Origin of the sequence: Nocardia sp. CA-119907 (assembly GCF_050955995.1) — a bacterium.
Classification (GTDB): Bacteria; Actinomycetota; Actinomycetes; order Mycobacteriales; family Mycobacteriaceae; genus Nocardia.
The window spans coordinates 4,938,606-5,861,351 of record NZ_CP192091.1 but is presented as its reverse complement, the minus strand read 5'-3'; the positions used below and the strand labels follow the sequence as shown (position 1 = coordinate 5,861,351).

The window sequence follows — 922,746 nt, the reverse complement described above, 5'->3', positions numbered from 1 at the left end:
GTGGCGCCCGCGAGGTCCACGGCATCAGCCTGACGCCTCCTGGCCGCCTCGATGACTAGCGGCAGACCGCCTGCACGAATTCGTATGCCGCGCGGGCTTTCACGGACAATTCGGTGTGGGGCGCATTTTTCCGTGCGCCGGGAGGTAGGACGCGATGAGTGAGCTGAGCCGCGCGCGGTATGCCGAGCTCTTCGGACCGACTACCGGCGACCGAATTCGCCTGGCGGATACCGATCTGCTCATCGAGATAACCGAAGACCGCAGCGGCGGACCGGGTCTCGCGGGCGATGAGGCCGTCTTCGGCGGCGGCAAGGTGCTGCGCGAATCCATGGGCCAAGCCCGCGCGACCCGTGCCGAGGGCACCCCGGACACCGTGATCACCGGCGTGGTCATCATCGACCATTGGGGAATTATCAAGGCCGATGTCGGCATCCGCGACGGCCGCATCTGCGCGCTCGGCAAGGCAGGCAATCCGGACACCATGAACGGGGTGCATCCGGATCTGGTGGTCGGCCCGAATACCGAGATCATCGCGGGCAATGGCCGCATCCTGACCGCGGGCGCGATCGACTGTCACGTGCACTTCATCTGTCCGCAGCTGATGGACGAGGCGCTCGGCGGCGGCATCACCACACTGATCGGCGGCGGCACCGGTCCCGCCGAGGGCAGTAAGGCGACCACGGTGACGCCCGGAGCCTGGCATCTGGCACGGATGTTGGCGGCCACCGACGGCTGGCCGATGAATATCGTGCTGCTCGGCAAGGGCAATACGGTCAGTGCCGAGTCCATGTGGGAGCAATTGCGCGGCGGCGCGGCGGGTTTCAAGCTGCACGAGGACTGGGGCTCCACGCCGGCCGCGATCGATGCCTGCCTCACCGTCGCCGACGCCGCGGGTGTGCAGGTGGCGCTGCACTCGGACACGCTGAACGAGGCCGGATTCGTCGAGGACACCCTCGCCGCCATCGCGGGCCGCGGCATCCACGCGTATCACACCGAGGGGGCGGGTGGCGGGCACGCGCCCGACATCATCACTGTCGCAGCACATCGCAATGTGCTGCCCAGCTCGACCAACCCGACGCGTCCGCACACCGTCAATACCTTGGACGAGCACCTGGACATGCTCATGGTGTGCCACCACCTCAGCGCGTCCATCCCGGAGGACCTCGCCTTCGCGGAGAGCCGGATCCGGCCCTCGACGATCGCCGCCGAGGATCTGCTGCACGATCTCGGCGCGATCTCGATGATCGGCAGCGACTCACAGGCCATGGGCCGCATCGGCGAGGTCGTCATGCGCACCTGGCAGACCGCGCACGTCATGAAGCGCCGCCGGGGCGCACTGCCCGGTGACGGCGCCGCCGACAATGCCAGGGTGCGGCGCTACATCGCGAAGTACACGATCTGCCCGGCCATCGCGCACGGTCTCGACGACGAAATCGGTTCGGTGGAAGTGGGCAAACTCGCCGATCTGGTCCTCTGGGACCCGGCGTTCTTCGGTGTCCGGCCGCACGCCGTCCTCAAGGGCGGTGCGATCGCCTGGGCCGCCATGGGCGACGCCAACGCCTCCATCCCGACCCCGCAGCCGGTGTTGCCGCGCCCAATGTTCGGTGCCGCACCATTGGTCGCCGCGGATACGTCCGTGCATTTCGTTTCCGAACAGGCCATCGAGGACGGTCTCGCCGAACGCCTCGGTCTGCGCCGAAAACTGGCTCCCGTCAAGAACGTTCGTCGCGTCACCAAAACGGATATGACCAACAACGACGCCATGCCGCGCATCGAGGTCGACCCGGACACCTTCACCGTCCGCATCGACGGCGAGGTGTGGACAGAACAGCCCGCAGCCGAGTTGCCCATGGCCCAGCGGTACTTCCTGTTCTGAGGACGTTGCGTTACGGACGCACCCAAACCACACAGCCGGGAACGTGCACACCCCACCGCGACGACATCGTCGTCCCCGACGACCCGACCGAAGAGGACCTGTACGACCAACGCAAGTCCTGGCTGCCTCGCCACGGCCGGGCCGGTATCGCAGACCTTGTGACTGCCGCGCATAGGCTGTGCAGCCTGTGCGAGGTCGCCGATAGATGTGCGCGAACCCCTCAGGACCGCCCGGATTGCGTGCGGTTGCTGGTGGCTGATTGCGGCGGGATCGGTGGGTGCGGTGGCAGACTGCGGGTATGACGACCTTTGAATGGGCCGATGTGGATAGCTACCTCGTGGACACTCTGGTGGGGGAGGGGGATTCGACTGCGGCGGCGTTGGCTGCGAACTCGGCGGCGGGGCTGCCGGCGATCGATGTATCGCCCGCGCAGGGGAAGTTCTTGCATCTGATCGCGCGGTCGGTCCAGGCGCGTCGGGTGCTCGAGATCGGGACGCTCGGCGGGTACAGCACGATCTGGCTGGCCCGCGCGGTGGGCAAGGAGGGGCAGGTGGTCACCCTGGAGTTCGAGCCGCGGCATGCGGCGGTGGCGCGGGAGAATCTGGATCGGGCCGGAGTCGGCGAACGGGTCGATATCCGGGTCGGCGCGGCCCTGGACAGCCTGCCGGTGCTGGCCGATGAGGATCCGGACCCGTTCGACCTGGTGTTCATCGATGCCGACAAGGTCAACAATTCGAACTATGTGCTCTGGGCGCTGCGCCTGACACGCCCCGGATCGGTGATCATCGTCGACAATGTGGTGCGCAATGGCGCCGTCGCCGACGAGCATTCCGACGATCCGATGGTGCAGGCGAGCCGCGATCTGATCGATCTGCTGGCCGCCGAGCCGAGCCTCGATGCGACCGTGCTGCAGACGGTGGGCAGCAAGGGCTGGGACGGTTTCGCGTATGCGGTGGTCAACGGCGAGTCGGTCGACTAACAGCTTGCTGGATGCCAGGCAGCGCGCCGCTCCAGGTCGAGGACCAAGGCGGCGATATTCCAGGCGTCGTCCGCGCCGCGATGGTGCCGTCCCTCCAGTGGGAGTCCTGCGATGCGCAGCGCGCCCGCCATGCCTTCGCGCCTGCGCAGGCCATACGCCTCCGCGAAGACCAGTTTGGCGTTGGTGTGCACCTGGCTGAACGGGTATTCGACGCCGGTCGCCCGGCATTGGCCGAGGAACTGTTCGCGGTCGTAGTCGCCCCAGCTCGCCCAGGGGCGAACGCCCGCTTCATGTTCGGTGGCGAGTAGGCGGCAGGCTTCGGCGTAGGTGAGCCGGAATCGACCTCGGCCTGGGTGAGTCCGGTGAGTTCCGCGCAGAACGGGCTCACGGACGAGCGCTCGGGACGAACGAGGATGCGGTGCTTGGCGATTCGCTCGCGCGCCGAAAGATCGACCACGGTCAGCCCGATCTCGATGATCTCGCTGACCGCGCCGGGCGGCGTGTCGCCTGCCCAACAGGTCGCTTCGACATCGACGACGTTGAGCAGCGTGGTGGTGCTATTCATTTGGGCGAGGGTACGGAGGTCCGTCAGCGGGGCTCAATCGAATTTCCCATAGCGGAGAACGATCCGGGCTATCGCTCCTACATCTGAAGTACCACCTTGCCGACGGTGCCGCGCGTCTCCAGCGCGCGGTGTGCGCCGACCGCGTCGGACAGCTCGAAACGTTGGACGACGGGTCGCAGTCGACCGGCTGCGGCCTCGGCCATGGCCGTGTGCTCGAGCGGGCGCAGATCGCCGCCGACCCGCTGGAGCAGGCGCGGCCCGACGACCAGTTCGGAAGTGATGCCGCGCGCCGCCAACTCCTCATCCGGCAGCGATAGCGGCGCACCATTGGCAGCGCCGTAGACGAGGTGCTGTCCGCCCTTGCCGAGCAGATCGATGGCGGCACGGCTGATTTCGCCGCCGACACCGTCGAACAGCACGGTCGCGCGCCGGCCGCCGAGTCGCGCGTGCACCTGAGCGGGCCAGTCGGGGAGTAGATAGTCGATCGCGATATCCGCGCCATTGCGTTGCACCAGTTCGACTTTCGCGGGCCCACCGGCCAGGCCGACCACGGTGGCGCCGACGTTCTTCGCATGCTGAACCAGCAGGGTCCCGATGCCACCTGCCGCCGCGGTTACCACGACCACACTGTCGGGACCGAGTTCGGTGAACAACAGAATCCCCATGGTCGTTCGCCCGGTGCCGATGATCGCGACCGCCTCGGCCGCATCGAGATCGGCCGGAATCTCGTGCAGCCGAGTGGTTTCCGTTACGGCCAACTCGGCGTAGCCACCGGGGACCGCCCCGAGATGTGCGACCACTCGCTTGCCGAGCCGGGACGCATCGACATCCGGCCCGATCCGGTCGACGATTCCGGCGACCTCGCGGCCCGGAATGGTCGGCAGCTGTGGCAGCGGGTACGGGCCGGGCTCGCCCCTGCGCAACGCGGTATCGATGACGTGCACGCCCGCCGCCGCGACCCGGATGAGCACCTGCCCCGGCCCGGGCACCGGATCGGGCACCGTTTCGTAGCGCAGATTCTCGGCGGGTCCGAAGGCATGGAGGCGGATGGCGTGCACGGTGACTCCTGTTCGTCGGCGATCGAGTCAACCGTGCAACCTGAAGTGCCGTTCAGGTCAAGACGTTCGAACCCAGCGGGCCTCGAATCCGTCGCAGAGCGCGGACAATCCGAGGTACAGCAGATCCTCCGAGGTCAGATCGCTCACACCGCTACCGTTCAGATCCGCGAGCGCGGGCGGAATCGGCAGCTGTGATTTTCCTTCCAGCAATGCCCGCAGTCCGTTGTCTCCTTCCGGATTCATGCCCTTGCGTGCGACCAGCGCACCACTGATATGCGGGAGCGTGGCCCCGGAGATGTAGTTCCACACCGCGAAGGCCATGGTGGCCGCCTCGCGGGTCGAGACATTCAACTCACGCAGCCCTTCGACCAGCCACGCGAAGCAGGCCAGGCCCTGTGGACCGAAGCTGTAACGGGGCATGGCGAAGGTGAGCAGCACCCACGGATGCTGTTGGTAGAGCGCCCAATCGATCTCGGCGGCAATGCGGACCCGGTCGCGCCAGGTCCAGTTCTTCCCCTCCGGCGAAGGGTACGGGTTGCGAGCCGATATCTCGTCGGTCATCAGGGCGAGCAGTTCGTCCTTGTTCGCGACGTGCCGGTACAGCGACATGGCCCCGACGCCCATCCGCTCTGCGATATGTCGCATGGACAACCCGTCGAGACCTTCCTCGTCGGCGAGGGTGATCGCGGTGTCGACAATGGCGGCTCGGGTGAGCTTCGGCTCGGTCATCCCATGACTCGCTTCCAGTTTTGGGGCCGCATGCGTACACTGTACCCGGATTGACGCGTACGCCGTACGCGACACGGAGAGGATTCGGAATGACTCAGGTGGAGGCCACGCGGGTGGCGCCGGCGCCGACGGGTTCGCGGCGCCCTCGGCTGGGCCTCGCGGTGCTGCTGCTGCCGGTGCTGCTGGTATCGATGGATATCTCGGTGCTGTTCCTGGCCATGCCCACGCTCACCCTGGATCTCGATCCGTCGGCCGCGCAGCAGCTGTGGATTCTCGATATCTACGGCTTCCTCATCGCGGGCCTGCTCATCACCATGGGCAATCTCGGGGATCGGATCGGGCGGCGCAATATTCTGCTGGTCGGTGCCTCGGTATTCGGCATCGCCTCGGTCATCGCGGCCTTCGCGCCGAGTGCGGTGGTGCTGATCGTCGCCAGGGCGCTGATGGGTATGGGCGGTGCGACCCTGCTGCCGTCGAGTCTCGCGCTGATCTCCAGCCTGTTTCCGAATGCCCGCGAACGCGCCGCCGCGATCGGGGTGTGGACCGCGTTCTTCGCGGGCGGATCCGCGGTGGGGCCGATACTCGGCGGGATGCTGCTGCACCACTTCTGGTGGGGCTCGGTATTTCTCATCAATATTCCGGTGCTGCTGATCCTGCTCGTCTTCGGTCCGTTCGTCCTGCCCGAACATCGCGCGGGTGTGGTCGGACCGCTCGATATTCCGAGTGTGCTGCTGTCGATCGGCGGTATCCTCCCGGCGGTGTACGCGGTCAAACAGATCGCTGCCGAGGGATTCGATATCGCATCGATCGCTATCGGACTCATCGGTGTCGTCTTGCTCGCCGTCTTCGTGCGACGGCAGCGACAGCTGGCCGAACCGCTGCTGGATCTGCGGTTGTTCCAGCGGGTGCAGTTCACGGTCGCCATCGGATCGAGTCTGGTCGGCATGATGTCGCTGGCGGCGATGAGCTATCTCACCAGCGTCTATCTGCAATCGGTGACCGGACGTGAGCCGCTGGCGGCCGCACTGCTCGGGATTCCGATGGCGATCGCGGTATTCGTCTGCTCGATGGGCGGTGCGCGGATCGGGCACAAGCTCGGAGTGCGCGCCACCTTCGTGCTGGCGCTGCTGGCCGCCGCGGTGGGCAATGTCATGCTGGTCGGCGTCGGGGTGGACGGCGGAATCGCCTGGTACCTGGCCGGATCCACGATCGCGGGAATCGGTTACGGCCTGGCGTTCACCCTGGTGTCGGATGTGGCGGTCTCCTCGGTGCCGCCGGAGCGGGCCGGTTCCGCGGTCGGGATCTCCGAGACCAGTTTCGAACTGGGTAATGCGCTCGGCCTCGCGCTACTGGGTTCGATTGCGGCGCTGGTCTTCCGATCGGGCGGTGACTATGCGGACACCCTCGGCGAAACCATCCAGCACGCGGGCGGGAACACCGCGCTGATCGATTCCGCGCGCGAATCCTTTGTCTCCGGAATGCATATCGCGACCTCGGTCGGCGCGGTGCTGCTGGTGGCGATGGCGGCGGTCGCGGCATTCGCACCCCGGCGCTGAACGGCGCGCCTCCCCGGGATCGGGCTCGATTCGCGATATAATTAGATGTCATGTTTTCTCATGACATCACCTCCATCGAGGGCTTTATCCGCAGATATGACGAGATCGTCGCGACCTCGGATTTCGCCACGCTGCCAAGCCTTTTCGATCCCGTTGTTCTGGTGACCACGCCGACGTCGAGTCGCTGTCTGAGCCGGGAGGAGTTCGTGGCCGGCGCGAAAGCGCGGGCGCGCCAGTTCGATTCGGGGCCGCGGACTCGGTTGGTCGAGCAGAAGACCGTCGACCTGGGCGGGCACTACTGGCTGACTTCGGTGCGGTGGACATTGACGTTCGGCGCACGGTCCCTCGACGTCCACAGCGACTTCCTGGTCCGGCGGGCCGCGGACGGGCCGCGGATCGCGGCCTATCTGACCCGCCAGGATCTGCCCGAGCTACTGCGCGCCGGCGACGAGTGATCATCGATACGGGAGGTGTCTGGGCCGGGTGGCGCATACAGTCGATAGCGTGAACGACACTCCCGCTTCGAGCAATGGCCGCCCGCTCGCCGAGCGGGTGGCGGCGTGGTTGCTGTATCCGACCTCGCGGCCGCGTCAGAAATCCCTGCGTGCGGCGGTCGCGGGCCGGATCGTGCTGGTGACCGGCGCCTCGCACGGCATCGGCAAGGCCAGTGCGCGCAAGTTAGCCGCGGCCGGTGGGGTGGTGCTGCTGGTGGCGCGCTCGGTCGACGACCTCGAGCAGGTGGCGGCCGACATCACCGCCGAAGGCGGCACCGCATACGCGTACCCGACGGATATGACCGATATGGATGCCGTCGAAAAACTCGGCCGTGACCTATTGGCCGAACACGGTCACATCGATGTGCTGATCAATAACGCGGGCAAGTCGATTCGCCGCTCGATCGACGATTCCTACGACCGATTCCACGATTTCACCCGCACCATCGACGTGAACTACCTCGGCCCGGTCCGCTTACTGCTCACCGTGCTGCCGAGCATGCGCGAACGCAAACAGGGCCATATCGTCAACATCTCCACCTGGGGCGTGCTCATGCCGCCCGCCCCGCGGTGGGCCGCCTACGGTGCGTCGAAATCCGCCTTCGATGTCTGGTTGCGCAGCACCGCGGCCGAAATCGCCGCAGATAAGGTCACCACCACCTCCATCTACATGCCGCTCGTGCACACCAGGATGAGCGCACCGACCGACTTCAGTCGCGTCCCCGGACTGACCGTCGACGAAGCCTCCGATCTGGTCTGCCATGCGGTAACCGCCAAACCGCGCGAGATCGCCCCCTGGTGGTCGCATCGCATCCAAGCCTGGTCGGATCTGACCCGCAAAGGGGCGCAGCGCTTCATGGAGCGTTCCTTCCGACGGTAGCCGTGCCCGGTCAGTCGGCGCTGTTGCGCGGTCGGGGGCGCGGGCCGATCTGATCGAGCAGGTCGTTGACCTCATCCGGGAACCCGTTGGTCACGGCCTTCGGTGTCTTCTTCGGGAACCGGCGCGTGACGTGCTCCTGTGCGGCCGATCCCGGCAGGACGTAGACCGGTTCGGGTTTGTTCTGCAGTGGGCGCACGACGTCATCGAGGTGGCCCTTGCGATCGTCGAGGTAGGCGCCGATCACATCCTCACCCGCCGGACAGACGGCCATGCAGTAGCCGGCCTTGTAGTTGGGTTTGAACGACAGGCTCTGCCACATCGAGAACGATTCGCCGGTGCTGACGCGCTCGCGGTATTCGTCGGCGTTATCGCTGTCGGCGACGGTTTCGGCCCAGTCGGTGAAGCCGCCCATGAACTCGCGGTAGTTGTGCGTATAGCAGGCCTGGAAATCGAAGCCGCCCTCGTTGGTGATCGCGCCCACCGGACATGCGGAGACGCAGAGCTTGCATTCCAGACACGGGCTGAAATCCAGCGATGCGCTCGGTTCGTCGATCGCCGCGTCGGTGACCACCGTGCCGAGCAGGATGAAGTTGCCGAACTTCGGGTGAATGACATTGCGGTGGATACCCATAACGCCCAATCCGGCCGCCTCGGCCACCACCTTGTGCGCGATCACCCAGATGCGACCCGGAAACTTATCGACCTCCATCGGATATCCGGGGGCCGGATAGACGGCACGGTATCCGGCGTCTTGCAGCGCCCTCGTGATACGGCGCGACACCTCGTTGGTTTCGTCGTCGGCGTGGTTGAACTCGGTATTGGCGAGGCTGCGCATGGTGCTGCGCAGGTTGTCCCGGTTCATCCGGACGCAGAAGGCCACGAAGGTCCGTGCGGAGGGCAGAATTTCGCGCGCATGCTCGAGCTCTACGGCCACGCGCGGGTCCTCGACCGGTACGAAGCCCACATCGTCGGCCCCGGCCTCTAGACAGAGTTCGCGCAGCCGCGAAACGCTCAGCACCGGATCAGGTTTCGTGCGCGCCCGCTCGGCCATCCGCTGCACGGTCGGATGCTCCGCCAGCCGACGCTGCCCTGTTGGTTCCTGGTTCACTTCCGACATCGGCCCTCCTCGTTGGCGCGAGACCGGCACGGCCTCAGGAAGATAGACCCCGCCGAACGCCGAAACTCATCGCACATCGGGCGTGTTGTGGGAGATCGGCGCTCGATTCGCGGTCGGTTCCCTCGGGAGCGACGCGGAGCAGGCCGACATCTCGAATCCGATACAACACCGTGTCGATCTACACCCTGTCCCGATCCGAAGATCATGTGTGGCCCGGTCGGGGTGAGGGAGCCCGACCGTGTCACGCCTAGGATCGACGGATGGACAGATCGGGAAGCAGTGGGTTGGCGACATTGTTCGCGCTGGCCGATTCGCGGCTGCCGATCGGGGGACATGTGCATTCCGGGGGCGTGGAGGAGGCGGTGGCATCCGGGGTCGTGCGCGATGTCGGGACGGTCGAAATGTATTTGCGGCGGCGGATCCGGACGTCGGGGCTGGTCGCGGCGTCATTGGCGGCGGCGGTGTGCGCGGGGACGTTGGATGCGGTGCGGGCGGAGGCGGAGGCGGATGCGCGGACTCCCGCTCCGGCCGCGCGGGCGGCGTCGCGGGCGCAGGGCCGTGGGTTGCTGCGGTTGGCGAAACAGGTTTGGCCAGGACAAGTTTGGGCGACTCTCGGCATGCGGCCGCACCTGTCCACGGCGTTCGGCGTCGTGGGGCACAGCTGTGGTGCGACTCCGGAGGACACCGCGGCCGTCGTCGTCTATACGACCATGACCGGAGCCGCGACGGCGGCGCAGCGGTTGCTCGCGTTGGATCCCGCGACGGTGGCAGCATGCACGATCCGGCTCGGCGAACTCTGTGATCGCACCGCGGCCGAGGCGGCGACCGGAGTCGCCGCGCTGTCGGACCCGCTGCAGGACGTGCTCGCCCAGCGACACCTGGTGCGCGATATGCCCCTGTTCGCGTCCTAGGTGCGCGATCGGCAAGGATGAAGGCGGAAAGGAGCACGATATGCCACCCCACCTGATCGACGGCGAGCCGCATGATCACTCCCACGACCGCCCCAAGCGTGCCCGCACGCCCGGCGAGGCGCTGCGGATCGGCATCGGCGGACCGGTCGGTTCGGGCAAGACCGCCCTGGTGGCCGCTCTGTGCAGACAGCTGCGCGACGAACTCTCCCTCGCGGTGCTGACCAATGACATCTACACCACCGAGGACGCCGACTTCCTGCGCCGCAACGCGGTGCTGCCGGACGAGCGCATCACTGCCGTCCAGACCGGCGGCTGCCCGCACACCGCCATCCGCGACGACATCACCGCCAACCTCGACGCCATCGACGATCTGATCGCGGCCAATCCGCCGCTGGATCTGATCCTGGTGGAATCCGGCGGCGACAATCTCACCGCCACCTTCTCCTCCGGCCTGATCGATGTGCAGATCTTCGTCATCGATGTGGCGGGCGGCGATAAGGTGCCGCGTAAAGGCGGCCCCGGCGTGACGTTCTCGGATCTGCTGGTGATCAATAAGACCGATCTCGCCCCGCTGGTCGGCGCCGACCTCGGTGTGATGGAGCGCGATGCCGCGCAGGTCCGCGAGGGTCGCCGGACCGCGATGATCTCGCTGACCGAGGATCCGGCCGCCACCGACGTGCTCGCCTGGGTGCGCGAGCAGCTGCGCGCGATCGCCGAGCAGGATGGTTCGGCCACCGAATCCGCTGTTGCGCACTGAGGTTCGCATTGTCGCCGCCGTCGGCGCGCTGCCCGAGATCCACGCGAGCGGCGGGCTGGCGGTTCGGCGCACCGGTCCGGATACCGTCCATCTGATCGGCACCGCCGCGACCCCGCTCGGTGGTGACGAACTCGATATCGAGATCGTGGTCGCCGCGGGCGCGCGGTTGCTCGTGCGCTCGGTCGCGGCCACCATCGCACTGCCCAGCGCGGCAACGCCACTGTCCGCGGCGCACTGGCGTTTCGACGTCGCGGGCGAACTGGATTTCGATCCCGAGCCGACGATCGTCGCGGGCGGTGCACACCATCACGCCGTTACCGAGGTGCGGTTGACTCCCGAGGCCCGGCTGCGGTTGCGCGAACGGGTCCAGATCGGCCGCACCGGTGAGGACACCGGCGGCTGGCGTGGTGATCTCATCGCCGACGTCGGCGACCTGCCGCTGCTGCGGCACCGGCTGGAACTCGGCGCGGACGGTGCGACAGACGATAACCTCAGCGCGCCGAGGGCATTGGACAGTGAACTCGTCTACCCCGATGACCGCCCCGCGGATACCACGGGTTTGGTCGCATCCCGCCTGCCGCTGGCCATCGGCGGGACCCTGTCCACCCGAATCGGCATGCTGCTCGGCCCGAACGGCTGACTTCCGATTCGCCGACCCGAAGATGCGTAGTCGGTCACAGCTTCGGGGCCGCTTGCAGCCCTACGGGTGTAGCGGCGGTTCGGGCGGGGGAATGAAAAGGGTGGGAACCCGACAGCGTCGTCAGGTTCCCACCCCAGTCCGGCGTTCGGTCGGTCGTCGACGGCCCGCGAGTTGCCCGCCGGTGGTGCGATCGGCGGCACCGGAGCGCCTTTCCTCCGGAGACATGTCAATCGCCATTCGGACCGGAGGGCGCTCGGATGGGTGCGATTTGTGACCCCGGCGATGCGATAAAGGCCGGTTTCGGGCGAATCAGCCGACTTTGCGGTTGGCCGCCTTATCGGTGAGCGCGGCCTTTCCGTTCTCCGCGGGCGGCGCACCGAGCGCGGCCGCGAGTTCGTCGGCCTCTTGTTGATCGGCCTGTACCGCCTCCACCGCGAGTCGGGCGAACACCCACTGCTCGGTGGCGGCCATCTGCCCGCGGGTGCGGCCGAGGAAGGTCACGAACCACTGGATGACGGTGATGATCCGGCTGCGGTAGCCGACCAGGTAGTACAGGTGCAGTGCCAGCCAGGCCAGCCAGGCGATGAACCCGCCGAACTCCAGCTTGCCGATCTGGCAGACGGCGCTGAACCGCGACACCGTCGCCATACTGCCCTTGTTGAAGTACTTGAACGGCTTACGATCCTGCGGCGCTTGGCCATTCAGCCCGGCCTTGATCTGCTTGGCCGCATAGGTCGCGCCCTGGATCGCGCCCTGCGCCTGGCCGGGCACATTCGGTACCGACATCAGGTCGCCGACGACGAAGACATTCGGATGGCCCTTGACGGTGAGATCGGGTTCGACGATGACCCGACCGGCGCGGTCGACCTCGGTGCCGTCGGACTGCTCGGCGAGCATTTTGCCCAGCGGGCTGGCCTGCACACCCGCCGACCACACCTTGCACGAGGATTCGATGCGGCGCGTGGTGCCGTCGGCGTCCTTCACCGTGACACCGTGCGCGTCGACATTGGTGACCATGGCGTTGAGCTGGATCTCGACGCCCATCTTCTCCAGCCGCCGCTTCGCCTTACCGCCCAGCTTCGGGCCCATCGGGCCGAGTACCGCGCCCGCGCCCTCGACCAGGATCACCCTGGCATCGCGGGGATCGATGTTGTGGAAGGTGCCTTCCAGGGTGCGATCGGCGAGTTCGGCGATCTGGCCCGCCAATTCGACACCGGTGGGCCCGGCGCCGATCACCACGAAGGTGAGCAGCCGGTCCCGCAGTTCCTGGGTGACGGCCAGTTCGGCCCCTTCGAACGCGCCCAAGATGCGCGCGCGTAGCTCCAGCGCGTCATCGATGGTCTTCATGCCGGGGGCATAGGTGGCGAACTGGTCGTTACCGAAGTAGGACTGCTGCGCGCCGGTCGCCACGATCAGGCTGTCGAAATGGGTGACGGTGTTCTGGTTGAGCAGCTGCGAGGTGACCGTCTGCTGCGCGAGGTCGATATCGATGACATCGCCGAGCAAGACCTGCGCGTTCTTCTGCTTGCGCAGCACCAGCCGGGTCGCGGGGGCGATCTCGCCGACGGAAAGGATGCCGGTGGCCACCTGGTAGAGCAGGGGCTGGAACAGGTGGGTCGAGGTCTTCGAGATCAGGGTGATGTCGACGTCGGCCCGCTTGAGGTGCTTGGTTCCGAACAAGCCGCCGAAGCCCGACCCGATCACCACCACCCGGTGGCGATGGTTCTCCTCGACAGACTGAGTGCTCATCGTCGGTGCTCCTCAAACCTGGGGTGGCGGCCCCTCGAACGTTACTGACCCGACTTACGGTAGTCGGCGCTCTGCTGGCCGTCACGGTGAGATCCCGGTTGCTGATGTGCTGCGATGCTCCACTGCTGTCGAATACGATAGATCATGTCCGAGAATGTGTCGTTGATCGACGTTCCTGACGACCATGTGCTCGATCGACTGTTGCGCCGGGTTCCGGAGCGCCGTCGTGTGCTGGCCACACCGCCACGGGGCAGTACCGCGACCGCTGTGCGCGGTGATGCCGGACTGCCGTATTTCGGGCGAGGTCTGCATTATCTGCGCTGGGGTCCGGCCGAAATGATGGATCGGTATCGCCGATACGGCCCGGTGTCACTCAATTCCTCGCTGGGACTGGATCGGGTGCTGGTCTGTGGGCCGGAGGCGATAGATGAGGTGCTCGGCAAGCGCCGCCGTGACTTCGGTCAGGGGTGGGACTACTTCATCGGCTCGTTCTTCGGGCGCGGACTATTGCTGCTCGAATTCGATGAGCACATGTTCCATCGCCGGATCATGCAACAGGCCTTCACCAGGGAGCGGCTGGAGGCGCATCTGGCGACGTTGACGCCGGTGGCGCGGGCCGTCATCGGTCGGTGGGCGGCGGAACCGGGGCGAATGGTCCGGCTCTATCCGACGATCAAGGAATTGACCCTGGAAATCGCGGGAGAGACCTTTATGGCCGTCGATGTCGGTGCACAGCGGCGCAAACTGATCGACGCGTTCATCGATTGCACCCATGCCGGGCTCGCGATAATTCGACATCCTGTGCCCGGGGGCAATTGGCGCGCCGGGCTGCGGGGGCGGCAGGTGCTCGAGCGGTACTTCACCGAAATGCTGCCGCAGAAGCGCCGAACCGAGTCGGCGGATTTCTTCTCCGCCCTCTGTCATGCGCGCACCGAGGACGGCGCCGAATTCAGTGACGCGGATGTGGTGAACCACATGATCTTCCTGATCATGGCCGCGCACGACACCACGACGACCACCGCCACCGCCGTCGCCTACTACCTCGGCAAACATCCCGAATGGCAGCGGCGGGTGCGGGCCGAAGTGCTCCGCATCGATGCGGAAATCGGTAGTGCCGCACCGACGATCGCCGATTTGGACCGCATGCACGACCTGGATCTGGTCATCAAGGAGAGTCTGCGATTGATGCCGCCGGTACCTGGTTTCGTGCGGCGTGCGGTGCGCGACACCGAAATTCTCGGGCATTACATTCCGGCTGGCACGGCCGTCGATTGCGCATATCACATCAACCACTTCCTGCCGGAGCTGTGGACCCGGCCGGACGTGTTCGATCCGGAACGCTTCGGCGAAGCGCGGCGCGAGGACAAATCGCATCGACTCGCCTGGGTGCCGTTCGGGGCGGGTGCGCACAAGTGCATCGGCATGCACTTCGGCACCCTCGAGGTGAAGACGATTATCGCGGCACTGGTGCGCGATTACGAGTGGGAACTCCCGGAGGATTACCGAATGCCGTGGGGGTTCACGACAATTCCGTTCCCCCGGGATGGTGCGCCCGTGTTATTGCGTCCGCGAGTGGGTCGCTCGAATCAGTTCAGCGTCCGCTGAAAAGCAGTTCGGCGACCTTGGTGTCGGTGGCGGCGCCCTCGGTGTAGCCGCCATCGCCGCCGAGCGAACTCATGATGGCCAGGGTGTAGCGCTCGCCGGGACCGGCGAAGCCGACCGAATTGACCACCCAGCCGCCTTGCTCCTCGGACCAGCCGTTCTTGAGGCCGGGCCGCATTGCCGCGCCCGCGCCCCACAGGCCCCAGTGCTGATTGCTGTCTACCGCGCGCATGCGGTCGAGCAGGTAGTTCCGGTCGTCGGGGTGCATATGGTTGAAGACCGAATCCATCAGCCGATCCAGATCGGCGGGCGTGCACTTCTGGAACGACCAGTCCGGGAACAATGCGGTATTGGTCGGCTGCGGAACCAGCGTCACCATGCCATTGGCGCGGAAGGCATTGTTATAGGCCATCCGATCGATGCCCGCGTACTTGTTCCAGAGGATATCGGCGGCTTGGTCATTGGACGTGGCGAGCATTGATTCCATCAGCGCGCGGTCGTCGGGACCGAGGCCGATCACGCCCGCCCGCGCGCGGTTGAGCAGGTCAACGGCGATGGCCAGCTTGATGGTGGAGGCGGTCCAGACCGAATTCTCCGCATTCTCGTTCGCGTACACCCCGCCGCTGACCCGATCACGGACGACGTAACCCGTCACACCGGGCCGATTCTTCAAATACGCGTCGACAGCGGCGATTCGGCTGCTCATATCGCAATCGAAACCGGCCAGGCAGCCTTGCATATGCGCCGGAGGCGCGGCAAAGGCCGACGGAATCAGCGCGGGGGTAGTGGGGACCAGGATCGCCGCAGCGGCGAGAACAGAGACGGAGGCGTGACGCACGAGGCAACACGATCGCACATCAGCGGGCCGGACGCACGTCTTGAGCTCTGCGCGACGCTGTGGTAGCACGCGTTGTGTGCTTGCACCGCAGTGTCTTTCGCCGGAGCGCCTCAGTGAAAGGCCGCGTGTAGTTCCTCGACGGTGCGCCCGTTGAGACGGTAGCAATGCGCGAAGGCCTCGGCATGCTGGTCGCGGGGCCAGGTGTGTAGCACAACGGTCCGGCCATATGAGCGCGAGTTGACCAGCTCCCATCTGTCACCGACGCGGCGGACCGTGAACCCGCCTCTCGGAACCAGGGGAATCACCATCGCCATCATCGAACGCGAACCAGCCTTTCGTGCTGCTATCCCCGTTCCTCCCCGGTTGAGCACTGTTGCACATCGAGCGCCGCGATCCGAGGTGACACGGCGAAGTAAATCGTTCGTGTGTGGCTTATTTCACTCTCGCGGGAGTGGGGCCGGAAGGTTGCGTGCTGGTCGCTGGGCGTATAAACGTGCGGGAGCGACGAGGCGTACGGATAGGCGACTTGACGCGCAGCGCGGACATACCGGACGGACCGACGAGAGGGCGCACATGCCGCTGCACATTCATCGTGCCGAGCGCGCCGACGCGTTGGCGCAGGCACTGGCCGACTTGCTTGCCGAGCCGTTGCCGGACGCCTTCGCGCCCGAGGTGGTCGCGGTGCCCGCGAAGGGTGTCGAGCGCTGGCTGACGCAACGGCTGTCGACCGTGCTCGGTGTGTCGGGGCGTTCGGATGGTGTCGCCGCGAATATCGAATTCCCGTCTCCCGGTGCATTGGTCGCCGAGGTGCTCGCGGCGGTGAGTGGGGTGGCGCCCGAGGTGGATCCGTGGGCGTCGGAGCAGGTCGTGTGGACATTGCTGCAGGTGATCGACGCGTCGCTGGCCGAGCCGTGGAGTGCGGTGCTCGCGCGGCATCTGGGAGCAGGGGAGCCGGGTGGCCATCGCGTCGGGCGTCGGTACGCGACCGCCGCGCATCTGGCGGCGCTGTTCGACAGCTATGCGGCGCAGCGGCCTGGACTGATCAAGGAGTGGGCGAGCGGTTCGGATACCGACGGGGCCGGGCGGGCGGTACCGGATGATCTGCTGTGGCAACCGGAATTGTGGCGGCGGTTGCGGGCCGAGGTGGGGGTGCCGAGTCCGGCTGAGCGGTTGGACGCAGCCTGTGCGCGGTTGCGGAGCGAGCCGGATCTGGTGGATCTGCCCGGGCGTTTGTCGCTGTTCGGGGTGACGCGGTTGCCGACCGATCAGCTCGCGGTGCTGTCGGCGCTGGGGGCGTCGCGGGATGTGCATCTGTGGCTCGCGCATCCGAGTCCGGTGATGTGGTCGCAGTTGTCCGCCCGGCCCGCTGTGGTCGCGCGGGCTGATGATGCCAGTGCGACGGTGGTGCGACATCCGCTGCTCGCGGGGCTCGGCCGGGATGTGCGTGAGCTGCAGCAGCGGTTGGTCGGCCCCGGTATCGCGGACCGGCATCACCCGGGCGCCGGTTCGGTTGCCGCCGAACTGAATGATGCTGCGGTGGGCCAGCTTTCGATCGGCCTGGCGATCGGCGAATCGGAGCGACCCGGCTCCGGTCGGTCGATCGAGGATGGCCCCGATGGCGCTGCGGCCAGCGGGGCTTCGAGGGGGGATGGTCAATCCCGTAGGACACTGTTGCACGCCCTGCAATCCGGGATTCGGGACGACGCGTGGCCGCCGGCACCCGCGACCTTCGATCACGCGACCGTCCAGGTGCACTCGTGCCATGGACCGGCGCGGCAGGTGGAGGTATTGCGGGAGTGCCTGCTCGGGTTGTTCGCGGCCGATCACACGCTGGAACCGCGGGATGTGTTGATCATGTGTCCGGAGGTCGAGGCGTACGCGCCGCTGGTGCGCGCGGCGTTCGGGCAGAAGCTGGTGGGATCGGTTGAGTCGGTGGGAGATCCGGCGCATCCGGCGCATCTGCTGCGGGTGCGGCTCGCCGATCGGGGGCGCGGCGTGACCAATCCGATGCTCGCGGTGATCGCGGTGCTGCTCGAGCTCGCCGACGGGCGGGTGACGGTGACCCAGGTGCTGGATCTGGCGGCATCGGAAACCGTCCGGCGCCGTTGCGGTTTCGAGGACGACGATATCGAGCGCTTGCGCGAATGGGCGGCCGAATCCGGTGCGCGCTGGGGGATCGGGCAGCGGCAGCGGCAGGCGTTCGGGCTGGCCGACTTCGCGCAGAACACGCTGAACAGTGCGGTGGATCGGATTCTGCTCGGGGTGACCGCCGACGAATCCTCCGACGACTGGCTGGATCTCGCGCTGCCGCTGGACGATGTGGACAGCAATGACGTCGATCTCGCCGGTCGGTTCGCGGAATTCATCGACCGGCTCGCGGTGTGCCTGCGGGATCTGCGCGGGCCTCGTCCGGCCGCCGAATGGGCGCAGGTCCTCGGCCGCTGTCTCGATCTGCTCACCGATGTGCCCGACAGTCAGGCCTGGGTGCGCACCGAGGCCCGCCGCGAGTTGGCCGCGGCCACCGATCACGCGGGCGATGTCGCGCTGCGGCTGGCCGATATCGGTGTGCTGCTGTCGAGCCGACTCGCGGCGCGGCCGACCAGAGCCAATTTCCGTACCGGTGAGCTGACCGTGTGCACGATGGTGCCGATGCGTTCGGTGCCGCATCGGGTGGTGGTGCTGCTCGGGCTCGACGACGAGGTGTTCCCGCGTACCAGCGGCGTCGACGGCGATGACGTGCTCGCCCGCCATCCGCTACTCGGCGAACGGGATGCGCGCAGCGAGGACCGTCAGCTGCTGCTGGACGCGGTGCTCGCGGCCACCGAGCAGTTGCTGATCTTCCACACCGGCGCCGACCCGGTGACCGGCGCGCACCGCCCGCCCGCGATCCCGGTCGCCGAACTGCTCGACGCGCTGCGCGCGCACGTCGGCGCGGACGGAATGGACACGGTGGTGAACCGACATCCATTGCAGGGCTTCGACCGTCGCAATTTCAGTGCCGAGCGCCCATTCAGCTTCGACACCGTCGCACTCGCCGGCGCCGAGGCGGCCGGGCAGCCCGCGCAGCCGCGGCCCGCATTCCTGCCCGAGCCGCTGCCCGCGCCCGAACTCACCGATGTCGCACTGGCCGATCTGATTTCGTTCGTCGAGCATCCGGTGCGCGCATTCCTGTGGCAGCGCCTGGGTCTTCGCGTGCCCGAACCCGAAGAGGACATCGCCGACCGGCTGCCCATCGAACTCGACGGACTCGCGAAATGGGAACTCGGCGAACGACTGCTGGCCGCGCGGCTCACCGGTGCGGACCCATCGACGCTGCGTGCCGCGGAATGGCGGCGCGGAACATTGCCGCCGTTCGGATTCGGCGGCGCGGTCCTCGACGAGGTGGAATCCACCGTGGACAAGTTGGTCCGCGCGGCCCTGCCCGAGTACGCGGGCGCGCCGCGCGCGGTCGATATCGCGGTGGATCTGGGCAATGGCCGCCGCCTCACCGGCACGGTGCCCGAGGTGCGCGGGGAATCGCTGGTCCGCACCACATTCTCCCGGCTCGCTCCGAAACACCGCATCGCCGCGTGGGTTTCGCTGCTCGCCCTGGCCGTCACCGAGGACCGCAGTTGGCGCGCCGTCACCACCGGCCGTGGCCAATTCGGTCGTCCCGCATGGCGTTCCGAGCTGACCGCACCGGAACCGCCGGCCGCACTGGCGATCCTGCGTGAGCTGGTCCGACTGCGCGATGCCGGACTGACCGAACCGCTGCCGATCGCACCCTCCGCCACCGCCGTCTACGCCGAACGCCGCTTCCGCGGCTCGAACGCCGAGGAGGCGATCGCCGCCGCCGAGCGCGAGTTCAACGGCGGCCCCAATGGCCCAGGCCCTTTCGGCGATCACACCGACCGCCACCTTCGCTACATCTGGGGCCGAGCCCCGCGCCTCGAACACCTCATGGCAGCCCCCGCTCCCGCGGGTGAACCCGGCGAGACCACCCGCTTCGGCTCGTTGGCCCGGCGCATGTGGGCACCGCTGCTCGCGGCCGAGAGCCAGGGACAGCCGTGAGTGGTCTCGCATGGATTCGCCGTACGCCTCGTCCACAATCACGGCTTCGCGGTCCGGCGCGCCTACCGCATGATGGCCGGTTTCGGGTGGACGGTGGAGCAGTCAACCGGCGTCGGAAGTGGATGGTGTGCATGAGCATTGCGAGCGCCGCATGCGCCGCTTCGCGATCGGTGAAAGCCGGTGGGGCATGACCATCGAGGACACCGCGTTCGCCGCGCCGCCAGTGGATACCGACCGATTCGATCCGAACGGGCCGTTGCCGACGGGGACGACCGTACTCGAGGCGAGTGCGGGGACCGGTAAGACACATGCGATCGTCGGACTGGCGGTGCGGTATGTGGCCGAGATCGGGATCGACATTTCGCAGCTCCTGCTGGTCACGTTCAGTCGGGCGGCGACGCAGGAGTTGCGGGAGCGGACGCGGGATCGGTTCGTCGCGGTGGCGGCGGCATTGGCCGATCCGGAGGCCGCGCGGGCGCATGGCGATGAGTTGATTCGGCTTGTCGCACAGGCGGATTCGGAGGAGGTGCGACGGCGCAGGCGGCGATTGCTGACGGCGCTTTCGGATTTCGACGCGGGGACCATCGCGACAACGCACAGTTTCTGCCAGCGGATGCTCGACGAGCTCGGGTTGGCGGGGGAACACGATCCCGGATCCCGGCTGGTCGAGACGATCGATGAGCTGATCGGGACGGTCGCCGACGACCTCTACCTGAACCGGTATGCCCGTGCCGAGCCGCCGTTCTCGTTGAAGGAGGCGCATACGCTGGCGCTGGCGGCGGTGCAGGATCGGCATGCGGTGCTGGTGCCGAAGGGCGAGGGACCGGCAGGGGAGCGCGTTGCCTTCGCCGCCGCCGTACGCGCGGAGACCGAGCGCCGCAAGCGCCTGGCCGGATTGCGCGACTTCGACGATCTGCTGGTGCTGTTGCACGATGTGCTCGCCGATCCGGTGCACGGCCCGCGGGCCTGCCGTCGCATCCGCGACCGGTATCGGGTCGCCCTGGTCGACGAATTCCAGGACACCGATCCGCTGCAGTGGGACATCCTGCGGCTGGCCTTCCACGGACATTCGACCCTGGTCCTCGTCGGCGACCCGAAGCAGGCCATCTACGCCTTCCGCGGCGCGGAGGTGCTGAGCTATCTCGACGCCGTCGCGCACGCCGACACCCGCAAGGAGCTCACCGACAACTGGCGCAGCGATGCGGGACTGCTCGCCGCACTCGATCACCTACAGGGCGGTGCGGCATTGGGGCACAAGGAGATCACCGTCTACCCGGTCGCGGCGACCCGTGGCTGGTCGCGACTGTCCGGACCGGCGGAACTGACGACGCCGCTGCGGATGCGGTGTCTGCCGCGCACCGGGGCCGGACCCCTGAACAAATCGGGATTCCCGGCGGTCGGGCGCATGCGCGCGAAGGTCGCCGACGACCTCGCCGCAGATATCGTGCGGCTGCTGGAATCCGGTGCGCTGTTCGAGGCGAAGGCCGGACCGAGGCCGATCGGGCCCGGCGATATCGCGGTGCTGGTGCGGACGCGATCCCAAATCGATGTGGTGCGTACGGCTTTGGACCGGGTCGGCGTCGCCTCTGTCCTCGCCGGTGGCACCAGCGTATTCGGCACCGGCAGCGCGACGGACTGGCTCTGGCTCTTACGAGCCCTGGAACAGCCGCATCGCTCCGACCGTGTGCGACTGGCCGCCTGCACACCGCTGCTCGGCATCACCGCCGCCGAAATCGATAGCGGCGGTGCGGATCTGGTCGGCCGCGTCAGCGCCCAACTGCGCGAAGCGGCCCGGCTGTTCGCCCGCGCGGGATTCGCCGCGGTCTTCGAAAAGATCTCCGCCGAAGCGAATCTGGCGCAGCGGCTGCTGTCGATCGAGAACGGCGAACGGGAGCTGACCGATCTTCGGCATATCGCCCAACTGCTGGACCAGGTCGCGCTGACCGAAGGGCTCGGCCTCACCGCGCTGACCCGCTGGCTCGCCGACCGGGTGCGCGATCCGGCCTCGGGATCGGTCGCCGACCGCAGCCGTCGCCTCGACCGGGACGCCGCGGCCGTGCAGATCGCCACCGTACACGCCAGCAAGGGCCTCGAATTCCCCATCGTCTATCTGCCTTTCGCCTGGGACAACGCAAAGAACCCGTACCCGCAGACCCTGCTGTTCCACACCGACGACGGCGCCCGTGTCCTCGATGTCGGCGGCCAGGACGCCTCCGGCTACGGGGAGCGCAAGCTGCGCAGCGAAACCGAGGAGGCGGGTGAGGAACTGCGTCTGCTCTACGTTGCGCTCACTCGCGCGATGTGTCAGATCGTCGCCTGGTGGGCACCGGCGATCACCACCGCCAACGCACCCCTGCACCGGATGGTCCTCGGCCGCCCGGACGGCGGCGATCTGGTGCCGAGTAGGGCGGCGGTGCCCGCGGATTCCGTTGCGGTATCCATGCTTTCGGCTTGGGCCGCCGGTGCGCCAGAGGCGATTTCCGTGGCGGGCGTCGAGGACACCGATGCGGTCGAGATCCGCCGGGTGCGCACCGAACTGCCGACCGGTGCCCTCGCCGCGGCCCAGTTCGCCCGCACCATGGACCTGCAGTGGCGTCGGACCTCCTATTCGGCCTTGACCGCGGGCGCTCATGACGCGGCGATTCCGGAGGCCGAACCCGAGGATGAACGCGGCCCGTCCGATGAGCCCGGCACACCGGTGCCGGTCGACGCCGAACCCGCGACCACGGATGCGGCCCCGTCACTGATGAACGCCCTGCCCTACGGCGCCGAATTCGGCACCCTGGTACACGGCGTGCTCGAGCGAATCGACACGGACGCACCGGATCTCGCCACCGAAGTGCACACCCGCTGCCGGGCGGCGACCGAAGAGTTGATGGCCGAGGTCGATCCGATGGTTCTCGGAAATGCCCTGCTCGCTGTTCTGCACACGCCACTCGGATTCGGTTGTCTCGCCGACATTTCCAGCCGGAACAAGCTCAATGAACTCGACTTCGAACTCCCGCTGGCGGGCGGGGACATTCCGGGTGCGCACACCGTCACCCTGCGCCGCATCGCCGAACTCCTGCGCGCCCATCTCCCGGCCGACGATGCTCTGTCCGGCTACGCCGACCAACTCGCGGCGCTGGACGACGCCCCCCTGCGCGGCTATCTGACCGGCAGCATCGATGCCGTCCTGCGCGTCATCGAAAAGCCCGGCACGGAACCACGATTCGTCATCGTCGACTACAAGACCAACCGTCTCGGCACCGGCGACCTCACCGTCGAGCACTACACCCACGACCGCATGGCCGCCGAAATGCTGCGCTCCCACTACCCCCTCCAAGCACTCCTCTACGCGGTGGCCCTGCACCGCTATCTGCGCTGGCGGCTGCCCGGTTACGAACCCGCGCGGCATCTCGGCGGCGCCCGCTACCTCTTCGTCCGCGGCATGATCGGCCTCGAAACCCCCTCGGGGCGTGGTGTTTTCGATTGGAATCCACCCGCTGCGTTGATCGTGGCATTGTCCGACCTGCTCGCCGGGGAGCAGCGATGACCTCGATTCAGTTGGCCCAGCGGGGGACCGGGCTGTTGCGCATGTTCAACGAGGCCGGCGTGTTGTCCGCCGCGGACGTACACGTCGCACTGCGATTGGGGCGCATGGGCCGCGAGGCCTCGGAAGAGGTGCTGTTCGCGGCGGCGCTGGCGGTGCGGGCGGTGCGCTCCGGTTCGGTGTGCCTGGAACTGCATCGCATGCGCGAGATCGGCGTCGATGCCGATGAAACCTGGGACGCCGGTACGGGTATCGACCCGGCGACGCTGCCCTGGCCCGATATCGACGCCGTCGTCGCGGCACTGCGAGTGAGTCCATTGGTCTGTGGCGGACCGGCCGGTCCCTTGCAGCCATTACGTCTGGTCGATGCGCAGGCCACCCGGGACGCGGGTCCACTGCTCTATCTGGACCGGTACTACCAGCAGGAACAGACGATCCGCCGGGTGCTCACCGAACGTTCCGGATACCACCCCAAGGTGGATCCCGCCATCGTGCGCCGCGAACTCGATCGCCTTTTCGACACCCCGGTCGGCGCGGCCCCGGACCGCCAGCGCATCGCCGCGGCACTCGCCGCCACACATTGGACCACCGTGGTGGCGGGCGGTCCGGGTACCGGCAAAACCCACACCATCGCCCGCATCCTGGCCCTGCTCGACGCGCACCAAAAGGCGCATCCGAAACTGCCCGGCCTGCGCATCGCCATGGCCGCGCCCACCGGCAAGGCGGCCGCCCGCCTGCAGGAGGCGGTGCGCGAGCAGGCCGATGCCCTCGGACTGCCCGAGCTGACCGCGGCCACGCTGCACCGGCTCCTCGGCTGGCAGCGCGGTCGCGCGACCCGGTTCCGGTATCACGAATTCAACCGGCTGCCCTATGACGTGATCGTCGTCGACGAAACCTCCATGGTGTCGCTGACCATGATGAGCAGCCTGCTGGCCGCGCTGCGCCCGGACACCCGGCTGGTCCTGGTCGGTGACCCGGATCAGCTCGCCTCGGTCGATGCGGGCGCGGTGCTCGCCGACCTGGTCGCGGGCCCCGTTGTCGGCGTGGCAAATCCGGTGCTCGAACAGGTGCTCGGTGCCGAATCGATTGCGGCCGAAGATAATCCGGAAGCGCTCACCAGACTCGAACGTGCGCGGCTGCGCGGCGGTATCGTCCGATTGACCCGCGGCCGCCGATTCGGCGGCAAGATCGCCGAACTCGCCGTGGCGGTTCGTGCGGGCGACGCCGATACCGCGCTGGAGCTGCTGCGCGCGGGCGGCGAAGAACTGTCGCTGTGTACCCCGGACGACATCGCGCCGGTCCGCGCCGATGTCGTGCGCGCCGCTCGTGAGGTATCCACGGCCGCCCTCGACGGCGACGCCGCGGCCGCGCTGACCGCCCTCGAATCGCATCGCCTCCTGTGCGCCCACCGCCAAGGCCCATTCGGCGTCGAACGCTGGGACCGGATGGCCGCCGAATGGGCGGCCGCCGGTGGCGCGGGACCGGACTCGCACCAGGCCCCGTGGTATGCGGGCCAACCCCTGCTGGTCACCGCCAATGACCACGAGGCCCGCATCTACAACGGTGACACCGGCGTGATCGTGCGCATGCCCGACGGCTCCCTGCGTGCGGCGCTGCAGCGCGGCAGCGAACCATATCTGGTGCACCCCACCCAATTTCCGGCCGTGGTCACCGTCTTCGCCATGACCATTCACCGCAGTCAGGGCAGCCAGTACGACACCGTCTCCGTCGTCCTGCCCGAACCCGAATCCACCCTGCTCACCAGGGAACTGCTGTACACGGCCATCACCCGTGCCCGCCGCCACGTGCGCATCATCGGTACCGATGACTCGATCCGCGCCGCCATCGACCGCCGCGTCCTGCGCGCCAGCGGTCTATCGCGAATCCCGGAGCCGCAGTGATCTCCCGCGTGCAGATGATCGCGCCGCGCAGGTATTCGCGCGATGAACAAGAACGCGCCTGTCATCGGGGCAGTGGCGGCGGTATGACCTGGGGATCTCACGTTCCGGCCAGCCCGGGCGTCTACTCAGCGTGAGATTGCCTCCGTTCGAGGAAGTGGTGGCCGAATACGGCCCGATGGTGTTGCGCGTCTGCCGGGCCGTGCTCGGTCCGACGGATGCGGCCGACGCGTGGTCGGAAACCTTTCTGTCCGCCCTGCGGGCCTATCCCGACCTCGACCCGAACACGAATATCGAGGCATGGCTGGTCACCATCGCGCACCGGCGCGCGATCGATGTGGGACGCGCACTGACCCGCGCGCCCGTTCCCGCCGAAGCCCTGCCCGAACGCGCCGCCCCGAACGCCGATCCGGCCGGTTACAACCCCGATCTGTGGGATGCGCTCGCGGCCCTGCCGCCCAAACAGCGGCAAGCGGTGGCCTACCACTACCTGGCCGGACTACCGCACGCCGAAATCGCTGAGCTACTGGGAAATTCCACCGACGCCGCCCGCCGCGCCGCCGCGGACGGGCTCAAAACCTTACGCAAGCTCTACCCGAAGGATCGAACATGATGGCCACTATCGACCGGGATCCGGACGGCCTCTTCGACGGCCTGAATGCGAACTCCGCCGAGATCCTGTCCCACCTGCGGCAGCGGCTGGCCGCCGACGCACAGGCCGCTGGTCTGCTCGACATCGCCTACCGCACGCTGGACACCCCCGTTGGCTCCCTGCTGCTGGCGGCCACCCCCGCGGGCCTGGTGCGGGTCGCCTACCCCAATGAGAACCACGACACCGTGCTCGCCACACTCGCCGAGCGGATCAGTCCCCGGCTCCTCGCTGCCCCCGCGCGCCTGGATGCCGTGGCCCGCGAGATCGACGAATATTTCACCGGTACCAGAACACACTTCGACCTGCCACTGGATCTGCGGTTGACCGTCGGCTTCCGCCGCCAAGTGATCGAGCAGCTGAGCGATATCGGCTACGGCCATCGGGCGAGCTACGCCGATGTCGCAGCGGCCGTTGGCAATCCGCGCGCGGTCCGCGCCGTCGGCTCGGCCTGTGCGCACAATCCGCTTCCGGTGGTGATCCCCTGTCATCGGGTGGTGCGCAGCGACGGTTCGATCGGCCAGTACGTCGGTGGTATCGCCGCCAAGAACACCCTGCTGACCCTCGAAGCGGCGTGACGGAGAGCCGATGGAAATCCTTACCGCACTGGAAGAACGAGTCGACGCCCAACCGTGGCGCGAGCTGCTCGAGGAGATCGACGCCTACGGCTGCGCCCAGTCCGGCCCGCTGCTGACTCCGGACGAATGCGCCGAATTCACCGCCATGTGGGACGATCGGGCCCGCTTCCGATCGACGATCGATATGGCCCGCTACCGATTCGGCCAGGGCGCCTACCGCTACTTCGCCGATCCGGTCCCCGAACCGATCATGCGCTTGCGTGCGGCTTTCTACCGCCGCTTGCTACCCATCGCCCGCACCTGGGCCGACCGGCTCGGCGACCCGACCCCATGGCCCGACGATTTCGAGGATTGGCTCGCCACCTGCCACGCCGCGGGCCAGACCAAGCCGACACCAATTCTGTTGCGCTACACCGAAGGTGACTGGAACGCCCTGCACCGCGACCTCTACGGCGAACTCGTCTTCCCGCTGCAGGTCGTCATCGGCCTGGACCGCCCCGGCATCGACCACACCGGCGGTGAATTCCTCCTGGTCGAACAGCGCCCCCGCGCCCAATCGAGACCCACCGTCACCATCCTGGAACAGGGCCACGCCCTCATCTTCACCACGCGGGACCGCCCGACTCCGTCCGCCCGTGGCTGGTCCCGCGCACCGATCCGCCACGGCGTCAGCCGAATTCGCAGCGGTTACCGCCACACCCTGGGCCTGGTGCTGCACGACGCCGAATGAGATGTACATCCTGACCGACGCCGACGACCGCCCGTATGCGAGCCCCACACCGGGCCGATACGGCGGCCATCGGCGTGGCAAACTCTACGGCCGCCTCGACTGCCCCTCCGCCCTGCGCGCCCTGGCCCGCGGCCACTACCGCGCCCATCGTGTCTTCTTCGCCGACGAAGCAACCGCCATCGCCGCCGGCTACCGTCCCTGTGCGGTCTGCCTCCCCTCCGCATATGCGGCGTGGAAAGCCAACTCCGGCCGGTGATCTCACGTTTCGCCGTCGCGGCGCGTCTACCCGGTGAAAGTTCGACAGCGAGGAGCAACATCATGTCCGACACCTCCACCGCACGCCTGGTGCACGGCTGGCCCCTTGGCAATCTGCTGATCGAGGCGAACCCGGCCGGTGTGTCGCGCGTCGCGTTCACCGATATGCAACCCGCTGAGCCGACCGGTGAAAACCCCACGGCACGTGAACATCTCGAAGCCACTGCAGAGCAGATCGACGAATACCTCACCGGTGAACGCCGACAGTTCAGCGTCGCGATGGATTTGACACCGATGAGCGAATTCGACCGCGAGGTGCTACTGACGCTCGAGGCCACCACGGGTTACGGCCGGACGACCTCCTACGGAGCCCTGACCCGGCAACTCGGCCGCACCACCGCCGACGCCCGAAAAGTCGGTGGCGCACTCGCGCGCAATCACCTGCTGATCCTGCTCCCATGCCACCGTGTCCTCGGTGCCGACGGTGCGCTGACCGGCTATGCGGGCGGCCTGCCCGCCAAGCGGGCCCTGCTCGACCTCGAATCGGCCGACCTGCTGTTGCCGCTGGGCTGACACGCCCGGACGAATGCGGGAATATTGGCGACCGCGGTGTGCTTGCATGGGGTCATGACGAGCGCGGAGTTGTTGGTCGATGCATTCGGGCGGGTCCGGGAGAATGTGCACGGTGCGGTCGCCGGGCTGCGGCAGGACGAGTTGGCGGCGCGGATCGATCCGGAAGCCAACTCCATCGCCTGGCTGATCTGGCATCTGACGCGAGTCCAGGATGATCACATCGCCGATGTCGCGGGACTCGAACAGGTGTGGACGGCGGCGGGCTGGGCCAAGCGGTTCGAACTGCCCTTCGGTGACGCGGCGACCGGATACGGTCACGGCGAGGTGGAAGTCGCCGAGCTCGGCCGGATCTCGGCCGAGCTGCTACTGGGCTATTACGACGCGGTGCACGAGCAGACGATCGAGTACGTCGCCGGGCTCACCGATGCCGAACTGCCCCGCATCGTCGACACCCGCTGGAATCCGCCGGTCACCCTGGGCGTCCGGCTGATCAGCGTTGTCGACGACGATATCCAGCATTCCGGCCAGGCGGCGTTCATTCGCGGAGTGCTGCTGCGCCGCAGGTAGTTTCAGTACTCGTCCGGCGTCCGCCCGAACAGCAGGTCGGCGGCGCGGACGACCACCTCCAGACGGGTGCGGTCCTGGTGATCGGCGGCGAGGAAGTGTTTGCCGACCGCCAGGCAGAAGGCGAGCAGGGCGCGGGCCTCGACTTCGTCCGGATCCGAGCAGATCGCGCCGAACAGCTCGCGCGCGTACTCCATCCGGTGGTTGTCCACCCGGCGTAGCCGTTCGGCGACCGCCGGGTCGCGGCGCGCCCAGTCGCGCACGGCGAGGTCGATCGGGAGGCGCTCGTCGGAGAAGGTGAGCAGGCCGGCGCGCCGGATCTTGGTCTGCGGATCGCCGCCCTCGCGTTCGACCTGAGCGCGGACCTCATCGGTGCTTTCGCGTTCCCACGTCTCGAGCATTTCCTCGAGCAGGGCGTTGCGGTCGGCGAAGTGTCCGTAGAAGCCGCCCTTGGTGACGCCGAGCGCCTGCGCCAGGCTCTCGATGCGGACGGCGTCCGGGCCACCGCTCGACAGCGCGAGCAGACCCTGCTCGATCCAACTGCTTCGTGGGGTGCGGGTGACGGCAACCATACCTTCAGTATCGCCGACGGTGTTGACACCGGCGCAGCGCCGGTTACGATCGAAGCATACGGCACCGTATATTTGAAAGCCGTTGGCACATCGGGCAATTGCGAGGGCAACGGCGTCCTCGCCAACGAGAGGGGACCGTGATGACGGTCGGATTCATCGCCTTCCACTACCCACGACCGGAACATTTCGACGACTTCGTCGCGCGGGTGCACGAGGTCGCCGCGGTTCTGCGATCGGTGCCCGGCTGCCTGTCCGCGGACTGCTGGGAGAGCACCGACGGTGACGACGCGGTGGTTTCGACGGGGCAGTGGGAATCCGAGGAAGCCTTCGCGGCATCGTTCGCCGCGGTCGCCGCGGCGGAGGTGGACGTCGCCTTCGACGATCGCGAACACCGTGCACGTCAGATCTTCAAGCTCGCCGCCCGGTAGCGCGCGATGGACCAGAGGGATGGAGGCGGAGCAATGCGGCTCCCGGAATCCGCGCATACCTCCCGGCCTTGGCGGATCCACGACATCGCACCCGACTTCCGGGTCGAGGATGTGTGGGCACTGCCGACGCCGGGCGGTCCCGACGACTTCCCGCGACTGGTGCGGCAGATGACCTCGGGCAACGATTCGAGTGAATTCTCTGTCATCTATCGCGCACTCTTCGCGATCCGCTGGAAACTCGGCGCGCTACTCGGCTGGGATAGAACCGATGGCGGGATCGGCGTGCGGGTGCCGTCGCTGCATGATCGGCTCCCCGCGGACCTGCGCGACGCGCCACCCGGACCGGTCTTCGAAGGTGCGCCGTTCCGCTCGGTCTACCGCACCGACACCGAATGGGCGGCCGAGATCGCCAACCGGACCATGCACGGGGTGATGCATATCGGCTGGGTACCGGACGAAACCGGCGGTTACCACGGCCAGATGGCCGTGCTGGTGAAACCCAACGGCGTCTTCGGGAAGATCTATATGGCAGGGATCCTGCCGTTCCGGTACCTGCTGGTATACCCGGCACTGATGCGTGGCATCGCACGCCGATGGCAGGCACAGACCGGCGATCCGGTTGCGGGATAACCGGATTCGACCGAACTGGGCGCGCTCCGGGCGCGGACTGGATCCGGCAACGCCAATGGGGGCCGTTCTTCGGACGCTCTCGCGGGATCCCGAAAAGGGCGCAGCGGCAGCGGTATTCGAAACGAGAATTTCTCGCCGGACAAGGCGACGCGGCGCGATAACCCGCGCAGCTCGATCGTCAGCTGCCCTGCGGGATGAGGGGTGCTACGGCTTCCGCGATCTCGGTGACGTTATCGCAGGGAGAGAGCTTGCGGGGGTGCAGACCGCGGGGGTCGTCCACCAGAATGTAGAGGGAGCCGGATTTCATATCGATGCTGACGGTGCAGCCGCCGGGCACGTCCGGGCGCGCCTCGTAGCGTAGAGCTTTGCGGCCGCCGATGGTGAGCTCGGTTGCGGTGGGGAACTTTTCGCGAACTTGGTCGAGGGTTCCATTGGTTGTTTGGACACCGAACGTATAGCGCGCCTGCGCCAGGTAGGCACAACCCTTCCAAGTGAACGCGCCAGTGGTGGTCTGCTTGTGTTCGGGAGCTCGGGCGTCCCATTGGTGTTCGGCCAGGAATTGCGGAGTCAACGCGGTACAGGGATCGAACGCGGTAGTGGCGGTACCGGAGGTAGCGGCGGCGGCCGATGTCGAGGCGGCCGGGGTGGTGCTCTGTGGGGTGGGTGCCCCTTTGTCGCTGGTGCATCCGGTGAGCAGAGCTAGCGCGGCCGCCGCCACCGTCGCACCAGCCAGCCTCCGCTTGTCCGGCGATGGGTTGTTCATACGCGAATCTCGCGCAGCTGACGGGCGAACTCGGCATCGGTCTGCTCATAGACATCGCGAATGGTCTTGAACAGGCTCTGGATCTGCGTGGCGACCGAAATGTAGTCGCCGATTGTGTCGTAGGCGTTGTTCGGGCCGCCGAAGGCCTTCTCCCGGAACAACGTCACCAGCTCGATGGCGGAGGTGAGCCGGGGGTTGTTCTCGCCGAGACCCCAGGTTTCCTTCTCGCCGAGCGACCGGGCGTCATATTGAGCGACCGTCAGCTCGTCGATCAAATGCTGACAAGCCGTATCAATATCAACGAACGCCTGCGGTTCCATCCGCACCTTCAGCGCCCCGGTCTTCGCATCCTCGACATACCCGCCGAACGGACTGTCAACAGCCATAGCGGTCGCCCCTTCCACTGGTCCCGTCTGATCATAGAGACGCACCCGGCGACGAGACGGTTCCATCGAAACATAGATCCGCCGACCCGGGCGTGTTGCCCGATCGACCGATGCTCACGAAGCCGATGGCGCGCGATGCTTCTCGACCACCGTGACAACCGGCCGGTGCCGCCGACCGGCACCGGGCAACCACCAATTCGCCCGCCCCATCAGCTTCACCAAGGCGGGCACCAACAGCATTCGCACCAGCGTCGCGTCGATGATGAGGGCGATGATCATGCCGATGCCGAGGAATCGCATCGGCGTCAGCGGTGACAGCGTGAACGCGCCCGTCACGAATACGAGCAGGGTGGCGGCCGCGGTGATCACCCGCGCGGTCCGCACGGTGCCGATGCGCACCGACCATGCGGTGTCGGCCCCGGCATTGTGGGCCTCGACCATGCGCGAGAGCAGGAAAACCTCATAGTCGGTGGACAATCCGAAGACCACCGACACGATCAGCACCACCATGCCAGCGGCCAGTGGTCCCGGGCTGATGCCGAGCGGCCCGGCGAGGTGACCGTCGTAGAAGATCCAGGTCAGGATGCCGAAGGTGGCGGCAAGACTGAGGAAAGCCATTGCGACGGCCTTGAGCGGCAATACGATCGAGCGGAATGCCGCCAGCAGCAGCGCCACGGTCGCGGTCACCATGACCAGCACCATCCCCGGCAGCCGCGACACGATCGAAGCAACACTGTCCAGGGTCGCCGCGGTATCCCCGCCGACCTGAAGTGTCGTCGCCGCAGGGGGATCGAGTCCGCGAATCGCCTCGACCGCCGCGGTGGCGGTCGCGCTGCGATCCGGTGCCGTCAAGAACGCGTGCAGCACAACGAAATCCTGGTCGCGCCCGACCTGCAGCACCTGGCGCACTCCGGCCACCGCGCTGATTTCGTGAGTGGCGGATTCGACCGCCGCCATAGTGGGCACATTTCCGTCGATACCGCGCAGTACTGCGGTGATGCCACTGCTGGCGGCGGGGAACTGCGCGGTGAGTTCCTCGACGGTCGTCCGCATCTCATTGCCAGCGGGCAGCGCCCGATGGTCGACATCGCCGAGTTTCAGCCCGAAAAGCGGTGTGGCGAGTGCGAGTAGCAGGGTGCCGACCACCACGGTCACGATCCCAGGCCGTCGCAGCACCGCGTCCACCACACGGCCCCACACGCGTTCGGTCCGTTCGTGTGTCCCGGCCTGCCCGATGCGGGCACCGAACAGCGCCAGCATCGCGGGCAGCACCGTCAGCGAGAGTGCGGCAGCCAGCGCCACCGCCGCTATCGCGCCGAACCCCAACGACCGCAGCACCGCTTGCGGATAGACGAACGTCCCCGCGAACGCGCAGATCAGCAGCAGTGCGGAGAATGCGATGGTGCGACCGGCGGTGGCGTAGGTACGTTCGATCGCCGTCGCGATATCGTGCCCGTCGGCGACCTCCTCACGGAATCGCGTGACCAGGAACAGGCCGTAGTCGATGGCCATTCCGAGGCCGAGCAGTGAGGCGATATTCAGCGCGAACGTACTCACCTCGGTGAATTCGGTGAGTACCCGAATCGTGCCCATTGCACCGAGTACCGCGAGCAGGCCGACCGCCACCGGCATGGCGGCGGCGATGGCTCCGCCGAACAGCAACACCAGGATGAGCAGCGTGATCGGCAGCGAAATCGATTCCGCCACAATGAGATCGTGCTCGGATCGGTGGTTGATCGCATCGGCCAGCGCGCTGTAGCCGGACAACTGCGTGCGGATTCCCGGAACTCGCAGTCCCGCTTCGATATCCGGATACGCGCGCATCCGGGCGTTATCGTCACCGGCGGTGAACACCACGGCGAGGGCCTGCCGGTTATCGGCGGAGTGCAGTAAGCCCTTGCGCGGCGGCACGCTGTTCCAGTACGTCTCGATCGGGCGAGCCAGCAGCGTCGCATCGATCCGGCCGAGCGCCTGCTGCACGCGCGGCCCGATATCGTCGAGTGTCTGCCCGTCCGGCACGGTGTAGAGCGCGACCACATCCGGGTTCTGCGGCCCGAAGTGCTGGCGGACGAGTTGATCGACCATTGTCGATTCGCTGTGCGGATCGCTGTACCCACCGACGCTGACCCGGTCGGTGGTGCCGGTGCCGAGCAGGCCGAGCAGCAGGACCGCACCGACGACAACGGCCAGCACCGCGCGCGGGTGTGCGCTCACGAAACGTGCGAAGGTCGTCATAGCGTCGCATTCGACAAGTCGCGCTCGAGCGTGGTGGCGATGTAGTCCAGCAGCGCCTCCAAGCGCGCCTCGACGCCTTCACCATTGCGGCACGACACCGTGATATCGGTGGTTCCGCCGTACTCCACGATGCCGAACAGCATCGGCATGATCCCGGTGTGCTGCGGCAGTACCCGCGCCGCGGTTGCGGTGAAACCCGGCCCGCTGAGCTCGTCGAGTTCGAATCTGCCCGTATGCGAGAGGGTGGCCGAGACGATATTCCGGTTCAGCCGCGATCCGACCCAGTTGGCCGTCCGCAGCACAGCCCGCACGACGAATGGCGGCCAGTGCGAAAGTCCGCCGTTGTCCAGCTGATTCAGCTCGCGGTTCTCCTGCAGACCAATGCGTTTCTCCGCGTTGATGACCCGCCAATCCGCACCCGGCTCCACGTCGAGGAACAGCGGCAGCGCGAGGTTGGCTGTGGAGCGGATGCCCGGTGCGTGCCGCCGCATATCGACCGGAATCAGGAAGCGGGACTTGGCGCCCGCCGCGGTCGCCAATATGGCGGCCACCCGGGCGACGGTGCCCTTGCCGGTCACGGGTATGGACCGATTGCGGAGTAACCAGGGTGATGCCGCGGGGTCCTGGCGGCCGCATCCGGCCGGGGACGGGAATACCGGAAGGACGAGGGTCGCTCGCCCCGGCGCACCGAGGCGCGCGACGAGGTCGGCATCCGTGGTGGGATCGGGAGCGCCGAGTGGTTCCTCACCGCGCAATGCCCGGAACACATCCATGACCCACATGCGCACGCCCATACCGTCCATCGCGCCGTGGAATACCCGGAATACGATGGTGACCGGATCGCCGGTCAGCAAGAGCACCTCGCAGGTGCGGTCCGGGCTCGGCCCGATCGGGCTGTTGAGGATCGGATCGTTCTCCAGCGCAGGGTAATTCAAGGTGCCGCCGGGCACGATCCGCACCGCTGCGGGGGCACCGCTGTCGATCCAGTACTTGCCATCGCGCACCAGCCGGGACCCCGGATCGGCCGCCGACGCGATATTCACGGCTCGTTGCAATTCGGCCGCTCGGATGGGGCCCGTACCGGTGATGGCGAGTTGCATCAGGAACGGCGGATTCAGCTCGCGCGTGGCGAAGTACAGGCGCTCGGTGGGCGAGATCGGACGACGAAAGACATTGTCGGTGTGCACTATTGCCTTCGAAGTCATCGCAATGCCTTGGTGAGTTCGACAATGCCGCCCTGTGTTTCGAGCCAGTCCTTGAAGGTCGCGATGCCGGTATCGCGATCGATGACGGGCCGGTAGCCGAAATCGCGTGCCGCCGCGCCGGTGTCATAGGTGGCGCTGCGGGTCATCAGCGCCACGGTGTAGCGCGACAGCGGGGGCGACCAGCGCGTCGCGATGGCCGGGATCTGCCAGACCGTTTCGATGACGCGCACCAAGCCGTTGATCACGCGCGGATTCGGCTTCCTGGTCGGCGGCCGGTAGCCGAGATCCATGGCCACCGCGCCGAGGAACTGCCACACATTGGTCTGCTCGGCATCGGCGATGAAATACGCCTTGCCGCCCACCGCGTCCGAGCCGATCACCTTGACACAGGCGTCGACGATATTGTCGACGTGGCACAGCGAGGCGAAAACATCGCGTCCGAACGACAGATCCGGCAGCTTGCCCGCGGCCGTCCGACCGAGCAATCGCACGATCGGACCGGACCGATCGCCCGCACCCCAGATCGCCCGCGGCCGCAGCGCGCAGGTGGTGAATCCCGATGCGTCCATGGCGAGTACGGCGCGCTCGGCGGCCGCCTTGGTCTCGGAATACAGGTTCAGATAGCGCCGCGGATATGGCACCGATTCGTCGATATCGAGCTGATCGCCGCCGTCGTAGCTCATCAGCGCGCTGGGACTGGAGATGAACACGAAACGCGAAGCGCCACCGCGCCGCGCGGATTCCAGCAGTCGCTCGGTGGCCCGAACGTTCTCCTCCCAGAACTGCTCTCGGGTGCCGCGCTCGTCGACCCTTGCGGCACTGTGGAATACCACATCGACGCCATTGGTGGCCCGTGCCAGCGACAGTCCGTCGGCGAGATCGCCGTAGACCACTTGGACCTGGTCGACGGCCGCGCCGAGATCGGTCAGATCGCTACTGCGCCGGACCAGGATCGCGACATCGTGTTGGCCATCGCGGACGAGTCGGCGTACCAGCGCACCGCCGAGAAATCCGGAGGCACCGGTTACCAGCACCTTACTCATTGCGTGTCCTCCGCTCTTCTGTGGTCCCGGCCGGTCTGGGTCCGCCACCAGGTCATGCCGAAGATCTGGGTCAGCACCACCGTCTGGACCCTGGAACGCCCCGAACCCTCGGCCGCCCGCAGTGCCGCCGGGATCTGCGCCGCGTGCACCACGAAGCTCAGGAATGCGTCGATCCACCAAATGCCACGCAGAACAGGGCTTTCCGGGATTCGATTCGTTGCGGCCGCGGCGACGCCACCGGCCAGATACAGCCAACCCAGGACGGGAATCGCCCGCAGCACAGTCGCCTTCATCGCTTCACCCCGAGTTGTTCGGTCGCCCACACCGACAGCTGCTCGCGTCCGATCTTGGCGTTGTGCCGGATATCCACCGGGAATTTCGGGTGCACGAGGAAGTCGGCGATCGTGCGGGTCAGCTCCGATTCGGCCGCGCGGGCCCGCAGCCCGGCCTCGACGGTCGTGGCATCGGCATCCGAGCGCAACTCCACACACAGGACGGGCCGCTGAGCGTCCCGCTCGCCGACACCGACCAGGGCTGTCCGGGCGACGCCCGCAACGGTATTGAAGATCTGCTCGACCTGCACGGTGAACATCGGCCCCTGCGGGGTGAGCACCCGCTGACTCTTGCGCCCGCAGAACCAGATCCGCCCCTGCTCGTCGATCCAGGCCAGATCTCCGGTGCGATGCCAGATCACCGTGCCGTCGATAATCTTGCCCTGCGCGTTCGCCTGCTCCGGCCAGTAGTAACGCGTGCTGACATTCGGCCCGGCGACGACGAGTTCGCCGATGCCACGCGAGTTCTCGAGTTGGCCAGCGATCGCTTCGGCCCGCTGCCAGGTCGGAATCGGGTCGTCGGTAATGGCGACGATCCTGGCCCGCACCCGCTCGGCGGGCCGCCCGATACAGGTACCGGCACCGCGATGGGTGCGCTCGATCAAACCATCGAACAATTCCCGTGATTCGATGGTGGACATCGGCAATGCCTCGGTGGAGCCATACCCCGCGTACACCCGGGCATCCTCGGGGAGTACCGTGCGCAGTCCGGCGATACACCAGTCGGGGACCGGAGCGCCGCCGGAATAGATGCTGCTCAACGACTTCAGCTCCGTCGGCTGCTGTTCGAGGCGGCGCAACAGCGGGATCAGCACGGCGGGCGAGGCGAACATGGTGCGCACGCCGAACCGCTCGACCGCGTCCACGATATCCCTGGGATCGGTCGAACCGACCTGGCTCGGGATCAGTGGCGGCAGCACACACCGCGCACCGAGCAGCAGATCGAGAATGCCGACCAGCGGCAGCGTGATCAGCGAGGTGTCCGGTTCGATATGCCCGCGTGCCGCATGGACCTGTTCGATCATGGCCGCGAGGTTCCCGTGCGTCATCTCGACGGCCTTGGCGGGTCCGGTGCTACCCGTGGTGAACCCGATCACCAGCAGATCGCCGTCCGCGGCGGGTTTGCGAAGGGGTGCGACCCCGGCGGGTGTGGTGCCCCAATCCCGCAGTGCCGCACCGCCCCAGAACCAGCGCTTTCCGACGGTGACGGCGGTGTGGACCCGGCGGAAGCTGCGCCGGAACAACACCCGCAACGCATGCGCCTGCGGTATCCCGATGAATGCCTCGGCTTCCACGGCCCGCAAGCACCGCAACATCTTTCGCACACCCATGCCGGGATCGATGACCACCGGCACCGCGCCGATCTTCAGCAGCCCGAACATCACCGCGTAAAGCTCCGGGCCCGGCAGCACCAGCACGATGGTGCGCGTGCCGGTCCCGACACCGGATGCGGTCAACCGCTCGGCGATGGTGTCGGACCACCGGTCGAGCTCCCGATAGGAAATCGTGCGATAGTCGGGCAGGCCCTCGGGATTGCGCCCCTGCGGGAAGATCACCGCCGCGCGATTCGGTTCCGCGCGCGCGAACGCGCGGAACCGGTCGATGGGCTGCCAGTAGGTCGGCGTCGTCACGCGGGCGTCCCCGCCAGCACCGGCAGCCGGTAGAGCACGGCCGCGGCCGATGGCCCCGCACCCGCCGCCACGAACAGCACGTGGGTGTGCGCCGCGAACGATTGCTCGGTGACCGCCCGGTGATAGGCCAGTGGCAGTGCCGCGGTGTGCGGATCGCCTTCGGACAGATCGGCGGTCCGCACCGAATCCGCCTCGATACCAAGGGTCTCCGCGAGCCGAATCGGGAATTCGGTGCTCGGGGTCGACGCGATGAGCGCGGTGCTCGACAGGTCGGAATGCCCGGCCTCGGCGAGTGCGGCTTGCGCGGCGTCGACGGCGACGTTCAACAGTCGGTCCTCGAAGCCCGGTTCGCGGACCACTGTCATCAGGCCGCGTCCGACCGTACCCATGGTCGCGGTGTCCACGAACGACTCCACGGCGGGCGTACCAGCGCCCCGGGCGATATGTACCCGACCGAACCCGACGGGTTCCTCGGTGCGCTCCAGCAGCAGCGCGGCACCCGAAGTGGCATAGGGGAATTCGGTATCGGCCGCCGAGCGGGTGAGTGAGGGATGGGTATCGCCGGAGACGATCAGCACGTGCTCGGCGCTGCCGGTCTCCAGGATCGACGTCGCCACCTGGACGGCGTTGAGCACGCCGACCGCGCCGTTCATGAGATCGAAGGAGAAGGTCCGCGGATCGTCCTCGTCGTATTCGAGCCCGATACCCGCCGCCTTCTGGATCAATGCGGACACGGCCGGTTCGACGGTGTTGGAGTCACGGAATATCCCGGCGTTGATGAACACCCCGACCTGGTCGGGACGCACACCAACGCGCTCCAGACTTTCCCGCGCCGCGCGAGCGCTGTGCTCGACGATGCTGTTGGTGTCCTTGGCCCGGCTGGTTCCGGTGGACTTGATGCGCACGCCCATGGCTGACCTCAGACCTTCAGGGAGGAGATGGTGGTGGACAGGAAGCCGGTCACGACGCCGGAGGCCGCGGGGATCATCAGCAGTTTGGATCCGGAGGGCAGCTTCTGATCGCTGAGCTGGTCGTGCAGCACGATGAAATGTGAAGTGGTCGAGGTGTTTCCGTACTTCTCGAGCACCCGCAGATCCGGCGGCATCGGCACACCGAACTCCCGCTCGCCGATCGCGGCCAGCCACGGGAGCGCGGCCGCGCCGAACTGGTGGTGAATGATGTAGTCGAACTTCTCGTCGGCGAAGGTCCTACCGCGCGCCTCCAGATAGTTGCGCTGGGTGTCGGTCCACAGCACGAACCGATCCTCGTTGTGCATCTTGCGGTTGTCGGTATACAGCGCGACACCCTGGGTCTTATCGCTCGGCATGCCCAGGCACAGATGCGAATGTTCGGAGGCGGTCATCAATTCGATGTAGTGGATCTTGTCGGCATCGTCGACCGCCCGGTCGAGCACGATCGCACAACCGGAATCGCCGACCGACAGCGAGGCGAATTGCAGATCATATTTCTCGGAAATCTCGTTCACCGCGGTATCGGCAATGGGAGTAATGGCCTCACCACTCACCACCATGCCATTTCGTACCACACCAGAACGGATCATCCGATCGAGAATGTAGGTTCCGGTCAGCATTCCGGCGCAGGCATTGGAAATATCGAAGGTAATGGCTTTATCGGCACCGAGCCGGGTGCCGATCGAGGCGGCGAACGACGGCTCCATGTACATCCGGGTGCCGTTCCTGCTGCGTGTGATGGAGGTCGAGATGATCACGTCGAGATCCGCCGCAGCATACTGTGACCTGGAAAGACAGTCCTGCGCCGCGTTGATCGCGAGAACGAATGAATCCTCGTAGCTGTCCGGTCGGGTGTCGTGGACGCGGCGCTCCCGCACTCCCGTGATCCGTTCGAGATCGAACGACGGGGGTTCGGCGAGCCTGGAGATCAGCTCCTCGGTAGAGACGATATTCGAGGGGAGATACGCGCCGATGGATTCGAACCGAGAATGCGACACTTGCGCTCCTGGAAAACGTTGATCAATACGGTTCCGGATCGTCTCTGATCGTCGGTGCGACCGAACGCTACCGGACGGTAACCAGCAATGGGTATGGACAGTTCGGGTGAATCCTTCTGGGACAGGCGAACTTTCGCGGCTACGCTGGGGTGATGCGCGATAGATGTGAGTGACCTCACTGCACTTCGCGCACTTGAGAACCGGTCGGTTTTGGTCGCCTGTCCAAGGCGTGGATCAGGGGCTTGTTCTCGAAGACTAGAGGTCACCGATAGGCTGGAGACGACGTCGGTGCGCATCGGCGTCATGCCGCAACCGCCGAATATCGGAGGATGAGAGCTATGACGACCGCTGGCGAGCACGTCGACGTGCTCATCGTCGGTGCCGGACTGTCCGGGATAGGTGCGGCGTATCACCTGCGGCGGGCATTCCCGCGGCGGACCTACGCGATTCTGGAAAGCCGCGATGCGATCGGCGGAACCTGGGATCTGTTCCGCTATCCGGGAATTCGCTCCGATTCGGATATGTACACCCTGGGCTACCGCTTCCGGCCGTGGCTGGGGGAGATGTCGATCGCCGACGGTGACGACATCCTCGACTATGTGCGTGCCACCGCCGCCGAGAGCGGTATCGAGCGGCATATTCGGTTCCGGCATCGGGTGGTCGGCGCCGAATGGTCAGCGCGGGACAACCGGTGGACGGTGCGCGCCGAACGGACCGATACCGGCGAAACCGTCACGCTCACTGCCGGATTCCTGTTCTGCTGTTCCGGCTACTACCGCTACGACGAGGGCTACACCCCGGAATTCGCGGGCACCGAGCGGTTCGCCGGGCCGATCATCCATCCGCAACATTGGCCGCGCGATCTCGATGTCGCGGGCAAGCGGGTGGTGCTGATCGGCAGCGGCGCAACCGCGGTCACCCTCGGGCCCGCGCTGACCGAGCAGGGTGCGCACGTGACGATGCTGCAACGCTCACCGAGCTACATCATCTCCGCACCCGCCCGCGACGGTCTCGCCATCAAGGCGCGCAAATTCCTGCCGGCCCGCATCGCCTACGCGGTGGCGAGGGCCAAGAACGTGGCACTGGCCACTGCGATATACCAACTGAGCCAACGGTATCCGGAATCCATGCGCAAGCGGATCAAGGGCTGGCAGCGGCGCTGGCTGCCCGAGGGCTTCGATATCGACACACACTTCACTCCCACCTATAACCCTTGGGATCAGCGACTGTGCCTGGCACCCAACGGAGATTTCTTCCGGGCCATTCGCAAGGGGCGGTTGGATATCGTGACCGATAAGGTGGCGACGTTCACCGAGACCGGTCTGGCCCTCGCCTCCGGCGCCACCCTCGACGCCGATATCGTCATCACCGCAACGGGTTTGAACCTACTCGCCTTCGGCGGCATCGAACTCGCGGTCGACGGGCGGCCGGTGAAACTTCCGGAGCACATGGCCTATAAGGCGATGATGCTATCCGACGTGCCGAACTTCGCGTACATCATCGGCTACACCAACGCCTCGTGGACGCTGAAGGCGGATCTGGTGTGCGAGTATGTCGTTCGGCTACTACGCCATATGGACGACAACGGATACGACCGCTGTACGCCGGTGCGCGATCCGTCCGTCGGCGCGACATCGCTGTTCCTGAATTTCAACCCGGGGTATGTGCAGCGCGCCGCGAGCCAATTCCCGATCCAGGGCACCAAGGCGCCGTGGCGCCTACGCATGAACTACCTACGCGATGTGGTGACGCTGCGCCACGGGCGGATCACCGACAGCGCGATGGTGTTCGAGCGGGCGCGGGATCGGGATCCGGTGTCGACGCAGACGTAGCCGGATCAGTGCGTCTGCTGGGCGGTTGACGATCGTGCGGTCGCGATATTGCGCAGCACGGTGGTCGCGTGGTCGTCGAAGCGTTCCCGCGGGACGGCGATGGTGCCATCCAGCCACGGGCGATACATGTACGCCATCGCCCCGAAGATGGCGTTCGAGTTGAGGCTGTTCTCGAACTCGTCCGGCATGGATTGCGCTCCGTCGGCCAGTGTGATCGTCAACGCGATCGGGGCGGTGAACAGTTCGATGAGTTCGTTGCCCCGGTCGCCGAGCACCCGCGTGGCCTGCGATTCCACGAACATGATCTGGCCGCGCCGACGATCCTCCAGCAAATAATCGGTGAACGCCGAAATGGCGTGCCGGAACAATTGCTGGGGTTCGGTGGGCGCGGTGGCCAGCGCCGCGAGCAGTCGTTCCTGCGCGCCGAGGACGACCGTCTCCAGCGCCGCGGTCAGCAGTTTGTCGAGATTCGGAAAGCTCTCATAGAAGTACCGCTCGGTTAGTCCGGCCTGTCGGCAAACCCCGCGCATGGAGATATCGGACGCTCCGATCGTGGCCATCAGTTCGATGGCGGCCTCGATGAGCTGTTCGCGGCGCGCGGCGATCCGGTCGGCCGGAGGCGTGCCGCGCCAGCGGCGCATGCCCGGTATCGATCCATCGGAGGCGTCGTTCATAGCTCGATCCTCCCATAGCGGGGAAGTTGACATCATGTGATGTTGACAGCATTTGATGTCGGCAATACATTGACGATCTACGGGACCAGACGTGAGGACCATCAGATGGGCACTACGTACGCCGATCAGGCTCATGCGATCAATGCGCGGGACGTCAGCTTCGACTTCGACTCGGTGCCGATGCACTACATCCCCGGTGAAGTCATGGCCACCCACATCATCAATGTCATGCATCTGGTGCTACCCGAAGGGGAGCGGGCCATGGCGCAGGCGCTGGCCGAGGCGCTGCCGCTGATCGATGATGAGCGTCTGCGGGAAGAGGTCCGCGGCTTCATCGGCCAGGAGACCATGCACGCCGGTTCGCACGAAAAGGCCCGTCGCCAATTGGAGCGGCTCGGTCTCGAGGTCGCTCCGATGGTGGATCGCATCGCCTGGTTGATCGACCGGGTGCTCGGCGACCACGGACTCTCCGGCCGGGCGAAGCACGAATGGCTCTGTGAGCGCCTTGCCCTGTTCGCCGGTATGGAGCACTACACCGCCGTCATCGGCGAATGGCTGCTGACCAATGACAAACTGGCGGCGAAGGGGATGCATCCGGCGATGCTGGATCTCATCCGCTGGCACGGTGCGGAGGAGGTCGAACATCGCAGCGTGGTCTACGACGCGTACATGCATCTCGACGGCGGTTACGCCCGCAAGGCGCGCCAGGCGCTGATCGCGAGTTCGGGACTGCTCGCGCTGTTCCTTATTTCGGCCGCCTATCTGTTCCATCGCGACCCATCGCCGAATAAGGGCAGGTGGTGGCCGCTCCAGGTGGCCAGTGCGTCACTGCGTGGCGTGATACCGAGTTTCACCACCTTCTTCACCGAGATTCCGCGCTACCTGCGGCCGGGATTCCATCCCTCGCAACTCGGTCCGATGGACAACGCACTGCGCTACCTCGCGCAGTCACCGGCAGCACGGGCAAACGCATGACCGCCGTGGAGCAGTTCCGGCCGGGGGCCGGGCTGCGGATGATCGCGTCGGCGGTGGACACCTACAAACGCGTCTTCACGGAAGGCAAAGCGGCGCAGCTGCTTTCGCGGCCACAGCCGGTGCGCCACACCGGCTACGACTTCGAGATGGCGGTCCTGGGGATCGAGGCCGAGGCCGAGGAGGTGGTCAGCCTGACGCTGTGTGATCCGGATGGCGCGGATCTGCCCGCCTGGACGCCGGGTGCCCATATCGATGTGTTCCTGCCCTCGGGTCGGCAGCGGCAGTACTCGCTCAACAGCGATCCCGATGATCGCAGCTGCTACCGAATCGCGGTGCGGTACATAGCCGGTGGCGACGGTGGCTCCCGGGAGATCCACGAGAGTCTGCGGGTCGGTGACCGGCTGCGGGTGCGCGGGCCGCGCAATGCCTTCCCGCTCATCGCCGCGCCGCAATATCTGTTCGTGGCCGGTGGCATCGGGATCACGCCGATCCTGCCGATGGTCACCGCCGCCGAGCGGGCCGGAATACCTTGGCGGCTTATGTATTTCGGGCGCTCGCGGACGCGGATGCCGTTCCTGTACGAGCTGGCCCGCTTCACCGGCGGTGATGTGGTGGTGCGTCCGGACGATGAATTCGGGGCCCCGGATCCGCGCATGATCTTCGAGCAGACACTGACCGGCGCCGCGGTGTACGTCTGTGGGCCACCGGCTTTGGCGGAGGCCGCGCGCAAGGTGCTGCTGCTGCACGATCCGACCGCTTCGCTGCATACCGAGCGGTTCTCGGCGACGCCGGTGTGCGATGGTGCCCCGTTCCGTATTCGGTTGCGCCGCAGTGGGACCCAAGTGGATGTCGCGGCCGACGAGTCCGCGCTGACCGCGATTCGGCGCGCCGTGCCCGGCGTGGCGTATTCCTGCCAGCAGGGCTTCTGCGGAACGTGTCGGGCGAGTGTGCTCTCCGGCGATGTCGAGCACCGGGACCGGGCGCTGCTGCCCGGCGAGCGAGACCACGCGATGATGACCTGCGTATCACGTTCTCGCGGTGGCGAAATCGAATTGGATATCTAGGGGCCTACTCCGCCGAGAAGATGCCGGGCAGTGTCATGGCGTATTCGAGGTCGGCGCGGGTGCCGAGCGTGGTCAGCAGCACGCGGATCATGGTAAGTCGTGCGGCGGCAACGGTTTCCGCGTCCGGCTCGGCGCCCGGTGCGGTGCCCGCGGAGATGCGATAGACCACGTACTCGCAAACGTGTAGCGCCGCATCGAGATCGAGCGGCGCGGGTACTGTGCGGCCGAGTTCGGTGAACGTTTCGCGCACCAGCGCGCGGATATCGTCGAGTGCCCGTTCGCGATAGGCCGATACCGGTGAGGCCGGGTCGTGCAGTTCGGCGAAGAGCGGTCGCAGCATCGCGCCGTGCCCGCGGGCCCAGCCGAGGTAGGCGTCGATGAGCCGGATACCGAGTTCGACCGGCTCGTCGGGGCCGGTCAGTGCCGTGCGGATGCCGTTGACGAGCCCGTCGTTCGAGGCGTCCAGCACGACGTGCAGCGGTTCGGTGGCATTGCCGAAATAGCGGTAGAAGGTCGGCCTGGCCAGTCCGGCCTGTTCGATGATCTGGGCGACGCTGAGCCCACGCGAGCCGCCGCGGGTGAATACCGCGGCGGTCGCGAGCACGATCCGGGCGCGGACCTCCTCGGCCTGCTCCTGGGTCTGCGGTGGCCGGCCGCGCCGCGCCGTGCCGTTGGTCTGGGATGTGTCAGCGGACACGGTGATGCCTCACAACTCGAAGCCTGACCTGTCTGTGTTCCACACCCGACAGCTTGACACGAGGCGTGGCCCGATGATTAATCTAACACCAGTGTTCAGGAAATGGTCGCGCCGTGCGTCCGCCGCTCCTGCCGCGTCCACCAGACCCATGAGAGGGCCGACAATGACGACCGCCCGCCAACTGGCCGAACCGACCGCCTTGCCCGCGTCCCTGGTGCAACCCCTGCTCGACCACGCGATCGCGGGCGGCGCAGCCTCGGTCGAGGTATTCGCGCCCGCGACCGGACGCAAGATCGCGGACCTGCCGCAGTCCTCGACCGGCGATATCGATGCCGCCTTCGCCACCGCGCGCACCGCGCAGCGGGAATGGGCCCGACGCTCGGTTCGCGAGCGGGTCGCGGTACTGCGCAAATTCCATGACATCGTGCTCGCCGAACAGGACACGATTCTCGATATCGTGCAGACCGAGACCGGTAAGTCCCGGGCGCACGCCTTCGACGAGGTCGGGGATGTCGCGGTCAATGCCAGGTACTACGCGTCGGTCGCGGAGAAGTTGCTGGCCACTCGCAAGCCGCGGGGTGTGCTGCCGCTGCTGACCCAGGTCGATGTGCGGCATCGGCCCAAGGGTGTGGTCGCGGTGATCTCGCCGTGGAACTATCCGCTCGCCTTGGCCGCTTCCGATGCGCTGCCCGCCTTGGCGGCCGGAAATGCCGTGGTCGCGCGGCCGGATAATCAGACGGCGCTGACCGCGCTGTGGGCGATCGATGCCGCGGAGCGGGCCGGACTGCCGTGCGGACTGTGGCAGGCGGTGCTCGGTCGCGGATCGGTGATCGGCGGCGAGGTGATCGCGCGGGCCGACTATGTCGACTACACCGGATCCAGCGCGACCGGCCGGACCATCGCACAGCAGGCCGGGGAGCGGCTGATCGGCTATTCGCTCGAACTCGGTGGCAAGAATCCGCTGCTGGTGCTCGCCGATGCGGATGTGTCCAGGGCGGCCAGGATCGCGATCCGGGCCTGCTTCGCATCGGCGGGGCAGCTGTGTGAGTCGATGGAGCGAATCTATGTGCACGACAAGGTCTATGACCGGTTCGTCAGCGAGTTCGTCGAACAGGTGCGGGCGATCGAATTGGGCGGTGGGCTCGATTTCGCCAGTGATATGGGGTCTTTGACATTCCAGCGCCAGCTGGACACGGTCTGTGCGCATGTCGATGATGCGGTGGCCAAGGGGGCACAGGTGCTGGCGGGTGGCAAGGCCCGCCCCGACCTGGGGCCGTACTTCTACGAGCCGACCGTGCTGGCCGGGGTGCGGCCCGGGATGACGGTGTACCGCGAGGAAACCTTCGGGCCGGTGGTCTCGATCTATCGCGTCGGCAGCGACGATGAGGCGGTCGAGCAGGCCAATGACACCGCCTATGGACTCAATGCGAGCGTCTGGACCAAAGATCTCGATCGAGGTCGCAAGGTGGCCGCGCGCATCAATGCGGGCTCGGTGAATGTGAACGAGGGCTTCATCGCGGCGTGGGGGAGTGCCGACGCGCCGTCGGGCGGGCTCGGCATATCGGGCACCGGGCGTCGGCACGGCCCCGAGGGCTTGCTGAAGTACATCGACACCCAGACGATCGCCGTGCAGCGACTACTGCCCATCGCGCCGCCGCGCGGGATGTCCGAGGAACTGTGGGCGAAAACGATGACGCTCTACTTCGGGGTCATGAAGGCGCTTCGCCAGAAGTAATTGCGCCAGAGGCTTTTTCGAGATTGATGAGGATTACGAATGAAACTGGATACGGTAGCGGATAAGAAGGTGCTGGTCACGGGTGCCGCGATGGGCCTGGGCAAGCTGTTCGCCGAACGCGCGGTGCGCGAGGGCGCGGCCGCGGTGGTGCTGTGGGATATCAACGAATCCGCGCTCGAGGAGACCGTGGCCGAATTGTCCGGACGCGGTGCGGCCGTTCACCACTATGTGGTCGACGTCGCCTCGCAGGAGTCCATCGCCGAGGCCGCCGCGGCGGTGCGCGGTGTGGTCGGCGATATCGATATCCTCGTCAACAACGCGGGCATCGTGCGCGGCAACAGTTACTTCTGGGAGACGGCCGACCGCACTGATATCGATAAGACGGTCGCGATCAATTCCCTTGCGCCGATGTACATTACGCTCGAATTCCTGCCCGCGATGGTGCGCGGCACGGGCGAGGCGCGGGTCATGACCATCGCGTCCTCGGCGGGTCTGGTCTCCAATCCGCGCATGAGTGTGTACGCGGCGTCGAAGTGGGCGGCGCTGGGGTGGTCGGATTCGGTGCGCATCGAGCTCGAGCAGGCGGGTCACGACCACGTGAAGGTCACCACGGTCTGTCCGACCTACATCAATACCGGAATGTTCGATGGCGCAAAGGGTTTCCTGTTCACGCCGATCCTGGAGCAGGATGATGTCGTCGATACCTCGTGGCGGGAAATGAAGGCGGGCAATCCGCTGGTGATCCTGCCGTGGACTTCGCGGCTCAATAAGGCGATCTCGGGCCTGCTGCCGATCAAAGTGCGTGATCTGTTCCTGAATTCGGTTGGCGTGTACCACTCGATGGACGAATTCACCGGCCGCAAAAAGTAGAGCGCGATACTGATCCGGAGCGGCTTCACGCGTTTCGAGGGGACCCGGCACATGTCGGGCCAACTTGCCTATTGCGCGGCGGGTCGGGTGCCGATGACGACGGTGGCGTAGAGCTCGTCCGATTCGGCGACTCGGCCGGTGAAGCCGTATTCGGCGAGGGCGGTGATCGCGTGCGGGGCTTGGGCTTCGCTGGCTTCGACCAGCAAATGACCGCCCGGGGCGAGCCAGGCGCGGGCGGCATCGATGACGCGGCGGAAGATGTCCAGGCCGTCGGGTCCGCCATCGAGGGCGGTGCGTGGCTCGTAGTCGCGTGCCTCGGGCGGCATCTGGGCGATCATCTCCGATGGCACGTACGGGGTATTCGCGAGCAAGATGTCGATGTGCCCGCGCAGTTCGTGGGGGAGCGGGTCGAACAGGTCGCCCTGGTAGACGGCCGCACCGATCGGAGTGAGATTGCGGCGGGCGCATTCGACCGCGGCGGGTTCGATATCGGCGGCGGCGAGGCTTATCCGTCGGCCCTCGGCCGCAAGGGTTTTCGCCAGGGCGAGACCCAATGCACCGGAACCGCAGCACATATCGACGACGACGGGGTGCTCGGTGGGGAGTGTGCGGGCGAGCTCGGCCGCCTCGTCGACGAGGAAGGCGGTGCGTTGGCGCGGTACGAAAACACCAGGGGCGACCGCGACGCGCAAACCGTGGAATTCGGTCCACCCGAGCAGGTATTCCAGGGGTGTTCCGGAAACCCGTTGCGCGACCAGATCCGCGAGATCGGCGCCGGTCTCCGCCGCGGCGGCGGCCAGCAGCCGCGCCTCGTCCTCGGCGAACACGCAGCCCGCCGCGCGCAGTTGCGCGACTACATCCCCGGTTGGCATCACCGGACATCCTGCCGTGCAGGTATTCGATCGGGCCAATCGATGTGCGTGGAAACCGGTCTGAGCTGCACTTTCATGCCGCGTTCTACTGCGCCGAAAGTGCGAGCTCACACCGGTGGTGCGCGTGGGGGGATCTCAGCGAGAGGTCGTGAGCTGGAAGGTGCGCGTCGCGTCGAGATAGATGCCGCGCTGCGCCTGCCTGGCGGGCGGTGGCAACTGCGATACCAGCTGCTCGAGTGAGGTGGTCGCCCCGATGACGCGCGTGCCCGCGACAATGAAGTCGGCCACCGCGCGCCGGATGTGATTCGGCGAGGTGACCACGACCGCGGAGTCCGCGCCGACATCCCGCAGCATCTTGGTGCTGAACAGCGCGTTCTGCACCGTTGATCCGGCCCGGTTCTCGACATTGATCCGGGAGGTCGGCAAACCCTTGCTGATCAGCCAGGAGCGCATCGCCTCGGCCTCGGTGATTCCGTTCTGCGGGTTGCCGCCGGTGACGATGATGGGTGAGAACGGCGAGGCGACCGCCTGCAACCAGGCCGCGGTCAGCCGGTTCACCAGCTCGGGGCGCAGCGTGCCATCCGGGAGCAAACCGTACCCCAGCACCACGATTCCGGTCTGCGGCCCGACGAGCGCGGGCAGCGGGTTCGGCAGTGTGCTGACGGCTGCGGTGATCGCGCCGAGCACATTATTGGTGCCCTGGGCCATATCCGGATTGACGGCGGTGAGGCGTGCTATCGAATCGGCCATGGCGGGCAGGTCATTGGCGTAGTTCGACCAGATCGCCTGCAGCGCCAAGGCCTCGGCGTCGCTCGGGTCCGCGGCGATCAGTTCCCGGAGCACGGCGCGTCCGGAGGCGTCGTCACCGTCGGTGAAGGCGCGCTGGGCGGAGTTGTAGAGGGCGTCGGTATTCGGCGCCGCGATGGCGGGCGCGCCGGTCAGTGCGGTGATGGTCGCGGCCGCGAACGCGGTCACGACCGATAGTTTCCAATGCCTCGAGATCTTCACTACAGTCGACACCTTTCCACGCGTGAAACGGGGTTTTCGGTAGGTCAGCTGGCGGTTAGCTGCGGGCAAGCATGCATTACGATACGGCTGGTACTGGCCGTAGTCGGGTAATTGCCGGAGGCGATCCGCGCGTTATTTCCCGACTCCGGGCAAATCGGACGGCACGGGGTGACCGCTCGAACCGACCGCGGGGTGCAGCGGATAGGGTGTGACAACGTGGATACCGTTTCGCTGTCCGGCAAGGAACTCGCCGCCGCCATCAACGCCGACACCAAGGAGCGCGCCGCCGCGCTCACCGCGAGCGGAACCGCGCCGCGCCTGGCCCTGATCGTGGCCAACGACGATCCGGCAAGCGCCTGGTACGTGAACTCGCTGCGCAAGGCCGCCGAACGTCTCGGAATCGCCTGCGACACCATCGATCTCGGTGCCGACGCGAGCATTCAGCAGATCCGTGACGAACTGAGCGCCCGCAGTGCGGACACCGGCATTGATGCGATCATGCTGCAGACACCGCTGCCCGCCGGGGTCAGCCTCGACGATGTCAGCTCGGCCATCGCGGCCACCAAGGATGTCGACGGCGTCAGCCCGCTGTCCCTCGGCCTGCTCGCCTCCAACCTGGACGGCTTCGTCCCGGCCACCTCCGAGGCCGTCGTCGAACTACTGAAGCATCACGAAATCCCGCTCGCCGGTCGGCATGTCGCCGTGGTGGGCCGCTCCAATATCGTCGGCAAGCCACTGGCCCAACTCCTGCTCGCCGAAAACGCCACCGTCACCATCTGCCATTCCCGCACCACGGACCTCCCCGCTGTCACCTCCGCCGCCGACATCGTCGTCGCCGCCGCAGGCCGCATCGGCCTGGTCACCGGCAAACATATCCACGAAGGCGCCACCCTCATCGATGTCGGCACCAACGAAGCGCCCGACGGAAAAATCGTCGGCGACGTAGACGCGGACTCCGTACGCGGCAAGGCCTCCGCCCTCAGCCCCGTCCCCGGCGGCATAGGCCCGGTAACCACCGCCCTCCTGATGCGCCACGTAGTCACCGCCGCAGAAAAGGCCCGCACGGCCTGATCGTTCACCGCGCACCCGGTCGCGTCGTACCGGGTTCGGGCGGCTGCGATCGTAAGTGCCGCGGGTTGTCGAGTGCCTTTGCCGCAGTGCGGTTTCGGCGTACTGCTATCGAGCGCTGGTGCGGATTCGGTAGTAGCGCAGGGCGAACCAGGTGAACAGGAATGCGGCGGTGCTGGAGTAGATCAGGTTGATGGTTACGCCGGTGGTGGGGGTGACGCCCAGGTCGTGTAGTTGACGGGATTTGATCGGGTCGATGCCGTGGATCAATTCCCAGGTGGTCGCAGCGACCGCGATCCACTGACCGCCCAGAGCCACGGTCGTGATGGCGATGATCCATCGGTGGCCGCGCAGCACCAGCGCTGCGGCGCTTGCCAGTGCGACGGCGACGATCAGGAAGCTCGCTGCGCGGGCGGGGCTGTGGTGGGTGAGCGAGGCCGCGCTGCCGAACGCGGCCAGCGCGACTCCGGCCAGCAGGAGCAGGGCGGTGGCGATTCGGAGTGGGCGGTGGAATGCGCTCAGCAGCACATTCTCATGCTATGGCGCGGCAGGTCTTGCGGGGGGCGCGTTGTCAGCCGGGTTTGATGTTGACGTTGCGGTGGAAGACGTTGCCGGGATCGTAGTGAGATTTGATGGTCGCCAGTCTGGCGTATTTGGTGGCACCGTAGGACGTGCGGACCCGGTTTTCGTCGGCGTCGCCCATGAAGTTCACATAGCCGCCGGAGTTGGAAGCCAAGGGGTGCAGTGCTTCCCAGATCGTTCGGGCCCAGGTTCGTTCGGTGGCGAGGGTTTCGGGGTCGAGGGCGGCGGCTTGGATATTGCACGCATAGTGCGCGGTACGGGCGCCGCCGAATGCGGTGTCGCTCTCGCCGACGGCGGTGAAGGCGCCATTGAGCGTGAAAATGGGCAGGAAGGATAGGGGTGATGCCTTGTTACCGGCGTGCTCGGTGATGACCGCGATCACCCCATCGGAGAGATCGTCGAGGTCGAGACTCTTCTCATAGGCGTAGGCGCCCCACGGCGCGGAGTCGTCGAGCATGCTCTGCAATCCGATATAGGGGATGGGCGTAATGAATTCGAACAAAGGTGGTAGCGCGGCGCGCAGCGGGGCCACCGCCTGCGCGTGCTCCTCGATCGAGCCGAAACCAGCGACAATGAGGGCATGGCCCGGCATCAAATGGAACTGCTCCGGCACGAAAGGCGCTGGCGGCGCGGATAGTCCGGCGCAGACCAAGACTCCCGAGCGCAGTGGCAGCGTCGGGATGAACTCGCGGAACAGCCGCAGCGCGGCACCTCCGTCCGCGAGCCCCCAGAAGAAGAAGCCGAGCTGCACTTCGGGTCCGACCGGATGCAGCCGAAACTCGAATTCGGTGACGACGCCGAAATTGCCGCCACCACCACGCAGCGCCCAGAACAGGTCGGAGTGTTCGGCTTCGGAGGCCCGTACGATCCGGCCGTCCGCGAGCACGACCTGCGCCGACACCAGGTTATCGATCGTCAGCCCGAACATGCGCGTCAGCCAGCCCATGCCACCACCGAGCGTGAGCCCGCCGACGCCGGTATCGCTGATCACCCCGCCGGTCACGGCCAGCCCGTGCACCTGAGTCGCGGCATCCATATCCGCCATGGTCGCGCCGCCGCCGACCCGGGCACGCGCGGCTTCCGGATCCACCAGGACGCTGTTCATCAACCCGAGGTTGATCATCAGCCCGTCGTCGCCGACACCGGTGCCGCTGTAGGCGTGGCCACCGCCGCGGACCGATACCTCGAGCGCGTGTTCCCTGGCGAAGGTGAGTGCCGCGGCCACGTCTTCGGGGGATAGGCATTCGGCGATCACCGCCGGTCGCCTGTCGATATCGCCGTTCCAGACCGCGCGGGCCGCGTCGTAGCCCGCGTCGTCGGGAGCGAATACCGGCCCAGCCACCCTGGCCCGCAATGCTCTGATATCGGAGCTCGCTGTTCGGGTCATCGCATATCTCCAGCTACCAGGCCCCGACCATTTGTGTACGGAGTTGGTCACGCGATCCGCGTCGTCGACTCCGCTGCGGCACCGGCACACAGGCGGTGCACTCCAAGAGCGCGTCAGGTCTCGAATATGGCGCGCATCACAGTCTATTGGCGTGCCCCGCTCATCGCTGAGAAATAGCGGTCGGTCACGCCCGCATCGCGGCTGCTTCGAGTGTCGCGAGCAGGTCGCGCAGGGTCTCGCGCTGCTCGGACCCGAGGGTGGCGAAGACTTCCTCGGCGGCCTGACGGCGGGCTGCGGCCATCTGTGAGAGGGCGGCGCGACCGGAATCGGTCAGGGTCACCAGGGTGGAGCGGCGGTTGCTGGGGTCGGGGGCGCGCGAGACCAGGCGCGCGAATTCGAGGGCGTCGACCACGGTGGTGGCGGAGCGGGGGACGATGCCGAGGTGATCGGCAAGGGCGGCCATCCGCAGCGGCTCGTCGTGGTGGCCGAGAATGCGGAGCGCGCGTGCCTGGCCTGGGGTGATGCCGAGCGGTGCGAGGCGGGCGACCTGGTTGCGGCGGATGCGCTTGGCGGTGCGCAGGAATAGCTCGGGGAGGTCGGGATCGGGAGCGGTGTCCACGATGTTGAGCATAACTCATTGTTTCGGGAACAATTATGAGTCATGCTCAGTTTGAGGATGTAGCTTTGAAAGGAGGCGCCTGTGCAGCCCCCACATCAACTTCGCCGGATCGTCCGGCTGTTTCGTCCCTATCGGGCGCGCCTGGCTCTGGTCGCCGCACTCGTCGGTTTGTCCTCGCTGGTCGCGCTGGCATCGCCGTTCATGCTGCGCGGCATTCTCGACGACGCCCTCCCGCACGGCCGCACCGGCCTGCTGACCGTGCTCGCCGCGGGCATGGTCGCGGTCGCCGCGCTGACCGCCGTCTTCGGCGTGCTGCAGACCTACATCTCCACCGCGGTCGGCCAAGAGGTCATGCACGATCTGCGCTCCGCGGTGTATGCGCAGCTACAGCGAATGCCGTTGTCGTTCTTCACGACCACGCGTACCGGCGAGGTGCAGTCGCGGATCGCCAACGATATCGGCGGCATGCAGTCGACGGTCACCTCCACCGCGACCTCGCTGGTCTCCAACTTCACCACAGTGATCGCGTCGGTGATCGCGATGATCGCGTTGGACTGGCGGCTCACCGCGGTATCGCTGATCATGCTGCCGTTCTTCGTCTGGATCAGTCGACGCGTCGGTGACGAGCGCAGGAAGATCACTGCGCAGCGCCAGCAGAAGTTGGCGGGCATGTCGGCGATCGTGGAGGAGTCGCTATCGGTGAGCGGCATACTGCTCGGGCGCACGATGGGGCGCTCACCCACGCTGGTCGACGATTTCGCGCAGGAGTCGCGCGGGCTGGTCGACCTGGAGATCCGCTCCGGCATGGCGGGGCGGTGGCGGCAGTCGACGATTCAGATCGTCATGGCTGCCATGCCCGCGGTCGTCTACTGGGCGGCGGGATTGACTGTCGCGGCGGGACATCCGCTGGTATCGATCGGCACGCTGGTGGCGTTCACGACCTTGCAGACGAGTCTGCTGCGGCCGATGGTGCAGTTGCTCTACACCGGTGTGCAGGTGCAGAGTTCGATGTCGCTGTTCGGCAGGATCTTCGAATACCTGGATCTCGAGCCCGATATCCGGGAGCCGATAAAGCCTGTGCCGGTGCCGGATTCGGGTGTGCAGGGCTCGGTGCGCTTCGATCACGTCGGCTTCGGCTACGGCTCGGGGGCTCGGGATGTGTTGCGGGACATCGACATCACCGTGCCCGCCGGATCCAGTCTGGCCATTGTCGGCGCGACCGGCTCCGGTAAGACCACACTCGGATACCTGGTGGCGCGACTCTACGACGTGACATCGGGATCGGTGCACATCGACGGAATCGATGTGCGGGACATGTCCTTTGCCGATCTCGCCGCCGCCGTCGGTGTGGTGTCCCAGGAGACCTACCTGTTCCACGCCTCGGTGGCGGACAATCTGCGCTTCGCCCAACCCGATGCGACAGATGAGCAGTTGTACGCCGCCGCGCGGGCCGCGCAGATCCACGATCACATCGCGAGCCTGCCCGACGGCTACGACACGCTGGTCGGTGAGCGCGGATACCGCTTCTCCGGCGGCGAGCAGCAGCGCTTGGCGGTGGCGCGGGTGATCCTGCGCAACCCACCGATTCTGGTGCTCGACGAGGCCACCAGCGCGCTGGACAACCGAACCGAGCAGGAGGTGCAGGCGGCCATCGACGCGCTGTCGGAAGGTCGAACCACCATCACCATCGCGCACCGGCTCTCCACCATCCGCGACGCCGATCAGATCGTCGTCCTCGACCAGGGCCACATCATCGAACGCGGCACCCATCGCGAACTGATGGACGCCGACGGTCGGTATGCCGCCCTCGCCTCCGGTGGCGACCTGGTCCGGGCCGCCTGACACGACACTGAGCGTCGTGAAGATTTGTCGGCCTCAGACGGGTTCGGGTTCCGCTGCCGCGCGCGTGTCGAAATCGTCTCGGGCGGACAGGATTTCGTTGTGGTGCCGGACCGACCAGACACCCATCGCGTGGCTCAGTTCGCCCAGGCTGGCACCCAAATCAGTGAGCGAATACTCGACCCGCGGCGGGACGGTCGGGTAGACGGCGCGGCGGACCAGGCCGTCGCGCTCGAGGTTGCGCAGGGTGCGGGTGAGCATCTTCTGGGTGATGCCATCGAGTCGGCGGCGCAGGTCATTGAAGCGCACCGGACCGCCCGCCATGCGCAGCACACCGAGGACCAGCAGCACCCATTTGTCCGCGAGCACGGTGAGCACTTCGCGTGCCGGACAGTTGGTCAGATAGGCCTTGACCAGGTTATCGGAGTCGGACCAGTCGACGATGGTATCCATCGGGTACCTCGGGATCATTGAAGTGCCTTCTTTCCCTTGGATACTAGGGGAACGCAGAATCGTGGGCATGCTGACAATCACGCAACGAACATTCGGTGCTCCCGAGGTCCTGGAAATCGTCGAGGTCGATCGGCCGAGTGCCGGGCCGGGCGAGGTGCTGGTGCAGGTTGCCGCCACTGGTATGAATGCGGCGGACTGGAAGCTGCGGTCCGGGCTGGTGCGCAAACTCGGCGATCCGCCGTTCACACTGGGTTTCGACGTGTCCGGGATAGTGGCCGAGGTCGGCCCCGGCGTCGAGCAGTTCGCCGTCGGCGACGAGGTCTACGGCATGGTGCTCAGCCGGCACGGCGCCTATGCGGAATACGTTGTGGCGCAGGCCGATTTCCTCGCACCGAAACCGGCAAGCCTGGACCACATCCACGCGGCGGCAGCGCCGACCGCAGTGCTGACCGCCTGGCAGGGACTTGCCGAAGTCGTTGCCGGGCAACGCGTGCTGGTGCATGCGGCGGCGGGCGGTGTCGGGCATTTCGCGGTGCAGATCGCGAAGTACCGCGGCGCGTACGTGATCGGTACGGCCCGGACCGCCAATCACGAGTTCCTGCGCGATTTGGGCGCGGACGAGGTGATCGACTACACGACAACCGATTTCGCGGATGCGGTGCGCGATATCGATGTGGTCTTCGATCTCGTCGGTGGCGCGTACGGGTCACGATCGTTGCCGGTACTCGCGGACGGCGGACGCCTGATCGACGCGCAGGGCAATGATGTCGAGGACGATCCGCGATATGAGCGACTGTATGTGACACCGTCCGGCAGCGACCTGCGCGCGTTGTCCGCCTGGTTCGACGACGGGCGGTTGCGGGTCGAGATCGATCAGGCACTGCCGATGGCCGAGGTGGTCAAGGCACACCACCTGAGTGAATCCGGGCGCGTTCGCGGGAAGATCATACTGGTGCCGTGGAATTCGCCCGTCTGACTATTTGGCGGCGCTGATCGCGGTGATCAGGGTCTGGCTGCCGATGCGCGCGGTCGTGACGGCCTGAGGCTTGTAGGTGATCGACTTCGAATCCGGTCGAAATTCGGTCACCTGCACCAGATACTGGCCGACGAAGGCACCCGGAGTGACGATGATGCAGTGTGTCGTGCCCGCCGGAATCCCATCGATGCCCTGCTGGATCGTCGCGGCGGGGGAGACAGATGCGTTGGGAGCCACGAACTCTCGGGTCGCCTCGCCGGATCGGGTGACGTAATACGCGTACTGGAAGGCGAAGATGACTGCCGGTCCGGAATCCATTCCGCCGGCCCCATTGCCCTGAAATTTGCTGCCGACCTGCTCGGCCGGACATTGCGCGGTGGGCGTCGGATCGGCAATCGCGATCTGGCTCGGGCTGGACGAGGCCACCGTCGCCGGCTGCGGATTCGGGTCGAGCTGAACGAAGGCCACGACCAATAGCCCGGCGGCGGCGACCGAGCCGACGAGGACGGGCAGCCATCGTCGCGTCGACCGATTCCGTCCCGACCGATCGATCATGGCCGCCAACGCTTCCTCGTGCCGGAAGTAGTCCGGCGCGGGCGGCTTCTCCTCCGGAAGCTCCTCGACCCACTCGGGCCGGTCGTCTTGATAGTCGCGCCCCTGCTCGTTGAGTTCCCCGATACCCGCATGAATCATGTTCTGCCGCATCGGATCTTGCGCTTGATAGGCGGGATCCGGAGAGGCGAGCGAGTGTAGCCGAGGTGGCTGTGAGGGCGCGGCGTGGTTCGGGCCCGGCTGGGGCCGGTGCAATGCGGCATCGGAGTTGATCGGGTTCTGGCGCATGGGATCTCGCTGAACCGCGGGCTGCCGCATCGGGCGCTGCATAGCGGGCGCTTGCCTTGTCGGACCCTGCCCCACGAACGATCCGTTGCTGATATCGGAATGAATAGGGTTCTGCCGCACCGGATTTCGCTGGATCGGTACTTGCCGTCCCGGGCCGTGCGCCGTAGGTGCGTGCTGAATCGGATCGTGCGATGCCGGAGCGTGGCGGCTCGAATCCGGCACGGTCGGCTCGTATGGCTGCTCGGCAGGTGCGTGATGTTGTGGGTGCTGCGATATCGATCCGTGCTGGTTCGGCGCCGAAGCGGTGGGGTTTTGCGGGAGTGTCTCACGCGTCGGGACCGGGGCTCGGCGGGTAGGTGGCTCCTGGATCGGATCCCGCTGAATCGGGCCGGTCTGGCCGGGGCCCTGCGGCTTTGGGGTTTGCGTGCCCGGACCTCGGTGACCGGTTATGCGACGGAACGGGTCCGTTGTCGTCGGCATCGGCGCGTCGGGCATCTGGCCGAGCGGCCGGGAGGGTGTTGCGCTCTGGTCGCTCGGTATCCGGCGCAGCGGTCCGGAGTCGGTGGGTGCCTGCTCGATGGGTACTCGCCGCAGTGGTCCGGAGTCCATCGGTGCCCGCTCGATCGGAACCTGATGGTGCGGACGGGTATTGGTCGATGATTGATCGCCGACGATTCGGCGGAACGGGCCCGTGTCGGCCGGCAGCCTGGGGATCGGCCCGGTTTGCTCCGCGTCGATAGGTACGTGGCGCAGCGGGCCCGTATGCCTCGCGGCTTGGTCGACGGGGTTCTGGATCGGGCCGCGACGGTTCGCTGGCGCCGGGCGCATCGGGCCCGGCCTGATCGGGCTTTCGGGTGCCCGTCCGATTGGGCCGGTGCGGTGCGGGCCCGGAGCTTGGTGGAACGGCACCTGATCGGGCCCCGCTGGAACTTGCGGAATCGGCATTCGGCGGTGCGGCACGGGGTGGTTCGGATCCTGATATGTCCTCGGGTCACCGAGCGGTTGTTGCGGCGCAATGCTCGGTTGCGGGCCAGTATTGGGCCGCGAGGTCATATCCGGTCGATCCATGGCCCACCTTCATCAGGTCATACCGTCAAGTGTGTCCCGCAGTTGTATCAACCCCGGCAGGATACTGCCAGGTTTGCTGCGGTCGACGAAAATGAGGACCGGTGTCGCGGAGGAAAATCGGATTGTCTACGGCTCACCAGTGCACGGTCACCGGGTCTCCGACGCCGACGGTTCCGTAGTACCAGGCGGCGTCATCGGGGGCCAGGTTGATGCAGCCGTGGCTGACATTGGCGTAGCCCTGCGAGTCCACCGACCAGGGTGCGGAGTGTACGAAAACACCGCCCCACGTGAGGCGTTCGGCGTACTCGCCATTGATGACGTACCCCTCGGGCGAGCTCAGCGGAATGCCGATGGTGCGCGAGTCGAACACGACCGAACGGAACTTTTCCAGCACTGGGAAGGTCCCGGTCGGCGTCTCCCAGCCGGGCTTGCCCATGGAGGCGGGCATCTGTCGGGCCACCGCTCCGCCGATGCTCACGGTAAAGGTGTGCGCCGACATATCGGCATCGCCGACCACGCCCGCATTGGTGCTGAACTCGGTGCGTGCGTTACCGGCTTGTACGGTGATCGGAGCCCGAGCGGGCAGGAAACTCGTTGGCGTCCAAGTCAGTTCGCGATCGCTCGACCAGAAGAAGCGGCCGGGCAGTGCGGCGGTGGCCCGGATCTCGACCGACTGTTCGGCCCGCTCGCGGTTGGCGACCGGTGTGGCGAATCGAATCGTCACCGGAGTCGCGACGCCCACCTCCTGGCCTGTCGACGGCGAAATCGCCGATACCGTGTCGACCCCGGGTTTGAGGATGGTGGTGGCGATCGCCGGTCCGGACCCGAACGCGGCCAAGGCCACGACGACGGTCGCGAGGAAGAAATATCTGAGTGCGCTCCGCAAGGTTCCACCCCTTCACGCTGGTGTGGGACGCAGAAATCCATTCTAGGACTTCATGATCAACTCGACGTACCGGTTCTGTAACGGCCGTCCAGATCCACAGTTTTCGCTTATAGGGGTCGCGTACCCGGCGCCGAGTCGGACAAACGACCAAGCGCGAGTACGACCGTTCGGTTGCAGACTCAGCCGCGCACGGCGTGCACTACGTCGGCGTGCAATGCGTCCGCGCGGGCGGTGATCTCGTCGATGCGGATCAGCACCGTCGCGAACTTATCGCCTTGTTCGGCGCTCAGCGAGCCGACGTTGATTTCGATATTGAGCTGCGAACTGGTCGCCGCGGCGCGGGCAGCGTCGGCGGCGGCACCGATATCGGTGACCACATTCGGATTGCCGATCGGCAGCAGTTCCGCGGCCAGCGAGAGCACCTCGTCGGCCTCGTCGACGACGGCGGCGGGCACCCGGGCGGCCTCGATCAACGCGGCGGTAATCGCATCGGCTCGCGCGGCGGTCTGTTCCGGGGTGTCCTTCGGCAATTTGTACGCGCTGCCGACGGCGGTGAACGCGGCCGCGTCGGCGTCGGCCAGTGCGAGTGCACGTTCGCGGGCCGCGTCGGCCGCCTCGATGATGCGGTCGACGATCGGCCGGTGCTCGGCATCCTTGGCCCGGGTGGTGTACCGCGCGACCATCGCCACCAGTGCGGCGCCCTGTGCGGCGTGCAGTGCGGCGACGGCGCCGCCACCGGGTGCGGGCACCTTCGCGGCCAGGTCGGTCAGGTACTGCGCGAGGTTGGCCTCAGCGAAGGAGGTCTGCGACACGGCGGGTGGCCTTTCGTTTTCCTGCGACGACAGTGAAGAACTACCGCGAATACGCTACCGCCCGCGCGGGGGTAGCCGGTGCAGGCCCGGTGCGTAGCTGCGGTTATGTTGAGTGCTATGCGGATCGGATTGAGCATCAACTACTCGGGTGGCTTCAAAGAGGCGGCCGCCGAGGTGGCCGACCTGGAGCAGGCCGGACTCGATATTGTTTTCGTGCCGGAGGCATACTCGTTCGATGCGGTGAGCGCGCTCGGGTATCTGGCGGCCAAGACCACGCGGCTGCAGCTGGCCTCGGGCATTCTGCAGATCTACACGCGCACGCCGAGCCTGACCGCGATGACCGCCGCTGGCCTGGACTTCGTCTCCGATGGCCGGTACGTACTCGGCCTCGGCGCGTCCGGCCCGCAGGTGATCGAGGGCTTCCACGGCGTGCCCTACGACGCGCCCATCGGACGCACCAGGGAACTGGTGGAGATCTGCCGCAAGGTGTGGCGCCGGGAGCGGCTGGAGTACCAGGGCAAGTACTACCAGATCCCGCTGCCCGCCGATCGGGGCACCGGCCTGGGTAAACCGCTCAAGCTGATCAATCATCCGGTACGCGAACGCATCCCGGTGCTGCTCGCCGCGCTCGGCCCGAAGAATGTGGAGTTGGCCGCGGAGATCGCCGAGGGCTGGCAGCCGATCTTCTTCGTCCCGGAGAAGGCCAAGGAGATCTGGGGCGAATCGCTGGATGCCGGTCTGGCCAAACGCGATCCGATCCTCGGCGAGCTGGACGTTTACGCCGGTCCCGCACTGGCCATCGGCGAGAATGTCACGCCGCTACTGGAATTCGTGAAGCCGCATCTGGCGCTCTACATCGGCGGCATGGGCGCCAAGGGCAAGAACTTCTATCACACCCTGGCCACCAAGTACGGCTATGGCGCCGAGGCGGACCGGATCCAGGAGCTGTACCTGGCGGGCAAGAAGGAAGAGGCCGCCAAGGTCGTCCCGGACGATCTGGTGCGCGACATCTCTCTGGTCGGCCCGGCTGGATTCGTGAAGGAGCGGATCGCCGCGTTCCGCGAGGCGGGTGTCACGGTGCTGAATGTGGTGCCGATGGCGGCGACCCCGGCCGAGCGGGTCAAGTTGATCGAGCAATTGCGAGAGCTGTGCTGAGCTGAAAACGGATATCCCGGCCCCGCCGTCACGGCGGAGGCCGGGATTCCGGTCCATCCGGGGCCGGGAGTCCGTCGCGACGACGGCATCCGGCCCGCTCTCAACGCAAGCTGGCCAGCGCCTCGGCCAGGGTGGTGTGCAGCGCGAACACCTGATCCAAACTCGTCATCTTCAGCTGACGACTGGTGGCCGGACCGTCGGCGACGATCACGATGGTCGTCGTGTCTCCGGCCCGCTGATGCGCTGCGACCAGCGTCGCCATCCCCGCCGAGGCGAGGAAGCTGACCGCGGTCAGGTCGATGATCAGCACCGCTGGTCTGCCATTGAGGATGGCCTCGATGGTGTTCTCCAGCGCTGGTGCGGTCGCCAGATCGACTTCGCCGGACACCGTCAGCACGGTCGCGCCTTCTTGTGCCTCGACCGTGGTGGTCATCGTGTCCGCGAGGGGGTACGCATCTCCGGAGTTGGTGGTCACATCATCACAATCTGCCATGAACCCGCCTTTCGCGCTGCATTCGTCATCCAGAAACCTGGCGGTTCGTGCCGCGAAGGGGGTTCGCCACTGGGGATTTGATCGCGGGCAAGGTTACCGACATGCGGACGCGGGTGCCCAATCCGCTGTGATCTATCTCCAATTCTTCCGTCAGCGCGCGCATCATGTCGATGCCGCGCCCGCGCGGACCTGGATCGGCCGAACGTGGTTTCCATGTTCCGGTGTCGGTGACCAAAATGACGACCCGTTCGGTATCGCATTCGGCGGTCAGTTCGACGAGTCCGGTGTCGGTGGTGGCCGCCGTGGCGGAACTCGTGGCCCGGCCGAGCAGTTCGGCCGTCGAGCTCATCACGTGAGTGGCCCGGCCGCCGCCATTGCGGTAGGCGTGTTCGATGCTGTTACTACATGCCTCGTTGGCCGCCGCAATGAGGTCGGAGGCGAGATCGTGCGGTACCGCGGCGGCGGCGAGCCACGCTTTGAGCCGCTTGCGCATGGCCGAGAGCTGATCCGGATCGGCCGGAATCTCCAGCCGCAGCGCGGCGGGCGGTTGCCGGTACACCACCATGGCGACGTCATCGTCGTAGCCAGCGGCCGGACGTAGTCGCGACAGCACCGCGTCGGCGACCTCGCGCGGCAATTTGCCCGCGGTATCGGCGAGCACCGCCGAGATCTTGGCGAAGCTGTCATCGATATCGACGCCGCGCTGTTCGACCAGGCCGTCGGTGAACAGCACCAGTGTCGAACCCGGTGTCAGCGCCGTCGTGGCCTCGGGCCGTCGTGGCGTGTCGAAAGTGGCCAGCGGTACCGCCCGGCCGCCCTCGAGCAGTCGGCCGGGCTGGCCGACGTCGGCGAGAATCGGCGGCATATGTCCCGCGCTGCTATAGCGGACCAGTCCGCGCACCGGATCGAGTACGGCGGCGCATACGGTGGTGCACATCGCGCCGGGAATCCGGCCAGCGACGGTATCGAGTTCCGCGAGCAGCTGCGCCGGACCGGCACCGCGCAGCAGCAAAGCCCTTGCGGCCGTACGCAATTGGCCCATCACGACGGCGGCGGACAAACCACGCCCGACACAGTCGCCGACCACCACCCCGATGGTGCCGTCGCGCAGCGGAACCACGTCGTACCAGTCGCCGCCGATCTCCAATGGTGGCAGCGCGGGCTCGTAGTGCACCGAGAACCGCGGCGGCAGTTCGATCGGACCGAGCATGGCCCGCTGCAGTGTCAGCGAGGTCGAACGCGCCTGATCGAAGTTGCGCGCCCGCTGCACCGCCAGGCTGAGATGGCCGATGAGCAGCGAGAACAGCGTCCAGTCCGCGGCGCTGATGGCGCGCGGCGCGGCGAAGCGCAGCCACAGCGCCGCATCGCCGGTCTCACCGAGCGGTGCGACGATACCCTCGGAACTCTCGGTGCCCTCCGGAATCGCGAACAGGCTGCGCGCCGGTCTGCGCCGGGCCCGGTCCAGCAGTGCCCGCGCACGGGCATCGAGCACGGTGCCCTCCGGAATGCCCTCGGCACCGGAGACATACACCTCAGGCCCGGTATTCCGGTTGGGCCACACCATGACCACCGCGGTCTCCGCGCCGACGGTGCGTCGCAACTCATCGAGTCCGACCGCGAGCACCTCCACCACGCTGGTCGCCGCGCCGACAGCGGTGGCCAGCCGGGAGGCCGCCTGATCGCGGGCCTGCGCATCGTGTTCGGCGGTGACATCGCGGATGGTGCCGACGAAGATCTGCTCGTACTTCTCCGGTTCGACCATCGCGCTGGTGCTCACCGCGAGCCAGACGGTGCGGCCGTCGCGATGTTTGACCGGAATCACGAAACGCTGTGCCTCGGCGCCGAGATCGGGATATCGCGGACCGTCGGGCGTCGACCAGGGATGCGGCAGGGGGAACGGGAGTTCGGCGGCGCCGTATCCGGTCAGCGCGCCGAAGGCGGAGTTGACCTCGATGATGGTGCCGCGCGCGTCGGCCACGAAGAAACCGTCCTGCAGCGATTCCACCAGCGCGGTGCGGAAGGCATCGCGACCCGCGAGATCGTCGATGCGCGAACGCTGTTGCTCGGCACGCCGGGTGCCATCGATATAGCCGCGGGTGGCGATGTCCAGGGCAGCGAGGGTCTGCAGCAGGAATTCCAGTGCGGTCTCGGCGCGTTTGGTGGTGTCGGCCTCGTTCGCGGTGCCCGATTCGGCGGCTTGGACCACGCGGTAATGGTTTTCGGTGAGGTCGAGCAGGCTGATGCCCTCGACCAGGGCGCGACGGCCGAGTTCGTAGCCCTCGGCCAGACCGGCCTGGGTCGGTGAGTTGAGGTGTCGCCGTAGCGCTTGCGCGTACGCGTCGAGGAATGCGGCCAGTGCCGCGCTCATGTCTCCGCCTCGCTAGCGCTCGGCCCCGCCATGACCGCGATTGCGGCTGCGTCGATTGTTCGCTCGCTGCGCTCGCTCATGTCGTCCCGCCGTTCACGCTGGTTCCTCCAGTACGTCGCCCCGGTGACGTGCCGCGAGCACCAAGGCGTCGTCGGTGTCCTTGGCATGCCTGGCCAGGATTTCGGCGGTGATCTCAGCAGTGGATTTGGACAGATCGATGCCGCTGTCGGCGGATTCGGTGACGATGCCGTCGGTCGACATCAGCAGCAGATCGCCGGGGCGCACCGGAACGGTCTGCGCCTGGAGGTTCTGGGGCAGCCGATAGCCGACGATGCCGCCGGTCAGCAGGACCGTCGCGCGCATGGTGAGTCCCACCGGTCCCGCGGTCAGAATCCGGGATTCGACATTGCCGACGCCGAGCCAGTGCACTGTATCGGCCGCCCCGAACAGCGCCAAGGACACTGCCGCACCGCGGGTATCGGCCATGGCCCGATGACACAGCACCATCAGGACATCCAGGGGTTCGGCGCGGTTCTCCGAGAGCACCTGCGCCGCGCGATCGGCGGCGTCCGCGGCCGCCGCACCGTGGCCGAGTCCGTCGAGGACAGCGAAGAGCACCGCGCCACCGCCCGCGTCGAGTACGACGCCGCGATCACCGGAGACCCGCTGGCCGGGCAGGGCGCGACCGGCCACCGCCCATTCGATCCGGCCGATGATCCCGTCCTCATGCACCGTTGGGTACCCACTTCCACATCTCAACCAACGTGCCGCGTCCGGGTGCGGATTCGACGGTGAGACGGTCCATCAGACGGCGCGCGCCGGGCAGGCCGAGTCCGAGCCCGCGGCCGGTGGAGTATCCGTCGTCGAGCGCGCGGGCGATATCGCGAATGCCGGGTCCCTGGTCCTCGGCCTGGACGACCAGCGCCTGGCGACCCTCCCGGTCGTCGACCAGCAAACGTATTTCACCACTGCCCGCGTAGCTGGTGATGTTGCGGGCGATCTCGGAGATCGCCGTCGAGATCATGGTCATATCCGTCAGAGAAAATCCGAGCTTGGCCGCCAGCTCTCGACCGGCTTGACGTGCGATCACGATGTCACCCGACACCTTGACCGCTATCACCAAGTTCTCAGCGGCCACTGTCACGACCATCTCGCTGGCGGCGGGCCGGGGTTTTGCGGTTCAGCCACGCCAAGCCCTCTTCCAAGTCGAGGGCGGTGTGCATGTCCTCGAAGGTGAGACCCAGTTGCACCATGGCGAACGCGACTTCGGGTTGCAACCCGACGATGACCGTTTCGGCACCGCGGAGCTGCGTCATGTGCGCGATGGTACGCAGCGATCTCGCCGCGAACGAATCCATTACGTCGATCGCGGTGACATCGACGATGATGCCGTGCGCACGATACTTGGAGACCTGCTTCATCAGGTCGTCCTGCAGGCGTTCGGTATCGGCATCTGTCAAGGCTGATTGAACCGACGCGATGAGATAGGTGCCCTGTTTGAGTATGGGTACCGGCATGAGCCCGCCCGATTACCGTCCGTCGCGTTCGGTCAGAAGTCGATCGGTCACGCGTGTGACTTCGTAGCCCAACAGACGCTCCGCCTCTTCGATACCGCCCTGGAGATCGCCGACCGCGTTCATCTTCGACAAGTCCAGCCCGATGGTGACCAGGGTGAGCGCGATCTCCGAGGACAGGCCGGTGATGATGACGTTCGCGCCCATCAGGCCGGATGCGTCGACGGTCTGCACCAGGTGGTTGGCCACCGTGGAGTCGATCTGCGGGACACCGGTGATGTCGATCACGACCACCTTGGCGCGGTTGGCGCGAATAGCCCGCAGCAGCTGCTCGGTGAGCTGGCGGGCGCGCTGGCTGTCCAGCACGCCGATGATGGGGAGGATGAGCAGCTGCTCGCGCACCTGCAGCACCGGGGTGGACAGCTCGCGGATGGCTTCCTGCTGTTGCCGGATGACGCGCTCGCGTTCCTGCACGAACGATACGGTCACGGTGTTGGCGATGCGGTTGGCGGCCGGTTCGTAGGCGTCGAGCACATGGTTGAGCAGCTCGAAGTTGGACTGATACTTCTCGAAGAGGCTGCGCGCCAGCACATCACGCAGCAGCAGGACGATGCCGATGACCTCATCGGTCTCGACGCCTCGCGGAATGATGCGTTCGGACAGGTCGCGCGCGTAGGCCTGCAGCGCCTCGGCGCTACCGGTTTCGAGCACCTCGACGTAGTTGTCGTAGACGGAGGTGGCCTCGGAGAAGATCTCCTCGGGCGTCATGGCGGAGAGCAGCTGGGCGTCACCGATGCGGCGGGCCCATTCTTCGCGCAGTGCGGTGCGGTTCTGGCGCAGATGCTCAACGAGCTGCGGCAGCAGGTTGTCGATCGTCCCAGCGGGCAGCGAGTCCGCCGAAAGGCTCATGGACACCTCGGACATGGAAATTCCAGCCCCTTTCGACGGGTTTGTCGGGATAGTCGTGCGTTCGGCTGCTCGCCGATACCGAGCCTAGTCTTACCCCATCGGGGTCGCCGGTGAAACCTGACGCTAGCCCGCCGGTAGATCCGTATTCCGTTCGTCCGGCGCGAATCCACGTGCCAGTGCCGCGAGCGCCTCGTCGAGATAAACGGTGAGGTCGGCGTCGGCCCTGGCGAGCCAGGCGTCGAAGGCGGCGCGGGCGGCGGCCAGGGTGGTGCGGCCGACGGCAAGGGGGAGCAGACCGTCCTCCGGCTCGCCGAGCCTGCGCGCGGCGAAGGCGCTCACCGCCCGTTCCCATGCGTCGTAGTGCGCGCCGGCGGTGGCGGCGAGTGCGGGAATGCTGCCGACCAACTGCATGCGAACGCGCAGTTCGGGGACGTCCTCGGCGCGATATCGATTGGCGTTCACCACGACTCGGCGCACGGCGGTCATCATCGGCAGCTCGTCGGGCACCGTGGCGAAGGCCGCGCGCAGGGCCGCGACCTCGTCGTCGAACTGGTACCAGAGCACCTCGGCCTTGGTGGGGAAGTAGCGGAAGAAGGTGCGTCCGCTGATGCCCGCGGTCGCGGCGATCTGTTCGACGGTGGTTTCGTCGAAGCCCTGTTCGGTGAACAACCGCATGGCGATCAGTTCGAGTTCGCGCTTGCTCGTCCCGCGTGGCCGGCCGCGCACTCTGGCATCTGTCACGGTATTGATTATGTCAGTGACTGACGATAATCTCGCGGCATGTCGGAAAGTGTCGCGGACCACAGTGTGGCCGTGGCGCGGCTCACGTCGCCGGAGGCGGGTGAGCGCGCCGCCGCGGGCGTAATCCTGGCCGTGCCGGTGGGAGCCACCGAACAGCATGGACCGCATCTGCCGCTGTCCACCGATACCGATATCGCGGTGGCGTTGTGTGCCCGATTGTCCGGAGCGCGGCCGGATGTGCTTGTGGCACCGGCGATTCCGTACGGATCCAGTGGTGAGCACGCGGGATTCGCTGGCACGTTGTCCATCGGGCAGGCCGCGCTGGAGTTGCTGATCGTGGAGTTGTGCCGTTCGGCCACCGATAGTTTCGACCGCATCGTGCTCATCAGCGGGCACGGCGGAAATCTCGAACCGCTGCGCAAGGCGGAGGCGCTGCTGCGCGGCGAATCGCGGGATGTTCGGGTGTACATGCCGCGCTATCGGGGCGATCCGCACGCGGGTCGCGCCGAGACCTCGATGCAACTGGCATTGCGGCCGGATTCGGTGCGAACCGATCTGGCCGTCGCGGGCGATACCAGGCCGCTGCCCGAGATCCTGCCCCTGCTGCGCACCGGCGGCGTGCGCGCGGTGAGCGCCAATGGCGTACTCGGCGATCCGGCGGGTGCCAGCGCCGAGGAGGGCGCCGCCCTGCTCGACCAACTGACCGCTGACCTGAACGAACAGATCCGGCTGTGGTGGCCGGCGGCTTCCCCGAAAGGACCCCTCTCGTGAACCCCTGGTTCGAAACCGTTGCCGAAGCGCAGCGGCGGGCAAAGAAACGACTACCGAAGTCGGTGTATGGCGCGCTGATCGCCGGATCCGAGCGCGGCCAAACTATCGATGAGAATGAGCGGGCCTTCACCGAACTCGGCTTCGCGCCGCACTGCGCGGGCCCGATCGGCGACCGCGACCAGTCGACAACCGTACTGGGACAGCAGCTTTCGATGCCCGTACTGATCTCGCCCACCGGTGTGCAGGCGGTGCATCCGGACGGTGAGGTGGCCGTGGCGCGCGCGGCCGCGGCCCGCGGCATCGCCATGGGACTCAGTTCCTTCGCGAGCAAGCCCATCGAGGAGGTCATCGCGGCGAATCCGGCGACCTTCTTCCAGCTGTACTGGTGCGGTTCGAAAGATGAGATCCTGCAACGGATGTCGCGCGCCAAGGCGGCGGGTGCGGTCGGTCTGATCCTGACCCTGGACTGGTCCTTCTCGCACGGGCGCGACTGGGGCAGCCCGGTGATCCCGGAAAAGCTCGACCTGAAGACCATGCTGACATTCGCGCCGCAGACGCTGGCGCGGCCGCGCTGGCTGGCGACTTACATTCGGTCCGGGCACATTCCGGATCTCACCGCGCCGAATATGGCCGTCGGCGACGGACCGGCACCCGGCTTTTTCGGTGCGTACGGTGAGTGGATGGGCACGCCAGCGCCGGATTGGGCGGATGTGGCGTGGATCTGCGAGCAGTGGGGTGGTCCGGTCATGCTCAAGGGCGTGATGCGCGTCGACGATGCGCGGCGGGCGGTCGATGCCGGGGTCGCGGCGATCTCGGTGTCCAACCACGGCGGCAATAATCTCGATGGCACGCCGGCGGCGATCCGGGCCCTGCCCGTGGTGGCCGATGCGGTCGGGTCGCAGATCGAGGTGGTGCTCGATGGCGGAATCCGGCGCGGCAGCGATGTGGTGAAGGCGGTGGCGCTGGGGGCACGCGCGGTAATGATCGGACGGGCCTATCTGTGGGGCCTGGCCGCGAACGGGCAGGCGGGTGTCGAGAATGTGCTCGACATCCTGCGCGGCGGTATCGATTCGGCACTGTTGGGACTGCGCAAGACCGGTGTCGGCGAGCTCGATCGCGGCGATCTGGTGGTGCCGGACGGGTTCGAACGGGCGCTCGGTGTGCCGGCGCGAGCCGTACAGTCGGCTTGACCGGCGGGCGGGTTATTCGGGGGCGGCGGCTCTTCGATGATGGGTGAGCAGCGTGTCGTAGATATCGGCGAGGGCGGCCAATTGCTGGCGGTCGAGGACGTCGACCATATGTCTGCGCACGCTGCGCACGTGCGCGGGTGCGGCGGTGGCCAGCACCTCCGCGCCGCGCGGGGTGAGCCGCGCCGCGGTACGGCGGGCATCGTCGGGAATCGGTTCCCTGGCCACCAGCGCGCGCTTCTCCATGCGGGTGATCTGATGGGAGAGCCTGCTCTGCGACCATTCGAGTTTGGTGGCCAGATCGGCGAAGGTGAGTCGGTGATCGGGTGCGTCGGCCAGATAGGCGAGCACCGAGTATTCGACGTAGGTGAGGTTCGACTCGCGGGATGAGTCGCGCCCGACCGCGGCGGCGATGAGGTCGCGGGTGCGCACATATCCCACCCACGCACGCATTTCGACATCATCGAGCCAGTGGGGATCGGTCACGAGTGCGCTCCAAACTCTGACATGTCAGGTGGATTGTCGCGCCGCGTTTGTCGCGCGACAACTGCCAGATCTGAGAGGTAGCACTGCTGGGGTTGAACGTGCAACCTTTTGGACCGATGCACCGAGTGAGGCTTGCCTAAGCAATGGTTGGCCGGTGATCGGCCGATACGCTCGTCGTGCTCGTGACCAGCCTGCGTAGACCGATCCCAGGCCCGCCCGAAGGAGTGCGTCCGTGACCGCGCCGGATTTCCGCTATTCAGATCTGCTGCCGATCGGCGCCGACGACACCCCCTACCGGTTGATCACCACCGAGGGCGTCAACACCTTCGAACACAACGGCCGCACCTTCCTGCAGGTCGAGCCCGAGGCGCTGCGCCTGCTCACCGCCGAGGCGATGCACGACATCAGCCACTACCTGCGGCCCGCGCACCTGTCCCAGCTGCGCCGGATCATCGATGATCCCGAGGCCAGCGGCAATGACCGCTTCGTCGCGCTGGACCTGCTCAAGAATGTGAACATCTCCGCGGGCGGCATCCTGCCGATGTGCCAGGACACCGGTACCGCGATCGTCATGGGCAAGAAGTCCGAGGGCGTGCTGACCGGTGTGGACGACGCCGAATGGATCAGCCGCGGTGTATTCGACGCGTACACCAAGCTGAACCTGCGCTACTCGCAGCTCGCGCCGATCACCATGTGGGACGAGAAGAACACCGGCACCAATCTGCCCGCGCAGATCGAGTTGTACTCCACGCCGGGCGATCCCGCGCATCCGTCCTACAAGTTCCTCTTCATGGCCAAGGGTGGCGGTTCGGCCAATAAGTCGTTCCTGTACCAGGAAACCAAGGCCGTGCTCAATCCCACGCGCATGCTGGAGTTCCTGGACGAGAAGATCCGTTCGCTCGGCACCGCGGCCTGTCCGCCTTATCACCTCGCCGTGGTGATCGGCGGCACCAGCGCCGAATTCGCTTTGAAGACCGCCAAATACGCCTCCGCGCACTACCTGGACAACCTGCCCACCGAGGGTTCCATGGCCGCGCACGCGTTCCGCGATCTCGAGCTGGAAGAGGAAGTCTTCAAGCTCACCCAGGAGTTCGGTATCGGCGCGCAATTCGGCGGTAAGTACTTCTGCCACGATGTGCGCGTGGTGCGCCTGCCGCGCCACGGCGCCAGCTGCCCGGTGGCGATCGCGGTGTCGTGTTCGGCGGACCGCCAGGCGCTGGCCAAGATCACCCCGGAGGGTGTGTTCCTGGAGCAGCTAGAGCGCGAGCCCGCGCAGTACCTGCCGGAGCAGACCGACGCCATTCTCGGTGGCGATGTGGTCAAGATCGACCTGAACCGGCCGATGGACGAAATCCGCGCCGAACTCTCGAAATACCCGGTGAAGACCCGGCTTTCGCTGACCGGCCCGCTGGTGGTGGCGCGCGATATCGCGCACGCCAAGATCAAGGAGCGGCTCGACGCGGGTGAGCCGATGCCGCAGTACCTGCGCGATATGGCCGTCTACTACGCCGGCCCGGCCAAGACGCCCGAGGGCTACGCCTCCGGTTCGTTCGGCCCGACCACCGCCGGGCGCATGGACTCCTATGTCGACCAATTCCAAGCTGCCGGTGGGTCTTTCGTCATGCTGGCCAAGGGCAACCGCTCCGCGCAGGTGACCAAGGCGTGCAAGGAGCACGGCGGCTTCTATCTCGGCTCCATCGGCGGACCCGCCGCGCGGCTGGCACTGGACTGCATCAAGTCCGTCGAGGTGCTCGAATATCCCGAGCTCGGTATGGAAGCGGTCTGGAAGATCGAGGTCGAGGATTTTCCGGCGTTCATCGTCGTGGACGACAAGGGCAACGACTTCTTCGCCGAAACCCAGAAGCCGATCGCGTTGCGGGTGCGGACGCGCTCCAAAGAACGCGTCACGCCGTAGCTCGATGACGGGTCTGGTCGGTGGAATCCGGCCAGACCTGGTAGGTCGGGGCGAGACGCGTGTGCAACGCTCATGAATCCGCATGGGCGCCCTGCTGATACGCCCGAGGTCGTAATCGAGTACCTCTGTTCCTACTCATCTGGTCCGAGGTGTTCGACCAGGTCGAGGTGTGGCCGGAGAGCACCTTGGGCAGCGGCCCCGGGGCGATACCGGATCGGAGCGGCTGCCCGATTCGCTCGACTCGCTTCATGTGGTGACGTGCGCGGCGGGATCGATGGTCACCTCGGTGATCGCATGGTGGACCTCGAAGACCCGAGTATCGCCGAGTTCGGAAGCGAAACGGTGCGCGCGCGTGTCGAAGTCCGCGCCCAGCACGACCACATCATGGCAGGTCCGGCTGCTGGTCATTCGGCGGCGCGAGTTGACAACCTGCCGCGCCGGTTGGCGGATGTCTCGACCATGACCTAGCATCGGGTACGGGTAACCGGAATCATCCTGGGGAACAGGCCTTTTGGCTTCTTCCGCCGGGTCGACGGCGTTATGGGAGTTACGCCGTCCACTTTTCTTTGGGGGGGTGCAATGTGCCTGCGTGTTCCGTCCGTGACGGCTCGAGAGTCGGGTAACCAGCCCGCGAGCAAGCGCTCGATCTCGCTCATCCGTCAGCGATCGACGGCGAACGCCGATGTGCCACCAGCGTCGTCATAGTTGCGGCCCGGCCTTGTCGTACCCGGATCTTGTTGTGCCCGGATCCCGTTGTTGCCGAACTGTTTTGGTGAAACTCGAAGGATGACATGAGCCAGTACGGAAGTGACGCCTACCGCAGTGGTGATATCGCAATAGTCGGCATGTCCTGCCGGTTTCCCGGGGCCAGCTCCCCGGACGAGTTCTGGCACCTGTTGCGCAGCGGCACGGAAATGATCGCAACGCCATCGGATATACGAGCCGAGGGCGAGTTGAAGGACGTCGCCGGCGGCTATATCGACGACGTCGACGCGTTCGACGGACGGTTCTTCGGTCTGTCCGCGCAGGAATGCGCGGCGATGGATCCACAGCAGCGGATCATGCTGGAATTGAGCTGGGAGGCGCTCGAACGAGCTGGCAGCGACCGCGCAGAACTCGACCGTCGCCGGGTCGGTGTGTTCACCGGAGTCTCCGGCGGTGACTACGCCGTACTCCTTTCGCGCGCGGCTGAATCCGCACCGACCGCCTACTCGCTCGCCGGGACCAATGCCGGGATTGTCGCCAATCGGATTTCCTATGCCTTCGGGTTCGGCGGGCCGAGCATGTCGGTCGACGCGTGTCAATCCTCGGCACTGGCCGCGGTGCATCTTGCGTGTCGCAGCATCATCTCGGGCGAATCGGATCTCGCACTGGCCGGCGGAATTCAGCTGAACCTCGCGATCGAGAGCCACGAGGCGATGTCCCGGCTCGGGGTGATTTCCCCGGACAATCGCTGCTTTGCTTTCGACAGCCGGGCGAACGGCACCGTCCGCGGCGAAGGGGGCGGCATGCTCGTGCTCGAGCGGGTCGAAGACGCGATCGAGCACGAGCACCACATCCATGCCGTGATTCGCGCGAGCGTCGTCAACAACAATGGCGCAGGTCCTGCATTGGCCACGCCCAGTGCCACCGCGCAGGCGGCATTGCTGCGGCAGGCCATGGCCGCGGCCCAGGTCACGCCGGACGACGTCGGATACGTCGAACTGCACGGCACGGGCACACCGGTGGGCGATGCCGCGGAAGCAGCGGCGCTCCGAACTGTCTTCGATGCGCGCGCGGCGCGGAGTCCGCTCCGCATGGGCTCGGTGAAAGCGAATATCGGTCACCTCGGCGCCGCAGCGGGCATAGCCGGTTTGATCAAGGCGGCACTGGCCTTGGAGCACGAGCAGTTTCCGCCGCAGATCAACTTCGACGCTCCGGCCGCGAGTGAGTGGCTCACGGACCGGCGCTTCGAGATGCCCACCACACCGACGGCGTGGGACGCGCCGCATCACCCGAGGGTGGCCGGGGTGTCATCGTTCGGGATCGGCGGCACGAATGCGCATGTGATACTCGGACAGGCGCCGGAACCGATCACGCGAGGCGCCGAAGGGGATACCGGCTCCGATTCCTATGCGGGCCAATCAATGTCGAAGGTCATCCCTTGGGTGATCTCGGCACGGTCGCCGGTCGCACTGCAGGGGCAGGCGCAACGGCTGTCAGAGTTCGTATCGGCGCACAGCGGCCTGCCTGAGGCCGACGTGGCGGCCGCTTTGTCGCGGCGGTCGCGGTTCGAGTATCGGTCGGTGGTATTCGGAAGTGACCGCGGCGAACTGCTCGCGGGCCTCGGATCGGTGGTGCGCGGCGATGAGCCGGACAGCGATGTCGTGCACGGTCGAGTCCGGACATCGGGCAAGACGGTGTTCGTGTGTCCGGGGCCGGGTTCGCAGTGGGCGGCCATGGGTCGGGAGCTGTTCGATTCGTCGGAGGTGTTCGCGGGTCGGATACGGGCGTGCGCGGCGGTGATCGACCCGCTGGTGGATTGGTCGTTACTCGCCGTGGTGCGGGGTTCGGCGGGGGCTGCGTCGCTGGAACGTATCGATGTGGTTCAGCCGGTGTTGTTCGCGATGACGGTTTCGCTGGCCGAGATGTGGCGCGGTGCCGGAGTCCAACCGGATGCCGTGGTGGGGAGCGCGCACGGCGAAGTCGCCGCGGCTCATCTCGCAGGCATGTTGACCCTGGAGGATGCCGCGCGCATTGTGGTGGCGCGGTCGCGGTTGGTCGCCGAAGAGACGATGGGGCAGGGGCACACCAGGGTGTCGGCGCCGGAGTCGGTGGCGAGCCGCGAAAGATTCCTGGAGCTGCTCGCCGGGCTGCGGCCGGCGGCGGGATCGGCGACCTTCTACTCGACGGTGTGGGATCGGCCGATAACAGGGACGGCACTCGGTGCCGAGTACTGGTATGAAAACTACCGGCATCCGGTCCTTTTCGAGCGCACGGTGCAGCGGCTTCTCGACGATGACTTCGACCGCTTCATCGAAATGAGTCCGCACCCGGTGCTGGTGGCCGCGATCGACGAGATCGCCACCGAGCGGGCCGCCTCGGTGCTGGCCGTCGGGTCGATCCGGCGCGCGGACGGCGGCTGGAAACGATTTGTCACCTCGCTGGCCGAAGCGTTCACCGCGGGTGTGGACGTGGATTGGTCGGCACTCGCCGTCGGCGTCGGCCGTCGGGTGGATCTGCCGACGTATGCGTTCGATCGGCAACGCTACTGGCTCAGCGCGGATCGGGACGAGGTGCCGGTGCCTACGGCCGGCGGTTCGGCTGGCGGCGATGCCCCGCTCGGCTTCGACGCCGTATTGGAGCTGGTACGCAGACAGACTGCCCTCGTGTCCGGACACTCCGGGTCGGAGGACATCGATCCGGACACAGCGTTCGAAGATTCGGGATTCGGCTCCCTCGACGTCGTCGAGTTGCGGAATCGGCTGGTCGCGGCGATCGACGTGCCGCTGCCTCGAACCGCGGTGTTCGATTACCCGACCCCGAGGCGCCTCGCCCAGTTCATCGTCACCGGGGCCACCGGCAATACCGGGTCTCGGGAAACCGAGACTGTGACAGCCGTTTCCGACGATCCCATTGTGATCGTCGGTGTGGGGTGCCGTTTTCCGGGTGGGGTGGATTCGGCGGCAGGTTTGTGGGAGCTCGTGGTGAGTGGCCGCGATGTCATCGGCGACTTCCCGGTCGATCGGGGGTGGCCCGAGGATCTCTACGATCCGGATCCGGATGCGGCGGGCAAGTCGACGGTGAGATCGGGTGGTTTCGTCTACGACGCCGCCGATTTCGACGCGGCGTTCTTCGGGATCAGCCCGCGCGAGGCGGTGGCGGTGGATCCCCAGCAGCGGCTGATGCTGGAGACGTCGTGGGAGGCGCTGGAGAACGCCGGCATCGATCCGGAAAGCCTGCGTGGCACCTCGACCGGAGTGTTCGCCGGAGTGATGTACGAAAACTACGGGCTGCCCGAGTCCGCACCGGCGAATGTGGAGGGCGCGGTGTTGATCGGCAGCGCGGGCAGCGTGATGTCGGGGCGCGTGTCGTACTCCTTGGGCCTGGAAGGTCCTGCGGTGTCGGTGAATACCGCGTGTTCGTCATCGTTGGTCGCGATGCATTTGGCGGCGCAGTCGCTGCGCTCGGGAGAGTGCGCGCTCGCGCTCGCCGGCGGTTCGACCGTGCTTGCTGTCCCGGCCGTTTTCACGGAGTTCAGCAGGCGGCGCGGGATGTCTCCGGATGGCCGGTGTAAGTCGTTCGCGGAGTCGGCGGATGGCACGGGGTGGTCGGAGGGCGCGGGCGTGCTGGTCTTGGAGCGGTTGTCGGATGCGCGGCGCAATGGTCGGCGGGTGCTGGCGGTGGTGCGTGGTTCGGCGGTGAATCAGGACGGTGCGAGTAATGGTTTGACCGCGCCGAATGGTCCGTCACAGCAACGCGTTATCGGTGCGGCGCTGGCGAGTGCGGGGTTGTCGGCCGCCGAGGTGGATGCGGTCGAAGCTCACGGCACGGGTACCACACTGGGCGATCCGATCGAGGCGAACGCCTTGCTGGCAACCTATGGGCAGGGGCGGCCCAGCGATGATCCGGTGTGGTTGGGGTCGATCAAGTCGAATATGGGTCATACCCAGGCTGCCGCTGGTGTCGCCGGGGTGATCAAAATGATCATGGCGATGCGGCACGGTGTGCTGCCGCGAACCTTGCATGTGGATGCACCATCGTCACAAGTGGATTGGTCGGGGGGTGCGGTGCGGTTGCTGACCGAGGCCCGGCTGTGGGATACCCCGGCGGGTCGGCCACGGCGGGCGGGTGTGTCGTCGTTCGGGATCAGTGGCACCAATGCGCACGTCATCATCGAGCAGGCACCCGAGTCGGATCCGCAACCCGAACAGCTCGGGACACAGAGTGTTTCACCGGTTGTGCCGTGGGTGTTGTCGGCGAAGTCGGCTACGGCGTTGCGTGCTCAGGCCGAGCGGCTGCTGGAATTCGTTTCGGCGGACCCCGCCCTGGCGGCCGTCGACGTCGGCACCACGCTGATCGGACGCTCCAGGTTCGGCCATCGAGCGGTGGTCGTCGGGCGCGATCGCGACGAGTTGCTGGCGGGCCTCACGGCGGTGGCCCGCGCGGCAGCGCCGGTGGGGGCGGGACCCGCTGCGGCACAGGGAAAGACAGCGTTCGTCTTTCCCGGGCAGGGTTCGCAATGGGTCGGCATGGGCCGAGGTCTATATGCCGAGTTCCCGGTATTCGCAACGGCTTTCGATGAGGTCGTCGCCGAACTGGATCGCTTCATGGATCGATCGGTTCGCGATATCGTGTGGCGCGACGATCTGGAATCCGCCGAAGAACTGCTGGCCGCCACGGAGTTCGCGCAGGCGGGGCTGTTCGCGATCGAGGTGGCGCTGTTTGCGTTGTTGCGCGCCTGGGGGATTCGCCCGGACATTCTGATCGGGCATTCCGTCGGAGAGATTGCCGTTGCGCATGTCGCGGATGTGCTGTCGCTGTCGGACGCGGCCAAAGTTGTCGCTGTGCGTGGCCGCCTGATGCAGGCGCTGCCAACGGGTGGGGCCATGCTCGCGGTCGACGCCTCGGTGGATGAGGTCTCGGCGGTGCTGCCAGCGGGTACGGATATCGCCGCCGTAAATGGACCGCGTGCGGTCGTGGTGTCGGGCGTCGAGGCGGCCGTCGCCGCGGTGGAAGCGCATTTCGCCGGTTCGGGCCGCAGGTTGCGCCGGTTGAAGGTGTCGCACGCGTTCCACTCGGCGCTGATGGAGCCGATGCTCGGCGAGTTCGCGGCCGCCATCGCCGGAATCGAGGTCCACCCACCGCGCATTCCGATCGCGGCCAACCTGACGGCTCGAATCGTCGATCCGAACGAGCCTGCCGTTGTGAACCATGCGGAGGCCGGAATCGTCTACGGCACACCGGAGTATTGGGTATCGCACGTGCGCGGCACGGTGCGTTTCGGCGACAGTATCGCGGCGTCCAGCACGGCCGGAGTGACCCGGTTCTTGGAAGTCGGACCGGGCACGGCCTTGACGAGCATGATTACCGCGGCGCAGCCGAGCGCGGTGGCGGTCGCGTTGGTGCGTGCCGGTCAATCTGAGCCGGTTTCGCTGGCGTCGGGTGTTGGGCGGCTACACACCGCGGGCGTGGATGTGGACTGGCGGGTGTTACTCGGCGGTCGTGGTCGGTGGGTGGAGTTGCCGGCCTACGCGTTCGAGCGGCAGCGGTATTGGCTGGAATCTGTTCGGGGTGGTGGTGATCCGGCGGCGTTGGGTTTGGTCGGTGCGGGGCATCCGTTGCTGGGCGCGGTGCTCGACAGCGCTGCCGACGGCGGTGTGGTGCTGACCGGATGGCTTTCCCGGGTGTCGCAGCCGTGGCTGGTCGATCATTCCATATGGGGGGCAGTGGTTTTCCCGGGCGCGGGGTTGGTGGAGCTTGCTGCCGCAGCGGGTGATCGGGTCGGTTGCCCGGTGGTGGGTGAGTTGTTGTTGCAGGCGCCGTTGGTATTGCCCGAGGTCGGCGGTGTGCGGGTGCAGGTGGTGGTCGGGGGTGCGCAGGACTCCGGCGAGCGGATCGTGCGGGTGTTCTCCCGGTCCGATGATGGTGCCTCGCAGGCGGATTCGTGGACGTTGCATGCGCAGGGGTCGCTGCACAGTGAACAGCTGATAGCCGTTGGGCAGGCCTCGGCGCGTTCGTGGCCGCCGCGGGATGCGGTGGCGGTCGATCTCGACGGTTTGTATGCGCGTCTTGCCGAGCGTGGGTATGAATATGGTCCGGCGTTTCAGGGTTTGTCGGCGGTGTGGCGCGTCGGCGATGAGATCCATGCCGAGGTGAATCTGCCGGAGTCCGTTGCACGGCAAGCAGATTCGTTCCTGGTTCATCCAGCACTGCTGGACGCGGTCCTGCATGCCATATTGCTTTCCGATGCCGGCACTGGAGGGGAACTGGGCCTGGTGCTGCCCTTCGCCTGGACCGGTGTCACTGTCCATGCCCACGGCGCCACCGGTGTGCGGGTACATGTCACGACAACAATCGGCGACGCTGGTACGAGCGTGTCGTTGCTGGTGGCCGACAGCCTCGGACGGCCGGTCGTCACCGTCGACGAACTGGTGATGCGCCCGATTTCGCGGGAACAGCTACGGTCGGCAATGCCTGGACACGGTGCGGGACTGCATCAGGTGGATTGGGTGGGGCTGTCCGGGGAAGCGCGAAGGGCTCCGAGTTCCGGCACGGAAGTGCGGGTAGATCTCGACGGGTTCGACGCTGTCCTGGACGAAGCAGCGGCCCCGGATACATGCATCGTGGAGTGCCGCGTCGTCGGTGATGTGGGTGTGGTGTCGGCGGTGCATGTGGTGGTTGGTCGGGTGTTGTCGGTGGTGCAGCGTTGGTTGGCTGGTGGTGGGGGTCGGTTGGTGGTGGTGACGCGGGGTGCGGTCGCGTGTGGTGTTGGGGAGTCGGTGTCGGATGTGGTGGGTGCGGCGGTGTGGGGTTTGTTGCGGTCGGCGCAGTCGGAGTATCCGGGGCGGATCGTGTTGGTGGATGTGGAGGATTGGGATTCCGATTTGCCTACGGGTGAGTTGTTGGGTGTGGAACCGCAGTTGGCGGTTCGTGGGGGACGAGTTCGTGTGCCGAGGCTTTCTCGGGTGGGGGCTGGGGCCTCGGTGGTGGGTGGTTTTGGGGTGGGGACTGTGTTGGTGACCGGTGGTACCGGTGGTTTGGGTGCGGTGGTGGCTCGGCATCTGGTGGCTGAGTACGGGGTGCGGCGTTTGGTGTTGGTGAGTCGTCGCGGGTTGGCGGCGCCGGGTGCGGTGGAGTTGGTGGACGAGCTCACCGGGTTTGGTGCGCAGGTTGAAGTAGCCGCTTGCGATGTCGCGGATCGGTCGGCGTTGGAGCGCGTGTTGGTCGGGATTCCTGCGGATCGTCCGTTGACCGGTGTGGTGCATGCGGCGGGTGTGCTCGATGACGGTGTGCTGTCGTCGTTGACGGTGGATCGGGTTGATGCGGTGTTGGCGGCGAAGGCTGATGCGGCGTGGTTTTTGCACGAGTTGACGGCGGATCTGGGTTTGGCGGGGTTTGTGTTGTTTTCGTCGGTGGCGGCGACGTTGGGTACTGCGGGTCAGGCGGGTTATGCGTCGGCGAATGCGTTTTTGGATGGTTTGGCTTCGTATCGGCGTGGTTCGGGTTTGGCGGCTACTTCCATCGCCTGGGGACTCTGGGAATCCACCGGCATGGGGTCGGAGCTCACCGATGCCGACCTGGCGCGGATGCGGCGCACCGGAATCGCCGCACTCACCGAATCCGACGGATTGGCACTGTTCGACGCCGCTCTCACCTCGCAACGTCCCGAGGTGGTCGCTGGGCGCTGGGACACAGTGGAGTTGGCCGCGCGGGCAAAAGCGGGTCAGCTGCCCGCCTTTCTCGCGGCGCTGACGCCCGCGCGGCGAACAGCGGCCAACCAGGCGCCGGCACAGACTTTGCTCCAGCGGCTCGGTACCGGGTCCGCAGCACAGACCCGGCAGTTGCTGCACGAACTGGTTGCCACCGAGGTCGCGGCGGTACTCGGTCACTCCGATACGACCGGTATCGATGCCGGGCAATCGTTCCAGGAACTCGGCTTCGATTCGTTGACCACGCTCGATCTACGCAATCGGCTGGCCGGCGCTACCGGCATCAACCTGCCGCCCACGCTGGCCTTCGATCACACCACCACAACCGCGATCACACAGTATCTCCTCGACCGGATCGGCGATTCCGAAGCGGAGCCGGACGAGACAGCGGAGATAAAACGACTGGTGGATTCGATCCCGGCGGAAACACTGCGGCAGTCGGGCATATTGCGCCTGCTCGAAAGACTTTCGGCAACCAATGAATCCGGACTCCCGCAGGTCGAGGGGAGTGAGACGGACGAGTTCGACGAGATGTCGGTCGACGATCTGATCGGCTACGTGTCCGGTAGGGAATAGCTCCGAAATCTATTGAGGGGGACCATGAATACTTCCACGCAGGATCTCGTCGAAGCACTACGCAAATCGGTCCGGGAAAATAAGCTGCTCCGGAAAATGAACGAGGAGGCGCTGTTCGCGCAGCGGGAACCGATAGCAATTGTCGGTGTCGGGTGTCGTTTCCCCGGCGGCGTTGCCTCGGCAGCGGAGTTGTGGGAGCTGGTTGCGGGCGGCCGGGAGGCCACCGGAGAGTTCCCGGTGGATCGGGGATGGGATCCGGATCTCTACGACCCCGATCCCGATGTGGCGGGTAAGTCCTATACGCGGTCGGGCGGGTTCGTCTATGACGCAGGAGATTTCGACGCGGCATTCTTCGGGATCAGTCCACGCGAGGCCGTGGCGATGGACCCCCATCAGCGGCTGCTGCTCGAAACGTCCTGGACCGCATTGGAAGACGCGGGTATCGACCCGATGTCGCTGCGTGGCAGCAGTACCGGGATCTTCGCCGGGTTGATCGATCAGGGATATGGCGCCGGGCCCGAGCGCAGCGTGGACGTCGAGGGACTTCGGCTCACGGGGTCCACCGCGAGCGTGGTATCGGGTCGGGTGGCGTACGTGCTCGGCCTGCAGGGACCTGCCGTGACGATCGATACGGCGTGCTCCTCGGCGTTGGTGACCACGCATCTGGCCTGTCAGTCATTGCGTTCCAGGGAAAGCGACCTGGCTCTGGCGAGCGGGGTGACCGTGGTGTCCTCGTCGGAAGTCTTCGTGGAGTTGAGTAGGCAACGCGCGATTTCGCCGGATGGACGGAGCAAGTCGTTCGCGGCCTCGGCCAATGGCACCGGCTGGTCGGAAGGGGTGGGAGTGCTTGTCCTGGAACGGCTGTCGGATGCCAGGCGTAACGGTCACCGGGTGTTGGCGGTGGTGCGTGGCAGTGCCGTGAACCAGGATGGCGCGAGCAACGGCCTGACCGCTCCGAACGGCCCGGCACAGCAGCGGGTCATCGATGCCGCCCTGGGGAATGCGGGGCTGTCGGCCGCTGACGTGGATGTGGTCGAAGCACACGGCACCGGCACCAAATTGGGCGATCCGATCGAAGCGCAGGCGATTATCGCAACCTACGGGCAGGGGCGGCCGGTGGATCGGCCGCTGTGGCTGGGTTCGGTGAAATCCAACTTGGGCCACACCCAGGCGGCGGCCGGTGCTGCCGGGGTGATCAAGATGATCATGGCCATGCGGCACGGCGTGCTGCCGCGGACTCTGCACGTGGATGCGCCTACCCCACATGTGGATTGGTCGGCAGGCGCGGTGCGGCTGTTGACCGAGGCTCGGCCGTGGGACACATCCCCGCAGCGGCCGCGGCGGGCGGGTGTCTCTTCGTTCGGGATCAGTGGCACCAACGCTCACGTAATTCTCGAGCAGGTGCCCGAGTTCGATCCGCAGCACCCACGTGACTCCGATCCGTCGGGTGCCGTGGAGAGCTCGGCTCGAATGCCGTGGGTGGTATCGGGCCGCACCCCCGCCGCGCTGGCGGCACAGGCCGAGCGATTACAACAGTTCGTATCGGCGCATGCGGACGCGGAAATCTCCGACATCGCGGTGGCGCTGTTGCGGCGGTCGAGGTTCGAGCATCGCGCCGTGGTGCTCGGCACCGGTCGCGACGACATGCTGACCGGATTGTCGGCATTGGTGCAGGGGACACCCGCAGTCGATGTGGTGACCGGTCGAGTGCGCACCTCTGGCGGGACGGTTTTCGTGTTTCCCGGGCAGGGCTCGCAGTGGGTGGGTATGGGCCGTGAGCTGCTGGATTCATCGCCGGTGTTCGCGCGGCGGATGGGTGAGTGTGCGGCGGTGATTCAGCCATTGGTGGATTGGCCGTTCACGGCTGCGGTGCGGGGATCGGCGCAGGCACCGTCGCTGGAGCGTATCGAGGTCCTACAGCCGGTGTTGTTCGCGATGATGATTTCGCTCGCCGAAGTGTGGCGTTCGGTCGGCGTCGAACCGGATGCGGTGGTGGGGAGTTCGCAGGGGGAGATCGCGGCGGCGTGTGTTGCCGGATGCCTGACCCTGGAGCAAGCTGCGCGCATCGTGGTGGCCCGGTCACGGTTGTTCGCCGAGGAGATGGTGGGGCGTGGGCACATCGTTTCGGTGGCGGCGCCGGAGTCAGTGGTGGCCGAGCGGTTGGCCGGTGTGCCGGATGTCTGGCTGGCCGGAGTCAACGGTCCGGCCGCGGTGACCGTCGCGGGCGCCACCGAGGCGGTCGATGGTTTGGCAAAGACTTTGCATGACAGTGGGATTCGAGTTCGGACGGTGGCGTCGTCGGTAGCCTCGCATTCACCGATGGTGGAGCCGGTGCGGACGAATGTGCTCGATCTGCTGTCTTTCGTTCGTCCGGCGCCCGGTTCGGTGGCCTTCTATTCGACCGTATCGGCACAAAGCACGGATGGCCGCGAACTGGATGCCGAATACTGGTACGGGAACTGCCGATATCCGGTGCTCTTCGAGCGCACGCTGCACCAGCTCCTCCACGACGGATTCGACCGCTTCATCGAAGTGAGTCCGCATCCGGTGCTGGTCATGGCGATCGACGAGATCGCCGCCGACCGGGGAGTCGCGGTGTCGGCGACGGGCTCCATCCGACGGGACGAGGGCGGTTGGACGCGCTTGTCGACCTCCATGGCCGAAGCCTTCACCGCGGGCGTGGAGGTGGATTGGCGGGTGTTGTCCGGCGGTCGTGGTCGGTGGGTGGAGTTGCCGGCGTACGCGTTCGAGCGGCAGCGGTATTGGTTGGAATCTGTTCGGGGTGGTGGTGATCCGGCGGCGTTGGGTTTGGCCGGCGCGGGGCATCCGTTGCTGGGCGCGGTGCTCGACAGCGCTGCCGACGGCGGTGTGGTGCTGACCGGATCGTTGTCCCTGGCAACGCAATCCTGGCTTGCCGACCACAGCGTGCACGACACTGTGATCTTTCCCGGGGCAGGGCTCGTCGAGCTGGTCGCCGCGGCGGGTGATCGGGTCGGTTGCCCGGTGGTGGGTGAGCTGGTGTTGCAGGTGCCGCTGGTGCTGCCCGAGCGCGGGGGCGTGCGGATTCAGATCGTGGTCGAGGACGAGCAGGATTCCGGCGAGCGGACTGTCCAGGTGTTCTCCCGTCCCGATGATGATGGCGCGCAGGGGGGTTCGTGGACGCTGCACGCGCAGGGCTCGCTGCGTCGCGAGGGACTCGTGATCGCGGTGCCCGAGTCGGCGCGTTCGTGGCCGCCGCGGGATGCGGTGCCGCTGGACGTCGACGGTTTGTATGCGCGTCTGGCCGAGCGTGGCTATGAATATGGTCCGGCGTTTCGGGGTTTGTCGGCGGTGTGGCGTGCCGGTGATGAGGTCTGTGCCGAGGTGAATCTGCCGGAGTCCGTTGCCGGGCAAGCGGGTTCATACCATGTTCATCCAGCATTGCTGGACGCGGCACTGCACGCCGCCTTCTTCGCCGGACCCGAGCAGGCAGCGCCGGAACTGCTGCTGCCCTTCGCCTGGAGCGGGGTAACCGTGCACGCCCACGGTGCCAGGGCGGTGCGGGTACGCGTCACGGCAGGCACAGGCACGGACGGCGGGACTTTGTCGCTGGTGATGGCCGATGACGCCGGACATCCAGTCGTGACAGTCGGCGAACTGGTGCTCCGGCCGGTCTCGCAGGAGCAGCTGAGCGCGGCCGCACGCGGCCGGACCCAGGTACTGCACCGGGTGGACTGGGTTGCGCTGGACGCCGCCGAGCCCGCCGAGGGGGTACACCTGGAGCGCCGGATCGATCTCGACGCTGCAGATGCCCTGTTGCAGGAAACGGCGGGCGACGGATCGGTGCCTGTGCCGGGCACGTTGGTGGTGGAGTGCCGTGTCGTCGGTGGTGTCGATGTGGTGTCGGCGGTGCATGTGGTGGTTGGTGGGGTGTTGTTGGTGGTGCAGCGTTGGTTGGCTGGTGGTGGGGGTCGGTTGGTGGTGGTGACGCGGGGTGCGGTGGCGTGTGGTGGTGGGGAGGTGGTGTCGGATGTGGTGGGTGCGGCGGTGTGGGGGTTGTTGCGGTCGGCGCAGTCGGAGTATCCGGGGCGGATCGTGTTGGTGGATGTGGAGGATTGGGATTCCGATTTGCCTACGGGTGAGTTGTTGGGTGTGGAACCGCAGTTGGCGGTTCGTGGGGGAGGAGTTCGTGTGCCGAGGCTTTCTCGGATGGCGGACGCGGCGTCGTCGTCGGTAGGTGATTTTGGGGCGGGGACTGTGTTGGTGACCGGTGGTACCGGTGGTTTGGGTGCGGTGGTGGCTCGGCATCTGGTGGCTGAGTACGGGGTGCGGCATTTGGTGTTGGTGAGTCGTCGCGGGTTGGCGGCGCCGGGTGCGGTGGAGTTGGTGGGGGAGTTGGCCGGATTGGGGGCCGAGGCCGAGGTGATCGCTTGTGATGTTGGTGATCGGGATCAGTTGGCGGGGGTTGTCGGTGGAATCTCGGCGGATCGTCCGTTGACCGGTGTGGTGCATGCGGCGGGTGTGCTCGATGACGGTGTGCTGTCGTCGTTGACGGTGGATCGGGTTGATGCGGTGTTGGCGGCGAAGGCTGATGCGGCGTGGTTTTTGCACGAGTTGACGGCGGATCTGGGTTTGGCGGGGTTTGTGTTGTTTTCGTCGGTGGCGGCGACGTTGGGTACTGCGGGTCAGGCGGGTTATGCGTCGGCGAATGCGTTTTTGGATGGTTTGGCTTCGTATCGGCGTGGTTCGGGTTTGGCGGCTACTTCCATCGCCTGGGGACTCTGGGAGCGATCCACAGAAATGGGAGCCCATCTCACTGACACCGACCTGGCGCGCCTGGAACGTGCAGGGGTGCAGCCGCTTTCGGACGAGCAAGGTCGAGAGCTATTCGATCTAGCTGTCGCGCAGGCGAATACCCCGGTCGCGATCGCCGTACGGCTGAACCGGTCCGCGCTCCGCGACCAGTTCGCCGCCGGTGGCAGTCCGCTGCTGCGTGGGCTGATGCCCATGCGCAGGTCTGCCGCGTACGAACCGGGCGAGCGGTCCTTCGCTGCCCGCCTGGTCGATCTCGACCATGAGCAGCAGCACGAGGCGATCCTCGAACTGGTCCGCCGCCAGGCTGCGGCCGTGCTGGGATTCTCGACCGAGGATGGCGTCGAGTCGGATCATTCCTTCAAATCGCTCGGATTCGATTCGTTGCGGGTCCTGGAGTTCCGGAACCGACTCGAGCCGACAATCGGCCTCAGCTTGCCGGTGGCCGCTGTCTTCGACCATCCCACTCCGCGTGCATTCGCCGCTTTCCTGCACCGGACCGTGCTCGGAACCGATTCCACTGCGGCGGGATCCAGTTATGACGAGGAATCGGAACTGAGGCGGATTCTGCTCGACATCCCGATATCGAGACTGCGGGAAACCGGACTGCTGGGGCGCCTGCTCGAACTGGCCGGTACGGCCGAGCCCGATGGCGAATTGGCCGGCGGCGACATCGACGCGATGGATGTCGATGCCCTGCTGTCGCTGGCTCGCGACTTGACCGAGTCCGAGGGTTTCTGACCCGTCCGCACTGGACTGTTGAACTTCATAAACAGAGGAATGCTCGAAATGGCAGAGAACGAAGCCGAAATCCTCGACATGCTGCGTGCATCGATCAAACAGGTGTCCGCGCTGCGCCGGGAAAATCGAAAGCTGTTGGCGGCCAGGGTGCCCGAGCCGATCGCGGTGGTCGGGATGGGGTGCCGCTTTCCCGGTGGCGTGGTTTCGGCGGAGCAGCTGTGGGAGCTGGTGGCGGGTGGCCGGGATGTGGTCGGTGGCTTCCCCAGCGATCGAGGCTGGGATGTGGCGGGATTGTTCGATCCCGATCCCGATCCCGGTGCGGTGGGCAAGTCGTATGTGCGTGACGGTGGATTCCTATATGACGCGGGGAAATTCGATGCGGCATTCTTCGATATCAGCCCGCGGGAGGCGGCTGCGATGGACCCCCAGCAGCGGGTGCTGCTGGAAACAACCTGGGAAGCACTCGAAGATTCCGGCATCGATCCGGTGTCGTTGCGCGGCAGCAGCACCGGCGTATTCGCGGGGGTGATCGACCAGGGCTACGCGGCAGGCCCGGACGTGACCCCGGAAGCCGACGGCTTTCGGATGACGGGATCCACCGCGAGCGTCGTATCCGGTCGGGTGTCGTATGCGCTCGGTCTGGAAGGGCCTGCGGTGAGCGTGGATACGGCGTGTTCGTCGTCGTTGGTGGCGCTGCATCTGGCGTGTCAATCGCTGCGGTCGGGAGAGTCGGCGCTGGCGTTGGCGGGCGGCGTCACCGTGATGGCCACGCCGATCGTGTTCACCGAGTTCTCGCGGCAGTCCGGCCTGTCCTGGGACGGGAGATGCCGGGCGTTCGCGGGCGCGGCGGACGGGACAGCGCTTTCCGAAGGGGCGGGTGTGCTCGTCCTGGAGCGGTTGTCGGATGCACGACGCAATGGCCGGCGGGTGTTGGCGGTGATCCGTGGCTCGGCCATCAATCAAGACGGCGCCAGCAATGGGCTGACCGCCCCGAATGGTTCTTCGCAGCAACGAGTTATCGGCGCCGCCCTGGCGAATGCGGGTTTGTCGGCCGCTGACGTGGACGCCGTCGAAGCCCATGGGACCGGAACCAAGCTCGGCGATCCGATCGAGGCCCAGGCGATCATGGCCACGTACGGGCAGGGGCGTGCGCACGACGATCCGTTGTGGCTGGGTTCGGTGAAGTCCAACCTGGGTCATACCCAGGCAGCAGCCGGTGTCGCGGGCATCATCAAGATGATCATGGCCCTGCGGCACGGAGTGCTGCCGCAGACCCTGCACGTGGATACGCCTACCCCCCATGTGGACTGGTCGGCGGGTACGGTGCGGTTGCTGACCGAGGCCCGGACGTGGAACGCGGTGGGACGGCCACGCCGGGCCGGTGTCTCGGCGTTCGGAATCAGCGGCACCAATGCCCATGTCATCCTCGAGCAAGCCGCCGATCCCGACCCGGCCGAGGGGCCCGATGCCGTTGCGGGACCGGTGGTTTCGCCAGTCGTTCCGTGGGTGGTGTCGGCCAGGTCTCCTGCGGCTCTACGTGATCAAGCCGAGCGGCTGTTGGAGTTGGCGTCGGGGGACGCGGATCTGGATGCCGCCGATCTGGGGGCATCGCTCCTGCGGCGGACGGTATTCGAGCATCGGATGGTGGTGCTCGGCCGTGACCGCGGCGAGTTGATCGCGGGGCTGCGCCGGGCCTCGCAAACGGAGTCCGGACCGGCTGCCGGTGTGGTCCACGGAAGGGTGCGACCGCCCGGCAAGACGGTGTTCGTGTTTCCCGGACAAGGCGCGCAGCGCACCGGCATGGGGCGGCAGCTTCATGCCGAGTTCCCGGTATTCGCTGCGGCTTTCGACGAGATCGTCGCCGAATTGGATCGGTATCTGCCCCGCCCGCTACGCGAGGTGCTCTGGGGTGATGACGAAAAGCTGCTCGCTCGAACAGATTTTACTCAGTCCGGTCTGTTCGCGGTCGAGGTCGCGCTGTTCCGGCTGCTCGAGAGTTGGGGCGTGCGACCGGACTACCTACTGGGGCACTCGATCGGTGAGATCGTTGCCGCGCACGTGGGTGGGGTGCTGTCGCTGCCGGATGCGTGCCGGTTGGTCAGCGCCCGCGGGCGGTTGATGCAGTCGTTGCCCGCCGGCGGTGCGATGGTGGCCGTCGAGGCCGGTGTCGACGAGGTGGCACCACTACTGACCGAGGGGGTCGATATCGCGGCCGTGAACGGTCCGCGGGCAGTGGTGCTCTCGGGCATCGAGGCGGCGGTCGCTGCCACCGAACAGGTGCTGATCGAGCAGGGACGCCGGACACACGGGTTGCCGGTGTCACACGCCTTCCATTCGGCGCTGATGGAGCCGATGCTGGGGCAGTTCGCACAAGAGCTGGCCGGAATCACCGTGTCGCCCGGTCGCATTCCGATCGTATCCAACCTGACCGGTGCGTTGGCCGGGCCAGGGTACGGGTCGGTGGACTATTGGGTCGAGCATGTACGCCGGCCAGTGCTTTTCGCCGACAGCATCCGGGTGCTGCGGGAGTTGCAGGTCGAACGGTCCGTCGAGATCGGGCCCGGCACAACGCTCACGGCACTGCTCACCGGCCAATTGCTGCCCGAGGACCGATCGTCCACGGCCGAGCAGACAGTCGTTTCGACGCTGCGTCGAAACCTGGAGGAGTCCGTCGCGGTCCTCACCGCCGTGTCCAAGGTCTTCGTCACGGGCACACCGGTGGCCTGGCCTGCGCTGCTGGGGCGCCCGCGGAGTTGGATTCCGCTGCCCACCTATGCCTTTCAGCACGAGCACTACTGGCTGGACCGGCCGCGACCCGGCGCGCCCGAGGACAACCCCGCCGCGGAGGTCGATACCGCCAGACACCCTCTTCTCGCGGCTGTCACGGGAAATCCCTTCGGCGACAACGACACAGTGCCGGAGTTCGGCGACGCACTCGCGCAACTGCTCGGCGGCCTCGGACCGCTCGCTTTCCTCGAGTGGGACGGGCTACACGGCCTGGACTGGATTCCCATCGGCAGCCCGGCCGCGGCGAGCGACGCGGAGCGCACCTCGGACATTCAGGTGGTGCGGTGCCGGCCGACGCCGTTGCCGGACCAGTATGGGAGCGTTCCGGACGCGGTCGACGGCGTGCCGACAGCCGTGCACCAGAGCGTGCACGACGTGCTCCGCGCGGTGCAGACCTACCTTGACGACCGACGGTTCCCCGATATCCCCTTGGTGGTGGCGACGCGGTTCGCGGTCGCCTGCGACCAGCGCGGCGTGCGTGATCTGGGCGGGGCGGCTGTCTGGGGATTGGTCAGGTCGGCCCAAACCGAGCATCCCGGCCGCATCGTGCTCGTCGACGTGGACGACTGGGAGACACCCGAATCGGCACTCGCAGCCGCCGCTTCCTGTGGTGAGCCGCAGGTGGCGATACGGTCCGGGCAGTTGCTCGCACCTCGCATGGAGGTTGTCGCGGTGCGGGCACCTCTGCAATTGCCCGCCGACGACGCACCGTGGCAGCTGAGCGTCGCCGCACCGGGCGGACCGGAGCGTGTCTCGGTCATCGAAGACAGTGCGCACACCGAACTCGCACAGCGGGAAGTCGCGGTTGCCGTGCGAGCCATCGGATTGGGCGCGCGAGATATCGCGACGGCCATGGAAACCGGACGTGCCGCGGCCGCGGCACTGGGATACGAAGCGGCTGGCGTCGTGGTCGGCGTCGGCGCGGGAGTCACCGAACTGAGCGTCGGTGAGCGCGTTGCGGGCGTCTTCGACAATGGAATCGGTTCGGTCGTCGTTACCGATGTGGATCGGCTTGCCCGCATCCCCGCCGGGCTTTCCTTCGCCCAGGCCGCGGCGATTGCCGATCAGCTCAGCACCGCTTCCGATCAGCTCAGCACCGCGGACGCCGCGGATGCGCGGATTCGATTGCCGGAGATACGAGTATCGGATCTTCGGCGGGCACCCGAGATCGTCCAGCGACTGTGCCGGGAACAGCTCGGCGGCAAGGATGTTCTGTCGGTTCCGACGGATCTCGCCGCGGGCACGGTGTTGGTGACCGGTGGTACGGGCGGTTTGGGTGCGCTGGTGGCTCGGCATCTGGTGGTCGGCCATGGGGTGCGGCAGCTGATGCTGCTGAGTCGTCGTGGGTTGGCGGCGCCGGGCGCATCGGAGTTGGTGGATGATCTCGTCGGGCTCGGTGCGCAGGTTCGGGTCGTCGCCTGTGATGTGGCGGATCGGTCGGCGTTGCAGCAGGTGTTGGCCGGGATTCCTGCGGAACACCCGTTGACCGGTGTGGTGCATGCGGCCGGGGTGATCGACGACGGTGTGATCGGGTCGTTGTCGGTGGACCGGATGGATGCGGTGCTGGCGGCGAAGGCGGATGCGGCGTGGCATCTGCACGAGTTGACCGTCGGTTCGGATTTGGCCCTATTTGTGTTGTTCTCGTCGGCTGCCGGTGTTCTGGGTGGGCCGGGGCAGGGCAATTACGCTGCGGCGAATGCGTTTTTGGATGGATTGGCGTCGTGGCGTCGCGGGCAGGGCTTGCCAGCGGTATCGATGGCGTGGGGACTGTGGGACATCGCCAGCGGGATGACCGGAAGCCTGGAGGCCGCGGATGCGGCACGGTTGCAAGCCGCGGGGCTGGTCGCGATGTCGGTCGAGCAGGGTCTCGGCTTGTTCGATGCGGCACTCGAGTCCGATCGGGATCTGCTCGTCCCCGTGCGGTGGGACAAGGCCGAATTGCGCGCTGCGGGCGATTCGCTGCCACCGATGCTGCGCGAGCTGGTGCCCGCATATCGATCCGGCCCGGTCCAGGACACCCCGGTGACCGGACTCCAGCACCACCTGGCCGGGCTCGATCCGGAGGAACAATTGCGGGCGGTGTCGGCAGAGGTGCGGGCGAATGCCGCGGCGGTACTGGGACATGCCTCGGCAGCGGCGATCGATCCCGACAAAGAATTCGGCGCACTGGGATTCGACTCGCTGACCGCGGTGCAATACCGGAATCGTCTGGAAGCGGCTACCGGTTTGCGATTGTCGCCGGCCATGATCTTCGACCACCCGACACCGCGCACGCTGGCGCGATTCGTTCTCGGAGAACTCACGGGCACAGCGCCTCGGCCCGTGCAACCACTCCGGGCCGCGGCCCTCGATGAGCCGACAGCGGTCGTGGGTGTCGGCTGCCGCTTTCCGGGAGGAGTGGTTTCCGCGCAGGATCTATGGCAGGTCGTGGCCGGCGGCCGCGATGTCATCGGCGACTTCCCGGCCGACCGCGGCTGGGACGTGGCGGACCTGTTCGATCCCGATCCCGATGCGGCGGGCAAGTCCTCTACGCGCTCCGGTGGATTCATCTACGACGCAGCAGATTTCGATGCCGAGTTCTTCGATATCAGCGCACGTGAGGCGATGGCCATGGATCCCCAGCAGCGGGTGCTGCTGGAAACCTCCTGGGAGGCATTGGAAGACGCCGGGATCGATCCGGTGTCGTTGCGCGGCAGCAGCACCGGTGTCTTCGCCGGGCTGTATGTGGCGGGCTTGGCCACCGAGGGATACGCCGGAACCGGCTGGATGGCGAGTGCCGCTTCGGGCCGCCTGTCGTATGTGCTCGGTCTGGAAGGGCCTGCGGTGAGCGTGGATACGGCGTGTTCGTCGTCGTTGGTGGCGCTGCATCTGGCGTGTCAATCGCTGCGGTCGGGGGAGTCGGCGCTGGCATTGGCGGGCGGAGTGACGGTGATGTCACCACCCGACGTGTTCGTCGAGATGAGCCGCCAACGCGCGCTTTCTCGTGATGGCCGGTGCAAGTCTTTCGCGGAGTCGGCGGACGGGACCGGGCTTTCCGAGGGGTCGGGTGTGCTGGTGCTGGAGCGATTGTCGGATGCGCTGCGCAATGGTCGCCGGGTGCTGGCGGTGGTGCGTGGTTCGGCGGTGAATCAGGACGGTGCCAGCAACGGTTTGACCGCTCCGAACGGTCCGTCGCAGCAAAGGGTCATCGGTGCGGCGTTGGCGAGTGCGGGTTTGTCGGCTGGCGAAGTAGACGCGGTCGAAGCTCACGGCACGGGAACCACACTGGGCGATCCCATCGAGGCGCACGCTTTGCTGGCAACCTATGGGCAGGGGCGGGCGACCGATGATCCGGTGTGGCTGGGTTCGGTGAAATCCAATCTCGGCCACACGCAGGCGGCCGCCGGGGTCGCGGGGGTCATCAAGATGATCATGGCGATGCGACACGGTGTGCTGCCGCCTACCCTGCACGCGGATACGCCTACCCCGCATGTGGATTGGTCGGCGGGTGCGGTGCGGTTGCTGACCGAGGCTCGGGTGTGGGATGTTCCGGTGGGTCGGCCACGACGTGCGGGTGTGTCGTCGTTCGGGATCAGTGGCACCAATGCGCACGTGATCCTCGAGCAGGCACCCGAACCGGATCTGGAATCTGAAGACCGTGGGGTGCAGGGTGTTTCATCGGTAGTGCCGTGGGTGTTGTCGGCGAAGTCGGCCGCGGCGTTGCGTGGTCAGGCCGAGCGGCTGCTGGAGTTCGTTTCCGCGGACCCCGCCCTCGATGCCGCTGATGTCGGGACGTCGCTGCTGCGGCGGTCGGTATTCGAGCACCGAGCGGTAGTCCTCGGTCACGATCGCGACGAACTCCTCCACGGCTTGGCGTCGGTCGCGCGGGCCGACGCAACAGCCGCCGACCCGGTACTGGGCGTACGGACACCGGGCAAGACGGTGTTCATCTTCCCCGGGCAGGGTTCGCAGTGGATCGGTATGGGACGCGACTTGCATACCGAATTCCCGGTGTTCGCAAAGAAATTCGACGAAGCCGTGGCGGAACTGGATCGGTATCTGCCGCAGCCGTTGCGGGAGGTGATCTGGGGCGAGGACGAAACGATGCTGGCCCGAACGGATTTCGCCCAGGCGGGATTGTTCGCGGTCGAGGTGGCACTGTTCGAGCTGCTCTGCGATTGGGATGTGCGACCGGACTACCTGATCGGGCATTCCATCGGTGAGGTCGCCGCCGCGCATGCGGGCGGGGTGTTGTCGCTGTCGGACGCATGTCGGCTGGTGGGTACCCGCGGGCGGCTGATGCAGGCGCTGCCCGCTGGCGGGGTGATGGTCGCCGTCGAAGCCGAACTCGACGAGGTAGCAGCGCTCCTGACCGACGGCGTCGACATCGCCGCCGTGAACGGACCCCGAGCCCTGGTGCTGTCCGGGACCGAGGACGCGGTCACGGCAATTGGCCGCACTTTGGCCGATCGCGGCCGAAGAACCCGCCGGTTGCGGGTCTCGCACGCATTCCATTCCGCGCTGATGGACCCGATACTCGGCGAATTCGCCGCCGAGCTGGCCGGGATCGGTGCGGCACAGGCCGAGATTCCGATCTTCTCGAACCTGACCGGCGAATTGGCCGGCGACGGTTACGGATCAGCGGACTACTGGATGCGGCACGTGCGCATGCAGGTGCGGTTCGGCGATAGCATCGAGCTGTTGCCGGGCTTGGGTATCGATCGCGCGGTCGAGGTGGGGCCTGGTGCCGCACTGACGGCAATCGTCGCCGAAGCACACGGACGGGACGCCGTATCGGCGATGGCGCTACTGCGCGCCCACCTTCCGGAGATCCCATCGTTGCTGACCGGCGTGAGCGAGTTGTTCGTGGCCGGCGCCGCGGTGGACTGGAACGCGGTGTCAGGTGTGCGCGGCCGTCGAGTGTCCTTGCCGCCGTACGCATTTCAGCGACGCAGGTATTGGCCCTATGCCGCGCCCGAACCAGGTGACGCGTCGGCGCTGGGGTTGGGCGCGATCGAGCACCCGGTGCTGGGCGCCGTGGTGCCGACCCCGGCCGACGGCGGGATACTGCTGACAGGACAGTTGTCGCTGGCCACCCACCCCTGGCTGGCCGATCACGCGGTGCGCGGCGTTGTGCTTTTCCCCGGCGCCGGTTTCGTCGAACTGGCCATGCGCGCCGGCCTGGAGGCGGGGTGCGCGACCGTGCGGGAATTGGTACTGCGTGCGCCGCTGCTGATTCCGGATCAAGGACGGGTGCAGCTGCAGGTCGTGGTCGGCGGGCAACAGGAATCCGGTGACCGGCCGTTGGCGGTTTACGCCCGAATCGGGGGCGGAAATATCGTGGACAGTCCTTGGACGCTGCACGCGGAGGGCGCACTCGGTACCGCGGACACCACGGCCGTGCCGGTCATGAGACAGTGGCCGCCGGAAGACGCGACGGCAGTGGATCTTTCCCGAGCCTACGATCGGCTCGCCGATCGCGGATATGGGTACGGTCCGATGTTCCGAGGGCTGCGAGCGGTCTGGCGGCGCGGCACCGAGATATTCGCCGAAGCCGAACTGCCGCAAGGGTTGCCGGACAGCGCGGACGGATTCCAGATCCACCCGGCGATCTTGGACGCCGTGCTGCACCCGCTCGTTGTGGCGGCGGAGCAACCCGATGCCGGCGCAGCAATCTTCCTGCCGTTCGCGTGGACCGACATCACCCGACACGGCACCGCGGACTCGACCGTGCGGGCGCGGATCGTTCGTGCGGGAGACGGTTTTTCGGTGACGGTGACCGATCGTTACGGCGACCCGGTGCTGTCGGTGGGTGGTCTGTCGTCGCGGCCGGTCAGTAGCGGACAACTCGGCGCGACTCGGTACGGCGACGCACTGTTCGAGATCGCGTGGGACGAGGCGCCTGTCGCGGGATCCAATGCGACGGTGCGGGATTGGGCCACCGTGGCGGACTCCGATGAGTCGGCCGATGTGGTGGTTCTGCGTGTCCCGGCCGATGCGCCGGTACGTGAAAGCGTCGGTGTGGTCTTCGCGGTGCTGCAGCGTTGGCTGGCCGCGGAGCGGTTCGCCGCGGCACGGCTGTTGGTGGTCACCACGGGGGCGGTCGCGGTGCCCGGCCGAGCGGTTTCGGATCCGTCCGCCGCGGCGGTGTGGGGTCTGGTGCGGTCGGCCCAGTCGGAGAATCCCGGACGGTTCGCGCTGGTCGATACCGATGGTTCGGTGGATACGGCGCTGGTGGCAGGGTCGGACTCGCCGGAGCTGGTAGTGCGGGAGAAGCGGGTGCTGGCGCCGCGACTGGCCCGGATTCCGATGGGCTCGCGGGCACGCCGGCGGTTGGACCCTGCGGGCACCGTGTTGGTGACCGGGGGCACGGGTGCGTTGGGTGCGCTGGTGGCGCGGCATCTCGTGGTCGAGCATGGCGTGCGGCGTTTGGTGCTGGTGAGCCGTCGCGGGCCGGCGGCGCCGGGTGCGCCGGAGTTGGTGGACGAACTCACCGATTTGGGTGCGCTGGTGCGGGTTGCGGCGTGTGATGTGGCGGATCGGTCGGCGTTGGCGCAGGTGCTGGCCCAGATTCCTGCCGAGCACCCGCTGACCGGTGTCGTGCACACGGCCGGGGTGGTCGACGACGGCGTGATCGGTTCGCTGACGGCGGATCGGGTTGACGCGGTGTTGGCGGCGAAAGCTGAAGCGGCATGGCACTTACACGAGTTGACCGCTGGTTCGGATTTGGCGTGGTTCGTGTTGTTCTCCTCTGCGGCCGGGGTTTTGGGTGGTCCGGGTCAGGGCAACTACGCGGCGGCGAATGCGTTCCTGGACGGGTTGGCGTCGTTGCGTGGTGCTCAGGGATTGCCCGCGGTGTCGATGGCCTGGGGACTGTGGGATGTTGCCGGCGACATCACTCGACATCTGACCGCCGCGAACACGGCCCGAATGCGGGCCATCGGAATCAGCGCGATACCGGTCGAAGCAGGCCTCGCGTTGTTCGACGCGGCCCTGGATTCCGGCCTCGAACTGGTCGTTCCGATGCCGTTGGAGATGGCGGGGTTGCGTGCGGCCGGGGATGCGCTGCCCCCGTTGCTGCATGCGCTGGCGCCCCGTCGTCCCACACAGCGCGCGCCCGAGACCGGGCTCGGCCAACGACTGCGAAATCGCACCGCGGACCAGCAGCGCGAACTCCTGCGCGAGCTGGTCGTCGAGGAAGTCACGAAAGCATTGGGCCGGAGCCGCGTTGTTCGGATCGATCAGAGCTTCGACGAACTCGGATTCGACTCCTTGGCCGCGCTCGAGCTGCGCAACAGCCTCGCGCACAGTGTCGGGGTGGGATTGCCCGCGACGCTGCTGTTCGACTATCCGACTCCGGATGCGGTGGCGACGCAACTGCAGGCGGTCATTACCGGATCCGATCCACAATTCTCGGGCACCGAAAAGCCCGTCGCCGATATCGATGCCTTCGACGGTATGAGCGAAGACGAACTATTCGAGCACGTCATGCGGAACAGGTGAGCAGATGCCCATTTCCAGAGAGAACCTAGTCGAAGCCTTGCGCGCCGCCGCGAAGGAAAATGAACTGTTGCGCCGGGAGCCGATCGCCGTCGTGGGTATCGGCTGTCGCTACCCAGGTGGGGTGCGGTCGGCGGACGGTCTGTGGGACGTGGTCGCGCAAGGCCGGGATGTCGTCGGTGATTTCCCCACGGATCGCGGTTGGGATCTGGCCGGGCTGTACGACCCGGATCCGGAAGCCGCGGGGAAAAGCTACGTGCGCGAAGGTGGGTTCCTGTACGACGCAGGGAAATTCGATGCCGGGTTCTTCGGCATCGCCCCGCGCGAGGCGGTCGCGATGGATCCCCAGCATCGGCTGCTGCTGGAAACATCCTGGGAGGCACTGGAAGACGCTGGCATCGATCCGGTTTCGCTGCACGGCAGCGCGACCGGTGTCTTCGCAGGGATAATGCACCACGAATACGGACTGCAATGGGGGCCCGGTCCTTCGGAGCTGGAAGGGTATCTCGGCAGCGGTAGTGCGGGCAGTATCGCGACGGGCCGGGTGTCCTACACGTTGGGCCTGCAGGGGCCGGCGGTGACGATCGATACCGCCTGCTCCTCGTCATTGGTTGCGCTGCACCTGGCGTGCCGGTCACTGCGGTCGGGAGAGTCGACGCTGGCGCTGGCAGGCGGTGTGACCATCATGGCAACGCCGGGTGTCTTCATCGATATGAGCCGGCAGCGGGCGTTGTCGCCGGATGGCCGGTGCCGGTCGTTCGCGGACCAGGCGGATGGCACGGGGTGGTCGGAGGGTTCGGGAGTTCTTGTGTTGGAACGACTCTCGGACGCGCGGCGCAATGGTCGGCGGGTGCTGGCGGTGGTGCGTGGTTCGGCGGTGAATCAGGACGGTGCGAGCAATGGTTTGACCGCGCCGAATGGTCCGTCACAGCAACGCGTTATCGGTGCGGCGCTGGCGAGTGCGGGGTTGTCGGCCGGCGAGATGGACGCTGTGGAAGCCCACGGAACCGCGACAGCGCTGGGCGATCCGATCGAGGCACAGGCGTTGCTGGCGACGTATGGGCAGGGGCGGCCTAGCGATGATCCGGTGTGGTTGGGGTCGATCAAGTCGAATATGGGTCATACCCAGGCTGCTGCTGGTGTTGCCGGGGTGATCAAGATGGTGATGGCGATGCGGCACGGTGTGCTGCCGCGGACGTTGCATGTGGATGCGCCGTCGTCGCATGTGGATTGGTCGGTGGGTGCGGTGCGGTTGCTGACCGAGGCGCGGGCGTGGGATGTTCCGGCGGGTCGGCCGCGACGGGCGGGTGTGTCATCGTTCGGTATCAGCGGCACCAACGCGCATGTGATCTTGGAGCAGGCGCCCGAAACCGACCCGGCACCGACCACTTCCGTTGCGGGGGAGCCGGATTCGCCAGTGCTCGCATGGATTGTCTCGGCCAAGAGCGCACCTGCGCTTGCGGGTCAGGCGGAGCGGTTGCGGCAGTTCGTGTCGGCGAACGAGGGGGTCGATGTCGCTGATGTGGCGGCAGCGCTCCTGCAGCGGTCGGCGTTCGAGCACCGTGCGGTCGTACTCGGTAGCGGCCGCGACGAGCTATCGGCGGGATTGTCCGCATTGGCGCAGGGATCCCCGGCCGCCGGTGTCGTACAAGGGCAGGTGGCGACGGGCAAGACCGTGTTCGTCTTTCCCGGCCAGGGTGCACAGTGGGCCGGCATGGGGCGTGACCTTCATGCCGAGTTCCCCGTATTCACCAAGGCATTCGATGAGGTCGTCGCGGAACTCGATAGGCACCTGCCTCGGCCGCTGCGGGAAGTGATCTGGGGTGCCGATCGAACATTGCTGGCACGAACGGATTTCACGCAGGCTGGGCTGTTCGCGGTCGAGGTTGCCCTGTTCGCGCTGCTCGAGAGCTGGGGCGTGCGACCGGACTACCTGATCGGCCATTCGATCGGCGAGATCGTGGCCGCCTACGTGGGCGGAGTGCTGTCGCTGCCGGATGCCTGCCGATTGGTCGGCGCGCGTGGGCGATTGATGCAGGCACTTCCGGCCGGCGGGGCCATGCTGGCGGTGGACGCCTCGGTGGACGAGGTGTCGGCGGTGCTACCGGAGGGTGCGGATATCGCCGCGGTGAATGGTCCGCGCGCCGTCGTAGTGTCCGGGACCGAGGCCGCGATTGCCGTGGTGGAGACGCACTTCGCGGCTGTCGACCGCCGGTCGCGCCGCCTGCGAGTGTCACATGCCTTCCATTCGGGGCTGATGGCGCCGATGCTCGACGAGTTCGCTAGGCAATTGGCGGGAATCGTGAACTCTCCCACCCGGATTCCGATCCTCTCGAATCTCACTGGCGAACTGGCCGGCGATGACTACGGAACCGCGGACTACTGGGTGCGGCATGTGCGGCGGCCGGTCCGATTCGGTGACAGTGTCGGTCTGCTGAGGCAGTTGCGGGTAAGCCGGTCCGTGGAGGTCGGGCCGGGTACGACGCTGACGGCCATGCTCAGCGGACAGCTGGACGGGGCGGGGGCGACGGCGGTGCCGACGCTGCGGCGCAACCTCGGCGAGCGGGTCACGGTGCTCACAGCGCTGTCCACCCTGTTCGTCACCGGCGTGCCCGTTGCGTGGTCCGCTGTGCTCGGTGCGCCTCGGCGGTGGATCTCGCTGCCGACCTACGCCTTCCAGCACCAGAACTACTGGCTCGAGGCGCCCGAACACCGGGCGGCGCGACCGAATACCGGGCCCACCCGGACCGCACGCGCGCTCACGGTGGCCACTCCTGGTGCTACCGGCCGCGACGAGACCATGCCTGCGCACGGCTGGTTGTTCGAGGTGGTCTGGGATGAAGTGCGGCCTATCGCCGCTACCGGTGCGGTGCTTCAGGATTGGGAATCCGTTACGAAGTCGGCAGCACCGGCTGATGTGGTGGTCTTCCGAGTGCCGACGCGTGTGCCGGTGCGCGCACAAGTGGGTGTGGTGCTGGGGGTAGTGCAGCGGTGGCTGACCGAGGATCGGTTCGACGGTTCGCGGTTGATGGTGGTCACCGAGGGCGCGGTGGCGCTGCCCGGTTCGGGGGCCTCGGATCCGGTCGCGGCGGCGGCGTGGGGATTGGTGCGTTCGGCGGAGGCGGAGAATCCGGGCCGGTTCGTATTGGTGGACACCGATGGTTCGGTGGATCCGGAGGTGCTGGCGGGGTCGGATCTGCCGGAGCTGCTGGTGCGGGACGGTCGCGTGTCGGCGCCGCGGCTGGCTCGGATTCCTGCTCGGACTACGTTGGAGGGCAGTGGCTCCGGACAGCTGGCCGCCGATGGCACGGTGCTGGTGACCGGCGGTACAAGTGGGCTGGGCGCGTTGGTCGCGCGGCATCTGGTTGCCGAGCACGGGGTGCGGCATATGGTGCTGGTGAGTCGTCTCGGTCCGACGGCGCCGGGTGCGTCGGCATTGGTGGCTGAACTCGCCGAATCCGGTGCGCTGGTGCGGGTTGTGGCGTGTGATCTGGCGGATCGGTCGGCCCTGGAGCGGGTGCTGGCCGAGATTCCTGCCGAGCGCCCGCTGACCGGTGTCATTCACGCTGCGGACGGGGCCGACGCGGCTCTCATCACCGGGACCGACGCCGAAACCGTTGCCGCGAGCCTGGTTCCGAATATCGACGCAGCGATCAACCTGCACGAACTGATCCGGGATCGTGCCGAGACGCTGTTCGTGACGTTGTCGTCCGCGAGTGGGCTCGTCTACTCTGCGGCGCAGGCGCCCGTCGCCGCCGCTGGAGCCGTTCTGCATGCGCTCGCGCAGCAGCGCCGAGCCATGGGACTGTCCGCGGTCGCGCTGTCCGTCGGTCCCGTCGAGGGTGTCGGATTCGGTGCGCTGGTCGATGAATTGCCGCTGGAGCGCCTTCGGCGGCAAGGGGTCGAACAGTTCCAGGCATCGGAGATCGGCGAGGTGTTCGATGCGGCTCTCGGCGAGGCATCGCCTGTGTTGCTCGTCCCGATCAAGATCGGCCCAGCGCCGCACACGCACCTGGCGAGCGGGCACGTGCCACCGTTGCTGGCGAACATTGCGACCGAAGCCCGGCGCGGGGCGCACCTCGTGGGAGACCGGGAGCTCGGCGGCGATCGGTCCGTACGTCCGGACGAGCTACCCGAGGTGATCCGGAAGATCGTCGCCACGGTGCTCGGCTACGGCAGTCCCGAGGCGCTCGATCCCATGCGGTCACTGGTCGAGATGGGAATGGATTCGCTGAGCATGCTCGAAATCCAGAGCATGCTCACCAGATACACCGGCGTGAAGGTGGCGCCCACCATCATCGCGCAGTCGGAGAATCTGCACGAGCTGAGCGAGCAGGTGCTGGACGCGATCGGCAAAGACGGTGTCGGCACGAGCGCGTCGCCGAGGCAACGCGACGGGGTGTGGACGTGGTTGATAGCGGCATTCCAGTCGGGTCGGTACGAGGCCGGGTTCCAATTCCTGAATGCCGCTGCCGCCCTCCGCCCTACGTTCGACAGTTTGGCAGCGCTCGGCAAGACGCCGGCACCGGAGGCGCTCTCGACCAGCGCCTCAGGCCCGCGCCTCATCGCACTGACCATCCCGGCGCTGACCGGTGGCATCCGGCAGTACGGCAAGATCGCGCCGCATCTGCAGGACCGGCTCGAGGTCGTCGAGATGCCACTGCCAGGCTTCGCCGCGGACGAGCAATTGCCGCAGAACCTGGAGATCGCAGTGGAGTTCCTGGTGCAGGCGGTGCTCGAGGTGGCGCAGGGCGATCCGTTCCTGTTGAGCGGTTATAGCTCCGCCGGTGTTATCGCCTATGCGGTCGCCCGGCGGATCGAGGCCCTCGGCGCATCGAATCTGCACGGAGTGATCATGCTCGACAGCTACCTGCCGACTACAGATGGGTGGGGCGCTCCAATAGAATTCATCATGGACGGCTCATTGGCGCAGCGGCTGCCCCTCCTCTCGGACATGTTTGCCGAGCAACCCGAGGAGGCCGAGGCATGGCTGACCGCACGAGCGGTCTGGGGCTATTACCTGAAATCGATCGACGGCCAGCAGATCGGCGCACCGGTGCTACAGATTCAGTGTGCGGTGCCGCGTTCCAGGCCATCCGACGAAGGAACCATCGAACTGCCGTTGACGACGCGATGGCACGACGTCCACGATCTCCGGCCCGTGCAGTTCGATCATTTCAACGTTGTGATCGACGGCGCCGCCGAGGTGGCCGAGGAAATCGCGGGCTGGACACAGGCCAGGGTGGCTCCGCGAAGCGCGCGATGAGCGGCCGCGGCCGGAGCCAGTGCGATACAGCAGATCACTTGGGAGAACACTATGGGACTTGCCACAGATATCACCACGCGTTATACGAGCATCGAATCGAGTTTCTACGACCGCACAATGGCACGCGCGGTGCGATCGAATCAGGCCGGCTTGGTCGAGAGCCTGCTGGCCGATGTGCCGATTGGAGGCTCGGTACTCGATGTCGGCTCCGGCGGTGGGCAATTGGCGATCGCGATCGCCCGGCGTAGCCCGGATGTCCGGGTCATCGGCGTGGACTTGTCGCCCGATCAGGTAGCACGCGCCGGGGAACGTGTGGACGGGGTGGCGGAGCGTGTCCGCTTTCAGGTCGGCTCGGCCGAAGACCTCGAATTCCCGGACAACCACTTCTCGACCGTCGTCAGCGTCGGTTCGATAAAGCACTGGGGGGACCGTGCCCGGGGGCTTGCCGAGATGGTTCGCGTGCTGCGGCCGGGTGGCCGGCTGACGGTGCTCGAGATCGATCGCGGCTGTACCTTTCCGAGTGCCTCGAATTACATTGCGCGGGCGAACCTGCCGCGCCTGGCCCGGCTACCTGTGCTGTTGCACTTCAGGACGTTCATCGCGGGACAGAGTCTGGATCTGGACGAGGCGCGCCTGCTGGCCGACGAGCTGGAACTGTCGAATGTCAGCGTCAGCCGCATAGCGGATGACCCGACCCTGCTCATCGTCGGGAGGAAGTGAAAGATGCCTGCGTTCACCCCGCAAAGCGACTCCGACGGTTCCAATACCAAGATCAAGAGCAAATACCAGGAGCTGTACGACGGCATTTCGAAGTACCTGAACTCTGCGCCGGGCGGCAACTCGACACACTTTTTGAACTACGGATACCGCAGTCTCGGCGGACCCGACGAGGCGCGCCTGGATGTGCCCGGCGGCGTTCCCGGTGCGGATTCCATGCGGCTGGTGTTCGAACTCGTCGGCCCGCTCGAATTGGCGAATCGCGCGGTGGTCGACATCGGATGTGGCCGTGGCGGACCGGCGAGCCTGATGGCCGGAAGGCTCGGAGCCGTCGTCACCGGAGTGGATCTTTCCCCCGAGGCGATTGCCTACTGCCGTCGAACACACCGGGCTGTGGGAATGCGATTCGAAACCGGCGATGCGGAAGCGGTGCCGCTCGATGCGGGATCGGCCGATGTGATCACCAATATCGAATCTTCACACACCTATCCGAGCATGCGGTCGTTTCTGTCGGAGGTTCGCAGGCTGGTCCGGCCGGGCGGATGGTTCCTGCACACCGACATGTTGTTCGGTGGCCGGTGGCGAGAAGTACGCAGCACTCTGGAGACGCTCGGCTTCGTCATCGAGTCCGACCGCGACATCACCCAGAATGTGCTCGCATCGCGAAATGCGATGGCGCGGCACCGGAGTGGCTCCGACACGCGGAATCCGATCCTCGACAATATCCTCGGGCTGCCCGGCTCCGATGTCTACAACCTGCTGGAGAGTTCCGCGTGTGAGTACCGGATCGTGCGATCGAGACTCGGAGGTAGTTGAAACAGTTGCTGTAATCACCAGCCTGAGGAGTCACAATTATGAAGGTGGCCGCCCGCATAGCGGGCGGCCGAGCCGGATCGATTCCGCGGCCCGACATTCACCGACCCCGTGGCGCCGATCATCCAGTGGCCGAGAGAATTTCGGAGTGGCGGGTAGGTATCTAAAGGCCGAGCACTTCCGGTGATTCGGCGAGCTTGCGCAGCTGCCCGGCCGGATCGGCCACGAGCTTGCGGGCCGCCAGATCCAGGACGCCGCCGACCACGTCGAATTGTGCGGAATCGGTGCCGTCCAGCTTTTGGATCTTCTGGTGCATCCGGTAGATCTTGCCGCCACTCCATTGGCATTCGCAGCTTACGGTGACTTCGTCGCCGAGGTGCAGTTCCCGGAGGTGCTTGATATTCGATTCCAACACCACCAGCCCGATCCCGGCGGTGACCATCTTCTCTCGCTGGATGCCGGCTACGCGCAGCTGCTCCCAGCGCGCATGGTCGGCATATTGGTGGTAGACGGCCTGATTCAGGTGGCCATTGATATCGATTTCATAAGCGCGGACGGTAATGGGCACGAAGAAAGCCATAACCGGACATTACGGGTTCGACGGGGTCGAATATTCAGGCGTCAGCCGTGATATATCGCACATTCTGCGATTGCCGGTCTGCGACAGGTGTTTTCCCCTCCGGCCCAGTTTTGGCGGCGAGTGCATTCGCGTTCGATCGAACGGGTCGGATCGCCGCGGGACGCGGCGCTCGACCGTCCTCAGGGCATTGGTGCGGACACGGAAATGTCACCCCGGTTGCCGGGGTGGCATTGCCCTCGAAGCAAGGCACTCTTGAATCGGGTACATCGCCGCACTGGTGTCGATGGAGGTCGAGGAGGGCTATGAGTACGTTGGTTCGTATCTCGGAATCGGCCAGCCGCAGGTTGTCCGAACGCGCCGCTCGTGAGGGGACCAGTTCGACCGCACTACTCAACCGTCTCATCCAGGAGGGTTTCGATCAGCTCGACCATCCCGGAATCGTCTTTCGAGGTCCCATCTCCGACCGCCGGGCGGCGCTGGCCGCCGGGCCGGATGTGTGGGAAGTCGTTGCACGCCTACAGGAACTCGACGGGCCGGTGGAACGCCGGATCGCCGTACTGAGTCAGCAATCGGATCTGCAGTCGCGCAAGATCGAAATCGCGATCGCCTATGCCCGGGCGCACGGGTCGGAGATCGTAGAGCGCATTGATCGCAATCGTGAAGCGGCGGAGACGATTCGCCGCCCGGAGTGGGCGCGTCCCGGCTGAGCCTTCCACAAGGGCGTTGCGGCCCCGTCCTACGCACCCCAGTCGAAATCTGCACCCTTTGTCAGGATTCGCACCCTTTGTGCCTGCGGATCCCGACAAAGGGTGCTTTTGTGTGCGGGGTCAGTCGGCTTACGGGCAAAACTCCTGGGGCACAGGCGCAGTCGGTCTGCTCGTGGGAGCTGTTGTCTGGGACGGCGGATGCGTTGCGGTTTCTCGACGGTAGCTGGGAGTTGGTGATCGTGATCCACAACACTGGAATACATTGTGGACAGCAGGATTTCCGCTGCGACAAATCGGACGTGGCACCGGATGTTTCGGACATTGGTGACTTATTGTGCTGTGTATATGTGGAAAGCTATGTGAATGGTGTCTGTTCGGACGCGGCAGTGTCCGCGCATTCGCCGGTGTGTTGCTATCGGCGATCGTGGTCGGGGTGGGGGGTCGCCGGAGGATGACTGCCCGCTGTGGAGGCCGGGCGTAGATGCGGAGTGGTTCGCGACAGGGCCGTTACTATCGCTGCCATGTTGCTGACGCGTCGTGCCCGGCTGGGCATACCTGCCGCACTGTTTCCGGTGATCGTCGCCGCGGGGCTGGCCATGCCCATCGCGGCCGCCGCACCGGTCGAACAGCGCGAGGTGGCCGGTAACGCGAGCGGGACCGAGGGACTGGAGCCGGGGCTCGCCACGGCGTACACCTTGGCGGAGAACCAGGCGCATGCCGAAGGTGTCCCGCTGTACATCAATTCCGGATACCGCACGCCCGCCGAGCAGCAGGCGTTGTGGGACGACGGGGTGCGAACCTACGGCAGTCCCGAAGAGGCGCGCCGCTGGGTGCTGCCGCCCAATGAGTCGACGCACGTCCAGGGCCGCGCGATCGACGTCGGGCCGCAGGCCGGCGCGCAGTGGCTGGAGACGAACGGAAACCGTTGGGGCCTGTGCCGGATCTATCAGAATGAATGGTGGCACTTCGAACTCGTCACCACACCGGGCGGGGCGTGCCCGGCGCTGCGCGCGGATGCGAGCGACGGCGGCGGCCGAACTCCCGTGCCGTCGTTGCCGAATCCGCCGGTCGTGCCGGTCCTGCCGATTCCGCCATCGATTCCGATTCCGCCGTGGCTCAGCAGTTTGCTCGGGTGGTAGCCCCGCATCCAGCCAGGAGGTCATCCGATCGTTGCCGACTCGGTGCTGGCCATGCGCTTCAGCCGACCGGCATCGATCGGATTCCCTGCTCGGCAGAACCTGAACCCGCACAGTCCAAGACGATGCGCCGGTCTCTCACAGCCGCGCGACCGTGTCGGGCCGCGGTTCAGCGGACGGGCACCGGCACCGCGATCTCATTCTGGGTGTGCGATGCCCCATTCGGCAGCGCCCAGCACAATACGGCCGTGCTGATCGTGCTTACCGCACAGACGGCGACGATGTAGCAGCTGACCGCCGTGGAGGTCGAGCCAGCGGTCCACAGCGCGGTCGCGATGAGCGGTGCCAGCGCTCCGCCGAGGATCACCGAGGTTTGCACGATGAGCGAGGTGCCCGAATAGCGCACCGACGCCGGGAACATCTCGGCGACAATGATTCCGCCGACGCTGTGGCTGATCGGTAGCGTGACGCCCATGCCGAGCAGCGCGAGCAGAACCACCGCCTTGTTTCCGGTGTTCAGCAGCGGGAAGTAGACCGCGCACCACACTGTCAGCGCGGCCGTGCCCGCCAGGAATACCCGACGCGTGGTGCTGCGGTCGGCGAGCGCGCCCCACAGCGGCATGGTCGCGGCCCAGACGAGCGCGGCGATGATGACGCCGAGTAGCAGGAAGTTCCGGCTGAATCCGAGTGCTTTGGTGCCGTAGCTCAGGGTGAATGCCATGAAGATATAGACGACCGCCGAGGTGGCGATCGCGGCGAACAGGATCAGCAACAGTCGAACGGGCCCCACCCGCAGGGCGTCGCGCAGGGGGAAGGTCGCGACCTCGCCGCGCCGGACGAGGGCGGCATAGTCCGCGGATTCGGTGATGCCCAGCCGCACCCAGAGCCCGACCATGACGAGCATCGCGCTGAGCAGGAATGGAATTCGCCAACCCCAGGACAGGAATGCCGACTCCGGCAGCAGCGCGCTGACGCCGAGGAAGATCGCATTGGCCAGCACCAGTCCGGCCGGTGTACCCATCTGTGGCAAGCTGGCGTACCGGTTGAGCCGCCCGCGCGGCGCGTGCTCCATCGACAGCACGACCACACCGGCGCCTTCGCCGCCGAGTCCGACGCCCTGCACCAGTCGCAGTGCGACAAGCAGTGCGGGAGCCCAGAATCCGATGCTGTCGTAGGTGGGGATCGCGCCGATCAGCGTGGTGCTCACACCCATGAGGATCAGCGAGACCACGAGGGTGGTCTTGCGGCCGATCCGGTCGCCGTAGTGGCCGAACAGCAGCCCGCCGATCGGGCGCGCGCCGAAGCCGACGGCGAAGGTGCTGAATGCCGCCAGCGTCGCGGCGGCGGGGCTCAGCGTTGGGAAGAACTGCTTATTGAAGATCAGCGCGGACGCCGTGCCGTAGAGCATGAAGTCGTACCACTCGAGAGTGGTGCCGACCAGGGTGGCGATGGCGACCTTGCGGTGGGGCGGGGTGGAGCTCGAAGACACTACTATCCATTCGGGTTTCAGCCAACGGGGGCGGGAGCGCCCGGCATATTGTCGAGGGTGAGGCCGCCTTCGATCCCGTTCGGGACGCGGCGGCGGTTGGGGGAGCCGAGGGCCGCGGTGAGGTCGGTGCCATCGTGTTCGGCGAGCAGATCACCGCTGTCCCAGACCAATAGCGTCGCGCTGACGGTGTTCTCGGCCGCCGAGTGCGCGAGATCGTAGTGCGCGCAGCCCGGGACGTGCGGATAGGTGATCCACAGGTCGTAGCCGGTCATGAACAGGTCGAGGTCGAATTGCACACTCAGGCCCAGCAATTCGCTGCGGCCGTTGTCATCGACGCCCGCGAAGGCCTCGTCCAGCGCGAGCAGGCGCGGGGCCTGCGGATCGGCCGAATCGAGCATGACGTGCGCGGCCGCGAACAGCGGCAGATGCAGTGAGACCGACTGCTCACCACCCGACAGCGCGCTGTGCCGGGCCACGGTCAGCTTGTCCTCGCTGCCGTCGGCGGAGATGAGGGTGAACGAGAACACCCGCCAGGTCCGGTAATCCAGTGTCGCGGCGAGGATTTCGGGATAGGAACGCTCGGGATGTGCGGCGCGGGCGGCGCGGATCTCGGCGGCGAAATGGGCGCGGATCGCCGCCAGATCGTCGGCGACGAGCGAGGAGGCGTCGCGGTCGAGCAGCTTGCACATGGCGCGGGCGGCGTCGGAGAGACCGTCGGACAGGACCCAGTGCACGCCGATCGTATTGCCCGAGGACATGCGGCGCTGTTTCATCTCCGCGCCCATGCGGGCGATGAGATCGCGTGCGTCGCTGGTGCGTTCGTAGATCTGCTGGGCCAGTCCGGTGAGCAGCGCATCCTCGAGAATGCGGCGTTCGGCGTCGGTGAGCAGCAGTTCCTGATCGCGGCGGGCGGCTTCGATGCGGGTGGCGAAATCCGCGAGCGCCGACAAGCCGTTGTCGTCCTGGACCTGGACCACGGTCAGCCCGTCCGCGGCATCCCATTGCAGCCGGTAGTCGCGGCCGGAACCGGCGAGCGCGGCGTCGAATTCCTGTAGCGCCGCGGTGACCGCGCTGCGGGTGGATTTGCGGGCGGCCTCGCCCGCGCGCACGGATGACGTCGCGGCGGTGAGATTGTCGAACAGTTCGGCGACCTCGTCGGGCAGGACCTGCGGTTCGGCCTCCGGTCCGGCCGTCGAAATGCGGTAGAGCAGCTGTTCGGGAGTCGACCAGGCGGCGTCGCTGCTGGGCCAGCGGCTGTCGGCGGGAGCGCCGAGCAAGGTGAGCAGATCCGGTTGTGCGTAGGGCGCGAGGGCTTTCACATCGGCGAGCACCTCGGTGAGCGCGGTGCCCAGTGATTCGTGCGCGGTACGGAAGGCCGCCTCGGCGTCACCGATCGCCTCGATCGCCGCATTCGCGGCCTTGCGTGCGGCCTTCTGCTCCGCCCTGGTCGCCTCGATCGTGGCGCGGGCCTGTTCGAGTTCGCGATCGATATCGGCGGCGCCCGCACCCAGTGCCTCACGCAACATTTCGAGCTTGCGCAGCTGTTCCTGGTAACCCGCATCGGCGGCTTCGGCCTCCTCGGCGAAGGCCTCGGCCAGATCGCGGGCCTCATCGAAGCGGTCCGAACCCTCGCGTTCGCGTTCGCGCTCCCGTTCGTGGTCGGCGCGCAGCCGCAGCAGGCCGGTTCCGGTGTTCTCGAAATGGCGGATGGCGGCGGCGAGGGCATCGATGTCGCGGGCATCGCGCGGGGTGCGGTGCGCCTGGGCGACCGAACGCAACTTCTTCTCGACCGCGGACGCCTCGGCCACCGCTTGGTCGAGGTCGCGCTCGGCCTGTGCCACCACCTCGGAGCGCGAGCGCATCATGCCCGCCGATTCCGATACCGCGCGCAGCGCGGCGGTCACCGCGGACGGACGCGGTAATGCCTTGGCGGCGGCGGAGATTCGCGCGAGTTCGGCAGCGGCGGCGGCTTCATCGGCCTGCGCCTGGTGCTGGGCTTGCTCGGCTGCCTCGATCGCGGCGGTGAGTTCGGTGAGCCGGATTTCGCGGCGCTTGGCGCGGGCGGTGGCGCCGATGAATTCGGCCTCGGGCTTGTGATGGCGTCCCACCTGCACCCCTTGGCGGAAACCGCCGGTGGTACTCACCGCGACCTCGCTGCCGAGATCGGAGTCGTCGTCGTACAGGGCGATGGAGGCGAGAACAGCGGCGACGACCTGCGCGGGCACCGTGAGGTCGGCCGAATCATCCTCGACGACAAGGACATCGGCGAGCGTGCGCCCGGATGGCCGGGCCTCGGGCGGTAGCGGAACCAGGAACTGATCGGAGGTGTAGTCCGGGCGTTCGGATTCCGCGCAGACCCAGCTGTCGAGCAGATCGGCGGCATGCAGGGCGGCCTCGATGCCCGCGGCCTGCTGTGCAGTCACCGAATCGGCGAAGCGGACCAGCCGCCACAGCGGAGCACCCACACGACCCTCGGCATTGCGTGCGCGGGCGGCGAAAACCGGTGGGGCCTCATCGCGTTGGGCCGCGACGGCGTCGCGTTCGGTGCGCAGCGCGATAACACGGTCACCGGCGAGCGCGGCGCTGGCCCGCGCTTCCTGACGGCGGGTGCGAATGTCGTCGAGCAGCGGTTCGGCGCGTTCGGCCAGCACCTCGGCGACACCGGCGGCCTCATCGGAGCCCGCGGTAGCCAATGCCGCGTCGAGGGCCTCGAACAGGCCTTTCCGGATGGGGGAGTAGATCTCCCGATGCGCATCCCACCAAGTGCGCAGTGCGCCGGCGGCTTCGGTGCGTGCCAGTACAACGGCGGCCTCGGCGGCGGAGACTTCGGCGGCGGCCGATTCGCGCGATGCCCGTGCGCGTTCGGCGAGTTGCTCGGCCCGGGTTCGTTCGGCCGTAGCGGAATCCATCAGCCCCAGGGCCTTGCGGACCGCGCGCACGTCGGCGTCGCGCTCCTCGGCATGCCCGCGGACCGCCGCGGTGAGCTGGTCGCCACGCGCCTGGTCGGCCGATCCGGACCAGGTGATGCCCGCCTCCTCGGCCGCGGCACGCAACTCGTCCTCACCGCGCGCCAATGCGGCCGCCGCGTGCTGTACGGCCGCCTTGGCGCGCTCGGCCTCCTGGCCACGCTGATCTAGGGTCTGGCGCGCCTTGAGCGCCTTATCCCGGTGCACGCCCGCCGAGGTCTCCAGGCGGCGCACCGCGTCGGCGAGATCGTCGAGCTGCTGTTTGCCCTCGTAGGCGCTGGAGCGCTGCAGGGTTTCCCGGTCGGCGAGGGCCTGTTCGTAGGCACGGTCGGCGTCGTCGGCGCGCGCCTCGGCGGCGGTGCGTTCGGCCTCGCGACGTTCGCGCAGTGCGGTGGCGGCGAACAGTGCGGTGCTGGCGTGGGTCACCGCGTCCAGCCGGGTGCGCACCTGGTCGACATCGGTCTTCGCCTGTACCGCAAGGTATTTCCGGTACACCGCGACGAACGACCTGGTGGCCGTGTCGGCGTGGACCAGACTCTCCAGCGTGCGCCCGACCTCCTCCATATCGCTGAACGAGCGGGCCGCGTCCAGGATCAGCTGCTCGTCGAGGGGGCGCAGACCGTCGGTGAGCGCCTGCGAAAGTCCCCGCGGATCGAGGTTTTTCGCGAGCTGCGGGCGGCGCAGCGTGAGAATGAGGTTGATCAGCTGGTCGTAGCGCTGGGTGCCGAGGCCGAACATGCGCGCGTCGATCGCGTTGCGGTATTCGACCGGACGGTCGACGATGGCGTCGGTGCCGATCTGCTCGGCCAGCTGCTTGCGGGTGAGCGGTCGGTCGTCGGGGCCGATGAGCGAAAAGTCCACGCCCGCACGCCCGTCGGCGACGAAATACCAGCGGGTGACCTTATCGGAGGAGCGGGTGGCGCGCATACCGATGCCGATGGTGACGACCTCAGGATCGTCCCATTTACCGCGCGCGAACTCCATCCACACATACGAATACGCCGATTCCTGCTTGCGGTACAGCAGATTGGACTTCATGGTGCGCTCTTCGCCGGCGAACGGGTTGAGCCTGCGCGGTTCGATCCGGCCGTCGAGTACGAACGGGAACAGCACCTCGAGGGCCTTGGTCTTACCGGAACCGTTGGGACCGCGCAGCACCAGCCTGCCGTCGGCGAAGCAGTACTCCTGGTCGCGGTAGTCCCACAGGTTGATGATCCCGGCGCGGGTCGGGACGAACCGCACTCCGCCGTGGATGAGCGACATGTTTCAGATCCCTTCCGTACCAACGCTGTCGGCCCCGATGGTGTCGGAGGCGGTGACGAATAATTCGGCGGCGCGCTTCGTGCGGACGGTGACGACCGCGCCGCGGTAGCGCGCCAGGGCAGGCAGGATGATCAGGCCGTCCTCGACCACCTGGACCAGGCGCAGTCGTTCGAGCAGGGCGCTCACCTGCCTGGTCAGTCCGGGCACATCCGCCTGCCATTGCGCGGCGAAGGTGACACCATAGCGGTCGGTGAGCGCCTGCACGGTTTCGCCGACCCAGCTCGCTTCGACGAACGGGTAGTTCGCCCGCTCCGCGGCCAACGCCTGTGCATCCGGATCCGAATCCGGTTCCACCACTTCGGGATCGGTCGACGGAAGATCGGCGAGCGGGACGAATACGGTGGATTCCGGGATGGCGCCATCGAGCTGTTCGGCCAGTGCGACCGCCGGATCGGGTGCACCGGGTCGGACCGGTACCGGGTTATCGATATCGAGAACGCGATCGGCGATCTCACCGACCAGCAGCAGCGCCACCTGCGCCAGCGTGCCGGTGCCCGGAAAGCGGACATCGGAGAGCCGGCCGGAGACATCGATCAGCGCGACGCCCTCGGCCCGGCGTTCGGCGCGCAGCCCGGTGAACAGTTCGACATCCGCGACGACCCGGTCCTGCATCAGCAGCGGACGTTCGTCGTAGGCCAAATCCTCCGCATAGACGACGGGACGCTCGACGAGGCCGCGGCGTACCCGGCGCGCGGCATCGGCGGCCGCCGCAGTGGCGGCCGGGCCGTGCGCCATCGCGTCCTCGGTGAGCAGACCGCTGACACTGTGCAGATGCTGTAGTGCGCGTGGCGGGCGGAACAGCGCGAAGACCACCGGTCGGTCGATGTCATAGAGCGCCTCGCCCGCCTCCGGATCGGCGGCCCAGCCGCCCGCGTCACCGTCGGCGAGGGTGAGTGCGCCGCGGTGCGCGAGCCAGCCGATGGCGTCGACGAAGGCATCGCGGTCGGCGGCCCGGTCGGGGGACAGCTCGAGTCCGTCGACCCGGCCGGTATAGGCCGCGACTTGATCGGCCAATTCCGACAAGGTGATCTGATCACCCGCGCGGCCGAGGGCGGCCAGAGCCAAGGCCAGATAGGCGTAGCGGCGGCGGTCGAAAACGCGTTCAGTGACGGCGCGGGCCGGTTTGCCGGCGTCCAGGCGATCGACGACCGGGAAGAGCCGGGCCGTCGTTTCGGTGACCTCGAGTCGGTAGCCGAACAGTTCGGCCAGGTCCTCGCGTAGTTCGGTGGCCCAGCGCCGGATCAGCGGCAGCGCGATCCGATCCGGAAAGGTCCTGGTGACCAGGTGGTTGGCGAGGATCACCCGGGCAGCGCGCTGGTAGTTGTCCAGGGCGAGGGAGTCGACGCGGCGGGCGTGGATCATGCGCGCCCTCCTCGGGTCGTCTGCTCGACCTCCAAGCGGCGGTTGTTCAAATACAGGAGGCCGCGGGCGGTGCGGACCACGGTCGAGCCGGGATGTTCGGAGACGGTGAGGGTGACGCCGCTGTCGGAGCCGGAGGTGCCATCGATGCGCCCGCTGACCGGAACCCATGCGGTGGAGGCGGCGTCGAGCAGGCGCAACAGCACCTCGGTCTCGCGTTCGTCGAGTACGCGATCGTGCACATCGGCGGCGGCGAGGGATCTGGCGGCCTCCGCGCGGGCGCGCTGCGCCTCGAGTTGAGCCTCGCGCAGTCGGCGAATTCCGGCGTCGTTGCGCTGAATTCGCGCCGGGGCACCGGCCTGCGGTGGTCTGCCGGTTTCGGCGAGGGTGCGCGAGATCTCCAATGGCGGCGCCTCCCACCAGGATCGGATCGCGGGGATCAGCTCCGCGTCCGGATGTTCCAGCGATAGGTGGCGTGGCCTGCCGAGACCGAAGACGGCGTCGAAGAGTGCGTGGGCGCTGTCGGTGGTGGGTGCGGCGGTGAACCAGCCAGCGAGATGGCGCAGTGCCGATTCGCGACTCACCCCGCCCTTGCGGGTCTCGGTGACCCGCCGCAGCAGCGACAGTACGGCGGCAATGGCGCTCATGGTCGCCTCGCGCAGGCGATCGGCCTCGGTCGAGGACGATTCGCCGGGAATATCGGAGACCGTCGCGACGAACCAGGTCCGCAGCCCCTGCCAGCGCGCCCGCCAATCCGCTTGCCGCTCGGCCATACTCAGCAGCACCCGTTCGTCGCAGCCGGCCGCCCGCTCGATCAGTTCGCCGACTCCGGTCTCCTCGATCTCGCCGATCGCGGAGGCCAGCCGCGGCGCGAAACGGGCGAGATCCATGCTGAACTCACGCATATGCGCGAGCAGTGCGTCCTTGTGCGCGAGGAACGATTCGGGCGTGATCTCGGTGGTGCGGACCATATCGCCGAGCGAGAGGTAGAAGTGCGCGGCCCGCGCCGCCATATCGGTGAGCGCGGCATCGAGACGCCGCAGCGTCCGGTAGACGCGCTCGGCATCTCCGGCCCTATTCGCTTCGGCGAGCGTATTCAGATCCGCCAGCAACTCCGGCAACACCAGTCGCGATAGTGCGGCCTCATCCAGTCGTGCCTCGAGGACTCCCGCGACCGCCCGGTATGCCTTGAATCCGGCCTGGGTGAGCTGATAGACGTAGTGCCGATTCCGATACTCCGCCAGTGTCGCCGCCCGCGTTCCGTCGTAACTGCGCTCGACCACACCCCATTGATGCAGTTGATCCAGTAGCGGCCCGATCTCCGCTCCCGTCAGCCGCGGCGCATCGTCCGCGCTGCGCTCGATCCAGGTAGCCACATCGTCTGCGTGCAACAACACCACATACGCCGCGCGCGCACTGTCGAATGCCCGCAGCACCCACAGATACTCCGCCCGCTTCTCAGCGGTAGCGAAGGAAAACAGCCGCAACCGCTCATCCCACAGTGCGGGTGCGGCATACGGCAGGCCGTCAACGGAGTCGGTCACCGGGAACAGGGTAGTAGCGGGTCGGTCGCGGCCGTTACGTCCGACCCCCATTCGGCGTGGCTGTGTCCGGTTTGCTGCGGTTCGCCACTGGGCCACTCACAGGTCGAATCGAGCCCGCAGCCCGATCTCGACCTGCTCCAGCACTTCTGGTACAGCGGATGCGGCACATGGTGTCATAGAGACGGGGCGCTACCTGCGCAATCATGGCTGCTGAGGCGGAGGCAGGAGTCGCCGGAGCACGGCCTTGCCCTGTTCGACGAGGGCGTCGATGCCGGTGCCGGCGGCCCGGTTCGGCTCGACCGTGTCCAGGACTCGATCCAGGTTGGTTATGGCGAATTCCATATCGCGCAGGGCGCGGGGGCTGGCGGGGTCGGTTTCGAGGAGGTCCTTGGCGATCGAGAGGGCTTCGCGGTAGACCTCGACGGCGGTGTCGTAGTCGTTCTCACGTTCGGCGGCGTCGCCGATGGCGGACAGGATCAGCCCGACATCGCGGTGCAACTGCAGATTTTCCGGGTCGGCCGTGGCGAGGCGGCGGGCGATGGTCAGGGCCGCGGTGTTGTGCCGGAAGGCGAGGGTGTAGGCGCCGGTGGCGGCGGCGACCTTGGCGAGCTGGTGATGGGAGATGCTCAGGTCGCGTCGCTTTTCGGTATTGGTCGGGTCGGCCGCCGCGAGTTGCTGTGCCAGGGTGAGGGATTGGGTGTAATGGTGGTCGGCCGAGAGATAGTCGGCGGTGCGCATGGCCAGATCGCCGAGTTTGTCGTGCGAAATGCTGAGGTCGCGCTGATTTCGCGCGTTAGTGGGATCGTCGTCGGCGAATGTGCGGTGGATGGCCAAGGATCGGGTGTAGTGGGTGCGGGCGTTGTGCAGTTCGCCGAGTTGTAGGGCGACATCGCCGCAGCGGTTGAGGGCGATGGCCAGGTCGCGCTGATATTCGGCATTCCCCGGATCCTTTGCGGCGAGTTCGCGATGAATCGCCAGGGATTCGGTGAAGAAGGTCACCGCTTCCTCGGGGGTTTCGAACAGCAGCGCGGTGTCACCGATCTGCTGCATGGCGATGGCGACATCGCGGGCGATTTCGGTGTCGCCGGGATCGGCCCGGGAGAGTTCGGTGCTGATGAGGAGCTTTTCCAGATAGTGGCGGCTTGCGGTATCGCCGTGGCCCGCGCGCATGGCCAGGTCGCCGAGTTTGCCGTGAGCGATGGCCAGGCCGCGACGGGATTCGGCGGCATCGGGCCCCGAGTCGGTGAGATCGCCGTGCAAGGTGAGAGATTCGGTGTAGAGATGCTGTGCGCCGTCGAGATCGGCGGTCAGTACCGCCAGATCGCCGAGTCGGAGGCAGGCGTTGGCGAGATCGCGGCGCAGTTCGGTGCGGGCGGGGTCGTCATCGGCGAGGGTGCGTCGGATGGCCAGTGCTTCGGTGTGGTGGGCCAGGGCGGCAGTGAGATCACCGCTGCGCACGGCGATATCACCGAGACTCTCCAGGGCGCGGCTGAGGACCTGTTGCATCTCGACGTTGTCTGGGTCGGTGCTGGTGAGATGCCGCGCGGTGCGCAGGGACCGGCTGTAGTGCTCGCGGGCCGTGCCGAGATCACCGGCCAGCATGGCGAGTTCGCCGAGCGTGTCCAGGCCGAGCACGAGCGCGCATCGGGCTTCCGCACTGCCCCGGGAGGATTGGACTCGGGCCCGCAGCACGCTGACCAGAACAGTCTGGCGATTGGTCGCAGCACCGAGATTTCCGGTTCGACGCAATGCCCGCACCTCACGGTCGCCGAGCTCGAGATAGCCGGGAGTGTCACCGGGCAGGGTGGGCATGATCTCGCCGAGCAGCGCCGCGACCTGCAGTTGATCCAGCTCCCGGCAGCAGGGGATGGCGAGTTCGGTGAGTTCTGCGTACCGGCCTGCGGCGAGCAGATGTCGGCATGCCTCGCTGTAATCGTCGAAATCCCGGAAACCGGCCGAGATTCGGGCCAGCCGCATCGCATAGGCCCGGCTGTGGCGGCCGATGCGATCGGAGCCCTGATGGGTGTCGAGGGCCTGGGCGACCCACGGGTGCACGACATATCGGTCATCGTCAGTGGTCAGCAGTGTCAACCTGAGCAGGGTTTCGACGGCCGCCATCACGGTGCGCCGCTGCGTGCGCGTCGCGTCGGGACCGAAGCGGGCATGACAGATGTCCAGATCCCGCAGCGGCGTCCGCGATAGCGAAATCTGCAGCAGTAGTTCACGTTCGGCCGGATCGAGCAGGTCCACCAGTGCGTCCACCAGGATATCGCGGGAGCCGAGCACCACCGCGGTATCCAGACTTTCGGCCAGCGACCGGTCCTGACCGAGATCGACCGCATGCTCATCGGCCAAGCGGCGCAACTTCTCACCGACCGGTCGCAATGTGCCGTCTCCACCACGCAAGAGCGCGTCGACGAATTCGATGAGTCGGGGATGGCCGCCGATGGTGCGCGCGACGAGCTGACGCTCCGTCGGTCCGAGACCGCTGATCTGGGGGAGCCGCAGAAACATTCGCTGCAACTCGGCCGGACTCAATGGTGTCAATCCGACCTCGGTGAGACCACCGGGTATCGGATATCGGCAGGTGACCAATAGCCGTCCGGTCGCCGCGACCCGGCACAACTGCGAAAACTGTTCGGCGAAACCAGGATCGAGGAAGGCCGCGCCGCCCGGCCGGGTCAGGTTCTGCTCGAAATCATCGAACAGCAATAGCAATCGGCTTCCGGCCAACAGCCGATGAATGTGCTCGAGCACCTGCCCGTCACCATCGCGGACCAGCTCATCGGCCACTGGCCGCAATACCGGATCGTCCTGGATGGCCGCGCGCACGGCGGCGCACAGTGCCGTCGGATTCCATTGCCCAACATGTTCGGCGATATGCCAGCCACGTTCGCGCATGCGCGCGGCCACTCGTCCGGCCACCGCAGTCTTCCCGAGTCCGCCCATCCCGGTGATCACCGCGCCGGGGCCGCCCTCAGGGCTGTCGAGCAACCGCACGATATCGCGCACCGGCCCCCGGCGGCCGATGAGATATCCGACCGGCAACTCACGCACCGTCGCACCGCTCGGCGGCCGGGTGCGCCGAGCGAGTGGTCGCGGCGGGGCGTTCCGATTCCACAGCGGCCGGTCCGCGACCCCGGTCAGCAGCGTCGGCACGAACCACTCGGGCGGAACCACCGCCGCGTCGGCGAGCCGCTCCTGTTCGAGGGCATAGCGCGCCCGACTCAGCGCGGCGGCGACCGATCCGGTGGACAGCATGGCGTAGAACGACTTCGCCAGTTGCGTGGCATACCGATCGGATACCCGCGTCTGCATGACGAGCACCCGCTCGACACCCCCACCGATCAAGGTGCGCGCCAACCCGGCGGGCCCGCCATCGACACCACCGCAACTCGACAACACCACCAACGGCAGCGACCGCCCCGATGCCCGCAGTGCGGCAATGAGCTCAGCGGCCTCGATCACATCCGGATCGCCGTCCTCATCCTCCAACTCCAGCAATGTCGCCGACCCGTGCGCACTCAGATGCAGCACATGGAATTCCTCGGCCCGCAGCGCCGCGGTGATCTGCTGCAGCGAAGCCACTTCCAGAATGCGCACACCGCCGCCACCCTCGGTCGGCACCTGCGATACCGCGTCGAGGATCGCCTGCATCTCCGCCTCGACATCCAATGCGGCATTCGCCGTGCGGGTTTCGGTCGGCGCGGCCACCGCGGCCAGGATCTTCATCGGGCCCGGCGCGAGCACGGGGGCGGGCTGCCCGGCACCGGAATACCGACGCGAGACGGCCACATTCGGCCGCATGGCCAGCGGCAGGTCGTCGGCGAGTATCAGCATCTCGTACGGCAACAGCATCGTGTCGTCGTCGACATCGAAGACCACCTCGGTCTCGGATCCGTCGACGAGCCGGGTGAGATGCCAGGTCGTGTGCGGTTCGAACAGCGCGTCACGCAGCGCCGTGCCGATCTGGATGACCGTCCTGCGCACGGTTTCCGGCTGACCGCCCACCACATCCCATGCGAATGCCACCTGCTCGGGCAGCGGCGCGACCCGTTCCGCGATCGGCGAGCCCGCCTCCAGTACCGTGGTCCGCAGGGTTCGGTCCGCATCGCGACGCACAATGACGCGAACTCGATTCATCGCCCTCCCTAACCACAAGCGATGAGCCAAAACTACCGCGAATCAGCAGATGCCGACGAGCAAAATGATCACTCGGGCGACAGCGACCGCAACTGATCCAGATACACCAGCGCGCGCGGATCGCCGGGAAACCGTTCGCTGATTTCGCGCGCGGCCTCACCCGCGATCCACATCAGCGACGGCAGCGACCGGCGCTTCCCGGAGAAGGCCCGCATGCCCTCGTGCACCGCCATCTCCAGATCGCGGGCGCGCACGGCGACCACCGCGAGGGTCAGATGCGCCTCGGACACCCGCATCGGATTGCGCACCGTCCCGTCGGCTCTGGTCGAGTTCCGGATCACTTCGCGCGCATAGGATTCGGCGAGCGTATCTTCGCCCGCGACCCGGCAGCAGTCCATGGCGTAGAAGTCGAACTTCTGCGGATCGACCACGAAATGGTTGTCCAGATTGGTCGGATGGTCGAGTCGCTCGAGAATAGCTCGGCCCTGCTTCAGCGACGCCTCCACCTCGCGCCGATTCCCCAGTCGGGCCCAGGCCTTCGCGCGTTGTGCGGCCAATTGGACACCGACACCGAGTTTGCCGCAGGTCGGCAGCGCCGGGTCGACCGCCTCGATCGCGCCGCGGTAATTGCCCTGGGTCAGGGCGAACCAGGCGGCCATTTCCGCACTCCAGCCGGTGATTTCGGTGTGCTCGGCTTCGTGGCCGAGTGAATGGGCCGCGCGGCGGGTGGCCTCCGCGGTGGTGCGGCGGCCGAGATCGTAGTCCACGCAACCGACCAGCAGTGCTACCCAACCGGCCAGTACGAGAATTTCCCGATGCTGGGACAGGGTCAGGCGGCCGTCGAGCAGGGAGGTGATGCGGCGCAGCCAGGATGTGCCCTCGGCGTGCAGATCGTGCGGATCGGCGTACGGGTACTCACAACACAGCCGCTCGGCGGTGATTCGAATGGCGTCCAGTGTGGCGGAGGAAACGTCGGACATCCGTAGCCGGCCGATGAATTCGAGGGTGTCCATACCGGTGGCCGAGAGCAGTTCGTCATCGCGGTTCGGGCGGTTCTTCGGGAAGAACGCGGCCGTCACTGTATCGAACGCGGCCGCGATGATCGGAGCATAGAAGTCATCCGGTCTCGACTCACCCGACTCCCAACGCCGCCAATTCCGAAGCAGGGTACTGTCTGTCGGCAGGTTGTGCGAAGACTTCGCGCGCATCACACGGACGGCGTCGGCTTGTGACCACCCCCGCGCATCGCGTTCGGAGCGCATTCGCACAGCCCAGACGGGTCGATCGTCTCCAGCGGCCACATCTGTAGTATCGCACCAGTTAACGCTCGGTGGCCCGGATAGGGCACACAGATGTCACTGGGTTGACACCTGCACTCGCAGTTTTGCGTCCTACATGCTGGATATGGGCGCGGAGAGTTTGCCAAGCCCCGTATGTAAGAACATCTGCTCTTGCACGTGCGCAGTACCCCTCGGCGACGGGGGTGATCCACAGAAAGAACAGCGAGAGATCCCCAATCCAACGGAGGTTCGGGTGGAAGCGTTGATCTATGGATACTTGCGTGACGATCTGGCCGATGGCCACGGTGCAGAACTCGAGGATGCGATGAGCAGCCTCGCTCGCGAAGAAGGCCTCTGCTTTGCCGCAACATTCCATGAATCGACTTCCGGTGACGGCACGGCATTCGCCGAGCTGACCCAGGAGCTCAAGCGGGCTGACGCGCACCACGTCGTGGTTCCGTCACTCGATCACTTTGCCGGCCAGACGATTCCGCGAGACATTCTGCTCGCGAAGCTGGCCCAGGACGCGGCGGCCCAGGTGTGGACCATCGAGAGCTGCGCTGTTCGAGAAGAGGCCCGTCCCGAACAAGCTCTTCACGAGGACTGACCTGCGGCGCAGATTCGTCACCAACCACGTCGCGACCACACCGGCCCCGAGTGATGCGAGCAGCGCCGCGACATGGTGTTGCCCGAACTGTGGATATACCTGCCAGTGCAGCAGATAGACGAACAACGAGCTGTCGGCGAGCAGCGCGGCCACCCCGGCCACCAGCGCGGGCACCCGCACCGCGGGCAGCCAGATCAGCAGCAGCAGTCCGGCCATGACGAGCCGCTCCCGATCGGAAACGCCGAAATAGCCGGGCACCGAGGCCAGTAGCACCGCGCTCACCAGTAGCCGCTGCCAGATCGATGTAGCCTTCGCGGCCGCCCAGCCAAGGGCGAAGAACCAGCAGGCCAGCGGCGAGAACGGCACATCCTTGGCCGGGTAGAGCCCGAACGACCAGATCCGGAACACCATGGTGAGCGCCACCAGTCCCATGGCGAACCAGAACGGGTCGCGGCGTGCGAGGGCATCGATGAACGGCACCCGCATCAGCAGCGCGGCCACCACCATGAACAGCACCAGCACCTCGATGAACCACAGGTGCCCTGCGGTGGGGCTGTCGCGCGGGCCGAGAATCTTATTGAGCAGCAACACGTTCTGCCAGCCGTAATAGTCGGTGAACAGCAGCGTGAGCGCCACCCAGACGGCGGTCGGAATCGCGATGAGCGCCACCGTGTGCAGCGCGTTGCGCAGTCGTTCGGCGCGGGGGGTCATGGTGACGGCGAAGCGGGCGAAGTTGAATCCGGCGACGCCGAGCAGGATATGCGCCGCGCCCCAGAGCACGAACATCCCGATGTGCGAACCCGCGATGAGGACGATCCCGGCGGCGCGCAGCAGCGTCGGTGTGTCGACCGAGCGGCCGAAGGCGCTGTGGCCGTGCGGAACCCGCTCGAGTTCGGCGACGGTGCGATCCGGCCAGTTCGCGGGCAGTCGGCCGAGTGCCCGCTCGAGGCGGGTCGCGGTGGTGATGTAGGTCAGTGAGTTGCCGCCGAGGTCGACGAAGGTGCTGTCGGGGCGGATCAGGGCGGGGTCGATGCCGAGGGCAATGGCGTAGAGCGCGCGGATATCGCGAATCGGCAGATCGGGTTCGGATCCGCGCAGGTGCCCGATCGCCGAATAGTCGGGCTTTCCATTGGGCAGGCGCGGTATGTCCGCGACGGCGCAGGTGCGGATGGCCGCAGTGGGCAGACCGGACAGTTGAGAGACGGTCGCCGCGAGCGATTCCGTCGGATTCTCGGCGGCGACTACCAACTGGTCGCCGCTATCGGTGCAGCAGGCGGTGAAACCGGCCGCGGCCAAACCGGATTCGAGCCGCTGCAAATCGATGCGCAGTCCGAAGAGCTTGGCGAAGCGGCTGCGCCTGCCGACCACCTGGTACATCCCCTCGGGTGTGCGCCGCGCGAGATCACCGGTGCGCAGTGATTCGACCATATGGCCGAGGGCGAGATCGCGCGGACAGCGGGCGTAGCCCATCATCACGTTGGGGCCGTGATAGACCAGCTCCTCGTGATCGCTGTCCGGCACCGGCTCCAGGGTGAACCGGCCGCCGGGTATCGGCACACCGATGCAGTCCGGATGTTTCCCGGCCAATTCCGGTGGCAGATAGGCCATCCGCGCGGTGGCCTCGGTCTGGCCGTACATCACCACGAAATTCCATCCGGCGCGCTCGCCGAGCCGCGCGTACGCGCGCACCCGCTCGGGGGCGAGGCGGCCGCCGGCCTGGGTGATGTAGCGCAGATCGGGCAGCCGCATGCGGTCGAAGCCGATGCGGTCGAGCAGATCAATGGTGTAGGGCACGGCCGCGAACGAGGTCACCCGGTGATCGCGGACCTCGTCCCAGAACTCGTCGTCGAGGACCGATCGGCCGGTGAGCAGCAGGCTCGCGCCGCGCAGCAAATGGCTGTGCACGACCGACAATCCGTAGCAGTAGAACATCGGAAGTGTGGTGGCGGCGCGATCATCGGGGTCGATGCCCAGGTATTCGGCGATGGCCTGCGCATTCGACAGCAGGTTGGCGGCGGACAGGCGCACCAGCTTGGGCGAGCCGGTCGAGCCCGAAGTGCTCAGCAGTAGGGCGAGATCCGGATGCAGGCGGTGCGTCGAGGTCTCGCGTCGGACCTCGACGTCGCCATCGATCACGACATCGGGATCGTAGGTGGCCAGCAATTCACCGGTGACCTCCGCGGTGAGCAGGACGACGCAGCCCGCGCTCAGCGCGCCCAGATACGCGACGAGGGAATCGATATCGTTGCGTGCCGCGAGCGCGACGAGGCGCCGGTTCGCGCCCAGCTGCCGCGCGTACTCCTCGACACGTGCCGCCAGCTGCGCATAGGTGATCCGCTCCAAACCATCCGACACCGATTCCGCAGCTGTGACGGCCGCCGAGGGAGATCGAGAGCAGAGGACGGCGATCCGGTCGTCGAAAGTGCGAAGGTGCGCGACGATCCGGTGAATAGTCACTGGAGGAGTCTAGATGGCAAGCCTTTCCATACCTACGAGTGGCCCCCTGGCGAACTTTCGGTAAATTGTCCGAAAATCGAATCGCAACGGCCCGAGCCGATTACAGCCCGAAGCTGCCCGGACCCCGCCTGCGCAGGTACTTTTCGAATTCCGCCGCGATCGCGTCGCCGTCGATCTTGGCCATCGCGTCGTTCATCTCCACGGCGGCGTCGCCGCGTTCCTCCAGCGAGCGGACATACTCGCTGATCTCGTCATCGCCCACCGTCATCTCGTTGACGGCGGTCTCCCAGTCCTCGGCCTGTTTGGGCAGCTCGCCGAGCGGCACCTCGATATCGAGTACGTCCTCGACGCGATGCAGCAGCGCGATGGTCGCCTTCGGATTCGGCGGCTGTGAGACGTAGTGCGGTACGGCCGCCCAGAACGATACGGCGGGCACGCCCGCCTTCACACACTGATCCTGCAGCACACCGGTGATTCCGGTCGGTCCCTCGTAGCGGGTCTGCTCCAGGCTGAACCGCTCGGCGGCTTCCTTGCTATAGGCCGATCCGGTGACCGGGACGGGGCGGGTATGCGGAGTATCGGCGAGCAGTGCGCCGAGGATGACGACGGTCTGCACACCCAGCTGTTCGATGAACTCGAGCAGATCCCCGCAGAAGCTGCGCCAGCGCATATTGGGTTCGATACCGCGCAGCAGCACCACATCGCGGTCGCTGCCGGGCGGCGAGCAGACCGAGAGCATGGTGGAGGGCCACTGGATTTCCCTGGTCACACCGTCGACCTGACGTACCGTCGGCCGGTTGACCTGGTAGTCGTAGTAGTCCTCGGAGTCGAGTTCGGCCAGCGGCTCGGCATCCCAGATCAATTCCAGATGCTCGACGGCGCCGCTTGCCGCATCACCCGCGTCGTTCCAGCCTTCGAAGGCGGCGACCAGCACAGGATCCCGCAATGTCGGCAGTTCCGGCTCGGGTGACACCGGAGGTTCACTGGAGTTCACCTCGGTCAGCCTACGGCGTGTGAGCACGTGGCGTTGAATTTGCGCGGTCGGCGCGGCACCGGGTGTTCACCTGTCTGGGCAGGTGTGGTCCCCGACACCGCCACAGTGGTTCGGCATGTCTTACCGGCCCATTACGCTTGATCACATGTCTGCGTCCAGCTCCGCCGCGTTCGATACCACGCTTCTCGATACGCTCCGTCGGCGTGTCGTCATCGGCGACGGTGCGATGGGCACAATGTTGCAGGCAGCCGAGCTGACGTTGGACGACTTCCGCGGCCTGGAAGGCTGCAACGAAATCCTCAACGAGACCCGCCCGGACGTGCTGCGCAGCATTCATCGCGCCTACTTCGAGGCCGGTGCGGACGCCGTCGAGACCAATACCTTCGGCTGCAATCTGCCGAACCTCGCGGACTACGACATCGCCGACCGGATCCGCGATCTGTCCGAACGCGGCACCCGGCTGGCCCGTGAGGTCGCCGACGAGATGGGTCCCAGTGCCGACGGCACCCCGCGCTATGTGCTGGGCTCGATGGGCCCGGGCACCAAATTGCCGACGCTGGGTCATGCCCCCTATACCGCGCTGCGCGACGCCTACACCGAGGCGGCGCTCGGCATGCTCGATGCGGGCGCGGATGCCATTCTCATCGAAACCTGCCAGGACCTGCTCCAGGTCAAGGCCGCGGTCACCGGCAGTCAGCGCGCGATGGCCCGGCTGGGGCGGCGGATTCCGATCATCACCCACGTCACCGTGGAGACCACCGGAACCATGCTGGTCGGCAGTGAGATCGGTGCGGCGCTCACGGCGCTCGAGCCGCTCGGCATCGATATGATCGGACTGAACTGCGCCACCGGCCCGGACGAGATGAGCGAGCATCTGCGCCATCTGTCCCGGCATGCGACGGTTCCGGTTTCGGTCATGCCGAATGCCGGTCTGCCGGTGCTCGGCGCGAACGGTGCGGAGTATCCGCTGACCCCCGAAGAGCTCGCGATCGCCTTACGCGGCTTCGTCTCCGAATTCGGACTCGCCCTGGTCGGCGGCTGCTGTGGTACGACACCGGAGCACATTCGTCAGGTGACCGCCGCGGTGCGTGAGGTGGAGCCGACGCTGCTGCCGCTGGACGCGCGCCGCGAACCGGTGCACGAGCCGAGCGTATCGAGCATGTACACCGCGGTGCCGTTCGAACAGGACGCCTCGATCCTGATGATCGGTGAGCGCACGAATGCCAATGGCTCCAAGGCATTCCGCGAGGCCATGCTCGCCGAGGACTGGCAGAAGTGCCTCGATATCGCCAAGGACCAGACCCGCGACGGCGCGCACATGCTCGACCTGTGCGTCGACTACGTCGGACGCGACGGCACCCAGGATATGTCGGCGCTGGCGGCGCGACTGGCGACGGCCTCGACCCTGCCGATCATGCTCGACTCCACCGAAACCCCGGTGCTGCAGGCCGGTTTGGAGCATCTGGGCGGTCGCTGCGCGGTCAACTCGGTGAACTACGAGGACGGCGACGGCCCCGAATCCCGGTTCCAGCAGACGATGAAGCTGGTCGCCGAACACGGCGCCGCGGTGGTCGCGCTGACCATCGATGAGGAGGGTCAGGCCCGTACCGCCGAGAAGAAGGTGGAGATCGCCGAACGGCTGATCGCCGATATCACCGGCAACTGGGGTCTGCGGGAAAGCGACATCATCATCGATACGCTGACCTTCACCCTGGGCACCGGTCAGGAGGAGTCGCGACGCGACGGCGTCGAGACCATCGAGGCCATTCGACTGCTCAAGCAGAAGCATCCGGAGGTGCAGACCACCCTCGGCCTGTCCAATATCTCCTTCGGCCTCAATCCGGCCGCGCGCCAGGTGCTGAACTCGGTGTTCATGCACGAATGCGTCCAGGCCGGACTGGATTCCGCGATCGTGCACGCCTCCAAGATCCTGCCCATCGCGCGCATTCCGGAGGAGCAGCGCGAGACGGCGCTGGATCTGGTCTACGACCGCCGCAGCGCGGACTACGACCCGCTGCAGAAGCTCATGTCGCTGTTCGAGGGGGTGTCGGCCTCATCGTCGCGGGCCTCGCGCGCGGAGGAGTTGGCCGCGCTGCCGCTGTTCGAGCGGCTGGAGCGGCGGATCGTCGACGGTGAGAAGGCCGGTATGGAGGCCGATCTCGATGCCGCCATGACCGAAGTGCCGCCGCTGCAGATCATCAACGAGACGCTGCTGTCGGGCATGAAGACGGTCGGCGAACTGTTCGGATCCGGCCAGATGCAGCTGCCGTTCGTCCTGCAGTCCGCCGAGGTGATGAAGGCCGCGGTCGCCTACCTGGAGCCGCATATGGAGGTCACCGACGACAGCGGTAAGGGTCGCATCGTGCTGGCCACCGTCAAGGGCGATGTGCACGATATCGGCAAGAACCTGGTCGACATCATCCTGTCGAACAATGGCTATGAGGTCGTCAACCTCGGCATCAAACAGCCGATCGCGACCATTCTCGACGCCGCGGTCGACAAGAAGGCCGATGTGATCGGCATGTCCGGTCTGCTGGTGAAGTCGACCGTGGTGATGAAGGAGAACCTGGAGGAGCTCAACGCCAAGGGCGTCGCCGACCAGTTCCCGGTGCTGCTCGGCGGTGCCGCGCTGACCCGCGCGTATGTCGAGAACGACCTCACCGAGGTCTACCAGGGCGATGTGCACTACGCCCGCGATGCCTTCGAGGGTCTGCGGCTGATGGACGACATCATGACCCGTAAACGCGGCGGCGGAATCGATCCGGACAGTCCGGAGGCGATCGCCGAACGCGAGAAGGCGGCCGAGCGCAAGGCGCGCCACGAGCGCTCCAAGCGGATCGCCGAACAGCGCAAGGCGGTCGAGGTGCCGGTCGAGGTGCCCGCACGCTCCGATGTGGCCGCCGATCTGCCGGTCGCGGTGCCGCCGTTCTGGGGCACCCGGGTGGTGAAAGGCGTTTCGCTGCACGAGTATTCGGGGCTGCTCGATGAGCGCGCGCTGTTCCTCGGCCAATGGGGCCTGCGCGGCCAGCGTGGCGGCGAGGGGCCGAGCTACGAGGAGCTGGTGGAGACCGAGGGGCGGCCCCGCCTGCGCCACTGGCTGGACCGGCTGTCCACCGAGAATGTGTTGCAGCACGCGGCGCTGGTGTACGGATATTTCCCCGCCGTCTCTGAGGGCGACGATGTGATCGTCCTGACCGAGCCGCATCCGGACGCGCCGCAGCGCTACCGGTTCACCTTCCCGCGGCAGCAGCGCGACCGCTTCCTGTGCATCGCCGACTTCATCCGCTCGCGCGAACACGCCCGCGAAACCGGTCAGGTCGATGTGCTGCCGTTCCAGCTGGTCACCATGGGTCAGCCGATCGCGGACTTCGCCAATGAGCTCTTCGCGGCCGACAACTACCGCGACTACCTCGAGGTGCACGGCATCGGTGTCCAGCTCACCGAGGCGCTCGCCGAATACTGGCACCGTCGCATCCGCGAGGAACTGGTGCTGGAAGGACATTCGGTCGCCGACTCCGACCCGTCGGATGTGCTGGAGTACTTCAAGCTCGGCTACCGCGGTGCCCGCTACTCCTTCGGTTACGGCGCCTGCCCGGACCTGGAAGACCGCGCGAAGCTGGTGGACCTGCTGGAGGCCGACCGCATCGGCGTGGTCCTCTCCGAAGAACTGCAGCTGCACCCGGAACAGTCGACGGACGCCTTCGTCCTACTGCATCCGGAGGCGAAGTACTTCAACGCCTGACGGAGTCGGTCGGCCCGGCAGACTCGGCTCGGCTGTCCGGGTTCGGGGGCAGGGTTGATCGCCGTCGACGTCGCTGGGTGCGGTCGGGCAAGACCGATCGGTCTGATTCCGGTCCGAATCCATTATCCGACCGGCCGCGACGGTGTGATTCTCACCGCATCCAACTCCGCTCGCTCGACGCGTTCAGGGCCTTGATTACCTCGTGATATGCGGGATCAATCGCGGTGGAAAGGGGGCGCGACGCGACACGAGGGCCAGCGACGCGCGGGCGGGCCCCGGCGGCCGCACCCTCCTGACCTGGGGTATCGGCTTCGGGTGCGCGTGGCGGTGGATGGATGTCGGTTGGGTATGACAAAGTCGGAACTGTTGGTACTGCATCCGGGGCAGTCGGCGGATGCGAGCGTCTTGCTGCAATTCGGGTGCAATGTACTTCGGCGCGTAGCATTTTCGACGATTTCCGCTTACGCGCGGAGTGCGAGATGGCTCGGCGGGCAAGCAGGAGGGGTTCAACACCATGACGGCGGACCGGTTGATCGCTGGACGGTATCGGCTGACGGATCCGATCGGCACGGGTGCCATGGGTGTCGTGTGGCGGGCCACCGACGTTCGGCTGCGCCGCACGGTCGCGGTGAAGCAGTTGCTGCTCGGGCCGGGGCTGTCCCGGACGCAGGCGATGGAGGCCAAACTGCGCGCCATGCGCGAGGGACGCATCGCCGCGCGACTACACCACCCCAATGCGATCACCGTCTTCGATGTCGCCGAGGAGGACGGCCAGCCCTGGCTGGTCATGGAGTACATGGACGCGCCGAGTCTGGCCGCGAAGCTGTCGGGCAAGCGCACACTCGCGCCGACCGAGGTGGCACGCATCGGCGCCCAGGCCGCTGGCGCGCTGGCCGCCGCACACGCGGCGGGCATCATGCACCGTGACGTGAAACCGGCGAATCTGCTCGTCGGCGACGACGGCACGGTGAAGATCACCGACTTCGGCATCTCCCGCGCCGTCGGCGATGTGACGGTCACCGCGACCGGATTCCTGGCCGGCACCCCGGCCTACCTCGCGCCGGAGGTGGCGCGCGGCGAGAATCCGGAACCCGCCTCGGATGTTTTCGCACTCGGCTGCACGCTGTACGCGGCAGTCGAGGGCAGTCCACCCTTCGGCGATGGGGACAACGCGCTCGCCGTGCTGCACGCGGCGGCGCGGGCGCAGGTGCCGCCGCCGCGGCACGCCGGGGAACTCGGTCCGGTGCTGATGCGATTGCTGTCCGCCTCGATCGACGCCAGGCCCAATATGCGCGAGGCGAAGGAGGCGCTGGAAGCCGTCGCGGCGGGCCGCGCCCCGGCATTGGTGAGCACGCCGGCGACGACGAAGGTCATGCCAGCGCCGGGCGCGGCGGCGACCGACGCCGACGCGGGCGCGACGACGGTACTCAACAAGCCGGGCACCGGCCCGACGGCCGCGGCCGCAGAGGCGGTCGCCGCCACACCGTCCGGCCCCGCCGCGCCGGCGGTCACCGTCGCACCGCCGCCCGCACCGCCGAGGTCCGGTAGCACCGTGCCCGGCGGTGGCGGCGGCGAGGAACAGAGTCGCGGCAGGCTGATCGCGGTGGCGGCGGCAGCGGCCGTCGCGGTGCTCGTCCTGGTCGCGGTGATCATGTCGTCGCTGAAGAACGACGATCAGGGCGGGACCGCGGTCGGCTCCTCGACGTCAGCGCCCGCGGTGAACAATCCGGAGACCGGCCCACAGTCGCCGATCGGGAACCAACCGGGTCAGCCCGAGCAGCAGGCCCCGGCGACCACCGCGGCGCCGAGCACAACGGCCCAGCCGACACCGACGTCGTCGGCCAAGCCGTCGACCACCTTGCCGCCGACGACCGTCACCACCACCCCGTTCGGCCCGGCCACCCCGGACCGGATCTCCCAATTCATCTACGGCTATTACGGGATCCTGCCCGGCAATGTGCAGGGCGCGTGGTCCGAGCTCACGCCCACCTATCAGGCCCAGACCGGCGGCTTCGGGTCCTATTCGCAGTTCTGGTCCACCGTTCGCTCGGTGAGTGTGGGCGCCGTCACACCGAACGGTGAGAACCGGGCGGTTGTCTCGCTTACCTATAACCTGAAGAACGGCTCGACCACATCGGAGAACCGGTGGATCCAGGTCTCGTCGGATAACGGGCGATTGCTGATCGCCGCTTCGGGTTTGTAGAGGTTGAGGAGACGAATCGGGTGACGGCGCGACTTGCCGGTGTGCTGTGGGATATGGACGGCACACTGCTCGATTCGGAGAAGCTGTGGGATATCGCGGTGCGGGAGCTGGCGCGTGCGCACGGCCACGAGATGAGCGATGACCTGCGGCATGCGCTGATCGGCGCATCGGGGCCGAACGCACTGCGGCTGATCTTCGACGGCCTCGGCATCGATCCGACACTGGAGACGGTGCGCGCCGCGGGCGAATTCATCGAGCGGCGGGTGACCGAGTTGATGGCGGGCCCGATTCCATGGCGTCCCGGTGCGAAGGATGCGCTGTCGATGGTGCGCACCGCGCGGCTGGCGACCGCCCTGGTCACCAATACCAAACGGTCGCTTACTGAATTCGGGCTGGATACCCTCGGCCGTGACTTCTTCGATGTATCGGTCTGCGGTGATGAGGTCGAGCACGGCAAGCCCGCGCCCGAGATCTATCTGCGCGCCGCCGAACTCCTCGGCGTGCACCCGCGAGACTGTGTGGCACTGGAGGATTCGCCGACCGGCGCGGCCGCGGCTACCGCGGCGGGCTGTGCGGTGATCGTGATCCCGTGTGAGATAGCGGTTTCGGATGCGCCGGGACGGGTATTCCGTGATTCGTTGGTGGGGTTGACCATCGATGATCTGGAAGATGCTCTGCGCGTTCGAGGTTGAACCGCGCACCGGGCCGTATTGGGGCCGATCATGATCGCTCCGGCTCGCTGTTGTGCGCCGACACTCCCGACCTCGGCATAGCGAGAGTTACTGTGCCGCAACGTAAGTGCGCGCTGATGGTAGATGTGACTCTAGTCACCGGCAACTTTATCGAATCCCCGGGCGTGTCGTCGGCCGCTGCACCAAAATTTACGCCATGGCAGCGACGAGTGTCCTGGACCAGATCGTTGATACGGCACGGTATCCGCTGGCGGATCCCAACGGCGAAGCTTGGCGAGCGGCCGTCGCGCACGCTCGCGCCGAACTCGCCGACGGCGGCTGCACGGTGCTGCGTGAGTTCATCCGCCCGGAGCTGATCGAGACCCTGCGCGCCGAGGGCGAGGCGATGGCCCCGGACGCGCACTATCAGGTCGAGCGGGTCAACGCCTACAACATTCCGCTGGATACCGAACTGCCGGAAGACCATCCGGGGCGCATCGTGCTCGAACGCGGCAATGCGTTCGTCCCGCGTGACCGCATTCCGGTCGGCGCGCTGATCCACCGGCTCTACACCAGTGAGCTGTTCCAACGCTTCGTCGCGGACTGTTTCGGGCTGGCCGAACTGCACGAATTCGCCGATCCACTGGCCGGACTGTGTCTGAATGTGGTGGCGCCGGGCATGTCGCATCCCTGGCATTTCGACACCAACGAATTCACCGTGAGCATGTTGACCCAGCCCGCCGAGACCGGCGGCGTCTTCGAATACTGCCCTGATATCCGTTCACCCCACGCCGAGCAGTTCGACGATGTGCGTGACGTGCTCACCGGATCCGGTGCGCGACTCGTCCGGCGCCTCGAACTGCGACCCGGCGACCTGCAATTGTTCCAGGGCCGCTTCTCACTGCACCGCGTTTCACCGGTCGAGGGCGGCACTTCACGGCATTCGGCGATCTTCGCCTATACCGATCGGCCCGGTGTCATCGGCACCGTGGAACGCACCCGCCAGCTGTTCGGGCGGGTGCTGCCCGATCATCTAGCCGCCGCGGCCGACGCCGTCCGTGGCGATCGGTTGCTCGACTGAGAGGGACGACATGCCAGTGCCGTTGCACACGACCGGGAAAGCTTCCTTCGACGACATCTATGACCGTCCCGATCCGCGCGAGTACTACGCCCGGATGTCCGAATTGGATTACCGCATACCGGAACTGGCGAAACCGTTCTTCCAGCAACAGATTCGGGAGTACCGCGCCTCCGCGCGTGTGGACGCCCCGACCGTGCTCGACATCGGTTGCTCCTATGGCGTCAACGCGGCCCTGCTGCGCTTCGACACCACCATCAGTGATCTGGCGGCGCATTACCGCACAGCCGAGGATGCCGACCAGGCCGCGCTCATCGCCCGCGACCGCGCGCGTCTCGACGACCTCGACCAACTCCCCGGCGTCCGCTTCATCGGCATGGACGCCGCCCGCCCCGCGCTGTCCTATGCACACGCCGCCGGATTCCTGCACGACACGGTGCACGCCGATCTGGAGGCCGCGGACCCGACCGATGAGCAACGCCGTACGCTGGCGGCCGCGGATATCGTCATCTCGACCGGTTGTGTCGGATATGTCACCGAGAAGACGCTGGCGCGTGTCGCACTCGCGCACCCGCGTCGACGGCCATGGATGGCACACTTCGTATTACGCATGTTCAGTTTCGAGCCGATCGCCGCGGAACTGGCCGCGCTCGGTTACCGCACCGAGCGAGCCCCCGGGGTGTTCGAACAACGTAGATTTGCCTCCGACAGTGAACGCACACAGGTGCTGAATACCTTGGCCACCAACGGTATCGACACCGATGGCCAGGAAAGCACAGGCTGGCTGCTGGCCAACCTGTACATCTCGCGACCGCTCCCGAAATACGCCGACCCCGAGGACTCGCATTGACCGAACGCACCTTCGCCGCCGAGGACCACCTGCCCAGGGTGCCCCTGCCGACGCTGGAGGACAGCTGCGAGCGGTTGCTGCAGTGGTGTGCTCCACTGCTGACCGCCGACGAATTCACCACTACCGAGGCCGCGGTAGCCGACCTGCTGCGCGCCGACGGACCCGGCCGGAAGCTGCACGCGGCACTGGCCGAATACGATGCCACCCCCGGCGTCGGCAGCTGGCTGGATCTGTTCTGGCCATCCCGCTACCTGGGCCGTCGTGATCGCATCGCGCTCAACGCCAACTTCTTCTTCCTCTTCCGCGATGACACCCCACTGGCCGGCTCCACCGGCGCGTCGCAGGTGGAGCGCGCGGCCGGGATCATCGCGGCCGCGGTCGACTACAAGTTGGCCCTCGATGTCGAGGCGATCGCGCCGGTCACCCAGCGCGGCCAGCAGCTATCGATGTGGCAGAACAAATACCTGTTCTCCGAGACCCGGATTCCGGGGGAGACGCAGGATTCCGTGCGGGTGCCCTACAGCGACGAGTGGCCCGGTCCCTCGGATGCCCGGCATATCGTGGTGTTCTTCCGCGGCAGCATGTTCCGGATGGATGTGATCGGCCCGGACGGTGCGCCGTATTCGCTCGACGATCTCGCCGACGGGCTGCGCGCGGTGCTCAAGGCCGGTGCGCGCTCGGCCCGCACCGATACCGCGGTCGGACATCTGACCACCAAGGCGCGGGCCGAATGGGCCGCCAGTAGACAGGTATTGCGCGCCGAACCGGCCAACCTAGCCGCGCTGGACACCATCGAGACGGCGCTGTTCTGTCTGTGTCTGGAGGACTTCACCCCGCGCGATGAGCTGCAGGCATGTGACCAGCTGCTGCACGGCGACAGTGCCAACCGCTGGTTCGACAAGGCGGTATCGTTCATCGTCTTCGGGGACGGACAGGCGGGCATCAATGTCGAGCACTGCGGGCTCGACGGCACCACCATCCTGTCCTTCGTGGACACCCTGTTGCAGACCCCCGCCAACGAACACGCCACCCGGTCCGGTGCGCAGCCGCAGGGCTTGCCCGCGGTCGAACAGATCGAATTCGTCCTCGATGCGTCCCAGCGTGCCGATATCGCCGCGGCGGGCGCGGCATTCGCCCATTACGCGGCCGAGAATGCCACCACGACAGTATCTTTCGATTTCGGCACGACGCGGGTCAAGCAGCTCGGCATCTCACCGGACGCGTTCGCCCAGCTGAGTTATCAATTGGCGCACCGGCGCAGCAAGGGGCTGACCGGAGCCACCTACGAGTCCATCGCCACCAGGCAGTACCGCAACGGCCGCACCGAGGCCATGCGCGTGGTGACACCGGAGATGGTGGCCTTCGTCGACACGATGCAGGATCCGGCGGCCGCCGATGCCGACCGGCTCCGCGCCGCGCTCAGCGCCGCGGGCGCACACATCGACCGCGCCAAACAATGCCAGGCCGGTGACGCGCCCGAACAGCATCTGTGGGAACTGGAGTGGATCCAGCGCCGCCGCGGTGCCGAACTCGGGCTCACCGAGCCGATCCCGCTGTACACCAGCCCCGGCTGGACGATCATGCGCGACGACTACCTGAGCACCAGCTCGGCACCGTCGGTCAATATCCGCTACTTCGGTTTCGGCTCGACCAGCCCGAAATGCATCGGCATCGCCTACGTGCTGCTTCCGGACCGGTGGAACCTCTACCTGGCCACGCCGAAGGCGGTCGCCAACGAGATGTACGCCTTCGCCGACCACCTGCGCACCGCCGTCGCCGACCTGGAGGCCCTGCTCGCCGGAGCCTGACCCGCCGTACCGCATCCCCGCCGTCCCGGGCCGACGGGGATGCCTGGCGTTGAGGGCCGGAGCAACGGCCCCGCACACAGGTCTGAGAGGACATGTGGGAACTCAGTTGTGCTGCTCAGGTGTTCAGGGTCGTCGTCACTGCGACGACCGATAGCAACCGTTTATTGTCGGTGGCCGGTGGGATGCTGTGGCGGTGGCGCGGTTTACGAGTTTCCGATTCTGCCTCGACCCGACCGTCGAGCAGGAGACGATGCTGGGCCGCCATGCTGGCGCGGCCCGGTTCGCGTTCAACCACTGCCTGGCGATGACGAAGGCAGCGTTGGGTGAGCGTCGCCGTGACCCCGCTGTGCGGGTGCCGTGGACCGGGTTCGATCACATCAACGGGTTCAACACATGGAAGAAGACCGAGCAGGCCGGACGCACGTTCGCAGTCGATTCGTCGGGGACGGCATCGCTGGCAGCGGTCGGACTCGGTTGGCGAAACCAGGTGTGCCAGCAGGTGTTCGAAGAAGCCGCCGTCGACCTCGGGCGAGGGTTGGTGGCGTGGCGGGACTCACGGATCGGTAAGCGGTCCGGTCTCCGTGTCGGGTTCCCGAAGTTCAAAGCGAAATCCTCGACGGCCCCGTCGTTTCGGCTGCGGAACAAGCACTCCCAGCGCGGGCGGGCGTTGATCCGGGTCGGTGACGACCACCCGCGGTCGGTGACTCTGCCGGTGATCGGCACGGTGCGGGTGCGGGAGGACACGCGCCGATTGCGGCGGATGATCGCCGTCGGCCGCGCGAAGATCCTGTCGGCGACGGTGTCGTATCGGGGAGGCCGGTGGATGATCAGCCTTGCCACCGAGGCCGCCGACTTGCACCCCGCCCATCAGCATCCAGTGCATAACGGGGGTGACCACGGCGGCTGGGTGGGGGTAGATCGGGGCCTGTCGGCGTTCCTGGTGGCAGCCAGCAGCGACGGTGTCGAGGTCGACCGCATCACCGATCAACCGAAACCACTGGCGGCGGGGTTGCATAGACAACGCCGTCTCGCACGGTCGCTCACCCGCAAACAGAAGGGAAGCCGCAACCGGCGCAAGGCCGTTGTCAGGTTGGCGCGTCATCATCACCGGATCCGCAATACTCGCGCGCATTTTCTGCATCAGGTGTCGAACCGGCTGGTCAAGACCCACGACCGGCTGGTTATCGAGGATCTGAATATCGCGGGGATGCTCCGCAATCGACGTCTGGCTCGCGCGATCGGTGACGCCGGGTGGGGCGAGTTCGCCCGCCAACTCCGCTACAAACAGGGCTGGCGCGGCGGAGAAGTGCTCACCGTCGACCGCTGGTTCCCGTCGAGCCAGCTATGTTCACGTTGCGGAGCCCGCACGGTCGGCTTGACACTGGCCGATCGCATCTTCACCTGCGGCTGTGGGGCACAACTCGATCGTGATCTCAATGCCGCGGTCAACCTCGCTACTCGGGGCGAGCAACTGGATCTGTGCCCGAGTCCGGGAGCCCGAAGCACGAGCCCCGGTTGACAACGCCCGCCGACGGGACGGCTCTGACACACACCCACCCGGATGTGTGAAACCAGCCCGGACGACGCGGGAACCGGTGACCACTCCAATAGGGTCTGGGCACCGGACGTCCGAGAAGGACGGCGTCGATGACTTCCCCCGAGGAGTTTCTCAGACGCGCTGTGAAACAATGGCTCATCGTGAAGAACTTCGAAACCCTGTTCGCCGAGCTGCAAGATCGTGCGGTCACCCGCCCCGAGGGATCCGGGACCGTGGCGGCATTGGACGCGGGCGTGCATTTCCAGGGTAAGAAGGTGCTCGAGGAGGCCGGGGAGATCTGGCTGGCCGCCGAGCACGAGGGCGACGAAGCGCTCGCCGAGGAGATCTCGCAACTGCTCTACTGGGTCCAGGTGCTGATGGTGGGCCGCGGGCTGAAGCTGGAAGACGTGTACCGACATCTGTGACGGCGCGTCGATCCGTAGTTTTTCTTCCCGAAAGGACTCAACCATGCTGCGCGTCGCAGTCCCCAATAAAGGCGCACTCTCCGAATCGGCCACATCGATCCTGGCCGAGGCCGGTTATCGCAAGCGCACCGATGCCCGTGATCTGACCGTTCTCGATCCGGCCAACCAGGTCGAATTCTTCTTCCTGCGGCCCAAGGACATCGCCATCTATGTCGGCTCCGGTGAGCTCGATCTCGGCATCACCGGCCGCGATCTGGCGCTGGATTCCGGTGCGCCGGTACAGGAACGGCTCGCGCTCGGTTTCGGCCGCTCCACCTTCCGCTACGCCGCGCCGGCCGGGCGCGAATGGAAGGTCGAGGATCTCTACGACAAGCGCATCGCCACCTCCTATCCGAACCTGGTGCTCGGCGACCTGCAGCGGCGGGGCATCGAGGCCGAGGTGATCCGCCTCGACGGTGCCGTCGAGATCTCCATCCAGCTCGGGGTCGCCGATGCCATTGCCGATGTGGTCGGTTCGGGCCGCACCCTGCGCCAGCACAACCTGGTCGCCTTCGGCGAGACGCTGTGCGATTCGGAGGGTGTTCTCATCGAGCGCACCGGCTCGGACCAGCAGGAACGGGTCCGCAACCAGCTCATCGCGCGCATCCAGGGCGTCGTCTTCGGCCAGCAGTACATCATGCTGGACTACGACTGCCCGAAGGAGCTGCTGGACGAGGCGGTCAAGATCACGCCCGGCCTCGAATCGCCGACGGTCTCCCCGCTGGCCGATCCGGGCTGGGTCGCCATTCGCGCGATGGTGCCGCGCAAACAGGGCAATGAGGTGATGGACCGGCTCGCCGAACTCGGCGCGAAGGCGATCCTGGCCTTCGATATTCGGTCCTGCCGCGCCTTCTGACACGATTCGAGCGACTCGGCCCCGTCGGTCGGCGGGGCCGAGTCCTTTTGCGCGAGTGATCGATTCACTGCGATTGCAACCGGTGTGCTGACCTGCCGTTGATTGGTACGTTGCGGCCTCGATGAGGAAATGCAAGGAGTACCACCGTGTCACAGACACCGCCCGCCGAACGTTCGGGCAGCACATTCGCGTGGAATGAGGACTGGCTGGCGGCAATCGTCGGCCTGGTCCTCATTGCCCTGGTCCTGATCGGCGCGATCCCGGATTGGCTGGTGCCGTGATGTCGGAGACCGAAGCCGAGACCGAGACCGACGCCGTGAGCGTTGCGGCCGAGCCCGACAACACCGCACCGGAGACGGACCCCACCGCGTCCAGCCCGGTGGCCGATGAGCAGGACCCTGTCCGGTCCGAAACCTCTGCACTGCAAGCGATTTCGCGCCCAACCGTGGCGCAGATCGCGGCCGGGGTCGCGGTCGTCATCCTGCTCGGCGCACTGACCCGCTACTTCGACACCCACGTGCCGCGCTGGGCGGTCGACACCCCCTTCAAACGGGTGGCCAAGTCGATCGAATTCCCGGTCTACGCCATCGCCATCGGTCTGATCGGCAATGTCGTACTCACGAAACTCGATCTGCGGGAGCGCCTTTCCGCCGGTTTCCGCACCGAGTTCTTCATCAAGACCGGTGTCGTGCTACTCGGCGCATCGATCAACCTGAAGATTCTGGTCACCGCCGCCGGACCGTCGATCGTGCAGGCATTGCTGCTGATCACCGCGGTATTCGGCTTCACCTGGTGGCTGGGCGGCCGCCTCGGCCTCGACGATAAGCTGCGCGCCCTGCTGGCCTCGGCTGTCTCGATCTGCGGTGTCAGCGCCGCGATCGCGGCCGCGGGTGCGGTGCAGGCCAAGCGTGAGCAGATCGCGTACGCGGCATCACTGGTGATCATCTTCGCGTTGCCGTCGATCTTCGTATTGCCCTGGCTCGCCGATGTCTTCGGCCTTTCCGACGCGGTCGCCGGTGCCTGGATCGGCGGCAATATCGACACCACCGCGGCCGTCGCGGCCTCGGGTGCGATCGCGGGGGAGAAGGCGCTGCAGATCGCCACCATCGTCAAGACCACGCAGAACGCCCTGATCGGCATTGTCGCGATCGCGCTGACCGCCTACTTCACGCTCCGGGTCGAACGCACCCCCGGCGCGGCCCGGCCCTCGGCGCGTCAGTTCTGGGAGCGGTTTCCGAAGTTCGTGCTCGGCTTCGTCGCGGCGTCCGTGATCGGCACCCTCTACCTGCAGTCGGCGGATAAGAAGTCCGGTGCGGCGCATATCGCGATCGTCAACGATCTGCGCACCTGGTTTCTGATTTTCGCCTTCGTCTCGATCGGCCTGGAATTCTCCGTGCGCGGGCTGCGGGAGGCGGGCTGGCGCCCGGTGGTGGTCTTCGGCTCCGCGGCCGTGGTGAATCTGGCCATCGGATTGGGTCTGTCGGTGCTGTTGTTCCACAACTTCACCGCGTAGATCCGCGGCGGTAACCCGTCGTTCCGATGCTCGCCGGTCGCCCCGACGAGCATCACTGCGGCGTGCCTTGGTGCGCGGTGTGCATTTAGTTCGAGCCGATCCCACGAAAACTTAATGATTCGCCGTCAACACTGGGGGCGTGTTAGGCGAAAACAATAGTGGAACACCTCGGACGGCCCGATCCGGGGACGAAACACAGGGGAGGACGCTGTGAAACCGAGTATCCAGCCGGTCGGCTCGTGGTGGCGGATTCGCAATGCGCTCATTGTGATCGGCGATGTGGTCGGGGTGCTCGTCCTGATCGCCGTGATCGCCGTACTCGGTTCGCACGGCTTCGATCTGGGTCGGTTCACCGGCTGAGCGCGGATTCCGCTCAGTCGGAGACCGCGTCGGCGAAGGTTTCATCCGGCGATTCCCCGGTGCCGCCATCGGGCCAGCCCGGATAGGCCGGTGGCGTGCCGCCGAATTCGGGGCACAGATTCCGGTAGCTGCAAAAGCCGCACAGCCAGCTGGTGCTCGGCTGGAAGTCACCGGTGCGGCCCGCCGCCAGAATGGCCTGCCACAGCGCCGAGAGCGTGCGTTCGAAGCGCAGCAGTTCATCCTCGTCGGGGGCGTAGGTGAGGATCTGCTCGTCGGCCAGGTAGATCAGCCGCAGTTGGGCGGGCAGGATGCCGCGGGTGCGCAGCACCACCAGTGCGTAGAACTTCAGCTGGAACAGCGCCTTGGTCTCCTGGGCGACTCCGGGCGCGCGGCCGGTCTTGTAGTCCACGACGCGCAGCTCACCGGTCGGCGCGACATCGATCCGATCGACGAACCCACGCAACAGCACACCGTCGTCGAGTTCGACCTCCACCCGCGACTCACACGACTCCGGGTCGAACCGGGTCGGATCCTCCAGCCGGTAGTACGTCTCCACGAGGGCGCGCACCTCGTCGAGAAATTCGGCCGGACCGTCCTGCGCGACCAACTCGGCGATCTCGGGCCGATCGTCCAGCACCCGGGCCCAGGCGGGTTCGACGAGGGCGGCCGCGCGTGCGGGCAGTCGGTGCGCGGCGGGCAGTCCGTAAAGATCTTCCAGGACCGCGTGCACCACCGTGCCCCGCACCGCGATCCGCGTCGGCGGTTCCGGAATCCGATCGATCGCACGGAACCGGTACTTCAACGGGCACTGCTTGAAATCCATTGCCCGAGAAGGAGACAGCGCCGGGCGTTGGCGATCGGGTGCTGGCTCCCGCGCGGTGTCGGCAGGGGGCGTGGATACCGGCGATTGCATACCTGGCAGGCTATCCGGCGGCACCGACACGCCGGTGCCGTACGGCTAGACCGCACCGACCAGCGAACGGAGATACATGACGGCCAGACGGACCGGGCCATTCACCATCGGGGACCGGGTACAGCTGACCGATGCCAAGGGGCGCCTCTACACCGTGGTGCTGGAACCCGGTAAGGAGTTCCATACGCATCGCGGCGGTATCAAACACGACAATCTCATCGGCGCCGATGAGGGCAGCGTCGTGCAGTCCACCAATGGCACACCGTATTTGGCCTTGCGTCCGTTGCTGATCGATTACGTGCTGTCGATGCCGCGCGGTGCGGCGGTCATCTACCCCAAGGATGCGGCACAGATCGTGCACGAGGGCGATATGTTCCCCGGCGCGCGGGTGCTCGAGGCCGGTGCGGGTTCCGGTGCGCTGACGTGCTCGCTATTGCGCGCGGTCGGCCCGCAGGGGCAGGTGGTCTCCTACGAGATCCGCGAGGATCACGCCGAGCACGCGATCCGCAATGTCGAGACCTTCTTCGGCGAGCGTCCGGACAACTGGTCGATCACCGTCGCCGATGTCGCCGCCTACGACGGCCCGCCGGTCGATCGGGTGGTCCTGGACATGCTCGCCCCCTGGGATGCGCTGCCCGCGGTGTCCAAGGCGCTGGTTCCCGGCGGCGTTCTGGTGGTCTATGTGGCGACCGTCACACAATTGTCGAAAGTGGTCGAGGCGCTGCGCGAGCAGGAGTGCTGGACCGAGCCGCGATCCTGGGAGTCGATGGTGCGCGGCTGGCATGTGGTCGGCCTTGCGGTGCGGCCCGAACACCGGATGCAGGGCCACACCGCCTTCCTGGTCAGCGCGCGACGGTTGGCCGAGGGTACGGTCACCCCGAAGCCGCAGCGCCGCCCGTCGAAGGGCTAGGCCGGCACGCAGGGTGCCTGGGCGAAGCCGAGCATCAGGCAGCCGCTGGCATCCGACAGCTTCCAGGTGCCGTCGACATATTCCCAGGTCATTGGCATGGCCGGGGCGGTGCCGTGTGGTGAGGTGATGGTCACCTGGGCGGTCGCCGTATTGCCGCTGGCGGTGATATCGGCGACCGCGTAGGTGAGCTTGCCGTAGCTGCCGAGCGCCTGGTTCATCTGGTCGATATTGGCGGTGCGCTTCTCACCGCCGACGATGAGCTCGGTCTTCTCGGCGGTGGATTTGGCCGGGTCGGAAAGGGCATCCAGGACGGCGGTGAGCGCTTCGGCGGTGGGTGCGGCGGCACTGCCGTGATCGCCGTGACCTGCGGGGCTGGTCGTCGCGGCGGCCGAAGTGGTAGCGCTGGCCTTGCCATCGGACTTATCGTCGGAGCCGCAGGCGGTGAGACCGACGGTAGCGGCCATTGCCGCCGCGGCGATAACCATGGACATGCGGAGTGTCCTGGCGGGAAGGAGCATCGTCAGCAACCTTTCGGTTCGGTCGGCGAAGCAGGTCGCCGTGGCCTGGTTAGGGCAGGCTAACATGGTGGTTCCGCCGCCGATCGCGGCCCAGATGTGATCACGACGAAACCATGTCGGAAAGCGAGAACGGTTCGCGCCCGGTAGCGTTGATAGACCGGGACTGGGAGGAGCAGCACATGAGCCCCATCGAGAATTCGGATTCGGCGGCCTGGAGAGAGCTCGAGGCGGTACGCGCCGAAGCGGCTGCACTCCGAAGGCAACTTGCCGATTCGCCGGATCGCGCACGGGAATTGGAAGCCCGCATCGATTCGCTGACCATTCGCAACACCAAGCTGATGGACACCCTCAAGGAAGCGCGGCAGCAGTTGGTCGCGCTACGCGAGGAGGTCGATCGGCTGGGTCAGCCACCGAGCGGGTACGGAATTCTCATCGGCGTGTACGAGGATCAGACGGTCGACGTGTTCACTTCGGGACGCAAGATGCGCCTGACGTGTTCACCCAATATCGACACCTCGACCCTCGAGTACGGCCAGACCGTCCGCCTCAACGAGGCGCTCACGGTCGTCGAGGCCGGAATCTTCGACGCGGTCGGTGAGATCGGCACGTTGCGCGAGATCCTCGACGACGGACGCCGGGCGCTGGTCGTCGGACATGCCGACGAGGAGCGTGTGGTGTGGCTGGCGGGTCCGCTGGCCAAGGTTGCCGAGGTCGACGATCTCGACGATCCCGAGTCGCCGGTGCGCAAACTACGGCCGGGCGATTCGCTGCTGGTCGATACCAAGGCGGGCTTCGCCTTCGAGCGCATCCCCAAGGCCGAGGTCGAGGACCTCGTGCTCGAGGAAGTGCCCGATGTCGACTACGGCGATATCGGTGGTCTCGGCCGCCAGATCGAGCAGATCCGCGATGCGGTGGAATTGCCGTTCCTGCACAAGGATCTGTTCCGCGAGTACGCGCTGCGCCCGCCCAAGGGCGTGCTGCTCTACGGTCCGCCCGGTTGCGGTAAGACGTTGATCGCCAAGGCCGTTGCCAACTCGCTGGCGAAGAAGATCGCCGAGGCGCGCGGTGAGGATGCCAAGGAAGCCAAGTCGTTCTTCCTGAACATCAAGGGCCCCGAGCTGTTGAACAAGTTCGTGGGTGAGACCGAGCGTCACATTCGGATCATCTTCCAGCGGGCCCGCGAGAAGGCGTCCGAAGGTACGCCGGTGATCGTGTTCTTCGATGAGATGGATTCGATCTTCCGCACCCGCGGATCGGGCGTGTCCTCCGATGTGGAGACCACGGTCGTGCCGCAGCTGCTCTCGGAGATCGACGGTGTCGAGGGTCTCGAGAATGTCATTGTGATCGGTGCCTCCAACCGCGAGGACATGATCGACCCCGCGATCCTGCGGCCCGGACGTCTCGATGTGAAGATCAAGATCGAGCGGCCGGACGCGGAATCGGCACAGGACATCTTCTCGAAGTACCTGACCGAGGAACTGCCGCTGCACGCCGACGATCTCGAAGAGTTCGGCGGCGACAAGGGGCTGTGCATCCGCGCGATGATCGAGCGGGTCGTCGACCGGATGTACGCCGAGAGCGAGGACAACCGCTTCCTGGAGGTCACCTACGCCAACGGTGACAAGGAGGTCCTGTACTTCAAGGACTTCAACTCCGGCGCCATGATCCAGAACATCGTGGACCGCTCCAAGAAGTACGCCATCAAGGCGGTACTCGACACCGGCAATCCGGGCCTGCGCATCCAGCATCTCTACGATTCGATCGTGGACGAGTTCTCCGAGAACGAGGACCTGCCCAACACCACGAATCCCGATGACTGGGCTCGCATCTCGGGTAAGAAAGGTGAGCGGATCGTCTACATCCGTACGCTGGTCACCGGCAAGAACGCCAGCGCCAGCCGCGCCATCGACACCGAGTCGAATACGGGTCAGTACCTGTAGGTTTCGAACCGAAGGGCCGCGCTTCCGCTGGGAGCGCGGCCCTTCGGCGTTTCGGGGAGCGATCCCACAACGGGGTGATCGCGAATCGCAGGGGGCCGCTTCAGGTGATTTGTCGGTCATCCTCGCGAGGTAGGTGGGAGTCATTCTCGGGGTTGATGTGGCCTTTCATCCAGGCCGTTTAAAATTTGGCCATGCGGCCAGAAAATGAGACGGTTGGTCAGCGGCGGTCGTTTATCGAGGAGGCGCGGCGGCGGCAGATCATTGCTTCGGCGGTGGAGGTGATCTCCGAGGTGGGGTACGGCAGTGCTTCGCTGGCGCGGATCGCCAAGCATGCCGGGATCTCCAAAGGAGTCATCTCGTATCACTTCGCCGGGAAGGACGAGCTGATGGAGCAGCTGGTGATCCAGCTCTATGTGTCCGCTGGCGAGCACATCGCGCCCGCGGTCATGGCCGCGGAGGGTGCGCGCAGTCAGTTGCTCGCCTATATCGGGTCGAATCTGGAGTTCATCGATGCGAATAAGAAGTACGTCGCGGCGCTGATCGATGTAGTGCTGAATCTGCGTGATGCGGACGGCAAGCCGCGCTTCGCCTCGGCGGAGGGGGAGCAGGAGATCATCCAGCCGCTCGTCGACATCATGCGGGAGGGGCAGCGGCGCGGTGAATTCGGCGAATTCGATCCGCTGGTAATGGCCAAGTCGATTCGCGATGCCATCGACGGCGCGGCCGGGCGGGCCATTCGGGAGAGGGACTTCGATATGACAACCTATTCGGCCCATGTGTGCCGGTTATTCGATGTGGCGACCCGTAAAGGGGGGAAGCGATGACTGATGTGATGGAAAGCGAAGTGCGGCAGCGCGAGAGCGGCGCGGCGGCACCGCCGTTCGCCTGGCTCGGCGTCGGGGCGATCGCGGCGTTAGCGGCGATCATGTTGTTCGCATCGCTGGGGCGGTACGGGTTCTTCGGTGACGAACTGTATTTCCTCTCGGCCGGGCGCAGACTCGCGTTCGGATATGCCGATCAGGGGCCGCTGCTGCCCGCGATCGCCAGGCTGATGGATCTGATCGCGCCGGGATCGCTGGTGGCACTGCGGGTTCCGGCCGCACTGGTGACGGTTGCCGCGGTGCTGATCAGTGCGCAGATCGCGCGGGAGTTCGGTGGGTCGCGGACCGCGCAGGTGTTGACCGCGGTGGCGTATGCGACCTCGCCGTTCCTGCTCGTGCAGGGAACTCAATTGGCCACCAATACGATCGACACCGCGTTGTGGGTACTGATCAGCTGGCTGCTGATCCGGTGGGTGCGCACGCGGCGCGACAGTCTGTTGTTCTGGGCGGCGCTGGTCACCGCGCTGGATATCCAGGTGAAATGGCTGATTCCGTTCTTCTGGGTCGCGGTCGCCATCGGGGTGGCGATCTGTGGTCCGCGGGAGCTGCTGCGGCGACCGGTGCTGTGGGCGGGCGCGGGCCTGGTCGTGCTGGTGACGGTTCCAACGCTGATCTGGCAGATCGAGCACGACTGGCCGCAGCTGCGTTTGGGTGCGGTGGTCGCGGCTGAGCAGTCGACGATCGGCGGCCGGTACACCTGGCTGCCGTTGGCGCTGGCCGCGGCCGGACTATTCGGTGGCGTACTGCTCATCACGGGGATCTGGGCCCTGTTGCGCTGGGAATCACTGCGCCCGTACCGATTCCTCGCGGTGGTGCCGCTGCTGCTGACGGTGGCGTTCATCGCCACCAACGGTCGCCCCTACTATGCGGCCGGATGCTATGCGGCCGTAATGGCGGCGGGCGCGGTGCGCTGGACCGCGAATACGGGACGGCGGCGCAGGTACGTGACCGCTGCGCTCGTCGCGGTTTCGGCGGCGATCGCGGTGTTCTCGATGCCGTGGCAGCCCGAGTCGTCCATCGATCCGGTCGACAGCCAGGCCGAGGCCGGTATCGAAATCGGGTTATACGGCAAGTTCGGATGGCCGGAACTGCGCGAGGCGACCGCCGACGCGTATCTGGCTCTGCCGGAAGCGCAACGGTCCGATGCCGTCGTCATTGCCGATTCCTATTGGCAGGCGAGTGCCTTGGATGTCGATCGGCAGCGCTACGGCCTACCCGCCGTCTACAGCCCCAACCGTGGCTTCGGGTACTTCGGCACGCCACCGGATTCCGCGACCACAGTGCTGTGGGTCGGCAATGCGGAGGACGAAATGCATACTGCCTGTAGCGAATTGACCCCGGTTGGGCGCGTCGACGCGCGCCTGGGCTATCCGGATGTCACCCGCAACGTGACCATCTGGCGCTGTATCCCACGTCAGCCCTGGTCACGGGTCTGGCCGGATATGCTTCGCCTCGACTGAGCGCTGGGCCGAGTGCCGTCCGATTCGTTCAAGACTTCCAGATGTCGCTCGCCTTGACTGAACAGTGGCCGGGGCCATCGCCCCGGTCACGTTCGAGCATCAGGAGGATCGGTATGAAGGCGAATATCAACGCGATCACCTTGGCCGTGAGCGACCTGGAACGGTCCCTGCACTTCTACCGGGACGGCCTCGGCCTGTCCTCACCGGGCATCATCGGCACCGAATTCGTCCGCGACGACCAGCACCCGGGCGGTTCGGTAGCCATGTTCACCCTGGACAACGGCCTGATCCTGTCCCTGTACGCCCGCACCGACCTGGCCATGGACGCCGGAATCCCACCCGAACAGGTCGCGGGTTCCCCGATCAGCCTCGGCCTCTTTCTCGACAGCGGAGAAGACGTCGACCTGATCCTGCACCGAGCCGAACAAGCAGGCGGCACCATCGTTCGCCCACCGCTGACCCGCCCCTGGGGCATTTACGCGGGCTACTTCGCCGACCCGGACGCCCACCTATGGGAAGCGGTCCATTTCTTGAACAACCCACCCGCCTGATCTACGCCCCGAGACCGTCGGCGAACCAGTCCAGCGTCTGACCGTGGGGTCCGGCGAAAGCCACCGGTCTCCCATCGAGAGCCACGACGAACTGACCACCCGTGGCTGGCGGCCACGGGAGTTGGTCGGCGATATTCGGGAGTACGTGAGCGCCCTCGTTGCTGATCCAATGGCACGGCAGGCCGCGTACGGTCTCCTCGAATTTCGCGCGTGCCTCGGCGTCCAGATAGGCCAGCACCGCACTGCCGAAAACAACGGCAGTCGTATCGGGCGGCGCGGCATGTACGAGATCGGTGATCTCCGTGCTGAGATCACCGGCGACCAGCCGCGGCGGATCCTGCCGCGCAATGCCGATGGCCGCGCGCAGTCGTGCCAGTCGCTCGGGTTGTCCTGGCCAGATCAGACATTCGAGCCAGTGCATGGCCTCGGAATCGGTGACATCGAGCGGATTCAGGTCAATTCCCACGCGGTGGACCACCGATGGAAGTTGTTCGGGTACAGGCGGATTGCCAGAGGTCGCGCATGCCAGTACGACTGGCGACGGGCCGTCCGCTGGATCGATCTGCGTGCCGTCATAGCGATAGCTGTATCGATCCGGATACAGGCACAGCCCAGCTGAGGCGCCAACCTCGATCAGTGACAATGGGCCGGGTAGCTGTGCGAGCACCGGCAGCAGTACTGCCGCGCGTCCCGCCTCATTTGTCTGGGTGCGGTGCGCCGCTGCGACCTCGCGGACCGCGTCCCAATGCGCGATGAGCCACCTCTCGAATTCCGCGAACGTCGAATCCGGTACTCCCACATATCGTGTCGCACCGAGTACGAGATTCGGCTGCCGCTTCGGCTCCGGTAGCTGCTCGATCAACGCGAGAAGCTCAGGCGCCTCGGCGATGCCGAGACACCATTGTTCGTATCGGTGCGAGTTGCCTCGTGCTTCGACCTCGGCGAAGCGGCGATAGCATTGCGAGGTATCCAATGTCTATCCGTCCTGTCCGATTCGAATCTGCGGCGGAGGCGCCGAGGGGTCGCGCCTAGGGGAACAGGGTGGTGAGGTAGGGGATCAGTTGGGGCCAGGAGGCTTCGACGATGCCCTGGTGGCCGGTGGGGTAGGTGTGGAATTCGTAGCGGGTTGCGGATGCGGTCAATTCGGTGAGTAGGGCGGCGGTCAAGGGATAGGGGACGGTGGTGTCGTCGAGGCCCTGGGTGATGAGTAGGGGCTGGTGGTATCCGGAGGTTGGGACGGATAGGTAGTGGGACAGGCGATCCGGGAAGTCGCCGGTGAGCAGTGGTTTGGCGAGTATGGAGCCGAGTGGGAGGCCGGTGACCTGGGCGGGCCAATCGGATACGCACAGGGTGGCCAGGCGGTCCATGAGCGCGAGGCCCGCTGGCGTGAAGTAGCTGTCGATATCGGCGGTGGGGTAGGCCAGGCGCATGCCGTCGAGTGCGGCGGCGATATTGGCGGTGACGCGTTCCAGGAGAGGTACTTGGGGTACGTATGGGCCCGCCAAGGGGATGGCGTGCTCCAGGTTGGCGGGTGGTGCGAAGGCCGCGGTGCCGCGGAAGTCGAGTTCGGGGGCGTAGGTCGGGGCGAGGGCGCCGGTGTTCAATGCGGCGTGTCCGCCCTGTGAGACGCCGACGACCGCCCACCTCGTCGACAGGTCGCTATCGGCGGTGCGCGCGGCGCGGACCAGGTCGATGGTCGCGGTGGCTTCGGTGCGCGACTGCAGGTACGGATGTGGGGTCGCGGCGCCGGGATGCAAGCCGATGTAGTCGGGCGCGACCACCGCATAGCCATGGTCGAGTAACCGGTGCAGATGCGAGGCGTCACCCCCGGCCTGTTTGGTGGTGATTCCGCATTGCGGGCCCATGCCGCTGGTGCCGTGGTCCCAGGCGATGATCGGCCACCCGCCGGGCGGCGGTGTGCCATTCGGGGTGAGCAGCAGTCCCGTGGTCGTTGTGGTAGCGCCGGTCGGGCCTTCGGTGACGTACTCGAGTACCGAGACCCGATCGAACCCGCCCCAACCGGGGGTTTGCGCGATCGCGGACACCAGCTCGCCCACCGCACCGTCGGCGTGCGCTACACCCGCGGTCGCCGCGCCCGCTATGCCGAGCACGACGGCGGCCATCCATGCGAGACCGGCGCGAACGCGCACTCGATACGAGACGCCCGGCCTGCTCCGACGGTTCGCGCGCATACCCGCTCCTCTGTTCGGTACAGATGACAGCACCCTATCCACAACCCGCTGCCGCCGTCAGCCCCGCGTGCGTCGGCCGCGTCACATCCTCGACGGCACAGGCCCTTTCGTCATCACACGGAGCCGATCGCGCGCGTGCGGTGTCGAAAAGGCTTGTGCCGTAGCGAGACCGGCGTCAGAGATCGGCGAGCTGGGGGACGGCCGGAGCCATGGCGTCGATCCAGGCGGCCGGTGAGCCGGTGGTCGGGATGATGATGGCGGTGTGAACGCCGAGTTTGGCGTAATCGGCCATTTGCCGGACGAATTCGTCACGAGTGTCCGGATTCGGGCGCGGATTATTGGCCATTATGGTGATGCGGATGTCGTTGTAGTCGCGCCCGACTGCATCGCAATGCCGTCGCAGCACGTCGAGTTTGTGGCCGACCTCCTCGGGAGAGGAGCCGAACAGGTTGCAGGCATCGCCGTACTGCGCGACCAACCGCAGCGTTTTGCGTTCGCCGCTACCGCCGATGAGCACCTTGGGCCGGTTGATCGGCTGCGGCGAGCAGAGCGTCTCGGCCAGCTGGTAGTACTTGCCGTCGAAGGGGCCATTGTTCTGCGGGTCCCACATCTGTCGACAGATCCGCAGCGTCTCCTCCAGCCGGTCGAACCGTTCGGCGATCGGCGGGAACGGCACGCCGAGCCCGTGGTGCTCGCGCTCGAACCAGGCGGCGCCCAACCCCAGTGCCGCGCGACCGCCGGACAGGACATCGAGGGTGGTGACGATCTTGGCGAGCAGACCGGGATGCCGGTAGGTCACGCCGGTGACCAGCAGGCCGAGTTCGATGCGCGAGGTGTGCGCGGCGAGGTAGCCGAGCGTGGTGTAGCCCTCCAGCATGTTCGACTCCGCCGGTAGACCGGTCGGCTCGATCTGGAAGTAGTGGTCCATGAACGACAGCCAGGTCGCACCGGACGCCTCCGCCGCGGCGCCCACCCTGGCCAGCTCACCGGCGATGGCCGTCGTACCGCCGTCGATATCGAATATCGGTAGATGAAAACCGAGTTCCATGAAGTGATCCTCTGGTTCTAAACGACTGTGCGCCTCCAACGCTATGACCTGGAGTGCACTCCAAGTCAAGTAGGCAACCGCAAACCCGTCCTACCCCATCGTCGCTCGCAGCTACGCCTTGTACGAGGTCGCGACCTCGGCAGAACCAGCAGTGGCGGTGCCGCACGAAACGGCACCGCCACCGGGGATGATTCGATCAGCTCTGGGTCGTGGTGACCGAATTCAGGATGACATCGGCGTTCGGACGGCCGTCCTCACTGCCGAGCACGACACCCGCGTTGGCGACCTTCTCCAGGACGTCCATTCCGCCGGTGATCTTGCCGAAGGGGGTGTAGTTCGGCGGCAGCGGCGAGTCCTTGTACACCAGGAAGAACTGGCTGCCGTTGGTGTCGGGTCCGGCATTGGCCATGGCGACGGTGCCGGCGGGGTAGGTGGCGCCGTCGAGGTTCTCGTTCGGGAACTGGTAGCCCGGGCCGCCCATACCGGTGGCGCTGGGGTCACCGCATTGCAGGATGAAGATGCCGCTGGTGGTCATGCGGTGGCACTGGGTGTGATCGAAGTACCGCTGCCCGGCCAGGAATACGAACGAGTTCACCGTGCGCGGGGCGCGGGCGGCATCCAGGGCGATGGTCACCGTGCCGCAGGTTGATTCGAGCTTCGCGGTATAGGTCGCGCCGGTGTTGATCGACAGCGCGGGTTCGGCTTCCCACTGCTTGATCTCGGGCTTGACCATATCCGGGGCCACGCATCCGGCGACCGGCGCGCTGCCCGGATTCGCCGAGACGCCGCCCGCGGCGAAGACCGCGAGGGCGGTGCCGACGGCGAATACGCCGAGGCCCCGTAGCAGGGCGGACCCGACTCGGCGAGGCTGGCGCCTGATGGGCTGGTGGTGGTCGAATTGCCGCGCCTGCACGTCGCTGCTCACCGGTCGAGGTCTCCTTCTGTTAGGTATCGCATCGGGTGATGCTCAGCGGATCATTCCATCCCGAGACCGCGCGCGGTACGAGATGGCGGATTACGACTGTGTGGCAACAGGAATGCGGTCGCATTCCGCCGGGTGAGCGCACTTGGGCCGGGCGGAAAATCAGCGGAAGCGGCTCGAGGTGTCGGTTAGCATGGCTGCGACGGAGGCGCATCTGATCGACCCATGGCTCGGCACGCACTGAATCTCCGGTGATACCGCCTCCACGGGAGGTGTATCGACTTGTCCGGATACGCATTTGGCAGCATCGCGCAGCGATTCGATGAGGGGTGGCGGCCGGGTGGCGGGTGGGCCATCGCCCGTCTGCTCACCGCCGTGGTGTGCGTCGGTGCGTTGGTCGGCGGGTGCACCGCGAGCACGGATACGAAATCGTCGTCGTATACGGGAGCTTGGCCGCCCGACGACGACCGGGGTTCGTGTGCGGTCGACAAGCAGACCGATGTCGCGGCGACCATGCGCGACGGCACGGTCCTGCGCGCCGATGTGTACCGTCCGCACACCGGCGATCCGGTGCCGGTGGTGCTGATGCGCACCCAGTACGGCAAATCCGCCGCCCAGATCCAGCCCTCGCGCTATCGAACACCCGACTGGTTCGCCTCGCACTGCTACCTGGTGGTCATCCAGGACGTCCGCGGCATCGGGAAATCCGAGGGCACCTTCACCGAATTCGACAATGACACCCACGACGGTTACGACACGGTGGAATGGGCCGCGGGACTTCCCGGTTCGAACGGCAAGGTGGGTATGTACGGTTCGTCGTATGTCGGTGCCACGCAATGGCTCGCGGCCATCGAGACGCCACCGCATCTGACCACGATCGTGCCCGCGAATACCGCCTCCGACTATTACGACGGCTGGACCTACGAGGGCGGCGCGTACCGGCTCGGCTTCGTCGAACCGTGGGCCATGGGCACCATCGGACTCGAATCCGCCGAGCAACGTGCCGACAAGGCCACCGCGGACCAGCTGCGCACCGATCTGCAGAACATCACCTCATGGCTGAATTACCGCCCGTACAAAGACTTTCCACCGCTGCAACCGGGCAATCCGGCCGTCGCGCCGTGGTATTTCGACTGGATCCGCAACTCGGTGCGCAACGACTACTGGAAGCAGTGGAGCATTCGCGACCGCTACCCGAATGTGCGGGTGCCGGTGCTCGATATCGAGGGGTGGTACGACGCCTTCCTCGCGGGCGGCGTGGAGAACTTCACCGGTATGGTCGAGCGCGGCGACCCGCAGGCGCGGCAGAACCAGCGATTGGTGATCGGCCCGTGGGACCATCTCGGTTGGGGGCGGCCCACCTCGACGATCGCGCCTCGACTCGAGCAGTTGGGAGCGGTCGGTGACAGCCCGGTCAACGAGTTGATGCTCGCGTGGTTCGACCACTTCCTGAAGGGGCAGGACAACGGCGTATCGGGTAAACCGCGCGTCGACTACTACCTCATGGGGGCGAATCGCTGGAAGTCGGCGTCGAGTTGGCCACTGCCGCAGACACAGTGGAAGGAATACTACTTCGCCGATAGTGGCGCCAACGGCGTGGCCGGACGGGTTGGCAAACTGGTCGAGCGGGCGCCGAACGGACCCGCGGCGCTCGACCGGTACGTCTACGATCCGGCCTCCCCGGCGCCGAGCATCGGTGGACATTCGTGCTGTTCGGTGGGATCGGGCCCGCAGGGACCGTTCGACCAGTCGGCGGTCGAGCAGCGTTCGGATGTGCTCACCTATACGACCGATCCGCTCACTGCGGATACCGAGATCACCGGCCCGATCACCGTCAAGCTGTGGGCATCGTCCACCGCCCCGGATACCGATTTCGTCGCGCGGCTGGAAGTTGTGGCACCCGACGGATCGGCCGTCAATCTCAACAATGGCATCATCCGTGCCGCATTCCGGGATTCGCTGTCCGAACCCAGCGCCCTGGTGCCGGGTCGGCCGTATGCGTTCACCATCAAGATCTGGCCGACGAGTTATCAGTTCAAGGCGGGCGACCGGATCCGAGTGGCCATCAGCAGCAGCGACTATCCGCAGTACGCGCCGAACCCGAATACCGGCGAACCCTTCGGTGACAGCGCCCGGTCGCAGCCCGCGACGCAGACCATCTATAAGGATGCCGAGCATCCGTCGTCGGTGGTGCTGCCGATCATTCCGGCCGGCGACAGCGGCTCGACCAGCTTCGACCTCCGGCCCGGATCTTAGGCGCGCCGGACGCGGCGGTAGGTGGGCGCGGCGGTGGTCGCGGCGACGAGTTCGCCGGTCAGCCAATCCAACTCGCCATCGGTGATCGCGGCGACGGTAATGCGCAGGTGGTCGCCGTGTGGATGGTCGTCGACCTCGAAGGGGCGCCCGGGTGCGGCCTTGATGCCCGCGGCGGCCAGGGAGATCATCGCCGCGTTCTCATCGGCGACCGGCAACCAGAGATTGATGCCGTCACCACGGGCGACAGTGATGCCCCGGCGGGCCAGGGCGCGGCGGAGTTCGGTTGCGCGCCTGCGGTATTCGGTTCGGGCGGCGGCGACGGTGCGCAGCGCGGTGTCGTCGTCGAGCATCGTGAGCAGTAGGCGTTGCAGCAGGCGGCTGGTCCACCCGGGGCCGAGCATGCGGCGTTCGATCATCGGGTCGAGCAGATCGGCGGGACCGCCGACCACCGCGAGACGCAGATCCGCGCCATGCGATTTGGAGTACGAGCGGATGTGTACGGTCCGGTTCGGCAGACGCGATCCGAGGGAACGCAGTGTGGTGTAGGCGATTCCGGCGGAGTGGTCGTCCTCGATGACGAGGGTGTCGGTGCCCGCGAGAATATCGGTCAGTTCGCGCGTGCGGGCGGTGGTGAGCGAGGCGCCCGTCGGATTCTGCGCACGGGGCTGCAGTATCACGGCCGTGACACCGTGATCGGACACGGCGCGGTCGAGATCGTCCGGTAGTAAGCCGGATTCGTCCATGCGAACCGGAATCGGCCGCGCACCGAGGCGGGCGAGCAGGTCGAGAAACGGTGGGAAGCAGGGATCTTCGACCGCGACCGCATCGCCGAGACGGACGTGGCTGCTCAGCAGTCGATCGATGGCGTCGAGCGCCCCGTCGAGCACCGCGAGACGGTCGGCGCGGAAGGGCCAATCGGCGCGCACCTTGGCGGCCAGTTCCGGCAGCACGGCCGCATCGAGGTAGTCGGCCGCCAGGTCGCCGCCGTGACCGTGCTCGGTGATGGTGTGCAATGCGGCGACCAGGTCCGGCAGTAGCTCGGGATCGGGGGTGCCGCGGGACAGATCGATGCGGAAGGCGCTATCCGAGGGCGGGTGCAGGCGCTGGTAGCGGCCCGTCGGCGGTGTCGGACGGGTCGCGGGGCGTTCGCCGACAAATGTGCCCGCGCGGCCCCGCGCGACGATCGCGCCGGCGGCCGCCAGCGCTCGCCAAGCCTGGTTGACGGTGGCGGGGGAGACCCGCAACTCGCGGGCGACCTCGCGCACCGTCGGCAGCCGCGAGCCGGGTGCGATGGCGCCGGACCGAATCCGGCGGCTCACCGCGGCCGCGATACCGGCCGGGGTGCGATCGTCGAGATCGGTGTTGAACAGGCCCGACCCGGCTGCGGCAGGTGCTGGCGCGGTGTCTCGCACATCATCTGCGGGCACCTGCGGCGCGGTAGCGGGGTCGAAGTTCACAGCGTCATTCTGCGTCGGGCACAGCGCCGGAACGATGACCGGCCCCAAGGTTTACGGCTACGAAACTGTTTCCGCATTCTTGTAACACAACCGAATTGGTTCGCAGTGAAGTATAACAAAGCATGGGAATCGTTCGAGCCGCGCTCGTCCAGACCAACTGGACCGGCGATAAAGAGTCCATGATCAAGGCGCACGAGGACTACGCCCGTCAGGCCGCCGCGCAGGGCGCGAAGGTGATCTGCTTCCAGGAGTTGTTCTACGGCCCGTACTTCTGCCAGTTGCAGGACGCGAAGTTCTTCGACTACGCGGAATCGGTGCCCGGGCCAACCACCGAGCGATTCGCCGCCCTGGCACAGGAGCTGGGCATGGTGATGATCCTGCCGGTGTACGAGCAGGAACAGCCGGGTCTGCTCTTCAACACCGCGGCGGTCATCGACGCGGACGGCAGCTATCTCGGCAAATACCGCAAACACCACATTCCGCAGGTCCACGGGTTCTGGGAGAAGTTCTACTTCCGACCGGGCAACCTGGGCTGGCCGGTCTTCGACACCGCGGTCGGCAAGGTCGGTGTCTATATCTGCTACGACCGGCATTTCCCGGAAGGCTGGCGCGCACTCGGCCTGGCGGGCGCGGAGATCGTCTTCAACCCCTCGGCCACCTCGCGCGGCCTGTCCGGCTACCTGTGGAAGCTGGAGCAACCGGCCTCGGCGGTCGCCAATGAATATTTCATCGGCGCCATCAACCGGGTCGGCATCGAGGAATACGGTGATGACGATTTCTACGGAACCAGCTATTTCGTGGATCCGGAAGGTAAATTCGTCGGAGACGTCGCCTCGGACACCGATCCCGAACTGGTGATTCGTGACCTCGATATGGATCTGATCAAGGTGGTGCGCGACCGCTGGGCGTTCTATCGCGATCGCCGCCCCGACGCCTACGGACCGATGGTGGCTCCCTGAGGCTGGTGATATCGATATGACGAAGACATTCATCCACGGCGGCACGGTGGTCTCGGCTACCGGATCGCAATTGCTCGATGTGCTGATCGCCGGTGACACCATTGTGGCGGTCCTGCAGCCCGGCTCCACCGCGCTCGGTGCCGACCTTACCGCCTCCGCGGACGTGGTCATCGATGCGACCGGCAAATATGTGATTCCCGGCGGCGTCGACGGCCACACTCATATGCAGCTGCCCTTCGGCGGTACCGAGGCCTCCGACACCTTCGAGACCGGCACCCGCGCCGCCGCCTGGGGCGGTACCACGAGCATTGTCGACTTCGCCGTGCAGAAGCCGGGGGAGCGGGTACAGGACACCCTCGGTTTGTGGCACGAGAAGGCCGCGGGCAACTGCGCGATCGACTACGGGTTCCATCAGATCATCGGTGAGGTGAACGACGAATCCCTCAAGGGCATGAGCGAATTGGTGGCCGAGGGCGTCACCAGCTTCAAATTGTTCATGGCCTATCCCGGCGTCTTCTACTCCACCGACGGCCAGATCCTGCGGGCCATGCAGGCGGCGGGCGACCTGGGCGCACTGCTGATGATGCACGCGGAGAACGGCATTGCCATCGATGTGCTGGTCGAACAGGCGCTGGCGCGCGGGGAGACCTCGCCGTACTACCACGGTGTCACCCGGCCGTGGCAGATGGAGGAGGAGGCCACCCACCGCGCGATCATGTTGGCGCAGTTGACCGATGCACCGCTGTATGTCGTGCACGTCTCGGCCAAGCAGGCGATGGAACAGATCGTCACCGCACGGGGCAACGGGCAGAACGTCTTCGGTGAGACCTGTCCGCAGTATCTGTACCTCTCACTCGAAGAGCAGTTGGGCGCACCGGGTTTCGAGGGCGCCAAGTGGGTGTGCTCGACGCCGCTGCGGTCGCGGGCCGAAGGGCATCAGGACGAGCTGTGGCGCTATATCCGCACCGGTGCGGTCACCTCGGTCAGCACCGACCACTGCCCGTTCTGCATGAGGGATCAGAAAGAGCTCGGCGTCGGCGATTTCAGCAAGATCCCCAATGGGATCGGCGGTGTGGAACACCGGATGGATCTGATGTTCCAGGGCGTGAGGAACGGATGGATCTCGCTGGAACGCTGGGTCGAGGTGTGTTGCACCACGCCCGCGCGGATGTTCGGGATGTACCCGCGCAAGGGTGTCATCAGTCCGGGTGCTGATGCCGACATCGTGATCTACGACCCGAACGGGCACACCAGCATCGGGTTCGGCAAGACCCACCACATGAATATGGACCACTCGGCCTGGGAGGGCTTCGAGATCGACGGGCACGTCGACACCGTGCTCTCGCGCGGCCGCGTGATCGTCGATGACGGTGCGTATCTGGGCACTGCCGGGCACGGCCGGTTCATCGCCCGCGAACTGTCGCAGAACTTGATCTGACGCGCGCCGATTCGAACGGCCGACGATCTACTCGAAAACGGCCGACGTTCTTGACCCGAAATGGAGAGTGCCGCATGGATATCGGTGTGGTGCTGCAATGCACACCTCCCGCCTCGCGGGTGGTCGAATTGGCCAGACAGGCGGAGACACACGGCTTTTCGCATGTGTGGACCTTCGATTCGCACTTGCTGTGGCAGGAGCCCTATGTCATCTACAGCCAAATACTGGCCGCCACCCGCAAGGTCGTCGTCGGCCCGATGGTCACCAATCCGGCCACCAGGGACTGGACGGTCACCGCGTCGACCTTCGCGACGCTCAACGATATGTTCGGCAACCGCACCATCTGCGGTATCGGCCGCGGTGACTCCGCGGTCCGCACCCTCGGCGGCAAGCCGGCCACCTTGGCGACATTGCGCGAAGCGATCGAGGTGATCAGGGAGCTCGGCAATGGCCGCAGCGTCCGCGTCGACGACACCATCGTGCGCTTCCCGTGGGCCAGTGCCTCGCGACTGGAAGTGTGGGTGGCCGGATACGGGCCGCGTGCGCTCGAGTTGACCGGAGAGGTCGCGGACGGATTCATCCTGCAGTTGGCCGATCCGGACATCACCGCGTGGACGATCGCGCGGGTCCGGGCGGCCGCCGAGCAGGCGGGGCGTGATCCCGGATCGGTGAAGATCTGTGTTGCGGCACCGGCCTACGTCACCGACGGATCCGCGGCCGCGATGGCGCACGCCCGCGAACAGTGCCGCTGGTTCGGTGGCATGGTCGGCAATCACGTCGCCGATATCGTCGCGAAATACGGTACCGACGGCGATATTCCGCATGCGCTCACCGATTACATCGCGGGCCGCCGCGGCTACGACTACAACGAGCACGGCCGGGCGGGCAATACGCACGCCGAATTCGTGCCGGATGCGATCGTGGACCGCTTCTGCCTGCTCGGTACGCCCGACGAGCAGCTGGCCCGGCTGCACGAACTGGAGAAGCTCGGCGTCGACCAGTTCGCGGTCTACCTCCAGCACGATGCCAAGACGGCCACGCTGGAGGCGTACGGGGAGTCGGTGCTGCCACGGTTGGCGCATCCGGTCACCGCGACGGAGGGCGCGGAGTGATCGTCGAGGTGGTGGTGCTCATGCTCGCGGAGTCCGAGGCGGAGCCGGTTGCGGCGTCGGCGGGTGATCGATGAGAGCGGGAGCAGTGCGGGCACGGCAGGTCGGCTACGCGGTCGGCGTTGCGGTGCTGGTCATCACGGTGTGGGAGCTCGTCAAATATTTCGTGCCCGAGCGTGGGGTGAGTATCGGCGACACCCGAGTCCTGCCGCGTACGAGCGATGCCGCGCTGCCGCATGTTTGGTCGGTCATCACCGTCCTCGGTGATAAGGACGGCACCGGCACCGTCGGTGCGACACTGCTGCGCACGGCCGGATTCACCTTCGGGCTCGCGATGCTGGCACTGGCGATCGGCACCGTGGTCGGCGTTGCCCTCGCGGTGGTGATGCAGCGCTTCGCCTTCGTCGAGCGTGGATTGCTGCCCTACATCGTCGTCTCGCAGACGGTTCCGCTGATCGCCCTGGCGCCGCTGGTGGCCGGATGGGGCGGCAAGATCGTCATCGCCGGGCAGCCGTGGCGGCCGTGGATGAGTATCGCGGTCATCGCGTCGTATCTGGCCTTCTTCCCGGTCGCGATCGGCATGCTGCGCGGCTTGCAGGCACCGTCGAAGGCGTCGGTGGAACTGCTGCACAGCTACTCGGCCAATTGGTGGGAGACCTTGGTGCACTTGCGGTTTCCCGCCGCAGTGCCGCATTTCCTGCCCGCGCTGCGCTTGGCCGCGGCGGCATCGGTGATCGGTGCGGTGGTCGCGGAGATCTCGACCGGAACGGCGGGCGGTATCGGCCGCCAGATCATCGTCTTCGCGCAGCAGGCCACCGGCGATGCGGCCCGGCTGTACGCGGCCGTGCTCGCCGCGGCACTGCTCGGTGTCGCCGTCACCGCCGTCGTCGGCCTGGCCGAACTGGCACTACGTCGTTACAGCCGTCCCGCCGGGGCGCGCGGCTCTTCAGGAGGTACCCGTTGACCGGGAAAGTGGAATCGGCCGCCACGGACACCGAGTCGACCGACGAACCGATCGAGGCATCGGATCCGGTCGGCGTCGAGGATGTCGCAGCGGTCGACCTCACCAATGTCGGCAAGATCTTCGACGCGGGTTCGGTGACCGCGCTGGCCGATGTTTCACTGAAAGTGCGTGCGGGGGAGTTCGTCTCGCTGATCGGGCCGTCGGGCTGCGGTAAATCCACGCTGTTGCGCATCATCGCCGATCTGGAACAGCCGACCAGCGGGGATGTGACCGTGCACGGCAAGTCCGCCCGGCAGGCCAGAATCGACCAGGACTACGGCATCGCCTTCCAACAGGCGGGTCTGCTCGACTGGCGCACCGTACAGGCCAATGTCGAACTGCCCCTCGAACTGCACAAGGTTCCCAAGGCCGAAAGGCGCACGCGCAGTGCGGAACTTCTGGAAATGGCCGGTCTCACCGATTTCGCGCACCGCTATCCGGCGGAACTGTCCGGCGGCATGCAACAGCGGGTGGCGATCGCCAGGGCATTGGCCCGCAAGCCTTCGCTGCTGCTGATGGACGAACCGTTCGGCGCGCTGGACGAGATGACCCGCGAACGCATGCAGGGCGAGCTATTGCGCATTGCCGCAGAGACCGGTGCGGCGGTGGTTTTCGTGACGCACTCGATTCCCGAGGCGGTCTTCCTCTCCGATCGTGTGGTGGTCATGTCACCGCGGCCGGGCCGCATCACCGATATCGTGCCGACCGGCGGCTGGGGCCGTGAGGCGGGCGTCAGCGGCGACGACATCCGTTCCAGCGAGGCCTTTTTCGAGGCGGTCGCCGCGGTTCGCACCGCATTGCGCGGCGGACACGAGGCCACCGACATCATCGTGGCGGGACGGGATATGCGATGAAATCCTGGCTACCACCAGTGGTTTTCGGTGTCGGCGGCCTGGCGCTGTGGCAGGTGCTGACCGTAGTGGCCGGTGTGCCCTCATTCCTGCTGCCCGCACCGACCGCGATCGCGAAACAGTTCAGCGAGAACTTCGACCGCATCGTCGATGCCGCCACCGCCACCGGCACCAATGCCTTCATCGGCCTGCTGGTCGGCGCCGTCCTGGGGATCGTCGCGGCCATGCTGGCGGTGCGATTCCGGCTGGTCGAGGGCCTGTTGACGCCGCTGGCCGCCGCGGCGGCCGCGGTGCCGATCGTGGCGCTCGCCCCGCTGCTGAATTCGATGTACTCGACCACCACCGACACTCCGCGCCGCATAGTGGTCGCGATCGTGGTGTTCTTCCCGATGTTCGTCAGCACCGCGCGCGGTCTGCGGCAGGTTCCGCAGGTACACGCCGATCTGATGACCTCGTACGCGGCGGGCGGCTGGCAGATCACTCGCACGGTGCGCTTGCCCGCCGCGCTGCCGTACCTGTTCACCGGTCTGCGCATCGCGGCACCGGGGGCGGTAATCGCGGCCATCATCGCCGAATACTTCGGCGGCCTGCAGAACGGGCTCGGCAGTCGGATCACCTCGGCCGCGGCGAATACCGCCTATCCACGGGCGTGGGCCTACGTGGTCGGCGCCATGATCGTCGGCCTGCTCTTCCTCGCCGTCGTGCTGATCCTCGAGCAACTGACCCGACGACCCCGGACCATCCTGATTCGTAATATCTTTGGGAGATCGAAATGAGAAGTAACACAGGGCGTTTGCGTGCTTGTCTCGCGCTGGCGGCGTTGGTGGCGGCCGCGCTGACCGGCTGCAGCACCACCGACAACGGCTTGGGAACCACCGCCGAAGGGCTGACCAAGGTCCGGTTACAGCTGCAGTGGTTCAAGCAGGGCCAGTTCGCCGGTTATCTGGCCGCCGTGGACCAGGGCTTCTACAAGGAGCAGGGCCTATCCGTGGAAATCCTGGACGGTGGTACCGATATCGTGCCGCAGACGGTGCTGGCGCAGGGCCAAGCCGATTACGCGATCGCCTGGGTACCCAAGGCGCTCGCCTCCCGTGCGGCCGGGGCGGGCATTACCGATGTGGCCCAGGTCTTCCAGCGCTCGGGCACCAAGCAGGTCTCGTTCAAGTCCGACAATATCTCCGGCCCGGCCGCACTGCGCGGCAAGACCGTCGGAAACTGGGGCTACGGCAATGAATACGAGCTGTTCGCCGGAATGACGAAGGCGGGCATCGATCCGGCCAAGGACGTGAAGCTGGTCCAGCAGCAGTTCGATATGAACGCCTTCCTCGCCAAGGACATCAATGCCGCCCAGGCCATGTCCTACAACGAATACGCTCAGCTGCTGGAGACGAAGAATCCGGCCACCGGAAAGCTCTACACCGCAGACGATTTCGCCACGATCGACTGGAACGACGAGGGCGTGGCCATGCTGCAGGACGCGATCTGGGCGAATTCGGAGAAGCTGAAGGATTCGAAATACCAGGACCAGACCGTGAAATTCATCGCGGCCTCGCTGAAGGGCTGGGCGTTCTGCCGCGACAATGTCGACAAGTGCCGCGATATTACGGTGGCCGCGGGCAGCACCCTCGGCGCGACCCATCAGCAGTGGCAGATCAATGAGGTCAACAAGCTGATCTGGCCCTCGCCCAACGGTATCGGCATGATCGATAAGACCGCGTGGGACCGCACCGTGAAAATCGCCAAGGAGACCAAGAATCAGGAGGGCGTCACGGTGCTGAAGAAGGATCCCGACGCGGACGCCTTCACCAATGAATACGTCACCAAGGCATTGGATCTGCTGAAATCCGGTGGCACCGACGTCACCGGATCGGGATTCACGCCGCAGCAGGTGACCCTGACCGAAGGCGGCAAATAGGTGGTCGATCATGTCTTCTATCCCTGGAGCGCCCAGGCCACGCTGAATCCGGTTCCGATCGTGGGCGCGTCGGGCTCGTGGTTCTGGGAGGAGAGCGGCAAGCGCTACCTCGACTTCTCCTCCCAACTGGTGAATGTCAATATCGGCCATCAGCATCCGGATATCGTCGCCGCGATCATCGAACAGGCACAGAAGCTCACCACCATCTCGCCGACCGTCGGCAACGAGGCGCGCAGCGAACTGGCCAGGCTGATCGTCGAACGCGCACCCGGCGACCTGAATCGCATACTGTTCACCACCGGTGGTGCCGAGGCCGTCGAACATGCGGTGCGACTGGCGCGCAGCTACACCGGCCGCACCAAAATGCTCGCCGCATACCGCTCCTATCACGGCGGCACCGGCGTCGCCATCGGGCTGACCGGTGAGCCGCGGCGTTGGGGTGCGGAGCCGACCAATGTCGACGTGGTCCGCTTCTTCGGGCCGTATCCCTACCGATCCCCTTGGGAAACAACAACTCCCGAGGAGGAGACGGCCGCGGCGCTGCGGCATCTGCGCCAGGTCATCGAGTTGGAGGGGCCGCAGCACATCGCGGGGCTGATCATGGAAACGGTCGTCGGCACCAACGGTGTTCTGGTGCCGCCGCCCGGTTACCTCGCCGGGGTGCGGGCGCTCTGCGACGAATTCGGCATCGTCTATATCGCCGACGAGGTAATGGTCGGATTCGGCCGGGTCGGCGAGTGGTTCGCCGTGCAGGCCTTCGGCGTGGCACCCGACATCATCACCTTCGCCAAGGGCGTGAACTCCGGATACGTCCCACTCGGTGGTGTGCTGATGGCCGAGCGGATCGCCCAGCGTTATGACAATACGGTCTATCCCGGCGGGCTGACCTACGCGGGCCATCCCCTGGCCTGCGCGGCGGCCGTCGCTTCGATCGGGGTCTTCGAACGCGACGGCATTCTCGACCATGTCCGCTCGGTCGGCGCCGATGTGCTCGAAAAAGGGCTGGCGGACTTGGCATCTCGCCATCCCAGTGTCGGTGAGGCGCGCGGTCTCGGATTCTTCTGGGCGCTGGAGCTGGTGCGCGACCCACAGACCAGGGAACCGCTGATCCCGTTCGCCGCCGCGGGTTCGGCCGCCGAGCCGATGAACCGGGTCACCGCCGCCGCCAAGGAACGCGGGCTGTGGCCGTTCAACGCGGGCAACCGCTTTCAGATCGCGCCGCCGCTCACCACGACGGCGGACGAGCTGCGCACCGGATTGGATATCGTCGACGAGGTGCTCGATATCGCCGACGAATACCTGCGGTAATGGCACGCCGCGCGGACCGACCACGCGGGTGGTCCGCGACGGCCATTTCCCGCTAGATTCGATACGTCCACCTCGGAACTCCTCCAGGAGCTGGCGTGACCGATATCGAAGATCGTCAGAAGCTGGCCACCTCGCCCGAGGAGCGTCCGGCGCTGGCGATCGCGGGCGTCGGCGCGGTCGCGGCGGTAGCGCTCGCCGTCCTGCTGTTCTCCGCGAGCCGGTACGACTACTTCGGCGACGAGCTGTATTTCCTCGCGGCGGGGCGGCGGCCCTCGTTCGGTTATGCCGATCAGGGGCCGGTGCTGCCGATGCTGGCACGCCTGATGGACACGATCGCGCCGGGTAACTTCTTCGTGCTGCGGCTACCGGTGGTGGCGCTGACCGTGCTCGGCGTCGTCCTGTGCGCGGTGGTAGCGCGCGAACTCGGCGGCGGCCGCGGCGCGCAGATCTTCGCCGCGATCGGCTACGCGACCTCGCCGTTCCTGCTGCTCCAGGGCAAGATACTGACGACCAATGCGGTCGACACGGTGCTGTGGGTGATCATCACCTGGCTGGTCGTACGCTGGGTGCGGACCCGCCGCGATCGCCTGCTGCTGTGCGCGGCCCTGGTGACCGCGGTCGATATGCAGGTGAAATGGTTGATTCCGTTCTTCTGGATCGCCGTCGCGGTGGCTTCGCTGATCTCCGGCCCGCGCGAACTGGTGCGGCGGCCGCTGCTGTGGCTCGGCGGGGCGATCGTAGTGGCTGCGACGGTGCCGTCGCTGATCTGGCAGGCGGGCCAGGATTGGCCGCAGCTGTCGATGGGCGGGGTGATCAGCAGTGAGCAGGGCATCCTCGGCGGTCGGGTGATGTTCGTGCCGCTCGCGGTGCTGCTGGCCGGGTACTTCGGCGCGGTGCTGCTGATGTACGGCGTGTGGGCGTTGCTGTTCCATATCTCGCTGCGGCCGTACCGGTTCCTCGGAGTGACCCTGGTGATATTGGTTGTCATCTTTCTGGTGATCGGCGGGCGGATCTACTACGTGGCCGGGATGTACGGCGTGGTGCTCGCCGCGGGTGCGGTCGGTCTCGCCGAATTGGCGTCTCGACTGGAGCCGGCCCCGCGCCGCTGGATCGCCGGGGCCGGCGCGGCGCTCGCGGCGGTCGCCACGGGCTATCTGCTGTGGTCGACTCCATGGCGCGGCGCCACCCAGGTGGAGCCGCCCGCCAATGCCGCCGAGGCCGCCGTCAATATCGGCGTCTACGGCGAATTCGGCTGGCCGGAACTGACTTCCGCCGTCACCAAGGCCTACGACTCGCTCAACCCGGCCGAACGTACCGACGCCATCATCATCACCGACACCTATTGGCAAGCCAGCGCTCTCGACCAATTCGAGCGGGCCAACCTCCCCCCGATCTATAGCCCCAGCCGCGGCTTCGGATATTTCGGCACACCGCCCGACACCGCGTCGGCAGTCATCGCCGTCGGCGTCAACGATGGCTTCCTGCATTGGGATTTCGACAACTGCGCACCGGTGGCCAAGGTGGACAGCCGAATCGGCTACCCGGGCAATACCCAGGACGTCACGGTATGGACCTGCACCGGCCTGCGCCATTCGTGGTCCGAGGTGTGGCCGACCTGGATGCACCTGTAATCGGTTCAGCCGAGGGCGGATTGGAGGCGCAGCATGATCCGACGCAGATGCACCGCCGGTTCATCGCCGTCCTCGATCCGGAAATCGCCATCGATCGCGGCGAGCAGGAAGACCAGCGACTGCGGGCTGCCCGCACCGATCTCCAAGCGGCAGCTGTGCGCATCGATCGGCTCGACGGTGCCACAGATCGCCGGCGAACGAGCGGTATCGGAATCGGCGGGCACCGCGAGCCGAATGATGGCGCGCGACGGCCACTTGCGGGCCACACCGTTGGCGATGTGCGCGGCGGTCTCGCAGGGCGGGGCGCGGGGTTCGAATCGGGGACCGGTCGGTGTGCGTCGGCTCCATCCCCTTCGGCGAGGTCTCCGAGGCCGAGCACGCCACCTTGACCGAGGCCGAAGTGGCCCGGCTGGGTCGCCTCGCCGACTGCTTCGGCGACGGCGGCGGGTGAGCCGCGGTGCCGGGTTTCGGTCGGCCGGTGCGGACCGAAACCCGGCGGCCATGGTTAATTGGAGCCATGACATCTGGGCAGACCGAGATCTGGCACAACCCGCGGTGCACCAAGAGCCGCAACGCGACCACACACCTGGACGAGGCGGGCGTCGAATACACGGTGCGGCGCTACCTCGACGATCCGCCGACCGTGGCGGAACTGCGCGCCGTGCTGAAGCGGTTGGGGGCCGAACCTTGGGACATCACCAGGACTGGTGAGGAGATCGCCAAGGATCTGGGCATGTCCGGATGGGGGCGCACCCCGGCCGATCGGGATAAGTGGCTCGAGGCGCTGGCAACGCATCCCCAACTGATCCAGCGCCCGATCGTGCTGACCCCGGACGGTGGCGCGGTGGTCGCGCGGGACGAGGAAACGCTGCGTTCGTTGGACTGATCCGAAACCCCTGATATCGGCCTCGATCGGGCCCGCTTTTCGGTGCGAATCAGCCGGTAGGGTCGGCGATATGAAGGTACAACTGCGTCATAGTCCGGCCTCCGCGGTCGCTCGGTGCTTCCTCGCGGGCGGCGAGCCGATGCGGGTCGAGAGCGGCGCCATGGTCGCGCATTCGGCGGGAGTTTCGTTGCAGGCCAAGGCCGAAGGCGGCATCCTCGCCGGGCTGAAGCGCTCGGTGCTCGCGGGCGAATCGTTTTTCGTCTCGACCTTCACCGCGCCGCCGCAGGGCGGCTGGGTGGACGTCGCGCCCGCACTACCCGGTGACATGCTGAATCTGCAGATCACGCCCGATCGGCCGTTCTTCATCAGCCGCGGCGGCTGGATCGCCAACTCGCATGGTGTGCAGGTGGAGGGCAAGTGGGGTGGTTTCGCGAACCTGTTCGGCGGTGAGGGCGGATTCGGTCTGCGCGCGCACGGTGACGGTGAGGTGGTCGTCGGTGTATTCGGCGCGATCGATGTGATCGATCTGCAGCCGGGTGAGCCGATCACCATCGATACCGGGCATGTGGTGGCCTATGACCTGGCCATGAACTTCACCATCCGGCGCGCGGTCTCCGGGCGGTCCATCCAGTCGCTGAAGTCGGGCGAGGGTTTCGTCTTCGACTTCACCGGACCCGGCCGGGTGCTGCTGCAGACCCGCAATCCGGGCGCCTTCGCAGCCTGGGCCGGATCGGTGGCGTCCTCGGGTTAGTCGCCCGACTTCACGGCCTCCTTACCTGCTGGACATCTCGACCATGCAGAATGCAAATTTCATATCGGGTCCAGCAAGGGAATGTACATGGAGCTCCTCGAAGTCGTCGCAAACCTGTTCACCCAGGTCATGGGTGCTATGAGCGGCAGCGCCGCCTGACGGATTTGCGGCTCATCGGCCCATCAGGTCTACGACCTGGTGGGCCGATGCCATATCAGGCGAGGAGTTGGCCGGTGAGGATGTGGGTGTCGGGTACGAACGCCCACGTCGGATCGGCCAGATGCGCGCGGAGTTCGGCATCGGTCCACCACCAGCCGTCCGCGATCTCCTCGGGCTGGTGGCGAATGGGTCCGTCGTAGCGCAGTTCATAGGCGAACAGGTGGCAGCGCATCGGTGCGCCCTGCCAGATGCCGTCCCAGGACGCGCGGGCGCGCAGCGGTAGCGGAGGCGCGTCGGCGGGGCGGACGATGCCCAGTTCCTCGGCGAGTTCGCGCACCGCGGTCTGCGCCGGGGTCTCGCCCGGATCGACGACACCACCGGCCAGGCAGTCGTGCATGCCAGCGAACACCATCTTCGTCTCGGTGCGGCGGTGCACATAGATCCGTTTCCCGTCGCCGGAGCGCACCAGCACACCCGCGCTGGCATGCCAGATCCCGTCGCGATAGACGGTGGCCCGGTCGGCCGCGCCGATCTCGCGGCCCGCGGCGTCATAGACCGCGATCATCTCCGAGTGAGGGTGCACAGACATCGGTCGAGGGTAACCTGATCACCGCACTCCACCCTGAGAGAGGACCGCTCCCGATGGTGCTTCCGCGAGCACTGGCGAAATTGAACCGCCATGTCACCAATCCGATCCTGGGCCGATTGGCCGGTCGGGTTCCGCCGATGAGCATGGTCGTCCACAAAGGACGAAAATCCGGGCGTCCCTACAGAACTCCGGTGTTGGCGTTCGACGGCGACGGCGTCTACCGCATCGCGCTGACCTACGGCCGCGATGTCGACTGGGTCTTCTAACACTCGTACGGGGGCGAACTCGCTGCATCAGCGTGTTCATAGCGTCATAGATTACATCCACCGGGACCCCGGGGAGCAAGCGGGTGGCGAACCGCGCGAGCGAGTGGATGCGGCTGTCCGGTCAACGCGACCAAGGCTTCTGCGACCTCCACGATGCTGGCCCGGGTGTATATCGGTGTGGCGCCGCCGTTTCCGACCTGCGCGTGACCGGCATAGGCACGAGCAATTGCTTCGTTGAACTCGCGCTCGACGTAGGTGAGCGTCGTGTGGCGGATCCAATGAGCCGATACCTGCAGGCGCGCCGCCCAGGGCAAATGGGCGCGGATCCGCCCGCTCAGATAGTCATAGCGTCGTGCGGTGATCGGGCGCCCGTTCCGGTAGCGCAGAACCCGAGAGGTAGCTCCCTCGCCTCCGCGTCTGTCGACATGCTCGACCAACTTGCCCATGAGAAGAGGCGAGATCGGTTGCCAGCGAACGGTTTCCCCCTTTTCGCGCAAACGGATGAGGCAGTCCTGCGGCTCGAGGTCGGAAACCTCCAAGTTGAGAGCGCCTGCCCGTCGACAGGCTGCTTCGATGTGAATGCGCACAATGAGCGAGTCCAGTTCGGTGTCGTTTCCGGTCGTCGCCGCCACCTGCCCGATCTCGATCACCTGTTCTCGCGTGAGGGCATGTCGTGAGCCTTTCAGTCGACGGGGTTTCGCCACTTTCTGTGCGGGGTTGTCCGAAGGACTGATCAGTCTGTCGGCCTCGGCATGCTTGTAGATGCATCGAAACGCCGCCACCATGTGGGTTGCGGCGCCGCGTCCATCGCGCGAGTTGGATCGGACGACCGCTCGACTGCGATGCTGTTGCACGAGTTCGCTGATCTCGGTCGAGCTGGGTTCATCGAGCCGTTTTGTGGCCCAGGCTGTTTCGATGACCCGCCAGTAGGACGCGTAGTTCTTGACGGTAGTAGTGGGCAGCGAGGTGCGCAGCTTGGCGATGTACTCGGCGAATGTCGGCATCTTGGCCGAGCTGTCGGCACCGGTCGGGAGGTGTTGGACACTGACGCCCAGCCGTGTAGCGATCAGCGAAAGCGCAACGGTGAGGTCATCGCTCATGGCGTCCGCGGCCAAAGGCCGGGTAGATAGTTCCATAACGCCGCCGCGACCACCGGAATCGGCAATACCACCAGCGTATCCCGTGCCTGGTCGGCCACGATCAAGGCTCGGTCGTGTGGATTCAGATTGCATGGATGGCGAAACGCGGCTGGAAGGCGTAGATATCCGTTTCCTCCTACGGCCCAACGACTGTTCCGCACGCATCGAGCAATGATCATCCGGTGATCCCCTTCGAACGAAACATTCTGCCCTGCTGCCCATTTGAGAGCTCGGAGGCTTGACCGTTCGGACAGACGGCCGTGGTCATCGACAGTTGCCGTCGAGCAATGCGGTGCACCGAGGGGGTTGTCAGCGATGCCTGGAAACGCGAACGGAATCTCGAGCGGCTCGGCCACGCGGCTCGTTGTCCCATACAGTTGATCGAAACCGAGGCTGGTCGAATCGCCAGTAGAAGCCGAGTTCGGTGTCGAAGCCGGGAGCGGCTGGTCTTTGGCCGCTGGCGGACTCACGGTGTCTCCCGTCGTCCGGAGCCTACGGTCACTCCAGAAAACGACCCGCACGTGCGGGCCGGCGATGCGAGCGGAAGGCCGATGATGACGCCGCTGGTGGGGCACGCAATGAGAAGTAGATGATCTCGTGGCGAAATGCCCACGACGTGTTGCACCGCGGACGGAACGTAAACCTGCCCCGGCTGACCGATCCTGAAGTGCCTTCGGATGGGAGTAGCACGGCGCACCGCGAAGATTCGCTCGGCGAGTCTGTATTCGACGGGGTGGCCGCGTGACCAGCGCGCTTCCTGAAAGACGCCAGCGCCAGACAGGCGCCCGCGGTTGCTGATCACCGAAACCGTGAAATGCAATGTCGGCGGCAAAAAGTGGGAAGTGACGGGTGTCGGTGCCGAGGGGTGTGGAAGTCCGATCGCCTCCGACGTTGATCGAGCGGGCGCATGCTCATGCTGAGTTGACATGGGACTCATTCCTGTCCCAGTCTGCCGATTCTCCCATCTTCTATGAAACCTGATTGCGGATGATCTCGCCACATGCGATGCCAGGGATAGGTGTGCCGATAGGTCAGTTCCCCAGTCAGTGATCGGCATCTGCCTTGACCATTGCTGTTGAGGGACTAAGGTTTCGCCACCCCGCAGAGGCGTGACCGAATAGCCCTAATCGCACGATGGTCGGTGTTCGGTCTGAACACCTTGTGGGCAACCCGAGGCATCGACCTCCAGGTCCTAGCTCCCGCTGTCGGTGGCGACGTTGGCCTCGGCAGGGCGAAGCGATCGCAGCAAGCGGCTGTGGCAGGAGCGGTGTGGGGGTTCAAGTCCGGAGGGGGTATCGACCAGTACGCCAACCTCCTGCAACACCGAAAACTGCTGGTCATCGGCGAATAGCGGTGTGTGACGGTTCTGGTCCGGTTGCCGCGGGTTCGTGCCCTCGGCAGGGCACATCGAACATGGGAACGGGGATGACCTGCGGTTTTTGGGTGGGCTGTTGGTGATCGAAGCTGAATACCCGCTGTAGGCAGGCAGTGCCGCTGTCTTTGCCGGGCATGTGCCTGTGGCTGGGATGAGGCCCAGCGCTTCGTTCAAGGCTTTGTTGGTCATGAAGTCGGCACAAGGATTCGCCTGGATCCCATCGTTGACCGACGGAACCCGACAAAACCCGTTTGTGCAGGTAGATCGATTCTGGTCATCCTATGGTGGCTCGCCGTGTCCCATCATTTCCCGGCGTGACTCGGTGCTAGATCGTAGAAAAATCGTAAATCTGGGTCGGGCTGTTGTGTGTCCGGCAACGCAGCGGTCGATGATGCGAGCCGGAGAGTCGCCGGTCACGCGGGTTGTCGCTCGGGTGTCACATCAAACGCTCAGCTCGTCCGCGACCGCCAATCTCGCTGTTCTGATCACCAGGCGCCGCCCTGGGCATGGTCGATGGTTGCTGAATGAGGTGCCTGAACGGGGCGCGCCGCCTCTGGTCGCTTCGGAGCTGTTCACCAACCCGAAGTTCGAGGCGCACCGGCACGACGAACCAGATTTCTGGCCAAGGGCGATAGGGGCCGTCCGTCTGTCGTTCCCACGCGTGGTGTGCGCCCCTGGCGGGGCACCATAGAGATGGGAACAGTACCGACCGGCATCTTCCTGCTGGCCAACTGGTCATCGAAGCCGATTTCGCTCTGCGCAGCGACAAGCGCTAATAGGTGACCTATGGCGAGCTTTAGGTGTTCATTTGCCGGGAGGCCGCGAGAGCGGCGCACACCAGACCGACCATGGCGCACAGGAATATTGCAGGCCCCACACTCCTCATAGCGATGTACTGTGCTGTGGCTACTGCGCCGAGCAACACGACCATGGTCACGAGCGGAATTGCTTGCCGCACGTGCGGAGTTGGAAATCGCCTGAACAGGCTGCTGGTCCTGCGCGTTGCCCGTTTGATACGTGGCTTGTGATCCGCGAACAGGCTGCGCACGCATTGGCGAAGCACCACGAGCGTACCGAGGACCATCGCGATGAAGGTCAGCGCCCGCCATAGGTCACCGGAATCGCTCTCGCCGCCTGTGTAGGCGGCCTTACCGTAGAAGAAATATCCGACATCGACCACGAGCAGCCCAAACAACAGCCACCACCCCCAATTTCGTCGGGGTCCGCTGGTCGGAGTTTGCGACCCCGTCACGATCCTGATTGTCTGCTGGCCACCTGTATTCGAAAACACCGAACTACCTTTTCCAGCCGAGTTCACCTGTTGGTGGCTGCCGCTGGCCGCTGTGTCCGTGGGTTCCGTCCAACCGTGTGCGTCCTCGTGCGTATTTGCAGGCTGGCCTCGCGGCGGTCGGCTTTTGGCCCGGTGTCCTCGGCGGTGCCATCGCGAACCTGTGTAGACACGTCCACTGGGTGCGATGATGTGGCCTTCGTCGGTGGGTTGAGATTCGGCTGTGTGATCGGTGGGGCGTTTCCTGTCGATTCTTGGGTAGGTATTTGCTTGGCCTGAACTGAGGGCCGGGGGTTGGTCCATGAACGGCTGAATCGGTGATGATTGGTGGCCAGTTTGATCGTGCGGAGGCCGTCTGTGGTGTCGGGCCTGCTTGGGCGGCGTGGCTCCTGTGTGAGGAGACAGCGTCTGCGTCGCGCCTGCCGGGGCCGGTGGGAGCTGTTGTGGTTCAACGAGTTCGGGTTGAACTGGTGTGTTCGAATTGGCTGTTTCGTTCGGCGCGTGGTCTCGTCCTCTGTCGCCGATCTCGATCCCGAACAGCATTGAGAGCACGCGCCGTCGGAGTGGGTAGTTATCGAACATTGGTGGGTCTTGTTGTTGCGGTTGAGGTCCGACGCCTAATAGTTGTGTGACCCGTCGGGCTAACGGTTCAGTTTCCATGGTTTGGCTCCCCTGCGCCGATCTCCGCGATGGTGTCAGTGTGTGAGGTCACTATCGGTGAGATTTGGGTGCCTTTAGTCGGTGACAGTGGTTGGCTGTTCCCCGAGGGCTCGTCGTCGGAGCGGCGCTCCTGCTTGCTGCCGTACACGATCCCGAGACTGCCGAGCTGGGTAAGTATCGCGGGGGCCGAGAATCCCAGGGTAAGGGCTACGAATGGCTGCGAGACCTGGCCTACCAGAGTGAACAGTCCGGCGGTCCCGCCGCCGAGGGTTAATCGGATTCCGCCGGTGATGAGGTGCGCTTTCCAGTCGACGTACCGTGTGAACTGCGGGGGTTTGGCCTTGACTTGGCCAGTCTTTGTCGTGCGGGCTTGTTCCCACCGGCTCACCGCGTGGAAGACGGCTAGGAGTTGAATGGTCAATCCGCCGGCTGCACCGAGGAGTAGCGCCTGCCAGGACTGCATAGTGCATACCCCTACTAACGGTTTGCTGCCCGGTCCTATCGATGTTCAGTGTCGGCGAAGAAGAGCCACATCTCAACAGCCCATCCAGCGCCTCCGCCGACTGTCGCCCGAACTCGTCGGTGCGTACTAGCCCGTGAGGATCTCGGCAACCGCGGCATCCCACACAACGATCGCTTGGATCGGGTCCGCCGATTTCAGATACGGAGGCTCTCGGGTGATCTGGCAGTCGTCGCGGGCGAGCTGAATCGTGGATGAAACATGTTGACTGCGAAGGAGATTCGCCTGCGATTGGAGGCTCTTCTCCTCGGCGGGGCACGTCGACCAAGGGCTCTTCGAGCTGGCGCTTCCGATGCTCGCGGAGAACGGCGAGTAGTGGCCGAGGCACCGGAAGCGTGGCCCGCGAACCATCCGTCTTGACCTCTTCGAGCTTCAGTTCTGCGTCAATGCGATGCGGCCCGTACCGCACTACCAGCCGACCGGCATCAAGGCGGCGCGCCGACGCGCGCCGCGCCACGCAGTCGGCCGCGCGACGGTTCCTTGGAAAGGCGTCTGCGGTACCGACGCGCCGGCGCGTCGCGTCGCACGTCCACACGCCGGATTCTCCTGGTAGCTCAGTCCATCCACAAGTGAACAGACGCTGGCAACGAGCCGGTCGTATCCGGATGGGCCTCTCGCACAGGTGATCTCGGACCGTCGAATCCGATACTCTGACGGGCTGATGGTGAGCCTAGGTCGAACGCTCCAGAGTTCTTCGAGGTCCAGGCCAGTCCCAGGATGGCGTCACGTCGACAGCGTTACTCGCTCAGGCAGCTCGATGCCCTGTGCCTTCGCCTCGTGACGAGTGGGCGGGCCATAGAACGACCAGTCGATCACCACCTCGCAACCGGGAAATTGCTGCCGGACCGCCTCCAGGACGCTGGCCACGAGCTTCGTGAAGTCCTCGTCAGACTCGGAAATCGACTGATCAAGCTCCTCGTAATCCGCCTCGTCGCCGTCTTCGGACTCGTCTACCGGCTCGAATTGCTCGGATCGGCCGCTCCAGTAGCCCTCGAACAGGCCCTCCGCGCCCGGAACCCACTCCAGCTCCACGCCCACTCGCACCTCGCTTCGGTCATCCCTCGATGGTGACGCCAAACCCCGTACCCCACAACTGGTTCCGCATCGCCCGGCAAGTTGACAACCCTCACTTGGGCTCCCCTCCTTCCTCATGGCCTGATCGTCTCGCTCCAGCCAACCGAGTCAAGGACCACCTTCGGTGTCCGCTACGCGTCCCTACGGCATCCTTGACACGGCCGACTTCCGCTGAGGGAGGCCAGTATGAGGAAGGCGGGGGAGAGTAGGCAGGGGCGGATAGACAACCTATCCGCGGCCATCCCGCTGGGCCACTGCCTGTTCGCCCTCCGGTCGTCCGGCCTACGGTGCGAATGGGGGGACGTAGCCGACCAACGCGTCGTAGGGCACCGCTCCGGTGCCAGGAGCGGACAGGTGCTCGCTGGAGCTGTCGCCGTGGAGGAAACTCGGTGCTTCGATCCACACGTGGTCGGCGGGGACGGTGATGGCGAAGGGCTTTCGTGCACTCGCGGGCATTGCAAAAAGGTCGATGCGGTAGGACGTCGGGGCGCCATTGATAAGGATCGGGGCGCCACCGCCGGTGCTGGTGACAGTGTCGCCGGGCAGAGCGATGATCACTCCGCTGCGGTATCGATCGACTGTGTCAGGCCAGTCTGCTTGGGCGCTGTCGAACATGACAAACCCGCCACGCTGTGGGGGATGGTCGTGATTTGGGATCGATTCCGGGAGGCCAGGGGTCGGAAACGCTAACACCGGATTTCCGCATGGTGGGACGGGGTGCTGCGCGCATGCCGAGAGAGAAGGGTCGACGCTGTTGAGCAGCTTCAGGCAAGTAGTGTTCTTGGGATTGCTTTCGCACAGCTTGGTGATCGGGGGGCGGGCGCCGGGCGCGACAACAATGACCCGGTGGGCTGGTGAGTAGGTGGTCAGCGCTGTTGCGGGGCTGATTCCTGGCCACTGGCCGAACTGGAGACCCGATTGCGAGGTCGTGAGCGTCGCCCACGTCGCCGTGAGCACAGACACATACGTGAGCAGGATCGTTATTTTTGGATGCCACGGAACCTGGCCACACATTCCATCAAGCCTGGCCCAGGGGCGGTTTGTCGATCTCAGGCTGGCGCCTATCGCGCCGAGCACTACCGCCAGGCACATCAGGGCAGCGGTGATGTAGGAAACGTGCCAGCCGGCAAGAGGATTCGAGTCGTAGTCAATCGTGCCCTCGTAGATGTCCATGAGCGCGAATTCGGGTTTGCCTGCTGCGCCCACCGAACGGTCGTATGTCTTGGAGAGCTCCATCGGCACCCATATCGGCAGTCCGGCGCGTTCCCAGGGCAGATGCGCGTAGGTGAAGTACTGCCAGATGATCGGCGTGAGGAGTGGCAGCATCACGCACGAGGAGTAGATCGTCATCACCGTCAGAGGCAGAAGTGGTGTGCTGGCTCGCACCGCGACCGGCAGCCACAGGCGGGCGATCCCATAGAGGAACGTGATCGCGGGACCGACGAGGTAGACCATGTCTCCCGCCCAGTAGCTGATGAACTGGTCGTGCCCGGCTGCGGTATGTCCCATCGCATCGGATACCGGATCGAGTGCGATAGCCGACCCGAGAAACAACCCCGCATTGCAGCCCACCGCGGCCATGACCGTTGTGATCGCGAACGCCATCACGAACCCGGACACAGATTTGACGATGTAGGTTTCGGACAGTGCACGACTGAGCGCGTCGTGGCTGATAGCGGTGGTGATGAGCAACGCCGCCACAACGATTCCGGCGACAGGCAGCACCGGCGCCGGAAGCGGTACGACGACTGCGACTGTCTGCACTACGTCGTAGGCCAGCACCGCCCCGATACCGGTCGTCACCGCACTGGAAAAAGCAGAAGTATAAGAGCGCCGCGGTTCGAGTTGTTGCTCGAGGCGACGTCGCATCGGCGGATGATGATGACCGACGAACATGTGGATCGTCGTCGCAGCGGAATGCAGCGGCCGTCGAGACAGGGTTCGTGCAGCCAGCCACAGATCAGCCCACAACGCGTTCCCGACGAGACGCCTGTGCTGGAACGCGACCTTCGCATAGGCCCAGGCAGGATCGGGGTGGTTCAGCGCTTGTGCGTCGATCTGCTGGAAGACCTCGCGCAGCAACGGTGGCTGCTGATCGCGGCGCCGCGCCGCGGCTCGCTCATTACGGCGTCTCTTCACCCGCGCGTCGACTGCGTTGGTGTAGGAGACGAGCAACTCGACCATCAGCGAGGCGACCAGTTGTCTCGCAGCGGAATCCGCGTGCATTTCGCGGGTGCGCAACAACCCGTTGCGAATCGAAATGGTGACCGCGATCAGGGCTGCGACACGCCAGCCGTTGTCCCAGGCGACGCTCCACCGACCGGTCCCGATTTCATAAACAGCCCATCCTCCCAGTGGTAGGACACCGATGATCAACAGAAACCGCCAGGTCCACACCGCCGCATAGGTCGAATCCAGGTCGCCGTTGTAGATATGCGCCAACTCGTGCGCGATGATCGCTCCGACCGCTGCCTTCTCCTGAGCGCCGCGACCATACAGGATCGTGAGCCCGCGACTGAGCACGATATTGCGGCGCCGGGCCGACCCGAATGCCAAACCCGAGACGTGGTAGTCGGCACCGTCGAACAAGAAACGGACCCGCGCTCGAGTCCCGATCTCCTGCAGTGCGATCGCCAGTTCAGGGAACTCTTCTTCTGGAAACGGAATCAGATGGCGGCGGTGAACAACCCACAGCGGCCACACCCAGTACGCGACAGCGCTACATCCCAACAGAATCCCGACCGCGGCCACCTGCCCGTAGGTCGCCACGGTGGCGACCGGTGAGGAGCACGCGTGAGTCGCGGCCGCGATCGTCGCTTCATCAGCTGCTCCGACATCGGCGAACTGCCGCCACTCGGGGGGACGAACTCCAAGGGTGGCCTGCACCGCGTCGACGCATCCGGTGGTCGCCTCGCGATAGCTGGTACCTCCCAGAGCTTGTGCGATCAATTGCCAGGCGTCCCAGGTCGTAGCCACCGCCACCAACGTTAGGAGCAAGAAACGAATGGTGGTGCCCGCTCCGAAGGCGCGTGGGTTGTACCGCACAATATCGGCCATCGACAGTGCTCGAATCGTCGATCACATCAAGAGCCGGGCCGCCACACCGCCGCCGGAAGGCGTGCGGCCTGGCTGGAGGGCGGCGTACCGGATGTAGCGGACCATGTCGTCATCTACTGGGGCGGTCGCTGCCGTGAATCCGAGGCCGCCAACTGAGCGACTACCGCATCGGCGATCACTTGGGCGCGGTCGGTGTCGAGTCCACGCTGTTCGGAAATTTCGCTGATCAGCGAGCGGAGTTGGCCTAGCTGCGGGCCCGACATCTGAGGGAGAGTCGTCGGCGCCGTCGGGCGACGTAGGATTCTGCTCGTCAGCCGTGTCACTCCTCTGACCGTGCCGCCAGCGGCGGAAGATCCCAGTTGCTTGGCCATCTCCGCCAGCGCCAGCCACACCACGGGCGTGGCCAGGACCGTGATCTCGTCTACACCGAATCCGAGAAGGTCGTCACCGTTGCGTCGGCGCAGTCGCCGCAGGACCGTGTCGTCGTCGTAGCGATCGAACTCATCGACCATCGGTAACTCATCCGCGGCGACAACCGCGAGCACCTCACGGACGACCTCACGAACTATGTAGACACCTGACACGAAACCCCCTCGTAGACTTCGACCTTCGCTAGCCTAGTCGACGACCCGAGCCACAGGTCAACGAACGACAACGTGAGTCGAGTGGCTGTCTGACGGTCATTCGGCATCGGCTAGCGTCGGGCGCTCGTGATGCCCGCTCGTCGACGGTGTGGACCACCACCTGCCCCGGCACTGACAGTGTCGCGTCGACCCGGTCGAGTTCATGGCCACGGCGTTCGCGTTCGATGCCCTCTCGCCAGTTGCGTTCGGACTGGATGAGGGCGTTGGGCGCCCGGTCGGCGAGCGGGCTGCGCGGACTCAGGATCGTCGGGTACGCCGCGTCGTGGGCTTCGCGTTCGCGCTCGGCGTGGGCGACGTTGCGGGCGATCTGAGCGCGGCTATCCGCGCCGGTTAGTGATGCATTGGCCTGTCGGCTCAGCAGATTCAGCTCGTACCGCTGGCCCGCCGGAACTTCGACGCGGATGCGGTAGTCGAGCTGGTCGAGTTCTTCACGCAGCGTGTGTAGCCGGTCGCGATCGGGGTCATGGCCGAGCAGCTTCGGTTTCGCGATGAGCTCGTTGTAGAGCTCTTCCAAACTGGACGTCGCAGCCCCTGAGGCGCTGGTGTTTTGGCGCTTCCAAGGGTAAGTCGAGCATAGGTTCACGGGGCCGATAAGACCCGCTAATCGCGTGGGCCGGAGGCCAGCTCGACGGGTTCGTGTCGGACGAAGATCTTTTTCGATCTTTGAGTGCACGATCGGCGTCCCAATCCCCTCTTCCTAGTATCAACTCAGTAGGAGGAGGGGGAGCCGGATGAATCTGACTCTTATCAGCCTGGTGGCAGGCATCACGGGAAACACATCGGTTGTCGTGGCTCTGGGGCTGCGGCTTAGGTGGAAGGCTGTGCGGCACAGGGAGCATCGAATGCAGATGGTCGAGCTCATACGTGCATTGCCGGAACACAGCAGCGCCGAGGCGCACGACGGCCCCGGCGGCCTGCAGACCCGAGTGACCATGGGTGGACCGTCGGCGGGCCGTAACCGATGACCGAGGAATACGACCAGATCAACCTCCGCACCCCACCACCCCTCGACGTCCAACGGAACCTGGAGCAGCTGCACCGCGAGCAGTTCAGCGCCTTCTACCGCGCGAACATCGCGAAGCTGGTGGGGTTCCTGGTGACGCAGGGCGCGCGCGTCGCGGACGCGACCGACATCGCCCAGGACACGATGATCCAACTGTGGCAATCGTGGTCGAAGATCGAATCGCCCCTGGCCTGGGCTCGGGTCGTCGCTGGGCGTGAGCTCGTTCGCAGGTACTCCGCACTAGAGGAGGACCACATCGACGAAGCCGAGTATTCAGCGCTGCTGGGTTGCGCCACCGACAGCGATGCGCGCGGCGCACGAACAGCAACAGCCAAGTTAGTCTACAAACTGGCGATGCGATCGGGAGGGTCGCGCTTGGTGGACCGAAAACGTCATACGTCCTTCGGCGGCCGCCGCGCCACTGGCTGGTGACCTCACCGACGACCGACCGCGGCAGAAACGTGCCGGCCACGCCGGACCCATGCCCCGTCTTCCTCCTGCACCCCGCACTGTCCGCTGGCCCCGGCCCGACCAGGCCAGACCAACACACCGCGTCATTCGGCACCACGCTGACGCGGCCGTGTGACCGCGACATGCGCTGTGCGCTCGAATCCGTACACGTTGGGCCGCTTACGATCAGGGGTATGGCAGTCGAATCTTCGGACGCCTTGGCGGTCAGAGTGGTGGATCTGTTTGTCGACACGTCGACTTGGCTGGACCTGGCCAAGCTTCGCGACGGTCAGCGGTTGATCCGACCACTACAAACGTTCGTCGACGAGGGCCACGTCCGGTTGTTGGTGCCCCAGGTAGTCGTGGACGAGTTCGAGCGGAACCGCGAGAACGTCCAAAAGATGATGACCACCAGTCTGACCGAGCGTTTCAAGGCCATCCGGCAAGAACTTGCCGCCTATGGCGACATGGACTACCGCAACGAGGAACTCAGACTGTTCGACAAGTGGGCGCACCAGGTGACACTCAGCGGTGCCTTGACCACTCGGAACTTCGACGATATTCGCGTACTGCTGGGGACGGGCAAGCGAATCGAGCCTTCTACCGGCGACCGAGAGCGGGTGGTAGCGCGGGCACTCGCGAAGGCCGCGCCATTTCACCGGCAACGCAACAGCGTGGCGGACGCACTGCTCATCGAGATGTACGCGACGGCCCTGACCGATGCTGGCCCTGGTGACACCTTCGCGTTCGTGACGTCGAACTCCCTTGATTTCTCGGCCACACACGGCGACCAGCGCCAGCCGCATGAAGACCTGGCCGAGATGTTCGCCGCTGACCACTCCACGTATCGGCTCGGGGTCGACGGACTCGAGCAGTGCCTGCGCGACGAGTTCGATAGCTATCTGGATGAACTCATAGCCGAGATGTGGTTTCCGGACGATCCGCGCGGGCTGAACGAGATACTTGCCGCTGAAAAGGAGATGTTCGACAAGGTTTGGTACGAGCGCTCAATGCGGTATGACCGCGAGCTGATCGCCGAGGGCAAGACCGAAGAACTTGAGAAGCACAAGCGCGTCGCTCGTCAGGGACGTAAACGGATCGAAGAAACCTACGGTCTTGAGGATATCGGGCCGTACGATGCCTTCGAATTGGGAATGCTCAACGGCAAACTCTCGGCGTTGCGTTGGGTGCTGGGTGACGAATGGGACTTCCTCGATACCTAGCGGGCCGGTCCCCCATCCGCGAGATCCTGGGCAGGCTCTGCCGAAATAAAACTTGTCGGTGCCTAGCATTACGCTGACTGCCCGTGACGACCTCCGGCCCCTTCTGGACGCCCCGCACCGGTTTGCAGATGTCATCGAACACGCTGCGTTCCAACGGAAACGGATAGTGCCACGGCAGCAAACGCTGCCGTCCGGCTTGGCCGTAGGATGCGGCGGTGTCGGTTGGTCGACGGTAAGTGGAGGCATTGCGATGAGTGATGAGACCGAGCTGTGGCTGCACAACCTCAGGCAGCTCATGTTTTTCGTAGAGGTCGCACGGGACAATGCCGAAGCCGCCCCCGCCTCCAAGGGGGTCGCCGAGAAATCGACCAAGGAAGGCTTGCGGCAGGCAGTATTCCATCACCTACTGGAAGAGCACCAGCGGAAGGCGATCTACAGTCCCCAGCTGCGTGACATCGTCAAGCCTGTACTGGACGCCGTTCTCGTGTTCCTCGACAAGTCGCTCACGACCCCGCAACTGCTGGTGCAGAGTCTCGGTGAGATCGATGCGCTCGCGGGTGAGGCGCTCAAATCAATCGACAACATGAGCGACGAAGAGGAGGTTGAGCAGGTTGTCGAAGCGTTCGAGACCCGATACCTCGCGACGTTGGCCACCGCGCTGTCGGCCCAAGCCACACTCGCTCAGAAGCTCGCCGCGCGAAAGGCTACCGACGGTGAGTACTTCGACGTGGGGCGGTACGTCTTCGCCCTGGATCCAGCGCCGGGCAGGGTGCATTCCGCCGATCTGAACAAGGCGATGGACAGTGGAGTTACGTCGCTCAGTATCAAGCGTGGCATGGTGTCGTACGATCGGTTCCCGCCGATCCAGATCATGACCTACGGGCAGTGGTTCGCCTACATCCACGCGATCTGGGACGAGTGGTACCGACCGCGTCTTGCTGCAGCGTACTCACGGCGGCTCGGTGAGGATTTCCTGAAGAACGACATCAAGAGCGCGTTCATGGGAGAACTGAACAAGATCCGAAACGACGTCATCCACAACAAATCTCGCGTCAAGCAAAGCACAACAAACAAGATCCTCGACTGGGCCACCAGCGACGGTCTCGTAGGGATGACAACCGAGCGGATGATCGGGCTGCGAACGATGTTTCCCCGCGACGAGCTCCTGATCCCACCCGTCCACAGCGCCGCCCCGAAAACGCAAAACATGCCATGGACGGCGGACGTCCAGCTGATCGATTCCGTAAAGCGACGCCTCGCCGACCTGGGCCTGTCCAAGCGTCAACAGAAGGATGTCGGGGACGAGATGCTTCGACTCTGGCTGGCGGAGAACCCGGCTCTGGACGGTCGCGCGCCCGCTTGATCGGTTCTGTGGCTCGCCAAATGCTGTCGCCTGTCCTTGACGACAACCCGTGGGCCTGCATCACTATGTTGTTACGCTCGACATAGATGCGCTGCGTTCCTTGATGAATAGGCAGGTGGGTTTGCCCGCAGATCACCCTACGATTCTGGCGACCTCGATGGGTTTCAATCGGGCGCGGGATCCGTGGTTGCCGTCACCGGTATTCCGGTATGCGTTCGAACTCGCCGGACGACCGTCCCGTCCTCGGCTGTGCTTCATCACTACCGGAAATCTCAGCCCAATCCTCTAATCGAACACAAGTTCGAACCGCGCGGTATGCTTGATGGATGACCGCCCGTCTGCACTACACCGTCGACGGCCGGGTGGTGCCGCCTGACCGATTGGTGCGCACTGCGAACGGCTGGGTCGAGCCCGCGCCCGTGCGATGCCCGAAGAGGCATCCGCTCCAGCGCGGCCGGATCCTCGTCGGCTGGATCCCGTGCATCGGAGACCGCCATTCTGGGACCGCACTCATGGATGCGTCTGCCGTGCCACTGTCCACACGCCACCACGAGCCCCCGAATGCCCCTGCCGCACAAGAGGAACGATATGGACACAGCATTCGAGCGGTTAGTAACCGTCGTCGTTGACGCGATCCCACCGCGCGCCGACCTCACCGCGGACCAGGTGTACCGCGTGGTGTGCGACGAAGTAACCCAGCCACCGTCGCGGGAGCAGGTGAAGCAGGTGCTCGATGTGTTGCAAACCCCCGGACTCCGGTATGCGCCGGGAGATGTCGGCTGGGCTGTCGTGCTGCGCCTGCGCGATCTCGAATACCTGGCGGACCCGGCGCGGGCTAATGATCCGCCGCCGCCCGACTACAACGGACCGCGATAACACTGGACACGCGGTTACAGCTGGCTCCTCCGGTGTTCCAGTGCGGCGGCCATCAGGGCTCGGGCCTGGTCGCCGTACACCGCATGAGTGGCGAGGACGGCGAATGTCTTTTCATACAGTGCGATCTCGCTCGGCGCGGTGATGGTGAGCTCGGCGGCAACGGTTTCCGCTAGGACCATGCGCCGGTCGAACACGACGAAGTTAGTTGCCGGAACACCGAAGTCGGCGGTTCTCGGAACAATGCCGAGCGCGATTCGCCGATTGTTGGTCACCTCGGCCAACTGCTGTAGCTGGTCGACCATCACATCGTCGTCTCCGACGGTGCTGTAGAGGCATTGCTCGGCGAGCACGAATCGGAACTCATGGCCCTCCTGTGTGAGCACGCCTTTTCGTTGCATTCTCGTCTCGACGGCGGCGTCGAGGTCGTCTATGCCGGTGTCGAGAATGTCGATACACGCTCGCAGGATCGCCGCGGCGTAGTCGCGCGTCTGGAGCAATCCAGGGATGAGGGCGGGCTCGTACCAGCGGAGCAGCCGCGCGCCACCTTCCAGCTCGATCGACTTGCGTTGTCGCTGCCTGTGTCCGGCACCGTGAAGCCGTTTCCACTCCATGTAGGCGGAGCGGACGTTGCGCGCTGCGGCGATCAGGTCGGGCACATAGAGTTCGCCGCCGGTGTGGTGGCACCAGTCCCGAATCTCGTCGTCGGTGGGCAACTGCTTGCCGTGCTCGAACCGGGATATCTTGCTCGAGTGCCAGCCGAGCAGCGCGGCCAAGTCCAAGCCGGTCAGACGGGCGTCTCGGCGCAACTCCCGAAGTCGTGCGCCGAGCGCCTGCCTGGCCTGATCGACACCGCTCAATGTTGAACGTCAGGGCTGTAGTCTTGATGCGCTATCGCCTTCGGCCACAGCAGATCCCATACGCGGCGGCAGTGCGCCGCGATCACCGGATCGTCGGTCGCAGCAAAGCCGTCCAGTACGTCATCGGGACCGAACAGACTGAATACCACTGTCGAATCGTCGAGCAGCCACCAATCGTCAGTGCACAGCTCGGCCGGGTCTACGAGATGACGCGCCATCCAACGGACTTCCTCACCGGCGTCAGTGTTGTAGTCGGTGATTGAATGCAGCCACCGGCTGTACTCGCCGAGCGGTTCGGTAACCACCCGAACGCGCTGGACCGCGACGCCCCGGCTGGTCAGGTCGCCGACCAGCCGTGTCCACGGAGCGAACCACTCAGCGAGGTCGGGATCAGGTTCGCCAGCGCGGAATCGTCGTAGCCGCTCCACCTCTTGATCTGTCAGGTAGCTGTCGCGCAGTTCTAGGTGAAACGCGGTAGCCTCCACCGCCGCGACCGCCGCAGTTCCGGCGTCATAGTCCAGTAGGCGCATCCGGGCGGATCTCCTGTCCTCGCGGTAGTTCGATGCTTGCCTCATGATCCGGTATGTCCATCTGCGCCAACGTTTCTGGGTCCGAGATGAGTGGGCCGGTGACCAAGAAGGTTCCACGCCCCGTGTCGGACAACGGAGCGCCGAGGAATGTGCCCCACTCCAGGAAGCCGAGCAACTGGTGCGGGATCTCGATCGTGCCTTCCTGATCTGTCCGCCAACCCTGCAACACATAGGTGTTTCGGTCACTGGCGTACAGCGTCGGTGACTGGCCTTGACCTGTGTTCTTTCCAAGAAATCGTAGTCGCATCTGAATGCTCCTTAGCACGAGCGTTTGCACGATAACCCTTCAATCGTGGCGTGCGGCCATCTTCTCCGTAGGCAAATTTGCAAAATGATGCAAAGTGATGGCTAGTCGATATCCATCGGACCTAACCTCCCAAGCGGGCCACCAGTGGCGAAAGCCCTTGGGGCCGTTCCACTGTCGAGCGGACTGGGAGACATAGGGATGCACGGCCGGAGAGAACTGCCGCACCGAGCCGAGTTCGTAGGCCCACCTCGCCCGGTCCGCTGCGATGTGCCGGGTGAGGTGATCGCCCAATTCCGGGACGCTCTCAAGGAATTGGACATCACGCTCGACCCGAGCCCAGCGCTGAGCGACGAGATCGCCCGCGCCCACAGGGCTCTCGCCGCGTGGGTGACCCCAGAAGGCCCCGGTGGCGGGGTGTCAGCTCCTCCTCCGCCGGGGTGCCAAGTCGCCGCGTTCTTTTCCCGGGCCAGCGCATGAGTCCCAGCGCTCCGGAGGCCCTGTCCGACCTGAAGCGGAGACCGGCGCGCGGAGCGCCGGGAAGCTATTTCATCTTCACCCACTGCTCCGGCGAAAGCGATCCGGAGTTCATCGCACAGACGGCGCAGGCCGCCGGTAGCACGACCCAGATCATTTACCGGTCGCGGACAGAGGTGGCCAAGTACTTCGACGGTCGTCACCAGACCACAATCTCGACGAATTCCGGTGGCGAGACTGACTTCTCACTCGTGGCCTCAAACGAAGGAGTGTGTCCTGATGAACCACGATCAACCGGCAACCCAGTGTCCGCTGCGGTACCCGTTCGGGGAGACCCACACGCTGGATCTGGAACCGGCCTACCGCGACTGCGGCCCGATCACTGCGATCGAGTTACCCAGCTGCGCACGAGGATGGTTGGTGACCGACCATGCCTTGGTGCGGCGGGTGCTGGCTGATCCTCTGTTCTCGCGGGAACAGGCGAATCAGCCGCAGGTAGCGCGCCTTTCGACCGAAGTGCTTCCGCCGTCGGCGATTTTGGCAACGGATCCACCCCAGCACACCGAACTGCGCATCCAGATCGCGGGCATGTTCGCCCCACACCAGGTCGCGGCGATGGCTCCGGCCGTTACCGCGCTTGCGGGCGACTTGGTCGATGAGCTGGAGGTATCCCGGGAACCGGCCGATATCGTCTCTGGCTTCACTGAGCCGTTCGCGGCTGCGGTGGTGTGCGAAATGTTCGGCGTACCAATGCGTTTTCGTGATGAGGTTTTCGCGCTCGGTGATGCGCTCACCGCGCGAGACGCCACCGCCGAAACCCTGGCCGCCGCGCGGGGCGAGTGCGAGGCGCTGGCACGCGCGATCGGTGTCGAGAGCCCGAACGGGTTGTTCAGAATGCTCGGACAGTCCGCGCGTAGCGATGATGAAGTGCTGAACCTGATCATCGCCTGCTTGATCGGCGGCCGAGGATCACCCACGGTGTTCTTGTCGAGCGCGCTGTTCGCGTTGCTGCGCGAGCCGCGCCACTATCAGCAGCTCGTCGAACATCCGGACGCGATCACGGCGGCAGTGGAGGAGTTGCTGCGGTTCGTGCCGGTCGGGGTGGGCGGCGGCTTCACTCGGGTCGCGACTGCGGATGTGCAGCTGGGGCCGGTGCTGGTGCGGGCAGGGGAGGCGGTGATTCCGGCGATGCACGCCGCCGGGCGCGACCCGAACGTGTTCGAGCACCCGGACGACCTCATGCTCGATCGCGGCCCGAAGATCGCGCATCTGGCGTTCGGGCACGGCACCCATTACTGCGTCGGCGCGGGCCTGGCCCGTCTGGAGGCCCGCGCCGCCCTGGAAATCCTCACCACCCGGCTGCCGGGGCTGCGCCTGGCGGATCCCGCTCACGGCGGGATCTGGCGGCACGGCCGTGTGGTGCGTTCCCTCGAACGATTGGACGTGGTATGGACGCGAGACTGATCATCGACCGCGACCGCTGCGCGGGCACCGGAGTGTGCTTGCCGATCGCCAGCCCTCATCTACGGCTCGCTGATGACGCTGCCCGTGCCGTCGATGGCACCATGATAGCGATCGAACGGGCGCGTGCGGCTGCTGCGTGCTGTCCGAATGAGGCGATCACGGTGTGCGAGCAGCCACCAGCGGTGTTTCGTGTGGATGCACCGATCGTCACGTTGGGTCCTTCTGGCACCGACGCTCAAGCTGAGGCCGACAAGCACAGCGGACGGGTGCGCTTGGTCGATTCCTTCCCCGATGCGATGCGCGCCGCTGCCGAGAACCCGGGGCTGCGGGCGCTGGTCGCGGCGGGATATCTGGCGCTGGATGCGGAGGTTCGCGCGGTGGATTCGTGGGTGGACCAGCACTTCACCTACACCGGCGTGCTGCGGCTGGAGCGGTGTTGGGAAAGTCCGACCAAGCCGATGTGTATGGCGGTGCGACGCGATATCGGTCGGGCGATCGCGACGGTTGCCACTCATCCAGCGACCCGGGTTTTCGCCACCCGGTATGCCTCTGGGGCGCGGCAGGTTTCGGTGCAAGCGAAACCGCTGGCCGCGCGAGCGGCGGCACATGCCGAGGTCGACGCTTGCATTGCCTCGGTGGACGTCGCCGCCCGATACCCGCAGTTGGAGATTCGGGCCGAGTTCGCTCCCACGATGGTGTGGCTGTTGTACGTGAAGGTGGGTCGCGATGGGTGACTCGAACACCGTAGCGGTGCTCGGTGCCGGGATCATGGCCAATGCCGTCGCGAATACCCTGCACGCTCACGGTTTCGAATTGCGCCGCTACAACCGCACCACCGTAGCGATCGACGGGCCCGCGATCGTGTGCGCCTCGCCAGCCCAGGCCGCTGAAGGTGCGGCTGCGGTCTGGTCGTTCGTGCACGATGACACAGCCTCCCGGGCGGTGTGGTTCGGGCAGGACGGCGCACTCGAGACGGCCGATGGTGCGATCGTCATCGAAAGCTCGACGCTCTCACCGCAATACGCCGACCAGTGGATGCGCGAGGCTACCGGTTCAGGGGCGCGAGCCGTGCTGGCGCCGGTGACTGGCAGCCGCCCTGGGGTTGTAAACCGCACGCTGTTGGCATTTGTCACGGGCACGACGGCCGACCTCGCTGTGGCTGATCCGCTGCTTCGCGTGGTCACCCGCGATGTAGTCCGCGTCGAGAGCGCCGCCGCGACGGCGGAGTTCAAGCTGCTCAACAACGCGCTTGCGGCGACCATCTTGACCGCACTCGCCGAAACACTCACCGCCGCAACCACGCTCGGCCTGAACCGCCACCAACTGATCGACGTGTGGGCAGAGCACGGATGGGCTGCGCCGGTCGCGTCGGCCTACGGGGAAGCGATGCTCAGCGGCGAGCACCCGCTCACCAACTGCGCCTTGGCGGTCCTGGCCAAAGATGTGCACTACACCCTGGCAGCGCTCGGCGACCAGGTCCCGCCGGTGCTCGCAGCGGTCGCCGACCGGTTCGACGCGGCGATGGCCGGTGGCCTGGGAAGCCAGGAAATGTCGGCAATCATCGACGCAGCCGCAGGCCCGCCATGACCGGCACCGTGCACGATTGGTTCACCCACAGCGCGAGCACCCCGTCGACCGCCCGCGCCCAGGTCAACCAGCACCTCGACATCTACACCGCCACGGTGCGCGACTGCGCACACACCCACCTCGGCCAGACAGTGAGTGTGTGCGTGTCCGGCTCGCTGGCGCGCGGGGAGCCCGCAGTCCGACATCGCGCGGGCGCATTCACCCTTGCCTCCGACGTCGACCTGATCGCCGTCGTCGACCAGCCAGCCGACATCCAAGCGTGCGTGCAGAAGTTCGCGCTCAGCGTGCTCGAGCACCACCCCGACATCGACACCACGGTGTTCATTGTGGGGCGCTCGCATCTGCATCGAGTGGCGGGCCGGTTCGGCGCAGACCTGCACCACGCCGCCGCACGCCCGCTATCCGGTGCTGCCCTGACCAGGGTCGCAACCCCGCGAATCGGCAAACGCGAAGGGCTGGAAGGGATTACCCATCAACTGGCGACGATCTACTGTCCCGACAGCCCACCCGAGGCCAGCCCATGGCGCACCAAAACAGTACTGGAGGCGCTGCGCGCGGTCGCGGCGCGCGGCGACAAAGGCCCGCAGCGCTACAGCGACCTGCCCAACGATCCGACGGTGTGCGAACTGCTCGATCGTGACACGGTCGCCGCCCTAGTGGCGGCCCGCGAGCACGACCGAGGGCTGCCGATCCCCACCGAGCAGGCATACAAGCTGGTCATGGCGTCCGCGTGCGCGCTGTTCGGCGTTGCGGCCGGTCACCGCGAACTGATCGCGGCGCTGCATACCTGCCGCCGACGCACGCACCTGCTCGACGGATTCCAGCACGCGGTACTGGCAGCGACGATCATCCTGTACGGACCACCCGAGTTGCGATGTGCTGCCGCCGCAGCACTGCACGTGATTTCGGACGCGATCGATCCCGAAACCCTGACCACCGCCCATGGGGCGCTCGAATCGTTGATGCGGATATCGCCGGTGGAGTTCGACCGCGGCATCGATCACCCCAACCGGGTGCTGCGCCAGCACGTGCAGGCTCTGCGCCGCGACTACTACGGCTGGCTCGGACCGCACAACTTTGGTGCGCATCCTGTTGCTGACTATCACGGCCCCGCCGCCGTGACCCCATCGACCGCGAGGAGACCCGCGCATGGATGAATGGCCTGACTGGGTGCACCAGCTCCCGAGTATCGACACCGCGTACCCGGGAGGCCGAGGGCATCTGCTTGCCAGCGAACACGGTCAGGTGGTGCTCTGGTCATTCCCCAGCGGGGCGACGGTGCCGTGTCATCGACACGGCCCGCAGATCGGTGTGGTGATCTGCGGCAGCGTCGAGCTGAGCCTTGGCTCCGAAACCCGAATGCTCAGCGCCGGTGAGAGTTTCAGCCTCGCCGACCATCAACCCCACGCGGCCACTATCGCGCCGGGCACTCTGGTGATCGAGGTGTTCGCCGACCCGGACCGCCACACCGCAACAACACCGCAGGCCATTCGGTGAGGGTTCGAATCATCGACGCCGACCGCGTCCTCACCGGGACCGGTGAACTGCATTCACCCGGCACGGTGATCACCACCGATGACCGAATCGCCTGGGTAGGAGCCACCGAAGCGCAGCTATCAGACTGGAGGGGGCATCGTGTCGAGCGGATCCGACTGCGCGAGTCGACGATCCTGCCCGGATTGATCGACGCGCATGTGCACTTGGCCTTCGGGTGCGCGGTCCACCCACGGCCCGCGATCCAACACGACACGCGTCTCGCGGTCGCCGCAACGATCCGGCGCGCACTGCGCGAGCTGGCAGCTGCTGGAATCACCACGGTGCGCGACCTCGGCGCGCCCCGTTACGTCGACAGCGACACCCTCGCCACCACCACGCCGCCCACCCGAGTACTGAAAGCCACTATCCCGCTGACGATCCCGGGCGGACACTGCTACAGCCTCGGCGGTGCGGTCACCACCGACAGCGAGATCGCTCGCCTCGTGGCCGCCAACGCCGCACGCGGCGCGGAATGGATCAAGGTCATGGTGACCGGAGGCTTCACCGTCAGCGGGACCAGCTCACCGTATGAACCACAGTTCAGCGACCACCAACTGCGCGTGATCGTGGCCGCCGCCCGCGACCACGGGCTACCGATAGCCGCCCACGCACACGGCATCACGGGGATCCGCCAAGCGGTCGACGTGGGCGTCGACTCGATCGAGCACTGCACATGGATGACCGACGACGGCGGATTCGACTTCGATCTCGGCCTCGTCAACGCCATCGCCACACAGCAGATCATGGTGTGCCCCACCATCAACCACGAAGCCATGACCGCACGAGGTCGACTCCCATGGGCGGTGCGCCGCGAACAGCTCACCGTGATGCTCGGTGCTGGCGTGCGATTGGTACCCGGCACCGATTCCGGCATCCCACGCACCCCGCACAACAAGTACGCCCACTCGCTACCCACCTACCTCGACCTTGGTCTCACCCCGGCGGAGGTGATCGATCTGGCCACACGCCGCGCCGCGCAAGCGCTCCGCATCGATCACAGCACCGGTACGCTCACCGCCGGGCTGTCCGCCGACCTCATCGCTGTCCCCGGCGACCCCCGCCAGGATCTGACAGTGCTCGCCACCCCGATCCTGGCCATAACCGCTGGACATCTGCACTACCCCGCCGCCGTCCCCACCACCGAGGAATACACCCGCCGATGAGCACCAGCACCCCCTCCCTGAACTCCGAATACTCCTCGACCACACCACTGCAGGCGCGCATCGACACCCACGCCCGCCATAGCGAGCACCCCGACGACCCGGTCGCCGCAGTCCTAGCCGTCCTCGACCTGGCCGAGACACAGTCGCTGGCCGATATCGGCTGTGGCGACGCCCGGTTCCTCGCCCACCTCGCCGAAACTGGTCACCGTGGCCGCCTGGTCGGCGTCGACAACTCCGCGGCAATGGTCGCAGCCGCCACCGCGATCAACGGCGTCGAAGCAGTACACGGCGAGGCCACCCGGATCCCGTTCGCTGATGGCGAGTTCGACCGCACCACCGCCCGGCACATGCTCTACCACGTACCAGACCCTGTGGCCGCGCTGCGGGAATTCCAGCGCATCACCCGCCCCGGCGGCCGGGTGGTCCTCACGGTCAACCACGCGCGAACATGCAGCCGCACAGGCGATCTCGTCGCCTCCCACGCTCGTCGCTACGGACTGGAACCCGTCGCGGAACTGGCCAACAGCGTCAACTCCGACAGCCTGCCGGAAATGATGGCCGAGGTCTTCACCACCGTAAGCATCAACCGCTTCGACAACGCCCTCGTCTTCGACACCGCAGCGCCGCTGATCCGTTTCGCCGAGGCTATGGCCTCCTTCTGCGGCGTCGGTGCCGACAGCCCACACCGCGACGGCATCCTCGCCGACGTCGCCACCGACATCCACCGGTGGTTCACCAGCCACCCAGGGCAGGTCTGGCGTGACCCCAAGGGCTATATCGTCGCCACCGGAATTGTTGAATAGCACTGCTACCAAGGAGGATTCGAATCCTGTGAAGCTACTCGTCACCGGCGGCGCCGGATACATCGGCTCCGTCGTCGCCCACCAGCTCGTCGACGCTGGCCACGAGGTCGAGATCATCGACAACCTCTCCACCGGGTTCGAGTCCAACCTGCCCACCTCGGCCCGATTCCATGAGATGTCGGTCCACCAGGTCGCCGATATCCTCACCCCCGAAGCCCGGTTCGACGGCGTGCTGCACTTCGCTGCCAGCATCGAAGTCGCCGAATCGGTCAGCAACCCAGACAAATACTGGCACAACAACATCGAAGGATCACTGGCACTGCTGCGCGCGATCCGCACCGCACAGGTTCCCCGCCTGATCTTCTCCAGCACGGGATCGATGTACACCGGCGACGGCACCACCGCCTTCGACGAAACCGCCGAAGTCCGACCCAAGAACCCATACGCCGCAACCAAAGCCACGGTTGACCAGCTCATCGCAGGAGAATGCGGAGCCTCCGACACCCTCGGCGCGGCAACGCTGCGCTACTTCAACGCCGCCGGAGCGGTGCTCACCGCGGACGGGGTCCACCTGGGAGAACGGCACGAACCGGAATCGCATCTGATACCGATCCTGCTGCAAGCCGCCGATGGCCAGCGTGACACGTTCACGCTATTCGGGACCGACTACGAAACCCGCGATGGCACATGCATCCGCGACTACATCCACGTCGCCGACCTCGCAGCGGCCCACCTACTCGCTCTCGACGTCGTCGAGCCAGGCCGCCACGACATCTTCAATCTCGGCAACGGCCAAGGGCACTCGAACCAGCAAGTCCTCGATACGGTTCGCGAAGTCACAGGAGTCGACTTCCCCGTACGCATCGAAGGACGCCGCCCCGGCGACCCAGCGGTGTGCGTCGCCTCGAGCGAGAAAGCGCGACGCGAACTCGGCTGGAAACCGCAACGGCCCGACCTCGCCGACATCATCGCCGACGCATGGCAATTCCATCAAACTGTTCACGCGCGGGCGTAAGAGTCACACGTACTCGGACGTCGGGTCGGAACGACGAACGGTCCCGCCATGACCATCGAACCGACGCCTCCCAATCCGGCGTCCGCCTGCCGCCGTGACCTGCGGCTCCACGGGTGCCTAATCGCGCGACCGTTTTTGTTGCCGATGATCAGCGGCTGGCCGCCAGCCCCAGGAACTCCCGCACCTCCGGCACCGTTGCATGCAGACGAACGTCCTTTGCGATGCCGTCTACGGTGGCCCGAAGCCGTGTCGATGTCATGGTGGTGATCTGGTCAAAGTGGTCGATCAGGATCTGGCAGCCTGCAGCGACGTCGCCACCTTGAATGTCGTTCTCGGCCAACTTGATACGCCAACCCACGTTCTCACGAGGCCATGACGTGGTGCCGTCGACCGCTGTTTGCAGATAGGTGCTCGCCGTGCGGTGATCGCCGAGCCGCATATACGACCAGCCGGTCGTCCCGGCCAGGGCCGCCGGTGGGAGATATACCCAGTCCGGGTCGTGCCCGCGACTCGATTCATAAGCGCGGTGTGCCCGACTGATGGCATTCACCGTTGCACTGGCATCGCCGGTCGCACTGCGGGCGCATGCCTCATAGATCGCTCCCAAGGCACGCAGCCTCGGTCCCCCGTCGCGGCGGGCGGCGGTCTGTGCGGCATCAGCGAGATTGACCCCCTCCCGGGGCCGCGCATCTCGGGGAAGCTCTGACGGCCCGAATACCCCCTGAAAGCTCTGAAGACTGGCATTGAGCAGGGCGTGTGACGCCGCGATACCGTCGTTTGCAGCAGTCGCCGTCTGTGCTGCTTCGGCGTAGTAGTGCCGCGCCCGGTCCAAGTGCCCCGCATCGAAGTGGACCCAGCCCGCAGCGGTCATCATCTCGGCGGCGGCGCTGGTGAGCTGGCGGCCGATGGTGTCGCTGTAACTGCCTGCGTTCAGCAGCTGCTCGACGTACCGGACTTCGTTGGCGGCGAGGTGACACAGCTGATCACCGCCGACAACCAGGTCGAGTTCATGAATTTGGTTGGTACTGGCAATAATTTCAGCGACATCAGCATCCCCGACATGGATGCTCCCAGTTGACGATGCCGCAGCTGCATGTCCCACGGCCCCGGCAGCCATTGCGGTTCCGGCTCCGAATGCGCTGGTTCGTAGGAAATTGCGACGATTCACGTCCGCCTCCTCGTCCGACTCCACTACCAGTATGGCAAGTGGAACGTTAAGCGCCTTGGCAATTCGCCGCAGGACCCGTACGTCGTGCACGGCGGCAGCATTGTGTTCGAGCTGCGAAATAACGGGTTGGGTGTAGCCGAGGATGGCTCCCAGCTCCGCCTGGGTCATGCCCAGCGACTTTCGCACACGGCGGATGACTTCGCCGGTTGTCATGTGCATCCTGCTGTCTCCGCTCTTCAAGTGAACGTGCATTTGCAAGATCGGTGTAACGCTCGGGACCCGTTGCCGGTCAAGGGTTTTCGCCCCTAATGGCACGATATACGGTTTCCCATATATTTCAGAGGTTTTGCCTATTTGCGCCGGTAAACCTCCTAAAACCCGCTTTACGGTCGGACCGCACCCGGTACCGGGACGACGCCTTCCACCCCTCGGCAGGCGCACCGGTTTGCCGGAGAGGCTGGCAGGCCGGTGGCTAGGAGCCCTCGGTGCCGGGTGCACCACCCAATGCCCCGCCTAGAACCGAGGTTCCGATGATGCACACCCTGGCCATGCACCAGACGGTCGCTCTGACAAAACAGGAAACCCACCAGGCACCGGAGACGCCGTTCAGCGTGGACCGAGCCCACCTTGTGGTGCAGTTCCATGTCGCTTGCCGCGCGAAGACGTGTCCGCGCAAGGCGGCCGCGCTCGAAGTTCTGGCTGAGGCTGGCCGCCTGGTGCCGTCCACGACGCATCCACGGTGAGCGAGATGAACCCACCATCCGACCACGGCACACCGGAAGATCGCCCGACCGGCACCAGCGATGCGGAGTCCGGCGTCGACATCCCCGAGTGGGCACCAATGGAGCCGTTGCCATCGAGCCACATGCTCTTGGCTGCATTCGATGGCAAGCGGCTCGCTACAGCCCGCGACATCCTCGACCCAGCGTTCGACCTGGTGGCCTGCCAGAAGCAGTACCGACTGGCCTTCGAGATGCTCGGCAAGGAGACCGTCTCCGCGGAGCAGCTCTGGCATGCTGCGTCGGAATTGGTTACGGCACAACAAGACATTGAAATCCTGATCGCCATCATTGATGACGCTGTGGCCGACCGGCTGAAACAGCGGATACCGGTGCCATCGTTACCATCTCATACTGCGTCGATCGACGGGCTACCACTACCGCCCGTGCATACCGAGAGCATCGGCGAAATCGCCGCCCGGATGGCGGATCTGTGGGAAGCAGTGACCGCCAAGACCAATGGGCAAAATGGCGAAGACTTCCCGGAAGCCGGGCAACTGCTCGAACTCTGCCGAGGCTACGACTACCTGGCTGCGGAGATCGAATCCGGTCGACGATTACTTCCAGGGATGTGATCCACCATGCGGCCTGTTACCCCGCCGCGACGTATTCGGCACATCCATATCGAATCCGGTGCGCTGCAGCTGGATTACCAGGCCAGCGAAGAACAAGCACAGAACGTTGCCGACGAGTTGACGGGGGCGTTTGCCGACTTGGACCTACGAGTGACAGTCGACGATGACGTGCAGGCTGATTTGCCACCTCTGCCATGTGGCGGGCTGTGGGAATAGACCCGACTCCAGTCGAGCCACATCGGCATCCAAATCTATTTGCTGCCAACGTCTTTCTACTTCTCCGATGATTGAACGGATACATAGCACATGCCCGAAGACCACGCTTCCGCCCCCTCCGATCGTCCCACCCACACCGTCTACTACGGCCTTACCCGAGACAAGCCGCTGGCCTTCACCGTGCCGCCGGTGGAGGCGACGCCCGATCAGCCATTGCCGGACTGTGCGCCGTTTCTTCGGGTGTGCGCCGGGATGGACGAACCAAGCACGGTCATGCTGCGCGTAACACGCGAGCTGGTCGGCCTCTGGCGGCATGTCCATGACGAGCGGCCCAAGGATACGGCGAAGGTTGACGAACAGCTGAACTTGAATATCTGGTTCATTGACCGTGAAGCGGGCGGACACACCAAAGGCGTTGTGTATCAGGCAGATGCGCCGCTCAGTCCCTCAACCTACGGCCAATGGGTGGCGTGGTTGGTCTGGAAGTACCTCCTGTATGCGCTCAGGCAGAACGACCCCAGCCATCACGAGCAGGACGCGGCCGAACTGTCCTGGTGTATCGAGTCGTTCAACGAGTTGGTGGCGGCAGTGCAGGCCGGGCGGTTACGGCTGCCGGAGCAAGCAGGCGACGAGGGGGACGGGACGGAATTTCCACCGAAGCGAGTATGGCCGGAGGACGCCAGCTGAGTCGTGTTGTATCTGGTCTGCCTGCTCTGGCCTGCGTCGTTGGCTGTCGCGGCAATGGTCGGATTCTGGATCGGAGTGCGATGCTCGCGTAGCGAGCGTGTGGACGATGCGCTGCCCGCCACCGACCCGTCCCCTCGCTCGCCGAGCCTGCCACAGCATCGCCGCTGGCCAAGCGCGGATGCCAACACCGAGGTCTTGCCACAGTTGCAGGACCTACGGCCTCCTTCTCGACCGACGCCGATCCGTAAGCCGCCGTGGATCGACCACCGCCGACATACAGGTTGTTGATCGTCAGGGGGGATCCTCGTTCGCGAGCCTGCGTCCCACGCGACATTGCGCCTGACGACACCATTCGGAGGGATCGCCGCCGCGATTACCTATGCGGCGCTGTGTGCGGGCAGCGAGCGTGAGGCCGGGGTGGACCACGGGGCGCGGATCTGCTGAGTCGGCTCTGCCGTGCCTACGAGGACTTGCGCTGGCCAAGATGCCACCAACGCGATGACTGTGGCCGCGTTAGTGCGGCGGTGGTCCGCTGTACGGTTTGCGTAGAGCGGTGATGAGCTGGATGTGTTGGGGCTGGGTGACATCGGCGACTGTGAGGCTGTAGGAGGTTGGTTCGCCGGATGTGGGGTGGATCCAGTGGACTGGGTTGCTGGCGGCGCGGCCGTAGGCGACGTTGCAGCTCGATATCCAGAGGTCGTGAAAGGTTTTGTTGGGGCGTAGCTTTCGCAATAAGTGGTGGGCTTGTTCGGAGTCGCGGTAGCGGCCGAGTACGGCTTTGATGGTGGCTACAGAGTGGGCTGCTTCGCGTTCCCAGTCGATGACGACCGTTTTCGCGATCGGGCTGAACAGCCATACCGGAATGCATTCGGACTCTTCGAGTCCGGGCATACCCGCACGGAATTCCATGGTGGCTAGTAGTACGTTCCACATGGGGTCCACATAGGCCGCGAGCACTCCCCGTTCCTCGAGGTCTTGGATGTGGTTCCTCAGTGCGTTGTCCTCGCGTACGGATTGGCGGAGGCTGTCGGTTGGGGTGAGATCCTCTGCTGGATAACGGAGTTCGCGGATGTGGCGTGCCTGTTCGTGGCTGAGGCCGTAGCCGGTGATCACCTTATCGAGGGTCTCGGGGCTGGGGACTCGCTCACCGACTTCGAGTTGACGCAGGTAGGAGGGGCTGATGCCGTGGCGTTTGTAGGCCGCGACTCGTGATAGACGCAGGTGGTCTCGGTTCAGTCGTAGTGTGTCGGGCAGGGTCGGGATGCAGGCTCGAGGTCTGCGTCTGCGGTCGCTGTACGAGCGGGTATTACGGTTCACGCCAAGTTACTCCTTGTCTGCTGGTTCCGGTCGGTAGAGATGTCGCCGGTTCGTGCGTTCCGGGTGTTGCGCGACATTCATCGGCGCTTCTTTGGACTGCTGGTGATCGATGACATCGCTTGTGGTCCTGGGGTTCGCAACAATGCATATGCACAAAGTCTCGATATACTGGCCGGTTATCGTCAAGATCGACTCGGGGACAGTGTGTCCCGGCGATCCGGGGAGGGAAGAGGCGAGCATTGGACGAGATCACCAAGGCTGTCGGCCATTGGCTGAGGACGCGTCGGATAGAGGTCGGGCTGGAAAGGCCCGAGGATCTAGGCAAGCTGGTGGGTCTGAGCGCGGATCAGATCAAGAAGGCCGAGAATGGTACGCGCACATTGAGCATCGAATCATTCGAGGCGATCGTCGGGGCGCTCGCACTGCCGACGTGGTGGGGGCGGATGGTTCTCGCTCTGACGCGTACCACCCTCATCCCTTCCCACGTTGCCACCCATCACCCCATCGGAACCCGTGACCTGCGGATTCTGGAAGCCTACCCAGGGCCTGCGTGCTACTACGACGTGCCACTGTTCAAGGTGCGGGCGGCGAACAGTAAGTACCTGAGGGCCTTTCCGGGGTTGGTTCCTGGTCGAAACATCATCGAGTGGTTGGTCAACGAGCCCGCAGCGCGGAAAGTCCTGGAGGGTTGGGACCTCGAGGTGCACTTGTTGACGCAGTCGCTGAAACTGATGTCACCCGGTCTGGTAGCACAGCACGAAGTCGACGCCGTCGTCGATGCGTGCCGCGACGCGCCGGGATGGAATGAGCTTTGGGACACTGATTTCCCGCAGAGCTGGGCGTCGATGGACAGCAGCCTGGAGTACTCGGTGATCACCGACATCGACACCGGCGAAGAGCGGTCGATGTGGGTCTCGATCGACGTGAGCGAGGCGCCGTTCCGGCCTTGGTGGACCTACCACCTGACCCCGGTCGATGGTCCGCTTGCCACGGCCCAAGTCTGATGACGGCTCACGACAGCGGACCAGCCGAAATGAGCTGGCTTGGTCAACAGCTCGCTGTCGTGTCCCGAAAGCGGCTGCGTACGTGGGGTTCCGGCAATCGGACGTCGTGCTAGGGGGCGGCGCTTTCGACCAGTGCCGTTAAGCTTTAGTCGGTGCTATCGGGAGCTGTCGGTCTTCGGTCACGCAACTGTCGGAACTCCGTAGCGCAGTGCGACGAGAACACCGTCACGGTGTCGCGGTGATTGTGCACGAGTTCGCGCAACCGGCGCTGGTTTTCTGCTCGTTGTGGGCGCAGTGTGTCCACCGACTGCTCGAAGATGCGTGCTCCCAATGGCATTCGCGGTTGGTGTGCCATCTGACCGTGATAGGAGTACGCGTCCCCGGCATGTAGCAGCCAACCGTTTCCGGTGTCGACGGCGACTCCGACGTGTCCGCGGGTATGTCCGGCCAACGGGACCATCAGGATCTGCGGGGATAGGCCCTTCAGTTCCCGTACCGCGGTGAAGCCGAACCACTGGTCGTCACTACTGTCGGACTCGCTGTAGGTGATCCATTTGGGGCCGTGGGCGATCTGCACCGGCCGATATCTGAATCGTTCTTTGGGGCCGTGGGGGCCGGTCATGGCATCGAGTTCGGTTTGGTAGACGTGTACGTTCGCGTCCGGAAAATCTGCGAGTCCGCCCGCGTGATCCAGGTCCAGATGTGTGGTGATGATGTCGCGAACATCGGCGCGTGAGAATCCGAGTGCTTCGACTTGCCGGGCGATCACCTGGTCGAAAACAGGGTTGGTGCGTCGGATGACCTTCTGCCCAACCCAGAGTTCGGGCTGGATGGTTGCCTGCTCCCCATAGCTGGTATCCACCAAGACCAATCCCGCGGGATGTTCGATCAACAAGCAGTGGCACGCGACCTCTGCCCGACGAAACACCCCCGGGCGACCGTCGATCAGACGGCCCCCGAAGGGCCGCATTCCTCCGCCATCCAAGTGGTGGACACGCACGAACCGCTCCCGCCCATTTCGCCGACTGCTGGCCACACTACACGCCACCCAACCGATAGCGGGACGACAGGCAGTCAGGCACGCCAAAAGCCCTGTGGCGAAGGAGGATTAACCGCAGCGACGAGCGTGTGCGACAAGTCTTTCAAACTGAGGATCGCAAACAGATGGATCTCGCAAGGCGTCAGAGCAAGAATGGCGCACCGAACAGCTTGTTGGACAACAGTCTTCAAAATTGTCTGCTCAACGCTTGCTGCGTGAAGTACATGGCAAACCTCCTGCGCATTCGCCGTCTTCCAGTTTGACTCTGGCAGCGTTAACGCAATCTAGGCGCATCGAAACCCTAGCGTCGCAGCAGTTTTCCGGGTTTGGATGGACCTGCTAGTCCAACCACTTGAAAGGAAATATCTTGGATCCGTACGAGATTCTGGGGTGGGTGAACACCGGGTTGTCGGTGCTGTCGAACGGCCTGTCCGTTGCGGCTCAGGTGATATCGCTCATCTTCACCTTCATTTGACGCGACCGCTCTGAGAAGCGCCCTCCCAGTGGCATATTCGCGGCTGGGAGGTGCGCAGCGATCTATGATTTCGCATTCTTTCCGATTACCAATCGCAATTCCGCCTTCAGTCGAAGGGTCTACTTGGCATGCTCAGATCAAGGAATTCTATCCGCCCGCCGATGCGTCGCTCGAAACATCGCAGTGGCGACAATCTCAGCCGAAACCTATTGAGTCAGTGCGTTGTTCACGGCAACCGAGCCATAATCTCCGGCGCGATTCCGGTTGCGCTTGTATTGGCGGCGACAGCGACGGCGAGTGCTGCTGACTTTGCGAGTGCCATCAGTGACCAGCCCGGGGTCGCCAGTCCCGCCCAGCCCGGAACCCTCGCGCCGCCACCTCCACCCCCTCCGGCCCCTGCGCCGCCTCCGGAACCGGCACCGCCGATGTATTACGAGCAGCCGACCGAGGTCCGCAACGAGGCACCCTCACGCCCCGCTCCGCCGCTGGATCAACCCGTAGAGCCGATCGAACTGGGGGAGTTACACCTGCCGGAGCCGGTGGCTCCCGTGGCTCCGATCGAGCCGCCGGAGAACATGATTCGTATCGGTCAATGGCAGACGCCCAGCCCGGATTGGCTGCCACCGGAATGCCGCGACGCCATCAACGATGCTGCGGCGGACGCGGAGGCCCAGGTCGCGACCGCCTTGGATTCGATCGGCATCCCCGCCGGGCGCTCCGACCGGGTCAGCGGTGCAACGCTGGCCGGTGCCGGGATCGGCGGCGCCGCCGGTGCCGTCGTCGCGGGCGTGCCGGTCGCGGCGACAGGAGCGGTGCTCGGCGGGCTCATCGGAGGAACCGTTGGTGGAATCGCCGGAGCGGCCCTGGGCACGGTGGTACCGGTTCCGGTAATCGGGACAGTGACCTCCGGCGTGGCGGGAACAGCGCTCGGCGCCGCGGCGGGTGCGGCGGCAGGGGCCGTGGTCATCGGAGTTCCCGCGGCTGCCGTCGGCGCGGTGGCCGGCGGAACCGTCGGTGCCGGATTCGGTGCTGGGGTGGGGGTGGGCCAGCCATGACCACCTCGACAAGACGCCGCGTGCTCATCGCGGCTGCGCTGATGGCGGCATCCACCGTTGTCGACTCGGTCGCTGCCACGATGGGAACACCCGATGCGGCGGCGGTGCCGATCGGGCCCGGGTGCCCGGCACTCTACGTCTTAGGCGTCCAGGGCACCGGCCAGTCCTCACCGACCGCGGACCCGCTTGCCGACACCGGTGTGGTTGGCGCGCTGATCGGTCCAGTTCTCTCGGCTGCGCCCGGCTTGGTGCAGCGCAGCTACATCCCTTATGGTGCGGGGTTCGGAGGCGCGGTCCCGGGTGGGCCTGACCCATACGTCGTGTCGGTAGTCGATGCCCGCAACCAACTCGATGCCGCGGCCACCGAGATCGCCGTCACCTGCCCCGGCACGATGATCGCCGGAATCGGCTATTCCCAAGGTGCACAAGCGATGTCGTCGTTCGCTCGCGTCGTCGGCGCGGGCGCTGGACCAGTCGGCCCCGAGCGCATCGCCGGGATCGCGTTGTACGCCAACCCCGACCGCGCACCGGATGCACCGACCTTTCCCGGCCGCCCGGGACAGACCGTGCCCGATGCCGCACCCGGCACCGACGGGGAAGCAGTGTCGGCGGTGCAAATCCCCAACCCGCCCGCCGGTGGTGGCGGCATCGCCGATGGCGCGGCCAGCTACGGCGCACTGACCGGCCGGGTCGCCGATATCTGCACCGACGGCGATCTGGCGTGCTCGGCGCCCGATCGTGCCGCACTGTTGCGCGTCGGTGCGGAGATTGCCGCCCAAGCTGACCTGCGCAACCCGTTCGCCGCCGTCGGCTCAGTGGGTGCCATGTTCTCCGTCGCGCTCGGTGATGCCTGGACAACGGTGGTGCTCAACGACTTCCAAATCGGCGCCGGAAACGTCGACTATGTCCCGCAGCTGAGTTTGTCGGGCCGGTTGGTCGAAACCGCCGACCCCCGCACCCCCGGTCCTAACTCAGTGGAGATCGGCGCGGCGGCCGCGCGGTGGAACGAGATCACCTCCACCGTCGCAGCGAACCCCATGGTGTTGCTGCCCAAACTTGTCGGCCAACTCGGCGCGGCGTGGGGGCAGTTGGTCGCTGACAACGCCGACCTGCTCAATCCCGCGGTCTGGGTCCGCTACGTCGACACCGTCGCACAGCACAACAACTACGCCATCAGCGGCCAACTCAACTCGGGCATCGCCTGGATGGTCGCCCTCGCCCACGACATCGCCGGGAGCCGATGACATGACCGACCCGATCACCTTCGACGATTTCTACCGCAGCGCCGCGCTGGACTTCACACCGCATCCGGGGGAGATTCTACGCCGCCGGGCGGTCGCCACTCCGGATCTGCACGGCGCCAACCGGGCGTGGCAGCTGGTGTATGCCACCCGCACTGGCCGGCGCGCTCCCATTCCGGCGTCGGGAATCGTGATCACCCCCGACATCGCCGAGCCCGCCGGACCCAGCCCGATCCTGTTGTACTGCCCTGTTTTTCACGGACTCGGTGGGCGATGCGCCCCCTCGCAGCTGCTGGCCGGGGAGGGAACCGAACCGGAAACCGGGTTCATCGCCACCGCGCTCGAACGCGGCTGGACAGTCGCGGTGCCCGATGGCGTGGGCGTGGGCATGACCGGGCTTGGGCCACACCATTTCCTGGCCGGAGACGCGGCCGCGCACGCCGTGCTCGACCTCGCGCGCGCGGTACGCGCGCTCCCGGAACTCGACGCTACGGCGGCGCCGTGTGCGGCATGGGGTTATGCCGACGGCGGGCGCGCCGCGATCTGGGCCGCTGAACAACGCCCCCACTATGCCCCGGAGCTGGATCTGCGCGGCGTCGCCGCCGGTGCGGTCGTGGCCGACCCCGGGGCGTTGATCGGTGAGATCGACGGCGGTCCGTGGGCGGGACTGGCGCTGGCCGGACTGATCGGGCTGAGTCGCGCGTATCCGCATCTGCCGATGCGACACCTGCTCACCGACGAAGGCCACGACACGATCGAGCGCGCCCAGGAACTCGACGCGGCGCGACTCCTGGTCGCCTACCGCAACACCGCATTGGGGCGCTGGTGCGAGCGCGAGGACCCGTGGAACGACCCGATGTGGTGCTACGCGCTGGCGAACGAGACCAGCGGCAGGGAGGCGCCGCAGGTGCCCGTGCACCTCTACCACGGCATCGAGGACACCCTCGTCCCAGTGGCCATGGGCCGCAGCCTGTTCGCCGAATACCGCACGCACGGAGTCGATTTGAGCTGGCGCGAATACCCGACCAGCCATACCGGAGCCGCCACCGACGGTGCCGCCGAAGCTGTCGCCCGCCTGGCCGACTACCTGCAGCGGCGACCTGACGGCACCGGAGCGACACCACCGCGCCCGCAGACCACCTGAATCGCCTGCCCGCATCTGCGGACCCCTCGCCGGGGTGCGGGCAGGCCCCCAGCAGACAGATAGAGGTCGAAAGTCCATGCACACCAGCACCACCCGAACACCAACACCGCGGCGCATCGCCGCGACGGTCCTGGCGTTAGTCACCGTGTCAGCGACAGGTGTCAGCACTGTGGTTGCCGATGCCAGCGTCCCCCTCGGCGCGAGATGCCCCAGCCTGTACGCGCTGGGGGTGCAGGGGAGCGACGAAGCCTCTCCCGACGCGGCGATCACCAGCGACTCCGGGGCGCTCGGGCAGATGTTCGGTCCTCTGGCCGCCGCCGCGGGAGATCTGGTGCAGCGCGCCTACGTCCCCTACGGCCGCACATCCGACGGGACGGCACTGTCCTACGATGCGGCGGTCACCGACGCCACGGCGCTGCTGGAACAGATGGCTGCCGAGGTCGTCGCGCGCTGCCCGGCCACGAAGATCGCCGCCGCCGGATACGCCCAAGGCGCACCTGCGGTCGAACGGTTCGCCCAGCGGGTCGGAGCAGGTACCGCAGCGCTAGGTGCCGACCAGGTCGCCGGTATCGCGTTGCTGGCCAACCCGGACCGCGACACCAACACCCCCGTTCTCCCCGGCCGCCCAGGCGCTACCACCCCCGCTGCTGCACCCGGAACCACAGGGGACAAGGTCGCCGAGATCGCGCTGCTCAACCCGTCGCTCTCGGGAGCCGGTATAACCGCCGGGGCGCGATCGGGCGACTACGGGGCATTGACCGGCAGAGTGGCGGACCTGTGCGTCGCGGGTGACGCGACCTGCGATACACCTACCGGAAGCCCCCTGGCTACCACGGCGGCGAATATCGCCACTCGCTCGGATCTGCGCGATCCCGTGGCGGCGATCTCCACGATCGCCCAAGCCTTGTCGGCAACGGTCTACACGACCGCTGTGAACGTGGTCAACGAGGACGTGGTCGGTACCAGCCTCGATCAACTGTCCTACCAACCCGCCAAACCCCTCGGGCAGCGCCTGGCCGAAGCCTCCGACCCCAACACCGCCCCACCCGGGCCGACCGATGCTCTCGCAGCGCTGTTCAAGGTCGGCACCATCGGGTTGAACGCCGCGATCTCGGTCGCGCGAAAAGTGTTCACCCCGGCCACGATCACCGAACTCGCCACGGTCGGTATGGGAGACCCTCTAGCAGCGATCGCGGTGCTGGGCACCAAACTCGCCACCGCGGTGGTCGAGCTCATTCCACCCCAGACAGCCAGCCGCTGGATCAACGAGACCTTCACCGCGATCACCAGCACCGTCACCGACCACAGCGAGCTCTACGCCCTCACCGGGGCGGCCCAATACAGCGATACCACCGGCCGCCACGGCTCCTACCGCACCGTGCCTGCCACACCCGCCGGACGTTCAGCTTTGGCCGCCACCGCCGACTGGTTCACCGCGCTCGCCCGCGACCTCGCCGCCACCGGAACTCCCTCGGCCCCACCACAATCCGCCCGGCCGTCGACAACGACCGCACACGCCACCACATCGAGCGCCAGCCCAGGCACGCCAGCGGCACCGACATCGAGCGCCGGACCCTGAAGACCCCTTCGGGCGGAGTCCGACTCCGCAGACGTACCCACACCCTGTCTGCAGATTCTCCCCTGGCACCCGCCCGAAGGGCCCGCACTGTCCACCAACCCCATCGAGGAGGTGAGAACCCGACATGCCCAACACCCATGCCGACACCAGCGCCCAGCACGGCTGGGGCTGGCTGTATCCCACCGAACACACTGCAGTGCAACCCATCTCGGAGGTGACCGACGACAAGGGCGCCGATGGCAATGGATGGGAATGGATCACTCAACAGCCTGACCCGCCACCGCCGACGGGGTCGTGGCGCACGCGGGTGGCTCGCCGCGTGTGGGTAGTGCTGGGCGCTGCACTCGGCGTGGCCGCCGCGCTCGTCGGGATGGGAATCAACTCGGTCGCGCACCACCCGGACACCGTGCCAGTGATCCCCACCCTGACCGCGGGTCCACCGACAACCACGCCACCACAGGGCGCGTGCGTGGGGCTGGCCGGGCAGACCGTCACCGACACCGCGGGCGACGCCCACAGCCCGGTCGGGGTAATCGCCGCGTTCGAGCACGCCTACTACTCCCAACGCAGCGCCGAGGCCGCACTGCGACTTGTCGCCCCCGAGGCCGGACTCGCAGTGGAGGCGCTCGCGGCGGGCATCGCATCGATCCCGGTCGGCACCACCCATTGCGTCGCGATCACCCCGATCGCCGACGGCGCTGCCGAGGTCCACCTGGTCGAGCTGCACCCCGACGGTCAGCGCGTGGATTACCTGCAGCTGATCAACATCCGCCACGACGACGGTCTCGGTGTCGTGATCACCAATATCCAGAAGCGGGGCTGAGCAATGGCCGCACCGCTGCACCTGCACTACGACGACCGCAACGCGCGAATCCACCGGCTCGAACCAGGCACTGTCGCCGCGCCGCAACGGTTGGCGCCGGTGCGGGAGACGCCGCTTCCGACCACCGGAGCGCACCCACCATTGTTCGCCGTGCTCGGCGCGCACGGCGGCGCCGGAACTTCCACGTTGGCGCGGTGGTGGGCCCCGGCCGCCGACACCGGGCTGGCTTGGCCCGCCTCACCACACACGACTCAACACGTTCTCGTCGCCGCGAGGCTGTGCATGCCGGGCCTGACCGCCGCGGCTGAACGCTTGCGCGAATGGCACGCCGGACTGGCCCCGGATGGCGTGCAGGTGATCGGTCTCGTACTGAGCGCGGCGCGCCCGGGGCGAGTCCCCGCCCTTGTGCGCCGGTATCGCGCAGTGGTCGCCGAACTGGCCGAGCACGTCTACGACATCGGCTGGCACGACGAACTTGTCACCTGCGAACTCACCGATCTGGCCCAATACCTCCCCTACGACCCGGCGCCGTCGCGCCGCTCGAGGCTGCGCGAGACGGTTCCCGCCGACGTGCACAGCGCCGGAACCCAGATCATCACCCACCTCGCAGCCACCCGTTCGATTGCTGCACAACCCGATTCGGAGACATCGCCATGACCACCGCCTCCGCGGTCGGCGAGGCGCTGACCGTGCTCGCCCAACAAATCCCGATCACCCCGAAGCCACCTCCAGGCTCGGACAGACTCATCAACCTCGTCAACTATCTGTCCTGGATCGTCATGCTCGCCGGGATCGCCGCCTTGATCTACGCCGGCGGCAAATTCGGTTGGGAACGCTTCCACGGCGGCGCCGTGGAGTCGCCCAAGATCATCCTCGGCGCCCTGGTCGGCGGCATCGTCGCCACCAGCGCCGGAGGCATCATGAACGCCGTCGTCACCGGAGGCGGATAAGCCATGCGCCGCTTGCGGATTCATCCACAACCCTCCACTACCACGCGGCACAGCGCCTTCGACGCCTCCACCCACCAGACTGCCGCGCCCGGATTCCCATCCGCATCGACCTCCCGGCGCGAAACGCTCGCCGCTACCCACCCCGACGCCAGCTCGTTCACGGTGGCCGCTGCGGACGGAATCCGCCTGTCGGCCAGGCGCATCGGTCCAGCGTCGGCACCGGCGAGCGTGGTCTATGTCCATGGCATGCTCACCGACTCCACCCACTGGAGTCCGCTGACCGAGCATCTGCACCAACGCCTCGACGGCGGTATCGCCCAGATCGTCTACGACCAGCGCGGACACGGCCGCTCCGAGCAAACCGGTCCCGGGGTGCGGACCACGTTGGCGACGCTCGTCGATGACCTCGATACGGTCCTGGCCCACGCGCACGGGGCGGTCGTGCTCGTGGCGCACTCGGTGGCGTCGCTGCTGGTGCAGGCATGGGTTGAGCACTACCCCCACCGGGCACGTGCACTGGCGGGCGTTGTGATGTTCAACGGCTGTCCCGAATTCCCATGGCTCCCAGATTCCGACGTATATGACACGAGGAAGCGCTCGCGGCGCCGGATGAGTCAGCTGGTCAGGGAACTGACCATTTACCTGTACGAGCCACCGACCCGCTACGGCCTGGCGCGCCGCAGTGTGTTCGCCGACATTGGTCGCGGCGGGCATAGTGCCAACCTCGACGCGACTCTGGCGACCCTGGCCGCTTACGGCAGCACGGCGCTGACCGTCGAGACGGCGAGCATCCTGCGTAGCGTCCCGACCTGGGTGTTGACCGGTGAGCTCGATCCGGTTGTGGCACCGAGCAGATCCCGGCACCTGGCCGAACACATCTGGGGTGACTACGACAGCGTCGCCGGTGCCGGGCATTCGCTCCCGCACACCCACCCGGCCGCAGCAAGCGAGCCGATCCTCGCCGCACTCGAGGTCGCCTACCGCACCGACCAGCACGACGGCGGCCCACCGTGATCGCCAAACCCCTTCCCGCTCAGGTTCTTTCGCCTATAACCCCGTTGCTGGGCTGGCTGGCGTGGTTCGTGCTGCTGCTGTGCATCGCGCGCGCGGTGTGGGTCGGCGGGCTGCTGGCGATCCGGATGTACCGCGAAGAAGCGTTCGAAGGACTCCTCGGCGCCCTGCTCGGCGCGGTGTTGCTCGGCGCAGCCAGCTCCATCGCCATCGCCGTCCTACCTCCCACCTGACCCACTCGAGGAGACCAACCCCGTGAACCCTTCCCGCGCGCACCATCTCAGCGTCGTTGCTCTGCTGGCTTTCACAGGACCCATCGCGGTGGCCGGACTGATCGCCTGCGGCAGCGAGAACCCCAGCGAATCCGATGCAACGCCCTCCACGGGAGCGGTCGCTGTACCGACCGGATTGCGTTGGCAGTCCTTTCAAGGTGTCGACCTTCCGGTCGCCGAACAAGGTCCCCACCACATCGAGGGAGCCGTAGCCACCGGATACGACCGCTCACCGGCAGGTGCCGCGCTGGCCGCGATCCAGTCCACAGTTCGTATGTCGATCTCCACCGACAGCCAATGGCCGATGGTGGGCCAACGCATGCTGGCCCCCGGACCCGGGCGTGACGCCTGGGCCACCGCCCGGGCCCAGATCTCGATCACCGCACCGATCACCAGCGGCCCACCGAAAGTCCTGGGCTACTTGATCTCTCGCTACACCCTCGACGCCACCGACGTCGACATCTACACCGTCCACCCCGACAACTCCCTCACCCGCAACAACACCCACGTCCTCTGGCGCAGCGAGGACTGGCGCCTGCAGCTACCCGACAACTCGACCACCGCCACGGTCACCGCCGTTGCCCTGGCCCCGGCCGACATGGTCGCGCTGACGCCACGCTGAGGAGGCCACTCGAATATGAAATCCCATCGCCTGCTGATCATCCTGCTCGCGGGTATCACCGCCGTCGTGATCGCCGCCTTCGTGCTGACGATCACCAATGACACGGGCCCACACGATGTCCCGGCCTATCCCGCGAGCATCACAGCTCCGACCGAGCGAACTTTCCCTGATCTTTCGCCGAGCGTGTTGCCGCCGACCACGGATCTGTTCGGCAATCGCCTGGAGGTTTCGCACGACGAATCCGGTGTCGTTCTCCCGCAAGACCCATCGAGCCGACCTGACCCCACCCGGCCGGACTACCTGACCGCCACGCCCGCACGGATGCAGTGGCAGCGCGGCTGGGGCGGAGCGGCGCTACCAGTCTCTGGCAGCGACGGACCGACCCGCATCCACGACGGGATCGCCACCGGGTTCGGCCGCACGCCCCAAGGGGCGGCCTTGGCCGCGTTCGACGCCCTCGCCCGCGCACTGGCCGCCCCCGAAAGCGTCTGGCAGCAGGTTGTGCGGGAACGCTATTACGGCGGCGGCCAGGCGCTGCTGGAGCGATTCGCCCGGTCGCGCGAACGCACCCGCGACGCAGCCCGCTACGTCGTGGTTCCCGACGGCGTGCGCGTTCAGCCCGGATACCGAGACGACCTCGCCGTCGTGCAGTTCGCGACCCGCGACGACCTCGGGTACACGATCTCGACCTGGCCGATGGCCTGGATCGACGGGGACTGGCGTGTCCGCGTGCCGGACGACATCGAAACACTCTGGGGCCCAGGTGCTTCCACGCCGACTTCGAGTGGCTTCGGGTCGTGGAAGGCAACGTCATGACCGCAACTACGCTCGCCAGCGGGCCGAACGCCGCGACGCCATGGCACAGGCAGCTGCCGCTGCCTGATGTCTGTGACATGCCATTGGGACCCCAACAGGCATGTGAACAACTCGGACACGCCGCAACCGAGGCAGCGAGCTCCGCACTCGACGACTTCGCCACCACCCTTGTCGACGGTTTCACCAAAACACTGCGGATCGCCATGACCTGGTGGACCACTATTCCCTCCCCCCAGCTCACTGGTGCAGGAGGCGAGCCCGGGACGGCGCTGTCGGGGATCCGTGACTACAGCAGCGGGCTTCAGGTGTTGTTGCTCACGACCGGAATCATGTTCGCCGCCGCGAGATTGGCGCTGGCCAAACGCGGCGGCGTCGCCGGCGAAGCCCAGGAGAGCTTCCTGATGCTGGCGCGGGCGGTGTTCGCCTCGATGTCCTTCGCCGCTGTGGTCACCGCCGGAACCCGCGCGGGCGACGCCTTCGCAAACTGGGTTCTCTTCGACGCCAGCCAGGGAGATCTGGACGGTGTCGTGGGCCGCTTGACGGAGTTCGACGCCGACACTCGCTCGGGCCTGGGGACCGGGGTTCTACTGCTGGTCGGCCTGCTCGGGTCGATCAGCATGCTGATCCAACTGGTGATGTTGGTAGTGCGCCAAGCCCTTTTGATTCTGGTCGTGGCCGTAATTCCCCTCGCGGCAGCTGCTTCGGGCACCGGACCAGGGTCGCAGGCTTACAAGAAGCTGTTGAGCTGGTCGCTGGCGTTCGTACTGTACAAACCGGTCGGCGCGCTGGTCTACGCGATCGCGTTCACCGTGATCGGCAACGAGAAGCAACGCGATCCGCAGCTGGTGCTGCTGGGGTTGATTCTGCTGGTGATGAGCGTGGTGGTGCTGCCCGCGCTGATCCGGTTGGTCGCACCCGCGGTCGCCACACTCGGAAGTGGTGGCGGCGCGACGGCGGTGTTGGCCGGCGGCGCGGCCGGTGTGGCGATGGCGTCATTGGGTGATCGCTCGAGCGGCCGCAAGGTCAGTGAGGGAGAGAACGCGCCCGGCGGTGGAGGGGCATCCAACGGTTCGCCAGCGCCCGGCGGTGGTCCTGGCGGCGGGGGCGGCGGTGGTGGCCGTCCGATGTCGGGTGGAAGCGGCGACAGCGGTGCCTCCACCTCGGGAGCGGCGAGTCCCGGCGGCGGTTCGAGCGGCGGTGCGGGTGGTGGCGGTGCACGGTCCAGCGGGGGCGGAGCCGCGCGGTCGTCGAGCACGCCTGGTGCGTCCGGTGCGGGCAGCGGTGGCGGGCAGGCTGCTGCTGGTGCCGGGATCGCCGGTGCGGTGGTGATGGGTGCTCAGATGGCCGCCGACATGGCGCAGCGGGGTGTTTCCGCGATCGACAGTCAGACCCGGGATGCGACTGAGGGTGGGTTGGATCCGGATGCGTTGGGGCCGGGGGAGGTTCGGCGATGACTGCTCGCATGTATGGCCGCTGGGAACGCCCGCGTAGCGCCGGGTTCTTCGGCTTGACCTGGGGTGTGTCGATGCTGGGCTTGGGTTTGATCATCATGGTGATGGTCGGGTTCATGATCAGCCGATCGCTATCGGTCGCCGCCGGTCTGATCATGATCGCGGCGCTGGTGTTCACACCCTTGGCGATCACTCGCAATGGCCGCACCGGCTGGGAACTGGCGTTGTTGCGGGTGCAGTTCGCCGCCGCGCGCGGCCGTGGCGAGCACCTCTATCAGGCGGGTCGCTTCTCCAAGATCCCCGGTCTCGCGAAACTTCCTGGGCTGTTGGCGGATTCGCGGCTGTCGGAGTACGAGACTGCGGGCGGGAAACGCTTCGCGATGCTCCACATCCGCCGCACCGACCACTACACGGTGGTGCTGCGGGTGATCCCGCGTGGCAAAGAGTTGGTCGATCAATCCCAGATCGACGCGTGGGTGCAGGGATATGGGCAGTTCCTGGCCACCCAGAGTCGCGGTGGGGAAGTGGTCGCGGTGACTGCGGTGCTGGAGAACGTGGTCGAAACCCGCCTCAAGCAGGCCCGGGAAGTCGCCCGTCTGGTCCGCCCCGACGCCCCGGCCTATGCCAAAGCGGTGATGCGGGAAGCCGCCGCCGACATCGGCGGTGTCGGGGTCCGGATCGAGGCCCGCATCGCGATCACCTACCGCGCGATCGGTAAAGGCCGCATTCGCCGCGACGAGGCCGAGCAGGCCCGCGAGATCGGGCAACGCCTGCAAGGCGTGTTGTCCCAGCTCGCCCGCGCGGGTCTTCCGGCGACACCGCTGCAGGCGTGGGAAGTGCTCGGGCTGGTGCGTACCCGCTACGACTTGGCCTCCCAACGCGATGTCGAAGCCGCGGGTCCGGCCATTACCGGCACGCAGTCGTGGGACTCGGTCGGTCCGATCGCGCACCAGGACCGCTGGGATCACTACGTCCATGACGGCGCCCGCTCGATTACCTGGGAGATGGATGCCGCACCGCGTGGCGCGGTGATGGAAACGGTGCTCGAGGAGTTGCTGCGCCCGCGTGCAGACGTGCCCCGCAAGCGGGTGGCGATCGTGTACCGGTTGCATTCGGCCGCGGAGGCCACCACCCTGGTCGACTCGGACTTCCGGGACGCGGTCGCGGCCGAGCAGACCGAACGCGGCATCGCCTCGGCCTCGGCGCGTATCCGGGTCGCCAACACCCAAGCCTCCCGTGAGGAGCAGGCACGTGGCGCGGGCTTGACCCGATTCGGGGCGTTGGTGACCGTCACCGATCACCTCGATGGGGACCTGCCCGGCATCGAAGCATCGGTCAAGGGGATGGCGGCGGCGTCGCGGCTGGGGGTGCGCCGCTGCTACGGCACGCAAGCCGCAGCATTCGCGGCGTCACTGGGGATCGGGTTGATCTTGCCCGAGCACACTTCTATTTCCAAGGGGGTGTCGAGTTGAACGGGTTCAGCCGCAAGTCTTCTCGGCCCGTACGCACGGAAACGGTTGCTGGTGTGCGGGTGCTCACGCCGCGGGCGCGAGCCGCGACCGAGGCAGCCGCCGCCCAGCCCGGTCTGCGCGGTTGGCGGGCACGGTGGGCGATATCGAGCGATGATCATCGCCGCATCACCGCCGCGGGCCGCGCGGACGATATGGTCGGCGACGGCTTCGACCGATCGCCACTGCCGTTGACCGACCGCGGATATCGCGGTCTCGGCGGCGGCCGCGCCTCGGTGGTCCCCAGCACACCGGAATGGCGCGCGACCACCGTGCAAGTGGCCGGGTTGTGGCCGTTCACTGTCGGTGCTAGCGCCCCCACGGTCGGCACACCTGTCGGGGCGCACTACATCACCGGCGCCCCGGTGCATTTCGACCCGATGAGTTGGTTCCTCAAAGGGTTTATCACCGCCCCGATCGCGTTCGTGCTGGGCCTCAACGGTTTCGGCAAATCCAGCCTGATCCGGCGCATCGTGACCGGCGCGGTCGCGGCCGGGGAAACGGTGTTGTGCATGGGCGACACCAAACCGGACTACCGCGACCTGGTGATCGAACTCGGTGGTCAAGTCGTCGATGTCGGGTACGGACACGGCACCATCAACCCCCTCGACGTCGGCGCGCTCGGCGCGGTCGTCGAGCGGCTCACCGACCCTGATCAGCGTCGCCAAGTCACCGCCCGCGTCGAAGCCGGACAGGTCAACATCGTCGCCGGGCTCATCGAACTGGTGCGCGGTTCCCGGGTCGCCGACTACGAAGAAGTGCTGCTCGCGGCCGGGCTGCGCGAACTCTACAGCCCCACAAGCGGATTCACCTATGAACACCCACCGCTGCTGTCGAACCTGCTCGAGGTCATCTCCGGTGGCGGAGCGCAATTACGCGAGTTCGCCGAAGAAGACGACGACGCCGCCTACCGCGCCAGCACCAAAACCCTGCGCCGCTCGCTGCGGGCACTGGTCGAGGGACCCTTCGGCGCGATCTTCAACGGACACACCACCACCCGCCTCGACCTGGCCAGCCCCGCGGTGTGCGTGGATATCTCCCGCATCCCTGAAGGCGACACCAAACTGCTCGCGGCGGTGCTGATGGTCTGCTGGAGCGAGGGATTCGGCGCCGTCGCCGCAGCCCACGCGCTCGCCGATGCCGGGTTGGCTCGTAAACGCACCTACGAAGTCGTCATGGACGAAATCTGGCGGGTGCTCGGCGTCGGGGAGTTCATGGTCGACCGAGTCGATGCCCTGACCAGGCTAAACAGGCCCATAGGTGCGGGATTGATCATGTGCAGCCACACGATCAAAGACCTCACTGCATTCGACTCGGTTGCCGCACAAGCCAAAGCGCTCGGCTTCTTCGAACGAGCACGCGCAAAAATCATCGGCCCGGTCGGGCCGGAGGAGACCGACCGCATCCGTAACGCGGTCGGGCTCACCGACACCGAGAAACTGCTCGTCACCTCGTGGGCTGCGCCGCGCCCGCCGTCCGACGACGACCTCGATCCCACGCGTCGGGAAACCCCGCCCGGCACTGGCTGTTTCCTGCTGAAGACCGGCGAGGCCAACGAGCCGGGGATCCCGTTCCGTTTGGAATTCACCCCGACCGAGCGTGCCGGGGACGTGCACAACACGAACCGGCGCTTCGATGACCTGCCCGCTGTGGGAGAGACGAGCAGGTGATGGCTGATGGATGGAGTGCGACCGACACAGGGGCCCCGATGAGCGGCGGCAACCGGCGGTGGCGGGCCGCGAACCAGCTGACAACCATCGCCGACGTCATCGACCGGTATCGGCGGCTGAATTCGCTCAGCGAAGCGATCGACATGACCGCAATGACCCTCGTCGATGAGCAGGACCAGATACGCCACAGCTACATGAGCGGCGTGAAGCACCTGTTGGCCGACATGGTGCGTCATGTGCCTGCCTCTGACGGGGACCGACGACGGGCGCTGGGAAACATTCTGGGCGCACCGGACACCGCTCTCTGGCACGGCCAACCGGTCGACACGCTGAGCCGGTACTGGAACAAGACCCGCCAGGATCTCGACCACGACATCGCCGCTATCGCCGGAGTTCCACTGCTGCTGGCAATGGTGCGCGCTCGTGATGACGTCATCGCGGGTCTCGAGGGCCTGGTCGACGATCTCCGAGGTGAGATCACCGAGCGCGTCGCTGAGATCAACGAACTCGACCGGCAACTTGCTCAGGCCGGCGGTGACCGGTTGATCACTGAGGCGGGTCTCGACGGGAGCGTGCGCGCGGAGGCCGACCCTGACGTCGACGCGGACGCGGCGTCCGATGGCGTCGCGATGCCTGATCTACCGGAGGTCGGGCTATGACCGATCAACGACGCAGTCCATCGGCGGCCGGTGCGCGGCTACCAGCGAACCCGAGGCTCGCCGAAGAGCGCAAACCCCATCAGACATCAACGCCGCAAAACCGTTGCGGCACACCATGGTTCGCGCAGGTCGTGATGACCGCGGACGCAAAGAATGTCGAGGACCTTCATGGATACCTCCTCGCGAGCGGTGGCCGCGACCGCGCTGGGTCTCCCGGTGGCGCTGCTGTTGCTGCTGCTGTTGATCATCGGTGCCGACCCGGCGCTGACCTGCACAAGCCCGCTCGCCGCTGGCGGCGCGGCGGAGGCGGGGGGTACGACCGGTCAGTCGGTGGCGGGTTTGTCGCAGCGGCAGTTGCAGTTGGCGCGCAATGGCGTGGTGATCGGCAAACAACGCGGGATGTCGGAGTCGGTGATCATCGCCGAGTTAGCGGCCCAGGCCACCGAGAGCGGTTTTCGGAATCTGGCCAACCCATCGGTGCCGGAGTCGTTGAACTACGCCAACGACGGGCTCGGCTACGACCACGATTCGGTCGGCCCGCACCAGATGCGTGCCAGCGTCTGGGGTGGGGTCGGTATCGGCAAGTTGATGGATCCGGTGTATCAGATCAACTGGTTCTACTCCCAGGCTCAACAACTCGGTGCCACCGCGGCGCGCATGTCGCCGGCCGAGCTGGCGCAGGCGATCGAGCAGTCGGCACCGAATGCCTATGGGGCGCAACTGGAGTTGGCGCGACGACTGTATGGGTCCTTCGCCGATATCGACATCGCCTCGATGCCGCGCACCGCGGCCGGGGCAGCCGCGGCCGGATGCGGGACGGGCGGCTCTGGTGCATCGGTGCCGGCGGAGGCGAGTGCGTTCGGGCGGTCGGTGATCGAGAACGCCTCCCGCTGGATCGGCACCCCGTACGTCTGGGGCGGCGGGGACCAGAACGGCCCGACCAGCGGCGGATTCGACTGCTCCGGGCTGACCCTCTACGCGATCTACCACGCCTCCGGCGGCCGGATCCGCCTGCCGCACTACACCCAAGCCCAACAAGACCACCCGAGCGCGCGCCCGGTGCCGTTCGCGGATCGGGCACCGGGGGACCTGATCTTCTTCACCGCTGCGGGCGGTACGGATTCCCATCACGTCGGCATCTACTACGGCCGTGTCTACTCCGGCCCCGACGACAAGACCGGCACCGAGATGCTGCTGCACGCACCCCAGAGCGGGCAAACCGTCACTCTGACTCCGCTCAGTGCCTGGGCCGAACAGGCGGACGTGCGCCGCTACGACGTTCCCACCACCCCAACCCCCGACACCACCCCGGGAGGTCGAACATGAAGAACCCACCAAACCCTTTGAGCCCGCAGCGATCTGGCGTCACGCCGGAGATGGTCGTGCGCGTGCGCGCGGTCGAGTTGCACGGGTTCACCAGCACGCGCCAGTTCGATCGAGTCGCGAGCCAACACGGGTTCACCGACCCGGCCGGTTTCGAGCGATATCTGACCGCGTTGCTGGTCGAAGCCGGGATCGACTACGAAGGACTGCATCAGATCGAGGCCGCCCGCCGCATCGCGCATCAACGACTGGTGGTGAGGGCAGCGCGGGGGCCACGGGTCATGTTGTGGTCGGCGGCCACCATGACCACCTTCACGGTCTGCCGCGCCGACGGACGAGTCATCTGGCACGATCTGTTTGCCCGCGACACCGTGCTCGGTGATGGGCCATCAGCTGCGGAAGCCTCAGCGCGACAAGCGATCTGGATTGCGGAGCAGGCCCGCGCCCAGTGGGGCGCCGAAGCCGCGACCCTGCATCTGATCTTGGCGCGCAGCCGCGGCGTCGATCTGGAAAACCTGCACCGCGATGCCGCGACCGCCGGCCTGGTGTTGGACGTGGTCACCGATCCGGTGCACAACCCGGCCGCCGAACAATGCCAGCGCCGCGAGGTCGTCGACTGGTACACCACAGACCTCGGTGGCCTGGTGCACCCATCCAGGGCCTCGGCATGACCCGGACGATATTGCTGACCGTTGTGGTCGCTTTCGCGACCTCGAGTGCAGGGTGCGCTGCGAATACGCCTACCCCCAGCGTGGAACCGCCCTGCCGTGCAGTGAGTTTCGCGGCTCCCTTTTCTGCGATGGATCCGTGTTCGGCCGAATCGGTCCTGACCGCGGCGGTTTCGGCTGTGTTCGGGTATCGGCCGAGCGAGGACCCCGATCAGCGCGCGGCGTTCCGGTCAGCACGCACGGTGATGGATCCGGTGTTCGCGCAGCGCGCCGAGCCCGCGGCCCTGGTGTGGGCGCCAGTGAGCGTCACGCAGTGGCAGCGGTGGCGCACCGACGCCACCACCATCGCCGTATTCGTCCGTGTGACCGGCGACGACCACCCGGCCGACACCGCCACCACCGTCAGCCGTGTGCTCGCCGTCGCACTCGAACCCCGCAACGAGGCGCTGATCAGGTGGGAGGTGTACGCGCAGGCAACCCGTGCCACGGCGGGATCGGCGTGGTTGCTGTCCGGAATGGAGGTTGTCTCATGAGTGGAGATCCCGTCGAGGAATCCAGCCAAGGAATGCGGCAGGGTTTCGTTCAAGCGTTGCAGACCGCGCACACCACCGCTGCTCTGATGCGGGGACGTGGTGGGGAATCACGATCGAGGGCGGAGTCCGAGCAGCGGATACGCCTGGCCGACAACAAAGAGTTCCGGTCGTTGCTCGAACACCGCCAGCGCGTGTTCAACGCCGGACAAGCCGCGGACCTGGCGCGGGAACTGAACACCGCCAAGGTCGATGAAGTGCGTGCCCGCATCGAGCGTGGCGGGGAAATGCACGAGATGGAGCAGTGGATCAAGGAACGGCAAGCCGAACGCGCCGATGCCGACCTGGACCGCCGCGACGAAGCAGGCGAGCTCCAACGCGAGCAGAACATCGAAATCCGCGACTGGAAGGTCGACGCCTACGCCAACCGGGAGACCCGCGCCGCCGAGCTGCACGAGCTCGACGTCGAATACAAGAACCTGCTCATCGAAAGCCGCCGCCGCGCGGCCGGTTTCAGCGACACGCTGAGCGCGCACGGAGACTCCGGCGAAGCGATGGCCTCGGCTGCGGCGTTCGCCGCAGCCAAGGGCGCTGAGGGGTTGTCCGAGGAACTCGACGACGACTTCGACGCTTACGCCGAACGGTTCGTCGAAGACACTGGCAGCGACTACAGCGACATCGTCGACGCCGAGATCATCGAAGACTTCGACGTGACGGTGGCACCGCAGAGCCAGGCATCGACGGTAGAGATGGACGACATCATCGGGCTCACCGAGGAACTGAGTTTCGCCACTCACCTCACCCATGAGTTCGCAGATCTGGCTGGCGACCCCGACACCGATCCCGATGCGGGGTCGGTCATCGGCGATGCGGCCGATGCCGCCGGACTCACCGGCGACGCCTTGGCCGAGGACATGGATTTCGGCCCCGAAGTAGACCTGCCCGCGCCGCCCGCGTCGCCGATCTCGGATCTGGGGATGCAGCGGTGACCGCGACAACGACCACAACCGTGGTGGCCTCTGTTGCAGGTGGGAGCCGGTGAGATGGATACACCGACCGGGCTGCAGGCGCATCTGCTCAAAGCCGTCCAGAACCTCGCCTACGACAACCTCCAGACTCTTGAGCGCGCCCGCCACGCCGGTCACGCCAGCCCACCGCCAGAGGTGTTGGCGCACTTGGGCATCAGCGACCGGTCTCGTGAACAGCTCGAGAATGTGGGGTTGGCGGTGGGGGTGCCCAAGGCGTGGATCGACTACGCCCGCGCCGCCGGGGAACGCGGCACCCGTTGGAAGCCGGGGCAGGTGATGCTCGGGTCCGGACAGGTCCAGCGCAGCGAACTCACCGCGGCGCTGGGCCGGGAAGTCCGTGACTTACAGGACATGGCCGGTTTCGCCGCCGCCTCCACCCGTCGTGGCGAGCTGGATAGCGATGGGGTGGCGCGGTTTCGGCGAGTCATGGGAATGACCTGGCAGCGCCTCGGCGCGGTCGCTCACGCGCTGTCGCTGAGTGAAGAAGAACGCCACCAGGTGTGGCAGCGCGGTCCCCAGCATTGGTCGACCGCGGTGGCCGAGCAGATCCGCGATTACAGCGATCAGCAGCTGGCAGTCCGGTGGAATGAGGTTGCGGGCTGCGATTTCACCGCGGTCGCGATGCCGGTGATCGTGCTGCAAGCCGCCGGAATCGCCCACGACGACATCGCCGCGCAGATGCCGGTGTCTCCGGACCACATGGTCGAACTCGTCGTCGACGCTCTCACCACCGCCGACCACAGCGGCCCCTCGGCCCCGATCACCGACCCCGCGCGCGCACCCGAAGCCGCGGGGATCAACGCCGCCATCGAGGCCGCCGGTTTGACCGGTGAGCTGCCCACAGCCCTCGGGCCTGCCGAGGGCGCGACCCAATCAGAGCCCGCCACCGCAAGCGCGGATGTCGACCACAGCCATGAGCCATGAAGGCCGCGCCCACCGCTGTGGTCGCGCTGCGCGATCCGAAAACGACCGAACACCAATCCTTTCCAACAGACAGGCACAAGCATATGAGTGAACCGATACCGGGGTTGGATGATCTGCCCAGCTGGAAGCTGCGGCTGCTCGATCGCATCCAGGACACCTGCGCTGAGCACGCGCGGGTGCTGCAGTTGGGCTATCCCACCTATGAGCCGCACTCCGGCAGCGGGGAAATCCCGTTGCAGAACTGGCGCACTCACCTGCGCGCCCTGGAAGCCGACCGTGAAGAGATCGTGATACACGCCCTCGCGGTCGGTATCGGGTCGGCGGCGATCGGTCAGGCGCACGCGGCAGGTCAACGCGGCCTGAGGTGGGGCGATAGCGTGGGTTCCCCTCCCACGATGCCCCGCGGGGAGGACCCGGTGCGTGCTCACATGGTCGAAGGGATTGCCGCTGATATCTGGCAGCTCGAACATATGGCGGCGATCGCTGCCGAACGGCGATTCGGGCGACCGCCGAGCCGCATTCAGCACCACCCCGACGCAGGCGAAGTCGAGCAGTACGGGCGCAACATGGCCGCGTTGTGGAACCGGGCAAACAACGTCGCGCACGCGATCGGGTTGACCGCCCAGGAGCGCGCCGAGCTGTGGGGCCGTGACGAGGCGGGCTGGCAGAAGCTGACCGCGGTGACTGTGCGCGGCTACGACGACGACGCCCTGGTGGAGCGGTGGCGCGCCTACGCCTGGCCCGGTATCGAACACGAGGTCCGCCGCAGCATCGACACCCTCCCCGCGAGCCGGGTGGCGGTGGATGAACCGGGTGCGGCGCCACCGGCTCCGCATGTCCTGATCGACCGCGCCACCGACGCCCTCACGATCACCACATCTGCTGAGGAGGGCGCGCGCGCCGGGATCGACGAAACGGTCGACGCCGCTTTTGCGCCGGATCCCGTTGCGGCATGGGACAGCGAAGTGTCCATCGAACCCGAGGCCCGCCCACCCGAACCCGGCTCGTCAGCCGGTTACGAGCGGTAAAGGGTGCGCAGACGATGACGACCCCGGAATCGGAATTCTCGACGCCGCAGACGGTGGTGCAGTGGCAATCTCAACTGCTGCTGCGTATCCGGCTGCTCTCGGCCGAACACACCCGCATCCTCGATGCCGGGTGGGAGAACTTCGACGCTCTCACCACCGACGGCGACCCCCAACAGGCATGGCAAACCCACTTGGATGGGCTCGAGGCCCAACGCGAGCAAACCGAACAAACCGCCCTGACCGCCGGAATCGAACCAGCCTGGATCGCCGACGCCCGTGAGCTCGGCATCGCCAGCACCCGCCCGCGCGTGGATGCCGGGGTGCAGGCGAACCCGTCACGTGATGACGCTGCCCAGGACTTCTACCTGGACATGCTCCACCTGGACCTGTGGCATCTCGAGCGGATGGCCGCTATCGCTGCGGCCCGCGCCGACCGCATCGCCACCGGACGGTGGAGCTTTGGCGCCAATCCCCTTGCCGCGGCCCAGTTCACGCAGAACATGCAGCTCTACCACCAACGCGTCACCGCTTTGGCGCATGCCGCGGAAATCACCACCGGCGAAGCCGACCAGCTCTGGGGTGCGGATGCCGAAGGGAGCCGACGACGGCATGCGGTGCATCTGGAAACCTACGACGAACTGGGGCTGGTCAACGAATGGAACTCCTACGCCACCACCCGCAGCGACCTCGCGATCCCGCCCTACGTTCCCACCGACCCCGCTACCGGCACCCCCATCGCTGGCGGCGAGGTCACCCCACCGACACCACAACAGATGATCGCCGCCGCCGCCGTTTCCCTGCGGGCCGAATTCGTCGACGCCGCCGTCGGTCGCGAGGGCGAACTCGACCCGGCCGCCATCACCGACGCCGTCGACGCCGCCCTCCCCGAAGGCGAGCACACCTGGGAAGCCGAACCCGACCACATCGACCAGGTCAGCGACCCACCGTCGCGGACCGACCTGGGCATGGACCTGTATTAGAAGACCTTCGCGAAAGGGACACGCCACCGACGACTGATCTCACCTGACGAGCTTGTTTCACGCGCTGATGTCGACGCAACCGGTCACGGGTACTGACCGGGACGTTCGAAACCGCACTGCCAGGGGACATCCGAATACCGCCGCACCGGCCGTCGCACGACGGTGCGCAGTCCACGCCTTCCCTCACCGGAGGTCGACGATGTCCGACACCACACCCGATTCCGTCATCCCGCGATACGACCGACCATGGCGGGGTCGTCACCCTGATCGGCGGGGGCAGCGATGAGCTGGCCCGATCCGCGACGCGGTACCACCGATCCCGCCTACTACCGCGACGCCGCCGATGGCACCGAAGCCCAAATCCGGGCCGATTTCACCCGCTACTACCAGCTGCGGGAAATCGCGCCGCACGGCGAAACCCCCGCCCAGCAGGCGGAATTCACCGCCCAAGCCGATGGGTTGGCCGCACGATGGGGCCGCCACGAATCCGTCGAGCGCCGCACCCTGTGGGCACAACTGCAAGCCGCGGTCGCCGGGTGGGAGGCGCGCCCGGGGTCCACCCGCCTCGCCTACGACCGCATCACCCAATCTATCGCCGACGGAGACCTCGAGGTCGATGCGGTGGTATGGCGCAACCTGCGACAGGCCGCCGAAATCACTGGCCACATCGAAACTTCCATCGCAGGCTTCGACCAAGACGGTGCCAGCTGGATACCCCCGGAGCACACACATGGGCGGGAAACCGAGCGTGCCAGCCTGCTCGAGCGGGCCCTCGGTGGGCGCGCACCGGTACTGACTGGCCTGGCCGAGGTCGAGGAGATCATCGCCGAAACCGATCAGCTCCTCGACGCCGAGGAAGCCGCCGGGGACCTCGACACCGGCCGTGACGAACACCTCGCCCGGCAGAGGGCGGCACTGCGGCAACTGCAGGACTCCACCGCCGAACACACCCGCCTGTCGGAAACATGGCCCGACTCACCCGGACAGGACCAAGCCCATATCGCGCGGCTGGAATCCCTGCTGGATGCCGCTCGCACCGCCCGCGTCGACGCCGCCCTGGCCAGGACACCGACCGCCGACATCGAAGCCGTCTACCACGCAGGACGCGACGGCACCTACTGGCACGACAATCCCGGCAACCCGCAGGCACCCAGCACACCAGCGGGTGTACCCGAAGCGACTGCGGACCAAGAGCTGAACCTGCCTCCAGCGCTCGGCGATTCGGCACCTCCGGAACCGAGCACGGACCCCGGCGGTGCCGAGATCGATCAAGCCATCGTCGCGGCCCTGCCCGAGGCCGAGGTCGGTGAGTGGAGCGCCACCGAGGTGGGCGAGGAACCCGGCATGGCCCCGGCAGCGGGCGTGGATGCCGACATGTCGCGGTGAAAACCCCTCCTCTCCCAATTCTTTCCACCCTCCTCGAAGGGAGTTGATCATGATCTCGACCAGACAGACTCGCCGCCGCACCAAACGCGGTCTGGGTGAGGAAACCACGCTGCTGCTGGCGTTTTTGGCGTTGGTGGCCTTCGCGCTGTCGTTGTGGGCGGCATTGAGCCTGGGCAGCTGGTGGGCTGGACTGCCGGTTACCCGCCACCCGGTGACCGCGCTGGTGCAGGTTGTCCTCGGCCAGCATCCCTGGCCCTGGCAGGCCAGCGTCCTGGCCGCCGTATTCACTGCCGCCGGAGTGGCGCTCATCGTCTCGTGCTGGCGAATGTTGTTCGCGGGCAGCGAGATCGACGCGGCAGCGCGCACCATGCAACGGCCAGCCCAGATCCAGATGGCCCGTGCCCGCGACAACACGATCGCTAACCGGCGGCTGCTGCGCGACACCGCCTCGCAGATCCAAGCGCTCAAAGGGCCACCACTGGGGAAAACAGTGATCGGGGGCGTGGAGCTGTACGTGCCCGCCGAACTCGGCGTGACGATCGCCGCCGGAACCCGCACCGGCAAAACCATGGCATGGGCGATCCCGGCCGTGTTGTCGGCGTGGGGGCCATGCCTGGCCACGAGCAACAAGCCAGATCTCTACCGGCACACCGTCTATGGGCGCGAACAGCGCGGCCGGATCTGGTTGTGCGACCTGCAAGCAGTGACCGGGCGGGTGGAGTGCGGGTTCTGGGTCAACCTGCTCACCCAGGTCACCAGCTTGCCCAAGGCCCGGAAACTCGCCGGGTTCTTCGTCTCCGCCGCCTCCGGCTCCGCAGCCCAGGCCGCCAACGCCAAGGTCGACAGCTATTTCGACGGAGGCGCCCAAGAACTGTTGAGCCTGTACATGTATGCCGCCGCATGCGCGGGCGGAGACCTGCTGCATTGCGCGGAATGGCTCGGCCGCGACCAAGACCAGACCCCGGTGCTGATCCTGCGCTGCTATGGGCACCACCGGTCCGCCGAACGCATCCTCGAATCCCAAGCCATCTACGCCCGCCAACGTGACGGTCTGTATGACATGGCCCGACGGTTTCTCAACGTCTTGTCCGATGAGGGCTACGCCCGCATGGTCACCCCACCCCAGCGGATCCGGTTGGCGGTGCGAGAGGAAACCGACCCCAAGACACGCAAGACCGGTGTCGTCATCGACAAGACCACACAACAGCGCACCCACGATCTGCCGCAGTTCAAACCCGCCGCTTTCGTGACCTCCACCGACACGCTGTATGCGCTGTCGATGGCCGGACCCGACGGAGCAACACCACTGACCTCCGCGTTGGTCGGCCAGATCCTGGAAGCCGCACTCGACACCGCCCGCGCCCGCCCGGACGGTCGGCTGTCGGTGCCGCTACTCGGCGTGCTCGATGAAGCCGCCAACTGCGCCCGCATCGCCGAACTCCCGTCGTATTACACCTACGCCGGCGGCTGCGGGATTGTCCTCATCACGATCTTGCAGGTCCTCGAGCAGGGCGAAGACCTGTGGGGCGCCAACGGATTGAAGACGATGCGCGCCCAATCCATCGAGGTCTACGGCGGTGGTATCGCCGCGACAGATTATTTGGAGCATTGGTCGGCGATGGCTGGTCCGCACGATGTGGCTGAGCGCTCCCGCAGTCACGGCGCCCAGGGAGTCAACAGATCGCTGTCCTGGCGCGCCGAACCCATCCTCGATGTCGCTGTGCTGGCCGCGTTGCCGAAAGACCGTGCGCTGGTGCGTCTGCCGAACCACGGGCCGGTGGTGGTCCGCAAGATCTGGTGGGCCGACACCGAATACGCGCCCCTGATCCGGGCATCGCTGGCGCGGTTCGACAAAGCCGCCGACCCGATAGCGCTGCCTGCCAGCGACACCACCGACGGCGCGGCCGGTGGTGAGCAGCCGTGATCGCACCGCCCACGCCGACCGCCGCGGGTAAGAAGCCGCCGATGCCGCTGAGCTACACCCATTTCACCGAGTTCGCTGAGCGGTGGTTGTTCCCGTTCCTCACGGTCCGCCTTGCCGAGGCCAACCGGGAAAACACCTACACCTGGTGCAGCAAGTGGTGGGCACACCGCCCGGTCGCGGTGCGCATCGCGCACCTGCATGCCGCGTTCGAAGCGCAACGCCGCGCCCGCACCGGCAACGGGTTCAGTACCTTCGTGGCCTCCCACGTCGACGCCCACGTCAAAACCATGCTCGACGCCGCCAACGGGCCCTTGCACCGCTGCACCCGCACCACCCACATCGCCACGCCCTCACTGCCGTTCGACCCGGTCCCGGCCGGCTGGTTCAAATCCGCCCCGCCTCCCGGCGGGCCGCCCGGTGCCGCCGACACGACAGGGGAGAAGAAGGGGCCGCCGCCGCGGTTCGCGCATTACAGCGAGTTCGTGCAGGAGTGGTTGCTGCCGGTGACCGCGGTGCGTCTGGCGGGCAACGGCCGGGAGGGCCAATACACCTGGTGTCGCCAATGGTGGCGCCACCAGGGCGTGAGCGTCCGCTTCGCCGGCCTGCACAAGGTATTCGAAGCCGCCCGTGGCGCTGAGGACAAGTCCGCGATGAGCAGCCTGTTCGTCCGCCACATCGACCCGCACCTGCGCCACATCCTCGACGCCGCCAACGGGCCACTGTTCCGCTGCACCCCCGACACGCACATCGACACCGTCGGTGTGCCCGCGGCACCGGTCCCAGCCGCCTGGTTCGGCGCCCCCGGCGCGACAACCCCCATCGAACGCCTCGGGTTCGGACCCGACTTCCGGGCCTTCGGCGACCGCTTCGTGGAGGAGGCCAGGTCGTGACGACGCCGACACGGGCGCAGGTGAGGGTACTGAAATCCCTGCAGAACCAGACGGTGGACCTGAACCGGATGGTGGCCACCGCCACCGCGCGTCAGCAGGAAACCGGTCAACCTCCGCCGCAGTCCTGGTACGCCGAGTACCAGGCCCGCGCGATCGCGCGTGAAGAACTGACCAACGCCGCCTACGCCGGTGGGGTGCCCCGTGCGTGGATCGACCAGGTGCGCGAGCGTGGGGACCGCGGCATCGGTTGGCGTGCCGAGTTGTACCTGCGTGCTCCCGAGCCGACTGACTGGGACCGCATACTCGGTGACCTCGACGCGGACGTGCAACGGCAGCGGGAATGGCTCGCCCTCGATGCCGCCCACACCAAGATCAGCCCAGCAACCGAACCCAGTGCCGCCGCCGACATAGACCGCAACCTGCGCGCCCTGCACAACCGTACCGTCGGGGTGGCCAACCTGCTCGGGCTCACCACCGAGCAAGGCCACCAACTGTGGGGCACCACCTCCGACTGGGCCCACGCGGCGGTCGAGATGCTCGACGGTGTCCCCGCCGAACAGGTGACGCAGCGCTGGCAGCAGCTCGCGCGCACCGACACCCGCGCCTACGCACTGCAAGCCCACGCACTCGCCGACGCCGGGATATCGATTCTTACGTCGGCGGCGTTGCCGTCCCACGAGGAGTTGGTCCCCGCGATCAGGGCTGGGCTGCCGCTCCCACAGCCGCTGTTCCGGCCCGCGGTCACGACCGGTGAGGACATCGACACCGCGATCGACGCCGCGAACCCCACCAGGACGGGCACGGTCGATGTCGACGTCGAAACCGGCAGCGCAACAGCGGTGTTCAGCCACGCGGTCGCTGCTGAGGCGTGGGGTGACGAGCCTGCGGCAGACATCGGTGCGCCGCAGTTCGTGGCACCAGGCGAGGGATATGAACCGTGACCACGCCCGGATCGGGCACACGCAGCGGCGACATCGCGCCCGAGCAGGCGGCGCTGCTGGCCCGTATCCACCAGTTGGCCGCCAACGCCACCCGCCTGCGGCAGACCAATCACACCACAGGCCCAAGAACCACGCCCAGCACACAGCTGCTCGAGCGGATCGCCGCGATCGACCGGGACCGCGACCTGACCGAGATCGCGGCCCGCGCCCAGGGTGTGCCAGCGAATTGGGTCGATCTCGCCCGCCGCCTCGGGCACACCGGCCGGGCGTGGAGCGATGACCAGCTGCTTCCGACACCGCGGTCGGTGACCGGGCGTCGAAGCGCCCGACGGGTCCTCGACGACACCCGCGAACTGGCCGAGATGGCCGCGATCACCGTCGTCCGCGAGCACCTGCTCAGTACCGCCGGGATCACTGGAGAGCCGGATCCTGTTGCCGCACAGCAATTCCGGCGGAACATGCAAGCGCTGTGGACCCGCGCCGCCGCGACCGCCACCTCGATCCGCATGGACCGCACCGAACGTGCCGACGCATTCGAGGCCGCCACCCGGGACGTGGACACCCACGTCGAACGCTACCGGCACCTCAGTCTCGACGACCTCGACGCACAGTGGCGCACCTACACCACACCGACCATCGCTGATGGCGTGCGGCGCTCACTGAAAAGCCTGCGCCGCACCGACCGCACCGCCACCAGCAGCAGCCGTGACGCCGAGATCGAGCAACCCCCGACACCGGACGCTCTGCTCGAGCGCGCCCGCCGCACCCTCGACACGACAAGCACCGAGCACACCCGGGCAGGAGCCGAGATCGACGCCGCGGTCACCGACGCGATCCCCGGTGTCCCGACCCACGGCTGGGACACCAGCACCGACGTCCGCGACAGCGAGCCCGCCTCTGCCCAACACCAGGCGCACCCGGAGGCCGGACCCGATCCCTAGCCGATCCGCAAACCGAACGTGCTTGTCCACCATCGACTCTCGCGCGAGAGGAGCCCATGCACACCCATCACAACGGTGCCACCGCCACACAGCACGCGGTGAGCGCGGCGACCCGCACGTTCTCGCCATGACCCGCCCGCCCGACCGTCGAGACGCGACCCGCCCGAACGCCCGCCGACGGGTCGGCCACCGCTTCACCTTCCGGCGCCGACCGCCAGTTCCGTCCCCGAGATCAGGAGACCGATCCATGACACTCAGCCTCGACCCCTACACCCGCCCCGCCACTACCCACTGCCGCCAGTTCGGCGACCACCGCATCACCTACCTCCCTGACGGTGTCGCGCTACTCGAACCCCAAGCCTGGCTGCCGACCTGCGAAGACCAGATCTGGGCCGAGCATGCCCATCTGATCAACGCCGACGGCTACCTGGTCGCCAGCGTCGGTGCGCTGCTGGTCGAATACGGCAACCGCGCCCTACTCATCGACGCCGGATTCGGGCCACTGGCCATCCCGACACCGTTCGGGCTGCTGCGAGGCGGGCGACTGCTCGACAGCCTCGCCGCAGTGGGCAAGAGCACCGCCGACATCGAACTCCTCGCGCTCACCCACCTGCACCTCGACCACATCGGCTGGCTCTGGCAATCCTCGCCCGGGACCTCGACAAGCCCGTTCGTCGATGTCCCGGTCCTGGTCGGGAACACCGAGTGGGACCAGCGTGACCTCGCCGTCGCTGACGGTGCCAGTCCCGCGATGATCGATATACTCGCCGCGCAAGTCCGCACCATCGGCGACGACGAGGAAATCTTTCCCGGCGTCCACGCCATGGCCACACCCGGTCACAGCCTCGGACACCTCGCCTACACCATCACCTCACCCGGCCACCGGCTGATCGCGTTCGGCGACGCCATGCAAACCCCGCTGCAGATCACCCACCCGGAGCTGACCGCCGCCGTCGATGACGACCCCGCCGCATCCGTGGCCACCTGCCACCGACTGATCGACGAACTCGCCACACCCGGTGTCCTCGGCTTCGGCCTGCACTTCGCCGACGTCCAACTCGGCCGAGTCAGCGCCCATCCCGATGGCTACCGAACCTGGCAGCCGCAATAGGCACGCGCCCATGCATATTCGACGGCTCGCGCGTCAACAGACCCCAAAACCCTTGCACACCCACATATCCGGGGAGACAGCTATGTGTAACCCACCCCCGGATCCGCCGGTGTCACCGTTTCGATCCGCCCCGCCAACAGCCGCGCCGACCTGCGCGAGTTCACTCGATGGCATCGGCTCGCTGGTAGGTTTCTGGTGGTCGCCATCAACGTTCTTAGCGGATCCGCGCGCGTGGCAAGACGTCAGTGGTGGGCAGATTTCATCACTCATCGCGCAGGGCGGCTTCGATCTGCGGTGCATCCAGCGGTGCGTCCAGGTTCCACAGTGGCGCTGCGTCTTGCAGTTTTTTCGTCAGGCTTGTCACCAGGATCTGTTCGTTCTCGGGTGTGCGACTTCCTTCGGCGATGACCTTGGCGTAGCGAACAGTGTCGAGGACCGCGGACTTTATCTGCTCGTGAACCAGGTAGATCCGCAGGTTGTGTTCCCAGTCTCCGGTCGCGGCTTCCGGTTCGGCTGCTGTCCAGGCGGTGAGGAATCGCTGCTGTTCCTCGGGGAGGTAACTCATTTTGTGGAGGTGGGTCGCGACATCGCATATCGGGTCGCCGTAGAGGGCCAGTTCCCAGTCCAGGAACACCGTCTGGTGGCCGCGGATGATCATGTTTTTGCGATGCAGATCGCAGTGGATGAGTCGAAATGGTCTGGGCGACAGCAGCTTCTACGCGCCGTCCAGAGCCTCGAACGGGTCATCCGGGACACGCAGTTGCCGGTAGAGGCGGTGGAATGATTCGCGGTGGTCGAGATAAGCCTGTCGAGTGGCGTCCCACAGCTGTTGTGCGAACCGTTGCGGATCGTCGTCGAGTCCACCCGCTGTCGGTGGGAGCGCGCTGGGCGGGATCGCCCGCAGTTGCGAGAACAGCCGGGCCACATCGGTGGGCACGTGCCCCGGAACGGCGTGTCCGCGTGGTGCCAGACGACCTAGTGGCTGCCCGTCGATGAATTCGTGGATCTGGTACTTCGGCTGTGTGGACTCGAAGTACAGTCGTGGAGCGGCGGTGACGAAGGGGGCGATGGCGGTGAGGATCGCTGGTTCGGGCCATTGGCGGTGGTCCATCGTGTCGGCGCCGGGGATAGGGATTCGGACATTCACCGCCGACGCTGGGCCAGTGGCGACGCGAACGTTGCGGTTGTAGAACCCGGCGACACCATCGGGCTGTGAGCATGCCTGTGCGTAGATGGCGTGATCAGCCGAACCCGCGGCGATGTCGTGATCGGGCTCGACGTCGCTGTCGGATTCGTTGGGGCGCAGCCACTTGCGTTCGATCACGGCTTGAATGTCGGTCCCGCGGTTGTGTGCCATCAACACGACCTGACATAGGACGTCGATGATCTCGTCATCGACTGAATCTTGCAGCTGTTCAGGCGTTTTCCCCCGTGGGCGGCCTTGGCCGGTCGCGGCCAGGAACTGCTGCATCAATTCCCCGGCCTCCTCGGCCACTTTCATCGCGAACCACTCGGGGGTGCGGTCGATCCCGAACCTGTGCGCGTAAACCCGCGACCGCGCTTCGAGCTGGATCCCCAAGGTCTGCCAGTCCATCGCTTCAGCCTCCCGCATCGATCAATCAGGGAAACCGAAATCCCACAGACCAGTGCTGCACAACCGGATACTTGCGCCGAACTTCGATGCCGGCCCCTGCTTCTCGGGGGATATCGTCGTGGAGTCCGCGACGTGCAGTCGCCGAGATCGTGCACGGCCACGATGCTCGGGTTGCTCGACCTCGACTGGCCCCCGGGCCGACAGCTCCGCTGCCGTTCTTCCAGTCATTCCTGTCAACTGTCGATCACGACATCGCAGACTGTGTGCGCCAGTTCCCGCACGCCGCCGGCGAGGACATCGCGGTCATAGGCTACCCAGTTTGTGAGCTTGGGATGATCACGCTGTGCGCCGCGCGCAACCATCCGCCCACGAATCACTTCCGGGGCGCTGTCGAGCCACACCGTAACGACCGGCAGATCATCGGTTGCCCCGGACCGCGCCCGCAGATATTGCCCCAACAGCACCCCGGCCGCGGACGCTTCCCGGATCGGAGACAGGAACGGCGCGTCCAAAATCACCGGATGACGCTGAGCCACAACCAATCCCGTGCCGATCAACGAGTCGTAGATCCCCGGCGCGACCACCGACCGGTATATCTCGGAATCACGATCGAACGGATCGCCGGTCAGTCGAGCCATCACCGATTGCTCGAGCATCGGTGCCAGCGTGTCCTTGTCCAACACCACAGCACTCGTGAGCGCCGCCAGATGCTGTGCGGCGGTGGACTTTCCGGACGCTGGAAACCCGCACAGCACCACCGCGCCACGCGCTGCCCCAACCCGATCTGAGATGGCATCCTCCAACGCGCTCCGCATCGAATCGGGTAGCGCATCGACCCGCTGATCGTCTTCAGCTTGCACGACACCTAGTCCACCACAGACCACCGACAGTCGAGCTAATCTGATCCGCCACATCGGCGTTGCCGCATGTGAGGGGTGGATCATGGGGCCGCAAAGCGTAACTGCACACAATCACTCGAGCTCGCTGCCGCTGTTGCTCGCGATCGATATCCAGAACGGATTCGTGGTGCCGGCCTCGACCGCCGTGGTCCCGACGGTTGCGGCGTTGATCGATGACTGGCTCACCGCTGAGGCACCGGTGATCCTCACCCGCTACCTGAACCACTCCGGCTCGCCCTTTCAGCGGCTGCTCGGCTGGCACGCCATGACCTCGGCCCCGACACCGACATCGAACTGGCACACCACGCCCGCGACCCTCGTGTCCGCGTCATCGACAAGACCACCTGCAGCGCCCTGACTCCCGAGACCGCGGAAACCATCACTCACCACCGGGTCAACGACGTACTCCTGTGCGGAATCGCCACCGACGCTTGCATTCTCGCGACCGCGCTCGCACTATTCGACCAAGGCCTTACACCCTGGATCATCACCGACGCCTGCGCCTCCAACGCCAGCCGACATCCACCACGACAAATCCACGACGCCGCCCTGCAATTGCTGTCGCGGCTGCTCGGCCGTAGCCAGCTCATCGACATCAACAGCGCCCGCACGATGCTGCGGCGGACCCTGACCCAGCGACAGGTTCCGGCACCACCAAAAGCGGTGAGGCAAGAGTCGACCCGACGCTGCGTTGTGCGAAAAGCGCTGACACCGTGAACATTCTGGAGCGGAATGGCGGACCGACCTTGCTCAACGATGGGCATCGAATTCGCCTACGCCACCCGCTACATCGCCCACTCCGCAGCTAAGGTCGAAAACGTCCTCACCGATATACTCCCCGAGGGGTGATCTACCTCGGTCGATGCTGGTGGGCACGCACATAGTTCATGCTGGAGTGGCAACGGTTGGATTGATCCGGCAGGCGGCGACTCGGAACAACAAACTGAATGAAAATCGGCGATTCAGCCAGCAAAATGCCAGGTCAACAAGTGTGCTCCCCGCGCACGCGGGGATGATCCCTGGCAGCGGCCCGGCAGGGGGGCGCGAACCGAGTGCTCCCCGCGCACGCGGGGATGATCCGTATCTGGCGTTGATGCTGGCGACGTACGCCGAGTGCTCCCCGCGCACGCGGGGATGATCCTGTCCTCATCGATGAACGACACTTCGGGGGAGAGTGCTCCCCGCGCACGCGGGGATGATCCGATGTCGCGGGCGAGGCTGTCGTGGCGATGCGTGTGCTCCCCGCGCACGCGGGGATGATCCGACACCACAGGGCTGGTCACACCCAAAGCGTGAGTGCTCCCCGCGCATGCGGGGATGATCCATCGGTCGCGAGAACCGCTCGGTGAGCGGATATTTGCGGGGAAGGCGCGTGAGGAACTAGTAGCGTATGGATCCTTTGACGCCGCCGCGTGGCTCTCGCAGAACAACACACGAGGCCACCCACTTGACGCTACGCCGATATCGCTAGTGCGAACTTATTGTTGAGTGGGGCTGAATTGCCTGTGCCTGTTCAGATCTCGCGGTACCGCGCCAGAATCTGCTTGACGGCATCGGTGACTGGTGGTTCCTCGGCCAGGCTGGTCCATGTGTATGCGTCGTGTTCTGTCGGTTCCACGGGCTCGGCGTGCTCGACGTCGACCGTGAAGTTGAACTGGCGGCTCTTTTTGCCGCTCCCGGATTGGTAGTCGAACTCGCCAAGGTAGTTCGTGATGGCGGTGATGTCGAGGCCGGTTTCTTCCTTGACTTCCCGGATCAGGGCTTGGTCGATGGATTCGCCAGGGTCGACTTTGCCGCTGGGAAGTTCCCAGATCCCACCCATGAAATCGTCGGCGGGGCGTTGCAGCAGCAGGACTTTGCCGCCATGTTGGACGACAGCGCCGACGACGAGTTGTTGCACCTCGTCCTGGTCGGCTTCCAGTGTCAACTTCTTCAGCAGTGTTGTCTCGATCATCGAGTGCCACTCCTTACCCGCCTGTGAGAGGACCGAGGTTCTGCGACAAGCGGTGGACGGATTGTCTGGTTAGCCCGACAACGGTTCGGTGCTCGACGGGTGGCCTGTAGCGAGCCAGGAGGCCACGTCGTTCGTGAACAGCGATCGGACGTTTCCAGCGCAGCCGATGGCACCGTCAGCTTCTAGCGGCGCGGGTACCGCACATCGCCGAACGAGGCGTGTGGAGTGGAGTATTTTGTCTAATTTCCTTCGTAGTCGTAGCCGCCAACTGAGCGACGGTACGAGATGCCCACTGCCCGTTGTTCTTTAAAAGCTCAGTGGTCGCCTCGAACCGCGCATCATGCGGCAGAAGCGGGCATTGGGATAAGCGTTAGGTACGAGGGCGGGAGCGCCGCCAGAACATGTCGCAGTGCCAGCTGCCGTGGTAACGGTACGCAGTACTGGCGGTGACGAGGTCCCATCCCTGGCTGGCCCAGTACTCCATGTGCTGGTCGAGCAGGCCCGGGTCATCCACCTCGGAATGCCGATAAATCCACATGGGAATGGGTGTAACACGTGCATCCAGCAGCGCGTTCTGTTTGTGCAGATTCTGCCCGGGCGTGTGCTAGCCGAGCGTGTAGGGGCGGATCGGTGCGCTCAGCCAACACGCCGAGCCGGTCGGACACGCTTGTCGATAACGTCAGATTCGGCCGATACCAACCGATCTCAGCCGGGCTGGCTAGATCACAGATCACCGATACCTGCCGTCGGAATTCACCAGCATGGCCACCTGATTGGCCTGATCACGGGTGCCTTCTCTGTCGGCGAAAAGTCCTCACCGAGACCGGAGTTCTGGATCCTGAGCCGGCGCTTGAAGCCGAGTACGGCAACGGCACCCGACATATCCCGATGACTGCAGTGGGGCCCGACCTGTTTTTGTGGGTGGTTGGGCCGCCAAGATCTCAGTCTTGACATCGTTTGAGTCGGCCGGCAATTACGAGTATCGCCTCCCGGGCGAACAGTTGGCCCTGTCGGCGGAAGCTGCGATGCGTCGACCCCGGTCGCATCGCGATAAGGGGGTGTTGACCCGTCGAAGCAGGTCGGCCCGTCAATTCCGGAATGCTGGGCTGGTACCGCGCGCTTCTAGACCCGCGGATCGGGCTGCGCGCAGCGCGCTGCCATATGGTCAGCGCGGCGCCGGCGGTACGGAGCGTTTCTATGCCCTGTGGATCGGGCTGCGCGTAGCGCGCCGCCTTGGCGGGCGTCGGGTTCCACCTCATGGACACCAAGTTTCTATGCCCTGCGGATCGGGCTGCGCGTAGCGCGGGCTGGGCTCTTTCGGTGCTCGTGACCTGCGTAAATGTGGCACTCTGCGAGGATCTGTGCGCTGGTGGCGATATCGAGTGGGTGGGTTTGGCTGGGTGCGGCGGAAACCTATTCCTGCCTGGTGTATCGGTGTGCGAGCACCGAACGCGAAACGGTCGTGCGACGGTGTTGTTGTACGTGTTGTGTCGCGATCGGTTCATCGGGTGGTGTCGGGCTGGGAGGTACCCGGATGTGCGGGTTGTGGCTGTTGTGTTTTGTGGGGATGTGGTCGCTTTCGCTGGTGGGTGGGGCGGGTTTTGCGGGGCGAGGGGGGATTGTTGGTGTGGATGGTGGTGTTGGTGATGTGGCAGGTGCCGTAGCCGCGGGTTGTTTGGGCGCCGATGCCGGTAATTTCGGCGTAGTGGGTGAGTGCGGTGAGGGTGTGGTAGGTGTCGGTGGGTGCGGTGTTGGGGAGGGCGAGGGTGAAGGTGCCGAGGAATCCGGTTTGTTGGCTGGTGTAGGTGGCTCGGGCTTGGACGGTGTGGCCGTCGAGGCCGGCGAGGTAGATGTGTTGGTTGAGGTTTCGGGTGTTGGTGTCGGTGAGTTGGGTGTGGGGTGGTGCGTGGTGGTTCCAGCGGTCGGCGAGTTTGGTGATGATGAGGACGGGGTCGGGTAGTGGGTAGTCGCGGCCGTTGCGGGAGAAGTACATCGGGCTGGTGATGTGGAATTCGGCGGTTTTGATCGGTGCGGCGGTGGTTGCGAGTTGGGCGTAGGTGCGGTGGGTGAGGGTGTGATCGAGTACCGGGTAGGTGATGTCGCCGAATCTGATGGTGGTGGGGATGGGTGGTGGTGGGGTTTCGTGGAGCCAGCCGAGTTTCCATCGGGCGCCGTGTGCTGTGGTGAGCAGCGGGGAGGCGGTGAAGGGTTTGGTTTGGGCGGTGTGGTGAGTGTCGGGTTGTTCGAACAAGGCGCACGCTGCGCCGTGCAGTCGTGCCGGGTAGATATCCAAACCTGGTGGTATGTCGAGTAGTACCTCGATCAGTGCGGGCATCAGCTCACCGGTCTCGCGGTCGGGTCGGTGTCGAGGGTTCCGAGGAAGGTTGCGGTGGTGGCGCGGGTGGGGGCGAGTTGGATCATGCGGTAGCTGGTGAGGGCGTCGGCAGGGGTGAGGTGGCGTTGCTGTACTTCACCGGCGCCGGGTGGCCAATGCAGGATGGGTTGGATGGTGACATGCTGCAGTGCTTCGGATTTCGCCCACAGCGGCCCGGTCGGTGTTGCGTTGTGGGTGAGGGCGGCGGCCCACCAGTCGGTGTGGTCGATGCGGGCGCGGATCCAGCATCCGGTGGTCCATGCCCACAGGTGCGTGGTAGCCGGTGGTGTGTCGGGTAGGGCGGGCGTGATGTGGAATCCGTCGGTGTCGGCCCAGGCGGCGTGGGTGGTGGTGGCGGCGAGTTGTGGCCAGGTGCTCGGTGTTTGGCGGCCGGTGGCGTGCAGGGTCCATGCGGTGCTCATGGCGGTCCTGGGGTGAGGTGGGTGGTCAGGTTGGTGAGGTCGGGGTGTTGCCATGTGCTGTCGATGATTTCCACGGTTCCGTAGCCTGCGGTGGTGCGGGCGCCGATGCCGATGAGTCCGTCGTGCAGGTCGGCCAGGACAGCGTTGAGCAGGGTGTCATCGACCGGGTCGAGGTCGGTGTCGGTGAGGTGTTCGATGACGAGGTCGAATTCGCCTGCGACGAGAACGTCGTGGGTGAACAGCAGCCGGTCGTGGGCTCCGCCGGTGAATCGGTCGATGGTGACGTGCTGGCGTTGTTCGCGGCGAGGGTTGCGGACTGTGGCGTCGAGGACGGCGATGAGTGCGCGCCGGGGTGGGGTGTCGGTGTCGGGGCTGGCGTGTCCGAACAGTGTGCAGGGTCGGCATTGCCCGCAGGTGGCGTTGTCGCAGGCGGGGATGTCCAGGACTCGGCAGATGTATTCGACTCCGGAGCGCAGCGCACCTTTGAGGCTGGAGCCGGGGATGACGAAATCGTCTCCGTAGCGGGTGATTTCGGTGATCTCCTGGCCTTGTTCGCCTGTGCGGGTGGTTCCGGTGCCGATGTGGATGGCGTCGGTGATGCGGAAGGTGATCGTGGTTCGCCGCGCCGTTGTGGCGGTGACGGGTGTGACTGGTTGTGGTTGCGGGTAGTGCGCGGGGTTGGTGAGCGCGAGCCATGCGGCGAGTCCGTCGTTGGTGGCCAGATCGTAGGTGGCCTCACCGAGCCCGACGACCTGGCAGCGACCGGCGCCGATGGATGCGCCGGCGCCGAGGGTGGGCGTCCAGTGTTGCAGACGCGTAGTCAGGGCTTGATGTTGTTGTTCGGTGGGGTCATCCCATCGGAGGAAAATGTCGAATTCTGTTCCGGCGACCAGGTATTCGATGGCGTGCAGGGTGTGGGTTCGGGCTGCGGCGCGGGCGCGGTCGATGGCAGTGCGGCCTCGGGTGCCCGGTTCGGCGGCGCTGCGGACGGTGACGCCGAGGATCTGGATCGGTGAGGCGTAGCGGTCCTCGGCGTCGGGACAGGGGCCGAACATGCCTGCGAGTTCGGGGGTTTCGCAGCAGTGGGCGCGCAGGCTGCCCGCGATCGTGCTGCCCGGTAGGTGTGGGTTGCCGGTGGGGTCGCGGCGAAGCGGGCGCGTGTTGCGGGTGCGGGTTTGTCCAGCTGTGGTGATGTCGTCCCAGCGTTGTTCTTCGGGTGCGGTGACCCCGCCGGGGGTGAGCAGTCGCAGTCGCACGGTGAACAGGGTGGTTTTCATCGCGCCGCCAATCGGTCCAGGACCGTGGTGTAGAGGTCGAGGTCGCTCAATTCCAGCAGGTGACGCAGCGCGGCGGTGTGCTCGGGGGCGGCGACTTTAGCGATCGCGGTGAGCAGCCGCTCGTCGCCGCTGCGCTCGGGAGGCCAGGACGCGGCGCGTCGCCGTAGATATGGTTGCAGCTTGGGCCAGTCGGGGAATTCGCGTATCGCGTGGGTGTGTTTGATCCAGTAGCCGAGGGGACGTGGCGGGGGAGGCGCGATGAACAGGGCGCCGAATCCTTCGCGGCGCCGTAGTCCGAGTCCGCGGGTGTGTAACTGCTGCAGCAGGGTGGGCTCGGGTGGGGTGGGGCAGCGCACCAGGTAGGTGGACCCGGGGGCGACGGCGCGTTCGACGGGTTTGGGTAGGCCGCTGGCGATGTGCCAGCCACCGATATCGGTCCATCGTGTCCACGCCTGGATGATTTCGGCGTCGGCGCAGCCGAGGACCGCGCGCAGTTCACTCTCGGCGGGGCGGTCGGCGGGAAACCCGAAGTCGTCGACGAACACCGCGGCCGAGGCCAGCCGCAGGATCACCGCGCCATCGCCGCGCACCTCGAGGGCCTGGGGTGTGGCTTCGGGGTCGACAGTGAGAATGGCGCCGCCGGCGGTGCTGCGGCCGCCGCCGAGTTTGAGCCGTGGGATCGGCTGTCCGTGGCTGTCGTAGAGGCCGGTGACGGCCGGGCCGCTCACCCAGCCGGTCAGTTGGGTGCCGGCGGCGAGTGCGGTGGTCTGGAACAGTGAACCGTCCTTGGCGACACCGGTTGCGTCGAGGGCTGCATGGACGTGGACGCTTACGGCAGTGTTGCCGATCGCGGCGCCCTTGCTGTCTTGCAGGTCTTGGTGGCAGTCCGGGCAGGTGGTCGATTGTGGCCCGAGCGCCTGATCCCACCACAGTTGGGTGCAGTCCTCGGTAGGGCGGTATTTGTGGGTGCGGATCGACAAGGGCAGCGGCAGACTCTGTGGCGAATGCAAGGGACCGAATGTTCCTGCGCCGTCGAAGATTTCAGCGAACACCGCGTCGTCGGCGGTGGGCGCGCCGTGGCGGCGGATCCACGCTGCGGCGCACGCGCCGCGTAGCACGGCACCGGGGATGTGGTCGAAGCTGTCGTTGCGGTAGTCGCCGCGGGAGCGTTTGCCCAGCGCGGTGGCCTGCTCGAGGGTCGCGGTGACCAGCACCCGCTGCGGTGTCATGCTGGGCCGCCGTGCAGGAACGCGTGGATCTGCTCGGGCCCTGGTGGGTGTGTGGTGCAGGTGATATGGACCCAGCCCAGTCCGCGGCGGCGGTTTGCGCCGAGGGATCGGGTGGCTTGCCCGGCCACAGCCAGCACCGCGATGTGCAGCGCGTGGTCGGCGTCGTCGAGTGATCCGGTGTCGCGGATGGTGAATGTTGCTGCGCTGGTGTGGGTTTGCTCGGTGACGGCGAGCATGTCGTGGTCGGCGACATGGTGTTCGTTGATCCGGATCCTGGCTGCGCGTCGCGGTGGCTGCCAGATCGTGCCGGACACCGGTGCGGCGTTGCTCCATTCCCACGGGCACGCCGCTGCCGGTGAACCGAAGACCGCGGCGACGTGCGGATGGTCGGGTCCGAGGAGTTGGATGGTGGTGGCGCGCATGACACCTTTGAGGCTGGTCGCGGGCAGTGGGTCGGTGGGGTCGATGGCGGCGTCGACGCCGGGCCCGGCGTGCCCGGTGGATACTCGCAGCGGTGTGGCGAATTCGATGCGGAAACGCAGTTCGGTCATTGACGCCACCACCGCACCATCTCCAGCGCCGCTGCCAACTCCACACCGTCGCCGGTGCGGAACGGGCCGCTCACCTCGGTCAGGCCCAGCCGGGTGAGGTGGCGGGTGAAGTCTTCGCCTCGCGTGTCCTGATTGCGCAGCAGCCAGGCCAGTTCCTGGCGTTGGGAGGCCGGGACCGTGGCCAGGGCAGCGAATTCCTCGGCCAGTCCGGTGAGCGATTCATGGGTGAGCGCGGGACGGTCGGTGGGTTGGTCGCCGTCGTGGGTGACGCTGTGCCAGCACAACGCGGCCCGGCCCGGGTGTGTGGCTTTCGCCTCCCGCAACAGTTGTGCGGCCAGCTCTATCACGGTGGACAGGGGGAAGGAGCGGTGATGGATCACCACACCTGCCGAGAGGGTCGGCACATCAGGGACCCCGGGAAGGTTGTGGGTGATCGTGGATTCGAAGGCGCTCATCATCGCGGCGGTGAAATCCCAGCCACCGTGCGCGGGAACGCTGACCAGGATGTCGTCACCGCCGACCAGATGCGCGATGATCGGCGCCACATGGTCGCCGGTATCGATAGCCGCCAGCCCTGCCAGCACCGCGGCCCAGGTCGCCGCATGGATCGCCGCCGGGAGCGCCGGTAAACGGTCGGGGCGGTTTTCGGCGACCGCTTTGACGAAGCGGCCCAACGCGTTTCCGTCGGCGTAGATCGTGGCCACGTGGGTGTTGTCGCGTGCACGGCCCAGCGCGTGCGCGGCCAGTTCGTTGAAATCGTCGGGGACAGCCCGCTGCCCCGCGAGCTGCTGGAGCAGATCCCGTTCCGGTCCGGGCGCGGGTCGTCGACCCCGGGTGGTGCCCGCGGCGGCCAAGCGCAGCCCGCAATCGATGCACAATGCCTGCTGTTTCGGTGCAGCGTCGGCGGTGCGGTCTTCGGTGACCGCTTGCGCGGCTGCGGCGGCGCGGCGGCACCATTCACAGGGGCGTGCCAGGGGCCATTCCGGTGTCGGTGCGGGCCAGTCGAGGCTGGGATCGCTGACGCGTTGGCCGTAGGTGGGGCCGCTGGAATAGGTGGACCGCAGCGTCGCGGTCGGCAGTGCCGCCCGTAAGTGGGTGATCAGGGCGTGCTCGACGCGCGCTGCCGCGTCCGGGTCGGTCACAGTCAAAGCGACCACGCCGTCGATATGGCCCTGTTCGGAGTTGACCGCCACACCGTTGGCCCACGGTGCGATCAGCTCTTTGATTGCGTCGGGATCGGTGGCCTGACGAATCATGGTTGAGGCGCCGCGACGGCCTTTCAGCGGAGCTGCTTGGGCGAGCCACTGCTGGATCTGCACCACACCGATATCGAGATAGTTCGTCATCGTCACCGCCGCCGGGTCGGCCGCGAAGATGTCGGGGAGGAAACAGGTTTGGCGACCGCGTCGGTCACGATGTCTAGCGTCTGGTCGTTTGCGGCGAGGTCGGGCAGCGGTTGCAACGGGTAGCCTCGGCGAGCGCCGCGCTCGTCGCGTGCCAATTCCGTTCCGGCGCTCTGCTTCCAATACTGGAAACCCTCCTTGAACCCAGGATCGCTCACCTCGTGCGCACCTGGCGGATACCAGACCTGGTTCGCAGCAACATGATCCAGCATGAGCGCCTTGCCCAGCAGCGGCCAGATGCGCCGCGCCCCCGCCATGTCGGGGGCTTGCCGGAATTGGTCCACGACAGAGGTGAGGACCGTTTCATCGAACCGGCTGGGGTTCTTGCCGGTGTAGCGGTCGTGTGGTGTGGTGATCCAACTCGATTCCGGGTCGATCTCGATCCGACAGGACCCATACCCGAGTGGTCGTCCACCACCCAGGTGCAGTGCCGCCGCTTTTCCGAACGCGCGCCACGGCTGTAATGCGATGATCAGCGATCCGAGCTGTGCGTGGTCGAGATCGGTGAAGGTCACCGTCGCCTCCAAGCGTGTGCCGATCGCGAACACCTGCGCCTCGGCCACCAGATTGTTCTCGGCATGCTGGGTACGGGCTTGCCCGCGTTGAGGCAGGAGGCCGTTGGAAACTGTTGTGTGCCAATAAAATTTACGTCCCCGGAGCCGACGCGGCTCAGTCCGGTCAGCGGCCGAGCCCCATTCGCGCAGCGGTGGGTCGCCCACGTTGCCCGCCCAGCCGGCAGTGTCGAGATAATGTTGTCCCGCTCCTGGGCGTGGTGCACCCATCGGCGGCAACCGCACCGGCAGCACCCTCACCGGCTCCACGGCCACGGCGTCACCGAAGCGGACATGCCCACGATAGGAACGCTGCTGCGCCGCAGCATCGGTATCGGTGCCGCCCCGGACATCAGCAGACCCGAACATGCGGCACGATGGGCACAGATCGCCTGGATCCCAACAGGCCGAAAACCCCGGAGGAACACGGTCTCCCGCGGTATCGGTGCCGCGACGCCGCCAAATCATCGACAGCTGAACCAGATCCACCCCGGCACCGTCACGCGACGGTCGCACCCACAAAGGTTGACCGACCTGCACGGTGCGCCGCGCTAGGCACCGCATACCCACCACCACCTCGAGTGCTCGCGCACCGACAGGCTGATAGGTGTGGGTGACCTCGGTAAACCGTTGGGACTCAGGGATTTCGGTCAACCTCGCCGAGCGCAAGTCGTCGGCGCCCTCGACATTGCTGAGGAAGTCCTGCCACGCGTCATCGAGGACCGGCACGGTGTGGTCGGTCAACCGGCGAACATGAGCCCGATACCGCTGCCGGCTGCCGCGCGTGCCCGCGTCACTGATGAACACCACCCAATCCCCAGCCGAGTCTGGCCACGCCTGCCGCGGGCGGCCATCCGGACCCAGCTCTATCCGCAGCCGATCACCGGAACGCAGTTCGCTGCTGGCATGCAGCTGCTGCAGGACATCTTGATCCAACCGGTGCGCCTGCGGATCGCCGGGCTCGCACAACCGGACCATCGGCGCGGGCTGAGGCCCACCCGGCCCCGGTGCGGCAGCGGAACTGACAACCGCCAACCGCAAAGCCGCGATGTCCTGCGGTTGCGCGGTCTGCCGATACGACGGCACGAATCCCTCATCGAATGCCCGCAGACAACTACCCGTCACGGTTTCATGCAGGGACCGGATCGCACCATGAAAAGCCGACCCGGGAACAATCCACTCGCGGCCACCGTCGCGGCCCGGCCTGCTGGGTACCTGTGGATCGGTCTCTGTCCCGAAACCCCGTATCAGAATGGGTGTTTTCGCGGTCACGCTCAACCGAAGTCGACCTGAGAGCAGCTCACCGCGCGCGCGGCCGTCGTGGCCGTAAGGACGCGCTCGCACTGGCGCGGCGGGCGGAAACGGCACGAACGTATACGGATTCACGAACTGATCGACGATCACAACCTCCCCAGAAGTGCCGACGAGCACCGACGATCAGCGTAGCGTTCTTCGCCATCGACGTGGTTTCGTTCGCCAGATTCGAGGGAATACTTATGCCCCCCTTCGTCACCCGCCTCCGCGACCGGCTCGCTACCTGGTGGCACCGACCCGGCCGAACACGCGTGACACTGGCCAACTTCGCCGTCGTCGTCGTCGCCACCACCATCGCCGGTGTCTCGGCGCTGCTCATCGAGGACTGCCTGCCCAAACCCGGCGACTCGTTCCAGTTCATACCCACAAGGTGGGCGTTGCTGGTTGTTCTGCTCGGTCTGCTCGGGCTGGCACTGATGTGGCGCAACCACACCCAACACACCAGTGGCACCCTCTACTACACCCACGCCCTCGCCGAAGGAATGACCGACCTACGCAGAGCCGCGCTGACCGAGGCCGCCGAAAACCACATGGCCGTGCGCACCGTCAGCCGATGGATCGACCTCGACGACCGCACCACCGCGACCGGAATCATCGACATCCCCGACACCTGCACCGACATCGGCGCCACCATCGAAGAACTCATCAACAACGACAACCCCGACACCGGATACACCATCGCCCCGAACCTGCTGTGGCCCATAGCCTTCGCCGTCGGCACCTACCTGCCACCCGCCCAAGCCACCCAACTGCTCGAACTGCCCAGCGGCCACAACCCCAGCACGTCATTCCCGTTGGGCGCCGCCGCCGACAGCACAACGGTCACGCACACAACCATCGACCTGCCGACCACCACCGAACCCGGCCGGGTCGGGGTGTGGCTGGCATTCACCAACGCCGCACAGTATTTCACCGTCGAGCGGCTGGCCGAATTCGGCGTCAGCACCGCCCACACCCTCACCGGCCCCACCGGAGCGCCCACCGCGACCACCCCGGCAGCCGCCCTCGCCGCACGCCAACTGGCAGCTCTGCCCGGCGCCATCGCTGAACACCTCGACCAAATCAAAAAGACCGCCATCGCGAACAACACCGAACTCGTCATCGTCGCCATGGTCCCCAAAACCGTTGCCCTGGCCATCGGCTGGGAACTCGCCAGACGTGAACTCCGCTTCTTCGCCGGAACCCACCTCATCCACTACGACACCACCACCCGCACCTACACCCCGATGCGAGTCCACCCTTCCCAACCGACAACACCACCAGCAGCCAGCAACCGATGAGCATCAATCTTGTCAACCTCACCGGCCACCCCATCGCGATCTACCGAGACGACCAGATCATCGCCCGTTTCCCACGCTCGCCAACTCCCGCGCGAGTCAACGAGAACCTCACCCCGATCGAGCCGCTGCACCTCAACGGCGTCGACATACCCCGTTCCCGAGTCACCTACACCGACCACGCCACCAACCTGCCCGACCCGCAAGACGGCACCTGGCTGATCGTCTCCCGAATCGTCGCCTTCGCCCACCCCGCACGTGCCGACCTGCTGTTCCCTGTCCACGAAGTCCGCGACACCGACGGCCGCATCCTCGGCTGCCGCGCGTTCGGCACCGCCACCACCGCACACCAACATCCACCGAGACAACCGCCATGACCCCCAGACCACAACCCGTACAGCGCCTCGCCAGAACACCGATTTTCGACCAGGTCCTCGCAAACCGATACACCCAGGTAGACGGGCTCTTTCCTCAAGCTGACAGCCAAACCCAGTCGAAACAACCCATCAAGTCGAACAGGTGCCCGCAGAGTGCTACATTGACGCAGGTCACGACCACCAAAAAGACGCAGCCAGCGCTACGCACAGCCCGATACGCAGGGCATAGAAACCCTCTCCGTTCCGGGTTTTCCCGTTGGTCGAGGACCGCTCGGAGCGCTACGCACAGCCCGATACGCAGGGCATAGAAACTCGCTGTGCCGCACTGCCTTCTTGAGTGTCTCAGCGCTACGCACAGCCCGATACGCAGGGCATAGAAACCCCAGACCTTGCTGGTGATCTGCACCTTGTTACTACAGCGCTACGCACAGCCCGATACGCAGGGCATAGAAACGCAATCTAGCCATCTGTACCCGCAAATCCTCCGGAAGATGCGAGCGCTACGCACAGCCCGATACGCAGGGCATAGAAACCTTTTGTTTGTCACGATTGCCCTTGCACTGTGTGCAAGCGCTACGCACAGCCCGATACGCAGGGCATAGAAACAGCATGGTGTTGCAGTCGTCGTTCGGGTAGAACGCGCGCGACACGCAGCCCGATCTGCAGGGGTGTGAAAACGCGGATAATTACAATTACTGATATCTGAGTGGATTGAATATGGGGATGCTCTATGCGCGCGCCTTCACGCAGCAGGCGCTATTGGATGCGTGGCAGATCGTTCGCGACAATGCCTTGGCTGACGGACGGTTCGATCCGGAGGTGGAGCGTTTCGAAGCTGATGCGGCGCGCCGGTTGGCGGAGATCGCCGCCGAGTTGGCCTCTGGGGATTGGACGCCCGGCCCGGTGTATCGAGTGGAGATTCCCAAATCGTCCGGTGGTGTTCGTCGGCTCAGCGTGCCGCGTTTGGAGGATCGTGTGGTGGAGCGGGCTCTGCTTGCCGTCATCGATCCGGTTATCGACCCGCGTCTGTTGCCATGGAGTTTCGCATATCGAAAGGGGCTCGGCGTCAAGGACGCTGTAGCCGAATTGGTGTCGGCACGGGACAGCGGGATGGATTGGTGCGCGCGCGGCGATATTGTCGAATGTTTCGACCGTATTCCTCAATGGGAGGTGATGCGCCGTGTGCGTGAATTGGTTGCGGATGAACGGATCGTGCATCTTGTCGGCGCGTTGCTGGACCGGAAGGTTACCGGCGGCCGGACTGCTCCGAGTGATCGGGGGCGCGGGTTACATCAAGGTAGTGTGCTGGCACCGGTTTTGAGTAATCTCTATCTCGATGCGTTTGATCGCGGCATGCTGATCGCCGGTTGGCGAGTTATTCGGTACGGTGACGATTTCGCAATTCCGGTGGCCAGTCGCGTGGATGGGGAACGGGCGCTGCAGTCGGCCGCGACCGAGTTATCGGATCTTCGGCTGGAACTCAATACCGGCAAGTGTCATGTCACGCCATTCGAAGAGGGTGTCACTTTCCTGGGTGAGACGGTCACAGCGTCGACACTCTCGGCTGCTGAAATGTTGTCGCACCCCTTGGAGACAGTGGTGTACGTCGAGCGGCAAGGCGCGGTTGTGCGGACTCGCGGGGACCGGTTGGTCGTCACCGACGGCGAGGAATCTCTGCTACGGCTTTCATTGCGGCGTGTGCGGCAAGTGGTCGGATTCGGAGGTGTTGGTTTCACCACGCCGTTTCTGCACAAGGCTGCCGAACGTGGCATCGAAGTGGTCCTGCTCAGCGAGAACGGGACGCTCGGCGGGCGGTTGTGCGGCCCGCTGTCGTCGGACCCGACCGCGCGTCGCGCTCAGTACCGGACCGCGGACGATCCCCGGCGCGCACTGACACTGGCATCGGGGTTCGTCGCGGGCAAAGTCGACAATCTACGGGTATCGCTGCTGCGGACCGCCCGCCGAGCCGACGACGCGGTGGCAGCCGCAGCGGCGGATCGGCTCAGTGGCTGCGCCGATACCTTGCGGGCGGTGAATTCGCTGGAGGAAGTACTGGGTATCGAGGGCGCCGCCGCACGGGACTACTTTCAATCGGTAGGCCGAATGGCTGATCCGCTCTGGGGTTTCGCGGGGCGGGCACGGCGACCACCACCTGATCCGATCAACGCGATGCTCTCCTACGGCTATACCTTGCTGTGCCATGAGGCGATCGCCGCGCTGGAAGCAGCGGGTCTGGATCCTATGGTCGGATTCCTGCACCAACATCGCTGGGGACGCCCGGCGTTGGCGTTGGACCTCATGGAGGAGTTTCGCCCGATGACGGTCGACGTCGCAGTACTGCGCTGCGTGGCCACCGGCCAAGTTCGGCCCGAGCAGTTCAGTACCGAACCGGATCTGGGCTGCCGGATGGGCGAGGACGCCAAGTACACGTTTATCGGTGCCTGCGAACGTCGGATGCTCACACTGGTCACCCGCCGCGGTGTCGGGCGGCGGGTATCGTTGCGGGTCGCGATACATCTACAAGCGAAAGCCCTTGCGCGCACGCTCATAGACACCGACGAGCCCTATCTCGCGATGCGATGGAAGTGAACTCATGATCGTGGTCGTCACCTACGACATCGTCGATGACCAGCGCCGCGAAGACGTCGCAATGCTGTTGTCGGGCTACGGGCCCCGGGTGCAGCTGTCGGTCTTCGAATGCGAATGCCGCACCGTCGACGAACTCCGAGATCTACGCGCGAAACTGCGTGAACGTATCGACCCTCTCGAGGATCAGGTCCGCCTGTATCCCACCAACACAAAGACATTCGCCGAGCGATACATCATCGGGGCCCGGACCGTCGAGGAACGAGCAGACTACTGGGTCGTTCGTTGAGACACGATCCGCGCGACCATGACCACACCGAAAGACGATCCGATTCGGCAGCTATATGTCGATGACACCATGCATTTCGGTCGTCGGCGTCGTTCTCTTTCGTCACGTCCGCGACGCCTACGGTCACACTGTCGGCTGTCATGCGCCCGGCGCAGCCATGACCGCACGCGAACATCAGCCGAGTCGACCGCCACGCACCTGGCCGACGACACGTACACGGTCTCGCCGGATCGCCGATTTACCGCCAGGTCCTCGCACACCGATACGCCCAGGCAGACGGGCTCTTCTCCCAAACTCATGACCCCCTACCGGCCGATACGATCCAGTCAAGCCGCGCAGGTGCTCGCACAGTGCTACATTGACGCAGGTCACGACCACGAAAAAGCACAGCCCGCGCTACGTACAGCCCGATCCGCAGGGCATAGAAACATCCGCCTGAACAGCTCTTCTCCGGGGGCGTACGCGCCCCGCGCTACGTACAGCCCGATCCGCAGGGCATAGAAACCTCGGAAAAGCTGCGGGCTCTGAATGATCCCGTAGCGCGCTACGTACAGCCCGATCCGCAGCGCATAGAAACCAGTCCGGCGAGCTGCCTGTGCTGGGGAGCGTCACATCGTCGTCGTCCGGGATCGTCGGAGTGGCGGTGTGGGTCGGTGCTTTTGTTTCACAGCCCGAGGTCGTCGTAACCGAGGCCGGGATCGATGATCGGGTCAAGCTCATATTCCGTGGGGTCTTCGGGCGTGTTGTCGTGTTGGTGGCGGGCGCGTAGGGCGTGCTCGGCGGCGGTTTGTTCGGGTGTGAGTTCTGTGCGGCGGTGTTGTTCGCTGGTGAGGTCGGTGAGTTCGTTGTGCAGCCAGGCGGTGGTGTCGACTGCTGTGGTGGCGGTGCCGGGTGCGGGTCCGTAGAGGATGGCTTCGGTTTCGGCGAGGTCGATGCGCTGGCTGATGTCGGTGATGGCTTGTGCGAGTTGGTGGTCGGTGAGCATCTGTACAGGGGCGGACAGATCGAGGAGGTCCTCAGGCGGTGGTGCTGATGGGTCGGTCGAGGTGTCGGGCAGGGGGTGTTGTTCGACCCAGGTTGCGATGGCGAGGCGTTCGGCGAGGGTGCGGGCGGCGCGCCAGTCGCGTTTGAGTATGGCGTGGATGGTGTTTGGTGGGTGGGTTGCGGCGATGTGGTCGCAGCGGGCGCGGAGGTGGTCGGCGGGTTCGTGGTCGGGGATGCCGGGTTGGTTGTCGGTGCGGCATTCACCGCAGAGGCCGTCGTCGCTGCGGCGTGGCGGGATCGGTCTGCTGTCGGTGATGGCGCGGCCGATGCCGCAGGACACACACGGCAGGACGCGGGTGTTGCGGGTGGTTTGGCGGTCGTAGTCGGGTTCCTCGGAGTCGGGGTAGCGGTCTTCCCATAGTTTTTCGCGGTAGTAGCGGTGCGGGACTCCGTCGGGTTTGGGTAGGTGTTCGGGGTTGTCGTCGTCGACGTCGCCGCGGGTGTCGGGGTAGTCCTGGTAGTCGCGCGTGGCGGTGATATCGGTGTCGGGGTGGGGTGGGCGCCGCAGTGTGTGGTCGACGCGGTCGGGGTTGTCGCGGGCGGCACGCCGGTGTTGGTCGCCCCGGTTCGGTGCCGGGATTTCCTCGGTCGCTGGTCGGTAGAGGTGTGGGTCGCTGGTGGGTGTGCAGGCGTGGATGAGGGCACTGTGTAGGGGGTATTGGTCTGCGGCCCACCGCAGTCGGGCGTCGGCGATGCGGAAGTGCTTGCGGTAGAGGGTGGTGGCGATGTGTTCGATGATGTCGCGTTGCTCGTCGGTGAGGGTGTCGGCGAGGTCGTGAAAGGCGTGCCGCGCCGCTGCGATGTCGCCGGTTTGGATCAGTGCGGCGATCGTTGCGGCGCTGTCGGATAGCGGGTTTTCGGCACTGGTGGCGTTTTCTGGTGGGCGGATCGGTGGGCGCGGTGCCGGTTGGGCGGTGGTGTCGCCGTGCCGGGAATCGTGTGGTTCGGGTTCGGGGGTGGCGCTCGGGTAGGTGCATGGTGGGCTCCAGGAGGAAGGAATCGGGTTTCACGCTCCAGCGGCACTGGGAACGACAATGGTCAGCACAGCGACGACGTCGCCACGTGCCGATCGAAGCGGTACCGATACACCGGTCAGCGCCGGGTCGACGCATCCCGCGCAGACCGCAACGCCCGACGGCGCACTTCGCTGAGCAACAGCCGCAGCGATGCCGGGTTGGTCGGAGTATGTGCGGTGAACGTCGCCAGCGCCTGTTCCAGAACCAACTGCTGGGCTTCGTAGGTGGCGTTCGTCAACAGAGCCAGCCCGCTCGATGAGCCGTGCAGCGGTAGCCGGCCCGGGGCGCCCGGACTGGGCGCGCCACGCTGAGCGGCTCGGTCGTGGTGCGGGATGCTCTGCTGCCGAACGGCCCCATCGCGCACAGCTCGTTCGCACAGGCGTATCCGTTCGAGATCCAGCAGCGGGTGCTCGCGCACTGGGACGACTAACAGATGTGGTCGCATCAGTGAATCTCGTTCGGGCAAAGTGAAATTGCCGAGGCGTGGTGCCTCGGCAATTTCTTGGCCGTCGGTGTTCGGTGAGTACTGTCAGCGTTCGATGCGGAGCTGAGTGCGCAGTTGATCGAGGAGAGCTGCGAGCTCATCGACGTCGTGGGCGGCACCGAACAGGTAGAAGTCCGGCCTGATGATCGCAGCGATATGGCCGTGTTCGCGCATATGCGGCAGGTAGCCGCGGTCGACGTCGATGTAGCCGGGGCCGGTCGGATCGCTGGTCAACGACACCAGCGTCGCACCGATGTCGTCGAGGAACCGCCGGTGCTCGGGGCTGAGCACCGCTTGGTCGAGACCGTCGGTGAGGACGGTGAATCCGAATCCGGTGAGATCATCGAGCCGGGCGGTCGTGTCGCCTCGGCGCACCCGGTACTGCGGCGTGAGATGTCCGACCGACGGCGCTGTGCGGCCGTCCGGAAGCCGTTGCAGCACACCGTCTCCGAGCACCGGTGGCGCTCCGACGGGCAGCACGTGCGCAGGGTCGGCTGCGCCCGCGATCATGCGTTGATCTCGTTGCGCGGCTGCCTGTTCGTCGAGGACACAGATGACCTCGCCGAGTGCGATGGACATGTCGATGGCGTGACGCACATGAGCGCTGCGTTCGCTGCTATAGGTGTCGAGCAGGTCCGGCTGAGCCTTGCCGTGCAGGACCAGATCCAGCTTCCATGACAGGTTCAGCGCGTCGCGTAGTCCCGAGCACATTCCTTGTCCAGCGAATGGGGGCATGAGGTGGGCGGCATCGCCGGCCAGCAGGAGCCGGCCGGCGCGCCAGGTGTCGACCCAGCGAGCTTGGAAGGTGTAGACGGTGTGCCGCTCGAGAGTGGTGTTGCCGGGATTCCGGCCCCAGGGCTCGAGCAGCTGCCATGCCGTCTCCTGGGTATCGAGATCGGCCACGGTTTCGCCGGGGAGCCTCATGAACTCCCAGCGACGTCTGCCAGGCCCACCCGACACGATGGTGGTGGGCCGGGCGGGGTCGCACAGTTGCCAGTTCATCGGAAACCACTCCCGCTGTTCGTGCGGGACGGTGTCGACGATGAGCCAGTCGAAGAAGAAGCCGAGGTCGGTGGTCTCGGTGGGCATATGGCGGCGCACGAGACTGTTGGCCCCGTCCGCACCGATGACCCAGCGGGCCGCGAATTGTGCGTCGTCGCCGGTAGTGAGTTCGACATGATCGGGCTGTTCGGCCAGACCGGTGACCTCGACCCCGCGCCGGACGGTGACGGACGAGATCGCCTCGGCGGCTTTGGCCAGGACCCGCTCCAGCTCTGGTTGTGAAAAGAAATTCGCTGTCGGCCAACCGCTTTCGCCGGTCCCGCTCCAGTCGATGCGCACCAGCGGGTCGCCATCGCGGTTGCGCCATTCGTAGAAGTCGGGCACCGGATCGGTGATGGCCATGACTTCGTCGCAGATCCCGGCCGCCTGAAAAATGCGACCGATCTCGTGATCGAAGTGCACCGCACGGGGTTTGTCATAGGGCTGCGGCCAGCGTTCGAGCACGAGCACGTCGTGGCCGCGGCGGCCGAGCAGAATCGCCAGTAGTTGCCCGACGGGGCCGAATCCGACGATGGCCACATCATGAATCTTGTTCGACATCAACCCGTCTCCTGCTATCCGGCGTGGTGTGCGCCGGTCATCAGCGCGGCCAGATCTTCGGGATGCAGGAAGGACGGCGGGGGCGGCGGACCCCAGTTGAACAGCCCCTGAGCGCCGTCGAATGCTTCAGGGGTCCAAAGCTGGTCATCGACGATGCAGTCCATGTCGGAGTAGTACTCCGAGAAATTGCCGGCCGGATCCTTCAGATACCAGAAGAAGTTCGAACCGGCATGATGGCGTCCGAGCCCCCAGACATGGCGTTCAGGATTGCCTTCCAGCATCGCGCTCGCGCCGCGGCCGACGTCGTCGATGTCGTCGACCTGCCAGGAAGTGTGGTGCAGGAAGTTCACCGGTGCCTGGAGAACCAGGACGTTGTGATGGTCGGTGGAACAGCGCAGGAACGCGCCGCGACCGGCGATCTCGTCGGAGAGCTTGAAACCCAGGCCCTCGGTGAAGAATCGACGGGTGGCGTCGAGGTCGACGGTGCCCACCACGGCGTGGCCGAGCTTGCGCGGTCGCACCGGATCGGAACGCAGAATGCCCGGCGCACGGATGCCTTGCCGCTCCACGCGGCCCGGCCCGTTGTAGGCGGTGGCGGGCACGACAGGCTGGCGGATGCGGTCTGCGATGCGCACGACCGCGCGGAATCCGACGACCGGTTCGTTCGCCGTGACCGCGTCGGCGGTGCGTGCCAGCGGCACGCCGAGCGCGGCCAGCCGTGCCTGTACCGCGTCGAGATCGTCGGAATCGTCTGCGCCGACCACGATTTCGACCAGCCGTCGGGTGGGTGCATGGACCACCCGCAGTTGATTGCCGCCGTCGGTGGTGGCCAGCCAGCCGTCGGTCGTGGGGGAGAGCCCGAATTCGGTGTAGTAGTCGTGCGTCGTGGTCGGGTCGGGCACCCCGATCGTGACCGAGGACAGTTGGTGCAGCGCCATTGCGGCTCCTCGTCGAAACTCTGTGTGGGACTCAGTGGTCGGTGACCATCAGGTGGTGCATCTGGCCGACGCCGCGCACGTAGCTGACGAGCTCGTCGCCGGGGGCGAGGAAGCGCTGCGGAGTTCGGCCGATGCCGACGCCGGCGGGGGTGCCGGTGAAGATGACGTCGCCGGGCAGCAGGGGAGTGATGGCCGAGAGCCGGGCGATGAGTTCGGGCACCGGGAAGATCATGTCGGCGGTCTTGCCCTTCTGCATCTGCTCGCCGTTGATCAGGCAGCCCAGCTCGAGGTCGTCGGGATTGTCGAACTCGTCGGGGGTGACCAGCAGCGGGCCGATCGGGCCGAAGCTGGGGAAGGACTTGCCCATGCTGAACTGCGGGGCCGGTCCGACGCGCTGACGGTCGCGCTCGGAAAGATCCTGTCCCACAGAGACTCCGGCGACGCGGCTCCAAGCCTCCTGCGCAGGGATTCGGTGGCCGCCGCGGCCGATCACCACCACCAATTCGACCTCCCAGTCGACCTTGCCGGGCGGCAGAACGACCGTGCCGTAGGGCTTGCTGAGCGAGGTGGCGAACTTGGTGAAGACCGGCGGTTCCTCGGGCACCGCGAAGTTGGATTCCGCGGCGTGATCGGCGTAGTTCAGCCCGATCGCGAAGACCTGCCGTGGCTGCGGCGCTGGATTGCCGAAGTCCTCCGGCGCGATCGCCGCCAGCGGCGTGCCTGCCGATTCCGTGAGCCCCTCGGCGGTTTTGATCAATTCGTCCCAGCGTTCGTAGGCGCCCTGGACACGCGCGCCGAAGTTGCCTTCGCTGGCTCGCTCGACATCGACTGCCACGTCGGACGGGGTGACGAGGTTTAGCCGACCGGAGATGTTGGCGAAGCGCACGATACGTACTCCCTGAGTGAGAAGAGGTGGGCCGAGATTGGGACCCGATGTGTTGTGGAACACTTTCGAAAGTAGCGGTATGTTTTCGATAGTGCAAGATTCTTTCGTAACATGATGGCTGGGCCGCGAGTTGTCGCGGGACATATTGCCCGGATGTCGCCCGTGTCAGGGGATGCGCCCAGGACGCGGGTCCCACCGGCAGAGGCGGAGAATGTTCGACGCATGAGACGAGATCGCATGCGACACAGGGAGATTGCGATCAGTCGGGAGTCGCCTGCCAGCGCAGGACTTCCAGGGCGACCGCCATCCGCAGTGGGTCCATCTCCAACGGACGCGGCAGCAGCTCATCAGCACGGGCCAGGCGGCGCACCACGGTATTGCGGTGGGTGTACAGCGCGGCCGCCGCCGCCGACGCATTGCCCAAATGCTGGAGATACGCCCGTACCGTCTCGCGCAGTTCACTCGACGCGTGCTGGCAATGCACCTTGGTGGCGTGTCTCGGCAATAGCTCTTGGCTGTCTGGGGCTGAGTGTGAAGGCGCAGTACGCCGAAGTGTGGCCCGCACCGCGAGACCATGACCGGCGTAGGGCTTCGGACACTAGGGTATCGACCGTCGGCAGGGTTGCGGAACGCATACCGTGGCGAGGATTGCTGTGCATTCTGTCCATGGCCTCTGGTCTCGTTCGGGGACATAGTCGTTCCTCGATGGAACTCCAAATAGATTCGATAGTGGCTCAGCAGCCCGGTGTGGCCGAGTTCGACCGGCTGTATATCGGCGGTCGGATGACGGCTCCTGCGGGGACCGACATCATCGAGGTGTTCTCGCCGCATACCGAAGAGTTGATCGGGCGCGTTCCGCATGCGTCGCGTGAGGATGTGGACCGGGCGGTGGTGGCGGCGCGGGCGGCGTTCGACGACGGTCCCTGGCCGCGAATGCCTCTCGATGAGCGTGTTGCCGTTTGCCAGCGGTTGCGCGATGCGTTCGCGGCGCGCACGGAGCAGTTCGCCCGGCTCATCACTGCGCAGAATGGTGCGCCGTACAGCTTGAGCTTGGCGTTTCACACTCGTGCGGCCGTGTTGCTGTGGGATGCGCAGATCGGTGTCGCCCGTGAGTTTCCTTTCGAGGAGTATCGCCGCGGTGGACGCAATCCGCTGCTGGTGCGCCAGGAGCCGGTTGGTGTTGTCGCGGCGATTATTCCGTGGAACTCCCCGCAGTTGCTGGCGGCGGGGAAGCTGGCTCCAGCTCTGCTGTCCGGTTGTAACGTCATCCTCAAGGCTTCACCTGAAACGCCTTTGGATGCTTACCTTCTCGCGGAGGTCGCCGATGAGGCCGGATTACCCCCGGGAGTCTTGAGTATTCTGCCCGCCGATCGTGAGGTCAGCGAATACCTGGTCGGGCATCCCGGAATCGACAAGGTGTCGTTCACCGGTTCGGTGGCCGCGGGTAAGCGGGTTATGGAGGTCGCGGCGCGCAACCTGACCCGGGTGACGCTGGAATTGGGCGGCAAGTCCGCGGCGATCGTGTTGCCGGATGCCGATCTGGATGCTGCCGTTGCAGATCTGATGGTCGCGTCGTACGGCAACAACGGCCAAGCGTGTATCGCGCGCTCACGTGTTCTCGCCCCGCGTTCGCGCTACGACGAGATCGCCGACCGTCTCTCCGCGGCCGTGGGTTCGTTGGTGGTCGGCGATCCGAACGAGCGGAGCACCCAGATCGGCCCCCTGGTGACACAGCGACAGCAGCGACGCAACCTCGACTACATCCGCATCGGTCGAGACGAAGGCGCGGAAGTGCTGGCCGGTGGCGGTATTCCCGCTGGGCGGCCGACGGGCTGGTACGTGGAGCCGACGCTGCTCGGCGATGTCGACAACAGCATGCGGGTCGCCCGCGAGGAGATCTTCGGACCGGTGATCTGCCTGATGCCCTACGAAGACGAGGCCGACGCCGTCGGTATCGCAAACGATTCCGACTTCGGTCTGTCGGGCAGTGTGTACGCAGGCGATGTCGAGCACGGCATCGAGATCGCGCGGCGGGTGCGGACCGGGACCTTCGCGGTGAATGGATTCAGCCTCGACGTGAACGGTCCCTTCGGCGGGTTCAAGAACTCCGGCATCGGCCGCGAATACGGAGCCGAGGGTTTCAGTGCGTACCTGGAACCCCAGACGGTCTACTTACCGGTCGGCTACGAAGTTCCCACTCGGTAGCCGATCCGCGGAAGAAGGAGGAAGAGTGGTGAGTGGAAGCGCAAGCCCGGCCGCTGCCGGTACGACCGAGGCGCGCCCGGCGAAGCGTTCCGTCAACGCGTTGGTCGGCAATGCGATGTACACGATCGGGTTGATGAGAGTCTGTGGGGGAGTGGAAGATTCCGCGGCGGTGGATCGAGGCGGCACCGGCAAGATCCATCGCCGCGGAGACAACCGGGCCGATGCGACGACCGACCACTTCCGACTGTGGATGAAACACGGCGCCGACAGCCCGGAGACTCGGGCCGCCGTGGCGAAGGTTGCGCGGATGCATGAGCATTACGCGCAGTCCTATTCGATGTCCAATGAGACCTTCGTTCGTGGGATCGCTTTGTTCGCAATAATTTTCGACGAGGTCACCCACACCGTGGGTCTGAACGTGGTGACCGAGAATCAGAAGGCGGCCCAGGTCGCGCACTGGCTGGCCATCGGTGAACAGCTCGGGGTGCGGGATATGCCCCGCACCTGGGCGGACATGCAGCGCGCCAACTTCGAGTACGAGCATGATCCCGGGCATTTCCGGGCCACCCCGGAGGGGCAGCGGTGCGCGGATTCGCTGATCGCCCAGTTCAACGATCGCTGGCTGCCGCGGCCGCTGCACCCGCTCGGCCGTGCGATCCTGCTGTCCCTGCAGCCCGATCATGTCTTGGACGCGGTCGGGCAGAAGAAGCCACCCGCCCCCGTGGTTTGGCTGGTCCGTGGAGGCATCCGGGTAGCCGCCCGGGCGGGAATGCGCGCGGCGAAGCGGCGACGGCGCCGATCAGCATCGACCGGAAGCTGAAAGGTTCTGCGGCGGTGTCATTTCGATGACGCCGTGGTGCGCATCTCCGATGGCGCGACACCGAACACGGCACGAAACGCGCGGGTGAAATGCGGCGCGTCGAAGAAACACCAGCGAGCCGCGATGGCGGCGATGCTGAGATGACCCAGGCCCGGGGACATCAGCTCGCGGCGGGCACCGGGCAGGCGCTGGTACCGGCTGAAATCCGAGACGGTGGTCTCGCCGTCGGCAAACGCGTGCTGTAGGGTCCGCGGCGACACGTGGTGCACCGCGGCGACGGTTTCGGCGGTGAGCGCCGGGTCTGAAATATCCTCGTGGATAAAGCATTCGGCTTGAGCGCGGATTCGCCGCGAGTGAGGCGTGGTCGTCGGTGAGGGACGACCACAAGACCGCGGCCATCAGGTTGAGCGCCGCCGCGCCGACGAAGGGGTAGGCGCGGGGCGGCGGGATCCTGGGTGTAATCGGCGACGAGACCGGTCAGGACGGTGCTCGGAGCGGTTTCCGCAGTGTGCGCATGCCGCATGGCGGCGTCAACGTCCCGCCGCGAGAGCGGCAAGGCCGACCGCGGAAAGGCGACAACCATCGGGTTGTGCACACCGCCCATTCACGGATCCCATGCGTGGATGGGCGGCACTTCCGCAGCGGCCAGCAGGAAACCAACAATCGGAAGTCGAGCCGGAGGCAACCCGCCCGAATCATCCTGGACGGCAACGATATCGAGCATCGGCAGCGCCGCCTCACCGCCTCGACTCCGGGCCATCACGACAGAAATGGGGACTGATCAATGAGCCGATACGACGTGCGCGGCAAGGTCGCTCTGGTCACCGGTGGTACCCGCGGCATCGGACTGGCCACCGCGCGGACGCTGCAGCGGCGCGGAGCCGAGGTGACCATCGTCGGCCGATCTCACGAGGACACCGTCGCGGCAGCCAAACACCTGGGGCTCGGCGTGCACGGTGTCGGAGCCGATGTCGCCGACCGCGAGGCCATGCAGCGGGCCGTGGAGGCGACGGTGGAACGCTTCGGACGACTGGATATCGTGGTCGCGAATGCCGGGATCACCGCCCGCTTTGCGACAATTCGTGCGATGCGGCCGGAGGTATTCGAGAACGTGGTGCGGGTGAACCTGCTGGGCGCGTACAACACTGCCTACTCCGCGCTGCCGCACATCATCGAGAACCGCGGGCACATCTCACTCGTGGCCTCGATCTACGCGTTCACCCAGGGGGTGTTCGTCGCGCCGTACGCGGCGAGCAAGGCAGGGGTGGAGCAGCTGGGGCGCGCGCTCCGCCTGGAGTTGTCTCCCCACGGCGCCACCGCGGGCGTGGTCTGCTACGGCTTCGTCGACACCGACATGGTCCGGTTCGAGTTCGATACCGACCCGCTGGCGGTGCGGGGCGCGAATCTGCTGCCGTGGCCGCTGAGCCGGCACCTGACACCGGATCAGGGCGCCCAGGCACTGGTGCGCGGCATCGAGAACCGCGCTGCACACGTCGTCGCCCCGCAGCAGTGGGCGGTGATGTCCGCACTGCGCGGACTGGTGAACCCCGGCATCGACTACCTGCTGTCCAAGCTTCCCATCGTCGCCGACCTGATCGCGCAAGGCGATGTGCCCGATCGCCTTCCGGGACCGGCGGTCAGTGCACCGGGGGAGCGACCGACGGCCTGAACCGCATCCGAACGCCGGAAAACGATCTTTGGCTGCCAATTCACAGAGATACCAGAGGCTTTCCCGATCTCACGCCGCGAACCTGTCCATGCCGACCGGTTGCTGTGGAGGTCGGCACGCTCCGCGCGAGCACCCACGAGGTGGCGCGGGGACATCGTGGCGCCGGGTGAGAAGTCCCCCGGCTCACCCGGCGGCTCCACCCGCTCATCGGTGAATACCGACAGCACTCGAACTGCCGACGCCTCAGGCGTCGGCAGTTTCTTTTGTGTGGACAAGATCGGTCGTCCGTGGTCTGAGCAGGTTCCTTTCCGCTCCCAGGGATCTCACAGCTGGACGCGAGGCCCGCCGAAGACGCGCGGTCGATCGTGGTCCCGACCCGCGAGAAACCTGCACCGGATCGAAAAGTGGTGCCCGAAAGGTGTTTTGAGAATGTCAGTTGGAGCCAATCAACCAGCGAAGGCCGAGCGGTGACCGGCTTTCTCGACAGCGTGCACGGTCCGGTCCTCTACGCCGTCGTCGCACTGACCATCGCAGTTCTGTTCGTCTTCCCCGTCGGCGCACTGCTGCCCGGTGAACCGTTCTTGATCGCGGTGGGTGTCCTGGCGTCGGAGGGGGAGCTGTCCTTGCCGCTGGCGCTCGCGGTGGTCCTCGCAGCCGTGATCGTCACGCCTCTCCTGGCCTTCCGAACCGGGGACCGCATCTACAGTCGAATCCGGCGCCGTCCAGCCGATTCCAGGATGCGCAAGTTCATCAAGCAGTCCGAGGACGTGCTGGACAAACGCGGTGAGATCATGGCCGCCGTTGTCTGCTGGGTGCCCCCGCTCCGCGGGACAGTGCCGATGTTGATGGGCGCGGCACGGTATTCATTCCCTCGCTTCCTTGCCTTCAGCGCGCTCGGTACCACTGTGTGGGCGGTGCTCTTTGTCACCGGCGGGTATCTCGCCGCCCCGCTGTTCAGCCGACTCGCGGTCTGCGTCGGGATCGTCGGGATCCTGGCCGCCGTGATCCCCGCGATCGCGGAGCGCATCAAACACGTGCGTCGCCGCCGAGCCGCTGCCGCGTCCCACCGAATAGGCATCGATCTCATCGACGGGAGGAATTGAGGTGAGCAAGGTTTTGGCCTTGACCGGCGCCAGACTGATCGACGGTAGCGGTGCTGGCGCCGCTGTTGCGGGTCACCGACCCGACACAGATCCACTACGGCAGCGATTACCCGTTCACGCCGGTGACCGAAATCCTGTCTACGGCAGAAGAATTGGACAATGCGGCCGAGCTCTCCGGCGGCGCGTGGAGCCGGCCACGTACCGCAACAGCGAAGCGCTGTTCCGGTCGGACCGGACCGATGTGCGAAACAGCCATGGCTGTTTACTTTTCGGGTGCACAATGCACCGTCCCCTGCCTGCTCGAGGCCGATAGTCTGCCCTACACATCTCTCGGTTTGCTGCAAATGCGCTGGCGGTCTGTCGGAGAGGTATGAATGTGATTTCTTCAGAAACTCGTCCGAAGGCGGGCGCGCGAACAGCTACGGCACCGGCGCCGGCGTCAAGCCCTGCGCGGACGAACATCGTGTTCATCACGATCCTGCTCGGCATGCTGCTCGCCGCGCTGGACCAGACGATCGTGTCGACCGCGCTGCCGACGATCGTGGCCGATCTCGGTGGATCCGGGCACATGGCGTGGGTCGTGACCGCGTACATGCTGGCCGAGGCGGTATCGACGGTCCTCGCCGGAAAGCTCGGTGACCTGTTCGGCCGCAAGCGCGTCTTCCAGATCAGCGCCGTGGTCTTCGTGGGCGCCTCGGCGCTGGCCGGGATGTCACACGACATGGTGACGCTCATCGCGGCCCGTGCGGTGCAAGGTATCGGCGGCGGTGGCCTGATGGTGACCGCCATGGCATTGATAGCGGACGTGATTCCGCTGCGCGAGCGCGGAAAGTACCAGGGCGCCCTGGGAGCGGTCTTCGGTGTCACCACCGTATTGGGGCCGACCCTGGGTGGGCTTTTCACCGATCACCTGAGCTGGCGCTGGTGCTTCTACGTCAATGTGCCGATCGCGGTTCTCATGATCGTCATGGCCGCTCGTACCCTCCCCAGTGTGCGGGCGTTGGTCCGGCCGGTCATCGACTATGCCGGAATCGCCCTGGTCGCCCTGGGGGTTTCGGCGCTGATCCTCGCCCTGGAATGGGGTGGCCAGCAGTACGCCTGGGGCTCGGCGGTGATCATCGGCCTTTTCGTGGCGGCAGCGGCATTGCTGGCCGGATTCGTCCGCGTCGAATTGCGGGCCTCCGAGCCGATGCTGCCGATGAGCCTGTTCCGCAACCGGGTTTTCACGGTGTGTGCGGTGCTCAGTTTCATCGTGGGTTTCGCGATGATGGGGGCGATGACCTACCTGCCGACCTACCTGCAGTACGTCGACGGGGTCTCGGCGACCGCGTCCGGTGTTCGAACACTGCCGATGGTCTTCGGCCTGCTCTTGACCTCGATGCTGTCGGGCGCGGTGGTCAGCCGGACGGGTAGCTACCGCTACTTCCCGATCGCGGGCTCGGTGTTGATCGCGCTGGGCCTGTGTCTGATGTCGACGATGAACACGTCCACGGGTGTGTTTCTCGAGTCGCTGTACATGTTCGTGCTCGGCTCGGGTCTCGGGCTCGCGATGCAGGTCCTGACGATCGTCGTCCAGAACACGGTGCCGTACGCGCAGTTGGGCACCGCGACCTCAGGTGTCACCTTCTTCAGGACCGTGGGCAGCACCTTCGGCACGGCGATCTTCGGCACGCTCTACAACAACAAGCTGGGACCCGCCCTATCGGCCGCACTGGCACAGAATCCGGATGTGCCCGCCCACGCCGCGCAGAGTCCGGTCGGGCTGCGTTCACTGTCGGCGTCGCAGGCCGCGCCGATCATCGACGCCTATGCGACGACGATCGATTCGGTATTCCGCTGGGTGGTGCCGGTCGCGCTGCTCGGATTCATCGTCGCGTGGTTCCTGAAAGAGGTGCCCTTGCGCGACAGCTCCCGGGCGGGTGCGGCGGACATAGGAGAGGGCTTCGCGGTACCGGATTCTCCGGACAATGTGGCTCAGCTCGAGCGTGCGCTGGCGGGCGTGCTGCGCAAACAACGGTCCGGTCGTCCACCGATCGCGGAGGTTCTGGCCGACTCGGGCAGCTCGTTGCCGGAGGACCTGTTCTGGGCGCTCGGGGAGGTCGATATGCGGCTGCGGGTTCGCGGGGCGGCCAGCCTGAGTGGGATCGCACATGACCACCGAGTCCCGCGGCGGGTGCTGGAACCGTTGTATGTCAAGGCCCAGAAATCGGGTTTGGTTGTCACGGACGGTGATTCGCTGCAGCTGAGTGATGCCGGAGCCGCCGAGGTGGCGCGCATGCATGCCGCCTGGCGTGGATGGCTCGACGGTCGGCTCGAGGACTGGGATTTCACCGATCCCAAGGATCGCGAATTGCTGGACCAGGCCCTGAGCAATATCGCCGCCAAGCTGCTGGACGAGCGTGAAGGCGAGCTCGTCTAGGACAGCGACGGCCCCGGACTGCCCGAGTCGATCGGGCACAGGCCCTGCTCAGCGTCGAGCAGGAGGCGTCTGCCGTCCACCGTCCCGGTATGGGTCGGGTTCAGCGCGAAAATCGTTCTCCCACTGCTCGGTTGCGATGAGCAGCTGGCCCGGCGGGGTCGCCCAGCAGGCCGCCAGCAGGTCGTAGCCACGGTGGATCAGGGCGGCGCGTGCGGGCCAGTTCCGGCGCGACCAGACGAGATCGTTGTGGGCCGAGTCGATCCCGGCTCGGGCCGCTCCTACGAGCTCGAACTGGAGATTGCGGCGATCGGTGAAAAGCGCGCCATCGACGGGCTCGGTCCGCGCGACCTCGAGCAAGTGGAGCGCGGCGGCGCGGACACGTTCCTCGGTCCAGTGAAAGGTGCGTCGATGCCCTTGCGGCGCAACGAGGTACATCGACAGCAGTGCGATCAGGACACCGATGGCCGTCTCCACCAATCGGTCGCGGATCACCGTCTCGACAGGCGCGGCATGCCCGGCTCCCGTGCCACTCGCCAGCAGGGCGACAGGCGTGATGAACGCGGCGGCGATTCCATAATTGCGGGAGATGAAGACCTCGATGCAGAACTGGAGCACCACGATCACGGCGAGCTGGCGGTAACCGGTCCACGAGAGTTCGTAGATCACCGCGAAAAGCGCCAGTCCGGCAATGGTTCCGGCCACGCGATGCAGGCCGCGAGTGAGCCCGCGGCGGCGATCGGGCCCGGTTTGCAGTACCACGAGCACACTCAGAATCGCCCACTGCGGCCGATCCAATCCGGCGGCGGCACTGACGCTTCCGGCCACCAGCCCGGCGACGCCGACACGCAGCATCGTGCATGCGGCGTGCGAGCGCGTGGTGGCCGACCGCCGCAACCTGTACCACGCGCCGGGGCGAGCGACCGGCAGCTGAGTAGGGCGCTCCGCACCCTGGATGGCCTCGTCCTCCCGGTCGACTGCCGAGAATCGGCCATGTGCGGCCAGCAATGTCGTCGATAGCGTTGATTCGGGACGGCGCTCGGGCAGCCGGGCGTCGTGCAGGGTGCTCCATGCCCAGGAAATTGCCTCGCCCGCGGCATGTCTGGCCTCAGCGGTGGCATGACCGGGGCTGCTGTACACGTCGACCGCGCGAACCGCCCGGCCCACAGCCGCTCGTTCGGGCCCGTGTGGGTCGATGACCGCGCCAGCCATCGAGACCAGCGCCGACGCTGCGACGCCCAGGGCGGCGGCCACCAGGATCGCCGACAGCGAGGTGCCGGACTCCGCGGCGGCCAATGCACCGCCGCCGACCAAGGCGAAGAACATTCCCCCCGGTGGTCCGAGCCGCAGTGCGTCCACGACGAACACCGCCGTCATGCCGATTCCGGTGACCAGGAGCACCAAAGCCGTCGTGGCCGCGGGGCCCGCCGATAGGAGAAAGCCAGCGAGGGCGCCGAGCGCGGTGGACACCAGCAGCCATGCCCCGGCCGTTAGGGTGACCCAGGCGCGGACCCGATAGGCCCGCCCTTCGCCGTACAGCACCGCGAACGCACCGAAGATCACGAACAATGCGGTATCTGCGTGGCCGGTCGCGATGAGGGCTGCGCCGGGGATGGCGACCGCTGCGGCGGCCCGCAACCCGGCCCCCCAGCGGCGGTCAGTGGTCGGGAGTGCGAAGAGAAGGGAGCGAATGCGCGCGACGCGGGGCAGTGGTTCGGTGTCCGATGGCAAGGTCGTGACCGCGTCAGCTGATGGTCAGGCCGCGGTCGAGAGCGGTCGTCTGGCGGCGAGCCGGTGAGCAGTTGCGCCCGCTGCCTGCCCCGACGACGATCACGACCTTCCCTTGCAATGTGCGCATAGTCCGACCCTACGTCCGGACATCTGGTCCTGTCTGGGCGAAATGCACACAGTTGTGGATATTGCTGTGCATGGTGACCATGAAACGGTCATTTCGACTCGGCTAGCGTGACTGTCGTGTAGTGCGGCGTCCGGCGAAAGCGTCTGGTGCACAACGGGAACCGTGAGGAGATGTCGTGACATGAGCGTCCTGAGTCCGCTCGCCATCGCGATTCTGAACGCATACGCCTTCGGTGGCGCCGTCGCGCTATGAGGAACTCTTCGGGGTCCAGGTGAACTTCGCGCAGCCGTCCGCGGTCCTGCGGTTCCCGCCGACCTGATGAGCCGCCCCATCCTCGGCACCGACCATCTCACTCGTCGGCTTGCGCTGTCGTATCTGGAGACCCAAGTAGCCCACAGTGTCAGCGGCCGGGCGCGGACCTTGCTGCGGCAGGTCTGAGCACCGGTCCCACCTCTGTGCGCCGGTCGCCGGGGCGCTTGCGGTTGCGCCGCGCGCGCTGCAGCGTCATCTCACTCGGGAGGGCGAGACCTTCGCCGACACCCTGGATTCCGTGCGCCGCGACCGAGCCGAAGTGCTACTCACGACCTCCGACATTCCGCTGGCGCAAGTCGCCTGGCGATCGGCATCGACAGCCCCGCGACGCTGAGCCGATCCGCGGCGGTGGTGGGGATTGAGCGCGGGATCGCCATCAGCGGAGCCGTCGTGGCGGCAGATCAGTGGATCAGGCGAACAGTTTCTGGGAGTTCCCGCGCATCACCTCCGCGAGGCGGTCACCGGCGAGTTGTTCGGCGTTGTCGAGTGCTTCTGCGTTGCTGCGTACTTCGGTGAGGGGTGTGAAGGGCCAGTCGCTGCCGTAGTGGATGCGGGAAGGGTCGGCGACGCGCAGCAGAGCGGGCAGCTGGTCCGGGAGTGGCGACCCCGCGAGGTCGAAGTGCATCTGCTTCAGCGCTTTTCGCAGCGGCTGGTCCTTGCCGGTCTGTCGTCCGCCCAGGGCATCGATGCGAGAACACAGCACCGATAGCGCGGCTCCGCCGTGGGGCACGATGACCCGGATGTTCGGGTAGCGCTCCGGAACGCCCGCGAGCGCCATATTGGCGACGGTGCGGGTGGTGTCGAAGAGGAACTCGACCATCGTATTCGGGTAGGGCAGGCCGGAATCCAGAGTGCCGCAGGCGGTATGGGGGCTGGTCGGGTGTAGGAAGAGCACCGCGTTGCGGCGATCCAGTTCGGCGTACACGGGTTCGAGTACCTCGTTGCCGAGGTACGTGCCGTTGAAATTCGTCTCGAACACCACTCCGGCGGCGCCGAGATGGTCGAAGGCGTAGGCGATTTCGGCCAGTGTCCCGTCGACATCGGGCAGCGGGGTCGAGGCGAAGAAGCCGAACCGGTCGGGGTGGGCGGTTTTCAGCCGTGTGCCCTCTTCATTGACCCGGCGGGCCAGTGCGCGGGCGGCGGCCAGATCGCCGGTCAAATTGACGCCCGGCGACGTGATCGAGACATATTGCTTTGCGACGCCGAGCTGGTCCATCGCGTCGAGTGCCGCGGACTCGCTCCACTCGGGCAGTTTCGGGATCCCATCGGGTTTCGAAAGCCCGGCTGCGAGCAGGGCGTCCCGATAGAAATCGGGCAGGTAGTGGGAGTGCACGTCGATACGTGGTGTCCCGGTTGGCTTTTGAGTCTTGGGCGGTTGATCTGAACACGCCGTCAGCAATGGAATCGATGCGGCCGCTGCGGGTATCGCAACAGCGGAGGTACCGAAGACCCGGAAGGCGGTCCGGCGATCGAGTTGAATCATGTCCAGCTCCTGAGGAAGAGGGTGGTGGCTGGCAGAGGGGGCGGGACTAACGCATCTTGTCCACGACGGTCTTGCCGCCCTGTATGACCAGCCGAACGTTCGCCAGATCGGTGATGCGCTCGGCCGGATTGCCCGAGACGACGAGCAGATCGGCCAGCTTCCCGGCCTCCACGGTTCCGAGACGGTCCGACAATCCGAGCACCTCGGAGTTCGTCTTCGTCGCGGCCTCGATCGCCCGGAGCGCCGGGACCTGCTGATCGTTGACCAGCATGACCAGTTCGGCCAGCAAACCCCATCCGTGCCGGTCGGGTTCGTGCGCATCCGAGCCGACCCCTAGGCGCACGCCGTGATCGTAGGCCCGCTTGACCAGGGTGTGGCCGACGGTCAGGGTGCGCAGGTCCACCTGCGCGAGCGGCTCGGTCGTGCCGACGTTGACGATCATTGTCGGCGTCACGATCGTGCCCTTGTCCGCCATCAGCGCGAACGCGCTGTCGTAGCTGGACTCGTCGGCCGGCGGCCCGGAACGGCTGATGTACATGTGCTCGATCTGGTCGACGCCCAGGTCGATCGCCCTGGTGGCGTCGTCCGGGTTTTCGATGTGGGCCGACACTTTCAGCTTGTTGCGATGCGCCGCCGCGACGAGGGCGGCGACGGTGTCCCATGGCAGCTTCTGCCCGTTGCCCTTACCGCCGGGCATCACGATGCTGGACATGATCACTTTGATCACGTCTACGCCCTTCCCTGCGATGTCATCGACCATCCGAGTCGCCTCATCGGTGGTCGTCGGCATGCGGGCCGCCTGGGCCGCCGCAGTCGAATCATTGGCCCACACCGTGCCGTTGGGATGGCCGCCCTTGATCTGGAAGCTGGGGCCGCTGGTGACTATTCGCGGCCCTGGCAGCGCGCCCCGGGCGATCTCGTCGCGGACCGCAAGCGAGTCGTCGAGGAAATCGCCGAGGCTGCGCACACTCGTCACGCCGTAGTCGAGGGAGCGAGTTCGTGGTTCGGCGTAGTCGTCGGTGAGCCCTCGGCCGCCGAAGGCCGCACTGCTTCCGCTCTTCAATCCGCCGAGGTGCACATGGGCGTCTATCAATCCCGGCAGAATCGTCGTACCGCCCAGATTCACCACCTCCGCGCCGGTCGGCGTCGGACCACCCGCCCCTGCCGACACGATCCGATCACCGGAGACGACGACGGTCGCGTTCTCGATTGCCGGACCACCCCGGCCGTCGATCAGCCGGGCGCCGGTGAATGCCCGCACCCGCGTCGCGGCCGGGGCGGAATCGTCGCTCCCCGTACAGGCGGCTGCCAATGCCAGGGGCGCTACCGCCATACCCGCCAGAACTGTTCGTCGGTCAACCGGACCACCGTGTGGCACCAAGATGTGTCCTTCCTTCCGGTAGGGGATCAGCCAGCGGGAAGCGCCCGTCGGGTGCTCCGTTCCCGCGCTTGCTGGTTGCTAGAACACGCGGTGAAGCTCTGGCCCGGGCGCGGCGAACCTGGCAACTCGCTGGGAACGCTGTCGCAGCGACGTCTCCCGATGCGGTTCGCCCGTGAGCTCACTCTGAGGAGTCGCCGGTGCGAGGACGCGGCCGTTCATAGGCAACACCCGCGTGAGCCCGCGGTCGAGACCGCCGGAGGTGGGGGAGCTGCGGCGTTAGCCGCAGCCCGGGGCGAGAGGTGAGGGTGTCGGCCTAGCGACCGCGGCGGAAGACCCAGCGCAGGCCGATGAAACGGGTCAGGGTGGCGAGCAGGTTGGCCACCACGAGCACGAACAACTCCACCACGATCGGGGCCGTGGGGGCCCAATGGTGCAGAGCCCACAGCGATCCGCTGGTCAGCAGCAGGCCGACGCCGAAGATGATCAACCCCTGCAGGTGGTGGGAGACCACCCCCGCCGAGCCTCGGACGCCGAAGGTGAACGTGCGGTTGGCGGCCGTGTTGGCGATGGCGGTGATCAGCAGCGCGAGGAAGTTGGCCAGCTGCGCCCCGAGCATCGATTGCAGGACGACGTACAGCACCAGGTACGCCAGGGTGCTGAAAACTCCGATGATGCCGAAACGCACTGTCTGCCCGACCATTCCGTGCGGCACGCCCGCGACAAGTGGTTCGCGGCCGATGGCCGTGCGCAGCTCGTTGATCGGCAGCGTCCCGGCGGCCAGGGCACGGCCCAGCCGCCAGACACCGAGGAGATCCTTGCGGGCAGTGTCGATGATGTCGACGCGGGAGTCCGGATCGTCGATCCAGTCGACGGGCACCTCGTGGATGCGCAGTCCGGCACGTTCGGCGATGACGAGCAATTCGGTGTCGAAGAACCACTCGCCGTCCTCGACGAGCGGCAGCACCCGCCGGGCGACGTCGGTGCGAATCGCCTTGAATCCGCACTGGGCGTCGGAGAACCGAGCCCGCAGCGAAGTCCTGAGAATGAGATTGTAACTGCGGGAGATGAATTCGCGCTTCGCTCCGCGAACCACACGCGAATCGGAACGCAGCCTGGTGCCGATGGCGAGATCGGAGTGCCCGGATACCAGCGGGGCGACCAGCGGTAGCAGCCCATTGAGATCGGTGGACAGGTCGACGTCCATGTAGGCGACAACCTCGGCGTCCGAGGCTTCCCAGACTGTCTTGAGCGCCCGCCCGCGGCCCTTGCGGTCGAGATGGACCACCCGGACGTCGTCGAAGTCGTCGGCGAGGGCCCGCGCGATCCGCAGGGTGGAGTCGGTGCTCGCGTTGTCGGCGATGGTGATTCGTGTCGAGAAGGGAAATCCGTTGTCGAGGTGAGCGCGCAGCCGGTCGATGCAGCCCGCGAGATCACGCTCCTCGTTGTATACCGGGATCACGATGTCGAGCACCGGCGTGGGCCGCGGGCCTCGGGGGTTTTCGCCTGCGCGAGTGGCGATCACAGTCTCTCTCATGTCTCCAAGCCTCGAATCCCCAGCTCGCCCCCGGCTCGGCCGCAGCTGGGATCTTGCTGTGACCTTTCGAGTGGATCGTGCGTCGCTCGCTCAGCGGCGCTGTTGGAGGTCGTAGACCATGGCTTTGCCGACCGTGATCGGTGTGAAGGCGCTCTTGACCCACGCGGTGATCTGATCGTTCGCGGTCCCGGGACCGCCCATTGCGAACATGCCCGCGTCGGGATCGCCCACATCGGGGTCGACGAAGTACCGCACGTCGCCCTCGGCGACGTAGTGCTGGAACTGCTCCAGGGTGGGCGCGGGGTCGCCGCGCATGAAACCGCCGATGCCGATCACCGAAGTGCCGGAGCTCAACTCCAGCAATGCTGCGTTGCTGGCGCCGGGGGTTGCCGCGGACCAGCGGGTGCCCGCGTGCCGGAGCAATTCGGTGAGTTCTGTATTGGCGGTGGAGTCGGCGCCCAGCCGGGAATTGCCCGTGGTAGGGCCGGAACGGACGATGCCGCCGCTGTGGGTGACGGGAAGAGTCCCGAGAGTGTAAGCGGTCGTGCCGAGCAGGCCGAGCAGCACTGCGGCGGTGGCGATTACGGAGGTCAGGCGGGGGCGGAGCCTGACGATCGGGACGGCCACGGCGACGGCGCAGGTGCCGATCACCAGCATTACGCGCAGCCAGGGTAGCCAGCCGGGAGTGCGGTTCAGCAGGTAGAAGCTCCACCCGTAGGTGGCTACAGCCATCGCGGCGAGCGTGGCCAGTGCGGGCAGTCGAGTTCTGCGAGTCCACAATTCAGGTAAGGCGATCGCCGCGACGGCCGCGGCCGCGGGGGCGAGCGCGACCGTGTAGTACTCGTGGAATACGCCGCTCATGTAGCTGAACACCAGACCGCTCACCAACAGCCACCCGCCCCATACGAGGAGCCCGGCGCGCATCGGATCGGTGCGCGGCCTGCGGCGGGTGCACCACAACACGGCAAGGAACCCGATGAGCGCGGCGGGCAGTAGCCAGGCGATTTCGGTTGCGGCACTGCCGGTGAGCAACCGCATGATGCCCTTGTCCCCACCGATCGACGGCAGATCGAACGCGGGAGGATCCGCACCGGCCGATGGGTCGAAGTCGGGGCGGCCCGCGCCGCCGGTCATTCCCGACGAGCCACCCAGCAGGCGACCGAAGCCGTTGTAACCGAGCGTCAGCTGCCACAGGCTGTTGTCGCTCGACCCGCCGACATAGGGCCGGGACCCTTTTCGGCCAGAGTTCGACGAGCAGGACGAACCAGCCGCCGGAGACCACCAGCGTGAGACCGGCCAGGAGCAATTTGCGAATGCGGGCCCACAGCCCGATCGGCGCCGCGATCAGAAACGCCAGCGCGAACCCCGGCACCACCAGCACGGCCTGCAGCATCTTGGTTAGAAAGGCGAACCCGACCGCGACTCCGGTCAGCGCGAGCCAGCCCGTGCTCGCCGTCTCGATGGCACGAACCGTGCAGTAGGCCGCGACGAGGAGCAGCAGCACCAGCAACGCGTCGGGATTGTCGTAACGAAACATCAAGGCCGCCACCGGAGTCACGGCCAAGAAGGCACCGGCGAGTAGTCCCACGCCTGGTCCGCTGCACCGACGGACGGTCGCATACAGCGTCCAGACCGAGGCGACGCCCATTAGCGCCTGCGGCAGCAGGACCGACCAGGTGCTGAACCCGAGTAACCGCGCCGACACGCCCATCACCCACAGCGAGGCGGGTGGTTTGTCGACACTGATCACATTGCCGGGATCGACCGAACCGAACAGCAACGCTGTCCAATTCTGCGAGCCAGCCTGCACTGCGGCCGCGTAGTACTCGTTGCCCCAGCCGTGGGATCCCAACGCCCACAGATACAGCAACGCAGTGGTGGTCAGCAGTGCGATCAAACCTGGGCGCGCCCAGCGGTTTTCGAGTTCGGTACCGAAGAACAACCGGTCGGCCCACGGCCAGGGCAGGCCGGGTGCGGCAGCGGAGCCGGGAGACACGGTAGAGGCCACAGTCATGGTCGCGATCCTGGCGCTGGTGGCTCGTCTCGAGCTCGTGTGAGGCTGTGAAATCGCTGCGAACATGCCGCACCCACATCCAGCCTCCGAAATAGCCATATTCGAGAAGCTTCGGTCTGGAAGGCCATCCCGAGTTCGATGCGAATCGGAGCTATTCGAATACCGACAAGCATCGCGCCATTCGCTTTGCAATCGTGCAGACCGCTGCTGTCAACATGGTGCGTCGTTCTGGAAGAGCGAGCGAGCTGTGAAGCCGATGGTGGTCGGCGACGTCGTCGGGCGCACTCGTCGCGGTCGAGTGCGCCGGTATGACTTCCAATCAGCGCTGCACGTTCAGCGTCCCGACAGCCCGGTGTGGGTTGGGCCTGGCGCAGAGCTTTTCCACCTGCACATGCATGTTGCAGAAGTCGTGTTACCCGTGCACGTAAAAGGGCTCGCGCTTCCCGGGGGATTGCCCGCGCACGCCGAACTTGGTGACAACGGGCAAACACCGACTGCTCGCCTTCAATCGGGTTCGAAGGAGTACGCATCCGAGAGAATCGGCGCCGAGATCACTGACGCCTACGAAAAGGGCCCCACTCCCGGCGTCAAATTATTCAACAATCGCAGGCTGAGCGCTAAGCCGAAGCTTCTGCGCCTGCAGGGTCCACACGGCTGGCGATGGACCCTGCGCAGGTCACTACTAGAAACAGTTCGCCGCTGTCCACCGATCACGTCCGGAGCCTGGGCACGCGGTGCGCACGAATCCGTCTCCGCGGCGGTCACTGAACTCATGGGGCACCATCACACATGGACTGGTGTGCTCGCCGAAGAACGGACCTTCGTCACCGCTATGGCGCGTAAGAACATGCTGACTGCACACAGGGCAGAGCATCCGCCGATCAGTCATGACAACTCCAATATTCAGTTGTTCCGCTCGGGCGAGCGGATGGCTGATTCTCAGCCATCATCTACTGTATCGGCACAATTCTGGCGGTCTAGATGATCTCGTCGCGCCGCGGCTCTCCGATGCGGCTCAGCATGTCGACAGTCTGCCGACCAACGCCTAGAACTATCAGCAACTCCTGAAGACTTCGGCCGCCGTTGACATCGCGTCACCGGCGGCCGACCAAATGGTTCTGCAGTGATCAAACGTCACCGCGGTAGAGTCGCACCCTTCCGAGTCAGGAGTGCTTCCGAGTTCGCCCGTAACAACTCGCCGAGTTCCTGGTCGCCAGGGACTGCCGCCGTAGCAAGCCGATCCGCCCATACCTCGACTTCGCGCAGTGGCGTGAAAGGCAGGTCGCTGCCGTAGTGCAGGTGGCTGGGGTCGGCGACGCTCAGCAGGGCGGGCAGGAGTTCCGGAAGTGGCATCCCCGCAAGGTCGAAGTGTAGTTGGCGCAACGCGTTTCGCATCGGGTCCTGGCCTTCCTTTCCGGCCATGCGCGCGCCGATGACGTCGATTCGGGAGGCCAGGATCGGCAGGGCGGCGCCCGCGTGGGGAACTATGACCTGGAGGTTCGGGTAGCGTTCGAGCACGCCCGTCAGCACGAGGTCGGTGACGGTGCGGGTGGTGTCGAAGAAGAACTCCAGCATCGGGCGGGGGTAGCGCAATTCCGGCGCGTGGCCGGTGCAGGGTGCCGCGGGGCTCGTCGGGTGCAGGAACAGGACGGCGTTTCGGCGATCGAGTTCTGCGTAGATGGGTTCGAGGGTCTCGTTGCCGAGGTACATGCCGTCGAAGTTGGTTTCGAACACGACGCCCGATGCGCCGAGAACGTCGAAGGCGTAGGCGATTTCGGTCAGCGTGCCGTCGATGTCGGGCAGGGGAGTGGAGGCGAAGAATCCGAAGCGGTCCGGGTGGGTACGGGCTAGGCGGGCGCCTTCCTCGTTCACTCGGCGCGCCAGGTCGCGGGCGGCGGCATCGTCTCCGAAATGCACGCCCGGGGAGGAAATCGACAGGTAGGCCTTGGCGACACCGATCTTGTTCATGGCCGCGAGCGCGCCCGCCTCGCTCCACTCCGGGATGCCCCAGATGCCGTCGGGCCGGGAGTGGCCGTTGGCGATCAGGGCCTCGCGGTAGAAGGCGGGGATGTAGTGGCAATGCACATCGATCTTCGACAGATCGGTGTTCGACATGGTTCTCCTCAGCGGTAGGTGTATCCGGCGTCGGCGTACTTGGGCGGGATGACCGGAATTTGCAGGTAGGACTGGTAGCGGCCACCCGTGTGCAGTATGTGCTGGCCGATGTTTTTGGTCTCCCAGGTCAGGGGTTCGAACCAGTTCTCCCGGATATAGTGACCGGCGATCTGGACGCGGATGCTTTGGCCCGCGTGCCAGATGCGGCTGGTGGGCCAGATGGCGATGTCCACCGGCACGATTTCGCCGGGGGAGAGCTTCTGTTCCTGGCGCTGCGCCAGCACCGGCTCGAAGTCGGTCGACTTCTCGGGGTCCAGTTCGCGTCGCGAGACGCGCAGCTTGCCCCAGGCGCCGGGGTGCGGTTGACCGACCACGGTGGTGGGCAGCCATTCACCGGTGCTGCTCAGCTTCTGGATATTGACGAACAGGTCGAGATCGTCGTTGCCCTCGGCCTCGACATACAGGCGCAGCTTCATGTAGCCGGTGATCTCGGTGTCATCCGGGAAAGCCATATCGAAGGTGACCACGCCCTCGGCCGCGTCATAGGACGTGCGGGACTCGGCCTGGACCGGGTCGGGCGCGAGTGAATGGTCCGCGGCGTTCAGGTAGAGCTTCTCGTATCGTGTTCGCGCGAGCGGGAATTCGTGCTCGGGCCGGTTGACCTGGTAGTCGTGGTCGTAGGCGTCCATGACCTCGAGGCGCACCTTCGGGGTGAGTTCCCAGCCGTTGTGGATGCCTTTGAGATAACGGTCGAAGAAGCGTTTGAGGTCTTCGAGGTTGTGTGGGGAGTACATGTCGGGCCATTCGAAATCCCGGTGCGCGCGTATCCATTTGGCCTCGCTCGCCGCGAAGCGGAATCCGTGGAACGAACCGTGCAGGTGGAAATGACTCCAGCCCGCCGCGATGTAGCAGGGGACGGTGATCTTGGCCGGATCGGCGACCTTGTCGCGCCAGTAATTGTTCAGGAAGGGGTACTTGCGCGCCATGGCCCCGATGTCCTCGACACGATTGGGGCCGGTGAGGATGCCGACCAGAGCGGCGTGGAAGGCCAATCCCGGGATGCCGCCCTCGTAGAGGGCTTCGGAGAACTGGTCGTAGGTGCCTTCCCAGGGGGCGATGGCGGCCAGGTGCGGCGGCTGTTGCGCGGCGATCGCCCACTGCGATACCGCGGGTCCGGAGTTTCCGGCCATGCCGACCTTGCCGTTGCACCAGGGCTGTGCGGCCAGCCATTCCACGAAGTCGTAGCCGTCCACGGCGTCCCGCGAGCCGTGGAAGCAGATGTCGCCCTCGGAGTGTCCCACGCCGCGCGGGTCCACGTTGGCGACCGCGTAGCCGTGGTGGCACCAGTAGCCGGGATCGGCCGACTCGAACTTCGCCATGAGCGAGATCGTGCTGGCTGGAACACCTTTCACATTCCAGTGGTCCAATCCGTCGCCGGGACGCTTGCCGAAATAGCTCCAGGCGATGATCACCGGCACCGCAGTGGTGGTGTCGGGACGGTAGATATCGGTGTAGATCGTGGTGCCGTCCCGCAGCACGACGGGCTGGTCCTGCTCGCAGATGATTCCGGGCGCGGCCTCGTAGGTGCGGGTGTGCAGTGGCGGGCAGTAGCCGAGGTAGCCGTTCCTGATCAAGGAGTCGTCGCTGCCCTCACCGGGTTCCGGGGGGCGGCGCGCGGGGCGATAGACGACCTCGATCTGCTCGCCGTCGAATGTTTGCGTCTCCGTGGTAAACCGAGGTTCCTGCTGGAGGTCGGTCGGCATGGTGTGCTCCCTTCTACGAATTGATCCGTGAGCGGTCGATGACTATGGCGCCGTCCTGGATGACGTAGTGCGTCGCCTGGATGGCGGTGATGTCGGTGAGGGGGTTGCCGTCGACGACTAGCAGGTCGGCGGTCTTGCCCGGTTCCACCGTGCCCAATCGCTCGTCGATGCCGAGCAGTTCGGCATTGGTCTTCGTCGCTGCGGACAGTGCGGCGAGAGCGGGGATGCCTTGGTCGTGCACGAGCATCACGAGTTCCTGCAGGAGCTTCCAGCCGTGCAGGCCCGCCGAGTGCGCATCGGAGCCGACACCGAGCGTCACCCCGAGCTCGAAGGCTCGGCCGATCAGCTTGTTGCCGTATTGCAGTGTGCGGGCATCGGTTTCGGGGGTGGAGAAGTGCTGGTGCGCTGCCACTGTGGGTACCAGGTACGTGCCCTTCTGGATCATCAGCTCGAAGAGTTCGTCGAAGGCGTCCGCGTCCTGCGGCTCGTCGGCGCGCATGAGCAGGTGCTCGATATCGTCGACGCCCGACAGGACCGCTTGGCGGCAGTCTTCGAGATTCTCCACATGGGCGGCCACCCGGAGGCCATGCCGGTGTGCCGCTTCGATGATGGCTTCGGTGATCGCCCACGGGATCTTCAATTCCGGATTCGGCGGGCGGCCGAAGAACGCGTTGTTCGAGATGATGATCTTGATCAGATCGACGCCCGCCGCGGCGAGCTCGTCGACCGACCGCGTGGCCTGCTCGGGTGTCCTGGGCATGCGGGCGGCTTCGATGGCCGCGCAGCGATCCCCGCCCCAGACCGTGCCGTTGGGATGCCCGCCTTCGACCTGAAAGCTCGGGCCGCTGGTCATGATTCGCGGTCCGATGAGCGCACTGCGGGCGGTCTCGTCCCGCAGCCACAGCGCATCGTGCAGGAAGTCGCCGAGGCTGCGCTGTGTGGTGACGCCGTAGCGCAGCGCCGACGCGCGTGCCTCTGCGTAGTCGTCGGTCGCGCTGCGTCCGCCGAACGGCGGAGTGGCGCCGAGGCCCAGGCCGCCGAGGTGGACGTGGGCGTCGATCAGCCCTGGGAGCACCGTGCGTCCCTGGAGGTCGAGGACTTCCGCGACGGCCGGTGGCGATGCCTCCGGACCGGCGGACACGACGCGACCGTCCGCGATCACGATGGTGGCCTGCTCGATCGCGGGGCCGCCGGTGCCGTCGATCAACAATGCGTTGGTCAGCGCGAGGCCGGTCGGTGCGGGCGCATGGGGCATACCTGGATCCCTTCGTTGAATCGCTTCTCGGGTTCCAGTCTTGGAACCGGACAGTCATATGGGAAATGAATGATTGATATCGTTCTATAAATCAGACTGATACTGTCGGGTCATGACCACCCGCCCCGACTTGAATCTGCTCGTCGCCTTGCAGGCATTGCTCGAAGAGCAGCACGTCAGCCGGGCGGCACAGCGAATCGGCGTGACCCAGCCCGCCGCCAGCGCGATGTTGTCGCGATTGCGGCGACATTTCGGCGACCAGCTGCTGGAGCGGGTGGGTAGCCGCTATGTGCTCACGCCCCTGGGTGTGGAACTTCGCGACCAGGCCGGGGGTGTGCTGCAACTGTCCGACCGATTGTTCGCGACCAAATCGCGCTTCGATCCCGCCAGCTCCGACCGGGTGTTCTCGCTGATCGTCTCCGATTACATGGCCGCGGTCCTCGGTCCGCGGCTGCTGACGGCGCTGAAATCGCAAGCACCGCAGGCCATCCTGCGATTCCAGCAGTTCATCCCGTCGGACTCCGCCCGCGCGGAGTCGATGCCCCAGACCGTCGACGGGCTGATCGCACCGCGCGGCAGTCTGCCGCCCGGACTGGCGGGCCTGACGCTGTGCGCTGACGAGTGGGTCGCCATCGTCGACCGGGACAACCCCATCGCGGACACACCGCCCGAACCGGCCGAACTGGGTGACCTGCCGTGGGTTTTCGGGCAATTCGAACCACACGACTCGCCGTTCATGCTGCGGCGGCTGAGCGAGCAGGGCCTGCAGCTGCGCCCGCATGCGGTCATCGACAGCTTCGTGGCGCTGCCGCTCTACATCGCCGGAACCGACCGGATCGCCATCGTGCAGCGGCGACTGACCACCGCCATGCCGCTGCCGCCGAACCTGCGGGTGATTCCGTGCCCGTTCGACGCGGGCCCGATCAACGAGGCGCTGTGGTGGCATCCGGTGCACACCCATGACTCCGGTCATCAGTGGTTCCGTTCGCTGGTCCGCGATGTCTCCGCCGAACTCCGCGACGACGGCGACGGTGCGCACGCCATCGTTACCGATCAAGAGTGATGGCATCCGGCATCGGCGTGCACGACGGCGTCTGCGCGAAATTCATGACCATGGCGAGCGTGGAGTAATAACCGGTAGCGACGACCACGTCGATCGCTGCCTGAATGCCCAGCTGGTCCACCGCGTTTCGATACGTCTGCTCCGAGACCTCGTTGCGGTACAGGGATTCGGAGACCAGATAGAAGACGGCGGCCTCGGCCGCGCTCATCTCCGAAGGGGTCTCGCGGCGCGCGATGGACTCGACGATGGCCTCGGCTAAGCCCGCCTGGCGCGCCAGTGGTGCATGGTAGTTCCACTCGAATTCCTGGTCGTGCGCGCGTGCGGTGAGCAGTACCGACATCTCGAAAAGCGCTCTCGGGACCGAGCTTTCGAAGCGTAGATAGGCGCCGAGACCTTGCAGGTGCTCCATGGCAGCCGGACTGCGCAGCAGCGGGATGAATGGCCCGATGACGCCGCGGCGCGGTCCGGAGCTGATGCGCTGCACCGCAGTTCGCTGTTCCGCGGACAGATCCTGGTCGGGCAGCGGTGGCAGGCGGTCGGATCGGTGAGGGTGGCAGGTCTTCTGGGACTCCGTCATGAGGGTGCTCCGATCGGTACGGTCTCGGGTTCGGGCGCGGCCAATGCGGGCAGGAACGCCAGCAGGGCGACACCGGCCACGGCTGGCACGACAAGGGCATAGAAGCCCGCACTCGACGTGGTCGCCGCTCCAGTGACCGCGCCGACGAAGCCGGGGCCCGCGATCGCGCCGACCCGTCCGATCCCGATGGTGACGCCGAGGGCACTGCCGCGCAGCCGCATAGGGTACGAACCCGCGATATAGCCGTTGAGCAGGTTCTGGGTGCCGAACGAGCCCACCCCGGCCAGTGCGGACAAGGCAAGGATCAACCACGAGCCATCCGCGACGCTCAAGGCCAGCAACGAGATACACGCGCACAACAGGCATACGGCGGTCGCGGCCTTGGTGCGGCCTCGATCGGCGACCATGGTGGCGGCCAGCGTTCCCACGATGGCGCCGCCATTGAAGGCGATCGTGAATCCGAGTGCCGAGCGCAAGTCGAAGCCGCGCTGCACCAGCAGCGTGGGCAGCCACACCGCGACCGCGGACACCAGCATGAGAACGAAGAAGCTGGTGCCGGAGAACAGCGCGGTGGTCCGCCGCCACCTGATCGTCCGCAGCGCCTGGAGCGGGCCTGCTGTGGTACGCGTGCCCGACTCGTGTCGGACGGCATTGTCGTCGAGCACTTTCCAGCAGAAGGGGATCAACACCAACGCCAGCGCGCCGACCAGGTAGAGCGACTGGAACGGCCACGAGGTGAGCACCAGTCTGCCGACGAAGGGCACGATGATGCCGCCCAATGCGACGCCGCACTGGGCGGTTCCGACATACAGTGCTGCGCGATGGGGCGGTGCGGCATCGGCGACGAAGGTGACCGTGAGTGCGGTGAGAGCCCCGATGGCGATTCCGGTCAGGCCGAGCCCGACCGCGAAGACAGCCAGAGTGGGCGCGCCCGCACTGATCAACATGCTCAGCGCCGCCCAGACCAGGCATGCGACCACCGGTCTGCGCCTGCCCCAGGTGTCCGCGGCGCGTCCGGCGAGAAATGCGCCGAGTGGCATACCGGCGGCGAGGATGCTGCCGAGTACGCCGATGGTGCCGGAGGTGGTCGCCCACGGCTGGTAGTCGAGAAGTTTCGGGCCGATGGTGCCGAGCGTGCCGAGATCCCATCCTTCGATGAGCATGACCGCCACGCCCAGGGGCAGTACCCACTGCCGTGTAGGCGGTCGATGGCTCGGGCCGGGTGGAGTGTCGAATGTGGGTTCCCGATCGGTGTCCATGATCGAAATTGCCTCTCTGGGTAGGGAACACGTCGTCGTGTTCGCCAAGTGGGGGGCTGAACACCGGAGGGGCGCGGCGGGGGGTTCGGCCGGGCGGTGGGGAGTGCGGCCAGTGCTGTGGGCCGCGGGTGAGGAGGAACGGAATGGTTGACGATGTTCTGCATCACAGAACATAGACCCGTCATTAGAACATTTCAACAACTTTCGAAAGTTGACGCGGCTCTGTCATCTGTCTACTGTACGAAATGTGATCCACACAGCAGAACATTGCTGACTGTCGGGTCCGTCATCTGATCGAAAGTCGGAACATGAATCCTTCACCAGTACAGGCGCAGTCACCGCTCCGCGTGGTGATCGCCGGCGGTGGGCCGGTCGGCTTGACGGCCGCGAACCTGCTCGCCGCCCTCGGGGTCGACGTCGTCCTCGTGGAGCGCAACCCGTCGACGAGCGATGAGGCCAAAGCCATCAGCATGGACGCCGAATCGTTGCGCGTCCTGCATCGGCTGGGTTTCGGCGCCCGTCTCGACGCGGTGATGGCGCCGGGGACGGGCGTGCGATTCCACGGGCGCGGGGGCCGTCGCCTCTTCCAAGCGCGCGGCGCCTCCCCATACCCGTACGGATACGCGGTCAAAAGCCAGTTCTCCCAGCCGGAGCTGGAACGCCTGCTGTTCGGGCACTTGGAACGCCGAGACGGCGTGCAGATCCGGATGTCCACCGAAGTGGTCGCCTTCACCCAGGACGCGCTGGGCGTCGATGTGACCGTGCGGGGCGTAGGCGGGATCGAGGAAACGCTGCGCACGGACTACCTGCTCGGCTGCGACGGCGGGCGCAGCACCGTCCGCAAGCTGGCGGGAATATCGATGAGCGGTAACAGCTTCGACGATGTCTGGCTGGTCGTGGACACCGTCGGCGACCACCACGACGCCCGCTGCAGTCTGCACTTCGGCGATCCGGATCGCCCGTATGTGATCGTGCCCGGGGGAGACGGCCGCTGCCGGTACGAATTCCTGCTGCGGCCGGGAGAAGGCGCCGCCCGCGAGCAGCCCCCTTTCGAGCTGGTCGAGCGTCTGCTCGCACCACACCGGCGTATCACCCCTGAGCAGGTGGAACGATCGGTGAACTACCGGTTCAGCGGTCTGGTCGCCGATCGGTGGCGCGACTGGCGGGTGCTGCTGCTCGGCGATGCCGCGCACATGATGCCCCCGTTCGCCGGGCAGGGCCTGAACTCCGGCATCCGCGACGCTGCCAACGTGTGCTGGAAACTCGGCTTGATCGCCCGAGGCTACGCCGCCGATTCGGTGCTGAATTCCTATGAGCTCGAACGCAAACCGCACGCCGAGGTCACCGTGAAGGTGTCGGTGCTGCAGGGCCGGATCGTCATGACCACCAGCAAGCGCGCGGCGCGCGTGCGCGACGCCCTCGTCGCTGCGGCGTTGCGGATTCCCTGGGCCCGGGAGTACCTGGTGCAGGGCCGGTATCTGCCCAAACCGCGATATGACACCGGCATCGTGGTGCCCAGCGAGTCGCCGGGCGGCGCGCTGGTGGGCACCCAGCTCGATCAGCCGTGGGTGCTGCGGCCGGATGGAACGGCGCGACGCCTGGACCGTGTGCTCGGTGAGGACTTCAGCTTGCTTGGGGTCGACGTGGCCGAGCGTGACTGGGGCAACGCGGTTTCCGCGCTCACCCCGCTGCCGGTGCGGTGTGTGGACATTGTGCTCGGGGACCGCCGACCGCGTTCCGGCGGGTCGCGCGTCGCGGTTGGGGACGCGGACGGGGGACTCGAAGCGCTGCTAGGAGCTGCGAGCGGGCAGTTCGTGCTGCTGCGTCCCGATCGGTACGTGGCGGCCGTCTTCGGGGCCGACCAAGCCGGGTCGATAGGTTCCGTGCTTCATCGACTGCTCGGCAGCGGCTCCCGCAGTGATCAACTCTCTGTGAAAGGTCAACAATGAGTACAGATTTCACGCCGACTATCGCCGAACTCGGACATGTGGGCATCCGCTGTCACGATGTGGCCCGCCAGCTCGAGTTCTACACCGAAACCCTCGGGCTCACGGTGACCGACCATGACGAAGACCTCGGCATCTGGTTCCTGTCCGCTCGTCCGGACACCGAGCATCACGAGGTGCTGCTCGCCTCCGGCCGGACCGCCGGGTCCGATGTTCAGCTGATCCAACAGGTCTCGTTTCGGTGTGACTCGCTCGAGAGCGTGATCGGATTCTTCCGCCGTTTCCGTGAGCGCGACGTGCGGCTGGACATGGTGGTCTCCCACGGCAACGCCGTCGGCGTCTACTTCTACGACCCGGAAGGCAACCGCTGCGAGGTCTACTGGCAGACCGGGTTGCAAGCACGCCAGCCGTTTATCGAACACATCGATCTCGACACCGACACTGACGAACTCCTCGATCGGATCCGGGCCTCGGTGGCCCGGTTCGGCGACACCGGCTTCACTGAGGCGTCCTATGTCGCCTGGACCAAAGAACAGAATGAAAACGCGCTATCCACAGGAGAATCCAAGTGAAACTTGCACGCATCCGCACCGCCACGGGAGCCGTCCGTGTCGGCATCGTCGAATCCGACGGCATCCATCTCCTGGACGGCATCGACGATCTGCTTCCGCTGCTCAACGATCCGAACCTGTCCTTGGCCGAAGCCGCCCGCGCCAAGGGCGTCACCGGCGAGATCGTCAAATCGGCAGAGGCGCAATACCTCTCGCCCATCGCCACACCGCCGACGCTGCGCGACTTCTACGCGTTCGAACAGCACGTCCGGGCGGGACGGGCCTGGCGCGGGCTGGACATGGACCCCGAGTGGTACCGCATCCCCGTCTTCTACTTCTCGAATCCCTACGCGACCACCGGAACCGGTGACATCCCGATCCCGCCCGGCAGCGAGCAGTTCGACTTCGAACTCGAGGTCGGCGCGATCGTCGGCGGCCACGGCAGCGACCTCACCCCGGCGGATGCGGAGAACCTGATCGCCGGATTCTGCATCCTCAACGACTGGAGCGCCCGCGACCTGCAGAAGCGGGAAATGCAGCTGTCCATGGGGCCGGTCAAGGGCAAGGACACCGCCACCAGCCTCGGGCCGTGGGTGGTGACGCCCGACGAACTGGCGGAATGCAAAGAGGGAACCGGCTATCGCCTCGCGATGCGGTGTGAGGTCAACGGCAAGAAGTACACCGAGGCCGTGTGGTCGGACGTGTACTGGTCCTTCGCCGAAATGATCGCCTACGCCTCCCGCGGCACCGAGGTCCGCCCCGGCGACATCATCGGCAGCGGCACCTGCGGCACGGGCTGCATCAACGAGCTCTCCAGAACCCACAGCCCCGAGGAATACCCCTTCCTCCGGGAAGGCGATGTCGTGACCGCCTCCATCGAAGGTCTGGGTGTGCTGGTGAACCGCATCGTCGCCGGCGTACCGCCAATCCCGCTGCGCGAAGGCACAGTCTGACTCAGAGAATTTGTCCGCCGACTCGAGCAGACGGCGAGCCCGGCGGATCACGACGTTGTCTGCAGGCTGATCCGCCGGGCCGTCGAACTACTTTCCGCACGACGGCGGCCCCGGGCTGGGAGAGCCGCCACCGACGAGCCGCCAGGGCGACGATCGGTCACAGATATCGCGAAAGTAGCTGCTGGTTGAGAGATCATGCAGAATGCCGGGCAGCACCGTCGGGTCATGATAGCGACCAGAACTGGGGTAGCGGATCCACGACTGGGATCCGGAATCGAGCATGTCGGCGTTGATCAGCGAAATCCTCGCCCGCTATGGGGCGGTCGACGCCTTCTGCAACTACATCCACGGCCTGCTTGACGTGCCCACCGAACAGCTACCCGCTCCGATGTTGGTCGCGCTTACGTGATCAACTGGTATCGGATGCAGATCTGACGTCCCGCTTTGATCTCGTAAACCATCGCCTCCAACTGTAGGCGAGATCGACCGGGAAATGTTGCGTCCCAAGAGGATCGCAGCACCTCGGAACGATCGACGGCCAACGCCGGAAGGGGGAAACCGTCGACGGAGACGGTGAGGTCGATGCCCGACCGGGTCAGGACCACCCACGCCGAACACGCTCTGCCCGGCTACCACGGGGCTGTTGCTTCAGCGATCAATCTGTGGTCATGTCTACGCTCGGCCAGTGTGACGCCCCCTGCCCGGTCGAGGGCGAAAAATAGCGGCACGGTCGGGTCGATGACGTTGGCTGGTACCAGCATGTCCGCGTCATCGGGCAGGTACAACTTGACGTGTCCGCCGGGGTGTCCTTCGGCGTCGATCAGGACGATTCCGCTCGACTCGACAGCGCAGCCGACCCGTGCCAGCACTGGCGCATATCTGGCACTGTCTGCCGCGCTCAACAGGCCCACGCGAGTTGTGCCGACCGTTACCTCGATTTGGTTACCAGCCAGCGAGACGATGACGTCGTCGAGGCGCAGCGATTTCGGTCCGGTGCGTCCACGTTCAGCGATCACAGTGTCCAGCCCCAGGAGGTCTTGCCCGGTGGTGCACACTTCGATCCAGTAGCTTCCGAAACTCGTCCCCCGAACGATCCTCGCCGAAGTAATCCCTTGCATGGCTGCTAGATCGCCGGACCGAAGGCTTCTGATACGTGTTCAGTGATCCCTTGCGACGACGTGGGCTTGGGCGGCGGTTCGCCTGCCCTGAGGTCGCCCCTGGCTCTCGTGTAGCGGCGGTCGCAACGGCGTGCGCGACGGAGGTCCAAATAGCTTGCTGCAGAGAGTGGTTCAGATATAGCACGCGTTCCTGAGGCGGACATGGAGTAGTTCAGCTGGTAGAACACCCCCTTGCGTATGGGAGGCCACGGGTTCTATTCCCGTCTCCATGACTATTGGTGCGTGGCGGTCCCTGGGAGACAAGTGCGGCGAGACGACGTCGATCCAGGGTTGGCGAAGCTCTCTCCGACAACGTGGTCGCGCCGTCCGGCCGCGGGCGCTATTCGGAACGGAGCAGGAGAACGATTCGAGCTGTGATCACGGCGAGGGCGATGGCGGCGAGGCCATGGCCGAGTCGGTGCGATCGTAGGCAGGGCAGGAAACGGTCGAAGGCTGGGCGCCCGGGTCCTGTAGCCGCTTCCGCTGAAGAACTGGGCGGTGGCATCGAGCCCGATGCCACCGCCCAGCCGAACAGCTTTCTGGGTGCCGTGCACAGTCATGGTGAGCTCGACCGCGACACGCAGGACTGGGGGTCCGTTGTCGTTGGATTACGCCGTGGGTGCCGTGGGCGGCGGCGTGTTGAGCTTCTGCTGCATTTGGGCCAGGGCCGCGATGCCGACGGGGATGCCGACCAAGGCTCCGCCGACGACCACGCCGATGGCAGCGGACATGGCTCCGCCCGCCGCGCAGCCGGTGAGGGCTGCGGGGACGGTCAGGGTGGCGAGGCTCACCAGGGTGAAGAGGGATCCTCCGGTGACCGCGCCGGCGGCGCAGCCGACGACCAGTCCAGTGACACCGCCGATCATGGAACCGACACCGGCGGCGAGCGAGAACTGTCCGCCGGCGACGCCGAGGGCCTGGTTGAACCGGTCCGAGGGGTCCATCTGGGGCTGGTCCGCGACCGGGGTCGCCGACTCGACGGTCGGTGTCGCCGGGCCCACCGGTTCGGTGCTGTATACGGCGCGCGGTGCGATGTCGACCGGGGCGCCCGCGAGCGTTGCCCCGGCGGCATCCTGGACCTGGAACTGTGCGCCGCGGGTGGTCAGCGTCCCGAGCGGGGTGGCGATGACGACGGAGCCATCGGCCAGGTTGCTGGTGTACTGCACGCCGGGCATGATCTGGGCGGACAGGGAGTCGGTGTCGGGTGCGGTCGTCACCGTCGAATCCGCATGCGCCGTAGCGCTTGCCGCGGCGGTGGCGGCGGTGGCGATAGCGGCGGCTGCAACCCATTGGGCGGATCTGCGTGTCGAGGTCATCTTTGGCCTCATCTCCATCTCTTGTTTCACTCGGCACCCTCGAGGGTCCGGCCTGCCGTTGAATGGTTCGGCGGGTCCTAGAGGCCCGACGGCCTGTGCGGTCGTTGTGGTGCCGAGAATGAGCGAAACCGGCAGTACCGGTTGGTGATTCATACTCGCGGCGACGCGAGTGTGATCTGATCGGTTTTCGATCTATTCTGTTGTTCAGATCACGTTTCGCAGAGTAGACGAACCAGTGACTGAGGGTCAAGGGTTTGGGATGGCGAATGTGCTGGAGGGCGGTCTTATTTCTGCTCTGCAGATCAGAAATCGGGCATTAGGCAGGTAGGCTGTTCTGGCTAGCGGAACCTTGATTTCCAGGAGTGAGGAAGCGTCGTGGCGACACCCGCGAACTATCCGATCGAATCGGTGGACAATGCCGTGCGGATCCTGCTGATGCTCAGGCATCAGCGATCGCTGCGTGCGGCGCGGGTCGCCGACGAACTCGGGGTGGCCCGCTCGACGGCGCATCGCATGCTGACCACGCTGCAGGCCCGCGACATGCTGCGACAGGATGCCGCGTCCAAGGAGTTCGGACCGGGACCCGCCCTGGTGGAGCTGGGCATCGCCGTGATCGGGGCCGCGGATCTAAAGGCCGAAGCGCGACCGACCCTCGAGCGTCTGGCCGAGCGGACAGGCGAAACCGTCCACCTGTGCGCCCTGGAGGGCGCCAGCACGTTGTTCCTGGACGGGGTGGAGGGCAGCCACATCATCCGTGCGGGTCTGCGTGTGGGACAGCGGATTCCGGCCCACGCCACCTCTGCGGGCAAGGTGCTTCTCGCCGCCCTGGACCCGGCCGAGTTTCATCAGCGATACCCCAAGGCCAAGCTCACCGGCGGCACCGAGCGCGCACTCAAGTCCCGGCGTGCCCTCGAAGCCGAACTGAACGAGATCCGGCAGCGGGGGATCGCTCTGAACCTGGCGGAATCCGAGCCCGATCTCAACGCCGTCAGTGTGGCGATCCGCGACAGCCGTGGCGTCGCGCGTGGTGCGCTGACCATCTCCGGTCCTGCGTATCGCCTTCCCGCCGACCGGATCTCGGAGCTGACCGCAGACCTGTTGTCCGGCGAACGGGAGATCGCGGCCCGCCTCGGCTGAGGCGGTGCGTGCCACATGTGGAGGCCACCGGTTTACGGCCTGGGCAGCGGATTCGAGTCGAATAGCCGGTTGGCGAACCAGTCGGCGATCAGGACATGCTTTTCGTGGGAGTGGTTGTAGAGGCAATGATCTCCGTCGGCCCACTCGTGGAACTGCTTGTCGGCGGCCGCGGCTTCGTCGAACAGGGCGCGGGCATTCTCGACCAGGAATACCCGATCCGGCGTGCCGTGCAACACCAGCAGGGGACAAGTGAGCCGGTTCAGTGACTCGGGGGTCAGCGCGAATTGCTCGAGAGCGTCGCGTGCGGAGCCGGGATCGGCGATGCCGAGCAGCGCGGTCACCTTGGAGATGAACCGCGGGTAGCGGTCCAGGATTTCGGCGGGCCGGGCGGTGCCGCCGTTGACGCAGCACGCGGCAATGCGGTCGTCGAGCGCAGCCACGTGGGCGGCGAGATAGCCGCCCATGCTGTTTCCCCATATGCCCACGACCGGACGCAACCGGTGATCAGCCACCAGATGGTCAACCATCGCGGAAAATGACTGGGCCACAGTGGTGTTCATGTGCAAACCCTGCAACAGGCGGGTCTCGCCCTGGCCGGGGCCGTCGGCGAGGAATACCGCCACGCCCCGTTCGATCAGGTATTGCGCGCCGACATGGTATTCCTCGCGCCAGCCGTCGAAACCTCCTATGACAATGACCACGGGTGGGTTTGCAATGGTGGCCGGGCGCAGGAGCCATCCACACAATGCGGCTGCGCCATAGGTGATTTCGATGTGTTCGACAGGCGGGTCGGTCAGTTGTCCGGCGCGCCCGTATTGATCGATGAGCAGATGATAGAGCTCGATCTTTCGAGGGTCCTCGTCCGGGAGGGGCACCTGGCCTACGCGATAGCATGCGGAAGCGCGCAGATGCCAGTCCCGTGCGGTCACCAGATGTCCATGTGCCCAAGCCTTCTCGGCCCGTTCGGCATTGATATTGCCGAGTTGCACTGCGGCATCGGCCCACGGCCGTCCGGCATCGACGGCGGCATACAGTGCCATGACATCGGCGTATTCCATGCCATTGCCCAGTAACCGCTGCAGTGGCATGGCCCGTTTGTTGGCCTCCGCCTCGGCCCTCCAGCGAGGTTCGCCCTCGCCGCTCACGGCACCACCTGAACCGAAACGGCGGCACCGAGCTGCGCTTCGAGCTCGCCCAGCAACACCGGAACAGTCTGTACATCCGCGACGGCGCCGAAGATGTAGAAGTCGGGGCGGTACAGAATGGCCTCTGCGCCATGCTCAGCGAAGTACCTGGCGTAGTAGCTATCGACATCGACCACGTCGCCAACGGTGCCGGACGCGGCGAGCGTGACGATGCGCCCGCCAAGGCGTTCCAGGACCGCGGTGCGGTGGGCGTCGAGTTCGAGCTGTGCGCCCGGCGCGAGTAGCAATACCCAGCCCGAACCCAGCACATCGTCGAACCGGCCGGAACGGTCGGCCGCGGCGATTCGCCCCTGCGGTGCAAGGGTTCCGGTGAGTCGTGTGCCGTCGTCGTTGCCGAGTAGCCCGCTTTCCAGGGACGGGAACGGCGGAGGCGGCGGGACGTCTCCGCTCCGGAACGCGGCGTCTCGGGCGGCCGCGGTCTCGGGGTCGAAGGTGCACGACACTCGACCGGCCTCGATCGACATCCGGATCAGCGTGGCCACATGGGGAGCGCGTTCGGTCTGATAGGAGTCGAGCAGGGCATCACTGCCCGTCCCGCGCAGCGCCAGATCGAGCCGCCACGACAGCGCTTTGGCATCGCGGACTCCCGAGCACATGCCCTGCCCCATGAACGGCGGCATGACATGGGCGGAGTCCCCGGCGAGGAAGATCCGGCCGTCGCGCCATCGATCGGCGAGTTTGGACTGGAAGGTGTAAACCGCGCGTCGCACGAGATCGGCATTGTGCTCGGTGACCCCGTAGGGGGCCATCAGCTCCCAGGCGGCTTCGGCGCTTTCCAACTGCTCCGGGTCCTCGCCCGGAAGCATCGCGAATTCGAAGCGCCGGTGGCGTTTTCCCAGCTGGAACAGGCAGTGTGGACGGGCCGGGTCGCAGATCTGCCCATTGTCGAAGCCGAAGTCGAGCGATTGCCGGGGTTCCAGGTCGCACACCAGCCAGGTCTCGCGGAACCCGAAATCGGTTTGGGTGGAACCGATCCACTCCCGCACGATGCTGTTGGCGCCGTCCGCGCCGATGAGATAGCGGGCACGGATTGTGCGCGCGCCCGGACCTGCGTGCGTCTGGCTGCTCTCCTCGGGGTGGACCGGACGAAGTGCCACTTCGACATGATCTGTGTGGCGGTGAAGACCGGTTGCCTCCCAGCCCTGGTGAACCTCCACGCTGGGCAGCTGACGTACCGCGGAGTCGAGGGCGTCCTCGATGTGGGGTTGGTACATGATGTAGTCCGACGGCCACCCGGAGATGCCATCCCGGTCCCAGTCGAAGGTCATCAGGGTCTCGCTCGCGGCGTTGCGGAAGACGTACTTCGTCGCGCGGAACATGTCCTGCTCCAGTCGCTCCGCGATGCCGAGGGACTGGAATATGCGCATTATCTCGTGGTCGATGTGTCCGGCGCGGGCCCGCCCGTAGAGGCTGGGCCAGCGGTCAACCACCACGACGGTGTGCCCGGCTCGGCCGAGCAACGCGGCCAAGGTCTGGCCGACCGGACCGTAGCCGATCACGGCGACATCATGAACAGGGTCGTCGGACATCGTTGTCTCCTAGCAGTGAAGTTCGTTTGCAACCTGCCCTGATGGCTTCACGTACGGGACCGGGCCGGCGGGGGAGGCGATATCTGATCTGGTGAGAATGTGCCTCGGATCACTTTCGAAAGTAGTGCACGAGTTTCGATACTGCAATATGGTTTCGTATAGTGCTACCGTGAGTGCATGGCGAAGAGCGGTGGTACGACCCGCACCGACGGCATCTACCAGGCAATGCGTGCCGACATTCTCGGCGGACGTCTGGTCCCGGGAGAGCGGCTGAAGTTCCCGGATCTGTCGGAGCGGTACAAGGTCAGCGTGGGGGCGACCCGCGAGGCGTTGACCAAATTGGCGGCCGAGGGGCTGGTGACGGCGAAGGCTCATCAGGGCTATCTGGTGCGGCCGTTGTCGCACGAGGATCTCGCGGACCTGACGCGGGCGCGGGTGGAGATCGAGTCGTTGGTGCTGAAGCTGTCCGTGCTCGAAGGTGACGTGCGCTGGGAAGCTGATGCCGTTGCGGCGCACCACTTTCTGGAGCGGACCACCTACCGCGATCCCGCAGACCCGAACCATCCGACCGATGAGTGGTCGGCGGCACATCGCGCTTTCCACCACGCGCTGCTGGCCGGATGCCGTAACCGGCGGCTACTGGATACCGCGCTGGCGCTGCGTCAGGAGGCCGAACTGTACCTGCAGTGGTCGGTGTCGTTCGGCAACGAGCCCGACCGTGACGTGCCCGGCGAGCACCGCTCGCTGCTGGAGGCTGCGGTCGCTCGTGACGCCGACCGCGCGCAGGAACTGCTGCGCGATCACATCGCGCATACAGCGCAGCTGTTGATCAGTTGCGCACCAGATCAACCGAATTCGGCGGAGGCCGATATGGAGTAAGGAGCCACGATGGACAAGACGGTGACCGATGCGGTCGCCGCGATCGCCGATATCCCTTCCGGGGCAACGCTTGCCGTTGGAGGATTCGGGCTGTGCGGTATTCCCGAAGCGCTCATCGAAGCGCTCGAGCAGACCGGGGTCACCGATCTCGAGGTCGTGTCCAACAACTGCGGGGTCGATCACTGGGGATTGGGCCGGCTGCTGGCGGCAGGGCAGATCCGCCGCGTGACCGCCTCCTACGTCGGTGAGAACAAGGAATTCGCACGGCAGTACCTGTCCGGGGAACTCGAAGTGGAATTGACTCCCCAAGGCAGCCTGGCCGAACGACTGCGCGCCGGCGGCTGTGGTATCCCCGCCTTCTACACCCCGGCCGGGCTGGGGACGCCGGTGGCCGACGGCACCATGCCGCTGCGCTACGCGCCCGACGGCTCGGTGGCCGTGCGCGGCCCGGCGAAGGAGATCCGATCCTTCGGCGGCCGCGCCTATGTGCTCGAGACGGCCATCCGCACCGACTTCGCACTCGTGCACGCCGCCATCGGAGACCGGCACGGCAATCTCGTCTTCAATGCCGCCGCAGGCAATTTCAACGCGCTGTGCGCCATGGCGGGCAAGGTCACCATCGCAGAGGTGGAACAGCTCGTCGAGCCGGGAGAGATCCCACCGGGGCAGGTCCATCTGCCCGGCGTGTTCGTGCAACGCGTCGCCGTGGCGGCCACGGTGGAGAAGCGCATCGAAAAGCGCACCGTGCAAAGCCCCGCTGCGGCATGAGCGCCACCCTAACCTGATCGCTGGAGAAGTGAGGAACACCCATGCCCTGGACCCGCCACGAAATGGCCGCGCGCGCCGCACGCGAACTGACCGACGGACAGTACGTGAATCTGGGCATCGGCCTGCCCACACTGGTACCGAACTACGTGCCCGACGACATCACCGTCGTCCTGCACAGTGAGAACGGAATACTCGGCGTCGGACCGTATCCCGCTGCCGGGCAGGAGGACCCGGATCTGATCAATGCGGGCAAGGAAACGGTCACACTGCGCGCGGGTGGCAGCTACACCGATTCGTCGTTGTCCTTCGGCATAATCCGCGGCGGCCATCTCGACGTGGCGATCCTGGGCGCGATTCAAGTCTCGGCCACCGGCGACCTCGCGAACTGGTCCATCCCCGGCAAGATGATCAAGGGCATGGGCGGCGCGATGGATCTGGTGCACGGAGCAGGCAGGGTGATCGTGCTGACCGAGCACAACGCCAAGGACGGCAGCCCGAAAATCGTGGCGCGCTGCACACTTCCGCTCACCGGTGTCGGCGTGGTGCATCGCATCATCACCGATCTGGCGGTTCTCGACGTCACCGCGGACGGGCTGACCGTGGTCGAACTTGCGCCCGGCGTGACGCTCGACGAACTCACCGCACGGACCGGCGCTACGTTGAGCACCGCTGTGCCCGCACTCGTCTGATCAAAGCTTCGCTACCGAGGAGAGTTCATGAGTTTGCTACGCCCGATCGCCCGCGTCCTCACCGGTTCCACGTACGCGGTCCTGGGTTGGGAGGCCGCCCGAGAACCCGGCGCACGGGTGAAGACCGCCGCCGGAACACTTGCCGCCGTGCGCAAGGTCGTGCCGCTGCCCGCCGATGACGAGCTCATCGTGCGCGCCAACGGCGCCGCGCAGGCGGTCGGCGGGGCGCTGCTCGCGCTCGGGGTGCTGCCGCGGCTGTCTGCGGTGACGCTGGCGGCATCGCTGGTGCCGACGACGCTGGCCGGGCACGCCTTCTGGAAGGAGCAGGATCCGGTGGCCCGCAAGACACAGCGGATTCAGTTCCAGAAGAACGTCGCCATGCTGGGCGGGCTGACCTTCGCCCTTCTCGGCGCCGAGCACGGCAGCTGAGCCGGATCGGCACCCACTTCCCAGTAAACGCTCAGCCAGGGGCGAGGTTGACCCGTCGCTACCGGTCCGACGCTTATTACCATGAGCAACGAAACTACCGAAGCCCGAATTCTCGTCGTCGACGACGAACCGATGATCGCCGAATTACTGGCAACAAGCCTGCGATTTCAGGGGTTCGAGGTAGCCACCGCCGTGAACGGCAGCGATGGTCTGGACAAGGTGCGCAGCTTCCGTCCTGACGCATTGATCGCTGACGTGATGATGCCCGGCATGGATGGTTTCGGTATGGTGCGGCGAATGCGCGCGGACGGAGACGACGTCCCGGTGCTGTTCCTCTCCGCCCGCGATGAGGTCAACGACCGGCTGGCGGGCCTGGCGCTGGGAGCCGACGACTATGTGGCCAAGCCGTTCCGCCTCGAAGAGGTGATCGCGCGGCTGCGGGCGGTGCTGCGCCGCAGCGGTACCATCGATCCGGCCGATCCGCCACGGCTGCGGGTCGGCGACCTCGTCTTGGATGAGGACAGCCACGAGGTGTGGAAGGGCGGAACGCTGATCGCACTGTCGCCCACCGAATTCACGCTGTTGCGCTACTTCATGCTCAACCGGGGCAAGGTATTGAGCAAAGCGAAGATTCTGGATCACGTGTGGCACTACGACTTCGGCGGCGACACCAGCGTCGTGGAATCGTATGTGTCGTATCTGCGACGCAAGGTCGACAACGTCGAGCCGAAGATGCTGCACACACTGCGCGGCGTCGGCTATGTGCTGCGTGCGGCGCCACAGACCGGCGAGTGACAGGGTGTGAGGCCCGAAGCGCCTTGTCCGAAGGGGCTTTGCGGTGTCGGCGTCGAGCCTTGGATCGTGCCCTTCATGATGTTGTCTCGACGCGCTGCCCGGCGAGGTAGCCTCCGCGCCGGAGGTCCTCCAGGGCCTGGGCCGCGTCCACGAGATTGTTTGCGGCAGAGGCGAAATACAGTTCGACCGCTGCACGCGGCAGGGCTCGTAGCATGCGCTTCCTCTCGCTCGGAGATGGGTGATCCCTAGTCGACCAACCTTGAATCGCCTCGGAATCGGACGAGAGCCGCGACGGGCGATCCGGGGCTCTCAGCAACCTGCCAAGCTCGACGGTGGTTCGCGTAGAGATTGGAAGATCGCCAGAGGTCGCCTTCCTAACGTCGCTGGTGTAGATCGCAGTGCGCACCGAGAGCGCCTACTGGGAAGGACATTGGCATGGAGATGACGTCGTCGAACACCCCGCGGCAGTTCCGCACGGCGGTGGTCCCGGCAGCCGGCCTGGGTACTCGGCTCCTGCCGGTGACCAAGACGGTGCCGAAAGAGCTGCTGCCGGTGGTGGATACGCCCGGGATCGAGCTGGTCGCCGAAGAGGCGGCGCAGGCCGGGGCGGATCGGATGATCCTGGTGACCGCTCCTGGAAAGACCAGTGTGGCAGCACATTTCGAAGAGGGTGGTGATCTAGAGGACCTGCTCGCCTGGCGCGGTAAGTTCGACCTGCTGGAAAAGGTGCGAAACGCGCCCAAACTGCTCGACGTCGACACTGTCGTGCAGGAATGCCCACTGGGTCTGGGACACGCCGTCCTGCAAGCCGAATCAGCCTTGGCCGCCGACGAATCCGCGGCGGCAATACGAGATCGTCCGGCAGCAGGACCGTGTGCAAAGTGAACCTCCGCGCCCGTCGACTCTGGTTGTTTTGACCACGCCCGGACGGTCAGACGGCGCTATCGTCGCCAACGGAATCATCGGACCGGACAATGCAGTCCGCGGATGTGTCGAGGAGCGGCTCATGGATGCCAAGCGCTTGATCGTGGGCGTATCGGGTTCCAGCGCACCGCAATTGGCCTACCAGTTGCTGCAAACCCTCGCCGCCATCGACGATGTCGAAACGCACCTGGTCCTCACACGGGGAGCGGAGCTGTCGATCAAGCTCGAAATGGGGATGTCTGCAGGCGAATTCGAGGCACTGGCGGATGTCGTCCACGATGCCGCCAACCTCGGAGCCTCGATCTCCTCGGGCTCGTTTCCGACGTGCGGAATGGTGATCATGCCGTGCTCGATGAAAACGCTCGCGTCCATCGCGTCGGGCGTCAGCGCGGACCTCGTCGCGCGCGCCGCCGATGTCTGCTTGAAGGAACGCCGACGGCTGGTGTTGGTTACCCGAGAGACCCCGCTCAACCTGATCCACCTCCGCAATATGGAGACGGCGACCCTGGCCGGTGCAACCGTGCTCCCACCGGTACCGGCGTTCTACCACAAACCTCGCACGATCGATGACCTGCTGGCGCAGACCACGGGAAAGGTGCTGGACCAGTTCGGTATCGAGCACAACCTGTTCCAGCGGTGGACATGAGCATCCCCGAGGAGGTGCGGCAGGCCATCGCCGGACTACCCGTCATCGGTGCGTGGAACCCGATGTTCCCGTTTCTCACGATCGGGGCCGACGGGTTCCCGCATGTGTGCCTGCTGTCGCGAGCGGAGCTCGACACCGACGGTGAGTACGTCTTCGCCGTGCTAGCGAGCCACGGTCCCATCGGCAATGTCGAGCGCGCCGGGACGGCCACCCTCATGGTCGTCGGCCAGGAAGCCGCGCTCTACGCGAAGTTGGTGGTCCGCAAGCGCTTCGAGGATGACGACCGCAGAGGGTTCGTCCTCGCGCCGGACTCGATCAGGCGCGACACCCTGCACATTCCGCTGCGATCACCCGGCTATCTGGCCACCGCAGCCGTGGCAGCGAGCGAGAAATGGGACCGCACCGCGCGGCTCCTCGCCCGCATGGCCGCGACCGACAACTGAACGAAAGGGACCTCAGATGAAGCGCTTTCCGGACCTGCGCTCGTTCTTGGACGCACTGGACAAGCTCGGCGATGTCAAGCACGTCACCCGCATGGTCAGCGCCGATCTCGAGGCCGCCGCGATAACCCGCAGATCACTCGAAACCGATTCCCCGGCACCACTGTTCGAGGCCATCGAAGGGGTGGCTCCCGGATTCCGTTTGCTCGGCGCCTCCGCGGCGCTGTCGTCGGTGCCGGACAAACCGTTCGCTCGCCTGGCACTCGCGCTCGGACTGCCCGCCGAAGCCACCGCGGCCGAACTGGTCGAGCACGTGCTCGCCACCGCCGAAAAGCAGCCGGTACCACCGAAGCTGGTGGAGCCCAGTGCTGCGCCGTGCAAACAAAACATCCTGCTGGGCGACGAGGCCACCCTCGACAAGTTCCCCATCCCGAAGCTACACCAGCACGACGGCGGGAAATACCTGAATACCTGGGGCATCGTCATCACCCGGACCCCGGATGGCAGCTGGACCAATTGGGGCATCTCCCGGATGATGATGATCGATGGCCAGCACTTCACCGGGCAGGTCGCGGCCCCGCAGCACCTCGGTCTAGCCTACGAGCAGTGGGCCGCGCTGGGCCAGCCGATGCCCTTCGCCATCGTCCAGGGCGGCGACCCCGCGATCCCGTTCTCGGGCGGAATCCCTCTCGGAGACACCGGCATTCCGCTCGCCGAGCGAGGACCAGGGACGTTCGCCGCCCCCGTCGACGAGGCGGGCTGGGTCGGCGCTCTCACCGGCGAACCGGTCGGACTCGTGAAATGCGAGACCGTCGATCTCGAGGTGCCGGCCACCGCCGAAGTGGTGATCGAAGGCTTCGTCGCCCCGGAGCGCACCGAACCGGAAGGACCATTCGGTGAGTTCCCCGGGTACGCGAATTGGAGCTCACCGGCCACCGAACAGCTCAAGCCCCGCTTCACGATCACCGCGATCACCCATCGCGACGACCCGATCTGGCCCATCGTGCCGGAGGGCCGCCCGGTCGACGAGGACCACACCGTGACCGGGATCGGCTACTCGGCGGAGATTCTCGGCGCGCTGCGGAGCGCGGGCCTGCCCATCACCACGGTCTGGATGCCGCTGCGCATGGCCGCGCACTGGGCGATTGCGATCGTGCCGCGCGACTGGCGAACCACATTGCCCGGCACGGATTCCGGTCAGCTGGCGCAGCGCGTGGCCGAAGTCCTGAACACCGTTCGCTCAGGCCGTTTCGTCGCCCAAGTCGTCCTGTTCGACGACGACATCGACCCCTCGAATGACACCGACCTGCTGTGGGCGATCGGAACTCGTATGCATCCGCTGCACCGAGCCTATGAATCACAGGGGGTGGTGTATCCGATGCTCACCTGCTACACCTCCGAGGAGCGCGCCACCCGGCGCGGCTCGGTCGTCGTGCGTGACGCCCTGCTGCCCAACGGGCCCATCGAGCACAGCTCGTTCGCACAGGCGTATCCGCCCGAGATCCAGCAGCGGGTGCTCGCACACTGGGACGACTGAACCGGAGCGCTCGCAGTCGGCGAACGGCTATCGCGCGGAACTACTTCGCCGACGTTCCGCGCGGGTTCGTCCGAGCTACTCGCCGCTGTGGTTCAGTGGCCGGATTTCGCGCCGCAGCACGACGGCCCAGGCTATCGAGATGACGCCGGAGACGGCTGCGAGGAGCATTAGGGCATGCTGCAAACCTCCGGCGCCCGTGCCGAGAGCTGACATGACGAACGGCGTCGCGAAGCCCCCGATGTTGATGACGCCGTTTCCGAGTCCAGCGCCGCGGCCGCGTTGATCGAAGCTCAGGCGGCTGACCGACCAGGTGAGCATTGTGGGCAACACCATCCCTGGGGCGAAACCGTGCACGATGGTTCCCGCAGTCGTGACCACCGGGTCGTGTGCCATGGGGACGATCAGCAATCCGACTGCGGCGGTGGCGAATTCAGCGGGGACGAGGACCCGGACACTGAGGTGCGCCAAGCGGCCGAAGCCGATAGCTCCGATCGCGGAGGCCAGGGCAGGCACCGCCGCGACCGCGCCGAGCGTGGCCGGGTTCTCGACGCCGAGGTCGTTGAGGACGAATGGCAATTCGACGATCGCAGGCCCAGATAGCGGGCGCGTCGCGGTCCGGCCCAGTAGTCGGTGATCAGCGCGAGCGCGCCGATGGCGCAGGCGGCTTCGCAACAACCCGCCGCCGTGCGTGTGGCCAGGATCGCGGGTAGAGAGGTCAGGTACATGGTGACCTGGAGAGTGGTGAAGCGGAGAACGGAAGGCAGCGGTGGGTGGGTCAGCCTGCCGAGGAAATGAATTCCGCGCACGCGGAATGAGTGCCGAAGGTACGGAACCCGTAGACCAGCGGCGGGGCTACTCGGCTCTCGGCCGCGGTCACTGCGCCGAGCAGCAGCAAATGGTCGCCGCCGTCGACCGCGCGATCCAGAGTGCAGGCCAGCCACCCGTTGGCTGCCTCGAGGCGGGGGAGCGACGAGTCGAAACGCCAGTCCAATCCTTGGAATCGATCGATGCCACGACGGGCGAACCGAGTGGCGACCCACTCTTGCTCGAAGCCGAGGATATTGACCCCGAATCGGCCGTTGCCTTGGATCGTGGTGAGCAGCGTTGATCTTCGGTCGAGTGCGACCGTGATCATCGGTGGGTCCAAGGACAATGAAGCGAACGAACTGACCGTCGTGCCCTGCGGAGTCGTGTCCGCAGTCGCGGTGACGACGGTGACCGGCCCGCACACGCCGGCCATGAGATCCCGAAAATCCTGCTCGGAGACCATGGTTCCTCCGAGATCAGGTGAAGTTTCGCGTCGGGTGGGGGTCGGTGGCGCGGCCCAGCAGGACCTCGCCCACACGCACCATGGTGCCGTCCTGGTCCACCGTCCGGTGGTTGTACATCACTTCGATGTCACGGGCGAAATGCTGAGTGATATCGCCTGCGCGGAAGATCGCAACACCGGAACCGTGGACGATGGCCTGCATCGCCGCGTACGCGGACCGCGATACGGAAAGGCAGTCCAGCTTCAGCTCCACCCGCGCCTCGTCACTGAGAGGCCCGTGTGACGCTGCCGAAACGGTTTGCTGGACAACGTGGTCCAGCAGCGCTTGTCCAGTGCGCAGGTGCGAGATGACCTTCGCGTAGCGGAGCTGCCCGACGGGCGTGTCGGCAGAAGGCAGGAAACTGAATGCGCCGCGGCGGGTTTCGATGAGCTGCCGATAGATCTGCTCCAGTCCCTGGGCGGCGCCCAGCAGTATCGCCGGAATCATCGGCATGAGGATGTCCCGCATGTCATAGGAATAGACCGGTTCGGGGTGCAGTGCCGAGCCGGGGTTGCTGGGCGATTCCAACTGGGCGAAGTCGCAGTGGAAGAGTTCGTCGACGAACAGGTCGGTGGCTACAACATCATGGCTACCGGTGCCCTGCATTCCGGTCATGAACCAGGTGTCCGGTACCTCGACGCTGTCGCGCGGTACCAGGAACAACCCGAGCTCGGGTCCGTTCTCACCGTCCACCAAGCCCAAGAGCTGAACCCACGTGGCGTTCATGACTCCCGAGCAGAATCCCCATCGTCCGGTGAGCTCGTATCCACCGGGTACTTGCTTGACTCGGTTGGGTGAGTTTGCGGAGAACGCCATCAGCGGGAGATCGTCACCCGTGAATACCTCGCGCTGAGTCGGTTCCGGCCAGCGCGCCAGCAGCCAGTTGTGCGCGATCAGGAATGACATGGTCCATGCCGCGGATGGATCGCCCTGGCCCAGCAGGCGTGCGACGTCGACGAATTCGCGCAGGCCTGCGGCGGCGCCGCCGAGGCTGGCGGGTACGAGCAACCCGAACAGGCCTGCGTCTGCCGCGGCCCGCAGCAGGCTGTCCGGCAATCGCCGTTGCTCTGCTGTTTGCGAGAGGTGCTCTCGCAGTAGGGGAATGAGGTCCTGAGCACCCTGAACAACAGGGTGGACATCGGTCGTGGGAGGCATCGATACGGTGTTCATCTCCAGCTTTCTCTTGCTATCGGGTGAGGACCGAATCCCCGTTGAAGTCGAGGATGCGAGTCTTTTCGCCGGGTGTCAGACTCGGCGAGGTTTGGATGAAATCGACTACGTTGCCGACAGGGCCGCGCGGTGTGTCACTCCCGAGCACCAGGCGCTCCACGCCGATGGATCCGCGTATCGCGTCGAAGCGGCCAGGGTCGTCGGTGAGGCTGGTGTCGTACCAGAATCGGCGCAACTGGCTGACAGCGCCGCCCAATTCCGCGTGCAGACCGGGTTGGCCTACTTTCATGAGGAGGCATGGGCGACCGACCTCTGGTACCGCAGCGGCGCCGGCAGGCGCGCACAGGAGAGCACCGCCCGATAGATCAGTGCCATTCAGAATTCGGGTGACCGCACGGACGAGATCCGCACGATCGCCGCACCCACACTGGTCCTGCACGGCGACAGGGGTCTGATGGTCCACCCAAGCGGCGGGCAGGCGACAGCCGCGGCAATCCCCGGTGCACGCCACGTGGTCATCGCGGGTCTCAGCCACCATCTGCGGCCAGGCTTGGATACGCCAGGCTTGGATAAACGAATGGTCGAGTTGATCACGAGCACGCGAAATCCGTACCTGTCGCGAGATGATCGCGGTTCCCTTCCATGTGCTGTAAGCGTCTGGTGGTCGGCGTACCGCTGCCGGTGCGAGGTGGCAGAGCGGGGAGGGACCTTCCCGGCTGGAAAGGTCCCTCACACGCCATCCAAGATCCGCCCGCGGAGGAGTGGCTGATCGTTCGGACGGACTTGTCGGTCAGCCGAAGGAGCCGGTTGGCGCCGGTGTCGGCTGCTGCGGTGTCGGCTGCTGCTGCGGCTGGTTCGGTCCCTGATCACCGGAGCGATTGTGGTCTCCGCCGTGATCGTTGTTCCAATCCTGGTCGGCGACCTGGCTGACCAAGGGAACACCGTTACCGACAGTTGCGGCCGAGGCCGGGATCGTGAGCGCGGCAAGCGGCATCGTGACCAGAGCGCCGGACACTGCGACACGGGCGGCCATACGGCGGAAGCGCGACGAGGTCGTAGTCGTGGAAGTCAACAGGCAACACCTTTCTCGAAGGGGATAACAGCAAATGCGCTGCTACTTCCTCTAATTCAAATGAGCGCGCCTCTGGCCTCGATGGGGCGAGCCTGTGCGTCGGCTTGGAAAGATTCCGATGCAGGGCGGACAGTGCTGACCGCATCGTTAGTGATCAGGTCATGGTCGATCAGCGTGGCGAGGTCGATGCGGTTGTGGGCCAAGGGTCGGTGAACGAGACACCGAAACCTGTCACCGCACTTGCTCGGGCGACCGTCACGATGTGGCCGCTGACCGTGCTGGCCATACCGCCCACCACGTGCGGTGTCCCGCGCGGGATGGGGCGAGCAACACCCAGGCCGCCAAAGCCCTGTACGGGCATCACAATACGGTCGTCAACCGTCTCGAGTGTGCCACGCACTGGTGCCGGAGCCATTGGAGCAGCGAACGCTGCAGGTCGGCCTCGCGCTGGAGATCATCCACGTCACCCGGACTCATGCACGACTGATAAAGCGACCGGTCGGCGGCACACCGCCGCACCCATGTGCTTTCGGCACATCGGGCTTCGACGTGATGTGCGCAACGCACTTGTCGGTCGAAGTCGCTCGGAGCGAGGATTTCGGAATCATCGGCGAACGCGAGTTCCCGACGACATCGCCGAATCATCCGGCTGCGATCCCGAACACGGTGCCAGCTGCTCGATAGAGCCCCCATGACCAAAGGAGGTCGGTGTGACCGCGACTGAGCAAGATGTCCGAAGCACGCACGGAGTCGACAATTCCCGTGCGGATTCCGAAATCGAGGTGCGCAACCCCGCCGATGGCCGAGTTGTGAACCGGGTGCCCGTACGGTCCGCGCTGTCGGTCGCCGCGGCGGCCGCGCAGCTGCGTGAGCAGCAGGTGCACTGGGAAGCTCTCGGACCTCGGAAGCGGGCCGAGTGGCTGTTCCGATTGCAGGACTGGCTGATCGACAACTCCTCCCGGATCACCGATGTCCTGCAGTCCGAAACCGGGAAGTCCCGCTACGACGCGGCAGTCGAAGTGCCGACCACCGTTGACCTGATCAGATACTGGGGCACGCGGGCGGCGGGCTTCCTCGCTGATGAACGTCCGACGTTGTTCAGCGGCCTCGGTGTGACCAAACACCTCGTCACCACCTACCGGCCCTATCCGGTGGTCGGTGTCATCACGCCGTGGAACTTCCCGCTCGCGATGATCAGCCTCGACGCGATACCGGCACTCATGGCCGGTGCCGCGGTGCTCGTCAAGCCGTCGGAGACCACCCCGCTGAGCGCGCTGGAATTGGCCCGAGGGTGGAGCGAAATCGGAGCGCCGGCGGTGCTGTCGGTAATGACCGGACTCGGTGATACCGGCCGTGCGGTAGTGGAGAACGTCGACTACGTGCAGTTCACCGGGTCGACCCCGACCGGCAGGGCGATCGCGCAAGCCTGTGCGCAGAACTTGACACCCTACAGTTTGGAAATGGGCGGCAAAGATCCCGCGATCGTGTTGGCCGACGCCGATATCGAGCACGCCGCGCGGGGAATCGCATTCGGCGGAATGTTCAATTCCGGCCAGGTCTGTGTGTCGGTCGAACGTGTCTATGTGGAGGCGCCGATCCACGACCGGTTCGTCGCCGCCCTCACCGAACAGGTTCGATCGTTGCGTCAGGGACACGACGGCGCGAAGTTCGCCTACGATCTCGGCGCCATGGCCACCGCGACGCAGCGTGACATCGTGCAGCGCCACGTCGACGACGCGATCGCGCACGGTGCTACCCCGACTGTCGGCGGAAAGGCCGGGCCTGCAACATTTTTCGAGCCGACCGTGTTGGTCGGTGTCGACCAGTCGATGGTCTGCGTGCGCGAGGAGACCTTCGGTCCGACGCTGCCGGTGATCAAGGTCGCCGACGAAGAAGAGGCGGTTCGGCTGGCCAACGACTCGGCCTACGGCCTGTCGGCATCCGTCTGGACGAGTGACAGGCGGCGCGGCGTGCGCATCGCCCGGCAGCTGCAGAGCGGCGCGGTCAACATCAACGACGTCATGACGAACGCATTCATGCCGGCGGTTCCGATGGGCGGCTGGAAGGATTCCGGCGTGGGCGCTCGGTCCGGAGGCGCGGCCGGGATCCGCAAATATTGCCGCCCCCAGACCATCACGGTTCCGCGCGGACCGGCCAGGAAACGTGAACTCCAGTGGTATCCCGCCTCGCAGTGGCGGCACCGAGCCGTGTTCGGATTGGGGCAGGCACTGGCTGCCCGCGGAGCACGACGGCTTGCACTGCTGCTTCGACGGTCGTGAGCAGCGATCGCCTGTCCGAGGAGATGGGTGGCGTCCCCGCGCCGATGCCGATGGTGTGGGCCGTCCGAGAGATGATTCATGCGGCCAACTCGGCTGCCAGCTTCATCGACCTCGGGCCCGCTATGACGCAGGTGCTGTCCTAGATCGCTGGCTGCCGCGGCCGCTGGACCCGCTCGGCCGTGCGATCCTGCTTGTCCCTGCAGCCCGATCACGTCTTGGAAGCCGTCGGGCAGAAGAAGCCGCCCGCGCCCGTAGTCGGGCTTATTCGCGGCACCATCCGGGTGTCGGCGCGGGCGGGGATGCGTGCCGCGAAACGGCGGCGGCACGGACAGGCAAATGGCCGATGAAAGCTCTTGTGACGGGCGTCATTTCGATGAGATCGTGGTGCGCACCTCCGATGGCGTGACCGCGAACGCGGCACGAAACGCACGGGTGAAATGCGGTGCGTCGTAGAAGCACCAGCGGGCGGCGATGCCAGCGATGCTGAGATGACCCAGGCTCGGAGACAGCAACTCGCGTCGGGCGCCGGACAAACGCTGGTGCCGGATGAAATCGGAGACAGTGGTCCCGCCGTCGGCGAACGCGCGTTGCAGGGTCCGTGGCGACACATGGTGCACGGCAGCAACGGATTCGGCGGTGAGGGCCGGGTCCGAAATATGTTCGTGGATAAAGCATTCCGCTTGGGCGCGCAGGTTCGCCGTGAGTGATGTGTGGTCTTCGGTCAGAGACGCCCACAAGATCGCGGTCACCAAGTTGAGCGCCGCCGCGCCGACGAAGGGGGTCGGCGCGGGGACTGCGGGGTCCAGGGTGTAATCGGCGACGAGACCGGTCAGGACCGTGCCTGGACCGGCCTCCGCAGCGTGCGCATGCCGCATGGCGGCGTTGATGTCTCGCCGCGAGAGCGGGAGCGCCGACCGCGGGAACGCGACAACCGTTCCGCGCCAGCCTTCGTCGAAGGTGAGCCGATAGGGGCGGGACAGATCGTAAAGGGCGAGTTGCCCCGTGCCTATGGCCACTTCGTGACCGTGTTGCTCGACGACTCCCTGGCCGCGCGTCAGCAGGCAGACCTTCAGCGCCTCGCTGGGGTTTTGGCGCGCGGTCGCCGGAGATCTGCGCAGCACCTGCGCCGAACCAGCGACGTCGTACGCGATGACGTCGCCGAAGTGCGCCGCGCGCAGTGTGCCCCGAATCGGTCTATTGTCCAGCGACTCGGCATGAAGGCCGCTGAATTCCGAGGCGAGCAGTTGGTGCCACGTATCGCTGTGGGGCAGTCCGATGTTCGGCAATTCGAGCAACCTCCCGGCGTGTTCCGGTGGTTCGTATTGTGCAAGCCCCGCGGAAGCCGAGGGGGTTGTTCGAAGAAAGACGTCCGAATGCACTTGACGCCCGTCGACAACGGACCTGTCGCGTATCGGCAACTCGGGCTCGTTGTGGCCGCCCACCATGACAGCACCGGTGCGAAATGACTCGCACCGAATGCGATGCGAAGGAGTGGCGAAGATGCCCGGCTTACTGAGTGGTGACCACTGGCACAACAAGATCTACAGCGATGGCTGGACCGACTCCGACGGCGGCGTCATCAAGGTGACCGAGCCGGCGACCGGGGAGGTGCTGGCCGAAGTCGGTCTCGCCAATGCGGCCGATATCGACCGGGCGGCAGAGCGTGCGGCAGCAGCGCAGCCCGGCTGGGCAGCCCTCATCGGACCCCAGCGCGCAGCCGTATTCCGCAGAGCGGCAGCCCTTCTCGACGAAAACCGGAAGGAAATCGTACGGTGGCTGATCCGCGAAGCCGGGTCTACGGAGATGAAGGCGGCCTTCGAGGTCGAATTGTCGCTGGCCGAACTGTGGGAGGCGGCGGCGCTGCCGACCCAGCCGTGCGGGCATGCGCTGCCCAGCAGTGTCGACGGCCGAAACAGCGTCGCGTACCGCGTCCCTGTCGGCGTGGTCGGTGTCATCACACCCTGGAACTTCCCGTTTTATCTGGCGCTGCGTGCGGTTGCCCCGGCGTTGGCCCTGGGAAATGCCGTGGTGCTCAAGCCCGATGAGCAAACTGCCGTGGTCGGTGGCGTCGCGCTCGCCGAGCTCTTCGAGCGGGCGGGCTTGCCGAGCGGTGTGCTGCAGGTCATGGCCGGTGATGCCGAACCGGGGCAGGCATTGTGCGAGAACCGGCGCATCGCGATGGTGTCGTTCACCGGGTCCTCGGAGGTGGGCCGGTTGGTCGGGGCCTCGGCGGGGCGCACACTGAAACGGCTGTCCCTCGAGCTGGGCGGCAACAACGCGTTAATCGTTCTCGATGACGCTGACCTGGAGGTGGCGAGTTCGGCGGGCGCGTGGGGAGCATTCGCCCATCAAGGGCAAATCTGTATGGCGGCCGGGCGACACATCGTGCTCGAATCGGTCGCGGACGAATACATCGACCGAATCGCCCGGCGTGCCGACGCTTTGACGGTCGGCGATCCGAACAAGGCCGCGGTCGCGCTCGGTCCGTTGATCAATGAGCGCCAAGCGGCGAACGCGGATCGGATCGTGACCCAGACCGTCAAGGCCGGTGCCGCGTTGCGTGCGGGCGGCTCGCGCGACGGGTTGTTCTTCCGGCCGACCGTGCTGGCCGGGGTCACCCCGTCGATGCCCGCATTCCGGGAAGAGATCTTCGCACCGGTCGCGCCAGTGATCGTGGTTCGTGACGAGGACGAGGCCATCGCCGCCGCCAACGACACTGAATACGGACTGGTAGCCGCCATTCAGACTGGATCACCGGACCGCGGCCACACTCTGGCGCAGCGCTTGCGTACCGGTGTGGTGCACGTCAACGACCAAACGGTGAACGTTGACAACTTCTCGCCGTTCGGCGGAGTCGGGGCCTCGGGCAACGGTTCGCGATTCGGGGCGCCGTCGAGCTGGGATGAATTCACCCAGTGGCGGTGGGTCACCAGCCGTGCACAGGCATACGGCTATCCATTCTGACCTGTACCGCATGGTCTATGCGCCGCTCTATTCGACGCCTATTCACGGCCCCCGCGTGGCTGAGCGGCAGTTTCGGCCGGTCGCGGCGTAGGGCGAAGACCTTGGCAGCCAATTCACAGAAATACCGGAGCCTTTCTCGATCTCATGCCGCCAGCCTGTGGGTGCCGACCGGTTGCCGCGTAGGTCGGGCATGTCCCGCGCGGGAGCACCCGCCGCGTACTGCGGGACACCCAACCGCCGGGTGAGCTCCTCCCTCGCTCACCCGGCGGTTGGCGATAACGGCCGAACACCGACAGCACTCGAACTGCCGACGCCTCGAGCGTCGGCAGTTCTTTCGTGCGGACAAGTTTCGCGCGACGGAGGGGACGGGTTCCTGTGGCTCCCAGCGATCTCTCAGTTTGACACGAGGCCCGCCGAACACTGGGCACCGATCGTGGGTTCTCGAACGGACGGAACCTTCCGACCGGTACCGAGAAACCGTGCCCGAAAGGTATTTCGAATATGTCTGCAGTCAGAAGTAATCGACCAACGGTGGCCTAGCGGTGACCGGCCTTCTCACTACTTGGTGGTCGTGAACGGCGATCCGGTGGTCGATATCACCGCCATCGGCGACATCCGTCAGGTCGTTCCGGTCGGGTCGTCGTCGACGACAGCAACTAACCCCTGCGTTTCATAGCTGAACGCCGGTGAATTGGGCTTCGCACTGAAATCGATCCAACGAAAGGGCACAACACGTGACAGATACTCACGAACACGCCGCTGCATGCTCGGGTGCGTCCGCCCGGGTGGCCGGATCCAGGGTGGATGTGCACTGTCATTACATCCCGGACTTCTACCACGAGGCGCTGATGGCCAACGGGCACGCCAAAACCGACGGCGTTCCGTTCATCCCGCCGTGGAGTGAAGAGGAGGCCCTGGAGGTCATGGACCAGCTCGGCGTGAAGAAGCAGTATCTGTCGGTCTCGTCCCCGGGAGTGCATTTCGGTAGTGACGCCGCCGCCCGCGATCTGGCCCGCCGCGTGAACGAGGAGGGCGCGCGGCTCTCGCACGCGCACCCGGAGCGGTTCGGGTTCTTCGCCTCCACCCCGCTACCGGATGTCGGCGGGGCGCTCACCGAAATCTCCTACGCCTTCGACCATTTGGGTGCCGCAGGTGTCGTGTTCATGACGAACTTCCACGGTATCTACCACGGCGACGAACTGCTCGAGCCGGTCTATGCCGAACTGGATCGCCGCAACGCGGTGATCTTCCTGCACCCGACCAGTCCCGCCACGAGCAGCGGCCGAGGCGGCCGCTGGCCTATGCCCTACCCGCGGTCCCTGGGGGAATTCCTGTTCGACACCACCCGCTCGGTGACGCACCTTGTGGTGTCTGGCGTGTTGGACCGCTACCGGAACCTGCGGGTTATCGTGCCGTATGCCGGCGCGGCGCTGCCGGTGATGGCCTCGGGTATGGACCTGGTGGGCCGCCGGGTCGGGTCCGGGAAACCGCACATGGTCCATGACGCGCTGCGGCGCCTGCACTTCGATCTGGCGGGGCTTCCGTTGCCCGACATGTTGGCGCCCCTATTGCGTGTCACCGATCCGACCCAGATCCACTACGGCACCGACTACCCGTTCACCCCGGTTCCCGAAATCGAGCGGATCGCAGCGCAACTCGACAATGCGGCCGTGCTCACCGGGCTGGAACTGGCGATGTACGGCAACAGCGAAGCACTGTTCCGGTCGGACCGCAGCGATGTGCGAAACAGCCAGGGTCGATGAGTTATCAGATGCACGATGCACAAGCTCGCGCCGGTCTGCTGCGGATAGGCTGACCTGCGCGTCCGGTGGTTCGATGCAAGTGCGCTGGTGGGGTCTCGGAGGGATACGAAGGTGATTTCTTCCTTCAGCGACTCGCCAGACGACTGGCGCACAGACAACCGACTCGCCGGCTCCGATGGCGAAACCGGTGCGGACGAACATCGTCCGAAACAGTTGGGTTTGATCGTCGCGGAAGGGGATTCGCTGCACCTAGTGATGCCGCCCGCGCCGAAGTCGGGCACATGCATGCCGCGTGGCGCAGTTGGCTCGACAGTCGCCTCGAGGACTGGGATTTCACCGCCCCGAAGGATCGGCGCTTGCTCGATCAGGCCTCGAGCAATATCAACGCCAAGCTGCTCGACGAAAGAGAAGGTCAGCTCGTCTGAGGGGGGAGCGGTCACCGGAACTGCCCGATTCGATTGGGCACCGGCCCCTGTTCAGCGTCGAGCAGGGGCCTTCCGCTGTCCGCCGTCTCGGTATGGATTGAGGAAGGAGCGCAAAGCGTTCTCCCACTGGTCTATTCCGGTGAGCATTTGGCCCGGCGGGGTTGCCCAGCAGGCTGCGAGCAGGTCGTAGCCGCAGTGAACCAGTCCGGCATGGGCAGGGCAGCGGCCATCAGGATCGCCGATCGAGCGGTTCCCGACTGCGTAGCCCCACCAGTGCGCCGCCGCCCACCAAGGCGAAGAACAGTCCGCCAGGTGGGCCGAGCCGCAGCGCGTCCACCGCGAACACTGCCGTGACACCCGTTCCGGTGACCAGGAGCACCAATGCACATGTGGCACTCGGCCCAGCAGCAAGGGCGGTGCCTGCGAGAGCTCCGACGGCGGTCGACAACCGCAGCCACGCCCCAGCCATCAAGGGTGCACCAGGCACGCAGCCGATAGGCGCGCCCCTCGCTATAGAGCACCGCGAACGCGCCGAAGATCACGAACAGCGCGGTATCCGCATGGCCGGATGCGATGACGGCCGCGCCGGGAATGGCCAGCGCAGCCGCCGCCCGCAATCCGGCGCTCCATCGTCGGCCCGTGGACGAGAACGCGAAGAGCAGGAAGCGAATCCGCGCTACACGAGGCAGCGGTTCGTCCTCCGATGACAAGTCCGTGGCCGTCAGCTGATGGTCGGGCCGGCGTCGACAGCGATCGGTTGGCCGCGGCTTCACCGATTCCGCCGCCAGCCCTCGCCCCGGCGATGATCACGACCTTTCCCTTCGATCCGCGCATAGGCCGACCCCTACGTCCGCTCGTATCCACCCCGCCTGGGCGAAATGCACAGCGTTGAAAATATTCCTGTGCATGGTGAACACGAAACGGCCGTTTCGGCTCGGCTAGCGTGATCGTCGTGTATGGGAGCGACCGGTGAAATCACCTGGTGCGCAACGGGAAACGGGAGGAGATATCGTGACGATTTCGACGGAGATCATTTCCGGTGCGGATCTGTGGCAGCGAATCGACGCCGATGGGGAGGGCGCGCTCTCGGAAAAGATGGGGATCGAGATCCTCGAAGCGAGCCCATTGCGCGTCGTCGCCCGCATGCCCGTCGAGGGAAACACTCAACCCTATCGACTGCTGCACGGCGGCGCGTCCTGCGTACTGGCCGAGACGGTGGCCTCGATTGCGGCGGCCCTGCACGCGGGACCGGATCAAATCGCGCTCGGCACCGAACTCAATGCGAGCCATCACCGTTCGGCGACAAGCGGCGACATCACCGCGGTTGCGTCGCAGGTGCACGGCGGCCGGACGGCGGCCACCTACGAGGTCGTGATCTGCGATGACGCGGATCGGCGGATCTGCACGGCCCGGGTAACGTGTGCGATCCGGCCACGGTCGAAGCACGCCGCCCTCGACCGGGTCCGCTGACTTCTGATTGTGCGGATCGCCCAGACATCCGCGCAGGAATGGGCACATGGCACTTCCGAATCGAGGTCGGCCCGCCGAACAATCGTGAGTCGAACCACGGCGATCTGCAGTGCAGCGGAGGAATCATGAGCTTCAGCAGTCCTTTCCCGGATGTCGAAATCCCCGATGTGGGCGTGTTCGATTGTCTTTTCGGTGATCTCGCGTCCGCGGATCTGGGCAAGATCGCGCTGATCGATGGGGCTTCGGGCGCGGCGCTGACCTACGGCAATCTCGTGACCCGCATCGAAGGATTCGCCGGTGGACTGGCAGCGCGTGGCTTCGGCATCGGGGATGTGATCGCGCTGCTGTGCCCCAATGTCCCGGCATTCGCGGTCGCCTTCCACGGCATTCTCCGATCCGGCGCGACGGCTACGACTTTGAACGTGCTGTCCACCGCCGCCGAGATCGGCAAACAACTACAGGCGGCCGGAGCGAGGGCGCTGATCACCACCAGCGCCTTCCTGCCTCAGGCCCGCGAGGCTGCGCAACTCGCGGGCATCGACGCGGACAGGCTGATCGTTCTCGACGGTGCGGCCGGTCACGTGTCCGCCGCGGATCTGCTCGCGCCGATGGCGCCTGCGCCGACGCTGTCGTTCGATCCGGCCAGCCATCTGGCCGTGCTTCCGTTCAGTTCGGGGACGACCGGAAACCCCAAGGGGGTGATGCTGACTCACCGCAATCTGGTCGCCAACGTCTGCCAGATCGACCCATTGCAGGACTTTCAGTCCGGAGATGTGATCTTGGCCGTTCTGCCGTTCTTCCACATCTACGGGATGACGGTGCTGCTCAACGCGGCGCTCAAGGCGCGCGCGCAGCTGGTCGTCATGGCGCGTTTCGAGTTGTCCGAGTTCCTGGAGAATATCGAGAAATACCGTGTGACACACCTTTTCATCGCCCCGCCGGTAGCGCTGGCGCTGGCGAAGCATCCCATGGTCGACGCATTCGACCAGTCCTCGGTCCGCAAGATCGTCAGCGGCGCAGCGCCGCTGGATCAAGAACTGGGTGAGGCGGTGGCCGAACGGCTGGGGACTACCGTGATGCAGGGTTTCGGAATGACCGAACTCAGCCCCGTCAGCCACGGCGTGCCCGACGATCTGGGCGTCTCCATCGGAGGGCGGGCCGCACCGATCAGTGCCAGCGGCTGGCCGGTCGCCAACACCGAGAACAAGCTCATCGACCCGATCACCGGAGCCGAGATCGATATTCCCGCAGAGGGATTGAGCGATCCGGGTGAGCTGCTGGTGCGCGGGCCCAACGTGATGGCCGGGTACCTGAACAATCCCATCGAGACAGCCGCGACCATCGACGCCGACGGCTTCCTGCACACCGGTGATCTGGCGTGCGTCGATCCAACCGGATGCGTGTACATCGTCGACCGGATCAAGGAGCTGATCAAGTACAAGGGGTACCAGGTTCCGCCGGCCGAGTTGGAGTCGTTGCTGCTCAGTCATCCCTCGATCACAGACGCGGCGGTGATCGGCGTGCCGGATGAGGAAGGCGAGGAGATCCCCATGGCGTTCGTGGTGCCGAAACCCGGCGCGGACCTCGGCGAGGAGGAAGTAATCGGGTTCGTCGCGGAGCAGGTCGCGCCGTACAAGAAGGTGCGCCGCGTCGAATTCATCGCCGAGGTTCCGAAGTCCGCGGCCGGGAAAATCCTGCGTAAGGACCTGCGTGGGCGCGTCGCCGCGAACGCGGACACGACAACGGAGCCGGTTCGATGATCGGGCATGCTGGGGTGGTGGGTGCGGTAGCGTGCCCATCGACACCGTTTCCGTCCGTGACCGGTCATTCGAGGCGAAGTGCAGATCAAAACCCCAGGGAAAGTGCCTAGGTACTGGGAGCCCCCGTCGGAGCGAATCGCTGAACTCATCCGCTCCGGGGTAGGTCGCATGCTCGACAACCCGAAGGAGGTCTACCGCGCGGTCGACGACGCCGTAATGGCCTCGCCGGGCTGGCAGCCGGCGGCATCGGAACCAGGACTACTGGAGGCGCTGCAGGCTTCGATTCGCGCCAACTTCAGCCATTGGGCCACCGCCAACTTCAAGACGCCCGGTATGCCGGTGACGCCGAACCTCGGCCCGGAAAACGTTGATCTCGCCCGGGAATTCGTCCGGCACGGATTCGACAGCGGGATACTGACCAATTTCCACGCTGGCCAGAACGCCGCGGTCCAGACCTGGACCACTATGGCATTCGAGCTCACCAGCGATCCGGACGAACTGCGTGAACTGATCGCCGTGGTGAACCGGTCGATCTTCGCCTATATCGACGACACGCTCGCCGCGCTGTACGAAATGATCGACAACGAACGCGGTCAGAACCCCGATGTCGACCATGCCGCGCGTATGGAGGCCGTGGAGCTGGTACTGCAGGGTGCGCCGATCAGCCTCAAGCGTGCCAGCCAGCGCATTCGCTACGACCTGGGCCGGCGTCACCTGGCAGCTGTCGTCTGGACCGATGACGCCGGGACCGACCCGGGCCCGCTCGAGCGAGCGGTGACCGCCCTGGCACAGGCCACCGGCTCCGTGCGGCCGCTGACGATCCTGGCCAGCTCCTCCACCATGTGGGTGTGGGTGTCGAGCACCGAAGAGTTCCGGATGGCCGACATCCGCGAGAACCTCGACGTAGGACCCGGTGCGCGGGTGGCGATCGGGTCCACCGGTGCCGGGCTACAGGGCTTCCGGCGCAGCCATCTCGACGCCGTTTCCACGCAGCGCCTCATGCGGCGGCTGCCCGCCGATACCCGAATCGCCACCTATGACGAGATCGAGGTGGTCGCGCTCGCGACCGCTGACATGGAACGCGCGATGGAGTTCGTCGGCCGCACACTTGGGCCGCTGGCTACCGACGATCCGGAATTGCGTGAGACGCTGCGAATGTACCTGCGCGTGGGATCGAGCACCACGCACGCCGCGAAAGCCCTTTTCGCGCACCGCAATACGATCGTCAATCGACTCGAGCGAGCCCGTGCACTGTTACCGCAACCGCTCGAGGGGCGCACGCTGCAGGTCGCGCTCGCACTCGAGATCGTGCAAGTGACCGGCGGTCCGTCGGGCGACTGAGGCTCGATCGGTCGATTGTTGCTCGACATCGTCCTTCGTTGAGAATTCTGTGGATGAACACCGTGGCAGGCGCAGGCTGCGGTCAGCGGGCGCAATCAAGAGTCGGAGGCATTCGCTCGAGTTTCAGGAAGCTTGTTCTGCGAGGCCGCTATCCATGCCGCAATCTGTGCCCGCGAGGTGAACCCCAATTTGGTCAGCAGGTGCTCGACGTGTCCCTGTGCGGTGCGTAGCGAGATTACCAGCCGAGCGGCGATCTCCCTGTTGGTCAGCCCTTCGGCAATCAATTCGGCGACTTCACGCTCGCGTTTGGTCAGTTTTCTACCAGCAGTGTCGATCTGCGCGGGCGAGACCTGTTCGCCCAGGGCATAGGCGATTGCGGCGTCGAAACTGAGCGCGGCACCTTCCCGCTGCGCGGCGGCGTAGGTTTGCTCGCTCATGGCCCGACGAGTTCGGCGCTCGCACTCTTCTCGATAGACGAGCAGGTCCGGAAACAGTACCGGCGCGGTGCCCACCGACCGGCCGATCTGCTCCGCGGCCGCAGTCAATACGACAGCACGCTCGGCATTTCCTTGTGCGGCGGCAATCCACGCCAGTGCTTCTAAGCACATGCTGGTATTCGTGCGGTCGTTCGCCGTCCGGCTCAGCCGCAGTGCCAGCGAGAGCAGCCGAATCGCCCGCGCGGGATCGCCCTGCCGCCAGGTCGCGACAGCCAGCGACCACTGCACGTAGGACCGGTACATCGTTTCTCCGCGCTCTTCGGTGATCGCGAGGGCGTGCTCGTAGTGTTCGATTGCCCGGGGCGTGTCGTTGCGCAATTGGTGTGTGAAACCGAGCAGTGTAATGGCGTGAACCCGGAAGAGAAGATCGCCGCGTTCGGCATATACCTGCACGGCCTTTTCCAGATACGGGTGGGCGTCGGAAGGGTTCCCACTGAATAGTGCGAGGATTCCATCGGCGAAGTCGATGTGTGCGCGGATCAGAGGATCGGTCGTCGGCTCGATGAGCTTTCGCCCTGTGCGCACCAAAACGGCCACCGCCGGAAGGTCGCCCTGTACCGCGGCCATGAGACAGGCGGCATATAGCGCCGCGGTCTGATCGACCGTGACTTGTCCGGCACGGCATGCCAGCAGGCGGTCCAGCCAGCGGCGCCCCTCACTGAGGGAGCCCTGAGAGAACCAGAAGGGAAAAACAGCGGCACCGATCCGGATCCCGGCTTCGGGGCTGTCGGATACGCAGAATTCCAGCGCTTCCCGTAGGTTCGGTTGCTCCCGACGCAATATGGAGATCCAGTCGAGGTCGCGGGGACTGGTCCAGTCGGCATTCGCATTCAGCGCCAGTTGTTCGTACCAGTCGCGGTGGCGACGGCGGAGCTCGAGATAGTCCTCGGTCTGCTGCGCCTTTTCGTGGCCGTAGTCGCGCACGGTGTCGAGCATTCGGAAACGCACCGCGGTACTCGACTCCTCCCGGGTCAGGATCGACTTGTCGACGAGGAAGGCCACCGTATCCAGGAGGTCCTCTGCCGGAAGTTCATGGCCGCAGACGTGCTGTGCCGCCTCGAGGTCGAAGCCGCCGGCGAACACCGAAAGCTGGGCCCACACCCCTTGTTCCGCCGGCGTGCACAGGTCGTGGCTCCAGTCGAGGCACATGCGCAACGTCTGTTGCCGCGGTGGGGCGCTGCGGCTGCCGCGGGTCAGCAGTGCGAACTGGTCGGTCAACCGCTGCAGTATCTGCGCGGGCGACATGGCCCGCAACCAGGCCGTCGCCAATTCGATCGGCAACGGCAACCCGTCCAGCCGCCGACATATCCGGGCGATGGTGACCTTGTTGTCCTCGGTGAGTTCGAACCCGGCGACCGCGGCGGCAGCCCGTTCGGTGAACAATCTCATCGCGTCGTTACGCGTCGGGCTCCTTGGTAGCCGATCGGGGTCGGGGACATCGAGTGGGTGAACCGGCAATACAGCTTCCCCGCCGAGCCCGACGGGTTCGCGACTTGTCGCGAGAATCCGCAACCTGGGACTCACGCGAAGCAGCGATTCGGCGAGTGCGGCCACCGCGGCCACCAGGTGCTCGCAATTGTCCAGCACGAGCAGCAATTCCCGATCGGCGAGGAATTCCATGAGCACCTCACGCACCGGCAGTGCCGAGCGGTCCTGCAATCCCAGGGCGCCCGCCACGACTCCTACCAGCAGCGACTCATCATGCAGTTCGCCCAGCTCCACGAAAACCACGCCGTCGGCGAAGCCACGCTGCGCATTGGCGGCCACCCGCACCGCCAGCCGCGTCTTGCCCACCCCGCCGATCCCGGTCAAGGTCACCAACCGCGAGTCCGACAACGAGTTCATCGCGTCGGTCAGCTCCGTGCGCCGATCGATGAAACTGGTTAATTCCACCGGAACCCTGCCTGGTCGACCCGAACCTGAATAGGTCTGCGATGGTCGAATCCCACGCGAGTCGGCCGAGGGGAACTGCCCGCGTTCGGGTGGGATGGCCGTGTGCTCGGCTGCGGGCGGGGTGTAGAGGGCCATGTCATCGACGGGGAAGCCACGATGGCGTTGGGCTGCCTGGAACTGTTCACCGATTTCCAGGACCGAAGGGCGACTGCCAGGGTCGCTGGACATGGCGTGTTCGATGATGGCACTGACGTCCTCAGGAATGCCGTGCTCCCGCAGCTCAGGAACCGGCTCGGAGGTGATCCTGAGGAACTGGGCCACCACCTGCTCGCTGGTGCGTCGTTCGAAGGCGGCGTGACCGGTGATCGCGGCGAACAAGGTGGCGCCCAGGCCGTAGACGTCCGTGGCAGGACTCGGCAGCTCGCCCGCGACCACTTCGGGAGCAGTGAACGCCGGCGTACCTGTGAGGATGCCGGTGCCGGTGACGAACCCGCCCGCGATATGGGCGATTCCGAAGTCGGTCAGTGTCGGCTCGTCGTAGTCGGTGAACAGGATGTTCGCGGGCTTGACGTCGCGATGCAGGACCCCGAAGCGATGCGCTGTCTCGAGCGCCCCGGCGATTTTCACTCCGAGTCGCAGCGCTTCCTGCAGTTCCAGTGGACCGTCGGCGCGAATTCGCGCGTCGAGAGAACCGCGTGGGTAGTACGGCATGACGATGAAAGGTCGACCGTTGTCGGTGACACCGGCGTGGAGGACATTCACGATATTGGGGTGTCCGGTCAGCCTGCCCGCTGCGCGCTGCTCGCGGAAGAACCGTTCCCGATTGTCCGCGTCGAGATCGGCGGTGAGGACCTTGACCGCCACAACGCGGTCGAGCGAACCCTGCGTGCACCGGTAGACCGCGCCGAAGCCGCCACGGCCGATCTCCTCGGCGTCGTCGAATCCGGCCGCCGCCAGCTGGGCCACGACCGAACCGGACATGTCGCGTTGGGTCGCGAAGGGATCGGCGTCGGTCATCGACTACACCGATCCACCCATCCGAGCCCATGGCAAAAACATCACTGCGCACCTCTCGATGACGTATCCCAGAATATCGCCGGGTGACCCCCCGAGGACTACCTCGCGACGCAGCTCGCCGTTTGGGCGACAGATATTCCGGCACAAGCTCGCATGAGTCGATCTGAGAGCTGCCTTCTCAAAAGCCGTCGGCTGGACAGCTAGCGTTGGGGATGCGAAGCGGAGGAATCGGGATACATTCGCCAGGCCCACGTCAGCAAGTCCAAAAGACTGCGCTTCAATGCGCGAACGTCCCTGCGATCACCGGCGCGTGGATGCAGAGCCTCGCGAATCATCTGCGCGAAACGCCAACGATCGACACCGAAGGTAGCCAGCAGCTCGCCAGTGCTGGCGCCGCCGAACGGTGCCCACTTGATCGCGAATTTGATCATCGACCTCGCGTCTGCATCCACCGATTTCACTGATTCCAGAAAGTCGCATAAATTCAGCGATGACCTGACCCACCCTGGGCCGCAGGTAGCGTGCATATCTATGTGAGTCGTCGATACCGAATCGGTCGGATCGGCCACCCGCCGGTGTGTCGATGAGGAACTGTCGTCCGGGTGTTGCCCATCGGCTGTACCGGTTACGAACACGGGGAAATCCTCACCGGCCGGTCTGGGTTCGAACCTCACTCGGACGGGTTGGTCGGATGGCGCTGGGATCTCACCTTCGATGGTGGTGTAGACCCATGGTCCTTCGTCTAGTTCGACGATGGCGATTACCGACGGCTCCCATTTCTCGGAATGTCCGTTGGGTATGCGATGCACGACCTTCCAGGACACGATCGACCCCGCACCGGATGAAGGCACCCATTCGAGAGTCGCCGACTGGCACGACGCGCACGTGGTAATCAGCGGCGTGTGCAGCGTGGCACAGTTCTTGCACCGCCGAATCATCAACGTTGTTTCACCGCGACACTCGGCGGTGTCGCTTCCGCGCAATGAATGTTTTGGATTCATGAGAATCCTCGCGTGCTGGTGCCTGCTCTGTCGGTTACAGCTTCCTTTGCCCTAGGTGCTGCCCGCGACGGTCGACCTCCCATGGACATACCTATTTCCTGGTATGCGGCTGGAGCAGAAGCAGGCCAAGGGCGCCTCGGTCCGCGCGGACACCGAGCGCCAGATGGCTACGCCAGCGAGGTGGTGCCCGGCTGCGGTATGGCCGCCGCTTGGTCGCCGAGGGCTCCGCTCATCCTCATCTGGAATGGGCGGAAAGATTGCGGTGGCGGACGGCGGCGAGCGCCGCGCGCGCTATCTGGTCCGGTGGTGCGTCGATCTCGATTCTGACCACCTGCTCGTCCGGTGTCGGATCCTCGAGGGTGCGCAGCTGGGAGTCCAGCAGGTCCGCGGGCATGAAGTGGTCGAATCGTGTGAGCAGTCGTCGGTGCAGTTGCTCGCGGGTGCCGGTGAGGTGGATGAAGGTGACGATCGCGTCAGATCGTTCGGACCCAGCACGTCGCAGGACATCCCGGTAGGACCCTTTGAGTGCCGAGCAGGTGACGATCCCTGATCGCCCGGCCCGGATCTGGGCATCCATCCACTGTGCGATCCGCGCCAACCATGGCCACCGATCCGAATCCGTGAGTGGTTTGCCGGCCGCCATTTTCGCGATGTTGGGCGATGGATGCATATCGTCGCCTTCGGCGAGTTCCCATCCGAGAGCGGCGGACAACATGCCGCCGACGGTGGATTTTCCCGCGCCCGACACTCCCATCACGACGACGATGTGCGGCCGGGCCGAGCCGCAGCCTCGGAAATCAGGATGTTCCGGCACATTTCCTCCTTTCGCGGCGACATCGTCGTCCCGCCGTGGCTTTTTACACGACAACGCTGAGTGCGAGAACCCCGACGAGTCCGGCGACAGATATGAGGCACTCCATTGCCGTCCAGGTCTTTAGGGTCTGCACGATGTCGAGACCGAGGTACTCCTTGACCATCCAGAAGCCTGCGTCGTTCACATGCGACAGGAACAGTGATCCGGCACCGATCGCCAGCACCATCAGGGAGGTGTGGGTGGATGCGAGATCGGCTGCCAGCGGAGCAAGGATGCCCGAGGCGGTCACTGTCGCTACGGTCGCGGATCCGGTGGCGACGCGGATGATCGCGGCCACGCACCAGGCCAGCAGCAATACCGACAAGCTGCTGTCACGCACCGCGTCAGCCACCCAGCCGGCGATGCCGGTGTCGATGAGTACCTGCTTGAACCCGCCGCCGGCGCCGACGATCAGCAGGATGCTCGCGATCGGCGGGAGTGCGCTGTCCATGGTTGCGGCCAGATCCGACCGGGTCATCCGCGCACCGCGACCGAACACGACAAGGCCGACCAGCACGGCGAGCCCCAGCGCTACCACCGGTGTGCCGAGAAAGGTGACCGCGTGCTTCAGCACCGACCCGGAGTGCGGTGCGACAATATCGCTGATCGCGTTGGCGAGCATAAGGACGACCGGCAAGCCGATCACAGCCATCGTGGCGACGAAACCGGGCCGGTGGCGATCACCGGACGGATTCGCGGTGAAGCCATGGTGATCGACATCGTCGGCGGCGGCCTGACGAGCATATTCGGCATCGCTGTGAGTCGCGTCGCCAGCGTGCGGGGTATTGAGTAGGGCGGGCACCGGAACCCGGACCCAGCGACCGGCCAGAGTCCCGAACAGCGGGCCGGCCACGATGACCGTTGGCACGGCGACGGCGACTCCCAGTGCGAGAGTGAGCCCGAGATTGGCCTGCAATGCCGCGACTGCGACGAGCGGGCCCGGGTGCGGCGGCACGAGGCCATGCATTGCTGACAGGCCGGCCAGGGCAGGGATCGCGACGGTGATCAGCGATCGCCCTGAGCGGCGTGTGACCAGAATGATCACCGGCATCAACAGGACCACGCCGATTTCGAAGAACATCGGCAAGCCGATCACGGCGCCGACCACACCCATCATCCAGGGCAACGCACGCGGCCCGCAGCGCCGGATCAGGGTATCGACCACCTGGTCAGCCCCACCGGAATCGGCGAGGAGTTTTCCGAACATGGCGCCGAATCCGATGAGAATTCCGACGCTGCCCATGGTCGAGCCGAACCCGCCCACGAACGACTTGACGGTGTCCGTGGCGCTCAACTCGGCGGCGAAACCCACAGTGACGGCCCCGAGCGCCAGCGCTAGGAAGGGATGCACTTTGAGCCAGGTGATGAGGACCACGATCAGGGCGATACCGGCGAGGGCCGCAACGATCAACTGCGTGCCACCGGCGTGTGCGGTGAGTACCGGCTCAGCCAGTGATTGGGGATTCTTCATGACACTTCTTCGGGTCGATGACGGTGATGCGTGCCACTATCGCGGATATATATGATGAAATCAAGAGTGCTGGCAAATAAGTACTACGTATGAGCTGATCGGGCGGATACATGTGCCCGCCTTCCTCGGTGCATGCGAAACTGACGCGGTGGACGAGGCCAGTGGTGAGTGAGGGCGGCGAACAGCGCCAGTTGCACGAGTCGGTGCTCGACCAGCTCGGATTCGAGATCGTTTCCGGCGCGCTCCCGGCAGGGACCCGGATCTCCGCCGACGAGGTCACGGCACGCTTCGAGGTGTCGCGGACCGTTGCGCGTGAAGTGCTGCGTGTCCTCGAATCCCTCGACATGGTGCGGATCCGACGCCGTGCCGGGGTCACGGTACTGGACCGCGATAAATGGAATTCATTGGATCCCAAACTGATCCGGTGGGAGCTGGCCGGGCCCGGCCGTTTCCCGCAGCTGGCGTGGCTCGCCGACCTGCGCTCGGGCGTCGAACCCCTGGCCGCCCGGCTGGCCGCCACACACGCCTCCCCGGCACAATGCGGCGACCTTACTGCCGCAGTGATCGGCATGTCCGCAACTGCCCGAGCCGCCGACACGGCGGCCTATCTCGAACATGACGTGCGATTCCACGCGACACTGCTCGCCGCGTCCGGGAACCCGCTGTTGGTGGCGTTCGCGCCGATCATCCGTGAGGTGCTGGCGGGCCGCACAGAACACGCGCTCATGCCACACCAGGCCGACGTCCGGGCTTTGCAGCTGCACGCCGACGTAGCCGCGGCTGTGCAAGTCGGAGACGGGGCGGCCGCGGAAACCGCGATGCGAGAAATCGTGATCGAGTCCGCGACGGCAGTAGCCCGGCTACAAGAACAACCCGGAACCGACCCGAACCCGTGACAGGTGCCCAAGAAACCTGGTCGTAGACCTATAGGCGGCACGGCGTCGGCGGTATCGTCAGTTTCGGTGGGCGACAAGGACAGTGGTTTGCCTGCCTTGCCGTTGCCACCTCGAACCCCTGAATCTCAGGCTCATGGCCTGCGGCTCGACGACCATGGCTCGTTGTCGATCACGAGAAGAGCCCGGCCGGGGCAATTCTGAACTCGATGCTGACCGCTGCAGGACTACCCGCGCTGCTGGAGACTCTGCTCCGGCCGACTTGGGCGGATTGCCCACTTGCCTGGTCATACGTGGGCGAAATGTCCTTTCGATCGGTACTCGCGGCGCCGATAGTGGGAGATAAGAAGCATTGCGTGCAATCAATTCCGGAGTCGTTGCGCGCCAGAAGCTACAACCACCGGTGGTGAGGTGTGTGCGCTCGTCACCGCGACCCATGAAGGAGTGCATCCTGGTGACCAAGTGGACGAGTGCGCAGATCCCCGACCAGACGGGCCGCACGATCATCGTGACCGGGGCGAACAGCGGTCTCGGCTTCGAAACCGCCAAGGAGCTTGCGCGCCACGGTGCCCGAGTCATCATGACCGTCCGTGACCGGGCCAAGGGCACGTCCGCGCTCGACCAACTGCTCGCCGAGCAGCCCAAGGCCGACGTCGAGGTGCGGCCGCTGGACCTGTCCGATCTCGACTCGGTACACGCGTTCGCGCGGCACATCGATAGCGTCGGCGTCCCGATCGACGTCATTATCAACAATGCCGGTGTCATGTGGCCCCCGCGCACCCTGACCAAGCAAGGCTTCGAATTGCAGTTCGCCACCAATCATCTGGGCCATTTCGCGCTCAACGGGCTGCTGCTGGATCGACTGTCGGAGTCCGCGCGCGTGGGTCGCGACGCCCGGATAGTCACTGTCAGTTCGGTCGAACATCGCGGCGGCGCAATCCTTTTCGACAACCTCACCGGTGAGCGTGGCTATGATCCGCGCAAGTACTATTCGCAGTCCAAGCTGGCGAATGTGCTGTTCGGTCTGGAATTGGATCGGAAGCTGCGTGCGGTGGGTTCGCCGATCCGCAGCGTCATCGCCCATCCGGGGTACTCGGCGACCAACCTGCAGACCAGTGGCCCGACCGGTTTCCTGAAGTTCTTCTTCGGCTCCATCGGCAATCGGCTGATGGCCCAGCCCGCCGCGCACGGCGCCTGGAACGAGGAGTACGCCGCCACCGCACCCGAAGTCCAAGGCGGGCAGTTCATCGGTCCGGACGGCTTCAACGAGTACCGCGGACACCCGCATGTCGTCCAGCCGGACAAGCCCGCTCTCGATCGCGATGTTGCGCGCCGTCTGTGGGCTGTGTCCGAGCAGCTCACCGGCGTCACCTACAACTTCCGGTGAGGGCGTCCGAGCAGAGAAAGGCTCCGCGATGACCTGTCTTCCCGGCGATCCGGCCACCTCCGAGGCGGATTCGACCCCGCTCGCCCCTGAGCGGGTCCGTACCTACGCCTGGACTGATCCGGAGCGGGTTTCGGAACAGGCTGCGCTCCTGTCCGGCATCGAATTCCTGCGTGCGACACAGGAATTGGGGATCGCAGCACCGATGAACAACACGGCCGGAATCGATCTCGTCGTGATCGAGGACGGTGCAGTCGTGCTGGAATTCGTTCCGCGCGAATGGCAGTACAACCTCAACGGGAACGTGCACGGCGGCATGATCTGCACGATCGCCGATAGCGCCATGGCTATGAGTGCGTTGAGCACACTGCCGGCCGGCCTCATGCCGACGACAACGGATCTGCAGATTCGGTTCTTCCGCCCGGTCACCACGGATCTCGGTGTGGTGCGCTGCACCGGAACCGTGGTGCACCGCGGACGGCGGACCTGCGTGGCGCGGGCCGACCTGCGCGACGCCCGAGGCCGAATGCTGGCCCAGGCCACCACGACCTGCCTGATTATTCCCCGGCCCGCTGGTGACGATCGCCGAATCGCCCTCGGCGGCTGAGGAGTTCGGCTGCGGAAAATCGAAGGAGAACACCGTGCAACGAAGCACAGCAACCACGAATCAGAAATCGAACGCTCCGGCGGGCAGCGCTGTTACCGAGCCCGACTACACAGCGGTCATGCGAGATATCCAGCAACGGCTCAATTTTCCGATCGGCGCCAAGGCCGCCGAGAATCTCATCTACGCCGTGGGGTTCATCCGGACCTGTGGTGGCGTCGAAGACGCCGAGGCGGTCGACCGTGGCGGCAGCGGGAAGATCCACAAGCACGGCGACCGCAGGGCCGATGCGACGGCGGAATACTTCCAGCACTGGATGACATACGGAGCCACGGGTTCGCAAACCCGTGAGTCCGTCGCGGAAGTCGCCCGGATGCATGAGCACTACAAGAAGAGCTACACGATGTCGAACGCGGCGTTCGTGCACGGCGTCGCCTTGTTCACCATCCTGTTCGACGAGATCTTCCAGATCGTCGGCCTGGACGTGTTCACCGAGGAGGAGAAGGCCGCGCAGGTGGCGCATTGGCGCGCGATCGGCGAGCAGCTGCACACCCACGACATGCCCGATACCTGGGCGGGACTGCAGCAATTCAACTTCGACTACGAGCACAACCCCCAGTACTTCCGGCCCACCCCGGAAGCGCATCGCTGTGCCGAAGCTCTGATCGTTCAGTTCAACAAGCGGTGGTTGCCGCGTCCGTTGCATCCACTGGGACGGGCGTTGTTGCTGTCGCTGGTCCCCGACCACGTGCTGGTGGCGGTGGGGGAGCGCAAACCACCCACCGTGGTCGTCGCCCTCCTGCGAACCGCTGTGCGGTTCGGACTTCTCACGCAATGGCGGATAGGCGCGCTGCTGCGGCGTTCGCGCGCCGAGCAGGATCGCTAGTCGGCGCTGTCGCGGACCGCATCCAGGAGCGGACTGGCGGCGTCGCCCGGTCCGCTACCCGGTCGAGGTGCGTGCTCGAGTGCTTCGAGTACCTTCTCGGTCCCTGATACCTCCAGGTCCGCGATCGCGATCAGATGCTCGAGGCTGAGCAGTTCGAAGAACACGCTGCGCTGGTGCGGCCCCGAGAGCGAGGCGGAGAATTTCGCCCGGACCTCCCGGAGGGCGTCCGCTCGATCGGTCATGTGGGCGCGGTAGTCCTCGAGCAGCTGCCGCATTGTGTCGGCAGGTAGTAGGTTGCCCAGAAACAGTCGCATCATCATGTGATGTTTCATGTCGGCGCCCCGGATCGGTTCCGACAGGTTCGCGGTGAGCGCCGAGGTGCCCTCGGGGGCAATCGAGTACACCTGTTTGTTGGGCTTACCGTCCTGAATGACGGTCTCCTTCTCGATCAGGCCGCGCCGCTCCAGCTCGCGCAGCTTCGGGTAGACCTGCGTGCGCGGCGTCTCCCACCACGGCGACAGCGCCCGGGCGTAGTGCCTGCCGATCTCGTAGCCAGTCATCGGGCGCACGCTCAGCAGGCCGAGCAGTGCAACTTCCAGATCCGACAGCTGCGGCAGTGGTTCGTGCGGTTCGGCTCCATTGGTCACCATTGCATTGTCCAGTCGATCACGGCCGCCGCGGAACAGCCGGTGGCCGCGGCCTGCCCGGTCGCAGCGCGGTGGCCCGCGTTACCGGGCGATCGGCTTCGTATCGGTGATCGTCGTGTACTTCCAGCTCGCGTCCGAGCAACGCCTGTGCTGCGCGCGAAATGCCTTCCTGGACGGTCAGATCCGTCACTTCATGGCTGACATCGCAGCGTGGCAGTCAGGCCCCTGCCAGGTAGAGCGCGATAAGGGTTGTCCCGACAACCATGATCCAGATGGTGAATACGGCTTGCAACGTGCGGGGCGCGCGCCGGAGTTCCATGAACTCGTAGCCGATCAGATGAGCTTTCGCGAAGGCGATGCCGAGGGCGGCGACGATCCCGAGGCGAGGGTCCGAACCGGGGATGCCGTGGCGCGATCCCATGTCGATGGACAAAATCGTTGCGGCGACGAGAACTGTCCAGGTCAGCAGAATCCTGAATGTAGTTGTGCGCGTGATCATGCGGGGACCAGGTAGACGAGGGGAAAGATGATGATCCAGAGCAGATCGACCATATGCCAGTAGGAGCTGCCGGCCTCGATGATGAGTCGATCCCGTCGTTGCGCGGTGCCGCGACGTACCGTTCGACGGACCACGACCAGGGCCACGGTACCGAGCACCAGATGCAGTAGGTGCAGACCGGTCATGCCGAAGTAGTAGCCGAAGAACTGGCCGGCACCTGGGGGCTGATGGTGTGATAAGAGTTCGGTCCACTCGATGACTTTGAGCGTTACGAAGATCAGCCCACATGCCATCGCGCCGAGCAGCATTGTCGAGGCTGCCGCGATTCGGCCTGTTCGGTGCGCCTGCACGGCCAGCGCGACCGCCGCGGAGCTGACGAGCAGCACGAGGGTGTTCGCGATGCCGATGACCATATTCAATTCAGCACCGCCGGTGGCGAATTCGCCGGGTGCGTCGCGCCGCGCGCCGAGGAATGCTCCGAACAGCAGCGCGAATATCGTCATGTCCCCGAGGATGAAAACCCACAGGCCTTCTTCGCCCGGAACGTGGCGCGCAGGCTCCGGATCCATCGCCGGCTCGCGGTTTCGGGTACTGCCGTGCGTCACATGGTCACCTGCTCCCACACAATCATCAAAAGGGTCCGGACAAACCGTGACTTCCAGCCTGACGCGCTGGACGGGCCATGATCTTCCCGATCTAGGGACCTGCGAGCAAAGGACAATGTGAACAGGATCTGACACGCAACCGATGCACACCGCACAGAGTTGAAGGAGTCACCAAGGTGGTGACCAGGTCGATCTGCGCCTATGTCGATGTCACGTTTTACGAGCCGCCAGCCGTGCCAGCGGCCGACTCCCATACCAGCTGAACCGATGCCATGTCGCGGCATCGCGTGGTGCCGGTCAGCACACTGAAGTGCTCGTGCATCCGCGCAACCTTCGCGATCGCCGCCCGGGTTGCGGGGCTGTCGGCGTGCCGCTTATCCGTTATAGCTGCGGGCGACGAGGGCGGACCGCAGGTACCACAGGCCCGAGGGCACGGTGGGGTCCAAGCCTGTGATGGTCGCGATTTTCTTGAGCCGGTAGTCGATGGTGTTGGCGTGTACGTGGAGCAGACGCGCGGTGTGGCTGCGGCGCAGATCGGTAGCGATGTACAGGCGCAGTGTCTCGAGCAGTTCGGCGTGTTCGTCGAGCGGATCGAGTAGAGCGCCGAGGCGTTCGCGACCTGGCCCGGGACGGGTGAGCTGATATTCGAGAGCGAGATCGTCGAACCGATACAGGCCCGGTTCGCAGTGCAGTCGTTCGACCACATCCAGCAGCTCGTGGGCCTGGTCGGCGGCGGTCGGCACGATATCAACGGCGGCGGTGTTGATGGTGGCGGTGATGGGAACCCCTGCGGCACTGGATAACTCGGTCACCAGGCGGGAGTAGCCGTCGGCGTCGAACGAACCCGCGGGCAGCAGGATGGTTCCGCCGTCGACGCTGAGCAGTGACAGCGCGTTGTCGTCGCAGCGGGCGGCGAGATATGCCTGGACCCGGCGGAGTTTGCGGCGTGCCACCACGTTGGTGTCGAGCATCGGGTGACGCTCATCGGGATGCGGCGGAATCAACAGCGCGAGAATGTCATAGGAGTCGGCGATCGGGATGCCGCACTCGCGGGCCATGGTCGAGGTGGATTTGCCGGCGAGCAGCGCGGAGGTCAGCGTGTGCACGGCGGTGTGATGTTCGCCCCCCACGGCTCGCAGCTCGCGAACGTAGGCCTTCGAGATCGTCGATGTCATGATGCCCAGCATCTCGACCACCAGCTTGGCGCCGCTGAGCAGATTCTCGTAGTCATCGGCGGCGATCAGGTACCCGTTCTCCTCGGCTTGGTGGACGGAGTTCTGCGGCACAACGCCCTTCACCACGAGGTCGAGGCCGACCAGGAAACCTTGGTGAACGGCGTGCTGGACGGTGTCGATGGGGACGCCTTCGCGCGCCCATCGCGCGGCGGCGGCTTCGAGCTTGTTCGTCTTGTCCGGAATGTTCTGCCCGTCGAGCATGGCGACCGCGAATTCCAGATTGACACGCGTTATGGCGGTGATATCACCGTTGATGGCCTCGCCGGGCAGCGTGCCGCACGGCGCCACGTTTTCGACGAAGTAGTCGACCATCTGGCGTGCGAGTGGACGAACATTGCGCAGCGGCGATGACATGGGCTTCCCGGACACGGTCAGTCCCGGACGGCTGGAAGATTCGACAGTCAATGGCGCGGATCCTCTCTCCCACTTACGGTCTCACAAAATAGCCATGTGGGCCGCATTCGAGTGTGCGGTTGGCTCGGACATGTGCATATCGCCCATCGAATGCGTGCACGACTGGGCGCAAAGTCCTTTCGACCCCCTGCGGACCCGGCGAAAATTCGAACTATCGACGGATGTGCGCCAGTCATGCAGTGAGGAGCAGAGGATGATCGTCGACTGGAAGAGGGTGGGCGACCACGTGTTCACGCTCGCCGAACGGGCTTCTCGGCCGCTGGCGAAGCAGGATCCGGCTCTGCCGTCCGGGCCGAGCATGCCGGCAGCGCTGCAGACCGCTTGGTGGCTGATGTGGCCGAATCCTTTTCTCGAGTTGTGCCGCGAGCGATTCGGGCCACGCTTCACCCTGAACCTCCTGACTCAGCCGCCCATGGTATTCCTGAGCGATCCCGGCGAGGTGAAGGAACTGTTGAAGGCCGCGCCGGAGGTCATCCTGCCCGGTGAAGGTGGCAAGGTGCTCGAGCCCGCGCTCGGTTCGCATTCGCTCATCACTCTGGACGGCGACGACCATCTCGAACACCGCAGGCTGATGGCGCCGGCGTTCCATGGTGCCAAGATCGGGCGACTGTCCCCGCTGATGGAATCGGTGACCGACCGGTACCTGGCTCTCATGCCGCGTGGCAAGGAGTTTCCGATCCATCACGACCTGCAGTCGCTGACGATGGAGATCATCCTGCGTGCCACCTTCGGCCTGCCCGAGGGGGCCCGCCTGAACCGTATCCGGGATCTTGTGTGGAGGGCGATCAAGCAGGCCGAGAGCCCGCTGTTCATGCTGCGCGCTACGCGCACGATGCCGGTGCTGCGGTGGGCTTGGGTGCCCTTCGAGGGCATCCTGCGGCAGGTCGATCGCGAGATCTATACGCTCATCGCGGAGCGGCGCACGGCGCGGGCTGCCGGCACCGACGATTCCGATGGAGTGGATCTGCTCAGCGTGCTTCTCGACGCTCGCCACGACGACGGGTCCCCGATGACCGACACCGAGATCAGGGACGAACTGCTCACCATGGTCGTCGCGGGGCATGAGACCACCGCCTCCCAAATCGGCTGGGCGCTTTTGCTTCTCGCCCGCAACCCAGCGGTTCAGGATCGACTTCATCGCGAATTGACCAGCGGGGCGGACGGCGGTCACGACTACCTGCTGGCCACCATCCAAGAGGTGCTGCGCTGCGACATGGCAACCCCGCATCCGGAGCCACGGGTGGTCGCCCAACCCGTGAGCATCGGCGGTGTCGGATATCGGCCCGGCGTGATCTTGCAGGCGCACGGGCACCTGGTGCATCACGATCCGCAGCTCTACCCGGATCCGGAAACTTTCCGACCGGAACGCTTTCTGGGGTCGCGGCCGGTTCCGTATGCCTGGATTCCGTTCGGGGGTGGGCGGCGTCGCTGCATCGGTTCGAACATGGCGATGCTGGAAATGCAGATCGTGCTGCGAAAGATCCTGCTGCAGTGCGAGGTGCGGCAGGCCGGAGCGGGGGTCGAACGCGGACAGCGGCGTGCGATCACCTCGAGTCCCGCTGGCGGCGCGGTCGTCACCCTGATCGACCGGCAGCACTCGCCGGTTGCCGAGAAGCCGTATGGGACAGGCCGATCCGAGGCGCGTTGCCCAGTCGTACACAGCGGAAGCGGTTTCTGAGTCGGTGGCCAGGTACTGGGAGCCCCCGTCGGATCGAATCGCCGAGCTGATTCGCGAGGGAACCGGCAAGCTGCTCGACAACCCCAAGGACTCCTACCAGGCTCTCGACGAGGCGGTCTTCGGATCGGCGACTCCGTGGCTGACTACCGAACCCGGACTGATCGATGCATTGCGGGCCGCGGTCCGGGCCAACTTCGCGCATTGGGCGACGGCGAATTACCGTTCCTCGGGTACGCCCGTCAGCGCCAATCTCGGGCCCGAGAATGTCGATCTGGCACGGGATGTCGTCCGGCACGGCTTCGACAATGCGATTCTGACGACCTTCCACGCCGCACAGAACGCCGCGGTCCGGCTGTGGACGACCCTGGCATTCGAGCTGACCCGCGACCCCGACGAGTTGCGGGAGCTGATCGACGTTGTTACCCGCTCGATCTTTGCCTACATCGACGACACACACGCGGCGCTCGATCGGATCGTCGATCACGAGCGAGGCCAGATCGCCGATGTCGATCACGCGGCCCGGATGGAAGCCGTGAGCCTGGTCTTGGAGGGCGCACCGATCAGCGATCGCCGCGCTGGTCAGCGTCTGCGCTACGAACTCGATCGCTGCCACCTCGCGGCGATCGTATGGAGCGAAGGCGATGCCGGCGATCCGGGCCGGTTGGAGCGCGCGGTGACCGCCCTGGCCCGGGCGGCCGCCGCGGTGCGGCCGCTGACGATTCCTGCCAGCCCATCGACGATGTGGGTGTGGATCTCGGGTCGGACCCCCTTCCGGCCCGACGATGTGCGGTCTGTACTCGATATCGAGCACGGGGCCAGAATGGCGATCGGATCACCGGGATCGGGTCTCGCGGGGTTTCGCCGCAGCCACCTCGATGCGCTGGCCACCCAGCGGCTCATGCGCAGGATTCCGGCGGCGGCTCGGATCGCCTCCTACGAAGAGATCGAGGTGGTCGCGCTCGCGACCGTGGACATGGACCGTGCCGCCGAATTCGTCAGCCGCACCTTGGGTGAGCTGGCGGACGCCGATCCGGACCTGCGCGAGACCTTGCGGATATACCTGCGTACCGGACTGAGCACGACTGGTACCGCGAAAGAGCTTTATGCGCACCGAAATACGATCATCAACCGGCTCGATCGCGCGAAGGCGCTGCTGCCGTACGGATTGGACCGGCGCACGTTGCAGGTTGCGTTGGCGCTCGAAATCACCAAGATGATCGGCCCACCGGTTCGCGAATAGTCGACGAATCGAAAGGGTGCTGTCGGCACCATATCTGAAAGAAGGCACCATTCAGTGAGCCACTATAAGAGCAACGTTCGTGATGCCGAATTCAACCTGTTCGAAGTGCTCGGCATCGGCGACCTCCTCGACGCTGGGCTTTACGGTGAATTGGACACCGCCACCGCCCGAAGCATTCTCGCAGAAGTGGCACGACTGGCGGAGGGGCCGATCGCGGAATCCTACGCGCAGGCCGACCGCGAGCCGGTGATCTTCGACGCGGTACGGCACACGATCATCGTCCCGGAACCGCTGCGAAAGTCCATCCAGGCGCTCAAGGACGCGGGATGGTCGCGGCTGGGGCTTCCGGAGGAGATGGGCGGAGTCCCCGCGCCGATGCCGCTGACGTGGGCTGTGCGCGAGATGATCCATGTGGCGAATTCGGCGGCGAGCTTCTTCGACCTGGGTCCGTCCATGGCACAGGTGCTTTTCGAGGTCGGCACACCGCAGCAGAGGCACTGGGCCGCAGCGGGGCTGGAACGTGGCTGGGCGGGGACGATGGTGCTCACCGAGCCCGATGCCGGTTCCGACGTCGGGGCGGGACGCACAAAGGCCACCGCACAGTCCGACGGCACCTGGCACATCGAGGGGGTGAAGCGGTTCATCTCCGGCGGGGATGTCGGCGACACCGCCGAGAATCTCTTCCACCTGGTGCTGGCGCGCCCCGAAGGTGCGGCCCCGGGTACCAAGGGCCTGAGCCTGTTCTATGTTCCGAAGTACCACTTCGATTCGCAGACAATGGAATTGGGTGAACGCAATGGCGTCTTCATCACCGGCGTCGAGCACAAGATGGGCATCAAGTCCTCGCCGACCTGCGAGGTGACCTTCGGCGGTACCGAGGTGCCCGCTGTGGGATGGCTGGTCGGGGGAGTCCACGACGGCATCGCACAGATGTTCCGCGTGATCGAGAATTCGCGAATGCTGGTGGGCGCCAAGTCCGCGGGCACACTATCGACCGGGTACCTGAACGCGCTCGACTATGCCAAGCAGCGGGTGCAGGGAGCCGATTTGACCCAACAGTCCGACAAGACCGCGCCGCGCGTGACGATCATCCGCCATGCCGAGGTCCGGCGTTCGCTGTTGACACAAAAGGCCTACGCCGAGGGGCTGCGATCGCTGTACATGTTCACGGCAGCCCATCAGGACGCGGTTCCGCTACTGGCCCAGCGGGTTTCGGGTGCATCGCCGGACATGGCGGCGCGGATCAACGATCTGCTGCTCCCGATCGTCAAGGGTTTCGGCTCCGAACGGTCCTACGACACCCTCAAACTCAGCCTGCAGACACTCGGCGGCTCGGGCTTTCTGCAGGACTATCCGCTAGAGCAATACATCCGCGACACCATGATCGACACCCTCTACGAGGGCACCACCGCCATCCAGGCACAGGACTTTCTCTTCCGCAAGATCATTCGCGATCGCGGCCGAGCGCTGGGCCATGTGTTCGGGCTCGTTACCGATTTGATCGAAGCAGGCGACCCGGAGGGACGGCTCGTCGCGGAACGGACCCTGTTGGCGACCGCGCTCGACGATGTGCGGGCCATGGTCGAAATCCTCATCGGGTATGCCGTTGCCGCACAAGACGATCCGATTGAGATCTACAAGGTCGGTCTGGGTTCGGTGCGAATGCTGTACGCGGTCGGCGATCTGCTCATCGGCTGGCGGCTGCTCGAACAGGCACAGATCGCGCTCGCCGCGCTGGCCGCGGGCGCGCCGGCACCGGACGAGCGGTTTTACGAAGGCAAGATCGCGGTGGCCTCGTTCTTCTGCAAGAACGTCCTGCCCGAACTCACCGCCACCCGTTCCATCCTCGCGGCGATCGACGACGACGTGATGGATCTGGACGAATCCGCGTTCTGATCAGGAGGTTCCAAATGGCTTATGTCATCACCCAGCGTTGCGTGAACGACACCGGATGCATCGCGGCGTGCCCGGTCGACTGCATCCGCCCGACACCGGATCAACCCGAGTTCGCCGGCGCGGAAATGCTCTATATCGACCCGGACACCTGCATCAACTGCGGCGCGTGCGCGGATGTCTGCCCAGTCGACGCGATCCACTCCGAGGACGAACTGGTGTCCACTCTGATTCCCTTCCGGGAGGTCAATTCGGCCTTCTTCCAACAGCATCCATTGCGAGCACGGGCAGAGTCCGAACCGGCGGTCCATGCGGCGATCCGCGTGACCGAGCACGCGCCGCTGCGGGTGGCGATCGTCGGGTCCGGACCCTCGGCGAGCTACGCGGCCGAAGCGCTGCTCGCCGCGGACGGGACCGAGGTCGATATGCTCGAAAAGCTGCCGACCCCAGGCGGATTGATCCGCGCCGGAGTAGCGCCCGACCATCCGGAAACCAAGCACGTGTTCGAGGTGTTCGAGCGCATCCTCGACACCGACACGTTCCGGTACCACCTGAATGTCGAGGTGGGTCGCCATGTCAGTCATGACGAACTGCTGCGGCACCACCACGCCGTCATCTACGCCGTCGGAGCCCCCGCCGATCGTAGACTCGGCATTCCCGGCGAAGACCTGCCCGGCAGCCACTCCGCGACGGAATTCGTAGGCTGGTACAACGGCCACCCGGACCATGCCCACCACAGTTTCGATCTGTCCGGCGAGCGCGCGGTTATCGTCGGCAACGGCAACGTTGCCCTCGACATCGCCCGCATCCTCACCGCTGATCCGGACGACCTGGCTCGTACGGACATTGCCGACCATGCCCTGAAGGCCTTGCGAGACAGCACGATCCGTGACGTCGTCGTACTAGGCCGCCGCGGTCCGAGCCGCGCGGCCTACACCTCACCGGAATTCATGGCACTGCGCCACCTCCACGGTGTCGACGTCGTCGTCGATAAGCGTGATCTCGCACGCGATGCCGCCGGTCTCACCGCAAACCCCGGCGTGGAGCATTGGCTACGGCTGAAGATCGAGCTGGCCGAGGAATACGCCCGCCGCCCTCTGACACCGGGCAAGAAGCGGATCACCTTCCGCTACCTGGCGTCCCCGGCGGAGATCCTCGGCGCTGATCACGCCACGGGCCTGCGTATCGAGCGCAACGAGCTCATAGACAGCGAAGGTTCGACGGCATTACACCCGACCGGTGAGTTCGACGATATCGAGGCGGGTCTGATCCTGCGGTCGATCGGCTACCGCGGCCGCCCCGTTCCGGAGCTCCCCTTCGATGAGAGCAACGCGATCGTGCCCAATGACCGCGGCCGTGTCATGTCCGCCGGCCACCCCCTCCCCGGCGCGTACGTCACCGGCTGGATCAAACGTGGCCCCCACGGCGTCATCGGAACCAACAAGGTGTGCGCCCGCGAAACCGTCACTGCCCTGTTCGAGGACTTCGCAGCCGGAAAGCTGGGCGAACCCGCTTTCGGGCGGAAGGATTTTGCCGCCCTGTTGTATCGGCGGCAGCCGGAGCTGATCGACCGGCAGGGCTGGAGTTCTATCGACCGAACCGAACGCAAGGCCGGCGCATCGACCAACCGTCCGCGGGTCAAGTTCGCCACGGTCGAAGAGATGATCGCCGCCGCGAACCGGTACCAGCCGTGAAGCTGAGGCGAATCTCCGGCGGACCTGGCAGGTTCCTGTGAACTGGGGTTATAGGGGGATGGAGGAGAGACAGAGCGCCGTGGGCCCCCTATTCTGAAGCCGTGAACTTACGTGTCACATCAACCAATCCGAATGTTCTGGTGGTCGACGACGAACCGAACGTCCTCGATATGCTCTCCTCCGTCCTGCGCATGAACGGTTTCGAGGTGCGTGTCGCCGCCACCGGCGCGGAAGCTGTGGCTTCGGCCGCCGAGTGCCGCCCCGACATCGTGGTGTTGGACGTGATGCTTCCCGACAGCGACGGCTATTCCGTCGCGCGTCGGCTTCGCCAGCAGAGCGATTCCATTCCGGTGTTGTTTCTGACCGCGCGCGACGCGGTCGAGGACCGGATCGAAGGTCTGCGCGCGGGCGGCGACGACTACGTGTGCAAACCATTCAGCCTCGAGGAAGTAATCCTGCGGATGCAGGCCATTCTGCGGCGAACCCAGGACGACGGGCACGCGGATTCCGATCTGCTGCGCTACGCCGACCTGGAATTGGATGCCGACGCACATGTCGTTACGCGTGCGGGGGAGCAGATCTGGTTGTCCGCCACCGAATTCCGGTTGCTGCACTATCTGATGCTGAACGCCGAACGCGTCGTGAGCAAACAACAGATCATCGACCGCGTGTGGGGTGCCGAGGACGGTCGTGACGGCCGGGTGGTAGAGACGTTCATGAGTCAATTGCGGCGCAAGGTCGATATGCGCGATCCAGCGCTTATCCACACCATCCGCAGCGTTGGCTACACACTGCGGTGAGGTGGGCGTGACCGTCTCGGCGGGGTCGGTTCGGCGCGGGCTTCGGGTACAGCGGCGCTGGACCCTGCGCACTCGGCTGCTGGTCACGGTCATCCTGATCGCGGCTCTGGGCATGGGCGCGTTCGGTGCGCTCAGCATGGCTTTCCTGGAGCGGGCGCAGCTCGATCGCGTCGATGCGCAGCTGAACCTGGTCGCAGCTGAACTCGCGTCGACGAATCGCCCACCGTCGCCACCGCTGGGCCCCACGAACGAATTGCAGGTGCCTTCGGAGTTCCGGCTGATGTTCTTCGATCCTGCGGGAAAGCCGATCGGCACACTCGGTTCGGCGATCGGCGACAGCACGGTGCCGAGGTTGCCGCCGATGGATGAGTCGTCGGTCGGGGCTCGCGGAAGCGCCGCGTTCACGGTCGCGGATGAGACCACCGGTGTGCGTTGGCGAGTGCGTACCGAGGTGCAGCTGCCGGTCCCCAACCAGCCCGACGGCGGAACTGCCGCGGTGGCAATGTCATTGGACACGAGCTTGGCCACCGCCGCCAAACTGCGCAATATCGAAGTGGCTGTGGGTGCCGGACTTATGCTCGCGGTCGCGGCAATTGCGGCCGTGCTGGTGCGTCTCGAATTGCGCCCGTTGCGGCGCATCGAGCACACCGCCGAGGCGATCGCCGCCGGCGATCTGGATCGCCGTGTGCGCCAGACGGATCCCCATACCGAGGTGGGTCGTCTGGGTGCCGCGTTCAACGTGATGGTCACTCGTCTGGCCTCCGCGCTGCGGCAAGTCAGAGATTCCGAGCAGCGGATGCGTGAGTTCATCGCCAACGCCTCCCACGAACTCCGCACGCCGTTGACGTCGGTGCGCGGCTACTCGGAGCTGTATCGTCACGGCGGCGCCCGCACCGAGGAGCGCACGCGTGAGCTCATGAGTCGGATCGAAGCTGAGGCGATCCGCATGGGACGGCTCGTCGACGATCTGCTGTTGCTGGCGAGATTCGACGAGGAGCGTCCGCTGGATCTGACCGAGGTGGATCTTGCGGCTGTGGCCACTGATGTGGTGCGCGATGCCAGTACTCGCGCTCCGGACCGCCGGATCACGCTCGACGCCACCGACGAGCCGATCCGAATCCTGGGCGATGTGGATCGAATTCGGCAGATCGCCACCAACCTCGTCAACAATGCGCTCACGCACACACCGAGCGACGCTGACATCACCGTCACTGTCGGCATCGACCGGGCGGATGCACCGGGGAGGATGGTGGCGGTCGAGGTCGGGACCGATACGACCGGCGCCGCGGCCTACGCCGTGCTCGAGGTTGCCGACGATGGCCCCGGCGTCGAGGAAACCATCGCGCCTCGACTGTTCGATCGCTTCTATCAAGCGGGTGAATCGCGCTCTCGCGCAGGCGGTTCCGGTCTCGGTTTGGCCATCGTGGCGGCGTTGGCGACGGCGCACCAGGCACGCGTGCAGTTGCTCGCCGACACTGGCACCGGCGCAGTCTTCCGTGTGCTGTTTCCGCTGCCGTGAGATGCGGGCCGGTAGCGGTCGGATCTCGTTATGTCGTCGGGTCCGGTCACTGGGGTTCAGGCGGTCGAGGGTGTGGTGACGGTGGCGTTCCAGAGTTGTCGCCATTCGTCGGCCCAGGACTAGTGAGTGAAGGTGCAGCATGGGTTTTCGCGGGGGACGAGCCACACAGGCCGGGACGGTGACGATCATTCCAAGCTACGCGGGGGTAGGGACTTCCTCGCTTCCCGCAGCGCCGCGCCGCTGACTGTGGTTGGCGGGGGCGATTCGAGGTGCGGGCTTCCAGCGGTCGAAGCGGTAATCACGGAGGTCGTAGTGGCCACTGCGCCAGTAGGTTTCGAGGGTGGTAACCGGCCGGAGCGGGACGTCACCGTTCTTGTCGTAGTAGTAACTGTTGGCGGTATTGCAGGTGGGTTGCCAGAAGACCTGGCGGGTGCGGCGAGTCATCATTTCGTTGAAGTAGCGCTTGTTGGCTTCTTCGGTGATCTCGACCCGGGTCGCGCCGATTCGGCGGGCCTGGTCGAGGGCTCGGACGATGTGCTTGGCGGATACCTCTACGAGGGTGAAGTAGGACGAGCCGTTGTAGCCGTAGGGGGCGAACATGGCGAACAGGTTGGGGAAATGGGGGATGCTGACGCCCTCGTAGGCTTGGACTCGTTCCTGGTCCCAGTAGGTGTCCAAGTCGATGCCACCTGTTCCGATGCACTCGTAGGGGACGCCCGGTGCGTAGGGGAGTTTGAACCCGGTGGCCATTATGAGGACGTCGAGTTCGTGTTCCACACCGGCGACCGTTCGGATGCCCTTCGGGGTGACCTCTTGGATTCCCGTGGTCTCCAACAGGACGTTGTCGCGGTTGAAGGCGGGCAGGTACTCGTTGGAGAAGCTGGGTCGCTTGCAGCCGAAACTATATTTGGGCGTCAGCTTTTCGCGAATGACTGGATCGTGGACCTGTTTGGCCAGCATGCGTTTGGCCGACCATTCCGCGTACTTCGTCATGGGGAAGGCGGTGTGGTAGTGCACGGCGAGCGGCAAGATGGCCTCGACGAATCCTTGGCTGAGGATTCGGGCCAGCATCTCGGCGCCGGGGACATGCTTCAACGCCCACTGGAACCTCGGCGAGAGCGGTCGGTCCAGCTTGGATATGCACCAGATGGGGGTCCGCTGGAATACGGTCAGGTGCTTCACCTCGGGTGCGATCGTCGGGACAACCTGGACGGAGGACGCCCCGGTTCCGATCACCCCGACTCGCTTACCCTTCAGATCGAGCGAGCCGTCCCACCGTGCCGTGTGCACGACGGGGCCGGTGAAGCTGTCGATTCCGTTGAGCTGCACCTGGTTCGGTTCGGATAGGACGCCGGTCGCGTTGATGACGTATCGGGCGGTGAATTCGCGGCCGTCGGTGCTGGACAGGCGCCAGCGGTGGGTGTCCTCGTCGAACTCGATCCGGGCGATCCTGGTGTTGAAGACAAACCGCGAGCGCAGGTTGTACTTGTCGACGCAGTGATCGGCATAGGCCTTCAGCTCGTGTCCCTTGGCGTAGACGCGTGACCAGTCGGGCTTCTTCTCAAAGGAGAACTGGTAGCTGAACGATGGAATGTCCACGCCGATACCAGGGTAGGTGTTCCAGTGCCAGGTACCGCCGACGCCGTCACCGGCCTCGAGGATGCGGAAGTCGTGCATTCCGGCCTCGTCCAGCTTGATCGCCACGCCGATGCCGGAGAACCCCGCACCGATGATCAGGATTTCGTGATCTACCGGTGGTAGAGCTGAATTCGCCATTGATTGCTCCTTGGATTGCTTACTTGGCGGCCAGAGTGCGGCTGAAGAAGTCGATATCTGCCGCGGCCGTGCGTTCGAACCATTCACCGCTGAACGAATCGAAGTGCCCGGTGGGCATATTGCGGAACTCGACGTGCGGGGCTCGCGACAGCAAGCGGCGCTGAATCCAGGCGGGCGCCACACGGTCCTTGCTGGCGATCTGGGCGAGCAGTGGCGCGGTAATGCGGTCGGCTCGGCGGCCCGGCCGGAACAGCGGCAGCGTGATCAGCTCGGCGGCCGTCACTTCGTTGCGCCACTCGCCCATTTCGGAATGACTTGCGACACTGTGCGGTTGGTGCCACTCGATGCCGTCGACGCCCTCGAAAATGGCGAAGAAGGACCCGTAGTCCGGTTCGCCGACGATCAGTGCACCGCTGCCGGGCAGCCCGACCGCCGGAATCCGGATCGGAGATCGGCCGAGCCGACGGCCAAGGAGATCGCGGACAATCGCCGAGGCCGAACGCAGCCGGTCCGCCACCGGCGTACCCGGTGTCACGAACAGTCCGTCGACGAGCGGCACGATGACATCCACCGCCGCGATCCGGGCGTCGCGTGCGGCGACCTCGAGCGCCAACCCGCCGCCGAGCGAGGAGCCGAATAATCCGATGCGTTCAGGATCGACACCGGGCAGCGAACGGGCATAGCGTACGGCGGCTTCGAGATCGGCGATCCAGTCGGCCAGCCGCAGCCGACCTCGTGGCGAACCAGGGCTGCTGCCGAACCCACGCGGGTCGAAATCCAATACGGCGCAGCCTGATTCGACGATCCGCTCGGCTCGGCGACCATACTGACTGAGATGGGTTCCGCCGAAGCCGTGCGCGATGACGACCAGGCCGAGGGATTCACCGTTCACGAGGGCGGGCCGGTACAACCAACCACGGCATTCGCCGTCGCCGGATGGAAAAATCACGTCTTCTTCGATGTGCTGGAACGTCATGTAATTCCATTGGTTGGGGAGTACGCGCCGACCCTGATCGCGACCACGGTGTCGCTGATAAAGGACATACCGGCGACGGTAGTCACCAAACCTCACCAACCGAATGGCCCGAATGCACAGCAGTCGAACGATTGATGTGCAGAATACCCATCGAGGTATAACTGGGTGGTTCGATAATGGTTTATGACCGCATCGGTCGGTCTGTTACCCGAACCGCATTGGGATTGTTGATTATTGCCGCCGATCGCGTGCCGACCCGGCCTCGATTTGTCGTGTCGAGTAAATATCCGAGGGAGTGGCGATGAGCAGTAGCGCCCTGTTCGATGCCGCGGCCGCCGAAGGGGCTGGTGCACTTGAATGGCACGCCATAGAGGAAGGGGTCGGACCACCCCTGGTACTGCTCCACGGTCTCGGCGACACATCGCGGGCATGGGAACCGTGATCCCGCTCTTGGCGCGATCACGAAGGGTGATCGCATTCGAATTGTCCGGGTTCGGAGCATCACCGGCAGTGCACTAGGTTGTGGCCTTTTCCAGCTCGGCCAGCCCGTCGTCGAGATGAGTAACGAGGCGGTCGAGATGGGGGACGGCGCGGCGGCAGGCGACCAAGCCGAAGTCGAGATTGTCTGCGTTGCTGGTGAGGGTGATGTTGAGGGCTTGGCCTTCGAACGGGAAGGACAGCGGGTAGACGGCGTCCAGGCGGGCGCCGCCGAGGTGAACGGGAGTGCGCGGGCCGGGGACGTTCGAGATGGCGATATTGAACGGCGCGCGGGGCAGGGGCGGGAAGCCGCGCAGCATGGACACGCCGATGGGTGCCATCAGCAGTGCGGATAGCGCGAGCGCGGCAAACTCTGGCAGCTGGCAGAGGAGCTTCTTGCTGTGGTGCATCGAATCGGCAATGCGGGCAAGACGATCCGCGGGGTCGGCGACATCGGTGGCGAGATTGCACAGGGCGGCTCCGACACCGTTGCCGTCGGCGTCGGCGTCTGCCTCGGACCGCAGGCTGACCGGCACCATGGCGATAAGCGGGGCCTCGGGGAGGGCTTCATGTTCGAGCAGGTAGCTACGCAGCGCGGCCGAGCACATCGCGAGAACGACGTCGTTGACCGTCGTGCCGGTCGTTTGCCGGATGGCGTGGATGCGTGCCAAAGGCCATGAGCGGACCGCGATTCGGCGTGCGCCGCCGATCGGGACGTTGAACATCGTCAAGGGCGCCGACAGAGGGGCGGGCAGGTTGCGCGAGATCAGTGCGCGCCCCGCGGCGAGCGCGCCGGTGGCGAGTGAAACGGCCGTCGGCAGACCCCGGGGCTGCCGGCGGCCGCGCGCAGAGGATATGGAACGCGGTCGGGTTTCTCCCCACATGACCCCTAGCCGGGTGGGATCCGGATCCACGTCGAGCGTTCGCTGCATAAGCCGGATGGCCGATACGCCATCCATGAGTGCGTGATGCGTTTTGGTGTAGACGGCGAGCCGGCCGTCGGACAGGCCTTCGATCAGATACGACTGCCACAGTGGTCGATGCCGATCCAGCAGGGCGCTGTGCAGACCGCTGACGATGTCGCGCAACTGGTGCATGCCACCGGGATTCGGCACCGCGTACCGGCTGACGTGGTAATCGAGATCGACGTGTTCGCAGTGGGTCCAGGAAAGGCTGGAGAAGCCGCCGAGCACCCGGCTGGGATACCGCCGGAACCGGGGCTGGACATCGGTGACGCTCATGATGTTGTCGCACAACTCGGCGACCGAGCTGGGGCCGTGCGCGGTGTCGAGGTCGAAGAGTTGGAGCGCGCCCACATGCATCGGGTGCTCGCGTGATTCGAGAGCCAGAAACGCCGCGTCGAGAGGGTTCAGCAGGTCCATCGGGTCTGCTTTCGATCAGAGGCAGCCGCTGCTGCCACGCGTCGGGTGAGTCGCGGCGTCGTTGCCCGACCGTGGTGCAGATCTCAAATTACCCTGTGCGGCAATGAATTTCGTGTGCAACGTGCTGTCGTTCGAAGGGGCTTCTGGGCTATCTGCACATGCCTGAGCGTGGGGTAATTTCCGCGCCAGGTATTCGACGAAGTTCCAGTATGCGGTGCGGCACGTAGTAGCTGTCGTCGTAACGCGACGGCGTCGGCACGTCAGGCAGGACGAGTTCTGGGCCCGGCGAACGGGCAGAACCTCAGCGTCCATTGGTTGGTGTGACGCCGTCGCGCAGTGCGTCCAGGAGCGGGCTTTCGGATCCCGTCGGCTTTTGCCGGGTTCGACGCGGGGTCTGTGCGAGCGCCTCGAGTACCCGGGTCGTGCCCGAGATTTCTAATTCGGTCAGTGCGATCAGATGATCGAGGCTCAGCAGTTCGAAGAACACGCTGGTGCGGTGTGGCCCGTCCAAAGATGGTGTGAACTTCTCCCTGGCCTCGCGGAGTTGCCGCGCCCGTTCGGTCATGCGATCTCGGTAGTCATGCAGGAGTTGGCGCATCGTCTGCGGTGTAAGCAAATTTCCCAGGAACAGCCGCATCATCATGTGATGCCTCATCTCCGTGCCGGGGATGGGTTCTCCGAGCCGGGTCATGAGCGCACGTGAGCCCACCGGGGCGATGGAGTAGACCTGCTTGTTGGGTCGGCCTTCCTGTACGACCGTTTCCTTCTGTACGAAGCCACGGCGTTCGAGCTCGCGCAGCTTCGGATAGACCTGCGTGCGCGGCGTCTCCCACCACGGCGAGAGCGCCCTGGCGTAGTGAGTGCCGATCTCGTAGCCGGTCATCGGCCGGATGCTGAGCAAACCGAGGAGCGCCTGTTCCAAGTCCGACAGCGATGCCGTCGATTGCGAATGATCCTGCGGCTCAGTGCCATTCGTGATCATTTCCATCTCCTTGGTTCGTTCCGGCTGTGGTGAGAGCGAGATCACCTCAGGGTCTTGACATAGTGTGGAATCACAATATGCTGGTTCCATACTAACCCGCGTCGACGAGGAGGCGGTCGTGACGACGCTCATGCGGGAACTCGATCAGCGTGCCGAGGCGATTCCCTCGGTCACCGCGTGCCGGATCGGGAACCGATCACAGACATATGGCGAACTAGCCCGACAGGTGCGGCTATTCGCGGCGGCCCTGCTCGAACTCGGACTCGATCCGGGCGACAGAGTGAGCCTGTACCTGCCGAACTCGGTGGAGTACGTCATCTGCTGGTACGGGGCAATGCGGGCGGGCATGGTCGCCAACCCGATCAATGCCGCGCTCTCACCGCGCGAAGTGGAGTTTCTGCTCGACGACAGTGGTGCGCGGGCGCTCGTGACTACCGCGGATCTGGCCGGAAAACTCGGCGAAATCCTCACAGAGAGAGCGGATCTGAGGCTGATCGTCGCTGATGCGGCCACGCCCGCGTCGGGACTGGCGCTGGCTGATCTGCTCACCGGCGGCGAGCGAGATCTGCCGTATCCCTCCGGTGAGGCCGCGGCGTGCCTGCCCTACAGCTCGGGTACCACGGGCAGGCCGAAAGGCGTCGTGCACTCGCACGACTCGCTGTCCGCGCAAGCGGTGCTGTCGGCGAACGCTTTGCAGCTGCGCACCGGCGACACGCTCGTGCATGCCCTGCCTCTGGTGCACTTGTTTGCCGGGAACATCGTGATGGGCGGCTCATTGGTGGCGGGAGCCACGATGGTCGTGCAACCGACGTTCGACTCGGCGGGTTTCGTCGAGTTGCTCGCAGAGGTGCGCGCGACCGCATGCGCGGGCGTGCCGGCCAACTACGCCATGCTCACGCGACTGCTGGACAAGGACATTCGACGCGAGCAACTGGGTTGCCTTCAGGTTGCCTTCAGTGCTGGTGCCCCGCTGCCTATTGCGGTCCACGCAGAGTTCCAGGCGCGATTCGGTGCGCCGGTGCTGAACTGCTACGGCATCACCGAAGCCGGGGGCAACCTGGCCGCCTCGCTGCGGTACGGCCGAACCCCTGATCTCTCCTGCGGAATCGCTTATCCACGCACCGAACTGCGAGTCGTGGATCCGGACGATCGCCCGGTCGAGGTGGGAGAGGTCGGCGAACTCGTCGCCCGCGGCCCGCAGATCATGACCGGCTACTGGCGACGTCCCTCCGCCACAGCCCAAGCCCTGCGCGGCGGGTGGTTCCACACCGGTGACCTAGCACGCTTCGACGCCGACGGCTACCTCTACATCGTCGATCGACGCAACGACTTGATCGTCAGCGGCGGATACAACGTCTACCCCGCCGAGATCGAGGATGTGCTCCAGGAGCACCCGGATGTCGAAGCCTGTGCCGTATTCGGCATCGAGGATCCCGTGAAGGGTGAAAAGCCCTGGGCCGCAGTAGTTCCCGCGAGCAAGCCGCTCGATGTGGAATCGCTCGAGCACTTCTGTCGAGAGCGGCTGGCCGCGTACAAGGTCCCGCGCCGCTTCGTCGTGGTCGACGACATCCCCCGTAACTCGCTGGGCAAGCTGCAGCGCGGTGTGCTGCGCAAGCGCTATTCCCCTGACCCCCCGTCTTCCTCTTCCACTACGTGAGCCGAAAGGACCGCTGATGCCCAAATACGTCTTCCACCTGCAGGTCAAGGAAAACCAGCTCGACCGACTGCAGCGACTGAACGAGGAATACCGCGATGACTTCGAACGCGTAGCCCCGGCCATCCCGGGTCTGCGCGGCATCGAGAAATACCTGGTCGGCACCGACTACGTCGAATTGATCGACTACGACGGCAGTTTCGCCGACTTCGGTTCGGCGCTGGCGGCCGATCCCGCCCTGCGCAAGTTCATGCGCAGCGTCAACGACTGCTTCACCACCCCGCTGCGCGAGATGACCACCCGGCAGATGGCCAACATCCAGACCCTGCGGTGACCGTCTCCGTCCGATCGAGAAACGAAGGGAAGCAAGGATTCTCATGGCATACGACTACGGCCTCGTCATCGGGGGCCAGGAGCGAGACGCCGCCGATGGCGGCACCATCGAGGTCACCGGCCCTGCCACCGGCGAGGTGATCGGCACCATCGCATCGGCCACCGCCGCCGACGTGGATGCCGCCGTGGCCGCGGCGAAGGAAGCCGCGCCCGGCTGGGCGGCGACCACCCAATTCCGGCGGGCCGGCTATCTGAACGCACTGGCCAAGGCGGTTGCTGCGCACGCCGATGAACTGGCCACCATCGAGACCCGCGACATGGGCAAGCCGTACACGATCAGCCGCAAGGTCGATCTGCGCACCGCCCCGGAGGCGATCGAATACTTCGCGGGCATGGCGGGCAAGACCGAGGGGCGGACGGTGCCGGTGCCCGGACGGTTCGTCAACTACACCGTGCGTGAGCCGTTCGGCGTCGTCGCCGGGGTAATCCCATGGAATTACCCACTGCTGCAGGCGATCTGGAAGATTGCACCGGCGATCATGGCGGGCAACACCGTCGTGCTCAAACCCGCCGAACGCGCACCCCTGTCCCCGATGGCGCTGGTGCGGCTGTGCCAGGAAGCCGGAATACCGCCGGGCGTGGTCAACGCCGTACCCGGCTACGGCAAGACGACCGGCACGGCGCTGTGCGCGCACCCGGATGTCTCGTTCATCGCCTTCACCGGCTCGGTGGAAACCGGCCGCGCCATCCAGCGCGCCGCCGCCGAACGCGTCATCCCCGTCACCCTCGAACTCGGCGGGAAGAGCCCGAACATCGTCTTCGATGACGTCGACCCCAAGGCCGCCGCGCAGCTGGCCTACTCGGCGATCTTCAGCAACATGGGCGAGGTGTGCACGGCCGGGTCCCGGCTGCTGGTGCACGAGTCCATCCACGGCCAGGTCGTCGACGCGCTGCTCGGGTTGATCGAGTCGCAGACGGTGATCGGCGACCCGATGGACCCGTCCACCACCCTGGGCCCGCTGATCGACCACGAACACCTGGCCCGCGTCCAGGGCTACGTGGACCGCGCCCGCAACAGCGGCGCCAAGCTCCTCACCGGCGGCGGCACCCGCAAGATCGACGGGCTGAGCGGACTGTTCTTCGAGCCAACGGTTTTCGACCACGTCGACAACAGCAGCGAGCTCGCCCAGGACGAGGTTTTCGGCCCGGTGCTCTCGGTGATGAGCTTCGCCACCGAGGACGAGGCCATCGAGCTGGCCAACGCCGTCGACTACGGCCTCGCCGCGGTCGTGCAGACCCGCGACGTGGGCCGCGCCCACCGGGTCGCTGGGCGTCTACAGGCCGGCAACGTCTGGATCAACTCCTGGGGCAACGTGCATTCGGCGTCCCCGTACGGCGGCTACAAGCGCAGCGGCCACGGCCGCGAGATGGGCTTCTCGATCATGGACGCCTTCACCCAGGAGAAGAACGTCTGGGTCAGTACCCGATGACCCTTCCCGAACTTCGTGCCATTCGGCCGAAAACCCTTCACCCGTAAGGAGATAACGCAGTGACCGCGACTACAGCGCAGCCGATCACCGAAGCGGACGACAGTCCGCCCGTCAGCTGGAAGGAGATGATGGCGGTCTTCCTGGCCCGCCAGATTCGCGACACGGACCGCATCTGCTCCGGCGCCCACACCGAGATCTCTTTCGCCGCAACGATGTTGGCACAGAAGACCCACGCGCCCAACCTGAAGCTGCAGCTCGGCGGCGGCGCGTTCCTGTGCAATGTGGCCGACCGTGAGGTCGACGAGCTGCCGCGCACCTCGGTGGACTTCCGCATTATGAACTGGGCGGAGGCGTATTTCGAGCACCACGACACCTTCAACCACTACGGTGCGCCGGGCGGCCGTGACTATTACGAGAACATCGACGACTGGCGAAGCACCAACAAGTACTTCTTCGCCGACAAGTTCTTCGTCGGCGGCATCCAGGTCGACAAGCACGGCAACGTCAACCTGATCGGCGTCGGCGACAAGAACGGCTACCGCTTCCGTGGCCCCGGCAGCGTCGGCATCAACGACGTCACTTCGGTGCGCGACGCGTTCGTGTTCATGACCGCCCACGACCGCCAAAGGTGTGTCGAGAAGGTCGATTTCGTGTCCATGCCGGGACCGAAGACTTACCGCGAGAAGGACCTGTCGGGCAACGGCCCGCAGTTCATCGTCACCCCGCTGGGCGTCTTCGACTTCAACGGCCCAGATCAGACCGCGGCACTCGTGGGCGTCTTCCCCGGCCACACCGAGGAAGAGATCGCCGAGAACACCAGCTGGGAAATCGTGAAATCCCCGCACTTCACCGTCCATGAACCGCCCAGCCCCGCCGAACTGTCGGTGCTGCGCAACGAGATCGACCGCAAAGGAGTGTTGCAGCGATGACCAGAGGAGCTCAACTACTGCAGACCGGGCCCATCGACCTGCCCGACGGCCCGCCCGCCCGCCGCGAGGTCGTCGCCTCCGCCGCGGAGGTGGTGTCCCGTGTCCGCGACGGTGACACCGTCGCGATCGGCGGCTTCGTCACCGCCAACCACCCCATGCCGCTGGTGCGTGAACTGATCCGGCAGGGCAAGCAGGATCTGACCATCATCGGCTCGGCCACGGCGGGTTTGGAGATCGACCTGCTGATCGGCGCGGGCGTGGTGCGCAAGCTGATCGCACCTTACTGTGGCGCCGAGCTGTACTCGGCGGTCGGCAGCTGCTTCCGGGCGGCGGTCGAGCCCGGGCAGCTCGAACTGTGGGAGAACTCCGAGTACATCCTCTACGCGGGTCTGCAAGCCCGGGCCATGGGCCAGGAGTTCATGGCGTGGCGTGGTGGCATCGGCAGCAGCATTCCGGAGCTGAACGACGACCTGGTCGTGTTCGACAATCCGCTGGGTGACGGCAAGCAGTACCTCGCTGTTCCGGCGATCCCGGTGGACTGGACGTTCCTGCATGTGGGTGAGGCCGACAAGTACGGCAACGGGCGGCATCCGGGTGCGCGTTTCGGTGACCGTCTCATGGCGCGTGCGGCCAACCGGGTCGCGCTGACCACCGAACGGCTGGTCGACAACGAGGACATTCGGTCGAACCCGATCATGACCTCGGTGCCCTACGCCGACGCCGTGGTGGTCGCACCGTACGGCTCGCACCCGTATGCCTCGCACGGCTACTACGCCGAGGATGCCGCGCACATCGAGGAGTACGTGCGCGCGACCGCGGGCGTCCGCAAGGGCGACCGCAGCGGCCTCGAGGCATATCTCGCCAAGTGGGTGACCGGTCCGGCGGACCAGGATGCGTATGTCGGCAATGTCGACCCGGCCACGCTGCGTGCGCTGGAAGCCGAGTACGCGCAGTTGACCGGAGCCCGTGGAGCGCTTTCCGGTGACTGACACGACGCTGTTGCGTCCCGACGCGTGGCAGCAGGACGGGCCCGACCGGGTCCGCCTGCTCGCCACGCGGTGCGGACGCTGCAAAACACTGACCTTCCCGCCCGCACCGTCCTGCCCGGCATGCTGGGAACGCGACCAGCTGACCATCGAATCACTGCCCAAACATGGTGCGCTGCATTCGTTCACGATCGTGCACACCCCCGGCACGGGCATCACCGCGCCCTACGCGGTCGGACTCGTCGACTACGAGGAAGGCGTGCGCGTGTGCGGCCGACTGCGCGGCGGCGCCCACCTGTCGGTCGGCATGCCGATGGAGACCATTCCCGGCAGCATCCGCGAGGGCGAAAACCCGCTGTCGGGCTGGATGTTTCAAGCGGTCACGAAATCGCCGGAGCCACTATGAGCACCACAGCCCACATCATCGGGGTCGGCATGACCCCCTTTGATCGCGGGGAACGCACCATCGAATCGATGGGCACCGCCGCCGCGCTCGACGCACTGGCCGAAGCCGGTGCCCGCCCGGCCACCGTCGATGCGGTGTATTGCGGCAACGTGTACGGCGGAATGCTTCCCGCGCACCGGATCGCCGCCGCCCTGGGACTGACCGGACGGCCGTGCTACAACCTCGAAGCCGCGTGCTCCAGTTCCGCCGTGGCACTGAACCTCGCCGTCCAGGCCATACGCAATCGGCAGTACGACACCGTCCTCGTGGTCGGCGTCGAACGGCTCTCCGTGTTCCCCGGTGGAACTCTGCGGCTCAACCCCGACGACCTGGATGTCATCCAGGGCGTCACGATGCCCGCGCACTACGCCATGCGCGCACAGGCATATCTGGCCGAAACAGGCGCTACGACAGCGGATCTCGCGGCCATCGCGGTCAAGAACCGCGGTAACGGAGCCAAGAACCCGCGCGCCCGCTTCCGGGCGGAGACGACCGTCGAGGAAGTCTTGGCGTCTCGCCCGGTCGCGGATCCGCTGACCCTGCTCCAATGCTGCGGTTCCTCCGATGGCGCTGCTGCGGTGGTGGTCTCGCGCTATCGCGGACCGCAGACCCCGACCGTGTCCGTCCTCGCCAGCCAACTCAGTTCCGGCACAACCGGAATGCACGATATGGCCCGTGAATCGCTCACTACCCGCGTCGCGACGGCGGCCTACCACGAGGCCGGAATCCGCCCGGACGATCTGGATGTCGTGGAGGTCCACGATGCCTTCAGCATCGCCGAGCTGCTCTACTACGAAGCGCTGGGGCTGTGCGGATTCGGGGAAGCACCGGATCTGCTGCGCTCGGGGCACACCTCGCGCGGCGGGGCCTGCCCGGTCAACCCCGGCGGTGGGCTGCTCTCCCGCGGGCACCCCATCGGCGCGACCGGACTCGCCCAAGTGGTCGAAGTCGTCGAATGGCTGCGCACACCACGTGATGACGCACCCCGCGATCCCGAGGTCGGCCTGACCCATTGCACCGGCGGCGGCATCACCGGCTACGACCACGCCGCCTGCGCCATTCACGTATTCGCCCGATCCTGACCACCGGCCCGGCGGTCCACTGGAGTACCCCATGAAATACGAAGACGTAGCGATTCCACTCGGCCACGCCTGGTCCTCTCCCTTCGCCAAATGGCAAGGCACACTGGCGGAAACATCGAGTCTGGACCTGGCGGTCGCGGTAACCGGACGGGCGTTGGCCGAGCGAGATCTCGATCCCTCCTGGTTCGACGGCATCGTGCTGGGCACGACCGTGCCGCAACCGGATCTGTTCTACGGCGCGCCCACCCTAGCGGCTCGGCTCGGCGCTACGGGACTCACAGGCCCCATGGTGAGCCAGGCCTGCGCGACGAGCGTTGCCGCGCTCCAAGCGGCGGCCGGGGCCGTCGCAGCGGGCGCGGCCCGCCAACTCGTCGTCGTCGCCGATCGCACCTCCAATGGGCCGACGGTGATCTACCCGTCGAGCCGCGGGCAGGGCGGCGCGCCGGTGGTCACCCACTGGGTCCTCGACGCCTTCGCCCAGGATCCCTGGGCAGGCCAGGCGATGCTGGCCACCGCCGAAGCCGTCGCGGCGGAGAGCGGCATCACCCGCGAAGAACTGGATGACCTGACCGCCCTGCGCTGGGAGCAGTACCGGGCCGCACTCGCCGACGATCGGGCGTTCCAACGCCGCTATCAGGTGCCGGTGGAGATCAAGAGGCGCAAGGGAAGTGTCGTGCTCGACGCCGACGAGGGCGTGCGCTCCAAGGAGCGGACGGCGATCGGTCAGTTGCCGCCAGCGGCGTCCGACGGTGTCCACACCTTCGCCGCGCAAACCCATCCGGCCGACGGCTGCGCCGGTGCGGTCGTCACCACCCGAGAAGAGGCCCGGAGCCGATCGGAATCGGGGATCGCCCGGATACTGAGCAGCGGTGTCGCCCGGGTTCGCAAGTCCCGCATGCCCGAAGCGCCGGTGCCCGCGGCCCGGGCCGCGCTCGCGGCCGCAGGCTTGGACTTCACCGACCTGCATGCGATCACCACGCACAATCCGTTCGCCGTGAACGACGTCTATTTCTGCCGCGAGACCGGGGTGAAACCGGCCGATATGAACGCCTATGGGTGCAGTCTCGTTTTCGGGCATCCGCAGGGCCCCACCGGATTACGGTCTATCACCGAGTTGATCGAAACGCTCCGGCTCCGGGGCGGGGGACTGGGCCTGTTCACCGGATGCGCGGCCGGTGACACTGCTGCCGCCATGGTGCTGGAAGTGACAGATCGATGAGCACCGCCCTGAGTCCGACATTCAGCCGACCGCGTATCGCCATCGCGCGGGAACCGGACGGGCGTGTGCTGCTGTGGTCCACCGAACCGCTCGAACCGCACGCGGTCAGCGTCGTGCACGACTTCCGGGCGGGGGCGGCACGACATCCGGACCGCCTTCTGATCGCGGAAAAGTCTGGCGCGCAGTGGAAGAAGACAACCTGGGGTGAGGCACGCGCCCGAGCGGATCGGATCGCCCAGGGATTGCTCGACCGTGGGCTCGCGGATCGTCCCGTCATGCTTCTGTCGGGAAACGGCACGGCCAGCCTGGTCCTCACGCTGGCCGCGATGACCATCGGGGCACCCGTCGTTCCCACCAGCGTCGCCTACTCGCTGCACAGCCGCGACCACCGTCAGCTGCGAGCGATGGTGGATCTCGTCAATCCTGGTGTGATCGCCACCGGTGGACCGGAATTCGACAACGCGGCCGCGGCGATCGCCGATAGACGGACCGTGGTGAGTCTGGACCAGCGACGGCCCGGTTCGATCCCGCTGGATGAGCTCGAAACCACGCCCACCGAGCAGGTCGACGACCGCTGCGCGCAATTGCGTCCCGATGATGTCGCCAAGATCCTGTTCACCTCTGGCTCGACGGGTACGCCGAAGGGCGTACTCACCACGCACGGCATGATGTCGGCCAATCAGCAGCAGCTGCGCCAGATATGGCCGTTCCTGACCGACGAGGCACCGGTGCTCTTGGATTGGCTGCCCTGGAGTCACACCTTCGGCGGCAGCCACAACCTCAACCTGGTACTCACCAATGGCGGATCCCTGTGGCTCGACGACGGCGGAATCGGGCCCGGGCTGGTCGAACGCACCGTATCCAATCTGCGCGAGGTGCGGCCGAACCTGTACTTCAACGTGCCCGCCGGATACGCCGCGCTGCTCCCTGTCCTGGAGCGCGAACCCGAAGCCGCACGGGCATTTCTGGAGAGGCTGCGCTTCGCGTTCTTCGCCGGAGCGGGGCTGCCGCAACAGCTGTGGGAAAGACTCGGCGCTTTGGCCCGAACACATGGCTCGGACGTGCGGCTGACCGCCTCTTGGGGGTCTACCGAATCCTGTCCGGTCGCGACCTCGGTGCATTTCACGGCCGACCGCAGCGATTGCATCGGTGTGCCCGTGCCGGGGGTGGAATTAGCGCTGGTCCCGGTCGGGAACACCACCGAGGCCCGGGTGCGGGGACCGAACGTCACGCCGGGCTATCACCGGCGCCCCGACCTCGGTTCGAGCGCCTTCGACGAACACGGCTTCTTCCGCACAGGCGACGCCGTCGACTTCGCCGACCCGGATAACCCATTGGCAGGCTTGATATTTCGCGGACGCATCGCGGAGGACTTCAAGCTCGCCACCGGCACCTTCGTCACCGTCGGCACACTGCGACTGCGGCTGCTGTCCGCTGCACGAGGACTGGTGAACGACGCGGTGATCTGCGGCGAGAACACCGAATACGTCACCGCGCTGGTGTGGCTGCACCCCGACCAGCTCGGACACCTTCAGTCCGATGGGGGTGCTGATCCCGCCCTGCGAGAGGCATTGACAGCCACCCTCCGCCGGCTGGCCGACGAAGGCGGCGGAACGTCACAGCGGGTTGAACGGATCGCGATTCTGACCGACCCGCCCTCGGTGGATGCCGGTGAGATCACCGACAAGGGCTACATCAATCAGCGCGCCGTGCGCGCCCACCGGGAGCGGGACGTGGCTCGCCTCTACCTCGATCCCTACCCCGCACACGTGATCGCCCGGCGATGAGGGGCCGGACAGCCACTCGCACAGCACGATTCACCTCGAAGGGAGCATATCGCTCATGCCAGTCAGTACCGACGTGATCGGCACCGAATTACCACCACTGACCATGACCATCGACCCCGGACGCGTCCGCTTCTTCGCCAAGGCCATCGGCGAGACCCTGCCGGACGGTATCGACCCGGCGAAGATCCCCGTGCCACCGACGTTCCTGTTCGCCATCGAACTCGACCAGCCCGACCCCTTCGCGTGGTTGACCGCGCTCGGTATCGACCTCGCCCTGATCCTGCACGGTAGCCAACGCTTCATCTATCACTCCACCGCCGCCGCGGGTGACACCCTCGTCGCGCGGCCGCGCATCGTCGACGTGTATTCGAAAAAGAATGGGGCACTGGAGTTCATCGTCAAACAGACATCGGTGACCCGTGCGGACGGCACGCCGGTCGCCGATCTCATCTCCACCCTCGTAGTCCGGCACCCGGAGACCGCACAATGACCGCACACCTATCCTCGGCCGGCATCGCCGATCTCATCGTCGGCGCTGAGCTGCCGCCGCTACGCCTGCCACCGATCAGCCGCACCACCCTCGCCCTGTTCGCCGGTGCCTCCGGCGACCACAACCCCATCCACGTCGACATCGATGCCGCCCACGCTGCTGGACTCGACGACGTCTTCGCCCACGGCATGCTCTCCATGGCCTACCTCGGCCGCATGCTGACCAACTGGGTTGCACAGGAACGTATCCAGACCTTCACCGCACGCTTCGTCGCGATCACCCCGGTCGGAGCCGAGCCCACCTGCACCGGCCGCGTAGTTCGCGTCGCCGACGGCGTAGCCACCGTCGAATTCGCGGTCACTCTCGCCGATGGCACCACCACCGTCACCGGCGAAGCCACCCTCATCTGACAAGGACACTCGAATGGCCACCCTCACAGGCAAATCCGCCATCGTCTCCGGCGCAGGCCGCGGCATCGGCCGCGAGATAGCGCTCAAGCTCGCACGGGAGGGCGCGAACGTCGTCGTCAACGATCTCGACGCCGAACCCGCCAAGGAGACCGTCGCCGCCATCGAAGCTCTCGGTGGGCGGGCCGTCGCGCTCCCCGGCAGCGTCACAGATCCCCGATTCGCCGAGGCCTTCGTCGCCGCGGCCGTCGACAGCTTCGGCGGGCTCGACATCATCGTGAACAACGCCGGATACACGTGGGACGGCGTGATCCAGAAGGTCACCGACGAACAGTGGGACGCGATCCTGGCCGTACACCTCACGGCCCCCTTCCGCATCCTGCGCGCCGCGCAACCGGTCATCTCCGCGGCAGTGAAACGAGCGAAAAGCGAAGGCGCACAGGTGCCGTGCCGGAAGGTGGTGAACGTATCCTCCATCGCCGGCCTCGGCGGGAATGCCGGGCAGATCAACTACGCCGCCGCCAAAGCCGGAATTCTGGGCGTTACGAAGACCCTCGCGAAAGAATGGGGCCGCTACAACGTCACCGTCAACGCCGTCGCCTTCGGCCTGATCAAGACCAGACTCACCGAGGCACCCGCAGGCGGCGACAGCACCATCGACGTCTCCGGTCGCGAAATCCGCGTCGGCGTCAACCCCGATCTGCTCGCGGAGATGGAGCGTTCGATCCCGCTGGGCCGTGGCGGCACGCCCGCGGACGCGGCGGGCGCGGTGTATCTGCTGTGCACCCCCGAATCCGACTACGTCAGCGGCCAAACACTGGTGTGCGGCGGCGGTTTCACGCTCTGAAAGGGACGCTCGTGATCGACGGATACGAGGTAATCGACGCCCACATGCACACGCCGCGATTGAGTTCGCTGCCGCGAGCATGGCTCGACTGGGCCGACACCTACTCCGGCGACCACGACTGGCGTGAGGTCTACGACGGAGACGTCCCCGATCCGAGCGCTCTCGACGCTCTTCTCGAGGAGCAGGGTGTCGACCATGCCCTGCTCTTCTGCGAATACAGTCCCGCAGTGACGGGCGCGCAGCGCATCGAAGACCTCCTGCCCATCCGTGCCCAGCACCATCGACGGTTCAGCGTCGTCGCAAATATCAACCCGCACATCCACTTTCCGCCCCTGCTGGAATTGCGCCGACAACTCGAGCTCGGAGCGGTGGCGTTGAAGCTGCATCCGGTGCACGGCTGGTTCGACCCCAGTGAAGCCGAGCTCTATCCGGTCTACGCCCACTGCGCCGAGCACGGAATTCCGATCATCGTTCACTCAGGCGTATCGAGCTTCCCGGGTGCCCGAACCAGCTACGGCAATCCCGAACTGCTCCTCGATGTCGCCGACTACTTCCGAGACCTGAACATCGTCATCGCCCATGGCGGCCGGGGCTGGTGGTACGACGTCGCGGCCTTCATGGCGTTGACCAAACCTAATGTGTGGCTGGATCTCTCGGGCCTGCCGCCGAAACGATTGCGCGAGTACTTCGGACGGCACGATCTGGACCGGTTGGCGCGCAAGATGATCTTTGGCACCGACTGGCCCGGTGTTCCGGGGACGCGAAGAAATGTCGAAGCTCTGATCGGCCTGGGTTTGCCTTCGGAGGTGACAGTGGCCGTGCTATCGGGCAACGCTCGAACGGTCTTCCCCGGGATTCGCACGGCCACCCCCTCGTCTGGATAAGGCGCTCAGAGCGATCCTCCTCCGCCGATCAACCAGGGATTGAAGGTGCACTGCAAGTCCGGGAATTTTGCTGGGTCCAAGGCATTCAGGGCAATGGACAGGGCGCGGGGGGAGTACATCATCGTGATGTGGTCGGAGACGTCCTGTTCGCACCCGTCCTGCAGGGTGATGTTCTGAACTGTTGCGCCAGGACCGGGCGTGAGGAAGGTGGAGGCGTACGGGTTGGTGACTTCGTCGTAGCGGGTGGCCACGATGGTGTAGTCGATGCCCGGCACGGTGTCGCCTCCGGCATTGAGCTGGTTGACGAAGGCGGAGCCGACGGTCTGTTGGATTCCGGCGTGGCCGACGAACAGTTCGACGAATCCCAGTACGTCGACGCCGAGGTTGTTGATGGCCCGGCCCAGTGTGCCGATGCCGTCCAGGGAGGTGCCGTGGTTTGTCGCGCCGTAGGTGATGAGGTTGTGCACCTTGGTCGCGCCGCCCTCGAACTTGGTGTACCAGTTCGACATTGCCCCGCCCTGTGAGTGGCCGATGAGGTCGACCTGGGTCGCGCCGGTGGCGGCGAGCACGCGATCGACGAATGTGGCCAACTGCTTTGCCGAGTCCTGGATGTAGCCGGTGCCCATGGCACCCGGCAGCAGCGAGCCGAGGCCCCCGCCTTGCCCGACGTCGGAACGCCCGTAGTTGAACGTGAAAGTACAGAATCCCGCGTCGGTGATCGGCTGGCTCATGTAGGCGAAGCCGTCGTAAGCGTTCATCCACGTGCCGTGCACCAGGACCACCGGACGTGGATGCTCTGCGGTGGGTTTGCAATTCCAGTCATTGGTTCCCGGCGGGGCCGCATCGGGATGCAGCAGGCTGTATCCGAAAGCGGCCGCAGCGGAACTGGATTGGGGGCCGTAGCCGACCGTGTCGGAGGAGAATCCGCCGGATAGCCCGGAACTGGAGCCCGAATCGGTGCCCGCGATGGCACCCGCCTGCGGTCGTCCCTGGCCGATGTAATCGGCTAGCTGCTGCTCGGCCGTCTGCTCGTCATTTGGTGACGAGTCCGGCTCTGCATGTGCGATGTTCCCGAGGTACCCGATCGACAGCATCATGGCCGTCATCGCCGCTACCATGCCGAGGTTTGCACGTCCGGTCTTTCGCTTCATCGCGGCCTCCACATTGCTGGACATTTGCCCATATTCGGCAATTCGGGACGGATTCAGCAGCGAATCCATCACCGTTAAGGTAAAAATTCGGGCACTGCATTACTTGACCGATCGCGCCGATAAATTGACTTTTCGCGCAATCGGATAGTTTGGATCCATGCTGTGGCTGCGGTCTTCGGGCCTGCGTGGAGTGCGGAAAGTGGTCGAGGAGTTCGGCGGCGACGCCGATGCTCTGGTGCAGCGTGCGGGCGCGCCCGCGGGCACTCTGGACAGTGACGAACTCGTTGTCAGCGACGCGGCGGCGGCGATGATTTTCGAATCGGCTGCCCAGGAGTTGCGGTGCCCCGATTTCGGATTGCGGGTGGCGCTCGAACAAGACATGAGCGTCCTAGGTCCGCTCGCCATCGCGATTCTCAACGCCCCCACGGTCGCCGACGCGCTCGAGTGCACCTCGAAGTATCTGTTCGTGCACGCGAACAACCTCATGGTCGCGCAGGTAGCCGACCCGCGCGGCGTGCGAGGCGTCCTCGGTATCCGTTGGGGTGTGGTGGACAGCGCTCATTCGCGTCCGCAAACCATCGACGGAGGCATGCTTTTCATCCATCGGGCGCTGCTCTACGCACTCGGCGGGAACTACGGACTGCGCACCGTCGAACTGCCGCATGTGCCCCTGGTGGCACCGTCGCGCTATGAGGAACTCTTCGGAGCCCAGGTGAACTTCGCGCAGCCGGCCGCGGTCCTGCGCGTCCCCGCCGACCTGATGCGACGACCTATCCTCGGCAGCGACAACCTCACCCGGCAGCTCGCGCTGTCGTATTTGGAGACCCAGGCAGCCCACAGCACCCGCCCGATCAGTGGCCAGGTGAGGACCGTGCTGCGGCAGGTACTCGGTACCGGTCCCACCTCGGTGCGCGCTGTCGCCGAGGTGCTCTCGATGTCGCCGCGCACACTGCAACGACACCTCACTCTGGAGGGCGAGACCTTCGCCGCCATCCTCGATGGTGCGCGCCGTGACCGAGCGGACGTGCTGCTCACCACCTCCGATCTGCCACTGGCTCAGGTCGCATCGACGATCGGCCTCGACAATCCCGCCACGCTGAGCCGATACGCGCGACGTTGGTGGGGGACAACGGCTCGCCATCATCGTCAGCACAATCGTCGCGTGGGCGCCGAGATCGGTTCGAATCAGGGGAGAAGTGCCACCGCGTGACCGGTTACTGCCGCGCGGCCGCAAGGTCGTAGACCGTGACGCCATCGACCTGTTTGGCGGCGAAAGTGCTCCTGACCCACTGGGTGATCCGATCGGCTTCGGAATCGGATGTGGCCCTGTCGGGTCCGTCCTGATGATCGATGAAGTAGTGAATCGATCGGTTCGCCACGTACTTCTGGAACTGGGCGAGCGTCGGTGCCGGGTCGGTACCGTTGAAGCCGCCGATGGCCATGATCGGCAACCGCGTGGCGAGTTGGAATCCGGCTGCGCTATTGGAGGTGACAGCGGCCGCCGCCCACGTGAAATCGTCGCCATCCTTTTCGAGCAGCGCGACCAGCCGATCGCTGGGAGTGCTGACCGTCATCATCCCGCCCGCAGGACCGAACCCGAGCTCCGAGAAGTCGGGCGTCCCGGCATTCGGCCCGGCGACCGGTATGGCATTGGTATGTGATGTGGCAATGGTGTCGATGGTGTAGGCAGTCGGCCCTGCCAGGGTGGCCATGGCTGCTGCTGCCGCCACTACGGCAGCGAGTCTGCCGCGCACAGGGATCAGCATGGCGGAGGCGGCGAGAACCCCCACGGCAAGCACTGCCCACCGCAGCCACGGGACGAAATCGGGATTGCGGGACAACAGGATCCACGCGGTGATCGCGGTGACCGCAATGCTCGCCGCCAATGTGAGGCGCGCAGTGAGCCGGTTTCGTTGCCGCCACAGCATGGCGCTCCCCGCGCCGACGAGCGCGGCGATCGCGGGGGCGAGGGCGACCGTGTAGTACTGATGGAAGATGCCCGCCATGTAGCTGAACACGAGGCCGGTAACCAGTAGCCAACCACCCCACACCAGCAGAGAGGCGCGCCGCGCATCGGTGCGGATCGCCTTGCCGCGCAATAGGAGCCCCGCGATGAGCAGGATGAGCGCGGCTGGGATCAGCCATCCGATCTGGCCGCCCTGTGCGCTGTCGAGCATGCGGGTGAGCCCGGGGCCCGAGCCGAATACCGAGCCGCTCGGTCCCGATCCAGGGCCGCTCGGTGCCGGCATCGTGCCCCAACTGCTTCCGGGTTCATCGCCGGTCAACCGACCAAGGCCGTTGTAGCCGAGGGTCAGCTCGAGGATCGAATTGTGCTGGGAGCCACCGATCCACGGTCGTGACGATGTCGGCCACAGCTCGACCGCCAGCAGCCACCACACCGCGGACACCACCATGGCCGCGGCGACCGCGAGCAGTTGCACGATGCGAGTAGCCAGTCGTGGCGGGCCCGCGATCAAATAGGTGCCGGCGAGAGCTGGGACGACCAAGAGGACCTGGAGTTGCTTGGCAAGGAAGCCGAATCCGATGCAGGCTCCGGCGAGTACCAGCCATTGGGTGCGGCCGTCATCGATGGCGCGCAGCAGCGCCCATGCGGCGGCGACCATGAGGAACACCAGCAAGGCATCGGGATTGTTGTACCGAAAGATGAGGGCCGCGACCGGTGTCAGAGCGAGGGTCAGCCCGGCGATCAGCCCGGCCGCCGCACCGAAAACCCGCCGCACCGCCGCCCAGAGCAGTGCCACGGAGGCGACGCCGAGCAGGACCTGCGGCGCCTGGATACTCCACGAGTGCAGGCCGAAGATCCGTACCGAGAGGTCCACGGGCCACAACGACGCCGGTGGCTTGTCCACAGTGATGAAACCGGCCGCGTCCGAGGACCCGAAGAAGAAGGCCGCCCACGATTGCGAACCCGCCTGGGCGGCAGCGGAATAGAAGGCATTGGCCCAGCCATTGGCGCTGAGGTTGCACAGATACGCGGCGGCGGTCCCAACCAACAGAGCCGCCAGCGCAACGGATTCCCACCGTGAACGGCGCGTAGGCGCCTCATCCATCGAGGTGGTCGGCTGGATCGGTATGGTCGTCGCGGTCACTCGACCGAGTTTCGCCCTGGGTGCTCGCCCCAAGATCAGGCTCGCCTGTGAGCTCGCTGGGAGTCGGCCGCAACGCGCGCGGCCGTTCACAGCCAACACCCAGCTTGCGACAAGCTGGGACCGGGCTGTCTTCTCGAGGATCGAGCACATGAATACGCACACCGACGCGGCGCGGATTCTCGTTGTCGACGACGACCCGATGGTTGCCGAATTGCTGTCGAAGGGCCTGGAAGCGGCGGGGTTCACCGTGGCCACGGCCGACACCGGCAACAGTGGACTGGACAAGCTTCCCAGCTTTCGCCCGGACGCGTTGATCCTCGACGTCGTACTGCCGGGCATGAGCGGATTCGGCATGCTGCGGCGGATGCGCGCCTACGGGGCGGAGGTGCCGGTGTTGTTTCTCAGCGCCCGGGATGACGTGACGGAGCGATTGACGGGACTGTCCCTGGGCGCCGACGACTTCATCGGCAAGCCGTTCAGCCTGGAGGAAGTGATCGAACGGGTGCGGGCGATCCTGCGACGCACCGGTGTTGCACCCAAGCCGCGGTCGCCACGTACGCGGGTCGGTGACATCGAACTCGACGACGATAGCCGTGAAGTGTGGAAGGCAGGTGAACCAGTTGTGTTGTCGCGCACCGAGTTCGCGCTGCTTCGGTACTTCATGCTGAACGTGGGCAGGGTGTTGAGCAAGCCGACGATCCTCGACCATGTGTGGCAGTACGACGCCGGCGGCGACGTCGGCGTCGTGGAATCCTACGTCTCGTATCTGCGGGCGAAGGTGGACACCACCGAGCCGAGAATGATTCAGACCCTGCGCGGGGTCGGCTATGTAATGCGCGAGCCCACAGCGATGCCGACTACCGATGCGGTGGAACTGCTTCGGTAGTCGGCACGCAGAGTGCTCTAGTCGGCGGAGCGAAAGACCCAGCGCAGCCCGAGGAAACGAATCAGGGTGGAGATCAGGTTGGCCGCGACTAGGACGACCAATTCCACCGTTATCGGCGCCGCAGGTGCCCAATGATGGAGCGCCCAGAGCGATCCGCTGGTCAACAGCAGGCCGATGCCGAAAATGATCAATCCCTGCACCTGATGCGAGATCGCGCCCGCCGAGCCCCGGACGCCGAAGGTGAAGGCACGGTTGGCGGCCGTATTGGCGATGGCGGTGATTAGCAATGCGAGAAAGTTCGCGAGCTGGGCCCCGAGCATCGACTGCAGGATGACGTAGAGCACCAGATACGCCAAGGTGCTGCAGACTCCGATAATGGCGAAACGCACCGTCTGCCCGACCATCCCGTGCGGTACACCCGCGACGAGCGGCTCGCGGCCGATGGCGGTGCGCAGCTCGTTGATCGGCAGAGTGCCGGTGGCGAGCGCGCGCCCTAGCCGCCAGACCCCGAGGAGATCCTTGCGCGCGGTATCGAGGATGTCCACGCGGGAATCGGGGTCGTCGATCCAGTCGACGGGCACCTCGTGGATTCGCAGTCCGGCACGCTCGGCGATCACCAGCAATTCGGTGTCGAAGAACCACTCGCCATCCTCGACGAGGGGCAGCAGTCGGCGGGCGACGTCGGTGCGCATTGCCTTGAATCCGCATTGCGCATCGGAGAACCCGGCGCGCAGGGAGGTCTTGAGAATGAGATTGTAACTGCGGGAGATGAATTCGCGCTTGGGCCCACGGACGACCCGGGAATCTGAACTCAGTCTGGTGCCGATGGCCAGATCGGAATGTCCGGATACCAGCGGCGCGACAAGGGGGAGCAAGCCGTTGAGATCGGTGGACAGGTCTACGTCCATGTAGGCGACAACCTCGGCGTCGGAGCTCTCCCACACCGCCTTGAGCGCCCGGCCACGGCCCTTGCGGTCGAGATGGACGACACGCACGTCGTCGAACCGCTCGGCAAGGCCCCGCGCTATCTGGAGTGTGGCGTCGGTGCTCGCGTTGTCGGCGACGGTGATTCGAGTCGAGAAGGGAAAACCGTTGCGCAGGAAGGCGCGCAGTCGGTCGATGCAGTCGGCGAGACCGCGCTCCTCGTTATATACCGGAATGACGATGTCCAGCACCGGCGTGAGTCGCGGGTCGCGGACGTTTTCCCTTGCGCGGGTGGCGATCACAGTCTCTCTCATGTGCACCAGCATCGAAGTCCCAGCTCGCGGCCGGCTCGGCCGGAGCTGGGATCTTCCTGTGATCGTTGGAACGACGCTCGCAGCGCCGTCAGTGACGTTGCTGCAGGTCGTAGACCGTGGCATTACCGACAGTGGTCGGTGTGTAGTTCGCCTTGACCCACGCGGTGATCTTGTCGGACACGGTGGACCCGTTGCCCATTCCGGGGAAGCCGCCGCCGGAATCGGTGTCGATGAAGTACCGCACCTCACCGTTTGCCACGTAGCGCTGGAACTGCTCCATCGTGGGAGCGGGGTCCTGGCGTGCGAATCCGCCCATTCCGATGACCGACGTGCCGGAACTCAGCTCCGCCTGTGCGGCGCTGCTGGCACCGGTAGCGACTGCCGACCAGCGTGTTCCCGCGCTCTGGAGCATCGCGGCGAGTTCGGGATTGGCGGTAAGGTCGACCCCATGGCGGGTATTGCCGGGCTTGGGACCGGAGGCGACCATGCCGCCACTGTGCGTAATGGTGAGCGTTTCCAGGGTGTACACCGCCGGGCCGACAACGCCCAGTAGCACTGCAGCGGAAGCGATTACGATGGTCGTTCGACGGGTGTGCTTGAGGATCGGGATGGCCACGGCAAGGGCGACGGCACCCACGATCAGTGCGATACGCAGCCAGGGCAGCCAGTGCGGAGTCCGGTTGAGCAGATAGAAGCTCCACCCGTAGGTGGCAACCGCCATCACGACGAGGGTCCCGCGCGCGGCCAATTGGGTTCTGCGGTGCCACAATTCACCCAGCGCGATCGCCAGGACCGCAGCGACGGCGGGAGCGAGGGCGACCGTGTAGTACTCGTGGAAGATTCCGCTCATGTAGCTGAAGACCAAGCCGGTCACCAGCAGCCACCCGCCCCAAACGATCAGTGCGGAGCGCTGGGAGTCGGTGCGCGGGTGACGGCGGGTGTACAACAGCACGGCAACGAGCCCGATGAGGGCGGCCGGCAGGAGCCAGCTGATTTCGGTGGAGGCAGCCTCGCTGAACAGTCGCGTGATGCCCTTGTCGGCACCGTTTGGGGGTATTGCGAATTCGGCAGAATCCACACCAGCGGGCATATCCATACCGCTGGGCATCTCCATGCCGCTGGGAACCTCCATACCGCCGCCCGACGAGCTGCTGGCGAACGGCGTCCCCTGGCGCGAGCCGAGTAGCCGACCGAAGCCGTTGTACCCCACAGTCAGCTGCCAGAGGCTGTTGTTGGTCGACCCGCCGATATAGGGCCGGGAGTCGGCCGGCCAGAGCTCGACGAGCAAGACGAACCAGCCGCCGGAGACCACCAGTGCCACACCGGCGACGAGTAGTTTACGAATGCGGGCCCACATGCCGACCGGCGCGGCGATCAGGAATGCCAGCGCGAATCCAGGCAAGACGAGTAGAGCCTGCAGCATCTTGGTAAGAAAGGCGAACCCGATGGCGGCTCCGGCCAGCGCCAGCCAGGTCGTGCTCGCCGTCTCGATGGCGCGGACCGTGCAGTACGCCGCAACGACGAGCAGCAGGACCAGCAGTGCGTCGGGGTTATCGTAGCGAAACATCAACGCCGCCACCGGAGTCACCGCCAGGAAGGCTCCCGCGAGCAGGCCCGCGCCAGGACCGCTGGTGCGGCGGACAGTCGCATACAGCAGCCAGACCGAGCCGACGCCCATCAGCGCCTGCGGCACCAAGAGCGACCAGATGTTGAACCCGAACAACCGTGCCGACAGGCCCATCACCCACAGCGAGGCAGGTGGTTTGTCGACGCTGATGACATTGCCGGGATCGACAGAACCGAAGAGCAAGGCCGTCCAGGTCTTCGAACCGGCCTCCACTGCGGCCGCATAGTATTCGTTGCCCCAGCCCTGAGATCCCAGTGCCCAGAGATATACCACCGCGGTCGCGGTCAGGAGTGCGATCAAACTCGGTCTTTCCCAGCGGTTTTCGGGATCAGTGCCGAACAGCAGGCGATTTGCCCACGGCCAGGGCAGTCCACGTGCGGGTGCTGAGCGGGGGGACAGGGGGGAGGCCACAGTCATGTTCGTGATCGTGGTCGCGGCGGCTCGCGCTGACCTCGCGCGAGTCTGTGAGAACGCTGCGAATTCCGCCAGCCACTGTCGAGGCTGTCCAGATCACCGGATGCACCACGGCATGAGGGCCTTCCCCTTGGGGGAAGGCCCTCATGAACACCTTTCGGGATCGCCTACCGAAACACGACGTATCGTGCCGTCGGACGTGTTGGTCTAGCCGAACGAGCCAGTAGGCGCCGGTGTCTGGCGAGGCTGTTGCTGGGGCTGCTCTTGCTGAGGCTGCCGCTGTTCCGGACCCCGATCCCCGGGGCCGTTGTTGTCGTTTCCGACATGGTCGCGGTTCCAGTCTGGGTCCGCAATCTGGCTGACCACGGGAACGCTGTTATCGACGGTCGCGGCCGAGGCCGGGATCGCCAGTGCGGCCAGCGGCAGCGCGACCGTGACCGCATGGCGAAGAGCGGCGGCACTACCCGCACTGACGGCATCTACCAGGCAATGCGCGCCGATATTCTCGGCGGGCGTCTGGTCCCTGGGGCACGGCTGAAGTTTCCGGAGCTGTCGGAGCGGTACAAGGTCAGCGTCGGCGCGACCCGTGAGGCGTTGACAAAATTGGCGGCCGAGGGTCTGGTGACGGCAAAAGCGCATCAGGGCTATCTGGTGCGGCCGCTCTCGCACGAGGATCTCGCCGACCTCACGAAGGCGCGGGTCGAGATCGAATCACTGGTGCTGAAGCTGTCGGTACTCGAGGGTGATGTCCGCTGGGAAGCGGATGCCATTGCGGCACACCACTTTCTGGAGCGGACCACCTACCGTGATCCCGCCGACCCGAATCATCCGACCGATGAGTGGTCGGCGGCGCACCGGGCCTTCCATCACGCGCTGCTGGCCGGATGCCGCAACCGGAGGTTGTTGGATACGGCACTCGCCCTGCGCCAGGAGGCGGAACTGTACCTGCAGTGGTCGGTGTCGTTCGGCAACGAGCCCGACCGCGACGTTCCCGGCGAGCACCGCGCGCTGCTGGCGGCGGCCGTCGCCCGCGACGCCGACCGCGCGCAGGAACTGCTGCGTGATCACATCGCGCACACAGCGCAACTGTTGATCAGCTGCGCACCCGATGAACCAAATTCGGCGGAGGCCGATATCGAGTAAGGAGCGACGATGGACAAGACGGTGACCGATGCGGTCGCCGCGATCGCCGATATCCCTTCCGGGGCAACGCTTGCCGTCGGAGGATTCGGACTATGCGGTATTCCTGAGACGCTCATCGAGGCGCTCGAGCAGACCGGGGTCACCGATCTCGACGTGGTGTCCAATAACTGCGGCGTCGACGACTGGGGATTGGGCAGGTTGCTGTCGGCCGGACAGATTCGCCGGGTGACCGCCTCCTACGTCGGTGAGAACAAGGAATTCGCGCGACAGTATTTGGCGGGGGAGCTCGAGGTCGAGTTGACGCCCCAGGGCAGCCTGGCCGAGCGACTACGTGCCGGCGGGTGTGGCATTCCCGCCTTCTATACGCCCGCCGGACTGGGGACACCGGTGGCCGACGGCACCATGCCGTTGCGTTACGCGTCCGATGGATCGGTGGCCGTGCGCGGACCCGCGAAGGAGATCCGTGCCTTCGGCGGTCAGGACTATGTGCTGGAGACAGCCATCCGAACCGACTTCGCGCTGGTACACGCCGCGCTTGGGGACCGGCACGGAAATCTCGTCTTCAATGCCGCCGCAGGCAATTTCAACGCACTGTGCGCCATGGCGGGCAAGATCACCATCGCGGAGGTCGAGCAGTTGGTCGAACCTGGTGAGATCCCGCCCACCCATATCCACGTACCGGGCGTGTTCGTGCAGCGTGTCCTCGCCGTGGGGCCTGTCGAAAAACGCGTCGAGAAGCTCACGTTGCTGAGCCCGAGCGCGGCCTGACCACCACGCAATCCGATCGTTTGGAGAATCGAGGAACACCCATGTCCTGGACCCGCAATGAGATGGCCGCGCGCGCCGCACGCGAACTGCTGGACGGGCAGTATGTGAATCTGGGTATCGGCCTGCCGACCCTGGTGCCCAACTATGTGCCCGACGACGTCACAGTGGTCCTTCACAGCGAGAACGGAATCCTCGGTGTTGGGCCGTATCCGGTTGCCGGACAGGAAGACCCGGATCTAATCAACGCCGGAAAGGAAACGGTGACGCTGCGGGTAGGCGGCTGCTACACGGATTCAGCGCTGTCGTTCGGCATCATCCGCGGCGGCCACCTGGATGTGGCGATCCTCGGCGCGATTCAGGTCTCGGCGACCGGCGACCTGGCGAACTGGTCGATACCGGGCAAGATGATCAAGGGTATGGGTGGCGCGATGGATTTGGTACACGGTGCGGGCCGGGTGATCGTGCTGACCGAGCACAATGCCAAGGATGGCAGCCCGAAAATCGTGGCGCGGTGCACGCTTCCGCTCACCGGAGTCGGTGTGGTGCATCGGATCATCACCGATCTAGCGGTTCTCGATGTCACCGCGGATGGATTGACGGTGGTCGAACTCGCGCCCGATGTGACACTCGGGGAACTGACCTCGAGAACCGGCGCGGAATTGAACACCGGTGCGCTGGTGGACCTCTGATCGAACCTACCTCCCAGCAAACGCTCAGCCGGGGCAGAGGTCGCTCCATCGCTACCGGATCGACGCTCGATGCCATGAGCGATGAAACTTCCGATGCCCGAATCCTCGTCGTCGATGACGAACCGACGATCGTCGACCTATTGGCTACCAGCCTGCGTTTTCAGGGTTTCAAGGTGGCCACCGCGGCGGACGGCAGGGACGGGTTGGACAAGGTGCGTACCTTCGCTCCCGACGCATTGATCGCGGACGTGATGATGCCCAACATGAATGGGTTCGACATGTTGCGGCAGTTGCGGGCGGAAGGCCGCGATATCCCGGTGCTGTTCCTCACCGCCCGCGATGAGGTCCGGAGCCGGATTACCGGCCTGGCCCTCGGCGCGGATGACTACATGTCCAAACCATTCAGCCTCGAAGAGGTCATCGCACGTCTGCGGGCGATCCTGCGCCGCAGCGGCATCATCGACCCGTCCGACCCAGCCCGTCTGCGGGTGGGAAAGCTGGAGTTGGACGAAGACACTCACGAAGTGTGGTGCAGCGGAAGGCTCGTCGCGCTGTCGCCGACGGAATTCATGCTGCTGAGATACCTGATGCTCAACGAGAACAAGGTGTTGAGCAAGGCGAGGATCCTGGATCATGTGTGGCACTACGACTTCGGCGGTGAAACCAGCGTCGTGGAATCGTATGTGTCGTATCTCCGGCGCAAGATCGACACCGCGGAACCGAAGATGCTGCACACACTGCGGGGCGTCGGCTATGTGCTGCGCGATCCCGGGCGGGCAGCGGAGTGATGCGCGTGGCCGGTAGATGCCCGGTCGGCCGCTATGTTTCGCGCCCGATCCTGAGGTAACCCGAAGGTTGGCGAGAGGTTGCCTTCCTAACGTTGCCGACATAGATCGCAGCGCTCAGGGAGTGCCTACTCGGAAGGACATTGGCATGGAGACGACCTCATCGAACGTCCCGCGGCAGTTCAGAACGGCGGTGGTCCCGGCGGCCGGATTGGGCACGAGATTCCTGCCGACGACCAAGGCCGTGCCGAAAGAACTACTGCCGGTGGTGGATACGCCAGGAATCGAACTGGTTGCGGAGGAGGCCGCACAGGCCGGGGCGGACCGGATGGTATTGGTGACGGCTCCTGGAAAAGAAAGTGTCGCAGCCTATTTCGCCGAGGAGCGGGAGTTGGAGAGCCTCTTGGCCCGCCGTGGCAAATTCGATCTGTTGGAGCGGTTACGCAATGCCCCCAAGCTCCTCGATGTCGACACTGTCGTGCAGCAGCGCCCCTTGGGGCTGGGACATGCCGTCCTGCAAGCCGAATCCACCCTGGCCGCAGACGAATCGGCATTCGTGGTCTTGTTGCCGGATGACCTGGTGCTGCCCAGCGGAGTCTTGGAGACGATGGCGCGGGTGCGTCGCCGCTACGGCGGCAGTGTGCTGTGCGCGATCGACGTGCCGCGCGAATCGGTAAGCGCTTATGGTGTTTTCGATGCCGTCCCGGCTTTCGGTGCTGACCCTGACGTGCTGCGCGTAAACGGAATGGTCGAGAAGCCGATTGCGGCGGATGCACCCTCGACGCTGGCCGCTGCCGGGCGGTACCTGCTCGACCGCGCAGTCTTCGACGCGCTGCGCGCCATCGAGCCGGGCGCGGGCGGCGAACTCCAGCTGACCGATGCGATCGCCGCCTTGATCGACCAGGGACACCCCGTTCACGTGGTAGTGCATCGTGGCCGCCGACACGATATCGGCAATCCGATGGGACTGCTGCATGCGTCGGTGGACCTGGCGCTGCGGCGCGAGGAATACGCCGATACCTTTCGATCTTGGCTGCATTCACGCCTGGATTCGCCGATGCTTTGAAAGCCGCGCGCCGCTGGTGGCGAACGAGCCACCGGCGCTGTCAGCTTCGCCAGAGGTTCGCCAGAGGGCCATCGATCAGAATGCCTGGGATACGAGCTGTCCGCTATCGCCCATCCCAGCGGCGACCACGCGCAGTGGATAAGCGCACCCCTGTGGAGACCGATGATTATCAAACATGTTCTGGCGATGTCCGTTCTAGGCGTGGGCGCCCTCGTGGTGTTGCCGGTGGCGCACGCGGCGGCGGCAACACCGCATGAGAACACCTATCGCATCGATGGTGGTCTCGTGTACAGCGTGGGCCAGAGCGACCTGGTGACGCGGTCGATGCCCGCCCTGAACGGAATGCCGACGAATCGGGAATTGTTGGTGGACAGCACCTTCTACGGAAAGGTGGAGGGCTCGGCAACGGGCACATTGAAGACGGGATACCTGGTCGCCTGTGTCATGGATGCCGATCCCAAGGCGAAGGCCGACGCTGAAGGCAAGGTGGAGGGTAGTGGAAACGGAAGCGTGAGCGTCGAGCCTGACAAGGTAACGCCGAAGCTGGATGTCAAGGTCGGTCCTTCCGTGAGTGGCGGTGTGGGCGTCGAGGTTTCGCTGACGCCGGGCAAGATCGCCGACGTGCAGTCGGGTTCGAAGGACCTCCACGACGGTGCGAAGGGGTCGCTGGTGAACCGAGACTTCTACATCCAGGTGTCTGGATGCGCGGGACCGTTGCTGCTGCGCCCCTACGCGAAGATCGAGGTCCATTCATCGGACGTCGATGCCACCGGATCCGTATTCGGTGACCCGATTACGTTGTGAATCCAAGGGTTTGACTGCGTATTCGATGTGGGCAGCCGCCGGGTGAGCGGATTCGATCATTTGGGCCCCACCCGACGACTGCACGGCCCGCCAGCAAGGGCAGGAGGCTGCTCGCGGGCCGCGCCGACCGTCTCGGCAGTTCTAGTCGGCGGATTCAGCATGCAGGCGCCGACGCGGTGCCGACTCAGGCGCAGATGTGAATAATCTGGGAGAACACGATCGACCTGTGACGAAGGGCGGCCGCCTCCGCCTCGATCAAGGGTGATCCCTTCTTGGACAAGGGTCTTCGGGTAAGTTGCCACGTGTTAGGGTGTGCAGCCGTGCGATGACGGTCTTGAACCCGTCGATGCCCATCTTGTCGCGGGCCGTGAGGAAAAGCACGGACGCATCGACGCCTTCGGAGCGCAGAGCTCGCGGCAACCACAGGCCGTCCAGATTCGGGCACCGCCGCATCGACGATGAGTACATGCGGGCGGAACGTCCGGGCCATGGCCAGACTCTCGGCGCCATCGGCCGAGCTGGCGACGATAAATCCTCGGCGGTGCAGCGCGAGCAGTAGATCCATGATGTTCGGCGGTTCATCGTCGACGACGAGCACGCGCACACCGGCGAAGTCGTTGGACACCCACCTACCGTCGGCCCCGGACTGCGTCGCCACCTGCGGTCAGTCTGGGTCTTTCCTGTGAATCGCGATGGCGCAGTGTCCGAACCCGCTGAGGTTTGCCAGCAAACTGCCAGTTTCGGCCGAGCGTGCCTCCAGTTGGGAGGCGAAGGGTCTTGCTCGTTGGGTAGCCCGCGTGCTGGGCGAAGCGAGCTTTACGGCAGGAAGGTGATCACATGGCTGGTTTCAGCGATGGAGTGATGTCCGCGGCATGCTCCGCAGATGTCTGACCGGACGCGCCATGGCCAGGAATTCCAATGGCGAGTCGGTCTTCTCGCGGATGTCGCGCATCTACGAGGCATTCGGACCGGAGTCGCCCGCGTTCACGGTGACGGAGTTGTCCAAACGGTCCGGTATGCCGATGGCGACGGTATCGCGGATGGTTGCCGAACTCGTCGAGCACGATTGGCTGCTCCGGGATGGCGACGGACGGGTGCGGATCGGGTTCCGCGTCTGGGAGCTCGTGACGCGCGCCGCGCCGACGCGCGAACTACGCCGTGTCGCGATGCCGTATGTCAGCGAACTGCATGCGCGCATAGGTCACCTCGTCGCTATCTCGGTACGTCAGGGCGATGGGGCCCTGGTCATCGATGAGCTGCCGGCCCCGGGTGCGGTGGAGCCGAGGCCAGGGGATTCGGGGCGATTGCCGTTGCACGCCTCGGCGACCGGTTTGGTGCTGCTGGCATACGCCGGCTTCGAAGCCCAGCAGTCAGTGCTGGGGCAGGCATTGACCGCATACACCGAACACACTCCGACCGACGAGAAGTCATTGCGTGTGCTGCTCAGCGAGGTTCGTCGCTCGGGAATCGCGATCTGCGTGGGTTTCCTCGACCCGAAGCTGACGAGCATCTCGGTGCCGCTGCGCGGCGCGCACGGGGAAGTCGTCGCCGCACTGACGGTAGTGGTGCCGGATGCCACTACGGCGCGGTCGCTCATCCCCGTGCTCCGAGCCGCGAGCGCGAGAGTCAGTCGGGCCCTGGCCGAGAACGGCGCCCCGGATCCGACACCGCTGTCGGGTTATCTGGGCGTCCGATCCTGATCGATCGTGAAACGTGCCCGCCGAACCGAAGATGAGGGGATCCGGCTCGGCGGGCACGCCTGCCCGTGCGCCCGCCGAACCGAAGTGACGGAATCCGGTTCGCCGAGCGCGGCTGTCCCGGCGCGGGCATCTTCAGGATGCAGGTCGGGGCATCGCTGGTTCCAATGACATTCCACTCAATGCAACGCCTTTCATTGAAAGAAATATTGATCATGGCGGACGTCTGATTCCAGTACTTTTCCGATTGCGGAAGGGCAGAGAAATGCCGCCAGATATTTCGCCTCGGTGCCGTGAGGCGCGGATCATTCAGTAAGGAATCGTAGATGAGGAATCATCACCGTAGTTTTCGGCGAACGGGAGCACGGCCGGTCGTCGTAGTCACGGCGGCTGTGGCCGCGGTGGGGCTGTATTCCGCCGGTGGCGCGAACGCGGACACCTTCGTTCCATTGCCCGACGGCCATACCGAAGGCCCCGGCGCGACGATCGACAGTGTCGGTGAACAGGCGGTCGTCTCGCCGTCGTTGGCGGCCAATGGCGCCGGGCGCACAGTCTGGGTATCGGGGCGGGTCACCGCCGATGTCGTGACTCCTCATGGTGAGGTAGGCCCCAACAACGGGCCGAAAGGTGATGCGGGGACGAACAATTCGTCGACGCATGGCGTCTCGACGTTGACGGTCGGCTACCTCGTGGGATGCCAGGTCGCGCTGGGCAGCCTGTCCGCGTCCTTATCGGCGGCGTTCAGCTCGGCACCGAGCGCGACCGGATCGTTCTCGGTGCCGTTGGCGCCGGGACAGGTCAAGTGGGTGCGCTTCGACCAGAAGGACATGGCCGACAGCGGCGTGTACCACCTCAATTACCGAGACCAGGAAATCGCGATCCAAGGCTGCGCGGGGTACGCGCAGGCCCGCCAGGTCGCGACCGTCGAGATCATCGGCGCCGACTATTCGAAAACCACGCTGTACGGCCAGCCGTTCAGCATCGGCTGAGTTCGCCGAATCCCCTTCACTTCGCTACGGCGAAAGAATTCTCGAGGAACGATGAGATGAAGAGCGCTCGAAAAGGCATTGCCCGAGTGGCAGGAGTCGGCGTTGCCGCGGCCGCCGCTGTCGGTCATTTCGCCGTCGGTGTTTCCGCGGCCGATACCTTCGTGCCGCTTCCGGGCGGCGACATCACCGAGACGATCGACGACGGCACCGTCGTCCATGTGACGCTCGGTGGAGAATCGGCGAACATCAACCCGTCGATGGGTGCGACGCCGTTGCATCGCAACGTGTGGACCAGCGGCCACGGGGAAGTGGACCTGTCCGCCGGCGCTGCCGGAGATCCGAAGACCTACACCAAATTGCGCCCCGGCTACGTTGTCGGCTGCCAGGTCGACCTCAGCAGTGGCATCACGCCGGGCGCGAACGGCACCGCGTCGACGGATCTGAGTTCGGACTCGCCGTCGATCACCACCAAGGGTGGGGCATCGGCCAGCTTGAGCATCGGCGCCGGACAGGCCAAGACGGTCTACCTGCTCGATCTCGAGTCTGCGGACGACTACGGCTCGGAGAGCCATAGCGCCAAACATAAGGTCATGGGTCCGCACAACAGCGTCACCTGGAAAGACGAAACGATCAATGTGGACGGCTGCGGCGGTTACGCACAGGCGCGAGCATTCGTTCAGGCGATGGTCTACACGCCGACCACCATCGGCTACGTCACGGTGTGGGGACAGCCCTTCAGCTTGGGCTGACGGGGAATCGAAAGTGCGACACAGGAATGGAGGAAAAGAAGTGAATCCGTCCGAGAGTGTGAAATCCGTGAAGACCCGGGCGAGTAAGGCAATCGCTACCGCGGTGGTGGCTTCGGCGCTTATCGTCCCCGCGGCGGCACCGGCGATCGCTTCCGCTGCTCCCACCCAGCCGGGGCAACAGCAGCCGGGGCCGCAGCAGAACCCCGGCCAACCGAACCAGGGGCAGCCGGGACCGAACAACCCTGGCTCCCATGGTTATCCAGTCCCGCAGGGCTACCACGACGACTCCAGGGCCCCCGCCTGGCCGGGCGGCGGTGAACCGCCGATCTGGTGGTGGCAGGGGCTGCGCGTATTCGGGTTGGCCTGAGAATCTTCCTATAGCTCGATATCGAAGGACCTTGGACTCTGTCCTTGGTCCTTCGATGCGTCGCTTATAGTGTCTTCTCCTTCGAAGTGATTGCCTCCCAGCGTATTTTCAAGTGATTGGCAACTTCCCGGCAGTGATACTTCGTAATGCCCGAGGCAAAATTGACTTGTCGGTATGCATTACTGAAAGTGCCGACAAGAATCCGAAACTGAAAGGGTTGTTTCCTATGGGATCTGCTGTGATCGACCTGGGTAGCGCTGTTCTGCACGGGGTAGTAGGGACCGGCAGTGCCGTGCTGCACGGGCTGTTCGCCCCGTTGTTCTTCGGGTCCGCCGGACTCTGAGAACGGCCCGACCTCGATTCAACCCCGCCGGATTCTCCGGTGGGGTTGTTCGCGTATCAGGCTCCAGCGCAGGGCAAATTGGCGTTGACGCGACCGGCTCGCTCGGTGAATCGTCAGTGCTCGATCCGGAGTCGAGCGCGCAGTTGGCCAATGAGATCGGCGAGTTCGGCGGCATCGTGGGCGGCGCCGAACAGATAGAAGTCCGGTCTGATGATCGCGGCCAGATGCCCGTGCTCTCGCATATGTGGCAGGTAGTCGTGGTCGATGTCGGTGTAGCCGTTGTCGGTTGGCTCACTGGTGAGTTCCACCAGGGCCGCGCCGATTTCGTCCAGGAATAGACGATGCTCGGGTGTCAGCACGGTAGCCCCGGGTCCATCGACGAGAACGGTGAATCCTGAGCCGGTGACATCGTCGAGCAGCGCGGTCGTGTCGCCGTGGCGGACTCGGAACTGAGGGGTGAGGTGACCGACCGTCGGTGCTGTCCGGCCGTCCGGAAGCCGTTGCAGGACACCGTCTCCGAGCACCGGTGGGGCACCCGCTGGCAGTACCCGCACGGGGTCCGCCCCGCCTGCGATCATGCGCCGATCGCGTTGTGCGGCATCCTGTTCGTCGAGGACACAGATGACCTCGCCCAATGCGATCGACATGTCGATCGCATGACGCACATGTGCACTGCGCTCGGTGCTGTAGGTGTCGAGCAGGTCCGAGTGGGCCTTGTCGCGCAGCATCAAATCCAGCTTCCAGGAGAGGTTGAGTGCGTCACGCAGCCCTGAACACATGCCCTGACCCGCGAACGGCGGCATGAGGTGGGCGGCGTCGCCGGCGAGCAGGAGTCGGCCGGCCCGCCAGGTGTCGGCCCAGCGGGCCTGGAAGGTGTAGACGGTGTGTCGCTCGATCGTGGTGTTGCCGGGATAGCGGCCCCACGGCTCGAGCAGCTTCCAAGCCGTGTCGGCGGTGTCGAGATCGGCGATGGTTTCGCCGGGGAGTCTCATGAATTCCCAGCGGCGCCTGCCGGGTCCGCCCGACACGATGGTGGTCGGCCGGGTCGGGTCGCACAGCTGCCAGTTCATCGGAGACCAATCCCGCTGCTCATGCGGGATGCAGGTTGAAATAGGGCACAAATGACCTCCCTCCGCATCGGCTGGACAGTGACCATGGAGGTGACTTGATACCGATCAACCCAGCTCGACGAGGAGCGCGCAAATGACAGCGATTCATGGGGAACACTTCGATGTCCTCGTCATCGGGGCCGGAATCTCCGGCATCGGCGTGGCTCGCCATCTACTCACCGATCAACCCGGAACGACCTTCGCGGTCCTGGAGGCCCGGGGCGCGCTGGGCGGAACCTGGGATCTGTTCCGCTACCCGGGGATTCGCTCGGACTCGGACCTGTACACCTTCGGCTATCGATTCAAGCCGTGGACGGACCCGAAGTCGATCGCAAGCGCGGATCGTATTCTGGCCTACCTGCACGAGACCGCACGCGAGTACGGCGTCGATCGCCATATTCGATACCACCACAAGGTGGTTGCCGCGGCGTGGTCCGGCGCCGACGCACGGTGGACTGTCGAAGTCGAGCGCGCCGACAGCGGTGAGCGGCTGACTCTCACCGCCACCTGGCTCTTCGCGGCTACGGGATACTATGACTACGACGCGGGCTATTCGCCGAAGTTCGAAGGGCGTGAACGCTTTCGGGGACCTGTCGTCCATCCGCAGCTTTGGCCGGAAGACCTCGACTACCGGGGCAAGAAGGTTGTGGTGATCGGCTCGGGCGCCACCGCGGTAACTCTGGTGCCCGCGATGCTCGATTCCGGTGCCGCGCACGCGACGATCCTGCAGCGCACCCCGACGTATGTGTTGCCCGTGCCGTCTGAGGACAAGATCGCCACCAAGCTGCGCAGGGTGCTCGGCACCAAGCGGGGGTTCGCGGCGACGCGTGCGAAGAACATCCTGATGCAGCGCACCATCTGGAACATTTGTGCATGGGATGAACGCGTCCGATTGGTGCCCATCAGGCAGTCCCTTCGCGGTCGGGGTTGAGCACCCAGCCATCCCAGACGTGGTCGCCGGCGCGAGCCACTAGGGCGACCGTGAAAGTGGTGCCCCTGCCCTCTCTGTAGATCGTCGGGTAGGGGCACCACGCTGCGGCAGCGTCAGACTTTGCTGATCGCGCTGACCCAGCAGGGGGTACCGGGCGAGGATTGCTGGAAAGTATCCAGATGCATCTTGGTATTGGGCAGGTACAGCCGGTTTCGATCGACAGCGATTGTGGTCGGAGCATCGAGGCTGCTGTCGGAGATGGTCTTCACCAGGCTTCCCGAGCGGCCGTCCGGGCTCATTCGGAAGACGGCTACCTGACTCTGCTGGGACAACACCACATACAGCGTGGACCCGTCGAGGTAGAGGCCGTCAGCCCAGGGGAGCGCGGTCCCGCCGAGATCGACCTGGATACTGTGGCCGGTATTTGGATCGACCCGGAACAGCTTCGCGGTGCTCGTTTGGACGACAAGGAGTGCCTGACCGTCCGGGGTCGAGCACAGCCCGTTGGAATTCTGGCCGTCGGTGTACACGAGGTCGCCGGTGATGGGGAGGGTCACGAAGCCGTCCGGGGGCGGGAGCGCGGGGCCCGACAGCGGAAGCTTGTACAGCACTGGCAGACGGGAGTCGGTGAACCAGGCGGCATCTCGCAGCAGGACCGTGTCGTTGACGAGGCTGGTGTCCGGCTGCCCGAAGACATAATGCGCCAGGACCGCGTTCGTGCGGGTGTCGAGAACGCGTGCGTCGCCCGCGACCCCGTGGCAGATGAACAGTCGACCTGATTCATCGACCTTGATGCCTGTCGATTCGCTACCCCAGCCGTCGCTGACCGACGTACCTTTGCCGCTGGTCACATCGATTCGGTAGATTCCACCGCCGAAGGAGCTGACATAGAGCGAATTTCCCGGTCCGGTCGCGATGCCCTCCGGCACGAAATTGGCTGGTAATTCGAACTTCTGAGTGGCAGCGGGGGGACTGGAAGGCGCGGGTGGATCGCCCGGCTCGGGGGCGGCGGAAGCCGTGGTGCTGCCACCTCGCGTCCCGCACCCGGCGGCCATCCCGGTGGCGGCCAGCAGTGATCCGAAGATGAGCGACCGTCGGGAAATAGGAGACATATGTCCTCTCATTCGCTAGCGGCGAGCGGGTCCGCGGAGTGCTGACGCCGACGCCGTCAACGATCGAATTCGAACCTGCGGTCGGCCTCATTCGCAGTTGCGAGGTTGCTGGCAGTGCGGCTCCGGGCTACGCGCCAGCAGAAACACTCGTGTCGCTGACGACACTGTGGGCATCATCGCTCTCGGCGGCGATCGTCGAATCCGGTGCGGGCTTCCAGCGATCGTAGCGATAGTCGCTGAGATCGTAGTGTCCACTGCGCCAGTAGGTTTCAGCGGTTGTGACCGGACGGAGAGGCACGTCGCCGTTCTTGTCGTAGTAATAGCTGTTGGCGGAGTTACAGGTCGGCTGCCGGAAGACCTGACGGGTACGGCGGGTCATCATTTCGTCGAAGTAGCGGATGTTGGCTTCCTCGGTGATTTCGATTCGGGTAGCGCCGACTCGGCGGGCCTGGTCGAGGGCTCGGACAATGTGTTTGGCGGAGACCTCGACAAGGGTGAAGTAGGAGGAGCCGTTGTATCCGTAGGCGGAGAACATGGCGAAGAGGTTGGGGAAGTGGGGGACGCTGACGCCCTCGTAGGACTGGACGCGTTCCCGGTCCCAATAGGTGTCGAGATCGAGGCCGCCGGTTCCGATGCATTCGTAGGGGACGCCGGGTGCGTATGGGAGTTTGAATCCGGTGGCCATAATGAGGACGTCGAGTTCGTGCTCCACGCCGTCGACGGTGCGGATGCCCTTCGGGGTGACCTCTTGGATGCCGGTGGTCTCCAGCAGGACGTTGGCGCGATTGAACGCGGGCAGATATTCGTTGGAGAAGCTGGGGCGCTTGCAGCCGAAACTGTATTTGGGCGTGAGCTTTTCACGGATGTCCGGGTCGTGGACCTGCTTGGCGAGCATGCGCTTGGCGGACCATTCCGCGTACTTCGTGATGGGGAAGATGTTGTGGTAGTGCACAGCGAGGGGGAGGATCGCCTCGACGAATCCCTGGCTGAGGATCCGAGCCAGCATCTCCGCGCCGGGGAAATGCTTCAACGCCCATTGGAACCTCGGCGTGAGCGGGCGGTCCAGCTTGGAGATGCACCAGATGGGGGTCCGCTGGAACACGGTCAGATGCTCCACCTCGGGGGCGATCGTCGGGACGACCTGTACGGACGACGCTCCGGTACCGATCACCCCGACGCGCTTGCCCGCGAGTTCTAGCGAGTTGTCCCATCGCGCGGTGTGTACGACCGGTCCGGTGAAGTCCTCGATTCCATTGAGCTGCACATGATTCGGTTCGGAGAGGACGCCTGTCGCGTTGATGACGTAGCGCGCGGTGAATTCGCGGCCGTCAGTGCTGGAAAGCAGCCAGCGGTGGCCGTCCTCGTCGAACTCGATGCGGGCGATCCTGGTGTTGAAGACGAACCGTGAACGCAGGTTGTACTTGTCGACGCAATGGTTGGCATAGGCATTCAGCTCGTGTCCCTTGGCGTAGACGCGTGACCAGTCGGGCTTCTTCTCGAAGGAGAACTGGTAGCTGAACGAGGGGATGTCCACGCCGATACCGGGATAGGTGTTCCAGTGCCAGGTACCGCCGACGCCGTCACCGGCTTCGAGGATGCGGAAGTCGTGCATTCCGGCTTCTTCCAGCTTGATCGCGACGCCGATACCGGAGAACCCGGCACCGACGATGAGGATCTCGTGGTCTACGGCGGGTAGAGCTGAATTCGCCATTGAAAGCGCTCCTTGGGGTGTTATTTGGTGGCTAGGGTGCGGCGGAAGAAGTCGATATCGGTGACGGCCGTGCGTTCGAACCATTCGCCGCTGAACGAATCGAAATGGCCGGTGGGCATATTGCGGAACTCGACGTGCGGAGCTCGCGACAGGAGCCGACGCTGGATCCACGCCGGGGACACCCGATCCCCGGTGGCGAGCTGAGCCAGCAGTGGTGCGCTGATGCGGTCCGCGTGCCGACCCGGGCGAAAGAACGGCAAGTGCGGAAACCACCGTGGCGGAGGTCTTGGCCTCGCGGCCCGTGGCGGATCCGCTCACGCTGCTGCAATGCTGCGGCTCATCCGATGGTGCCGCCGCGGTGGTCGTCTCCCGACACCGTGGGCCGCAGACACCGACGGTCTCGGTCCTGGCCAGCCAACTCAGTTCCGGCACAACCGGAATGCACGACATGGCACGCGAATCACTGACCACCCGTGTCGCGACAGCCGCCTACCGGGAAGCGGGAATCCGCCCGGCGGATCTGGATGTCGTAGAAGTCCACGACGCCTTCAGCATCGCCGAACTGCTGTACTACGAGGCGCTGGGGCTCTGCGGTTTCGGGGAAGCGCCGGACCTGCTGCGATCCGGCCACACCGCCCGCGGCGGTGCTTGCCCGGTCAATCCCGGCGGAGGACTACTGTCTCGCGGGCACCCTATCGGCGCGACCGGGCTGGCCCAGGTCGTCGAGGTCGTCGAATGGCTGCGCACTTCGCGTACCGACGGACCTCGCGATCCCGAGGTCGGGCTGACCCACTGCACCGGTGGCGGCATCACCGGCTACGACCACGCTGCCTGCGCCATCCACGTATTCGCTCGAACCTGAATCGGCCCGGCGGCCTCCTGGAGTACCCCATGAAATACGAAGACGTAGCTATTCCACTCGGCCACGCTTGGTCCTCTCCCTTCGCCAAATGGCAAGGCTCGCTGGCTGAAGTGTCCAGTCTGGACCTGGCGGTCGCGGTGACCGGGCGGGCATTGGCCGAGCGAGACCTGGAACCCGTCTGGTTCGACGGCGTCGTACTGGGCACGACTGTGCCGCAACCGGATCTGTTCTACGGTGCGCCCACCCTTGCCGCCCGTCTCGGTGCTACCGGCCTTACAGGTCCGATGGTGAGCCAAGCGTGCGCGACGAGTGTCGCCGCATTGCACGCCGCAGCCGGCGCCGTTGCGGCGGGTGCCACCCGTCAACTCGTGGTCGTCACCGATCGCACCTCCAACGGTCCGACGCTGATCTATCCGTCGGTCCGTGGGCAGGGTGGTGCTCCCGTGGTCACGCACTGGGTGCTCGACAGCTTCGCACGTGACCCCTGGGCAGGTCAGGCGATGCTCGCCACCGCCGAAGCCGTCGCGGCAGAGAACGACATCACGCGTGACGAACTGGATGATCTGACCTCGTTGCGATGGGAGCAGTACCAGGCCGCGGTCGTCGACGATCGTGCATTCCAGCGTCGTTACCAGGTTCCGGTGGAGATCAAAGGGCGGAAGGGAGGCGTATTCCTCGAAGCCGATGAAGGCGTGCGATCCAAGGAACGAGCGGCGATCGGCGATCTGCGGCCAGCCGCATCCGACGGTGTCCACACCTTCGCCGCACAGACGCATCCGGCCGATGGCTGTGCAGGCGCGGTCGTCACCACCAGCGATGAGGCCAGGATCCGGTCGGGGATCGGGATCGTCCGAATCCTGAGCAGTGGCGTCGCGCGGGTGCGCAAGGCTCGGATGCCTGAGGCTCCGGTTCCCGCCGCGCGTGCCGCGCTCGAGGCAGCCGGTCTGGACTTCGGCGACCTGCACGCGGTGACCACGCACAACCCGTTCGCGGTGAACGATATCTATTTCTGTCGTGAGACCGGTGTGAAGCCCACCGATATGAACACCTACGGGTGCAGCCTGATATTCGGACATCCGCAGGGCCCCACGGGATTACGGTCGATCGCCGAGCTGATCGAAACGCTACGGCTGCGGGGTGGGGGATTAGGTCTGTTCACCGGATGCGCGGCCGGGGATACGGCGGCCGCCGTGGTGCTGGAAGTGACAGACCGATGAGCACAGCCCTGAGACCGACGTTCGCCCGGCCGCAGATCGCCATCGCACAACAAGAGGACGGGCGCATCCTGCTGTGGTCCACCGAACCGCTCCAACCGCACTCGGTAAGTGTCGTACACGACTTCCGAGCCGGATCGCAGCGACATCCGGATCGCTTGTTGATCGCGGAAAAGGTTGGTGGGCAGTGGAAAACGTTGTCCTGGGGTGAAGCGCGAATTCGTGTAGACCGTGTCGCCCAAGGGCTACTCGAGCGTGGACTCGCGGAGCGTCTCACTCATGATCCTGTCCGGAAACAGCGCTGCAAACCTGATCATCACGGTCGCCGCGATGACGCTCGGCGTGCCCGTCGTCCCCACCAGCATCGCCTATTCTCTGCACAGCCACGATCACCACCAGCTGCGGGCCATGGCTGATCTGATCGAGCCAGGTGCGATCGCCACCGGTGGACCGGAATTCACGAAAGCGGTTGCGGCGATCGCTGATCGGCGCACCGTGGTGAGTCTGGATCAACGGCTGCCCGGATCGATCACCTTGAATGATCTCGAGGCCGCGCCCACCGACGAGGTCGACCGCCGGTGCGCGCAGCTCGCCCCTGACGACATCGCCAAGATCCTGTTCACCTCCGGATCCACCGGAGTGCCCAAAGGCGTCCTGACCACGCACGGCATGATGTCGGCCAATCAGCAACAGCTGCGCCAGATTTGGCCGTTCCTGCCCGTCGAGCCTCCTGAACTGCTGGATTGGCTGCCCTGGAGCCATACCTTCGGCGGCAGCCACAACCTCAACCTGGTACTCACCAACGGCGGATCGCTGTGGCTCGACGACGGCGGGGATCGTCCCGGGACTGGTCGAGCGAACCGTCGCCAACCTGCGCGAGGTACGCCCGAACCTCTACTTCAACGTGCCAGCCGGCTACGCCGCACTACTTCCGCTGCTGGAACGGGAACCCGCTGCCGCACGCGCATTCCTGGATCGACTGCGCTTCGCGTTCTTCGCGGGCGCGGGGCTACCGCAGCAGCTATGGGAACGACTCGACGCGCTGGCCCGATCACACGGCTCCGATATGCGGATCACCGCCTCGTGGGGATCCACCGAGTCCTGTCCGGTCGCGACCTCGGTACATTTCACGACCGAACGCAGCGACTGCATCGGAGTACCGGTACCAGGCGTGGAACTGGCGCTGGTCCCGGTCGCGAACACCACCGAGGCGCGGCTGCGTGGGCCGAACCTCACCCCTGGCTACCACCGCCGGCCCGATCTCGCTGCGACCGCCTTCGACGAACACGGCTTCTTCCGCACAGGCGACGCCGTCGATTTCACCGATTCCCGAGATCCATTGGCAGGGTTGATATTCCGAGGGCGCATCGCCGAGGATTTCAAACTCGCCACCGGCACCTTCGTCACGGTCGGAACGCTGCGACCGCGGCTGTTGTCCGCCGCGCGGGGATTGCTGAACGACGCGGTGATCTGTGGCGAGAATGCCGAGTACGTGACCGCATTGGTCTGGCTGCACCCCGACCATCTCGGACGCGTCGACGCCGACGGTGCCCCCGACGGGGGCCTACGTGACGAGCTGAGGGTCGCGCTGCGGCGGCTCGCTGACGAGGGCGGAGGCACCTCCCAGCGCATCGAGCGCGTCGCGATCTCGACCGAGCCCCGGTCGGCTGATGCCGGGGAGATCACCGACAAGGGCTACATCAACCAGCGCGCGGTCCGTAGTCGCAGGGACCACGACGTGGCCCAGGTGTATGCCGACCCGTGCCCGGTGCAGGTAGTTGCCCGGAAATGAGGGGCCGGACTGCTACTCGCACACCACGATTCATCTCGAAGGGAACGTTACGCCCATGCCCGTCAGTACCGATGCGATCGGCACCGAGTTACCACCGCTGACCATGACAATAGACCCCGGACGAATCCGGTTCTTCGCCAAAGCGATCGGCGAGAGCCTTCCGGAAGGGACCGACGTGGCGGATATCCCGGTGCCGCCGACGTTTCTGTTCGCACTCGAACTCGAACAGCCGGATCCATTCGAATGGCTGACCGAGCTCGGCGTGAACCTCTCGCAGATACTGCACGGCACCCAGCGTTTCGTCTATCACTCGACCGCGAAGGCGGGGGACACGCTGGTCGCGCGGCCTCGAATCGCCGACGTCTACACGAAAAAGAATGGGGCACTGGAGTTTATCGTCAAACAGACTTCGGTGACACGCTCGGACGGGACACCGGTCGCGGACCTCATCTCGACCCTCGTGCTTCGGCACCCGGAGGCAGCACAATGACCGCGCACCTTTCCTCGGTCCCCATCACCGAACTCATCGTGGGTGCGGAACTGCCGCCGCTGCGACTGCCGCCGATCAGTCGAACCACCCTGGCTCTGTTCGCCGGCGCTTCCGGCGATCACAATCCGATCCACATCGACATCGATGCCGCCCGCGCCGCCGGACTGGACGACGTCTTCGCCCACGGCATGCTCGCCATGGCATACCTGGGCCGTCTGCTGACCAATTGGGTTGCACAGGAACGCATCCAGACACTCACCGCACGCTTCGTCGCTATCACCCCGGTCGGTGCCGAGCCCACCTGTACAGGCCGCGTCGTCCGCATCGCCGACGGCCTCGCGACCGTCGAATTCGCGCTCACCCTCGCCGACGGCACCACCACCGTCACCGGCGAAGCCACTCTCAGCTGACAAGGACACCCGATATGGGAACACTCGCAGGCAAATCTGCCATCATCTCCGGCGCGGGGCGCGGCATCGGCCGCGAGATCGCACTGAAACTGGCCAGGGAAGGCGCGGACATCGTCGTCAACGACCTCGATGCCGAACCCGCCAAGGAAACCGTGGCCGCCATCGAGGCCCTCGGCGGCCGGGCCGTCGCCGTCCCCGGCAGCGTCACCGATCCGAGCTTCGCCGACGCCTTCGTCGCGGCCGCGGTCGACAGCTTCGGCGGGCTCGACATCATCGTCAACAACGCCGGATACACCTGGGACGGCGTGATCCAGAAGGTCACCGACGAACAGTGGGAGGCCATCCTGGCCGTGCACCTCACTGCCCCGTTCCGCATCCTGCGCGCCGCGCAGCCGGTTATCTCGGCCGCCGTGAAGCAAGCGAAAAGCGAAGGTGCGCAGGTGCCGTGCCGCAAGGTGGTGAACGTATCCTCCATCGCGGGCCTCGGCGGCAATGCCGGTCAGGTCAACTACGCAGCGGCCAAAGCCGGAATCCTGGGCGTGACCAAGACTCTGGCCAAGGAATGGGGCCGCTACAACGTCACTGTCAACGCCGTTGCCTTCGGTCTGATCAAGACTCGCCTGACCGAGGCACCCGCGGGCGGTGACAGCACCATCGACGTATCGGGCAGGGAGATCCGAGTCGGCGTGAACCCCGACCTGCTCGCTGAAATGGAGCGCTCCATCCCCCTCGGCCGCGGCGGCACACCCACGGACGCGGCCGGCGCGGTGTATCTGCTGTGCATTCCCGAATCCGATTACGTCAGCGGACAAACCCTGGTGTGCGGCGGCGGTTTCACGCTCTGACGTTCTGTCGCCCGTGCCACCCCCAAAGCAAGGGAACACACCCTGTGATCGACGGATACGAAGTCATCGACGCCCACGTGCATACGCCGCGATTGAGTTCGCTGCCGCGGGCTTGGCTCGATTGGGCCGACAAATACTCCGGCGACTGTCCTTGGCGTGAGGTCTACCACGGCGATGCTCCGGATCCAGATGCGCTCGACGTTCTCCTCGCGCAGGAGGGCGTCGACCACGCCTTACTCTTCTGCGAATACAGTCCAGCGGTGACGGGTGCACAGCGCATCGAAGACCTGCTGCCCATCCGGACCCGTCACCCTCGGCGGTTCAGTCTTGTCGCAAACATCAATCCGCATCTCCACTTTCCGCCCGTAGCGGAGCTGCGCCGCCAACTCGACCTCGGGGCGATCGCACTGAAGCTGCACCCCGTCCACGGGCGTTTCGATCCCGGCGAGGGCGACCTCTATCCGGTCTACGCCCACTGCGCCGAGCACGGAATCCCGATCATCGTCCACTCCGGCATCTCGAGCTTCCCCGGTGCCCGGACCTGCTGCGGCAATCCCGAGCTTTTGCTCGATATCGCGGACTATTTCCGGGACCTCGATATCGTCATCGCCCACGGCGGCCGTGGCTGGTGGTACGACGTGGCAGCCTTCATGGCATTGACCAAACCCAATGTGTGGCTGGACCTTTCGGGTCTGCCGCCGAAACAGTTGCCTGAATACTACGGCCGCCATGGTCTGGATCGACTAGCGCGCAAGATGATCTTCGGCACCGACTGGCCAGGCGTGCCGGGTGTTCGACGCAACGTCGAATCGCTGCTCGGACTGGGATGGTCGTCGGAGGTCGTCACCGCCGTGCTGTCCGGCAACGCGAGATCGGTGTTCACACAGCTGGCAACGACCCTCGGATAGGCGAAACGACCAAGCACCCACTGGATTGCTGGGCGACCAGCACTTTCCCGCGACGAGGTCCTGGGCTGACGATTGCGTCGTCAGCGCCGACCAAGGAGTAGAAATGTCAGCCGAGCGCACAATACGAGGCACGAGCGGGGAAGCCATCTCATCCAGGGATATTCGGCTGTGGCGGCTGTCGGCCTGGAGCGGGCTCGTCTACGTCCTTGGGGTCGTTATCGGCGGAATCGTTCTCGCACGGTTCGTTCCGCCGCCGCGGGAGAACTGGACCGCCGAGCACACCGCGAACTTCTTCCGCGACCACGAGATCGGCGTCCGCGCGGGCATGGAGGTCGTACTGGCCATCTACATGCTCTATGCGATCTTCAGCCTCGGCGTCGCCCAATTGATGAAGCACATAGAACCCTCCGGCGGCTTTCTGCGGCGCATTCAACTGCTCGGCGGCGTCCTGACGGCCGTCATCACCATGCTGTGCGCCACTTTCTGGCTGCTGGCGAGCTTTCGTGCCCAATCGCGATCGGCCGACGACATCCAGTTGCTCAACGATATCGGCTGGATGATGTTCGACATCACGATCATGGCGACCATCGTGCAGTTCGTTGCCTTCGGCGCCGCTTGCCTGATCGACGACGGACGCACCACACCACTCGTCCCGCGCTGGCTGGGCTATCTGTCGTTCTTCATCGCCTTCACCTACCTGTCGGAGTTTTTCATGCCCTCGCTGCAGACCGGACCGTTCTCGTGGCAAGGACTGCTGTCGCTGTACGTGGCGCTGGGCACCTTCGGCATATGGATCGGCCTCGTCGCGACTTACATGCTGCGCGCCATCACGACGGTCGAGCAGGAGCAGGCCACGCGGTGACGGACAGCCCCACCTGACGCGCAGCCCGGAGCGCGAGCCGGATGTCCCGCGCCGTGCCCCTTGAAGGCCATCGTCACGGTGTGGATCCTGATCGTCCCCGCGACACTGATCGCGCTCCATCGCACAGGTGAGTGACTGGTGACGAGCTTCTGTGCAGGATGCATCGTCAGACCTGAAAGTGCTGTGCGGACTGCACTTGTCGCGCATTCGAGGGGCCGACGATGATCGTGCGCGATGGACAGCGCACGTCTCGAACCCTCGTTGATGCAGGTCCTCGACCAGCGCGCGGGGACCAGCAGCACCCCTGATGCTCGCGACGACGACCACCAGGTCGCGATAGCGATCGAGGGGGGAGGGATGCGCGGAACCGTCTCGGCAGGAATGGCTTTGGCGCTGCACGAACTCGGACTCCTGCGCCTGTTCGACCGCGTGTATGGGTCGTCGGCGGGGGCGATCTCGGCGGCCTGGCTGCTCAGCTCCCGGCCCGCAGGGCTACGCGGCTGGACGGATCCGCGCTTCGCCGGCACACTCATCGCCGCGCGGAATCTATTGCGGGGCAGGCCACTGGTCGACGTGCAGCGTCTGATCGAGACCACCTACGTCAGGGACTTTCCCCTCGACTATGCCTCCGTGCTAGCGAATCCGATCTCGATCCACCCCTTGGCAACCGATGTCGTCACCGGTGAGGCAGCGGACCTGAACCCCGCAATCGTGGACGGAAAGACACTGCGCTTGGCATTGCGAGCGAGCGCCGCGCTACCCATCCTCGCCGGTCGACCCATCGAGATCGCGGGCCGCCGATACTACGACGCTGGGCTGGCCGAGTCGATTCCGTTTCGCCAAGCCCTGCGCGACGGCGCAACCCACGTCCTGGTGCTGCGTTCACGCCGCGGCGTGGATCGCGCGGCTCTGGGCGCGGCAGGTCTCGGTGCCCGTCTGGTAGCAGCCGCCGGACTACGCGACTGCGAGCCGGAGTTACGGGCGGCGTATCTCGCAAGGAATGCGCGTCTGGCGGAGGACGACCGGTTGCTGGCCGACCTCGACGAAGTGAACGGAGCATCGGTCGTCTCGATTCGGCCGACGGACACCTCACCGAAGATCAGACGTCTGCAATCCGATGGTTCTCTGCTCGACTCGGCCTTCCAAGCCGGCTGGGACGCCGTGGCTCTCGAGTTCGAACAGCTGCGAATCACGTCGGCACGGTGATCGCGATCTGACCGGAGAATCGTCGCGCGCCAGCCTGTTTCGACGCAATCCGGTGGTGAGCTGGAAGCCGGCAGCGCCTTCGAACGTGACAACGGCCGACCGTCCCAAGATCAGGTTCGTGGGAGATTGCTGGGAGCTGGCGGCAGGTTGGAGCGGGTGTTCACAGCGAACACCCAGCTCGCGGCGAGCTGAGGCGTGGTCGCCCACCAGACGATCGAGCCCATGAGCAACCACACCGCTGAGGCACGGATTCTCGTTGTCGACGACCAGCCAATGGTCGTCGAACTACTGTCGAGGGGCCTGCAGGCCCAGGGCTTCACAGTGGCCGCGGCCGACAGCGGAGCCAGCGGGCTGGACAAAATCCCCGGTTTTCGCCCGGACGCAGTGATCCTCGATGTCACTCTGCCGGGGATGAGCGGATTCAGCACGCTGCGACGGATGCGCGCCTACGGCGTCAGCGTGCCGGTCCTGTTCCTCACTGCTCGCGATGACGTCGATGCCAGATTGACGGGGCTTTCCCTGGGCGCCGACGACTACATCGGCAAACCTTTCAGCTTGGAGGAGGTCATCGCGCGGCTGCGTGCGATCCTGAGGCGCACCGGGAATGTCACGGAACGCGAGTCGCCGCGGATCCGGGTCGGGGATATCGAGCTCGATGACGACAGCCGCGAGGTGTGGAAGGCAGGCGAGCCAGTTCTGTTGTCGCGCACCGAATTCGCATTGCTGCGGTATTTCATGCTGAATGTGGGCAAGGTGTTGAGCAAGCCCAAGATTCTCGATCATGTGTGGCAGTACGACTTCGGTGGCGACGTGGGCGTCGTCGAGTCCTACGTTTCCTACTTGCGGGCAAAGGTGGACACGACCGAGCCCAAGATGATTCAGACACTACGTGGGGTGGGCTACGTGATGCGTGAGTCCGCTGCCGAACCGGCTGTGCATGTACGGAGGACGATGCGCTAGCCGTTGTGGAATGAGCGGTCGCGCTGGGTGCTGGAATACCGGGTGGGCCGCAAGATCCAGCGCAGGCCGATGAAGTGGGTAAGGGTGGCGAGCAGGTTGGCCACCATGAGCACGAACAACTCCACCACGATCGGTGCCCCGGGGCCCAATGATGTAGCGCCCAGAGCGATCCGCTGGTCAGCAGCAGGCCGACGCCGAAGATGATCAACCCCTGCAGGTAGTGGGAGACCGCGCCCGCCGAGCCTCGGACGCCGAAGGTGAAGGCGCGGTTGGCGGCCGTGTTGGGGAGGGCGGTGATCAGCAGTGCTAGAAGGTTGGCGAGCTATGCCCCGGTCATCGATTGCAGGATGCGAATATGCCCTTGCAGTCCCGTCGCCGGGTGCCTCATCTACAGCCCGAGGTCGTCGTCGTAGCCGAGGGTCGGATCGATGATGGAGTCGGGCTCGTATTCCGTGGGGTCTTCGGTGGTGTTGTCGTGCTGGTGGCGGGCGCGTAACGCGTGTTCGGCGGTGGTTTGTTCGGGTGTGAGTTGGGTGCGGCGGTGTTGTTCGGTGGTGAGTTCGACGAGTTCGTCTTGGAGCCAGGTGGTGGTGCCGACTGCTGTCGTGTCGTTGGTTGCGGTGCCGGGTGCGGGTCCGTAGATGATGGCTTCGGTTTCGGCGAGGTCGATGCGTTGGCTGATGTCGGTGATGGCTTGGGCGAGTTGGTCGTCGGTGAGCATCTGCACGGGATCGGACACGTCGAGGAGATCGTCAGATGGTGGTGCTGACGTCTCGGTCGACTTGTCGGGCAGGGGATGTTGTTCGATCCAGGTGGCGATGGCGAGGCGTTCGGCGAGGGTGCGTGCGGCGTGCCAGTCGCGTTTGAGCAGGCCCAGGATGGTGTTTGGTGGGTGGGTGTTGGCGATGTGGTCGCAGCGTGCGCGGATGTGCTCGGCGGGTGGGTGGTCGGGGATGGCGGGTTGGTTGTCGGTGCGGCATTCACCGCACAGGCCGTCGTCGCTGCGGCGCGGCGGGCGCGGTCTGCTGTCGATGCGGGCACGTGTGATGCCACAGGACACGCACGGCAGGGCGTGGGTTTTGTCGGTGGTTTGGTGGTCGTAGTCGGGCGCGTGGGAGTCGAGGTATCGGTCTTTCCATGGTTTTTCGCGGTAGTAGTGGTGGGGGACTCCGTCGGGTATCGGTAGATGTTCGGGGTCGGTGTCGAGGTCGCTGCGGGTGTCGAGGTAGTCCTGGCTCGCGCGTTCGGCGGCGATCTCGGTGTCGGTGCGGGGCGGGTGAACTCGGGTGGGGTCTTGTCGGTCGGGGTAGTGGTGGGTGGGGAGGGGGTGCTGGTCGGGTCGGGTCGGTGGCTGGAGAGGGTCTGTGTCTGATTGGTAGAGGTGGGGGTCGGTGGCCGGTGTGCAGGCGCGAATGAGTTCGCGGTGCTCGGGGTATTGGTCGGCGGCCCACCGTAGCCGCGCGACGGCGACGCGGAAGTGGTTGCGGTAGAGAGTGGTCGCGACGCGTTCGATGATGTCGCGTTGCTCGTCGGTGAGGGTGTCGGCGAGGTCGTGAAAGGCACGCCGTGCCGCAGGGATGTCACCGGCTTTGAACAGCGCGGCGATCGTGGTGATGTAGCCGGACAGCGGGGTTTCGTCAACGGTGCCGGTGATTGGTGGCCGGATCGGTGGCTGGGTTGTCGGTTGTGCGGTGGTATCGCGGTGTCGGGGATCGTGTGGTTGGTGCTCGGGTGGATGCATGGCGGGCTCCGGGCAGGGGTGGGAATCGGGTTGGTCGGGCTGGGTGGTTTCGTGCAGGAGCGCGTCGATGCGCCAGGCGAGGGCGTTGGCGTACTGGTCGGGGCGCAGCGGTGTGGTGTCGTCGGGTTGGGCGGCGAGGATGAGTTCGTGTGCGGTGGTCAGGAGTTCGGCGGGTGTCCAGTCAGTGCCGGTGGCGCGGTCGATCGCGGCAACCAGCCGCGGCCAGGCGGGGTCGTTGATGACGCGGTGTGCGGTGTCGGCGCCAAGGATCTGGTGGAGTTCAGTGGTCCAGTCAGGGGTGAGGTCACCGGTGCCGATGTCGGCGGCGACGAGTTCGAGCTCAAGTCGCGACCACAGGGCCGCTGCGGGCATGTCGTCGGGCAGCGCCCGTAGTCCGGCGGCGTCGGTGAGCCGGGTCTCGATATCGATGCCGGATCGGTGGGCGACCTCGATCTTGTCGGCGAGGATCGGCCACCACGGGTCGGTGAGGATGCGGGATTGCAGGCGCGTGATCAATGGAGCCCACTTGTTGGCCAGCAGGTGCGGGTCACCGAGAGTGTCGGTGACGCGGGCGTCGAGCAGGTCTTGGTGTTCGCGTTCGAGCTGCGTGTAGCGGGCGGGTCCGGTGGGGCGCGGATCGCGGTCGTCGATGTACAGGGAGGCCCGCCACACGGCAAGATCCTCGAGCAGGCGCGGGTCCGACCCGATGAGCGGTCGTGCCCAGTGCGGTGCGGACGCGGGTGTCCAGGTTTGGACGTCATCACGAATTTGGGTGGCGAGGTCGGCGACGATGCGTGCGCGGGCAGTGAGTTGGGTGGAATCGAGTTCGGCGCGTAGCCCGCGCGGTATGCCGGATGCCCATGGCAGGGGTGCGCCGGTGGTGGAGTGCGCGCCGGAGGGATCCAGGCGCCAGTCCAGCACGGCGGCAACATCATCGGCGGTGTCGAGTTCACGGGCAGCCGCGGCGCCCCGTAATGCGGTGATCGGGTCACGCCCAGAGAGCGCGATCATCGCCAAGTGCTGCCGCAGCACCGGGTAGGCGGGGCTGTCGGTCAGGTTCGCGCGTATCCCTTCCGCGGCGGTGTCGAGGCGTTCGAGTCCATCGGTGCCGAGGGCGTTTTCGGCGGCGACACCGAGCACGTCGAGGTAGATATCGAGCGCGCGACCGATCCGCTGGTGTGGATCCAGGGCGTCGCGCAGCATGGTGTGCGCCGATTTTTGTGCGCCATCGCGCCCGAAAATGCGCAACAATATTTCCACTGCGGTGCGCGGATAGACGGCCGGTTCGGACCAGAACGAGCCCTCATTGCCGTCCAACGCGGTCGGCACGTAGACGTGGTTGGCGTGGATTCCGCGGGTGAGTGCGACGTAAAGCTGTTGCCGGGATTCACCTCCGGTGAGCGCGACATGACACGAATCGGCGGTGATTCCTTGCGCGGAATCGATCGTTGTCGCGTACCCGAGACGCACATGCGCGGCCACATAATCGGCCGGAAGCCACACGCTGAGACCGACTTTGTCGTCCGAACGCAGATGTGCGGCGGTGAGACTTCCATCCGGATGCACGGCGGTGACGGTCCAGGCGTAGCCGTTGCGGACCCAATCGTTGGTACCGAGTCGTAGTCGCCGGTTGTTGCGGCGGGTGCGGATTGTGTCTCCGGCCGATGCCCGGAGACCGTCGGCGAGAACACATTCCGCACCGATCGATCCGCCGTCGCGAGCGATGCGGTCGGCGCGAGCGCGGGCATTGAGTTCGGTCACGACGTCGTGGGTGGCGGCGAGCATGATGGTGTCGCGGCCGGCGAGGTGGTCGGTGATCCAGGCGGTGTAGGCGTCATCGTGGGTGGCGCCTTCGTGCCCGGCGTGGATGCGGCCGTTGTCCAGATACCAGCCCAGCGCGGCGGGATCTCCCTCGCGTAGCTGCAAACTGGCGGTGGCTTCGGCGTTCGAGGCGAACCGCACGACGTGGGTGAGTGTCATGGTCGCCTCTGATGCGGCCGCGTCCATGTCGGTGTCCGCGCCGCCGGCCTCGATCGACGCGAGCTGGCGCGGGTCTCCGATGCAGCGGATCGTCGCGCCACGGTCGTGCAGAAATCGCAGCAGCCGTAGGCGTTTGAGGTTGCCGATCTTGACGTGCTCGTCGACGATCACCAACGTGCCCGCGTCGATGTCGAGGATCCATTGCGGCAGCGACGGCGGTAGTGCGCGGTCCAGGGCGAGGTTGTCGCGGCTGGGGGTATGGCGGTCCACGATGTCGACGACCTTGTCGACGGTCTCCACCCGTGCGCCGATCGCTTTACCCAACTCGGCGGCCGCGGACGCGGTCGGCGCCAGCCCGAGGACTCGGCCGCTGCTGGTGTGCCAGGCATCGGTGAGCACCGCCATCGCGGTGGTCTTGCCCGTTCCCGCGGGCGCGTTGGTTGTTCGCACCCGCAGATTCGAGGAGGCGAAACCCTCGATCACGCTGATCTGCCCGGCATTCAGCGGCCGATGCGGATTCCGGTCGTTGTAGCGGCGCACCGCCGCCGCGACGAGATCCGGTGGGAGTTGGCGTGCGCCTGGCTGCACCGATAGGTCGATCAGCTGCTGCTCGATCGACAACATCCGTGCCGAGGTGTAGACCTGCGCACCAGCGCCGGTGTAGACGCTGGTGCCGTCGCGGCGACGCAACAGCTCTGGCACCGTGTGTACTTCGGGTTCGTCGGTCAGATCAGGGTCACCGCGCGCGATCACCTGCTCGGGCGAGAGCGTTTCGGCCAGGACTGCCTCGGCGGCCTGTCCCCAGTCCCGACTGCGCACGTGGCCGCGGAGTTGGCGTTCGATTTCGGCCCGCAGATTGGTGGCAGCCCAGGTGGAGCGGTGCTCGGAAACCACCTCGATGACCCGCTGCGCGGTCCGGTTGATCCACGCCGTAGTCACCGCGACACGCTGGGGCCGTACGGGATTCAAGACCGCGACGACCATCGAAGATAGTGCTTCGCGGCCACCGAGCAGGGCCATTGCCTGCGCGCGCCAGGTGCTGCGCTGCTCGGCCAGTGACCGTAAGTGGTGTTTGGGTGGTCGGGTTTCGAGGGTGGCTTGCTGGGCGAGGGCATACATTTCGGTGGGGGTCGGTTCGCGGTCGAACCGGTGTTGGAAGCGTGCGGCGAGTTCCCCGACACGTTCTTTGATCGCGGCTTCACGCCGCGACCACGCCTCGATCAACCCTGTTGGGATGCCGACGATTTCGCGGATCGGGCGCTTGGACGGGTCGGTGGTGGGGCGTTCGGCGAATTCCACACCCACCAGGTCTTCGAGGTGGTGTTCCAGGCGGGTGTTGTAGATCTCGGAGACGGTGACCACCGCCCGGTAGATCGCGGTGCCATCGAGGGTGCGCCACCGCCCATCATCGGTGCAGCAACGGTTGGCGATCAGCGCATGCGTGTGGAGATCGGCGTCGCCTGCTCTGCTCTCACGATGCACAAACCGGGCGGCCACGATCCCGTCGACATCCACCTGCCGGATCCCGTTGCGGCCCAACCGAGTGAAGATCGCGTGCTCCTCCAACCAGCGCAGAGCATCATCGACCGCGGCATGATGGGCAGCCTCGACCTTCTCCGCGACCGCGCGCGGCGCGATCGCCCACAGCGCTGAGACGCTCTTGACGGGTGAGAAAGTGATGTCGAAACCCGCGACCGCGGTCGTGTTCGGGCGCGAGTTTCGTGCCACCCACCCCGACAATTCCCGCTCATTCAAGGGCGCGCGATCATAGGTTTCGCAGAACATTTCGAACGCGACATGTGTACGAATCCGTGCACGTTCGTCATCGTTAATGGCGTCATGAGGGTCGAATCCGTGCGCGATATTGTGTCGCCGGAACGCCTCCGCGCACCGTTTACGGAATTCGGAAACCTCGGCATAAACCCGGAACGGACTACCTAAACGCGACGCGCGGTCGGCGGCACGCGCGGCGTCTTTGTGCGTGGCTCCCTTGCCGATCTCGGTGTCGTAGACACGGGCTTCGATCACCTCCGCGTTCGGATGACGCCCCAGTCCGAACAGGGATTTCATCTGTTCTTCGGTGACTTCCTCACCCGCTTGGAGGCCTAACGCGGCCAGGCTCGTGCCGTGCCAGCGGCCCGGAGCTTCCCCGTGAGCGGAGTAATAATCGGCGAGGCTGGAACGGCCGCGAGCCGAAACATCATTCGCGGCGACATTGCGCAGATAATATTGATACCCATTGCCTGCCACGACTTTATGGATCGTCGCGGTCATATATCCATCAAGCACCCGACCGGCCATTTACGCCAGGGGTTGGTTTTGACTATTTTTTCGTCAAATCAAGCAAAACCCCTGGTCGTTACCAAATCGTTATCCCGTGGATGCAAGAGGTGTGCTCGTTGAATAGTGGAAAAGGGGAGGGGTGAGGGTGTGGATTGAGAATGTAGATGGTGGGAGCGGTGGGTGTGCGGAGCGTTGGGGAAGTGGGTGGCGTGGTTGCTGTGGATGACTTGTGGGGATGTGTGGTGGAAGAGTGCGTGCGGTAGAAGGGGTAGGGGCGGCCGGGTGGAGGAGAGCCTGGGGACCGGATCGTGTGATCCGGTCCCCAGGTGCTGCGCCTGACACAGCGCGCGCAGAATCTGGCGGGCTCGGGTGGGCAGTTGGTGCATGAGGGTGCTCCTGTGCTTCGGGGGTTGGTGGACCGGTCCGCCGCAGGGAAGGTCGGCACTGCGGCGGACCGGCGAACAAGGGGCCGAGGCAGGGTCAGGCCGCGCGGGTGCGTGCGGGAACCAAGCCGAGGTCGATCCGGCAGCCCGTGCAGTAGTTGTCGGCGTGGACGACACCGTTTCGGGCGCAGGCGTCGCAGCGGCCGATGCGCTGCCCGGCTCCCAGTGCCGAGCTGCGGCGTGGGCGGCGGGCGGCGGCGCGGCGCGGCGCGGGTGCGGGCTGGTCGAGGTTGCCCGCCATCCAGCGCGTGATCAGCCGCCAGGTCGGTCCGGTATTCGCGGCGGCGGCCCGGATGCGGTCCAGCATCGCCCGCGCCTGTTGCCGGTGGGTGGCGGACATGTGGGCGCAGCGGGACTCCACGTAGGACCGCAGGCCGAACCCAGCGGGCAGCGCGGGAATACCGGGGTGGCCGTCGGCGCGGCACACATCGCATAGACCGTCGTCACTGACGGGGTGCCCGTCGCGGATGTGCAGGGGTCGGCGGTCGGCCGCGGCGCGGTCGATCCAGCAGTTGATGCACGGCCACCCCAGATACGGCGTCATCGCGGCCAGGTCGTAGTCCAACCCCGAGCCCTGCCAGGTGGATTCGGTGACGTCGAGTTCGGTGTAGGGCAGGTACTCGTCGCGATCGTCGGGGACGGGGAGGCCGGTGCGCCGTGCGGCGAAGCGTGTCTGGTCGGCCGGGGTGATCTGCGGCGGCAGCTGGGAGCGGTTGCGGCGGGCGTGAGCCTGCCGGACACGAGACCACGGTTCGGGTTCGGTGTTGTGCTCGCGCAGGAACTCCCGTGCCGCGTCGTCGAGGCCCTTGTAGCGGTCGTCGTGTCCGGTGTGGCGCTCGGGTGTTTCGGGGGCGAGCAGGTAGCGGTCGGCTTCGGTGTAGCAGTGGGCGATGTGCAGGAAGTAGCTGCGCTCCCACAGGTCGGCTTGCACGTGCGCCCACAGCAGGTCGGCTCGTTTACGTGGTTCGGGCACCGGTGGGGTGCGGTCGGTGTCCGGTGCGGTGTCGATCCCATACAGGCGCTGCGCCGCGTAGCCGGCCCACTGGTGCTCGCGGCGTTCGGCGACGGCGAGGTCGCGGCCACGGTGGCGCAGACTGACCGGCGCGGGTGCGGGGACGCGGGCGCGGCGTGCGGCGATGGCCTCCGGGCGCAGGCGCGCGGCGTCGGTGGCCGCCGACGGGGTGGCGGTGAGCCGGTCGCGGTTGCGGCGCTCGCGGATGGAGCGGCGCACCCATTCGGCGGCCTCGATCGAGGTGTCGCTGGGCGGGGGGAGTTCGGGGCGGTAGAGGCCGGGGTCACCGTCGGCGGTGTGGTTGATGACCATCTCGCGGAGTTCGGGGCGGCTCTTGGCCATCCATCCCAACCGGCGGGCGGCGACCTTGTAGGGGGCGCGAGTAAGCAACTCGGCGACGCGGTTGAGGAATTCGCGTTCGGCCGGGGTGGCCAGGGCCAAAACGTGAGTGAAACGCTCACGCGCGGTGTCTGGGTCGACCTCGAGCAGGTATTCGATCTCACCGAGCGCGTCGGCGAACGGAGAAACAGTCGCGGTGTCGGGATTGCTCAACGTAGCGGTCATCACGGTTCCTGTTCAGTCGTCGAAGAGACAGCTCGGCCCCGCACCGGACGCGCACGAGCACGTACCCCGGCACGGGGCTGGGCGGCTGGTCGTCTGACCCGCCTGAGTGCGGCCGACCAGGGTGGGAGCCCGACACGGCGGAGGGAACGCGCCGGGTCGGGCGGCACCGAATTCGCGGGCGCTGGCCACCGGGCCGCCGCGTCTGGCTGGGGCGCGGCGCGGGCGAATTCGGTGACGGGCGGGGCGCGGGCCCGGAGACGTGGCGGGAGGACACCCTGGTAGCACTCGGAAGGCGGGGCAGATGGCCAGACGGTCAGCCCTCACTCACCGCCACACCCGAGCTTCACGCAATCAGCGGCGACGCGACGGCGGCCTGAACGTGCCGGAGCAGGTTCATGTGCGGGGAGGATTCACCGCGACGGCGCGACTTTGCGCGGGTGCGCCCGCGGCGCTCGAAGCCCTCGGGAAGGCGGGCACCCCGGACACCCCACCCGACCCCTTCTGCTCCTGTTGACTGTGTCCTTCGCCGAACCGAGGTGTCAGGCCGCCAGCGGGTCGCGGTCGGCGAAGTAGGCGTCGATCTCGGCTTCGGCGGACTGTCGGCGGGCGGCGTCGCGGGTGCGGTGTCGCAGATCCACGGCCGCTGTGACCGGGCGGGGTGTGCGGCGGGCCCGGCGTGCGGCGACCGCCTGTGGTGTGGTGCGAGCGACGTCGGTGGCGTCGGTCGCGATCGCGTGCATGCGAAGATCATCGCCGGGTTCGCGGGCGGGAGTCCGCGCCCACGGTGCGAGTTCGTCTCCGATCGGTACCGCGACGGCGTCGGCGAGCTGGGCGTAGTAGGGGTGGGGATCGCGTTCGTCGTCGAGTAGACGATCCAGATCACCGACCCCGAGCCGGGTCACAGGTGCGGCGGTAAGAATGTTCGTGGAAGGCATCGCGTCTCCTGGTGTGGGTGGGGTGGGATGAACACAAGCGGGGATCGAGTCGCGGGTGTGTGGTGCCCGGCGGCTGAGGTCGATCACCGGGCACCGCTATCGGGTGGAGGGTGTTCAGAACGGCGTTTCGGTGCTACGGGATCCACCGCCGAAGGAGCGCGCGCCGTTCACCGCCCATGGGTCGTCGGTGCCGCCGGTGGCTGCTGCCGTGCCGACCAGTTCCCCCGACCGGTCATCGGTGTTGGGGCGAGCTGCCGAGCGCCCGAAGCCGTTGTCGCTGTTGGTGGCGCGTTTGACGCGGTTGACCGTCGCGGTGGCGTAGCGCAGTGACGGTCCGACCTCGTCGATTTCGAGTTCGGTGCTCGTGCGGTTCTGGCCGTCGGCGCTCTGCCAGCGTCGCTGCTTGAGCCGACCGGTGACGATGACCCGTGCTCCGCGGGTCAGCGTCTCTGCGGCGTTCTCCGCGGCCTCGCGCCAAATGTTGCAGCGCAGGAACAACGCTTCGCCGTCTTTCCACTCGCCGGTGTTGGGGTCGCGGTAGCGGGGTGTGGAGGCGACGGTGAAATCGGTGACCGCGACACCATTGGGGGTGAAACGAAGTTCGGGGTCGGCGGTCAGATTGCCTATCACGGTGATAACGGTGTCTCCGGCCATGCTTGTGCTCCTTCACTGTTGGCGGGGATGTGGTGTGCGACCACGGCGTGGCGCGGTGGTCGGTGGTGTGTGTCGGTTTCGGCGTCGATGGCGGCGATCGCCTGGGTGATGGTGGTGACCGCGCGGACCGGTTCGTCGCTGATGAGTCGGTGACAGCCCGCTGAGGCGGGCCGTGGTGGCGGGTGCGGGCACGGCCAGGATCGGCCGCCGCGATGGGCGGGCCCCCTTGCGGCGTTGAGGGGACGCTGACCGGAGGGCTGGGCAATGATCAGCGCCGCCCGCCGACTCGCAAAGCGCCGGTTGTTGGTGAGCGCGAAGGCATGGAAAGCCGTTGCGGTCCGAGACGTCGGCGAGAGACCCGGGCCAGACAGCGCAACGTAGAACGCCACCCCTCTGGACGCGACGGGTTGGGGCAGCGGTGGAAGTGAAAAGGACAGCGGCAGTGGGGAGGTGGATGCTCCCGGAGGGGGTGGGAGGCATCCACTCTCGCGCCACGGCGACAACATCGAGTGTTGACGCGGGCAGCATCGGCATCGATCAGCGGTGACGAATGCTCTGGTGCGTAACCCCCGACGACCCCGAACCCCGCAACCAGGCTAACCGCGCCGCCGAACCACCGGTGCCGAATCGTCGCGGCTGGTGCCACGGTGGTGGTCGAGTGGTTCGGCGGACAGGGCGATGTTGGTGGTGCGGTCGGGGACGCCGGGGGAGTGGATACGGATGTCGATCCCGGCGGTGAGCGCGCCCGGGGAGGCGGGGATCGCCTGCCAGGGATGGTGGCGGTCTTCGTCGAGCTCGGGAAGGTTGGCCTGGATCCACGCCACCAAACCCCTGGCGTCGCCGATCACGTGCCGAGCCGATCGGCGGTGGTGAGGTGGTCGTGGCAGGTGCGGATGATGCGGGCGGCTCCTTCGGGCATGACTGCTCACTCCTTGGGCTGGTCGTGGGGTGTGATTGACTCGACGAACCACAGCGGCAACAACACCCCGCGACTGCGGCCGTGGCCGATGACGGTGTGGTGGCGGTGCACGCCATGCACACGAACACGGTCGTGGCGATGCCCGCCGACGGTGGTGATCGTGGCTGTGGCGGCGGCGCGGCGCAGCCGGTGCAGTTCGACGGCGAACAACGCGATCACCGGATCGGCGTCGACATCGGCAAGCGGTGCTCTATCGGTGAGGACGCTCAACCGCTGGTGCAGCAGATCCCGGATGCGGGTGAGCTCGTCGTGGCGGGTGCGGTCACCGAAGCTGTCATCGATGCGGGCCAGGAGTTGGCGCAGGAACACCACCTCTGTCGCGTCGATGTCGGGCGGTACCGTGCCTTCAGCGCTCATCGCCGCACCCGCCGCGCACCTGAGACCCCAGATCGTTATAACGCCAACCGATTCCGAGGTTCGCGGTCACCCGCAACACCTGCCGCGCCCGAGAGCGGTCGGGGCAGGCGGTGACGCGTCGGTCGTCGGGACCGGAGGGCCGCCACCGCCGGTGGGTGTTCATCGGATGGCTGGGCCGAGGTCGATGCCGAGGTCGGCGGCGATGCCGAGTCCGCAGTGGGCGAGGCGGCGCAGCGTGTCCGGGCGCATGCCGGTGCGCAGCGCTATCTCCAGCAGGCTCGCCATCGAATGTGCGGGGTCGGCGTCCAACGCGGCGTGCAGGGCGATACCTGCTAGGGGGCCGTCGCCGCGGATGTAGGCGCTGTAGCCCAGAAGTGTTGCGGCGTCGGCGCGATCGCTGCCCGAGCAGGCTCGCGCCAGCACGATCCACAGATTTTCCGCGGCGGCGGCGTGGTCACCGACCGCGAGGGCGAACAGCGTGTCGCGCACCGTCCGATCACGCAGTGCCGCAGCCAGTTCCGCACACTCTGTGGCCGTGAGCGCCGCGCCGGAGTTGATGTTCGCGATCTGGGACAACACCAGTTCGAGTGCGCGCCGCTGGTATCGGTCAAGATCACCGTGGCGGACCGCTGCCGTGTGGCGTCGCCGCGCTTGGGTGAGGGCTGCGTCGAGGTGGGCGGTGACCTGCTGGGTGAGTTCGGTGTCGGGGGTGAGCAGGTCGGTCAGCTCCGAGCGGGTGCGCCGGATCGGGCGACCGGCGAGTACATGCGCCACGGTCACCGGCGACGTCGCCGGATCCGGCAGCGTCCCACGATGATTCGCCTCCAGCAGACTCCACCATTGCTGGCCTGCCTCGATCGCGGACACGGCCCAAGCGCCGGCGAGGAACACTTCCTGCTGCGCGAGCCGCCGCGTGAACGCGGCGATGAGCGTGCCCCACCCTCCGATACCCGCCGCGTCGTGTCCGCGCGTGCGGCGGGGTTCGCGCACCCGATCATCGACGATCACCGCGAGCACCTCCGATGCGCCCGCGGCGGCACAGATCTGCGCCACTGACCGCGCGTACGCGGCGGCCAGACCACGCCGACCGCCGAAGGCGGGGTCCAGATCGAAACGCGCCACCGCATCGATGATCGGAGCGCGCTGCGGATCCGGGGAGCTGGCCAGTACCGCGACGACCAGCGATCGCTGCGGTGTGAACCCGACCATCGCCGGGACAGCGGCAATCAATTCCCCGGGCTCATCGACATGCAACGCCCCCGCCGCAGCACGGTCCCGGTGTTGCTGATCCGCCGCTGAGGTGGACGCGTCGCTGGGCGGGCTCAGTGCGTCGTCGGTGTTGTCGGACATAGGTTTTCATCTCCTTCTTCCGGATGGAGGTGGTGGGTGCGCCCGTCGCAGCGTTGTCGGTGTAGAACGCGGCGGTTCCGGCTCGAAGCTGGCCCGGCGTGTGCGAAAGGACGCAGGCATGGGTCGGCACAGACGATTTCGAGTCCGGCGCGGGCACGCTGTCCGTGTTTTCCGTATTGGACGGTGTCGGGGGCCGCCGATAGGCAGATCTACGACGGCGGCAAGGAAAATCGGTGTGCGGCCCGTCGCTTGCGCTGACCGCGACTCGACTGAGTTCGGGTGGGTGGGGGTTCGGATGGTTACGAGGACGGCTGCAGGAGCGCCGACGTCTCGGTGCATCAGGCGAGCGCCTGGCGCCGCGCCCGCGCGGGAATGATCCGAATGAGCCATCGTGGGCGCGCGGGCGTGTTGATCTGCTGTGGTGTGATCGGGTCGTCGAGGTCGACGCGGTAGGTGTGGCCGTCGGGTTCGATGACGTCGAAGACGGTGGTGTTGGACTCGGGTGCACGGTAGCGATCGAATGCCGCGAACGCGGCCGAGACGGGATCCTCGGCGCTCACGTCGATCTCCCAGCGGACGTAATACTCGGGCACGATGGCTGCTGATCCGATGGCCGGGATTCAGTGGCGCAGCCGTCGGGGGCGTGCGCTGCTGTAACGGAATCCGTTGCTGATAGTGCGGTGGGCTTCGATAGCGGTGAAGTCCTCGATCCCGATGTGGGCCGCGGCGGCGTCGGTGAGGACGGTGCGGGCATCGTGTTCGCTGAGTTCGTCGGCGGCCACGAGCCGCCCCAGGACCAACGCCGATCGGAACAGGGTGTGGTTGCGCAGGTGGAGCCGTGCGCGGGCGACCCGCTCGGCTTCTCCAGCCAGGATCGCCGCCAGATACGAATCCGGATGCGCCGCCACCGAACTCGACCGGCCGCCAATTGGTGCCAGAGTCGGCGGAGGCGGGATGATCTGGTGGATCAGCATTTCGGGAAGATCGGCGACCGGCCGGTTCACGGCCACGGTGTAATCCCCGTGCGGTGTACGGGATCCGGGGGCGACGATGTAGCCGCCGTGCCCGCGGGAATCGATGCCGTCGCCGATGCGTGCGACCGTGCACCGCAACAGCGGCTCGTGCGGGGCGCGGTAGTAAAGGTGCCAGCCACCGGGAGTGGCGATCGTCAACGTCGGCGGTGCAGGCCGGGGCAGATGGGCGCCGAGCCGGACCAGGGCCTCGGTGAGATCGGCCGCGGGTGGGCTCATATGGTGCGCGTCGAGATCGATGACATGCAGCCCGGCCGGGCCGGTGGCGATCGCGACGTTGTAGCGCGGGTTGTAGCCCCACCAGCGGTGGATGCGGTCCTCGTCGGTGCTGGCGAGTTCAGGCCAGCGCTTGATCGCCGGTCTCTTCCCACCCGGGCGTAGTGGGAATACCGGCCAGCCGTGGGCGGCGGCCGCGATGGCCACCGCCCGCAGGTCCAGGACAGCGGTCACGGGATGAACACCTCCTGCATGTTCGAAGGGACGGCGACCACTCTGGGTGCCGGTGCGCGGGCGGTGGTGAAACGAGCCGGGCACCGGCATGCCGGGTGGTCGAGCAAGTTCGTTCAGGCGGCTTCGGCCTGTTCCGGCTCGTCGGGTGCGGTCGCGGGGGTGTCGATGTCGATGTCGTCGGAGTTGAGCTCGCCGAGAGCGGCGAGTTCGACGGGCACGAGCGGGTGGCCGAGCTCGCGCAGGAACTTCAGGTAGCGGCGCACACCACGGTCGGCGTAGCGCCACAGGTCCTTGTCGGCGCGGTTCTCGTAGGCACCGAGCACGAGTGCGAGCACGATCACCTGGCAGCGCGCCGGTTTCGCGGTCTCCAGGTTCGCCAGGAGTTCGTCGCGGGTGCGCACACTGTTGACAGCGAGCAGTTCGACGGCGGTGGCGAAGGCGTTGTATTCGCCGAGAAGCCCAGGGCTGAAGACCAGGGCTTGGGCCAGGAACGTCGCGGCCTGCGCCGGTGGGGTCTTGCGCCCCAACAACTGGGTCACGAACTCGGTGCGGGTGGTCTTGGCGGCCACGCCCTGCTTGTTGAGCTCGCGGACACGCCGCCGGGCCAACCGCTCTTTCTCCCGCTGCTCAGCTTCGGCCTGCGCCGCGGCTTGCGCCGCAGCGGCACGGCGCGCGGCGGCGAGCTGGTCACCCTCGACTGCCTTGTCCTCGCCGGTGTCGGTGGCTTCGGTGGCTTCGGTGTCGGTGTCCTCGTGTTCCCGCAGACCCGCGGCGTCGAGCAGGTCGCGGGGCAGGAAGTATTCGGCGAGAACCTGTTCGCGCTGTACGACCTCGCGGGCGTGGCGCAGCCCGTCGGCGGGTTCGGTATCGGGGTGCTCGCGGGTGTCCCAGTCCACGGTGTCGGGGTCGACGAGAGCGCCTGTGTCGACCTCGACCCACACCATGGCCTCGCCGAGCTCCAACCACACCAGCCAGAAGCCGGGGTTGGCGTTGATGTGGGAGGTGTCGACCGCCGCCCCGTCGGCGTCGACGAGATCCGCGGCCAACATCAGTGGCCCGTCGTCGCTGAATTGCGCGGTGTCGGGGTGGTCGGTGAGGATCCCGATCCCGGTCTCGGCGTAGGGCAGTGCCGCGGCCAGGTAATCGCGCCGCTCGGCGCGATCCTGCGCGATCCGGTTGGCTTCGTAGGTGAACCAGTTGCGGTTGGCGCGCATCAGCCGTTCGACGGCGTCGGTGTCGCCGAGGGTGTCGTATTCGGCGATGAGAGCGGCTTGCTCGAGGTCGTACTGTCCTTCGTCGATCAACCCGCGCGCGGTCGCCGAGGTACCGATCTTGCCCGCGCGTTTGATGTCGTCGCGTTTGGTTTGCAACGCCTTCGCGACCCGGGTGATCGAGGCTCCGAGGTCCAGCATCTGGGCGATGCCCGCCGCGCGGTCCCCGTCGGTGAGCGGGATCCGGCGGTCGTTGACGGTGATCTGTTCGGTGATGCGGTCGATCTCGGCTTCGGTCGCGTCCACGGTGGGGTCGAAGTCGGTGACCCATACGGGCACCTCGGTCTGTTCGAAGGCGAGCGCGGTCAGGGTGCGGACCTGCCCGTCGCGCACGACGTGGCGTCCGTCGGGCATCCGGATCACCTTGATCGGGTTCTTCACGCCGTGCTCACGGATGGAGTCGGTGACCTCGGGATGGTCTTCGAGGCGGAAGCTCTTGCGCACGTTGTCCGCGACGTCCAGCAGTCCCGGGTCCATTGTCGGCCCCCGCTGCGGCGACGGCGCGGCCACCGCGTCGTCGGGCTCGGAGTCGACGCCGCCGGACACGACCGCGGTGGCGGTGGCGGGGAGGTCGGTGCTGTCAGGGGAGATGGTGTCGGCGTCGAGGGTGGGTGTGTCGGTGTCGTAGGTCATCAGGGAGGGCTCCTATCGTGAAACAGGCAGGCACCGGCCAGCTTTGGACTGGTCGGTGCCTGCCTGAGGCGGATATGAGTGCTGTGAAATTTGAGGGCGGCCGGCCACTGGGTGCGGGCCGTGGACCGGCGGGGGTGGGCTAGCTCTTGGTGCGGGGTGCGAGGTTGATCGGGCGCAGGAACCGTGCGCCGCGCTCGTCGGGGTCGCTGTAGCCCCAGTGCTTGCCCTTCCAGTCCGGGTGCTCCTCGCGCCAGCGGGTGACGGTCTTCTCACCCAGGGCGGTGACAACGCCAGCGGCACCGAAATGTTCGGCGCTGTCGAACTCCGCGCGGGTCAGAGTCAGGGTTTCGGGCATGCGCAAAACAACCTCCTCTAGGTCGGGACCGTGCAAGGGCCCAGGGATGGATGAAGGAGAGCAACGACTACGCCGGGCGGCGGGGGTGTGTGCGGGGCCCGCCGCCCGGTGGCTCACACGAGCGACATCGCTTGCAGGGCAAGGTCGTCGAGGGTGTCGGCGCGGTCGGCATCGGGGACGGTTTGGCTGTAGCTGGTGACCGCGTTGGCGATCCCGGCGGCGGTGAGCTGACCACCGGCAATGAAGTGCGACAGGATCCCGGCGCGTTCGTCCTCGGTGAACCCCAACTTCTTGGCCACGACTTCGATGGTGCGGTCGGGGTGGGCGACCGGAGTGGTCGCGTGACGTTCCAGCTCGGTGACGCGGGCGGCCAGGAACTGCGGCGACAGCCATTCGGTGACCTTGTCGCGGGTCTCGGCGGTGATCACCGCCAGCCGTTTGCGGTAGGTGTCCTGTGACCAGCCACCGATACCGCCGATCTCGAGGCGGTCCCCGATGTGGCGTTTGGTGTAGGCGAACATCGGCAGGGTGAGCCCGTTGCCGCAGATCTCGACCATCAGTTCCGGTTTCAACGTGACGGCGTGATGCCCGATTTCGGAGTTGGAGAACCGGAACCCGGCGAATACCACCGGTTCCGCACCGGGTGCGTAGCCGTGGCCTTCGCGGGCCGCGATCGGGCGCCACCGCTCCAGTTCGCCTGCGGCGCGGCGGCGTTCGGCCTCGAGTTCGGGGTTGGCGAACGGGCTCCGGTAGTTCGCCAGGAAACTCGGCGCGAGCGCGGACACCTTGGGGGAGAACACTTTGCAGTGCATGGAGGATTCGGTCAGATCACATGAGCGGACCGACACATCGGCATCGGCGGCCCGGATGCCCTCCAGCACGGCGGTGAGGACGTCGAGGTTGTCGATGATGCCGTAGCGATCCGAGAGCACCGCCCGCAGGATCCCGGGCTCATCGGCGACACCGGAGGTGAACAGGCGCAGCAGAAACGACCGGTCATCAGCCGCGCCGGGCAGGCGCGGGTCGTCGGAGCCATGCAGCAGGCCGTTGATGTTGGCGTCGTAGAGATCGGTGCGCGATTGCTCTCGCAGCCACTTCAGGTACCCGACGGGGATTTTCAGCTTCGATCCGAGATGCGAGTCGGCGGCGGCGGTCGGCCGATACAGGCCGTCGACGAGGGTGAAACCCCGCTCATCGAGAACCGGTTCGACCCCGGACAACTGCAGCAGACCATCACTGGCACGCAACGCCGACGCCGGGGCGACGACATCGACCTTCGTGGCCTGCTGAGCATTCAGCAGCCCAACCAAATCCCCCAACTCGGCGTGACGCACACAGGCAGCAACGGACATGGGTGAAAGCTCCTCTCCGACAGACAGATACGGGGCCTCGAGGGCAGCGAAGATGTCGCCGCCCTAGGGTTCAGCGCTGCTGGCGTAATGCCTGCACCAGCGCCCAGGACGCGTCGACCTCGGCGCGGGCCGCAGCGTGATGGCGAAATGCGAGTTGTTCCAGGGTTTGGATGACCTCGAGGGCGGGCGGTGTCCTGGCGGCGTTGCTCGGCCAGCCAATGCCGATGTCGCGCGGTGAGGTCACCGGTGATCTCGGTGACCATCGGTCGGGTCTCGGTGATCTCGTCGATGACCGGATGGTGTTCGCCACATCAGCGAACATCTGCCGGCGGGCTTCGGTGACGGATCGGCGGTGCTGTAGAGCCAGTCCAGAACTTCGCGCAGTGTCGACGCGCCGAGCACGGTGATGCCCTCGATGGGCGGCAGGTGCGCGGTGTGTTCGGCGGCCACAACGACGTAACGGAAGCCGGCTTGCGCGGCGGCGGTGACCGCGGTGGTGATCGCCGCGATCGAACCGGTATCGGCGTCGGCGGGTCGTAGCCTGCCGTCCAGGCAAAGCTCGGCTAGGAACACGACGTGGTCCAGACCGCTCCAGCCAGGATTGGTGGCAGCCGCGACGACGGCCACGGCGACCGCGAGATCGTGCAGCGGACTGGCCTCCTGGCTCCCGAGCCGGTACAGGCCGAACGCCCCCGAGGGATAGTGCGCGCCGCAGTTACGGACGGCGGCATAGACCCGAGCGCGGACTTCCGGGCCCAGCGTGTGGGCCGTCGGTGCGTCGGTGACCGAATCCGCGACCGCGGTCGGGCACGCGGTGACGAGGGCCACCTCGGCGGTGTCCGCGCGTGGGGTGAGGCTCCAGGCGAAGAACTCGATCATGATCGCACCAGCTCTCGGTCGGTCGGCGTCGCCTGATCGGTATCGGACATGACGAAATCCCTTCTCACGACGACGAACCGCGAATGCGGGGAGTGGATAGGCAGCCGGCGCGGCCGGGTTCAGGGGCAGACCGCCGGTCGGGTGGGGTCCAACTCGGGGCCCGCGCCGATGTCACGGCCACAGCACCAATTCGTCCACGCGTCAGCGATATTCGGGCGCGAACCGCCCGCGGCGACAAGCACGGCGAAGGCATGCCCGAAGTCGATCGCCTCCCCGGCGCCGACCCCGCGCGCGTCGCACCAGCCACGCACGTAGCCGACGGCCTCGAAACACAACAACTCCGCCGTCCGGTTCCGCATCGCGGCGCTGTACTGCTCGAACCCCGGCACCCGGCTCACCGGCCCGCTCTGGATTCATCGGCGAGGCCGCCACAGATATGCCACGGCCGCCAGGCGTGTGGGTTCGGGGGCACGACGATGCGCCGCTGCGCGAGGTACTCGGCGGCGCTGGTCGCGGCAGCTGGTTCGAATGCGGGCATGACGAACAACTCCTCTGCGGTATCGGCGAAACCACCCCGCACCCATGCGGGTTCGGAGCGACATTGACAGGGTCAGGCCGCGACAGCGGGCAGGTAGGTGCGGGCCTCGACGATGACCCGGACCTGGTTGTGGACCTCTTCGGGCCAGCACACTGGCCCCGACACCGCGAACTCGGTGACCGGCAGCTCGATCGGATCACCGTGCAAACGGCCCGGTTCGCGGCGCTGCGCGCTCACCCGCACCGTCCCCGGGCCGTTGACTGGTTCCGGTGGGGTGGCGTACCAGTGTTCCGGGTGCGCCCACACCGCCGTGTATTCGAGGCCGTCGGTTTCCCAGTACCAGCGATCGGCCTGCGGGCCGCGGTGGTGGTCGAGTTTGGTTTTACCGCCCCGGCGTTTCGGCCGCGCCGACAGCGCGCCGGTATCGAGTTCATCGAAGCTATCTGGGAAGCGTTGGCGAGCTTCGGCTTCGGTTATCACCGCAGTGATCTCGTGGTAGCGCGCGGTGTAGTCCGTGGTGACCTGGCGACAGCAGCTCAGCTTGCCCACGATGGTGTGCAGCAGTACGCGCGGCTGCGGAATGTTCACCACCGACACCGATTTCGTATTCACCCGGGTGACTTGGCGCCACGCGCCGCCACCGACACGCACGAAATCGCCGACGGTGAAGTCTGCGGGTCCCCAGCCCGGGGTCAGGCCGTCGGCGATCTGTTGATCGCGGACCTGATGCCAGTAGATGATCTCATCGCCGCGCTGGGTCATCCGGTTGACGACTCGCGCCCGGTACTCACCGGTGGCGGGAGCATGGGTTTCGGCGTACTGCACTTCCCCGTCAGCGGTCCGTGAGATCACGCGGGTATGACCGTCGAGGATGCGTTGATCGCCGCGCTGCTCGGCCTCGAGGGTATCGATACGATTGGCGACCGTGCACGGGGCATAGCGGTGATCGGTGGTTTCCGCCGCCGCGTCGGCGCGATCATGGGCGCGGTCGGCGTCCCGGTTGGCTTGCACCGACCGGCCCAGCGCATCCCATGCTTTGTCGATTGCACGCCGGTGCCGTTTCTCCGAGTGGTGTCCGATCTTGATGGGTTCACCACCCGGTGGCAACGCCTCGCAGGCACGCTCATGTGCCACGTCGGCAGCGGCGGCTTGCGTGTCCTTGCGGGATGCCTTGTCGCGCAACGCCTCCACCCGGTCGACTTGGCGTGCGGCGCGGTCGCCTTCGGCGAGCCGGGTTGGGCGCGCGGTGGGATCGACACGGACCTCGACCTCGAACCCGGCCTCGTGCAACGCCTTCGCGGCGGCGTCGATGGCGAACTGCTTGGGCTGGCGGTCCCGCGAGGACACCACGATCCACATGCCCAGGCTACGAGCCCATCGCCAATGTCCCACAGCCTGTCTGACCCCCGTCATCACTTCATAGGTGCCATCACCACGAACCGTGCCCTCCAATACGGTGCCTTCCTCGGCGGTATGGGAAATCTTCACCATTCGTCACCACCACCTCTCTCGCTAGTTTGAACATGCGCATGAATGCATGTAATTGACGTGTGTTGGCACACCGGCTTTCGTGCGCGGTGGATCAGGTCAGCGGGCTGCTGGGGAGGTTTCGGGCAGGATGTAGTCGTGTGTCCCGGTCGCGATCAGGTCGTCGCGGGTGAAAGCCTCGACCGCGGGCCCGATCCAATGGGCGGTCAATGTGGACTTCGACGGTGTCGTCGAGTTGGTGCAGATCGATGACCAGTCGGCCGGTGCTGGTGGCGCGGATGTTGATCAGGCCGCCACCACAGCAGTGACTGATCTCGACGATCCGCTCGTCGGGGCCTTGCCAGCGGCTGGCGACGCAGTCGATGATCACTTTCGGTCGAGCCACGATCGGAAACCGCCTGTGGGGCAAAGAGTGCGGGGTAGCGGGTCAAAAGCGCGGATCCCCACGCGGGGACAAGGTTTCGGTAGCCGAGATCGGCCGCCCGCCACCGTGAGTTGACCCCGATGGACCATCGGAGACCAGCGCAAGCCTGTGTTTATCGCCGCCGATGCTCGCAAACGACACCACGGGCCGGACACGCCCCCCGCAGAGTCAGGCAGCAAGCAGAGACGCTGACGGGATGAATGTCTCGGCGGTGTGCTCGAGTGCCAGCAGCGTGGGATCGGCGTGGCCACGCCACCGGATCTCGAAGTTCCCGCGCGCCTTATCGGCAACAGAATCCGGTGCCGCGACATAGAACTCCTCCAACCGCGGATAGGCCTCGGTCGCAGTGGTCAGCCACAGGCGCGTGTGCTCACCGTCGGTACGTAGCGGCAGCCGCAGATGCTCGGCCAGCCCGGCGACGAACGCCTCGGTTCCGGCGCGATCGCTACAGTGCACGATCTGGATGGACCGCCACGCGCGGGCCGCAGCGGTGTAGCAGCGCCGGACCCGATACACCGCCCACCCACACGTATCCAGTGCGGTATCAGCGAGAGCGTGGACCTCGTGCGCGCCGTCGGCGCGGAGCCGGTCTCGCAGCGACTTGCCGGGCCCGAACAGGCCGGAGCGGTGGTTCAACGCGAGGGTGACGAATTCGTCGACCAGGTGTTTGTACGCCTCCCCGGGACTGGCCTGGTAGCGGGCGAGCTGGTCGGGCCAGCTCGGCATCGAGACGAAACAGCATTGGCGGCAACACGATTTCGGCCACCACACGCCGAACAACCCGAATAAATACCCGTGGCAGCGTGCGCGCGACCAGCCGGCGGCAGCGAGCGGATAGATCGGGTGACGCCGCCCACCCATTGTGACCGAGGTGTCGCGGGCGATTCGCCGGGTCTCATCGACGTTGAACCCGACCGCGTGAATGTAGGGTTGGTGCCCCAAATGTGTTGCGCGCCAAGCATCAAGCGGTTGCCCCTTAGCCTTGGCTGAACATGTGCGCTGTCCACTCAACGTCGGCATGACGCCGTTGCGACGATGCTCGGCACTGAGCGGGTAGAAGTCGTGCTCGTCGGGGTCGGGATGCAGCCGCAGCGGTGTGCAGGTGTCCTGCAAGACCACGATCCCGTCCGCGGTACTCGGACCCGCTCGCGCGACCTCGACCAGCCGCACCCGCCGCTGAGCCAGCAAAGGTAAGACATGCTCGGCGACCAGATCGCATGTGCCGGACCACTCATCGCCGGTCTGGGCGACCATCACGATCAGATTCGACAGATCCTCCCGCAACTGGGGTGGCCGGAACCCCGGATCCAACAACGTCCGCACAATCGCCGCGGTGCTCTCCACCCCGAGCCCGTAGGACCAGCAGACCGGCACCGCGCCGTCATCGAAAAGCGAAGGCAGAGTGAACAATCCATCGACATCGTCCAACATCTGGTGTCACTCCTTTTCGTCAGATCGGATCTGGGTCAGGGGTGCCAGTCGGCGACCGCGGGTGTCGTCGTGTTGGCCGTGGCTTCAGCGACGACCTCGGCCATGGATACATCCAGACGGAATCGGTGGCCGATCTTCTGCTCGACCGTGGCGTACTGAGCCGCCAATTCCGGCTGCAGTTGCGCCGCACGCACGAGCCCGCTGCGCGAGGAAAAGATGCAGAACACACACGAAGCCCTGGGAAAACCGGCGGAGTAGGCAGGATGTGGGCGCGTGCCCGCGACGGCGATACGTGACCAGACGGTTTCGAGGTTCCAAGAATGGATCGGTAGCCAGGAATCAACGATGCGTCGGCTGTTGGAGAAGCTGGTCTTAGGTGGTTGTCCCACTGCCCGTTTGGCACTGCACGCCGAGCACAGGCACGTTGTGCCAGGCTCATGAATGAACGGGGCCTGCTGTCGGCGCTCGCGGGATTCCTGAGCGCGGTGGCCCATGATGTTGAGGACACGGATCGGGCGGTCGGTGACTCCCGCCGCCCGTGATTCGGCGACGAGGATGGTGATCACCCGTCGGATCGGTCCACGCTTGAAATCCGAAGTACACCAACGCCGTCCCCGGTCAGGCCATTTCCCGCGTTCGGCGACACGATCGAGCAGATCACAGCCACTACGAGCCACGATCTCATGACGCAGCCCATAATGCTCGGCATGCTCACGCGCCAATGCTGCGGTGCCCGGCCAGTCGGCGCGTCCCATGTCGGCATGGACAGTGGTGACGCGGTGAAGGATTCGTGCCTCGTAGAACAGATGGGCCAGGACATCGAGGCTGGCCTGGCTGTCCTTGCCGCCACTGATACTGATGACGTACTGGTCGTAGCTGAGCAGGTCCGGTCCGGGCGCGAGCGCGAAATCCACCTGTTCGCGCGGGAGCAGCAGTTGCTGAGCGTGGGAGAGACGTTCGCCTCGCCGGGGCAGTTGGTCGGCGGAGGTCACGGGACCGGCTCGTCGGGGCGATGGTGGGGTTGGTGGGTGTTTGGCCAGTCGGGATAGAACAGATCGGACACAGAGCGCACCGGAAAACTCCTTTGCAGCAATCGGATTGACAGCCCAGGTGAAAGCGCGTTGGCCGATACATGGGGGCAGGACACTGCATGGGTACAGAACCCGAAGTGCCGCGAGTACGTCGCGCGTAGGATCGAGGGTGGGAGAATTTGTAGGCGGGCCCGAAGATTTCAGGAGGCCGGCCATGTCGTCGCGTCGCACGCAGCGGTCCCCACGGATGGATCGTTCCCCGGAAGTCGTTGAACGACTGGCACGCTCTCGTCTCCGTATTCAGGAACGTCGAGCGCTGGCACGTCAGCGAGAGCGATCCATCCAGCAGGCTGTGAAGCGGTATCTCAGCGACTGGCAGGCGATCACCGCGTGCGAAGCCAAGCGCGACAGCGAGATCGAGGCATTGCGGCAGCAGATCAGCGAGGTCGAATCACGCACCGCGCGCGAGATCTCACGCCACCGCGCCGACCAGGCCGAGGCCGCTGCGGTGATCCGTGATCACGGTCAAACCGACGACGACGTCGCTGAACTGCTCGAGATCAGCACCAAACAAGCCCGCCAGCTCATCACCACCGCACGCGCACACCGCGGTACGCCCTCGCTGGGCGCATCACCGACATCTACCGCCACACCGACCGAGCACCCCGAGCGTCCTCGCCACGTTCCTGCCGATCCCAGTCGGCAGCAGCGGCCACAACAGGTCAGCGACCCAGCCGCAACCGTCGAGGGCCGTACGCCAGTACAGCCCGCGCAGACAGGCGAAGACCAAACCTGAATGATGCGCGAAGGCGAAGGGGAGATCGCTGCGGTTGTTCGGCGGAGCGGCGTAGGTCAGATCGGTCGGCCACGGGTAGGTTCCCTGCGTGTCGGCGACAGCTTCGACAAGGGCTTTGGGACAGCAGGCCGCCGCGCACTGCTGGAGCGCCCTCGCCGCCCGGGACTGGACGCACTACCTCGCAGCTCACGATCGCCCACCTGCGCAGTAGGGACCCGCCGATGCAGGCGATGATCATCCGCCACTCAGGCTACCGAGCGGGCAATGACATTGGGTGTGCACTGCCATGCAGAGGCGTTTGAACAGGTCACATCGAGGGCGGTTCAGATGTTTGCGTAGCCACCGGCGTGCCACACAATCGAGCGGAAGTGCTGCGGTGTGAACGCGTGCTTGGCAGGAATGCCCGGTGTCGGAGAGAACGGCCAGAACACCAAACCGCAGCGATGGCAGTAGAACGCGGCCTGCCAAACAGCGTGAGCGGTGCGGCGCCCGCGCGAGATGCGCGCGTTGCAGTGGCCGCGGAACACCGCGATACCGAGCACGAACAAGCCTGGTGACGCGATCCCGCCAACAAACAGGGCTGCTCCAGCCAATTCGCCCACATTCGTCGCTTCATGCGACGCAGCAAGGGAGGCAATCCCAATCAGGACCACCAACATGGCGGGCAGCGACAGTAGCAGGCCGAGCACGGTCACCCGCGCTACCGGCCGCTGAGCAGGCTCGCGGGCGAGACTGCGAGCCAACGCGGTGGTGTGAGTTCGCTCGACGGTCGCGGTGCCGAGGACTGGTACCAGCCCGGTGGAGGCCACTCCGACGCCGGAGTAGAAGTCCGTCCCGGAACTGGTCGATATCCCGTCGACGTGGACGGCTGGCACGCTTTGGGCGAAGTCGAGTTGTTGGCAGTGCGGACACGTGAGATCGATGTCCATACGCGGTTTCCCCTCCCGAGCCGTAGCGGTGGAGCGGCAAGTCCGTGGTCCTGGTAGCTGCGATGAAGACTCTTTCGGGTATCCAACACCGTCAACGATCCGGTGTCGAGAGGCGGGAGCGAGCTGATCCATACCTTCGTCCTTTCGGGGTGGGATTACCTCCGACACGCGTCGGGCCGCGCCTATCGGTAGAGGTGATGGGTACGCCAGTGTCGACAACGAAATGCAATGGATTGAAATGGAATTCGCAAAGTTGAAAGCCGTCATCAGCCCGCACGGCCGCCGCGAATTGACGGCCGATGTCGACGCTAGGTGTATGCGCCGCGCGGAGCAGCGATCTCAGGACCTTGAACCTGGCATCAGGAGACAGTGGTTGTCCGGTCGCGGAACCGTTCGGGAGCGTGGCGAGCAAGCTCGTTGCGGCGCACCGATCTGTACAGAAGCTAGGAATTCATTTGAAGGGACGAGAGTGTCAACGTCGCGCCAATGCTGACCCATTCCGACCGGGGCTGTGCTGCAACGGGATCCGCGCACACGCCGCGACGATGCGGTCGGCAAGATCGGGGGTTGGTGTGGTCATGAGACAACTCCCGGAGCTAGTGCCAGCGGTGCGGCATGGGGTTGGGGTCTGGGGTCGCGGTCGGTGACCCCGGCGAGTGTCTTTTCCGGTTCTTGCCAGAACAGATCCCCGGATTCCGCGAGTGGGTGCGGCTCGCCGGTGAGCAGGACGAGCGCGCGGGCGACCTCCTCGATGCTGGCGGTGGTGTAGATGTCGTTGGCGCTGCTGAATCGATCGGAGTGCCCGCCATAGGCTTTCGCGACCGCTTTACCGAAGTTGCGTTCGACGAAACGCAGGGTGGTGTGGCGGAACCAGTGCGCGGTGATTCCTTGCACCCGCACGGCGGGAACGTGTTCTCCGATCCGCCGGAACATGCGGTCGTATCGGTTTGCGTTGATGGGTGTGGTGTTTCGGTTGCGGAGTAGCTGCGCACTGGGCGCCGCGCCGCGCTCGGCACCATGGTGGAGCAGTTCGTTCATCAAGGTTGGCGACACCGGTTGCCACCGCGTGGTGCCCCGCTTTTCGCGCAGGCGGATCAGGCATTGGGTGGGATCGAGGTCTTCGGGCCGCAAGGACAATGCTCCCTTGACTCGGCACGCGGTTTCGATGTGCAGGCGGATGATCAGGCTGTCGAGGTCGGGGTCGTTGCCGGTCGTGTCGGCGGCGTCGATGATCCAGCGCAGCAATTGATCCGGCAACGCCCGCCGTGAGGAGGGCACCGCCGCGGATTTGTTCAAGCGGGTGGTGGGGTCGTCGTCGCGATGGATGTAGCCGTCATCGACGGCACGGCGATACAGGAACCGCAGCACGGTGATCGCATGGTCCACGACCCCGCGCCCGCCTCTGTCGTTGCTGCGGACCTGCCGGTTCGTGCGGAAGTGCTCGATCATCGTCTTCAGTTCGGTGACCGTCGGCTCATCGAGCCGCCGTTGTGACCAGCCGTAAGCGAGGATCTTGTCCCAGTACGACTGGTATGTCCGCAGGGAACTGCTGCCCGGGGGCATCGAGGCCGCCACCACGGGGATGTACTCGCCGAAAGTCGGCACGCGTCGGGCGACACTCGGTGCCGCCAGCAGATCCTCGGGAGTCAGGTTCAGCTGCGCCAACAGCACTCGTGCCGCTTCGACGGTCCCTGCGCGGGTATCGATGACATGGTCTGTCATCACGGGCGCACCCCCAGGACCGCGTCGATTCGGGGCAGGATGGCTTCGTCGACGGCCAGGAGCGGAAAGACCGCCAGGACTCCCGTGATGTGACCGGCGGTCAGCAGCACCCAGTCCCCGCGCTCGATGCGGGCGGCGTAGCGGGTTTGCGCCGGGATGTGCAGGTATCCCTTGGCCAAGATGACCGAGGTGTCGCTGCGCGAGATCGGCGCGTCGGGTTCCGGGCGGGTGACCAGGATCAAACCACCTCGGACCTCCCACTTCAGCCGGTCGCCGCCAGCCCAACCCAGCCTCGGCAGGACCGAAAGACCGTAGACAGCCGAGACGGAGTCGATGCGGCGAACCGTGTAGCACGCCTGGGAGTTTCGGTGCGGACGCAGGCGCGGCAGCGGCAGACCTGTTTTGGCAGGTATGGGTGTGCTCGACGCGCTGGGCACCGGGCCGGTGCGAGGATGATCGTGGCTGTCGAGCTCAGGCAGTGTTTCACTCACAGCGACCACCCCGCTAACCTGTGAAATCGCAGGTCGGCGTGCTGGGGTGCGCAGCGGGTGTCGGTGCGGTGATCTAGCCCGTCAGTGGGGGCGAATTCGCGCCAAGAGTGGGACCGACTGGGTCAAGAACATCACGGCCGCAGGCGGTTTCGAGCTCGAGACCAAGCGCACGGTCGTGCTGCTCATCGATCCGGTGGTGCAGAACGATCCCTCGGCGCGGTGGGCGCCACCGGTTGTCCGGCAGGCGCTGAAGGCGATGTCGGCCAGCTACTACTTGCAGGCTCGTCAGGCGTAGCAGCCCCGGCCGAAGCATCGAAACCCCCTGTCCCAGTGGGCAGGGGGTTTCGGCATCGATAGCGCCTCAGGCGCGCTCGCGCGGATCCAGCACAACCTGCGCGCCCGGCGTGGCCGCGACCTGCAGGGTGCGCAGCCGCAGCAGCGCCGGGTGCTCCTCCAACAGACGTGCGGTATTGGCGAGCGAGCGCAGCGCGGCCGCCTCCGCACGGGCCCGTTCGAGGTCGGCGCGGCCGCGTTCCTTGGCGAGTACGGTTTCCAGTGCTGCCCTGCGCAATTCACCCGGCAACATCAGGTCACGGGCAGTGACCCCGTCCACGCGCACACCGAGTCCGGTCACCGCCGTGGTGATTTCGACGAGATCGCCGACGAGCAGCCCGCGGTCGGCGACGAGGTCGTCGAGGGTGTGGCCCGCGACGGCCCGGCGTGCGGCATCCTGCACCGCGGCATAGAGCACCTGCTCCGGGTACTGTGCGCCGGTGGTGAATTGCTCCGGATCGGTGACCTGCCAGTTCACCGCGTAGCTGACCCGCAGCGCGAGTCCGTCGCGGGTGAGCAGTTCCTGGCCGCTGACGGTCAGCAGCCGGGGGCGCATGTCCACCACGATCAGCGTGCAGCGCTTGTCGTCGTAGCGGTGGCGTCCCGGCTCGAGTACTCGCTCGAGTGTGCCGTCGCGGTACAGCAGCGTCTGCTGCCATGCCATGACCGTCGTGTACATATTCTTTTCACTCCTCCCGCAGCGTGTGTCGTTGTCTGCCTTGTTATTTCGAATGCCACCCGATTCCGGTCACGGGGCCGCGGCGGGGGCGTCCCGCGGCCGTGGCCGCCGAGCCCGCAGAGCCGCTTGCCGTATCCGACCGGAACCGGGTGGCATCGCAGAGGAATCGAACCCCATCCAGGCTTTGTGCCCTTCGCCAGGTGCGAGACCGAGCCCGACACGGGGAACGCGAGCCGGAGATTCCGGTGCGCCCCTTGACTCGATCTTCGACAACCATAGGCTTCGCGACCGGGGCGCGCGAACGATTTATTACCGCCGCTGCCGCTGGGGTTTCACACCGGGTTTCGGGGCCGCGGCAATGCGGCGCGCGTCGACCTGTGTTGCCTCGGTGACTGTTTCGGCATCGAGGCGCCGGTAGACGACATGCTGTTGCGCCAGCGTCCATGCATTGTTGGTGACGAAGTACAGCAGGATCGCCACCGGCAGCATCGAGCCGCCGACAATGGCGGCGGCGGGGAACACCCACAGGCTGAGGGTGCGCATGAAAGGAACCGCCGTGGTCCCGGTCTGGCGTCCCATTGCCGCGCGTGCGGTGAAATGCGTTGCGACCGCGGCGATCAGCATCAGTGGTAGCGCCACGATCGCCACGGTCGAGAGCAATTCGCCCGCACCGGCGAGCGTTGCCGACAGCGGCGCGCCGAACAGATCGGCGTGCAGAAACGACTGCACATCGGTGGGGCCGAAGAGATAGTTCGCGGTGGCGGCGTTCTGTTCGGCCGTCATGGTCGCGGTGCGGCCGACCGGTAGGTAGTCGAAAGTGCCGGTGCGGTCGAATGAGCGCAGCACATGGAACAGTCCGATGAAGACGAATATCTGGGCGACCACCGGAATCAGGCTGGTGAAGGGATTGACGCCGTTGTCGGTGAAAAGCTGTTGGATTTCGGTGTTCTTGCGACGTGGATCGTCTTTGTATTTCTGCTGAATGGCTTTGACGCGCGGCTGCAGGCGCTGCATGATCGCCTGGCTGCGTGCCTGTCTCAGGAACGGCAGGAATAGCGCGGCGCGCAGCGTGATGACCAGGAATATCACCGCCAGCACCCAGGCGATGCCACTGGCGGGGCCGAGGACGGCGGCAAAGGCGGTATGCCACACCCAGAGAATGGCGGACACCGGATAGTAGATGAAGTCGAGCATGGGAGCACCTGACTGTGCGAACGTGCGCACGTCGATGGGAATGGTCGGCCGAATCGCCTGAAGACCAGGCGATACGCAGCGACCGGCGAGCAGTCGCTACGCGGCGGCCGATCCGGGTGCTCGGGGGCGCGGCCGTCCCGCGGTGTCGGGATTGCTCTGGCGTAGGAAGGAACCCCGGCGGCGGCGCTGCGCCGAAGGCGGCGGACCCGAATGGGCCAGCGCCAACCGCAGACGCTGCGGGCTCCGCAATGCGACCAGTGTCAGGGCCAGCGATGCGGCGATGACGCCGAAGACGGCCAGTGCCGCCGGTTCATTCGCCGAAGTCGCGGTGAGGGCGAATGCGGGGACGACGAGTGCGAGCACCGCAAACGCCATCAGGTGTACCCGCGAGAACATGCCAAGAGCCTACCGGCCGTCGACCCATCCCGGCGATATAGTGACCGGGCGCTCACCGAATTGATGATGTCCTCATCTATCGAAGGAGCAGTGCCGTGAATTCGTACGACTCTTTCTCCGATGATCCGGCGAGTTCCGAATATGCCGATTACGACCCGCGCCACTACGGTTTCGCGGGATCACCGGAGATCATGCCTCCATCGGTTCGCCTGGCCCGAGCCCTGTCGTGGTTCTTTGCCGGACTCGGTGGGGCACTGATCGCCGTCTCGATCATCACCGGGAATCCGGATCTCGGGGGTGCGATCGCCTTCGGTTATCTGTCCGCCTGGCTGCTCGGCGGTGTCGCCTGCGCCTTCGGCATGGAAGGCCGGACCGTACAGGTGGTCGGTGTTGCGCTCGCGGCCGTATCCGGATTCCTGTGCCTCGGCCTCATGGCCGTCGGCCCGCTGGCGGGTTTGACGGGCCTGTGCCTGTCGTTCGCCATCATCGTGCTGCTGTGCAAGCGCGAATCCACGACCTGGTTCCTGCGGCATCGAGCGGCCACGTAGTGGCTACATTTCGCAGCCGCCGTCGGCGGTGAACGGGTAGACGAGTTGGTCGACGTAGGCGGTCGGGTAATCGGGTTTCGCGGCCATGCCGAGGTCGTCGGTGCCGAAGCGCCGCGCCGGGTCATAAGAGTAGGTGCGCAAGAGGTGATCCCAGATCAGCGTGAACAGGCCGAAATTGACATCGCCGATACCGGCGAACTTCAGGTGATGGAAGCGATGGCCCTCGTTCAGCGCCAGCAGGTATTTGGCCGGGCCGACGCGGTAGTCGGCATTGGAGTGCTGCAGCAGCAGTTGAATCGCCACCGAAAGGGCAAGGGCGGCAGCCACATTGGACGGTAGCCCGATCAGGATGAGTGGTGCGACACCGGCGGCCATCTCCACGGTCTGGTGCAGTGGATGTTTCATCAGGCCATTGAGGCCGTAGAAGCGTTTGACGCTGTGGTGCACGGCGTGGAAGCGCCACAGGAATCCGATCTTGTGACTGGCCACATGCGCCAGGGTGATGCCGAGGTCCGCGACCAGGATGGCGATCAGGACCTGGCACAGGAATGGCCACGATGTCGGCCAGATGCCGGGCGCGGGCACAATGGCCGCGAGCAACGGGATCGCGGCGACGCTGAACAGGATGAGCATTTCATTGACGAAGGCGTGGATGCGATCGCGCAGGGTGTCGTTCAGGTTGTCATTCCACTCGACCCGGTACGGGATCACCCGCTCCACCAGAAATGATGCGATGATCGCGACCGCGAGCACCAACAACAGCCAAAACTTCGGCGCACCAATCGAACTCAGTGCGATGCCGATGCCGTTGAGACCGATCAGCAGGAAGGGCACGTACCCGTAGCGCGCCAGACGCTGTACAGGTGTGCGGATAACGGTGGTCATGGGCCAAGCCTGGTCGGCGACGCCCGCGATCACTTGAACGATTCGGTCGAACTAGGGTGCGTCGCCGAGATCCCACTGGACGCGGCGGCTCAGGGCCGACGGGGGCAGACCGAAGGTGCGGCGGCAGGTGCGGGTCAGATGGGAGCTGTCGGCGAATCCGGCGGCGTGGGCGGCGGCGGTGAGGTCGTCGCCGGAGCGGACGCGGGAGATCGCCACATGTAGTCGGAGCCAGAGTATGTACGGGCGCAATGGAATTCCCACCTGCTCGGTGAACAGGTGGGTGAGCCTGGTGGCGGAGATGCCGACCCGACGCGCGACCTCCGCGCCGCGGATCGGTCCGTCGCCGATCAGCGACGGCAGTAGCTCGAGCACCTCGGTGACCGCCTCGTGGCGGCCCTGCTCGATATTGTGCGAATCATCGCGCTCGAGATCGTCGACGACCTCGGCGACCAGTTCTGCCAGGGTTTCCCGCTCCGGATCGATCGGCAGCGAATGTGCGCTATCGGCCCAACCGTAGTTGTGGGCCCTGCGGTCGGCCGCCGCACCCGCGACGGATTCGGGGTCGAGATAGATCGCGGTGCCGCGTTCGGCGCCGGAGGCAATGCGATGCGGTGCGTCGGCGGGCACGATGACATGGGTGCCGTGATGCCGATTGCCGCTGGCGTCCACTACGACCACCGGCGTACACGAGGCGACCACCTGTACGGCGTGGTGGGCGTGCAGTGCGGTGGGGCCGATGCTGCCGCCGAAGGCCAGCACGCCAGCGCGCAGCAGTGCGGTACCTTCCCAACGCAAATCACCGGGAGTCCCGGAGGCATAGTGCACGGATCGGGCAGAGGTGGTTGCCCCGTTGGTAACCAGAGCCTTCATCATCGGATGCTCCCGGGTGACTGCGAATCCCGAATCGGATCCTCACGGAGACTATCCCGGTCACACGGCAGCTGTCAGGGTAACGGCGACGCGATCGAGGAACTCGGTGACCAAGGGGCGGGCGGTGGGGCGGCGGGCGCGGCCGCCTCGCGATGGATCCGCTGCGACGAGCCGGGCAGCCGCGGCAAGGGGTCAGGGGGCGAAGTCGGCCGACTCGAGACGACGGGCCAGCCGAGCCGCCGACAGGGTCATGGCATCGGCGGGGCGGTGCGGGTCCAGGCCGGTGAGTTCGTGTACGCGGGACAGCCGGTAGGTCACGGTGTTGCGATGCACGCTGAGTTGTCGCGCCGTCGCCAACTGGTTGAATCCGCTGTCGACGAACACCTCCAGGGTCTCCGCGAGCATCGGCTGGGTGTCCAGGGGTGCGAGCACCGAGGCCAGCCCCGGGCGCGCCGCATCGCTCACCGCGACCGCGTACTCGAACTGCAAATTCGTTCGGCGGCACAGGATTTCGCGACGCTCCAGGCAGCGGCCCAATTCGGCGAGCACCCGCGCCTCGGCGAAGATCGCCGGAATCTCCGCCCTGCTCGCCGCCGCGCCGACACCGACCCAGTACGGCGGCGACCGATCGGGCTGATGAGCGGGCAGTCGCGAAGTGAGGCCGCCGAGTGCGGCGGTGCCGTCGTCGCCCGATTGCAGTGGGATCAGTGCGGTCCAGCCGCCCGCGTCCAGCCGCAGGAAGACCCCGGGAATCGCCTCCACCCGGTGCCGCAGCGCCGACGCGTGCCCGCCACGGGTGCCGCACAGACGGAAGACCGCGACGAGAAAGGCATCGGCGACCGGGATCACGGGATCATTGGCCCACTCCACCGGGTCGCGCCCGGTGAGCAGGGCGTCGGCAATGCCGCGGCGCCGTTCCAGCAGTTCCCAGCGCGGATCGTGCGAGCGCTGGGTGGCCGCGGTGGCGATACGCGTGGTCACCAGCGTGATGTACTTCAGCAGCACCAGTGCGGCATCGAGCATCACGTCCAGCTCGGCGGCGGTGGCCGATTCGCGCAGCCGCTCCCAGATGAAGGCCGCGCCGAGCCGATAGCGTTCCAGTACTTCCGACAGGGGTGTGCCATCACGGAACCGGTCCATGGCCAACTCGACGAGCTCCCTGGTGTCCTCCTCCGAGGGTTCGGTGCCCCGGCGCAGGTACTCGAAGAACAGATCGACATTGAGCTTGGTGCCGCGGGCGAAATCGGTCTCCACCAGTGACTGCGGTAGCCGCGGATACGGCGGCATGGTCGCGTAGAACCCGTCGACCAGCGCTGCGGCTCTACGGTGCAGATCATCGAAGGCTCGAGTCCGCGTTGGCATCATATGAACTTCTCCGTCCCGGACTTACGAGTACAAGCTCTCGATCGTATCCGTGTAGCGGGTGGCGATCGGGGTGCGTTTGAGTTTGCCGGTCGCCGTCAGGATATCGCTGCCCGGCTCCCACACCTCGGGTAGCACGATGTAGTTCTTGATCTGCTCCACCCGGGAGAGTTTGCCATTGGCGGCGGCCACACCTTGCTCGATTGCCGCCAAGACCTTTGGATTCCTCGCCAATTCGGCGACGGTGGTCGCGGTGAGCCGGTGGCGCTGCGCGAAGGCCCGGGACAGATCGGGATCGAGGCAGATCAGGGCCGTGTTGTACGGGCGCTGTTCGCCGATCACCACGACGGTGCCCGCGAGCGGGCAGTTCTCGGTGATGGTGTTCTCGATATTGGCCGGGGACATATTCTTTCCGGCCGCGTTGATAATGAGTTCCTTCTTGCGGTCGACGATCGAGAGGTAGCCGTCGGCATCGATCGAGCCGATATCGCCGGTATGTAACCAGCCGTCCGCATCGATGGTCTGCGCGGTCTGCTCCGGATCGTTGCGGTAACCGCGCATGACCATCTTGCCGCGGATCAGCACCTCGCCGTCGTCGCCGAGCTTCACCTCGGCACCGGGCAGTGGGGTGCCGACCGTGCCGATCTTGACGCGGTCCGGACCGTTGAGTGTCGCGCCCGCGGTGCATTCGGTCATGCCGTACCCCTCACATAGCGGCAGCCCGAGCCCGAGGAAGAACTCGTGCACATCGGGCGGGATGGCGACCGAACCGGTGACCGCCGCGCGGATCTGATCCAGGCCCAGCCGGGTGCGAATCGCTGCCAGCACGAGGCGATCGGCCATGGCGAACCGGAGTTTCTGCGTGAGGCCGAGTGCGCGGCCATCCGAGGCGGCCCTGGCACGGGCGCGCCCGGTGCGTAGTGCCCAGTGCACGAGGGCGCGCTTGACCGGACTCGGTTCGGCGGCGAAGCGTTCCTCGAGCGAGCCCTTCACCTTCACCCAGATCCTGGGGACGCCGAGGAAGACGGTCGGATGCACCTCGGCCAGCGCCTGAGCGACCTGCTTCAGCTCGGCGACGGTGGTGATCTCACCGCCTTCCAGCATCGTGAGATAGTGCGCGAACCAGCGGTTGGCGGCGTGCGCGTCCGGCAGATACGAGATGACCCGGTCGTGGCCGGTGCCACCGCCGAATATCTCGATGACACGGGCGTTTTCGATGAAGTTGGTGTGGGTGAGTTCGACGCCCTTCGGCGGGCCGGTGGTGCCGGAGGTGTAGACAATGGTCAGCAGATCCTCGGGTTTCACACTGCGCCAAGTGGTTTCGAAGTCGAAGTCCTCCGCTTCGGCCGCCTCGACGGCGGACAGCGCGATCGTGCCCGCCGGTGCCTCGTCGACACAGATCACCTGCTCGACGTGATGTCCTTGGGCCGCAGCCTTTTTCACGGCTTCGAGGATCTGCGGTGTGAATTGGCGCTCGCAGATGACGACCCTGTTGCCGGCATTGCCGAACTGGTATGCGAGCAAGTCGACGGGATTGGTGTTGTACAGCGAGAACGGGGTGCCGCCCGCATGCAGGACGGCGGTATCGCAGAGGTGGAATTCGGGACGGTTGGTCATCATCAACGCCACCGTGTCCCCGCGCCGCACACCGAGCGCGGCCAGCCCGGAGGCGATGGCGCGCACCCGCTCGGCGTACTCACGCCAGGTGATCGTCACCGCGTCGTCGATGGTCCGCAGCGCGACGTCATCCGGATACTTCGCGGCATTCGCCTGGAAAGCGGCACACAGCGTGTCCGGACGGGCGTGGCCCGCCGGATCTATCGATGAAACCAAGACCCAACCTTCTGCTCGATGGTGTCGAGGCCGTACCGTCACGCGACTGACCTCAGCGTCATCAATCAGCACAACGCATGGACGAGCCGAGCCGCTAGCGGCAAACGCGCAGACTGTCGCACTCCGCTTTGTGCACCTGACCAAATCCGTCTGACCGGCGGGACCACCATCAGGTGGCATTTGATGGGGCTCTCGGGCGTGCCGCCAAAGGCTGATCTCGATCGCCTGTCAGTCGCAGGCCTATGCCGTCGCCGGGGTGCCGAGGGGAAGTGTGGCATTGGGGGACAGTCAAATTCGCGCACGGTATTCGGACCGTTGACGTTCTCGGCGAGATGGTCGGCCGATACGGCGGTGACCTGGGCCGTGCCGGGCTGCGGACACGCCGGATCGGTCCGTTTCTCGCCGGGATTCGGGTCCGCCGCCGATGCCGAAGTCGTATCGTGGACTCGGCGAGCAGGACCTGCCGAGACCCATGAACGGGTCCGGTTGTGATGGGACGGTCGCCTCGCCATCCGCGGATAGAAAAAAACCTGTGCCGCGAGAGCGAGGAGCGAGCCGTGCTGGAAGAGCGAGCAGCCTTGACTGCAACCACCGAGGGAGTGCTGGAATACATCTGCGCCGAAGAGGTCGAATACGTCGATATTCGATTCTGCGACGTTCCCGGTGTACAACAACATTTTTCGATTCCGGCCGTAGCGTTCGGCGCGGATCTGGTCGATAACGGGATCGCCTTCGACGGTTCGTCGGTGCGCGGCTTCCAGTCGATCCACGAATCGGATATGTTGCTGCTGCCGGACCTGCGCACCGCGCAATTGGATCCGTTCCGTGCCGCGAAGACGTTGAATCTGAACTGCTTCGTCCACGATCCGCATACCCTCGAGGCCTATAGCCGCGACCCACGCAATATCGCACGCAAGGCCGAAGAGTATCTGAAGAGTACCGGCATCGCCGATACCGCCTATTTCGGCCCGGAAGCGGAGTTCTACATCTTCGACGCCGTGCGCTACGAGACAAAGATGAACAGCGCCTTCTACGAGGTGGATTCTGCCTCCGCCGACTGGAACACCGGTGCCAAATACAACCCGGACGGCTCGATCAACCGCGGCTACAAGGTGCGCGCCAAGGGCGGCTATTTCCCGGTGGCCCCCTACGACGCAGACGTCGATGTGCGCGACCGGATGTGCACCAACCTGCAGAACGCGGGCTTCGAATTGGAGAAGGGCCACCACGAGGTCGGTACCGCGGGCCAAGCCGAGATCAACTACAAATTCAATACCCTGCTGGCCGCTGCCGATGATCTGCAGCTCTACAAGTACATCATCAAGAACACCGCGTGGGCCGAGGGCAAGACCGTCACCTTCATGCCCAAACCGCTGTTCGGCGATAACGGTTCCGGCATGCACGTGCACCAGTCCCTGTGGCTGAACGGAACACCGCTGTTCTACGACGAATCGGGTTATGCGGGTCTGTCCGATCTGGCCCGGCACTATATCGGCGGTCTGCTACGCCACGCGTCGTCATTGCTCGCCTTCACCAACCCGACCGTGAACTCCTACAAGCGTCTGGTTCCCGGCTTCGAGGCCCCGGTGAATCTCGTCTACAGCCAGCGCAATCGTTCGGCGGCCGTCCGCATCCCGGTCACCGGCGCCAACCCGAAGGCCAAGCGCCTCGAATTCCGCTGCCCCGATTCTTCCGGGAATCCCTACCTGTCCTTCGCCGCCATGATGATGGCCGGTCTGGACGGCATTCGCCGCAAGATCGAACCCGCCGCACCGATCGATAAGGATCTTTACGAACTCACCCCCGAGGAGTCCGCCGAGGTCACCCAAACCCCGCCCAGCCTCGACAGCGTCATCGACCGCCTGGAAGCCGATAACGACTACCTCACCGAAGGTGATGTCTTCACCGACGACCTCATCGAAACCTGGATCCGGCTCAAGCGCGACAACGAGATCGCCGAAATCAACGTCCGTCCGCATCCCTACGAATTCGAACTCTATTTCGATGTATAGCTCTGCTCTGACCTGCGGATTTACTGCTTATTCCGGCGTTCTGTACGCAGTGGGTACGCAGCAAACGGTTGCGAGTTCACCCGCTCGGCGATCACATTGGCGATCACTTGTCGGGTGGATTCGTCCGTATCCGGCCACAGGTGCCCGTAGGTGTCGAGGGTGGTCTTCGCGTTGGCGTGCCGCATGCGCGCTTGGACGACCTTGATGTTCGCGCCGCCCGCGATGAGCAGCGACGCGAGGTAGTGGCGCAGGTCTTGAAACGTGAATTCCTCTGGCAGGCCGACGATTTGAGGCCGGGCCTCGCGTAGTGCGCGCTCGATTTGCCATGGCGGGACGGGTTTGCCGAAGTCGTCGGTGACGACCCGTTCGCCTGGCCAGCGCTGCACGGCGGCGGCCAGCATCAGCGCCAGAGCGAGAGCCAGGGTGGTCAAGTCAGTGGATGTAGTGGTGAGTTGAGATGTGGTGTGGTGGACCATAAAAGTGGGGTTTGGTGGGTTACGTCATGCGCGGATGTTACGTCTAGAGCGTCGGCAGTCCAGCGGAGCGCGTAGGCGGCGGTTTCAAGCGCGCGAGTTCGAGACGTGGCCGAGAGTTGTGTAGCGCGGCGTCGGTGCGGGGACAGAGGACCAGGTGACCACAACAGGAGGACCAACTGCGGTTGAGGTTGATGCATAGACATCAAGTGGTAGCTGCGAGAGTTGAAGAAATTTCGGCTGGCCGAGACAAAATAATTCGATATGATCTTCCTCATGCCGAAGCGGTCTAATCTGTTTCAAGAAGTCATGGCAATCGTCCATGAGCTCATCAACGGCGACGAGGCGAAAGTAACCGAGTCGAAGTACTTACCAGACGGTTTTACCGGCCAAACCCGCGAGGTCGATATCTGCATCGAGCGCGAGAATCCCGGTTCGGATCCCTTCATAATCGGAATTGAGTGCAGGGACCATCCGGGGCGGAAGCAGACTATCGAATGGGTTGAACAGATGTTCGGCAAACATCATCTGCTAACGCATAAACTGATTCTAATTTCCAGCTCCGGATTTACTCGCCCCGCGCTCGCAAAGGCCGAGGCCCTGAAGATTCACACCATCACACCAAGTGTCAATGAAGGGCTGCGCGATGCTCTCGTCGGCCATTTGAAAGCGTTGTGGGCGAAGATGTTTCAGCACGTGCCGGAAGCCCTGAAACTTATACTTGAGCACCCCGACGGCAGTGTGCATGAATTCCAGACCGGCATCGGCGGTCGGGTAGCACCCGATATCTTCAACGCGGATGGGGAATTAATGGGAACCGGAGGCGATTTCATCAGGTTTATAATCGATAGCGTTCCTCCGGGCGATGCCGTGTATCGTGACACCGAAAGCGGAAAGAGACACTTTTGGATAGTGGCCGATCTGCATTTACTTGCAAATACAACTGGCGAACTAATAAAGTTTTACGTTCGCGAATCTGAAAGCAAAGAACTCTTTCGTATTATCGGTGCCGAAGTGTCGGGAACCCTCCATGTCCAGTCCGAGGAAATGACGCTATCGCATTCACGATTTGGTGAAGTCGCCTACTCTTACGGATCTGCGTCAGTAGGTGGAAATAGGATTGTAGCCGTTTCCACGCAGGTTCCAAATGCCGAGCCTAGAACAACCATCCGGGTGGCCTGGGGTGAGTCCGAACCGATGGTAGCGGCGAGCCCGAGGGGCGCTCAGGCAATGGACAATGAGGGCACCAAGAAGAGTGGAGAAGCTACACAGTGAGTACGCAGCACCACCATGCTCGGCACATTCGAGCCAACGTCACCAACGGCGAAAGCCCAGATGAGGTTAGTGTTGCCAACTGCACCACTAGCCATCAACCTGGGCAAATCGGGCATTGCCCGCTCTCCTAAAGCGGGTGTCGCAAGGTTCGAATCCTGCCGGGGGCACCAGGTCAGAGCGTATTTTTGAACACCTCGGGCTATAACCAGGGTTCGACCGCCGCCGGAGCCGGGCCAATTGCGGTGGGGCTGCGAGCGCGTCGCAGCAGCCTTGGTTCCGGCGGCCCAATCCAGTCGCAGCGATCAAACGACGGGGCCTCCGACGACCTCGGCTTTGTATCGCGCTCGGACGATGACGTTGCTGTCGTCGCTCACGAATCGCACATCTGTATTACCGTCGGCGTTAAACGAGAGCATCATGACATACCGGTCGCCGCAGATACCCAGGTTGCCGCCTAAGCCGAGGATTTCGCCAACCACGGACAGTTCGGACGAATCCCGCGCAAGTACTAGCCTCACTGTCTTGCCGACGGGTTGGGTCTGTCCGGCCGTCAGCCGTACGGGAGTCGGTGAGTTGAACAGTGTTTTAGCGTCGACGAGTCCGCGGTCTCTTTTGAACGCTTTTGCGAAGAGGGTTCCCGAGATCTCGGCGTCCCCCCCGTTGGCGAAATCGCAGATCAGGTCGGTCAGCGTCACCTCGAAAGTGATCATGCGGTTTCTTCTTTCGTGAGTTGGAACGTTGCGTGGGCGGACTGGCCGTTGTCACCGAAGCGCAGAGTGATTATTTTCGGCGACTCGGTGGTGGGGAGCTCTGAGGCTGCGACGGTGATGGACCGCGGCGCCCCCAAGAGGTCCTGCCCGAACACGATGTTCCGTGGAGCGATTTGTCCGATAACGACGGGCGTTTTGAGCAGATCACCCACGGCTAGCCGGATGGGGCGCTGGTCGCTGAAGGGACCGCCGTGGCCGAAGGCTATCCCCCCATGGAGGGTGGTGAATTCCGTCGTCGTCTCCCGGAACTGGCCCGGTGCGTCCCGGACTGTGTACGCTGCGGTCAGTGCGCCTTTGATGTCCACGAAGCCGGTTGGGCTCGCGTCAACCTCGATTCCGAGAAATCTCATGATAAATGTCATGCAGTACAACGTAGTCCGGGGTTGGCGCGCCACATGAGTATCGGAGTGCTGAATTTGTTACGGAATAGCCACGACTACCTTAGCCTCGGTGGCGTGTCCCCGCGTGGGCGGGGGTGTCGCGTACTGGCCGGGCCCATTTCATGTTCGGCGGGTGGTAAGGATCATCCGGGCACTCAATTATCTGTATGACCGTTTCGTTCGGGTGTATTCGAGAGCTTCAACAGAAACAGTGGGAATTGGAGAGGGAAAAGCGACTGTTCAACTTGGAGTGGGAGCGGAACCGGGCAGAGAAACAGGGCACATGAGCAGGAGCGTGTATCCCCACTCTCTGCAATGAGGGTGGCGGTTGATCCATAGGCATCGAACCGCCGCGCGGGCACGGGAACTAGGTACGCAGCATCCTCGCTACGATCCATCTTCCGTCCAACATCGCCAACACTTAATCCGCTGGTCAGAGGGCTTCTCCAACCACGCCAACACGCACAAACAACCAGGTAGTAGTCCGAACTCTATTTCGATGTGTAGGCCTGACCCAAGGAAGGCGATATCCCTTTCTTCGGCAGGTGATTCAGCGGATGCCGGGCGTGCGCGGGTCCGGACCGAGGCAGACTTGAATGACGCAGCCCGGCGCGGTATCCGCGAACGGCGGTGCCAACGGGTAGTTCAGGCAGCTGAAGACATTGCAGCCCGGATAGGCCGCGGGCCCGACGCCGAAGACCGCGATCAGCAGATTCGGATCCACGTACCGGCTCGGATCCTCGCGCATCGGCGGTTCGACATACGGACCAGGATCGGGCACCGGATGGTCTTGGAATGCCGCGAACAATCGGCGGAAGAATTCGTGCGGCAACTCCGTGGTGTCCTCCAGGGCCCCCTCAATGCCCTCGTTGCTGACACTTCCGAAGACTCCGGTCCACACCACCGTCAAACCCAGACTCGGCACGATGAAGACGTTCTGCATGCCGAGTCCGACCATGACATACACGTCGGCGGGCTGGAAGTCGTGGGACCCTCCGCATCCGAGGCCGATCCAGAGCAGGTAGCCGAAGCACTTGTTCGCCGGTGACGGCTGGCGTGCCATGCGCAGATACGTCTCGGAGACGACTTGCTGTGTGCCCCAGCGTCCGTTATTGCTCACCAGCAGGCCGAGCTTGGCGAAATCGTTCGGGGGGATCATCAGATGGGCGTATCCGTAGGTGTGCCCGGCGCGATCGCGCGCCCAATAATAATCGCCGCGTTCGATGCCGAGCGGACCGAAAAGCTCACGCTGCGCGAACTGCTGCAACGGCTCGCCGACGGCCAACTCGATGACATAGGCGAGCAGATCGACATCGCGCTCGCTGTAGCTGAATGCCGCGCCCGGCGGATTGTTCAACGGCACTCCGAGCGCCTGCACGGCACTATTCGGATCGAGTGGAATCACCCCGGTGATGCCCTCGGTCAGTAGACCCGCCGCCAGGCCGGACGATTCGGTCAGCAGATTCTCCACGGTGATCGACCGATGCTGCGCATCACCGAGTCCGGGCGGCAGATACCGATCGATCGGCGCTGCTATATCGAGTTTCCCCTGATCCCAGGCGATTCCGGCGAGCAGGGAGACAACGCTCTTCGTCGCACTCCAGATATTCCACGCGACATTGCCGGTCTCGTCGTTCGTCGGACCCTCACCGATCAGGCAGTTGTGCCGGAACACCTGCACATTCAACCGATTACGTCCACTGGCGAACGTCAAGGCGTTCGCGAGCAGTCCCGAATCCAGTCCAACCTGTTCCGGCGCCGCCCGTTCCGGGTCCCGCCCGGACGACACCTCACACGACAGCTGCTCGGCGGGAGCGGCCTGCGCACCCCCGGCGAAAACGCTCCCAGCGACCATCGATACCGCCGCAGTTCCGGCTAGGAATCTGTAGATGCGACCCATAGCCCGAGGCTATCGCCCCCGGCGGCCGTCAGAGCGGACAACAGGCTGAATACGGTTTCCCTTTAAGAAGTGAAAACGCGAGCATCGGCTACCGCCCCTGGACTGATACATGAATGCCCCTCAGTACTAACGCATCGACGCGCCAGGCAGACACGATGCAACCGGGTCAGAGGTATGAAGGATGGGGAGAAATAATCGTGTCGAACTGTGGGTATGGCGGAACCTGATAAAGGCGGGGGCACGTCGGAACCGGGTGCGAAGAAGGCGGCGGCAGAGCCTGACTCGAACCAGAGCGGGAAGCGACGCTGGTTCTTGGCCTCAGCATCCTCGCTTCGATCCATCTTCCGTCCAGCGTCGCCAACACTTGATCCGCTGGTCAGAGTATTTCGCCAACGTCTACAGCGCTCGCAAACGTGCAGTTAGTGGTCCGAACTCGATTTCGATGTGTAGGCCGGTACCGGATCAGTCGATATGCAGTTCGCCTTCGATGGTGGTGAAGGCGGTGGGGGTGAGGCCGAACATCGCGCGGAAGGTGTCGCTGAAATGTGAAGGGGAGGCGAAGCCCGCGTCGACGGCGGCTCGGGTGAGGTCGTGGCCTGCGGCGTAGGCCTTGGCAACGCGCAGCATGCGCGCCCATTGCACGTAGCGGCGGAAGCTGGTGCCGGTCTGTTCGGCAAAGGTGCGCAGGAAGTAAGAGGTGGATAGTCCTGCGGCACTTGCCTTTTCGGCGGCGCGCTGCTGTTGGGTCGGATCGGCGCGGATGGCCTCGGCGACGGCGGCGATGCGGGGATCGCGGATGGTGGGGACCGGGATGCTGGCCAGGTCGAGCAGCCGGTCGATATCCGGCGCGGGATCGGCGCACAGTTCGATCAACTCGGCCTCGTACCGGTGGTCGGCGCTGTATCCGTTGACGGTGCGCCGCATGCCGCCGAGGCAGCGGGCCATGCTGGTCGAGGTCGGGTCGAAGAAGCAGAACAGCTTGGGGACGTCGGTATCGAGGACGTGGTGGGTGACCCGGGCGCGGAACAGGAAGCTGCGGGCGGTGATATCCGGTGCATCGGCGACCCGGACGCGGAACGGGCCGTCCAGTCCCACCCCGAGACTGGCGATCGCGGTGGAGTGTGCGCCAAGGGCCATCCCGGGCCCGATGTAGATCGCGTGCCCGAGCCGTAGCCACAGCCGCGCCGGGTTGACCGCTGTGTCGAGAGCGCACGTTTCTGGAAGTGCCGACCGCGTCATGTCCGCGACGATACCCAAAGACGCAGGACAGACGGGAGATCAAGGATGAAGCTGGACAGGGAAGCGGAGTCGACTTTCGAGTTGCGCGAGGTGAGGGTCGACGGTGCGCGGCTGCGTTATGTCGATGTCGGTCAGGGTGATCCGCTGGTGCTGCTGCACGGCTGGCCGGAGAGCCACGCCGCGTGGCGGCACCAGATCGGGCCGCTCGCCCTATCGCGCCGAGTCATCGCGCCGGACTGGCTCGGGTGGGGTGCCTCCGACCGGGATGAGGCGTTGAGTTGTGACTACGACAGCGAGGTCGAGCGGATCGGGCGGATGCTCGATGCCCTCGGCCTGGAGCGCGTCGACCTGGCCTGTCACGACTACGGCGGCTTTCTCGGATTGGGCTTTGTGCAGCGTTTTCCGGAACGGGTGCGCCGCTTCGCGATTCTGAATTCGAGAGCCCATGGCGTCTTCACACTGCCGTACTACATTTTGTTCGGACTACTGACAGTGCTGCCACGCAGTGCACTGCTGCGGCCGCTGCTCACCGCGCGACCGATCCGCCGGGTACATCGCGTCGGTCTCGCACCCTACGTGCGCAACGGGTCCTTCGACACCGTCCACCTCGACCGATACCTCGCCTTCCTGGAGACTACGGCGGGCCGCCGGTGGTATGCCCACTTCTGGTCCGGCTACCGCGTCCGGATCCGGCCGGAATTGGCGGCCGGACTCGAGGCCATCGACTGTCCGACGACCGTGATCTGGGGCGGCCGCGATCCGGCCATCCCCATGCGCACCGCCGAGGAACTCGCCGATCGCATCCCGTACGCCACGCTCGTCCGCATCGACGGCAGCCATTTCGTCATGGAAGAATGCCCCGACGAGGTCACCGTGGCACTGCGGGCCTGGCTCCTCCGCCCGGCCGCTCAGCACCAGCAAGTGGCGGGTGCTACCTGATCTTGATTCATCCGACGGTTTCGAGTGGATACGGCGGGGTGCCGATACCGACGATGCGGAGGTTGCCCCAGGGGTCGCGCTCTTGCAGGCGGCCCGCGGCGGGCAACCCGCCGGGCAGGGTGAGGACTACTTCGGCGCGGCCCGGGTCGGGCAGCTCACCGCCGTCGCCCGGGGCGATGCGTCCGTACCAGTGGTAGTGGCCGTCGATCGGATCGACATGTCCGCTGAGCGTGGCTTCGACCGGAACCTCCGCGCCAGGGGCATCCAGTAGTGCGGGGCCCGAATAGGCGTGTGCCGGTTCACGATCCGCCGGCACGGTGAGGTCGTAGTGTCTCGGATCCGGTCTGCGCAAGGCGCGCCGGACGACCGAATACCGCACGATCCCGGTGTGTTCCGACCGTAGTCGGCGATCGAACTCGTGCTGCGTCGCGGCGCGGACCTCGATCCGCGTATTCGAGGTCCTGCGCATCAGGTCGAGGCATCGGCGGATATAGCGAGCCCGCGCCTCGATCATGACGGCGGACTGTTTTCCACCACCGGAATTCGGATCCATGATCAGGAACAGATTCGGGAAGCCGTGCACGGCGATACCGAGGAATCCTGCCGCCCCGTCGCGCCAGGCGTGCTGGAGTGTGAGCCCGCTCGCGCCGACGATGTGCCGGTCGGCCAGCTGGTCCAACGGTCCGGGAGTCAGCACCACGGCGCGCGGTTGGAGGCGCCGCCCGTCCGCCGTGCGCATCCGCCACCGGTCGGTGTCGTCATCGAAGTCCAGCACGACCACCTCCGAGCGCAGCCGAATATGCCCGCGGATATCGAACATGTCCACGGCTCGGCGCAGGTGGTCCGGTATCTCCGGCTCGTCGGCCTGCTCCAGCACGACGAAGTCGTCGAGACCGGCCTTGCGCAATTCGATGGCCATGCCGATACCGCCGAAATCGGCACCGACAATGACGATTTCGGATTCGGTCACGAGTACAGACCTCGCCAGCGCCAGATCCGCTTACCGATCGGACCGATCAACCCGTGCTTGTCCAGGAACGCACCGAGATTGGCGGCACCGGTGCCGAGCGCCTGTTTGGCGTATGGATTGTTGGTCGCGATGCGCCGGGCCTTGCGTCCGTCCAGTCCGGCCCGCTCGTACATATGCCGGTTGGTCATCAGATAGACGAACAGCGGTGCGGCCACCGCGACACATAAACGGGTGTAGGCCAATTCGGCCCGCGACATGGTCGGCACCCGTCGGGCGAGTGCGTCGCGCGCGAAGCCGATATGGCGTGCCTCCTCGGTGACGTGGATGCGCATGGCCCGAGATACCAGGGGCTGCAACTGCGGATCGTCGAGGGTGCGCCGCTGCAGCGCATCGAAGATCTCCTCGCCAACCAGCGCGCCCACCCAGGTCATCGACCCGCGCAGGAACAGCGCCAGTGCCCCGATGGCCAGCCGACCCGGCAGCCGCGGCCAATACGGGCGCGCCTCGATCCGGTCGATCAGCTTGCCGAACATCATCATGTGCCGGCATTCGTCGCCCATTTCGGTGAGCGTGTAATGCGAATGCCGGGTGGTCGGATCGTCGCGCAGCAGTTCCCGCAGCAGCAGGCGGGTGAGCAGGTTCTCGAACCAAATGCCCACGGACAGTACATTGGCCAGTTCCTGACGCGAGAGTTCCCGGCGCTCGGGGTGGCTCATCGATTCCCACAGCTCGGTGCCGTACAGCGAGATGACCTCGGGTGGCAGGAACAGTTTGTCCGGATCCAGCGGCGCGTCCCAGTCCATATCGACGGCAGGCTCATAGGACTTCTTCACCGAACCGGTCAGCAGCCGCTGCGCGAAGGATTCCTGCGGGATGACTGCGGCCTCGTTGCCCATGTCAGCTCCACCTCTCGAATACCTGATACAAACTGTTACAGTCAGATTAGTGAGACGGTCTGTCACAGTCAATGGCCCGGCAGGTATCGTGATCTTGTGACCACGACCGGCGGAAAGCGCGATCCCGCGGGGGCGGACGGCCGCGCCACCCGCTGGAACGGCCACAAGGCGCGTCGCCGTGCCGATGTCATCGATGCGGCGATCACGGTCATCGAGGAGCAGGGCGTCGAGGTCTCGGTGCAGGCGATCGCGGATCGGCTGCGACTACCGCGGCCGGTGGTGTACCGGCATTTCGACGGACGCGCCGACCTCGACGAGCAGATCCGTCAGGAGATCCTGAATTCGCTACTGACCGCGCTGATGCCGACCCTGCAACCCGACGGCACACTGCGCGATGCGGTGCGCGGTGCGATCGGTACCTATGTCGGCTGGGTGGAGCGTCATCCGAATCTGCACCGATTCCTGGGTGACGCCGCACCGCAAGGGGATTCGTCGCGGGCGCTGACCGGCGCGCGCGATCGCATCGGCGGCAGACTCGCCGATATGTTCGCGATTTCGTTGGCGCGCTTCGGTATCGATCCGAACCGCGCCCGTCCGATGGCCTTCGGCACTATCGGCTTCGTCGACGGCTTCGTGAACAACTGGCGTTCCGACGCCGCGACCACGCTGACCTCCGATCAGGTCGAGGGCATTCTGACCGAATCGGTACTCGCGCTTTTCGAAGGCAATGCGCGCAGTCTCGGGGTTCCGCTCGCGCGCGACATCATCGTGAGCGATCTGCTCAACCGGGCCGAACCCGTGCGGTCGCAATAGCGGCCGATCGTCAGCACCGCCATGCCCGGGTTTCTACGAAATGCACGACAACGCCCACCGGGGTAGGGTCGCCGTGCTCTGCCCGCGATCAACCGATTGCGGACCGCGACTGCGCCGTCGCACAGACGAGGAGGACAGCCATGCCTCAGATGGGTATCCGCCGTGCCGGGGACCATGCGGTGGTTCTCGGTGGCGGGATGGCTGGTTTGTTCGCGGCGCGAATCCTGGCCGATCATTATGCGGCGGTCACCATTGTGGAACGAGATCGGTTGGCCGCCAATGGAACCAAACGTCGGGGAACACCCCAGGCGCGACATTCTCATGGCCTGCTGATGCGCGCTGCCGACATCGCTGAGTCACGGTTTCCCGGCCTGACCAATGAGCTGATCGCCGATGGCGCGAAAACCGTCAGCGCATTCGACGACTTCCGAGCCATCTTCTTCGGAAACGTCCTCCATCGCGCTGCCCTGGGCAGAAGTTCGGTCGTCGCCAGTCGCACCTTTCTCGAGTCGCATGTGCGCGCCCGAGTATCCGCACTGCCGAATGTGACGGTATGCGATGACGCTGTCGTCGCGGGCCTGGTCGCATCCGATACCGGCGTCGGCGGCGTTCGGGTGCTGCGCCGAGAGAGCAACGGAGAACCGGACCCGATCCGTGCCGATCTGGTGGTCGACGCGATGGGCCGGGGCACACGAGTAGGTGCCTGGCTCGAATCGCTCGGCTACCCGCGGCCACGCGAAGACCAGGTACCTATCGATATCGGCTATGCCACTTGCCATTTCCGCCTGCCGCTGGATGCCGTCGGCGGCGACCGGATCGTCCTGGTCGGACCGATGCCGCGCCGACCGCGCGGGTTCGGGTTCGCGGCACAGGAAGGGGACACGTGGGTGCTGTCGACATTCGGCGTCGGCAAGGACGATCACCCGCCGTCGAGCCCCGACGAGCTAGTGGAGTTCGCCGCGGAGTTCGCACCCGACGATGTCGCCGCCGTGCTGCGCCGCGCGACTCCCATCGACGAGGTGGCGACCTACCGGTTCAAGACGGCGGTATGGCGCCGATATGAACTGCTGGATCGTATTCCCAGCGGAATACTGTCGATCGGCGATGCGGTGTGCTGTTTCAACCCCATCTATGGCAGCGGAATGACCGTGGCGGCCATCGCCGCGGACCTACTCGACGAGGTACTCCACAAGGGAACCAAGGATCTGCCACGCCGTTACTATCGACGCGTCGGCCGCATGCTGCGCACGCCGTGGTGGCTGACCAAGGTCAGCGACCTCACGATGCCACCGGTCGCGATCGGCACCCCGGGCGTGAAATCGCTCGCTCATTCGGGCTTGAACATGATGTTCCGGGCTGCCGCGGCCGACCCGGTGGCCGCGGCAGCGTTCCTGGATGTGCTGAACATGACCAAATCCCCGGTGCGCATGCTGGAGCCACGCGTTGCTGCTGCGACGGTCGGGCTGGGGCGCATTCGCGGGCGCCGGTCGTAGCCGAATCAGGTGCACCCGATGCGTCGGGGTTCCGCTACAGCGGGAGGGACGACCCGCGCTGCGCGGAACCGTTGTCATCGCATCAGCCACCTCGCGCAGCGACGGGTGAGAAACGGCATTACGACCCACACCATGGCCGCGACGACGATCGGCACGATGATCGCCAGCCGTAGCGGCGGCGCCAGCGGTTCGAGCAAGGGTCCGGTCGCCGTCACCAGAATGGTGAGCAGTGGGTAGATCCCGACTACCGTCAGCAGCCACAGTTTCCACTTGACCGGTCCCGCGGAATGCGTAGCAGGACCTGGGTTTTCGTCGGTCTGCTGCTGAGTCATCGGGTGGCCGCCAGGATGTCGTCGACCAGTCGAACGGCCTCTGGCAATTCGATGTGATCGTCGGGATAGTTGCCCAGGTGGCTACCGGTGGCGGTGAGCACCGCGGTGGCTTCCAATCCGCGGACCAGCAGTCCGACGTGTGCGACCGGATCGGGGACATTGACCGGATCATCGGCGGCCGCCAGCACCCGGAATTCGCGCGCCGCGCCGCGGATGCGCGCCCAGTCGAACGGTCCGTCGAAGAATTCGGCCAGCAAGTCATAGCCGACCTCGTGCGCGGCGGTGGAGACCAGGAGTACCCCGGCGAACTGCCCGGCCGCGGCGACATCGTGCTGTTCGAGCATCCGCAGCACATTGACGCCGCCGATGCTGTGGCCGACCAGCACGGTATCGGCCGCCGGACCCGCCGCTGCCGCCGCCTCGGCGAAGGTCTTGCGCCACGAATCCAGCCGGGGCGCTTCGGGTTCGGGCAGATTCGGGATCGTTACCGCGTGCCCCCGCGCGGCCAACTCCGCCGCGAAGGAGGGGAACCACACACTGTCACCGCGAGCTCCGAGGCCGTGGCTGACGACGATCGCACTCATTGATCACTCAACTCCTAAATCGAAACGCTCCGTAGCGTTTTGCAAACGATACACTGACCGGCATGGCCAAGGAAAGTGATGTGGACGACAGCGCGGCGCCGCGCACCGGCGGGCGGATTCGCAGCCGGTCGGCTCGCGACGCCGTGCTGCGGGCGGCGGCCGAGTTGCTGGAGGAACAGGGCTTCGGCAAGGTGACGATCGAAGGTGTCGCGGCCCGATCGGGCGTTGCCAAGAGCACGATCTACCGCTGGTGGAAGTCGAAGGCGACCCTGGTGATGGATGCGCAAGGTGCCGCGGTCACCGCGCGCATGCCGGACCCGGATACCGGATCGGCCGAGCGGGACCTGACCGTCTTCCTCGAGGCGCTGTACGGAGTCGTCAATTATCCGTTGCGGGTCGAGGCTCTGCGCGGGTTGATGGCCCAAGCTCAGCTGGACCCGGACTTCGCCGAGCCGTTCCGGGCCTGGGTGCAGACCCGGCGAGATGTCGTGGTGCGCATGCTGAACCGCGGTGTCACGCGCGGTGAGCTCGCGGCGGACCTGGATGTGGAGTACGCGACCGATCTGATTTTCGGGCCGTTCTGGTACCGCCTGCTCGTGGAGCACGCACCGCTGCGACCGGAGCACGCGTCAGCCGATATCGCCAGGCTGTTCAGTGGATTTCGCGCGTCCCGGTGATCACGCCCGATGGAATTCCATGGCGAGGGCGATCAATTCGGCCATATGGTCGCCGTCGGTACGGGACCGGCGCATTGCTTCATCGGGTGCGAACGTGCCGACCTCGAGAATATTCTCCGCATCATCGGGATTGGTCGGCGCGGAATCCAGCACCACATCCGCCGTACACCACAGCCATGCCTTGTGCGGATGCGGTTGCCGAGGATGGTGCGGCGCAGGGCGATCGGTGGTGGTGTGGTGGGCTCCGAACGGGCGCACGGGCCCGATCGGGCGGGCACCGGCCTCCTCCATGAGTTCGCGGCGCACACAGCCGTCGATCGATTCACCCGCTTCCCGGGTACCGCCGGGCACGATCCAGATATCGCGATCGTCGCGGCACAGCACGATCTCGGTGCCGACGAAGCAGATGACATGGATATTGGTGACGAGTTCGTCGGGCGGCAGATCGGTGGAGAATCGGACGTCCAGACCGCCCCATTCCCAGCGAGTCGGTTTGTGCAGCAACGGATATCGGTCGGCTGGCGTCACACGGTCGACGCTAGTCGACTCACTCGGTTCCCGATTTGCCGATCTGGAAGTGGATGTGGTCGACGGACCGGCTGCCGGGATGGTCGGGATGCAGGATGAAACTCGGATCGCCGATGGCGGATATGGCGCACGCGGGATCGGGGCTGTCGGAGTGGTCCTGCCACTCGCTGGCCGCGAAATCGTAGACGCTGCGGAAGAAGTCGGCGACGAACAGATCACCGTCCGGGTCGCCGAGCGGACTCGCATCGGGTTCGTCGAGCCGGTAGCGCACCCGGGCGCCGTCCGGCCAGCTGCCGCCGGGTGTCACGTCGGTCTCGACCGTGCCCCAGTGCGACGCCACGGTGATCCTGCGCGATACATCACCGACCGGCATGATGACCCCGGCGAAATCCATGGCGCGGCCCTGGCCGTGACAGTCGATGCGCGGGATGCCGTCCGGATGCGTTCCGCCGCCGTCCATCTCCGGCGCCGACAGCTCGGTGACGCCGAAGTTGGCGGCGAGGAACCGGCAGAATCGTACCAGCGCCAACGCATTTCGCGGGTCCAGGTGCTTGGGTGTCGCCGGGGTGTTGCCGCGGCGGATGATCACCCCCGCGAGACCGCCGGGTTGGAGTCGCCCGGAGTGCGGGTCGAATCCGGCGAATCCGACCATGGCCGGTGACCCGGGCCCATCGAAGCGGATCAGGTCCTCGCTCGCGAGTCGTTCGAGTTCGGCGAATGCATGGTCCTTACTCATTGCTCGGGCCGGTTCCGACACGACGCACCTCCAATGCAACCGAAATCGATACGTCGACCCAGTTTTGGTGACGCTGCGTAAGAATCCGGCATCCGCGCGGAAAGAACACGAGTAGTCCTGTACTCGTGTTCTTCCGGCTCGCACTCGTCCACATGCGGCTGGCATTTTCCGGATTTCCGGTACCAGAGCTGCGGCGATACGTAGCAGCGCGGCCACATCCGTGGTCGACTCAGCGTTCGCGGGCCAGCGCCCGATAGCTGAGATTCCACATCCACTCGACCGGACCGCGTTCGAACCGGCGCAGCCACAGGTGTGCGGCGGTGATGATGATCAGCGCGACCGTGAGGTAGATACCCAGTGTGAACGGCACCCTGGCATCGGAGGACACGTGCGCGGCCAGCCCCGAACCCCATCCATAACACAGCATCGAAGCGACGAGATTCTGCAGGATATAGCAGCTCAACGCGGTGCGGCCGACCTCGGTGAGCCGCCTGCCGACGAACCCGACGCGCGGGCGGCGCAGGTAGAACTCCGCGACCGACGCGAGCAGGCCGAAGGCGACGAACGGGGCGCTGCCGTACCTGGTCAGCAAGACCAGATCACCGCCGAGCACGCCGACCGCCAGATCGATCGGCGCGGCGATGGCGAAACCGACGATCATGAGTCGGCGGCGCAGGCGTGCGCCCTCCGGTCGGAACACTCCGGCCCGGAACAGCCGCGCACCGGCGAGGAACAGCGCGATCGACATCGGGAAGATGAAGATCGGCTCGAAACGGAACATGCCCGCATGCTCCAGCCGGAACAGCACCAGATCCCAGAACGACCCGTCCGCGTAGGGATTCGGGTCCAGCGCTTCGCGTCGCGTCGAATCCTGCTGATCGGCAAAGGCGATCGCGATCCCGATGAGGGTGAGCATCGCGATATGGAGGCCCGCCGCGATGCCCAGCCAACGACGTTGCGCGCGTTCACTTGTCGCGAGGATGAAGGCGACGACAAGTCCGGTGACCGCATATCCCATCAGCACGTCGAACTCCGCGACGAAGACGAAATTCAGCACACCGTCGAAGAACAGCAGTCCGGCCCGCCACGGATAACTACCGGGCCAGCGCCGCCCGCCGCGCACCGCGGAACCCTGCTGGATGGCCAGGCCGACGCCGAACATGATGGTGAGCAGCCCGAGGAATTTGCCCTGCGTCAATTGCTGCAGCACCCGCTCGGCCCACATCCAGCCGGTTGCCGACCCACCCAGTTCGTCGAGGTACCCGACCAGGCCCTCGGCATTGGTGAGAATCCAGATATTGGTGCCGAGCGTGCCCAGGATCGCGATGCCGCGCAGCACGTCCAGGGCGACCAGCCGCGCCGAGGCCGGCGGTGCGGTGGTGATCGGCTCGTCCGGCTTGCGACAGCGCCCGGTGATTTCGACGATCGAATCGGTCATGCTCCGAATATCCGGGCCGCCGCGGCCTGCACGTATCCTCCGGAAGTACCACCCTCGGTATGACATTGCGGTCCACCGTCGATCGCCGATGCCGCCGGTCCTCACAGGCGGCAAGCTCGCGTCGCCTAGGCTCGACGGTATGCAGCGCATCATCGGCATCGAGGTCGAATACGGCATATCCACCCCCACCGAGCCGTCCGCCAACCCGATCCTCACCTCCACCCAAGCGGTTCTCGCCTATGCGGCCGCCGAGGGTGTGCCGCGCGCGAAGCGCACGCGCTGGGATTACGAGGTGGAGTCGCCGCTACGCGACGCCCGCGGTTTCGACCTGAGCCGGATGAACGGTCCGGCCCCGGTGATCGATGCCGACGAGGTCGGCGCGGCCAATATGATCCTCACCAACGGCGCCCGGCTCTACGTCGACCACGCTCACCCGGAGTACTCCGCCCCCGAGGTCACCGACCCGCTGGAGGCGGTCATCTGGGACAAAGCGGGCGAACGCGTCATGGAGGCGGCGGCGCGGCACGCCTCCAGCGTGCCCGGCGCGCCGCGGCTGCAGCTGTACAAGAACAATGTCGACGGCAAGGGCGCCTCCTACGGCACCCATGAGAACTACCTGATGAGCCGCGACACCCCGTTCAACCAGATCATCGTCGGGCTCACCCCGTTCTTCGTCTCACGTCAGGTGATCTGTGGCTCCGGCCGGGTCGGCATCGGCCAATCCGGTGACCACGCCGGCTTCCAGCTGTCCCAGCGTGCCGACTACATCGAGGTCGAGGTCGGCCTGGAGACCACCCTCAAGCGCGGCATCATCAATACCCGCGACGAACCGCACGCCGACGCGGACAAATACCGCCGCCTGCACGTCATCATCGGCGACGCCAACCTCGCCGAAATGTCGACCTATCTCAAGGTCGGCACCACCGCGCTGGTGCTCGACCTGATCGAGGCCGGCGAGGATCTGTCGGATCTGCAGCTGGCCCGCCCGGTCACCGCGGTACACCAGATCAGCCACGATCCGACCCTGCGCGCGACGGTGGCGCTCACCGACGGCCGCGAACTCACCGGACTGGCGTTGCAGCGCATCTACCTGGACCGGGTAGAGAAGTTCGTGGCCCGCAGCGGTAACGACGACGAGCGCGTCAAGGACATTCTGGAGAACTGGGCCATGGTGCTCGACCTGCTCGAACGCGATCCGATGGAATGTGCCAACCTGCTCGACTGGCCCGCCAAACTGCGCCTGCTCGAGGGTATGCGCAAGCGTGAGGGCCTGAGCTGGGCCGCACCCAAGCTGCACCTGATGGACCTGCAGTACTCCGATGTGCGCCTGGACAAGGGGCTCTACAACCGCCTGGTCGCGCGCGGTTCGATGAAGCGGCTGATCAACGAACAGCAGGTCCTCGACGCGATGACCAAGCCGCCGACCGACACCCGCGCCTACTTCCGCGGCGAATGTCTGCGTCGATTCGGTGCCGATATCGCCGCCGCCAGCTGGGATTCTGTGATCTTCGACCTTGGTGGCGATTCTCTGGTGCGCATCCCGACCCTGGAACCACGCCGCGGCACCAAGGCGCACGTCGGCAAGCTGCTCGACGGGGTGAATACCGCCGCCGAGTTGGTCGAACAGCTCACCACCTAGCCCAGATGGGTGAATAAGCCCAGGTAGCAACGACTATCGCGAACACGCGCCGCACGGAGCGAGTCCGACGAGTGACCCGTTCGCCGTCCGAGTCGTCGAAACGCATGCCCCGTAGGCGGCGAGTCTCGACGGCACGGACGCGAGGCCCACCCGTCGCCCGACCACCACCCCGCATCGAATCGATACGCGATGTTGAGTCTTCGGGGCCGCGAACACGCCGAGCCTGCGCGGCCGATAACAGAGCACAGTGTCGGTATGGCTGGGTAGTGTTGAGATACGGGCACGGACATTGCTCATGATCAGGGTCGTGCTCAGAATGGAGCCCTGGTCATGATGAGGACAGAGGAGGTCGGCTGCCATGGCACAAGAGCAGACCAAGCGCGCCGGGGGCGGCGACGAGGACGAGGGCCCGGAGGGCGTCGACGCCGCCGGTCAGGAGCGCCGCGAGAAACTGGCGGAGGATACCGACGACCTGCTCGACGAGATCGATGATGTGCTCGAGGAGAACGCGGAAGACTTCGTTCGCGCGTATGTGCAGAAGGGCGGCCAGTGACAGCAGGTGACCCCTTGCGTCTCCACCCGGGGCACGCCCTCTCGTCGTTCACCGAGCACCTGCGCATGCACGCACCGGAACTGTTGCCGGGCAACCGATTCGGCGCGATCGATGGTGCCACCGGAATATCCGGTGGCACCGCTGCGAAGGAGCTGGCTCCGCACGGAACCACCATCGTGGCGGTCTCGTTTCGCGGCGGTGTGCTGATCGCCGGTGACCGGCGGGCCACCCAGGGAAACCTGTTGGCCAGCAGGGATATCGAGAAGGTGTACATCACCGACACCTATTCGGCGGCCGGTATCGCGGGGACCGCGGGTATGGCCATCGAGATGGTGCGGCTGTTCGCGGTGGAGTTGGAGTACTACGAGAAGATCGAGGGCGTCTCGCTGACCTTCGACGGCAAGGCCAACAAGCTGTCGAAGATGGTGCGCGACAACCTTCCCGCCGCACTCCAGGGTCTTGCGGTGGTTCCGGTGCTGGTCGGCTACGACCAGCACGCCACCGATCCGGATAAGGCGGGTCGCATCGTGTCCTACGACGTGGTCGGCGGGCGCAGCGAGGAGCGGTTCGGCTACACCGCGGTCGGCTCGGGTTCGATGTTCGCGAAATCGTCGTTGAAGAAGCTGTACGCCAAGGGAATCGATGAGGACCGCGCGTTGCGGATCGCCGTCGAATCGCTGTTCGACGCGGCCGACGACGATACCGCCACCGGCGGACCGGATCTGGTGCGCGGCATCTACCCGACGGCGATCGTGATCAACGATGAGGGCGCCGATGAGGTGACCGAATCGCGGTTGGAGGAGATCACGCGGGCGATCGTCGCCGATCGCGAGGCCGCGGAAGAGGGGAGTGCCTCAGCATGACACTGCCGTATTACGCGTCGGCCGAACAGATCATGCGCGATAAGACCGAACTCGCGCGCAAGGGTATCGCCCGCGGTCGCAGTGTGATCGTGCTGACCTACGACAAGGGTGTGCTGTTCGTCGCGGAGAATCCGTCGGCGACGCTGCACAAAGTGAGTGAGCTGTACGACCGCGTCGGGTTCGCGGCCGTCGGCAAGTACAACGAGTTCGAGGCACTGCGCCGCGGCGGCATCCTGCAGGCCGACCTGAAGGGCTACCAGTACGACCGGCGCGATGTCACCGGTCGCGGACTGGCCAACGCCTACGCGCAGACCCTCGGCACGATCTTCACCGATCAGCTCAAGCCCTATGAGGTCGAGATCTGCGTGGCCGAGGTGGGCTATCCGGAGCAGTCACCGGAATCGGTGCTGTACCGGATCACCTTCGACGGTTCGATCGTGGACGAGCGCGAATACGTGGTGATGGGCGGCACGACCGAGCCGATCCTGACCGCGTTGAAGGCGTCCTACAAGACCGGCCTCGACCTGGCCAGCGCCGTCGCCGTGGCGGTGAAGGCCCTGCAGGCCGGAGTGCCCGAGGGTACCGCGGACAAGGACAAGCGCGTCCTGGGCGTGAGCTCGCTCGAGGTCGCCACCTTGGAGCAGGCCCGGCCGCGACGTGCCTTCCGGCGGGTCGCCGGTCCGACCTTGGAGCAGTTGCTGACCGGCGGTAAGTCGGGCAGCAAGGCCAAGGCGGCGGCAGCGACGGCCGCGGCCGAGGAGGAGTCGAAGGACGCTCCGAAGTCGGAGTAGTCCAGCTGGTTCGTGCCACAACAAAGGCCCTCCCGATTTATCGGCAGGGCCTTTGTTGTGGGCGATGGTTTTCCGTTGAACGTTTCGCTCACGTGCGAAATTGTTGTGAAGACGTATGCATCGGGGTTGTCCGCAGCCCCACGCGAGTGCATGACATGGCTGTAATGTCGATAGTGTGCAGCGACGAATCATGGGGATCGAGACCGAATTCGGTGTGACGTGCACCTTCCACGGACACCGTCGGCTCAGCCCTGACGAGGTGGCCCGGTATTTGTTCCGCCGGGTAGTTTCCTGGGGCCGTAGCTCTAACGTGTTCCTCCGCAACGGTGCTCGGCTCTACCTCGATGTCGGGTCGCATCCGGAGTACGCCACCGCAGAGTGCGACAACTTGGCGCAGCTGGTCACCCACGACCGGGCCGGCGAGCGCGTGCTGGAGGAATTGCTGATCGACGCCGAACAGCGCCTCGCGGAGGAAGGCATCGGCGGCGATATCTACCTGTTCAAAAACAACACGGACTCTGCGGGCAACTCCTACGGCTGCCACGAGAACTTCCTTGTCGTGCGTGCGGGGGAGTTCTCCCGCATTTCGGACGTGTTGCTGCCGTTCCTGGTCACCCGCCAGCTGATCTGCGGCGCGGGCAAGGTGCTGCAGACGCCGAAGGCGGCCACGTTCTGCCTGTCGCAGCGCGCCGAGCACATCTGGGAGGGCGTCTCCTCGGCGACCACCCGCTCGCGGCCCATCATCAATACCCGCGACGAGCCGCACGCGGATGCGGAGAAGTACCGCCGCCTGCACGTCATCGTCGGCGATTCGAATATGTCCGAGACCACCACCATGCTCAAGGTCGGCACGGCGGCACTGGTGCTGGAGATGATCGAGGCGGGCGTCTCGTTCCGCGATTTCGCCCTGGACAACCCGATCCGCGCCATCCGCGAGGTCAGCCATGACCTGACCGGCCGGCGTCCGGTCCGGCTCGCCGGTGGACGGCAGGCCAGCGCACTCGATATCCAGCGCGAGTACTACGCCCGCGCCGTCGAGCACCTGCGCAACCGCGACCGGGACCCGAATATCGACCAGGTCGTCGACCTATGGGGCCGCACCCTGGACGCGGTCGAGGCACAGGACTTCGCCAAGGTCGATACCGAGGTGGACTGGGTGATCAAGCGCAAGCTCTTCCAGCGCTACCAGGACCGCTACGGCATGGAGCTGTCCGACCCCAAGATCGCCCAGCTGGATCTGGCCTACCACGACATCAAGCGCGGCCGCGGCGTCTTCGACCTGCTGCAGCGCAAGGGCCTGGCCAAGCGGGTCACCGAGGACGATGCCGTCGACGCCGCGGTGGACACGCCGCCGCAGACCACCCGCGCCAAACTCCGCGGTGACTTCATCACCGCGGCGCAGGAGGCGGGCCGCGACTTCACCGTCGATTGGGTGCATCTGAAGCTCAACGACCAAGCGCAGCGAACGGTGTTGTGCAAGGACCCGTTCCGCTCGGTCGATGAGCGGGTGGATCGCTTGATCGCCTCGATGTAGGCGGTTCGGCCGTAGCCAGGTGGGCTGGTACGAACGCGGCTAGCCCTCCGCCAGATAGCGCTCGACGGTCTCCACCTTCGAGGTGATCGCGCCCGTGACACCCGGGCGGATATCGGCCTTGAGCACGAGACTGCAGCGTGGCGCCACGGCGAGGATGGCGTCGGTGGCGGACTTGACCACCGCCATCACCTCGTCCCATTCGCCCTCGATGGTGGTGAACATGGCGTCGGTGCGGTTCGGGAGGCCGCTGGCTCGCACCACTCGGACCGCTTCGGCGACGGCTCGGCCGACATCCACACCGTCACCCAGTGGTGTCACGGAGAACGCGATGATCATGGGTCCATGATGGCGGCGCGGCAACCGGAATGGGGGGAATCGCGCGCCGACGCGCGGTCGTGGCGGCAGGCCGATTACCCTGTGTCGAGTGGCGATATCCAAGGTCGAGCGGCTGATGAATCTGGTCATCGCGCTGCTGTCGACCCGGCAATTCCTGACCGCGGAGCGGATTCGGGACAGCGTCGCGGGGTACGAGGATTCGGCCAGCGACGAGGCGTTCAGTCGAATGTTCGAGCGGGATAAGAACGAACTGCGTGACCTGGGCATTCCCCTGGAGGTCGGGCAGGTGAGCCGATTTTCGACAGTAGAGGGCTACCGGATCAACCGGGACGCCTATGAGCTGCCCGAGATCGATCTGACCAGTGAGGAAGCGGCGGCGGTCGCGGTCGCGGTGCAGATGTGGGAGTCGCCGGAACTGGCGGCCGCGGCCGAGGGCGCGCTGTTGAAATTGCGCGCGGCCGGGATTCATGTGGAGACCGATGCCGCGGTGGCCTCGGTGCCCGCGGTTCCGGCGCGCACCCGCGGATCGGATGCGGTGCTCGGCAAGCTGCTCGCCGCCATCGACGCCGGTCAGGCGGTGCGCTTCGAGCATCGGGGTGCGATCAACGAGCCCTACGTCATGCGCGATGTCGAGCCCTGGGGTGTGGTGACCCATAACGGCCGCTGGTATCTGGTCGGCCACGACCGGAACCGGGAGGCGGTCCGCAGCTTCCGGCTATCGCGCATCGGCGACGATGTGACCGCCTATGGCCCGCCGAATGCGGTCGGCAAGCCCGAGGGGGTCGACCTACGGGAGATCGTCGGCACGGTGACCGGCAGCGCCCCCGTCACCGGCACCGCGACGGTGTGGGTGGCCGATGGCCACGGACGCGAAATCCGCAGGCTCGGACCGGTACTGGAGCAGCGGTCCATCGGAGAACGCACCGGTGTGGTCGTCGAACTTCCGATCCGGTCCCGAGATTGGTTGGCGCGGTTGATCACCGGGCTCGGACCCGATGCGGTGGTGCTGGCACCGGAGGAACTGCGCGCGGATGTGGTCGAGCGCCTGCGTTCGGTGTTCGACCGTACGGAGGTCATCGCATGAGTGAGCGCAGTCGGCTCTCGGTTCGGCTATCGCGGCTGCTGAACATGATTCCGTACTTCATCGCCAATCCGGGCATCAGCGCCGCCGAGGCCGCGGCCGATCTGGGGGTGACGACCAAGCAGTTGATGAGCGATCTCAACCAGCTGTGGATGTGCGGTCTGCCCGGCTACGGTCCCGGCGATCTGATCGACCTGTCGTTCTCCGAGGAGAGCATCGAGGTCACCTTCTCGGCGGGCATCGACCGCCCGCTGCGCCTGACCTCTACCGAGGCGACCGCGCTGCTGGTGGCGCTGCGTTCGATCGTGGATATGCCGGGCATGGTCGATCCGACCGCGGCGCATGCGGCGATCGCCAAACTCGAATCGGCCATTGTCGGCGGCAAGACCATCGATGACGCCGAATCCCGCGGGCCAGTGCCGCCGTCCGAGGCGCCGGCCGTTGCGACGGTGCGTTCCGCGCTGGCCCGCCAGCGCACGCTGCGGCTGATCTACTACTCGGCGAGTCGCGATGTCGTCTCCGAACGTGTCGTCGACCCCATTCGTATTGTCCTCGTGGACAACAACAGCTACCTGCAGGCCTGGTGCAGGCAGGCCGAAGGAGTGCGGCTGTTCCGTTTCGACCGGATCGAGGCGGCCACCGAACTCGACGAGCCCGCCCGTCCGCCGAGCCATGCGACCGAGGAGGCCGCGGCACTCGACCTGTTCCAGGACGATCCCGCGGTTCCCTTGGCGCGCTTACGTATTCGCGGTGACTACGGCTGGGTGCTCGACCAGTACCCGATGCACCGCATGGCGGTGCATCCGGACGGCAGCATCGAGGCGACCATGCGTTTCGCGACCCTGGACTGGATGGCGCGGCTGCTGCTCGGCTTCGGTTCCGGTGTCACCGTGCTGGGCCCGGCGGAATTGATCGCCGCGGTGCGCGAGCGCTCGAATTCCGCCCTCGCCGCCTACGAGGCGGCCGGTTTTCTGGAGACCAGATGAACGCACGGAGGCTGGATCGGCGTGAGTGACATGATGGTGCCCGCTCGGGTGCTGGTCCTCGGCGCCGGGAGCATCGGTTCGTTCGTCGGTGGGAAGCTCGCGGCGGCCGGGGCCGATGTGACCTTCGTCGGTCGGCAGCGGACAGTGGACGAGATCAGCGCGGCCGGGCTGCGGCTCACCGATCTGGACGGCGGCGATGTCACGGTGGCCGGGGATGCGGTCCGGGTCGCGACCACCCCCGAGGATGTCGGATCCGCGGACTTGGTGCTGGTAACGGTGAAGTCGGCGGCGACGTCGGCGGCCGTGCGCGATCTCGATGGCAAGATCCGTCCCGGCACCGTGGTGCTGAGCCTGCAGAACGGGATCGGCAACGATGCGGTGATCCGGGAGATCCTGCCCACCTGTGTGGTGCTGGCGGGCATGGTGATGTTCAACGTCGTGCACCAGTCCGAGGGCCGATTCCATCGCGGCACCGACGGCGGGCTCGCGGTGCAGGACGATCCGGCGCTCGACGCGTTCACCGACATCTTCGCGCGAGCCGGTCTGGCGTTGCGTCGCCATCCGGACCTGCTGCCGGTGCAGTGGGCGAAGCTGCTGCTCAACCTCAACAACCCCATCAACGCGCTGTCGGGCCGGCCCTTGCGGGAGGAGTTGGCCGACCGCAATTACCGCCGCTGCCTCGCGCTGACCCAGGGCGAGGCGCTTGCCGCGATGAAGCGGGCGCGAATTCGCCCGGCCCGGCTCACGCCGCTGCCGCCGGAGTTGATGGCCCGGATGCTCACCATTCCGGACGCGGTCTTCCGCCGGGTCGCCGCCAAGGTCCTCGCCGTCGATCCGGAGGCCCGCTCGTCCATGGCCGATGACCTCGCGCTCGGGCGCAAGACCGAAGTCTCCTGGTTGTGCGGGGAGATCGTGAGCCTCGGGGCGATGGTCGGACTGCCGACACCGGTGAACCAGCGTCTCATCGAACTGATCGTGGCCGCCGAACAGGGCGACCGGCGCACCTGGACCGGGCCGGAACTGCTGGACCAGCTGCGCGCGGCGGCTGACCCAAGGAACGACTGATTTCGTGAGCACATGGGTAACTCGTCGGGCACGCCCAGAACCGAGCGGACCACACAGCCGGTCCGCAACGGCACTATCGAGGCACCTATGACCGGCAAAAGGCGGCGGGGAGGCGGGGGAGTCAACGCACACCAACGCCGGAGTTCTCCCATGTCATAGTCCGGTAGCATCAGAGCTACCACATTCTTTGGAGGTTAATTATGGGCAGTCTGAGCATCTGGCACTGGCTGATCATCGCCGCGGTCTTCGTGATGTTCTTCGGCGCGAAGCGTATGCCCGATGCCGCCCGTAGCCTGGGCCGCTCGCTGCGCATCTTCAAGAGCGAAGTCAGCCAGATGCAGAACGAGAGCAGCGCACAGGCAAGTGCAGCACCGGCCCAGCAACCGGCCGCGGAGCTTCCGCAGGCTCCGGTCGTCCAGCCGACGGTGACGCAGCCGCAAGCAGAGCCCCAGGCACAGCCGAAGTCGCTCTGAGCCCAGCGTTGCCGCCGGGGTGAGTGCGAACTCGCTCCGGGTGTAGTGCTGTTGCCCGCCGACCGCTGCGGGCACCTTCGACCCCAGGGGCCAACACACCACCATGCGAATCCCGTTCGATCCCCGGCGCAGTAAGCGCAGGACGAATCCCGACGGCACCATGTCGTTGGTCGAGCATCTGCAGGAGCTGCGCCGTCGGCTGCTGATCTCGATCGCCGCGGTCGTCGTCACCACGCTGTTCGGCTTCTTTTGGTACGCGCACACGATCTTCGGCATCGAAAGCCTCGGATCGGTGCTGACCGGACCGTACTGTTCGCTGCCCGCCTCCTCGCGCGCCGTGCTGACCGCCGACGGCGCCTGCCGTCTGCTGGCGACCGCGCCGTTCGAACAGTTCATGCTGCGGTTGAAGGTCGGCATGACCGCCGGTGTCGTGCTCGCCGCCCCGGTATGGCTGTATCAGATCTGGGCGTTCATCACCCCGGGCCTGTACTCGAAGGAACGCAAGTACGCGGTCGGGTTCGTCACCTCGGGCAGTGCGCTGTTCGTGACCGGTGCCGTCCTGGCGTACTGGGTTGTCGCGCATGCGTTGAGCTTCCTGCTCAATATCGGCAACAACGCGCAGATCACGGCGCTGAGCGGGTCGCAGTACTTCAGCTTCATCATCAATCTGCTGGTGATCTTCGGCGTCAGCTTCGAAATCCCGCTGCTGGTAGTCGGATTGAACCTGGTCGGGGTGCTCAAGTACGAGAAGCTCGCCAAGTGGCGGCGCGGAATCGTGTTCGGGCTCTTCGTCTTTGCCGCGATCGTGACCCCGCAGGATCCGTTCTCGATGCTCGCGCTGGCCTTCGCGCTGACGGTGCTGTTCGAGGTCGCCATCCAGTTCTCCCGGATCAACGACCGGCGCCGCGCGCGCCGGGAGGCCGCAGCCCTGGCGGCGCTCTCGGATGAGGAGGCCTCCTCGATCGCCGGACCCGAGCCGATCAACCCGGCCGAGTCGATCATGGATCCGCGCGAGAAATCGGCGCGCCCCGTGTCGGACTACTCCGATACCCTCTGACGGTGACATATCACCTGTCGCAGGCGGGCGAGCTGGCCAAGTTCTCTGCCGAGCTGACTTTCGCGTTGGACCCCTTCCAGCGCAATGCCTGTGTGGCCCTCGAAGGTGGGCACAGTGTGCTGGTCTGTGCCCCGACCGGTGCGGGTAAGACCGTCGTCGGCGAATTCGCGGTGCACCTCGCGCTGGCCGCGGGCGGAAAGTGTTTCTACACCACGCCGATCAAGGCGCTGTCGAATCAGAAGTTCGCCGATCTGACCGAGCGGCACGGACGCGACCAGGTCGGATTGCTCACCGGTGATCAGTCCATCAACCCGGACGCGCCGGTGGTCGTGATGACCACCGAGGTGCTGCGCAATATGCTCTACGCTTCCTCGGACGCGCTGCGCGGACTGTCGTATGTGGTGATGGACGAGGTGCACTACCTCGCCGACCGGTTCCGCGGCGCGGTGTGGGAGGAGGTCATCCTGCATCTGCCGCCGGATGTGCGGCTGGTCAGCCTGTCGGCAACGGTCAGCAATGCCGAGGAGTTCGGCGCGTGGATGGAGACCGTGCGCGGCGATACCGCGGTGGTGGTCGATGAGACCCGCCCGGTGCCGCTGTGGCAGCACGTGATGGTCGGGCGGCGGATGTTCGACCTGTTCGACACCAATTCCAGCGAGCAGAAGGTGCTCGTCGACGAGGACCTCGTCCGCTATATCCGCCATCGCGAGGCCGCCGATCGAATGAACGGCTGGGACAGACCGCGCGGCGGTCGCGGCGGGAGCCGCAGTTTCCGGCCGCTGCCGCGGCCGGAGGTGCTGGCCAAACTCGATGAGGAAGGGCTGCTGCCCGCCATCACCTTCATCTTCAGCCGGGCCGGATGTGACGGTGCGCTCGCGCAGTGCCTGCGTTCGCGGCTGGATCTCTCGGGGACGGCAGTCGGCGGAGCCGACGGGGTGGGTAAGCACAGCCGGGCGGACGAGGCCGAGGAGATCGACGCGATCATCGAGAAGCACACCGGGGATCTGCCCAAGGGTGACCTCGAGGTGCTCGGCTACTGGGAGTGGCGTGAAGCGCTGCACCGCGGGCTGGCCGCGCATCACGCGGGCATGCTGCCCGCGTTCCGGCATACCGTCGAGGAACTGTTCGTGCGCGGTCTGGTGCGGGCCGTATTCGCTACCGAGACACTGGCATTGGGCATCAATATGCCCGCGCGGACGGTGGTGCTCGAACGGCTCGTGAAGTTCAATGGCGAATCACACGCCGAGCTGACGCCGGGGGAGTACACCCAGCTCACGGGTCGTGCCGGGCGGCGTGGCATCGATGTCGAGGGCCATGCGGTGGTGCTGTGGCAGCCGGAGGTCGACACCAGTGCGGTCGCGGGTCTGGCCTCGACGCGGACCTATCCGCTGCGCAGTTCGTTCCGGCCCGGCTACAACATGTCCATCAACCTGATCGACCGGATGGGCGCCGACGAGTCGCGTGCGCTGCTCGAACGGTCCTTCGCGCAGTTCCAGGCGGACCGGTCGGTGGTGGGGCTGGTGCGTGGGATCGAACGCAATGAGGGGCAGTTGCGCAAGTTGCGCGATCAGCTCGGCGGCGAGGACGGCGGCTTCCTGGAATACATTTCCCTGCGGGAGCGGATCAAGCAGCGGGAACGTCAGATCGAACAGCAGGGTCGCGCGGATCGGCGCGGTGCCGCGGTCGACGCGCTGGTGTCGTTGCGGCGCGGGGATGTGGTGGCGATTCCGTCCGGGCGGCGAGCCGGGCTCGCGGTGATCCTGGAACCCGATGCCACGCCGGGAGATCCGCGTCCGCTGGTGCTCACCGAGGACAAATGGGCCGGGCGGGTGTCGGTCGCCGATTTCCCGGTGCCCGCGAAGACATTGGGGCATATGCGGTTGCCGCGCAAGATCGATCACCGGACCGCGCGCACGCGGCGGGATCTGGCATCGGCATTGCGCAGCACCGGGATCTCGGCGCCGGGGCGGCAGCGGCGCGGCGATCGGTCGAAGGCGGGCGATGACCGCGAATTGTCGACACTGCGGCGCAGTCTGCGTTCGCATCCGGCGCATACCCGACCCGATCGCGAGCAGATGAGCCGGGTCGGCGAGCGCTACAACCGGCTGCTGCGTGAAACCGAGACGATGCGCCAGAAGGTTGCCGCGACCACCAATTCGCTGGCGCGCACCTTCGATCGGATCCTCGGCTTGCTGGAGGAGCGCGGCTTCGTGCACGAGGGCGAGGTGACCTCGGACGGTCGTCGGTTGGCGCGGATCTACGCCGAAAGCGATCTGCTGGTTGCCGAATGCCTGCGGAAGGGGCTGTGGCGCGGGCTCGGACCGGCCGAATTGGCCGCGGTGGTCTCCATATTGGTATACGAATCCCGCCAGGAGGGCGGATATCTCGGCGCCAGCGGGCCGACCGAACCGATCCGACGTGCGGTCGGTGCGACCGTCGGTGTGTGGAGCGAGCTGCGCTCCGATGAGGCGCGACACAAGCTGCCGCCGACGCGCGAACCGGATCTCGGTTTTGTGACCGGTGTTTACAAATGGGCGCGCGGTGATGGGTTGGCCGAATCGTTGCTGGCCAGCGGTGATCAGAACGCGCCGCTGTCGGCGGGCGATTTCGTGCGGTGGTGCCGACAGGTCATCGATCTGCTCGATCAGATCCACGGGACCGCCGACGACGTGGAGATCGCGGCGACCGCGGCCAAGGCGGTCCGCGCGATCCGACGGGGTGTCGTAGCCGTGGACGCCGCGTAGCCGATTCGATTGTGATTTGATTTCTTTCGCGTACCGACCGTGGCGGAGGAGTCGGACAGGATCGCGCCTCGTACCGGAATGGTCCTGTTGTGCGACGAGTCTCACGCGGGGGGCTACCGTGTGTATAACGATGCGAGTGGAGGCAACCAGATGAGCGGCCCGTACGGACCGAACGACGCCCCTGGTCCCGGGGAGGGACGCAACGATCCCACCCAGCAGTGGGGCGGACAGCAGGCACCCGGTGCAGCCGGGCCTACCCAGCAGTGGGGTGCTACTCCCGCGGCGCAGCCTACCCAGCAGTGGGGGGATCCGAACGCGCAGCAGCAGCCTTGGGGTCAGCCGAATCCGCAGAGCCAGCCGAGTCAGCCGCAGTGGGGGCAGCCCCAACCCAGTCAGCCGAGTCAGCCGCAGTGGGGCCAGCCGCAGCCCAGTCAGCCGAGTCAACCGCAGTGGGGTCAGCAGCCGGCGCAGGACTGGTCGGCGCAGCAGGGCCAGCAGCCCTGGCAGCAGGGCCAGCAGCAGCCATGGCAGCAGCAGGCGCCGCAGCCCAGCAGCGGCGGTAAGAGCAAGGGCCTGTTCATCGGTCTCGGTGTGCTCGCGGTCGCCGTGATCGGTGCCATCGTGGTGCTGGTGCTCGTGCTGACCAGCAAGGACGAGCTCGATCAGGCCGCCGTCCAGGATGGCGTCAAGAAGGTGCTGTCGGATTCCTACGGGATCCAGGACGTGGCCGATGTCTCCTGCCCGTCCGGCCAGCAGGTCAAGGTCGACGCGACCTTCACCTGTGATCTGAAGGTCAGCGGCGAGCAGAAGAAGGTCACCGTCAAGATCACCAAGGACGACGGCACCTACGAGGTCGGCCGCCCGAACTGACAGTCCGAACCTACAACCGACAGGTTGGCGAGCGGGTGCCGGTGGGGCGGCCCCGCTGCTCAACGCTCTCAGCGGGCCTTGCTGCCGCACACGCCGTGGGTGCCTCGCACAAGCCGCAACCTCTGCAAGGCCGTTATCCGGTATGCGAGGCTCTAGTTCTTATGCATGACCACTGGTGTGGTGGCGGGGCGCTTACACCGAGTGCGCGGCAGTCAATGCCGTGATCAGGCGGGTGATGGGGCTTTCCGCGTTGTAGGCGGTGGCCAGTTCGTGCAGGCGATCCGGGTCGGCAGGGGTCGTGGGGAGAGTGTCGGGGCGGGACAGTTCCACATCGGCGTCGCGGACCACACGGGTTACCGGGGCGGCGGCCTTCAGATAGGCCTCGGCCGCTCGTAATTTGGCGCGGACGCCCTGGGCCAGGTCGGAGGCCGGATCCGCGACGGCGGCGGTGAGCGTGTCGAGCGAGCCGAATCGGGAGATCAGGGTCGCGGCGGACTTCTCGCCGATACCGGCCACACCCGGCAGACCGTCGGAGGAGTCGCCGCGCAGGGTCGCCATATCCGCGTAGGCCGGACCCGCATTCTCCAGTGGCACACCGTATTTCGCGGATACCTCGGCGGGGCCGAACAGTTCGGCCTTGGCCAGGCCGCGTCCGGCGTAGAGCACCCGGACCGGGGGTGCCGGTTCATCGCGGACGAGCTGGAGCAGGTCGCGGTCGCCGCTGACGACCACCACCGGATCGGTGCGCTCGCGGGTGGCCAGGGTGCCGAGCACATCGTCGGCCTCCAGTCCGGCCGCGCCGCCGGTGGCGATCCCGGCCGCGGCGAGGACATCGAGGATCATCTCGACCTGTGGGGTCAGTGTGTCGGGCACGTCCTCGGCGCCGGGTGCGGCATCGGTCGACGTATCGAGGCGGTGGGTCTTGTAGGTCGGCACCAGCGCCACCCGGAAGGCGGGGCGCCATTCCAGATCCAGGCATACGACCACCCTGCTCGGCCTGTGCTTGGTGATCAGCGAGGCCACCATATCGGTGAAGCCGCGCAGTGCGTTCACCGAACGGCCGTCGGGTGCGGTGATCTTCTCCGGAATCGCGTGGAAGGCGCGGAACCACAGACTCGCGCCATCGAGCAGCAGCAGGGGCCTACCGGACGTAGCGTTCACGCCGCTGAGGCTACCTGCCCGATCCGACAACCTTGATGCGATCGGTGTTCGCGTCCGGGGCGATCGGGGTGGCGGGTAACGTCGGCGGTATGAGCTCGCACACGGAGTCCCGATTCGCGGCGGATGTCTACGGTGATCGACTCGAGCGGGCGGTGCAGTTGATGCGCGCCGCCCACCTGGATGCCTTGTTGATCACGCCGGGGCCGGATCTGCGCTATCTGATCGGTTCGGCTGCGGAATCCTTCGAGCGGCTGACCTGTCTGGTGATCCCGGCCGACGGCGCCACTCCGGCGGTGGTGATCCCGAAGCTCGAGTTGGCCTCGCTGGAGGGTTCGGCCGCAGGTGATCTCGGTCTGCAGGTGCTGGATTGGGTCGACGGCGTCGATCCCTACCAGCTCGTCAAGTCGGCACTGCACGTCGGTTCCCGGGTCGCGGTCACCGATGTCATGCCCGCGCTGCATCTGCTGCCATTGGCCGAATCCGTCAGCGGCCTGCCGGTTTCCGCCACTCCGGTGCTGCGGGAATTGCGAATGATCAAGGATCAGGCCGAGATCGACGCATTGCGGCGCGCGGGTGCGGCCATCGACCGAGTGCACGCGCGGATGGGCGAATTCCTGCGGGTCGGGCGCACCGAGGCCGAGGTTGGCGCCGATATCTCGGCCGCGATCGTCGAGGAGGGGCACATCGAGGCGGCCTTCGTCATCGTCGGCAGTGGGCCGCACGGCGCGGATCCGCACCACGGCGTCTCCGACCGGCGCATCGAATCCGGTGATGTGGTCGTGATCGATATCGGTGGCCCCGTCGAACCCGGCTACTACTCGGATTCGACCCGCACCTACGTCCTCGGCGAGCCGAAGTCCGACGTGGCAGCGCAATTCGCCGAACTCGAACGCGCCCAAGCCGCGGCGGTCGCCGCCGTCCGTCCCGGCGTCACCGCGGAGTCGGTGGATGCCGCCGCTCGAAACCTGTTGACCGAGGCCGGTTTCGGATCCGCCTTCGTTCATCGCACCGGCCACGGCATCGGCCTCTCGGTGCACGAGGAGCCCTACATCGTGGCAGGCAACACCCTGCCCCTGCAGCCCGGCATGGCCTTCAGCATCGAACCCGGCATCTACTTCCGCGGCGACTGGGGCGCGCGCATCGAGGACATCGTGGTGGTCACCGAAGACGGCTGCGAGTCGATGAACCAGCGGCCGCACGGGTTGACGGTGCTCTGAGACTTCTACCGGAGTCGGTTCAGGCCGGCGCGTGCGCGAGAGTACTGCTGGACAGTACGCGCTGGACCTGAATGGCGATGACCACGCGGGTCGGGTTCTCGCGGGGCACCCGATACCGGCCCGCATATCGGTCGACCGCTTCGGTGACATTGTCCGGATCGTCGAGCACGGTGGCCGGGCCTTCGAGAGTGAGCCAACGGATCCCATCCACCTGGCTCACCGCCGCATACCCGGAGCGCCGCACATTGCGCACCTTCACCGACCCGTCATTGGTGATGACCCGCGCGATCCCCGCCTCCGCATCCCAGGTGAACCCCACCGCCACCACATGCGGCGTCCCATCGGCGCGCAGCGTGGTCAAGGTAGCAAGGTGCCGCTCGGCAACGAACTCGAGCGCGGCAGGAGACAACTGTGCAGTGCTGATCGGCATCCCCCGACAGTAGCGGTGCCCTGGTCGCCTGCCTACAGCCAATGCCGCGACATACAAGCCGTCGGTCACGAGGTGTTGCTGTGGAGGGGTAGGCGGGGGGTTGTGGGTGGGGTGAAAGACTGGGGGTATGGGATTGCGTGGGATTGCCGACGGGGCGGTGGTGGTGCTCGGGGGGCGCAGCGAGATCGGGCTCGAGGTGGCGCGGCGGCTGGCGCCGGGGCGGGTGGTGGTGCTGGCGGCGCGGCGGAGTGGGGAGTTGGTCGAGGAGAAGGCGGCGATTGCGGCGGCGGGGGCGGCGGCGGTGCATGCTGTCGAGTTCGATGCCGACGATACGGCGAGTCATCCGGCGCTATTGGAGAAGATCGCGGCCGAGTACGGCGGGATCGGGGTGGCAGTGGTGGCGTTCGGGGTGCTCGGCGATCAGGCGCGGGCCGAACGTGATCCGGCGCATGCGATCGCGGTGGTGCACACCGATTACGTCGCGCAGATCAGTGTGCTCACCATTCTCGCGAATCTGCTTCGCGCGCAGGGCAGTGGCCAGCTCGTCGTCTTCAGTTCGTTCGCGGGCGCGCGGGTGCGGCGCGCCAACTATGTTTACGGTTCGGCGAAGGCGGGGCTCGACGGTTTCGCCAGCGGTCTCGCGGATGCGTTGCACGGCAGCGGTGTTCACCTGCTGCTGCTCCGCTGCGGTTTCGTCATCGGCCGGATGACCGAGGGCATGGAACCGGCCCCGATGTCGAGCACTCCCGACCAAGTGGCGGACGCGGTCGTGCGCGGCCTGCGCCGGCGCGCGGATCGGGTGTGGGTCCCCGGCATCCTGCGTCCGGTCATCTTCGCGATCCGCCTACTGCCCCAACCTATCTGGCGCCGGATGCCCCGGTGAACGGCGCACGGATCATCGCGGACCGGGATGAACCGCCGCTCTCGGTTGTCGGGATCGGTGCGGACGGGTGGTCCGGACTCGGATCGGTTGCGCGGGAGGCGCTCTCGGAAGCCGAGGTGGTATTCGGGTCGGCGCGCCAGTTGGAGTTGCTACCGGACACCATTACCGCGCAGACGCGGGAGTGGCCATCGCCTTTGCTGCCTGCTCTGCCCACATTGTTCGATGGCTACTCCGGGCGGCAGCTCTGCGTGCTGGCCAGCGGGGATCCGATGTTCTATGGCATCGGGGTGACGTTGGCGCGGCTGTTCGGGGCCGAGCGGCTGCGAGTGTTTCCGCAGGCGTCATCGGCATCGCTGGCCTGCGCGCGGCTGGGGTGGGCGCTGGCGGAGGTGCCGGTGGTCAGTGCGGTGGGGCGGCCGGTGGAGACGGTCTTGCCCGAGCTGGCGGATCGACGGCGCGTCCTGGTGTTGAGCGCGGACGAGCACACACCGGGACGGATCGCGGAACTGTTGCGGGGCAATGGTTTCGGCGAATCGACGCTGACCGTGCTCGAGCAGTTGGGCGGTCCGCGCGAACGGGTGGTGCGCGATCGCGCGGCTAGGTGGGAGCTCGCGGCGGGTGATCCGCTCAATATCGTCGCGATCGACTGCGTCGCCGATCCGAAACACCCGCGGGCCACGCGCGTGCCCGGCCTGCCGGACGAGCTGTACGGCGGTGCCGGTCAGCTCACCAAGTCCGAGGTCAGAGCATTGACGCTGGCCGCGCTGGCACCCGCACCGGGAGAGCTGCTGTGGGATGTCGGCGGGGGCTCCGGCAGTATCGCGATCGAATGGTGCCGCACCCATCCGAGCTGCCGGGCGGTGAGCTTCGAGCGACTCGAACACAGGCGGCGGCAGATCGCCGACAACGCCGCCGCCCTGGGTGTTCCGCACGTCGGTGTGCGCGCAGAGGTGCTCACCGAGGTAGGAAAATCTACCGAATCTGCACCTCCTGATGCCATTTTTGTCGGCGGCGGCCTCACCCAAGCTGGCGTACTCGAGACATGCTGGTCCCATCTACGCCAAGGCGGCCGCTTGGTGGCGAATGCGGTGACCGCGGAATCCGAAGCGCTGCTGCTGAACTGGTCCGCCGCGCACGGCGGTGAACTGCGGAAGTTTCAGATCTATCGGGCCGAACCCCTCGGCAGGTTCACCACCTGGCGACCGCAGCTGCCCGTCACGCAGTGGACCGTCGTGAAAGGCGACTCGTTCTGAGAACCTCACTTTATAGGTGAAACGGACTCGATCCGGCGGTAGGGTCGGTGCCCGAGATCCGGACGTTATCGCCGGATCCGTGTCCTATTGGGGAGATTTATGAAGTACAAGAAGTTTGCCGCCACCGCGATGATGGCCGTTGCCGCCACCGGTATTGCGGCGGGTACGTCCGGCGCCGCTCCGGCGGCACCCGCTCCGGCCGTGCAGAATCAGGCCGCGCCCGCGGTACAGGGCGAGGACCATGGTGTGAACTACGCGGTGCAGTTGGTCGACAAGTCGATCGTCGCGGCCGTTACCGGCGGGGCGTTCAGCCTCGATGCCGACCAGAAGTACGTCTCGGTGAAGAACACCGAGGGCGTGGTCGTTACCTCGATCCCGTTGCAGGCGAAGGTCGGTGACCAGCTGATCCCGATCGCCGCCACCATCGACCCGTCGGCCCAGAAGCTGACGCTGACCCCCGACGTCAAGGCGACCGCTACCGCGGCAACGGCTTCCGCCGAGGCCATCTCCTCGCAGGAGTGGTTCTTCAGCGAACTGCAGCGCGCCTCCCTCGGTGCGGTCATCGGCGGCATCATCGGGTTCTTCTTCTTCGGCATCGGTCTGCCGGTGGGCGCGCTCATCGGCCTGCTCATCGCGGGCGGCCCGAACCTGATCAACGCGGGCATCGCCTACTTCAGCGGGCAACCCTGAAAACTCTGATTCTGGGCGGTACCCGGGAAGCCCGGGAACTCGCCCACATCGCTTCCGGCGAGCGAGGATTCGAGATCGTCTCCTCGCTCGCCGGTCGTGTTCGTGACCCGCTGCTGCCGGAGGGGCCGGTGCGGATCGGCGGCTTCGGTGGGGTCGATGGCTTACGGAATTGGTTGGTGGCCAACGAGGTAACGGTCGTTATCGATGCCACGCATCCGTTTGCGGGCACGATCAGTGCGAATGCGTCGAGTGCCGCAACGGATCTCGGCCTGCCGCTACTGCATGTGCGGCGGCCCGGATGGCGCGAACAGCCCGGCGATCGGTGGCATCGGGCGCCCGACCTCGACGCGGCCGCGCGAGCGGTCTCCGAACTGGGGGACCGCGTCTTCCTGACGATCGGCCGCCAAGGCGTCGCCGCCTTCGCGGGGCTGACGGACCAGTGGTTTCTGATCCGCGCCATCGACCCGCCCACTGGCGCGCTGCCGCCGCAACACGAATTACTCCTGGCGCGTGGGCCTTTCTCGCCCGCGGATGAGTTGCGCCTGCTCATCCAGTATCGGATCGATGTGCTGGTCACCAAGGACAGCGGCGGCGATCAGACCGCCGCCAAACTCGCCGCCGCTCGATCGGCGGGCATTCCGGTCGTCGTCGTCGACCGGCCCGAGCTGCCACCTACGGCGATTGTCGCCGAGACGGTCTCGGACGCCTGGAAATGGTTGCGCGATATCGCAGCCCCTCGTTCGTAATCGACTCGATCTGCTGATCGGCCGGTGCCGAGTCGCGAAACCTGCCCCGCTCTTCATATGGACGCAGTCGCTGTGGTCACCAGTGGCTGCGCCGTCGTGGTTGCCGCGACATGTCCAGGCCGGAGACGGGTTCCGGGGTGCAGTCCCGCAGAAGCGTGCGAGGCTTTGCTCACCGGCCCAGTAGTTCGGGCAGCTTATCGAACCAGGCCAGCACCGTGCGCTCATAGCCGATGCCGAACTCGAGGGTGGCACGTTGGTAGGAGGACATGCCGGTGTGATCGTCGGTGAGGTAGCGGTCCAGGCGCTGCTGGTGGATCTCCTTGTTGGCGGCGATGATTCGATCGAGGTGATCGGGATCGACGTGCTTGCCGAACGACAGGGTCAGTAGCAGCGGCACTCGAATGGTCTCCGCACCCGGATCGCGAGCCACCCACTCGAGGAACGCTTCGCGCCCGGCGTCGGTGATCTGATACGGCGTCCGGTCGCGTGCTCCGGTCTCACCCTTTTCGACGAGTCCGGCCGCGTCCATGGCAGCCAGCTCTCGGTATACCTGGCTTTGGGTGATGGTCCAGAAGTCGCCGATGCGGTCCTGGGCCTGAGTCACCAGATCCCAGCCCGACATCGGACCGTCGTGCAGAAATCCGAGCAGCGACGCCGCCGTGGAGTTCAGCGATTTGCGTTGTGTCGAGGTGTTCACCAACAGACTGCTCCTTTCCCTCAACGTTCCATAGTGGAATGTTATACGACGCGTACCGACGGGCCCTTCTTTGGGTCCCATGGCGTGTCGCTAAAATACAACTTGTGTCTAAGACGTATTCATCCGCCGAACTCGCCTACCGTGAGGTCAAGGAGCGCATCCTGACCGGCGCGTTGCCGGGTGGTGAGCTGATCAGCGAGGGGGAGATCGCTACCGACCTCGGTATGTCCCGTACCCCGGTGCGGGAGGCGTTTCTGCGACTCGAGGTCGAGGGATGGATGAAGCTCTACCCCAAACGCGGTGCGCTGGTGGTGCCGATTCCGCCCGCCGAGGCCGAACACGTCGTACACGCCCGCTACGTTGTCGAGACCGCGGCGGTGCGCGCGGTGGTCACGGCCGATCGTGCGGCACTGATCGCTGAACTGCACGCATCGCTGGATCGTCAGCGTGAGCTGGCCGCCGCCGCGGATTTCGAGCGTTTCGCCATCGCGGACACCGACTTTCACCGCGTCTATGTGGTCGCCGCGGGCAATCCACTGCTCACCGGGTTCTACGACTCGCTGCGCGAACGGCAGCGCCGCATGAACAGTGCTGCGCTGCATCGCGGTTCGACGGATACCGCCCGCATCATCGAGCAGCACACACGCCTGGTCGAGCTGATCGAAACCGGTGATGTGGGCGGATTCGCCACCGCGCTCGTCGACCATATGTCCGGCGTGCACCAACTCGAAATGCGAGGCCTGTAGTGGCAACGCTCCTCGCCGTCGACACGCGGTCGACGGAGCAGGGCCAGGGCGCGAGGCAGTGGTGGGGAGTGGCGGCCGCGATGTTCGCGATCGCCTGGGGCGGAAACGAATTCACTCCGCTGCTGGTGATGTACAAGGGCAACGGGCTGCCGGTCACCACAGTGGACCTACTGCTGTTCGACTATGTGCTCGGAATCGTGCCCGCCCTGCTGATCGGCGGCCCCCTCTCGGACCGCTACGGCCGCCGCATGCTGCTGCGTCCGGCACCGCTGATCGCGGCGGCAGGTTCGCTGCTGCTGGCTTTCGGAGCCGAGTCGGTGCCGCTGCTATCAGCCGGACGGGTGCTCTGCGGGGTCGCGCTCGGATCGGCGATGGCGGTGGGAAGTAGCTGGCTCAAAGAACTTTCGCAGCCGCCGTTCGGGCCGCAGCTGCCAGCGGGGACCGGGGCGCGACGTTCGGCGATGAGCCTGACGGGTGGGTTCGCCCTCGGTGCCGGGGTGGCGGGCGTGCTCGCGCAGTGGGCGCCGCTGCCGAATACGCTGGCGTATCTGATCAATGCCGTATTCTGCCTGATCGCGGCGGGCTGGGTGGCTCGGGCACCGGAAACGGTATCGCCGCAGCGCAATTCGGGTCGATTGATCGATGATCTGAAGGTTCCGGCGGCCGCGCATCGCCGATTCCGATATGTTGCGTTGCCGGTCGCGCTGTGGCTGTTCACCTCTGCCGCAACGGCTTATGCGGTCATGCCCACGCTGATGGCACCGAAGGTGCGCGATGCACCCATCGCGTTCTCGGCGTTGATCACAGTGGTCACCCTCGGCTGCGGTTTCGTCATCCAATCAGTGGCCCGCCGGATCGATCGTCCCGGCACCGCTCGTGCCGCGGTGGTCGCGCTCGCTCTGGTGGTCTGCGGAATGGTCACGGCCGCATGGGCTTGCGGCACGTTGGCCATGCCGCTCACGATCGTCACCGCCCTCGTCCTCGGCGCTGGCTATGGGATCGGGCTGGTGGCCGGACTGCAGGAGATCGAACGCATCGCCCGGCCCGACGACCTGGCCGGGCTGACCGCGGTTTTCTATTCCGTTAGCTATCTCGGCTTCGGTGTGCCCGCGCTCTTGGCGTTCCTGCACGAATCTTTCGGCTTGGGATACCCGACGATGTTCGCAGTCGCGGCCTTGGGTGCGGCCGCATGCTCAGCGCTCGTGGTCCGGAACTATCGCTCCTGATAGGGGCTTCGGTTGGCGTAGGACTTGCTGGGCCAACGGCTTGGCGTGGTTGGCGGGTGCTGAGTAGTCGTTCGGCCTGGCGTCTGAGTGGTTGTTCAGCTTCGCGTGGTTGGAGAGTTTGAGTGGTCGTTCGGCTCGGCGTGGTTGGAGAGTCCGGGTTCAGCTTGGAGTGCGTGGAGAGTCTGACTGGTCGTTTACCTTGGCCTCATTGGCGGAATCTTCGCGGCTTTCTGGCCTGGCGCGGTTGATGTTCTCACGCGGTTGATCGACATCGCGCGCTCGAAGGGTTGATGCCCGTCGGCGCGGTCGAGCGGTTCAGCCCGGTGGAGCGATGTCGTGTGGACCATTCGCGGGTCACGCTCGGACGCGGGGGAGTCAGCGGTGGCAGGACCGCCCCAAACGTGGAAGATGCCGATCAATTCATTGATCGGCATCTTCAGCAAGTCCTCGCGCACGAAGGCGATCAGGCGCTCTTCGGCCGGTAGTGCAGTTCGGTGACCCCGCACCCGAATCCGGTGGCGGAGACCAGGTCGAGTTGGGTGGTGCCGCGGAAGACCGGCAGGCCGGCGCCGATCGCGGTCGGGTTGACGAACAGGTGCAGGTCGTCGATCAGGCCCTCGGCGATCAGGTTCGCGACGAGTGTGCCGCCCCCGTAGACGATGATGTCCCCACCCGGCTGCGCCTTGAGCCCATTGATGGTCTCGGCGAGGTCGCCGCCCGCGACGACGGTGTTCTCCCACGGCGATTCGGTCAGGCTATCGGAGATCACGACCTTGGGTGTGTTGTTCATCTTGTCGATGGCCTCTTGGGGCTCGTGTTCGGGCTTGGACGCCCAGTGCGGGATGAAGCCCTCGGCGAGCTTGCGGCCGAGCACGATGGTGTCGAATTCGGCGGTGATGGCAGTGATTCGGGCGGCAAGGTCATCGGACCACTGGAAGGTCATCCAGTCCATCTCGCCGTTCGGGCCCGACATGTAGCCGTCGATAGTGGTCTGAACCTGGAGCTTGAGCTTGCGCATGGGAGGTACTGCCTTCCGGTTGTCGCGGGTCCGTCCGGCCCGCTGTTGTTGTGTGCCATCAGCTTGGCCGCACCTGTTTTCGGAAAGTTTACGGTTTCCCTCCGGGACCGAATCAGCGCTGATAGCGGCGGGAGGTGTAGACCCGGGTGCCCTGCTCGGACTCGATGACGGCGGTGGTGGACGCCCCGATGATCAACAGGGTGCGCATATCGACGTCGGCCGGATCCAGCTCGGCAAGAGTGACGACGCGGACGGATTCGGTGGGCCCGCCGACATCGCGGCCGAGCACCACCGGGGTGTCGGGCTTGCGATGCTCGAGCAGTACGTCACGCATCGCGGCGACCTGCCAGGTGCGCTGGCTGGAGGCCGGGTTGTAGATCGCGATCGCCATATCCGCTTCGGCCACCGCCGCAAGACGTCGCGCGACGACCTCCCACGGCTTGAGCCGATCCGACAGCGAGATCATCGCGTAGTCGTGACCGAGCGGCGCGCCGACTCGGCTGGCGACGGCATTGGCCGCAGTGAGCCCCGGCAGCACTCGCACCGGCACCTCGCGCCACTGCGGATCGGCGGATTCCTCCAGCACCGCCGCCGCCATCGCGAACACCCCGGGATCACCCGAGGACACGACGACAACCTTGGCCCCCTTTTTGGCGAGATCCAATGCCATGGCGGCACGTTCGGATTCCACCCGATTATCACTGGCATGCCTGCGCTGCCCAGGACGCGACGGGACACGGTTGATGTAGGTCGTGTATCCGACCAGATCGGTCGCCTCGTCAAGCGCGCGTTCGACCTCGGGCGTGGTCCACCCGGGCGAGCCCGGACCGAGCCCGACCACCACGACTTCGCCGAGCCCCGAGGCGGGTGCGGTAGCAGTCGTGTCGCCGAGCCCTGCGCCGGATCCCGAATCGGTGCCATCCTCCCGACTGGAAACACGTGCAGCCGAATAGACATCCGAGACTCGGGACCGGTGCGAGACCGGGCGCGCTGTGTTCGTGACGGTGCCTGTGCCTTCGATCGCCGGCGACGCATCCCCTGTCGGCATCGCAGGTGTTTCGGCAGCCCGGGACCGGTCGAGCGGGACTGTGCGTGCAGTGTTCGTGGCAGTGCCTGCGCCCGCGAACGGCGTCGATGCATCCGTGGTGGGCATCTGGGGGGTTTCGGCAGTCAGGGGTTGGTCGAGCGTGGCTGCGTGTGCTGCTTCGGTGCTGGTCACTGCGGCCGCGCGCGTTGCGTTCTGCCCGGATGCCTCCGCGGCTTCGGCGGTGTGTCGCTGATCGCGCCGTGAATTCGCAAGGCGCAGTGGGGTTGTCGGCTGGGGGCCGGGGACCAGGGTGATGGCGAAGTAGGGTACGTCCGCGTCGTCGACATCGGCGGCGGTGAGGACACGTTCGCGAGTGCTGCTCGCGCGCTCGATGTAGTAGGCGTCGGCGAGGCGGCCGGAGTCCGAGAGCGCTTGGCGCACAGCGGGATAGGTGCGGCCGAGTTTCATGATGGCGGCGGCGTCGGTGTCACGAAGGCGGCGGGTGAGTTCGTCGGTGGGCATGGTGCCGGGCAGGACGGTCAGTACCTGTTCGCCCTCGACCAGCGGTGTGCCGAGGGCGGCCGAGGCCGCGCTTACCGAGGTGATGCCGGGGATGATCTCGGCCTCGAACCGGTCGGCCAACCGGCGGTGCATATGCATATAGGAGCTGTAGAAGAGGGGATCGCCCGCGGCGAGCAGCGCGACCGACCGTCCCGCCGCCAGATGAACGGCGAGCCGTTCGGCGGCTTGCTCATAGAACTCGTCGATGGCTCCCTGATAGCCGCCGGGATGATCGGTCGTCTCGGTGGTCACCGGGTAGACGAGGTGCTCCTCGAGTTGGTCCGCGCGCATATACGGCGCGGCGATGGCGCGCGAGATGCTGCGACCGTGGCGCGCGCTATGGAAGGCGATGACATCGGCATCCGCGATCACCCGCGCCGCCTTCACCGTCACCAACTCGGGGTCGCCAGGGCCGAGCCCGACGCCCCACAACTTCCCGCTGCTCATTCCTGTTCGCTCGCAATCGCATTCAGCGCCGACGCGGTAATGGCACTGCCACCACGGCGCCCACGCACGGTCAAATACTCGACCCCGCCGAATTCGATCAGCGCATCCTTCGATTCAGCGGCTCCGATGAACCCGACCGGAATCCCCAGGAGGGCGGCAGGTCGCGGCGCCCCCGCATCGATCATGTCGAGCAGATGGAACAGCGCGGTCGGCGCATTCCCGATCGCGACCACCGCGCCATCGAGCCGATCCCGCCACAGCTCCACCGCGGCCGCGGAGCGCGTATTCCCCATCGCCGCAGCCAATTCCGGCACCCGCGGATCCGCGAGCGTACAGATCACATCATTCTCAGCGGGCAGCCGCTTACGCGTCACCCCCGACGCAACCATCTGCGCATCACACAGAATAGGAGCCCCACCCCGCAATGCCGCCCGCGCCGCCGCTACCACCCCACTCGAAAACGCCACATCCCCCGCCAGATCCACCTGCCCACACCCATGGATCATCCGCACCACCACCCGCGCAACATCCTCCGGAAACCCACCCAGATCCGCCTCCGCCCGAATAGTCGCAAACGACCGCCGATAAATCTCGGCCCCATCACTCAGGTACGTACCACGAACACCACCCATGCGCCCCACCCTAAAAGCCCCCCAACCCCCCAACCCCTCCGGGGCACGTCCGGCGAGAATGCGCTGGTGCAGGTCAACGTCGAGCAGGTACCTGCATGAGTGCGTTCTCGGCGATCAGGTTCTCGGGCGTTCGAGGATTCGGGACATGACTATGGAGGAGCGAGTGCGACCTACTCGGGTGTTTTCGCGGATTCGTTCTACGGTGGATTCGATTTCGGCCATGTCGGTGGCCATGACGTGGACCAGGGCGTCGGCTTCGCCTGCGATGGTCCAGACGCCCACCACCTGGGGGATGGGTTCTAGGCTGCGGCGGAGTTCGGCGGGGGTGATGTTGTCGCGATAGTAGACCTCTACGTAGGCCTCAGTGGTCCAGCCGAGGGCGGCGGGGTTGACGAGGGCGGTGAAGCCGGTGATCTGGCGGCTCGCGACCATCTTGTCGACTCGGCGCTTCACCGCGGGCGCTGAGAGGCCGACCTTCGCGCCGATCTCCTGGAAGGAGGCGCGCGCGGACTTGAGCAGATGGGCGAGGATTCGCCGATCGATGTCGTCCACGCCACACTCGCTCCCTCATCACGCAATGATTCGTTGAATTCGGTCGATCATGCGCAATGAATCGTTGTTTCTGACGCAATAGTAGGCGAATTACCTTCGTGGCAGTGGAATGATCCGCGCTACCTCCGGGAGACACGTTGACCTCTGTAACCACGCTCCGCATCGAGCCCGCACGGCAGCCGACCCAACGACAGTTCGTGATGTGCCGACCGGATCATTTCGACGTCTTCTACTCGATCAACCCGTGGATGAACCCGCAGGAACCCGTCGATCGTGCACTCGCGCTCTCGCAATGGGAGGTGCTGCGTGCGACCTTCGAGCAGTACGGTCACCGCATCGAGGTGGTGCCGGGTGAGTCGGGGCTGCCCGATATGGTCTTCGCCGCGAACAGCGGTCTGATCGTGGGGGATCGGGCGATGTCGGCGCGATTCACCCATCCCGAGCGGGCCGCCGAAGGTCCGGCGTATCACCGCTGGTTCGCCCAGCGGGGCCTGACGGAGCTGATCGGCGCGCAGGAAATCAATGAGGGTGAGGGCGACTTCCTGCTCGTAGGTGAGCGCATGCTGGCCGCGACCGGATTCCGGAGTTCGATTGCCGCGCACCGCGAGGTCGAGCGCTACTTCGACCTTCCGGTCGTTTCCCTCCAACTCGTCGATCCGCGCTTCTACCACCTGGATACGGCGCTGATGGTGCTCGATGACACCAACGTCGCCTACTTCCCGCCCGCGTTCAGCGCCGAAAGCCAGGCCATCCTCGCTGGTCTGTATCCCGACGCCATTCGCGCGACCGACGCCGACGCGGTGGTCCTCGGCCTGAACGGTGTCTCCGACGGTCTGAACGTCTTCATCAGCAGCCGCGCCGACAATCTGGCGTCTGAGTTGCGCGGACAGGGTTACAACCCGGTGGGTGTGGACCTGTCGGAGTTGCTCAAGGCTGGTGGTGGTGTGAAGTGCTGCACCTTGGAGATCCACGATGATCCGCGCCGCGCGCCGACCGCGGTCGCGTCCTGAAAATATTCAGCGCGCAGGGCTTTCGTGCAATTGCGCACGAAAGCTCACAGGTTCGAGGACCGGCGCTCGGCCGTATCGAGTGATGGCAGCTCGGCTGACCGGAATATTCGAAGCGGTCCAAGGTTCAGCCGCCGATGCCCTGTAGCGGTGTCAGAACGGGAGTTTGGTGCGCCAAGCGCTGACCCCCGGATCGGCCAAGGGGTGGGCCTCGGTGACGAATTTGAACAGGAGTAGCGCGCCGGTGATCTGCAGAATAGCGAGGGGGATTTCGCCGAGGCAGGCGATGGCTATGGCGAACCAGACGTCGCGGGGGTTCGCGGTCGTAATGTCGAACCAGGCATCGACGAGCAGCAGCAGGCCGGTGCCGAATGCGGGCAGTAGCAGCAGTTGCCTGCGCTGCCAGCCGAGGTAGGCGGTCATCGCCATCATGATGACCAGCAGACTGTCGAATCCGACCCAGGTGAGCGGCCAGTTGTGGGCCTGATAGTCGGGCGGCAGCGACACCGCGAGGTAGACGATCCACGGGATCAACGCGATCGATCCGCCCACCATCAAGGTCAACCGCACTCCCCGATGGATCCGCACGATCTCCGGCCGCGGCAACACCCGTTCCGGTGGCAATTGCAGCCGCCGGATCAATGCTCGCCGCTCGTCCGCGGACATCGCGTCGATCTCCTCGTCACTGAGCCGCCAAATCGTCATCGGAATACTCCCTCCGTGAGTCAGCCGCTGAGCTCACCGTGCCACGGGCAGGGCTCGAGATCCAGCGTCCCGGATGGTGTCGGTGCTGGACAGAACGGGTGCGGAAAGCGGCGAATGCCGGGCAGGTCGTGTATGGACGGTGGCCATGGGCGATGCGATCCCTTCGGCATCGGAGCACGGTCAGGTAGCCGCCGAGTTCACGAGTGCCACGGGTAGGGGCGGCGGGATTGGTGATCCGGTGACGCCAGGTGTTGGACAGGATGGCTGTGGGAAATGGTGAACGCTGGCTGGGGCGAGATGCCCCACGCGATGGGCGACGCGGTCTCCTGGTTCGTCGCTCAGGGCGGAAGTCAGTCGATGCGGTAGCCGTTTTCGGTGGCAACGACGTCGGTGACCGGTCCGCGGGGGCGGCCACAGCGGCGTTCGCACCCGGACCAGTGCTGACGGCCCGCCACGGTGACATCTTCGGCGCTGCGGATTTCGATGGTCCGAGCAGGATCTATCGCCGCGCCGGAGTCCGCGAGGTCGGTGGCCGTCGAGTCGAGCGGTTGGTCGGGGTCGCCGCTCGCGGCGTCCTCGGCAGGCGGGTTCGGGGCTGGCGGAGACTGCACGCGCCCCGATTCGACGGCGGCTGCCGCGTCGGCGCGGACGTCGGTATTGGACTTCGCGCAGCCGGGTCGGCCCGCGCAAGCGCTGACCTGGAGCCACGGCGAGTTGGCGTCGAAGATGAGGCCCATGGGAGCGAGTACTCGGACGACCTGTTCGGCGGGCCATTCCTCGAGATCGGCGATCACCAGGCTGCGCCACGGGGTGATGAAGATGGGACGTTCGATGGCCGCGATGAATTCGGCGGTCCGGGCGGGTAGGGAACCGAGGCGGACGGCGGCGCCGAGGCTGACCTGTCCGTTGTCCTGGTCGAGCCAGCCGATCGGAATATCCTGGGCACCGAATTCCAGGCGGTCGGGGCCGGGGGACAGGCCGAGTGTGTCGATCACTCGCCGCACACCGTCATCCACCTCCTGCAACCGCCACTGGCCGGAGCCGAGGTCGAGAAAGCCGTGCGCGGCGGCCAGCATCACCTGCACCGCATCGGCGGGGGAGATGCGAATGCCGGTATCCCGACCGGCCAGCACCAGCGCGAATTCGTCTGCGCCAGTGGCGTGTACGCCGATATCGCCACCCAGTCCGCTGATATCGCCGCGACCGTCGTCGAGGGTGAACAGCACCCGGCCGGGCAGTTCGGCAAGCCGCTCGGCGGCCTGCAAACCCGCGTCGAGCACCGGAACGAGGCCGTGCACATCCGACCGTCCACCGATCCGGCCCGATAGCGGCGAGGCCACGATATTGCGCACCCGCTCATGCGTCCGACTCGGCAACAGTCCGGCACCCGCCAACCGCTCGCTCAGCGCCGCCGCGTCGTGCATCTGCCGCAGCTGCACATTGCCCCGCGAGGTCAGCTCGAGATTTCCATCGCCGAGTTCAGCCGCCGCCTGGGCCAACACCTGCAATTGTCCCGGCTCCAGCCGCCCACCGGGCAGTCGGATCCGAGCCAGTGGTCCATCGGCCGCCTGATGCAGCCGCAGCACGCCGGGGCAGGAGTCGGGATTCGAACGCGTCATGACCCATCCAGCCTAAGTGACCAGGCGCGACACCGAACTCGTCGGGCGGTGAATGCGAAGCGGCGGGTGCGCGCGGGGGAACTCGTGCCGATGCGTGCTCTGCGCCGATCGCGGTCGGCGCTCTAGGGTGAGCGCATGAGTGAAATCTCCACTACTGCCGACCGACTCGCGATTATCGACGTTGTCACCAGGATGTTCGTCTATACCGACCAGAAGCGGTGGGATGATCTGCTGTCGGAGGTGTTCACCGGCAAGGTCGATTTCGATGGCGGCTTCGGTGGCCCGGTGGCGGTGCGTCCCGCGGCCGATATCGTCGGCGATTGGCGCACGGGTCTCAACGACCTCGACGGTGTCCATCACCAAGCGGGCAACTATCTGATCGATCTCCTGGACGACCGCGCCGACATCCACGCCGACGCCATCGCCGTCCACGTGAACAACGATGCGGCCAATGGCAAAACCCGCACGTTTGTCGGCAGCTACACCATCGGCGCGGAGCGCACCGGCGCGGGTTGGCGCGTCGACAAATTCCACTACCACCTGAAGGTCATCGACGGAAACGCTGATCTGACCTGAGCGTGACCGGCCGGACCGTCATCGGTCCGCAGGCGCGGTGCGGGCGTCGTAAGGGTGCGTCGCCCACACCGTGATTCGGCACCAGATAGCATCTGGGTGCTCGGCGGGCGATGAGGAAACCGGTGGAACTCCGGTGCGGTCGCGCCACTGTCAACAGCCAGACCCTCTCCGGCGAGCACCGTACCCGATGGGCGCGTCACCCGAGGAAGGCTGCCACCTGTGATTTTGCTGCTGTCGACGTCCGACACCGACCTGTTGAGCGCACGTGCGAGCGGTGCGGAGTATCGGTGGGGGAATCCGGCTCGGCTGCTGGTCGAGGACCTGCCCGCGCTGCTCGACGGCGCCGATCTGGTGATCGTGCGGATCCTCGGCGGCAAGCGGGCCTGGGAGGACGGACTCGAAGCGGTGCGCGCCAGCGGGGTGCCGATGGTGGCGCTCGGTGGTGAGATCGCCCCCGATGCCGAGTTGATGGAGTGTTCGACCGTGCCCGGCGGGGTGGCCGCCGACGCGCACAACTACCTCGCCGCCGGTGGCGCGGAAAACCTGCGGCAGCTGCACAACTTCCTCTCGGATACGGTGCTGCTCACCGGCCACGGCTTCGAGCCGCCGGTGCAGCTGCCGAGCTGGGGCGAATTGCAGCGCACTGCGCGCATCCCCGCGGCCGTTTCCCGGCCGTCCGATCACCCTGGCGCGCACCGCGATCCGAGCGCGACAGCAGCCGGATCGCCGACCGGCTCGGACGCCGAGCAACCGCCAACGGTGGCCGTGATCTACTACCGCGCACAACATCTCGCGGGAAACACCGCCTACATCGACGCGCTGTGCGCCGCGATCGAGGATGCGGGCGCGAAGGCGCTGCCGCTGTACTGCGCGTCCCTGCGCACCGCCGAACCGGAACTGCTCGAAACCCTGCGCACGGCAGACGCTCTGGTCGTGACGGTGCTCGCCGCGGGTGGGACCAAGCCCGCGAGCGCGTCGGCCGGTGGGGATGACGAAGCCTGGGATGTCGCTGCCCTGGCCGAACTGGATGTGCCGATCCTGCAGGGCCTGTGTCTCACCAGCGGCCGCGCCCAATGGGAGGCCAATGACGACGGCCTCTCGCCCTTGGATGTCGCGACCCAGGTGGCCGTCCCGGAATTCGATGGCCGCATCATTACGGTGCCGTTCTCCTTCAAGGAATTCGACGCCGACGGTCTGTCCACCTATGTGCCCGATCCTGAGCGCGCGGCGCGGGTCGCCGGTATCGCGGTCCGGCATGCGCGACTGCGCCACATCCCGGCCGAACGGCGCCGCATCGCCATCATGATGTCGGCCTACCCGACCAAACACGCCCGCATCGGCAACGCGGTCGGCCTGGACACCCCCGCGAGCGCGATCCGGCTGCTCACCGAGATGCGTTCGGCCGGTTACGATCTCGGTGTCGATGGCGAGGTGCCGGGGCTCGTGGAGCGTGACGGCGACGCGCTGATCCATGCGCTGATCGCCGCGGGCGGGCAGGACCCCGACTGGCTCACCGCCGAACAGCTCGAGGGCAATCCGATCCGCATCGGCGCCGACCAGTACAGTCGCTGGTTCGACACCCTGCCCGAGGATCTGCGCACGGCCGTCGTCGAGGCGTGGGGTCCGCCGCCCGGCGAACTCTATGTCGATCGCTCCGCCGATCCCGAGGGTGAAATCGTCATCGCCGCACTGCGTTTCGGCAATATCGTGCTGATGGTGCAGCCGCCGCGGGGTTTCGGCGAGAATCCGGTCGCCATCTATCACGACCCGGATCTGCCACCCAGCCACCACTATCTCGCCGCCTACCGGTGGATCGCGGCGCCGGACGGTTTCGCCGCCGACGCGATGGTGCATCTGGGCAAGCACGGCAACTTGGAGTGGCTGCCCGGTAAAACGCTCGGAATGTCGGCCTCCTGCGGCACCGATGCCGCGCTCGGTGACCTGCCGCTCATCTACCCGTTCCTGGTCAACGATCCGGGTGAGGGCACCCAGGCCAAGCGCCGTGCCCACGCCACTCTCGTCGATCACCTCATCCCGCCCATGGCGCGCGCCGAAAGCTACGGCGATATCTCGCGTTTGGAGCAATTGCTCGATGAACACGCCAATATCTCGACACTCGACCCGGCCAAGCTGCCCGCCATCCGCCAGCAGATCTGGACCCTCATGCGCGCGGCGAAAATGGACCATGACCTCGGCCTGGACGAACGCCCCGACGAGGATGTCTTCGATGACATGCTGCTGCACGTCGACGGCTGGCTGTGCGAGATCAAGGATGTGCAGATCCGCGACGGGCTGCATGTGCTCGGGCAGGCACCGGCGGGGGAGACCGAACTCGATCTGGTACTCGCCATGCTGCGTGCCCGCCAGCTGTGGGGCGGTGAACGGAATGTACCGGGTCTGCGGGAAGCCCTGGGGCTGAACGAATCCGGCGCCGAGGCGCGCGAACGGGTCGACGCGGTGGAGCACCAGGCGCGTGGGCTGCTCGCCGGACTGCAGGCTGCCGACTGGTCCGCGGATGCGGTCGACGGTCTGGTCGACGCCTTCGCCGACGCGCTGAGCCCGGCCGATTCGGCGGCCGATGCCAGGCTTTCCGCAATTCGAACCGTTCTGCGATTCGCGGCCACCGAGGTAGTGCCCCGTCTGCGACAGACGGGCGTGGAGATCGACCGAATCCTGCACGCGCTCAATGGCGGATTCATTCCGGCGGGCCCGAGTGGTTCCCCGCTGCGCGGTCTGATCAATGTCCTGCCGACCGGTCGCAATTTCTACTCGGTCGATCCCAAGGCGGTTCCGTCGCGGCTGGCCTGGGAGACCGGGCAGGCGATGGCGGATTCGCTGCTCGATCGGTATCGGGCCGATCATGGCGAGTACCCGCGCTCGGTCGGGTTGTCGGTGTGGGGCACCTCCGCCATGCGCACCTCCGGCGACGATATCGCGGAAGTGCTTGCGCTGCTGGGCGTCCGTCCGGTCTGGGACGAGGCCAGCCGCCGCGTCACCACACTCGAGGTGGTTTCGCTCGAGGAACTGGGCCGCCCGCGCATCGATGTCACCGTGCGCATCAGCGGCTTCTTCCGTGACGCCTTCCCACACGTACTCGCACTGCTCGACGACGCGGTCCGGCTGGTCGCCGAACTCGACGAGCCCGCGGAGTCGAATTACGTTCGCGCCCACGCTCAGAACGACCTCGCCGAACACGGCGACAAGCGCCGCGCCACCACCCGCATCTTCGGTTCCAAGCCCGGCACCTACGGCGCTGGTCTACTGCAATTGATCGACTCGAAGAGTTGGCGCACCGACGACGACCTCGCACAGGTCTACACCGCGTGGGGCGGCTACGCCTACGGTCGCGACCTCGACGGCGCCCCGGCCGCCGACGATATGCGCACCGCCTACCGCCGGATCACGGTGGCCGCCAAGAACACCGATACCCGCGAACACGATATCGCCGACTCCGACGACTACTTCCAGTACCACGGCGGCATGGTCGCCACCGTCCGCGCGCTCACCGGCAAGAATCCGGAGGCCTACATCGGCGACAGCACCCGTCCGGACGCGGTGCGCACCCGCACGCTCTCGGAGGAGACCTCGCGTGTCTTCCGCGCCCGGGTGGTGAACCCGCGCTGGCTCGAGGCGATGCGCAGGCACGGCTATAAGGGCGCCTTCGAAATGGCGGCCACCGTCGACTACCTGTTCGGCTACGACGCCACCACCAATGTCGTGGCCGACTGGATGTACGAAAAGCTCGCCGAGAGTTACGTTTTCGATGACGTGAACCGCAAGTTCATGGAGCAGTCCAACCCGTGGGCGCTGCACGGCATTGCGGAGCGTCTGCTGGAGGCGGCGCAACGGGAGTTGTGGGAGCGTCCGGAGCCGGCGACGCTGGACCGACTGCGCCAGATCTACCTGGAGACCGAGGGTGAACTGGAATAGCGGAAAAAGCAATACCCCAGTTCCTCTGTGTTTCGAAACATTTGATCTTGCAACGTAATTCGATTTCCTGAATCCGTCGACGCCGAGCGCTTCGGAAGCGCATCATGATTGATGTCCCATGTCCGTTTCTCGGGGAACATCAATCGAATCGGCTGGATGATTGGAAATGCTGATGAAGATCAAAAAATTGATGGCGACAACGGTTTTGACCGTAGCCGCAACCGGCATCACCGCGGCCACCGCCTACGGCTCACCCGAAGCGCCGTCCGAAACCGTCCTCAACGGGGTGGATCACGGCATCGAATACACCGCGGCGGTGGCGGCGGATCGCTCCGATGCCACTATCACGCTGGCCTCCGGCAGGTTCGTGCTGACGCCGGATGCGGGCATTACCGTCCTGGCGCCCGATGGTTCGGTGGTCGCCGCCGTGCCGACTACGCTCCAGACGGTGGCGGGCCAGCAGGTGCAGGTCACGCCCGAAGTCGATACCGCGGCAACGACATTGACGCTGACGCCGGTCAACGCACCGGCATCGGGCCCGCTGCAGTTCATCGGTGACGCGGGCACCACGGTCGCGGGTGTGTTGATCGGCTGCGCGGTCGGCGCGCTGATCGGGCTCCTGTTCTTCTTCGTCGGATTGGTTCCCGGTTGCATCATCGGGGGAATCATCGGCGGTATCGCCGGCGCCAACCAATGACAGGGAAAGTCGACCTGATCGCATAACTCGCGTAACAGGCACCCTCGGCCGGGCTTTCGATGAAATAGCCCGCCCGGGGGATGCCGCTTACCGAAATTCAGGACACATCGCACGTCAATTCTCGTTCGCCGCTATCCGGAACCGCGCGGCAGTTGCCAGGAGGTGTGCGGCGAGTTCCGGCCTGTCGAGTACTCCGAAATCGACAGATCGAGATAGAGCGTCGACATATGCGGGTGTCCGAACAGACCTGGATCACACAGTGATTCGGTCCCCTCGGGTTCGACGGTGACCGCGGCGGGCAGCCGCGAACGCACATCGGTTGCGGGGAGCCGACACGCACCCTGGCCCGATAGCGCCACGTCCCCGCACCGACGCCGCGCTGCACCCGCTCGGCCACTTCGGTTTCCGGAACGATGCGCGGAGTGAAGCGGATGCCGTTCGGCGTTCGCGTGTCGTGTGGTTGTGGCGTCGTGGTTGGCTGTGGCGAGCACCGATTCACCGGGCTTGACAATTGCCCGCGCCGGATGGTGAATGGCAGTGCGCCGGTTCGAGGAAGGGTCCATCGTGCAGCCTGGGGATGACAGTGTGTTGGACGGCTTTGCCCGGCGGGCGGTTTCGCTGGAGGGTGCGGAGAAGACCGTCTACGTGGCCGGGTCCGGTCCGGCGGTGATCCTGATGCCGGAGATGCCCGGCATCAGCCCCGACGTGGTGCGGCTCGCCCGGTGGGTGCGCGATGCCGGATTCACGGTGTACATGCCGTCGCTGTTCGGGGTCGACGGCGCGTACCCCACCGTCGAACTCGGGGACCGGATCGCGAAACGGGCGTGCATCAGCAAGGAGTTCCGCGCCTTCGGCGGCGGGGAGACCAGCCCGATCGCGGTGTGGCTGCGAGCATTGGCGCGGGTCGCGCACGAAGAGTGCGGCGGTCCGGGTGTCGGCGCGATCGGTATGTGTTTCACGGGCAATTTCGCACTCACGATGAGTCTCGAGCCCGCCGTCATCGCCCCGGTCGTCAACCATCCCTCACTACCCCTGGACAACCCGGCCGCCCTCGAGCTGTCCCCGGACGACGCCTCCGCACTCGCGCGACGCTTCGAACGCGACGACATCCGAGCACTCGCCTACCGCTTCGAGGGCGACAAGTGGTGCACGGCCCAACGTTTCGCCGCCTACCGTCAACTCCTCGGCGACCGCTTCGACGGCCGCGTAATCCCGGGCGAGTACGCCAACCCGGAACCGCCCCCGTTCTTCCGCGACACGGTCGAGACCCCGCACAGCGTGGTGACCGCCCACTTCGTGGACGAGGACGGGCACCCGACGGTGCGGGCTCGGGACGAGATCCTGGCGTACCTGCACAGGAGGCTCCTCACGTCCTGAGTCGGCTGCCCGCGCGTGGCGCGATGAGTACGACCGGCGTGCATCTAGGCCCTATCTGCCGAGGGGGAGCAGATGACAAAGATCCCGGCACCCCGAACGTCGCTCCCTACTTGTTCCTGGTCACCTCCAGTTGCACACTGCCCCGGTTATTGCCGTAGAAGCTCCATGCGTCGTTGGCGAAGGCGTAGAGGTACCCGGGGCGGAATACCCGGTGGTTCGTGCCAGCGCCGATGGCGATGCACTCATGCAGCGCTTGCGCGCCCTCGCACGGAATCGCGTCGTTGGCGACGACGCCGATCAGCGACATCCACGGCGTGCTTTCGTCCCGGCGGGTCAGCAGGAAGTTGGCCCTCGGGTTTCGGGTTATGCGCCGGAAGATCCGCTCGCCCTGACCGATCAGTGTGCTTGCCGCGCGGAAGATCTCGCCGGGGCGGAAACTGCGCCAGCCGGTGGTGCCCGCAGGCCCGCAGGGGATGTGGAGATCGGTCCACTGACCCGTCGCGGCAAAGCTGTAATCGCCGGGTTCGAGGTAGAGGCCTGTCCAATTCCACGGATCCCGAGCGGACACGCTGACCGTGCCGGACTCACCCGGAGCGAGCGTCCGGGTGCGCCGGTATGGTCCGCTGGCGATCGGTGGCGTCTGGTGACGTTCGTAGACCGACCGGTGCAGGGACGGGTTGTTCCCGTCTTCGTCGATCATGGGGGTGGCGCGGGGCCGCGGCTCGAAGAACGACTCCAACAGCGAGCGCAGCAGCGGCTCGTACAACGGCTCGAGTAAGCCGTAGACGCCTTGGTTGTCGTCGTGCAGCGTACCGAGCGCGTCGGGCCGGATCTGGTCCTCCACATCCTTGCGGAACTCCAGTCCGATCGCGGCGCGTGACTCATCGACCATCCATTTCAGCGCGCCGTCGCTCAGGCCCGTCTCCGGGTGGCCGCCGCCTACGTCCATGTGGCTGCCCGGGAACCACACCTGCTTGACGTCCTGGTCGGGCTCCGGGTCGGACCACAGCGTTGGCGTGAATGGGCCCCGCTGCTCGTCGAGTGCCACCGCGTGGCGACCGTGGCGCACGGCCGGGTTGAGCTTCACGTCGTGGAACGCGTGTCGACCGGCGGGATCCAGTAGTTTGAGCCAGCCCAGGCTGTCCGGGATACCCAGCGCGCCGACGGTGTCCCACACTCCGACGAAGTCCACCGGAATCGGCTCGGCCCGCCCCGGGTCGTAGCTGAACCGAAGCCCCTCGCTCCACCCGGGATCGGCGTCGCGTCCCAGGCGATACCGCCGCTGATACGCGTGCCGGACCTGACTCCGAATCTCGTCTTCGTCCAAGTACGTGGTGTCGATCAACCCGCACGCCGCGATCATCCCGGCGACGCTGCGGGCCGTGAAGGCACCGCGACTGAAACCGAACAGCGCGATTCTGTCGCCGGGCTGGTAAGTGGTGGTCAGCCACTGGTAAGCGTCCATCACGTTGCTGGACAAGCCAACTCCGGCGACGCCTCCCGAAAGCCAACCGGCCAGACCGGCACTGTCGGCCCCGACCCCGGCCTGATACCGCGTCAGCTGGTTCTCCCCGTCCTTGGTGGTATCGGCCAGGGCGTTGTAAAAGCGGCGCACATTCGTGACCGCCAGCTGGCCCGGCGTGTTCCATGTCCCGTCACAACACATGACGAGTCGACGCATCGTTGCACCTCCCGCTATCTGTGGACAAACTTCCGTTGCGTGGTGTGAAACGCTGTAGATCCGAGTCAGCCCTGCAAGCCCTGAACCGGCTTGTGCGTGTGGGCTTCGATATCTGTTATGGCCGCGTGCAGCAGTTGGTGAGCCAGATCTTGCAGCGCACGGGCACAAGCGAGTTCATCGCCGATGGCAGGAATATTCTTGTCGGCGGGGTTGGCGTGCGCGGATCCGGCCGCGATCAATGGCTCATCTCCGCGGCCGATCAGCTGCGCTTTTACCTTGGTGAGGCGGTCGAGTTCGTCAATCTCGATGGAGATGTTCCAGGTTTTCGACGGCATTCGCACTGCCCTCCAGATTCAGTGGGGACTGTGTCGCTTCACCTCCAATAGTCGCATCACCATAGTTCGCGCACACCATGATCCGTTCGGCGATTTGTCGACCATGATGGCCGAACTCGTCGCCGCGTGCGCATATCTGCCACGGCCGATCCCCCTGTTGCTGCCCATTCGCTCGTATCGGGGCGATACCCTTGAGCTGGAGGTTTGGTGGAAAGGAAACAATGTGGGGCAACTACGACATAGGGCCGCATCGCGCGTAGCCGCCGGGTGATCACCCGGCGCTGATCTCCGAGACCGATGTACGAGCCGATCGATCTGGTCGATCCAGCTGAACGAACCCGCACAGCGCTTGCTGCTGTGGTGGCACGGTTTTCAGCGGCTTGGGCGTCCGGAGTCCCACCAGACCTGTCGGAGTACCTACCTCATGAACTGGCTGAGCGGCGCGCGATACTGATCGAACTGATCAAAATCGATCTCGAATACCGCTGGCTTCGCTATCACTTTCCCAAGCGACTGATCGAATACCGCGCCGAATTCGCGGAGCTGCAAGATGGTCCCCTGCCAGCCGAGTTGGTCTACGAGGAATTCCACGCCCTGCGCCGCGGTGCCCACACCGCCGATGCGGCGACCATGCTCGCCGAGGGCACTGCCACCGTCGGCCCAGAGTCCGCACAGGTCACGAGCGACTACCGCAGCACGATGATCGCTCGTCCGAGTGCCCAACTCATGCTCGGCACCATCAATGTCGGCGACCATATCGACGATTTCGACCTCCTGATGCGGATCGGGTCCGGTGCCTTCGCCCAGGTGTATCTCGCTCGGCAACAATCAATGCAGCGACTGGTCGCGGTCAAGATTTCCCATAACCACGGCAACGAGCCGCAGACCCTCGCCCAGTTGGACCACGAATACATCGTGCGCATCTTCGACCAGCGACTCATTGCCGATGGCGAGCTGAAGCTGCTCTACATGCAGTACCTGCCAGGGGGAACGCTGCTCGACGTGCTGCGCCTGCAGCGCTCGACGCCTACCGAACACCGCGGCGGGCAACTGCTGCTCGATGCCATCGACCAGGTACTCGCCGAGAAGGGCGAGGTTCGACCCACCGAATCCGCTGTTCGGACCCGGACCGCGGCACTGACGTGGCCGGAGACGGTCGCCTGGCTGGGCCGCCGACTCGCGGACGCACTTCAGCATGCGGCCGACCGGGGGGTGCTGCACCGAGATATCAAACCCGCGAATGTGCTGCTCAGCGCCGAGGGAATCCCGAAGCTGGCCGACTTCAATGTCAGCTGCAGCAAACACCTCAAGGGCACGAGTCCTCTGGCGTACTTCGGCGGATCACTGGCGTATATGTCGCCCGAACAGCTCGAGGCCTGCCATCCGGACTTACCGACGACCGCCGCCGATCTCGACACTCGAAGCGATATCTACGCGCTGGGTGTCATGCTGTGGGAGTTGCTCACGGGCCGCCGCCCGTTCGCGGATGAGCCGTCCGCCGGTGAGTCGGAGACATCGCTGGCCCGCATGCTCGAGCTGCGGCGCAGACCCGTCGAGTCGACGTTCCTATCGCAGCTTCCGCCGGATTGCCCCATGGCGCTGCGCCGAATGCTGCTGAAGTGTCTGTCGCCCGACCGCCGAGACCGCTACTCGTGCGGTTCGGAATTGGCTCAGCAGCTCGACCTGTGCCTCGAGGAGCGGGCCCGCGACCTTGTCTATCCGCCGCCGAACAGTTGGCGGGCACGACTTTCGCGATGGCCCACGCCCATCCTCTGGCTATCTTCGCTGGTCGGCGTCAGCCTGGCTACGGTCTACATGGCTGTGCACGTCCAGGAGTTGATCAGAGAGCGCCTGTCCGATGCCACCAACTCGGAGCTCGATATGGGCGTCATTATTTTCATCCTCTGTGCCTCGCCACCGGCCATCCTCATCTACGCGTATATGTCGCGTGATCTGCTCGCGGTTCCGCGCGGCTTGCGCAATGGCCGACGCTACGAGGAGGCAACGCTCGCGCGGGTCCGGTCGCGAACACTATTTTGGGGCGACCTGTGTGCCATGAACACCCTTCTGTTCGCGGTGTGCGCAACCGTGACAGGGGTGTTGTTGCTTGTGTGGCTTACCGACCTTCCGGCGCGGCTGACGGTCCACGCGGCGACAACCGTTCTGGTGGCGGGCACCATCTCCGTTGCTTACACATTCTTCCTGTCCACGTTCTACGTCGTCCGCTGCGTCTATCCCATCTATCTGCGCCATGGCCGAACAACAGCTCACGACTCCGCCCATCTTCGTGCGCTGCGCCGAAGGACCACGGCCTATCTCGCGGTGACGGCGTCGGTGCCGCTGGTCGGGGTGCTGGCCGGATTCACCGCCCTCGAACCCGAAGAGCTTCCGCTCGTGCGCGATTCGGTTCTGGGGTTGTGCGCGGCCTCCGGTCTCGCATTCGTCGCCGTCTACTGGTTGTTCCGGAAGCTGGACGCAGATCTGCACGCGCTCGAGCGGGTGGCCAGTAGGGCCTGAGTCTTGAGAAAGCATACGTACGACCGTATGCTATGCTGCATGGAGCAACCCACCTTCACCGAGACGACCGACCCGTACTGCCTGGACCAAGCGGATGCCGTGGCATTACTGACCGGGGCCCCGTGGGGCCGGTATGCCGTTATCGGCGACAGCCTTTCGGCGGGGACCGGCGATCCCACCCCGGGCTACCAGGATCAAGGCTGGTCAGACCGGGTTGCTGGGGTTTTGCGGTCGGTGCGGCCGGATCTGGATTACCTCAATGTCTCCGAGATCGGGGCAACAACCGCCCAGACGCTCGAGAACCAGGCGGCCCGCATGGTCGAGTTCTCCCCGGACCTGCTCCACGTGCCTTGCGGGGCCAACGACATCGTGCGACGCAGGCCGGACTTCGGTGAGCTAGAGCGAACGCTTCGGCGGATGTACGGCCTGGCGAAGGAGACCGGCGCCTTGCTGACCACTTTCACGCTCGGCAAGGCGTATGTCGTCCCGGTCTTCCCTGACTGGCCGGAGCGGATTGCCGCGGTCAACGAGATCGTGCGGGGACTGGCTTCCGAATACGACGCCATCGTGGTGGACATGTGGGACCACCCGGTCAACGACCGCGACAACCTGCTCAGCGCGGACCGCATCCACTTCTCGACCTCGGGTCAGGCCGTTATGGCTGCCGAGGTGGTCAAGAAACTGGCTAGTTCCCTACGACGCACCGCATCGAGGTAATCCTCGCCCCTGGCCTGACCGTCGGCTGGTGAAACGCGCTGGCCGAGCTTCCCGGGTTCATGCATTGCCGAACCCCGACAAATAAATGAGGTCTCTTATCGTGGCAAGTAGTCAGCAATCAGCGAGCCGACCGGTAGTGGAGGCGGAAGCCGACGCCATTCCGTGGATGACGATATCGATCGGCTTGACCGCCCTGTTCATGGCGGTCCTCGACTCGTTCATCGTCGTGGTCGCCGACCCCTCGATCGTGGCGGACCTGCATGCCTCCGCCAGCGATGTCCAGTGGGTTCTGGCGGGTTACCAGCTGAGTTACGCGGTCTTCATCATTACCGCTACTCGCCTGGCCGACCTGTACGGCCGCAAGCGGATCTTCCTTCTCGGGGTGGCCCTGTTCACTCTGTCATCGGTCGCTTGCGCGCTATCACCGAACGCCGACAGCCTTGTCGCCGCGCGTGTCATCCAGGGCCTAGGAGCCGCCCTGATGGTTCCCCAGGTGTTCGCGTACGTCACGGTGCTGGTGCCGGCGGCGAGGCGGGACAGCGTCTACGGCGTGCTCGGCATCGTCATGGGTATGGCCACCATCGGCGGACAGGTTATCGGCGGACTGCTGATCAGCGCAAACCTGTTCGACTCGGGCTGGCGCATGGTGTTCTGGGTGAACGTGCCGATCGGAATTGTCATGTTCCTGCTCGCCGTGCGATACGTGCCGGAGACCGGCTCGGCCGCCACCCGCAAGCTGGACATGCCCGGCGTCCTGGTGCTCAGCGCGGCACTCTTCCTCCTGGTGCTGCCGCTGATCCAGGGGCAGCAGGCAGGCTGGCCGATGTGGGTCTGGGCTTGCTTCGCGGGCAGCGCGGTTGCGGTCGGCTTGTTCGTCGCGATCGAGCGCAGCCTGGAACGGCGTGGCGGGGATCCGCTGGTACCGCTGACGCTGTTCGGACAGCGCTCGTTCTCGCTCGGGATCATTCTCGTCCTCGCCCTGTACGCGCTGATCTACTCGTATTACTTGGCCCTGTCGGTAACGATGCAGCAGGGCCTCGATATGTCGGCACTCGGCGCGGGCCTGGTCTACACACCGGCAGCCATCGCATTCTTCGTGTTCAGCATGGTAGCGAGCCGGATCATCCCGAAATATGGACGACGTGTCCTCGAGGTCGGGGCGATCATACTGGCGAGCGGTTACCTGGCGACCGGCCTCTTGCTGGTGTCCGGCCCGCGGATCACGCCGCTGCTCGTGATCCCCACCCTCATTCTGCAGAGCGTGGGTGGCGGACTGGTCATCACGCCGGCGCTCAACACGGTGCTGAGCCGCGTCGAACCGGAGTCGGCCGGTGTCGCGTCAGGCGCCTTGTCCACGGCCCAGCAGTGTGGCGGAGCGTTGGGCGTTGCCGTTATCGGAGCGGTCTACTTCGGCTCGTTCCATCCCGCGGCAGTCGGCAGGGTCGCCGCCGCCGGCCACGCCTTCGCAGTCGCGTCCTTCGGGACGTTCGTCATCGCTGTCATCGCGGGCATTGTCGTCTTCCTTCTGCCGAAGCAGCCAGCGGCCCAGGCTTGAGGGCGAGGACAGGCAGCTGACCACAACTCCAGAAGACGCGCGTGCGAAAGAGATTCAGTCCCCTTCGGGTGTATCGGTGTAGCGCTGCAGATACAGCGGCTCGCCGAGCTTCTCGAGCAGGTCGAGTTCGGTCTGCAGGTAGTCGAGGTGGTGTTCCTCGTCCTCGAGGATGGTCTCGAAGATGCGGGCGGAGGTGGCGTCGCCGCGCGAGCGCATCAACTCGATGCCGCCGCGCAGACGGTCCACCGCCTCCATCTCGATCTGCAGGTCGGCGCGCAACTGCTCAGGGACGCTCTGTCCGATCCGCAGCGGATTGAGCTTCTGATAGTTGGGCAGGCCCTCCAGGAAGAGGATCCGATCGGTGAGCACCTCCGCGTGCTTCATCTCATCGAAGGATTCGTAGCGGGTGTGCTTGGCGAGCTTGGTGAAACCCCAGTTCTCCTGCATCTTGGCGTGCAGGAAGTACTGGTTGATCGCCGTGAGTTCGGCCGTCAGCTGCTCGTTGAGCAGCCCGATGATTTCCTTGTCGCCTTCCATAGGCGTGAGTGTGTCACAGCTCACAGGCCGCAAACCGGTTAGGCGGCCCTGAGTGTCGGATCAGGCGGCAGTCGCCTTGTTGACGTCGGCCGCGGCCGCGGTGCGGGCCTGGCCGATCACCTCGGCCAACCGACTGGTGCACGAGCCGCAGCCGGGCTTCCAGCCGCACGCGTTCTTCACCTGCCGCGTCGAGCTGGCACCGGCGGCCACGCAGGTGTGCACGTCCCGCTCGGAGACGGCATTGCAGATACACACGTACACGGTCGGCCTCGAGGACGGAGGAGCATTGTCGGCGAGGTTAGCCTCATCTAACGAGGTAAGCCTCCCCTAATGTATAGCACCTGCATATCAGGTCCTGTCAATAGCGCATGCAGATCAAACGATGCCGCTGGTCCGCTGACTGGGGCCGCCCCGCCGATCGTCGCCCGCCCCATCGGCTGTTGCGTCACCTCACCGCCGAGCGCGCAAGGGCAGTTGGGTACTTCACCGTCGATTACGGCTCCAGTAGCCGCACGGTCCGCACCTGCCGCAGCGACACCATCGGGCATTCCTGTCTCGCAGGCGATTTCGACTCCTCGGCGGTGCTCGCCCGATCCGACGCCGACGGGTCGCGCACCACTCCCGTCAGGCAGGCTGGGCCCGAAAGTCGTTGTAGCGCAACATCCATGGTCGGTACAGCTAGTGCTGTGACCACGAATTCACGGTTCCGACTGCCAGTCATGGGCTGTGCCGGGCGCACGGAAGTGCAGCGGTGGTACATCCGCAAGCTCCGTTTCAGCCGCCCAGCTCGACCGCGCGGTGTATGTCGCCGGTGTCGGCCTCGGGCTGTTCCCTCGATCGACCGTTCGCGCTGGCGAATCCATGCGGCGTGATCTCCTTGCGATGCAACGCTTCTGATGCGGCGTGGGGTATCAGCGTGTGCTGGGGCCGAGTGCTGTCGGCGTTCGGGTCGGTGGTGGTTCCTTCAGTTCGATGAACAGTGCGTGGGTTTCGGTATCGCCGATGTTCTCCCCCGCATGTTCCTGGGCGCCGACCCCAGCGCACCTGCCCGACCGTCAGCGCCACCTCGACCTGCTGCCCGTTCGCGCTGATACGTCGCCGGAACGAGGTCAGCGGGTACAGCACGCTGTCGGGATGGTGATGTGGCTGTGTTCGATCGCCGGGCTCGTCTCGGTATTCGAGGATGCGAACACGCTCGTTTTCGAAGATCACCCGATAGAGCTCCGGGTTGACGGCAATGGGATCGGCGCTCATCGCGGCCTCCAAGGATCGATATGGAACTAGAGTACCATGATGGACATGGCGATACCATATGAGAGAAGTGGCCGACGGAGCCAAAAGGCCCGCACTCGCGCCGCCCTGGTGACCGCCACCCGCGCATTGCTGGCACAAGGGGCGATTCCGACCGTTGAGGATGCCGCCCAGGCGGCCGACATCTCCCGCACGACCGCCTATCGGTATTTCCCCAACCAGCGAGCCCTGCTGGCGGCAGTGCGTCCGGAGATCGAACAGCACTCCCTGCTGCCCGACCCCGCGCCGACCGACCCTCGCATGCGTCTGGAGTTGGTGATGCGCGAATGCGTGCGGATCACCCAGGAGTGGGAGCCGGAACTGCGTGCCTCACTGCGACTGTCGCTCGAGCCCGGCGCGGGCGAGCCGTCGCCGCTGCGGCGCGGGCGTGCGATCGGCTGGATCGAAGACGCCCTCGCCCCCCTGCGCGAATCCCGGCCCCATATCGACGTGCACCGCCTGGCCATCGCCATCCGCTCGGCGACGGGCATCGAATCGTTCATCTGGCTCGTCGACGTCGCCGAACTCATCAGAACCGATGCGGCCGAAACCCTTTGCCGCACAGCGCAAGCCCTGCTCGCCCAGGCCCTCGACAACACCCCGAGCCCACCCAGCGCACCTGCGCCGTAAGTGGCTCACTGGCATAAGGCTCAGATTTCATTGTGGCTGAATGCCTTGGGGGCCAGGTTAATTCGATTGAAGAGTAGTAGCTGACCATTCACTGCTGACGGTAGGCGGAAGCTGGCGAAATCTTGACCAATTTCGTTGTTGCGGAAGAAAGTCTTGCGCATTGCAATTGTTGGTTGTTCGTTTGAATGTCGACAAGACCAAATCATCAGGGCAGTACCCGCGACCTCGGGCCCCAGGTGCCGTCGATCAGCCGGCGTGCTCAGCCGTATTCGCGTGGGCCGTGCGCGCCGGCACCGACCGACAACCGCTGCGACGCCGCTGCGGGTAGTTCGGTGATCAGCTCATCGGTGCGGATGACACGGTCCGCGCGGGTGCTCACCTGCTGATCGCAGCGTGGCCATCACGTAGAGCACATCACGTTCCTTCAGCCAGTTACGCAGGTAACCGGCTATCCCGAAATGCTAGATTCACAGTGTGAACCAGTGCGCTGCGGCGAGCGGTCCTGGTCACGGACTCAGTAGGTCGCAGGAATTCAGCACGCTCACATGGTCATGCTGAGCGGGTCAAAGGCCTAGATGGGACTGGACGCCGACGGCAGTCTGCGCACGAGTCTGCTCCATCGAAAAGGAAAGCTCCGGAATCCAGTCGCCGACTGGCCAGGCATCTGGGTATTCGGACGATCAATGTCGTGCGGCGGCGCGATGCCGTCGAGGAGATCAAGACGCTCGGTGGTGACCAGGTCATTTGCACCGAGGACGAGGACCTGTTGCAGCGGGTGGCTGAGATAGCCGGACCGGCTGGGGTGCGCAAGGCCATCGACTGTGTCTCGGGCGATGTGGGTGCCCAGGTATCCCAGGCATTGGCTCCCGGAGGAGAGGTCGTAGTCTACGGCGCACTCTCGACCCATCGGCAGGCTGACCCGGCAGCGCTGACGATCCCGCTGCTGGCACGCTCGATTATCTACCAGACCAAAGCGGTCCGTGGCTTCTGGCTATACCGCTGGTTCAGCGCCGCCTCACCTCAGGATGCGCTGCGCGCGCTCCAGGTTCGGCAGCGGCGGCGCGACGGTCATATCGGCCAGTTGGGCCATCAGCCGGGCGAACACCGCCGCGTAGCGCACGGCGACGTCCGGTGAGCCGCCGGGCAGCAGCTCACCGCCGGGCCGGTACTGCTCCGCGAGTACGGCCAGTGCGCCGACGCCGACCGCGGGTGTGAGCGGTCGGGCGCACGGACTCGCTCCGCCAACCGGGCCTGCGCGGTGACGCACGACGCGACGCGGCCGCCATCCTCCCGCGCCTTCACCACGACATCGCGCCCACCGGCCAGCCGCAGCCCGAACACCGCCGACATCGGCCGCAACTCGAACAGCACGCCGACCGGCTCGTCCACCGGCTACGGTTCGACGACGAGGTCTCGGCGCGCGGTCTGGTCAGCGGCGGCTCTGCGGCGGACGGTGCGTTCGAGGATCCCGAGGGTGGCCTTGAGGGCGGACTCGGGGACCACGGGGAAGACGAGGCGCTGCCGCCACTCTTCGTCGACTTCCGACCAGTCGTAGTAGGACGTGACGCGGGTGCCGCCCTCGGCCGGCTCGAGTCGGTAGCCGTAGATGTGGCGGGCATGCGGCCGGATCCGGGCTTCGACTGTCCAGGCGATCTCCCGGTCCGGGACGAACTTGGTGATGACGACCTCGACGTCGTACTTGCCCAGTGGAAGGTCCCCGAGGGCTTCCCGGTCCATGTGGACCAGGAATCGGTCGCCGGGCTGTTCGACCGGATCCCCTTCGGCATCGAGGAGCATGCCCGACGCGTCGATATCCACGTGCCCCTTCGGATCGGCCAGCACCGCGAAGATAGCGCTGGCGGGGGAGGGGACCAGGCGGGAAACCTCGATCCGTTCGATGTTCTCGCCTGCGCGGTCTTCGCCTGCGCGCGGCGTTTCCGCCGTGGCGGTCAGGACCGCACGGCCGAGGATGTGCGAGGTCATGGTGAAGCCGAGGACGGCCGGGGTGGCCTCGGCCGGGACTCCGATGGACTCGACGTCGAGGGCGTGCACCACGACGAAGTAGCGATGCGGGCCGTGCCCGGCTGGCGGGGCCGCGCCGATGAAGCGGGCCGCGCGGGCGTCGTTGGGCAGTTGGAAGGCGCCCTCGGGCAGGCCCGAGCCGGTGTCGTCGCCGGCGCCCTCGGGCAGCTCGGTCACGGTGGCGGGAATGTCGGCGACCGCCCAGTGCCAGAACCCGGATCCGGTGGGGGCATCGGGGTCGTAGACGGTGACGGCGTAGCTCTTGGTGCCTTCCGGGGCGCCACTCCACGACAGCTGCGGGGAAACGTCCTTCCCGCCGGGGACGCCGGAGGAGAACTGCTCGGGTGACCAGGCGGCGCCGTTGTCGACAGTGGTGCTGGTGACGGTGAAGGAGGCCGCCTCGGGAAGACGGGCGAAGGGATCGTTGGCGTTCATCGCATCGTTCCTTTCAGATCATGCAGCGGAGTGGCGGGAGCGGGGCGGAGGGAGCGCCCTTGGCGTCACGTGAAGGCGCCGCCACCACCTGATCGACGATAGCATAAATAATCGATTATCTGATTGATCGTCTATGATGGGGCCATGGCTCGGACGGCTCATACCTCGACCTCGTCGGAAAAGCAGATGCTCTCCGAGCGGATCTACGAATATCTGCGGGACGCGATCATGCGTGGGGACTTCGCCCCCGGTGACGCGCTCAAACCGCAAGATCTCGCCAAGGAACAGGGCGTGAGCCTGGCTGTCGTGCGTGAAGCGCTGGTGCGGGTGGTCGGTGAGGGCCTCGCCGATCGGCTGCCCAACCGTGGCTTCGCCGTTCCGGCCTTTTCCGATCGCCGCTGGCAGGACGTTGCGGAGGCCCGCCGGACCATCGAACCGCTCATGCTGCGCATGTCCATCGAGCGCGGCGACATCGACTGGGAGGCCCGCGTGCGAGCCGCCCACCACCGTCTCGCCCGCACACCGGCGTTCGTGCCGGAGGAGGGCGAGTACTACAGCGAGGCATGGTCGCAAGCTCACCGAATCTTCCACCGCACCCTGCTGGAGGGATGTGGCAACTCTGTCCTGTTGGAGACCTTCGACCGGATGTGGTCCGCGAGCGAGTTGGCCCGCCGCCTGTCGACGTACCGCAATCCCGATCGGGACGGCGCCGGCGAACACCGCCGACTGGAGGCGGCGGCGCTGGCTCGCGACGCAGACGCCGCAGCCGAGGCGTTGGCCCAGCACCTCACCCTGACTGCGGCCGCACTGACCAGCACTATCCACGAACCCGCGCAGGACGCCTGATACGCCTCGCCGACCCGGACAGCACCCGATCACCGACACCGGAGGCGCCATCACAATGTCGATACAGCTAGGCGATCCAAGCCCCGGTCAGCGCCTGTACGGCCGAACCGTCGAAATCGGTGAGTTTCACCCCGGTGAAAGCGCGCGCGGTGTCCGAGGTGAGGGTTCGGAAGGCAGGCCGCTCGCAGGCCAGCAGTTCGACCATCTGTGTCGCCACGTCATGCGGAGTCTGTGCGTTTGCGAAGGCACCGCGGGTGCGGTCCAGACAGGCCGATAGCGCGGCTGCATACGGACCCGCCTGTTCCAGCACAGTGTCACCGACAGCCACATTGTTGACGAATTCGCTGGCCACCGCTCCCGGCTCGACCACGCTGACGGCCACACCGACTCTCGCCGCGACCGGCGCCAGCGACTCCATGAAGCCTTCGACGGCGAACTTCGCCGCGCAGTAGGCCTCGTTGAACGGCTGGCCCACCACACCGCCCACGCTGGTGACGGTCACCACGCGCCCCCCGCTCTCGCGGAGCAGGGGCAGTGCCGCCTTGGTGACCTGGAGGACGCCGAAGAAGTTGACCTCCATGACGGCGCGCACGTCATCGATGCTCTCCTGCTCCAGCGTGCCGAGATGACCGGCGCCGGCATTGTTGACCAACGCGTCGAGGTGGTCGAGCCCGGACAGGCAGGCCGACACCGAGTCGGGGTCGGTCACATCCAGCTCCCGGACCTCGACGCTCACACCGGCCTTTTCCGCCGCCGCGCGCAGCGCGCCCGCCTTGGCGGTGTCGCGCATGGTGGCAATGACCTTCCAGCCATTCTCTGCGGCGGCGATGGCGGTGGCCAGGCCGATGCCAGAGGAGGTGCCGGTGATCAGGACGGTCCTGCTGCTCATCTTCGCAATCCCTCGGTTGATTATGTTTCATAACTATTATGATTCATAACTATGTATGGTGACATTACGTGTTGTCAAGCATCTTGGTAGATATGGTTCCCATGTCGAATACTTCGGATGAGCTGGTCAGCGACGTTCTGGGCCTCTTCGCGGCCATTACTCGCCGCTACGCACAAGAATCCGAGGCTGCGGCCGCTGCCCACGAATTGACCCCCCTCCAGGTCAAGGCCCTGCTGGCCGCCGAAGACCCCGTCCCGATGCGCCGCATCGCTGACCGCCTGCACGCGGAGCCCTCCAACGTCACCACGATCATCGACCGCCTGGAATCCCGCGGCTTGGTCGAACGCCGCCCGAACCCGGACGATCGTCGCATCAAACTCGTCGCCGCAACCCCCGCTGGCCGCGCTGCCGCCGCCGACCTCCGCACCCGCATGCCCTTCGCCGCAGCCCCACTGGTCCGACTCACCACCGAGCAGCGCGAAGCCCTGCGCAAGCTGCTGCAACTGATGCTGGAGGCATGACGCAACACGGACCCCGGCTTCAGTCGCGTACTACCTCCGCTACAGGCCCGAACGGTCCCGGCTGACGAGGTTCGTCGTATCCGCTTGTCGGTTGTCGCCGGGCGGGGTCGTTGCGACCTGCTTGATCGCCTGCCTCGGTTGATATGGGTTCCGGTCGTAGTCGCCGAAGGGAAACGGATTTCGAGGCTGTGGCCGCGCCTCGGCTGCGGTCTGGGCGCGTGTGCGTGCTCGAGCGAGCCCATGAATACCCCTAGGGGTATAATTGACGAAGGGAACTCGCAATGGTTGGCAACTGGCCGAAAATCGCAGGCACAGAACATGATTGGATACAATTCGAATGTCGAAACTACCTCGACACCAGGGCTGGTCCATTCCGCGCCTCGTGCCGTTGCTGGCAGGCACTTTCGTGCTGATCAGCACGCTACTGGCCGCGGTGGTCTCGCCATGGTGGCTGATATTCGCCGGGTTCATCGGCGCGAACCTGCTGCTCTACGGCACTGTGGGATGGTGCCCGTCGACGCTGCTGCTACGGCGACTCGGCGTTCCCGACGGCTCGACGAGCCGCGCGACGCCCCGAACCTGACCTCGCCTCACCACCACGCTCGGCTTTGCCGGCGAGAGGGCCGAGCACACGGGCGGACACCGGTACCGCCGGGAACGAATCCGGTGAGGTACTCCTGGACCCGTGACCGCCCACCATTACGACGGACGTTGCTCGGCGCGATCGAGTTCTGAGCGCGCCGCGGCGACCAGTGCCGCGACCGCCGGTGGTAACGACCGCCCGGCATCCGGTGCGAACCGCGGCGAATGGTTGGCGGGCAGCCGCGACGGCAGTCTGCCCGCATCGAGCAGCAGTTGCCGGTCTTCCGCAGTGAACCGCCCCGGATCGACGCCGCCGATATGCCAGAAGACCGACGGACACCCTGCGGCCGCGCCGAGCAAACCGAAGTCTTCGCTCCCGGTGATCGGCTTCGCCAGCGGGAGTACGGTCAGTCCGCGCGCGGTGAGTTCGGCCATGACCCGCTCGGTGTCGCCGGGGGTGTTGACTGTCAACGGGAAGCTGTCGAAGGTCTCCATCACCGGTTCGTGGTGTGCACCAGCCGCTTTTGCTTCCGCCGCAACGATCCGTTCGATCGCTTCCAGCATGTCCTGACGCGAGCCGGAGGTGAACGTCCGCAAGCTCAGCAGTAATTCGGCGTTGTCGGCGATGATATTGGCCCGTTCACCGGCATGCAGCGCCGCGGCGGTGAGAACCGGAGCGGCCGACAGCGATGCCTGCCGGGCGGTCAACGCCTGCAACCGCAGCACCAGTGAGGCTGCCATCGCGAGTGGATCGACGGCCAAATGTGGAGTCGAGGCATGCCCGCCGGCGCCGGTCAGCGTCACCCGGATCGAGTCGGCGGCGGCCATCAACAGACCGCCCCGGGTCAGAATCAGCCCCGCCGGCAACGGGCTCACGTGCTGACCGAGGCAGATCGAGGGATGCGGAACCTGGTCGAGCAGCCCATCGTCGAGCATCGCCTTGGCGCCCGAACCCGTTTCCTCGGCAGGCTGGAAGATCGCGACTACGGTGCCGGGCAAACCGTCGGCTGCACCTAGGGCGGCGCAGGCACCCAGTAGGGCGGCGACATGGAAGTCGTGGCCGCACGCGTGCATGATCCCGGGCCGGGTCGACGCGTATTCGAGATCGGTGTCCTCCTGGACCGGCAGCGCGTCCATATCGGCGCGCAACCAGATCACCGGTCCAGGTGCGCCACGGAGCACGCCTAGAACTCCGGTACCGCCGATACCTGTGATCACCTCCCAGCCGGGCAGCGACCGCAACTCCCGGGCGACCAAGTCTGCGGTCGCGTATTCGACGCCCGATAGTTCGGGATGTGCATGCAGGTAGCGGTAGACCTGCTGCCAGTGTTCATCCACTACGAATTCCGCTGTCGCGCCGGGACATTGGTCGCTATGGGATTCCGCTGCACCTGTCGGCATGGCTTACCGCTCGACGGGGACGGAAATACTCGAGGTGGATGGCGCCTGCACAGCTGGCCGCGTCGCGCCGTCAGCGATGTCCCGCAGCATCGCGGCAACGACGGCGGGGTGCGTGAGTTGGGGATAGTGTCCGGTCCCGGCGACGGTCGCGACCGCAGCGGTGCCGGAATCACTGATCAGCGGATCCTGCTCTCCGACAATGATTCGGACGGGGACGGGAAACGGTTCGGTTCCACCCAGCAGCGCTTGCAGCCCGGCGCGTTCTTCGGGTCGGTTCGCGGCGCGCAGCCAGTTGGCCGTGCGTCGGGCAACGCCTGGTCGGCGCAGTTGGGTCGCGGTGCTTTCCAGAGCCTTGCGAACTTCGTCGGAGGAAGATCCTCCGCTGTCACCGAGCAACGTGCGCGCCAGACGGTCGGCCGACATCCGCTCGAGCAGTCGTGTCGCGAACATCGGTGTACGGAGCAACCAGTTGGGCTCCGTTTGGAGGAAGTAAGGGGAGATAAGGACTACTGCCGTGATGCGCTCGGGATGAACGGCGGCGTAGCGCAGTGCCACCGCGGCCGCCGCCGAATGGGCGACAAGAATCGGACGGGTTCGGGCCGGCCCGAGCAGATCGGTGACCCACTCCAGGGGAGTTGCCGCTGTGGGGGCCGAACGGCCGAGCCCGGGCAGATCGGCGACGAGAAGCGACTCGTCGTCCAATTCGTTGATGACTCCCTGCCACGACCGACCGTCGAGGGGAAGGCCGTGCAGGAGAACGAAATCGGGCGATGTTCTGTCGCCGGCCAGATATGTCCGGGATCCGCCGACGTCATGGAAGCCGCCGGGAAAATCCGTCGGCGTCGCCCCGAAGCCGTCCGCAACCAACCGGTCGGCCCACCGGCGCAGGACGGTCTCGACCGGCGCCTGCTGGAGCCCTGCCGCGTGCGCGACCCGCTCGGCGGAAGCCGTGTCGTAACGGTCCTCGACGAGGAATCCGAGAGTTTCCGGGTTGGCGCCGGTCAGCGCGGCTGGCAGGTGGCGGATCAGCCCCACTGGCACTTGCGTTTTCGGCGCACGCACGCCCAGATGGTCGGCAAGCAGCCGGACCAGATCGGGCAGATCGGGTGTGTGCGCGTCGAGCACCCAGTGCAGGCCGCCGGGTGCTGGATCGCGCTCGGGAATCGCGGTCATGAACTTCGCGAAATGATCCACCGCGACCACGGGCACGAACGTGCGGGCGGTTCCGGGCAGCGCGGGCAGCCGACCCATCCAGAGATCGCGAACCAGCTCGGCCAAACCCAGGTACTGACCGACCTCACCGGTATCCGAATGGCCGATCACACTGCTGGGATTGACCACGGTCAGTGGGACATCCAATTGCGCCGCGACGACCCGCACGGCGGCATCCGCTTCGGTTTTGGAACCTTCATAAGCTCCTGTGCTCCGGTAGAGCTTGGCCAATTCCGCTTCGGGGAGGGGATACCGCGGCTGCGCGTCCGTGCCGACCCGATAACCCGACACGTGGATCAGTCGACGCAGACTGGGACGGGTCGCGGCCCAATACAACACATTGAGCGCGCCGTCGACGTTGACTGCCACCGCCTCTGCACGTCGCAGCCCGAACCGGTAGACGCCGGCGGCGTTGAACACATCCCGGACGCCCGTCAATCGCTCGTCGTCGGCTGGACTAAGCCCCAAATCCGCACCGTTTGTGCAATCACCGGACAGCACCGCGAGCCGTTCTGTCGACACCCCGTGATCACCGAGCCAGCCGCGCAACTCTTCCTCCCGACTCGCCATGGGCTCGCCCGCGGCATTCGTGTGTCGCCGAGCCGGGTCGCGGACAACCGCGGCAACCGCGCGGCCCTGATCGAGCAGATGCAGCACCGTCCACTTGCCGATAAAGCCCGTCGCGCCGAATACCACGGCGTCCGGAGTGCTGGTCATGGTCAACTCCATTCATATTATCTAGACCGATCTACATATTGTGTGCATGACTCTCTCCCGAGAACCCCGAGGATCGTCAGTCTGCGGCGAGTAACTTGCCGATGCGGCGTCCGACCTGGTCGATCGGGGCCCGACTACGGCTGGCGCGCGCGAGGACCAGTGCGCCTTCGATCAGCGCGAGTGCTGTCGCCGCGAGTTCTTCTGCCTCCGCCGGATCGCGGCCGTCGACGCGGAGAGCATCGGCCAGCGCATGCTGCCAGCCCGCGTAAATCCCACCGCAGATCGGCTGGAGGTCCTCGTTGTTCGCCGCAACCTCCAACGCCACCGTCGCCACTGGACAGCCTTTGCTGTAATCGGCCGCCACCATTCGGTCTCCCAGCGCAACCAATACCGCCCGCACGAGATCGCCGGGAGTCGGCGCCGTGAGAGCCAATTCCGCGACGATGCGATCAACCTCGCGGCCCGCCACCGTGAGGGCCTCACCAACCAGCTCATCCTTGCCGCCGGGAAAGTGGTGGTAGAGCGAGCCGCGCGGCGCCTCGGCCAACTCGAGCACCTGCTTGAGTCCGGTGCCGTGGTAGCCGTTCGCCTCGACAAGCACCCGAGCCGCTTCCACCATTCGCGTCCGCGTTGAATCTCCCTGCACAACCGCACAGTAGACCGGTCTGCATAATCGTGTCAACGTGCCGTGATCATGTTGTTGACGTTCTCCGATCGGTAGATGTGGGTAGTGGATCGGGACCCGGGCGGTATCGCAATGCTCGCTGACCGACCGAAACCCGGTCGCGGGTCGACGCCCGTCCCGAGGTTCACGTAGTTGTGTACTGCCATCGGCTCCCTTGCCGGGCAGCTGGGGTGCCGAGCACCCGCACCCTCGAGACGGACGTGTTCACCGCCTCTTCACGACAACATGTCATCCGAATTGCAGAACTCGGCAGCGTTGGAACGCGGACTCCCGGGAGGCGTCCTCCCAGGCTTCGATGTCGTCGCGGACCTGGTCGAGGTGGGCGAGGATGCCGTCGACGGCATCGGCGCCGAGCGCAAGTCGCAGTAGTGTCCTATCGACATCGAGGGCGGCGAGTATGAGGGCTGCGCCGCGGGCCGGGTCGCCGGGCTGTTGTCCGTCAGATACAGCGATGACAGCGCGCATGCCACCGACCGTGGCGGCGTAGTCGGACAATTCGGAGCTGAGCGTGGTGTTCCCGGGCAGGCCGGTGCGGAACGACCCCGGCTCTACGATCATCACCTTGATGCCGAGCGGCCGGACCTCCCTGGCCAGCGCCTCGGACATGCCCTCGACGGCGAACTTGCTGCCGCTGTACGCGGAGAAGCCCGCCCGGGAGGTCTGGCCGAGCAGGCTGCTGACCTGGACGATCGCTCCCGATCGTTGAGCGCGCATATGCGGCAGGACGGCGCGTACCATTGCGGCTGGCCCAAAGACGTGCAGTTCGAACAGATCTCGAAGTTCCGCGTCGGAGGTCTCCTCGAATGCTCCGATATGGCTGCGGCCGGCGTTGTTGACCAGGACGTCGATGTGGCCGTAGCGGGCTGCGATGTCCGCGACAGCGGTCGCGATCGCGGCCTGATCGGTGACGTCGAGGCCGAGCGCCTCGATCCGATCCGGATGGGCGGCGACGAGGTCTGCCAGGGCTTCGGGGCGCCGTGCGGCAGCGATCACAATGTTCCCCGCGGCGACTGCCGCCTCGGTGATGGCCCGACCGAAGCCGGAATTGGCGCCTGTGACAATCCAGATCGCGTTCACTTCTTCAGCGTGCAGCCGGTGCAGGGGCATGTCCAAGACCTGTCATGATAACCATTGGTTATGGACCTGCACGGACGCGATCTGCGCTACTTCCTGGCTGTCGCTGAAGAGCTGAGCTTCACGCGCGCGGCTGAACGACTCTATGTGTCGCAACCGGCACTCAGCAAGCAAATTCGGGCACTCGAAAGGCAGTTGGGCGCACCACTTTTCACAAGAGATCCGCAGCGGGTGATACTCACCCCCGTCGGTGAGGCACTGCTCCCGCACGCACGGACAGTGCTGGCGGCACTCGATGCCGCGACCGCGGCGGTGGAGCAAGCGCGAATGGCCCAGCGAAGCACCCTCGTGATCGGGATGGGTGCCAGCCCGGGGCGCGGCGGACTGCTTCCGGCGGTGCGGTCGCGGTTCCTCGCGGCCTACCCCGAAGTCACCTTGAAGCTACGTCAGGTGGGCTGGCAGGACCCGACCGCCGGACTGTCGGACGGCAGCAGCGATCTGGCATACATTCGGCTCCCGTTGCCGGATCCGGAGCGCTACGCCACCACAGTGGTATCGGAGGAGCCACGGCTGATCGCGCTGCCTCCCGGACATCACCTGGCGGGCACAGCGGCATTGGACTTCGCGGACCTGCTGAACGAGCCGTTCCTGGCGCTGCCGCACGCGGCAGGACCACTGCGGGACTACTGGCTGGCAATGGAGAAGCGAGCCGGGCGGCCGGTCCGCGTCGGCGCCGAAGTGGCGGGTATCGATGAGGTCAACGAAGCTCTGGCGGCGGGCCTCGGCGTGATCGTGACCGCCGCGGGCGACATCCCATTGCTCGACCGTGGCGGGGTAACTTTCCGCCCGGTCCGCGATCTACCCCCGCTACTTTTTGCGCTCGCCCGCCGCGCAAACGACCAGCGTCCTCTGGTTCGGGCCTATGAGCAGGCACTACGAGCAGTCCGCGACATCGACGAGAAATAGGAGCACGCACTGCATCAGCGATAGCAACTCGCGGATCTCGTCGCTGCGGTGGTCGATGATCGATGCTGAACGACAGCGTTCTCGACGCTTCGCCGCCGCGCTGCCGGATATCGGAAATGATCAGTGCCACTGTCTCTCCGACAGAATTCGATCCCGGATGGCGCACTCAGGGGGCTGTGTGGGCTCCGGTCATGAGTGCGGCCAGATCTTCCGGGTGCAGGAAGGACGGCGGGGGCGGCGGACCCCAATTGAACAAACCCTTTGCGCCTTCCAGGGTTTCGGGGTTCCACAGTTGGTCGTCGACGATGCAGTCCATATCGGAGTAGTACTCGCTGAAATTGCCTGCGGGATCTTTGAGGTACCAAAAGAAATTGGAGCCTGCGTGGTGACGGCCCAGGCCCCACACGTGGCGTTCCGGGTTGTCCTCGAGCATCGCGAATGCTCCGCGTCCGACCTCGTCGATGTCCTCCACCTGCCAGGAGGTGTGGTGCAGAAAGCACACCGGGGCGGCCAGGACCAGGACATTGTGGTGGTCGGTGGAGCAACGGAGGAACGCGCCGTGGTCCTTGATGTAGTCGCTGGCCTTGAAACCGAGTCCCTCGACGAAGAATCGCATGGTGGTTTCCAGGTCGGTGGTGCCCAGGACGGCATGCCCTAGTTTGCGGGGCCGGACCCGGTCGGTGCGATCGATGAAAGCGGCTCGTCTTCCGGTTCTCTCGACACGGCCCGGGCCGTTGTAGGGAGTGGGAGGTGTATGAGGCTGGACGATGCGCGGAGTTACACTCATATTGATCTGGGAGCCGGTGATCGGCTCGGTCGCGCGAAGTACCTTGGGGCGCAAGTGAACCGGTATGCCGAGGCGTTCCAGGCGGGCGGCGGTGGCGTCCAGGTCGTCGGTATCGTCCGCGGCTATGCCGAGTTCGACCAAGCGGCGATGGGCCGAGTGGACGATCTCGAGCTGATCGCCGCCGTCTTGGGTCGCGAACCAGCCGTCACCACGGGGTGTCAGCCCGAAATCGGTGTAGTAGGACATGGTTTCGGTCGGATTGGGGACACCGATGGTGACGTGGGAAAGTCCGTGCAGTGCCATGGCCTACTCCGCCGACTCGGCCACGAAGGTCTGGTGCAGTTCACCGATGCCCTCGATCCAGCTGTCCAGGCGTTCGCCGGGCTGAATGAACCGCTTGGGATCGCGGCCGATGCCGACGCCGGCGGGGGTGCCGGTGAAGATGATGTCGCCCGGGTAGAGGGTGGTGGTGTGCGACAGCGTGGAGATGAGCTTGGGCACAGAGAAGATCAGCTCGCGGGTGCGGCTCTTCTGCATCTGCTCGCCGTCGAGGGTGCAGCCCAGTTCGAGGTCGTCACGATTGTCGAGCTCATCGGTGGTGATCAGCCACGGACCCATTGGCGCGAAACCTGGGAACGACTTGCCGAGGCTGAATTGTGGTGCGGGACCTGCCAACTGGGAGGAACGTTCAGAGATGTCCTGCCCGGCGGTCAGCCCGGCGACGTACTCCCAGGCGTCGGCCTCGCTGACCTTGGCCGCGGTGCGGCCGATGACCGCAACCAACTCCACTTCCCAGTCGACGGCGCCGCCGGTCGGGATGACGACCTCGGTGTCGGGGCCGCTGAAGCTACTGACGAACTTGGTGAAGACCGGCGGGATCTGGGTCGGGGATTCGAAACCGGACTCCGCGGCGTGCGCGCTGTAGTTCAGGCCGATCGCGAAGGTTTGGCGGGGTGTGGGGGACGGAGCGCCGAGCGCGCGCCGATCGATCTCGACACCGTCGGTGTCCGAATGTTCCGCTGCATCGGCCCAGGCCCGGAACGCATCCCAGTTCTCGTAGATCGGGGACAGTCCGGGACCGAATCGGCCTTCGCTCGCGGCCGCGATATCGATGGCCCGCTGTCCGTGAACGAGAACCGCCCGGCCGCCGAGGTTTGCGATACGCACGTCAATTGCTCCTTGTCTGTGTGGCCAGATCGGCCGATGGATGAAACTGTGCCCGGAGGTGCCGGGAGTATTGGGAGATGAGGCCGTCGACGGCCGGTGTGTCGTGCACGGCGCCGAAGATGTAGTGATCGGCGCGTACCAATGCCGCGGTCGCACCGAATTGGGTGAACCAGGAATGCCATTCGCCGTCGGTATCGATCAGTGTGGCGGCCGTGGCGATCGGCGGGACCGCGTTCGATGCGAGTGTGAACGGCGCGAGGACGATCAACCGAACCCCGAGCGCGGTGAGTTCGGCGCAGGCTTGCTCGCCGAGCACTTCGGGAAGTTGTGTGTCAGTGGTGAGCAACATGGCGGCGTTCGCGCCGACCAGGTCGTCGAGAAGGGCTGTACTACCGTCGAGTTCGGCACGGAACTGGGGCGACAAGGTGCCACGCAGTTCGGGGAGGTCGATTCCCGTCGCCACGACGCCGGGCCCGAGTACCGGCTGAGCTGAAATCGGGAGCACCACAGCAGGATCGGCATTGCCCGAGATCATCCGAGCATCGCGTTGCGCGGCCGCTTCTTCGTCGAGCACGCAGATGACCTTGCCCAGCTCGACCGACATGGCGATCGCGTGCTGGATGTGGGTGAGTCGCTCGCTGGTGTAGGTGTCCAGTAGCGCCGGATCCGATTGCCCGCGCAGAACTCGATCAAGTTTCCAGCTCAGGTTGGCCGCGTCACGGATGCCCGAGCACATACCCTGACCGGCGAACGGCGGCATATTGTGCGCCGCATCGCCGACGAGGAAGAGCCGGCCCTCGTTCCAGTGGTCGGCCCATCGCGCCTGGAAGGTATAGACCGCATGCCGTTCCAGGACAGTGTTCTCGGGGGTCCGGCCCCACGGCTCCATCAATCGCCACGCGGTGTCGCTGCGGTTGAGGTCGTCGAGCGATTCACCCGGTAGCCGCATGAACTCCCACCGGCGCCGCCCTGGACCGCCGGAGACGATCGTGGTCGGCCGGACGGGATCGCAGAGCTGCCAGTTCTGCGGCGACCACACCAGATCGTCCTGCGGAATGGTGTCCACGATCAGCCAGTCGAAGTAGAACCCCAGATCCTGCATCGATGTCGACATCTGTGCGCGGACAAAACTGTTGGCTCCGTCCGCGCCGATCGCGTACCGAGCGTGGGTCTGTGCGGTGGCACCGTCCTTACCGGTGTGGGTGAGCGCCACGTCCTGGTCGGGTTCGGCGACGAGCCGGATCACCTCGCGGCCGCGCCGCACCGTTACCTGCGGCATGGCGGCGACCGCGTCGCCGAGCACCTGCTCGAGTTCGGGCTGGGAGAAGAAGTTCGCTACCGGCCACCCGGATGGGCCCAGCCCGGACCAATCGATCCGAACCAGCGAATCGCCGTTGCGGTTGCGCCATTCGTAGTGGTCGGGAACCGGGGCAGAAATGGCCTCGATCTCGCCGCGCAGGCCCATGGCCTGGAACACCCGCCCAATTTCATGGTCGAAATGCACCGCACGTGGCAGCGGGTACAGCGCGGGCCAGCGCTCCAGCACGATCACCGAATGACCTGCCAGGCCCAGCATGCGCGCGACCGCCAGCCCGACCGGACCGGCACCGACCACCGCTACGTCGTATATCGGCTCCTGCACGAAAACTCCCTTATCCGAAACACTTTGAGATCACAGCGCGGCGATTACCGCGGCAATGAGGAAGATGAGCGCCACGACCGCGACGCCGGTACGGGCGAAATGGAAACGCCGCCAGAACGCGCGGAGCCCCTCGACGCCCTCGGGCGGTGTGCCCTCGGCGAGCCGGCGGAACTTCGAGTTGATCGGTTCGCCGAACAGGATCGAACCGATCATGATCACCGCCAGACAGCACAGGCCGAGCCAGCCGAACAGTCGCGAGCTACCCGATGACTGGGTGGAAAACAGCACTGCGCCGAGCCCGGAGAGCGAAACGAAGATGGGCATCATCGGATCGACGTGTTTCAACGTGCGCCGGAAATCGGTCGCGTACTCGACGACCGACATACGGTTCCACACCGCGAGCCGGTCGACGGCGATGACCCAGATTCCGCCGGTGGCGAGCCCACCGAACAGCAGCATCAACATCGCGCCCGCATGCCCGAGATTCGACATGATCAGTCCTCGTTTCCGGTGTGGTCGCTGTCCATGGCGACGTATTCGATCGACAGGATCGATGTGCTGTGGTCGGCGTCGACGAACGGTTCGTCAGGTTTCGCCTTGGCCAGGTATTCCGGGGTGGTCATGCCCGCGATCCGCTCCCCGATGGATTCGGTGGCGTGCTGGGAGACGATCAACATCTCGGTGTCGACCTGGCATTCCTGCCGGGTCCTCGTACCTTTTCCGTAAACGGTCAGAATGTCCTTGAACAAATGTTGAATCGCTTTCTGTGGCAAGCGAATTTGTCGCGTGCTCGAACCGCTCCGCACTCGATGAGTGCGGAGCCGGAATTGGATCGGGTGTTTATCCCGCGGCGGGAACCGCTTCGGAGACGAGTCCGGACCAGCCGAGAACTTCGAGGTCGATCGGTTCGGCTACGGTGGCGCAGGTGCCGCAGGTGCGGGCGTCGAGGTCAGCGCTGAAGCGGGCGCAGGCGGTCGCGTAGATGGGTGCCGCTTCGGAGTCATTGTCGTGTTCCCATTCCAGGCGGTGTAGTTCCTCGCCGCATGTGTGGCAGAACCAGGCTGCGGCGACGAGTCCTGCTTCGAGTGCGACATAGCGCAGCATGACGCCCTCTTCGATGGGCTCGATACGGTGCGGGGTCCCTGCCGGGACGTAGACGTTGTCGCCTACCTGAGCAATGAAGTAGTTGACATTGCTGTTGCGCATACTGATTCGGGACGAGCCCGACATCTGGACGATGATGGTGTCCTTGGCGAAGATCTGATAGAACGGCTGGTCGACCCAGTTCCTCGAGAGCACCAGCTGGGGGTCGACGTCGATCGGCAGGACCGCGAGATCGGCGTAATTGCCCACTGTGGCACCGGTTTTGAAGGCTGAAAGCATACGTCGGCGCGACATGTTCTATCCCTCTTCCTTCGCGGTCTTGCGCAGTGCGTGGTAGGCGGCATTGGCGACCCGGGTTTGTTCGACCACTCGGCCCCAGCCCCACGGGTCGGCCGGGAATTCGGTGTTCACGTGCCCGCAATTGCCGCAGGTGCGACCGGCATCGGAGTTGCGGATCGCCGCGAATTCGTGGGATCCGACCATGGTGGAGAACTGCCGATAGACATCGTCGGCCTTGCCGAATCGGGTCGGATCGAAGTCCGGTGCGCCTTCGGGGCCGGCGTCGTATTCGTGTCGAAGCATCTCCTTCTTGCAGCTCTGGCACTTGGCGACCATGGCTTCCCGCTGCCCGGCCTCCTCGGACTGCAGTTGGGTGACGGTTACCAGCACGAATGCTTCGGGGTTCTCCTGGTCACGCAGAAAGGAATTCACGCCGTGGAACTTCTGCAGTGCCATGATCTGGCCGGTCTGCAGCATCGCGTCGTTCGCGCCGAAGATCACCGTCACCTCCGACACCGAGTTGGCGTGGAAGAAGTGGCCGTGATCCTTGCCCGGTTCGCCGTACATGAGCGCGCCGCACGGCACCATCGCGCCGGCATTGTCGTACGGGAAGATCGGGACCAGTTCGGCGCCGGCTTTCGCCATTCGCTCGTACACGCTGACCTTCAACGGTTCTCGCTTGCCCGTGGGCGGCGGGATTCGCCTTCCGGGGGTCATCTCAGGGATGGCCGCCGCGGCCTCGATGGCTTGGCTCACATCATTCTCCTTCGAACTGTGCCTCGTGCGTGCCGCCGATCCAGGGGATGGGACAGCGAGCACGCATGGGCGGGTCGGACGCGAGGTGACGCCAGGTACGGGGCAGGGCCTCGATGTGGCGTCCGGGCCGAGTGGCTGCCGCCCGCACTACCCGCTCTGTCGCATCATGCGGAACAGTGACCCGTGTCACGAGACAACAGTAGCAACTGGCATTATCGTCGGCAAGCGATCGTCAACACTTGCCGCAGTGGTCCGTCACCCCTGCCTCTTATATGGCTCGAGCGTGGCGACGTGCTTACCGTCGGCGTCGAACCTGACCAACGTGCGCCACTGGATGCGCACGCGATTGTCGTTCCACAGTGCCTCGACCGGATCGATTCGGAAGAAGACCTGACTGCCGGCCCCGCCTGTCCGCCTGAAGCTTTTGTAGATATCAGCGTCTTTGAGCCACTCGAACTGCTCGTGGCTGACCTGGATCGCGCGGTCGATCTCGGCAGGTTCGGTCACTCGAGTGGCGATTCCATTGACTTGGATCGCACGGAGTGCGGCCCGCCCCGCGAAGCCGTCTGCTGGAAGGTGATCGAGCGTGTAGCTGACTCGGTTGTCGGTCAAGAGGGCGGCGTACTTCCGGGTGTAGGTGAAGGTGTGTACGTAGGTGGTCAGCCCGTCGGAGGCGAAGTGCATGGTCGCGGCCAGCGGAGCGCCGTCCGGGGTGACGACGGCGAGCGCTCCGATCTCCTCGATCCGCAATAGTTCGACGATCTCCTGCTCGACTTCGGCGGGTGTGGGTTCGTTCAGTGTCATGAGCTGAATTCCTCTGTGTCACTTGGATGTAGAGGCGATAGCCCCGATGGGGAGGGGTGGCGCAAGTCCGAATAGATGTTTTGTCGGCGTTGCGTTCATGGTCGCGTCTGCTCTCGGGACGATCTCGGTGGGAACTGGGTCGGGTGTTCGACCAGGGCGGATACCACACACCGCTAGCTCACCGAATGTTATGTAGCGCGATGAGGAACAGTAGTCCGCATCACGAACCGTAGGTTAGCAAGGGGTGAGCCCGAGAGGGGCGAATTGAGAACAATCGAAATCCGCGTGACCGTGAAACGAGTTCGGTGACCTCCGCGTGAACCTGATGGTTCGCGAAGGTCACCGAAAGTGGTTGGTCGTGCGGTGTTGTCGGCTACCCGATCCGGCCGCTGAGTTCGTTCGCGATTCGGACGGTGGCGGCGGCGGTCACCGCCACCCACTCCTCGTCGACGCGCGAACGGGGTGCTGTTACCGCGATCGATGCGCGTGCTCGCCCGGCGCGGTCGCGCACGACGGCGCCGACCGCGCTGACATCGGTTTCGCTCTCGGCGTTATTGATCGCATAGCCCCGGTCGCGTGTTTCGGCCAGTTGGGTGATCAGGGCGGCTCTGCTGTTGAGTGCGGTGTCGGTCGGCGCCTCGAGTTCCTCGTTCGGATACAGCGCCAGCAGATCGTCCTCGTCGAGTTCGGCCAGCAGTGCTTTGCCGCTGGCGGTCGCATGGGCGGGCAGTGTCCAGCCGATGCGGCTGCCGGTGCGCACGATCTGTTGGCTTTCGATGCTGTCGAGGAACAGCACCTCGGGTCCGCGCAGGACTGCCAGATGGACCGTCTCGTTGGTCTCGGTCCACAGCTTGGTCAGCGCGCTGCGGGCGATCACCCGGATGTCCATGTTCTGTACGACGGCCAGCCCGATGTCGACCAGGGCCGGTCCCGGCTGATAGGCCCGGGAGAACTCGTCCTGTTCGACGAACTGGTGGTAGCTCAACGTGGAGAGCATCCGGTGCACGGTCGAGCGGGACAAACCCATTTCGCGGCTGACCTCATTGACCCGAAGCTGTTTGCTGTTCTCGAACAGCCGCAGCAGGCGCAGTACGTTGTCGACCGCTCCGATCAGGCCGGCGGGTCGCTCGTCGGATTCCTCATCCGAATTGTCCACTCGCGCAGGCTTGGTGGTGCCGCCCGGCTGATCGAGGCGATTGACATTCATGAGTTCACGGTATCCCACGTCGGTGCGATTCCCGCTGGTCGCGCCATCCGCCACCCTGGAAATGTGCTCCAGAGCATTCCATGATGGGGAACATGGGCCCTCATGGCGGAACCTGATTTCTTGCGATGTGATCCACGACATGTCATCATGAGGCACAGTGTTCCACATCATGACACCAATTCAGGAGACGATATGCCTCTCTTTCTGAGCCTTCATCAGGCGCCCGGACTGTCCGCCGAGGAAGTCGCGGGCTTCGGGCCCGAGGTAGCCAAGGGTGTGCACGCGACGTTCAAGCGGCTGGAAGCCAATACCGATACGGGATTCATCGTGACCCTGTACGAGGCGGGCGACGCGGCGTCGGTCGAGAAGGAGTTCGAGCGGGTCGGATTCCCGTTCGACTCCATTACCGAGGTCGACCTGACACTCGATGAGGCGGGTCTGAGCGCGCTGGTCGCGGAATGACAGCGGAAGTGCGGGCGACGGCTGAACCTCGGATCGAGCGGGACATCACGCTGCAGTTCCGGGCCGACTGGGGCCAGGCGAATATGACGCGCATCTGTGGGTGGCTGGCCCAGGAGATCGGTGACAGGTCCGGTGTCGGGTCACGGTTCGCCACCTGGGCGGGACGCGGCGGCCGCGATCAGACCGATGCTCTGCTCGCGGGCGAGGTCGACATCACCGTCATGACCCCGGCTGCGGCCGTCCGGCTCGTCTTCGACGGATCGGGACCGATCGGGGTCGGCCCGCAGCCGAACTTGCGGGCGCTGGGCTCGATCGCGCACCGTGACCGCCTGGTCATCGCGGTCGACGCGAGCCTGCCGGTGCATACGGTGGCCGATCTCGCGAAGGTGGCCGACCAGCTGGTTATCGCGACCTGCGCGGAAGACGGGATCAACATCATCGGTATGGCCGCCCATCACGGATTGCGGCTGGCCGGGGCGGACCCGGAAACGCTGGTGGCCGATGGTGCCCGTTTCCTGTACTGGGAGCGGCCGTTCCCCGCACTCCACGCCTTCACCACCGGCCAGGCCAATGTGCTGATCAACGAGGCGATCATGATGCCGGTGTGGCAGCAGATCGCCAACCGGCGGCCGGTGCGCTACCTGGACTGGGGAGACGACGTCATCGGCGGGTTTGCCGAACTCGGCTGGGGCGCGGCGACCGTCGACGCCGGATACCTTCCAGGTCTTGAAAACGATCTGCGCACACTGGATTTCGCCGACCTGGTGGTGCTGTGCCGCGACGACCTGCCCGACGACATCGCCTACCTGGCGACCTGGTGCATGGTCCAGCAGCGCAAGGCCCTCGAGGCCCAGTACATGCATATGGCCCCCGACCACACACCGGTCGGCTACCCCTTGGATCCGGCCACGATGGCAAAGACCCCGGTCCCGCTACATCCGGCCGCTCAGCGGGCGTACGCCGACCTGGCGCAAGAGAAGCCCGCCATCGACGGGTTGATCTGGAGCTGACCATGATCGAAACAGATCTGCTGATCATCGGAGCCGGCCCGGCCGGACTTTTCGCCTGCTACTACGCGGGCCTGCGCGGACTGCGCGTCACCCTCGTCGACAGTCTCCCGCATCTGGGCGGGCAGACCGCCGCGCTGTATCCGGAGAAATACATCTACGACGTCGCGGGTTTCCCGGCGATCCGCGGCCGAGAGCTCATCGATCGACTGGTCGAGCAGGCCTTCACCGCCGACACGACCCTCCTGCTGAATCAAGAGGCCACCACCCTCGAGGACCAGTCCGACGGTTCGCTGATCATGACCACTGCGACCGGCACCCGCATCCATGCCGGCGCGGTCCTGGTCACTGCGGGTATCGGCCGCTTCACCCCGCGGCCTCTGCCGGCGTTGGACGGATTCACCGGGCAAGGCGTCGAATACGTCGTCGGTTCGCCCGAGCGATACGCAAACGATCACGTGATCGTCGTCGGCGGTGGAGACAGTGCGGTGGACTGGGCGAATTCTCTTGTCTCGCATGCCCGCTCGGTCACCGTCGTGCATCGGCGCAACCGTTTCCGGGCGCACGAACGCGCGCTGGCCCAGCTGTCGGCCACCTCGGCGCGGATGATCATCAACAGTGAGATCGCCCAAATACACGGCAACGGCTCCCTGCGCGCGGTGACGGTGCGCGATTGCGTCAACGACACCACCGAGCAACTCGACGCCAGCGTCCTCATTCCCGCGCTCGGTCATATCGCCGCGCTCGGCCCGCTGACCCAGTGGGGGCTGCGGATGACCGACAAACAGATCGAAGTCGATACCACCATGGCCACCAGCCGATCTCGCGTATTCGCCGCCGGCGACATCACCACCTACCCCGGCAAAGTGCAACTGATCGCGGTCGGATTCGGCGAGGCGGCCACGGCCGTCAACAACATCGCGGTGACTCTGCGGCCCGGAGAAGCCCTGTTCCCCGGCCACTCCACCGAGATGCCACCCCAGCAGGTGGCCTGAAAACGCCGCCCCAGCTGGCGGATACCCGAACCCAGCCCTGGCCAGCGGCCTGAAAGGAGGCCCGACATGGCGTATGTCATCAACGACGCCTGCATCAACGAACTCGACGGTTCTTGCGTCGACATGTGTCCGGTGGATTGCATCTACGAGGGTCTCACCAAGCGGTACATCAACCCGAACGAATGCATCGACTGTGGCAACTGCCTGTCCGAATGCCCGGTGTCGGCGATCCAGAGCCCCAAGGACATCACCGACCCGACCTGGCAGCAGGACAACGCTGTGTTCTTCGCATTACCGCTACCCGGTCGCGAAGAAGCCCTCGGTGACCCCGGCGGCGCGGTCGGACTCGGCGCGGTCGGTGTGGACACCCCGCTCGCCGCCTCATGGATCAAGGAGTAGTAAGTCATGCGTGTTCCCTTTCTGATCATCGGCGGCGGCATCGGTGGTATGACCACCGCGCTGGCCCTGGCGCAGGCGGGCTTCGCTGTGCACATCGTTGAACAGGCTCCGGAGTTCGGTGAAATCGGTGCCGGTATCCAATTGGCGCCCAACGCGATTCGGATCCTCGATCAGCTCGGGCTGGCCGCTGCGATCGAGCGGATCGCGGTCCGGCCGAAAAACCTGGTCTTCCTCGACATCGACTCCGGTGAGCAGCTGGCCACTGTCGATCTCGCGGACCGGTTCGTCGCCCGCTACGGACAGTCCTACTCGGTGCTGCACCGCGGCGACCTACTCGACGCGCTACTCGACGCCTGCCGCGCGCAGGCGAACATCACCCTCGAGACCAACAAAACGGTCACCGGGATCGCCAACCGCGAGAACAACACGGTGGTGGTCGATTTCGCGGACAGCACCCAGTATGTGTGCGACGCGGTTGTCGGCGCGGATGGCCTGTGGTCCAAAACCCGCGCGTTGCTGTCCGACGATGCCCCGATCTGCTCGGCGTACGTCGCCTACCGCGGTGCGCTCCCGATGAGCGAGGTCAGCGCCCCCGTCGAGAACGACGACGAAATCGTCTGGATCGGACCGAACAAGCACCTCGTGCAGTACCCGATCCGGGGAGGCGACCTGTACAACCAGGTCGCGGTATTCCGCAGCGACCACTTCGATCCCGCCATCGCCGGGACCGAGGAGTGGGGCACCCCCGACGAACTCGACGAGCACTTCGGTACCGCCTGTGGGCAGGTACGCGGGTCCATTTCCCAGTTCAAACGCGAGAAGCGCTGGCCGATGTACGACCGTGCGCCGCTGGCCAACTGGACCGTCGGGCGGGTCACCTTGCTCGGCGACGCCGCGCATCCGATGCTGCAATACCTGGCCCAGGGCGCGTGCCAGGCCATCGAGGACGCCGAGTGCCTGACCCGCTTCATGGCCGAGCACAGCGGTGACGTCGACGAAGCCTTCGCGGCGTATCAGGCCGAGCGTATTCCGCGCACCGCGCAGATCCAGTCGATCGCCCGTATGTGGGGCGAGATCTGGCATACCGAAGACCCCATCGTCCGAGAACTGCGCAACAGGGTCTTCGCCCGCGACACCACCGAGCATTACGTCGACCTGGACTGGCTGTACCAGGTTCGCGTCGGATAGGAGAACTGATGAACGACGTTGTGCGCGAGGTGGTCCAGGCCAGCGGTGCGCTCGCCTTCGCAGGCCTCGGCGATATGGTGTGGGGTCACGCCTCGGTCCGCGACCCCGAGGGCAAGGGCGTATGGATCAAGGCCTCCGGCTGGGGATTCGAAGAAATCGACGCATCCACGGTTCACCTCGTCTCGCCCGACGGTGCGGTGCTGACGGGGGAGGGGAAACGCCACCTCGAATTTCCCATCCACACCGAGATCATGGCGCGGCGCACGGATGTGGGCTGTGTCGTGCACACCCACGCACCCGCACTCGCCGCCTTCGCCTCGATGGACGTCGAGCTGCAACCGATTTCGCACGACGCGGTGCCGTTCACCTATCCGCAGCTGCCCCGCTTCACCGAAACCGGCGCTCTCATCGCGACCCGGGACCTGGGCCGCTCCCTCGCCGAGACACTTGGTGACGCGCACGGCATCTTGATGCCCAACCACGGTGCGGTGACGGTCGGACCTGACGCCGCAAGCGCTGTCATGTACGCGGTACTGCTCGAACGTGCCTGCCGCACACAACTTCTCGCACTGGCTGCGGGTGGACCGAAGGTATGGTCGGATGAGCAGGAGACACGCTTCAAACGTGATCAGATCTGGAATCCGGGGCAGCTGGGCGCTGGCTGGGAGTACCTGGGCAGACGCGCAGCACAGGCCGATGTCCACTGATCGGCTCGTCGATTGGCTCGAGTCGGAAACCAAACGCCTGCTCGAGACCATCGACGAGTACTGGGAATCGGATTTCAACGCGCAATCGGCCCTGCCCGGGTGGACCACCGGGGCATTGGTCACCCATCTGGCGAACCACGCCGACAGCGTGAACAACCAGCTGACCGGCCGCGATTCGGGCCGACAATGGACCATCGACACCGGTGCGGACCGGCCCGGCGCGGTGCTGATCACCGACGCGCTCGACTCGGCGGACCGGCTCGCAACGACGGTGTCCGGGCTGCGCGCCGCGGACTGGGGGCGCTTGATCCGCACTCCCACAGGGGAACTGGTCACCGTCTCCCGCCTGGTGTGGCTGCGGCTGCGTGAAGTCACCGTCCACCATGTGGATCTGGGGGGTCGCTTCCAAGACCTGCCCACGGATCTGATCGACGAGCTGCTGGTCGACGCGGTACGAGCCGTGCGACACAGAGCTGACTGGCCCGCACTCGTGCTGCGACCGACCGGATCCGATCGGGCGCTGCGCACCCGGCCCGGGAACTATCCGGGGCCCATCGATATCACCGGAAGCCCAGCCGGACTGCTCGATTGGGTGACCGGCCGCAGTGCTGGGGGCCTACTCGAAACGCTGGCCGGAAGCCTTCCAGCCCGCCCGTTCTGGATCTGACCCATGGAAACGAGAACAATGAAGATCACTCACTTCGGGCACGCATGCGTGCTCCTCGAGATCGCCGCGCCCGGCAGCGAGATCCGCCTCCTCATCGACCCCGGCACCTACTCCACCGGATTTGATGAACTCCGTGGCCTGGCAGCGGTGCTGATCACCCACTCCCATCCCGATCACATCGACATCGACCGATTGACGGCACTGCTCGCGGCCAATCCGACCGCCGACGTCGTGGCCGATTCCGCCAGCGCCGCCCTGCTTTCGGGCCTCGACCGGACCGTCACCACGGTGAAACCGGGCGACAAACTGTGGGTCGCCGATGTGCGGGTGGACGTAATCGGCGGCGCGCACGCGTGCATTCACGCCGCGCTGCCGAATGTCCTCAACAATGGCTACGTCATCGACGGGTCGATTCTGCATCCCGGCGACGACCTCGAGACCTTCCCCGAAGGGCATGCGATCGATGTACTGCTCATCCCGGCCGGCGGACCGTGGATGAAGATCGGCGAAGCCGTCGATTTCCTGCGCGGCGTCGCGCCCCGCATCGCGATCCCCATCCATCAGGCCGGACTCGCCCAGATTCATCAGCAACTGCACTACCAGCTGTTGCGGAATCTCGGTCCCGCTGGTTGCGAACTCGTCGTGCTGGAACCAGGCACCGCGCACGCGGTCTGAACAAGGCGGATAGAAATGAGCACCATCGAAAACGTCGACACCGCGACCGCACCCGACCCGGCCCTGGAGCGGCTTTATCGGGACTTCACAGCCGAGCACCTGAACCCGCTCTGGACGCAGACCAACGACCTCATGCCGATGGCGCCGGCGTCCAAGGCGATTCCCTTTGTCTGGAAGTGGTCCACGCTCTATCCGATCGCGCAGCGCGCCGGCGACCTCGTCCCGGTGGGACGGGGCGGGGAACGGCGAGCCATCGCTCTCGCCAACCCAGGTCTGGGCGGCCTACCGTACGTCACTCCGACGCTGTGGGCCGCTATTCAGTACCTGGGCCCGAAGGAAACCGCACCCGAGCATCGCCACGCGCAGAACGCTTTCCGATTCGTCGTGGAGGGAGCAGGCGTCTGGACGGTCGTCAACGGCGATCCGGTCGCGATGCGTCGCGGCGACTTCCTACTGACCCCGGGCTGGGCATTCCACGGCCACCACAATGAGACCGATCAGCCGATGGCGTGGATCGATGGCCTCGACATTCCGTTCGTCAACTACACCGACACCGGGTTCTTCGAATTCGGTTCCGATGGAGTCACGGACGAAGCCACACCGGATATCTCACGCGCCGAACGACTCTGGGCGCACCCCGGGTTGCGCCCACTGGTCGGATTGGGTAGCAAGACCAGCTCACCGATCGCCGCCTACCGGTGGGAGCACACCGACGCGGCACTGCGCGAACAGCTCGCTCTCGAGGACGAAGGCCACGCGGCCACCACCGAACCCGGGCATGCCGCGGTGCGCTACACCAACCCCACCACCGGCGGCGATGTCATGCCGACCATTCGCGCCGAATTTCACCGCCTGCGTGCCGGCGCGCACACCCGACCGCGCCGTGACGTCGGCTCGTCGGTCTACCAGGTATTCGATGGCACCGGACGATTCCACCTGGGGGACAAGGTTTCCGAGATCGGGAAAGGCGACATGATCGCCGTCCCATCCTGGACCGAATGGTCGATCGACACCGACCACGGCCTGGACCTGTTCATGTTCTCCGACGCCCCGATCGTCGAACGCCTGCATTTCGACCGCACCCAGCTTTCCGAAGGAGCCTGATCCGATGCGACTCGCCACCTTACGCCTCGACTCGAACGCAAGTGCCACCGCCGCCGTCCGCATGGACAGCGACGAATTCGCCACTGTCATCGACGGTTTCGCTGATCTGTCCGAGCTGCTCGCGGATCCCGATTGGCGGGCTATCGCCGAAGCGGCCGACGGCGTCGCGGTCGTGCTCAGGGGCGTCGAATACGCCCCCGTGGTTCCCAAACCCGGCAAAGTCATCTGCGTCGGCCTCAACTACGCGACCCATATCAAGGAAATGGGGCGGGAACTGCCCGCCTACCCGACCTTGTTCGCCAAGTTCCGGGAAGCGCTGACCGGGCCGTACGACGATGTCATCGTCCCGACCTACGCCGCGGCGCAATGTGATTGGGAGGGTGAACTCGCCGTCGTCATCGGCCAGAGCGCCTACCAGGTGGACGAAGCCGACGCCGAGGCATATATCGCCGGTTATTCGGTCATCAACGACTACACGATACGCGACTACCAAACCCGCACCCTGCAATGGGACCAGGGCAAGTCATTCGAGAAGACCGCCGGTTTCGGTCCGTTCTTGACCACCACGGACTCGTATACCTTCGGAAGTACGCTGAAGACCACGCTCGAAGGCCGCGTCGTGCAGACCACCACCACCGACGACCTGGTATTCAAGCCGGCCGAGTTGATCGAGTACATCTCCCACATCCTCACCCTGCAACCGGGCGACGTCATCTGCACCGGAACTCCCGGCGGTGTCGGCCACGCACGCAAGCCCGAGGTCTACATCCGGCACGGGGAGACCGTCGAGGTCACCATCGAAGGCCTGGGGACGGTCCGGAACAAGACGATCGTCAAATAGGAGTCTCGCGCTGATGGGATTCCACGATCTCGCTCGCACCGAACAGTCGCTTCTCGCCCGCCGCGGCACCGCCTATTTCGCGGAGCGGCTCGCCGCGCTCACCGATGACGAACTCGGAGAACCGACCCTGCTCAAAGGCTGGACCCGCCGCCACCTCATCGCGCACGTGAGCTACAACGCGGTAGCCCTCGGCAATCTGCTCGACTGGGCGGCAACGGGTATCGAAACACCCATGTATACCTCGCCCGAGCAACGTGGGCGGGACATCGAGGAGGGCGCCACTATGTCGCCCGCGGCCCTGCGGAACTTGTTCGACCACACAGTCGCGCGGCTCGACGAGAAATGGCGAAACCTCCCGGACGCGGCCTGGGACACGAACGTCCGTACTGTGCAGGGGCGTTCGGTTCCGGTTGTGGAGACACTGTGGATGCGGTGCCGCGAGGTGTGGATTCACGCGGTGGATCTCGCCAACGGTGGTCGTTTCGATGTGTTCCCCGACGTGATCTCGAGCAGCTTGCTCGACGACGTCGTCAGTGTCTGGCGCAAACGCGATGTCGGCGCGGGTCTGGCCTTTCGGGTCGATGATGGGACACCGGTCGCTGTGCTACCCGAGGCCTCGACCGACACCACGATCACGGGATCGCTTGCCGCGGTCGCTCGCTGGGCGACCGGCCGGGGAGCGATCGGCATCACCACGACGGGTCCAGCGGTTGCCGCGCCCAGCTGGCTCTGAGCGCGCAAGGTGTCGGCCGATATGCACGCGGGCCGCGTCGTAATCGAGCGGCCGGGCCTCGTTTGCATCGTGGTTGGCGACGCGGGCGATGGCCCACCACTGTTGGCTCGTCCGGCGTCCGGGGCGCCAGGGGTCGATGCTCGGCGCGTTAGCGATCAACGGGTCGTGAATCGGTCCCCGGCGGTCAGGCCGGTCGACCCGGTGAGAGGTGGACCTTCGGCCCTGCCGAGAGGCGCCCCCGAAGACGACGATGTGAAGAAAAGGGGGTCCGGCCATGAGCCGGACATCGAGGCTGAGCCGCAGCAACGGAGAGGACGCGGTCTGCCCGACAGCACAGCGGAGGCGGTGAACGGAATGACGCAGCAAGTGACGACATCGACAGAGAAGGTCGATGTGAAAGGTCGCCACCTTGTGGAGAGGGTCAAGGAACTGGTCCACGAAGGCAACGTTCGTCGGATCGTCATCAAGGACTCCGACGGCAGGCCCGTGATGGAGGTCCCCGTGACGGTCGGCGTGGTCGGCTTCCTCCTCGCGCCCACCGTGGCCGCGATCGGAGCGCTCGCCGCGCTCGCCGCGCACTACTCGATCGAAGTCGAACGAGAGACTTCCGACTCGAGTGGCCACTGACGCGAGTCGCGTCGGCGCCGGTCTACTCGACGAAGGAGGGCGCCATGGCTTCTTGGACATACATGCACGCCGGAGGAATCGCTGTTTACTCGTTCCGCCAAGGCGTCGGAACCGCGGCGGCTATCTAGGCCACATGGAAGGGACGTGATGTCATGGCCGAGCCCCGTCTCCTGGAAAGAGTGACCGCTTCGGACCTGTTCCTGCTGCTCTGGGACGACTACGGCTGGTCCACCGACATCGGCGGGCTCGCCATCCTCGACGGCACAAGCTTGCTCGAGGAGGACGGCAGAGTTCGACTGGACGTGGTCCGACGACACCTCGAGCCGAGAATGCACTTGGTCCCTCGCTTCAGGCAGCTGCTGTACCGGCCTCGCCTCGGGCTGGGCTGGCCGCTGTGGATCGACGCGCCCTCCTTCGACCTCGCTGAGCACATCCACGTCCATGCCGTTGCCGCGCCCGGCGACCAGGATCAGCTGCTGCAGGCATGCCAGCAGCTGGCCCGGCGACCGTTCGATCCCGCCCGGCCGCTGTGGGAGCTGTGGCTGCTGCCCGGCCTGCCGGGCCAACGGGTCGGCGCGTTCTTGAAGCTGCATCACGTCCTCGCCGACGGCCCCGCCGCGATGGCCGCCTTCGGGGCGCTGCTCGACCGGACCGCCGACGCGCCCGTCGAGGGTGCACCGCCGTGGACGCCGACACCCACCCCGTCCACCGGTGATCTGCTCCGCGACAACCTGCGACGCCGCCGAGACGAACTAGGCATCGGGTGGTCGGGCCTTGTCCATCCGAGTAGAACACTGCGGCTGGCGCGCCGCGCGTTGCCGGCCTGGCGGGAGGTGCTCACCGAAAAGCCCGCCCCCCGAACCAGCCTCAACCACCCCGTAGGCTCCGAGCGCCGACTGACCATCGTCCGCGGCCGCCTCGACCCCATCAAACACATCGCCCATGCCCATCACGCCACGGTCAACGACGTGGTGCTGACCGCGGTTGCCGGCGGCCTGCGCCAGCTGCTGGCAAGCCGCGGTGAGAATGTCCAAGGGCTCGTCCAGCGCGCGATGGTGACCATCTCCCACCACGAAACGCGGCCCGGGGAAGCGCAAGGCAACACGCCCGGATGGATGATGGTGCCGCTGCCGGTCGGTGAGCCGGACCCGGTGTGCCGGCTCACGGTGATCGCCGCAGCGACAGCCGCACGGAAGGGCAAGGCTCGCCCCGAGGCGGGCAGCGGGATCTTCAGATTCGTTGCCGGCCAGCGCATCTGGTACCGGCTGTTTCCGCGGCAGCGGTCGGTGAACCTGGTCGTGAGCAACGTCCCGGGTCCGCCGATGCGGCTGTATCTCGCCGGCGCGCCGCTGCTGGAGGTGTTTCCCCTACTGCCGCCCATGGGCAACCTGACACTCGTCGTCGCCGCCCTGTCGTACGCCGGCCAGCTCAACCTCACTGCCGCCGCTGACCAGGACAGCTGCCCGGACGTGGAGGTCTTCGCCCGCGGGGTGCGCAATGCCCTCGACGACCTCACGAAAACGGTCCTTGGGGCTGAGACAGGCGGTCGGGTCGTCGCTACGGAGCCGGTACCGACACCCGACGCACCGACCACGCCGCGTCGTTCACCGCGGTGATCGGATTCAGCCGAATTCACCCGAATCCGATGCGGCGCAGCATGATTCAACAGAAGATAGCTATGAGCTGTTCTTGCTACCGTAGCGAAGTCGGCGTAACCGATGTCGTGGTGCCCGGTCTCACTCGCTGACGCGGTCCATTCCGCTCATTACCGGACGGTCGTTGACGGCCTTTCTTGTGGGATCGCCCGCGATGCCTGACTATTCGGCGCCGCGACTGGTGAAGTCGAAGGATCCGCCGTCGATGCCCCAGGAGATGACCCGTTCGGGGTGAATTCGGATGACCGCGCGTTCCTGGGGTGGGAACGGTGGCTCCTCGTCATCGAGCGCTTCGGCGGTGCCGCGTACCTCGACGCCGCGAATCACATATGGCTCCAATGAAACCTGTTGGTCGATGACGAACGACACCCGGCTGCCCGCCTCGACATTGCGGTACTTTCGACTGCCACGCATCCGCATGCCCCCGATGTCGATCGTGCCGTCGGTGTTCACCCGATAGCTGGTCGGGTTGTTCTGCACAACGCCGTCGGGCGACACCGTGGCCAGCCGACCGATCCCGGCCTCCGCGAGGAACTGCTGTTCATTGATGGTGAAGGTCATGTCGGTTACTCCTCAGTGAATTCTAACAGCGCTAGAAACTGGAGCAACGGTAACATTTCTTCGCTAGCCTGTCTAGCGTTGCTAGATTTCAGATCGCCGCCGCGCGGGATCGCGCTCGGATCAGTAAGCTGCACATGCTCGTTCCGGCCGAGCGGACGCTGCCGTCCGGCAAGCCGGTCACCGAACGCTGGCAGATCTTCGGCCTGCTGGTTCCGCTGGGGCTCATCGCGGTCGATCTTTGTCGAGGTTTTGGCAGCGGATTTGCCATCGTGCCGAGATGTCCGCGGCCAGCAGTCCCAAGAATGTTGCGAAACGTATTGCTACCAGGCGAGTTTCGGTGGCTGAGGCGGTACGGGTGGGCAGCTGCGATCGTCGCGACGCAACGTCAGTCGGAACCGCCCGTTTTTCGTGATTGCAGGTCACCCGCGCCGCGGTGATCCGCGAGGGTACGGGCCGGTCAATGGCCGATATCGTGGTCGCCGGGGGTGATGAGGCCGCTTTCGTAGGCGAAGACAACCATTTGGGTGCGGTCGCGCAGGCCCAGTTTGGTGAGAATGCTGGAGACGTGGGATTTGACGGTGGCGGGGCCGATGAAGAGGTGGGTGGCGATTTCGGAGTTGGTGTGACCGCGGGCGATGGCGACGAGCACATCGCGTTCACGGTCGGTCAGGCGGTGCAGGCGGTGGGCGACGGCGGAGTCGGCGGGGCGGTGGGTGGTGAACTGGCCGATCAGCCGGCGGGTGATGGTGGGGGCCAGGAGGGCGCCGCCGTCGGCTACGGTGCGGACGGCGTCAGCCAGGTGCTCGGCCGGAATGTCTTTGAGGACGAAGCCGCTGGCGCCGGCGCGCAGGGCCCGGTAGACGTATTCGTCCGGGTCGAAGGTGGTCAGGATGAGGACGCGGACAGGCCAATCAGCTTCGGCGAGAAGGCGTTCGGTGGCTTCGATGCCGTCCATATGGGGCATTCGGATGTCCATGAGGACGACGTCGGGGCGGTGGGCGTGCGCCGCCTCGATCGCCTCCGCTCCGGTACCGGCCTGGCCTACCACCTCGATATCGCGGTGAATGCCCAGGATCATGGCGAAACCGCCGCGGACCAGCGCTTGGTCGTCGACGATGAGAACACGGACGGTCATGGGCGACCGCCTTCCACCGGTAGCTGGGCGACCACCCGGAATCCTCCTCCCGCCCGGGATCCCGCGTCCAGGCTGCCGCCCAACAGTAGTGCGCGCTCGCGCATTCCGACGATGCCGTGACCACCGGAGGGCTTACGGGTCTCGGGTGCGATTCCGTTGCCGTCGTCGAGTATCTCCAGGGTCAGTCCACCGGGGGCGCGGCTCAGCCTGACCTGGGCTCGCGTGCCCGGACCCGCGTGCTTGAGCACATTGGTGAGAGCCTCTTGCACAATGCGATACGCGAACAGGTCGACGCGATCGGGCAGGCTTTCCGGCAGATCCTTGGTCGCGAAGGTGACGGGTACGCCCGCGGCGCTGATCTGCGCCACCAACCGGGGGAGGTCAGCGAGCCCGGGTTGCGGTCCCAGCCAGTCGGAATCACTGTCGGGGCGCAGCACGTCGAGGAGATGCCGCAGTTCGTCCAGTGCCTGGCGGCCGGCTTCCTCCACAGCGCCCATTGCCTGCACGGCCGCCGCGAGGTCCTCGGCCGCAACGGCTTTGGCAGCACCCGCCTGCACCGTCATCAGGCTTACCCGATGAGCGACCACATCGTGCAGTTCGCGAGCGATCCGGGTGCGCTCGCCGGCCACGATGCGGCGAGCCTCGGCGGCGCGTTCGCGTACCAGTTGTGCTGCGCGTTCCTCACGCAGTTGTAGCCTGCGCCCGAGGTACCAGACACCGGCCAGCATCACGGCGTCGAGAATTGCCTCCTCCCACCACTTTCCGGGATGGTCCCGCCCGTCGACAGTGACCGCGGCGATCGCGATCGCGACTCCCGTCGGGCCCCACCAGCTGTCGGCCGCGTACCGGCCGACGCTGTAGAGAGCCACCAGGGTCGCCCCTCCGACACCGGCATCGTCGACGACCAGCAGCGGAATCCACGCGACCAGAAGCAAACCCAGCACCAGCAGTGGTGCGCGGCGACGCCAGTACAGCGCGGCGTTGGCCGCGACGAACATCACCAGCACAACCGGTGATACCTCCCCGAGTCCGCGCCAGTGCAGCGAATCGCCAGGCCCTTCCACGAGAAACACCGTCGCCAGCAAGGTTACGACCGCGAGGACCGCGTCCGCGGCGCGCGGCCAGCGGGTGAACGGTCCCCGGAAAGCGCGAGCGATGGCCACCGTCGGCGTGTTCGAGGACAGCGGCGACCCGTTCGCGGCGGCCCGCGGTTTGTCGACCGGCGGGCCGGTCGGTGAGACGTCAGCAGGCACGGCCTCACCGTACGCGCAGTCGCGAGCGCGATCACCCGCCGCGAGACGGATTCCGCGACCCCCGTGCGGCGGACGAGCCCGCTGAATTCGCCTGTCGGAACAGTTCCCGAGGCGGAGGACGAAACCATCTTCCGGCTGGCGACCGAGGGGGCCACGGCCCGGACCATTGACCACTGGAGCCGAACTCGCTCTTTCGCTCCGCCGGGTTGCGGAGTGGACGCGGGGTGGCCTCCTCGGGGGCCGGATCCCGGTTCGCCGGGAGAGTACAGGGAGAAAGCGATCATGAACCGATTCACTCGCCGTATCGGCGATGCGGCCGCACGCAGGCCGTGGCGGACACTGGGCGGCTGGGTGGCCGTCCTCGGGATGCTGCTGGCCTTGGCCGGCGCTGCCGGGGGTGCCTTCGCTGATGACTTCATCGCGCCCGGTAGCCAGAGTGAGACCGCGATGGCGCTGCTGGAGGAACGCTTTCCGGATGCGGCCCGCGGGACTGCCATGGCGGTGTTCGCTGCCGCTCCCGGGGAGCGGCTGGATCAGGACCGATCCGCGGTCATGGCCGCCGTGGCCCGCCTTTCGGAGGTGGATCATGTTGCGGGCGTGACGGATCCGTTCGCGGCGGGCACTGTGTCGGCCGACGGGCGGATCGGGTATGCCGACCTTGTCTTCGATGTGCCGGTTACGGAGTTGGGTGCGGATGCGCTGCCTGCGCTCGCTGCGGCCATGGATCCGGCTCGCGCGGCGGGGCTGGCCGCAGAGCTGGGCGGTGATGCCGCGTTCGTGAATGCGGAAGCCGAGACCTCTGGAATCGAGGTAGCCGGCCTGCTCGCGGCGTTCGTGGTGCTGCTCGTCGTGCTCGGTACCGTTGTGGCGGCACTGGCGCCGATCATGATCGCCTTGACGGCGGTCGCGGTGGGACTCGGCGGAATTGTGCTGCTGGCCAATGCCATGAATGTCTCGACGTCGGCACCGACGATTGCCGCGATGATCGGACTGGGCGTCGGCATCGATTACGCATTGTTCATCGTGACCAGATACCGCGAGCATCGGACGGCGGGCAGGGACAACGCTGACGCGCTGTCGCTGGCCATGAGTTCCTCCGGTGCGGTCGTGGCGTTCTCCGGCGGCACGGTCGTACTGGCAATGGCGGCACTGGCTTTGACCGGAGTCGGCCTGCTCACGTCGATCGGTCTCGCCACCGCACTGGTGGTGCTGATCGCCATCGCTGCCGCCCTCACACTGCTGCCCGCCCTGCTGGCGCTGCTCGGCGACCGAATCGATGTGGGCCGAGTCGGCCGGCGCGCGCGGCGGTCGACGACTCCGACGGGAGCTCCGGTGACGCGGACGGTTTGGTGGTGGTTCGCGCATCGGGTGGCGGGGCGGCCGTGGCCGTATCTGGTGGCCGCCGGAGCGGTGCTGCTGGCATTGGCTGCGCCGACGCTGTGGATGGAGACCGGGTTTCCGGACGCCGGGGATGATACGACCGAGGCCAGTCATCGGCGGGCATACGACTTGCTGGCGCAGGGGTTCGGGCCGGGGGTGAATGGGCAGCTGCTGGTGGTGGTGGACTTGCGGCGGGCGGGGGTGACCAGCGGGGGTCTGGCGGAGCTGGGGGCGCGGATCGCGGCTGATCCGGGAATTGCGCAGGTGGGGGCAATTGAGCTGGCGCCGGCGGGGGATGCCGCGATCATTCCCGCTCGGCCCGAGACCGCGCCTTCGGACCCTGCCACCGGTGAGACACTCACGCGTGTACGTGATCTCGTTCCGGACAATGTCGCCGTGTCGGGAATGACGGCGATGACCGATGACCTCACGCGGCAGCTCGGTGACACATTGCCGGTATTCGTGGGTGCCATTCTCGTGACGTCGTTTCTGTTGCTGCTCATCGTTTTCCGTTCCCTGGTGGTGCCGCTGAAGGCGGTCGTGATGAACCTGCTGTCCATCGGAGGGGCTTACGGCGTTCTGGTCGCGGTCTTTCAATGGGGATGGTGCGCTGGACTCTTCGGGCTGGAGGACACCTACCGGATCGCCTCACCGATACCGGTGATCGCCTTCGCCGTGCTGTTCGGGCTGTCGATGGACTACGAGGTGTTCCTGCTCTCACGGATCCGCGAGGAGTACGACGCCACCGGGGACAATGCCGAATCGGTGGCGCGGGGCATCTCGGGCACCGGGCGCGTCATCACCGCCGCCGCGCTGATCATGACCGCGGTGTTCCTGGGCTTCGTCGTGAATCCGTCCCCGATGGTGACCATGATGGGCCTCGGGCTGGCGACGGCGATCCTGCTCGATGCGACCATCGTGCGGATGGTGCTGGTGCCGGCCACCATGGCGCTGCTGGGTCGGGCGAACTGGTGGCTTCCGGCATGGCTGGAGCAGTGGCTGCCGCAATTGACGCAGCCGGAACACCTGAGCCCGCGCTGATTTCCACGGACTTGGCGGATCCGCCGAGCGCGCGGCGCGAAGTCGGCGTGATCGCGCAGCTGGCGGCGAGACTGCCCACCGGCCACGACTGCACCATGCATCTGGATCGAGGGGTGCCAATCCAGCGGATATCAGCGCTGAGGGATGACGTATTCGTCATCTAGTGAGTGCCGTCGCGCATACCAACGAATTCTGGCCGGGTTTCTGGACCAGGTGTTCCTTTGGCTCAACGTGAGCCAACCCTGACGAGGCCGAGATATCTGCACATTCTCTTTAGTCGTTTCTGCTGCTACCGCACCGATTTCGTTACCGGTGGCTGGCGGGCCACGCCTTCGATGACTGAGGTGGCGATCGGCCAGCCATGGACCAAAGCTGTTTCGTAGCAGAGGAATTCGAGGTGACTCCGGAGGTAGCGTCGCTTCGGCGCTTCGCGACGATCCTGTGGCAGATCTGTGTGTCGGCCTCGATGATGTCGGCGACCTGGCGGGCGTGGCCCGCGAGAACCTGCAGGGCATGGGCGCCCCAGTCCTCAACGGCAGCATCGCCGGCAGCGGGAAAGCATCATCCGGCACGCCAGAGATATTCCAGGACGCGCACCAGATCCAGCACGATGGGGACGCGCGCCCGGTGACGGGCGGCTTCGGCGCCGATGAGGTCGATCTGGTGCTGATCGCCGTCGACCACAGCGATCCAGGTCCGCTCGTGGGTGGGGTCGCGAGCGTCGGCCTGGGCGAACGCCGGGGCGATGACCTCTGCGGGATCCATGCCGACCGACCCGGTCAGCCAAGTGTTGGCCGTATGTGGGCGGGGACGTGGTGGGCGGTCGCTGCAGCGGCCCGCCGGGGAAGGCGATCACGTTGTGTGATCGTTCGAGGTAGGCGCGCAGTGCGGGTCGGCAATGAGGTTGCATGTTCTCACCAGGTCCCGGCCATGTGTGCCGAGGGTGAGGGCGTGGTCGATGTCGGTGCCGTCGGAGTTGATACTGGCTTCGAGTCGGTCGGCGACCTCCAGTCACTACATTGATGATCTCAGCGCTCGGTGCCTTCCAGCAGTGCAAGATACCGGCGTCCGAACAGATAGGCGTCTCCCGGCCAGCGTGCGGAGAGATAGTTGCGATCTTCGACGATGAAGGCGGGGGTGTCGTCGGTGGCGGTGCCGCGTCTGGTGAGTTCGAGTGGGCCGCGCTGGAATTGGGTGTCCGGGTTATCGAGAGTCGCGCGGACCTCGTCCTCGACGTAGGCCGGATACGTGCGGTAGTAGCGGCCGAGTCGCCATGCGGTGCTGAAATACGCAATGCGCTCCATGTATTTGGGCAGGCAGGTGGTGCGGCGCTGGGCAAGCACGCTACGGCCGGTAGCGGGATCCTCGGACCGGGCGAGGACGAGGACACCGTGGCAGATGGCGCCCACCGGCCGGCCCAAGGTCCAGAACCTTGCAACCTGCCGCTGCAGTGTCTCCGAGCCCAGGTACTGCCGCATGCCGGGTGCATGTCCGCCGGGTAGGAGCAGTCCGTCGAAGTCGTCCACATCGACCTCTGACCAGGAGACCGTGGCGGTGAACTCCGGTGTGCCAGCGAGCTGCTGGTAGAAGGTCCGGGGCTCGGCTTCAGCACCGAGTTGACCGAAGATCACTCCGGTCAGCAGCCGCGGATCCGCCGCGGGCACCGTACCCGCTCGCTCGGTGGCGAGTACGACCTCGTGTCCGGCGTCGGTCAGGATCCGCCAAGGCACGGCGACCTCGGTGACGTCGAAGTCGTGGTCGGGAACCGGCATGAGTACGCGCATATGCACATCATCGCAGCCGGTACTCGGCTGTTGAGCCATCCATTGCAGATGGGTGGGGCTGGTCTGTAGGCACGGTTGATCAGGCAGCGACCGGCGTGTCGTTCGGGTGGACCTGGCGTGGTCTTGGGTGAGGTGAAAGTCCCAGTAGGGCTGGAAGTCTCCGTTGTTGATGAGGGCGCGGAGGGTGAGGATGGCTTCGGCGCCGGTCAATCCCCCAGCTGGGCACCAGGTATTTCGAGGCGGTAGCAGGACGATGTCCTCTTGGAGCCATCGGATCGCGGCCGACTGAAGTGGCGGCGTAATGCTCGGCGGCATCGATCCGATGGCAACGATGGTCACTCCACCCGTCGCAAACTCCTCATCGTGCTCGCGATCCTCTTTTATCCGATCACGCTCACCCTCGTCACCCTAGAAACCATTCGTGATATCTGGTCCGAGCGTGCCGCCCGCCGAGCGGCCCTTGTTGCCCGCGCCGAGTACGAGCATCAGCTCTACTTGCAGGGCGACCCTCGCGGGATCTATGGGCAGTACACACCGGCCACATAGAAACGAAAGCCACAGGACTTGGCCGACCGCCAGCGGCATGCCGATCAGTTGGTCTCGTCTTGGGTGACACCTACTGTGCTCCCCGTGGATAGTCGCAGGTGACGACTGGCCTGCGAATCCATTGGTCGCGGGTTCGAGCCCCGCCCGCCCCACAAACCCCCAGGTCAGGGGCTTGCAGTCGATGCCTGGGCGGTGCTTTGACGGCCCAGGTCACCACTTACTCACCTTTTTCAAAAAGCCGGCACATGCTGCTCCCTCCAGCTCCCGACACCCTGTCCGGCCTGGGCATCGGGAGCTGGTTGTTTGCTATCCCGTGGTGACCGGCGCCGGGCATCGCTGGTCACTCTTGAGGGTCATGTCCGGCTCATCGCGGCAGTCCCGTCTTGCTCATCCGGCAGAGCGAATGCAGCGAAGCGATTCCGGGCGTCCGGACCTTGATGGGTGCGCTGGACATAGTGCCTTCGCGTCACCGCCTCGGTGTTGCCGAGTTGCGCGGCCGCGACACCGATATCGGATTGCCCACCGTCGGCGTCTTCGGCCAGATGCGTGCCGACGGTCTTGCGCGCCGCATGAGGGTTCTGGGGTATTCCCGTGACGCCAATGCGGTCGAGTGCACGCTGTAGTTGCTTGCGGGCATTGCGAGGATCGCGCAGCGTCCCTCGTTGGGAGGGGAACACGAGATCTTCGGGCTCATGCGGCACCAGGTCGCGGCGGGCGGTCAGTCGCTCTACGGCCCACTCAGGCAGCAGCAATCGGCGTTTGCCGTTCGGGCCGCCCTTGGGATGCGGTTGGATGATCATCCCGCCGCCGCGTATACGGACGACGGTCCCCTCAACGAGCACCGTGGGCCTGTCGGCGTCGAGATCGAGGTGCTTCCACTTCAACGCCATCGTCTCCCCGATACGGCATCCAGTGGCCAACAGGAGATCGACCAGATCGGCGATACCGTTCGCGACGGCGAGTTTGTCGCTACGCAGCCCGCTTCGGATGCGTTGCACCTCGGTCAGTGACCATGCCACAACCGGTTTGTCGTCGACCTGGATCGGTGCGAGCAGTTTGATGATATTTCCGGCACTGGCGCCGTATCGGCTTGCTAGCGTCCACATTCCGGACAAGCAGGTCTTCGCGAGCTTCGCGGTCGGCCTGCCCACCTCATCGGCAATGTCTTCGAGTAGCCCTTCCAGCACCTGAGTGGTGCACTCGGCGATGGTCAGCTTGCCGCTTCTGGGGACGATGTGGAGGTCCAGGACCTCCCCGTATCGGCGTTTGGTGTTCGCAGACAGCTTGGAGCGCTCGACTTTTGTCCGCCATCGCTCGGCAAGGCGGTGCACGAGCGTATCCGCCGTGATTTCGAACTTCGAGGGTGCGACCCGCCGGGCCAGCTTTTCCTCGAGCGCCGCTATGGCCTTGGGCTTAGATTTCCCGGTCGCTTCCACCTTCCGCAGGGCGCCGTCGAGGTCGCGAAGCCTGGTCTTTGCTATGTGCCGGATCGGTTTTCCGGCTGCATCCCGAACGACAGTGACCGTGATCTTCCCGTGCCGTCCGGGCTTGATTCGTTCGCGCGGCATCAGGCATCCTCGCCGTCCGCGCGCGCGACAACGCGATTATTCATTTGTACTCCCGTAGATATCAATTCCGGGTGCTAGCCCGACTTGTGCACTCCAATTCTACTGGGAGGCAGATAATTACGCGGTTTGTGACCCGCTCATACAGTGGAATAGATTGTTATTGCTTGCAATCTGTGGATGTTGCGACCACCCCGCTCGTCTGAATCTTCAATGGGGGCCGGGGATGTCGGTTCGTCGCGGCCAACGCGCGGATAAGATCGGACACGAGCTTGCGCTGTTCGCGGCCGAGGAGGGCGGCCTCTGGTGGTGCGACGAACGGCTCATCGAGCTCGAGTGTGATACCGGACCAATGCGCGACATCGCGCATGTCCAATGATGCAGTTCGCGCGCCGTCGTCATGTGTGACCAGGCGCTGATCAGCAGAGCCGAAAGCTGAGTGCTGACACAGAATCAGTCATAATCACCATAGCCGCAATAAGATTCAGCTATCGATAGCACGCGATGGGGGCCGGAAACCGTGAAGTCATTCGCAACCGCACTCGCCGCGACGCTAACAGTGTGGCCGGGATCTGGCGTCTGGTGGTTGGATACCACGATTTGACATCGAACCCGAACGCCACTCCAACATGTGACGACAAGACTGCCCATTTCTACACCGTCCATAGCGTGAGCGAAGGCACATCCCGACCAGGGAACCGTCCAATACCCACTTGCGTCTAACCTGTTGATCCGCACCAACGTTCGAGGAGGCTGCATGACAGGCCAACCCGGCTCGACCCCCAACGATTTCGCGCTGGTCCCCGACGAAGTCGCCGACGCTGGCCGGTACGTCCAGCAGGTCGCTGAATCGCTCGTCAACGGCTTGAACTCGATCGATACGGACATCGCAGCACTGCTGTCCAATTGGCGTGGCACCTCCGCCGATTCGTTCAGCGCGGGGTGGACAGAAACCAAGCAGGGCGCCGACACCATCCTCGACGTGCTGGCCAATATGGCCGAACTGCTCGGTGTCACGAGCAAGACCCTGGACGATCAGGACAGGACGCGGGCAGACACCACCCTCGCGTTCACCGGGTCGCTGGACCTTCCGGAGTTGTGATGGTCGAGAACGCACAGCCTTTCCGTGTCGATCTTGACGAGCTCGAGCAGATGGTCGCCCGGGTCTCGGGGTTCATCGGTTTCCTCAACGACAGTCTCGACGGGTTGCAGCAGCGCATCTCGACGGTGCAGCAGAACTGGAACGGCGCCGCCGCGGATGCGCAGGCCGAGGCTTTTCGCGAGTGGCACTCCGGGGCGACCGAAGTTTCCGAGGGTATCGACACCATGCGCCAAGCCGTCCGGGATGCGCACGACCGGTACACGGCCGCCATCGCCGCGAATCTTGCGATGCTGGGCAGGTCGTAGGACCCGATGACGACGTTGGTAGTCGATCCTGCGGTGTATTCCTCGGCTGGCAAGACACTATATTCCTACGCCACCGCGTGCCAGCGGATCTTCTCCACACAGATCGCCGCGCTGAGCGAAACCGCCCATATGGGCGGCAATGTGGGCGAATCCAAAGCGTGGGCCACGTCCTACGATGCGACCGTCACCACGGCGAGGAGTATGACCGAGCTACTCGTCACCGCGATGGGCAACTACGCCGGGATACTGAACCAGCTCGGCTACAACCACGCTCTAGCGGATTATGTTGCGGGAACCGGCCGACCGGAACCGACGAAACCAGCGGATTTGTTGCCGGCATGGTCGGTATGCGTGACGCCGCCGCCCTCGGCAGGCGGGCCCGGTAGTGGCCTGTTCGACGATGTCGGGTTCGCGGTGTCGGCGCTCGAGGATTTCGGCGTGTCGATGCCCGACGGGGAACCCCACGACTTGCAGACCGCCGCCGATGCCTGGGACAAACTTGCCTCCTCCGAATCAGGGGTGGGCAACCTGCCGACGTTGCTGGACCAGCTGGCGAAGACATTCGAGAGCGAAACCGCTCCCGATGCCTCCCATGTCGACGAGGACCTTCGAGAGCTGAAGGCGTCCGCCGAGGGCGTGCTCACCCTCTACAAGGACCTCGCCAAATCCTGCCGCGATCATCGCTCCGCGATTCTGGAGTTCCGGACGCAATTGGGCCAGCTGCTGGTCGATCTCGCCAAGGATCTTGCGCAGGAGGTTGCCGAGACCGTCGTCCTCGGTGTGATAGCGGGTGCATTGACGGCCGGGTTCGGTGCTGCGGCGATCGCTGCCGCCAAAGCGGGCAAGCTCGCGCTGAAGATGAAGAAGTATGTCGACCGGGTGCTTGCCGCTAAACGCTTAGCAAAATTCGTCGACAAGGTCACCGAAACCGGCGAGGATCTCGCCGCGAGACGGGCGGCGCTCCAGCGCATCGCCGACCTCATGGCGCAGCGCACGGCCGATATCGCCAGGATCGCGCGCGAGAAGTTGAAGAGTTCGCTTGACTACGCGCTCAAGGACGAACCGATGAAACATGTATTCGACTATTCGAAGCATAATCTAGACGAATTTGTCCAGCAATCTGGTAGCCGGGAACAAGCCATGAGAAAATTGATTGAGAGTGTTCAAGGGGTTCCCGAGGGGGTCTATGGGCCGGAAAACGCTTTGGTACGAACAATAGATGGGCATACGATACATATGCGCGGCGCGATGATTGACGGTGTATTCAAGATCAGTACGGCGTACATTCCCTAACGCTTTTGGAAGGTGAGGAAATATGAATGGAACATCGACAATGCCACGCCCGCTTTCTTCGTTGGAAGAGTCAATCATTCGGAAATTGTTGTCGGTCGACTTTCCCGGTGCGAGTGAGTTCGTATCACAAATCGCGCACACTCGGGTGGCTGCCATGTGGAGCGACGGGTCGCCGAGTCTCTATCTGCATGTCTCTGCCGATGCGCCAAAGTCGAGCTTTGAAGATGGCGAGTTGCCAGTATTCGGTGAAGTGACCGACCCGCGCGGGACTGTCACTGGATTCATCACCCTTTGGGCAGAGGATGGGTTTCTACACGGGCTCGAGTATGCGTGGCACACAGACCGGTGCCCAGTGTCGCTACCGAACCCGGCCGATGTCTTGATCAAGCGGTTCAAGTAACACCACCTGCGGGGAGGGCTGATGAGTGCCACACCGATTCAGCCGCGGGCGCTGACCGAGCTCGAGTCCGGTGTCGTCACCAAGCTGCTGTCGTCCGGTGCCACCGGTGCGGGTGAGTTCCTGTCGCAGATCCCGTTCGCGCAAGTCGTCGCGACTTTGGGTGTCGGTTCGCCCAGCGTTGATCTGGCGGTGCTGCCCGGTGCGCTGTCGGCGTCCGGATCGACGGGCGGGATCTTTGCCAGCGGAGCGGTCACGGACCGCAACGGGGCACCTGTCGGTGAGGTGATCCTGTGGGTCGAGAACGGCAGGCTCAACGGAATCGAGTACGCCTGGTATACCGAGGAGCGCCCACGGGCGCTGCCAGAGCCTGCGCGGATCGAGGTTCTGTAGAGCTGTCCTCACTCGTGCAGCACCTAGTCGAGTGTCGCCTGGTCCTGTGCAGCGGGCGCACATGCCTCCATGGCTATCCGTCCCGAATTGGCAGTTTCGGAAGTTCGGTTTGCGCGCGGTTACCGAGATGATCTCGGTCCGTTGATCTTTGGGCGTGCCGCGCGGCCGCCTCGTATAGCGCGCCATGCGGCGTATACGGACGTTCGTTCATGTCCTAGACAAGACCGGTGGTTCGCAATTGGGCTGAATAGATACAGCTTTCGTCGCCTAATACAACTCGGCAATAGAACAACCAGCTGGCAGACTTGATCATCATGTCGAGCAACGATGAGTCCGCGGCTGTGCATACGCTGCCCCAGCTCCCTAGTGACGAGGTAGCAGGGCGCAGCTTGGGCCGAGCAATGGTGGGGTTGGGTGGTCTCGGAGTCCTTTTCGGGCTCTTTCTCCCACTGGCGCACGACCCCCATTTCGACGCCACGTACTCGCTGATGGGGTCGCGTCAGTTCGGCACGCCAGGCGTTTGGGTGCTGCTCATCGGAACGGTTCTGCTGCTCCTCGCCGCGTGTCTGATGTTCGAGAGAGTCCAGACCCCGGAAAAGCTTGCAGCTTTACTCGTCCTCGCATGCATCGAAGTCGTCGGATCCGTGTTCGCTACCACCGTCGCCTTCATCCTGATATGGACTGACTCCCGCAGTCATATCACCGGAGCCGACTTCAGATACGGCACAGCGGTACTCCTGCTCTCCTCCGCATTGACGATCGCCGGCGCGGTGTGGTGGTGCATCCACGGGAAACGGGCTAAGCGACCATGAGCGCGCACCCAGGCCAACCGCGCGATACGCGGCTATGAGAGTGCGTACCGAAAGCCCAATGCGGCAGTCCGCCAGCAGGACTAACGTCTTCTCCTCGTGAACAGTCCTTCCGACTCGGAGTCTGTGTTGGCGTTTGGTCGCTTCGAGCCGCGCAGGTCGCAGCATGTGTAGGCATCGAAGTGAACCGTCAACTCACTCTCGTAGCACCGCCTGAAACCGGCGGAACGCGCTGATGCGTCGCGAGATCCACGACTGGCCTGGCGGTGCGTGAATGTGCTCGGCGTGGATCGCAGCTATGCCGTCGTACCACCTGCGAAGGCGCAGCAGGGCTGCCTGGAACGTGCCATCGTCGAGTGCGTGCCCGATCGTTCCGTCGCTGAATCGCTCGGCCCGCACTATCGCGGTCAGCATTCGGCAGGCCTCGGCGACCGGGGCATCGGCCAGACCCTGGCCGCCTCGATGCAGCCGGATACCGTCCCAATTCGTCCAATCGAACCCCACGATCGCGTCCACTTCGTACAACGCGTGCTGGACGTGCCCCACGGCGTCGCTGTAGACGGCGTAGGGCATGCACAGAGAACCGTCGGCGTTCTGGGTGCGGATCTCCCACGGGCTGGGCTGCTCAGCGAGCAGCTCGTCCACCGCGGACCAGAGCTGCTGCCAACGCTTGGGTGGTGAGATGAGCAGCTGTGCCTTGATATCGGAATCGCTCGGCTCCACGTCGGCGCGGTACCTCTCTATTCTGGTCGTACGGCGGCCGTTGACGGGCGACTGACCAAACCATCCCCCGGCAACCAACAGGTCGCACTGCCAGGTATCACCCCCCGACCGGCGAGTCATACGAGCGATCACAACCGCGCCGAGGCTTGGCTCTGGAAGCCAGAGCCATGCACACTCTCTCAGTCGTCGGTTGGTGTTGGTCTCAGTAGGTTAGACGCGGACCATGCACGTTCGGTTCCATCAACGATCTCCCGATCCGAACCATGCATCGGTGGCCGCCTGTGGAACAAGCTAATCGCCGGATAGGACGACGATTCCGGTGGTCTGAATCTTCAAGGGCGGCCGTGGATGTCGGTTCGTCGCCGCAAGTGCTCGGATGAGGTCGGTGACGAGTTTGCGTTGCTCGCGGCCCAGGAGAGCTGCTTCCGGTGGCGGGATGTAGGGCTCGTCGAGCTCGAGCGCGATGCCGGACCAGTGCGCGACATCGCGCACGTCGAGCTTCAAGGCTTGAGCTACGGCGCGGATGGTGTCGATCGAGGACGGGTGCTCAGGGTTGTCGATCAGTCGGCTGACGGTGGTCGGGTGTACACCGGCGGTGTCGGCGAGTTCGTTTCGGCTGGTGATATCCGCTGCGGCCATGGCGGAGGCCCAGGGTTCGGGTATGGCGCGCTTGCGTGGCATGTCCACAAGGGTAGGGCATGTGTCCACACTGACATAGCAACTAGTGCACAAAGCGCGCATCTTGTGCACGTAACAGAATCATATATGTGTATTGAGCTGCGGAAACATATTTCACCGATCTAGGTTCAGATGGCCTTACATGGATTCTCCTGATACTGTCTGCTCCAGGGAGAGGAAACAGGAGGGTGGCCAGGATGGTCTATCGGGCGAGGTTGAAGTCCCGGACAGCATTACGTGAGGCGATGCAGACCCAGGGTGTGCCGGTGCGGGTTCTTGCCGAGCGCGCCGGGTGCGGCAAAAGCATCGTTGGGCTGTTGCGGTCGGGGGCGCGGAGTTCGTGCAGCCCGGAGCTTGCGGCGAAACTCGCTGCGGCACTGGATGTCCCGGCCGAGCACATGTTCCGGATCGAGGAGAAGAGGTAGCCGAACAGAACGGAGATCAGATTTCGTCTACGGGAGAAAAGGTTGACCCGGCGGGCTAGCACTCCGCCGGGTCGGTGCACATCTACGGGAGTAGTTATGCGGTATCAGTTTAACCCGGCCACCATGACCTTGGCGGCCGGGCAGTTCGCCTACCCATCGCGCGGGTGGTGGTGATGGCGTTCGAGTTCAAGCCCGCGGTCCGGCGAAAGAGCAAGGCGCGCATGGCGCTGGCCGGGCCGTCCGGGTCGGGTAAGACCTATACCGCCCTCGCGCTGGCCTCGGAATGGGCACACCGTGAGGGCGGCCTTGTCGGCATGGTCGACACCGAGCACGGCAGCGGCAGCAAATATCAGGGCCTCAACGGTTGGCAGTGGCAAACGGTCGAGCCAGAGCGGTTCTCACCCGCGAGTCTGGTCGAGATCTTGGGGGTGGCGGCCGGTCATGGGTTCACCACGTTGATCATTGATTCCTGGTCGCACTATTGGATGGGCCAGGACGGGATGCTCGAGCAGGTCGATCGCCGCAAATCGGGCAGCAACAGCTTCTCGGGGTGGAAGGAAGCCAATCCCGACGAGCGCCGGATGGTCGACGCGATGCTCACCTTCCCCGGGCATCTGATCGTCACCATGCGCACCAAGACCGAATACGTCGTCGACGAGGACGGCAAAGGCCGCTCGGTGCCGCGCAAGGTCGGTACCCGACCGGTGCAGCGGGAAGGCCTCGAGTTCGAGTTCGACATCGTCGCTGACCTCGACCTGCGCAACAACCTGCACATCTCCAAGACTCGCCTGCCGTTTCTGACCAACCAGGTGATTCCCACCCCGGGTGCGGAGCTGGCCAACCAGATCGCGGACTGGCTCGACGGCGGCGAAGACGTTCCCACCGTTGCTGAGTTCCGGCAACGGATCCTCGACGTGGAATCCATGGACCAGCTGCGCGCGGTCTACCTCGAGATCGAGTCCTATCGGATGCTCGGTGCACCCACGGTCGACCTCGAGGGTTCTCCGACCACGTTGCGGGAGTTGATCGTGGCGATCAAGACAGCCATGGAAGCGGTGGACGCTAAACAGGCCGGGCTCCGCGCCTCGGTCGAGACCTCCGAGAACTACGGGCAGGAGAGGGGGTGAGAACGAATGACGAAACGGTGTGAGGCACACGGGTGCGAGCACGGGTTGCTCGACACCGCTGAGATCGCGGCACGGTTGAAGGTGACCAAGCAGCTGGTGTTGCAGTGGCGGGCACAGGTGAAACCGCATCCTTTGGCGGACAAGGGGTTCCGGCTCAATGGCGATTCCGGGCCGCTGCGGTGGCGGGAATGTCACTACCACCAGTACCTCGATGAGCTCGCGCAGCCGAGGTCGGCATGAGCCCCCGCCGCGGGCGTTCTCAGCCCAGCGCCGCACGCATCGCCGCTGAGAACGCCCGCATGGTCTTTGTCGAGGAGTACCGGTTTCTGCGCCAGTCGCTGATGAGCCACGAGGCGATTGCCCGCAAGCTCGGAATCACGGTGGGCACCCTGCAGACTCGGATCCTGCGGTATGACTGCCTGATCCTCTCGCCAGCCGAGCAACGCATCTCCGACAACCTTGACGCCCTCATCGAACACGGACAGCCGTTCACCCTCGAGCAGGTCTGTCCGCTCGATGACGGGACAGTCCACTGGCTGATCAGCGCGGCCCTCAAACGGGGTCGCATCCGCTCATCGCAGACACGGTCCAGCAGAACACAGCAGCCCCCGGTGTACACACCGGTCCGGCGCCGCTCATGACCGCGCACGAGATCGCCAGTACGCCAGCGCTGTTGCCGCTTTCGGGCGAGCGTGACCCGTTCGGCGACGGCCAGGAATGGGCTGTGATTCACCAGTGCCGCGACATACACGGCCAGGTGGTGCGCGTGCTGTATGAGTGCCGCTACCTCATCGAGAGCGGTCGCGGTAGCGCGTGGGTGACCGAACGTCGCTGGCACGACGGTGAACACGAATCCCGTGATGTCGAGCCGATCGACTGACGCCGCCGATCCGACGCGCACTCACCGGCTCGATACCGTGGGCGCGGTATCCGGCACTCCCGCTGCCGAGGCCAGGAAGGACGGCCGCGCCTACATCAAGCTGAGCCTGGACTTCCTGGAGAACCATCGCACGGGTCCGCTGTCGCCGGTGGCGAAGCTGACCCTGATCGGGTTGTGGATGTACTGCGCACGTAACCGCACCGACGGAGTCGTTCCTGCTGCGTATGTGCGTCGGGTCGTTCGCAAACGCTTTCGTGAGGTCTTCACTGCGGCGGGATGCTGGCATCACCGTGAATGCACCACGGCGGCACCGTGTCTGCATGGTGTCTGCGCGGCGGGCGCGTCGTGCGGGCAGGGTGTCTATGTCCTGCACGACTACGGCAAGCATCAGAGTCTGCACTCATCGACTGGCGATAAGCCCGCGAGGGACACGCGCGCCTATATCAAGCTGAGTGTCGATTTCCTGGAGAACCATCGCACCGGCCCGCTGTCGCCTGTGGCGAAGCTGAGTCTGATCGAGTTGTGGATGTATTGCCACCGCAACCGCACCGACGGCGTCGTGCCCGCCGCCCAGGCCCGCAAGATCGCGCCAGGACGCATCCGTGACGCACTTACCACGGCGGGATGTTGGCACCATCACGAGTGCACCGCGGCGACGCCATGTCGCCATGGTGGGTGCACGATGGCGGCGCCATGTCGCCAAGGTTTCGCCATCATGCACGACTACCGCCGCCACCAAACCATCCATTCCGACCCGATCCGAAGGCAGGAACAGGCCAGGTCAGCGGGTGAATCCGGTGGTCTGGCAAAGGCGGAGAACAGGCGCCACACGGCTAGCGAAATCGCTAGCGAAACCACTGACGCCGGAGGGGGCCTCGCGTACGCGTCTCACAAGTTACAAGTCATATATTCTTCTATTCCTTTGGGAGACAACCCTGCGGTAAGTAACGCGCGGGAGGGGAAACCACAGCGGGAGAAACCGCCATCACCATCACCATCACCGCAGTCGCAGTCGCGGTCGCAGTCGCAGTCGAGGCTGGGGCCGCGGGCTCGTCACGGCGGGCACGACGTCGCTGACCGGCTCAACGCCGCCGCCCCGGAAATCCCGGCCACCCAGGCGATGCGCCGCCGCGTGCTGGCCCGGATGGTGCCCGACGCCGTTGAGGTGCTGGCCGACCCGCACGCCGGACCGATCCGCCACGCCCAAGCCCAAGCCGAGCTCGACCGAGCAGCCGCGGTCATCGCCGCCCGTGCCGAATTCCTCGATACCGGCGACGTGGTCGAAAACCCCAAGGCAGACCGGCTTTTCGACCCGCACGGCGACACGGGCTATGCCCGGCGGATGGCCGCCGCGCAGCATCCGCTGCCCGTCCCGGACCCCGTCACGCCTGGCGAGGTTCGGGCGATGGCGTTCCGGCTGGCCCGCGACCACATCGACGCCATCACCCGCCACGGCGGACGCGCACCCGGCAGCGCGCGGGAAGCCATGCGCGCCGAACTCGAAGCGCTGTTCGGCGACGGCGTCCACCAGGACGTTCTGCGCGCCGAGCTGGCCGCGATGCTCAACGGCGGAATCTGGGCGGCCTCGAAGCTGCGTGAACGCCTCCACCAGGCGCGCACGTGAACGCCGAGAACTGGGAGCAGCCCGAGATGTGCGATATCGAAGCCGAGCAGCAGATCCTCGGTGCGGCGCTCTACACCGAAGCCAACACCGAGGTCGCGCGGATGGTCGCTGATATCCCCACCGACGCGTTCTATCGGCCCGCGCATCAGCTGCTGCACGCCACCCTGGTCGACGTGCTGCGCGACGGAGGACCCGCCGATCCGGTCGTGATCATCGAAAAAGCGGCCAGCAGAGGCGAACTCGGCGGAAACACCCAGCGGCTGCGCATGCTCACCCTTGAGATGCTCGGCAAGGGCATGCCCGGATCGGTGCCGTACTTCGCTGACCGCATCATCACCCTCTGGCACGCCCGCACCGCAGTTGCCGAAGCCACCCGGATGATCCAGAAACTGCACGTCCTGCACCGCAACGGGGACCTGTCGTTAACTGGTCAAGTCGTCGCCCGCGCGCGCGAGGGCTTGGATTTGGATTTCACCGACCCTGCCGCACCGGGAGTTTCGGCGTTACCGCCGTCGGTGGCTGAGCTGCTGGCCGGCAGCGATTCCTACGACTGGCTGATCCCGCAGTTGTTCGAGTACGGCGATCGCATGATCCTCACCGGCATCGAAGGACTCGGAAAATCCACGCTGCTCACCCAGATTGCGTGCGCAGTGACCGCGGGCCTGCACCCGTTCCTGGCCGCCCCGATCACCGGTCACGGTGCGCCGGAATCGGTGTCGCATCGGGTGCTGGTCATCGACGCGGAAAACCTTCCCGGCCAGCTGCGGCGGCGCTACCGCAATATCGTCGCCCGCGTCGACGCGGTCTGCGACCAGCAGAACCATCCACATCCGGACTGGAACGATGAACTGCGCATCGAGGCCCGCCCCGATGGCGTGCGCCTCGAGGATCCGCGCGAGCTGCGTCGCATCGAAGCCGCGATCGCCGCCCATCAGCCCGTGCTCGTGGTTGCTGGCCCTCTGTATCGGTTGAATGCTCTGGATACCGAAGCCGCTGATGGTGCAAGGGAATTGGTGCGGATCCTGGACGGCTTGCGGGTGAAATACCGGTTCACGCTGATCCTGGAAGGCCATATCCCGCACGCCGCCGATGGGCGGTCGCGGTCGGTGCGCCCGATCGGGTCGTCACTGCTGCTGCGTTGGCCCGAATTCGGGTACGGCATCGTCCCCGGACGCGGGCATGAGGACGAAGAGCATCCGACGGTAGTGAACCTGCGTCAATGGCGCTACGCCCGCGACGAACGCCTGTTCCCGCACGAGCTACACCATTCGACCCATGGTCTGCCGTGGACACCGTCAGCGAACTATTTCAGTCTGTGCCGCAGCAGGGGAGTGTTCGACGGTTGAGGTACCGAATTGCATTGTCCAACAACGAAATAGAGGTATTGATGATCGAAATTCAGTGAAATAGACTGTAGTGCAGGGGATTTCATCTGTGGCTAGCACCACCGGAATCGCCTGTGTGAATTGAATACTGCATCTACGGGAGAAAACGATGAAAATCGTCATGGAACTGTATTGCCCGGAAGCGCACGGCAGCGCTGAGGAATCCGGGCAGTCGACCGCGTCACGGATCGTGTCGAGCCTGACGCGTCTGTTGTCGGGGCGGCGCTGTCCGACCTGCCCCGCCCAGATCCTGGAACCGGGTCTCACGATGATCGGCGGGCAGGACCGCGAAACCGGGTACTGCCCCTGCTGCCAAGCCACGTGGCTGCCCGGCCCGCGCATGCGGTTACTCACCGCAGGACGGCTCGTCGGCGTCGAACCCAGTGCACGGCATGGGGTTCGGTCATGATCCGCCGCGCCACCCCGGATATCCGATTCGCCCGCCGCGTGCTCGACACGATCGGCCATCTGCCCGATCATCCGCATTACCCGGGTATGGGGTGGGACCAGCGGGCCTACCGATTCGTCCATATCCAGGACATCGTCCACGCCGATAGCGGTGCGCCGGTCTGTCGGACCACGATGTGCTTCGCCGGGTGGGTCGTCGAGCTCGACCCCGATGTCGCCTGGGCCTACGACTCGATGACACTGCGTACCGCGGGCCTGGCTGACGACACCGTCTGCCCACCGGTCCAACTGGCCCCGGATCTGACCACCGCTCGCGATCTGGCTACCGGCCGCAACCTGCGCGCCAGCGCCTACGCCAGGCGACGGCTCGGACTCACGGTGCGCCAGGGCGACGAGCTGTTCTTCGCCACCAACACCCTCGACGACCTCACTGAGGTCATCGACCGCATCGGCAGGGGCCTGTTGTGAGTGCCGTCATCACCGCCACCGCGCTCGTGGAGAAGGTTCGCGAACTCGTCGCGGCCACACCGGATGCCACTACCCCCACCGCCGCCGACCATCCCCACGGTGACCGCTACGTCATTCGCGACGCAGACGGCCACTGGCAAGGGTCACGGCTGATCGGGCGCGCTCTGCTCGACCTCGGCGCCGACCCCGAGCTGCTCGCCGAGCACGACGCCTACACCCTCAGTGCCGCCGCGACGGTCATGCATTTCGTGTGTTTCGGTGTGTGGGGTCAAGACCTGTTGTGGCTCAACGTCGTTCAATCCCAGGAAAGCAAAGGATGTCGATGGCGCGACGCCCTCGACGTCGCTGATTTACGCATCCGAGGCGTCGCCGGGAGCAGGCTGTGAGACCACCGCTGCCGCCCGGGACCTCCAATCCCATCACCATCGAGAAGCTGCCTTCACACCCTCGTCGACCCGAGCGATGGGCGGCGACCGCTGTCTACCGTGACCAGGCTGGGCGCATTCGGCACCTGCGCGCCATTCACACCGATCCCGACGCCGCTGCTGACGCGCTTGAGGACAAACTAGACGAACTCGGAATCCACTGATGCCACAACACAATCCAACCCGCGACCGTGCCCTCGTCGACGAGATCGACGCCCTCGTCGACGAACAACTTGCCGCCACACCCGATAACGGCAGACCTGAGATGTGCCCGCATTGCCATGATGAATGGCACTCCCTACCGATCCGCAAGACGCTGCTGATGATCCGGCAGCTCTACTGCGGATGCGAAGACTGCGACCGCATTCTCGACGCCTACGACTACGCCAGCGACACCAGCCCCATCATCTGCCCCGGCTCAACCTTCCACGGCCCAGTCGAACCACTCGAGACACGCGCCGCCCGATCAGGCGTCATCGTCATCGATATCGACATCGCCGCACTACTGTGCGAGCCACCTGCCCCGACACCCCTACCGCTGCCGCCTGCGCCGCCGGACGGGTGTGCGCTACGGTTCCCGTTCCCCGCGGCCGAGGTGTACCGGGGACCGGTCTGGGCCTACCGACTCTCGCGACCCTGGCGCGACACCGACTACGTCACGGTCATGCACGTAGAACGCGACATCGACACCCGCACCGGACCCATCACCGAAACTGCATTGTTCCGGTACTTCCCGCCCGGCACACCACAACCACCATCCCGAGAATCGTTCCTCGTCGGAACACAACTCATATCCGTCATCGACGACGACAGCGACGCCGACCACTATCGCGCCGCCATCGACGGGCACGGCGTCAACATCGAAATCGGCGACCACGGCGCACGCCACCGCGCCAACGGGCACGTCAACCCGGACCTATTCGTCCAGCAGATCACCGGACAGATGGTGGTTGGCACAGTCGACTAACCACTGTGTCAACGGGTTCCGCATGTCGTATGCCACCGTTGTGGGTTCTGGCGCAAACACTGATTGCGCCAGAACCCCGTTGTGGGACCACCACGTTGCCAGTCGTGGGACCACCAGCAGCAGGTGATCGACTGAGAGAACATGTTCCAGATCCCTCATGCGGACTGATCATGGCGACGGCGGCCGGATGTCTGGTAGCCGAGTGGGGTCTGTCCAGTGAACGGTGTAACTCGGTTTGATTTGGTTACTTTCGTCCAGCGGACAGGCGTCCGTCGAAGGTGATGTCGAAGGCGTTCAACGCTGCTTTCCATCGGGTGACCCAGCGTTTCTGTCCGGCGCCGGTGGGGTCGAGGGCCATGATCGCCAGGTAGACGCATTTCAGGGCGGCTTGCTCGTTGGGGAAGTGGCCGCGAGCGCGCACGGCGCGGCGGATGCGGGCGTTGACGCTTTCGATGGCGTTGGTCGAGCACACGACTCGGCGGATCTCGGTGTCGAAGGCCAGGAACGGCACGAACTCCGACCAGGAGTTCTCCCACAGTTTCACGATGGCCGGGTATTTCGTGCCCCAGGTCTCGCTGAACTCGTAGAACCGTTCCAACGCCGCGGATTCGGTGGGGGCGGTGTAGATCGGTTTCAACGCTTTGGCGATGGCGTCCCAGTGCTGGCGGGCCGCGTAGCGGAACGAGGCCCGCAGCAGATGCACCACGCAGGTCTGCACGACTGCGGCCGGCCAGACCTGCTCGATGGCCTCGGGCAAGCCTTTGAGGCCGTCGCAGACGAGCATGCACACATCTCCGGCACCACGATTACGCAGCTCGGTGAGGATCTGCAGCCAAAACTTCGCGCCCTCACCACCGTCTCCGGCCCACAACCCGAGGATGTCACGGGTGCCATCGACCGTGACCGCCAACGCAACGTAGATGGGTCGGTTGGCGACCTTGCCGTCGCGGATCTTCACATGGATCGCATCGAGGAAGATCACCGGATACACCGCATCCAGGGGACGGTTCTGCCATTCGGCCATCCCGTCGAGCACCTTGTCGGTGATTACCGAGATCGTCTGCTTGGAGACCTCGGCGCCATAGACCTCCCGCAGGTGCGCCGAGATCTCCCCATGCGTGAGCCCTTTTGCCGACAACGACAGCACCATGTTCTCCACACCGTTCAACCGGCGCTGGCGTTTACGCACGATCTGCGGCTCGAAGCTGGCATCCCGGTCACGAGGGACGTCGATCTCGACTGGACCAACGTCGGTGACCACCGTTTTCGAGCGAGTTCCATTGCGAGAGTTCGGTGTTCCACGTCCAGCCGGGTCGCCGTGGTCATAGCCCAGATGATCGGTGATCTCACCGTCGAGGGCCGACTCGACCACCATCTTCGTCAGCTGCGCCAGCAGCCCACCCTCACCAGTCAACTGCAGACCGTTGGCCCGAGCCGACGCCACCAACTGACCGACCAACTCGGCATCCACCGCCGAGGCCTTCGCGTCCTTACGCTTCGCCACCGCAGCAGTATCGACCACATCGGCCGCCACCACATCAGACATCAAGTGCCACTCCTTAATTGGGAGTTACACCGTTGTATTTACAGTCCCGCCGAGTGCAGGACGACGGTCAGCTGGCGGGCACGCATGTCTAATCATGGGCTAGTCGGTGTCGGACGGTCGGGAACAGAATATGAGCGTGACTGAACCGGAAGCGTCCGTGTCCAAGCCGATCGTGCATCGCAAGCCGACCCTCTCGACCGTCAGGCAGTTGTACGGGACAGCCTTTCGGTGTGGCATGCCTGAGTGCGGCCGTCCGCTCTTCAGGATCGACGACGAGACAGGGGATGCTGTTCTCAACAGTCATGTGTCACATATCTGTGCACGAAGCGAAGGCGGCCCGCGGTGGGATCCGCAGATGAGCGAGGCCGACAATCGCGATGCAGCCAACCTCATTCCAATGTGCATGGAGCATGCCTACGAGATCGACCAGGCACCGGAGCGCTTCCCGGTCGAGTTGCTTCACTATTGGAAACGCCTTCAGATCGCCGAGCACCAAGAGGTTCAGAAGGGGTGGCCGCTCACCGACGATGAAGCTGTGCACGTAATTGAGGAGTCGTTCAATTCCGCGGACTACGGCGTAGCGCTCACCACAGCCGCCAGTGTCACTGCCTTAGCGCGAGCGGTAGGTCGCTTGGTACAGACCGCTCGTCAACAACGAGAACAACCGGCGACTGCTGCTGCGGCATGGCACGCCATGCGCGCTGAGTCCCAGGCGAGAAGCTTGCCGGCTTGGGACGGTGAGACAGGGGAACTGCTTCCGCCTCCTGAGCCTTCAGTGATCCAGACCCAGCCATTCAGGGAGGCTCTGGTTGAGAGCCTTCGGGACGTAGTCGAAATCCTTCAGCCTCTGCTCGTCGATGTCGTCGCCGAGTTGCATGCGGTCCAAGCTGTTTCCAAGCAACTGCAACCGTGGTGTGAATGGGTGGAGGCTGCCGCAACACGAGTGATTGGTGCGTCGGGTCGGTGGCCGGGCCCTCCGCCTCAACAGGATGATGAAGAACTGACGGCGGTACTGTCCGAACTTGGCAGAGCTTCGGCGGCACTAAGCGCGACGTGGCGAGGGGAACCCTCTGAGCAGCCACCGGTGCTGACGACGACCACTGCTGAGCCTTTGGAAAGTGAGGCACAGGGTCAGCTGCGGAAACACGGAGAACTGCTGGACCGCGCGCGTCCGTGGGCCCGCGTGGATACCCGAGGCTATGATGCACAGCTCTACGCCGACCTGGTGGATGCCGCCACGTATGCCGTAAAGCTCCCGAAGACGATGACACACATGCGCTTTGGGCTCGACGTTACTGCTGGCTTGGCGGCGTCGGTTGCACGAAATGCAGACGATGCCACTCTTGCTGAGCTGATAGATGCCGCCACTAACCGGCTTCCGCTGGCGGTGGCTGTCTACTTGCTGCGTCAACTGATGTTCATGGCGGAACAGACCAATCGCGCAGAATTGTATGAGAAGGCTTCTCACCATTTGACCCAGCTGCTAATTGGTGCCGACTGGGCGGATCGTGACCTGTGGGTAGAGAACCGCCATTACGTGCGCTTACTACTCTCCTTTACAGCTTCGATCAGTTCTGATGCGGAGGTAGGAGGCCTCGTTGAAGCCGCGCTTGAGGCCGATTCGTCCTTGCTTGAGCCGATCTTGGAAGGAGTCAGCGAGCATGAGGAACTGCGCGACTCTCAGAACCTTCATCAAGTAATCGCTATCGTCACCCGGATTTCGGATGTGCCGGCTTGGTTCCCAACCAGCGCTGTGGCCCGCGCGATCCGATTTCATTATCCCGATTTGTCCCCTGACGATCGAGGATCCTTAAACGACGGCAGCGAGACCCTGCGGCTCGCTACCCAGCTTCTCGACATCGACTCGCGTGCGACGTAGGCCACCTAGGTGGCTCGTGTCGAACGGGCCTGTTTGAGCGGTGAGGTGGCCCGGTTGGTGGGGCTGGGCGTGTCTGTCGGCATCCGATTGTCGTGTCGGTGATCGCTCGTGTCTTGTTGTGCTCGTTGGTATTTGGTGTGTCGGCCATGGGCCGCGTCCGGAGTCTTCAGGCGGGAGTTGCGGTCCAGCCGCCTGTGGTGTGGGTGATGCCGAGAACGGCGAGGCGAGCGAGGTTGTGCGCGGCGGCCAGCAGCCCGAAATCGGCGGCGATCATGGCTTGTCCGCGCATGCGGGCGCGGCGCCCGCCGTGGCGGCGGCGCATCAGGTGCCCGATCTTGCGTTCCACCTTGGGCCGGGTGGCGCGGTAGTAGGCCTTCAGGCCGGATCGTGCTGGCGTTGACGGCCTGCGGCCAGGTATTTCTCGACGGCGCCGATGGCGATCGTGCGCCCGCCGGCCGCAGTGGTGCACTGCGCGCGCAGTGTGCAGCCGGTGCAGGCGTCGCCGAAATAGGCAGTACCGGTATCGCGGCCGGAACGGGCCTGAATCGGTGTGGTGACCCCGGCCGGCTGATCGCCGCGGCCAGGTGGCTCCGGGCCGGTGACAACGAGGCCGGCGTGCGGGCGTGATGGGCCAGCACTCGCGATCACCTGCCCGTCTTCGTCCAGCCCCACGATCCAAATGACATCGTCACCACGAGCTGCATTCGAGATCGCCGCTATTCGGCGGGCCGCCTTGGCGGGGTCGCCGGGCCATTGTGCTTTGCACTCCACGGAGTCGTCTTCGGCCCGCCCACCGCCGACGACCCGCGTAACAATGTCCAGGACGCGGGCTTCGATGCGCTGCAAGTTCACAGCAGACCAAGGTACTCAGCACGCCGATGGCTCCGAAACCGATTTCCCGCCATCGCCGTTGGCGGCGTCTCGGGGGCGTCCACGTCGGGGTATAGTCGCCGGTAGTTGGCGTGAAGATCGCGGTAGTGGTGGCGGCCAGCGGCGGTGAACAGGTAGTAGGGCTGGCGCGTTGCAAGGGAGTTTCGGTAGCAGAGGTAGCCGCGGCGGCCGAACTGCTCTACCCGACGGCCAAAAGCCAACCTGCAGTGGAACGTCGGGCGATGAGCGCTGCCGGTGTAGTTCCGAACTCCTGATTGTCGGCGCCACCGTTCTGCCACAATGTGGCTTGTGGCGATATGGCGGCACAGAGACCTCGAAGACATCGTCGGCGCGCTGCTGGACTCGGGCGGGTTCACCGAAGCCGCGATTCTGAGACTGGTGCAGCAGATCCCCGCCGAATCAGAGTTTGTCGACTACAAAAGCCGCGGCGAGTTCAAGAAGCCCCGGGGATCCAAACCCTGGTCTGTGGAGCAAGAACACGCCAAAGATGTGTGCGGATCCGCGAACGGTCGGGGTGGACTACTCATCTACGGGGTCGAGGACCTGGTCAAAGTCGACGTAGCTGCGGACCGAATGCAACCCTTCGACGCCTCTTCCGACCAGCACGCCATCATGGAGCAGCTTCGCCAGGATGTACGCGCCTACAGCGCGCCCACCCCGGTGTTCGAGGTGTTCGCTGTCGACAGCGACCTCAAGGCCGACTGCTTCTATCTTGTCGTGGTCACCCCGGCGAGCCCGAACGCCCCCCACGCGGTGACTGTCCCCAGCGGGGAAAGCCGTAAAGCGCTGCACTATTATCTGCGGGTCCCTGGGGAAACCTCTCACCGGTATTTGCTTGAGCACGAAGTGTTCGAACGCTATCAAGGGCGGATCCGCACCCGTACGCAACGCGAACAACGTCTCGAAGAAGTATGGGCGCACGCGCAGCAGGAATTACTCGACCAGGGATCCCACCTCTGGGTTGTGGTCGCGGTCATTCCGGACATGCCCGCCGATGACTTCCTCGGCGCACTCGCACGCAAGGAGATCGTGGAGTGGAATCTGGGCCAGCGCTTCCCCAACTCGATCCTGCAACCCAACAACGTGGTTGGGGACTACCCTTTTCCCGCACCCGGCGCGATGGTGTTCACCAATCTTGATCGGCCGGGCGAGGACCTGGTTCCTGCAGCGAAAAGCACCTACCGCGAAATACATGCTGACGGTACCGCGTTGGCGGCGGTGCGGGTCTCACCGGAGAACCTTGAGTCCGGGCCGGTGGTCTTGGACCCGGACTTCCTGGTCGACGACCTGTGTTCGATGACGCTTCACGTTCTCTCGTGGGCGTGTGAACGATCCGGTGGCCGGGGGACCGCAACGGTGCGAGCCGCACTGGTCAGTAGGACGGGATCCTCGGTGAAGCTCGCCGGCGCAGCCGGAACTCAGGTGCATGGGCTTCGCCAACTCGATCACCGCACGATGCCGGTCACCACGACTTCGACCGATCTCGCCGAACTCGTTGATACCCAAAGTATTCTGCGAGTCGCGAGTGTGGTCGTCACAAGGATCGTGCAAGGGTTCGGTATGCCGGAGCCGCCGTGGCTCACCGAGGACGGTGAGATCGATATGCACCAGTTGCCCCGTGTCGCATTGGGGTACACCCGGGATTGGCTGAAAGTCCACAATGTGTCAAGCTCTGGTCGCTGACGCCGGAGACCGCGATCGATATACGTCCCCCTGGGATGCATGCTCGTCGAGTATCCAGAAGTCGGCATGATCGTGCCTGCGGTCGAAGTTGGCTGGGCACAGCCAGTTAGTTCAGAGAAACAGGCGTGCTCATGGACGCAGGCCGTGGCGAATGCTCGGGCGCACGTTCCGACCGAGACTTTGCGTTTTTCGAAGTGCGCGAGGAACGCATCCCATTCGGCATCGGTGGGCGTGCGGTATTCCTCGCTGGGTGGGTTGCCTGTAGGTTCTGGCAATGTCCTGGGGAACGGTAGCCGTCGGCATATCCGCCATCGTCGTGTCGAGCATCTTCAATTACGTGACTTTGCGGCGGTCGGCCAAGACGCTGGAGCTAGCGGAGCAGACCTATCGACGCACTGAAGAGCGGTACCGGGCGGACCGGATCGAAGCGCACCGCGACAAGCTGCGGGCCGCGATAGTCGACGTGGCCCACCAGGTCACCGTGTGGGAACACCTCGGTAGTTTCTACGCCACGGCGCTGAGGGTGCATGCGCAGCACGTTGAGGACACCGAGCCCGGCGTCATCGTTACCGCCGCCCGGGCCGAGATCGCGAAGCATGACGTCGAGAAGCAGCGGCCAGCGCTCAACAACGTACTGCGGGCTGTGCGCGCGGCCATGCTGCTGGCCGACGAACCCACTAGGGCGCTAGTGGCCAAGATCGGCCGCACGCTGCAAAATGTCACGCCGACCGTGAACACGCTCGACCACGACGACCCGGAGTCGATGAGGGCCATTGCCGCACGAATGAACGAGATACGCGCGCAAGTTGGCGGGGAGGTCAGCGCGCTTCTGACCCACGCCGGAAATGCCCTGGCGTATAAGGAACTTGAAGCCTAGCTAGCGGCCGCGGTCCGCACGGGGCCTACTCATCGCGGCCTTGCGGCCGCAGCATCGAGTCGTCGAGGATGACCAACGCCAACGATCAGTCGGGGCAATGGCTGGTGATCGAATGCATCCGTGACGAGCGGACCGTCAGTCGGCCCGGGTAGTTTCTGCGCACGTCTGCGCGAGTTTGCTATGGACCGCTGTTAGGTTCTACCAGCATGTGTGGGATTTTAGAGAATCTGCCCTGTTGGTGTCACTCCGTGTACGGTGCGTCGTTCACCCAGTTGATGACGTGGCCGTTGGTGACAAGCCAGTGAAGGCGGCTGCCAGGAGTGGTGGCGGCCTGTTTGACCATTGCTTCGGACACGATGTCCTTGAAGGCCCGCTTGTGGCCGGTCTTCTCTCGTCTCGGGTAGCGGCTCAGCAGATCGTCCACCCACCCGGCGTCGTACTCGAAATAGAGTCCTCCGTAGACATCAACGAAAGCACCTTCCCCGACGAACCCGACCGGGTCGTGTCGCAGCAGGTTGCCGATATCCAGGTTCATGTGGAGACCGATGGCCCGGCTAAGTTCGTCGGCGCGCTCGCTCAACACCCCAGCATCCAGCGCGATCCGCATCGCGGCCTCGGCACCGGCTACGGCGAAACACCTACCCGGGACAGGGTGTTCGAGGTACAGGTCGTGCAGCAGGCACGCCGCAAAGCACAGCTCGTCGTACTCGGGGGCGAGTTGCCCGCCCCGGGTTTCGAGCGCTGCTCGGGCAAAAAAGTAGCTACGCATCGCGTGGTTCCAAACCCCCTCCGACAGCTGTGATGCAGCTGCCTCTACCGCGGCCAGCGCCAGGTCGGTGCGCGGAAGCTCGCGGCCGAAATCCAGTCGCACAGTTCCGTGTTCACCGAGACGGTTCTTCATCTGATAGATCCAGCGGGTACTCGTACCCATTAAGAAACGTCGAGTGAACCGGTCTTGTATTTCTGTCGTCATTATCCCGCCAGTGGTCTTTGCCCATTCCCATGTGCACCCCGCTGTCGCCGCCCTGTCACGCATAACCGTCGCCACCATTGCTTCTCCTGTCCACCTCGGCCGCATTAATCGGCCCGAATCCCGGAATGTGAAGGATCCCCCAATTTCGATGCGCGACGCATTTGAATCTTGGTATCAAGCATCGGTTGGGATGTCGACGGGGTCAAGGTGGTGAACGCCGTAGATTTGATGCGCGTATTCGTGCCATCCCGGACAGGGCGTGTGGGGGCGGGGCGTGATCCCGTAATTTCTGTACGGGATCACGTGACAGTCAGAGCTGTTCTTCACATCGGCTGGCAGGGATCACGCCTATGCCGGTAGCCGGTGGGGATGTCATCGGGGCAGGTAGAGACTGGCAGTGGCCGACGGGGGCTCCCATTCGTCGTCGATGGCCGTGATGTACATGTCGTACCCGGTTGGCACATGGATGAGTTCGCTGGTCTGGGTGATGATCCGGATCTGGGTTCCTTCGATCGTCCCGTCTTCCACCCTTACGAACAGGTCGGTGTCCAGTGCATCTTTTTCTGCCATGTCGTTATGCCAAAAGTGGTCGAAGTCCGTTTTGTATTTTGGTGCGGCAAAACGAGATTTGAACTCTTCGATCTCTTCGTCCGGTTGGATATCTACCGCAATGTTGGCGATACTGGCAAAAAGTAGATGTGTACGTGTTTCCCAATTAACCACCGCAGCGCGAGCGACAGGGCTTTTCAGCATCCATTCGGCGACGTTCATTCCTATCTCTAGTCCCTGAAAGGGTGCGAGGAATGCCGGGTTGGCCCATTTTAGGTCGTACATCGGTTTGCTGAGGTACGCCGCGCCGGTGCCGATTGCTTTGAGTAACTTGACGTGATCGCGTGTCGGTTCGGACGGCAGTTTGCCGAACCTTTTCTGTACTGCCGGAAACAGTTGCGCAGTAATCTTGGGTATGTACCAGTAGCTGGTGCCGAGAACTTCTAGCGTCAGCTCCACAACAGCCTGTGACGGCTGCGTCTTGCCAGCCTCGTACTTTTCGAATGAGGACTGCGATCTTGGGAGGGTCTCATAACCTTCGTCAGGCTCGGACTCCATTTTGACGTCAAGAAGCGCTTGGTAGGCATCCATGAACTTCGGAAGAGATTTATATATCGGATGCTTGGTTCGGCGCCGCTTCATGAATCGCCCGTATTTAACTTTGGTGTCGACCGCCACCCTTCTCTCTCCTCCGCAAATAGGCGCATCTCCAAACAGGCACATCTCCCCCTTATCGGCGGCCTGCCCGCCGTGCGACTGTGCCCGATGATGCAGCTACCGTCCCATGAAGGTGTTTCCTGGGACTGTAGCCGCATCGGCGTGGCTGGAGAAGATCATCTCCATCACACACCGTACGGTGACGGCTCCGCACTACCAGGCGCGGCGGGCCGTATCTGCTTCGCCACCAACACCGATCGCACACCGTTGATGCAGATCACGCAACTACACACCGCGGCCAGGCTGCCAGACTGACACCCAGGGCGCGAAGATCAGAATCTGATGCACCGGCTGAAGCCGCCAGTGTCCTCCCGAACGATCCCGTAAACAATGTCCGGGAACGAGAGCAGATCCCGCATATTTCTTACGGGATAGCGCATGGTGTCCAGAGGGCAGGTGCGGAGAGATTCGATCTCCAGCACATAATCTACGGCGGAACGGCGATTGACAAACTGTCACCATTCCCACAATGCTTGACTCAATTGTGATGCCCACCCAAGAGTGGCATCAAACCTAGGTAAATCCTTTCATTTCCGAGCTGTCAGGTGGGCAGCGATACAGAGCTGGCGCGCCAGCCCTGAGCCGATCACTACCGGATGAGGACAACGGCATGACGAAACCTGAGGGCAGGCGATGTGATCAACCGAGAGCATATGTAGTCGCTACCTCGGTCCTGACTGAGCCCGCAGCGTCCAGGCTGATTGGACGGCTCTGTGGTCATCTATAGACCGTGGTCGTCGGTATCGGCACGCAAACTGCAGGCGCTGGGGGTGTTTCGTTTGCCGCGAGAGACGCGCTCTCTCTTGCTCGAAACGATCCGGAAGGGAAATGTGCAGCACGCCAATGATGTTGTGCCTGTTCGGGATGCGGTGATCGCGCATCTGGCTGAGGCTCTCGCGGCACCGTTTGGAAGTCCGAAACCTGCCAGCAGTGCGGAATTTTCGGGAGACTCCAGCCGGTCGACTGGCCATCACCGAACCGACTCGGCTAGATGGGACTTGTTGTGCTAGTCCGAAGACCGCTCCTATTGAACCTGCCGCTCGCCTCGCGCGTTCTGAACACGCTGCGGACCAAGCCGCATCTACACGACCAGTCCGTATGGCGGGAGGATCGAGCCGAGGGTGTGGCTCATTGTGTGGCTGGTTGGACTGTCGAGCTCAGCGGGGCGGTGTGGGGTCCATTACCTGGATTGGTGTCGTGGCGGGGTGAACTGCGATCGATCCCGGTGCTAGCCGGGGAACTGCTCGGGCTAGATCCGGCGCAGAGCAGGAATTTCTGCTACCTGAGCGACGAAGCCGAAGTGGTTGCGGTGCTTGAGCGCTGGGTCGAACAGGGTTGCGCTCAGCAGCACGCACAACTCGCCGCGCTGCAAGCCGACTTCTACCGCGCTAGCTGACGGATTCGTGGGCAGCGGGTGAAACATGGTGGAGTGCAACGTATATCGACGGCCTATGTGCGCTGGACTCTTCTCTCGTAGCGGGAGTCATGTCGCACATTCATCTTCTCTACTGAAGCGCGCTACAGTAGAGAAGTAGTGTGTTAACGGTGACCCAAGAGGATTCGCGCATATGGTTGGTGTCGAGCAGGTAGTCCAGATCAGTCGAGACCTTGAAGATGCTGTGCACGAGATCATCGGCCACCGCTACGAAGCTCACACCTTCAGCGAGGGCACCCGCCACGGCTACCGCGACAGCGTCTACCTTGAGATTCGCGCCGAACTCGCCGCGCGTTTGGGCGACGGCGGAACACTTCGCCCCCGCAGCCTTCCACCTGCCTGGGTCGAGGGCTTGGACTGGCTGACCGCGGTCGACACCACGGTCGCCGCGTGGTGTCCTGACGCAGGCGAGGACAACGGCCAGCCCGATACCGTGCGCCGACTCAACCAACTCGCCGCCACGCCATGGGCAGCAGCCGACGGCGAGGGCCTACGCATCTGGATCGGTGAACTCCAACGGTGGACAGTGTCCGGCCGGGCGCTACTCGAGCCGGCACGCCGCTGGGAACTCGTCGCCGCCTGCCCGGCATGCGGGGTCCGCATCGTCCATCGCCCCGACGCCAGCGGCGAACCCGTCCGCCAAGCCGCCCTCCAGATCACCGCCGCTGGCTGTATTTGCCAGTCCTGCCACACCGAGTGGGCACCTACCCACTACCGCCTCCTCGCCGCCGCACTCGGATGCGAACTTCCTGCGGGCGTCCTGGAGTAACCCCAGGCGGACATCGAGCGCGACGATGAGAATCCCGCGAACCGCCGGCGACGATTTGATCAGTCCAGCGCTCCTGGCTCAGTGGGCATGACAGAATCCTCTTCCAGAACGAATGCAAAAGGGGTGGCTATGATGCAGATCTGTTCTCGACTAATCGGATTCATCGGCGCTCTGCTAGTTGTCCCAGCCGTCGCCGCATGCTCATCTAGCGGTCCGGAGCAGACCGGTGTCAACACGCCGTCGTCATCGACCTCGTCGCCCGATACCGAATCGCCGTCGGATTCCAGGTCCACCCAGGTTATTCCGCGCACTGCGACACTGGCACCGACCTCCGCGTTCACCACAACGTTCGGTCCAACGACCCCGAAGCCTTCATCGACCACGACCACGACCACGACGGTGACACCGACACCGACCTCGCCGCCTGTTATCCAGTGAACGTATCCGCAACATCCCGGACACCCGGGGCGCCACTGGCATCGGCCCTGTCACTAGCAGGGGCGATTGCTTCACAGACAGTGGTTCTCGGCGCAGTCCTCTACTACTTCGGCTTGGCCTACGCCCGCGCTTGGTACGAGTACTTCGGCATCGATGTCGGCCTGCTGGGGTTCTCGACAGCGGACTACACGCTGCGCAGCCTCACTTCTACCTTCTGGCCCGTCGTAATCGCGCTGCTGGTCGTGATGGGGCTCGTCTCCGCCCGAGGACTCCCGTTGGTAATCGCCATGCGAACTCACCGCCCACGGCGCACTCTTCGCCGCTGGTACTGGGCCACCGTGTGTGTGGGTGCGCTGCTTGCTGTGGTGCCGGGATCGGTGTGGCTGCTTGCCCCGACCGTCGGTTCGCCCTGGACTACCTATCTACCGGCGTTTCTCGTGGCGGGTGCAGTGCTGCTCGGTTACGCCACAACACTTCGAGCGAACTACCCGGCATTGATCGGTTCCGGCCGTTCCGTGCGCCGCAATACTCCGCGATCAGCCACAGCGACAGTCTTGGTCGCACTGTTCGCACTGGGCTTCGCGGGAGCCTTCTGGGGTATCGGGACCTACGCAGGCCAGCGAGGCACTGCGGACGCAAGCGGGCTGGCCCAGGCAGGATTCCCGGGCCAGCCCTCGATCCTGCTCCTGAGCACAGACCGACTCGCGATCGAGGGCACCGGAGCACAGGTCGGTGAAATCACCACCCAGGGCGAGAAATTCCACTACGCCTACAGCGGACTGCGGCTGCTGGCTCGGACCCCCGACGCCTACTTTCTTATCCCCCAACAGTGGAAAGCGACCCGAGACAGGGTTTTTGTCATCCCTCGAGCAGACAACGTGCGGATCGACATCGCCAGCACACGGAACTGATCAGATGCGGACCAGAAGCCGACTGGTCTAGGCCGACTTGCTGCGGGGCGACTGATCACCGCGGCCTCGGTTATCGCCGCGATCGCAGTCGGGCCGAAGCTCATCCCGGCGCAAGATCACCGCGCCGCGCTGGCGGAGATACCCACGGCTACCCGGGAAGCTGGTTGTAGAGCGACGAGCTCTTCGGCGGTGGCACGGGCGTTGTCGCAGCCGCCGCCGTCGACGCGGACCTCGATGATGTTGATATTCCGTTCGGGCGTGTGGAGGTCTCGGTTCTTGACCGGACCGGCGGTTGCGGATCGGTTGAGACCGAAATCTGGCAGGTGTCGGCGTACTGGGTGTAGCGGGGGCCGGGCTTCTCATTCGCTGAGAATCCGCCGATCGTCGTTGCCTTCTCTTTGTCGTCCAGTGGCGTCACCAGCGTGTCGACGGAGTACAGGTACCGCAGGCGCTGAGTCGCGATGGTGTTGGCCGACAAGGCATTAGCCAGTGCCCTGAGATCTCGAGTCTCGGCAACAATCGTTGGCAACGTGCTGGACTGATCCGCCGCGAACGAACGCTTAGATGTCGCTCCTGCACGGAGAGGCAGGGTTGGCTGCCCGTATGGGCAAATCGGGTTGTGCGGGGCATGTGGAACGTACGATCGATCACGCTTGCGTCGACCGCGATTCGGTGCGGTCGAAGCGGTCGCAGGCTCATTCGCCGCGGAGGCCACCGATGCGCTTTGCCGAGAAGTACGAGACCACTGCGCAGGTGCGTACGGCGTGGCACTCGCGCACGTCCGCGGGGAGTCCCGGTCCGGGGAATATCGCCCTGCTACAGCGCTCCGCCGGGAATGCGGCGGTCGCTCAGTTGTTGGCGGGGCGGGTCACGGTCCAGCGGTGCGGGGCGACGCCGTGTGAGGAATGCTCGGAGAATGAGCGGGAGCACGATCGCGAGGCGGAGACCGTACAGCGAGTGTGCGACCCGAGCACGCAGAGTTGCCCGCCAGTCGATCCCGGCCCCGGCGCCGATGTCTCGGCGGTCGATTTCGAACTGCTGTCGACGCTGGCGCAGATCGACGCGCAGCGCCCGACTACGAACCTGGCGATGAACCGCGTATTGTCGCGCGCCATTCCGGCGTCAGCGCTGGCGGGGGCCGCGCCGGTAGTGGCCTATGCCGGAATGGTCGGCGTCAGCGGCGCGGGTGCGAGCTCGAGCGTTCCGGCGGGGCTGCTCGCCTCGGAAGCGCTTGCGGGCGAAGGCATTGCTGCCGCGCAGGGAATCGCGGCGGCGCAGGGCGTCGCGGCGACGAGCACGGCCGTGGTCGAGGGCGGTTCGCTGGGGGCGACGCTGATGAGCGCTGGTGAGGGGCTGCTGGCGATCGAGGCGGCAGGTGGTGCGGAGATCGAGGCGGCCACCGGGCCACCCGGATGGGTGGTTGGCGCGGTCGTGCTGATCGCGGCGGGTGCGGCGATCGGCGCCGGCTATATCCTGCTGCGCCACCCGGATACGGTGCGCGCCGCGAACACCACGAGCACACAGACCACGGCTCCGGTGACATCCACCCGCCGATACCCGAACCAGACCTGCGAGAACGAGGAACTGGACCGGGTGCAGGCCGAGAAGGAAAGGATTTGCGGGCGCATTCCCGGGCAGAGTTGCAGTCCGTCCAAGGTGAGCCCGAAGAAGCTCGACCGTATGCCGTGCTCGTTGATCCGGTTGCGAATTCAGGCGCTGCGGGATTGCCTGGCCATCCGCAACGACATCCAGAACCGGTGCTTCGGCGGTGTACCCGACCCCCGCCATCAGCAGGCCATCGCCGAAATCCAGAATGCGATCAATCAGTGCCTCGCGCTCGAGGCGGTCAATTGCGCGCCGGGGCATCCGATGGCGAATCAATGACCGCAGGAGACCTTTTCGCGCCTATCGCCGACCACGACGTGGCCGGGGTCGTCGCGGCCTTAGCCTCGGGCGCGGACCCGAACGGTCTCCAGGACCGTGCACCCCGCTGGCGGCCGTTGCACGCTGCGCTCGAGGAGCTCGAGGACGGCGGCTCGATCGACGTGATCGTCTTGCTCCTCCGGCATGGCGCGGACGTCGACGGGTGGGATGGCGACCGTGATGCCACGCCGCTGCTGATGGCGTTCTTCCGCGAGCAGTGGGCGGCGGTGCGGCTGCTGGCGGCCGCAGGCGCGTCCATGGACACGGTCGGCTCGGAGGGCGACACGCCGCTGCTGTGCGCGGTGGAAACCGGTGACCCCGAACTCATCCAGCTGGTGCTGCTGTGCGGTCCCGGTGGGACGCTCGAACGCCCGCGCGGGCTGGACGGGGTCAACCCGCTCGGGCTGGCTGTGCGCCGACACGATGTCGCCGCCGTCCGGGCCCTGCTCGCGGCGGGCGCGAATCCGAACACCCCCGACGCCGACTATCGACGCGCGCTCGAACGGCTGCCGGAGCGCACCGACGAGAACGCCGCCGCCGCGGACGAGATCACGGCGCTGCTGCGCGCCATCCGTGCTCAACCTTCCTGACGGATGGCCTTCTCGGCCACTCGATCGGGAGGAGACCTGGCCGTGCACCGGCGGGCCGATGCCAACACGCCTGCTGAGCGTTGGACCGATCCACATAGCCGAAGCTGTCGCCCGGGTGTACGACCACGGCCGCGTCCAACATCGGATGGTCGGTCAGGTTGGGGAAGCCTCGGCAGGCGGCCAGCACCGCATCTTTGTCGGGGAGTCCGGCGAGCGGCACCAGTGATCCTCCAGTGCAGGAAGTCGCCGCGCCCGCTGTGCGACGTCGGTGGTCAGATCGGTGTAGCCGTCGACCAGCTCGGCCAGCTGATACCAGGCCGCGTGCACGGCCGGGTCGGCGGGATCGATCGTCATCAGCAGGTGGTAGGCGTGTACCTGGGCCTCGGCCAAACGGGCTATCACCGTCCCCAACGTCTCGGTGTGCATGGTCGCGGCCGGATGCGGGACCGGCAGGTGATCGGCAACCCATACATCAACTGCGAGTACGAGTTCATCTCTGCGACAACGACACTCATTTCCGAAGGTGGTCAGACGCTGCTGATACATCAGACCGAACTCGTGCGCCAACTTCGCCAGTGGATGGATTCCTATGTGATGCCCCCGGATCGCCGACAACAGCGCCTCACCCGACAGGAACAGCGGTACTGCGCCGGGTTCGGGACCGGCCGAAACCCCTGCGCTCGTTCCCGGACCTGGAATGGCGTGCATAGCTCACCGCCACACCACAGCTGGCTGGACCGGGCCGAGCAGCCGACGGGCAGCGGATATCACGTTGGTACGCGACGGCAACGAATGTGCAGTCGACGGCTGCGATACCCAGTACCACGCAGTCGGGTGGTCGGTCATCGGAAGCCAGACCCGCTCGCCGGACTCCAGGATCCGCACGCCACGCTCTTCCAACTGGGCCAGAGTGTGAACACCGACCCTGCCGCCCCACGCCGGGCCGACCAGGAAAACCCACTCACGATTCGGTCGTGCGTAGCTGATGACCGGCACCGACATGCACCGCGTCTTCTCGACCAGCTCCTCACGCACCTGCTTACCGAGACCAGCGGACATCGACACTGCGCCCAACGCCGTTGTCGCGATCAACGACACACGGTCGAACGAACACGACACCGCAAACCCCAACCCGCGATACACGTGGGCCACTTCGCCCACGCTGTGGCAGCTCTCGAACATCACCGCCTCCTCCGATGACGGCCTTGCGGTTCACCGACCACCGAAAGCTGCACTGATCGCGACCGTATGGGCTTCCACGCCTGCTCTGCAGCATCACGCCGCCCACGTGCTGCGCCCTTACTGAACGCCGCGATACCCGACACGCGCAGCAAAGCCCGCCCATGCATCATTGGGAAGTCCCCCTCCAGAAATGGATATGCAATTGGCCTGATCGCGATCGCTCAGACGGCGGCCAGGTGCACTCTGTTGCTGCCATGCCCGCAAGCTCGAGCGCGGTCAGGCCTAGGAGACTCGCGCACGCTTGCATCGCGGCGCACTCATCAGCGGCACGAAGCGCGGCGAGGGCTTGGTCCTGAGAGAAGGTCCGACCAGGCAGGAAACTCACTACCCAATCGCCATGGCCGACGCTCCTCGCTTGATGGCGGGTTCTGGTGCTGGTCATCAACGATTGCTCGTCGTCTTCGATCGCCATGCCCACTACCTCATCTGCCCATCGGACGGAATCGGGAGATCGGATTCTTGGATGTCATTCATCGGGCCTCCTCGGATCAGAGGCACCAGCGATCGACGGTTTGCCCCTTTCGACACGGCTGTGGTTTTTGCTGTCGTCCGATTCTTCGATCGGACAGAGTTCGTCAGTTCGCCATGTCGAAGGTGAAACGGACCGACGGTCGCGGTGCTGATTTCACCCTGGTCTGCGGAAAACCGGTGTGGAAGGACTTTGCTGTGGACGGAAACTTTGTCAACAAGGTGTCGCCGAGGGTGTGGGATGCTGGTTAAGAAGGAAAGGGGCGCATGGACACCGACTTCCAGACGGCGCTGGCGGCCAAGGTTGCACAGGCGCAGACCGCCGCACGGATACCGAGCTTGATCGTCGCGGTGGGCGTCGAGGGCGTTCCATTCGCGGCAGCCTCATCCGGATACGCGGACGTCGAGAACCGAACGCCAGCTACGATCGACAGCATCTACCGCATCGGGTCGATCACGAAAACGTTCACCGCGGCGGTCACGTTGTTGCTCGACCACCGCGGCGATCTGAACCTGAACGTCACCGTCGATCGCTATCTACCCGGCACGCCATTCGGACATTTGCCACTTCGGATGCTGTTGTCGCACAGCAGTGGGCTGCAACGCGAAGCCCCGGTGGATATGTGGGAAAGTATGCAAGGACCGACAGGCGCCGAACTTCGCGACGCGTTTCAGGATGTTGAATTGGTCGCCGATCCGGGACAGCGATGGCATTACTCGAACCTCGGATACGCCGTGCTCGGCCAGATCATCGAAAATGTCAGTGGTCAACCATGCGAGAAGCTGATCGAGCAGAGACTGCTGGCTCCGCTCAACCTTTCGCAGACGAGTTGGGCACGGCCCGCGGATGCGGCGATCGGTTACCGGCTCGATCCGCATATCGCTACTGTCCATCGCGAACCGATAATGGACCAAGCCTCGATCGGTGTAGGCGGCCAAATGTGGTCCGCGCCAGGCGATCTCCTGCGCTGGGGACACGCGCTGGCCGGAGGAGAACCCGACGTTCTTCCTGCATCGGTCGTCGACAGCATGCACACCCTGCAGGTCATGGTTGACACCGGAGCATGGACCAAAGGCTGGGGCCTCGGGTTGATCCTGGAACGCAGGGGCGACCGCGTCCTCGCCGGGCACACCGGCGCGATGCCGGGCTTCCAGTCCGCACTGATGTTGGACCGCGCTACCGGAGTGACGGTGGTCGCGTTGACCAACGCCACTCGCGGAATCAAACCTGGCGACCTTGCCGCCGAAATCCTCTGCGAGGCTATCGCATCCCAGCCAACCCAACCGCCACGCGAATGGCAGCCGGTGTCGTGTCCACCGGAGATCCGTCCGCTGCTGGGCAGCTGGTGGTCTGAAGCCGACGAAACGGTGTTCCGGTGGGAGCGCGACGGCCTGCATGCGAGCCTGGCGGACGACCCGGTCGCCAGCGACACCCGCTTCGAACCGGAGGGGCCCGGTCGTTTCCGAGCTGCTGAAGGCCGGTTGCAGGGCGAGTTGCTGATTGTCGTGGACTCCGGCACAGGGATCGAGATGCGTTGGGCGACTTACCCACTCACACGCATGCCCCGATGAAGACCTCTAACCGATCAGCAGTTGGTGACACTGCGGTAGCGCCGGATGCACGCAGTTTCAGAAGGATTGAACGAAACATGCGCGCGACCCGAGGAGTAACCGAACCGGCACTTACGCCATCCACCGCATGATTCACCGCCGCCGCTGCGGCTTCATCCTCACCCATTTGCAATTGCGCCTCGGCTTGTTCTAGTTGCCAGATAATGCGATTGCGCAGGAAGACCACTGGGCTGGCCGAATCCTGCTCACGCAAAGACTCGACGGCGTGCCGTGGCTGCCCGAGATCCAATAAGCACGAACCGCGATGTCCAGCCAACGCCGCGTCATCGAACACGTCCAGCCAGACAGGGTCGGGATCTTGTGGCTGATGCCGGGACAGTTCCGCTTCGGCTTCAACGAGCATCTTGGTGCAGAGGTCAGCTTCGTCCATTCTCGCGTGTGCACGCGCGGCGATTGTGGCCACGAACGCTGTCAAGCGGCGATTTCCACTGCGCCGGGCCCATGACATCGCCCCATAGGCTCGCTCGGCACCCTGGGCTGGATCTCCGCTCCAAGTGCTCATGAAGGCGGCATTCGGGCCGCCGACGAACGCAATCAGGTCCATTGCGCCGATGCGTTCTGCCGTCCGCCGGGCATTGGCGAACGCGTCCTCGGCTAATGAGACGCTGCCTCGATCGAACAGCATCCAACCGGCGATTTGATGTGCTTCAGCGATATTCCGCAGTAACTGCGCCCTCTGCGGCTCGTTCACCCGAGATACAAACTTCTCGGCGGCCTTCGCCTGGGCCACCACCTCGGGTAGGCGTTTGGCTGCCATTGTGTGGTCAGCCATGCGAACCTCCCTGATCAGATCACCAAGCGACGGTCCAACGAGGTCTGGCTCCAACGAAATATCTCGAGGCTGTCGAAGAACGATATCGGTGAAAGGGGCGGCGAGCCGGTTCAGTTGGCCGCCGGCATTGAGGGCTCGGTCGAGCCGGTCGACCAGGTCGGGATGCGGCCGACGCTGTGCTGTCTCGATCCTCCACAGCAGATCGTGGCTGACCAGCACAAGTGGTGCCAACTGCCGCAATGAAAGGTCGGCGGCCTTACGTCTGGCGCGCAGTTCGGCACCGAACAGCGCTTCCGCGGTTACCCGCGGATCGGATTGGCAAGGGGCCGGTCGCACGAGGCAATTATTGCCTCACACAATCCGGTTGACCAGCGATCTCGCGGCAGACAACGGTCGGCGTGCACTGCCGGGCTTCATTGACGCGACTTCAACGGCGAGGTGGTCAGGGTCAGGGCCGCGTCGGCGATACGGATCGCGGTAGTTGTCTTCAGCCGGGAACGGGAGTCGATGATCCATTCCTGCATGAGCGTGTTGCCCGCGGCGCGATATTCAAGCGCCTGGAACTGACATTCGAGGCGGTCGGCGTCGCGGGCACCGACCACCTCGACGGCGGCTTGGGCTTCGAACTCGGCGACAGCATGTATCGTTCAACAGCTTTCGCAGGAGCTCGGGCATACCAGCGACTTGTGCGGAGTTGACGGCTTCGTGGTCGACGCTGGGCGAAAGGTCGGCGGGGATGGGTGGCGTTGAGGTCTATTGGCTTCTCAAATCGCGGCGGATTCAGCCACCGACGTACGCTGATGTGGCGAACAAGCCTCAGCTTCGGACCGGAGTTCGCCGCGTGACCAGATCGCGGTGACGTGTCCATTGGTGCAGCGCCACAATAGAAGTCGCGTTCCTCAGTATCGGCTGCGTAAGGCGGCCCAGTCGATGTCTCGTAGTGGTTGTGGTCAGGGAAGGCATGGATGCGATTCGGTGGTCGAGGTGGCGCATGTGTGCATCGCGTTGGAGGGGAGCGAGCCGTTCGTGTAGGTCGTCCAAAAGATGGAGTCGCGCTACTCGAACTGTAGGAGCGGAACGTTGAATAATTCGGCCTGTGGGATGCGTCGCATGTGTGGGTGGGCAACCTCGATGACGAGCATTTCGGTGAGAAACTGGATGCTGGCACCTAACAGGTGGCTGGTGTATCCGGTGGCTGAGTATTCCTTGAGGCCGACCGCGACATGGATGTGCGGTTGGATTTGGTCAGTTTCGGGATCGTAGGCGAGTGTGCCGCCGCCGAACACTTCCACGTTGCGAAGGTGGACTCGGGACCAGACAGGTGCGTCCGGGTTCTCGAGCGCATCGCATGTCCCGACTAGGTCGACTTGGCTGAATCCTGCGATGAACGAAGGAATGTAGCCACCGCGGATGTCATGGTCGTGGCAGAACTGGGCGAGCGCGGGGTAGAAGTCGTCGCCGTGGTCGAAGGTGACGCCGAAGGACCGACCGAGTGTGAGTTCGTGTGAGCGCATCAGTGATCCTTGCTGGAATCGTTTGACCAGGGCCAGGTTTCGGCGCGACGGTAACCACCTGCGGCTCCGAACGCGGCGTTGATAGTGAGCTTGTCCGTGCCGCTGGACAGCAGGGTGTGCAGGAGGGCTCGTGCTTTGATCGGATCCAGGTACCCGGCGGAGATCAGGCCGCGGGCGAGCAGATCTCGTTCGGAGCCAGCGAATCCGTACGTGGATTCGAGCACGGGGCCGGCACCGGCGCGGGAAGCCAAGATGACGGGGATCTTGGTGGCGAGCGCTTCGAGAGTGGGCACGAGGCGGGCGGGAACGTGGCCAGCTCCTACAGCCGCGAGCACGAGGCCGTCGATGTGGTCAGCGAGTGCATGGAGGGTGAAACCGTCGTCGCCGAGGGTGATGGTGAGAATCGGGACGTGGGAGTCGTCGCCGGGTTTAGCTGGAACCGTAAAGCGGTGGGTGAGCCGGTTGAGCAGGCGAGGGTGTCCTTCGACGATATAGCCCAAGGGGCCGCCATTGGGCGACTGGAAGGTGGCGGTGCTGGTGGTGTGGGTTTTTCGGACGCGTCGGGCGGCGTGGATCTCGTCGTTGAATACTACGAGGCATCCTTGGTGGCGGGTCGACGGCGCTGCTGCGGTTTGAATCGCGGCGAGTAGGTTGGCAGGTCCGTCTGCACCAGCAAGGGACGGGTTGCGCATAGCGCCGGTCACGACAACCGGTTCAGCACTGGTGTGCAGAAGGTCGAGTAGGAACGCGGTCTCTTCGATGGTGTCGGTGCCCTGGGTGACGACCACACCATCGGCATCGGCGAGCCGATCCTGAACTGCTGCAGCGAGGGCGGTGATATCGGAGATAGTCAGCGATGCGCCTGGTACTTGGCGAAAGTCCACCACGTCAACGGTGATGCCAGTGTCGGTCACACCGGGGACAGCGTTGAGCAGTTGGTTCGCAGACAAGGCGGGCACGACACCACCGGAAGGGGCGGTCGTCATGGCGATGGTGCCGCCGAGACCGAAAACGGTGACATGGGCAGGAGTTTGGACCGTGGGCACTCCGGCAGCCTAACGACCTTGTCCGGCGAGGTTGGCCAGAAATCGGCATGCACGGTTCAGGCCGACCAGTGAGAGCAGACGGCTACGGGGTTGACTGAACCCAGATGTTCCGCAGTCGGCGAGCTCAGTTGCACGCGTGGTCAGCCAAGACCAGTCCAGCTCGAGGTAGTCGGCCAGCGCGTGAAGCCGCAGCGCGGGCGTGGCGGCGGCGAGGATCGAGTGGCTGCGTGCCCATCCTGCGGCGTCGTTGAACTCGCGCAAGATTGGGCGTTGATCAGTGACGTCGGCATGCCACATGCGGTCGGTGTTGATCCAGGTGGCGACGATCGCGCGGTGTGCGTGGTCGAGAACAAATCCCGGCGTTGCGGTGTATTCAGCTTCGGTGCAGACCGCGACGATAATGCCGAACGACTCAACAAGGGCGGTGGTGAGCAGCAGTAGCACCCGCTCGGGCACGCCGGACACCGATACCGCCGTGGGTGGGATACAAAACGCTCTGGTCAATGTCTTTCCGCTGGCGAACATTGTCGCGGTGCGCTGGAGGTACTGGTACTTGTGCGCAAAAAGCAGCCACGTGCTGGCTTCTTCACCGCGCTGTTCTCGAGCCCAGAACGTGGGGGCTTCGGAAAGCTGGTCGGCATGGCTCAGGATGTGGCGGGCGCAGAAATCCGAACCGACCCACATCTGAGATACTGCCGACAATTCTCCGGCCAGGTCGGAACCGGCGACCGAGCGTGGCTGCCCATCAAGGGTGGCCAACCGCGGTGTTGCGGCGGCCAATTCTCCATCGTCATCGAGCAGAGCGTCATCGAGGTTCGTCACCGCCCAGAGGATGGCCATGGTGAAATCGTCGAGGCGGTAGGCGGGCGGAACCAGTAGTGGGGCACCGTCATTCGAAGCGGCGAGCCGGGCACGAACTCGACGACGGTCCAGGCCGTAGAGGGCGGCTCCCACGTCCGTGTTCACAGTTGCGATCACGATGCTGCGTTGGGCACGGTGCAATGTGAGATCGCTGGCCGTGTCCGCGTTCAAGGTGGCAATGACGCGATCACCGTCAGATCTCGCGGGCAATACGACTGCCGGAGTGACGGAACCGGAGAAGTACCGCCCTGGTGGCGTGTGAACGCTCAATGCGCCTGTACCGTTTGGTAGAAGCGAGATGTGCTCGGTTCCCGACCGGGGTGTCGCGGAGAGCTTCGGCTCGACGCCAGAGGTCACAGCAAGGGGGATAACGGTCGGACGGGTGATTGCCCGGAGGAACTCGGCCTGTTCGCCAGCGCTCGCCCGCGACAGCTCTGTGTCGAGTAGCCGCTGGGTGAGCGGGCGCAGCAGAACCGACCGTCCACGAGAGCGCCAGTTGCTGACCGTTTTCGCGTCGACACCGAGCCTGCTGGCAAATTCGCGGACCGATTGACGAGTGACGGCCTGGAGTGCAGCAGCTTCGAACCCGGTCCATTCCCGACCCACCATCATGATGTCGTCCCCTGTAGGAATTCGGTAATCCCACGCTAGTCCCACACCATGCCCACGGGCGATGGTTCCGCTGGATCACCCTGATGCGGGACAGTCCGATCAGCACTTTCGAAGGCTGGTCAAGTGCCGCAGTCTGAAATCCTTTGATCTGCAGTCGAACTCACCTCAGACAGGCGCCCTGCCAACGACTGCCGCTGCGACTACCGCTCAATCAGGAGGCGCATCCACATGGTTGCTCAGATTCCCCAGGTGTTCGATTTCCAGACCTCTATCGAGACCCTGCGCGCTCACCATTGGCGCGTTTTCGCCGATGCCTACTCAGGCTGCGCTTTCAACTGCCAATACTGCCTGTACAAGGGCCCCGACGATTATGGAAAGCATGTGCGTGTAGCGCCGGGATCGGCCGAAGCCGATCTGAGCCTGGGCATTCTCGATGTCGGCACGAGCACCGATCCGTATCAGCCGATCGAAGCCACCGAACGACGCACTCGCGGAATCCTGGAAGCCGCACTCGCGCAGAGGATTCCGGTGTTCCTGCTAACGCGCGGCACGATGGTCACCCGCGATATCGACGTTCTCACCGATCTGGCCCGAGAGGGTCTGGTCGAGATGTGTTTCTCGGTGATAACCCTGAATGAGGCGCTGGCGCGGCGGATCGAGGTGCGCGCCCCGAGCCCGCGCGAGCGGATCGCCGCTGCTGCCGAGTTGGTCGACAAGGGGATTCCGGTGAGTTTCCATGTGGCGCCGGTGATTCCGGGTATGAATTCGGCCGCACAGATGAACGAGCTCGGCTACGAACTCGGTAGCTTATCGGGTCGGCACGTGTTCAACGCGGTGCTGGGCGCGCAGAAAGCGTGGTGGGGACCGTTCTACGACGTAATGGAGGCTGCGGCCGGTGACCTCGATTCGCTCGAGGCATTCCGCGCCGCCTACCCCCGTGAGCTGCAATTCGAGCGCGACAGTGCGGTCAACTGTGGTCTGGACGCGGTGCTGGGGACGCTGCTGCCGTTCCGGCAGGGCGTGACTCGAGCGGGCGCGGTGTTCGTCGCCGAGAACTTCCCGCACCTGAGCACCGGTGCCCTCGAAGGTGGGATCTATCGGTGGAAACTGCCCACCGTCTACGACATGGCCGCATGGGTAGCAGGCCAGGAACAGCCAGTGGATTGGACGGGGTTCTCCGCCTGGTACCAGGGGTTCAATCCCGGGCAGCGGCTGACCGACCTGGTGAGCGAGCTCTGGGACTCGGGTGAGTTGTTTGTCGGTACGACCGTCACGGCCGCAGGTGATTTCGCGACCTATGTCGGTGGTGACACCGTCACAGAGACCGCACATACCACCCTTGTGGCGAGGCGGGCGGCCCGGCGATGAACCCGCAACCCACTGCCCGGTCGGCACCGACCACCGGCGGCGACGCGCTGATCAGGACGCTGCCGCACCTACACAGGCGCGCTCAGTCCGAACTGCTGCCAGACGTGTGGGCCTATATCGACTCCGGCGCGGGTTCGGAGATCACCGTCGATGCCAACGAAGACGCCTTCCGAACCTGGAGATTATCGCCGCGGCAGCTCGCTGGGATCACTACGGTGGACACCACTGCGAGCTTCCTCGGTCTGCGTTTGGCGGCTCCGGTGCTCACCGCCCCAATTGGCTGTGACGGACTCCTGCATCCGGATGGGCAGCGTGGCATCGTCGAGGCCGCCGCCGAATGTGGCATCGCAGCAGTGGTTTCGGAAGCCTCCGGCTTGGCGCTCGAGGACGTCGCCGCTGCAGCGACAGGCCCGAAGATGATGCAGGTCCACGCCCGCGGCGACGTGGGCGATTTCCTGGCCATGGCTGAGCGCGCCCATGCCGCTGGATATACGGCGCTGTGCGTGACGATCGACTGCCCGGTGCTGGGATGGCGCGAACGGCTTCGCCGCCTCAGCGTTACCGTGGATCCCAAGCACTTCTCGGGCAACCACTCCGACGGCCGATTCGCCGCTGAACTGCTCGGTGAGACCGGATCCGCATGGACGTGGCACACCCTTGCCGACGTCGCGGCCCGGCTACCGCTGCCCCTGGTGATCAAAGGTGTCCTGTCAGCCGCAGACGCCACCCATGCGCTCGACTGTGGTGCGCAGGCTATCGTTGTGTCCAATCATGGTGGCCGCCAGCTCGATTCGGCACCCGCGACGCTCGACCAGCTCCCTGAGGTGCTCGAGGTGATCGATGGGCAGACTCAGGTGGCCATCGACGGCGGATTCCGCACAGGCGCCGATGTGTTCAAGGCGCTGGCCCTCGGCGCAGATGCGGTCCTATTGGGCCGCTCGGTCGCGATGGGCCTGGCCCTCGCTGGGGCGGTCGGCGTAGCGAACGTGGTCGAGCTGTTCCTCGCCGAATTGCGTCGCACCATGCTGCTGGCTGGGTGCGCGCGGGTATCCGACATCAACGCCGATCTGCTGCGGAGACGACCATGACCACTATCGTCAGCGATCCGATCGATCGCACCGCAGCTGTGTGGCGCGGATATCCTGATCGGCTGCACATCGACGCTCGCGCGCTCATCGGCGGTGCCCGCTGCGACATCCCCGACTCCGACAGCTTCGAGATAGTTTCACCGATCACCAACTGCCCAATCACCCTCGCTGCGGCCTGCGACGATGTCGCTGTCGATCACGCGGTGCGAACTGCTCGCGCCGAATTCGATCGGGGGGACTGGCCGCGCACGCCACCCGCCGAACGCTCGGCGGCGCTCGCTCGGTGGGCCGATGCGATCGATGCCCACGGTGACGAGCTGGCGGTGCTGATCTGCTGGGAGATGGGCAAACCGTTGCGGGACTGCCTCGAAATCGACGTGGCCGGGGTCGTGCGGGCGATCCGCTGGTACGCCGCGGCAATCGGCAAATACACCGGTGATCACCCCGACACCGGAACGAGGTCGCTGGCGTTCGTCGCTCGCGAGCCAGCGGGGGTAGTCGCGGCGATAACGCCATGGAATTTCCCGCTCGCCCAGCTCGGCTACGAGGTCGCACCAGCACTGTCGTTGGGCAACACGGTACTGGTCAAACCCTCCGAGCACGCCCCGCTGGCGGTGCTGCGCTGTGCCGAACTCGCGCACACCGCAGGGATTCCCGGCGCTGCACTCGCCGTGCTGCCCGGCGGAGGCCGTGCCGGTGCTGCGCTCGGTCTGCATCCGGGCGTCGACGTGGTGAGCGTGACCGGTTCCCCGGCGGCGGGTCGCGCATTCCTGACCTACAGCGCCAACGGCAATAGCAAACGAGTGTGGCCCGAGGTCGGTGGGAAGTCGACGGCCATCGTCTGCGCCGACGCTCCTGAGCTGGACGCGGTGGCTCGAAAGCTGGTGTGGGGCGCCTACTTCAACCAGGGCCAAATGTGCACCGGCATCAGCCGCATCCTGGTCGAGCGTAGCCTCAGCGCCGACCTCGTGGCCGCGCTGAGCGAGGCTGTCGACGATCTGGTGCTCGGAGACCCGATGAACTGGGACACCGAAATCGGGCCGATGGTCACCACCGCCGCAGCACGCACCGTCAACGACCTGATCGCCGCCGCGATGAACGGCGGCGCGACGATGGTGCGCGGCGGCCCTGTTCAGCCGACACCGACCGCAGGGGCCTACCTCGCGCCGACACTGCTCACCGGCGGGACACCAGGTGCCAGAATCGTGGTCGAGGAAGTTTTCGGGCCGGTCACCACCGTGCTCGAAGTCGACGGCCCCGACCACGCCGCCGCGCTCGCGTGGGGATTTCAAACCGGCATCGCGGCCTCGATCTGGACCCGCAACCTCGATACCGCCCTCGGGCTGGCCAAACGACTGCGAGTAGGCACGGTGTGGGTCAACGGGTTCGAAACCGACGACGTGACCGTGCCCGCCGGAGGCCGGGGACCATCCGGATACGGACGATCGAAAAGCCTTGCCGTGCTGGACAAATACTCTGACCTCAAAACCACGTGGATCACCCTGAACCCAGGGTGATCCACGTTCGGTTCAGTAAGCGCGAGAAAAGATCACGCGCTTGCCGTAGGCGGCCGGGTCGTCGCAACGCACGCACCGGCCCGCTTCTGGCGGGCCGTCCAGCGGCACACATCGCGGCGTAGCAGCCGACACGGCCTTGATGTCGTCCTCACAGCCCGGCCGCCCGCAATGCAGCGCTCGCACCCATCCCGACGCAACCTCGGACTCGAACGCGACCCAGTCCTCGACATCGGCGGTGTGAGTATCGCGGAACTCGGTTGCCCGAGCCAGCAGGAACGCCTGGAACTCTGTGAGAATGCCTGGCATGAGGTGCGCCAACGTATCCAACTGCACCGACTGCTTACCGTGATCGCCCAGACGGCGCACCAGCACCGCAGTCCCGGCCGCGAGATCACGCGGCCCCAACTCGACCCGGACCGGGACTCCCTTGAGTTCCCAGTCGTTGAATTTGAATCCCGGACTGAGCTGTTCGCGGTCATCGACATGCACCCGCACACCAGTACCGCGCAGACTCTCGGCCAGCGCATGCGCAGCCGCCACCACATCCGCGCCGTCACCACGGGTGATCGGCACGATCACAACCTGATACGGCGCCAGCCGAGGCGGCAGCACCAAGCCGCGATCATCACCGTGGGTCATCACAATCCCACCAAGCATTCGGGTACTCATGCCCCACGACGTGGTGTGGCACAACTCTTCTCGCCCGTCCACGCTGGCGTAGCGAATATCGAACGCCGTCGCGAAGTTCGTACCCATGTAATGCGACGTACCCGCCTGCAGAGCCTTACCATCACGCATCATCGACTCGATCGTCACCGTCGCGACCGCGCCCGCGAACCTCTCACCGGCGGTCTTTTCACCCGCCACCACAGGCATCGCCGCGTCTTCGCGCGCCACTTCCTGGTAGATGCCCAGCGCGAGCATCATCTCCTCGCGCGCCTGCTGCTCATCGGCATGCGCTGTGTGGCCTTCCTGCCACAGAAATTCGGTGGTGCGCAAGAACATTCGGGGACGCATCTCCCACCGGACCACATTGGCCCACTGGTTCAGCAGCATCGGCAGATCGCGATGCGAAGAGATCCATTTCGCCATCATCTCCCCGATGATGGTTTCCGACGTCGGCCGCACCACAAGCGGTTCTTCGAGCTCCTTGCCGCCCGCGTGGGTAACCACGGCCAGTTCGGGGGCGAACCCATCGACGTGATCGGCCTCGCGCTCGAGGTAACTCTGCGGAATCAGCAACGGAAAGTAGGCGTTCTCATGCCCGGTGGCCTTGATCCTCGCATCCAGCTCGGCTTGCAGTAACTCCCACACTCGATAGCCATACGGTCGGATAACCATCGTGCCCTTGGCCGGACCCCGATCGACGAGGCCAGCCTTCAAAACCAGCTCGTTGTACCAGGAAGCGAAATCCTCACTCTGGGCGGTAACACCGCGCTCATCGCGTGCCATGCCCACAAGGCTAGTGCCCCCACCGGTCGCGTAGTGATCTGCCTCACCAAGCCTCACCCCCAACGCGATCATCCGAACAGGCGAGTGCCCTGATACCGCGAACTCATCCCAGCCGTGCCGCCGCCCATCGCACTGATTAACATCGGCAATGTATCCCGTTGTCGCAATGGGTTGACATCCAATTGACTCGAATTGTTGGTCCGCTACGGAAAGACCAGAGCTACTCACCGTGACGCATTTCCGCGTAACCGGAAGAAGCGAGCCGATGGCCGACGAATACACCGCAACCGTGAGCGCAACTGTTCTGTGACAGTCAATCGTGCTCTGTGCCAATGGATGTTGCTCGTGCTGCCGGTGCGGCCACTACGGTTTGCTCATTGTCTTGATCGTGTCGGGCGGGATGGTGGTCGATGCCGCTGTCAAGTGGGCGCAAGACCTCTGCAGGGCTGGTTGAGTTGGACTTCAATGATCCTGTGACCGAGAAGATCCACGGCTCCGCCCCGATCAGCGCCCAGTGGACCGTCGAGCCCGTCGAGCCGCGCTCGCCGGAGGCGGCCGCCGTCCTGCGGCTCTACTTGGCCGAGATGATAAGCCGCTACTACGGTCGTCCCACCGATGACGCGGAGATCGACCGGCACCTCGCTGATGGCCACGGCAGCGACGACCTGAGCCCGCCGACCGGCCTGTTACTGCTCGCGCGCCGAGGCGGCGAGGCTGTCGGCTGCGTCGGTTTGCGCCGCCTCGATGCGCGGACGGTGGAGCTGACGACGCATGTTCGTCCGCCCCGATGCGCGCGGTGAGGGTAGGGCCGCCGAATTGCTCGGCTGTGCCGAGTCCGCCGCCCGCGAACTCGGCACCCGCGCGATCCGACTCAACACACGCAAGGATCTCGTGGAGGCCCGCGCCCTTTACACAAAGCACGGATATGTCGAGATCCCGCCGTACTGCAACAACCCGCTGGCGGACCACTGGTTCGAAATGACGCTGCGCTGAACGGCACATCCGACCGTTCTCCATGGTTGTCGTCTGCCGATCTCCTTGCAGTGGAAGGTTTTCGGCGGGAGCGGCTCACGAAACGAGCAAGATCCGATGGCGAACTCACCTGATCCCAGAACTCCTCAGCAACCTTGACCAGCACCCGGTTCGCCACACAAAGTTCCTCGTCGCAGGTCAAGACACCCACCTCGAGGACAATTCGCTGGCACAGGACAGCAACAGTCGAATGCGCCGGCAGGCCCACTGATTCCGATGAGTGGATCTCCGGCATCGATTCCGTCGGGATTCCGATCGCCACCGGCACTGCCGAATGCGAGCAACTCACAACCGCGTGCGCGGAGTGCGTCAACCGTGGCATCGCACACGAATCCTGCCACGCACGCATCCTCGCCGATCTGCACTCGGTCGCACATGTATGCACCGTGCGCGACTCTCGTCTGGTCGCCGATCACGCAGCCGTAGCCGATCCGGGAACGATCCTCCAGCACGCAGTCCGCGCCCAGCGTGGTGCCTTCGTTCACTACCACCGGGTTGAACAACAGGCTGCGGTCTCCGATCACGACAGGTTCACCGATCGTGTGCTGCCCGCGTTGCGCGTCGCGGATACGGGCTTCCTTCGGATACTCGAGCGTGCAATGTTCCCCGACGGTGACGGATTCGCCGAGTCGGATCGGTGCATACAGTTGCGAGAGCTTCACCCCGTCACGACAGCGACTGTTCGAGCAGCCAGTCGACTGTCGTGCTGATCGCTTGGTCTTCGCGTGCCCGGGAGTCGAATCCGTGGTCTGACCCGGCAATCGTGTGCAGCGTGGTGTTTGATCGTGATCGGGCGGCCTGGGCGGCGACGTCATACGACACTGCCGTGTCGTGGTCGCCGTGCACGATAAGCGTCGGCACGTCTGCGGCATGGAAGTCATCCTGCGGCTGGTAATGCGCGAACTCGGTGAACAGGACACGGCCGAGCTGGAACTCACCGTCTACGAGCAGAAAACCGTTGTCGGCCAGATATTTCTGCCCAACAGCGCCGAAATTCTCCTCGCCCCACGCCAACTCCGGAACCAGAAATGTGCGCCGCAGATCCAGCACCGGATTCCACAGCACCAGCCGATAGAGATCGTCGAGCCACGACAGCGACAGTGCCGTCGACACGGCACCGAAGCTCGCCGCGACAATCGACACTTTCTTCCCAGCGAATCGCTCGCGGACCGCGGTCACTGCGGTCTGCAGATCCAGGCATTCACCGGCGATCGTCACCCCCTGCTGCGTTCCACCACTCGCACCGTGCCCTCGGAAGGAGAACCGCACGACATCGAACCCCTGCGACACCAACCTCTGCGCCAACCGGACGAACATGCCCCCGCCCTCGTCCATGTCCACCGTGATGCCGTGCACCAACAGCACCACTCCCAGTGCGGGCTCGACCGTGCAGTGGTGGACCGCGAAGTCCAGCCGGATACCGTCCACAGAACTCAATTCGAGGCGTTGCATCGGTCAGCTCCCGTTCACTCGGCCCTTGGACTCGACCACAGGCTGTCCATCGTCTCGTGCGACACCGCCGCGTTCAGTCTCCCGTCGACGCGAATGCCATGTTCACAATCGTGCGTCGCCTGTGCCGGATCGGGTACACCCTATGCAGCGTTGTGTTCGTCCGCATCAAGTACACATCTCCCGCGCTGACACTCAGCGTGTGTACCACTCGATCCCGCACGAGCCGGGCTACCTCTGGCTTCGCCTTGTCCCATACCGTGTCCGGGATCCACTCCACGAACCCGCCACCGTCGGTCGGTGGGCATTCGGCCACCCACACTAATGCGAAACTGTAATCGTCCCAATGCAATCCATGTGTATCACCAGGTTCCTCCAGCCTGGTGATCACGAACTGCTCGGGCTCGTACGGATAGGGAAAATACTGGTTCCCCGGCCACTGCCGACAGCAGCGGGGTTGCCGTCGCGGAATCGTGGATCGCCTGGTCGAGTGAATTCTTCGAGAGGGCGCGACGAGTCAAGCTCGGTAAACTGCGGGGGCGTGCTTTGGCGGATGGATCGCGAACGGGGGTAGTCGGCCGATGACAGACGACAACAGCGGCGCGTTACGAGCGGAAATCGCCGCGTTCTATGCAGGTTTCGGGCAGCCCGAGGTGCTGGCGGCGGCGTTCGGTGGGGCAGCTTTCTTGGTGCCGCTGCTCGACGATGATCGTCTGTGCACATCCCGGCTCGGGGGTATCGATTGGATCTGTGCGTTCACCAGCGTCGAGGAGTATGCCCGCTACATGGTTGCGCGCGGTGTCGTCGGTGATCATGAGTACCGCTATCAGTCGTTGTTGGGGTGGCGGCTGGCTGAGTACGCGGCTGGACGGTCGGAGCCGACGGGGGTGGCTGTCGATATGACCGGTTCGGCGCCGTTCGCGTTTCCGCCCAAGGTAACCGAAGACTCGGCCGGGGACGGGAGGTAGCGGTGGGGGATCAGTTGAACGTCGACCCCGCGGTGCTGCAGCAGGCTGCGGATGGGATCACTGGGGTCATAGGCGAGCTTTCAGACCTAGGTATCGGGGAGACCGGGGCAATGGGGCGTGGGTTCTCGCTGTTGAGCCTGTCGCCGATGGAGGCGGGTAAGGCTTCGGTGCAGAAGGCTTTCGAGACCTTCACCGAGCGCTGGTCGTGGGGTGTCAGGTCCCTGGTGCAGGCGGGCAACGAGATTGCGAAGACCTTGGGGTTGGCTGCGGGCCGCTATCACATCATGGACGAGAAGTTCTCCGACACCTTCAAGGAGATGTACACGCACCTGACGGGCAACCCGCACCTGTCCAAGGAAGAGATCGATGCGCGGTCGTGGGGAGACACGCTGGCCGACAACCAGTGGAACCAGATTCGCAACACCGATTACAGCGCCGAGTCGTTTCAGAACGCGTTCACCCATATCGGCACGAATGTGAAGGTGATTGAGGCGGTGGGCCCGGACGCGCTCGCGGGCGCGGTACCAGGGGTGCACTGGAACACCGGTGCGGCCGATCGGGCGGCAGAGATTCGTAATGGTCGAGGGGGGCAATAGTTTTGGGTATCGGCGATTTCGTCAACTCGATCGGAGACGTGGTCGAGAACGCCGTCGAATCGGTCACCGAGAAAGCGGGCGAGCTCGCCGACGCCGGGCTGGACGCCGCTGCAGGCTTGGCACGCAAGGTTGGTGCTGACGGGGTCGCGGAGAACCTGGACGATCTCGGGGACAAGATCGCCGATCTGGCCGGTGGGGAGATCAAGGAGCGCGAACTCGGGCAGAGCACTGACCCGAAGGAACTGATCCGGGGTGAGCCGTCGGCGATTCACGACGCGACGGAGACGTTGCACAAGTTGGGGGAGTCAATCGGCAAGACCGGTGACGCGTTGCGCACGGTCAACACCGCGGACTGGACCGGTTCGGCGGCTGAGGAGTTCCATTCCGAGTTCGCCAAGCAGCCGAAGCTGTGGTGGGCGGGCTCGGACGCGATGGGCAAGGCCGCTGGTGTGCTCGATGGCTGGTACCACGAGGTCACCGCTGCGCAAGCCAAAGCCGTGGACGCGATCGCGAAGTGGGAAGCGGCCGATACCGAGGAAACCAACAAGAAGAAGCAGTGGAACGCACTATCGGATGAGCAGAAGTCCAAAACACAGTTGGTGGACACCTGGACCTCGATGCGGAACGAGGCCCGCGAGATCCTGCGCGGCGCGCGTTCGCAGCGGGACAACGCGGCTGCCTCGGCTGCGGCGGCGTTGGCGGCGGCGACGGAGTCCGCTCCTACCGAGCCGCCGTTCACCGAACGCTGGAGCGACAATTTCTCGGATTTGTCGGGGGCGTTAGATCAGGCGAAGCTGAACTTCACCTCGGGGTTGTTGACCAGTTTCACCGGGATCGTGCAGTTCGTGCGTCAGGTCAGCCCAATGGACGCCTACAACCTGACTCATCCGGCCGAATACTTCTCGGGGATGTCGGATCTGGGCACTGGGCTGGTGGTGGCGGCGGCCGATCCCGGGGCGACGGTGTCGTCGATCCTGTCCGGTGCGCGCAAGAACCCGGCGGAGTTCCTGGGCTCTTTGACCGGGGATCTGATCACCACCGTTGGCACCGGTGGTGCAGGCGCAGCGAAACCGGCGCTTTCGGCGCTGGACAAGATCGGCGATGTATCGAAGGTCAGCAAAGCCACTCACACCGTCGCCAGCGCGGCAGAACACGCACCCCACGCCACGCCCAGCGCACCACACACACCCAGCAGCACACCCGCAACCCATACCCCCTCATCGACCCCGCACGAGTCCGGTACTCCGACCGGCACCCACCCGACAACCACCGAGCCGCGGCCCGGCGCAACCAGCCCAACCCACCCCACCGACGCCACTCCGACCCACGAAACCCCGACGCACACAACCGAACCCGATACACCAAAGCCAGAGAACAGCACGCCGGGGCACGCAGAGCCGGACTCACCGCAACCGACGCGCACCGACGAACCGGCACCTCAGTCCCATCCAACCGGCGAGCACCCTGCCGAGACGTCTCAAACTCCGCACCACCAGCCCTCTGACGCACCACAGGCGCGACCGGAGGCAGAGACACCCAGCGGCCCGAACCCTGGCCATGACACGCCTGGTTCACCCACCCCCGAGCCGGGTCCGTCTCCTCACACTGATTCGCCCGGCACCCCAACAGATCACGGTGGCGGCAATCCACATGAAACGCATGGGGGCGAACCCGCCAGCACCGGGGGCGATGGCACCAACCCGGGTGGCCATGACAGTCCGTCTCCGGAACATCAACCGTCCCATCCACAGGAGAACCCGACTCCGCAGGAGCGGGCTGAGGCCGATCACGGTGCGGGGGACACCGCGCGTGACAACGGCGCGGACCATGACCGAACGGGGGAGGAGAAGACCTGCTCGGAGGATCCCGTTGATATCGCGACCGGCGAATTCCTGCTTCCGGAAACCGATATCGAATTGCCCGGTGTACTCGCGCTGATACTGCGGCGCACGCATCGTTCGAATTACCGGTACGGTCGCTGGTTCGGTCCGTCGTGGTCGGCCACGCTGGACATGCGCCTGGTCGTCGAGCACGAAGGTGTCACCTTCCTCGGGGAGGACGGCATTATGCTGGCCTACCCGCACGCCCAGGTCGGCGTCGCCGCGGCACTGGTGACCGGTGGGCAGGGGTGGACGCTGACCCGCACCGAGGTCGGTGGCTATCGGATCTGGGACCAAAAGCGGGAAATGGTCTGGCATTTCGCGCCCGAACCGGGCCTCGACGGCATCGAATCCCGACTCGGGAACTATGCGATCTCCGCGATCACCGACCGACACCGCAACCGGATCCGCTTCCACTACGACACCCACGGCGCACCAGTACAGGTGACGCACTCCGGCGGATACCGGATACGCATCGACACCAATGCGGGCAGAGTGACCGGACTGTCGGTACTCGGTATCGATCCCGATGGTGCCGAAACTCACACCCAGATACGGGAATTCGGATACGAAGCCGGGCAACTCTCGACAGTCGTGAACGCCGTCGGCGCCACCACCGGTTACACCTACGATGCCGACCATCGGATGACGTCTTGGACCGACTCCAACGGCAACCAGATGGTCAACACCTACGACGAATCCGGTCGTGTCGTTTTCCAGCGCGGCACTGCGGGTGTTCTCGACTCCGACTTCGACTATCTCGAATTCCCCGATGGTAAGGGCAGACTCACGGCCGTTACCGATTCACTCGGTGCGGTCACCTCCCATGGCTTCGACCGCGATCTGCGACTACGCGACGTGCTCGATCCCGCGGGTGGGCGCACCCACATCGACTACAACATCGACCGCAAACCGTTGAAGGTCACCGCACCCGACGGCGCGGTGACACGCTACCTCTACACCTCGGACGGGGATATCGCGCAACTGACACGTCCCGACGGGAAATCCCTTGCGATCGAGTACATGTGGCGCAACAGGCCCACCGCGATCGTGCACCCCGACGGACGTACATGGCGGCGCGAGTGGGATAAGAACGGCAACCTGGCCGCAGTCATCGACCCGGCAGGGGCTCGAACCGACTACACCTACCACGCCAACGGCGCAGTCGCTGGCATGACCAGAACCAACAGTGCGCACACCGAGGTCCAGGTCGACCCCGCAGGGCTCCCGATACAGATCACCGACCCACTCGGCGCGGTCACCACCATCCAACGCGACGGCGCGGGTCGACCGACCCGGATCACCGATCCAGTCGGCGCGGGTACCCGATACGACTGGTCGCCAGCGGGAAAACTCCTGCAACGAACCGATCCCGATGGCTACGCCGAGTCGTGGACCTACGACGGCGAGGGCAACGTTCTCACCCACACCGACCGTGCCCTCAACGTCACTCGATTCACCTACGGAGCCTTCGACCTACTACAAACACGCACCGACCCTGACGGCTCGACCACCCGCTACACATGGGACGCCGCGCGTCGCCTGATCTCGATCACCAACCCCCTCGGCCACAGCTGGAGCTACGCCTACGACAAAGCAGGGCGACTCGTCGCAGAAGCCGACTTCAACGGTGCCACAACCCATTACGCCCACGATGTCGCTGGACGAGTCACCACGATCACCCCTGCCACCGGTATCGCCCGCCACCAGGTCCACGACCTACTCGGGCGCCTCACCGAAATCACCACCGACACCGGTGACTGGGTCCGCTACACCCACGATCCGGCGGGCCGAATCCTGACCGCGGTCACCGGCACCGGCGAAGACAGCACGCACGCCATCGAATTCACCTACACGCCGACCGGATTACTATCCGCCCAGAAGCTCGATGATCAGCCCGCAATGGGGCACACCTACGACCAACACGGTCAACGGATCCGACGCACCAGCCCTACCGGTGCCACCACGATCTGGCAGCACGACATCACCGGTCGCGTCCGCGCCCTGGTCGCCGACAACCACCACCTGAACTTCACCTATGACCCGCTCGGCATGCTCACCGGCTGGCGAGTCGCAGAACTTGCCATCAGCCGCGATCTCACCAACACCGGTCGAATCACGCACCAAACCGTCACCGCATACCCCGGCACATCACTGAGCCTGGACTCCACAGAGTCATCCACCCGCCCGCAACCCCACCCGCTCCGTGAGGACGAATTCACCTACCGGCCAGACGGATACCTCGCTAGCCACACCCTCACCCGCCCCAACACCGATCCACAGCACAGCTACTACCACCTCGATCCCCAAGGCCGCGTCACCACCATCGCTCACAACAGCGCGGTCACCGAGCAATACAACTACGACGCCCTCGGCAACATCACCACCGCGCTGTCAGCAGCTATCCAGCCCCACGACGGCAGTCCCAGCGCAACAACGCCGACGCCCACTCACGGTCACAACGCGGCAGACCGGCGGGCCGCCGGCACCCGGGTGTATCACAACAACCTCCTGATTCGCGACGGCCGAACTCGCTACCACTACGACGAGGCCGGTCGCCTGATCCGCAAAACCACCACCCGGATCTCACGCAAGCCCGACGTCTGGCACTACCGCTACAACAGCTTCGACCAACTCATCGACGTCTGGACCCCCGACCGCCAATGGTGGCACTACACCTACGACGCACTCGGTCGCCGCACCACCAAACAACACCTCGACAACGACGGCACCGTCCTCGAACGCACCAACTACACCTGGGACGGCAACCGGCTCATCGAACAGACAACCTCCGACACCACCACCCGGTGGCAATACCAAGCCAACTCGCACACACCCATCACCCAATCCGCCGACCAACACACCGTCGATCGCGAGTTCTACGCAATCATCACCGACCTCGTAGGAACCCCGACCGAACTCATCGACCCGGACACCGCCCACACCACGGCCACCGCCACAACCGACCTCTGGGGAAACACCACCTGGACCGGCCACGCGAGCACACCGCTGCGCTATCCAGGCCAGATCCACGACCCCGAAACCGGACTCCACTACAACTTGCACCGAACCTATGACCCAACAACCAGTCGATACCTCACCCCGGACCCACTCGGGCTTGCCGCCGCATCCAACCCAAACACCTACCCCCACAACCCCACCACATGGGCAGACCCACTCGGACTCATCCCGAACGAATGCACGAATACTCAACCCGGCAACCCACAGAGCTCCACGCCTGGACACACACCGAATGAGCAGCCCCCGCAGTCTCTCTATCACTACACCAACGAGACGGGCCACGACGGAATCCTCGACAGCCAAGAACTGAATCCATCACTGCAAGCAAACAATCCCAAAGACGCTCGATTTGGCGACGGCCAGTACCTGACCGACATCGAGCCGGGAACAAAAACGCTGGGGCAACTATCGTCAGCGTTCCTCCGCGTACCCTGGGCAGGCCAAAAATTCACACACTTCATCGAAATAGACGTAACCGGCTTAACTGTCATCCAAGGAAGACCTGGAGTATTCGTCATCCCCAACAGTGGCCCCTTAGACCTATCAGGGCGAATCATTCGATCTGGAAGGAACTGATCATGCGGTATGTGAAAGTTGCCTGGCACCACGACTTCGACGACGAACCCGTCCTCTACTTCCATGAAGTCGGTCCCGACAACTACGAAACGCGCCGAGTGCAGACCTACCGCGACGGGCACTCGGAATGGGCCGACGAGAACCATGAGACACCCTCGGCAGGAGTCGCCGAAATACCTATCGCACCCATCGAAGAAATCGCCAGTCAACCCGAGTTCGACGCCGAAGAGATATCTCAAGATCAGTTCGAAATCGAGTGGGCAAAGGCCAGAAACAACGTTTGACCACACGGCCGACAACCTCAGGGCTGTTGTCGCTCGTGCCCGCCCGAGTGACCGGTGTCCGGTCGCCCAGTTGCCGCTGCTAGGAGACGTGCTGAGTCACATGTTCGGTGGTCGACAGCGACTCTAGACCCCGAGCATGGCGTTCCGGTCTGCAAGGACCCCAAACGTCGGGGATGGTAACGCAACCTCCGGCTAGCAAACGCCCGCATGAGGTGCGGCGAGATCCGGAGGATCTATCTGGGCGTCAGCCCAGAGCTCCGTAAGCGGCCGAGATGTATGCCGCGGACCTGTCGGAACCGACCAGGCTGGCATCCGTTCCCATCTTGTTCATGACATAGGAGAATGTCATTCTCCGGTCAGCGTCGACCACTATGGTCGATCCTCCGTATCCGCTCCAGAAGCAGATCTTTCCTTGGGGGATCCCCGGTGTTTCACCGGGAAGAGGCAGGCCGAATCCGAGACCAAACCGGACGGGGCTACCGATCACGAGGTCATTGCCGACCGACTGTTCGGCGAACGCGGATTCTGCTGTCTCCCGTTTCAGCAACCGCGCGCCGTTGACCTCTCCTGCACACGCGAGGACGGACTGAATGCCCGCGAGCGCGCGGGCATTCGTGTGCCCGTTCGCGGCACCGATCTCGGCGCCTCGCCAGGCATCCGTTAACGTGTCGGCAGCAACCACCCATGGACCGACGATCGTCTTGCCCATTACCGTGTTCGGATCGAGCTGGTCGAGCCCGTCCGTCTCCCCCGGCGGCGCGACGACATTGCTCACGCGCCCGTACTCGGACCGCGGGATGCCGAAGTGAAAGTCCGCGCCCAGCGGCGTCGTGATCTCGTCCTGCACGAACGCGCTGAGACTGCGTCCGTCCACACGGCGGATCACCTCGCCAATGAGGTGTCCGAAGCTCAGCATGTGATACCCCGAGGCAGTCCCCGGTTCCCACCACGGCTTCTGTGCAGCGAGCCGATTCGTGGCGGCTCGAGTGTCGGCCAAGTCCGCCACAGTGAAAGGCTGATCCCAACCCGAGACGCCCGAGGTGTGTGCTAGGAGGTGCTTGACCCGCACCCCGCCTTTGCCATTCGCACCGAACTCCGGCCAGTACCGCGCAACTGGCTGTTCCAGGTCGATGAGGCCGCGATCGGCGGCGATCAGGGCCGCTAACGCGGTGACTGTCTTCGTGCATGACCACACGTTCGTCACGGTGTCCTTCAGCCAGGGCTGCGTGCGAGCCTCGTCGAAATAGCCGCCCCAGAGATCGACCACGAACTTGCCATCGATTGTCATCGCAACTGAAGCACCCAGCTCCGCCCCGCCGCGAATGTTGTTCGCCAAGAGGTCTTTCAACGCCGAAAACCGCGGGTCACAAACGCCCTGCACCATGTGTGGATCCGAAGAAGGGCCCGATCCAACCCCACATGCAGACGTGAGACCGGTGGCAGCAACCGCCGCCGTGAGACCGAGCGCCTGCCGTCGGCTCAGCATCGGGAACTTGTTTTTCATTGCCAACCTCAATTCGAATCGCCTGATCGATGCGGCCGCACCGCCGCAGGGCGGCAAGCGCCTGCAGACGTCGCACAAACCGATCGCCACACGCCATAAAGATCTCGACGGAGCCCCGTCTGCCGAACATTGCATCTGAACGATCGTTAATATAGATCTGCGCTGTGATGCACTTGACCATCCGCGAAGAATATTCGCTTGATATTGAGGCCACTTCATGTCTTGGCAAATTTAGTTCACCACGCGACCTGTCTGCCGAAGAAAATTCGGTGACCCTTTTCCTGTCTAGTGTTCTGGGAAATATTGAGAAAATGTTAGTTTTGTGCACGCAGGCCATCCGTCGACAGGGGTAATCGATCAATGGCGAAACGTGCACCTTGGAGCCCGCCGGATCTGCCTCTGGATAGGTATGAGGTGGCGATGGTCAAAATGTATACGGATTGGGTGCAATACGGCGGCCCGAGCGAATTCGAAACTATGGTCGCGTTCGGATTGAATTGTGAGCAATTCTATCGTCGCATCGAGGCAATCGATGCGCGGCTTCAATCGCGGTCGTCGGAGTAGTAAATTTGCCACAGGCGGGTGGTGCCAGGAACTGACTAGGCTCGCGCCCTATCTGGATAGGTTGCGGTGGTAATCCGGGTGTCGTTTTTGAGATGCCGGGCGATGTTGCCGGTGGTGTCATGGCCGGGAAACCGGAAGTGTTCGTGCGGTCGATACCCTTGGCCGAGGGCGCTGTGTGTGCAGAGGATCGGCCAGCAAGCATTCGGTCCCGGCGCGAGCGATCGTGGAAATGGTGTTGGCGCTGCGGCAGCGTGGAGCCAATGCAGGTCTGGGAAGGCGACGTGCGCCGGATTTGGACACCGTTGGCGAATTGGGTTGGGAGAGGGTGCCTTGTCGGCAGGTGTCAGGCGGACGGCAACACGTTGCGCTGGCAGACGGCGATGGCCATTGGTGGGCCGCGCTCGTTGCCTGCCCTGGCAGGCGGTCGTGCGCGCCAGAGCGACGATCGACACCGACGATGGATTCGTACTTTTTCCTAGGGATATGTGAGCCGGGTACCACGGATAACGGCCTTCACCGACTATGAGAGCACCCCTCGATTGTTATTGAACAGCCGCAGGCGATACAGCGCGGTTCGCGGGGGGCTGGGAGATGTGAGGACTGGATCCATCAGCCCGGCTCGCCGCTTCGGGGTCCCCGTCGGATTCCGGCCTGCAAGTCGTCGATGAGATGTTGATAGCCGTCGGCGAGGTCGTCGAGCTGGATCCAGATGCGTTCGAACACAGGGAGGACTGTGGCTACCGCGAGGTGGGCGGATAGCTGGGCGATGCGATCGACGACCGAGCCGAGGCGCTCAGTGTGTATGCGCGCGGCAGGCAGTGGGCTGGGGGTTGCGGTCCGAACGCAGGTGTCGATGCAGTGCACCAGTTGGATCCGGCGCGCCATCAGTGTGTCGAACTGACTGGCAGAGCATATGGCGGACTGTTGATGTAGTTGTACCAACTCTTGGGCGGCGTCGAGCAGTGGGTGCGAGTTGTGGCCCCAGCCTCGGATGGCGGTCAAGAGCAGATCCTTGCTAGGAATGCTCTGGGCATCTGCCGGTGTGGTCATCTCGTTGGCTTCCTGTGTGCAGATCGCCGCGAATTACGGCGGAGAGTGTGTCTCGCGATCGACGTGATCGACCTGCGTGTGAGCGCGCGGCAAGACTGGCTGGCCCGCGGATGCACCCAATCAGCGAGCCGATGATTCGGTATGTCGTGAAGCGGGGCGGCCGTCTTGTCCAGAGGTCGATCGCGCCGTGCGAGCTCTGGCTGGGCGGGCGACAACGGCAATCGACGCCGCCACAGAACAGAACAGAGCAGTCCACGCCTTGCCTGCTGGCACTGGCGAGCTGGTTCAGTGATCAATCGTTTCGACGGTCATCGACTCAGGCGCGGGTAAGTGCATCGTGTAGTGCGGTGAGGACCGTAATCCAACGCGTCGACGCGTCGTCGGAATCGAAAAGCTCGTTGACTACGAAGCTGAATCCGGCATTGTGCTGCGGCCAGGCGCCATGGATTGAGCCACCGGCACCGGGATGACCGAAGGCACTCGATTCCGGGCCGAAGCTGGTGCCACGCGATGGGGTCTGGAAGCCGACGCTGAAGCTATATTCCGTTCCGTCGAACACGTCGAATCCGCGAGCGCGAGATGTCGCCGCGAGGTCGGCGGTGTTGGGGCTCCACACCCCGTCCGGCGCGGTCGAGCGATCGATCATCGAGGCATAGAACCGCGCCATTGATCGCGCCGATGAGATCGCTCCGGCACCTGGGATGCTGGCGACCTGCAGGGCAGGAATGTTCCAGGGCAACGGGTCGATGAACAGCGGCGGATTACCCAGCCGCGCACTCTCGCGTGGATCGTCACCATGGATGTCCATAGCGTCCAACCGACCCGACGGGGTGAACACTGTCGCGACGCGGTCCAACACTGAATCCGGCACGCCGAACCAGGACTCCAGTCCCAACGGCTCAGCGAAGTTCGAGCGCCAGTACTCCGCGACCGACGAGCCGGTGACTCGACGAACAATCTCATCGGCGATCCAGCCGTACGTCAGTGCGTGGTAGGCCAGCACCTTCTTGCCGGGCCAGAATGGTTCGCTGTCAGCGAGGCGCTGGGCGAGGAGGTCGTGGTTCAAGAACTCGTCCAGATTTGTCGGCTCGAGGATGGCCGGCAATCCGGCGCGATGAGTCATCACATCGTCGATAGTTATGCTGCCCTTCCCATGGGCGGCGAATTCCGGCCATAGTGAAGCGATCCGGTCTTCCAGTCGGAACACGCCGCGCTGGACGAGTTCTAGTACACAGGCGGCGATCAGCCCCTTGCCGCCGGAGAAGATCGCGCACACCGTGTCGGCTTCCCATGACCTACCCGGAGACGATTCTCCTGTCCAGGTATCGACCATGATTGCGCCATCTACCATCAGGGAGAGAGCAGCCCCAGCGCCGGGGCGGTGGCCGATCTGCTGGCGAAAGATTTCCGCAGCACGCTCAAAACCTGGTGCGACGTAGGGCTCCATCAGTAGTCTTCCTTCCTCGCGCCCACAGGCTGCGGCAGCAGCAATCGCCCCGCATTGCCAGTTGGAACCCGCTTCCGCGCCCATGGACAGCCCTTTCATCGGGGCTGCAGCAGGGACCTTCGCAAGCTCTTGGACCCGTTGGATTAGCAGTGCGCTTCCGGTCCCGGGCGATCATGTCCAGCAAACTCTAGGATGTGAGCTATGACACGGAACCGCGGCCGAATTAACTTCGTCTGATTACGCGCCTGGCCCCGCATCGCTGAAGGTCTGTGGGTAACCAGCCGGATTCAGCGAAGAGACTTCGGCGCCGTGTGACAGCAGGTCGCCTGGCGTACATGCTGATGTCACCTAGCGGCAGATCCCGGCCAACACTGATGACACCAACCGGGAGCATCTTTATGAAAGGAATACCCGCCACCGCCGTCATCGCACAGATGGCGACAACTCGTTTCGCTGCTAGGTCGACCCGGCGTGTGGTGTCGCAAGACGCGAACTTGCCGACGAATTCGACTGCGTACATATGGACGCCTGTCATCGAAAATGCTCGCGGCGCACGAGGCTTGTCCCAGCATCTTAGCGATAGTACGTCCGCGACCAACAGGCTAGGCCGTCAACTGACGGCCCGATTCCCGAAAAGGTTGCTACATTGGCGACATCAGAAATGACGCCAGAAGCTCGTTCCGATCTCAAAGGTGACCAGCTTTCTGCATTCAATCTTACATATTTGGTACTGGCGGCGGTCGCACCTCTTGCCGCAGTTGTCAGTGCCGTTCCTCTTGTCATCTTGGGCGTTGGAGTGGGCGCACCGGGAATGTATGTGGCCACGTCCTTGGTGTTGCTGTTCTTTGCCATCGGTTACACGAAGATGAGTCGTCACGTCAACAAGCCGGGCGCATTCTATGCGTACATAACGTTAGGGCTCGGGCCGTGGGTCGGCATGGCTGCTGCAGCGATTGCTGCAACATGTTACTGCCTCATTCTGGTCGGTATTGCAGGAATCACGTCCGGCTTCGCTACCTCGATATTCGAATCCGTCTTCGACTGGTCGGTGCCGGCGCCGGTGTGGGCGGCAGTGGTGATTGTTTTGATCGGTTTTACGGGTCGGCGAGGTGTCGAGCTCAATGCCCGTATTCTGACTGTCGTCTTCACGATCGAAATTCTTCTCGTCCTCACGCTCGATGCTACTATCCTCGTTCGCAATGGCTTCGGCGCTTTTTCTCTCGATGTCTTCAACCCATCGAATGTCTTCAGCGGTGCTCCCGGCATTGCATTCGCGTTCGCAGCTTCCTCGTTCATGGGTTTCGAAGCGACTGCAATATATTATCGCGAAGCGAAGGATCCTTTGAAGACCGTGCCCCGCGCAACATTCGCGGCTGTCGGACTTGTCTCGATTTTTCTGATCCTCGCGTCGTGGTCTCTCATTGCGGGCAACGGTGGATCGTCTGCGCAGTCTGTGGCCGAACAGGATCCAGCCCGATTTGTCTTCGCGACGATGCACGATCAGCTGGGCTCGGGTGGTGAGACCATCATGGAACTCCTGTTTCTCATCAGCTTCATGGCCTGCGCGATGAGTACACTCAATGCAGCTGCACGGTATGTCTACTCGTTGAGCCGAGATAAATTGCTTCCGAGCCAACTGGGCAGGGTGCATTCAAAACACGCCTCGCCATACGTGGCGAGCGCAGTACTCGTCGTCTTTGCGGCCGCGATCCTGACTGCGGGCTTTCTGAGTGGGCTGGATCCTTACCTCGTCATCGGGGTGGCGACCGTCGGCCTGGCGACGGTGGGAATCATCTCGTTGCAGGCGGTCGTGTGCATCGCCGCGATCGCATACTTCTGGAGACGGCCGGAGCGCAATTGGTGGACAACTGTCATCGCACCAGCTCTCGGTGCCGCAGGCATGACGACAGGCGTGGTTCTGACGCTCGCCAATTGGGATCTCATCGGAACCACATCCGTGGGATATGTCAACAACCTGCCTTGGCTGCTGCTTGTAGTAGTGATTGCCATGTTGGCCTACGGCGCACGTCTTCGACGCAAAGATCGCGCGAGCTTCGACCGATTTGCATCGTCGGCAGGATGAGACCATGCACCCGCTCACATGTGAGTGAGCGGACAACGGTTCAGTCCCAACCTCCATGGAATTGACGGACCTTCGATCGTCCTCGACAAGGGCCACAACCGATAGTTGGGACCTGCTCGCCCGCTGGTAATGAGGAGAACGGATTCCAGGTGGCCTGCGGCGGCGTCTCGGCCGAGCATTCTCCACCCATTTGTTGCCGACGGCTTCCTTCCTCGACCTGAGCAATTGCCGCAGGTGTCATAGCGGGTGACCAATGCTCACTGGCAGTCGAGGCAGATGAGGGGGCGCAGTGCGGCCGCCGCTCCAGGCGGCCGCACTGCGCACGAAAACGCGCCCGCGCTGCCGTAGTTGACCACTTTCCTTACCGCGGCCGAATCATCTTCGGTAGCAATACTAAAGAGCGGCACATCGGCGCACCTATCACGACGACATGGGGCGCTTGAAAAAAATTAAATTCGGACAGAGATCTTATTCCTGCTCCGCTTCCGTATTGTTTGTCACGGATCGCAACGATCCTTGTACATAGATCGCGACAACGGATTCCAAGGTGCGGATTGCGCCCTTCGTGAGGTAGAGATCGAACCGGTTCGGATCTGTCCGACTAAATCCCGAGATAGGGCTTTTGGAAGTGGAACTTTGAAGCCAGTCCGGAGGGGTCGTTATGAACGAACAGGCTACTCCAAGACCGAAAGGATAAATATATGACAAAGTCGGAGCGACTTTCACAGGAGGAGAACCGGAGCGATTCTCCGGCTGGTCACGAAAACTCTCTCGGACTGCTCAGCGGACTGCGAGTGGTGGCATTCACCACTTTTCTGGTGGGCCCGGCCACAGTGCAGTACCTCGGCGACATGGGCGCCGATGTGATCAAGATCGAGGAGCCGCACAACGGGCCCCACGAGCGCAGGTGGTCAGGCGCCGATCATTACCTCAACGGCGAGAGCATTCTCTTTTTGATGAGTAGCCGGAACATTCGCAGCATCGCGCTCGACCTCAAGAGCGCAGAGGGCAAGAAGATTGCCGCCGAGCTCTGCGCCAATGCCGACGTCGTAGTTTCAAACTTTCGCCCCGGGGTGATGGACCGCCTCGGGCTCGACTTCGAGACGTTGCGCCAGAACAACGAAGGCCTCATTTATGCGACCGCCTCCGGGTACGGATCCAAATCGCCACACCGGCATCTCCCAGGGCAGGACCTTCTGGTCCAGTCCATCTCAGGGCTTGCCTCGGTCACCGGCTCCGAGGGCCCCCCGATCGCGTCGGGCGCCGTTGTCGCTGACCAGCACGCAGCAACACTGCTCGCACTCGGAATTCTGGCCGCCCTACACGAAAGGTCCCGCACCGGGAGGGGCCAAGAGGTGGAGGTCACCATGTTGCAGGCATCGCTCGACCTTCAAGCCGAGGTGTACGCGTATCACCTCAACGGAGCGAAGCTGAACCGTCCACGGAGTGGCCTCGCGACCACATACCACGAGGCCCCATACGGCTTCTACAAGGTCGAGGACGGTTATGTCGCGCTGTCGATCAACCCGATCGCCAAGATCAGCCAGGCGTTGGGCTTGCCTGCTCAACTCGAACCGTTCCTCGATCCGTCTCTTGCCTTCTCACACCGCGATGAGATCTACGACGCGCTGAGTCCGTTGCTGGCCGGCTATCGGCGCGATGAGCTCATCGAACTGCTGCGTGGGCACGACGTGTGGTGCGCGCCCGTCCACACCTACGCCGACTTGGACAGCGACCCAGTTGCTGCCAGCCTCGACGCGTTCGAGGAGTTCGAGCACCCCGACGCTGGACATGTCCGCGTCGTCGGCCACCCGATTCGCTTCAGCTCGGGCGTTGCGGCGGTGAAGCGGATACCGCCACGGCTGGGTGAGCACTCGCGTGAGGTGCTCGTCGAGCTCGGCTACATCCCGGAATCAATCGACGCACTGATCAAGAAAGGCTATTTGAAGGCATGACCAAGAACATCGTGACAGTCGACCCGACGCGACGAGAACCCTTCTACTACGAGGACTACGCGGTGGGACAGCGATTCGTGAGCCGCGGGCGCACGGTCACCGACGCCGATATCCGCCTGCATGTCGGCGCGACTGGCGCTGATCACCCCAACCACAGTGACGAGGAGTACTGCAAGAACCACCCGGTGCTCAAGGGAGTCTGCGCGCACGGTCTGTTGATCTTGAGTCTGGTCGACGGTTTCATCACCGAGGAACTGCCCAAATACATGGGCCCTTCGATGAACTACGGCCACGAGAAGGTCCGATACATCGCTCCGGTCTATAGCGGAGACACGATCCACGCAGAAATCGAGATCGTAAAATGCCGCGAGAAGAACCACGAATGGGGGCTTCTCGAACTCGAGGTCAATGCGATCAATCAGGACGGAATATGCGTCGTCTACGACCACCACGTCCTGATCGTCCAGAAACGCTGCGCGATCACCCCTGCGTGAGCCGTTTTCCACAGAACTAGTTCCGAGGATCGATGAGCACTAATCCAGGCCACCGCGGCAGCCGCCGTGCGGGCGAAGTTTTCGACTTCATCATCGTGGGCGGCGGCGCCGCCGGCTGCGTCCTGGCCAACAGGTTGTCAGAGGATCCGTCCACTCGGGTCCTGCTGCTGGAGGCGGGCCGCTCCGATTACCCGTGGGATCTCTACATTCACATGCCTGGAGCGTTCCAATTCACTATCGGGAAGCGACTCTACGACTGGAAGTACGAGTCCGACCCTGAACCGCACATGCATGGGCGCCGAATCTCCCACCCCCGGGGGAAGGTTCTCGGTGGGTCGAGCTCGATCAATGCGATGAACTTCCAGCGAGGCAACCCGCTCGACTACGAACGATGGGGCGCCGACCCTGGGATGGAGAAGTGGGACTTCGCCCACTGCCTTCCCTATTTCAAACGCATGGAGAACGCCATCGACAGCGGCGACGAGTGGCGTGGCGACGCCGGGCCGCTGAAAATCGAGCGCGGCCCGGCCAAGAACCCACTCTTCGACGCGATGTTCGAGGCAGTGCAACAGGCGGGGTACTCGCTCACCGACGATGTGAACGGATACCGGCAGGAAGGCTTCTCGACCTTCGACCGCAACATCTATCGCGGGCGCAGGCTCAGCGCCGCACGAGCCTACCTACATCCGGTCAAACGACGCCCGAACCTCCATGTCCGTACCCAGGCACTGGTGACCGGTGTCATCATGCGCGGCAAGCGAGCCGTTGGGGTTTCCTACAGCCGGCTCGGCCGTGCCCACACGGCCTTCGGCGAGGAGATCATTCTGTCCGGCGGAGCAATCAACTCCCCGCAGTTGCTGCAGCTGTCGGGCATCGGCAACGCGAGAGAGCTCCACGCAGTGGGAGTAGCCCCGATCCACGATCTGCCTGGAGTCGGCGAGAATCTTCAAGACCACCTCGAGACCTATGTGCAGTACGCATGCAAGCAGCCGGTCACCTTGGCTCCCGCGTTGAAGTGGCGCAACCGACCCAAGATCGGGCTCCAATGGCTGCTCACCCACACCGGTCCAGCGGCGACCAACCACTTCGAGTGCGGCGGTTTCATCCGCAGCGACGAAACCATCGAGTACCCCAATCTGATGTTTCACATGCTTCCGCTCGCGATCAGGGTGGACGGCACCGCACACCCGGGCCACGGATATCAGGGACACATCGGACCGATGTACTCCGATGCCCGCGGAAGCTTGAAGATCAAGTCCTCTGATCCGCGCCAACATCCGTCAATGGTCTTCAACTACCTCTCGACCGAGCAGGATCGGCACGAGTGGGTCCAGTCGATCCGGGTCGCGCGGCACATCCTCACCCAGCCCGCCTTCGATGCGTTCAACGCAGGAGAACTGTCACCCGGTCCCTCGGTCCAGTCCGACGAGCAGATCCTCGACTGGGTGCGCCGTGAAGCAGAGACCGGGCTGCATCCCTCGTGCACCGCCAAGATGGGGACCGATAGCGCTTCTGTTCTCGACCCGAGCACGTTACGCGTGTGGGGCATCGACGGCCTTCGAGTGGTCGACGCATCGTCGATGCCCCACATCACGAACGGCAACATCTACGCCCCCGTTGTGATGCTCGCAGAGAAAGCTGCGGACCTGATCCTTGGAAACACGCCACTCCAACCGCTCGAGCAGGAGTTCTACAGGTCCTCGTCCGATCAGGCCGAAGTACCCGGCCTCTCCGATTGACGACCGCAAAACGCCATCAGCAAGCCAGTATGCGGGCACCGGCTGAGTCCGCATCTGGCGAATCCGTCAAAGCAGCAAGGGAATACGTGACAATGTCGAACAGTGTTCGTACCTACGGCCACATCATCGGTGGGCAGGAACGCCGCTCTGCTGAGGTTATCGAACGGTCGAATCCAGCAACCGACCAGCACGTCGCGAGCTTCGCCGCCGGTACCGCAGAAGATGTCGACGCGGCTGTCGGTGCCGCAAGACAGGCGTTCGATGACGGTCGCTGGTCCAGGCGATCGGGCGCCGACCGATCCCGGCTTCTACTCGCATTGGCCGGGGCGATCGGCGATCATCGAGAGCAACTCGCCGCGATCGACGCCGAAGAAGTGGGCAAACCCCTGAACCTGGCGAGAGAGGACGTCGACGGAGCCATCGCGCACTTCGAGTATGCCGCGGCACTCGCACACGAGGTACACGGCGACCAGTACACGAACCTCGGCGAGGCCTATCTCGGTCTGATCGCACGCGAGCCCGTCGGAGTGGTGGGGCTCATCGCGCCATGGAACTTTCCGGCACTCAGCTATGCCGAGAAAGCCGCATACGCGTTGGCGGCCGGCTGCACGACGGTGATCAAGCCTTCCGAGTACACATCCGGTTCGTCAGTGGAAATCACACGCCTGGCAGCCACAGTGGGGATCCCACACGGCGTACTCAACGTGGTCACCGGCCTTGGCGACGTAGTCGGTCGAGGAATCGTCGAGCATCCGGGCGTGGACTTCGTATCCTTCACCGGATCCACCGCGACCGGAAAACGGATCGCGGCCATGGCAGCAGTTCAGCTGAAGAGGGTGGCCCTCGAACTCGGCGGCAAGGGCGCCAACATCGTTTGCGTGGACGCGGATCTGGGCGCGGCCGTCGACGGAGCACTGCGCGCAGCCTTCTTCAACACAGGCGAATGCTGTGTCGCGGGATCGCGGCTTCTCGTCGAGCACTCCATCGCCGATGCGTTCCTTGCCGAGGTCGTTGAAAGGACGGCGAAGCTTGTCGTGGGCTTCAGCGAAGACGCAGATATCGGCGCTCTGATCCATGAGACCCATGCACAAAAAGTGATCGGGCATATCGACCAGGCACGCGCCGAAGGAGGCACGATCCTGACAGGCGGGACGCGGCTGCGGCCCGACGGGCTGACGGGAACGTTCGTGGCCCCCACCGTCATCGACAGTGTCACGCCCACAATGCGGATATACCAGGAAGAGGTGTTCGGTCCGGTGCTGTGCGCTGTCCGCTTCACCGGCACCGATGAGGCCATCAAGCTTGCAAACGACACCAACTACGGTCTGGGCAACTCGGTCTGGACGAACAACCTTGACAGCATGATGCGATTCAAACGCGAGCTGCGCTCGGGAACCGTATGGATCAACACGACGATCGACAGCGCACCCCAGATGACCTTCGGCGGCACCAAAGATTCCGGATACGGGCGCGAGGTCGGCAGAGCCGGTCTGGAGGAGTTCACCGAGCTGAAGAGCTGCGTTATCCGGGCGGGTGCAGCGTGACCTGCGTAGCGACCCACTCGCGCCGCACCTGGAATTGTTGCTCCGGCGCGACACACTCATGCTGCTCGCCGCATCGAATAGACCGCGCGAACCTCAGGGCTGCGGTTACCGACGTCGCTCACGTGTCGGCTGACCTGAGGGATCGGTCATGAGAAACCACGTGCTCATAGCCCCGGACTCGTTCAAGGGAACCTACTCATCGCGCGAAGTCGCAGTTGCCATCGGCCTCGGGGCCGGTGTCGCTGCAGACATCTGTCCAGTCGCCGACGGAGGCGAGGGAACCGTGGAGACCCTTGTCAGCGCCACCCGCGGCTGGACGTCCGCTGTGGACGTCCATGACCCACTCGAGCGCCCGTGCAGCGGAGTTCTCGGTTGGACAGACCGCGAGACCGCCGTTATCGAGGCTGCATCGGCGTCGGGATTGACGCTGCTCGCGCCCGACGAACGAGATGCGGAGCGGGCGACCTCTCGCGGCACCGGCGAGCTCATCGTGGCCGCGAAGGCTGCGGGGGCGCGAACAATCCTCCTCGGGGTCGGCGGCACGGCCTCGACCGACGGCGGCGCTGGTGCGATCGCCGCTATCGACGAGTCAGGCGGGCTCGGCGAGGTCACCCTCAAACTTCTGTGTGACGTTCGAACGACATTTGTGAACGCAGCACGCATCTTTGCCCCGCAAAAGGGCGCCGACCGCCCCACAGTGGAGCGGCTAGTTCGTCGACTGGAGAACTTCGCCGACAACCTTCCGCGAGATCCACGGGGAATTCCGCTGACCGGAGCAGGCGGCGGGCTCGCTGGTGGTCTATGGGCTCGATACAACGCGCAACTGGTGCCCGGTGCCCAAACCATATTGGATCTGGTGAATTTTGATGCCCGCCTGGCATCGGCGACGGCGGTGATAACTGGTGAGGGTTGCTTCGATGCGCAAACTCTCGACGGAAAGCTGGTCCAAGAGGTCATCACAAGGGCGCACCTGGCGGGAAAGCCAGTGCACATCGTTGCCGGATCGACGTTGTACGACAGCGAACGCACGCATGCAATGGGAATTTCCTCCCTGAGGCTGGCGCGCAATGAACACGAGATGCAGGCGGCTGGCGCCGAGATTATGGCCACGGCCCAATCCGAATCGGTCACCGACGGCGGTGCCATCAGGTGAGTACCCGCGAACGACCTCCCTCGCAGCCAAGGCAGGACAGCACCAACTTCGATCTCAGCGGCCGCCGCGCGGTGGTCACAGGAGCAGCGCGCGGGATCGGCCGCGCCGCTGCATGTGCACTCGCCGCCGCCGGTGCCGAAGTCGTCGCCGTGGACATCAGCGCTGAGGAGCTGGAGCGCACCGCCAACTCGATCGCAGCCTCAGGCGGTGTTGCCCACATGATCGTCGTGGACGTGACCAGCGACAGCAGCGTCCAAGATTTGGTCGCTACGGTTAGCCAACGCGGCGGGGTCGACATCCTCGTGAACGCCGCAGGCATCATCCGTCGCGGCCACTCACTCGATGCCACTGTCGAGGATCTGGAAGACCTGTGGAAGGTCAACGTCCGCGGCCTCTACGCCGTGACTCAGGCATTGCTGCCGCACATGGTCGGCAGGAATTCGGCGAAGATCATCAACGTCGGGTCCCTGGGCTCTTTGCTGGGGCTCGAGAATCGTGCCGCTTATGCAGCCACGAAAGGGGCCGTTCGGCAGTACACGCAAAGCCTCGCCGTCGACCTCGGACAGTACGGAATCCGAGCGAACGCAATCGCTCCTGGCTATATCGCCACGGAGATGAATCGCCAGTGGCTCGAGACCGAGACCGCGCAGCGAGCACGACTGATCAAGCGAATCCCATTAGGTCGGCTCGGCACACCACACGACATCGCCGGGGCGTTCGTGTTCCTGGCCTCGCCAGCATCGGACTACATCACCGGCCAGCTACTCGTCGTCGACGGGGGGTGGTCGAGTTGGTGAAGCCAACTCCAATTCCAAACCACGGAACAACATCAGGGGAATCCATGAAATCAGCGACACCGAACGCCAGTAATGCCAGTGTTCGCAGTATCGACGCCTTCGTTGGTGTCAACGCCTCCATGGCGCTGCCCATGACGAAGGGATTCGAGCCCGACTACCAGGGCCTTGGACGCTATGCCCGGTGGTTGGTCGACCAAGGCGTCACCGGTGTCACCGTCAACGCCGACACCGGTGAAGGGGCCCATCTGTCGCTCGAGGAACGTATACGAGTGATCGAGTCCGTCAAGTCCGAAGTGGGCGAGGCGATCCTTGTCGCGTCCGGACTTATTGCCTCGCACACCCAGCAGGCAGTCGAAATCGCCTCTGCACTCCGAACTGCCGGCGCCGATGCGCTGCTGGTGTTCGGCATCCCTGCTTTCAATGGCAAGCCACTGCCGTCCGAGCTCGTCTACCAGTACTTTGCATCGCTGAGCGAATGCGACATTCCTCTGATCGGGTTCAACCTCACGGCGTCGTTGGGTGGCGTCGTCTTCGAACCGGAGGTGATCGCACGCATCGCAACTATCGACAATCTCGTTGCCCTCAAAGAGGCGTCGTTCGACGCCGCGTCCTACGTAGCCTCACGTGACGCTCTCCGCTCAGCAGCACCGAACATCGCCTTTCTGTCCGGCTGCGACAACTTCATGTACGAGTCGTTCGTCCTCGGGGCCGACGGCGCGCTGCTAGGCTACGCGGGGCTGGCAGCCGAACTCACCTGCCAGGTGTTCGGCGCAGTCGCATCCAAAGATTTCGAGCGCGCCGAGACACTGAGTCGAGATCGCATGCAACCACTGGCCGAAGTCCTGTTCGGAGCGCCAGTCCGCAACTCCCGAGCCCGGATAAAAGAAGGCCTGCGCCTGCTGGGTCTCATCGACGAGACCACAGTCCGGCCGCCTCTACTGCCATTGCAGGACTCTGAGCGGGCCGCTGTAAAGGCCGCGATGACCGTAGCCGGACTGCTGTGATGCTAACCGATGACGCAAGCCGTCGAGCTGTTGCTGAGGTGAACGAAGCATTTCGAACGCAGTTGATCACTGCCATCGAATACACGCCACGGCCCCTTCTTTCCGTGGTCCTCTGAGCATCAGCTCCCGGTGCGGTGAGTCCGTTTCTTCGGGCCATCGCCGGAGATATGTTGGAACCGCAAATGTTTCGGGATCACCTCCATATGCACCCAGCTACCAGTAGCGTTCATGTTTTCAAATCCGTTGAGGTGATCGAAAACGATGTTGGTTTCGATTCCGTCTACCGAGCTGTCCATCGCCAACTCGTGTGCGACGAAGTCCCGAAGCTTCGCAGAGGAAGGACAGGCGACATGGATCAGGAAATCGTGCGTTCCACCGACATGGAAGACATCAAGAACCGCCGGAAGCCGGATGACGCGGCGCGCGTACGCGGAAACCTCATGCCGCGCTTGCGCTTTGAGACGAACCGAGACCATTGCCTGCAGCGGCAGTCCCAGAGCTGCCCAGTCGGGGTGGGCGTGATAGGACTTGATCACTCCACGCTGATGGAGATTGCGGATTCGCATCAGACAGGTCGACTGAGCGATTCCAAGTATTTCCGACAGTTGGCGGTTGGATGTCCGAGCGTCTCGGGTCAATTCCCACACGATCCGTTCATCGATGGCATCCAGTTCGGCATGCTCCGCATCGCCCGTCATGACCCACTCCTCGGTTCGAACAAAATTCGGCACTTGTAGCGCCTCGATGTGCTCAGTGAGCATCTTCCAGTCGAGTCTAGTTGTCTCAATAGTGGGATTCAACCAGCGACCGAATTATTCGCAACGGCCAAGCGGTGTCATGCGAAATGGACAGGGGGTACGTAGACGCGTCGCCGGGTGTCCCAGGGAATTTTAGCGGTGGACCTTCCTGCTCCGACTCGTTCGAAGAGTATGTTCGTCGATTTGCTCAGGGCGGGAACGAAGGTGAAAGCGTCGAAATTTGTGATACTCGATGGTGAAAGACGTAGCTGTGACGGAGAGCTACGCCTCCGTGCTTGACGGTGGTGGCCTGAATGGTATTGCCTGGGCAACAGGTGTCGTTGCCGGACTGGCCGACGTCGGATCGAAGTAACCCAAGCGGACCTGATGATCGGAACATCAGCTGGTGCGAACGTCGCAGCGCAGCTCTGAAGCGATCTAATTGGTTTGCGGATCGCGCAACACCGCAGGCGCGATGCCGCCCTTTGGAGGCGGTCATCAGCCTTCCTGGGGCACATCGGGGCAGGCGGCGACGGCGATTGGCGGCACACGCATGCTGCTACGTCGAAGTCCTCAGTCGCCCACCGGAATCATCTCCAAGTTCACACCGTTGTGAACACGCCGACGCCGTTGTTGGGACGACGAGAGTGTCGGACACTCTCATCTGGAGACGATTCCATCCGGAATCGGGTGACCGCGTTCTCACTCGGCCGAGGGCCAGGTAATGCGGAATTGCACTACTGCAGTGCATCGTTGGTCCAGCGCTTAAGAACCCGCAATTTCTGATCTTGGGTGGGCGCCACGGCACGAGAGCGGATTCAGCCACGGAACCAGAGCCTCTAAGTCTTCGGAAGTTAGCTTGGTGACGTGCTTCTCACACTCATGATGATTGCCGTTTCTGTAGTCAAACTCTGTAAACATGCGGATGTTACACACTGAGCAATTCCGCGTAGTCATCGCAGTGCCCGCTTCTCTTGCTGCGTAACCTCATGAAGGAGCACCGCCTCACGAGCTTCGCCGGGCCGTGGAAGCTCTTGGTACAGCGTGAACCCCAGATCCTGAGTAAGAAAGGTCCGCTTTGCCCATTCATACGCGTAGAGTGCCCGTTGCAGCCAGTGCGATGGACAATCTTGAAAACCGTCGTCGGGGTGAGGATCGTCCATCATCAGAGCCTCCATAGCCGCATGGAAGCCAGCTTTATTGATATCGATTTCGTGAGCATACATGATTGATCTCTATTCTTGCGTTATCGTGAGGTACTACGGGCAATGGCGGCAAAGCAAGAGGCAGTAGAATGCTGATGGCTAAACATCGCCAATTGCGCAGCCACGCTGGTCCAGGTTCGGTAGCAGGCGGCCGGTGCGAGCGCAGCGGCTTTGCCATTGGCGGCCAGAGTGTTGAACATCTGCACCGCACTGTCGATTTCGACGGTGGCATCGAGCGCGCCGGCGCCAACAAGGGAGCCGGGACTGATATCGACGATGCATCCAGCGGGCCTGACGCCAGGAAGACGATCGGCGGCACGACAGCGCCGACAGTGGCGCCCTGGAACGCAACTGGCGGCCGTGCCGAGAGCATCGTCGGCCAGCGAACCGATTCCTGTGACCAGGATGGCGGTGGTCGCGATCGCCCGGATCGAGATGTTCATCGTGCTTCCTAGGAGTTCCGTTCAAGGATGGGATTCGTTCGCCGCCCCCCCACGAAAGGTGGCTATCGAATGCTGATCCTGAGCAGTACGGAAGCAGTGGAACGACCGGCGCGACGGGAATATCCCCGCATGCTCTCGATCAGCTTTCGACGCAATAGAGCCAGCCAAATAGGTAGGCAGACTCACGCTAGTTACCTATTCACAATCGTTGCCTCCCGACATGTCGTTGTTCGTGGTATGGCTTCCGATATGGCGAGGATCAGTAGATCCTCCGTTAACTTTACGACCCATCAGCCCTGCGTCTGACGTTTCCTACTTACTAACAGCAACATTTGAGCATTACTCGGTGCAGAGTCAACGGGTGGCGAAGAAAGTTCGTCAAATGGCCTATTCGATCCGTATTGCGCCGAAGTATGTTCGTGACAGAATTTGTCTGGCGAATGAAATGCGGTGCCGGCATCTCGGTCGAGCGTCGGTACGCGAGGTTGAACGACACCAGTTACGAGGGCGCTGGACGTGGTACGTCAAGATCATAAATGCAGGTTCAACGTAGAGGGGCGCTGCTCAGTGAAGCCACGGTGGCCATCGGCTACTGCTACCGCATACCCGCAGCCGACCCCACAGTCTCGACACTCTCGGAGGCCGACGAGCCCGGCCACTGGCACGGCGAGCCCGGCACCCGACTTCCCACACCTGCCGCTCGACGACGGCATCTCGACACCAAACCTAGTCCGCGACGGCCGCTACCTTCTGCTCACCGGGCAGAGGGGCGCACCTGGACACCAGTCGCACGGGAAATCGATCCGCGCGCCACCTTTCTCGAGGTACCCGCTGCCTCGTTACGCAACCGCCCGCCCGTCAACACGCCCAGCTGCCGCCTGCGGCCTCAGCGACAACGGCGCCCTGCTGGTCCGCCCAGGCCACGTCATCGCCTGGCGCGCAGGCCATCTCACCCATGGCGCCACCGCTGCCTTGATCAGCGCCGCACGACGAGCGCTCGTCCGCGCGCACGTCATTACCTGCTGACTGACCAGACGGTCGGGGGATCGGGAATGCGGCACGCCCGTTCCGCCACGCGCAGCGGCGGATACGCTCACCTCTTCGACAAATAATTCCTTGCGTCGCCGACTGCGGGGCGGGCCTCCGCGGCATCATCGTGGACCATACCAACAACACCATCACCGCTGGTCCAGCCATTGACGTTGTTTTTCGGGCGATCACTGCTTTCGCAGCTAGTTCAGCGATCCTTGAGCTGCGGCGATATACGCCGAGCGCTTCTCCAGCGCCTTTTCCCACAGCAGATCTGCCTCGCCTCGGCAGTCCGCTGTCGCTGAGCTTCGCAGTCGGCAAAAGTCCTCGACGAAGTCGTGCAGTTGCGCCAAAGCCGAGTGGAACTCGCCCATTACAGGCATCAGCTCAGGCGGTCCAGCAAGCTGGGCAGCGGCCCTCGGATCCAGCAGCTGGGACCACATCTGCATGACCGCATCACGATGTTGCTCGAGAGCTTGCGCTTGGTCGCGACGTTCGAGCACGAGAATGAGCCGGCAGCCGCCGACGATCTTGTCTGCAGCGGCGAGGTATCCGAGATGGGCAGCATGTTGCCGATCGCGCAGGGCATCGGATCGGGATGCGACAGCTATCCTGTGCTGGTTCCGTGCAGTCAGCCAGTTCGCCGCAAAGGTGACTCCGCCACCCACGAGTGTTCCTGCTAACCCGAACACTGCCGGAGCAAGCTCAAACGCCATGCGGCACAGGTTAACTCGCGAACTCGGTTGGAATGACGAACTTTCGACAGTTGAATACGCGATCCTGCCAGTCCGGAACCCCGAGCTGGATCGCCGCCTCGCCACCATCACACCCGACGCCTGCACCACACCTGTCGTGATCAGCTACAGTCACCGCGAATGCCACTGAACTGCACGATCTCTTCTCTCCGACCCACAGGTCCTCAATGCACCCCCTGAGAAGCGGCGTCGAACCTTGCATGGACTACGAGGAGCGCCAGGCCCTCATCGACGAGGGTGTCGACCCCGACAATCTAAGGATGCAACTGCGCCGAGCTGCGGTCAGCTACTGGCTCAGGCGCCGCGCTATCGAAGCCGGTATCTGGCCCTGGCGACTGCCTCGCCGGGGGTGTAGAACGTCAGCGTCGTAGGGGCGACGGGGCGCGATGACACAATTGCCGAGCTCGACAGGCCCTTCTTGCGCAGGCCGATTGTGGACAGCTAGCGTCGGTTTCGCGCCAGTAGTGTGCCGAAATCCCCTTCCGCTGCTGACGTTTCGTACGGCAGGACCCCCGACGGCTTGCCCTTTCCACCCCTCGCCATCGTCGGGGGTTCTGTCGTTCTCTTGCTCTTACTGCTCCGCTTCCGGAGGTGTTTCGTGAGTTATGGTCCCAGCCTTGTCATCTGGCTTCAGATCATCGAGTTCATCGGTAGCCTGATCGGTGCGATCACTGGTGCCCCGCCTCCGTGATCGCTCCTGGCATCCGCAGTCGCACGTGCACGGTGTCGCTTTGGCGATCAGCATCCACCTGCGTGGCCGTACCGATCCGGGACATTCGTCGTGCCGGTCCAGCGCGCACAACAGGCTCAGGCCCTCGGGTCTTGTTTCGTATATGAGATCGAAAGCGACACCGCCGATCTCGATTCCCCGATCCAGGAAGTAGGACAGCTTCCATCCTTCGCGGGTCAACTCTTTGATTCCCAGCATCGAGTAGGTCGACCACTGTGGGTCGATGCCCTGCTTGAGGTAGGCCGTCAGGTCGGTGTCCTCGGGGTATTCCAGGGGTGTCTCACTGATTCCGAGACCTGCGACGAACTGGAACTTGCCCTGTCGACGGATCTCTTGCAGACCGAGGCCCGGCCACAGCGGCAGAGTCGTGCTCGCGGCTGGGTGCCAGGTCATTTCACGGATCACAGTGTCGAGGTTGGCGCGGAAGGCATCCGGTTCGCTGTAGCGGCGGTATCCGCTTCCCCAGTACCGCCAGCCGTGTTCGATCCGGTCTCGCCGCCACACCCCCTCGGGTAATTCGTCGACGCTCATGCGCGTCCCCAAACAGTCGCGACGTGGCAGGTGTCGGGTGCGGCTGGTCGGGTGTCCCACCAGTGGATGTCTCCGCCTGCCGGGTCGATGAAGTAGGCCCATCCGATCAGCGGATGCGTGCGAGCATCGTCGAGGTTGTAGCCGTGCATGCGTGGTCCGATGGTGTAGGAGAAGCCGTAGCCCTCGATCACCCGGCCCTTGTGCAAGGGCCGGTAGAGGTTTGTTTCGGCGTCGCCCTCATCGAGTTCGGGCCACAGATACGCCCACCCGTAGCGCTGTCGCGCAAGGGTGGCCAGGACGGTCTCGATGCCATCGCGGGCCACAAGTTGCCCGAGGCGCGGCAGCATCGCCTGTGGTGTGCCGTCGACGTGGATATAGACACCGGTGGCTTTCGTACCGCCGAGTCTGCCCACGATGCAGGGCTCACTCATTGTTGTGTCTCCCGTAGATGTGGTGAACCAAATCCGGTGCCCGGCCAGGTGCTAGCTGGCCGGGATCCAGCCCGCGAACAGGGTGTTCGCGGAACCTGCTGCGGTGCAGCAGGAGTCGAAATCGCCGCTCGATGTGGCGGCAGTGATCGCCGGAGGAGTCCGGCTCTCCAGCCGATTCGTGGCCTTCAGACCTGCGAGCGCGCGAGCTCGCCTGCTACCTCGAGGAGGCGTGCATGGCTGCTCCAGCGGGGCTCGACTGGGCGTGGGCGCAGAACACCGGCGGGAACCTGACCAGCGCGCAGCGTCGTCAGCTGACCGGGGTGATGCTCGCCATGCTGCCTGGTCTGGTTATCGACGCGTTGCGGGCACGGACCGGCTACCACGGCACCGCACAATTTGAGCTGGCCGATGCACGGCTACCCGATACCGAGCTCGTGCGCGAAGCTGAACGCGAGGCCCGCGCGGTGTTGTCGCCGACGCTGCTCGAGCACTCCTATCGCACATATTGGTTCGCTCGCGTACTCGCGGCCGTCGACGGGGCGGATTACGACGACGAACTGGCCTACGTGTCGTGTCTGCTGCACGATCTGGCGCTCGAACATCCCACGCCCGGTTGCTGTTTCGCCGTCGTCGGAGCTCGCCGCGCTATCGCGATCGCGCTGGCGGCCGGTGAGACACCGGAGCGGGCGCAGGATCTCGGGGCGGCGGTGGCCGGGCATATGACCCTCGGTGTGAGCAGCGACCTGTCGGATCCTGCCGGGTTCGTCGCAGCCGGAACGAGTCTGGATTTGTTCGGTGCGCGCTTGTCGGAACTCGATCCCACCTGGGTGCGGGAGTTGCTGTCGCTGCACCCCCGGCTGGGGTTCAAACATGCTGCGGTCCAGGCGATTCAAGCTGAGAAGGCCGCCGTGCCGGGAGGTAGGACGGCATGGTTGGCATCATGGGGATTCGAGCTGCTGATCACCGCCGCCGCGTTCCCGGAGTAGCCGGTGAGACGGCGAGAGCGCCGACCCGTGCCAGCAGGGTCGGCGCTCTCTGGTCACCTCGTCACTCGGGTCAGCGTGGGATGCGGACCCAGCTGGCCGGGCTGGCGATCACCAGCTTGGCGAGTTCGTTCGCGGTGGCGGGGGTGAACAGTCCACCGCCGATCGCCTGGTGGCCGGTCATCCTGTTACCGGCGACCCAACCTCCGGGCCTGCGTTCCCAGATCCCGGTCACATCCCGCTTGTCCAGGCGGGGCCGCCCGTAGGCGTTGACTGGGGTGCCGAACAGGATGACGCGTGGGTTGCTGTCGACCACCAGCTGGCTGATGTTGATCTCCCAGCCCGACAGCAGCAGCGCCGAGATCAGTGCTGCGAACCCGAGACCGTCGTCGGCCACCAGTTCGGCGATGATGGACGAGAAGCCGTGGCCATCACACGAGACGACTTCACCACATCTCGCGCACCGCAGCTCGATGCTTTCGCGGCACGGGGTGCGTTGTTCACTCATTTGCGTGCTTGTTCCTTCCTGGGTGCCTGCGACGCTGTGCCGCAGGCTGTTTCGCGACGGACGAGGTGCCCGCCGCCTGGTATGGCGAAGCCCCAGCCACCTGGTGGTGGCTGGGGCCTGGTCGGTTTAGGAGTCGAGGGCCTTCTTGCCGCCGCCGACTCGGGTGTGTCCCACATCGGCTGCGTTGGCGCTGCGGACGCCCGCATCGAATCCAGCACCGCTATTGCGATGCGCGACAGAGCGTTTGACCGTTTTCGGCCACTTCTTGTTGAACGCGGCCTGAGTGCGTTCCTCGTCCTGACGGATCGCCAGTTCCACCGACGTGCCCGCATCGCGGATCGCGTTAGCCTCCGCCTCAGCGAGACGCTGATGGACCATGCCCGCGAACCCGCCCATGAACGACTGGCGCTCACGAACGACAGCGGCGTGGTCGAACGGGTCATCTGGCACGTACTTGCTTGTCGCAGACAGCATTTGCGGCATCAGCAAGCTGTAGAGGAACCGTGCTCGTTCGACGTTGCGGCGCACACCAATGATCCGCTGCACACCCGCACCGCAGTCGACGCCGCGGTTGTGCAGCGCGTTGGTGGCCGCGGCGAGCAACAGGATGCGTTGTTCCCGGTACCGGATCGGGATGTCGAAACGTACGACGATGATCTGGTTGTCGCGCGCCGACTGCGCATTCTGCTGCCCGGAGGCTCGTACTCGCATTTCATCGAGGTTGTGTTTGGCCAGCAGTTCGTAGGCTTTCGCCCGGAACGTGTCGGCCTCGGCTGGGTTGTCAGTGCCGTCCGCCTTGGCGAAAAGGCCCCGCACTCGCCGCATGATCTTCTCGGTGGATATCGAATCCTGTTCGGATTCCATAGGTTTCCTCTCCCGGAGATGGTTGGATAGGTGAGTCCGGTTGAGGTGTGTAAGCGACGCCTCAACCGGACTTCGACCGGCACAGCCGGTTGTCAGGCGGCTGCGCCCTCGTCGATCACTTCTTCCTCCACGCCTGCGGCGGCGTCCTCGGTGTCGAGGCCACTGTCGCTGGGATCGGGTTCCGCCGATTCCTGCTCTCGATCGGTGTCGGGGGCAGGTTCGTCCTGCGGTGGGGGTGTCGAACCGCTGGGCAGCCCTTTGGATTCCGGGTCGATGGTGGGTTCCGGGGCCGCCGTCTCCGGCTTGTTCTCGGTGCCCTCCTTCGGTGTGGGCTTGGCCTGCGCTTTCGCGCTGGTCTTGCCGGTGCTCCGCTTGCCCTTGCTGGCAGGCTGGGGCGCAGCTTCCTCCTCGTCGATGGGTGCGAGCACCCATTCGGCGAGGTTGCGACCGACGTAGGCGGTCAGCTGCTCTGCGGTGCGGTTCTGGAATCCGGTGCCGTCCGGGCGGCTGTAGCCGCACAGCTCGGCGACCTGCACCCATCCGATGTCGGTGCGGTGATGCCATGTCGCGGTGACGATCTTGCGGTTGCGCAGCGCTTTGCCGTCAGCGTCGACGGGTGTCCCGACGACGGTGACGGCGGGTCGGCCGTCGATGACCTTCTGTAAGGTCTGGTACTGCCAGCCACACAGGAACATCGCACCCAACAGATTCGCGTATCCCGGATCGTCATACACCAGAGCCGATCCCAGGAATGGGTCGTTCTCCTCTGGCGCGATCCGGGAACCGCACGTGCCGCAGAACGGATTCTGCTTGCCCTGCACCGGTTCCGGTGCAGGGTCGGCCTTGCGGGGCTCGGCCTGATTGGGCTGAGCCTTGCTCGGCGCGGCCTTGGCCGGTCTGGTGTTGCGCGTGCGGGTGCTCTTGCGAGTGGACATGAATTCTCCCAGTTGAACTACTGCGGCCACATCAATGGCCACAGAAACGAAAAGACAGAAATATTCTGTCTTGCATGAGTTCACACTGTGGAATTGTCAAAACGGCATGCGGAGGCCACGCGAGCGGGTAAAACTGCGTGCGACTTCCCCCGTAATTTGGCATGGCTCCGCTGTCACCGGAATGCCGAATTCACCCAGAAGACGATATGAATAAGCCGTACCAATAGGCTGATTGTTGGGGCGACCCCGCCGTAAGTCGAAGGCAGGTGCCCAGTGGTGAATGAAGTCTGATAAAGCACTTCCACAACCAAGAAATCACACTCACCTCTGATATGCAAGAGGTGAATTCAAATCAGATGAAAAAGGCTGAATATGATCTGTGTGGCCTGGAATTGATCAGGGTAGGTGAATAGCCCCAGGGCAATCTGAGGGCCTTAAAATGGCTCAGAGGGCTGGCTATGGGTGTGTGCTGTGTCTGTAGTGGGTGGCCTCTAGCCTGCCCATTGAGCCCTACCTTTGGGCTGCACAGGAAATCATGCAGAGTGAGGATTTCATATGACATCATGTTCACCCTGGCGCAGTGCCGTCCGACCGCCTGATCTATTCAGGGGAGGGGAGCGCCGGTGATCAGCCTTCCTGGATATCCCACCTCTGCCCAGCTGCTGGATGGGCTCGCCGAAGCCGGTAAGCCAGTGATCCTCAACTTCAGCCGCGGCAAGGACTCCGTCGCGGTATGGCTCGAACTCGCCGACCGCGACATCCAGGTGATCCCGATCCACAAGTCCATCGTCCCGGGCCTGGGTTTCATCCGCGCCGATCTCGACCGCTACGAGCAGCATTTCGGAACCAGGATTATCGACCTGCCCGCGGACGCGTTCTGGAGGATGCTGTCCAACTTGGTGTTTCAACCACCCGAGCGGTGCGCGATCATCGAGGCCGCCGACCTGTGGGTCCCCACGCGCGAGGAATGGGATGAGTTGATGCGTGAGGCGTTCGCGGCCCCGGACACGTGGATCCTCGATGGTGTCCGCGCCGCCGACTCCGCGACCCGGATGCTGGCGATCAAGCGGTGGGGAGCGGTCAAACACCGCACCCGCCGCCAGTCCCCGATCTGGGACTGGGAAACCAAAGAGGTATGGGCACGGATCAAACAAGCAGGGCTCGAACTCGGCCCCGACTACCGGATGTTCAAACGGTCCCTCGACGGCATCCGCTACGACTACCTAGGCCCCATCCGCACCCACTACCCCGACGATTACCAGACGATCCTGTCGTGGTTCCCACTCGCCGATCTCGAAATCTTCCGCGCGGAGGTCATGAATGCCGCTCCCTGACGAAGTCCTCGCCATCCTGAAAGCCGGAAAATCGAAAGTCAAAGCGTCACGCGAAGACATCGCCGACGCACTACGACGCCAACCCCACCCCGACCCACTCGCCGAGGTCCGCGACTCCTCCACCGGCAACCTCGAAGCCGACGTGAAAGCCGAACTCGACGCCCTCGGCAAAGGACTATCGGGGGCGAGTAAGCAATGGGCCGAAAAGTTCGCGGCGATGAACGACTCCGAATTCTGGATCGCGATCTGCTTCCGATCCCGAGAACAGAAGGACGAGTTTCTCCGGAAGGCTGAACTGATCGAACTGGGCGATAAATACCTCGACGGAGAAAAAGTCGCCCGCATCCTCGGCATCGACCTCGACGGCTGATAATTCCCGGACTCTGAGTTCGGACTTACTCATCCAGTAGTCGGTTCAAAACTTCCTCGCTGGCTTCTACCGGAAGCTTGTGTTGTGGTCGAGCGAATTGAACTCGACGTGGGTGTTGGCGGCTCTTGTCGCATCCCCGTCCAGTCGCACGCCATCTTCGTGCTCGTACAGGTGCTTGCTGGCGCTGCCGGTTAACAGCAAGATCCCCACGACCACGAGCCAACCCACATCGGGGAAGTCCGGCACCGGTACCGTGGTTAACACCTGGATGATCTTGTGCGCGACCATGCCCATTCCGATCAGGCCCGGCACCACGAACAGCCATAACCACAGGGTTCGACGTGTTCTTGTTCGTTGGGCATCGAACACACGGTAGACCCCGATCGCGCCGCAGCCGCACGGCACGTGCGCGCTGGTCTCGCCCTGGGCAGGACGCGCCGTCTCGATCGGGGTGCGCCACCCTTGATGCACTTGGCGAATGCTCGGATAGTCGCTGACCGGCGGTGGCCGCCTGAACCGCCAGAACTCCAGGAACACCGACGCCATCACATCATCCTTTGCAACTTTGGTGTGGTCCGGTCGCCCAGAGTACGTGGGAACAAAGGCAATTCGCAGGACTTGACCCCAGTCCACGCCCCGGCCGTTCCGGTGAACATCAACCACCGCAATGAATTACAGGAAAAACCCTCAGATCACGCGAGCGCCCCGTCGCCGGGGCCCTCGCGTGCAGCTTCCGATTCAGGGGAAGGAGGTAGGAGATGAATCGCTTCGCAGCAGCAGGCCGCCGCCTGGGCACCGTGATCCGCGCGGCAGGACAGCGTGCCCGCAGCCGGATCGCCGGATCCCGTGGCGCGGCCTCCACGTCCGGCTCGTAACCCACCGCCGGTGGCCTCATCTCGATGGTGGGGCCACACGGTGGCTCACCTTTCGGAAGGAGGCGACCGCAATGACCGCACCCGATTTCCCCGTGATTCCGCTGCGCCGCCCAGCACAGCCAGTGTCGGTGTCGGCGTGGAAGGACAGCCCACCGGAGTGGCTGACCGAGGAGGCCCGCCGGATGTGGGAGCAGCTGGCTGTCCACACCGAGCTGAATCCCGCGAATCTGGTCGAGTTCGCCTGCTACTGCGAAGCATTGGCAGAGTTCCAGGAAGCGACCGTCATCCTCGGTGAAACCGGGTTGCTGGTGATCGATGCCGCCTCCGGTGCTCCGGTACCGAACCCGATCAGCGCGGTACGCGACCGCGCCGACCGCAAGATCGCGGCATGGGCGGCACGGTTTCGCTCCTGATGGCCCGACCAAGAAACACCGATCCACCCCGCCCGCGCAACACCGCCCGGGGCGGGGGATCCCGGCCCGGCAAGATCACCGACGCCGACCAGGCGCACATCATCGAGCTGCACGCACAAGGCAAGGGCCGCAACGAGATCGCCGACATCCTCGGCGTCACCCGCAGCGCCATCACCTACTGGGCCCGCAAACTCGAGTTGCGTTTCGATGAATCCCAGACCGCCGAGGCGAGTGCCGCGCGCCTCGAGCAGCTCAAGCGCCGCCGCCTGGATCTGGCGGAGATGATCGAGCACCAGATCCCCGCGCTGCATGAACGGTTGTGGAGTCCGGTCACCACCTACGAACGCGGCGTGGACTCTCTGATCCCGGTGACGCTGCCGCTACCACCGCTGCGTGATGTCCGCGACGGCTACACCGCGCTATCGCTGGCGTTGCGCAGCCTCACCGAACTACTGACCAGCCACAGCAACGACACCGTCGCAGCTGACCGTTCAATGCTTTCGGACCTGTTCGGCAAACTCAAAGCCGCCGTCGAAGCCGACCAGGCCCCCGATCAGATCAGCGACGATCCAACCGAGGACGGCCTGGTCGACGCATTGGGCGACGAGGACGAGCTGGGGCCGCCGCAGTGAGTGTGCTCGATGAACTGCCGATCTCCCGCAAACAAGCAGTGTCGATCGTGGCGGCCAGCGCCCGCTGCAATATTTGGGAGGGCGCGATCCGGAGCGGGAAGACTATCGCTTCGATTCTGTGCTGGCTGATCTTTCTGTCGAACCCGCCCCCGGGTGGGCAGTTCGTCATGGTTGGGCGCACGCGGGAATCACTGGCCCGCAATGTCATCGAACCCATGCGCGACCCTGCACTGTTCGGGCATCTCGCTGCGCGGGTGTCCTACACCCTCGGCGCACCGACTGCGACCATCCTCGGGCGCCGCGTCTACATGCTCGGCGCCAGCGACGCCAAAGCCGAAATGTCGTTACGTGGCCTGACGGTCGCGGGGGCCTACGTCGATGAGATCACCGTCATCCGCCCGGACTTCTTCCGCCAGCTACTCGGTCGCATGAGCCTTGATGACGCGCGCCTGTTCGGGTCCACGAACCCCGACAACCCGGTGCACTGGCTCAAACGGGAGTTCCTCGATCGCATCGGCAAACTCGACGCAGACGGCGAACCGCTGTTGCCGGATTGGCGGACATGGCATTTCGAGCTCGATGACAACCCTGCCCTGTCGGAGAAACGCAAACTTCAGTACAAACGCGAATACAGCGGGTTGTGGTATCGCCGCTTCATTCTGGGGCACTGGGTTGCCGCCGACGGGTCGGTGTTCGACTCCTGGACCGACCAGCACATCATCGACTGGGCGGCACTGCCGTTGATGCGGCAGTTGATCGCGATCGGCATCGATTACGGCACCACCAACCCCACCCACGCCGTACTGGTGGGCCTCGGCGTCGACGGTGTCCTCTACGCCGTCGACGAATACTGCTACGAGCCATCGACAATGAGCAGACGCAAAACCGACGCCGAACTATCAGCCGACCTGCGCGCGTGGCTGGCCGAAGCTCACCTACCGGATCCGCGCCAGTCCCGCATGCGCGCCGAGCACGTCATCGCCGACCCATCGGCCGCGTCACTGCGGGTGCAACTCGACACCGATGGCATCGAGACCGCGGTCGCCGACAACGACGTCCTCTACGGGCTACGCGTGTTGGCGATGCTGTTCGCCCGCAACCTGCTTCGGATCTCCACCCGCTGCCCAGCCCTGTTGCTGGAGATCCCCGGCTACTCCTGGTCGACCACCGCCACCGAGGAAGGCCAGGACGCCCCGATCAAGGTCAACGATCACGGCATCGATGCCCTGCGGTATGCGGTGATCACCACTGAACGGTTGTGGCGTCCGGTGATCGGATTCGACGAGGTCCCCGATGCTGCCTGACGCGAATATCGCTTGGCCGCCACCACCATTCGACCAAGCACACAAAGCGATGACGGTGTGGGATGCCTGGTACACCGGCGACACCAACCGGCTCACCGACATCTACCAGCGCCATCCGGCGTATCGGCCCGCCCAGTTCTCCGGCGGCCTCGTCGGCCGAATCGCCCGCTTCTTCTGGGGCCGCCCCAACCCCCAAGCCACCAAACGACTCCACATCCCGCTCGCGGCCGACCTCGCGCGGGGCTCATCGAGCCTGCTGTTCTCCCAACCACCGCGCTTCGTCATCGGCGAGGACGACGCTCGCGGGGACCGCAAGACCGCTCAATCCCGTCTGGAGTTGCTGCTCGGGGGAGCCGATACAGCCGCGACCCTGCTGGAGGCCGGCGAGCTTGCTTCGGTGTTGGGTGGGGTGTATCTGCGGGCATGGTGGGACCGCGCCGTGAGCGACCACGTCAACCTCGGCAAGATGGCCGCTGACTGCGCTGTGCCGCGCTGGCGTTACGACCGCTTGGTCGGGGTCACGTTCTGGCAGGTCGTCGCAGAAGACACATCCAATGGCGTGGTCTGGCGGCATCTGGAACACCACGCACCCGGCCGCATCTACCACGGCCTCTACCTCGGCGGCCGAGCCAAACTCGGTCAGCGCCGCCCGCTGATCGAACACCCCGACACCGCATGGGCTGCACCGCTTGTCGATGCGGACTCCGCCATCGCCACCGGGCTGAATACCCTCACCGCCTGCTACGTGCCCAACGTCCGGTTCAACCGGATCTGGCGCCACACCCCAGGTTTGGCTTCACTGGGCCGCTCCGACCTCGAAGGACAAGAACCACTCCTGGACGCCCTCGATGAAACCTATTCGGCGTGGATGCGCGATATCGAACTCGGCCGCAGCCGATTGTTCGTCGACAAATCGCTCACCCAATCCCGCGGACCAGGCTCGGGCGCAGTGTTCGACTCCGAGCAGGCGATCTTCACACCACTACCAGGAGCCGGGTTGGGCAGCCTGAAGGACGGAAGCGCGCCGATCATCCCGCAGCAGTTCACCATCCGCTGGCAAGAACACCGCGAAACCGCCACCGAGATCACCGAACTCATCCTGCGCGGCGCGGGTCTATCGGCCTCCACCTTCGGTGACACCCGCACCGCCGGACTGATCACCGCCACCGAGATCAACTCCCGCGACAAACTCTCCGAAGCCACCCGCGACCAGAAAATCAACTACTGGAAAGCCGAACTCGCCCCACTCGCACGCACCATCACCGAACTCGACCGCATCCACTTCGGCAGCCAGATCCAGCTGAAGGCCAACCCTGAAGTGCGCTGGCCCGTCCGCGCGCAAGCTCCGCCGCTCGAGACAGCACAACGGCTCGCTGCTCTCAAAGCCGTGGACCTGATCTCCACCGAACAGGCAGTGCGCGAACGCAACCCGAACTGGTCCGGAGACGACGTCAACGACGAAGTCAACCGCATCCGCACCGAAGTCGACCAACGGATCCGCAACCAGGCAACCCAACCCGGCGCGCCCGGCCCGGCAGCCGCGATGAGCGACTCAGCGCACTGACCCTGGCAGCCGGATTCCTTTGCGGCCAAGGCATTTCAGGGCCGAACCACAAAGACCCAGTGAGGAAGGAACTCATGTCCGACGATCCCACCCCGCTCGACGAACCGACCGAACCGCCCGCCACCGCAACGGAACCATCTCCGTCTGCCGAACCAGCTCCGCCCCAGCCCGCGCCGGAGCGGATCGAAGGCCCCGACCCAACACAGCTGTCCGAGATCATCACCGAGTTGCGGCGTGACCTGGAGAGCGCACGCACCGGTGCATCCGCGGCCGCCGACCAAGCGGCTCAGCAAGCCCGCGACGCAGTTGTACAGGAGATCGGGCGCGCGCTCGGCTTGGTCGCCGACGAGGACGCCGATCCAGAGCAGGTCATCGCCGAACTCACCGACCGCGCCAGCACATCGGACCGCAAACTACGCGACTACCGCATCAAAGACGCCATCACCTCGGCCGCCGACACCCACCACGGCGACCACAAACTACTGATCCCATACCTGCGCGGCATTGGCGTTCTCGACGAACTCGACCCGGAGGCAACCGATTTCACCACCCAAGTCGATGCGTTGGTTGCCGACGCCATCACCACCAACCCGAAACTCGCCAACACCCCACCGGTTGCGCGCTCAGGCGGAGAGTTCAACGCGGCCAACGCCACCCCACCCGCCCCGGCGGTGGACGACGACATCGAGGCCATCCGCCGCAAAGTCCGTGACTCGATCGCCGACTCCCGCACCTAGGAGACCGCCGTGCCCAACATCTTCCTCACCCCCGACATCCTGGCGCGCCGCGGCCTGGCCAACCTGTATGAGCTGACCGTCATGCTGCCGCTGGTCTACCGCGACGTCTCCAGCGACTTCGGCCCACAAAAGGTCGGCAACACCGTCAACGTCAAGCGACCCCCACGCTTCGAAGCCACCACCTTCGACCGCGCCCGCGGCATCGTCATCCAAGACACCACCGAATCCAAAATCCCCGTCGTCCTGGACACCATCGCCGACGTCTCGGTCGAAGTCACTAGCGAGGAACTGACCCTCGATATCGAAAGCTTCGACGAGCAGATCCTGCGCCCCGCCATGGAAGCGATCTCCCAGAAAGTCGACCGCGACATCCTGTCACTGCGCAGCCAGGTCACCCAGCACTGCGGAGCCGAACCCATGGAAAACGGAACCAGCCGCGCCTGGGAGAACCCCGAGAACCTGATCGAAGCCGGACGCCTGCTCGACATCAACAGTGTCCCCGCACCCGGGCGACGCGCCGTGGTGGGGCCGACCACCAAGGCCCGCTGGCTCGGCAAACCGCTGCTGCTGCACGCCGACAAGTCCAATTCCACCGCAGCGCTGCGGCAAGGCTCCATCGGGCAGCAGATCGTCGGGTTCGACACCTTCTGGACCCAGAACGTCGGCCAGCCCGCACCCAACCCAGCACCAGGTGAACCCAGCACCGAGGTCGGTGTCGCGTTCCACTCCACCGCTTTCGCTTTCGCGTCCGCACCGATGGAACTGCCGCCCGGCGCCGACGTGTACACCGTTGAGTACAAGGGTCTGTCGATGCGTGTGGCCATGGATTACGACATCCGGCACAAGACCACCGTGATCTCCGTCGACACCCTCTACGGCGTCACATGCCTCGACCCCGCCCGCGCCGTGCTGCTCAAGGGCCCCAACGCCACCACCGCACCCGCACCGACACCCGGCCCGACTCCGGTACCAGCACCCGCGACGGAGACGGGCAACAGTGGCGCAGAAACGAATCCCGGGACCGGGAAACGGAATACAACGACCGGTAAAGATGCCGCCAAGACCTCGGCGGCGGCGTGATGCTCGTCTACGCCACCCCCGCTGATCTCACCGGCCGCCTCGACCCCGTCCCCGGCAACGCTGCCGCGCTGATCACGGCGGCCTCCACCCGAATCCGCGACATCACCAGCAACGACCTCTACGACATCACCCCCGCGGGCTTGCCTGCCGATGATGACCTGCGCGAAGCGCTTCGTGAGGCAACCTGTGTGCAGGTCATCGCATGGGTGGACGCCGGAATCGATCCCTCGGCCGCCGGGCTACGGCCAGTGGTCGCCAGCCAGAGCGCCGACGGCGGATCGGTCACCTACACCCAGCCCGACCCCGATACGATCCAGCGGGCAGCCGAACGCCTCTGCCACGAAGCCGTTCTCGTGCTCCGCAACGCAGGCTTGGCCAGCGGGCAGCCCCTCATCTGCTGATGGACACACCGGAGTATCCGTTCGGGGTGATGCTTGAGGTTTACCGCGAAGGCAAACCCGACGCCTACGGCGACCTCCGCGACCAAGACGGCCAGCTCCTGGACCGGTACGCCCACCCCAACCACCGGATCGGGCCGTGCTCAATCTCCTGGACCAGCGGTGAGGATTACGTCGATGGCGAAATGATTACCGTCGCCGCGCAAATCACCGCCCCGCTCGGTTCGGACATCTTGGCCACCGACCGCGTCAAGATCGACGGCCAGCCGTTCCGCATCGTCGGAGCCGTCCTCACCCCATGCAATCCGCTTACAGGCTGGTCGCCCGGGCACCGATTCCGCATCGCCCGCGGGTTTTGACCCGCGCCGTCGGACGGTCTCTCGATGCTGCGGTGCGACATGGGCGGCAGATCAGAAGGGCGGTTCATCGTCCCACACGGCGGTAGTCGGAGGGAGCGCGCTCTCGGGTAGGGGCAGATTGGTCACGACATACAGATTCAGAAGATCGTTGCGATCGATGAACATGATCTGGCTTCTCTTCGTGGCATCGAGCGTGTTGCCCAGCCAGTTTCGAGCGGCTTTCGTGATCTCTCCGCCCGCCACGATGAAAGCGTGGTCGACGAGTACGCGTTTGTTGATGTCTGGATCAAAGATCTCGTGCGCGAGCATCATGAGCGCTTGATTGTGTATTTCGGCGATATTCGCGTTTCCGGACTTGGTTACGCCGGAAGCGTCCAGCTGGCCCTTCTTGACCTGGATGCCGAAGTACAAGATGTGCTGAGTCGGCAGCGTGTACCGCATCCAGACGTCTTTGCCGTACTCGAGCGCTTTGTCTTTGTGCCCCGCCGCAGTGATCCGGTGGAAGCCGAGTTGACGGAAAAGCGGAAGCAAGACCTCCTCGGTCAACTCGTCCTCACTGCACTTATCCAGGTACGCCGCGAGATCACTGCGGCGCTTGACCTCCACTGCGGTAAGGGGGCGATGCGGACTCGGCTGTAACACAGTGACGGTGTTGGTCCCGGTATGACGCAGGTAGCAATGACGATCCTCTGCATAGAAGGCTTCGAACCCTTCCCGCGCCAACACCTCGTTGAGCATCGCCAACGCCTTCGGACGGTCCGGCCCCTCGTTGAGCGCGTCACTCGGACTCATCAGTTGATCGATGAGACGGCAGAAGGTCTCCGGAGGATGCATTGGGCCATCGTGGGGCTCGTTCAACATCGCGTCGAGCACATCGGCAACCCACCGATGCCGAGTCGACCCGTCATGAATCCAGTTGGTGCCCAAGTCATCGAAGAACTCGGTGATGTACGAGCTGGACCGATACGGAAAGTACCTCGGCTCCACACCGAACCCTGGGTCGTCCGACCCCAGATTTCCACAGACCAACTCGGCCAGCGCCTCCGAGTTCCTCCGTCTGAACTTCATCTCTCCCCTTAACTCGAACGAGCCGACGACCTTCTACTACAGCAGAACAGATCGCTCTGGGACCGCCATATGCAACGCGCTACCCACCCTTCCGGGAAGCAGGAACAGGAGAACAAGGTGGACTACGACCCCGGCGGCAACACGCTCGACCTCGCCGTCGGCACCGGCACCGGTACCCGCCAGATCCTTCAGCACATCGTGGACCTGGGCGCGGACTATTGGCGCACCCGCTCCCACCGACGCACCGGCCGCAACGCCACCTCCGTCACCGGCTACGTCGATCCCGGGGATGGCCACCAGTTCGGCGTCGTGCACGCCTACAGCCACTACGCCGAATACCGCGAACGCGGCACCCGCTATAATGCCGCCGAGCACGTCCTGGCCGACTTCCTCCACGGGATCCAGGCCCTGTGATGCCGACATATCCGAACGTGCACGAAGTTTTGATCACGCTGCTGTCGCCGGTCGCGCCCACCGTCAAGGCGAAGCGGCAAGGACAACCCTTGCCCTACAACGTCGTTCGCCGCATCGGAGGTGCCGAGGACGGCATCACCGATCATCCGATCGTGCGCGTCGACAACTACGCCACCACCGACGAACAAGCCGAACGTATGAAAGAAGAATGCCGCCAACGCATCACCGAATCCGGCTGTACCCTCGTCGGCGAAGTACTGATCGACACCACCCGCGAGATCACCGGTGGCCAAGACGTGCCCGTCCCTGATCCTGCGGATCGGAAACAGACGGCGGTGTACCAGCTTTCGTTCCGGGCGCTCTAGAACCGGTAAATCACCTCCGCGCTAGAGTAGGAACTGCCGCGCTTTGCAAGAGTACGACCCAATGCCGTGCAGCTCCGTCCGCATTGATCCCTGCCGAACAATCAGGCCTTTGTCGGCGGTGGTTGGAAGCCTTGTGGCCACACTGTCTTCGGCGAGAATTTGACATCGGTGAGGTCTGCTTCGGTGAGATCGGCATCGGTGAAGTCTGCACCAGCCAAGTTGGTCCGGCGTAGGTTCGAACCTCGGAACACCGCGCCCACGCAGCTGCAATTCTGCAGGTCGGCGCCGTTCAGATCGGCGTTGGCGAAGTTGGCCTTGTCGAGGGTGGATTGCGAGATATCCGCTTCCTGGAGATTGGCCCCACGAAGGTCGGCCCCCTCAAACGAAGTGTTCCACGCGGACGCCGATGTCAGGATGGCCTCCTGCAAGTTCGCATGTGGCAGTTCAGCATCGACCATATCTGCACGTGACAGATCAACTTTAGTGAGTTTGGCTCTTCTCAGCATGACCTCCCAGAGTCGAGCATCCGCAAGCTTGGCATCGCGGAGGTCAGCGTCAGTGAGTTGAGCGCCACTGAGGTTCGCGCTCTCCAGATGCGCGTGTACGAGACTGGCACCTGCCAGGTCCACGCTGTCAAGATCCGCTTGCCTCATCTGGGCGCGGTCGAGCCGGGCATGGGCAAGGTCTGCGAAGGAAAGCCGCGCATCCGACAAATCAGCGTGCTCGAGATTGGCACCTTGAAGGTCAGCGGACGCCAGTTCGACCTGGCGCAGATCGGCACCAGTCAGGTCGACACCTGGCAATGTGATGGAGTTGAGGTCGCAATACTTCAGCGAGGACCTGGCTAGGCTTGTTTCGGCTGTGCGCCAGCACTTCTCACCGCCATCGAGGAGACGTCGTTCGCAAATGATGCGCACGATGGTCTGGCGAACCTCCTGCTCGGCGAGCTGATTTGCACTAGCCATCTCAGTTCGTGCGTCCAGTACAGGAACGCGCAGGTACGCGCGCAGCAGATTGATACAGACTTGTCGTTCTTGGTCATCATCGAATTTGTGCCAATCATCGGCCAGCGATGTGAGCGCGTAGACACCAGCAAGGCGGATCGCAGGCGAGGCGTCGGCTACCTGTCCGGCCACAGTGGTGTAGCGGTCACGAAGTGAGGCTTCGCGCTCGCGTTGTGCCTTGTCGTTATGGTGCTCACGGTCCTGCTGACGTGTCCGATTGCCGTTCGCGAATGCCAGCACACCTGCGGAGATCGCTCCTGCACCGGCGAGCGCCGTTGCGATCGGTTGGGCCGCGATGCGCCAAAAGCCGGACGAACTGTACAGCAGCGCAAGGACTACTGCGGCAATCGCGAGGACGGACCCGCCGGCGATCAATATCCGGTGCCGCGTGGAGGTAGGACTTCGCTGCTTGATGGCTCCGGTCACCGCATCCGTCTATCACACGCTGCGTAGCGGCGGCCACCGATCCCGCTCCATGACAACAGGACTCGCACTTAGCCAGGCCCTCACGAATGTGTAGAGGGCCGAACTCCCTACGGAAGGGACCGCCATGTCGATATGGCACATCACGATCACCAACCAGGGTGATCACCTCGAAGAAATAAGGAGAACCGTTATGGCACAGCAGGACACCATCGACGCCCTGGCCACCCAGCTGGACAAGGCACGCGACGAGATCGTCGCCGAGATCGGCCGCCTCGAGGACCTGGTCGCTTCCGGTGGCGGTGAGCAGCTGGACTTCACCGCTCAAGCAGCGTGTGCAGGCCCTCGACGACGTGGTCGCCGATGCCCCGACACCCGGCGGTGAGCAGCCGCAGAACCCACAGGAGCCGGGCACCGAGCAGCCCACCCCCGCGCCGGGTTCCGAGGAACCCGCCCCGGCTCCGGGCACCGATTCGGCTGACGCGGCCTGACGTGAATGCCGTTGCCTCCCACACGGCATGGGTGGGAGGCAACGACGATTCATTCGAGAGGAATCCTTATGGCGGTAGCCACGTTCGAGCAGATCGTCAACGCGAACAAGGATCTGCTGTTCAAGCCGCTCAAAGGGGCGGTGCTAGTAGCGCCGATGACCGTCGAGGTGCCGATCGCATTCACGGCGGGGGCGTCGGCGAAGTTTCAATCGCTGGAGGGATATTCGTCGCTGGGCTTGATCGATAAATCCGGTGGGCCGCAGTTCAAGCCTGAGCAGCAGTTGTCGGAGACCGAGAGCTGGGGCTGGCTCGAGCCGACGCGTTCGGACATCGTCAAACGCGACATGAGTGTCGGGTTCACCGCCCAAGAGTTCAAATGGCCTGTGCTGGAGCTCGTTTCGGGTCGCAGTCTGGCCGATGTGCAGGCCGACGCAGTGACCAAGGAGCTGTCGTGGAACGAGCCGGTCTCCCCGGACACCATCCACTACCGGGTCATCTTCTTGTTCGTCGACGGTGTCGGCGCGCGGGAGAAATGGGTGCTGCGGGTGATGCCGCGCGCCAGCGTGACCGAGGTCGGTCAGCAGCAATGGAACTCGGAGAACATCGCCGCATGGCCGATCACCGTCAAGGCCACCGTCGATGACAAGCTCGGCTACTCGATGCGCAACGTCCTGTGCGGTCCCGGCGTCGGCGACCTCGTGCTCCCGATGGGCTTCACCATCGCCACCCCACCCGCGACCCCGCCGCCCGCCGGCACCAGCGGCACCGCGGGCACACCACAGAAGGTGGCATAAATGGCGAACTCCAGGCGGCGCAAACCCCGCCGCAAGAACACCGACACCAACGCACCGGTGAAGTCGACCTGGTTGCAGATGCGCGACGAGGCTAGAGCGACCCGGCAACGGAAACGCAAGCAGCCCTACATGTTCGACGGCACCACTCCGCCGACGCCGGTCCACGAACCCGACACCGTGTGGCAGGTACTCACTTTGGCGGCGTTGTTAGACGGGCAGGACATGCCCGCAGGGCGGATCCGGGAACTGTTCGAAGCATTGTGCGGCGACGGGTTCGAGGCGGTGTGGGCGGTGGTGAAAGACGAGCCCGCCGAGGTGCTGTGGCCGTTGTTCGATGCCATCAACACCCATTTCAACGCGCTGCCCGACCCGGCGCAGGCGGGTGAGCTGCCGGGGGGCTGAGTGGCCTCGTGCTGCTCATCGAAGACTTCGGTGAGCAGATCGAGGCCGACCTGTTCACCCACGGTTGGGACCTTCTGGACTATATGCGTGGCGAACGCCCATGGTCACAGCTGATCCGGCTGCTGCGACGATTGCCGATGTGGTCGCACTACCAAGCCGCCCTACTGATGGACCCCGAACTCGGCCAACTCCGCGCCCAGCAAGAGCCCGCTGAAGAGGCTGAGCCGCAACCACTTTCACCCCTGCACTACGACCTGCCCGCACTGTTGGCGTTGCGGCATATCGACATCACCAAGGAACTCATCCGCGTCGTCGCCTCGGTATTCGCCGCCACCCCGGCCGCACCGTTACCGCCGGAGCCGCGCCCGACCACCGCGGAGGCCCAGGCGCGTGCGCGTGCCGACCGGGACCAGGTACTCGATGTCCTTACCCGGTTGGGGGTTCAGGTGTAGCAAGGCGGTGAGCTGGTGGCGCAGTCCTATTCCGCAGGCTCAGCCCGCCTGAGCGTTGTCCCGGAGCTGGCGCGGGACTTCCTCACCAGCCTGCGCACCGAACTGCAGCGCATCCGCGCCACCTTCGGGGTGCAGGTCATCCCGGATCTGAGCGGGTTCACCACCGAGCTGCGGACGCGGCTGTCGCGGATGCGCAACCGCACCGTGAAGGTGCAGGTGGAACCGGATCTGACCGGGTTCGCCGCCCGGTTGAATACCGCGTTGGCGCCGTTCCGCAACCGAGTCATCCGTGTCCGCATCGAGATCGACCAGTCCCAGCTGCTGCTGTTGCTGCAACTACTCGCACAACTGCGCGGCGCGACGGGACCGGCGGGGATGTCGATGGGACGGCTCGGCTCAGCGATGACCCTGGCATCAGCGGCGGCTGGTGCGTTGAAGGTGGCGGTACTCGGGCTGGTCCTCGGGTCGCTGTTCCCCCTGGTCGCGGTTGCCGCACAAGCCGCGGGCACCCTCGGGTTGTTACCCGCTGCCGCGGCGGCCGCGGCAGCGGGGATTGCGACCATCGCTGTCGGCGTGACTGGTGTCCGAGATGCGTTCACCGCCGCCAAGCAGATGTCGGAGACCGCGGGCCAAGACGCCGAAACCCGCACGAAGGCGATCGCTGCCGCCCAGCGCAGCGAGCAGCAGGCCACCAAAGCGGTCGAGACCGCACGTAAGGCACTCAACACCGCCTACGCCGAGGCGTCGAAACGGTTGCGGGACTTGGAACTGCAAGCCCGCGGCGCCGCCCTCAACGAAGGCGACGCCCTGCTGTCGATCGCTGAAGCGCGCCGCGATCTGGCCAAGCTGCAATCGACCGATCCGCTCGAGTATGTGCGCGCCAACCAGCGCATCGCCGACGCCGAACAAAATCTCCTGGAGACGCGGGCGCGGCGCGGGGATATCGACGAACAACTCGCCGACGCCCAGGCCAAGGGCATCGAGGGCAGCGACGAAGTCGTCACCGCCCGCGAAAACCTCGCCAGCGCCGAAACCCAGCTCGCCGACGCCCAAACGGCAGTCGCCGACGCCACCGCGCAAGTGTCGTCTGCTACGGAGGCATTCGAGCGGGCGATGGCGAAACTGTCCCCGGCAGCCCAGGATTTCGTCACCAAGATACGCGGGCTCGGCACCGCCTGGACCGGGTTCCGGATGGCGGTGCAGCAGCCACTGTTCGACGGCCTCGGCGATTCGGTCGTCCGCCTCGCCGATGCCCAACTAGGCCGCGTCCGTGACGGTCTCGCGGGTATCGCGGGCGCGATCAACGCTGGCCTGCGTCGTGTCCTCGATGATCTGTCGACCCCGGCGACGGGGGACAAACTCGAGAAGATCTTCGTCAACGCCCAGGCCGCGATCGGCCCGCTGATCGACGGGGTCAACGACCTGGTGCAGGGGCTGTTGTCCCTGGCTGGAGTCGGCTCGGAGTTCCTGCCGGATGCGAGCAAAAGTTTCGCCGAGGCGATGGCCAGCTTCCGGGCCTGGGCTGAAAGCAGTGACGGGCAGCAGAAGTTCAGGGACTTCCTCAAAGATTCCCTCGAAGCGTTGGTCCGTATTTGGGAGCTGGCGAAATCGATCGGCAAGGCCCTGGCCGGGCTGATCACCACCGCCGAGCCGTCAGGGGAGTCGATGATCGATTCCCTGGTGCGCAACCTCGACCGGTTCTCTACCTGGTTGAACTCACCCGAGGGCCGCCAGGCGCTGAAAGACTTCTGGGAAGACGTCCGCACCACCGTCACCAACCTCGCCGGCCTCGCGGTCTGGATCGGACGTGCCGCCGAGAAACTGTATGAGTTCTTGGATCTGATCCGAGACATCTCTGGGATCAACATCTTTCAGGGCGCACTGTTCACTCTGATCGAGAAGCTGGGCGAAGTGCCGGAGGCGTTCGAGCGCATCCGCGAATGGCTTGAGGATCACCTGCCGGTCTCGCTGTCGGGTGCTTCGTTGAACCTGACCGGGTTCGGGGACTCCCTCGACGCCCTGCGTACTCGGGTGGCGGGCATCGTTTCCGGGATCGGGGACGCCTGGGACGGGTTGCGCGAGAAGATGGCCACACCCATCAACTTCGTGATCGAGCACGTCGTGAACGGCGGCTTCCGCAACGCCTGGAACGCGATCCGCACCGTTATCCCGGCCCTGCCGGAGTGGACCGGGGACGTGCCACTCATCGAGCTCGCCAAGCGCGCCACTGGTGGACCTGCCACCACGCAGGGCAGGGTCACCGGGCCGGGATCACGGACCTCGGATTCAGTGCCCGCCCTGCTGTCGCGCGACGAACACGTGTGGACCGGCGACGAAGTCGACGCTGTGGGTGGACACGGCGCGATGCTGCGCATGCGCGGTGCCGCACTGGCCGGGCGGCTACCGCGGTTCCGCGATGGTGGCGGCCTGTTCGGATCCGTCGCCGACTGGGTGGGCGACCGATTCGCCTCGGTCACCAGCGCACTGCGCGGCAAGATCGCCGAGCTGTTCCTCACCCCAGTCCAAGCCCTCGCCGACGCGATCCCCGACCTCGGAGGCGGGATCGGGCAACTACCCCGCGCGGTCCTGCAACAGGTCACCGACTCCGCCACACAGGTGATAGCCGGTCGGACAGCGAATGTGTCGGCCGGAAGCGGTTCGCGCAGCGCCGCACTCCCACCGGGCGAGGCAGTGCAGCGGTGGCGGGCGATGGCCATCGAAGCCCTCACACGGGAGGGCTTCGACCCTGGCCAGGTCGACATCATGCTGTCGCAGATCCAGTCCGAATCCGGTGGCAACCCCGATATCGCGCAGCAGATCGTCGACATCAATGGCACCGGTGAATCCGCGGGTGTTGGGTTGTTGCAGATCATTCCGGGAACCTTTGCCGCACATCGTGACCCGAGCTTGCCAAACGATCGGCGTGATCCGTTCGCGAACATGGTCGCCGCCCTGCGCTACTACAAGTCCCGCTACGGCATGGACCTATCGGCCATGTGGGGACACGGCCATGGTTACGACACCGGCGGCATGTGGGAACCCGGCACCCTCGGCTGGAATATGTCGGGCAAGCCCGAAGCGGTCCTCACCAATGAGGAATGGCGCTGGTTCCGTGAGCTGATCGATTCCCTCGCCCTCCCCGTGCCGGGCCAACAACAACCGGGATTGGCCGATCCGGCCCGCAAGGGTCTGGGGCTGGATACGTGGGAATCGCTGGGACAGAAGGCATCCGACGCGTTCACCAGCGCGGGCAAGAGCTTCCTCGACAGCCAGGTCGATGACGCGCTGTCGGTGATCGGCGCTCCGAACCTGCTGAATTCGGATCGGGTCCGGGCGCTGGATGACTACGGCCGCGCCTACGAGGTGTTCGAGGCCACCAAGGCCGCCCGCGCGGCCGGGGCCGCCGACTACCAAGCGTTGATGAACCAGGTCGCGCCGCCACCGGCACCAACCCTCACCCCCGCCGCTGCCGCGCCGGTATCGAACATCGACAACTCCACCCACATCACCGTGCAGACCCGCGACGTGGACGAAGGTTACCGGCGTGCCCTGCAGATCGCGGACCTACGCGCGCTTCAGCACACGGCCAGGAGGTGACATCACCTGTGGTGCACCCCGATTCGGTCGCTGTCGAGGTCTTCGGCGTCGACGACTCGCACTGGATCATCAACGGCCCCGACGCCGACCGCGACGTCATCACCATGGCCACCAGCCCGAAGGGCATCAACGATGCACCGGTCACCACTTCCTACAAATCCTCGGTCTACCAACGTGGCGCGACCTACCAGGGCAAACGCTATCTCAAGCGGGATATCACCTTCGCGGTCAACATCCACGGCACCGACCCCGAGGAATGGGAACAACGCGACTCGAGGTGGCGCAACGCCTGGGACTACGAACTCGACGCCTGGGACCCCGACGCCACGCTCACGAAAATGCAGATCAGCACCGACCGCTCCACCCGCTGGCTCTGGCTGGCCCTCGATAGAAGTATCGAGTTCGAGTCCGAACGTGACCCGCACCTGTTGCGGAAGTCGGTGGTGCCGATGGCTGTCACGGCCGCGCAACCGATGTGGGAGGAACCCGCGAAGGTCACTTTCTGGGAAACCGGGGAAGGGGCGAGTGAGGGGTTTATCGAGGTGTCCAACCCCACTGATCTCGAGATGGCGCAGAAGTGGGTGCTCACCCGCGGCCGGTGGCGAGTCCCGGACGTGTCCTGGCGCGGTAAGAAGTACCAGCGCGCACCGGGCGGCCCCTACGCCAACCGCATGATCACCCTGCCGATGCTCGGCGATCGCGAAGGCGGTGCCCGCATCGACCTAGACCCCGCACGTCTGTATGTGCGAGACCTCAACGGCACCAACCTCGTCGGCCGCCTCGGCGGGCTGCACTTCATGCACCGCATCCCGCCGCGCACCCCACCGACCTTGCTGCCGATCAGCGTCGAAGACGCCCCGACCGGTGGTGCGCGGGCGGAGTTGCACCAGCCGCGCCTGTGGAGCCGGGCATGGGGGCTGCGGTGAGCGTCGACCTCGACTCGATGTCCCTAGCTGAGCAGTGCGAGGCCATCTGGGAAGCCACCCTCGCCGCCGAACGCGCCGACGACCAGGAACGCCGGTCGCAGCCGTTGGTGCGGTTGTGGGACGGGCATTGGCGTCTGGCCGGGCTCGTCTGCTCGGAATACCGCGCCGAATTCACCTGGATCGACAACGACACCGGCACCGCGCTGGTCGAAATCCCCCTCGATGACCCGCTAGCCAGGTGGGTGTGGCGCACCCGCGCTCGCGTCGATGCCGGTGAGGGCCGCAACATCCACATCACCTGCGACAAGGCCCCGGGCTCCCGGTGGTCCGGGCGTCTGCACGACCACTCCATCGAACGACGCGCCGACGGCACCCAAGTCCTGACGCTACGGTTCGTCCACGATTTTCAGCACCTCAAGCACTACCTGATCTGGGCAAACCCCTTCTTCGACGCCTCAGTTCAGATCCCTCGCGTGTTCGGGCCTGTCCCTGGTCCAGCGCGGTGGGCATTGAAGCTGCCGCTGTTCCTGAACGTTCTGCGTGAGCAGGTGCAGCAGCACGGATGGCAGCTGCCCGATGATCCCCTCGATCCAGCCTCCTGGCTGGGCGCGGTCGGGCTGGACATGTCGCAATGGTCGGTCGTCGTCGCCCCGACCAGCTTCGCCGAAGACCTCGCCGCCGGAACACTCTGGGCGACACCGCATTCGCGGTTCAAGTACTGGCACGACATGGCCCGCGACATCCTCGAAGACGCCGAACTATCAGTACGCTGCCGCCGCTGGCTCGAAGGCGACCCACCCCCATGGCCCGACGCACCACAGCTGCGCCACGGGGTGCTCGTCATCGACATCGTGAACACCTCCGGCTACTACAGCGACACCAGCAACGGCGGCAACCCCTTCGACGGCCTGGCGCGCACCGTGGCCAAGTTCAGTGAGGATTTCATCGACAGTGTCGAGGAAGCGATCACCGACCCGGTCATTCCCGCCGACTATTTGATTCCCGGCGTGCGCCGCACACAGGTGAGCACGCCGTTCGCGGTGTACTTCGACGGCCCCGACACCGGCATCGAGACATCCAAGTTCACCGAGACCGCCTCCACCGCAGTGCAGGTCGTGACCGGAGGATCCTCGATGCCGGGGGTTGTGGGTGCCCCACCCCCTGACTGGGGTGGGGCACCCACAACTCGAACCTGCCGACGAAACCATCTCCGCCGGGGTCCAGATGGCCGGCGATCTCCTCGCCGCCGCAATAGTGCTGCCCCCGGTCGGCGGAGCCACCGACGCCATCCTCCGCCCCCTCTACCAAGGGACACTGCTCGCCTGGCACGCAGTCAAATCAGCCGCACGAGAACATAATTCGGGATGGTCTCGGTTCTTCGAGTACATGGCCGACTCGCCCGGGCGTGCCTACACCATCGCGGCGATGATGGCCCTACGCAAGGGCTTCCACGACACCAGATCCTGGTTCTCCCACGAAATCACCGTTCGCGATGGCGCACCGTATGTCATCGGTGAAGACGGGCACTGGTTCCTCGGCGACCGTATCGGCGCCACCGCGCCAGGTGATGACACCTCCACCATCCGCATCGACCGCGTCCGCGAACTCACCCTCGCCTGGGACCGCGACCAATTCCCCGAATGGCGACCTGTCATCGGCGACCCCACTGGTAACAAGGACCGCGGCCAACGGACCTTGGACATGGTCTCCGATCTCGTCGCTGGCGTACATGAACTGGGGGTGCTGGCTTGAGTTCGGACGGACAATTCCCCACCCGCGACAACTGCGACCCCACCGATCCCGAAGAAGCGTTCCTGTGGATGCTCGTCGGACTACCCGGACTCAAGGGCGCGCCCCTGATGCTGCCGATCCAGCACCTGCGGGCAGTCTCACGCCGATTGTGGGACTGCGGCGCTCGCCCAGTCGAGGATCCCGTCATCAAATACCGGCCGCCACGTGCCGGTGACCCACACTGGCTGGTCTCGCCCGGCACCTGGGCCGATATCGAGGACCCCGACCCCGAAGACGTCTTCGATGTCCGACAGTTCGTGGCCGAGCTGCCGCTGCGCCAGCGTCAGCAACTGGCGGCCGCGCTCGGGCTGACCGGCACCGTTCCCGACGAGCCGCCCGCACCGATGCTGCCGGTCACCACGGCAGTGTCCGACGAGGCATCGGCATCCAACGACCCACCACCACTGTTCGATCCGACCCGCCGCAGCGTCAAAGCCGTCCTGGCCTACCTGCGCCGCGCCGACCCCGACGAACGCGACCGGGTCCTGGCCATCGAAGCCCATCTCGGCAAAGCCCGCCCGGCGATCCTGTCCCGCTACCAGCGCGCCTGACACGGGACTCCACGCCAAGTCCCTCGATCCCCTCGCCACTGTCCATCCGGCGCGGCCCAACTCCGATCGAAAGGAGCGCCGAGTGACCGAATTCGGCATCGATATCAGCAACCACCAAGGCGCATTCGACTTCGCCCGCGCGGCTGCCGAAGGCATGACATATGCGACCCACAAGATCTGCGAGGGAACTTGGCAGGACCCCTTCTGGCCGCGAGCCCGCGAACAGATGCCCGCTCACTTCGAATTCTGGGGCGGCTACGTCTACTCCCGCCTGGGCACTGACCCCGGATTCGAGGCCGACGCGGTCGCCACATACGCCGACACGTCGGTGCGGATCCAGATCGACTACGAAGACCTCACCGGCACGCCAACCCTCGCAGATCTCCTCGCGCGAGCGGAAGCACTCGCCGCTCGCGGGTTCGAGTTGCTGCCGGTGTATCTGCCGCGCTGGTACTGGCGCGACCACATGGGCTCACCCGACCTCACCGAATTGCCGGTGCCGATCTGGAACTCCTCCTACGTCGATGGCACCGGCACCGCCGCTCAGCTTTACCCCGGAGATGACCACTCCGGATGGAAACCGATGGGCGGCAAAGACATCGCCATCCTCCAGTTCTCGGCCACCGCCACCATCGGCGGCCAACTCATCGACGTCAACGCGATCCGCGGCGAGCGAGACCAACTCGCACGCCTGTTCAGGAAGGAACCCGATATGCAGCTCACCGACATGATCACCAACAAAGACGGCAACGAAGTCACCGTCGGCGAACTACTGGCCAGCATCGACCTACACGCATCCTGGGTCGTCGACCAACTCGCCGGACCAGACTCGCGCCGCCAATCCGGCCCCGACCTGAACCCCACCGGATGGCCCCAGCTCGACGGCAAATCGGTGGTCGACTCGGTCGCGGCCGCACACGACAAGATCGACACCGTCACCACCGTGCTCGGCGAGCTCCAGGACAAGATCCAGACCGTCCTCGAACACCTCGACACCGACCCGTCTATCGGGCGTCACCGCAACCAATAGCCGATGGGATGGCTCACCGCAGACCTCATCCAAGCCCTCGGCGTCGCGGTCGCCACCGTGATCGGCGCCGTCACCGCCCGCCAAGCCGGGGAGGTCCGCAAGCTCCGCACCCGGGTCACCGAGCTCGAACGCCAATCCCGCAGCGACGGCGAGCGATTCCGTGACGCGCTGCGGTTAATCCGGCAGTTGCTGCGCCACAGCGACGAACTCACCGCCCAACTGCGCCAGCATGTGCCCGGCGTGGAACCACCGGATACCCCGACCGATCCCGGCGTGGCTCGAGAACGAACTGTGACTGCGACTGGTGACTACTCCAGACAAGCCGACCCCCGAGGGATCCTGGAACCTCGGGGCGTTTCGGCGTTTCCAAGACCAATCACCCGAAGACGCCAAAGCCGCCATCCGCTCCGGCGTCATCGGAGCGTTCACCAGCGCACAGGATGTTCACCGCCGCGAGGTTCGCCAACCCATCCAACAACGCCCTACCTACGACGAAATCCCCACCGACATCCCACTATGGGCCAACCTCACCGCCACCGACGACACCACCTTCCCCCTCGCCCTCCTTGCCCGACAACCCGACGGGAACGGCGTTCTCAACGAGCCACCGTTCTACCAACCCGCCACCGGCGCAATCGAAATCGGCATGATCCGCACCACTCGTGACCGCGAATACCGGCAAGTCGGACTCATCATCGGCCCCGCCGGATGGTCATTCATCAACAACGCGTTCGTCGTCATATACAGCCTCGATCAGAACAGCGGCGACCTGACGCTGATCTGGGACAGCGGCGACGTCAAGAGTGTCCTCAACGCCGCTTCCACCCAATACCGCTTCGACATCCCCACCATCCAGGCCCGCCAAGGTGACATCTACGGCGTCGGATTCCTCGCCAACTACATCGGCATCGGATACAAACTCGCCACCGTAGCCCGCTGGGTCATCAACCAACCCTGGGGAACCGAACCCCGCCAGCCCTACTACTGGAGCCGCGGCACCAACGGCGGCGGCGAAGGACCCGGCTATGGTGCCCCACCACCATTTATCAGCGCCGCCAACTGCGGCACTAACCACTGGTGGCCCTGGCTCCTCCTCGGATAGGAGCACACCATTGCCCGACTACATCGGCTACCGCCCCCACAGATACACTCTGATCCTCAGCCGCGGTGCCGCATTCACCCAACGCTTCGAGACCTCCAATACCCTGCTGTCCGAGGGCACAACGTCCTGGATCGACATCTACAACACCGACGACGAACTCCTCACCACCTGGAATGCCACCACCATCAGTCCAAACGGCGTGGAATACCAGATTGACCCAGACCACACCGAAGTAATTGGTAGCCGAGCCCGTGCCAGCTACAACCTCTACCTCAATTACCCGGGCACTCGGCTGCCCTACTGCTGGTTCCGCGGACCAATCCTCCGCGAGCACTAGAAGCCCACCCTCCATGGCGTTCGGCTGAGGTCACCGACCGGATTCGGCTCCAGCCATTGTCGTGGGCAAGACCGGGAAAGATCGATGTCCTTGACCGACCGAACTATTCGCGCCGCCGCACCTACTGTTCCAGCCCTGCGCCCGGATCTACCCTCTGCCCCATCGCTGATCACCACCGCTCCGGAGACAACGGTGATACGGGGCGCACTTCCGGACGCCAACATATCGAGCGGCGCAGGGGATGTCGCTGTCGGCAGTGACAGCCAGCTCCGCCACCATGCCATCCCTCGCAGGGGCGATCACCACCCGCCGAGCGCTTGCATTCGGTGAGTCTGGAATGCGTTGCCAACCCTCGCAGGGGCGATAAGGACATGCAGCAGCAGGTTGGCATGGGCTTCGGCACTGTCGCGTTGCCAACCCTCGCAGGGGCGATGAGGACGCGCCACCGACCGAGGAAACCGTTCCGCTGGTCATCGCGTTGCCAACCCTCGCAGGGGCGATGAGGACAGGTTGGTCAGGTCGATCCACAGCGGCGTCACGAGTTGCCAACCCTCGCAGGGGCGATGAGGACCCGCGCCGAGATCTCCGAGATCGATCGGCAGATCGCGTTGCCAACCCTCGCAGGGGCGATGAGGACACGGTGATAGGCCTCGACCAGTGCTGCCACGGCCTGTTGCCAACCCTCGCAGGGGCGATGAGGACGCGACGCCTACGACCGGCGCATAGCGGCACTGCAGTTGCCAACCCTCGCAGGGGCGATGAGGACCCGCACGGTGGCGCTCACCCAGGGCGGCGGACCTGTGTTGCCAACCCTCGCAGGGGCGATGAGGACAAGTAGTATCCGCTTTTCTCGAACGGCAACGTAGATTGTTGCCAACCCTCGCAGGGGCGATGAGGACCTGAAACACATGCCAACCGCGCCAACCGTGTACCAGTTGCCAACCCTCGCAGGGGCGATAAGGACCGGCGGGTGTGGCCGCCACCTCTCTGGAAGTCCATGTTGCCAACCCTCGCAGGGGCGATGAGGACCCCAGCACTGACCACGCCCGCGCTGCGCATCTCCGCGTTGCCAACCCTCGCAGGGGCGATGAGGACATCCGGGCCGCGTTCTCGACCCTGCGCACAGACAAGGCGTTGCCAACCCTCGCAGGGGCGATGAGGACGCCAGGGCGCCGCCGTCGTGCACGTCTATGTCAGTGTTGCCAACCCTCGCAGGGGCGATGAGGACGCGGTGGATCGCGCACAACCTCGCGCTCTACGAGTTGCCAACCCTCGCAGGGGCGATGAGGACCTCATTGTCGGCGTACCGAATCCCATGTCCGGTATCGGGTTGCCAACCCTCGCAGGGGCGATGAGGACAGGCATTCCGGGAGATGTTCGACCCGCCCCGCGAGTACGTGTTGCCAACCCTTGCAGGGGCGATGAGGACACGGCTCGCCCAGCACGTCCTGGTGGACCGCGACGCGTTGCCAACCCTCGCAGGGGCGATGAGGACCCGGACTTTTACCAGCGCTGGCGTCTACACGTATGCGTTGCCAACCCTCGCAGGGGCGATGAGGACGTCATTCGGCCGCCTCCACGCTGGCGACGATCGCCTGTTGCCAACCCTCGCAGGGGCGATGAGGACCGCTCGAATCCGTGCAACGCGCTTTGGTGTCCACAAGTTGCCAACCCTCGCAGGGGCGATGAGGACGCGGGCCTGACGCTCGGCGATCAGCTCAGTCGTGGTTGCCAACCCTCGCAGGGGCGATGAGGACACGGGGCCGGCAACTTGGCCGCGGCATAGGCTTTGAGTTGCCAACCCTCGCAGGGGCGATGAGGACTTCCGGTCTCACCGCGAAGCCGCACGCGCCTTGGTGTTGCCAACCCTCGCAGGGGCGATGAGGACCGGTCAGCGATGCGTCGTACGCGGCGGCGTCGGGTTGCCAACCCTCGCAGGGGCGATGAGGACGCGAACTTCTCCGGATCCGGCTGCGGCGGCGATATACGCGTTGCCAACCCTCGCAGGGGCGATGAGGACACGGCCACAACGGCGCGACCCGTCTCGTCTGGACGTTGCCAACCCTCGCAGGGGCGATGAGGACCGGATGCCCGTACTCCTACCGCAGCCGGTCAGGTGTAGTTGCCAACCCTCGCAGGGGCGATGAGGACGCGTCACTTGCGCAAGATGGCCCACCTAGCGCTCGGGTTGCCAACCCTCGCAGGGGCGATGAGGACCCGAACTGATACCAGCCAGATTCGTTGTCTACGCCAGGTTGCCAACCCTCGCAGGGGCGATGAGGACCCGGGAAACTCGTTACGGATGAACGCGGATGCGTAGCGTTGCCAACCCTCGCAGGGGCGATGAGGACAAGCGCTTCCTTTGGGGTCGGTTATCCGGATTCGATTGTTGCCAACCCTCGCAGGGGCGATGAGGACGCAAACGCTACGGCCGCCGCCTGGTGGCCTTCTTGTTGTTGCCAACCCTCGCAGGGGCGATGAGGACCGGTCGGTGCATGGCTGGCGCGCAACCAGAAGACCATGTTGCCAACCCTCGCAGGGGCGATGAGGACTGTGCTCGTGGTGTGGGAGCCGTCGCGAATCACCCGGTTGCCAACCCTCGCAGGGGCGATGAGGACGTGAGCGGGGTGGCGTTGGTGGTGTCCGACCACAGAGGTTGCCAACCCTCGCAGGGGCGATGAGGACCCCAAGGTAAAACCGCTGGTGGTCGGTCCAAATTGTGGGTGTGCTGAAGTCGTTGGGTCAGCGGACCCTCGGTTGTGCACAGGTGATCGGCGTGTCGCTGTAATGATCTTGGTCAGAGAATTGTGGAGGGTGCTGGCTGCTCGATGCCCCATGATTCACGATGCGGGGCTGTGCCCGGTGGGTAGGTGTAGATCAGAACGCTGTCGTGGCTGGGGTCGATCGCGGTTTCGACGGCGGTTTTGAAGCGGCGGTATTGAGCGGCGCTGAGAGATCCTTCGAACACGCTGCGTTGCACATGGTGCAGGTATCGTCGACATGTTTTGAGGATCATGGGATTCCGTTCGGCTGCGGTGTCGTAGACCACTACCACGTACATGTTTCACCACCAGATCCGGAATGGTGTGTACGGGGTGTGTTCGAGTGCGGTGCGGGTGAGTTTGAGTGCTTCGAGGTAGATCAATTCGTCGTAGGCGACCTTGCGGTTGAGGCTTCGATGTTGGACGGTGGTGCCGAGTTCGTCCCGGACGGTCTGCACGATGAGTTTTCGTCCGGCATCGCTCAATGCCGTCTGGTCGACTGCGCTGTCGAAGTGGTGTGATGTCAGCTGGCCGCGGGTGGCCAAGCGCAACAGGAGTCGTTCGGCGAATAGCGGTTTGAAGACTTCCGCGAGGTCGAGGGCCAGTGAGTGACGTTGACGCTGCATGCTGCTGTGCAGGAAAGCGATACCGCTGTGCAACGGCGTCAGTCGTATCGCGGTCAGCGTGCGGGCATAGGTGATGCCGTTGACGTAGCTGATGAAGGCGTTACCGGCGTTGCGCGGTGGGCGTCGGGTCCGGCCCTTCAGCTGTAACCAGTCGGGCAAACGGGTATCGAGGACTTCCCATGCACTACGGCGGAAGGTGCCTTCGGCGCCCATGAGCTGTTCGCAGGTCTCGGCCTGCCGCACTGACGATTCCAGTACTTGCAGTGGATGAGCCAGCAGTGGCCGGTCGATCACTCTGCGGACGTTGAATGCGGTCGCTCGAACGATCTGTCGGGCGATATCGAGGCTGGCTGTGGTGTCGTTGGCAAGCTGTGCCTGCGCGAGAACGGTTTGTCCTGAAGTGCTTGTCTCCGCGGTGAGAATCGATCCGGCGTAATCGCCGTAATGACTCAGCAGGTGGATGTCGATGCGGTGGGTGTTGAGCAGGCTGATCACTGCGGTATTGAGGTCGACTGATTCGCAGGCGACGATATCGGCGACGTCGGTGATCGGGATGTGGATCGGTTTGCTGTCGAGGCGTTCGATGACCAGTGACTGGTCCTTGCGGCGGATGCGGCACGGCGTTGTGAGCCAGTAGGTTCGTGTTGCGGCAGGCATCTATTCGGTCCAGCAGTATTCGAAGTAGCTGCAGCCGTGGCACTTTGACTGCGTAAGTCGCGGAGGCGAGTCGGTTGCGGTGACGACTTGCAGTGCGGATCGGATGTCGGTAGCGGCTGCGTCGGCTTCGACCTGGCCGAACAGGATTCGGACGGTGCGCCGCACCTTGGGGTATTTGAGGATCGCGCCCTGGACGTCGATCCCGATTTGGTCTAGCCGGTAGCAGTAGTGCACGGCTTGGGCGCGGTCGGCTGATGTCGGGTGGCTCGACGATTTGACCTCGTGTACCCAGTGGTGTCCGTCGAGGTGATCGAGCTTGGCTGCACCCAGGTCGATGGGATGACTTCGGGGATAGGAGGTGTCGTGTATCGCTTGCCCGAGTTGTACTCGCTCGCTGAGGGATTCAGGGCGAACGCCGCGGGTGTAGAGCCATAGTTGTCGTGGGCAGTGGTAGAGGTACTTGATGTGGACGCCGCCGATGTCGTCTGCGGTGATCATCGCTTAGATGACCTCGCCGAGTTGGTAGTCGTTGCGGGTTTCGCGGTGTATTTGTTCCAGCCCGTTGGTGGGGCTGTAGTCGGCGTTGATCACAACAACTTTCAGTTGTTGGTCGTATGTGCCGAGGTAGCGGCCGTAGTAGGGCAGCGGGATCAGGTATTGACTGCCGAGTAGCCGACCGGCGCGCGGGTCATCGACGGAGTTGAGCGCGGCGGCATAGTGGTCGCGGTCCTCGGCGAGGATGGCTTCGACACCATCGAACAGTTCGTCGAACTTATCGGCCAATTGTGCACGGGAGTTGTCGAAGGGGAGTGAGAAGCTGAGGAAATCTTCGGCGAACCGGTTACGATGGTGGCGCACCTGGTCTGTCCATCGCTGACCCCATTCGGTCTGGTAGAGCTGGTCGAGCCAGGTCCCGAGGGTTTGTTCGTCGAGGACGGCGCCGTCGTTTGCGGTGAGGATGTCCATGGTGAGTTCGGTGGGTTCGCGCTCGTAGACACCATCGGCCCACTCGTCGGCTCCCGCACGCCTTGTGCCGTAGCTGGGGGCGTGAACGACGACGTCGCAGGGTGGACGGTTGCCGGTGCGGTTGATCCGACCGAATCGTTGGATCAATGCCTCCAACGGTGCCCCGGAGGTGTGCAGAGCGTCGAAGGACACATCGAGAGACACTTCGACAACCTGCGTCGCGACCACCAATCCCGGCTGATGAGGGAGACCTGCGCCATATCGGTGCCGTATTCGGGTTTCGATGGCGGCGCGGTCCATAGTTTTGAATCGGGAGTGCAGCAGCAGCGCGGCATCTTCGCCGTACAGGCCCTGTGCGATCGGGGCAAGGGCTGTGTGGATCTCGCGTGCGTGGGCGACGTTGTTGGCGACGACGAGCACCGATTGCCCGTCGTGGAGTCTGGCCGCGACCTCGGTCAGTGCTTGCTCGCCGGTGAGGTGTGTCTCGCGTAGGGCCAGTCGGTGCCGTCGTGGCCAGGACTGGTTGTCGGCGTCGATCGGTGTGAGTGTGGTTGGTTCGGTGGCCTCGTTGAGCAGGGTGATCAGCGGTTGGGGCAGGGTGGCCGAGACGATGGCGACTCGTCCGCCGATGCGGGTCCAGAAATTGGTCATCGCCAGCACCATGCCGAGCCGCTGAGGCTCGTAGGCGTGTAGTTCATCGAGGATGAACACCGAGTTGGCGGCGTCGACGAGTGTGGACGCACACGCAGGCCCGGCTAGCGCACCCCGCAGCAGCTGGTACGGGGTGCCGACACGGACGAGTTCACGAAACAATCGCGTCGCTGCGGCTCGAGAGACGGCTTGCTGGGCGGCGTCGGCGAGATCCTCACTGGCACACAGTGATCGGTTCAGGTGGTAGGAGGCTGCTTTGGAGTGCACGACCCCGACCGCGTCGCTGTCGCCGAGCAGGCGTGCGAGCCGGTCGACCATCGCGTTGATCGAGGCCAGATACGGCAGCAGATAGAACACTCTCGGCTCGCCGCCGCGGTCGGTGCGGATCTGTTCGACCTGAGCCGCGGCCCACAGCAGAGCGGCTTCGGTCTTGCCCGACCCAGTCGGGGTGCGCAGCAGTAGGTGCCCAACGACCGCGTGAGCATCGCGCTGATGCTCACGGATCGGTTTTCCGGCGGTCTCCATACCGGTGACCAGTCCGAGTGCGAACACAGCGTTGATGGGTTGGTCGGTCAGTAGCTGTCCGTGGGCTGAGGACACGTGGTCGGCGAAGGTCACAGCACCTTGCAGCAGCACTGCGGTGAGGCAGTGGTGGGGGTCGATGTACTCCTCGTCCCACTGCTCCCGCAGCGCTTCGAACAATTCGCAGCCGACTTTGGCGATATCGGTTCCTGCATCAGGGATATCGGCGACCAGATGTGTGGAGTGCAGCACCCGGGCTAACCAGTTCCGTAGCTGAGCCTGCGCGGTTGGGTCGATGTCTCCGAACCGCGCCGCGAAGCTCACCGGGTCCGGATCGAGATAGGTCGAGAAGATCGCCCGCCCGGCCGGTCCGGTCAATGGGCGGTGGTGGGTCAGGACTCCCAGACCTACCCAGAGCTGGTCGCCGTCCGGCCACAACGCCAGCAGGTCCGCGACGAACCCGAGGGAGAACACCTCATGGCGTTGCCCCCAGACCGGCCCCCGACGCGCGGCGACCATCAACTGAAAACCCTGCGGCACCTTGCCCGCATCATGCAACAGCGCCGCTGTTTTCACCCACGTCCAAAACCGTTCGGGCACAACAGACAACGCGCCGACACGGTCGTGCAGCCGTTGCGCGCTCACCAGGGTCGCGGACAGGTGATCGGTCAATGCCTCCCCATCAGGGAACCCGGAATGCGGGCTCTTTGCACGCAGGCTTCGCAGCTCACTCATCGCTATGCCCGGCTGCGGAAATAAGCGGGATGTACATCATCGATCAACGCGACCGCCTGACCGGTGGGATCGGCTTCCGAAACCGAGGTGCACACTCCGGTGTCGATAACCTGATCGGACCCGGTACCGGCGTATCGGTAACCGTCCCAACGGGTTCGGGCGCGATCGATGCTGACCGCGGTCGGCAACCGCAGCAGCATCCCGGCCCGCGTGAGCGAGTCCGGAACGATGGCGAATCCTTGGCGGCCCGCACCCTCGACCAGCTCGACCTGTCGGGACCGTGCGGCAGCAAGGTCCTGGCTGCGCCCCAGCCGCAGCGGCCACACTGGCCGCCGCAGTGCGCGCTCCCAGAAGTCCAGATCATCGACCAACCACACCCTTAGCACGGCTCGGGCCATGAAGTCCCGATCCTTCGGTGTGGGGGATGTGCGGCGGCCACGGCCATCGAGAGGGTGGTAGGTCTCCAGATCGACACCTTCTCCCTCAGCGGTGAACGCCGCAGCGAAGCGCAGGCTTGGTGATACCTGATCCCAGCCACCGGCCACGGCGGCCAACATTCCGGCCACGGTCGCTGGCGGCGGACATGGCAATCCGACCTGTACCCCCGCATACAAGGGGTTCCGGAACGACACCACATCGGCGGTGACGGTCACCTCGAGCGCACGGGTCACCGCAGTGGGTCCTCGAACCATTCGTCGTGCTCGCCCGCTTCGAATCGTTTGGCCAAGCCCCGCAACACAGTCCGTGGATGATCAATGATCACATCTCCGGCCGTGATCAGGTCATCGAGTTCGTCGCGTACCCGCTCTCGTTGATCGGCCAGGAACCCTGGTGCCCAACCCACCTGGACCGGACCGTCGAGTTCGTCGGACCACGCAGCGATCTCCTGGCGTAGCACCTCTGCGTCGAACACGGTCTCCAGATGCGGATAGCCGTGGTCCTCACGGACCGCGCGAGCTGCCAGCACCCGGGTGAAGGGGTTGTTGCCGCCCTTGAGCGGTGCCAGCAGCACCAACGCCGGGGATCGTTCACCGTAGTGCAGCGCACGTTTGGCGCCACCGCGTACCTCGGCCAACGTATTCAACAGCACGGCGACCCGGCGGCGGCGCTGCTCGATCGGCAGCCCGATGCTGTCGAGCCCTCGGAACGTAGTCCGTTGCGCGCCTGCCGATTCGGCTTCCTGGGCTGCGGTGTCGGTGAGGTTGCGGCGCAGCCCACTGCCCTGCAGCTGGAAAACCCCGACACGGGGCAGGTCGACCAGGATATCGGCTGCCAGTTCCGCCGAATAATGCTCGTGCTCATGGATCACCGGATTCTCATCCGGGCCGAACCCGCGACTCATGGTCCCGAAATCCCGTGTCGGGTTGCGCGGCACCACCGACACCAGCGTGCCCGTCGCAAGCACCGTATCCCGTTGGTAACTACCGTCTTTCAACGCGACCATGTAGCCGAACAGATCGTCGTCGAGATACAGGTCCGGGCGCCCGGCGGTGTAGGCCTGCTGATTGGCTTTCGAACCCGACCGTGTCACCGGCGACACTGCCACCTCGGCGGGCAGGCTGTCGCGTACCCACCGGCGAAATGCCTGCGCCGACACATACGGATGGCGGTTGCGGCCGACCCACATCTGTTTGACTTCACCGATGTTGTTTTCCCCGCGTGCGTTGTTCGGTGCGCCTGCGGTGATGTCCAGGGCGATCTTGCCCACGAGGTAGCTCATTGGTTCTCCTCCACAAGGATGGTGTCGTCCTGGTCGTCGCGGTCGGCTGGGGTGCCTGCGAGCCACCCGGTCTTCGCTAAGTGCTCAAGCACCGAAACGAACAACAGGTCGCGATGGAAACGGACGCGGTCACCGGGTTCGAACAGCAACCGCCACTGCTCGGTCGTGACCAGTGCCTCGGACACGTCGTGGCTCAGCGTCCACGCGGTGGCTTGACGTTTGAGCCACGCCTGCAACCTGACCGGTTCGGAGTGGACGTGCTCGAACTCCTTGAGGGTGCCGCGTTGTGGGTGCTTGCGTAGCAACTCCCCGATCCGGTCACCGAGTTGGACGATTTGATCGACTTCGCGCTGCGGCACGTCGAGCACCTCTCTGATGAAAGACTGATACAAACCGGCGAGCTCGATCGTTTCCGGCGCGGGCGCGCCCAGCGCGTCGGTGAGCCGAGCCAGATACGACACCGCGGTCCCCGCCAAACGTTCGGGACGATGAAAAGCGTTGTACGCCAACCGGACCGAACCTGCAGTCTTCGGCGTGTGGTGAGCGCGAATCAGGTACCGGAACCCGGTACCGAGCGTGGCGGGTTGCAGGGTCGCGCGCAGCCACTCGGCCAATGGCTGCTCGATGCTGTGCACATCAAGGGTTTGTTGCTTGTTGGAGTTGCTGAACACATACAGCTCGACTCCTGCGCGGATCCGATGCTCGTAGGTTCGCAGCGCTCGTAGCGCTTCCACTTCGCGGGAGTACGCACCGGCGCTGGCGTCGGTGCTCGCCAGTTGCGCTTGCTGCTGTGTTCGAAGTACCTGGCGGACAGTCATTTTGGCCAGCACATCATCATCCCAGCTATGCAACCCCGCTGCTTTGCCGCCGCGGATCGAACACCCGTATGGAAGAGCGTAAAAGCTGGTCAAACAGCCAACACACAACGCCATCCCATCATGACCCGGAACCGTGGTATTGCGGTGTTCGATACTGGCCGCCAGCGGGATATCGACCTTGCCGTAGAACCCACACGCAGCCTGTCCGCACAACACACACGGCACCGCCAGGACTGATGTTGGGCACTCACGCCACTGCTTGATCTGATCGCGCCGCTGCGCAATGGACAGCGATTTGCGGTTGGTCGGATTCATCTTCGAGTTCGGCCACAATAGATAACTCGCCGACAGCCAGAACGACCGTGGCGCCTTCGTATCAACCAACTCCGCAGTCGCCACAACATCCGCGGTCATCCGGTCACGCGCTACCTCGATTTCCTCAGCCGACAACGACTCTGGCGAACGGCGGCGATCCTTCACCCCAGCCAGCGCGGCAACCGCGTACGCACCGACCCGCTGCAGCGGGTGCGCCGTCAACTGCACCTCCGCGACGGCCGGGACCTGTGCGGTGTTCACGCCGCCACCCACCCGAACCCTGCCGCGTTCGCCTGCCCGAGCCCCCAATCACGAATCACATTGAGAACTTCAGGTTTTCCACGAAGAACCACCTCGACCGGCGCACCCGGTTTCAGGCCGTCACCCACAGCGAATGACCGCTTCGGGCCCACCCAGCTGATCTGCTCCAGAGCCACTTCCGGTGCCAAATCCAAGGTCTCGGCCTTCCGGCGCAAATTCTGCTCGAAGTAGTGATGAAACTCCGGCTCCGTGGGAAGCACCCACGCCTGCCGAGTCGTACGCTCCCCATCGCCGTCGCGACCCGAACCCTTCATCACCACCGGGGTTCGCGTCCGCAACCGCGCCGTTTCGTCGTCGGCGGCGGTCTCCACCAACGCGATCTCATGAACGCGCAAAGCGACACCGCCCCAATCGATCAGCTGCCGCCCGGACAACGCGACCGACCACGCCGCGATCACCTCGGGCAGGGGACTACCTAGTTCGAGATAGCCACGCCCGCCCGCGGCATACACGCCGCGCCGCTTGGCGGCCTGCGGGAAAACCGGGCCGGAATAGCCGAAGGGCACCATCCCATGAGGCCCCCAACCATGCTCATGAAGACGACGCGCCAACGCCGGCGCCGCAGCAGTCAGCAACCCGTAGCAAACCGCCCGGCCGGGTTCAAGAACCTTGTCCCACGGCACTTCTCGCGCCGACGTCGACACCCCAACTCTCAGCCTCACGAAACCTCCATCCCCTGAACGTGACGCAGCATCGGCCACCGTACCGGCACCCACCGACAGACCGCCGCCGATTCCATAACCAACCGGCAGTTCGTTTAGTGCCCGCACGCCACATCGGAGTCCGGCACCGCACGGATCGCGCGCGATGAATTGCCAACCCTCGCAGGGCGATGAGGACAGGTATGGGAGACCTATAAGTGGCGCACCGAGATCGCGTTGTCAACCCTCGCAGGGGCGATGAGGACTCGACCCAGTCGACCTGTACGCGATGCATGCCACCGTCTTGCCAACCCTCGCGAGGGCGATGAGGACCACCAGCACGCACCATGGTGGCTCGACACGGCGCAGCGCGTTGTCAACCCCCGCAGGGGCGATGAGGACGCGAACGCTTCCGGCGGCGTGGGCGCGATCACGATCATGTTGCCAACCCTCGCAGGGGCGATGAGGACCGCGGAGGTAGCGATTTGCACCCCGGCGTTGATCAGGTTGCCAACCCTCGCAGGGGCGATGAGGACGATGCTCGAGGAGTTCGCCCGCCTGGTGCACAACGGGTTGCCAACCCTCGGAGGGGCGATGAGGACCGGGTCAACACCGCTGTCGCGGCCGCCACCTACTCGTTGCCAACCCTCGTAGGGGCGATGAGGACTTGCTGGCCACGGTCGCGGTCAACCAGGCCCGCTACCGGTTGCCAACCCTCGCAGGGGCGATGAGGACCGGCGATCATGCCGAACACCACGGCTAACCGAGGTTTCAAGCTGTCAACCCTCGCAGGGGCGATGAGGACAAGCTGCGGGGGAAGCGTTTCGATGGCCGTTGACTACGAGTTGCCACCCCTCGCAGGGGCGATGAGGACGCGGTGTCGACCGACCGGCACTGCGTCATGTTCTGCACGTTGCCAACCCTCGCAGGGGCGATGAGGACGAGGCTGCTGAGCTGTTGGCGATGCTCGGCTTGACGTTGCCAACCCTCGCAGGGGCGATGAGGACGTGACCCCGACACCGCCCCGATTCTGACCGTGACCACGTTGCCAACCCTCGCAGGGGCGATGAGGACTTGGGCCTCGGCGTCGGCCTGACCGGTTTTGTCGCGTTGCCAACCCTCGCAGGGGCGATGAGGACCTTGAGTTCGGCGTCGACCAGCTGTGAGATGAAGCGTTGCCAACCCTCGCAGGGGCGATGAGGACCCCAGAGTAAAGACACTGATTAGACCGGTTCGGCGGGGGCTGCCAGATGCTGGATTTGCAGTGGAACTCCGGTAGTGCAGATCAGTGCGGCGTGTCGCTGATCGATAGTTGCCCACGGGCTCCAGCGTGGCTGGTGCTAGCCCGAAAGTCGCTCCGATGTTGTTGATCTGCAGTATCTTTCATCGATAAGGGTGCCCGCGACAATGCTGTTCGCTCGGTGTGACGGGGTGACTCCGATCGAGCGGACCCAGGAAGCCGTTGGCCGCGGTCTCGACGATGGGAGTTGTCGGGGAGGAGTTAGTCGTGGCCGGTTCGGCATGGCCCGTTGGCACGTTGATGGCCCGGTTGACCGTGGAATCAGGCCGGGATCTGCTCGGTTTGGCGCATCCGCGGAGGATTCGAGCAGGTACGGTTTTAATCAGTCAGGGCGATGGGCGAAACCATGTTCTGCTCTTGCGTTCTCATGATCCGGCCCGTTCGGCGTGCGTGAAGATCACCGCTGCCTCCCGTAGCGGCCAGCAGGGCTTGCTCGGCATCAGGGTCAGCGGCGACGTTGTCGGTGAACTCGCGGCATTGCGCGGCACGCCGCGGATGGCAACTGTGACCACCTGCACCGACACGGTGATACACACCATCGCGCACCGCGACTTCCTCAATTTCCTCAATACCCGTGCTGACGCATGGGAGGCACTGTGCCGGATGGTCGCGGATCGGCTGGACTGGGCAAACCGCCGCCGCCTCGACTTCGCTGGATACGAGGTACCGATCCGATTGGCCCGGGTTCTGCTCGAACTGGCCGAACGGCACGGCAGCGCGGTTGCGGGCGGATACGAACTCGGAGTACGGCTTTCACAGACCGAACTTGGCGCGCTCATCGGAGCCCGCGAGGACACCATCACCTCGGCTATGCGGCAGTTGCGCGCGAAAGGATTGGTGAAGACGGCGTACCGCGCCGTCACGATCACTGACCTCGAGCAGTTGCGCGGCTTCGCCGACGATTTGTGAACTTCTCAGCAGAGTCCGGATTAATACGGGGTCTTGATATTCGAACGATGTCACGCTCGAACTGCTCACAGGAGCGTCGCTGGCGAATCATCCTCCGGCGCATTGGTCGACGAAAGGACGGCGGTCTTGGCCAGGAATACGGAATTCAGTCGGCGGCTGTTGTTGTCGGTGGACGCGGTCGGTTACGGGGCCGGTGACGATCAACGCCATCGAACGATCCAGTCCGGTCTGCTCACGGTGCTGGAGCGCGCGGCCACTCAGGTGGGACTGGATCGGTCTGCATGGGCGAAGCAGCAGGCGGGGGACGGGGAGTTGGCGATCCTGCCGCCTGATCAGTCCGATCGGGAGCCTGTGGTCGTCGACGACTTCGTCCGGGAGTTGAACGCAGCGCTCGCCGAGCACAATGAAGACCTCCAAGACAAGGCGCGGCTACGACTGCGCCTGGCCATACATTTCGGTGCTGCGGCACCGGCGGACAACGGGTTCGCCGGCAAAGGCGTTGTCGTCGTATCCCGGTTGGTCGAGTCTGCGCAGATCAAAAGTGCGCTAGGCGTGGTACACGCCGCCGATCTGGCGGTAATTCTCTCCGCGCAGGTCTACCGCGATGTGATTGTCCCGAGGTACACCTCACTCGCCAAGACGTCGTTTCGCGAAGTGTTGGTTCGGAACAAGGAGTACGCCGAATCGGCGTACTTGTTCCTGCCGGGGTATGACATATCAACCATCGAGCTCCCGGCGCCGGAGGACGACGACCACCCCGGCACCGCTGAGACCCCGGCCGAGACTGGTAAGCGCGACCCCCAAGCAGCCACTGGCAGTCGGCAAGCCACCGTTTCGACGACGATCAACGGCGATGTCAACAACTCACACGGTGTGATCGGCATGGTGTGGAATCAGTGATGACCGACTCCGACGACAAGGCTCCGGGAGCCGCTTCCGGTCCAGCGCAAAGTGACGGCAAGCCTGCCGGTTCCGAGAATCCGCAGCCTCCCCTGAAGGTGGCGAACAGTGAGGATCTCGCCGAGCGGCAGTCGGGCCACGACTCACCCGAATCGGTTGCGACCACAGAAACGAACGACCACTCCGCCGACAGCCCACCGGAGCACGATTCGGAACGAAGCTCGGGAAAGCGAACGGTCTACTTCACCCAAACCATCAACGGAACAGTCCATGCCGCTGGTGCTCGGTTCGGAATCTCGGACGCACCGGAAACCCTCGGCCCATTGACGGGAAAGCTCAACGCCTCCGATATCGCAAACTTGACGGTTGGATATGTCCGGCCCGAACCCTTCGGTACTGCATTCAAGGCTTTGGAGCAGGTACACGCCATCGTGCTCGAAGGGCCTTCGGGCACAGGAAAGCGAGCCGGTGCGACGATGTTGCTGCATGAGCTCGCGACCGGTCCTTTGGAGTCACTGCCGCCCACGACGTCCATCGAGAAGCTTGCCACGTATCAGTACAAGGCGGGGCAAGGCTACCTGGTCACCGACAGCCACTACACTGAACTGAACCGCCCCGATCTTCTTGCCGCTTCCTTCCTTGAGGAGGATGTTGGCCATGCCCAAGCAGTATCCGATCGAGCAGCGTGAGCGTGCGGTGAAGATGGTGCTGGACCGACTCGACGGTTATCCGTCGGTGTATGCCGCCTGCCAAGCGCTCGCCGTGAAACTTGGAGTCCATGCTGAAACGCTGCGGGTGTGGGTGAAGCAGGCACAGGTCGATACCGGGAAGGCGCCCGGAGTGACGACCGCTGAGCAGGCGCGGATCAAGGAACTCGAACGGGAGAACCGAGATCTGAAGGAGGCCAACGAGATTCTGAAAGCGGCCTCGATTTTCTTCGCGCGGGAGCTCGACCCGCGACGCCGTTGATCTGCCAGTTCATCGATACCGAACGTGCAAAGGGGCACCGGGTCGAGTCGATTCTGGGTGTACTGCGAGAGCAGGGCATGCAGATCGCCGGGCGCACGTACCGGAACTGGAAAACCACCGGACCGTCGGCGCGGACGGTCACCGACGCGCATCTCACCGATGCGTTACGGGCTACCTCGGGCACGCCGGAGGGCATGTACGGCAGCCGCAAGATGGCCCGGCATCTGCGTCGCCAGGGCCATGAGGTATCGGTGGACACCATCGGGCGGCTCATGCGCGATGAAGGCATGTCCGGTGTGGTCCGCGGCGGCAGAGTCCGGACCACGATCGCTGGGAAGGGCCACGATCATCGCCGTGCACCGGACCTACTCGACCGCGACTTCACTGCCGTCGAGCCAAATCGCAAGTGGGTCACCGACTTTACCTACGTGCCTACCTGGCTGGGGTTCGTCTACGTGGCGTTCGTGATCGACTGTTTCTCCCGCGCGATCTTGGGCTGGCACGCGGCCACGGTCAAGGACACCGCGATGGTCACCAGCGCGCTGCGGATGGCGTTGTGGCGACGCGATCACGACGGCCACGCTGTCGCTGACGGTCTGATCCACCACAGCGACGCCGGATCCCAATACACGGCTATCTCGTTCGCTGACACCCTTGCGGCCGAAGGGATTTCAGCGTCGATAGGCAGTATCGGCGATGCCTACGACAACGCACTGTCCGAATCGACGATCGGGCTCTACAAGACCGAAGCCCTCGCCAAGGACAGCCCGTTCCTCACCGGGCCGCTACGTTCGCTCGACGACGTCGAGTTCGCGACGATGGAATGGGTCGACTGGTACAACAATCGGAGGTTGCACAGCCTGATCGGGTATCTCCCACCCGCCGAATACGAAGCCCTCTACTACGCTCAACAACAGCCATCCCAGCCGGTGATGACTCAACCATGAAGCCGGCAAGAAACTCGGGGCGGTTCAAACACCGGATCGACTCCGAGCATGAATGGCATGCGGTCCGTGATCAGGTCTATGACGCCGGTGCATGGTTGGTGATCACCAGTCCGGCGACCACCGGACGAGACTCCGAATTCGTTCCCAGAGTGCAATGGCAGCGCCCCGAGACCCATGCTGCTATCAGGACTTGGCTCGGGCTGACCGATATCACCGATGCCGAGTTCGACGCGAAACTAGCCGAGATCGAGTCACACCTGCCGTCCGAATTCGCTCTCTCCGAACTGCGGCAGGTCGTGACAATGGTCGGCAAAGGAGTCGACCCGGCAGATGCGCGCCAGGTGTTCAAGGAAGGCGCTCGTCAGAGGGTGGCCGAATGGTTCGATGCGAACGACGAGCGCTCGCGACGAAGCCTTATGACCGTCACTGCCGCGGCCTTTCTCGGCCATTGCAGCCAGCGCACATTCGAATCGTGCCTGATCGAATTGGAGCACCGCGTCGCGCGTGCCGAGCCGGCGGCGGACGGTGAGATCGAGCCGCCGTCGGAGCGCGCCGACCTGATCCCAGAGCTTCGCAGCGCCATGGTCGACGACAAGAGCCTATTGCGTCTGAAGCCGGTCGAATCGGGCATCACTGCGAGGTCCGTCGTCGCGTTTCGAGAGGACTCGTATCGAGAGCACGTCATCACCGAGTTGTGGCGGAGAATGGATGTCATCTTTTGGAACACGGTGCGTGATTGGCTGTGCGATATCCTCTCCCGTTCCTCCGATGACGAGGCCCTGCACGAGCAAACGATAGCGCAGGCCCTGCTGGAGTTGGCGAGTATTGCGTTCGACGAAGTTGCTGAGGCCTACCTGGAGCCTTGGTCACGAGGTGAGCATGGATTGGCCTGCCGAGATATGGCGATCTTCGTGCTCTGGGATATGTGTGCGGGCAAGGTATTTGCCCCCGCGGCGTTGCAGATCGCAGCACGCTGGGGGGAATCGGGCACTGTCCTCCAGAAGTGGACGGCAGCATACGCGCTGAGCGGCGTACTCGGATTCAGCTATCCCGAGGAAGCGACTCGACAGCTGTGGCGATTGATTATTCGAAGCGGCAACCGCGACGCAGAGGAACGATGCGCCGAACTGGCTGAGCTGTTCGCACGGTTAGCGACGCGGTCTCCGCAGGCGGATGCGGTGCTGATCTTCCTCAAGCGCAAGCATGGCGACGCGAGGCTCGGCCCGAGGGGCCGATTGCTGGTGGAATTCGCGATTACCCAGGTACTCATAATCCAGGACGATGTGACGGGGTGGTCCGCCATATTCAGTCACCTCGACAACGTTCCGAACCAAGAGGGTTTCGTCGCACAATTATGGGCCATCGCTCTGCGCCGCAGTGACTTTCGTCGCCGAGCGCTCGATGCGCTGCTCGACGGGCTACGCGATTTGACCGAGATCTCCGCGGAACCGGAGCAGACTACCCGTGCCCTCGCTGCCGCGTTCGCACAGGCTTTGCCACCGCGGGAATGTCGGTCGCTTACGCACAACCTGACGGCCCGACACCGGCAGCGCACCGCTGCAGCCACGAAACAGCGCGCCATCCGGCGCACCACGAGGTCCAAGAAGGCAGCTCAAAGCGAAATCCGTGTCGCTGAGCTGGTGCGAATCCTATTGGCCCCCTTAGCAATCGACCACCCGAACTGAAGGCAATACGATGCGCTATCCGATTCTCGATCAGCGGCACCTCGACGTTGTTCCCCGACGGGGGCTACGCAGAAGAGTGCGTGAACTCAAGGACTTACCGAGGCCGAGTGCGCACGAGGTGCTGGTCTATCGCGTCAACGGTGAATTCATCGTCGACACTGGAGGTTTCAAAGCAACGCACAGTCAGGTGGTCGAGGCATCGCATGTCAGCCTGGTCGACATCAGCCTGCACGCACCGGTTGTCGTCGAAATAGTGATCCCGGCCGCCGGCGCAACAACGTTCACCGTCCAGGTGACGTTCGAGTGCACCGTCACAGACCCCGCACTGGTCGTGCGGCACGGCCGAGCAGACGCCCGATCCTTCCTCGAGAGCTATCTGCGTGCCAACCATCAGGTCTTAGGGCTCGCCCAGGGCCATACCCTCGCCGAGATCAACACGGTGCGGCAGAAACTCAACAGGTGGCTCCTAGACGAGGCCGAGCGCAATCCACCGGTCGAACCGGGACTGGAGATCAGGATGTCAAGCATCGAAGTGCTGATGCCGGCCGAGTTGGCGGTTTTCGAGCGGCAGCGTCGGGAACTGTGGCAATCAACCGTACTGGATGCCGAACGCGCCGACCTTACCCATTCGCTGGTAAGCAAACTTGAGGACCAGCATCATGGAATGCAGGAGGCGCGCCAGCAACGCGAGCAAAAACTATCCGCTGAACTGCACCGCTTCCACCTGCACGAGGTCGAGAAGCATTTCGAGAAAATCGGCGCAGGCCCCCAATTCGCTCTCTATCTGGCACTGATCCGTGGGGAACTCACCTCGGTCGAGTTCGCGAACCGCTTGCAGGGCGAGTCGGATCGTGAGGATACCCGTCGCCAGGAAGCAGCGAAACACGCAGTGACCGAATACGTCAGCGTGCTCAAGGAGTGGTTCAACCGAGGCGGAGCCGACTACGCGAATGTCGATCCGGACAAGCTCGACGGCTTGCTCAACCGGCTGATCGATGACACAACAGCAGCGATTCATGAGCTGCCACTTGCCGAGCGGCTCAAAGAGATCCAGGCAGGACCGTCCGATCACGGAGACGACGATGCGGACTGAACTCGACGAAGGGAATGAGGTAGGTCCGATGCGGCAATCAATATCCGAACGATGGCACACCGCGTTCCGGCGGACGACCAGGAACCGAGATGGACTCGAAAGTTCCTGGAAGACACTGGATCTGGTCCTCTCACTGATCAAGCACGCCGAGACCAAAGCGATTGCGACACTCGCCGCAGCCGGAGTGCTCGGCCAAATACTGTTCGCCCTGGTCCAACCACAATCCGGGAAAATACACACCGCGGTGCTCGTCCTCGCGTGTGTCTGTGCCGTCTTTGTCACTGGGGCCGGGACCTGCGCGGTGTGCGTGCTGTGGCCACGGCTCAAATCCGGCGACCCGACGCTCAACCTGCTCTACTTTGGAGATCTTGCGGCGGACCGTCGTCTCACACGTGACCGGTACGTCCGGGCGATATCGGAGCTGAGTCGGCGGCCCGACGACATCGTGGAGCACGTGGCGGCGCAGGTCTGGGCGAATTCGGAAGTGGCGCAGCGCAAATATCGGTTTGCCAATATCGCGGTTGGTTGTCTGCTCGCCGCGGTGCTGGCGCTGGCGATTACGGCGCTCATGTATGTGGTGCTGGCTCAGTCATAGCCCAGACAGTCCGTGATCTCCTCTTTGAGGGCGGATACGACCATCGGCTCGAGCACGAGTCAGCTCGTTTGATGTGACAGGACTGTGCATCGCCGCTACTCCGCAGTGGCAACTTCCTCGCTGACCTCGCGCCGTCGAGATTAGTGGCGCACTAGATCGATGTTTGTGAACCCTCGCAGGGGCGATGAGGACCCGCCGCGCCTGCGACGAGGCCGAGCTGATCGACGCGTTGCAATCCCTCGCAGGGGCGATGAGGACCGCCGAGCGCATACACATCACGCGCCAACTGATGCAGGTTGCCAACCCTCGCAGGGGCGATGAGGACCCGAAATCGCGGCACAGATCTCGGTGATGACCAACGAGTTGCCAACCCTCGCAGGGGCGATGAGGACGCGGCACCGGCAACGGACCTTGAACGGACGGGTTACGTTGCCAACCCTCGCAGGGGCGATGAGGACGAGTGGTGGCACCTCCGGGGTTCAGCTCAGCACGTCCAGTCGCCAACCCTCGCAGGGGCGATGAGGACAGGTCGGCCCGAACGTCGTGGATGTGTGCCACAAGTTGTTGCCAACCCTCGCAGGGGCGATGAGGACGCGGAACCTCGGCGCTCGCGTCCAGGTAATCGTGAACCGGTTGCCAACCCTCGCAAGGGCGATGAGGACGTGTCTCGGCCGCGTACAAGAACGTCCGCGTCCACACGTTGCCAACCCTCGCAGGGGCGATGAGGACTCGACATGGCAGATGTGTTCTTCGAGCCGATGCTCGAGTTGCCAACCCTCGCAGGGGCGATGAGGACCACCGAGATTCACGGTGATCGCCTGACCGAACGTGTTGCCAACCCTCGCAAGGGCGATGAGGACGCGAGATCGTTGCCGTGGAGCGTCGTCACCGCACGTTGCCAACCCTCGCAGGGGCGATGAGGACGCGGACACCAGAAGCGCCACGGACCTGGGCGCCGCGTTGCCAACCCTCGCAGGGGCGATGAGGACAGGGCATCCCGTGCCGAGAGCGCGGGGGGTCGCTCATGTTGCCAACCCTCGCAGGGGCGATGAGGACCCGCTGGCCGTACTCCAATCGCTGCCAGATGGTCGGGTTGCCAACCCTCGCAGGGGCGATGAGGACCTGGCCGACCTCGACCATCTCCGACAGCAACGCGGCGTTGCCAACCTTCGCAGGGGCGATGAGGACCCTCAAGACGTGCGAGTCGTCGGCCCCGGACGACTTGTTGCCAACCCTCGCAGGGGCGATGAGGACGGGGTGGGTGCATCGGCTACGGACAGCAGGTCTACCGGTTGCCAACCCTCGCAGGGGCGATGAGGACACCTGTGTCACCGACGGCGGCCGTGCCGGATCCATCACGTTGCCAACCCTCGCAGGGGCGATGAGGACACCCCACAGTAAAGCCGCTGGTGAGTGCCCCTCCTGTCACGGTACTCAGATGTCTGATTGCAGCGGACCTCCGGTAGTGCGCAGGAGTACGGTGTGTCGCTGATCGATCTTGGTCGAGATCGGAGCGCGGGCCTGACGCAATCCCCTTCCACGGGGGTCTTGCGCGTACAGGCGAACCGGCTGTCGTCTGGCATCGACACACCCGAACGCTACGCTTTGAATCGATTGAGTAGCACGGTGGTTGCCCTCCTGTGTGGATCAAAAGCGGGGTGGGTATCGATCGGAGCCCACGAGTCGATGTTCGACCTCTGACGGGCATTCATGTGGTCACCATTTACTCTCTATTTTCATCCGCATACGTCCGAAATCGATCGAATGTCAACACATTCCAGGTTCTCGCCCTCTTGGAGTATTCGTGCAGCTAAACCGGTGAAATCGAACGTAGCCGAATCCGGTCGAATCGGCGGCTCAGCCGCAGACTGCGAATCCATTGGTCGCGGGTTCGAGCCCCGCCCGCCCACTCAATAAGAAATCGCAGGTCAGCGCCCACGATTTCCGCAGTTCGCCGTGGTGAGTTCGATGGGATGAGGCTGGTCGGAGTGATGGCGAGAATCATTCGACCCACCAAGCGGGCAGCCCGAGCGCGCCACTTTCGAAGCATTGCGCCGAATCGGCCTATGCCCCTATCGGATCGGTGCGATCTTGCGCCGCCGCACTCGTCCTGCCACGCAGCGAACACCGGCTGCGTCACATGACCCTCGCGACACCCCGGAAAGAGTCACTGCGGTGGCAGCGGCTGATGCTGGCCGGGGTAGCCGACCGGCGGTTGGGCCATCGGTGGCTGGGGCCACGAGTTCGGGGGCTGGGCGCCTGGAGGCTGGGGCCCGGTTCCCGGAACGTGCTGCGGCCCCGCGCTGGACGCTGCCGCGAACAGTGCGCCGATCGCGATGAGCGCGAGGAGCGTCGCCGGGATCGACAGCCAACCGCCGTCTGCCCACACGCCATAGCCGCGCCGGACGCCGCGATCGAAGGCGCTGAAAACGTAGCTGACGTTGGGGACGAACATCATGCCGACTGCGATCCCGGCCGCGATCCGGGCGGTCGCGGGCTTGCGCGCGGTGAACAGTAGAATCGTGGCGACCAGTGCGAACAGGACGCTGATGATCACAATGACGTCGCTCCAGAAGAACTTGTCGAACTGAAGGTAGAGCCAGATTCGGCGCGCGAGATACAGGATCGCCGCCAGCGCCAGCGCAGCCGCGGCTATCGCGTCGGCCGCACCACGCCCACCGCTGGGCGGATAGCCCGGCATCGGTTGCCAGACGCGTGGCCCCGTGGGCGCGGCCCATCCCGGACTTGGTGACGGATTGTATGGCGGTGGTCCAGGCTGGAACGGTTGGCCCATTGCGCGCAACTCCTTGCTGACTGCGACTCGAAACAGCCTATGCGACAACGGCGGACCGGGCCCGGCCGATCACGAAAGCAGCCCGCATCCTCGGCAGCGTTCTACCTCGAAGCCGCCGCCCAAGTCGAGTGCATGACCCACGAGGTGGCTTGCGGGCGCTGACGTTCGCGAGTAGCTAGATGGGTATCTATATATGCGCATCAAACTATGTCACCCACCCTCTAGGTCGAAGTGCTGTGCGCCCACGGCGAGACCAGAACAGGCTGAGGAACACGAGATGGCTGGTGAGGGGTGCGTGGTCACCTGCCGGTCAACAGCCGATGGGGGTGCGAAGACTGTTTCTCGCCTGCGGCTGTTGCTGGATGACGTCCAGACATTCCTTCGTGCCTACCGCGGCTGAACGCGGGTGAGGCGGGTCGCGGCCCGCCCCATCACATGTGCCGCGGTACGTCGGGACGCGTACTGGCGCGTTCTGTCCGCAGACGGATGTCGTGGCCAACGCCGCGGCCTACCGTTTTCGGTATGACCTGGAACGAGCTGAGTACGAGCACTTTCGCCCTGCTGACCACCTACAAAAAGGACGGCACGCCGGTCGGCACACCGGTGTGGGTGGCGCCGGACGGCGACCGGATCGTGGTGTGGACCAACCCGAAGACCTGGAAGGTCAAGCGGATTCGTCGCAATCCGGAGGTAGCCCTGCAAATATGCGACGGCCGTGGCCGCCCGAAGAGCGAGGAGAAGTTCGCGGGCAAGGCCGAGGTCCTGGATGCGGCTGGAACTCAGCGAGTGCGCGATCTGGTCTCGCGCAAGTACGGGATCATCGGCACCGCTCTGATTCGGCTGCACAAGCTGTTCAAAGGCGCGGACGGCTCCGTCGGGATCGCGATTACGCCGGAGTAGTTCAGGCCGATTCCGCGAGTCCGGCCGAACGCCAGGTATCGGCGAGTTCCTGCAATGGAATCTCCAGGGCCGCGGCCAGCGACACGATCGTGCCGAATGCGGGTGTCGGCAGCCGCCCGGTTTCGATCTTGCGCAGTGTCTCGGGGGAGATGCCCGCCGCCCGGGCGATGTGGGCTGGGTCGCGATCGGCGCGCGCGGCCCGCAGCCGGGCGCCGAGGCGGCGACCGGCCTCGACCTGGGCGGGTGTCAGCGGAAGTCGGACCATGCGACCAGACTATGGGCGGTATTTAAATACCGCAAGCTCAACTGGTGAACTTCACCCGGAACGGCCCGCCGACACTGTTGAACAGTAGATCCCCGTTCGGGAAGAACTGGACCAGCGCGTACGCGCCGTTGCCGAGGTTGCTCTGCCCGAAGATGGTGCGGTGCACCGTCTTTCCTGACTGCCAGTCGAGTCCGGTCACCTCCCAGCCGTCGGCCTTGGTGTAGCCGTTGACGAACACGACGCCGGATTTGCTGCTCGCGGTGGGCACCATGCTGGTGGCCACCACATCGGCGCGTGACCACACCGAGGTCCAGTGGTGGGAGGCCGGATCCCATTGGAACCGTTCGATACCCGCTGGGGGTGCGAAGATCGGCCCACCGGCGAGCACGTCGACGAGGCGGTCCAGCGCCCCCTCGGGCCGAGCATTGTTGACCACGAATGCGCCGTAACCGTCCACGACGACCGACTGCTCGCTCTGGATGAATTCGGGCTCCGGATTCAGCCCAGCCGTGACCTGGATCTGGTCGGCGATCCGATTGGATTTGGTGCCCGGCTTCGGTTGGAATCCTTCGGGAATGGCGTCGCGCCAGAACGCGACCAACTTCATCCGATCGGCCCCGTCGGTGATGACGACGAGCCGGTCGTCCTTGCCGTAGCCCATGAGGGTGGGGGTCGAGCCGGTGCCGATGCCGAACTTGACCGCAGGTGGTTGCCGTCCGAAATCGTAGGGCGCCGCCCACGCGCCGTCGGTGGCGTCGGCCGACAACTTGGATCCGGTCCACACCACCTTGCGCATGATCTTGTCGGAGGCGGCGTAGATGCCGCCCTGCTCGTCCACCGCCATCGCATTGGAGACCACCTCGTCGGCGCCGAAATGGACCTGCTGGGGCTCACCCTGCAGGCTGCGGTCGAGGATCGACAGACCGCGGGTGCTGAGTATCGCGAGCTTGCCGTCGTAGGTCATATTCAGTCCGACGATGGACTCGGGCAGGCCGCCGAGTCCCGCGCCGGTGCCGAGCCACGGTTTGAAGTCGAGGGTGCGCAGAATGCGTACGCCCGCCTGGGGATTGTTCGCATTCGTCAGGCCGAAGACGACGATCTCCGCATTCTGCGTGACGTAGTAGACCCGATTGTCCTTGTCCACCAGGCTGTAGACGCCGTTGGCGAGCCGCGTCCAGTCGGCGCCCCAGTCGTTGTGTACAGCGGTCTCCACTTGGCCGATATCGGTGAAGTTCTGGTTGAGCACCTGGTCGAGGGCTTGCGGTGCGATCGGTTTCACGCCGGGCGCGTCGGCGCGGGCGATCTCGTGGAACATGCCATTGCCCACCTGGACGTAGACCACGCCCTGGGTGGAGGAGATCCACATGTAGTCCGGTTCGGTGGCGGCGAGCGTCATGATGTTGACCGGTCCCGAGGTAACCCGCGCCTGTTGTTTCGGGTCGATATGGAACTCGCCCTGTGGCGTTTGGTACGGGAAGGTGTCGGACTGGCCGGGATCTATATGGGTGAGTCCGTAGGTCGCGGCGGCCAGATAGGGATTGCGGGCGGGCCCGGACGCAGTACCCGACTGGTTCAGGCTCGTCGAGGAATTGCTTCCGCAAGCGGGGGTTGCGAGAGCGAGGGCCAGCGCGATGGCGAGCGCTAGAGCCTTGCGGCGCGCGGTTGTGTTGGTTCGCTCGCTGCGCTCGCTCATGGGTGGCTCCTCTACGCTCGCTGTCGGGCAGTCGATCGGTGGAACACGTGCCGCGGATGGGCGGCGAACAACGGAAAACCAGTGCTCATTCGCGTTCGCGAACATAACACATCGCCTGGTCACACCGGGTGCATGGTATTTTTATACCGACCGCCGCTATGCTCGGTATAAAAATACCGAGATGAAGGTCGGGCATGGTGGAGTTGAAGTCGGCGGAAGAGATCGAACGCATGCGGGTGGCAGGGCGCTTCGTCGCCCAGATCCTGGCGGAACTGCGCGAGCGGGCCCGAGTCGGGGTGAACCTGCTGGAGCTGGAAGCCCATGTGCGGGAACGGATTCACGAACGCGGTGCGGTGTCGTGCTACTGGGACTACGCGCCGTCCTTTGGGCGCGGGCCGTTCCGCAACACCGTCTGCCTTTCGGTGAACGACGCCGTCCTGCATGGACTTCCGTTCGATTACGCGCTGCGCGACGGGGACGTGCTGACCATGGACCTCGCGCTCGGTATCGACGGGTGGGTAGCCGACTCGGCCACCACAATGATCGTCGGCACCGCCGACCCGGAGGATCTGCGACTGATCAAGGCCACCGAGGACGCACTGGCCGCCGCCATCGCGGTGGCTTTGCCCGGCAACCGGATCGGCGATATCTCCGCCGCCATCGCCGAGGTCGCGCGGGCCAACGGCTATCCGGTGAACACCGAATTCGGCGGACACGGACTCGGGCGCACGATGCACGAGGATCCGCATGTGTCCAATGTGGGCCGGGCCGGTCGCGGATTCCCGCTGCGACCCGGTTTGACCATTGCCATCGAGCCCTGGTTTGCTCGCACGACCGACCGTATCTATACCGATCCGGATGGCTGGACCATTCGCTCAGCCGATGGTTCGCGGACTGCGCACTCCGAACATACGGTCGCGATCACCGAGAATGGACCGCAAGTGCTTACCGTGGCCGACTGAGATCGACCGCCCGAAAGTGCGATCCAGGCTGAAACCGGCTGCTGATCAATCGGTTTCGGCCAGCCGATCGGCCAGATCGGTGGCGGCGCTCAGGTCTGCCGCGACGGCGGCGCGCTCGGTATCCGACAGCGCTATTACTCTGAGTTCGGCTCGTGCCGTCGCGGCCCGCTCGGCATTGCCGGTGGCAACGGCCAATTCGACGAGTGCTGCCAGCGCTCGAGCCTTGTCGAGGGTCGATGCCTGCGCGCCGAACCGGCCGAGGCCGACCTCGAGCACTCGGATCGCGGCCGTGTCGTCGTTCTTGAAATCGCGCAGGATGCGCGCATTGTCCACAACCCGTGCCAGCCCGTCGAGTTCGCGTGAACCGCCGTACTCGACTTCCTCGGGTTCATCGCGCTGGATGTAGATGATGGTGTTGCCGACCGGGTCGACCACACTGAATCGGCTTTGGCCCGGACGGAATCTGGTGATGCGTGGGCAGCCTTTCGCGGGGACCTTCCCGTAGCGCTTGCGCAGTGCGGCGGTGAATGCGCGATGCCGCTCGGCGACATCGTCGAGCATGATCAGGCAGCCGACCTGTTCGGCGGGGAGTTCGGTGCCGGCGGGCGCGGCGGCGAAATGGACCGCGCAGCCATTGGCCTGCACCGCGCCGTAGGCGTAGGGCCGGGTCTGTTCATGGGTGACCGTGTATCCGAGGGTTCGGTAGAAGTCGAGGGTTTCGGTCAGATTGCCGCTCCGGAGCACCGGAACCGCCATATCGCCCATCATCGTGCACCCCGATCGCAGTAATCAATTTTGACTACCGGAGGTTAGGGCGGCGAAAAGGCGGAAGTCAAATTTGAGTAGTATGGCCGTTCCGTGAGAAAGGGAGTCCGGAATGTCGGCGGTGCGACTGCTCGTCCTCGGCGTGATGCGGTTGCGTCAGCCCACCTACGGCTACGCGGTGCGCCGCGAACTACTGTCCTGGCGTGCCGAAACCTGGACGAATGTGAAACCTGGATCGATCTACCACGCGCTCAAACAGTTGACGCAGGAGGGCAAATTGAGCGCATTCGGCACCGAGGGCAGCACCGAGGGGCCCGGCCGCACCCTGTTCGAACTGACCGAGGCGGGGGAGGTGGAGTTTCGCAGACTCATGGACGAGGCGCTGGTCAGCGTCGATATGGAGGAACTCGGTGCGGGCATCGCATTTATGGATGCGCTGCCGCGCGCGCACGTCATCGAGAAACTGCGGGAACAACGCCGCAATGCCGCCGCGGTCCGCGACGACCTGCTCGCCATGGTCCCGAAGTTCCCCGGCCGCTACGAACCGCCCCATGCGACCGATCTGCTCGAGCTGTGGAGCGGGGTATTCGACAATCTGTCGCACTGGACCGGCGCTGTGCTCGAACGCCTGGAAGCGGGCGAATACCGAATGTCGGACTGACAGACGCGGTGCGCGAGCGTGCCGCGCCCGCTGGCCCGCTCCCCGATAGGCTGCCCATATGACGAACACGCTGGGTGCGATCGCCAAGGCCGATTACGTGTTGTTGACGACCTTCCGCAAGGACGGCACGCCGGTGGGCACCGCCGTCTGGGCGGCCGAGGACGACGGCAAGCTGTATGTATGGACCGAGACCAACAGTTGGAAGGTCAAGCGGCTGCGCAACAATCCGGCCGTCACCCTGCAGCCGTGCAATCCGTCGGGCAAGCCGCGCGGTGAGGTCATCGAGGGCACCGGTCGAGTGCTCGATGCCGAAGAGACCCAGCATGTCCGCAAGTTGATCAAGCGGAAGTACTGGCTGCTGGGCCCGATCCTGGTGAACGCGAGCATCATTCGCCGCGGTAAGGCGGGCACCATCGGCCTCGAGATCACCCCCGCCACGTAATCGCTCACGCCACGTAGTCGGCCCGACACTTGATCATCAGCGCCGGGCTCGCCGCAGTGAGCCCGGCGTCGGCGGATCAGGTCGCCTGGCTCACCGAGGACATGTGGAAATCCGGAATTCGCAAGGGCGGCATAGCGGTTCGGGTGAACCAGTCCTTCCATTCGCGGGGCAGGGTGGTTTCGGTGGCCCCCGCCTCGGTGGTGCGGCGCAGTAGATCGATCGGGCTCTCGTTGAAGCGGAAGTTGTTGACGGCGGCGGTGACCTCGCCGTTCTCCACGAGGTAGACGCCGTCGCGGGTGAGGCCGGTGAGCAGCAGGGTGGCCGGATCGACCTCGCGGATGTACCAGAGCGTGGTGAGTAGCAGGCCGCGTTCGGTATTGCCGATCATCGTGTCCAGCGTCGCGCCGGAGCCGCCGGTCAGCAGCAGATTCCCACCGGGAACCGTGGTGGGGGCATCGAATTCGGCGGCGGTGGCGCGCGGGTAGACCAGGGATTCGATGACGCCATCGCGCAGCCAGTCCACGCGATGGGCGGTCAGGCCATTGTCGAAGACCGACAGTGATTCCGAGGACGATGACGTTGCGACGAACGGACGGTACTCGAGTCCGCTGGCGGCAGGATCGGAAAAGAGCGTCAACGGGATCTCGCTGAGCCGCTCGCCGATTCGGGTGCCGCCCGCCTTGGCGAAGGCGCTGTGCCCCTCGTGCGCGCCACGGCCCTCCATGGTCCAGGACATGTAGATCATCAGATCCGCGACCGCCGAGGGCGGCAGCAGGGTTTCGTAACGTCCAGCGGGCAACTCGACCCGCCGCTTGGACCAGTCCAGGCGCCGCGACAGCTCGCTCAGCAGGCCGGGTATATCGACATCGGTGAAGTTCGCGGTCCCCACACCGACCCACGCACTCGCCAGCTCCGCACCCTCGCCGCGCTTTCCGTTGATCTCCACCGAACCGGTGGGCTGGACGAACCGGCGGCGAACGCCGGTCGAAGTGCCGAGCCAGGTGGTGTGCACCTGGTGGTGGGCGAATCCGTAGAGCCGGTCGGCGCCATCGAATCCGCCCGCCAGATCGCGCGCCACCTCGGTGAAGACCTCGATACCGGTGCTGCCCGGCGCGGATGCCCAATCGGCGGTATCGTCGCCGCCCGGCAGGCCATCGGCATCCGGTGTCAACAGCGGCATCGCGTCCTTGGCGGGTTCGGCGGTGCGGGCCGCCGCTTCGCTGGCGTGGACCACGGCCTCGATATCGTCGGGGTCGACGCTGGTGGAGCTGACACTGCCGACGCGCGCGGCGTTCGGGCCGTCCCGGAATATCGAGATGACCGACCATTCCCGCGAAATCGAGGAGCCATTGGTGGTCATCGAGTTGCCCGCCCAGCGCAGCGACGCCTCGTGCGCGTCGGTGACGATCACCATCGCCTCGTCCGCGTGCGAGAGCGCCAGTGCCTGCTCGACCACCGCGCCCGCGGGCATCATGCGCTCCGTCACTGACCTGCCTCCGTCCGGGTGTTGAGAATGTTGATGCCGCGCACCAAGATCGACGGGCAGCCGTGGCTGACCGCCGCGACCTGGCCGGGCTGGGCCTTACCGCAGTTGAACGCGCCGCCGAGGCGCCAAGTGGACGGGCCGCCGACCGCCTCCATCGCACCCCAGAAGTCGGTGGTGGTGGCCTGGTAGGCGACATCGCGCAGCTGGCCGTCGAGCTCGCCGTCGCGAATGCGGAAGAACCGCTGGCCGGTGAACTGGAAGTTGTAGCGCTGCATATCGATCGACCACGACTTGTCGCCGACGATGTAGATGCCGTTTTCGACCCGGGAGATGAGTTCGGCCGTGCTGGTGTCGTTTTCGAGGTCCGGCTGCAGTGAGACATTGGCCATGCGCTGGATCGGCACATGGTGCGGGGAATCCGCGTAGGAGCAGCCGTTGGACCGTGCCAGGCCCAGGCGCGGGGCGAAGACGCGGTCGAGTTGGTAGCCGACCAGCACACCGTCGCGCACCAGATCCCAGCGCTGTCCGGCGACACCGTCGTCGTCGTAGCCGACCGAGGCCAGCCCGTGCACCTCGGTGCGATCACCGGTGACGTGCATGATCGGCGTCCCGTACCGCAGTGTGCCGAGCTGGTCCGGTGTCGCGAACGAGGTACCCGCGTAGGCGGATTCGTAGCCGATGGCCCGGTCGTATTCGGTGGCGTGGCCGATGGATTCGTGGATGGTCAGCCACAGGTTGGTCGGGTCGATCACCAGGTCGGTGGGGCCCGCCTCGACGCTGGGCGCCTTCACCTTCTCCGCGAGCCACCCGGGGATTTGCGCGAGTTCTTCGTTCCAGTCCCAGATTCCGTCCGCGCCGGTGACGTACTCCCACCCGCGTCCGGCCGGGGCGGCCAGGGTGCGCATGGTCTCGAAAACACCCGCCGCGGAATCCACGGTGGTCGCCTCGAGCTGCGGGTGCAGGCGCACTCGCTGCTGGGTGATCACGGAGCCGGCGGTATCGGCGTAGAAGGTCTGCTCCTTGACCTGCAGCACCGAGGCGGTGACGTGGTCGACGCCGTCGGCGGCGGACAGGCGGGCCGAATAGTCCTGCAGCAGTGCGACCTTGTCGGCGGTAGGCACCGTGAACGGATCCACCGCATAGGCCGAGACCCAGTGCGCATTGTCGTAGCGCGGTTCGTCGGCGAGTTCGACACGCTCGCGGTTGAGGGCGCGCAGCGCGGTCGCAACGGTGACCGCCCGGCGCGCCACCTCGGCTGCGGTATCCGGGGTGAGCGCGGCATGGGAGGCGAAACCCCAGGTGCCGTCGACGATCACGCGCACGGCGAAGCCGAGGTCGGTGGCATTGCTGATCGCCTCGACCCGGCCGTCGCGCAATCGGATCGACTGGGTGACCAACCGATGCACGCGCAGATCCGCATGCTGGGCACCCGCCGCGCGCGCCGCGGACAGGGCGGTGTCGGCCAGCGCGTGCAGCGGTAACGCAAGGAACTCGGCGTCCACATCTTTGGAAGTCGCGATGCTCACGCGACCAAACCTAGTCGGTCCTGCGGGCGAGCGCCGCTTCCTGGGCGCTGACGCACACCATATCGCCGCCACGCCGCACGAAATGCCCAGCGCCGCCGTGGCTTACACCATGGCCGCAGGCGTGGCGGCGACGAGTCCACCGTCGACGAGCAGGTCCTGTCCATTGACGTATGACGCCTCATCGGAGGCGAGGAAGGCCACCGCGGCGGCGACATCAGCGGAGGTGCCGATGCGGCCCGCCGCCACCGATGCCACCGCGGCGGCCTGGACCTCCGCCGAAGCCTCGGCGTAGAACGCCGGAGTCGCGGTATAGCCCGGGCTCACGGAATTGACCCGAATGCCCCGTGGCGCCAGTTCGGCCGCCAGCGTGCGCGCCAGGTTGTGGACGGCCGCCTTGGTCGCCGAGTAGAGGGCCGCGCCGGGCCCGCCGCGATGCAGCGCGAACGACGCGTTGATCACGATCGCGGCACCATCGGCCAGCAGCGGCAGGGACTTCTGGATGGTGAAATACGCGGCTTTGAAGTTGATATCGACGACGCGGTAGAACTCGGCCTCGGTGACCTCGGTCAGTGGCTGGAACGCGCCGACGCCCGCATTGGCGAAAACCACATCCAGCCGTCCGAATCGGTCCTGGATCGCGGCCATTAGCGCGTCGAGATCGGCCAGATCCGCGGCGTCGCCCGGCACCGCGAGGACGCGGTCCCCGCTGTTCAACTCCTCGACGGCGGCGTCGAGCCGGGTCTTATCGCGCCCGGTGATGACCACCCGCCCCCTCGTCGAGCAACCTGCGCGCGGTGGCCAGGCCCATACCGCTGGTGCCGCCGGTGATCAGCGCGACCTTGTCGTCGAATCGGGAATTGCTCGGCATGACACGACCTCTCATACAGTTGGATTGTTCAAATACTTACGTACAGTTCGACTGTATGTCAACAATCGAGCTATTCTGGTTCGTGTGATGACGGCACACCCCGAGCGGGATCGGATCCAGTTGGCGAATGTCTTTGCCGCCCTGGGGAACCCGTTGCGACTGCATATCGTCAGGGTGCTCGCCGACGGGGCCGAGCACACCTGCGGGTCGATCGTGGACGGTGTGCCCAAGTCGAATCTGACCCATCACTATCGGGTGCTGCGCGACGCCGGGATCATCTGGCAGCGACCGTCCGGTCGCGAGACGCTGCAGTCGTTGCGTCGCGACGATCTCGACGCCCGCTTTCCCGGCCTGCTGGACTCGGTGATCGACGCGGCACGCCGCGATATCGCTGCGGACCAGCCCGACGGGAGCCGGATTTGATCACGGTTCGGTCGCGCGGCGCGCGCGAAAGTGGTGCTTACCGTACCTAAGTCGCGTTATGCCGTACTGTGCCCGCGTGCCGCCATCCGCCCTCCGCGACCGTAAACGCGAACGTACCCGCCGTGCCCTCCTCCAAGCAGCCGTCGAACTTTTCGAGGGCAGAGGTTATGAGGAGACCACGGTGGCCGATATCGCCGCGGCCGCGGACGTGGGTACCCGAACGTTCTTCAACTACTTCGCCAGCAAGGAAGAGTTGCTGTTTCCGGAGCAGGACGAACGGGTGCGCGCCGCGGTCGCGGCGATCGCCAGCCGTCGGCCCGGTGAGCGGCCGGTGGAGGTGTTGCTGCGGGCATTGCGGGCGGCCGGTGACAATCCGGGCGAGCACCTGGTCGACGATCTGAACGCGCGCATAGCCGCACTGCGCGCACAGGTTTCGCGCACGGTGCCCGCGGTGAGCGGACGTGCCGCGCACGCGCAGCTGGTGGCGCAGCGCGAGATCGCGCGCCAGTTGCATACGGCGTTTCCGGCCGAACTGGACGAGGTCGGCGCGGCCGCACTGGTCGGTGCCGTGGTCGGCGCGGTATCCGGTGCGCTGACGGTGCTGTTCCAGAGTCCGGTGGCCGGAGTGGACGGGGAGCGACTGCATCGCAAGATCCACGAAACCACCTCGCGGGTGCTGCAGCCCTGGCTCGCGTCGAGTACCAAGATGCACATCGGCCCCATGCACTGAGCGGTCAGCCGAACTGCTGCCACCCCAAACGGATCACCATCCCGACGACCACCACCAGCAGCACGACCCGCACGAACTGCGCGCCATTGCGTAATGCCATGTGCGAGCCGAGAATCGCGCCCGCCACATTGCCGACCGCCATGGCCGCGCCGAGCGCGAACATGATGTGACCGGTGACGCCGAAGAAGATCAGCGCGCCGAAATTGGATCCGCAGTTGATCACCTTCGCCATCGCGGCCGCGCGCACGAATTCGGTGCCGAGCACGGTGGCGAAGGTGATGATCAGGAAGGTGCCGGTGCCAGGGCCGAGCAGTCCGTCGTAGAAGCCGATCAGCCCGGCGGCCATGGCGACCACGAGTACGACCTTGCGTCGCGTCGGTGGGTGCGTCGCCATGGTGATGCCGATCGACGGGCGCAGCGTGACGAAGACGGCGACCCCGACCAGCACCACCATCACGATCGGGATGAAGAGGTCACGATCGATGAGCGATACCGCGGCCGCACCGGTCGCGGCGGTGCCCGCCGCGATCACCGCCGCGGGCAGCAGCGTTCGCCATTGCATCGGGACCTTCCGCGCGAACGTCATGACCGAGGCGGTGGTACCCGCGACCGCGGCGAGTTTGTTGGTACCGAGCGCGGTCTGCGGGGCGATGCCCGGCGCCACGAGGAACAGTGTCGGCAGGATGATCAATCCGCCGCCGCCGACCACCGCGTCCACCCAGCCTGCCGCGGTCGCTGCCGTCAATAAGGCCGCCCAGTCTGCGAAATCCACCCGGTCAGCGAACCAGATGGTTGGGTTCCGCGCCGGCGGCGGGTGCGATCACTGCCGGTCCGGATCACCCCTAGGCTGATGTTCGTGCGCCGGTTCAGTCTGTGGCTTCGCGGCAAGCCCCTCATCGCGGACTCGATCCTGGCCGCCGCGCTCATGCTGCTCGAGGTGCTGGGGGTCGGCAACTCCGATAGCAAGCTGACCTATCTGGGAATCGGTGTACTGCTGCCGGGACCGCTGGCATTTCGGCGGCTGTACCCGCGCGCGATGGCCGCGGCGATGCTCGGACTCTCGATCGCATCGACACTGGTGAGCTACGCGTCCGAGGACAAGGCCGACCACATCGCGCTGCTCGGGCTCGGCATCATGCTCTACACCCTGGTCGCCTACGTCGGCCGCAAGGAAGCGCTGTGGTACGCGCTCGGGTTGGTCGCCGACGGGACCATCTCGTTCCTGCTGCTGCACAAGCCATCCGGTTCGGACCTGATCTTCCTCGCGATGTTCTACGCGCTGTGCTGGACACTGGCCGAATTCATCGGCGCGCGCCACGCCTACGACCAGGAGGTGGCGGCACGGCTGGCGGTCGCCGATTACGACCGGGAACGCCGCGCACACGATGCCGTGGCCGCCGAACGCACCCGCATCGCCCGCGAACTGCACGATGTCGTCGCGCACGCGGTCAGCGTGATCATCGTCCAGGCCGATGGTGCGAAGTACGCGCTGCGCCGCGATCCGGACGCCGCCGAACGCGCGTTGGCCACCATCGCGGGCACCGGCCGGGAGGCGCTGCGCGAACTGCGCAGGACCGTCGCACTGCTGCGTATCGAACACGCACCGGATCAGTTGCCGCAGCACGGAACCGCCGGACTGGCCAAAGTGGTCGAGATGATGCGCGACACCGGCCTGGCCGTGGAGCTGGAAATGACCGGTGAACTCGACGACATCAACCCCGAGGTGAGTCTCGGCATGCACCGCATCGTCCAGGAATCGCTGACCAATACGCTCCGCCACGCGGGCTCGCATCCGAAGGCATGGGTACGCGTGCAACGGCGCGCGACCGATGTCGTCATCGAGGTCACCGACACCGGCGGGGTTCCGGTGCGGGCGCAGGCCGCGAACCCGATCGAGGGCGGCGGCATGGGATTGGTCGGCATGCGCGAACGCATCGCCGTCCTCGGCGGCACGCTGGAGGCGGGCCGCACATCTGATGGCGCATGGCGGGTGTACGCGACCATCCCATTGCTGCGTGGCAACGAAACCTGTTAGCGGAGGCCTCCTTTCGGCCTCGCGCGCACGGTATCGAAAACGCGCTGGACGGTGCCGATAGATTAGGGATGTGCCGATTACCGTTCTCGTTGTCGACGACCAGGAACTCATGCGTATGGGATTGAAGATGGTGCTCGGCGCGCATCCGGATATCGAAGTGATCGGGGAGGCCGAGAACGGTGCCACCGCGATTACGCGGGCCAAGGAGTTGCGCCCGGATGTGGTGCTGATGGATGTGCGGATGCCGGTGGTCGACGGTGTCGCCGCGACACAGCGCATCGTCGAGGCGGGCGACGGCTGCAAGATCCTGGTGATGACGACCTTCGACCTCGACGAACACGCGCTCGGCGCGCTGCGGGCCGGGGCGAGCGGGTTCCTGCTGAAGGACACACCGCCCGAGGATCTGGTCTCGGCGATCCGCAGCGTGGCCGGTGGTGATGCGGTGGTGTCGCCCAAGGTGACCAAGCGACTGTTGGACCGGCTCATCGCCGATGATCCCGGCGGTATGCGGGATCCGGTGGTGCTCGAGGTACTGACCGCGCGCGAGCGCGAGGTGCTCGAGCAGATCGCGGCGGGGCGGTCCAATGCCGAGATCGCGGAGCGGTTGTATCTGTCCGAGGCGACGGTCAAGACGCACGTCGGTCGGGTACTGACGAAACTCGGTCTGCGCGACCGGGTTCAGGCGGTGGTGCTGGCCTACGAGACCGGGCTGGTTCGACCCGGCGGATGAGATCTCAGCGAGCTATCAGGCTGGTTCGGGAGAAAAATCCGACCGCACGACGTTGAACCGGGTAGATCGTCCGAAAGGATCGCCATGCCCGCCATACTGTTCGTGCTCTACGTCATCGTGGAGATCGCCGCGCTGATCGGCGTCGGCCATCTCATCGGTGTGGTGCCCACCATCCTGCTGCTGATCGCCGGATCCGCCGCGGGCATGCTGCTCATCGGCTCACAGGGCCGTCGCGTCTTCGAACAGTTCCGTCGCGCCGGTCGCGGGGAAATCAATCCGGGCACCGCGGTCGCGGATGGCGCGCTCGTCGCCGCTGGCGGGTTCCTGATGTTCATCCCGGGCCTGGTCACCTCGTTCTTCGGGCTGCTTCTGCTGCTGCCGCCGACCCGGTTCCTGGTCCGTCCGCTGGTCGCGGCCTTCGCGGCGCGCCGGTTCAGCCGTCTGGCCGCGGCGATGCCCTATCGCGGCGTGGTCGTCGATGGTGACGATGTGGTCGACGGCGTCGTGGTCACCGAGTGGTACGACGACCCGCGCCCGTCGACCCGACCCGCCCTGCCGTAGCCGTTGATCGCCGACCGATCGGGATTCTCGCGCGATAAACCGTGCGAATTCTCACGGCCGCGCCCATTTCGTACGATGCCGCAAAGGACTAGGGTGGCCGGATGGCGACCGAAGAGCTCACCGTCACGGTGAGTGAGGAGCTGGCGGCGGCGGTCAGGCAGGCCGCAGCCGCTGCGGGACAGTCGATTTCCGGTTTCACGGCAGCGGCGCTGCGGCTGGAACTGATCGCGGTGGAGGCGGGCATGCGGGCCGCACCCGATCGCTGTGGCGCACCGCCGAGATATGCGGAGGTCATGGCGGTGCTGGCGCAACCGGCGGACGTCTCCCCGGCAACGCGGCTGTCCGACTCGAAGGACTGAAACGCCCATACGGCAGACTGGTCTCTCGTGAGTACCCAGTTGCTGATCGGCGGTCGTTTCTACAGCTCGAGTTCACCCGACGCGACGGCAATGGCCGTGACCGACGGCACCGTGGTGTGGCTGGGTGCCGAACAACCGGGACGCGCGCTGCATCCGGACGCGGAGATCATCGACCTGGCCGGGGCTTTCGTCGCGCCCGCGTTCGTCGATCCGCACGTCCATGTGACGGCGCTGGGGTTGAAGCTGACCGGACTCGATCTGTCGGCGGCACGGTCGCTCGCGCACTGCCTGGAGCTGTTGCGCGCGTTCGCGGTGGCCCATCCCGATGGCTCGATCCTCGGCGACGGCTGGGATGAGACCGGATGGCCGGAGGGGCGGGCGCCGACGATCGAGGAGATCGACGAAGCGGTGCGGCCGGGCCGACAGGTGTACCTGTCGCGGGTGGATGCGCATTCGGCGGTGGTTTCCTCGGCGCTGCTGAACGCAGCGGTCACTGCTGCGGACGGATTCACCCGTGGTGAGCCGCTGCGTGCCGCGGCACACCATCTGGTGCGCGCCGAAGTTCTGGCGGGATTGGATCGCACACAGCGGGATCGGGCCCGCAAGGCGGCACTGGATGCCGCGGCCGCACGCGGCGTCGTCGCGGTGCACGAATGCGGCGGACCGGAGATCGCCGGGCGCACCGATATTCGCGAACTGCTCGAATTCGAGCACGGCGTCGAGGTGCGGGCCTATTGGGGTGAGGCCGTGCGCACCGCGGACGAGGCGCGGGCGCTGGTCGCCGAACTCGGGGTGCACGCGTTGGGGGGCGATCTCTTCGTCGACGGATCGATCGGCTCGCGTAGCGCGCGGTTGCGCGCGCCCTACGCCGATGACGGTGGAACCGGCCTCGGCTATCTCGATGCCGATACGATCGCCACGCATGTGCGTGCCTGCACCGAGGCGGGCATCCAGGCCGGATTCCACGTTATCGGCGATGCCGCGATGGACGAGGTCATCGCCGGTTTCGGACAGGTCGTCGACGCACTCGGCGGCCCGGCCGTCGCGGCACGCGGACACCGCGTCGAACATGCCGAGATGATCGACACCGACCAGATCGCCCAACTCGGTGCCTGGGGTGTAATCGCCAGTGTCCAACCGGGTTTCGACGCGACCTGGGGCGGCCCCGACGGTATGTACGCCACCCGCCTCGGCCCCGAGCGCGCCGCCGCCCTCAATCCCTTCGCGGCCATGGCCGCCGCGGGTATTGCCCTGGCCATCGGCTCGGACGCCCCCGTCACCGCTCTCGACCCCTGGGCCGCGATCCGCGCGGCGGTCAACCATCGCACCCCCGGCCACGGCCTCTCACCCCGTGCTGCCTTCGCCGCCGCCACGCGGGGCGCCTGGCGTGCGGGCGGTATCCGCGACGGCATGGCGGGCACGCTGGTCCCGGGAGCCCCCGCCTCCTACGCGATCTGGGACGCCGATGATCTCGTCGTCGCCGCGGCCGCCGACACCGTCCAGCGTTGGTCTACCGACCCGCGCTCGCGGGTCCCCGGCCTCCCACCACTCGACCCGGATGCGAAGCTGCCCACCTGCCTGCGCACCGTGCACCACGGAGTGACCATCCATGAGGCCTGAAACGCCCCGGATTCCAAGCCGACACCCGCAATCCTGGTGCCGCGAGGTCGAATTCATGCCGAAGATAGCCATATTCGGCCGCGCGGCGGGGGAGCGCCGATGACCGACGGTTCATCCGCGACGGTGCTCACCCGGATAGCTGCCGCGCTCGATCGTCATCCGGTGCTGAGTCGCGCCGTGGCGGCGGTGATCGCCGGGCTGCTGATCTTCGGGAGCTTTCCGCCGCGGCCGCTGTGGTTCCTCGCGCCGATCGGGATCGCGGTATTGACGCTGACCGTGCGCGGCGCCGGGCGGCTGCGGAGTGGATTCGGATACGGCATGCTGGCTGGGCTCGCATTCTTCGTGCCGCTGCTGCCGTGGACCGGGATCTATGTGGGGCCGCTGCCGTGGCTCGCGCTGTCGACGGTGTGTTCCTTATATATAGGACTTTTCGGGCTCGTGGCCCGGTTGTTGTTCGCACTGCCGGGGTGGCCGCTGTGGGTGGCGCTGGCCTGGACGGCCACCGAGTGGCTGCGGTCGAGTTTTCCGTTCGGCGGATTCCCGTGGGGACGGCTGGCATTCGGACAGGCCGACGGATGGTACCTGTCGCTCGCCATGGTGGGCGGTGCGCCGCTCATCGGATTCGCGGTGGCGCTCACCGGAACCGCGGCGGCAGCACTGCTGGTACGCCTGTGGGCCCGGATGACGGCGGGGTCGCAGACGGGCGGAAAACCCACTGGTCCCGCCACCCGGAAGCGCCTCGGAGTCATTGCCGCGGCAGCGACTCTGGTTGTCATCCCGATGACCGGGGTGATCCTCCGGGCGGCGCTGCCCGGTCCGGAGGAGGGGGACCGGACGATCACCGTCGCCGCCATCCAGGGCAGCGTGCCGCGGCTCGGTTTGGATTTCAATGCGCAGCGGCGCGCCGTGCTGGACAACCATGTCCGGCGCACCGAGGAATTGGCCCGCGACGTCGCGCAGGGTCGGGTGCGCAAGCCCGATGTAGTGATCTGGCCGGAGAATTCCTCCGATATCGATCCGCTGCGCAATCCCGACGCGGCCGCCGAGATCACCGCGGCCTCCGAGCAGATCGGCGCGCCCATACTCGTCGGCGCGGTACTGGTGAACGGTGATCGCACGACAACGAACTCGGTGATCGTCTGGAACGGTGCGGCCGGGCCCGGGGAGCGCCACGACAAGAAGATCATCCAGCCGTTCGGCGAATACCTGCCCATGCGCGGCTTCTTCCGGCTGTTCTCCGAATACGCCGACCGCGCAGGGTACTTCGTCCCGGGCGACGGCGACGGCACGGTCCGCGCGGACGGCATCGATATCGGCGTCGCCACCTGCTACGAGGTCGCCTTCGACCGCGCCTTCCGCGATTCCCTGCACGCCGGCGCGCAACTGCTGACCGTACCCACCAATAACGCCACCTTCGGCGACAGCGAGATGACCTACCAGCAGTTGGCCATGTCCCGGGTTCGCGCCGTCGAACACGGCCGTGCCCTGGTGGTCGCCGCCACCTCGGGCGTCAGTGCCATCATCACCGCGGACGGCGCGATCCAGCAGCAGACCCCGAAATTCGTCCCCGCCGCACTGCTCGCCGAACTGCCGCTGCGCAGCACCACAACACTCGCGACCCGATTCGGCGCCGCTCCGGAGCTGCTGTCGGTTATCCTGGCCGCTGCTGCTGTAGTGGCAGCAGCTATTCATCAGCTAAATGCACGTGGCAGTAACTCGACCGACCGAGGTGCCATCACGGACCAGCCGGTCGGTTGAGCGCATCGGATCTGCTGAACACAGCGAACGAGTATTCCCTCTGACCGAACAATCGGTTTGTTCCAGGGCTGGTGTTACCGACGGTCGGCAAGTCCTGGGCGCTAGTCAGCCGTTTGCTGAGCCATAACCAAAGCCGCGGCGTATCGCGATTCGCGCCTTCCCTCTCTCGTCTTACGGCATAGGCCCAGCAAAAAGCCATATTTGCGGAGAAGTAGCTCACGGAAGTGTGCTGCCGCGAACGGCGTTGGAAGTGACACAAATCCGCAACGCTGGCCATCCGCTACATCCGGTGCTCCGAATCAATGGGCGTGGATCACGTCCTACGGCTGGCGCATGCGCGCCTGCGGTGGCGGTGCTCGGGGAGATGCGCATCAACAGCGGCAGAAGGAGTGATTGATGAGTTCATTGGCCACGGATCGCGTCGACCAATGCTCTTCTGGTGAATTCTCGGCACAACCATTCGCACTGTCGCCTGCGCAAACAGCCTTGTGGTACGCCCAACGGATTCGCCCCGACGTTCCGCTTACCATCGCCCAGTATGTCGAGATCCACGGGGACCTGGATGTCGGCCGCCTGCTCTATTCGATCGAACGGTTCGGCGCCGAAACGCAGGTCGGACACGTACGCCTGGTGGAGATCGACGGCGTCCCGCATCAGGTGATCGACCACACCTTCCGCCCGGGCTGGGCCCGGATCGATCTGCGTGACGAGCCCGATCCACACGCTGCCGCGATGCGCTGGATGAACGAGCATGCCAGCTCGCCGATCGATCTCGAGAACGACCCGCTGACCACGAACATAGTGCTGCGGACCGGCGATACGGACTACATCTGGTACGCGCGTGCCCATCACATCGTGATCGACGGCTACGGCGCGATGAACGCACTCACCCGCACCGCGGAGATCTATACGGCGGTGGAGAACCGCACCGAACCGGCCAGCTCTCGCGCGACGCCGCTGGCCACTATCTATGCGGACGAATCCACCTATCGTGATTCCAGCCGGTTCCGCAACGACCGCGACTACTGGCTCGAGCAATTGGCGGACGCGGGTGGACCGATGTCGCTGTCCAGTGTGAACGGCCTGACCGCCGCCCCCGACGCGGGGCGGCGTCGTGCTTGCGCGGTCCTGGACGAACGCGGCGAGGCGGCCATGACCGCGGCGACGGCCGCCCTCGAGACCCACAGTTCGACCATGTTCGCCGCGGCCCTGGCCTGCTATGTGCGGTCGGTGACCGGCAATCCGGATGTGGTGCTCAGCCTGCCGGTTTCGGCGCGGACCACGGTCGCGCTGCGCCGTTCGGCCGGCGTGGTCTCCAATGTGGTGCCGATCCGGCTGCGGTTCGGTGCCGAAACCACCGTCCGCGACGTGGTGCGCGGTGCGGAATTGCAGATCACCGGCGCGCTGCGGCATCAGCGCTACCGTCACGACGACATCCGCCGCGACTGCGGCTACTCCCGCGACGCGCGCGGCTTCTTCGGCCCGATGGTCAACATCATGCTGTTCCATGACGAGCTGAAATTCGGTAGTCTGCTCGGCTCGCTGCACGTGCTCGCCACCGGCCCGGTCGAGGACCTCTCGATCAATCTGTACAACGGCGAGGGCGGCCGCATCCACGTCGACTTCGAGGCCAACCCGCGGCTCTACACCGATACCGAGGTCACGGCGCACCACGCCCGATTCCTGGACTTCCTGACCCGATTCCTCGCCGCCGACCTCGACACCAACGTCGAAAGCCTCGCTGCGATCACCGACGACGAGCGCGAGCGCGTGCTACGTACCTGGAACGACACCGAGACGGCACTGCATCAGGGCACCCTGTCCGGTCTGTTCACCGATCGCGCGATGATCTGCCCGGATGCGGTCGCGCTCGAATTCGCCGACGAGACACTGACTTACCGCGAACTCGACGAGCGGGCCAACCGGCTGGCCCGCCTGCTGATCGCCCGCGGGGCGGGCCCGGAGACGGTGGTCGCCGTGTGCCTGCGGCGCAGCATCGAACTCGTCGTCGGCATGTACGCGGTCATCAAGGCCGGTGCGGCCTACCTGCCCCTCGATACGGAGAACCCCGCCGAACGGATCGACCAGATCCTCGAGCAGGCCGAACCCGTGTGCGTATTGATCGCGGCCCGCGACGAACTCCCGCTCCCGGAACGCGCGGCCGTGCTGGCCATCGACACCGTCGACCTGTCGAAAGTCGACGCCGCCCCGATCACCGACAGCGACCGCCGCACCCCGCTTCGCGCCGACCATCTCGCCTACGTCATCTTCACCTCCGGCTCGACCGGAAAACCCAAGGGCGTCGGTGTCACCCACACCGCGATCGTCAACCGGCTGCGCTGGATGCAGCACGAATACCCCCTCGACGGAACCGACGCCGTCCTGCAGAAGACTCCGGCCACCTTCGATGTCTCGGTCTGGGAATTCTTCTGGCCCTTGCAGATCGGCGCGCGACTGGTCATCGCCGAACCCGACGGGCACCGTGATCCGGCCTACCTGGCCCGGATCATCAGCGAAAAGTCCATAACCACCGCACATTTCGTGCCGTCCATGCTCTCGGTGTTCGTCACCGACACCGATGTGCGCGATTGCGCCGGGCTGCGCCGGGTGTTCTGCAGTGGTGAAGCATTGCCCGCGGCCACCGTTCGCGATTTCCGCGCCGCCCTGGACGGGCCGGAACTGCACAATCTGTACGGACCGACCGAAGCCGCCGTCGACGTCACCTACTGGCCGTGCCCGGCCGAACCGGCCACCGTGCCCATCGGATCTCCGGTGTGGAACACCCAGACCTACGTCCTCGACTCGCTCCTGCGCCCCGTGCCGCCGGGGGTAGTGGGGGAGCTGTATCTTGCGGGCGTCCAACTGGCGCGCGGGTATCTCGGCCAATCCCAGCTCACCGCGGATCGTTTCGTGGCCAATCCGTTCACTCCCGGCGCTCGGATGTACCGCACCGGCGACCTGGCCCGCTGGCAGGGCGATCCGGATCTCGGTCGGCACGAGGGCGATTCGGACCGCGGCGTGCTCGAATACCTGGGCCGCAGCGATTTCCAGGTCAAGATTCGTGGCCTGCGCATCGAACTCGGCGAGATCGAGGCGGCATTGCTCGCCGACGAGCGGGTCGCGCGCGCGGTGTGCGTGGCTCACACCAGCCGAACCGGCGACGAGCTCGCAGCCTATGTCGTTGCCGCCCCGGCATTTACGGCGAATCTGGACAGCACCACACTGCAGAATGCCTTGCGCCGTACCCTGCCCAGCTACATGGTGCCCGCCTCGCTGATGGTCCTCGATGAACTACCGCTCAGTGCCAACGGCAAGATCGACCGCAAGGCCCTGCCCGAACCCGTCATCGCCCGCCCGGTCGGGCCGGTCACCGCCGAACCGCGCAGCGAGGTGGAGCGGGTACTGGCCGGCATCTTCAGCGAAGTCCTGTGCATCGACGAAATCGGTGTCGAGGACGGCTTTTTCGACCTGGGCGGCAATTCGCTCATCGCCGCACGCGCGGTGGCGCGGATAAACGCCACGCTCGGCGCCGGGCTGACCATCCGCGACCTGTTCGAGGCATCGACCATCGCCGCGCTCAGTGAGCGCTTCGCCACACACAACCCGGACGCGTCCTCCCCGAAACTGGTCCCCGCCGAACGGCCGCGACGGATTCCGCTGTCGCTGGCCCAGCAGCGGCTGTGGATCCTCAACCGTTTCGCCGAACACGCCGCCGCATACAACATGCCCTTGGCCGTCGAAATCGACGGGCCGATCGATCTCGTGGCGCTGCGGGCCGGGCTCGTCGATGTGATCGAACGCCATGAATCCCTGCGCACCACTTTTCCGGACGGGGCGGACGGACCCTGCCAGCTGATACATCCTGCGACCGAGATCCCGCTGACCCTCGACCCGATCGACGCCATCGGCGCCGATGTGCGCGAACTCGCCGAGGAGTTCGCCGGCTACGGCTTCGACCTGCGCAGCCAGGCCCCGATCCGGGTCGCACTGTGGACCACCGCACCGGATCGGCACGTTTTCCTCGTTGTGCTGCACCACATCTGCGGTGACGGCTGGTCGGTGGCGCCGTTGGCCAGGGATCTGATGTCCGCCGTCACCGCGCGCGCGGAGGGCGCCACACCGGACTGGACGCCGCTGCCGGTGCAGTACGCCGATTTCGCACTGTGGCAACGGGAACTGCTGGGTGAGGAAGCCGATCCGGCCAGTGCGCTGAGTCGTCAGCTCGCCTACTGGCGCTCGGCCCTGCGCGGTCTGCCCGACCAACTCGACCTGCCGCTGGATCGTCCGCGTGCACTGCGCCGCTCGACCACCGGCGGCCGGGTCGCGTTCACCATCGCCCCCGAGATCCGTCGCGCCGCGGGCGAACTCGCCGCCAGCCGGGGCGTGAGCATGTTCATGGTGCTACACGCGACACTGGCCACCCTGCTGGCGCGGTTGTGCGCGAGCACCGATGTCACCATCGGCACCCCGATCGCGGGTCGCTCCGATCCGGCGCTCGATGACCTGGTCGGAATGTTCGTCAATACTCTGGTGCTGCGGACCGAGGTCGATCCGGCAGCCGGATTCGACCAGATGCTCGACGTGGTCCGCGAAACCGATCTCAATGCCTTCGCCAACGCGGATGTGCCGTTCGAGCGGCTGGTCGAGCTCGTCAACCCGGAGCGCTCCGCTGCCAGGCACCCGCTGTTCCAGGTGATGTTGTCCTACGATCACGCACCCGATCTGAGCATCAATCTGCCCGGCGTGCAGGCTCAGGTGCTGCCGATCGCCGCCGATATCGCCAAATTCGATCTGCAGCTGGAGGTGCACGACGGCCTGTCCGACGGCCCGCTGCACGCCGAATTCGGCTATGCCACTGATGTTTTCGACCAGCGCACGATCGAATCGTTCGCCCATCGCTTCATCGCCGTACTCGGTGCCGTTGTCGCCGCACCGAATATGCCGGTCGGTGATCTGGACATCCTGGACAGGCGCGAGACCGCGAAGCTGGTGCCGATCGCCGGCGCACCCGGCGAACCGTCGATCACGCTGGCGCGGTTGCTCACCGACACCGCCGAGCGGGTGCCCGATGCCATCGCCGTGCGTTACAAGAACACCGACACCAGCTACCGCGAACTCGATGAGATGTCGAATCGCCTGGCGCGCACCCTGATCGAACACGGCGCCGGACCCGAGGTCGTGGTGGCGATCGCGCTGCCGCGCAGCCTCGACTCGATCGCGGCCATCTGGGCGGTCGCGAAAACCGGTGCGGCGTATGTGCCGATCGATCCGAGCTACCCGGCCGAGCGGATCGGGCATATGATCGTCGATTCCGGCGCCATGCTCGGACTCACCGTGCCGGATTGCCTGGCCGCCATGCCCGCCTGGCCCGCCGCCCGCGGCAAGCACCGCAAGCACTATGTCGACTGGCTGGTGCTCGGCTCCGACGAGCTGGCCACCGAATCCGTCCGCTATGGCACCGATCCCGTCACCGACGCGGATCGGCACTACCCGCTGCGCACCACACATCCGGCCTACCTGATCTACACCTCGGGCTCCACCGGAAAGCCGAAGGCGGTCATCGTCACCCACGCCGGTATCGCCTCGCTCGCGAACGAGCAGATGCACCTGTTCGGCGTGACGGATTCGGCACGGACACTGCACTTCTCCTCGCCCAGTTTCGATGCGTCGGTGCTGGAGATGCTGCTCGGCTTCGCCGCGGGCGCGACCATCGTCGTCGCACCCGCCGGCATGTACGGCGGTGCCGAACTCGCCGAGTTGCTGCGCACGGAGCGGGTCACCCATGCCTTCATCACCCCGGCCGCGCTGGCCACCGTGCCCAACGAGGGACTCGACGAACTCGAGGCCGTTATCGTCGGCGGTGAGGCGTGCTCGGAGGAACTGGTCGAGCGCTGGTCGCGCGGGCATCGCATGCACAACATGTACGGGCCGTCGGAGGCGACCGTCGCCGCCACCGCCAGTGGTCCGATGCACGCGGGCCGTGCCGTACCGCTCGGCATGCCGGTGCGCGGCATGCGGCTGTTCATACTCGATGGCCGACTGCATCCGGTGCCGCCGGGCACGCCAGGAGAGCTCTACCTGTCCGGTCCCGGTTTGGCGCGCGGCTATCTCGGCCGCTACAGCCTTACCGCACAAAGCTTTCCGGCCAACCCGCTCGGCCGGCGCGGGGAGCGGATGTACCGCACCGGCGATCTCGTGGTCTCCGATCCGACCGGGCACCTGCGCTTCCTCGGCCGCGCCGACGACCAGATCAAGATCCGCGGCTTCCGCATCGAACTGCGTGAAATCGACCATGTACTTCGCGCGCACCCGGGAGTGCGGCGCGCGCTCACGGTCGTGCACACCGACGATGAGGGCGAGACCCGCCTGGTCGCCTACGTGACCGCGGACGAGGCGATCGATGCCGCCGATGTCACCGAGAGCGCGCGGCAGCGGCTGCCCGGCTACATGGTGCCCGCCTCGATCACCGTACTCGACGAGATGCCGGTGACTCCGTCCGGCAAACTCGACCGAAAGGCCTTGCCTGCACCGGTCTTCGCGGCAGCCGGTACCTCGCGCGCACCGCGCACCGAGCTGGAGCGGCAGGTCGCCACCGTGTTCGGCGATATCCTCGGCCACCCGGTGACCGGCGCCGAGGACAGCTTCTTCGACGTGGGCGGCAATTCGCTGCTCGCCACCCGGCTCGCGGCCAGGCTGTACGAGGAGTTCGCTGTCGACCTGCCGGTGCGGCTGATCTTCGAGACGCCGACGGTGGCCGGGATCGCGGCACGCATAACGGAAGCGCCCCGGACGCAACGGATGGCGCTGGCTGTGCATATCCCGCGTCCGGGACGCATTCCATTGTCGCTGCCCCAGCAGCGACTGTGGTTCCTCAATCGATTTTCACCCGAATCCAGTGCGTACAACATCGCATTCGTCATTCGAATCGATGGCGATCTGGATGTACCCGCATTGCGCGCGGCACTGACCGACCTGGTGGACCGACATGAGGTGCTGCGCACCGTCTTTCCCGAGGACAGCGAGGGCGCACAGCAATCGGTACTGCCCACCGCCCGGGCCGTGCCGGTGCTCGACGTGGTGCCGAGCGACGAGGGCGCCGCCGAACAGGCGTTGCGGGCATTCGCGCGCACCGGCTTCGATCTCACCAAAGACCTCCCGCTCCGGATCACCTTGCTGCGCACCGGAACTCGGCGGCATCTGCTCGGCATCGTGCTGCACCACATCGCCGCCGACGGCTGGTCGCTCGGGCCTTTGACCAAGGATCTGGCGGCCGCCTATATGGCCAGGCACGAGGGCGGTATACCCGCCTGGACGCCACTTCCGGTGCAGTACGCGGACTTCGGGCTGTGGCAGCGCGCCTACCTCGGCGACGAGGCCGATCCGCGGAGCCTCGCGAGCGAACAGCTCGCGTACTGGCGCACCGCGCTGGCGGACCTGCCCGACGAACTGCCGCTGCCCTACGACCGGCCGCGTCCGGCCCAGCCGACACAGCAGGCGGGCACCGTGCGCTTCAGTGTGCCCGAGCCGATGCAGCAGGCCCTCGCCGAACTTGCCCGCAAACAAGGCGTCAGCACGTTCATGGTGCTGCGTTCGGCGCTCGCGGTCTTGCTGCGCTTCGTTACCGGCGGTCGCGATATCGTGATCGGCACGCCGGTCGCGGGCCGCAACGACACCAAGCTCGACGAGTTGGTCGGCATGTTCGTCAACACGCTGGTATTGCGTTCGGATGTCGACCCGGACATTTCGTTCGCGACGCTATTGCGCGCGGATCGGGATACCGAGCTGGCCGCCATGGCGCACGGCGATATTCCGTTCGAGCGCATCGTCAAGGAACTGGGCCGCGGCGTCCGCGATGGCAGTCGCCATCCGCTGTTCCAGGTGGCGCTGACGGTGCAGGACGGGCCGGTGCCGTCGCTCGAACTGCCCGGCCTGGCACTGCGCGCCGAGGAACTGGATATCGCGCTGGCGAAATTCGACCTGGAGTTGCGGGTGGCGGCGATGTCCCGCGACACCGGTTCGGACGAGGCTTGGCGTGCGTTCGAATTCATCTACGCCGCAGAGCTTTTCGATGCCACGACGATCAAGACGCTGGCCGATCGATTCCTGGCGGTGCTGGCGGCCATTACCGGTGCGCCACAGGTGCTGGTCCGAGATATCGACGCGCGCACCGAATTCGAGCGCCGCGTGCTCACCCCGGCCACCGGCACACCGGGCTCCCCGCAGCACACGCTGGCCGCGTACTTCACCGCCACCGCGCATGCCCACGCGCACCGCGCGGCCATCCGCTCGGGTGACACCACGCTGACCTACGCTGAGGTCGATGGGCGCTCGAATCGCTTGGCGCGGGCACTGATCGAACGCGGTTTCGGTCCGGGGGACCGGGTAGCGCTCGGCCTGACCCGCTCGATCGAATCGGTCGTCACGATGCTCGCCGTCGCCAAATCCGGTGCGGCGTTCGTGCCGGTCGATCCGAACTACCCGGTCGACCGGGTGCGGCACATGCTGGTGGACTCCGCCTGCCGGGTCGGAATTACCGTATCCGTGCATGCTGATCGGCTGCGCCCGGCGGACGGACCGGTCACCGACTGGCTGCTGCTCGATGATCCCGAATTCGCCGATGAACTGGCCGAACTCGATGACAGCCCGGTCGAGGACCACGAGCGCCTGCGCAGCACCGAGATCGCCGATCTGGCGTATGTGATCTACACCTCGGGCTCGACCGGAAAGCCCAAGGGCGTGGCCGTCACACACAGCGGCCTGTCGAATTTCGGCGACGAGGCCCGCGACCGCATGCGAATCGACCAGGATTCGCGCACACTGCACTTCTCCTCACCGAGTTTCGACGCGGCCATCTTGGACTTGCTGCTCGCGATCGGATCCGGCGCGACCATGGTGATCTGCCCACCGGATATCTACGGTGGCGACGAACTGGCCGCGCTGCTGGAGCGCGAACGCGTCACCCACACGTTCATCACCCCGGCCGCGCTGGCCACCATTGATCGGGAGCGGTGGTCATTGCCGTGCCTGCGTGCACTGCTGGTGGGTGGTGAGGCCGTCGGTGCCGAGTTGGTGGCCCGCTGGGCGCCGGGACGGCAGATGCACAACGTATATGGGCCGACCGAAACCACCATCGTCATCACGATCTCGGATCCGGTGGCGGTCGGCGGACCGATCACCATCGGCACCCCGGTGCGCGGTGCGCGGGCGCTGGTACTCGACGAGCGGATGCGCCCGGTTCCGGTCGGCGTGCCCGGCGACCTGTACCTTGGTGGATTCGGTGTCACGCGTGGGTATCTCGACCGGTTCGAACTCACCGCGACGCGGTTCGTCGCCGACCCCTACGGTCCCGCGGGCTCGCGGATGTACCGCAGCGGTGACGTGGTGCGCTGGAACGCCGCGGGCGAAATCGTCTACCTCGGACGCAGCGACTATCAGGTGAAGGTGCGCGGCTTCCGCATCGAACTGGGCGAGATCACCAGTGTGCTCGTCGACCATCGAGATGTGCGGTACGCCCACACCGAGGTGCGCCACATCGCGGGTGCGGACCGGATCATCTCGTTCATTCAGCCCACCGACGAAACGGGCACACTGGATACCGACGCGGTGCGCGCCCATGTCGCCGAAAAACTGCCCGCGCACATGGTTCCGGCCAGTATCACCGTGTTGGACGGGATTCCGCTGACCCCGACCGGCAAGTTGGATATTGCCGCACTACCGGAACCACAGTTGACGGTGCGCGCCGTGCTGCGTGCCCCCGAAACCGCCGCCGAGCGACTGGTCGCCGAGGTGATGGGCGAATTGCTCGGCCTCGAAACCGTGAGCGCCGACGACAGCTTCTTCGATATCGGCGGAAACTCGCTGCTGGCAACGCAACTCGTGACCCGACTGGCCGCGGCGACGAATACTCGGCTCGAGGTGCGCACCGTCTTCACGGCGCCGACGGTCGCCGAGCTCGCGGCGCTGCTCGATTCCGGACCCGGTGCGAACACCGGGCTGGAACTGGTGCGCCGTGAGCGGCCGGAGCGGATTCCATTGTCGGCTGCCCAGTACCGGCTGTGGTTCCTGAACCGATTCAACGAGATCGGCGCCGATGCGGGCGCTACCGCTGGCGCGTACAACGTTCCGGTCGTGCTGCGCCTGCGCGGTGAACTCGATGTCGATGCGCTGGTGCGGGCGCTGCACGCGGTGCAGCGGCGCCACGAAACGCTGCGCACGGTGTTCCCCGAGATCGATGGGGCACCCGTGCAGCGGGTGCTCGATCCCGCCGACGCCGAGATCGCGGTATTCGCCATGACGATGCCGCCCGCGGAAGTTCCCGGCGCTGTACAGGATTTCGCGACGCCGGGATTCGACCTGGCGACGACTGTGCCGATCCGCGCGGCGTTGATCACGGTCGATACGGCCGGAGCCATCGAATCCGAGCACATCCTGGTATTGGTCGTGCACCACATCGCCGTCGACGGCTGGTCGCTGGAACCCCTGGCCGCCGATGTGGCCGTCGCATACCGAGCGGCATGCGAGGACAAGACCCCCGACTGGCCGGAATCCGAAATCCAGTACGCGGATTACACACTGTGGCATCAGGACACGCTCGGCAGTGAGGACGAGCCGGATTCGGTGGTGAACCGTCAGCTCGACTACTGGCGGCGCACCCTGGACGGGATTCCGGAGCTGCTGAGCCTGCCCGCGGATCGACCGCGTCCGCCCGCACCGACCTACCGCGGCGGCACCGTCGAATGCGCCATCGATCCGTTCGCCCATCGCGAACTGCACAAGATCGCCACCGGCCATAACGTCAGCATGTTCATGGTGCTGCACACCGCGCTCGCGGTGCTGCTGCACCGGATGACCGCGACCGATGACATCGTGGTCGGCACCCCGATCGCCGGGCGCGGCCATCCCGCGCTGGATCGGATGGTCGGCATGTTCGTGAACACGCTGGTGCTGCGCACCCGAATCGATCCCGACGCCAGGTTCACCGATCTGCTGCACACCGTGCGCGATACCGATCTGGACGCGTTTTCGCACGCCGACCTGCCGTTCGAACGCCTCGTCGAGGTGCTGAATCCGGTTCGCTCGCAGGCCCATCACCCGATGTTCCAGGTGATGCTGTCGGTGCAGAACCATCCGGTTCGGGTGGTGGATCTGCCCGGGCTGCGCATCGAGGCGGAGGATGTCGATACCGGTATCGCGAAGTTCGATCTGCAGTTCACCCTGACCGAATCCCACACCGACAGAAAGGAACCGGCCGGTATCACGCTGGCGGTCAATTACGCGAGCGATCTGTTCGACGAGCAGACCGCCGGGTGGCTCGGTACCCGAATGGTCCGGCTGCTCACCGCCATCGCCGCGAATCCGACCACTGCGGTGGGGGATCTGGAACTGCTCGATCCCGCCGAATGGTCCGGGCTGGCCCCGGTGTGTGGTGCGCGGGCGGACCGGCCGATCACCTTCCCGGAGCTGTTCGAGGCCGCGGTGAATGTCGACCGCGAGGCCATCGCATTGTGCTCGGAAGACACCCAGGTGAGCTACGACGCGCTCGACCGGTGGACCAACCGGCTGGCGCGGGTGCTCATCGAACGTGGCGTCGGACCGGAAACGCTTGTGGCGCTGGGGATTCCGCGTTCGGTCGAGTCGGTAGCGACCATGCTCGCAGTGGCCAAGGCGGGTGCGGCGTTCGTACCGGTCGATCCGATGTACCCCGCGGGGCGCATCAGTCATATGCTCACCGATTCCGGCGCAGCGCTGGGAATCACGCTTTTCGAGCACCGCGATCAGCTCGGGCCTCTTTTCGGGCACGGCAATGCCGAGTGGATCGTGCTCGACGATGACGAATTCCGCCGTCGGGTGCTGGACGCATCCGACGAACGGATCGGGTCGGTAGAGCGGACCGCCCTGTTGCGGTTGGACAATCCGGCGTACGTCATCTACACCTCCGGTTCGACCGGCACCCCCAAGGGGGTGGTGGTCACCCACGGTGGGTTGTCGAACTTCGCCGCGGAGACCGCGCAGCGCTTCGACGTCCACCCCGGCTGCCGGGTCCTGCATTTCGCGACGCCGAGCTTCGATGCCGCCATGCTCGACGTGCTGCTCGCACTGGGTGGCGCGGCGACGCTGGTCATCACGCCACCCGGTGTCGTCGGCGGGGCCGAACTGGGCAAGGTGTTGATCGACGAGGGGATCACGCACGCGTTCATCACAACCTCCGCGCTGGGCACGGTCGATCCGACCGGGGTCACGGAGTTTTCGCACGTGCTGGTCGGCGGCGAGGCGGTGCCGCCCGAACTGGTCAGTCGCTGGGCGCCGGGGCGCAACCTGTACAACGTGTACGGGCCGACCGAGACCACCATCGTCACGGTGATCTCGCAGCCCATGACACCGGGCGGGCCGATCACCATCGGTGGCCCGATCCGCGGTGTCAACGCGACCATCCTCGACGCGCGCCTGCATCCGGCGCCGGTCGGAGTGACCGGTGAATTGCATCTGGCGGGTAGCGCCCTGGCGCGGGGCTACCTGAACCGCCCCGGTCTGACGGCGCAGCGCTTCATCGCGAATCCGTACGGCAAACCGGGTGAGCGGATGTACCGCACCGGCGATCTCGCGCGCTGGTTCGGCCGCAGCCCCGCCGGGGTCCGCGAGATCGAATACGTCGGCCGCACCGACCATCAGGTCAAGATCCGCGGCTTCCGCATCGAACTCGGCGAGATCGACGCCGCGCTCGCCCAGCATCACGCGGTGGAATTCTCGACCACCATCGGATACCGGACAGTCGCCGGTGCGACGGCACTGGTGTCCTATGTGAAGGCGCGCAACGGAATCACGCTGAGCGCCGCGGAACTCACCGAGCATGTCGCCGCCCGGGTGCCGAATTACATGGTGCCGCAATCGATCATGCTGATCGACGAGATACCGCTCAGCCCGGTCGGCAAACTCGACCGAAATGCACTGCCGGAACCGGTCTTCAGTGCGAGCGAGGGCTATCGGGCGCCGACGACCCCGACCGAGGAGCAACTGTGCGCCGCCTTCGCGACGGTGCTCGGTGTCGAAACGGTGGGTGTCGACGACGGGTTCTTCGAACTCGGCGGCAACTCACTGCTGGCCACGAAGGTAGTGGCGCAGCTGCGCGCCAACGGGATCGATATCCCGGTGCAGCTGATGTTCGGCGACTCCACCCCGGCCGCCATCGCGGCTCGGCTGGACGGAACCGGCGCGGCGATCGCCGCGACGCTGGAGCCGGTGCTGCCGATCCGTGCCCGCACCGCCGCGAGCCGGGCCCCGCTGTTCTGCATCCATCCTGCGATCGGGCTGGCCTGGTGCTACTCGGGTCTGCTCGCGCACCTCGCACCGGACCGCTCGGTGTACGGACTGCAGGCGCCGCATGTCGCGGGCGAGGACGGGTTCGATTCGATCGGCGAGGCCGCGGAAAGCTATGTGGCGCACATCAAGTCGATCCAGCCGCAGGGGCCATACCACCTGCTCGGCTGGTCGCTGGGCGGCCTGATCGCGCACGAGGTCGCGATCCAGCTGCAGCAGGTCGGTGACGAGGTCGCGCTGCTGTCGATGATGGACAGCTACCAGCTCAGCGATGAATGGCTCGAGCATGCGATCCCGACCGTCGCCGAGATCATCGGCGAATTCGGCAGCGACGCACTGGGCGACGACGTGGAGTTCGACCAGCGTATGAGCCTGCGCGACGCCGCGGAACTGCTGCGGTCGCGCCCCGGCCCGTTCGCCGCGCTGACGGTCGAACACCTGGAGCGCCTCTACGCGGGCTACGCCAACGGCACCGTTCTCGCCCACGGCTTCCGCCCCCGCACCTTCAACGGAGACCTGCTGTTCTTCACCGCGGGCGATGATGAAATCAACCGCACCGACCCCACCCGGTGCGCCGCTGCCTGGCAGCCCTTTATTACCGGCACCATCCACAATCACGACCTGCGCTGCAAGCATTCGGCCATGACGACACCGGAATCACTCGCCGTCATCGGTCCTGTGCTCAACGAACACCTCGAAGCCGCGGCGGCACGGGCGCATGAGGCAAGACAGTGACCGTGGAGCGCGCAACAACCCGCTTGGTCCCCGGTGGTACCACGTGTGAGTTCGGTGGCGTCGTGCCAAGGCGCGAGTCGGTCCCGTGCACCGCGACCGGCTTCGGCGCGTACGGCAGTGCCCGTCGTGGCGGCGTCATGAATCAGGGGGTGTGCTCGTGCGAGAGCGTTTCGAACAATCCATCGACAGAGCGCCCGGACGCTCGGACGGAACCCGGTGTTACCGAGGCAGATTCGCGCGAGATATCGCCAGCGACGCGCGGCCTTCGACACCGGTGCCGAGGGCCGGAGAAGGAGAGAGTCGTGAGTGAGCGAGGTGAGCAATTCATCGGCTGTACCGAGCAACCCACGGTCAGGGCGGCGCTGGTGGGGACGCCGGAGTCGAGCGTCAGTGAGGGAGAGTTATGAGCGAGCGTCAGCGAGTGAATCGTGAGCACAGCGCGCCAAGGCGCACGACGGAGCCGAGCGCTAGCGAGGTGGAGTTATGAGCGAGCGTCAGCGAGTGAATCGTGAGCACAGCGCGCCAAGGCGCACGACGGAGCCGAGCGCTAGCGAGGCGGAGTCGTGAGCCTTGCGGTCGAGGTACTGGGCCTGGTCAAGAATTACGGTCGGGTGCGGGTGCTGGACGAGGTCGACCTGCAGATACCGGCGGGGACGGTCATGGGTCTGCTGGGCCCCAACGGTGCCGGCAAGACGACGACGGTGCGCATCGTGACCACCCTGCTGCGGCCGTGTGCCGGTTCGGTGCGGGTCGCGGGAATCGACGTTTTGCGTGATCCGGCGGCGGCACGGCGGCGGATCGGATTGTCCGGTCAGTACGCGGCGGTCGACGCCAATCTGACCGGCTATGAGAATCTGCGCATGGTGGCGCGGCTGTACGGAATGTCGCAGCGGCAGGCCACCTCGCGCGCGTCCGAACTGTTGACCGCCTTCGGTCTGGACCATGCGGCGAATCGCCGCGCCGGCACCTACTCCGGCGGGATGGCGCGGCGCCTCGACCTGGCCGGGGCGTTGGTCGCCCGGCCCGCGGTCGTGGTGCTCGACGAGCCGACCACCGGACTGGATCCGCGTGGGCGACTCGATATGTGGCGCGTCATCGGTGAGCTCGTCGACGACGGCACCACCGTGCTGCTCACCACCCAGTACCTGGAAGAGGCCGATCTGCTCGCCGACCGCATCACGGTCATCGATCGCGGGCGCGTCATCGCCAAGGGGTCGGCCGACGAGCTGAAAACCTCCATCGGCGGCGACCGGCTCACCGTCACCTTGGCCGCGGGCCAGGATGTGAAGCCAGCGCTGACGGTCTTGGACCAGGTCGGCATCGGCGAGCCGACCCACGATCCGGGCGCGGACGAAGTCTCCATTATGGTCGGCGACGGCTCGCGCACCATGGTCGAGGCGCTGCGCAGGCTCGACGACGCCGGGGTGTGTGTGGTCGACGCCAATGTGCACCGCCCCAGCCTCGACGACGTATTCCTGTCCCTCACGGGCACCGCCGCGCGCGAACCCGAGCCGGAAACCGACGACGTACACGAGGAGATCTTGTCTTGATGAGTACCGCAGTCGCGCGCGCCGAAGCGGAACCGACCGGGAAAACCGAATCCCCCCAGGAGATTCCGGCGCCGCACGCCCGGGTCATCCGGGACAGCGCGATCGTCGCCTACCGCAATCTGCTGACCATCCTGCGCGTCCCGACCCTGCTGGTGACTGCGACGATTCAGCCGCTGATGTTCGTATTCCTCTTCGCCTACATCTTCGGCGCCTCACTGGGCGGCGGCCAATATCGGGAATTCCTGCTGGCCGGAATCTTCACCCAGACAGTCGCTTTCAATGCCGCCTTCACCACCGTCGGCCTGGCAGGCGACCTGGAGAAGGGCATTATCGACCGCATGCGCACCCTGCCCATGTCGCGGCTGGCGGTGCTGATGGGGCGCACGCTGTCGGATCTGGTGGTGAACATCCTCAGTGTGGCCGTCATGGTCGGCTGCGGTTATGTGGTCGGCTGGCGGATCAACGGCGGCATCGCCGACGCCGCATTGGCGTTCGCGGTGATCCTGCTGTTCGCCTTCGCCATGTCCTGGGTAGGCGCACTCACCGGCCTGCTCTCGCCCACCGTCGAAGTGGCTCAGAGCGCGGGCCTGATCTGGTTGTTCCCGCTGTCGTTCATCTCCTCGGCCTTCATCTCCGCCGAGTCTCTCCCCGGCCCCCTGCGCGCGGTCGCCGAATGGAACCCCATCACCGCGGTGTCCGCCGCGGGCCGCAAACTGTTCGACAACAGCGCACCCCCCAGCTTCGGCACCCCCACCGGTTGGCCCGCCGACCACTGCATCGAATACGCCGTCGCCTGCTCTTTCGCCATCCTCATCGTGGTCGTGCCACTGGCCCTGCTCCGCTACCGCAAGGTCGCCAGCAAGTAAGTAGCGCTCACCCGCCGTCGAGGTGACCCTGACCGCGCCCGGATCGGCGGCGGGGAGGCGCTGATCCGGGCGTATCGGCGGCGCGTAGTTCGGCTGTGGCCAGCGTTCATGGGCAAGAGAAAGGCCGCTCGCATCGCTCGATGCAAGCGGCCTTTCGGTCTCGAAAGACTTCCGTCCGCGGGGGCAGCTGGTTCCGGACGCCGTCCGGCTCGGCGCCCTACACCCGGAAAGGAAACCTAGACCCGGCGCCGGGTCTTCAGCAGGTCGAGGCGCTCCTTGAGCAGCTCCTCCAGCTCCTCCTTGCTGCGACGCTCGAGCAGCATGTCCCAATGGGTGCGGGGCGGCTTGACCTTCTTGGTCTCCTGAGTGGTGCCCTCCATGAGGGTGCCCTCCTGGCCGTTGCGGCAGAGCCAGGTCGGGGGGATCTCGGCATCGTCGGCGAACGGGACGTCGAATTCCTCGCCGTTATCGGTCCGGTACCGAGCGATCCGTCGCGGGGCCAGGTCGTGGTCGCGATCGGTTTCGTAGCTCACCGCTCCGAGCCGACTGCCCCGGAGTACGCGATCTGCCATGGTGTGCCTCTCCCTGTGTGCTCGAGTCTTGTTGCGCTGCGGCCGCGTCCGTTCGGTGGACGCAGCCGGACGAGCGCCTGACGCTCGCTGGACCTTAGGTGTAACGACCGTGCCTGCGCCAATAGTTCCCGACGCACGCTGACCCTTTCGAGTGCGCCGCGCGCCGTCCCTAGCGGCCGTGAACTGTTCCATTGTAGTGCGTGACACGGATGCGATCCGCCACGCCCGCGCCGCGGCGGCAATCCGGGGCCACGAGCCCCATCCGGCCGCCGGAACGGTTAATGTTCTGCGTCATGTCGCGCCGCTTGCTGTCCTGCTGCCTGTGGTGTGGGCGGGAGATCGTCGAATCGGAGGCCGGTCGCCGTCGCCGGTACTGCCGACAGTCCTGCCGCCAACGCGCCTACGAACACCGCAACAGCTTGAAGGGAACCGGGATTCCCGACGATTCCGTGGTACTGAGCGCCCAGGAGGCGGCCGATCTGGCCGACCGCTGGTTCGCCGCACGCTGCGCCGCCGAGGACGTCGCCACCGCCATCGGCGAAGGTGCGGACACCGATGAGCTGAGGGCGTTGAGCGTCACGTTGCTGACACTGACCCGCGAGGCCGAACGCCTACGGTGAGCGCGAACCGAGTCGCAGGCTATGCCACTCGGTGTTCCGCGACCGGTGTGCTCAGATCCTTACCGTTGAGGTCCAGGTACAGCAGTCGTTCGGTGATGGATATCGTGACGGTGTTGCGGCGTTCGATCGCGGCGACGGCGGCATCGATGAAACCCCGATCGAAGCTGTAGAGGGGAATCGCTTCGGCGCGGTGGATCCGCTTGCCGGTGAGCTGCGCCAGCACCTTGACCGGATCGCGATGGGTGTAGATGGCAACGCGCTCAGCCATTTTGCTGCCGCGGTGCACGCGCTCTGCATCGGGTGCGCCGACTTCGATCCAGGCGGTGAGGCGTCCGGTGAGATCGCGCACCAGCACCGCGGGTTCGTCGGTGGCGGAAACCCCGCCGTCGCTGAAGGTGATGCCCTCTTCGTATTCGAGGCAGTAGGCGAGCAGTCGCGTCAGCATGAACTCGGCCGTTTCGGATGGGTGGCGTGCCACCCGCAACTCCAACTCCTGATAGACACCGCGGTCGACGTCGGCCAGATGAATGGCGAAGTTGTGCAGTGTTGCGCTGAGGGCCATAGGAGCAGGAGCTTAGATGACGCCGCCTCGCGTGTACCGCGGCGAGCCCATCGGATCACCTGCGGGGTCGGCCGCCCGCCGTGAACAACCGGGTGGCGCCAGAGGTGTGGTCGACTGCGGCCCGGGCCCGCCAGTACACCGCGAACGTCAGCAGGCCGATCACCCCCACCAACCCACCGAACGCCAGCAGCGTGCTGCCATCCGGATGCACCAGTGACTGCGCCCGCATCGCCTGCCAGAACACGATCGCGACCAGCCCCGCATAGCCGAGAGCGACCACCCCGATCAGCGCGGCGCGGGTACGTTCGGCGCGCAGCCACGGATGGCGCGGCGCCAACCAGGCCAGCGCGACGACCGCGAGCAGCAGCACCTGGATGGCGTGGAGTCCAAGGAAATGCGGGATCCGCAGATCGCCACCGATGGTGCTCCAACGCGTGATCGGCATAGCGCCGACCCCGTCCCGCGCGTCGAGGGACGGGTTGTTCAGCACCGTATGTCCCGCAACCAACTCCACCACGTTGCCGTCGGCGTCTCGCACCAACTGCTTGCCGGTGAACCCCATCAGGTAGCCGAGTGCCATCCCGACCACGGCGAGTCCGAGTCCGGCGTGAATGGCCCGCGCGGTCGGCCGGTCCACCAAGCGCTGCCACGAAAGGATCAGCACGATAATCAGATTCGCGAAGAACAGCCCGGGCACGCCGGAGGCGAACACCATCTGCCCGATCGAATTCACCGCATCGGTTTCGTGATTGAAATGGCTGTAGGTGCCGCGTGCGGCCTGCACCACGATGAATCCGACGTCGACGAATCCGGTGACCGCGAACACTGTCCCCATCCACCAGGTGACCCGACTTCCCTTGTGCGGCAACGACAGCAACCAGGCCAGGGTGAACCCGTAGAGCACGAACGCGAGCCCGAACTTGAACGGTTTGAGCCATACGGATTCGCCGAGCAGCATCCGATCGTCGAATGCCATGCCGCCCATGCAGAACAGCACGAGCGTGCCCATCGCGGCCACCATCCACACCAGCGGGCGATGCAGGCGACCCCCACGCGGCAGATCGAGTGCGGTAGGGCGGCGGTGTCGAGGCGGCGTGGAATTGCCAGGGGCGGAAAGGGTGTCGATCGTCAGCATGGTCCGACGGTAGGAATCGACGGCACGCGACCACGTCCCGCTGCGGCGCCATTCGCGGGTAGTACCGGGGTATTGGAAATCGACCACCGCGGTATCCGCGATCCCCTCATCGAATTGCGAATACCGTGGTGGCCGAGTCCGATCCCGCCCGAATGCGCGGTGGACAGGACCTCGAATCGGTGGGATGTGTCGCGGGCCGGAGGGTCCGCCTACTCGGCGGCGATGCCGACGGCGATACCACGCGCGTCGAGCCAGGGCATGGGATCGATCGGCGCGCCGTCGCCCCGGTGGACCTCGTAGTGCAGGTGCGGGCCGGTGGAGAAGCCGCGGTTGCCCACGGTCGCGATGACGTCGCCCGCGCGCACCTGCTGGCCGACGGTGGCGAGGATGTCGTTGACGTGGCCGTAGATGCCGATGGTGCCGTCGTCCTGCTGCACCCGCACCCACAGGCCGAAGCCGGAGGCCGGGCCTGCCTCGATGACGGTGCCGTCGGTGACCGCGGCGATCGGGGTGCCGATGGGATCAGCGAAGTCGAGGCCCGCGTGCAGCGCGCCCCAGCGCATCCCGAAATTGGATGTCAGCACGCCCGCGATGGGGCGAACGGTGCGTGGCCGCGCTTCGGCGGCCACTCGATTCTGCTCCCAGACGACGGCCTCGGAGACGGTCGGCGGCACCTGCGGTTCAGGCGCGGTGAATGCGGTGAAGGCGACGGCGGCGCTGGCCGGATCGGTGCTCGGCTGGTCGGTCTTTCCGGTGCTGACGCCGGGCAGTGCATGGGGGTCCGTGGCGGCGAGCACGCCGAGCGAGGTGCCGACGACCGCGGCAACGGCAACCGCCCGGGTGGTGGTGCGGTTGCGGCGTGAACGAGTCGCGCCGCGACGGAAAGATAACGATACGGTCACGGACATGGCTTGAACGTACGGGACCGCAATTTGGGTTCCGCAATCGTGTGGCAACCGTCACGAGTCGGTCTGAGCCCGGTTGGGATGTAACAACCGCATAACGGCAAGGCGTGGTTGCGCTGTTTACCTGGTGAAATGCCGTATAGCGCAGAATTGACCAGAGGGATGCCGGTCGATCACACTATTTCAGTGCCGACTAAAGGAGTTCGCGCACTCGAGGCATTGGCCGACCCGACCCGAAGGGCCATCTTCGAGGCATTGCCGACCGCGCCGCTGGCCGTCGGCGACCTGGCGAAGCTCGTCGGGGTGACCAGCTCCGCGGTCTCCCAGCATCTGCGCGTGCTGCGCGAGGCCCGGCTGGTCATGATGCGCCCGGACGGCAACCGGCACCTGTATTTCCTCGACCCGCGCGGACTCGGCGACGCGCGTGACTACCTGGAGCAGTTCTGGCCCAGCGCACTCGCGGCCTATGCCGCCGCGCTGAGCAGCGCCCGCACCGAGACAACGCCCGACACGAATGCTCAACGCTCCAGCGGCTGACTGTCCGCGGCGGTAGGTCGGCTCGGCCGACGGTGGAATCTCGCGGTGCTCGCCCTGCCCCATGCGCAGCGCGGCCGGTCACCCCACGCGGCGGTACGTCGTTCGCCCGCGATTGTTTCCGCTGCCGGGCCATGTGCGCTTCGCGAGTTGCTTATCGACGGCGGTGATCACCTCGGTGACGCCGATCCGCAGCAATCCGGGATCGGGCGTATCGGCCATCGGGTCGCCGATCTGACCGGCCCACAGCACCGCATGCCTGCCGAGCAGATGCGGCGGCGGCCCAGCCCAGCGCGGCGGCGTCGGGCCGAACAGCAATACGGTGCGGGTCCCGAAAGCGGTGGCCAGGTGTGCGATGCCGGTATCGCCGGAGACGACCAGTGCGGCCTCGGCGACCGTGGCCGCGAGCTCGATGAGGTTCTGCTCGCCCGCTAAAACCCGGCCCACCGGTAGGCCCGCGCGCGCGGCGACGTTCAGCGCGATATCGCGCTCGTATTCGTCACCGGTGAGCACCACCTCGCGACCGAGCACCAGTAAATGACGCACGACGGCGGCGAACCGGTCGGGCGGCCAGCGGCGCGCCGCAGCGCCCGCGCCGACATGTACGACGACACAATCGCGGTGGCTGGTGGTGGCGACCGGCGGGACCAATCCGAGATTGCGGCGGTCGGCGACGATGCCGTCGGATTCGAGCAGATGACACCAGCGTTCGACGTGATGCATATCGGTGTGCCACTCCGGGCCTTCCAACTCGGGAAAGGCCGGGTTGCGATAGGACAGGATGCGGCCGGGATCGGTCTTGGTGAGCGCGACGATGCTCTCGGCGCTCGGATCGCGCAGATTCACCGCGAGTGCGGGTGGTGTGGCATCCCAGCGCAGGTCGCCGAGTTGCGCGGTCGGCATCATGGTGTCGACACAAGCGATGAGGTCGATGATCGGTTTCAACCGATGCGGAGCCGCTAGGACGATCTGATCGTGCGGCTTCGCCCGTCGCAACGCGCGCAACGCGGGAACCGCGGTGAGCAGATCACCGAGGCCACGTGCCTGCAGGACGAGAACAACAGCCACCCTCTTCTCCTAGCCACCCGAGATCGTGAACCCGACCCACCCGCTTCACCCCGTAGGTGCACACGACGAGAGCCACTTAGGTATGACTACCCGAGCCCGATCGGCGATAAACGTGAGTGAGTAGCCCGTTATAGAGCCCGCTGTCCGGGCCACGGGACTAACCTCGGCGACGGCGGCACCCACACCGAGGAGCGTTCCCTATGGTCTCCGGGCTCAACGCGTACATCAGTTTTCGGCGACACGGCGCGCGCCGCGCTCGAGTTCTATCGAGACGTATTCGACGGCACGCTGTCCATTCAGACCTTCGGGGATATGGGGGATACGGACTCGGCCGGCGCGGATCTGGTCATGCACGCCATGCTGGAGACGCCGAGCGGTTTCACATTGATGGCTTCGGATACCCCGCCCGGCATGGATTACAAACCTGGCAGCAGCATTTCGATCAGTCTCAGCGGTGGCGACGCCGATGAACTGCGCGGCTACTGGGACAAGCTGACCGCCGGTGGCACGGTAACCGTGCCGTTGGAGAAGCGGATGTAGGGTGACGAGTTCGGTAGTGCATGGCCCGATTCGGTACCGCGTGGATGGTGAATATCGGCGCCTCCGCCTAGCGTCGGCCGCTCAGCGCATTGTCTAGCAAATGCCCAGAAAACCATTGCCGTAAGGCATAGCATCTCGTTATGACGACAAACAGCGTGCTAGAGGGTCCTCTGCAGTCGCTTGCGCGCAGTGCGTGGCAGACGATTCTGGTCACCGGCATCCTGGCGGTGATCCTCGGTGTGATGATCCTGGTGTGGCCGGATGTGACATTGGCGGCCGCGGGCATCATCTTCGGTATCTATCTGGTGGTGAGCGGCTTCCTGCAGTTGCTGGCAGCGTTCGGCACACTTGGCAGTACCGGAATGCGGGTGCTGGCGTTCATCAGTGGCGTGTTGTCGATCATCATCGGTGTCTTCTGTTTCCGTGACGAATTGGCCTCGATTCTGTTGCTCGGTCTGTGGATCGGTATCGGCTGGCTCTTCCGCGGTATTGCGCTGCTGGTGGCGGCGATCTCCGAGCCGGCGATGCCCGGCCGGGTTTGGGAGGGCGTCTTCGGTGTCATCACCGCGATCGGTGGTGTGGTGCTGATCGCCTGGCCGGTCCGTTCGGTGGCGACGCTGGCGTTGGTCGCGGGCTGGTGGCTGATCATCCTGGGTGTCATTGAGATCGTCACCGCATTCGGTGTCCGGAGGGATGCGAAGAAGCTGGCCGAGGTCTGAGGTCGTCGACTGTCCGCGGCCGTCGCTGTGTGCGGCGGCCGCTGGGGTGGCGTTCGGGTGGAGGTTGTTGGGGCAGTGGTGATTTCGGGTCCTGATCGGCAAGGCTTTCGATATATGTCAAGATGGAAGTATGCCCAAGACCCTGCCGGTGCTCGATGTTTCCGCGCCGATCTGTTGTGCGCCGGTGGCGGCGGCGCCGGTCGATGACCGGGTCGCACTCGAGGTGGCATTGCGATTGAAGGCGCTTGCGGATCCGGTGCGGGTCAAATTGATGTCATTGCTGCTCGCCGAGCGAAACGGCACGGTCAACACCCGTGATCTGGCCGCGGCGGTGGTACTCGCGGAATCGACGGTCAGTCATCACCTGGGCCAGCTGCGTGCCGCCGGGCTGGTGGAATCGGTGCGTCGGGGGATGACCGTCCAGCATGCCGCACGCCGAGATGCGTTGTCCGCCTTGTGTTTCGTGCTCGATCCGGGGTGCTGCCGGTAGATTCGCCCGGTTGTCGGGAAGCGTGCCGTAACGGTTGGCCCAACGCGGGCACGCTTGGTGTCGACGTTCGGTGCCGTCGTTCGAATGGGGGAGGGTCAAGCCATGATCCAACTGGGCGAATCGGCATGCGCGCGCTGGAATGCAACCCGGTGATGGTGTGTGGTGCGGGTGCTCTGCGCATCCGATATGGGCGGCTGCGGGTGTTCGGTGACCGGTTGCAACATCGCGCATCGGCTGTGTCTGTCCGGCTGCAAACCGCCTGTGTGTATCGAGCCTCCTGGAGGAGTGACGGCGAGCATGTCTGACGGCATCATCAGATAAGCCTCGTTTGGCCCGTTCTGGTCGAACCCCCTTGACCGACCTGCTCGGTTAACTGATGATTACATCAGGCATGCGAATAATCTCACCTTGATGGTGTTGTTTGTGCAGCCCGAGCCGAAGGAGATTATCGATGACCGCCGCCCGCATCGATGTGCACCAGCACCTCGTTCCGCGTGACTATGCCGATTGGCTACGCACGAAAGGTGTCGTCGCTCCTGGTGGCCGCGAGCTGCCCGACTGGAGTCCGGACAGCGCGCTCGCGCTGATGGACCGCTATTCGATCGCCACGGCGATCTTGTCGCTGTCCACGCCCGGCACTCACCTCGGCGATGATGTCGAGGCGCAGATGTGGGCGCGTCGGGTCAATGAGGCCGGTGCGGATCTGGTGCGCGATCACCCCGATCGGTTCGGGCTGTTCGCCACCGTGCCGCTGCCCGATGTGGCGGGATCGGTCCAGGAGATCGCGCACGCATATGACGAACTGAACGCCGACGGTGTCGTGCTGCTGGCAAACGCGCATGGCCGCTACCTCGGCGACGCGGCATTCGATCCGGTCATGGCCGAGCTGGATCGGCGGGCCGCCGTGGTCCTGGTGCACCCCTCGGAACTGCCGGGGCCCGCGGTGGCGGGGATTCCGCCGTTCGCGGCCGACTTTCTGCTCGACACCACGCGCGCCGCAACGAATTTGGTGCTGCACGGCGTGCCGCGGCGCTACCCGAACATTCGGTTCATCCTGTCGCACGCGGGCGGGTTCGTGCCCTACGCATCGCATCGCATCGCCGCCGCGATCATGGCCGAAACCGGCCGCAACGCTCTCGAAATCCTGGAAGACCTCAGCGGTTTCTACTTCGATACCGCGCTGTCGGGCAGTCCGGCGGCACTGCCGAGTCTGCTCGCCTTCGCCCGCCCCGGCCATGTCCTCTTCGGCAGCGACTGGCCGTTCGCGCCCGAACTCGGTGTCGCGTACTTCACCGGCCAGTTCGATGCCTATCCCGGTCTCGATGACACCGGCCGGGCCGCGATCAACCGAGAAAACGCTCTCGAGCTGTTTCCCCGCCTGGCGAAGGAAGCCCTCCAATAGCGATCCTGGTCGCTGGTCGCTGGTCGGCGTGCGGAACGATGACCGAGATCAGTTGCGTACCTGTGCTTTCCGTGGTCAGGCGAGGGCGAGGAAGAGCTTCTCGAGTTCGGCTTCGGTCATCGGTTCGGAACCGTCGGCGGTGTCACCAGTGAGGCATTCGCGCAGCCCGGTCGCGACGATCTTGAAGCCGGCGCGGTCCAGCGCGCGGGAGACGGCGGCGAGTTGGGTGACCACATCCTTGCAGTCGCGGCCCTGCTCGATCATGGAGATCACTCCGGCGAGCTGGCCGTGTGCGCGACGCAGTCGGTTGAGCACCAGGGCGATGGTCTCTTCGTTGCCGACCATGGGATATTCCTTTCATCGAGTAGACCACCAATCATACCCCTGGGGGTATCGAGGCTCGGTGTGTGCCGAGCCTCTGGAGGTGATTTCAGTGGTGGGCGAAGCTGATCGAGGGCAGTAGTCTGCGCAGCCAGGCCGGGGACCACCATGCGGCGTGCCCGGTGAGTCGCAGCAGCACCGGCATCAGCACCAGACGCACCGCGAATGCGTCCAGCAGGACGGCGACCCCGAGGATGATGCCCATCTCCTTCGGCGGCAGCGGGTCGGCGAGCGCGAAGGTGAAGAACACCGCGACCATGACCGCGGCGGCGGCGAAGATCACCCGACCGGAATGCGACAGGCCGTTGACCTGGGCGACCTTCGGGTCGCCGGAATGCTCGTAGTGCTCCTTGGCGGTGGCCAGCAGGAACACCGTGTAGTCCATGGCGATCGCGAAGATCATGGCGAAGAAGAACACCGGTCCCCAGCCGTCCAGGAAGCCCTGTGGGGTGAACCCGAGCAGGCTGGCGCCGTGTCCGTCCTGGAAGATCAGTTTCGCGACGCCGAAGGCCGCGGCCGTGGACAGCAGGCTGACCACGGTGCCGAGAGCGGCGATCAACGGCGCCTGCAGTGCGATCAGCAGTAGCGCGAATCCGAGTATCAGGATGATCCCGACGATGATCGGCAGATAGTCATCGAGTGCCTGCTGCAGGTCCAGGTTCTCCGCCGGAGCACCGCCGACCAATGCGGCCGAAGGCAATTCGGCGCGCAACCGGTCGAGGATCTCGCCCATGTGCGCGTCGGACGGGTCGACGTCGGGGAGGGCCTGCATGATCACCATCTCGCTGCCGTCGCGGGCGGGTTGGGCTGGGGTGACCATGCCGATCCCGTCGACCGCATTCGCGGCCGCCGTGGCCTGTGTGGCCTCGTCGGCGGGGGCGATGATCTGCAGCATGCCCGGTGCGCCCTTGCCCATCTGGGCCTGCACCAGTTCGTAGCCCTGACGCACGGGTGCGTCCGACGGCACGACCTGGATGGAGGGCATGGCCACCTGCAGCCCGAATACCGGAGCCGACAAGGCGATCAGCAGGATGCCCGCGCCGATCCCGAACGGCCACGGCTTATCGTGCAGCAGTCGGCCCCAGGCGGCGAACCGCGGAGAATGGTGCTGTTGCCGCTTGGCGTGCGGCAGTGCACCGGCATTGACCTTGCCGCCCAATGCGCCCAATGCCGCCGGCAGCAGGGTCATGGTCGCCGCGAGCACGAAGGCCACCGCGAACATGATTCCGACCGCCATGGTCCGTACCGCGGGTGCGGGCACGATCAGTACCGCCGACAGGCTGACCAGAACCGTAAGTCCGGACAGCACAACGGCTTTGCCCGCGGTATTCATAGTTTCGGCGACTGCGGCCCTGGTATTCGACGCGGTGGTGAGCGCGTCGCGGAAGCGGGCAACGATGAACAGCGCGTAGTCGATGCCCAGTGCGAGGGCGAACATCATCGCGAAGTTCATGGCCCACACCGAGATCGGCGTGAAGTGGTTGAGCAGCACCAGACCACCGGCCGAGGTCACCAGTCCGGCGAGGGTGAGCACGAGCGGCAGTCCGGCGGCGACCAGCGATCCGAAGGCCAGCACCATGATCGCCAGGGTGACCGGCCAGGAGAATATTTCGGCCTTGATCATGGCGTCGTGATTGGCCTCGTTGAAGTCGCTCCACAGCGCCGAAGCTCCGGTGGGGTAGACCTCGATGCCATTGCCGGACAGGGCGGTCAGCGCTGCCTTGCGCTCGTCGACGGCCTTGACCATCTCGTCGGTGGTGGCATTCGCGCCCGCGATGAGGATGCCGGTGTGCCCGTCCGGACTGATCGACAAGCCCGGCTGCGGCGCGATCACTTCGCCGAAGCGCGTATCGCCACTGAAGACGTCGGTGATCTCGCCGAGCAGCTGCGCCACCTGTGGGCTATCGATTGTCGCGGTGTCCGAATGAACGACCACCTGCACCGCCGCCGAGGAGTTTCCGCCGAAATGCTGCTGTGCCAGCTCACGTACACGCACCGACTCCGAGCCGTTGGCCTGCCAGCCCGCCCCGGCCAATGCGGTGAACACGCTCGGAGCGGCGGCGCCGAGCGCGATCAGCACCACTAGCCAAATGCCGAACACGATCCGGGCGCGACCGGCCATCGCTGCCCCGAGTCGGCTGAGTGCGCCAGGGGATCGGTGCGGTGGCGCGGTGTCGCGAGCCGTGGAAACCGCCAACGAGTCGGTCATCACAATTCTCCTCTCATACCCCATGGGGTATATTGGGGCCTCGAAGTGAAATATACCCCCAGGGGTATTTGAGTGAAGAGTGGCATCCGGCACATGCGGTGCCGTGGCCCGCTGGGAGGAGCGAGATGAAGGTTGTGATCGTCGGTGGTGTGGCCGGTGGTATGTCGGCCGCCACCCGTCTGCGGCGGCTGAACGAATCGGCGGAAATCGTCGTGCTGGAGCGCGGCGATCATGTGTCGTTCGCGAATTGCGGTCTGCCCTATTACGTCGGCGGAGTGATCCCGAAACGTGAATCGCTGCTGTTGCAGACGCCCGAGTCGCTCGCGGCGAGGTTCCGACTGGACGTGCGAGTCCGGCACGAAGCGGTGGCCATCGACCCGGAAGGGCGCACGGTCACCGTGCGTGCACTGGACTCGGGTCGTGAATATGTCGAAGCCTTCGACGAATTGGTGCTGAGCACTGGTGCCGCGGCGATCGTGCCGCCGCTGCCCGGTGTCGAGCGGGCGCTGGTGCTGCGTGATGTCGCCGATGTGGACCGCCTGGTGGAAGCGGTGGCCGAGGTGCGGTCGGCGGTAGTGGTGGGGGCCGGGTTCATCGGTGTGGAGATGGCCGAAAATCTTGTGCGGCGCGGTATTTCGACCACCGTGGTCGAGCGCGCTCCGCAAGTGCTCGCACCGCTGGATGTCGAGATGGCCGCGCCGGTCGCCGCCGAGATGCGCGATCACGGGGTCCGGTTGGAGTTGGGTGCAGAGCTGATTCGCGTCGACGGCGATACGGTGACGCTCTCGGATGGGCGCGTGGTCGCGGCCGAGCTGGTGGTCATGGCGATCGGGGTGCGCCCCGAGAGCGCACTGGCCCGCGAGGCCGGATTGGCGGTCGGCCCGGGTGGTGGCATCGCGGTCGACGATCGTTTCCGCACGTCGGCACCGCATATCTACGCGGTCGGCGATGTGGTGCAGAAGCGAGACGCGGTAACAGGGCAGTCGGCGCTCGTCCCGCTGGCCAATGCCGCGAATCGGCAGGGGCGGCTGGTCGCGGATGCGATCTCAGGTCTGTCGGTCACCGACCCGCCCGCGCAGGGCACCGCGATCGTCGGTGTCTTCGAGCTGACGGTGGCGATGACCGGATGGAGCGAGAAGCGACTGCGAGCCGCCGACCGCCCGTTCCGGGTGCTGCACTCCCATCCGCTCGCCCATGCCGGGTACTACCCGGATGCGCGCGCGATGTCGGTGAAGCTGCTCGTCGATCCGGATACCGACGCGATACTCGGCGCGCAGGCGGTAGGTGGGGAAGGTGTCGACAAGCGCATCGACGTGCTGGCCACTGCGATGGCGGGCGGTATTCCGGCCTCGCGGTTGATGGACCTGGAGCTGGCGTACGCACCGCAGTTCGGTTCGGCCAAGGATCCGGTGAACATGCTGGGCTACATGGCCGATAATCTGCGCGTCGGCGCTGTCCGCACAGTGCAGTGGAATGAAATCGGCGAGGCTATCGTGGCAGGAGCGCAGCTGGTCGACGTGCGATCGCGGGAGGAGTTCATCGCTGGTTCCATTCCCTGTGCAGTCAATATCCCCCTGGACGAGCTACGCGAACGGGCCGCCGAGATCCCGGCCGGTCCGGTTCTGGTGTTCTGTCAGGCAGGGCAGCGCGGCAACACTGCGACGCGTTTGTTGACCCAGCTCGGCCGGGACGCTGTCAATCTCGACGGCGGGTACCGGACCTGGCGTGACGCATTCGCGGACCAGAACACGTAGCCCCCGCGAAGAATCCGTTTCACCGAAAGGAAACAGCACAATGTGTCAACGAATTGTCTGCCGGACGTGCGGTAAGCCCGGCTACACCGGGTGCGGTGAGCATGTGGAGGAGGTGCTCGGCGACGTGCCGCAGGCGCAACGGTGTGCGTGCGCCGATCAGCCGCCGACCCGCAAGCGGTGGTTCTCGGGCGCCTAGATGTAGTGCGGCGATCTGGTCGTGGTCCTTCGATGATCTCGGCATCTGATGCTCGACATCGCAAGTTGCCCAACTTCGTGGCGACCCGACCGGTCCTCGCGCCCGGTATGTCGGTGGCAGGTCGGCGACGCCGAAGCGGGTGAAATCGCGCACGCGGCAGCCGAATTGGAGGCGAGTGACTGAACCGTCAGCGGTGCATGTATCCCAGTGTGAATGACGCATCGTCGAGCCGTGGGGCGATCGATTCCCCACCGAGTGCCTGGCGCAGTATGGTCTGTTCGTCCTGGATGACGTGCATGACGGCGTTGATCAGCGCGAGGTGGGTGAACGCCTGGGGAAAGTTGCCCCAGTGCCGTCCGCTTCGGGGGTCGATCTCCTCGGCGTAGAGGCCGAGCGGGCTGGCGTAGGCGAGCAGTTTCTCGCACAGCTGTCTGCCTCGCTTCTTTTCGCCGATCTCCGACAGCGCCGAGACCAGCCAGAACGAGCAGATCGTGAAGGCGCCTTCTTCCCCTGCGCAGCCATCGTCGGTTTCACTGACGCGGTAGCGCAATACGAGGTCGTCCTCGGTCAATTCGTCGGCGATGGCCAACACCGTATTGCGTACCCGGTCGTCGTCGGGCGGCAGGAAACGAACCAGCGGGATGAGCAGGGTCGAAGCATCCAGCGCCGTGCTGCCGTAGTACTGGGTGAACACCTGCCGGGAGTCGACCGCATGAGCGCAGATGTCGGCGTGGATTTCGTCCGCGGCCTCTTGCCAGCGATGCGCGCGCTCGAAGTCCTGGTGGATGCGGGCCAGCCGGGCGCCGCGATCGGCGGCAACCCAGCACATCACCTTGCTGGAGGTGAAGTGTCGGGGCTCGCCGCGCACTTCCCAGATGCCATGGTCGGGCTTGCGCCAGTAGGTGAGGGCGCTTTTGACCGCCCGGCTCAGCACCAGCCAGGCTCGCGCGTCGATCTGGTCTTGGTTGCGCGCGTAGAGATAGACCGCGTCCAGCGCAGCGCCCCACACATCGTGCTGGCGTTGCCGGTACGCGTCGTTGCCGATGCGCACGGGTGCGGCATTTTCGTAGCCGCGCAGGTGGGTGAGGATCTGCTCGGTGAGGTCGCTTTCGCCGCTGATGCCATAGACGATCTGCATGTCCCGGACGTTTTCGGTCAAGTTCATGATGTAGGAGAAGAAGTCGTTCGCCTCCCAGCTGAAGCCCAGTGTGTACAGACCCCACAGCGCGAAGGCGGAGTCGCGTATCCACGAGTAGCGATAGTCCCAATTGCGTTGTCCGCCCGGGGTTTCGGGTAACGAGGTGGTGGCGGCGGCGCTGATGGCGCCGGTGGGCGCGAAGGTCAACCCCTTGAGGGTCAGCGCGCTGCGGGTGAGTTGGGCGGCCCACGGATGGTCCGGAAACCGCCCGCCGGCCAGCCAGTGCCGCCAATGGTGGATTGTCTGCAGCAGCCGGTCATCGGCCTCGTCGATGGCGCGGGGTGCGTCGCGACTACCCCAAGAGAGCGCGCAGAAGCGTGTGTCGCCTGCCTTCAGCAGGGTGCGCGCAAGCGCGTGCGTACCTTCCAGCCCCAAGCGCATGTCGGTGCTGAGCGTCAGTTGCAGATCGATCCCGTCGGCGCTGGCCTGCGCGAGGTGGTAACTGTCGAGGTACTCCCAACGAGCACGATGCCGGCCGTAGTCGAAGCACGGCTGGCAGTCGAGCCCGAACTGGATTTGCCCGGTCTCACAGCGCACCGTCCGCAGCAGAATGTGCTCGGCGTCGTAGTCGGTGGGGGTTCGACGATGGGCGCTGCGGCCGGGTATCTGGTGTCGCCACGGCCCGACCAGCAGCACATCGCGAACCGTCGCCCACCCTTCGCCACTGCGCCAACTCGTCTCCATGACCATCGTGCCGGGGACGTAGCGGCGATCGGTGGGCACCATCAAGTCGGCCGGGGCGAACCGGAACGAACCGGCGGAACGATCGAGTATTGCCGCGAAGACGCTGGGGGAGTCCATACGGGGCAGACACATCCACTCGATGGTTCCGCTGGGGGCGATGAGTGCGGTGACCTCGCAGTCGGAGATGAAACCGTAGTCGTCGATGCGCGGGAACGCGGTGAGCCGTGGCGTGCGTTCGGTCTCGTCGTCCATGTGCTGCTCCCTCGTCATCTCGGCGCTGAAATCCGGCCGGCTACTCCACGCGATTGCCTGGTGAACCGCCTTCCTTCTCGACCGAACGGCGAGCGGGATCGGGGACGTGAGTGTTATGGCGTTTCCGAATAGCCCACCACCTCGGTGGTCCTATCGGCAAGCCCGGAATTTGCTGCGACGTGACGAGGGCGGGGGAGTCGTCCCGGATCCGGGGCAGACCCTGCCGTCCCGCTCAGTGGAGAACGCCCCGGTTCACCGAAACCGGGATCCGCAAGCTCATCGACTCGGTCGGCGACAGATGTCGTCGCCGCAGATGCGCGATCCGATAAGGCGGATCGGTATCGGGCCGTCCGACACCGCCTACGAGCAGTCCGCCATCGGCGACGTTATGCCAATACCTGCTTTCTGGCCGACAGCGGCAGCGGCGGAATGAGTTTCGTCCAGAATTCGCGGCGGACCGCATCCCACAACTTCGCCAGTTCTGGAAAGAGTTCCCGCGCCCGCGCGAGATCCGGGTAGTTGCTCGGGCAGAAGGAAGCGACCTGCGAGGCGTTGGACGCATTGTCCACGGCGATAATCGCGATCAGATGATGCTGAACCAAGCGCCACGTCACACAGAATCCGTCGACTTCCGTTCGACGAAGATCCTCATCCATCTTCGATACCTCGCCGCCGCACGCTCACCTCGTGCATTTGGCGACCGCCGTCAACCGGCCGCAGTTGACTATGCGCCGCCATCTCGGCTGGCGACTCAGCGTGGCCGCGGGTGCACCACCGGAGGTGCTCCCTGGGCGAGGTCGGATTCTCGGACATGGGGGAATTCCTGCTTCGATCGTGACGTCGGTGCGTCAAGGGTTCGGGTGGGGCAATTCACATGACCTTTAACATAAGATATTAGAGGTCATAGTTCAAGCCGTCGTCGGTAAAGATCGCATTAAGGTCCGCCGTCCCATCTAGCTCGCGCTTCACCTGACGGTTTGTAGCGGCGGATGGCCGAAGCCGGGGGGCGGCACGCGGGGTCTGCCGCGCCCGCGGTTGGACGGTGGGCGCTGGCTGGCTACCTGCCTCCACCGCCCGAGCGGCCCGCGGCCAGGGTGACCCCGAATGTGCGGCGGAGCAAGAGTACATCTAACTTTATAGTTCATATTTCAAGTGTTAGTGGCTAGACTCGTGTTATGTCCCCGCCTCCCGAGGAGTCGTGTTGCCCCAGCAGAAGAGGGTCGGATTGACCGCGCTCGGTGCGGTGCTGTCACCGCTCGAGGGTGGCGGTCCGAAGACCGAGGCCGTGGTGCAGCGGCTGTCTGCGGCGATCAGCCTCGGTGTGATGGTCGACGGCCAGCAGTTGCCGAGTGAGACCGATCTCGCCAATCAGTTGGGTGTATCGACGATGACTCTGCGGGAGGCGCTGGTCGTACTTCGGCAGCAGGGCATCGTTCACACCAAGCGAGGGCGTGGGGGCGGCAGCTTCATCAGCGCTTCGGCGGAGGTCTTCGAGAACACCTCGCTGGCGCGGTTGCACCAAATGAGCATCCAGGAACTGCGCGATCTGGGGGACGAGCACTTCGCCGTCGCCGGAGCGGTCGCGGTATTCGCCGCGCGCCGCGGGTTGCAGGCCGATATAGCCCGGCTTCGGGCACTGGCCGACCGGCTGAAGGACAGCGCCGACCTTGTCTCGGCGCGCCGGGCCGACAGCCGCTTTCACATCGAGATGGCAGTGTGCGCGCAGTCCACCCGGCTGACCCGCGCCGAGGTCGGGCTGCAGGCCGAGCTCTCCGCCCTGCTCTGGCTGCCGCGGCTGGAACTGGACCCGGCCGCCGAGGCGACCGTCCATCGTGATCTGGTGGACGCGATCGAACGAGAGGACGATGCCCGGGCTCGGGAACTGGCAGAATCGCAGACGGAATCACGAATCCGCCGCCTCGTCGCCTTACGCTTGGAGCTCAGTGATCGATGAGGGATACCGATAACGTTCCGGCCCCGGCGACCATCGAGTCGCTCGGTGATTCCGTGGCAAAACTGGCCGACGAGGTCTACCTGTCGCTGACAACCATCGGGACCGCGCTGTCAACCCTGTGGGATCGTCTCACCGAGAAGCGGCGGCTCGCTCTCCGGGCGACCGATCTGGCATTGCTGCGCGAGACCATTCTCGGCGAGCTCGAGCGGCGCGGAAGACTGTTCAACGGAGCAGGCGTCGTGATGGCCGACAGCGTTCTCGCCGACCGCCCCCGACACCTGGAATGGTGGCTTCCGGACGCCCAGCGCCTGAACCTGGAATTGAATCCCGATAGTGAATACTTCTACGACTACACCAAAATGGAGTGGTTCACGGTTCCGCGCGACCAGGGTCGACGCTGGGTGCAGGGGCCGCACCTCGATTACGCGTGCACCGATGAGTACGTCTGCACATTTTCGTTACCGGTCACCATCACGTCGGGCACATTTCTCGGCATCGCCGGCGCCGATGTGCCGGTTGCCGCGATCGAGGAGGTCCTGCTTCCGCGATTCCAGGCATTCGGTCAGCGGGTAGTGCTGGTCAATAGCCAAGGCCGTGTCATTATCGGCACCGATCCCGAATTCACGACCGGATCCAAGACGAGCCGGATGGACAGATCCGCTGCGACAGTCCCGGTCGAGTCGGTGCCCTGGTCGTTGCGTCTGCTGGGATCCACGGCATCCCACTGAGCCTGTCCGGATAGCGATCCTGCCGCGTGATACCGGTACGCGCGGGCATCGAGCTGCACCTGTCGATCAGGCGTCGTGGAATACCACGTTCTCATCGATGGCGCGGCGGCCGATGCGCAGATCATTCGCGGGGAAGGACGGGTCGGGGTAGCCGACCGCTAGACCGCACAGGACCGAAAGCTTCGTTGGGATAGCGAGCCGTGCACAGCGTCCCTGAATTATTCAGTTGCGGACGCCGGTGGCGCGTCTGATGAGTGCGTCGAACCCGCGATCGGGCAGCAGCCATTTCGCGAAGATCAACGGCTTGGCGCCGAACCCGACGGTGTAGCGGGTCTTGGGGCGTCGGGCAGTGACAGCTTTGCCGATCGCGTCAGCGATCACCTGCGGCGGGGAGTTGCGCTTGGCGCTGGCCTCCGAGCTCAGCGTGGTGGCCACGGCCCGGGCCTGGCCGGCGTAGGCGGTGTCGCCGGAAACCTTGCGCAGGTGGTCGGCGGCGATCCCACCCCATTCGGTGGCGATGCCGCCAGGCTCGATCACCACAACGTCCACGCCGAACGGTTTCGCCTCCAGTCGCAGGCAGTCGCTGAGGCCCTCCAGGGCGAACTTGGTGCCGTGGTACCAGCCGCCCAGCGGTGTGTAGATCTTGCCGCCCATGGAGGTGATATTGACGATGGTGCCGCTGCGCTGTTCACGCATGTGCGGCAGTACCAGCTGGGCCAGCCGCGCTGCGCCGAACACGTTGACCTCGAACTGGTAGCGGGCCTCGTCGAGGGGCACGTCCTCGATCGCACCGTAGGAACCGTACCCGGCGTTGTTGACCAGCACATCTATGCGACCGGTCTCGGCGACGATCTGCGCGATCCCGGCGGTCGCCGACGCGTCGTCGGTGACATCCATCGCCAACGGCTTGATGCCGTCGGCGGCGAGTTTCTGCAGCCGGTCGGTGCGCCGGGCTGCCCCGTAGACGGTGTAGCCGAGGCCGGCGAGTTTGCGGGCAGTGGCCTCGCCGATGCCGGAAGAGGCACCGGTGACGAGGGCGGTCTTGGTGGTCATGTCATCTCCTCACACGCCCGGCCCGGCGCGGCCTGAGTTTCGCCGAGCACTTATTCAACGGACTCGACCCCAGGGACGCTGCTCGGGGCCTGATCCGGGTGAGAACGGCGTGTCACGCACCCGCAGAGGCCGGTACCCGATCGGGCCGAACTGGGCGCCGCTGTCGACCTCGATCGCGCCGTCCGCTTCAACTCCACAGCGTCACATGCACTTTCGGGCGGAACCGGGTGACGCCGACCCCGGACCCGCGGATCATCGCCTGGATGCATCGCGGGGTGGTGATGAAGCGCAGCAGCTCCGATACCGCGGGCTGGCGGGTGTCGGGTGGCAGGGTGGTCGCGCACCACTCATCGGATACCTGCAGCCCGGCTCCCTTGATATGGCTCAACCGACCGGCCGCGAGGTCGGAGGAGACGGCGAAGCCGATCGTCAGGGTGATGCCGCCGACACGGCGGACCTCTTCGAGGGCGGCGGCGTCGCTCTGGAAGATCCGCTGGTGTGATTCGGGAATGGCCAACTCGCGCAGCATTGTCGCGATATGTCCGTCGACGCTGCCGGCGCCGGGGCCCAGCATCCACTGCTGCTCCCGCAGCTGGGCCGGATGCGGCGCGATGTCCGCCAGCGGGCTGTCGGGGCGCGTGACCGAAATGATCTGATACTTCAGGAACGGCCGGGTGGTGATGGTCGTGTCGGTGTCGTCCTGGCCGGGCCCGAGCGCGATGTCCACCGCCCGGGTCTCGATCAAGCTGCGGAACTGGCTGGTGGGATGAACGCTCAGCTCGACCGACAGGTCCTTCGCCCGCGCCGCGAACAGGTCGATGAGGCCGGGCGCGGCATGTTCGGCGAACGCGCTCGATGCCGCGATGCGCAGCAACCGTCGGCCGTGCGCTGCCTCGCTTACCTCGATGGCGGTCTGGCGCTGCAGTCCGAGAATCTCGATCGCGCGGCTGGCCAGCCGCAATCCGCCTGGCGTGAAGGCCAGACCGGCCGCCGTGCGGGTGAACAGCGGGTCGTCGAGCTCTTTACGCAGCTGGGCGACGTGCGTCGAGACACCGGCATCCGACATCCCCAGCTCTCTGGCCGCCGCATGGACGGAGCCGAGCCGCACCACGGTCGAGTAGGCCCGAAGCTGGGCGGGCGTCACAATCCGAGTCTAGTTTGGAGGTTGACGCGGCGCCCACAGCCGCATCGCGCCCGGAGGACGCACATGCAGGACGTGCTCACGGATCTGATGACAACTTGGCACGCCGGGGGCACGGCTGGGGTCGCCACGGTCGTGCGGACCTTCCGTTCGGCGCCGCGACCGCCCGGCGCGGCCATGGTCGTCGCCCCGGACGGGACGGTCGGCGGTTCGGTTTCCGGTGGCTGCGTCGAAGGCGCGGTCTACGAACTCGCCACTGATGTCATCCGCACCGGTCGCCCGGTGCTGGAGCGGTTCGGCTTCTCCGATGACGACGCCTTCGCCGTCGGCCTCACCTGCGGCGGCATCATCGACATCTTCGTCGAGGCGATCTCGCGGGAATCGTTTCCGGAACTCGGCGAGGTCGCCGCGGACATCGCCGCCGACCGTCCGGTCGCGATCGCGACCGTCATCGAGCACTCCGACGTCGCCCGGGTAGGACGACGGCTGTTGATCCGGCCGGGCACCGCACACGGCACCTTGGGGTCGGCGCGCGCCGACGATGCGGTAATCGATGACGCGCGCGGGCTGCTCGCGGCGGGCCGCAGCGAGGTGTTGTCCTACGGTCCGGACGGGCAGCGTCGCGGCGAGGGCATGGCGGTTTTCGTCGCCAGCTATGCCCGGCAGCCGCGGATGCTGGTGTTCGGGGCGATCGATTTCGCCGCCGCCGTCGCACAGCAGGGATCGTTCCTCGGGTACCGGGTGACGGTGTGCGACGCGCGGCCGGTCTTCGCCACCTCCGCCCGGTTCCCGACCGCCGATGAGGTCGTCGTCGACTGGCCGCACCGCTATCTGGCCGCGCAGATCGCGGCGGGCGCGATCGATTCGCAGACCGTCGTCTGCGTGCTGACCCACGATCCCAAGTTCGACGTTCCGCTGCTCGAGGTGGCGCTGCGCGCGCCGGAGATCGGCTACGTCGGTGCCATGGGGTCACGCCGCACGCACGACGAGCGCCTGAACCGGCTGCGAGAGGCCGGTCTCACCGACGAGCAACTCGCCCGGCTGGCCAGCCCGATCGGGCTGGATCTGGGCGGCCGGACACCCGAAGAGACGGCGGTGTCCATCGCGGCCGAGATCATCGCGCGCCGCTGGGGCGGACACGGCCGTGCACTAACCCGGACCGGCGGCCGCATTCACCACGGGGCGCAAACAGCGAGTTAAGTGATTGCTTAATTCGGTCTTGACGATCGCATCAGCGGGGCAGAGGCTGACCTTCTTCCCATTGATGTGAGGTAGATCACATGCAAGTACCTGGGCCATTCGAGTATGAGCGCGCAACGGGCGTGGATCACGCCATCGGACTATTGGACCGGCTCGGCGAGGAGGCGCGCATCGTCGCGGGCGGGCACAGCCTGCTGCCGATGATGAAGCTGCGTCTGGCCAATCCGGAATATCTCATCGACATCAACGACCTGGCTGCCGAACTGGGATACATCGTCACCGATCCGACCCTGGTTCGCATCGGTGCGATGGTCCGGCATCGGCATCTGCTCGAGTCCGACGACCTTGCCGCAGTGTGTCCGATCTTCCGTGATGCCGAGTGCGTGATCGCCGATCCGGTCGTGCGCAACCGCGGCACGATCGGCGGCTCGCTGTGCCAGGCCGATCCCGCCGAAGATCTCTGCACGGTCTGCACGGTCCTCGGTGCAACCTGCCTGGTGCGCGGACCGTCCGGCGACCGGGAGATCGCGATGGACGAGTTCCTGGTCGGTCCGTACGAAACCGCCATGTCGCACAACGAACTTCTGATCGAGATCCGAATTCCGGTGCGGCATCGGACATCGAGCGCCTATGTGAAGGTAAAGCGCCGGGTCGGCGACTGGGCGATCGCGGCGGCCGGTGCGACCGTGACACTGCACGGCGAGGCGATCGCGGCCGCACGGATCGGTCTGACGGCGGTCAACCCCGATCCGGCGGCGCTCGCCCCCGCGGTCGACGCGCTCATCGGTGAGCCACCTACCGAGGAGGTTTTCGCGGAGGCGGGCCGCCGGGCGAGCGCAGCGTGCTCACCTGTCTCCGATGCGCGCGGCAGCGCGAACTACAAGCTCCATCTCGCCTGCGAACTGACGATTCGCGCGCTGCGCACCGCGGTCGAGCGCGAACTGAAGGAATCTGCGCTGGAAGGGAATTAGCCATGCAGGTAACCATGACCGTCAATGGCGAGCCGGTAACCGCGGAGGTCGAGCCACGCACCCTGCTCGTACATTTCCTGCGAGATCAGTTGCGGCTCACCGGAACCCACTGGGGCTGTGACACCAGCAACTGCGGCACCTGTGTGGTGGAGGTCGACGGCGAACCGGTGAAGTCGTGCACGATGCTGGCCGTGATGGCGGGCGGCCGTTCGGTGCGCACCGTCGAGGGGCTCGAGGTGGACGGCCAACTCGATCCCGTGCAGGAGGGCTTCATGCAGTGTCACGGGTTGCAGTGCGGATTCTGCACGCCCGGAATGATGATCACCGCCCGCGCCCTGCTCGACCGCAACCCGAATCCCGACGAGCAGACCATCCGGGAGGCGATCTCGGGCCAGATCTGCCGCTGCACCGGATACACCACCATCGTGCGGTCGATCCAGTGGGCCGCGGCGAAGCAACGAGGCGAAGCGGTCGAGCCCGAGCCCGCCGCCACCCCGACGCCGGTAGGGAGCACATCATGACCACCGTCGAATCCCGGCCCGAAGACCGAGTCGACAATGACCGCAAGCCGTGCGGTCACGGCAGGATGCTCCGCAAAGAGGATCCGCGGTTCATTCGCGGACGCGGCAACTACGTCGACGACGTGCAGTTGCCCGGCATGCTGCATATGGCGATCCTGCGTTCCCCGTTCGCGCACGCGCGGATCGTGAGCGTCGATGTCTCAGCGGCGCAGGCACATCCGAAGGTCAAGGCGGTCGTCACCGGTGCGGATCTGGCGGCGAAGGGACTGGCCTGGATGCCGACGCTGTCCAACGATGTGCAGGCGGTGCTGGCGACGGACAAGGTCCGGTTCCAGGGCCAGGAGGTGGCCTTCGTCGTCGCCGAGGATCGCTACTCCGCGCGTGATGCGTTGGAGCTGATCAATGTCGAGTACGAGATGGTCGATCCGGTGATCGACGCCCGGACCGCACTGGCACCCGATACGCCGGTGATCCGCGATGATCTCGAGGGCAAGCGGGACAACCACTGCTTCGACTGGGAGACCGGCGACGCCGCCGCGACCGAGGCGGTGTTCGCGCGCGCCGATGTCATCGTCAAGCAGGAGATCGTCTATCCACGAGTGCATCCCGCCCCGATGGAAACCTGCGGCGCCGTCGCGGATCTCGATCCGGTGACGGGGAAGCTCACGCTGTGGTCGACGAGCCAGGCCCCGCATGCCCACCGGACGATCTACGCGATGGTGGCCGGACTACCCGAACACAAGATCCGGGTGCTCTCACCCGATATCGGCGGTGGCTTCGGCAATAAGGTGCCCATCTATCCGGGATACGTCTGCGCCATCGTCGGGTCGCTGTTGCTGGGCAAACCGGTGAAATGGATGGAGGATCGCAGCGAGAATCTCACCAGCACCGGGTTCGCCCGCGACTACATCATGCTCGGTGAGATCGCGGCCACCACCGAGGGCAAGATCCTGGCCATCCGGTCGACCGTGCTCGCCGATCACGGCGCCTTCAACGGCACGGCCGCGCCGTTGAAGTATCCGGCAGGCTTCTTCGGCGTCTTCACCGGTAGCTACGACATCGAGGCCGCTTACTGCAAGATGACCGCGGTCTACACGAATAAGGCCCCCGGCGGTGTCGCCTACGCGTGCTCGTTCCGGATCACCGAGGCCGTCTACTTCGTCGAGCGGCTGGTGGACTGCCTCGCCTACGAACTGAAAATGGATCCCGCCGAGCTGCGGCTGCGGAATCTCCTTCGCGCCGAACAGTTCCCGTACACCAGCAAGACCGGCTGGGTCTACGACTCCGGCGACTACGAGAAGACCATGCGCCTGGCGATGGACATGATCGGCTACGACGCCCTGCGCAAAGAACAGCGGGACAAGCGTGCTCGCGGCGAGTTGATGGGCATCGGGATGTCCTTCTTCACCGAGGCCGCGGGTGCGGGTCCGCGCAAGGATATGGACATCCTCGGACTCGGCATGGCCGACGGGTGCGAGCTGCGCGTGCATCCGACCGGCAAAGCCGTTGTGCGGCTATCGGTTCAGACCCAGGGGCAGGGGCACGAGACGACGTTCGCCCAGATCGTCGCCGAGGAACTCGGCATACCGCCCGACGATATCGATGTCGTGCACGGTGACACCGATCAGACACCGTTCGGCCTGGGCACCTATGGCAGCCGGTCGACACCGGTCTCGGGCGCCGCGGCCGCACTGGTGGCGCGGAAGGTGCGCGACAAGGCGCGGATCATCGCGTCGGGCATGCTCGAGGTCTCCGTCGCCGACCTCGAGTGGGAGAAGGGCTCGTTCCATGTCAAGGGCGATCCGTCCGCGGCCGTGACGATCCAGCAGATCGCGATGCGCGCACACGGCGCTGGTGATCTGCCCGAGGGTATCGAGGGCGGACTCGACGCGCAGATCTGTTACAACCCGGAGAATCTCACCTTCCCCTACGGCGCGTACTTCTGCGTGGTCGACATCGACCCGGGGACAGCCGTGGTGACGGTGCGGCGCTTCCTCGCCGTCGACGACTGCGGCACCCGGATCAATCCGATGATCATCGAGGGGCAGGTACACGGCGGCATCACCGACGGTATCGGCATGGCGCTGATGGAGATCATGGCCTTCGATGAGGACGGCAATTGCCTCGGCGGATCCCTGATGGACTACCTCATCCCGACCGCACTCGAGGTTCCGCATCTCGAGACCGGGTACACCGTCACTCCGTCGCCGCACCACCCGATCGGTGCTAAAGGCATCGGCGAATCGGCCACGGTCGGATCGCCTGCGGCAGTGGTCAACGCGGTGGTGGATGCGTTGGCGCCGTTCGGCGTTCGGCACGCCGATATGCCGCTGACGCCGTCGCGGGTGTGGGAGGCGATGCAGGGCCGGGCCACGCCGCCCATCTGAGTAGGTGCGAGCGATGGGATCACCGATGAAGATGACCGAGCGTGCACAGCAGTTGGTCCGCACCCGGACGCCGTTCGTGCACGCGACCGTCGTGCGCGCGCAGCAGCCGACCTCGGCGCACGCCGGGGACGAGGCGATCCTGTTGCAGGACGGGACGATCGAAGGATTTGTCGGCGGCCAGTGCGCCCAGAACTCGGTCCGCAAGGCGGCGATGGGTGCCCTGCAGTCGCACGAGAGTGTGCTGCTGCGCGTGCTGCCCGACGGCGATCTGCATTTTCCCGAAGCGCCGGGCGCGGCGGTGGTGGTGAATCCCTGTCTGTCCGGCGGAGCGTTGGAGATCTTCCTCGAGCCGCAGATCCCGGCGCCGCTGCTGCGCATCTGCGGCGCGACACCCATCGCCGACGCCCTGGCCGACGCGTGCGAACTGGTGGGTTTCGGAGTGCAGCGCAGCGCCGCCGAAGTCGACATGCTGGACTCGCTGGCCGATACGACGGCGGTGGTGATCGCCAGCCATGGTGGCCCGGAAGCCGAGATGATCCGCGTCGCGCTCGACGCGGGTGTGGGGTATGTCGGGTTGGTGGCCAGCAGGATTCGGGGCGCGTCGATCCTCGACGAACTCGAATTGACCGACGCCGAGCGGGCTCGTGTGCGGACCCCGGTGGGTTTGCCGATCGGCGCGAAGACGTCCGCGGAGATAGCCGTCTCGATTGTCGCGGAAGTGATCCAGGCCGTCCGCAAGGGTGGCTTGGCCGTCACGCCCCGCGCGGTGCATGTCGCTGTCGAGGTGTTCGATCCGGTGTGCGGCATGACCGTGGCGGTCGGGCCGGACACACCACATCTCACCATCGACGATGTCGACTACTGGTTCTGCGGCGCCGGCTGCCGCAATTCCTTCGCAGCGACGAAGACGGGCTCATGACGAACGGGGTCGTCACCGGAGTGGTACTCGCCGCTGGAACCTCACGGCGTCTCGGCACCGCGAAACAGATACTGCCGTACCGGAATACGACGGTTCTCGGCGCGACCCTCGACGTGGTGCGATCCTGCGCCTTCGATCAGATCATCGTCACGCTCGGCGGCGCGGCGGCGGCGGTGCGCCAGCAGGTCGATCTCACCGGGGTGGAGGTTGTCATGGCCGATGACTTCGATTCGGGCTGTTCGTCGTCGTTGCGTTCGGCCTCGAGTTCGGTGCATCCGCGGGCCGCTGGAATTGTGCTGATGCTCGGTGATCAACCAGGTCTGTCGGCGGCGACCGTCGACCGACTGATCGCCGAGGCAAGGTCCACCGCGATCACGGTCTGCCACTACCACGACGGCATCGGGCATCCATTTTGGCTGAGTCGCGGCATATTCGGCGACTTGGCCCGATTGCACGGCGACAAGGCCGTGTGGAAGATCGTCGAATCGGGCCGCGTCCCGGTGTCGCGATTAGACGTCGACGCACCGATGCCCTTGGACGTCGACACCTGGGACGACTACGAGCGCCTGCGCGCCGCGACGTCGCCATGATGTCGCCGTTCGACGATATCGAGGACGTGGTGCGCCGATTCGACGCCGACGACTACCTGCTCGATACCGGAACCGCCGCCGCCTTCTATCTGGCCACCACGTTGGGGCGGCCACTGCTGCTGGAAGGCGAACCGGGAGTGGGCAAGACGACGGCGGCCAAGACGCTGGCCACCGTGCTCGGTGCACCGCTGATCCGGCTGCAGTGCTACGAGGGCCTGACCGTGAGCGAATCGCTGTACGACTGGAATTACCAGCGTCAGCTGCTCAGCATCCGGCTCGCCGAGGCGCGCGGCGCCGACCTCACCGAAGCCGACCTGTTCACCGAGGATTTTCTGGTCGACCGGCCGATCCTGCGCTGTGCGCGATATCGCGGCCCGACGCCGCCGGTGCTGTTGATCGACGAAATCGACCGTGCCGATGACGAATTCGAAGCCCTGCTGCTCGAATTCCTCGGTGAGGCCACGGTGACCGTCCCTGAACTCGGGACCTTTGTCGCCGAGCACCCGCCGCTGGCGGTGCTGACCTCGAACCGCAGTCGCGATCTGCACGATGCGCTGCGGCGGCGCTGCCTCTATCACTGGATCGACTACCCGCAACCGGCCCGTGCGGTGGCGATCGTGCGACGCACCGTGCCCGGAGCCACCGACGCGCTGATAGAGCACGCCACCCAATTCGTCGGCCGCGCCCGCGATCTCGATCTCGACAAGCCGCCCGGCGTCGCCGAGACCATCGACTGGATCGCCGCGCTGGTCACGCTCGGGGTCGCCGAGCTCACCGCGCCGGAGGCGGTCGCCGCGCTCAGCGCACTGGCGAAGACCCCTGACGACCGCGCCACCGTCCACGAGGCATTCGTCGAATACACCCAAGACCTGGCTACCGGATGAGAGGGATACTCCGATGAAGATCGCCAATGAGTTCACCGTCCACGCACCCGTCGAGCGGGCATGGGCGGTACTGACCGATCTCGAACAGGTGGTACCGCTCATGCCCGGCGCACAGATGGTCGGCTGGGAGGGCGAGGACTTCCTCGGCAAACTGAAGGTCAAAGTCGGCCCGGTGACCAGCGAATTCACCGGGAAGGCGAATTTCGTCGAGCGCGACGAACATGACCATCGCGCCGTCATCAACGGCAGCGGCCGGGATTCACGCGGATCCGGAAACGCGGCGGCGACCATCACCACACAACTGCGCGAAGACGGCGACCGGACTCGGGTCACCGTGGACACCGACCTCAAGATCGTCGGCAAGCTCGCCCAGTTCGGCAGCGGGATGTTGCAGCAGGTGTCCGAGAAGATGATGGGTCAATTCGTCGCGTCTCTGGAAGAGAAACTCGCAGCGGGCGATTCGGTCGCAGCAGCGGCGGCGGCCGGGCCGGACAGCCGAGAGGCGCGGGCGCAACCGGTCGCGCAAACCGAGACCGCGCCACTAGATCTCGTCGAGCTCGTCGGACCCGCGATGATCAAGAAGTATGCGCCGGCGCTCGCGTTCGTGCTCGTGTTCGTGCTCGGAATCATCCTGGTGCGCAGGCGGATGCGCGGGAAGCGATGACGCGGGCGGTACTGCTGCGCGGCGTCGATCTGGCGGCATTCGCTGTCGCGGTGGTCGCGCGGTTGCGGCGTGGTGGCGTTGCGGTGGCGCCGAGCGGGCCCGCGCTGTTCGTGCAAGCCTTGCGTCGCATGGTGCCCCGCTCGCGCACCGAACTCTACTGGGCTGCGCGACTCACGCTCGTCGATCGCATGCAGGATCTCGCCGCCTTCGACGCGGTCTTCGCGGCGGTGTTCGCCGACGCGGTGCTGGGGGTTGACCCGCCGAGCCGAACGCACGGACTGCCGACCGAACGCGCGTCGGCACCGGGCACGGGCGGTCGAGGACAGCCTCGGCAAGGCGGTGAAGTCCCTTGGGCGACACTGCAATCAGCGACGGGTGCCGACCACGCGACCGACCAGGGTATGGCGCTGCCGGACGTGCTGCCGAGCCGGTTCGCGGCACGGGAACAGGAGCCGTTCGCTCGCTTCGATACGGACGATCTGCGGACGGTCGGCGCCTGGCTGGAGCAGGCGTCTGCGCGCTGGCCGCAGCGCCGTAGCAGGCGGTACGCGAACCATCCGCACGGCAAGCGGATCGACTTCCGGGCGACGATGAACAACTCCCGCCGCACCGGCTGGGAGTCGGCGGTGCTGGTCCGCACGCGTCCCCGACGGCGCCCGCGCCGAATCGTCATGATCTGCGACGTCAGCCGCTCGATGCAGCCATATTCGATGATCTACCTGCACCTGATGCGGGCCGCGATGCAGCGCCGTTCGCCCGTTCGCCCCGAGGTGTTCGCCTTCTCCACCTCGCTGACCAGGCTGACCTCGGTGCTGGCGCACCGCTCCCCGGATGTCGCGGTGGCCCGGGCAAACGACAAAGTGGTCGACCGCTACGGCGGCACGCATATCGGCCGGTGCCTCGGCACGCTGCTCGCGACTCCGTCCGGCAACGCGGTGCGCGGGGCCGTCGTCGTCATCGCATCCGACGGCTGGGACAGCGACACGCCCGATGTCCTCGCCCGTGCGATGGCCCGGATCCGACGGCGGGCTTGGCGGGTCATCTGGCTCAATCCCCGTGCGGGCGACTCCCGATTCCAGCCGAGCACCGGTGCGATGGCGGCGGCCCTGCCGTACTGCGACATCATGATGCCCGCACACACGCTGGCGGGGATGCACGAGTTCATGCAGGCCCTGGCATCGACGATGGTCACCTGATGGCAAGGCCGATTCGGCGACGGCACCACTCGGCGAACGTATGATTCTCACGGCATCGTTTTGGACCGGTGCCTGGTGCACTGGGGCGTGCGACGCCGCGCGGATTGGAATGACGACCCCGTTGGCTGCCCATTGCACAGTGGCACGACCACGACCTGTTGTTTCATCTGGTGCCCGATACCGTTCGAGAATTCCCGGCGCCGCTGCCTCCATCCCGCTGCGGTGAGGTCGCCGACGCCGCCGCTCTCCAGGGAAAGCGAGGATACCGATGTCCACTCATCAGGCTGTTCACGTGGAGTCCGCCGGTGCGGCGTTGAAACTGGTCGATGTCGAAACCACCGCACCGCTCCGCGACCATGTGCGCCTCGCGGTCTCGGCGTGCGGGATCTGCGGCACCGACCGAGCGTTCGTCGGCGGCGGGTTCCCGAACATGTCGTGGCCGCTGACACCGGGGCATGAGATCGCGGGCACGATCGCCGAACTCGGCGCGGGTGTCGACAACTACGCCGTCGGAGACCGTGTCGCTGTGGGCTGGTTCGGTGGGCATTGCGGCAAATGCGTCCCATGCCGGAAAGGCGATTTCATCCACTGCCAGAACATCCAGGTGCCCAGCTGGCAGTACCCCGGCGGATACGCCGAGTCGGTGACCGTACCGGCCAATGCGCTGGCCCGCATCCCTGACGAACTTTCCCTGACCGAGGCCGCGCCGATGGGTTGTGCCGGAGTCACCACCTACCACGCACTTCGCGAAACCAGGGCGATGCCCGGCGACCGCGTCGCCGTTCTGGGGATCGGCGGCTTGGGCCACCTCGGTGTGCAGTTCGCCCGGGCGATGGGCTTCGAGACGATCGCGATCGCTCGGGGCGCGGACAAGGCCGAGGACGCCCACGCGCTCGGCGCCCACCACTACATCGACTCGACCGCCGGCGACGTCGGCAAAGCGATGCGCAGGCTCGGCGGTGCGTCGGTCGTTCTGGGGACCGTGGGCAACGCCGCGGCCATGGCCCAAACAGTCGGTGGACTGCTACCGCGCGGTGAGCTGATCGCCATCGGCGTCAGCGGCGAGCCACTGCCGATCAGCCCGACGCAGCTGATCGGGCGCGGACTCAGCATCACCGGCCACGCCTCCGGTACCGCGCGCGATATCGAGGAAACGATGCAATTCGCGGTCCTATCCGGCGTGCGCACGCGAATCCAGGAACGGCCACTGGATCAAGCAGCCGAGGCATATGCCGCAATGGAACAGGGACAGGCCCGCTACCGCATGGTCCTCACGGTCTGACCCATCAGGGCCGGCCGCAGCACAGGCTGATCCGACAGCGGCCGATCGCCTGGGCCCCGCATCCGCGCATCCGGGCGACTCGAGCGTGGTCTCGCTCAGGAATCACGTTGGGCGGCGCGGAGTTTCGCTAGCAGCGGCGCGGCCGCTTCGGCGAGGAACCGGTCCTGCTGCTCGTCGCCGACCTGAACCAGGGCGATATCGGTGAACCCCGCGTCCTGAAAGGGCCGCATCGCCGACACGATGGCATCGAGGTCGGGACCGCAGGCGATCGTCTCGGCGATGTCCTGCGGGCGCACGAACTGCGTCGCGGCCGCGAAACCCGCGGGCGTGGGTAGGTTCGAGTTGACGTCCCAGCCGCCCGCCGACCACCGGAACTGTTCGTGGGCACGCTGAACAGCCTTGTCGCGGTCAGTGTCCCAACTGATGGGCAGTTGCCCTGTCACGCGCGACGCTGGCGCACCGGAGTGGTTCGCGCGCACGCGATGCCACGATCGGACCAGCTCGGCCTCGGGGGCGGTGCTGATCATCTCGTCGCCCAGCGGGGCGAATCGTTGCACCGAGCGCGGTCCGGATACCGCGACCGCGATCGGCACCGGCTGTTGCGGAAGATCCCAGATCCTGGCGGCATCGATGCGGTACCAGTGGCCCTGCCGGTTCACTGTGCCGCCCGCGTGTAGGTCGCGAATGATGCCGATAGCCTCCGCGAGGCGGTCCTGTCGCTCATCCAGCCCGGGCCAGCCTGCGCCGATCACGTGTTCGTTGAGGCTCTCGCCGCTGCCGAGACCGAGGGTGAACCTTCCCTCCGTCAGGATCTGCAGTGTCGCCGCCTGCTGGGCCACGATCGCCGGGTGGTATCGCATGGTCGGGCACGTCACGTAGGTCATCAGCGGAATCCGCCGGGTCGCCTGTGCGACGGCCCCGAGCATCGTCCACGCATGCGGCGCGTGGCCCTGTTCCTCGAGCCAGGGCGAATAATGGTCGCTGCTGACCAGGAAGTCGAAGCCCGCATGCTCGGCGGCGACGGCGTAGCGAACGAGCTCGCGCGGCCCACTCTGCTCGGTCATCAGCGTGTATCCGAATCGGGTCACTGTCACTCCTTGTTGCTCGAGTGGTCGGATATCCGGTGGCTACCCGCCTATGGCGGAGTTATGGGCGACGCTCCCTACGTATTCGCCATGATCAGAGCGGAGCCCGTCCATCGCCTCCGGAATCGGTACGCAGGGTGTGGGGGTTGAGCGGCACCGGGCGGCTAGCCGCGGACGATGGGGACCGGAGCGGAATCCAATCCGGTCCTCGCATCGCCACACCCCAGCTGCTGGACGCCCGGCGCGTACGCCCTGGTGTCAGTAGTAATGGCGTCGGCCGCCGACGGCGCGGCCTGTCGACCCCAATGTCAGTAATACGAGCCCAATGATGAGGACCACGATTCCGATGGTCCAGAGGATCGGGATGCTGAATATGAATCCAACGACATGAAGAATAGTTCCGAGAACGATCATGGCCAGCTACCTAGTTTTCGAGCCATCGGCGCACACCTCGATCGCGTACTGCGGGGCGATCGACATTTCGGCAATTCAGCTGCTCGAGGAAAATTCGTACGCGGAAGGCGAGTTCATCAACCGGAACGATCCGAGGAGTTCTTTCAATCCGAGCTTTGCCGCGATTCGCTGTCGTGCGGCACCGGTTCCGTGGTGTTCCAGTGCGGTCAGTAATTGTCTGGCGATAGCGGTGTCGCCGGCTTCTTCGAGTTCGTCGGCGATCCACTCGATCAGATTGCCCAGCATTCGTACAGCCGGCACCTGTACTTCCTCGACCGGATCGACCGCGGGTCCGGTGAGACCATGTCGGGCCGCCGACCAGACCGCGGCCGCCCCGACCTGTTCGTCGATGCGCGGGCCCTCGATTCCGGCTTCGAGTTTGCGGATTGCCGTTTGCACCAGCCCACGGGTCAGTACCGCTTGGAGGACGGCATCGTCGACCGTTGCGGCAGTGTCGGCGGCGCGAACTTCTACGGTGGGGTACACGTCCGAGGGTCGAGCCAGCCAGAACGACATGTGTCCGTCGATGAGAACGCCGGATTCGACGAGCGTCGCCACTCTGGCCTCGTAATCGTCGGCCGAACGCGCAAAGGGCGGCAGCCCCGAACCCGGGAACCGAGACAGCTCGGCGATCCGCCATGAGCTGTAGCCGGAGTCGTGACCGTCGTGGAAGGGCGAATTCGCGCCGACCGCGATCAAGGTCGGCAACCAGGGGCGGAGATGATTCACCACGGCGACGGCTTGGTCGTCCCCGTCGACACCGATATGCACATGTGCGCCGCAGGCGGTATAGGTTTGCGCCATTTTTCGATATCTGCTGTGTATACGCGCATATCGGCTGTCCTCGGTGCCGCCACAATACGGAGTGCCGCAGACAGGCGCGTACCCGATCGGGAGAACGAACAGTTTGCAGTCACGCCCGGCGTTCGCGAGCATTCCGCGGGCCGCGCGCAAATCTGACCGCAGGGTATCCATCGCCGTATGGACGAGGCTGACCGACTCGATCTGAACTCGTTGCAACTCCGGTTTGAATCTGTTCGATTCATCGGGCGCTAGATTCGTGCGCATCCATTCGATAACGGCATCCACCGCCGGAACCGGCACTCCCCCGACATCGAGTAGGAGAAACTCTTCCTCGAAACCCACTGTGCGCCGTTGCCGCATCGGATCTACTTTCGTCGCCCACGCTCCTGCTGGCCGACATACCCACGAAAGGTCATGGCAAACAGTCAGCAGACTCGGCCGCCGAATCTTCCCGCCGCAAGTTTCGGCAGTGGTTCAAGCGGCCGGAGACGGGTAAGCCTGCGGTGTCAGCCGATCAGTCGAATATCGGAGGTCGATTCCATGTCCGAGCACAAGAGCGGTCCCCGCGAAGCCGTCGAGGGCATCGTGGAGGATGCCAAAGGAAAGATCAAGGAAGCCGCGGGCGCCGTCACCGGCGACGATGATCTGCGGGGCGAAGGCCGCGCACAGCAGGACAAGGCCGAATCCCAGCGTGACGCCGCCCGTAAGGAAGCCGAAGCCGAGAAAGAGCGGGGCGAAGCAGCCGCGCACGAGGCGCGGCAGCGCGCCCATCAACTCGACCGGTAGCGGATCTTCACCGCTGCGCAGCGGAGCGACGGATTCCAGAGCCGAGGGCATGGTGCCTCCCGGCAGTTGGAACCGGGCTCGCCAACCGGGAACGCTTTCCCTGTTTAACGTGCGGTTTGCTGGGAACGCGGTAACGGTGAAGGACGTACTCGAACGGGAAAGCAAATGGGCGGTCGACCGGGACTTCACCCTGCCGAGGCTCGACGACCTTGTCACGAACAGCCGCATCGAGGAGTTGCCGGTCGAACTGACCAGCATCTATTTCGACACCGCCGAGCGAGACCTGCTCGCTCACGACCTGACGTTGCGTCGTCGGGAGGGTGACGACGAATCCGGCTGGCAGTTGAAGATCCCCCACTCAGGTGGTCGCGTCGAAGTAACCGCGCGGCTGTCGGACGAGCTGCCGCACGAACTGACCGAGATCGTCAACGGCGCCGCGCTGGGGAGGCCGCTGAATGCGGTCGCCAGGGTTCATACATTGCGCCGCCGTCACCGCATCCTCGGTTCGGGCGGCGAATTGATCGTCGAGATCGATGACGACACTGTGGACTCGACCGCAGCTGACCGGCCCGCGGAACTGCTCGCCTGGCGTGAGATCGAGATCGAACTCGGCCCACACACCGACGAAGTCCCGACGATATTGCGGGACCGGCTCGCCGAAGCAGGCGCGCGCGAGTCGAGCCATCCCTCCAAGCTGTCTCATGTGCTGGCCGAGCGATTCGGACCGGCCGGCGCCCGCTCCCGGGCCGAACGCGCCTTGCACGAATACATGACCACACAGATCGACCTGATCTTCGTGGGTGACATCGGGTTACGCCGAGGCGAGGAACCGATCCACGACACCCGCGTCGCGACGCGGCGACTCCGCTCCACGTTGCGCGTGTTCGGCAAACTGATGGACCACTCCGCCGTCGGCGAGATCGACAACGAGCTGAAATGGTACGCAGCGCTTCTCGGCGACATACGCGATTGCCACGTCCAACGCCGCCGCCTCGACGATGAACTCAACGCCCTGCCACCCGAACTCGTGCTGGGTCCTGTCGCTGCGCGGATCGACGCGACGCTGTTGGCTCGGCAGTTGCCGAGCCGCAATGCTCTCGCCGAGGCCATGAACTCACCGCGCTACCTGCGACTGCTCGCGACCCTGCAGACATGGAAATCCCGGCCGCCGTTCGAGCGACGGATCCGTCGGCGCCAACTGGTGAAGCGGGCCCAGAGAGCCGCGGACAAAGCCGACCGCCGGTTGGCAACCGCATTGCGCAACCACCGGCACGAATCGATGCACCGCGCGCGCAAAGCCGCCAAACGCGCACGCTACGCCGCCGAACTGCACAAGCCCGTTCGAAAGCCCGCGCGTGCAAGGTCGAACATCAAGTACTACAAGAAGATTCAGCGCCTGCTCGGCGACTACAACGACAGCGTCGTGTCGACCGAATTCCTGTGGCGAACCGCGACAGCAGCAGGCACGGCAGGCGACGAGAACGGTTTCACCTACGGCCTGTTGTACGCGAACGAGGCACACGCCGGCGAAGCCGCAGGCCAGAGGGTTGCGGAAGTTGTCGCAGGCGAATAGGCAGGGCTTAGGGGATGAGCCTACGGGCCATTTTCCCAGTTCAGGGCTGGTCGAGTGGCGTTAGGGTAAGTAAGGGAGAGTGCGAGGAGTCGGAAGATGAGCACCACCACTGTGATCGTGATCATTATCGTCGTTGTGGTCATTTTGCTTGTGGCCAGTGCCTGGCTGTTGATGCGCCAACGGCGCGAACACCAGCGGGCCGAAGCTGCGGGTATCCGTGAACGCGCGGCGGAACGGGAATTCGAGGTCGGTCAGCGGGAGGCGCGGGCGCAGGAGACCGCTGCCAGGAGCCGGGCGGCAAAGGCGGAAGGTGAGATCAGGGCGGCGCAGGCCGAGCAGCTTGCTCAGCGGGCACATGTGCATCGCAGCGAGGCGGCGGATTCGCGAAGCGAGTTGGACAAGGAGTGGGAGCGCGCGGATAAGGTCGATCCGGACTCGAAGTCGGATGAGACCTCGAAGTCACACGAGACCACGTCTGAGACCACCTCGAAGTCACATGAGACGCAGCGGGGGCCTGAACAGGCGCCGCGCAGCCCCTGATATTGATCCTGAAGGTTTCTCCGATTTGTAAGGGACAGCGCCACCGACGCGGCCCCGGCCACTAGTTGGTGTTCAACAGCCGGGGCGGCGTCACCAGGCGAGTCGGATTTGCGCCAATATTCGAAGGTCCGATCGAGTACGGGCGCGCTGACGCCGTTGCGGAGATGGCCGACGATGTTGTCCACCAAGCGATCTCGGGCTGCGTCGTCGAGGACTCGCGGACCATGGCTCCAGGCTGGCCCCAGTCGTCGTCCCGGCGCAATGTATAGGCTTGGCACACCATTTCGTCATCCGTTTACCACCCGGCCGATTCGCCCCTCAACTGCTGGATCGGTGTGCGGGCCCTTCGAATTGGGTACGTAGGCCGGATCACCCGGATTGTGGTGGCGCATCGCGCCGTCCTTCGAATAGGACCGTACGGTGCTCGCGTGCGCTGAGTTGACCAGTAGCTCTTTGTAATTCGCGCCGATCCGGTGTCGGCGGGCATCCGGATAGGAGACCAGCGGCCCAGTAGCATCGGTGAAATTCGGAGTTGTCCGAACATCGAACCAGGCGCCAAGGCTGGTGTGTCCGACTCGAAATGCTCGGGTATCGCCGCTGGTCTCGGGCTCGAGTACCTGCGGTTCGAGCGGTTGGCGCCCTTTGGTCACGTTTCGATCACGTAGGTCGGGGTAGCCCATTGACATCGAACTTCATAGGAAGTGAGGGAGACTCGGATGAGCGGAACGACGGTTCGAAGCGAAGGATCCCGACCCGCCGCAGGCGCCGGAGACAGTTACGACGACATCGAGCCATGGTTCGAGAAGCTGGCTGCCCTGGAATCGGGGGACTCCCATCGGCAGGTCGTGCGCGAGGAAATCGTGCGGCGGTGTCTACCCTTGGCCGACCACATCGCGCGCAAGTTCGCCGGCCGCGGTACGGAATTCGACGACTTGCAGCAGATCGCTCGGGTAGGGCTGGTGCAGGCGGTGGACCGCTTCGACGTCACTCGCGGCTGCTCGTTCCTGTCGTTCGCGGTGCCGACCGTAATGGGCGAGGTGCGACGCTACTTTCGCGACCACACCTGGGCGCTGCGAGTACCGCGCCGGGTCAAGGAACTGCAGGCGCTGATTCGTCCGGCCGTGGAGACGCTGGCGCAGCGGCTCGGGCGAATGCCGACCGCGCGGGAGATCGCCGCCGAACTCGATCTCGAACTCGGTGAGGTCACTCAGGCGCTGATCGCGGCCGACGCCTACCAGACCAACTCGCTCGACATCGGTGTCGGCCACGACGACGAAGGCACTCGACGGTCGGTTGTCGACACTCTCGGTGCCGTGGAGCCCTGCTACCGATTGTTGGAAGACGCGATGTCGGTGCGTCCGTTTATCGCCGCACTTCCCGAACTCCAACGTCGGATACTGATCATGCGTTTCTTCGAATCCAAGACCCAATCCCAGATCGCCGAGCGACTGGGCGTTTCCCAGATGCAGGTCTCACGTCTTCTCACGAGGACTCTGAACAAGCTGCGGGAGCAGGTGATCGGCGCGGACAACCGCCGTGAAATCGCCTGACAAGCTGTGCCGTAGGCGGGCGCTCGGGTCCTCCTCGCGGGGGTTGGGGGCCGACCCGGCTCAGGTGGCTACCGGCCGTGCGGACACGTGATCGGTCGTTTCCGAGCGCTCTCCGAACCACAGCGCGCCCAGGATCATTGGTGAATACCGCCGTCGCTGTGGGCGGCAGACCCCGGTGCGGTATTGCCGACTTGTTTCGAACAGCACCGCCCGGGAAGTCACTCATTGACCGCGCCGAAACGGCGTGGGTGACCATTGTCCAAATGATCAATTAATCGGTCGACATCGGCTGTGCCGCCGATTATCCGTTTGGCGACCTGTATGAAGGAGGAAACGGATAATGCGATCTGTGGTCGGCAATTGGATCCAGAAGAACTCGATCCGCGAGAAGCGAGTGCCGGACACCGCTCCGGCGAATCGCGGCGGCGTGCGAGGAGTGTCCGGAGGAGGTGGGTGATGCGTTTAGTGACATTGCTGGTACTCGTGTGGTTGATCATCGGGGCGATCGCGGCGGGTCAACGTGGATACTTCACCGACCGGGAGCAGAACTGCGCCAGTGTGGGAACCATCGCGGTCACGGTGATCGCCGGGCCCTTGAACTATGCGGGAGTCAACCCCAAGGTCACCAACTGCAAAGTTCCGCAACCCAGCCGGTAAGTCGAGGCGCCGATTGCGCGGCGGGGCCCATTCGATGAACGAAAACACCGATCGAGGTCGAACTGAGGACCGGGCTATCCGGCGGGCACTGATCGCTTGATTGCCAAGGGGATTCAGTCGGTCGCGTCGAGCGCTCGGAAGCCTGTTGTGGGGCTCTCCTAGACCCATTTGGCGCCGTCGCCGTCGAGCGACTCGTATATCGCACCCGGCGGCAACTCGGTCACCTCACCGGCGGCTGCTGCTACTCGCAGCAGGTCCAGGGCCAGCCAGTTGGCGTCGGCGTCGGCGGAAAGCGCCAGCGGACCGGTGTCGACGCGGCCGCGTGGTGGGGTGCGGGTCGGACTCGCCCAACGGCCGTCCGGCAGGGCGGTTCGACATGCTGCCCTCGGGGGCACCGCGGCACCGGTACGAATCGACGTCGGCGGGTGTTGTGAAACATTGTTGCGATAGCCGCGTATTCGCTACGATTCTGATCGTTCCGGTGACTCGGAAGGCCCCCCGGCGGCGCTAGCGTCCTGTAGCCGTCGGTCGAGTACAGCGGACAGGGGGTTCCGGGCTGAAGACCGACTCCCTGTGCCAACACCAGCAGCCTGGCAAGGGAGCCAGAATGAAGCGAACCGACGCAACAGCCCCCGCATTCGAACTGCTCTCGGAAGTCCGCGCGGCAGGTTTCGTCTCCGTGGACCACTTCATTGCAACGCTACGAGTCGATCCCCTCGCCGATACAACACAGCTACCACCCCTTGCTCCAGCCCTACCTTCTCGTCCCGGTCGGCATCGTAAGTAAGGCAGCCGACTGTCTTGCCGTCGACTGATCCCGTAACCGACGCCCGCAAGCGGCAGCGTGAGGAGTTGCGGTATATGTCGACCACCTAGGAGTTCGCAATCACTGAGGCGGAAGCGCCGTGCCTTCTAACGCGGGGTTGTCCGTCCGGTTGTTGTGACGGACGCGATCCGCTCCTTGGTGGTTGCGCTGGGACGTGCTGTCCTCATGGATGGCCTCCGGCCGGTTGGTCGCTGGCAGGTGGTCCGAACACCGGGCATTCGCGGATGTTCGCAGGCAGAACCATCGACCCACCAAATTAACTAGGCATACGCTGTGTACGGCTATTGCAACGTGGTATACCCCATCCATAGGGGTGTCCGTAACTCGATGCCGCACCAATGCTGTGGCAGTCGAGCCAGCAAGGAGTGGGCATGAAAGGTGGAGCAAGAATTGCGATAGGGATGGGCATCGGGTACCTGCTGGGCCGCACGCGCAAGATGCGCTTTGCGTTGACGCTGGCGGGTGCGGCAATGGCCAGGCGGTCCACGGGAACGCCCGCGGAGCTGCTGGAATTCGGGACTTCGCTACTCAAATCGTCGCCGGAGCTGACCCGGCTCACCGACACTGTTCGTGGCGAGTTACTGGGCGCAGTCCGGTCGGCCGCGGTCACCGCTGCGAGCAGCAGCATCGACTCGCTCAATGACCGGTTGCAGCAGGGGCTCGTGACGGATGAGGACCGAGCCGAGTCGCGAGAATCGGATTCCGACGAAGAGTACGACGAGGAACCGACCCGAGATGACAAGCGAGCGGCCGTCGACGAGGACGAGGATCTCGAGGACGAAGCCGATACCGGAGAAGGCCGCGGTAAGGACGCCGACGAGGAGGACACCGGGCAGCCTGCCGCGCGGACGCGGGCACGCCGGTCGGGGACCGCCAGCGGGCGGAAAACCGGATCCCGGACCGCGGTCCGTAAGTCCGGGTCCACGGAGCGCAAGTCGCCTTCGTCCGCCCGACGCCGTAGTCGTTCCGACGCCGACCAAGCGCCCGTGCGACGCACAGGGAGGTGAGGTCGATGGCGAAAACATTGCGCGACACGACAGCCGGAGTCGGCAAGGCGGCCACCGATACTGTCGGCCGAGCAACCGAAACCGTAACCCAGGCTGGGTCGACGGCCCGGAAAACAGCAGAATCATCCGCCCCGACGGGCTTGCTGCAGCAATCTGTGCAGAATCTCATCGGAACCCTGACCGACCGCGCGGCGTCCGGGCTGACGGATCGACTATCGAAGACTGCTGGCCGGTTGAACGAGTATGGCGAAGGTAGCGGAGGGAATCTGCTGGCGGCGGTGACCGGTGTGGAGAAGCTGTCCGAAGGTGCCTCGCCGTTCCGAGCGGCCCTGAGCGGAGGTTGGAGCAAGTTGCGGCACTCGGTCGGCGAGACGTTCGAGTCGGCCAAGGAGTCACTGACCGGCGGCAAGGGCAAAGGCGGTGGCAAGAAGCTGAAGCTGACCAACATCGTCGAGCACATCGACGTGGGTGTTCCGGTCGATCTGGCCTATGACCAGTGGACCCAGTTCGCGGATTTCCCGAAATTCACGAAGAAGGTCGAGCAGGTCGAGCAGGTCGCCGACGAGAAGCTCAGCTGGACCGGCAAAGTGTTCTGGTCGCGCCGGACCTGGGAATCCACCATTCTCGAGCAGGTGCCGTTCGAGCGGATCATCTGGCGTTCCAAGGGCGCCAAAGGCTACATCGACGGTGCGGTCACCTTCCATGAGATCACGCCGGGGCTCACCCGCATTCTCGTGGTGCTCGAGTACCACCCCCAGGGACTGTTCGAGAAGACCGCCAATTTGTGGCGCGCGGCAGGTCGCCGATGCCGCCTGGAACTCAAGCACTTCCAGCGGCAGGTCATGATCGAGGCTGTGCTGCACAGCGACGACATCGTGGGCTGGCACGGCGAGATCCATGACAGCGAGGTCGTCAAAGACGATGAGACCGCACGGCGCGAAGAAGAAGAGAACGAGGAAGAAGAGAACACCGAAGAAGATCGGACGGACTACGAAACGTCCGCGGACGAAGAGCAGGACAAGGCCGACGAAGACGAGGCCGGCGAGGAGGAGGCCGGCGAGGAGGAGGCCGACGAGCAAGAGGGGGACCGGCGAGACCAGGACGAGGCAGAAGAAGACGAGGCAGAAGAAACAGAGCCGCCTCGCCGCCGAACCGCCGCCCGCAAGAGCCCAGTGACCCCCCGGTCGAGTGTGAGCCAAGGAGCAAGCAGATGACAATCGAACCCGCAGGAGGCGCAGGCGGTGGCGGAACCAGCACGCTGGCGCGGCCGAACTCGTCCAGCCTGGCTGATGTCGTAGACACCATTCTCGATAAAGGCCTGGTCATCGATGCGTTCGCACGGGTGTCGCTGGTCGGCATCGAACTGGTGACCATCGACGCCCGCGTGGTGGTGGCCAGTGTCGACACGTACCTGCGTTTCGCCGAAGCGGTCAACCGCCTCGAGATCTCGAGCAGCGAACCGAAGGGCCTGACCGATATCGTCGGCGACGTCACCGAAGGCGCGTCGAAGCACAAGACGAAAGGTGCACTCGAGGCGGCTGGCGAGAAGGTCAGTGACTTCCTCGGCGACGTGCAGGAGAAGCGTCAGAAAGTGCACCGGCCATCCAGGCGCGAGGAGGAGTGATGGCTCCCGAATCAACAGCCGTCTATGTCTACGGCATCGTGCCCGCCGACGTCGAGCCCGAGTCACACGCCACCGGTGTCGACGATTGTGAAGTCGCGGTGGTGCGGCACGGTGAGATCGCCGCGCTGGTCAGCCCGCTCGAGTCCGACCGGCCACTGGGCACACCGGAAGACCTCACCGCCCATGAGAAACTGCTGGACGGGTCGGCCGCCGTCAGTCCGGTGTTGCCGCTGCGGTTCGGTGCGGTCATGACCGACACAGATGCGGTGGAGAACGAACTGCTCGAGGCGAACGAGGAAGAATTCCGCGCGGCTCTGGTGGAACTGGAGGGCCGGGTTCAGTTCGTGATCAGAGGGCGCTACGTCGAAGACGCGATTTTTCGGGAACTGCTCGACGAGAATGCCGAAGCCGCCCGACTGAAAGACGAAATCCGCGACAAACCGGAGGACGCCACCCGCGATATGCGAATCGCACTGGGCGAGCTGATCAATCAGGCCATCGAGGCCAAGCGAACCGAGGACACCAGCAAGGTAGTTTCCGAACTCGAGAAACTCGAAGCAATGGTCAATCAGCGCGCACCCAGCCACGAAGAGGACGCCGTCCACCTCGCGGTATTGATCGAATCGGCCCGGCAAGCCGAGCTGGAGGACATGTTGCGCCAGCTCATCTCGGACTGGGAAGGCCGGGTGGAGCTGGATCTCCTCGGACCGATGGCGGCCTACGACTTCGTCACCAAGCGAGCCCCCGAGGGGTGAGGCATGGGTCTGATCTCATCGATATTGTCGTTGCCCCTCGCGCCGGTTCGCGGCGTGGTCTGGGTGGCCGAAGTGATCCAGGACCAGGTTGAGCAGCAGCTCCATGATCCCGTCGCGCTGCGGGGCGAGCTCGAGGAGATCGATCGCGCCGCGGAGGCCGGTCGCTTGTCCGAAGAAGAGCGCAAGCAAGCGCAGCAGTCCGCCCTGGATCGTATGACCGGCTCTGTGGACAGTGTGACCGCGAACGACCGGAAGGAGTGACTCGCGTGGCCCGCAAGCCCGCTCCCGACGATTCCGAGGATGTCCATTCGGCATCGAACGAACAGCCTCCCCTGACCGCGGCGCAAGCCGCGGCGGTGGCGATCGAACACCTCGTGGAACTCACTTCGAAAGACATACAGGGCGTCACCTCCATGGAACCGACGGAGGATGGGTGGCTGGTGGAGATCGAGGTACTCGAGGACCACCGCATCCCATCGTCGGCGGACATCCTGGCGCTCTATGAGGCGGAGATCGATCTCGACGGAAATCTGCTGGCCTATCGCAGAATCAAGCGCTTTAGCCGCGGTAGCACCGACATCGGTGGAAGGGAGCCGCGATGACGGTGGTCGGCGGCGGATCGTCGGCCCCGCAGCCCTACGGCGGCGGGCATCAGTCCACGAACCTCGCCGACATCCTGGAGCGGGTCCTCGACAAGGGCTTGGTGATCGCTGGCGACATCCAGGTGAACCTGCTCGACATCGAACTGCTCACGATCAAACTGCGGTTGGTGATCGCGTCCTTGGAGACGGCCAAGGCGGTCGGCATCGACTGGTGGGAAACCGACCCCTGGCTCAACAGTAAGGCCCGCACGCTGGAACGGCAGGACCGGGATCTGGAACTCGAAAACCGGGAACTCCGGGACCGGATTGCCCAACTGGAGGCGACGAACGAACGCCGTCAACTCATCGAGCGCGGCCGCGAGCCGAAGGAAGAACGATCGTGACCGGTGGTGTCGGGATCTGGCTGTACGCGGTGTCGTCCAGCTGCGGCGACCCGGCGGAACTGAGCGAGCTGACCGGAGTCGCGGGCGAGCCGGTGCGGTCGGTGGTCTCGGCCGATCTGACGGCAATCGTCGGCTCGGTGCCGCTAGAGGTTTTCGGGGAACAACCGCTACGCGGGCACTTGGAGGATCTCGACTGGTTGGAGGCGACCGCCCGCACCCACGACGCCGTTGTGTCGGCCGTGGTGCGTCGGCGCCCCGCCGTCCCGCTACGACTGGCGACGGTCTTCAGCGACGACAACCGGGTGCGCGAGTTGCTCGACGAGCGGCGAGCGGACTTCGGTGCGGCCCTGACCCTGGTGAGAGGGCGCACCGAGTGGGGCGTGAAAGGCTATGGCGACCGCGCTGCCCTGACCGCTGCCGTAGCCGCGGCCCGAGCGGCGAACGAAGGCAGCGCGACGGGGGCAGGGACCGCGTATCTGGCCCGGCGTCGCGCGCAACTGTCCGCGCAGGAGACCGTGGAACGCGACGCGGCAGAGCGTGCCGAGGAGATCCACACGCGCTTGGTTCACCACGCCGCGGCGGGACGACGTCAGGCGCTGACCGATCCAGCGGTGAGTGGCCGCCGGGACTGGATGGTGCTCAACGGGACCTACCTGGTAGACAACGATCGCACCGACGACTTCACCGCGACCGTGACGATGCTCGACGCCGAATTCCCCGGCATCCGGCTCGAACTCACCGGCCCGTGGCCGCCGTATTCGTTCGCAGGCGTGGAACGAGAGCCGGGATGAGCCAGGTCGTTCGCAATGTCGACGACGAGCGCCGTGTCGCGCTGGTCGATCTGCTGGATCGGGTGCTGGCCGGTGGAGTGGTGATTTCCGGCGACATCAAACTCGCCATCGCGGATGTCGACCTGGTGCAGGTCTCGTTGCGCGCCCTCATCTCCTCGATCAGCACTCTGTCGGCGCCGAGCGGGTCCGCGCGCGGTGTTCTGGAACCGACCGGCGATGACTGAATTCGGCGGCATCCCACCGCGTATCGACACCGAACCGGAATCCGTCGAGCGCGGGCTGGTCAGCCTCGTCCTCACCCTGGTGGAGCTACTGCGGCAACTGATGGAGCGGCAAGCCCTACGCCGCGTCGACGCGGGTGACCTCACCGACACCCAGATCGAACGCATCGGCACCACCCTGATGCTGCTCGAACAACGCATGGACGAATTACGCGAACACTTCGGCCTCACTCCCGAGGATCTCAATATCGACCTCGGCCCCCTCGGTACCCTCCTCCCGCGTGACTCGACCGACCGCGGACCCAGCCCGTAAGTCCAGGCGCGAAGCCACTTCCGTTTCGCGTTTGCTCGACGTAACGGCTTCCGTACGTCACGGTCGATAGCGGCTACTTCAAGAGATCTGGCGCCGAACCGGGATATTCGCGAATGACGGCCGCGTAGCCGTGCAGGACCGCGGGTATGGTCTCGACGCGCCCTTTACCCACCTACATCTTGGTGTACCGGGCCATTACGAAGCTGTAGAGGCCGTAGGTGATGATGCCCAGGCCGGACGCTATGAGCAGGGCCGCTCCGTAAGGTTGAGCTCCCACGGTTTTGAAGGCGCCGTCGAGTCCGGCGGCTTTGTCCGGCTCGGATCGACTCACGGCGAGGATCACCAGCAACCCGACCGCGGCGATGGCCAGCCCTTTCGCGATGTATCCGACCGTGCCCAATCTTCGTACGAGATCGCTGGTCGGGCCCTCGAGGTCGTCGAGGAAGTTCTGGCTCACGCCTTTGTAGACGTGGTAGCCGCCGATCCCCATAATGATCAGCCCGCCTGCGGTGAGGGCGATAGTGCCGGGGGTGGTGTGCATCATGCGTGCGGTGATCCCCGTGCTCTCGCCGCTGCTGGACTTGCCACGGCCGCGGGCGAATTCGAACGCGGTGAGGGCGAAGGCGAAATAGACCACTGCCAGCCCAGCTGCCTTGATGCGATTGATCGCTTCGGATTTCTTGCTGTCGGCGTCAGGTCTGGACGGGCTGCCCAGTGCCGCCTCGACGAGCCGCCATAGCGCCATCAACAGGAACGCGACGATGCACCCCCAGAGGGCGACGACGCCACCCGGCTTGGCGGCCAATTCCGTCATGGCCCCGGATTGGTCGGCGGTGTCGGTGGTGCCGCCGAGGGCGATCCGGATCGCGATGTAGCCGATGATCAGGTGCACGATGCCGCTCATGACGAGGCCCGCGCGGGCTGCTCGTTCGAAGCCACTGTTCTGGGCTACCCGGCCCGCGACCGAGGCCGGGTTGTCGTACGACGCCGACGACGATTCGCCAGTCGACATCGAGGACGGGTTGTTGTCGGGCATGGTGCTTGCCTCGTGGTAGTGGTGGTGAAAGCTCCGCCAGGAATGCGATGAGCGGTGTGCACGTTGGGGAGCGCGGTCCCAAGACCGACCATCGAACTGGGCCCGTCGTCTCGGGCTATGTGGTTTCGGCGCGCTCTAGCCCTGCTTCCCCGGTGGCGGTAGATGCGGGGCCGGATCAGCCCGGCCGTCTGATCGTTGATGCGCTACTCGCCATCCCGGTTGCTGCTGCGGTGCTGCTGATCATCAGTGAAACGGTGTTGCCCTCGCTGGTTGGGCGCAGCTATCTGCTCGATGAGGGCGCGCACGGTCTCCCTGGAGTGTTATTCGGGTCGGGATCGGAGTTCAGCAGGCGCGCGAGATCGGCCCGTTGCGGGCCAGCGTGCTGGTCGTGCATGCGGGACCGATTCTCCGAGCGGATGGCCTCGCCGGACCACCCGCCCGTAGCCGACGCTGCTGACGAGCGTCGAGTCAGTTGCCAAAGGCGTCCTTGACCTTCTCGCCTGCATCCTTGAGGTTGGACTTGGTCTGGTCGGTCTTGCCCTCGGACTGCTTATCCTTGTCGCCGGTGGCCTCGCCGAACTTCTCCTTGGCCTTACCGGCGAGTTCGTCTGCCTTGTTCTTTGCCTTATCTACAGTGCCCATGATCGCGGCCCCTTTGTTCGAAGGTGCCGGCCTGCTGGCTCCAGCCGGTCTTCTGACGGGTAACCCGCATTCGGACAGCCAAACAACGCCTGACACCGACGGCCGAGATCAGGGGCGGCTACGAGCTGCTATTTGTCGTGCCGGTGGACACTTCGACGCTGCTCCTGCACCGCCGCTTCGGCCCGCTTCTTCTCGGCAGCCTTCTTCGCGGCGTCGCGTTGCGTTTCGTGGGCATCAAGCCGGGTGGCCGGGCTCTAGGTCGGCGACGGAGCTCGAGCGCACCGCATCCACGGCGTGACTTGGTGCGTATCCAGCGTCCGGGGCCAAGACCAGACCTACATGGTCACCGAAGTCGTTGCGCGCCAGGATCGGTCCGGAAAACCACGCGAACGCGTCCGCCAACACGGGCACTCCATGCGGGCCGGCCCACCATCGGCACCGGCTGAATTTATCGATGTCGTCGCCGGTTTCGGCACCGAACAGCTGCGCCACGGCAAGGTTGTCTCCATCGACCAGATGCACCGCCACGTATGCGGCTCCCATCGCGGTCCGGTATGTGCGGTTGTTCTTCGACAAACAGACCAGAAACCGTGCCGGATTGATGCTGACCTGGGACGCGAAACCCACCAGACAACCACTGCGCTCATCACCGACCGCGACCGTCACGATGAACACCGGGGCATCGGCCGAGGCGACCATCGAATCGAACGCGCTGGGACCGTGCACCGGACCGTCCGACATCCTGTGTGTATATCAGACCCTCGGGCTGCAGCCGTCCACCAGCACGAACATGAGCACATCGTGCGGCGCAACCAGATGCACGGTGTGTTTCCACGCCGATTACGTGGCTATACAGCAGAAACTCAACGCCGTCGCCGATGCCCTCGCTGACCTGATGGGCGAACTCAGCGCCGAGCGTCCCGAACTCGACTGCCACCGCATGGAACTCGCCGACGCAGTAGGTCTGGAACAACGAAAATCGACCTGATCAGGGCCGCGCCCGACAGCGTGCATGGATAACACGAGAACGCGAACGGACGGGGAGTTTCCAAGCTCCGGTTTTGCCCCGTCCGTGCAGCGAAACACGTGTAGCCGCCGATATCGGATCATCGTCTGCGTTATTCGGCCGGAAACCCGGGTAGGCGACAACGAGACGCCGGGACCGTGGGCGGTTTCGGGACTCGAGCAACGACACTGGAGGATTGCTAATGACTACAGCGCGAGAAATCATGACCGCGGGCGTGGAGTGCGTGCGGAGCAGTGACTCCGTTGTCGCGGCCGCGCAGCGGATGGCGGAGTTGAATGTCGGTTCGCTGCCGATCTGCGGCGAGGACAATCGACTAAAAGGCATGCTCACCGATCGCGATATCGTGGTGAAGGTGATCGCGCAACGTAAAGATCCATTGGGCGTCCGGGCGGGCGAACTCGGAGAAGGAGTCCCGATCAGCGTCGATGTGACCGACGACGTGCGCAAGGTCGTTTCGGTCATGGCGCAGCATCAAATACGACGCGTACCTGTATTGGAAAGCGACCGCTTGGTCGGAATTGTTGCCCAAGCCGACATCGCCACCGCCATCGACAACGCCGAGTCGGGCAACATGGTGGAAGTTGTTTCGACAGATTTCTGATCGTGGCTGAATCAGTTTGCCGTCGGGTGTAATTCGGGAAACGCCAGCGAATTTCCGCATTCAGTGACTGGCGTTTCTCGGATGCAGGTCTCACGTCTTCTCACCAGGACTCTGAACAAGCTGCGGGAGCAAGTGATCGGCGCGGACAGCCGCCGCGAGAACTCGCCTGACAAGCTGTGCCGTCGATGGGCGCTCGGTCCGCTGATCGGGAGTGCGGGTGAGGATATGATTCCGGTTGCGGCAGAATAAATTCCGGCCAGCTACGTGCGCCCTCGCGGCATGTGCGGAGCAGGCTGAGTGGCGGTGCCAGTGCGAGCGGATCGAGCCGCGCATGATCGTCGACAGTGTCGCCGAGTTCGGTGGATGACGGTGAAGCGAACTCTGGACCTGGTCGACTGCGACGCCGAGCATGCTCAGATGACAGCGGTAACACGGCGACCAGGTCAGAGCGCGAATTCGATCCAGGGGTCAGTAGTAATGGCGTCGGCCGCCGACGGCGCGGCCCGTCGACCCCAACAGCAGTAATACGAGCCCGATGACGAGAACCACGATCCCGATCGTCCAGAGGATCGGGATACTGAATATGAACCCAACTATAAGAAGGATGACTCCGAGAACGATCATGGCCAACTACCTGGTTTCGCTACTCTGCCCGAAGGGCCGCGAGAACCCTCCGGTGCTCCTATCGATCGATCGGGTGCGCAATGCCAGTACCGCTCACCACGCCCACCCGACCACGGCCATGGGAAGAACAAAGCAACGATGGTCAACCCGATGTCCTACGTATTCCAGTAGACGCCTCAAAATCAGAGATGTACACCCCTGTTTATCGAAGTCGCGGCTCGGCAGTGCGTTCGTGCTCGTATGCAACGGATAGAGATCGTTCGGCTATTCGTTCAGTAGTTGGTGTGGTCGGCGCGGATCACGAGCAGTTCTTCTTCGCATTGACCGGGAGCAATCAAGCCGCCGCGCTCGAGCCATTCGGTATGTCGCCGCAGTACCGGCCCGAATGGAATCATCTGTCTGGCGACTACGGCGGTCGTCAATCCGCTGTCGCGTAATCGCTCTACTGTCATCTTCCCATTCGCCAGCGCCGAGTGGACGATCAGTGCGATCCCGCCGGGCGCCAACACATCCGGCAGCATCGAACACAGTTTGTCCAGTAGGCTGCGGCCGTCCGGCCCGCCGTTCCACGCTCGGGACCTGGCGAACGATTCGGGTTCGGCGCAGGGCACGTACGGCGGATTTGCCAGCACAACATCGAACCTGCGACCAGGAAGCACCTCTGCGAAATCTCCATGAATCAGCTCGATGGGCAGGCCGCGCAGCCGACTATTGAGCCACGCTGAGCATATCGCCGACCGCGATACGTCGACAGCGGTCACTGCTCTCGCGCCAGCCCGAACCGCGGCGATCGCCACCGCTCCCGTGCCGGTGCATATATCGAGCACGCGCGACCATCGTGGAAGCTGCGCATCGGCCAATGCCCGAACCAGCAGCCAGGTATCGCCCTGTGGTCGGTACACGCCAGGACATCGCAGCAAGCGCATTGTCGCGGCGCGATCACGCGATTCTCCGCAACGCGAACCGATAACGTTCTGACCAGCTGTGAGCTGTTGCTGCTGACTGGTCACGTCGTCCGTGGTTGCCATGACAGATCCTCGGAATGGACTCATCGGTCCGGGCACGTAGTCCGGAGTTGATTTGTTGTATTCCCGCTGTTCGATCACCAAAACCGAGAGTCGGTCGTCCGGCACGCCAGGCCGACTTGTCGGAGAGCGCCGAGAAACGTCGAATTCGGTCATCGCGATGTGTTTCGTCGCCCTACAACGAGGTATTCGAAGGTCGATGACTCACAAGGATCCTTCTCATCGCGACCGGCGTCGGATCACCTTTGTTCCGGGTGGCCCCGCGCTGGTGGAAGGTCCTGTCGAAATGGTGACCGAGAATGGCACGGTCGTGACGTCCGACCGGTTCGTCGTTGCGATGTGCATGTGCCGTCGCAGCAAGGCATTTCCGTTCTGCGACACCAGTCACCGCAAACACGCCCGCCCGGACTCCTGACCGGTTTCCCGCAGCGAACTGTGCCCCTCGGCCCAGCAGCGTTCGAGGACGTGCTCGGCGAAGCGGTCTTCCAGAAGATTAGTTGCCTGGATTCCGAATACCACCGAAGCGGTGAGATCCGGCTGGCGACGCAGGAGATCGCCGATGACATCGCGGCGCATGACTTGTTCGTGCACCGCGTCGGCCTCGATATGTTCCAGGTAGAACCGTAGACAGGCCGGATCGGCCTGCAGCCGCTGCAAGGCGTCCACCATGCGCTGCGAGCCGGGCGGCGAGACGATCTCGACCGTGGCGAAATGTCCCACCAACGCCCCACGCAACTCTCGATGCAAGCCGAACAGCGACATCATGTTCACCACGGCAAGCATCGGTGCCGGGACAAAGTCGAGGTAATGAAGGTACGCCGGGTTCAGTCCGGCCCCGGCGAGCAGATCGGCGTACAACTGCGCGTGCACACGCTCGCCGCGACCGCCGCCGAACTCATCGAACTCGACAGCGACCAGAGAAGCCTTGGCTTGACCGCGCAAACGTGGAATCACCCATGCCTGCGGGTCGGCCTCCTTGTGGTGATAGATCGACCGCTGCACGAAATACTCCCGCATCTGCCACCATTCACCCACATCACGCAAATAGGCGGACACACCGGTCCCTTCGATCGGCTCCACCAGCAACTGTTCCAGTTCCCCGTCGATATCGTTTCCGCCGGACACCTCACGGCGCAGTGCATCGAGAAACGCGCTCTCCATCTCCGCGCGCAAGCGCAGCAGCCCCGGATCCCACTCCCATCCGTCGCTCACCGACTCGAAACCGTGATAGTGCAGCTCATAACACGTGTACAAGGCCAAATGCAGATCCTCCCCATACGGATCCACGGCACCGAGCCTCGGCACCGAGTCACTGGCACCACGCAATAAATCCACAATCGCGGCAGAAATCTCACCACGCGGTTGCGGAAGAATCCGAGAGTCGCTACCGATCGCAGAAGCCATGACTTGCGGATACCCGCTCCCAGCGCTTCTATCATTCGACAGACAAAGCGACCACCCGCAGCCGTTCGCTTCTCCAGCCGACCGACAGATGCTGGGCGAGGGCGACGCGAAATCGGCAACGACGATAGACCCATTCGTGGGAGTTGCGCGGTGTGGGAACCCCAGCAAGCAGTGCCGATGTTTCGGCGGCTGAGTGGGGGTATTCGCGGCACAGGAGGTGATGGACATGCCGAAGGCATGGTCGGACAAGCGGGAGCGGCAGTTCGAGCACATCAGGGATTCGGAGAAAGAGCAGGGTGCGTCCAGCCGACGGGCGGAGGAGATCGCGGCGCGCACGGTGAACAAGAACCGTGCCCAGTCCGGGGAAGCCGAGACCGCCAGTCGGTCCTCGGTGCGGGACATGTCGCCGCAGCGCCGTGGTGGTCTGCGGTCGGGAACCAATCGCCCGAAGGGACCGACCCGTGATCAGCTGTACAACGAGGCGAAAAAGCGCAAGATCGAGGGTCGCTCGAAGATGACCAAGGGCCAACTTGCGCGAGCGCTGGGCCGCGACTGATCGGGTCGCAACCCCAGGGATCCACCCGATGAACGAAGACACCGATCGAGGTCGCACCGAGGACCGCCACACCCCCGACGGCGCGGAGCACGGCCACACCGACCTGGTCGCGCAACCGCACACCCCCGACGAAGGCGGACCGATCATTTCCGCGGAGGCGGCGGCAGCGCGGGCCAGCACGACACAGAACCCGCTGGGCAAGCCAGGGCGACGATTCGATCCGCGATCGCCGTTCATGGTCGGCATGGCGGGCGCGGCCGGAGTCGCGGTGACCTACGGCGCGATCCAAGCGGTGATCGCCGCCAGTCAAGTGCTGGTCTTGATCGTCGTCGCGCTGTTTCTGGCAATAGGTCTGGAACCTGTCGTGTCGTGGCTGGTTCGGCCGTGGTTTCCGCGATGGGCCGCCGTGGCCGCGGTGTTCGTGATCGCGATCGGCTTACTGGCCGGGTTCCTCGCGGTGGCGATACCTCCGCTGGTCACCCAAGGCAGCGCGCTGGTCCACAATGCTCCGGACTACGTCGACCACCTTGCGCAACGCTATCCGCTCATCAACACGCTCAACACTCACTTCCATCTGCAGGATCGGGCCCGGCAAGGGCTCGGGTCCGATCCGTCCAAACTGGCCGGTGGTGTCCTCGGCGCCGGCCGCCTCGTGTTCAGCATCGTCAGCGGAACGGTGATCGTCGCGGTGCTGACCGGCTATTTCATGGCCAATTTCGTACAGGTTCGCGCTTCGATATACCGGCTGTTTCCGCGCTCGCGCCGACCGCGGGCGATCCTGATCGGCGATGAGATCTTCGTGAAGGTCGGCGGCTACATCCTCGGAAATTTGGCCATTTCGGTGATAACTGCGGTGTTGACCTTCATTTGGCTGCTGACCTTCGACGTGCCCTACGCGCTGTTGCTGGCCGTCCTGGTCGGCGTCCTGGACTTGATCCCGATCGTGGGTTCCACCCTGGCCGGGACCATCGTGGCCCTGGTCGCGCTCACCGTGTCCCTGCCCGTCAGTGTGGCCACCATCATCTTCTTCATCGTCTTGCGGTTGTTAGAGGACTATCTGCTCGTGCCCAGAATTATCGGCAGAACGGTGCGGGTGCCGCCGGTCGTGACGGTGGTGGCGGTTCTGCTCGGCGGCGCGTTGCTCGGGATCGTCGGTGCGCTGCTCGCCATCCCGGTGGCCGCCGCGGTGCTGCTGATCATCAGTGAAACGGTATTGCCGTCTCTGGATGAGCGTTAGGTATCGCGCCGTTTGCCGGTTGCCGAGGCGGGTAGTGCTGGTTCATGGATCATGCTCGAGCTCCGCTGTTGGAGGCGCTCGGCGAATACCATCGCCTCGACCGCTACGGCTTCACTCCGCCCGGACATCGGCAGGGCCGCGGCGTCGACGAGCGGGTGCGCGGGATCCTCGGCGCCGACGCCTTCCGTTCGGATGTCGTCAGCAACAGCGGACTCGATGATCGGAAAGCAAGTGGCGGCTACTTGGCGCAGGCCGAGGAGTTGATGGCGGATGCGGTCGGCGCCGACTACGCCTTCTTTTCGACGTGCGGCAGTTCGCTGTCGGTGAAGGCCGCCATGCTCGCGGTCGTGGGCGCGGGAAGTGAGGGACTGCTCGTCGGGCGCGACAGCCACAAGTCCATCGTTGCCGGCCTGATCTTCGCCGGAGTACAACCCCGGTGGATCACGCCACGCTGGGATGCCGAGCTTCACCTGTCGCATCCCCCGTCACCGGAAGCGGTCCGCGAAACCTGGGAGCGGTATCCGGACGCGGCCGCCGCGCTGGTCGTCAGCCCCAGCCCATACGGGACGTGCGCGAATATCAGCGGCATCGCCGAGGTGTGCCACGAGCGCGGTAAGCCGCTCATCATCGACGAAGCTTGGGGCGCGCATCTGCCGTTCCATGATGAATTGCCCACGTGGGCAATGGATGCCGGCGCCGACGTGTGTGTGGTGAGCGTGCACAAGATGGGAGCGGGATTCGAACAGGGCTCGGTCTTTCACCTGCGCGGCGATCTCGTCGATCGAATCCGGTTGTCCGAGTGCGCGGATCTGCTGATGACGACGAGTCCGAACGTACTTGTCTACGCGGCGCTCGATGGCTGGCGTCGGCAGATGGTCGAGCGCGGAAACGAACTGCTCACCGCGGCGCTCAGGCTGTCGGAGACCTTGCGCGACACCATTGGCCGAATGCCGGGGCTGCGTGTTCTCGGGGACGAACTGCTGGGCAGGGAGGCCTCCGATGATCTGGACCGGCTGCAGATCCTCATCGATGTCTCCGAACTCGGAGTGAGTGGCTATCAATGCGCTGACTGGCTGCGTGAACATCGCCGGGTGGACGTGGGTTTGAGCGATCACCGACGAGTTCTCGCCACGATATCGATTGCCGATGACGCAGCTACCGGCCAACGGCTGGTGGAGGCGCTGGCCGCTTTCACGCGCGCGGCGCCGGATCTGCCCACACCGAATCCGATTCGACTTCCGCACCCGCAAGAGCTGGAGTTGGAAACGGTGATGTCGCCGAGGGATGCCTTCTTCGGACGAGTGGAGACGGTAGCGGTCGATCGAGCGGTTGGGCGTCTTGCCGCCGAACAGATCACGCCGTATCCGCCCGGGATCCCGGTTGTCGTTCCCGGGGAACGGATCAACGCAGCCATCCTCGAGTATCTGAAAACCGGGGTCGGAGCGGGCATGGTTGTTCCCGACGCCGCGGACCCGGCCATCGAGACGATTCGGGTGGTCGCCGAGTGAACGCATGCTGTTCGACCGATGCGCCAACTGGGTGACGCAATTTATGCGGCCGGTACAACCGAGTCGGCGCGGGGGATGACTGTCGAGAGTCTGACGGGAGAGGAATGACGATGACGCGCTCGCCGAAGGTTGTGGTGATCACTGGCGCCAGCGGCGGTATCGGTCGTGCCGTCGCTCGCCAATTTGCCCGCGCGGGTGCCGATATTGCGCTGATGGCGCGTGGCAGCGCCGGGCTGGATGCCGCCGCCGAGGAGGTGCGCGCGATGGGCGGTCGCGCATTGACGCTGTGTACCGATGTCGCCGACTTCGCGGCGGTGGATGCGGCGGCCACGCGAGCCGAGGCGGAGCTGGGTCCGATCGATGTGTGGGTGAACTCGGCTTTCACCTCGGTGTTCGCGCCGTTTCAACGGATCACGCCTGCGGAGTTCCGCAGGGTCACCGAGGTGACATATCTGGGCTCGGTGCACGGCACGATGGCTGCGCTCGCTCGGATGCGCGCGCGGGATCGCGGTGTGATCGTGCAGGTCGGTTCCGCGTTGGGGAGCAGGGCGATTCCGTTGCAGTCGGCGTATTGCGGCGCCAAGCACGCGGTGAACGGGTTCGTCGAGTCGGTGCGGGTGGAGCTCATGCACGAACACAGCGATGTGCATATCACCGTTGTGCAGGCGCCGGCGGTGAACACACCGCAGTTCTCGTGGGTCCGTTCCCGGTTGACCATGCACCCTCGGCCGGTGCCGCCGATCTTCCAGCCCGAGGTGGTGGCCCGCACGATCGTTTTCGCCGCGGATCATCCACGGCGCAAACAGTATTGGGTTGGTGCGAGCACCGTGGGAACGGTGCTCGGGCAGCGCATCGCCCCCGCGCTGTTGGATAGGTATCTCGCGCGCACCGGCTATTCCTCCCAGCAAACCGATCGGGAAATCGGTGAACGCGCAGGTAATCTGTGGACGCCGTCGGACAGCGCCGATGGCCATGACTTCGGCGCGCACGGCGTTTTCGACGACTCGGCCCATTCCCGCAGTCCACAGGCGTGGCTAGCCAGACGGTTCGCCTCGCTCATCGGCAGCGGGCGACGGTAGTAGATAGCGCGCGGCGGTCTGCGCGAGCCGCATACCGTGCCCGTGTGTGTCGCCGGGATCTTGTCCGTCTCGCGCTGCTGCGGTCAACAGTCCGTGCGTGACCGGTGGCGTGCCGTCGACGAGCTGGGGTTCGAGGCGCGCGTGATCGGCGAACCATTCGACATGCCTGAGATTGGGTACGGCGGCGGCGATCGGTGCGTGCAGCGACGGCGCGCAGTGCGCGGAGACTTCGGTTCCGTGCGCTGCGGCCAGCGCCGCACAGCGCAGGAAGCCGGTGTAGCCACCGCAGCGGGTGACATCGAGTTGGAGGCAGTCCACCACGTCGATCAGGGCGGCCGCGTCGTAGCTGGTGTAGACGTATTCTCCGGCTGCGATGTCACATCGGACGCTGTTGCGGACGGCTTGGAGGCCTTTCAGGTCGTCGCTGCTGACCGGTTCTTCGAACCACTCGACGCCGAGCCTGTCGAGGTCGGCGCCGACGCGGCGCGCCTGTCCGACGGTGTAGGCGCCATTGGCATCGACCATGATTCGGGTGTGCGCACCGGCGAGTTGTCGTGTGCGAGTGATGCGTTCGAGATCGCGGGTGATTTCGGCGCCGAACCGAGCTCCGATCTTGATCTTCATCGCGGTGCAGCCGGCGGACCGCCAGTCGATGATCTGCGCTGCGAGCTGGTCGTCGGTAAGGGTGGTGAAGCCGCCGGACCCGTAGACCGGCGTCGCCGGACGCACGGCGCCGAACAATGTGGTCAGCGGCACTCCCAGCAGCCGAGCTTTCAGATCCCACATGGCGATGTCGACCGCGCTCACCGCGTGCGCGACTACTCCGGTGAAGCCGAAATTACGACAGGCGCGGCACATTTCGATCCAACAGGCGGTGACGTCAGCTGCTGGACGTCCGCGCAGCAATGGCGCCAGATGCTGCTCGATCACCACAGCCGCGGCGGGACTGCTGTAGGTCCAGCCGATACCGCGCTGCTCGCCTGCGGGTATCGAGACGAGCACCGCGGTGGTCGAATCCCAGGAAAGGGTGCCATCGGCCTCGGGATACGGTGTTGGGAACCGGTACGTGGCCACGGTGATGTCTGATCCGATTCGGATACTCATCACGATTCCCGCAGCCGGATCGCCTCGGCGAGCACCTCGGCTGTGTGCAACGGCGCTATCTCGGGGGCGAGGTGGTGGATCTGGGTTCGGCAACTGAAACCATCTGCCAGCACCAGGGTTTCGGGTGCGCGCGCTCGGATGGCCGGCATGAGCTGGTCTTCGGCGCAGGCAACCGATACATCGTAGTGGCCGCGCTGGAACCCGAAATTCCCTGCCAGCCCACAGCATCCGGCGTCGAGGATGTCCAGTTCGAGTCCGGTGGCTTCCAATAGTTCGCGGTCGTGTTCGTAACGCAGAATCGCGTGATGGTGGCAATGTGGTTGCGCCAGAGCGGATCCGGTCATTTGCGGCGGAGACCAGTCGGATGCGTGCCCGGCGAGAACCTCGGCGAGGGTGTGCGTCTGTCCCGCCAAACGGTGTGCGTCCTCGTCCCCGTAGAGGAGTTCGGGCAGATCCGATCGGAACACCGCGGCACAGCTGGGCTCCAGGACCACGATCGGTGTGCCCGCGCGGAGTTGTGGTCGCAACAGTCGCAGGGTGCGACGCAGGACTCGTTTCGCGGTGGGCAGCTGGCCGGTGGAGATCAGCGTGAGACCGCAGCACACGGCATGCTCGGGAATCTCGACACGGAAACCAGCCGCTTCCAGCACGGTGACGGCCGCGTGGGCAATACCGGGCTCGAAGTTGTTGGTGAAGGTGTCCGGCCACAGCAACACTGTCGCGCGGGCTCTGGGCTCCGCTGTGGGCTGGAAGGTTTCAGTGAAGCGTGCCGCAGCGAATCGCGGCATCTCGCGTCGCGGATCAATGCCGGCGGCACGGCTGATCAGTCCGCGCATGCCGCGCGCATGAGTGAGCGCGTTGACGAAACCGGGCATGCTGGCGGCCAACCGCGCCCACAACGGAATCCAGCCCATCGAATAGTGCGCGGTCGGACGAAGCCGGTGCCGATAGTGGTTCGCCAGGAACTCGGCCTTATAGGTAGCCATGTCCACATCGACGGGACAGTCACTGCGACAGCCCTTGCACGCCAGACACAAATCGAGGGCGTCTCGGACCTCTGTGGAGCGCCACCCGTCGGTGATGACCTCACCCTGGAGCATTTCGAACAACAGCCGAGCCCGCCCGCGCGTCGAGTGTTCCTCTTCGCGGGTGGCACGGTAACTCGGGCACATCACGCCGCCGCTGTCGCCGCGGCATTTCCCGACGCCGACGCAGCGATTCGCCGCGATGCTGAAGCGATGATCGTCGTCGGGAAACGCGAAGTGGGTCGGTGGTTCCCAGGGGCGATACGAAGTGCCTTCGCGTAAGTCGGCATCCAGCGAGTGCGGATCGACGATCTTTCCTGGATTCATTCGATTTCGCGGGTCGAATAGCCGTTTGAGCTCGCCGAAGGCGGCGACGATGCGGTCACCGAACATGATCGGCAGCAGTTCGGCGCGGGACTGGCCATCGCCGTGCTCGCCGGACAGCGAACCACCGTGGCGCGCCACCAGCCGCGCGCTGGCTTCGGCGAAGGCACGGTAGTTCACGATTCCGGCGGCCGTGCGCAGGTCGAAAGGGATCCTGGTATGCACACAGCCGTGTCCGAAATGCCCGTACAGCGAGCTGGATTCGTAACCGAACTCGGTGAGGAGCTGCTCGAAATCGCGCAGGTAGCTCCCGAGCCGTTCGGGTGCCACCGCTGCGTCCTCCCACCCTTCATGGGTTTCCGGGGAATCGGGCGGATACGCGGTGGCGCCGAGACCGGCTTCGCGTGCGGCCCAGAGCTCGGCCTCTCGGCGCGGGTTGTCGAGCACGGTCGCGGTTGCATTGGTTCGCCTGCGCGCATCCGCGATCATCGCGTCGGCCTTCGCATCGGCCTCGTCCTGGTCGGTGCCGTCGAATTGTGCCATCAGCCAACCCTTTCCGGGTGGTAGCTGGTGGATCGCAGCTTCTGCGAGGTGCTTGCTGTGCTCGAGTTCGACAAGCCGGTGGTCGATCCCCTCGAGTGCGGACGGGTGGTGGTGCAGCACGACCGGCACCGCGTCGGCGGCGGCGTAGACATCCTCATATCCGAGTACCACGAGGGCGGCGGCGGTGGGGCGCGGCACGAGGTCGAGTTCGGCGCGCAGCACAGTCACCAGTGTGCTTTCGCTGCCGACCAGCAGCTTGGCAAGATCGAAACCGTTGTCCGGAAGCAGTGAATCGAGGTTGTAGCCCGACACTCGCCGCGGAATATCCGGATAGGCCGCCCGGATCTCGTCGGCGTAGCGGTCCCGGATCGATCGCAACCCGGTGACGAGCTCGGCGACTCGGTCGTCGGCGGACACGATATCGTCGCCTTTGCCGACCCAGGCTCTGGTTCCGTCGTAGGTCAGGATCTCCAGTCGGCGGACCGAATCGACCATCTTTCCGTAGGCCTGTGCGGTCGAGCCACAGGAATTGTTGCCGATCATCCCGCCGATCGTGCAGCTGACGTGGGTCGAGGGCTTCGGCCCGACCATGAGATCAGCGGTGGCCAGTCTCTCGTTGAGCCGATCCAAGCTGATCCCGGGTTCGACAATCGCTGTCCGAGCAGATGCATCGACCGAGACGATTCTGTCGCAGTACTTGCTCCAGTCGATGACGACCGCGGTGTTGCAGCATTGCCCGGCCAGACTCGTCCCGCCCCCACGCGACAGCACCGGCATATCGTGCTCGGCGCACACGCCGATCGCCGCGGCGGCGTCCTCCGGCGTGCGCGGCACGACCACACCGTAGGGCAGCGCCCGATAGTTCGACGCGTCTGTCGAATACGCGGCCCGACTACCGGGATCGAAACGCACCTCACCGTCGATGGCGTCGGCCAAAGCGGTGGCAACCGCATCGAACGGCAACGCATTCCTGGTAGTGGAGGCCCGCGAATGCGGTGAGCGATCGGGCTGTCGGGGCATTCTCCGCACCTCTCTTCGCGTCGGTCCGCCTGCCGTGCTGTCGACCTGGCAGGTGGTCAGCTGGCGAATACCCGGCAGTCCACCGGACACACCCACTGATTGCGCGGTAAAGATCCGGGTACGCGGAGGTGGAAACCCATACCACCCACTGCGAGGAGCGGACCATGACACAGCAGGTCGCTGACCATATCGTGCGGCGGCTGCGGGAATGGGGCGTCGAGCAGGTGTTCGGATACCCCGGTGACGGCATCAACGGGCTCGTCGCCGCATTCGGGCGCGCCGACAACAAACCCGCGTTCATTCAGGCGAGGCATGAGGAGATGGCAGCGTTCCAAGCTACCGGATTCGCAAAGTTCAGCGGCAAAGTCGGTGTCTGCACGGCGACATCGGGACCTGGAGCCATTCACCTTCTCAATGGGTTGTACGACGCCAAACTCGACCATGTTCCGGTTGTCGCGATCGTCGGGCAGACCGCGCGCAGCGCAATGGGCGGCAGCTATCAGCAGGAAGTGGATCTGCAAAGCCTGTTCAAGGATGTCGCGGCCGACTATCTGGTCGAGGTCAATGTGTCCAGCCAGCTGCCCAACGCGCTCGACCGCGCCTTCCGCACCGCGCTGACCCGACATGCCCCGACCGCGGTCATCATCCCCTCCGACCTGCAGGAAGAGCCCTACGCGCCGCCGACTCATGCTTTCAAACAGGTGCCCTCGAGCCCTCCAGCGGCCGGCACGACGGCGGCGACGGTGATACCGCCGCGCGCCGAGATCCAGCACGCCGCCGAGATCATCAATGCCGGATCGCGGGTCGCGATCCTGATCGGCCAGGGCGCGCGTTCAGCCGCCGACGAGGTCGTACAGGTCGCCGAACTCACCGGAGCGGGCATCGCGAAAGCACTGCTCGGCAAGGACGTGCTGTCCGACGACCTGCCGTTCGTCACCGGCCCGATCGGGCTGCTCGGCAGCCGGCCCAGCTACGAACTCATGCGCGACTGCGACACCTTGCTCATTGTCGGATCCAACTTCCCGTACACCCAGTTCATGCCCGAGTTCGATCACGCGCGCGCGGTACAGATCGACCTCGACGGCACCATGATCGGAATGCGATACCCGACCGAGGTGAACCTCGTCGGCGACGCCAAAGCGACACTCGCCGAACTGATTCCGATGCTGGAGCGTAAGCCCGATCGGTCCTGGCGGGAGGTGATCGAGGACAATGTTTCGCACTGGTGGCAGACGGTCGAGCGACAGTCCATGCTCGAAGCCGATCCGGTCAATCCGATGCGTGTGGTGTGGGAGTTGTCCCAGCGGATCCCTGACGACGCGATCGTGACCGCCGATTCGGGGTCCTCCACCAACTGGTATGCCCGTTGCCTGCGGTTCCGCGGCCGCATGCGCGGCTCTCTGTCCGGCACCCTGGCCACCATGGGCCCAGGTGTCCCATACGCGATCGGCGCGAAGTTCGCCCATCCCGATCGCCCGGCGATCGCCCTGGTCGGTGATGGCGCTATGCAGATGAACGGACTCGCGGAGTTGCTCACCATCGCCCGCTACTACTCCAGTTGGGCCGACCCGCGGCTGATCGTGTGCGTATTCCACAACAATGATCTGAACCAGGTCACCTGGGAACTGCGAGCCATGGGCGGCGCACCCAAATTCGAGGAATCCCAAACACTTCCCGACGTCTCCTACGCCGATATCGCCCGTGTCGCGGGACTCGCCGCGATCGCCGTCGACAGCCCCCACCAACTCGGCGAGGCATGGGATAGCGCATTGCGTGCCGACCGGCCGTTCCTGCTCGACGTTCGCTGTGATCCCGAAGTTCCCCCGATCCCACCGCACGCCACGTGGGAGCAGATGAAAGACACCGCCGAGGCGGTGCTGCGAGGCGATCCCGATGCCTGGCACCTCATGGTGCAAGGCGCCAAAACCAAAGCCCAGGAGTTCATTCCCGCACACCACAAGTGAGGACATGATGGACGAGCAAACAGAACAGGACGTCGTCGATCTGCTGACCGCGCAACACGAACAGATCACCACCCTGCTCGGACAGCTGAAATCCGGACATGACGACAAACAGGACGTGTTCAACGAACTAGTGCGGTTGCTGGCCGTGCACGAGAGTGCTGAAGAAGAGATCGTGCACCCCGTGGCCGAACGCGCCCAATTCGGCGCCGATCAGATCGTGGAACCCAGATTGGCCGAAGAAAACGAAGCCAAACACGCCCTCGCCGAACTCTACGACCTCGGTGTCGACCATCCCGATTTCGATTCCAAGCTCACCGAGTTCGCCGACGCGGTCGCCGCGCATGCCGCACATGAGGAGGCCGAGGAATTCACCTTGCTACGCAGGCAGTACTCGGTCAACCAGCTCACCCACATGGCAGGGTCGGTGCGCGCGGCCGAGGCGGTGGCGCCCACCCGTCCACATCCGCACGCAGGCGAATCGGCACTGGCCAATCTGATAGGCGGCCCACCGCTGGCACTGTTCGATCGAACCCGCGACGCGGTGCGTGATTGGTCCCGCTCGCAAGAACGGTGAACCAGGATCTGGCGTGCTGGCGTATCGAGGGCTGTTTCCTCCCGGGCTCGAAAAAAGCGGTTGGAGCGGGGGAATCACCGCTGGCGATCAGGACATGATCGGTCTCACCCAGTATTCGTGTTCCTGCCCGGTTTTCAAACGGGCAGGAACACGATGATCTCAGAGAGTGTCGAGCCAGGTGAACATGTGGTGGAGCAGGGTGGAACGGGCGCCGTAGGCACAGTGCTCCCCGGCACCATCGGCGCTGTGGAGGGAGATCAGCGTTGCGGGACAGGTCAATTCGCGGTGTAGGCGTTCGGGCTGGCCGGCGAAGAAGTGGTCGTTGTCCGGGGCGAAGATGAGGGTCGGTGCCGTGACGTGCTGGGCGAGGCCGTCCAGCGTGTATTCCCTTGTGCGGCGCAAATATTCGGAGATGGTGTCGGTGCCGAACGACCATGGGCCGTTGCGCAACGCCCACCGTGTGCCGGTGTGGTGGGCCATCATCAGACGCGCCACCGGATCCGCGACGTCATCGCGGCCGGCCAGTACCCACTCGGCCGCGATGGGTGGGATGCCGGCGAAGTTCACGTCGTAGTAGCTGTAAATGCCGCCGTCGAGGATGAGTCCGGCGACGCGGTGCTCGAATGCGGCAGCCCGCGGGGTCAGGAATCCGCCGAGGCTGTAGCCGTAGAGGTAGATGCGCTCGGCGTCGACTTCGGTTCGCGCCACTGCGTAGTCCACGACCGGGGTGAGGACCGCTTCCCAGTCGGGGCGGAAGAACAATCGCTGATGCCGCAACGCGGCACCCTGACCGGGGCCGTCGTAGGCGAGGACGTTGTAGCCGCGCGGCAGTGCCGCGGCCGCGAGGGCGAAGTATGCCTCCTCGGCGGGGGAATCGAAGCCGCTGGTGAGGATGATGGTCGGTCGAGGTGCGCCGGAGTCGTCGGCGAGGAACAGCAGACCGGGCAGATAGGTGTCCTCGTAGGGGATTTCGACTGCCTCCACCGGTGTATCCATGAGTTCGGCGGCTTCGGCAAAGGTGTCCTGGGCTCGCGCGAACAGGTCCTTCGCGATGGGATCGTCGAACGGATCGTCGCGACGAAAGAACTCGGCAGTGCGGTAGTAGTTCGAGGCGCGCAGCAGCGCCTGTCTACCCCCGAGGGCGCGAGCCCGGTCTCCCGCGGCGGTCCACTGTGTGCACCACGCCGCCTCGTCGCCGTCCGGAACGGCGCGCGCGACAGCCAGAACCTCGCCGATATCGGCGCCGCCGAACTCGGCGAAACAGGCTGTCCGCAGCGCCTCGAAGGCAAAGGACTCGTCCTCGAACAGGAACTTCACGGGTCTCTCCTTACGTCTATCCGCGTACGTCAACACGATGACGTATCGACGTTAGGGAACATTAAATGACGACTACGTGTAAACGCAACCGTATCGCCGTGGCATGATCGGGGCATGACAGCCGAAAGACGCCGTCCCGCGGGGGCGGCCGTGATGCAACCGCAGGTGACCGAGGCCATCACCGAGGCGGTGTTGGCCGAATTGGCCGAGGTCGGCTACGGCCGGCTTTCGATGGAGGCGGTGGCACGGCGGGCGGGCGTCAGCAAGCCAACGGTCTACCGGCGATGGCGATCGAAGGAGGAGATGGTGGCCGCACTCGCCTCGACTCTGGCGGTCGCGGCCGCCGAGACCCCGGACACCGGCACCCTGCGCGGCGATGTGCGAGCCTATCTGGAGTCGGCGGCGGAGATGCTGTCCCATCCCTTGGCGGCCAGGGTGATTCCCGATCTGTTGGCGGAGGCGTCGCGCAATCCGATACTGGCGCAGTCTCTTCTGATCGGTGCCCGGGATACACGGCGGGAACGAGCCGCCGACATGCTGCGGCGGGCTATCACCCGCGGCGAGCTACCCGCGGAGCTGAACATCGATCTGGCGCTGGACGTCCTTGCCGGACCGCTCTATTGGCGACTGATGATCGTGGGGATCCCGATCGAGTCCGACTATATCGGCCAGCTCACCGACCTCCTCATCGCAGGTTGGCAGGGCTGAGTCATACGAGCACCAGCCTTCGCGTCCGGCTCGGCGAACGGCGGGGCTGGTGGAGTGGGCCTGCGCGAGCTGGACTCCTAATGCGCCGAGGCTGCTGCAGGCGGGAAGCAGGCTGGAGCCGAGTTGGGGGACGGTCCGGGACAACGCAATCGGTTGCGGCAGCCCCACGCGCGGGCGACTCGGCGCAACAGCGAGCAGACCGCGCGATAGGCTCGGTCGCCTACGACACAGGCCTGGCACCCCGGCAACTTCGCCGCACGCGGAATCGCGTCGCGCAGCGGACCGGTTGTACCGCCTCGGTGGAATCGGTGCCGACCAGCCGTGCCGTGCGCCACCCAGGGCGGGAGATGTTGCCCCAGGGGTGAAAGCGATATCCACCTATGGTGGCTATTCGGGACGAGCGCCGGCGCCCAAGATTCTTGTCAAGGCTGCTAGCAACGAAGCGGCAGACCTCACCCATCGCGCGCCGATACCCGAACCAGCTTTCCAGGAGTTCACGAATGCCGTCCACCTTTGTAGCGGATGCTCGCGATCGAGCCGATGCCTACCGCGCTGTGGCTTTCTCCGCGAGGAGGGCTGCGAACTGGTCGCGGAGGCGGTGAGCTGCCGTGCACTCGACCCCGACACGCGGGCGGTGGCGGTCCGGCTACCGTTCCGTCCGGTGGCCGATCGAGCGGTGCCGTTCCCGTATTCGCCCGGACTCGAGTCCCTGCGGGCGTTCTTCGGCTGCCCATCCGCCGGAGCGATCGCAGCACCGGGCGCGTGCCGCGCGCTGCGCGCAACATGCGGCGAACCAAATCCTTCCGGCGAGGCTGTCGAACGAGACGGTGCCGCCATCGGCAGTGAGTCGCCAGCATTCGCTGGATGTGGCGGCGCGAGAGCCCGTCGATACCCGAGCAGTCGTAGCACGCCGGCCAGCACCGTTGGACTGCAATGCGAGGGGGCATAGATCGTGTGGCAGTGGGGTCGGGCTTTCGCCGGAGGGGTCGAAGCCGCGTCGTCGGCTAGCTGGCAAGTCGACAATGCGCGAGCGCCGATTCTCGATTCCGACCAACCTGCGCAGATTGCCCACAACGCAGGCAAGGCAGTCGTGAACACCCTCCGGCCGCCACTGATGCCAGGGTCGACGTTCGGGAAATATCGCCTGCGGCGGCTGATCGGTTCCGGCGGGATGGGCAGGGTATTCGAGGCACTCGACACCACCAAGGGTCGGGTGGTCGCGGTGAAAGTGCTGCCCGAACAGTTGGCCGACGATCCGGTCTATCGGGCCCGGTTCCGGCGCGAATCCCACATCGCCGCGCTGCTGCAGGAGCCCCACGTCATCCCGATCCACGACTACGGCGAGATCGACGGGCTGCTCTACATCGATATGCGACTCGTGCACGGCGATAGCCTGCGCGCCGTGCTGAGAACCCACGGCCCGCTGCCGCCCGAGCAAGCTGTCTCGGTGATCAGCCAGATCGCAGCCGGACTCGACGCCGCCCACCGCGATGGCCTGATCCATCGTGACATCAAGCCGGACAATATTCTGCTCACCCACGACGGGTTCGCCTACCTGGCCGACTTCGGCCTGGCCAACACGAACACCGACGAACGCCTGACCCAGACCGGATCGGCGATCGGCTCGTTCAACTACATGGCCCCAGAACGTTTCCGAACCGGCCCGGCCACCCCGGCTGTCGACGTGTATGCCCTGGCGTGCGTGTTGCACGAATGCCTGACCGGCACCCGCGTTTACTCGACCGACGGCGGCGACGCCGCCATCATGCGGGCCCACATGATCGAACCTCCACCCCGAACGAGCAGGCAGGCACCGGGAATCCCGGTCTCGATCGATGCTGTCGTCGCGCGCGGCATGGCGAAGTCGGCCGATGAACGCTATGCCAGCGCCGGCGAACTGGCCGCCGCCGCCCACGCCGCACTTGCAGCGTCTACCGGCGTCGCCGAAGAAGATGGTCGCCGCGCCGTACTCGAATGCGAGCCCACCGCGGCGGCGTATCCCACACCCCGGGCGACCTCCACACCCGAGGCGAGATCCGTCCCGGCGCCTACGCGCCACCCACGCCGCCTCTGGATCGCCGCTGCTGCGGCCGTCCTGGCCGTCGGCGCCGTCGGAGCCTGGCCGCTGTTCCACAAGCCCGCACCACCGACCCCGGAGCCGGTGGCGAAATCCGAATTCACCGACGACGACATCACCCTGCTGAAGCTCCTGCAAGACCCGTACAACCGCACCATCTGTCACCACCTGAACCCACAGGCGATTCTGGGAGAGAAAGCCCATCTCGTCTGCGACGAGATTCCCGAAATCCGCGTGCCCAGCGGGGAGTTCTATCTGTTTCCCAATGCCGACGCACTGGGCAAGGCTTATCACGGCCTGGTGGTACAGACCAGCAACTGTCCGGGCTATCCACCCGGCCCCGACGGCCCTGCGACGAGGGGCGGCAGGGAGGTCGGGCGAATGGCCTGCTTCACGAATACCACTACGACACCACCGACCTCGGGGGTGATCCAAACCGACGACGCGGCCATGAGCATGGCGGTCTTCTCCTTCACCGAGTCGGTGGGCGGCAGTGCCAGCTTGTACTGGACAGTGCACGACACAGGAGAGGGGAATTCGCAATTCCGGACCCATCCGAGGGATCCGGACTTCTACACTCAGGCCGACCGCGATCTGATCGCCGAACTGCCCAAGGCCTACGACCCACGATACTGTCGACACGAGGCGCCCGAGAGCGATGCGACCGCCGTCGTTCGATGCTTCGGCAACGAGTCCGGTGCGCCGACAGCAACGTTTTTCCAATTCCCCGATCATCCGATCGCGACCCAGTTTTTCGATGGTGTCATGAGGAAATCCGGCGGGCGCGCGTGCGACGGTGCAACGGTTCCGGAGCAACCGTGGAGTCGAAATGGCGCGACCGTCGGCCGGTTCACCTGCATCAGCGATCCTTTGCCGACGCTCGTTGCGTTGGATCAGAGCAGCGACATCGCCATCCGAGCGGTATCCGTCAGTCCCGATTCCCCCTCCAACCGTCCCAAGACCGATCAGGGATTGTTCGATTGGTTCAAAAAGAACTCGCTGTAGACGCCGATATCTCCGCGGCATCGGCAAACCACCGTCGACCATACGTCGATAACTCGCGTGATGCGGACTGACGAAGTCAACTGGCCTTCGATGCCGATGCGACGTGCGAACTCGGTCGGTCCGGGCGGTGGCTGCTGTCCGTCGCGATCCTCACCAGCACCGGCTGAAGCAGGGGTGGTAGCTCCGGATGGATCCTTGGGGTCGGTTGTTCGCTGGGGGAACGGTCGGTTGTTCGCTGGGGGAACGGTGTCCGGCCTCGATGCCGATGCGCTTCGTGTCGCAGGGTGGGTTGCCCGGGGTGCCGCAGCCAGGCCGCCCTGGTTCGGGGCTGGGGCCGGGGCATCTCGGATAGATCTCGGAGGAGCCTCCGCGACCTGGCGAACCACCCCCGCTGCCCGGTCGGGAACTGAATCAGCAGTCGAAGCGAGGGCACCGAAGCACCGGCGGATGCCCGTGGCTCGGCGGTGCGAGATCGAACGACGACGCGGAGGCCGCCGGGGGTGTCGATAGCGGTAGCGACCCGGACATCCCCAAGACGCTGGGGCCGAACAGCATGAGTCCACCGGTAAGGGTCATCGACAACAGGATGCGGCGCCGGGCACGTGAGCACATTTGCCTGCCGGGCGTCCGAGGGATCGATTCGTGGCTCGAGCCCGGGCTCTGCGGGGCAGGGGTCGGCCGCCCTGACCGCGACTCGGTCCCGGGACGAGAAGCCAGAAACTGAACAGCAAGAGGCATCTGGATCACTTCCTGAGGGCGGTATCGATCACGACGGGCACAGGCCCAATCCTCGTCTGTGAACGGATCGCGCAACACCCACCCCAGGGTGAAAACCCGCACCCTCCCCGACCGGCTGGCCGAATCGCAGGATATGTGCACCGACGTGCGAGCGGGGACCGGAAGTTCGAGTCCTCTTGGTCCCACCGAGGATCCGACACAGCAAGCACAGCAGCATGAAACCGACTGCATCCAGTCAGCGTCGACGACGATCCGGATGCTGCGGCATGCCTCAATAGTCGAGGGCGTGTGCCGGTTGGCAGACATCCATGGGGGAGGGCAGATAGCGGGCGATGGCGTCCAGGAGCGTGGCGGTGTCATCGCTCGTGGGCGTTGCACCACAGAGGACGGGGACGACGTCACCGATGCGGGTGAGGTAGCGGATGCGGTCATGCAACTGGTCGAGCGGGATGTCATACCGGGCGGGGGAGGCGTTCGGATTCGAGGGGGCTTGTTCCATGACCGTTTTCACGAGGTTGCCGTACCACCGCTCGACGATCTCCCAATGGCTGCCGTAGAGTTCGGCGGCCAGCGGTTCGAGTGCACACAGCGGGAGCAGGTCGATGACGCCTTCGAACGTGGGGTCGGCGCCGATGGGGATCTGCAGCGTCAGTGGGACCGCGCCGCGGGTGTCGGCGATCGTGCGGAGGCAGCGGTCGAAATCGGCGGCGGGGTGGTCGAGTCCGTAGATCAGGCAGAGGCGGGCGACCTGGTAGTCGTCGGCGACCCGGAACATCGTCTCGAGGCGCGGTGTGGGGTACGCGGCGGCGTTCACGACCGCGACCACACCGTCGGCTACGCGGATGGACCGCTCCAGGTCCGCGACGGGCGCGTGGCTCGTCAGCTCGGCGATCCGAATCGTGTGCTCGACGCCGCCCGTCGTCCAACCGACCGTGGCCCGGGTGCCGGAGCCGGGCCGGCCGGAGCGGCGGCGGAGGAGGTGGGCCACTCGGGTCGTCTCGTCGGGGTCGCCGATGATGGTGACGTTGCGGATTGTCTGTGGATCAATGGCTTTGGCGCCCATCGCTTTGTGGTACTCCAGATCGACTCGAGGTGTCGGGACGTCCTCGGTCCGGACTCACCGTACCTCCGCCCGCGGATTGCTGGAGTGGAATTCGGCCCCAAAGTAGAACGTGTTCCTATACCGTCGGGCTGTGCAGAAAGAACAACGGCCCGCGGTGGCAGACTGGTTCACTGCGGACGACGGCGTGGTGCGTCTCAAGGGAAGTCGCTGCAAGGATTGCGCCACACCGTATTTCCCGCGGAACACGCTGGCCTGTCGGAATCCGCGGTGTTCCGGTCCGAGGGATGGCTCCGAACTCGTCGAGTATCTGTTTTCCACACGTGGGCGGATCTGGTCGTATGCGGACGCCCGGTACAAACCTCCGGCGCCCTATGTCTCGCCCGATCCATTCGAGCCGTATGTCGTTGCGGCAGTGGAACTCGAGGTCGAGCAGATGGTGATTCTCGGGCAGGTCGTGCGCGGCCTCACGGTGGACGACCTGGCCGTCGGCATGCCGGTCGAATTGACTCTCGGCACGTTGTACGCCGACGAGGAAGCGGAGCACACGGTGTGGATGTGGAGGCCGGTCAATGACTGACACGAATGATCGCGACATCGCCGTCCTCGGTGCGGGCATGCACCAGTGGGGCAAGTGGGGGCGCAATTTCGTCGAATACGGACTCGTCGCCGCCCGCGCGGCGCTGGCCGATGCCGGGGTGAACCACCTCGACGTCGGCTATATCGCCGGCGCGGACACCATCCGCAATGGATACCCCGGGTTCGTTTCGGGCGCGACTTTCGCTCAGGCGCTGGGGTGGTCGGGTGCGCGGATCTCGAGCAGCTATGCCGCCTGTGCCTCCGGTGCGCAGGCCATCGCCAACGCACGCGCCCAGATCCTGGCGGGGTTGTGTGACGTGGCGCTGGTGGTGGGCGCGGATGCCGCCCCGAAGGGCTTCTTCCAGCCGGTCGGCGGTGAGCGCCGCGATGATCCGGACTGGTTGCGTTTCCACCTGCTCGGCGCTACCAATCCCATCTATTTCGCGCTGTATGCCCGTCGCCGGATGGCGCTGCACGGTGCCACGCTCGACGATTTCGCCGCGGTCAAGGTGAAGAACGCCAGGCACGGCCTGAACAACCCGTATGCCCGCTATCGCAAGGAGGTTTCGGTCGAGGAGATCGCCGCCTCGGCGATCGTCTCGGACCCGTTGCGGCTGCTCGACATCTGCGCCACCAGTGACGGCGGGGCCGCACTGGTGTTGACGTCGATGGAGTACGCGCGTCGGCACGGCGTCGCCGACCCGGTCCGCATCCGGGCGCTGTCGACGGTCACGCCGACGTTTCCGAAAACCGTTCTCGATCTGCCGGATTTCGCGACGGACTCCGCTGTGGCCGTCGAGGCCCCACCTCGCGCGTTCCGTTCCGCCATCGCGCACGCCGCGTACGAGGAGGCCGGGCTCGGTCCCGCCGACCTGTCCTTCGCGGAGGTCTACGACCTGTCCACCGCGCTGGAGCTGGACTGGTACGAGGACATCGGGCTCTGCGAGACGGGCGGCGCGGAGGAACTGTTGCGCAGCGGCGCAACAACATTGGGCGGACGCGTGCCGGTGAACCCCAGCGGCGGCCTGGCCTGTTTCGGTGAGGCGATCCCCGCGCAGGCCATCGCCCAGATCTGCGAGCTCACGTGGCAGCTGCGCGGCCAGGCCGATGGCCGCCAGGTGGACAACGCTCGCGCGGGTATCGCGGTGAACCAGGGCCTCTTCGGCCACGGCTCGGCCATCATCGCGACCCGCTGACATCGCGGGTCTTTCCGGAGCACTCTCCGAAACCCGGGCCATGCCCGGGTTTCGTGGTCCAGGTCGCTCGCGGTGCGCACCACGCCCTCGTCGAAACAGCGCACCGTCAACTGGGCTGAGGCGTAGGAAAATTGTGCGCCTTGTCCGGCTCGGACGCTGCCAGCATCTCGTCGCGCTCGACGACCTTGACCCGCTCGCGGCCCTGCGGCTCGCCCAGGGCACGCTCATGCGCGTCGAGGCGGTACCAGCCGGCCCAGGTGGTGAACGGGATGCCCCTGCCCTCGAGAAACTCGGTGACGGCTTCCGGCTCCGGCTCGGCGGCCGGGGTGAAGTTCGGCGCGTCGTCGAGCAGGCAGGCGATGGTCTCGTTGGCGTCGCCCTTGGTGTGGCCGATGAGGCCGACCGGTCCGCGCTTGATCCAGCCGGTGACATAGGTTTGCGGCAGGTAGCGTTCGGCGCCGTCGGCATCCTCGTTCACCAGCACGCGGCCGGCTTCGTTGGGGACGGTGCCGGCCTGGTCGTCGAAGGGCAGGGCCGGGATGTTCTGCGACTGGTAGCCGACCGCGCGGTAGACGGCCTGGACGTCCCAGTCCTTGAAGACGCCGGTGCCCTTGACATTGCCGGTGCCGTCGAGCTGGGTGCGCTCGGTGCGCAGGCCGACGACCTTGCCGTCGGCGTCGCCGAGGATCTCCGCCGGGTTCTCGAAGAAGTGCAGGAACAGCTTGTGCGGGCGGTCGCCGACATCGCGAATTGCCCACTGCTCCAAGGTGTTGCAGATCGTGTCGACCTGCTTGGAATGGCGGCGCGCCGCCTCGGAGCCCTCGTCGTAGTCGATGTCCTCGGGATCGACGATGACCTCGATGGTCGGGGAGTGGTCGAGTTCGCGCAGCTCGAGCGGAGTGAACTTGGCCTGGGCAGGACCGCGGCGGCCGAACACGTGCACCTCGACCGCCTTGTTCGCCTTCAGGCCCTCGTAGACGTTCGGCGGGATCTCGGTCGGCAGCAGCTCCTCGCCGGTCTTGGCGAGTACACGCGCCACGTCCAGGGCGACGTTGCCGACGCCGAGCACGGCGACCTTCTCGGCCTCCAGCGGCCAGGTGCGCGGCACATCCGGGTGTCCGTCGTACCAGGACACGAAGTCCGCGGCGCCATAGGAGCCGTCCAGGTCGATGCCCGGAACCTCCAGCGCGCGGTCGGCATTCGCGCCGGTGGAGAAGATCACCGCGTCATAGAACTGACGCAGATCTTCGAGGGTGATGTCGGTGCCGTAGTCGATATTGCCGAGCAGGCGGACCTGCGGCTTGTCGAGCACCTTGTGCAAGGCGGTGATGATGCCCTTGATGCGCGGGTGGTCGGGCGCGACGCCGTAGCGGATGAGGCCGAAGGGCGCGGGCATGCGCTCGTAGAGGTCGATGCCGACGCCGTCGAAACCGGCTGGGGCATCGGACTTCATCAACGCGTCGGCGGCGTAGATACCGGCCGGTCCTGCGCCCACGATCGCAATGCGGAGCGGGCGGGTCGCCGCACTCTGTTCGGTCATCATGGTTCCCTTCAATGCCTTTCGCCACCGTCAGGTGCCGCGACCCGTCAGCTGATTACGCGCTCATCCCGCGATATGACGCCGGAACTTGCGGGCGGTAGACCGCACGGGTGAGCAGCACGTAGACGGCGGCGGCGACGGCCGGGCCGAGCAATGCCGACAGGTCGGCGCCACCGAGCGCGGCAGCGACCGGTCCCTCCCACGAGGCGGTATGGATGCACAGGCCCGCCGATACGCCGCCGAGAATGATCGCGGTAACTCCGGCGAGATTGAAACCTGCGGTGTACCACTGTGGGCTCGTCGACCGTTCGTCGTTCAGGGCGCGACCGTCATATTTGTTGCGGCGCAACACGATATCGGTGGCGTAGATGGCGACCAACGGACCCAGGACCACGACCGTGAGTTCCAGCCAGCGACTCAAGGTGGCGAGGAAGTCATCGGCGACGAACAACGCGTAAAAGGTGATCGCGCCACCGAGGACGCCGTCGATGAATACCGTCTGCGAGCGCCGCATTTTGACGCCCAGTCCCTGCAGGCACAGGCCGGACGAATAGGTGGTGAGGACGTTGGTGGTGATCGCCCCGACGACGATCACGGCGAGGAACACCGGATAGAACCACCCCGGAAGGATGGTCTTCAGCGAAGTCTGGGGATCGTTCATGTCGACGCTGGTGCCGGCGACCACGCCGATGATCCCCAGCGCGACCGCGGGCACGAATCCGCCCAGGGCGGTCCAGCCCAGCACCGCCTTCTTCGACACCGACTCCGGCAGGTAGCGCGCGTAGTCCGCGCCGACGGTCCAGGACAGCGGCGCCGACGCGATGAGCGCCACCCCGACGAGCAGTGCCGACCACAGTGGTCCGCCCGAAAGTGGCTGCGCGGGAGCATAATCGAACTGCGCATGCCCGAATACGAAGATGCCGAGCAGAACACAGCAGACGATCAGCGCGGAGGTGAAGAACGGGCTCAGCCGCACGATCGTCGCATGACCGTAGATGCTGATCGTGAAGGTCAGGACCGCGATCACGCCGACGATCAGCAGCTTGACCGGTGTCGAGAGTGAGATTCCCAGGTGCTCGGCCAGTGCAAAGGCCGCGAGTGAACCGAACGAGAGGTTGATGGCCTCGTAGGAGATGGCGATCAGCCAGTTGAGGCCGGCTCCGAACACTCGATTGCCGCGAATGCCGAACATGGAGCGCATGATCACCACGCTCGGCGTGCCCGCCGCCGGGCCGCTGACCGCGAGCGTGCCGACGCCGAGCCAGAATGCGTTGCCCACCACGACAACTGCCAGCGCTTGCCACAACGACAGGCCGAGCAGCAGGGCTGTGCCGCCGAGCACGATGTAGATGTAGGCGACATTCGACGCCGCCCAGATGGTGAACAGTTCGCGCGGTGTCCCGCGTCGCTCCTCCGGCGGGACGAAGTCGATCCCGCGGACCTCGACGTGTCCGAACGTATCGCCCGATGGTCCTGGTGCCGGATTCCTGGTTGTGATGTCCTTCTGCTGACTGGTCACCGCGCGCCTCCGAATACCCTCTGCAGCTTCCGTATTCGACGTGTCCGCGACACGTCTGCGGTGAAAATATCGCTGCGGGCGTCATCGTCCGGTCATCGTCCGGACATCAGGGCGCATATTCTCAGGTGGCGCGTTGTTTCACGATGCGGCGCACGCTGGTTCGCGCATTTGCTCTCGGGTAGCGTTGGGCCGCAGTGGAATTGATGTAATCCGTCTCCGGTGTGCTCACTGGGGAGGGGTGAGGGCTTTGCGAAGCAGATCGGCCAGTTGCTGTTGTTCGTCGGGCGTGAGGTTGGCGACCGCGCGGCGGGGGAAGTCGAAGGAATCCTCGAACGCGTCGTTGACGGCTTCGCCCGCGGGCGTGCGCTGGATCCGGCGGAAGCGTCGATCCGAGGGATCCGGCCGACGCTGGACCAGAGAGCGGGCCTCGAGGCGGGTCACGATCTGGGTGATATTGGAAGCGTCGCAGCCGAGTTCCTCGGCGAGTTCTCCCATACCGCGGGGTACGCCGACCCGGCCCAGGACGCAGGCGTGGGCCATGCTCATGCCGTGCTCGTGGGCGGCGTCCTCGAAGGCGTGGTTGTAGGCGTCCACGAATTCGAACATCACGCGTTCGACGTCGGTGGATGTGCTCACGGGACCTGCCGGTACTGCCATGTCGAAAATTCTAGGCCACGTCTTGACGGAGGTACTTGATTGGATAAAGCACTTGTGACACGATCGTCCTTGATCCAATCAAGTATTTGCGCACACAGTCCGGTGCGCGACTCGATCAAGCAAGGAGTAGATGGTGAGCACTCTGTTCGAGCCGGTCTCGATCGGTCAGTGGCAGCTGCCGAGCCGCCTGGTGATGGCACCGATGACCCGCAACCGGGCCACCCTGGATGGGCTCGTCACCGAGCTCACCGCCGAGTACTACGCACAGCGCGCGAGTGCGGGTCTGATCATCAGCGAGAGCATTCAGCCCAGCGTCATCGGCCAGGGCTACTTTCTGACCCCCGGCCTGCACAACGAGGAGCAGACCAACGCGTGGCGCACAGTCACCGATGCCGTGCACAAGGCGGGCGGGCGAATCATCGCGCAGCTCACCCACTGTGGCCGCATCGGCCACCCCGCGCTCTACCCCGACAAGGTGCTGCCGCTGGCCCCTTCCGCGGTCGTGTCCGGTGAGCAGCTCTTCACCCCCGACGGGATGATCGACCACCCCGAGCCCCGGGAGATGACCGCCGCGGACATCGCCACCACGATCGCCGACTTCGCCGCCGCCGCCCGCAATGCCATCGCGGCCGGCTTCGACGGTGTCGAGGTGCACGGTGCGAACGGCTATCTGCTGCACCAGTTCCTGGCCGACAACACAAACCTGCGCACCGACAACTACGGCGGGTCGATCGCCAACCGCATCCGGTTCGTCACCGAAGTGGTGGCCGCGGTGGCCGAGGCCATCGGCGCCGACCGCACCGGTATCCGGCTCTCGCCCGGCAACCCGTTCAACCACATCGAGGAAGCCGACCCGGCGCCGCTGTACAGCGAGTTGCTGACCAAGCTCGCCGACCTGGACATCGCCTACGTGCACATCGTCGAGGGCGGTGACCGCGAACTGACCACCAAGCTGCGCGCGGCCTGGTCCAACGGGCTCATCCTCAACCCGCACCGCACTCCCGACGCCTTTCCCGCGACCGTCGACGCCGCCACCGAAGCGCTGGAATCCGGTGTGGCGGACGCGATCTCGCTGGCCACCCTGTGGCTGGCCAACCCGGACCTGGACGCCCGGATCAAGGCGGGCGGGCCCTACAACACCGCCGACCAGGCGACCTTCTATGGCGGCGACCACGTCGGCTACACCGACTACCCGACCCTGGGCTAGGTCACCTCGGCCTGAAATCGCCACGGCCGCCCCGATTCCCGACCCTGTCCCCGGGCGGAATCGGGGCGGCCGTGGCGCGCCCGGACCATTTCAGCCGACGCCCGCGTCGGCCCCGCGCAAGGAGCACCACAGGACATGAAGGCACTCGCACACGACAGGGGCAGCCCGCACATGCTGCGTGCGGCCGACGCGCCCGCGCCGGTTCCCGGACCGTCCGAAGCGCTGATCGAGGTCGTGTCGTTCTCGTTCAACTTCGGGGAGGTCGCCTTTCGGGTACCCGACCTGCCCGACGGGACGATCCCCGGCTGGGATGCCGCGGGCATCGTCGTCACCCCCGCGGCCGACGGTTCGGGTCCGCCCGCGGGCAGCCGCGTGGTGACCTTCGGCTGGTCCGGCGCCTGGGCCGAACAGCGCGCGGTCGACACCGCGCAACTGGCCGTCGTGCCCGACGCGCTGGATCTGGGCGCCACCGCGGCCTTGCCGGTCGCCGCGGTCACCGCGCTGCAGGCGGTGCGGCGGCTCGGGCCAATTGTCGGTCGCCGCGTGCTGGTGACCGGGGCATCCGGCGGCGTCGGCCGATACGCCGTGCAGCTCGCGCGCCTGGCCGGTGCGCAAGTCATTGCCTCGGTGGGCAATCCGGGGCGCGGGATCGGTCTGACGGAATTGGGCGCCGCCGAGGTGATCATCGGTCCGGAAGCGCTGCACGGCCGGGTGTTCGGGGTGATCGACAACGTCGGCGGCCGGCAACTGGCCGACGCCTATCTGCGGCTCGAATCCGGCGGCACCGTCGTGGCCGTCGGCAAGGCATCGGGGGAGGCGACCACCATCGACTTCGAGGAGGCCCGCATGCGCGTCGACCGTGGCCGGATCGAGACGTTCGTCATCGGGACTCCGCTCGGCGGCGATCTCGCGGAACTCGTCCGTTTCGCCGGGCGCGGGGACCTCGATCTGGCGATCGGATGGCGCGGCGACTGGATCGACTACCGCCAGGCCGCCGACGCCCTGGTGAACCGCGGGATCCGGGGCAAGGCGGTCCTCGACATCCGGCGAACGGATGGGTGACAGCCTCGAAAAAGCGCTCCTACCAGCAGCATCGATCTCCAGTGTCTCGACGATGAGCGGTCGGTGAGAGGCCCCTGGATACGTTCACACCGTGGCTGGGCGCGAACGGGCGGAAGGCCACTGGCACCAGCTGTACGAGCAGAGGAGACAGGCCATGACCAGCCGTGGAGACAACCGCGCCGTCGTATTGGGGGGTGGGCTCGCCGGTTTGTTCGCCACCCGCGTGCTCGCCGACCGGTACGAGCGGGTAATCCTTGTCGACCGAGACCACCTCACCGGCCCGAATCTGCTGCGGCGTGGCCTGCCGCAGGGACACCATCTGCACGGTCTACTGTCGCGCGGTCAGCAGATCGCCGAGGAGCTCTTCCCGGGCGTGACCGACAAGATGGTTGCCGACGGTGCGGCCATCGGTGATGCCTCCAAGGATGTGCGCTGGATCATCAACGGCAAGCGCCTTGTTCAGGTCGATTCCGGACTGGTCTGTCTCACCGCCAGCCGCCCGTTCTTCGAAGCGCACATTCGCGAGCGGGTGCTGGCCCTGCCCAATGTCGAACTCGCCGAACAGTCCGACATCAGCCGCCTCGAGGTGGTCGAGGATGGCAAGCGGATCGCCGGGGTCTGGGTTTTCCCGGAGAACTCGCACGAAACGCTATTGGCCGCCGAGCTGGTCGTGGATGCCTCGGGGCGTGGCTCCCGGGCAGCCGTGTGGCTCGAGGACCTCGAGTACGGGCGCGTCGAGGAGGAGAAGCACAAGATCGGCATGGGATACGCCACGCGGTACTACCGCATACCGGACGAGGCGTTCGGCGACGACATCTCGATCAATACCGTGGCCTCGGCCGGTGTGCCGCGCGGGTGCATCTGCCAAAAGATCGATGGCAACCGCGCCATCGTGACCGCCTACGGCATCCTCGGCGACCACCCGCCGACCGATCCGGAAGGCTACCTGGCGTTCATCAAAACCCTTGCCGCACCGGATATCTACGAGACACTGCAGCACGCTGTTGCGTTGAACGACCCGGTCGCCTACAAGTTCCCCACCAACCTGCGCCGCCACTATCAGCGCATGACCGCCTTCCCGACCGGGTTCCTGGTGATCGGTGACGCGGTGGCCAGCTTCAACCCCAGCTATGCCCAGGGCATGACCGTCGCCGCCATGGGTTCGACCGTGCTGCGCAAGCATGTGCAGGGCGGGGGTGAGATCGATCCGCTGGCCTACTTCCGTGATCTGGCCGCCGAGGCCATCGACGGCTGCTGGGACATGGCGATCGGCGCCGACCTCAGCTACCCCGAGGTCCAGGGCGAGCGGACGCCGGAAATCCTCGAGGCGCACGCCTTCATCGCACAGGTCCAGGACGCGGCCAGCCGTGACGGCGAGGTGTCGCGGGCCTACCAGCGGGTCATCGGCCTGGCCGACCATCCGAGCGTGCTGCACGAGCCGCACCTCGAGGCCAAGATCCTGGCGGCGTGAGACCATGACACTGGAACGAATTCGCCTGGGCGAGTTGACTTTCGACGTCGATATCGAGGGACCCGCGAACGGCCCGGCCGTACTGCTGCTGCACGGCTTCCCGCACAGCCGCCGGTCCTGGACCGAGGTGGCGCCCATCCTGCACGAGGCCGGGCTGCGCACCGTCGCCCCGGATCAGCGCGGCTACTCCGACGGTGCCCGGCCGACGCAGGTCAGCGAGTACGCGCTGCCGAAACTGGTCGGTGACGCGCTCGGCATTTTGGACGCGCTGAGCATCGACTCCGCGCACGTGGTCGGTCACGACTGGGGCGCGGCCGTGGCGTGGTATCTGGGTGCGCGCCACGCGGATCGGGTGCGCAGTCTGGTCGCGCTGGCCATCCCACATCTGGACGCCTATCAGCATGCGTACCAAGTCGATACGGAGCAGCAGCACAGCTCCCAATACGTCGAGTTCCTCATGTCCGAGGACGCCGCGGCGCAGTTCCTCGCCGACGATGCCGCCCAGCTGTGGGCGTGGTTCGCCCAAGCGGGAGACGGCGTCCTGACCGCGGAGCAGGTGCGCCGCTACGTCACCAAGCACAGTGAGCCGGGCGTGCTGGACGCGGCGCTGAATTGGTATCGCGCCAACAATCTGCTCGGTGAGCCCTTCGGATTCGGCCCGGTGTCGGTTCCGACGACGTTCGTTTGGAGCGTTACGGACACCGCTGTGAGCAAGCTCGCGGTCACCGCGACCGCCGAGCATGTCACGGGACCGTATCGCCTGGTGACGCTGGAGAAGACCTCGCACTGGCAGCCACAGCAGGCGCCGGAAACCGTTGCGGGAGAGATCTTGAACCTGGTTCGGGCGGGGGAGGTCGAGAACCGATGACCGCGGTCGGAACCGAGCAGGAATACGCCGAACCCTATCTGCGCGGAGTCCTGGCCACGGCCGGGCTCGATGTCGAGTACACCCGGGGCGAGGCGAATACCCTCTACTACAACCGTGACGGACGCGAGGTCGGCGTGCTCGACTTCGTCGGCGGATACGGCTCGACGCTGCTGGGGCACAGCCATCCCGAGCTGATCGAGTACGCCCGCGAACTGCTGGCCGGCCAGACGCCGATCCACGCCCAGTTCTCGCGGCACCCCTACGCCAATCGGGTGGCGGCCCAACTGAACCGGATCCTGCGCCGGGATCTGGACTCCGACGAGAACTACTACGCGATCTTCGCCAACAGCGGCGCCGAGGCCATCGAGGCCGGGATGAAGCACGCTGAACTGGAACGCTTCTCGCGGATCGCTGGATTGCGGGCCGAGATCGAGGCCAGTGTCGCCATGGCCCGCGCCGCGGTCGAGGGCGGCCGGGCGCGCGCCGAGGACATCGACGCCCTGGTGGCCGCGGTGAACGAGCACAATCAGGCGCTGTTCGACAGCACGCCACTGTTCCTCACCCCGGTCGGATCCTTCCACGGCAAGCTCGCGGGCAGCGTGCAGCTCACCTACAACCCGATCTACCGGACGGTCTTCTCGGCGCTGGCGGCCCAGGCGCGGTTCGTTCCCATAAACGAACCCGGCGCTCTCGACGAGATCGTGGCCGCCGAGCGTCGCGACCTGCACGACCTGGAGATCGCCGACGATCAGGTGCGGGTGGTGTCCCGGCCGTTCCCGGTGTTCTGCGCCCTGGTGCTCGAACCGATTCTCGGGGAGGGCGGAATTCACGAAGTGCCGGTGGCATTCGCGAAGGACGTGAATCGGGTCGCCGCCGATCTCGGCATCCCGGTCGTTATCGACGAGATCCAGGCCGGCATGGGCCGCACCGGTGCGTTCCTGTCCAGCAGCCACCTGGGGTTGCGCGGCGACTACTACGCCATGGCGAAGAGTCTGGGCGGCGGCATCGCCAAGGCCGCAGTGCTTTTGGTGCGCGAGTCGCGCTACCAGCGGGATTTCGAGATGATGCACAGCTCGACCTTCGCCAAGGACAGCTTCTCCTGCCTGATCGCGGAGAAGGTGCTGACGATGCTCGAGGCGAACGACGGCGAGGTCTACCGCACGGCGGCCCGGCGCGGCGCCGAACTGCTGAACGCGCTACGCGCGCTGCAGGCCGAATATCCCACCGTGATCGCGCAGGTGCGGGGCCGGGGTCTGATGGTCGGACTGGAGTTCGCGAACCAGGCCGAGTCCCCCTCGCAGGTACTCCGCGAACTCGACGGCGGTGGCTTCTTCGGCTACTACGTGTCCGGTTTCCTGTTGCGCGAGTACGACATTCGCACCTTCCCCACCTCTAGTGCGGTGTACACACTGCGTTTCGAGCCGTCGGTCCACCTCGACACGTCCGAAATCGATCGGCTCATCACCGCCCTGCGCGAGGTGTGCCGTGAGATCCGGGACGCGGGCGGTACGCGACTGGCGGCGATCGCCTGAGCGGGCGAGCGGACAGAAGGAGAGACAAGCAATGATCGAAACCTTCGATGTCGAGCGGGTGACGCCGGACGATTCGAGGTACGGCGTGCTCGGCGCGAGTTTCAATGGCCGGTGGGCCGGCGCGCCGGAGTATGTGCTGCTGCCCAAGACGGCCGACGAGGCCGTCGCGTCGGTGCAGCACGTGCTCGATCGCGGGGTGCGGTTCGCGCTGCACAGCAGTGGCGCCTGCTACGAGGACCTGATCGCCAACCCGGAGAACCGGGTCATCATCAGTACCTCGCAGCTGAATTCGGTGGACTACGACCCGCAGCGCAAGGCCTTCGCCGTTGGCCCCGGCATCACCACCGCCGACCTGTACCGGAAGTTGCACGAGGGCTGGCATGTCACCGTTCCGGCGGGCGTCGGTCCGCCGGTTGCCCTCGGCGGCCAGATGACCAATGCCGGTTACGGCGCGCTGTCGCGACAGCTCGGGCATCTGGTCGACTACCTCGAGGCCGTCGAGGTAGTGATCGCCGACGCCGATGGCCGCGCACGCAAGGTCGTGGCGACCCGGCAGGTCGACGATCCGCAGCGCGAGCTGTGGTGGGCGCACACCGGTGGTGGTGGCGGCACCTACGGGCTGGTCACCAAGTTCTGGTTGCGCTCGCCCGAGGCGCAGGGCAGCGCGCCCGCCGACCAGTTGCCCACCGCGCCAAGGGAACTGATCATCTCCGAGGTCGCCTGGTCCTGGGATCAGCTGACCGAGGAGTCGTTCGGCAAGCTGCTCGGCAACTTCACCGCCTGGCACGAGCGGAACGCGGGCGTCGATTCGCCGTACCTGAATCTGTTCAGTGCGCTGAAGCCGCGGCACATCTCGGCCGGCGAGTTCCTGATGTCCTCGCAGATCGATGCCGCGACCCCGAACGCCGAGCGACTACTCGACGATTTCCTCGCGGCCATCGCTGACGGCACCGGCCTGACCTACCGCGTCGATGTGCGCGAGCGGGTCGACTGGCTGGCCCACGTGACGGCCTGGGCGAGCCTCGGCGGCGACGGCTGGGAGGGCAAGGGACGGTTCAAGGCCAAATCGGCGTATTTGCGCACCGCGATGCCCGCCGATCAGGTACGGGCGATGTATCGCAATCTCACCGATCCGGAGTACGACAACCCCGCCACCCTGGTGGAGATCGCCGGATACGGCGGCCGCGTCAACACCGTTGACTCCTCGGAAACCGCTGTACCCCAGCGGGATTCGGTGATCAAGATGCTGTACCTGGTGATGTGGGCCACCCCGGAGGAGGACGCGGCCCAGCTGGCCTGGATCCGCCGCTGGTACGGCGACGTGTACGCCGCGACCGGCGGTGTCCCGGGCGTCGGCGGAGCCAATGATGGTGCGGTCCTGAACTACACCGATGCCGACCCGCTGGACCCGGCGCTGAACGGTTCGCCGATTCCGTGGCACGAGCTGTACTTCGGCGCGGCCTACCCACGGCTGCAGCAGATCAAGGCGAAGTGGGACCCGGCCAACCACTTCACCCACGCCTTGGCCGTGCGCGGCCGCAACTGACCGACCACCGGATCGACCTGGAGGCATCCGATGACCTCGCTCGAGAAGATCGAGTACTTCGACGACCGCTACCGCAAGGCTCGCGCCGAGCTGGGCGGCGCCCTGCCCGGCGCCGACCGGATCGGCGAGTTCATGTCCCACTGGTACACGGCGGTGAACTCCGCCGACATCGACGCCCAGCTGGCCATGTGCACCGAGGACATCCTCGTGGAGGATCCGGCCATGTTCGGCCGGTTCAGCAAGGGGCACGCGGATTTCCGCCGCTTCGCCGAGATCACCTACACCGCGTTTCCCGATATGCGGTTCGAGGCGACGGCAGCGCCGCTGATCGCCCTGGACGGCAACCGCATCGTGGTGCCCTGGCACGGTACGGGCACCTTGACCGGCGGCATTTCGGGCTGGCCGCCCGAGCACCCGGAGCCGCCGGTCGCGGCCACCGGGCGCCGGTTCGATCTGGAGGGCATGGACACCTACGAATTCCGTGACGGCCTGATCAGCTTCTGGCGCATCAGCTACGACAACTTCGAGATGTCCCAGCAGCTCGGGCTGATGCCCTGACAATTCGCGCCGGGCACCGGGTGAATCGGTGTCCGGCGCGACACCGTTCGAGTGGAGCAAGGTAATTCGCGTGGTGGCAGACTCTCGATTCGACAACCCGGCTCAGAGCAGATGGATTCGCCGATTCGGACCGGCACCCGATGCCCCGCACCGGCTGGTGTGTTTCCCCTATGCGGGCGGATCCGCGAGTTATTTCTTCCGATGGATGCAGGCGCTGGCGCCGGATATCGACGTGGTCGCCGTGCAATATCCGGGACGGCAGGAGCGCCGCACCGAACCGGTCATCGACGATATCGATCGACTCGCCGAACATATTGCGGCGGAGGTGCTTCCGTGGATCGACCGGCCCACCGCCTTCTTCGGGCACAGCATGGGCGCGATCCTCGCGTTCGAGGTGGCGCTGCGGCTGGAGCGGGCCGGGACGCGCATTACCGAACTGTTCGTCTCCGGCCGGCGTGGGCCCGCCACCAGCCGCGACGAGCGGACCTATCTGGCCGGTGACGCCGAGCTGCTGGCCGACGTCGTCCGCCTCGGCGCCACCGATGCGTCCGCGCTCGCCGATCCGGAGATCGCCGCCATGGTCCTGCCGCCCATTCGGGGCGACTACCGCGCCATCGAGCGTTATCGGTGGGCGGGCGGACCGCAATTGCACTGCGGGATTACGGCGTTAGCCGGTGATGCCGATCCCAAGACCACCGTCGACGAGGTGGCCGAATGGCGATCGCACACGCGGGGCGGCTTCGGGCTGCGGCAGTATCCGGGCGGGCATTTCTTCCTGAATCAGCATGCCGACGCGGTCCACGCGGTGATCCGGCAGCGCGTTATCGGCGCTGCGATGCCAGCGAAATAAACTGATTACCAACGGATTACCGGAATGTCTTGGGTTCTTGGCTACGTTGAAATCACGCCCTCGACGGCGTCAGTTCCAAACCATATGCCGAATAGGCGAGGGGGAGAGCCGTTTTGAGTTCGATAAACGCTACCGATAATGCCGAGATCGCCGTCATTGGATTCGCGTGCCGCCTTCCCGGCGCCGACAGCCCCGCCGAATTCTGGGAACTGCTGCGGTCGGGCACCAGCGCCATCTCGTCCTGGCCGGAAGGCCGCATGGAGTTCGCCGGATCGGCGGACCGCCCGGAGCGGCGCGGTGCGTTCCTGACCGATGTCGAGGGATTCGACGCGCCGTTCTTCGGAATCTCCCCGCGCGAGGCCGCCGCGATGGATCCGCGGCAGCGGCTGGTGCTCGAACTCGCATGGGAGGCATTAGAAGACGCCGGTACCCTGCCGGAGGACCTGCGGGGCAGCGATGCTGCGGTCCTGGTGGGCACGCACCGCGACGATTACGCCGCGCTGCTGGGTACGCTGCCCGACGACGCGATCACCCATCACACCCTGACCGGCGTGAGCAGGGGCGTGATCGCCAATCGGGTCTCCTACTTCCTCGGTGTGCACGGCCCGAGCCTGACGATCGATTCGGCGCAATCCTCGGCCCTGGTGGCCGTGCACCTGGCCTGCCAGAGCCTGCGCACGGGCGAGGCGTCCACGGCCCTGGTGGCGGGCGTCAACCTGAACCTGGCCGCCGCGACCGCGGTCGCGACCGAGCGATTCGGCGGCCTGTCGCCCACCGGCACGTCCGCCGCGTTCGACGCGCGCGCCGATGGTTTCGTGCGCGGTGAGGGTGCGGTCGTACTGCTGCTCAAGCCGCTGGCCGACGCCGTCGCGGCCGGCGACCGCATCCACGGCGTGATCCGGGGCAGTGCGGTCAACAACGACGGTGCGACCGAGGGACTGACGGTGCCGGGGCAGGCCGCCCAGGAACAGGTCCTGCGGGCGGCGTATCGGCGCGCCGGGATCCCCACCGCGCACGTCCAGTACGTCGAGACACACGGCACCGGTACACCGGTCGGTGATCCCATCGAGGCGGCCGCACTCGGCGCGGTGCTGGGCGCGGGACGGGCGCATCCCTTGCCGATCGGATCGGTGAAGACCAATATCGGGCACCTGGAGGGCGCGGCCGGATTGGCCGGGCTGCTCAAAGTGCTGCTCTGCCTTCGGCATCGGCAACTGCCCGCCAGCCTGAACTTCTCGGCGCCGAATCCATCGATATCGTTCGACGAGCTCAATCTCACTGTCCAGACCGAGCTTTCGGCGTGGCCGGAACATGGAGTACCACTTGTCGCGGGCGTGAGTTCGTTCGGCATGGGCGGTACCAACTGCCATGTCGTGGTCGGCGAGGGACCGGAAACCTCGCCCGTGGGTGAGCCGCGCCGCCCGCTCGCGGCGGTGCCGTGGGTGCTCTCGGCGCGCACGCCGGAAGCGCTGGCGAGCCAGGCGAAACGGTTGGCACACCTGGCCACGGCGCACGATCCCGCCGATGTGGGATGGTCACTGGCCCGTACCAGAACGACCTTCGACCACCGCGCCGTGGTCGCCGCGGGCGACGGCTCGGCCCTGCGCCGCGCACTCGAGGCGCTCGCCACCGGGGCTCCCACTCCGCAGCTGGTCACCGGCGCGGTCGAGCCGGGCGAGCTGGCGGTGGTGTTCTCCGGCCAGGGTGGTCAGCGGACCGGGATGGGCCTGCAGCTCTACCGCGAATTCCCGGTCTTCGCGGCGGAATTCGATGCCATCGCGACGCACCTCGATCCGGTCCTGGACCGTCCACTGCGCACGATCATCGCCACCGGGGACGGGCTCGATCGAACCGGCTACGCGCAGCCCGCGCTGTTCGCGCTGCAGGTGGCGCTGTATCGGCTGGTGCAATCCTGGGGCATCGCACCGGAATTCGTCGCCGGGCATTCCATCGGTGAGATCGCCGCGGCGCATGTGGCCGGTGTGCTGTCGCGCACGGACGCGGCCAAGCTCGTCGCGGCGCGCGGGCGGCTCATGCAGGCGCTGCCGAGCGGCGGCGCCATGATCGCGCTGGAGGCCACCGAGGACGAGATCGCGCCCCTGCTGGCCGAGCTGCCCGATCTGGGGATCGCCGCCAGCAACGGACCGCGCGCGGTGGTCATCGCCGGGCAGGAGCGCGGCGCGCTCGACATCGCCGCCCAGGTTTCCGAATGGGGACGAAAAGTCAAGCGGCTGAACGTCTCCCATGCCTTCCACTCGCCGCTCATGGCACCGATGCTCGACGAGTTCGCCGCGGTGGCGCGTGCCCTGCGCTTCGAGGAGCCGAGCCTGCGAGCGGTGTCCTCGGTGACCGGCGGTCCGGCGCAGGAGTGGGCGTCGGCGGACTACTGGGTGGAGCACATCCGGCGGCCGGTCCGGTTCCTCGACGCGGTGCGGGGACTCGAAACACAGGGCGCCACCAAGGTTTTCGAGCTCGGCCCCGACGGGGTGTGCTCGGCGATGATCGCCGATGCGGCCGTCCACCCCGAGCGGATGACCGCGGTACCCGCATTGCGGCCGGAGCGGGACGAACCCGGCACCGTCGTGTCGGCCGCCGCCCAGCTGTTCGTGCGCGGTATGGGGATCGATTGGCCCGCACTGTTCTCCGGTGCGGGGGCGCGGGTCGTGGACCTGCCGACGTATCCGTTCCAGCGTCGCTCGTATCCGCTGATCGGCGGCGCGGCCGGGAGCGGCCGGGAAACCGCCGCGACGATTCCCGCGGTGGCGGCGGTCACCCCCGCTGCGACGGCCACCCGCCCCGCTGCGGCGGCCATCGATGTCGACTCGCTGGTCACCGGGCACATCCGGGCCGTGCTCGGCCTCGACGGCTCGGAGCGCGTCGACGCCCGCGCCCGCTTCCGCGACCTCGGATTCGATTCCCTGCTCGGGGTGGAGTTGCGCAAGGCCCTCGCCCGCGCTACCGACCTGAGCCTGCCCGGCGGGCTGCTGTTCGACTACCCGACACCCGCGGCGTTGATCGAATACCTGAACGCCCAGCTCACCGGGATTGCGGACGATGGTGAGCCCGAAGTCGTCACGGCGGCCGACGACGATCCGATCGCCATTGTCGGCATGGCCTGCCGATACCCTGGCGGCATCACCGGACCGGACGAGTTGTGGCGGGTGGTGGCCGACGGCGTCGACGCCATCACGGAATTCCCCACCGACCGCGGCTGGGACGAGGCGCTGTTCGATCCGTCCCCGGACCGGCCCGGCGCCAGCTACGTCCGGCGCGGCGGCTTCCTGGAACACGTCGATGAGTTCGACGCGGCGCTGTTCGGAATCTCCCCGCGCGAGGCGCTGGCCATGGATCCGCAACAGCGCTTGCTCCTCGAAACCTCGTGGGAGGCAATCGAACACGCGAGCATCGATCCGCAGTCACTCGTCGGTACGCGCACCGGAGTGTTCGTGGGCGCCACCAGCTCCGACTACGGGCCGCGCATGCACACGCCCGCCGCGGGCACCGATGGCTATGTGTTGACCGGAACCACCAACAGCGTGATGTCCGGTCGCATCGCGTACCAGCTGGGTCTGCTCGGACCGGCGTTGACGGTGGATACCGCGTGCTCGTCGTCGCTGGTCGCCATCCACCTGGCGGTGCGCTCGCTGCGCGCGGGCGAAACGACGCTGGCGCTGGCCGGTGGCGCGGCCGTGATGGCCAATCCCGGTATGTTCGTGGAGTTCTCCCGGCAGCGTGGGCTCGCGCCCGACGGGCGCTGCAAACCGTTCGCCGCGGCCGCCGACGGAACGGCGTGGTCCGAGGGCGCCGGAGTGCTCCTGCTGGAACGACTTTCGGACGCCCGCCGCCACGGGCACCGGGTGCTGGCGCTGATCCGCGGCACCGCCATCAACCAGGACGGCGCGTCCAACGGCCTGACCGCGCCGAACGGCCCGGCGCAGCGACGAGTCATCGGCGCGGCGCTCGCCGCCGCCGGGCTGACCGCCGAGGCGGTCGACGCGGTGGAGGCGCACGGTACCGGCACGGCGCTGGGCGACCCGATCGAAGCCGACGCCCTGCTCGCCACCTATGGCGCACACCGCGAGTCGGGCGCACCCCTGTATCTCGGGTCGCTGAAATCGAATATCGGGCACACCCAGGCGGCCGCCGGTGTCGCCGGTGTGATCAAGATGGTGCAGGCCATGCGGCACGGCGTGTTGCCCGCCACCCTGCACGTCGATGCGCCCACTGCGCATGTCGACTGGTCTTCGGGCACTGTCGAATTGCTGGTTCAGCAGCGCGAGTGGCCGCGGGGGGGCCGTCCGCGCCGCGCCGGTGTGTCCTCGTTCGGGATCAGTGGGACCAATGCCCACCTGGTCCTCGAAGAGGCCGAAACCGCGATTACCGCAACCACATCCGCGGCGACCGATTCCGCGTGGCCGGTGGCATGGCTGCTGTCCGGCCGTGATCGCAAGGCATTGCGCGCTCAGGCGGGCAAGCTGGGCGACTTCGTCGCGGCCCGGCCGGATGCCCCGGTCGGCGCGCTCGCGCACTCGCTCGTGCGGACGCGGGCATTGCTGCCCGAGCGGGCCGTCGTCCTCGGCCGCACCCACGCCGACTTCCGGGCCGGTCTCGTTGCGCTGCGAGACGGGACGGATGCGCCGCAGCTGGTTTCGGGCCGGGCCATCCGGACCGCGCGCACGGCGTTCCTGTTCACCGGTCAGGGCGCCCAGCGAATCGGCATGGGGCAGCAGCTGTACGACCGTTTTCCGGTGTTCGCGGCGGCGTTCGACGAGGTGTGCGCCGCGTTCGAACCATGGCTGGCGATGCCGCTGAGCGAGGTAGTCCGCGGTGACGCCGAGGCACTGGAACGCACCGAGTACACCCAGCCCGCCCTGTTCGCGGTGGAGGTCGCGCTCGCCGCGCTGTGCCGCCAGGTGGGCCTGATTCCGGATGTGGTGGCGGGTCATTCGATCGGCGAACTGTCGGCGGCACACGTCGCGGGCGGTATCGGTCTGCTCGATGCCGCGAAACTGGTCGCCGCCCGCGGCCGGCTCATGCAGGCGGCCCGGGCGGGCGGGGCGATGATCGCGATCGGCGCGCCCGCCGACGAGGTGGCCGCGTCCATCGCGGGCCGCGCGGTCGACATCGCGGCGGTGAACGGACCCGCCTCGGTGGTGATCTCCGGCGACACCGACGCCGCCGAGGCGGTCGCCGACGAGTGGCGGCGCGCGGGCCATCGTACGCACGCGCTGCGGGTGAGCCACGCCTTCCACTCGGCGCACATGGATGACGCCCTCGACGAATTCCGGCACATTGCCGAATCGGTCGCGTTCACCGACCCCGCGATTCCGGTCGTCTCCACACTATCGCCCGACCGTGCCACGCTGACCTCGCCGGACCACTGGGTGCGGCAGTTGCGCGGCACCGTGCGATTCCTGGACACCGTTCGCCGGCTCGAGCGCGACGATGTCCGGGTGTTCGTGGAGATCGGACCGGACGCTGTGCTCACCGCCATGGCGAGCGAATCGTTCGAGACCTCGGCGTCGATCGCGGTTCCCTTGCTGCGCCGGGACCGTCCCGAGGACGAGACATTTGTGGCCGGTGTCGCCACCGCGCACGTCAACGGCTCGGCCGCGGATCTGGCCGGCCTCGTCGAATCTCCCACGGCCCCTGTCGAATTGCCGACGTACGCGTTCCAGCGCGTCAGCTACTGGCTGCGCGGCGGCGGCGAGCGGGCCGCGGCCGGACATCCGATCCTGAGCACCCGGGTGGATCGCGCCGACCGGGACGAGGTGCTGTTCAGCGGCAGGCTGACGACCGCCGAACACGGCTGGCTGCGTGACCATGTCATTGCCGGGTCCGCGATCCTGCCCGCGACCGCGTTCGTCGATTTCGCGATCTCCGCCGCGGATCGCCTGGGAGCGGAACAGGTTTCGGAGGTAGTGGTCGAAGCCGCCCTGCCGCTGGACGGTCCGGTGGAGGTGCAGGTGATCGCCGAGGCCGCCGATGCCACCGGACGGCGGCCCTTCGCGATCCACGCCAGGATCGCCGAGGACGCGCAGTGGTCCCGGCATGCCTCCGGATTCCTCGCTGCCGCGGCCCCACCCGCGCACGGCCTGGATGGTGTGTGGCCGCCGTCGGACGCCGTCGAGCAGCCGATCGATCACGCCTACGAGCAACTCGCGGGACTCGGTTATCACTACGGCGCCGCCTTCCGCTGCCTGACCCGGGTCTGGCGGAGCGACGAGGCCTTGTTCGCTGAGGTTCGCCTCCCCGGCGGCCGCATCGACGATGCCGGTCGTTACGGGATTCACCCCGCATTGCTCGACGCCGTCCTGCATCCGCTCGTGCTCGACCTGGCCGACGGGGCGAACCCTGGTGAGATCCTGTTGCCATACGCGTTTTCCTCGGTGCGCGTGGGGATTTCGGGTGCGAGCGCATTGCGCGCCCGGCTGATCAGGACCGGTCGGACATCGGTGGAAATCACGGTCGCCACCGACGACGGCACACCGGTTGCCGTCGTCGGGGCGCTGGACTTCCGGCCGACCGCCACCAACGGCTTCGTCGCCCGGCCGCCGCTGTACACCGTGGCCTGGCAACCGCTGCCCGAGCCCGCGACGGCAGACACCGATGTCGTCGCCGCCGTGCTCGAACCCGGCCGCTCACCCGAGCAGGTGCACGCGGCGACGGTCCGAGCGACGGAATCGATCCAGCGCCTACTCGCCGAGGCCGGGCCCGCGGGCTCGCCGCTCGTGCTGGTCACGCGCGGTGCCGTCGCCACCACCGGCGGCGAGCGGGTCGACGACCTGGCCGGTGCCGCGGTGTGGGGACTCGGGCGGGTCGCCGCCAGTGAACACCCCGGACGAATAGTGCTGCTCGACATACCACCGCAGGAAGAGATCGGGGACTGGCCGCGTCGCGCCGCGGCCACCGGCGAAGGCCAGCTCGCCGTCCGCGGCGGGGCGCTGCTCATTCCCCGGTTGTCCACGCGGACAAGCGAATTCGTGGACAACCCGATCCGGACCGATGGCACCGTGCTGATCACCGGCGGTACCGGTGGGCTCGGTGCGCTGTTCGCCCGGCACCTGGTCGCCGAGCACCGCGTGCGGCATCTGATGCTGGTCAGCCGCCGTGGACCGGCGACGCCAGGAACCGATGACCTGGCCGCCGACTTGCGCGCGGCGGGCGCGACCGTCGAGGTGCTCGCAGCCGATATGGCCGATCCGGCGGCGGTCGCCGAGGTCCTCGCGGCAATACCGGCGGAGCAGCCGCTGCGTGCGGTGGTGCATGCCGCCGGCACGCTCGCCGACGCCATGATCGATGCGCTGACCGCGCAACAGATTCACGCCGTGCTGCGCCCGAAGGTCGACGCCGCCTGGCATCTGCACGAGGCGACGGCCGCGCTGGATCTCGATGCGTTCCTGCTGTTCTCCTCGCTGTCGGGCACCGTCGGCACGGCCGGGCAGGGCAATTACGCCGCTGCCAACGCCTATCTCGACGGCCTCGCCGCCCATCGCGCCGCGGCGGGTCTGCCCGCCCGCTCCTTGGCGTGGGGTTTGTGGGATACCTCGGTCGGCATGGGGACGGGTCTGTCCGCGGCCGATATCGAGCGCTGGAAGCGCCTCGGGGCCCCGCCGCTGACCGTCGACGAGGGCCTGGCGCTGTTCGACGCGGCTCTCGGCAGTCCGGATCCGGCCGTCGTCGCGGCGACCATCGATTTCGGTGTGCCCGCCGCGGCCGCCCCGGCCATCCTGCGGGTCCCGGTGCGCCGGGCGGGCCGGACCGCCGACGGCACGTGGGCCCAGCGCATGGACGCGATCCCGGAGGATCAGCGGGCCGCCACGATTCTGGACTACGTGCTGGGTGCGAGTGCTGCTGTGCTCGGCCACGATTCGACCACCGAGCTCGATGCCGACACCGCGTTCCGGGAACTCGGCTTCGACTCGCTGGCCGGTCTCGAACTGCGCAACCGGATCGGTACCGACACCGGCTTCACGCTGCCCGCTACCGTCGTCTTCGACCATCCCTCGCCGACGGCGCTGGCCACTCACCTCGGTGATCTGCTGCGGCCGCAGCGTCCGGCCGCCAGGGTGACAACCGGAGCGCGGGCCAGCCATGACGACCCGATCGTGATCGTCGGAATGGCCTGCCGCTATCCCGGCGCGGTGCGCAGTCCGGAGCACCTGTGGCGACTGGTCGCCGACGGTGTCGACGCCATCGGCGAGTTCCCCGGCAACCGCGGCTGGAATATCGACGAGCTCTACAATCCGCGTTCGGAACGGCGGGGCACCTCCTCGACCAAGAACGGCGGATTCCTGTACGACGCCGACCTTTTCGACGCGGACTTCTTCGGAATCTCCCCGCGCGAGGCGACCGCAACCGACCCGCAGCAGCGCCTGCTGCTCGAAACAGCCTGGGAGGCAATGGAGTACGCAGCCATCGACCCGGCGTCCCTGCGCGGCAGCCGCACCGGTGTCTTCACCGGCGCCATGTACGACGACTACGCGGTCCGGGTGCAGGGCGCGGCGGGCGAATTCGAGGGCCTGCTGCTGGCGGGCAACCTGTCCAGTGTGATCTCCGGCCGCCTGGCCTACACCTTCGGTTTCGAGGGTCCGGCGATCACGGTGGATACCGCCTGCTCGTCCTCGCTGGTGGCCATGCACCTCGCGGCACAATCCCTGCGGCGCGGCGAATGCGATCTCGCGGTGGCCGGTGGCGTGACCGTGATGTCCACCCCGAACACCTTCGTCGAATTCTCCCGGCAGCGCGGCCTGTCCGCCGACGGCCGGTGCAAGGCGTTCGCGGCCACCGCGGACGGCACCGGATGGTCGGAGGGTGTGGGACTGCTGGTGCTGCAACGACTCTCGGACGCGCTGGCGGCGGGCCACGAGGTGTTGGCGGTGCTGCGCGGCTCGGCAGTGAACCAGGACGGCGCCTCCAATGGATTGACCGCGCCCTCGGGCCGGGCGCAGGAGCGGGTGATTCGCGCTGCGCTGGCCGACGCGGGGCTCTCCGCCGCCGAGGTGGATGCGGTGGAGGGGCACGGGACCGGGACGCGGTTGGGTGATCCGATCGAGGCGCAGGCGTTGTTGGCGACCTATGGACAGGACCGGGTGGCGGAGCGTCCTCTGTGGTTGGGGTCGTTGAAGTCCAATATCGGGCATTCGCAGGCGGCCGCGGGTGTGGGTGGGGTGATCAAGATGGTCGAGGCCATGCGTCGCGGCGTGCTGCCGCGCACCCTGCACGCGGAAACGCCGAGTCCCCATGTGGATTGGTCGTCCGGCGCGGTGCAACTGCTGACCGAGGCGCGCCCGTGGCCGGAAACCGGGCGGCCGCGGCGAGCCGGAGTGTCGTCGTTCGGCGTCAGCGGTACCAACGCCCACGTCATTCTCGAACAGCCGGCCCCGCGTACTCCCGAAGCCGCCGCCCCGGATCGGCCGGTGCCCTGGATTCTGTCGGCCAAGGACGATGCGGCCCTGCGGGACGTCGCCGCTCGGCTGCGTGACCACCTGGCCGACACCGATTCCAGCCCAGCCGATATCGGATTCACCTTGGCGACCGGGCGGGCGCTTCACGATGTCCGTGTCGCGTTCACCGGTGAGCGCGCCGAGCTGGCCCGGGCGCTCGACGATATCGCGCGGGACCGGCCGAATACCGCGGTTGCCCGCGCCCATCGGGGATCCCGCGGCAAGCTGGGCCTGCTGTTCACCGGCCAGGGCAGTCAGCGGCTCGGGATGGGCCGCGAGTTGTACGAGACGTCAACGACTTTCACCGCGGCCTTCGACGCCGTCTGCGCGCTTCTGGATCCCGGTCTGGTGCGCCCGCTGCGCGAGGTGCTGTTCGCTCCGGAGGACTCCGCGGACTCGGCCCTGCTCGATCAGACGCATTTCGCGCAGGCCGCGCTGTTCGCCGTCGAGACGGCCCTGTACCGGACGGTCGAAAGTCACGGTCTGCGACCGGATTATCTGACCGGCCACTCGATCGGCGAGGTCGCCGCCGCGCACGCGGCCGGGGTGCTCGACCTGCCGAATGCCGTCACGCTGGTCGCTGCCCGCGGGCGGCTCATGCAGGCGGCCCGCTCGCACGGGCTGATGATCGCGATCGAGGCCACCGAGGCGGAGCTGGAACAGACACTGGCGGAGCACGGGGAGGCGGTGGTGATCGCCGCGGTGAACGGTCCCCGATCGACCGTGATCTCCGGTGATGCCGACGCCGCCACCGCGGTCGCGGCGGTGTGGCGGGAGCATGGCCGCAAGGTGCGGCAACTGCCGGTCAGCCACGCCTTCCACTCACCGCACATGGATGACGTGCTCGACGAATTTCACAGCGCCATAGCGGATCTGAACTTCCTTCCGCCGGCGATTCCGCTGGTGTCGAATGTCTCCGGTGAGCTGGCGGAGGTCGCTGAGGTGACCGATCCCGGGTACTGGGTCCGCCACATTCGCCGACCGGTGCGCTTCCTCGATGGCATCCAGTACCTGGAGCGGGTCGGCGTCACCGATTTCGTCGAGATCGGACCGGACGGGGTGCTCTCGGCGCTCGCGCAGCAGACGCTCGCCGCCACCGACGGTTTCGCCGCGCCCGTGCTGCGCCGGGGCAGATCGGAGCGGCAGACGCTGATCGCGGCGGTGGCGATCGCCGGCATGCGTGGTCACCGGGTGGACTGGGACAGCCTGTACTCCGGTGCCCATCGGGTGGCGGTGCCCACCTATCCCTTCCAGCACAAGCGGTACTGGCTCGAACCATCCGGCCGGACAACGAATCTCGCGGGTCTGGGACTTGGGGCCGCGGAGCACGAACTGCTGGGTGCGGCGGTCCCGATCGCGAACCGCGACGAGATCCGGTTCACCACCCGATTGGGTGTCGAGTCGGTGCCGTGGCTGGCCGACCACGCCATCGACGGCGTCGCGGTCGCGGCGGGTACCGCGCTGGTCGATATGGTCCTGCACGCGGCGGGCCGGGTCGGCTGTGACGAGCTGGCGGAATTGACCATCGGTGCGCCGCTCGTCCTGCCGTCCGGCGGCACCACCGTCCAGGTCGGCATCGGCCTGCCCGACGAAAACGGCCGGCGCGCCGCCGAAGTCCATTCGCGCCGCACCGACGACGGCGAATGGGTGACGCACGCAACCGGATTCGTGGTCGCGCGCAGTGCCGATCGGACCACCGGAACGGTCGGGCCGATCGACGACTCGGACATCGATCTCACCGGCGTCTACGAGCGGTTGCACGAGCTCGGCTACCAGTACGGGCCCGCGTTCCAGGGACTGCGGCGCGTGCGCCGCGCCGACGACGCCCTGTACGTCGCGGTCGAACTCCCGGAGTCGCGCCACGGCGATCGCGTCGATCTGCACCCGGCCTTGCTCGATGCGGCGCTGCACGCGCTGCTGCCCGGGGTCACGGACGAGGCCACGCGGTCGTGGCTGCCCTTCGCCTGGAGTGGCGTGCGAATCCACGCGGCCGCGGCGACCGCGCTGCGGGTGCGGATCGGTATCGAGGACGCCGGAACCGATGCGCTGCGGGTGTCCCTGCATGCCGATGATCCGGCCGGATCACCCGTGGCCACAGTCGATTCGCTGGTCCTGCGTCCGCGGTCGGTGATCACGGCCGCGACCGAGGTGGACGGGTTGTTCGTTCCGCGTCTGCGGCCCGTGCCGGCCGACCGGGACGGCGTCGGCGTGCAGATCATCGAAGCGCCGACCGGCGCGCCGAAGGCGGTGCTGCACGCGATCCTGGAGACCGTCCGGAATTGGCTGGCCCAGTCCGAGGGCGAACGGCTGGCCATCGTCACCGCGGCGGGGGAGCTCGGCCACGCCGGTATTCGCGGGCTCGTCCGGTCGGCGGACGCGGAGGATCCGGGTCGGGTCACCGTCGTCGAGATCGACGACTCCGTCCGTTCGCGCGACATACTCGACCGGGCCGCACGATCGGGCGAACCGCACGTCGTCCTTCGCGACGGTGAGGTGGTCGCCCCACGCCTCGAGCGAGTGCGGCAGGTGACGGGGGAGGCACCGGACTGGACGCGGGGCACGGTGTTGATCACCGGTGGCACCGGCTCGTTGGGCGCGCTGCTGGCGCGCCACCTGGTCACCCGGCACGGAGCCCGGGATATGCTCCTGATCAGCCGGCGCGGCCCCGCGGCGCCCGGTGCGCTCGAATTGAGCTCGGAGCTAGCCGAATTCGGTGCCCGGGTCGCCATTGTGGCCGCCGACGTGACCGACCGCGACGCGCTCGCGGCCGCCATCGGCGACCGCACCATCGGCGCGGTGGTGCACACCGCGGGCCTGACCGAGGACGGCGTCGTCACCGCGCTGACCCGCGAGCAACTCGATCGGGTGCTGCGGCCCAAGCTCGACGCGGCCTGGCATCTGCACGAGCTCACCCTCGACCACGATCCGGCGGCCTTCGTGCTGTACTCCTCGGTGGCCGGACTGCTGGGCACCGCCGGGCAGGCGAACTACGCGGCGGCCAACGCCTATCTCGACGGTCTCGCCGAGTACCGGCACGCCCTGGGCCTGCCCGCGACCTCGCTGGCGTGGGGCCTGTGGGCCGGGAGCAGCGAGCTGAGCGGTCACCTCGAGGATGTGGATCTGCGGCGACTCGCCCGCTCGGGTCTGCAGCCATTGGATCCGGCGGAGGCCTTGGATCTGTTCGATGCCGCGGTACGGACCGGGGAGCCGGTGCTCGCGGTGACCCGGCTCGATCAGGAGGTGTTGCGCGCCAACGCATCCGGTGTGCCCGCGCCGCTGCGGGAGCTGGTCCGCACCCGGGTGCGCCGCGCCGCCGCGGCGTCGGCCGAACCGGATCTGCCGGGCAGGCTCGCCGGGCTCGAACCCGATGCGCGGGTCCAGGCGCTCGTCGAACTGGTACGGGCGCGCGCCGCGGCGGCGCTCGGTCATGACGATGACGCCGTGGTCACCCGGGACCGGTCGTTCCAGGAGCTCGGCTTCGACTCGCTCATGGCGGTCGAGCTGCGCAATGACCTGGGCAAGGCGCTCGGCCTCTCCCTGCCCGCGACACTGATCTTCGATCATGCCGATCCGGCGGCCCTTGCCGAACATCTGGCCGGGCGGCTCGGGTTCGACACCGGATCGTCGGCCGTGCCGGTGCTGGAACTGATCGACGCACTGCGCCCGTCCATCTCGGCCGCTCTGACCGACACCTCGGCGGGCCAGGCCGGGGCCATCGCGGCCCGGTTGCGGGAACTGCTGGGCCTGGTCACCGTCGATGCCGACTTCGAAGGCGACCTCGATTCGGCGACGGACGACGAGCTCTACGCACTCGTCGACGAGCTCGATTGAATTCCCTTACCCCCCTTGCTTTTTTCGACATCCTCTGAAAGGCGATGGCCGATGTCCGACCAGGCAAAGCTGCGCGAATACCTCAAGCGGGCGATCGCGGATTCTCACCAGGCCCGCAAGCAGTTGGCGGCCGTCGAGGAATCGATGCGCGAGCCGATTGCCGTGGTGGGACTGGGATGTCGTTATCCGGGCGGGGTGGCCGATCCGGCGGGACTGTGGGACCTGGTGACCCGGGGCGTGGACGCGGTGTCGGACTTCCCGACGAATCGTGGCTGGGATCTGGGGTCGTTGTTCGACGGTGACGCCGGGCAGGCCGGGCGGTCCTACAGCCGCGGTGGCGGGTTCCTGCTGGACGCGGATCTGTTCGACGCCGGCTTCTTCGGGCTGTCCCCGCGAGAGGCGCTGGCCATGGACCCGCAGCAGCGGCTGTTGCTCGAAACCGGCTGGGAGGCCCTGGAATCGGCGGGGTTGGTGCCGCGCACCCTGCGCGGAACGCAGACCGGTGTGTTCGCGGGCGTGATGTACTCCGACTACGGGATGCGTCCCGGTGTGGGCGGGGAGTTCGAAGGCTATCTGTTCGCGGGTAGCGCGGGCAGTATCGCGGTGGGTCGGCTGGCGTATCTGCTGGGCCTGGAAGGCCCTGCGATTTCGGTGGATACCGCGTGCTCGTCGTCGTTGGTGGCGTTGCATTTGGCGGCGCAGTCGTTGCGTCGTGGTGAGTGTGATCTGGCGTTGGCCGGTGGTGTGACGGTGATGTCGACGCCGCAGGCGTTCGTGGAGTTTTCGCGGTTGCGTGGTTTGTCCGTCGATGGCCGGTGCAAATCGTATGGTGCGGGCGCGGATGGCACCGGCTGGGCGGAGGGCGCGGGTCTGCTGGTGCTGCAACGGTTGTCGGACGCGGTGGCGGCGGGACGCGATGTCCTGGCGGTGATCCGTGGCAGCGCGATCAATCAGGACGGGGCCTCCAATGGATTGACCGCGCCGTCGGGCCCGGCGCAGGAGCGCGTGATCGGGGCGGCCCTGGCCGACAGCCGATTGTCGGCAAGCCAGGTCGACGCGGTGGAGGGGCACGGGACGGGCACCCGGTTGGGTGATCCGATCGAGGCGCAGGCGTTGTTGGCGACCTACGGCAGCGAGCGGTCCGCGCAGCAGGCATTGTTGCTGGGGTCGTTGAAGTCCAATATCGGGCATTCGCAGGCGGCCGCGGGTGTGGGTGGGGTGATCAAGATGATCGAGGCCATGCGTCGCGGCGTGCTGCCGCGCACTCTGCACGCGGAAACACCTTCACCGGAGGTGGATTGGTCGTCGGGGGCGGTGGAGTTGCTCATCGAAGCACGGGAGTGGCCGGAGACGGGGCAGCCGCGGCGGGCGGGTGTGTCGTCGTTCGGGTTCGGTGGCACGAATGCGCATGTGATCATCGAGCAGGCGCCCGTGCAGGAATCGGTGGAGTCGCAGCCGGTGTCGGTGGAGTTGCCGGTGGTGCCGTGGCTGGTTTCGGGTAGGACGCCGGCGGCGGTGGCGGCGCAGTCGGCGAGATTGCGTGAGTTCGTGGCGGGTTCCTCGGCGCGGGATCTGGATATCGCGTATTCGTTGGCCACCGCGCGCACCGCCTTCGAACACCGCACAGTCATATGGCCTGGTTCGGGCACAGCCGAATTCGAGCCGATCGTTGCGGGCGATGGCGGTCTGGGCGTGGTGTTCACCGGCCAGGGCGCACAGCGGATAGCCATGGGCGCCGGACTGGCGGCCTGCTTCCCGGCCTACGCCGAGGCCTTGGATGAGGTTGCGGCACTGCTGGATCCGCTGCTGGGCCGTTCGCTGCGGCAGCTGATCGCGACCGGCGAGGGGCTCGATGGCACCGGTATGGCCCAGCCCGCGCTGTTCGCGGTCGAGGTCGCGCTGTGGCGGTTGCTGCGCTCGTGGGGCGTGAATGTCCGTGCGGTGGCGGGGCATTCGGTGGGTGAGTTCGCGGCGGCTCATGTGGCGGGGGTGTTGTCGTTGTCGGATGCGGCGCGTTTGGTGGTGGCGCGGGGTGCGTTGATGCAGGCGCTTGCGGTGGGTGGGGCGATGGTGGCGGTGTCGGTGTCGGAGGAGAGGGTGTTGCCGTTGTTGGGTGGGTTGGTTTCGGTTGCGGCGGTGAATGGTCCGGAGTCGGTGGTGTTGTCGGGTCCTGAGGATGAGGTGTTGGCGGTGGTCGCTCGGTTGGGGTGCCGTCACAAGCGGTTGGCGGTCAGCCATGCTTTCCACTCGGCATTGATGGAACCGATGCTCGATCAGTTCCGCGCGGCCGCGGAGACCATCACCTATTCGCCGTCCACGATCCCGTTCGTGTCCACCCTCACCGGTGAGGTCACCGAACCGACAGGCGCCGACTACTGGGTGAACCAGGTCCGGCAATCCGTCCGTTTCGCCGACGCCGTAACGACTTTCGGCCGGCTCGGCGTCAGTGCCATTGCCGAGATCGGCCCCGACGCAGTGCTCACGCCGCTGGTGGAAGCCGTCACCAGCACGCCCGCGGTGGCCCTACAGCGCCGCGACAGCTTCGAACCCGAAGCGTTGATCACCGCCCTCGCGCACCTGCACTCGCAGGGCATCGACATCGACTGGGAGGCGTTCTTCGCCGGCACCGGTGCGCGGCGAGTCGTATTGCCCACCTACGCGTTCCAGCGCGACCGGTACTGGCTGCACCCCAACACCACATCCACCACATCGGGTTTCGATCCGGTCGACCACCCGATCCTCACCGGGGTGTTGCACCTGCCCGACATCGACAGCGTGCTGCTCACCGGTGTGCTCGACCCCAATACCCAGCCCTGGCTCACCCAGCACACCATCGACGGCGCCACGATCGTCCCGGGCACGCTGCTGCTCGAGCTGGCCTTCCGGGCGGCCCTCGAAGTGGAGGCCGAACCGGCCCGGGTCGAGGAATTCACCATCGCGGCGGCACTGGAACTCGCCGATCAGCCGGTGACGATCCGGGTCAGCATCGCCGCCGTCGACGAGACCGGCAAGCGGCAGCTGGAAATCCGCTCCCGGCTCGCGGGCGATCGGGAATGGCGGCTACACGCCACCGGCCTACTGGGCGCCGCCGACGACAGCACCGAACCCGCCCCAATCGGGGACTGGCCGCCGCGCGGCGCACACGAGGTCGATCTCGGGGGCGCCTACGACGGCGCGGCGGACCACGGCTACGACTACGGTCCGGCCTTCACCGGGCTGCGGCGGCTGTGGCGGCGAAACGCGGAGCTGTTCGCCGAGCTCACGCTGGCCGAGGAATACGCGACGGACGCCGACCGATTCACCCTGCACCCGGCCCTGCTCGATGCCGCGGCCCACCCCCTCGTCCCGGGCATCTCCGACACCGATCGGCCCGCGCTGCTGCCGTTCTCGTGGTCAGGGGTCACCATTCCCCGGGGCGCGGCGACGGCGCTGCGAGTCCGGATCACTCCGACCGGTCAGGACGCGGTCGCCATGGTCGTGGCCGACGAATCCGGTACCACGATCACCGCAGTGGACGCCCTGGCCTTGCGTCCGCAGGCCTCCGGCGCCGCCGCCGACCAGACCGTATTCGAACTCGAGTGGACCGAAATTCACACGGCGGCAACCGAATCCGATCACACCGGCTGGGCGGCCATCGGCGACGTGCCGAACGTGGCGACCCGGTACGCCGATCTGGACGCGGTCGCGGGCCCGCACGCCGTCGTCGTCACCAAACTTCCCACCGCGGACCCGGACGCCGACATCCCCACGGCAGCACACGATCTCGTCCACCACACCCTGGCGGTCGCGCGTACCGCCATTACCGATGACCGGTTCACCGGTTCGCGCCTGGTGGTCGTCACCGAATCCGCCGCCGGCCCCGATGCCGGGAACCTCCCGCAGGCCGGAGCCTGGGGCTTGATTCGCGCGGCGCAGACCGAACAGCCCGACCGCTTCATCCTGATCGACATCGACGCGGATCCCCGCTCCTGGGACAGCCTCGATGCCGCGGTGGCCAGCGGCGAACCGCAGGTAGCGATTCGCGGTGGGGTGCTGTACGTCCCGCGTCTGGTGCGTGCTCGCACCGCTGCCGCGCCCGCGGGCAATCCGTGGGCGCGGGGCACCGTCCTCATAACCGGTGGCACCGGGACCCTCGGCGCGGCCGTCGCGCGACATCTGGTCGACACGCACGGTGCGCGGCGGCTGCTCCTGCTGAGCAGGCGCGGCCCCGAGGCGCCCGGTGCGTCCGAACTGCGGAGGGAACTGAGTGAGCGCGGCGCCGAGGTCGCCGTCATCGCCTGCGACGTCACCGATCCGGCCGAGCTGGCCGCAGTGGTGGCCGAGCACCCGGTGCACACCGTCGTACACACCGCGGGCGTGCTCGCCGACGGCATCGTGGAATCGCTGACCGGCGAGCAGGTCACGAGCGTGCTGCGGCCGAAGGTCGACGCGGCCTGGGCGCTGCACCAGGCTACCCGCGACCTGGATCTCGGTGCGTTCGTCCTGTTCTCGTCCCTGGCGGGACTGGTCGGCACGGCGGGCCAGGCGAACTACGCCGCCGCCAATACCTTCCTCGACGCACTGGCCGAATACCGCCGGTCGCTGGGACTTCCCGCGGCGTCGATCGCCTACGGTCTGTGGGAGCAGGCCAGCGGAATCACCGATGAGATGAGCGCCGTCGACCGCGAGCGCATCCGCCGCATCGGTGTGCTGCCCCTGTCGACCGCCGCCGGGCTGCGCGCGTTCGACCTGGCGACGGACCTCGAGGTCCCGCTGCTCGCGGCGACCGGCCTCGACACCACCGCCCTGCGTTCCTCGGGTACCGAGGTCCCGGCGGTATTCCGCCGCCTGGTACCGGCGGCGCGGACGCGACGGGCTCCGCGGGGCGGGTTCGCGGCGCGCATGTCGCAACTGTCCGAGGCCGAGCGCGATGCCGCCCTGCTGAAACTGGTCCGCACCAATGCCGCAGCGGTGCTGGGACATTCGGCATCCAGCGCGGTGGGCGCGGACCGGTCCTTCCAGGATCTCGGGTTCGATTCGCTCACCGCGGTCGAGTTGCGCAACCGGCTGGCCGAAGCCACCGGCGTGCGATTGCCCGCGACCCTGGTCTTCGACTACCCGACGCCGTCCGCGCTGGCGGCGCGACTGTCGAGCGAACTGATCGGGGCGAAGCCCCGGGCCCGAGCGGCCGCCAGCGTGGCCGCGGAACACGACGAGCCGATCGCGATCGTCGGCGTGGGCTGCCGTTATCCGGGTGACGTGACCGATCCGGAGCAGTTGTGGGAGCTCGTGTTCGGCGGTGTCGACGCCGTGTCGGACTTCCCGACGAATCGCGGTTGGGATCTGGGGTCGTTGTTCGACGGTGACGCCGAGCGGCTGGGACGGTCCTACAGCCGCGGTGGCGGGTTCCTGCTGGACGCGGATCTGTTCGACGCCGGCTTCTTCGGCTTGTCGCCGCGAGAGGCCCTTGCGGTGGATCCCCAGCAGCGGCTGTTGCTCGAAACCGGCTGGGAGGCCCTGGAATCGGCGGGTGTGGTACCGCGTAGCCTGCAGGGCTCACGGACCGGTGTGTTCGCGGGCGTGATGTACTCCGACTACGGAATGCGTCCCGGTGTCGGCGGAGAATTCGAAGGCTATCTGTTCGCGGGCAGCGCGGGCAGTATCGCCGTCGGTCGGCTGGCGTATTCGCTGGGCCTGGAAGGCCCGGCCATCGCGGTGGATACCGCGTGCTCGTCGTCGTTGGTGGCCTTGCATTTGGCGGCGCAGTCGTTGCGTCGTGGTGAGTGTGATCTGGCGTTGGCCGGTGGTGTGACGGTGATGTCGACGCCGCAGGCGTTCGTGGAGTTTTCGCGGTTGCGTGGTTTGTCCGTCGATGGCCGGTGCCGGTCGTTCGGTGCGGGCGCGGAGGGCACCGGCTGGGCCGAAGGTGCGGGAATACTGGCGCTGCAACGACTCTCCGACGCGCGCCGTGACGGCCGCGAGGTGCTGGCGGTCCTACGCGGCTCGGCCGTCAACCAGGACGGCGCCTCGAACGGGTTGACCGCGCCCAACGGTCCGTCCCAGGAACGCGTCATCCGTGATGCACTGGCCGACGCCGCGCTCTCCGCCGCCGAGGTGGATGCGGTGGAGGGGCACGGGACCGGGACGCGGTTGGGTGATCCGATCGAGGCGCAGGCGTTGTTGGCGACCTATGGACAGGACCGGGTGGCGGAGCGTCCTCTGTGGTTGGGGTCGTTGAAGTCCAATATCGGGCATTCGCAGGCGGCCGCGGGTGTGGGTGGGGTGATCAAGATGATCGAGGCCATGCGTCGCGGCGTGCTGCCGCGGACCCTGCACGCGGAAACACCTTCACCGGAGGTGGATTGGTCGTCGGGGGCGGTGGAGTTGCTCATCGAAGCACGGGAGTGGCCGGAGACGGGGCAGCCGCGGCGGGCGGGTGTGTCGTCGTTCGGGTTCGGTGGCACGAATGCGCATGTGATCATCGAGCAGGCGCCCGTGCAGGAATCGGTGGAGTCGCAGCCGGTGTCGGTGGAGTTGCCGGTGGTGCCGTGGCTGGTTTCGGGTAGGACGCCGGCGGCGGTGGCGGCGCAGTCGGCGAGATTGCGTGAGTTCGTGGCGGGTTCCTCGGCGCGGGATCTGGATATCGCGTATTCGTTGGCCACCGCGCGCACCGCCTTCGAACACCGCACCGCCGCGATCGGCCGCGGCGCCGACGACCTGCTCGCCGGTCTCACCGATGCGGCCCCGGTCGCGGCGCGGTCGGGCGCGACCGCCTTCGTCTTCACCGGTCAGGGTGCGCAACGACCCGGGATGGGAATGCGCCTGTACGAACGCTTCCCGACCTTCGCCGCCGCGTTCGACGAGGTCGCGACCCACCTCGATCCACTGCTGGACCGGCCCCTGCGTGACACCATCATCTCCGGTGCGGGTCTCGATGACACCGGTATGGCCCAGCCCGCGCTGTTCGCGTTCGAGATCGCACTGGCACGGTTGGTGGCGCACTGGGGGATTCGGTGCGACTACGTCGCCGGGCATTCGGTGGGTGAGTTCGCGGCGGCTCATGTGGCGGGGGTGTTGTCGTTGTCGGATGCGGCGCGTTTGGTGGTGGCGCGGGGTGCGTTGATGCAGGCGCTTGCGGGGGGTGGGGCGATGGTGGCGGTGTCGGTGTCGGAGGAGAGGGTGTTGCCGTTGTTGGGTGGGTTGGTTTCGGTTGCGGCGGTGAATGGTCCGGAGTCGGTGGTGTTGTCGGGTCCTGAGGATGAGGTGTTGGCGGTGGTCGCTCGGTTGGGGTGCCGTCACAAGCGGTTGGCGGTCAGCCACGCTTTCCACTCGGCATTGATGGAACCGATGCTCGACGAATTCCGCACCGTCGCGGAATCGATCACCTACACCGCACCGAGCATCCCGTTCGTCTCGACGGTGACCGGCCGGATCACCGCACCCACCACGGCCCGATACTGGGTCGATCAGATTCGCCAGCCGGTCCGATTCGCCGACGCCGCAACGACATTGGCCGATCTCGGCGTCACCGTGACGGCCGAGATCGGACCCGACGCCGTCCTCACCCCACTGGCGGACCAGCTGACCGACACCCCCGCCATCGCCCTGCAGCGGCGCGGCACCGATGAGGCACCGACGCTCATCGCGGGCGTGGCACAGCTGCACTGCCTCGGTGTCGACGTCGACTGGGAGGCATTTTTCGCCGGTACCGGTGCGCGGCGAGTCGCGTTGCCCACCTATGCGTTCCAGCGCGACCGGTACTGGCTGCATCCCAGCACCACATCCACGACATCGGGTTTCGATCCGATCGAGCACCCCATCCTGACGGGTGTACTGCATCTGCCCGACGCCGACAGCGTGCTGCTCACAGGTGGCCTGAACCCGAACGCGCTGCCCTGGCTGTCCGCCCACTCCACCGCCGTGACGACCCTCGTGCCGCCCGCGGTCCTGGTCGACCTGGTGCTGCGAGCCGGTGACGAAGTGGGCGCGGACCACCTCGAGCACCTGGAGTTGACCAGAGCGCTGACCGTCCCCGAAGGGCAGGAGGCCCAACTGCACGTGGTCATCGGCGCTGCCGACGAAACGGGCCGGCGCACCGCCGGGATCCGCGCCAGGTCGGCGGGCGGCACCTGGACCGCCATCGCCACCGCCACGCTTGCCCGCGGCGGCGAACCGGCCGCGCCGGTGCTCGTCGAATCGCCCGTCGAGCACCGATTGCCCGCCGAGTCGGCCACGCAGGCCACCGGTTTCGTGCTGCACCCGGAGTTGCTCGACGCGGCCCTGCCGAGCACCATCGGCGCGAGTTCGATACTGGCACCGGTCATTTGGCGGGATGTGCGCCTGCACGCGACCGGTGCCGACGGCATCCTGGCCCACGTGCGGCCGCTGGTCGAGGACTCGGTCGCCGCCTACCTGACCGACCCGGTCGGCAATCCGGTACTCACCGCCGCGGCCGTGGAGTTCCGTACTCTGGCCCTCGGCGCCGACTCCGAAACAGCGGACGGCACATCGCGATCCGCGCCGCCGCGCCCCGCTGCCGTCAAGGCCGACGCCGCCGAGGTCCTGCGCGCCCAGCTCGCCGAGTTGGACGAGCCGCGACAACTCGCCGCCGTGGTGGATGCCGTGCGCGTGCAGGTGGCCGCGGTCCTGGGCATCGCCGATGCGATGGGCATCGAGGCCGATCGCCCGTTCCAGGAACTCGGCCTGGATTCCCTGACCGCCGTGCAGTTGCGCAACCGGCTCGCGGTGGCGACCGGAACCACCCTACCCGCCACCGTCGTCTTCGACCGGCCCACGCCGACCGACCTCGCCGAGTTCGTGCTGGACGCCCTGCGTCCGCCCGCACCCGCCGACGTGCTGTGGGCGGAACTGGATCGATGGGAGCGGCTCGCCGACGAGATGGACGAGGCGGATCGCGACCGGATCGCCGACCGCCTGCGCGACCTGGCCGGCCGCTGGTCGGCGACCCCGGCCCCGGCCGCCGAGAGCGTCGACACGCTTATCCGGACCGCCTCGGCCGATGAACTGCTGAGCTTCATCGACAGCGAACTCGGCCGCATTCCCGACCACGATCTGGGCTGAAGAAGGGGACCCCCGTAATGCCTGAAGACACCAAACTGGTCGAGTACCTGCGCTGGGCGACAGCCGAACTCACCAAGGCCAAGGGCCGCATCGCCGAACTCGAAGCCAGCACCTCCGAACCCATTGCGATCGTCGCCCAGGCGTGCCGGTATCCGGGCAGCGTCACCTCGGCGGCGGCGCTGTGGGACCTGGTCGCCGCGGGCACCGACGCGATCTCCGAATGGCCCGCCGATCGCGGCTGGGATGTGGCGGCGCTGTACGACCCGGACCCCGATCATGTCGGCACCTCGACCACGCGATACGGCGGATTCATCGACAACGCTATGGATTTCGACGCCGCACTGTTCGGCATCTCCCCGCGTGAGGCGCTGGGCATGGATCCCCAGCAGCGGGTAGTGCTGGAGACCGCCTGGGAACTGTTCGAATCGGCGGGCATCGACCCGATGTCGTTGCGCGGCAGTGCAACCGGAGTATTCGTCGGAGCCGGTGAACAGAGCTATCTGGATCTGGCCGCGCCCCCGGAACTCGAGGGCTACGCCATGACCGGACGGTTGGGCAGCGTGGTGTCGGGCCGCCTGGCGTATACCTTCGGATTCGAGGGTCCCGCCATCACCGTGGATACCGCGTGCTCGTCGTCGCTGGTGGCCCTGCATCTCGCGGCGCAGGCCCTGCGCCGCGGCGAATGCGATCTGGTGGTGGCCGGCGGAGTTACGGTATACGGACATCCGGGCGGCTACATCGAATTCTCCCGTCAGCGCGGCCTGTCCGCCGATGGCCGGTGCAAATCGTATGGTGCGGGCGCGGATGGCACCGGATGGTCGGAAGGCGTGGGTCTGCTGGCGCTGCAGCGGCTTTCGGATGCGGTCACGTCCGGACGCGAGGTGCTCGCGGTGCTGCGCGGCTCGGCGGTCAACCAGGACGGGGCCTCGAACGGACTGACCGCCCCGAACGGACCGTCCCAGGAGCGGGTGATTCGCGCGGCGCTGGCCGACGCCGGACTGTCCGCCGCCGAGGTGGATGTGATCGAAGGGCACGGAACCGGGACCCGGCTGGGTGATCCGATCGAAGCCCAGGCGCTGCTGGCAACCTATGGGCGCGAACGCACTTCGGCGCGCCCGTTGTGGCTGGGGTCGCTGAAATCCAATATCGGGCACTCGGTCGCGGCGGCGGGTGTCGGCGGGCTCATCAAGATGATCGAAGCCATTCGGCGCGGCGTCCTGCCCAAGACCTTGCACGCCGAGACGCCCAGCCCGGATGTGGATTGGTCGTCCGGGACCGTGCGCCTGCTGACCGAGGCGCGCCCGTGGCCCGACTCCGGGGCTCCACGCCGGGCCGCGGTGTCCTCGTTCGGCGTGAGCGGAACCAATGCCCATGTCGTCATCGAGCAGGCTCCCACAGCGGAATCGGTTGAATCGCAACCGGTGTCGGTGCGGTTGCCGGTGGTGCCGTGGCCGGTGTCGGGCAAGACCGCGGCGGCGGTGCGGGCACAGACGGCCCGGCTGCGGGAATTCGCCGCGGGTTCTCCGGCGCGGGATCTGGACATCGCGTACTCGCTCGCCACCACCCGAACCCCGTTGGAATTCCGGACCTCGGCGCTCGGCCGGGACCGGGAGGAATTGATCGCCGGTCTGGCCACCGATCCGATTGCGGCCAGGGCGGGCAAGACCGCGTTCGTGTTCACCGGCCAGGGTGCGCAGCGCCTCGGCATGGGACTGCGGCTCTACGAGGTCTTTCCGGTCTTCGCCGCGGCGTTCGACGAGGTCAGCGCCCAACTGGATGCACTGCTGGAGCGACCGCTGCGGACCGAGATCACCGTCGGCGACCGGCTGGACGACACCGCCGTCACCCAACCCGCGTTGTTCGCCGTCGAATTCGCCCTGGCGCGGCTGGTGGCGGCCTGGGGCATCCGGGCTGATTACGTCACCGGCCACTCGGTGGGTGAACTGGTTGCCGCCCAGGTGGCGGGGGTGCTGTCGCTGGCCGACGCCGCGAAGCTGGTCGCGGCGCGGGCGCGCCTCATGCAGTCGCTCCCGCGCGGCGGCATGCTCGCCGTGCGCGCCGGTGAGGACGACGTGCTCGACGAACTCTCCGACCGGGTGTGTGTCGCCGGTGTCAACGGGCCCGCGTCGGTGGTGCTCGCGGGATCGGTCGAGGATCTGGAGTCGGTCGCGGAATCCCTTGGGGACCGCGGAATCCGGAGCCGGCGCCTAGCGGTCAGCCACGCGTTCCATTCGCATCACATGGACCCGATCCTGAGCGAGTTCGAGGCGGTGGCCCGCGGGCTCCCGTTCAGCCCGGCACGCATCCCGATCGTGTCCAATGTGACCGGGGCGCTTGCGGCCCTGGGCGAGCACGCCGATCCCGGGTACTGGGCGCGCCACATTCGAGCGACGGTCCGGTTCGCCGACGGCATCGAGGCGCTGGCCGCGGCCGGGGTGACGAAGTTCGTGGAGATCGGTCCCGACGCGATCCTGAGCGTACTGGTCGACGAGACCCTCCAGGATCGCCCCCATGTGGCGATTCCGGTCTTGCGCCGCACCGCGAGCGATGACGAGGCAGTGCTCGCCGCCGTCGCCGCCATGCATGCCAACGGCGTGCAGCTCGACTGGGAACAGGTGTTCGCGGGGACCGGTGCTCGGCGAATCCACCTGCCCACCTACGCGTTTCAACGCTCCCGGCACTGGGCCGGTGACACCGCGACCAGATCCGCGGGCACCGGATCCGCCCTCGGCCATCCGGTGCTCGACGTCGCGGTCGACCTGGCCGACAGCGCGGCCGACGGCGTGGTGGCCACCGGTCGGCTGTCGCGGCGACAGCGGTGGATCGAACCGGGCGCACAGGTACCCACCGCCGTGCTGGTGGAACTGGCCACGCGCGCCGCGGACGAGCTCGGCTGCAACGAGCTGTCCGCGTTGACCGTCCTCACCCCGCTGGCCATGCCGACCGGGGCGGACCTCCACATCCAGGCCCGGGTCGGCGGGGTGACGGAGTCCGGCGAACGAACGGTGTGGATACATTCCAGAGCCTCGGGATCCTCCGGAGCGTGGATCCCGCACGCCCGCGGCACGGTGCGGTTGCGCATCGGCGACCCTGATTTCGCACTCACCGACTGGCCCCCGGCACTGTCGGATCAGCAGCGCCACGCCGAAGTGGCCCTGCCGGACGAACTCGGTGCCGAGGCGGCCGATTTCCGAGTTCACCCGGTCCTGCTGCACGCCGCGCTGGCGGCCGTGACGAGGGGTACCGTACGCGAATTGCGTGACGTCCGACTGTATTCGACCGGTGCGGCCACCCTGCGGGTGCTCGCGCGCACCGGCGCCGACGGCTCGACGACGCTGTTGCTCGCCGACCGGATGGGCGCGCCCGTCGCGACTCTGCGTGCCCTGACCGCGACTACGATCGCACCGCCGGAATCGGCTCCGCCCCGAGCGGATATCGACGAGCTGTCCTTCACGGTCGACTGGGTGCCCGCGGCGGTCACCGGGCGGACGATCCGCTGGGGCGCGATCTCGGGCACGGCATCCCTGCCCGAGGTGGGGGAGATGACGCTGTTCGCGGATCTGGCGGGTGCCGCCGCCACGGACAAGCCGGTCGACGCGATCCTGGTCCCGATCGGTCCCGCGCCGACCGCGGACCCGGTCTCCGGCGCGCACGAACTCGGCCGCCGCGCAATGACTCTCGTGCAACAGTGGTTCGCAGTCGAAGACCGCACCGCCGCTCCACTGGTCGTGGTGACCAAGTCGGCCATGGGATTCGGTGGTACCGATATCGCCGCCGCGAGCGTGTGGGGTCTGGTGCGCTCGGCCCAATCGGAGCTGCCGGGCCGGATCGTGCTGGTCGACATCGACGACGACCCGGCGTCGGTGGCCGTCCTGTCCTCGGTGGTGACCGCAGGGGAACCGCAGCTCGTCGTCCGCGAGGGTCGCGTCTTCGTGCCGCGATTGCGCCGCGTCGCACTGCCGACACCGGTCCGATGGTCCGAGGAGTGTGTGCTGATCACCGGCGGCACCGGTTCCCTGGGTGCCATGGTGGCCCGTCACCTGGCTACCGAGCACGGTGTCTCGCGCTTGGTGCTGATCAGCCGCCGCGGCCCGGAAAGCCCCGGGGCACAGGCACTTCGGGCCGAACTGTCGGCGGCGGGCGCGCAGGTGGCCATCGCCGCCTGTGACGCCAGCGACCGCGATGCGCTGGCCGCCGTGCTGGCCGCGCACCCGGTGACCGCGGTGGTGCACACCGCGGGCGCCACCGATGACGGCTTGCTCGGCGACCTCGACCCGGCCCGGCTGGCCGCGGTCCTGCGGCCGAAGGCCGACGCCGCCTGGCTGCTGCACGAGCTCACCCTCGACCGGGAGCTCACCGCGTTCGTGCTGTTCTCCTCGGTGGCCGGGATCATCGGCGGCCCGGGCCAAGCGAACTACGCCGCTGCCAATGTCTTCCTCGACGCGCTCGCCACCCACCGCGCCGGACTGGGCCTACCTGCGACCTCGATCGCCTGGGGCCTCTGGGAGCAGGAGGGCGGCATCAGTGGGCATCTCGACGAGGCCGACAAGCAGCGGATCGCCCGCGGCGGCTTCCCACCGCTGCCCGCCGATTCCGGTCTCGCACTGTTCGACGCGGCCGCCGGGTCGAGGGAAGCACTGCTCGTCGCCACCCCGCTCACCCTGTCGGCGATTCGTTCCCGGCCGACCCGATTGCTGTCGGGTCTGCTACCCACCCAGCGCTCGGTGGCGGGCAATGCGGAGGCGACCGTCTCGACCGCCGAGCTCCTGCGCGGCCGGTCCGCCGAGGAGCGACACGCGATCGTGCTGGAGATCGTGTTGCGCGAGGCCGCCGCCGTGCTCGGCCACCACAGTGCCGAAGCGCTCGACAGCACAGGAGAATTCAGCGCATCGGGCTTCGACTCGCTGGCCACGGTCGAATTCCGCAATCGGCTCCAGACCGCGTTCGGTACCCGGCTGCCCGCCACCGTCGCCTACGACAACCCGACCCCGGAGACCTTGGCGGCGTTCATCCTCGCCGAGTCCCGCGACGACCGCGTCACCGACGCGATCGACTTCGGCGGCGAGGTCCGGCTGGCCGACGACATCCGGCCCGCGGACACCGTGGTCCGCGTGGCCATCGATCCGGGACACGTGCTGCTCACCGGTGCCTCGGGCTTCCTGGGCGCATTCCTGCTCCGCGATCTGATGGCGACCACGAAGGCCGTGGTGCACTGCATGATCCGGGGCGCGGACGAGGCGGCCGCGACCCGGCGGCTGGTCTCGAATCTCGAGTTCTACCGGGTGGCCGACGAGGTGGACCTGAGCCGGGTCCGGGTGGTCGTGGGCGATCTCGCGGCCCCACGGCTCGGGTTGTCCGAAGCCGATTTCGACGAGCTGGCCCGCTCGGTCGACGTGGTCGTCCACGCGGGCGCGACGGTGCACTGGCTGCAGCCGTACCAGCAACTGCGCGACGCCAATGTCGGTGGCACCGAGGAGATTCTGCGGCTCGCCGCCCGGCACCGCACGGTGCCGGTGCACTACGTATCGACCGTCGGCGTATTCGCCGGCGCACCCGCCGACGGCGGTCCGCTGGCGGTGGACGACCCGACGGGCCCGCCCGAGGCCCTGCCGAGTGGGTACCTGCGCACGAAATGGGTTGCCGAGCAGAACATTACGCTGGCGCGGGCGCGCGGACTGCCGGTCTCGGTCTACCGGGTCGATGTGATCTCCGGAGATCAGCGGCACGGCGCGTGCCAGACCCGAGACTTCGTCTGGCTCACGCTCAAGGGCATCATTCAGGCGCGGGCGGTCCCGCCGGTCGGCGACGGCTACTTCCACCTGGCCCCGGTGGACTACGTCAGCGCCGCCATCGTGGCCATGGCCGGGCGGCCCGCGGCCGCCGAGCGAACCTTCCACCTGCACAATCCCCTTCGGGTGGCACTGCCCGAACTGGTCGACCGGCTGCGGGCGATGGGGTATCCGATCGCCGACCGCGACCGGACCGACTGGCTCGCCGCGGTCGCCTCCAGTGGAGACAACGCGCTGGTCCCGCTGCTCGACGCCTTCGAAGCGATGATCGGCGACACCTCGGCGTTCTACCCGGCCATCGATGTGTCCGAGACCGAGGCCGTGCTGGTGGACAGCGGTATCGCTTGCCCGCCGGTGTCCGGTGAACTCTTCCGAACCTATGTCCAATTCTTCATCGAGTCGGGCCATTTCCCGGCGCCGGAACAGAGTGAGCACAGATGACCGAACTCATCGAACGGCCCGCCACGAACGCGCCCGCGCGGCTGCGATCCCAGGTCGCCGAACTGCACGGCGTGAAACACGAAGCCGTGCACGGCATTGCGCACACCGCCACCGAACGGCAGCACGCGATCGGCAAGCTGACCGTGCGGGAACGGCTGGAGTTGCTGTTCGACCCGGACACCTTCCGCGAGGTCGATCAGCTGCGGCGACACCGGGCCACCGCGTTCGGCATGGCCGAGCGCAAGCCGCACACCGACGGTGTGGTCACCGGCTGGGGAAAGGTCCACGGTCGCACGGTTTTCGCCTACGGTCACGATTTCCGGATCTTCGGCGGCTCGCTCGGGGAGGCGCACGCGGAGAAGATCCACAAGCTCATGGACCTGGCCGAGGCCGCGGGCGCACCGCTGGTCGGCCTGAACGACGGTGCGGGCGCACGGATTCACGAGGGTGTCACCGCGCTGGCCGGCTATGGCGGCATCTTCCGCCGCCACGTCCGCGCCTCGGGCGTGATCCCGCAGATCAGCGTGATGCTCGGACCGTGCGCGGGCGGCGCGGCGTACTCGCCCGCCCTGACCGACTTCGTCTTCATGGTGCGCGGCATCTCGCAGATGTATGTCACGGGCCCGGATGTCGTGCGTACCGTGACCGGCGAGCAGGTGTCCCACGATGAGCTGGGCGGCGCGGATGTCCACGCCTCCGGTTCTGGGGTGGCGGGATTCGTCTACGACACCGAGGAGGAATGCCTCGACGACGTGCGCTACCTGATCTCCCTGCTGCCGGCGAACAATCGGGAGCGCCCGCCCGCCACGGTGCCGACCGACCCGCCCGATCGGCGCAACGACGGCCTGGCCGACCTGGTGCCCGCCGATTCGAGCCAGGCCTACGACATGCGGGCAGTGATCGACGAAATCGTCGACGACGGTGAATTCTTCGAGGTGCATGCGCAGTGGGCCCGCAATATCCTCTGCGTCTTCGCCCGCCTCGGCGGCGAAGTGGTGGGCATTGTGGCGAATCAGCCCAGCGTCCTGGCGGGCGTGCTCGATATCGAAGCGTCGGAGAAGGCGGCGCGTTTCGTGCAGACCTGCGACGCGTTCAATATCTCCATCGTGACCCTGGTCGACGTGCCCGGCTTCCTGCCCGGCACGGACCAGGAGCACGCGGGCATCATCCGGCACGGCGCGAAACTGCTCTACGCCTACTGCGCCGCGACCGTCCCGCGGGTCCAGGTGATCCTGCGCAAGGCCTTCGGCGGCGCCTATATCGTCATGGACTCCCGATCCATCGGCGCCGACCTGTCGTTCGCGTGGCCGTCCAACGAGGTCGCCGTCATGGGCGCGGAAGGGGCCGCCCAGGTGATCTTCCGCCGGGAGATCGGTTCCGCGGCGGACCCGGATCTGGTTCGGGCCCAGCGCATCAAGGAATACCAGCAGGAGCTGATGCATCCGTACTACGCCGCCGAGCGCGGCCTGGTCGACGATGTCATCGACCCCGCCGACACCCGGGCTGTGCTCATCGACAGCCTGGCCATGCTCAGCGCCAAGCACGCACCCCTGCCCGCCCGCAAGCACGGGAATCCGCCCGCGTGAGCGGCGAGCAGCCGGTCCTGGTGGTGGAGTCGGGGCAGCCGGACGACGACGAACTCGTCGCCCTGGTCCTGGCTTTGACCGCCCTGTCGCGGCCGACGCGACACGGGGTGCCGGTCCGGGCGGCGGTGTGGACACTGCCGACGCTCGCGCAGGGACCCGCCACCTCGTGGCGTCATCGGGGGCAGCGGCGTTGAGGTGAGATCTCGATGGGCGACAGCGTCGTCGCCCATCGAGACCGCCGTCTCAGGCCGGTCGGATCGACAGGTTGTGCGAGAACACCTCGCGCGGATCCCATTTCGCCTTCGCGGCCTGCAGCGCCGGGTAGTTGTCCTTGAAATACAGGCGGTGCCACGGGATTCCCGAGCTGTTGTGAGCCGGGTCCGCCAGATCGGCATCGGCGTAGTTGATGAAGCAGCCGTCGGTCGCCTCGCCCGGTACCGGCACTCCGCCCGTCGTCGCGTAGACGGCGTCGAAGCATTCGCGGATCCAGCGATCGTGCCGCTCGTCCTCGGCCGGATCGGTCCACAACGTGACGTACATGAGTTTGAGGATCGAATCGCGCTGCGCCGCGGCGGTCGCGTCCGTGGCCACCGCATTGATCCGGCCGCCATAGCTGACCAGAGCGACCATGGCATACGGGTGCGGATAGTCCTCGCGGGTCAGTTGCCGGTACAGCGCGTCGAGCTGAGGTGCGGGCAGCGCGCGGCGCATATACGCGGACTTCACCTTCCAGCGCGCCACCGCGGCTTCGACGAATCCGAACCATTCCCGCACCGCGTAGAACCACGGCACCCGGCTGCGGTCGTTGACCGTGTAGGTCGCGCCCGTGCCCGCGCCGACCGCGGCCAGGAAGGCGTCGAGAGTGTGCTCGGCATCCGGTTCGGCGGCGTCGATCTGGGTGCTCATCCGGAACGATCCCGCCGAGCGATGCTGGATCTTCAACTGGCTGTACAGGCTCAGGTGGTCGGCGTCGGGCCCCGCGTGGCGTTCGTGCCATTCGCCGAAATTGGTGACCAGGCGGGTGAATCCGGCCTCGTCGAGCTCGTCCCACGACCACGAGATGTCGGAAACGATCAGCTCGGCGGGCGGGGTGGGCAGCAGCCGGGCGGGATCGTCGCCGACGGCCTCGGGCGAGCGGAACCAGTACCGGGTCACGATTCCGAAATTGCCACCGCCCGCACCGGTGTGGGCCCACCACAGATCCCGGTGGGGATCGTCGGGTTCCCGCGTCGCGACGACCGCTCGCGCCCTGCCGTCCGCGTCGACCACGACCACCTCGACGGCGTACAGGTGGTCGACGATGAGCCCGTGCAGGCGCGACAGCGCACCGTAACCGCCGCCGGCGACATGACCACCCGCGCCGACCGTGGGGCACGTACCGCCGGGCAGTGTCACCCCCCAGCCCTTGTAAAGCGTCGAATAGACCCGTCCGAGGGTGGCCCCGGGAGCGACGGCGAACGCGCCCATCACCGAGTCGTAATGCACCGTGTCCATTCCCGATACGTCGATCACCGCCCGGACTTTGCCGTTCGCTGTGAAGTCCTCATCGCAGTGGCCGCCACTGCGCACCACGACGCGCAGATCATCGTCGACCGCCTGCTGCAACGCGGCGACCACCTGCTCGGTGGACCACACCAGACGGATGTAGTCGGGCGATCCCACCCATCGGGTATTGGAGCCGGATATCAGACCCCAGTAGCGCGCATCGTCCGGGCGGATCAACAGCGGTTCGGTCATAATGTCGCTTTCTCTTCGAATGTGGTTGTCGAGATGGATGATTCGCATCAGCTCGCGGCGATGGCCGTCGCGTGCCGATCGGTCGTGGCGGTGAGATGGGCGGGCGTAGGCCGCCGAGGGGAGGGGCTTCGGCCGGGCCGGATATCGGAGGTGATGAGGGTGGACTCCCGGGTGCCCGCGATGCGCGCGAACCGGTTGTGGGCCAACGACCCCTCGCCGGTCAGCACCACCAGCATCGGGGCGTGTTCGGCACTGTCGAGCAGCGTTTCGAGAAAGTCCAGATTGACCTGATCGGCCAGGTGGGCGTCCTCGAAGATCAGCGTCGTCGGCCGCAGTCCAGCTTTGGCGCACAGCAATTCGGTCCAGGCGGTGAGCATTTCCCGGACCTGGACCGGATCGTCGGTCCCCGTCTCGGTGGCGAGTGGATACAGCGCCTCGGCGAGCTTGCGCGCCGCGACCGGTGGGCGCAGCGGATGGCCCGCCGCGTCGGCCAGTTTCGCCGAGATCCACGCGGGCGAGTCACCGAGCCGGAACCCGCACGCCGCGGCGAGCATCGTCCGATGCGTCTCGAGCCGATCGCCGCCGCCGAAGCGGGCGCACAGGACCAGTTCGGAATCCCCTTGCCCACGCAGGGTATTGCGGAAGATGCGGGCGACCCGTCGGGCGCTCGTCGCGGCGGGCGCGACCACCGCGACCAGATGCGACGCCCCTCGCTGCCGGACCCGCTCCCGCAGGCCGAACAGCATCCGGACGTCGGGGTCGGTTTCGGCATCCGGCCCGTCCGCGGTGTCGATACCCGTCGCGAGCCAGTGCCCGGTCGGCTGCCGTCGATAGCGGATCACATGCTCGGTCTCGAGCCGCGTGCGTTCGCTCACCGTCACCACTCCGTAAGGTGCTTCGAGCAGCAGGCGTTCGCATTCGTCGAACAGATCGGCGTATTTGCTCGAGTTACGCAGATCGGCATAGGCGCGCGGGACTCGCCCCTCCGCCTCCCCGGTTACCACCGCGGCCCGGAAACGCGGCTTGATCCGCGACGCGAATTCGGTTCGGGCGGTGATCCATTCGTGCGGTTGCATCGCCGCGGCCACCACTTCCGACACCTCGCACGGTTCGGGGAATGCCGTCATCACGGTGGTGCCGATGACGCCTACGACAATGCCACCGAGTGACTCGGCCGTCGCCCGAATGGCCGGCAGATAGCGTTCACCCATGGTCGAGTTGTCCGCACTCGAATCCTGCGTCCCGCCCGGCTCGATCTGGACCGACAGCACGGTGGATCGGGTGATTTCGTCGGTCGGCGCAACCACCGTGATGGGCTCACGGTGCGGGGGCTCGGCATCCGGCAGCGTCAGCGACGGACTCTGCAGCAGAATGGCCTGCTGCAGTTGCTGCAGTTCGGATCCCGGTTCGAGGCCGTAATTCTCAATGAGGGAGTTACGCCAGGCCGTGTAGACGGCCAGCGCCTCCGACGGTCGCCGTCCACGGTACAGCGCGAGCATGAGTTGCCCGCAGGATCGTTCGCGCAGTTGGCCGGAGTCGGCCAGCGCACTCAGCGAGTCGACTACCTTGGCGTGATTTCCGCGTGCCAGTTCGATCTCGAAATAGTCCTCCGACACCGACATTCGCGCGTCCTCGGCGGCAGCCAGCTCGGGCCAGTCGACACCGTGCTCGGTGAGATCGGACAGCGCCGAACCGCGCCACAGCGATAGCGATTCGGCCAGTCGCGCGGCGGCCGCGTCCAGATCGCCGGCTGTCGCCGCGGTTCGGCCCAGGTCGGCGAGTTGGTAGAACCGATGCAGGTCGATGCGGTTGGTATCGACCTCGAGGACATAGCCCGGCGGGCGCCTGATCAGCGCAATCGGCTCGCTGTTGCCGACCGGGAAGAGATTGCGCAGCGACCAGACCGCATTGTGCAGAATTTTCCGGGCCGAGGTCGGCATCGCTTCGTTGGGCCACAAGGCATCCAGCAACTGGCTGGCCGGGACGACAGAATTGGGATGCAGAAGTAGGTACGCGAGGGTTGCCCGCTGTTTCACGCCACCGAGTCGCAGTGGCTTGTCATTATGTCGGACCTCGAGCGGTCCGAGAACACTGAACAACACGATTTCCCCTGGTGCGGCGGTCCCCGAGGTGATGATTCACGGACGGCCGGATTCCGAACGCATTCGGCGCCAACGAACTTCGTCGGTCGCGGCGAATGTGCGGCGGAACGGCAGGGGCTCCTGGGACGCGCTGGCTGAACCCCATTGTCCGAGCGCCGACGGCATTGGAGGCGCTGGTGCGGTGCCGGTCCCGGATTCGGAGTCCTCCCCAGGTCCGGTCGGCGAGACCTGATCGGCGCGCGTTGGCGCAGATCGTGACACCCGCGATGAACGATCAGGCCACCGTCCGGTGATCGGCTCCTTCGCCACGGTGGCCCCGGCCGGTCGTTCGGCACCATTCTGTCGGAAGGACCTTCGGGTTTGCTTCGGGCCCACTTATGAAGCGACCGTGGGACTTTCGATCGCTTGATCGAAGAATTACTCGAGTAGGATCGAGACGTGCACTTCGGGGTGTTGGGGTCAATGGATGTCGTCACGGATCTCGGCGACGCGGTGTCGATACCGGAGTCGCTGGTTCGAGCGCTGCTCGCCGACCTGATCGCCCATGTCGGTGTACCGGTCTCCACCGATCGACTGATCGAGGACCTGTGGCCCGAATCCGCGCCGAGCAATCCGACCCGGTCGTTGCACACCAAAGTGTCTCAGCTGCGCCGCGCTCTCGAGGAGGCCGAGCCCGGAGGCCGCAAGTATATTGTGACAACGCCGGCTGGATACCTCTTTCGTGCCGAGCCGCACCGATTGGATTCGACGCGGTTCTTCGATTTCGTTGCTCGGGCGCAGGTTTCGACCGATCTCCCGGCGCGGGCGAACCTCCTGCGTGAGGCCCTGGCATTGTGGCGCGGGCCGGCCTTCGCCGACTTCGTCGATCTGCCCTTCCGTGACGAGGTTTCCGCTTCCCTCGACGAGGCGCGGATCGCGGCACGCAGCGAACTGGCCGAGGCTCGTCTCGAGCTCGGCGAGCATCGAACGCTGATCGCCGAGATCAACGAACTGGTCCGCGAGCATCCGTTGCGCGAAAGGCTGCGGTCGGTTCAGATGCGCGCATTGTACCGGTCCGGCCGGGCCGCTGACGCGCTCGACAGCTTCAACGAACTGCGGACCCTGCTCGCCGAGACGCGAGGCGCGGACCCCAGCCGAGAGCTCGTCGATCTGCATCGGGCCATTCTCGAACAGAACGTCGACCCGCAAACGGAACCGATACTGTTGGAGGGCAGGACATTCGGGCACAATCTGCCTGAGCCTCCGAACGCGCTGGTCGGCCGGGACGCGGCCGTAGGCTTGGTGCGGGCCAGCCTCGTATCGGATCGACTCGTCACCCTCGTCGGCCCCGGCGGTGTGGGCAAATCCCGCCTCGCGCTGGCAGTTGCGCACAGCATGGTCGACAGCTTCGCGGACGGCATCTGGCTGGTCGAGTTCGATGCCCTCGACCGCTCGCACGGGCCGGAAGTGCTGGCGGATGAGGTCCTTTCGGTACTGAGCATCGATGTGAACGCCCCACCAGGGTCCAACGGGAAGTCCCTGTCCCCGGGGCGGCTGAATTCGGTGGACCGGGTGGTGGCGTTCCTGCGCGCGCGGCACGCGATGCTGGTGCTGGACAACTGTGAGCACGTTGTCGACGCGGCGGCACAGCTGGTGGAGTCGATTCTCGCGGAATCGGCGGATTGCAGAATCCTGGCGACGAGCCGGGCGCCACTGGCGGTGCGGGGTGAGACCATCAGCGCGGTCGAACCGCTGGAACTACCGTCGGCCGGCTCCACCCGCCCCGAACTGCTCGGCACCGTTAGTGCAGTGCAGCTGTTCACCGCGCGGTCACCGGGCTTGCGCGTCGATGAGTCCAATCTCCATGACATCATCGCGATCTGCCGACGGCTCGACGGAATTCCACTGGCATTGGAGCTGGCTGCGACGAAGATTCGGGTGCTCGGGGTGCACGAATTGCTGGTCCAACTCGATCGACGCTTCCAGGTGCTCGACAGTGGATTCCGGGATTCCCCGGATCGGCACCGCACCCTGCGCGCGGCGATCGACTGGAGCTGGGAGCCGCTGTCGCCCATTGAACGGGATGTGTTGTGCTGGTTGGCGATCCACGCCGAGGATTGTTCTTTATCGGCGGCACGGTCGCTGGTCGGCGATCCGGCCGACGACCACGAGATTCTCACCGCGCTGACCCGGCTCGTCGACCGGTCCCTGGTGATCATGCAGGAATCGCAGCACGGGCCTCGCTACCGGCTGCTGGAATCGATCGGGGCATACTGCGTCGAGCATCTCGAGACCACGGGGATGCTCCTCGAAATGCGGCTGCGGCATGCGATGTACTACGCCAACCGCGGCGAACTCGCCAGTGCCGGACTGCATGGCCCCGATCAGCGACGATGGCTCGAACTGCTCGATGTGGAAGCACCCAATATTCGCAAGGCGGCCGATTTCGCGATCGGCCGTCGCGACGTGCGGCTCGCCATGCGGCTGGTGAATTCGTTGATCTGGTTCGGGTTTCTGCGCGGCAGGCTTACCGAAGCGCACCGCTATCTCTCCGCGGTGGGCGCGATGGCCAGCGAGTTGCGCCCGGTAGAGCACGCGACGATCGTGCGGTGGCGGGCCGGCATGGCGTTGCTGATCGGGGAAGCCGACCAGATTGTCAGTCCGTCACCCGCCCTCGGCGGTGACGAGACCGCGACGGAACTGCGCGCACTCGCGCGCAGTGAATGGTTTCTCGGCTACGCACAATGGTATTCGGGCGCGCTGCCCGAGAGTGAGGACCGCGTCGGCCGTGCCCTGGCCACCTTCCGCACATTGGACGACAACTGGGGAATCGCAGCGTCACTGAGCTTGCGCGCCGCGCAGAATACGGCCCGCAGCGACTTGGCGACGGTCAGGGACCATGCGCAGACGAGCGCGGCCATCTTCGATGAGGTCGGGGACCGCTGGGGCCGGCTCAAGGCCATCGAGGCGCTGGCGGTGCTCGCCGAGTTCGAGGGGCGTTACGACGAGGCGAACGACCTTCATTGCGAAGGGTTGCAGATTGTCGAGGATCTGGGGCTCTGGACGGAAACATCGCACAAACTAGCGTTACTCGGGCGCATCGCCCTCCTTCGAGGTGAGTTCAGGACCGCGGACGAACTGCATCACCGTGCGATGCGACTGGCCGCGAGCCACGCCAACCGGCTAGGTGAGGGTTTCGCCGAAATCGGCTTGGGGCTGGGCGCGCGCCGACAAGGTCGCTTGGATGACGCCGAGAAACACCTGAATCGATGGCTGGGCTGGCTCGCCGCCATCGAGGCACACAATGGCGTGGCCCTGGTGTCGGCCGAGCTCGGATTCATCGCCGAACTGCGCGGCGATGCCGACCGTGCGTGGACACTACACACGGAGAGCCTGTCGGCGGCCGTGCTCACCGGCGATATCCGTGCTGTTGCCCTCGCCATCGAGGGGCTCGCGGGCGCTGCGACCCTGACCGAACACTACGACCGGGCAGCTCGACTGCTCGGCGCGGCGACGAGGGCGCGTGCCTCGACCGGCGCACCCCTGGCCAGCGGCGAGCGAATGGATGTCGACCGTATCACCGCGCTTGCGCGCGGCGCGCTGGGCGAAGAGCGGTTCGCCAAAGAGCTCGATAGCGCCGGACCGCACCTCAGCATGGGCCACGGCGTATCGGTGGCCGATTTCGCGCACGCGATCACAGACCATGAGGTCAGGCGAATCATCGCGGCGGTGACAGACTTCGACGCCGACGTGCCCACGAACATCGACCGCTCGTCGTCGGAATGTCTACGGAGAGTTGGGTGTTGAGGAAATGCGAACCGATTCGACCGACATCCCACAAGGAGATCGAATGTCCAGTTCCGCCTCCCTCATCGACTCGAGCACCGACTTCGGTGTGAAGGTCACCAAACATCTGGTGCAGGACACCATCATTTGGCTGACCACCGTAAGCCCCAGCGGCACACCGCAACCCAATCCGGTCTGGTTCCAATGGGAGGGCGGGGCGTTCCTGGTGTTCACCCAGCCGGGTACTCCCAAGCTGCGCAATATCGCCGCCAACCCACGTGTTTCGTTGAATCTCAACACCACCGCAACCGGCGGTGACGTCATCGTGTTCACGGGCACGGCCCGGGTCGACGCAGACGGCGCCGCCACCGCGGAGCTCGATGCCTTCGTCGAGAAGTACGCCGAGGGGCTGGTCGACATCGGAATGACCAGAGAGCAATTCTTCGCCGACTACTCGATTCCGCTGCGCGTTGTCCCCGACCGCGTGCGCGGATTCTGAAGACAGGTCACGGAGCCGATCCCATCCCTCGACCCGTCGCGTCAGCCCGGGTCGAGGGCAGGTGGGGGTGGCGCTATCACCGTGCGGTCGGCCGAGGGTACTCGGCGTAACGTGTGCTGATATGGCGGCACCTAAGAAGGCCGGGTCCGCGTTGAGATCACCGGAGCTGGCCGCGGCACTGCGGGGCGAGATTCCTGAACTGACCCGGCGGCTGATGGCGGCTATCTTCACCGACAACCCGGAGTGGACCGATTACTCGGCGGTGACACGCGCGGATCTGCGGGACGGATGCCAGCGGTTCCTCACCCGGATTCTGGACTTGCTCGGTGGGCAGGCTGCTGGGCCTGAGCGCGATGATGTGGCGGCGTCGATCGGTGAGTTGCGCGCGGAGCAGGGGGTGCCGCTCGAGGCTATGCAGCGCACGTTCCGGCTCGGTGGGCGCATTGTGTGGGAGGCGCTGCTGGACAAGGCCGGGGATGTGGCGCCCGCGCAGTTCCGGGAGATGGGGACTGCCATCTGGGCGGTGATCGACGGGATGTCGTCGGCGCTGGTCACTGCGTATCGCAATACTGAGCTGGATCGGGTGCGGCGGGATGAACGGCGGCGGCACGGGCTGATCGAGGATTTGCTCTCGGGGCGGGCCCGCGATGCCTTGTTCGCGACCCGGGCGGGCCGGGAGCTGAACCTGCCGGTGCACGGGGACTATGTCGTGGTGGTGGCGCGCGGTGGACCACATCCGTTGGGCATAGGATCGGAGACGGCGTTGGCTTCCATGGGAATTCGTTCGGTGTGGCACGATCGGACGGATTCGACGGTCGGACTGGTCGCGCTGGAGCATCGATCGGTCGAATCTGTCTCGCAGCGGCTGCGACCGCAGGTGCGCGGGCGGGCGGCGGTCTCCGCTGCGGTCGCTGGGTTGGCTGAGATCGTGACGGCGCATACGTTGGCGCTCCTCGCGCTCGACACCGTGCCGGATGATGCTGTGGGAGTGCTGGTTTCGCTCGACGAGTGCTATCCCGAGATGCTTCTGCTGCGGTCGCCAGACCTGAGCGAACTCCTGGTGAGGTCCACCCTCGGGCCGGTGCTCGAACTGCCGGTCAAAGAGCGGGATGTTCTGCTGGGCACTCTGGCGGTTTGGCTGGCCGAGAATCGCTCGGCGGCCAATGCCGCACCGCGGCTGCACTGCCATCGGAACACGGTGATCAATCGGCTGGAGCGCATCACCGCACTGCTCGGCCGCCCGCTGGAGGGACAGCGTTCCTATCTGGAGCTCTCTCTTGCGCTGGCAGCCCTCGACCTCGGGGGACAGGCTCGCGACTGACCCGAGCAAACTCCCCGTCCCGATAACCGAGATTGGGCGCAGTGCCCAATTCGGATGCTGGATCAGTGGACTTCGAGGTCATTGCTTGTGCTTCTCACAGCCAGAACACTCGGGTGAACGACCCACACCGCAACCCGAGGTGGGGTCGGCTTCGTTCGAGGATGAGGAGCACCACGAGTGCCGGATTTCGATCTTCTGGTGGTCGGCGGCGGTCCCGGCGGGTACGTCGCGGCCATCCGTGCGGCCCAGCGCGGACTGCGCGTCGGATTAGTGGAGAAGGAGCGCCCGGGCGGCGTCTGCCTGAACTGGGGCTGCATTCCCACCAAGGCGATGCTGCGGTCGGCCGAGGTCTTCCAGACCATCAAGGACGCCGCGGATTTCGGTATCCACGCCGATAATGTCCGCTTCGACTTCGCCGCTGTACGGCAGCGCAAGGACGGCATCGTCAAGGAACTCACCGACGGCGTCGGCGGTCTGCTGAAGGCCAACGGTGTGACCCTCATCGAAGGCCATGCCCGGTTCACCGGCCCGACCGCCGTCGAGGTGTTCGAGGCGGGCCAGTCGCCCGTCTTCCCTGGCGGGCCGCGCTATGCCGCCGCGCCGACGGCCACCGCCGTGCGCACCGTCAGCGCGACCGATGTGATCATTGCGACCGGTTCGGTGCCGGCGCTGTTGCCCGTGCCGGGCGCCGACCTGCCCGGTGTCATCACCTCCGACGGCGCGTTCGGGCTGACCGAGGTGCCCGAGCGGCTGGTGGTCATCGGCGGCAGCGCGGTGGGCGCGGAGTGGGCGAGCCTGTTCGCCACCTTCGGCAGCGAGGTCACGGTGGTGGAGATGCAGGATCGCCTGGTTCCGCTGGAGGACAAGGAGATCGGCGTCGCGCTTGGCCGCTCTTTCGGCAAGCGCGGCATCAGCGTGCTGACCGGTTCGACCGTCACCGGCATCGCGCAGGCGCAGGGCGCGCTGCGCGTCGGCGTGGGCGGACCGAAGGCTCGGGAGATCGACGCCGATGTGGTGCTGGTCGGAGTCGGACGTCGCCCCAATACCGCCGAGCTCGGCCTGGATGTGGCCGGAATCGCCACGGACGCACGGGGTTTCATCCCGGTCGACGAGCAGCTGCGCACCGGCGTGGAGCATGTCTACGCCATCGGCGATGTCACCGGCAAGGCGCTGCTCGCGCACGTCGCCTCGCATCAGGGCCTGACCGCGGCCGACGTCATCGCTGGTTACGACGCCCACATCGACTACGCCGTGATCCCGGCCGCGACCTTCACCCATCCGGAGATCGCCAGCGTCGGCCGCACCGAGGACGCCGCCCGCGCCGCCGGCCACGATGTGATCACCGCCAAGTTCCCGTTCGCCGCGCTCGGCCGCGCCAAGACCTTCGGCGAGACCGAGGGCTTCGTGAAGATCGTCGCCGGCGCGCGGCATCAGGAAGTGCTCGGCGTGCACATCATCGGCGCGTCGGCCAGCGACCTGATCGCCGAAGGCACCCTGGCGATTTCGCTCGAGGCCACCCTCGAGGAACTCGCAGACACCATCCACGCCCACCCCACCCTCGGCGAGATCGGCATGGAGGCGGCCCTGACCGGGCTCGGCCTGCCGGTACACATCGCGCCACCCAGGAAGCGTTGAGGAGACCCCTCGTGACCACCAGCACCGCACCACGCAAGCCGTCCCGCAAGGCGAGCCGACCCGCCGACGGCCACCCGACCACCGCGGAGACCGCCCCACCCGAGGCCGCCGCGATCGACCCGGGTGTGGCCGTATCCGCGGCCGACTCGATCGCCGCTGCCGTGACCGGCCCGGTCCAATCCCGTATCGCCACGGAGGATCCCGGCGCCCTGCGCGGTCTGTACCGCGACATGCTGTTCGTGCGCCGCTTCGAGGAACGCACCGCGCAGGCCTACCAGCAGGCCAAGATCGGCGGCTACTGCCACCTCAATCTGGGGGAGGAGGCCACGGTGATCGGCATGGGCGCGGCCATGCGCCCCACCGACTACCTGTTCACCAACTACCGCGAGCACGGCTACGCACTCGCCAAGGGCATCGAGCCCGGACGCGTCATGGCCGAGCTGTACGGCCGCTCCACCGGCACCTCCAAGGGCTGGGGCGGTTCCATGCACATGTACGACACCGCCACCCGCCTGCTCGGCGGTTACGCCATTGTGGGCGGCCAGCTTCCGCTGGCGGTCGGCGCGGCGCTGGCCATCGACTACCGCGGCGGCGACGACGTGGTTGTGTGCCAGATGGGCGAGGGCACCACGAATATCGGCGCGTTCCACGAGTCGCTGAATATCGCGGCCCTGTGGAACCTGCCGATCGTGTTCCTGGTGATCAACAACCAGACCGGCATGGGCACCACTGTCGAAAAGTCTTCCGCCGAACCGGATCTGTGGAAGCGCGCGTCCTCCTACCGCATGCGTGGTGAGCGCGTGGACGGCACCGATGTGCTCGCCGTGCGCGATGTCGCGAGCGAGCTCATCGAGACCGCGCGGCGCGAGGGCAAGCCCGCACTGTTGGAGGCGGTCAGCTACCGCCTCAAGGGCCACTCCGTGGTCGACCCGGCGAAATACCGTACCAGTGAGGCGGTTTCGGTCGCCCGCGAGAAGGACCCGGTCGTGTTATGGCGGGCTGCCCTGCTGAACGCCGGTGTGCTGACAGAGGACTCGGCCGCCGCCATCGAGCAGGAGGTCGCCGCCGAGGTGGTTGCCGCCGTCGAATTCGCCGACGCCAGTCCGCATCCCGAGCCGTCGAGCCTGTTCGACTACAACTATGCGACCCCGGTGGCCGGCGACTCCCGCCGCCTGCCCGCCGATCCGCTGTTCACCCACTAAGGACATCACCGTGGCTGTCATGACCTATCGCGAAGCGCTGCGCGAAACCCTGCGCGAGGAGATGCGGCGCGACGACGACATCTTCCTCATCGGGGAAGAAATCGGCGTCTTCGAAGGCTCCTACAAGATCACCGCCGGCCTGCTCGCCGAATTCGGCGAGAAGCGGGTACGCGACACCCCGATCGCCGAAGAGGGATTCGTCGGCGCGGCCATCGGCGCAGCCATGCTGGGCCTGCGCCCGGTCGTGGAGATCATGACGATCAACTTCTCGCTGCTGGCGCTGGACCAGATCGTCAACCACGCCGCCAAGATCTACGGCATGTTCGGCGGGCAGACCAGCGTGCCCATGGTCATCCGCACCCCGGGCGGCGGGGGCCAGCAGCTGGGCGCGACGCATTCGCAGAACATCGAGCTGTACTACGCGTTCGTGCCCGGCCTCAAGGTGGTCGCCCCGAGCACCCCGGCCGATGCGCGGGCGCTGCTCAAGGCTGCCATCGACGACGATGATCCGGTGCTGTTCTTGGAGAACCTCTCGCTCTACAACACCAAGGGCGAAGTGCCGCAGGATCTTCCGGCCGCTGAGATCGGCAAGGCCGCGGTCACCCGCGAAGGCAGCGACATCACCCTGATCGGCTACTCCCGCATGGCGACGGTCTGCACCCAGGTCGCCGAAAAGCTGGCCGCCGAGGGTATTTCCGCGGAGGTCGTGGACCTGCGCAGCCTGCGGCCCCTGGACCGCGACACCATCGTGGCCTCGGTCAAGAAGACCGGCTGCGCGGTCATCGGTGAGGACGACTGGCTCACCTACGGCATCGGCGCGGAGGTGGCGGCATCCATCTCCGACGGCGCCTTCGACTACCTCGACGCGCCGGTGCGCCGCGTGGCCATGGCCGAGGTGCCGCTGCCCTATGCCAAGCCGCTGGAGAAGCTCGCCCTGCCATCGCCCGACTCGCTCTACACCGCCGCGCTGGAAACCCTTGCGGCCGTGGGCAAGCGGCGCTGAGACCGGAAACCGGAGGATAAGAACGTGCCCGAAATCACCATGCCCCGGCTCTCCGACACCATGGAGGACGGGGTCATCTCGGCCTGGCTCAAGCAGGTCGGCGACAAGGTCACCCGCGGTGAGGTCCTCGCCGAGATCGAGACCGACAAGGCGCTCATGGAGCTCGAGGCCTACGACGACGGCGTGCTCGAGCAGATCCTCGCCGAGGCGGGCGCGCGGGTGCCGATCGGCGAGCCGATCGCCATCGTCGGCGACGGCAGCGGCGCTGCCCCGGCCACCCAGCCCGCCACCGCCGCATCGGCCGCCCAGCCCGCCACCGCCGCATCGGCCGCCCAGCCCGCCGCCCCCGCACCGGCCGCTCAGTCGGCCGCTCCGGCTGACCAGCCCGCCACGGCGAACGGCGCTGCAGCGGATGGTAACCGCAGTGCGCCATTGACTTCCGCGCTTGCCGCTGCCCCGGCGGCGGCCGGTTCCGATGAGCGCAAGAAGTCGTCGCCGCTCGCCCGCAAGATCGCCCGCGAGCTCGGCATCGACATCGCCACCGTGACCGGCACCGGCCCCGGCGGGCGCGTGACCCGCCACGATGTCGAATCCGCCCATGCCGCAGGCGAACCCGCCGCTCCCGCAGCAACTCCGCCACCCCCGGCGGCCCAAGCCTCGTATGCCGCACCGGCTTCGGGCGACTACGACGAGATCCCGCTGACCGGCATCCAGCGGGTGTCCGCCACCCGGCTCACCGAGAGCAAGCAGCAGGCGCCGCACATCTACCTCACCAGCGCCATCGACGTGACCGATCTGTTCGCCTTCCGCGCCGAGATCAACTCGACGCTGGCCAAGACCGGCTCGGCCAAGGTCAGCGTGAACGATCTGCTGGTCAAGGCCGTCGCCATCGCACTGCGGGCGAACCCGACGGTCAACGTCTCCTTCGCCGGAGACAAGCTCTACCAACACCACGGCGTACACATCGGCGTCGCGGTCGCGACCCCGGCGGGCCTGCTGGTTCCGGTCATCCGCGACGCCGATCGCAAGACCGTGTCCGCCGTCGCCGCGGAGACCCGCGACAAGGCCGAGCGCGCCCGCGACCGCAAACTGAAGGCCGACGAGATGAGCGGCGCGACCTTCACCATCTCCAACCTGGGCATGTTCGGCATCGAGCACTTCACCGCCGTGATCAACCCGCCGGAGTCCGCCATCCTCGCGGTGGGCGCGGCCACCGACGAACTGCGGCTGGCGGACGGTCATGTGGTGAGCAGGAAGATCCTGCGCGTCACCATGTCCGCCGATCACCGTGCCATCGACGGGGCCGTTGCCGCCCAGTTCCTAGCGCAGCTGAAGGACCTGGTGGAACACCCCCTGCTGATCGTCGCGTAGGGGTGAGGGGTCTGGGCACACCCCCGGACCCCTTGACGGGCGGTTGAAGCGGACCGGATGAGCAACGACATGGACCTGGTCGGTTTGGGCAGAGATCCGGTGTCTCGCCCCGAATTCAGCGCACCAACGTGCGAAGCGACCGAAGAGAGCTACAACGCGCCGGGGCCGGTGAACGTCAGAGTGGCTGGCGAGGTTGTCGCAGACCAGGTGCACGTCCAGCCCGTAGTTCAGGCAGGGACGCCGAGCTGGGCCAGCAGCACGTGGATATCGGAGTTGATCCAGTACTCGGCGAATTTGCCGTCCTCGACGCGCAGCACGTCGGTGCCCGTGAAACGGATCGCGGCGCCTGCCGTTGCCGTCGCACCGGGAAACCCGCCGCTGTAGGTTCCGGTGGCGATCCACCGGACCGCGCAGTGGTCACCGTCCACGATCGGACCCACCTCCACCTGAAACACCAACTCGGAGAAGGCGGCTCGGGTCTGCGCGATCCACCCGACCAATCCCTGCGGACCTCGCACCGCACTGCCGTCACCACCGTCGAGCAGCGCGGCGTGCACGGTGAAGTCGGGGGCGATGATGTCCTCGGCTGGGCTGTAGTCGCCGTTCCAGGTGGTGAGCCATCCGGAGAGCAGCTGCCCGACAGTGGTGTCGGTTGTCGATTCCATGACGAAAATCCTTGGTCGAGTGGTGGGTTCAGTTCTGGGCCGGGATCCAGTGCCCGTGGATGCCGGCGGGCACTCGCTGCGGGAGATCGACGGCGGCGATCGGCTCGGACAGATCCGAGGCGTCGAGGATGAGCAGCTGGGACGCGTCGGCCTCGATATCGCTGACGATGGTGAGCAGATAGCCGTCGTCCTCACGGGTCGCCCCGGCGGCGGGCGCGAAGACGGCCTCGCCGGGCATCCGTGCCGGTCCGTGCGCGAACAACTGTCGCTCGCCGGTCCGGGTGTCGAATTTGACCGTGTGATAGCCGGTCAGTCCGTTTCCCGGGAAAGCGACCGCGTAGCTGTAGCGATTCGGTGCTCCGGTCAGATCGTCGTTGATGGCGGGGAATTCGACGACCAGATCGTCCAGCGCCTCCTCGGTCGCGGTGCCGGTGGCGGGGTCGAGAATCCAGCGGTGGAACGTGGTGCCGACGCCGGGGGTGTCGGGGTAGCCCGGGGCGGCGATCCACCATTTCCAGGAGGTTTCCCAGGCCGAGCGGTCGAAGCGGGGGCATTCGAGCACGACGCGCCCTCGGTCGTCGACATAGGAGTTGGCGACGTGCAGGATGGCCGCCGGGCTGTCGATGTCGAACCAGCTGATCTGTCCCGAGCCGTGCCTGGGCAGCACACCGATCCGGAACGGCGCGTCGTCGTGCCAGCGGTAGGGGATTCCGGAGTGCTCGGCGGGATCGAAGACGACCGGGGAATGCAGGAATACGGCATGCTCACGGGTGATCGCGAAATCGTGCATGAGCGAGGGCCCTGCGCCGTCGATCGTGGTCGCCCGGATGATCTCGCCGGACGCGTCCGCGATGTAGTAGATCAGATAGGGCGGGAACGGGCTGTAGGAGAAGAAGTGCAGCTCTCCCGTGAACGGATCCACCTTGGGATGCGCGGTCATCGAACTGGTCAGCTTCCCGCCGAAGTCGTAGACGCCGACCGTGTCCAGTTCGCCGGTGACTTCCCAGGGCAGATTGGCCTCCTGCAGGGCCAGATAACGTCCGCCGTGGAAGATGATGTTGGTCGCGGCCGCGCTGACCTCGAGTTCGGTGCCCGTGAACGGAACTCCGTCCAGATAGGGCGTCTTCACCCACCGGTTGCGGTACCACTCCGCGCGCCCGCCGGACAGCCGGATGCCGTGCAGCATCCCCGCTCCGCGGAACCAATGGGTCGGTGTCACACCCGGTTTGGGATTGTGACCGTTGCGGAAGTAACGGCCGTCCAGGTCGTCGGGCAGTGTTCCGTGGACGGTCAGCTCGAATGCGGTGAGCTCGTCGGGGGTCGGTGCGTAGTGCCCGGTGACATAGGGCCTGGGTGGTTGTGCCATATCGATATCGCCTTTCCGGTGACAGTGATGAGGGTGAGCACAGTGATGGCGGCACAGGTCAGGAAGACCGCGCCGAAGGTGGGCAGGGCGGTCAGGAAGGACAGGCCGGTGGCGCCGCCCAGTTGGCGGCTCGCATTCACCAGGCCGCCCGCCAGCCCGCTGTCGGTGGCCGGAACTCCGGCGGAGGCCGACGCGGTGATCCGGACGAAGGCCACGCCCATTCCGGCCCCGATGAGCAGGGTCGGACCGAGCAGATCGATGAGAAAGCTTGCGGCGGACGGCGTCCGGGCCAGCCAGGCCAGACCGGTTGCGAGCATGAGCAGACCGACCGGCAGTGTGGCGCGGCCCGGAAGCCGGCCCGCCACCCAGGAGGAGACGGTGATCATCAGCGCCAGCGGAAGTTGGGTCAGCCCGGCGCGTAACGGCGTGTAGCCGAGGGTGTGCTGCTGATACAGCGGCAGGTAGTAGAACAATCCCAGCCAGACGGCACCGAGCAGCGCCATCGCGACGTTGGGCCACGCGACCGGCGCCATCCGCGGCGGCAGCAGCGGGTCGGCCACGCGCCGCTGCCGAAAGGCGAAGGCCGCCAGCAGGATCAGTCCCGCGGCCAGCGCCGTCCAATGGCCCGACAGCCCGTAGGTGAGGGCGACGAGCCCGCCGGTGGCGGTGACCGCGCTCGGAACGTCCGGTCGCCCACCGACCGCGGGCCTCGGCTCGACCAACCGCCACGCCGCCAGCAGCACGGCCAGCGCGACGGGAACGACCACGAAGAAGACCGACCGCCAGCCGAAGCGATCGGTGAGCAGTCCACCCAGCAATACACCCACGGCGCCGCCCGCACCGGATACCGCACCCCAAACCCCCAACGCCACACCACTGTCCCGGGAATCGCGGTACAGCGTGAGTACCAGGGCCAGCGCCGTCGGCGCCATGAGCGCCGCGCCGAGCCCCTGCACCGATCGGGCCGCGATCAGGGCGGCGGTATCGGGCGCGATCGCCGCGGCCGCCGCGGAAGCCGCGAAAATGCTCGCGCCGACGAGGAATACGCGGCGCAGACCGTAGGCGTCGCCGAATCGCCCGCCCGGCAGCAACAGCGCTCCGAACACCAGCACATAGGCGTTGACCACCCACGACAGGCCGGTCGCCGAGGTGCCCAGACCGCTGCGGATCTGCGGCAGGGAGACGTTCACGATGGAGGTGCTGAGCACCACGAGGAACTGCGCGGTAGCCAGCACCGCCAGCGGCAGCCATCGTGTTCTCATGCCGCCAGCTTGGCGGGCATCGCGGCTCGCTCGCGTCGGTGATTCCTACCTACTCTGTCGTGCCGCGGGCCGATTCGTCCGGCATGATGCACCGTGTATGGATTCGTTGATCGGGCGTCGGGATGAGACGGCGCGGCTGCGTGCATTTCTGGAACAGGCGAGGCGGTCGCGCGGCGGTGCCCTGCTGATGCACGGCGAGCCGGGCATCGGCAAGAGCGCCTTGCTGGCCGACCTCGCGGATGCGGCGGCCGATTTCGTGATCATGCGGGCCTGCGGCGCCGAATTCGAGACGGAACTGCCGTATTCGGCGCTGCATCAGCTGTGCGCGGCGGCCCTGGCGCAGCTGGACAGGCTGCCGCCCGCGCAGGGCAAGGCGTTGCGCATCGCGTTCGGTATGGACGTCGGAACTCCCGACCCATTCCTGGTCGGTGCGGCGACGCTCGGGCTGCTGCTCGAATACGACGGGCCGGTGCTGTGTCTCGTCGACGACGCGCAGTGGCTGGACCGCGCCTCTGCCCATGCACTGGCCTTCGTGGCCCGGCGCGTGGATGCCGAACGGGTGGCGATGATCTTCGCCGCGCGCGACGATGCGGGTGCTCTGAATCTGTTGCCGCAGTTGGCGATACCGCGGCTCGGCGATACCGCCGCCCGTGCCCTGCTGGCTCGCACGCTGCGCGCTCCGCTGGACGATCGGGTGCGCGACCGCATTCTGGCCGAGGCGCGTGGCAACCCGCTGGCCCTGTTGGAACTGCCGACAACCACCGAATTGGCCGGTCTCACTGGAGATTTCGATCTGCTCGCCCCGGCGGCCGCGGAACGGAGCTATCGCGCCCGCCTGGAGGCGCTGCCCGACCGGGTCCGGTTGCTGCTGACCGTCGCCGCCGCCGAACCCGTCGGCGATCCATCCCTGCTATGGCGGGCGGCGGCGCTGCTCGGCATCGAGACGACCGCCGACGACGAGGTGCCACTGGTCGAAGTCGGCACCCGGATCCGCTTCGTACATCCCCTGGCTCGCTCCGCGGTCTACCGGGCCGCGACCGATCGCGAGCGGCGGCGTGCGCATGGTGCACTCGCGCGGGTGAGCGATCCGGTCGCCGATCCGGACCGCGTGGCCTGGCATCGCGCCCAGGCCAGCGTCGGCCCCGACGAAGAGGTGGCCGCCGCCCTGGCCCGTTCGGCGGCGCGCGCAGGCCCGCGGCGGGGTGGCGGCCGCGGCGGCCTTCCTGGAACGGTCGGCCGCACTGACATTCGATCCGGCGCTGCGGGCCGAACGGGTGCTGGCGGCGGTCGAAGCCAAACTGTCCGCGGGTGATTTCGAGGCCGCCGACGAGCTGCTGTCGACCCTCGCCTCCGACGATCCCCGCATCGACCTGCTACGTGGCCGAATCTCCTTCGCTCGCTACCGGGGTGACGACCATCCCACCGTCCACCTGCTCCGCGCCGCAGCGAAATTGGCTGTGCGCGAACCGGATCGTGCCCGCGCCTGCTATGTGGACGCGATCGAGACGGCCGTGCTGACCGGCGGCCTCGACAGCGTGATCGCGGCCGCGGCGACCGCGCCGCGCGCCCCGGCGCGGCCCGGCAGTGTCGATATCGTCCTCGACGGCATGGCGGCCTTGCCCACCGAGGGGCACGCGGCCGCGGCGAAGCTGCTGCGCCCGCTCGTTTCGAACCATCGCGACGAGGTCTGGAGTCGTTGGCCCACACTCGGTTATCTGCTCGCCCTCGAACTGTGGGATCCCGACGCGATGCGTGCTATCGCCTCGCGGATCGCCGCCTGCGGCCGCAGTTCGGGTTCGCTGCACACGCTGCGGATCGGGCTGGCCATGCTCGCGACCGTCGCCGTGCACGCCGGCGATTTCGGCGCGGCCCAGGAGCTGATCTCCGAGGAGGAGGCCATCGCGGAGGCCACCTCCGCCGCTCCACTGGTCTACCCGCGCATCCACCTGGCCGCGCTGCGCGGCCGCCGCGCCGAGGCCCAGGTGCTGTTCGCCGCGGTGGGACCGCATCTGACCCTCAGCGTGCAGTACGCCACCGCCGTCCTGCACAACGGCCTCGCCGACTATCCCACCGCGCTGCGGGCCGCCGAAAAGGCTGTCGCGACAGGCGATCTCGGCCTGGCCGGCCAAGCGCTGCCGGAACTGGTAGAGGCGGCGGTGCGCTGTGGCGAGTCGGCGGTGGCCCGGTCCGCGCTCGCGGCACTGACCGAACGCGCTGGCGAGCAGTCGTGGGGACAAGGCGTCGAAGCCTGGGCGCGAGCCATGGTGTACGAGGACGAAGACGCCCACCGGGAGGCCGTCGCGCTGCTGGATTCCTGCCCGATGCGGATCTGGTCCGGTCGCGCCCACCTGGTGTACGGCGAGTGGTTGCGCCGCAAGGGACGCCGCCGCGACGCCCGGACCGAATTGCGCCACGCCCACGAGTTGCTGTCCGACTTCGGCGCGGAGGCCTTCGCCACCCGGGCCGCGGGTGAGCTCCGCGCCACCGGCGAACACGCCCGCCGCCGCACCGCGCAGGCATCCGACGCGCTGACCATGCAGGAAGTGCACATCGCGCGCCTGGCCGCCGACGGCGCCACATCCAAGGAGATCGCGGCCACCCTGTTCCTCAGCCCACGCACCGTGGAAGCCCACCTCCGCAACATCTTCCGCAAGCTCGGCATCACCTCCCGCCGGCAACTGCGCGACATCCGTTGATCGGTCCCGTTGGGCCGGCATGCCAGGGTTCGATCAGCCAGGCGGCAGCGGTCGTCGCCGGCTCCGTTATCGGCGAGTGGCCGTGCCGGTGGAGCGGGCCTGCGCGAGCTGGACTCCGAATGCGCCGAGGCTGCTGAAGGCGGGAAGCAGGCTGGAGCCGAGTTGGGTGACGGTGTAGACGTCGACCTCCGATGCCGCCTGACGCCTGGATTCGCGCACGACCAATCCGGCGTCCTCCAGTCTGCGCAGGTTCCGCGTCAACTCCTTCGAGCTGATTCCGGCAACCGTCCCGAGTAGGGAGTTGTACCGCTGGGCGCCCTGCATCAACAGCGAGCGCAGCACCAGCATGCGCCACTGCCCGCCGATGGTTCGGATGGCCAGCTCGATCGGGCAGGTTTCGGCTTCGGGAGCAAAAGCGGTGCGGTCGTCCATCGATTCATGCTAACGCCATATCCCTCCGGTATTCGCGCACCTTTTAGTGCGTTGACGACCCGGGGTGATCCGTTGCTAGCGTCGGATAAGGAGATTCGCAGGAGGTAAAAACGTGCAGGATGCACACAAGAATGTCATTCGCAGGCTTGTGCACGAGGTTTTCGAACAAGGACGCGTCGACGTGGTCGACGAGCTGCTCACCGAGGATTTCGTCGATCATTCGGCACAGCATGCGGAATTCTTTTCCGAGGTTCCGGGCCGTGCGGGGTTCAAGCGTATGGCGCTCATCGCGCGCAGTGGTCTGACGGATTTCGAGGCGGAATTGGATCTGATCGTCGGCGAGGGTGATCTGGTGGCCGCGCGGGTGCTCGCCGCGGGGACGCACACCGCGGAATTCATGGGTGTTCCGCCCACGGGTCAACGGATCAGCCTGTCCGACTTCCACTTCTTCCGTTTCCGCGACGGGAAGGTTCACGAGCATTGGAACCAACTCAATGCGCTCGAGATCATGCAGCAGCTCGGCCTCGTTCCACAGGCGTGAGGCGTCATGACTCCTTTACTCTTGGCGGAACCGTCCGAGCGTTTTTTGGCGGAAGATCATGTGGCCACGCTCACTACATTGCGTCCGGATCGGACGGCCCACGTGGTGCCCGTGCGCTTCACCTGGGACGCGTCGGCGGGCTTGGTCCGCGTCATGACGATCGCCGCACGCCGCAAGACTCGAAATATCGTCGCGGATCCGGACAGCCGCGCGACGATCTGCCAGGTCGCGGGTTTCCGCTGGATCACGCTCGAGGGCCCTGCCGCAGTATTCGATAATCCGGCGCGTATCGCCGAGGCGGTGCGCCGATACACCGCACGCTACGGGTCACCGCCGCCTATGCCGGATGGGCTGGTGGTCATCGAGATCACGGTCGATCGCGTGCTGAGCCTCAACAATTGACATAAACAATTGACAGAACGGAAAAATCGTGAGTGAGAACGTGTCGATACCGGAAGCGCCCGTGAATGAGCCGGTGACGATGATCAATGCCTTCACCGTGCCCGCCGCGGAAGCGGACCGCTTTCTCGAGTTGTGGAGACATAATGCCGCCGCCATGGCGGCGCAACCGGGTTTCATCCGCACTCGCATGTATCGATCGTTGGTCGCCGATGTCGAACTGCGTTTCATTACGCACGCCGAATGGGTGAGCGGAAAGGCTCTCGAGCAGGCCCGGACCGATCCGCAATGGCGAGCATCGATGCGGCGAATGATGGACGACCCCGATTTACATGTCACCCCGCGGCCCGGGGTCTACGAGGTCGCACTGGACGTTCGCCCCGGCGACAGGCCGTGACGCGTGGGCGTGGTTGAGCACCAGCTTCCGCTGAACGGCCGACGGCTCGCCTGCTTGCCGCGAGGCAGCTCCAACCGCGCCCCGAACCGCCCGGCCTGACGTCTCTTTCGGGGACGGGACCGGGCGGCTCGGTGCTATCGGGTTCAGTTCGCGTTGCCGGACTTCGGGTCGAGTGCCAGTTGCGCGAGCGGTGCGAGTGCCGCGATGCCCGCGCCGGCGACCTTGCCGAATTCGCTTGGCAATCCCATGATTCCCTCTCTCGGCCGCCGTCCGGCCGACTACCTAGATCGGCCACCGGGATCCGACCGGCGGTTCACGCGCCGGTGCGGCGAGTGGAGGCCAGGACGGTAAGGACGCCGTAGACGCCACCGGCTACGAGGCTGCTGGACAACCAGGAGAAGTCGGTGTTGCCCAAGGCTTTGGCTATCGGCCCCTGCATGGCGGGGACCATGCCGTACTGCCAGGACCAGCCGGCGAGGAGTCCGACGGCGAGGCTGACCAGGCCGCACGCATTGAACTTCCGGTAGATCGATGTCGTGCCGTCGCGGTAAAGATCCGGGATCGAGAGGATGCGGCGGCGAACCAGGAAGTAATCGACGAGCAGGATGGACATCCACGGGCTGATCCACATCAGGATCGACACCATCCAGTTGTCGAAGGCATGCGCGAAACTCGTCGAGTTGATGAACACAGCCAGTACCGCGGATGCCACCACACCGGCGAACAGAGTGACCTTCCATCGGGCGATACGGATGCCGATGGTCAGCGCGGCCAGCGAGCACGAGTACAGATTGAGGATGTTGGTGGCGATCGGGCCGTGCATGATCAGCAGCAGTACCGGGACGGCGAGCGTGCCGAAGGTGCTGACCACGAGAGTGGACGGGTCGGCGCTGCCGCCGGCGCTCGCCAGGCAGGCGCCGAGAGCGGCGAGCCAGACGGTGGGCAGATACATCCCGGCCGACGATGCGAAGAACACGGTCCTGGTGTGCAGCTTCGGCCGAGCGAATCGGCTGTAGTCCGCCGCGTAAGGGATCCAGGTGAGGCCCCAGCCGACACCGATGGCTGTGACGAGTTGCGTTATCGCGGTGAGCTTCCCGCCGGGCGTCGCGGCCGGGGCGGCGGTCCAGTCCAGGTGCGTGCGGGCGAGCGCCGCCACGGTCATCACCACCATCACCGCGATGGTGAGGGGGACCGTGTACTTCTCGAACGTGCGGATCGCGTAGAACCCGTAGAGTGCGAGCGCGAGCTGAACCACCATGATGATCGCCGCCACGACGACCTTCAGCTCCATGCCGCCCCGGATGCCGATCTGGTCGAGCACGGCGAGCACGAGATCGAGCACGACCCAGGTGTTCACCCCCACCCACGCCATGGTCAGCAGGCCTTGGACGAGGGCGGGCAGCACAGCTCCGGTGATGCCGAACGCCGAACGTCCGAGCACCATCTGATTGACGGCCGTACGGTGGCCGATGACATTGAACAGGCCGAATACCGCACAGCCGAAGAGATTTCCGACCGAGACGACGATCAGCGTTTCGATCAGGCTCAGCCCGAGGGCGATTCCGAGTGCGCCGAGCACCCAGTTGATGGGCGCGATATTCGCGCCACACCAGATCCAGAACAGCTCCCAGGAAGAGCAGTCCCGCTCCCGGTCGGGAATGGGGAGTACACCGTGAGCGTCGAACCGGACGCCGGTGTCGCCGATATCCGGGGCTGTGGTCGCCGTGCTTGTGGTGCCGGTCGGTTGCGGGGATGACATGACTGCCTCTTTCGGTAGTGATTCATCTCATAACAGCACCGCTCGACGCGAGAGAGGGATGTGTATTCATCTATCGATAGCCATCTGCTGTGTACATTTCTATAGGTGTTGACCATTGCGCGACTTGTCGCTGATCCGGCGTTGGGGCTGCGGGTGATGACGCCGCAACTCACTGAACGACTGGCGGCGGAAATCCGCTGGCTGCACACCACGGAACTACCCGACCCGTCGCGATACGTCCGGCCCGGCGAGCTGGTGCTGACCAACGGCCTGTGGTTGCCGCACGTTTCGTCGGAGCGGTTCGTCGACGCGGTGGCGCGGGCGGGTGCCATCGGACTGGTGTTCGGGTTGACGGCGCAGACCCCAGTCCTTCCCGAAGAGCTTGCCGCGCTGTGCATTTCGCATGGTCTGCCACTGGTAGAACTGTGCATCGGGGTGCCGTTCGCCGCGCTCACTCGGGCCGCAGCCCGGATCCAGAACGAGGTGCTGCAGGCGGAACTGACCGCGACCATCCGCCGCGGGGACGCGCTGGCCACTGCGCTCTCGCGCGGCAGCGGCGCGGCGGGCGTGCTCGAAATCCTGCGTGGCGAAACGGAACTGCCGTTGCTGGTCGTTGATCGCAAGGGGCGCTGCCTGGCCAGTATCGGCTGCGAACCGACCGGGGAGCAGGTCCGCCTCGCCGCCGCGGCGCTCAACCGCACGCCACCGCCGATCGAGGTCGATCTGCTGGGGTCAGGACCGTCCGCGCTCTACCTCATCGAGGGCGTGATGGGGGAGATCGACGCCGGGCTGTACTGCCTGGCACCGGCCACCGAACTGGCCGCGGCCGATCGGGAAGCTCTCGACCAGGCCACTCGATTCTTGAGCCTGGAGGTCACCAAACAGCAGGCAGTACATGCCATCGAGGCGCGCTTCGCGGCCGAGCTGCTCGAGATGATCCTCTCCGGGCCGCGGCGCAGCGGTGAGGTGAGCCAGCGGCTGCGCGCGTACGGGGTGCCGTCGGACCAACCGCTGGGGGTGTTCGCGCTGGCACCGGTATCCCCGTCCGGCAGCCCCGACCTGTCGCCCGACGATATCGCCGACGCCGTCGGCGCGTTCTTCGCCACGCACGGCATACCGGTGTTCACCGCGGCGGGAAGCCGGGACATGGTGGCCGTCTGTCCGTGGGAGCACACGTCGGAGGAGCTGACGCGTTTCGCCCGCGAGCTCTCGGCGGAGGTCGGTAGGCGAGTGCCCGCTGCACGGATCGTCATCGGGCTCGGTGAGATCGCTACCGCCGCAGGCGCATTGCGGGAACCACTGGTGCGTGCCAGAGAAGTCTGCCAAGTGCTGCGCGGGCAGGACGGCCGGGACACGGCCTCCTTCGCCGATATCGCTACCTTCCGGATGTTGCTGGGCCTGCTCGACGAACAAGTGCTGCACCGGTTCACCGATCAGGTGCTCGGCATCATCCGCGAGCACGACGCTCGCGCGCACACCGAACTCGAACACACTCTGCGAACCTTCCTGCGCCATGACGGCCAATGGGGTGTGACGGCCGCAGCCTTGCATGTGCACGTCAACACCCTGCGCAACCGCATGGCTCGGATCACCGAGTTGACCGGCCGCAACGTCAATCGGCTCGAGGACACCGTCGACCTCTTCCTGGCCTTGGCGGCCGAGACCGTCGGACCGGGCACCGCATCGCGCGTGGCTGTGCGGTGACCGGCCGACGCGAAATCAGTTCGGGTACACCGCCGGATCCACGTCATAGCTCGGCAGCGGGCGATGCGGAGTTGCCACATCCTCGCGCGCCCAGACCGCCACATCGCGACAGCGCGCGAAGGTCACATCCCCGCACTCCTGGGCATACGCGATGAGGTTGCGCAGAGCCATCATCCGGCCCGGCCGCCCGGTGAGGAACGGGTGCAGGCACACATTGAACAAACAGCCGTAATGCCGCATCCCGTCGAGTTCGGCGCGCCACATCCGCTCGACCTTGACCGGTGATTCGATGACCGAGCCGATACGCGGCTCGGGAAGATACGCGTACTGCTCCCAATCATCGAGCGACCAGTGCACCGGCAGCTCCACCACCGGCGCGTGCGTGCCGTCGACCAGGTACGGCCGGTCGTCACCCATCAGCGACGAGTCGTAGGCCAGCCCGTATTCGGCGACCAGGCCGATGGTTTCGCGGCTGGCGCTCCACATCGCCGCACGATGTCCGGCGATGTCGATGCCCTGTGCGGCGAAAACATCCAGTGCGCGGACGAAATCCGCGCGTTCTGCGCCAGGCGGCAACGAGGTGGGCGCACGGTGACTGTAGGAGTGGTGCGCGACCTCGTGCCCGCGGTCGACGATCGAACGGGCCAGGCCCGGACGCTGCTCCGCCACCCAGCCCGGCACGAAGAATGTTGCGGCAATGGCCATCTCGTCGAGCAGATCGAGGATCCGCGGCACGCCGACATCCGGGCCGTAGGACTGGTGTGACATCACCATGGGATGGTCGGCGTAGTGACGCCCTTCCGCGAGGATGGGCGTCTCCGCGTCGACATCGAAGGTGAGTGTCGCCACGGCGGCGGCGCCGCGGGTCCAGTCGCGTCCGCTCATTTGTCGGTTCGTGCGCGCCATGCCGCGGCACAGTCCAGAGTGGCCATGGGATGCAGCATCTCATGGTCGAACGGCGCCAACGGCGCCCCCGTCTCGACCCGGCGCGGCAGGTCCGGATTCGCCAGCGCCCCTTGGCCGAGGGACAGCACATCGGCGTGCCCGCCGGTCAGGACATCGGCGGCCTGGGGGAGCGCGTGCATGCCCCCATTGGCGATGACCGGGCGGCCGGACACCTCACGAGCCAGCTGCGTGATGGTCGCGCCGCTCGGGAAACGCGAGGTCTCGATGAAATTCCTACCCTCACTGGCGATATGCAGGTAGGTCGCGTCGGACAGGGCCGCGAAGACGACCCGCGCGTCGGCGTCGGCGCCGGGCCAACGGTAAGCGAAGTCGTTGACCTTGGTCTGCGACAGTCGCACACCGACGGGGAAATCACCGAGCGCATCGCGAACGGCCTGCAGCACGCGCACGGTCAGGCGGATCCGATTCTGCACCGGACCGCCGTAATCATCGGTGCGCTGATTGGTGTAGTCGGTGAGGAACTGGTCGAGCAGATAGCCGTTGGCCGCGTGAATCTCGATCCCGTCGAAACCCGCCGCCCGGGCGTTCTCGGCGGCGATGGTGTATCCGGTGATGACATCGTCGATGTCGCGCGCGGTCATTTCCCGGGGCGCGTTCCAGGCGCCGCCAGCGCCGCCGTAGTCGGCCATCATCTGCCCGCGCGGCGCAACGGCCGACGGTCCGATGGTCTCGAAGCCATAGGCGTTGCCCTGCGAGATGGCTCCGGCGTGCATCAACTGCGCGATGATCGGTCCCCCGGCACTGTGCACGGCGTCGACCACCGCACGCCATCCGGTGATGTGCTTGTCGGTGACCAAGCCGGGCTGATCGAAATAGCCCTGGCTGTGGGCGGCATCCGGGTAGATGCCCTCGGTGATGATCAAGCCGAATCCGCCGGCCGCGTACTCGCGGTAGTACTCGGCCATCTGGGCGGTCGGCGTCCCGTCGGGTTCGGCGGAGATGCGTGTCATAGGGGCGACGGCGAACCGGTTGCGTAACTTCAGCGAGTCGAGGCCGAACGGCTCGAGCGCGGGATGGGCCAGTTCGAGTTCAGTGGTGGTCATCGGTGTTCTCCTCGGTAGTCGGGGGCAAGATGGTCAAGGCCAGTGGAGTGGGTCCGGCGCCGTTGATGACGTTGTGGTCCTGCGGACAGGACGAGACGACGACGATGCAGGCCATGTCTGCGCGGAAGGTGATCGAATCCCCGGGCGCGGTGGCGGCCTCGAGCCAGGACAGCTCCCCGTCCGCGGCGACGGGGATGCGCATGAAGACGTTGATCGGTTGCGGAATGAACGGCAGCGCCGGGTGGCCGAGGTCTGCCATCGCTTGCCGCAGATTGTCCGCGCAGCTGGCGTGATTCGGATCGCCGTATGCCGCATAGCGTTCCGGATCGCAGGCGGCGATCAACATGTCGTGCCGACCCGGGGAGGTGTCGGCCAGATAGGTGAGGATGGGGCGCCGCCGATTGGTCACGAAGGATTCGCCCAACTCGGGGAACAGGCGGCTGATGTGGGTGCGGGTGTGCGAGGCGCTGTGATGTTCGGTGATGTCATCGATGTTGTAGGCGAATACATCGCCCACTTGGCCGCCGGCGACGTCGGTGATCTGTAATCGCTCGCCCTTGCGCAAGGTCACCGATCGGGCCTGCCTGGCCGGTATGGTCACCGGCTCCGGGTAGCTCAACGCTGTCATGCAGCCCAGTCAACAGATCTGCAGCGGCCACTGAGAATGGATATATACACACTCTTGGGGCCATTGAGTAGATGTTCACACATACCCGCACGGACGCCTGCGCGATAGCGTGTGCTCTATTCATTCCGGACCCGAGCATCTGGAGTACCTACCCATGACTACCGCCACCGCAATGGCGCAGGCCCTCGCGAGCGGCGAGACCACGTCGGCGCAGCTGGTTGCCGCCGCAATCGACCATGCCCGGCAACCTGATTCGGCCGCGGTGATGATTACCGTCACCGGCGACCGTGCCCGCTACCAGGCCGAGGCGTGCGACCGCCGCGCCCTGCGCGGCACCCGCCGCAGCAGGCTCGACGGAGTCCCCATCGTGTGGAAGGACGTATTCGACGTCCAAGGCACCGTCACGACCTGCGGCTCGGCCAGCCACCTGCATGATGAACCCGCCGCCACAGACAGTCACCTCGTGCGTCGTGTGCACGACGGCGGACTTGTCACCATCGGCAAAACCAATCTCAGCGAGTTCGCCTTCTCGGGACTCGGGATCAACCTCTGCTTCGGTACGCCCGGCAATCCCGTCGACCCGGAGCTGATCCCAGGCGGATCGTCCTCCGGATCCGCGGTCGCGGTCGCTCGCGGGATCGTTCCGCTGGCGGTGGGGACCGACACCTCCGGATCCGTGCGCGTGCCCGCGGCTCTGTGTGGCATCGTCGGGTACCGCGCCAGCCCGGGCAGATATGGCCCCCATGACTTCGCGCCGCTGTCGGCGACGCTCGACAGTGTCGGCATGTTCGCGACCACCGTCGAAGACCTCGCCGCTCTCGACCGTGTGCTCGTCCCCGGCGGGTCCGGACGTGGCCAGCTACCGCCGCGGTTCGTCGTTCCCGCGGGCGAATGGTCCGAAGACGTCGCGGTCGAGATATCCGAGGACTTCGACCGCGCTGTCGCCGGACTCCGTGCCGCAGGCGCTGACGTTCGGATCTGTCATATGCCTTCGCTGTCGAATGCCCAGAAGCTGATGGACGACAACGGAACGATCGTCGGCGCCGAGGCTTTCCGACTGCATCGCCACCGGCTCGACTCGACGCTGCCCATCGAACTCGCTACCCGGCGCAGACTCGAAAACAACACGCGTACAAGTAATTCCATCGGCCCCGTTTATGCCGCGATGTCTGTCTTGCGTGCCGAGTTCGCCGCGGACCTCGGTGACGCTACGCTCCTGTGCCCCACCGTGCGCCGCATCCCACCGAGCGCAGCCGACCTCCGGTCCGACCCGGATTGGTACGACAGTGCCAACGCTGCCGTCCTGCGCACCACGATGGTGCTCAGCTACCTCGGCAGTTGCGGCATCACCTTGCCCGCACCTGCCGTGCGACCGGGGCCCCGCACCGGCATCCTCCTTTCCCGACCGTCCGACGACGACGTAGCCCTTCTGAACTGTGCGGCCTGGGTACAGCGCGTCACGACCACGGCTATCTGAGGAGTGCGGGAGCGCCGCCGCACCGGTGACGGTGGCACTCCGTCGAACACCCGAGCGGGGCAATGCCACACCGCCAGCTAATTGGTTAGCGCAAGTAACCTATGTATAGTTGCGTAGCACAAGCAACTAATCTCGTGCTGGGAGTGGACATGGCAGTGTCACCCGATACGGCTCAGAGCCTGATAAAGGAGCTCTATCTCATGGGCCGGGCGATCCGCGCTGCCCTCTCTCACCCGGAAGAAGGGCACCTGCTTCCAGGGGGTGTCGGCGTGCTGGGCTCCCTAGAGGCCAGGGGGCGGTGCCGACAGGTGGATCTGGCCGTGGACTTGTGCATCAGCCCATCGACACTGAGCAGACATGTCGCCGAGCTGGTGAGCTCCGGCGACATTGCCCGCCATGCCGATCCCAGCGACGGCCGGGCCACCCTCATCCAAATCACCGACCAGGGACGCGATCTGCTGCGGCGCATCCGAGTGTCGCGGGCACGGGGATTGCAGGCTGCTCTCGCCGATTGGAGCGAGGACGAAGCCGAGCAGGCCGCCATGGTTGTGCAGAAGCTCAGGAATTCACTGGCCGCAGTCGCGCACCACAGCACGGTGGGCGAGAACGAGCCGGTTTCGACGGAGAGTCAGGAAGTGGATGTCTAATTCAGTCGATGCGGGGACGCGGCGCGATCCAGATGCGATGACCCATCGTCAGGTCCTGGAAGCCATGACCGGGCTGCTGGCAGCGCTGTTCACGGCGCTGCTCAGCACCACGATCGTGTCGACCGCGCTACCCACGATCGTCGGAGACCTGGAGGGGTCGCAGACCGCATACGCCTGGGTCATCACCACAGCGCTGCTGGCCAACGCCGCGTCGACCCCGATCTGGGGCAAGTTCGCCGATCTGTTCAACAAGAAGCTGTTGGTCCAGTCGGCCATCGTCATCTTCGTCGTCGGTTCGGTGATCGCAGGCGTCGCGGGCAACGTGCCCATGCTGTTGGCGGCACGCGTCATCCAGGGTGTCGGCATGGGCGGGTTGACCGCGCTCGTCGTCGCGATCATCGGCTCCATCGTCGCGCCGCGCGAACGCGGACGGTATTCCGGCTATATGGGTGCCGTGATGGCGGTTTCGATGTCGGGTGGACCCATCCTCGGCGGCGTCATCGTCGACAGTCCGCTCGGCTGGCGCTGGTGCTTCTTCGTGTGTGTGCCCCTGGCCGTGATCGCACTGGTGCTGTTGCAGGCGACCTTGCGGCTGCCCACCGAGCGCAAGGACGGCGTGTCGATCGACTGGCTCGGCGCCACACTGCTCACCGGCGGTGTATCGGTCCTGCTCGTTTGGGTGTCGTTCGTCGGGAAGGCCGGCTACTACGCCTGGCTCTCCAGAGAATCGGCCCTTTACGTCGGTATCGGCGTGCTGCTGCTGGTCGCGACCGTATGGGTCGAGTCCCGCGCCAAGTCGCCGATCATCCCACTGGCGATCGTCACCGAACGCACCACCGGTCTGGCCATCATCGCCTCGATCGCGGTCGGAGTCGGCATGTTCGGTGCGACCACTTTCCTGGGCCAGTATTTCCAGACCGCACGCGGATACTCGCCGACTGTGGCCGGTGTGCTGACCATCCCGATGGTCGCGGGCATGCTCGTCGCCTCGGTCGGCTCCGGACAGCTGATCACCCGGTTCGGCAAGTGGAAGCCATTCGTCGTCGCAGGCGGCGCGCTGCTGGTGGTCGGATTCACGCTGCTCTCGACGATCGACCACGCCACGAACCTATGGCTGGTCGGCATGTACATCGCCATTGTCGGGCTCGGCGTCGGCATGATGATGCAGAACCTGGTGCTGGCCGTGCAGAACACGGTGAGCGTGCACAACATCGGCGCGGCGTCCAGCAGCGTCGCCTTCTTCCGCACGTTCGGCGGCGCGATCGGCGTCTCGGTCCTCGGTTCGGTGCTGGCTACCCGAGTGAGCGAGCTGTCGGCAGAAGGTTTCGCCAGGCTCGGTGTGCAGACCGGGTCCTCCGGCGGCAGCAACCTGAATCTCGATGCCTTGCCGACACCGATAGCCACGATCGTGCGCGCCTCCTACGGTGATGCGACCGGCCGGATCTTCCTCATCGCCGCGGCTGCGACGGTCGTCGCCCTCATTGCGACCACGCTGCTGCCGAACCGCCCGCTGCGCCGCACGATCGACATCGATCCGGCCGTCGACCCGACCACGAAAAAGTCTGCGTCGCAGGACAATCCGACCGCCGCGGACGGCATGGCGGCACTGGATGCCGAACTGGCCGAATTCGCGGCGTCGAGCGGGGACGAAAACCAACTCTGGGAAGACGCCGAGCGAGTGTTGTCCGAGCCTGAACCGGTGCCGGCTGCCTCGGTCGGGGGGCATGCGTCGGTACAACAGAACGGCCGTGTGTATCGGGTTGTTGCGCAGACCGGTCTGTCGACTGCCGGCTTGTCCGGGTCGGACTTCGACGGTGGGGCGTTGGGGGGTCGTGTCCATCGTGAGGACGGTCGTCCGGTGCCGGGTGCGGTATTGACGTTGATCGATCACGGTGGCCGTCAGGTCGCGCGGGCCAACAGTGCTGCTGATGGTGGTTATGCGATTACCGCGCCGGAGACGGGGGGTTATGTGTTGATCGTGTCGGCGATGGGGCACCAGCCGACCGCGGTCAATGTGTCGGTCGATCAGCGGCCCCAGCGCCTGGATCTGACCTTGGTGGGTTCCGGTGAGTTGTCGGGTGTGGTCCGTACCGCGGGCCACGGTATGCCGCTGTCGGGTGCGACGGTCATGTTGACCGATTTGCGTGGTGAGGTGGTCGGGGCGGCTGTCACCGGCGGCGACGGCACTTACGTGTGCCACGGTGTGGTGTCGGGTGTCTACACCTTGGTCGCGGTCGCTGAGCATATGCGTCCCAGTGCCACCACATTGACGGTGCCGGACAGTGGTGTGTTGCGCCACGACATCGAGTTGGCTGCGATGGCGGTGCTTGCCGGGTCCGCGTGGGCCGACGGCGGCCGGGCGGTGCCGGATGTGCTGGTCAGTGTCCTCGACGCGGAGGGTGAGGTGACCGCGACGGCACGCACCGACGAGAACGGCTGTTATGTCGTGACCGATCTGCTCGAAGGGCAGTACACCGTGGTCGCTCGTGGTTATCCGCCGGTGACCGGGCAGGTCACCGTGTCCGGTGGCGAGGTCGCCTATGACGTGCGGCTCGGTTACGACGAGCCTGGGGATCGTTGATGAGCGGGTTGACCGGTCGTGTTTGCGCCGCACAGGGGTGGCCGGTGCCGGATGCGGTGTTGACGGTGACGGATTCGCGGGGGCGCCAGATCTCCCGCGCGGTCGTCGACGAGACCGGGGCGGTGGGCACCGAACTGTTGCCCGCCGGTGTTCATATCGCCGTGCTCACTGCCGTCGGGTTCGAGCCGGTGGCGCGGACCGTGCAGATCTCTTCGGCGGGGACGGGTGTGCTCGGTGAGGTGGCGTTGGTGCCGGTCGTGGGGGCGGTGGCGTCGCCGCCGCCGGGGCCGTGGACGATCGATCCGGTGCATTCGACGGTGATCGCAACTGCGCGTCATCTGGGTATTGCGAGTGTCAAGGCCCGATTCGCGGAGGTGAGTGGGCGGCTCGATATCGCTGAGCCGTTCGAGCGGTCCACGGGGCACGCGGAGATCAAGGCGGAGGGTATCGATACCGGTAACTCGATGCGTGACGATCACCTGCGTTCGCCGGAGTTCTTGGATGTCGACAGTTATCCGATGATCGCTTTCACCGGCAGCGGGCTGCGTCGTACCGGTGGTGACACCTGGGTGATGTCGGGTGAGCTGACCCTGCACGGGCAGCGTCGCTCGGTCGATCTCGACGTGACCTACGGCGGGTTCGGACCGGATCCGTGGGGTGGTGTGCGCGCCGCGTTCCACGCCGAAACACTATTGCACCGCAACGATTTCGCGATCGATTACAACGCCGTCGTGCGCGCGGGAGTGGCCGCCATCGGCACCACCGTCGAACTCGACCTCGATATCGAAGTCGTACACGGCGAGCAGCTACCCGCAATCTAGGTGACTGCGGCCGAAATATCTTGTACTGGAAGAGCATTGGGCGAATTGCGCGTTCGCGACGAAGATGCGATCACGCGGTCGGTCGTGTCGATCTTGTTGACCTCCTCCGCCGACGCGGCGTCGGTGATCCGGCCGCCCGCACTCGTCGCGCGGGCGGCCGATTTCATGACCGATCAGTAGGTGTAGAAACCGCGGCCGGTCTTGCGGCCCAGGTATCCGGCGTCGACCATGCGGCGCAGTAGCACTGGCGGTGCGTACTGGGGTTCGCCGAACTCGGCGTAGAGGGACTCGGCGACGGCGAGCGTGACATCCAGGCCGACAGTGTCGGTCAGACGCAGCGGACCCATCGGGTGGGCGCAGCCGCTGACCATACCCTCGTCGATGTCCTCGGCACTGGCGAAACCGGTCTCGAACATGCGGATCGCGTTGCACAGGTAGGGGATCAGCAGGGCGTTGACGATGAAGCCGGCCTGATCCTTGGATTCGATGGTGCGCTTACCCAGCGTGTCGCGTGTGTAGGCGGTCACCTTGTCGACGACCGCACGCTCGGTCTTGAGAGTCACGACAATCTCGACCAGCGGCAGCACCGGGACCGGGTTGAAGAAGTGCACACCCACCACCCGGCCCGGGTCGGCGGTGGCATTGGCCAGCCGGATGACCGGGATCGACGAGGTATTGGTGGCAAGGATGGTCTCGGGAGAGACGATGGCATCCAGCTTGGTGAAGAAGTCGGCCTTGAGCGATTCGATCTCCGGCGCGGCCTCGATGACCAGCTCGCGGTCGGCGAAATCGTCGATCGAGGTGGTGAGCGTGATGTGGGCGCGGGCCGCGTCGGCGGCGGCCTGTTCGAGGCGGCCGGACTTCACCGCGCGAGCCAGGGACTTCTCGATACGCCCGACGGCGGCATCGGCCGCCTCGGTGTCGCGTTCGAGAACCAGGACCGACCCGCCCGCGCGGGCGGCTACCTCGGCGATACCGGCACCCATGGTGCCGCCGCCGATCACGCCGATGCGTTCCACTTTCGATTTCTCCTTGCCACTCGGGTTACTCGCAGACATCCTTCTAGATCGGGCGCACCCACCATCAGCGGGGCGGACACTGTGAGGTCTGATCAACTGATAGCGAGTTCGCCGGGCGGGCGAGCATACCTTCGGCGACCTCGCCTCGAGGTAGTCGATGGTCGGACTGCGCGCTGGGTACCGCCCACAGCAGTCAGCAGGCGCAGGATTTCGGGGTTGAAGGCGTCGGGTCCGCGAGGTCGGTGCCGTGGCTGGTGCGGAGTAGTTGGAGGAAGTGGTCGAGACTGCCTGTCTTGCACAGGATTTCGGCTGGGCTGGTCGCCGACCGTGGTCGCAGATGTGGCGGTCGCTCATGCGTGCGACAGCGGATCGCAACTCGAGCAATCACCCAGCTGGCCGCTACACCGTGGTAGTGGCGGTTGCTTCTTGCTGCTAGCGGTTTCGACGCCGCCACCACAGCAGTGGGAGGGCTGCCAGGGCAGCATCGCGGCGGGGTTTGCTCTTGGCGAAGCCACGAACTGTGCGGTGTTCAGCGGCCTCGCCAACATCGGTCAGGTGTGGGTGTCCACCGAGCGCCTGGTCATGCGCACATAACCCGAAAGTAGAGACATGGTGCCGGTTCCACGGAGTAACCTACGGCTCCATGAGCGCATGCGAGGTTTGCGGTAACGATTACGCTATGCCGATCGTCGTCGAGGCTCAGGGAATGCGGCATGTCTTCGACTGCTTCGAATGTGCGATCCACCGTATGGCACCTATCTGCGAGCACTGCAACTGCAAGATCATCGGCCACGGCGTGGAGGCAGATGGTCGATTCTTCTGCTGTGTGCACTGCGCCGTGTCCGAGGGTGCCAAAGGTTTGGTCGACCACGTGTGAGGGCGGTGTAGTCCTGGGACCAAGGGGTCGGGAGTGCCCCGGCCTGGTTGACTTGTGATCTGAGGACTTGGTCGCGGACGGGATCCCCGTCGCGGTGACCCACCTGGTGCTGTCCCGTGTTGTGGCGGCAGTGGGCGTGCTGTTATCACACAGGTGCTGATAATGCTGTCCGCCGCTTCGAGATTCCCCGTCAGGTGGGCGATCATCGCGCGGCCCATGGTGTTCGCGACTTGGGCCTGGCGCCACTGGTAGCGGTCGGCCAGCAGAGTCGCGGCCGCTGCAGGATCCGTTGGCGCGCTGCGCAGTTCGACCTCGAACTGCCAAGCGTACACCGCCCCGGTGGGCAGCCGCAATGCGAATCCCGGCGCCTGGCTCACCAGCACGGTGGCCGGCTCCCTTTGAAATCCACTGCCATGGTGGGGCTTTCCCTGGGCGAGGCGGCATTCTGCCCAGCAGGCCGTGACGGCAGCAATACCCGATGAATAGCCGTCAGCGTCGACATTGGGTTGGCGACGGCGGATGCCGTCGGTTCCCACCAGGCAGCTATTGCGTGGCTCTCTGTGGAGGAGCAGTGTGAATGGCGCCGGTGGCGCCACCGGGGCGCTGCCTCCGAGCAGAGAGAGGGGGTGGGGTCGTGTATGCACGCTCCATGACCATTCAGGCGCGACCCTCCACTATTGATGCCGGGATTGCGTATGTGCGCGACGACGTGATGCCGGCGTTGGCCGACTTCTCGGGCTATACCGGGCTGTCTTTGCTGGTCGATCGGCGGTCCGGCCGGTGCATCGCCACGAGCGCGTGGGAATCGGAGGAGGCGATGCGCGACAGCGCGGACCGGGTCGACACGATTCGTGAACGCGTCGTCGAGATGTTCGGCGGCGGCGCGCAGGTCGATGAATGGGAGATCGCAGTCCTGCATCGCGATCACCGTTCGCCGCAGGGTGCCTGTGTCCGCGCTGTCTGGCTCAAGACCGACCCGGACCGGCTCGACGCGGCCATCGAGGCCTACAGGTCCCAGTTCCTGTCGGAAATGGAGACGCTCGAGGGGTTCTGCAGTGCGAGCCTCGTGATCAACAGGGCGTCCGGGCGCGCCGTCTCTTGCGTCACCTATGACGGCGCCGAGTCGCTGATTCACAACCGTGACCAGGCTGCCTCGCTGCGCGCCGATGCCAGCCGCCGATCCGGTGCCGATGTGATCGATGGCGGTGAGTTCGAGTTGGCGCTCGCACATCTGCGTGTACCCGAATCGGTATGACTGCGACCGTTGCGCCGTCACCACGACGGCGCAACGGCCTGGGCTTCTGCTCAGCCCGGTGTGCGGTGATCTGTGAGATGTCGCTGATGTAGCCGCGCAGTCGGTCAGTTCGTCGCGGTCGACGCCCGGCCACAACTGGATGCCGATCTTCCGATGGCAGGCCGACGCGCTGTGTCGTCGCGGACGACACAGCGCGCCGCCAGTCCGTTGCGCGACCGGGCGCGCCGTTGCGCGACGTGCGGCGCGACGCCCAGGTGTTCCAGAAGCAGCCGCGCCATGTCGAGGTCACGGGGTTTGTGGTCACTTCGCCCCCGGGCCGCCACCGCGAAATGTGGTGCAATGAGCCGAACAGTGGGGAGAGTTGGCAACGTGAGCGTGTCAGAAGTCGTCTACAACCTTGTGGTCGTCGCGCATCTGCTCGGTGGCGGCGGTCGTCGGCGGGTATGTCGCCGGACAGCCCGCCGTTTCCGGGTTGATGGTGTGGGGCGCGCGGGCGCAGATCGTCACCGGTTTGATCCTGGTGGGGATGGCCGATTCGATCCATTCGCTCGGCAAGGATCCGAATATGGCGAAGATCGCCACCAAATTGGTCATCTCGGTGCTGGTCGCCGCGTTCGCCGAGATCGGTCGGGCGGATGCCAAGCGCGGGAAGGCGGTGCCGTGGATGACCCATGCTTCCGGTGGGTTGGCGATTCTCAATGTGTTCATCGCAGCGCTCTGGACGTGACCGGCTCAGCTACCGATCGTGCCGGCACCGGATTCGCGGTGCGCTGATCTCAGAGTGGGTGGAATCCGGTGCCGATGCCACCCGAGCGATCGATCTCGGCCAGGATCATGCCGATGTGCGTGGCCACGGCCGGATCGTGCACGGGAGTGTCGCATGTGACGTCGAAGACGGGTACGCCGAGCACCATGACCGCTATATGCCCGACGTTCATCCCGACCAGGCGGTCGCCGATGGTCACCGGGCCGCCCGAATCGCCGGGCCGGGAGCAGACCTGGTTCTGGAACCACCACGCGTGCGTATCCCACACCACACCGCAGGTGTAGCCGGAGGTGCGGCCGTTCTTGCAGACGATATCGCCCAGCTGTGCGGGCGCGCCGATGCGGTCGATGGAGGTCTGCGCGACCTGTCGGAGCGGCGTGACCTTGGTGCGGTCGAATTCGATTACGGCGAAGTCGTTTTCGTGGTCGACGGCGGCCACGGTGCCCACGACGCCCGCCTGTTGCGTCTCGGCCTGTACGGACATGCCGATTTCGGCGCAGTGTCCTGCGGTGAGTCCCACTAGCCGGTCGGCCCGGTCGTAGCCGACGGTGGTGAGAGTGCAGGCTGAACGGCCGCCGAGCAGAATGCCCGATCCGCCGCCGATCCGCGCCATCTGATCGGCCGTCGCGTATCCGGGCAGCCCCGTGGGGCCGATGACCGCGATTGCCGCGGCCATGAGCACGCGTATCCCGATCCTTCCCAGCGCAACCATGCAGCTAACTGTCCGCTATCGTCGCGTCTCGCGGTGTTCGCTTCCGTTGCGGGTAGGACACGGTTTGATGTATCGGATGGAGGTCGCGCCGAACCTGCGCGCCCGCGGCTGGTCCCGCTGCGGTCGGTAGTGGGCTGAGCACTGATCGACAGCGATCCGGACGTGCACACGGAATCTCCACAATTGGTGCGGCTTCTCTCCACAGCGGGTGGCTAGGGTTTCGGTTCATGGAACAGAACGCGGCGGTCAGCGGGCCGGGGGCGCGACGGATTCTCGTGGTCGACGATGAGGTGACCATCGCGGAATCGGTGGCGGCGCGGCTGCGGGCGGAGGGGTTCACCGTCGATGTCGCCCATGACGGTCCCGGCGCCGTTGCCGCGGCGGAGGCGTTCGGACCCGATCTGGTCGTACTCGATGTGATGCTGCCCGGCTTCGACGGTCTCGAGGTGTGCCGCCGCATCCAGGCCGCGCGTCCGATACCGGTCCTCATGCTGACCGCGCGCACCGACGAAACCGACCAGCTCATCGGCCTCGGTGTCGGGGCCGACGACTACCTCACCAAGCCGTTTTCCCTGCGCGTGCTGGCCGCCCGCGTGCAGGCCCTGCTGCGCCGGATGGAGCGGGCCGCCGAACGTGACGGCGTGACCATCATCGTCGGAGACCTGCGTATCGATGTCGACCAGCGCCGGGTCTGGCGTGCCGATATCGAAGCCCAGCTCACCCCGCTCGAATTCGACTTGTTGACCCGGCTCGCGCGCCGCCCCCGCGCGGTGCTGGCCCGCGAACGCCTGCTCGAAGAGGTCTGGGACTGGGCCGACGCTGCGGGAACCAGGGCGGTCGACAGTCACGTCAAAGCGTTGCGCCGCAAGCTCGGTGCGGACCTGATCCGCACGGTGCACGGTGTCGGCTATGCATTGGAGGCGCGATGAGTGCGGGATCGCGAAGCGATTCGATGCGGGGCGGTGGGCACGACGAGGCTCCGGTTTCCGGCGGCACGGTGGTTTCGCAGTGGCTGCGGGGCATATCGAACGCGGTGGCGGAGGTGCTGCCGCGGCCGCTGGATCCGGTGAAATCGATCAAGCTGAAATTCGCGATTCTGATGCTGGGGTCGGCCGGCGTGGCGTTCGGGTTCTTCCGGCTGCGGATCGGCTGGCTGCCGCCGAAGACGACGATCGCGGCGACGGTGATCGCGCTGGTCACCTCGCAGATCCTCGCGCACGGCACCACCAGGCCGCTGCGGGAGATGACGGCCGCGGCCAAGCGGATGGCGCACGGCGACTACACCCGCCGGGTGCGCGCCAGTTCCCGCGACGAGGTCGGACAGTTGGCGGTGGCCTTCAATCAGATGGCCGCCGATCTGGCCGCCGCCGACCAGCAGCGCCGCGACCTGATCGCCAACGTCTCACATGAATTGCGGACCCCGATCACCGCGCTGAACGCGTTGCTGGAGAACATGGTCGACGGCGTCTCCACCCCCGACGACAAAACCCTGCGTACCGCACTCGCGCAAACCGAACGGCTCGGGTTGCTCGTCTCGGAACTGCTCGACCTGTCCACCATCGAATCCGGCGCCCGGGCACTCGATCGTGAACAACTCAGCGTCACACCGCTTTTGGCCGAGGTCGTCGCCGAGGCCGAGGTGATGGCGGCGGCGCTCGGGCGCGGAGTGCGCTTCCGCACCGACGTGCAACCCAGCACCGCAAGCGTTTTCGCAGACCGTGCACGTTTGCATCAGGTGCTGCTCAACCTGCTCGACAATGCCGCCCGCCATGGCCCCGCCGGTGGCGAGGTGCGCATCGATGCCCGATCCGACCGCGGCAATCTCGTTATCGATGTTCAGGACCAAGGCCCCGGCATACCGATCGCCGAGCGCGCCACCATATTCGACCGATTCACCCGCGGCGGCCGCACCGACGGCGGCGGCACCGGCCTCGGCCTGGCCATCTCCCGCTGGATAGTCGACCTGCACGGCGGCACCATCGCCGTCGCCGACCCCGGCTCCCGCATCCGCGTGGTCCTCCCGGCCCGCTGACCCGAACCCCAACTCACCCACCCGCACCCGCCGCGACCCGGACCACCATCCGGGCCGATCCCGCATACCTAAAGGAGGGGACACACCCGTGTCAGATCAACCCACTCCAGGCGATTCATCGCAACCGGAATCGACACCGGCATTGCCGAATGAGCCGAGCACCAAGCCGGAGCCGGCGGAAGGAACAGAATCGGAGGCGCTCGAGGTCGTGCCACAAACTCGGGAATCGTCGTCGAGCGCATCCTCGGGCACTTCGCCGAGCGCGGTGGGTGCTTCCTCGAGCGCATCGGATTTGACGGTGGCCGGGTCGGTTTCGTCCGCGAGTGCGCCGAATCCGTGGGAGGCGGCGTCGGCGTGGTCGGTGAGTGCGCCGCCGAGTGTGCCGAATCCGTGGGAGGCTACGTCGGCGTGGTCGATGAGTTCGCCACCCAGTGCGTTGAATCCGTCGCCGAGTGCGTCGCCACCGCTGGCGCCGATGCCACCCGCGCAGCCGGTCCCACCCGGATCTCGGTCTGATATGCCCACCCCTTGGGCATCGGCACTGCCGAGATGGCGGCGCGTCGCCTGCCCGCCGGGTGTTCTACCCGCCGCTGGAATCGCCGGACTCGCGGGCGCCGCACTGATTCCACTGGATCGCCCTGGAATCGGCTGGGTACTGGCCGGTTCGGTCGCCACAGCCGCGGTATTCACGGTGGATCGCCGAGCACGCCGGGCGGCCGCAGCGCGCGATGCTGCTGGGGCCGGTGGTGGCACCCCGGGGACACCGCATTCGTCCGAGTCGGGTGAATTGTCGTTGCCCGCCGCTGATGTGGCGGAGCGCGATGCCGGGCGGTCGGCCTCGGCGATGACCGGGAGTCATCGGTCCGGCGGTGTTGATGTGGGGGTGGATGAGGCTGATTCCAAGGCTGGGGTGGGATTCAGGGTGCTCCAGGGAAACTGGGGGCGGGTCTGGTGGGTGGTATTGGCGTTGGTGTTGTTGGGAGTGGGGGCTGTTCGGGGTGCGGGGTGGTTGTTCGCGTTGTGTGTGGTGGGCGCGGGGGTTGCCGGATCGTTGGCGGTTGTCGGGCGGCGGTCGGTGTATGGGGCCTGGTATGACGTGATCGCGGTGCCGATCGAGTCGATTTCGGCCATTCCGTGGGTGTATTCGGCGTTCGGCGGGATCGGTGACGGTACGGTGCGGCGCTCGTGGCGGGCCGGGATGTCGGTGGCGGTGACGCTCGCGTTGTTGGCGGTTTTCGTGCCTCTGCTGGGTGGTGCTGATGCGACTTTCGCGAAACTGCTGTCGGCGGTGACACCGCAGGTCGATGTGGAATCGGTGATGCGGTGGATTTTCACGTTCGTGGCACTGGGATTCGGCAGCGTCGGGGCGATGTATCTGCTGGCGGGTCCGCGTGCCGCGGCGACAGGGGAATCGCGGGGCGGCAGCTTGCGCCGGCTGGAGTGGGCATTGCCGGTCGGGGCGCTGACGGTGCTGTTCGCGGTCTTCGTCAGCGCCCAGTTCGTCGCATTGTTCGGCGGCGACGACTACGTCCAGCGCACCGCGAATCTGACCTACGCCGAATACGCGCGCGGCGGATTCTGGCAGCTGTCGATTGTCACCGTGCTCACGCTGGCTGTCATCGCCGTCGTATTGCGTTGGGCAGCAAGGGATTCTGCTGCGGATCGGGCTTGGCTGCGGATCCTGCTCTGCGCGATCAGCGTGCTGTCGCTGATCATCGTCGCCTCCGCACTCGGCCGCATGTGGACCTACCAGCAGGCCTATGGCTTCACCGTGATGCGCCTGCTGGTCGAGGTCTGCGAACTCTGGCTCGGCCTGGTCTACCTGCTGATGATCGCGGCCGCGCTCCGACTGGACGGCAGCTGGGTTCCGCGCGCCGCCATCGGCACCGCGATGGCGACCTTGTTCTTCCTGTCCGTTCTCAACCCGGAAGGCATTGTCGCGGAACGGAATATCGATCGCTGGGAACACGGAAAGAACCTCGATACGTCCTACCTGAGCAGACTCTCACCCGATGTCGTCCCGGCCGTCGAGCGACTTCCCGAACCGCAGCGCAGTGAAGTGCTCGATGCGATCCGCCTTCGCCTCGAAGAGGACACGTGGCAGGGGTGGAACCTGTCCCGCGCGAACGCCCGTTAGTTCTGCTCGTGCGCCAGCCGCGCCTGAGATCGGAACCTGTCGACAGGCCGATCACTTGGACTCGGCGCTCTCGCCCTGATCCTGCACGGTCGGTACCGCACATGGACTCCAGCGTCCATGTGCGTCCGGCGGCTTCGGCACGCGAGCTGAGCTCGATGACATCCGTTGGTGCGGCGCGAGCAATCCACATGACGAACCTGTCAAGATTGCCCCTGCGAAACTGACCGAGTGATGGTCACAATCGCGCGTCAGCAGGACATCCCAGCTTTTCTCGCGCTGGCCGCCGAAGTCGAGCACTGGTTCGGACCGATGGTCGACGAACCGAACTTTCACGACGCCCTGGAAAACAACATCCGGCGTGGGACGGCACTCATCGCATCCTCAGGATCGAATGTCCTCGGCGGGTTGTTGTTCGGCATCCGCAGAGCCCCGACCTACCATGTCCGCTGGCTCGTGGTCTCGGAACCGGCACGTGGCCGCGGCGTCGGCCGTGCGCTGCTAACGGACGCGCTGCGCAGATTCGTGCAACCTCCCGCCGCAATCGAGGTCATCACCTTCGGTCTCGGTCACCCTGCCGCTCCCGCCGCCCGCGCGTTCTACGAACGCCTCGGCTTCACTCCCGCCGAAGTTGACGCCCTGGGCCCGGAAGGTGGTCCACGCCAGGCCTTTAGGCGCACGGTTCCGCTCGAGCGATAGCGGACCCATGCCGCCTCGAGTTGTTGCGGGTCAGGCGGGCCGGAGTTGGGTGCCTCTGTGGTGTTGGGGGCCGCGAGGGCCGTAGTCGAGGTCGGCGCCTCTGTTGCTGCTGGCGGTGATCGGGGCGGGGGAATCGAAGGGATCCATGATCGATTCGACGAAGATCAACTTGTCATTGGGTGCGGACAGGGCATTGTGCAGGTCCGCTGGAGTCTTGGCGACGAACGAGTGTGCCGTGGTGTCGGGGCGGAGCACTTTCGGGAGCTCCGCGTATGCCCACGTGGCGATGTCGTTGTAGGACTCGGTCTTGCCGAGGTAGCCGCGCTCGATGGTGTATCCCCCGTTGTTGATCAGGAAGATCACTGGCTTGTGGTCGTAGCGCAGGATGGTCGACAGCTCCTGGGCGGTCTGCTGGAACGAGCCGTCGCCCACGAACAGCAGGTGGCGCCGGTCCGGTCAGGGTGCCGAGCAGAGCGGCGACGGAGTGGCCGATCGAGCCCCAGTTGACCGATCCGACGAAGGTGCAGCGCGGCGGGAGTTGCAGGCCGAAAAGCGCGTATGACGTGCCGTTATCTACGAGCAGCACGTCCCCGGGGGAGCAACTCGAGGTTGTAGTCGCCGGGGACGCCGAAGAGGTGGCTGATCCCGGCCTCCGTCAGGCGGCGAAGCAGAAACTCGCCGATCGTCATTCGTCGGGTTTCGCTCCTGGACATCGTGTGCTCCTCCGCATCGTCGGGTCACGCTGACATCGTGGTCTCCCGCTGGCCGACCACCGAGCACGATCGTGGTTGGTCCAGGAGTGCTGTTCGTTACCAGCGGGGAAACCGCCATTGGCGGGATCTGGAGGGTGCGCCCGCAGTCCGGCGGACGAGCACGGGTCAACCCCGAGGAACACCTGTCATAGCTGGTCGTATGTCTGGTTCACCGCGAAGCGATGGGTTTGGTGCAGGTGAATTGCATGACGTCGATGCGACCGCGGCGGGCGTAGTCGGCGCATCCGGTCAGGTATCGGAGGTAGGCGGAGTAGATGTCGGGTCCGGCGAGTTCGATGGCGCGGTCGTCGTGCTCGCGCAGGGCATCGGCCCAATGGTCGAGAGTGGTGGCATAGTGCGGTCCCATCTCCTGGATACCGGTGACGGTGAACCCCGCGTCTTCGGCGTATGCGGTGACACCTTTGGGGTCGCGGCCGGTCGGGGTCGGCAGCGGGCCGCCGGCGAAGATGGTTTCGGTGAGGAACCGCATGAACGCGTCATCGACGCCGGTGCGCGGCATCCCGTATGCACGCCCGTCTTCGCGGTCGCAACCGACGATGGTCTGCAGCAGCAACACCCCGCCGGCAGGCATTGTGCGGTAGGCGAATTCGAAGAAGTCGGCGTAGCGGTCTCGACGGAAATGTTCGAAGGCGCCGATGCACACGATGCGGTCGGCGTGGCCATCGAAGTCTTCCCAGCCTCGCAGCCACACGCGGCCACAAGGGCTGCCCCGGACCAGGCGGTCGACGAGCTGATCCCGCACATACCGATACTCGCTGCGGCTGAGAGTCAATCCGATCGTGTTCACCCCGCGGGTGTCCATGGCGCGCAGGATGGCTGATCCCCAACCGCATCCGACATCGAGCAGGGTCATCCCGGGCCGCAGGCCGCATTTGCCCAGGGCGAGGTCGATCTTGTTCAGTTGGGCTTGTTCGAGTGTTTCGCCGGGGTGGGTCCAGAACGCGCAACTATAGGTCCGTGTCGGATCCAGGAACAAGGAGAAGAATTCGTCCCACGGATCCGGCTGGGACTGGCGGTCGGAGTCGACCTCGCGGTCGTAGATGTGACCGGTCATGAGTGCGGGTCTTTCTCACAAGCCACTAATTACTGTTGATAGATACCGTCGAAGTCAACTCATGCCCGTGCGTAGCCACCGCTGCGATCGGATATCGGCTGCCCTCGCCGCTTCGGTCGGAACGACCGGGCGCTGTCCTTTACGCTACCGCTGTCGGCGGAAGCCTGGGACCGCGATTTTCATCGATGACCAAATGATCATCCCGCGTCACGGCCCGACATCGGCGATTATCATTCACTTGGTAACAACCTTCATGGTCAACCGTGCGGCAGGTCGGCTCGCATGAGGCGTGCCGGTCAGCGTTATCAGCGTGTCGTCGAGGACGACTTCGCCTGACCGGATGTTCGCTGCGCACCCTCAGCCGGACGCGCACACACGAAGCAGCGGCAGCTGTGCGGGACTTACAGTCATCGGCTATGGGAGGCAGGCATGCGGAGGGCAAACGCGTCGACTCCGCTGCGTTCGCCCGCGTCACCGGCGGCGCGGCGTGATCCGGAAGGCCCGGCCGTCAGTGGGTTCGCCGCCAGTGCGCTGGCCGCGCAACCGGAGGTTCCTGCGTGGATCGCGTGGTTGTTCGAGCACGCCAGCGAACAGCTGGCGCGGGCGGAATATCAGATGCACTATCCCCTCGACCACACCCGGCACCCGGACCGGCGCAGCGCCGACGAATGGCTGATCACCCAACGCGCCTACCACGCCGAGTGCGCAGCTCGCGCAGTCGAACGGGCCCGCCGCTTCCACAGCGACCGACCCGGTGTCATCGCAGCCTATGCCCCCGAGTTGCCTGACGACAGCGAGTTCTACGCGGCGCTGGCCGCCAGCCGGGAATGGAGCGGCCACTGGTACTCCCGCGACCCGATCGAAGCCTGGGAACTGTCCAGCACACCGGCCTGACACCGCAGGATAGATCATGTCTGGTGTCGAGACCTTTGCCGAGTTCGACCGGCTGCGCGGTTGATACCGCAGGTAGCCGTCATGCATGCTGGCGATAGTCGGCACGAGTGAGCGCTCATGCCGACGAGCGTGCACTCAGCGGGCTTCAGCTGGAAGAGCGTTGGGTATCAGCGCATTTGCTTCGGTGCTGGTCGAACTACGCCGATTTCCAACGAGGTTGCCCACACAGCACTTGGACACATGACCGCGTCGCCGTGCCGACAAGGAAAACCATTGTTCGGAAAAGCCTCGCACGCGTAGTGTCGCGGCATGTCTTGCAGGATCACCGAACTGGTCATCGACTGTGCCGACCCACAGCGGCTGGCGGACTTCTGGTGCGAAGTCCTCGGCTACGTCGAACTCGGCTGGGAGGGCGACGACCACCTGGAGATCGGCCCGCCCGGAACCGGATTCGGCGGGCCGCAGCCCACACTGGTGTTCGGTCGCAGCACCGAGCCGAAGCGCGGGAAACTGCGGCTGCACCTCGACGTGAACCCCATCGACCGCGATCAGGACGCGGAACTGGAACGGCTGCTCGCCGCGGGTGCGCACAAGGTCGACATCGGCCAGAACGGCGCCGCAACGTGGCACGTACTGGCCGACCCGGAGGGGAACGAATTCTGCCTGCTCCGAAGCCGGGTCGAGGCAGTGTAGAGCCACTCGAATACACAGTAGTGCCGCTTTATCGAGCGGCTTCCTGCTGTTCAACTCCGTTGTCGGCCAGACGCTGGGCGTTCGGCCCCGCAGTGCGACCACCGCGAATTCGACGGCCGCATCAACCGTGAATAAGCCGCGCGTGTGTACGCGTTCCGCGTCTGCCGCATCTGACCAGCTCGGCCAAGGTCGTCCGGGGGAGGGAATTCCGCCCGAATTCCCAATTCGGGCGGGGATGTTTCGCCGTGCAAAGCAAATCTGCTGCCCTGTCGCTGATTCCGGAGCCGATGTGCATGAGCGGCGCGTCGATTTTCTGTGAAAGCCCCCTCGACAGATCTTTTGTCGTTGCACCGTTTCGTGATAGTTTTTCTCTATGGTCAACTAGACCAAAATCTCGCCATCCGTCAAGGGAGATTCCGTGTCCAGGGCTGTGAAGGTTGCCGCCGCACGGGTTTGCGGGGGAATTCTCGGGATGATCGCATGCCTGTTCGGGGTGGGCACCGGGCACGCCGACGATGCGCCCGGCCCGGTATTGGTCGGTGACACAGAGTATTTCGCCATGGGCGATTGGAACTGTTCGATCAGTGCGGATGGTGTGGTGGGATGCGACCTCGCGGTCCCGGCTTCGTCGATGGATGTGCTGTATGCCGGAATGCAGGTGTCGTTGCCGAATGTGCCTGCCATCATTATCGATTCGGCTACGTGGCCGGCGCATCCGCAGTGGAACGCCAACGGCAGTCACACGCTGCCGGGCGGAAATCCATCATTGCCGCGCCTCGCACCCGTGAACTACCACGATCCACAGTATTCGGTCACCTATGCCGGAGCGACCTGCCAAATCACCTTTCAAGGTGCGGCAGTGTGCACCTCGATGGGGCACGGGTTCAGTCAATGGGGACCAGTGCCGCATGGCTACTGATCCCCAAGAATCACTGGCTACCGGTACCAGACACCGGAATCCCAGTCACCGTAGTCCCAGACGTTGAAATCGTAGCGCGAATGTGCACCCCCGAAGAGGTAGCCCCACCAACCAGCCGAGGTGTCGCAGATCTGGTCGTCATGGTTGCACACGGTCAACACCGGGAAGTCGCCGAACCAATCGTCGACACCGGCCAGCGGATAACCGATGATCCAGCTCCCGGGTGTCGATGACAAACCGGCCCAACCGGGCCCGGCGGCTCGCTTGGGATCCGACAGGAGAATGGCATTGGCATTGCCGACATCCTGGTGTGCGGTGACCCAAGCGTGGACAATACCCGCGCCCTCGCTGTGCCCGATCAATCTGATGTGGTCGTCCGGGCATTGGCTGCGATGGACCCAGAACAGCCGGTCGAGTTCGTTCAACCCCGACATCGGGTCGGCGGAGTTGTAACCGACAGGCTGATCCACAAATGGGATGAACACCGACGAGGTGTTGTCCCCGAGACCGCCGATGCCGATGGCCCAATCGCCAGTACAGTAATCGGCGTGCGCGCGCGGGATCGTCGCGTATGTGATGGAGAGGAGGATGGCCAACAGTAATGCGGCGAAGAGCGCCGTTGCTCTGCGCATGGTCGTACTTCTTCATTTTCGTGCCTCCGGGTCCAGCCCGGCTTGCATGACTTGTACCCAGAAATTGCTGGCGTTCTTGTTTTCTGGCGAAACAGTTACATCAGCCATGGATTTGTTAGCCGTAACGCAATGTCGGAGGCCATCATCCGGATGGGGGACACCGCTCGCCCTGCCTCGACCCGAGCGAGATCCGCCTCAGATTTCGCGAAACCCTCTGACCCGGGGGAGGACTCGCATAGCCGGAGATTCGCACATGCCCGGCCGCGCGCCTCGCCTCCGCCGCCACTGGCATCGATCAAGACGGACAAACCAGCGCTCGGGGACCACTCGTCGTGCACCGCGGCGATGTTCGGAGCCAAGCGGGCGAGTTCTGGTGCGCTGGGGACGATGTCGCCACCCGAAGTGGTCGCCCCGCAGACGGCAGGCGGTCCACGCCAAGCCTCTCGGCGAACAGTGTCTTCCCGTTCGCCGAAATCGCTGCCGGACACGCACGCGGCGAACAAGGGCATGTACGCGGAAAGATTCGTTGTCACCGTCGAGCATTGACAGCGTGGGCATCGAAAGTCGCTACAGCGGCGTCGCCCTGGCCCGCGAAAGACGCGCTCCCGCTATGCGATGTAGTGGGTGCCGGTCATCAGCGCGGCAAGATCCTCGGGGTGGAGGAACGATGGGGACGGCGGGAGGTGGAGATGAAAAACACACTCTTGTCGCCGATTGGTTCGCCGACCGACTTGCCGTCCGCGCCGACCCGTAGCGGCTGGGGCGGTGGACCCAAGGTTACCGAGTAAGAGAAGTACGGGCTGGTGGCGAGAGACGACGCCGGGTCGCCGGTGCCTAATCGAGCGCGCGATGGACGGCGTCGGCCGGATCGGCGGCGAGTTGTGCTGCGGCTAAGGGGTTTCCGGTGGCGTCGTGGAGTTGCCAGCCGCCGAGGGAAACGACGGGGATGGTGCCGCGGTGACAGGCGAATGCGAGTTCGGAGAGGGTGCCCCAGGAGCCGCCGATCACGATGACGGCATCGGCGGAGTGGATGAGGATGGCATTGCGGGCCTCGCCCATATTTGTGTAGAGGACGGCGGATAGGCCAGGGCAGGCGCCGGAGCGGTCGGTGTCGGGGCGGATACCGATGACCAGACCGCCCGCGCTTGCGGCACCCGCGGCCACCGCCGCCATGACGCCGCCGCCGCCGCCGCACAGGATGGTGGCACCGGCGGTCGCGAGCAGTCGCCCGACTTCCTCGGCCCATCCGGCCTCGGTGGCGGTGCAGTCACGTGGTCCGCATACCGCGACCTGTGTGGGTGTGTGACCAGCCATGGCGTCGACGATAGTTGCGGGTGATCTGATTCGGCGGGCACGCGCGCCGCGTATGAAGGAGTCAGTGCGCGCGCTCGGTGAGCAGCGCATCGAGTCGGGTGGCGAAGTCCTCGGCGGCGGAGTTGTATCCGATGTGGTCGCCCGCGAATTCGAGGATGTCTCGTCCGAGGCTTTCGCTGAGCACCGCGTTGGGCCGGGCGGGGAAGGTGTCCTTGGAGTCGTGACCGACGGCGAGGACCAGCTTGTCCGCCGCGGCGCGCAGTGCGTCGAGATCCGGTGTGTAGCGAATGTACTGGCGCATTTCGTGCTCCATCCAGAACATCATGTTCTGCTGCTCGCTCATCGCCGCGACCTCGGGGCTGGGTTCCTCGGTCGGGTCGTCTTGCGGCCGGTGCAGCCCGACTCCTTCGGCGAAGCGGGTCAATGCGGCGGGGAACCCCTCGGACTTGCTGGTCCGATAGATCTCGTCGAAGAAGGTGAGCCACTTGTCGGCATCGGGCAGCACGGTCGCCAGCGGCGGTTCGTGTGCGATGAGGGTATGCACGAGTTCTGGATGGGCGGTGAGCAATTCGAGTGCGACGATGGCGCCGGAACTGCTGCCCAGCACCGCGGCGGGCTGGTCGCCGAGGTGGGCCAGCAGGGCCGCGGCATCGGCGCCGTCGAGTGCGACGCGATGGTCGATCGCACCGTCCTCGGGACTGCGGGAGAAGCCGCGCCGATCGTAGGAGACCACGGTGTAGCGGTCGGCGAGTCGTTCGGCGATCTGGTCGAAGGTTCCGGCGTCGCCGTTGCCGCCGGGGATGAGCAGCAGCAGCGGACCGGTACCGCGGATCTCGTAGTGGAGCGTGGCACCGGGGACGGTGAGGGTGTGGTCGGTGGGGAAGTCCATGGGAAAGGCTCCTGGTAGGAAGGACAGTTGCCGCAACGCTTCCCGGATGACGGGCAGTGCCGCGGTGGGCGGGTCGGCATCGACCCAGCGGTCGATCCCGACCTGCAGTGCCGTCGCGATGGCGCCAGCCATGATCCGCGGGAACATATCGGAATGCGGATCGCGGCCGGTGCGTTCGGCAATGGCCGTCGCGATGGCCTCTTGGATGACGGCCTGTGCCTTGAGATATTCACCCTGTAGTGCGGGCTCGGTGGTGATCAGGCGAACGCCGCGGATCCATGTCGAATCGGGCAGTTCGTCATCGCGGAATTCGGCGAGTACCGCGTGGATCACGGCGGGCCACAGCGCTTCGGCCGCCGGACGATCGTGCAGTCCGTCCGCGATCCGCCGTGCCCGGTCCACCGCCACCGAACAGACGGCCTCGTACTTACTGGCGAAGTAGTTGTTGAACGTGCGTGGCGAGACGCCCGCCGCCGCCGCGATGTCCTCGACCAGCACATTGTCGAGCCCATGCGTGACCGCCAGCCGCAGCGCGGCGAACCCGAGCGCCTCCCGAGTCGCCAGCTTCTTGCGTTCGCGCAACCCGAGTACGAATGCCACACCATTCACGATACGCAAACTTGCGGGGCACGCAAGATTGCGTGATCGGAAAGTTTTGCGCCGCAACGAGATCAACGGCGCGGCAACCGTCGTCACAGGAGATCAGCAGAGCCGCAATGGGTATCAGCGAATATTCGGTGCTGCTAGGCCGGCTTGCGCAATACCGCAAGCCGTCCGAGCAGCCAGGCGACCACCACCGCGGCCAGGAACGACAACAGCGACGCACTCATCCACGCCTGCTTGGTGAAATGCAGTTGCTCCTGCATGTCCACCCAGAAGCGCGTCCACACTCCGGCGTCACCCGGGTTGATCAGCTGGTACACCGAAAGTCCGACCAGCCATGCGAAAACCATGCCCCAGCGCGAGGGTGCGTTCGCCTCGGTATTCCACTGTCCCTTCGCGCGCAGGAAGAAGTCCGCGACCAGGACCCCGAGCAGCGGCACGAACACCGATCCGATCAGCCCCAGGAAACCGAAGTAGTTCGCCATATTCAGCCGCAGCGCGAGCAGCGTGATCAGGACGCCGAGACCGATCGACAGCACACGTCGGTCGACCCGCGGCGCGAGGTTCTGGATCGAGACGGCCGTGGAGTACACATTCGCGAACGACTGGTCGGCCTCACGGAAAACGAAGACGAAGAAGAACATCGCGCCGAGGCTCACATGCAGGAACGGCGAGTACACCCCGCCGTCGCCGGAGGCGAGCGCCAGCGCGAACAGTCCCAGCACATACGCGACGATCTGGGTCAACGCATACGCCCCACTGGCCGCGCCGAATGCCGCACCGGTGCTGCGCGAGTGCCGGGTGTAGTCGGCGGCGACCGGGACCCAGGAGATGGAGACCGCCAGTGCCGCATCGGTGGCGATCCAGAACAGGTTCCAGTCGACGCCGAACGGGCCGTCGCCGGTGGGACCCGGGTTGGTGGTGAGGTCGGGCAGACCGGCCCGCACGAACTGGATGTAGAACCAGATCAGCGCGATCACCACACCGGCGGTCACGAATCGGCGCAGCATCCGCACCGAGCCGAGCGGCCAGATCGTCAACACCGTCGTCAGCACACCCGCGGCGACCACGTAAACCCAGTGCGGCCCACCATCGAACAACTCCTCGGCCGCATCGCCGATGACGATCAGCTCGAAGGTGCCCCAACCGATCAGCTGGGCGATATTGAGCACCGTCGGCAGATAGCTGAGCTTCGCGCCGAACAGCCCGCGCAGCAACATCATCGCGGGTTTACCGGTCTTCGCGCCCGGCACCGCGGCCAGGCCGAGCATGAGCCCACCGACGATCGTTCCGATGATCATCGCGAGAATGCCTGCGGCGATGGAGATCTGGGCCGCGCCATCGGCATTCGGTGCGAGCACGGTATAGGCGCCGGAGAAGGCGATCAGGCTGACGCCGAGGTTCGCCCAGAACGCGCTCTGATCCCAGAACGACAGTACCTTCGGCGCGGGCTGGTCCAGGGTCAGCGGCGCTTCGCGCCATTCGGATCGATCAAGGGTGGATGCAGACATCCCGTTACCGCTCTCCCTACGCCGGAATTACCCGGACAGGTTCATGCGGTCGGCGAAGCATGGGGTCCGCCCTCTCAGCCCGGCCGTGCCCGAGCTCCCGCGCTGAGGTTATTCGGGCGAAATGGTACACCGGTCCGCGGGCGTGTCCGGTCCGGCCTTCGGACATTCCAGACAGGTTCCGCGGTCTGCCCACGAAAACCGCGGAGAGCGCCCATACTGTGCGGTATCGATCTGGTTATCGCCCGGTTATCTGCAGCTCATCGCCCGCATCGACCCTGGAGTGAGACGCGCCATGATCCTGATCGCTGTGCACGAGACCGTACTGGCCCAAATCGACAATCCGACGCCGGAGGCTCCGCCCAACTCGGACAAGATTCTTCAGATGGTCCGCTACCTGACCTGGCTGGTGATGCTATCCGGCGTCTGCGGCATCACCTACGCGGGCGGGCGGTTCGCGTGGGAGAAGTGGAACAACAGCACCTTCGATTCGCCGAAGATGCTCGCCGGAGCGATGCTCGGCGGCGTCATCGCCTCCAGTGCGGGCACCATCATGAATACTCTGATCGGCTGAAACCCGCTGCCGCGCTTGCCGGCTGCGCGAGGTCCGGCGTACGGGTGACGGTTGCTTTCGCGGCGTGCGCGAAGGCGACCGCATCGTGGACCGCGGCGCCGCCCGGGTCATTGTTGAAGTAGACGAAGACGTCTTCACCGTCCGACCAGGTGTCGGCCAGACGTCGCGTCCAACTCGTGAGTGCTGTGCGGCCGTAGCGCGGTGGCGGTGTCGCGCGTCCGGAGTGCAGTCGCAGATAGCCCCAGTCCGTCGTGCGCCACAGCGGAGTGACCGGACGGGAACCGGCGTCGGCCCAGCACAGCGCGGCACCGCATTCGGCAAGTACGGCACGGACTTCCGGCATCCACCAGGATTCGTGCCGGGGTTCGACGGCCACTCGGGTGCCCGTCGGGAAACAGCGCAGACAGGTGTCGAGCAGGGCCGGATCGGCGCGCAGCGTCGGTGGTAGTTGCAGCAGCACCGGGCCCAGCTTCTCGCCCAGTCCGGATGCGTGGGCCAGCAACCGCGCGACGGGCTCCTCGGGTTCCCGCAGCCGCTTGATATGGGTGAGAAAGCGACTGGCCTTGACAGCGAAGCGGAATCCGGGCGGTGTCCGGTCCCGCCACGCCGCGAAGGTCTCGGTGCTCGGCAGTCGATAGAAGACATTGTTGTTCTCGACGGTCGCGAATCCCGTGGCGTAGTACTCCAGCCACAGACGCTGCGGCAGGTCCGTCGGATACAGGACGCCGCGCCAGTCTCGGTACTGCCAACCCGAGGTGCCGACGAGCAGGGGCATACCTCCATCGAAGCACGCCCACCCCTTTCGCGTGACCAGTTCGTCAACTACGCTATGTAGTAGAAGATGCCGGGAGGGCGCGATGCGGGAACAGTCGGTGGGCGAGCGTCGAATAGCATTGGCGCAGTGGAGTTTTCTGCAGTGGGCGGTGTTCGTGCTCGGTGCGGTGCATATCGTGTGGGCGATCGCGGGGTGGATTGCCGAACCCAGTTTCGAACTCGGTGAACACGCTGCGGCGACACCGGTGCTCGGTATGGACTACAACGGCTGGCACGCGGTGGCCGGGCTATTGCTGTTCGGGCCGGCGCTGATCGCTGCGACCCACAAGTCCTGGTCGGCCTGGTATTGCGTGATCGCCGGGTTGGGTGGCGGATTCGCGGTGGGGGTGTGGGCGCTGTTCTCGCACCATGTGCTGGTCTTCAGCTTCCCGAATCATGTGATGGACGCGATCGAGCACCTGGTGACCGGCGTGATTCTGCTGGCGCTGGTCGCCGTTCAGGCCGTTCGCGACGGTGGACTGCGCCCGGTCTTGGGCATGTCTCAGTAGCAGCCTTCGAGGGTGGCTGCGGCGAGGGTATCGATGACATCGGTGACATCGTTGTGCGCGCGCAGTGCGGCGCGTTGGCGGCGAGCGCCGTTGCCGCGTGCGTCGACCACCGCGACGGTGTCGGTGACGAAATCGAGGTCGCCGGACTGCTCGAGCGCCGGGGTGACATAGTCGATCAACCGGGCGAGCAGCGTGCGGTTCGGAAAGGGGCGCCCGGTCAGGGTGTCGAGGCCATCGCCGTCCAGGCCGGACCGCGCGGCCTTCCAATAGGCAGCGCGCAAGAGTTCCGCGGATATCCGCGGCGGGGGCCGCTTGTCCTGCTGCGCCATCACGACCGCGGCGCGAATCAGCGTGGCCAATAGCGCCGTTTCCTCCACGGTCGCCGGCACATCGCTGACGCGCACCTCGACGGTAGGAAATGACACCGAGGGCCGAACATCCCAGTACACCATCGCGGTATCGAGAATGCTGCCGCTGGCCAGCATCATCTCGACCATATCGTCGTAGTCCGCGATGGAGTCGAAAAAGGGTGGCGGACCTGCGCTGGGCCAGCGTCGCCACATAATGCTGCGCCAACTGGCGTATCCGGTATCGGTGGAGCTGTAGATCGGGGAATTGGCCGTCAATGCCAGCAAAACCGGCAGCCAGGGCCGCAGATAATTCCCGACCTGTACCGCCGTTTCCCGATTCGGCACCCCGACGTGCACATGGCAGCCGCATAATCCCTGCTCGTGTGCGAGCATGCCGAAATTGCGCTCGATGCGCCGGTAGCGCGGGGTGTCGGTGACCGGAAAAGCGTCCGGCACGGCGGGCGGCACCGCGACGGCGAGCAGGCGCGCACCGTGCTTTTCCGCGCAACCCGCGACAGCCGTGCGCAGTCGGCACAATTCATCGAGCAGATCCGAGGTCCGGGTGTGCACCGCGGTATTGGTTTCGACCTGACAGCGCGCCAGTTCCAACTGTAGATCGATTCCGATCTCGCCCGCCGCCGCCGCGACTTCGACATTGCGCGGGCTGGGGGCGCCACTGATCGGCTCCGCCAGTAGGAACTCCTCCTCCACACCCACAGTCGGCGAGGCCGCGTCCATGTCTGGAGTTTACTGCGCGCGGTGCGTTTGCTGATCGTGATGGGCGCGGAGACCGTTTGACGGTGGCGCGCCGGGGTAGGTCGACCGTAGTGAGGTGCTCGTAGAGAAAGGGGTCCGGCTATGCCCGACGAATTGCACGGTGCGCGAGCGCTGGTCATAACCTCGAATACCGGCGTCGAACGGGACGAGCTGATGACGCCCCTGCACTGGTTGCGCGAACAGGGCGCGGTGGCCGTACACGCGACGCCCGAACTCCGTGAGGTGCAGACCTTTCACCACGATGTCGACAAGGACGAGGTGGTCCTGCCGGATGCGGTGCTCGATGATATCGAGGCCGATGATTTCGACATACTCGTCGTACCGGGCGGCACGGTGAACGCCGACAAACTGCGTGCCTGCGAGCGTGCGGTGGATTTGGCGCAACAGTTCGTGCGCGCGGGCAAGCCCGTCGCGGCCATCTGCCACGGCCCGTGGCTGCTCGTGGAGGCCGACGTCGTCTCGGGTAAAACGCTGACCTCCTATCACTCGCTGCGCACCGATGTCATCAATGCCGACGGGCGCTGGGTCGATCGTCCGGTGGTGCGTTCCGATGAGAACGGCTGGCCACTGATCACATCCCGCGATCCGGGTGACCTCCCCGACTTCACGGAGGCGATCGCCGCAGAGCTCACCGCGGCCCCTGCGGCGGAGGCATTCACCGGCGATGAGGTGCGCTAGCGGCGGTGAATTTCCGATACCCGGATCGTCTTTACCGATATGGACGCAACCAATCTCGCCGACCTGTACGAGTTGCCGCCGCTGGACTGGGCCGATATTCGGAAACGGCTCGACGTCGGAATCGAACAAGGCCCCGGCAGCAGCGGACCGGATCGGCACACCTGCTGGCTGACCACGATCAACCCGGATGGCAGCCCGCATGTGACCGCTGTCGGCGCACTGTGGGTCGAGGGCACCTTCTGGTTCGTGACCGGCGCACAAACGCGCAAGGGCCGCAATCTGGCCCGCGATCCGCGCTGCTCGGTGAGCGTATCGACCCATGAGTTCGACCTGGTGATCGATGGCACCGCGGCCCAGGTCACCGATTCCACGCTGGTCGCCGATATGGCGCAGCGCTATGTCGGTGAGGGCTGGCCCGCCCGAGTGGACGACACCGGCCGAGCGCTCACCGCCGCCTACAGCGCCCCCTCCGCGGGCCCGCCGCCCTGGCACGTCTACCGCGTGACCCTGCGCACCGCGACCGCCTTGTCGACGATCGAACCGGGCGGTGCGACCCGCTGGCGGTTCTGAGTCTCGTCTCCGATGGGTTCTTGTCCTGGTCTCGGCCGCCGGCGCATACTCACAGAAACCGGTCTCACAGGTGGTCGGGCTCCGGAGCTCGACCACCGCTCTATGCCTCGACCGTGATCTCACTCCACAGTCCGGTCGGGTGCCGGAATCCCCGGTCGCGCCGGATTCTCATCGTCGCTGCGCACCAGCAGCCGGTCGCCCGCGCCGAGTGCTTCGGTCAGTTCGTGATGTGGCACCGCATCCCAGGGCCCCGCACCGGTGGACAGCAGCAGGCGCCGGTCGTCCAGGTCCACCGGTTCGTAGTAGTAGCCCTGGGCGCCGTCGTAATCGATCACTTGGACGAGCTCGCCACCAGGACCCGGCCGCAGCGGCTCGTAGGGCACCGAGAGGGTGATCGCTTCGGTACCCGGCAGCCGCGCGACCAGGGGATCGAAGGCGAATACGCGCAGGTGACGCCGCGATGGTTCCGGCACCGCCATGGCCTGCTCGGCCAGGTCACGCCCCGCTCCTTTAGTCGCGTACTTCGGCATCGTCGGTGCCGACCACGCTGGTACCGGGTGGGTCGGTCGCCGCCTTGTTCAGGATATGGCGTGTCGGGCGCAACCGGGGGCGTTACGGAATAGTCGCGATCGAGCGACGAGAGTGCTTGTGCTGACCCGGATTTCGAATGCCAGCCAGTCGTGAGGGATGAGTTGGGGGCCAACCAGGGACCGGTCGGTCGGTTCGATGGTGCACAACCCCGAGTCCCCGGCGAGGTCGTGCTCGCGGTGGCAACGATTACCCGCGAGGTAATCGTCTTGCGGCCGTGCGGTTCGTAGGATCGGCAGGGTGAGTACACAGACAGCCGGTGATCTGTTGCGCCACTGGCGGCTCGAGCGCAGGCTCAGCCAACTGGAATTGGCGGGGCGCGCCGAAACCTCCGCGCGGCATCTGAGTTTCATCGAAACGGGTCGCGCGAATCCGAGCCGCACCATGGTCGTGCACCTGTGCGAGCAGTTGGAGATCCCCTTGCGCGAGCGTAACCGGCTGCTACTCGCGGCCGGTTACGCGCCTGCCTACGCCGAACCCGATCTGGATACCCCCGCGATGGGCGCGGTGCGCGGCGCGATGCGCCAGATCCTCGCCGGACATGAGCCCTATCCGGCGCTGGCCATCGACCAGGGCTGGAACATGATCGACGCCAATGCCGGTGTCGCTCTGCTGTTGGCGGGTATCGACTCGAAGCTGCTCACCGCACCGGTGAACGCGCTGCGTCTGAGCCTGCACCCCGACGGCATGGCCAGCCGCATCATCAACCTCGCCGAATGGCGTGGCCACCTCTTCGAGCGCCTGTCCCGCCAAATCGAGGTCACCGGCGCGCCGGAACTGATCGAGCTCCGCGACGAACTGCGCCAATATCCCGGCGGCGAAGTAGATCTCGCGCTGCCCGAACCCGACCAAGCGGTCGTACCGCTGCGCCTGCGTCACAACGACCACGAGCTGTCCTTCATCAGCGTCACCACCGTCTTCGGCACCCCGATGAACGTCACCGTCGCCGAATTGGCGATCGAATCGTTCTTCCCCGCCGATGCGGAAACCAAGAAGCGCCTCACCGCGCCATCCCGATGACGCGGCGCGCCGATCGAATCGCGGGAACCCATGGGATGCAGTCACATTCGATCCCGGATGCTGGCGAAGTCGAGGCCCGTTCCGATGTATCCGAAGAACGACTGCGCGCGGAACTGGGGTCCGCTCAGGCGGTACGACCAGGTGCGAGGGCGCAGTGGCGCGCTGAACGCGGTCCGTTCGACCTGAGTCCCGATGCGGAATGCGACGTATCGGAACCGGGGAGCTCGGCCGGGAACGAGTTGGAAGCAGGCCAGGTGTGCAGGTGAAGCAGGCGGCGCGGCTCGCGGAGTTGCTCGGGGTCACGGTGCGCGCAGTGACCGATGTGGGATCGAGCCATTCCTGGACGCTGCATCGGGCCGTGCTCGCCGATGGCCGGGAAGTCTTCGTCAAGGCCGCGCTCGATCGGGCACAGGTGTTCCGGGCGGAGGCGGCGGGGCTGCGGTGGCTCGCGGTCGGAGCGCCGGAATTGGTGCCCGAAGTACTCGCGGTCGACGACCGGATGCTGGTGCTGCCGTGGCTGCCGCAAGCCGCTCCGACGACGGCGACCGCGGATCGTTTCGGCCGCGATCTCGCCGCGCTGCACGCGAATTCGCCGGGATCGTTCGGCGCGCCCTGGGCGGGTTGGATCGCCGATCTGCCGCTGGACAACACCCGATTCGACGGCTCATGGGCCCGCTGGTACGCCGACCATCGCCTCGCCCCGTACCTTCCGCGCGCCGCCGACGATCTCGGCCGCGACGGCACCCGCCTGCTGGAACGCGTCATCGACGATATCGACACCCTCGCGGGCCCGAGCGAGCCGTCCAGCCGCATCCACGGCGACCTGTGGTCCGGCAACCTCCTGTGGACCGCCGACCGTGTACTGCTCGTCGACCCCGCCGCGCACGGCGGCCACCGCGAAACCGACCTCGCGATGCTGGCCCTGTTCGGCGCACCGCATCTGGACCGAATCCGCGCCGCCTACCAGGAAATCCACCCGCTGGCCGACGGCTGGCGCGCCCGCGTCCCGCTGCATCAACTGCACCCGCTACTGGTGCACGTCGTGCTCTTCGGCGGCGGCTACCGAAGCCAGACCCTGGCCGCGGCCGCCGCCGCGCTCGCGGCATAGCGCCGCGTCAGCTCGTCTTCGCGATGACCTTCTCCGCGAACCGCGACAGGTGCGCGATCTTGGTGTCCAGCGATTCGGTATCGGGTTCGGTTGTATACGGATAGCGGAAGCCGACGATCACATCGGTGACACCCTTGTCCTCCAACCGTTTCACGCCGTCCACGGTGAAGCCGTCCAGCGAGATGACGTGCACCTCGAAGTCCTTGCGGGTGCCGTATTCGGCGCGCAGGGTATCGAGTTTCGCGAGCAGCCGGTCCAATTCTGCCGGGTCACCGCCCGCGTGCATCCAGCCATCGCCACGCTGGGCCGCGCGCCGCAAGGCCGGGCCACTGTGTCCGCCGATGAGGATCGGGATCGGCTCGGTCGGTACCGGGCTGATCTTGATGGGCGGCAGATCGTAATACTTCCCATGAAATTCGAAGTAGCCGCCCGCGGTGAGGCCGCGCACGATATCGATGCATTCGTCCATGCGTGCGCCCCGATGTTCGAACGGCACACCCATGATCTCGAAGTCATCCGGCCACGGGCTGATACCGACGCCGAAGCCGAACCGGTTACCGCTCAACGCCGCGATCGAGGCGGCCTGTTTGGCCACCAGCACCGGCGGACGGATGGGCAGCTTCACCACGAACGGGGTCAGGCGCAGTGTCGTAGTGGCCGCCGCGATGGCCGCCGACAGCACGAATGCCTCGATGAACGGCTTGTCCTCCAAGAACTCCCGACTGCCGTCAGGGGTGTACGGGTAGGTCGCGTCGGATTCCTTCGGATAGGCCACGCTGTCGGCAATCGTCATCGACGCATACCCGGCCGCCTCCGCGGCCCGTGCCAGCGGCACATAGTAGGTCGGATCCGTCATTGTCTCGGCATAGGTGAATCGCATGTCAATCGCCTTCCATCCCGGTACTTTCGGCGCGCTGCGCCCTGGTCGGTGCCGCCCCCGATATGCCAGCCGCATGCGCACCGGCGCGACGCCCGAAGTAGGACCCCTCGCCGAGACACGTCCCGCTGGCATAGCCGGAACTGTCCTGTGCCAGATTCGAGGCGCAGGCCCCCGCCGCGTACAGCCCCGAGATCACCGACCCATCGGCGCGCAGCACCGCACCGTCGACGGAGGTGCGCAGTCCGCCGAGGGTGAACCCGAGGTAGGTGGCCCGGCCCGGCGTGAGATCGAAGGCACCCCACGGGCCCTCGGTCAACGGTGTCAGCCAGTCGGGATGTTTGCCGAATTCGGGATCGTGCCCTTCGGCCGCCGCGGTGTTGTACGCGGTCAGGGTCCTGCGCAGGGCACCATCGGGGATAGCGAGCGCCGCTTCCATCTCCGAGACCCGGTGCCAGCCATCGATGAATTTCACCATCGGCAGCTCCGGCCACACCATATGCGTGCTGTCCACGATCAGGTAGGCCGTCGAATGTGGTTGCGCGACAACAGCACCCGCTGTCCGCCCGTGATAGGAATCCTCCGCGACGAACCGTCGACCCGCCTTGTTCACGATGATCCCGTACAGCAGATCGGCCGGGGGATAGAACGACGCGGTCAGGAACGCTCCGTCCATCCGCGTGACGGCGCCGCCCGCCGACTGTCCGAGTCGGATGCCGAGCCCGTCATCCGACGGCACACCCAGCGGCAGAAAGTGTTCGGCCAGTCGCGGGGTGTAGGCGGCGAGCATCTCCGGGTTCATCACGAACCCGCCCGCAGCGAGTACCACCGCACCCGCGGCCGCGCCATCGTGCCAGCGCACTCCGACGATCCGCCCGGTCCCATCGGCGACGAGCTCGCGCACCGTGGTCGCGTACCTCACTTCGATACCCACCTGCCGGACCCGCTCGGCGAGCACCGCCATCACCTGCCCTCCGCCGTGCTCGGCGAGCGCGTTCACCTTGTGCCCGCGCGGTGCCGGCTGCGCCTGATCGCGGTAGGGCCACACCTTTTCGTTGCCGGTCCACATCAGCCCCTCGGTTCCGGGCTGCACCACCGACTTCCCGGGATAGAACGACCGCTCGAACTCGATCCCGTGCGCTTCCAGCCAATCGAAATGCGCGACGCTGTCGGTGCAGTACGCGCGGATCTTGGCCGTGTCGGGCTCGGGAGTGACCGCTTCGAGATAGGCGATCATCGCCTCGACACTGTCGGCATGTCCGGTCGCCGACTGCACCGGTGTGCCGCCCCCGAGATAGAAATGCCCCGCCGCCAGCGCCGACGCGCCGCCCGCTGCGCCGTTGCGCTCCAGCAGCAGTACCCGCGCGCCCGCCTCGGCCGCGCTGATCGCCGCGCACGCTCCGGCGATCCCGAAGCCGACCACGATCACATCCGCGCTCGCGTCCCATTCGACCGGGCCGGTAATGAGCTGGGGGAGTTCGATTCCTAGGCCCATGGATTCGAATACCCCTCCGGAATCAGGTAATCGAACATCGCCTTCATATCCGCCGACAACCGCATGAGTTCAACGGTCGAACCGAGCGCACCGCCATCGAGATAGGTGAATTCCATCCCGACCCCCTCGAACGCGCCCCGCGCGAGGATGTCCGCCCCGTTCGTCTTCGCCTCGGCCAGCGCCGCGTCATAGTCGTCCGGCACCCACGCGATGTGATGCAGCCCCGGCCCCACCGTATCCAGATGCTCGGAGTACAGGCTGATCCCGGATTTCGGCTCGATCAGTTCCAATTGCTGTCCGCCCGCATACCCCAGCGCCACGGTGATCGTGTAATCGGCCGGCGCACCGCGCAATTCGCACGACTGCGGCCCGAAGTGCACATCCGGGACGGTGAACCACTCGGCGACGCCATAGCGCTCGGTGCACTCCCGTCGCGCCGCATCGATATCGCGCACCACCCAGCACAGCTGGAAGATCGGACCCCGCGCGATGGTCATCGGATCACCTCAACTCCGCCCAGTGACTCGTCGGATTCGCAAACAGCCGGTACGCACGACTCAATTAATCACTGATGCTTAACATCGTCAATACCCGGATTTAGTACAGTTCAGACATGGCCACCGAGGATCCGCGCGCCGCGCTACTCGACGCGGGCGAACGACTGATCGCCGAACGCGGCGTGGACGTTCCGCTGCGCGATATCGCGGCGGCCGCGGGCCAGCGCAACAACTCGGCGGTGCACTACTATTTCGACTCCCGCGGCGGGCTGATCGAGGCCATTGTCGAACGCCGCATGAATTGGCTCGAGGACCGCCGGATGGGACTGCTCGCCCAGCACGAGGCCGACGGCACCGCGCACGAGATCCGCACACTGGTCGCCATGCTCACCGCGCCCATCCTCGAACTCATCGGCACACCGCGGATCACCCACTACGGCCGCTTCCTGGAAGTGGTGCGCGCCCATCCCGTGATCGCCGACGCCCGCCGCCTCGCCGGTGTCGACCGCGCCGCCGTGCGCATCATCGCCACCCGCCTCGACGCGGCTCTCGCACAACTCCCACCCCGCCGTCGCCGCCAACGCCTGGAAACTATGGCAACGGTGATGTTCGCCCTGATCGCCGACTACGAACGCGCGCTGGAAGCGGGCGTACGCACCGCGAACCCGGACAGCGACGCGGCCGAAATCATCGACATGATCGTCGCCATGCTCACCGTGCCGGTCCACCAAGCGACACCCGGTGGCGCATAGCGACTGATCTGGATCGAACCGGAGATGCGCAGCGCCGGCGCGCGCGGAGACCGCGTATTCGTCACCACCGCGGCCGTGCCCGCCCATTTCTCACCCCCGCGTGGCTTTCGTGCGACTCGCGGGTATGCCCGGCGCCAGAGTCCTGCTCGTTCGGCGGCGCGAGTACCCCTCCGCTCGCGCCACCGAATCGGCGTGTCCGGCAGCCCGGCCATGATCGGGACGGGCGGCTTGCGGCTAGGAATGGTTGCGGTCCCTGAGTCCGTCGAGGACAACTCGTAGGTTGCGGCTCCACTGGCCGCTGTCGGCCTGCAGTCCGACATCCGCGCTCGCCGGTTGCTCGCGGAAGGTTTTGTGGGGAGCGTTATTTCGGCGACCGTGTACTCCGCACGTCACTTGGGCGCGGGCACTCAGGTACCGGCGTGGGCGGCCTACACCCTCGACCAGAGCAATGGTGCGGGCATTGTGGAGATTGTCGGCGGGCACACACTCGACGCGGTCGAGTACCTGATCGGCGATTTCACCGACCTGTCGGCCCGGCTCGCCATCCGCCACCCGCATGCGGTGATCGAGGAAGCCTGCGGGGCAATCGATGTCACCACTCCGAATCATCTGCTACTCGATGCCGTCACCGCGGCGGGGGTCGTGGTGTCGGCTCATATCCACGACTCCAAGGTGACCAATGGCCGCACCCGGATCGAGATCTCCGGCACCGCCGGCGATCTGGCAATCGTGTCCGGCGCCAACGGGCCGGGCGGGATTTCGCTGAGTGAACTGCACCTGCTGGGTTCCCGCGGCGCGGGCACCTGGCAGCCGCTGCAGGGCGAGGATCCGCTGACGGAAATGATCTTCGGCACCGAAGTCGGCAACGTGGCACGACTGTATGCCGTGCTGGCACAGGACATTCGAACCGACGCCGCGACGGTCCCGACCTTCGATGACGGCGTCCACATGCACCGCCTCCTCGACGCCATCCGTCATTCGGCGGACACCGCGACACGGGTGCCGACCTACTAGGTGGTGATAGAGGGGGCGGAGGACGGTTGCCCGACGGCGCTAATCGCGCCAGACGGGTGGGCGCTTGGCCAGGAAGGCCGCCATCCCTTCGCGGGCGCCGGGAAGTTGGGCGGCGGCGGCCATGACCTCCAGGGCGAGGGCGTAGGCATCTGCTTCGGGGCGGTCGAGTTGGCGGTAGAGCGTGCGTTTGCCGAGTGCCTTGCTGGCCCGGCTGCCCCGGGTAGCGCGGGCGAGCAACTCGGCCACCGCGGCGTCGAGTTCGGCGTCTGGCACCGCTCGGTTGATCAGGCCCCACTGTTCGGCGGTGCGGGCATCGATCGGGTCACCAGTGAGGGCGAGTTCCATCAGGCGTTTGCGGCCGACCGCGCGGGCCACCGGCACGGCGGGGGTGTGGCAGAACCAGCCGCCCTTGCCGCCGGGGAGCGCGAAACCGGCCGATTCGGCAGCGACGGCCAGATCGCAGGAGGCCACCAGTTGACAACCCGCGGCAGTGGCCAGACCGTGCACCCGGGCGATCACCACCTGCGGCACCGACTGGATGGTGGACATGAGCTCCGTGCACAGTGTGAGCAGTTCCCGCACACCGAGCAGGTCGCGCGCGGCGACGTCGGCGAAATCATGTCCCGCGGAGAACACCGGACCGTGCGCCCCGAGCACTATCCCGGTGGCGTCGGTCTCGCCGGCGGCCCGGAACGAGGCGAGCAGTTCGGCCAGATGCTCGCCCGACAGCGCATTGCGCCGCTGCGGCCTGTTCATGGTGATGCGCACCGTGTCGCCGTCCCGCGCGACCAGCACATGCCGATACTCCAAGGTGGTCATACCTCCACCGTAGATCTCCACCGGCAACGAGACGACGACCTCGGGAGTGATCGAGCCCCCGCACGTTGTCGGCCGAACCTATCGCCATGCCCGCCGACCTACCTGTTACGTCCACCCGTCGCAATTCGTTGTCGAAGCACACCGAATTCAAGTCTCCGATGGGCTTGCCGAGAGCGTGGGAGGGTTGAGCGTGCCGAGTGCGACGGCTCTCGCATCGGCCACTGTGATTTCCGGCGGTCCGCGCCATATGGCCAGTTCAGGCCGATCGGCGTGCGGTGACCAAGAGGTACTCCCACTCCATCCGCCCGTTGCCCAGGTCGTGTTGGGAAGCGAGATCCGCGAGTTCTCGGTCCAACCGCGCGATCCGGTCGGGTTCCGCGGCAATGGCCTTGTACACGGCGACCGTCGGTCCGTAGTAGGCCTTGAAGAAGTCGCGGAACTCGACGCCGTCGGCGAAACGATCGATGACCGCGTGTTCGCGCCGCAGCTCGAGGTCGGCGACACGATCGCCCAACAGCGACCGGACATGTATCTCGTCGCCCCACATCGGGGGCGGCTGCGCACCGGGCGGGGGCGGCGGAGCGAACGGTTTCATCGTGGCGAACATCTGCCCGATGAATCCGGTGGGTGTCCAGTTGATCAGCCCGATCGTGCCGCCCGGCTTGGTGACCCGCACCAGTTCGTCCGCGGCCACCTGGTGGTACGGCGCGAACATGACGCCTACGCACGAGATCACGGCGTCGAACTCGGCATCGGCGTAGGGCAATGCCTCGGCGTCGGCTTCCTGCCACTGCAGCTCGACGCCCCGGGCGGCGGCGAGACGCCGGCCCGCGTCGAACAGCTCCGGCGTGAGGTCGCTCGCAACGACGTCCGCACCGGTCTCCGCGGCCGGGATCGCTGCATTCCCGGATCCGGCCGCAATGTCCAGCACGCGCTGGCCCGGGCCGATACGGCAGGCCTCGACCAGACGCCGGCCCAGCCCAGGGATGACTTCGGTGGCGACGGACGGGTAGTCGCCCAGTGCCCACATTGCACGATGCCGCGCCTTGAGATCAGCGGGGCCGGATTCGGTCATCTGATGCTCCCTCTGTAATCGCGCCGGCGGACGCCGCCGAGCCTGATCGATGGACAACACGTCGCGAAGTCGGCTGTGGTGCAGGAGGAGTAGGCGGGTTGTGCTCATGCTCTTTCGATGCGGTACCGCAATCGCCAGTCACCAAGGTCCTCGGGCTCGATATGGTCAGCATCCGGTCCGATCGAACCCAACCATTCTGCTGGCAAGCCGGTGAAAACGCGCCGGTACGGAGGCAGCTTGTCGTCGGGATCGAATGTGCCCATCTCGATACCGGTGATTTCCATGGCGACATGATCCTCCACGGAGCCTTCGAACAGCGGTAGGTTGACGTGCACCGTGTTGCGGCCCGGCTTGTCCGATAGGTAGTAGTGCCCTTTCTCGCATTCCAGTGCTTACTCTGGCTGACCTCGAAGCCCGGCATCCGGACATGGGTAAGGCGATTCGTCATGAGGATGAGGCAACTTTCTTCGCCGCAGCCTTGCTGGTCCCCGGCGAAGGCGAAATAGGGAATTGCCAAGCGGCGCAAGAGTCTTGAAGAAGCGGTCTGTACCTGCGGCGGCAGCGTCGAGATGATTCGGTGGCGGATCAATATCACCGGAGCACGTCGACTCCTGGCCAGCTGACCGCCGCCAGCTCTCTGTTCCCGGATTGGAAGCGACTGCGCCCTACCGCCCACTCTGCTACCGCGCCGGCGGTAGCTGGTGGATCTGCATCGAAAGGCCGAGACTGGTTATTGCCTGCCCGCGCCATTACGGGAGCGACCACACGGGTCGTGCCCACCTCGGAATCACCAGATCGGGCGAGGTGCGTGGGTCTCCGCCTATCGACAAGGAGGCTGGAAATGAATCATTCAGGCTTGGACCCGACCTTCTATCGGAGTGCAGCGGAAGCGGCGGCCGCGCCACCGGAGCGGCTCGCATACGTTGTTGCGTTCGACCGCGCGGCACAGAAGCCAGATGCGCTGTCAGTGATCGATGTGGATCCGGGCTCGGCAACCTACGGCCGGGTGGTGGGCTGGACCGAGGTGCCCCACCTGGGCAACGAGCTGCACCATTTCGGCTGGAACGCCTGCAGCAGCGCGCTGAAGCACGAGGGCCACCACCTTGAAAGCCTGGCTCGGCGGTACCTGATCGTGCCGGGTCTGCGCTCGTCGCGCCTGTACGTGTTCGATACCCAGCCCGACCCACGCCAGCCCACCCTGTCCAGGATCGTGGACAGCTCCGAGCTCGCGGCCAAGGCCGGCTACTCCCGTCCACACACGCTGCACTGCGGGCCGGACGGTGTGTTCATGACCTGCCTCGGCGGGGCGGACGGATCGGAGGGGCCGGGCGGGATCGCGCTGCTCGATCATGGGACGTTCGATGTGCTGCGGCAATGGGAGACCGACCGTGGGCCGCAATATTTCGCGTACGACGCCTGGTGGCATCTCAACCAGAACACGCTGATCAGCAGCGAGTGGGGCACCCCGTCCATGATCGAGGACGGGTTGCAGCCGGAGTTGCTGCTGGCCAACAAGTACGGCCACGCGATCCACTTCTGGGACCTCACCGCCGGTCGGCACCAGCAGCGGATCGATCTCGGCGAGCAGTATCAGATGCCACTCGAGCTGCGCCCTGCACACGATCCGGACGCCGCTTGGGGGTTCGTCGGCGTGGTGATCTCGACCGAGGATCTGTCGGCCTCGGTGTGGCGTTGGCACCGCGATGATGGCATGTGGGCGGTCGACAAGGTGATCACCATCCCGGCCGAGCCGGCTGATCCCGACCTGCTGCCACCGGCCCTGAAACCGTTCGGCGCGGTGCCGCCGCTGGTCACCGACATCGACCTGTCAGTCGACGACGCATACCTCTATGTCTCGTGCTGGGGTACCGGGGAGCTCGAGCAGTTCGACGTGCGCGATCCGGCCAACCCGAAACAGACCGGGTCGGTCCGGCTCGGCGGGATCGTGGGCCGCACCGCCCACCCCGCCGCGCCGAACCAGCCGCTTGCCGGCGGCCCCCAGATGGTCGAGATCAGCCGTAACGGTCGCCGGGTCTACCTCACCAACTCGCTCTATAGCGCGTGGGACGACCAGTTCTACCCGGATGGGATCGGCGCCTGGATGGCCGTCATGCACACCGATCCCGATGGCGGAATGACCATCGACGAGTCGTTCTTCCCGCACGACGAGGACTTTCGAGGTCTGCGGGTGCACCAGGTGCGCCTCCAGGGCGGCGACGCCTCCTCCGACTCCTACTGTTACCGGTAGTCGGGTCGAGCGGGGACCGCTGGATCTCGACGCCATTCCTTGCCGAGCGCCGGGCACTCGAGCGGCGCCGGCCATGACTTCCAGGGCGATGGCGCACTACCGGATCCGCGAAGCCAGGCCGGACCGACCTGGGACGGCCCCCGCTTCGACACCGGGGGCCGTTGTGATCATTTGCTCAGAGCCTTGCCACCATTGGGAGCCACTGCGAACCACGTTCCGCCGACACCCTGGCCGAGCAGATCGCCTGGCTTGGTGTCTTTCGAGAAGTAGTACACCGGCCAACCCCCGATAGTGATCTGGCATGTGCCGTCGGCACGTTCGATGAATCCGACGAGTTGGGGATCGATACCCGAGGCGTAGAGCGCTTGATCGCGGGCCACGGTCAACGGCGGCCAGGTCACGGCGCACTGCCCGGAGCAGTTGGATACCGAGGGGTTCGCGGTGTCCTTGTCGAACCGGTACAGCGACCGGCCGGATCCGTCCGAAACACGCTGTCCGACGCTCGGGTCGGCGGTCACCTGAAGTTGCACCGCGCGCGCGGTGCCGGCCGGGGCGGCACCGCCGTAGATCTTCAGCCAGCCTTGCGTTTTCGCTACCGCGGGGGCCTGTCCCACAGCGGGTGCTGCTGCGGCAGTCGCGGTCGAGGACGTCGGCGCCGTCGCCTCGGCACCTTTGTCGCCACCGCAGCCGCTGAGCAGACCTGCGAGAGCGATCGCGGCAGCGGCGAGCGGCACTGCGGCACGCTGGATTCGTTTGGCTGAATTCATATTTCGGATCCTCCGTCGCTGATCGATGAGGTGCACAACGCATCTCGTCCCCCGTACTACGAATCACGGCAACCATTTGGTTCACCCGGGACGCCGCGGTCGTGGTGTTTGCTATCTCACAGTCGGAGGCATCGACCAGATCATCGGTTTCGAGCAGATGCCCCCTCGGGGAGTTGCTCGATGAATGCCATGATCGCGTCCGCCTCGCGAATTCCAGCGATCGCACCTCGGCGTCCTGTTCGACGCTCGGATCTTGTCTGATTGTTTCATCAGATATGATGTATGTGCAGAGCTATTACGAGAGAAGGTCCGATGACTTCCGAACCCGTGGTTCGCAACCGCATCGATCGGCGTCGCGAGCGCACCCGCAATGCTCTGCTCGGTGCCGCACAGAAGTTCCTGGCCGAGGGGCGATCCGCGGTCAGCATTCAGGAGATCACCGACGCGGCCGATGTCGGTTTCGGCTCCTTCCACAACCACTTCGAGTCCAAGGAGCAGCTGTTCGACGAGGCCGTGCGGTCGGCGCTACAGGTCTACAGCGAGATGCGCGACGGCATCGTCGCGGTTTACGAGGATCCGGCCGAGGTGTTCGCGGTGAGCTTCCGGATGACCGGGCGGTTGCAACGACAGTTCCCGGAAGTGGTCCGGGTGATCTTGCATTCCGGCATGTCGATCCTGGTGCGCGACGAGGGTCTGGCCCCACGCGCGCGCCGCGATATCGTCGCCGCGCAGCAGGCGGGACACTTCGAAGCGATGGATCCGGACAAGGCGGTCATGGCCGCGGGCGGGGCCCTGCTCGGATTGCTGCAACTGCTGGATGCCCGGCCGGATGCCGACGCCGAAGCGCTCACCGACGAGATGACCTTCCGCATCCTGCGTATGTTCGGCGTGCACAAGCGCACGGCGCAGCGACTGTCTTCCGGCCCGTTGCCGCCCCAGCCGGAGCTCCAGGCCGAGCTGGGGCTGTGATCAGCGGATGCCGTCCCGTCCGGCCCGAAGGCGTCGGGACGGTCTGCTCGATCGATGAGCCGATCGCCTAGGCGGGCAGGCCGATCAGGTCGGCCATGAGATTCATCTGGTGTTCGAAGTAGTCGCCGACGGCACTGATGGTGCCGTCCAGGCGGCCGAAGATCTCGAAGGTGACGAGCCCGAAAAGCTGTGTCCAGCCGAGGAATACGCGGTCGAGCACCTCCTCGGGCAGCCCGGACCCCTGCTGGTCGATCAGGATGCGGAGATCGCCGCGCACGGCGTCGGGCAGCGGCGTGGCCAGTGGTGCGGGCCGGAGCAGGCCGGCGGCTTCGGCATCGGCGGCGATGTCGGCGAGCAGCAGGACGACGGTGGCGGCGGGCGCGACGGTGTCCCGGGGTGCGTCATAGCCCGGGATGGGGCTGCCGTAGAGCAGGCCGTATTCGGTCGGATTCGCGGTGGCCCAGTCCCGTACGGCCGTGCAGACGGCGAGCCAGCGGCCGCGTTGATCGCCGGCCGGTCGGGCTTCGGCCGCGCGGGTGGCGGCGTTGCCGAGCGATTCGTAGCTCTCCAGGATGAGCGCGGTCAGCAGGTCGTCGCGGCTGGGGAAGTAGCGGTAGAGCGCGGAGGCGACGATGCCCATGTCGCGGGCGACTCCGCGCAGCGACAGTCCGGCGCCATCGGTGGCCAGCCGTTTCCGGGCGGCGGCCTTGATCTCCTCGATCATTTCGGTGCGTACGCGGGCGCGCACGGATGCGGCGGACATATCCGCAGTGTAGAGAACGGGAAACCCTTTGGAGAACAGTAGGCGTTGGAGAGAACACTGTTCTTGACTAGGAACGGTGTGCTCGCTTACCGTCGAAGCATCACCGAGAACACCGTTCTTAACGAAGAACACCCGACCAGATCGAGGACCTCATGTCCCTGCACGTTGTCATCGGAGCGGGCCCCGTGGGCACCGCCACCGCACTTCTGCTCGCGGCTCGCGGCGAGCACGTCCGCCTGATCACCCGCCGCGGCACCGGCCCCGAGCATCCGGCCGTCGAACGTGTCACGGCCGATGCCACCGACACATCTGCCCTCGTCACCCACTGTCTGGACGCGACCGCCGTCTACCAGTGCGCTCAACCGGCCTATCACCGCTGGCCACAGGAGTTCCCGCCGCTGCACCGCGCGGTGCTGACCGCCGCGGAACTGTCCGGCGCGATGCTGGTCACCGTCGGAAACCTGTACGGCTACGGCGAATTCGACGTTCCGGTCACCGAAGACCATCCGCTGCGCCCGAATTCGGTGAAGGGGCGCGTGCGCGCCGAAATGTGGGCAGAGCAACTGGCCGCGCACCAGGCCGGCCGCATCCGCACCGCCGAAGTGCGCGGCTCCGACTACCTCGGCCCCCACGCCGCTTCCACGGTGACCACCCTGCTACTCCCGGCGGTGCTGTCCGGCCGACGCGCCCTGGTCCCCGCCGATCTCGACGCACCGCACACCTGGACCGCCACCGCCGATGTGGCCCGCCTGCTGGTCGCGGTGGCCGCAGACGAATCCGCCTGGGGCAGGCCATGGCACGTGCCTTCGGCTACGCCGCGGTCGGTGCGTGCCCTGGCCGAGCTGCTCGCCAGGGTCGCGGCGGCCCCACCCGCCCGGGTCACCCGCATGCCCGCGGCGATGCTCTGGTCAGCGGGCCTGTTCGTTCCGGCCGCCCGCGAGATCCGGGAACTGCGCTATCAATTCGATCGCCCGTTCGTCATGGATTCCTCCGCCGCGACGGCGCATTTTGCCCTCGACCCGACCCCGCTCGAGGACTCTCTGCGCGGGACTGTCGATGCCTTCCGGGGCGCCGCCGACCTCACCGCCCGGCAGTGAAAGGCGCACAAACGATGTCCACTTCGAAGGTCGCCGACGAGGTTTCGGCGCGGGTCGCGTTGCCGATCGTGACGGCCGTGGTCTGCATGAACGCCGGTTTCATCGGCCTGGGCGCGGTGTTCGACTATCCACGTGTGCTGTCGCGCCCGAGCGCGGAGGTGCTGTCGTTGTTCCGGGCACACGAGGCCGCGGTGGTGTCGTGGTTCTCGGTGCTGGTGTTCGGCGCGGTGCTGTTCGTCCCGATCGCGGTGCTGGTCGGGCGACTCCATGATTCGCCGCACATGCGGTGGGCCGTGCGGGCCGGTGCGGCGGCGGGTGTGGTGCAGGCGATCGGTCTGCTGCGCTGGCCGCTACTGGTGCCGTCGCTGGCCGACCGCGCTGTCGGTACGGGCGAGAGTTCCGCTGCGACAGCCGAATTCGAGCTGTGGAATCGAGTGCTCGGCTCGGCGCTGGGGGAGACCTGCGGCTACGCGCTGACCGCCGCCTGGACCGTGCTGGTGGCAACGGCGTTGTCGCGCAACGGCTTCCCGCGCTGGTTCACCACTCTGGGGGTGGCCGCGGCCATCCTGATCCTGACCGGTGTCGCCGCGCCGTGGCGGGTCCCGGCCGCGCAGCAGCTGAACTTCCTCGGCTATGTGCTGTGGAGCGTGTGGATGCTGGCGCTGGCCGGTTTCGTGATCCACCGTTCGCCGCCCATATCCCGTGCGTGAATCGTGCGCCGCGAGCCGCGACCACGGCAGATCCCATCGCGGACTCAGCGGCCCCCGGTCAGGAGGTCACCGCGAGGTCGAGGCTGGCCAGCAGCTCGATCACGCGTTGGTCGATATCGTCGCGGATCGGCCGCACCTCGGCCACCGGCAGCCCGGCCGGATCGTCCACGACCCAGTCTTCGTGCCGGACGCCGGGTATCAGCGGGCACGAGTCCTCGCATCCCATGGTGATGATGATGTCGGCGGCCAGGATGATCTCGTCGGTCCAGGTCTTGGGGAATTCGTGGGAGATATCGATACCCACTTCGGCCATGGCCGCGACGGCTGCCGCGTTCAGCGCGCCGCTCGGCTCGGCCCCGCCGGACCAGGCCAGTGCCCGATCCTGTGCGTAATGCTCGAAGAAACCCAGAGCCATCTGCGAACGCCCGGCGTTGAACGCGCACAGGAACAGCACCACCGGTTTCGTGTGTTCGATGCGGCCCTCCACCTTGGCCCGAGCGTGCAACTGCTGCCGCGCGAAGCGCTCGGCCAGCAATGGCAGATACAGCTGCACGGCCGCGCGCGCCCCGATCTGGGCGTAGGAGTCGTGGAGGTAGCGGTGAATCGTGTTGGCATCGAACAAGATCGTGAACTCACGCTGCAGCCGCCGCTCGGCGCGGGCCAGCGCCGTGGCGTGCACGATGTCGAGGAGTCGGTAGGCGGGGGTGATCTCTGCGTACCCGGCCTGGTTCGTCCGCTCGGGCGTAACCACATCAATTAGGGTGACACCGGTGCCCCTTCGGGGCAACCAAACCGGGGATGAACGGATAGAACCCGCACGCGACAACGCGGCATACCGCCGAAGAACCCCCTCGGTACGATGCGTGTCGCGAAAACCGTTAGTGCAGAAGCCTTTCGCAGGGGCGATGAAGTCCTCCTTCCGATTCTCGGCTTCGAGGGTCAGCGCCGTGGATTCCGGTGCGGACCAGATGTCCGGAACGACCAGCGATATGCGGCTACTGCGGGAACTGACCGACCTGAACGGGATCGAACCGGGCGGCGCTGCCCGACTGTCGCCGATGTCTGCCCGTCAGCGGCGACCAGGCCGACCCAGAAGGCAGTGGTGTCGCACTTCTTCAATCCATCTCGACGTGTCCGAACGATGGCACGCACCCGCCCCGGTGCGGATCGGCTCGCGCGTCGACTGGTTGATGCGCCCGCTGTAGGTGGCGGCGGTCGCCGCTCGGTCGATCCGGCACGAAAACACACCCGTTTTACGCTGAGGGGCAGTGAATCTGCGTTCGTCGGCACGGAATGTGTACGCGGCCGAAGCGGCGAGCACCGGTACCCGACACTGTTGCGGTAGGCGCACCGACCGACCCCGCAGGTCCCATCAGGGAGCCGGCCCGCCTATTACCCGCATTGCACAACCAGAGTGAAAGGCGTTGTGGTGGTGGCTGCTTCATGACTGTTCTGGCATTGGATATCGGCCCTGCGGAATTCGCCGCGAGCCGGGTGGACGGCGGCGTCGGCGCACGGGCTATTCAGCGAATCCCGATACCGGCGGATGCGGTGTGGGACGGCTGCCGGGATCTGCTGCTCGATGTGGCCGGAGACGACGAGATCACCGCGGTCGGCATTGCCTGCCCAGGGCCGATCGACAAGTCGGCCGGAATGATCGCCCCAGCAGCAATTCCCCAGTGGCGCAGTGGATTCGACATCGTCAAAGCAGTGCGGAGGCTATTCCCGGCCGCGGCCGTCGAGGTGGCCACCGACGGCCTGTGCGTGAGCCTGACCGAACGATACCTCGGCGGAGCGCACCACTCCGAAGCAATGCTGGCCGGCGCCGGCATTCTCGCCCTGCTCGCAGCGGAACGGGTGGCCCGCAACACACCGCCCGGCTGCGGTGCCGAACACGTCACCGGGCACCTCCACGACCGAGCCGATTACCGCCCGGCCGGCCGGGCGATCTGTGGTCGCCATCGGCCGCGGTGAACAACTTCCCGATCCTACGATCGCATCGACGCACCGCTACCTTCCAGGCGTGCAGCACAGGGCCAGCAACCTCAACGAAACCGATGAGCTGACAATGAGATTCCCCTTCGACGAGCAGACTCCCAACCAGCTGTCGTTCGCCGAACGCGATGAGCGATATCAGCAGCTGCACGACTGGCCCGAAGCCACCTATCGGCACAACTCAGGCCCCGCACGTCCGATACCGGCGCGGCAGCTGTCTCGAACACGCCCGTCCGACTTGCTGTTCAGCGGAGCCGACATCATCATTGTCACCGGCTGAACCATTCGAGGTGTCGCAATGGAGTACTACGAGCTCGACATCGCGGATGTCGACGAATGGACCGAAACCGCAAACAGTTTCGTCCCGATGGATCATCGCTACCGCGAACCCGACCGCTGGCAGGTGGCCATGACCGTGCAGCAGACGAGTACGTACCGGCTGCTGCGCTGGGATCAGCCCGGCGACCGGCTGGCCTTCCGTACCCCGTCGAACATCCGTCGGGTTTCGGCCGAGGACTTCTACTGGGTGGTCGTCCCGCAGCGGGGACAGTTCGCCGCCGCCGACGAGCACGGAATCACCCGCATCACACCGGGGCAGGCGGCGGTGCTGGCACTGGATCGACAGTGCCGGTTACATATCCCCGCCTCAGTGGCCTACGGCTTCCAGGTGCCGCGCACCGAGTTCGCCCGACCCGGCCTACGACAGCCGGTGCTCGACCTCGGCTCGGGTCTCGGCAGGATCGCCGCGGGCATGATCCGCGATCTGCATGCCGAACGCTCCGCGCTGACGAGCCGGGAGTTCAACGCGGTCTGCGACCGGATCGCCGAGCTGCTCTGCATGATGACCGCGGGTGATACCCGCCCGCAACAGACTCATTTGACAGAGCTCGCCGAGACCGTCCGACAGTACGTGCGCGAGCACATCGGAGCAGCGGACCTCCGGCTGCCCGAGGCGGCGCGGGCATTGGGCTGGTCGCCGAGGCAGCTGCGCACCGCACTGCATCAGGCGGGCACCACGTATCGGGAAGTACGCCAGGACGAAGCACTGCGGGCGGCTCGGACAATGCTCGAAAACCCCGAGACGACAGCAACAATCGGAGAGGTCGCCGCGCGCAGCGGCTTCACCCTCACCTGGTTCTCCGCCGCCTTCAAGGCACGATACGGCGAGACACCGCGAGAATTTCGCAAACGTAGATTGGCCGAGTCGGGCCGGCCGACAACGGCTCTCGGCCCAACTACCACCGCAACAGAAAGCGCTACCCGGTCACTCGCTCCATGAGTTCCGCGAGCAACCGCAATGCCCGATCCATCTCGGCTTCGGTCATTCGAGCCATACCGCAGGATGTGCTCAGGCCACCGAATGGGCGGCTGTAGTACTGCCGGGCCTGCGTCAGTGCCGTAATGATTCGTTCCGCATCGGCGTTCTCGTGCACGATACCGGCGTAGATCGGCACATCAGTGGTCAACCGTTCCAGTTCCCGATATACGGCCGGGTCATCGACGAGTGGCAGCACATCGGCGCCCGCGAGCGGAATATGAATTCCCTGCAGAGTTCTGCCCTCCGGCCATTCCGCCACGATCGCATCGGCCAGCAGGACGACCGGCTCGTATCCGTTGATCTTCTTCATCCAGCTGGTGTGTTCCCAATCGCCGCGGCACAGATGGATGGTGACACGGGCGCCTGCGGGCATACGGCGCACGAACTCGGCCAGATCCGTGGCCAGTGCGACAGCTTTTGCCGCGCGCTCCTCCTCCGACTCGATGCTTTCCATCGTCACCATGCGCCCGGGGCTCTCCAGCTGGAACACCACATCGCCGTCGAACAACCGATGGATAGCCGCGATCTCCTCTAGCGCCGGCTTCCGGAACGAGTCGTAGTGTTCGGTGACACCGGCCGCTCCCAGAGCGAAGAAAGCATGGTCGTAGGGGTCGATGATGTTGGCTTGATAGGGCTTCTGTTCGCCGTGCTCGTGGATCAGGCGGTCCAGAATCGGTTTGGCCGCCTCGGCCTGGTCGAAATAGCCCAGCAGCACGGGAGGGATCTCGAGTTCCGCTTCGCCGGTGTACTCGTAGGTCGGCATGCCTTCGTAACCGAGCTCGATATTTCCGTTGTCGACTTTCGTCATGCCGGGCAGCGCGAAGCTGGCACGCAGGCGCGGCATGATCCAGCTGGGAAAAGCCGTATCTCCCTCCGGAAATGAGGGAAGGTAATGCCACAGCGATTCGAATTTCCGCATCGCGGTCCGACGTGTCGGAGCGTTGGCACTGCCCACCAGATAGGTAACCGGAACAGAAAGATTCGTCACCGTTGGCCGTCCTTTCATCACAGCGGTGCGGCGAACTCTAGCGACGGAGCAGGGCACGGCGACGGTCCTCGTCACGTGAATCCGCAGTTTCTGCCTCGCAACAGAATTCGACCGCACATAAACGAAGCCGGGCAGCGATACAGATGATGGGATCCGCCGGTGCGACACGGTTCCCCACTATCGAGAAGACCTGGCTGCCGGTCGTCGCCACTGACCTGCCGAGTTATGTTCTTGCGCCTCGGAATTCGTTTATTAGGCACAAGATACCGATTCGCCCGGCCACCCATCCGGCCGCCATCGACACTGACCCGGCACGCACTCACACGATCAGTCGTGCCACCTGTCGATCACACCACTGGAGCTGACATGACCGAACCTGCCATCCAGCTGCCCACCCCCGGCGAGACGGTCTTACAGACCTATGAACGCATCCGCCAGCGCGGTCCGATCGTTCCCATCGAATTTCCCGGAGGTGTTGCGGTCTGGGCGGCGGTCAGTCATCGCGCCGCCAGCGAGCTGCTCGCCGGTGACGGAACACTGTTCAGCAAGAATGCCAAGAACTGCCCGGCATTGCACGATGGCACCATCGCGGCCGATTGGCCGATGCGCACCCTCACCGATATGGACCACATGCTCAACAAGGACGGCGAGGATCACCGACGGCTGCGCAAGACGATCAGCAAGGCATTCACCCCCGCCAGAGTGGCTGCGCTCGAACCTCGAATCCAGCGAATCACCGCCGAACTGATCGACGCCTTCCCCCTCGACAACAGCCCGATCGATCTCGTCTCCGCGTTCAATACCCCGCTGCCCGTGCGAGTGATCTGCGAGCTGTTCGGAGTACCCGAGAACGAACAAGAACTGATCCGGGACTGGACCACCACGCTGGTATCGCATACCAGCACCGCCGAGCAGATGCAGACAGCGATGCAGGCGATGACCGCGTACCTCGCGGAGTTGATCGAGCGCAAACGGCGCACACCCGGCGACGATCTCACCACGGCGCTGCTCGAGCCCGACGGCAGCGGTCTGACAACCGACGAGATGGTGAGCATGCTGTGGTTGGCGATCGCGGCTGGGCACGAGACAACCGTGCACCTGCTCGGCAACGCGATCGTCACCCTGTGCACCCACCCCGCACAACTCGCCAAAGCCCACGCCGAGGACCGATGGAGCGATGTCGTGGAGGAGGTCCTGCGCTACCGCTCGTCGGTGTTCACCGTCAATCTCCGCTATCCCCTGCAGGATGTCACGATCGCCGGAGTCGATATTCCCGCGGGCGCGCTCATCACGTGGTACGGCGGGGTCGGCCGGGATCCGGAGCACTATCCCGATGCCGATACCTTCGATATCGACCACGATCACCGCGATCAGCTGGCCTTCGGCTGGGGGCCGCATGTCTGTCTCGGCGCGCCCCTGGCCCGGCTGGAGATCCGCATCGCATTGTCCACACTCTTCGGCCGATTCCCCCATCTGAGCCTGGCCACCGATCCCGAACAGCTCCCGTACCCGCCCCAGTTCATGACGTCCGGACCGCTGTGCCTGCCGGTGCATTTGAAACCCATTGCGTGACGGGCGAAATCAGCTCTGAGTCGGCGTCAGCGCATCCGACCGGCGGCTGCGTCAGCCGATGATGTCGGCACCGGGATGGACGAGGATCCATCCCGGCCATTTCCAGAGTATCCGTCCGGGGCCGGGACAGCTGACGGCCCCGATGCGGACCGCTGCCGCAGGCGCCGACATGATTCCAAGAGCCGACATGGCCTTCTTATCGACCCCGACAACCTACCGCTCGAGCTCTACCAGGTGTAATGCGAGCCCTATCACCCTTCGCGGGCAAGCCGCGCCAATTCGACTGTCGCCGACCGTAACTCGCCCGCGGAATCGATCGGCGTCACATAACCCACCCGGGTCCGTGCCACGCCCCGAGGTGTCACCACCCGCAGGTCGAGTCCATACCGATCGGCTCGTTCGCAGCTCGCCTCGGTCGCGTCCGGATACCCGCCCAGCACCTGTGCCATCGATAACAGCGCATCCGCGTGATCATCATTGAGATGCGTGATCGCCCGCCCCGCCAACGGAATGACCGGATCCGGGGCGGCCGCGAGATACTCCTCGGCACTCGCCGAATCCATCCGCCCGTACCCGCCGACCCACCGAATCCGCCGCACCCGCAACACCCACAGCGAGAAATCGCTGTAATCCACGTAGTACTTCGCCGCGGGCACCGCCGCCAGATGCGCCTCGCGCGCGGCATCCGCCTCGGCACCGACCGGACGCTCCACCACACCGGCCAGCGTGATCCGCGTTCCAGCCAACGGATCGGCGGGCATCTCCGGCGACACCACCGACAGGCTGGCCCGCGGGTCGGCCGTCAGATTGCGCCCGTGCTCGGCCATCCGCGAGACACACAGCACCGGCTGCCCCGCCAGCAATCCGTAGGTGACGAACGACGCCCACGGCCCGCCGTCCTCGCTCACACTCGCCAAGGTGGCGATATTCGTCATCGCCGCAACGGTTCTGGCCTCCTCGGCCGCGGAGGGCCGGGTGGGATTCACCACCGGCGCGGTCGGCTGCGGAATCGAAGGCGCGTCGCCCGGATCACCGTGATCGAGAGTCATGCCGTCCATCTTCCCAGGTACCCATGGCTGTCCACCCTGGTGTCCCGACCCCGGCAACGGGCCTGATGAGGGCAGCGCAGCCGCGTCACACACGGACGTGGGAGCGCAGACATCGGACACCCGAAACGCCGACGACCGGATATCGAAGCGATCGATCGCGCGCGCAACGGCGGCCGATCGGGAAAACTGGCGTGCGTGACCCGATACGCATTCGACGCCGACCGCAACGCCCTCGTCGCCATCTGGGCGACCGGACGCGGCGATCTCGCGACAACGGTGGCCGAGCTGCCACCGATAAACCCTGACCAGGCAACAAGTTTGGCGTCGAATCTGACCACCCTGTCCCGCTTCCAATGGCGCACCTACACCCATCCGGCAAGCGCCGCAGGGGATCCCGACGTTCCCAATAGCGAGGCCTGGCGGCGCGCGGAGGAGCGCCGCAACTTCAAGGAGGTCGAGGCCGGGATCCGCACCCCGAACCTGCCGACCGAGCACGGTCTGATCGTCTCCTACAGCGGTGTGGTCGAATCCGCGCATCGCGTGGGCCGCACCCTGCACGCCATCGACGATTCCGCATTGCGCGACACCATCGCGGCCGAGGTCCGCACCGAACAGGCCGCCATCGAATCCGCCGAACTCGGCGACCTGTCCGGCCGCGCCCGCCAAGCAGTCGAACTGTCGCGCCCGGACGTCTCACCCGCCCAGGTGCAGGCCGCCGACGAACTGTTGCGCGCCGATCCGCTCGGCACCATCGAACTGTTCACCGAACTCGATCCCGCCTCCGCCTCCGTCGCGGCCGCGCATTGGCTCTACGCCGCGGCCGAAGTAGCGGGCGAACTCGCGGGTGTGGCGACCGCCGACGTGGTCGTCGAGGCCGACGACATCGAGGCACTGCAAGTCGAGACCCCGACCCTGGTGCTGGAACGCCTCACCGCAGGGGAGACCCCGACCGAGATCGTCGTCGACCTCATCGCTGAGGCCATGGCCGTCTCCGAGGGACATGTGCCGGCACCGTGGGCCGTGGTGGCCCGCGTCGCCGAAATCGAAGAGCAGGCCCGCAAATTCGACCTCGACAGCGCCACCCGCGCCGCCCTCCTCGACGAATTCCGCATCAGCCACCTCGACCCCACCCGCCCGGCACTCGATCTCCTCGAAGACCTCCTCGACGGCATCCGGGGCTGTCTGCTGCTGTACGCGGCCCACGCCGCGGGTGCGGACGCGCAGGTCGAAGCCCAATTCGCCGCGGATGTGCGAGGTGAAGCCGACACCCACTCCGATCAGCTGTTCTGACCGGGGCGGTCGCCGAACGCTGCTGTGCCGCAACGGTTCCGGCTCGGACCGATAGCTCGCAGCGCCCATCCTCGTTCGTGGCACACCGGGGAGTGGGCGTTGCGGTCTATTCGTGGTGGCTATTGGACCGACACCCCGCGCTTGTCGGTCCGTGGTGCGGTGGAGTTCCAGCGACGCGATTCCCGGCGGTGATAGCCGACGGTATCTGCCGCGCTGGACTCGCCGCACTTTTGGAGGCCTGTCGATGTTCGGACCATCGGCGATATTTCTACCTCGACGTGATCGGCCCGACACCGTGCGGTGTGAGGGCTGGCTGAGCGCAGGTCTGTGCTGCTGAGCGGAATGACGCGGTGGCGAGCTAGGTGACGCCGCGCGGTGCGGTTCAACCGCAGCGCATCGACTCTTGGCGCACACCATCGGCGAGCCAATGAACCAGCGCCTCGTATACCGCGTCGTGGTTGAGCAACGTGAAGTGGTGGGCTCCGGAGATGTGCAGGCCATTGCCGTCGTCGAAACCGATGCGGCGGGCCCGGTTTCGGCCGGAACCGCTGGCGGGCAGGACGAGGCCATCGCCGACAATACGGCCGAGCGGGTGACGGGGGCTGCGGGTAACCGTGGCGGTAACGAAATAGTGGTCGGCGCAGTCCAGTGGCGGCACCTCGCGAATCACTCTTCGTCGCAATGCGTCCGTGTCCAGGCCTTGCCAGTCCTCGTCGACGAGCGAACCCTGGCGCAGATCGCGGATGCCCGCACTGCGACGGCGCAGCAGCCGCCCGAGCGGCCGGGTCTCCGGCACCCGCACCAAAGCGGCGGACGCGTAGTGGACGAGCTGTTCCAACGGTGCGCCCAGATGCGGTGATCCGAGACAGACGATATGCCGAACCCGGCGCACCCACGACAGATCGGCTCGGTCGGCGTCATAGCAGGCGCCCCGCGCGATCAGCCCGCCCATGGAATGGCCGACGAGCGCGATCTGCTCGACCCGCACCGGCCAGTTGTCGACCAGACGCTCCAGCATCCCATTCAACAGGCGCGCGTTCTCGGAGATATGCAGCCCACTGTTGTACCGGACCAGCAGCGCCGTGCAGTCGAGATCGCCTTCGAGCCGCTCGGCATAGCTGGGCCGCCCGCCGAGCCGCCACGCATGTTCGGTCTCCACCAAGCCGTGCAGAAAGACCACGATCCGCGGGCGCGGATTCGGCACTACATCGCCCACCCACCCGGGTGCGACCGGCTCGCCATTGATCCGAAACGTCATCGGCCCGGCCAGAATCGGCCGCTCGTCCTCGAGACTGTCACCGATCAAACCCTGTAGAGCCGCAAGGAATCCGGATCCGTACACCGTGCGCGACGGCACCGGCGCGCCGGGCACATCCACGACCCGCTCCGCGAGCGCCCCCGCCGCGACCGCGGTGCCACCGACGAGCCGATACACCCCGTCGGTGATCGCATCGTGCACCACCTTGACCGGCAGCGCCGCGGGCCCGACCCCCAACCGCACCGCCGCGAAGACCCGATCGGAAATGGCGCGATGCACCGCCGCGATCCCATCGACCGCCCCACCGATCTCATCGCCCGCCAACCCCGCAAGCGCCTGGATCTCCGCCTGCCGCTGTCGCCCGCCCTCAGTCATACCCTCAGTGTACAACTGTTCACTGAAATCTGTCTGCCGACAAATCGGTGCCGCTGTCGTACGACGGTGCGCACTTCTTCCAGCGATGCCGCGTGCCGCGTCACCCTTCCGCGTGGGCGTCGCCGCTTCGTCCTGTCATGTCGGATCGTTGCGCGCAACGGCGAAGGCCCGCAGGAACGGCAGCCAGGTGGTGCCGTCGAGTTGGCGCCGGTAGGCCGCACAACAGCGGCGCCAGTTGTGCGGTGAACCCCTTGCCGGGCCGCATCGTCGTGTCGAGGCGGATCGCATCCGACCTACGGTCGTCGAGTTTCGGCAACGGCCGACCGAGTTCGATCGCGTCGGCCGGTCCGAAAGCGCATGACGGACAACACTCTCCGCCGCTATGCCGGTACGTGGCTCACCGCGACCGCGGATTCGGTGAGACTGCCGAGGTAGAGAGTCCCGTTGTATTCGACGACGCCGGTGACCAGGGCGTAGTCGGTGCCCTCGGTCTGTAGGTCGTGCACGATATTTCCGTCGAAGTCGACCGCCAGCACCCAGACTGTTCGCGGCGGCTTTGGCTGCAGCCATTCCGGTAGCGCCCAGACGATGCGGCGCAGGATGCCGGGGAGGGGAAGCAGGCGGTCCAGCAATGGGTTTCGCGGCGAGGGCAGCGTGATCCACACCAAGCCGTCGCTGCCCAGTGCCATATTGTCCGGGAAGCCCGGCAGGTTCTCGATCAGCAGGTCGTGGGTACCCGCCTTGGGGCCGCTGAGCCAGTAGCGGGTCACGCGGTAGGCCGCGGTTTCGGCGACGAGTACGCAGGAACCGTCGGGTGAGAGGACCACGCCGTTGGCGAATTGCAGTCCGTCGATAAGGGTTTCGAGCTTGCCGGACGGATCGAGGCGGAACAGGCGGCCGGTGCCGGAATGCTCCAGCAGATCGCCCCGCCACTGGTGCAGGGGAAAGCGTCGCGAGGACGACGAGAAGTAGATCGTGCCATCGTCGGCGCGAACCACATTGCTGGCGAAGGGGAGTGGTTCACCGTCGACCTCGTCCACCAGCACATCGAGTGTGCCCGCGGTGTCCAAGCGCAGTAGTCCACGATCGAAGTCGCAGATCAGAATCGCCCCATCGGCGTCGGCATGCATGCCGAGCGGTCGGCCGCCGGTATTCGCCAGCAGGGTTACCGCACCGTCCGCAGGGTCGATGCTATAGACAGAACCATCATCGACCCCCGCGATAACCCGACCCTCCGTGGTGCGCACCACATCCTCGGGCCCGGCGCCGGGGAGTTCCAGTCGAGTGACCGGGGGAAGTGGTATGGCGCTGCGTGTTTCGCGAGCGCGGGGTGGGGCAGTGGGCGGTGTCCAGCGCTGCGGCTGCATTGTCGATCCAGCGACCATGGCTCACCCTATCCCGGCATCGGCAACCGACCGCATCGAACCGCCATCCACGTAGGCATGTCAATACGTAGATATGCGCATTTAGGCATGTGTCAGACCACCAACGCACATCTGAGTCCGGCTTCGCCGGACCCTGCATGGAGGAGAGGAGGGAAGGGGCTACAAGCCTCTTGGACGGGCGATCTGTAGGCAAACGTCGAGAGTGTATGTGTACCAGCGCATTCTCGGCCGATGCGCTGGGGGCTGGGGGTGTTGTTGCAGTGCGGGAGTGGCGGTGAGCGGAGGTGAAGCCGCTTTGATTGCATGGGCCTGGCGCGAAGCGTGGGGGAGGGGCTTGGAGTAGCGGTGATACCGAAGTGGGGTACGGGAGTGCTTCGAGCGCTGAACGTTTCGTTGGCGGCAACAACCAGGTGTGCTCGAACCGTAGTTAGATGCAGACGGTGATCTGTGCGTCGGAAGTAATCATCTGACCCGCCGTTGTAATCATTGGTCTATCTAGATATGCGAATTAATCTATGAATTACTCTACCATTACGCGCAGCAGACTGATCAAAACGGCCAAAAGCAGCAAGGACGCCCGGGTGGGGGCATCGTGAGCGGAGGTCGTTGGAGACCTAGCTGATCGGTCTCCAACGATCGCACCGCTAGGGGTTAACAGTGAAGACGTGCCACAGTACGGCGAGGGTTGCGAGGGTGAAGACTGGTGACAGGATCCAGGTTTCGACCTTGTTGCCCGTTCGCTCGATGATCGGGAGGCTGGTGCGCAGGGAGAAGGGCCAGAAGAGTCGGCAGCCCTTGTCGGTGAGGCAATCACCGACAAGGTGGGCGAGTGCGCCGAGGCCGACGGAGAACGGTAGCCAGGATGGTTTGTCGGTGATCCAGTGGTCCATTGCGAAGGTTCCGGCCGCGGCGAGGATGATGACCGTTCCCCATGCTTCGATGCCCTCGCCGGAGGGGCACAGGTGTAGCGCCCGTACCGCGAGGGCGAGCAGGAAAAAGACCAGGCCGAGGGTGAAATAGCGACCGATCCAATGTTCGCCCGCCCAGGTTCCGAGGGCGATGGCGATGACGAAGGCGAGCGAATGTGTGGCGTGCCGGTGTCCGCCGGAGATCCAGGAGATCAAGCGGCACAGGTGATAGGAGATCGGACCGAGAACATGCGCTATGGTGCCGTTGGGGTGGTCGGCGTCGGGTAGCAGTGCGGCTCCGGCCGTCAGGAAGGTGCCCAGTAATATCTCGACGGCGCCGAGATGCGCATCCCCACTGGGCAATACCGGATATACCAACGCCGAGATGGGCAACGCCGCCGCTGCCACCGACCAGGCGAAAGCGCCACTGGTCGCATGTGAATGTCCTAGCACTGCATGAACGTTAGTTGACCACAAGCCGTTTCAAACAAACGCGACTAACCGAGGGGGGAAAAGGCGTCGGGGGGAGGTGATTTCACCGACAGCGGCCAGACGCGGTCGGTGTGCCCGTTGTGCATGGAGCATCCGGCGAACGGTCCGTTGGGATGGAACAACACGTTCATATGGCTGTCGGCATGGTCGAGGAACCACAGCGATAAACCCAATTCATCATTGAGCCGATAGCGTTCCCAGGATTGCCATAGCGCTTCCAGGCGCGCTACGGCCTCGGAGTGCCGCCACCATTCGGGGCACCAGGCCATGCCGTTATCGGCCACCTTGCGTCGGTAGACCAGGGATAGGTAGTTCTCGACGAACTCGACCACCGATTCATAGACCTGTGTCCGCTGTTCCTTCATGGCGCCCCCGCAGCCCGTGGCGTTCCGAACAGCTTCGAGAGTAGTCACGAAACCTACTGAGGTCCTTGGTGAAACCTTTGCATTATTCGGGTCGCCGGGATCGCGGATCGACGATCCGATCGAGGGCGTGCAGATCCGATTCGAGTGTGTAGAAGATGCGCAGTGCACCGACGAAAGCGAAAAGGCAGACGGTACAGAGGATGACGGTCGGAGCGATCACGGTTTGCTGCTGCGCCGCATTGAGGAAGATCAGTCCGGTCGCGACACCGATCAGTGGTACCGATGCGGCGACACCGAGATATATCCGGCTGCGTCGAGCCAGCCGTCGCAACCGGACCGCGTCGTCGGGGAAGGTTTGCCCGGTGCCGAGCAAACCAGGGTAGTACCAGCGCAGCACAAAGAACGTGATCGGGAAGTAGGAGTACACGACCGCGACCGCGGCCGCGACGATCAGGGATGCGATGAGGTTGATCGTGAATCTCGTGGTGAGATCCGCGCCGGCCTGCAATTGGGGTAAGAAGATCGCCAGCGACAATGCCCAACCGGCGAACGAGACCAGCGTGATGCGGTCGCCACAGGCGAGGGTGGCGGCGCGAGCGTGTGCGAGGGTCTGCTCGTCGAAGTGTTTGCCGCGCCGCAGCCCGTAGGGCACGAGGAACACCAGTCGGCACCAATACAACAGCACGACAATGCCGATGGGGTAGCCGATCACGCCGATCAGGACCGCGAGGCGGAAGAGCCGGGCGCTGTCCCCGGGGGTGAGTTCCTCGTTGAGGAGCCGGGCACAGTGTGCCCAAAGGTAGAGCACGCCGAGGAACTGCCCGAGCACGCTGGACAGCGTTACCACCGGCATCGGTCGCATCTGTAGTTTCGCGCGGATGCTGTGTGATGGCGGATCGACGAGGTCGCGGGCAGCGCGGTCGAGGGTGAGGTCGAGCTGGTTGGCGAGTTCGGCGCCGGTGGCGAATCGGTCGGCCGGATCGGGGGAGAGGCAGGTGAGCAGGGCATGCTGGAGAACCGCTGGGCAGTCCGGTGGGATATCGGCGGCGAACCGAGCGGCGATCGGTCGGCGGCGTAGCTCGATCATGCGCTCGAGTGAGGTATCCGATTCGCCCGCGCTGCGGCCGTCGTCGAAGGGGAGTCGGCCGGTGAGCAGTTCCCACAGCACGACGGCGAGCGCGTAGAGGTCGCTGCGGGTGTCGAGGTCCGCGGCGGTGGTGGCCATGCTGGGATGGCAGGCCTCGAGTTGTTCGGGGGACATGTAGGCCAGGGAACCGCCGAAGTAGGCGGCCGGGCTCGCGCCGGGGATGTGGCGGCTGAAGCTGATATTGAAGTCGGCGAGTTTGGGTTGTCCGTCGACGGTGAGCAGAACATTGGCGGGTTTGATATCGCGATGCAGCACCCCGGCGTGGTTGGCGTAGTCCAATGCCGCTGCGAGCCGACTGCCGAGCCACGCAACGGTTTCCGGCCAGCTGTGCCGCGCGAGCTGGGCCCGGGTCTCGGATGGTTGCGGTTCGAGCACCCCACTGCTGGCCGCGGCCTGGTCGACGGCGTCGAGCAGTAGTCGGCCGGTCTTGCCTTCGACTCCGGTGCGGCGCAGCAGTCGCAGCACACCGAGCAGGGTGCCGCCGGGCACGTACTGCATGTACATCAATTTCAGGTGCTGGTCGGCGATCTGGCGTTGATCGAACACGCGCACGATGTGTTCGTGATCGAGCTGGGCCAGCGTTTGTCCCTCGCTGCCGCGGTCGTGGGAGATCTTGACCGCCACCAGCCGCTGCATCGAGCGTTGTCGTGCGAGGAAGACCCGCCCGAACGCGCCCTGGCCGAGCAGGATCAACATGTCGAAATCGTCGACGGTCGCACCGGGAGTGATGGTGTCGAGGGTGGCCTGCGCTGCCGGATCGGCGAGCAGCGTGGTTCGGAAGTGATCGGCATCGAGCCGGTCGGCGATCTGCGTCATCTGCTGGGTATATCGCTGCTCGTACTCGGTGAGATCGAGATCTTGGTCGAGTAGGCGGCGCGCGGTGATCTCCTCGTAGATCAGATCCGGCGGCAGCGGGGCAATGTCGAGTTCGGGGAATTCGGCTCGGTACTGGTCGAGGCGTTTACCCGCCTGCCTGCGTATCGAGCGGTGGTGCAGATCCACCTTGATCAACTCGATCAACGCCGACCGGCGCAACGCATCCTCGGCCGGTAGGTGAGCAGCCAGTTCAGGCGGTTCTGGCGCGGACTCCCACGCGCCCGCGAACTCGGCCACCGCTTGTGCCAGCACCGTCTGTGTCGCCTTCGCGCGGTCCCCGCCGCTTTCCGGTGGTACCGCGCCGAGCTGCGTATCCATCGTCGGCTCACTCGATCAGCTGGGTGTCCCCGGAAGAACCGACAATATGCGGTTCTCGACGCCCGCCACTGATCCTAGTCCGCTGGACTGGCCCCGCCGGTCGATTCGTAGTTGAGTAATCGCGGCGGTAAACACCGCTCGACCAGCAGGAGGAGATCTTCATGAGCACATTGACGGATCGACCGAACACCGCGTTGCTGGTGATCGATGTGCAGAACGGTGTCGTGGGCGAGGCGTATCAGCGGGATGCGGTCGTCGCGAATATCGGCGAACTCGTGGAGCGGGCACGCGAACAGGGTGTTCCGGTCGTCTGGATTCAGCACTCGAGTGCGCAGTTGGTGCCGGGCAGTGCGGTGTGGGAGTACGTTCCGGAGCTGGTGCGTGCGGAGTCGGAGCCGTTGGTGCACAAGAAGTTCGGCGACTCGTTCGAGGATACCGAGCTGGCGCAGGTACTGGCCGAGGCCGGTGTCGGACATCTGGTGGTGACCGGCGCGGAGACGGATGCGTGCATCCGGTCCACGATCCATGGCGCCTTCGCACGGGGATATGACGTGACGCTGGTCAGCGATGGACATACGACCTTCGACAAGAGCCAATGGGGTGCGCCGGCACCGGAGCAGGTCATCGCGCACACGAACCTGTACTGGCGCTACCAGACCGCGCCCGGGCGCACCGCCGCGGTCGCGGAGACCAAGGAAGTCACCTTTCTGGACTGAAACGCACCGCGCCCCGCGAACTGTGGCAGTTCGCGGGGCGCGGCACATCCGGATCAGACCAGGTCGAACCGGTCCAGGTTGGATACCTTGACCCATGCGGCGATGAAGTCCTTGACGAACTTCTCCTTCGCGTCGTCGGTCGCGTAGACCTCCGCGAGCGCGCGCAGCTGCGAATTCGACCCGAAGACCAGGTCGACGCGGCTGCCGGTCCACTTGACCGCACCGGTGGCGCGATCCTTGCCCTCGTAGGTCTCGTCGTCGGACGAGGTCGGCTCCCACTTCGTGCTCATGTCGAGCAGGTTCGCGAAGAAGTCGTTGGTCAGCGACCCGGGAGTCGAGGTGAATACGCCCAGCGGCGACTGGTTGTGGTTCGCGCCGAGCACGCGCAGACCACCGATGAGGACCGTCAGCTCCGGAGCGCTGAGGGTCAGCAGGTTCGCCCGGTCGATGAGCAGGTATTCGGCGGGGATGCGGGTGCCCTTGCCGAGGTAGTTGCGGAAACCATCGGCCGTCGGCTCGAGTGCGGAGAAGGACTCCACATCGGTCTGCTCCTGGGTGGCATCGGTACGTCCAGGTGTGAACGGCACCTCGACGTCGTATCCGGCGTTCTTGGCGGCCTGTTCGACGGCCGCGGCACCGCCGAGCACCACGAGGTCGGCGAACGAGACCCGGGTGTTGCCGGTCTGCGCGGAGTTGAAGGACTCCTGGATGCCCTCCAGGGTGCGCACCACCTGTGCGAGCTCGTCGGGGCTGTTGGCCTCCCACCCGCTCTGCGGCTGCAGGCGGATACGTCCGCCGTTGGCGCCGCCGCGCTTATCGCTGCCGCGGAACGACGCGGCTGCGGCCCATGTGGTCGAAACGAGCTGGGCGACAGTCAGCCCCGAGGCCAGGATCTGGCTCTTCAGTGCGGCGATATCGGCCGCCCCGATGAGGTCGTAGTCAGCGGCGGGGACGGGGTCCTGCCACAGCAGGGTCTCTTCCGGAACCTCCGGTCCGAGGTAGCGGACCTTGGGCCCCATATCGCGGTGGGTCAGCTTGTACCACGCTTTGGCGAATTCCTCGGTGAGCTCTTCGGGGTGGTCGAGCCAGCGACGGGTGATCTGCTCGTAGACGGGGTCGACGCGCAGCGAGAGGTCCGTTGTCAGCATCACCGGGGTGTGCGACTTGGACGGGTCGTGGGCGTCGGCCACGGTGCCCGCTCCTGCGCCATCCTTGGGGATGTACTGCCACGCACCGGCGGGGGACTTGGTCTTCTCCCACTCGTACCCGTAGAGGGTCTCGAGGAAGCTGTTGTCCCACTTGGTCGGGGTGGGCGTCCAGGTGCCTTCGAGGCCACTGGTGATCGCGTCCTTGCCGACGCCGGTGCCGAAGGCGCTCTTCCAGCCGAGGCCCTGCTCTTCGAGCGGGGCGGCCTCGGGCTCGGGGCCGACGAGGTCGGCGTCGCCGGCGCCGTGGGTCTTGCCGAAGGTGTGGCCGCCGACGATGAGCGCCGCGGTCTCGACGTCGTTCATGGCCATGCGGCGGAACGTCTCACGGATGTCGATGGCTGCCAGCTGGGGATCCGGATTGCCGTTGGGGCCTTCCGGGTTCACGTAGATCAGACCCATCTGGACCGCGGCCAGCGGGTTCTCGAGATCCCTTGTGCCGGTGTAGCGTTCGTCGCCGAGCCAGGTGTGCTCGGGACCCCAGTAGACGTCTTCCTCGGGCTCCCACTGGTCGACGCGGCCGCCGCCGAAGCCGAAGGTTTCGAAGCCCATGTCCTCGAGCGCCACATTGCCCGCGTAGACGATCAGGTCGGCCCAGGACAGTTTCTTGCCGTACTTCTGCTTGACCGGCCACAGCAGGCGACGAGCCTTGTCCAGGCTGGCGTTATCGGGCCAGCTGTTCAGTGGCGCGAACCGCTGCATACCGGCACCGGCTCCGCCGCGGCCGTCGTTGATGCGGTAGGTGCCCGCGGCGTGCCAGGCCATCCGGATGAACAACGGTCCGTAGTGGCCGTAGTCGGCGGGCCACCAGTCCTGCGAGGTGGTCATCACCTCCACGATGTCGGCCTTCACGGCAGCCAGATCGAGGGTTTTGAATTCCGCGGCGTAGTCGAAGTCCGCGCCCATGGGGTTGGCTACGGCCGGATTCTTCTGCAGGATTTTGAGATTGACCTGGTTCGGCCACCATTCACGGTTGCTGCTTCCGCCCTCGGCCGGGGACTTGAGCCGACCGGATACCACGGGGCAACCACCGGCGGTGGGTTCCGTACTAGCTTCTCCGATGGGCGGATGTTCCTCAGGCACGGCAATTCCTTTCGGGGGAGTGAGTGAAACGGGCTGTGATCACGGCTGTGATCCGGACAAAGGTGATGTCTTGGTCTTGCAGTCGGGGCACAGACCCCAGTAGATGACCTCGGCCTCATCGAGGACGAAACCGTTGTCGTGCGAGGCGGTCAGGCATGGTGCCTCGCCGACAGCGCAGTCGACGTCGGCGATGACGCCGCACGACCGGCAAACGACGTGGTGGTGGTTATCGCCGACCCGAGTCTCGTAACGCGCAACCGAACCCATCGGCTGGATGCGTCGGATCAGCCCCGCGGCGGTCAGTGCCCGCAGCACGTCGTAAACGGCCTGATGGGACACCGCGCCGAGAGTGTCGCGCACGCGACCGAGGATGGAGTCCGTATCGGAGTGCGGATGTTCGTGCACAGCGGTGAGCACGGCAACCCGCGGCGCCGTCACGCGTAGAGCGGCTCCACGTAACATCCGCTCGAATTCCGAAGTCGTGGACACGTTCAGAAGTATGACTCATTCAAGTCTCGGCCGGGAGGGTTTCGTAAAACCTCGAGACGATCCCACAACCAGCCGACTCTGCCGACCCCGCCGACTCTGCTGAACCAACAAATCCGCCGATCAGCCACCAGGCAACCGACCCATTGCCGTCAGGTAAGCAATCCCACGAGCCATCCGATCAGGCGAGATGTGCTGGTGTAGGGGAGCTCTGCCTGCATGAGCGCATGGTGATCGGTTGTCCAGGGGGTCGGTGCCGCATCGACAGGATACTTACTTAACATAATGTTGATTATCGGCGTTACAACGGCGGTGCTGGAAGTGGGTCGCTTTGGTTGTATGTCGTTGGTATGTGCCAGGTTTCGGGCTTCGGCGGCTGGGCCGGGCTGGCTACCGACGTTCTGTTGGCGGAAATGCATGTTTCGTTCGCGCAGGCATCCTCTTTGAGCATGTTTTGCCCGATGTAAATATTCCGGGGAATCTTGAATTCTGACGGAGAAAATATTGGAGCGGCTCGATCTGCGGTCTCCGGCCGACTCGGCTGCGACTCCCCCTCTTCGTCCAAACGCCCTTTAAAACGTCACTGTGACGATTTAAAGGGTGTCGCGGGGTTGGGCGGATTGCGTCGGATTCGGCTGGTTTCTGGTTATCGGGTCGAATATTCGGCACCCGGCGATCTATCGGTCGATCGCCGTCTGTGAGGCGGGCTCTCCTATTTCGACTCCTTCTGGGAATCCCTCCCGGTCGGTACTCTTTATGGGTACAAAATTGCTGATCAGCGGTTTCTGGACAAAGTCCAGTAGTGGTGTGGCCACGCGCGTCGGCTCGAACACCTGAACCCCGCTCCGCGGTATCACCGCAGGCGGGAGTGTCCATTCCGGCCGGACAGCCGCAATTGTCGGCGTGCGCACGGCATGAGGTCCGCGATCCCGGACGACAGGATGACAACGGTGAACGAACAGCTCTCGTAGCTGGAGGTGGATGATGGCCAAGAAATTCGACGGACATATCGCGCTCGATATCCGTGATTCGGTGCCCGACTGGGGGCCTTATGCGGAGCCGACGGCACCGCAGGGCGCGCCGAATGTGCTGTATCTGGTATGGGACGACATCGGCATCGGTACCTGGGACTGCTACGGCGGTCTGGTCGATATGCCGAATATGAAGCGCATCGCCGATCGTGGTGTCCGATTCACCCAGTTCCACACCACCGCGCTGTGTTCACCGAGCCGTGCCTCCCTGCTGACCGGTCGGAATGCGACCTCGGTGGGAATGGCGACCATCGAGGAATTCACCGATGGCTTCCCGGGCATGTGCGGGCGGATACCGGCCGAAACCGCACTGTGCTCAGAGGTTCTCGCCGAGCGCGGGTGGAATACGTATGCGGTCGGCAAATGGCATATGACGCCGCTGGAGGAGGAGAATCTGGCGGCCTCGAAACGGCATTGGCCGCTGGGACGCGGATTCGATCGGTTCTACGGTTTCCTCGGCGGCGAGGCCGACCAGTGGTATCCGAATCTGGTGTACGACAACCATCCGATCTCGCAGCCCTATGCGCCGGAAGACGGATATCACCTGTCGAAGGATCTGGCCGACAAGTCGATCGAGTTCATTCGCGACGCGAAGGTGATCGCGCCCAACAAGCCGTGGTTCATGTACTTGTGCCCGGGGTGCGGGCATGCCCCGCATCATGTCGCCCAGGAGTGGGCCGACAAGTATCGCGGCCGATTCGATATGGGCTACGAGAAGTATCGCGAGATCGTGCTGGAGAACCAGAAGCGTATGGGGCTGGTGCCGGAGAACACCGAATTGTCGCCGATGAACCCGTATTCGACGGCCACCAGTGTGGACGGCAAGCCGTGGCCGGCCCAGGACACGGTGCGGGCGTGGGATTCGCTGTCGGAGGATGAGCAGCGGCTGTTCCGGCGGCAGGCGGAGGTGTTCGCCGGATTCCTGTCCTACACCGACGCGCAGATCGGCCGAGTGCTGGATTACCTCGAGGAGAGCGGCCAGCTGGACAACACCATCATCGTCACCTTCTCCGACAACGGTGCCAGCGGCGAGGGCGGTCCGAATGGTTCGGTGAACGAGATGAAGTTCTTCAACGGCTATATCGACACCATCGAGGACAGTCTGGTGAAGCTGGACGCGCTGGGTTCACCGACCACCTACAACCACTACAGCATCGGCTGGGCGATGGCGTTCAACACCCCGTACAAGCTGTACAAGCGGTATGCCTCGCACGAGGGCGGCATCGCCGACCCGTGCATCATGTCCTGGCCGGCCGGAATGGCGGCGCGCGGGGAGGTGCGCCATCAGTACCTCAATGTCTGCGATATCACCCCCACTGTCTATGAACTGCTCGGCATCACTCCCCCGGACATCGTGAAGCATGTGGCGCAGCGTCCCCTGGAGGGCGTGAGTTTCCGGGCGCTGCTCGATGACGCGAACGCCGATACCGGCAAGCACACGCAGTTCTATTCGATGCTGGGCACGCGCGGCATCTGGCATCGCGGATGGTTCGCCGATACCGTGCATGCGGCCTGCCCGTCCGGCTGGGGGCATTTCGACAAGGACCGCTGGGAACTGTTCCATATCGAACAGGACCGCAGTCAGATGCACGATTTGGCCGACGCGCATCCAGAGAAGCTGGAGGAGATGAAGGCGCTGTGGTTCTCCGAGGCCGCGAAGTACAACGGGATGCCACTCAACGACCTCGACATCATCTCCGCCTTGACTCGCTACCGTCCGACATACGCCACCGATAGGGACAACTTCGTCTACTACCCCGGCAGCGCTGAAGTGGGACCGGGTGCGGCGCTGGAGATTCATGGGCGTTCGTTCGCGCTGCTCGCCGAAACGACGATCACCAGCCCGGATGCGCAGGGAGTGCTCTTCGCGCACGGCGGACGTCTCGGTGGGCACACGCTGTTCCTGCAGGACGGGCGCTTGTATTACATCTACAACTTCCTCGGCGACGAAGAACAGATCATCGCCTCCGACCGCCCGGTTCCGCTCGGCGATCACATCCTCGGTGTCCGGTACGAGCGGCACGGCACCCGGTCCGATAATTTCACGCCCACCGGTGAGGCCATTTTGTACATCGACGACAAGGCGGTGGGCTCACTCGATGATATGCGGACCCAGCCCATCACCTTCTCCGGTGTGGGGGAAGGAGTCTGTGTGGGCCGCGACAGCGGTCAGTCCGTTTCCGCGCGCTACCGCTCGCCGTTCCCGTTCACCGGAGGAACCATGCACCAAGTCGTCGCGGATGTGTCCGGAAAGCCCTATGAAGATCTGGAAATGGCGGCGGCCGCGGCCTTTTCGCGCGATTGAGGTGAGGGGTCGATGGCTACCGTGAGCCGTGTCGATGTGCGCCGTGGCATGGTCCGGATATCCGGTGGTGACTTCGCGATGGGGTCGGCGGAGTTCTTCCCCGAAGAGCGGCCGGTGCATCGGGTGCGGGTCGATTCGTTCTGGATCGATCCGCACCCGGTGACCAATGCCGCGTTCCGGCGTTTCGTGAAGCAGACCGGATATGTCACGGTCGCCGAACGTCCGCTGGCGGCCGAGGATTATCCGGATGCCGACCCGCAGAACCTGGTGCCCGGTGGGTTGGTGTTCCGGCCTACCGGGCACCAGGTGCCGTTGGACGATTGGCGGCGCTGGTGGTGGTATGCGCCGGGGGCGAATTGGCGTCACCCGCGCGGGCCCGCCGCGACGCTCGATGGACTCGACCGCCATCCGGTCACCCAGATCGCCTACGAGGATGCCGCGGCCTATGCGTCGTGGGCGGGCAAACAACTACCGACCGAGGCGGAGTGGGAGTATGCCGCCCGCGGGGGGCTGGACGGGGCCACCTACGCCTGGGGTGACGAGTTCGAACCCACGGGCAGGCGCATGGCCAATATCTGGGTTGGCGCCTTCCCATGGCAGTTCTTCCCGGGCCGAGGACAGACACCGAGACCGGGCACCACGGTGGTCGGCACCTACTCGCCCAACGGTCACGGCCTCTATGACATGACCGGCAACGTGTGGGAGTGGACCGTCGACTACTTCCGCCGACAGCATCCGGGACCGTCCTGCTGCGCCCCGCGCAACCCGCGCGTGGATACCCCGGAATCCGAAGCGGCGGAACGCTTTCCGCGCCGCGTCATCAAGGGTGGTTCCTTTCTGTGCGCGGCCAACTACTGCCTGCGCTACCGGCCTGCCGCCCGGCAAGGTCAGGCCGAGGACACCTCCACCTGCCATCTGGGGTTCCGCTGCGTGGTGCGCGACGGGGATTCGTGAGAATCTGATGCCTCTGCGCTGGCGGGAGCTGCCCGCGCCGCGACGACTCAGAGCTGCGACCGAATCAGTACTGCCACACTGAGCCTCGGAGTCGAGCAGCGGATGGTGCGGAGAGGGGCGAGGTGGGATGCGCACCCGGGGACGGTGCGCGAGCCGGTCGGATCGGTGCCGAGCACTTGCTTCGAGTTCCGTTGCGCGACGGCTCATATCGCTGTGCGACAGGTACTGCGACCGCGGGCCGCCGAGCTGCTGGATTCAGAATTGGCTCTCGAGTGTGAGCCGGTGACGAGGCCAGTGATCGGCAATTGGCTCTGTTTCGAGGGGCCAGTTCTCGGCATGCTGGGCTGATGTTGGTTCGGCGGTTGGTGGCGCTCTATGTCGGGTTGTGGCTGTACGGGTTGTCGATGGCGGTGATGATTCGGGCTGGGCTGGGGCTGGATCCGTGGGATGTGTTCCACCAAGGGGTGGCCGGGCACGTGCCGATCAGCTTCGGTGCGGTGACCGCGATCACCGGAGTCGCGGTGCTGTTGGCGTGGATTCCATTGCGGCAGCGGCCCGGTTTGGGGACGGTCAGCAATGTCGTGGTCATCGGCGTGTCGGTCGATATCGGGTTGTGGATGCTGCCGGCGTGGGATGCGTTGCCGGTGCGGGTCGGTGCGATGAGTGCCGCGGTGGTTTTGAATGCGGTGGCCACGGTGCTCTATATCGGTGCGGGCATGGGGCCGGGACCGCGTGATGGACTGATGACTGGACTGGTTCGGCGGACTGGATGGTCGGTTCGGTTGGTGCGGACCGGGATCGAGGTGTCGGTATTGGCGACCGGCTGGCTATTGGGCGGCAGTGTCGGTGTGGGAACCGTGGTCTACGCGTTCGGGATCGGGCCGTTGATCCAGGTGCTGATTCCGTACGCCGATCGGTACCTTCCGGGATTCCATACCGATCGAAAGACCGAGCCGGATGTGGTCCCGGTCGCGCTGTGACCGTGCCTGTTCGGGTTGTTCTGATCACCGCGCGGACATCCGAGATTGATCGGCAACCTTGCGGCCATGCCGAGGGAGGCAAGGGTCTGCTGATCCGGTCAGCGCGGGACATGTGTGGCCGAAAATGTCGATTTTATGGCCGCAGTGCTCTCTCGGCAACTGTGTCGGCGTTCATACAGTTATCGACATGACTAGCACTCCGTCTGTGCTCATCGTCGGCGCTGGCTTCGGCGGTCTCGCGGCCGCGCTGGAGCTGAAGCGCCACGGCTATGAGGCGTTCACCATCATCGATAAGGCCGACGGACTCGGCGGGGTCTGGCGCGACAATACCTATCCGGGCGCGGCGTGTGACGCGCCGTCGGATCTGTATTCGTTTTCCTTCGCTCCGAATGCGCACTGGCCCAAGCGGTTCGCCGAACAACCCGACATCCTCGCGTATATGCGCGATGTCGCGCGGCGCTACGACCTGGACAAGCATCTGCGCTTCGGTGTGGAGGTCGCCTCGGCCGACTTCGACACCGATCGTGGCGTGTGGCAGGTGCGTACCAGCATCGGTGAGGTGCTCGAGGCGGATGTGTTCGTGCCCGCGGTCGGTCAGTTGTCGCGTCCGGTGTGGCCGAGCATTGCGGGCATGGATTCCTTCGGTGGAGATGCGTTCCACTCCGCGCGGTGGGATCACGATGTCGAGCTGACCGGCAAGCGGGTCGCGATCATCGGCACCGGTGCGAGCGCGATTCAGATCATTCCGGCCATTCAGCCCGAGGTCGCGCAGTTGACGGTGTTCCAGCGGTCGGCGCCGTGGATCATCCCGAAGATCGAAAGCTATTACGCGCCACCGAAGCTCAACGCACTGGACAAGCTGTCGATCGCCAAGAAGTTCCCGGTGGTCCAGCGCGCCGAGCGGTTGGGCTGGTATGCGTTCTACGAGCTGGTGACCTCGGGGTTGGAAGGCAACGGGCGCATCGCGGAGGTGATCTCCGGATGGGCGAACCGACATCGCGCGGCGCAGATCTCCGATCCCGAACTGCTGGCCAAGATGACACCCGATTATGCGGCCGGGTGCAAGCGCGGCCTGATGGCGAGCAACTACTACCCGGCGGTGGCGCAGCCGAATGTGCATGTGGAGACCTCGCACATCGCCGAGATCACCCCGACCGGTGTGCGCACCGGGGACGGCGTGCTCTACGAGGTCGATGTCATCGTCTACTGCACCGGCTTCAATGCCACGCAGTTCTTGGCGCCCATGGCGATTCGCGGAATCGGCGGCAAGGAACTCGGTGAGGTGTGGTCCGGTGGTGCGCGCGCCTACAAGGGACTCACCGTGCCGCACTTTCCGAATATGTTCATCATGTACGGGCCGAATACCAATCTCGGTGCGGGCTCGATCATCTATATGCACGAGCGCCAAGCGCGTTACGTGCGCCAGGCGGTCGAGCATCTGCGTGGCACACGCGGTTATCTGTCGGTGCGACCGGAGGTGGAGGCCCGCTTCGACGAGGAGATCCAGGGGCGGCTCGAGCATACGGTGTGGACCAAGTGCACCAGCTGGTATCGCGAGGCGAGCGGACGGGTGACGACGAACTGGCCCGGCCGGATGAGCGAGTACGACAAGCGGACCCATTTCGACGTCCGTGACTACGAGCTGGTTCGCACGGGACGGTAGGGCATATGACGCACTATGACGTGCTGGTGATCGGCTCGGGCTTCGGCGGCAGTGTCACCGCGCTGCGGTTGACCGAGAAGGGTTATCGCGTCGGTGTTCTGGAGACCGGTCGCCGCTTCGCCGATGACGAGTTCGCCGAGAACTCCTGGCACCTGCGCGAATACCTGTGGGCACCGAAGTTGGGTTGCTTCGGCATTCAGCGGATGACACTGCTGAACGACACCTTCATCATGAGCGGCTCCGGTGTCGGCGGTGGTTCGCTGGTGTACGCGAATACCCTCTACGAGGCGCCCGACAGCTTCTACGGCGATAAGCAGTGGGGCCACATCACCGATTGGAAGGCCGAGCTCGCACCGCACTACGACCAGGCCAAGCGCATGCTGGGGGTGACGACCAATCCGGCGACCACGCCAGCGGATCGGGTGCTGCAGGAGGTCGCCGAGGATATGGGCATCGGCGACTCCTACCGTCGCACACCCGTCGGAGTGCTGTTCGCCGATGACGAGACTCGGCCCGGCGCCACGGTCGCCGACCCGTACTTCGGCGGTGTCGGGCCGCAGCGACGCTCCTGCACACACTGTGGTGAGTGCATGACCGGATGTCGGCACGGCGCGAAGAACACCCTGGTCAAGAACTACCTGTATCTGGCCGAGCAGGCGGGTGCGACGGTACATCCGCTGACCACCGCGGTGTCGGTGCGGCCGCTGTCCGGCGGTGGGTACGCCGTCGATACGGTGCGCACCGGGCGTTGGGTTCGCAAGGCGAAGCAGGCCTTCACCGCCGACCAGGTGGTGTTCTCCGCGGCCGCGCTCGGCACCCAGCAGTTGTTGCACAATCTGCGGGATCGCGGCGTGCTGTCGAATATTTCGCCGCGGCTCGGACATCTGGCGCGCACGAATTCCGAGGCGGTGCTGGCGGCCCGAACGCGCGATAAGAATTCGGATTTCACCAAGGGTGTCGCGATCACCTCCTCGATCCATCCCAACGCGCATACCCATGTGGAGCCGGTGCGCTACGGCAAGGGCAGTAACTTCATGGGGCTGCTGACGACCGTGCTCGTCGATGGGCAGGAGGGTAAGCGCCGCTGGGTGCTGGGCCTGCGCGAAATGGTGCGGTACCGGCGGGATCTGGTGCGGATGCACAATCCGGCGCACTGGTCCGAGCGGATTATCGGGCTGCTGGTCATGCAGAACGTCGACAATTCGATCATCACCTACAACAAGCGCGGTCTGTTCGGTAAGCGGATGACCACCAAACCCGGTGCGGGCCAAGCGCCTCCGGTGTGGATTCCGGAAGGCAACGAGGTCGCCCGCCGGGTCGCGGAGAAGATCAATGGCATACCGCAGGGCAGCTGGACCGAAATGGCCAACGTCCCGATCACCGGCCACTTCATCGGCGGCTGCGCGATCGGAGACTCCCCCGACACCGGCGTGGTCGACCCGTACCAGCGGCTCTACGGCTACGAGGGTCTGCACATCGTGGACGGTTCGACCATTTCGGCGAACCTCGGGGTGAACCCGTCGCTGACCATTACCGCCCAGGCCGAGCGCGCGATGTCGTTGTGGCCCAATAAGGGAGAACAGGAGCAACGCCCCCCGCTCGGTGCGCCCTATCAGCGACTCGACGCCATCGCCCCCAAGAACCCGGTCGTCCCCGCGGCCGCACCGGCGGCACTCCGATTGCCGATCACACCGGTCTAGGCGCGGCTGATCGTTGCCGCACAGCCAGTGGCCACGTCGGCAGGGGTTAGACCTTGTGCGAGGTGGTCACCGGGTGTGCGCCAGTTGCTGGGACGGGTCGGCGGCGGAGGTCCACGCTGGGCTAGTGATCTCCTTCGGGGGCAACGCCTTTGGGTTCGCGGTGGCTCATGAAACCGAACAGGTAGCCCGCTATGCGGCGCATCTGGATTTCTTCGGTGCCCTCGGTGATGCGGTAGCGGCGGTGGTGGCGGTAGATGTGTTCGAACGGGGTGTGGCGGGAGTAGCCGAGGCCGCCGTGGATCTGCATGGCGCGGTCGGCGGCCTCGCAGCACAGGCGGTTGGCCCAGTAGTTGCACATGGAGACCTGTTCGGAGGCGGCGAAGGTGCCGTAGTGATCCATGGACCAGGCGGTTCGGTGGATGAGGGCGCGCAGCATCGCGCATTGGGTGTGCAATTCGACCAGTGGGAACTGAATGCCCTGATGGGTGGCCAACGGTGTGCCGAAGGGGCTGCGCTGCTTGGCGTATTCGACGGATCGGTCGATGCAGTATTGGGCGGCGCCGAGGCTGGAGGCGGCTTGGCGGATGCGGTTCTCGTTGAAGAAGTGCTGCACCACGCCGAGTCCGCGGCCCACACCGCCGAAGACCGAGCTTTCGGGTACACGGACATTCGTCAGCGTGACGTGCGCGTGGTCTGTGGGCATATTGAAGGTCCACAGGTATTCCTCGACGTGAAACCCAGGGGTATCAGTCGGCACCAGGAAGGCGGTAATGCCCGCCGCGGCGCCCGGATCGCCTGCGGTGCGGGCGAAGATGAGGTCGGCGTCGGCGATGTGTACGCCGGTGTTCCAGGTCTTTTCGCCATTGATCACCCAGTCGGTGCCGTCGCGCACGGCGGTGGTCGCCATATGGGTGGCGTCGGAGCCGTGCTCGGGTTCGGTGATGCCGAAGGCGAACAAGCGGGTGCCCGCGGCGAGGCCGTCCACCCAGTCGGACTGTTGTGCGGGCGAGCCGTACTCGAGCATGAGCAGCAGCCCGACATTATTGGCGACGATGGCATGCTCGTTCTGCAGATCGCAGTGCAGGCCCAGGCCGCGGCGGGCCAGGTGTTCGCGGATGACCGCCATGCCGAGGTTGGTGCCGTCGCGGCCGCCGTACCCGGCGGGGAACGCGTAGCGCAGATGTCCGGCGGCGTCGGCGCGGCGACGGACCTCGGCCAGCAGTGCCTCCCATTCGGTGCGCGGCAGCCCGCCGCGCTCCCAGTCGGTGCGTGCGTATTCGCGACGGTGATCGAAGAAGCGGATATTGTCGTCGGCTTGTTCCAGGGGAACGATCTCGTGCTCGATGAAGGCGTCGAGTTCTACGAGATAGTCGGCGAGTTCGGTCGGTAGCTCGAAATCCATTGCGGCTCCTGTCCTGTCGCGCGAATGCGGGATGTGGCCGTCGTCTCCTCCGGTGCTCTTGTCATAGGTGCTGCGTCGGGCGGATCTGCATCAACAGGTCCCATTCGATCTCGGAGATGCGGCGGCCGCTGGCGGCCATCACGATATTGCGCACGGTCCCGTCGAGGTGGGCGGCGGCTTGGCTGGCCAGGCCGACGCCCCACCACAGCGTGCTGGCCACTTTCCACCAGCGGAACCGGTCGGTGTCGAAGACACCGCCCGCGCGTTCATAGCCCGCGATGAAGGCGCGGCGGGCGGCGAATCCGCCGATTTCCCGGGCGTCTTCATGGAAGCGCCACATGCGCAGGGCGGGCCAGGCGGCATCGCGCATGGGATCGCCGAAACGCTGGGTGCCTTCCCAGTCGAGGATCGCGCGCAGGCCGTCGGGGCCGATGATGAGATTGCCGTTGCGCAGGTCGGTGTGCAGCAGGGTGCGGTGCTCGGGGGTGTGCGGGAGGTGGTTGACCAGCCAGCGCAGGGCGAGGGTGAAGACCGGGCGGTCGCGCAGCAGGGTGCGCACGCCGGTGATGAGTTCGGTCAGCATGATTTCGGCCGGATTGCCGGTCGGTGTGCCGGGTAGTTGCGACGGTGCCAGGTGCGGGTCGATGGTGTGCAGGGTGGCCATGGCCGCACCGACCTGATCGGCGACCCGGTCGCCGATGCCTTGCGCGTGCACCAGGCGTAACACCTTGCGCGGCACGGTCTCGCCGTCGATGCGCTCCGAGACCAGAAACGGCGCACCGGTGTAGGCGGCGTCGGTGCAGACCGCGACGACCGGTGGGACCGGCACACCGTGGGCGCGGGCCAACTCACGCACTCCGGCTTCCACACCGACCGGAGCGCGTTCGATCGCGCTGGGCACAAAGGTGGCTACCAGATGCAGTGTCCCAGTGGTCGTTTCCGCGTCGAAGGCGACATTGGTTCGGCGCGCACCGCTGGACAACCCACTGAAATTCGAAATCTGGACCGGCTGGCCGAATTCCGTGCGCAGAAAGCGAGCGAGTCCCGCCGCCGCATCCGCTGTCACTCGCCCTCCCAGGCGTCGTAGCCGGGTTTGGCGATCCGCAGATCCGCGCGCACCACCTCGACCATGGCGTGCCAGAGCGCCCGGTCGTCGCCCTCGGGCACCGCGGCCAGCAGGTCCCGCTCGTGTTGCGCGGCTTCATCACCGAGTTCGAGTTCGCGCTGCACGATGCGAGCGATATTCGCGCCGACTCGCGCTTGGTGCCGCAATGCGGGATCCAGCGCGGGCAGCAGGGTGTCCTCGAGGAGTTCGGCGAGTGCCGCGAGCAGCTCGGCGGCCGTGGGACGGTACTGCATCGCTCACGAAATCCGTTCGCACATAACGTGATACGTGGTCGATGCGGGCACGGTCGCCGTTGGTCTCATACATCGTCGAATCCGCCGGTTCACAGGGCTCGACGGTACTTGAACAACTATCGCCCCGATGCCGAATGCGCGGGATCGCGCTGGGCGTCGGCGTGAACCCGTGTACCGACCGACGGTGCCCCGCTACGCTGAGACGGTAACTCTCTCAATGTTGTGGAGGAACCCCGATGAGCACAGCATCGCGCAGCGAATCCATGACGGGTAGCGGCCGGGCGACGGGTGGGACTGCCACCACCATCGCCAGGCAATGCACGTTGTGTGAGGCGCACTGCGGGATTCTGGTGACCGTGGACGGGGATCAGGTCACCCGGGTCGAGGGCAATCCGGATGACGTGCTGTCGCAGGGGTATATCTGTCCGAAGGCGACGGCGATGGGCGGGCTGCACCATGATCCGGACCGGTTGCGCACGCCGGTGCGGCGAGTCGGTGACCGGTTCGAACCGATCGGCTGGGATGAGGCGTTGCGGGAGATCGGGCGTCGGCTGCGGCAGGTGCGCGGTGCCTACGGGCCCAGCGCGATCGGGATGTACCTGGGAAATCCGGCGGCGCACAGCTCTTCGGTGATCTACGGCGCGCTCCTGCGTGCGGTATTGCTGACACGGAACTTCTATTCGGCGTCCTCGATCGACCAGTTCCCACAGGAATTCGTGGCGTGGCGGATGTTCGGGTCGAATGTGCTGATGCCGGTCGCCGATATCGATCGGACCGATCGGCTGGTGATCATGGGCGCCAATCCGGCGGTGTCGAACGGATCGGTCACCACGATGCCCAATGTGAAACAGCGCATTCGGGAGGTGCGCAAGCGCGGCAAGGTGGTCGTGATCGATCCGCGGCGGACCGAGACGGCGCGGCTGGCCGATGAGCATGTGGCCATCGCGCCCGGCGGTGATGTGTATCTGCTGCTGGCCATGTTGCAGGTGCTGGTCACCGAAAACCTGTGCGACGAGCGCTCGATACGCGCGCAGTGTTCGGGCTGGGAGGAGTTGCGCGCGTTGGTCGCCGAGGTCACCCCGGAGGTGGCCGAGCCGCTGGCCGGTGTCGATGCCGAGACGATTCGTCGACTGGCGCGCGAGCACGCCGCGGCCGACTCGGCGCTGCTGTACGCGCGCATCGGGGTGTGCCACCAGGTGACCGGCACGCTGACGCATTGGCTGGTCAACACCATCAACGCGGTGACCGGCAATCTGGATCGGCCCGGCGGACAGATGTTCGCCACACCGCCGATCGATGCCGCGCGGTTCGGGAAGTATCTGCCGGTGGGGCACGGGGCGTGGACCGATCGGTCCGGGATCCACAAATCGTTTCGTTCGGAGTTGCCGGTCGCGGTGCTCGCCGATGAGATCCTCACCGAGGGGGACGGGCAGATCCGCGCGATGATCACCTACGCGGGTAATCCGGTGCTCTCGACACCGCAGCGCGGCAAGCTCGACGCGGCGCTGGACTCACTGGATTGCTATGTGGCCGTGGACATGTACGTCACCGAGACCACCCGGCATGCCGATTTCATCCTGCCGCCGATCTCCCCACTCGAACGCGAGGACGTGAACATCCTTTTCCCAGTGTTCAGTGTGCGGAACAATCTTCGCTACGACGCGCGAGTCTTCGAAGCACCGGCCGACGGGCTCGAGGACTGGCAGATCATGGCGCGGCTGATCACCGAGTTGGTGCCGCTGCCCGCGCGCCGGTTCACGACCCGCGCGCTGAATGCCTTGCTGGAGCAGTTCAGTCCGATCCGGTTGGCGGCGCTCGGGGTGGCCGCCGGTCCCTACGGGGTGCTGCGACGCGGTCGCAAGGGGTTGACCATCGCGAAGGTACGCGCCGCGGCCGGTGGTGTCGATCTCGGTCCGCTGCAGCCGCGATTGCGGACGCTGATCGCGACCAAGGATCGCAAGGTGCGGTTGGCGCCCGACGATTTCGTCACGGCCGCACGCGGGCTGCTCGACGATGCCCGCCGCGGTCGAGCGGTCACCGCACCCGCCGAGGGCTACGACCTCAAACTCATCGGCCGCCGCCACCTGCGCAGCAACAACTCCTGGCTGCACAATGTCCCGTCGCTGGTGAAGGGCCGCGACCGCTGTACCGCCCTCATGCATCCCGCCGACGCCGCCGAGCGCGCCCTCACCGACGGCACACCCGTCGCGGTCACCTCCCGCACCGGCTCGATCGTGGTCACCCTCGAGGTCAGCGACGATATCCGCCCCGGCACCATCGCCATCCCACACGGCTGGGGCCACCGCGAACCCGGCGTCGGCTGGCAGGTGGCCGCCTCCCTACCCGGCGCGAATGTGAACCTCCTGCACGACCCGGCACTCACCGACACCTTCTCCGGAAATGCCGCGGTCAACAACACCTGGGTCACGGTCACACCCGCCTCCCCCGCGTCGCCGGGTGCCGATGTCGATGGGGAGCCCGCGCCGACGTCGTAACCGCCCGGCATGTCCCGTTGGGACGGTGCGCTGCCGGCACGATCGCGCACGCCACCGCTGGCGTCGAAGGGGCGATATCGATCGGGAGCCTGCGACACTGTCGTAACCGCGCGGCATGTCCGTTCGGACGTGCGCTACGGCCTGTTTCGAAGTAGTAAGGGCAGACCAGCGGCCCGCCCGCGACGCCGCAAAGCAGCCGACAACGACAGGGACGACTGAACGGGGCGCACACCCGCGGAGCTACTCGCTGTCGGGCGGACCATCTCGCGCGAATAGGCGTGGTCGACGAGCGTCTGAGCCGGTTTCCACAGTTGCGCGAGCGTTTCCAGACTCGGGACGCTGTAGTGGTTCAGCGGCGGATCTCCGGCGCGCTGCACCCCACCGATCGCCCGGAGCCGCCACGACGCACAGGCCAGCCCCGCAACGCAACGCAGCGCCTCGTGATCATCGTTGTCCGACACACTCGCTTCGATCATCTCGTCGATGATTTCCGGCAGCGGCCCCGCGTAACGGCCGACGATCACCGCCGCGTCCAGAATCTCAACCCGGCGCCGATGCAGGAGTTCGGCGCGCGAGGCTCCCCGCCGATCGCTGCGACTCAAGGTCAGCACCACCCCAGGCGCTGCGCTGGTCAAGTCCCGCCACACCGGATACAGCCGCAGCATCGCCCGACCATCCTCGTCCACGTGGGTGTGGGTCCGGGCCATGATCATCGTCGCCAACAGTTCGGCTTCGTACTCGGCGTGATCGCTGTAACCGCTGACACTCCGCGCCCCCCTGATCATCGACGCATCGGAAACGAAACCATCGTCGAGATCCACACCGGCCAGCAACTCCGCCAGCTCGCCCGTCGGCTTCTCGTGGCGGTGATCGAGCAGCATATGGGCGAGTTCATGAACCACCACCTGCCATTCCAGCATCGGGTCCGATGCGCGGCGGTACAGCACCGCATCGTCATGCGGGCGCGCTAGCCATAACCCGAACAACCCGAGTGGGGCATGCTCTGGCAACGGGCACTGCACGATCGCTCGCCCGCGAATCCGCGCCAGGCGGTCGAAGAACTCCATGACCGTCCAGTCCTGCGGCAGTTCGAGCCGGTCAACGATCGACTCGAACTGTGCACGCTTCGCCGGCCTCCGCCGGAACTGAGCAAACAAGTCAGCCTCGCTGTCTATCCGGTACTGCTGCCGATCGCGGCGGCACGACATTGCCCGAGGAGCGCAGGAAGTAGATGTGCGACAGCTGCGCAGGGATACCGCCGTGCCCGCGGGTGGCGGCGACGCGGTCTCGGTTTGCCACGCCAGCGCTGGTCGACGCGATCAGCGCAGTGTCCTCGAGTGGTCGGCTCATCGTGGCGCTATCCATCTGCCTTACCGCCTTCGGCCCACGGTCGCGCACTGCGCGACGCACCGACTTCCCCAGCGGCACTTGGTGTTCCAGATTCGGTGTGCGTCGGCTCGTACGACTGCGACGGTCGATCGGGCGTCGAGCTGCCCGACCAGCTGGGGCCGGTGGACATTCCCTCGGGAGCCGAATAACCGGTGTGGATTCGGCGCCGATGATCGGGCACATCGCTCTCATCGGCCGTACACCTCGTTTCTCTGATCATTGCTGGGGCGTGAAAGCCTTTGGTAGGGAAGTTCTTTCAGCGTGCCCGGCACCAGATCGCGGACAAGCCCGTGTGGACAGTCCGGACAGTCGGCGTGTTGGCTTCGGCTCGTGCTGCGGGCGTCGTCATCGCAGGTGACACATTCAATGGAGGGAAAGGCGAAGCACGCGCCAACTTTGCCGGCGAGCGGTGAACGGGCCGTGTCGCTCTTTCGCTTCCTTGTGTCGGATCGTGAGCGGAATTTCCGGGAGCGCGTCAAAATCCATTGGTGCGCGGTCCTCACCGGTCGGCCATCGAACGAGGTGCGGTTATCACAATTTCTGCCTTCGCATTCGTGTCGACGGCACGAACCAAACGATCAGCAGCCACTGATGCGTCCCCCTCGGGGGCCTGCCTTCGATTGGCTACGTGACGACGAGTTCACGGTCCGCGGAGTACGCGACCTCGACAAGTCGACGGTGACCGTCGCCGAATTCATGCCCCTCCTTGCGTTGCGTATCCGTGTGGTAGCGGCACGCTTTCAAAACGCTAGGCGGTGGTTGGAGGCCGAATCTACTGATTGCGCGCACATCTTCCGGCAATTTGCGCACGCCGATCAGGCCCCCTCGGCGTCGATGCAGCTGACGACCGAGTGTGGCCCGGAAGATTGAACGAGCCGATGCCGGCGAAAGTTGCCGAGGCATAACTGTTGTGCACGCCCGGCGGCGCACCGACGACCATCGTCCTGGCGAACGTGTCCTGCCGATTGGCTCGGGCCTGTTGGCCTGGGCGGTGCGCCGGATCGCAAGGCACGCTGATGGCGCGGTGTGCGTCCGCGTCCGAGAAAGATTTCGGCCCCGCACGGCCGAGGAACAACGAAAGGCGTTCCGCCGCTCAATCAATGGCGAGCCGGCAGCGAAGGATGTATCGGGATGGTCGGCGGTCGCCGGGATGCCTCAGGTGCGGCCGACGTGTCGCCTGTATGCTGCTCGCCATTGTCGTGGGGGAACCTGATGCCGTTCGACAAACGCTCTCCGAAAGGTGTCGTACAAGAGAAAACCGGCATCGGCTGCGATTCGATCGAGCGTGCTGTCGTCGAACGGATTTTCAAGCCTTTTCTGCGCCCGATCCAATCGACTGTTGCGCAGTAGCTGGTGCGGTGTGATGCCTGCTGTGGTTTTCAGTGCGTTTTCGAGTGTGCGTCGGGAATAGCCCAGATGTTCCGCAATGGAGTCTGGCGTGACATGGGGGTCGGCGGAGTGTGCTGCGACGTAGGCCTTGGCGGCCTCGACCATTGCCGCAACTCGGGTCTGTTCCGCTGTCCAGCGCTCATCGAGCGACAGCGCCAATAGCTCGAGCAGACGCGCATAGGTTTCCACGAAAGCACGACCGGACAGCGTGTCGGGTTGCGGGTGCGCGGCAAGGCTTCGGGCCAGCGCGACCACGTGTGGCAGTGTGCCGCGTTGTTGGTCCAGGGCGAGGGGTGCGTTGCCGGCGAGTTTTCCGGGAGGGACCGTCAGGAGCAATGCGCGGACGCCGTCATTGTTCGCGAAGATGAGCTCCTGCCTCATGTGTAGCAGGCCGATGTGGTTTCCCGGTTCCAGTCGGACCTCGTCCCGGCCTTGCGTGAGAGTCACATGGCCCGCCAGCGGGATGACGAGCAACTGACTCTCATCGTCCTCGGTGAGCAGGTTCCTGGGGCGACGATACTCGAGGCGGTTGGAGGCGAACTCGACGAGCTGGAAGAAGGAGGCCTCGTTGTGCTCGCGCGATCCATACCTTTGTACACACATTCCCCCGTCGAAATCGCGTTGACCGCAGAAGTTGTAGCTCAGTGGGTTTTGGTTGAGGTTGACGTGCGTTCTCCAGTAGTCGAGCCGATCTCGCCGCGCGACCTCGCTGGTGGAGAGCTTCAGAACCTCATACTTCAGATCGACCACGGGAACTCCTCGGCGTGCGCGAATCGCGGGAAAGATGTGCGCGCAATCGGGAGAGCCGAACCGGCACCGTCATCCAACCTTCATGTGACCGTAGTGATCGCCACGATATGGATGCAAACGCTGCACTGACTCAGCACCGATCAAAGATGCATGCAGACAACGGGATTCACGTGATCGTCGGGAGGAAGGCGCAGGCTGCGACGGTGACGGCACCTGGCAGAACGGCCCGGCTGTTCCTGATGCTGGGCCGTGGACCAACCAGAGGAGATCTAGACGATATTCATCGGCGGAGACGGCGAGAAAGTGACCGGAAGTGCTGTCATGGCCCGATGGAACGGGCCCGGCCGCCAGATCAGCTCGTCCACACGGCCGCTCAGTTCGATGTCGGGGAGTGCATCGAACAGCAGATCGATGGCGAACTGGACCGTAAGGTAGGCCACGTCTTTGGCGGGGCATGCGTGTGGCCCTGCGCTCCATGCCAGATGTGAGCGATTGCCGAGACTGCTCTCCTCCGAGTCGTTGGTCCTGCGGATCTTGGGGTCGTTATTGCAGGCGGTAAGGCTGATGACGACCGGCTGATCGGCGGGCAACCAGATATCGTCGACCATTACCGGCTGCCGCGGGTACGTTGTGCAGAAGTTCGCCATGGGCGGGTCGTTGAACAGAATCTCGTCAAGGGCGTTGATCGTCGACAGGTTCCTGCCGAGCACATTGCCGAATGCGAATCGGTCGTCGGTGATCATCAGCAGCAGTGCATTCGTGATCAGATTGCGCTGCGCTTCGAAACCGGCGCCATAGAAGGACATCAGCTGGGCGAATATCTCTTCGTCGTTGAGTCCGGCGGCATGGCTCGCCATCCGCGAGGTGACGTCGTCGCCGGGCTGTTCGCGCTTGAGCCGAATCAACTCCATCAGTGCCTGTTTGAGCATGATCATGCCTTCGCGGCTCTTGACCGTGTCGAATCTCGCGGCCATTCCGGCCGCGACCCGCTGCCCGATTTCGGCCGGGCAGCCGACCAACTGGTTCAGCACTTCCAGGACAAGAGGAAAGGCGTACTGTCGCACCAGGTCGGCGTTACCCGCCCTGCAGAAGGTGTTGATCACCGGGACGGCGGCCTTCTCGACGAGGGAAGGCAAAGTGTCCGTGGCGATCCCATCGATGCCCGCGACCGACGCATCCCTGAAGCGTTTGTGTTCATAGCCGTCGTTGTTCCGCGCGGCCGGCAGCCACGCCATCATCGGCCGGACCGGGCAGTCCTCAGGAATGGTCTTCTGCCATGTTCGCGGATCGGCCGGAAAGTGGTTGGGGTCGTTCAGGATTCTGACCGCGGTGGAGTGGCCGATCACGAGGGTCGCTTTGACGCCGGGTGCCAACAGGACCGGAACAATCGTTCCGTATTTGCGTCGCATCTCGCTGTAGGTGTGATGTGGGTCAGCGACGAAATCCGCTGTGTACAACGGTACTCGGATGTCGGTGTCGCCCAACGATTCGTGCTGGACGGGGCAGACTCCGGGCGCAGTGATGGTGTCGGGCACGGGCGTTGGGGACTGTGGCGTGGTCAAAGACATGACTCCAGACGAGGGCGGGAATTGGACAAGCAAGACTTCATCGGTGAGCGCGTGCACGTCCCTCGATCAGGTGCCTCGAGCGAGGGCGGCGGTGTGTCGGGGCGTTGAGCGTTCGCAACGACAGCCTTCCAGACCTGTTCCGAACCCGGCGACTCGCCCACGCTAGCAACATAGCAACGAGTGGCCGGTAGTGCTTGCGAACGTTGTAGCGTCAACCTCGTTCCGGTCACCCTCCGCGATCATCTCTTCGACTGCCAGCGTCCCGGGCGGCGGTGGGTAGGTGGAACGCTGACCAGGTGCGATGCTGTCGGATTCGGCGATCGGCCCGCGGCCGCAGCAGGTCGGCACTGGCCAGTTCGATATGTCGGCACATGGATATGACTGTGCACCAACATGATTGCAGAACCTGGGTGCCTTGTTCCGGTGGCAAACGGACGCTGCATTCGGCAGCTGGCCGAGTTGGGGCACTGCGGCGTGATCGGTCACATCGCTGTGGAGCCTGCGAATACAACGAGATCGCGTTGCCGGCACCGCTTTTCGACTGCCGCGACAATCTAGAGGCGGCCGATGCACTCCCCGCCACATCGGCCCACCCGAGCCCTTGTCGACGCAAGGGGCCTCAACGAGTCAGGCGGGGTCACTGAACCGGATCGCCTCGCTGTGATCCCAGAGTCGATGCGACGGTTTCCTTGCGCTGCTCGCCATTCGGCCCGAAGACCATTCCGTTCTTCCAGGCGCTGCGCTCGAACATCCGCTGCAGCGGGGTCGCGACGAAGGTGGTCACCAACGTCATGAGGGCAAGGATTGTGTAGAGCTCGACGGTGATGAGCCCGGACGACAGTCCGATGTTCAACAGCACCAGTTCCATCAACCCGCGAGCGTTGGCGAGTGCACCCATCGCACCCGCTTCCCGCCAGCCCATCCCCTGCGTCCGGGCGACCAGGCCGATAGCAGCGAACTTGCTGATGAACGACACCACCAACACCAGCGCGGTCACCGCGAGCACCGCCGGATCGAACACCAGACTCAGCTTGGTGTTGAGTCCGGTATAGATGAAGTACGCGGGCAACAACAGGTAGCTGACCAGCGGTTCGAGTCGTTCGCGGATACGGTCGATCAACTCGCCGCGCGGCATGCACAGACCGGCGACGAATGCGCCCAGCACCGAGTGGATGCCGACGTAGTCGGTGAAACTGGCGGCCAGCAGCACCACGACCAGCACCACCACCAACGGCCCGACCGGCAGACCACCCGCGCGTTCGGTGTCGCTACTGCTCGGCCGCCAAGTCGAGAGCCTGGCCAACAACCGCCGCCCAATGAGGCTCATGAACAGCACATAGGCCGCGCCGCCGCCCGCAGCCAGGAACGCACCACCCATGCTGTCCTTCGCGGTGGCGACTACAACGGCCAGCAGGATCCACGCGCACGCGTCATCGACAGCCGCACACGCCAGCGACATCGTGCCCAACCGCGTCTTCAACAGCCCGGAATCGTAGATGATCCACGCCAAGATCGGGAACGCGGTCACCGCGACCGCGGCCGCAAGAAACAGTGCCCCTTGCCAATTCGCCATCTTGTCGGTGAAATACCGCCCCTGCCCGACCAGCCACCAGCCGACCAACGCACCCAGCACCATCGGCACCGAGACACCCACCGCCGAGGTGGCACCGGCTTGGCGCAGATGCGAGCCCAGGATATCGAGTTCGAACGACGACCCCACCAGGAACATGTAGAAGATCAGCCCCAACTGCCCGACCACATAGATCGCGGTCAGATTCGGGTGGACGATGCTGGTGTCGCCGATGTGGAGTCTGATCGGAAACAGCCACTGCTGAGCCGCGGGCCACACCGACCCGAGAACCGAAGGCCCCAACAGGAATCCAGCGACCATGACGACCACCACCTGCACCTGCCCCAACCGCCGCAGCAGTGGCCAGAGCAACCGATAGGTCACCAGGATGACCGCGAGTTGCAGGAACAGGCGGGTGGTGATGTCCAGTAGTGATGGCATCGCAGCTCCCTACGTCAACGTGACCGGAATGAATGAAATGGCATGCGGCCCACTACAAGCGTGGCGATCGATGGAAGAGGCGTCGATCTGCGGCCCACCCGGTCTAGCGCGGTGGGAGATCATCGCCGGGTAGCGGGCTGTGGTCTGGTGGGACGACATCGGGGTTGAAGGCCTCGCGGATGTAGCAGACGGGCCGGTCTTCGAGCACCATGACGTAGGCCCTCATCGCGCATGGTCGACCATCCGGCCAACTCATGAGTCCCGCCCGCAGCATGCGGCGGCGCTGGGATACGCCACGAGAGATCAGCCCCGTCCCGATCGGAATGTGCAGATCGTCGATTCCGGACGCGACCGCCAGTTCGCGCACAGCGACGACATCATTGACCGATGCGGTCACCATGTCGGCAGTGATCAAACAGGACCGGCGCACGAGGACACGATCGATGCCGGACACCTCCAACGGCACGGTGACAGTGGCCGGTACCTGGCTGGCCGCGACATCGCCTTGGCGCACCACCTGGACGTGGAGCTCCGCGCCGACGATCGCCTCGAGTGCGGGCATGGTGAAACCTGTACTGCCCAACAGCCTCCGGGTGACCGGGTGACCGAATCGCCCGATCGCGTCTGAGACCAGCCGGACATCCGAGCTACCGGGCGAGCAATGGCCCGGTAGCTCGGGGCCGGAGTGCATGACCGTCACAGCAAGCTCCGCACAGCGGTTCTCACGAGAATCTGTAAAGGCCGCTGCTTAATGCACAGGCTCGCCGACAGGCTTCGGCGGACGGACCGGCCGCGTCCATCGCTGAATTTCTTCAGTGGTGAGTGGCTGTTTGGTCAGTCCCAGAGGCGCGTCGGTGACGCGCAATTCACCGTCGGCCATTCCGGAGAACGGGCGACGCCAGACATCCCAGACCGGCGACATATCCAGACCGGTGTTGTGCTTGCTGTCGCCGCCCATGTAGTTGAGGTTCGCTGATTCATCGTAGAGGTGACCGATCTCGGACATGATGGTGTCAGATCCGGTGAGCTGCTGTTCGCCCGATGACTCGCGCATGTCGGTCAGCCCGGACATGATCTTGGTGAACGACGTCTCCGGAGTATCGCCTTCTTGCGCCTCGGTGAGTTTGCTGGCGTGTCCGAAGTACTCATCGGCACCGATGTATTGCTCATACATTCGCGAGACCAACACGAAGAATCGCGTGTACGCGCGTCGGAGGGTGTGCTGGTAGAAGCCGAGGGCTTCGGCCTCGTCCAGATCGCCTCGCAGGATGCTCGCGATCGACGCCGCAGCGATCAGCCCGCCGTAGGTACCTAGGTGCACTCCGGTGGATAGCAGCGGATCCAGGAATGCCGCCGCGTCACCGACGACGGCCCACCCCGGGCCGCAGAACTTGTCGGAAGTGTAGGAGTAGTCGGTCTCGGCCTTTACCTCCGCGACCCGGGTTGCGCCGGTGAGCATTTCACCCATGGGTGCGCTCTCGCCGATTGTGTCGAGGTAGTACTGCTCGAGTCCGCGCTCCCGAATCTTGTCCATGGCCTTTCTGGTGGCGACGACATAGCCGACACTGTTGCGCCCGCCCGCCAGCGGAATATGCCAGAACCAACCGCCTTCGGGGGTGGAGACCACGTTGATCGCGCCTTCCGGACTATCCGGATGAAGGTGTGAACCCTCCCAGTACGACCAGACCGCGACATTGCGGAATCCCGGAAGTTGTTCGCGCTGAAGGAGTCCCTTTTTGGCCAGCACACCGGCCCGGCCGGAGGCGTCGACAAGGAAGTCGAACTCGGTAGTGTGAATCGTGTCGTCACCGTGGACGGTCCACTCGACGGCCGTGGGACGGTCACCGTCCATGATCACATTCGTGACGGTGGCTCGCTCGATCACCTCAGCACCCTGTTCGCGGGCATTTTTCAACAGGATGTGGTCGAAGTCGGCACGATCGACCTGCCACGACCACGCGTCCTCGTCGACCAACCGGGACCAGTCCAACAGCCAGTGGTCCGTCTGCCACTGGAAATAGCCGCCCCGCTTCACCTGGAAGCCGTGTCCGGCAACCGCGTCGTAGGCGCCGGACACGCGCAACGTCGACAAACACGACGCCAGCAGCGACTCTCCGATGTGATACCGCGGATGTTCGTCGTGTTCCAGGACTGTTACTCGGAAACCTCCTGCCCGAGCCAGCGTGGCTGCGGTGGTCGAACCGGCTGGGCCGCCACCGATGACCAGAACGTGCGGAATGTTCATGCGAACTCCCTGGATCTGCCGACAAGGATCGTGCGTCGGAACCTGGGACCGAACCAACTCCGGGCTGTCCACTGTCGTAGACACACCCGAGCTAAGCATTGCCATTGGTTAGCCACGGTAACGACGCACGGCATTGATTGTAGCAATCAATGACGAGTTCTCAACTAGGAGAATGCAATTCGGCACGCGTCCGAGGTCGAATTCGCGGTGACTGAGGAGTCGCTGAAATCCCCGAACGAGACATTCACGCTTAACCGTCGTCACTCGATGTGACAGGCGACGCTCCGAACAAGACGGCGCGGTCGGCGCAGAAACCGTTGCGGGGGAAGGCTATTTAGCCAGCTAGGCGGTATCGCAGCTGGGAATGTAATGGCTCGGCCAGGCGGTGATCATCGAAGTCGTACGTCATCACCTCACTCTCCCTACGGTATTCAGACTACGGCGGGCCCTCGCAGCACACGACTCGTTCCATCCAGAATCGTTGTGGCGGTGAACGTCGTCTCGGAGCTCGGCCAGCTCTGGGTGACGGTCCTTCGCGCGCGGATAGCCATGCGGCGGAGCCCGTTACCGGGCGGTAGTCCAGCTACGTGAGGGTGACCGCTTGCATCGGCGTCGGATCACCCAGCGCGACAACTGGATTGACACGTTGCACCGGTGGTTCGGATCGAGCCGAAGGCCAATCCTGTTGTCCGACAGCGCTGTATCGGAGCCGCGGGTGTAACGAGAGATCGACACATGTGGCACGACACCGACGCACACCCGCCGTCCTCGCGGAGGGTGTGCTCGATCGCGCCGCCCGGGCTCGCGCACAGCGCCCGCTCCCGGACCGCGCGATCCGTGCTCGGCCGACGCCGCTAGCCGTGCGTTTCGTCGGCGACCGCTACGGCGATCATGTTCGCGGCCGCGTGTGCCGCGTCCTCGGCACTGCATCGGCCGAGCCCGCATGCGGTGCCGACCCCGTAAGCGGTTCGGCCGGAGGCCTGTTCGAAATGCGTCAGCGCGCGGGCGCTGTCCTCGGCGGAGTCCAGCGAAACGACACCCGCGATCAGCCGCCAGCCCGGATCGAGTCTGCGCAACGGCGCATAGAAGGCGGGATCCTGCGGTGCCGGCTCGGCACCGTACGCACAGGGAATGTGCACGGGCGGCAGCGGGACGCCGCGCCTGTTCAGCTGTCGCGCAGTCGTGTTGAGAAGGTTCACCGCAGGGGCGAGATCGCGCGGTGACAGCAAGCTTTTGTGCTTGTAGTCGCCGTAACACAGGTGCACCACAATGTCGGCGGCGATCTCGTGCATCCGCCCGATCACGCCGGCGAGCTGTCGCGCGACCAGCGGGGCGATCGCCCACTGCGAGTGCAACTGCTGCGCTTTCACCATGCTCAGCAGCGCGAGAGGGGATTCGAGTTGGAACACGACACGGTCACCGTGCTGTGCGATGACGGTCCTCATCTCCTCGAGCACCGCGTCAGTGAACACGGGCAGATGCCGAAGCGCCGCGATGAACAGACCCGAGCGGCGTAGCGCTCTTCCGAGGGGAAACCCGTTCGAGACTGCCGCACCTGCGAATACGAACATGGCCAGATCCAGCGGATTGGGTTGGCTGATCTGTACTTTCGTGGCCCCCAGCTCCGCCCGGTCGCCCTGCAACGCGTTGAATGCGTCGACGACCTCACCGATCCGGTCGATCCGATCCATGCTCACATGCTGCCGCTCCAGCGTATGTCCCGAGCGCAGACCGTAGGACGGGAAGTCGCTGTAATCGGCGTACTCCCCCTGCTGCCTGACCTCGAACACATCCTGGTCCTTGCGTGTCAGCAGGTACTCCATGATCCAGTCCGGATCCAGATCTCGGGGGACCGCGGTCACCGCGTGACCCTCGCTATGGTCGACGACCCACTCCATCACAACGCGATCACTCGTCACCAACTCCGCGGGCAGCGTTCCGACGTAGTGCAATTTTCTAGCCATACCGAGCTTCCCTACTGTCCACACACGTACAAAGGTTGATCGATCCAATTGTGTCCCACCGGTATCGACCCCATGTCCCCACGAGCGATTGCCTCAGCAGCGCATCCGACAGCAGCAGAGCACGGCTCCCGGACACGGTTTCCCTAGGTCGGCTCGCGGCGCCCATCCGTGCACAACTCGGAAATCCAGTTCACACAGCCCTTTCGGGCGAAGGCCGATCGCGGCTCGAGGCCTGGGATGTGGACGATATGGCGATTGTCTCGGTGTCCGGAGACGATCTGATCGCGCACTACTCCTACGACGCCATCTTCCTGCGTAACCGGCCCAGCGACCTCGAAGATGGCTCGCGAGTGCTGGCCGGTTGACCGGCAGATAGTGAGATCGGCGGTGCGGTCCGGCCTCGGGAACCGACACGGCCTCAGGTGATGTCGTTGTCTGTACTCGGGTGGAGGACTGCCCGGGCCGATGCGAATGGGCAGCGATGTGGCGGGCTATGGCGATTGGACGGTGATGCGGTAGCCGAGGCGGACCTCGCGGGCCGGGTGGGCGGCGGCGGTCAGGTGCAGCCAGCGGTGCAGGGCGTGGCGGGGGTCGGGGACGTAGGCCGCGTGTGCGTGGGCGACCCCGAAGGGAAAGTTGCCGGACGCGGAGGGGGCGATGGCGGTCATCAGATGCATCTCCGCCCAGAGTCGTGGTTCGAGCGCGTCCTCGGGCAGGGGGTGGGTGTTGGGGAGGAAGAAGCCGAACCGCTCGGCGGGTGCGCCGGAGGTGTGGATGAGTGTCCCGGTCTCGAATAGTCGCACGGTTCCGGTGTGCACCACGCATTGCGGCGTCAGGTGCAGGGGTGGGGCAGGTTGCAGCTCGAGCTGAAAAACCATGCGCCGACTCTACGGTGCCGCCATATGCACGAAAGCACTGGAGCATGACGAGCGCCCAACCCAGGCGCCGCTCAGCGTGACCCGCACCTGGGCGGCGTTCGGTGGACCCGCGCGAATGGCCCGCCCGTCGAGCGGAATCCGGTGCGGAACCGACGCCGCGCCGACCGACGCGTCCAGACCAGACCGGCACCTGCCGACCGACGCCCCACGGACTGGCGGCTACGCGTCTTGCAGCGGTTCGATGCGCGCAGGAACGTGTTTGTGCCACGGCGTTCCGGCAATCGCATCGCGCCAGGCGGCATCGGTGAGTTCGTTGGCGGCCACTCCGGTGCGGGTGCCGTCGGGCAGGTCGAGGCCGAGTCCGTTGGGCAGTGACGCGTGACCGGGCTGCATGCGGTCGTTGATCTCGACGGCGGCGACAGCGCTGCCGCGGCGGGTGGTGATGCGGGCGTGGTCGCCGGTGGCCAGGCCGAGGGCATCGGCGTCGGCGGGGTTGAGGCGCAGTGCGCCTTCGGGGTCGCGGCGGCGCCAGCTGTTGTCGCGGAAGATGGTGTTGGCGGTGAAGGAGCGACGTTCACCCGCGGCCAGGACGAACGGGAATTCGGCGGTGGTGTGCGTGGCCGGGGTGCTGGGAAGTTCGCGCAGGGCGTGCAGCAATTCCGGGATTGCCAAGGGGATTCGCGGCTGCGGCAGGTAACCCCAGGCGTCCGGATAGTCATCGACGGTGAAGGTGACCCCGGAGCGGCCCGCGAGAATGGCGTCGAACAGCGCGTCGGCATCGGCGTGGCCCGCGCGCCGCATGGCGGCCGGATGCACCCTGGCGACCCGCTGCGCGAGCGCCCACAGCACCGCGGCGGAGCGCGCCCCATCGGGCAGGGTCGGGCCGAGCGTTTCATAGAGCAGATAGGGGGCGAGCCCGCCGATCTTCTTGTCCAGGGCGAGTAATGCGGCAAAGGCCAAGGCATAGGGGCGGCGGCCGAGTTTGGCGGCGGTGCGCAGCACGGCCAGTGGGGTGCGGCCGACGGTGCCCAGTTCCCGGATCAGGCGGGCATAGATCTCGGGTTCGGGCAGGGTGCCGGGCAGCGGGTCGAGCACCGGCGCGCGCAGATGAAAAGTGTTGTGCGGGAACTCCAGATTGAAGAAGGTGGCCTCCCACTTCTCGAACTGGCTGGCCGCGGGCAGCACATAGTCGGCGTGACGTGCGGTTTCGGTGAGCGCGACGTCGATGACCACGACCAGATCCAGTGCGTCGAGTGCGGCGCGGAAGCTGGCCGAATCGGCCAGCGAATGTGCGGGATTGGCGGATTCGATGATCATCGCCCGGAACCGGTCGGGGTGGTCGGTGAGGATTTCCTCGGCGATCGAGTTGCACGGGACCATGCCGCCGAGGATGGGCGCGGCGGTGACCGGGCTGCGTTTGATGTCGCGGCTATAGCCCGCCAGTGGGGCCATCCACGAATGTGGTTGCATGGCACCGGGTTTGGCGAAGTTTCCGGTGAGCAGCCAGAGTAGCTTGTTCAGATAGGAGATCAGGGTGCTGTTGGGGCTCTGCTGGACGCCGAGATCCTCATAGGTGGCCACACTGCTCGCGGTACCGATCCGGTGCGCGGTGGTGCGCAGGAGTTCGACCGGGACACCGCAGGTTTGGGCGTAGGCCGCGACATCGATATCGCGGAGCACGGCGGTGACGGCGTCGAGCTGGTCGAGGTGTTCGGCGATGAAGGTGTGGTCGAGCAGATCGTCCTGGACCAGGATCGCCAGCAGCGCGGCCAGGCACCACGCGTCGGTACCGGGGCGGACCTGCAGGTGGATATCGGCCAGATCGGCGGTTTCGGTGCGCACCGGATCGAGCACGATCATGGTGCGGGCCGGATCCTTGGCGATCTGCTGCAATATCGTGCGTGCGCGTGGCACACCGTGGGACTGCCAGGGGTTCTTGCCCAGGAATACCGACACCTCGGCATGTTCGAAGTCGCCGGTGGTGTGGCCGCCGGTCAGATGCGCGTCGACCCAGCTCTCGCCGGTCTTCTCCTGTGCGAGCGCGGTGGAGCGGTAGCGGCTGCCCAGTGCCCGACGCAGCGCGCCGCTGTAGGCGCCGCCGAGGTGGTTACCCTGTCCCCCGCCGCCGTAGAAGAAGATCTTCTCGCCGCCGTGCGTTTTCTTGACCGCCGACAGACGCGCGGCGACCTCGGAAATCGCGGTATCCCAATCGATTTCGGTGAAACTGCCGTCGGCCTCGCGGCGCAGCGGAGCGGTCAGGCGGGTGCCGCCGTTCTGGTAGTGGTCCAAGCGCAGCGCCTTGTTGCAGGTGTATCCGGCGGAGGCGACGTGGTCCTTATCGCCGCGGATCTTGGCGAAGCTGCGACCGTCGAGTTGGATCAGCAGCCCACAGTTGTTCTCGCACAGAATGCAGGCCGTCTTGTGCCACTGCTCTTGTGCGGTAGCGGCATTGGCGTGCTCGCGCTTCGACCGCTCGACAGTGCCGGGATCGGCTGGTTGGACTCGGCTGCCTTGCTGCGCGGCGGTGCTCATACTGCTCCTGTAGGTCGGTGTGGGTCGGCGCGGTAGCGCGTCAACTGGTCTGGTCGACGCGCGTGCCGTCGATCCATGCCTTGGGATCGGCGAGGAACGGGGTATCGCCGAGGCGGGCGAAATCGTCGAAGAAGGCGTCCTGGGTGCGGGTGGCGGCCTTACTGCTGCCGGTGGACAGGAAGGCGGCGAGTTCGTGGTTCAGGCTGCGCGACAGCGACTTTTCGGTGCCGAAGTAGATCGCGCGTTTGAGTTCTTTGATGACGACCGGGTTGCGCGCGGCCAGCCGGGCGGCGGTGGCCCTGGTTTCGGCGAGTAGATCGTCCTCGGCGGTCAGGCGGTGCACCAGTCCCAGGCGCAGGCCCTCCTGCGCGCTCAGCGGTGCGCCTTCCAGGGTCAGTTCGATCGCTTTGGCCGCACCGATCAGCCGCGGCAGGCGCTGGGTGCCACCGCCGCCGGGGATCAGATCGGCGATGGACTCGATCTGGCCGAGCTTGACGTGGTCGGCGTCGGCGGCATAGCGGATATCGCAGGCAAGGGCGATCTCATGGCCACCGCCGAGGGCCGGACCGTTGATGGCGGCGAGGTAGACCACGCGAGATCGGTTCATGCGCATGGTCGTTCGCTTCCAGCGATGGCCCCACACCATGCCGGTGCCGAGGCCGCCGCCGAAACGCTCCAGCATCCGCGCCGCGCCCGGCACCCGCAGGCCGGTATTGAGCACCGGAATCAGCGGCGCGAGCGCGCGGGCCGGTAGGAACGGATGCGGCATCGCGAGCATGCCGGTCAGTGCGCTCGGATCCGCATGGGTGAGGAAGCGTCCCGGCAGCCCGCCGGTGAGCACGATCGCGCCGACCGTGTCATCGGTATCGGCGGCCGTGGTGAGCAGATCCAGATCGCGCACGACGGCGGGGGTGACGAAGTTCAGCGGCGGCGCGACGATGGTCGCGGTGAGCACTCTCCCGTTGCGGGCCAGGTCGATCGTCTCCAGGTCGAGCTCGGTTGCTCGCGACATCGGCGTCTCCTCGGGTCGGCGCATCGGCGACGGGCGCGGTGAAACCTTCTCGCTGCGTACCCGGCACTGATTATGGTCTCCACCATAATCTGGATGTCAAGACGCGCTGCCGATCGATCGGCGCGCTGGGTCGCCGCGACCTGCGGCTATGGGCCGGGAGTGCCGATGGTGGCGGCGAGGTGCGACTGGAGTTCGCGGACGGTGTCCTCGAGCGGGGCCGTATCGCGTTCGACCCGACACAGAGCGATCGCACCCTCGACGGCGGCGACCGTCAGGGTGGCCATGCGGCGCGAGCGCGCCGGGTCCAGGCCGTGGCGGACCAGCAGGTCGGTCAGGGCGGTATTCCAGCGGGCGAAGATCGCCGCGGCGGCCGTGGCGAATTCCGGTGCGTCGTCATTGGTTTCGACGGCGACGGCGAAGATCGGGCAGCCCGCGCGGTAATCGCTGTCGATGAGGGTCCGCCGCCATAGCGCGACGAACATGTCCAGGGCGACCATCGGGTCGTTATCGCGAGTGATCGTCTCGATGAATTCCGACATCGAGCCACCGGCCGCGGTCAGGGCATCGGAGATCAGCTGGGTGCGACCGCCGGGAAAGTGGTGATAGACCGAACCGCGCGGCGCGCCGGTACTGGCCAGCACCCGGTCCACACTGGTAGCGCTCGCGCCGTGGATACGCAGGGATTCGATGGTGCCCTCGATCATCCGCCGCCGCGCGTCCCGCACCCGTGGGCGCGCCGGTGCATCCTTATTCGATCGGCGTGTCGCTGCCATGTAGCCATGGTATGGGACACCCCATAATCGTGGGCTGCTCGAATGCCGCTGCGGGATTCACCTGGGCTGGTGACGATGCCGCCGGCCGATCAGCCGATATCGAACCGTTGGGCAGTCCATTGCGGTAGCGCTGCTCGTCGATCCCGGCACCGGTGCGGCAATGCCGAGGTAGACCGTACGTCTTCGATATCGTGCGCGCAGGTGGGCGGCATCGTGCGGCCATAGCGCAAATGGATCGGGTCCACGTCCACGCCGATGTAGAGGGCGTAGGAGACCGAGATCGCACCGCAGACCGGCACCGTCGCCGCCGAATGGGCATGCCGGCCGCGGTGGCGGGGCGGCGACCGTGCCGAACATGGTCACCCTCGCCCCAGACCGCTATGGCGACGGACGCGGTACACGATCGCCCGTCGGTCGACTCTCCGACTGAGAGACTCCGGGATGCTGTACGGCAAACCCGCTGCAACCCCGGCGAGATCGGCGGGCTGGAGCGACGACGTCCTACCTCACGTGGCTGGCGTGGAACTCCAGCACCGCCGCCAAGGTCTCTTCGGGGGCTTCGAGCTGCGGATAGTGACCGACCTTCGGCAGCTCCACGACGTCCGGATTCGGAATCAGCTCGCGATAGCGACGAACCATATGCGCACCGGAGACCGGGTCGAGCAGTCCGTCGATCAGCCGGACCGGGACCGGCGTATCGCGCAGCGCGCCCACCCAGCGTTCCCGGTTCGCCTTGCGCTCGCCCATATACCGAATCAGCTTGTGCCCATTGCTCTTCCCGTGCTTGCTGCACCACAGGATCCAGAACTGGTCCAGTTCGGCGGTGCTGGGGCGGGTGTCGGGTCCGAAGACCGCGGCGAGGTTGCTGCGGAAGACCCGTTCGGTGCCGAACACCCCGATCAGCGGTCCGAGCGGACTGGCCAGCAGCTTCTGCACCACTCGAGCCCGGTGGGTCTCCGGGAACAGCCCGCCGTTGAGCAGGCATACCGATTCGATCACCAGCGAGTCGTCGCGGTCGACGCGGCGTTGCGCATCGCGGGCCAGCAACTCCTGGGCGACGGTATCGCCATAGTCGTGGGCCAGGATGTGCACGCGCGAGATCCCCTGCTCGCGCAGCAGGTTCTCGTGGATATCGGCCTGATCGGCGATCCGGTAGGCGTAGTTGCGGGGTTTGGCCGACCAGCCGAAGCCGATCATATCCGGTGCGATCACCCGGGCGAAGTGCTCGCGCAGACCCGGCCACAGCGCATGCCAATCCCAGGACGCGGTGGGAAATCCGTGGATGCAGAGCAGATTTCCGTCGCCGCTACCGCTGCTGTCCTGCCAGAAGATCTGGTGGCCGCGGTGGGTGTGGCGTCGCCCGCTCGCCCGCCAGGACGCAAACTCTTCCATGTCTACCTCCTTCGTGCCGACAACTATTGCGCGCGAACGCTACCGCCACAGCCGTTCCGGGGAACCGACCTGACTGTCCGTGTCACGTACCGTGCGGTCTTTTTGGGCCGGGAGCTTGCTCTGCGAGAATGCCAACGTGCATGTCGCGATCGGCCTGGTTGTTCTAGTCGCGTCGGCGGCGTCGCTTGCGGCGCTCGCGCGACGGTTCGGGATATCCGAACCGCTGGTATTGACGCTGGCCGGGGTGGTCGCGTCGTATCTGCCGCACGTGCCCGAGGTCCATCCGGATCCGGAGATGATTCTGCTCGGATTCCTGCCGCCGCTGCTCTACACCTCCGCGATCCGCACCTCGCTGGTCGATTTCCGGGCCAATGCGCGCACCATCGCGCTGTTATCGGTGGGACTGGTGCTGTTCAGCACGTTCGCGGTCGCGGCGGTGGTGTGGTGGCTGCTGCCGGTGCCGTTCGCGGTCGCGGTCGCATTGGGGGCGGTGGTCGCCCCGACGGACGCGGTGGCCGCGACCGGGATCGCGCGCCGCATCGGCATGCCGCGCCGGATCGTCACCATCCTCGAGGACGAGTCGATGTTCAACGACGCGACCGCGCTGGTGACGGTGCGCACCGCGATCGCGGCGGCCGCCGGGACGGCGTCGGTGTGGAAGGCCGGTGGTGACTTCCTGCTCGCGGCGGGCGGCGGTGCCGCGGTCGGCATCGTGGTCGCCTATCTGCTCGCGATGCTGCGGCGGCGGATCACCGATCCGGTGCTGGACACCACGCTGTCGTTTCTGGCACCCTTCGTTGCCTACCTGCCCGCCGAGGGCATCAAGGCCTCCGGTGTGATCGCGGTGGTGACCTGCGGCATGGTTCTGGGCCACGGTGCGCCGGTATGGCAGAGCGCCGCCTCCCGGATCGCCGAGCGCACCAATTGGCGCACCATCCAGTTCATTCTGGAGAGCGTCGTCTTCCTGATCATCGGATTGCAGATGCGCGCGATCATCGAGGGCGCGTGGGGCAGCGGACTCGATCACCGCACTCTGATCGTGGCGGCGGTGGCGGTCATGCTGGCGGCGATGCTGTCGCGGCCGCTGTGGGTGTTTCCGGTAACGGTGCTCTCGCGCAAGCTCGGCTTGTCGAATGCCGATGTGCCGCTGAGTCATCCGCTGGTGGTGTCGTGGGCGGGGATGCGCGGGGTGGTCACCCTGGCCGCGGTGCTGCTGCTGCCAGCCGGCACCCCGCAGCTGCCGGTGCTCAAGCTGCTCGCGCTCGTCGTGGTCGCGGGAACGCTACTGCTGCAAGGGACTTCGCTGTCGTGGGTGGTGCGACGGCTGCACGTGCGCGGACCCAGTCGCGCGGAAAACGCGCTGCAGAAGGCGAATCTGTTACAACAGGCCACCGCGGCCGGACTCGCCGAACTGGAAAAACACATCACCCCGGATACACCGCCGGCGGTTGTCGAGAGCCTGCGTGATCGGGTCACGGGCAGGACCAACGCGGCCTGGGAACGGCTCGGCCGTTCGGAATCGGAATTGGCGACACCGACCGCGGAATATCGGCGGCTGCGACTCGAGATGCTGCGCGCGGAACGGGAAACGGTACTGCGCGTGCGGGATTCCGGCGGTGCGGACTACGAGATCCTGCAGTATGTGCTGTCCCGGCTCGACCTCGAGGAATCGATGATCGACCGCTTCGACGAAACCGAGGAGGAGCGCGTCGAACCGCTGGCCGCGCCCGTGGCCGCCGACTCGTGCGAACATCTGCAGGCCGCGCCGCTGCTGCTCGAGCCGAACGAACCCGATGAATGCAAGGAATGCCTGGCCGAGGGGCTGACTTGGGTACATCTGCGAATGTGCCTGTCCTGCGGGCACATTGCCTGCTGTGACTCCTCGGTGGGCAATCACGCGACCAAGCACTACGGCGGCACCGGGCATCCGGTGATGCGCAGCGTCGAGCCGGGTGAGGCGTGGCGGTGGTGCTATGTGGACGAGCTGCTCGGCTAGCGTCGTACCGCTAGCTCACCGGCGGGCGTGCGAATAGATCAACCGTGCGTACTCGGCCAGGAGTTGGTCCAGCGAAATATCCTCCCCGCCCGCGGCGATCTGCTGGTAGCCGATCAGCATCGACATACCGAGCGCGGTGACCACTGCGGTGGTCTCATCGTTGCCCACAACGCCTTTGATGGCCTTGTGTACGGTGCGGCGGCGCGATTCGTCGACCCGCTTGAGCGCGAGATTGACCGATTCGTCATTGGCGGCCCAGGCGCGGATCGCGGCCTCGGCGGCGTGATGCAGACCCGAGGCCAGGTCGGACATGGCGCGGATATCGTCATCGGGATTGCCCTGGTTGAAGTTCAGCGTGCGCAGGATGACGACCTGGCGGTTCTCCCAGTGCTCGAGCAATGCGTCCACGAAGCCCTGCCAGCTGCCGAAGTGATGGTAGAACGAGCCGCTGGTGACCCCGAGACGGCGGCACAGCACGCCGATATTGAGGCCTTTGAAGCCGAGTTCGGCGAGGACCTCCAGAGCGGTGTCGAAATACTGCTCCTTGGTGACCACTCGTGACATTCGCAGGCGCCGTTTCTGTTCGTGCGGGCAGGGGCGGGAGGACCAGACAGTACCTCATCGTATTGCCGTCGCGCTGGAACGTAGCGAAGTCTATGGGATAGCGTCGCCACCCCACGAAGATACCCGTGACCGGGCGAAACATGCAGTGGCGGAGTCGAACAGAGTTTGCCAGCGCGATGCGGAATCCCCGCGATTTCATTACAGAGCAAACGCTCTGTTATAGTCGTGGCATGCCCCGCCCCCGGACCCACGATCCCGACACCGTGCTCGATGCCGCGGAGTCGCTGGCCGTGCGCTCGGGTCCGGCGGCGGTCACCATCCGCGCCGTCGCCGCCGCGACCGGAGTGTCCAACGGCGCGATCTATCACACCTTCGGCTCGCGCGCGGAACTGTTGAGCCGCAGCTGGTTACGGGCCGCGCGGCGATATCTGACCATGCAGATGGACCTGGTCGAGGCGCACCTCGGGGCATCCGCGGTGATTGCCCCGAGTGCATCGAACGGCCGGGGTGCCACGCATTCGCCGGAGGTCGTCGCGGCGGTACTCGCCGCGGCCGAGACCCCGGTCGAATTCGCGCGGCAGTTCCCGGATTCGTCGAAATTGCTGTTGACCGTCTCGCGCGACGAACTGCTCGGCGACGAACTGCCCGACCAGGTTGCGGCTGAACTCGCCGGAACCGATGACGCGCTGGTGGGACTGATCATTCGCCTGTCGCGCGCGCTGTGGGGCCGGGGCGACGGCGCCGCGGTCGATGTGATCACCACCTGCGTCGTCGATCTGCCGACCGCCATCCTGCTGCGCCGCAACCGGATCGCCGAACCCATTGCCCGCCAACATCTGCGAGCCGCCGTTCGCGCGGTGCTCGACGTGGGGCCACCCGACCGAACCTCGAAACCCAACCCCGACGAAGGAACATCATGAGCACACTGAGCTACCACGAGAAGATCGCCGTCCTGGACCTGGGTGCGGACGAAAACCGTTTCACCCCGGCCTTTCTCGAATCGGTCAACGCCGACCTCGACGCCGTGCTCGCCGAGGGCGCCGATGCGCTGGTGACCACCGCGAGCGGCAAGTTCTACTCCAACGGCCTCGACCTGGACTGGCTGGTCGCCAACGGTGAGCGCCACCAGTGGTACATCGGCCAGGTGCAGGCACTGTTCGCCCGGGTACTCACCCTGCCCATCCCCACCGCCGCCGCACTGCCCGGCCACGCCTTCGGTGCGGGCGCCATGCTCGCCATGGCCCACGACTACCGCGTGATGCGTGGCGACCGGGGCTACTTCTGCCTGCCCGAGGTCGATATCCACATTCCGTTCACCCCGGGCATGGCCGCGCTGATCCAGTCCAAGCTGACACCCAAGGCCGCGGTCGCCTCGATGACCACCGGTCGCCGCTTCGGTGGCGTCGACGCCAGGGCGCTCGATATAGTCGACGCCACCGCGGGCGAAGGCGCGGTCACCACCGAGGCCCTCGCGCTGCTCGCCCCCCTCGGCGCCAAGGATCCCGGGACGCTCGGCGCGATCAAGAACACCATGTTCGGGCCGGTCGTCACCAAGCTGACCGAGACCGCCTCGTCAACCATTGCGCCCCGATAGGTTGGCAAGCAGCCGACCGAGGAGCCCGCTATGACCGACGCCGCCACCCTGCACCGCGAGGGCCACATCGCGATCATCACCCTGAACCGGCCCGAGGCGATGAATGCGGTGAACGCCGTGCTCTCGATCGCCGTTGGTGCGGCACTCGAGGAGTTGGCGGCCGATCGAGACCTGCGGGCCGGGGTGATCACCGGAGCCGGTCGCGCGTTCTGCGCGGGCGCCGACCTCAAGGAATTGGCGCGCGGCAACGGCATTCACGATCCGCAGCACCCGGAGTACGGATTCGCCGGTCTGGTCCAGCATTTCGTCGATAAACCGCTCATCGCCGCCGTCAACGGATTCGCCCTCGGCGGCGGCACCGAGATCGTGCTGGCCTGCGATCTCGCGGTCATGAGCGCCGACGCCCACCTCGGACTGCCCGAGGTGTCCCGCGGCCTGTTCGCCGCCGCGGGCGGGGTACTGCGGCTGCCGCGCCAGATCCCGCCCAAGATCGCCCATGAGATGGTGCTCACCGGAACCCCGATCGATGCCACCGCGGCCGCGCACTGGGGGCTGGTCAACCGGGTCGTCCCGGCCGAGCGGGTACTGCCCGCGGCAATGGAGCTCGCCGAAACGATCGCCGCCAACGCGCCGCTGTCGGTGCGAGCTTCCAAGCGGATCATGCACCGCGTCAACGAGTTCGGCTCCGAATGGGACAACCCGATCTGGGAGATGAGTTTCCGGGAGGCAGCCCCGATCTTCACCAGCAAGGACGCGCTCGAAGGTCCGCGCGCCTTCGCCGAGAAGCGTGCGCCGCAATGGCGTGGGGAATGACGATTCGCCCGCTTACTCCGAGCCGCCCGCAGCACCGTCGGTGAGGTGCCTGTCGAAGAAGGCGAAGATGCGATGCCAGGCATCACGGGTGGCGTCCTCGTCATAGCCGAGGCCGGTGACCCGCAGGACCGGGTCGATGGCGAAGAGATTCGCGAAACCGTGCATGGTGCCCGGGTAGGTCTTGATGTCGTGTTCGACACCGAGTTCGGTGAGCGCGCGGTCGAGTTTGCGGCCCGCGCCGATGAGTGAGGGATCGAGCTGGGCGTAGCTGGCCACCACCGGACAGGCGCCCTCGAGCTGGGCGCGGTAGTCGCCGTAGAGACCCGGATAGAACGGCGCGGCCGCGTCGAAACCCATGGGCGCGGTGAGCAATGCGAAACCGCCGCCCATGCAGAAGCCGATGACCGCGGTCTTACCGGTGCAGTCGGGGTCGGCGACGAGCCGGTCGCGGGCGGCCAGGACCTCCCGGATCGCCGGACTCGCACCGGTGCGGATCAGCGAGCGCATCACCGCGCGGATGCAGCGCACCCGGCCGTTGGCGAACAGGTTCGGGGCGATGGTGAGATAGCCGTAGTCGGCAAGCATTTCGACATTGGTGCGGATATCGGGGCCGAAGCCGACGCCATCGTGGATCACCACGACACCGGGCCACGGCCCGTTCCCGGTCGGGCGGGCCAGGATCGCCTCGAGAGTGCCGTCCGGCGCGTCCAGCTCGATGGTGTTCATGACCAGAATGTATGCCACTGTCTCAGACGTGTACAGCCACGCGGTGGCTATCGCGTGGCGCGCTCGAACGCACGGCGTGAATTCTCGGAGTTGATAGTGAAATTCCGGTCCCTGGGGCGTCGGGGTGGTTTAACCTCAGCGCGTCGTTCGATCGAAAGGTGACCTGTTGTTGTCTCGGCCACCGTGGCGCGCGATATCGGTCGCGATCGCCTTCGTACTCACCGTATTCGCGGCCTCCACCGTCGTCGCGGCCGATACCGGCGACTATTCCAGTTTCGATCCCGACCCGACCGGCGACGCCTATCTCGATCAGCATTTCCTGACCGATGGTCTGGCCAACGGCACCATCCTGTCGTCGCGATCGGTGCGGATTCTGCCGCCGCTGGCGGCGACCTCGGACTTCGATGCCTGGCAGGTGTGGTTCAAAACCACTGCCGCCGACGGCATTTCGATCGCCGCGATCACCACCGTCATGAAACCGAAGGCGTGGAACGGGCGGGTCGTCAGCAACAACTACGCCATCGACAGCGTCGGGCTGAAGTGTAATCCGTCCTACCAGCTGACCCATGAAGTCTCCATCGAGGCGCCCGATATCACCCGCCAATTGCTCTCGCGTGGTTACGCGGTCGTCATGACCGACTATCAGGGACCGAAGATGGCCTACGCGCACGGGCCGACCCAGGCACGCGAGGTACTCGACGGAATCCGTGCGGCGCTGCAGTTTCCGGCGGCCGCGCTGGCGGGCAGCCCCACCACGATGATCGGCTACAGCGGCGGCGCGATCGCCACCGTATGGGCGGCGCAACTGCAGCCGAGCTATGCCCCCGAGTTGCGGATGCTCGGTGCCGCCGCCGGTGGCACGCCCGCCGATCTGAGTCTGTTGCGCGCGACCATGGACGGGAAACCGCCCGCCTCGGCGCTGTATCTGATGGCGGCGCTCGGTGTGGCCCGGGTGACGCCGGGCGCGCTGGATCTGCTCAACGCGACCGGCGTGCAGACCGCACGCGAGAGCAAGAACCTGTGCTCCAGTGCCGCGCTGCTCGGTGCCGCGCCGATACCGCTGCGCTCATTGACCAAGGTCGACCCGTACCAAGCCGAGGTCACCCAGCGGATCTACCGCGAGACCAAGGCCGGTGGGCTGACACCGACGATGCCGATCTACCTGTGGCACGGCGTATTCGACGAATGGATTCCGGTCGCGGGCGCACAGGCGCTACAGCAGCGGTGGCAGAGCGCGGGAGTGAACGTGTCCCTGACGCTGCTGCCCTGCGACCACCTCAGCTGTGCGTTCACACCCGGGGCGATCGATCGGATCGACGAGTGGATGGGCGTCGCCTGAGCGTTTCGAGCCGGGGTCAGCGTGGTGGCGGCGCGAACAGGTCGAGTACCGTGTGCGCGAAGCGCTGGTAGCGCTCGGCGGTGAACTGCTCGGGGCGGGTGAGGACCAGGTGCGCGGCGCGTTCACCGATGGCGAGCAATGAGATCGCGGTCAGTTCGATATCGAGTTCGCTCAGGCCAGGACGGCGGTCGCGGCCCCACTCGATCAGTGCCTGTACCCGGGTGAGCGCCAAATCCCTTGCGGCGGCGGCACGTTCGCGAACCTGTGCGGGGGCGTCACCGGCCGGGTGCAGCAGTAGGCGCCAGGATTCCGGGCTGGCCGCGACCGCTTGGAGCAGGTTCGTCATCGCGGTGAGCAGAGTGTCGTCGAAGTCTGCGTCGGCGCTCAATTCGGGCATCGCGTCGGCCAAGGTCGCCAGCGCACGCTGGCCCGCCCGCTCGAACAGTGCGAGCAGGAGTGGCTCGACACCCGGATAGGCCGCGTACACACGAGGTTTGGCGAGGTCGGCGGCGCGCGAGACCGCCTCCATGGTGACCGCGCCGTACCCGTCCTGGTGCACCAGCCGCAGCGCCGCGTCGAGGACCTGCTCACGCCGGACCTCGAGCAGCATCCGCGGCTGGCGGGGACGTCTGGTGGGCGGGTTCATCGAAATCACCTTATGGGAAAAGATTTCGGCCATCGACCGCTGCCGCTGGTCAGTAGAACGCGCACACTCGGACTCGGCACGGACGCTTGGCGTAGGCCATTGGCCAGCCACGTCCCCCCGGGCTGCACGACGTCGCGATCCGCGCCGCAACCGCGTGCGGTAACCGGATCCTCTGATCGCTGCCGCGCCTGTGGCGCAACCCTTTCGACGAGACATCGCGGTTGCGCAGTGCCATTTCGGCTGTTGTGCGCATACCGCCCGCTCGCAATATGCTGTCGGCTCGGCTGCGTGGACGGCGGCCACCCAAGCCGCGTCGGCGGCACCTCGGGGTTGGGGGCCGCGTCAGCGCACGGTGCGAACAGGTGCGCAGCCTCGCCCGCCAGCGGGATCCGCGCATGATGCACAGCCGGTCGATATGGACCCAGGGCGACACCGGCCGCGCCGAATGTGCGAGGCTTGAACGAACATTCCGGTGAAAGGGCTGCTCATGACGCTCGGCATGGTCCTCGGCGACGGCTGCGTTCGCGCTTCGACGCGGGACCGCTAGCCCGTCCTCTTCCGGCCCACCCGGCGGCCTCAGGTCGATCTCCCACTCCTCGTCGAAGTGCTCTCCGTGCCAACGCACGTCCGATCACGAGGAGCACCCCCTGTGTCGACCATTCATTGGACCGAAGCAGATACCGACCACAGCGCCCGATGGCATTCCGAGAGCGCCGCGCCGATGCCCACCCGAATCGCGGTTGTCGACGACCGCGTCCGTGCCGCTATCGCCTACCGCCTGGCCTGCGAAGGGACGGCGCTGCTGTGGCGCGGCGACTTTCACAACGCACGCCAATTATTGCGCGCACTGCGCCGCCGCCTCGATCGCAAACCCGTGCCCGCGGGTGCGGGTGCGGCCGAATCCTTTCACCTGTACCGCCGCGCCCGCGGGCATCGTGCCCGGGTGCTCGGCAGACTGCTCGTGCAACTGGAACGCGATCATTCGCTGGCATTGCGGCGGGCACCCGATGTGCGGCAGGCGTGTACCGAGGCCTATGGGTCGCCTAGGGAGCCGATGATGGTCGCGTTCACCGAACTGCTCGGCGCGATCGGAGCACACCAATGGCGCGAAAACGGTGTTCCGATACCGGCTCTCGGCGCGCGGATCCACCCGCACTACGGGGTGTTCTCCCCCGTGCGCGGTGAGTACGTCGATCTGGTCGCCCGTGCACCGCTGCCGGTCGAGCATCGCAGCGCCTTCGATCTCGGCACCGGAACCGGGGTGCTCGCGGCCGTGCTGGCGCGCCGCGGCGTCGACCACATCCTCGCCACCGATATCAATCCGCGCGCGCTCGACTGCGCCCGCGACAATCTCGACCGGCTCGCGCTCACCGGTCGCGTCGATGTGCAAGGCCCCGGCCTATTTCCCGACGGCCGCGCGCATCTGGTCATCTGCAATCCGCCATGGCTTCCGGCCCGTCCGACCTCCGCCGTGGAGCAGGGCGTCTACGACCCGGACAGCACCATGTTGCGCGCCTTCCTCGCCGGTCTCCCCGACCACCTCGAACCGGGCGGCGAGGGCTGGCTGATCCTGTCGGATCTCGCCGAACGCCTGCACCTGCGCACCCGTACGGAACTGCTGTGCGCCATCGAAGCGGCGGGTCTGCGCGTGGTG

The 922,746-nt window shown here is 65.7% G+C and carries 800 protein-coding genes, 2 tRNA genes, 16 pseudogenes, 5 CRISPR repeat arrays and 1 riboswitch (2 of these 824 running past the window's edge); of the genes and pseudogenes, 469 read left to right on the top strand and 349 right to left on the bottom strand.

Features of this window, described 5'->3' with window-relative positions:
* The 3 genes from ACQP2D_RS25820 to ACQP2D_RS25810 form a co-directional block, all read left to right on the top strand.
* Positions 1-59, top strand: the end of a protein-coding gene (locus ACQP2D_RS25820; RefSeq protein WP_433678493.1) for an urease subunit beta. It extends 268 nt beyond the left edge of the window; only the last 59 of its 327 coding nucleotides appear in the window; its start codon lies beyond the left edge, outside the window; it ends in the stop codon at positions 57-59.
* A gap of 95 nt (positions 60-154) precedes the next feature.
* Positions 155-1,876 carry an urease subunit alpha gene (locus ACQP2D_RS25815; RefSeq protein ID WP_433678492.1) on the top strand — a complete coding sequence of 574 codons (1,722 nt, stop codon included), beginning with the start codon at positions 155-157 and terminating at the stop codon, positions 1,874-1,876.
* A gap of 298 nt (positions 1,877-2,174) precedes the next feature.
* Complete coding sequence (locus tag ACQP2D_RS25810) at positions 2,175-2,855, top strand: O-methyltransferase (protein WP_433678491.1); 681 nt, start codon at positions 2,175-2,177, stop codon at positions 2,853-2,855.
* On the opposite strand, the gene ACQP2D_RS25805 is transcribed toward ACQP2D_RS25810, so the two are convergent.
* Positions 2,833-3,333 carry a hypothetical protein gene (locus tag ACQP2D_RS25805; RefSeq protein ID WP_433685764.1) on the bottom strand — a complete coding sequence of 167 codons (501 nt, stop codon included), beginning with the start codon at positions 3,331-3,333 and terminating at the stop codon, positions 2,833-2,835. The genes ACQP2D_RS25810 and ACQP2D_RS25805 overlap by 23 nt on opposite strands.
* On the opposite strand from ACQP2D_RS25805, the gene ACQP2D_RS25800 reads away from it, so the two are divergent.
* A complete protein-coding gene (locus ACQP2D_RS25800) occupies positions 3,274-3,507 on the top strand; it encodes a hypothetical protein (protein WP_433685975.1) in 234 nt (77 codons plus the stop codon). The two genes, ACQP2D_RS25805 and ACQP2D_RS25800, sit on opposite strands and share 60 nt — an antisense overlap.
* On the opposite strand, the gene ACQP2D_RS25795 is transcribed toward ACQP2D_RS25800, so the two are convergent.
* Both ACQP2D_RS25795 and ACQP2D_RS25790 read right to left on the bottom strand, forming a co-directional pair.
* Positions 3,498-4,478: a zinc-binding dehydrogenase gene (locus tag ACQP2D_RS25795; RefSeq protein ID WP_433678490.1), complete on the bottom strand. Its 981-nt coding sequence runs from the start codon at positions 4,476-4,478 to the stop codon at positions 3,498-3,500. The two genes, ACQP2D_RS25800 and ACQP2D_RS25795, sit on opposite strands and share 10 nt — an antisense overlap.
* Positions 4,479-4,535: 57 nt before the next feature.
* Complete coding sequence (locus tag ACQP2D_RS25790; RefSeq protein ID WP_433678489.1) at positions 4,536-5,207, bottom strand: TetR/AcrR family transcriptional regulator; 672 nt, start codon at positions 5,205-5,207, stop codon at positions 4,536-4,538.
* Between the two features lie 89 nt (positions 5,208-5,296).
* Here ACQP2D_RS25790 and ACQP2D_RS25785 point away from each other — a divergent pair, with 89 nt between their 5' ends.
* Genes ACQP2D_RS25785 through ACQP2D_RS25775 form a run of 3 tightly spaced genes read left to right on the top strand, consistent with a single transcriptional unit; the run spans position 5,297 to position 8,137 of the window.
* Positions 5,297-6,763, top strand: a complete 1,467-nt coding sequence (locus tag ACQP2D_RS25785; protein ID WP_433678488.1) for an MFS transporter — start codon at positions 5,297-5,299, stop codon at positions 6,761-6,763.
* 50 nt (positions 6,764-6,813) lie between these two features.
* Positions 6,814-7,218 carry a hypothetical protein gene (locus tag ACQP2D_RS25780; protein ID WP_433678487.1) on the top strand — a complete coding sequence of 135 codons (405 nt, stop codon included), beginning with the start codon at positions 6,814-6,816 and terminating at the stop codon, positions 7,216-7,218.
* Positions 7,219-7,267: 49 nt separating this feature from the next.
* Positions 7,268-8,137: an SDR family NAD(P)-dependent oxidoreductase gene (locus ACQP2D_RS25775; protein ID WP_433678486.1), complete on the top strand. Its 870-nt coding sequence runs from the start codon at positions 7,268-7,270 to the stop codon at positions 8,135-8,137.
* Between the two features lie 10 nt (positions 8,138-8,147).
* On the opposite strand, the gene ACQP2D_RS25770 is transcribed toward ACQP2D_RS25775, so the two are convergent.
* Positions 8,148-9,254, bottom strand: a complete 1,107-nt coding sequence (locus ACQP2D_RS25770; protein ID WP_433678485.1) for a 4Fe-4S binding protein — start codon at positions 9,252-9,254, stop codon at positions 8,148-8,150.
* A gap of 260 nt (positions 9,255-9,514) precedes the next feature.
* Here ACQP2D_RS25770 and ACQP2D_RS25765 point away from each other — a divergent pair, with 260 nt between their 5' ends.
* Genes ACQP2D_RS25765 through ACQP2D_RS25755 form a run of 3 tightly spaced genes read left to right on the top strand, consistent with a single transcriptional unit; the run spans position 9,515 to position 11,562 of the window.
* Positions 9,515-10,165, top strand: a complete 651-nt coding sequence (locus ACQP2D_RS25765; RefSeq protein WP_433678484.1) for an urease accessory protein UreF — start codon at positions 9,515-9,517, stop codon at positions 10,163-10,165.
* A gap of 40 nt (positions 10,166-10,205) precedes the next feature.
* Positions 10,206-10,922, top strand: coding sequence for an urease accessory protein UreG (ureG, locus tag ACQP2D_RS25760; RefSeq protein ID WP_433678483.1), 717 nt, complete (start codon positions 10,206-10,208; stop codon positions 10,920-10,922).
* Positions 10,912-11,562 (top strand): urease accessory protein UreD, encoded by a 651-nt coding sequence (locus ACQP2D_RS25755; RefSeq protein WP_433678482.1) that lies wholly within the window; start codon positions 10,912-10,914, stop codon positions 11,560-11,562. The genes ureG and ACQP2D_RS25755 overlap by 11 nt, the downstream gene beginning before the upstream one ends.
* Before the next feature lie 309 nt (positions 11,563-11,871).
* Here ACQP2D_RS25755 and ACQP2D_RS25750 read toward each other — a convergent pair whose 3' ends face one another.
* Positions 11,872-13,311: an NAD(P)/FAD-dependent oxidoreductase gene (locus tag ACQP2D_RS25750; RefSeq protein ID WP_433678481.1), complete on the bottom strand. Its 1,440-nt coding sequence runs from the start codon at positions 13,309-13,311 to the stop codon at positions 11,872-11,874.
* Positions 13,312-13,455: 144 nt separating this feature from the next.
* Between ACQP2D_RS25750 and ACQP2D_RS25745 the strand changes: the two genes are divergently transcribed.
* Entirely contained in the window at positions 13,456-14,916 is a 1,461-nt protein-coding gene (locus ACQP2D_RS25745) for a cytochrome P450 (protein ID WP_433678480.1), read from the top strand.
* Here ACQP2D_RS25745 and ACQP2D_RS25740 read toward each other — a convergent pair.
* Positions 14,903-15,751: a tat pathway signal sequence gene (locus ACQP2D_RS25740; RefSeq protein ID WP_433678479.1), complete on the bottom strand. Its 849-nt coding sequence runs from the start codon at positions 15,749-15,751 to the stop codon at positions 14,903-14,905. The two genes, ACQP2D_RS25745 and ACQP2D_RS25740, sit on opposite strands and share 14 nt — an antisense overlap.
* A gap of 110 nt (positions 15,752-15,861) precedes the next feature.
* Positions 15,862-16,059: a hypothetical protein gene (locus ACQP2D_RS25735; RefSeq protein WP_433678478.1), complete on the bottom strand. Its 198-nt coding sequence runs from the start codon at positions 16,057-16,059 to the stop codon at positions 15,862-15,864.
* Positions 16,060-16,324: 265 nt separating this feature from the next.
* On the opposite strand from ACQP2D_RS25735, the gene recC reads away from it, so the two are divergent.
* From recC to ACQP2D_RS25690, 9 genes are all read left to right on the top strand, one after another.
* On the top strand, positions 16,325-19,801 hold the full coding sequence (gene recC / locus ACQP2D_RS25730; RefSeq protein ID WP_433678477.1) for an exodeoxyribonuclease V subunit gamma: 3,477 nt from the start codon (positions 16,325-16,327) through the stop codon (positions 19,799-19,801).
* Between the two features lie 187 nt (positions 19,802-19,988).
* Positions 19,989-23,336, top strand: coding sequence for a UvrD-helicase domain-containing protein (locus ACQP2D_RS25725; RefSeq protein WP_433685763.1), 3,348 nt, complete (start codon positions 19,989-19,991; stop codon positions 23,334-23,336).
* Positions 23,333-25,234, top strand: coding sequence for an exodeoxyribonuclease V subunit alpha (gene recD, locus ACQP2D_RS25720; protein ID WP_433678476.1), 1,902 nt, complete (start codon positions 23,333-23,335; stop codon positions 25,232-25,234). The genes ACQP2D_RS25725 and recD overlap by 4 nt, the downstream gene beginning before the upstream one ends.
* Before the next feature lie 130 nt (positions 25,235-25,364).
* On the top strand, positions 25,365-25,844 hold the full coding sequence (locus tag ACQP2D_RS25715) for an RNA polymerase sigma factor (protein WP_433678475.1): 480 nt from the start codon (positions 25,365-25,367) through the stop codon (positions 25,842-25,844).
* Positions 25,844-26,458: a methylated-DNA--[protein]-cysteine S-methyltransferase gene (locus ACQP2D_RS25710; protein WP_433685762.1), complete on the top strand. Its 615-nt coding sequence runs from the start codon at positions 25,844-25,846 to the stop codon at positions 26,456-26,458. The genes ACQP2D_RS25715 and ACQP2D_RS25710 overlap by 1 nt, the downstream gene beginning before the upstream one ends.
* Positions 26,459-26,468: 10 nt before the next feature.
* A complete protein-coding gene (locus ACQP2D_RS25705) occupies positions 26,469-27,188 on the top strand; it encodes a 2OG-Fe(II) oxygenase (RefSeq protein ID WP_433678474.1) in 720 nt (239 codons plus the stop codon).
* 1 nt (position 27,189) lies between these two features.
* Entirely contained in the window at positions 27,190-27,444 is a 255-nt protein-coding gene (locus ACQP2D_RS25700; protein ID WP_433678473.1) for an Ada metal-binding domain-containing protein, read from the top strand.
* Positions 27,445-27,506: 62 nt separating this feature from the next.
* Complete coding sequence (locus ACQP2D_RS25695; protein WP_433678472.1) at positions 27,507-28,016, top strand: methylated-DNA--[protein]-cysteine S-methyltransferase; 510 nt, start codon at positions 27,507-27,509, stop codon at positions 28,014-28,016.
* 54 nt (positions 28,017-28,070) lie between these two features.
* Positions 28,071-28,583 (top strand): mycothiol transferase, encoded by a 513-nt coding sequence (locus tag ACQP2D_RS25690; protein ID WP_433678471.1) that lies wholly within the window; start codon positions 28,071-28,073, stop codon positions 28,581-28,583.
* A 2-nt stretch (positions 28,584-28,585) separates the two neighbouring features.
* Here the strand turns inward: ACQP2D_RS25690 and ACQP2D_RS25685 are convergent, their stop codons facing one another.
* Positions 28,586-29,152, bottom strand: coding sequence for a TetR/AcrR family transcriptional regulator (locus tag ACQP2D_RS25685; RefSeq protein ID WP_433678470.1), 567 nt, complete (start codon positions 29,150-29,152; stop codon positions 28,586-28,588).
* A gap of 140 nt (positions 29,153-29,292) precedes the next feature.
* On the opposite strand from ACQP2D_RS25685, the gene ACQP2D_RS25680 reads away from it, so the two are divergent.
* Together ACQP2D_RS25680 and ACQP2D_RS25675 are read left to right on the top strand one after the other, a co-directional pair.
* Positions 29,293-29,580: an antibiotic biosynthesis monooxygenase gene (locus ACQP2D_RS25680; RefSeq protein ID WP_433678469.1), complete on the top strand. Its 288-nt coding sequence runs from the start codon at positions 29,293-29,295 to the stop codon at positions 29,578-29,580.
* A gap of 33 nt (positions 29,581-29,613) precedes the next feature.
* Positions 29,614-30,210 (top strand): DUF2867 domain-containing protein, encoded by a 597-nt coding sequence (locus tag ACQP2D_RS25675; RefSeq protein WP_433678468.1) that lies wholly within the window; start codon positions 29,614-29,616, stop codon positions 30,208-30,210.
* A 178-nt stretch (positions 30,211-30,388) separates the two neighbouring features.
* Here the strand turns inward: ACQP2D_RS25675 and ACQP2D_RS25670 are convergent, their stop codons facing one another.
* From ACQP2D_RS25670 to ACQP2D_RS25630, 9 genes are all read right to left on the bottom strand, one after another.
* The gene (locus ACQP2D_RS25670) at positions 30,389-30,973 is read right to left on the bottom strand and encodes a DUF3558 domain-containing protein (protein WP_433678467.1); all 585 of its coding nucleotides are present in this window, start codon (positions 30,971-30,973) and stop codon (positions 30,389-30,391) included.
* The gene (locus tag ACQP2D_RS25665; protein ID WP_433678466.1) at positions 30,970-31,404 is read right to left on the bottom strand and encodes a hypothetical protein; all 435 of its coding nucleotides are present in this window, start codon (positions 31,402-31,404) and stop codon (positions 30,970-30,972) included. The genes ACQP2D_RS25670 and ACQP2D_RS25665 overlap by 4 nt, the downstream gene beginning before the upstream one ends.
* A gap of 69 nt (positions 31,405-31,473) precedes the next feature.
* Positions 31,474-33,594 (bottom strand): MMPL family transporter, encoded by a 2,121-nt coding sequence (locus tag ACQP2D_RS25660; RefSeq protein WP_433678465.1) that lies wholly within the window; start codon positions 33,592-33,594, stop codon positions 31,474-31,476.
* Positions 33,591-34,799 carry a peptide synthetase gene (locus ACQP2D_RS25655; RefSeq protein ID WP_433678464.1) on the bottom strand — a complete coding sequence of 403 codons (1,209 nt, stop codon included), beginning with the start codon at positions 34,797-34,799 and terminating at the stop codon, positions 33,591-33,593. The genes ACQP2D_RS25660 and ACQP2D_RS25655 overlap by 4 nt, the downstream gene beginning before the upstream one ends.
* On the bottom strand, positions 34,796-35,842 hold the full coding sequence (locus ACQP2D_RS25650; protein WP_433678463.1) for an NAD-dependent epimerase/dehydratase family protein: 1,047 nt from the start codon (positions 35,840-35,842) through the stop codon (positions 34,796-34,798). The genes ACQP2D_RS25655 and ACQP2D_RS25650 overlap by 4 nt, the downstream gene beginning before the upstream one ends.
* Positions 35,839-36,135 (bottom strand): hypothetical protein, encoded by a 297-nt coding sequence (locus ACQP2D_RS25645; RefSeq protein WP_433678462.1) that lies wholly within the window; start codon positions 36,133-36,135, stop codon positions 35,839-35,841. The genes ACQP2D_RS25650 and ACQP2D_RS25645 overlap by 4 nt, the downstream gene beginning before the upstream one ends.
* On the bottom strand, positions 36,132-37,805 hold the full coding sequence (locus tag ACQP2D_RS25640; RefSeq protein ID WP_433678461.1) for a fatty acid CoA ligase family protein: 1,674 nt from the start codon (positions 37,803-37,805) through the stop codon (positions 36,132-36,134). The genes ACQP2D_RS25645 and ACQP2D_RS25640 overlap by 4 nt, the downstream gene beginning before the upstream one ends.
* Positions 37,802-38,716, bottom strand: coding sequence for a hypothetical protein (locus ACQP2D_RS25635; RefSeq protein WP_433678460.1), 915 nt, complete (start codon positions 38,714-38,716; stop codon positions 37,802-37,804). The genes ACQP2D_RS25640 and ACQP2D_RS25635 overlap by 4 nt, the downstream gene beginning before the upstream one ends.
* A gap of 8 nt (positions 38,717-38,724) precedes the next feature.
* Positions 38,725-39,774 carry a 3-oxoacyl-ACP synthase III family protein gene (locus ACQP2D_RS25630; RefSeq protein ID WP_433678459.1) on the bottom strand — a complete coding sequence of 350 codons (1,050 nt, stop codon included), beginning with the start codon at positions 39,772-39,774 and terminating at the stop codon, positions 38,725-38,727.
* Positions 39,775-40,112: 338 nt separating this feature from the next.
* On the opposite strand from ACQP2D_RS25630, the gene ACQP2D_RS25625 reads away from it, so the two are divergent.
* Positions 40,113-41,606, top strand: coding sequence for a flavin-containing monooxygenase (locus tag ACQP2D_RS25625; RefSeq protein WP_433678458.1), 1,494 nt, complete (start codon positions 40,113-40,115; stop codon positions 41,604-41,606).
* 5 nt (positions 41,607-41,611) lie between these two features.
* On the opposite strand, the gene ACQP2D_RS25620 is transcribed toward ACQP2D_RS25625, so the two are convergent.
* Positions 41,612-42,280: a TetR/AcrR family transcriptional regulator gene (locus ACQP2D_RS25620; RefSeq protein WP_433678457.1), complete on the bottom strand. Its 669-nt coding sequence runs from the start codon at positions 42,278-42,280 to the stop codon at positions 41,612-41,614.
* A gap of 105 nt (positions 42,281-42,385) precedes the next feature.
* Between ACQP2D_RS25620 and ACQP2D_RS25615 the strand changes: the two genes are divergently transcribed.
* Both ACQP2D_RS25615 and ACQP2D_RS25610 read left to right on the top strand, forming a co-directional pair.
* On the top strand, positions 42,386-43,255 hold the full coding sequence (locus ACQP2D_RS25615; protein ID WP_433678456.1) for a metal-dependent hydrolase: 870 nt from the start codon (positions 42,386-42,388) through the stop codon (positions 43,253-43,255).
* A complete protein-coding gene (locus tag ACQP2D_RS25610; RefSeq protein ID WP_433678455.1) occupies positions 43,252-44,319 on the top strand; it encodes a PDR/VanB family oxidoreductase in 1,068 nt (355 codons plus the stop codon). Before ACQP2D_RS25615 ends, ACQP2D_RS25610 begins: the two co-directional genes overlap by 4 nt.
* 4 nt (positions 44,320-44,323) lie before the next feature.
* On the opposite strand, the gene ACQP2D_RS25605 is transcribed toward ACQP2D_RS25610, so the two are convergent.
* Positions 44,324-45,016, bottom strand: coding sequence for a TetR/AcrR family transcriptional regulator (locus ACQP2D_RS25605; protein WP_433678454.1), 693 nt, complete (start codon positions 45,014-45,016; stop codon positions 44,324-44,326).
* A gap of 163 nt (positions 45,017-45,179) precedes the next feature.
* Here ACQP2D_RS25605 and ACQP2D_RS25600 point away from each other — a divergent pair, with 163 nt between their 5' ends.
* Both ACQP2D_RS25600 and ACQP2D_RS25595 read left to right on the top strand, forming a co-directional pair.
* Positions 45,180-46,751: a succinic semialdehyde dehydrogenase gene (locus ACQP2D_RS25600; protein WP_433678453.1), complete on the top strand. Its 1,572-nt coding sequence runs from the start codon at positions 45,180-45,182 to the stop codon at positions 46,749-46,751.
* 39 nt (positions 46,752-46,790) lie between these two features.
* Entirely contained in the window at positions 46,791-47,621 is an 831-nt protein-coding gene (locus tag ACQP2D_RS25595) for an SDR family oxidoreductase (RefSeq protein ID WP_433678452.1), read from the top strand.
* Between the two features lie 68 nt (positions 47,622-47,689).
* On the opposite strand, the gene ACQP2D_RS25590 is transcribed toward ACQP2D_RS25595, so the two are convergent.
* Both ACQP2D_RS25590 and ACQP2D_RS25585 read right to left on the bottom strand, forming a co-directional pair.
* Positions 47,690-48,493, bottom strand: coding sequence for a putative protein N(5)-glutamine methyltransferase (locus ACQP2D_RS25590; protein ID WP_433678451.1), 804 nt, complete (start codon positions 48,491-48,493; stop codon positions 47,690-47,692).
* 135 nt (positions 48,494-48,628) lie between these two features.
* Entirely contained in the window at positions 48,629-49,468 is an 840-nt protein-coding gene (locus ACQP2D_RS25585) for a YdcF family protein (RefSeq protein WP_433678450.1), read from the bottom strand.
* Between the two features lie 249 nt (positions 49,469-49,717).
* On the opposite strand from ACQP2D_RS25585, the gene ACQP2D_RS25580 reads away from it, so the two are divergent.
* Complete coding sequence (locus tag ACQP2D_RS25580; RefSeq protein ID WP_433678449.1) at positions 49,718-50,572, top strand: bifunctional 5,10-methylenetetrahydrofolate dehydrogenase/5,10-methenyltetrahydrofolate cyclohydrolase; 855 nt, start codon at positions 49,718-49,720, stop codon at positions 50,570-50,572.
* Between the two features lie 105 nt (positions 50,573-50,677).
* On the opposite strand, the gene ACQP2D_RS25575 is transcribed toward ACQP2D_RS25580, so the two are convergent.
* The 3 genes from ACQP2D_RS25575 to ACQP2D_RS25565 form a co-directional block, all read right to left on the bottom strand.
* Positions 50,678-51,097 carry a hypothetical protein gene (locus ACQP2D_RS25575; RefSeq protein WP_433678448.1) on the bottom strand — a complete coding sequence of 140 codons (420 nt, stop codon included), beginning with the start codon at positions 51,095-51,097 and terminating at the stop codon, positions 50,678-50,680.
* 43 nt (positions 51,098-51,140) lie between these two features.
* Entirely contained in the window at positions 51,141-52,538 is a 1,398-nt protein-coding gene (locus ACQP2D_RS25570) for an FAD-binding oxidoreductase (protein ID WP_433678447.1), read from the bottom strand.
* A gap of 184 nt (positions 52,539-52,722) precedes the next feature.
* Complete coding sequence (locus ACQP2D_RS25565; RefSeq protein WP_433678446.1) at positions 52,723-53,157, bottom strand: MarR family winged helix-turn-helix transcriptional regulator; 435 nt, start codon at positions 53,155-53,157, stop codon at positions 52,723-52,725.
* A gap of 81 nt (positions 53,158-53,238) precedes the next feature.
* Between ACQP2D_RS25565 and ACQP2D_RS25560 the strand changes: the two genes are divergently transcribed.
* Positions 53,239-54,999, top strand: a complete 1,761-nt coding sequence (locus ACQP2D_RS25560) for an ABC transporter ATP-binding protein (protein ID WP_433678445.1) — start codon at positions 53,239-53,241, stop codon at positions 54,997-54,999.
* Between the two features lie 33 nt (positions 55,000-55,032).
* Here the strand turns inward: ACQP2D_RS25560 and ACQP2D_RS25555 are convergent, their stop codons facing one another.
* The gene (locus ACQP2D_RS25555; RefSeq protein WP_433678444.1) at positions 55,033-55,449 is read right to left on the bottom strand and encodes a winged helix-turn-helix transcriptional regulator; all 417 of its coding nucleotides are present in this window, start codon (positions 55,447-55,449) and stop codon (positions 55,033-55,035) included.
* A gap of 67 nt (positions 55,450-55,516) precedes the next feature.
* Between ACQP2D_RS25555 and ACQP2D_RS25550 the strand changes: the two genes are divergently transcribed.
* A complete protein-coding gene (locus ACQP2D_RS25550) occupies positions 55,517-56,425 on the top strand; it encodes an NADP-dependent oxidoreductase (RefSeq protein WP_433678443.1) in 909 nt (302 codons plus the stop codon).
* Here ACQP2D_RS25550 and ACQP2D_RS25545 read toward each other — a convergent pair whose 3' ends face one another.
* On the bottom strand, positions 56,426-57,130 hold the full coding sequence (locus ACQP2D_RS25545; protein ID WP_433678442.1) for a hypothetical protein: 705 nt from the start codon (positions 57,128-57,130) through the stop codon (positions 56,426-56,428).
* A 583-nt stretch (positions 57,131-57,713) separates the two neighbouring features.
* On the opposite strand from ACQP2D_RS25545, the gene ACQP2D_RS25540 reads away from it, so the two are divergent.
* Positions 57,714-57,899 (top strand): hypothetical protein, encoded by a 186-nt coding sequence (locus tag ACQP2D_RS25540; RefSeq protein ID WP_433678441.1) that lies wholly within the window; start codon positions 57,714-57,716, stop codon positions 57,897-57,899.
* 567 nt (positions 57,900-58,466) lie between these two features.
* On the opposite strand, the gene ACQP2D_RS25535 is transcribed toward ACQP2D_RS25540, so the two are convergent.
* Positions 58,467-59,219 (bottom strand): L,D-transpeptidase, encoded by a 753-nt coding sequence (locus ACQP2D_RS25535; RefSeq protein ID WP_433678440.1) that lies wholly within the window; start codon positions 59,217-59,219, stop codon positions 58,467-58,469.
* Positions 59,220-59,398: 179 nt separating this feature from the next.
* Complete coding sequence (locus tag ACQP2D_RS25530) at positions 59,399-60,031, bottom strand: cyclodeaminase/cyclohydrolase family protein (protein ID WP_433678439.1); 633 nt, start codon at positions 60,029-60,031, stop codon at positions 59,399-59,401.
* A gap of 117 nt (positions 60,032-60,148) precedes the next feature.
* Here ACQP2D_RS25530 and ACQP2D_RS25525 point away from each other — a divergent pair, with 117 nt between their 5' ends.
* Positions 60,149-61,186, top strand: coding sequence for an LLM class F420-dependent oxidoreductase (locus ACQP2D_RS25525; RefSeq protein WP_433678438.1), 1,038 nt, complete (start codon positions 60,149-60,151; stop codon positions 61,184-61,186).
* Between the two features lie 100 nt (positions 61,187-61,286).
* Here ACQP2D_RS25525 and ACQP2D_RS25520 read toward each other — a convergent pair whose 3' ends face one another.
* From ACQP2D_RS25520 to mftR, 7 genes are all read right to left on the bottom strand, one after another.
* On the bottom strand, positions 61,287-61,679 hold the full coding sequence (locus ACQP2D_RS25520) for an STAS domain-containing protein (RefSeq protein WP_433678437.1): 393 nt from the start codon (positions 61,677-61,679) through the stop codon (positions 61,287-61,289).
* A 25-nt stretch (positions 61,680-61,704) separates the two neighbouring features.
* Positions 61,705-64,047 (bottom strand): SpoIIE family protein phosphatase, encoded by a 2,343-nt coding sequence (locus ACQP2D_RS25515; RefSeq protein ID WP_433678436.1) that lies wholly within the window; start codon positions 64,045-64,047, stop codon positions 61,705-61,707.
* A 93-nt stretch (positions 64,048-64,140) separates the two neighbouring features.
* Positions 64,141-64,779, bottom strand: coding sequence for a SpoIIE family protein phosphatase (locus ACQP2D_RS25510; protein WP_433678435.1), 639 nt, complete (start codon positions 64,777-64,779; stop codon positions 64,141-64,143).
* Positions 64,772-65,197, bottom strand: coding sequence for an ATP-binding protein (locus ACQP2D_RS25505; RefSeq protein ID WP_330254750.1), 426 nt, complete (start codon positions 65,195-65,197; stop codon positions 64,772-64,774). Before ACQP2D_RS25505 ends, ACQP2D_RS25510 begins: the two co-directional genes overlap by 8 nt.
* Entirely contained in the window at positions 65,175-65,564 is a 390-nt protein-coding gene (locus ACQP2D_RS25500) for an STAS domain-containing protein (protein WP_159930623.1), read from the bottom strand. The genes ACQP2D_RS25505 and ACQP2D_RS25500 overlap by 23 nt, the downstream gene beginning before the upstream one ends.
* 12 nt (positions 65,565-65,576) lie before the next feature.
* A complete protein-coding gene (locus tag ACQP2D_RS25495; protein ID WP_357319489.1) occupies positions 65,577-66,485 on the bottom strand; it encodes an STAS domain-containing protein in 909 nt (302 codons plus the stop codon).
* 108 nt (positions 66,486-66,593) lie between these two features.
* Entirely contained in the window at positions 66,594-67,211 is a 618-nt protein-coding gene (gene mftR, locus ACQP2D_RS25490; RefSeq protein ID WP_433678433.1) for a mycofactocin system transcriptional regulator, read from the bottom strand.
* Positions 67,212-67,250: 39 nt separating this feature from the next.
* Between mftR and mftE the strand changes: the two genes are divergently transcribed.
* Together mftE and mftD are read left to right on the top strand one after the other, a co-directional pair.
* Positions 67,251-67,982: a mycofactocin biosynthesis peptidyl-dipeptidase MftE gene (mftE, locus tag ACQP2D_RS25485; RefSeq protein WP_433678432.1), complete on the top strand. Its 732-nt coding sequence runs from the start codon at positions 67,251-67,253 to the stop codon at positions 67,980-67,982.
* Positions 67,979-69,172 (top strand): pre-mycofactocin synthase MftD, encoded by a 1,194-nt coding sequence (mftD, locus tag ACQP2D_RS25480; RefSeq protein WP_433678431.1) that lies wholly within the window; start codon positions 67,979-67,981, stop codon positions 69,170-69,172. Before mftE ends, mftD begins: the two co-directional genes overlap by 4 nt.
* A 12-nt stretch (positions 69,173-69,184) precedes the next feature.
* Here mftD and ACQP2D_RS25475 read toward each other — a convergent pair whose 3' ends face one another.
* A complete protein-coding gene (locus ACQP2D_RS25475; RefSeq protein ID WP_433678430.1) occupies positions 69,185-69,655 on the bottom strand; it encodes a MarR family winged helix-turn-helix transcriptional regulator in 471 nt (156 codons plus the stop codon).
* A gap of 232 nt (positions 69,656-69,887) precedes the next feature.
* On the opposite strand from ACQP2D_RS25475, the gene ACQP2D_RS25470 reads away from it, so the two are divergent.
* Positions 69,888-71,570, top strand: coding sequence for a fumarate hydratase (locus tag ACQP2D_RS25470; RefSeq protein ID WP_433678429.1), 1,683 nt, complete (start codon positions 69,888-69,890; stop codon positions 71,568-71,570).
* Between the two features lie 246 nt (positions 71,571-71,816).
* Here ACQP2D_RS25470 and ACQP2D_RS25465 read toward each other — a convergent pair whose 3' ends face one another.
* Positions 71,817-71,978, bottom strand: coding sequence for a class I SAM-dependent methyltransferase (locus ACQP2D_RS25465; RefSeq protein ID WP_433678427.1), 162 nt, complete (start codon positions 71,976-71,978; stop codon positions 71,817-71,819).
* A gap of 383 nt (positions 71,979-72,361) precedes the next feature.
* Here ACQP2D_RS25465 and ACQP2D_RS25460 point away from each other — a divergent pair, with 383 nt between their 5' ends.
* The 6 genes and pseudogenes from ACQP2D_RS25460 to ACQP2D_RS25435 all read left to right on the top strand — a co-directional run bounded on the left by ACQP2D_RS25460 (position 72,362) and on the right by ACQP2D_RS25435 (position 103,154).
* Entirely contained in the window at positions 72,362-80,557 is an 8,196-nt protein-coding gene (locus ACQP2D_RS25460) for a type I polyketide synthase (RefSeq protein WP_433678426.1), read from the top strand.
* 24 nt (positions 80,558-80,581) lie between these two features.
* Entirely contained in the window at positions 80,582-86,089 is a 5,508-nt protein-coding gene (locus ACQP2D_RS25455; RefSeq protein WP_433678425.1) for a type I polyketide synthase, read from the top strand.
* 93 nt (positions 86,090-86,182) lie between these two features.
* Positions 86,183-96,217 (top strand): annotated as a pseudogene (locus tag ACQP2D_RS25450) (SDR family NAD(P)-dependent oxidoreductase); the annotation flags it as partial.
* A gap of 145 nt (positions 96,218-96,362) precedes the next feature.
* Positions 96,363-101,567: pseudogene (locus tag ACQP2D_RS25445) on the top strand (SDR family NAD(P)-dependent oxidoreductase); the annotation flags it as partial.
* Positions 101,568-101,645: 78 nt separating this feature from the next.
* Entirely contained in the window at positions 101,646-102,341 is a 696-nt protein-coding gene (locus ACQP2D_RS25440) for a class I SAM-dependent methyltransferase (RefSeq protein WP_433685761.1), read from the top strand.
* 3 nt (positions 102,342-102,344) lie between these two features.
* Entirely contained in the window at positions 102,345-103,154 is an 810-nt protein-coding gene (locus ACQP2D_RS25435; protein WP_433678424.1) for a class I SAM-dependent methyltransferase, read from the top strand.
* Positions 103,155-103,314: 160 nt separating this feature from the next.
* Here the strand turns inward: ACQP2D_RS25435 and ACQP2D_RS25430 are convergent, their stop codons facing one another.
* Positions 103,315-103,731: an acyl-CoA thioesterase gene (locus ACQP2D_RS25430; protein ID WP_433678423.1), complete on the bottom strand. Its 417-nt coding sequence runs from the start codon at positions 103,729-103,731 to the stop codon at positions 103,315-103,317.
* Positions 103,732-104,033: 302 nt separating this feature from the next.
* Between ACQP2D_RS25430 and ACQP2D_RS25425 the strand changes: the two genes are divergently transcribed.
* Positions 104,034-104,438, top strand: coding sequence for a hypothetical protein (locus ACQP2D_RS25425; RefSeq protein ID WP_433678422.1), 405 nt, complete (start codon positions 104,034-104,036; stop codon positions 104,436-104,438).
* 521 nt (positions 104,439-104,959) lie between these two features.
* Entirely contained in the window at positions 104,960-105,577 is a 618-nt protein-coding gene (locus tag ACQP2D_RS25420) for a M15 family metallopeptidase (RefSeq protein ID WP_433678421.1), read from the top strand.
* A 166-nt stretch (positions 105,578-105,743) separates the two neighbouring features.
* On the opposite strand, the gene ACQP2D_RS25415 is transcribed toward ACQP2D_RS25420, so the two are convergent.
* From ACQP2D_RS25415 to ACQP2D_RS25380, 8 genes are all read right to left on the bottom strand, one after another.
* Positions 105,744-107,063 (bottom strand): MFS transporter, encoded by a 1,320-nt coding sequence (locus tag ACQP2D_RS25415; RefSeq protein ID WP_433678420.1) that lies wholly within the window; start codon positions 107,061-107,063, stop codon positions 105,744-105,746.
* 17 nt (positions 107,064-107,080) lie between these two features.
* Positions 107,081-111,292, bottom strand: a complete 4,212-nt coding sequence (locus ACQP2D_RS25410) for a TIGR02680 family protein (RefSeq protein ID WP_433678418.1) — start codon at positions 111,290-111,292, stop codon at positions 107,081-107,083.
* A gap of 3 nt (positions 111,293-111,295) precedes the next feature.
* Complete coding sequence (locus tag ACQP2D_RS25405) at positions 111,296-112,711, bottom strand: TIGR02678 family protein (RefSeq protein WP_433685760.1); 1,416 nt, start codon at positions 112,709-112,711, stop codon at positions 111,296-111,298.
* Positions 112,711-114,198 carry a TIGR02677 family protein gene (locus tag ACQP2D_RS25400; RefSeq protein WP_433685759.1) on the bottom strand — a complete coding sequence of 496 codons (1,488 nt, stop codon included), beginning with the start codon at positions 114,196-114,198 and terminating at the stop codon, positions 112,711-112,713. The genes ACQP2D_RS25405 and ACQP2D_RS25400 overlap by 1 nt, the downstream gene beginning before the upstream one ends.
* 258 nt (positions 114,199-114,456) lie before the next feature.
* Positions 114,457-118,398 carry a CHAT domain-containing protein gene (locus ACQP2D_RS25395; RefSeq protein ID WP_433678417.1) on the bottom strand — a complete coding sequence of 1,314 codons (3,942 nt, stop codon included), beginning with the start codon at positions 118,396-118,398 and terminating at the stop codon, positions 114,457-114,459.
* A gap of 68 nt (positions 118,399-118,466) precedes the next feature.
* On the bottom strand, positions 118,467-119,477 hold the full coding sequence (locus ACQP2D_RS25390; RefSeq protein ID WP_433678416.1) for an XRE family transcriptional regulator: 1,011 nt from the start codon (positions 119,475-119,477) through the stop codon (positions 118,467-118,469).
* A gap of 661 nt (positions 119,478-120,138) precedes the next feature.
* Positions 120,139-122,742, bottom strand: a complete 2,604-nt coding sequence (locus tag ACQP2D_RS25385) for an AMP-binding protein (protein WP_433678415.1) — start codon at positions 122,740-122,742, stop codon at positions 120,139-120,141.
* Positions 122,743-122,842: 100 nt separating this feature from the next.
* Positions 122,843-123,736: a PAC2 family protein gene (locus ACQP2D_RS25380; RefSeq protein WP_433678414.1), complete on the bottom strand. Its 894-nt coding sequence runs from the start codon at positions 123,734-123,736 to the stop codon at positions 122,843-122,845.
* 145 nt (positions 123,737-123,881) lie between these two features.
* Between ACQP2D_RS25380 and metH the strand changes: the two genes are divergently transcribed.
* From metH to ACQP2D_RS25320, 12 genes are all read left to right on the top strand, one after another.
* Complete coding sequence (gene metH, locus ACQP2D_RS25375; RefSeq protein ID WP_433678413.1) at positions 123,882-127,478, top strand: methionine synthase; 3,597 nt, start codon at positions 123,882-123,884, stop codon at positions 127,476-127,478.
* A gap of 472 nt (positions 127,479-127,950) precedes the next feature.
* Entirely contained in the window at positions 127,951-129,681 is a 1,731-nt protein-coding gene (locus ACQP2D_RS25370; protein ID WP_433678412.1) for a serine/threonine-protein kinase, read from the top strand.
* Between the two features lie 20 nt (positions 129,682-129,701).
* A complete protein-coding gene (locus ACQP2D_RS25365; protein WP_433678411.1) occupies positions 129,702-130,373 on the top strand; it encodes an HAD family hydrolase in 672 nt (223 codons plus the stop codon).
* Between the two features lie 196 nt (positions 130,374-130,569).
* The gene (locus ACQP2D_RS25360) at positions 130,570-131,433 is read left to right on the top strand and encodes a HalD/BesD family halogenase (protein ID WP_433678410.1); all 864 of its coding nucleotides are present in this window, start codon (positions 130,570-130,572) and stop codon (positions 131,431-131,433) included.
* 10 nt (positions 131,434-131,443) lie between these two features.
* The gene (locus tag ACQP2D_RS25355; RefSeq protein ID WP_433678409.1) at positions 131,444-132,280 is read left to right on the top strand and encodes a class I SAM-dependent methyltransferase; all 837 of its coding nucleotides are present in this window, start codon (positions 131,444-131,446) and stop codon (positions 132,278-132,280) included.
* The gene (locus ACQP2D_RS25350) at positions 132,277-134,088 is read left to right on the top strand and encodes a choline/carnitine O-acyltransferase (RefSeq protein ID WP_433678408.1); all 1,812 of its coding nucleotides are present in this window, start codon (positions 132,277-132,279) and stop codon (positions 134,086-134,088) included. The genes ACQP2D_RS25355 and ACQP2D_RS25350 overlap by 4 nt, the downstream gene beginning before the upstream one ends.
* A gap of 193 nt (positions 134,089-134,281) precedes the next feature.
* Entirely contained in the window at positions 134,282-135,607 is a 1,326-nt protein-coding gene (locus tag ACQP2D_RS25345; protein WP_433678407.1) for an RNA-guided endonuclease InsQ/TnpB family protein, read from the top strand.
* 161 nt (positions 135,608-135,768) lie between these two features.
* Positions 135,769-136,050, top strand: coding sequence for a phosphoribosyl-ATP diphosphatase (locus tag ACQP2D_RS25340; protein WP_354960458.1), 282 nt, complete (start codon positions 135,769-135,771; stop codon positions 136,048-136,050).
* Positions 136,051-136,093: 43 nt separating this feature from the next.
* Positions 136,094-136,945 (top strand): ATP phosphoribosyltransferase, encoded by an 852-nt coding sequence (gene hisG / locus ACQP2D_RS25335; RefSeq protein ID WP_433678406.1) that lies wholly within the window; start codon positions 136,094-136,096, stop codon positions 136,943-136,945.
* A gap of 146 nt (positions 136,946-137,091) precedes the next feature.
* A complete protein-coding gene (locus ACQP2D_RS25330) occupies positions 137,092-137,226 on the top strand; it encodes a hypothetical protein (protein WP_355178901.1) in 135 nt (44 codons plus the stop codon).
* On the top strand, positions 137,226-138,458 hold the full coding sequence (locus ACQP2D_RS25325; RefSeq protein ID WP_433678405.1) for a YeiH family protein: 1,233 nt from the start codon (positions 137,226-137,228) through the stop codon (positions 138,456-138,458). Before ACQP2D_RS25330 ends, ACQP2D_RS25325 begins: the two co-directional genes overlap by 1 nt.
* A gap of 210 nt (positions 138,459-138,668) precedes the next feature.
* The gene (locus ACQP2D_RS25320) at positions 138,669-138,818 is read left to right on the top strand and encodes a hypothetical protein (RefSeq protein ID WP_433678404.1); all 150 of its coding nucleotides are present in this window, start codon (positions 138,669-138,671) and stop codon (positions 138,816-138,818) included.
* A 13-nt stretch (positions 138,819-138,831) separates the two neighbouring features.
* Here ACQP2D_RS25320 and ACQP2D_RS25315 read toward each other — a convergent pair whose 3' ends face one another.
* Positions 138,832-139,731, bottom strand: a complete 900-nt coding sequence (locus ACQP2D_RS25315; RefSeq protein WP_433678403.1) for a RecB family exonuclease — start codon at positions 139,729-139,731, stop codon at positions 138,832-138,834.
* Positions 139,732-139,807: 76 nt separating this feature from the next.
* Between ACQP2D_RS25315 and ACQP2D_RS25310 the strand changes: the two genes are divergently transcribed.
* Positions 139,808-140,641: a tRNA (adenine-N1)-methyltransferase gene (locus ACQP2D_RS25310; protein ID WP_433678402.1), complete on the top strand. Its 834-nt coding sequence runs from the start codon at positions 139,808-139,810 to the stop codon at positions 140,639-140,641.
* Here the strand turns inward: ACQP2D_RS25310 and ACQP2D_RS25305 are convergent.
* Complete coding sequence (locus tag ACQP2D_RS25305; protein ID WP_433678401.1) at positions 140,638-141,132, bottom strand: hypothetical protein; 495 nt, start codon at positions 141,130-141,132, stop codon at positions 140,638-140,640. The genes ACQP2D_RS25310 and ACQP2D_RS25305 overlap by 4 nt on opposite strands.
* Before the next feature lie 206 nt (positions 141,133-141,338).
* Here ACQP2D_RS25305 and arc point away from each other — a divergent pair, with 206 nt between their 5' ends.
* The 4 genes from arc (at position 141,339) to ACQP2D_RS25285 (ending at position 145,991) form a co-directional block, all read left to right on the top strand.
* Positions 141,339-143,099 (top strand): proteasome ATPase, encoded by a 1,761-nt coding sequence (gene arc, locus ACQP2D_RS25300; RefSeq protein WP_433678400.1) that lies wholly within the window; start codon positions 141,339-141,341, stop codon positions 143,097-143,099.
* A gap of 191 nt (positions 143,100-143,290) precedes the next feature.
* Positions 143,291-143,923: a TetR/AcrR family transcriptional regulator gene (locus ACQP2D_RS25295; protein WP_433678399.1), complete on the top strand. Its 633-nt coding sequence runs from the start codon at positions 143,291-143,293 to the stop codon at positions 143,921-143,923.
* On the top strand, positions 143,920-145,440 hold the full coding sequence (locus ACQP2D_RS25290) for an ArnT family glycosyltransferase (RefSeq protein ID WP_433678398.1): 1,521 nt from the start codon (positions 143,920-143,922) through the stop codon (positions 145,438-145,440). Before ACQP2D_RS25295 ends, ACQP2D_RS25290 begins: the two co-directional genes overlap by 4 nt.
* 113 nt (positions 145,441-145,553) lie before the next feature.
* Positions 145,554-145,991, top strand: a complete 438-nt coding sequence (locus ACQP2D_RS25285; protein ID WP_433678397.1) for a VOC family protein — start codon at positions 145,554-145,556, stop codon at positions 145,989-145,991.
* Between the two features lies 1 nt (position 145,992).
* Here the strand turns inward: ACQP2D_RS25285 and ACQP2D_RS25280 are convergent, their stop codons facing one another.
* From ACQP2D_RS25280 to ACQP2D_RS25265, 4 genes are all read right to left on the bottom strand, one after another.
* A complete protein-coding gene (locus ACQP2D_RS25280) occupies positions 145,993-146,964 on the bottom strand; it encodes a DUF2332 domain-containing protein (protein WP_433678396.1) in 972 nt (323 codons plus the stop codon).
* A gap of 55 nt (positions 146,965-147,019) precedes the next feature.
* Complete coding sequence (locus tag ACQP2D_RS25275) at positions 147,020-148,183, bottom strand: lipase family protein (RefSeq protein ID WP_433678395.1); 1,164 nt, start codon at positions 148,181-148,183, stop codon at positions 147,020-147,022.
* Between the two features lie 175 nt (positions 148,184-148,358).
* Positions 148,359-149,231, bottom strand: a complete 873-nt coding sequence (locus tag ACQP2D_RS25270) for an LLM class F420-dependent oxidoreductase (protein ID WP_433678394.1) — start codon at positions 149,229-149,231, stop codon at positions 148,359-148,361.
* Between the two features lie 196 nt (positions 149,232-149,427).
* Entirely contained in the window at positions 149,428-150,156 is a 729-nt protein-coding gene (locus ACQP2D_RS25265; RefSeq protein ID WP_433678393.1) for a peptidylprolyl isomerase, read from the bottom strand.
* 510 nt (positions 150,157-150,666) lie between these two features.
* Here ACQP2D_RS25265 and ACQP2D_RS25260 point away from each other — a divergent pair.
* Entirely contained in the window at positions 150,667-152,409 is a 1,743-nt protein-coding gene (locus ACQP2D_RS25260) for a CocE/NonD family hydrolase (RefSeq protein ID WP_433685758.1), read from the top strand.
* Here ACQP2D_RS25260 and ACQP2D_RS25255 read toward each other — a convergent pair.
* Positions 152,406-153,866, bottom strand: coding sequence for an aminotransferase class I/II-fold pyridoxal phosphate-dependent enzyme (locus tag ACQP2D_RS25255; RefSeq protein ID WP_433678392.1), 1,461 nt, complete (start codon positions 153,864-153,866; stop codon positions 152,406-152,408). The genes ACQP2D_RS25260 and ACQP2D_RS25255 overlap by 4 nt on opposite strands.
* A gap of 122 nt (positions 153,867-153,988) precedes the next feature.
* On the opposite strand from ACQP2D_RS25255, the gene ACQP2D_RS25250 reads away from it, so the two are divergent.
* The 9 genes from ACQP2D_RS25250 to ACQP2D_RS25210 all read left to right on the top strand — a co-directional run bounded on the left by ACQP2D_RS25250 (position 153,989) and on the right by ACQP2D_RS25210 (position 164,080).
* Positions 153,989-154,825 carry a nitrilase-related carbon-nitrogen hydrolase gene (locus ACQP2D_RS25250; protein ID WP_433678391.1) on the top strand — a complete coding sequence of 279 codons (837 nt, stop codon included), beginning with the start codon at positions 153,989-153,991 and terminating at the stop codon, positions 154,823-154,825.
* Positions 154,826-154,841: 16 nt separating this feature from the next.
* Positions 154,842-156,263: a dihydropyrimidinase gene (hydA, locus tag ACQP2D_RS25245; protein WP_433678390.1), complete on the top strand. Its 1,422-nt coding sequence runs from the start codon at positions 154,842-154,844 to the stop codon at positions 156,261-156,263.
* Positions 156,264-156,337: 74 nt separating this feature from the next.
* Positions 156,338-157,375 carry a TIGR03842 family LLM class F420-dependent oxidoreductase gene (locus tag ACQP2D_RS25240; protein WP_433678389.1) on the top strand — a complete coding sequence of 346 codons (1,038 nt, stop codon included), beginning with the start codon at positions 156,338-156,340 and terminating at the stop codon, positions 157,373-157,375.
* A 70-nt stretch (positions 157,376-157,445) separates the two neighbouring features.
* Positions 157,446-158,336, top strand: coding sequence for an ABC transporter permease (locus ACQP2D_RS25235; RefSeq protein ID WP_433678388.1), 891 nt, complete (start codon positions 157,446-157,448; stop codon positions 158,334-158,336).
* Complete coding sequence (locus ACQP2D_RS25230) at positions 158,333-159,229, top strand: ABC transporter ATP-binding protein (protein ID WP_433678387.1); 897 nt, start codon at positions 158,333-158,335, stop codon at positions 159,227-159,229. The genes ACQP2D_RS25235 and ACQP2D_RS25230 overlap by 4 nt, the downstream gene beginning before the upstream one ends.
* Positions 159,226-160,002, top strand: coding sequence for an ABC transporter permease (locus ACQP2D_RS25225; protein ID WP_433678386.1), 777 nt, complete (start codon positions 159,226-159,228; stop codon positions 160,000-160,002). Before ACQP2D_RS25230 ends, ACQP2D_RS25225 begins: the two co-directional genes overlap by 4 nt.
* Positions 159,999-161,141, top strand: a complete 1,143-nt coding sequence (locus ACQP2D_RS25220) for an ABC transporter substrate-binding protein (RefSeq protein WP_433678385.1) — start codon at positions 159,999-160,001, stop codon at positions 161,139-161,141. The genes ACQP2D_RS25225 and ACQP2D_RS25220 overlap by 4 nt, the downstream gene beginning before the upstream one ends.
* The gene (locus tag ACQP2D_RS25215; protein ID WP_433678384.1) at positions 161,142-162,449 is read left to right on the top strand and encodes an aspartate aminotransferase family protein; all 1,308 of its coding nucleotides are present in this window, start codon (positions 161,142-161,144) and stop codon (positions 162,447-162,449) included.
* Between the two features lie 95 nt (positions 162,450-162,544).
* The gene (locus ACQP2D_RS25210) at positions 162,545-164,080 is read left to right on the top strand and encodes a glycosyltransferase family 39 protein (protein ID WP_433678383.1); all 1,536 of its coding nucleotides are present in this window, start codon (positions 162,545-162,547) and stop codon (positions 164,078-164,080) included.
* A gap of 5 nt (positions 164,081-164,085) precedes the next feature.
* Here the strand turns inward: ACQP2D_RS25210 and ACQP2D_RS25205 are convergent, their stop codons facing one another.
* Positions 164,086-164,346, bottom strand: a complete 261-nt coding sequence (locus ACQP2D_RS25205) for a hypothetical protein (RefSeq protein ID WP_433678382.1) — start codon at positions 164,344-164,346, stop codon at positions 164,086-164,088.
* Positions 164,347-164,597: 251 nt separating this feature from the next.
* On the opposite strand from ACQP2D_RS25205, the gene ACQP2D_RS25200 reads away from it, so the two are divergent.
* The gene (locus tag ACQP2D_RS25200) at positions 164,598-164,966 is read left to right on the top strand and encodes an arsenate reductase family protein (RefSeq protein WP_433678381.1); all 369 of its coding nucleotides are present in this window, start codon (positions 164,598-164,600) and stop codon (positions 164,964-164,966) included.
* 70 nt (positions 164,967-165,036) lie between these two features.
* Complete coding sequence (locus tag ACQP2D_RS25195; RefSeq protein WP_433206118.1) at positions 165,037-165,717, top strand: TIGR00266 family protein; 681 nt, start codon at positions 165,037-165,039, stop codon at positions 165,715-165,717.
* Between the two features lie 214 nt (positions 165,718-165,931).
* Here ACQP2D_RS25195 and ACQP2D_RS25190 read toward each other — a convergent pair whose 3' ends face one another.
* The gene (locus ACQP2D_RS25190) at positions 165,932-166,465 is read right to left on the bottom strand and encodes an NUDIX hydrolase (RefSeq protein ID WP_433678380.1); all 534 of its coding nucleotides are present in this window, start codon (positions 166,463-166,465) and stop codon (positions 165,932-165,934) included.
* A 53-nt stretch (positions 166,466-166,518) separates the two neighbouring features.
* On the opposite strand from ACQP2D_RS25190, the gene ACQP2D_RS25185 reads away from it, so the two are divergent.
* Positions 166,519-166,731, top strand: a complete 213-nt coding sequence (locus ACQP2D_RS25185) for a hypothetical protein (RefSeq protein WP_433678379.1) — start codon at positions 166,519-166,521, stop codon at positions 166,729-166,731.
* Between the two features lie 44 nt (positions 166,732-166,775).
* On the opposite strand, the gene ACQP2D_RS25180 is transcribed toward ACQP2D_RS25185, so the two are convergent.
* A complete protein-coding gene (locus ACQP2D_RS25180) occupies positions 166,776-167,831 on the bottom strand; it encodes a tyrosine-type recombinase/integrase (protein WP_433678378.1) in 1,056 nt (351 codons plus the stop codon).
* A 2,210-nt stretch (positions 167,832-170,041) separates the two neighbouring features.
* The gene (locus ACQP2D_RS25175) at positions 170,042-170,536 is read right to left on the bottom strand and encodes a hypothetical protein (protein ID WP_433678377.1); all 495 of its coding nucleotides are present in this window, start codon (positions 170,534-170,536) and stop codon (positions 170,042-170,044) included.
* Between the two features lie 748 nt (positions 170,537-171,284).
* Between ACQP2D_RS25175 and ACQP2D_RS25170 the strand changes: the two genes are divergently transcribed.
* A complete protein-coding gene (locus ACQP2D_RS25170) occupies positions 171,285-171,467 on the top strand; it encodes a hypothetical protein (protein WP_433678376.1) in 183 nt (60 codons plus the stop codon).
* Between the two features lie 969 nt (positions 171,468-172,436).
* Here ACQP2D_RS25170 and ACQP2D_RS25165 read toward each other — a convergent pair.
* The 4 genes from ACQP2D_RS25165 to ACQP2D_RS25150 all read right to left on the bottom strand — a co-directional run bounded on the left by ACQP2D_RS25165 (position 172,437) and on the right by ACQP2D_RS25150 (position 177,161).
* Positions 172,437-172,745, bottom strand: a complete 309-nt coding sequence (locus ACQP2D_RS25165) for a hypothetical protein (protein WP_433678375.1) — start codon at positions 172,743-172,745, stop codon at positions 172,437-172,439.
* Between the two features lie 324 nt (positions 172,746-173,069).
* Complete coding sequence (locus ACQP2D_RS25160; RefSeq protein ID WP_433678374.1) at positions 173,070-175,844, bottom strand: M48 family metalloprotease; 2,775 nt, start codon at positions 175,842-175,844, stop codon at positions 173,070-173,072.
* A gap of 113 nt (positions 175,845-175,957) precedes the next feature.
* Positions 175,958-176,428 carry a hypothetical protein gene (locus ACQP2D_RS25155; protein WP_433678373.1) on the bottom strand — a complete coding sequence of 157 codons (471 nt, stop codon included), beginning with the start codon at positions 176,426-176,428 and terminating at the stop codon, positions 175,958-175,960.
* Positions 176,429-176,456: 28 nt separating this feature from the next.
* Complete coding sequence (locus ACQP2D_RS25150; RefSeq protein ID WP_433678372.1) at positions 176,457-177,161, bottom strand: hypothetical protein; 705 nt, start codon at positions 177,159-177,161, stop codon at positions 176,457-176,459.
* A 169-nt stretch (positions 177,162-177,330) separates the two neighbouring features.
* On the opposite strand from ACQP2D_RS25150, the gene ACQP2D_RS25145 reads away from it, so the two are divergent.
* The 5 genes from ACQP2D_RS25145 (at position 177,331) to ACQP2D_RS25125 (ending at position 181,403) form a co-directional block, all read left to right on the top strand.
* Positions 177,331-177,453, top strand: coding sequence for a hypothetical protein (locus ACQP2D_RS25145; RefSeq protein WP_433678371.1), 123 nt, complete (start codon positions 177,331-177,333; stop codon positions 177,451-177,453).
* Complete coding sequence (locus tag ACQP2D_RS25140) at positions 177,450-177,923, top strand: RNA polymerase sigma factor (protein WP_433678370.1); 474 nt, start codon at positions 177,450-177,452, stop codon at positions 177,921-177,923. Before ACQP2D_RS25145 ends, ACQP2D_RS25140 begins: the two co-directional genes overlap by 4 nt.
* Positions 177,924-178,135: 212 nt before the next feature.
* Positions 178,136-179,164, top strand: a complete 1,029-nt coding sequence (locus ACQP2D_RS25135; protein ID WP_433678369.1) for a PIN domain-containing protein — start codon at positions 178,136-178,138, stop codon at positions 179,162-179,164.
* A 250-nt stretch (positions 179,165-179,414) separates the two neighbouring features.
* Complete coding sequence (locus tag ACQP2D_RS25130; protein ID WP_433678368.1) at positions 179,415-180,527, top strand: hypothetical protein; 1,113 nt, start codon at positions 179,415-179,417, stop codon at positions 180,525-180,527.
* 588 nt (positions 180,528-181,115) lie between these two features.
* On the top strand, positions 181,116-181,403 hold the full coding sequence (locus tag ACQP2D_RS25125) for a hypothetical protein (protein ID WP_433678367.1): 288 nt from the start codon (positions 181,116-181,118) through the stop codon (positions 181,401-181,403).
* Positions 181,404-181,417: 14 nt separating this feature from the next.
* Here ACQP2D_RS25125 and ACQP2D_RS25120 read toward each other — a convergent pair whose 3' ends face one another.
* Positions 181,418-182,260: a helix-turn-helix domain-containing protein gene (locus ACQP2D_RS25120; protein WP_433678366.1), complete on the bottom strand. Its 843-nt coding sequence runs from the start codon at positions 182,258-182,260 to the stop codon at positions 181,418-181,420.
* Positions 182,257-182,835, bottom strand: a complete 579-nt coding sequence (locus ACQP2D_RS25115; protein WP_433678365.1) for a DUF6879 family protein — start codon at positions 182,833-182,835, stop codon at positions 182,257-182,259. The genes ACQP2D_RS25120 and ACQP2D_RS25115 overlap by 4 nt, the downstream gene beginning before the upstream one ends.
* A 1,015-nt stretch (positions 182,836-183,850) precedes the next feature.
* On the opposite strand from ACQP2D_RS25115, the gene ACQP2D_RS25110 reads away from it, so the two are divergent.
* The 8 genes from ACQP2D_RS25110 (at position 183,851) to galE (ending at position 191,139) form a co-directional block, all read left to right on the top strand.
* Complete coding sequence (locus ACQP2D_RS25110; RefSeq protein ID WP_433678364.1) at positions 183,851-185,035, top strand: cytochrome P450; 1,185 nt, start codon at positions 183,851-183,853, stop codon at positions 185,033-185,035.
* A 191-nt stretch (positions 185,036-185,226) separates the two neighbouring features.
* Positions 185,227-185,769 carry a ferredoxin gene (locus ACQP2D_RS25105; RefSeq protein WP_433678362.1) on the top strand — a complete coding sequence of 181 codons (543 nt, stop codon included), beginning with the start codon at positions 185,227-185,229 and terminating at the stop codon, positions 185,767-185,769.
* Positions 185,762-186,622, top strand: a complete 861-nt coding sequence (locus ACQP2D_RS25100; protein WP_433678361.1) for an NAD(P)-dependent oxidoreductase — start codon at positions 185,762-185,764, stop codon at positions 186,620-186,622. The genes ACQP2D_RS25105 and ACQP2D_RS25100 overlap by 8 nt, the downstream gene beginning before the upstream one ends.
* Positions 186,619-187,779: a hypothetical protein gene (locus ACQP2D_RS25095; protein ID WP_433678359.1), complete on the top strand. Its 1,161-nt coding sequence runs from the start codon at positions 186,619-186,621 to the stop codon at positions 187,777-187,779. The genes ACQP2D_RS25100 and ACQP2D_RS25095 overlap by 4 nt, the downstream gene beginning before the upstream one ends.
* A complete protein-coding gene (locus tag ACQP2D_RS25090; protein ID WP_433678358.1) occupies positions 187,772-188,119 on the top strand; it encodes a cupin domain-containing protein in 348 nt (115 codons plus the stop codon). Before ACQP2D_RS25095 ends, ACQP2D_RS25090 begins: the two co-directional genes overlap by 8 nt.
* A complete protein-coding gene (locus tag ACQP2D_RS25085; protein ID WP_433678357.1) occupies positions 188,116-189,321 on the top strand; it encodes an amidohydrolase family protein in 1,206 nt (401 codons plus the stop codon). Before ACQP2D_RS25090 ends, ACQP2D_RS25085 begins: the two co-directional genes overlap by 4 nt.
* A complete protein-coding gene (locus tag ACQP2D_RS25080; RefSeq protein ID WP_433678356.1) occupies positions 189,318-190,124 on the top strand; it encodes a class I SAM-dependent methyltransferase in 807 nt (268 codons plus the stop codon). Before ACQP2D_RS25085 ends, ACQP2D_RS25080 begins: the two co-directional genes overlap by 4 nt.
* A gap of 28 nt (positions 190,125-190,152) precedes the next feature.
* Positions 190,153-191,139, top strand: coding sequence for a UDP-glucose 4-epimerase GalE (gene galE, locus ACQP2D_RS25075; protein ID WP_433678355.1), 987 nt, complete (start codon positions 190,153-190,155; stop codon positions 191,137-191,139).
* Positions 191,140-191,287: 148 nt separating this feature from the next.
* Here the strand turns inward: galE and ACQP2D_RS25070 are convergent, their stop codons facing one another.
* A complete protein-coding gene (locus tag ACQP2D_RS25070) occupies positions 191,288-192,520 on the bottom strand; it encodes a helix-turn-helix domain-containing protein (RefSeq protein WP_433678354.1) in 1,233 nt (410 codons plus the stop codon).
* 317 nt (positions 192,521-192,837) lie between these two features.
* Between ACQP2D_RS25070 and ACQP2D_RS25065 the strand changes: the two genes are divergently transcribed.
* From ACQP2D_RS25065 to ACQP2D_RS25055, 3 genes are all read left to right on the top strand, one after another.
* On the top strand, positions 192,838-193,050 hold the full coding sequence (locus ACQP2D_RS25065; protein WP_433678353.1) for a hypothetical protein: 213 nt from the start codon (positions 192,838-192,840) through the stop codon (positions 193,048-193,050).
* On the top strand, positions 193,047-193,661 hold the full coding sequence (locus ACQP2D_RS25060; RefSeq protein WP_433678352.1) for a hypothetical protein: 615 nt from the start codon (positions 193,047-193,049) through the stop codon (positions 193,659-193,661). Before ACQP2D_RS25065 ends, ACQP2D_RS25060 begins: the two co-directional genes overlap by 4 nt.
* Positions 193,662-193,967: 306 nt before the next feature.
* On the top strand, positions 193,968-194,564 hold the full coding sequence (locus tag ACQP2D_RS25055; RefSeq protein WP_433678351.1) for a hypothetical protein: 597 nt from the start codon (positions 193,968-193,970) through the stop codon (positions 194,562-194,564).
* Between the two features lie 513 nt (positions 194,565-195,077).
* On the opposite strand, the gene ACQP2D_RS25050 is transcribed toward ACQP2D_RS25055, so the two are convergent.
* On the bottom strand, positions 195,078-195,881 hold the full coding sequence (locus tag ACQP2D_RS25050; RefSeq protein ID WP_433678350.1) for a helix-turn-helix domain-containing protein: 804 nt from the start codon (positions 195,879-195,881) through the stop codon (positions 195,078-195,080).
* Between the two features lie 239 nt (positions 195,882-196,120).
* Between ACQP2D_RS25050 and ACQP2D_RS25045 the strand changes: the two genes are divergently transcribed.
* Positions 196,121-196,885, top strand: coding sequence for a helix-turn-helix domain-containing protein (locus tag ACQP2D_RS25045; protein ID WP_433678349.1), 765 nt, complete (start codon positions 196,121-196,123; stop codon positions 196,883-196,885).
* Between the two features lie 145 nt (positions 196,886-197,030).
* Here the strand turns inward: ACQP2D_RS25045 and ACQP2D_RS25040 are convergent, their stop codons facing one another.
* On the bottom strand, positions 197,031-197,855 hold the full coding sequence (locus tag ACQP2D_RS25040; protein WP_433678348.1) for an MBL fold metallo-hydrolase: 825 nt from the start codon (positions 197,853-197,855) through the stop codon (positions 197,031-197,033).
* A 1,092-nt stretch (positions 197,856-198,947) separates the two neighbouring features.
* Here ACQP2D_RS25040 and ACQP2D_RS25035 point away from each other — a divergent pair.
* The 27 genes from ACQP2D_RS25035 to ACQP2D_RS24905 all read left to right on the top strand — a co-directional run bounded on the left by ACQP2D_RS25035 (position 198,948) and on the right by ACQP2D_RS24905 (position 225,763).
* Positions 198,948-199,454, top strand: coding sequence for a hypothetical protein (locus ACQP2D_RS25035; protein WP_433678347.1), 507 nt, complete (start codon positions 198,948-198,950; stop codon positions 199,452-199,454).
* Complete coding sequence (locus ACQP2D_RS25030; protein ID WP_433678346.1) at positions 199,451-200,698, top strand: cutinase family protein; 1,248 nt, start codon at positions 199,451-199,453, stop codon at positions 200,696-200,698. Before ACQP2D_RS25035 ends, ACQP2D_RS25030 begins: the two co-directional genes overlap by 4 nt.
* 1 nt (position 200,699) lies before the next feature.
* Entirely contained in the window at positions 200,700-201,839 is a 1,140-nt protein-coding gene (locus ACQP2D_RS25025; protein WP_433678345.1) for a lipase family protein, read from the top strand.
* A gap of 169 nt (positions 201,840-202,008) precedes the next feature.
* Positions 202,009-203,418, top strand: a complete 1,410-nt coding sequence (locus tag ACQP2D_RS25020; protein ID WP_433678344.1) for a cutinase family protein — start codon at positions 202,009-202,011, stop codon at positions 203,416-203,418.
* Positions 203,419-203,542: 124 nt separating this feature from the next.
* A complete protein-coding gene (locus ACQP2D_RS25015) occupies positions 203,543-204,241 on the top strand; it encodes a hypothetical protein (protein WP_433678342.1) in 699 nt (232 codons plus the stop codon).
* A gap of 3 nt (positions 204,242-204,244) precedes the next feature.
* Positions 204,245-204,898 (top strand): DUF6668 family protein, encoded by a 654-nt coding sequence (locus ACQP2D_RS25010; protein WP_433678341.1) that lies wholly within the window; start codon positions 204,245-204,247, stop codon positions 204,896-204,898.
* On the top strand, positions 204,895-205,191 hold the full coding sequence (locus ACQP2D_RS25005) for a hypothetical protein (RefSeq protein WP_433678340.1): 297 nt from the start codon (positions 204,895-204,897) through the stop codon (positions 205,189-205,191). The genes ACQP2D_RS25010 and ACQP2D_RS25005 overlap by 4 nt, the downstream gene beginning before the upstream one ends.
* 3 nt (positions 205,192-205,194) lie before the next feature.
* Positions 205,195-206,205: an alpha/beta fold hydrolase gene (locus ACQP2D_RS25000; protein WP_433678339.1), complete on the top strand. Its 1,011-nt coding sequence runs from the start codon at positions 205,195-205,197 to the stop codon at positions 206,203-206,205.
* Positions 206,202-206,435 (top strand): hypothetical protein, encoded by a 234-nt coding sequence (locus tag ACQP2D_RS24995; protein WP_433678337.1) that lies wholly within the window; start codon positions 206,202-206,204, stop codon positions 206,433-206,435. The genes ACQP2D_RS25000 and ACQP2D_RS24995 overlap by 4 nt, the downstream gene beginning before the upstream one ends.
* A gap of 22 nt (positions 206,436-206,457) precedes the next feature.
* A complete protein-coding gene (locus ACQP2D_RS24990) occupies positions 206,458-207,096 on the top strand; it encodes a hypothetical protein (RefSeq protein ID WP_433678336.1) in 639 nt (212 codons plus the stop codon).
* Between the two features lie 15 nt (positions 207,097-207,111).
* A complete protein-coding gene (locus ACQP2D_RS24985; protein WP_433678335.1) occupies positions 207,112-207,912 on the top strand; it encodes a hypothetical protein in 801 nt (266 codons plus the stop codon).
* Positions 207,909-209,366, top strand: coding sequence for a hypothetical protein (locus ACQP2D_RS24980; protein WP_433678334.1), 1,458 nt, complete (start codon positions 207,909-207,911; stop codon positions 209,364-209,366). The genes ACQP2D_RS24985 and ACQP2D_RS24980 overlap by 4 nt, the downstream gene beginning before the upstream one ends.
* A complete protein-coding gene (locus ACQP2D_RS24975; protein WP_433678333.1) occupies positions 209,363-210,835 on the top strand; it encodes an SCO6880 family protein in 1,473 nt (490 codons plus the stop codon). Before ACQP2D_RS24980 ends, ACQP2D_RS24975 begins: the two co-directional genes overlap by 4 nt.
* 53 nt (positions 210,836-210,888) lie before the next feature.
* A complete protein-coding gene (locus tag ACQP2D_RS24970) occupies positions 210,889-212,541 on the top strand; it encodes a hypothetical protein (RefSeq protein ID WP_433678332.1) in 1,653 nt (550 codons plus the stop codon).
* 38 nt (positions 212,542-212,579) lie between these two features.
* Entirely contained in the window at positions 212,580-213,200 is a 621-nt protein-coding gene (locus tag ACQP2D_RS24965; protein ID WP_433678331.1) for a hypothetical protein, read from the top strand.
* A 168-nt stretch (positions 213,201-213,368) separates the two neighbouring features.
* The gene (locus tag ACQP2D_RS24960) at positions 213,369-214,526 is read left to right on the top strand and encodes a C40 family peptidase (RefSeq protein WP_433678330.1); all 1,158 of its coding nucleotides are present in this window, start codon (positions 213,369-213,371) and stop codon (positions 214,524-214,526) included.
* A complete protein-coding gene (locus ACQP2D_RS24955) occupies positions 214,523-215,194 on the top strand; it encodes a hypothetical protein (protein ID WP_433678329.1) in 672 nt (223 codons plus the stop codon). Before ACQP2D_RS24960 ends, ACQP2D_RS24955 begins: the two co-directional genes overlap by 4 nt.
* A 128-nt stretch (positions 215,195-215,322) precedes the next feature.
* Complete coding sequence (locus ACQP2D_RS24950; RefSeq protein ID WP_433678328.1) at positions 215,323-215,724, top strand: hypothetical protein; 402 nt, start codon at positions 215,323-215,325, stop codon at positions 215,722-215,724.
* Positions 215,721-216,710 carry a hypothetical protein gene (locus ACQP2D_RS24945; RefSeq protein WP_433678327.1) on the top strand — a complete coding sequence of 330 codons (990 nt, stop codon included), beginning with the start codon at positions 215,721-215,723 and terminating at the stop codon, positions 216,708-216,710. Before ACQP2D_RS24950 ends, ACQP2D_RS24945 begins: the two co-directional genes overlap by 4 nt.
* 54 nt (positions 216,711-216,764) lie before the next feature.
* Complete coding sequence (locus ACQP2D_RS24940) at positions 216,765-217,673, top strand: hypothetical protein (RefSeq protein ID WP_433678326.1); 909 nt, start codon at positions 216,765-216,767, stop codon at positions 217,671-217,673.
* Positions 217,674-217,756: 83 nt separating this feature from the next.
* Complete coding sequence (locus tag ACQP2D_RS24935; protein ID WP_433678325.1) at positions 217,757-218,701, top strand: hypothetical protein; 945 nt, start codon at positions 217,757-217,759, stop codon at positions 218,699-218,701.
* Positions 218,702-218,715: 14 nt separating this feature from the next.
* A complete protein-coding gene (locus ACQP2D_RS24930) occupies positions 218,716-219,681 on the top strand; it encodes a hypothetical protein (RefSeq protein WP_433678324.1) in 966 nt (321 codons plus the stop codon).
* A gap of 282 nt (positions 219,682-219,963) precedes the next feature.
* Positions 219,964-221,067 (top strand): hypothetical protein, encoded by a 1,104-nt coding sequence (locus ACQP2D_RS24925; protein ID WP_433678323.1) that lies wholly within the window; start codon positions 219,964-219,966, stop codon positions 221,065-221,067.
* Between the two features lie 49 nt (positions 221,068-221,116).
* Positions 221,117-222,991, top strand: coding sequence for a type IV secretory system conjugative DNA transfer family protein (locus tag ACQP2D_RS24920; protein WP_433678321.1), 1,875 nt, complete (start codon positions 221,117-221,119; stop codon positions 222,989-222,991).
* Positions 222,988-223,881, top strand: a complete 894-nt coding sequence (locus tag ACQP2D_RS24915; RefSeq protein ID WP_433678320.1) for a DUF4913 domain-containing protein — start codon at positions 222,988-222,990, stop codon at positions 223,879-223,881. The genes ACQP2D_RS24920 and ACQP2D_RS24915 overlap by 4 nt, the downstream gene beginning before the upstream one ends.
* Entirely contained in the window at positions 223,878-224,822 is a 945-nt protein-coding gene (locus ACQP2D_RS24910; protein WP_433678319.1) for a hypothetical protein, read from the top strand. Before ACQP2D_RS24915 ends, ACQP2D_RS24910 begins: the two co-directional genes overlap by 4 nt.
* Positions 224,819-225,763, top strand: coding sequence for a hypothetical protein (locus ACQP2D_RS24905; RefSeq protein ID WP_433678318.1), 945 nt, complete (start codon positions 224,819-224,821; stop codon positions 225,761-225,763). Before ACQP2D_RS24910 ends, ACQP2D_RS24905 begins: the two co-directional genes overlap by 4 nt.
* A 67-nt stretch (positions 225,764-225,830) precedes the next feature.
* On the opposite strand, the gene ACQP2D_RS24900 is transcribed toward ACQP2D_RS24905, so the two are convergent.
* Entirely contained in the window at positions 225,831-225,953 is a 123-nt protein-coding gene (locus ACQP2D_RS24900) for a hypothetical protein (protein ID WP_433678317.1), read from the bottom strand.
* Between the two features lie 57 nt (positions 225,954-226,010).
* On the opposite strand from ACQP2D_RS24900, the gene ACQP2D_RS24895 reads away from it, so the two are divergent.
* Positions 226,011-226,874 carry an MBL fold metallo-hydrolase gene (locus ACQP2D_RS24895; protein ID WP_433678316.1) on the top strand — a complete coding sequence of 288 codons (864 nt, stop codon included), beginning with the start codon at positions 226,011-226,013 and terminating at the stop codon, positions 226,872-226,874.
* A 262-nt stretch (positions 226,875-227,136) separates the two neighbouring features.
* Here ACQP2D_RS24895 and ACQP2D_RS24890 read toward each other — a convergent pair whose 3' ends face one another.
* The 3 genes from ACQP2D_RS24890 to ACQP2D_RS24880 form a co-directional block, all read right to left on the bottom strand.
* On the bottom strand, positions 227,137-227,583 hold the full coding sequence (locus ACQP2D_RS24890) for a phosphotransferase family protein (RefSeq protein ID WP_433685757.1): 447 nt from the start codon (positions 227,581-227,583) through the stop codon (positions 227,137-227,139).
* A gap of 6 nt (positions 227,584-227,589) precedes the next feature.
* Positions 227,590-228,486, bottom strand: coding sequence for a hypothetical protein (locus ACQP2D_RS24885; RefSeq protein ID WP_433678315.1), 897 nt, complete (start codon positions 228,484-228,486; stop codon positions 227,590-227,592).
* Positions 228,487-228,701: 215 nt separating this feature from the next.
* Positions 228,702-229,328 carry an AAA family ATPase gene (locus tag ACQP2D_RS24880; protein ID WP_433678314.1) on the bottom strand — a complete coding sequence of 209 codons (627 nt, stop codon included), beginning with the start codon at positions 229,326-229,328 and terminating at the stop codon, positions 228,702-228,704.
* Positions 229,329-229,410: 82 nt separating this feature from the next.
* On the opposite strand from ACQP2D_RS24880, the pseudogene ACQP2D_RS24875 reads away from it, so the two are divergent.
* Positions 229,411-230,084: pseudogene (locus ACQP2D_RS24875) on the top strand (cysteine hydrolase family protein).
* A gap of 274 nt (positions 230,085-230,358) precedes the next feature.
* Positions 230,359-230,691: direct repeats of the CRISPR family, unit length 28 nt; unit sequence GTGCTCCCCGCGCACGCGGGGATGATCC.
* Positions 230,692-230,880: 189 nt separating this feature from the next.
* On the opposite strand, the gene ACQP2D_RS24870 reads toward ACQP2D_RS24875, so the two are convergent.
* The 8 genes from ACQP2D_RS24870 to ACQP2D_RS24835 form a co-directional block, all read right to left on the bottom strand.
* Positions 230,881-231,321 (bottom strand): NUDIX hydrolase, encoded by a 441-nt coding sequence (locus ACQP2D_RS24870; protein WP_433678313.1) that lies wholly within the window; start codon positions 231,319-231,321, stop codon positions 230,881-230,883.
* 1,501 nt (positions 231,322-232,822) lie between these two features.
* Positions 232,823-233,656: a CRISPR system precrRNA processing endoribonuclease RAMP protein Cas6 gene (gene cas6 / locus ACQP2D_RS24865; RefSeq protein ID WP_433678312.1), complete on the bottom strand. Its 834-nt coding sequence runs from the start codon at positions 233,654-233,656 to the stop codon at positions 232,823-232,825.
* Positions 233,656-234,117, bottom strand: coding sequence for a hypothetical protein (locus ACQP2D_RS24860; RefSeq protein ID WP_433678311.1), 462 nt, complete (start codon positions 234,115-234,117; stop codon positions 233,656-233,658). Before ACQP2D_RS24860 ends, cas6 begins: the two co-directional genes overlap by 1 nt.
* On the bottom strand, positions 234,114-235,394 hold the full coding sequence (locus ACQP2D_RS24855) for an RAMP superfamily CRISPR-associated protein (protein WP_433678310.1): 1,281 nt from the start codon (positions 235,392-235,394) through the stop codon (positions 234,114-234,116). The genes ACQP2D_RS24860 and ACQP2D_RS24855 overlap by 4 nt, the downstream gene beginning before the upstream one ends.
* Positions 235,391-236,623, bottom strand: a complete 1,233-nt coding sequence (locus ACQP2D_RS24850; RefSeq protein WP_433678309.1) for a type III-B CRISPR module-associated Cmr3 family protein — start codon at positions 236,621-236,623, stop codon at positions 235,391-235,393. Before ACQP2D_RS24850 ends, ACQP2D_RS24855 begins: the two co-directional genes overlap by 4 nt.
* Positions 236,620-237,174 carry an RAMP superfamily CRISPR-associated protein gene (locus tag ACQP2D_RS24845; protein ID WP_433678308.1) on the bottom strand — a complete coding sequence of 185 codons (555 nt, stop codon included), beginning with the start codon at positions 237,172-237,174 and terminating at the stop codon, positions 236,620-236,622. Before ACQP2D_RS24845 ends, ACQP2D_RS24850 begins: the two co-directional genes overlap by 4 nt.
* Positions 237,171-238,520, bottom strand: a complete 1,350-nt coding sequence (locus tag ACQP2D_RS24840) for a Cas10/Cmr2 second palm domain-containing protein (protein WP_433678307.1) — start codon at positions 238,518-238,520, stop codon at positions 237,171-237,173. The genes ACQP2D_RS24845 and ACQP2D_RS24840 overlap by 4 nt, the downstream gene beginning before the upstream one ends.
* Positions 238,521-238,522: 2 nt before the next feature.
* Entirely contained in the window at positions 238,523-240,496 is a 1,974-nt protein-coding gene (locus ACQP2D_RS24835) for a TIGR03986 family type III CRISPR-associated RAMP protein (protein WP_433685756.1), read from the bottom strand.
* A gap of 128 nt (positions 240,497-240,624) precedes the next feature.
* Between ACQP2D_RS24835 and ACQP2D_RS24830 the strand changes: the two genes are divergently transcribed.
* The 4 genes from ACQP2D_RS24830 to cas2 (ACQP2D_RS24815) all read left to right on the top strand — a co-directional run bounded on the left by ACQP2D_RS24830 (position 240,625) and on the right by cas2 (ACQP2D_RS24815) (position 244,971).
* A complete protein-coding gene (locus tag ACQP2D_RS24830; RefSeq protein ID WP_433678306.1) occupies positions 240,625-241,722 on the top strand; it encodes a hypothetical protein in 1,098 nt (365 codons plus the stop codon).
* Positions 241,719-242,096, top strand: a complete 378-nt coding sequence (locus ACQP2D_RS24825; RefSeq protein ID WP_433678305.1) for a hypothetical protein — start codon at positions 241,719-241,721, stop codon at positions 242,094-242,096. The genes ACQP2D_RS24830 and ACQP2D_RS24825 overlap by 4 nt, the downstream gene beginning before the upstream one ends.
* A gap of 196 nt (positions 242,097-242,292) precedes the next feature.
* Positions 242,293-242,702: a CRISPR direct-repeat array (repeat unit 37 nt; unit sequence AGCGCTACGCACAGCCCGATACGCAGGGCATAGAAAC).
* 111 nt (positions 242,703-242,813) lie between these two features.
* On the top strand, positions 242,814-244,685 hold the full coding sequence (gene cas1, locus ACQP2D_RS24820) for a CRISPR-associated endonuclease Cas1 (protein WP_433678304.1): 1,872 nt from the start codon (positions 242,814-242,816) through the stop codon (positions 244,683-244,685).
* A gap of 4 nt (positions 244,686-244,689) precedes the next feature.
* A complete protein-coding gene (gene cas2 / locus ACQP2D_RS24815) occupies positions 244,690-244,971 on the top strand; it encodes a CRISPR-associated endonuclease Cas2 (protein ID WP_433678303.1) in 282 nt (93 codons plus the stop codon).
* 664 nt (positions 244,972-245,635) lie between these two features.
* Here cas2 (ACQP2D_RS24815) and ACQP2D_RS24810 read toward each other — a convergent pair.
* The gene (locus tag ACQP2D_RS24810) at positions 245,636-246,295 is read right to left on the bottom strand and encodes a hypothetical protein (protein WP_433678302.1); all 660 of its coding nucleotides are present in this window, start codon (positions 246,293-246,295) and stop codon (positions 245,636-245,638) included.
* A 126-nt stretch (positions 246,296-246,421) separates the two neighbouring features.
* Between ACQP2D_RS24810 and ACQP2D_RS24805 the strand changes: the two genes are divergently transcribed.
* Positions 246,422-246,667, top strand: a complete 246-nt coding sequence (locus ACQP2D_RS24805; protein ID WP_433678301.1) for a hypothetical protein — start codon at positions 246,422-246,424, stop codon at positions 246,665-246,667.
* A gap of 440 nt (positions 246,668-247,107) precedes the next feature.
* Here ACQP2D_RS24805 and ACQP2D_RS24800 read toward each other — a convergent pair whose 3' ends face one another.
* The 5 genes from ACQP2D_RS24800 to ACQP2D_RS24780 form a co-directional block, all read right to left on the bottom strand.
* Complete coding sequence (locus ACQP2D_RS24800; RefSeq protein ID WP_433685755.1) at positions 247,108-247,395, bottom strand: IclR family transcriptional regulator domain-containing protein; 288 nt, start codon at positions 247,393-247,395, stop codon at positions 247,108-247,110.
* Positions 247,396-247,560: 165 nt separating this feature from the next.
* On the bottom strand, positions 247,561-249,117 hold the full coding sequence (locus ACQP2D_RS24795) for a bifunctional 3-(3-hydroxy-phenyl)propionate/3-hydroxycinnamic acid hydroxylase (RefSeq protein WP_433678300.1): 1,557 nt from the start codon (positions 249,115-249,117) through the stop codon (positions 247,561-247,563).
* A 14-nt stretch (positions 249,118-249,131) separates the two neighbouring features.
* Positions 249,132-250,055 carry a VOC family protein gene (locus tag ACQP2D_RS24790; protein WP_433678299.1) on the bottom strand — a complete coding sequence of 308 codons (924 nt, stop codon included), beginning with the start codon at positions 250,053-250,055 and terminating at the stop codon, positions 249,132-249,134.
* 31 nt (positions 250,056-250,086) lie between these two features.
* Positions 250,087-250,941, bottom strand: coding sequence for a fumarylacetoacetate hydrolase family protein (locus ACQP2D_RS24785; protein WP_433685754.1), 855 nt, complete (start codon positions 250,939-250,941; stop codon positions 250,087-250,089).
* Positions 250,942-251,200: 259 nt separating this feature from the next.
* On the bottom strand, positions 251,201-251,446 hold the full coding sequence (locus ACQP2D_RS24780; protein WP_433678298.1) for a helix-turn-helix domain-containing protein: 246 nt from the start codon (positions 251,444-251,446) through the stop codon (positions 251,201-251,203).
* Positions 251,447-251,646: 200 nt separating this feature from the next.
* Between ACQP2D_RS24780 and ACQP2D_RS24775 the strand changes: the two genes are divergently transcribed.
* Entirely contained in the window at positions 251,647-253,146 is a 1,500-nt protein-coding gene (locus ACQP2D_RS24775; protein ID WP_433678297.1) for an aldehyde dehydrogenase, read from the top strand.
* A gap of 28 nt (positions 253,147-253,174) precedes the next feature.
* Positions 253,175-253,966, top strand: coding sequence for a hypothetical protein (locus ACQP2D_RS24770; RefSeq protein ID WP_433678296.1), 792 nt, complete (start codon positions 253,175-253,177; stop codon positions 253,964-253,966).
* 17 nt (positions 253,967-253,983) lie between these two features.
* Here ACQP2D_RS24770 and ACQP2D_RS24765 read toward each other — a convergent pair whose 3' ends face one another.
* Complete coding sequence (locus ACQP2D_RS24765) at positions 253,984-254,235, bottom strand: helix-turn-helix domain-containing protein (protein WP_433678295.1); 252 nt, start codon at positions 254,233-254,235, stop codon at positions 253,984-253,986.
* A gap of 515 nt (positions 254,236-254,750) precedes the next feature.
* On the opposite strand from ACQP2D_RS24765, the gene ACQP2D_RS24760 reads away from it, so the two are divergent.
* The 4 genes from ACQP2D_RS24760 to ACQP2D_RS24745 all read left to right on the top strand — a co-directional run bounded on the left by ACQP2D_RS24760 (position 254,751) and on the right by ACQP2D_RS24745 (position 259,157).
* Positions 254,751-255,635 carry a short-chain dehydrogenase/reductase gene (locus ACQP2D_RS24760; RefSeq protein WP_433678294.1) on the top strand — a complete coding sequence of 295 codons (885 nt, stop codon included), beginning with the start codon at positions 254,751-254,753 and terminating at the stop codon, positions 255,633-255,635.
* Positions 255,636-256,102: 467 nt separating this feature from the next.
* Positions 256,103-256,738 carry a DedA family protein gene (locus ACQP2D_RS24755; protein ID WP_433678293.1) on the top strand — a complete coding sequence of 212 codons (636 nt, stop codon included), beginning with the start codon at positions 256,103-256,105 and terminating at the stop codon, positions 256,736-256,738.
* Between the two features lie 50 nt (positions 256,739-256,788).
* Positions 256,789-257,112 carry a hypothetical protein gene (locus ACQP2D_RS24750; protein WP_433678292.1) on the top strand — a complete coding sequence of 108 codons (324 nt, stop codon included), beginning with the start codon at positions 256,789-256,791 and terminating at the stop codon, positions 257,110-257,112.
* An 89-nt stretch (positions 257,113-257,201) separates the two neighbouring features.
* Positions 257,202-259,157 (top strand): MDR family MFS transporter, encoded by a 1,956-nt coding sequence (locus ACQP2D_RS24745; protein WP_433678291.1) that lies wholly within the window; start codon positions 257,202-257,204, stop codon positions 259,155-259,157.
* A 48-nt stretch (positions 259,158-259,205) separates the two neighbouring features.
* On the opposite strand, the gene ACQP2D_RS24740 is transcribed toward ACQP2D_RS24745, so the two are convergent.
* The 6 genes and pseudogenes from ACQP2D_RS24740 to ACQP2D_RS24715 form a co-directional block, all read right to left on the bottom strand.
* On the bottom strand, positions 259,206-260,885 hold the full coding sequence (locus ACQP2D_RS24740; RefSeq protein WP_433678290.1) for an FUSC family protein: 1,680 nt from the start codon (positions 260,883-260,885) through the stop codon (positions 259,206-259,208).
* An 848-nt stretch (positions 260,886-261,733) separates the two neighbouring features.
* Positions 261,734-262,807: an amidohydrolase family protein gene (locus tag ACQP2D_RS24735; RefSeq protein WP_433678289.1), complete on the bottom strand. Its 1,074-nt coding sequence runs from the start codon at positions 262,805-262,807 to the stop codon at positions 261,734-261,736.
* 46 nt (positions 262,808-262,853) lie between these two features.
* Positions 262,854-264,140 (bottom strand): amidohydrolase family protein, encoded by a 1,287-nt coding sequence (locus ACQP2D_RS24730; RefSeq protein ID WP_433678288.1) that lies wholly within the window; start codon positions 264,138-264,140, stop codon positions 262,854-262,856.
* Positions 264,141-264,501: 361 nt separating this feature from the next.
* Entirely contained in the window at positions 264,502-265,722 is a 1,221-nt protein-coding gene (locus ACQP2D_RS24725) for a glycosyltransferase (protein WP_433678287.1), read from the bottom strand.
* Between the two features lie 90 nt (positions 265,723-265,812).
* Entirely contained in the window at positions 265,813-266,856 is a 1,044-nt protein-coding gene (locus ACQP2D_RS24720; RefSeq protein WP_433685974.1) for a hypothetical protein, read from the bottom strand.
* 205 nt (positions 266,857-267,061) lie between these two features.
* Positions 267,062-267,433: pseudogene (locus ACQP2D_RS24715) on the bottom strand (glycosyltransferase family 39 protein); the annotation flags it as partial.
* A gap of 550 nt (positions 267,434-267,983) precedes the next feature.
* On the opposite strand from ACQP2D_RS24715, the gene ACQP2D_RS24710 reads away from it, so the two are divergent.
* Entirely contained in the window at positions 267,984-268,721 is a 738-nt protein-coding gene (locus tag ACQP2D_RS24710; protein WP_433678286.1) for a hypothetical protein, read from the top strand.
* Positions 268,722-268,870: 149 nt separating this feature from the next.
* Here the strand turns inward: ACQP2D_RS24710 and ACQP2D_RS24705 are convergent, their stop codons facing one another.
* From ACQP2D_RS24705 to ACQP2D_RS24695, 3 genes are read right to left on the bottom strand one after another with little or no spacing between them, the layout of a single operon-like run.
* On the bottom strand, positions 268,871-269,851 hold the full coding sequence (locus ACQP2D_RS24705) for an amidohydrolase family protein (RefSeq protein WP_433678285.1): 981 nt from the start codon (positions 269,849-269,851) through the stop codon (positions 268,871-268,873).
* An 8-nt stretch (positions 269,852-269,859) separates the two neighbouring features.
* Positions 269,860-271,614 carry a CocE/NonD family hydrolase gene (locus tag ACQP2D_RS24700; protein ID WP_433678284.1) on the bottom strand — a complete coding sequence of 585 codons (1,755 nt, stop codon included), beginning with the start codon at positions 271,612-271,614 and terminating at the stop codon, positions 269,860-269,862.
* A 13-nt stretch (positions 271,615-271,627) separates the two neighbouring features.
* Positions 271,628-272,869 (bottom strand): amidohydrolase family protein, encoded by a 1,242-nt coding sequence (locus ACQP2D_RS24695; RefSeq protein WP_433678283.1) that lies wholly within the window; start codon positions 272,867-272,869, stop codon positions 271,628-271,630.
* Positions 272,870-272,981: 112 nt separating this feature from the next.
* Between ACQP2D_RS24695 and ACQP2D_RS24690 the strand changes: the two genes are divergently transcribed.
* Complete coding sequence (locus ACQP2D_RS24690) at positions 272,982-273,932, top strand: LysR family transcriptional regulator (RefSeq protein ID WP_433678282.1); 951 nt, start codon at positions 272,982-272,984, stop codon at positions 273,930-273,932.
* Here the strand turns inward: ACQP2D_RS24690 and ACQP2D_RS24685 are convergent.
* Both ACQP2D_RS24685 and ACQP2D_RS24680 read right to left on the bottom strand, forming a co-directional pair.
* Complete coding sequence (locus tag ACQP2D_RS24685) at positions 273,916-274,509, bottom strand: carboxymuconolactone decarboxylase family protein (protein ID WP_433678281.1); 594 nt, start codon at positions 274,507-274,509, stop codon at positions 273,916-273,918. The genes ACQP2D_RS24690 and ACQP2D_RS24685 overlap by 17 nt on opposite strands.
* Positions 274,506-275,768, bottom strand: a complete 1,263-nt coding sequence (locus ACQP2D_RS24680; RefSeq protein ID WP_433678280.1) for an MFS transporter — start codon at positions 275,766-275,768, stop codon at positions 274,506-274,508. Before ACQP2D_RS24680 ends, ACQP2D_RS24685 begins: the two co-directional genes overlap by 4 nt.
* Positions 275,769-276,076: 308 nt before the next feature.
* Between ACQP2D_RS24680 and ACQP2D_RS24675 the strand changes: the two genes are divergently transcribed.
* From ACQP2D_RS24675 to ACQP2D_RS24660, 4 genes are all read left to right on the top strand, one after another.
* Positions 276,077-277,717 (top strand): bifunctional 3-(3-hydroxy-phenyl)propionate/3-hydroxycinnamic acid hydroxylase, encoded by a 1,641-nt coding sequence (locus tag ACQP2D_RS24675; RefSeq protein WP_433678279.1) that lies wholly within the window; start codon positions 276,077-276,079, stop codon positions 277,715-277,717.
* A complete protein-coding gene (locus ACQP2D_RS24670; protein ID WP_433678278.1) occupies positions 277,714-278,286 on the top strand; it encodes a VOC family protein in 573 nt (190 codons plus the stop codon). Before ACQP2D_RS24675 ends, ACQP2D_RS24670 begins: the two co-directional genes overlap by 4 nt.
* Positions 278,283-279,218, top strand: coding sequence for a fumarylacetoacetate hydrolase family protein (locus ACQP2D_RS24665; RefSeq protein ID WP_433678277.1), 936 nt, complete (start codon positions 278,283-278,285; stop codon positions 279,216-279,218). Before ACQP2D_RS24670 ends, ACQP2D_RS24665 begins: the two co-directional genes overlap by 4 nt.
* Positions 279,219-279,498: 280 nt before the next feature.
* Complete coding sequence (locus ACQP2D_RS24660) at positions 279,499-279,627, top strand: hypothetical protein (RefSeq protein WP_433678276.1); 129 nt, start codon at positions 279,499-279,501, stop codon at positions 279,625-279,627.
* Positions 279,628-279,847: 220 nt separating this feature from the next.
* Here ACQP2D_RS24660 and ACQP2D_RS24655 read toward each other — a convergent pair whose 3' ends face one another.
* Positions 279,848-280,234: a hypothetical protein gene (locus ACQP2D_RS24655; RefSeq protein ID WP_433678275.1), complete on the bottom strand. Its 387-nt coding sequence runs from the start codon at positions 280,232-280,234 to the stop codon at positions 279,848-279,850.
* A 302-nt stretch (positions 280,235-280,536) separates the two neighbouring features.
* Between ACQP2D_RS24655 and ACQP2D_RS24650 the strand changes: the two genes are divergently transcribed.
* Positions 280,537-280,608 (top strand) — tRNA-Ala (locus ACQP2D_RS24650).
* 375 nt (positions 280,609-280,983) lie between these two features.
* On the opposite strand, the gene ACQP2D_RS24645 is transcribed toward ACQP2D_RS24650, so the two are convergent.
* The gene (locus tag ACQP2D_RS24645; RefSeq protein ID WP_433678274.1) at positions 280,984-281,691 is read right to left on the bottom strand and encodes a hypothetical protein; all 708 of its coding nucleotides are present in this window, start codon (positions 281,689-281,691) and stop codon (positions 280,984-280,986) included.
* A 375-nt stretch (positions 281,692-282,066) separates the two neighbouring features.
* Here ACQP2D_RS24645 and ACQP2D_RS24640 point away from each other — a divergent pair, with 375 nt between their 5' ends.
* Complete coding sequence (locus tag ACQP2D_RS24640; protein ID WP_433678273.1) at positions 282,067-282,828, top strand: IclR family transcriptional regulator; 762 nt, start codon at positions 282,067-282,069, stop codon at positions 282,826-282,828.
* Between the two features lie 32 nt (positions 282,829-282,860).
* Here the strand turns inward: ACQP2D_RS24640 and ACQP2D_RS24635 are convergent, their stop codons facing one another.
* A complete protein-coding gene (locus ACQP2D_RS24635; RefSeq protein WP_433678272.1) occupies positions 282,861-283,916 on the bottom strand; it encodes an alpha/beta hydrolase family protein in 1,056 nt (351 codons plus the stop codon).
* 53 nt (positions 283,917-283,969) lie between these two features.
* The gene (locus ACQP2D_RS24630) at positions 283,970-285,562 is read right to left on the bottom strand and encodes a bifunctional 3-(3-hydroxy-phenyl)propionate/3-hydroxycinnamic acid hydroxylase (protein ID WP_433678271.1); all 1,593 of its coding nucleotides are present in this window, start codon (positions 285,560-285,562) and stop codon (positions 283,970-283,972) included.
* 177 nt (positions 285,563-285,739) lie between these two features.
* Between ACQP2D_RS24630 and ACQP2D_RS24625 the strand changes: the two genes are divergently transcribed.
* The 9 genes and pseudogenes from ACQP2D_RS24625 (at position 285,740) to ACQP2D_RS24585 (ending at position 292,669) form a co-directional block, all read left to right on the top strand.
* Positions 285,740-286,441 carry a GntR family transcriptional regulator gene (locus ACQP2D_RS24625; RefSeq protein ID WP_433678270.1) on the top strand — a complete coding sequence of 234 codons (702 nt, stop codon included), beginning with the start codon at positions 285,740-285,742 and terminating at the stop codon, positions 286,439-286,441.
* A 9-nt stretch (positions 286,442-286,450) separates the two neighbouring features.
* Positions 286,451-287,209, top strand: coding sequence for a CoA transferase subunit A (locus tag ACQP2D_RS24620; protein ID WP_433678269.1), 759 nt, complete (start codon positions 286,451-286,453; stop codon positions 287,207-287,209).
* A 41-nt stretch (positions 287,210-287,250) separates the two neighbouring features.
* A complete protein-coding gene (locus ACQP2D_RS24615) occupies positions 287,251-287,898 on the top strand; it encodes a CoA transferase subunit B (protein WP_433678268.1) in 648 nt (215 codons plus the stop codon).
* A 27-nt stretch (positions 287,899-287,925) separates the two neighbouring features.
* Entirely contained in the window at positions 287,926-288,327 is a 402-nt protein-coding gene (locus ACQP2D_RS24610) for a DoxX family protein (protein WP_433678267.1), read from the top strand.
* Between the two features lie 81 nt (positions 288,328-288,408).
* Positions 288,409-289,122, top strand: coding sequence for a response regulator transcription factor (locus ACQP2D_RS24605; protein ID WP_433678266.1), 714 nt, complete (start codon positions 288,409-288,411; stop codon positions 289,120-289,122).
* A gap of 435 nt (positions 289,123-289,557) precedes the next feature.
* Positions 289,558-289,971, top strand: a pseudogene (locus tag ACQP2D_RS24600) (sugar phosphate nucleotidyltransferase); the annotation flags it as partial.
* Between the two features lie 157 nt (positions 289,972-290,128).
* Positions 290,129-290,692, top strand: coding sequence for a UbiX family flavin prenyltransferase (locus ACQP2D_RS24595; RefSeq protein WP_433678265.1), 564 nt, complete (start codon positions 290,129-290,131; stop codon positions 290,690-290,692).
* Entirely contained in the window at positions 290,689-291,135 is a 447-nt protein-coding gene (locus ACQP2D_RS24590; RefSeq protein WP_433678264.1) for a hypothetical protein, read from the top strand. The genes ACQP2D_RS24595 and ACQP2D_RS24590 overlap by 4 nt, the downstream gene beginning before the upstream one ends.
* A 16-nt stretch (positions 291,136-291,151) precedes the next feature.
* Complete coding sequence (locus tag ACQP2D_RS24585) at positions 291,152-292,669, top strand: UbiD family decarboxylase (protein ID WP_433678263.1); 1,518 nt, start codon at positions 291,152-291,154, stop codon at positions 292,667-292,669.
* 75 nt (positions 292,670-292,744) lie between these two features.
* Here the strand turns inward: ACQP2D_RS24585 and ACQP2D_RS24580 are convergent, their stop codons facing one another.
* From ACQP2D_RS24580 to ACQP2D_RS24560, 5 genes are all read right to left on the bottom strand, one after another.
* On the bottom strand, positions 292,745-293,245 hold the full coding sequence (locus ACQP2D_RS24580) for an MFS transporter (RefSeq protein ID WP_433678262.1): 501 nt from the start codon (positions 293,243-293,245) through the stop codon (positions 292,745-292,747).
* Positions 293,246-293,444: 199 nt separating this feature from the next.
* On the bottom strand, positions 293,445-293,939 hold the full coding sequence (locus ACQP2D_RS24575) for a flavin reductase family protein (RefSeq protein WP_433678261.1): 495 nt from the start codon (positions 293,937-293,939) through the stop codon (positions 293,445-293,447).
* Positions 293,940-293,952: 13 nt separating this feature from the next.
* Positions 293,953-295,149, bottom strand: a complete 1,197-nt coding sequence (locus ACQP2D_RS24570) for an acyl-CoA dehydrogenase family protein (RefSeq protein WP_433678260.1) — start codon at positions 295,147-295,149, stop codon at positions 293,953-293,955.
* A gap of 16 nt (positions 295,150-295,165) precedes the next feature.
* Complete coding sequence (locus tag ACQP2D_RS24565; protein ID WP_433678259.1) at positions 295,166-295,438, bottom strand: hypothetical protein; 273 nt, start codon at positions 295,436-295,438, stop codon at positions 295,166-295,168.
* Positions 295,439-295,939: 501 nt separating this feature from the next.
* Positions 295,940-296,221, bottom strand: a complete 282-nt coding sequence (locus tag ACQP2D_RS24560; RefSeq protein WP_433678258.1) for a hypothetical protein — start codon at positions 296,219-296,221, stop codon at positions 295,940-295,942.
* Positions 296,222-296,931: 710 nt separating this feature from the next.
* Here ACQP2D_RS24560 and ACQP2D_RS24555 point away from each other — a divergent pair.
* Complete coding sequence (locus tag ACQP2D_RS24555) at positions 296,932-298,500, top strand: aldehyde dehydrogenase family protein (protein ID WP_433678257.1); 1,569 nt, start codon at positions 296,932-296,934, stop codon at positions 298,498-298,500.
* Positions 298,497-298,643: a hypothetical protein gene (locus ACQP2D_RS24550; protein ID WP_433678256.1), complete on the top strand. Its 147-nt coding sequence runs from the start codon at positions 298,497-298,499 to the stop codon at positions 298,641-298,643. The genes ACQP2D_RS24555 and ACQP2D_RS24550 overlap by 4 nt, the downstream gene beginning before the upstream one ends.
* 222 nt (positions 298,644-298,865) lie before the next feature.
* Here ACQP2D_RS24550 and ACQP2D_RS24545 read toward each other — a convergent pair whose 3' ends face one another.
* Entirely contained in the window at positions 298,866-299,786 is a 921-nt protein-coding gene (locus ACQP2D_RS24545; RefSeq protein ID WP_433678255.1) for a helix-turn-helix domain-containing protein, read from the bottom strand.
* Positions 299,787-300,000: 214 nt separating this feature from the next.
* On the opposite strand from ACQP2D_RS24545, the gene ACQP2D_RS24540 reads away from it, so the two are divergent.
* From ACQP2D_RS24540 to ACQP2D_RS24530, 3 genes are all read left to right on the top strand, one after another.
* Positions 300,001-301,464, top strand: coding sequence for a benzaldehyde dehydrogenase (locus tag ACQP2D_RS24540; RefSeq protein ID WP_433678254.1), 1,464 nt, complete (start codon positions 300,001-300,003; stop codon positions 301,462-301,464).
* Positions 301,465-302,198: 734 nt separating this feature from the next.
* Positions 302,199-303,227 carry an amidohydrolase family protein gene (locus tag ACQP2D_RS24535; protein WP_433678253.1) on the top strand — a complete coding sequence of 343 codons (1,029 nt, stop codon included), beginning with the start codon at positions 302,199-302,201 and terminating at the stop codon, positions 303,225-303,227.
* Positions 303,228-303,508: 281 nt separating this feature from the next.
* Positions 303,509-303,652 carry a hypothetical protein gene (locus ACQP2D_RS24530; RefSeq protein WP_433678252.1) on the top strand — a complete coding sequence of 48 codons (144 nt, stop codon included), beginning with the start codon at positions 303,509-303,511 and terminating at the stop codon, positions 303,650-303,652.
* 229 nt (positions 303,653-303,881) lie between these two features.
* On the opposite strand, the gene ACQP2D_RS24525 is transcribed toward ACQP2D_RS24530, so the two are convergent.
* Positions 303,882-304,121, bottom strand: a complete 240-nt coding sequence (locus tag ACQP2D_RS24525; protein ID WP_433678251.1) for a hypothetical protein — start codon at positions 304,119-304,121, stop codon at positions 303,882-303,884.
* A gap of 542 nt (positions 304,122-304,663) precedes the next feature.
* Between ACQP2D_RS24525 and ACQP2D_RS24520 the strand changes: the two genes are divergently transcribed.
* From ACQP2D_RS24520 to ACQP2D_RS24510, 3 genes are all read left to right on the top strand, one after another.
* Positions 304,664-305,122: a PaaI family thioesterase gene (locus ACQP2D_RS24520; protein WP_433678250.1), complete on the top strand. Its 459-nt coding sequence runs from the start codon at positions 304,664-304,666 to the stop codon at positions 305,120-305,122.
* 125 nt (positions 305,123-305,247) lie between these two features.
* Positions 305,248-306,882: a 4-coumarate--CoA ligase family protein gene (locus ACQP2D_RS24515; RefSeq protein ID WP_433678249.1), complete on the top strand. Its 1,635-nt coding sequence runs from the start codon at positions 305,248-305,250 to the stop codon at positions 306,880-306,882.
* A gap of 168 nt (positions 306,883-307,050) precedes the next feature.
* Positions 307,051-308,223 carry a PucR family transcriptional regulator gene (locus ACQP2D_RS24510; RefSeq protein ID WP_433678248.1) on the top strand — a complete coding sequence of 391 codons (1,173 nt, stop codon included), beginning with the start codon at positions 307,051-307,053 and terminating at the stop codon, positions 308,221-308,223.
* A gap of 95 nt (positions 308,224-308,318) precedes the next feature.
* Here the strand turns inward: ACQP2D_RS24510 and ACQP2D_RS24505 are convergent, their stop codons facing one another.
* The 5 genes and pseudogenes from ACQP2D_RS24505 to ACQP2D_RS24485 form a co-directional block, all read right to left on the bottom strand.
* Positions 308,319-311,630: a protein kinase domain-containing protein gene (locus tag ACQP2D_RS24505; RefSeq protein WP_433678247.1), complete on the bottom strand. Its 3,312-nt coding sequence runs from the start codon at positions 311,628-311,630 to the stop codon at positions 308,319-308,321.
* Between the two features lie 200 nt (positions 311,631-311,830).
* Positions 311,831-312,061 (bottom strand): hypothetical protein, encoded by a 231-nt coding sequence (locus ACQP2D_RS24500; protein WP_433685973.1) that lies wholly within the window; start codon positions 312,059-312,061, stop codon positions 311,831-311,833.
* A 243-nt stretch (positions 312,062-312,304) separates the two neighbouring features.
* Positions 312,305-312,568 (bottom strand): annotated as a pseudogene (locus ACQP2D_RS24495) (Zn-ribbon domain-containing OB-fold protein); the annotation flags it as partial.
* Positions 312,569-312,866: 298 nt separating this feature from the next.
* Positions 312,867-313,385 (bottom strand): gluconokinase, encoded by a 519-nt coding sequence (locus ACQP2D_RS24490; protein ID WP_433685753.1) that lies wholly within the window; start codon positions 313,383-313,385, stop codon positions 312,867-312,869.
* A gap of 103 nt (positions 313,386-313,488) precedes the next feature.
* Positions 313,489-314,955, bottom strand: coding sequence for a GntP family permease (locus tag ACQP2D_RS24485; RefSeq protein ID WP_433678246.1), 1,467 nt, complete (start codon positions 314,953-314,955; stop codon positions 313,489-313,491).
* A gap of 110 nt (positions 314,956-315,065) precedes the next feature.
* Between ACQP2D_RS24485 and ACQP2D_RS24480 the strand changes: the two genes are divergently transcribed.
* From ACQP2D_RS24480 to ACQP2D_RS24465, 4 genes are all read left to right on the top strand, one after another.
* Positions 315,066-315,851 (top strand): FadR/GntR family transcriptional regulator, encoded by a 786-nt coding sequence (locus ACQP2D_RS24480; RefSeq protein ID WP_433678245.1) that lies wholly within the window; start codon positions 315,066-315,068, stop codon positions 315,849-315,851.
* A gap of 451 nt (positions 315,852-316,302) precedes the next feature.
* On the top strand, positions 316,303-317,235 hold the full coding sequence (locus tag ACQP2D_RS24475) for an oxidoreductase (protein ID WP_433678244.1): 933 nt from the start codon (positions 316,303-316,305) through the stop codon (positions 317,233-317,235).
* 28 nt (positions 317,236-317,263) lie between these two features.
* Complete coding sequence (locus ACQP2D_RS24470; protein WP_433678243.1) at positions 317,264-317,839, top strand: PaaI family thioesterase; 576 nt, start codon at positions 317,264-317,266, stop codon at positions 317,837-317,839.
* A gap of 34 nt (positions 317,840-317,873) precedes the next feature.
* Positions 317,874-318,722 (top strand): hypothetical protein, encoded by an 849-nt coding sequence (locus tag ACQP2D_RS24465; RefSeq protein WP_433678242.1) that lies wholly within the window; start codon positions 317,874-317,876, stop codon positions 318,720-318,722.
* Here the strand turns inward: ACQP2D_RS24465 and ACQP2D_RS24460 are convergent.
* From ACQP2D_RS24460 to ACQP2D_RS24445, 4 genes are all read right to left on the bottom strand, one after another.
* The gene (locus ACQP2D_RS24460; protein ID WP_433678241.1) at positions 318,719-319,369 is read right to left on the bottom strand and encodes a PadR family transcriptional regulator; all 651 of its coding nucleotides are present in this window, start codon (positions 319,367-319,369) and stop codon (positions 318,719-318,721) included. The genes ACQP2D_RS24465 and ACQP2D_RS24460 overlap by 4 nt on opposite strands.
* A gap of 217 nt (positions 319,370-319,586) precedes the next feature.
* A complete protein-coding gene (locus ACQP2D_RS24455; RefSeq protein WP_433678240.1) occupies positions 319,587-319,868 on the bottom strand; it encodes a cytochrome C oxidase subunit IV family protein in 282 nt (93 codons plus the stop codon).
* Entirely contained in the window at positions 319,865-320,437 is a 573-nt protein-coding gene (locus ACQP2D_RS24450; protein WP_433685752.1) for a cytochrome c oxidase subunit 3, read from the bottom strand. Before ACQP2D_RS24450 ends, ACQP2D_RS24455 begins: the two co-directional genes overlap by 4 nt.
* A 410-nt stretch (positions 320,438-320,847) precedes the next feature.
* Entirely contained in the window at positions 320,848-322,113 is a 1,266-nt protein-coding gene (locus ACQP2D_RS24445) for a PucR family transcriptional regulator (RefSeq protein ID WP_433678239.1), read from the bottom strand.
* A gap of 202 nt (positions 322,114-322,315) precedes the next feature.
* Between ACQP2D_RS24445 and ACQP2D_RS24440 the strand changes: the two genes are divergently transcribed.
* The 6 genes from ACQP2D_RS24440 to ACQP2D_RS24415 all read left to right on the top strand — a co-directional run bounded on the left by ACQP2D_RS24440 (position 322,316) and on the right by ACQP2D_RS24415 (position 330,946).
* Positions 322,316-323,800 (top strand): cytochrome P450, encoded by a 1,485-nt coding sequence (locus ACQP2D_RS24440; protein WP_433678238.1) that lies wholly within the window; start codon positions 322,316-322,318, stop codon positions 323,798-323,800.
* A 4-nt stretch (positions 323,801-323,804) separates the two neighbouring features.
* Positions 323,805-325,040 (top strand): PucR family transcriptional regulator, encoded by a 1,236-nt coding sequence (locus ACQP2D_RS24435; RefSeq protein ID WP_433678237.1) that lies wholly within the window; start codon positions 323,805-323,807, stop codon positions 325,038-325,040.
* 54 nt (positions 325,041-325,094) lie between these two features.
* On the top strand, positions 325,095-326,936 hold the full coding sequence (locus tag ACQP2D_RS24430; protein ID WP_433678236.1) for an acyl-CoA dehydrogenase: 1,842 nt from the start codon (positions 325,095-325,097) through the stop codon (positions 326,934-326,936).
* A 14-nt stretch (positions 326,937-326,950) separates the two neighbouring features.
* On the top strand, positions 326,951-328,627 hold the full coding sequence (locus ACQP2D_RS24425) for a 4Fe-4S binding protein (protein WP_433678235.1): 1,677 nt from the start codon (positions 326,951-326,953) through the stop codon (positions 328,625-328,627).
* 101 nt (positions 328,628-328,728) lie between these two features.
* On the top strand, positions 328,729-329,427 hold the full coding sequence (locus tag ACQP2D_RS24420; RefSeq protein WP_433678234.1) for a response regulator transcription factor: 699 nt from the start codon (positions 328,729-328,731) through the stop codon (positions 329,425-329,427).
* Between the two features lies 1 nt (position 329,428).
* Positions 329,429-330,946 carry a sensor histidine kinase gene (locus ACQP2D_RS24415; protein WP_433678233.1) on the top strand — a complete coding sequence of 506 codons (1,518 nt, stop codon included), beginning with the start codon at positions 329,429-329,431 and terminating at the stop codon, positions 330,944-330,946.
* Positions 330,947-331,141: 195 nt separating this feature from the next.
* On the opposite strand, the gene ACQP2D_RS24410 is transcribed toward ACQP2D_RS24415, so the two are convergent.
* The gene (locus ACQP2D_RS24410) at positions 331,142-332,722 is read right to left on the bottom strand and encodes a flavin-containing monooxygenase (RefSeq protein ID WP_433678232.1); all 1,581 of its coding nucleotides are present in this window, start codon (positions 332,720-332,722) and stop codon (positions 331,142-331,144) included.
* Positions 332,723-332,741: 19 nt separating this feature from the next.
* Positions 332,742-333,698: an alpha/beta hydrolase gene (locus ACQP2D_RS24405; protein WP_433678231.1), complete on the bottom strand. Its 957-nt coding sequence runs from the start codon at positions 333,696-333,698 to the stop codon at positions 332,742-332,744.
* Between the two features lie 301 nt (positions 333,699-333,999).
* Here ACQP2D_RS24405 and ACQP2D_RS24400 point away from each other — a divergent pair, with 301 nt between their 5' ends.
* Positions 334,000-334,140, top strand: a complete 141-nt coding sequence (locus tag ACQP2D_RS24400) for a hypothetical protein (RefSeq protein ID WP_433678230.1) — start codon at positions 334,000-334,002, stop codon at positions 334,138-334,140.
* 73 nt (positions 334,141-334,213) lie between these two features.
* On the opposite strand, the gene ACQP2D_RS24395 is transcribed toward ACQP2D_RS24400, so the two are convergent.
* Positions 334,214-335,557: a WS/DGAT/MGAT family O-acyltransferase gene (locus tag ACQP2D_RS24395; protein ID WP_433678229.1), complete on the bottom strand. Its 1,344-nt coding sequence runs from the start codon at positions 335,555-335,557 to the stop codon at positions 334,214-334,216.
* Positions 335,558-335,858: 301 nt separating this feature from the next.
* A complete protein-coding gene (locus tag ACQP2D_RS24390; RefSeq protein WP_433678228.1) occupies positions 335,859-336,671 on the bottom strand; it encodes a PadR family transcriptional regulator in 813 nt (270 codons plus the stop codon).
* Between ACQP2D_RS24390 and ACQP2D_RS24385 the strand changes: the two genes are divergently transcribed.
* The 13 genes from ACQP2D_RS24385 to ACQP2D_RS24325 are packed head-to-tail and all read left to right on the top strand — an operon-like array spanning position 336,658 to position 349,092.
* Positions 336,658-338,196, top strand: coding sequence for a class I adenylate-forming enzyme family protein (locus ACQP2D_RS24385; RefSeq protein ID WP_433678227.1), 1,539 nt, complete (start codon positions 336,658-336,660; stop codon positions 338,194-338,196). The two genes, ACQP2D_RS24390 and ACQP2D_RS24385, sit on opposite strands and share 14 nt — an antisense overlap.
* Before the next feature lie 16 nt (positions 338,197-338,212).
* Entirely contained in the window at positions 338,213-338,527 is a 315-nt protein-coding gene (locus tag ACQP2D_RS24380; RefSeq protein ID WP_433678226.1) for a hypothetical protein, read from the top strand.
* A gap of 43 nt (positions 338,528-338,570) precedes the next feature.
* Positions 338,571-340,016, top strand: a complete 1,446-nt coding sequence (locus ACQP2D_RS24375; protein ID WP_433678225.1) for an aldehyde dehydrogenase family protein — start codon at positions 338,571-338,573, stop codon at positions 340,014-340,016.
* Positions 340,017-340,075: 59 nt separating this feature from the next.
* Complete coding sequence (locus ACQP2D_RS24370; RefSeq protein ID WP_433678224.1) at positions 340,076-340,945, top strand: hypothetical protein; 870 nt, start codon at positions 340,076-340,078, stop codon at positions 340,943-340,945.
* Positions 340,942-341,934, top strand: a complete 993-nt coding sequence (locus ACQP2D_RS24365; RefSeq protein WP_433678223.1) for a CoA transferase subunit A — start codon at positions 340,942-340,944, stop codon at positions 341,932-341,934. Before ACQP2D_RS24370 ends, ACQP2D_RS24365 begins: the two co-directional genes overlap by 4 nt.
* Positions 341,927-342,337: a Zn-ribbon domain-containing OB-fold protein gene (locus ACQP2D_RS24360; protein ID WP_433678222.1), complete on the top strand. Its 411-nt coding sequence runs from the start codon at positions 341,927-341,929 to the stop codon at positions 342,335-342,337. Before ACQP2D_RS24365 ends, ACQP2D_RS24360 begins: the two co-directional genes overlap by 8 nt.
* On the top strand, positions 342,334-343,458 hold the full coding sequence (locus ACQP2D_RS24355) for a thiolase family protein (RefSeq protein ID WP_433678221.1): 1,125 nt from the start codon (positions 342,334-342,336) through the stop codon (positions 343,456-343,458). The genes ACQP2D_RS24360 and ACQP2D_RS24355 overlap by 4 nt, the downstream gene beginning before the upstream one ends.
* 31 nt (positions 343,459-343,489) lie before the next feature.
* Positions 343,490-344,677, top strand: a complete 1,188-nt coding sequence (locus tag ACQP2D_RS24350) for a hypothetical protein (protein ID WP_433678220.1) — start codon at positions 343,490-343,492, stop codon at positions 344,675-344,677.
* On the top strand, positions 344,674-346,464 hold the full coding sequence (locus ACQP2D_RS24345; RefSeq protein WP_433678219.1) for a feruloyl-CoA synthase: 1,791 nt from the start codon (positions 344,674-344,676) through the stop codon (positions 346,462-346,464). Before ACQP2D_RS24350 ends, ACQP2D_RS24345 begins: the two co-directional genes overlap by 4 nt.
* 55 nt (positions 346,465-346,519) lie before the next feature.
* Positions 346,520-346,954 carry a MaoC family dehydratase N-terminal domain-containing protein gene (locus ACQP2D_RS24340; RefSeq protein WP_433678218.1) on the top strand — a complete coding sequence of 145 codons (435 nt, stop codon included), beginning with the start codon at positions 346,520-346,522 and terminating at the stop codon, positions 346,952-346,954.
* Positions 346,951-347,364, top strand: coding sequence for a MaoC/PaaZ C-terminal domain-containing protein (locus ACQP2D_RS24335; RefSeq protein WP_433678217.1), 414 nt, complete (start codon positions 346,951-346,953; stop codon positions 347,362-347,364). The genes ACQP2D_RS24340 and ACQP2D_RS24335 overlap by 4 nt, the downstream gene beginning before the upstream one ends.
* Before the next feature lie 13 nt (positions 347,365-347,377).
* Complete coding sequence (locus ACQP2D_RS24330) at positions 347,378-348,208, top strand: SDR family NAD(P)-dependent oxidoreductase (RefSeq protein WP_433678216.1); 831 nt, start codon at positions 347,378-347,380, stop codon at positions 348,206-348,208.
* Between the two features lie 11 nt (positions 348,209-348,219).
* Positions 348,220-349,092, top strand: a complete 873-nt coding sequence (locus ACQP2D_RS24325; RefSeq protein WP_433678215.1) for an amidohydrolase family protein — start codon at positions 348,220-348,222, stop codon at positions 349,090-349,092.
* Between the two features lie 5 nt (positions 349,093-349,097).
* Here ACQP2D_RS24325 and ACQP2D_RS24320 read toward each other — a convergent pair whose 3' ends face one another.
* Positions 349,098-350,210, bottom strand: a complete 1,113-nt coding sequence (locus ACQP2D_RS24320) for an esterase/lipase family protein (protein WP_433685751.1) — start codon at positions 350,208-350,210, stop codon at positions 349,098-349,100.
* Positions 350,211-350,400: 190 nt separating this feature from the next.
* Between ACQP2D_RS24320 and ACQP2D_RS24315 the strand changes: the two genes are divergently transcribed.
* Complete coding sequence (locus ACQP2D_RS24315) at positions 350,401-351,453, top strand: AraC family transcriptional regulator ligand-binding domain-containing protein (RefSeq protein ID WP_433678214.1); 1,053 nt, start codon at positions 350,401-350,403, stop codon at positions 351,451-351,453.
* Between the two features lie 4 nt (positions 351,454-351,457).
* On the opposite strand, the gene ACQP2D_RS24310 is transcribed toward ACQP2D_RS24315, so the two are convergent.
* Positions 351,458-353,314, bottom strand: a complete 1,857-nt coding sequence (locus ACQP2D_RS24310) for an ArnT family glycosyltransferase (protein ID WP_433685750.1) — start codon at positions 353,312-353,314, stop codon at positions 351,458-351,460.
* 187 nt (positions 353,315-353,501) lie between these two features.
* Here ACQP2D_RS24310 and ACQP2D_RS24305 point away from each other — a divergent pair, with 187 nt between their 5' ends.
* Positions 353,502-354,239 carry a response regulator transcription factor gene (locus ACQP2D_RS24305; RefSeq protein ID WP_433678213.1) on the top strand — a complete coding sequence of 246 codons (738 nt, stop codon included), beginning with the start codon at positions 353,502-353,504 and terminating at the stop codon, positions 354,237-354,239.
* A gap of 17 nt (positions 354,240-354,256) precedes the next feature.
* On the opposite strand, the gene ACQP2D_RS24300 is transcribed toward ACQP2D_RS24305, so the two are convergent.
* Together ACQP2D_RS24300 and ACQP2D_RS24295 are read right to left on the bottom strand one after the other, a co-directional pair.
* Positions 354,257-355,477: a glycosyltransferase gene (locus ACQP2D_RS24300; protein ID WP_433678212.1), complete on the bottom strand. Its 1,221-nt coding sequence runs from the start codon at positions 355,475-355,477 to the stop codon at positions 354,257-354,259.
* 88 nt (positions 355,478-355,565) lie between these two features.
* Entirely contained in the window at positions 355,566-357,521 is a 1,956-nt protein-coding gene (locus ACQP2D_RS24295; protein WP_433678211.1) for an ArnT family glycosyltransferase, read from the bottom strand.
* A 438-nt stretch (positions 357,522-357,959) separates the two neighbouring features.
* Between ACQP2D_RS24295 and ACQP2D_RS24290 the strand changes: the two genes are divergently transcribed.
* From ACQP2D_RS24290 to ACQP2D_RS24265, 6 genes are all read left to right on the top strand, one after another.
* Positions 357,960-358,661: a GntR family transcriptional regulator gene (locus tag ACQP2D_RS24290; protein ID WP_433678210.1), complete on the top strand. Its 702-nt coding sequence runs from the start codon at positions 357,960-357,962 to the stop codon at positions 358,659-358,661.
* 9 nt (positions 358,662-358,670) lie between these two features.
* Positions 358,671-359,429 carry a CoA transferase subunit A gene (locus ACQP2D_RS24285; RefSeq protein ID WP_433678209.1) on the top strand — a complete coding sequence of 253 codons (759 nt, stop codon included), beginning with the start codon at positions 358,671-358,673 and terminating at the stop codon, positions 359,427-359,429.
* Between the two features lie 41 nt (positions 359,430-359,470).
* On the top strand, positions 359,471-360,118 hold the full coding sequence (locus tag ACQP2D_RS24280) for a 3-oxoacid CoA-transferase subunit B (protein ID WP_433678208.1): 648 nt from the start codon (positions 359,471-359,473) through the stop codon (positions 360,116-360,118).
* Positions 360,119-360,192: 74 nt separating this feature from the next.
* Entirely contained in the window at positions 360,193-360,906 is a 714-nt protein-coding gene (locus tag ACQP2D_RS24275) for a response regulator transcription factor (RefSeq protein ID WP_433678207.1), read from the top strand.
* Between the two features lie 145 nt (positions 360,907-361,051).
* Positions 361,052-361,969, top strand: coding sequence for a UTP--glucose-1-phosphate uridylyltransferase (locus tag ACQP2D_RS24270; RefSeq protein WP_433678206.1), 918 nt, complete (start codon positions 361,052-361,054; stop codon positions 361,967-361,969).
* A 225-nt stretch (positions 361,970-362,194) separates the two neighbouring features.
* Entirely contained in the window at positions 362,195-362,773 is a 579-nt protein-coding gene (locus ACQP2D_RS24265; protein WP_433678205.1) for an MspA family porin, read from the top strand.
* Positions 362,774-362,957: 184 nt separating this feature from the next.
* Here ACQP2D_RS24265 and ACQP2D_RS24260 read toward each other — a convergent pair whose 3' ends face one another.
* Positions 362,958-363,398: a hypothetical protein gene (locus tag ACQP2D_RS24260; RefSeq protein ID WP_433678204.1), complete on the bottom strand. Its 441-nt coding sequence runs from the start codon at positions 363,396-363,398 to the stop codon at positions 362,958-362,960.
* Positions 363,399-363,645: 247 nt separating this feature from the next.
* On the opposite strand from ACQP2D_RS24260, the gene ACQP2D_RS24255 reads away from it, so the two are divergent.
* The 4 genes from ACQP2D_RS24255 to ACQP2D_RS24240 all read left to right on the top strand — a co-directional run bounded on the left by ACQP2D_RS24255 (position 363,646) and on the right by ACQP2D_RS24240 (position 366,575).
* Positions 363,646-364,473 carry an IclR family transcriptional regulator gene (locus ACQP2D_RS24255; protein WP_433678203.1) on the top strand — a complete coding sequence of 276 codons (828 nt, stop codon included), beginning with the start codon at positions 363,646-363,648 and terminating at the stop codon, positions 364,471-364,473.
* A 323-nt stretch (positions 364,474-364,796) separates the two neighbouring features.
* A complete protein-coding gene (locus ACQP2D_RS24250) occupies positions 364,797-365,459 on the top strand; it encodes an MspA family porin (protein WP_433678202.1) in 663 nt (220 codons plus the stop codon).
* A gap of 56 nt (positions 365,460-365,515) precedes the next feature.
* Positions 365,516-366,208 carry an MspA family porin gene (locus ACQP2D_RS24245; RefSeq protein ID WP_433678201.1) on the top strand — a complete coding sequence of 231 codons (693 nt, stop codon included), beginning with the start codon at positions 365,516-365,518 and terminating at the stop codon, positions 366,206-366,208.
* A 40-nt stretch (positions 366,209-366,248) separates the two neighbouring features.
* The gene (locus tag ACQP2D_RS24240) at positions 366,249-366,575 is read left to right on the top strand and encodes a hypothetical protein (RefSeq protein WP_433678200.1); all 327 of its coding nucleotides are present in this window, start codon (positions 366,249-366,251) and stop codon (positions 366,573-366,575) included.
* Positions 366,576-367,289: 714 nt separating this feature from the next.
* Here ACQP2D_RS24240 and ACQP2D_RS24235 read toward each other — a convergent pair.
* Positions 367,290-368,018 (bottom strand): annotated as a pseudogene (locus ACQP2D_RS24235) (FAD-dependent monooxygenase); the annotation flags it as partial.
* Between the two features lie 103 nt (positions 368,019-368,121).
* Here ACQP2D_RS24235 and ACQP2D_RS24230 point away from each other — a divergent pair.
* Positions 368,122-368,898, top strand: a pseudogene (locus ACQP2D_RS24230) (flavin-containing monooxygenase); the annotation flags it as partial.
* A 173-nt stretch (positions 368,899-369,071) separates the two neighbouring features.
* Here ACQP2D_RS24230 and ACQP2D_RS24225 read toward each other — a convergent pair.
* The 3 genes from ACQP2D_RS24225 to ACQP2D_RS24215 all read right to left on the bottom strand — a co-directional run bounded on the left by ACQP2D_RS24225 (position 369,072) and on the right by ACQP2D_RS24215 (position 372,041).
* Positions 369,072-370,070, bottom strand: a complete 999-nt coding sequence (locus ACQP2D_RS24225) for an SMP-30/gluconolactonase/LRE family protein (RefSeq protein ID WP_433678199.1) — start codon at positions 370,068-370,070, stop codon at positions 369,072-369,074.
* Positions 370,071-370,197: 127 nt separating this feature from the next.
* Positions 370,198-371,781 (bottom strand): flavin-containing monooxygenase, encoded by a 1,584-nt coding sequence (locus ACQP2D_RS24220; RefSeq protein WP_433678198.1) that lies wholly within the window; start codon positions 371,779-371,781, stop codon positions 370,198-370,200.
* A 20-nt stretch (positions 371,782-371,801) separates the two neighbouring features.
* Positions 371,802-372,041 (bottom strand): hypothetical protein, encoded by a 240-nt coding sequence (locus ACQP2D_RS24215; RefSeq protein WP_433678197.1) that lies wholly within the window; start codon positions 372,039-372,041, stop codon positions 371,802-371,804.
* Between the two features lie 14 nt (positions 372,042-372,055).
* On the opposite strand from ACQP2D_RS24215, the gene ACQP2D_RS24210 reads away from it, so the two are divergent.
* The 11 genes and pseudogenes from ACQP2D_RS24210 (at position 372,056) to ACQP2D_RS24160 (ending at position 381,330) form a co-directional block, all read left to right on the top strand.
* Positions 372,056-372,643 (top strand): thiolase family protein, encoded by a 588-nt coding sequence (locus tag ACQP2D_RS24210; protein WP_433678196.1) that lies wholly within the window; start codon positions 372,056-372,058, stop codon positions 372,641-372,643.
* 29 nt (positions 372,644-372,672) lie between these two features.
* Positions 372,673-373,860 carry a hypothetical protein gene (locus ACQP2D_RS24205; RefSeq protein ID WP_433678195.1) on the top strand — a complete coding sequence of 396 codons (1,188 nt, stop codon included), beginning with the start codon at positions 372,673-372,675 and terminating at the stop codon, positions 373,858-373,860.
* A 276-nt stretch (positions 373,861-374,136) separates the two neighbouring features.
* Positions 374,137-374,631 (top strand): annotated as a pseudogene (locus ACQP2D_RS24200) (AMP-binding protein); the annotation flags it as partial.
* On the top strand, positions 374,540-375,649 hold the full coding sequence (locus ACQP2D_RS24195; RefSeq protein ID WP_433685749.1) for an AMP-binding protein: 1,110 nt from the start codon (positions 374,540-374,542) through the stop codon (positions 375,647-375,649). The pseudogene ACQP2D_RS24200 and the gene ACQP2D_RS24195, both read left to right, overlap by 92 nt.
* 55 nt (positions 375,650-375,704) lie before the next feature.
* Complete coding sequence (locus ACQP2D_RS24190; protein ID WP_433678194.1) at positions 375,705-376,139, top strand: MaoC family dehydratase N-terminal domain-containing protein; 435 nt, start codon at positions 375,705-375,707, stop codon at positions 376,137-376,139.
* Entirely contained in the window at positions 376,136-376,549 is a 414-nt protein-coding gene (locus ACQP2D_RS24185; RefSeq protein WP_433678193.1) for a MaoC/PaaZ C-terminal domain-containing protein, read from the top strand. Before ACQP2D_RS24190 ends, ACQP2D_RS24185 begins: the two co-directional genes overlap by 4 nt.
* A 14-nt stretch (positions 376,550-376,563) precedes the next feature.
* On the top strand, positions 376,564-377,394 hold the full coding sequence (locus ACQP2D_RS24180; RefSeq protein ID WP_433678192.1) for an SDR family NAD(P)-dependent oxidoreductase: 831 nt from the start codon (positions 376,564-376,566) through the stop codon (positions 377,392-377,394).
* A 44-nt stretch (positions 377,395-377,438) separates the two neighbouring features.
* Positions 377,439-378,302, top strand: coding sequence for an amidohydrolase family protein (locus tag ACQP2D_RS24175; protein WP_433678191.1), 864 nt, complete (start codon positions 377,439-377,441; stop codon positions 378,300-378,302).
* 25 nt (positions 378,303-378,327) lie between these two features.
* Positions 378,328-379,164, top strand: coding sequence for a hypothetical protein (locus tag ACQP2D_RS24170; RefSeq protein ID WP_433678190.1), 837 nt, complete (start codon positions 378,328-378,330; stop codon positions 379,162-379,164).
* Positions 379,165-379,398: 234 nt separating this feature from the next.
* Positions 379,399-380,370 (top strand): patatin-like phospholipase family protein, encoded by a 972-nt coding sequence (locus ACQP2D_RS24165; RefSeq protein WP_433678189.1) that lies wholly within the window; start codon positions 379,399-379,401, stop codon positions 380,368-380,370.
* Between the two features lie 222 nt (positions 380,371-380,592).
* Positions 380,593-381,330 carry a response regulator transcription factor gene (locus ACQP2D_RS24160; RefSeq protein WP_433678188.1) on the top strand — a complete coding sequence of 246 codons (738 nt, stop codon included), beginning with the start codon at positions 380,593-380,595 and terminating at the stop codon, positions 381,328-381,330.
* Here the strand turns inward: ACQP2D_RS24160 and ACQP2D_RS24155 are convergent.
* The 21 genes and pseudogenes from ACQP2D_RS24155 to ACQP2D_RS24055 form a co-directional block, all read right to left on the bottom strand.
* Positions 381,327-381,649, bottom strand: a pseudogene (locus ACQP2D_RS24155) (GtrA family protein); the annotation flags it as partial. The gene ACQP2D_RS24160 and the pseudogene ACQP2D_RS24155 sit on opposite strands and share 4 nt — an antisense overlap.
* A 69-nt stretch (positions 381,650-381,718) precedes the next feature.
* Positions 381,719-387,325 (bottom strand): MobF family relaxase, encoded by a 5,607-nt coding sequence (gene mobF, locus ACQP2D_RS24150; RefSeq protein WP_433678187.1) that lies wholly within the window; start codon positions 387,323-387,325, stop codon positions 381,719-381,721.
* Positions 387,326-387,814: 489 nt separating this feature from the next.
* The gene (locus tag ACQP2D_RS24145; RefSeq protein WP_433678186.1) at positions 387,815-389,353 is read right to left on the bottom strand and encodes a hypothetical protein; all 1,539 of its coding nucleotides are present in this window, start codon (positions 389,351-389,353) and stop codon (positions 387,815-387,817) included.
* A 539-nt stretch (positions 389,354-389,892) separates the two neighbouring features.
* Positions 389,893-390,288, bottom strand: coding sequence for a hypothetical protein (locus ACQP2D_RS24140; protein WP_433678185.1), 396 nt, complete (start codon positions 390,286-390,288; stop codon positions 389,893-389,895).
* Positions 390,289-390,402: 114 nt separating this feature from the next.
* A complete protein-coding gene (locus tag ACQP2D_RS24135) occupies positions 390,403-390,942 on the bottom strand; it encodes a single-stranded DNA-binding protein (protein WP_433678184.1) in 540 nt (179 codons plus the stop codon).
* A gap of 596 nt (positions 390,943-391,538) precedes the next feature.
* Positions 391,539-391,790, bottom strand: a complete 252-nt coding sequence (locus ACQP2D_RS24130) for a hypothetical protein (protein WP_433678183.1) — start codon at positions 391,788-391,790, stop codon at positions 391,539-391,541.
* A 77-nt stretch (positions 391,791-391,867) separates the two neighbouring features.
* The gene (locus ACQP2D_RS24125; RefSeq protein WP_433678182.1) at positions 391,868-392,278 is read right to left on the bottom strand and encodes a hypothetical protein; all 411 of its coding nucleotides are present in this window, start codon (positions 392,276-392,278) and stop codon (positions 391,868-391,870) included.
* Between the two features lie 159 nt (positions 392,279-392,437).
* Entirely contained in the window at positions 392,438-393,628 is a 1,191-nt protein-coding gene (locus ACQP2D_RS24120) for a DUF4192 domain-containing protein (protein ID WP_433678181.1), read from the bottom strand.
* A 338-nt stretch (positions 393,629-393,966) separates the two neighbouring features.
* Positions 393,967-394,221: a hypothetical protein gene (locus ACQP2D_RS24115; RefSeq protein WP_433678180.1), complete on the bottom strand. Its 255-nt coding sequence runs from the start codon at positions 394,219-394,221 to the stop codon at positions 393,967-393,969.
* A 27-nt stretch (positions 394,222-394,248) separates the two neighbouring features.
* A complete protein-coding gene (locus ACQP2D_RS24110) occupies positions 394,249-395,109 on the bottom strand; it encodes a bifunctional DNA primase/polymerase (protein WP_433678179.1) in 861 nt (286 codons plus the stop codon).
* A 113-nt stretch (positions 395,110-395,222) separates the two neighbouring features.
* Entirely contained in the window at positions 395,223-397,013 is a 1,791-nt protein-coding gene (locus tag ACQP2D_RS24105; protein ID WP_433678178.1) for a ParB/RepB/Spo0J family partition protein, read from the bottom strand.
* 139 nt (positions 397,014-397,152) lie between these two features.
* Positions 397,153-397,368, bottom strand: coding sequence for a hypothetical protein (locus ACQP2D_RS24100; protein WP_433678177.1), 216 nt, complete (start codon positions 397,366-397,368; stop codon positions 397,153-397,155).
* 113 nt (positions 397,369-397,481) lie between these two features.
* Positions 397,482-398,720: a hypothetical protein gene (locus ACQP2D_RS24095; protein WP_433678176.1), complete on the bottom strand. Its 1,239-nt coding sequence runs from the start codon at positions 398,718-398,720 to the stop codon at positions 397,482-397,484.
* Between the two features lie 70 nt (positions 398,721-398,790).
* A complete protein-coding gene (locus ACQP2D_RS24090) occupies positions 398,791-398,964 on the bottom strand; it encodes a hypothetical protein (protein ID WP_433678175.1) in 174 nt (57 codons plus the stop codon).
* Positions 398,961-399,599 (bottom strand): magnesium chelatase domain-containing protein, encoded by a 639-nt coding sequence (locus tag ACQP2D_RS24085; protein WP_433678174.1) that lies wholly within the window; start codon positions 399,597-399,599, stop codon positions 398,961-398,963. The genes ACQP2D_RS24090 and ACQP2D_RS24085 overlap by 4 nt, the downstream gene beginning before the upstream one ends.
* Before the next feature lie 119 nt (positions 399,600-399,718).
* Positions 399,719-399,958, bottom strand: coding sequence for a hypothetical protein (locus ACQP2D_RS24080; RefSeq protein WP_433678173.1), 240 nt, complete (start codon positions 399,956-399,958; stop codon positions 399,719-399,721).
* Between the two features lie 35 nt (positions 399,959-399,993).
* Positions 399,994-400,137, bottom strand: a complete 144-nt coding sequence (locus tag ACQP2D_RS24075) for a hypothetical protein (protein ID WP_433678172.1) — start codon at positions 400,135-400,137, stop codon at positions 399,994-399,996.
* A 72-nt stretch (positions 400,138-400,209) separates the two neighbouring features.
* Complete coding sequence (locus ACQP2D_RS24070) at positions 400,210-401,628, bottom strand: DUF3560 domain-containing protein (RefSeq protein WP_433678171.1); 1,419 nt, start codon at positions 401,626-401,628, stop codon at positions 400,210-400,212.
* A 91-nt stretch (positions 401,629-401,719) separates the two neighbouring features.
* Complete coding sequence (locus ACQP2D_RS24065; protein ID WP_433678170.1) at positions 401,720-402,010, bottom strand: hypothetical protein; 291 nt, start codon at positions 402,008-402,010, stop codon at positions 401,720-401,722.
* Positions 402,011-402,217: 207 nt separating this feature from the next.
* Positions 402,218-403,480, bottom strand: coding sequence for a hypothetical protein (locus ACQP2D_RS24060; RefSeq protein ID WP_433678169.1), 1,263 nt, complete (start codon positions 403,478-403,480; stop codon positions 402,218-402,220).
* Positions 403,481-403,515: 35 nt separating this feature from the next.
* Positions 403,516-404,472 carry a phosphoadenosine phosphosulfate reductase family protein gene (locus ACQP2D_RS24055; RefSeq protein WP_433678168.1) on the bottom strand — a complete coding sequence of 319 codons (957 nt, stop codon included), beginning with the start codon at positions 404,470-404,472 and terminating at the stop codon, positions 403,516-403,518.
* Positions 404,473-404,863: 391 nt separating this feature from the next.
* Here ACQP2D_RS24055 and ACQP2D_RS24050 point away from each other — a divergent pair, with 391 nt between their 5' ends.
* On the top strand, positions 404,864-405,307 hold the full coding sequence (locus tag ACQP2D_RS24050; RefSeq protein WP_433678167.1) for a hypothetical protein: 444 nt from the start codon (positions 404,864-404,866) through the stop codon (positions 405,305-405,307).
* 323 nt (positions 405,308-405,630) lie between these two features.
* On the opposite strand, the gene ACQP2D_RS24045 is transcribed toward ACQP2D_RS24050, so the two are convergent.
* From ACQP2D_RS24045 to ACQP2D_RS24035, 3 genes are all read right to left on the bottom strand, one after another.
* A complete protein-coding gene (locus ACQP2D_RS24045) occupies positions 405,631-406,236 on the bottom strand; it encodes a hypothetical protein (RefSeq protein WP_433678166.1) in 606 nt (201 codons plus the stop codon).
* Between the two features lie 576 nt (positions 406,237-406,812).
* Entirely contained in the window at positions 406,813-407,958 is a 1,146-nt protein-coding gene (locus tag ACQP2D_RS24040; protein ID WP_433678165.1) for a tyrosine-type recombinase/integrase, read from the bottom strand.
* On the bottom strand, positions 407,958-408,449 hold the full coding sequence (locus tag ACQP2D_RS24035) for a hypothetical protein (protein WP_433678164.1): 492 nt from the start codon (positions 408,447-408,449) through the stop codon (positions 407,958-407,960). Before ACQP2D_RS24035 ends, ACQP2D_RS24040 begins: the two co-directional genes overlap by 1 nt.
* Before the next feature lie 46 nt (positions 408,450-408,495).
* Here ACQP2D_RS24035 and ACQP2D_RS24030 point away from each other — a divergent pair, with 46 nt between their 5' ends.
* Positions 408,496-408,744, top strand: coding sequence for a hypothetical protein (locus ACQP2D_RS24030; protein ID WP_433678163.1), 249 nt, complete (start codon positions 408,496-408,498; stop codon positions 408,742-408,744).
* 66 nt (positions 408,745-408,810) lie between these two features.
* Here ACQP2D_RS24030 and ACQP2D_RS24025 read toward each other — a convergent pair whose 3' ends face one another.
* From ACQP2D_RS24025 to ACQP2D_RS24015, 3 genes are all read right to left on the bottom strand, one after another.
* Positions 408,811-409,461, bottom strand: a complete 651-nt coding sequence (locus ACQP2D_RS24025; RefSeq protein ID WP_433678162.1) for a slipin family protein — start codon at positions 409,459-409,461, stop codon at positions 408,811-408,813.
* Positions 409,462-409,770: 309 nt separating this feature from the next.
* Complete coding sequence (gene yidC / locus ACQP2D_RS24020; RefSeq protein WP_433678161.1) at positions 409,771-410,655, bottom strand: membrane protein insertase YidC; 885 nt, start codon at positions 410,653-410,655, stop codon at positions 409,771-409,773.
* Between the two features lie 96 nt (positions 410,656-410,751).
* Positions 410,752-411,051, bottom strand: coding sequence for a DUF6412 domain-containing protein (locus ACQP2D_RS24015; RefSeq protein WP_433678160.1), 300 nt, complete (start codon positions 411,049-411,051; stop codon positions 410,752-410,754).
* A 95-nt stretch (positions 411,052-411,146) separates the two neighbouring features.
* Between ACQP2D_RS24015 and ACQP2D_RS24010 the strand changes: the two genes are divergently transcribed.
* Positions 411,147-411,599 carry a hypothetical protein gene (locus tag ACQP2D_RS24010; protein WP_433678159.1) on the top strand — a complete coding sequence of 151 codons (453 nt, stop codon included), beginning with the start codon at positions 411,147-411,149 and terminating at the stop codon, positions 411,597-411,599.
* A gap of 3 nt (positions 411,600-411,602) precedes the next feature.
* Here ACQP2D_RS24010 and ACQP2D_RS24005 read toward each other — a convergent pair whose 3' ends face one another.
* From ACQP2D_RS24005 to ACQP2D_RS23990, 4 genes are all read right to left on the bottom strand, one after another.
* Entirely contained in the window at positions 411,603-412,484 is an 882-nt protein-coding gene (locus ACQP2D_RS24005; RefSeq protein WP_433678158.1) for a sterol desaturase family protein, read from the bottom strand.
* Between the two features lie 51 nt (positions 412,485-412,535).
* Positions 412,536-413,354 carry a helix-turn-helix domain-containing protein gene (locus tag ACQP2D_RS24000; RefSeq protein WP_433678157.1) on the bottom strand — a complete coding sequence of 273 codons (819 nt, stop codon included), beginning with the start codon at positions 413,352-413,354 and terminating at the stop codon, positions 412,536-412,538.
* A gap of 192 nt (positions 413,355-413,546) precedes the next feature.
* Positions 413,547-414,716, bottom strand: coding sequence for a PucR family transcriptional regulator (locus ACQP2D_RS23995; RefSeq protein ID WP_433678156.1), 1,170 nt, complete (start codon positions 414,714-414,716; stop codon positions 413,547-413,549).
* A gap of 24 nt (positions 414,717-414,740) precedes the next feature.
* Positions 414,741-416,537, bottom strand: coding sequence for an AMP-dependent synthetase/ligase (locus ACQP2D_RS23990; RefSeq protein WP_433685748.1), 1,797 nt, complete (start codon positions 416,535-416,537; stop codon positions 414,741-414,743).
* Between the two features lie 590 nt (positions 416,538-417,127).
* Here ACQP2D_RS23990 and glnA point away from each other — a divergent pair.
* The gene (glnA, locus tag ACQP2D_RS23985; RefSeq protein WP_433685747.1) at positions 417,128-418,561 is read left to right on the top strand and encodes a type I glutamate--ammonia ligase; all 1,434 of its coding nucleotides are present in this window, start codon (positions 417,128-417,130) and stop codon (positions 418,559-418,561) included.
* Between the two features lie 20 nt (positions 418,562-418,581).
* Here the strand turns inward: glnA and ACQP2D_RS23980 are convergent, their stop codons facing one another.
* A complete protein-coding gene (locus ACQP2D_RS23980; RefSeq protein WP_433678155.1) occupies positions 418,582-418,992 on the bottom strand; it encodes a tyrosine-type recombinase/integrase in 411 nt (136 codons plus the stop codon).
* A gap of 306 nt (positions 418,993-419,298) precedes the next feature.
* Here ACQP2D_RS23980 and ACQP2D_RS23975 point away from each other — a divergent pair, with 306 nt between their 5' ends.
* Both ACQP2D_RS23975 and ACQP2D_RS23970 read left to right on the top strand, forming a co-directional pair.
* Positions 419,299-420,309 carry a hypothetical protein gene (locus ACQP2D_RS23975; RefSeq protein WP_433678154.1) on the top strand — a complete coding sequence of 337 codons (1,011 nt, stop codon included), beginning with the start codon at positions 419,299-419,301 and terminating at the stop codon, positions 420,307-420,309.
* Positions 420,310-420,411: 102 nt separating this feature from the next.
* Positions 420,412-420,479 (top strand) — tRNA-Arg (locus tag ACQP2D_RS23970).
* Positions 420,480-420,611: 132 nt separating this feature from the next.
* Here the strand turns inward: ACQP2D_RS23970 and ACQP2D_RS23965 are convergent.
* The 4 genes from ACQP2D_RS23965 to ACQP2D_RS23950 form a co-directional block, all read right to left on the bottom strand.
* Positions 420,612-421,019 (bottom strand): hypothetical protein, encoded by a 408-nt coding sequence (locus ACQP2D_RS23965; protein ID WP_433678153.1) that lies wholly within the window; start codon positions 421,017-421,019, stop codon positions 420,612-420,614.
* Positions 421,016-421,441: a hypothetical protein gene (locus ACQP2D_RS23960; RefSeq protein ID WP_433678152.1), complete on the bottom strand. Its 426-nt coding sequence runs from the start codon at positions 421,439-421,441 to the stop codon at positions 421,016-421,018. Before ACQP2D_RS23960 ends, ACQP2D_RS23965 begins: the two co-directional genes overlap by 4 nt.
* A gap of 568 nt (positions 421,442-422,009) precedes the next feature.
* Entirely contained in the window at positions 422,010-423,359 is a 1,350-nt protein-coding gene (locus ACQP2D_RS23955; protein WP_433678151.1) for a serine hydrolase domain-containing protein, read from the bottom strand.
* A 462-nt stretch (positions 423,360-423,821) separates the two neighbouring features.
* Positions 423,822-424,598: a helix-turn-helix domain-containing protein gene (locus ACQP2D_RS23950; protein WP_433678150.1), complete on the bottom strand. Its 777-nt coding sequence runs from the start codon at positions 424,596-424,598 to the stop codon at positions 423,822-423,824.
* A 45-nt stretch (positions 424,599-424,643) separates the two neighbouring features.
* Here ACQP2D_RS23950 and ACQP2D_RS23945 point away from each other — a divergent pair, with 45 nt between their 5' ends.
* Positions 424,644-425,537 carry an alpha/beta fold hydrolase gene (locus ACQP2D_RS23945; RefSeq protein ID WP_433678149.1) on the top strand — a complete coding sequence of 298 codons (894 nt, stop codon included), beginning with the start codon at positions 424,644-424,646 and terminating at the stop codon, positions 425,535-425,537.
* Positions 425,538-425,544: 7 nt separating this feature from the next.
* Here the strand turns inward: ACQP2D_RS23945 and ACQP2D_RS23940 are convergent, their stop codons facing one another.
* Complete coding sequence (locus tag ACQP2D_RS23940; RefSeq protein WP_433678148.1) at positions 425,545-426,507, bottom strand: DUF4873 domain-containing protein; 963 nt, start codon at positions 426,505-426,507, stop codon at positions 425,545-425,547.
* Positions 426,504-427,403: an AurF N-oxygenase family protein gene (locus ACQP2D_RS23935; protein WP_433678147.1), complete on the bottom strand. Its 900-nt coding sequence runs from the start codon at positions 427,401-427,403 to the stop codon at positions 426,504-426,506. Before ACQP2D_RS23935 ends, ACQP2D_RS23940 begins: the two co-directional genes overlap by 4 nt.
* Before the next feature lie 96 nt (positions 427,404-427,499).
* On the opposite strand from ACQP2D_RS23935, the gene ACQP2D_RS23930 reads away from it, so the two are divergent.
* Complete coding sequence (locus ACQP2D_RS23930; RefSeq protein ID WP_433678146.1) at positions 427,500-428,216, top strand: TetR/AcrR family transcriptional regulator; 717 nt, start codon at positions 427,500-427,502, stop codon at positions 428,214-428,216.
* A 140-nt stretch (positions 428,217-428,356) separates the two neighbouring features.
* Positions 428,357-429,709, top strand: a complete 1,353-nt coding sequence (locus tag ACQP2D_RS23925) for an NAD(P)/FAD-dependent oxidoreductase (protein ID WP_433678145.1) — start codon at positions 428,357-428,359, stop codon at positions 429,707-429,709.
* 74 nt (positions 429,710-429,783) lie between these two features.
* Here ACQP2D_RS23925 and ACQP2D_RS23920 read toward each other — a convergent pair whose 3' ends face one another.
* Both ACQP2D_RS23920 and ACQP2D_RS23915 read right to left on the bottom strand, forming a co-directional pair.
* Positions 429,784-430,041 (bottom strand): hypothetical protein, encoded by a 258-nt coding sequence (locus ACQP2D_RS23920; protein ID WP_433678144.1) that lies wholly within the window; start codon positions 430,039-430,041, stop codon positions 429,784-429,786.
* Complete coding sequence (locus ACQP2D_RS23915) at positions 430,038-430,625, bottom strand: alpha/beta fold hydrolase (RefSeq protein WP_433678143.1); 588 nt, start codon at positions 430,623-430,625, stop codon at positions 430,038-430,040. Before ACQP2D_RS23915 ends, ACQP2D_RS23920 begins: the two co-directional genes overlap by 4 nt.
* Before the next feature lie 62 nt (positions 430,626-430,687).
* On the opposite strand from ACQP2D_RS23915, the gene ACQP2D_RS23910 reads away from it, so the two are divergent.
* Entirely contained in the window at positions 430,688-431,302 is a 615-nt protein-coding gene (locus tag ACQP2D_RS23910) for a TetR/AcrR family transcriptional regulator (protein ID WP_433678142.1), read from the top strand.
* On the opposite strand, the gene ACQP2D_RS23905 is transcribed toward ACQP2D_RS23910, so the two are convergent.
* The 3 genes from ACQP2D_RS23905 to ACQP2D_RS23895 all read right to left on the bottom strand — a co-directional run bounded on the left by ACQP2D_RS23905 (position 431,303) and on the right by ACQP2D_RS23895 (position 434,004).
* The gene (locus ACQP2D_RS23905; protein WP_433678141.1) at positions 431,303-431,830 is read right to left on the bottom strand and encodes an NUDIX hydrolase; all 528 of its coding nucleotides are present in this window, start codon (positions 431,828-431,830) and stop codon (positions 431,303-431,305) included.
* 19 nt (positions 431,831-431,849) lie between these two features.
* Positions 431,850-432,566 (bottom strand): hypothetical protein, encoded by a 717-nt coding sequence (locus tag ACQP2D_RS23900; RefSeq protein ID WP_433678140.1) that lies wholly within the window; start codon positions 432,564-432,566, stop codon positions 431,850-431,852.
* Between the two features lie 229 nt (positions 432,567-432,795).
* Complete coding sequence (locus ACQP2D_RS23895) at positions 432,796-434,004, bottom strand: DUF418 domain-containing protein (RefSeq protein WP_433678139.1); 1,209 nt, start codon at positions 434,002-434,004, stop codon at positions 432,796-432,798.
* 139 nt (positions 434,005-434,143) lie between these two features.
* On the opposite strand from ACQP2D_RS23895, the gene dop reads away from it, so the two are divergent.
* The 5 genes from dop to pafA all read left to right on the top strand — a co-directional run bounded on the left by dop (position 434,144) and on the right by pafA (position 439,384).
* Positions 434,144-435,643, top strand: a complete 1,500-nt coding sequence (gene dop / locus ACQP2D_RS23890; protein ID WP_433678138.1) for a depupylase/deamidase Dop — start codon at positions 434,144-434,146, stop codon at positions 435,641-435,643.
* A 358-nt stretch (positions 435,644-436,001) separates the two neighbouring features.
* Positions 436,002-436,196, top strand: coding sequence for a ubiquitin-like protein Pup (locus ACQP2D_RS23885; RefSeq protein ID WP_014351559.1), 195 nt, complete (start codon positions 436,002-436,004; stop codon positions 436,194-436,196).
* Positions 436,193-437,059: a proteasome subunit beta gene (gene prcB, locus ACQP2D_RS23880; protein WP_364381060.1), complete on the top strand. Its 867-nt coding sequence runs from the start codon at positions 436,193-436,195 to the stop codon at positions 437,057-437,059. The genes ACQP2D_RS23885 and prcB overlap by 4 nt, the downstream gene beginning before the upstream one ends.
* Positions 437,056-437,850 (top strand): proteasome subunit alpha, encoded by a 795-nt coding sequence (gene prcA / locus ACQP2D_RS23875; RefSeq protein WP_433678137.1) that lies wholly within the window; start codon positions 437,056-437,058, stop codon positions 437,848-437,850. The genes prcB and prcA overlap by 4 nt, the downstream gene beginning before the upstream one ends.
* A gap of 175 nt (positions 437,851-438,025) precedes the next feature.
* On the top strand, positions 438,026-439,384 hold the full coding sequence (pafA, locus tag ACQP2D_RS23870; protein WP_433678136.1) for a Pup--protein ligase: 1,359 nt from the start codon (positions 438,026-438,028) through the stop codon (positions 439,382-439,384).
* A gap of 39 nt (positions 439,385-439,423) precedes the next feature.
* Here pafA and ACQP2D_RS23865 read toward each other — a convergent pair whose 3' ends face one another.
* Complete coding sequence (locus tag ACQP2D_RS23865) at positions 439,424-439,720, bottom strand: thiamine-binding protein (RefSeq protein WP_354957973.1); 297 nt, start codon at positions 439,718-439,720, stop codon at positions 439,424-439,426.
* 88 nt (positions 439,721-439,808) lie between these two features.
* Here ACQP2D_RS23865 and ACQP2D_RS23860 point away from each other — a divergent pair, with 88 nt between their 5' ends.
* The 7 genes from ACQP2D_RS23860 (at position 439,809) to ACQP2D_RS23830 (ending at position 447,996) form a co-directional block, all read left to right on the top strand.
* Positions 439,809-440,804: a helix-turn-helix transcriptional regulator gene (locus ACQP2D_RS23860; RefSeq protein WP_433678135.1), complete on the top strand. Its 996-nt coding sequence runs from the start codon at positions 439,809-439,811 to the stop codon at positions 440,802-440,804.
* A complete protein-coding gene (locus ACQP2D_RS23855; RefSeq protein WP_433678134.1) occupies positions 440,801-441,787 on the top strand; it encodes a helix-turn-helix transcriptional regulator in 987 nt (328 codons plus the stop codon). The genes ACQP2D_RS23860 and ACQP2D_RS23855 overlap by 4 nt, the downstream gene beginning before the upstream one ends.
* A gap of 30 nt (positions 441,788-441,817) precedes the next feature.
* A complete protein-coding gene (locus tag ACQP2D_RS23850; protein WP_433685746.1) occupies positions 441,818-442,852 on the top strand; it encodes a 2-dehydropantoate 2-reductase in 1,035 nt (344 codons plus the stop codon).
* A gap of 200 nt (positions 442,853-443,052) precedes the next feature.
* Positions 443,053-443,325 carry a Sec-independent protein translocase subunit TatA gene (gene tatA, locus ACQP2D_RS23845; protein ID WP_354957970.1) on the top strand — a complete coding sequence of 91 codons (273 nt, stop codon included), beginning with the start codon at positions 443,053-443,055 and terminating at the stop codon, positions 443,323-443,325.
* A 103-nt stretch (positions 443,326-443,428) separates the two neighbouring features.
* On the top strand, positions 443,429-444,382 hold the full coding sequence (gene tatC / locus ACQP2D_RS23840; RefSeq protein ID WP_433678133.1) for a twin-arginine translocase subunit TatC: 954 nt from the start codon (positions 443,429-443,431) through the stop codon (positions 444,380-444,382).
* Between the two features lie 2 nt (positions 444,383-444,384).
* Entirely contained in the window at positions 444,385-447,126 is a 2,742-nt protein-coding gene (locus ACQP2D_RS23835) for a DEAD/DEAH box helicase (protein WP_433678132.1), read from the top strand.
* 150 nt (positions 447,127-447,276) lie between these two features.
* The gene (locus ACQP2D_RS23830; protein ID WP_433678131.1) at positions 447,277-447,996 is read left to right on the top strand and encodes a DUF4333 domain-containing protein; all 720 of its coding nucleotides are present in this window, start codon (positions 447,277-447,279) and stop codon (positions 447,994-447,996) included.
* 192 nt (positions 447,997-448,188) lie between these two features.
* Here ACQP2D_RS23830 and ACQP2D_RS23825 read toward each other — a convergent pair whose 3' ends face one another.
* Positions 448,189-449,157 (bottom strand): 5'-3' exonuclease, encoded by a 969-nt coding sequence (locus ACQP2D_RS23825; RefSeq protein ID WP_433678130.1) that lies wholly within the window; start codon positions 449,155-449,157, stop codon positions 448,189-448,191.
* 89 nt (positions 449,158-449,246) lie between these two features.
* Between ACQP2D_RS23825 and ACQP2D_RS23820 the strand changes: the two genes are divergently transcribed.
* Complete coding sequence (locus ACQP2D_RS23820) at positions 449,247-450,374, top strand: M24 family metallopeptidase (RefSeq protein WP_433678129.1); 1,128 nt, start codon at positions 449,247-449,249, stop codon at positions 450,372-450,374.
* A gap of 19 nt (positions 450,375-450,393) precedes the next feature.
* Here ACQP2D_RS23820 and ACQP2D_RS23815 read toward each other — a convergent pair whose 3' ends face one another.
* Entirely contained in the window at positions 450,394-450,804 is a 411-nt protein-coding gene (locus tag ACQP2D_RS23815; RefSeq protein WP_433678128.1) for a PPOX class F420-dependent oxidoreductase, read from the bottom strand.
* A 127-nt stretch (positions 450,805-450,931) separates the two neighbouring features.
* Between ACQP2D_RS23815 and ACQP2D_RS23810 the strand changes: the two genes are divergently transcribed.
* The 4 genes from ACQP2D_RS23810 to ACQP2D_RS23795 all read left to right on the top strand — a co-directional run bounded on the left by ACQP2D_RS23810 (position 450,932) and on the right by ACQP2D_RS23795 (position 454,376).
* Positions 450,932-451,687 (top strand): SDR family NAD(P)-dependent oxidoreductase, encoded by a 756-nt coding sequence (locus tag ACQP2D_RS23810; RefSeq protein WP_433678127.1) that lies wholly within the window; start codon positions 450,932-450,934, stop codon positions 451,685-451,687.
* Entirely contained in the window at positions 451,684-452,940 is a 1,257-nt protein-coding gene (gene cbiE, locus ACQP2D_RS23805; RefSeq protein WP_433678126.1) for a precorrin-6y C5,15-methyltransferase (decarboxylating) subunit CbiE, read from the top strand. The genes ACQP2D_RS23810 and cbiE overlap by 4 nt, the downstream gene beginning before the upstream one ends.
* Before the next feature lie 99 nt (positions 452,941-453,039).
* Entirely contained in the window at positions 453,040-453,630 is a 591-nt protein-coding gene (locus ACQP2D_RS23800) for a hypothetical protein (RefSeq protein WP_433678125.1), read from the top strand.
* The gene (locus ACQP2D_RS23795; protein WP_433685745.1) at positions 453,627-454,376 is read left to right on the top strand and encodes a cobalt-precorrin-6A reductase; all 750 of its coding nucleotides are present in this window, start codon (positions 453,627-453,629) and stop codon (positions 454,374-454,376) included. The genes ACQP2D_RS23800 and ACQP2D_RS23795 overlap by 4 nt, the downstream gene beginning before the upstream one ends.
* 169 nt (positions 454,377-454,545) lie before the next feature.
* On the opposite strand, the gene ACQP2D_RS23790 is transcribed toward ACQP2D_RS23795, so the two are convergent.
* Positions 454,546-455,076 (bottom strand): PadR family transcriptional regulator, encoded by a 531-nt coding sequence (locus tag ACQP2D_RS23790; protein ID WP_433678124.1) that lies wholly within the window; start codon positions 455,074-455,076, stop codon positions 454,546-454,548.
* A 101-nt stretch (positions 455,077-455,177) separates the two neighbouring features.
* On the opposite strand from ACQP2D_RS23790, the gene ACQP2D_RS23785 reads away from it, so the two are divergent.
* Positions 455,178-455,819, top strand: a complete 642-nt coding sequence (locus ACQP2D_RS23785; protein ID WP_433678123.1) for a GntR family transcriptional regulator — start codon at positions 455,178-455,180, stop codon at positions 455,817-455,819.
* Positions 455,819-457,045 carry an MFS transporter gene (locus tag ACQP2D_RS23780; protein WP_433678122.1) on the top strand — a complete coding sequence of 409 codons (1,227 nt, stop codon included), beginning with the start codon at positions 455,819-455,821 and terminating at the stop codon, positions 457,043-457,045. The genes ACQP2D_RS23785 and ACQP2D_RS23780 overlap by 1 nt, the downstream gene beginning before the upstream one ends.
* 463 nt (positions 457,046-457,508) lie before the next feature.
* Here the strand turns inward: ACQP2D_RS23780 and ACQP2D_RS23775 are convergent, their stop codons facing one another.
* The 4 genes from ACQP2D_RS23775 to ACQP2D_RS23760 all read right to left on the bottom strand — a co-directional run bounded on the left by ACQP2D_RS23775 (position 457,509) and on the right by ACQP2D_RS23760 (position 461,282).
* Positions 457,509-458,063, bottom strand: coding sequence for a dihydrofolate reductase family protein (locus ACQP2D_RS23775; RefSeq protein ID WP_433678121.1), 555 nt, complete (start codon positions 458,061-458,063; stop codon positions 457,509-457,511).
* A 112-nt stretch (positions 458,064-458,175) separates the two neighbouring features.
* Positions 458,176-460,098, bottom strand: a complete 1,923-nt coding sequence (gene cobJ, locus ACQP2D_RS23770) for a precorrin-3B C(17)-methyltransferase (protein WP_433678120.1) — start codon at positions 460,096-460,098, stop codon at positions 458,176-458,178.
* Positions 460,095-460,730 carry a precorrin-8X methylmutase gene (locus ACQP2D_RS23765; protein WP_433678119.1) on the bottom strand — a complete coding sequence of 212 codons (636 nt, stop codon included), beginning with the start codon at positions 460,728-460,730 and terminating at the stop codon, positions 460,095-460,097. The genes cobJ and ACQP2D_RS23765 overlap by 4 nt, the downstream gene beginning before the upstream one ends.
* A gap of 114 nt (positions 460,731-460,844) precedes the next feature.
* On the bottom strand, positions 460,845-461,282 hold the full coding sequence (locus ACQP2D_RS23760) for an Lrp/AsnC family transcriptional regulator (protein ID WP_420773727.1): 438 nt from the start codon (positions 461,280-461,282) through the stop codon (positions 460,845-460,847).
* 137 nt (positions 461,283-461,419) lie between these two features.
* Here ACQP2D_RS23760 and ddaH point away from each other — a divergent pair, with 137 nt between their 5' ends.
* Positions 461,420-462,292: a dimethylargininase gene (gene ddaH / locus ACQP2D_RS23755; RefSeq protein WP_433678118.1), complete on the top strand. Its 873-nt coding sequence runs from the start codon at positions 461,420-461,422 to the stop codon at positions 462,290-462,292.
* A 150-nt stretch (positions 462,293-462,442) separates the two neighbouring features.
* On the opposite strand, the gene ACQP2D_RS23750 is transcribed toward ddaH, so the two are convergent.
* Together ACQP2D_RS23750 and cobG are read right to left on the bottom strand one after the other, a co-directional pair.
* Entirely contained in the window at positions 462,443-462,994 is a 552-nt protein-coding gene (locus tag ACQP2D_RS23750) for a hypothetical protein (RefSeq protein ID WP_433678117.1), read from the bottom strand.
* Between the two features lie 350 nt (positions 462,995-463,344).
* A complete protein-coding gene (gene cobG / locus ACQP2D_RS23745) occupies positions 463,345-464,613 on the bottom strand; it encodes a precorrin-3B synthase (RefSeq protein WP_433678116.1) in 1,269 nt (422 codons plus the stop codon).
* A gap of 135 nt (positions 464,614-464,748) precedes the next feature.
* Between cobG and ACQP2D_RS23740 the strand changes: the two genes are divergently transcribed.
* From ACQP2D_RS23740 to ACQP2D_RS23730, 3 genes are all read left to right on the top strand, one after another.
* Positions 464,749-465,189: a nuclear transport factor 2 family protein gene (locus tag ACQP2D_RS23740; RefSeq protein ID WP_433678115.1), complete on the top strand. Its 441-nt coding sequence runs from the start codon at positions 464,749-464,751 to the stop codon at positions 465,187-465,189.
* A gap of 219 nt (positions 465,190-465,408) precedes the next feature.
* A complete protein-coding gene (gene cobN / locus ACQP2D_RS23735; protein WP_433678114.1) occupies positions 465,409-469,119 on the top strand; it encodes a cobaltochelatase subunit CobN in 3,711 nt (1,236 codons plus the stop codon).
* A gap of 172 nt (positions 469,120-469,291) precedes the next feature.
* Positions 469,292-469,816: a hypothetical protein gene (locus ACQP2D_RS23730; RefSeq protein ID WP_433678113.1), complete on the top strand. Its 525-nt coding sequence runs from the start codon at positions 469,292-469,294 to the stop codon at positions 469,814-469,816.
* Between the two features lie 131 nt (positions 469,817-469,947).
* Here the strand turns inward: ACQP2D_RS23730 and ACQP2D_RS23725 are convergent, their stop codons facing one another.
* A complete protein-coding gene (locus ACQP2D_RS23725) occupies positions 469,948-470,175 on the bottom strand; it encodes a hypothetical protein (protein WP_433678112.1) in 228 nt (75 codons plus the stop codon).
* 172 nt (positions 470,176-470,347) lie between these two features.
* Here ACQP2D_RS23725 and ACQP2D_RS23720 point away from each other — a divergent pair, with 172 nt between their 5' ends.
* The gene (locus ACQP2D_RS23720; RefSeq protein ID WP_433678111.1) at positions 470,348-471,193 is read left to right on the top strand and encodes a dienelactone hydrolase family protein; all 846 of its coding nucleotides are present in this window, start codon (positions 470,348-470,350) and stop codon (positions 471,191-471,193) included.
* 106 nt (positions 471,194-471,299) lie between these two features.
* Here ACQP2D_RS23720 and ACQP2D_RS23715 read toward each other — a convergent pair whose 3' ends face one another.
* Positions 471,300-472,874 carry a DUF2235 domain-containing protein gene (locus ACQP2D_RS23715; RefSeq protein WP_433678110.1) on the bottom strand — a complete coding sequence of 525 codons (1,575 nt, stop codon included), beginning with the start codon at positions 472,872-472,874 and terminating at the stop codon, positions 471,300-471,302.
* Between the two features lie 65 nt (positions 472,875-472,939).
* Positions 472,940-473,209, bottom strand: coding sequence for a DUF1876 domain-containing protein (locus tag ACQP2D_RS23710; protein WP_433678109.1), 270 nt, complete (start codon positions 473,207-473,209; stop codon positions 472,940-472,942).
* Positions 473,210-473,506: 297 nt separating this feature from the next.
* Between ACQP2D_RS23710 and ACQP2D_RS23705 the strand changes: the two genes are divergently transcribed.
* The 3 genes from ACQP2D_RS23705 to ACQP2D_RS23695 all read left to right on the top strand — a co-directional run bounded on the left by ACQP2D_RS23705 (position 473,507) and on the right by ACQP2D_RS23695 (position 477,998).
* Positions 473,507-475,726, top strand: coding sequence for a serine/threonine-protein kinase (locus tag ACQP2D_RS23705; protein ID WP_433678108.1), 2,220 nt, complete (start codon positions 473,507-473,509; stop codon positions 475,724-475,726).
* Positions 475,727-475,765: 39 nt separating this feature from the next.
* Positions 475,766-476,443: an SGNH/GDSL hydrolase family protein gene (locus ACQP2D_RS23700; RefSeq protein ID WP_433678107.1), complete on the top strand. Its 678-nt coding sequence runs from the start codon at positions 475,766-475,768 to the stop codon at positions 476,441-476,443.
* Between the two features lie 166 nt (positions 476,444-476,609).
* Positions 476,610-477,998 (top strand): MFS transporter, encoded by a 1,389-nt coding sequence (locus ACQP2D_RS23695; protein WP_433678106.1) that lies wholly within the window; start codon positions 476,610-476,612, stop codon positions 477,996-477,998.
* Positions 477,999-478,052: 54 nt separating this feature from the next.
* Here the strand turns inward: ACQP2D_RS23695 and bfr are convergent, their stop codons facing one another.
* The 3 genes from bfr to ACQP2D_RS23680 all read right to left on the bottom strand — a co-directional run bounded on the left by bfr (position 478,053) and on the right by ACQP2D_RS23680 (position 479,789).
* On the bottom strand, positions 478,053-478,535 hold the full coding sequence (bfr, locus tag ACQP2D_RS23690; protein WP_433678105.1) for a bacterioferritin: 483 nt from the start codon (positions 478,533-478,535) through the stop codon (positions 478,053-478,055).
* A 60-nt stretch (positions 478,536-478,595) separates the two neighbouring features.
* On the bottom strand, positions 478,596-478,796 hold the full coding sequence (locus ACQP2D_RS23685; RefSeq protein ID WP_433678104.1) for a (2Fe-2S)-binding protein: 201 nt from the start codon (positions 478,794-478,796) through the stop codon (positions 478,596-478,598).
* Between the two features lie 513 nt (positions 478,797-479,309).
* Positions 479,310-479,789 carry a hypothetical protein gene (locus ACQP2D_RS23680; RefSeq protein WP_433678103.1) on the bottom strand — a complete coding sequence of 160 codons (480 nt, stop codon included), beginning with the start codon at positions 479,787-479,789 and terminating at the stop codon, positions 479,310-479,312.
* Between the two features lie 45 nt (positions 479,790-479,834).
* Between ACQP2D_RS23680 and ACQP2D_RS23675 the strand changes: the two genes are divergently transcribed.
* On the top strand, positions 479,835-480,455 hold the full coding sequence (locus ACQP2D_RS23675) for a TetR/AcrR family transcriptional regulator (RefSeq protein WP_433678102.1): 621 nt from the start codon (positions 479,835-479,837) through the stop codon (positions 480,453-480,455).
* 262 nt (positions 480,456-480,717) lie between these two features.
* Here ACQP2D_RS23675 and ACQP2D_RS23670 read toward each other — a convergent pair.
* A pseudogene (locus tag ACQP2D_RS23670) lies at positions 480,718-480,913 on the bottom strand (IS701 family transposase); the annotation flags it as partial.
* A 29-nt stretch (positions 480,914-480,942) separates the two neighbouring features.
* Between ACQP2D_RS23670 and ACQP2D_RS23665 the strand changes: the two are divergent.
* The gene (locus ACQP2D_RS23665; protein WP_433685744.1) at positions 480,943-481,590 is read left to right on the top strand and encodes a zinc-binding dehydrogenase; all 648 of its coding nucleotides are present in this window, start codon (positions 480,943-480,945) and stop codon (positions 481,588-481,590) included.
* Positions 481,591-482,384: 794 nt separating this feature from the next.
* Here ACQP2D_RS23665 and ACQP2D_RS23660 read toward each other — a convergent pair.
* Positions 482,385-482,912 (bottom strand): annotated as a pseudogene (locus ACQP2D_RS23660) (YbhB/YbcL family Raf kinase inhibitor-like protein); the annotation flags it as partial.
* A 144-nt stretch (positions 482,913-483,056) separates the two neighbouring features.
* Here ACQP2D_RS23660 and ACQP2D_RS23655 point away from each other — a divergent pair.
* Entirely contained in the window at positions 483,057-483,758 is a 702-nt protein-coding gene (locus ACQP2D_RS23655; protein ID WP_433678101.1) for a GntR family transcriptional regulator, read from the top strand.
* Positions 483,759-483,825: 67 nt separating this feature from the next.
* Here ACQP2D_RS23655 and ACQP2D_RS23650 read toward each other — a convergent pair whose 3' ends face one another.
* Entirely contained in the window at positions 483,826-484,647 is an 822-nt protein-coding gene (locus ACQP2D_RS23650) for an SDR family NAD(P)-dependent oxidoreductase (RefSeq protein ID WP_433678100.1), read from the bottom strand.
* A gap of 101 nt (positions 484,648-484,748) precedes the next feature.
* Between ACQP2D_RS23650 and ACQP2D_RS23645 the strand changes: the two genes are divergently transcribed.
* Positions 484,749-485,168 carry a MarR family winged helix-turn-helix transcriptional regulator gene (locus ACQP2D_RS23645; protein ID WP_433678099.1) on the top strand — a complete coding sequence of 140 codons (420 nt, stop codon included), beginning with the start codon at positions 484,749-484,751 and terminating at the stop codon, positions 485,166-485,168.
* A gap of 337 nt (positions 485,169-485,505) precedes the next feature.
* Positions 485,506-485,751, top strand: coding sequence for a YgaP family membrane protein (locus ACQP2D_RS23640; RefSeq protein ID WP_433678098.1), 246 nt, complete (start codon positions 485,506-485,508; stop codon positions 485,749-485,751).
* Between the two features lie 116 nt (positions 485,752-485,867).
* Here the strand turns inward: ACQP2D_RS23640 and ACQP2D_RS23635 are convergent, their stop codons facing one another.
* From ACQP2D_RS23635 to ACQP2D_RS23620, 4 genes are all read right to left on the bottom strand, one after another.
* Positions 485,868-487,088, bottom strand: coding sequence for an amidohydrolase (locus ACQP2D_RS23635; RefSeq protein WP_433678097.1), 1,221 nt, complete (start codon positions 487,086-487,088; stop codon positions 485,868-485,870).
* Positions 487,089-487,154: 66 nt separating this feature from the next.
* Complete coding sequence (locus ACQP2D_RS23630) at positions 487,155-489,080, bottom strand: alpha/beta fold hydrolase (protein WP_433678096.1); 1,926 nt, start codon at positions 489,078-489,080, stop codon at positions 487,155-487,157.
* Between the two features lie 76 nt (positions 489,081-489,156).
* The gene (locus tag ACQP2D_RS23625; RefSeq protein WP_433678095.1) at positions 489,157-489,699 is read right to left on the bottom strand and encodes a TetR/AcrR family transcriptional regulator; all 543 of its coding nucleotides are present in this window, start codon (positions 489,697-489,699) and stop codon (positions 489,157-489,159) included.
* Between the two features lie 294 nt (positions 489,700-489,993).
* Complete coding sequence (locus ACQP2D_RS23620; RefSeq protein ID WP_433678094.1) at positions 489,994-490,842, bottom strand: oxidoreductase; 849 nt, start codon at positions 490,840-490,842, stop codon at positions 489,994-489,996.
* Positions 490,843-490,902: 60 nt separating this feature from the next.
* Here ACQP2D_RS23620 and ACQP2D_RS23615 point away from each other — a divergent pair, with 60 nt between their 5' ends.
* On the top strand, positions 490,903-491,805 hold the full coding sequence (locus tag ACQP2D_RS23615) for a LysR family transcriptional regulator (RefSeq protein ID WP_433678093.1): 903 nt from the start codon (positions 490,903-490,905) through the stop codon (positions 491,803-491,805).
* Between the two features lie 166 nt (positions 491,806-491,971).
* Here ACQP2D_RS23615 and ACQP2D_RS23610 read toward each other — a convergent pair whose 3' ends face one another.
* The 9 genes from ACQP2D_RS23610 to ACQP2D_RS23570 form a co-directional block, all read right to left on the bottom strand.
* The gene (locus tag ACQP2D_RS23610) at positions 491,972-492,895 is read right to left on the bottom strand and encodes a VOC family protein (protein ID WP_433678092.1); all 924 of its coding nucleotides are present in this window, start codon (positions 492,893-492,895) and stop codon (positions 491,972-491,974) included.
* Between the two features lie 3 nt (positions 492,896-492,898).
* Complete coding sequence (locus tag ACQP2D_RS23605; protein ID WP_433678091.1) at positions 492,899-493,759, bottom strand: fumarylacetoacetate hydrolase family protein; 861 nt, start codon at positions 493,757-493,759, stop codon at positions 492,899-492,901.
* A gap of 1 nt (position 493,760) precedes the next feature.
* Complete coding sequence (locus tag ACQP2D_RS23600) at positions 493,761-495,401, bottom strand: bifunctional 3-(3-hydroxy-phenyl)propionate/3-hydroxycinnamic acid hydroxylase (RefSeq protein WP_433678090.1); 1,641 nt, start codon at positions 495,399-495,401, stop codon at positions 493,761-493,763.
* A gap of 30 nt (positions 495,402-495,431) precedes the next feature.
* On the bottom strand, positions 495,432-495,893 hold the full coding sequence (locus ACQP2D_RS23595; RefSeq protein WP_433678089.1) for an anthrone oxygenase family protein: 462 nt from the start codon (positions 495,891-495,893) through the stop codon (positions 495,432-495,434).
* A gap of 2 nt (positions 495,894-495,895) precedes the next feature.
* Positions 495,896-496,150 (bottom strand): hypothetical protein, encoded by a 255-nt coding sequence (locus ACQP2D_RS23590; RefSeq protein ID WP_433678088.1) that lies wholly within the window; start codon positions 496,148-496,150, stop codon positions 495,896-495,898.
* A gap of 91 nt (positions 496,151-496,241) precedes the next feature.
* On the bottom strand, positions 496,242-496,799 hold the full coding sequence (locus ACQP2D_RS23585) for a hypothetical protein (RefSeq protein WP_433678087.1): 558 nt from the start codon (positions 496,797-496,799) through the stop codon (positions 496,242-496,244).
* 3 nt (positions 496,800-496,802) lie between these two features.
* Complete coding sequence (locus ACQP2D_RS23580; protein WP_433678086.1) at positions 496,803-497,540, bottom strand: hypothetical protein; 738 nt, start codon at positions 497,538-497,540, stop codon at positions 496,803-496,805.
* 255 nt (positions 497,541-497,795) lie between these two features.
* Positions 497,796-498,344 (bottom strand): pyridoxamine 5'-phosphate oxidase family protein, encoded by a 549-nt coding sequence (locus tag ACQP2D_RS23575; protein ID WP_433678085.1) that lies wholly within the window; start codon positions 498,342-498,344, stop codon positions 497,796-497,798.
* A gap of 373 nt (positions 498,345-498,717) precedes the next feature.
* Positions 498,718-499,551 (bottom strand): IclR family transcriptional regulator, encoded by an 834-nt coding sequence (locus ACQP2D_RS23570; RefSeq protein ID WP_433678084.1) that lies wholly within the window; start codon positions 499,549-499,551, stop codon positions 498,718-498,720.
* A 192-nt stretch (positions 499,552-499,743) separates the two neighbouring features.
* Here ACQP2D_RS23570 and ACQP2D_RS23565 point away from each other — a divergent pair, with 192 nt between their 5' ends.
* The 13 genes from ACQP2D_RS23565 to ACQP2D_RS23505 all read left to right on the top strand — a co-directional run bounded on the left by ACQP2D_RS23565 (position 499,744) and on the right by ACQP2D_RS23505 (position 510,572).
* Entirely contained in the window at positions 499,744-500,013 is a 270-nt protein-coding gene (locus tag ACQP2D_RS23565; protein WP_364483018.1) for a nickel-binding protein, read from the top strand.
* Entirely contained in the window at positions 500,010-501,023 is a 1,014-nt protein-coding gene (locus tag ACQP2D_RS23560; RefSeq protein ID WP_433678083.1) for a TAXI family TRAP transporter solute-binding subunit, read from the top strand. The genes ACQP2D_RS23565 and ACQP2D_RS23560 overlap by 4 nt, the downstream gene beginning before the upstream one ends.
* A gap of 2 nt (positions 501,024-501,025) precedes the next feature.
* Positions 501,026-502,015, top strand: a complete 990-nt coding sequence (locus tag ACQP2D_RS23555) for an NAD(P)/FAD-dependent oxidoreductase (RefSeq protein WP_433678082.1) — start codon at positions 501,026-501,028, stop codon at positions 502,013-502,015.
* A 66-nt stretch (positions 502,016-502,081) separates the two neighbouring features.
* Positions 502,082-502,414 carry an indolepyruvate ferredoxin oxidoreductase subunit alpha gene (locus tag ACQP2D_RS23550; protein ID WP_433678081.1) on the top strand — a complete coding sequence of 111 codons (333 nt, stop codon included), beginning with the start codon at positions 502,082-502,084 and terminating at the stop codon, positions 502,412-502,414.
* 6 nt (positions 502,415-502,420) lie between these two features.
* Positions 502,421-503,602 carry an FAD-dependent monooxygenase gene (locus tag ACQP2D_RS23545; protein WP_433678080.1) on the top strand — a complete coding sequence of 394 codons (1,182 nt, stop codon included), beginning with the start codon at positions 502,421-502,423 and terminating at the stop codon, positions 503,600-503,602.
* A gap of 8 nt (positions 503,603-503,610) precedes the next feature.
* Entirely contained in the window at positions 503,611-504,309 is a 699-nt protein-coding gene (locus ACQP2D_RS23540) for a class II aldolase/adducin family protein (RefSeq protein ID WP_433678079.1), read from the top strand.
* Complete coding sequence (locus tag ACQP2D_RS23535) at positions 504,299-504,976, top strand: maleylpyruvate isomerase family mycothiol-dependent enzyme (protein WP_433678078.1); 678 nt, start codon at positions 504,299-504,301, stop codon at positions 504,974-504,976. The genes ACQP2D_RS23540 and ACQP2D_RS23535 overlap by 11 nt, the downstream gene beginning before the upstream one ends.
* Positions 504,977-504,994: 18 nt before the next feature.
* Positions 504,995-505,651 (top strand): MBL fold metallo-hydrolase, encoded by a 657-nt coding sequence (locus ACQP2D_RS23530; protein WP_433678077.1) that lies wholly within the window; start codon positions 504,995-504,997, stop codon positions 505,649-505,651.
* Between the two features lie 15 nt (positions 505,652-505,666).
* Positions 505,667-506,755, top strand: coding sequence for a cupin domain-containing protein (locus tag ACQP2D_RS23525; protein ID WP_433678076.1), 1,089 nt, complete (start codon positions 505,667-505,669; stop codon positions 506,753-506,755).
* A 4-nt stretch (positions 506,756-506,759) separates the two neighbouring features.
* A complete protein-coding gene (locus ACQP2D_RS23520) occupies positions 506,760-507,596 on the top strand; it encodes a fumarylacetoacetate hydrolase family protein (RefSeq protein WP_433678075.1) in 837 nt (278 codons plus the stop codon).
* A gap of 13 nt (positions 507,597-507,609) precedes the next feature.
* Complete coding sequence (locus tag ACQP2D_RS23515; RefSeq protein ID WP_433678074.1) at positions 507,610-508,329, top strand: maleylpyruvate isomerase family mycothiol-dependent enzyme; 720 nt, start codon at positions 507,610-507,612, stop codon at positions 508,327-508,329.
* A 354-nt stretch (positions 508,330-508,683) separates the two neighbouring features.
* The gene (locus ACQP2D_RS23510; RefSeq protein ID WP_433678073.1) at positions 508,684-508,956 is read left to right on the top strand and encodes a DUF4342 domain-containing protein; all 273 of its coding nucleotides are present in this window, start codon (positions 508,684-508,686) and stop codon (positions 508,954-508,956) included.
* A gap of 179 nt (positions 508,957-509,135) precedes the next feature.
* Positions 509,136-510,572 (top strand): wax ester/triacylglycerol synthase family O-acyltransferase, encoded by a 1,437-nt coding sequence (locus ACQP2D_RS23505; protein WP_433678072.1) that lies wholly within the window; start codon positions 509,136-509,138, stop codon positions 510,570-510,572.
* Between the two features lie 201 nt (positions 510,573-510,773).
* On the opposite strand, the gene ACQP2D_RS23500 is transcribed toward ACQP2D_RS23505, so the two are convergent.
* The 3 genes from ACQP2D_RS23500 to ACQP2D_RS23490 form a co-directional block, all read right to left on the bottom strand.
* Entirely contained in the window at positions 510,774-511,172 is a 399-nt protein-coding gene (locus ACQP2D_RS23500; RefSeq protein WP_433678071.1) for a PPOX class F420-dependent oxidoreductase, read from the bottom strand.
* Between the two features lie 457 nt (positions 511,173-511,629).
* Positions 511,630-512,307, bottom strand: a complete 678-nt coding sequence (locus ACQP2D_RS23495) for a response regulator (RefSeq protein WP_433678070.1) — start codon at positions 512,305-512,307, stop codon at positions 511,630-511,632.
* Positions 512,304-513,560: a sensor histidine kinase gene (locus ACQP2D_RS23490; RefSeq protein WP_433678069.1), complete on the bottom strand. Its 1,257-nt coding sequence runs from the start codon at positions 513,558-513,560 to the stop codon at positions 512,304-512,306. The genes ACQP2D_RS23495 and ACQP2D_RS23490 overlap by 4 nt, the downstream gene beginning before the upstream one ends.
* 282 nt (positions 513,561-513,842) lie before the next feature.
* Here ACQP2D_RS23490 and ACQP2D_RS23485 point away from each other — a divergent pair, with 282 nt between their 5' ends.
* A complete protein-coding gene (locus ACQP2D_RS23485) occupies positions 513,843-515,981 on the top strand; it encodes an MMPL family transporter (protein ID WP_433678068.1) in 2,139 nt (712 codons plus the stop codon).
* Between the two features lie 561 nt (positions 515,982-516,542).
* On the opposite strand, the gene ACQP2D_RS23480 is transcribed toward ACQP2D_RS23485, so the two are convergent.
* On the bottom strand, positions 516,543-516,746 hold the full coding sequence (locus tag ACQP2D_RS23480; RefSeq protein ID WP_433678067.1) for a hypothetical protein: 204 nt from the start codon (positions 516,744-516,746) through the stop codon (positions 516,543-516,545).
* 263 nt (positions 516,747-517,009) lie between these two features.
* Positions 517,010-517,975, bottom strand: coding sequence for a type 1 glutamine amidotransferase domain-containing protein (locus ACQP2D_RS23475; RefSeq protein WP_433678066.1), 966 nt, complete (start codon positions 517,973-517,975; stop codon positions 517,010-517,012).
* Positions 517,976-518,128: 153 nt separating this feature from the next.
* Here ACQP2D_RS23475 and ACQP2D_RS23470 point away from each other — a divergent pair, with 153 nt between their 5' ends.
* Positions 518,129-518,311, top strand: coding sequence for a hypothetical protein (locus tag ACQP2D_RS23470; RefSeq protein WP_433678065.1), 183 nt, complete (start codon positions 518,129-518,131; stop codon positions 518,309-518,311).
* A 353-nt stretch (positions 518,312-518,664) separates the two neighbouring features.
* Here ACQP2D_RS23470 and ACQP2D_RS23465 read toward each other — a convergent pair whose 3' ends face one another.
* A complete protein-coding gene (locus ACQP2D_RS23465) occupies positions 518,665-519,879 on the bottom strand; it encodes a tyrosine-type recombinase/integrase (RefSeq protein ID WP_433678064.1) in 1,215 nt (404 codons plus the stop codon).
* Positions 519,880-520,633: 754 nt separating this feature from the next.
* Here ACQP2D_RS23465 and ACQP2D_RS23460 point away from each other — a divergent pair.
* The 5 genes from ACQP2D_RS23460 (at position 520,634) to ACQP2D_RS23440 (ending at position 524,178) form a co-directional block, all read left to right on the top strand.
* Complete coding sequence (locus ACQP2D_RS23460; RefSeq protein ID WP_433678063.1) at positions 520,634-520,978, top strand: WXG100 family type VII secretion target; 345 nt, start codon at positions 520,634-520,636, stop codon at positions 520,976-520,978.
* The gene (locus tag ACQP2D_RS23455; RefSeq protein ID WP_433678062.1) at positions 520,978-521,283 is read left to right on the top strand and encodes a WXG100 family type VII secretion target; all 306 of its coding nucleotides are present in this window, start codon (positions 520,978-520,980) and stop codon (positions 521,281-521,283) included. The genes ACQP2D_RS23460 and ACQP2D_RS23455 overlap by 1 nt, the downstream gene beginning before the upstream one ends.
* A 6-nt stretch (positions 521,284-521,289) precedes the next feature.
* Positions 521,290-522,576, top strand: a complete 1,287-nt coding sequence (locus ACQP2D_RS23450) for a hypothetical protein (protein ID WP_433678061.1) — start codon at positions 521,290-521,292, stop codon at positions 522,574-522,576.
* Positions 522,577-522,997: 421 nt separating this feature from the next.
* Complete coding sequence (locus tag ACQP2D_RS23445; RefSeq protein ID WP_433678060.1) at positions 522,998-523,366, top strand: hypothetical protein; 369 nt, start codon at positions 522,998-523,000, stop codon at positions 523,364-523,366.
* A 314-nt stretch (positions 523,367-523,680) separates the two neighbouring features.
* Complete coding sequence (locus ACQP2D_RS23440) at positions 523,681-524,178, top strand: hypothetical protein (RefSeq protein WP_433678059.1); 498 nt, start codon at positions 523,681-523,683, stop codon at positions 524,176-524,178.
* Positions 524,179-524,370: 192 nt separating this feature from the next.
* On the opposite strand, the gene ACQP2D_RS23435 is transcribed toward ACQP2D_RS23440, so the two are convergent.
* Both ACQP2D_RS23435 and ACQP2D_RS23430 read right to left on the bottom strand, forming a co-directional pair.
* On the bottom strand, positions 524,371-524,898 hold the full coding sequence (locus ACQP2D_RS23435; protein ID WP_433678058.1) for a DUF6508 domain-containing protein: 528 nt from the start codon (positions 524,896-524,898) through the stop codon (positions 524,371-524,373).
* 291 nt (positions 524,899-525,189) lie between these two features.
* Positions 525,190-525,579, bottom strand: a complete 390-nt coding sequence (locus tag ACQP2D_RS23430) for a helix-turn-helix domain-containing protein (protein ID WP_433678057.1) — start codon at positions 525,577-525,579, stop codon at positions 525,190-525,192.
* A gap of 595 nt (positions 525,580-526,174) precedes the next feature.
* Here ACQP2D_RS23430 and ACQP2D_RS23425 point away from each other — a divergent pair.
* The 9 genes from ACQP2D_RS23425 (at position 526,175) to ACQP2D_RS23385 (ending at position 533,285) form a co-directional block, all read left to right on the top strand.
* Positions 526,175-527,128, top strand: coding sequence for an ATP-binding protein (locus ACQP2D_RS23425; RefSeq protein ID WP_433678056.1), 954 nt, complete (start codon positions 526,175-526,177; stop codon positions 527,126-527,128).
* A 6-nt stretch (positions 527,129-527,134) separates the two neighbouring features.
* Positions 527,135-527,368, top strand: a complete 234-nt coding sequence (locus ACQP2D_RS23420; RefSeq protein ID WP_433678055.1) for a hypothetical protein — start codon at positions 527,135-527,137, stop codon at positions 527,366-527,368.
* The gene (locus ACQP2D_RS23415) at positions 527,365-527,769 is read left to right on the top strand and encodes a hypothetical protein (RefSeq protein ID WP_433678054.1); all 405 of its coding nucleotides are present in this window, start codon (positions 527,365-527,367) and stop codon (positions 527,767-527,769) included. Before ACQP2D_RS23420 ends, ACQP2D_RS23415 begins: the two co-directional genes overlap by 4 nt.
* Positions 527,766-528,008 (top strand): hypothetical protein, encoded by a 243-nt coding sequence (locus tag ACQP2D_RS23410; RefSeq protein WP_433678053.1) that lies wholly within the window; start codon positions 527,766-527,768, stop codon positions 528,006-528,008. Before ACQP2D_RS23415 ends, ACQP2D_RS23410 begins: the two co-directional genes overlap by 4 nt.
* A 37-nt stretch (positions 528,009-528,045) precedes the next feature.
* A complete protein-coding gene (locus tag ACQP2D_RS23405) occupies positions 528,046-529,632 on the top strand; it encodes a hypothetical protein (RefSeq protein WP_433678052.1) in 1,587 nt (528 codons plus the stop codon).
* Complete coding sequence (locus tag ACQP2D_RS23400) at positions 529,629-530,978, top strand: AAA family ATPase (RefSeq protein WP_433678051.1); 1,350 nt, start codon at positions 529,629-529,631, stop codon at positions 530,976-530,978. The genes ACQP2D_RS23405 and ACQP2D_RS23400 overlap by 4 nt, the downstream gene beginning before the upstream one ends.
* Positions 530,979-531,422: 444 nt before the next feature.
* A complete protein-coding gene (locus ACQP2D_RS23395; protein WP_433678050.1) occupies positions 531,423-531,893 on the top strand; it encodes a hypothetical protein in 471 nt (156 codons plus the stop codon).
* Entirely contained in the window at positions 531,890-532,279 is a 390-nt protein-coding gene (locus tag ACQP2D_RS23390; protein ID WP_433678049.1) for a hypothetical protein, read from the top strand. The genes ACQP2D_RS23395 and ACQP2D_RS23390 overlap by 4 nt, the downstream gene beginning before the upstream one ends.
* Positions 532,280-532,481: 202 nt before the next feature.
* Positions 532,482-533,285 carry a hypothetical protein gene (locus ACQP2D_RS23385; protein WP_433678048.1) on the top strand — a complete coding sequence of 268 codons (804 nt, stop codon included), beginning with the start codon at positions 532,482-532,484 and terminating at the stop codon, positions 533,283-533,285.
* Between the two features lie 244 nt (positions 533,286-533,529).
* Here the strand turns inward: ACQP2D_RS23385 and ACQP2D_RS23380 are convergent, their stop codons facing one another.
* Positions 533,530-534,831: an IS256 family transposase gene (locus ACQP2D_RS23380; protein WP_433678047.1), complete on the bottom strand. Its 1,302-nt coding sequence runs from the start codon at positions 534,829-534,831 to the stop codon at positions 533,530-533,532.
* Positions 534,832-534,967: 136 nt separating this feature from the next.
* Between ACQP2D_RS23380 and ACQP2D_RS23375 the strand changes: the two genes are divergently transcribed.
* A complete protein-coding gene (locus ACQP2D_RS23375; RefSeq protein WP_433678046.1) occupies positions 534,968-536,710 on the top strand; it encodes a hypothetical protein in 1,743 nt (580 codons plus the stop codon).
* Between the two features lie 166 nt (positions 536,711-536,876).
* Here the strand turns inward: ACQP2D_RS23375 and ACQP2D_RS23370 are convergent, their stop codons facing one another.
* Together ACQP2D_RS23370 and ACQP2D_RS23365 are read right to left on the bottom strand one after the other, a co-directional pair.
* Entirely contained in the window at positions 536,877-537,056 is a 180-nt protein-coding gene (locus ACQP2D_RS23370; RefSeq protein ID WP_433678045.1) for a transposase, read from the bottom strand.
* A 29-nt stretch (positions 537,057-537,085) separates the two neighbouring features.
* On the bottom strand, positions 537,086-537,562 hold the full coding sequence (locus ACQP2D_RS23365; RefSeq protein WP_433678044.1) for a transposase: 477 nt from the start codon (positions 537,560-537,562) through the stop codon (positions 537,086-537,088).
* A gap of 327 nt (positions 537,563-537,889) precedes the next feature.
* On the opposite strand from ACQP2D_RS23365, the gene ACQP2D_RS23360 reads away from it, so the two are divergent.
* On the top strand, positions 537,890-539,284 hold the full coding sequence (locus ACQP2D_RS23360; protein WP_433678043.1) for an AlbA family DNA-binding domain-containing protein: 1,395 nt from the start codon (positions 537,890-537,892) through the stop codon (positions 539,282-539,284).
* Between the two features lie 274 nt (positions 539,285-539,558).
* Entirely contained in the window at positions 539,559-540,161 is a 603-nt protein-coding gene (locus ACQP2D_RS23355) for a hypothetical protein (RefSeq protein ID WP_433678042.1), read from the top strand.
* A gap of 241 nt (positions 540,162-540,402) precedes the next feature.
* Here ACQP2D_RS23355 and ACQP2D_RS23350 read toward each other — a convergent pair whose 3' ends face one another.
* The 3 genes from ACQP2D_RS23350 to ACQP2D_RS23340 form a co-directional block, all read right to left on the bottom strand.
* Positions 540,403-541,062, bottom strand: coding sequence for a phosphohydrolase (locus ACQP2D_RS23350; protein WP_433678041.1), 660 nt, complete (start codon positions 541,060-541,062; stop codon positions 540,403-540,405).
* Positions 541,063-541,506: 444 nt separating this feature from the next.
* The gene (locus ACQP2D_RS23345; protein ID WP_433678040.1) at positions 541,507-542,361 is read right to left on the bottom strand and encodes a hypothetical protein; all 855 of its coding nucleotides are present in this window, start codon (positions 542,359-542,361) and stop codon (positions 541,507-541,509) included.
* Positions 542,362-543,649: 1,288 nt separating this feature from the next.
* Positions 543,650-543,823 (bottom strand): hypothetical protein, encoded by a 174-nt coding sequence (locus tag ACQP2D_RS23340; RefSeq protein ID WP_433678039.1) that lies wholly within the window; start codon positions 543,821-543,823, stop codon positions 543,650-543,652.
* Positions 543,824-543,968: 145 nt separating this feature from the next.
* Between ACQP2D_RS23340 and ACQP2D_RS23335 the strand changes: the two genes are divergently transcribed.
* A complete protein-coding gene (locus ACQP2D_RS23335; RefSeq protein WP_433678038.1) occupies positions 543,969-544,604 on the top strand; it encodes a DUF7341 domain-containing protein in 636 nt (211 codons plus the stop codon).
* 59 nt (positions 544,605-544,663) lie between these two features.
* On the opposite strand, the gene ACQP2D_RS23330 is transcribed toward ACQP2D_RS23335, so the two are convergent.
* Positions 544,664-544,993 (bottom strand): hypothetical protein, encoded by a 330-nt coding sequence (locus tag ACQP2D_RS23330; RefSeq protein WP_433678037.1) that lies wholly within the window; start codon positions 544,991-544,993, stop codon positions 544,664-544,666.
* 129 nt (positions 544,994-545,122) lie between these two features.
* Between ACQP2D_RS23330 and ACQP2D_RS23325 the strand changes: the two genes are divergently transcribed.
* The 3 genes from ACQP2D_RS23325 to ACQP2D_RS23315 all read left to right on the top strand — a co-directional run bounded on the left by ACQP2D_RS23325 (position 545,123) and on the right by ACQP2D_RS23315 (position 548,466).
* Complete coding sequence (locus ACQP2D_RS23325; protein WP_433678036.1) at positions 545,123-545,953, top strand: hypothetical protein; 831 nt, start codon at positions 545,123-545,125, stop codon at positions 545,951-545,953.
* Between the two features lie 717 nt (positions 545,954-546,670).
* Positions 546,671-547,837, top strand: a complete 1,167-nt coding sequence (locus ACQP2D_RS23320; RefSeq protein ID WP_433678035.1) for a hypothetical protein — start codon at positions 546,671-546,673, stop codon at positions 547,835-547,837.
* Entirely contained in the window at positions 547,834-548,466 is a 633-nt protein-coding gene (locus tag ACQP2D_RS23315; RefSeq protein ID WP_433678034.1) for an ankyrin repeat domain-containing protein, read from the top strand. Before ACQP2D_RS23320 ends, ACQP2D_RS23315 begins: the two co-directional genes overlap by 4 nt.
* Positions 548,467-548,619: 153 nt before the next feature.
* Here ACQP2D_RS23315 and ACQP2D_RS23310 read toward each other — a convergent pair whose 3' ends face one another.
* Together ACQP2D_RS23310 and ACQP2D_RS23305 are read right to left on the bottom strand one after the other, a co-directional pair.
* A complete protein-coding gene (locus ACQP2D_RS23310) occupies positions 548,620-549,174 on the bottom strand; it encodes a DUF4254 domain-containing protein (protein ID WP_433678033.1) in 555 nt (184 codons plus the stop codon).
* Between the two features lie 3 nt (positions 549,175-549,177).
* Positions 549,178-549,648, bottom strand: a complete 471-nt coding sequence (locus ACQP2D_RS23305) for a hypothetical protein (RefSeq protein ID WP_433678032.1) — start codon at positions 549,646-549,648, stop codon at positions 549,178-549,180.
* Positions 549,649-550,443: 795 nt separating this feature from the next.
* Here ACQP2D_RS23305 and ACQP2D_RS23300 point away from each other — a divergent pair.
* The gene (locus ACQP2D_RS23300) at positions 550,444-551,748 is read left to right on the top strand and encodes a serine hydrolase domain-containing protein (protein ID WP_433678031.1); all 1,305 of its coding nucleotides are present in this window, start codon (positions 550,444-550,446) and stop codon (positions 551,746-551,748) included.
* On the opposite strand, the gene ACQP2D_RS23295 is transcribed toward ACQP2D_RS23300, so the two are convergent.
* The 5 genes from ACQP2D_RS23295 to ACQP2D_RS23275 all read right to left on the bottom strand — a co-directional run bounded on the left by ACQP2D_RS23295 (position 551,729) and on the right by ACQP2D_RS23275 (position 556,613).
* On the bottom strand, positions 551,729-552,916 hold the full coding sequence (locus tag ACQP2D_RS23295) for a helix-turn-helix domain-containing protein (protein WP_433678030.1): 1,188 nt from the start codon (positions 552,914-552,916) through the stop codon (positions 551,729-551,731). The two genes, ACQP2D_RS23300 and ACQP2D_RS23295, sit on opposite strands and share 20 nt — an antisense overlap.
* A 77-nt stretch (positions 552,917-552,993) precedes the next feature.
* On the bottom strand, positions 552,994-553,182 hold the full coding sequence (locus tag ACQP2D_RS23290) for a hypothetical protein (protein ID WP_433678029.1): 189 nt from the start codon (positions 553,180-553,182) through the stop codon (positions 552,994-552,996).
* 453 nt (positions 553,183-553,635) lie between these two features.
* A complete protein-coding gene (locus ACQP2D_RS23285) occupies positions 553,636-554,094 on the bottom strand; it encodes a PPC domain-containing DNA-binding protein (protein WP_433678028.1) in 459 nt (152 codons plus the stop codon).
* Positions 554,094-555,140 (bottom strand): asparaginase, encoded by a 1,047-nt coding sequence (locus tag ACQP2D_RS23280; protein ID WP_433678027.1) that lies wholly within the window; start codon positions 555,138-555,140, stop codon positions 554,094-554,096. The genes ACQP2D_RS23285 and ACQP2D_RS23280 overlap by 1 nt, the downstream gene beginning before the upstream one ends.
* Before the next feature lie 9 nt (positions 555,141-555,149).
* On the bottom strand, positions 555,150-556,613 hold the full coding sequence (locus ACQP2D_RS23275; RefSeq protein WP_433678026.1) for a hypothetical protein: 1,464 nt from the start codon (positions 556,611-556,613) through the stop codon (positions 555,150-555,152).
* Positions 556,614-556,841: 228 nt separating this feature from the next.
* Here ACQP2D_RS23275 and ACQP2D_RS23270 point away from each other — a divergent pair, with 228 nt between their 5' ends.
* The 3 genes from ACQP2D_RS23270 to ACQP2D_RS23260 are packed head-to-tail and all read left to right on the top strand — an operon-like array spanning position 556,842 to position 560,586.
* On the top strand, positions 556,842-557,981 hold the full coding sequence (locus ACQP2D_RS23270) for an SPL family radical SAM protein (protein WP_433678025.1): 1,140 nt from the start codon (positions 556,842-556,844) through the stop codon (positions 557,979-557,981).
* Complete coding sequence (locus ACQP2D_RS23265; protein WP_433678024.1) at positions 557,978-559,069, top strand: alpha-hydroxy acid oxidase; 1,092 nt, start codon at positions 557,978-557,980, stop codon at positions 559,067-559,069. The genes ACQP2D_RS23270 and ACQP2D_RS23265 overlap by 4 nt, the downstream gene beginning before the upstream one ends.
* The gene (locus ACQP2D_RS23260; RefSeq protein ID WP_433678023.1) at positions 559,066-560,586 is read left to right on the top strand and encodes an aldehyde dehydrogenase family protein; all 1,521 of its coding nucleotides are present in this window, start codon (positions 559,066-559,068) and stop codon (positions 560,584-560,586) included. Before ACQP2D_RS23265 ends, ACQP2D_RS23260 begins: the two co-directional genes overlap by 4 nt.
* A 12-nt stretch (positions 560,587-560,598) precedes the next feature.
* Here the strand turns inward: ACQP2D_RS23260 and proS are convergent, their stop codons facing one another.
* The gene (gene proS, locus ACQP2D_RS23255; RefSeq protein WP_433685743.1) at positions 560,599-562,038 is read right to left on the bottom strand and encodes a proline--tRNA ligase; all 1,440 of its coding nucleotides are present in this window, start codon (positions 562,036-562,038) and stop codon (positions 560,599-560,601) included.
* A gap of 473 nt (positions 562,039-562,511) precedes the next feature.
* On the opposite strand from proS, the gene ACQP2D_RS23250 reads away from it, so the two are divergent.
* Both ACQP2D_RS23250 and ACQP2D_RS23245 read left to right on the top strand, forming a co-directional pair.
* Positions 562,512-562,838: a hypothetical protein gene (locus ACQP2D_RS23250; protein ID WP_433678022.1), complete on the top strand. Its 327-nt coding sequence runs from the start codon at positions 562,512-562,514 to the stop codon at positions 562,836-562,838.
* Positions 562,810-563,031, top strand: coding sequence for a GNAT family N-acetyltransferase (locus ACQP2D_RS23245; protein ID WP_433678021.1), 222 nt, complete (start codon positions 562,810-562,812; stop codon positions 563,029-563,031). Before ACQP2D_RS23250 ends, ACQP2D_RS23245 begins: the two co-directional genes overlap by 29 nt.
* Before the next feature lie 705 nt (positions 563,032-563,736).
* On the opposite strand, the gene ACQP2D_RS23240 is transcribed toward ACQP2D_RS23245, so the two are convergent.
* Together ACQP2D_RS23240 and ACQP2D_RS23235 are read right to left on the bottom strand one after the other, a co-directional pair.
* The gene (locus ACQP2D_RS23240) at positions 563,737-564,522 is read right to left on the bottom strand and encodes an alpha/beta hydrolase (protein ID WP_433678020.1); all 786 of its coding nucleotides are present in this window, start codon (positions 564,520-564,522) and stop codon (positions 563,737-563,739) included.
* Positions 564,523-564,595: 73 nt separating this feature from the next.
* Entirely contained in the window at positions 564,596-564,991 is a 396-nt protein-coding gene (locus ACQP2D_RS23235; protein WP_433685742.1) for a HalD/BesD family halogenase, read from the bottom strand.
* A 109-nt stretch (positions 564,992-565,100) separates the two neighbouring features.
* Between ACQP2D_RS23235 and ACQP2D_RS23230 the strand changes: the two genes are divergently transcribed.
* The 4 genes from ACQP2D_RS23230 to ACQP2D_RS23215 are packed head-to-tail and all read left to right on the top strand — an operon-like array spanning position 565,101 to position 571,844.
* Positions 565,101-565,487: a hypothetical protein gene (locus tag ACQP2D_RS23230; protein ID WP_433678019.1), complete on the top strand. Its 387-nt coding sequence runs from the start codon at positions 565,101-565,103 to the stop codon at positions 565,485-565,487.
* Positions 565,488-565,489: 2 nt separating this feature from the next.
* Complete coding sequence (locus ACQP2D_RS23225; RefSeq protein ID WP_433678018.1) at positions 565,490-566,083, top strand: type VII secretion target; 594 nt, start codon at positions 565,490-565,492, stop codon at positions 566,081-566,083.
* Between the two features lie 2 nt (positions 566,084-566,085).
* Complete coding sequence (locus tag ACQP2D_RS23220) at positions 566,086-571,560, top strand: putative T7SS-secreted protein (protein ID WP_433678017.1); 5,475 nt, start codon at positions 566,086-566,088, stop codon at positions 571,558-571,560.
* A 2-nt stretch (positions 571,561-571,562) separates the two neighbouring features.
* The gene (locus ACQP2D_RS23215; RefSeq protein ID WP_433678016.1) at positions 571,563-571,844 is read left to right on the top strand and encodes a DUF6881 domain-containing protein; all 282 of its coding nucleotides are present in this window, start codon (positions 571,563-571,565) and stop codon (positions 571,842-571,844) included.
* A 244-nt stretch (positions 571,845-572,088) separates the two neighbouring features.
* Here the strand turns inward: ACQP2D_RS23215 and ACQP2D_RS23210 are convergent, their stop codons facing one another.
* A complete protein-coding gene (locus ACQP2D_RS23210) occupies positions 572,089-573,228 on the bottom strand; it encodes a serine hydrolase domain-containing protein (RefSeq protein ID WP_433678015.1) in 1,140 nt (379 codons plus the stop codon).
* 52 nt (positions 573,229-573,280) lie between these two features.
* On the opposite strand from ACQP2D_RS23210, the gene ACQP2D_RS23205 reads away from it, so the two are divergent.
* Positions 573,281-573,487 carry a hypothetical protein gene (locus tag ACQP2D_RS23205; RefSeq protein WP_433678014.1) on the top strand — a complete coding sequence of 69 codons (207 nt, stop codon included), beginning with the start codon at positions 573,281-573,283 and terminating at the stop codon, positions 573,485-573,487.
* Between the two features lie 1,034 nt (positions 573,488-574,521).
* Here the strand turns inward: ACQP2D_RS23205 and ACQP2D_RS23200 are convergent.
* Positions 574,522-574,962, bottom strand: coding sequence for a DUF4254 domain-containing protein (locus ACQP2D_RS23200; protein ID WP_433678013.1), 441 nt, complete (start codon positions 574,960-574,962; stop codon positions 574,522-574,524).
* A 316-nt stretch (positions 574,963-575,278) separates the two neighbouring features.
* Complete coding sequence (locus tag ACQP2D_RS23195) at positions 575,279-576,409, bottom strand: serine hydrolase domain-containing protein (protein WP_433678012.1); 1,131 nt, start codon at positions 576,407-576,409, stop codon at positions 575,279-575,281.
* Between the two features lie 646 nt (positions 576,410-577,055).
* Between ACQP2D_RS23195 and ACQP2D_RS23190 the strand changes: the two genes are divergently transcribed.
* From ACQP2D_RS23190 to ACQP2D_RS23155, 8 genes are all read left to right on the top strand, one after another.
* The gene (locus tag ACQP2D_RS23190; protein ID WP_433678011.1) at positions 577,056-578,492 is read left to right on the top strand and encodes an APC family permease; all 1,437 of its coding nucleotides are present in this window, start codon (positions 577,056-577,058) and stop codon (positions 578,490-578,492) included.
* A 701-nt stretch (positions 578,493-579,193) separates the two neighbouring features.
* On the top strand, positions 579,194-580,447 hold the full coding sequence (locus ACQP2D_RS23185) for a CaiB/BaiF CoA transferase family protein (RefSeq protein ID WP_433678010.1): 1,254 nt from the start codon (positions 579,194-579,196) through the stop codon (positions 580,445-580,447).
* On the top strand, positions 580,444-580,941 hold the full coding sequence (locus ACQP2D_RS23180) for a MaoC family dehydratase (RefSeq protein WP_433678009.1): 498 nt from the start codon (positions 580,444-580,446) through the stop codon (positions 580,939-580,941). Before ACQP2D_RS23185 ends, ACQP2D_RS23180 begins: the two co-directional genes overlap by 4 nt.
* A 32-nt stretch (positions 580,942-580,973) precedes the next feature.
* Positions 580,974-582,680, top strand: a complete 1,707-nt coding sequence (betA, locus tag ACQP2D_RS23175) for a choline dehydrogenase (protein ID WP_433678008.1) — start codon at positions 580,974-580,976, stop codon at positions 582,678-582,680.
* A gap of 29 nt (positions 582,681-582,709) precedes the next feature.
* Complete coding sequence (locus ACQP2D_RS23170; RefSeq protein ID WP_433678007.1) at positions 582,710-584,224, top strand: aldehyde dehydrogenase family protein; 1,515 nt, start codon at positions 582,710-582,712, stop codon at positions 584,222-584,224.
* Between the two features lie 148 nt (positions 584,225-584,372).
* The gene (locus ACQP2D_RS23165) at positions 584,373-585,377 is read left to right on the top strand and encodes a glycerate kinase family protein (RefSeq protein WP_433678006.1); all 1,005 of its coding nucleotides are present in this window, start codon (positions 584,373-584,375) and stop codon (positions 585,375-585,377) included.
* A complete protein-coding gene (locus tag ACQP2D_RS23160; protein ID WP_433678005.1) occupies positions 585,374-586,174 on the top strand; it encodes an SDR family NAD(P)-dependent oxidoreductase in 801 nt (266 codons plus the stop codon). Before ACQP2D_RS23165 ends, ACQP2D_RS23160 begins: the two co-directional genes overlap by 4 nt.
* A gap of 44 nt (positions 586,175-586,218) precedes the next feature.
* Positions 586,219-587,178: a dihydrodipicolinate synthase family protein gene (locus ACQP2D_RS23155; RefSeq protein ID WP_433678004.1), complete on the top strand. Its 960-nt coding sequence runs from the start codon at positions 586,219-586,221 to the stop codon at positions 587,176-587,178.
* Between the two features lie 119 nt (positions 587,179-587,297).
* On the opposite strand, the gene ACQP2D_RS23150 is transcribed toward ACQP2D_RS23155, so the two are convergent.
* From ACQP2D_RS23150 to ACQP2D_RS23140, 3 genes are all read right to left on the bottom strand, one after another.
* On the bottom strand, positions 587,298-587,939 hold the full coding sequence (locus tag ACQP2D_RS23150) for an Lrp/AsnC family transcriptional regulator (protein WP_433678003.1): 642 nt from the start codon (positions 587,937-587,939) through the stop codon (positions 587,298-587,300).
* A 929-nt stretch (positions 587,940-588,868) separates the two neighbouring features.
* Complete coding sequence (locus ACQP2D_RS23145; protein ID WP_433678002.1) at positions 588,869-589,141, bottom strand: hypothetical protein; 273 nt, start codon at positions 589,139-589,141, stop codon at positions 588,869-588,871.
* Between the two features lie 20 nt (positions 589,142-589,161).
* A complete protein-coding gene (locus tag ACQP2D_RS23140) occupies positions 589,162-589,563 on the bottom strand; it encodes a hypothetical protein (RefSeq protein WP_433678001.1) in 402 nt (133 codons plus the stop codon).
* Positions 589,564-590,079: 516 nt separating this feature from the next.
* On the opposite strand from ACQP2D_RS23140, the gene ACQP2D_RS23135 reads away from it, so the two are divergent.
* Entirely contained in the window at positions 590,080-590,589 is a 510-nt protein-coding gene (locus tag ACQP2D_RS23135) for a hypothetical protein (protein WP_433678000.1), read from the top strand.
* 206 nt (positions 590,590-590,795) lie between these two features.
* Here ACQP2D_RS23135 and ACQP2D_RS23130 read toward each other — a convergent pair whose 3' ends face one another.
* The 3 genes from ACQP2D_RS23130 to ACQP2D_RS23120 all read right to left on the bottom strand — a co-directional run bounded on the left by ACQP2D_RS23130 (position 590,796) and on the right by ACQP2D_RS23120 (position 593,039).
* Positions 590,796-591,308, bottom strand: a complete 513-nt coding sequence (locus ACQP2D_RS23130) for a hypothetical protein (protein ID WP_433677999.1) — start codon at positions 591,306-591,308, stop codon at positions 590,796-590,798.
* Positions 591,309-591,918: 610 nt separating this feature from the next.
* Positions 591,919-592,608, bottom strand: coding sequence for a hypothetical protein (locus ACQP2D_RS23125; RefSeq protein WP_433677998.1), 690 nt, complete (start codon positions 592,606-592,608; stop codon positions 591,919-591,921).
* Positions 592,605-593,039, bottom strand: a complete 435-nt coding sequence (locus ACQP2D_RS23120; RefSeq protein WP_433677997.1) for a hypothetical protein — start codon at positions 593,037-593,039, stop codon at positions 592,605-592,607. The genes ACQP2D_RS23125 and ACQP2D_RS23120 overlap by 4 nt, the downstream gene beginning before the upstream one ends.
* Before the next feature lie 233 nt (positions 593,040-593,272).
* On the opposite strand from ACQP2D_RS23120, the gene ACQP2D_RS23115 reads away from it, so the two are divergent.
* Positions 593,273-594,025, top strand: coding sequence for a phosphohydrolase (locus ACQP2D_RS23115; RefSeq protein WP_433677996.1), 753 nt, complete (start codon positions 593,273-593,275; stop codon positions 594,023-594,025).
* A gap of 70 nt (positions 594,026-594,095) precedes the next feature.
* Here the strand turns inward: ACQP2D_RS23115 and ACQP2D_RS23110 are convergent, their stop codons facing one another.
* The 3 genes from ACQP2D_RS23110 to ACQP2D_RS23100 all read right to left on the bottom strand — a co-directional run bounded on the left by ACQP2D_RS23110 (position 594,096) and on the right by ACQP2D_RS23100 (position 596,329).
* The gene (locus ACQP2D_RS23110) at positions 594,096-594,530 is read right to left on the bottom strand and encodes a hypothetical protein (protein WP_433677995.1); all 435 of its coding nucleotides are present in this window, start codon (positions 594,528-594,530) and stop codon (positions 594,096-594,098) included.
* 126 nt (positions 594,531-594,656) lie between these two features.
* Entirely contained in the window at positions 594,657-595,394 is a 738-nt protein-coding gene (locus ACQP2D_RS23105; protein WP_433677994.1) for a DUF2786 domain-containing protein, read from the bottom strand.
* A gap of 92 nt (positions 595,395-595,486) precedes the next feature.
* The gene (locus tag ACQP2D_RS23100) at positions 595,487-596,329 is read right to left on the bottom strand and encodes a hypothetical protein (RefSeq protein ID WP_433677993.1); all 843 of its coding nucleotides are present in this window, start codon (positions 596,327-596,329) and stop codon (positions 595,487-595,489) included.
* 623 nt (positions 596,330-596,952) lie between these two features.
* Here ACQP2D_RS23100 and ACQP2D_RS23095 point away from each other — a divergent pair.
* Both ACQP2D_RS23095 and ACQP2D_RS23090 read left to right on the top strand, forming a co-directional pair.
* Positions 596,953-597,663 carry a hypothetical protein gene (locus ACQP2D_RS23095; RefSeq protein ID WP_433677992.1) on the top strand — a complete coding sequence of 237 codons (711 nt, stop codon included), beginning with the start codon at positions 596,953-596,955 and terminating at the stop codon, positions 597,661-597,663.
* Complete coding sequence (locus ACQP2D_RS23090) at positions 597,650-598,033, top strand: hypothetical protein (RefSeq protein ID WP_433677991.1); 384 nt, start codon at positions 597,650-597,652, stop codon at positions 598,031-598,033. The genes ACQP2D_RS23095 and ACQP2D_RS23090 overlap by 14 nt, the downstream gene beginning before the upstream one ends.
* A gap of 66 nt (positions 598,034-598,099) precedes the next feature.
* Here ACQP2D_RS23090 and ACQP2D_RS23085 read toward each other — a convergent pair whose 3' ends face one another.
* Positions 598,100-598,579: a hypothetical protein gene (locus ACQP2D_RS23085; protein WP_433677990.1), complete on the bottom strand. Its 480-nt coding sequence runs from the start codon at positions 598,577-598,579 to the stop codon at positions 598,100-598,102.
* Positions 598,580-598,979: 400 nt separating this feature from the next.
* On the opposite strand from ACQP2D_RS23085, the gene ACQP2D_RS23080 reads away from it, so the two are divergent.
* From ACQP2D_RS23080 to ACQP2D_RS23045, 8 genes are all read left to right on the top strand, one after another.
* Positions 598,980-599,321 carry a P27 family phage terminase small subunit gene (locus tag ACQP2D_RS23080; RefSeq protein WP_433677989.1) on the top strand — a complete coding sequence of 114 codons (342 nt, stop codon included), beginning with the start codon at positions 598,980-598,982 and terminating at the stop codon, positions 599,319-599,321.
* The gene (locus tag ACQP2D_RS23075; protein WP_433677988.1) at positions 599,321-599,953 is read left to right on the top strand and encodes a helix-turn-helix domain-containing protein; all 633 of its coding nucleotides are present in this window, start codon (positions 599,321-599,323) and stop codon (positions 599,951-599,953) included. Before ACQP2D_RS23080 ends, ACQP2D_RS23075 begins: the two co-directional genes overlap by 1 nt.
* Positions 599,950-601,257 (top strand): PBSX family phage terminase large subunit, encoded by a 1,308-nt coding sequence (locus ACQP2D_RS23070; protein ID WP_433677987.1) that lies wholly within the window; start codon positions 599,950-599,952, stop codon positions 601,255-601,257. Before ACQP2D_RS23075 ends, ACQP2D_RS23070 begins: the two co-directional genes overlap by 4 nt.
* Positions 601,247-602,821: a hypothetical protein gene (locus ACQP2D_RS23065; RefSeq protein ID WP_433677986.1), complete on the top strand. Its 1,575-nt coding sequence runs from the start codon at positions 601,247-601,249 to the stop codon at positions 602,819-602,821. The genes ACQP2D_RS23070 and ACQP2D_RS23065 overlap by 11 nt, the downstream gene beginning before the upstream one ends.
* A gap of 74 nt (positions 602,822-602,895) precedes the next feature.
* Positions 602,896-603,558, top strand: coding sequence for a hypothetical protein (locus ACQP2D_RS23060; protein ID WP_433677985.1), 663 nt, complete (start codon positions 602,896-602,898; stop codon positions 603,556-603,558).
* A gap of 9 nt (positions 603,559-603,567) precedes the next feature.
* The gene (locus ACQP2D_RS23055) at positions 603,568-604,638 is read left to right on the top strand and encodes a P22 phage major capsid protein family protein (RefSeq protein WP_433677984.1); all 1,071 of its coding nucleotides are present in this window, start codon (positions 603,568-603,570) and stop codon (positions 604,636-604,638) included.
* On the top strand, positions 604,635-605,039 hold the full coding sequence (locus tag ACQP2D_RS23050; protein WP_433677983.1) for a hypothetical protein: 405 nt from the start codon (positions 604,635-604,637) through the stop codon (positions 605,037-605,039). The genes ACQP2D_RS23055 and ACQP2D_RS23050 overlap by 4 nt, the downstream gene beginning before the upstream one ends.
* Positions 605,039-605,395 (top strand): hypothetical protein, encoded by a 357-nt coding sequence (locus ACQP2D_RS23045; protein WP_433677982.1) that lies wholly within the window; start codon positions 605,039-605,041, stop codon positions 605,393-605,395. Before ACQP2D_RS23050 ends, ACQP2D_RS23045 begins: the two co-directional genes overlap by 1 nt.
* A gap of 51 nt (positions 605,396-605,446) precedes the next feature.
* Here ACQP2D_RS23045 and ACQP2D_RS23040 read toward each other — a convergent pair whose 3' ends face one another.
* Positions 605,447-606,229 (bottom strand): hypothetical protein, encoded by a 783-nt coding sequence (locus tag ACQP2D_RS23040; RefSeq protein WP_433677981.1) that lies wholly within the window; start codon positions 606,227-606,229, stop codon positions 605,447-605,449.
* 303 nt (positions 606,230-606,532) lie between these two features.
* Here ACQP2D_RS23040 and ACQP2D_RS23035 point away from each other — a divergent pair, with 303 nt between their 5' ends.
* Complete coding sequence (locus ACQP2D_RS23035; RefSeq protein ID WP_433677980.1) at positions 606,533-606,877, top strand: hypothetical protein; 345 nt, start codon at positions 606,533-606,535, stop codon at positions 606,875-606,877.
* Positions 606,878-606,906: 29 nt separating this feature from the next.
* Positions 606,907-607,242, top strand: a complete 336-nt coding sequence (locus ACQP2D_RS23030; protein ID WP_433677979.1) for a hypothetical protein — start codon at positions 606,907-606,909, stop codon at positions 607,240-607,242.
* Between the two features lie 101 nt (positions 607,243-607,343).
* Here the strand turns inward: ACQP2D_RS23030 and ACQP2D_RS23025 are convergent, their stop codons facing one another.
* Complete coding sequence (locus tag ACQP2D_RS23025) at positions 607,344-608,672, bottom strand: pentapeptide repeat-containing protein (RefSeq protein WP_433677978.1); 1,329 nt, start codon at positions 608,670-608,672, stop codon at positions 607,344-607,346.
* A gap of 190 nt (positions 608,673-608,862) precedes the next feature.
* Here ACQP2D_RS23025 and ACQP2D_RS23020 point away from each other — a divergent pair, with 190 nt between their 5' ends.
* The 12 genes from ACQP2D_RS23020 (at position 608,863) to ACQP2D_RS22965 (ending at position 620,142) form a co-directional block, all read left to right on the top strand.
* On the top strand, positions 608,863-609,054 hold the full coding sequence (locus ACQP2D_RS23020; protein WP_433677977.1) for a hypothetical protein: 192 nt from the start codon (positions 608,863-608,865) through the stop codon (positions 609,052-609,054).
* Between the two features lie 174 nt (positions 609,055-609,228).
* Positions 609,229-609,954: a hypothetical protein gene (locus ACQP2D_RS23015; protein WP_433677976.1), complete on the top strand. Its 726-nt coding sequence runs from the start codon at positions 609,229-609,231 to the stop codon at positions 609,952-609,954.
* Positions 609,955-610,356 (top strand): hypothetical protein, encoded by a 402-nt coding sequence (locus tag ACQP2D_RS23010; protein WP_433677975.1) that lies wholly within the window; start codon positions 609,955-609,957, stop codon positions 610,354-610,356.
* A gap of 8 nt (positions 610,357-610,364) precedes the next feature.
* Positions 610,365-610,808, top strand: coding sequence for a hypothetical protein (locus ACQP2D_RS23005; RefSeq protein ID WP_433677974.1), 444 nt, complete (start codon positions 610,365-610,367; stop codon positions 610,806-610,808).
* Between the two features lie 15 nt (positions 610,809-610,823).
* The gene (locus ACQP2D_RS23000) at positions 610,824-614,405 is read left to right on the top strand and encodes a transglycosylase SLT domain-containing protein (RefSeq protein ID WP_433677973.1); all 3,582 of its coding nucleotides are present in this window, start codon (positions 610,824-610,826) and stop codon (positions 614,403-614,405) included.
* Complete coding sequence (locus tag ACQP2D_RS22995) at positions 614,402-615,331, top strand: hypothetical protein (RefSeq protein ID WP_433677972.1); 930 nt, start codon at positions 614,402-614,404, stop codon at positions 615,329-615,331. Before ACQP2D_RS23000 ends, ACQP2D_RS22995 begins: the two co-directional genes overlap by 4 nt.
* A complete protein-coding gene (locus ACQP2D_RS22990; protein ID WP_433677971.1) occupies positions 615,316-616,689 on the top strand; it encodes a hypothetical protein in 1,374 nt (457 codons plus the stop codon). Before ACQP2D_RS22995 ends, ACQP2D_RS22990 begins: the two co-directional genes overlap by 16 nt.
* Positions 616,690-616,717: 28 nt before the next feature.
* Positions 616,718-617,083 carry a hypothetical protein gene (locus tag ACQP2D_RS22985; protein WP_433677970.1) on the top strand — a complete coding sequence of 122 codons (366 nt, stop codon included), beginning with the start codon at positions 616,718-616,720 and terminating at the stop codon, positions 617,081-617,083.
* Positions 617,080-617,673, top strand: coding sequence for a phage gene 29 protein family protein (locus tag ACQP2D_RS22980; RefSeq protein WP_433677969.1), 594 nt, complete (start codon positions 617,080-617,082; stop codon positions 617,671-617,673). The genes ACQP2D_RS22985 and ACQP2D_RS22980 overlap by 4 nt, the downstream gene beginning before the upstream one ends.
* 82 nt (positions 617,674-617,755) lie before the next feature.
* Positions 617,756-618,703, top strand: a complete 948-nt coding sequence (locus tag ACQP2D_RS22975) for a hypothetical protein (protein ID WP_433677968.1) — start codon at positions 617,756-617,758, stop codon at positions 618,701-618,703.
* Positions 618,704-619,007: 304 nt separating this feature from the next.
* Positions 619,008-619,805: a hypothetical protein gene (locus tag ACQP2D_RS22970; protein WP_433677967.1), complete on the top strand. Its 798-nt coding sequence runs from the start codon at positions 619,008-619,010 to the stop codon at positions 619,803-619,805.
* A gap of 10 nt (positions 619,806-619,815) precedes the next feature.
* Positions 619,816-620,142, top strand: coding sequence for an LtfC-like domain-containing protein (locus ACQP2D_RS22965; RefSeq protein ID WP_433677966.1), 327 nt, complete (start codon positions 619,816-619,818; stop codon positions 620,140-620,142).
* A 276-nt stretch (positions 620,143-620,418) separates the two neighbouring features.
* A CRISPR array of direct repeats spans positions 620,419-622,827; the repeat unit is 30 nt; unit sequence GTTGCCAACCCTCGCAGGGGCGATGAGGAC.
* Positions 622,828-622,939: 112 nt separating this feature from the next.
* Here ACQP2D_RS22965 and cas2 (ACQP2D_RS22960) read toward each other — a convergent pair.
* The 8 genes from cas2 (ACQP2D_RS22960) to ACQP2D_RS22925 are packed head-to-tail and all read right to left on the bottom strand — an operon-like array spanning position 622,940 to position 630,858.
* On the bottom strand, positions 622,940-623,203 hold the full coding sequence (gene cas2, locus ACQP2D_RS22960; RefSeq protein WP_433677965.1) for a CRISPR-associated endonuclease Cas2: 264 nt from the start codon (positions 623,201-623,203) through the stop codon (positions 622,940-622,942).
* 3 nt (positions 623,204-623,206) lie between these two features.
* The gene (gene cas1b / locus ACQP2D_RS22955) at positions 623,207-624,187 is read right to left on the bottom strand and encodes a type I-B CRISPR-associated endonuclease Cas1b (protein WP_433677964.1); all 981 of its coding nucleotides are present in this window, start codon (positions 624,185-624,187) and stop codon (positions 623,207-623,209) included.
* Entirely contained in the window at positions 624,188-624,685 is a 498-nt protein-coding gene (locus ACQP2D_RS22950; RefSeq protein WP_433677963.1) for a CRISPR-associated protein Cas4, read from the bottom strand.
* Between the two features lie 3 nt (positions 624,686-624,688).
* Positions 624,689-627,061: a CRISPR-associated helicase Cas3' gene (cas3, locus tag ACQP2D_RS22945; RefSeq protein WP_433677962.1), complete on the bottom strand. Its 2,373-nt coding sequence runs from the start codon at positions 627,059-627,061 to the stop codon at positions 624,689-624,691.
* Positions 627,062-627,063: 2 nt separating this feature from the next.
* Positions 627,064-627,732 (bottom strand): CRISPR-associated protein Cas5, encoded by a 669-nt coding sequence (cas5, locus tag ACQP2D_RS22940; RefSeq protein WP_433677961.1) that lies wholly within the window; start codon positions 627,730-627,732, stop codon positions 627,064-627,066.
* Positions 627,729-628,781 (bottom strand): type I-B CRISPR-associated protein Cas7/Cst2/DevR, encoded by a 1,053-nt coding sequence (gene cas7i / locus ACQP2D_RS22935; RefSeq protein WP_433677960.1) that lies wholly within the window; start codon positions 628,779-628,781, stop codon positions 627,729-627,731. Before cas7i ends, cas5 begins: the two co-directional genes overlap by 4 nt.
* Positions 628,778-630,142: a hypothetical protein gene (locus ACQP2D_RS22930; RefSeq protein ID WP_433677959.1), complete on the bottom strand. Its 1,365-nt coding sequence runs from the start codon at positions 630,140-630,142 to the stop codon at positions 628,778-628,780. Before ACQP2D_RS22930 ends, cas7i begins: the two co-directional genes overlap by 4 nt.
* Before the next feature lie 29 nt (positions 630,143-630,171).
* Entirely contained in the window at positions 630,172-630,858 is a 687-nt protein-coding gene (locus ACQP2D_RS22925) for a CRISPR-associated endoribonuclease Cas6 (protein WP_433677958.1), read from the bottom strand.
* Positions 630,859-631,112: 254 nt separating this feature from the next.
* Positions 631,113-632,080: a CRISPR direct-repeat array (repeat unit 30 nt; unit sequence GTTGCCAACCCTCGCAGGGGCGATGAGGAC).
* Between the two features lie 303 nt (positions 632,081-632,383).
* On the opposite strand from ACQP2D_RS22925, the gene ACQP2D_RS22920 reads away from it, so the two are divergent.
* From ACQP2D_RS22920 to ACQP2D_RS22890, 7 genes are all read left to right on the top strand, one after another.
* Positions 632,384-633,085 (top strand): Crp/Fnr family transcriptional regulator, encoded by a 702-nt coding sequence (locus tag ACQP2D_RS22920; protein ID WP_433677957.1) that lies wholly within the window; start codon positions 632,384-632,386, stop codon positions 633,083-633,085.
* Between the two features lie 126 nt (positions 633,086-633,211).
* Positions 633,212-633,985 (top strand): hypothetical protein, encoded by a 774-nt coding sequence (locus ACQP2D_RS22915; protein WP_433677956.1) that lies wholly within the window; start codon positions 633,212-633,214, stop codon positions 633,983-633,985.
* A complete protein-coding gene (locus ACQP2D_RS22910; protein WP_433677955.1) occupies positions 633,985-634,674 on the top strand; it encodes a hypothetical protein in 690 nt (229 codons plus the stop codon). The genes ACQP2D_RS22915 and ACQP2D_RS22910 overlap by 1 nt, the downstream gene beginning before the upstream one ends.
* A protein-coding gene (locus ACQP2D_RS22905; RefSeq protein ID WP_433677954.1) for an IS3 family transposase occupies positions 634,643-635,901 on the top strand; the annotation gives its coding sequence in 2 pieces (ribosomal slippage) (positions 634,643-634,916 and positions 634,916-635,901; 1,260 coding nt in all). The genes ACQP2D_RS22910 and ACQP2D_RS22905 overlap by 32 nt, the downstream gene beginning before the upstream one ends.
* The gene (locus ACQP2D_RS22900) at positions 635,898-637,586 is read left to right on the top strand and encodes a hypothetical protein (RefSeq protein ID WP_433677953.1); all 1,689 of its coding nucleotides are present in this window, start codon (positions 635,898-635,900) and stop codon (positions 637,584-637,586) included. The genes ACQP2D_RS22905 and ACQP2D_RS22900 overlap by 4 nt, the downstream gene beginning before the upstream one ends.
* 10 nt (positions 637,587-637,596) lie before the next feature.
* The gene (locus ACQP2D_RS22895) at positions 637,597-638,679 is read left to right on the top strand and encodes a hypothetical protein (RefSeq protein ID WP_433677952.1); all 1,083 of its coding nucleotides are present in this window, start codon (positions 637,597-637,599) and stop codon (positions 638,677-638,679) included.
* Positions 638,669-639,274, top strand: coding sequence for a Pycsar system effector family protein (locus tag ACQP2D_RS22890; protein ID WP_433677951.1), 606 nt, complete (start codon positions 638,669-638,671; stop codon positions 639,272-639,274). The genes ACQP2D_RS22895 and ACQP2D_RS22890 overlap by 11 nt, the downstream gene beginning before the upstream one ends.
* Before the next feature lie 162 nt (positions 639,275-639,436).
* Positions 639,437-640,663: a CRISPR direct-repeat array (repeat unit 30 nt; unit sequence GTTGCCAACCCTCGCAGGGGCGATGAGGAC).
* Positions 640,664-641,441: 778 nt separating this feature from the next.
* Here ACQP2D_RS22890 and ACQP2D_RS22885 read toward each other — a convergent pair.
* Positions 641,442-641,975, bottom strand: a complete 534-nt coding sequence (locus ACQP2D_RS22885) for a hypothetical protein (protein ID WP_433677950.1) — start codon at positions 641,973-641,975, stop codon at positions 641,442-641,444.
* A gap of 615 nt (positions 641,976-642,590) precedes the next feature.
* Here ACQP2D_RS22885 and ACQP2D_RS22880 point away from each other — a divergent pair.
* The gene (locus ACQP2D_RS22880; RefSeq protein ID WP_433677949.1) at positions 642,591-642,968 is read left to right on the top strand and encodes a PPOX class F420-dependent oxidoreductase; all 378 of its coding nucleotides are present in this window, start codon (positions 642,591-642,593) and stop codon (positions 642,966-642,968) included.
* Position 642,969: 1 nt separating this feature from the next.
* Here ACQP2D_RS22880 and ACQP2D_RS22875 read toward each other — a convergent pair whose 3' ends face one another.
* Both ACQP2D_RS22875 and ACQP2D_RS22870 read right to left on the bottom strand, forming a co-directional pair.
* Positions 642,970-643,233: a helix-turn-helix domain-containing protein gene (locus tag ACQP2D_RS22875; protein WP_433677948.1), complete on the bottom strand. Its 264-nt coding sequence runs from the start codon at positions 643,231-643,233 to the stop codon at positions 642,970-642,972.
* Between the two features lie 37 nt (positions 643,234-643,270).
* Entirely contained in the window at positions 643,271-644,926 is a 1,656-nt protein-coding gene (locus tag ACQP2D_RS22870; protein WP_433677947.1) for a hypothetical protein, read from the bottom strand.
* 194 nt (positions 644,927-645,120) lie between these two features.
* Between ACQP2D_RS22870 and map the strand changes: the two genes are divergently transcribed.
* Positions 645,121-645,888: a type I methionyl aminopeptidase gene (map, locus tag ACQP2D_RS22865; RefSeq protein ID WP_433677946.1), complete on the top strand. Its 768-nt coding sequence runs from the start codon at positions 645,121-645,123 to the stop codon at positions 645,886-645,888.
* A 45-nt stretch (positions 645,889-645,933) separates the two neighbouring features.
* Here the strand turns inward: map and ACQP2D_RS22860 are convergent, their stop codons facing one another.
* Positions 645,934-646,644, bottom strand: a complete 711-nt coding sequence (locus ACQP2D_RS22860) for a glyoxalase (RefSeq protein ID WP_433677945.1) — start codon at positions 646,642-646,644, stop codon at positions 645,934-645,936.
* Positions 646,645-646,765: 121 nt separating this feature from the next.
* On the opposite strand from ACQP2D_RS22860, the gene ACQP2D_RS22855 reads away from it, so the two are divergent.
* Both ACQP2D_RS22855 and ACQP2D_RS22850 read left to right on the top strand, forming a co-directional pair.
* Positions 646,766-647,314 carry a PadR family transcriptional regulator gene (locus ACQP2D_RS22855; protein ID WP_433677944.1) on the top strand — a complete coding sequence of 183 codons (549 nt, stop codon included), beginning with the start codon at positions 646,766-646,768 and terminating at the stop codon, positions 647,312-647,314.
* Between the two features lie 58 nt (positions 647,315-647,372).
* Complete coding sequence (locus tag ACQP2D_RS22850; protein ID WP_433677943.1) at positions 647,373-647,756, top strand: PPOX class F420-dependent oxidoreductase; 384 nt, start codon at positions 647,373-647,375, stop codon at positions 647,754-647,756.
* Positions 647,757-647,832: 76 nt separating this feature from the next.
* Here the strand turns inward: ACQP2D_RS22850 and ACQP2D_RS22845 are convergent, their stop codons facing one another.
* The 4 genes from ACQP2D_RS22845 to ACQP2D_RS22830 form a co-directional block, all read right to left on the bottom strand.
* Entirely contained in the window at positions 647,833-649,230 is a 1,398-nt protein-coding gene (locus ACQP2D_RS22845) for a metallopeptidase TldD-related protein (RefSeq protein WP_433685741.1), read from the bottom strand.
* An 8-nt stretch (positions 649,231-649,238) separates the two neighbouring features.
* Positions 649,239-650,768 (bottom strand): TldD/PmbA family protein, encoded by a 1,530-nt coding sequence (locus tag ACQP2D_RS22840; protein ID WP_433677942.1) that lies wholly within the window; start codon positions 650,766-650,768, stop codon positions 649,239-649,241.
* 102 nt (positions 650,769-650,870) lie between these two features.
* Positions 650,871-651,533, bottom strand: a complete 663-nt coding sequence (locus ACQP2D_RS22835; RefSeq protein WP_433677941.1) for an SDR family oxidoreductase — start codon at positions 651,531-651,533, stop codon at positions 650,871-650,873.
* Positions 651,511-651,636, bottom strand: coding sequence for a hypothetical protein (locus ACQP2D_RS22830; RefSeq protein ID WP_433677940.1), 126 nt, complete (start codon positions 651,634-651,636; stop codon positions 651,511-651,513). Before ACQP2D_RS22830 ends, ACQP2D_RS22835 begins: the two co-directional genes overlap by 23 nt.
* Before the next feature lie 87 nt (positions 651,637-651,723).
* Here ACQP2D_RS22830 and ACQP2D_RS22825 point away from each other — a divergent pair, with 87 nt between their 5' ends.
* Both ACQP2D_RS22825 and ACQP2D_RS22820 read left to right on the top strand, forming a co-directional pair.
* Complete coding sequence (locus ACQP2D_RS22825; RefSeq protein WP_433677939.1) at positions 651,724-652,059, top strand: ArsR/SmtB family transcription factor; 336 nt, start codon at positions 651,724-651,726, stop codon at positions 652,057-652,059.
* Positions 652,060-652,135: 76 nt separating this feature from the next.
* A complete protein-coding gene (locus ACQP2D_RS22820) occupies positions 652,136-652,789 on the top strand; it encodes a TetR/AcrR family transcriptional regulator (RefSeq protein ID WP_433677938.1) in 654 nt (217 codons plus the stop codon).
* Between the two features lie 4 nt (positions 652,790-652,793).
* Here ACQP2D_RS22820 and ACQP2D_RS22815 read toward each other — a convergent pair whose 3' ends face one another.
* Positions 652,794-653,561 carry a TSUP family transporter gene (locus ACQP2D_RS22815; protein WP_433677937.1) on the bottom strand — a complete coding sequence of 256 codons (768 nt, stop codon included), beginning with the start codon at positions 653,559-653,561 and terminating at the stop codon, positions 652,794-652,796.
* Between the two features lie 84 nt (positions 653,562-653,645).
* Between ACQP2D_RS22815 and ACQP2D_RS22810 the strand changes: the two genes are divergently transcribed.
* The 9 genes from ACQP2D_RS22810 (at position 653,646) to ACQP2D_RS22770 (ending at position 676,317) form a co-directional block, all read left to right on the top strand.
* Positions 653,646-654,824 carry a sensor histidine kinase gene (locus tag ACQP2D_RS22810; RefSeq protein WP_433677936.1) on the top strand — a complete coding sequence of 393 codons (1,179 nt, stop codon included), beginning with the start codon at positions 653,646-653,648 and terminating at the stop codon, positions 654,822-654,824.
* Positions 654,825-654,894: 70 nt separating this feature from the next.
* Positions 654,895-655,554, top strand: coding sequence for a response regulator (locus ACQP2D_RS22805; protein ID WP_433677935.1), 660 nt, complete (start codon positions 654,895-654,897; stop codon positions 655,552-655,554).
* An 84-nt stretch (positions 655,555-655,638) separates the two neighbouring features.
* A complete protein-coding gene (locus ACQP2D_RS22800) occupies positions 655,639-656,115 on the top strand; it encodes an FxsA family protein (RefSeq protein ID WP_433677934.1) in 477 nt (158 codons plus the stop codon).
* 101 nt (positions 656,116-656,216) lie between these two features.
* Positions 656,217-656,474 carry a hypothetical protein gene (locus tag ACQP2D_RS22795; protein WP_433677933.1) on the top strand — a complete coding sequence of 86 codons (258 nt, stop codon included), beginning with the start codon at positions 656,217-656,219 and terminating at the stop codon, positions 656,472-656,474.
* Between the two features lie 27 nt (positions 656,475-656,501).
* Positions 656,502-658,094, top strand: coding sequence for an amidohydrolase (locus ACQP2D_RS22790; RefSeq protein WP_433677932.1), 1,593 nt, complete (start codon positions 656,502-656,504; stop codon positions 658,092-658,094).
* Positions 658,095-658,193: 99 nt separating this feature from the next.
* Positions 658,194-659,852, top strand: coding sequence for an apolipoprotein N-acyltransferase (lnt, locus tag ACQP2D_RS22785; RefSeq protein ID WP_433677931.1), 1,659 nt, complete (start codon positions 658,194-658,196; stop codon positions 659,850-659,852).
* Between the two features lie 396 nt (positions 659,853-660,248).
* Positions 660,249-673,901, top strand: coding sequence for an amino acid adenylation domain-containing protein (locus ACQP2D_RS22780; protein WP_433677930.1), 13,653 nt, complete (start codon positions 660,249-660,251; stop codon positions 673,899-673,901).
* Between the two features lie 563 nt (positions 673,902-674,464).
* Positions 674,465-675,451, top strand: a complete 987-nt coding sequence (locus ACQP2D_RS22775) for an ATP-binding cassette domain-containing protein (RefSeq protein ID WP_433677929.1) — start codon at positions 674,465-674,467, stop codon at positions 675,449-675,451.
* Positions 675,451-676,317, top strand: coding sequence for an ABC transporter permease (locus ACQP2D_RS22770; RefSeq protein WP_433677928.1), 867 nt, complete (start codon positions 675,451-675,453; stop codon positions 676,315-676,317). Before ACQP2D_RS22775 ends, ACQP2D_RS22770 begins: the two co-directional genes overlap by 1 nt.
* 236 nt (positions 676,318-676,553) lie before the next feature.
* On the opposite strand, the gene ACQP2D_RS22765 is transcribed toward ACQP2D_RS22770, so the two are convergent.
* On the bottom strand, positions 676,554-676,889 hold the full coding sequence (locus ACQP2D_RS22765) for an RNA polymerase-binding protein RbpA (protein WP_040691372.1): 336 nt from the start codon (positions 676,887-676,889) through the stop codon (positions 676,554-676,556).
* A gap of 293 nt (positions 676,890-677,182) precedes the next feature.
* On the opposite strand from ACQP2D_RS22765, the gene ACQP2D_RS22760 reads away from it, so the two are divergent.
* Positions 677,183-677,509 (top strand): hypothetical protein, encoded by a 327-nt coding sequence (locus ACQP2D_RS22760; protein WP_433677927.1) that lies wholly within the window; start codon positions 677,183-677,185, stop codon positions 677,507-677,509.
* Between the two features lie 19 nt (positions 677,510-677,528).
* Here the strand turns inward: ACQP2D_RS22760 and ACQP2D_RS22755 are convergent, their stop codons facing one another.
* The 3 genes from ACQP2D_RS22755 to ACQP2D_RS22745 form a co-directional block, all read right to left on the bottom strand.
* Entirely contained in the window at positions 677,529-678,071 is a 543-nt protein-coding gene (locus ACQP2D_RS22755; RefSeq protein ID WP_433677926.1) for a YaeQ family protein, read from the bottom strand.
* 55 nt (positions 678,072-678,126) lie between these two features.
* The gene (locus ACQP2D_RS22750) at positions 678,127-679,206 is read right to left on the bottom strand and encodes a hypothetical protein (RefSeq protein ID WP_433677925.1); all 1,080 of its coding nucleotides are present in this window, start codon (positions 679,204-679,206) and stop codon (positions 678,127-678,129) included.
* 209 nt (positions 679,207-679,415) lie between these two features.
* Positions 679,416-680,114 carry a M23 family metallopeptidase gene (locus ACQP2D_RS22745; RefSeq protein WP_433677924.1) on the bottom strand — a complete coding sequence of 233 codons (699 nt, stop codon included), beginning with the start codon at positions 680,112-680,114 and terminating at the stop codon, positions 679,416-679,418.
* Positions 680,115-680,297: 183 nt separating this feature from the next.
* Between ACQP2D_RS22745 and ACQP2D_RS22740 the strand changes: the two genes are divergently transcribed.
* Positions 680,298-680,648, top strand: a complete 351-nt coding sequence (locus ACQP2D_RS22740; protein ID WP_433677923.1) for an ArsR/SmtB family transcription factor — start codon at positions 680,298-680,300, stop codon at positions 680,646-680,648.
* A gap of 78 nt (positions 680,649-680,726) precedes the next feature.
* Here ACQP2D_RS22740 and ACQP2D_RS22735 read toward each other — a convergent pair whose 3' ends face one another.
* Positions 680,727-681,713 (bottom strand): glycosyltransferase family 9 protein, encoded by a 987-nt coding sequence (locus tag ACQP2D_RS22735; protein ID WP_433677922.1) that lies wholly within the window; start codon positions 681,711-681,713, stop codon positions 680,727-680,729.
* A gap of 200 nt (positions 681,714-681,913) precedes the next feature.
* On the opposite strand from ACQP2D_RS22735, the pseudogene ACQP2D_RS22730 reads away from it, so the two are divergent.
* From ACQP2D_RS22730 to ACQP2D_RS22715, 4 genes and pseudogenes are all read left to right on the top strand, one after another.
* Positions 681,914-682,324: pseudogene (locus tag ACQP2D_RS22730) on the top strand (VOC family protein).
* Between the two features lie 69 nt (positions 682,325-682,393).
* Positions 682,394-682,972, top strand: a complete 579-nt coding sequence (locus tag ACQP2D_RS22725) for an HdeD family acid-resistance protein (protein ID WP_433677921.1) — start codon at positions 682,394-682,396, stop codon at positions 682,970-682,972.
* 130 nt (positions 682,973-683,102) lie between these two features.
* Complete coding sequence (locus ACQP2D_RS22720; RefSeq protein WP_433677920.1) at positions 683,103-683,462, top strand: Rv2640c family ArsR-like transcriptional regulator; 360 nt, start codon at positions 683,103-683,105, stop codon at positions 683,460-683,462.
* Between the two features lie 451 nt (positions 683,463-683,913).
* A complete protein-coding gene (locus tag ACQP2D_RS22715; RefSeq protein ID WP_433677919.1) occupies positions 683,914-684,864 on the top strand; it encodes an amidohydrolase family protein in 951 nt (316 codons plus the stop codon).
* Between the two features lie 75 nt (positions 684,865-684,939).
* On the opposite strand, the gene ACQP2D_RS22710 is transcribed toward ACQP2D_RS22715, so the two are convergent.
* The gene (locus ACQP2D_RS22710; protein WP_357311671.1) at positions 684,940-685,209 is read right to left on the bottom strand and encodes a metal-sensitive transcriptional regulator; all 270 of its coding nucleotides are present in this window, start codon (positions 685,207-685,209) and stop codon (positions 684,940-684,942) included.
* Positions 685,210-685,294: 85 nt separating this feature from the next.
* Positions 685,295-687,454: an MMPL family transporter gene (locus tag ACQP2D_RS22705; RefSeq protein WP_433677918.1), complete on the bottom strand. Its 2,160-nt coding sequence runs from the start codon at positions 687,452-687,454 to the stop codon at positions 685,295-685,297.
* A gap of 125 nt (positions 687,455-687,579) precedes the next feature.
* Between ACQP2D_RS22705 and ACQP2D_RS22700 the strand changes: the two genes are divergently transcribed.
* Together ACQP2D_RS22700 and ACQP2D_RS22695 are read left to right on the top strand one after the other, a co-directional pair.
* On the top strand, positions 687,580-689,208 hold the full coding sequence (locus ACQP2D_RS22700) for an FAD-dependent oxidoreductase (RefSeq protein ID WP_433677917.1): 1,629 nt from the start codon (positions 687,580-687,582) through the stop codon (positions 689,206-689,208).
* Positions 689,209-689,248: 40 nt separating this feature from the next.
* Positions 689,249-689,404, top strand: coding sequence for a hypothetical protein (locus ACQP2D_RS22695; protein WP_355186669.1), 156 nt, complete (start codon positions 689,249-689,251; stop codon positions 689,402-689,404).
* 187 nt (positions 689,405-689,591) lie between these two features.
* Here the strand turns inward: ACQP2D_RS22695 and ACQP2D_RS22690 are convergent, their stop codons facing one another.
* Both ACQP2D_RS22690 and ACQP2D_RS22685 read right to left on the bottom strand, forming a co-directional pair.
* Positions 689,592-691,538, bottom strand: coding sequence for a glycoside hydrolase family 15 protein (locus ACQP2D_RS22690; protein WP_433677916.1), 1,947 nt, complete (start codon positions 691,536-691,538; stop codon positions 689,592-689,594).
* A 386-nt stretch (positions 691,539-691,924) separates the two neighbouring features.
* Positions 691,925-692,194 carry a hypothetical protein gene (locus ACQP2D_RS22685; RefSeq protein WP_433677915.1) on the bottom strand — a complete coding sequence of 90 codons (270 nt, stop codon included), beginning with the start codon at positions 692,192-692,194 and terminating at the stop codon, positions 691,925-691,927.
* A 545-nt stretch (positions 692,195-692,739) separates the two neighbouring features.
* Here ACQP2D_RS22685 and ACQP2D_RS22680 point away from each other — a divergent pair.
* Together ACQP2D_RS22680 and ACQP2D_RS22675 are read left to right on the top strand one after the other, a co-directional pair.
* The gene (locus tag ACQP2D_RS22680; RefSeq protein ID WP_433677914.1) at positions 692,740-693,492 is read left to right on the top strand and encodes a FadR/GntR family transcriptional regulator; all 753 of its coding nucleotides are present in this window, start codon (positions 692,740-692,742) and stop codon (positions 693,490-693,492) included.
* Positions 693,489-694,220: a cache domain-containing protein gene (locus ACQP2D_RS22675; protein WP_433677913.1), complete on the top strand. Its 732-nt coding sequence runs from the start codon at positions 693,489-693,491 to the stop codon at positions 694,218-694,220. The genes ACQP2D_RS22680 and ACQP2D_RS22675 overlap by 4 nt, the downstream gene beginning before the upstream one ends.
* Before the next feature lie 222 nt (positions 694,221-694,442).
* On the opposite strand, the gene ACQP2D_RS22670 is transcribed toward ACQP2D_RS22675, so the two are convergent.
* The gene (locus ACQP2D_RS22670; protein ID WP_433677912.1) at positions 694,443-695,273 is read right to left on the bottom strand and encodes an oxidoreductase; all 831 of its coding nucleotides are present in this window, start codon (positions 695,271-695,273) and stop codon (positions 694,443-694,445) included.
* A 187-nt stretch (positions 695,274-695,460) separates the two neighbouring features.
* A complete protein-coding gene (locus ACQP2D_RS22665) occupies positions 695,461-696,417 on the bottom strand; it encodes a LysR family transcriptional regulator (RefSeq protein WP_433677911.1) in 957 nt (318 codons plus the stop codon).
* A 63-nt stretch (positions 696,418-696,480) separates the two neighbouring features.
* Here ACQP2D_RS22665 and ACQP2D_RS22660 point away from each other — a divergent pair, with 63 nt between their 5' ends.
* The 10 genes from ACQP2D_RS22660 (at position 696,481) to ACQP2D_RS22615 (ending at position 707,028) form a co-directional block, all read left to right on the top strand.
* Positions 696,481-697,614, top strand: coding sequence for an XdhC family protein (locus tag ACQP2D_RS22660; protein WP_433677910.1), 1,134 nt, complete (start codon positions 696,481-696,483; stop codon positions 697,612-697,614).
* Positions 697,615-697,694: 80 nt separating this feature from the next.
* Positions 697,695-698,585 carry an FAD binding domain-containing protein gene (locus tag ACQP2D_RS22655; protein ID WP_433677909.1) on the top strand — a complete coding sequence of 297 codons (891 nt, stop codon included), beginning with the start codon at positions 697,695-697,697 and terminating at the stop codon, positions 698,583-698,585.
* Between the two features lie 2 nt (positions 698,586-698,587).
* On the top strand, positions 698,588-699,106 hold the full coding sequence (locus tag ACQP2D_RS22650; protein WP_051183382.1) for a (2Fe-2S)-binding protein: 519 nt from the start codon (positions 698,588-698,590) through the stop codon (positions 699,104-699,106).
* The gene (locus ACQP2D_RS22645) at positions 699,103-701,493 is read left to right on the top strand and encodes an aerobic carbon-monoxide dehydrogenase large subunit (protein ID WP_433677908.1); all 2,391 of its coding nucleotides are present in this window, start codon (positions 699,103-699,105) and stop codon (positions 701,491-701,493) included. Before ACQP2D_RS22650 ends, ACQP2D_RS22645 begins: the two co-directional genes overlap by 4 nt.
* Before the next feature lie 25 nt (positions 701,494-701,518).
* On the top strand, positions 701,519-702,412 hold the full coding sequence (locus ACQP2D_RS22640; protein WP_433685740.1) for an XdhC family protein: 894 nt from the start codon (positions 701,519-701,521) through the stop codon (positions 702,410-702,412).
* Complete coding sequence (locus ACQP2D_RS22635; RefSeq protein WP_433677907.1) at positions 702,409-703,002, top strand: nucleotidyltransferase family protein; 594 nt, start codon at positions 702,409-702,411, stop codon at positions 703,000-703,002. The genes ACQP2D_RS22640 and ACQP2D_RS22635 overlap by 4 nt, the downstream gene beginning before the upstream one ends.
* Complete coding sequence (locus tag ACQP2D_RS22630) at positions 702,999-703,886, top strand: AAA family ATPase (RefSeq protein ID WP_433677906.1); 888 nt, start codon at positions 702,999-703,001, stop codon at positions 703,884-703,886. The genes ACQP2D_RS22635 and ACQP2D_RS22630 overlap by 4 nt, the downstream gene beginning before the upstream one ends.
* A 13-nt stretch (positions 703,887-703,899) precedes the next feature.
* Positions 703,900-704,550: an SRPBCC family protein gene (locus ACQP2D_RS22625; protein WP_433677905.1), complete on the top strand. Its 651-nt coding sequence runs from the start codon at positions 703,900-703,902 to the stop codon at positions 704,548-704,550.
* Complete coding sequence (locus ACQP2D_RS22620) at positions 704,547-705,746, top strand: vWA domain-containing protein (protein WP_433677904.1); 1,200 nt, start codon at positions 704,547-704,549, stop codon at positions 705,744-705,746. The genes ACQP2D_RS22625 and ACQP2D_RS22620 overlap by 4 nt, the downstream gene beginning before the upstream one ends.
* 268 nt (positions 705,747-706,014) lie before the next feature.
* Entirely contained in the window at positions 706,015-707,028 is a 1,014-nt protein-coding gene (locus tag ACQP2D_RS22615) for an alcohol dehydrogenase catalytic domain-containing protein (protein ID WP_433677903.1), read from the top strand.
* Between the two features lie 95 nt (positions 707,029-707,123).
* On the opposite strand, the gene ACQP2D_RS22610 is transcribed toward ACQP2D_RS22615, so the two are convergent.
* The 3 genes from ACQP2D_RS22610 to ACQP2D_RS22600 form a co-directional block, all read right to left on the bottom strand.
* A complete protein-coding gene (locus ACQP2D_RS22610; RefSeq protein WP_433677902.1) occupies positions 707,124-708,116 on the bottom strand; it encodes a TIGR03557 family F420-dependent LLM class oxidoreductase in 993 nt (330 codons plus the stop codon).
* Positions 708,117-708,371: 255 nt separating this feature from the next.
* Positions 708,372-708,527: a DUF6131 family protein gene (locus ACQP2D_RS22605; RefSeq protein WP_433677901.1), complete on the bottom strand. Its 156-nt coding sequence runs from the start codon at positions 708,525-708,527 to the stop codon at positions 708,372-708,374.
* Positions 708,528-708,602: 75 nt separating this feature from the next.
* Positions 708,603-709,730, bottom strand: a complete 1,128-nt coding sequence (locus tag ACQP2D_RS22600) for a carboxylate-amine ligase (protein WP_433677900.1) — start codon at positions 709,728-709,730, stop codon at positions 708,603-708,605.
* A 180-nt stretch (positions 709,731-709,910) separates the two neighbouring features.
* Here ACQP2D_RS22600 and mbp1 point away from each other — a divergent pair, with 180 nt between their 5' ends.
* From mbp1 to ACQP2D_RS22585, 3 genes are all read left to right on the top strand, one after another.
* Positions 709,911-710,156, top strand: a complete 246-nt coding sequence (gene mbp1, locus ACQP2D_RS22595) for a microaggregate-binding protein 1 (RefSeq protein ID WP_433677899.1) — start codon at positions 709,911-709,913, stop codon at positions 710,154-710,156.
* A gap of 109 nt (positions 710,157-710,265) precedes the next feature.
* Complete coding sequence (locus ACQP2D_RS22590) at positions 710,266-711,729, top strand: CHAD domain-containing protein (protein WP_433677898.1); 1,464 nt, start codon at positions 710,266-710,268, stop codon at positions 711,727-711,729.
* Between the two features lie 96 nt (positions 711,730-711,825).
* Positions 711,826-712,269 carry a hypothetical protein gene (locus tag ACQP2D_RS22585; RefSeq protein WP_433685972.1) on the top strand — a complete coding sequence of 148 codons (444 nt, stop codon included), beginning with the start codon at positions 711,826-711,828 and terminating at the stop codon, positions 712,267-712,269.
* A 98-nt stretch (positions 712,270-712,367) separates the two neighbouring features.
* Here the strand turns inward: ACQP2D_RS22585 and ACQP2D_RS22580 are convergent.
* Positions 712,368-712,792 (bottom strand): annotated as a pseudogene (locus ACQP2D_RS22580) (catalase); the annotation flags it as partial.
* A gap of 193 nt (positions 712,793-712,985) precedes the next feature.
* On the opposite strand from ACQP2D_RS22580, the gene ACQP2D_RS22575 reads away from it, so the two are divergent.
* Positions 712,986-713,819, top strand: a complete 834-nt coding sequence (locus ACQP2D_RS22575; protein ID WP_433677897.1) for an RNA polymerase sigma factor SigF — start codon at positions 712,986-712,988, stop codon at positions 713,817-713,819.
* A 456-nt stretch (positions 713,820-714,275) separates the two neighbouring features.
* Positions 714,276-714,476 (top strand): hypothetical protein, encoded by a 201-nt coding sequence (locus ACQP2D_RS22570; protein ID WP_433677896.1) that lies wholly within the window; start codon positions 714,276-714,278, stop codon positions 714,474-714,476.
* A 158-nt stretch (positions 714,477-714,634) separates the two neighbouring features.
* Here the strand turns inward: ACQP2D_RS22570 and ACQP2D_RS22565 are convergent, their stop codons facing one another.
* Positions 714,635-714,871 carry a hypothetical protein gene (locus ACQP2D_RS22565; protein WP_433677895.1) on the bottom strand — a complete coding sequence of 79 codons (237 nt, stop codon included), beginning with the start codon at positions 714,869-714,871 and terminating at the stop codon, positions 714,635-714,637.
* Between the two features lie 802 nt (positions 714,872-715,673).
* Here ACQP2D_RS22565 and ACQP2D_RS22560 point away from each other — a divergent pair.
* The 10 genes from ACQP2D_RS22560 to ACQP2D_RS22515 are packed head-to-tail and all read left to right on the top strand — an operon-like array spanning position 715,674 to position 720,998.
* The gene (locus tag ACQP2D_RS22560) at positions 715,674-716,309 is read left to right on the top strand and encodes a hypothetical protein (RefSeq protein WP_433677894.1); all 636 of its coding nucleotides are present in this window, start codon (positions 715,674-715,676) and stop codon (positions 716,307-716,309) included.
* Positions 716,310-716,314: 5 nt separating this feature from the next.
* The gene (locus ACQP2D_RS22555; protein WP_433677893.1) at positions 716,315-717,523 is read left to right on the top strand and encodes an SRPBCC family protein; all 1,209 of its coding nucleotides are present in this window, start codon (positions 716,315-716,317) and stop codon (positions 717,521-717,523) included.
* A complete protein-coding gene (gvpJ, locus tag ACQP2D_RS22550; protein ID WP_433677892.1) occupies positions 717,520-717,933 on the top strand; it encodes a gas vesicle protein GvpJ in 414 nt (137 codons plus the stop codon). Before ACQP2D_RS22555 ends, gvpJ begins: the two co-directional genes overlap by 4 nt.
* Positions 717,933-718,688 carry a GvpL/GvpF family gas vesicle protein gene (locus ACQP2D_RS22545; RefSeq protein ID WP_433677891.1) on the top strand — a complete coding sequence of 252 codons (756 nt, stop codon included), beginning with the start codon at positions 717,933-717,935 and terminating at the stop codon, positions 718,686-718,688. Before gvpJ ends, ACQP2D_RS22545 begins: the two co-directional genes overlap by 1 nt.
* A 3-nt stretch (positions 718,689-718,691) precedes the next feature.
* Positions 718,692-718,949 (top strand): gas vesicle protein GvpG, encoded by a 258-nt coding sequence (locus ACQP2D_RS22540; protein ID WP_433677890.1) that lies wholly within the window; start codon positions 718,692-718,694, stop codon positions 718,947-718,949.
* A gap of 5 nt (positions 718,950-718,954) precedes the next feature.
* A complete protein-coding gene (gvpO, locus tag ACQP2D_RS22535) occupies positions 718,955-719,290 on the top strand; it encodes a gas vesicle protein GvpO (RefSeq protein WP_433677889.1) in 336 nt (111 codons plus the stop codon).
* Positions 719,287-719,673 carry a gas vesicle protein gene (locus ACQP2D_RS22530; RefSeq protein ID WP_433677888.1) on the top strand — a complete coding sequence of 129 codons (387 nt, stop codon included), beginning with the start codon at positions 719,287-719,289 and terminating at the stop codon, positions 719,671-719,673. The genes gvpO and ACQP2D_RS22530 overlap by 4 nt, the downstream gene beginning before the upstream one ends.
* Entirely contained in the window at positions 719,670-720,464 is a 795-nt protein-coding gene (locus ACQP2D_RS22525; RefSeq protein WP_433677887.1) for a GvpL/GvpF family gas vesicle protein, read from the top strand. The genes ACQP2D_RS22530 and ACQP2D_RS22525 overlap by 4 nt, the downstream gene beginning before the upstream one ends.
* Positions 720,461-720,688 carry a gas vesicle protein gene (locus tag ACQP2D_RS22520; protein ID WP_433677886.1) on the top strand — a complete coding sequence of 76 codons (228 nt, stop codon included), beginning with the start codon at positions 720,461-720,463 and terminating at the stop codon, positions 720,686-720,688. The genes ACQP2D_RS22525 and ACQP2D_RS22520 overlap by 4 nt, the downstream gene beginning before the upstream one ends.
* Positions 720,681-720,998, top strand: coding sequence for a gas vesicle protein K (locus ACQP2D_RS22515; RefSeq protein WP_433677885.1), 318 nt, complete (start codon positions 720,681-720,683; stop codon positions 720,996-720,998). Before ACQP2D_RS22520 ends, ACQP2D_RS22515 begins: the two co-directional genes overlap by 8 nt.
* Positions 720,999-721,170: 172 nt before the next feature.
* Here ACQP2D_RS22515 and ACQP2D_RS22510 read toward each other — a convergent pair whose 3' ends face one another.
* The 3 genes from ACQP2D_RS22510 to ACQP2D_RS22500 form a co-directional block, all read right to left on the bottom strand.
* Positions 721,171-722,010: a DUF1206 domain-containing protein gene (locus ACQP2D_RS22510; RefSeq protein ID WP_433685739.1), complete on the bottom strand. Its 840-nt coding sequence runs from the start codon at positions 722,008-722,010 to the stop codon at positions 721,171-721,173.
* Between the two features lie 492 nt (positions 722,011-722,502).
* The gene (locus ACQP2D_RS22505; RefSeq protein ID WP_433677884.1) at positions 722,503-722,676 is read right to left on the bottom strand and encodes a CsbD family protein; all 174 of its coding nucleotides are present in this window, start codon (positions 722,674-722,676) and stop codon (positions 722,503-722,505) included.
* A gap of 234 nt (positions 722,677-722,910) precedes the next feature.
* Entirely contained in the window at positions 722,911-723,417 is a 507-nt protein-coding gene (locus ACQP2D_RS22500; protein WP_433677883.1) for a flavin reductase family protein, read from the bottom strand.
* 103 nt (positions 723,418-723,520) lie between these two features.
* Between ACQP2D_RS22500 and ACQP2D_RS22495 the strand changes: the two genes are divergently transcribed.
* Positions 723,521-723,664: a hypothetical protein gene (locus ACQP2D_RS22495; protein WP_433677882.1), complete on the top strand. Its 144-nt coding sequence runs from the start codon at positions 723,521-723,523 to the stop codon at positions 723,662-723,664.
* 241 nt (positions 723,665-723,905) lie between these two features.
* Positions 723,906-724,304, top strand: a complete 399-nt coding sequence (locus ACQP2D_RS22490) for a CBS domain-containing protein (RefSeq protein ID WP_433677881.1) — start codon at positions 723,906-723,908, stop codon at positions 724,302-724,304.
* 468 nt (positions 724,305-724,772) lie between these two features.
* On the opposite strand, the gene ACQP2D_RS22485 is transcribed toward ACQP2D_RS22490, so the two are convergent.
* Positions 724,773-724,928: a DUF6131 family protein gene (locus ACQP2D_RS22485; RefSeq protein WP_433677880.1), complete on the bottom strand. Its 156-nt coding sequence runs from the start codon at positions 724,926-724,928 to the stop codon at positions 724,773-724,775.
* 272 nt (positions 724,929-725,200) lie between these two features.
* Positions 725,201-725,854, bottom strand: coding sequence for a HemK2/MTQ2 family protein methyltransferase (locus tag ACQP2D_RS22480; RefSeq protein WP_433685738.1), 654 nt, complete (start codon positions 725,852-725,854; stop codon positions 725,201-725,203).
* Positions 725,855-726,113: 259 nt separating this feature from the next.
* On the opposite strand from ACQP2D_RS22480, the gene ACQP2D_RS22475 reads away from it, so the two are divergent.
* Positions 726,114-726,368 (top strand): CDGSH iron-sulfur domain-containing protein, encoded by a 255-nt coding sequence (locus ACQP2D_RS22475; RefSeq protein WP_433677879.1) that lies wholly within the window; start codon positions 726,114-726,116, stop codon positions 726,366-726,368.
* Here ACQP2D_RS22475 and ACQP2D_RS22470 read toward each other — a convergent pair.
* Positions 726,338-727,357 (bottom strand): iron-containing redox enzyme family protein, encoded by a 1,020-nt coding sequence (locus tag ACQP2D_RS22470; RefSeq protein ID WP_433685737.1) that lies wholly within the window; start codon positions 727,355-727,357, stop codon positions 726,338-726,340. The genes ACQP2D_RS22475 and ACQP2D_RS22470 overlap by 31 nt on opposite strands.
* 226 nt (positions 727,358-727,583) lie before the next feature.
* On the opposite strand from ACQP2D_RS22470, the gene ACQP2D_RS22465 reads away from it, so the two are divergent.
* The 4 genes from ACQP2D_RS22465 (at position 727,584) to ACQP2D_RS22450 (ending at position 731,737) form a co-directional block, all read left to right on the top strand.
* Positions 727,584-727,913, top strand: coding sequence for a plasmid stabilization protein (locus ACQP2D_RS22465; RefSeq protein ID WP_433677878.1), 330 nt, complete (start codon positions 727,584-727,586; stop codon positions 727,911-727,913).
* 28 nt (positions 727,914-727,941) lie between these two features.
* Entirely contained in the window at positions 727,942-729,150 is a 1,209-nt protein-coding gene (locus ACQP2D_RS22460; protein ID WP_433677877.1) for an AI-2E family transporter, read from the top strand.
* Positions 729,151-729,194: 44 nt separating this feature from the next.
* On the top strand, positions 729,195-730,658 hold the full coding sequence (locus tag ACQP2D_RS22455; RefSeq protein WP_433677876.1) for an aminotransferase class I/II-fold pyridoxal phosphate-dependent enzyme: 1,464 nt from the start codon (positions 729,195-729,197) through the stop codon (positions 730,656-730,658).
* A 110-nt stretch (positions 730,659-730,768) separates the two neighbouring features.
* Positions 730,769-731,737 (top strand): SDR family oxidoreductase, encoded by a 969-nt coding sequence (locus tag ACQP2D_RS22450; RefSeq protein WP_433677875.1) that lies wholly within the window; start codon positions 730,769-730,771, stop codon positions 731,735-731,737.
* Here ACQP2D_RS22450 and ACQP2D_RS22445 read toward each other — a convergent pair.
* Together ACQP2D_RS22445 and ACQP2D_RS22440 are read right to left on the bottom strand one after the other, a co-directional pair.
* On the bottom strand, positions 731,693-732,841 hold the full coding sequence (locus tag ACQP2D_RS22445) for an enolase C-terminal domain-like protein (protein WP_433677874.1): 1,149 nt from the start codon (positions 732,839-732,841) through the stop codon (positions 731,693-731,695). The two genes, ACQP2D_RS22450 and ACQP2D_RS22445, sit on opposite strands and share 45 nt — an antisense overlap.
* On the bottom strand, positions 732,841-735,753 hold the full coding sequence (locus ACQP2D_RS22440; protein ID WP_433677873.1) for an FAD-binding and (Fe-S)-binding domain-containing protein: 2,913 nt from the start codon (positions 735,751-735,753) through the stop codon (positions 732,841-732,843). Before ACQP2D_RS22440 ends, ACQP2D_RS22445 begins: the two co-directional genes overlap by 1 nt.
* A gap of 164 nt (positions 735,754-735,917) precedes the next feature.
* Between ACQP2D_RS22440 and ACQP2D_RS22435 the strand changes: the two genes are divergently transcribed.
* The gene (locus ACQP2D_RS22435) at positions 735,918-737,717 is read left to right on the top strand and encodes a thiamine pyrophosphate-requiring protein (protein WP_433677872.1); all 1,800 of its coding nucleotides are present in this window, start codon (positions 735,918-735,920) and stop codon (positions 737,715-737,717) included.
* 7 nt (positions 737,718-737,724) lie between these two features.
* The gene (locus tag ACQP2D_RS22430) at positions 737,725-738,291 is read left to right on the top strand and encodes a hemerythrin domain-containing protein (RefSeq protein WP_433677871.1); all 567 of its coding nucleotides are present in this window, start codon (positions 737,725-737,727) and stop codon (positions 738,289-738,291) included.
* Positions 738,292-738,450: 159 nt separating this feature from the next.
* Here the strand turns inward: ACQP2D_RS22430 and ACQP2D_RS22425 are convergent, their stop codons facing one another.
* Positions 738,451-739,608 carry an alpha/beta hydrolase family protein gene (locus tag ACQP2D_RS22425; RefSeq protein WP_433677870.1) on the bottom strand — a complete coding sequence of 386 codons (1,158 nt, stop codon included), beginning with the start codon at positions 739,606-739,608 and terminating at the stop codon, positions 738,451-738,453.
* Between the two features lie 114 nt (positions 739,609-739,722).
* Between ACQP2D_RS22425 and ACQP2D_RS22420 the strand changes: the two genes are divergently transcribed.
* Both ACQP2D_RS22420 and ACQP2D_RS22415 read left to right on the top strand, forming a co-directional pair.
* Complete coding sequence (locus tag ACQP2D_RS22420; RefSeq protein WP_433677869.1) at positions 739,723-740,316, top strand: TetR/AcrR family transcriptional regulator; 594 nt, start codon at positions 739,723-739,725, stop codon at positions 740,314-740,316.
* A 1,114-nt stretch (positions 740,317-741,430) separates the two neighbouring features.
* Complete coding sequence (locus ACQP2D_RS22415; RefSeq protein ID WP_433677868.1) at positions 741,431-743,398, top strand: serine/threonine-protein kinase; 1,968 nt, start codon at positions 741,431-741,433, stop codon at positions 743,396-743,398.
* A 1,009-nt stretch (positions 743,399-744,407) separates the two neighbouring features.
* Here the strand turns inward: ACQP2D_RS22415 and ACQP2D_RS22410 are convergent.
* Positions 744,408-745,199, bottom strand: a complete 792-nt coding sequence (locus tag ACQP2D_RS22410; protein ID WP_433677867.1) for a GTP-binding protein — start codon at positions 745,197-745,199, stop codon at positions 744,408-744,410.
* Between the two features lie 130 nt (positions 745,200-745,329).
* Here ACQP2D_RS22410 and ACQP2D_RS22405 point away from each other — a divergent pair, with 130 nt between their 5' ends.
* On the top strand, positions 745,330-745,776 hold the full coding sequence (locus ACQP2D_RS22405) for a Zn-ribbon domain-containing OB-fold protein (protein ID WP_433677866.1): 447 nt from the start codon (positions 745,330-745,332) through the stop codon (positions 745,774-745,776).
* Positions 745,769-746,971: a lipid-transfer protein gene (locus ACQP2D_RS22400; RefSeq protein WP_433677865.1), complete on the top strand. Its 1,203-nt coding sequence runs from the start codon at positions 745,769-745,771 to the stop codon at positions 746,969-746,971. Before ACQP2D_RS22405 ends, ACQP2D_RS22400 begins: the two co-directional genes overlap by 8 nt.
* Before the next feature lie 106 nt (positions 746,972-747,077).
* Here the strand turns inward: ACQP2D_RS22400 and ACQP2D_RS22395 are convergent, their stop codons facing one another.
* From ACQP2D_RS22395 to ACQP2D_RS22385, 3 genes are all read right to left on the bottom strand, one after another.
* Entirely contained in the window at positions 747,078-748,511 is a 1,434-nt protein-coding gene (locus ACQP2D_RS22395; RefSeq protein ID WP_433677864.1) for an FAD-dependent oxidoreductase, read from the bottom strand.
* A 55-nt stretch (positions 748,512-748,566) separates the two neighbouring features.
* Positions 748,567-750,030: a purine-cytosine permease family protein gene (locus ACQP2D_RS22390; protein WP_433677863.1), complete on the bottom strand. Its 1,464-nt coding sequence runs from the start codon at positions 750,028-750,030 to the stop codon at positions 748,567-748,569.
* Between the two features lie 225 nt (positions 750,031-750,255).
* Entirely contained in the window at positions 750,256-750,687 is a 432-nt protein-coding gene (locus ACQP2D_RS22385) for a MarR family winged helix-turn-helix transcriptional regulator (RefSeq protein ID WP_433677862.1), read from the bottom strand.
* Between the two features lie 133 nt (positions 750,688-750,820).
* Here ACQP2D_RS22385 and ACQP2D_RS22380 point away from each other — a divergent pair, with 133 nt between their 5' ends.
* The 13 genes from ACQP2D_RS22380 (at position 750,821) to ACQP2D_RS22320 (ending at position 790,128) form a co-directional block, all read left to right on the top strand.
* Complete coding sequence (locus ACQP2D_RS22380; RefSeq protein WP_433677861.1) at positions 750,821-751,894, top strand: alkene reductase; 1,074 nt, start codon at positions 750,821-750,823, stop codon at positions 751,892-751,894.
* Between the two features lie 135 nt (positions 751,895-752,029).
* On the top strand, positions 752,030-752,956 hold the full coding sequence (locus ACQP2D_RS22375; RefSeq protein ID WP_433677860.1) for a zinc-binding dehydrogenase: 927 nt from the start codon (positions 752,030-752,032) through the stop codon (positions 752,954-752,956).
* 154 nt (positions 752,957-753,110) lie between these two features.
* Positions 753,111-754,427, top strand: a complete 1,317-nt coding sequence (locus tag ACQP2D_RS22370; protein WP_433677859.1) for an FAD-dependent oxidoreductase — start codon at positions 753,111-753,113, stop codon at positions 754,425-754,427.
* A 4-nt stretch (positions 754,428-754,431) separates the two neighbouring features.
* Positions 754,432-755,295, top strand: coding sequence for an alpha/beta fold hydrolase (locus ACQP2D_RS22365; protein ID WP_433677858.1), 864 nt, complete (start codon positions 754,432-754,434; stop codon positions 755,293-755,295).
* Positions 755,292-756,827 carry an aspartate aminotransferase family protein gene (locus ACQP2D_RS22360; protein WP_433677857.1) on the top strand — a complete coding sequence of 512 codons (1,536 nt, stop codon included), beginning with the start codon at positions 755,292-755,294 and terminating at the stop codon, positions 756,825-756,827. Before ACQP2D_RS22365 ends, ACQP2D_RS22360 begins: the two co-directional genes overlap by 4 nt.
* Positions 756,828-756,858: 31 nt before the next feature.
* Positions 756,859-758,373, top strand: a complete 1,515-nt coding sequence (locus tag ACQP2D_RS22355; protein WP_433677856.1) for an FAD-binding oxidoreductase — start codon at positions 756,859-756,861, stop codon at positions 758,371-758,373.
* Positions 758,374-758,403: 30 nt separating this feature from the next.
* Positions 758,404-758,931 (top strand): ester cyclase, encoded by a 528-nt coding sequence (locus tag ACQP2D_RS22350; RefSeq protein WP_433677855.1) that lies wholly within the window; start codon positions 758,404-758,406, stop codon positions 758,929-758,931.
* 70 nt (positions 758,932-759,001) lie between these two features.
* Positions 759,002-759,781 carry a thioesterase II family protein gene (locus ACQP2D_RS22345; protein ID WP_433677854.1) on the top strand — a complete coding sequence of 260 codons (780 nt, stop codon included), beginning with the start codon at positions 759,002-759,004 and terminating at the stop codon, positions 759,779-759,781.
* A gap of 113 nt (positions 759,782-759,894) precedes the next feature.
* A complete protein-coding gene (locus ACQP2D_RS22340) occupies positions 759,895-773,058 on the top strand; it encodes an SDR family NAD(P)-dependent oxidoreductase (RefSeq protein WP_433677853.1) in 13,164 nt (4,387 codons plus the stop codon).
* A 51-nt stretch (positions 773,059-773,109) separates the two neighbouring features.
* Positions 773,110-782,118: an SDR family NAD(P)-dependent oxidoreductase gene (locus ACQP2D_RS22335; RefSeq protein WP_433677852.1), complete on the top strand. Its 9,009-nt coding sequence runs from the start codon at positions 773,110-773,112 to the stop codon at positions 782,116-782,118.
* Between the two features lie 17 nt (positions 782,119-782,135).
* Complete coding sequence (locus ACQP2D_RS22330) at positions 782,136-788,348, top strand: type I polyketide synthase (RefSeq protein ID WP_433677851.1); 6,213 nt, start codon at positions 782,136-782,138, stop codon at positions 788,346-788,348.
* Positions 788,345-789,934 carry an acyl-CoA carboxylase subunit beta gene (locus ACQP2D_RS22325; protein WP_433677850.1) on the top strand — a complete coding sequence of 530 codons (1,590 nt, stop codon included), beginning with the start codon at positions 788,345-788,347 and terminating at the stop codon, positions 789,932-789,934. Before ACQP2D_RS22330 ends, ACQP2D_RS22325 begins: the two co-directional genes overlap by 4 nt.
* Complete coding sequence (locus ACQP2D_RS22320) at positions 789,931-790,128, top strand: hypothetical protein (RefSeq protein ID WP_433677849.1); 198 nt, start codon at positions 789,931-789,933, stop codon at positions 790,126-790,128. The genes ACQP2D_RS22325 and ACQP2D_RS22320 overlap by 4 nt, the downstream gene beginning before the upstream one ends.
* A gap of 49 nt (positions 790,129-790,177) precedes the next feature.
* On the opposite strand, the gene ACQP2D_RS22315 is transcribed toward ACQP2D_RS22320, so the two are convergent.
* Positions 790,178-791,671, bottom strand: a complete 1,494-nt coding sequence (locus ACQP2D_RS22315) for an FAD-binding oxidoreductase (RefSeq protein WP_433677848.1) — start codon at positions 791,669-791,671, stop codon at positions 790,178-790,180.
* 47 nt (positions 791,672-791,718) lie between these two features.
* Entirely contained in the window at positions 791,719-793,773 is a 2,055-nt protein-coding gene (locus tag ACQP2D_RS22310) for a BTAD domain-containing putative transcriptional regulator (RefSeq protein ID WP_433677847.1), read from the bottom strand.
* A 462-nt stretch (positions 793,774-794,235) separates the two neighbouring features.
* Between ACQP2D_RS22310 and ACQP2D_RS22305 the strand changes: the two genes are divergently transcribed.
* The 7 genes from ACQP2D_RS22305 (at position 794,236) to ACQP2D_RS22275 (ending at position 804,569) form a co-directional block, all read left to right on the top strand.
* Positions 794,236-797,559 carry a BTAD domain-containing putative transcriptional regulator gene (locus ACQP2D_RS22305; RefSeq protein WP_433677846.1) on the top strand — a complete coding sequence of 1,108 codons (3,324 nt, stop codon included), beginning with the start codon at positions 794,236-794,238 and terminating at the stop codon, positions 797,557-797,559.
* Positions 797,560-797,602: 43 nt separating this feature from the next.
* Positions 797,603-798,037: a TIGR03667 family PPOX class F420-dependent oxidoreductase gene (locus ACQP2D_RS22300; protein ID WP_433677845.1), complete on the top strand. Its 435-nt coding sequence runs from the start codon at positions 797,603-797,605 to the stop codon at positions 798,035-798,037.
* Positions 798,038-798,158: 121 nt separating this feature from the next.
* Entirely contained in the window at positions 798,159-799,358 is a 1,200-nt protein-coding gene (locus tag ACQP2D_RS22295; protein ID WP_433677844.1) for a PucR family transcriptional regulator, read from the top strand.
* Between the two features lie 177 nt (positions 799,359-799,535).
* Positions 799,536-800,993, top strand: a complete 1,458-nt coding sequence (gene lpdA / locus ACQP2D_RS22290; protein WP_433677843.1) for a dihydrolipoyl dehydrogenase — start codon at positions 799,536-799,538, stop codon at positions 800,991-800,993.
* An 11-nt stretch (positions 800,994-801,004) separates the two neighbouring features.
* A complete protein-coding gene (pdhA, locus tag ACQP2D_RS22285) occupies positions 801,005-802,195 on the top strand; it encodes a pyruvate dehydrogenase (acetyl-transferring) E1 component subunit alpha (RefSeq protein ID WP_433677842.1) in 1,191 nt (396 codons plus the stop codon).
* A 19-nt stretch (positions 802,196-802,214) separates the two neighbouring features.
* Complete coding sequence (locus ACQP2D_RS22280) at positions 802,215-803,198, top strand: alpha-ketoacid dehydrogenase subunit beta (RefSeq protein ID WP_433677841.1); 984 nt, start codon at positions 802,215-802,217, stop codon at positions 803,196-803,198.
* 24 nt (positions 803,199-803,222) lie between these two features.
* Positions 803,223-804,569, top strand: coding sequence for a dihydrolipoamide acetyltransferase family protein (locus ACQP2D_RS22275; protein WP_433677840.1), 1,347 nt, complete (start codon positions 803,223-803,225; stop codon positions 804,567-804,569).
* Positions 804,570-804,796: 227 nt separating this feature from the next.
* On the opposite strand, the gene ACQP2D_RS22270 is transcribed toward ACQP2D_RS22275, so the two are convergent.
* From ACQP2D_RS22270 to ACQP2D_RS22260, 3 genes are read right to left on the bottom strand one after another with little or no spacing between them, the layout of a single operon-like run.
* Positions 804,797-805,234: an ester cyclase gene (locus ACQP2D_RS22270; RefSeq protein ID WP_433677839.1), complete on the bottom strand. Its 438-nt coding sequence runs from the start codon at positions 805,232-805,234 to the stop codon at positions 804,797-804,799.
* 28 nt (positions 805,235-805,262) lie between these two features.
* Entirely contained in the window at positions 805,263-806,600 is a 1,338-nt protein-coding gene (locus ACQP2D_RS22265; protein ID WP_433677838.1) for a carotenoid oxygenase family protein, read from the bottom strand.
* Entirely contained in the window at positions 806,525-807,862 is a 1,338-nt protein-coding gene (locus tag ACQP2D_RS22260) for an MFS transporter (RefSeq protein ID WP_433677837.1), read from the bottom strand. The genes ACQP2D_RS22265 and ACQP2D_RS22260 overlap by 76 nt, the downstream gene beginning before the upstream one ends.
* Before the next feature lie 97 nt (positions 807,863-807,959).
* On the opposite strand from ACQP2D_RS22260, the gene ACQP2D_RS22255 reads away from it, so the two are divergent.
* Positions 807,960-809,174 carry an AAA family ATPase gene (locus ACQP2D_RS22255; protein WP_433677836.1) on the top strand — a complete coding sequence of 405 codons (1,215 nt, stop codon included), beginning with the start codon at positions 807,960-807,962 and terminating at the stop codon, positions 809,172-809,174.
* A complete protein-coding gene (locus ACQP2D_RS22250; protein WP_433677835.1) occupies positions 809,065-810,558 on the top strand; it encodes a helix-turn-helix transcriptional regulator in 1,494 nt (497 codons plus the stop codon). The genes ACQP2D_RS22255 and ACQP2D_RS22250 overlap by 110 nt, the downstream gene beginning before the upstream one ends.
* A 66-nt stretch (positions 810,559-810,624) precedes the next feature.
* On the opposite strand, the gene ACQP2D_RS22245 is transcribed toward ACQP2D_RS22250, so the two are convergent.
* The gene (locus ACQP2D_RS22245; RefSeq protein WP_433677834.1) at positions 810,625-810,990 is read right to left on the bottom strand and encodes a winged helix-turn-helix transcriptional regulator; all 366 of its coding nucleotides are present in this window, start codon (positions 810,988-810,990) and stop codon (positions 810,625-810,627) included.
* A gap of 112 nt (positions 810,991-811,102) precedes the next feature.
* Here ACQP2D_RS22245 and ACQP2D_RS22240 point away from each other — a divergent pair, with 112 nt between their 5' ends.
* The 3 genes from ACQP2D_RS22240 to ACQP2D_RS22230 are packed head-to-tail and all read left to right on the top strand — an operon-like array spanning position 811,103 to position 812,327.
* A complete protein-coding gene (locus ACQP2D_RS22240) occupies positions 811,103-811,531 on the top strand; it encodes an ester cyclase (protein WP_433677833.1) in 429 nt (142 codons plus the stop codon).
* A gap of 6 nt (positions 811,532-811,537) precedes the next feature.
* Positions 811,538-811,933: a pyridoxamine 5'-phosphate oxidase family protein gene (locus ACQP2D_RS22235; RefSeq protein ID WP_433677832.1), complete on the top strand. Its 396-nt coding sequence runs from the start codon at positions 811,538-811,540 to the stop codon at positions 811,931-811,933.
* A 28-nt stretch (positions 811,934-811,961) separates the two neighbouring features.
* The gene (locus tag ACQP2D_RS22230) at positions 811,962-812,327 is read left to right on the top strand and encodes an antibiotic biosynthesis monooxygenase family protein (protein ID WP_433677831.1); all 366 of its coding nucleotides are present in this window, start codon (positions 811,962-811,964) and stop codon (positions 812,325-812,327) included.
* Between the two features lie 313 nt (positions 812,328-812,640).
* Here the strand turns inward: ACQP2D_RS22230 and ACQP2D_RS22225 are convergent, their stop codons facing one another.
* Positions 812,641-814,086: a purine-cytosine permease family protein gene (locus tag ACQP2D_RS22225; RefSeq protein WP_433677830.1), complete on the bottom strand. Its 1,446-nt coding sequence runs from the start codon at positions 814,084-814,086 to the stop codon at positions 812,641-812,643.
* Between the two features lie 105 nt (positions 814,087-814,191).
* Here ACQP2D_RS22225 and ACQP2D_RS22220 point away from each other — a divergent pair, with 105 nt between their 5' ends.
* Positions 814,192-815,790, top strand: coding sequence for a PucR family transcriptional regulator (locus tag ACQP2D_RS22220; protein WP_433677829.1), 1,599 nt, complete (start codon positions 814,192-814,194; stop codon positions 815,788-815,790).
* Positions 815,791-815,805: 15 nt separating this feature from the next.
* Here the strand turns inward: ACQP2D_RS22220 and ACQP2D_RS22215 are convergent, their stop codons facing one another.
* The 3 genes from ACQP2D_RS22215 to ACQP2D_RS22205 are packed head-to-tail and all read right to left on the bottom strand — an operon-like array spanning position 815,806 to position 818,427.
* A complete protein-coding gene (locus ACQP2D_RS22215; RefSeq protein WP_433677828.1) occupies positions 815,806-816,675 on the bottom strand; it encodes a polysaccharide deacetylase family protein in 870 nt (289 codons plus the stop codon).
* Positions 816,672-817,799: an NADH:flavin oxidoreductase gene (locus tag ACQP2D_RS22210; RefSeq protein ID WP_433677827.1), complete on the bottom strand. Its 1,128-nt coding sequence runs from the start codon at positions 817,797-817,799 to the stop codon at positions 816,672-816,674. Before ACQP2D_RS22210 ends, ACQP2D_RS22215 begins: the two co-directional genes overlap by 4 nt.
* Positions 817,786-818,427 carry a DUF1989 domain-containing protein gene (locus ACQP2D_RS22205; protein ID WP_433677826.1) on the bottom strand — a complete coding sequence of 214 codons (642 nt, stop codon included), beginning with the start codon at positions 818,425-818,427 and terminating at the stop codon, positions 817,786-817,788. Before ACQP2D_RS22205 ends, ACQP2D_RS22210 begins: the two co-directional genes overlap by 14 nt.
* Before the next feature lie 154 nt (positions 818,428-818,581).
* On the opposite strand from ACQP2D_RS22205, the gene ACQP2D_RS22200 reads away from it, so the two are divergent.
* The 5 genes and pseudogenes from ACQP2D_RS22200 (at position 818,582) to ACQP2D_RS22180 (ending at position 823,953) form a co-directional block, all read left to right on the top strand.
* Complete coding sequence (locus ACQP2D_RS22200) at positions 818,582-819,904, top strand: amidase family protein (RefSeq protein ID WP_433677825.1); 1,323 nt, start codon at positions 818,582-818,584, stop codon at positions 819,902-819,904.
* A gap of 149 nt (positions 819,905-820,053) precedes the next feature.
* A complete protein-coding gene (locus ACQP2D_RS22195; protein WP_433677824.1) occupies positions 820,054-820,551 on the top strand; it encodes a MarR family winged helix-turn-helix transcriptional regulator in 498 nt (165 codons plus the stop codon).
* A gap of 37 nt (positions 820,552-820,588) precedes the next feature.
* Positions 820,589-822,100 (top strand): annotated as a pseudogene (locus tag ACQP2D_RS22190) (MDR family MFS transporter); the annotation flags it as partial.
* Between the two features lie 48 nt (positions 822,101-822,148).
* The gene (locus ACQP2D_RS22185) at positions 822,149-823,132 is read left to right on the top strand and encodes an MSCRAMM family protein (protein WP_433685736.1); all 984 of its coding nucleotides are present in this window, start codon (positions 822,149-822,151) and stop codon (positions 823,130-823,132) included.
* Positions 823,132-823,953 (top strand): YceI family protein, encoded by an 822-nt coding sequence (locus ACQP2D_RS22180; RefSeq protein ID WP_433677823.1) that lies wholly within the window; start codon positions 823,132-823,134, stop codon positions 823,951-823,953. Before ACQP2D_RS22185 ends, ACQP2D_RS22180 begins: the two co-directional genes overlap by 1 nt.
* Here the strand turns inward: ACQP2D_RS22180 and ACQP2D_RS22175 are convergent.
* Positions 823,950-824,120 (bottom strand): hypothetical protein, encoded by a 171-nt coding sequence (locus ACQP2D_RS22175; protein ID WP_433677822.1) that lies wholly within the window; start codon positions 824,118-824,120, stop codon positions 823,950-823,952. The genes ACQP2D_RS22180 and ACQP2D_RS22175 overlap by 4 nt on opposite strands.
* A 6-nt stretch (positions 824,121-824,126) precedes the next feature.
* Positions 824,127-824,972, bottom strand: a complete 846-nt coding sequence (locus tag ACQP2D_RS22170) for a 3-hydroxybutyryl-CoA dehydrogenase (RefSeq protein ID WP_433677821.1) — start codon at positions 824,970-824,972, stop codon at positions 824,127-824,129.
* A 679-nt stretch (positions 824,973-825,651) separates the two neighbouring features.
* On the opposite strand from ACQP2D_RS22170, the gene ACQP2D_RS22165 reads away from it, so the two are divergent.
* The 3 genes from ACQP2D_RS22165 to ACQP2D_RS22155 all read left to right on the top strand — a co-directional run bounded on the left by ACQP2D_RS22165 (position 825,652) and on the right by ACQP2D_RS22155 (position 827,831).
* Positions 825,652-825,849 carry a hypothetical protein gene (locus ACQP2D_RS22165; protein WP_364485020.1) on the top strand — a complete coding sequence of 66 codons (198 nt, stop codon included), beginning with the start codon at positions 825,652-825,654 and terminating at the stop codon, positions 825,847-825,849.
* A 634-nt stretch (positions 825,850-826,483) separates the two neighbouring features.
* A complete protein-coding gene (locus ACQP2D_RS22160) occupies positions 826,484-827,104 on the top strand; it encodes a hypothetical protein (protein WP_433685735.1) in 621 nt (206 codons plus the stop codon).
* Between the two features lie 421 nt (positions 827,105-827,525).
* Entirely contained in the window at positions 827,526-827,831 is a 306-nt protein-coding gene (locus tag ACQP2D_RS22155) for a hypothetical protein (RefSeq protein WP_433677820.1), read from the top strand.
* 49 nt (positions 827,832-827,880) lie between these two features.
* Here the strand turns inward: ACQP2D_RS22155 and ACQP2D_RS22150 are convergent, their stop codons facing one another.
* Complete coding sequence (locus ACQP2D_RS22150) at positions 827,881-828,582, bottom strand: S1 family peptidase (protein WP_433677819.1); 702 nt, start codon at positions 828,580-828,582, stop codon at positions 827,881-827,883.
* Between the two features lie 227 nt (positions 828,583-828,809).
* On the opposite strand from ACQP2D_RS22150, the gene ACQP2D_RS22145 reads away from it, so the two are divergent.
* Both ACQP2D_RS22145 and ACQP2D_RS22140 read left to right on the top strand, forming a co-directional pair.
* Complete coding sequence (locus tag ACQP2D_RS22145; protein ID WP_433677818.1) at positions 828,810-829,511, top strand: response regulator; 702 nt, start codon at positions 828,810-828,812, stop codon at positions 829,509-829,511.
* A gap of 170 nt (positions 829,512-829,681) precedes the next feature.
* On the top strand, positions 829,682-830,614 hold the full coding sequence (locus tag ACQP2D_RS22140; protein ID WP_433685734.1) for a HAMP domain-containing sensor histidine kinase: 933 nt from the start codon (positions 829,682-829,684) through the stop codon (positions 830,612-830,614).
* Between the two features lie 96 nt (positions 830,615-830,710).
* Here the strand turns inward: ACQP2D_RS22140 and ACQP2D_RS22135 are convergent, their stop codons facing one another.
* Positions 830,711-831,139, bottom strand: a complete 429-nt coding sequence (locus ACQP2D_RS22135; protein WP_433677817.1) for a hypothetical protein — start codon at positions 831,137-831,139, stop codon at positions 830,711-830,713.
* On the opposite strand from ACQP2D_RS22135, the gene ACQP2D_RS22130 reads away from it, so the two are divergent.
* Both ACQP2D_RS22130 and ACQP2D_RS22125 read left to right on the top strand, forming a co-directional pair.
* Positions 831,132-832,751 (top strand): DUF4153 domain-containing protein, encoded by a 1,620-nt coding sequence (locus ACQP2D_RS22130; RefSeq protein ID WP_433677816.1) that lies wholly within the window; start codon positions 831,132-831,134, stop codon positions 832,749-832,751. The two genes, ACQP2D_RS22135 and ACQP2D_RS22130, sit on opposite strands and share 8 nt — an antisense overlap.
* Positions 832,752-832,982: 231 nt before the next feature.
* Complete coding sequence (locus ACQP2D_RS22125; RefSeq protein ID WP_433685733.1) at positions 832,983-833,447, top strand: GNAT family N-acetyltransferase; 465 nt, start codon at positions 832,983-832,985, stop codon at positions 833,445-833,447.
* Positions 833,448-833,477: 30 nt separating this feature from the next.
* On the opposite strand, the pseudogene ACQP2D_RS22120 reads toward ACQP2D_RS22125, so the two are convergent.
* Positions 833,478-833,891 (bottom strand): annotated as a pseudogene (locus ACQP2D_RS22120) (thiamine pyrophosphate-dependent enzyme); the annotation flags it as partial.
* A gap of 477 nt (positions 833,892-834,368) precedes the next feature.
* Entirely contained in the window at positions 834,369-835,274 is a 906-nt protein-coding gene (locus tag ACQP2D_RS22115) for a class I SAM-dependent methyltransferase (protein WP_433677815.1), read from the bottom strand.
* A gap of 429 nt (positions 835,275-835,703) precedes the next feature.
* On the opposite strand from ACQP2D_RS22115, the gene ACQP2D_RS22110 reads away from it, so the two are divergent.
* The 3 genes from ACQP2D_RS22110 (at position 835,704) to ACQP2D_RS22100 (ending at position 837,780) form a co-directional block, all read left to right on the top strand.
* On the top strand, positions 835,704-836,168 hold the full coding sequence (locus ACQP2D_RS22110; RefSeq protein WP_433677814.1) for a hypothetical protein: 465 nt from the start codon (positions 835,704-835,706) through the stop codon (positions 836,166-836,168).
* Between the two features lie 309 nt (positions 836,169-836,477).
* Positions 836,478-836,861, top strand: coding sequence for a VOC family protein (locus tag ACQP2D_RS22105; protein WP_433677813.1), 384 nt, complete (start codon positions 836,478-836,480; stop codon positions 836,859-836,861).
* Between the two features lie 418 nt (positions 836,862-837,279).
* Positions 837,280-837,780 carry a hypothetical protein gene (locus tag ACQP2D_RS22100; RefSeq protein ID WP_433677812.1) on the top strand — a complete coding sequence of 167 codons (501 nt, stop codon included), beginning with the start codon at positions 837,280-837,282 and terminating at the stop codon, positions 837,778-837,780.
* Positions 837,781-837,797: 17 nt separating this feature from the next.
* Here the strand turns inward: ACQP2D_RS22100 and ACQP2D_RS22095 are convergent, their stop codons facing one another.
* The 4 genes from ACQP2D_RS22095 to ACQP2D_RS22080 form a co-directional block, all read right to left on the bottom strand.
* Positions 837,798-838,412: a cutinase family protein gene (locus ACQP2D_RS22095; RefSeq protein ID WP_433677811.1), complete on the bottom strand. Its 615-nt coding sequence runs from the start codon at positions 838,410-838,412 to the stop codon at positions 837,798-837,800.
* A gap of 834 nt (positions 838,413-839,246) precedes the next feature.
* On the bottom strand, positions 839,247-839,726 hold the full coding sequence (locus ACQP2D_RS22090) for an LOG family protein (RefSeq protein ID WP_433677810.1): 480 nt from the start codon (positions 839,724-839,726) through the stop codon (positions 839,247-839,249).
* A 61-nt stretch (positions 839,727-839,787) separates the two neighbouring features.
* Positions 839,788-841,215 (bottom strand): alpha/beta fold hydrolase, encoded by a 1,428-nt coding sequence (locus ACQP2D_RS22085; protein WP_433677809.1) that lies wholly within the window; start codon positions 841,213-841,215, stop codon positions 839,788-839,790.
* Between the two features lie 143 nt (positions 841,216-841,358).
* Positions 841,359-842,729, bottom strand: coding sequence for a purine-cytosine permease family protein (locus tag ACQP2D_RS22080; RefSeq protein WP_433677808.1), 1,371 nt, complete (start codon positions 842,727-842,729; stop codon positions 841,359-841,361).
* A riboswitch (TPP riboswitch) is annotated at positions 842,724-842,840 on the bottom strand. (Overlaps the previous gene by 6 nt.)
* A gap of 181 nt (positions 842,841-843,021) precedes the next feature.
* On the opposite strand from ACQP2D_RS22080, the gene ACQP2D_RS22075 reads away from it, so the two are divergent.
* Positions 843,022-843,300 carry a hypothetical protein gene (locus ACQP2D_RS22075; RefSeq protein ID WP_433677807.1) on the top strand — a complete coding sequence of 93 codons (279 nt, stop codon included), beginning with the start codon at positions 843,022-843,024 and terminating at the stop codon, positions 843,298-843,300.
* Here the strand turns inward: ACQP2D_RS22075 and ACQP2D_RS22070 are convergent.
* A complete protein-coding gene (locus tag ACQP2D_RS22070) occupies positions 843,278-844,075 on the bottom strand; it encodes a DUF72 domain-containing protein (RefSeq protein ID WP_433677806.1) in 798 nt (265 codons plus the stop codon). The two genes, ACQP2D_RS22075 and ACQP2D_RS22070, sit on opposite strands and share 23 nt — an antisense overlap.
* Positions 844,076-844,157: 82 nt before the next feature.
* On the opposite strand from ACQP2D_RS22070, the gene ACQP2D_RS22065 reads away from it, so the two are divergent.
* Entirely contained in the window at positions 844,158-844,622 is a 465-nt protein-coding gene (locus ACQP2D_RS22065) for a DUF4383 domain-containing protein (protein WP_433677805.1), read from the top strand.
* On the opposite strand, the gene ACQP2D_RS22060 is transcribed toward ACQP2D_RS22065, so the two are convergent.
* Positions 844,616-845,710, bottom strand: a complete 1,095-nt coding sequence (locus tag ACQP2D_RS22060) for a glutamate--cysteine ligase 2 (RefSeq protein ID WP_433677804.1) — start codon at positions 845,708-845,710, stop codon at positions 844,616-844,618. The two genes, ACQP2D_RS22065 and ACQP2D_RS22060, sit on opposite strands and share 7 nt — an antisense overlap.
* Before the next feature lie 120 nt (positions 845,711-845,830).
* On the opposite strand from ACQP2D_RS22060, the gene ACQP2D_RS22055 reads away from it, so the two are divergent.
* Positions 845,831-846,427, top strand: a complete 597-nt coding sequence (locus ACQP2D_RS22055) for a type 1 glutamine amidotransferase domain-containing protein (protein WP_433677803.1) — start codon at positions 845,831-845,833, stop codon at positions 846,425-846,427.
* Positions 846,428-846,466: 39 nt separating this feature from the next.
* The gene (locus ACQP2D_RS22050) at positions 846,467-846,997 is read left to right on the top strand and encodes a pyridoxamine 5'-phosphate oxidase family protein (protein WP_433677802.1); all 531 of its coding nucleotides are present in this window, start codon (positions 846,467-846,469) and stop codon (positions 846,995-846,997) included.
* Positions 846,998-847,116: 119 nt separating this feature from the next.
* Here the strand turns inward: ACQP2D_RS22050 and ACQP2D_RS22045 are convergent, their stop codons facing one another.
* Positions 847,117-847,527, bottom strand: a complete 411-nt coding sequence (locus ACQP2D_RS22045; RefSeq protein ID WP_433677801.1) for a hypothetical protein — start codon at positions 847,525-847,527, stop codon at positions 847,117-847,119.
* Between the two features lie 298 nt (positions 847,528-847,825).
* Between ACQP2D_RS22045 and ACQP2D_RS22040 the strand changes: the two genes are divergently transcribed.
* Positions 847,826-848,605 (top strand): helix-turn-helix domain-containing protein, encoded by a 780-nt coding sequence (locus ACQP2D_RS22040; protein WP_433677800.1) that lies wholly within the window; start codon positions 847,826-847,828, stop codon positions 848,603-848,605.
* A gap of 256 nt (positions 848,606-848,861) precedes the next feature.
* A complete protein-coding gene (locus tag ACQP2D_RS22035; protein ID WP_433677799.1) occupies positions 848,862-849,713 on the top strand; it encodes a fructosamine kinase family protein in 852 nt (283 codons plus the stop codon).
* A 7-nt stretch (positions 849,714-849,720) separates the two neighbouring features.
* Here ACQP2D_RS22035 and ACQP2D_RS22030 read toward each other — a convergent pair whose 3' ends face one another.
* Genes ACQP2D_RS22030 through ACQP2D_RS22020 form a run of 3 tightly spaced genes read right to left on the bottom strand, consistent with a single transcriptional unit; the run spans position 849,721 to position 852,582 of the window.
* On the bottom strand, positions 849,721-850,593 hold the full coding sequence (locus tag ACQP2D_RS22030) for a TIGR03619 family F420-dependent LLM class oxidoreductase (protein ID WP_433677798.1): 873 nt from the start codon (positions 850,591-850,593) through the stop codon (positions 849,721-849,723).
* A gap of 1 nt (position 850,594) precedes the next feature.
* A complete protein-coding gene (locus ACQP2D_RS22025; protein ID WP_433677797.1) occupies positions 850,595-852,085 on the bottom strand; it encodes an FAD-binding protein in 1,491 nt (496 codons plus the stop codon).
* Positions 852,076-852,582, bottom strand: coding sequence for a VOC family protein (locus ACQP2D_RS22020; protein WP_433677796.1), 507 nt, complete (start codon positions 852,580-852,582; stop codon positions 852,076-852,078). Before ACQP2D_RS22020 ends, ACQP2D_RS22025 begins: the two co-directional genes overlap by 10 nt.
* A 116-nt stretch (positions 852,583-852,698) precedes the next feature.
* Between ACQP2D_RS22020 and ACQP2D_RS22015 the strand changes: the two genes are divergently transcribed.
* Positions 852,699-853,334, top strand: coding sequence for a TetR family transcriptional regulator (locus ACQP2D_RS22015; protein ID WP_433677795.1), 636 nt, complete (start codon positions 852,699-852,701; stop codon positions 853,332-853,334).
* Positions 853,335-853,625: 291 nt separating this feature from the next.
* Positions 853,626-854,348, top strand: a complete 723-nt coding sequence (locus ACQP2D_RS22010) for a Gfo/Idh/MocA family protein (protein ID WP_433685732.1) — start codon at positions 853,626-853,628, stop codon at positions 854,346-854,348.
* A gap of 39 nt (positions 854,349-854,387) precedes the next feature.
* On the opposite strand, the gene ACQP2D_RS22005 is transcribed toward ACQP2D_RS22010, so the two are convergent.
* The 3 genes from ACQP2D_RS22005 to ACQP2D_RS21995 form a co-directional block, all read right to left on the bottom strand.
* Entirely contained in the window at positions 854,388-855,167 is a 780-nt protein-coding gene (locus ACQP2D_RS22005; protein WP_433677794.1) for an enoyl-CoA hydratase-related protein, read from the bottom strand.
* 256 nt (positions 855,168-855,423) lie between these two features.
* Positions 855,424-856,242 carry a class I SAM-dependent methyltransferase gene (locus ACQP2D_RS22000; RefSeq protein WP_433677793.1) on the bottom strand — a complete coding sequence of 273 codons (819 nt, stop codon included), beginning with the start codon at positions 856,240-856,242 and terminating at the stop codon, positions 855,424-855,426.
* Positions 856,243-856,346: 104 nt separating this feature from the next.
* Positions 856,347-856,526, bottom strand: coding sequence for a hypothetical protein (locus ACQP2D_RS21995; protein WP_433677792.1), 180 nt, complete (start codon positions 856,524-856,526; stop codon positions 856,347-856,349).
* Between the two features lie 557 nt (positions 856,527-857,083).
* On the opposite strand from ACQP2D_RS21995, the gene ACQP2D_RS21990 reads away from it, so the two are divergent.
* Entirely contained in the window at positions 857,084-858,490 is a 1,407-nt protein-coding gene (locus ACQP2D_RS21990) for a selenium-binding protein SBP56-related protein (RefSeq protein ID WP_433677791.1), read from the top strand.
* Between the two features lie 167 nt (positions 858,491-858,657).
* On the opposite strand, the gene ACQP2D_RS21985 is transcribed toward ACQP2D_RS21990, so the two are convergent.
* Positions 858,658-859,257, bottom strand: a complete 600-nt coding sequence (locus tag ACQP2D_RS21985; RefSeq protein ID WP_433677790.1) for a hypothetical protein — start codon at positions 859,255-859,257, stop codon at positions 858,658-858,660.
* Between the two features lie 312 nt (positions 859,258-859,569).
* On the opposite strand from ACQP2D_RS21985, the gene ACQP2D_RS21980 reads away from it, so the two are divergent.
* Entirely contained in the window at positions 859,570-860,226 is a 657-nt protein-coding gene (locus ACQP2D_RS21980) for a TetR/AcrR family transcriptional regulator (RefSeq protein ID WP_433677789.1), read from the top strand.
* 67 nt (positions 860,227-860,293) lie between these two features.
* On the opposite strand, the gene ACQP2D_RS21975 is transcribed toward ACQP2D_RS21980, so the two are convergent.
* On the bottom strand, positions 860,294-860,989 hold the full coding sequence (locus ACQP2D_RS21975) for a TetR/AcrR family transcriptional regulator (RefSeq protein ID WP_433677788.1): 696 nt from the start codon (positions 860,987-860,989) through the stop codon (positions 860,294-860,296).
* Positions 860,990-861,141: 152 nt separating this feature from the next.
* Here ACQP2D_RS21975 and ACQP2D_RS21970 point away from each other — a divergent pair, with 152 nt between their 5' ends.
* Together ACQP2D_RS21970 and ACQP2D_RS21965 are read left to right on the top strand one after the other, a co-directional pair.
* Positions 861,142-862,086 carry an NAD-dependent epimerase/dehydratase family protein gene (locus tag ACQP2D_RS21970; RefSeq protein ID WP_433677787.1) on the top strand — a complete coding sequence of 315 codons (945 nt, stop codon included), beginning with the start codon at positions 861,142-861,144 and terminating at the stop codon, positions 862,084-862,086.
* A gap of 14 nt (positions 862,087-862,100) precedes the next feature.
* On the top strand, positions 862,101-862,796 hold the full coding sequence (locus tag ACQP2D_RS21965) for a DUF4386 family protein (RefSeq protein ID WP_433677786.1): 696 nt from the start codon (positions 862,101-862,103) through the stop codon (positions 862,794-862,796).
* Positions 862,797-862,854: 58 nt separating this feature from the next.
* Here the strand turns inward: ACQP2D_RS21965 and ACQP2D_RS21960 are convergent, their stop codons facing one another.
* The gene (locus ACQP2D_RS21960) at positions 862,855-863,505 is read right to left on the bottom strand and encodes a three-helix bundle dimerization domain-containing protein (protein ID WP_433685731.1); all 651 of its coding nucleotides are present in this window, start codon (positions 863,503-863,505) and stop codon (positions 862,855-862,857) included.
* Between the two features lie 734 nt (positions 863,506-864,239).
* On the opposite strand from ACQP2D_RS21960, the gene ACQP2D_RS21955 reads away from it, so the two are divergent.
* Genes ACQP2D_RS21955 through ACQP2D_RS21945 form a run of 3 tightly spaced genes read left to right on the top strand, consistent with a single transcriptional unit; the run spans position 864,240 to position 866,070 of the window.
* Positions 864,240-864,770, top strand: a complete 531-nt coding sequence (locus tag ACQP2D_RS21955) for an ROK family protein (protein WP_433677785.1) — start codon at positions 864,240-864,242, stop codon at positions 864,768-864,770.
* A 49-nt stretch (positions 864,771-864,819) separates the two neighbouring features.
* Positions 864,820-865,071 carry a hypothetical protein gene (locus ACQP2D_RS21950; protein WP_433677784.1) on the top strand — a complete coding sequence of 84 codons (252 nt, stop codon included), beginning with the start codon at positions 864,820-864,822 and terminating at the stop codon, positions 865,069-865,071.
* An 18-nt stretch (positions 865,072-865,089) separates the two neighbouring features.
* Positions 865,090-866,070 (top strand): AraC family transcriptional regulator, encoded by a 981-nt coding sequence (locus tag ACQP2D_RS21945; protein WP_433677783.1) that lies wholly within the window; start codon positions 865,090-865,092, stop codon positions 866,068-866,070.
* On the opposite strand, the gene ACQP2D_RS21940 is transcribed toward ACQP2D_RS21945, so the two are convergent.
* Positions 866,048-867,097, bottom strand: coding sequence for a hypothetical protein (locus ACQP2D_RS21940; RefSeq protein ID WP_433677782.1), 1,050 nt, complete (start codon positions 867,095-867,097; stop codon positions 866,048-866,050). The two genes, ACQP2D_RS21945 and ACQP2D_RS21940, sit on opposite strands and share 23 nt — an antisense overlap.
* A gap of 366 nt (positions 867,098-867,463) precedes the next feature.
* Here ACQP2D_RS21940 and ACQP2D_RS21935 point away from each other — a divergent pair, with 366 nt between their 5' ends.
* Positions 867,464-868,669 (top strand): cytochrome P450 family protein, encoded by a 1,206-nt coding sequence (locus ACQP2D_RS21935; RefSeq protein ID WP_433677781.1) that lies wholly within the window; start codon positions 867,464-867,466, stop codon positions 868,667-868,669.
* A 251-nt stretch (positions 868,670-868,920) separates the two neighbouring features.
* On the opposite strand, the gene ACQP2D_RS21930 is transcribed toward ACQP2D_RS21935, so the two are convergent.
* A complete protein-coding gene (locus tag ACQP2D_RS21930; RefSeq protein WP_433677780.1) occupies positions 868,921-869,718 on the bottom strand; it encodes a HugZ family protein in 798 nt (265 codons plus the stop codon).
* Between the two features lie 195 nt (positions 869,719-869,913).
* Here ACQP2D_RS21930 and ACQP2D_RS21925 point away from each other — a divergent pair, with 195 nt between their 5' ends.
* Positions 869,914-871,008: a hypothetical protein gene (locus ACQP2D_RS21925; RefSeq protein WP_433677779.1), complete on the top strand. Its 1,095-nt coding sequence runs from the start codon at positions 869,914-869,916 to the stop codon at positions 871,006-871,008.
* Positions 871,009-871,390: 382 nt separating this feature from the next.
* On the opposite strand, the gene ACQP2D_RS21920 is transcribed toward ACQP2D_RS21925, so the two are convergent.
* From ACQP2D_RS21920 to ACQP2D_RS21900, 5 genes are all read right to left on the bottom strand, one after another.
* Positions 871,391-872,641: a lipase family alpha/beta hydrolase gene (locus ACQP2D_RS21920; protein WP_433677778.1), complete on the bottom strand. Its 1,251-nt coding sequence runs from the start codon at positions 872,639-872,641 to the stop codon at positions 871,391-871,393.
* Between the two features lie 380 nt (positions 872,642-873,021).
* Positions 873,022-874,026: an SMP-30/gluconolactonase/LRE family protein gene (locus tag ACQP2D_RS21915; protein WP_433677777.1), complete on the bottom strand. Its 1,005-nt coding sequence runs from the start codon at positions 874,024-874,026 to the stop codon at positions 873,022-873,024.
* A 644-nt stretch (positions 874,027-874,670) separates the two neighbouring features.
* On the bottom strand, positions 874,671-875,387 hold the full coding sequence (locus tag ACQP2D_RS21910; protein WP_433677776.1) for a metal-dependent hydrolase: 717 nt from the start codon (positions 875,385-875,387) through the stop codon (positions 874,671-874,673).
* Between the two features lie 44 nt (positions 875,388-875,431).
* Positions 875,432-875,791 carry a DUF4913 domain-containing protein gene (locus ACQP2D_RS21905; RefSeq protein ID WP_433677775.1) on the bottom strand — a complete coding sequence of 120 codons (360 nt, stop codon included), beginning with the start codon at positions 875,789-875,791 and terminating at the stop codon, positions 875,432-875,434.
* Positions 875,792-875,873: 82 nt separating this feature from the next.
* Entirely contained in the window at positions 875,874-878,132 is a 2,259-nt protein-coding gene (locus ACQP2D_RS21900) for a serine/threonine-protein kinase (protein WP_433677774.1), read from the bottom strand.
* Positions 878,133-878,293: 161 nt separating this feature from the next.
* Between ACQP2D_RS21900 and ACQP2D_RS21895 the strand changes: the two genes are divergently transcribed.
* Positions 878,294-878,848, top strand: coding sequence for a cysteine hydrolase family protein (locus ACQP2D_RS21895; RefSeq protein WP_433677773.1), 555 nt, complete (start codon positions 878,294-878,296; stop codon positions 878,846-878,848).
* 53 nt (positions 878,849-878,901) lie between these two features.
* Here the strand turns inward: ACQP2D_RS21895 and katG are convergent, their stop codons facing one another.
* The gene (gene katG, locus ACQP2D_RS21890) at positions 878,902-881,136 is read right to left on the bottom strand and encodes a catalase/peroxidase HPI (RefSeq protein ID WP_433677772.1); all 2,235 of its coding nucleotides are present in this window, start codon (positions 881,134-881,136) and stop codon (positions 878,902-878,904) included.
* 39 nt (positions 881,137-881,175) lie between these two features.
* Positions 881,176-881,598, bottom strand: coding sequence for a Fur family transcriptional regulator (locus ACQP2D_RS21885; protein WP_433685730.1), 423 nt, complete (start codon positions 881,596-881,598; stop codon positions 881,176-881,178).
* A 1,008-nt stretch (positions 881,599-882,606) separates the two neighbouring features.
* On the opposite strand from ACQP2D_RS21885, the gene ACQP2D_RS21880 reads away from it, so the two are divergent.
* From ACQP2D_RS21880 to ACQP2D_RS21860, 5 genes are all read left to right on the top strand, one after another.
* Positions 882,607-884,958 (top strand): arylsulfatase, encoded by a 2,352-nt coding sequence (locus ACQP2D_RS21880; protein WP_433677771.1) that lies wholly within the window; start codon positions 882,607-882,609, stop codon positions 884,956-884,958.
* A gap of 12 nt (positions 884,959-884,970) precedes the next feature.
* The gene (locus tag ACQP2D_RS21875) at positions 884,971-885,912 is read left to right on the top strand and encodes a formylglycine-generating enzyme family protein (protein WP_433677770.1); all 942 of its coding nucleotides are present in this window, start codon (positions 884,971-884,973) and stop codon (positions 885,910-885,912) included.
* Between the two features lie 347 nt (positions 885,913-886,259).
* Positions 886,260-886,892, top strand: a complete 633-nt coding sequence (locus ACQP2D_RS21870) for a YczE/YyaS/YitT family protein (protein ID WP_433677769.1) — start codon at positions 886,260-886,262, stop codon at positions 886,890-886,892.
* A 187-nt stretch (positions 886,893-887,079) separates the two neighbouring features.
* Positions 887,080-888,555, top strand: a complete 1,476-nt coding sequence (locus tag ACQP2D_RS21865; protein ID WP_433677768.1) for a flavin-containing monooxygenase — start codon at positions 887,080-887,082, stop codon at positions 888,553-888,555.
* 5 nt (positions 888,556-888,560) lie between these two features.
* Positions 888,561-890,255 (top strand): FAD-dependent oxidoreductase, encoded by a 1,695-nt coding sequence (locus ACQP2D_RS21860; protein WP_433677767.1) that lies wholly within the window; start codon positions 888,561-888,563, stop codon positions 890,253-890,255.
* 121 nt (positions 890,256-890,376) lie between these two features.
* On the opposite strand, the gene ACQP2D_RS21855 is transcribed toward ACQP2D_RS21860, so the two are convergent.
* From ACQP2D_RS21855 to ACQP2D_RS21845, 3 genes are all read right to left on the bottom strand, one after another.
* Entirely contained in the window at positions 890,377-891,657 is a 1,281-nt protein-coding gene (locus ACQP2D_RS21855; RefSeq protein ID WP_433677766.1) for an acyl-CoA dehydrogenase family protein, read from the bottom strand.
* A gap of 61 nt (positions 891,658-891,718) precedes the next feature.
* A complete protein-coding gene (locus ACQP2D_RS21850; RefSeq protein ID WP_433677765.1) occupies positions 891,719-892,723 on the bottom strand; it encodes a phosphotransferase family protein in 1,005 nt (334 codons plus the stop codon).
* Complete coding sequence (locus tag ACQP2D_RS21845) at positions 892,720-893,016, bottom strand: DUF6285 domain-containing protein (RefSeq protein ID WP_433677764.1); 297 nt, start codon at positions 893,014-893,016, stop codon at positions 892,720-892,722. The genes ACQP2D_RS21850 and ACQP2D_RS21845 overlap by 4 nt, the downstream gene beginning before the upstream one ends.
* A gap of 263 nt (positions 893,017-893,279) precedes the next feature.
* Between ACQP2D_RS21845 and ACQP2D_RS21840 the strand changes: the two genes are divergently transcribed.
* Positions 893,280-895,511 carry a molybdopterin oxidoreductase family protein gene (locus ACQP2D_RS21840; RefSeq protein ID WP_433685729.1) on the top strand — a complete coding sequence of 744 codons (2,232 nt, stop codon included), beginning with the start codon at positions 893,280-893,282 and terminating at the stop codon, positions 895,509-895,511.
* A 134-nt stretch (positions 895,512-895,645) separates the two neighbouring features.
* On the opposite strand, the gene ACQP2D_RS21835 is transcribed toward ACQP2D_RS21840, so the two are convergent.
* The 12 genes from ACQP2D_RS21835 to ACQP2D_RS21780 form a co-directional block, all read right to left on the bottom strand.
* Positions 895,646-896,719, bottom strand: a complete 1,074-nt coding sequence (locus ACQP2D_RS21835; protein ID WP_433677763.1) for a DUF6545 domain-containing protein — start codon at positions 896,717-896,719, stop codon at positions 895,646-895,648.
* A 1,336-nt stretch (positions 896,720-898,055) separates the two neighbouring features.
* Positions 898,056-899,039, bottom strand: coding sequence for a helix-turn-helix domain-containing protein (locus ACQP2D_RS21830; protein ID WP_433677762.1), 984 nt, complete (start codon positions 899,037-899,039; stop codon positions 898,056-898,058).
* Between the two features lie 269 nt (positions 899,040-899,308).
* Entirely contained in the window at positions 899,309-900,607 is a 1,299-nt protein-coding gene (locus ACQP2D_RS21825; RefSeq protein ID WP_433677761.1) for a cytochrome P450, read from the bottom strand.
* A gap of 637 nt (positions 900,608-901,244) precedes the next feature.
* Positions 901,245-902,618: a cation:proton antiporter gene (locus ACQP2D_RS21820; RefSeq protein WP_433677760.1), complete on the bottom strand. Its 1,374-nt coding sequence runs from the start codon at positions 902,616-902,618 to the stop codon at positions 901,245-901,247.
* 103 nt (positions 902,619-902,721) lie between these two features.
* On the bottom strand, positions 902,722-903,180 hold the full coding sequence (locus ACQP2D_RS21815; protein WP_433677759.1) for a hypothetical protein: 459 nt from the start codon (positions 903,178-903,180) through the stop codon (positions 902,722-902,724).
* 186 nt (positions 903,181-903,366) lie between these two features.
* A complete protein-coding gene (locus ACQP2D_RS21810) occupies positions 903,367-904,863 on the bottom strand; it encodes an NAD(P)/FAD-dependent oxidoreductase (RefSeq protein WP_433677757.1) in 1,497 nt (498 codons plus the stop codon).
* Between the two features lie 854 nt (positions 904,864-905,717).
* A complete protein-coding gene (locus ACQP2D_RS21805) occupies positions 905,718-906,827 on the bottom strand; it encodes a hypothetical protein (protein ID WP_433677756.1) in 1,110 nt (369 codons plus the stop codon).
* Between the two features lie 491 nt (positions 906,828-907,318).
* A complete protein-coding gene (locus ACQP2D_RS21800; RefSeq protein WP_433677755.1) occupies positions 907,319-907,705 on the bottom strand; it encodes a hypothetical protein in 387 nt (128 codons plus the stop codon).
* A 219-nt stretch (positions 907,706-907,924) separates the two neighbouring features.
* Positions 907,925-910,237 carry a molybdopterin-dependent oxidoreductase gene (locus ACQP2D_RS21795; RefSeq protein WP_433677754.1) on the bottom strand — a complete coding sequence of 771 codons (2,313 nt, stop codon included), beginning with the start codon at positions 910,235-910,237 and terminating at the stop codon, positions 907,925-907,927.
* A 40-nt stretch (positions 910,238-910,277) separates the two neighbouring features.
* On the bottom strand, positions 910,278-911,249 hold the full coding sequence (locus ACQP2D_RS21790) for an enoyl-CoA hydratase/isomerase family protein (protein WP_433677753.1): 972 nt from the start codon (positions 911,247-911,249) through the stop codon (positions 910,278-910,280).
* A gap of 146 nt (positions 911,250-911,395) precedes the next feature.
* Positions 911,396-912,022: a TetR/AcrR family transcriptional regulator gene (locus ACQP2D_RS21785; protein ID WP_433677752.1), complete on the bottom strand. Its 627-nt coding sequence runs from the start codon at positions 912,020-912,022 to the stop codon at positions 911,396-911,398.
* Positions 912,023-912,523: 501 nt separating this feature from the next.
* Positions 912,524-913,414, bottom strand: a complete 891-nt coding sequence (locus ACQP2D_RS21780) for an alpha/beta fold hydrolase (protein ID WP_433677751.1) — start codon at positions 913,412-913,414, stop codon at positions 912,524-912,526.
* Between the two features lie 136 nt (positions 913,415-913,550).
* On the opposite strand from ACQP2D_RS21780, the gene ACQP2D_RS21775 reads away from it, so the two are divergent.
* Positions 913,551-915,410 (top strand): Na+/H+ antiporter, encoded by a 1,860-nt coding sequence (locus ACQP2D_RS21775; RefSeq protein WP_433677750.1) that lies wholly within the window; start codon positions 913,551-913,553, stop codon positions 915,408-915,410.
* Positions 915,411-915,425: 15 nt separating this feature from the next.
* Here ACQP2D_RS21775 and ACQP2D_RS21770 read toward each other — a convergent pair whose 3' ends face one another.
* On the bottom strand, positions 915,426-915,974 hold the full coding sequence (locus tag ACQP2D_RS21770) for a TetR/AcrR family transcriptional regulator (protein ID WP_433677749.1): 549 nt from the start codon (positions 915,972-915,974) through the stop codon (positions 915,426-915,428).
* Positions 915,975-916,204: 230 nt separating this feature from the next.
* On the opposite strand from ACQP2D_RS21770, the gene ACQP2D_RS21765 reads away from it, so the two are divergent.
* The 3 genes from ACQP2D_RS21765 to ACQP2D_RS21755 are packed head-to-tail and all read left to right on the top strand — an operon-like array spanning position 916,205 to position 918,381.
* Positions 916,205-916,894, top strand: a complete 690-nt coding sequence (locus tag ACQP2D_RS21765) for a TetR/AcrR family transcriptional regulator (protein ID WP_433677748.1) — start codon at positions 916,205-916,207, stop codon at positions 916,892-916,894.
* A complete protein-coding gene (locus ACQP2D_RS21760; protein ID WP_433677747.1) occupies positions 916,891-917,568 on the top strand; it encodes an enoyl-CoA hydratase-related protein in 678 nt (225 codons plus the stop codon). Before ACQP2D_RS21765 ends, ACQP2D_RS21760 begins: the two co-directional genes overlap by 4 nt.
* 30 nt (positions 917,569-917,598) lie before the next feature.
* Positions 917,599-918,381 carry a crotonase/enoyl-CoA hydratase family protein gene (locus ACQP2D_RS21755; protein WP_433677746.1) on the top strand — a complete coding sequence of 261 codons (783 nt, stop codon included), beginning with the start codon at positions 917,599-917,601 and terminating at the stop codon, positions 918,379-918,381.
* A 12-nt stretch (positions 918,382-918,393) separates the two neighbouring features.
* Here ACQP2D_RS21755 and ACQP2D_RS21750 read toward each other — a convergent pair whose 3' ends face one another.
* Positions 918,394-919,107, bottom strand: a complete 714-nt coding sequence (locus ACQP2D_RS21750; protein WP_433677745.1) for a dienelactone hydrolase family protein — start codon at positions 919,105-919,107, stop codon at positions 918,394-918,396.
* Positions 919,108-919,276: 169 nt separating this feature from the next.
* Between ACQP2D_RS21750 and ACQP2D_RS21745 the strand changes: the two genes are divergently transcribed.
* Entirely contained in the window at positions 919,277-920,446 is a 1,170-nt protein-coding gene (locus ACQP2D_RS21745; RefSeq protein ID WP_433677744.1) for a lipase family protein, read from the top strand.
* 16 nt (positions 920,447-920,462) lie between these two features.
* Here ACQP2D_RS21745 and ACQP2D_RS21740 read toward each other — a convergent pair whose 3' ends face one another.
* Positions 920,463-921,092 carry a TetR/AcrR family transcriptional regulator gene (locus tag ACQP2D_RS21740; protein ID WP_433677743.1) on the bottom strand — a complete coding sequence of 210 codons (630 nt, stop codon included), beginning with the start codon at positions 921,090-921,092 and terminating at the stop codon, positions 920,463-920,465.
* Between the two features lie 649 nt (positions 921,093-921,741).
* Between ACQP2D_RS21740 and ACQP2D_RS21735 the strand changes: the two genes are divergently transcribed.
* Positions 921,742-922,746, top strand: partial view of a methyltransferase gene (locus ACQP2D_RS21735; RefSeq protein WP_433677742.1) — the 5' portion only. 108 nt of this gene lie beyond the right edge of the window; the window shows 1,005 of its 1,113 coding nt (coding positions 1-1,005); the start codon lies at positions 921,742-921,744; its stop codon lies off the right edge, out of view.

What these genes read in the sequence shown, in the direction of transcription:
- ACQP2D_RS25815 (WP_433678492.1), top strand. Translation starts at nt 155, where the DNA reads ATGAGTGAGCTGAGCCGCGCGCGGTATGCCGAGCTCTTCGGACCGACT.
- ACQP2D_RS25810 (WP_433678491.1), top strand. Translation starts at nt 2,175, where the DNA reads ATGACGACCTTTGAATGGGCCGATGTGGATAGCTACCTCGTGGACACT.
- ACQP2D_RS25790 (WP_433678489.1), bottom strand. Translation starts at nt 5,207, where the DNA reads ATGACCGAGCCGAAGCTCACCCGAGCCGCCATTGTCGACACCGCGATC.
- ACQP2D_RS25785 (WP_433678488.1), top strand. Translation starts at nt 5,297, where the DNA reads ATGACTCAGGTGGAGGCCACGCGGGTGGCGCCGGCGCCGACGGGTTCG.
- ACQP2D_RS25780 (WP_433678487.1), top strand. Translation starts at nt 6,814, where the DNA reads ATGTTTTCTCATGACATCACCTCCATCGAGGGCTTTATCCGCAGATAT.
- ACQP2D_RS25770 (WP_433678485.1), bottom strand. Translation starts at nt 9,254, where the DNA reads ATGTCGGAAGTGAACCAGGAACCAACAGGGCAGCGTCGGCTGGCGGAG.
- ACQP2D_RS25765 (WP_433678484.1), top strand. Translation starts at nt 9,515, where the DNA reads ATGGACAGATCGGGAAGCAGTGGGTTGGCGACATTGTTCGCGCTGGCC.
- ureG (WP_433678483.1), top strand. Translation starts at nt 10,206, where the DNA reads ATGCCACCCCACCTGATCGACGGCGAGCCGCATGATCACTCCCACGAC.
- ACQP2D_RS25750 (WP_433678481.1), bottom strand. Translation starts at nt 13,311, where the DNA reads ATGAGCACTCAGTCTGTCGAGGAGAACCATCGCCACCGGGTGGTGGTG.
- ACQP2D_RS25745 (WP_433678480.1), top strand. Translation starts at nt 13,456, where the DNA reads ATGTCCGAGAATGTGTCGTTGATCGACGTTCCTGACGACCATGTGCTC.
- ACQP2D_RS25735 (WP_433678478.1), bottom strand. Translation starts at nt 16,059, where the DNA reads ATGGTGATTCCCCTGGTTCCGAGAGGCGGGTTCACGGTCCGCCGCGTC.
- recC (WP_433678477.1), top strand. Translation starts at nt 16,325, where the DNA reads ATGCCGCTGCACATTCATCGTGCCGAGCGCGCCGACGCGTTGGCGCAG.
- ACQP2D_RS25725 (WP_433685763.1), top strand. Translation starts at nt 19,989, where the DNA reads ATGACCATCGAGGACACCGCGTTCGCCGCGCCGCCAGTGGATACCGAC.
- recD (WP_433678476.1), top strand. Translation starts at nt 23,333, where the DNA reads ATGACCTCGATTCAGTTGGCCCAGCGGGGGACCGGGCTGTTGCGCATG.
- ACQP2D_RS25710 (WP_433685762.1), top strand. Translation starts at nt 25,844, where the DNA reads ATGGCCACTATCGACCGGGATCCGGACGGCCTCTTCGACGGCCTGAAT.
- ACQP2D_RS25705 (WP_433678474.1), top strand. Translation starts at nt 26,469, where the DNA reads ATGGAAATCCTTACCGCACTGGAAGAACGAGTCGACGCCCAACCGTGG.
- ACQP2D_RS25700 (WP_433678473.1), top strand. Translation starts at nt 27,190, where the DNA reads ATGTACATCCTGACCGACGCCGACGACCGCCCGTATGCGAGCCCCACA.
- ACQP2D_RS25695 (WP_433678472.1), top strand. Translation starts at nt 27,507, where the DNA reads ATGTCCGACACCTCCACCGCACGCCTGGTGCACGGCTGGCCCCTTGGC.
- ACQP2D_RS25690 (WP_433678471.1), top strand. Translation starts at nt 28,071, where the DNA reads ATGACGAGCGCGGAGTTGTTGGTCGATGCATTCGGGCGGGTCCGGGAG.
- ACQP2D_RS25685 (WP_433678470.1), bottom strand. Translation starts at nt 29,152, where the DNA reads ATGGTTGCCGTCACCCGCACCCCACGAAGCAGTTGGATCGAGCAGGGT.
- ACQP2D_RS25680 (WP_433678469.1), top strand. Translation starts at nt 29,293, where the DNA reads ATGACGGTCGGATTCATCGCCTTCCACTACCCACGACCGGAACATTTC.
- ACQP2D_RS25675 (WP_433678468.1), top strand. Translation starts at nt 29,614, where the DNA reads ATGCGGCTCCCGGAATCCGCGCATACCTCCCGGCCTTGGCGGATCCAC.
- ACQP2D_RS25670 (WP_433678467.1), bottom strand. Translation starts at nt 30,973, where the DNA reads ATGAACAACCCATCGCCGGACAAGCGGAGGCTGGCTGGTGCGACGGTG.
- ACQP2D_RS25660 (WP_433678465.1), bottom strand. Translation starts at nt 33,594, where the DNA reads ATGACGACCTTCGCACGTTTCGTGAGCGCACACCCGCGCGCGGTGCTG.
- ACQP2D_RS25655 (WP_433678464.1), bottom strand. Translation starts at nt 34,799, where the DNA reads ATGACTTCGAAGGCAATAGTGCACACCGACAATGTCTTTCGTCGTCCG.
- ACQP2D_RS25650 (WP_433678463.1), bottom strand. Translation starts at nt 35,842, where the DNA reads ATGAGTAAGGTGCTGGTAACCGGTGCCTCCGGATTTCTCGGCGGTGCG.
- ACQP2D_RS25645 (WP_433678462.1), bottom strand. Translation starts at nt 36,135, where the DNA reads ATGAAGGCGACTGTGCTGCGGGCGATTCCCGTCCTGGGTTGGCTGTAT.
- ACQP2D_RS25635 (WP_433678460.1), bottom strand. Translation starts at nt 38,716, where the DNA reads ATGGGCGTGCGCATCAAGTCCACCGGAACCAGCCGGGCCAAGGACACC.
- ACQP2D_RS25625 (WP_433678458.1), top strand. Translation starts at nt 40,113, where the DNA reads ATGACGACCGCTGGCGAGCACGTCGACGTGCTCATCGTCGGTGCCGGA.
- ACQP2D_RS25620 (WP_433678457.1), bottom strand. Translation starts at nt 42,280, where the DNA reads ATGAACGACGCCTCCGATGGATCGATACCGGGCATGCGCCGCTGGCGC.
- ACQP2D_RS25615 (WP_433678456.1), top strand. Translation starts at nt 42,386, where the DNA reads ATGGGCACTACGTACGCCGATCAGGCTCATGCGATCAATGCGCGGGAC.
- ACQP2D_RS25610 (WP_433678455.1), top strand. Translation starts at nt 43,252, where the DNA reads ATGACCGCCGTGGAGCAGTTCCGGCCGGGGGCCGGGCTGCGGATGATC.
- ACQP2D_RS25600 (WP_433678453.1), top strand. Translation starts at nt 45,180, where the DNA reads ATGACGACCGCCCGCCAACTGGCCGAACCGACCGCCTTGCCCGCGTCC.
- ACQP2D_RS25595 (WP_433678452.1), top strand. Translation starts at nt 46,791, where the DNA reads ATGAAACTGGATACGGTAGCGGATAAGAAGGTGCTGGTCACGGGTGCC.
- ACQP2D_RS25590 (WP_433678451.1), bottom strand. Translation starts at nt 48,493, where the DNA reads ATGCCAACCGGGGATGTAGTCGCGCAACTGCGCGCGGCGGGCTGCGTG.
- ACQP2D_RS25570 (WP_433678447.1), bottom strand. Translation starts at nt 52,538, where the DNA reads ATGACCCGAACAGCGAGCTCCGATATCAGAGCATTGCGGGCCAGGGTG.
- ACQP2D_RS25555 (WP_433678444.1), bottom strand. Translation starts at nt 55,449, where the DNA reads ATGGATACCATCGTCGACTGGTCCGACTCCGATAACCTGGTCAAGGCC.
- ACQP2D_RS25550 (WP_433678443.1), top strand. Translation starts at nt 55,517, where the DNA reads ATGCTGACAATCACGCAACGAACATTCGGTGCTCCCGAGGTCCTGGAA.
- ACQP2D_RS25545 (WP_433678442.1), bottom strand. Translation starts at nt 57,130, where the DNA reads ATGCGGCAGAACATGATTCATGCGGGTATCGGGGAACTCAACGAGCAG.
- ACQP2D_RS25540 (WP_433678441.1), top strand. Translation starts at nt 57,714, where the DNA reads ATGCGACGGAACGGGTCCGTTGTCGTCGGCATCGGCGCGTCGGGCATC.
- ACQP2D_RS25525 (WP_433678438.1), top strand. Translation starts at nt 60,149, where the DNA reads ATGCGGATCGGATTGAGCATCAACTACTCGGGTGGCTTCAAAGAGGCG.
- ACQP2D_RS25520 (WP_433678437.1), bottom strand. Translation starts at nt 61,679, where the DNA reads ATGGCAGATTGTGATGATGTGACCACCAACTCCGGAGATGCGTACCCC.
- ACQP2D_RS25515 (WP_433678436.1), bottom strand. Translation starts at nt 64,047, where the DNA reads ATGAGCGCGGCACTGGCCGCATTCCTCGACGCGTACGCGCAAGCGCTA.
- ACQP2D_RS25505 (WP_330254750.1), bottom strand. Translation starts at nt 65,197, where the DNA reads ATGGTCGTGACAGTGGCCGCTGAGAACTTGGTGATAGCGGTCAAGGTG.
- ACQP2D_RS25500 (WP_159930623.1), bottom strand. Translation starts at nt 65,564, where the DNA reads ATGCCGGTACCCATACTCAAACAGGGCACCTATCTCATCGCGTCGGTT.
- ACQP2D_RS25495 (WP_357319489.1), bottom strand. Translation starts at nt 66,485, where the DNA reads ATGTCCGAGGTGTCCATGAGCCTTTCGGCGGACTCGCTGCCCGCTGGG.
- mftE (WP_433678432.1), top strand. Translation starts at nt 67,251, where the DNA reads ATGTCGGAAAGTGTCGCGGACCACAGTGTGGCCGTGGCGCGGCTCACG.
- ACQP2D_RS25465 (WP_433678427.1), bottom strand. Translation starts at nt 71,978, where the DNA reads ATGACCAGCAGCCGGACCTGCCATGATGTGGTCGTGCTGGGCGCGGAC.
- ACQP2D_RS25460 (WP_433678426.1), top strand. Translation starts at nt 72,362, where the DNA reads ATGAGCCAGTACGGAAGTGACGCCTACCGCAGTGGTGATATCGCAATA.
- ACQP2D_RS25455 (WP_433678425.1), top strand. Translation starts at nt 80,582, where the DNA reads ATGAATACTTCCACGCAGGATCTCGTCGAAGCACTACGCAAATCGGTC.
- ACQP2D_RS25435 (WP_433678424.1), top strand. Translation starts at nt 102,345, where the DNA reads ATGCCTGCGTTCACCCCGCAAAGCGACTCCGACGGTTCCAATACCAAG.
- ACQP2D_RS25430 (WP_433678423.1), bottom strand. Translation starts at nt 103,731, where the DNA reads ATGGCTTTCTTCGTGCCCATTACCGTCCGCGCTTATGAAATCGATATC.
- ACQP2D_RS25425 (WP_433678422.1), top strand. Translation starts at nt 104,034, where the DNA reads ATGAGTACGTTGGTTCGTATCTCGGAATCGGCCAGCCGCAGGTTGTCC.
- ACQP2D_RS25420 (WP_433678421.1), top strand. Translation starts at nt 104,960, where the DNA reads ATGTTGCTGACGCGTCGTGCCCGGCTGGGCATACCTGCCGCACTGTTT.
- ACQP2D_RS25410 (WP_433678418.1), bottom strand. Translation starts at nt 111,292, where the DNA reads ATGTCGCTCATCCACGGCGGAGTGCGGTTCGTCCCGACCCGCGCCGGG.
- ACQP2D_RS25395 (WP_433678417.1), bottom strand. Translation starts at nt 118,398, where the DNA reads ATGAATCGAGTTCGCGTCATTGTGCGTCGCGATGCGGACCGAACCCTG.
- metH (WP_433678413.1), top strand. Translation starts at nt 123,882, where the DNA reads ATGTCTGCGTCCAGCTCCGCCGCGTTCGATACCACGCTTCTCGATACG.
- ACQP2D_RS25360 (WP_433678410.1), top strand. Translation starts at nt 130,570, where the DNA reads ATGGCAGCGACGAGTGTCCTGGACCAGATCGTTGATACGGCACGGTAT.
- ACQP2D_RS25355 (WP_433678409.1), top strand. Translation starts at nt 131,444, where the DNA reads ATGCCAGTGCCGTTGCACACGACCGGGAAAGCTTCCTTCGACGACATC.
- hisG (WP_433678406.1), top strand. Translation starts at nt 136,094, where the DNA reads ATGCTGCGCGTCGCAGTCCCCAATAAAGGCGCACTCTCCGAATCGGCC.
- ACQP2D_RS25325 (WP_433678405.1), top strand. Translation starts at nt 137,226, where the DNA reads ATGTCGGAGACCGAAGCCGAGACCGAGACCGACGCCGTGAGCGTTGCG.
- ACQP2D_RS25315 (WP_433678403.1), bottom strand. Translation starts at nt 139,731, where the DNA reads ATGCAATCGCCGGTATCCACGCCCCCTGCCGACACCGCGCGGGAGCCA.
- ACQP2D_RS25310 (WP_433678402.1), top strand. Translation starts at nt 139,808, where the DNA reads ATGACGGCCAGACGGACCGGGCCATTCACCATCGGGGACCGGGTACAG.
- ACQP2D_RS25305 (WP_433678401.1), bottom strand. Translation starts at nt 141,132, where the DNA reads ATGTCCATGGTTATCGCCGCGGCGGCAATGGCCGCTACCGTCGGTCTC.
- arc (WP_433678400.1), top strand. Translation starts at nt 141,339, where the DNA reads ATGAGCCCCATCGAGAATTCGGATTCGGCGGCCTGGAGAGAGCTCGAG.
- ACQP2D_RS25295 (WP_433678399.1), top strand. Translation starts at nt 143,291, where the DNA reads ATGCGGCCAGAAAATGAGACGGTTGGTCAGCGGCGGTCGTTTATCGAG.
- ACQP2D_RS25290 (WP_433678398.1), top strand. Translation starts at nt 143,920, where the DNA reads ATGACTGATGTGATGGAAAGCGAAGTGCGGCAGCGCGAGAGCGGCGCG.
- ACQP2D_RS25285 (WP_433678397.1), top strand. Translation starts at nt 145,554, where the DNA reads ATGAAGGCGAATATCAACGCGATCACCTTGGCCGTGAGCGACCTGGAA.
- ACQP2D_RS25275 (WP_433678395.1), bottom strand. Translation starts at nt 148,183, where the DNA reads ATGCGCGCGAACCGTCGGAGCAGGCCGGGCGTCTCGTATCGAGTGCGC.
- ACQP2D_RS25270 (WP_433678394.1), bottom strand. Translation starts at nt 149,231, where the DNA reads ATGGAACTCGGTTTTCATCTACCGATATTCGATATCGACGGCGGTACG.
- ACQP2D_RS25260 (WP_433685758.1), top strand. Translation starts at nt 150,667, where the DNA reads ATGCGCGACGGCACGGTCCTGCGCGCCGATGTGTACCGTCCGCACACC.
- ACQP2D_RS25250 (WP_433678391.1), top strand. Translation starts at nt 153,989, where the DNA reads ATGGGAATCGTTCGAGCCGCGCTCGTCCAGACCAACTGGACCGGCGAT.
- hydA (WP_433678390.1), top strand. Translation starts at nt 154,842, where the DNA reads ATGACGAAGACATTCATCCACGGCGGCACGGTGGTCTCGGCTACCGGA.
- ACQP2D_RS25240 (WP_433678389.1), top strand. Translation starts at nt 156,338, where the DNA reads ATGGATATCGGTGTGGTGCTGCAATGCACACCTCCCGCCTCGCGGGTG.
- ACQP2D_RS25235 (WP_433678388.1), top strand. Translation starts at nt 157,446, where the DNA reads ATGAGAGCGGGAGCAGTGCGGGCACGGCAGGTCGGCTACGCGGTCGGC.
- ACQP2D_RS25225 (WP_433678386.1), top strand. Translation starts at nt 159,226, where the DNA reads ATGAAATCCTGGCTACCACCAGTGGTTTTCGGTGTCGGCGGCCTGGCG.
- ACQP2D_RS25220 (WP_433678385.1), top strand. Translation starts at nt 159,999, where the DNA reads ATGAGAAGTAACACAGGGCGTTTGCGTGCTTGTCTCGCGCTGGCGGCG.
- ACQP2D_RS25200 (WP_433678381.1), top strand. Translation starts at nt 164,598, where the DNA reads ATGACATCTGGGCAGACCGAGATCTGGCACAACCCGCGGTGCACCAAG.
- ACQP2D_RS25195 (WP_433206118.1), top strand. Translation starts at nt 165,037, where the DNA reads ATGAAGGTACAACTGCGTCATAGTCCGGCCTCCGCGGTCGCTCGGTGC.
- ACQP2D_RS25190 (WP_433678380.1), bottom strand. Translation starts at nt 166,465, where the DNA reads ATGTCTGTGCACCCTCACTCGGAGATGATCGCGGTCTATGACGCCGCG.
- ACQP2D_RS25185 (WP_433678379.1), top strand. Translation starts at nt 166,519, where the DNA reads ATGGTGCTTCCGCGAGCACTGGCGAAATTGAACCGCCATGTCACCAAT.
- ACQP2D_RS25180 (WP_433678378.1), bottom strand. Translation starts at nt 167,831, where the DNA reads ATGAGCGATGACCTCACCGTTGCGCTTTCGCTGATCGCTACACGGCTG.
- ACQP2D_RS25160 (WP_433678374.1), bottom strand. Translation starts at nt 175,844, where the DNA reads ATGGCCGATATTGTGCGGTACAACCCACGCGCCTTCGGAGCGGGCACC.
- ACQP2D_RS25145 (WP_433678371.1), top strand. Translation starts at nt 177,331, where the DNA reads ATGCAGATGGTCGAGCTCATACGTGCATTGCCGGAACACAGCAGCGCC.
- ACQP2D_RS25140 (WP_433678370.1), top strand. Translation starts at nt 177,450, where the DNA reads ATGACCGAGGAATACGACCAGATCAACCTCCGCACCCCACCACCCCTC.
- ACQP2D_RS25135 (WP_433678369.1), top strand. Translation starts at nt 178,136, where the DNA reads ATGGCAGTCGAATCTTCGGACGCCTTGGCGGTCAGAGTGGTGGATCTG.
- ACQP2D_RS25130 (WP_433678368.1), top strand. Translation starts at nt 179,415, where the DNA reads ATGAGTGATGAGACCGAGCTGTGGCTGCACAACCTCAGGCAGCTCATG.
- ACQP2D_RS25125 (WP_433678367.1), top strand. Translation starts at nt 181,116, where the DNA reads ATGGACACAGCATTCGAGCGGTTAGTAACCGTCGTCGTTGACGCGATC.
- ACQP2D_RS25115 (WP_433678365.1), bottom strand. Translation starts at nt 182,835, where the DNA reads ATGAGGCAAGCATCGAACTACCGCGAGGACAGGAGATCCGCCCGGATG.
- ACQP2D_RS25110 (WP_433678364.1), top strand. Translation starts at nt 183,851, where the DNA reads ATGAACCACGATCAACCGGCAACCCAGTGTCCGCTGCGGTACCCGTTC.
- ACQP2D_RS25100 (WP_433678361.1), top strand. Translation starts at nt 185,762, where the DNA reads ATGGGTGACTCGAACACCGTAGCGGTGCTCGGTGCCGGGATCATGGCC.
- ACQP2D_RS25095 (WP_433678359.1), top strand. Translation starts at nt 186,619, where the DNA reads ATGACCGGCACCGTGCACGATTGGTTCACCCACAGCGCGAGCACCCCG.
- ACQP2D_RS25090 (WP_433678358.1), top strand. Translation starts at nt 187,772, where the DNA reads ATGGATGAATGGCCTGACTGGGTGCACCAGCTCCCGAGTATCGACACC.
- ACQP2D_RS25080 (WP_433678356.1), top strand. Translation starts at nt 189,318, where the DNA reads ATGAGCACCAGCACCCCCTCCCTGAACTCCGAATACTCCTCGACCACA.
- ACQP2D_RS25070 (WP_433678354.1), bottom strand. Translation starts at nt 192,520, where the DNA reads ATGACAACCGGCGAAGTCATCCGCCGTGTGCGAAAGTCGCTGGGCATG.
- ACQP2D_RS25065 (WP_433678353.1), top strand. Translation starts at nt 192,838, where the DNA reads ATGATGCACACCCTGGCCATGCACCAGACGGTCGCTCTGACAAAACAG.
- ACQP2D_RS25055 (WP_433678351.1), top strand. Translation starts at nt 193,968, where the DNA reads ATGCCCGAAGACCACGCTTCCGCCCCCTCCGATCGTCCCACCCACACC.
- ACQP2D_RS25040 (WP_433678348.1), bottom strand. Translation starts at nt 197,855, where the DNA reads ATGCGGCCCTTCGGGGGCCGTCTGATCGACGGTCGCCCGGGGGTGTTT.
- ACQP2D_RS25030 (WP_433678346.1), top strand. Translation starts at nt 199,451, where the DNA reads ATGACCACCTCGACAAGACGCCGCGTGCTCATCGCGGCTGCGCTGATG.
- ACQP2D_RS25025 (WP_433678345.1), top strand. Translation starts at nt 200,700, where the DNA reads ATGACCGACCCGATCACCTTCGACGATTTCTACCGCAGCGCCGCGCTG.
- ACQP2D_RS25015 (WP_433678342.1), top strand. Translation starts at nt 203,543, where the DNA reads ATGCCCAACACCCATGCCGACACCAGCGCCCAGCACGGCTGGGGCTGG.
- ACQP2D_RS25010 (WP_433678341.1), top strand. Translation starts at nt 204,245, where the DNA reads ATGGCCGCACCGCTGCACCTGCACTACGACGACCGCAACGCGCGAATC.
- ACQP2D_RS25005 (WP_433678340.1), top strand. Translation starts at nt 204,895, where the DNA reads ATGACCACCGCCTCCGCGGTCGGCGAGGCGCTGACCGTGCTCGCCCAA.
- ACQP2D_RS25000 (WP_433678339.1), top strand. Translation starts at nt 205,195, where the DNA reads ATGCGCCGCTTGCGGATTCATCCACAACCCTCCACTACCACGCGGCAC.
- ACQP2D_RS24985 (WP_433678335.1), top strand. Translation starts at nt 207,112, where the DNA reads ATGAAATCCCATCGCCTGCTGATCATCCTGCTCGCGGGTATCACCGCC.
- ACQP2D_RS24980 (WP_433678334.1), top strand. Translation starts at nt 207,909, where the DNA reads ATGACCGCAACTACGCTCGCCAGCGGGCCGAACGCCGCGACGCCATGG.
- ACQP2D_RS24975 (WP_433678333.1), top strand. Translation starts at nt 209,363, where the DNA reads ATGACTGCTCGCATGTATGGCCGCTGGGAACGCCCGCGTAGCGCCGGG.
- ACQP2D_RS24965 (WP_433678331.1), top strand. Translation starts at nt 212,580, where the DNA reads ATGAGCGGCGGCAACCGGCGGTGGCGGGCCGCGAACCAGCTGACAACC.
- ACQP2D_RS24960 (WP_433678330.1), top strand. Translation starts at nt 213,369, where the DNA reads ATGGATACCTCCTCGCGAGCGGTGGCCGCGACCGCGCTGGGTCTCCCG.
- ACQP2D_RS24955 (WP_433678329.1), top strand. Translation starts at nt 214,523, where the DNA reads ATGAAGAACCCACCAAACCCTTTGAGCCCGCAGCGATCTGGCGTCACG.
- ACQP2D_RS24950 (WP_433678328.1), top strand. Translation starts at nt 215,323, where the DNA reads ATGGATCCGTGTTCGGCCGAATCGGTCCTGACCGCGGCGGTTTCGGCT.
- ACQP2D_RS24945 (WP_433678327.1), top strand. Translation starts at nt 215,721, where the DNA reads ATGAGTGGAGATCCCGTCGAGGAATCCAGCCAAGGAATGCGGCAGGGT.
- ACQP2D_RS24940 (WP_433678326.1), top strand. Translation starts at nt 216,765, where the DNA reads ATGGATACACCGACCGGGCTGCAGGCGCATCTGCTCAAAGCCGTCCAG.
- ACQP2D_RS24935 (WP_433678325.1), top strand. Translation starts at nt 217,757, where the DNA reads ATGAGTGAACCGATACCGGGGTTGGATGATCTGCCCAGCTGGAAGCTG.
- ACQP2D_RS24930 (WP_433678324.1), top strand. Translation starts at nt 218,716, where the DNA reads ATGACGACCCCGGAATCGGAATTCTCGACGCCGCAGACGGTGGTGCAG.
- ACQP2D_RS24925 (WP_433678323.1), top strand. Translation starts at nt 219,964, where the DNA reads ATGAGCTGGCCCGATCCGCGACGCGGTACCACCGATCCCGCCTACTAC.
- ACQP2D_RS24920 (WP_433678321.1), top strand. Translation starts at nt 221,117, where the DNA reads ATGATCTCGACCAGACAGACTCGCCGCCGCACCAAACGCGGTCTGGGT.
- ACQP2D_RS24895 (WP_433678316.1), top strand. Translation starts at nt 226,011, where the DNA reads ATGACACTCAGCCTCGACCCCTACACCCGCCCCGCCACTACCCACTGC.
- ACQP2D_RS24885 (WP_433678315.1), bottom strand. Translation starts at nt 228,486, where the DNA reads ATGCGGGAGGCTGAAGCGATGGACTGGCAGACCTTGGGGATCCAGCTC.
- ACQP2D_RS24870 (WP_433678313.1), bottom strand. Translation starts at nt 231,321, where the DNA reads ATGATCGAGACAACACTGCTGAAGAAGTTGACACTGGAAGCCGACCAG.
- cas6 (WP_433678312.1), bottom strand. Translation starts at nt 233,656, where the DNA reads ATGCCCGCACTGATCGAGGTACTACTCGACATACCACCAGGTTTGGAT.
- ACQP2D_RS24860 (WP_433678311.1), bottom strand. Translation starts at nt 234,117, where the DNA reads ATGAGCACCGCATGGACCCTGCACGCCACCGGCCGCCAAACACCGAGC.
- ACQP2D_RS24855 (WP_433678310.1), bottom strand. Translation starts at nt 235,394, where the DNA reads ATGAAAACCACCCTGTTCACCGTGCGACTGCGACTGCTCACCCCCGGC.
- ACQP2D_RS24850 (WP_433678309.1), bottom strand. Translation starts at nt 236,623, where the DNA reads ATGACACCGCAGCGGGTGCTGGTCACCGCGACCCTCGAGCAGGCCACC.
- ACQP2D_RS24845 (WP_433678308.1), bottom strand. Translation starts at nt 237,174, where the DNA reads ATGACCGAACTGCGTTTCCGCATCGAATTCGCCACACCGCTGCGAGTA.
- ACQP2D_RS24840 (WP_433678307.1), bottom strand. Translation starts at nt 238,520, where the DNA reads ATGACGAACTATCTCGATATCGGTGTGGTGCAGATCCAGCAGTGGCTC.
- ACQP2D_RS24830 (WP_433678306.1), top strand. Translation starts at nt 240,625, where the DNA reads ATGCCCCCCTTCGTCACCCGCCTCCGCGACCGGCTCGCTACCTGGTGG.
- ACQP2D_RS24825 (WP_433678305.1), top strand. Translation starts at nt 241,719, where the DNA reads ATGAGCATCAATCTTGTCAACCTCACCGGCCACCCCATCGCGATCTAC.
- cas1 (WP_433678304.1), top strand. Translation starts at nt 242,814, where the DNA reads ATGGGGATGCTCTATGCGCGCGCCTTCACGCAGCAGGCGCTATTGGAT.
- cas2 (WP_433678303.1), top strand. Translation starts at nt 244,690, where the DNA reads ATGATCGTGGTCGTCACCTACGACATCGTCGATGACCAGCGCCGCGAA.
- ACQP2D_RS24795 (WP_433678300.1), bottom strand. Translation starts at nt 249,117, where the DNA reads ATGTCGAACAAGATTCATGATGTGGCCATCGTCGGATTCGGCCCCGTC.
- ACQP2D_RS24790 (WP_433678299.1), bottom strand. Translation starts at nt 250,055, where the DNA reads ATGGCGCTGCACCAACTGTCCTCGGTCACGATCGGGGTGCCCGACCCG.
- ACQP2D_RS24775 (WP_433678297.1), top strand. Translation starts at nt 251,647, where the DNA reads ATGGAACTCCAAATAGATTCGATAGTGGCTCAGCAGCCCGGTGTGGCC.
- ACQP2D_RS24760 (WP_433678294.1), top strand. Translation starts at nt 254,751, where the DNA reads ATGAGCCGATACGACGTGCGCGGCAAGGTCGCTCTGGTCACCGGTGGT.
- ACQP2D_RS24735 (WP_433678289.1), bottom strand. Translation starts at nt 262,807, where the DNA reads ATGATTCAACTCGATCGCCGGACCGCCTTCCGGGTCTTCGGTACCTCC.
- ACQP2D_RS24730 (WP_433678288.1), bottom strand. Translation starts at nt 264,140, where the DNA reads ATGGCGGTAGCGCCCCTGGCATTGGCAGCCGCCTGTACGGGGAGCGAC.
- ACQP2D_RS24725 (WP_433678287.1), bottom strand. Translation starts at nt 265,722, where the DNA reads ATGAGAGAGACTGTGATCGCCACTCGCGCAGGCGAAAACCCCCGAGGC.
- ACQP2D_RS24720 (WP_433685974.1), bottom strand. Translation starts at nt 266,856, where the DNA reads ATGACCGGCGGCGCGGGCCGCCCCGACTTCGACCCATCGGCCGGTGCG.
- ACQP2D_RS24705 (WP_433678285.1), bottom strand. Translation starts at nt 269,851, where the DNA reads ATGTCGAACACCGATCTGTCGAAGATCGATGTGCATTGCCACTACATC.
- ACQP2D_RS24700 (WP_433678284.1), bottom strand. Translation starts at nt 271,614, where the DNA reads ATGCCGACCGACCTCCAGCAGGAACCTCGGTTTACCACGGAGACGCAA.
- ACQP2D_RS24695 (WP_433678283.1), bottom strand. Translation starts at nt 272,869, where the DNA reads ATGCCCCATGCGCCCGCACCGACCGGCCTCGCGCTGACCAACGCATTG.
- ACQP2D_RS24690 (WP_433678282.1), top strand. Translation starts at nt 272,982, where the DNA reads ATGACCACCCGCCCCGACTTGAATCTGCTCGTCGCCTTGCAGGCATTG.
- ACQP2D_RS24685 (WP_433678281.1), bottom strand. Translation starts at nt 274,509, where the DNA reads ATGACGGAGTCCCAGAAGACCTGCCACCCTCACCGATCCGACCGCCTG.
- ACQP2D_RS24680 (WP_433678280.1), bottom strand. Translation starts at nt 275,768, where the DNA reads ATGGACACCGATCGGGAACCCACATTCGACACTCCACCCGGCCCGAGC.
- ACQP2D_RS24675 (WP_433678279.1), top strand. Translation starts at nt 276,077, where the DNA reads ATGAATCCTTCACCAGTACAGGCGCAGTCACCGCTCCGCGTGGTGATC.
- ACQP2D_RS24670 (WP_433678278.1), top strand. Translation starts at nt 277,714, where the DNA reads ATGAGTACAGATTTCACGCCGACTATCGCCGAACTCGGACATGTGGGC.
- ACQP2D_RS24660 (WP_433678276.1), top strand. Translation starts at nt 279,499, where the DNA reads ATGTCGGCGTTGATCAGCGAAATCCTCGCCCGCTATGGGGCGGTCGAC.
- ACQP2D_RS24645 (WP_433678274.1), bottom strand. Translation starts at nt 281,691, where the DNA reads ATGACCTCGACACGCAGATCCGCCCAATGGGTTGCAGCCGCCGCTATC.
- ACQP2D_RS24635 (WP_433678272.1), bottom strand. Translation starts at nt 283,916, where the DNA reads ATGCCACTGCAGCGGTTACTGGGCAATGGCATGGAATACGCCGATGTC.
- ACQP2D_RS24630 (WP_433678271.1), bottom strand. Translation starts at nt 285,562, where the DNA reads ATGTCCGACGACCCTGTTCATGATGTCGCCGTGATCGGCTACGGTCCG.
- ACQP2D_RS24625 (WP_433678270.1), top strand. Translation starts at nt 285,740, where the DNA reads ATGGCGAAGAGCGGTGGTACGACCCGCACCGACGGCATCTACCAGGCA.
- ACQP2D_RS24620 (WP_433678269.1), top strand. Translation starts at nt 286,451, where the DNA reads ATGGACAAGACGGTGACCGATGCGGTCGCCGCGATCGCCGATATCCCT.
- ACQP2D_RS24615 (WP_433678268.1), top strand. Translation starts at nt 287,251, where the DNA reads ATGCCCTGGACCCGCCACGAAATGGCCGCGCGCGCCGCACGCGAACTG.
- ACQP2D_RS24610 (WP_433678267.1), top strand. Translation starts at nt 287,926, where the DNA reads ATGAGTTTGCTACGCCCGATCGCCCGCGTCCTCACCGGTTCCACGTAC.
- ACQP2D_RS24605 (WP_433678266.1), top strand. Translation starts at nt 288,409, where the DNA reads ATGAGCAACGAAACTACCGAAGCCCGAATTCTCGTCGTCGACGACGAA.
- ACQP2D_RS24595 (WP_433678265.1), top strand. Translation starts at nt 290,129, where the DNA reads ATGGATGCCAAGCGCTTGATCGTGGGCGTATCGGGTTCCAGCGCACCG.
- ACQP2D_RS24590 (WP_433678264.1), top strand. Translation starts at nt 290,689, where the DNA reads ATGAGCATCCCCGAGGAGGTGCGGCAGGCCATCGCCGGACTACCCGTC.
- ACQP2D_RS24585 (WP_433678263.1), top strand. Translation starts at nt 291,152, where the DNA reads ATGAAGCGCTTTCCGGACCTGCGCTCGTTCTTGGACGCACTGGACAAG.
- ACQP2D_RS24575 (WP_433678261.1), bottom strand. Translation starts at nt 293,939, where the DNA reads ATGGTCTCCGAGCAGGATTTTCGGGATCTCATGGCCGGCGTGTGCGGG.
- ACQP2D_RS24570 (WP_433678260.1), bottom strand. Translation starts at nt 295,149, where the DNA reads ATGAACACCGTATCGATGCCTCCCACGACCGATGTCCACCCTGTTGTT.
- ACQP2D_RS24565 (WP_433678259.1), bottom strand. Translation starts at nt 295,438, where the DNA reads ATGAAAGTAGGCCAACCCGGTCTGCACGCGGAATTGGGCGGCGCTGTC.
- ACQP2D_RS24540 (WP_433678254.1), top strand. Translation starts at nt 300,001, where the DNA reads ATGCCCGGCTTACTGAGTGGTGACCACTGGCACAACAAGATCTACAGC.
- ACQP2D_RS24530 (WP_433678252.1), top strand. Translation starts at nt 303,509, where the DNA reads ATGCATGCCGCGTGGCGCAGTTGGCTCGACAGTCGCCTCGAGGACTGG.
- ACQP2D_RS24525 (WP_433678251.1), bottom strand. Translation starts at nt 304,121, where the DNA reads ATGGCTGGGGCGTGGCTGCGGTTGTCGACCGCCGTCGGAGCTCTCGCA.
- ACQP2D_RS24515 (WP_433678249.1), top strand. Translation starts at nt 305,248, where the DNA reads ATGAGCTTCAGCAGTCCTTTCCCGGATGTCGAAATCCCCGATGTGGGC.
- ACQP2D_RS24510 (WP_433678248.1), top strand. Translation starts at nt 307,051, where the DNA reads ATGCTCGACAACCCGAAGGAGGTCTACCGCGCGGTCGACGACGCCGTA.
- ACQP2D_RS24505 (WP_433678247.1), bottom strand. Translation starts at nt 311,630, where the DNA reads ATGACCGACGCCGATCCCTTCGCGACCCAACGCGACATGTCCGGTTCG.
- ACQP2D_RS24500 (WP_433685973.1), bottom strand. Translation starts at nt 312,061, where the DNA reads ATGATCAAATTCGCGATCAAGTGGGCACCGTTCGGCGGCGCCAGCACT.
- ACQP2D_RS24490 (WP_433685753.1), bottom strand. Translation starts at nt 313,385, where the DNA reads ATGGGAGTGTCGGGCGCGGGAAAATCCACCGTCGGCGGCATGTTGTCC.
- ACQP2D_RS24485 (WP_433678246.1), bottom strand. Translation starts at nt 314,955, where the DNA reads ATGAAGAATCCCCAATCACTGGCTGAGCCGGTACTCACCGCACACGCC.
- ACQP2D_RS24480 (WP_433678245.1), top strand. Translation starts at nt 315,066, where the DNA reads ATGTGCCCGCCTTCCTCGGTGCATGCGAAACTGACGCGGTGGACGAGG.
- ACQP2D_RS24470 (WP_433678243.1), top strand. Translation starts at nt 317,264, where the DNA reads ATGACCTGTCTTCCCGGCGATCCGGCCACCTCCGAGGCGGATTCGACC.
- ACQP2D_RS24455 (WP_433678240.1), bottom strand. Translation starts at nt 319,868, where the DNA reads ATGATCACGCGCACAACTACATTCAGGATTCTGCTGACCTGGACAGTT.
- ACQP2D_RS24450 (WP_433685752.1), bottom strand. Translation starts at nt 320,437, where the DNA reads ATGGATCCGGAGCCTGCGCGCCACGTTCCGGGCGAAGAAGGCCTGTGG.
- ACQP2D_RS24440 (WP_433678238.1), top strand. Translation starts at nt 322,316, where the DNA reads ATGATCGTCGACTGGAAGAGGGTGGGCGACCACGTGTTCACGCTCGCC.
- ACQP2D_RS24425 (WP_433678235.1), top strand. Translation starts at nt 326,951, where the DNA reads ATGGCTTATGTCATCACCCAGCGTTGCGTGAACGACACCGGATGCATC.
- ACQP2D_RS24410 (WP_433678232.1), bottom strand. Translation starts at nt 332,722, where the DNA reads ATGGCGAATTCAGCTCTACCACCGGTAGATCACGAAATCCTGATCATC.
- ACQP2D_RS24405 (WP_433678231.1), bottom strand. Translation starts at nt 333,698, where the DNA reads ATGACGTTCCAGCACATCGAAGAAGACGTGATTTTTCCATCCGGCGAC.
- ACQP2D_RS24400 (WP_433678230.1), top strand. Translation starts at nt 334,000, where the DNA reads ATGAGCAGTAGCGCCCTGTTCGATGCCGCGGCCGCCGAAGGGGCTGGT.
- ACQP2D_RS24395 (WP_433678229.1), bottom strand. Translation starts at nt 335,557, where the DNA reads ATGGACCTGCTGAACCCTCTCGACGCGGCGTTTCTGGCTCTCGAATCA.
- ACQP2D_RS24390 (WP_433678228.1), bottom strand. Translation starts at nt 336,671, where the DNA reads ATGAGCGTCGTCACGACCGCCTCCTCGTCGACGCGGGTTAGTATGGAA.
- ACQP2D_RS24380 (WP_433678226.1), top strand. Translation starts at nt 338,213, where the DNA reads ATGCCCAAATACGTCTTCCACCTGCAGGTCAAGGAAAACCAGCTCGAC.
- ACQP2D_RS24375 (WP_433678225.1), top strand. Translation starts at nt 338,571, where the DNA reads ATGGCATACGACTACGGCCTCGTCATCGGGGGCCAGGAGCGAGACGCC.
- ACQP2D_RS24365 (WP_433678223.1), top strand. Translation starts at nt 340,942, where the DNA reads ATGACCAGAGGAGCTCAACTACTGCAGACCGGGCCCATCGACCTGCCC.
- ACQP2D_RS24355 (WP_433678221.1), top strand. Translation starts at nt 342,334, where the DNA reads ATGAGCACCACAGCCCACATCATCGGGGTCGGCATGACCCCCTTTGAT.
- ACQP2D_RS24350 (WP_433678220.1), top strand. Translation starts at nt 343,490, where the DNA reads ATGAAATACGAAGACGTAGCGATTCCACTCGGCCACGCCTGGTCCTCT.
- ACQP2D_RS24345 (WP_433678219.1), top strand. Translation starts at nt 344,674, where the DNA reads ATGAGCACCGCCCTGAGTCCGACATTCAGCCGACCGCGTATCGCCATC.
- ACQP2D_RS24340 (WP_433678218.1), top strand. Translation starts at nt 346,520, where the DNA reads ATGCCAGTCAGTACCGACGTGATCGGCACCGAATTACCACCACTGACC.
- ACQP2D_RS24335 (WP_433678217.1), top strand. Translation starts at nt 346,951, where the DNA reads ATGACCGCACACCTATCCTCGGCCGGCATCGCCGATCTCATCGTCGGC.
- ACQP2D_RS24330 (WP_433678216.1), top strand. Translation starts at nt 347,378, where the DNA reads ATGGCCACCCTCACAGGCAAATCCGCCATCGTCTCCGGCGCAGGCCGC.
- ACQP2D_RS24320 (WP_433685751.1), bottom strand. Translation starts at nt 350,210, where the DNA reads ATGGTAGCGGCGATGACGGCCATGATGCTGTCGATCGGGTACCTCGGG.
- ACQP2D_RS24315 (WP_433678214.1), top strand. Translation starts at nt 350,401, where the DNA reads ATGCTGTGGCTGCGGTCTTCGGGCCTGCGTGGAGTGCGGAAAGTGGTC.
- ACQP2D_RS24310 (WP_433685750.1), bottom strand. Translation starts at nt 353,314, where the DNA reads ATGGATGAGGCGCCTACGCGCCGTTCACGGTGGGAATCCGTTGCGCTG.
- ACQP2D_RS24305 (WP_433678213.1), top strand. Translation starts at nt 353,502, where the DNA reads ATGAATACGCACACCGACGCGGCGCGGATTCTCGTTGTCGACGACGAC.
- ACQP2D_RS24300 (WP_433678212.1), bottom strand. Translation starts at nt 355,477, where the DNA reads ATGAGAGAGACTGTGATCGCCACCCGCGCAAGGGAAAACGTCCGCGAC.
- ACQP2D_RS24295 (WP_433678211.1), bottom strand. Translation starts at nt 357,521, where the DNA reads ATGACTGTGGCCTCCCCCCTGTCCCCCCGCTCAGCACCCGCACGTGGA.
- ACQP2D_RS24290 (WP_433678210.1), top strand. Translation starts at nt 357,960, where the DNA reads ATGGCGAAGAGCGGCGGCACTACCCGCACTGACGGCATCTACCAGGCA.
- ACQP2D_RS24285 (WP_433678209.1), top strand. Translation starts at nt 358,671, where the DNA reads ATGGACAAGACGGTGACCGATGCGGTCGCCGCGATCGCCGATATCCCT.
- ACQP2D_RS24280 (WP_433678208.1), top strand. Translation starts at nt 359,471, where the DNA reads ATGTCCTGGACCCGCAATGAGATGGCCGCGCGCGCCGCACGCGAACTG.
- ACQP2D_RS24275 (WP_433678207.1), top strand. Translation starts at nt 360,193, where the DNA reads ATGAGCGATGAAACTTCCGATGCCCGAATCCTCGTCGTCGATGACGAA.
- ACQP2D_RS24270 (WP_433678206.1), top strand. Translation starts at nt 361,052, where the DNA reads ATGGAGACGACCTCATCGAACGTCCCGCGGCAGTTCAGAACGGCGGTG.
- ACQP2D_RS24255 (WP_433678203.1), top strand. Translation starts at nt 363,646, where the DNA reads ATGCTCCGCAGATGTCTGACCGGACGCGCCATGGCCAGGAATTCCAAT.
- ACQP2D_RS24250 (WP_433678202.1), top strand. Translation starts at nt 364,797, where the DNA reads ATGAGGAATCATCACCGTAGTTTTCGGCGAACGGGAGCACGGCCGGTC.
- ACQP2D_RS24245 (WP_433678201.1), top strand. Translation starts at nt 365,516, where the DNA reads ATGAAGAGCGCTCGAAAAGGCATTGCCCGAGTGGCAGGAGTCGGCGTT.
- ACQP2D_RS24225 (WP_433678199.1), bottom strand. Translation starts at nt 370,070, where the DNA reads ATGTCTCCTATTTCCCGACGGTCGCTCATCTTCGGATCACTGCTGGCC.
- ACQP2D_RS24220 (WP_433678198.1), bottom strand. Translation starts at nt 371,781, where the DNA reads ATGGCGAATTCAGCTCTACCCGCCGTAGACCACGAGATCCTCATCGTC.
- ACQP2D_RS24205 (WP_433678195.1), top strand. Translation starts at nt 372,673, where the DNA reads ATGAAATACGAAGACGTAGCTATTCCACTCGGCCACGCTTGGTCCTCT.
- ACQP2D_RS24190 (WP_433678194.1), top strand. Translation starts at nt 375,705, where the DNA reads ATGCCCGTCAGTACCGATGCGATCGGCACCGAGTTACCACCGCTGACC.
- ACQP2D_RS24185 (WP_433678193.1), top strand. Translation starts at nt 376,136, where the DNA reads ATGACCGCGCACCTTTCCTCGGTCCCCATCACCGAACTCATCGTGGGT.
- ACQP2D_RS24180 (WP_433678192.1), top strand. Translation starts at nt 376,564, where the DNA reads ATGGGAACACTCGCAGGCAAATCTGCCATCATCTCCGGCGCGGGGCGC.
- ACQP2D_RS24165 (WP_433678189.1), top strand. Translation starts at nt 379,399, where the DNA reads ATGGACAGCGCACGTCTCGAACCCTCGTTGATGCAGGTCCTCGACCAG.
- ACQP2D_RS24160 (WP_433678188.1), top strand. Translation starts at nt 380,593, where the DNA reads ATGAGCAACCACACCGCTGAGGCACGGATTCTCGTTGTCGACGACCAG.
- mobF (WP_433678187.1), bottom strand. Translation starts at nt 387,325, where the DNA reads ATGACCGCGACGATCCATAAAGTCGTGGCAGGCAATGGGTATCAATAT.
- ACQP2D_RS24145 (WP_433678186.1), bottom strand. Translation starts at nt 389,353, where the DNA reads ATGACCGCTACGTTGAGCAATCCCGACACCGCGACTGTTTCTCCGTTC.
- ACQP2D_RS24140 (WP_433678185.1), bottom strand. Translation starts at nt 390,288, where the DNA reads ATGCCTTCCACGAACATTCTTACCGCCGCACCTGTGACCCGGCTCGGG.
- ACQP2D_RS24135 (WP_433678184.1), bottom strand. Translation starts at nt 390,942, where the DNA reads ATGGCCGGAGACACCGTTATCACCGTGATAGGCAATCTGACCGCCGAC.
- ACQP2D_RS24125 (WP_433678182.1), bottom strand. Translation starts at nt 392,278, where the DNA reads ATGAGCGCTGAAGGCACGGTACCGCCCGACATCGACGCGACAGAGGTG.
- ACQP2D_RS24120 (WP_433678181.1), bottom strand. Translation starts at nt 393,628, where the DNA reads ATGTCCGACAACACCGACGACGCACTGAGCCCGCCCAGCGACGCGTCC.
- ACQP2D_RS24105 (WP_433678178.1), bottom strand. Translation starts at nt 397,013, where the DNA reads ATGACCTACGACACCGACACACCCACCCTCGACGCCGACACCATCTCC.
- ACQP2D_RS24100 (WP_433678177.1), bottom strand. Translation starts at nt 397,368, where the DNA reads ATGCCCGAAACCCTGACTCTGACCCGCGCGGAGTTCGACAGCGCCGAA.
- ACQP2D_RS24095 (WP_433678176.1), bottom strand. Translation starts at nt 398,720, where the DNA reads ATGTCCGTTGCTGCCTGTGTGCGTCACGCCGAGTTGGGGGATTTGGTT.
- ACQP2D_RS24085 (WP_433678174.1), bottom strand. Translation starts at nt 399,599, where the DNA reads ATGATCGAGTTCTTCGCCTGGAGCCTCACCCCACGCGCGGACACCGCC.
- ACQP2D_RS24080 (WP_433678173.1), bottom strand. Translation starts at nt 399,958, where the DNA reads ATGCGGAACCGGACGGCGGAGTTGTTGTGTTTCGAGGCCGTCGGCTAC.
- ACQP2D_RS24075 (WP_433678172.1), bottom strand. Translation starts at nt 400,137, where the DNA reads ATGCCCGCATTCGAACCAGCTGCCGCGACCAGCGCCGCCGAGTACCTC.
- ACQP2D_RS24070 (WP_433678171.1), bottom strand. Translation starts at nt 401,628, where the DNA reads ATGGTGAAGATTTCCCATACCGCCGAGGAAGGCACCGTATTGGAGGGC.
- ACQP2D_RS24060 (WP_433678169.1), bottom strand. Translation starts at nt 403,480, where the DNA reads ATGTTGGACGATGTCGATGGATTGTTCACTCTGCCTTCGCTTTTCGAT.
- ACQP2D_RS24045 (WP_433678166.1), bottom strand. Translation starts at nt 406,236, where the DNA reads ATGGACATCGATCTCACGTGTCCGCACTGCCAACAACTCGACTTCGCC.
- ACQP2D_RS24040 (WP_433678165.1), bottom strand. Translation starts at nt 407,958, where the DNA reads ATGACAGACCATGTCATCGATACCCGCGCAGGGACCGTCGAAGCGGCA.
- ACQP2D_RS24025 (WP_433678162.1), bottom strand. Translation starts at nt 409,461, where the DNA reads ATGTACACGACGGTCATGGCATGGCAGCAGACGCTGCTGTACCGCGAC.
- yidC (WP_433678161.1), bottom strand. Translation starts at nt 410,655, where the DNA reads ATGCTCGACTTCATCTACTATCCGGTGTCCGCCATTCTCTGGGTGTGG.
- ACQP2D_RS24015 (WP_433678160.1), bottom strand. Translation starts at nt 411,051, where the DNA reads ATGTTCTCGCGGGTACACCTGATGGCGTTTGCGGTGCTCGCACTCGTC.
- ACQP2D_RS24005 (WP_433678158.1), bottom strand. Translation starts at nt 412,484, where the DNA reads ATGACCACCGTTATCCGCACACCTGTACAGCGTCTGGCGCGCTACGGG.
- ACQP2D_RS24000 (WP_433678157.1), bottom strand. Translation starts at nt 413,354, where the DNA reads ATGAAGGCTCTGGTTACCAACGGGGCAACCACCTCTGCCCGATCCGTG.
- ACQP2D_RS23995 (WP_433678156.1), bottom strand. Translation starts at nt 414,716, where the DNA reads ATGCCAACGCGGACTCGAGCCTTCGATGATCTGCACCGTAGAGCCGCA.
- ACQP2D_RS23975 (WP_433678154.1), top strand. Translation starts at nt 419,299, where the DNA reads ATGATCTTCCTCATGCCGAAGCGGTCTAATCTGTTTCAAGAAGTCATG.
- ACQP2D_RS23965 (WP_433678153.1), bottom strand. Translation starts at nt 421,019, where the DNA reads ATGATCACTTTCGAGGTGACGCTGACCGACCTGATCTGCGATTTCGCC.
- ACQP2D_RS23960 (WP_433678152.1), bottom strand. Translation starts at nt 421,441, where the DNA reads ATGACATTTATCATGAGATTTCTCGGAATCGAGGTTGACGCGAGCCCA.
- ACQP2D_RS23955 (WP_433678151.1), bottom strand. Translation starts at nt 423,359, where the DNA reads ATGGGTCGCATCTACAGATTCCTAGCCGGAACTGCGGCGGTATCGATG.
- ACQP2D_RS23950 (WP_433678150.1), bottom strand. Translation starts at nt 424,598, where the DNA reads ATGACGCGGTCGGCACTTCCAGAAACGTGCGCTCTCGACACAGCGGTC.
- ACQP2D_RS23945 (WP_433678149.1), top strand. Translation starts at nt 424,644, where the DNA reads ATGAAGCTGGACAGGGAAGCGGAGTCGACTTTCGAGTTGCGCGAGGTG.
- ACQP2D_RS23935 (WP_433678147.1), bottom strand. Translation starts at nt 427,403, where the DNA reads ATGGGCAACGAGGCCGCAGTCATCCCGCAGGAATCCTTCGCGCAGCGG.
- ACQP2D_RS23925 (WP_433678145.1), top strand. Translation starts at nt 428,357, where the DNA reads ATGCCTCAGATGGGTATCCGCCGTGCCGGGGACCATGCGGTGGTTCTC.
- ACQP2D_RS23920 (WP_433678144.1), bottom strand. Translation starts at nt 430,041, where the DNA reads ATGACTCAGCAGCAGACCGACGAAAACCCAGGTCCTGCTACGCATTCC.
- ACQP2D_RS23915 (WP_433678143.1), bottom strand. Translation starts at nt 430,625, where the DNA reads ATGAGTGCGATCGTCGTCAGCCACGGCCTCGGAGCTCGCGGTGACAGT.
- ACQP2D_RS23910 (WP_433678142.1), top strand. Translation starts at nt 430,688, where the DNA reads ATGGCCAAGGAAAGTGATGTGGACGACAGCGCGGCGCCGCGCACCGGC.
- ACQP2D_RS23900 (WP_433678140.1), bottom strand. Translation starts at nt 432,566, where the DNA reads ATGAGTAAGGACCATGCATTCGCCGAACTCGAACGACTCGCGAGCGAG.
- ACQP2D_RS23895 (WP_433678139.1), bottom strand. Translation starts at nt 434,004, where the DNA reads ATGACCGATTCGATCGTCGAAATCACCGGGCGCTGTCGCAAGCCGGAC.
- dop (WP_433678138.1), top strand. Translation starts at nt 434,144, where the DNA reads ATGCAGCGCATCATCGGCATCGAGGTCGAATACGGCATATCCACCCCC.
- ACQP2D_RS23885 (WP_014351559.1), top strand. Translation starts at nt 436,002, where the DNA reads ATGGCACAAGAGCAGACCAAGCGCGCCGGGGGCGGCGACGAGGACGAG.
- prcA (WP_433678137.1), top strand. Translation starts at nt 437,056, where the DNA reads ATGACACTGCCGTATTACGCGTCGGCCGAACAGATCATGCGCGATAAG.
- ACQP2D_RS23865 (WP_354957973.1), bottom strand. Translation starts at nt 439,720, where the DNA reads ATGATCATCGCGTTCTCCGTGACACCACTGGGTGACGGTGTGGATGTC.
- ACQP2D_RS23855 (WP_433678134.1), top strand. Translation starts at nt 440,801, where the DNA reads ATGAGTGAGCGCAGTCGGCTCTCGGTTCGGCTATCGCGGCTGCTGAAC.
- ACQP2D_RS23850 (WP_433685746.1), top strand. Translation starts at nt 441,818, where the DNA reads ATGATGGTGCCCGCTCGGGTGCTGGTCCTCGGCGCCGGGAGCATCGGT.
- tatA (WP_354957970.1), top strand. Translation starts at nt 443,053, where the DNA reads ATGGGCAGTCTGAGCATCTGGCACTGGCTGATCATCGCCGCGGTCTTC.
- tatC (WP_433678133.1), top strand. Translation starts at nt 443,429, where the DNA reads ATGCGAATCCCGTTCGATCCCCGGCGCAGTAAGCGCAGGACGAATCCC.
- ACQP2D_RS23830 (WP_433678131.1), top strand. Translation starts at nt 447,277, where the DNA reads ATGAGCGGCCCGTACGGACCGAACGACGCCCCTGGTCCCGGGGAGGGA.
- ACQP2D_RS23820 (WP_433678129.1), top strand. Translation starts at nt 449,247, where the DNA reads ATGAGCTCGCACACGGAGTCCCGATTCGCGGCGGATGTCTACGGTGAT.
- ACQP2D_RS23815 (WP_433678128.1), bottom strand. Translation starts at nt 450,804, where the DNA reads ATGCCGATCAGCACTGCACAGTTGTCTCCTGCCGCGCTCGAGTTCGTT.
- ACQP2D_RS23810 (WP_433678127.1), top strand. Translation starts at nt 450,932, where the DNA reads ATGGGATTGCGTGGGATTGCCGACGGGGCGGTGGTGGTGCTCGGGGGG.
- ACQP2D_RS23800 (WP_433678125.1), top strand. Translation starts at nt 453,040, where the DNA reads ATGAAGTACAAGAAGTTTGCCGCCACCGCGATGATGGCCGTTGCCGCC.
- ACQP2D_RS23775 (WP_433678121.1), bottom strand. Translation starts at nt 458,063, where the DNA reads ATGCGCAAGCTCAAGCTCCAGGTTCAGACCACTATCGACGGCTACATG.
- cobJ (WP_433678120.1), bottom strand. Translation starts at nt 460,098, where the DNA reads ATGAGCAGCGGGAAGTTGTGGGGCGTCGGGCTCGGCCCTGGCGACCCC.
- ACQP2D_RS23765 (WP_433678119.1), bottom strand. Translation starts at nt 460,730, where the DNA reads ATGGGTGGTGTTCGTGGTACGTACCTGAGTGATGGGGCCGAGATTTAT.
- ACQP2D_RS23750 (WP_433678117.1), bottom strand. Translation starts at nt 462,994, where the DNA reads ATGACGATTTGGCGGCTCAGTGACGAGGAGATCGACGCGATGTCCGCG.
- cobG (WP_433678116.1), bottom strand. Translation starts at nt 464,613, where the DNA reads ATGACGCGTTCGAATCCCGACTCCTGCCCCGGCGTGCTGCGGCTGCAT.
- ACQP2D_RS23740 (WP_433678115.1), top strand. Translation starts at nt 464,749, where the DNA reads ATGAGTGAAATCTCCACTACTGCCGACCGACTCGCGATTATCGACGTT.
- ACQP2D_RS23730 (WP_433678113.1), top strand. Translation starts at nt 469,292, where the DNA reads ATGAAGATCAAAAAATTGATGGCGACAACGGTTTTGACCGTAGCCGCA.
- ACQP2D_RS23720 (WP_433678111.1), top strand. Translation starts at nt 470,348, where the DNA reads ATGGCAGTGCGCCGGTTCGAGGAAGGGTCCATCGTGCAGCCTGGGGAT.
- ACQP2D_RS23715 (WP_433678110.1), bottom strand. Translation starts at nt 472,874, where the DNA reads ATGCGTCGACTCGTCATGTGTTGTGACGGGACATGGAACACGCCGGGC.
- ACQP2D_RS23710 (WP_433678109.1), bottom strand. Translation starts at nt 473,209, where the DNA reads ATGCCGTCGAAAACCTGGAACATCTCCATCGAGATTGACGAACTCGAC.
- ACQP2D_RS23705 (WP_433678108.1), top strand. Translation starts at nt 473,507, where the DNA reads ATGTACGAGCCGATCGATCTGGTCGATCCAGCTGAACGAACCCGCACA.
- ACQP2D_RS23700 (WP_433678107.1), top strand. Translation starts at nt 475,766, where the DNA reads ATGGAGCAACCCACCTTCACCGAGACGACCGACCCGTACTGCCTGGAC.
- ACQP2D_RS23695 (WP_433678106.1), top strand. Translation starts at nt 476,610, where the DNA reads ATGACGATATCGATCGGCTTGACCGCCCTGTTCATGGCGGTCCTCGAC.
- bfr (WP_433678105.1), bottom strand. Translation starts at nt 478,535, where the DNA reads ATGGAAGGCGACAAGGAAATCATCGGGCTGCTCAACGAGCAGCTGACG.
- ACQP2D_RS23680 (WP_433678103.1), bottom strand. Translation starts at nt 479,789, where the DNA reads ATGAGCGCCGATCCCATTGCCGTCAACCCGGAGCTCTATCGGGTGATC.
- ACQP2D_RS23675 (WP_433678102.1), top strand. Translation starts at nt 479,835, where the DNA reads ATGGCGATACCATATGAGAGAAGTGGCCGACGGAGCCAAAAGGCCCGC.
- ACQP2D_RS23655 (WP_433678101.1), top strand. Translation starts at nt 483,057, where the DNA reads ATGGCTCGGACGGCTCATACCTCGACCTCGTCGGAAAAGCAGATGCTC.
- ACQP2D_RS23650 (WP_433678100.1), bottom strand. Translation starts at nt 484,647, where the DNA reads ATGAGCAGCAGGACCGTCCTGATCACCGGCACCTCCTCTGGCATCGGC.
- ACQP2D_RS23645 (WP_433678099.1), top strand. Translation starts at nt 484,749, where the DNA reads ATGTCGAATACTTCGGATGAGCTGGTCAGCGACGTTCTGGGCCTCTTC.
- ACQP2D_RS23640 (WP_433678098.1), top strand. Translation starts at nt 485,506, where the DNA reads ATGTCGAAACTACCTCGACACCAGGGCTGGTCCATTCCGCGCCTCGTG.
- ACQP2D_RS23630 (WP_433678096.1), bottom strand. Translation starts at nt 489,080, where the DNA reads ATGACCAGCACTCCGGACGCCGTGGTATTCGGCGCGACGGGCTTTATC.
- ACQP2D_RS23625 (WP_433678095.1), bottom strand. Translation starts at nt 489,699, where the DNA reads ATGGTGGAAGCGGCTCGGGTGCTTGTCGAGGCGAACGGCTACCACGGC.
- ACQP2D_RS23615 (WP_433678093.1), top strand. Translation starts at nt 490,903, where the DNA reads ATGGACCTGCACGGACGCGATCTGCGCTACTTCCTGGCTGTCGCTGAA.
- ACQP2D_RS23610 (WP_433678092.1), bottom strand. Translation starts at nt 492,895, where the DNA reads ATGGCACTGCACGGACTTTCCCACGTCACCATCGGTGTCCCCAATCCG.
- ACQP2D_RS23595 (WP_433678089.1), bottom strand. Translation starts at nt 495,893, where the DNA reads ATGTCGAATCTCGGGCATGCGGGCGCGATGTTGATGCTGCTGTTCGGT.
- ACQP2D_RS23585 (WP_433678087.1), bottom strand. Translation starts at nt 496,799, where the DNA reads ATGTCGCGCCGACGTATGCTTTCAGCCTTCAAAACCGGTGCCACAGTG.
- ACQP2D_RS23575 (WP_433678085.1), bottom strand. Translation starts at nt 498,344, where the DNA reads ATGACACTGAACGAACCCACACCCGCCGAAGTCGAGCAGGAGATCGTC.
- ACQP2D_RS23570 (WP_433678084.1), bottom strand. Translation starts at nt 499,551, where the DNA reads ATGAATGTCAATCGCCTCGATCAGCCGGGCGGCACCACCAAGCCTGCG.
- ACQP2D_RS23565 (WP_364483018.1), top strand. Translation starts at nt 499,744, where the DNA reads ATGCCTCTCTTTCTGAGCCTTCATCAGGCGCCCGGACTGTCCGCCGAG.
- ACQP2D_RS23560 (WP_433678083.1), top strand. Translation starts at nt 500,010, where the DNA reads ATGACAGCGGAAGTGCGGGCGACGGCTGAACCTCGGATCGAGCGGGAC.
- ACQP2D_RS23555 (WP_433678082.1), top strand. Translation starts at nt 501,026, where the DNA reads ATGATCGAAACAGATCTGCTGATCATCGGAGCCGGCCCGGCCGGACTT.
- ACQP2D_RS23550 (WP_433678081.1), top strand. Translation starts at nt 502,082, where the DNA reads ATGGCGTATGTCATCAACGACGCCTGCATCAACGAACTCGACGGTTCT.
- ACQP2D_RS23545 (WP_433678080.1), top strand. Translation starts at nt 502,421, where the DNA reads ATGCGTGTTCCCTTTCTGATCATCGGCGGCGGCATCGGTGGTATGACC.
- ACQP2D_RS23540 (WP_433678079.1), top strand. Translation starts at nt 503,611, where the DNA reads ATGAACGACGTTGTGCGCGAGGTGGTCCAGGCCAGCGGTGCGCTCGCC.
- ACQP2D_RS23535 (WP_433678078.1), top strand. Translation starts at nt 504,299, where the DNA reads ATGTCCACTGATCGGCTCGTCGATTGGCTCGAGTCGGAAACCAAACGC.
- ACQP2D_RS23530 (WP_433678077.1), top strand. Translation starts at nt 504,995, where the DNA reads ATGAAGATCACTCACTTCGGGCACGCATGCGTGCTCCTCGAGATCGCC.
- ACQP2D_RS23525 (WP_433678076.1), top strand. Translation starts at nt 505,667, where the DNA reads ATGAGCACCATCGAAAACGTCGACACCGCGACCGCACCCGACCCGGCC.
- ACQP2D_RS23520 (WP_433678075.1), top strand. Translation starts at nt 506,760, where the DNA reads ATGCGACTCGCCACCTTACGCCTCGACTCGAACGCAAGTGCCACCGCC.
- ACQP2D_RS23515 (WP_433678074.1), top strand. Translation starts at nt 507,610, where the DNA reads ATGGGATTCCACGATCTCGCTCGCACCGAACAGTCGCTTCTCGCCCGC.
- ACQP2D_RS23510 (WP_433678073.1), top strand. Translation starts at nt 508,684, where the DNA reads ATGACGCAGCAAGTGACGACATCGACAGAGAAGGTCGATGTGAAAGGT.
- ACQP2D_RS23500 (WP_433678071.1), bottom strand. Translation starts at nt 511,172, where the DNA reads ATGACCTTCACCATCAATGAACAGCAGTTCCTCGCGGAGGCCGGGATC.
- ACQP2D_RS23495 (WP_433678070.1), bottom strand. Translation starts at nt 512,307, where the DNA reads ATGACCGTCCGTGTTCTCATCGTCGACGACCAAGCGCTGGTCCGCGGC.
- ACQP2D_RS23485 (WP_433678068.1), top strand. Translation starts at nt 513,843, where the DNA reads ATGAACCGATTCACTCGCCGTATCGGCGATGCGGCCGCACGCAGGCCG.
- ACQP2D_RS23480 (WP_433678067.1), bottom strand. Translation starts at nt 516,746, where the DNA reads ATGGATCCCGCAGAGGTCATCGCCCCGGCGTTCGCCCAGGCCGACGCT.
- ACQP2D_RS23465 (WP_433678064.1), bottom strand. Translation starts at nt 519,879, where the DNA reads ATGCCGCGCGAACGAATCAAGCCCGGACGGCACGGGAAGATCACGGTC.
- ACQP2D_RS23460 (WP_433678063.1), top strand. Translation starts at nt 520,634, where the DNA reads ATGACAGGCCAACCCGGCTCGACCCCCAACGATTTCGCGCTGGTCCCC.
- ACQP2D_RS23455 (WP_433678062.1), top strand. Translation starts at nt 520,978, where the DNA reads ATGGTCGAGAACGCACAGCCTTTCCGTGTCGATCTTGACGAGCTCGAG.
- ACQP2D_RS23450 (WP_433678061.1), top strand. Translation starts at nt 521,290, where the DNA reads ATGACGACGTTGGTAGTCGATCCTGCGGTGTATTCCTCGGCTGGCAAG.
- ACQP2D_RS23445 (WP_433678060.1), top strand. Translation starts at nt 522,998, where the DNA reads ATGAGTGCCACACCGATTCAGCCGCGGGCGCTGACCGAGCTCGAGTCC.
- ACQP2D_RS23440 (WP_433678059.1), top strand. Translation starts at nt 523,681, where the DNA reads ATGTCGAGCAACGATGAGTCCGCGGCTGTGCATACGCTGCCCCAGCTC.
- ACQP2D_RS23430 (WP_433678057.1), bottom strand. Translation starts at nt 525,579, where the DNA reads ATGCCACGCAAGCGCGCCATACCCGAACCCTGGGCCTCCGCCATGGCC.
- ACQP2D_RS23425 (WP_433678056.1), top strand. Translation starts at nt 526,175, where the DNA reads ATGGCGTTCGAGTTCAAGCCCGCGGTCCGGCGAAAGAGCAAGGCGCGC.
- ACQP2D_RS23420 (WP_433678055.1), top strand. Translation starts at nt 527,135, where the DNA reads ATGACGAAACGGTGTGAGGCACACGGGTGCGAGCACGGGTTGCTCGAC.
- ACQP2D_RS23415 (WP_433678054.1), top strand. Translation starts at nt 527,365, where the DNA reads ATGAGCCCCCGCCGCGGGCGTTCTCAGCCCAGCGCCGCACGCATCGCC.
- ACQP2D_RS23410 (WP_433678053.1), top strand. Translation starts at nt 527,766, where the DNA reads ATGACCGCGCACGAGATCGCCAGTACGCCAGCGCTGTTGCCGCTTTCG.
- ACQP2D_RS23395 (WP_433678050.1), top strand. Translation starts at nt 531,423, where the DNA reads ATGATCCGCCGCGCCACCCCGGATATCCGATTCGCCCGCCGCGTGCTC.
- ACQP2D_RS23385 (WP_433678048.1), top strand. Translation starts at nt 532,482, where the DNA reads ATGCCACAACACAATCCAACCCGCGACCGTGCCCTCGTCGACGAGATC.
- ACQP2D_RS23380 (WP_433678047.1), bottom strand. Translation starts at nt 534,831, where the DNA reads ATGTCTGATGTGGTGGCGGCCGATGTGGTCGATACTGCTGCGGTGGCG.
- ACQP2D_RS23355 (WP_433678042.1), top strand. Translation starts at nt 539,559, where the DNA reads ATGTCCTGGGGAACGGTAGCCGTCGGCATATCCGCCATCGTCGTGTCG.
- ACQP2D_RS23350 (WP_433678041.1), bottom strand. Translation starts at nt 541,062, where the DNA reads ATGAAGAACCGTCTCGGTGAACACGGAACTGTGCGACTGGATTTCGGC.
- ACQP2D_RS23340 (WP_433678039.1), bottom strand. Translation starts at nt 543,823, where the DNA reads ATGTTTCACCCGCTGCCCACGAATCCGTCAGCTAGCGCGGTAGAAGTC.
- ACQP2D_RS23335 (WP_433678038.1), top strand. Translation starts at nt 543,969, where the DNA reads ATGGTTGGTGTCGAGCAGGTAGTCCAGATCAGTCGAGACCTTGAAGAT.
- ACQP2D_RS23320 (WP_433678035.1), top strand. Translation starts at nt 546,671, where the DNA reads ATGCGCTTTGCCGAGAAGTACGAGACCACTGCGCAGGTGCGTACGGCG.
- ACQP2D_RS23315 (WP_433678034.1), top strand. Translation starts at nt 547,834, where the DNA reads ATGACCGCAGGAGACCTTTTCGCGCCTATCGCCGACCACGACGTGGCC.
- ACQP2D_RS23310 (WP_433678033.1), bottom strand. Translation starts at nt 549,174, where the DNA reads ATGCACGCCATTCCAGGTCCGGGAACGAGCGCAGGGGTTTCGGCCGGT.
- ACQP2D_RS23305 (WP_433678032.1), bottom strand. Translation starts at nt 549,648, where the DNA reads ATGTTCGAGAGCTGCCACAGCGTGGGCGAAGTGGCCCACGTGTATCGC.
- ACQP2D_RS23300 (WP_433678031.1), top strand. Translation starts at nt 550,444, where the DNA reads ATGGACACCGACTTCCAGACGGCGCTGGCGGCCAAGGTTGCACAGGCG.
- ACQP2D_RS23285 (WP_433678028.1), bottom strand. Translation starts at nt 554,094, where the DNA reads ATGCGCTCACACGAACTCACACTCGGTCGGTCCTTCGGCGTCACCTTC.
- ACQP2D_RS23275 (WP_433678026.1), bottom strand. Translation starts at nt 556,613, where the DNA reads ATGATGGTGGGTCGGGAATGGACCGGGTTCGAAGCTGCTGCACTCCAG.
- ACQP2D_RS23270 (WP_433678025.1), top strand. Translation starts at nt 556,842, where the DNA reads ATGGTTGCTCAGATTCCCCAGGTGTTCGATTTCCAGACCTCTATCGAG.
- ACQP2D_RS23265 (WP_433678024.1), top strand. Translation starts at nt 557,978, where the DNA reads ATGAACCCGCAACCCACTGCCCGGTCGGCACCGACCACCGGCGGCGAC.
- ACQP2D_RS23260 (WP_433678023.1), top strand. Translation starts at nt 559,066, where the DNA reads ATGACCACTATCGTCAGCGATCCGATCGATCGCACCGCAGCTGTGTGG.
- proS (WP_433685743.1), bottom strand. Translation starts at nt 562,038, where the DNA reads ATGGCACGCGATGAGCGCGGTGTTACCGCCCAGAGTGAGGATTTCGCT.
- ACQP2D_RS23245 (WP_433678021.1), top strand. Translation starts at nt 562,810, where the DNA reads ATGTTCGTCCGCCCCGATGCGCGCGGTGAGGGTAGGGCCGCCGAATTG.
- ACQP2D_RS23240 (WP_433678020.1), bottom strand. Translation starts at nt 564,522, where the DNA reads ATGCAACGCCTCGAATTGAGTTCTGTGGACGGTATCCGGCTGGACTTC.
- ACQP2D_RS23230 (WP_433678019.1), top strand. Translation starts at nt 565,101, where the DNA reads ATGACAGACGACAACAGCGGCGCGTTACGAGCGGAAATCGCCGCGTTC.
- ACQP2D_RS23215 (WP_433678016.1), top strand. Translation starts at nt 571,563, where the DNA reads ATGCGGTATGTGAAAGTTGCCTGGCACCACGACTTCGACGACGAACCC.
- ACQP2D_RS23210 (WP_433678015.1), bottom strand. Translation starts at nt 573,228, where the DNA reads ATGGTGCAGGGCGTTTGTGACCCGCGGTTTTCGGCGTTGAAAGACCTC.
- ACQP2D_RS23200 (WP_433678013.1), bottom strand. Translation starts at nt 574,962, where the DNA reads ATGACCACACCGGCAGATGCCCAGAGCATTCCTAGCAAGGATCTGCTC.
- ACQP2D_RS23195 (WP_433678012.1), bottom strand. Translation starts at nt 576,409, where the DNA reads ATGGAGCCCTACGTCGCACCAGGTTTTGAGCGTGCTGCGGAAATCTTT.
- ACQP2D_RS23185 (WP_433678010.1), top strand. Translation starts at nt 579,194, where the DNA reads ATGACAAAGTCGGAGCGACTTTCACAGGAGGAGAACCGGAGCGATTCT.
- ACQP2D_RS23180 (WP_433678009.1), top strand. Translation starts at nt 580,444, where the DNA reads ATGACCAAGAACATCGTGACAGTCGACCCGACGCGACGAGAACCCTTC.
- betA (WP_433678008.1), top strand. Translation starts at nt 580,974, where the DNA reads ATGAGCACTAATCCAGGCCACCGCGGCAGCCGCCGTGCGGGCGAAGTT.
- ACQP2D_RS23170 (WP_433678007.1), top strand. Translation starts at nt 582,710, where the DNA reads ATGCGGGCACCGGCTGAGTCCGCATCTGGCGAATCCGTCAAAGCAGCA.
- ACQP2D_RS23165 (WP_433678006.1), top strand. Translation starts at nt 584,373, where the DNA reads ATGAGAAACCACGTGCTCATAGCCCCGGACTCGTTCAAGGGAACCTAC.
- ACQP2D_RS23155 (WP_433678004.1), top strand. Translation starts at nt 586,219, where the DNA reads ATGAAATCAGCGACACCGAACGCCAGTAATGCCAGTGTTCGCAGTATC.
- ACQP2D_RS23150 (WP_433678003.1), bottom strand. Translation starts at nt 587,939, where the DNA reads ATGCTCACTGAGCACATCGAGGCGCTACAAGTGCCGAATTTTGTTCGA.
- ACQP2D_RS23145 (WP_433678002.1), bottom strand. Translation starts at nt 589,141, where the DNA reads ATGTATGCTCACGAAATCGATATCAATAAAGCTGGCTTCCATGCGGCT.
- ACQP2D_RS23140 (WP_433678001.1), bottom strand. Translation starts at nt 589,563, where the DNA reads ATGAACATCTCGATCCGGGCGATCGCGACCACCGCCATCCTGGTCACA.
- ACQP2D_RS23130 (WP_433677999.1), bottom strand. Translation starts at nt 591,308, where the DNA reads ATGGCGTTTGAGCTTGCTCCGGCAGTGTTCGGGTTAGCAGGAACACTC.
- ACQP2D_RS23125 (WP_433677998.1), bottom strand. Translation starts at nt 592,608, where the DNA reads ATGAGCGTCGACGAATTACCCGAGGGGGTGTGGCGGCGAGACCGGATC.
- ACQP2D_RS23120 (WP_433677997.1), bottom strand. Translation starts at nt 593,039, where the DNA reads ATGAGTGAGCCCTGCATCGTGGGCAGACTCGGCGGTACGAAAGCCACC.
- ACQP2D_RS23115 (WP_433677996.1), top strand. Translation starts at nt 593,273, where the DNA reads ATGGCTGCTCCAGCGGGGCTCGACTGGGCGTGGGCGCAGAACACCGGC.
- ACQP2D_RS23110 (WP_433677995.1), bottom strand. Translation starts at nt 594,530, where the DNA reads ATGAGTGAACAACGCACCCCGTGCCGCGAAAGCATCGAGCTGCGGTGC.
- ACQP2D_RS23105 (WP_433677994.1), bottom strand. Translation starts at nt 595,394, where the DNA reads ATGGAATCCGAACAGGATTCGATATCCACCGAGAAGATCATGCGGCGA.
- ACQP2D_RS23100 (WP_433677993.1), bottom strand. Translation starts at nt 596,329, where the DNA reads ATGTCCACTCGCAAGAGCACCCGCACGCGCAACACCAGACCGGCCAAG.
- ACQP2D_RS23090 (WP_433677991.1), top strand. Translation starts at nt 597,650, where the DNA reads ATGCCGCTCCCTGACGAAGTCCTCGCCATCCTGAAAGCCGGAAAATCG.
- ACQP2D_RS23085 (WP_433677990.1), bottom strand. Translation starts at nt 598,579, where the DNA reads ATGGCGTCGGTGTTCCTGGAGTTCTGGCGGTTCAGGCGGCCACCGCCG.
- ACQP2D_RS23080 (WP_433677989.1), top strand. Translation starts at nt 598,980, where the DNA reads ATGACCGCACCCGATTTCCCCGTGATTCCGCTGCGCCGCCCAGCACAG.
- ACQP2D_RS23075 (WP_433677988.1), top strand. Translation starts at nt 599,321, where the DNA reads ATGGCCCGACCAAGAAACACCGATCCACCCCGCCCGCGCAACACCGCC.
- ACQP2D_RS23065 (WP_433677986.1), top strand. Translation starts at nt 601,247, where the DNA reads ATGCTGCCTGACGCGAATATCGCTTGGCCGCCACCACCATTCGACCAA.
- ACQP2D_RS23060 (WP_433677985.1), top strand. Translation starts at nt 602,896, where the DNA reads ATGTCCGACGATCCCACCCCGCTCGACGAACCGACCGAACCGCCCGCC.
- ACQP2D_RS23045 (WP_433677982.1), top strand. Translation starts at nt 605,039, where the DNA reads ATGGACACACCGGAGTATCCGTTCGGGGTGATGCTTGAGGTTTACCGC.
- ACQP2D_RS23040 (WP_433677981.1), bottom strand. Translation starts at nt 606,229, where the DNA reads ATGCATCCTCCGGAGACCTTCTGCCGTCTCATCGATCAACTGATGAGT.
- ACQP2D_RS23035 (WP_433677980.1), top strand. Translation starts at nt 606,533, where the DNA reads ATGCAACGCGCTACCCACCCTTCCGGGAAGCAGGAACAGGAGAACAAG.
- ACQP2D_RS23020 (WP_433677977.1), top strand. Translation starts at nt 608,863, where the DNA reads ATGGCACAGCAGGACACCATCGACGCCCTGGCCACCCAGCTGGACAAG.
- ACQP2D_RS23015 (WP_433677976.1), top strand. Translation starts at nt 609,229, where the DNA reads ATGGCGGTAGCCACGTTCGAGCAGATCGTCAACGCGAACAAGGATCTG.
- ACQP2D_RS23010 (WP_433677975.1), top strand. Translation starts at nt 609,955, where the DNA reads ATGGCGAACTCCAGGCGGCGCAAACCCCGCCGCAAGAACACCGACACC.
- ACQP2D_RS22990 (WP_433677971.1), top strand. Translation starts at nt 615,316, where the DNA reads ATGGGGGCTGCGGTGAGCGTCGACCTCGACTCGATGTCCCTAGCTGAG.
- ACQP2D_RS22985 (WP_433677970.1), top strand. Translation starts at nt 616,718, where the DNA reads ATGGCCGACTCGCCCGGGCGTGCCTACACCATCGCGGCGATGATGGCC.
- cas2 (WP_433677965.1), bottom strand. Translation starts at nt 623,203, where the DNA reads ATGTACGTGGTAGTGGTCTACGACACCGCAGCCGAACGGAATCCCATG.
- cas1b (WP_433677964.1), bottom strand. Translation starts at nt 624,187, where the DNA reads ATGCCTGCCGCAACACGAACCTACTGGCTCACAACGCCGTGCCGCATC.
- ACQP2D_RS22950 (WP_433677963.1), bottom strand. Translation starts at nt 624,685, where the DNA reads ATGATCACCGCAGACGACATCGGCGGCGTCCACATCAAGTACCTCTAC.
- cas3 (WP_433677962.1), bottom strand. Translation starts at nt 627,061, where the DNA reads ATGAGTGAGCTGCGAAGCCTGCGTGCAAAGAGCCCGCATTCCGGGTTC.
- cas7i (WP_433677960.1), bottom strand. Translation starts at nt 628,781, where the DNA reads ATGAGCTACCTCGTGGGCAAGATCGCCCTGGACATCACCGCAGGCGCA.
- ACQP2D_RS22910 (WP_433677955.1), top strand. Translation starts at nt 633,985, where the DNA reads ATGACCGACTCCGACGACAAGGCTCCGGGAGCCGCTTCCGGTCCAGCG.
- ACQP2D_RS22900 (WP_433677953.1), top strand. Translation starts at nt 635,898, where the DNA reads ATGAAGCCGGCAAGAAACTCGGGGCGGTTCAAACACCGGATCGACTCC.
- ACQP2D_RS22895 (WP_433677952.1), top strand. Translation starts at nt 637,597, where the DNA reads ATGCGCTATCCGATTCTCGATCAGCGGCACCTCGACGTTGTTCCCCGA.
- ACQP2D_RS22890 (WP_433677951.1), top strand. Translation starts at nt 638,669, where the DNA reads ATGCGGACTGAACTCGACGAAGGGAATGAGGTAGGTCCGATGCGGCAA.
- ACQP2D_RS22885 (WP_433677950.1), bottom strand. Translation starts at nt 641,975, where the DNA reads ATGCCGGGCTATCCGCCCAGCGGTGGGCGTGGTGCGGCCGACGCGATA.
- ACQP2D_RS22880 (WP_433677949.1), top strand. Translation starts at nt 642,591, where the DNA reads ATGACCTGGAACGAGCTGAGTACGAGCACTTTCGCCCTGCTGACCACC.
- ACQP2D_RS22875 (WP_433677948.1), bottom strand. Translation starts at nt 643,233, where the DNA reads ATGGTCCGACTTCCGCTGACACCCGCCCAGGTCGAGGCCGGTCGCCGC.
- ACQP2D_RS22870 (WP_433677947.1), bottom strand. Translation starts at nt 644,926, where the DNA reads ATGAGCGAGCGCAGCGAGCGAACCAACACAACCGCGCGCCGCAAGGCT.
- map (WP_433677946.1), top strand. Translation starts at nt 645,121, where the DNA reads ATGGTGGAGTTGAAGTCGGCGGAAGAGATCGAACGCATGCGGGTGGCA.
- ACQP2D_RS22860 (WP_433677945.1), bottom strand. Translation starts at nt 646,644, where the DNA reads ATGGCGGTTCCGGTGCTCCGGAGCGGCAATCTGACCGAAACCCTCGAC.
- ACQP2D_RS22855 (WP_433677944.1), top strand. Translation starts at nt 646,766, where the DNA reads ATGTCGGCGGTGCGACTGCTCGTCCTCGGCGTGATGCGGTTGCGTCAG.
- ACQP2D_RS22850 (WP_433677943.1), top strand. Translation starts at nt 647,373, where the DNA reads ATGACGAACACGCTGGGTGCGATCGCCAAGGCCGATTACGTGTTGTTG.
- ACQP2D_RS22845 (WP_433685741.1), bottom strand. Translation starts at nt 649,230, where the DNA reads ATGATGCCCGCGGGCGCGGTGGTCGAGCAGGCACTGGCGCTCTCGCAC.
- ACQP2D_RS22830 (WP_433677940.1), bottom strand. Translation starts at nt 651,636, where the DNA reads ATGCCGAGCAATTCCCGATTCGACGACAAGGTCGCGCTGATCACCGGC.
- ACQP2D_RS22825 (WP_433677939.1), top strand. Translation starts at nt 651,724, where the DNA reads ATGACGGCACACCCCGAGCGGGATCGGATCCAGTTGGCGAATGTCTTT.
- ACQP2D_RS22800 (WP_433677934.1), top strand. Translation starts at nt 655,639, where the DNA reads ATGCCCGCCATACTGTTCGTGCTCTACGTCATCGTGGAGATCGCCGCG.
- ACQP2D_RS22795 (WP_433677933.1), top strand. Translation starts at nt 656,217, where the DNA reads ATGGCGACCGAAGAGCTCACCGTCACGGTGAGTGAGGAGCTGGCGGCG.
- lnt (WP_433677931.1), top strand. Translation starts at nt 658,194, where the DNA reads ATGACCGACGGTTCATCCGCGACGGTGCTCACCCGGATAGCTGCCGCG.
- ACQP2D_RS22780 (WP_433677930.1), top strand. Translation starts at nt 660,249, where the DNA reads ATGAGTTCATTGGCCACGGATCGCGTCGACCAATGCTCTTCTGGTGAA.
- ACQP2D_RS22770 (WP_433677928.1), top strand. Translation starts at nt 675,451, where the DNA reads ATGAGTACCGCAGTCGCGCGCGCCGAAGCGGAACCGACCGGGAAAACC.
- ACQP2D_RS22765 (WP_040691372.1), bottom strand. Translation starts at nt 676,889, where the DNA reads ATGGCAGATCGCGTACTCCGGGGCAGTCGGCTCGGAGCGGTGAGCTAC.
- ACQP2D_RS22760 (WP_433677927.1), top strand. Translation starts at nt 677,183, where the DNA reads ATGTCGCGCCGCTTGCTGTCCTGCTGCCTGTGGTGTGGGCGGGAGATC.
- ACQP2D_RS22755 (WP_433677926.1), bottom strand. Translation starts at nt 678,071, where the DNA reads ATGGCCCTCAGCGCAACACTGCACAACTTCGCCATTCATCTGGCCGAC.
- ACQP2D_RS22750 (WP_433677925.1), bottom strand. Translation starts at nt 679,206, where the DNA reads ATGCTGACGATCGACACCCTTTCCGCCCCTGGCAATTCCACGCCGCCT.
- ACQP2D_RS22745 (WP_433677924.1), bottom strand. Translation starts at nt 680,114, where the DNA reads ATGTCCGTGACCGTATCGTTATCTTTCCGTCGCGGCGCGACTCGTTCA.
- ACQP2D_RS22725 (WP_433677921.1), top strand. Translation starts at nt 682,394, where the DNA reads ATGACGACAAACAGCGTGCTAGAGGGTCCTCTGCAGTCGCTTGCGCGC.
- ACQP2D_RS22720 (WP_433677920.1), top strand. Translation starts at nt 683,103, where the DNA reads ATGCCCAAGACCCTGCCGGTGCTCGATGTTTCCGCGCCGATCTGTTGT.
- ACQP2D_RS22715 (WP_433677919.1), top strand. Translation starts at nt 683,914, where the DNA reads ATGACCGCCGCCCGCATCGATGTGCACCAGCACCTCGTTCCGCGTGAC.
- ACQP2D_RS22710 (WP_357311671.1), bottom strand. Translation starts at nt 685,209, where the DNA reads ATGGTCGGCAACGAAGAGACCATCGCCCTGGTGCTCAACCGACTGCGT.
- ACQP2D_RS22705 (WP_433677918.1), bottom strand. Translation starts at nt 687,454, where the DNA reads ATGACCGACTCGTTGGCGGTTTCCACGGCTCGCGACACCGCGCCACCG.
- ACQP2D_RS22700 (WP_433677917.1), top strand. Translation starts at nt 687,580, where the DNA reads ATGAAGGTTGTGATCGTCGGTGGTGTGGCCGGTGGTATGTCGGCCGCC.
- ACQP2D_RS22695 (WP_355186669.1), top strand. Translation starts at nt 689,249, where the DNA reads ATGTGTCAACGAATTGTCTGCCGGACGTGCGGTAAGCCCGGCTACACC.
- ACQP2D_RS22690 (WP_433677916.1), bottom strand. Translation starts at nt 691,538, where the DNA reads ATGGACGACGAGACCGAACGCACGCCACGGCTCACCGCGTTCCCGCGC.
- ACQP2D_RS22685 (WP_433677915.1), bottom strand. Translation starts at nt 692,194, where the DNA reads ATGGATGAGGATCTTCGTCGAACGGAAGTCGACGGATTCTGTGTGACG.
- ACQP2D_RS22675 (WP_433677913.1), top strand. Translation starts at nt 693,489, where the DNA reads ATGAGGGATACCGATAACGTTCCGGCCCCGGCGACCATCGAGTCGCTC.
- ACQP2D_RS22670 (WP_433677912.1), bottom strand. Translation starts at nt 695,273, where the DNA reads ATGACCACCAAGACCGCCCTCGTCACCGGTGCCTCTTCCGGCATCGGC.
- ACQP2D_RS22660 (WP_433677910.1), top strand. Translation starts at nt 696,481, where the DNA reads ATGCAGGACGTGCTCACGGATCTGATGACAACTTGGCACGCCGGGGGC.
- ACQP2D_RS22655 (WP_433677909.1), top strand. Translation starts at nt 697,695, where the DNA reads ATGCAAGTACCTGGGCCATTCGAGTATGAGCGCGCAACGGGCGTGGAT.
- ACQP2D_RS22650 (WP_051183382.1), top strand. Translation starts at nt 698,588, where the DNA reads ATGCAGGTAACCATGACCGTCAATGGCGAGCCGGTAACCGCGGAGGTC.
- ACQP2D_RS22645 (WP_433677908.1), top strand. Translation starts at nt 699,103, where the DNA reads ATGACCACCGTCGAATCCCGGCCCGAAGACCGAGTCGACAATGACCGC.
- ACQP2D_RS22640 (WP_433685740.1), top strand. Translation starts at nt 701,519, where the DNA reads ATGAAGATGACCGAGCGTGCACAGCAGTTGGTCCGCACCCGGACGCCG.
- ACQP2D_RS22635 (WP_433677907.1), top strand. Translation starts at nt 702,409, where the DNA reads ATGACGAACGGGGTCGTCACCGGAGTGGTACTCGCCGCTGGAACCTCA.
- ACQP2D_RS22630 (WP_433677906.1), top strand. Translation starts at nt 702,999, where the DNA reads ATGATGTCGCCGTTCGACGATATCGAGGACGTGGTGCGCCGATTCGAC.
- ACQP2D_RS22625 (WP_433677905.1), top strand. Translation starts at nt 703,900, where the DNA reads ATGAAGATCGCCAATGAGTTCACCGTCCACGCACCCGTCGAGCGGGCA.
- ACQP2D_RS22620 (WP_433677904.1), top strand. Translation starts at nt 704,547, where the DNA reads ATGACGCGGGCGGTACTGCTGCGCGGCGTCGATCTGGCGGCATTCGCT.
- ACQP2D_RS22615 (WP_433677903.1), top strand. Translation starts at nt 706,015, where the DNA reads ATGTCCACTCATCAGGCTGTTCACGTGGAGTCCGCCGGTGCGGCGTTG.
- ACQP2D_RS22605 (WP_433677901.1), bottom strand. Translation starts at nt 708,527, where the DNA reads ATGATCGTTCTCGGAACTATTCTTCATGTCGTTGGATTCATATTCAGC.
- ACQP2D_RS22600 (WP_433677900.1), bottom strand. Translation starts at nt 709,730, where the DNA reads ATGCGGCAACGGCGCACAGTGGGTTTCGAGGAAGAGTTTCTCCTACTC.
- mbp1 (WP_433677899.1), top strand. Translation starts at nt 709,911, where the DNA reads ATGTCCGAGCACAAGAGCGGTCCCCGCGAAGCCGTCGAGGGCATCGTG.
- ACQP2D_RS22585 (WP_433685972.1), top strand. Translation starts at nt 711,826, where the DNA reads ATGAGCACCACCACTGTGATCGTGATCATTATCGTCGTTGTGGTCATT.
- ACQP2D_RS22575 (WP_433677897.1), top strand. Translation starts at nt 712,986, where the DNA reads ATGAGCGGAACGACGGTTCGAAGCGAAGGATCCCGACCCGCCGCAGGC.
- ACQP2D_RS22570 (WP_433677896.1), top strand. Translation starts at nt 714,276, where the DNA reads ATGCGTTTAGTGACATTGCTGGTACTCGTGTGGTTGATCATCGGGGCG.
- ACQP2D_RS22560 (WP_433677894.1), top strand. Translation starts at nt 715,674, where the DNA reads ATGAAAGGTGGAGCAAGAATTGCGATAGGGATGGGCATCGGGTACCTG.
- ACQP2D_RS22555 (WP_433677893.1), top strand. Translation starts at nt 716,315, where the DNA reads ATGGCGAAAACATTGCGCGACACGACAGCCGGAGTCGGCAAGGCGGCC.
- gvpJ (WP_433677892.1), top strand. Translation starts at nt 717,520, where the DNA reads ATGACAATCGAACCCGCAGGAGGCGCAGGCGGTGGCGGAACCAGCACG.
- ACQP2D_RS22545 (WP_433677891.1), top strand. Translation starts at nt 717,933, where the DNA reads ATGGCTCCCGAATCAACAGCCGTCTATGTCTACGGCATCGTGCCCGCC.
- ACQP2D_RS22540 (WP_433677890.1), top strand. Translation starts at nt 718,692, where the DNA reads ATGGGTCTGATCTCATCGATATTGTCGTTGCCCCTCGCGCCGGTTCGC.
- ACQP2D_RS22530 (WP_433677888.1), top strand. Translation starts at nt 719,287, where the DNA reads ATGACGGTGGTCGGCGGCGGATCGTCGGCCCCGCAGCCCTACGGCGGC.
- ACQP2D_RS22520 (WP_433677886.1), top strand. Translation starts at nt 720,461, where the DNA reads ATGAGCCAGGTCGTTCGCAATGTCGACGACGAGCGCCGTGTCGCGCTG.
- ACQP2D_RS22515 (WP_433677885.1), top strand. Translation starts at nt 720,681, where the DNA reads ATGACTGAATTCGGCGGCATCCCACCGCGTATCGACACCGAACCGGAA.
- ACQP2D_RS22510 (WP_433685739.1), bottom strand. Translation starts at nt 722,010, where the DNA reads ATGTCGACTGGCGAATCGTCGTCGGCGTCGTACGACAACCCGGCCTCG.
- ACQP2D_RS22505 (WP_433677884.1), bottom strand. Translation starts at nt 722,676, where the DNA reads ATGGGCACTGTAGATAAGGCAAAGAACAAGGCAGACGAACTCGCCGGT.
- ACQP2D_RS22500 (WP_433677883.1), bottom strand. Translation starts at nt 723,417, where the DNA reads ATGTCGGACGGTCCGGTGCACGGTCCCAGCGCGTTCGATTCGATGGTC.
- ACQP2D_RS22490 (WP_433677881.1), top strand. Translation starts at nt 723,906, where the DNA reads ATGACCGCGGGCGTGGAGTGCGTGCGGAGCAGTGACTCCGTTGTCGCG.
- ACQP2D_RS22485 (WP_433677880.1), bottom strand. Translation starts at nt 724,928, where the DNA reads ATGATCGTTCTCGGAGTCATCCTTCTTATAGTTGGGTTCATATTCAGT.
- ACQP2D_RS22480 (WP_433685738.1), bottom strand. Translation starts at nt 725,854, where the DNA reads ATGCGCTTGCTGCGATGTCCTGGCGTGTACCGACCACAGGGCGATACC.
- ACQP2D_RS22475 (WP_433677879.1), top strand. Translation starts at nt 726,114, where the DNA reads ATGTGTTTCGTCGCCCTACAACGAGGTATTCGAAGGTCGATGACTCAC.
- ACQP2D_RS22470 (WP_433685737.1), bottom strand. Translation starts at nt 727,357, where the DNA reads ATGGCTTCTGCGATCGGTAGCGACTCTCGGATTCTTCCGCAACCGCGT.
- ACQP2D_RS22465 (WP_433677878.1), top strand. Translation starts at nt 727,584, where the DNA reads ATGCCGAAGGCATGGTCGGACAAGCGGGAGCGGCAGTTCGAGCACATC.
- ACQP2D_RS22460 (WP_433677877.1), top strand. Translation starts at nt 727,942, where the DNA reads ATGAACGAAGACACCGATCGAGGTCGCACCGAGGACCGCCACACCCCC.
- ACQP2D_RS22455 (WP_433677876.1), top strand. Translation starts at nt 729,195, where the DNA reads ATGGATCATGCTCGAGCTCCGCTGTTGGAGGCGCTCGGCGAATACCAT.
- ACQP2D_RS22450 (WP_433677875.1), top strand. Translation starts at nt 730,769, where the DNA reads ATGACGCGCTCGCCGAAGGTTGTGGTGATCACTGGCGCCAGCGGCGGT.
- ACQP2D_RS22445 (WP_433677874.1), bottom strand. Translation starts at nt 732,841, where the DNA reads ATGAGTATCCGAATCGGATCAGACATCACCGTGGCCACGTACCGGTTC.
- ACQP2D_RS22440 (WP_433677873.1), bottom strand. Translation starts at nt 735,753, where the DNA reads ATGCCCCGACAGCCCGATCGCTCACCGCATTCGCGGGCCTCCACTACC.
- ACQP2D_RS22435 (WP_433677872.1), top strand. Translation starts at nt 735,918, where the DNA reads ATGACACAGCAGGTCGCTGACCATATCGTGCGGCGGCTGCGGGAATGG.
- ACQP2D_RS22430 (WP_433677871.1), top strand. Translation starts at nt 737,725, where the DNA reads ATGGACGAGCAAACAGAACAGGACGTCGTCGATCTGCTGACCGCGCAA.
- ACQP2D_RS22420 (WP_433677869.1), top strand. Translation starts at nt 739,723, where the DNA reads ATGACAGCCGAAAGACGCCGTCCCGCGGGGGCGGCCGTGATGCAACCG.
- ACQP2D_RS22415 (WP_433677868.1), top strand. Translation starts at nt 741,431, where the DNA reads ATGCCAGGGTCGACGTTCGGGAAATATCGCCTGCGGCGGCTGATCGGT.
- ACQP2D_RS22410 (WP_433677867.1), bottom strand. Translation starts at nt 745,199, where the DNA reads ATGGGCGCCAAAGCCATTGATCCACAGACAATCCGCAACGTCACCATC.
- ACQP2D_RS22400 (WP_433677865.1), top strand. Translation starts at nt 745,769, where the DNA reads ATGACTGACACGAATGATCGCGACATCGCCGTCCTCGGTGCGGGCATG.
- ACQP2D_RS22395 (WP_433677864.1), bottom strand. Translation starts at nt 748,511, where the DNA reads ATGACCGAACAGAGTGCGGCGACCCGCCCGCTCCGCATTGCGATCGTG.
- ACQP2D_RS22385 (WP_433677862.1), bottom strand. Translation starts at nt 750,687, where the DNA reads ATGGCAGTACCGGCAGGTCCCGTGAGCACATCCACCGACGTCGAACGC.
- ACQP2D_RS22375 (WP_433677860.1), top strand. Translation starts at nt 752,030, where the DNA reads ATGAAGGCACTCGCACACGACAGGGGCAGCCCGCACATGCTGCGTGCG.
- ACQP2D_RS22370 (WP_433677859.1), top strand. Translation starts at nt 753,111, where the DNA reads ATGACCAGCCGTGGAGACAACCGCGCCGTCGTATTGGGGGGTGGGCTC.
- ACQP2D_RS22365 (WP_433677858.1), top strand. Translation starts at nt 754,432, where the DNA reads ATGACACTGGAACGAATTCGCCTGGGCGAGTTGACTTTCGACGTCGAT.
- ACQP2D_RS22360 (WP_433677857.1), top strand. Translation starts at nt 755,292, where the DNA reads ATGACCGCGGTCGGAACCGAGCAGGAATACGCCGAACCCTATCTGCGC.
- ACQP2D_RS22355 (WP_433677856.1), top strand. Translation starts at nt 756,859, where the DNA reads ATGATCGAAACCTTCGATGTCGAGCGGGTGACGCCGGACGATTCGAGG.
- ACQP2D_RS22350 (WP_433677855.1), top strand. Translation starts at nt 758,404, where the DNA reads ATGACCTCGCTCGAGAAGATCGAGTACTTCGACGACCGCTACCGCAAG.
- ACQP2D_RS22335 (WP_433677852.1), top strand. Translation starts at nt 773,110, where the DNA reads ATGTCCGACCAGGCAAAGCTGCGCGAATACCTCAAGCGGGCGATCGCG.
- ACQP2D_RS22330 (WP_433677851.1), top strand. Translation starts at nt 782,136, where the DNA reads ATGCCTGAAGACACCAAACTGGTCGAGTACCTGCGCTGGGCGACAGCC.
- ACQP2D_RS22325 (WP_433677850.1), top strand. Translation starts at nt 788,345, where the DNA reads ATGACCGAACTCATCGAACGGCCCGCCACGAACGCGCCCGCGCGGCTG.
- ACQP2D_RS22315 (WP_433677848.1), bottom strand. Translation starts at nt 791,671, where the DNA reads ATGACCGAACCGCTGTTGATCCGCCCGGACGATGCGCGCTACTGGGGT.
- ACQP2D_RS22305 (WP_433677846.1), top strand. Translation starts at nt 794,236, where the DNA reads ATGGATGTCGTCACGGATCTCGGCGACGCGGTGTCGATACCGGAGTCG.
- ACQP2D_RS22300 (WP_433677845.1), top strand. Translation starts at nt 797,603, where the DNA reads ATGTCCAGTTCCGCCTCCCTCATCGACTCGAGCACCGACTTCGGTGTG.
- ACQP2D_RS22295 (WP_433677844.1), top strand. Translation starts at nt 798,159, where the DNA reads ATGGCGGCACCTAAGAAGGCCGGGTCCGCGTTGAGATCACCGGAGCTG.
- ACQP2D_RS22280 (WP_433677841.1), top strand. Translation starts at nt 802,215, where the DNA reads ATGACCTATCGCGAAGCGCTGCGCGAAACCCTGCGCGAGGAGATGCGG.
- ACQP2D_RS22270 (WP_433677839.1), bottom strand. Translation starts at nt 805,234, where the DNA reads ATGGAATCGACAACCGACACCACTGTCGGGCAGCTGCTCTCCGGATGG.
- ACQP2D_RS22265 (WP_433677838.1), bottom strand. Translation starts at nt 806,600, where the DNA reads ATGGCACAACCACCCAGGCCCTATGTCACCGGGCACTACGCACCGACC.
- ACQP2D_RS22260 (WP_433677837.1), bottom strand. Translation starts at nt 807,862, where the DNA reads ATGAGAACACGATGGCTGCCGCTGGCGGTGCTGGCTACCGCGCAGTTC.
- ACQP2D_RS22255 (WP_433677836.1), top strand. Translation starts at nt 807,960, where the DNA reads ATGGATTCGTTGATCGGGCGTCGGGATGAGACGGCGCGGCTGCGTGCA.
- ACQP2D_RS22245 (WP_433677834.1), bottom strand. Translation starts at nt 810,990, where the DNA reads ATGGACGACCGCACCGCTTTTGCTCCCGAAGCCGAAACCTGCCCGATC.
- ACQP2D_RS22235 (WP_433677832.1), top strand. Translation starts at nt 811,538, where the DNA reads ATGACTCCTTTACTCTTGGCGGAACCGTCCGAGCGTTTTTTGGCGGAA.
- ACQP2D_RS22225 (WP_433677830.1), bottom strand. Translation starts at nt 814,086, where the DNA reads ATGTCATCCCCGCAACCGACCGGCACCACAAGCACGGCGACCACAGCC.
- ACQP2D_RS22215 (WP_433677828.1), bottom strand. Translation starts at nt 816,675, where the DNA reads ATGAGCGGACGCGACTGGACCCGCGGCGCCGCCGCCGTGGCGACACTC.
- ACQP2D_RS22210 (WP_433677827.1), bottom strand. Translation starts at nt 817,799, where the DNA reads ATGACCACCACTGAACTCGAACTGGCCCATCCCGCGCTCGAGCCGTTC.
- ACQP2D_RS22205 (WP_433677826.1), bottom strand. Translation starts at nt 818,427, where the DNA reads ATGACAGCGTTGAGCTACCCGGAGCCGGTGACCATACCGGCCAGGCAG.
- ACQP2D_RS22200 (WP_433677825.1), top strand. Translation starts at nt 818,582, where the DNA reads ATGACTACCGCCACCGCAATGGCGCAGGCCCTCGCGAGCGGCGAGACC.
- ACQP2D_RS22195 (WP_433677824.1), top strand. Translation starts at nt 820,054, where the DNA reads ATGGCAGTGTCACCCGATACGGCTCAGAGCCTGATAAAGGAGCTCTAT.
- ACQP2D_RS22185 (WP_433685736.1), top strand. Translation starts at nt 822,149, where the DNA reads ATGGCGGCACTGGATGCCGAACTGGCCGAATTCGCGGCGTCGAGCGGG.
- ACQP2D_RS22180 (WP_433677823.1), top strand. Translation starts at nt 823,132, where the DNA reads ATGAGCGGGTTGACCGGTCGTGTTTGCGCCGCACAGGGGTGGCCGGTG.
- ACQP2D_RS22175 (WP_433677822.1), bottom strand. Translation starts at nt 824,120, where the DNA reads ATGAAATCGGCCGCCCGCGCGACGAGTGCGGGCGGCCGGATCACCGAC.
- ACQP2D_RS22165 (WP_364485020.1), top strand. Translation starts at nt 825,652, where the DNA reads ATGCCGATCGTCGTCGAGGCTCAGGGAATGCGGCATGTCTTCGACTGC.
- ACQP2D_RS22150 (WP_433677819.1), bottom strand. Translation starts at nt 828,582, where the DNA reads ATGGTTGCGCTGGGAAGGATCGGGATACGCGTGCTCATGGCCGCGGCA.
- ACQP2D_RS22145 (WP_433677818.1), top strand. Translation starts at nt 828,810, where the DNA reads ATGGAACAGAACGCGGCGGTCAGCGGGCCGGGGGCGCGACGGATTCTC.
- ACQP2D_RS22140 (WP_433685734.1), top strand. Translation starts at nt 829,682, where the DNA reads ATGCTGGGGTCGGCCGGCGTGGCGTTCGGGTTCTTCCGGCTGCGGATC.
- ACQP2D_RS22130 (WP_433677816.1), top strand. Translation starts at nt 831,132, where the DNA reads ATGCCCACCCCTTGGGCATCGGCACTGCCGAGATGGCGGCGCGTCGCC.
- ACQP2D_RS22125 (WP_433685733.1), top strand. Translation starts at nt 832,983, where the DNA reads ATGGTCACAATCGCGCGTCAGCAGGACATCCCAGCTTTTCTCGCGCTG.
- ACQP2D_RS22115 (WP_433677815.1), bottom strand. Translation starts at nt 835,274, where the DNA reads ATGACCGGTCACATCTACGACCGCGAGGTCGACTCCGACCGCCAGTCC.
- ACQP2D_RS22110 (WP_433677814.1), top strand. Translation starts at nt 835,704, where the DNA reads ATGCGGAGGGCAAACGCGTCGACTCCGCTGCGTTCGCCCGCGTCACCG.
- ACQP2D_RS22105 (WP_433677813.1), top strand. Translation starts at nt 836,478, where the DNA reads ATGTCTTGCAGGATCACCGAACTGGTCATCGACTGTGCCGACCCACAG.
- ACQP2D_RS22095 (WP_433677811.1), bottom strand. Translation starts at nt 838,412, where the DNA reads ATGCGCAGAGCAACGGCGCTCTTCGCCGCATTACTGTTGGCCATCCTC.
- ACQP2D_RS22090 (WP_433677810.1), bottom strand. Translation starts at nt 839,726, where the DNA reads ATGGCTGGTCACACACCCACACAGGTCGCGGTATGCGGACCACGTGAC.
- ACQP2D_RS22080 (WP_433677808.1), bottom strand. Translation starts at nt 842,729, where the DNA reads ATGTCTGCATCCACCCTTGATCGATCCGAATGGCGCGAAGCGCCGCTG.
- ACQP2D_RS22075 (WP_433677807.1), top strand. Translation starts at nt 843,022, where the DNA reads ATGATCCTGATCGCTGTGCACGAGACCGTACTGGCCCAAATCGACAAT.
- ACQP2D_RS22070 (WP_433677806.1), bottom strand. Translation starts at nt 844,075, where the DNA reads ATGCCCCTGCTCGTCGGCACCTCGGGTTGGCAGTACCGAGACTGGCGC.
- ACQP2D_RS22065 (WP_433677805.1), top strand. Translation starts at nt 844,158, where the DNA reads ATGCGGGAACAGTCGGTGGGCGAGCGTCGAATAGCATTGGCGCAGTGG.
- ACQP2D_RS22060 (WP_433677804.1), bottom strand. Translation starts at nt 845,710, where the DNA reads ATGGACGCGGCCTCGCCGACTGTGGGTGTGGAGGAGGAGTTCCTACTG.
- ACQP2D_RS22055 (WP_433677803.1), top strand. Translation starts at nt 845,831, where the DNA reads ATGCCCGACGAATTGCACGGTGCGCGAGCGCTGGTCATAACCTCGAAT.
- ACQP2D_RS22050 (WP_433677802.1), top strand. Translation starts at nt 846,467, where the DNA reads ATGGACGCAACCAATCTCGCCGACCTGTACGAGTTGCCGCCGCTGGAC.
- ACQP2D_RS22045 (WP_433677801.1), bottom strand. Translation starts at nt 847,527, where the DNA reads ATGCCGAAGTACGCGACTAAAGGAGCGGGGCGTGACCTGGCCGAGCAG.
- ACQP2D_RS22030 (WP_433677798.1), bottom strand. Translation starts at nt 850,593, where the DNA reads ATGCGATTCACCTATGCCGAGACAATGACGGATCCGACCTACTATGTG.
- ACQP2D_RS22025 (WP_433677797.1), bottom strand. Translation starts at nt 852,085, where the DNA reads ATGGGCCTAGGAATCGAACTCCCCCAGCTCATTACCGGCCCGGTCGAA.
- ACQP2D_RS22020 (WP_433677796.1), bottom strand. Translation starts at nt 852,582, where the DNA reads ATGACCATCGCGCGGGGTCCGATCTTCCAGCTGTGCTGGGTGGTGCGC.
- ACQP2D_RS22015 (WP_433677795.1), top strand. Translation starts at nt 852,699, where the DNA reads ATGGCCACCGAGGATCCGCGCGCCGCGCTACTCGACGCGGGCGAACGA.
- ACQP2D_RS22005 (WP_433677794.1), bottom strand. Translation starts at nt 855,167, where the DNA reads ATGACCACCTTGGAGTATCGGCATGTGCTGGTCGCGCGGGACGGCGAC.
- ACQP2D_RS22000 (WP_433677793.1), bottom strand. Translation starts at nt 856,242, where the DNA reads ATGACCGAATCCGGCCCCGCTGATCTCAAGGCGCGGCATCGTGCAATG.
- ACQP2D_RS21995 (WP_433677792.1), bottom strand. Translation starts at nt 856,526, where the DNA reads ATGGAAATCACCGGTATCGAGATGGGCACATTCGATCCCGACGACAAG.
- ACQP2D_RS21990 (WP_433677791.1), top strand. Translation starts at nt 857,084, where the DNA reads ATGAATCATTCAGGCTTGGACCCGACCTTCTATCGGAGTGCAGCGGAA.
- ACQP2D_RS21985 (WP_433677790.1), bottom strand. Translation starts at nt 859,257, where the DNA reads ATGAATTCAGCCAAACGAATCCAGCGTGCCGCAGTGCCGCTCGCCGCT.
- ACQP2D_RS21980 (WP_433677789.1), top strand. Translation starts at nt 859,570, where the DNA reads ATGACTTCCGAACCCGTGGTTCGCAACCGCATCGATCGGCGTCGCGAG.
- ACQP2D_RS21975 (WP_433677788.1), bottom strand. Translation starts at nt 860,989, where the DNA reads ATGTCCGCCGCATCCGTGCGCGCCCGCGTACGCACCGAAATGATCGAG.
- ACQP2D_RS21970 (WP_433677787.1), top strand. Translation starts at nt 861,142, where the DNA reads ATGTCCCTGCACGTTGTCATCGGAGCGGGCCCCGTGGGCACCGCCACC.
- ACQP2D_RS21965 (WP_433677786.1), top strand. Translation starts at nt 862,101, where the DNA reads ATGTCCACTTCGAAGGTCGCCGACGAGGTTTCGGCGCGGGTCGCGTTG.
- ACQP2D_RS21955 (WP_433677785.1), top strand. Translation starts at nt 864,240, where the DNA reads ATGACTGTTCTGGCATTGGATATCGGCCCTGCGGAATTCGCCGCGAGC.
- ACQP2D_RS21945 (WP_433677783.1), top strand. Translation starts at nt 865,090, where the DNA reads ATGGAGTACTACGAGCTCGACATCGCGGATGTCGACGAATGGACCGAA.
- ACQP2D_RS21935 (WP_433677781.1), top strand. Translation starts at nt 867,464, where the DNA reads ATGACCGAACCTGCCATCCAGCTGCCCACCCCCGGCGAGACGGTCTTA.
- ACQP2D_RS21930 (WP_433677780.1), bottom strand. Translation starts at nt 869,718, where the DNA reads ATGACTCTCGATCACGGTGATCCGGGCGACGCGCCTTCGATTCCGCAG.
- ACQP2D_RS21920 (WP_433677778.1), bottom strand. Translation starts at nt 872,641, where the DNA reads ATGACTGAGGGCGGGCGACAGCGGCAGGCGGAGATCCAGGCGCTTGCG.
- ACQP2D_RS21915 (WP_433677777.1), bottom strand. Translation starts at nt 874,026, where the DNA reads ATGGTCGCTGGATCGACAATGCAGCCGCAGCGCTGGACACCGCCCACT.
- ACQP2D_RS21905 (WP_433677775.1), bottom strand. Translation starts at nt 875,791, where the DNA reads ATGAAGGAACAGCGGACACAGGTCTATGAATCGGTGGTCGAGTTCGTC.
- ACQP2D_RS21900 (WP_433677774.1), bottom strand. Translation starts at nt 878,132, where the DNA reads ATGGATACGCAGCTCGGCGCGGTACCACCGGAAAGCGGCGGGGACCGC.
- ACQP2D_RS21895 (WP_433677773.1), top strand. Translation starts at nt 878,294, where the DNA reads ATGAGCACATTGACGGATCGACCGAACACCGCGTTGCTGGTGATCGAT.
- ACQP2D_RS21885 (WP_433685730.1), bottom strand. Translation starts at nt 881,598, where the DNA reads ATGTTACGTGGAGCCGCTCTACGCGTGACGGCGCCGCGGGTTGCCGTG.
- ACQP2D_RS21880 (WP_433677771.1), top strand. Translation starts at nt 882,607, where the DNA reads ATGGCCAAGAAATTCGACGGACATATCGCGCTCGATATCCGTGATTCG.
- ACQP2D_RS21875 (WP_433677770.1), top strand. Translation starts at nt 884,971, where the DNA reads ATGGCTACCGTGAGCCGTGTCGATGTGCGCCGTGGCATGGTCCGGATA.
- ACQP2D_RS21870 (WP_433677769.1), top strand. Translation starts at nt 886,260, where the DNA reads ATGTTGGTTCGGCGGTTGGTGGCGCTCTATGTCGGGTTGTGGCTGTAC.
- ACQP2D_RS21865 (WP_433677768.1), top strand. Translation starts at nt 887,080, where the DNA reads ATGACTAGCACTCCGTCTGTGCTCATCGTCGGCGCTGGCTTCGGCGGT.
- ACQP2D_RS21860 (WP_433677767.1), top strand. Translation starts at nt 888,561, where the DNA reads ATGACGCACTATGACGTGCTGGTGATCGGCTCGGGCTTCGGCGGCAGT.
- ACQP2D_RS21855 (WP_433677766.1), bottom strand. Translation starts at nt 891,657, where the DNA reads ATGGATTTCGAGCTACCGACCGAACTCGCCGACTATCTCGTAGAACTC.
- ACQP2D_RS21845 (WP_433677764.1), bottom strand. Translation starts at nt 893,016, where the DNA reads ATGCAGTACCGTCCCACGGCCGCCGAGCTGCTCGCGGCACTCGCCGAA.
- ACQP2D_RS21840 (WP_433685729.1), top strand. Translation starts at nt 893,280, where the DNA reads ATGACGGGTAGCGGCCGGGCGACGGGTGGGACTGCCACCACCATCGCC.
- ACQP2D_RS21835 (WP_433677763.1), bottom strand. Translation starts at nt 896,719, where the DNA reads ATGTCGTGCCGCCGCGATCGGCAGCAGTACCGGATAGACAGCGAGGCT.
- ACQP2D_RS21825 (WP_433677761.1), bottom strand. Translation starts at nt 900,607, where the DNA reads ATGTCTTTGACCACGCCACAGTCCCCAACGCCCGTGCCCGACACCATC.
- ACQP2D_RS21820 (WP_433677760.1), bottom strand. Translation starts at nt 902,618, where the DNA reads ATGCCATCACTACTGGACATCACCACCCGCCTGTTCCTGCAACTCGCG.
- ACQP2D_RS21815 (WP_433677759.1), bottom strand. Translation starts at nt 903,180, where the DNA reads ATGCCCGCACTCGAGGCGATCGTCGGCGCGGAGCTCCACGTCCAGGTG.
- ACQP2D_RS21810 (WP_433677757.1), bottom strand. Translation starts at nt 904,863, where the DNA reads ATGAACATTCCGCACGTTCTGGTCATCGGTGGCGGCCCAGCCGGTTCG.
- ACQP2D_RS21805 (WP_433677756.1), bottom strand. Translation starts at nt 906,827, where the DNA reads ATGGCTAGAAAATTGCACTACGTCGGAACGCTGCCCGCGGAGTTGGTG.
- ACQP2D_RS21800 (WP_433677755.1), bottom strand. Translation starts at nt 907,705, where the DNA reads ATGGTTTTTCAGCTCGAGCTGCAACCTGCCCCACCCCTGCACCTGACG.
- ACQP2D_RS21795 (WP_433677754.1), bottom strand. Translation starts at nt 910,237, where the DNA reads ATGAGCACCGCCGCGCAGCAAGGCAGCCGAGTCCAACCAGCCGATCCC.
- ACQP2D_RS21790 (WP_433677753.1), bottom strand. Translation starts at nt 911,249, where the DNA reads ATGTCGCGAGCAACCGAGCTCGACCTGGAGACGATCGACCTGGCCCGC.
- ACQP2D_RS21785 (WP_433677752.1), bottom strand. Translation starts at nt 912,022, where the DNA reads ATGGCAGCGACACGCCGATCGAATAAGGATGCACCGGCGCGCCCACGG.
- ACQP2D_RS21780 (WP_433677751.1), bottom strand. Translation starts at nt 913,414, where the DNA reads ATGGAAGAGTTTGCGTCCTGGCGGGCGAGCGGGCGACGCCACACCCAC.
- ACQP2D_RS21770 (WP_433677749.1), bottom strand. Translation starts at nt 915,974, where the DNA reads ATGTCACGAGTGGTCACCAAGGAGCAGTATTTCGACACCGCTCTGGAG.
- ACQP2D_RS21765 (WP_433677748.1), top strand. Translation starts at nt 916,205, where the DNA reads ATGCCCCGCCCCCGGACCCACGATCCCGACACCGTGCTCGATGCCGCG.
- ACQP2D_RS21760 (WP_433677747.1), top strand. Translation starts at nt 916,891, where the DNA reads ATGAGCACACTGAGCTACCACGAGAAGATCGCCGTCCTGGACCTGGGT.
- ACQP2D_RS21755 (WP_433677746.1), top strand. Translation starts at nt 917,599, where the DNA reads ATGACCGACGCCGCCACCCTGCACCGCGAGGGCCACATCGCGATCATC.
- ACQP2D_RS21750 (WP_433677745.1), bottom strand. Translation starts at nt 919,107, where the DNA reads ATGAACACCATCGAGCTGGACGCGCCGGACGGCACTCTCGAGGCGATC.
- ACQP2D_RS21740 (WP_433677743.1), bottom strand. Translation starts at nt 921,092, where the DNA reads ATGAACCCGCCCACCAGACGTCCCCGCCAGCCGCGGATGCTGCTCGAG.